We start from the raw sequence: 922,746 nt of genomic DNA, 5'->3' as shown, positions 1-922,746 counted from the left end.
GACGAAGCTTTTAAAAGTCAGGAAAAAGTGACCGGCGGTGAAGATTTTTCTTATTATCTGGAAAAGAAACCGGGCGTCTTTGCCTTTGTCGGCACGTACAACCCTGAAAAAGGTTGTGACGCACCGCACCATAATGAACACTTTAATGTTGACGAATCCGCACTGAAAAACGGTGCCGGCATGTATGTACAATACGCTATCGACGCGTTGAATCAATAATAATTCAGCATCCTCTTAGTCTGACTAAGAGGATGTTTTAAAAGGAGGAGACATGGATATTACCAATGCCTTAAATAATGTGGAAGATTATGTCATAGCTATGCGGCGGCATTTCCATATGCACCCTGAACGCTCTTTTGAAGAATTTGAAACCACCAAGCGTATCACTGAAGAATTGGACAGCATGGGCGTGAGCTATGAGCTGCCTGAGGAAGCACCTCGAACCGGTGTCATTGCATATATTGACGGGACGAAGGAAGGCGCTTACAAGGCCATTGCACTTCGTGCGGATATTGACGCCTTGAGTGTAACCGAGGCCAACAATGTGGAGTATAAGTCCCAAAATGCGGGGACCATGCACGCCTGTGGCCACGACGGCCATGCAGCTATGCTGCTTGGAGCAGCCAAAGTCCTCGCTCAGATGACCGATCAATTTTGCGGACGGGTTTATCTCATTTTCCAACCGGCAGAAGAAGTAGGTCTTGGAGCTAAATATATGATGCGACAAGGCACCTGGTTTGATGAGATTGATTCCATCTACGGTTCGCATCTGTGGAACAGCTTGGAGGCGGGCAAGATTAACGTGGAAGCCGGTCCTCGTATGGCGTCGGCAGAGACATTGGAAGTTGCGATTCACGGTAAGTCCGGGCATAGCTCCGAACCTCACACCTGTGTCAATGCTGTTTTGGTAGCAGCCCAAGCTATTGTGGCGCTTCAGCAAATGGCGTCGGTGACCTATAATGCGTTTGATCCTGTGGTCATCGTACCGACCATGATGGAAGGAGGCACTAAAATTAACATTCTTCCGGGGGAAGCTAAATTTTCCGGTACTGCACGGTATTTCAGCAAAGCTATCTCCGAACGCATTGAAGACGATGTACATCGTGTGCTAAAAGGCGTCTGTGATATCAGTGGTGCGACCTATGACTTAACCTATACCCGTTTGCTGATTCCTACTATTAACGATCCTGGCGCGGTTGCTACAGCGCATGCGGCCCTTACACATTATATCGGGGAGGAGGTCTTTGAACCCATGGCGCAAGTCAACGGTGGCGAGGACTTTTCTTTCTATCTGGACAAGAAACCGGGGGTTTTTGCCTTTGTGGGGACGCGTAATGTAGAAAAAGGCTGTGCTGCGGCACATCACAATGAGCGCTTCGACATTGACGAGTCGGCACTCAAACACGGCGTAGGCATGTATGTCGGTTACACGCTGGAAGCGCTTCAGTAGTCATATGGATGATAGTTTTAAATAATATAGAGATGCTGCGGCATCTCTTTTTTCTATATCACGCTTTAAGGCAGCGGGGTTTGATTGAAAAAAAGTATAGCTTTATGTAAGATAAACTTAACAAAAGATTTCAGTGAGCCATTTTAAAACCGAATTTTTATTTTGTCTGTATGTTTAAAACAAGTGGCAAAAAGTTGGAAAAAGGCGGAGAAAATGGTAAAATCCCCTTTACAAGAGGAGAATACTTTTGTATAATAGATAAGCATTTTAAATAGAACAGTTGCGATGACTTCATAAGTTGCTTGAAATCTTGCGAGAAAAAGGGGTTTCAAGGTAATTATGAACGAGAAGTCGAAGCTGGACTTCGGCGCGGGTTATTTTTCTTTTTTTACGCCCGGTGATGATACACCGGGGTATGTGTATCAATAACCCTAATTCGCAAAAAGGATTAGGAGGAATAAAATGGCAAGCAAACAAAAAATCAGAATCAGACTTAAAGCTTATGACCACGAGCTTCTTGACAGCTCTGCGGCACGTATTGTAGAAGCGGCAAAGGCAACCGGTGCGATTGTATCCGGTCCGATCCCGCTGCCTACAGAAAAAGAAATCATCACTATTATCCGTGCGGTACACAAATACAAAGACTCCAGAGAGCAATTTGAACAAAGAACGCACAAACGTCTAATTGACATCATCGGCCCTAACCAAAAGACAGTGGATGCACTTATGAAGCTGAACTTACCCGCTGGTGTTGAAATAGAAATCAAGCTTTAATTTTTTCTTTATATGATTGCTGTTGCAATCCGCTATAACTTAGGAGGTAAACATTGAAATTATTACTTGGTAAAAAAATCGGTATGACGCAAATCTTCGATGAAAGCGGTGCTGTCACTCCGGTTTCTGTCATTCAAGTGGAACCTAATGTCGTGGTTCAAAAGAAAACCGAAGAAACCGACGGATACAATGCGCTGCAATTAGGTGCCGGTGAAGTGAAAGAACGTCGTGTCAACAAACCGCTTAAAGGTCATTTTGATAAAGCTGGTGTGGCTTACAAGAAACACCTTCGTGAAGTGCGCTTGGACGAAGCGAGTGATGTGGAACTGGGCACGGAATTCAAAGCTGATGTCTTCAGCGTTGGCGACTTTGTCGATGTCATCGGACAGTCCAAAGGTAAGGGCACCCAAGGGGTTGTGCGTCGCCACAATTTCCACAGAGGCCGCGAAACTCACGGTTCCAAAATGCACCGTCTAGCCGGTGGTATGGGAGCTGCTTCCTTTCCGGGAAAAGTATTCAAGAACCACAGAATGTCTGGGAAAATGGGTAATGAACGTGTTACCGTGCAAAACCTTGAAGTGGTTCGTGTCGATGCAGGCAAGGGGTTACTCCTTGTAAAGGGTGCGATTCCTGGAAATAAAAAGGGTCTTGTTATCGTCAAAGAGACTGTTAAGGCTCACAAGTAAGTGAAAGGAGGGGTTTAAATGCCAAAGGTTCAAGTTTTAAATATAAACGGATCCAATGTTTCTGAAGTTGAACTCAACCCAGAAATCTTTGATATAGAAAATGTAAATGAACATGCTGTCTATCTGGTAGTGAAGAATATTCTCGCTAACAAGAGACAAGGTACCAAGAGTGCCAAGACCCGTGCGGAAGTTCGTGGAGGTGGCAGAAAGCCATACCGTCAAAAGGGAACCGGTCGTGCGCGTCAAGGTAGCATTCGTTCACCGCAATTCAAGGGTGGCGGAGTTGTTTTTGCACCAAAGCCAAGAAGCTTTGCCTATACTACACCTAAGAAAGTTCGTCGTCTGGCACTGAAGAGTGTACTCACTTCCAAGGCTCGTGACAATGAAATCTTCGTTCTTGACGGTCTGAAATTCGAAGAAGCTAAGACCAAGAACATGGTTGCTATGCTAAATGCCATCAAATCCACTGAAAAGGCGTTGGTTGCTACGGACGGTCCTTGTGAGGATGTGAAACGTGCAGGCCACAACCTGAAGCATGTGAAGGTGGTCGATGTTAGAAACATCAATGTATACGACCTGCTGAAGTATGATTCTTTTGTCATCTCCACAGATGCCCTTAAAGTACTTGAGGAGGTATTTAACTAATGTACAGCTACGATATTATTAGAAAACCGCTCGTAACTGAAAAGAGCATGGATCTTATCGAAGATAATAAATATGCCTTTGTCGTAGACAAACGCGCTACTAAACTTGATATCAAAGCAGCTGTTGAAAAAGTTTTTGATGTCAAAGTGAAATCTGTACGTACCATGAATATGCGCGGTAAAATGAAACGCCAAGGCATGCATGTCGGTCGTCGTGCCAATTGGAAAAAAGCTATTGTAGAATTAACCGAAGATTCTAAGACCATTGAATTCTTCGAAGGTATGGAATAAGGAGGCAATCATGGCCATTAAAGGATATAAACCGACTTCTCCTGCACGCCGACAAATGACTGTCGCGACTTTCGAAGAAGTCACCAAAACCACTCCGGAAAAGAGCTTAACTGTAAGCCTTAAGTCCAGCGGCGGGCGTAATGCTCATGGACGTATCACCTCTCGTCACAGAGGCGGCGGAGTTAAGAGAAAATACAGAATCATCGATTTTAAGAGAAATAAAGACAACATTCCTGCACGTGTGGCAGCAATTGAATACGATCCGAATCGTACCGCTTACATTGCATTGTTAAACTATGCTGATGGCGAAAAACGCTACATCTTAGCTCCTGAAGGACTTAAGGTTGGCGATACCGTGGAATCCGGTTCTGAAGCGGATATCAAAGTCGGCAATGCCCTTGAACTTAAAGATATCCCTGTAGGTACTACCGTTCATAATGTTGAGCTAACACCTGGTAAAGGCGGCCAAATGGTTCGTTCCGCTGGTGCAGAAGCACAACTTATGGCAAAAGAAGGTCGTTTTGCTCAACTTCGTTTACCAAGTGGTGAATTCAGAAAAGTTTTCTTGAACTGCAAAGCCACTATCGGTACTGTAGGCAACTCCACTCACGAGCTTATCACTCTCGGTAAAGCCGGTAAGAGTCGTTATCTCGGTCGTCGTCCTCATGTACGTGGTTCAGCTATGAACCCTGTTGATCACCCACATGGTGGCGGTGAAGGTCGCGCACCAATCGGTCGTCCATCACCAATGACACCATGGGGCAAAAAAGCGCTTGGTCTTAAGACTCGCAAGAAGAATAAGAAGAGCGATATGTACATCGTAAGAAGACGGACAAAGTAAGGAGGGTGTAATGAGTAGATCACTTAAAAAAGGTCCTTTCGCAGATGAACATCTGCTGAAGAAGATTGATGAATTAAATGAAAAGAACCAAAAGAAAATGATTAAAACTTGGTCTCGTCGCAGCACCATCTTCCCTGAAATGGTAGAACACACTATTGCCGTTCACGATGGTAGAAAACACGTGCCAGTTTATATTACTGAAGACATGGTCGGCCACAAACTTGGCGAGTTCGTACCTACTCGTACGTACCGCGGACACCAAGGTAAGAGTGAAAAGACCTCAGGTCTTAGATAAGAAGAGGGGGATACAATGGAAGCAAGAGCAATTGCAAAATATGTGCGCATTTCTCCGCTGAAAGTAAATTACATCTGCCGAGAAATCCGTGGCAAACAAGTTGACGAAGCCCTTTCCTTATTAAAGTTTACGCCAAAACGGGGCGCTAAAGAGCTTTACAAAGTGCTTCATTCTGCTGTGGCGAATGCTGAAAACAACTTAAATATTGACAGAGATACACTGTACGTCAAAGACGCTTTCGCAAATGATGGTCCTACAATGAAGAGATTTCGCCCTAAGGCTAAGGGTATGGCTTATCCAATTCTCAAGAGATCTAGCCACATCGGCGTTGTAGTAGCAGAAAAGGAATAAGGAGGGCAAAATGGGCCAAAAAGTCAACCCACATGGACTTCGTGTCGGCATTATCAAAGATTGGGATTCAAAATGGTATGCAAACAAGAAGAACTTTGCAGGACTATTATTAGAAGATAATAAAATCCGCACCTATGTTAAAAAGAAATTATATACCGCTGGTATTTCTAAAATTGAAATTGAACGTGCAGCCAACAAGGTAAAGATTTCCATCTCTACAGCTAAACCTGGTATGGTTATCGGCCGTGGCGGCGTCGGTGTTGAAGAACTTCGTGCAGAGTTGGAAAAACTCACCGGTAAAAGTGTCGTTATCAACATTGAAGAAATCAAAAACCAAGATCTGGATGCTACCCTGGTTGCTGAAAATATTGCTGAATCATTGGAACGCCGCGTATCATTCCGCCGTGCAATGAAACAAGCTATTCAACGCTCTATGCGAAGCGGTGCACAAGGTATCAAGACTTCGGCATCCGGTCGTCTTGGCGGTGCTGATATGGCACGTACCGAAGGCTATTCTGAAGGTACCATTCCTCTTCAAACACTTCGAGCTGATATTGATTACGGTTTTGCTGAAGCGGACACCACATACGGTAAGATCGGTGTGAAGGTTTGGTTATACAAGGGCGAAGTTATTCCTGGTATGGAAAACAGAGAAGACAATCGTCGCCGTCGCCCAAGAAACCGCGACAACCAAAACAATCGCGACAATCGTGGACGTAACAACCGTGACAACAAAAACGCAAAGAACAGAGGCCAAAACGGTCGTGGTGATCGTAACCAAGGTTCTAAAGAGCGAACTAACTGAGCTTTTAAGAGGAGGAAAACACTATGTTAATGCCTAAAAGAGTGAAGTATCGTAGAGTTCACAGAGGAAGAATGAAAGGTAAGGCCCTTCGCGGCAACACACTTTCTTATGGAGAATATGGTCTTCAAGCACTGGAACCTGCATGGATTACTTCGAATCAAATTGAGTCGGCACGTCGTGCGATGACTCGTTATATCAAAAGAGGGGGGAATATTTGGATTAAAATTTTCCCTGATAAATCCGTTACTGAAAAACCTGCCGAAACTCGTATGGGTTCCGGTAAAGGTGCACCATCTTACTGGGTGGCTGTGGTAAAACCAGGCCGCATTATGTTTGAAATGAGCGGCGTAAGTGAAGAAGTGGCTCGAGAAGCAATGCGTCTTGCAAGCAACAAACTTCCGATCAAAACCCGTTTCGTCATGAAGCAAAAGGAGGGCGAATCGAATGAAGGTTAAAGAACTGCATAAAGAGTCCACTGAAAATCTACAAAAACGTGTGGGGGAACTCAAAAATGAGCTTTTCAACCTCAGATTTAGACTCGCGACCGGACAACTTGAAAATCCTGCACAAATCAAAATGGTAAAGAAGGACATTGCTCGTGTTAAAACCATTTTGAGACAGCGCGAATTAGAAGTGGAAAAGGAGGCGTAATCTCATGGAAAGAAATCAAAGAAAACAAATCACCGGAGTTGTCGTCTCCGACAAAATGGATAAAACCATTGTTGTAGCTGTGGAAACTTTCAAAGTACATCCAATCTACAAAAAGCGTTTTAAGAACACTACTAAATTCAAAGCTCATGATGAAAACAACGAATGCCATATCGGCGACAGAGTTAGAATTATGGAAACAAGACCACTGTCTAAAGATAAGAGATGGAGACTTGTGAATATTATTGAGAAAGCTCAATAAGTAAGGAGAGATCAATGATACAACAAGAAACAAGACTACGTGTTGCCGATAACTCCGGAGCTAAAGAACTGCTTGTCATCAAAGTACTTGGTGGTACTAACCGTCGTATTGCAAACATTGGCGATATCGTCGTATGTTCTGTAAAAAGTGCAACGCCCGGCGGTGTTGTTAAAAAAGGTTCTGTAGTTAAAGCGGTCATCGTACGTACAAATAAAGGAATCAGCCGTCAAGACGGTTCATATATTAAATTTGACGACAATGCAGCGGTAATCATCAAAGATGATAAGAGTCCTGTGGGCACTCGTATCTTTGGACCGGTTACTCGTGAACTACGTGGAGCAAACTTTATGAAGATTATTTCTCTTGCTCCGGAAGTACTTTAATGGGAGGTCGACATGCGCATTAAAAAAGGTGATACAGTAAAAGTCATTGCCGGCAAGGACAAGGGCAAAACCGGTAAAGTGCTCAAGACATTCCCTAAATTGGATAAAGTCATTGTAGAAAATGTCAACATCGTAACCAAACACTTAAAGCCAAGAGGACCACAACAACCGGGCGGTATTGAAAAGCAAGAAGCACCGATCCATGTGTCTAATGTAGCTTATTTCGACGGTTCCAAGGCAACTCGCATCGGCTATAAATTTGAAGACGGTAAAAAAGTGCGATTTGCCAAATCTACCGGCAAAACCATTAAGTAAGGAGGTAGGAAATGACTTCAAGATTACAAACAAAATACCAAGATGAAGTAGTTAACTATCTACTTGAAAAGTTCGAATACAAGAACATCATGGAAGTGCCGAAGCTGGAAAAAGTCATCATTAATATCGGACTTGGTGAAGCAAAGGATAATCCTAAAGCTCTCGAATCCGCCATTAATGATCTGACCCTTATCTCCGGTCAACATCCGGTAACCACTTACGCTAAGAAGAGTATTGCAAACTTCAAACTTCGTGAAGGCGCTAAAGTTGGTTGCAAAGTTACCCTTCGCGGACAAAAAATGTATGATTTCCTTGACAAGTTGATGAATGTGGCGCTGCCACGTGTACGTGACTTCCGCGGCATTAAGGCTACAGCATTTGACGGTCGCGGCAACTTCGCTCTGGGACTTAAGGAACAAATCATCTTCCCTGAAATTGAATACGATAAAGTCGATGCAATTCGCGGGATGGACATTGTTATCGTAACATCAGCTAATACGGATGAAGAAGCTAAAGCATTCCTTGAAAAAATGGGTATGCCTTTCGCGAAATAACAGGAGGTAACTGTGGCAAAGAAATCAATGGTTGCTAAACAAAAGAGAAAACAAAAGTATAGCAGTCGTGAATATACAAGATGTAACATTTGTGGGAGACCACACTCCGTACTGAAAAAATACGGAATTTGCAGAATTTGTTTCCGAGAATTGGCTTACAAAGGTCAAATCCCTGGCGTTAGAAAAGCCAGCTGGTAACCTAAGAAGGGAGAAAGCATATGATGACAGATCCAATTGCGGATATGCTCACGAGAATTCGTAACGGCAATAACGCCCGTCACAAATCTGTGGATGTACCTGCATCGAATATTAAAAAAGAAATCGCGAATATCCTTTTGAAAGAGGGTTATATTAAGAACTTTGAAGTCATTGATGATGACAAACAAGGTGTGATTCGCATCGAATTGAAATATAGCGACGACAATGAACGTGTAATTAGTGGCATTAAGAGAATTTCGAAACCGGGTCTTCGAGTTTACGCCGAAGCCAAAGAACTTCCAAAAGTACTTGGCGGACTTGGTATTGCCGTAATTTCGACTTCAAAAGGTATCTTAACTGACAGTGACGCTCGCAAACAAAATGTTGGCGGCGAAGTCATTTGCTACGTTTGGTAAGGAGGAACTATGTCAAGAATTGGAAAAAAACCTATTGAGATTCCAAGTGACGTTGAAGCTAAGATTGATGGCAACACCGTTACAGTCAAGGGTCCCAAAGGCACACTCACTCAAACTTTTGATAGCTCCATGAACATTGTCCTTGAAGACGGTAGCATTGTGGTCAATCGTCCATCTGACAACAAAAAGCATAAATCACTTCATGGGTTGACTCGTACTCTGATTGAAAATATGGTAGTAGGGGTTAAAGACGGCTATAAAAAAGAACTCGAGATCATCGGTACCGGTTATAGAGCTGCAAAACAAGGCAACAAACTTGCGTTGAACCTTGGTTTCTCTCATCCATTGGAACTTGAAGATCCTGAAGGTATTACTACTGAAGTACCAGCGCCAACTCAAATTGTAGTATCAGGTATTGATAAGCAAAAAGTTGGTCAATACGCTGCACTTATTCGCAAGTACCGTCAACCTGAACCGTATAAGGGCAAAGGTATCCGCTACGTTGGTGAATATGTTCGTCGTAAAGTCGGTAAGACAGGTAAGTAGGAGGTAAAAAGTGTTTAAGAAAATTAATAAAAATGCGAACCGCATTAAAAGACATAAACGCATTCGCAACCATATCTCCGGTACCGAGTCACGTCCAAGACTTTCTGTTTTTAGATCCAGCGCTCACATCTATGCACAAGTCATTGACGATGTTAACGGGAACACACTTGCCAGTGTGTCTACATTGGACAAGTCACTTGGTCTGGAAAATACAAAGAACATGGATGCAGCCAAAGCTATCGGTGCGGCTATTGCAAAACGCGCTCTTGATGCCGGCATAGAAGAAGTCGTCTTTGACCGCAGTGGTTATCTATACCACGGACGTATCAAAGCACTCGCTGATGCGGCAAGAGAAGCTGGACTTAAATTTTAACAAGGGAGGGAAACATGGAACGTTCATTAATCGACGCAAGAGAACTTGACCTTGAAGATCGTGTTGTAGCCATCAATCGTGTCGCCAAAGTCGTTAAAGGTGGTAAGAACTATAGATTCTCCGCACTTGTCGTAGTCGGTGACAAAAACGGTCACGTCGGCGTAGGCAGTGGGAAAGCTCTTGAAGTACCTGAAGCGATTCGCAAGGCGTCTGAAGATGCTAAAAAGCACTTAGTTAAGGTCAACTTGGTAGGTACAAGTATCCCTCACCCAACTGTAGGTGTTTTCGGAGCTGGACGTGTGTTCTTAAAACCGGCTCATGAAGGTACCGGAGTTATCGCAGGTGGCCCGGTTCGTGCCGTATGTGAACTCGCAGGTATTTCCGATATTCGTACACACAACTTGGGTACGTCAAACCCTATTAACGTGGTTAACGCCACCATTGAAGGGCTTCGCGGTCTGAAGAGTGTAGAAAGTGTTGCGAAACTTCGTGGAAAATCTGTAGAAGAGATTTTAGGCTAAGGGGGGTCAGACATGAAAATTAAACTTGTTAAAAGCCCTATCGGAAGACCGGTAAAGCATAAAAAAACCGTGCGTGCACTTGGATTTACAAAGTTAAACCAAGTTGTGGAAAAAGAAGATAATCCTCAAATTCGAGGTATGATTAAACAAGTAGCATATATGCTACAAATTGAAGACTAAGGGAGGTGTACAAGTTGAAACTACACGACTTAAGACCAGCAGAAGGCGGCGGTGTCAAATCCAAAAAACGTCTCGGACGTGGTATCGGATCCGGTACAGGTAAGACAGCCGGTCGTGGACACAAAGGTCAAAATGCTCGCTCCGGCGGTGGTGTTCGTCCGGGTTTTGAAGGGGGCCAAATGCCTTTGTTCCGTCGTTTGCCTAAACGTGGATTTACCAACAACTTTGCCAAAAAGTGGGCCGTTATTAATGTAGAAGCATTGAACGCTTTTGATGAAGGCACTGAAGTTACACCGGAACTGTTAATTGAAACCGGCCTGGTTAAAGCTGGCAAAGCCAAAGATGGCGTTAGAATTCTCGGAAACGGGGACGTCAATGTGAAGTTGAATGTCAAAGCACAACACATTTCAAAATCTGCGGCAGAAAAAATTGAGGCTGCGGGAGGAAAGGCCGAGGTGATCTGAGTTGATTTCCACTTTTAAAAATGCTTGGAAAATACCCAATCTTCGCAAGAAGATGCTCTTCACCTTATTTATGCTTTTAATTTATCGATTCGGTTCGCACATTCCTGTGCCCTTTATGAATGCACAAGTTATTCAAAAGCTTTTTAATGGTGCGAATCAATCGGTATTCGCCCTCATCGATTTGATGAGCGGGGGAAGTTTGTCCGACTACTCCATCTTTGCGGCTAATATTTATCCATATATTACCGCATCCATCGTCCTTCAACTGTTAACCATTGCCATTCCGTCCTTGGAAGCATTGTCTAAAGAAGGCGAAACCGGACGCAAAACTATTGCAAAATATACAAGATACCTTGCTATTGCCATTGCCCTTGTACAAGCCTTGGGTTATTCCTTTGGATTCTACGGCGAAGCTGTTATGGCAACCACCCTTTTTGAAAAGGCCGTCATCGTGCTTTCCATTGTCGGTGGCAGTGCATTTCTTATCTGGATCGGTGAGCAAATCACTGAGCACGGTGTGGGAAATGGGATTTCTCTCATTATCTTTGCAGGTATCATCGCACGCTTCCCGGTTGACATTGTTCAGTCCTATACCCTTGTCAAAGCCGGACGTGCACATCCAATCTTTTTACTCATTCTTCTTCTTATCGTTATCGCAATCATTGTCTTTGTTGTAACGCTTAATGAAGGAGAACGTCGCATCCCGGTTCAATACGCAAAGCGCGTGGTTGGACGCAAGATGTATGGCGGTCAATCCACTCACCTTCCAATCAAGGTGCTTATGAGCGGCGTTATGCCGATGATCTTTGCCAGCTCCATTGTTGCGATTCCTGCAACTTTTGCGACATTCAGCAAAGATGAAGGATTTAGAAACTTCGTTTTGGAATATTTTACAACTCAAGGTACCGTCGGTACGATTCTCTATATCGTCGTGACCGTTTTACTCATCGTGTTCTTCACGTTCTTCTATACGTCGATTCAGTTCAACACGGTGGAATATTCAAAACAAATGCAACAAAACGGCGGATTTATTCCGGGCATTCGTTCCGGTCGTCCAACCAGTGACTACCTGCAACGTACCGTAAACCGCTTAGTGTTCCCGGGAGCGATCGCTCTTGCAATCTTAGCCATACTTCCAGTTATCTTAACCAAAGTTAGTGGGCTTCCATTTGCATTTGGCGGCACCAGTATGATCATCGTTGTCGGGGTTATTCTGGAAACAACGCGTACTCTTGAACAACAATTGCTCATGAGACATTACAAAGGTTTCTTAAATAAATAGGAGGAACAATGAAGCTCGTTATACTTGGCCCTCCAGGGGCCGGAAAAGGGACTCAAGCCGAGTCTATAGTAGAGAAATTTAACATTCCTCACATTTCAACAGGCGACATTTTTAGAGAAAATATTAAAAACGAAACCGAGCTGGGCACCAAAGCAAAGAGCTATATGGATAAGGGACTCCTTGTTCCGGACTCTTTGGTGATTGAAATTGTCGAAGACCGTCTGTCTAAAGCAGATGCTAAAGACGGATTCCTTCTTGACGGCTTTCCTCGTACTGTGCAACAGGCAGTAAGTCTGGATGCTTTTCTCGACAAGATGGGTACTAATCTAGACAGAGTCATCAACATTACTGTTGATCCTGCAGCGCTGATTGAACGTGCCGTGGGACGTCGTGTGTGCAAAACTTGCGGCGCCACGTACCACATTAAGTTCAATCCTCCAAAAGAAGAAGGCATCTGTGACAAAGATGGTACCAAGCTTATTCAACGTGATGATGACACGGAAGAAACTGTCAAGACGCGTATTCAAGTGTACTCCGATCAAACATCGCCACTTATTGATTACTACAAAGCTCAGTCCTTAATTTTGAATATTGATGGTAACCAAGCTATCGACAAGGTGTTTTCAGATATTGAAAATGGACTGAAAAGTAAATAATGGAGTGGACCACGAACATTGTAAGAGGCACCGTTGTTAAATCGAAAAACGGACGGGACATGGGTCATGAATTTATCGTGTTTCGTGTGTTAGACGAAAAGTATGTGGAGCTGGTAGACGGCAAGCGACGCACCTTAGCATGTCCTAAGAAAAAACAGATCAAGCACCTTTGGACGACAAACACGGTGTATGATCTGAATGATGTGACTTTAGACGCGCATGTGCGGCGGTTACTTGCCAACTATGTTCAGAGAAAGGAGCCTTAGATTGGCCAAAGAAGATGTAATTGAAGTAGAAGGTGTCGTTGTCGATGCGCTACCGAATACCAATTTTAAAGTTGAACTTGAAAATGGACACACCATTCTTGCCCATATTTCAGGGAAGCTGAGAATGCACTATATTCGAATCCTTCCAGGTGATAAGGTGACTGTAGAACTTTCCCCATACGATTTAACAAGGGGTCGAATCACCTGGAGAAAGAAGTAATCAGGGATTCCATATAAGACTTGGAGGATTAACATGAAAGTAAGACCATCTGTTAAAAAGATGTGTGAAAAATGTAAGATTATAAAGAGAAAAGGCCGTGTTATGGTTATCTGCGAGAATCCAAAACACAAACAAAGACAAGGTTAAGGGGGAATTATGGCTAGAATCGCTGGTATTGACTTACCTAGAGAAAAGCGTGTCGAAATTGGCCTAACCTACATTTATGGCGTTGGCCGCAAGAGAAGTCAAGAAATTCTCACGAAAGCCGATGTAAATTTCGATACAAGAGTTAAAGACCTTTCTGAAGCTGAAGAAGCACGCATCAGAGAAGCTATGGATGAGTATATGGTAGAAGGTGATCTTCGTCGCGAAGTCGCTATGAACATCAAACGCCTCCGTGATATCAACTGCTACCGCGGCATTCGCCACAAAAAAGGCCTTCCTGTAAGAGGTCAAAAGACAAAGACGAACGCTCGTACACGTAAAGGCCCTAAGAAGCTCGTTTCTAAAGGCAAGTAAGGAGGGTTTAAGTGGCTAAAAAACAAAGAACAACGCGTACACGACGCAGAGAACGTAAAAACATTGAAAAAGGACAAGCACACATTGCGTCCACTTTCAATAACACCATGGTAACACTCACCGATATGTCCGGAAATGTTATTTCATGGGCAAGTGCCGGACAACTTGGTTTTAGAGGATCTCGTAAATCCACGCCGTTTGCCGCTCAAGAAGCTGCTCAGGAAGCATCTGAAAAAGCTAAAGAACACGGCTTGAAACAAGTTGAAGTCTATGTAAAAGGTCCTGGTTCAGGACGTGAAGCAGCCATTCGTTCACTTCAAGCTTCAGGTCTTGAAGTAACTATGATTAAGGATGTTACACCAATTCCACACAACGGTTGCAGACCACCAAAACGTCGGAGAGTATAATTCTCCTGCTAAAATGAGGAGGACCCATGATAGAAATAGAAAAACCGAGCATTGAAATAGAAGAGATAAGTGAAGACGGTGTCTATGGTAAATTTATTGTTGAGCCTTTAGAATCAGGCTTTGGCATTACCATTGGCAACTCCTTAAGACGTGTACTTTTGTCATCGCTACCGGGAGCAGCTGTTTCATTTATTAACATCAGAGGGGTTGAGCATGAATTTGATACCATCCCCGGGGTTCTGGAAGATGTACCGCAAATCATTTTAAATCTCAAAGGGATTGTGCTGAGAACTGAAGAAGATGGGCCGCAAAAGCTCATCATCGATAAAAAAGGGGAAGGTACCATCACCTGCCGTGACATCGACGTGGAAGGTAATGTAGATATCGTCAATCTGGATCATCACATCGCTACTTTAAACGAAGATGCTGAAGTTTATATGGAACTGACTGTGGAAAAAGGTCGGGGCTATGAACCAGCGGAAGTGAAAAAAGATGAGATTTCTGAAATTGGTGTGATTGCTGTAGATTCCAATTATACACCGATTAAAAAGGTCAATTGGAAAGTTGAAAACACCCGTGTTGGGCAACGCACCGATTATGACAAACTCATCTTGGAAGTCACCACTGACGGCTCAATGCAAGCTGACGAAGCGACATCCCTTGCGGCAAAAGTGCTCACGGAACATCTGGACTTGTTTATTGGTCTTACAGACCATGCGAATCAAGTCAACATCATGGTTGAAAAACCTGAAGACGACAAGGAAAAAGTTCTGGAAATCACTGTTGAAGAATTGGATCTTTCCGTGCGCAGTTTCAACTGCTTGAAACGTGCCAACATCAATACCGTGGAAGAGTTAACATCCAAGACTGAAGACGAAATGATGAAAGTGCGCAACCTTGGACGCAAGTCCTTGGAAGAAGTCGTTGCAAAACTGGAAGAACTTGGTCTGAGTCTAAGACAAGAAGAGGAATAAGGAGGGGACACATGGCAAAGTTAAGAAAACTTGGTCGCCCAACTGCACATAGAAAAGCCATGCTGCGTAACTTAGTAACATCACTGTTGGACAAAGGTGAAATTACTACTACACTGACGCGTGCAAAAGAAACAAAACGTATGGCTGAAAAGATGATCACCCTTGGTAAACGTGGGGATCTTCACGCAAGACGTCAAGCTCTTGCATATATCTACGACGAAGATGTAGTAACCAAACTTTTCAACGAAGTTGCTCCATCTTACAGCGAAAGAAACGGTGGTTATACCCGTATTCTTAAGTTAGGTGCTCGTCGTGGCGATGGCGCAGAAAAAGCGATTATCCAATTGGTAAAATAAACGAAAGGAACCGTAAGGTTCCTTTTTTTGTGGGATGTTGTAGGGCGAAAGATAGGAAATTATCGTGCTGTAGATTAAACTTGGGCGTATCCCGGGCGATGATCGGAAGAGCGTGTGCACCGTTCGGTTCGATCACGCTTGAGGAAAGCATGTACATCGGGACACAAAGCTATAGGTATCTCATGTGATTCTTCTCACGTCGTCCATCTCGTGATTGTGAGCATGCTTTTTTGGCATGCCATGTCACCGGATAAGAAAGGTTTGATCAACATAGGCAGTCAAGGTTTTTTTGAATTTTTGACACAACATCAAACAAGCCTATCAATAAAGAGTTTGATAAAATGGGAAAATTGTTTGACAAATCTTCAATAAGGTAGTATGATAAATTAAATAAGAAAACACGGTACCAATTCAACTCAATAGAAATTTATATAAGCTTATATAACGGATAAGCGTTTCTATCGACTACCTATAGTCCGACTATAAATTGGAATTCACTGTTATGCCTGTGTCTCTGTAGTTTTGCAGTGAGTTTTCAGTTCGGAAGAAGGTGGTTTTTTTATTGGGCCGTTATTAAGGAGGAGGAACTATGGACAAAAAACAACAGGGATTTTTAGAGCGGTATTTTCAACTCTCTAAGTTTAACACCACTGTCAAAACGGAAATTTTGGCAGGGATCACAACGTTTATTACCGTTGCGTACATATTGATTATCATACCGCAAACTGTGTCAGATCCGCTTCGCATTATGGAACAAGGTGACATGGCGCAAAAAGTCGCCAATGGAGTCTTTATTGCGACCTGTATCGGTGCATTTATAGGGACGCTGCTTGTTGCACTTTATGCCAAGTTGCCGTTTGCACAAGCACCGGGTATGGGACTTAGCGCATTCTTTGCCTATACCGTTATGCTCGGCATGGGTTATACGTATCAACAAGCTTTGGTGATTGTCCTTTTATCCGGAGCAGTTTTTATCGCTATTACCGGTATAGGACTTCGTGAAGCGATTATTCGAGCTATTCCTGCATGTATTAAAGATGCCATGACGCCTGGTATTGGACTTTTTATCACCATTATTGGATTGAAGAGTGCCAGTATCGTCGTCGCTAATTCGGCAACTTTGGTATCTATGGTGGACTTTTCACAGTGGCAGAATCCGGATTTTGATGTATCTCTGATTATGTCTGCTGTGGTTGCCCTCAGTGGTCTGGTCATTATTGGTGCATTGAATGCCAAAAAAGTTAAAGGGTCTATTCTTATCGGCATTATCATCGCCACGCTCATTGGGATTCCTCTTGGAGTCACACGATTCGATGCCTTTGATTTAAATCTTGCAACTAAATTTCAAGATTTTTATGAAGTATCTTTATTGAACTTAGATTTTGCCGGTCTGTTTGCCGGTGACAATTTTGCACATAATCTGTTTACTGTCGTCATGCTGGTGATCAGCTTTTCTCTGGTCAATATGTTTGACTCTCTCGGTACGCTTCTTGGAGCAGCTAAACAAGGCAATATGGTCGATAAAAACGGTGAAATCATCAATATGAAACAAGCCTTGATGTCCGATGCCATTTCCACCCTGACAGGTGCCATGGTAGGTACACCGACCGTCACCACACTGGTAGAATCCAGTGCAGGGATTGCAGAAGGTGGTCGTACCGGCCTTACCGCACTCACGACGGCATTGCTCTTTGTAGCTGCTATTGTCTTTGCACCATTTGTGAGCATTATTCCGGCAGCAGCTACAGCACCTGCACTGATCTATGTAGGGGTACTGATGCTGTCCAATGTTAAAGATGTAGATTTCAGCGATATTACCGAAGCCATTCCGGCGTTCATTACCATTACATTCATGCCGTTCACCTATTCGATCGCCAATGGGATCGCGATGGGTCTTATCAGTTACTGTTTATTGAAACTGTTCACCGGAAAATTGCGCGACATTAAACTGCTCACGGCGGTGGTTTCCATTATTTTTGCATTACGGTATATCCTGATTTCCCTCGGTTAAGAAGGATGTGCTATGAAAAACTCGTTTATTATCAAAGGGGACATTTGCTATAGTGAAGGTCCGAATCATTTAGTGACGCACACAGACGGCTACGTTGTCTGTGTGGATGGGATCTCTAAAGGTATCTATACCGATGTGCCTCATGCGTACCAAGATCTGGAGGTTATGGATTGTACTGGCCAGGTTATTATGCCGGGGCTTGTGGACCTTCACGTTCACGCACCTCAATACCATTTCCGCGGCCTGGGTATGGATCTTGAGCTTCTCGATTGGCTCAACACCTACACTTTCCCACATGAGGCGCGGTATAGTGATGAGGCTTATGCTAGGGCGGACTATACACATTTTGTGGAGGAACTGGCAAAGAGCGCCACGACTCGTGCCGTTATCTTTGCTACACTACACGTACCGGGCACTATCATTCTGATGGATTACTTGGAACAGACCGGACTCATCACTTATGTGGGCAAGGTGAATATGGATCGAAACGGCATTCCCGAGTTGGAAGAACAAGATGCCGAAACCAGTGCCAAAGCCACAGTGGATTGGTTGGAAGCCATCGCAGGAAAATATGAGAACACGCTACCGATTATTACACCGCGCTTTATACCGTCCTGTACCGATGAACTCATGGATAAACTGAGTAAGATTCGAAGGGACTACGACTTACCGGTGCAATCGCACCTTTCTGAAAATCCGTCGGAAGTTGCATGGGTGAAGGACTTGGTGCCGTCATCCCGATGTTATGGCGATGCTTATGCCATGTTTGATCTCTTCGGCAACGACGCTAAAACAGTGATGGCACATTGCGTGTGGTCGGATGCTGAGGAACAGGCACTGATTAAAGACCGAGGCGTATTTATTGCTCACTGTCCGGACTCCAACACAAATCTTGCCTCAGGGATTGCACCCCTTCGGCAATTTCTAAGTGACGGCCAAAAAATTGGATTGGGAAGCGATGTGGCAGGCGGTTCGTGCCTGAATATGTTCCAACACATGGTAGAGGCCATCCAATCCTCAAAATTGAGATGGCGTTTGGTCGATGATACGTTAAGTCCCATTGGGGTGGAGGAAGCCATCTATCTTGCCACCCTTGGCGGTGGTGAATTCTTCGGCCAAGTCGGCTCATTTAAAGACGGCTACGAATTTGATGCCATCGTTATTGACGATGAGGAGTTTCGTACCGATGACCTGAGTCTCCACCAACGTGTGGAACGGATTGTATATTGTGCCGACGCCTCTCACCTCACGCATAAGTTTGTTAAAGGTAAACAATTATTTTAAGTATAACGATACAGGGACGCCCATGAGGCGTCCTTTTTCTATTCGTTGAATTTACACGCTAAGTGGAACGATGAAAGCATGACCCTGACAAGCGGAGTATGAATGTCTATAGTAGAATTGCAAAGCTTGGACATGCTGGCGAAAGGTTATTCAATTACTTTGATGTAGTTTTTTTTGAAAAATTAAAAATATAGCAAAAGAAATGAATTATAAAAATTTCGATTGGATGGTTTTTTATATATAAAAGACAACAAAACCCTTTAAAAATAAAGTTTGCTAACTATTAATATCGTCTTACTTAAATAAGGAGGAATTTTGGTGAGACAGTCTCAAAACCTTCAAAGATATAAAAATTGAGATATATTTAGCTTGCTAGTCGTGGTAAGTGGTTAGCTCGACGTTGAGATAAGTCTTTGTAGAACAAGGAAGAAGGTTATAGAGCATAGTATTTTTTAAATAGCATTACGAAGTATAATGCATCATGTAATAAACAAATAACATTGCGTAATCCGTATAGACATTTTAATACGGTAGTGCTATCTATAATGGTGGTTTTTCCTAATCCTACTTAGCACGAATGATTATGTCTTTGCAACTTTTGACAAAGGGGATAAATTGTTGGTGTTTGATAGAATTCAACAGATTGTTGCCAGAGGAAAAGGTAATATCGACGTAAGCACTGTGACGATGTCAGAAGGTGTTATGACCTATATCGATGACACGACGGGGACGAGCAAAGAAGTAAAATTTTAACAAGACATAAGGTTCGTCATAGTCATCTGATAACATAGAACCCTCGGTTCAACCGGGGGTTCTATTTGTAGACCAAATTTCCGCCTCAAAGCGGAGATTAAGTACAATAAAAAAGCTCGGTCATCCGAGCTTATCACTTAGTGATTGTCTTTTAAATAGTCGATAATATCCATGGATTCGTACATGATTTTGCCGTCGACATCCAGTGCAGGGACTTGAGCTTTGCCGCCGCGTTCCTTTAGCATCTCACGAAGACCGTCTTCAGCATCGACGTTGTGCATTTCCATCTCAATAGTATTTGATTTCATAAAGTCGAGGACTTTTTGGCAGTATGGGCAAGTGGGCTTATAATATAAAATCATGCATTATGCTCCTTTGTGTTCGTTTAAATAAGCAATGATGTCCATGGATTCATAAAGAATGCTGCCATCGGCTTCCAGAGCCGGTACTTGGCGTTTGCCACCCTTTTCCACTAAGGCGTCGCGAAGATCCGGATTTTCATCGACGTTGATGATCTCTACGCCTTCAATACCTTTTTCGTCGATAAAACTTTCGACTTTTTTACAAAACGGGCAATGTGTGCCAACGTAAAGTTTATAGTTTTCCATTGTTTTCACCTCACTATCTATTTACCCTATCGTTGAAGAAATCATGCGTCAAATGTGCAAAGGCGGAGCTTTTTGGTATAATAGAGACGGGGTGCCGGTATGCTGTCTGATTTTTTAAAAAATGTCAATGACTTGCGGGACGCACTGGAAGTGGCTGCAGAAAAAATTGAAACCAACTCGCAAAAGATTAAAGTTACAGCAAAGGCTCGGTTGGATTTAGATCGGCAGAACAATCAGCTCAGGGGACTTTATGAGACCTTGGGCGAGCGAGTGTATGCTACTCGAAAGCGGCATGAGTATGCCGATGAGGAACTGGATGAACTTCTGCGTGCCATTGATGCCAAGCTCAATCACATTGCTATGCTTCAGGCGGCGTATGAGAGTGCTAAGGACAGTGACCAACCCCAGGATACGACAACACCGGACCTTGCCTGCGGCATGGATATTGAGACGATGACAGAGGCAAGAGATCGAAATATTGAGGAACGAATTGGAACTGACAAAGAAAACGATTGAATCCCTAGGGATTACATATATAGAGGCGGGTGAAGGCGAACCGCTGGTGGTGCTCCACGGTTGGGGCGCGAACATTCAGTCTGTGATGGCTATCGTCAACACATTAAAGGACCGCTTTCACGTCTATGCTTATGATGCGCCGGGCTTTGGCGACAGTGCCGAGCCTCAGACGGTCTGGGGCACCGAGGACTATGCACGGTGTTTGGAGGCTGTTCTCAAGGCGTTAGACATTGAACGTGCTGATTTTATAGGTCATTCTTTTGGCGGAAAGACCTTATCTGTTTTTGCGGCGAAGCATCCCGAGCAGGTGAACCGTCTGTGTTTAGTGGATGCTTCCGGCGTGCTTCCGAAACGGACGCTGAGTTATTATCTGCAAGTCTACAGTTTTAAAGCTTTAAGAAAGCTGTATACGACGATCGTGCCGGGAGATAAAACAGAAAAGCTTCAAAAGTTTTATGCCCGTTTCGGGTCGGATGACTATCAGGCAAGTCAAGGACTTATGCGCCGCACCTTCGTAAAGGTGGTCAATGAGTCCACCGCGCACTACTTTGCCAGGATCAAGGCGCCAACGCTACTTATCTGGGGAGACAAGGACGATGCTACACCGTTATATATGGCGCGCGTGTTTGAGGCGTCCATCCCCGACAGCGGTCTGGTGGTATTGGACGGCGGACACTTCAGCTATGTGGACGACTACGGCACATTTCAAGCTGCCATCCGTTCATTTTTTAATTAGGAGATACTATGGAATATGTGATTTTGGCCCTTGTACTGGTCGTTATAAATTTCTTTCTCATACAAAAGCGCAGCGATTTTCCCATTCATATGTTACAACTTGAGGGTTATGAGGCCGAAGCCTATAAAGCATGGGCTAAGGAAAACCCACGGAAGATGCAGCGTCTTGTCTATAAACCGGCGACTGAAGTCAAGTCGCCGCTCGTGTGGACAGATCGTGCGAGACGCCTGAAAAAACGCCATGAGACGGTCAATATGGTACTGTTGGTGTTGATTTTCGTTGTGGGATTGGTGCTGTACGTGCTGAATCCGACACTGGGTATTGTCACCATGATCGTCTTGAACATCGTATTATATTACTTGCAGTACCGAGTTTTAGAAATATCCAACACGATGCAGGTACCTGTGGAAGAGCGCATTAACATGGGCTTTTATACTGAAGCGCAGAAGAAAATTCGAACCTTGAAGGGATCGGGACTGAAAGTTTTAGGGATTACCGGATCCTTCGGAAAAACCAGCGTGAAGTTTATCAGCGACACTGTGCTCAGTGAAGGTTTGAACGTCAAAAATACACCGTCCTCGTACAACACGCCGATGGGTCTCTCCAAGGTTATCAATAATGAATTGACGGATGCTCATGAAGTTTTTATTGCGGAGCTCGGGGCGAAGAAAAAGGGTGAAATCGACGAAGTGGCTCGTCTGGTGCAGCCGAATATCGGCATTATTACAGCTATCGGGCCGACGCACATGCACCTTTTCAAGTCTATTGACAACATTATGGCCACCAAGTATGAACTTATCGAGAATTTAAAAGAGGACGGTGTGGCGATTTTCAACTATGATAACGACTACGTGAAGCTACTCTCGGATAAAACGACGCTTCGGAAAATCAACTATGGTATGGATGATGTGGACCAACTTGACGTGTACGCGAAAGACATCACCGTCTCCGAAAAAGGTTCAGCTTTCGTACTGGGCATTCGAGGTCTTGGTGAAATTCACTGCACCAGTTCACTTTTGGGTAAACACAACATTTCCAACCTTCTTGCGGCGGCCGGTGCCGCATACGTCTTAGGGCTGAGTTTGGAGCAGATTCGAGACGGTATTGGCAAGGTGACGCCGGTGGAACATCGCCTGAATATTGTGGATTCCGGAAACGGCATTATAGTTATTGATGATGCCTTTAACTCCAATCCGATAGGCTTTCGTGCCGCTTTAGACGTGTTGTCCAACTTTACCACCGGACACAAACTCATCATTACTCCCGGCATGGTGGAACTGGGCGATATGGAAGAGGCTGAGAACGAGAAGATTGGTGAGGCGATGGCGGATGTGGTCGACTATGCCATCCTTGTAGGACCGAAACGCACGGAGCCGATTGTCCGCGGTCTGAAGGCGGCGGGTTTCTCGGAAGATGCTATTTTTGTGGTGACGACGTTAACTGAGGCGACCGGTGTTTTATCACATTTAACACAACCCGGGGATGTCGTGCTCTTTGAGAACGACTTGCCGGATAATTATAGCGAAGAATAGGAGGATCTATGGAAACGATACTTGTGGCCTTTGGCGGCCGTTCTGTGGAGCATGAAGTGTCCATTATCACCGGTATGCAGGTGATGGAAAATATGGACAAGAAGTACAATGCGGTACCTTTGTATGTGACCAAGGAGGGCAAATTTCTGTCCGGGGACGTATTAAAGAGCATGAAGACATTTAAGAGTGGTGATTTTTCCGGTGCATACGAAGTCTTTTTAAAGCCGGGGGACAATCGTCTCTATCGGGAAGCAGAAAGTAAGGGCGGTCTGTTTTCAAAAGGCGGTACGACGTTAGAGGCGTTTTTGACAATTGACTGTGTTTTTCCTGCACTTCACGGCACCTATGGCGAAGATGGCTGTTTTCAAGGCTATTTGGAGACGGCAGGCGTGCCCTATGTCGGCTGTGGTGTCATGAGTGCCGCCGTGGGGATGGATAAAGTCGTCATGAAAAAAGTCTTTGAATCCGAAGGCATTCCTATGACGCCGTATCTCTATTTTTATCGCGGCGACGATGAAGAGGCTGTCATGGACAGGGCAGAGGCTATGGGGTACAACCTTTTTGTCAAACCTGCGAACTTGGGGTCATCTATCGGGATTTCCAAGGTGAAAAATCGTGAGGAACTCAAAGAAGCCATTGCTGTGGCATCTCACTATGACCGGAAGATTCTCATTGAAAAAGCTGTGGAGAGTCCTCGGGAAATTAATGCGGCAGTTCTCGGTTATGAACACGACCTTCTGGTTACGGAGTTGGAAGAACCTGTCGGTTGGAAAGAGTTTTTAAAATACGATGAAAAGTATATGGCGGGAGGCAAGTCCGCCAAGTCTTCCGGGTCAAAAGGCATGGCGGCGAGCAACAGAAATCTGCCGGCCCAAGTATCCGATGACATCAAAGAGCAAATTCAGGGCTATGCCAAAAAGGCGTTTCGTGCCATTGACGGGATGGGTGTGGCTCGCATTGATTTTCTCCTCGATGGGGAGACGGTTTACGTGAATGAAATCAATACGCTGCCGGGATCGGTGTCTTTCTATTTATTAGAAGCCACGGGCGTCAGCTTCAAGGATGAAATCAACAAGCTCATTGACCTGGCGAAAGTTCGCTATCAGCAGCGGCACGACAACATCACCTCTTATGATACGGATCTTTTGACAAAGACGACTTACGGAGCGAAATTATAATGATCATTGATAAAGTGTACGACAAAATCAAATCCTCCAAGCCGATGACTTTGGACAAACTGCGTAAAAAGTTTGAAATAGGCAAGAACCAACGCAAAGATTTTGATAAGATTCTACGAACTTTGGAAAAAGACGGACGGATTTATTTTGATGGCAATGTGTACATTCCCATTGATGGTGAGCGTATCCGCCGTGGCAAGCTTCAGGGCAATGCCCGAGGATTTGGCTTTCTTCTTCAGGCGGATCAGGACGTTTTTATCGCGGCGAAGAATATGAACTCCGCCCTTCATGGGGATGAGGTCATCGTACGTGTGTTGGATCCTCATGAGGGGTCACGAGGCGACTCCATTGAAGGCAAGGTTCTCAAAGTTGTGGATCGGGCTAACCAAACCATCGTCGGCACTTTTCAGAATAAGAAAAACTTCGGTTTTGTGGTACCTGATGATGACAAAATCGCTTTTGATATTTTCATTCCTAAAAAGCACTTTTTAGCTGCAAAGGACGGTCAAAAAGTTGTCGCCAAGGTGAAGACCTGGCCTGAAGGCAATCGAAAGCCGGAAGGGCGCATTGTGGAAATTCTGGGCTATAAAGGGGAAAAGGGCGTAGACATTCTCTCCATTGCTCGTGACATGGATATCCCGACGGATTTTTCCAAGGCGGCGAAGTTGGCGGCAAAAGATATGCCCCAGTCGGTACGCGATAAAGACATACAAGGGCGGGAAGACTTGCGAGGTCTGCGTACCTTTACCATTGACGGGGCGGATTCCAAGGACTTTGACGATGCGGTGAGCATTGAAACATGGGATGGGAAAACACGTCTGTGGGTGCATATTGCCGATGTGAGCCATTATGTCAAAGAAGGTGACGAGATTGATAAGGAAGCCTATAAACGCGGCAACTCGTACTATCTCATTGACAAGGTCATCCCGATGCTTCCGAAAGAACTCTCCAACGTTATCTGCTCGTTGAATGAAGGGGTGGATCGTCTGGCTTTTACTGTGGCCATCGATTTTAATCCTGCCGGGGATATTCTGGACCATGCCATTATGAACTCGGTCATCAAGTCCGACCGGCGTCTCGTCTATACCCATGTCAGCGACTTTTTGGAACACGGGACGGCACATCCTACCCTTCAAGGTTTGGAAGAGGATTTGAAGGCGATGGAGGCGCTCGCTGAAAAACTTAGAGCTAAGCGTTATCGCCGCGGCGCCATTGATTTTGATTTTGCTGAAACCGCTATTACCGTTGACGATGAAGGCAAACCTGTGGACATTGCGAAAAGCGAACGGCGCGTTGCCAACAAACTCATTGAAGAATTTATGCTGGTGACCAATGAAGTGGTGGCGAAGGACTTTTATGATAAGAAAGTACCGTTCCTCTATCGGATTCACGAGACGCCGGACGGGGAACGTATTGAAGGTTTGAACAAGATGCTTCGTCATTTGGGTCTTTCGGTGAAAGGTGAGGATCTTGAACCGAAATTGATTCAAGAGCTGATTGAACGGGTTAAAGGTAAAGAGGAAGCGCTTTTTGTGTCCACGATCGTGCTGCGGTCGCTGATGAAGGCCAAGTACTCCGAGACGCTGGACATCCACTTCGGTCTTGCGGCCAAGTATTATTCTCACTTCACTTCACCGATTCGTCGCTATAGCGATCTGACCATTCATAGGATTATGAAAGACCAACTTCGAGGCAAACTGACCGATGGACGCAAGCGATATTTGGAAAACACGTTGCCGCACGTGGCGGAGCATGTCTCTGCCATGGAACGGGTGGCTCAGGAAGCTGAGCGTACCGTCCAGGATATCAAAATTGCCGAGTATATGGAAGAGCGCATCGGTGCGACGTACCCGGCAGTCATCACCGGGGTCACCGGGTTCGGACTCTTTGCACAACTTGAAAATACCATTGAAGGCTTGATTTCGTATCAGGATTTGGATGATTATTACGAGTTTGACGAAGATAGTTTCCGTGCTGTCGGGCGTTCTACCGGAAAGATTTATAACGTGGGCGACAAGGTGATGATCAAGGTAGTGGGAGCCAATACGACTAAGGGCACAGTTGATTTTGTCATCACAGAAGATCTGGTCGATATTTCCTATGGAGGTGATGTGCATGAGTGATGCCACACTTGCTACCAACCGCAAAGCTCGCCATGACTACTTTATTGAAGCGACGATAGAAGCCGGTCTCGTGCTCACCGGTACGGAAGTGAAATCCCTGCGAGCCGGTAAGGCCAATTTAAAAGATGCCTATGCGACGATTAAAAACGGCGAAGTTTTTGTAGAGGGGATGCACATTTCTCCTTATGAACAGGGCAACATTATGAACACCGATCCCATGCGAGTGCGTAAGCTGCTGTTGCACCGCCGGGAGATTTTAAAGCTGAACAAAGAACTGAGCATCAAAGGCAATGCTTTGATTCCGTTGAAGCTTTATTTGAAAAAGGGTCGGGTAAAAGTGGAACTTGCCGTGGCTCGAGGTAAAAAACTTTACGACAAGCGCGCAGACATGGCTAAAAAAGATGCCCAACGGAAAATGGATCAGGCAGTACGTTATTAGATAAGACGGCTTCGGCCGTCTTTTTTACTAGAAATGGGAGGCATACGTGGAGCGAAGTATCGAGCCCGTATTTATAAAAAACGATAACTTTAAAGGCACCAGTGCCTTTATCAACACCCAAGATCCCGACGATATCTATCTCATTATCGCTTTTGAAGGACGGGATAGAGACGATGAGCCGTGGGGGGCCGGCACACCTGTGATACAGCTCACTTCGCCCAATCTCCATGTCATTACCTGCTTTGAGGGGAAATTTCGCACGGTGCAGTGGGACTTTCAATGGGACTATTGGCTGAAAATGCAAAAGGTGCACTATTATCCCAAATACCTTTTAGAGGGGGTCTATGACCATGCCGGTCGGGCAAAGAGCCGACGTTGTGTGCTGAATATGAGTGACGTCCTGCCTTGGCTGGGCAAAAGTATTTTTAAAGAGCGCCGCGGCGGGATTTGGATTGATGCCGAACAACAGGTGGAGATCTTTCATCTCAAAGGCTTGGATTTAGAAATTGCCTTTGGAGGCAAGCGCTCGGCGGACAATGCCGAGACTATGCAAAGTCATGTGGATGTGAGGTTTATCTTTAAGCAAAAGACAGGACTTCAGGACATCGAACGCCATATACGTCAGTTCACCCGCTTTTTACACCTGTGTTTGAGAAATCGTCTCCCCTATGTACGCACTGTAGATTTGGACTTCGACGAGACCAAAACGTTGACCGGCGGATCGAAACGGCTCTACATCAACGCGATCAACGATTTTTCCAAGACTGCATCCCCAAGGCAGGACACGGTGCTGTCTCTTGAGGATTTCGGCCCGGCATTTGCACCGATTTATAACCACTGGATGGACAAGTATGACCGTATGGCGTTTTCTATGGATAAATATCTCTATGCATCTTTTACATCAGGCCTGAGGGCGGATACGATCTATCGGGAGCTTATGGCGGCGCTGGAGGGACTGTATCGAACGCTGCACCGCACTGAGACACCTGAAGGCAAGTCGGCCAAGCGTCGTATTTCCCGTCGACCCATCTCACTACGCTATATCTTAAAGGATATTTTACAGACTTTTGAAACGATTGAGCGTCGTCTCGGCAAAGACGGCATGAATCAGTTTCTCACTTATTCGGTCAACACCCGAAACCTCTACACCCACTTTACCGATACGAATCAGGAAGTGTTTTTGCGCTCGGATCTGCCGAGTATTAATGAATTTTTACAAGAGCTCTTTGTCAACTATGCTTTGGTATGTCTCGGATTTGCACCGAAGCGTTGCCCTGTGGCAAAACTTGAAAGCATGGTGCAGCTTTTGGAGAAAAACGGTCTGCTTACAAAAAAAGAAGACTGACAGCAGTCTTCAATGAGGATTATCTGTAGTTTTCCAACGCGCTGACAAGAGCCATATAGATGGCATCGGGATTGGCTTCAAAACGTGCAACAACTTGTTGAGAGAACTCAGTGTCGGGCACTTCGAGCTTTAGATCCATGATCACATCCTCATCTTCTTTCATAGCGAGATGAACCCAGTGGCGATCCTCTCGGTCAAAAGTATCGGTACTTACATGGCGCTTTGGAACGGCGCTTTTGGCATGGGCTTTGAGAATGGCATGCTTCAGATCGGGATTTAACGTCTCACCGAAAAGTTCCAAGGCCGAGGCACCTTCATCAGTGATATAGAATTTGCCTTCAACGTAGTTTAAAAAGCCGCTCTCTAAAAGTTCGGCCAGGTACTGTTTAAAGTAGAAATAATTCAAAAATTCGCCGCGCAGTACAAAAGATGTCAACGCCGCTTCAGTCATGGGAACAGGGGCACTGTCCACAGCAGTCAATATAATGAGTTTGTGGAGCGCGAGCTCGTTGATATTATTGGTATCCATGGTTGCCTCCTGTCACTATTATATCAAATGCCTGTCAACTTTCAATTGCCCTATAAACGCCAATGTGTCAAACCTAAAACTTTGTTATAATGAAATGAGTGATATTATGTCCAAAGAAATCGTGATTATTGCAATTTTTATCATACTGCTTGCAGGGATTCAGCTGACGTTAAATCGTGTGGTGCTCTTACTGAAAGAGATCCTCTTCACCCTGCAGACGACAGGAGGCCTCCGTGAAAGCAAATAGACCGGCTTTGAAACGGCCCATGAAGACGCGTACCCCGTCAAAAAGGGCGTGGCATCTGCGAAAAAACAATCTTAATGTCCTGTCCGTCAATACGGCAACGCTTCTGCTGTCCATAGCGTTTCTTGTCATCGGCAGTGTCATTCACGCCGGCGGGGTGTTAACCCGTACCGTGGTGACGGAACTCTTTATAATGCTCGTTCCGGCACTGGCTCTTGCCGCCACAGGCAAGTTCGGGCGCGTGTTAAAGCTGGCGCCGCTAAGTTTTAAAAATGTGATGCGTGTCGTCGTGATGACAGTGCTTGCCTATCCTGTCATACTTCTTGCCAACGGTTTGTTTCTCACCTTTATTTCTCAATTTATGGAGCTTAAAGATGTGAGTATGAATATGTTTATGTTGGATGAACCGGTGGGAGGGTACCTTGCCTTTATGTGCATTCTTCCTGCAGTATGCGAAGAACTCTATTTTCGCGGTGCACTCATCAACAGCTACGACATCTATGGCGCTCGTTTTGCCATCGTCATGAGCGCTTTAATCTTTGCCCTCTTCCACTTTGATATTCAAAACTTTATGGCACCGTTTTTACTGGGGATTCTCTTTGGGAGCTTCCTCGAGCTGACAGGATCCATCATTGCCAGCATGACGGCTCACTTTGTCAACAATGTGATCGCCCTCTTCTTTGCACGGTATGTGAACGCATCTCTCTTCGACTATCTGGGCAATACCAACCTGGCTGTGGAAATCGGCTCGCTACAGCTTTATATCATCACGCTCTTAGTCGTGGCGTCCTTGGTGAGTGCTTTTATCATTCGACTGCTCTACAAGCAGATGCAATTTGAAAAGCGTCTACGGGAATCCATTTATGGCACACAGCGAACGCGAAGTATACAATCCATCGATCTCTTTAACTTCGTTCCTGTTATCGCCATGGTGATTCTCTATTTCATCTATTACAAGGTTGTTTTTTAGGAGGCGGCAATGAACCAGTCATTGATTAACCAAGCGGCAGAGCTTATCAAAACGTCCCGTGGTGTCTATGTCCTTACCGGCGCCGGCATGAGTACGGAAAGCGGCATCCCCGACTTTCGAAGTGACTCCGGATACTATGCGAAGTTCGATCCTGTTCAGGCCCTGAATGTGGATGTCATGCTCGGCAATCCCAAGCGATTTTATGCTGAAGGGTATGAGATACTTAAGGACTTAAACAATCGTGAACCCAACGACGGCCATCGGGCGCTTGCGGATATGGAGCGGCAAGGGTTCATTCAGGGGATTATCACCCAAAATATCGACAATCTCCACGCCAAGGCAGGGAGTCGGACGATTTTTGAAGTGCATGGCGAGACACGGGGCGTCCATTGCCTCGCTTGTGGTGTTGAAGCGCCCTTTAAAGTCCTTGCCGAGAAAGTGGACAGCGGCGAGATTCCGCCGCGATGTGATGTCTGCGGCGGCGTGCTTCGCTCTAATGTGGTGATGTTTGGCGATGCCATGCCCGATACCTTTGCACAGGCGGTGGAAGCGGTGACGCATAGTGAGCTCCTTATTGTGGTGGGTTCATCCTTGAGCGTCAGTCCGGTAAACTTTTTGCCTCGTTATGCCAAACATCTCATCATTATCAACAAGACGCCGACGCCGGCCGATCGTTTTTCTGATGTGGTGATTCACGACGGCGCCGGGGAGACTTTGTGCGCTGTGTATCGTGCGCTTAGCGAGGGATACCATGACTAACTACGAAAATTTTGCTTATGTGTATGATGCGCTTATGTGGGACTTTGACTATGGCAAGGTCTATGACTTTATCCGTCAATTTAAAGGGGCAGGCAAGTGCTTGGAAATGGGCTGCGGCACCGGAAGCTTGACCAGCTATCTGATTGAAGCTTTTGAGGTAACCGCTTTCGATCTCTCGGAAGATATGCTTGCCGTCGCCGACGCCAAAGGGCTGAAGCATGTGACCTATTTTAAACAGGATCTTCGCAGTCTTGCGCTTGACGGCACGTACGACCTTATGGTGTCATCGTGTGATACGTTGAATTATTTGAAAGCTGATGAGGACCTGCAGAAGGTATTTCACTATGCGGCCACCCATTTAAGCGAGGACGGCGTCTTTATTTTTGACATGAATGCGCCTTTTAAATTTGAAGATATGAACGACACCTATGTGGACGAAACCGACGGTGTGTTTTATGTATGGGAAAATTTTTATGATCGGGATTCACATTTTAATACATACAGTGTGAATTTCTTTAAAGAAGAGAACGACGGCTCCTACACGCGTTTTTATGAAGAACACGAGCAGCGAGCCTACAGTGTGGAAGAAATTGTAACGGCGCTGGCACAGGCCGGTCTCGAGGCGGATGTTTATGATGACTATACCTTGGCGCCGCTCAAGCCGACCACCGAACGCCTCACCGTTGTAGCTAGGAGGAAATATGACAGATAACATTGTACGTGCCGTAGACAGCGAAGGCCGTATTCGCATTATCGCCGCCGATACGAGATACTTGGTTGACACGGCGCGGCAGATGCACAACACATCGCCTACAGCCACAGCAGCTCTTGGACGGACGCTCACCGGAGCTCTTTTAATGAGTGTGACGATGAAAAATGACAAGGATCGCCTCACCATAAACATCAAAGGGGACGGCCCTATCGGGCGTATCGTGGTCTCTGCTAAAGGCAATGGGGAAGTGAAAGGGTATGTGAATCATCCCGAGGCGGACCTGCCCCTGCGAGAGCGGGACGGCAAATTGGATGTGGGCGGCCTTGTCGGGCAAGGCACCTTGACTGTGGTCATGGATCAGGGACTCAAAGAACCCTATGTGGGCAAGACCCAGCTTATCAGCGGTGAAATTGCAGAAGATCTTGCCGCATACTTTTATCAGTCGGATCAAATTCCATCTGTAGTCAGTTTAGGTGTGCTGGTGGATGTGGACTATTCGGTGAAACAGGCCGGAGGCTTTTTATTGCAACTCATGCCCGGCGCTGATGAAGCCTTAATTGAAAAAGTAGAACACAGCATTTCAGGGCTTAAGGCAGTCACCACCATGCTGGATGAGGGCATGACGCCGAAAGATATTATTGCAAAAGTCATGGAAGGCTTCGATGTTAAGTACCTAGAGGAGACAACGGCAAGCTATCAGTGCGATTGTAGCCGTGAGAAAGTCACCGACTCCCTTCTCTCTCTCGGCCGTGATGAATTGCAGGCCATTCTCGAAGAGGATGGACAGGCAGAAGTGGTGTGCCATTTCTGTAACACCAAGTACCACTTTGATGCCCCAGCGTTGCAGTCCATGCTTGAGCATATCAGTGACACGCAAGATAATTGATCAATTAACGCAGATAAGACGTCGTCAGGCGTCTTTTTTATTATGATTTTAGTCAGTTGAGTTCGCTTGCGAACAAAACAAAAAACTACCTGGCAGGCAAGTAAGCAACAAAGGTTATATCAAAAAATCACCTCCGTACTATAAATAGCGTTGTTCAGACATAAAATAATACGAGATGAAATAGTTAACTTAGTGAAGAATATGTTGTTGGTGATATTACTGTACGAGTTGGAAAGTATTATGCGAAAATAGCTGAAGCACTTACACCGCTATTAAAATGGGCTGAAATACCTGCACAAGCAGTTGAGGATTCAGTATATAGAATTCTATATACTTTTTGAATTAGCAGCTCTGAAGCGAGAACTATCGGGCATGCAATTCAAACTATCATCAATCTAATAGTCTAGGAAGAAGGATCATATAGAATGAAAAATACACCGGATAGAGATATTATATCCGAGAGGATTATTAAGGGATTCGTATATGAGCCGAAGATACTGGTTCATGCAGTTTGGAGATTGCTGAGTATTTAGGGCATACTATGCACATAAATAAGAGGCTTGAAATAGTATTGAAGAATGTAGAACTATTTATATGACATCCCAAAGTGACGTAGCAAAAAAGTGAAAGTCCGATGAGAGACGACCGGAAATTTGAAAAAGGGTAAATATAATCCACCACTTGTTCTTGCATGGAAGATTAATGATGTTTTCTGAATGGCAATAGAAGAGGGTTTTATTTCGATTGCCTAAGAGGAGAGGCGGAGATTTATAATGAGAAAATTTATTAAAATTATAGAGAAACTAAAATGGCTTGGCTTATTAGGACTTCCGATTTTTATATCAGATCATTTAATTTGGAAAATCTTATGGTTATTTTGGTTATTTGCCATTTTAGAATTACTTTTGAAACTTCCCGTAACTATACAGTTACTTGAACAATCACTATCAATGCTCATAACACCTATTATTGATAAGCCGGTACCCAGCTTAGAGCATTATAATGGGAAAATAAAGTATTCTCTTCCCTTCAAAGGTAAGTGGGTTGTAATAAATGGAGGGGTAACCAAGCCATTGTCTCATTCGTGGTCTATTAATTGACAAAGATATGCTTATGACTTCATTAAGTTGGATCAAAATGGAAAAAGCTACTCAGGAGATCCAATGGATTTAAATTCATATTATTGTTATGAGGAAGACATTTTAGCTCCTGCTGATGGTATGATTGTGAAAATTTATAATCATCAAAAAGATTCAAGTATTATGAAAAACAATGAAACGGATCCTTTAGTAAAAAATTTGGCAGGGAACTATATTATTATCAAACATGAGGATAACGAGTATTCATTTTTCGGACATTTAAAACCACATAGTATCGTCGTCAAAGAAAATGAAAAAGTTAAACGAGGACAAAAAATAGCACTATGTGGGAATTCAGGCAATACTACAGAGCCGCATTTTCACTTTCAAATACAAAATAAAGAGAGTTTTATCTTTTCTTCGGGCATACCAATTTGTTTTGAAAATTTACAAATAGCAGAAACTGTAAATCATAGTCAGTATGATGACAGAGTTTTGCCGGAAGAAAAAACACATCGTGATAGGTGTCAGTATATCCATCGAGGTCAAACTGTTTCGAATAACTAAGTTCAATAGTTAGGTAGTAGTTATGAGTTCTTTCAGTATAACGGAAATTGATTTACATGCTGTAAGATGATTTAGGTCAGTTTACAAGGAACTACACGCAGACCACGAAACGGGGGCTGCTGACAACAAATAAAGGCTGAGTATCAAGCACCGGGGAAGTGCGAGATATTCAGCCTGTTTTGTTGTCCGGGGTTTCCAAAGGGGCTTGCCCCTTGGCACACGACTTTGCTTGCAAAGTGTAGTGTGTTATACGCTCTGTCGGCGTTGCCGTGAAAATGTCGTTGCTGCCGGGGAGGGCAAGGGCATTTGGAGCGGCAGGAAAACAGTGCTGTAATTGCGTGGCGTGGAGCCGCAAGTGCAGGGCTGTTTTCATCAGCAGATAGGGTGTATATGGCACCCCGTCTTTCGTTCCACGCTGGACTTCGGGACAAATTGTCCCGAACGTGTAGCTGCACTTCCATAAAAAACTGAAATGGGCGGGAAGCCGTTTTAGGGCTTTCTCGCCTTGATTACCCATCAGCAAAGGCGGCGGGACTGTCAACGGTGGCGAATTTATGCGCCGTTAATCTTGACTGTTAACTGGCCTGACTGGATTTGCTATCTCCCCGATAAACCGTAAATTGTAAAGCTGTTTTAATCATCCAACGCAGAAGAACCACTGCTTCTGTTGGACAAAATATAGTAGCCATCTTGGATTTCGGTAATCCCACCGCCAAAACTCCAGCCGGTAGACTCTACAAAGCCGATAAACTCTCTCCAAAATTCATCTTCTGTCACTTCTGGTGACACCTCAACACAACCCTTTATTTCAAATTATTTTCTCATGTATACCTCCATAAATTCTAATTTAATTAAGCCTTTGGGTCCCTAATTGTAATTGTTCGATGTTCAACGTACCTTTATCATCAAGGAAATGATTTATTTCGGAATCTCTTATTCCCAAAATAATGTTATCACCCACTTGTAAGTCTTGAATCGAAATCTGCTTCACTTCACCACTTTTGTAATTGTAATAAATCATAGGAATATCATCACAAGAAATAACGCATCCTTCTCCTAAAAAGCTATCTGCATCTGTACCGTTTACAGTGATTTGCAACCTTTCTGTATCAAGCTCTGCAATAGCAGCATTTACTCCTAAATGCAAAGTATCGGTAGTATCGTTACACGCAGCCAATCCCATCATACAAATTGATAACATAAATAGACTTACTATCTTTTTCATACCTTACCGCCTCTAATCCTGATTTTCATTTTTTTACTTCAACTTTTTCTTCATTGGTTATTCTTGTAGTCACACACAAGAATAACCGCTCCAAGGATGAGAACAAATAAAAAAATTATTGCTGGAAACCACAATGCCCTATCTAACATAGTGTAAATATATCTTCCTGGCGGAGTAATCCAACTATCTACTGGATTGATTGCCGCAACTGCAAACATAATACTAACGCCTATAACTCCACCTAAAAATAAAAAACCACCAATTAAAGTTCTTCTCCCTTCGATTAGCTTCGACTAACCAAAGTATACTGCTTCACATAGGCAACTGTCAGTGATTATGATGCGCATAATTTTTCTTATGGATATTTATTAATTCTAGGCTATCCACCATGTTCCATCTGGGCGCTGTTGCAAGCAACCGAGCGTCTCTGATAAAACAGTTCCATTAAAATCTCTCACAATCACTTTTTCATAATATTTATATTCTTCGGTTGCACAGTCGTTTCCATTGTCCCAGCCTTCTTCTACCCAGTCAGACAGATATAATTTTCCGTCCGCTATCATAGTTACACTTTTATTGGGGTTCTTGGAAAATCTAAAATTTTCTGGATAGTAGCAGAGAAACTCATCGTCCTCGCTCGTAATGTAAACATTCTCCCCGATAATACTCAGATTATAAAGGTCTACATCTGTTATATTAAGTTGTGTAATCATCTCCGGGATTTTATCTGGAAGATATTTAAACAGAATAACACATTCCGCTGTTTTTGAAATGGATCGTAAACTTTACCATTGGTTTTAATACTAAGGCTAAACGCAAACCTCGGCCTAACCAGAGATTTTTTGCTTAGCATAATTTCTGTAGTAGGTTAAGGTTTTGTTTTAAGGTTGCACGTAGCGTGTAAATTTAAGTCTACTAAAAAAGAGATAGCATGACCTATCTCTTTTTTAGTGTTTTATTTATCGTTGTCATCGCCGATACCGATGGATTTTCGGAACTTGGCCCAAGAGCCTTTGAATTTGGATTTGGCATCATCAAAAGTGTGTTCCATACTTTCTGTGGTGAACCGCTCTCTAAAGGACGGCGTTGGATTTTCGACGTGAGCGTCTTGGTGGTGTTTCGACGCTTCGCCTTCGGAGATAAAATCGGACATGGTACGGCGAGAGGCCGGATGTGGCGGCTTGATACCGAAGGTATCCACTTCCAGAGGCTGCTCCGTTGGCGTAGGCTCAGCGTCAAGAAGACTGTCACGGTGTACAGAGCTTGACGGCATGACAGGTTCATCTGCGGGGTTCGGTTGGGAGGTTGGCGGTACTGGCTTGTCGAGGTGAGTCGGTGTGTCGGTTTCGTCGTCATCGCCAAATCCGAAGAGTTCTTTTAAACTGGTGCCAAGGCTTTTGTCTTTCTTAGCTGACGGGTCGTGGGGTGTGCTTGGTGGTGTAACGGTTGCAGTGTGGCGACGATGTTTCTTTTCCCGGCGGGCCAGACGTTCACGGCGGCGGGCTTCAAATGCTGCATCGGTGTCCTCAGAAAGCTCAAGAGGTTCAGCACCCACAAAGAGCGGGGCATCACCGGTTTGTGTCGTTACCGTATAGGCGGTGTCGTCAAAGGTCGTCGTGGCTTGTGGCATCTTGTAATCGGTGATGGGAATCTCCGTTGACGCTACATCTTCCGGTTGTGAGCGGAGGGTGGTTTGATAGGCTGGCGGCTCATGAAGCTCAGGCGTCGCGGTCTGAGACGCTTCGTCATGCTCGGCGTCGTGTTCCAAGGCTTCTTTCTCTTTATAGAGGGCACCGGAAGTGTTGATAATGTCTTCCTTCATGGCTTCAGCCACGTCGTCGGGCACCGGTTCGACGTCGACCTTTGGCGTTTCTGTCTCAGATGTGGAGACGGCGTCCTCGGTCAGCTCGTGATAGAAGTCCTTCGCCGTAATCTTTTCTTCATAGTAGAGCTTCTCAATAGTGGCGTCGATGTTCGGCGCATTCTTGCGCAGCAGCTCACCGCGGATGGCATTGAGAATGGTAATTTTTTCAGCATCGTAACTGTCCAGAAGTTCTTTGACATCTTTTTCAATAATCTTTGTGATGACAGGGTTGGTGGTGTTATCCAAAAGGGCCACGGAGAGGACGTCATTTTTAACGACTGTGTTCATCCGTGCGGTAGAGTCGTGGGTCACATCACAACGCTCGTAGAGGAGGTTTTTCTTCATGGCTTTGTCCTCTAACGTATTGTTCAATTCAAAATTGGACGTGGCAATGACTAAAAAGTCATAGCCGAAGAATTCAAAGCTGTCGTCGAGGACGAGCTCTTTTAAATGGAGCTGAGGGTTGTCGTCCAATTTTTTAATATCTTCGACAAAAGACTCGTTAATGGCGTAGACTTGGTAATCCGTCGCCAACAGATCTTTGATGCGGCCGAATGCCAAAAGGCCTCCGCCAAGGACCAGCGCGTTGCGCTCTTTCGTATCCAAACTGATAGGTAAGTATCTCATGTTGTCACCTCAAAAAAGATTTCATAATTAGTTATAGTTTACCCTATTTACAGACTGCTGTCACTTTGGAACCACTTCTTAATAATACTGTAACATTTCAAAAAAGCGGATATGCTATAATAGAAGCATAAAAAGGAGGTTACTATGCAATCCATTCACATGAAAAAAACTTTGGCAGTGGCATTGACAGCCGTTGTGCTGATGCCAAGTGCACTTCAAGCAAAAACCTTTAAAGACGTAACAAAGGATGGTCCTTACAGCTGGGCATACTCATATATAGACACACTTAGTGACCAAGGGATCATCAAAGGTTACGGCGATGATACGTTCAGACCGGATAATTCTGTGAGCGTGGAAGAAACGTTGGAGCTCATTAAAGAACTCAACAATCCGTCTGCGTCGGAATTGTCCGAGGCTCGCAGTAAGTACAGCAGCAACATCCGTGCAGCAGGCATTGCGTCATGGGCAGAAGATGCTGTGGCTTATGCACTCTCCAAAGGCGTGGTCACCACCGGTGAACTGTCTGAAATGGCAGACAAAAAATTCTTTGTGGAAAGCGAAGGCAAAATTCATCCGGATCGCAACTCGATTGCCGTCTATTTCGGACGGGGACTGGGTCTGGATGCCAACGGCGATCAGTCGCTCCTTCGTCACGATGACAAAGACCGCATTCCTGCCGGGACGCGAGGCTATCTGGCCAGCTTAGTCAAAGCAGGCATCTTTGCATCGACAGGATCCGACGGCAAGTTTGAAGGTACGCGTTATATTCGCCGCAGTGAAATGGCTAAGATCACCAAACTGTCCTATGACTATTTAGCTGATGAAGGTCAAACGGCGACAGTGGAAGGGACAGTCGTTCTCGCTACGAAAGCCAACGGTATCAACAGCATTATCATTGAGAAGAAAGACAAGACACAGCTGCAACTGAAAGTGGACAGCAAAACCGTCTACAAAGAAAATGGCAAGACGATTGCCTTTAGTGATATTAAAGCGGATCAGGACGTGAAGATCACCTATGTGACAAGCACCAACTCATCCCGCAGCAATGTCATCACCACTCTGGACGTGGTCAATTCCGCGCAAGACTATGCCGGATATATCACCTCCCGGACGACTGACGGTTTCAGTGCCAAGTACACTAAAGCCACGACGACCATGGATCTCACCGGGGCCACGACGATCGCAACAACCATGAGCAGTAACTTTAAAATGGCATCAGGGGCAAAACTCTACGTTCTCGGCGTAGAGACGCAACCGTCTCAATTGAACCTGGACGATATGATTCTCTTCAGTGCCGATGCTAAGGGCGCCGTCAAAACGGCGGTAGTTTTCCCGCGAAACGGTCGTGTTAACGGCGAAGTGGTCAGTATCTCACAAGCGGACACCAACGGTCGGGAAACCATTGTCTTAAAGCTGCAAGACGGTAAGAACTATACTTTCTATGGCAACACGTACAATAACTATAATCCGTTCTATGGCAATACGTCTCAATTTAACGGCGTGAGAGTGGGTCAAAAGGTCAGCTTCAGCACCAACTATAAACTCATCACCGGGACGGTGGACAACTTCCAAGGCGCCACATTGGCCGGACAAGTCGTCAACGTACAACGGAACGGCTACATGAACAGTTATGAAGTGACGGTGCGCAGCAACGGCATGGATACACGCTTCTATGTGGACAGCACCACCCGTTTTGAAATGGGCGGCTTGTTAAACAATCAGTACAATCCGCAAAATCTGTTGCATCGCTATGTCGTTGTCGAACGCAATGGCAACTATGCTACAGTCATTCGGGAATCCAACGGCAGCGATCAGTTTATCGTGCGAGCTAAAGTGCTCAACGTTCGGACCAATAATGGTGAAATATCCTTCCCTGGAACTACACCGAATGCTACCGGCTATATCTACAGCATGCAAATTTTAAGCTCCAACAACCCGCGCTTGAACGCTTACTCTCAGTTTGATCTTCAAGGCGATCTCTACACCACCTTTAGACAAGGTGAAGTGTTGGAAATCACCGGCGTGCTGGATTATCAAGGTAGAGTCACTCAAGTTATGAACGTGACCCGTACCAACTCGTATCAACCGAACGGATGGTATTCCTATTAATCGGCGACGAACGGTATCAAAAAACCGACCCATTGGGTCGGTTTTTTTAATAGAAACGTGGCTCGGGGATGTTTGATATGGCGTCGTTAGTCAAACACACCTTGGTCGTCCCAGGCTTGAAGTGTCGTCGCACTGTATCCCAGGGCGCTTAAGAGGTCGTAGGTGTCTTTGCCGGCAGGTTCGCCGATGTGATCATACCGGTTGTCAGTGCGTGAGAAGTGAATCGGACAGGCGACTTGTCTGATCGTGCGTCCGTTGTAGTCCAACGATGTCACCATGTCTCTTGCCTCGGTTTGAGGATTGAAGAGCGCTTCCTCCAAAGTCAGCACCGGTTCGACACAGCAGTCTTCATCCTTAAAGAGCGCTGTCCAGTAGCTGAGCGGTTCGCCCTTAAAGTGACGGCGAAGGGATGCTTTCAGCTCGGGATCTCGTGTGTACGGACCGGCTTCTTTTAAACCGGCTACAGGCACAAGCTCGCAAAAGCGATTGAAAAACTTCGGTTCAAGAGGGGCGACACTGAGGTACTCGCCGTCTGCCGTCTCGTAGAAGTCATAAAGGTTGGAACCGTTAAAGGGTTCGCCTTCTCGCCGAGGCTCGTCGCCGCCGGCAAGGTAGTTGACAGCACTCAACGTATTTAAAGGCAGCAGCGCATCGATCATGGCCACGTCCACGTGTTGACCCAGACCGCTGACATGGCGTTCGTTGACGGCGCTAAGAAGTCCGATGATACCGTGGAGGGCGCCGCCGGCGAGATCACCCACTTGAGTGTTCATCAGGGACGGACCTGAGGCTGTTCGTCCGCTGGCGTGCATGATGCCGCTTCGAGCGAGGAAGTTGATATCGTGGGCTGCACGGTTCTTAAGGGGGCCGGTCTGTCCGTAGGCGGTGATGGAGACGTAGATAAGACGAGGGTTTAGCGCTTTTAACGTCTCATAGCCAAGGCCCAGCCGCTCCATGACGCCGGGTCGAAATTGTTCGATGAGAATGTCATAGTCTTGTATCAGTCGTTTGACAATCGCCACGGCTTCCGGCGTTTTTAAATTCAGCGACAGCGCTTTTTTGTTCCGGCCCAGCCATGCGCCGGGAGCGGTCAAGGTATCGTCCAGAGCCTCGCCGGATTCAAAGACCAAATCGTACCGGGATTTGGAGCTGATCCGCACCACCTCGGCACCCATGTCCGCCAACATGACTGTGGCGAAGGGTCCGGGCAGGAGGGTGGTAAAGTCTAAAATTTTTAAATTGGATAAACTGTGATCCATAGGGCCTCCTTTTTTTGTAGCGTTAGCAAGTGTGGTTACAAAATACATACCCGAAATAAAAAGAACGCATGTTTCAAAAATGGTTTTTTTGTGGTATGCTAAGCACAGGTGAACACTATGGAACTCAATGAAAAATTGGAAATTTTAACCGATGCGGCAAAGTATGATGTGAGCTGTTCTTCCAGCGGCTCCTCGAGACGAAACAAAGGCGGACTGGGCAACGGCCACATCAGCGGTATCTGTCACAGTTGGAGTGAAGACGGCCGGTGCATTTCCCTTTTAAAAATTTTATATACCAATCACTGCATTTACGACTGCGAATATTGTATCAACCGTCGCAGTCACGACACGCCTCGGGCGGCCTTTACGCCTCGGGAAGTGGCGGAGCTTACGGTGAATTTTTATAAGCGCAATTATATTGAGGGTCTCTTTTTGAGCTCGGGGGTGCTGCGAAATCCCGACTACACCATGGAGCAGCTTATTGAAGTGGCACGCTTGCTAAGAGAAGAGTATCGCTTTAACGGCTACATTCACATGAAAGCCATTCCGGGATGCAGTGAAGCGCTGACCTATCGTCTCGGACATCTCATCGATCGCATGAGCGTCAATATTGAGCTCCCCACGCGGCGGAGTCTGGCCCTGCTTGCTCCGGACAAGAAGTACTCGGATATCTTGCGCCCCATGAGTCAGGTGAGCCGGGCGCTTGTGGCTACAGCTGATGCCAAAAAGACGTTAAAGCATACGCCGAAGTTTGTCCCGGCAGGTCAGACGACACAGATGATTATCGGCGCCGGCGGTGAAGATGACAGGGACATTCTAAACCGTGCCGAGTCGCTCTATAAAGACTATGCGCTAAAGAGAGTGTACTACTCCGCTTTTGTGCCGGTGGTGAAGAGTCCGTACACGGCAGGCATTGCCAAAGCCCCTCTTCTTCGAGAACACCGGATTTATCAAGGTGACTGGCTGCTGCGATTTTATGGATTCAGCGCGCAGGAGCTTTTAAATGAGAGGACACCGAATTTTAATTTGGCGCTGGATCCCAAGGCCAACTGGGCGGTGGAACATGTAGAAAACTTTCCTATTGAAGTGAATCGGGCGACATATGAGGAGCTCATGCGCGTGCCGGGGTTCGGCCGGACGTATGCCCGGCGGATTATTCAGGCGCGCAAGTTTGCGGCGCTGACATATGACGGGTTAGAAGCGCTTAAAATTTCCACGAAGCGGGCCAAGCATTTCATCACTGTGAACGGTGTCTATCGAGGAAGCCGTTTTACCAGTAAGGCGGAGCTTAAAACGATTATGGGGGCGCTGGATCCGATGGGCCGGGAACAGCTGAGCTTTTTTTGAAGTACCTCTACGACGGCACCTTTGAAGGCTTGCTCACGGTGGTCTTTGATGGGTATAAAGTGTTAGACGCCGTCCATATCGGCGTGGACGGCGGGCAGTTGGATTTCTTTGAGACCATCAAGGTGACGACGGATTTTGACAAGGCCAAAAGAGTGGCCCAAGGCGTGGAAGGACGCTTCGGCAAAGCAGTTCTCACCGACTTGCATAAAATTTTTCTCTCGAAGTTTGAGGACAAGGATGACACCATCGGGCAAGTCATCTATGGTCTCTACCACCACGGTCCGCAGTATCTTCAGTCCGCCGAGCACGGGGCGATACGGTACCGGGAGATAGTAAAGAACTATACAGCTGAAGCCCACAGCTATAAGGGACTTCTGCGCTTCATGGTCATACAGGACGGCGTACTTTATGCGCCTTTTGAGCCGGAGAATGACCTGCTCGTTTATGTAACACCTCACTTTATACGGCGTATGCCTAACGAGTCGTTTCTCATTCACGATGTTCGGCGTAGCAAGGCGGCGTGTTATGCCGAAGGACGGTGTGAGATTCTTCATGTGGCGGAGCTTGCCGTTGAGATCGGTGCGAGTGAACAGGCTTTTCAAAAGCTTTGGAAAAATTTTTACGATACGGTTGCCATTCCGGCGCGGTACAACCCCAACTTGATGCAGTCCAATATGCCTAAGCGCTATTGGCGCTACCTACCTGAGAAAAAAGGATGATATCATGATAAAACCTGGCACGTTTAAAGCATTGGAAGCAAAGCTGAACAACTACGCTGTAGCGGATTTGGAGCGCTACATGGAGGCCACGTATCCGGGCGCGGTGATGACGGCGGCCAAGTCGCTGGATTTGAAGGATTTTTTACAGACAGATTTTGTCAGGAGCAAAAATAACTGCTCACTGGTGGCGATGACACGTCTGATCAATTATCACGACAAGGAGGATGCCCATGACGACGATGCGGTGTATGCTCAGATCTATGCCATTGCGAGGAGCTATGGGTTTAGTGAAGACTATGGCACCATGCCCACGAAAATTGACAATATCCTTCGAGACTACTACGGGCACTATCGTGTGGCGGTGAGGTCTCAAGGCCACTATTTCGGCAACTTCTACAACCCGCTCAAGAGGGAGATTGATCTCAACCGACCGCTGATCATGTCCATCGCCTTCGGCAAGTATCGCAATCACACGGTCACTGTGAGCGGATACCGGATGTATCGTTGGCGCGGCTTGACGATAAAGGTGATTGAGATCTATGACGGCTGGCGCCGCATGCCGGCCTATATTGACTACAATGCCTTTGACCACAGTTTACTCTCTTCAGGGGTGTGCTCGTACAACACGCTGAGCTTCAAAGCTGAATAAATGGACAAAAGATTCTCATTTCGGGAATCTTTTTTGTATTCAGGGTCGGATTGTAAGCTATAATGGACAAGAGGTGATTTAAGTTGATCCAACAGTTTTTTGTGCTGACGGTCTGTCTGTTTATGGGACATATGGTGAATGTGGTGCTTAGCACGCCCATTCCCATGGTGGTGTGGGGCATGCTCTTTCTATTCAGTGCTCTGTACTTCAAAATTCTGCCTGTGGATGAGGTGGAGCAGGCTTCGTCAGGACTTTTAAAATACTTTGCCTTCTATTTTCTGCCGGCGGGAGTTGAAATTATGAATGAGTATCACACCATGGACGGCAAGGTGGTACACATTGTCGTGCTCCTCATTCTCTCCACCGTCATCACCTTGTCGGTGACGGCGCTGGTGGTCGACAGGGTGATAAGGAGGCTCTCATGAGACCCTTTATTGATACGGTGTATTTCGGCATTCTGCTCTCCTGCGGAGCGTATCTTCTGGGCCTTGGCATCGCCAAGCGTGTGCGTTCGCCACTGGTCAATCCGCTGCTTTTAGGCATTGCGTTTACTATCCTTGCCTTGGTGGTGTTGGATGTGGATTTCGATACCTATAACAACGGTGCCAAGTATATTTCCTTTCTCGTGGCGCCGGCGACAGTGAGTCTGATGGTGGAACTGTACAAAAATTTGTCTGTGCTGAAAAAAGATGTCGTGCCTATTTTGGTAGGCATTGTCGTGGGCTCCGTCACGGCCCTTGCCAGTACCGTGATACTTGCTAAAGCCTTTGGATTGAGTGAGCTTCTTACCACGTCCGTGCTGCCTCATTCCGTGACGACAGCTATCGCCATGCCGTTGTCGGAGCAGTATCAGGGCAACGGCACCCTAGCCGTCATTGCTGTGATGGTGACAGGGATTACCGGAGCTGTTCTCGGTCCGGTGCTGTTAAAGGCATTAAAAATCACCCATCCTGTAGCCAAAGGCGTAGCCATCGGCACAGCGTCTCACGCCGTGGGCACGTCAAAAGCTCAGGAGATGGGTGAAGTGGAAGGTGCAATGAGCGGACTGTCCATCGCCATTGCAGGATTGGTGACGGTGGTGGTGATGCCCCTCGTCATGATCGTAGTGCACTGGTTAGGATAAAAAGTTCAGCTGCACATGGTCCGGCTCGGTGAAGTTGCTTGCAGTAATACCGATGAGGCGAAGTTTCTCCCCGTGGTAGTGTTCGTCAAAGAGTGCCAAGCTCTTCTCAACAAGGTCCGAAACGGTATAGATGGGACTTAAGTAGGTCTTTGAGCGTGTTATCGTTTTAAAGGTGTGGTCTTTGAGCTTCAGAGTTAAAGTCTGAGGGACGAGATGTTTGCCGTTGAGATCCATGTCCAGTTCTTCGGCATAGCGTATCAGCTGTTGTCTAAGAAAAGCTCGGTCACGTGTGGGCATGAATGTGCGCTCCACACCTGTGGACTTCATAGCGCGAACCGGAGTCACCGGCCGAGGATCGACGCCGCGAATACGATGGTAAATGTCCCGGCCCATTTTACCGAAGAGGTGCTCTAAAAAGGGCAAATCCAAAGTCAGGAGCTCATCAATGGTGTTGATCCCAAGTTCCCGCAGACGATCTTGGGACTTGCCGCCGAGACCGTGGACCTTTTTAATGTCCAACGGCCGCAAGATATCCGGCACGTCCGCCGGAGTGATCACTTTGAGACCATGGGGTTTGTTCCAATCACTGGCGAGCTTTGCGAGAAATTTGTTGTAGCTTACACCGCAGCTCACACTGAGTCCCGTAGCATCATATACGGCCCTTTGAATGGCCGGCGCAACTGCTTCACCGTCACGGACCAAAAGATAGCACTCGTCAATGGAGACTTTTTCAACGGTGGGAGAAAAGCGGCGAAGAACTTGGAAAACTTCCTTGGATTTTTCCAGGTAGCGGCTTCGATGGCCGGGGACTACGGTGAGGTCGGGGCAGAGGTTTCGTGCCATAAAAAGGGGCATGGCGGAATGAAGTCCGAACTTGCGCGCCTCATAGTTTGCCGTGGTGATGATACCTCGCTCGGAGCGTCCTGCGACAACTACCGCCTTGCCTTTGAGGGTGGGGTCATCCAACTCTTCAACGGCGGCAAAAAAGGCGTCGATATCCATATGAATAATAGGTAACGTATCAGAATCCGAATGTATGTTCATGACAGTATTGTATCAGAAGCGGTTTGACTTCTCAACACGAAAGAAAAGGAGACACCATGACACGACTGGCATTATTTGACTTTGATAAAACATTGACTACGGAAGACACCATGGCCATCCTCTGGCGCTATTTCTTTCGCACGAAGCGGCGGCGTGACGTACTGTCCTGTGTGGGCGGTGTGGCACGCGGTGGCCTCTCGTATATTCACAAGGGCGACTTCAATGCCTTTAAAGGGGACATGGTGCAAATTCTGCGTCACTTCTCGGAAGGGGAACTGGAGGCCTTTGCGGACTACGTCTATGGGAATCATATGCTTCACGACGGCGTGGCGGCGTTAAAGGCTTTGGATGTGGAGTATAAAATGTTGGTCTCCGCATCGCCAATTAATTATTTAAAATATTTCGCCAAGTATCTGGACTTCGACGTGATTATCGGCACTGACCTCGACAGTTACTATCGCATTGAAGGGACGAACAACAAAGGTTATGAAAAAGTGCGGCGAATTCAGGCACATTTAAAATCCAAAGGCCTGACGATCGACTACGATAGGTCGATGGCCTTTTCCGATTCGTATAAGGCCGACCGCCCGATGTTGGAGCTGGTGGCGAATCGCTACCTTATCAATTCCAAAGTTCAAAAGCCGGGTTATGATCATCTTACCTGGCGCTGAAAGCAACCTCTTGACACGACGGTGTGAAGAGGTTTTAAAATGCAAAAAAAAAAGAACACCCTACGGTGTTCTCATGTGGTGCCCAGAACCGGAATCGAACCAGTGACACGAGGATTTTCAGTCCTCTGCTCTACCGACTGAGCTATCTGGGCAAGTGGGACAATACGTCCCTATTATTGAGCTCTTTCTACGAGACCTTCAGTTCTAAGGCATCTTGTGCAGACATAAGCGCGTTTGACAACGCCATCTTTGTTAACCTTAACACGACGAAGGTTAGGTGAGAAACTTCTATTTCCACGTTTGTGAGAGAAAGAAATAGTATTTCCAAAAGTCTTCGTTTTACCACAGTATTCACATTTCTTTGACATAGTGCCACCTCCTTCGATATCCTGTTCATATAACTCGTTTATTCTACCATACCCAAGGCGTAAAATGCAAATGTTATTTTACAAATTTACAAATTGTTTGTCAGACTCCCGGCAGAGTCTGATTTCAAGTGAGATAGGGGAGGTTTTTGTGGGTACACTTCTTACAAAGCCAAGGCTGTGGTATAATAAATCTATATGTAAATGACTTTAGGAGGTGCAATGTGGCACAAAGTATAACCAATGAACTGGGCAACGTCATCGTTGAGAACAGTGTCATCGCCAATATCGCCGGGATCTCCGCCATGGAATCCTACGGCATTGTGGGAATGGCATCCACCAACGCCGCTGACGGACTCTTAGAGATATTGCGTTTTGACAATCTGTCTAAAGGTATAAAAGTCAACACTGAAGAAGGACGACTCACCATTTCACTCCATGTGGTGCTGGAATATGGTGTGCGTATTTCCACAGTGGGAAATAATATAATGGATCGCGTGAAATTTAATGTAGAAAACTTAACAGGACTGACGGTAGATTTTATTGAAGTTTTAGTTGAGGGTATTCGAACGGAGTAAAGTAGGAGCGTACTATGGAAAAAATAAACCCGAACTTGTTCTATGAAGCCATTCATGGTGCTGTAAATTATTTGGTGCTGCACAAGGATGAAGTCAATGCACTGAATGTCTTTCCCGTACCGGATGGCGACACCGGAACCAATATGTCGCTCACTTCGAAATCGGCCCTAAAACAAGTGGAAGCAGTCGGCGAACGTACGGCGGAGTCGTTGTCCAAAGCCTGTGCAAAAGGCTCTCTGATGGGAGCTCGAGGCAACAGCGGCGTCATACTGTCTCAATTTTTGCGAGGGTTCTCTGAAGGCTGTGAAGGCCAAAGCGACCTCTCTGTGGCAGGCCTGGCCTTTGCTTTAAGAAAAGCCAGTGAGACCACATACAATGCGGTGATGAAACCCACGGAAGGCACGATCCTCACCGTAGGGCGGGAGCTCAGCGACTTCGCTGTCAAAAATCACAAGCAGTACACGGATATAGTAGTCTTTCTTGAAGCGATTTTAGCGGCGGCGAACGCCTCCCTCGCGAAGACTCCGGAAAAGCTTAAGGTGCTCAAAGAAGCCGGAGTGGTCGATGCAGGGGGCAAGGGTCTGTGTATCCTCATTGAAGGTGCGCTGCGTGCCCTGAAAGGGGAAGTCATCACCTCAGAAGACGATGAGATTTTAAAGAAGAAAGCTCAAAAAGAGGTCTCTTTCAGCGAAGCCAATGAGGACATCAAGTACGGCTACTGCACGGAGTTCATCATTCACACGGACTACGATGATTTGGAAGCTTTTAAAAAGAAACTCTCACCTTTGGGGGACTGCCTTCTGGTCGTAGGCGGTGGCGGCACGGAGCTCATCAAAGTTCATGTGCATACCAACGAACCCGGCGTTGCACTGCAGCACGCCTTGGAACTCGGACCGCTTCAAGACATTAAGATTGATAATATGCGTTTTCAGCATGCTGAGACGTTGTTTTCTGATGAGCAGGTGGAAGCGGCGAGAGAAGAAGAGACCCATTTGCCGACCAGCCCCCATGAGAACTATGCCCTAATTGCAGTATCCATGGGCAGCGGCATTACGGACATGTTTCAGTCCATCGGCGTCGAGCGGGTAGTTGAAGGCGGACAGACCATGAATCCGTCCACTGAAGATTTCCTCAAGGCTATAGACAGTGTCAGAGCGCATCAGGTTATTTTGTTGCCGAACAACTCCAACATCATTTTGGCGGCGGAACAGGCGGCGAAGATCAGTGCTAAAGATGTCATCGTCATCCCGTCTAAGACGGTGCCGCAAGGTATCAGCGCTATTTTAGGGTTTGATGATGGCGCTGATATTGAGACGAATCGACAAACCATGACCTCTCAGATGGCGGATGTGGTTTCCGCCCAAGTGACTTATGCGGTGCGGGATACGACGATGAACGGCAAGGTTATCGAAAAAGATGACATTATCGGTTTAAGCGGGAAGGAAATTGTAGCGAGCGGCAAGGATATTGATACCGTGACACGAGATTTGATTCGTGATCTTGTCACGGAGGAACACTCCATCATCACGCTTTTTGCGGGCGACGATGTGACTGAGGAGGACAGTGAAGCTCTTCGAGACGCTGTCGCCGAGGAATTCGACGAGCTGGATGTGGAACTGATTCAAGGTAAGCAACCAATTTATTACTATCTTATTGCTGTTGAATAAAGAGGCTAAAGTAGAGAGGAAGCTCTCTACTTTTTTAGAATGAAGGAAAGGCGGTGGGCGATGAACCGAACCGATGCCCTCACCACATTAAAGGGTGTGGGACCTAAAAAGGCACAGAAGCTCAGTGCACTGGGTCTTAGCACGGTGGAAGACTTGCTTTACCATGTCCCCACCGGGTATGAGGACACGCAAAATTTTAAAACCGTAAGCACTGCCGAAGTTGGAGAAAAGGCCACGTTATCTGTCATTATTGACGGCATTACACGGGACAGCTATATCAAAGGCAAACATGTGCTGAGCTTTGAAGCGCATGACAGCACCGGCACGTGCAGCATTACTTTTTTCAATGCGCCGTTTATGAAGAAGTCCGTTCACATCAAAGGACGCTACGACATCTACGGCAAGATTAACCGTTTTAAGCACCAAATTCAAATCGCGTCGCCGAAGATGGAGCGTGCCGGGGCGGGCAAAGTCATTGGGACTTTGGTGCCTAAGTACAGTCTTACCCACGGCCTTTCCAATACCGAGCTTGCGAAACTCATCGCCCCACTCCTCGGGACACGTCTCTTTGACGATCCCATTCCTAAGGGACTTCGCGACAAGTACGGGCTCAAGGAGAAAAACGAGGCGCTTGCCGTTCTGCATCATCCCGACAATCCCACGGAACTCATGGCAGCCACACAGCGCATGGCCTATGAAGAACTGCTGTTATTACAGTTAAAGACCGGGTTTAATCGGGATAAAGTCCGGGTTATGAAGCCGATGCGAGTCGATGAACGGGTGGATGACTTTATCGCGTCTCTCAGTTTTGAGCTCACTGAGGGACAGCAGGAGGCTGTTGAGGAGATCAAAAAAGACCTCGCCTCCGGGAAAAAGATGAATCGCCTGCTTCAAGGGGATGTAGGCAGCGGCAAGACGATTGTCGCCATTATCACCATGGTCATTGCCGCCATCAACGGCTATCAGTCCACCATTATGGCGCCTACGGAAATCTTGGCAAAACAACATTTGGAAAGCTTTCGCAGTGTTCTTGAACCTTTCGGCATGAAGGTGGAACTGCTCGTAGGAAGCACGTCGGCGAAAAACCGCAGGCGGATTCTCTCGGATATTGAAATGGGAGCGGTGGATGTACTCATCGGCACCCATGCGCTTTTAGAAGAACGGGTGCAGTTTTACAACTTGGGCCTCACTGTCACGGACGAACAACATCGTTTCGGAGTGCGTCAACGGCAAAGTCTTATGACCAAGACGCCGTCACACACCTTGGTTATGAGTGCGACGCCTATTCCCCGGACGCTTGCTTTAGTGCTCTATGCGGATCTTGATATCTCGTTAATTAAGACTATGCCTAAAGGCCGCATCCCCATCACCACTACAGCCATCAGCGCCGGTATGATTCCCAAGGCTTTGGATTTTATCGAAGGCGAACTGAATCAGGGGCGCCAAGCGTACATTGTCTGTCCCCTCATTGAAGAAGGGGTACTCAACTTAAACGATGCCACTACGGTCTATGACACTCTGAAGGAACGGTTTCAGCACCATCGTGTGGCGCTGCTTCACGGTAAGATGAATCCTCAGGAGAAGTCCGAGATCATGGCGCAGTTTGCCGGAGGCGACGTGGACGTGATGGTCGCCACCACGGTCATTGAAGTGGGGGTGAACGTCCCCAATGCCACGGTGATGATGGTCTATAATGCGGAACGTTTCGGCTTGGCACAGCTCCACCAGCTTCGGGGCCGTGTGGGACGCGGGGCTAAAAAGAGCTATTGTATTCTTTACAATGCCGGTACGTCGGACATTTCATGGGAGAGGATGAAAGTGATCACCGGCTCGACGGACGGATTTTATGTGGCGGAAGAGGATTTAAAGCTTCGCGGCGCCGGAGAACTGTTCGGCACACGGCAGTCCGGGGTAATGAGTCTTCGTTTTGCCGATGTGCTGCGAGATGTGAAGATACTTAAAATTGCAGCCGAAGATGCCAAGGCTATTTTGAAGACAGATCCCGACTTGGAACAAGCGGATCACCAACTCCTCAAAACCGCACTAATGGACGTATTCAAGAAAGATGAAGGCTTAAATTAGAATTGTACACCATTTGCCATTGTGGTAAAATAGCAGTACTTGGAGGGAAAATGAGAGTTATTGCAGGACAGAAACGGGGACTGAAGTTGGATTCGCCTCAAGGTGTGAGCACACGTCCTACGGAGGATCGCGTTAAAGAAAATGTCTTTAACATTTTGGGACAGCAGTTTTTTGATGCCAAGGTGTTGGATCTTTTTGCAGGTACCGGTCAAATCGGCATTGAATTTCTCTCACGAGGTGCAGCGGCTGCGACGTTTGTGGAAAAAGATCCGGCGGCAGTGAAAGTGCTTCGGCACAATCTCACAAAGTCCGGCTTTGACGGCACCGTGGTGGCGGCAGATGTTGTGGAGAGCCTGAAGCGAGTTAAGGGTACCTTTGATTATATCTACATGGATCCGCCCTATCAAGACCATGATCTCTATGTGAACGTGGCTGAGGCCATTTGTCAAGGTGAGATGCTGGACGGGATATTGATTGTGGAAAATCCCTCGGATCACGTCCACGATCTTGGCGACTACTTTACCTTAGTCAAAGAAAAAAAGTACGGTTCCACCACCGTCAGTTTTTGGAGCAATCAATGAAAGTTATCTATGCCGGGAGTTTTGATCCGGTGACCAACGGACATCTGGATATTATTCACCGGGCAAGAAATATATTTGGGGAAGTCATTGTTGCCGTGTTGAAGAACACACGCAAGACCTCACTGTTCTCCGTGGAAGAGCGCCTGGAGTTTTTAAAGACACTCTTAGGGGAAGAAGAAGGCATTGAAGTGGATGCTTTTGAAGGCCTTTTGGTGGATTATGCACGGGAAAAAGACTGCAGCACCATTGTTCGGGGCCTTCGCAGCGCCGATGATTACTTAAGTGAATACTCTCTCGCCATGGCCAATATGCACTATAAAGACGGCGTGGAGACTGTGTTTTTGCTCGCAAGCAATGAGCATTTGTTTGTCAGCTCAACCCTTGCAAAAGAAGTGGCCACGTTTGATGGCGACTTATCCCTTTTTGTGCCCGATATTGTGGGACAAGCCATGAAGAAAAAACTAGGAGGCAAGCTATGAATTTAATGGAACTCGTTGAAGAACTGGAAGATCTTGTGGAAACATCCAGCCAAATCCCGCTGACGGGCAAGGTGATGTTTGATCGTGAAGAATTTTTGGAAGTCATTCATGAAATGCGTTTGCAAATTCCTCGCGAAGTGCAGGAAGCAAAACAAATTTCAAGCAGCAAAGATTCCATCTTAGAATCTGCACAATCTGAAGCCAACAGCATCATTGCCGGTGCGAAAGCCCATGCGGAAGAAATTATTCGAGAAGATGAGCTGGTATTGCAAGCCAATGCTCGCGCTGAAGAAATTTTGGAACGAGCCAACGAAGAATCCAGAGCTATTCGCGAAGGCGCAAGAGACTATGCGGATGAATTGTTGGAAAACACTCAGGTGAATTTATCTGAAATCATTAAAATGCTCAACGATAACCGTCAACAGTTACGCGGTTAAGAGCCGGCACCGTAAGGTGCTTTTTTTATAGGAGGTTTTATGCTCGAACAAGACACAGCTAAAAAATATAGCGAGTTTAAAGTGAAAGAGTTGGGTATCAAACTGGCCCGCCTGGGACGGATTGTCGAACATCTTGAGATACCGGTCCTCATAGTTTTGGAAGGGTGGGAGTCCAGCGGACGGGGCGAAATTATCTACAACATCGTCCGAGAGCTCAACCCCAAGTTCTACGACGTGAAAGTCTTTGAACCGCTCAGTGAAAAAGAAAAAGCCTATCCTGAGATGACACCGTATTGGAATGCCATTCCTGAAAAGTCGCACATTCGTCTTTTCGATCGCTCCTACTACTACGAACTGTTCAATCACAAAGAGGCGTCGGCAGCCTACGACCTCTTAAAACAGGGTATTGAAAACTATGAAAAGGCCCTCTATGATGACTACACCGTCGTGGTGAAATTTTTTGTCAATGTGACAGAAAAGACGCAACGGGAGAACATGGAAGCACTCATTGACGACGGCTATGAACAAGTTTATGTGGAGAAGTTGGATCGTGAACAGAACAAGCACTACGAGGCCTATGCCAAACGCTTTGAGCACGGACTGGAAGCTACGAACTACAGCTTTGCGCCGTGGCATATTCTGGACGGAGCGGATGTGAAAGAAGCCTCCAAAGAAGCCTTGGGGATTTTAATCGATCAGCTACAAATCGGCATCGAGCGGATGCTTCGCCGACGGGAAGGCGGTATGCGTCTGGTTCGCCATTACCAAGGGGACAGACATCCGCTTGCCGAACTGGATCTCACCAAAACTTTGAGTGAAGACGATTATGATGCCCAGTTAAAAGATCTGCAAAAAGACGCGGCGGATTTACAGCTCAAGCTTTTTATGGCCAAAGTGCCTACGGTGTTAGTCTTTGAAGGGGTAGATGCGGCAGGCAAGGATGGCAGTATTGAGCGGCTTATCAAACGGATGGATCCTCGTATGGTCAAAGTCCACGCTATCAGTGCGCCCAGTGCCGAAGAGAACAGGTACCACTACCTGTGGCGATTCTACAAGCGTCTGCCGGAAGACGGGAAGATGAGCGTGTTCTCCAGATCCTGGTACGGTCGGGTGATGGTGGAACGGGTGGAAGGCTTCGCCGAAAAAAATGAATGGGAACGGGCCTATAAAGAGCTGCCGCAGTTTGAAAAAGAACTCTATGACCATGGCGCTTTGGTGCTGAAATACTTTGTCATGATTGACAAGGACACACAGCTCACACGGTTTGAGGACCGGGAAGACGATCCGGACAAACAATATAAAATCACAGAAGAAGATTGGCGCAATCGGAACAAATGGGACGACTACATTGAAGCCATGGACGAGATGCTGGAGCGCACTCATCGGGACTATGCGCCGTGGATTCTTGTGGAGGGCAACGACAAGAACTATGCCCGCATCAAAGTATTAAAGACGTTTATTCAACAGGCCAAAGCTCATTTGAAAGCCCGGGAAGGCAAAGACAAGTAACCGACGTAGCGTTGAAGACACAATTTTATTTGTGGCATCTATCAAAAAAAAACAGGATATCGCTCGCCAAAAACGCTGGCAGGATGTATGATGCTATCAGAGTGAACACTTAACACGGCGCTGTAGATCTGTGCGCTCACGCAAGGTGCGCCATAGCGTTGTGGCAGATACAAGTGATGAAGGTTGTCAGTGAGTTGCTGCACGGGTGGGTTTTTCCAAAGAACGCGACGGGTCGAGGACATAGCAGCTTGGTCACGAGATGTTATTATGAGACTTATGGGGCACCGGCGTGACGGCCGCTCGTTGTAATAAGGAGGGTAACTATGTACCTTCGAAGAAAGATTCTTATCATCCATGTCCTGTTTTTTATCTTTTGCCTGTATGTCCTGGTGCGATACCACGATTTGGAGACCTTTCCTCAGTGGCAGCAGCTGACTCGGGAACGCGTGGTGTATCTGATGAATGAGGGGGACCGTTGGGTCCACGAGGCCATCACTTTGAGAAGCAAGCTTGTTTATATCACCATGAATTTTCTTAACGTGTTTCTCTTGTGTTATGAAGATCAAGTATTCAAAAAAGCCAAGGCCTTTACGAAAAGCAAGCGGCTTTGGATCGTCATCGGTATTTGGATTGTTGCAATCGGTGCCATCGTAGGTATCAGCAGATTGAATGTCTATATGGTGTACATGGATATGGTGCCTGCCCTTGCCTTTGCCCTCACCACATTTATCTTTTTTAACAGCCCTGAAGTCAATACATTCAGGTCATAAAAAAATCGCCCCATCGGGGCGATTTTTTGTGCTATTTTATCGTGATCACCACATCCTCAGAGACGATCAGGCGAAGAATATCTCTTACAGCGTCCTCGGCTGTAGCGTTCGCTTCGACTAAAAGACCTTTTTTCACGGCATCTTTTTCCACTTGGGATTTTTGGTCTTTTGCAAAGCCGGCATAGTCTTCAATTTTGATGGGATTGAAGACGGAGGCATCCTCATTAAAAATCTTAAGCGAGGCTTCGTCGATGTCATGGGAGAGAATGACGGCTTTCGGTAAGCTCACCTCCACGGCGCCGTCCCGTGTGGTGACAGTCGCTTGAGACAAATCGACACCGGCGTGAATGATGCCTTCATAGGCGACGATGAACTGTTTTTTCGTAAAGGGCACGTTATAGCCATAGAAGGTATTCTGATTGGTAAAGGAACCCATATTGGTGTAGTGGTACTTGGTGGTGGTGAGTTCCCTGGCGGCGAGGAGTTCGTTTTTCAAGAGGGTGGCGGTGATGGTCGGTTCGGATTCGGCCGCACCCTGCGCTTTGCCGTAAAAGAACGCGGCAAAGGCAATGAGCAGTGCGACGATGAGAATGAGACATAGTCGTTTAATGGGTTTCATAGTGCTCCTTTCAAGGGTCGATGAAAGAAAGAAAGCCACCTTCAGGTGACTTACGCTTCCAGTGTGGTCTGGGTGAGTTTTTCGATGATGCGAACGACTTTTGACGGGGTGGAGAGGGTATACTGTCCGGGTTTAAAACTGTTGGTGACGCCGAGCTGTTCGCACTGTGCCACAAAGGCGTAGGCGGCACTGATGACGCCCATCTCTTCTAAGCGAGCCGCCACCGATGCGGCGTTGTCTCCTTCTTTGACCTCAAAGTCGTACTCCCGATAGGTGGAGCCGGTTAAAGTGAGCAGGGTATCTAAGGCCTTGGAAGACTTGGGAATGTCGTAGGTACCGCTGATAAAGCGATTGAACAGTCCCATGTCATTGACCATGGCTTTAAATACGTCGCTGTTTTCAATGAGACCTTTGTCTTTCAGTTGATCGGCAATGGCCTGCACGTCCATCGCTTCGGAGATATTGATCGTCACTTGTTCTTCCTCAGGCACGGTATCAAATTGAACGGCATCTTCCGCGTCGCCGCTGATGAGATAGCGAATATCGTTTCCGGTTTTCTTAATGCCGTCGACGATACCGAAGTGGATATTCTCTTGGGAAATACTTTCATAGTACACTGCATCCACCTTCCATTTTATGATGAAGATGAGCAGCAGCAGAATGACAATAATGGCGAGCCATTTAAGGATTCGCGCAATGCCGTCAGTAAGTGTTGTAAAAAAGCGCAAGGTAAAACCTCTTTTCCTAAAACTGTGTTATCATTATATCAGAAATAAAGGAAGGTTCAACTATGCAGACATTAACCATTGGCCCAAACGATGCCAACCAACGCCTGGATCGCTTTTTGAAGAAATTGATGCCGGAAGCGACGTCCTCACTCCTCTATAAGTCGATACGCAAGAAGAATATCACCGTCAACGGCAAAAAGACGGATGAAAAAGCCATTGTCCAACTTGGAGACGAGGTCAATATTTATTTTTCCGACGAGACGATTGAAAAATTTAAAGGCAAAGCCAGGGAACGACGAAAAGCTCAAAATTTTCCTGAGATTATCTACGAAGATGACAATATTATCTTGATGAATAAGCCTGCCGGAGTACTGTCCCACAACGACGGCAAGGCTTATGTCCCAAACATGGTGGATAAAATGGTGGATTATCTTATCGCAACCGGCAGTTACAGTCCCCGCACCGAGCAGACGTTTCGCCCGGCGATTTGTAACCGGCTGGACCGCAACACGTCAGGTATTATTATCGGCGCAAAGACCGCAGGGGCGCTTCGTAGCATCAACCGCGGCCTGCAAACTCACGCCGTGGACAAACACTACTATGCTTTGGTCAAAGGGGAAGTGACCGAGGCATTTACCGATGAGTCCGCCCTGGTCAAAGACAGCGCCGTCAATCGGGTGCGCGTCCAATCCGGCGGCAAATATTCCAAAACAGTCTTTCGTCCTGTGGCCGTCAGTGCGTACACGCTTTTGGATGTGGAGCTCGTGACCGGGCGAACCCATCAGATTCGTACGGTCTTAAAGCGTCATGACCACCCCATCGTCGGGGATCACAAGTATGGCGATCCGTCCACCAACGGTTACTTTGCCAAGCACTTCAACTACCGCTCTCAGTTCCTCCACAATTTCAAGGTGGTCTTTCATGCTATTGAAGGTTTGGAGTATTTGGACGGACGCACGTTTGAGGTGCCTCTTCCCGATGTGGAAGGAAAAATTTTAGAGGCGTTGTTTCATGAAAATTTATAAAACGTCCGGAGACGGCAGACAGCTTGCCGACCTCTTACGATCCCATAACCAAGGGCGGGTGACGGTGGCCGTTCCTACCATTGCAGGTGCTAAGGCCATGAAAAATCGGATGATTCGTCAGATGGGGGGCTTAAGCAATGTGACTTTCACAGGCCTCAGCTCCCTGCAAAAGCGTCCCGAAACCATCTCTCAAGCTTTCAAAAACTATTTGGTCTATACGGTATTAAAAGACACTTCGACAGAGGTGCTTTTTTTACAACAAGCCATCGCCGCCGCAGTGACAGAGGTCATTGATTTGGCCAAGCGGTCGTTGGTGCCTCCGGAGCCGTTCTTAAACCACCGTGACGCCCTCCTTCGAGATGTGGGACGTATTTACAGTGCCTATGAAGAGAAGCTTCGAACGTATCATTTAAAAGATGAGAATGACGCCTTCGATCCCAAGGCTTTTGATACGGTGATTCTCTACGGCTATGCCAACTTGAGTCCTCTTGACATTCAGTTTCTGGCGAAGCTGGACAGGGAGTGTGATATCCATGTGGTGCTGCCCTTTTATACCGAGGCCGCCTGTTATGCCGACAAGCTCAGTGAACGGCTGCAAGCTCAGGGCGGACAGGTGGTTGTTCATGAATGGGCACCGGCAACGACTGTCGTTGCTATGCTTGTGCCTGCCGAGATGGGCAAACAGATTAAGGTAAGCTATGAGTGCGGACATGAGACGATGGTTGTCACCTCCCGGGACGCTTTGGATGACATGGGTCTTTTGATGTGCAGGGAAGGCATTACGGTGAGCGGGCTTGCAGACAGCCGTCTGATGAGCGAATTGAAAATTTTGGCGGCGTATCTGTTGGACAAATCTCACGACCATGTGATGGCCCGCAGTCGCCTGTGTTATTTTCCTTTGGGTTTTGACCTTCATGAGTTGGATAGGTTGAAGTTCGATGCTTTTGTCGACTTGAAAGCACTGCTCGTAACCGAATCCCCTCGATCCATGGATGCGGAGGCACTTTTTGAAACCCTGGCAGTGCTGGACAGTGAAACGGTGCCTCAAGGCACTTTCGCCGAGTATAGGCAGGTTTTACTCCCATATCTTGACACGGCACGTCGGCAAATGGATGCTCAATTTCAAGCGCTGGGCGATGTCAGCCTGTATCACAGAGATCGCAAGGCTTTGGAATTTATTGACAAACAGCTCCTTGCTTTGGAAAAATATGACGACTACTTTGAACCGGTCGAGCCGAAGGCGTATTTTGAGATTTTATTTGATGCTTTGGATCGGTTTACCGTGCCGGCGGAAGATAACACGCTGGCTGTCTACGCCGTAGATCAAAGTCAAATGCTCTGGCCGGATCATCTCATGGTGGCCTTGGACGACGGCTATCCGGCATACCGTGAACGGAATTTCATCCTTGCCCGCAAGTCCAAGGCGTTGCGAGTCATGGGATGCGATATTCTTTCCGATGAGGACCGCTATGCACTCAGTCTTCTCTATCTTAACGTCTTGGTACAGCGAGCCGAGCATGTCAGTTTTGTCGCTGTGGACAAGCCGTCCGCCCTGTACGATGCCTTTGAATGCCGCGAGGTGTGTTGCCCTGTGATGTCTCGAGATGACGAAGCCGTGTGTGTGGACAGCGCACTCCATGACACCTTCAAAGCTCAGTTTCAGGAGGAGGCTCGGTGGCGTAGCGGGAAGGTGGAGCTGGAAGGCCGTGCTCTTGAACTTTTACAGGAGCTGCTGCAACATCGACAGATGTCCGTGACCGGCTTGGAAGCCTATGCCAAAGCGCCCTACGATTTTCTCTATCTTCGCCTTTTGGGTTTTCAAGATAATTACTATCAGGACCGCTACTACATGGATCGCGGTATCGCCTACCACAACATTTTGGAGCGATACTTTACACATCATCGAGACTATGACGACACGGCACTTCGGGAGCTCATTCATATTGAAGTGGCGGATCCCGTACGCCGTCAGATTTTTTATAACAATTTGAGCCGCTACATTCCTGCCGATCTGGCCGCTCAAGGCGATTTTGTGCCTACGGCGTTTGAGAAAGAAGTCGTGGTGGATTTAGGTGATTATCAGCTCACCGGCAAAGTCGATAGGGTGGATCGAGGCCCGAAGGGGATGATGATCATGGATTATAAGACTTCCGCCACACCGCCTAAAACCGAGATGGGCGTGACAGCTTTTCAAATTCCTCTTTATATGAGTGCCCTTGGCGCTGTCGGAGGGAGGTACGGCAATATAAAAAAAGGCAGTGTGGACGAGTACTTCAGAAATACCGATGTCGTCGGTCCGCTGCCTCGCCAAAGCTGGAGTACGCCGCAGTTCAACCAGGCGATGGCCGACTGTATCCATGGGGCGACCGTTCTGCTTCAACAGATGGCCGGCGGTGTCTATGACAAGTTTGACACGGTGGATCCGCTGATGAAAGATATGGTGCGACGATGAATTTAAATCCGATACAACAACAAGCTGTAGATACGCTGGACCGAGATGTGGTCCTTCTTGCCGGCGCCGGAACGGGGAAGACCGCCGTCTTAACGGCGCGCTATCTCAAGTTGCTGCGCCGCGGCGTCAGTCCCGAGGCAATCCTTGCCATTACTTTTACCAACAAGGCTCAGGAGGATATGGTTCGAAAAATCAAAGCGGCCTTGGAGGCGGAGGGGATGGACCGACGCTTTATCTCTCGCTGTCACATCTACACCATTCACGGCATGGCCAAGATGCTGATTGATACCTATCCCGAGACCACCGGACGGGGCGGCACGGCGATTGTGGAAGAACAGGAAGCTGTAGCCATGTTGCGACAGGCTGTGAAGCGAGTGCTACGAGACAAACGGGACCATCCCACACTACAGGCACTGCTGATTGAGCGCGGCGACGAACGGGTGGAGACTTTGGCTGAAGATCTCATCGGTCTGTATTTCCAGCTCCATAACGACCACCTCGCCATCTCGGAGCTCAAAGCGCTGAATGAGGCCTATTTAAATCGAGGCCGGGGCGACTGGGGCGGTCTCAAGACGCTTCTTGACACCTATGCCGGGCAGTGCGGCGGCAAGTCCACGTTTTTAAAATTTTATAACTCCGATGAGGCTAAGCGTATTTTGGAAGAGGAAGATATTAACGGTCTGATGACCGTCCTTGCCAATCTCGGCACCAACAAAAAGGCGGCGGATACCATTGCGGCTATTGAAGGCGCTGTGCGTGGGTTTGCCGGCGAGCTGGAGCGACAGAACCAAGCCTTTCACGATGCAATTGTGGACTGTCTTACTGAGGCGGATAAGGTCTACTCTGAGATGAAATTGGCACAAAATGTGGTGGACTTTAACGACTTGGAGCGGTTGGGACTTGAGGTGCTGACCAAAGAACCGGTGTGTTTTGACTATGTGATGGTGGATGAATTTCAAGACACCAGTCCCATTCAGGTGGCTCTCCTCGATGCATTAAAGGCGAACAATCCGGGGTTGAACCGCTTTATTGTCGGCGACGGCAAGCAGAGTATCTATGCCTTTCGAGGCGGCTCGCTTGAAACTTTTGAAGCCTATAGCAGGCGGCTTGTGGAAGAGGGGGCATTAGAGCTGGAACTCACGGAGAATTATCGCACCAATGCCGCTCTGATGGCAGATTTCAACGACCTCTTTGCACCGATACTGCCCTATCATCCCCTCACCCCTGCCGTACAAGGCAACGGCGGCATTACACCCTTCGCCGATGATGAGAAGGTTTATGAGACTGTGGCGTCGCTCATTCAACAGGGTGTAGCGCCGGAGTCCATTGCCCTGCTTTTTCGTAAGACTGCGCTTATGGGCGAGGTTCAGGCACGGTTTCGTGATATGGGCATTGATGCGGTCAATACCGCTACAGCCTTTGCCGAGGGTCGCAATGTCCACGATGTGCTCATTGCACTCAAAGCTGTGGTGAAAGACGACATTCTCACAAAGCTGAGCTTTTACAAACTGCCGGCCTTTGGTATGAGCGAGAGCGACATTTTTCTCTTAGGCAAAGGTTATAGGGATTATGGTATTTTGGACGGCGTGTTACTTGACGGTGCAGGCAAAGAGCGTTTTAAGCAGGCGCAGGACACACTGGATGAGCTGCGTCGGCTCAAGCATAGTGTACATCTTTCGGACTTGGTGGCACGTACTGTCGTCAGTCTCAAACTCTATGAAAAAAACAGTGTGGATGCGATGGCCGCAGCCACAGCACCCCAAGACGACGCGGCTCTTGACAAACTGTATACCTTTGCCCACACCTTTGAGCAGGACTCCGGCGATATTCTCAACTTCGTCCGTGCCGTGGAAGCTCAGCGCGTGGATGTGCAAAGCCGTCCGGGGGCCGTCAATCTGGTGACCATACACAAATCCAAAGGCTTGGAGTACGACTATGTCTTTTTAATGGAAGCCGGCGCAAGTTACATGACTCGAGGCGGCAGTCATCGCTACAACACCGGACCGGACGGATTGGCTGTCAACGGCACGGTCAGTTTAAAATTTAATGACAACAAGCGCCGGGCGGAGATGGTGGATCAGGAGGAAGCCCGCCGCCTCTTTTATGTGGCTTTAACCCGTGGCAAAAAGCACTGCTTTTATGTGCATCCCGACAAGCCAAAGAAGCACAGCTTCATCGACTTTTTTAACTTAAGCGGTTTTGATCATTTCAGTGACGAGGTGATCCCGGAGGCGTCCGCCCAAGCACAGGCGCCTATAGAAACTGAGCGGCGGGATCTTCGAGGCGTCTTTGAACATACGGTGCCGCCTCTTGTGGAGTATTTTTCCGCCACACTCTTCATTGAGTATCAAAAAGATCGGGAGGCTTTCTTCCAAAATCTCATGGACATGACGCCGACGACAACCTACAGCGAAGGTGGCGCACATGAAGTGGATCCCCTACTGCGCGGCTCGATTATGCACAGCTATGCGCAGTTTCAGCCGAGAGACCATCGTGCGTTTATTGAAGAGCGCCTTCATCAGGCAGGCATTGAGCCCACACCGAGTATGATGGCGGATTTTGAAAAACTCATCGAGACCTACAGTAAAGCCGATGCAGACATACTGGATCGGGAGTGGGAATTTTACTATCCTCTGGGACGAGGCATCATCCATGGCTTTATCGATCGGATCGAGGCCACGGAAGGCGGCGTTGTCATTGCGGATCTGAAAACCGGTCGAGTGAATGCGTCACGATTGCCCCACTATACCACTCAGCTTGAAATTTATGCGTACTGTTATGCAAAGATTACCGGGACATGTGTGAAAGGCCTAAAAATTATAGCCTTAGACGAAGATAAAACGTTCCAAGTCCCTTTGGATTGGGTAAACATTGAACAGACTATGGAACAATTCGAAAACTTTATCAATGCAGTACTAAACTACGGAGGAAACTATGGATTACACAAAAGATTATCAAAGTAAACTCGTGACGGCGGACAAAGCGGCATCTCTCGTCAATAGCGGCGATGTTATCGACTATGCGTGGGCAGGTCAAACACCGGTTGCGATTGATGCGGCGCTGGCCAAACGAGCCGGTGAATTGAAAGATGTTACCGTCATGGGTGGTGTCCTTCTCAGTGCGCCGGAAATTTTTAACGCCGATCCTGAAGGGGATGCCTTTATCTGGAAAACCTGGCATGCCGGAGGCGCTGATCGCAATCGTATCAACAAAACCCAAGGCGGGTTCTATGCGCCGCTGCGCTATTCGGAGTTGCCTCGCTGGTATCGTGAAAACATTCGACATATCAACGTAGCCTATGTCGTTGCGACACCGATGGACAAGCACGGCTATTTCAACATCGGTTTGAATGCCTCCCACCTAAAAGCCGCAGCTGAAATTGCTGATGTGGTTGTTGTTGAAATCAACGAAAAGTTGCCGGTAGCGCTTGGCGGTGTTGAAAATGTGCTGCATATTTCCGAGGTAGATTACATTGTCGAAGGGGATAATCCTGAAATCAAAGAACTGCCGGCCGGTTCATTCTCTGATGTGGATCGCAAAGTCGCTGAACTCATTGTCGGTGAGATGGTGGACGGCAGCTGTATTCAGCTTGGTATCGGCGGTATGCCTAATGCTGTAGGTTCGCTGATCGCTGAAAGTGATTTAAAAGACCTCGGCGTGCATACTGAAATGCTGGTTGATGCCTTTGCTGATCTTTCCAACGCAGGGAAAATTACCGGTGCGAAAAAAAATATCGATCGCTTCCGTCAAACCTATGCCTTTGCCGCAGGCACCAAGAAACTCTACGACTTCATTGACAACAACCCTGAGTGTATGGCCGCCACGGTAGGCTATACCAATGACGCTCGCGTCATTGCACAACTGGATAACTTTGTGAGCATCAACAACGCCGTCAACGTGGATCTCTTCGGACAAGTGTCCTCAGAGTCGTCAGGGTACAAACACATTTCCGGAGCCGGCGGACAGTTGGACTTCGTCTTGGGGGCCTATCTTTCCAAAGGCGGCAAGAGTTTTATCTGTCTGAGCTCCACATTCCACAATAAAAAAACGGCACAAGATGAGTCCCGCATCGTCCTGTCCTTCGAGGAAGGATCCATCATCACCGCCGCCCGTCCGAACACACACTATATCGTTACCGAGCACGGACTCTTTAACTGCAAGGGCAAGTCCACTTGGGAACGTGCCGAAGGTATTATCGGCTTAGCGGCACCTGAGTTCCGAGATGACTTGATCAAGCAGGCCGAAAAAGCCGGCATTTGGAGAAATTCCAACCGCAGATAATAAGCTGTCACGCTATGCATACAAAGCGACTTCCTTGTAGGAGGTCGCTTTTTAATTGTACGATTTATCATGACCAAGATGCTGCATCACCGTTTGATGGCAATCGTAACATCAGTTTTATAGTTGGATTGCAGCACTCTGATGTTGTATTTATATGGTCAGGAGTACGCCTCTTAGAACTAAACGTATTGACCATGAGGCAGCGTATCACACGACTGAAAGCCATAGAAGCGGAAATCGTGGTACAGATGGCCCTCCTCGCTCAGGCTCAAGACAAAAAAGCCGAAACGCTTCTCAGTGAACAACTGAACACCGCCTATGCTACCACGATGCCGCTCAACCACCATCGTCTATAGGGCGGATAAAGACGGTACTAAAGCAGCAGAAGATGGTGAGGGGCATGTGATTAAAGTACCTGCTCACATGACCTATGAGGCGTGGTATAAGGAATATATTGAAAAAATGAGATAGTAGGTTATCTTGATGATATAACTATTCATAAAAGTTTGAGTGCAGCAGCGTTTAGAGACTCTGTAAAGTTATCTGATGGCACTTTTGCAAAGCTTTCAGAAGGAACTAAGATTACTAACGTTGTAGTATTTGCGGGTGGACAAACAAGTAAAGAAGTAAAAGTTTCACAATATTTAGCTAAGCAGTACGGCAACCAATCGCAAGACTGGAGGAAAGTCAGAGGGGAAGGGTATATAAAGCTAAAAGATAGTAATAGAAGATGTGAATTACACTGGTTTGAATCGGATCAAACAGGACGAGTAAAAATGAAAGTTAAAAGTTGGTTTGATAATGAAAGTTAAATATATTGGTGAATCTGATCCGGTATATATGATTAATAGTCACATTTACGATGTCATTAGCCTTGAAGAGGGTTGGTATAGAATTATTGATGAAGAAGGAGTAATTACTGACATTGTGAAATTGGAGGTAAGATTATGAAAATATTAGTAAACATAGTGTTTTTAATTATAATAATCTATAATTTAATGAAGAGAAAACATAATTTATTCAAGGCGAACATACCAAAAACTTCTATCATAGCAACTTTATTATTATTAGTAGTAGGATTTGTAATCTGGTATATAAATGATAAATCTATTTTAGGAGTTATAACATTATTAAGTGCAACAGTCTTTTTTATATCTTTTTTTTCAGCTATAGGTATTAATGAAAAGTTCTTCAATTCTTTTATGGCGAATTCTATAGTTATATTATCAGTTCCTTACAGTGAGATAAGCAATATTACAATAAAAAAGAAGGGAAATAGCCTATACTTAAAAATCAAAGCACACGGATATGAATTTTTACAACAATATAATCTAGAGTTAGAAAAAGAAATAATAAAATTTATCAGTAGCCGATTAAAGCCAAGCATCTTGAGGATTGAAGAATAATACTTGTGGTTTCGACAAATTATAAGTTAAATAATGTACCTTTTTTATAATTGTTGAATAGCGTGTAATGATAGTTAATTAATTTAATATTTATAATATGCGACTATGATACTTTGCATGGGTTTATTTTATATTTATACATTTTAACACCATTTAAATAAGGGTGTGCAAGTAGATATTATAGCTATTTTAAAAGGTCAAGCATTAAATTGTATAAAAGTAGTGAGAGTCTTAGAGAGGACTATATTTATCCGCCGGAGTTATATGAGATAGTAGAAAACTAAAAGTACAGACTGATGAATGTTAGTAGGTGCTTTTTATTGCTTAACACTCATAATGAGTGTTTTTTATGGTGGCATTTATGGTTGAACATGACAACTGATATGAAAGAGCATAAAAAATAAGTAGGCGTCCCCCTCAAATTATCGTAATTACCCACTGTAAGCTTTGGCGGGGAGAGGAAGACCTACTTTTTACGTATAGAATAGCATATTACGATAAAATGTCGGGGAGGATTTCAGTTGATTGAAACGATGTTCCCCGATCTTTATTGGATGATGACTATTGGTGTATTCAGCAGATCAGTACCATGAGCAAGTTAAACAAACTGCTTCGCCACGCAGATGATTCTGACTTGGTGTGGGTCCAAAGGCCGTCCGCGTTTATGGCTAAGATGTGCTTTAAGAGTTGTACTTGCCACGGTTGGGCAGTTCTTTGCGCTTTCTCATAGAGGACAATGGCGTCACGATACCGACTTGTTCGGTAGGGTAGGATGATGGATTGCGTGGGGTTCTGATTGCCAATTTTTGGTGTCTTTGTCATGGTCGCCCCTTCCATCTCGAACAGTTTTATGACGTGCTCAGGTCACTACTTTATACAAAAGGCACAATAGCTTTGATGTCTTTTAGAAAATCTTTCGCTTTGTTTAAAAACGAATTATCTGTTAAATAGTCAATTCCTAAAGGTGTGATTTTATGTGCGAATGTCACACGATTAACTCGCGATTAATGACATTAAAAAAGCACCTACCAACATTCGTCGGTTTGTGCTTTTATTTGATCCATTCTTCAAAATCAAAACCTCTCGCCTCTAATTCATTTTTTATAGAATCTAGAATAAAGGCATAACCGTCTATGACCCCTAAAGAATAATCGGAACCGTCTTTTTCTTCAACATACTCATTTTTTCTTTCAACTATGTTTTTTATAATCGCTTTTAGAGTATCTTCAGACCAATTCCAATCATTATTTTTTATCATTTTGGTTTAACCTCCTTTTCAACTCGTCTTCATTGTCTTTAATATTTATAATGAATATAAAAATTGCCTGGTAAGTAGTGAGATTTTATATAAAATCTCACTACTTACCAGGGTGAAAGATAAAATCTAACGCTCCAAATCATAACTTTTAGACAGTGTATCTATTTCTTTTTGAATGCCTTTAGATATTCCATATTTGTTTTTTACTAAATCAGCTTTATCTAAATATCCGTCTTGAGTTAAATACTTAATAGTATATTTTTCAATAGCCTTTAAGAGATTAACTCTTTTTTTATCAAGATTTATTTTGTAATCATCGTCATCAATCAAACAAACAATTAGTAGCTTGAACAACATTTTTAAAACTTTCTGCATTATTATCTGCCAAAACTTTTAAATTTTGATTTTCTTCTTTGAGTTTTTCAATTTCACGAGACTGTGATTCTATAATATCGTTTAAACGCTCATATTTGCCTTTTAAGGCATTAAAAGATTCATTTAAATAATTGTTCATTATATTCTTTTTTAAGCCTTAAATTCGATTCTATGGCTTCTGAAAGTGTTTGTTCAAGGTCGCGTTTAATGTCTAAATTATTTCTAACTAAATCTCTCAAAATATTTAATGGATTTTCGGTATCTGACAGCAGCTTTTCTAAGCTGTTTTTTAATTCTTTTTGTAACTTGATATCTCTAGCAACTCTAACAACTTTTTCAAATGAATTTTTGTCGATTATTACTTTATTTTTAGATAAAGGGATAGAAGTATAAGATATAGAGTTTTTAATATCGGCTTTAGATTTGTATATATAGTCTTTAATGTTTTTAAATTCTGCCTTATCTTTAGCTATAGCGCCGTTAATATCTGATTTTTCAGCTTTTAATAATTCTATGTCGTTTTTTAATCTATGTATTTGCTCTATATACGTTTTTCTTTCAGCATTAATGGTATTGTTTAACTCAAATTTTTCTAATTTCAGCTTTTCTATTTCTTTCATAGCAGCTTTATAGTCATGAATGTTCTCAACATAGTATTTATCTGTACTGTCTCCTCTTGAAATATTAAATCCTGATTGATTTAACATTTCAGGCAATTTACTGTGCAAGTCATTTAAAAAATTCCTATCAAGGCTTTTTCTAGCTTGCAATTTCCCAATTTCTTTATTTTCAGGAACTAAATATACGTGTAAATGTGGTCTTGATTCATCTTGATGAACTGTAGCTTGTATTACATTTTCTTTTTTAAATTTATCCTGGAGATATTCAACACAGATTTTAAAATATTTCTCCTGGTTAATACTGCTCTTCTCAATATCTTTAGGAAGTGTAAAAACAAATCCTGCACAAGTAACAGAATTTTTTTGAACTCTTGAGCCTAATTTTTTTAATGCCTCAACTCTATTTAAAGTGTCAGAATATAAATTAATTTTAGGTTTGACCAAATTAATATTTTTTCTGAAAGAGAATAATTAATATCCTGATTCTTTAAATTTTGACTTTTACGATCAACTTCCAACTCAAGACCTTTAATGTCTCCAGTAGAAAATTTTTGCATATGAACTGAAAAGACTCCCATAAACACCTCTTAAAAAACTGTATAAAAAATTCGCACAAACATTTTAAGAATGCACGAACCAATAAATAATCCTATTAAGAGCATAACACGGTATACTCTTGCTTCGCAAGAACCGTGTTTAAAATATTCAATATTTCTTAATATAAATTATTTTTTAAAAAAAGAAAAAACAATAATTAATCCAAATAAAATGTAAAATCCCATAGATACTTTAGCTAAGCCTATATTTTTATAGATATTGGATAATATGATTAAAATAAAACCTATAAGGTAAATAGTTAAAATAGCTAACTTTAAAAATTTATTATTCATAATTCTCACTCTCCTAAAAAAATTAATTCTATGATATACTATTTTTCTGATAAAAATATTAATTTCTTTATTCCAATGCTTAATTAACCCTTGTTTCTGTTTGTCCGTCTTTCTATTCCATTGAACATCGTATTTTTCAGGGTGTTTGATTTTATCTTTATGAACTTCTATTTATTTAATATAAGAATTGATACCTTTTCTCAGTTGCTGCTTTGATTGCTTTTCCGCATCCTTGTTTCCAAAAAGTTGTAAATCAAAAACCAACCCAGCTTTCTTTCTTTTTTTATTTTATCATCTTTTTGTGGATCTATCTATTCTTTGGTATGCACGTTCTGCAGTCTGCCATCCCCCGGGTTACATTCCACCGTACATCGGCAAAATCGGTGCCGTTTATACACATTGTCCGGCACCTCATCGGGGTACTCATAAGTTCCTACAACTTCTTTGCACCAATCGCAACAGTTTCCGGCTTCTTTTCGTACGATTTTAGGACGAAGACCCAACTTGTGATGGAATTCCACATTGGTTTTTATGGTGTCGTCCACCATCGCTTGGGATGACAGATAATCATTTGAAGCAAAAAGAAAAACCACCGTGTCAACGGTGGTTGTGTATGTGTACATCGAGATCTTGCATTGTATCTTCGGCACATTTTTTAATCGTGCTGTATGGAGATCCGTGTTGGCATGTATGCCCTGAGTCCTACGAGGGACGGCGTCAATGCCTATCGTCTGTCGTCTGTCAAGGACGCTTGGCGTGTTGTGTCAAGGGCCATCAGACAGTCTAATAGAATTGCTCTGTTGTCGTATCAAAGTAGGTGCCGAGTCTGTCGGCCTTATACACACCTTTGTCTGTGACAACACCGGTAATCAGCTCTGGCGGTGTGATGTCAAAAGCAGGGTAGAGGCCCTTCACGCCGGTGTGAGTTCGTCCTTCCAGCATATCGGACGGACTGCGCATTTCAATGGTGATGTCGGCAACTGACGCTTTGTCTTTGTCGGGAATGCCGGTGACATAGTAGGGGATGTGAAAGTGTTGGGCGAGGATGGCCAGTTGATAAGTGCCGATTTTGTTCGCGATGTGGCCGTCTGTGGCAATGGTATCGGCAGCTGAGGTGAAGAGATCAATGCCGATGGTTTTCATCACATAGGCCGCGGCGTTATCAGTGATGACGGTTGTCTCAAACCCCATCTGCTGAGAGCATGTCGCAGTGAGCCGGGCACCTTGATAGTAGGGACGTGTTTCACAGCAGTAAAAGGCGACGTCTTTGCCCTCATGTTTTAAAATCCGTAGCATCATGCCGATAATGGTTTCGCCGAAGCATTGAGTCAACACTCGGCCGTGGTGTGGAATGAGTCCGCAGAGATGTTTGCCTACTTTTTCCATTATGCTGTAACGGCGATTTAAAGCGTCGACGGTGGACTCAAAAATCGCAACATCGACGGCTTGGCCCTTTGCACGAGCTGTTTTTGCTACGTCAAGACAGGCGCGTGTGATTTGTCCCATGCGGTTCGCTGTTGTGGGACGTGCATGAGAAATGGTCTCTGAGGCTGCTTCCAGGTAGCGGTACATCGCTTCGTCGTCCATGTCCCGCGCTTCAAAGGCTGCAAGGGCCATCCCCATACCGGCGGCCGTGTAGGGGCCGGCACTTTGAGTGACCATATCTGCAATGGCCTGAGCGACCTCACGGTGTGTGGTGCACGTGACAAAGCGCACTTCTTGGGGATAAATACGGCGATCCAATATTTTTACTTGTCCGGATTCGTACCATGCCACGTTGTTATAGCGCAGCATAAAGGGTAGGTCATAGTCCTGTCGTATCATGAGTTACTCCATAGCGCTTAGAATTTTAAGAATGAGCTGTCTAAATTGTGCTGAGGCACGTTCGGCGACGTCTTCTACTTCGCTGCCATCCATGCCCTCGATACGATCTGAGCTGTAGTTGGTGGCAAGCGACAGTCCCAGCACTTTTACGCCGCAGTGACCGGCGGTAAGCGATTCGGTGATGGTGCTCATCCCGACCAGGTCTGCGCCCAGCAGACGCATGGCTCGAATTTCTGAAGGGGTTTCAAAGAAAGGACCGACGGTATAAAAGTACACCCCTTCTTTGAGGGAAAAACCGAGTTGGACGGCGCAGTCCATGGCAAGTCGGCGCAGATCTCTGTCATAGAGATTATCGATGGGATAGAATCGCGGTCCGAAGGCATCTAAATTGTTGCCGCGAGTTGGCGAGACGGTGGCGAAGTTCAGATGGTCGGTGATAACACAGATATCGCCGGGATGAATGTTGTAGTTAATGGCTCCGGCGGCGTTGGTTAAAATCAGTGTGGTGACGCCGAGGAGTTTGAGGACATAGACCGGCGTGGCAAGATCGCTGTAGTCATAGCCCTCATAGTAGTGAAATCGTCCGGACATACAGATGACATATCGCCCGGCAAGCTTTCCGGCGATGAACTTGCCCGGATGGTTCGGAGCTGTTGCGAGTAAGAAGCCGGGAATATCTCGATAGGGAATTTCCACTTTGTCATCCATGGCATCGAGCAGTGTGCCCAAACCTGTGCCGAGGACGATGGCAACGTCTACCGGATGGGGCAGGCGAGCCAGAATGTAATCGGCGGCGTGTTGATACGTCGTGAAAGATTTTTCGGGAATCATCGTTCTACTCCTTTCGTAGGGTTGAGATGCGGCTCTTTAACTTTAGCATACACAGCCACTAAGACACAGTAGCCAAAGAGCACCTTCATACCGAATGCGCCGATGAACTCAACGTTGGAATAAAATCCTCCGGCAAAGATGATCAGGCAGAAAATAGGAAGCACCGACATGGCCCATCGAGGCAGTTTAAAATAGGCATTGGCATAGGCTTCGGGATTTTTTGACGGCAGGAACATGACGGCAATAATAGGCAGTGCGGCAAAGATGAGACCGATGTTGTTGCCTAAGACGGCGATAATTTCGAGTGTGCCGCCGGTGAGAATAGGTATCATGCCGATGACATAGAAGATCGTGAGCAGATAGTGAGGCGTACCGAAGGTTTTGTTCTCTTGGGCGAGAAATTGTGGCAGCCATCCATCGTCTACGGCAACAGCTAAGCCCTTCGGTGCCCATGCAAAAACTGCATTGAGTGATGATGCTACGGCAAACATGGCGCCGCCGATCATAAAGAAGAAGTAAATTGGTTTTGAGAAAATGGTGTGAGCTACATTGCCGAGGGTTTGAAAGGCCACTTCTTCAATGGGGAGTACACCGGTTGCGACAAAACCGACGCCAAGATAGACCACAGATACCACGACGGTAGAAATAATCATGGCAAGAGGAATATTTTTTCCGGGATTTTCAGCATCGCTGCCGAATTCATTGATGTATTCCGCGCCGACAAGAGAGAATCTCACTAAAAAAATCGCCGCTACAAATTCAGAAAAACCGTTGGGCATGATCGTTGCCATATCAAAGTAAGGTGAAAAATCCCCGACTTTAGGCAGTCCCAGCACAATAAACAGAGCAATGGAAAGGATCAGTATGACCACTAGTAGATTTTGAAAGCGCACGGCACTCTTTATACCTGTGAGATTGATAATAAAGACGAGGGTCATCATTACAGCGGCCACCAGTGTCACGTTGATGGCAGGGACCAGTTCTTTCAAATATTCTGCAAAGCCTATCGCATAGTTGGCTAAAACCAATTGACCTGCCGCCAAAAGTGCCACATAGAAAAAGCCGGTTTTCTTTCCGATTAAATCTCTGACATAAGTATACATACCGCCGTTGGCCGGTATGGCGGATCCGAGTGTGGCTAAGCAAAGGTTGGTGATGGCGACGATAATACCCGCCACAATAAAAGCCAAAGGTACGCCGTGACCGGTTTTTCCGACGGCAAGACCCGTGAGAATCATCACGCCGGAGCCAATGATTTGACCAATACCGATGCCCACCAAATCCAATAATGTAATTTTTGTTCTTTTCATAATCTCTCTCAAACCTCCCTATATTTTAATAAATTCAGTATATCAAAGGGGAGGGCAAAGTCAACAAAGTGTTGGAGAAAATTGTGAAGTTTACATACGTGTAGCGTTAAAAAACTCTTGATTTTTAAAGTTTTGAAAATCGAGAAAGCAAAATATTGTGAAAATAACAGTTTTTAAACAACAAATCAAAGAAATTCCAATTTATTCCAATAAAAAGATTGCTTTCGTTTTGGGGATACTCTATACTTAGGTGAAGAGGTGACCTATGAACTACAGAAAAGCATTGGTAGATGCGGGACGTCGTATGTATGAGACGAAACTCGTGGCCGGTACTAGTGGTAACATCAGTATTAAAGAAAATGACAACAGCTTTTATATTACGCCTAGCGGCAGAGATTATATGAGTATCACGGAAGCGGATATTGTGCGCATTGATAGAGAAGGAAAGCCTTTTGACTCGGCCCAGGTGCCGTCTTCGGAATGGCGGATGCACCTGGAAGTATATAAGACCTATCCGCATTACCGCGCCATCATTCACACCCATTCCACTTTTGCCACAGTATTTTCTATTGTTAGAGAGGATATTCCGCTCATTTCCATTGAAATGAAACCTTTTATTGGTGGAGAACTTAGAGTGGCACCCTTTGCCGAAGCCGGTTCCTTAGCATTGGCACAGAAGATCTTACCCTACTTAGCGACGACCAACTCCTGTCTTTTAGCCAATCATGGTGCGATTAGTTGCGGCGTGGATCTGGACAGTGCATTTACGGCGGCGGAATATGTGGAAGATTTGTCCAAGCTTTACTACTATGCACGTACTGTAGGCCACGTCCACGTTATAGGTGAATCATGCTAAAAATTCAACGGCACAGTGAGATTCTAAAATATTTGGAATCTCACAGCGTGTTAAAAATTAATGACATTGCTGCGGTGTTGGGGTGTAGTGAAGAGACCGTTCGAAAGGATTTAATCGAGCTGGAGCATCGGGATGAATTGACCCGAACTCGCGGCGGTGCGTATTTAAAAAATGCTTTCGAAAAAGGCATCGGCAATGATATCAAACAAAATCTTCTCGTCGATGAAAAAAAGTATATAGCCGGTTTGGCATTTAAGCACATTCTGGCAAAAAAGATTATCGTGCTGGATTCCAGCACCACATGCGTGGAACTGGCAAAATATATTGTCACCAAAGACATCTACGTGAGTATCATTACGAACTCGCTGTCCATTGCCACCATTTGTTCAGCGAGCGACAAAATCAACTTGATCCTCATCGGTGGCAACTACAATAAAAAGACCCATTCTTTTTATGGGTATAGTGCATTGGAACAGTTGAAGTTATACGGCGCTGATTTATGTTTTCTCAGCTTCACGTCGATACACCAAGTTCGCGGGTTGGGGGACAACAGTCTGGACGGTTTTTATTTTCGAAAAGCCTGTTTGGACATTGCTAAAACCAAAATTTTAGTGATGGATCATACGAAATTTAATGATGATACAGCGATTGTCTATGGACCTATAGGCAAGTTGGATATTGTCATTACGGACAAAAAATTGAACGGCGAATGGCTCGAATTTTTTAACCTCGCCGATGTGGCAGTAGAATATTGAACAAAACACCCCGTACTGAGCGTTGACTTCGGTACGGGGTGTTTGTGTATAGTATTCTCGTTTTACATTAATCAGTCCGTGTTTCCTGAGCGGTAAATACAGAACTGGCAAGAACCTCGGAGGCTGTTTTTATGCCTTGCTCGTCGACGTGAAAGTAAGGGTCGTGGAGGGCGTGGTTTTCTACGCCTGAGGTGCCGCTGCCGAACCAATACATAAAGGATGGGACGTTTGCCATGATTTTAGCGAAGTCTTCGCTGGCCATGGTGGGTTCGACGGTGATAATGTCGCTATTGTCGACGACGCGTGCAGCAGCTTTCACCGCCAGCTTGTACATTGGTTGGCTGTTAAAGGTCAGGGGGATATTATCATGGTAGACGATGGTGGCAGTGCATTCGTAGGCGGCGCAGGTATCGTGGATCAATTTTTCCATTCGAGTTTTGGCGCGCGCCATGGCGTCGGTGCTCAGCGTACGAATGGTGGCCGCTATGCGTACGCTATCGACCACTAAATTATCGAAGCTGCCGCCTTCAATGGCGTTGATGGACAAGACGACTGGTTCAAAGGGATCGATGTTTCGACTTAACACGGTTTGCAGCGACATAATAGCGGATGCTGCGCAGACGATGGGATCCACGTTTAAGTGGGGCATGGAGCCGTGGCCGCCGCGACCGTGAATGGTGATGCCAAAGTTGGTTTTCGCCGCCATCAGCGCGCCTTCTTTGCAAATCACTTTCCCGACGGGAATCAAGGGCCAGTTGTGCAGACCGAAAAACATATCGGGATGGGTCAGTTCGAACAGGCCGCCTCGGATCATAGAGTCGGCACCGGTTGTCGTCTCTTCGGCGCATTGAAAAAGAAGTACGGCTGTCCCCTTCAGCTCATCGTAGCGGCGATTTAAAATTTGTGCCGCACCGAGCAGGGCGGCGGTGTGAAAATCGTGGCCGCAGGCGTGCATTTTTCCTGGGTAGACGGACTGAAACTCACAAGGGTATTTTTCGGTTTGGGCAATGGCATCAATATCGCACCGCAGACCGATCGTCGGACCGGGATGGGGTCCTTCAATCTTGGCCAGTACGCCGGTGGGGGTGGCTATAGGGAGGAGTTCAACATGGGATAAGGTGCTGAGAAAGGCTTTAATATGCGCAGTGGTTTCAAACTCTTCATTCGACAGTTCGGGATGGGCGTGCATGGTGTGGAAAAAATCTATGATGCGGGCTTCTTCGTCGGATAATAGATTGTACATAGATACTCCTTCTATTAAAATTTCAAAAGGGTTGTTTGATTTCTATTATAATGCATAATAAGGAAATGGCGAACCTTTATGGGCGATAGTGATGTAGGTTTGTCTTTGGGTATACCCTATACATAAGACAAAGGAGGAACCATGGGTATGCCATCGCAAAAGAATGAGCGACAATGCGCCGAGACTGTATGGGCGAGGCATAAATATAATGTGCTTTGCCGCTCTCAAAGGATTTATGTCGCGGTGCGTACCTATTTAAAAGAGGATGTGGTGCAGGTTGAGACGGTTCAGGCGCTCATTGATGAGGCACTGGTTCTGCCGATTACACCGGGCGAAGGGCGAAACGGCTTGTTGCACCTTTGGGGTTACTTTAAAGATCGGGCGACGACGGCGCAGAAAAAAGAATTTTTTGAGATGCTTGATGCTTTCACCTCCGGGGAGGGGGACGCTACTGTTTTGATTGCGTTGTTAAAAGACTATTTAGAGCGCTATCCAAACCGTTATTTAATGCAACAGTCGATTTTCGATCAAGCTGAAAGCACGACATGAAGTGCAGTATAGAAGAATAAAGGAGTTATTATGTTTGCTATTGTCAATGTCGACGCCAACTGGGGTATTGGAACTCAGGGGGATATGTTGATTCACCTGAAGAGTGACTTGGAATTTTTCAAAACACAGACGATGGATAAAACCGTCCTCATGGGTCGGAACACTTATGAGTCGTTGCCGAATAAAATGCCTCTTCCGGGGCGGCGCAATATTATTCTCAGCAGGCATCTTGTGGAGGTCGAGGGGTTTGATGTGGTACACAGTCCTGAGGAAGCCATGGCGAGGTATGCCGAGACGGCGCCGGAGGATTTTGTCGTTATCGGCGGGGCGGCCATCTATAAGATGTTTTTAGATTATTGTGACACGGCCTTGGTGACGCAGATGCATCGAAGTTTTGATCGTGTGGACACGTATTTTCCAAATCTGGATGAGCTGGGCCATTGGGTACTGGCGGATCGGACAGATACGATTCACGATCCTCAGGTGGACTATCATATCAGCACATATAAGAATCGTCAGGTCAAGTTTTGGGACAGCAAACTTTTTTAAATCTCGCGGTGCGTATTGGCATGGTCTTCTTGTGAGTCGGCAGCATTCAAAAATTCTTAGACGGAAAAGTATTGTGTTTGTGGTAAAATAGCACCAGGTGGTGAAATGTTATGGAAGAATTTCAAATGTGTCCCAAGTTTGAAGATGCTTTCGAGCTTCTTGGCAAGCGATGGACCGGATTGATTATTCGGACGCTGCTTGGCGGTAAAAAGCGTTTTTCCGATGTGGCGGCGGCCATTCCTCATTTGAGTGCCCGTATGCTGACTGAACGGTTTAAGGAGTTGGAAAAGCAGGGCGTTGTAGAGCGCAAAGTGTATTCGGAGACGCCTGTTCGCATTGAATATGAACTCACGGAAAAAGGCAGAGACCTCAGTAAGGTTATGGATGAGATTCAAATATGGGCTGAAAAGTGGATAAAATAAAGAATCGGTCGCGATGCGGTCGATTTTTTATTTTGTCTGTTTAAAATGGTTTAAAAAACGAAATTGCGGGCATAATATAAGTGTTAATTACAAAACGTAACTGCTATACTATATGGAGGCTAATCATGTTAAAAAACTTTCAAGATGCTATTGCACAACGTCGCACGCATTACGTCATCAGCAAAGAACCGGTGCTCAGCGATGATGAGATTAAGGCTCTGGTTGAACATGTGGTGATTCACACGCCGTCCGCGTTCAACTCACAAACTGCACGGCTTGTTGTCCTCTTAGGTCAGGAGCATGATAAATTCTGGGACATCACTATGGACGCACTGCGTGAGGTTGTCCCTGAAGACAGTTTCAGCGCCACTGAAGATAAGATCAATGGATTCAAAGCGGGATACGGGACGGTGCTCTTCTATGAAGATCAAGATGGCGTTAAAGCACTTCAGGAACAGTTCCCGCTTTACGCACAAAACTTTCCTATCTGGTCCAAGGAAGCCAGCGGTATGCATCAGTTTAATGTGTGGACTTCCCTTACGCTGGCGGGCTACGGGGCGTCTTTGCAACACTACACGGAGCTCATTGACCAACAGGTGAAAGACGCTTGGGATATTCCGAAGAGCTGGGAGCTTCGAGGTCAAATGCCGTTCGGCAAAGCCGGTGATGAAGCGGGGGATAAAGATGTGAAGCCGGTTGAAGAACGGGTGAAAATTTATAAATAAGATGGCAATAAAACACGGAGGCTGACAGTCTCCGTGTTTTTGTGTGGTTATGCATCATGTTCCGATGGTTTGGCGGCCTGAGGTGATTTCTCGGAGGTCTCGTCCGCGGCTGCGATAAGTTCCGCTCGGCGTTTTCGATACTCAATAATGGGACGGTCGGCCTGCACCAAATTTTCGTTGATTTTCAGATCTGAGCGTTTCGGCCGCTGAGTTTGTACAATCACCCGATCTTGATTTTGTACTACACGGTTACCTATGGAACCGAACTTGGCGATCAATCGGTCCAGAGCTTCCAAGCCGGTAAAGCGATTGTAAAAGCGTAGGCACAAGAGGGTATTTTCATCGTCCACAGGCACAAAGTAGGCCATGATGTTTAATTTATCGCTGATATGGTTCACCCAAGTGTTGGGCCAGCGGAAGGTCATATAGGTGGATCGAATCGCGGCGTCCTCGTTGGATTTAGGAAGCTGTCCATGATCGACGGCGTTGTTTGCCGAGTGAATCATCTCATTAGGGGATTCAAATACAAACTTCGGACCGTTCACCAAAGTTTTGTTTCCTTTGCCGATGGTATTGTGATGGACGAAAGGTAAGTGACTCACGTCCAGTTGGTTTTCAATGACTCGGGAATAGTGAGTTGTCCACGGTACTTGAATTTCATCGTAGGCCATGTTGCCAATGTGGGGCAGGGGTCGAGGTGACGGACTGGGCTCGCCTTTGCCGTACCACAGGTAGATGATCTCATCCACCTCGATCACGGGGAAGGTCGTCAGATGGAATCGTGAGAGATTTTTAGGGTTGGCCTTGCCGTCGCTGGGGATGAGCGTGGCTTGCCCCTTGGTGTTGTATTCAATGCCGTGGAAAGGACATTTAATGCCATCGTTACATACCTTGCCGCGTTCGAAGCTGGCACCGCGGTGCGCACACATATCGTAGACGCAGTGCAAAGCACCCCTTGGATCCCGGTAGAGAGCAAGATCTTTTGAAAGTCGCCGAAGCGTGGTGATGTAACCGGCTTTTACTTGAGACGACGCAGCAATGGCGTACCACATATTTGAAATCATAAGCACTCCTTAATTTTACATTCATTTTAGTTAATTATACATGAAAGTGCCGTAAAAAGTAAGGGGTTTTTCAGCGTTTTTATGATGAGGTACCATTGGCAGGCTATGGAGACTGTCTGCGTAAGAGTAAAGCATCCGACCGTACCGGCGAATAACACGCGCAAGTATAACTAAACTTATGGTGATCAATCAAATAAGGTGTAACTTGTTAGCGCATAGGAATTGTGTTACCCATGAAAAAGCGGCCTCGCGATATTGAGCAGGTTTCCAATGCCGTTGCATTATGGTAAACTGAATGTAATAAATCGAATGAGGTGGTCACATGAGAAGACATGATAGGGAGGTCACGGACTCGGTCGTTATCGACAACTTGATTCGTGAGTGCGAGACGATTCGCATCGGACTGCGAGATGGGGAGCGGGTTTATATAGTGCCCCTGGACTTCGGGTTTGAACATAACACTGAGAGGGTCTTTTATTTTCACGGTGCCGGCGAAGGGCGCAAGGTGTCCCTGATTGAAGCGACAGGTTATGCGGCTTTTGAAATGGATTTAGGGCACCGTGTTTACGGTGAGGACACGGCCTGTTCTTATGGTGCGGCTTTTCAGTCAGTCATTGGTGAGGGCAAAATTGAGATGCTTCACGACCTGGAGGAAAAGCGCCGCGGCTTGATAGCGATTATGGAAAAGGCGACAGGCAAATCCGACTGGACATTTGAACCCGGTCGTGTGGAACGCACCGCAGTGATTAAGCTTACCGTCACGGATATTTCCTGTAAAATTCACAATTGAAAGGCATATAAAAACGTCCACAGTCTCCAGAAGCTAGGAAACCGTGGACGTTTTATTTTTAATTAAGCTGGTTGATCGGTGGGTACCGCGAGCTTGCTTTCGGGCGTGCTAGGCGCGTCGGCCAATGGCGTTTTAGTCGCCTTCAGATTTTGCGGGATGTTGATGAGGGTGACTTGCTTGGTGGCTTCATCCCATGCGACATCAAGACCTAAGGCCTCCGCGATAAAGCGAATTGGCACAAAGGTTCGGCTGTCTTTGATAAGCGGGTTGGTGTCCATAGCTTGTGATACACCGTCAACGATATACGCGTTCGATCCGATGGTGAGCTTTAACGTCTTTGCACCTTGCAGGGTGACTTGTTTGGTGGCTTCATCCCATGCGACATCAAGGCCTAAGGCCTCGGCGACAAAACGTACCGGAACCAGAGTTCTGGAGTCTTGGATGAATGGTGCGGCATCCAGTGTCGCCGCCGTGTCGTTCACAGTGTAAGCCTTTTTATTGACGGTCATTTCGATCACTGTGACCGACGTGTCAAACAGTTTGGCTTCTCCTTGTATGATACCGCCGCCCTTTAGCGTGATGTGTCCGATGCCGTTGCCGGTAGAGGTGATAAGGAGATTGCCTGATTCGCTGTCCCAGCTTCCTTCCATATCCGTGAGCATAAAATCCAACACTCTCGGACTGAGGATGACTTTGCGTCCGTCGCTCAACGTAGCTTCCGCCTGAATGTGAAGTGTTTCGCCGGGCGCGATGCGCTTCTTATCGGTTGTGACGGTCAATGTTTTAATGGCATCATAGCCTTGAATGGTGATTTGTTTTGTCGCACTGAGTCCGTTATCCGCTTTTAAAGCGAGCTCCAAGTTGCCGGGCTGTAGTGCAAGAAGATAGCTTTCAGACACCAGAGCTAAGTCGGAAGGTGTCTCAAAGTGGTAACCCCATGAACTGATATCCATAGGGTGAAGATTGGTATCCCACGCTCCGGTCGCTTGATAGAGACCGCTTTCGCCAATGACCAGAGTATCGGGGCCGGTAAACTTGATACCTTGGGGCTGACCGGTCTTGGGCAGTGTATTGTAGATGCCGATACCGGAGACTACTTTGCGCTCGGCAGCATTCTTTTCAGGGTTGATCACCCGAGTGCGTTCCGTGTTGCCGAGGTTCTTCACCACCATGGCGGTTGAACCGCCGCCATCCAAGTTCATAGCTCGCTCTACGCCAAGCCGGGTCATAAAGTCGGACAGCTCGCCTAAGGTGAGACCTTTCGAACGATCGGTGCGTCCTTCGGCGGCGATAAGATAGATCATTTTGTGGTCTGCAGAGACTCCGACAGCTGTCCGGGCACGACGCCCCCCGAGTACATTGATGTCCTTGGTGTACGGCACGCTTTGTCCCTTGTCCACCAAGAGGGCGTGGCCGCCGATTAAAAATTGATAGTTATCATTTGGCGTGATGCCGAAATTGACTTTGATCGTATCGCCGACCTTGATGTTTTGATTGACAAAGTCTTCCGCCGCCGCCGATACCTGAAGAATTAATTTGCCGTCTGGTACGGCATAGGGAAGACTTTGTTTCGGACTGATAGCTTCTACCACGCCGTTTGCGTTGACTAAAACTTCCGTGTTTTTCTCATCACCTCTGGAAGCTGAGGCCCAGAAATCGTTGTAAACCTGAATTTTATTTTCGTGAGAGTACTCGCCGGTGCCGTCGTACCAATAATAGGATTTATTCAAACCGTCAATGGGATAGCTGACGTCGTTGGCGGCCGTGACCTTGCCTTCAAAGTACGTGGTATCGATGACGGCGCGTTTGTCTGCGGTAATGGCAAGGGTGTGGCGATCGGTATAGACCGCAGGAGAGCTCACCAGTCGTCCGTCGATAATGGAAGCGCTGTCCGGTGCCCCTTGAAGCAAGGTGTTGTAGTAATCGCCGTTGACCAAAGCTTCCGCGTCGGTGCGTTCAGCCATAGATGAAACCGTGGCGTGTTGCGTATACTTGCCTTGACCGGCCACCACTTTCAGATCCAGACCCGGATTGTTCAGATCCAACTCCAACACTTCAATGATCGCCCGGTTTTTGTCGTAGGTCACATCATAGGTCACACGCGTCGCGCCCGGACTAAACGTCTCGCGGTACACCTCTTCGGCGTAGGTCGTCTGAGTCAAGACCATCACGCAAAGCAGTGCTATAACATAAATTGAATATCGTAATCGTTTCATAGTTCCTCCTTAGTTACTATTATAACAACTCTCCTAAAGAGAAAAAGGATTTTTGGCGGATTGTCACGGAATTGAAATAAAACTTCAGGCAGGATACAATAGAACCAACAAATCAAACCGAGGTGAACCATGAACATAGTATCCGATCTACAACTGGTCTATAAAAAAGCGGGGGAAGATACCTTGAGACGGATTAAAAATAATCCGGTGATAGTGGTACTGCCGGCTGTATATTCCGTTGCCATATTCTATATCATGTTGGCTGTCAATCGTGTGGTGTTGGTTCTCAGTCCTATGCTGAGCGGCTGGGTCACACCCCTTGTCGAGGTGCTTATCCTGTCAAGCTTCTTCTATATTATGCACGATCTCATCCGATTTGACCGGATTCATCTGAATCGTCGGGGCTTTCAGTCCAGCTTTACGGAATACTTTCTCTCCATCTATTCCGTCTACTTTATTCTCGCTGTTGCCCGCATGATTCTGCCTGTCGCATCCGGACTGATTGCCATGGTCTTTTTTATCGGCTTTAATGTCATTGCGGAAGAGATTTATCTTGGCGGCGAGAGCTACCTTGACGCTTATACCGGAGCTTTTCGATTTATCAAAGACAATCTTGTCCATTGGTTTCTGCCGGTGGGGATTTACACGTTGATTGCCTGGGGTCTTTTTGCTGTGAATCCTCTTACGTTCATCAATGTGGTAAAAATACCTTTAGGCTTAACCTATTATCCGGGCTTTGGTGTCAGCTACTTTGTGTTCCAAGTTATCACCGCCGTATACGCCGTTTTTCGAGGCTCCCTTTACAGCCTTCTCAAAGGCTCGTCAATGCGCAAACGCACCTATATGGGAGGGTTTTAATGCATGAATAAAAATGAACAGCTAAAAGACATCGTGTTTATTGAACTGAAAGAACCGATGGTCATCGGCACCATCACCATTCCCACCATACCCCTGCCCGTGCGACTCACCAGTCTTGTCACCGGCATCAAATCAGGGGACTTGGAGGAAAATTTCAACCTTCTACGCGTCACCGAGGGGATCGTCTACCTCTTGGGTATCGAACCGGACTTTAAATACAAAGATGAGTATCGGGCGATCATTCATATCCTTAATAACCCGAAAGACTACATCCTCGCTTTAGCCAAAACCTATTATGATAACGATAAATTAGATGAAGCACGAACTTATCTCAATGCTGAAAGCGCCCTTTTAGACTCTGATGCAGACGTGGCCTTTACTAAACTGAATATCGATGAAGAGCTGTTTAGCCTTCGTCAGGAAGAGCTGAACGATGATGAGCGAAGTGCGTGGATTGCTCAACTTGTCCAAGGCTATGAACACCTTTGCGATATAGGGTACACCTTGGCCTATTACAAATTGGGTTACATCAATCACAACTTAGGTAATGAGCTCAAAGCCTACCTTTACTTTAAAAAATTTCTGGAGACGACAGATAACGAAGAGTTGAAGAATGACGTGCGTCTCCTCATCGATGACATCAAAGACAGTGCCCGCATGGAAGAAGCTGAGACCTATTTGAGTTACGGCAAGTTTGCTCAGGCCGCAAGCGCACTGGATGAGGTCAGCGCAAGCTATCCTCAATTAGATAAGCTCTACTATTATAAGAGTCTTGTAGCTTACAACGGCGGACAGCACAACGAAGCTCTCCGTTGGGTATTGCAGGCTCTTGAGCTGAATAAAGAAGAGGCGTATTACAATCAAAAGGCCCTTATACTCCTTTCGGTGGGAAACAACATCGCGGCGGAAGATACCTATCGGGAAGGTATAGCGACCTTCCCGAGCAGTTATACCATGCTCTATAACCTAGGGATACTCCTCATCAATATGGGGCGGCGCGATGGCATCGACTATTTAAAGCAGGCCAATGCCATCGAACCTTCAGACACGTTAGCGCAGATGATTGATACGTATATATAATAGTCGAGATACGACACGTAAAGTCTGAAAAAAATCTCAGGAATAATTGTAAAATTCCATTGACAAGGAAAACTTGAGATGCTAAACTAGATAAAGTCAACTGAAGATGTCGGCGGCATATTGAAGCAGACAGTTTGAAAAGAAAAAGAAAAAACAACTTGACAAACCACTTCAGAAGACCTATTATATAAAAGCTGTGTTGACACGGCAGCGGCAATCGAGCTGAAAAGAAATGAAAAAAGTTCTTGACAGAGAGAGACGGCCGCGATATAATATACAAGCTGTCTCGAAAGAGGTAGCACTGAACCAAGATAATTACATAGTGTAGAAAACGAAAAATCATAAGCAAGCAAGCTTAGCGGAAAAGTCAGTGAAACAACTGAAAGCTAAGGACAAAAACTTTTTATCGAGAGTTTGATCCTGGCTCAGGACGAACGCTGGCGGCGCGCCTAACACATGCAAGTCGAGCGATGAATCGCACACAGAACCCTTCGGGGTGACGTGAGCGAGGATTAGCGGCGGACGGGTGAGTAACACGTGAGCAACCTACCTTTGACACGGGGATAGCCACCGGAAACGGTGATTAATACCCGATAACATCGAATTGACACCTGTCGAATCGATCAAAGTGCCTAGCGGTCAAAGATGGGCTCGCGGCTGATTAATTAGTTGGTGAGGTAACGGCTCACCAAGATAGCGATCAGTAACCGGCCTGAGAGGGTGAACGGTCACATTGGAACTGAGACACGGTCCAAACTCCTACGGGAGGCAGCAGTGGGGAATATTGCACAATGGGGGAAACCCTGATGCAGCGACGCCGCGTGAGCGAAGAAGGATTTCGATTCGTAAAGCTCTGTCCTATGGGAAGATAATGACGGTACCATAGGAGGAAGCCCCGGCTAACTACGTGCCAGCAGCCGCGGTAATACGTAGGGGGCGAGCGTTGTCCGGAATCACTGGGCGTAAAGGGTTCGCAGGCGGTCATGCAAGTCCGATGTGAAAGGCAGAGGCTCAACCTCTGTAAGCATTAGAAACTGTATGACTTGAGTAGTGAAGAGGTAAGTGGAATTCCTAGTGTAGCGGTGAAATGCGTAGATATTAGGAGGAATACCGGTGGCGAAGGCGACTTACTGGTCACAAACTGACGCTGAGGAACGAAAGCATGGGTAGCAAACAGGATTAGATACCCTGGTAGTCCATGCCGTAAACGATGAGTGCTAGGTGTCGGAGAATTTCGGTGCCGCAGTTAACACATTAAGCACTCCGCCTGGGGAGTACGTGCGCAAGCATGAAACTCAAAGGAATTGACGGGGACCCGCACAAGCAGCGGAGCATGTGGTTTAATTCGAAGCAACGCGAAGAACCTTACCAGGGCTTGACATACTAGTGACCGGTGTAGAGATACACCCTTCTCTTCGGAGACACTAATACAGGTGGTGCATGGTTGTCGTCAGCTCGTGTCGTGAGATGTTGGGTTAAGTCCCGCAACGAGCGCAACCCTTACCTTTAGTTGCCAGCATGTAACGATGGGAACTCTAGAGGGACTGCCGATGATAAATCGGAGGAAGGTGGGGATGACGTCAAATCATCATGCCCTTTATGTCCTGGGCTACACACGTGCTACAATGGTCGGAACAAAGAGCGAGCAAGTCAGTGATGCCAAGCGAATCTCAAAAAGCCGATCTCAGTTCGGATTGTTCTCTGCAACTCGAGAACATGAAGTCGGAGTTGCTAGTAATCGCAGATCAGAATGCTGCGGTGAATGCGTTCCCGGGTCTTGTACACACCGCCCGTCACACCATGGGAGCTTGTAATACCCGAAGCCGGTGAGCTAACGAAAGAAGCAGCCGTCGAAGGTAGGATAAGTGACTGGGGTGAAGTCGTAACAAGGTAGCCGTATCGGAAGGTGCGGCTGGATCACCTCCTTTCTAAGGAAAACCGAAGAACCTTATGTGTCTAAGGACACGTCAGGTTCGGGTTACAATCAAGTCTTATGACTTTCGTTCTACACTATGAAATTATATATGGACCTGTAGCTCAGCAGGTTAGAGCGCACGCCTGATAAGCGTGAGGTCGGAGGTTCGAGTCCCCCCAGGTCCACCATGCTTATACCTATAAGCAACTGAACCATGAAAACTACACAATCATATGAAAAACACAAGAGAAGACAAGTCAAAATTTCTAACATAAGAACAATTGACAATCTTCACTGGATAAAATGCAGTCAATACAGAATTGATTAGCAAAGGTCAAGTAAAAAAGAGCATTAGGTGAATGCCTAGGCACCAAGAGGCGACGAAGGACGTGACAAGCTGCGATAAGCTACGGGGAGGCGCAAATAGCCATCAATCCGTAGATGTCCGAATGGGGCAACCCACCTCGTACGAGGTATCCTTAAGCGAATCCATAACTTAAGGAAGCGAACCGGGTGAACTGAAACATCTAAGTAACCCGAGGAAAAGAAAGAAACATCGATATTCTCAGTAGCGGCGAGCGAACGGGATAGAGCCCAAGCGTGCAGACGATAGATACGGTTAGTCCAATTACCTGGGAAGGTAAGCCAAAGAAGGTAACAGCCCTGTCAGCGAAAACCGGACACTATCAGCACAAGAGAGTACCACGGGACACGAGAAACCCGGTGGGAAGACGGGGGGACCACCCCCCAAGGCTAAATACTACTTGGTGACCGATAGCGAACCAGTACCGTGAGGGAAAGGTGAAAAGAACCCCGAGAGGGGAGTGAAATAGAAACTGAAACCTAATGTTTACAAGCAGCGAAACTGGCATAAGCCAGGATCGTGTACTTTTTGTAGAACGGGCCAGCGAGTTATGATACTAAGCAAGGTTAAGAAGTAAAGCTTCGGAGCCGTAGGGAAACCGAGTCTTAATAGGGCGAGAGTTTGGTGTCATAGACCCGAAACCGTGTGATCTATCCATGGGCAGAGTGAAGTCGGAGTAAAATCTGATGGAGGCTCGAACCGGGTAACGTTTAAAAGTTATCGGATGACCTGTGGATAGGGGTGAAAAGCCAAACGAACACGGAGATAGCTGGTTCTCCTCGAAATAGCTTTAGGGCTAGCCTTTAGTGAACAATGATGAGGGGGTAGAGCACTGACTGGTCTAGGGGGCAATAGCTTACCGCGACCTATCAAACTCCGAATACCAAATCAAGCACTAAGGAGTCAGACTATGTGGGATGAGCTTCATAGTCGAAAGGGAAACAGCCCAGACCACCAGCTAAGGTCCCAAAATAATAGTTAAGTGGGAAAGGATGTGGAGTTACTCAGACAACCAGGATGTTGGCTTAGAAGCAGCCATACATTTAAAGAGTGCGTAATAGCTCACTGGTCAAGTGACTCTGCGCCGAAGATAACCGGGGCTAAACTATATACCGAAGCTGTGGATCCGTAAGGATGGTAGAGGAGCAATGTGTAAGAGACGAAGCAGAAGGCGTAAGCCACTGTGGATTTTACAGAAGAGAGAATGCTGGCATGAGTAGCGAGAGGTGAGTGAGAATCTCACCCGTCGAAAACCTAAGGATTCCTGAGCAAGGCTCGTCCACTCAGGGTAAGTCGGGACCTAAGGCGAGGCTGAAAAGCGTAGTCGATGGCAAACAGGTTGAGATTCCTGTACCGATAGGAAGCGTTCACGTAAGTGGGGACGCAGGAGGATAATAGAAGCGCCCAGTTGGTGCGGCGTGCAAGCACAAAGGTGGGACACGAGGCAAATCCCGTGTCTAGTAACACTGAAGTGTGATGCGGATCGAAAACAAGTAGAGAAGTCTATGAATCCACACTGCCAAGAAAAGCCACTATCGAGTAACCTATCGCCCGTACCGCAAACCGACACAGGTAGGTGAGGAGAGAATCCTAAGACGCGCGGAAGAACCTTTGTTAAGGAACTCGGCAAAATGACCCCGTAACTTCGGGAGAAGGGGAGCCCTAGCAATAGGGTCGCAGTGAAAAGGCCCAAGCGACTGTTTACCAAAAACACAAGTTTCTGCCAAGTCGAAAGACGACGTATAGGAGCTGACACCTGCCCGGTGCTGGAAGGTTAAGGGGAAGAGTTAGCGCAAGCGAAGCTTAGAACTGAAGCCCCAGTAAACGGCGGCCGTAACTATAACGGTCCTAAGGTAGCGAAATTCCTTGTCGGGTAAGTTCCGACCCGCACGAAAGGTGTAACGATTTGGGCACTGTCTCAACAAAGGATCCGGTGAAATTGTAGTAGCGGTAAAGATGCCGCTTACCCACGACAGGACGGAAAGACCCCGTGGAGCTTTACTGTAGGTTGACATTGGATTTTGAGTTTGAATGTACAGGATAGGTGGGAGACAGAGAACTAAGCACGCCAGTGTTTAGGGAGTCACCGTTGGGATACCACTCTTTTAAACTTAGAATTCTAACCTAACCCCTTGAATCAGGGGAAGGGACACTGTCAGTCGGGCAGTTTGACTGGGGCGGTCGCCTCCGAAAGAGTAACGGAGGCGTTCAAAGGTTCCCTCAGCACGGACGGAAATCGTGCGAAGAGTATAAAGGCAAAAGGGAGCTTGACTGCGAGACCAACAAGTCGAGCAGGTGCAAAAGCAGGACTTAGTGATCCGGTGGTACCGCGTGGAAGGGCCATCGCTCAACGGATAAAAGCTACCCCGGGGATAACAGGCTTATCTCCCCCAAGAGTCCACATCGACGGGGAGGTTTGGCACCTCGATGTCGGCTCGTCTCATCCTGGGGCTGAAGTAGGTCCCAAGGGTTGGGCTGTTCGCCCATTAAAGAGGCACGCGAGCTGGGTTCAGAACGTCGTGAGACAGTTCGGTCCCTATCCGTCGTGGGCGTAGGAAATTTGAGAGGAGCTATCCTTAGTACGAGAGGACCGGGATGGACAAACCGCTGGTGCATCAGTTGTCATGCCAATGGCACGGCTGAGTAGCTAAGTTTGGAAGGGATAAGAGCTGAAGGCATCTAAGCACGAAGCCCCCCTCGAGATGAGATTTCCCCATAGATAAGACCCCTTGAAGAAAATGAGGTAGATAGGCTCAAGGTGGAAGCGCAGTAATGTGTGGAGCTAATGAGTACTAATCGGTCGAAGACTTGACCAAAGCATATGATTGTGAGTTTATCCGGTATCCATAGTATGAAGGACACACCTGTACCCATTCCGAACACAGAAGTTAAGCTTTAATACGCCGATGGTACTTGGCTGGAGACGGCCTGGGAGAGTAGGTTTTGCCGGATTATATTAATAATCTTAGGTAGCTCAAAGGTGGAGCAACCGGCTGTTAACCGGTAGGTTGTGGGTTCGAGTCCCACCCTGAGAGCCAGAATGCCGGGGTGGCGGAACTGGCAGACGCACAGGACTTAAAATCCTGCGGTGGTAACACACCGTACCGGTTCGATTCCGGTCCTCGGCACCAAATATTGACGCGGGATGGAGCAGTCCGGTAGCTCGTCGGGCTCATAACCCGAAGGTCGTAGGTTCGAATCCTGCTCCCGCTACCATTTACACTGAGAGAATTTGGTTCTGTGCAATTATTGTGGCGGCGTAGCTCAGTTGGCTAGAGCATGTGGTTCATACCCGCAGTGTCAGGAGTTCAAATCTCTTCGCCGCTACCAATTTTCTTTCATAAGGCCCTGTGGTCAAGCGGTTAAGACACCACCCTTTCACGGTGGTATCCCGGGTTCGATTCCCGGCAGGGTCACCATTACTTCACTGATATGGGCGCTTAGCTCAGTTGGGAGAGCATCTGCCTTACAAGCAGGGGGTCATAGGTTCGAGCCCTATAGTGCCCACCATATTACAATCAAGAACAGGAATTGGCCTGGTAGTTCAGTTGGTTAGAATGCCAGCCTGTCACGCTGGAGGTCGTCGGTTCGAGCCCGATCCAGGTCGCCAATTTATTTTAAATATCCAGTTTATATGCGGATGTGGCTCAGTGGTAGAGCATCGCCTTGCCAAGGCGAGGGTCGCGAGTTCGAATCTCGTCATCCGCTCCATTTATGACCTTATTTCACAGGTTCAAATCAATATTGTGCGTCCTTAGCTCAGCTGGATAGAGCGTCTGGCTACGGACCAGAAGGTCGGGGGTTCGAATCCTCTAGGGCGTACCAAAATCCCTGTAACTGCTAAGGTTACAGGGTATTTTTAAAACTGAAGACTTTGTTCGCGGATGTGGCTCAATGGTAGAGCATCGCCTTCCCAAGGCGAGGGCTGCGAGTTCGATTCTCGTCATCCGCTCCATATGCGTCCTTAGCTCAGTTGGATAGAGCGTTTGGTTCCGGTCCAAAAGGTCGGGGGTTCGAGTCCTCTAGGGCGTACCAAAATCCCTGTAACTGCCAGGGTTACAGGGTGGACTTTAAAATAATGATAGTTTATAGATATATCTATGCGGATGTGGCTCAGTGGTAGAGCATCGCCTTGCCAAGGCGAGGGTCGCGAGTTCGAATCTCGTCATCCGCTCCATAAGGTTACTGTCTTTGGAATAAGGCGGTAGTAAAAATCCCACATGATTACATGTGGGATTTTTTGTGAATAAAAAGCTTTGTGTAAAAGGCGAGGATGATGGTGTAGGACAGCTACACGCGGTAGATATAAAACTTTAGACTCAAGTAAAATATCTACAATACATTAAGGTGTTGCGGTAACGTATACAGGAGATCAATAATTCGGTGGGATATAAGCGGTGTCAGCTCCATGGTATTGGGCTATCAGATAGATGAAAAATATTATGGATCGCGGAAAGCCATCAGTAGCTGTGTTGATCCGTGACAGATGAACTTGCTGTGTGGTGAGAGGGAGTCATGAATCGTAAACCGAGTTTAGCTTAACTGTTCAGAACTCCTCATAAAGCTTGAAGGACGTCCATTGAGACTAATTTTTAATCATTCAACATCGGACCGGTTAAGACGGATCACTGCTTCGAGACATCTCATCATGAATATAAAGCGGGTTGCGATAGTCTAAGCTCGGCGCGTCATTAAGTAAAAGACTGCGCAGCTCGGCGGCTCGGCACTCCTGTATCCAAGCGTCGTGATTGAAAGCTTGATATGCTTTCGGGTTCTGCACCAGGTGGCGGTTCCCGTTTTTTGAGCGGAGGAGCTCTCTACCTCTTGGGCCGATGGCAAGCACACGAAGAGGCAGTTGCGTCATCACTGCGTCATAATCTTTACGGCGGAGTTCAAGCAGTGTTTGGGTGAGGTAACGGTTCATGCGAGCGTGAGTCATGTGTTTCGGCTTCAGCGCATTCCAATCCTCTGAACCCTTCACAGCTTGAGCTAAACGGTGCTCAAGACCGTCCTCATAATCTAAAGACACGACAGCTTCTTCATCTATCATCTCACGATAGCGAAGAAGTTTTTTTATTTGAGCGGTTACATCGACATCGGCTTGCGTGTGGTTAGTAGATGTCAGGGCCGTATAGACGGCGTCGGGCACCACTTTGCGAAGCTCGTCCCAAGCACCGTTGACAGTAAGCTCTCGAATGTGAGAAGCCGAGGCGAAGGCGATATCTCCCGTTGTCACCTCACCGCTATGGTGCGCCACGGTTCGTGCTATGGCGTAGGGTTCAAGGAGGACATTCAGATCTCGAATGGCGCCTAGGTACTCCAGAGCCAAAATGTTGTTGGGACGTCGGAGTGCGTCCCTCTCAGCGTCAGATACGTCGAGACAATCCTCCAACGTCTGGGGCAAGGATAAGCCTTGTTTTAAAGTACGAATCAATGACTGGGACGGCACGGCGCTGATTTTGTCAGCAAGAGGTACAAGCACCTCAAGGGGCGACTCGGCTCCGAAGATTAATCGGTCTGCGCCGAAAGCCGCCGCCATGGCAACACCGCCTCGGGCAAAAAATGTCGCCGGAGCGACCGCACATACCACAGGCAGTTCCAACACCAGATCCGCACCGTACCGTGCGGCAAGACCGGCTCGTGTAAATTTATCCAGCACCGCTGGCGTACCTCGTTGTGTGAAGCTTCCGCTCATGATCACCACCACGGGACCGAACGTGCGTGCCTGTTCCAGCTGATAGCGATGGCCGTTGTGAAAGGGATTGTATTCTGCAATGATGGCTGAAATCATACGTATCTCTCATTTCTCTAATTCTTGTCTCTATGATATAATAGATGCGGAAAATTTCAAAGACTACGAGGAGGATTACATGAAAATTTTAGTAATTAACTGCGGTTCATCATCGTTGAAGTATCAGCTTATCGATATGGACGGGGAACAGCTCATGGCAAAAGGTCTGGTGGAACGCATCGGCATTGAAGGCTCACGCGTCAAACACGAGACGACAGGTAAGGATAAAAAAGTCATAGAACAGGATTTAAAAGATCACAAAGACGCTCTGAAAATTGTAATGGATTCCATTATCGACAGTGAGTACGGCGCCATTGCATCCTTGGACGAAATCGGAGCCGTCGGCCATCGGGTCGTACACGGCGGCGAAGACTTTGCAGATTCTGTCATCATTGATGAGGCCGTCATTGAAGCCATTAAAAAGAACTTCGACGTTGCACCGCTTCACAATCCTCCAAACATTATGGGCATCGAAGCAGTCAGCACCCTGCTTCCAAATGTAAAACAAGTGGCAGTCTTCGACACCGCCTTCCATCAAACCATGCCGGCAAAGAACTACATCTACGCCTTGCCATATGACACCTACGAAGACTACAAGATTCGCCGTTACGGCTTCCACGGCACTTCCCATAAATACGTTACCGAACGTGCTGCAGACATGGTAGGCAAATCCAAAGATCAAGTGAACCTCGTCACTTGCCATCTCGGTAATGGTGCGTCCATCACAGCAGTTAAAGAAGGCAAGAGCTATGACACGACCATGGGCTTCACACCGCTTGAAGGACTGCCAATGGGAACTCGCTCCGGGAATATTGATCCTGCCATCATCACTTTCTTAATGGATAAAAAAGGGCTTGACGGCGCAGGCATCGACAACTTGTTGAACAAAGAGTCCGGCGTCCTCGGTATCAGCGGCGTGTCCTCCGATTTCAGAGACATTGAAGAAGCTATGGCAAACGGCAACCAACGTGCCGAACTCGCTCTTGACGTCTATGAAACCGATGCGGCTAAATTCATTGCAGGCTACTTCACTCACTTTGACGCCCTCGAAGACATTGACGGTATTGTCTTTACCGCAGGTCTTGGCGAAAACTCAGCGGAAACACGCGCCAACATCATTAAAAAGCTGAGCGTGTTCGGCGTAGAAATTGACTCTGAAGCCAACGCTATGCGCGGTGAAGAAAAAATTGTCTCCACTGATGCATCGTCTGTCAAAGTTATGGTCATCCCAACCAACGAAGAGCTGATGATTGCACGCGACACATTAAACTTAGTAAAATAAATCCTCTATCGCCTTGAACGACTCAAGGCGATTTTTTATGCAACGTTTCACACAACGCTGATTTGACATGAGTACGATATGCACAGCACCATGGACAACAGATTGATGGCGTCGTCAAGGCCCTATTGTATGTTAAAACGGTATATTTTTTCTCAAAGCCATGGATGAAGTGAATATTATGAAAATTAGGGTATAGTATAAGCGTAGAAATTTTAAGGAGGGATATTGTGGATAAAGATTATATTGTAGAAGAGATTGAAGGTTTATTTAAAATTATTAAACTTCAAGAGTTCAGAAAGACACCGGGCGTTGTCTTTGATGTGATGGGCAAGTCTATGGTACCGAAGGTTGATGCGATTGACCGCGTGCTCCACTTACAAGACGCCATCAGCCCGGGCCCTGTAGAAGGTGACGACCGTCCTTGGTATATGCACCCTTATCAAGATGACAATCTGTTAGTACTGCGAGGCGAACGCCACGTGGAACTCTGGTCTGAAAAAGAACCTCACGTTCACAAATTCGTGGTGACACCTGAGTATATCGAACACAACGGCAAACGCGTTCTCGAAGGCGGCGGACTCTTAGTTTGGCCAACCTACGTGTTCCACAGAGTTCAATCCGGTAAAGACGGTTCCGCATCGGTGAACATGGCAACCCACTATGAAGGCTTCGATATTAAGACCAACTTTAACATCTACTCGCTCAACCCTGAAACCGGCGAATACAAAGTCGCTCGTGAAGGGCATAAGGATCAAAAGTAAACACATCAAGCCACGCTTCGGCGTGGTTTTTTATATTGTGAGAACAAAAAGTAAAAAAAATTTGTCATTTCTATTTAAATTGGTATAATCTGGGGTATAGAAGTTGTGTCTTTGTGTTAAGTAAACGGTTTATTATTGGGGAGTTTGATTTACCGGCGAAGAATATGGCGTGGTAAAGAAATTGAAATTTTATTTAAGGCCGGGACACAAGGTGTGATATTCTATTAGGGTATTTAAACACGTCGTGCTTTTGCATACGATTACCGGGCGACCTGTGAGCTGCTATAGTCAAAGACAGGACGCCGAATGTGAGAGCAACGACGATGAGACTAATCTAGCAAGGGTACTTGCGTAAGGAGCAACCATGAAAGTTGAACGTATTAATACAAGTCGTGACGTCTGTCCGTACATTGGCGAGGAAGTCTTATATATTACCGAAACGGATACGGATTCTACCCACTTGGAGCCGGTGGATTTCACTGGTCTGGAAGGCGTAAGCTTTTCCACTGAAGGGATTAAGAACAATCCATACTTTATGGACACCGTCATGGATGTGATGAGCATCGAATTCATCTATGCCTTGATTTCCGGACAGGTGCATCGCTATAGCGCCATGTCTGAAATCTATCAGCTTTTGGGACTTGCTATCAATCCCGGTGCGGTGTTCATCATCGCCTATGACGATTTTTGGAAGCTGAGCGAAGACCGAGGCCTGAAGTTCCGTCTGGAGATGAAGAAGAATCTCTGCACCAAGAGTAGAAAAGTCCTCGGGGATTATAAAGCATTGGTCGGGAGTATTCGAGATACGGATCGTGTGGTCATGATGTTGGATTTGGAGGGTCGCACAGGGGAAGACGCGGATGCGTTTATCGCAAAGGTCGGCAACCAACTGGTTCGAGAGCTCATTCTGGCCACAGGTCACTCTGTCTCTGTCAGTGTCGGTCACCCCATTTCCAATCTGAACACGCCGATGTTCGCCTACGAGCAGGCGCTCAAGGCCATGAGCCTCACCTTTGGGAAAGGCCGGGGACAATTTTTCGTGTATCAGGATGAGATGGGCGAGCATAATGCTGAGTTGAATCTTGAGACCATCGTTCACAACATTGTGGTGGAAGTGGGTCTGATGAACATTGAGGGCATTCATGTCGTCATTCAAAACCTCTTTGACAGGTTTAGGGAGGATATGTCCTCGTCGGCTTACGTACGTTCCACAGTGGTCATGATGCTCTCCGAGTCCACCAACTACATTATGCGACTGCCGATTGAAAGCAAAAATCGGGTGGCGTCCTATCTCTTTGACACCTTAAACAGCACCTTTGTTCAGACCACTCTGGGGGATATAGAGAAAGTGTGTCGGGAATTTTACGACAAGGTGATGGAGCTTATGGACCGTCGCCATCTCACCAGCGGCATGGACGTGGCTCTCACCTATATCCATAAATACTATATGTATCCGATCAATTTGGATAAGATCGCCTATGTGTCCGGCTACAACAAGAGTTATTTTTCACGCCTCTTCAAGGAAAAGATGGGCATCAGTTTTGTTGATTATTTAAACGGCGTACGTCTTGAAAATGCGAAGCGAATGCTAAGAGAGACCAAACTGTCGGTGCTTGAGATCTGTGAAAAGGTCGGGTATCAGAATCTCAGCTACTTCAGTGTCAGCTTCAAACGCATCGTCGGCATGACCCCGTCGGCCTATCGCAAGAGTCAAGAAGCTTGACAAGGGCGAGAGATTCGATTAATATAAAAGAAAACACTCCATGTCTTGGAGCAAATATTTTTTTCATATTGGCATGTAACAGTGCCAATTTTTTATTTTTATAGCAAACGGGAGGGACTATGGAAAATTTTGGAAAAATGACATTTAACAAGGCACGCATGAAGGAAAGACTGCCTCACTCAGTCTACGTCAAGTGGAAAGAGGTGGTTCGAAGCAATTTGGAGTTGGATCGTGACACGGCGGACGCCATTGCTCACGCGATGAAAGAATGGGCCCTGGAGCAGGGCGCCACCCATTATTCACACTGGTTCCATCCGTTAAACGGCCTGACGGCCAAAAAGATGGAGGCCTTTGTAGACCGGGAGGACAGTGAACCCCTCTTCCGTTTTTCCGGCAAAGAACTGATTAAAGGCGAGCCGGACGCATCCTCCTTTCCAAGCGGCGGCATTCGCTCCACCTTTGAAGCAAGGGGCTACACCTATTGGGACGTGACGGCCAATTCTTTTGTCATTGACAACGTCCTCTACATTCCGACAGTATTTGTAGCCTACACCGGTGAAAAGCTCGATACCCGCGGACCACTCATCGCAGCGACCAGCCGCCTGTCCGCTATCGGCGCCGACGTGATGAATCTGCTCTACAAAGAGAACCATACCTATCGTATGCGGGTGAAAGTCGGTTTGGAACAGGAATTTTTCCTGGTGGATCAAAAACTCTTTGAAGCGCGGCTTGACCTCAATACAACCGGACGCACCCTCTTCGGCGCACGGCCTGCCAAGGGTCAGGAAATGGAAGATCACTACTTCGGACGCATTCCGGAACGTGTCGGCGCATTTTACAAGGAAGTGGATCAGGCTCTTTGGGAACTGGGCATTTTTGCCAAAACCGAGCACAACGAAGTCGCTCCGGGACAGTTCGAGTTGGCCATCCTCTTTGAAAATGTCAACATCGCCGTCGATGACAACCAACTGTGTATGGACATTTTGAAAAAGACCGCCCGCAAGCACGGTTTGGTGTGTCTGCTTCACGAAAAGCCGTTCCGAGGTGTCAACGGATCCGGGAAACACAATAACTACTCCATCGGCACCAACTTCGGGTTTAACTGCTTCGATCCCGGGGACAATCCGCAGGACAACCTTCCGTTTCTCACATTTGTCAGCGCCTTGGTGGAAGTGGTGTATAAATATCAAACCCTCATTCGAATTTCCACCTCATCCCTCTCCAATGATCACCGTCTCGGCGGCGACGAAGCGCCTCCCGCCATTGTCTCCCTCTTTTTAGGGACGGACTTGGAAGATTTGCTTCGCTCCATTGCCGATCCGAACTATGAAAAGAAAGTGACACGTCCTGCGTTTAAGGTGCAAAATTTAGGCGAAGTGCCGACAGATAAGACCGACCGCAACCGCACCGCAACCGTTGCCTTCACCGGCAACAAGTTTGAATTCCGGATGCTGGGTTCATCCAAGTCAGCCGCAGGTTTAAACATCGTGTTAAATGCCGCTATGGCTGACGTTCTTCAAGGTTATCTTAAGCGCCTGACACAAGCTGAGGACCTGAAAGAGGAAGTCTATGCCATTGTTCGGGATACGATGGCGCACTATAGCGCTGTGGTCTACGACAAGGACAACTACTCTCAAGTGTGGGTGGACGAGGCGAAACGCCGCGGTCTGAAGAACCACAAGCGCCTGATGGATGCCCTGCTTGCTATTGAAAACGAAGATTCCTACGAAGTCTTTAAGCGCATGGACATTTTCACCGATGTGGAACTCAAAGCCATTTGGGAAATTCAGTTTGAAGAAGTGCGCAATGTTCATCTTCTTGAACTACGCACCATGGCGGAAATCCTTGAAAAGTATATTAAGCCGATGGCCATGGCCCAAGGCGTGGCTTATGGCGAAGCACTTAAGCACATGAACAATCTTCGCATCAAAAAAGATTTGGACTGGATGAACGATAAAATTACTCAGCTCTACGACGTGACAGATCGGATTCATGAGGTGCACGACAAGGCGGAGTCCAACCACGACGCGAAAAAGTCGGCGACCTATCTGGATGAACATGCTACAATAGTATTAGAAGATGCGCGGCAAGTGGTGGATGCCATTGAGGAAAAACTCAGCCACGAGATCAACACCTTGCCGACGTACACGGAGCTTTTGAATTCATTGATAATAGGAGGATAATGTGAGTAAGTTCATATTTGTTACCGGAGGCGTGGTCTCAGGTATTGGAAAAGGAATCAGTGCGGCGAGTATCGGCCGCCTTTTAAAAGAACGGGGACTGAGTGTGTTCATGCAGAAATTCGATCCGTATTTGAACATTGATCCCGGTACCATGAGTCCTTTCCAACATGGGGAAGTGTTCGTCACCAAAGACGGTGCGGAGACGGATTTGGACCTTGGCCACTACGAGCGTTTTATTGATGAGGAATTGACCAAACGAGGTTCCATCACCACCGGCAAAGTCTACTCCAAAGTCATTGAAAAAGAACGCCGAGGCGACTACAACGGCTCGACGGTACAAGTCATCCCTCACATTACCGATGAGATCAAGCAGGCGGTATATAAAGCGGCGGAAGAGTCCAAAGCCGATGTGGTCATTACAGAGATCGGCGGCACCGTCGGGGACATTGAATCCCTGCCGTTTCTCGAAGCCATTCGGCAAATTCACGCCGAAAACGGCCAGGATGATGTGCTCTTTGTCCATACCGTGTTAGTGCCGAACATCCCCGGCAGTGATGAACTCAAGACCAAACCGACACAACACTCCTATAAAACCCTGATGAGCTACGGCATTCAAGCGGACATCATCGTCGTACGGGCGGGCATTCCTATCACACAATCCGTAAAAGATAAGATTTCCCTCTTCTGCGACGTACCTCGTGAAGCCATTGTGGAATCCAAAACGGTGGATCTCATCTACGAAGTGCCTCTTGTATTCCATGAACAGGGCATTGACAACTATATTATCAAGCGCCTGGCACTGAAAGCTCAGGACTCTGAGCACAACTGGAAGAATATGGTCATGCGGTTTAAAAAGGCGGAAACACCGCTAAACATCGCGTTGGTAGGCAAGTATGTTGAGCTTCACGATGCCTACCTGTCCGTATCTCAAGCCTTGATGGACGCCGGCTATGAAAACGGCGCCAAAGTCAACATTAAGTGGGTGAATGCGGAAGATCTCGCCAAAGATAATCTGGAAGCCACCTTCAGCGACGTCGCCGGCATTATTGTACCGGGCGGCTTCGGAAGTCGGGGCACAGAGGGCATGATTATGACCTCGAAATATGCCAGAGAGAACAACGTGCCGTACTTCGGCATCTGTTACGGCATGCAGATTGCCCTCATCGACGTGGCGAGAAATAAGCTGGGCCTTAAGGGCGCGAACTCCACCGAAATCGATCCGGACACGTCCTATCCGATCATTGACCTTCTGGAAAACCAAAAGACGGTGGAAAACCTCGGCGGCACACTGCGTCTCGGCAACTATGACTGCCTCCTCGAAGAGGGCAGTCGCACCCGGGAGCTCTACGGAGAGGACAAAATCATTGAGCGCCATCGTCACAGATATGAGTTCAACAACTCCTTTAGAGGCGACATTCGCCGCGCCGGCGTCGTCTTTAGCGGCGTGAACGAAGATCTGGACCTGGTGGAAATCATCGAAATTCCTGAGCACAAGTTCTTTGTTGCCTGTCAGTTCCATCCCGAATTTAAATCCCGTCCGACGAAAGTTCACCCACTTTTCAACGGATTTATCCAAGCCGCCCTCGACTGATGGCGGAGTACTGGGATCTCTACAACGCCCGCGGCAAGCGCAAACACAAAGTGGTGCGCCGTGGGGAGCGTCTGAAGCAGGGCGAGTATCACATCGTCGCGGAAGGTTGGATCCGTGTGGATCGTCACCACTTCCTCCTGCAACAGCGCGCTTATACAAAGCGGCGTTTTGGCGGTCTGTGGTACGCATCGGTGGGTGGCGCGATTCTTGCAGGTGAAACGCCGTTGGATGGACTTATTCGTGAAGGCAAAGAAGAGATTGGAGTCGATCTGAGTTGCTGTCCCATTCGATTAAAACGCATCGAACATCAGGGACGGAGTATTTTTTACATCTATCTCATCGACTGCCCGTTGGACCTTGATGCATTGTGTCTTCAGGAGGACGAAGTCAATGCCGTGCGGATCGTCAATCTTCAGGAACTTCGACGTCTGTACCGGTGGGGAAAGATGGTGCGAGTGAGCTACTACCCTCACTTTTTTGAATCGGCAACAGAACTGGAATTTGAGACAGGAGACAACTATGAAACTATATAATACTTTGACACGACAACTTGAGGAATTTGAGCCTCTTGTGCCGGGTCACGTCCATATGTACAACTGTGGACCGACCGTTTACAACTATATTCACGTGGGCAACGCCCGACCTCTCACGGTGTTTGACACCCTGCGCCGCTATTTTATCTATAAAGGCTACGACGTCAAATTCGTGGTGAATTTCACCGACATTGATGACAAGATTATCAATAAGGCCAACGAATCGGGCATGAGCTCAAAAGAAGTGGCTGAAAAATACATTGAAGAGTTCAAAAAAGATGCTAACGGTCTGCACCTCTACGACTATGACACCATCAATCCTCGTGCCACCGAGCACATTGATGAAATTATCGACTTTATCGACGGCCTGGTAAAAAAAGGTGCGGCCTATGAAGCCGGCGGCGACGTCTACTTCAGGGTTGAAGCCTTTGAGGAGTACGGGAAGCTCTCCAAGAAAAACTTGGAGGACCTCATCAGCGGCAAGCGGGTCGATGTGAACGACCTCAAGGAAAATCCGGCGGACTTTGCCCTCTGGAAAGGCAAAAAAGAAGGCGAACCTTACTGGCCGTCTCCATGGGGCGACGGTCGTCCCGGCTGGCACATTGAATGTTCTGTCATGGCAAAGACCCTCTTAGGCGACACCATTGACATTCACTCCGGCGGGGAAGACCTGCAGTTCCCGCACCACGAGAACGAGATTGCCCAGTCCGAAACCCTGACCTGCAAGCCTTTTGCACGGTATTGGCTTCACAATGGCATGATCACCGTGGACAACGAAAAAATGTCCAAGTCCAAGGGGAATTTCTTTACCGTCAGAGAAGTCGCCGAGGAATTCAATCTGGAAGTGCTCCGTTTCTTCCTCCTCTCTTCCCACTACAGAGGGCCGATCAACTTCTCCTATGACGTCATGGTACAGACCAAACAGGCCTTGGAGCGGATATATAACGGCTACGACAAGCTCATCGGACTTGTAGGCGAGGACAGAGCGCTCACCGACGGAGATCACGCCATCTTAAATCAACTGGCGGAGCAGGTCGCTTTCTTTGAAAAGTCCATGGACAACGACATCAACACTGCCGACGCCATCACCGCCGTCTTTAACATCGTGAAGCTCATCAACACCGAACTGGATGAGCACAGTGCAAAGAAAGTCATTGAGGAAGTGACGGCGACCCTGCTCAAACTCACGAAAGTCCTCGGCATTTTAGAGCTTCAAAAAGAAGACAATGCCGAAGTGGAAGCGCTGATTGCCAAACGGGCAGACGCGAAAAAAGCAAAAGACTTTGCAACAGCCGATGCCATTCGCGATCAGCTCCTTGAGATGGGCATCGTCATCGAAGACACGAGAGCGGGCACCAAGTGGAAAAGAGCTTAAGTTTTCTCGCTTTCTCCAAAGGCTACACCGAGACCTCCATTCGGGAAGTCTCCCCCTTGGCGTTGGCCTTTCTCGGGGACAGCGTCTTTGAGCTCTTGGTGCGCACCAAACTCTTAGATCGGAATCTGAATCCGAAAAGACTCCACATCCAAGCCATCGGCTTTGTCAAAGCCAAAGCTCAAGCGGCGTTTATGGCAAGCATTGTCGATGAGCTCACCGATGAGGAACTTGCGGTGTACAAGCGAGGGCGCAACGCCAATCCTCACACCACCCCCAAGAATCAGACCTTAAAAGACTATCGGGATGCCACGGGACTTGAAACCCTCTTCGGCTATCTCTACCTGTTGGACCGCGCAGAGCGCATTGCGTTTTTGTTTAATAAAATCATGGAAACGAGGGAAATATGAAAGTTGAACTGATCGCACACACGCCGAATCCGGAAGAACTGATCGCCAAAAGTGCCAAGCTGTGCTATTCGAAAGTAGGCGTGTCGGAAATTGCCGAGAAGATGACCGAGGACGACGCAAGAAAGTTTTTAAAAATGCTCATGAGTTTTTCTCATGCCTCACCCATTGAGCACGCCTCGTTCACCTTTGCCGTGGAGGGCGTGTCGCGAACCCTGACCCATCAGCTGGTTCGCCATCGTATTGCGTCCTACTCACAGCAGTCTCAGCGCTATGTCAAGCTGGACGATTTTCACTACGTCATTCCGCCGCAAATAGAAGCCAATCCTGAAGCCAAGGCCGTCTTTATCGAAGCCATGGATCACGCTCGGGACGCTTACGGCAAGATTACCGAACTTCTCATGGCACAAAAGGGAGATCTCAAAAAATCCGCGGCGGAAAAAGCCTCCATTGAAGACGCACGCTACGTCTTTCCCAACGCCTGTGAAACCAAAATCGTCTTTACCATGAACGCCAGAACCTTGCTCCACTTCTTTGAAATGCGCTGCTGCACACGGGCACAATGGGAAATTCGTGCCATGGCAACAGAAATGCTCCGCCAAGTCAAAGCCGTTGCGCCGACCCTTTTCGCACTGGCAGGGCCCGCCTGCGTGAACGGCCCGTGCACCGAAGGTGCCATGAGCTGCGGACGCATGGAAGAAATGCGAGCATATTATAGAAATTTAGGTGAAAATTGAGTTACGTATACGGAAGAAATCCGGTCATTGAAGTATTAAAGACAGGCAAAGTCGACAAACTCTATGTGCAAAAAGGCAACCGGGAAGGTTCGGTGAAGAAAATTTTCGGCATGGCACGTGAAGGCGGCATACTCGTCACCGAAGTGCCGAAGAAAAAACTGGACGACTACAGCGAGGGGAACAACCACCAAGGCGTCGTCGCCCTGGTGAGCGACTATAACTATGCCACCCTGGAAGAGATCACCGAGCTTGAACACATACTGATTTTAGACAAGATCGAAGATCCTCACAACTTCGGCGCCATCGCCCGTTCCGCAGAAGCATTCGGCTTCAAAGGGATTCTCATTCCCAAACACAACGCGGCCTATGTGAATGACGTCGTCTACAAGACTTCCGCCGGTGCGGTGGAAAACGTCCGTGTCGCCATCGTCACCAACCTGTCCCAAGCCGTCGACACGTTAAAAGACAAGGGCTTTTGGATTTATGCGGCGGACATGGAGGGGGAAGCCTACACCACCGTCAACTTAAAGGGCAAAGTGGCTCTGGTCATCGGCAATGAAGGCAAGGGCATCTCTCCGGCACTGAAAAAACACACCGACGTCACCGTGAGCATTCCCATGGTGGGACGCATCAACTCCCTGAATGCCTCCTGTGCCGCCAGTGTCCTTATGGCAGAGGTACTGCGTCAATATGCGACCGCTGAAGTACCGTCGAAATAAAAGCTATCTTTTGGTGGACGGCTACAACGTCATCGGTCAGTGGTCACGGATCGACAAGACCGTCCCCCTGGAAGATCAGCGCCGAGAACTCCTCGATATCCTGGCGGACTACAACGCCGAGACCGACGAGGACATCTATGTCATCTTTGATGCCTACCTCGTGAAAAAATCCGGCGGCGGGCTCCATCGCTACAAAGGCCTCACCGTCATCTTCACCAGAGAATTTGAAACCGCTGATCACTTCATTGAACGGCAAGTCGCAGAGATGGGACGCGTCCGAGGTATTCGCGTCGCCACCAGCGACAACATCGAACAGCAGATCATCCTCTCCCGAGGCGGATCACGGCTCTCGGCACGGGAGTTTGAAGCGGAAGTGGACGCTGTCAGTGCCAAGCGGCGCCTGAGACAGAAGCAACTGAAAAAAGCCGCCACCCTCACCAACGGACTGAGCATCGACGAGCTCCAAAGCTTAAAGGCTCAGGTGGAGGAGACGGATTGAATCCATCACAAAAACAGTCGACTGCGGTCGGCTTTTTTTGCGGGCAGAAAAGGGCAAGGGCAGGCGCGGTGAGGCGAAAAGTTAAAATTTGTATAATGTTGGGAGATAATTGACGTAATTGCTGTTTTTTTGCAGGGATAATGGTTATAATGAAGAATGGAAAACAAACTGGAAAGGGTGGAAACGTGGGTTTATTTGATAAAGTTTTCGGCAGTTATTCTGACAGAGAACTCAAAAAAATCGATCCTATCGTCAACAGCGTCATGAGTCTTGAAAGCACCATGGCGGCGCTGAGCGATGAGGAATTAAAACATAAAACCGTAGAATTTAAAGATAGATATAAGAACGGCACATCACTGGACGACTTATTGCCGGAGGCCTTTGCCGTCGTCCGGGAAGCCTCCATGCGTGTGCTCGGTATGAAACACTTCCGAGTCCAAGTCATCGGCGGCATCATCCTCCATCAGGGACGGATTGCCGAGATGAAAACAGGGGAAGGGAAAACCTTGGTGGCAACCCTCCCGACCTACCTCAACGCCCTTAGCGGCGACGGGGTGCACGTCGTCACCGTCAACGACTACCTCGCCAACCGTGACAAGCAGTGGATGGGCAAAGTCTATAACTTCCTGGGACTCACCGTGGGATGTATCCTCCACGACATGGACCACGAAGAGCGTCAGGCCGCCTATGCCTGCGACATCACATACGGGACGAACAACGAATTCGGATTCGACTACCTCAGAGACAACATGGTCATCTATAAGAAAGAGCGGGTACAACGAAAGCTCAACTTCTGTATCGTCGACGAAGTTGACTCCATCCTCATCGATGAAGCCCGTACGCCGCTGATCATCTCCGGCATCGGCGACGAGTCTACCGAGCTCTACACGAGAGCCCGGGACTTTGTCAACTCCCTCTCATACCGCATCAAATCCGAAGACGAGTCCAACATGGAACGCTTCAACCGCACCTTTGAAGACGAAACCGTAGACTATGTCATCAGCGAAAAAGACAAGACCGCCGTCCTCACCGACCGCGGTATCGAAAAAGCCGAACGTTACTTCGGCGTGGAGAACCTCTCCGACCTGGAGAACATGGAGCTCTCCCACCACATCAATCAGGCCTTGAAAGCACAAGGCACCATGAAAAAAGACATCAACTACGTCGTTCAGGACGGTGAAATTATCATCGTCGACGAATTCACCGGCCGTCTCATGTACGGGCGCCGCTACTCCGAAGGTCTGCACCAGGCCATCGAAGCCAAAGAAGGACTGGAAGTAAAAGCGGAAAGCAAAACCCTTGCCACCATCACCTTCCAAAACTACTTCAGAATGTACAAAAAACTCGCCGGCATGACCGGGACAGCCATGACCGAAGAAGGGGAATTCCGAGACATCTACAACATCGACGTCGTCGAAATCCCAACGAACAAACCTATCGCCCGTGTGGACAGCAACGACGCCATCTTCAAAACCGAAGACGCCAAGTTCAGAGCCGTCACGAGAGAAATCGCCGAGGCTCATGAAACCGGACAGCCCGTTCTCGTCGGTACCATCTCCATTGAAAAATCCGAAGAGCTCTCCAAATATCTCAAACGAGCCGGCATCAAGCACAACGTGCTGAACGCCAAGAAACACGAGCAGGAATCCGAAATCGTCGCCCAAGCCGGCCGCTTCGGCGCCGTCACCATCGCCACCAACATGGCCGGCCGTGGTACGGACATCGTCCTCGGGGGCAATCCCGAATACATGGCCAAGCAGGACCTGAAACGCCACGGCATGGAAGAAGCCCTCTTAGACGAAGTCGACTCCTACAACGACACCGACGATACGGAAATTTTAGCGGCACGTCAAAAGTATCAGGATCTGGTGAAGAAATTTAAAGCAGAGACCGACGACGAGGCGGCAAAAGTCATCGCGGCAGGGGGACTTCGCATCATCGGGACAGAACGGCACGAGTCCCGACGGATCGACAATCAGCTCCGTGGCCGGGCCGGACGTCAAGGGGACGCCGGACAAACCCGCTTCTACATCTCCGGAGACGACGACCTCATTCGACTCTTTGCCGGAGACCGGTTTAAAGCCACCATGGAAATGGTGGACACGCCGGACGACGAACCTATCGAAGCCAAGATCCTCACCCGTCTCATCGAGTCCGCACAGCGTAAAGTCGAAGGCAACAACTTCTCCATTCGTAAAAACGTCCTCCAATACGACGACGTCATGAACAAACAGCGGGAAGTCATCTATAACGAGCGCTCCCGAGTCCTTGAGGGCGAAGATTTGAAAGACGACATCGTCACCATGATAGACGACCTCGTCGACAAGACCGTGGACTTCTACCACAAAGTCGACGACGACCACAAACAGTACATGGATAGAGAAGGCCTCACCCTCTACGGCATGAACCAATTCGGTTTCAGCGACGACTTTCTCGACGGCGTGAGCGACGAGCCGGACGCATTAAAAGCCCATATCCGCGACCTCGCCAAAGCCAAGTATGACGACAAAGAAGCGGAGTTCGGCAGTGACAAATTCCGTGAAATTGAACGGGTGGCACTGCTCCAAAACGTCGACCAAAAGTGGATGGATCACATCGACGCGATGGATCAACTCAGAAAGGGCATCGGACTTCGTGCCGTGGGTCAGGTCGATCCCGTGCGGGCCTACGGACAGGAAGGCTTCGATATGTTCGAAGCCATGAACGAATCCATCAAAGAAGACACCATCAAAATGCTCTTCCACATCGTCAACCCTGAGAAAGTGGCACGGGTGCGCGTGGCCAAAGAAGTGGAAACCGTCAATCCCGACGACGGCAAGCAAAAACCCTTCGTGAGAAAAGATAAAAAAATCGGACGCAACGACCCGTGTCCATGCGGCAGCGGCAAGAAATATAAAAACTGCCACGGCAAAACTATGTAACCCAATCCGGCTTCGGCCGGATTTTTTTATGTCCGGTTGCGTGGCGGCTCGGCGTCAGTGCTGAGGAAGCGGCGTGGAAGCTCGAGGGATAAGAGAACGTGCACAGTGATAAGAAAGAGAAGATAAGAGAAGCGCGATTCGAGGTGAGACACTCACGAGGGGGAACGTTGCGATAACACGAAGGGCGCAACGCTTGAGACCATCGCCGTACCGCCCACGCCACGTGCGATGGGTGCAGTCACTGCGGAGCAAGTGAAAGGCTCGTGGGTTATGCGAGAGGGAATACATTTATGACGATTAAGCGGAGGAGGGATAACCCATCACCCTCACCGCTAAGACAGAAGCAACTCTCAAGACCATTGCACCAATCGCTACCCCTCGTACCTTCTCCAATCGAAAAAAATCATATCGCAGGGCTCAAGGCAACCGCAGACCGACCGCCACAACTCAAATCACATCGCACCTCTCGGCGGTAGCGCTCCTCGCATCTTCTCAACCCGACTGCCGCCGCCCTTTGCAACCCGCTTCCAATCTCACGAACGAAGATGTAAAAAAATTTTACAAAAACGCCAAGAAAAAAAAAAAAATACAAGCCGGCGAAAAAGTAGTATAATATAGTATAACCATCATGTACATGAAAGGGAGGATCTACAGGCAAAGTCAAGGGAACACACGGGGGATAACCCGGCGCAGGATTCGCTGTATAACGTCGTTCTTTCATCACGATTCTATACCGAAACACTGCAAAATAGCTTGAAGCTACGAAGAAAAAAGAAACCAACCGCCCGGACAGCGACGTCACACAGCGACGCCGGCTGGCGTGATGGCGGTTTAAGAAGATTAAGGAGGTATATGTGGAATTTTTCAAAAAAATTATAGCAGACAAACGAAATAAATCCGCGACACGACGCCCCAAGTGGGGGATGCGCAAATTAAGCATCGGATTAGTGTCCTGCCTGCTCGGTCAGTGCATTCTGACGCCGGCAAGCTACGTCTTTGCCGCTGATGTATCAACCGCAGCTCGGGGCATGGACAACACCGTTCACTATCAACTCAACGGCGAGGCACCCGGTCCGCTGCGCTACGCCGTCACAGAATTTGACCGCGTCGACAATCAAGGCATCCATCTAGCTGTATCAAAATGGGCGAATAGATCTACAGGCTGGGGCGGCACCGACCAAGGGCCATACAACGGACGCTATTTACTTTCCTTCTACAGAGAGGAATTTTTCCAAAACATTGAATCCGTCTCTGTGAACGGCGTACAGTTCGAAAAAGAAGCTGACGGCGCCCTGTGGAAAGTGCCCATCAACGCAAAGACTTTTAATTCTGGGGCTATCGGACTCGTCACCAATCATGACGTCATCATCACACTCAAAGACGGACAAACTTTGGAAAGCTTAGGTCTTGACCGAGATAAGATCGCGTTCTCCACTCGCTGGGTCGACTCTCAAAATATCGCCGATGTCAACGGCAACGATACCGGATTTATTTTAAGCGACAACGCGAATCACCCGGCCGAACCGACCAACACAGGCACGGAAAATGAAAACTATCTGATGACCGGAGCCAATCCTTTAACCCAAAGCGATGGAACGAAGTCCAGAGATGGCGGCTGGTCGGAAGGTAAATTTGGCAAGAAAGTCACTTACGATGCGGTCAATAAACAGATCGTATCCACCGTCTCCTTTAAGCCGAACCAAAACTTCCTCCAAGCCAACTCTGCTTGGGTGCTTTACATCAACGAACAGATTCCGGAGGCTTTGCTCCAATACATCGACCTCGACAATGTCTACCTGGGTTCGTCCGATGAACAGGGCAAGATGTACGCTGAAAAGGACCGCCAGATTCAACTGGTCGTCGATTCTGCAAAGAACGGCTTTATCACCACCGCCGACACGCCGCAGATTTCCATCCTTTTTGAGGACACTACCACGAAGCGTGACGCCGTCCGCAGCGAGCTGGACAGCAAGGTCTTCTATGGTGCGTTGGGTCAATCCCGAAACTACACCATTCGCTACGGCCTCAAGCCGGAGGTCACCAACCTGGAGTTTGCCGAAGCGTTAAATGAGTACATCACGACCAATGATTCTCAGTTGATTTTTGAATCCTGGCAAACCGCCGACTTCTTAAATCAAGTCAATTCGTTCCCGAATATTAATAAACCGGACGGCGGCAAGCCGAACAAGCGAATCCTCAACTCCTATTCCAACTCTTATCTTCAAGTGTTGGATATCGACAAGGACGGTCTCTACGACTTTGTGGAAGATGAAATCGGCTCCAACAAATTCCTCGTCGATACCGACGGCGACGGCGTGCCGGATGGACAGGAATTTGAGGACAACACCAAACTCACCGATGCCAAGTCCTACATCGTGACAAAACCTGTCGTCACCACCACAAGCTTTGAAGAAGGTGATCAGGCACAAATCACAGGGACAGTAGAGAAAACCAAGTACAATTCGCCGGCAGATCCGACGGTAGTCTTGACCACCACCAATGGTGATGCGGCGAATGTTATTGTACGTGCCTACAAATACGAAGAGGGTGTGACCGACTACACGGATAAAGAGGTTAAAGCCGAAACCACCATTCCGGCCGACAAATTGGACAGTGGCGAGTTCACCATTGATGTGGCACCGAACACCTTTGCCGACGGGGACAAAGTGGTCATCGTGGCTTACTCGCCGGACGGCACCTCAAGCTTTGCCATCTCCGACACCACCGTGACCGTAGGAAAAGCCGAACCGTTGGCCATCCAAAAGAGCGGTGACGCCACTGTCGTGGAGGGCAAGGGCATTGATCCGATTACTTTCACGGCAAATAAAGAGAACACCGTATATTCCGTGGAGGGTGATGACAATTTCACAATCACCGAAGCCGGATCTCTCACCGGTACGCCAAGTGTGGCGGACTGGGGCGACGATGAAACCAAAACCATCACCTTAACCGTAAAAGGTACTAACAACGGGGAAGAAGATACCGAAGAAGTCACCATCACCGTACAACGTGACACCGATAAGGACGGCACACCAGATGTGACCGATGACGACGACGATGGCGACGGCATCCCAGATGACGAGGACGACCAACCAAAAGTCGCTGACGAACTGAGTGTCGCCACCACACCGGCCAACGCCCAAGAAGGCCAAGCCGTACCAGAAGGCACCAAAGTCGTGAGCGTCAACAAAGCAGGCTCCACCATCACCGGCACCGAAACCAATGGACTGAACGTCGATGGTAACGGCAACCTCACCGGGACCCCAGTCGTGACCGATTGGACCGACGACAGCGAAGAAAGCCGCGTCATCAGCGTCCCAGTCACCGTAGAAAACGGCGAGGAAACCAAAGAAGCCACCGTATCCGTCACCGTACAACGTGACACCGATAAGGACGGCACACCAGATGTGACCGATGACGACGACGATGGCGACGGCATCCCAGATGATGAGGATCAAAACCCGAAAGTTGTCGATGACAACACCAAGTACGATCCAAGTGCAACCGGTGCCGTGACCCCAGACTACGATAAAAAAGCCACCGACGACGAAGTCAAAGCCAAAGTCGATCTCTCAAGCATTCCAGAAGACGTGCAAAACGATCCAAACTTTAGCGTGAGCGTCAGTGACATTCCAGACGCAGGGACCGCCGGAGAAGCCACCGTCACCGTGACCTATCCAGACGGCACCAGCGACGAAGTCAAAGTCACCGTCACACCAAACGCACAACCGGACAACACCAAGTACGATCCAAGTGCAACCGGTGCCGTGACCCCAGACTACGATAAAAAAGCCACCGACGACGACGTCAAAGCCAAAGTCGATCTCTCAAGCATTCCAGAAGACGTGCAAAACGATCCAAACTTTAGCGTGAGCGTCAGTGACATTCCAGACGCAGGGACCGCCGGAGAAGCCACCGTCACCGTGACCTATCCAGACGGCACCAGCGACGAAGTCAAAGTCACCGTCACACCAAACGCACAACCGGACAACACCAAGTACGATCCAAGTGCAACCGGTGCCGTGACCCCAGACTACGATAAACAAGCCACCGACGACGACGTCAAAGCCAAAGTCGATCTCTCAAGCATTCCAGAAGACGTGCAAAACGATCCAAACTTTAGCGTGAGCGTCAGTGACATTCCAGACGCAGGGACCGCCGGAGAAGCCACCGTCACCGTGACCTATCCAGACGGCACCAGCGACGAAGTCAAAGTCACCGTCACACCAAACGCACAACCGGACAACACCAAGTACGATCCAAGTGCAACCGGTGCCGTGACCCCAGACTACGATAAAAAAGCCACCGACGACGACGTCAAAGCCAAAGTCGATCTCTCAAGCATTCCAGAAGACGTGCAAAACGATCCAAACTTTAGCGTGAGCGTCAGTGACATTCCAGAGGCAGGGACCGCCGGAGAAGCCACCGTCACCGTGACCTATCCAGACGGCACCAGCGACGAAGTCAAAGTCACCGTCACACCAAACGCACAACCGGACAACACCAAGTACGATCCAAGTGCAACCGGTGCCGTGACTCCAGACTACGATAAAAAAGCCACCGACGACGACGTCAAAGCCAAAGTCGATCTCTCAAGCATTCCAGAAGACGTGCAAAACGATCCAAACTTTAGCGTGAGCGTCAGTGACATTCCAGACGCAGGGACCGCCGGAGAAGCCACCGTCACCGTGACCTATCCAGACGGCACCAGCGACGAAGTCAAAGTCACCGTCACACCGAAAGCTCAACCGGACAACGCAAAATATGATCCAAGTGCGACCGGTGCCGTGACTCCAGACTACGATAAGAAAGCCACAGAAGACGAAATCAAAGGCAAATTGGATCTTTCAAGCATTCCAGAAGACGTTCAAAACGATCCAAACTTCAAAGTCGAAGTGAGTGACATTCCAGAGGCAGGGACCGCCGGAGAAGCCACCGTCACCGTGACCTATCCAGACGGAACCAGCGACGAAGTCAAAGTCACCGTCACACCGAACGCACAACCGGACAACGCAAAATATGATCCAAGTGCGACCGGTGCCGTGACTCCAGACTACGATAAACAAGCCACCGACGACGACGTCAAAGCCAAAGTCGATCTTTCAAGCATTCCAGAAGACGTGCAAAACGATCCAAACTTCAAAGTCGAAGTGAGTGACATTCCAGAGGCAGGGACTGCCGGAGAAGCCACGGTAACCGTGACCTATCCAGACGGCACCAGCGACGAAGTCAAAGTCACCGTCACACCGAAAGCTCAACCGGACAACGCAAAATATGATCCAAGTGCGACCGGTGCCGTGACTCCAGACTACGATAAGAAAGCCACAGAAGACGAAATCAAAGGCAAATTGGATCTTTCAAGCATTCCAGAAGACGTGCAAAACGATCCAAACTTTAGCGTGAGCGTCAGTGACATTCCAGAGGCAGGGACCGCCGGAGAAGCCACCGTCACCGTGACCTATCCAGACGGCACCAGCGACGAAGTCAAAGTCACCGTCACACCAAACGCACAACCGGACAACACCAAGTACGATCCAAGTGCAACCGGTGCCGTGACCCCAGACTACGATAAACAAGCCACCGACGACGACGTCAAAGCCAAAGTCGATCTTTCAAGCATTCCAGAAGACGTGCAAAACGATCCAAACTTTAGCGTGAGCGTCAGTGACATTCCAGAGGCAGGGACCGCCGGAGAAGCCACCGTCACCGTGACCTATCCAGACGGCACCAGCGACGAAGTCAAAGTCACCGTCACACCAAACGCACAACCGGACAACACCAAGTACGATCCAAGTGCAACCGGTGCCGTGACCCCAGACTACGATAAACAAGCCACAGAAGACGAAATCAAAGGCAAATTGGATCTTTCAAGCATTCCAGAAGACGTGCAAAACGATCCAAACTTTAGCGTGAGCGTCAGTGACATTCCAGAGGCAGGGACCGCCGGAGAAGCCACCGTCACCGTGACCTATCCAGACGGCACCAGCGACGAAGTCAAAGTCACCGTCACACCAAACGCTCAACCGGACAACACCAAGTACGATCCAAGTGCAACCGGTGCCGTGACCCCAGACTACGATAAAAAAGCCACCGACGACGACGTCAAAGCCAAAGTCGATCTCTCAAGCATTCCAGAAGACGTGCAAAACGATCCAAACTTTAGCGTGAGCGTCAGTGACATTCCAGACGCAGGGACTGCCGGAGAAGCCACCGTCACCGTGACCTATCCAGACGGCACCAGCGACGAAGTCAAAGTCACCGTCACACCGAAAGCTCAACCGGACAACGCAAAATATGATCCAAGTGCGACCGGTGCCGTGACTCCAGACTACGATAAGAAAGCCACAGAAGACGAAATCAAAGGCAAATTGGATCTTTCAAGCATTCCAGAAGACGTGCAAAACGATCCAAACTTCAAAGTCGAAGTGAGTGACATTCCAGAGGCAGGGACTGCCGGAGAAGCCACCGTCACCGTGACCTATCCAGACGGAACCAGCGACGAAGTCAAAGTCACCGTCACACCGAAAGCTCAACCGGACAACGCAAAATATGATCCAAGTGCGACCGGTGCCGTGACTCCAGACTACGATAAGAAAGCCACAGAAGACGAAATCAAAGGCAAATTGGATCTTTCAAGCATTCCAGAAGACGTGCAAAACGATCCAAACTTCAAAGTCGAAGTGAGTGACATTCCAGAGGCAGGGACCGCCGGAGAAGCCACCGTCACCGTGACCTATCCAGACGGAACCAGCGACGAAGTCAAAGTCACCGTCACACCGAACGCACAACCGGACAACGCAAAATATGATCCAAGTGCGACCGGTGCCGTGACTCCAGACTACGATAAAAAAGCCACCGACGACGACGTCAAAGCCAAAGTCGATCTTTCAAGCATTCCAGAAGACGTGCAAAACGATCCAAACTTCAAAGTCGAAGTGAGTGACATTCCAGAGGCAGGGACTGCCGGAGAAGCCACGGTAACCGTGACCTATCCAGACGGCACCAGCGACGAAGTCAAAGTCACCGTCACACCGAAAGCTCAACCGGACAACGCAAAATATGATCCAAGTGCGACCGGTGCCGTGACTCCAGACTACGATAAGAAAGCCACCGACGACGAAATCAAAGGCAAATTGGATCTTTCAAGCATTCCAGAAGACGTGCAAAACGATCCAAACTTTAGCGTGAGCGTCAGTGACATTCCAGAGGCAGGGACCGCCGGAGAAGCCACCGTCACCGTGACCTATCCAGACGGCACCAGCGACGAAGTCAAAGTCACCGTCACACCAAACGCACAACCGGACAACACCAAGTACGATCCAAGTGCAACCGGTGCCGTGACCCCAGACTACGATAAACAAGCCACCGACGACGACGTCAAAGCCAAAGTCGATCTTTCAAGCATTCCAGAAGACGTGCAAAACGATCCAAACTTTAGCGTGAGCGTCAGTGACATTCCAGAAGCAGGGACTGCCGGAGAAGCCACGGTAACCGTGACCTATCCAGACGGAACCAGCGACGAAGTCAAAGTCACCGTCACACCGAAAGCTCAACCGGACAACGCAAAATATGATCCAAGTGCGACCGGTGCCGTGACTCCAGACTACGATAAACAAGCCACCGACGACGACGTCAAAGCCAAAGTCGATCTTTCAAGCATTCCAGAAGACGTGCAAAACGATCCAAACTTTAGCGTGAGCGTCAGTGACATTCCAGAGGCAGGGACCGCCGGAGAAGCCACCGTCACCGTGACCTATCCAGACGGAACCAGCGACGAAGTCAAAGTCACCGTCACACCGAAAGCTCAACCGGACAACGCAAAATATGATCCAAGTGCGACCGGTGCCGTGACTCCAGACTACGATAAGAAAGCCACCGACGACGAAGTCAAAGCCAAAGTCGATCTTTCAAGCATTCCAGAAGACGTGCAAAACGATCCAAACTTCAAAGTCGAAGTGAGTGACATTCCAGAAGCAGGGACTGCCGGAGAAGCCACGGTAACCGTGACCTATCCAGACGGTACCAGCGACGAAGTCAAAGTCACCGTCACACCGAACGCACAACCGGACAACACCAAGTACGATCCAAGTGCAACCGGTGCCGTGACCCCAGACTACGATAAACAAGCCACCGACGACGACGTCAAAGCCAAAGTCGATCTCTCAAGCATTCCAGAAGACGTGCAAAACGATCCAAACTTTAGCGTGAGCGTCAGTGACATTCCAGACGCAGGGACCGCCGGAGAAGCCACCGTCACCGTGACCTATCCAGACGGCACCAGCGACGAAGTCAAAGTCACCGTCACACCAAACGCACAACCGGACAACACCAAGTACGATCCAAGTGCAACCGGTGCCGTGACCCCAGACTACGATAAACAAGCCACCGACGACGACGTCAAAGCCAAAGTCGATCTCTCAAGCATTCCAGAAGACGTGCAAAACGATCCAAACTTTAGCGTGAGCGTCAGTGACATTCCAGACGCAGGGACCGCCGGAGAAGCCACCGTCACCGTGACCTATCCAGACGGCACCAGCGACGAAGTCAAAGTCACCGTCACACCAAACGCACAACCGGACAACACCAAGTACGATCCAAGTGCAACCGGTGCCGTGACCCCAGACTACGATAAACAAGCCACCGACGACGACGTCAAAGCCAAAGTCGATCTCTCAAGCATTCCAGAAGACGTGCAAAACGATCCAAACTTTAGCGTGAGCGTCAGTGACATTCCAGAGGCAGGGACCGCCGGAGAAGCCACCGTCACCGTGACCTATCCAGACGGCACCAGCGACGAAGTCAAAGTCACCGTCACACCAAACGCACAACCGGACAACACCAAGTACGATCCAAGTGCAACCGGTGCCGTGACCCCAGACTACGATAAACAAGCCACCGACGACGAAGTCAAAGCCAAAGTCGATCTTTCAAGCATTCCAGAAGACGTGCAAAACGATCCAAACTTTAGCGTGAGCGTCAGTGACATTCCAGAGGCAGGGACCGCCGGAGAAGCCACCGTCACCGTGACCTATCCAGACGGCACCAGCGACGAAGTCAAAGTCACCGTCACACCAAACGCACAACCGGACAACACCAAGTACGATCCAAGTGCAACCGGTGCCGTGACCCCAGACTACGATAAACAAGCCACCGACGACGAAGTCAAAGCCAAAGTCGATCTTTCAAGCATTCCAGAAGACGTGCAAAACGATCCAAACTTTAGCGTGAGCGTCAGTGACATTCCAGAGGCAGGGACCGCCGGAGAAGCCACCGTCACCGTGACCTATCCAGACGGCACCAGCGACGAAGTCAAAGTCACCGTCACACCAAACGCACAACCGGACAACACCAAGTACGATCCAAGTGCAACCGGTGCCGTGACCCCAGACTACGATAAAAAAGCCACCGACGACGACGTCAAAGCCAAAGTCGATCTCTCAAGCATTCCAGAAGACGTGCAAAACGATCCAAACTTTAGCGTGAGCGTCAGTGACATTCCAGACGCAGGGACCGCCGGAGAAGCCACCGTCACCGTGACCTATCCAGACGGCACCAGCGACGAAGTCAAAGTCACCGTCACACCAAACGCACAACCGGACAACACCAAGTACGATCCAAGTGCGACCGGTGCCGTGACCCCAGACTACGATAAAAAAGCCACCGACGACGAAGTCAAAGCCAAAGTCGATCTTTCAAGCATTCCAGAAGACGTGCAAAACGATCCAAACTTTAGCGTGAGCGTCAGTGACATTCCAGAGGCAGGGACCGCCGGAGAAGCCACCGTCACCGTGACCTATCCAGACGGCACCAGCGACGAAGTCAAAGTCACCGTCACACCAAACGCACAACCGGACAACACCAAGTACGATCCAAGTGCGACCGGTGCCGTGACCCCAGACTACGATAAAAAAGCCACCGACGACGAAGTCAAAGCCAAAGTCGATCTTTCAAGCATTCCAGAAGACGTGCAAAACGATCCAAACTTTAGCGTGAGCGTCAGTGACATTCCAGAGGCAGGGACCGCCGGAGAAGCCACCGTCACCGTGACCTATCCAGACGGCACCAGCGACGAAGTCAAAGTCACCGTCACACCAAACGCACAACCTATTTCCGACAAGTACGACCCAACGGGCGGTACAGTCACACCGCAAGCCGGTCAAACGCCAAGTGAAGATGACATCAAGGGGGCAGTCAACACCGACGGCATCCCTGCAGGTGACATTCAATCCATCGACGTAGACGGCAACGTACCGACGGAAGATGGTGATGTTACTGTCACCGTCACCTACACCGACGGTTCAGAAGACCAAGTCACCGTACACGTGGATTACCAAGATCCAATCGTTGAAGATGATCTTTCTGACAAGTACGACCCAACGGGCGGTACAGTCACACCGCAAGCTGGTCAAACGCCAAGTGAAGATGACATCAAGGGTGCAGTCAACACCGACGGCATCCCTGCAGGTGACATTCAATCCATCGACGTAGACGGCAACGTACCGACGGAAGATGGTGATGTCGCTGTCATTGTCACCTACACCGACGGTTCAGAAGACCAAGTCACCGTACACGTGGATTACCAAGATCCAATCGTTGAAGATGATCTTTCTGACAAGTACGACCCAACGGGCGGTACAGTCACACCGCAAGCCGGTCAAACGCCAAGTGAAGATGACATCAAGGGTGCAGTCAACACCGACGGCATCCCTGCAGGTGACATTCAATCCATCGACGTAGACGGCAACGTACCGACGGAAGATGGTGATGTCGCTGTCATTGTCACTTATGTAGACGGTTCAGAAGACCAAGTCACCATACACGTGGATTACCAAGATCCAATCGTTGAAGATGATCTTTCTGACAAGTACGACCCAACGGGCGGTACAGTCACACCGCAAGCTGGTCAAACGCCAAGTGAAGATGATATCAAGGGTGCAGTCAACACCGACGGCATCCCTGCAGGTGACATTCAATCCATCGACGTAGACGGCAACGTACCGACGGAAGATGGTGATGTTACTGTCATTGTCACTTATGTAGACGGGTCTCAAGATGTTGTTATCGTCCATGTGGATTATGATAACTACGATCCTACGCCTGTACCTCACTGGGACGATGACGATGACACGCCAATCTTCCCATGGATTGTGGTCGGTCCGCAACCGACTCCTGCAGCTCCAGCTGAGGAGGTGGTGACGCCGCAAGAAGAGATCGATGTTCACATTGCATATATCAACGGTTATCCTGATGAGACTGTTCGCCCTGACGGCAACATGACCCGTGCGGAAGCCGCTGCAATGTTGGCACGACTCAAAGGCTACACGATGACCAATGATGCGGCACCGAACTTCACCGACACACCAAGCGACTGGTACAACACGGCGATCAACGCTGTCGTTGAACATGGCTTGATGAACGGTTATCCGGACGGCAGCTTCCATCCAAACGCACCGATCACACGAGCTGAATTTGCGAAGATGATTCAATCCATTGACCAGGCCAACAGCGGTGACGCACCGTTTGCCGATGTGGAAAATCATTGGGGCGAAGCGGCTATTGACCAAGCTTACGGCAACGATCGCATCGCCGGTTATCCGGACGGTACGTTCAAGCCGGACAACAATATCACTCGCGCGGAAGCTGCGAAGATGTTGAACAGTCTGTTTGATCGTATGGTTCGTGCACGAGGTTTGGAAGATGTCCTCGCCGACATCCGCAAGTTCACCGATCTCGATGAAAGTCACTGGGGATATTATGACATGGTTGAAGCAACCAACACGCATTCCTTTATCCGCATTGACCAAGCCGGTATCGAAGAGCTTTGGAAAGTGATTATGAACCGTAAATAAAAAAGTCCCCGGGCACTGACTCGACCTTGTCAGGTTGAGCCGCCCCGAGGCGTGATTAAAGACTATGAGCATTTGCTTGTAGTCTTTTTTCATGTTGAGATGTTTTTATGTTGTGATGACGAATATGGCGTGAGGCGTGGCGCGGAGCGAGAAGGGACGAGGGAGAGGGTTCACGAGGACGGTAGCCTTGAAGTGAAGAGAACGCATGGATATCAGGTCGCAGTTTGAAAGGAAAAGGGACAGTGACCGATGGCATAAAAAAAGACATGAAGAACAATCTTCATGTCTTTTTAATTGAGGCGTGTTACCTCAGAGCACGTGTGCTCACACTTCCGCTAAGGTAGGTCGGAATTAGTGTTTTTTATAACCGCACTTAGGGCAAGTGCCGTTTTCGTCAAGAAGGATACCGCAGAGTGGGCAGCGATCTTTTTCACCGGATACGGTGTATTCTTGAGATGCTGCATTGTCGCCGCTGGAGAAAGTGATTTTGGCAATGTTCAGATCGTCTTTTAACAGATCGTAAACGATTTTAATCATGCCTTCAACGGTCATGGTTTCTTTGGTCACTACCAGACGGCATTCAGGATATGCTTTAGCGAGTTCGGTTTCGAATTTAGGGCCGACCATCACGTTGTTTGGTGCACCGTCTTTGATACCTTGTTCTTCATAGGCTTTAAGAATAGCAGGAAGAAGTGGATCGTCTTCTCTTAAAACCAATGCGTGGTCGAAGTTTTTAAGTACGTTCCATGCAATTTTTTTGATTTCGTTGCAAGGGAATACCATGTTCACACCTTTGTTGATGGTATCTTCCACTTCGATGGTGAGGGTACCGGTGTGGCCGTGAAGGTATTGTGCTTCGCCTTTAAAGCCTAAAAAGCGATGTGCGTATTGTAAGTCAAATGTGGTAAAGCTTCTCATGTTTCCTCCTTAAAATTCCCTGTGAAATTTCTAACTACGTATGTTATTATAATTTTTAAAAAGAGCTGTTTATAGTAAGATTGTATTAAGTTTTATTAAAATCATCTTTATTCACAATGATTAATGATAGGAGGATCTATGAGGAATGTGGACACGTCGGTCGAAGCAATAGGGACATCGGAGAGCCATTATGTTTTGACCCATTGGCATGATGCGATTGAATTGGTACTGATTTTGGAAGGCGATGTGAATTGTCTTATCAACGGGCAGACGTTGGATTTGCATGAGGGGGATGTGTGTATCATCAACCGCAATCAGCTTCATCGGATGTTTTGCAATGAGGGAGATAGCGGCAAGTTTCTCTCTGTAGAACTGAATAAGAAGTTGTTTACTTCCGAGCCTGCCATTCGGCAAAAGTATATTGATCCTCTCTATGGGGACGGGAATTTTGCCTGCCGTGTGATACCGGCACAGTCAATTTGTGCCAAAGAACTGGCAAAGCTGATGCGTTCGGTGGGTGAGCTTCAAAGGGAACGTCCTGAGGGTTATGAGCTGCGGTTGGTGGCGTATCTTCACCTGATTTGGCAGAAGCTGTACCTGCTCTATGCGCAGGAGCACAACATTGAGACTCACGTGAGTGAAGATATGATGCTCTATCGAAAGATGGTGAATTTTATTTACAAGCACTACGGGGAGAAACTCTATGTCACGGACATTGCCGGCGTGGCGAACATCAGTCGGAGCAAAAGCTATGCTATTTTTAAAAAGTATACTCTCCAGACGCCGATGGAGTTTTTAAATCTCTACCGTCTGGAACGGAGTGCGGCGATGCTTCGGGAGACAGACGAGGCTATTGCCACGGTGGCTCAAAAGTGCGGGTTCGGGCAGCAAAGTTACTTCGGCAATCTCTTTTACCAGCAGTACTGCATGACACCGAAGACGTACCGGGAGGCGTCTCGTGACGATGCACCGCAGCCCTCTATGTAGCGGCTTTTGACAAAGTGTAAAAGAGAGAGAAGAAAGAGCTGGCAAGACACGAACACACGAAGCGAGCACGCAGAGCAAATCTTAAGCGCAAGCAAAAACAGAAAAGAACACGCCGCAATAAAAGAGATAACAAAAAGCCATGACCTAAGCCATGGCTTTTCTTTTTTATTTTTATCAAGGGATTAGCGACTGCCGCCGCCGCTGCCCCCGCCGACACTGCCGCCGCCACCTCCGAAGGAGGCTGAACCGCCGCTTCCGGACGAGCTGTAGGAAGCATGACCGCCGGATACAGCGTTGGAGGTGAAGGTGGACATGGTGAGGTAGTGGGTGTAGACGTGTTGGTAATTGCCTTCAGCAAATTCAGGATAGAATTTTTCCAAATGTGCCAACACGGTTTCTCCGACACCCAGAGCCGTGGCACCGATCAGGATATCTTCCCACAGAGTGACTTCCATCGGCGTCCGCTCTTTGGAGAGGGTAAACTCTTTGAGGAAGTTCTTGAAACCGTAGATGTTCTCCACCGCCTCAATGCCGGCAGGGGTGAGATAGAACTCACGGTTTTTATCGAGATCCTTGCGCTCGTAGGTAAGGTAACCATTCTTTAAGAGATACTCACGGCCGTTGTAGCTCAGCGATGCGGCAAGAAGCTGATTCACTTCAGAAAATTTGGCAAGATAGGTGGTGAACTCTTTGGGGGTGAGGGTGCTGTCCCCGTCGGCCGCTCGCAAGAGGTTCTCATAGAACATGGCGATCAAAGGGTCATCCGGTGTCGCCGTCGGGTCGGCTTTCAGATGCAAAAGGGGTTTTTTCTTGGTGCCGGAAAACTCCAACAGTCCCATGGACATGAGTTTTAAAAAGTAGGCATTGATAAAGTTGCGGAATTTGTCGCCTTTCGCATCGGCGAGGTAGTAGAGAGCCGGCAGGTAGGTGTGAAACGGCAGCTCTCTGGACAGGTGATCCTTTTTATTGGCATCCTTATAGTTCTTTGCCACCGTCTTGGATAATAACGACGACGTGCGGCCAAAGATAATGATGAACATAATGATGAGCATAATGATGATAACGACGAAGAACGGTACCAATATGATGGGCATGAGGCTGAGACCGTCGGAGCCGTAACCTGTGTCGGACGCGTCGTTGTAGACGGCGCCGCTGTCGTAGCTTGAACCGTCCATGGCGTTAGCTTTCAATTCCGCAAAGTCGCCGCTTCCTGCATAGGCGGGATGGAGGAAGTCTTTGTTGAATCCGATCAGCAGTGTGAGGTGGTTAGCGGCACTGAAGTCCTCAGATGTGGCGACGACAGCGCCGTCCTGAAAGACCACGTCGCCGTTATAGCCGAAGCCCCAGATGTCGGCGACGTCGTCGGTGATCGGACCGTTTTGCGCCGTGAGGGTGACTTTGACGCGCTTCGGTGCCGGATCCATGGCATCGTTGACGAAGCGAATGTTGAAGCCGTCGTTATCGGAGAAGTTTTGGACGGCGTTATTCAAGACGTATCTTAAGGTGTAGATCTTGGGCGCCAGTTCGGTCTTGCCGAAGTTCAGCTCGTTGTCATTGCGGCCGAAGTGCCGAGCTTTTTCTTCCAAGCTCAAGTCAATGTTCCAGGGATTCATCTCGGTGTAAGGGCCGTCTTCATCGCTTACGGCGAAGTCGGTCAGTTCCATATGACCCAGGTTCATGGGGATATAGAACTCGGTGCCGTCGGTGGGTTCGGCCTGCCATACCTGGGTGACTTCCATGCGTCCGTCGTCGAGAATGTGGGCGCGGATTTCAATGCTGTCGATGGCATCGGCATGGACCATGCCGCTCAGGGAGAAGGCGAGGACCAGCGTCAGAATCAGGCGGGTCGCAAATTTTTTCATAGGCAGCTCCTTAAAAGTTTAGATCGGGCATCTCAGATTTTGCCGGGTCGTTTTCCAGATAAGCGGCTTCTGTAAATCCGAAGAGGGATGCCACGATGGATGACGGAATGGATCGGACGAGCCGATTGTGGATGGTGACGGTGTCGTTGTAGACCATTCGAGCCGTCCGCACTTTGTTTTCGTAATTGTCCATTTGAGCCATGGTGTTTTGGTAGACGACGGAGGCCTTCAAGTCCGGATACTGTTCCGCCACGGCGTGAATTGTGGTCATGGCCTGTTGAATCCGGGCTTCATTGTCGTCGACGGTCTTTGGTGTCTGGGGTGTTTGACGCGCGTCAATGACATCCATTAAGGTGCGGTACTCGTGCTTGGAGTAGCTTGCAGTGGCTTTGGCCAGTTGGCTCAGGATATCAAAGCGGCTTGTTTGGTTGACGCCGATTTGAGACAGGGCGTTACTAATATTTTCACGGGTGCGAACCAGTCGGTTCTGTGTGGTTATGATATAGATGAGCACAATGCCCACCAGTAAAAGCAGCAATATAAATAACATAGCGATACCTCCTTAGGCTATCTATACCACAAAGGGAATGGAATTATGTAAAGACATTGTAAATTCATTTTAGTCAAAAAAAGAGCCTCGTGTGAGGCTCGCATCATAGGTTTGTGTTATCGTCCCGGGCGGGGAGTTCTCCGATAAGTGCCATCAGATCCTTCGCCTCATCCAGACGTGCCGTCTCGACGTAGATTGTCACGCCCATAAAGACGTTGTCGTAGTAGAGAAAGCTCATGGAGTCTTTCACCTGATCACCCTCTTCGATGTGGGCGATGCCGTTGTCTTCCAAGATAGCCGTGACGCCGGCGAGTTTGAGTTTGTCAAAGACGGTGACCAGTTGGGAAAATTGTTTATCTTTCATACATAGCGCCTCCGAAACCATTGCATATAAAAAAGGATGGACTGGGTTAGGTCCATCTTTTTCATTACATATTTTTAGAATAGAATTCAACGATAAGTTGATCTTCGATTTCAATTGGCACGTCTTCGCGTTCCGGTAAGGTTACGAGAGTTGCCTTGAAGTTTTCATCTTTTGAAATATAAGGGTAAGATGTTACAAAGTTCGTTTGGAAGTTTTCCTTAAACATCTCAACCTTTTTACCGCGTTCGGAGAGTTCAATGACATCTCCTTCGTCACAGCGATAAGAAGGGATGTTGACTTTCTTACCGTTGACTTTAATGTGTCCGTGAGTTACCATTTGGCGAGCTTGACGAATAGAAGAAGCAAAGCCCATTCTATAAGCTAAGTTGTCAAGACGTCGTTCAAGGTATTGTACTAAAAGCGGACCGGTTTGGCCTTTGGCTTTTTTAGCTTCCTTGAAAAGGTTGACGAATTGTTTTTCAAGCACACCGTAGTAAGCACGTAGTCTTTGTTTTTCGAGTAATTGCTTACCGTATTCAGTTAACTTCTTATCACTTCTTGCAGTACCCTTTACGGCACGTTTCATAGCCTTTGGGTGACCGCATACGTTGAGACCAAGACGTCTGGATTGTTTAAATCTTGGTGCCATCATTTTTGCCATTTTTCTTCAACTCCTAATATTCTTTGCCGCGATAATTTAAGAGCCGAAAGCATTATACTAAATTGCGGCGGTAATGTAAAGGCATTTGTGAAGAAATTCCCACTTTTATAGGAGTTTCGGCTGTGCGGTGGCAGGGAGAGACACGATGTGGTCAGAGGTCAGTTTTTTGTTGAGATTTTGCCGCCACGGCGGTCCGTCTGTGGTATAATTTCTAAAACTGGAGGCACTATGATTTTAAAAAATGCGAACATACTGGACTTGAAGACCGGCACGGTGCAGACGGGTATGGACATTGCTATCACAGGAGATACCATCACCGCCATCGGCGTCGAGCTTCACAGTGACGATAAAGACTATCGCGATATGTCCCATCGTCTGGTGACGCCGACGTTCACCAACGGGCACACCCATTTGGGCATGGCGATGATGCGGGGTTACGGCGACGACTTTGCGTTACAGACCTGGCTGGAGACGAAGATCTGGCCTTTCGAGGCCAAGTTGACATCGGAGGATATTTATTGGGCATCGAAGCTGTCGCTCTTGGAAAATCTCTATAGCGGCGTCGGTACCATTGTGGATATGTACGACAGCGTGGGCTATGTGGTTCAGGCAGGTCGTGAACTGGGCATGAAAGGTCTTTACGGCAAAGGGGTTATGGATCTGAGCGGCGATGGCGATAAGAAGCTGCAGCGCTTTGTCAAAGATTACACGACTTACGGCAACGCCAATCAGCGCGTGATTTTAGCGCCCCACTCGGTCTACACCTGTTCCGAGAGTTTTTTAAAGGACTGTCTGGAGCTGGGGACGACCTACGGCGGCGTGCTTCACACCCATGTGTTGGAAACTGAAAAAGAAAAGGAAGACTTTGAAACCGCTCACGGGATGAGCGTGGTGGATTACTTCGGGGAGCTGGGCTATCTGGATGTGCCCCTTGTGGCGGCGCACTGCGTGCATATGACGGAGCGGGATATCAACACCGTCAAAGGCTGTCCCTTTATCCCGGTGCACAACCCTGTCTCCAATTTGAAATTGGGTTCCGGCGTGGCGCCGGTGGGCAGATGGCTCGGGGAAGGGATCGACTTTCTCTTCGGCACGGACAGTGTGGCCTCCAACAACAATCAAAACCTCATCAAGGAACTTCAGGTGGGGACACTGGTTGCAAAAAATGCTTGGGGACCGGAGACCATCGGCAGTCTTGACATGCTTCGACGTGCTTTTGACTTCGGCGATGTGCTCGGCTTTAACCACGGCGGGGTGGACGTGGGGAAAAAGGCGGACTTGATATGCTTTGATTTGGAGTCTTTGCATTTCACCCCGGCGAACAGTTTACTCAGCGCCTTGACTTATAGCGCCGATATCGGCGACATTACCGATGTGTTGATTGACGGTGAGTACAAGGTTAAAGACCGCGAGTCATGCTTTGATGATGAGCAGGTGCGTTATGAAGTGAGTACACGAACACGGCGAATTTTAAACGAGGTTTAATCATGGATAAAAAAATTGTATACAGCGGGATTCAGCCCTCAGGATCCCTCACTATCGGAAATTATATCGGGGCACTGAAAAATTTTATCGGCTTGCAGGACGAGTACAACTGTCTGTACTGCATTGTGGATCTCCACGCCATCACGGCGCCGCAAGAACCTAAGGACTTGCGCAAGAATACGTTGGACGTCTTAGCACTCTATCTTGCTTGCGGTTTGGATCCTGAAAAGTCCATTATTTACATTCAATCCCATGTGCCGGAGCACGCTGAACTGGCCTGGGTACTGAACACGTATACGTCCTACGGACAACTGGGACGGATGACGCAGTTTAAGGAAAAGTCGCAAAAGAGCAAGGAAGTTCTTGCGGGGATTTTCAACTATCCGGTTCTGATGGCGGCGGACATTTTGCTCTACGGTACACACTTGGTGCCTGTAGGGGAGGATCAGCGTCAGCACATCGAGCTGACCCGAGACATTGCTGAGCGCTTCAATCGCCGCTACTCCGATACTTTTGAAGTCCCGGACATTCTGGCGCCGAAGGTGGGAGCTCGCATTATGTCACTGCAGGATCCGGCGCATAAGATGAGCAAGTCCGACGAGAACAGCGACGGTTTTATTCTCATTCTGGATTCGGAAAAGGACACGGAAAAGAAGATCAAGCGGGCGGTCACTGATTCCTTAGGCACGTTTGCGTACAGCGATGATCAGCCGGGTCTTAAAAATCTCATTGATATCTACTGCGCCTTTTCCACGCTGAGTGCTGACGAAGTGGTGGCGAAGTACGAAGGCCAAGGCTACGGTGCGTTCAAATCCGACCTCGCACAGGTGGTCAACGACGGCTTGCGTCCGATTCGAGAACGGTTTAAAACCATTCGGGACGACAAAGCTTATCTGGAATCCGTCTACACGGAGGGGGCGGCACGGGCGTCTCGCATGGCGCAGAAAATGCTCCGTAAAGTTTACAAGAAAGTCGGTTTTATTCCGAGATAAATAGAAACCTCGTATTTATTTATGCTACAATGAATACGAGGTTTTATTTATTTAAATTTATAACGCAACATTGCAACAAGGAGGTAGTTATGAACGTCAATGAACTCAAAGTTTATGAAGCGGAACTCTTAGAGAATTTTAAATGGCTGCACCAACATCCGGAGATCGGATTTTATGAATTTAAGACATCGGAGTTTATACAGGATAAACTCACGTCATACGGCATCGACTTTACCACGATGGCTCGCACCGGGGTTGTCGGATCTATTGTCGTGGATCCCAAGGCCAAGACCTTTGCTCTGCGTGCCGACATCGACGCCCTTCCTATTGAAGAGAACACGGATCTGGACTATAAGTCCACCTGCCCGGGCTTTATGCACGCCTGCGGTCATGACGGGCACGTGGCAATGCTGCTTGCCGTGGCGAAGTATTTCAGTGAGCACCGGGATGTGTTAAAAGGCAATCTGAAATTTATCTTTCAACCGGCAGAAGAAGGTATCGTGGCGGAACACTACGACGAACTGATGGCAGAAGGCATCAACGAATTGGGCGGCGCGGCCACGATGGTAGATCAGGGCATCATGGAAGGCATCGACGGTATCTTTGCCATTCACGGCGACGTCACCAAGCCTATCGGCACGATCGGTATCGCTCAAAAAGAAGCCATGGCGGCCTCTGACCGGTTTGAGCTCACCATTCAAGGTAAAGGCGGCCACGGCGCCATGCCGGATACGGCCATTGACCCGACAGGGGCACTGAGTGCCATTATCGCAGCCTACAACCAACTGCCGTCCCGTGAATTCTCCGGACTGGACAAAATCGTGCTCACGATTGGGGAGATTCACATGCTGGGGACATGGAACGCCATTGCGGATAAGGTGTATCTGCAAGGGACGGTGCGGACTTTCGATGAAGCCAAGCGGGAAGCTATCTTTGTTCGGATGAAGGACTTGGCGGAGTGCATTGCCAAGGCCCATCGCTGTACAGCGGAGTTGACACGGTTTAAATCGACGATGGCGACAATCAACAATGAAACCATGGTGGATCTTGTCATGAGAACGGCTCACGATCTTTTGGGTCAGGACGCGGCTTCCATGATTTTGCCGCCGGAAATGGGCGCAGAGGATGTGGGCAACTTCTTTAACAAGGCGCCGGGGGCGATGGCTTGGCTAGGGGTAAAGAACGATAAGTACGGCACCTATCCGCTTCACAATCCGAATGTGGTGATGAACCCCGATGGTTATATCTACGGTGTAGCGCTCCATATCAATGTCGTCCTGAACTATTTCAAGGAGGCATAACATGAGCATCTTTGATGTGCTGAATTCCAAGGTCCTCTACATTGCGGTCTTTGCCGCCTTGGCAATTATCTTCGCCATGTGTGTCTTCTTCTTTCTTCGGGCACGGCGTCGTGTATTGGAGTTGGGTGTCAAGAAGGGCGAGCTGAATGAGGTGTTAAAATCCTCGGTGATCTTTTCCGTCATTCCTTCCATTTCGGTCATCATTGGTTTGATTTCCCTTGCGCCGCTCCTCGGGACCCCTTGGCCATGGTTTCGGCTGTCTGTGGTCGGGGCTCTTGCCTATGAGCTGATGTCTGCCGATTTGGCCGTCAAAGGCGTCGGCTACGAGTCACTCGCCGCCTTTTCTCAAACCGGTTCCATCGACGCCATCGGCACGATCATGTTTGTCATGAGTCTTTCCATTATGTCAGGGATGGTTTTTAATGTGTTCTTTCTGGATAAAATCCACAAGCGGGTGAGTCAAGTGGGACAGAAGCAGGACAAGTTTGTAGCGTTGGCGCTGTCGACGCTCATTATCGGTATGATGGCTGTCTTTGTACCGATGCAGCTGATCGCATCGAAAATTCACGCCATTACCCTGATTGCCAGTGCACTGCTTACCTATGTGCTGACCCGACTCTCGAAGAAAGTGCCGTGGCTGAGTGATTATATTATGTCCTTTGCGCTGATCTTCGGTATGGCTGTTGCCGTGATGGCGACCCGTGTGCTGTAATAGGAGGCTGCTATGGAAAGTAATTATTTAAAGAAAACCTATCTCTATGGCCGCATTGCAACCCTCATAGGTATTGGGCTGATGCTCGGCATTCCGGCGCTCATCTGTTGGGTCTATGACATTTGGCCGACACCGGCGCAGGTCATTGCCGCTGCAGGGCCGCTCCTTGCCATGTATATTCCCTCAGCCGTCTCAGAAAATATCTCCATGATTCCCGTTCAGGGTTCCAGTGTGTATATGAACTCCATCTTAGGCAATGTCATGAACATTAAATTCCCTTGCTATCTCAATGCCATTGAAAAAATGGACACCACACCGGGGACGGAGCTTGCTGATGCACTGGGAATGTGTGTCGTCACGATTTCCGGGATGGTGACTATGGTGATTATTGCCCTTGGTCTGCTTTTGATGGCGCCTCTTGAGCCGGTGCTCACATCGCAGACCGTCAAGACCGCCACATCGTATATTATGCCGGCGCTGTATGGGAGTATGGGGATCAGTGCCTTTATCAGCACGGGAGCTGGCATGTATAAGACATCCGGTAAGCCGACTATCAGCTTGATTGCTGTGGCGTTGGTGTTACTGGTTAACTTTTTTGTTGTGCCCATTACCGGTAAGGAGGGCTATGCCATGCTCATCATGTTGATCGTGACGGTGCTCATTGCATGGGTGCTGTATAAGCAAGGCATTGTGAAGGTTGAAGATAAGTAGACGGAATAGAAATTGACATTTTAAAATTTTATCAGTATACTCTGAATATATGATGCAAAGACAATGAGGAGTAACTTCAGGACGTCTCAAGAGAGGTTTCGGGTGGTGGAAGAAACTGTCGAAGTGGAGTGAAGGTTGCATTGTGAGCACTGCATAGCAGCGGTAAATCCGTTATCTTTTCAAGCCGGCTTGTCGCCGGAAATTAAGGTGGTACCACGGCCCTTCGTCCTTAGACGTCGGGCCTTTTTTATGTTAAGGAGGAACAATGAAGGAACTGGAAAAAAACTACGATCCCAAGTCCTTTGAAGATCGCATTTACAGTACGTGGATGGCAGACAAGCACTTCCACGCGCACACGGACAAAGACAAAAAGCCGTACACCATCGTCATGCCGCCCCCAAATGTCACGGGGAATTTGCACATGGGTCATGCGCTGAACAACACCATTCAAGATATTCTGATTCGCACGAAGCGGATGCAGGGTTACAGTGCGCTGTGGCTGCCCGGGACGGATCACGCATCCATCTCCACAGAAGCCAAGGTCGTGGCGAAGCTTCGAGATCAGGGGATTGATAAACACGACATCGGCCGGGAGGCATTTCTCAAAGAAACGTGGGACTGGACCCATGAGTACGGCGGCAACATCAAAAACCAATTGAAAAAGTTGGGCGTTTCCTGTGACTGGGACCGGGAAGCTTTTACTTTGGACGAGAATCTGTCTGCGGCGGTGGAAGAAGTCTTTATTCGTCTCTATGACAAAGGTCTGATTTATCGAGGCGACCGGATTATCAACTGGTGTCCAAGCTGTGGTACGTCCATCAGTGATGCAGAAGTGGAGCACGTGGATACCAAGCGTTTTATCTATCACTTCAAGTATCCGTTGGAAGACGGTTCAGGGTTTGTCGAAGTGGCCACGACGCGGCCTGAAACGATACCGGGAGATCTTGCTGTGGCTGTTCATCCGGACGACGAGCGCTATCAGGCTATCGTAGGCAAAAATGTCCTTCTGCCGATTATGGACAACAAACCGATTCCTGTCATTGCCGATGCCTATGTGGAGCGCGAGTTCGGCACAGGCTGCGTGAAAATCACTCCGTCTCACGATCCCAACGACTTTGAAGTGGGCGAGCGTCACAACTTGGGTCAGCTGATTGTCTTTGATGAAAAAGCTGTCTTAAATGAGAAGGCGGGCAAGTATGCAGGACTCACTACAGAGGAAGCGCGAGAGCAAATTATTCAAGATTTCGATGCGCTGGGGCTCTATGCCGGCAAGAAAGAACACGAAAGCGCCGTCGGTCACTGTGAACGGTGCAAGACCGTCATCGAGCCGATGCTTTCCAAGCAGTGGTTTGTCAAGATGGCGCCGCTGGCACAACCGGCCCTTGAAGCTTACCAAAAAGGCGAACTGCATTTCATTCCGGAACGCTTCGGGAAAGTTTATGTGAACTGGCTGGAAAATATTCGGGACTGGAATATTTCCCGTCAGCTTTGGTGGGGACATCGTCTGCCGGTCTATTATGACCAGGACGGCGAGGTGGTTGTCTCAAGAGAGGATCCGACCGGCAAGCCGGGTTATGAAGGACGGACGTTCACTCGCGACGAAGACACATTGGACACGTGGTTCTCCAGTGCGCTTTGGCCGTTCTCCACACTGGGGTGGCCGAATGAAAACAGTGAGGATTTGAAGTATTTCTATCCGACGAACGTGCTTGTCACCGGGTATGATATTCTCTTTTTCTGGGTGATTCGCATGGTCTTCAGCTCGTTGGAATTTATGGGCGAGCTGCCATTTAAAGATGTATTTTTCACCGGTCTTGTGCGGGACAGCTTAGGGCGGAAGATGTCCAAGAGTCTCGGCAACGGTATTGATCCGTTGGAACTCATTGACAGCTACGGTGCCGATGCACTGCGTTTCACCCTCATCTCAGGCAATACGCCGGGCAATGATATGCGTTTTTACACAGAACGTGTGGAAGCGAATCGTAACTTTGCCAATAAGCTGTGGAATGCTACGCGATTTGTCTTTATGAACTTTGAGGACGAGGACTTCAACTTGAAGCCGGATCATCTGGAAGCTGAAGACAAGTGGATTTTAACCAAACTTATGGACACCGTCACTTCCGTGACGGACAAGATTGAGAAGTACGATATCGGTCTTGCCGCCGGTGACATCTACGATTTCATCTGGTCCGACTTCTGCGACTGGTATATTGAGATGGTGAAATCTCGCCTCTATGGGGACGACGGAGCTTCTAAAGACGGAGCAAAAGGGACACTGCTCTATGTGCTTCAAACGATTCTAAAACTTCTCCATCCGTTCATGCCGTACATTACCGAAGAAATTTGGGATCACATTCCAACGACGACGGAAGCTTTGATTGTCAGCTCATGGCCTGAAGTGGACGAGGCGTTTATCTTTGAGACCACAAAGGATGACATTGAGTTTGTGGAAAATGCCATTCGTCTCATTCGCAATCGCAGACAGGAAATGGATATTGAACCGAAGAACAAGTCCAATGCCCTGGTGAAAATCACCAAAGACGACGCCGGACGGGCACTCAGAGAAGGCAAGAAGCATCTGTTAAATCTGGGCTTTTGCAAGTCGGTGGAATTTGTGGACAGTGATTTTACACCGGAAGATGACACCGTCGCCATTGTCCTTGACGGTGCTGAAATTCTCCTGCCGCTCTCCGATCTTGTGGACTATCATAAAGAGTTTGAGCGGATTTCCAAAGAGATTGATAAAACCACAGGGGAAATTGGTCGGGCTGAGGCCAAGCTCGGCAATGAAAACTTTGTGAAGAAAGCGCCACCGCACTTGGTGGCACAAGAGCGCAACAAAGTGGACGCTCACAGAGAAATACTCAAGACCCTGGAAGAAAAATTGGAAGAGATTAAAAAGCATTTAGGATAAATGAAAAAGCTGCTCGAAAGGGCAGCTTTTTTTGTCAATGGCAAACAGGTATGTGGCGATGGCAAACGCCGTACAGCCAACAGCCGATGAAACGCAACTATAAATTTGATATAAACAGGTTTGGAGCGGTATATGGAGTATACATTTATTCGATTGAAAGCACGTGAGGATTTGAAGGAGCGTGCCGCGGCATGGTTTTATCATAAGTGGGGCGTGCCGGAAGCGGCCTATTTGTCATGTGAAGAGGCTTATATTAAAGGTGAGACGGACTGCGGGTGGTATTTGTGTCTGGCTGGCGAGAAGATCGTTGGGGCGTAGGTGTCATCCCCAATGATTTCCATCAAAGAAAAGACCTCGCGCTCAATATCTGTGCACTTTATACCGAGGCGGCACACCGAGGGCGAGGCATTGCAGGACGTCTGCTTGATATGGCGGTGAACGATTTAAAAGCGGCAGGGATCCCTGAGGTCTATCTGATCACGACCGATTGTACGAGGGTTATGGATGGGAGTACTTAGAGCGTGTGTCCTGTGATGACGGGCGAAGGCTGCGTATGGACTGTCATCGATAATACCGATACCGATAAGGATGAAAGCAGGTGGCTGTTAAGGGAGGAGGGTCAGTTTAAACCCAACGTGTGCCGGGGCACATCTTAGGCGTGAGGACATAAAAAAACTGCCGAGGGATCGGCAGTTTTTTACATCTTTTTTAAAATCATTCAGTTGCAAAGTTATCGAAGTAACCTTGGATAAGGATGACCGGCGTACCTTTATCTCCGGATCCGGAAGTCAAGTCGCAAAGTGAACCGAGAAGATCGGTCAGACGACGAGGGGTAGTACCAAGGGTTTCGTTTCTGCCGGTAAGATCGGCATCTTTTTTCGTAATACGTTCACGCATTGCTTGAGATGCATCTTCAGTGCTCATATCTTTGAGCTCGGTGTCGGCAATGTATTTAATCTTAAGTTCGTTCGGTTGACCTACAAGGCCTTTGGTATGACCAGGGGACACTACAGGGTCTGCAAGTTCCCAAATTTTACCTACCGGATCTTTGAAGGCACCGTCGCCATAGACCATGACTTCAATTTCTTTGCCGGCGTAGTCGTTGAAGCGTTTTTGAAGACCTTCAACAAAGCTTTGAGAATCTCTAGGGAAGAGCTTCACTGTTTCGGTGTCGGAAAGGTTAGAGCCTAAAAGTCCGAACTCTTCATTGTAACCGCTGCCGTTAATGGATTCGGTCATGATGTCGTCCAAAGCGTAAACTGTTTGCGCACCGGCATCTTTGAGCTCTTGTTTTACGAGTTCTCTGGTGTGGATGGAGCAGACGAGGACGTCTTTGGTGTACTTCAAGATGGCTTTAGGATCGTTTGAAAAGTGAATTTCAGAATTTGGAGCCAGCTCTTTGTAAAGGGTGACATAGTCAATGCCGGTGAAAGGGTGTTTCACTTCTTCGCCGAAGAGACGACGGTAGTCGGCTTCTTCAAGTACATCGGCATATGGGTTGATCTTTTTGTCATAGAGTTCTTTTTCGTCCATCAGGTGGTTGCCCACTTCATCAGACGGATAAGACAGTAAGATGTGAAGCTTACGACCGCTCTTTGCAATCCCGCGAAGGAGTACGGAAAAACGGTTACGGCTTAGAATTGGGAAGACCATCCCAATGTCACCTTGGTATTTATTTTTTACATCTGTGGCAATGTCATCGGTAGTGACATAGTTGCCTTGCGCACGAGCGACCAGGGATTCGGTAATAGCAACCACATCTTTGTCGCGAAGTTTAATGTCTTCGGACTCAACAGCTTGGATTACTGAATCATAGACGATGTCGTCCAGTTTGTCGCCTTTTTTAACAATTGGTGTGCGAATGCCTCTTACAACGGTTCCGAAATATCTTTGCATAATTTTCCTCCTAATTGGGTGAACCCGTCATTGGATAAGAAGAGATCCAGTTTCTCGTCATAGTCATCATGAGGCAGCGTATCAACTAACATATAGGGATAACCGATCCCTATACGCAGAGGGTGAGAGGCAAGTGTTGCAAAAAACTTGTCATAGAATCCACCGCCATAACCGATACGATAGCCGTCTTTTGAAAAGGCGAGTCCCGGGGTGATAATCAGATCCAAAATCTCGGGATCAACGAGTTGTACTTTGTTCTCAGAAGGTTCGAGTATTCCCATATAGTTTGGTCTCAAGTCTGAAAAGTCTTCCAGCTTTGAAGCTCCCATGGTGAATGTATCTCTATTGACTACAGGCACATAAATATTTTTTCCGTCTTTTAGAGCATGCTTAATAATCGAATGGGTATCCACTTCTTTACGATAGCTAACGAACGTAAATAGATGATTTGCTTTTTCGTAAATCTCTGAGTCTATTAAATGTTCTAACACGCGAGATGATGTTTCGTGAATGGCGACATCGTCCAAGTGTTCTCTTTGTTTTAAAAAGTCTTTTCTGAGTTCGCTTTTTTCCATTTCATCACCTCAACATTACAATTATACACAAATAGTCCAGAATTGAAAGCACAATTTTAAAAAAATTGCCTGATCCGATGAAAAACTTGAGTGATGAGGTAAGATTATTCAGGCAAAGTGTTGTCACTTGTTACTTTTTTGTAATATAATAGATGATCGAGAGATAAAGAAAGGATATTTCATGATTACCTTTAAAAATGTCTTTAAGGAATACGGCAATGGCGTCATGGCGTTGTCCAATATAAATTTGACCGTCCCTCGTGGCGACTTTGTGTTTTTGGTCGGCTCCAGCGGCGCAGGCAAATCCACTCTGGTGAAGCTGCTCATCCGTGAAGAGTCGGTGACACGAGGCAACATCTACATACACAATCAAGATATCACGAAGCTTACCAAAACCCAAGTCCCTCGACTGCGGCGCAATATCTCCGTGGTGTTTCAGGACTTTCGTCTGCTTGCGAAGCGCAATGTCTATGAGAATGTGGTCTTTCCTTTGGAAGTGCAGGGGCATAGCAGAGCTTATAACAAAGAGCATGTGGAACACGCCCTGGAGTTGGTGGGACTGAAAGATAAAGCTAAATCCTATCCGTCGGAGCTTTCAGGCGGTGAGGGTCAGCGGGTGTCCATTGCTCGTGCCATTGTCAATCATGCACCGTACTTGGTGTGTGACGAACCTACCGGCAACTTGGATGAACATACAGCGATGGAAATTATGGCCGCTTTGGAGAACATCAACAAAGCCGGCACGACGATTATTATGGCGACTCACGCTATCAACATTGTCAACACCATGCAAAAACGTGTAATCACGTTAAAAGGCGGCAAGATTGAAAGCGATGTGGAAAGGGGCTCTTACTATGAGATGGTTTAGACAGCTTCTGAACATACTCAAGGATACGTTCAAGGGCATTTTTCGCTATTTCGGTATGTCTGCCGCATCCGTGGCATCCATTGGCGCCATGCTCACACTCTTCGGCGTGGTACTGCTCTTGGTTTTAAACATCAATAATGCGGTCTACAGTCTGGGGCAGGAGCTGGATAAAGTTGTCATTTGGATTCAGGACGGCTCGAAGGCTGAGGATGTGAACCAACTTATCGGTGAGCTTTCCAAAGACAGTCGGGTACGCTCCGTGCAGTACACTTCCAAGGAGCGAGCTATCGAGAAGTTTCGGGATCAGTTGGCTGACAAAGGCTATCTGATGGATTCCGTCAGCTCTGACGTCTTGCCTGCATCCTTGACGGTGAGCTTAAATGATGCTAAAGCGGCGAGTGATATTGCCGAGCAGGTCCAGGGCAAACCGGTGGTGGAACGCACGGATTACCATTATGAGCTGATTCAAAAGATGCAAGACTATGAAAAGTCCATTAAGTATGTGGGGGCGGCTGTGGTTATTGTGTTGCTTTTTGTCTCCGTACTTATCATACACAACACGATTCTCATCACGGTGTCGAACCGCAGTCATGAGATTGAAATTATGAAGTACATCGGGGCCACCGATTCCTATATCAAGAGTCCCTTCCTATTAGAAGGGATTATCTTTGGTATTATCGGTGCCGTGGCGGCCTTTTTTCTGGTCACCGGCGTGTACAGTTATTATTACGGAAGCCACAATGTCGACTTTACCATGCTCCTGGAACGAGGTTTGGTGGAGCCGCAGATCATTAAGCGGCATCTGCTTGTGATCTTTGTTTGTATCGGATCCGGCATTGGATTTCTCGGGTCCCTCGTATCGACAGAAAGGCATTTAAATGTTTAAACGTTCATTTAAACCCATCACTGCCGTGTGTTTGTCCACACTCTTATTGACGAGCGGTGTGTACGCATCCAGTGCAACATTGGAAAAACAACAGCGGCAAATGAAACAAAACCAACAAAATGTACAGCGCAGCATCGAACAAAACCGGACCCGTGCAGCAACGGTACAAAAAGATGTGAACGCAGTACAAAGTCAGATTATCGAACTGGACAAAAAGATAAGCAGCCTTGCCGGCAATATCTACACCCTGGAGCTGGAAATTGACGCTTTGAACAAAGATATTGCTCAAAAGGAATTGGACCTTGCCGCCAAACAGGAAGAGCTGAAGAAAACCCAGGCTCTCTTTGAAGAACGGGTCCGAGCCATGTATATGAATGGCAAGGTTGACTACATTGAAGTCATCCTGAACTCCAAGAATATTGAAGATCTTTTGATGAATTACAAGATTGTCTCTTCCATCGCCGACAGCGATAAGCAGTTGGTGGATACTATCAGCGGACAGATACAGGCTATTGACGCCATGAAAAAGAGTCTGGAAAGCAACGTCGTGAAGATGAACAGCTCAAAGCGTCAGTTGGAAGCTGAACAATCCGATTTGCAGGCGGCAAGTAATGAAAAGCAGACCTATATGAATGCGCTTCAGTCCGATGTTCAGGCTTATAACCAGGCCGTGACACAAATGGAAGCGGAGTGGGCGAACTTAGATCAGGAAATTCTCCGTCTGCAAAATGAAATTACCAAGGCCAAGGCGGCAGAACGGCAAGCTCTTGAAGCGACGAAGCGAGGCGCTCGCGCAAACAGCAATCTCCGCCACATCGATCCGTCCGTCCGTCAAGGCGGAAGCCTCAGTTGGCCAGTGCCGGGGCATTTTAATATATCCAGTCCTTTTGGGTATCGGATCCATCCTGTCTACGGCTACAGTAAGTTTCACTCCGGAGTGGACATTCCAGCGCCAAGCGGCACACCTATTATAGCGGCTAAAGATGGTGTGGTTATTATGGCGAAAAGCATGAGCGGTTACGGGAATGTGGTTATGATTGATCACGGAGATATTGTCACCGTTTATGCCCACAACTCTGTACTTAAAGTGGTGCCTGGCCAATCGGTCAAAGCCGGAGATGTGATCTCCCTCTGCGGTTCTACCGGTGTCTCAACGGGGCCTCATCTGCACTTTGAGGTCCGAGTTAACGGTTCAGCTGTCGACCCGTTGAACTTTATTTAGTGACTGATTATGAAACGATTTTTAAAATTATTGGGGATTGTCGCCTTGCTCCTTCTCACCAATGCCGCCACCTTTTTTGTAGCGAGCGGGGGATGGGTCACCTTACCTCGGGATCGGTTTGATCAAATTGCCGCTTTGGAAAATTTTGTCCGTCAAAATCATCTCTATGACGTGACAGATGAACAACTTCGTATCGGCGAGCTGAAGGGAGTTGTGGCAAGTCTTGGTGATCCCTACTCCGAATACTATACTAAAGAGGAATTTGAGCAGCTGTTGGAGACTACCACCGGCAAATTTTACGGTATTGGCGTGGTGATCACCAAGGGTGAAGACAATCTCATCACCGTGATTTCACCGGTAAAGGGTTCACCGGCTTACGAGGCGGGCATCCGTTCCGGGGATAAAATTATCAAAGTCAACGGCGAAGATTATACGGCAGACCAATTAGAAGAAGCCAGTGACGTCATGAAAGGCGACAGGGGGACCACGGTGAACGTGACTGTCCTTCGCCCACAGACCAATGACACGATGGACCTGGATATTGCACGGGACGAAATACAAATGGATACCGTCCTTCCGGGAACGGTGGATGGGGTGAGCTACATCGGTATTTCTCAGTTTGATGAGCTCACAGCTGACAGTTTTAAAAAGGCGCTGGGTAGCGTGAGCAGTGACGGTTTTATTCTGGATCTGAGAGGCAATCCCGGCGGCGTGGTGGACACGGCGGCTGAGATTGCAGATATGCTTTTGGGTCAGGGAATCATCGTCTATGCTGAAGGGCGCGACGGTAAGCGGGACTTTGAATTCAACTCCGATGCGGCACAGTATGACAAGCCGATGGTCGTGCTTATCGACGAGGGTTCCGCCTCCGCTTCCGAACTGCTTGCCGGAGCGTTAAAAGACCACGATCGTGCCAAGCTTGTGGGCACGAAGAGCTTTGGTAAAGGCATTGTTCAAGCGGCACGCCGACTGCCGAACGGCGACGGTTTAAAACTCACCACCTCAGAATACTTTCTGCCGAACGGTGAAACCATCCACAAAAAAGGCATTGAACCGGATGTGGTGGTGGAACGGGGCGCGGAAGTTAAAGGCCTCGGTATCGACTACTACGACGAGGACGTACAACTTCAAAAAGCCGTCGAACTGTTAAAAGAAGAAATAAATGCACAAAAGTAGAGCCTTAGGCTCTATTTTTTATGCGACGCTTATCGTGAGCGGTGCGATGGGCGTACACGGATTTGATTATAGAAGAAATCCTCGCACAGGCAGAATTGACCTTGAGAAGTGAGCTATTCTTCTATATAATTAAAGACGAGAAAATTGTAAAGGTGTGGTAAAAAATGAAGGTTTCGATCATCCTCGCAGCCGGCGAAGGATCTCGAATGAAATCGAAAAAACCTAAAGTCATCCATGAGATTTTAGGTAAACCCATGCTTGGTTATGTGATTGACGCGGCACGGTCCAGTCATTCCGATCGCATCAGCATTGTTATCGGCCACGGTAAAGAGCTGATTCAAGAACGGTTTGAAAATGCCGAGGTCACTTTTCGCAACCAACCTATAGGGGAAGGGGAACCTTATGGAACCGGCTTCGCAGTGATGCAGGCTCTGGACGATTTCCAAGACGACGATACCGTGCTCATACTTACAGGCGATACACCTCTTATCACTGCCGAGACGCTGGAAGGTTTGGCGGATTACCATGAAAGAGGTCATTTTGCATGCACGATTTTAACGGCAGATATGAACAATCCAACCGGATACGGGCGCATAGTTCGCAACGATGCCGCAGATATCATGGCCATTGTAGAAGAAAAAGATGCATCGGCAAAGGAAAAAATCATCCGTGAGATCAACTCCGGAATTTTTGCGTTTCAGGGCAAAGCCCTTCGTGAAGCTTTGGGTCATTTAAATACGGACAACGCTTCAGGTGAATTGTACTTAACTGATGTGGTGGAGTACTTCTCTCAACAAGGGGAGCGCATTGGCGGATTCAAACTTTGCAACAACCTGGAAATCCACGGCATTAACAGCAGGGACGCCCTTGCTAAGGCCACGGAGTATATGCAGCGCCGGGTGAATGCACATTATATGAAGGAAGGCGTCACGATGATTGCGCCGGATACCATCGTCATTGAAGACGGTGTCGTCATTGGACGGGACACGGTGATTTATCCCGGGGCAATCCTTCAAGGTCAGACTGTGATTGGCGAAGACTGTACCATCTATGGCAATACGCGCATTGTTGATTCTGTCATCGGTGATGACGTGACGATTGACAATGCTTTTATTGAGTCCTCTCATGTGGGAGATCATACAACTGTCGGGCCTTATGCCCATTTGCGTCCGAAGTCCAATGTAGGCTGCCATGTAAAAATCGGCAATTTTGTAGAAGTGAAAAATGCCAATTTCGGCGACGGCTCCAAAGCCGGCCACCTTGCCTATATCGGTGATGCCGACGTGGGAGAAAATGTCAATGTGGGCTGTGGTGTCGTGTTTGTCAATTACGACGGTAAAAACAAATACCGCAGTACGGTGGCAGACGGTGCGTTTATCGGCAGCAATGCCAACCTGGTGGCACCAGTTACTGTAGAAAAAAACGGTTATATCGCTGCAGGCTCTACCATTACCAGCGATGTCAAAGCAGATCAGTTAGCAGTAGAACGAGCTCCACGACGTGATGTTGATGGATGGGTGAGTCGGAAGGGACTCAAGTAGGAGGTAGTATGTCAAAATCAGGGGATATTCAAGTTTTCACAGGCAACTCAAACATTAAGTTGGTTGATGATATCTGTAAAGAGCTCGGTATTAAGCGGGCGGAATGTGAAGTTAAAACTTTTTCTGATGGTGAAATTGCCATTGATATTGCCGAAACCGTACGGGGCAAGGATGTCTATATCGTGCAGTCAACATCCAATCCTGTGAACAATAACCTTATGGAGACGTTGATTTTGTTGGATGCATTGAAGCGGGCTTCTGCAGGGCGTATCAACGTGGTCTTGCCATACTATGGCTATGCCCGACAAGACCGTAAAACCAAAGCTCGCGAGCCAATCACTGCCAAACTGGTTGCGGATCTTTTGACCGTGGCAGGGGCAAATCGCGTTGTAGCTATGGACCTTCACGCCGGTCAAATTCAAGGTTACTTCGATATTCCTGTGGATCATTTAAATGCTGTACCGACCCTTGCGGAATATTTTGAAGACATTGTCAAAGGTGAAGACTTTGTCGTGGTATCTCCGGACTTGGGCGGTGTCACTCGTACACGGCGCTTTGCCAACCATTTGAATTTGCCGATTGCCATTATTGAAAAACGTCGTCCGCGTCCCAATGTGTCGGAAGTCATGAATATTATCGGTGACATTCAAGATAAAAATTGTATCTTAATTGATGACATTGTGGACACGGCAGGTACTATCTGCCAAGCAGCCAAGGCGCTTCAGGAACGGGGTGCGAAAAAAGTTTACGGCTGTGCGACGCACGGCGTACTGTCCGGTCCTGCTGTTGAACGGCTTCAAAACAGTGTCATGGAAGAGTTTGTCATCACCGATACGATTGCCATTCCGGAAGAAAAGCAGTTTGACAAACTTCATGTGGTCTCCGTGGCACACCTTCTTGCTGAAGCTATTCGACGGATTAACGCCAATACTTCAGTAAGCACCATGTTTAAATAATGAAAATTATTGTCGGACTGGGAAACCCCGGTCGCAACTATGAAGACACCCGCCACAATATCGGCTTTAATGTTATTGATGCTTTGGCTGACCGTTTAGGCGCCAAGGTGAAAAAGATTAAATTTAAAGGACTCTACGACGAAATTCGTGTGGGAAGTGAGCGGGTGATCCTCTTGAAACCCCAAACCTACATGAACAACAGCGGGGAATCCGTGCGGGAAGTTATGAGTTTTTATAAAGTGGCCATCGATGAGCTTTTGGTGATTGTGGACGACATTGACATCGTGCCGTACACGATCAAGATGAAAGCCAAGGGTTCGGCAGGGACGCACAACGGTCTGAAGTCCATTATCTACCACTTGCAGGATGATCACTTTGCCCGTCTGAAAGTGGGTGTTGGCAACAACGAAAATCACTGGGATTTGGCGGAATATGTGTTAAGCGGATTTCCAAAGGCCGATGGCAAGTATATTGAGGCGGCTATCGAGCGTGCCTGCGACAGTGCAATGGAATTTATTGAACACGGCGCAGAGTCCGCAATGAATAAATACAATGGGTAACCCGGGGTCTCTCGGGTTTTACTCTTTTTAGATAGGAGATTATGTTACTCGATCACTCTTTTTTAAATACAAAAGCAATTAAAGATCTCTATGTCACAATAAACGGCGGGATGAACGCTCATCTCTATGGCACGGCACCATCGGCCACGGCGCATATTGCCCTCAGTTTAAAATCCTTTGGGCCTATTTGTATTGTGGCACCTGACGGTTTAAAAGCGAAAAAGATTGTTGAGGATTTGGAAAGCATTGGACAGCGGGCAGGGATGCTTACGGCCCGAGATGTGTTTTTATTCAGCGACTTGAGCCGATCGAGACAGTTATCCTATGAGCGCCTTGAAACCTTGTTTGCCATTGTGGCAGGTAAATTGGATTTTCTCGTGGTAACCTTGGGCAGCTTGCAAGATCGTCTCAGTGCACTCTCGACGTTTAAAAATGCGATCTTGTCTTTTGAAGCGGGCAAGGTGACGGAGCATGTTGCAGCGCAGCTGATTACCATGGGTTATGAACGTATGACTCAGGTGGAAAGTCCGGGACAGTTTGCCATTCGAGGCAGTATTGTGGATATCTATGCTGATGTGCCCTATCGCATTGAGTTTTTCGACGTGGAAGTGGACTCTATTCGCACTTTTGACATCAGCACCCAGCGTTCTCTCACGACATTGCATCGCTGCGATATTATGCCTGCTCGGGACGTCCTCTTCACTCCGGAGATGGTGGCAGAAGCTGAGGCGGGCATTGTCAAAGCTTTGAAACAAAGCAAGTTGGAAGGTGCGGATCGTGAGCGGCTCGAAGTCAAGTTTACCAAGCTGTTGGAGCATTTGCAGAGCGGCACCATACCTGAGACGGATCTGACACTCCCTTTTGTCAGCACGAAGTATACGGCAACGGTGTTGGATTATTTTCCGGTGGCACCCCTCATTATTTTTGAAGAACCGAATCCGACGATTGAACATGCCGAGGCCAATGAGACGCAATTTTTGAACAATTTGTCGGACTTGATTCTTCGAGGGGAAGCGATGAAAGTTCACGAGCGGGTGAAGCGTCCTGTGAGCGAAGTTGTGGCTGAACTCAAACCGCTGGTCACTTTAAATACCCTTGCCGTCTCTCAAAAGTATTTTAGAGAGGGACGGCCGATTAATTTAAGAATGAAGTCGGCGACCAACTATCGCGGTCGGATGCAGCTTTTTATATCAGATTTGAAAGATTACCTCCGTCGAGGTTATAAAGTGCTCATCTTCGGCGGCAAAGCGGACAAGACTGAGAAGCTGCGCGCCTCACTCAGGGAATTCGGTGTGATGCCGCGGCTGATGACGACTTATGATGACGTGCTTCATTCCTCCGAGGTGATGGTGCTCCCGGGTTCCATCCACGAAGGGTTTGAGTTGGCGGATGCAAAGTATGTCGTGATGAGCACACGAGAAATCTACGGCAAACGCCACGCTAAAAAGTCGCCTCGCAAACGAGCTAAGGAACTTCATGTCGAGGATTTAAAAGTGGGCGATTATGTGGTTCATGAAGCTCACGGTATTGCCAAGTATATGGGGAGTCGCCGGATGGAAGTCCAGGGCGTGACCAAAGATTACATTGTACTGGAATACCGCGGCGAAGATAAGCTTTTTGTACCTATTGAAAACCTGGAGTCTATTTATAAGTACGTGGCAGGGGAGGGCGCAGTTCCGAAGCTGAACAAGCTGAACTCTGTGGAGTGGAACCGCACCAAACAAAAAGCGAAGCAGAATGTCGAGGATTTGGCAGATGATCTCATTGAACTCTACGCTGTGCGCGATCAGATTAAAGGGTATCCTTTCAGTCCGGATACGGAATGGCAAGGGGCTTTTGAAGACAGTTTTATCTATGAGGAAACAGCAGGGCAGCTCCAGGCGATTGATGAAGTGAAAGCGGATATGGAGCTGCCGAAGCCGATGGATCGTCTACTGTGTGCCGATGTGGGTTACGGCAAGACGGAAGTGGCCCTTCGGGCGGCTTTTAAAGCGGTTATGGACGGCAAACAGGTGGCCTTTTTAGTGCCGACAACGATTTTAGCCGAGCAGCACTACAACACCATGATGGAACGCTTTTCGGATTTTCCTATTCAAGTTGCCTTGTTAAGTCGCTTTCGCAGCGCCAAAGACATCAAACAAGATTTGGAGAATCTGAAGGCGGGCATTGTGGATGTGGTCGTTGGGACTCATCGTCTCCTCTCAAAAGACGTGGTGTTTAAAGATCTGGGTCTTTTGGTTATTGACGAAGAACAGCGATTCGGAGTGCGTCACAAAGAGAAGTTGAAGCAACTCAAACAATCGGTGGACACCCTGACCTTAACAGCCACACCGATTCCTCGCACACTTCAGATGTCCATGATCGGCATTCGGGATATGTCTGTCATTGATGAGCCGCCGGAAGAGCGTTTCCCGGTACAGACGTATGTGGTGGAGCACAACGCCATGTTGGTGCGGGAAGCCATCCTCAACGAAATCGAACGAGGCGGTCAGGTCTATTATGTCACCAATCGCGTCTCTCATATGGAGTTGACAGTGGCGGAGCTGCGCGATCTGGTGCCTGAAGCATCCTTCGGCATGGTCCACGGGCAGATGAATGAGCGCCAACTGGAAGACACCTTTCTCGGGTTTATTCGCGGCGATTACGATGTGCTGGTTTGCTCCACCATCATTGAGACCGGTCTGGATGTGCAAAATGCCAACACCATTATCGTGACAGAATCCAATCGCCTCGGTCTCTCTCAGCTCTATCAGTTACGGGGACGTGTGGGACGGACGAACCGAATTGCTTATGCCTACTTTACCTACGAACCCCAAGTGTCTCTTACTGAAGTGGCAACCAAGCGATTGAAGTCTATTAAAGACTTCACCGAGTTCGGCTCCGGATATAAATTGGCGTTGAAGGATTTGGAAATTAGAGGCTCGGGATCTCTTTTGGGGTCTCGTCAGTCCGGGCACATTAACTCCATCGGCTACGATCTTTATATTAAATATTTAAAGAAAGCCGTCGACAAGCGCAAGGGCATTGCATCTCAGGATGAGGATGACACCCAAATTGATGTGAAAGTGGATTCCTATATACCGAATGACTATATTGAAGATGACGAGCAGCGCTTGGAAGTCTATAAGAAGATCGCAGCTATTCTAGGCGAAGAGGACTATAGCGATCTCATCGATGAGCTCATTGATCGTTACGGCGATCCGCCTGAATCGGTCTCCAACCTTATGGATATCGCCCTCATTCGAAATGTTGCCCAGCAGGGAGGGATTCTTTCGATTACTCAGCGTGACGATACGTTTGAGATCAAGCTTCGGGAACTGCCAAGTTTGGAACTCATCGCCGACATGCAGGACCTTCATCGTCATACCACTTTTGAGTTAGGTGCACAACCGGGTTTTACCATGAAGCATTTAAAAAATCCGTTGGACAGCTTAAGAAAAATCACAGAATTGGTAAAAACTCACAAAAACTATCCCAAAACCTAATTTTCCATGTATAATAAGAGAGTAAACATCAGAAAGGACGGACTATCGTGAATTTGAAAATGAATCTAAAAAAAGCTGTGCTGGGTGTGAGCCTTTCAGCACTTTTAATTACAGTGGGTTGTCAACAAAAGAAAGAAGGCGTGGCCGCAACCGTTAACGGTGTGGACATTCCGATGGAAGAATTTGTGAAGAACTATGCCTCTCAGCGGAACAATTTAATGCTTCGCGGCGGCTCTACCGATGTGTTTGATGAAAAAGCACCTAACGATCCTTCTCGTACCATTGATGAAGTGGTAAAGGAAAATGTGCTGAACGATTTGGTTCAAATCAACTTAATCAAACAAGATGCCAAGACCAAAGGCATTGAGCCGGATGAAAAGAAAGCTGAAGAGGAACTGGCAAAGATTAAAGAGCAAGTTGGCGGTCAGGAAAATTTTGATCAACAACTCAAGACTACCGGTGCCAACGAAGCGTTCTATAAAGAATACTTTGTCAATGCAGATCTTATGAGTCGGTACACTCAAAAATTACAGGAAGAACTTAAGCCAACTGAAGAGGAAATGAAGACGTATTACGACGAACATCAAAATGACTTTTTTGTCGCTGATGCCGATCATATTTTGGTTGATGATGTAGATGCAGCCAACAAACTGAAGAAAGAATTGGACAAAGGCGCGGATTTTGCACAAATGGCAAAAGAAAACTCCACCGATCCCGGCAGTGCGGAAAAGGGTGGAAAGTTAGGCTCGTTTGAAGCCGGTACCATGGTGACGGAATTCGAAGAGGTATTGCCGACACTGAAAAAAGGCGAGTACTCTGATCCGGTCAAATCCCAGTTCGGTTATCATATTATCAAACTTAACGACTTCCAAATCAAACCTTTTGATGAAGTGAAAGCCAAAGTTGAACAAGCTGTGGTTCAAGAAAAGTTTAATACGTACATTGAAAAGCTTCAAAAAGATGCGAAGATTGACAAGTATGTAGACTATAAAGAGGCGGTGGAAATTCCTGCAGAACTGCAATTGCCAAAGGAAACGCTAGATTCTTTAAAACAAGCGGAACAACAGGCAGCTCAACAAGCCGCAGAACAAAATGCTAAAACCGATCCGAATAATGCCGCCGCTTCCGAGCAAGGGACACCGGCAGACAAGACGGCTGAGAATAATGTAAAATAAGTCAATACTATAAGGAGGAGCGCCTGCGGGCGCTTTATTTATGATTAATATTATTGGACTTGGCGCGACAGACGGTCTGGGCCTCACTGTTGAAGCCACGCGATACATTGAAGATGACAATAAAAATTTTTTACGGACGGATAAAGTGGGCGCTATCGACGCATTTAGCGGACATCCTTTTGAAACCTTCGATGATCTCTATGAGACCATGGAGGATTTCGACAGCGTCTATCGTACCATTGTTGAGCGCTTGATTGAGGCGGGGCGCGATGCTACGGTCAACTACTTTGTGCCGGGTTCGCCCATGGTAGCGGAAAAAACCGTACGTCTCCTCATCGAGGAAGGTGTGGCGCTCCATCTCGTAGCGGGGGTAAGCTTTTTGGAACCGGTCTTTAACGCCGTACACATCGATCCGTCCAAAGGATTTATTCTTATCGACGGCGACGACTTTACACCGGAGCAGGTGGATCCTCGAATGGACATCTGCATTACTCAGGTCTATAATCTGCGTACGGCGGTGGCGATGAAGCTCGCCCTAAGTGAAATCTATTCGGATGACTATGAAGTCTACTATGTGAGAGATGCGGGACTCGAGACGGAGGAAGTCAAAAAACTGCCGATATATCTCATTGACAGACAGGATTACAACCATCGCTGCGTGCTCGTTGTACCGAAGTCCGGCGGCACTACTCTCGGAAGCCTTATTGGCAAGTTAAAAGAAAGCAATCCACAAGTCGTGAAAGCCGCTTTGGGAGACAGCATTGAAGACAGCTTTCTAAAAGCGCTTGTGGAGCTTGTGGAAATGGACCGGACGGGCGAGCAATTTCTCAGCGAAAGTTGGGATCTACTTTCGAGAAAAATCCCATAAATAGCCATTTTTTTAAAGATTTTGCTAGAAAGATACCGATGCATAAGGTATAATAACTGTAGTCTTATTCAGAGTAGAACTTAAATTTGACAAGACATACAAGGAGGATTATTGTGAACAAATCAGAATTAGTAGCAAGCATTTCAGAAAAGAGCAATCTTAAGAAAAAAGACGCTGAAATGGCATTAAATGCCTTTTTAGAATCTGTACAAGAAGCATTACTTGATGGCGAAAAAGTTCAACTTGTCGGCTTCGGTACCTTCGAAGTGAGAGAAAGAAAAGCAAGAGAAGGCAGAAACCCAAGAAATCCTGAAGAAGTTATCAAGATTCCTAAATCCAATGCTCCAGTATTCCGCGCTGGAAAAGCTCTTAAAGAAGCTGTAAATAAAAACAACAAGTAAATCTTTGGGAGCGTAGCTCCCATTTTTATTATGCGACTTGATAAATTTTTAAAAGTGTCCCGAATTATTGTCCGCCGCAGTGTCGCCAAGATGGCGGCGGAAGGAGGACACATTACCATCAACGGGAAAGTGGCCAAGCCTTCTGCGGAGGTTGAGGCGGGCGACCTTTTAACCATTGAGTTCGGCACATCAACACGACGGATTGAAGTGCTGGATATTAAAGACCATGTGAAAAAAGATGAGGCGGACAGTCTCTACAAGATTTTAGATTAATCCGGAGGTTTTTGTGCGACGTAGAACGCCAATCGTTTATCTTGTGATTATCACCTTGGTTGTCATTTATGGCGCTTATAATTTCAGTGTGATATCTCGGGAGAAAAATGAAAAAATACAGGAGCTTGCAGAAGTTAAGGCTGAAGCCCAAGCTTTGAAGCAGGAGATCGCCCAATTGGAAAAGGAAATTGGGGAAAAGGACTCCCTGGAGTTTGTCGAAAAAGTGGCACGAGAAGATTTGGGCATGGTTAAGCCAAGAGAGATTGTCTACATAGATAGAGCTAAAAATGATATGAGAAAGGATCAGGAGGGAAATAGTTAATGGCACTAGCTGTCGGCCAAATTGTTGAAGGGGAAGTATCCAATATTATGAAGTTTGGTGCGTTTATCAATCTGCCGGAGGACAAGAGCGGATTGGTACACATCTCACAAATTTCAGACTCTTATGTGGAAAAGGTAAGTGACCATTTGGAAAAGGGTCAAAAAGTCCAGGTCAAGGTGCTGTCTATGAAAGACGGGAAAATTGATTTATCCATAAAAGAAGCACTTCCCAAAACGACGAAACCCGTTGAGGTGACGTTGACGAAACCTGAGAAAAAAGACCTTTCATTTGAGGATAAGCTCTCCAAATTTTTAAAAGATTCGAACGAAAAATATGAGGCTGCACGCTCAAGGCAAAATGCTAAAATGGGGACAGGACGCCGCCGCTAGGTCATCAGTGATGACCTTTTTTTATTGACGACGGTATGTCGGTTAAGAAGAGAGAAGGAGACATGGTGAGACTGCATCAAGGCTTTTTGGACAATTTAATCACCCATCATATGATCGAGGCGGGAGATACAGTAGTGGCTGCAGTGTCAGGCGGTGCAGACAGTATGTTTCTGCTCTGTAATCTCAAGGCCTATCAGGATCTGGTGCCGTTTACACTGAAGGTGGCTCACGTACATCACGGGTTACGGCTTTCAGCCGATGAGGACGCCAAATTTGTGCAAGCTGTCGCTCACGCCATGGATCTTGATTGCTATGTGAAATATAGTGATGTGGCGACAATGGCTGGAGATGCAGGCAAGAGTGTTGAAACCATGGGCAGATCGGTACGCTATGCATTTTTTAATGAACTGGGTGGAAAAATCTTCACGGCGCACAACCGAGACGATCAGGTGGAGACCATCCTCTTTCGCATGCTTCGAGGTACAGGCCTCACAGGACTCGGCGGTATGTACGACGTCTTGGGAAATCGCTACAAGCCGATGCTCAACATCTCTCGAGCTGCCATTGAAACGTATCTGAACGATGAAGGTATAGCTTATTGTACCGATGAGACCAACTTTGAAACGCACTACACGCGAAATAAATTACGTCTTGAGCTTTTACCCCACCTAAAAAGTTGTTACAATAGTTCTGTTGACGAGGCGATTCTTCGCCTGGGCGAATTGGCCCGGCAAAATGAAAATTATATCGCAGCGCATGTGAATGGCTATCTCAAAGCCCATGAGCGTGAGGGGGAGCTTGACATCGAGATCGACGATGATTATTTTTTGTCTTTGGTGCTTCGAGCCTATTTTAAGCAGTTCAATTTAACGGAAGACCTGGGCAAGATGCAGATGGATGCGGCGGTGAATGCTGTAAGACGAGCGAAATCGCTCACCATAAGCGGCACGGTCTTTGACAGCGACGGCGGCGTACTTCGTCTGCGGCGTGATGCGGTACCGGTTGAGACGCATTTGGTCATGGGACGCAACGACACACCGTTCGGGGTCTTTACCGTCGAGGAACTGGAGTCCGCGGTGCAGGACAATGAGACGCAGCCTGTTGTTGTGATAGCAAAGGCCAAAATCCATGGTGATCTGGTCGTGAGAAATCGCAGACCGAAAGACCGCTTTCACCCGAAGGGTATGGTAGGTACAAAGAAGCTTAAAGAGTATTTTATAGATGAAAAAATACCGCGAAGAATGCGCGATCGTGTACCGCTTCTTTGTGATGAATCCGGTATTATCTGGGTGGTACCCTATCGCAAGGCGGCAGGTTATGACAGTGAGGATGTGAGCGCATCCGATTTAGTTAGAATATCATGGGAGGAACTATGAAGGACGTAAAGGAAGTTCTCTTTAGTAAAGAAGCTATTGCAGCACGGGTTCAGGAAATGGGCAAAGCCATTGCCGAGGACTATGATGAAAATTTAATTATGGTGTGTATTTTAAAGGGATCGGTTATCTTTTACGCCGATTTGGTTCGTGCCCTGGGGCAAGATTGCACGTTTGAATTTATGGAAGTGTCCAGCTATGTTGGCACCGAGTCCCAGGAGACCTTTAAAATTTCCAAGGATCTCAATATTGATGTGGCCGGTCGTGATGTCGTCATTGTGGAAGATATTGTCGATACAGGCAATACCCTTTCCATGCTCGTGGATTACCTAAAGGCGCGTAAGGTGAACAGTGTTGAGATTGCCACCCTTCTTTCCAAACCCTCTCGCCGCACCAAAGATGTGGATTGCAAGTATGTCGGTTTTGAAATTCCTGATGCCTTTGTCATCGGATACGGCATGGACTACAATCAAAAGTATCGCGGTTTAGACTGTATCGGTATTATTGATGAAGCGGCCATTTGACAGCGTGCGCTTCATCCCTTTTAAAGTATGATATAATATAAAGAACACTATAAACAAGTTTAAGGAGGAGCTATTGAATCGACGTATTAGCGGCGTGTTACTTTATCTGATGCTCATTCTTCTGGTGATTTTCGGCCTTCGGCTTATTACTCCACCTCAAAATGTCATCGATGAAAAAACAGCCACAGAATTTGTACAAGCCCTTGAGAAAAAATCCGTGGAGGAAATCCACTACGATGGATCCAAGGTCACTTATAAATTAAATGACGACAATGTCTTTATGACGTATCTGCCTGATGAGGCCAGAACCAATATCTATAATACCTATGTCGCCAAACAGGTGCATGACGGTTCGGTACAAATTACCGAAGAGCCTATCCGTGAAAAGCCGGTGTACATGGAGTGGATTCCGACTATTTTTGTAGTTGTGGCGCTGATGGCCTTCTGGTATTACATGATGAATCAGTCTCAAGGCGGCGGAGCCAAAATGGGCAATTTCGGCAAGTCCAAAGCCCGTCTCATTCGCCCGGATGAGTCCAAGCATGTCACCTTTGAGAATGTGGCGGGGCTCGTGGAAGAAAAAGAAGAGCTTAGCGAGATTGTAGACTTTTTGAAAAATCCGAAGAAGTTTGTTGCCATGGGTGCTCGCATTCCTAAAGGCGTGCTGATGGTCGGTCCTCCGGGCACCGGTAAGACCTATCTTTCCCGTGCTGTGGCAGGAGAGGCCAAGGTACCGTTCTTTATTATGAGCGGTTCGGACTTTGTAGAGATGTTTGTCGGCGTCGGTGCAAGCCGTGTGCGAGATCTCTTTGAATCTGCAAAGAAAAATGCCCCTTGTATTATTTTTATTGACGAGATTGATGCGGTAGGTCGACGCCGAGGCGCCGGCGTCGGGGGCGGACACGATGAACGTGAACAAACCTTAAATCAACTGCTGGTCGAAATGGACGGTTTCGGTGAAAATGAGGGTGTCATTGTGATGGCGGCGACCAACCGTGCCGATATTTTGGACCCTGCCATCTTGCGGCCGGGACGGTTTGACCGCACAGTCTATGTAGGTAAGCCGGACGTCCGTGGCAGAGAAGCTATTTTAAATGTCCATTCCAAAAATAAAAAGCTCGCCGATGAAGTGGAGCTGAAGAGCATTGCCAAGAAGACGCCGGGCTTTACGCCGGCAGACTTGGAAAATCTCTTAAATGAAGCGGCACTTTTGGCAGCTCGACGTGGTGAAACCAGCATTCACATGGAGGACATTAATGAAGCGACACTGAAGGTTCAGGCCGGTCCTGCGAAGAAGTCCAAAGTGGTTACGGAAAAAGAGCGCAAGCTCACTGCCGTCCATGAAGCAGGCCATGCGGTTGTCTCCAGTCATCTGAAGGACTCGGATCCTGTAGATATGATTACCATTATTCCTCGAGGGATGGCCGGCGGTTTTACGGCGTACTTACCGGAAGAGGACAAGTCCTTTATGACAAAAGGCGAGCTTTTAGATCGCATTGTCTCTTTGCTTGGTGGCCGTGTGGCAGAATCGTTGGTATTGGATGATATCTCCACCGGTGCCGGCAACGACATTGAGCGGGCTACCGCCATCGCCAGAAGTATGATTAAAGAGTATGGTATGAGCGAGCGAATGGGAACGATTAATTACTCTGATGATGAAGGTGAAGTCTTTATCGGAAAGGATCTGGGTCGCGCCCGTAACTATTCTGAAAAAACAGCCTTTGAAATCGATGAAGAAGTGAAGGCTATTATTGACACAGCTTATGCCAAGTGTAAGGCTATCCTTTCTGAACACATGGAAAAACTTTTGGAAGTGTCGGATACTTTACTTGAAAAAGAAACCATCGGACGCAGTGAATTCGAAGCCATCATGAGAGGGGAACAATCACCTCAAGACGGCGATGCCGGTCTTAAGCGGGAAGATCTCTCTGATGAGGCGAAAGACATTATTGATCACACTTCCCATGATGAGAGTAATGACCTCACAGATGCGATGAAACATTAAATTCATGACACACAAAAAGCAAGGTTTTAAGCCTTGCTTTTTTTTTAGATTTTATTGTTGCGTTTAGAGTAGATACAGGGACAGCGCCATAAAGGCCATGCCACCGACACAGCCATAGAGGGACGTGTGGTGGTTGCCATATTCCTCTGCTGAGGGCAGAAGCTCGTCGAAAGAAATAAAGACCATAATCCCTGCAACAACGGCAAAGATAATACCGATGCTCGTCGGCGTCGCATGGGCGAAGAACACAAGATAGGCGAACAGGCCGCCAATAGGTTCGGCGATGCCGGAGATAAACGCATAGAGGAATGCTTTGGATTTGCTCCCGGTGGCGTAGTAGATCGGTACGGCGACCGACATCCCTTCCGGGATATTGTGCACGGCAATGGCTACAGCGATAGAGACACCAAGCTGTGGATTTTGCACGCTGGAGATAAACGTAGCCACCCCTTCAGGGAAATTGTGGATAGAAATGGCAAGAGCGGTCATGAGTCCCATGCGGTAGAGTCCGCTGTCCTGAACGTCAGTGTGCGTGGTCAAGTGCGGGTGTTTAATGGAGCTCAGCTCATGAGGGTTTTCTTCTTCAGGAATGATTTTATCAATGATGGCGAGTAGGAGCATCCCGAGGAAGAAGCCGCCCATAGCATAAATAAAAGCGGAGTCCTCACTTTGTGCTGTCTTTAAATTGTCCATGGCAACCGGCATCAATTCGATAAAGGAAATGAAAATCATGGAGCCTGCTGAAAACCCCAGAGCGCCGGAGAGAAAGCGTGTGTTGGTGCGTTTTAAAAAGAAAATCATCAAAGTACCGATGAGGGTTGCCAGGCCCGCCAGAGTACAGATGAACAGTGCAATCAATGCATTGTAGGTCATGTTTCACCTCAAGTTCAAAGTTTTACTAAAGAATATAGTAATTTTATCATAAAATTCCCAATAGCGTGACAGGTTTGTCCGCAAACGTGGTATTATAATAAGAGTTTAAAAATTGCATACTTTCTCTTGCACACAGAGCTATTCTATGATATAGTCATTCATTTACTTTATTTTGCAGGTTTGATATACTGGTATTGACCAGGAGGTAACTATGTATACTATTGGAGACAAAATTGTGTACCCCATGCAAGGTGCCGGTGTTATTGTCAATATTGCAGATAAAGAAATCTTAGATGAAGTGCGCACGTACTACATACTGAAGCTTCCTATCAAGGACATGGAAGTTATGGTACCGGTCGACAACGCTCAGGAACTCGGTGTACGGGAAGTGCTCAGCAAAGAGGACATGGATAAGGTGCTTGAGCTGTTAAAGAGTGAAGAGCGTATTGAGATGCCTAAAAATTGGAATCGCCGCTACCGCTTTAACATGGATAGGATTAAATCCGGGAATGTGCTTGAAATTGCAAGGGTGGTTCGTGCCCTGGAGCGCATTGATTCACAGAAGAGCCTCTCTACCGGAGAACGCAAGCTTTTAAACAATGCAAAACAAATCATTGTATCTGAAATGGTACTGGTCTATGATGAGGATGTGGAAGTTGTCACCACCCTTGTGGACGAGGCCATCTTGGGATAATGGTAAGAAAGGTGTGATTCTTATAAGAAATAAGAAAAAACTCGCTGCGTCTATTTTCAAATTGTTATTCACCGTTGTCGGTGCAGGCCTTGGGTTATTTATTATTACGTTGGTCAAACCGTTGGATTTCATTCAGGGACTTGACCAAAGATTGTTCACAGTGATTTCCGTTGTGACTATTTTTGCCCTCGCACTTATCTTTTTCATTCTCTCACCCAAAGTCTTTTCCTTGATTTTATACAATTTGACTCAGGTGGAAAACGAGTTAAAAAAACGGACACTTTCAGAGATTCTCATGGGATCGGCAGGTTTGATTCTGGGTCTGGTCATTGCTTTTTTGCTCTCTCAACCCATCTCTATGATCCCGGTTATCGGCAGCGCATTGCCTCTTATTCTCTACGGGATTCTAGGTTACTTGGGTATCAATCTTGCCTTGAAATACAAAGATGACATTGTCTCCAAAACCCGAGAATTGGCTATACCTCGTGGTGTCATTAAAGACAAGGACAAGAAGACCTTGACTGCGGCTAAAATTTTAGATACCAGTGTTATTATTGACGGTCGCATTAAAGAAGTCGTAAAAAGCGGCTTTGTAGAGGGGCAACTCATTGTTTCCAAATATGTGTTGGAAGAGCTGCAGCATATCGCCGACTCTTCGGATTCGTTAAAACGGAATCGAGGACGTCGCGGCTTGGATATTTTAAAAGAACTTCAAGACGATCCTTCCATTAATGTCGTTATTTTTAACGAGGATTATGATACTATTAAAGAAGTGGACTCAAAACTCATTCAAATCACCAAAGATTTGAAAGGTAAAATTGTCACCAATGATTTCAATTTGAACAAGGTGGCGACGGTACAAAATGTTGCAGTGCTTAACATCAACGAGCTGGCCAATGCGGTCAAACCGGTTTACCTACCCGGGGAAATCATGCACATTCAAATTGTGAAACCGGGGAAGGAAACGGGGCAAGGCCTTGCGTATCTCGATGACGGCACCATGATCGTAGTAGAGGATGCCAAGCATCGTGTCGGAGACGATATCGATGTGATGGTCACTTCGGCACTACAAACTTCGGCGGGGAAAATGATTTTTGCTCGCCCACTCTAAGGGGGGACTATAGTGGAACAAAATATATATTTAGACAAGGAGCGCCTGAATGAGGCGAAATCCTTAGTGGAAAGTCTTGGTGAATCTCTTTGACCTGGCGGGTCTAAGAGAAGAATTACAAGCATTGGAAGCCAAACAGATGGATCCCGGGTTCTGGGACGATTCTGACAAGGCACAAAAAGTTATCAAACAACTTAACCACGTCCAGTCAAAGGTGAACAAGTACGATGCGCTGATAAAGAAAATTGACGGTGCGGCGGATCTTTTGGAGATTATGGAACTGGAAGAAGATTTCACATTCTATGACGAATTCAAAAAAGACCTGGATGACATTGAAACCTTGGCGGATGACTTTAAGTTGGAGACGCTGTTAAACGGTGAATACGACAACAGCGACGCCATCTTGACCATTCATGCCGGCGCAGGCGGAACGGAAGCACAAGACTGGGCCGGTATGCTCTTTAGAATGTATACGCGCTATGCTGAACAAAAGGGTTTTAAAGTCGAGGTGCTGGATCTTCAAAAAGAAGATGAAGCAGGTATTAAATCTGCAACGATCCTTATTACCGGAGACAATGCCTACGGTTATCTCAAAGGCGAAAAGGGCGTACATCGTTTGGTGCGTATCTCGCCATTTGATGCCAATAAGCGGCGTCATACATCTTTCTCATCATTGGATGTCTATCCGCAGCTGGATGAGGAAGTGGAAGTGGAAATTCGGGATGAAGACTTAAAGGTAGATACTTACCGCTCCTCAGGTGCCGGTGGGCAACACGTCAACACTACGGACTCTGCGGTGCGGATCACCCATAAACCGACAGGCATTGTGGTACAATGCCAAAATGAACGGTCTCAAATTCAAAACCGTGAAACGGCGATGAATATGTTAAAGGCTAAACTCATTGCTCTTGCAGAAGAAGAACAGAAGGAAAAGATCGACGACTTACAGGGCAATTATGCACAAATTGCATGGGGTTCTCAAATTCGTTCTTACGTTTTCCAACCATATACTATGGTTAAGGATCATCGCACCGGAGCAGAAGTGGGCGATGTGAATAAAGTGATGGACGGCAGTTTGGATCTGTTTATCAATAGCTATTTAAAAGACAAAGCCCAGGCAAATTAGGAGGTATTATGTTACTCTCAACCACATCGACCATTGAAGGCCATACAATCACATCCTACTTGGGATTGGTATATGGCGAGACCATTAACGGCATTAACTTTATGAAAGATATTGGCGCAGGTTTTCGAAATTTTGTCGGCGGACGTTCTGCCGGCTATGAAAGTGAGCTTTTGGAGGCTCGTAACACCTGTATGGACGAGATGATCCGCAGAGCACAAGACTTAGGCGCTGACGGCATTGTGGGCATCAATATTAACGTAGAGGCGCTGGGTCAGGGTAATATGATCCTTGTCAATGTTGTCGGGACTGCCGTGCGCTTCAGCTAAAATTTTCCGCCGTGAGTACGGCGGATTTTTTGTATCTTCATCGACGTATATGATAAAATTTCATCAGGAGGCGATACCATGGGAGATGTTATCATTGCATTAGACTTTGACGCTAAAGATAAAGCTTTGCAATTTTTAAAACCATTCGACACAGCATACGTAAAAATCGGCATGGAGCTTTTTTATAAAGAAGGTCCCGGAATTATCAGTGAGATCAAAGCTCTCGGGCATAAAATATTCTTAGATTTAAAGCTCCACGACATACCGAACACTGTCAAAAAGGCGACACTGAGCTTGATGGCTCTGGATGTGGATATGATTAACTTTCACGTCGCCGGCGGTGGCACCATGCTTAAAGAGGCGGTTCAGGCGGCGCGAAGCGTGAACCCTGAGGTTGTACTTATTGGCGTCACGATGCTCACATCGACAGATGAAGCCACTGCCCACGACGATATAAAGATCGATCCGACCTTGACCTTAAAAGATACCGTCGCAGCTTATGCACAGCTTGCAAAGGATGCAGGTCTGGACGGTGTCGTCTGTTCTGCCTTAGAAGTGCCGTCGATTAAAGCGCACTGTGGCGATACATTCCTGACAGTGACACCGGGGATTCGTCCGGACAAAAATCAAAAAGACGATCAGAAACGTGTGGTCACACCGGCTGATGCAAGAATGCTGGGGAGCGACTACATCGTTGTGGGACGTCCTATCACTCAAGCTGAGGATCCTGTGGGCGCATATGAAAAAATTAAAGCAGAATTTGGAGGCATACCATCGTGAAAGCTATAGCAGAAAGTCTATTGGACATTGAAGCAGTGAGCCTGCGTCCGCAAGCACCCTTTACTTGGGCTTCGGGCATTAAATCCCCGATTTATTGTGACAACCGTCTCACGCTGTCTTATCCGAAAACACGTCAGCTCATTGAAGACAGCTTTGTGAAGCTGATTGAAACACACTTTCCAACCGCCAACTACATTATGGGTACGGCGACCGCAGGCATCCCTCATGCAGCCTTGATTGCTGATAAGATGGGACTGCCTATGGGATTTGTTCGCAGTTCCAATAAGGACCATGGCAAAGGCAACAAAATTGAAGGGGCAGTGATCCCGGGGGCAAAAGTGGTCGTCATTGAAGATTTGATTTCCACCGGCGGTTCATCCATAGAAGCGGCAAAAGCTCTTGAAGCGGCAGGCTTTGAAGTGCTGGGCGTAGCGGCGATCTTCTCCTACCTTTTGGATAACGCACGACAAAACTTTGATGCCTGCGGATACGTCCATGTCACATTGACAGACTTTGAAGAACTCACAGAAGTGGCTTTGGACCGAGGCATTATCTCAAAAGATGCCATTGACGGCCTGAACCGTTGGCGTAAAGATCCGTCGGATGAATCTTGGATTGGATAAATTTCAAACGAGTGGGTATCAATACACTGTTTGGAGGTGAATACATTGAATCCAGCGAAGATTTTATGGAATTTACGCGGCACGTCAGAAGCCATATTTGGCGATAAGAATCGTCTGTTTGAGCTCATTAAGAATGCCGGTTCGAAGTCATCACGCATTGCAGAATTTTCAACCATTCAAAAAGACATGAACGTCCTTCTTAGAATGGTCAAAGATGTAGCGCAAGGTCGCTACACACTGTCCAAGAGTTCGGTGCTCATGGTAGTCGGCGCACTGGTCTATCTGCTCAACCCAATGGATATTGTTCCGGACTTTATTTTAGGTCTTGGATTTCTCGACGACTTGAGTATTTTTACCTATCTCATTGCTAAACTCAGAAATGAATTGGAAAGTTACGACACGTGGTCTTTGAATAATCAACATGGAAAATAAATATGAGACACTTCAATCGATCTTGGAAGGTGACACCGTTCTCGCAGCTGAGTCCCTCCTAGGGTCGATTTTAGTTTTGGAACAAGATGGCCATCATCTCATGGCGCGAATCGTGGAGACGGAAGCCTATTTAGGTATACATGATAAAGCATGTCATAGTTATGGTGGACGGATCACACCGAGAAATTCGGTGCTTTATCGACCGGCAGGAACCCTTTACGTGTACTTTACCTACGGTATGCATTATCTTTTAAATATTGTCACAGGGGATGTCGCGCGACCTGAGGCTGTACTGATTCGAGGGGTGGAACCTTTAGGAGATATAAATCCCTTTGCCATGAATCGATATGGTCAACCCTTTGACACACTCACGCCGTACCAAAAGAAACACATCACCAACGGTCCCGGCAAGCTTACCAAAGCTTTGGGCATTTCCAAAGTCCATAATGGTACTGTCTTAGGTGAGCGGGTGAGTCTGGAGCTTCAAAAGCCGACTGAAGCGATAGTCGCCACAGCACGAATAGGGATTGACTATGCCGAAGAGGCGAGGGATTGGCCTTTGAGATTTTATCTTCGAGGCAATGGTCACGTGTCAAAACGGTGATGAAGAATTAAGTGTTTAAAAATGACGTATAGGGATATAAATAGAATGACAGTAATCATACTGAATTTATAAACAAAAAGGGGAGAAATTATGGGATTTTTAACATGGATTATTTTAGGAGCTTTAGCAGGATGGATCGCAAGCCGCATTATGAATCGTGACGCTTCCATGGGTGCTCTGGCCAACATCGTGGTAGGTATTATCGGTGCTTTCATCGGTGGTTTCTTAGGTTCACGTTTACTGGGTGTCGATGTGACCGGATTTAACGTATCGTCAATTCTGCTTTCCATTCTTGGCTCAGTTATCTTGCTTGCTATTCTTGGTGCAGTAAGAAAATAGTCTCTTATAGGATCTCGTCATCTGTTGATGGCGAGTTTTTTCATTTCAGGGCATAGCTGTAAGGCGGGCAGCAGCGGTGTAAGGGGGAGGTTTCAGATAGCGTTTGAGGGGATAGGGCAGAAAGCTTGAGCCCCTTCTCGGGCTATGAGTCTAAGGCGGAGACTTTTTGTGGATGATTTCTTTGGACTGAATTGGGGTATGTTGTCTATTGAAATGGAATTACAAAATACAAGGAGGTTATTTTATGAAATTGTATTATGCACCCGGAACCTGTGCTGTTGGCGTATGGATTGCTATGGCGTGGGCTGACGCCGATGTCAGCGCTGTACGTGTGGACTATAGTGATCCGGCATATAAAAAGATTAATCCGTTGGGATTGGTACCTGCGGTAGACATCGGCGGGGCACGTCCGATGACAGAACTGGCGGCCATTTTGGACTATCTGAGTGAGCGCTATGCCGATAAAGACTTGGGAGCTGATGATTCTATTGAAGACCGCTTCCTCTACAATGAAACGAAAAGCTTTTTATCTTCAGATTTTCATCCTGCTTTCGGCGCTGTTTTCGGACCGTCACGATTTACCATGGCCACTGACGATGAGGCTGTCGAAAAGGTCAAAAAAGCCGGCTATATCAAAGTGGATGGCGTCATGACGCACTTGAATGATCATATTATTGGAGATAATGAGCACATCTACAAAAATAAAAAGACCTTTTTAGATGCTGTTGCGTATGTGATGGTACGCTGGTCGCGTTTCACGCCAAAGTCTTGGGAGCAGTATCCTAATATTCAACGATTTATGGCGATGATGGACGCCGATGAGAGCGTACAGAAAATTATCCAAGAATCTGAAAAAGAATAACGCAAAGAGAAATGGTATGGACAACATACCATTTCTTTTTTGATAAAAATGGGGTTTATTTTAAATGGCCGGTGTAGTATTATGATGTACAAAACTTGAAGCGGTTTGAAGTATCCATGTCGTCTCGGTCATGTGCCGGAGAGGTGACTGCGTTGAGACAAAGAAAACACCTTGTAAGCTCAAGACGCTATCAGGCTGTGATGAAAAAAGATGAGCCTGAGCTTTGAAACGAGGGACGCCTAGTGTGCAACTCCGGTTTGCGTGGAGTAAAGCACAAGGTAACTTTAAGATTTAACGAGTCAGATCTGTGAATGGCATAGGAAAAGCTGCCGGAGGGTTGTCCAAGTCAAGGGGTATGGAAAGTGAGTTGGGATGATGAAAGTAAAAAAAGTAGGCATTGTCAGTTTATCGCAAGGTCTTCTTGGAGAGTCTTTTATATGTCATGAGTTGGAGCTCGGGTTGAAGCGACTGCGAGATAAAGGCTGTGACGTTGTCTTTATGCCTCATGCTATGAAAGGACTGACGTATTTGAAAGCACATCCCGAGAAGCGAGCCGAGGATTTACTCACGGCGTTTGCCGATCCATCCATTGATATGATTTTATGTGCCATTGGCGGCGATGACACATATCGCCTTTTGCCGTATTTATTTGATCGTGGTGAACTGAAACAAGCCGTAAGGGATACTATCTTTTTAGGCTTTTCCGATACAACGATAAATCACTTGATGTTACATAAGGTGGGACTGAAGACATTCTACGGCCAGGCATTTTTGCCGGATGTATGTGAGTTGTCGTCCCAGATGCTCCCGTACACGGCGCACTATTTTGACGAGCTTATTACGACAGGGCGGATTGAGGTCATTCGTCCCGCGAAGTACTGGTATGAGGAGCGGGAGGATTTTAGTGAAAGCGGCATCGGTGTCGATATGGCAAATCATCCCAATGAAGGCTTTCAGTTACTTCGGGGTGCACCTGTCTTTTCCGGTGAGATACTGGGCGGCTGTCTGGATTCTATTTTCACTGTGTTCGACAACTCTCGTTATCCTGACACGGTGACAATGATAGACCGCTATCAGCTCTTTCCGACGCCAGAGGACTGGAAAGGTAAGATTCTTTTGCTTGAGACCAGTGAAGAGCGACCGACACCGGAGTGTTTTCGCAACATGATTCAAGCGTTGGAAGATTTCGGAATCTTTGATGTGATCTCGGGACTCTTAGTGGGTAAGCCTCAGAATGAAACGTATTTTGATGCCTATAAGTCTGTGCTTTTGGAAACTATTTCAAATAAGAAGCTGTCCATAGTGTACAATGTGAATGTGGGCCACAGTACACCGCGGTGTATTGTACCTTTCGGGGTCATGGCGGACGTCAATAGTACGGAGCAAATCATTCGATTTAATTACAGTTAATATAATAACGACAAGAAAACCTGCCTTATTTAGGCAGGTTTTTTCATACCATGTTAAATTAACTTTGGCAGGAATATGGTGGCAAGGCCAAGAAAGATAAAGAAGCCACAGGTGTCGGTAAACGTGGTGAGAAAAATGGAGGAGGCCACCGCAGGATCCATTTTCATTTTATCCAAAAGAAGAGGAATTAAAAAGCCTGTCACACCTGCCACGATAAAGTTTAAAATCATGGCGCTGAACATAATCACACCAAGGAACGGGTTGGCATACTTAACGGCAAGGACGATCCCTGCGCCGGCGCCGAGGAGTGCACCATTAATCAAGGCGAGGCCGATTTCCTTCATGATGAGTTTAAAATCTTTATCCAATGCCATATCGCCTCTTGCGATGGAGGTGAGGACGATGGAGAGGGTTTGGTTGCCGGAATTACCGCCCATACCGGTGACAATCGGCATGGCGGCGGACAGCGCAACAACAGTGTCAATTGTTGCGGAGAAAAGTCCCACCACTGAAGCGGCGAGAAATGCGGTAAAGAGGTTCACCACCAGCCAAGGGAAACGGTTTTTGAAGGACTCGAAAAATTCCGAGTCAAATTCTTCTTCCGCATTGACCCCGCTCATGGCGAGAATGTCTTCGGTGTATTCCTGGTCGATGACTGCAATGATGTCTTCCGAGGTGATCACCCCGAGGACGGCCATGCTTTTGCTCACAACAGGCAGAATGTTCAAGTCGTACTTGGTGATCATGTTGGAAGCTTCTTCCTGGTCGTCTTCCGCATGGACATAGAAAGGGAAATCTTCGAACAGGTCTTTCAGTAAGGTGTCGTCTTCTGCGACTAACAGATCTCTAAGGTCGATGACCCCTTGGAGTCGATGACGATTGTCCGTGACCAGCAAGTAGTCAATAATTTCTGTCTTCGGTGCAATGTCCTTTAGTTTTAAAAGCGCTTGGCGCACTGTGAGATTTTCCTTCAAGGCGATGAATTCTGTGGTCATAATACCGCCGCAGGACTCGGCATCGAAGGACAAAATCATATTCAGAATGTTGGAGTCGGCGCTTTTCATATAGCGAAGAATTTCTTTGCGTCGGACGGTTGAAAGGAAACCTAACAGGTCGGCAACGTCGGCCTTTGCCATATAGGTGAAGATGTTGATAAGCTCCGCATTGGTAAAAGCCGGCGTGACCATGATTAAAAAGTCGTCCCAGCTGTTTTCCAAAAGGCCGGCGACGTCTTCATAGGGGAGCATCTTCATAAAGATGCGAACCGGGTCGGTGTCCATCTCATCTAACGCTTCGAGAATGTCCACGTAGTGGTAGTCACTACATAAACTCACCGCTCCCTCGACATCCACATTGTCCACAATGGCTTGGATGCGTGTGATGAGATCGTCCTCTACAATTTCGTTTTTCATCAGGGCACCTCCTTTATGAGTAGTGTGAAAGCTCGTCGATGAAGGCAGAGACTGCCGTGAGCTTTCCGTTGTAAATTTTTGGGGCTAAAATATAGAGTTCTTCCCGCGCACGCGTCATGGCGACGTAAAAGAGTCGCCGTTCTTCCTCGGCGTCCGTCCGGTTCGTCGTGGGAAGAGGGAGCACGCCGTCCACGGCATCGATGATAAACACCGTGTCGTACTCCAGACCTTTGACGGAATGAATGGTGGAGAGGGTACAGCGTGTTTGACGCAGCTGAGGCTTTTTCAAGAGTTCCTCTAAGTATTGGAGCCGTCCTAAGAGCTCGTCAAAGCTCAGCACCGAGCCGGCAATATACTTGAGCATATGGGCAAATTCCAAGAGTGATGTGTGACTGAAACCGAACTTCTCGGAAAAGTCCACCAAGTAATCCCGGTATCCCAGGGCATTGAGCACATACTCAATCTGATCTGCGACACTCAGACTTCGAAGCACTTTGAAATCATGCATCAGAGAAAAGAGCGTGTCGCGATAATAAGACGGTAAGTCGGGATAGCCGAGCAGTGTCTTTAACACATCACTGCCACTGTGAGCCTTAATGTAGGCAATGTGTTTTTTTGAAATGTAACCGCGAATTTTGTAGTAAAAGGAACTGAATAAAGAGCTGTCAGTAGTATTATAACTGAAATGAATAATATTCAGTATATCTGTCACGACAAAATGGCGAAAAAACCTCAGTCGATTGCCGTGGATGTTGAAGTCCACCTTATGTCGCTCCAGGTATTCCACCAGTCCCAGAGAAGACAAGTTGTTGCGGTACAGCACGGCGTAGGATTTTTCCGGCGCCTGAGCCATGGTCTTGACAATGAGATCATACTGATGTGACGTGTCGCGAACTTTAAAAATTTTAACCGGTGACGCATAGTCTTTACTTGAGCGCATATCTTTGACAAAGCGGCGTGTATTTTGACTTATGAACTGATGGGACAAATCCACAATATTTTTCGAACTGCGGTAGTTGTGCTTCAGGTAGTACAGTGTGATGTCGGGATAGACCTTGTTGATGTGTAAAAGGTAATCCGGACTGGCGCCGCGAAAGGCGTAGATGGACTGGTCGTCATCGGCCACCATAAAGAGGTTGTGGGCAGGTGCAGAGAGGATGTGAAGCAGCTCAAACTGAGCTCGGGAAGTATCTTGACCTTCATCCAGTTGATAAAAGTCGTAGCGGCTTTGATATTTTTTCAAGAGCGCTTTGTCCGATTTTAAAATCGCTATGGCTTGTAAGATCATATCATCAAAGTCAATGAGACTGTTCTCGTTTTTATAGGTTTCATAGGCCTGATAGATTTGAGTAAAGCCTTTGATACGAGCGGTTGAATCTGTGGGCGGCAACATGGCATTTTTTACTGCAGAGATCGTCGTCACAATGTGCTCCAAGTTTTCGTCGCTGAGGCGGCGGTTGAAAAGGTCGCCGTAGATGCGGCGAATGATCTCAAACTTCTTGCCGCTTTGCTCGTCGATCAGGCGCATATCACGGCCCTTTTTGCGATAGTAATCACGAAGAATGCGGTAGCTGAAAGCATGTAGCGTCATAAAAGGACAGGATGCTTGTGAGAGTGCGCCGAAGCGGCGTTTCATGTCCAGTTGTGCAGACTTGGAGAACGTGATGGTGAGAATTCGCGACGGATCGACGCCGCGAGCCATAAGACGCAATAGACGGTTTAAGAGTACCGTGGTCTTGCCACTGCCCGGGACGGCTAAGGTCAGGGCAGGGCCGGTGAGATGTTCAGTTGCGCATAGTTGTTCCGATGAAAGCTTCACAGGCTACCTCCGGCTTTCATTGTAACGAATGTGACGCGGGAGTGCAAATGTTAAGGCTTTCAGAATCATAGGAGTTGAGATATAATATTAACGAGGTGTCTATGAAAAATCCGTTTAAAATCTTCGACAACTTCTTTATTGAGATTATAAATAGAAGAATGCATAGCTCGTTTTGGGACTTTTTGTTCTTTCATATCACCCATCTGGGGGGTGTTACGGCCAGTGTGCTCTATGTTGTCGTTCCCTTTTTATTAGGAGGCAAGTATCGCGCTTTGGCCTATCAAATTGTGTTGGCCCTTGCTATCTCAACCCTCAGTGCTCAAATTTTAAAACGGATTTTTTCAAGAAATAGACCTTATTGGATTTTAAAAAATTTACACACCTTTGGCATTGACCTCTCGGACTATTCTTTTCCGTCAGGACACTCTACAGCGTCCTTTACTGTAGCGGTGATCGTTGGGCTCAATTATCCCGGTCTCAATGTGGTGGTGCTTGTCTTAGCAGGCTTTGTAGCTATTTCAAGGATTTATTTAGGTGTGCACTATCCCACAGACGTGCTTGCCGGGGTGCTCCTGGGCACGCTGAGCAGTCTCTTTGTCTACAATTATTTGATCTAATATTTGCGCGAAATCACAGTCCAAGAATAAAAGGAGGATGTCATGTTAATTACGCAATTTTTGCAAAAGAGAAAATCGGTACGAGACTTTAAGCCGACGGCCATCGACAAGTATGAGATGGACGCCATCAAAGATGCTGTCGCCGCCATTGATGCCGAAGAAAACGGCGTATTCAAATTTTTAATTTTGGAGAACGGCAAGGTGGTATCTGAGGGTTTAAAAGGAAAAGCCGGTTACAGCGGGGTGATGATTGAAGCGCCCCATTATGTGGCGCTGTCGACCGTGTCCGAGACGATGGAAAATCGCTTGAAAGTAGGCTACGGACTTGAAAAGCTCAACACCAAAATTATTGACTTAGGACTGGACACCTGTTGGATCACTGTGGATGAAGTGGATGCGAGCACGATGCGAGGTGTCTTTGGCGAAGGCGGCGAGCGAATCCATTTTCTCATTGCTTTCGGACATGGCAAAGGTAAAAAACTCTTCTCCAAAGAAACGACCAGTTCCCGTATGCCGGTGCAAGAGGTGGTCTTTGAAGCGACTTACGGCAATCCTGTCAGCCTTGACACCTTGGAGAATCGAGGCCTTTTGGATATCTTCTCCACCCTCATTTATGCACCGTCACACAAGAATCTGCAACCTTGGCGCTTTGTCATTCGCGATGCCGGCGTCGACCTCTATATGGTGCACACGGATGAAGATCTGCGCTCCCTCATTGACATGGGTGTGGTGAGCTTCTATTTTGAAGAATTGGTTAAGACTAACAATATGAACGGCAAGTGGACTATCAGCTTCCATGATGAAGGCGACAAGCTGCGAATAGGTACGTTTACTTTATAAGAGATGATGGAGGCTTCGGCCTCCCTTTTTTATGGCGCCGCTTGACAGTTTACACATAAAGTATATAATTCAACATATGAGCAAGTATTCATTTTATGGTTTTATTTTTACTTCCCTGAGGGACTTATGACATCCTATCAATTGCAACTGAAAGGGTTAACCTGTGCCAACTGCACAAGAAAAATTGAAGATGCGGTATCGAAACTGGACGGTGTGGACAGTGCGCATTTTAATTTTGCCAATGAAATTCTCACTGTCGAGGGGACGGAAGGTTCTATGAGCCTCTTTAACGAGATCAAAGCCATTGTCGATGCCATTGAACCTGGCGTGGTTACCGGCGAAATCGAGACGCTATACGAGGTGGAAGAACGCCCGGATTACAGCGAGCTCTATGCCATGATCCTGCTTCTGATTTTGTTTGTGATCAACACGTTTTGGCTTCATCCATACCGTGTGCCGGTCTATTTTCTCCTCTATATTACGACGTCGTGGGAGGTGTTTCGTCGGGCTTTTGCAACAATCCGACGGGGCGATATCTTTGATGAGAACCTGCTGATGGTCATCGCGTCGTTGAGCGCTGTCTATCTTGGAGCTTATTCCGAAGCCGTCGGCGTCATGCTTTTCTATAATTTTGGAGAATACTTTCAGGATAGGGCGGTGGCCAACTCCAGAAAGCATATTGGCCGGGCTCTGGCGCTTAAAATCACATCGGCGACGCGTATCACCGAGACAGGCTATGATGTGGTTTTGCCACAACGGCTGTGCGTCGGAGATAGGCTGCTCATCAAACCCGGTGAAAAAGTACCTGTGGACGGCGTTGTGGTAGAAGGCGCCACGGCAATGGATACTTCGATGCTGAGTGGCGAATCTCTGCCGCGACACATTAACGAAGGCGATGAGGTACTCTCCGGTTTTATCAACACCACAGACGCTATTATCATGACAGTGACGAAAGTCTATGAACAGTCTACCATTGCCCGTATGATTGATCTGGTCGAGTATGCCGCTGAGAAGAAAAGTCGTATCGAGTATTACATCACGCGTTTTGCTAAAGTGTACACGCCGTCGGTGGTAGTTTTGGCGGCGCTGATAGCTGTCGTACCGTCGTCTTTAGGGCTGTTCACCTTCCGTGAGGGCCTCGTTCGAGCCGCCACCTTTTTGGTGATTTCCTGTCCGTGTGCCCTTGTTATTTCTGTGCCGCTGACGATGTTTGCAGGCATTGGCCATGCCTCCAAGCGAGGAATCTTCGTTAAAGGCGGCAATGTCCTGGAAGGGCTCCACGCTATCAACACCATTATCTTTGACAAAACCGGCACACTCACGCAAGGCAATTTTGAAGTTACCGACGTGCTCGGCGATGAGACGTTACGGTTCGCCGCCATGGGTGAGTCCCGTTCCAACCACCCCGTTGCCCGAGCCATTGCGAAGGCTTGCGAGGGTGTAGCGGACGGGGTGAGCCGTGTAAAAGAAATAGCAGGTCTTGGTATGTCGTATGACTATCATGGCGACACGGTCCTTGTGGGGAGTAAAAAATTGTTGACTCAGTCAGGTATTGATGTGGCCGAAACACCGCCCGGCGGCGTGGCGGTCCACGTGGCCCGAGGGACACAATATCTTGGCTGTGTGGTTGTGGCAGACAGAGTGAAACCTCACGCCTACGACGACCTTGCAGCACTTAAAGCGCAGGGGATTGAGCTTGTGCTCCTCTCCGGCGATACCACGGACAACGTGAGACGTGTCAGCGAAGCGCTCGGCATTGACACCTTTAAGGCGGAGCTGCTGCCCCGGGATAAGCTGGACGCTTTGGATGCGATTCAGTCGGCCGCTACAGGTCGTGTGGCATTTGTCGGTGACGGGATTAACGATGCACCGTCGCTGATACAGGCGGACATCGGCATCGCCATGGGGGCGGTGGGTGCAGATGTGGCCATTGACGCGGCAGATCTGATCCTTATGAATGACGAGCTTTCAAAGATCGGTGAGGCCATTGATATTGCCAAACGGACACGCTTGATTGCGAAGGAGAATATCGGTGTCGTTCTTATCGTCAAGTTTGCTGTGATGCTTTTAGGTCTTTTCGGATTCGCGTCGATGTGGATGGCGGTCTTTGCCGATGTGGGGGTGGCTCTTCTTGCCATTTTAAATGCCATGCGGGCACTGGGATCCAAATAGAAAATAAAAAGAAGTTAGCTTTGATGAGCTAACTTCTCTTTATATGCGCGTTGTATGGCACTGATGACATGAAGTTTGTTGCGCACCCACATCGGCGCAATGTGCATGGTGCGCAAAGGATCTCCAGTGAGACGATGGACGACGATGGCGGGATCCAGTGCCACAAGATAGTCACTGACAATATCGACGTAATCCGCTTCACTCAGTAGGGTCATAGGTGATGCCAAGTAATAGGAAAACAGCTCAGAGTCCCGTTGAATGTAGAGGGAATGAAACTTCACGCCGAAAGGGCGAAAGGTGTTGATGTAGTCAAATGTGGCGTCGAAATCACGGCGACTTTCAAAAGGCAGTCCCAGAAGCATATGAAAGACGACAGGAATGCCGGCGGCCCTTAACTTCATAGCACCTTGATGAAAGACCTCGTGGTTATAACCGCGGCGGATCCGTTCGAGAGTCGGATCATGTATCGTTTGAAGGCCCAGCTCCACCCACAAAAAAGTTTTTTCATTCAGTCGTTTCAGCATGGCTACGACGTCATCATCCAGACAGTCGGCTCGTGTGGCGATGGCCAGTCCCACAATGTCCGGTCTCGCAATAATGGCACTGTACATGGACTCCAGTGCTTTCACATCCCCATAGGTGTTGGTGAAATTTTGAAAGTAGGCGATGGCGTGATCCGTGGGCCATTTCGATGCAAGACGCTGTTTTTGCCGTTCAATTTGCATCGCCATCGAACCAGCATCGGTGAATTCTCCGGCACCTTGTGGGGTACAAAACAAACAGCCGCCGTTGTGAATACGGTTGGGGCAGGTGGCGCCGCCGTCCAGTGACAGCTTGACCACTTTGGTATGAAATTTATCTTTTAAAAAACTGTTTAGCATGGTAACCATGAAAAAATTATAACATAGTCTGTCCATCTGCTATAATGGAGATTGAAAACGAGGTAGATAAAATGATAGTTATAAAAACACCTGATGAAATAAAAAAAATGCAAGTGGCGGGGAAGCTTCTCGCCGAAGTTCACCATCAGCTCCGAGATAAGATTAAACCCGGTGTCTCCACGATGTCGCTGGATGCCTTTGTGGAAGACTTTTTGACACAACGGGGTGCCTATCCGGAACAAAAGGGGTATGAAGGCTATCCTTACAGCATCTGTGCGTCAGTCAATGATGAAATTTGTCACGGCTTTCCGTCAGACTATATTTTACAAGATGGGGACATTATCACCGTGGATATGGTGGTGAACGTGGACGGATGGCTCGCGGACTCAGCCTGGAGTTACCCGGTAGGTCAGGTTTCAGAGGAGGCACAGGATTTACTGGATGCCACACGTGAAGCGATGTATATCGGCATTGAACAGGCCGTCATCGGCAACCGTTTAGGCGACATCGGACACGCGATTCAAACTTTTGCGGAAGAGAAAGGTTACAGTGTGGTTCGGGAATTTGTAGGCCACGGCATCGGACAGGAGATGCACGAAGATCCGCAAGTGCTCCACTACGGTAAGGCCGGGCGTGGCGTTCGGCTTCAAGAGGGTATGGTTTTTACTATTGAACCGATGATCAATATGGGTAAAAAAGAACTGAGCATTGACGACAACGGTTGGACTGCTCGAACTTTAGACGGAAGTCTTTCAGCGCAATATGAACACCAAATCGCCATCACTAAAGACGGTCCCATCATTATCACGGACCAAGGCGATATATAATAGGAGGCATTATGTTAAAACAACTTTCCAAACCCCAGGCAGGGGAAGAGATTGTCATCTTCACCACCAATCACGGTGTGATCAAGTTTCACCTCTTTGATGACGTGGCACCGAAAACGGTGAAAAACTTTAAAGAATTGGTGAAAAAAGGTTACTATGACAACCTGATCTTTCATCGCGTCATCGACAACTTTATGATTCAAGGCGGGGATCCCACCGGCACCGGTCGAGGCGGTGAATCCATTTACGGGAAGAAGTTTGAAGATGAAATTGATTTAAACTATCGCAATTTCCGCGGCGCACTGTCCATGGCCAACGCCGGTCCGAACACCAACGGTTCTCAATTTTTTATCGTCCAAGCAGGTCCTGTGGAAGCTGATTTGATTCAACAGATGCGAAGTGCCGGAGAAGCCAAAGGCTATCCGGATGAAATCGTCGATGTCTACGAAAATCTGGGCGGCACGTTTTGGCTGGACGGTAAGCATACGGTCTTCGGTCAAGTGTTTGAAGGTATGGATGTCGTCGATGAGATTGCATCTGTGGAGGTCGGGTTCGCAGATCGTCCTGTAGAGGATGTCATCATTGAGAAGGCGGAAGTAGCCGTTTATTGAAGATTGTGTAAAGCCGGAAGGACGTCGTTATCGAGGTCCTTCTTTTTATCTGACGCGTAAAGAGAACGTCCTGCCTGAGCGGCGACTTTACTTTATATCACCTCAATGGTATAATATAGTCAGAAAAAATTTTTAAACCGAAGGACAAAGATAGTCAAAGGTGGTATTATGGCAAAACTTTCAAACTCTATTGCAGAGTTTCTCAATACATTGTTGGAAGATGGTGACGGGACGTTAGAGATTCAAAGGGCACTTATTGCCGATCGCTTTAACTGCGCACCGTCGCAGATTAACTATGTGCTCACCACACGATTTACACCGTACAAGGGTTATTATGTGGAGTCACGTCGCGGGGGCGGGGGCTATATTCGTATTGTGCGGGTAGCTATGGCTGATGATGAAGCTGTTTTGGATGCCTACATTGATGAAATTGGCGCTGAGATTACTAAGGATAAAGCGGATGATGTGCTTAGAGAGCTGTATAAACGAGAGCTCATTACAAAGCGCGATCTGGAAATCATTCGGGTGAGCATCAGCGACCGTGCGTTGACTCAAGCCGGAGATGAACGCAATAAGGTGCGAGCGGACATTTTAAAAAATGTCATGCTGGTCATATTTACGTGAGGAGGTAACTATGCTCTGCGACAACTGTCATGACAATGAAGCCATCATCTCGTATACGAAGATGACAGGTGATCATGTGGAAGCCATACATCTGTGCGGACGCTGCGCTGAAGAAAAAATGAAAGCGGAGTTTCCTTTTGCCGGCGGCAGCGCTCAAGTGGAAAGCTTTTTAAGAGAATTATTTAAGCTCTCGGGGAAGAGTGCAGGAGACTTTGACAAGACCTGCACACATTGCGGCGCTACTTTTTCTGATCTGGAACACAATGCCTTGGGCTGTGAACATTGCTACGACACCTTTGAAAAAGAGCTGACGAGTATGTTGGAAAGCGAAAAGTATTCCAGTCATCACATGGGAAAAGTACCGGCCTCTGCTGGGGAAGATTTGGTACGACAACGGGACATTCGTGAACTGGAACGGCAACTGAGAGAGGCTGTGGCTACAGAAGCTTACGAAGAGGCTGCAGTCATTCGCGATCAACTGAAAGCAAAGAAGGCGGATTATGGTACTGAACACTGAGCTGAGACTACGGCGCAATATTCACGGCTATCCTTTTGTGGGCAAGCTCAGCCCTGAAGAAGGGAGCAAATTGTTGGCGGATGTGAAAAGCGTTCTGGAACCTATCGGATATAGCTTTAAAGCGACCCACGCCATGAGTTCTCTTGAAAAGCTCGCTATCTTTGAAACGTACGACGGCGACAGCGATTTGTTCACACATGGAGATCTGTCCGGGGTATTTACCATGGATAAGGCACCGACGGTCCTCTTTTTAGGCAGTGACCACATAGAGTTGGTGATGACCGATACGCGTCTTCATTTTATGGCTCTCTTCGATGCACTGAACCATCTGGATGATTATTTTGCCGAGCGGCTGCATGTTGCTTTTTCCAAAACATTTGGGTATCTAACTACCCAACCCCAAAATTGCGGGAACGGTATGGTGGCGTCAGTCACGTTGCATTTACCGGGCACGGCGTTTTACAAGATGGATTCGTTAAAGAGCAGTCTGCATCGTCTCGGCTATACCGTAGCGATGCTGCGAAGCGATCACGGGCAAGTCCATAGCGTATTGCGTATCAGTCCTGAGCGCAATCTCGGTGTCAGCGAAAAGGATATGCTGGGCAAGCTTGAAAATATTGTAGCTGAAATCCTCAGCATGGAAGAAAGTAATGAAAAGGCGTTAAGCCTCGAGCATCCTATGGAGCTTGAGGACCGCACTTATCGCGCCTACGGCCTGTTACGGTACGGGCGCTATCTCACCGAGGCGGAGATGATCAACGGATTTTCCGATCTCACCTTAGGTATGAAATTATCAGTTATTCAAACACAACAACCAGTGGATTTAATGGGAAGAATCCCTGAGTTTCGAAACGGCCATCTTCAAGTGGCGCAACATACCCTTTTAGATGGCAAGTCACGGGATTTAATCCGTGCCAGGGAAATACGAAAGATGATGAAGGAGGTCTTTTTATGAACCTATTCGGGAAATTCTCAGAAAAAAGTCAAAAGGCCATATTATTTGCACAAAATGAAGCGAGAGAGGCTCGATTGAACTACGTGGGCAGCGAGCACTTACTGCTTGGGATTTTACGTGAAGGCACCGGTACCGGAATGAAGCTGTTAAAAGGTTTCGGTCTGAATTATGATGCCGTGAAGTTAGCCACTTATGAAATTGTATCCAAAGGCAAAGAGCCGGTCTACGGCAATTTGGTTTACACACCGCGCACTCAGAAGATTTTTGAACTGGCCTATGAAGCGGCGAAAGATGACGAAGTGGATTTAGTGGGCACCGAACACATTCTTCTCGGTATTATTCGAGAGGGCAGCGGGATTGCCCTGTTGGTGCTTCGCCGGCTTGGCGTGGATGCGCGAGTTTTGGAAGAAGCCATTATGAGCTCTGAAATTGAAGACGAAGGCGACAAGTCGTCAGACAGCCCTCTGGATAAATACACCACCAATCTCAACGAACGTTCCAAGAACGGTAAAATCGATCCGGTCATCGGTCGCGAGCGAGAAATTGAACGGGTCATTCAAGTGCTCTCACGGCGAAAGAAAAATAACCCGGTGCTTATCGGCGAACCCGGGGTGGGCAAGACTGCTATAGCAGAAGGCTTAGCGGCGCGGATTGTCCAAGGGAATGTACCTGAGATTATCAAGGACAAAGTCATTCGAACTTTAGATGTCACGGCGCTCATCGCAGGCGCCAAATATCGCGGCGACTTTGAGGAGCGGCTGCGCAATGTCTTAAACGAATCGGTCAGCGATGACAGCACCATTCTCTTTATTGATGAGATGCATGTCATTATCGGTGCAGGGGCGGCGGAAGGCGCTATGGATGCCTCCAATATTTTAAAGCCGATGCTCACTAAAGGGGATCTGCAAATTATCGGAGCCACCACCATTACCGAATATCGTAAGCACATTGAAAAAGACACAGCCTTTGAACGGCGTTTAATGCCCATCAATGTCGATGAGCCTTCGGAAGAGGAATCCATTGACATTATTCGAGGATTAAAGACGCAATACGAAGATCACCACAATATTACTATCCCGGATGATGTGATTGTCAGTGCGGTCAAGCTTTCCGGACGCTATCTTACGGATCGCTTTTTGCCGGACAAGGCTATTGACATTTTGGATGAAGCGGCATCAAAGCTTAAGATTAAGCTCTACAAGACGCCGCCCTATGTCATGGAATACGAGTCATCCCTCAAGGCCATTGAAGAGAAAAAAAATGAGGCCGTCAACGCTCAGGACTTTGAGCGTGCAGCTGAACTTCGCGATGAAGAACGAAAGCTGAAAGAGGATTTTGAAGCGAAAAAAGCCGAGGCGGCCGAAGCAGAACAACGAGTGGCCATTACCGAAGAGGATATTAAACAGGTGGTTGCCGAGTGGTCTAAAGTGCCGGTGACGACAATGAACCCGGAAGAAAACGAAAAACTGGTGGATTTGGATAAGCACTTAAAAGTTGAAGTCAAAGGACAGGATCCGGCTATTGATGCCATCGCAAAGGCCATTAAGCGGGCCCGGGTAGGATTAAAAGACCCGAATAAGCCCATCGGTTCTTTTATCTTTGTGGGACCTACCGGAGTCGGTAAAACCTATCTTGCCAAGTCTCTTGCCAAAGAGCTGTTCGGTACTGAAGCGAGTCTTCTTCGTATCGATATGAGCGAGTATATGGAAAAACACACCGTGTCCAAGTTAGTGGGATCGCCTCCGGGTTATGTCGGCTATGATGAAGGTGGCCAGCTCACTGACGCTGTGCGAAGTAACCCGTATACTGTCGTGCTCTTTGATGAGATTGAAAAAGCACATCCCGATGTATTTAATATCCTACTTCAAATATTGGATGAAGGTCGACTCACCGATGCCAAAGGACGCACGGTCAGCTTTAAAGACACGGTCATTATCATGACCTCCAATGCCGGCGCCGCTCGACTGAAGAATAAATCTTCCATAGGTTTTGGCCATGGTCCATCAGCCAAATCCGAGTACGACAACATGGTCAAAATTGTCAAAGAAGCTCTTCGGGAAACTTTTAAACCGGAATTTTTGAACCGTTTAGACGAGGTGATCGTCTTTAACGAATTGGATCAAAAACAAGTGGTCGCTATTGTGAGCCTGATGTTGAAAAAATTGGAAGCTCGGCTTTTAGATATGTCCATCCATGCTACCTTCACGGAGAAAGTGGCAAAGCACATTGCGAAAGTCGGCTATAATAAAGAGTTCGGAGCACGGCCTTTGGAACGGGCTATTCGTGAACACATTGAAGATGTGTTGACCGATGAACTCTTAAAAGGTGTTTTCAATAAAGGGGACACCATTCACGTGGATTATAACCGCAAACTTCAAGTCAAAGTGATAACGAAGGCCAAACATGAAGAAAAAGACCCTCTACAAGTGTAGTGCCTGCGGCTACGAGAGCGGCGGTTACTTTGGAAAGTGCCCAAACTGCGATACGTGGAATGCCATGGAAGAAGTGGACGCCGTGTCTGTGCAGGCTGTCGGCAAAAAGCGTGTGGGCCGGGAGGCAACACTTCTAAATAAAGTGGCAATACGAAGCGATGAGCGCATTCAAACGGGGATGGAGGAATTTGACCGTGTGATGGGAGGCGGTATTGTCAGAGACAGCGTGTCCATCATTACCGCAAAACCCGGCGCCGGGAAGTCCACCTTGTTGTTGCAGGTGGCCGGGCGACTGGCTGAGAGCGGACTGAAAGTGCTCTATGCTTCGGGGGAAGAATCGGCCTCGCAGATTCGCAATCGAGCCGAGCGCATTTTAACCAACCTTTCGGACATTTATATTCTCTCGACCATCCTCATGGACGACGTCCTCTTGGAGACGGCGCGACTGGATGCGGATTTGGTGATCGTGGACTCCATTCAAACGTTCAGTCTGGGCGACATCACTTCAAGACCGGGCAGCCCGACTCAGGTGATGGAGTGTGCTCATCGACTGGTTGAGCTTGCCAAAGGCAGTCGTCCCCGCATGGTTTTTATGGTGGGACAGATGACCAAGGATGACGAGCTCGCCGGTGTGCGAGCCTTGGAGCACCTTGTGGACACCGTTGTGATCTTAGAGACAGACAAAGGGGAGCAGCTCAGATCCCTGCGTGCGTCTAAGAACCGTTACGGTTCCACCGGAGAAATGGGTTTTTTCCTTATGGATGAAAAGGGATTAGCCTCTTTGGATAATCCGTCGGCCTACTTTATGACTCAAAGGCTTCAAGGTGAAGAGCTGCCGGGCAGTGCGCTCACAGTGATTAAAGAGGGTACACGTCCTATTATTCTTGAAATTGAAGCGCTGGCCTCGAGCAGTTTTTTGCCCTATCCTTCAAGGATTAGTGAGTCCATGCGCCGAGAGAATTTAAATACACTCATCTCTATTATGGAGCAGCGGGCAAAGTTGAATTTGTCGGATAAAAATGTCGTGACCAAAACCACAGGCGGCATGAAACTCACTGAACCGTCGGCCAACCTTGCGGTGATTATGAGTATCTTTTCGTCGCTTAAAGATGTGGCGATTGATACACAGACGGTGTTTATCGCCGATGTGGGGCTCACCGGAGAGCTGAAGACGGTGCCTTCCCTGACAGTGCGTCTTAGAGAAGCGAAACGGATGGGCTTTAAGCGTGCTTTTATAGCACCAAGTGATGTTCGCGTGGACGGCTTGGATATCTGTCAAAAGAAAACTTTACAAGACGTCATTGATGTCTTTGATAAGAGCAGATTGTAGCTGCTCTTTTTTTCTTGCAGCGGGTTACTCAGTCAGTCCATAAAAATTACACCTTCTTCGGTATATTTTGTAAGTTGTGCTATAATCTAACTATGTTAGTAGGACGACTTGAAATTCAACTGCGCCTTTTTGAGTGCCATTCACTTAAAGATAAGCGCAGTGTGATACAATCTATAGTAAGAAAAATTGAACACCGCTTTCCTGTGAGCATTGCCGAAGTGGGCCACACGGAGAGCTTGGAACGCAGCACAATCGGGATAGCTGTGGTATCCAACGGACACCGCCACATCGAAGCAGTCTTGGATAAGTGTGTGGATTTTATAGAATTTGAAAACTCTTGTGAGATTATTGAAACGGAAATTGAGATCGACTAATGCGACGAATTTTAACGAAGCAACAGGCGGCAGAGGTGCTGGACCTTTTAGAAGTCCTTCATCCGGACGCGCACTGTGAATTAAATCATAACACGCCCTATGAGCTGTTAGTGGCGACTATTCTCTCGGCCCAATGCACTGATGTGCGAGTAAATCAGGTGACACCGGCGCTGTTTGCCGAAGCTGATACGCCTGAGGCCATGGTGGCTTTGGGAGAGAGCCGGCTGAAGGAACTGATACGCACGTGCGGCTTTTATAATAACAAGGCAGCCAATATTTTAAATGCCTCGGCGTCCATCATCACAAGTTACGGCGGCGAAGTACCTCAGACCATTGAGGAACTTACCACTCTTGCCGGAGTAGGGAAGAAGACGGCCAATGTTGTGGCGTCCAATTGTTTCGGTGTGCCGGCTATTGCTGTAGATACGCATGTGGGACGGCTCGCTAATCGCATCGGATTTTGTGATGAAAAGGATCCACTTAAAATTGAGGCAAAGTTGGAGCAAAAAATTGACAAATCCCGATGGACACAGGCTCATCACACGCTGATCTTTCACGGGCGGCGAATTTGTACAGCTCGCAAACCACATTGCGAAGATTGTACCATCACTCACTACTGTTATCACTATAGGAGGGCGCATGAATAGTTCATGGGCGGAACAGCACAAAAATAAAATTATTCTCGTCGTGACGGCACTGGTGGCGCTTTTTGCAGGCAGTTTTGTCTACTATAGTCACGTGCTTCCAAAAACTACCATCCACGACGGTGTGTACATCGGTGAGCTGAATCTTTCAGGTTTGACAAAAGATGAGGCTGAGGCACGTTTAAAACAGGCCACGGCAGAAAGTGTGAAGACCCAGGTCATGAGTTTTGTACTGGATGATACGACCTATACCATTCCCTATGAAGATCTGGGTTATAAGGTGGACATCGACAAGACGGTAGAGCGAGCGTATGCCGTTGGACGTACCGAGTCCGGCGTGGTCAATTATGTGGCGTTGATTACACCGTTTATTCCTAAAACTATCGATTTGGCTGATGGTTTGGATTCCAAGCTGTTAAATGATGCGATTAACCATTTGGCGACACGGTACTATGTTGCCGCTCGAAACGCCGATGTTCTCATTACTGACAGTGGCGAGGTTCAAAAAGTCACTCCGGCAGCAGGGCGTTATCTCAATGCCGATGACGCACGTAAGAAAATTCTCGACAATGTGAAAAAAAATGAGCCGGTCAATCTTCTTATCAATCCGATTTACCCTGAGATTACGGAGGAGGCCTTTACCGATATCGATGCGCTCTTAGGGGAGTTTACTACCGATTACCACACCTCTGCTAAAGGCAGAAAAGCCAACGTGGCTCTCGGTTCAAACTTTTTTAATCACATGGTGGTCAAACCCGGCGAGAACGTGTCCTTTCTCGATACTGTCGGCGGTATCACGGCAGACAACGGCTTTGAAAGTGCCGGCGTGCTTGTGAATGGCGAGCTGGAACAAGGAGTCGGCGGTGGCATCTGTCAAGTCTCCAGCACGCTGTACAACGCCCTCATTTTGGCGGACCTCCAAATTGATGAGCGTTACAACCATTCCCGTCCAATTGCCTACGTCGATCCGGGCACCGATGCCGCAGTCGTGGAAGGCTATAAGGATTTAAAATTTACCAACAACACCAATCACAATATCTATCTCAAAGCTCAAGCAGATGGTAACACGCTTCATTTTCAAGTCTTCGGCCACGGTGCCGATCGTGATTATGATGTGACTATTGCATCAAAGCTCGTCAGTGTGCAGGAACCCGACACCCTGACCCAATATACCTCCAAGCTTGATGAAGGCGATGAAAAGGTGGAATCAAGGGGTAAAAAAGGCTATGTTTATGCCACCTATAAAACAATCACTAAAGACGGTGAGTCTGAGACGGTGAAAATTGCCACCTCAAATTATATTCCGAAAGATCGTGTGGTGTTGGTCGGTACGGGTGAGCGTGATGATGACGAAATGCTTGCAAAATCGAAGTGAGCTCAAGTCACAGTAAATGTGCATACAAAAAAGGTAGTGGATGGCCACTACCTTTTTTGTATAGCGTTGTTAATAGTGAATGGTAAAGTTCAGCGTCCCGTCATAGGTGTAGGTTGCATTCGGCAGGGAGGCAAGATACTGCTCCGCAAGCGTACGAATACTGCCGTAGAAGCCGTGAAGCGGCTCTGCCGTCGATGTATGACGCTTCTCAAAGACTCTGCCGTGAAGCGGACCTCGCTCACTGGTCAGATAATTCATTCGATAAGAATTCATGGCGATGGTAAGGCGATCATTAGGGAGGATGTCGTGCCCCGATGCCGTGCGAAGCGAGGAAATGCCGCCCGTTTTAATATTGAATTCAAAGTGAATGTTGCCAAAGAGGTCCAGGGTCTTGTACTTAAAGTTTCGACGGTGTTTGGAGACGCTGAGTTTGCCGTCGTTGTAGGTGAAGTAGCGATAGGACCACTTCATATATTCCATAAGATCCGCGCCGGTAATATCATAGATGCTCACTTCGCCGCCGGTATAGGTGTAGATTTCAGCAAATTGAGACCGGGTGAGCGGGCCGTCGGTGAGTGTGGGAATGGCAAAGTCCAGTTGAAAGGCAACGACGTCGGCAGGGTAGTAAGCTCGAAAGATATCGGTCATCAGATGGATGAGCGGGCCGTCTTCCAAATCGTAGTTGTAGACGCCGTCAAAGTTTTGCAGATGGCCGATGACCTTGGAAATGCGCTGTAAAATTTCTTTGTGATAAGGCTCAATGATGGTCATAAGGTTCGGATCCGGCGCATAGTCTCTGCTGTAAATGAGTCGTGCAGACTTCTCAAGTTTGCCATTCACACGGTCCAGCTCAATCATAGCCACCGAGTGGCCATACGCTCCCGGTTGAGTCACCAGGGTGTTGCCGATATATAGGGAGCTGATGGCTTCATGGGTATGGCCTGCAATGACCACATCGAAGGGGACGTCGATGTTTTCTAAAATGTCCCACACACCGGTGTTCGGCATGGCATTTTCATTATAGAGTCCGTTGTGAAATAAACCGATAAAGACATCGACGCTGCTCTCCAGTTGAGGCATGAGTTGATTGAGTGCCGCAACAGGATCTGTGAGATGAAAATCTCGCAGGCTATCTTTAAAGGAGTTCACCATGGTGGTGCACAGTCCGATAAAGCAAAGGCGCAGACCTTCTCTTTCTACAATTTTATAGGGGACAAAGTCACGAGAGCCCTGGATATTTAAAATCATGGCGGTGCCGTGAAATGCTTCTGTGGTGGCGGCAAGGTCCTTTAATGAGAAGTTGAATTCATGGTTGCCCATGTTCCATATGTCATAGCTCATGGCATTAAAGGCACGGACTGCGGGGTTTTCCGAGCCGATGAAATTTTCCGCGAAATTGCCTACAATGAGATCGCCGTTATCCACCAGAAGGGAAGAAGGCTCTTTAAAGTGGTTTAGTATGGTCGCTACGTGACACAAAGAGGCATCATGGGGCGTCAGTGTTTTATAATTGTAAGGGTAAAGTTGACCGTGAATGTCGGTGGTTGCAAAAATTTTCATAGTATCTCCTGGAAATAATTTAGCATATAATGCACCAATTTAAAAGTCGAGGCCTTACCTATGGTACAATACAACAAGGAGGTTGTATGAAGACGTTAATACTTGCAGAAAAACCCTCGGTAGCTCGGGATATTGCCCGTGTGCTCGGCGTGACAAAGGAAAAGAAGGGCTACTTGGAAAACAGCACGATGATTGTGACGTGGGCGCTGGGTCATTTGGTGGAGCTCGCACCGCCGGAGCGCTACGACGAGCGCTTTAAGAAGTGGCGCAAGGAGGATTTGCCTATCATTCCTCAGACCATGAAGCTTCAAGTGATTCCGACAGCGAAGAGCCAGTTTAATATTGTCAAGTCCCAACTGAAGCGGGAGGACGTGACCGAGGTCGTCATTGCAACCGATGCAGGCAGAGAAGGCGAATTGGTGGCACGGCTGATTTTGAAGATGGCAGGAGTGAGGAAACCGTTGAAACGACTTTGGATTTCTTCAGTGACTGACAAAGCGATTCGTGAAGGGTTTGCCCATTTACGCGACGGTACGTCAACAGAGGGCCTTTACCGTGCAGGGATGAGCCGATCGGTTGCCGATTGGATTGTGGGGATCAATGCCAGTCGTGCCCTCACGGTCCACTACGGCGCCGGGCTCAATGCCGGACGTGTGCAGACGCCGACGTTGAATTTAGTCCGGGAACGAGAACTTGCCGTTGCCAACTTTCAACCTCAAACGAGCTATTCCCTCACTGTGGCGAGTCAACTGAACTTTAAGGAAGTACCCGCTCGGGTTTTTGCCACAGCACACGATGCGCAAAAGGCCAAAGAGGCCTTGAAGGGGCCGCTGGTCATCCAAGATCAGGTGGCAAAAGAAAAGATCCACTATCCGAAACCTCTCTATGATCTGACTCATCTTCAATCCGAAGCCTACAATGCCTTTGGGTTTTCAGCAAAAAAGACACTTGGCATTATGCAAGCTCTCTATGAACAGCATAAAATCTTAACCTATCCTCGCACCGATTCTCAGTACTTGACTGAGGATATCGTGCCGACCCTTGGCGAGAGGCTCAAGGCGATTAACGAGCCTCAGTACCGTCAGGCTATTCTTGCCATTCAACGAGCAGGTATTCATGGGACAGGGCGATTTGTGGACGACAGTAAAGTCTCCGACCATCACGCCATTATTCCGACGGAAAAGGCGCTGCATTTAGATGAGTTATCCGATGATGAATACAAAATTGCGGATATGGTAATCACACGATTTTTATCACAGCTCAAGCCGCCGGTTGTGGAGTTGCAGTATGATATTACGGCGACACTGGGCGGACGAACCTTTAAAGCGGTAAGTAGCGAGATGGTAAAAGCTGGAACCTTGGACTATACCGTTACTGTTCATGAACACACATCCAAGCCGCCGGCTTACTTTACCGAGGGGACGCTACTTCTTGCGATGGAGTCGCCGTTTAAAATCGGCGGTCTGAGTGATACGGATAAAGCGGTGTTAAAAGAGACGGGAGGCATCGGCACGGTAGCTACCCGGGCGGATATTATTGATAAGCTCTTTAAGTCCGGCGTTATTGAGGCGCAACACGGAGCTATCCGCACCACCGGCAAGGGGCGTCAGCTGTTGGAACTGGTGCCTGAGAGTTTGAAAAGTCCAAAGCTCACGGCCAAGTGGGAACAGGAACTCACTGCCATTGAACGTGGGGAACTGGACGCTAAGATCTTTGATGCACAGATTATCGACAGTACGAAAGACAATACCGAAGCCATTTTTAAGTCCAACAAAGTGTATCGCCATGAGAACCTAACCTCTACCCGATGTCCGGTATGCGGCAAACTCATGGTTCATATTCACAATAAAGACCGAGACGTGTTGAAGTGTCAGGATCCTGAGTGTAACGGTACACAGACGCTAAGTGTCATGACCAAGTCCAAGTGTCCTGAGTGTCACAAACGGCTGAAATTGGATATGAAGTCCCAAATGTACGTCTGTGACACTTGTGGTTATCGTATATCCAAAGCAGCCATGGAAAAGAAATTTGAACAAAAGCGAAAGCAACCAAAGAAACAGGAAGTAAAAAAATATTTAAGCAATCAAAACAGTGACATTGGAAACAGTCTGGGCGATTTGTTGAAAGGATTGGAACTATGAGCGTCTTTGATAGCATTCTGGAAAATCCGAAAGCCGATTTAAAAGCTTTTGAATCGAATGACGACGCCAAGGACACCGATGTGCTTATGAGCGCGCTGCACGCCTATTATTGCCGAAATCAGCAGGCCGTCACCGACTTTGAAGCGTATTTTAAATGTCATCGCGCCGATACGGTGTGGCCGTTGTTTATCGACAGGGTGTTGGGTCTCGAGACGTTTGACGAGTCGAAACTCCGCGGCCTCTCCATTCTTCTCATGCGAGATGGCAACACGGTAGAAGGCGTCCGTTTCGGTATCTACTTGACCAAACTGTATAATTTAGAGCCGGTGCAAGGCGCTATTAGAGTGATGGCGGAGCTCGCTGTCCATGACAGCTTTTACACCTTGGCTGTAGACGCCTTAAAACCCCTTGCCATTTATCCCGTTATTGCAGACTATATACACAGAAAGCGAGAATCCAATCTATGAAATTAGGACGACATCAACTTACCGTGGTAAAAACCAAACCCGTAGTGCTCTCCGACGGCAACGAGACCATTGAATTGCGAGAAGAGCGCAACCTACCTGTCGGCGACAATGTGAGCGCCTTTGTCTACGATTGCGGCAAAGATCGCCGAGTCGCCACCTTGGAACGACCTTTTTTGGAAATCGGCGAAGTTCAAAAACTCACCGTGGTGGATAAAACTGGTGCCGGATACTTTGTCAACATCGGCCTCGACAAGGATATTTTTCTGCCTTATCAAGAGCGGGTGGGACGCATTGAAGTGGGTCAGGCCTATTTGATGACCCTTTATATTGATCGTTCCGATCGGCTTTGCGTCTCCATGGACATCAAAGAAAAGCTGCTAAAAAACAACGGTCACTTCGCCGTAAATGACATGGTAAAGGGAACTGTCTATCAAATTGACGGTCGCGGCGCTCACGTTGCCATCTACAATAAGTATGACGGTCTGGTGCTCAAGGAAGAAGTCAAGGGGATTCTCACCATCGGGGAAGAAGTGGAGGCGCGCATCAGTCGTATAGTCAAAGACGGGCGCATTACTTTGACCCTTAGAGAAAAAGCCTATAAGCAAATGCACGCCGATGCGGATCTTCTTCTTGAACTCATTGAGGACAACGGCGGCGTGTTACCGCTGGGAGATAAGAGTGATCCGGACCTCATCAAAGACATCACCGGTCTTTCCAAATCGGCCTTTAAACGGGCAGAAGGTGCTTTGTATAAAGCAAAGAAAATCAATCTCTATCCCAATAAAATTGAGTTGAAGCACCATGGACATTAAAATTACCGATTATGATCACAGAGGACGAGGGTTCGGACGTGTGGACGGGAAATCTGTTTTTATCGAAGGGCCTGTCGTTTTAGGCGATACGGTGCGGGGACATCTCCGTGAGTCAAAGAAGAACTTTGATGTGGTTGTGGCCGATGAGATCATCACGCCGTCGATTCATCGCGTGCATGCCAAATGTCCGTACTTTTATCAATGCGGCGGTTGTGATATGCAAAATCTCCTCTATCGGCGGCAGTTGGAATTTAAGCGGGATAAAGTACAGCGAGCACTCTATCACATTGGCGGCGAGGTGCTGTCGGTGCGGGACACACTGGGAATTAAAGAGCCGTACTTTTATCGCAATCATATTCAACTGAAAGTTCGAGACGGCATTTTAGGTTATTACGGCAAAGGTACCAAGGATGTTGTGCCTATTAGACACTGCGCCATTGCCGAACCGGCCATCAATACCGTCATTCCCATTCTGGCTCGGTGGAACGGCCTTAACAGCGTGGAGGAAGTCATTCTTCGTGCTAACTACAAAGGCGAGGTAATGGTGGTGCTGATTACACCAAACCATATCACCAAGCTCAACAACGTGTTAAGTTCGCTCTTGGATACCGCCATGGTCTCTCTGTACAGCAATGTGAGAAAGAATTCAAAATTTCGTTACGGTAAGGACTTCGTCAAGCTCTACGGCGTGGATCGTCTGGAAGAACAGCTGGGAGGACATACTTTTTATCTGTCGCCGGCGTCATTTTTTCAAGTGAATCGAAAGAGTACCGAGAATCTTTACAAAACCGCCGTGGCGTTGATGGATGTGCAGCAGGAGGATGCCATTTTGGATCTCTACAGCGGCATAGGTACATTGTCGCTTTTGATGCACAACGCCAAGTCCGTCACCGGTGTGGAAATAGTCAGTGCAGCGGTCGATGACGCACGAGAGAATGCTGCCGCTGCTGGGTATGACAACCTTCACTTTATTTCAGGAGCTGTGGAAGATACTATAGATGCCTTGATAGACCGTGACCAAGGTGTGAATAAAGTGATGGTAGATCCGCCACGAGGGGGACTGAAGGCGTCGGTGGTGGCAAAACTCAACGAGCTTCAAGCTGAACGGATTGTCTACATCTCTTGCAATCCCGCCACGCAAGCCAGAGACATCGCTCTGTTGAAAGGTTATAGCGTGACGGAAGTGGTGCCGGTAGATATGTTCTGCCATAGCGTCCATTCAGAATCAATAGCTCTTCTTGAGAAAATCAAATAATTATCATTCAAAGCTTTTAAGATAAGTAGAATAGTCAAGAGAAGAATAATAACAAATACTGCTGATAGATATATAGAAGAAAGAATAAAACGAGGAAATACATTTTAAGCTGTAAGGAAGGGAGAATATTTCGTTGAAAAAGATACTTATCATTGAAGATGATAAAAATTTAAATAAAGGACTTTCTATAGCTCTAGATAAAGAATATGAGGTTTTCTCTGTAAGCACAATTAGTGAAGCTAAAAATTTTATTGATGATGCGGATTTGATTTTACTCGATATGAACTTACCAGATGGAGATGGTCTTGAAATAATAAAATATATCAGAGAAACTTCATCAATTCCCATTATAGTTTTATCTGCCATAGATCTTGAAGCATATATCATTTCAGCTATAAATTTAGGGGCAGACGACTATTTAACCAAGCCTTTTTCTTTAGGAATCCTAGAAGCAAAGATAAAAAGAGCCTTTGAAAAAATAGTGTCTAGTGATTTAAATCTTTACAAGAAAGAGGGTTTAGACTTTAATTTCAATGAAAGTAATTTCTATGTAGATAATAAAAATATAGATCTCACAAGAACAGAGACAAAAATTTTGTACTACCTGATAAAAAACAAGTCTCAGGTTATTACTAAGGAATTACTATTTGATTTTGTTTGGGGAATAGATGATGAATTTATTGATCAAAATACACTGAGCGTCAATATTTCTAGGATAAGAAATAAATTAAAACCTTATGACCCAATAGAAACGGTATTTGGAGTTGGTTATAAATGGCAGTTTTAATAGGTTTTTTAGCTCTTATAATTGGAATTATTTTATATAAATACATTGTCTTGAGAAATGAACTGGGTGAACTTTCAGACTACATTGATAAGGCTTTGGATGGAAATTTAGAAACTACAGAATTTGATGAAAAGGAATTATCTAAAATAAAATCAAAACTCATTAAATTCTTATATGCCAGCCAAGTAAAAGAAGCGAAAATAAATACAGAAAAAAGTAAAACAAAAGATTTAATAGCAGATATATCACACCAAACTAAGACACCCATTACCAATCTTTCTTTATACATTAGTCTTTTAGAAGATGAGCCGAAAGATGAGTATCTTGAAATTATAAAGTATGAACTTAATAAACTAGAATTTTTAATTCAAAACCTAGTAAAATCTTCTAGGCTAGAATCCGATATTATTTCCTTACAAAAACATCAAGCAAATTTAAAAGATATAGTAGAAGATGTTTTGAGAGAATTTAAAGTAATATTGGATGAAAAATGTATAATCATAGATTTAAAAGCCGAAGACTTAATTTTCAATTTGGACGAAAGATGGCTTAAAGAAGCTATCCACAATCTTGTAGATAATGCTATAAAATACTCGCCAAATGGGTCTGCTATTAATATTTCAATTTATAAATCTTACCTAAACTATAATCTAGACATAGAAAATGAGTGCAAAGACTTATCAGAAGAAACTTTGCCAAAGATATTTGAAAGATTTTATAGAGGAAAAAATTCAGTTTCCAAGGACGGTTTGGGTTTAGGTCTATTTATAGCCAGAGAAATTATAGAAAAGCATGGTGGAAATATAAGAGCGTCTTTAGACGAAAATAGAATAAAATTTTCAGTAGACTTCCCCTTGTGAGAAGTCTTTTTTCTTACAAAACTGTAAGAAGTCTTGTAAGTACTTTGTAAGATATGAATGTTATATTAAATGTAAAGAGGTGACATATATGTTAAAAGTAGAAAATTTAAAAAGATATTATAAAACAAATGACGTGGAAGTAAGAGCTCTTGATGGAGTATCTTTCGAAGTAAACAAGGGAGAATTTATTTCTATAATTGGAGCAAGTGGATCTGGGAAATCAACCCTATTACATTTACTAGGTGGACTTGATTATCCTACAAGCGGAAAAGTATTGATTGATGGTACAGACATTTATGCTTTAAAAGATGATGAGAGAACTATTTTTAGGAGAAGAAATATTGGTTTTGTCTTTCAAGCATATAACCTTTTGCCAATGTTAAATGTGTATGAGAATATAATTATTCCCTTTGGTCTAGATGGGGATGCGGTAGATAAAAAATATGTTGATTTTGTAATAGATATACTTGAGATAAGTGATCAAAAAAATAAAATGCCAAACGAATTATCTGGTGGACAGCAACAAAGGGTTGCCATAGCAAGAGCCTTGGTTACCAAACCATCTTTAATTCTAGCTGACGAACCTACAGGAAATTTAGATTCAAAATCTTCTTCCCAAGTTGTTTACTTACTAAAAAAGATTAATAAAGAGCTTGGAAATACTATTCTTATGATTACTCACGATGATGCCGTCGCTCAAGCTGCAGAAAAAACTCTAAGGATAGAAGATGGAAAGCTGGTGGGAAAAAATGAAAGTCAAAAATAAAGCTTATATAAGGCACCTTGCAAAAAATATTTTAAATGCAAATAAAAGTAGGAGAAATATTCTCTTATTAGCAATTGCTTTGACTTCTATACTATTTACAAGTCTATTTTCAGTTGCCTTAGGTTTAGGAAAAAGCATGGAAACCCAAACGATGAAAACTGTTGGAACAATCAGCCATGGTTCTTTCAAAGATATTTGTGATGAAGATGTAGAAATATTAACCCATGATAAGGATATAAAGGATTTTTCAGTTAGAGAGAAAGTTGGCATTCTTGATGATGAAAAAGTTATGGCAGAACTATCCTATATGGACAAAAAAGGATTTGAATGGTCTCTAATAGAAAAAGTTAAGGGAAAGTTTCCGGAAAAAGAGAATCAAGTATTTATAGATATAGCAACTGCTAAAAAGTTAGGTTATAAAGGAGAAATTGGTGAAGAGATAGAAATTCCATACAGTATTGAAAAACCTTACACAGGAGAGATTATAGAAAAGAAAAGTGAGAAATTTATTATATCGGGGACTTTTCAAAATCCTATTGACTCCAACGTTGGTGTAGGACAAATCTATCTATCAAAAGCTTATGTAGATCAATTATCCCTTCCGGGAAATAATAATGACGTGGAAGTAATGCTAAAGAATTCCTTTATGATAAGGGATAAGCTTATAAAAATTGCAGAGAGAAATGGTTATAAAGTGGTAGATGACCCTGGAAATCTATCCGACAAAGAAATAAGAATTGGTGTTAACTTTGCATATATTTTTTCTGGTGATAGTAGTTTTGATTTTAAAACATTTTTACCTTTCTTAGCTTTTTTGATTTTAGTAATTGTAGCGGGATACTTAATAATAAATAATATTTTTAAGATATCCGTAAATGAAGATATTAAACTTCTAGGACTTTTAAAAACAATTGGAATGACAAAGCCACAAATCAAAAAACTTATTCATCTTGAGTCTTTAGCAGTCGCACTTCCTTCAATAATAATTGGAGATATAATTGGAATTTCTATCGGAAAAATCATTTTAAACAAAATATTTGCAAGTAATGAGATGTTAACGAATGTAAAATTATCACTAACGGTAATGGTCTTAATTATCTTATTTTCGACAACCTTTACTTTGCTTACAGTATTTCTATCGGTGATGAGACCTGCAAGGTATGCAGCAAAAGTTTCTCCAATAGATGCCAGCAGATACAATGAAACCACGATAAAAAAGAAATATAAAAGCGAAGATATTTCTCTGGGAAAGCTGTCTAGAAGACAAGTTTTTTCCAATAAATTTAGATTTATATCGATAGTTCTTTCTATTAGCTTATCTGCAGTTATTTTAAATAGCGTTTTAACTTATACCGGCAATATTGATCTAGAAAAGGGGATTTCTGATGTAATTGCAACGGACTATAATATAGCAAGCCCAAAATATTTTAGGTATATGTACTCAGGAAGTGAAGACGGTATTAATGAAAAGTATATCGGTGAAATAGAAAACCATAAAGGATTTAAAAGTGGAGGTGCCTTATATTCATACGGTTATGAGTACACATATCCGGATATAAAAATAGAAGACAATAAAGTTGCTCCAATATTATTGGGAATAGATGACTATTTAATAAACAAACAAAAATTTATAGATGGAGATTTTGATAAAGATAAATGGCAAACTGGAAATTATGTCATTGTAGGTGAAGATAGCGATAAGAAATCTTCATTTAAAGCTGGCGATAAAATAAAGATCAAAGTAAAAAATAGCATTAAAGAAGTCCAAATTATGGGAAATATTAATTATAATTTTTCCGATGGATTGAGATATTATCCTATTATCCAGGAAAATCAATTTGATGAGTCTAGCCCTGAGTTAGATTTAGAATATTTTTATTTAAATCCTAATTTGTACAAAGAACTCACAGGCGATAATAGTATAATGTCCTATGGATTTGATGTAGAAGATAGTGAAAAGGAAAATTTTGATAAGTTATTAAAATCTTTTGAAAATGAACCAGGATTTTCCTATGACTCAAGAGATCTTCAAATAAAGTCTTTTAAAGATTTCAAAAATCTTATAGAATTTGTGGGTTATAGTTTATCTATAGTATTATTCTTAATATCTGTACTGAATTTTATAAATGTTATTGCTACTGAAATTTTGAGAAATATGGTGAACTTATCAATCCTTGAAGCAATTGGAATGACAAAGAAAAATATTAAAAAATATTTGGTGAAAAAGAATTTGATTTATTCTTTATGCGGCTTAGTATTTTCTTTCATCATTATGCTTCTTGTAGATAAATTTATCTTGATGGATTTTATGGAACAGACTCAGTGGACTTCCTATAAATTTATAATCATGCCTCTTATCCTTGTAAACTTTGTAAATATAATTATTGGGATATTATTTACAGGTAGATTCTATGAAAAGCACAGTCAAAATAGTCTTGTAGATAGAATAAGAAGTTTAGAATAATATAGGAGGTTTTATGAAAGAAAATTTAAGCAAGAAGATATTTCTATTTGGACTCGTAATATTTGTGATTTCCTACCTACTGCCAATAGATATCTTTAAAAGCTATACAAGTTTAAGACCAACTGGACTCACATCAATGTTTGTTTGCCCAATTATTGGACTAATAGGTTTAATATTGGGGATAAAGGAAAAGGATAAGTTGTTTATGGCTTTAAATATTTTTTTAATCTTATTACTTCCTATAGCAATGTTTGCTGGTCATGTCATAGGTATATAATTAAATTAGGATTCTAGGCTATATTTTGATATTGGTTGACAACAAAAAATATAGAGGTTTGGAAAAAATGTAATAAAATTGATGATATTGTTAATTTACCAATGAAGTTTGATACAACTATTTCTGATGATGGAACGGATTTTTAAGGAGACAGAAACAAAGATTATTACTTGCAAGAGCCTTATTATAAGAACCTAAGATTCTTTTATTGGATGAAGCTACTAGTAACCTGGATGCGGAAAAAGAATCTACAATATATAAAAATTTAGAACAATTTGAAGGTATAAAGTTTATAGTTGCACATAGAATATCAACTATAAAAAATAGTGACAGCATTATCTTTATAAGCTATGGTGAGATAAGTTCCATATGTAAATATGATAATTTAATAAAATACAATCCTAAGTACAGAGAGTTATACGAGGAGGTAATTAGTGTGGAAAAAATAATAAAAATAAAAAATCTTTATAAGAGTTATGGTAAAGGTTTAATAAAAAATGAAGTTCTTAAAGATATAGATTTAAATATCAATGAAGGTGAATTCGTTTCTATAATGGGAAAATCTGGATCAGGGAAGTCTACGCTTTTAAATATTATAGCTACAATAGAAAAACCGGATAAAGGTCAAATAGTAATTGATGGAAACAATATAGAGAAACTTAGTTTAAAAAAGGCAAATGACTTTAGAAGAGAATATTTAGGTTTTATTTTCCAAGATTTTAAATTAATTGAATCTATGAATGTTAAAGAAAATATTGCAGTTCCACTATTATTAAAAAACGAAAAGCCTAATACTATAAATCAAAAAATAGACAATATCTTAAAAAAATTAAATATAGAATACTTAAAAGATAAAAACTCTTATGAAATATCTGGTGGAGAAAAACAAAGAGTTGCTTGTGCAAGAGCACTTATAGGTAGTCCTAAGATTATACTGGCCGATGAGCCAACGGGGGCTTTAGATTCTAACTCTGCTGAAAATTTGATGAATCTTATAAAAGACATAAATAAAAAATTTAATACTACAGTGCTTCTAGTTACTCATGATAAAAATGTAGCCGAGTATGGAGATAGAATTATTACAATAAAAGATGGAGAAATAGAGGGATAAGATGAGAATAAGAATATCTAATTTAAGTCTAAAAGATAAAGTAGATAAATATAAGACTTATTTCATATCAATTATTGTTTGTGCGACTTTATTTTTTTCATTTCTTTCTATAGCTGATTCTAAAAGTGTGATAATGTCAAATGATTTATATGATTTTTCATATTTTGAAACAATAATAAGGTGGTTAATATACATAGCATCAACAGGGATATTTTTGATATTAAATTTCGTAAATGGAAATATTTATAAAATTAGAGTAAAAAGTATATCAGTATTAAATATTATGGGAGCAAAAAGATCTACCTTGGCTAAAATACTTGCTATGGAGATGCTACCTATTTATTGTATAGGTGTCTTAATTGGAATTTGTGTAGGTCAAATCACTTCTCAATTTATAAATGCTTTTATAGCAAATGCAATTTTAGAAAAATATTCCATAAATTTAGTATTTTATGCTAGTACCATTCTTAGAACTATTATTTATTTTGCTTTGATATTTCTTATAACAAATCTTTTTAATGCTTTTAAGATAATTAAAAAGAAACCAATAGATTTAATAAATGATGGGAAAAATATTAATAAAAAGACTGTATCAAAAACTAAGTTAATAATATCAAGCCTCATCTTCATTATCTGCTTAGTATATATATCATATAATATATACACTTATTTTAATTTAGATAGAGACTTTACAGGTCTAATACCAAATTACGAAAGCAATAAAGTTCAAACTAGTCTTTTAATAGCGTCAATACTACTTATGTATTCCTTTTTCTATACAATTATTTATTTTTTCGATAAGAAACGTAAAAATGGAAGCATATATCAAAAAGATAAGCTTTTTGTTTCATCTAATATTCAAATGAATATATTTGAAAATGTTAGGTTATTAGTAACTATAGTTATATTTTTGGTCATTTCTATTTTGGCTTTTTCATTGCCTAGAATCATGTCTACGATTGGGGAAGAGAATTATCATAATAGGATGAAAAATGATATATATGTTCTCACTGATTTTTATGTCCTGGACAGTCAAAAAGATGTTATAGGGAATGATTATTCTTTTATTGAAGATTTAGTAGAAGAGAAGGGGACAAATTTAGAAGGAAGCGTAGAACTTAAATATTTTTATCCAAGAAAAGAAGATTTTAAGCCTTATAGTAAGAAGAATAATAGATATGATGAATCTCGTTTAGCTATTTCTTTAAGTCAATACAATGAACTAAGGAAAATGCAAAATTTAGATAAGATTGAACTTAGCGATAATGAATTTGCTTACCAGCTAACAAATACTGTAGACATAGATCAGTATAAAAATGATTTAGCAAAAAATAGAAAATTAACATTGGATACGGTAGAACTAGTAGGTAAAGGTGAAGGACTTGATCATGTTTACAACGACAATCTAGGAACTTATATTTATGGTGGCATAAACCAGGATTTATTGATTTTTCCAGACAAAATAACAGAAAATTTAGATCTTGCAAAAATTAACTTTGTTGGCAATACTGATGGAGGGTTAGATTATAAAAGTGCAAAAGAATTAGAAAATGAAATAGAAAATACTGTTAATAAACAGTTTACAAATTTGGAAGATAAATATAAAGAGGAGTTAGAGAAAGAAAATTCAGAAGGATTTTTACAAGTTATTAGGCTTGATGAAATAGAAAAAGTGGACACTAAATTTATGTCACTATTGACTTTAGTATTGGGAACATATATTGGATTTATATTTACAATCATTGTAATGACAATTCTATTAATACAGTCCCTGATAAACACCAAAAACTCACTAGAAAACTATAAAATGTTAGAAATTCTTGGTTTAGATAAGAATAGGATTTTAAGTATAAATAACAAAATCACACGCTCATTCTCACTGATACCACTTGTTGTTTCTATTTTTATAATAGTATCTATACTAATATCTATCTATATTCGATTTAAAAATAGGATTAAGCTTTTTATTGGATTAGATAATTATATTTACTCGCTTTTAATAAGTATTTGTCTTGTATTAGTTTTCATAGTTCTATATATTTTTATTATAATTAGAGAAAATAAGAAGCTAGTAAATCAAAAAATGAGATAAGTAAGGAGATGAATATGTTTATTAAATTCAATGATAAACAAATGAATTTGAAAAGTCGGTTACAATTTCTATTATGGTGAGCTTAGCTGCAATGCTTATAATATCATTAGTAGCCCCTAATTTAAGGATGAGTACTTTAATAAAATATTATGACTACAAAAGTTTCTTAGGATTTCACTAGTCGTCTATGGTATTAATCTAATCATCTATCATTTTTCTTTAAAGAGAATTTTAGACAGACCGACCATAGATTTAATTCGAACAATATAATTTCAAAGAAAGAGAATAGTATGAAGAAAAATATCAGTAAAAAATTATTTATACTTGGACTCGTAATATTTGTGATTTCCTACCTACTGCCAATAGACATCTTTGAAAGCTATACAAGTTTAAGACCAACTGGACTCACATCAATGCTTGTCTGCCCAATTATTGGACTAATAGGTTTAATATTTGGGGTAAAGGAAAAGGACAGATTATTTATAGTATTGAATATTATGTTAATCTTATTACTGCCTATAGCAATGTTTGTAGGTCATCCAATATAAGTAATGCGACTAAAACAAGAAAATAATAAATTAAACAGCTCTTTTGTGGGCTGTTTTTTCTTAGTTCAAGAATGATATAATAGATCATAAGATTAATATTGATTAAACATATTCCCACATACGAGGCTTTTTAAAAATATCAAATTTTATCCATACTGACCACTCAAGCCATGTGGAGACTGTAGTATTGATGTCAAGAAAATAGAATAACAAGCTATAAAACTGTTGAAATTAATGGCTTTTAGGATTTTAGAAGAAATCTTAAAAGCCATTTTTCTATTTGAAAAATACCTTGTGGGAACATTTCAAGTTTAGATTATTGCAGGGTGTGTAGACACTATGGATATTTAGGGTGGAGTAGACAGAATGGATATAATTTATTTGTTTCCAATCATTTATTAAAACAAGTTATGTATAAAATTGTTTTAATTATCATTTATGCTTATTCAACAATTCATAAGAGATATTATGGTTAGTGCAGAGAACTTGATTAGCTAGTTAATATAGTTGCAAATTATTCTGTAAAGCATTAATAAAAAAAGCAAGTATTATATAGATCTGTAAGATTAAAATCTATATTATTTTTAAGTAGCCCAACTGTTACGGCGACAGATAGTTCTCTAAGATTCGTTTTTATATTGGCCATGCGGTCCTCCTTTTATTTGAATCTTTATTCCACATGTTTAGTTTCAATAATATCTTCTAACTTAACATCAATAGCTTCACAGATTTTTAATAAAGAGCTTGTATTTACATTTCCGCCTTTACTCAATTTATTTAAGGTAGAAGAACTAATACTAGCCTGCCTAATCAAATCTGTTTTGCGCATGTTTTTATCAATTAAGATTTTCCATAATTTGTTATAGTTCAATTCTAGCTTCAAAATTCAATCCTCCTAGTCTGTCACGCCTTTAAGAAATCCATAGCGACCAAAGTCTTCATTTTTGGTAAATTCCACCGTATGAAGGCTATATTCATTCCAGTCCATTTTTGGTAAATTCTTATTATTATCTATCAATATAATCTGTCTGTGATTTCCAGTTTCTATTAGGAACTTATAGAAAGCATACCTCATATTATCAAGACGCTCTTTAGTAGTTTGTTGATCTGCGATTGCTTCATCTAGGCCTAGTAGCGGAGTATCAACCATGAATATTGGAATAGGGTACGTGGCGTATAAATCTAAATATTCTAGCATAGATAAACTTACTACTGAATTTAAGTAGGCACGATACCCCTTACCTTGACTAGATTTAGGTTCACCATTTAAAGAAACATCGAAAGTGTTTCTATCAAATCTTGCAGTGCTTAAATTAGGAAAAGAACATTTTTTAAGATTGGTTTCAAGGATAGTACTCAGATTACGGAAGAAATTTAGAGGAAATCTATCTAATGGTTTATATTTATTATCTTCAATTTTATCATCATCATAGTCACTAAGATCTTCATTCCACTCAGACGCCATTTTTCTTAAAGTCGCTTTTTCTGTTTGTAAATTAAAATACATATTATGTTCTCTTATGGTGTTTTCTAATTCTTTTATTGCAGGAGCTAGTATTTTATTAATACGATGACTGTTTTGATTAATAATAGTTTGATTAGATTTAATCTTATTCTCTAAAGCTATGTCCTCTTCTTTAAGAAGTTCTAGGGTTTCAGTTAAGTCCTTTAATTTAATCTGTATGTTTTTTAGCTCGATAGCTACACTTTCTAAATTTACTAAATTGTCTTCTTCAGTCATCTTGGAATTGCAAAAAGGGCATGAGGTGTCTTCTTCGTAAGAATGCATTGGTCTATTTCCCTCAACTATAAAAGATAGTCTATTTAAATCAATCTTGTATTGATCAATTAACTTTTCGAAGTTTCGAATACTTATACTGTTTTCTTCTCTTTCAACAAAAAGAGAAGTATTTTCCTCGGTTAGCATTTTATTTTCTTTTGTAATTTTAGATAGTGCATCATTATTATAGTTAACTTGATGTAAAGCATCATTTAAATGATTCTCAGCCTCTTCTTTGCTTATGCTTTTTAGAGTTTCAGATATTTTGGACTCTTCTTCAGAAATCTTTTTAAGTTTATTATTTACATAGGCTCTAACTGCTTGATTTTTTAACTTTATGCTATCAGGAGATTCTTCTTTTTCTAAAGGGGCTTGATTTTCACCATTTATAAGAAATAAAAGAGAGGAACGAAAAGCGGTTAAAGAAGTATTTGTCTTTGGATCTAAAATAGAACCTTCTCGTAAAATTTCAGATTCTTTGAGAAAGAAGATGTGTAAGAAAGTTCGCCAAGTAAGATTTTGTGTTGCAAAGTTTTCATTTTTAATTACTTTAATTGGAAGTTGATCTATTCCAAGGAGAGTAAGAAATATATCGGAGAGAGTCATTTTTGTTTTAGAAACTAGAGGGTATTCTCCGCTCTCTATATCTGGAATAGAGCTTCTAAGATACACCTTGTTCTTATTTTCTTCTAAATACCTTTTAATTTGAATAGTACCACTTTCACAAACAAGGTCTATAATTAGATAATCTTGATTATCTAAACCATCAACTTTACTTGCACCAAAAAGATAATCAACACATTTTAAGATTAAAGTCTTACCCGTGTTGGAGGGGCCGTGGATAAGATTGAATCCATTAACAAAGTCAACTTTAGATATCTCACCTTGATTGCTAATGCTTTGAATCGATTTTATATAAAAAGATTTAGCTATCACTTATATCCTCCTTTTACGTGAAATTCCATTAATATAATTCAAAACTTCAGTATCTGAGTACTCACTGAAATAATCCTGTACATCAATTGCAATGTTCATATAGTTCATTGCATAGTCAAGCTTTAGTTCTTCTATAACATCTTTACCTCTATCAGTAATTTTAAAGACAAAACCTTGATTCGTTCCTGACACTGAAGCGAAACCTTTGGATACTAGTGCTTTTAGAGCCTGTCTTCCGGATTTTAAACGAGTAGCAAGTTCCCCCAATCGATATGGGTTTTCTCCATGTAAGTCGGAATCTTCAATCTTAAAGGTTTTAGAGTATAAGCTTAAATAATCTAAAGAGGAAATGTAGTCTGCGGTTTTCTCTTTTCCATCAAGAACAAAAAGTTGTATAAGGATTCTAAGGGAGATTTCGTAGATAGAATTAAATAGATTACTCATCTTCATCCTCCTCAACCCAGACTAATCGACTATCATTTACTAACATATGGCAAAACCCACATTTTCTTTTTATGGTTACCAACTCTGGTAAGTGATATAGCTTTGAGCCATTGAGTTCAACTTTAGATGCCTGCTCTAAAACAGATAGTAGTCTATCATATCCATCAGGATAGTTTTTTCTACTTGTATTGACAACACCATCATAGGTTTCATCTAGAAGTTTTTGAAATTCATCAGAATCTGAGAAAATAGTATCTCTTGAAAAATTTTTCAAACTCTCAGCCTCATAAAAATTAACTCTTTGCTCTTGGAAGTTTTCTCTATATTTCTTTTTGAAGGTAGCTCTGTTTGAAATGTCAATATCAGTTTTTCCAGCATCATTATAGGCATCAATTAAAGCATAAATATATTTTAATTTCATTTCATCTTCAGGAATATCTTCTGATGGTACATCTGAAATTGGCATAGGTATTTTGGCATCTCCGAAAACCAACATTCCATTTTCTACTTTTACTTTACTGATAAAGTCTTCAACATTTATAGGTTGAGGACTTTTTTTATTTCCATTTGTAGCTATATCGGTAAGTATCTTCGTAAGAAGCTCTGCTGCTTTACTGCCTAAGTTAAAAAAATTAAGACCATCAATTGAAAACTCAGACTGAAACAATTCATACATAGCTGAGGTGATTGAATCATCGGTGTCATCAATAAAAGCTGCCAGTGCTTGTTCATCCTTGTATTTTAAAAGTTCTATAGCAACATCCTTTGAAATATTAGCTGAACCATAAGCATATTTTTTAATAGTAGAGGAACTTCTTTCTACATCAGAGAGGTCCTCTTCGGTATATGGTGTATAAATTTCAAATACGCTTTGCGTAAAATATTCAATACTTTCTTTATTTTCTTTAAGTGGTCTAATGCATTTTATGAATTTAGAAAAAGGCGTTTTGCTCATAATTTTCCTCCTTTCTGTGGTCCGATTAGACCACGGACTTTTCTGGACCAATTCCGACCATGTAAAAATATCTAATTTTATAAGATAGAAACAGATATAAGGTTAGTGACTAATTAAATTATATCACAGCTTATTTCGTTTTACTAAAGGCATTATTTAGAAAGACGAATAAAAAATCTGTTAAAAACGAAAAAAACATTCTCAAGTCCGAGATGCGCATTAGGACGTAGGGGATTACAAAAATAGCTAAAGAAGTCTATTAGACTTATGAGCTTTTTGATCTCTACGTTTATTTCTAATGTGCATTTTTTAGTGCAGAAAAATACGGTGGTCAATTTTGTTTCCCCTGAGAATTAGCCAATTCAAGGAGGAAACGAAAAATGCGAATCAGAAAAACACGACAAGATCAGAGAAGAACCTACATTTATCAATCTGCTACTGGGAAAAAAGAAGTCATCACAGCAGGAGAAAATGGGGTCACAGAAGTGGATATTAAGATGCTCCACTCTATAGATGATAGTGAGGTCTACAATAATTTCAAAAATATGAGATCAGGTAGAACAGAAGAGGAAAAAGAAGAAATTAAAAGATGGAGAGAAAAGTATATTGAGGATTTTGAGAAAGAACATGGATATAAGCCAAACAAAAAAGACGTGGAGTATATGGTAAATGAGGTATTCCCTAAGAACTATAATCTTTCCTTAGATTATGACCAAAATGGTGAATTAGATTCAGACAAAAAGACTATTTCCTATGAAGCATCCACTTGCGATGACTATAGCGATTTTATTTCCCCATGGTCAGACCAAATGGAGAAACTATTAAAAGAATTAACTGCTAAGCAAAGACGAGTAGTCCAATTAATGTATGTAGAAGGATATAAGCAATCGGAAATTGCAAAAATGCTAGGTATATCTTCAGTTGGTGTAAAGAAACACTTGGATAAGACCAAGGCCTTTATCAAGAAAAATTATAAATAAATTTTATGGTGGGGTTAAAAATCTCACCTTTTTCTTTGCCTGTGACTTGTAGGGGAGAGAACCTTACAAGTTTTAAAGAAGGGAGGTCATTACTTGAAACACAGAGTTGTTATTAATGTAAGCAATGCGAATAGCAAGAAAAGGAAAGTGATGGAAGCGGCAGAGATGAGTTTACCAAAGAGAATTATCAGGTTTCTATTTGGAGACTTTACACAGATCTACCTATTAAAGCCAGGCGATCAAATTGAATCAGTCGATATCAAAGAAGTGAAGGAAGGAGAAAAAGATGTCAAGAATAAAGCTACTAATGGGAATCAAAGAAGATGCAGAGAATCTTGCATCTAGTATAGGTGTCCTTCTCACAGCACTAGAAAGTGATGAGGAACTACCTAAAGAAGAAAAGGTAAAGCAAGAAGAAAAGACCTATGAGATTGAAGATGTTAGAAAGATACTAGCCGATAAATCAAGATTAGGTCATACAGCAAAGATAAGAGAACTCTTAGTAAAGTATGGGGATAAAAAGTTATCTGAGATTGAACCAAGTAATTATAAAGACTTGGTGGCAGATGTGGAGAAACTCTGATGGGTGATCATGCAATATTATCTGCATCAAGTAGTTCACGTTGGATTCACTGTCCACCAAGCGTTAGGCTTTCTCAAAAATATGAAGATGAAGTTAGTCCCTATGCACTTGAAGGCACCTCAGCTCATGCCTTAGCAGAATATAAACTAAAGAAGTTATTAGGTTTAGATACTAAAGACCCAACAGAGGATTTGGATTTTTATGATGAAGAAATGGATGAGCTAACTGATGGATATGCCTCATACGTAGCAGAAGTTATAAGTAGATACGAAAGCCCAGCCGTCTTTGTGGAAGAAAGGCTTGACCTTTCAGAATATGTTAAGGAGTCCTTTGGTACAGCTGACTGTGTAGTTGTAGGTGGTAATGACCTCCATATAGTAGATTTAAAGACTGGATATATTTTTGTAGATGCCAAAGAAAACACACAACTCATGTTATATGGACTTGGTGCATTAAGTCTCCTTGATGGAATTTATGATATCGAGAAAGTAGTTCTTCATATCTATCAACCAAGAAGATGCAATATATCAACTTATGAAATTAAAAAGATAGAACTTTATAAGTGGGGAGAAACCATACGAGAAATTGCCGAGAAAGCTTACAAAGGCGAGGGAGAATTTTCTTGTGGGGAATGGTGTATCTTCTGTAAAGCAAAGAACAAATGTAGGAAAAGGGCAGAAGAAAACTTAAAACTGGCACAAGAAGAATTTATCCTACCACCAGAACTATCTGATGATGAAATTGAAGAGATTTTACCAAGACTAGACGAAATGGAACAATGGGTCAAAGATATCAAGGCCTATGCTTTAGAAAGAGCAATGAAGGACCATAGATGGAAGAGCCTAAAACTTGTCGAAGGCAGGTCTAATCGAAGATACCGAGATGAAGATGAAGTTATAAACAAAGTAAAAGAACTGGGATTTAATCCCTTTGAAGAAAAGTTACTTGGCATCACAGCTATGACTAAGTTACTAGGTAAGAAAGTCTTTGATGAAAATATCACTGACTTATTAGAAAAACCAAAAGGAAAGTTAACCCTAGTAAGCATTAGAGACACACGAGAAGAAGTAAAAATTGACAATGTTAAAGAAGAATTCGGAGGATTTAATTATGCAAAATAGAACAAAAGTAATTACAGGTGAAGTTAGATTAAGCTATGCAAATGTTTGGGAACCAAAGTCAATCAATGGTGGTAAAGAAAGATACTCAGTATCTGTCATCATTCCAAAGAGCGACCAAAAGACCATTGAGAAGATTGAAAAAGCAATAGATGCTGCTATTGATGAAGGACTTTCTAAATTCAATGGAAAAAAACCTAATAAGAAAGCTATCAAACTTCCATTAAGAGATGGTGATACAGAAAAAGATGACGAGGCTTATGCAGATGCATACTTCTTAAATGCGAACTCTATGACAGCGCCCCAAATCGTAGACAGAAATGTAGAAGCAATCCTTGATAGGAGTGAAGTCTACTCCGGAGTTTATGCAAGGGTATCCCTTAACTTCTATGCCTACAATGTAAATGGCAATAAGGGCGTAGCGGTTGGCCTTGGAAATATTCAAAAACTAAGAGATGGTCAACCTCTAGGTAATAGGTCTAATGCAGCAGATGACTTCGATGCCATGGACGATGATGATGAAGATTTCTTAGCATAGGAGATAGAAATGGACTATTTAATTACAGCGATAGTTTTAGCTATTTGGTCCTTTTTATGGTATAAGCTTGGATTTTTACAAGCTCAGCTAAAAGAACTAGATAGAGACATTAGAAAAATAGAAAAACAAATAAAAGAAGATAGAAAAAATAATTTAGCAGAATTAACAAAGCTTAGTGATAGCTATGAAGAGATTGTCCATAGATCTTGAGACCTATTCTTCAGTTGACTTAGGCAAAAGTGGTGTATACAAATATGCCGAGAGTGAGGATTTTGAAATCCTCCTCTTTGCCTATTCTATTGATGATGGAGAGGTTGAGGTTATTGATTTAGCAAGTGGAGAGAAAATTCCTAGTGAAATATTATCAGCACTTCGTGATGAGAAAGTTGAAAAGTGGGCCTTTAATGCCAACTTTGAAAGGGTGTGTTTGACTAGATATCTTGGAGAAAGATTAAAGCCTCAAGGCTGGTATTGCACCATGATTTGGTCAGCATATTTAGGGCTTCCCTTATCTCTTGAAAAGGTCGGAGAGGTCTTGAAACTAGAGAAACAGAAAATGGCGGAAGGTAAGTCTCTCGTCAGGTATTTTTCTATGCCTTGTAAGCCTACTAAGTTCAATGGAATGAGGACAAGAAATCTATCAAAGCACGATAAAGAAAAGTGGTTTATCTTTAAAGAATACAACAAGAGAGATGTGGAAACTGAAATGGCTATAAAACAGAAGCTATCAGACTTTCCTATGCCTCAATCAGAATGGGAGAACTACTGGACAGACCAAAATATAAACGATAGAGGAATTTTAATTGATAAGACTCTAGTCGATTCAGCGATTAAGTTTGATGAAATTCTCAGAAAAGAAAATATGGGAAGAGCGGGTAAACTTACTGGTCTTGAAAATCCAAACTCTCCCTTACAGCTAAAAGAATGGCTTAATAAAAAAGGCTTAGAGATAGATTCCTTAGCTAAGAAAGATGTAGAGTCTGCTCTAAAAAATGCTGAAGGAGATATTAAAGAAGTATTGGAACTTAGACAGGAATTATCTAAGTCTTCAGTTAGAAAATATGATGCTATGAAAAATGTAAAAGGAAAAGATAATCGAGTAAGGGGTCTGATCCAATTTTATGGAGCAAATAGAACTGGAAGGTATTCGGGACGTCTTATCCAGGTGCAAAATTTAAGGCGTAATAACCTAAAGGACTTAGAACTTGCAAGAAGTCTTGTAAGAGACAAAGAATATGAAAGTTTAGAAATGCTCTATGACTCACCACCTGATGTCTTATCTCAACTGATTAGAACAGCCTTTATACCAAAAAAGGAATGTCGATTTATAGTTTCAGACTTCTCAGCTATTGAAGCTCGTGTCCTTGCATGGATTGCAGGAGAGGTCTGGGTGCTTGATGCCTTTAAAAATGGAGAGGATATCTACTGCTCTACAGCAAGTCAGATGTTTGGCGTGCCTGTTGTAAAGCATGGCATTAATTGGGAGTTAAGGCAAAAAGGTAAGGTAGCCACGCTTGCCTGCGGTTACCAAGGATCTGTAGGAGCGCTTAAAGCTATGGGCGCTATAGAAATGGGGTTAAATGAAGATGAACTTCAAGGTATTGTTGATTCGTGGCGAGAAGCTAATCCCAACATTGTAAGGCTTTGGTGGGATATTGACTCTGTTGTAAAAAGAGTCGTTAAGACCAGGACTAGAGAGAAATATAGAAATTTAGTTATCAGCTACGAAAAAGGAATTCTCTTTATAGAACTTCCTTCAAAAAGAAGACTTGCTTATCCAAAGGCAAAAATCGGGATGAATCGATTTGGTGGAGAGTCAATAGTCTATGAAGGAATCGTAGTAGGAAATAAATGGGACAAGATTGAATCCTATGGAGGAAAGTTTGTAGAAAACATCGTCCAAGCTATAGCTCGAGATATCTTAGCTGAAGCTATAAAAAGATTAGAAGATAGAGGATTTAATATCGTCATGCATATCCATGACGAGGTTGTAATAGAAAGTGATTCATCTAGTATCGAAGAAATAAATGAAATCATGTCCTTACTTCCTAGCTGGGCACCTGGACTTATTCTTGATGCAGATGGATTTGAAAGTGAATTTTATAGAAAAGATTAAAGAGGAGGTTAAAAATCTCCTCTATTTCTTTGCCTGTGATTTAGGAGGGAAACCTCTTAAAAATTCACAGGAGGTAATTCAATGAATGAACTAATACCAAAGAACGATTATGGAATATTTGCAGATCACAATGATGTTGCAAGAGTGGACAGTAGATTTGTAGCAGAGTTTTTTGAAAAGAGGCACTCTAATGTTATAAGAGATATACAAACAATCACTCAACCCAAATCTGGGCTCAGTGAAGAATTTATTGAACTCAATTTTGAGCTCAGCAGTTATAAGGATGTAACTGGAAGAAATCTACCATGTTATTTATTAACTAGAGATGGATTTACTATTTTAGCTATGGGTTACACGGGCAAAAAAGCCATGAAATTTAAAGAGCTCTATATTAAGAAATTTAACGAGATGGAAGAATTCATAAAGACTCTAGTATCAGCTAGAAAAGAATTCCCTCTTTTAACCGAGAATATAAGATTGCTTCATGACAATCCAAAAGCTTATCACTTTAGTAATGAGTGTAACATGCTGAATCGTATCGTTTTAGGTAAGAGTGCAAAAGAATTTAGATTAGAAAATGATATACCAAAAGGAAAAAGTATAAGACCATACCTGAATCAATCACAAATAGAGATGATTGAAACCTTGCAAAAAGTAGATATTGGTTTATTAGTAGCGTTTCCTACTTATCAAGATAGAAAGAAACACCTTGAATGGTACAAGCAAAAATTGGAGGTACAAAATGTTTTATGTGAAAGAAAAAATCAATGATTCTATGGAAATAAGCATTGAAATAAATGATGAGAATGTCTTTTGCACCTGTCCAAAGTGTGGAAAAGAAGTTCGAGTAGATTTAAATAAAGTATTGGAAGATGGCGATGTATTTTCTACTCAAGTTTGCTGTAATACTTGTAGTGAAACAATGAGGGATATTTATGAATAAGGAACTATACAACGGGAGTGGGTGCAAGGATCCCACTCCTTATCAAGCAATTAAAAATACAGAGAAAAGGTACTATCCCTTGGTATATATCTGCAGTCCATTTTCTGGAGATGTTGAAAATAATGTCATCAAGGCACAGAAGTACTCTCGCTATGCCTTGGATAGAGGAAATATTCCCATAGCACCACATCTTTTATTTCCTCAGTTTATGAGTGATGAAAGTGAGAGAAGACTTGCTATGCATTTTAATTATGTCCTTCTTGGAAAATGTGAAGAAGTCTGGGTCTTTGGTGACAACATAAGTCCTGGAATGGCAGAAGAAATAAGAGTTGCTGAGAAGAGAAAAATGAAGATTCGATATATAAGGGAGGTAGCCTAATTGAAAATATATACCTCAAATCAAATAGGAGTGGAGTCAAATTGTGTTTATCCAAATGAGGTCAATGCAGTAGATGTTAGGTCATTTGAGAAAGCTGCGAGTTTTGACCATGTAATGGCTAAGTATAAAAACTCCTACAGGTCCAACGATAATTTTATAGAGTCGGAATGTGTTCCCATGGATATAGACAACGACCATTCAGAAAATCCAGATGATTGGATTTCAACTAACGATTTAAAGAGAATATTTGATGGAGTTAAATTTGCCATAGTTTACAGCAGAAACCATAGAAAAGAAAAAAATGGAAAAGCTGCAAGACCAAGAATGCACATATATTTTCCAATACCTAAGATTACAAATCTTGATGACTATGTAGAATTAAAAGAAAGGTTGGCAGAGACTTATACTTTCTTTGATGGAAATGCCTTAGATGGAGCAAGATTTTTCTTTGGAGTTAAGAATCCTGCTGTTGAAATAGTTAGGGGAAGAAAATATATAACAGATATTCTAAAAGATGACTTTGAAGACTTTGATAATTCTCAAGACTTGATTCAGCAAGGCTCTAGAAATTCAACTATGAACCATTTTGCTGGTAGGATTCTAGTTCGATATGGAAATACAGATGAGGCAAGAGAATTATTTGATAAAAAAGCTAGTCTTTGTTCACCACCACTCCCAGATGATGAACTGGCACAAATCTGGAGGTCTGCTTGTAAATTCTATAAAAAGGTAGCTGCAAGTGAAGATTATGTTCCACCTGAAGAATACAATGAAAGATATGAGGAATATAAGCCTGAGAAACTTACAGATATAGCAATGGCTGAAATCTTTACTAAGCACAACAAAGATAAAGCCATCTACACGATATCTCAAGGCTGGCTTTATTGGACGGGCAAGAAGTGGGAAGATTCTGAGCTAAAAGTAATGAGTCTTTATATGGAGACTGCCAAAAAAGTTTTAGAAAATGCAAGCATTGAATTTAAAGAGACCTATCAAGAATTAGCAGATGCTGAAATGATGGGAAGTAAGGAAGAAAAAGCACAAGCAAAATTAAAAGTAAATAGTGCAAAAGCCTATATCAATTTTGCTAAAAAGATGAACGACCACGGAAAAGTATCTGGAATATTAAAACTAGCTAAGTCTTTGTTAGAAGTTAAAAATGAAAAACTTGATGCAGATGCTTTTATTTTAAATACACCTGTTGGAGTTATTGATTTAAAAACAAGTGAAATAAAAGAGCATGACCCGTCTTACTATTGCACGAAGATTACTGCCCTAGCTCCAAGTAAGGATAATATGGATATGTGGATAGATACTTTAAGGGATGTAACTGGTGGAGATGATGAGTTTATTAATTTCTTAAAGTTCCATGCAGGGTCGACATTAATAGGTCATGTTTATGAAGAAGCACTCCTTATAGCTTATGGAGATGGAGGAAATGGGAAGTCTACAGTCTTTAATTCAGAGGCTCACGTTCTTGGAGACTATGCAGGTAAAATCCCAGCTGAGTCTTTAACAACAAGAGCAAAGAATGTGAAGGTTGATCTAGCAGAGTTATGTGGTAAGAGATTTATTCTAGCCTCTGAAACAGAAGAGGGTCAAAGACTGTCAAGTTCTATGTTGAAGCAGATAGCAAGTGTTGATGATATTTCAGCAGAAAGAAAATACTATGCACCCTTTTCATTTACGCCAACGCATTCTACTATTCTCTATACAAATCATCTACCAAAGGTGGGTTCTAATGATCGAGGAACCTGGAGAAGAATTGTAGTGGCTCCATTTTCTGTTGCCATCAAAAATCCTAAGACAGACTATATAGATAAGCTTCTAGAAAAAGCAGGTGGGGCAATTCTACAGTGGATGATTGAAGGAGCAAAAGAATATATAGATGCAGGCTTTAAATATCCAAAGTGTAATGTTGTAGATGATGCTAAAAGATCATATAAAGAAGAAAATGACTGGATAAGCCATTTTATTTCAGATAAATGCATAAAAGGAACAAATTATAAAGAAATGAGTGCAAGGTTATATCAAGTTTATCGTGAGTGGGCTGGTTCAAATGGAGAATACATTAGGAACAATAGAGATTTTTCGCGAGCCCTTATAGCAGAAGGTTATGAAAAGAAAAGGACAAATAGAGGAATTGAATGGGGCGGTATAACCATCAATGATTTAGTGGAGTCAGAAGACGACTTTTTATAAATGCATCTTAGTGTAGCATTTATAGGCTAAATAAAGATGATTGTATAGAAAAAAGTTTTTCTTAATTAATGAAAAGTGCATACACTAAACTACAAAAAGACATGACTATTTACACTTGACTTAACAGTAAAATGGCTTAATATACGCATTTTGTATGGTGTGAATAGTTATAGCCTACTTTCTTTTATATATTATTTTTATTCTCTCGTGTAAAAGGTTTATATAAAGCTACACTATACAACACTTAAAAAATGGAGGATTTATGAATTTCTATAACTACATGATGAAAAATCACTTAAATGAAAAGTCTCCAAGAGGAGATTTAGCAAGAGATATGAAGGAAGATAGAGACTTTCCTAAAAATAAAACGGGGAAATTTAAGGGCTGGAAAAGACTGATTAAAAATTATTTAGAAAGCCAGGGTGCTTGTTATGATTGTATGATGACTTTTGAAGAAGCGTGGAAGGAGTATGAAAATTGCGAGAGAAAGAGATTGAATCTGCCCTTGTTAAAAGAGTAAAAGAGAATAAGGGTCTTTGTCTTAAATTTACATCTCCATCAATGACGGGAATACCAGATAGAATAATAATTCTACCTAAAGGAAAGATAGGATTTGTGGAAACAAAAAGACCTGGAGGAGAACCAAGACCAATTCAGAAAAAGAGAATAAGACAACTTAAAAACTTAGGTTTTAGGGTTTATGTTCTTGATACCAAAGAAAATATCGATGAAATAATAAAGAAGATTGGTGGTGACTAATTGGAATACACTCCACATAAATACCAGAACTATGCTACTGAATTTATAAAAGTAAATGAAGAATCAGCACTTCTATTGGATATGGGACTTGGCAAGACGGTTATAAGCCTAACAGCTATAAAAGATTTACTCTTTGATTCTTTTGAAATTTCTAAAGTTTTAATTGTAGCACCATTAAGAGTTGCAAGAGATACATGGAAGGAAGAAATAGAAAAATGGTCTCACCTTGATATCTTAAAATATTCAGTAGTCATAGGAAGTGAAAAAGAAAGAATAAAAGCATTAAATAAACAAGCAGACATTTATCTAATCAATAGGGAAAATGTAGACTGGCTTATAAATAAGAGTGAACTACCATTTAACTACGATATGATTGTAATTGATGAATTATCATCTTTTAAGTCTCATAGGTCAAAGAGGTTTAAAGCTTTGATGAAAGTTAGACCAAAGGTAAAAAGAATAGTTGGTCTTACTGGAACTCCATCATCAAATGGTCTAATGGATTTGTGGGCTGAGTTTAGACTGCTTGATATGGGAGAGAGGCTTGGAAGATTTATTGGTCAGTACAGAGAAATCTACTTCAGACCAGATAAAAGAAACGGACCAATCATTTATTCTTACAAACCACTACCTTTTGCTGAAGATGCAATCTATGAAAAAATATCAGATATAACAGTTTCTATGAAAGCTGAAGATTACCTAAAAATGCCAGAGAAGATAAACAATGAAGTCTTTGTAAATCTATCAGATAAAGAAAGAGATATCTATGAAACCTTAAAAAAAGACCTGGTCGTTAGTATTAAGGATAAAGATATAGATGCAGTTAATGCTGCTGCACTTTCTAATAAGTTACTTCAAATGGCGTCAGGTTCTGTTTATGATGAAGATAAAAATATGATTCATATTCATGATAGAAAGCTTGATGCCTTGGAAGATTTAATAGAAGGCGCAAATGGTAAACCAGTATTAATAGCTTATTGGTACAAGTCAGATTTGAAAAGAATAAAACATAGGTTTGATGTAAGAGAACTTAAGACAAGTGAGGACTTTAAAGAATGGAATCAAGGTAAGATTCCTGTAGCCATTATCCATCCAGCATCTGCTGGTCATGGATTAAACCTACAAGCAGGTGGCTCAACACTTATTTGGTTTTCTCTTACTTGGTCATTAGAACTTTATGAACAAACCAATGCCAGACTATATAGGCAGGGTCAGAAAGAAACAGTTGTAATTCATCATATCTTATCTAAAGGAACTATTGATGAAGATGTAATGAAATCATTAGAAAATAAGAATAAAACACAAGCTGCACTTATTGATGCAGTAAAAGCAAATCTAGATAGTTAATGTCATATAATGTCACTATCAAAATTTGCTAAGATTAATACAAGAGTAGAAGTTATATGGATAACTTACCTCAAAACTTATGGAGGTAAGAAAATGCACCCTTCCAATGAAAGATAACGAAATCAGAGATTTCTATCTTTCTATTGTTGGGCACGAGAACATTTTCTTTCCTTCTATCGAAAGGGGTAAGAAAATGAATGCAAAAGAGTATTTAAAACAAGCTTTTTATTTAGACAAAAGAATTAACAGCAAGCTAGAGCAAGTTGAAAGTTTAAATGCATTAGCAACAAAAGTTACATCGACCTTATCAGATATGCCTAAGAGTCCTAATAGAGGACCATCAAAACTTGAAGATACTATTGTTAAGATTATTGATCTTCAAGAAGAAATCAATAGAGATATAGATAGGTTGGTGGATTTAAAGAAAGAAATCGTAAGAACAATAAAAAAGATTGAAGATAAAGAACTTCAAGTCGTTTTAGAAAAAAGATATCTTTGTTTTGAATCTTGGGAGAAGATAGCGGTTGAGATGAATTACTCAATTCAGCATATTTTTAGATTGCATAGTAAGGCTTTAAAAAATATAGAAGTATAAAAAAATAGGGTGACGCATAAATGCATCACCCGCAAAACTTTCGTTTTCAATTCGTGTATTTATTATAGTATTAAATTTAAAACTTTTCCAGGATATCGTGGTGTCCAATATCTAAAAGAAATATCAATTCATTATTTTCATAGAACCAAATAATGCGAATATCCATATTCACAGAAGACTCCCATATTCCATCTGTACCTTGTATTTTCTTAGTTCTTAAAGATGGATGGGTAGGATTTTCTACGAAAAATTTAAGTTTCTTTTTCGTTTGTTTCTTTTCAGTATCAGATAGTTTTTTGTAATGTTTTTTAAAGGCCTTCGAATAAGTAATTTTATAGGACATTACTTGTCTAACTCCTCAAAAAGGGAGTCAATGGAGTCAAAAACAGGTTGATTCCCATTTTTTATAGATTCTTTAATCTCTTTTACTTCAGCTTTTAAATTTTTTATGACATGCTCTGGATAGATTGCAACTGGAACAAGTACAATTTTTCCATTATCTTCTATGACTTCAAATTGGTCACCTTGATTTAATTCCATAGAGTTTACTATGTCTTTTGGGATAGTAACTTGTGATTTAGCTTTTAGTTCAACTAACATAACAAAACCTCCTTAGTTAGAAATTCGTACTTTCTAACTAAATTATATTTTCTTCTAAGAGAAAAGTCAAGTGGAGAGTAAAGTTGATAGAATGAGAGTAAGTAGTTGTAGTATAGTTAGAATAGCAAAAGAATAATAAAATGAGCCTTGGAGATAAAATCTTCAGGGCTTTCTTTATGGAGTGATAAAGTGCCGAGAAAACCTAAGAGACCATGTTCACATCCAGGTTGTCCAGAATTAGTTGATGGACGATTCTGTAAGAAACATGAGAAAGAATACAACAAAAACTATGAAAAATATAAACGAGATCCTAACACTCATAAGCGTTATGGAAAAGCATGGAGAGTTATAAGGAAAAGATATGTAGCAGAGCATCCACTTTGTGAGATGTGTTTAAAAGAAAATAGAATGACAAAGGTAGAGGAAGTACATCACATACTTCCTCTTTCTCGTGGTGGAACTAATGACGAAGATAATCTTATGAGTCTTTGTAAATCTTGTCACTCAAAGATTCACGCTGAGCGTGGAGATAGGTTTGGAGGATAGTTTTCCGTGGGGAGGGGGAGTCGTTATCTTAAAAGCTGATTTCCCTACCAACGGTGCCGCCCTCTCACGCACAAAAAGACAGGTTCAAAGAGGGTATTAAAATTTAGTCTATACGGTATATAGAATATGAAAGTTGGTAATAATATAAAAATGCCTTATTATTTAGAATGAGGGGAAAAACATAGAGTGAAATCAACGAATAGACAAAAAATATTGTCGATATATTTCCGTGGAGAAAAAAATTGACAATTAAAACTAAAAGCTGTACTTTTTAAAAAGGAGGAGATATATGAAAAAAAGAAAAAGTATTGTTTTATTAGCTTTGATTTTGCTAGGAACTACAATTTTTCCAAATTTAAGTTTTGCTAGTTCTAACAGCGATTATATTTACGAGCAAGAGTTAAGCATTAATGATAATTTTGATAATGCAAATTCTAAAATACAAGAGCGTAGCATTCCATCGTGGATATCAAAAAAAGCAATTAAAGCAGCAATTAAACCTAGCAATCAAAGGAAAGTAGTTAATTTAGTGGGGCGATATGTTGGTGGTGACATGGCTGTAAAAGTTGGAAAGTATTACGATAAAATAGCTGAAGCACTTGAACCGCTATTAAAATGGGCTGAAATACCTGCACAAGCAGTAGATGATTCAATATATAGAACTCTATATAATTTTGGGGTTAGTAGCGCTGAAGCGAGATCTATTGGCCATGCAGTTAAGACTATCATTGATTTAGTGATCTAGGAAGTAGAATCATATACAATGAGAAATATGAAAGATAGAGATATCATATCCGAGCGTATTGTTGATGGCTTTGTGTATGATCCAAAGGTGCTGGCTCACGCAGTTCTAGAAATTGCTGAGTATTTAGGCCATACGATGCAAAACCCAATTTTTCCTGCGGTATTTAGTTTGAGTCAATATTTGACATGGGAAGAGCATGATAAATTATTGAATATTTTTTTTGAAATTGCTCGCAACAAGGATGAAGATATTGACTTTATGAGTGTTAAGAAAAAACTAATAAAAGGAGTTCCTGCACTATCAAGTTTAAATGACAGTTGTGTTGCTTCGCTCATAAAACTCTACGCAAGGATCTATGTTCCAGAATTATATCATTTTGCAATGACAAGTCTTAGTGAGTATGAATTTAAAATTGAAGGGAAATAGTACTTCATAAAAATATTAGAAAACATAAAAGTCCTACTATTTCGAAAATAGTATAGAAAAACAACCGAAGTGAGACCGGTCTCAATTTAGAGATGGGTCTCACTTCTTGTCTAAAAGAAAAATTTTTTATTTTTCTTTTAGACAAGAATATTAAACAAATATGGACATTTATTTTCGATGGTGAATTAATATATTAAGTATGTAGATCTTCGAAAATAAAATAGCTTATTAACAATTTATTAAAGAATAGTTGAAAAATATATTAAAAATGGAGATGATACTATCGCTAAAGATGGAACATACAGAGGTGGAAGACGAGTAAAAGCAGGAGGGAAACCACAGCCTGCTGTTGAAAAAATAGAAAAAGGTAAAAAAGTAGAAATACTAATGAATGATATTCCAACATTCACGCCAGAAGAAATAGATGCTGTTGACTTACCAGACGGAGCAGTTCTTGATGGAACCGATATGCCTACACCAAGTGACTATCTATCAGCAAAGCAAAAGAATGGAATACCACTTGGTGCTGATGAAATATATAAAGAGACATGGTCTTGGTTAAAACAGAGAAACTGTGAAAACTTAGTAAATCCAAGATTATTAGAATCTTACTCTCAGGCTTTTGCAAGATATATTCAATGTGAAGAGGCAATAAGTCAATTTGGACTATTGGGGAAACATCCTACAACTGGTGGAGTTATTGCATCTCCATTTGTACAGATGTCTAGTCAGTTTCAAAAGACAGCCAATCTTTTATGGTACGAGATTTATGACATTGTAAAAGAAAACTGCACGGAAGTCTATGAAGACTATGGGGAGGATATGATGGAAAAATTACTAAGGCAGAGGAGGTAATAAATTTGTTTGAAAAAGTAAATCCAAAGCATCCAGATAAAATTGCAGATTGTATTGCTGGATCCATTGTAGATTTAGCATATAAAGAAAAAGATAATCCTAAAATAGCAGTTGAGGTATTAATTGGACATGGCATTTGTCATGTAATAATTGAAACAGACAGTAAATTAAATAAAGAAGAAATCGGAGAAGCGATTAAGAGGATAGCTGGAGATGTCATAGTAGATATTAAAATTGTAGGACAAGATATACACCTATCAAATAATCAAAAAGAAAAGATAAGATGCGGAGATAATGGAATATTTAAGGGAGTGCCTGTAAATGCTGAAGAAAAGAAACTATCTTTAATAGCTAGAGAAATTTACTCCAACTATCCGTATGATGGTAAGTACATCCTTGATGGAGATAAACTTATCATCTGTCAGTCAAATGTACCAACGAAAATATTAAATTCTATTTACCCAAAGGCAGTTATAAATCCATTAGGAGATTGGACTGGTGGATTTAAGGTAGATACAGGAGCGACAAATAGAAAACTGGGATCAGATATGGGAAGATCTGTTACTGGTGGAGGACTTCACGGAAAAGACCTATCCAAGGCAGATGTATCCGTAAATATCTATGCCCACCTAAAAGCACAAGAGGAAAATAGAGAGATTGAATTATCCTGTGCTATTGGTGATGAAACTGTTGATGGTAGACCGTATTCTGAAATTGTAGAATTTGCTAGAAACTACATTAATTCTATTGGTGGTTTTGAGGAATTTGCTAAGTGGGGGCTCATATGATTACAACCAAAGAAATGAAATTAGTCGATATTGAAAAACTTGTACCCTATGTAAATAATGCAAGAACTCACTCAGCAGATCAGATTAATAAACTACGCTCATCAATTCGAGAGTTTGGTTTTATCAATCCTGTAATCATAGATCAAGACTATGGAGTCATAGCCGGACATGGGAGGATTTTAGCCGCAAAGGAAGAAGGTATAAAAGAAGTGCCATGTGTCTTTGCTGATCACTTAAATGAGGCACAAAAGAAAGCATATATTTTAGCTGATAACAGAATGGCTCTTGATGCTGGTTGGGACGAAGAACTATTAAGAGTTGAAATTGAATCCTTGGAGGAATATGGATTTAATATAGAGCTGACAGGTTTTTCAAGTGAAGAACTCAGTCAGCTTTTTGATTTGGATAATAATGTAGAAGAAGATGATTTTGATGTAGAAGAAGAATTGCAAAAGCCCACTTTTTCTAAATTAGGAGATATTTGGATTCTTGGTAGACATAAAGTTATTTGTGGCGATTCAACCGATGAAAAAGTCTATGAAAACTTAATGGAAGAATTAAAGGCAAATCTCATTATTACAGACCCTCCATATAACGTGAATTATGAAGGAACAGCCGGAAAAATTAAAAATGACAATATGGAGCAAGGTAAATTCTACGAATTTCTACTAAGCTCCTTTTTAAATATGGAAAAGTATCTTGCAGATGATGGATCAATATATGTGTTTCATGCAGATACAGAAGGACTTAATTTTAGAAGGGCATTTCAAGATGCTGGTTTCTATCTTTCCGGCACTTGTATTTGGAAGAAACAATCGCTAGTTCTTGGAAGAAGTCCATATCAATGGCAACATGAACCAATACTTTATGGTTGGAAGAAAAAAGGTAAGCATAATTGGTACACAGGAAGAAAGGAATCTACTATTTGGGAGTTTGATAAACCAAGAAAGAATGGCTACCATCCTACTATGAAACCAATCTCACTTTTATCCTATCCAATTAAAAATTCATCAATGACAAACTCCATTGTACTTGATCCTTTTGGAGGAAGTGGAAGTACCCTTATTGCCTGTGAGCAAACTGACAGAATTTGTAGGATGATAGAGCTTGATGAAAAGTTTTGCGATGTGATTGTAAAAAGATATATTGAACAGGTTGGAACAGGCAAGAATGTATATGTATTAAGAAATGGAAAAGAATATACTTATGAACAAACCATAAATATGATGGGTGTGACTGCCAATGAGTAAGGGATTAACTCTTGGCAGTCTTTTTGATGGAAGTGGAGGATTTCCACTTGGGGCAAAGCTAAATGGAATTGTACCTATCTGGAGTTCAGAAATTGAACCATTTCCAATTAGAGTGACAAGCAAAAGAATGCCAGAAGTAAAGCATTTTGGCGATGTAACTAAAATAAAGGGAGATGAGATAGATCCTGTAGATATTATAACCTTTGGCAGTCCATGCCAAGATATGTCCATCGCAGGAAAAAGAGCGGGACTGGATGGTTCTCGCTCTCATTTATTTTATGAAGCAATAAGAATTATTAAGGAAATGAGGAAGAAAACAAATGGAACAAAACCAAGATATATTGTTTGGGAAAATGTCCCAGGGGCATTCTCCTCGAACAAAGGAGATGACTTTGAAAAAGTCCTCAAAGAAATCGCAAGTATCAAAGGACATAAAATTGATGCGACTAGACCTAACAAATGGCAAAAAGCAGGACTTATCATGGCAGATGATTTCAGCATCGCATGGAGGGTACTTGATGCTCAGTACTGGGGAGTCCCCCAGAGAAGAAGACGTATCTACCTTGTCGCAGATTTTAATGGAACAAGTGCCGAAGAAATATTATTTAAGTCAGAAGGCTTGCCAGGGAATTTTGGAGAGAGCCAAAAAGCGTGGAAAGAAACTGCCGGATATTTTGGAACTGGCATTAAAACAGCAAGCGGGATTATATGCTTAAATGACCAAGGTGGGCAGAGGATGGATGTTTACGAGGATAAAAGTGGAACAATTACTGCAAGTGTAGGCAATCATCCACCACTCGTATTTGAAAATCACGGACAAGATAGTAGGTTTAAAGGTCCTATTGATGTAAGTAATACACTGGGGGCTAGTCTTGGAACTGGAGGAAATAATCAGCCTTTTGTAGTGGAAGATACTAGGTGTTTTGATATAAGGCTGACATCTCTAAATACTAAAAACCATAGAGCCAATGTCTACGAGACGGATGTAGCTAGAACCATCAATACAGGTCTTAATTCACCCGATGCTAATCAAGGTGGAGTAGCTCTTGTCTGTTCTACAAGCAAAAATTCTCACCATACAGTGGCTTTAATAGATAAGGCAAATACCTTAGTTGCCATCGATTACAAGGATCCTACAGTTGTAAATTATTCAGATGGAAAAAGGTATGTTGTAAGAAGGCTGACGCCAAAAGAGTGTGGGAGACTTCAGGGATTTCCAGATGGTTGGTGTGATAATCTTGAAACAGAAAATCCTACCGATGAAGAGATGAAGTTTTGGATAGATGTATTTGAAACTTATCGAAAAACAGTGACGAAAGCAAGTAAACCCAAAAGTCAAAAGCAGATAAGAAAGTGGCTTAAAAATCCCCATACTGATTCAGCGGAATATAAAATGTGGGGTAATGGCGTGGCTCTTCCAAATGTGTGCTTTGTGCTTGCAGGAATTTCATATTTTCTTCAAAAAACATACAGAAATAACTTGATATTACAGCTTTTAGAGTGATATATGTACTACCAAAACAAAGGAGGTAGTTTACATGAAAGTTGAATTTAACAGAACAGGAGCAGAACGAAAGCTACTTGTCACTGCTATTTCTGAAATTCTAGAAAGGAAAGCGAAGTATCTAGGCATGCCAAGTGCTGCTTATGATAAGGACCGTAAAATTCTACTTCAAAAGCTCTCCGGATCATCAGCTTTTAGAAACGGAGGTAATGAAGATGAAGTTTCCAAGTGGAGAAATAGTTCAGAGATTAAGAAGTAAATATCCCATCGGAACAAGAGTGGAACTTGTTTCTATGGAAGATATTCAAGCACCACCTATAGGAACAAAAGGAACAGTAAGAGGGGTTGATGATATTGGTTCCATTATGGTTTCTTGGGATAACGGAAGTAGTCTAAGCGTTGTTTATGGGGAAGATTTTTGCAGGAGGGTTAGTGATGAATCAGAAAGTTAAAGAGCAGATTCTCACAATCCGAGATACAGGCCTTACAAATATGTTTGATGTAAGAGTTGTTCAGAAAATCGCCTATGATATGGATTTTTATGAATTAGTTGATTTTTTAGAAGAAGATAGAAAATCCTATGTCGATTTCATCATTTATGGGGAAAAAGAATAATCTTACTATGAAATTATGTTATTCATCATAATTCACTTGAAAATACTACACTTTTCTTAAAAAATAACTTGCTATTATGTGCTTTTAGAGTGATATATAGTACTACCAAAAGCAAAGGAGAAGAGAAGATGACAAAGCAAGAAATTTTTAAAGAATCAATGGCAAGGCTAAAAAAGAAGGAAGAAGAACTTTATAAAAGGGAGCCGGAAAGAAAACTTTATGATGAAGGTAAAATCACATGGTCTGAATACCTTAAAAGAGCAAAGGTAAGGGAAGAAAAGGAAAGGAAAGAGAAAAATTTAAAGGAAATCAAGCCTTTGAACTTTATGATGCAGGACTTATTACTTACGATGAATTTTCAGAAAGGAATGAATAAGGGTGAGCACTAAGATGAGTGAAATGACAAAACTAGCAGAAAAATATGGACTTGCAAACCCTACAACACCGGAAGACATAGAAACAAGATGGGATAAAGTATTAACTTTTGGTGATAGAGTCTTACTTGCAGGATACCTTTATAGTCTAGATGGTAAATCATACTTTAGAGCAGTGTATGAATTTTTAGATGACGATGAACATTCATGTGAAAGCCTAATAGGACTAAGGGAGGTTTCAGAGGAAAGATTTGAGGATAATGGTCATGCCATTGAATGGGCATTAAAGCAAAAATAAAGAAATGAGGTTTAGGGCTTAGGCTCTTTTTCTCGTAGTAGACTAAGAAAGTCTTTTTTATGACCTAACCCAACGAACGTTAGTGAGTTGTAGGTAGGTCAGATGCCTTTTTGTTTCAAATCTTCGATTTGTCAAAAAGCGACTATGCCTATTTTTACAGGAAAGGAGGTCAAATGAAATATAAACCAAGTAAATTTATGTTAGAATCATCCCACTATGATAAAAGCAAAGCTGACTATGCCGTTACCTTTATCGAATGTCTTAAACACACAAAAGGCAGATGGGCAGGTAAAGACTTTAAGCTTATTGATTGGCAAGAAGAAATCATAAGAGACTTATTTGGAATCGTAAAAGAAACTGGATACAGACAATTCAATACAGCTTACATTGAAATACCTAAGAAACAAGGAAAGTCTGAACTTGCAGCAGCTGTGGCCTTGCTTTTAACTTGTGGAGACGGTGAGGAAAGAGCAGAAGTTTATGGATGCGCAGCTGATAGACAGCAAGCAACAATTGTCTTTGATGTTGCAGCTGATATGATAAGAATGTCTCCAGCACTTTCTAAAAGGGTTAAAATTCTAGCATCTCAAAAGAGGATAATCTATAAGCCTACAAACTCCTTTTATCAAGTTTTATCGGCAGAGGCATATTCCAAACATGGGTTTAATATTCATGGTGTAGTTTTTGATGAACTTCATACGCAGCCTAATAGAAAACTTTTTGATGTTATGACCAAAGGCTCTGGAGATGCGAGAACTCAACCCCTATATTTCCTTATCACAACTGCAGGAACAGATACGAAATCTATCTGCTATGAAACCCATCAAAAGGCAGTAGATATACTTGAAGGGAGAAAAACAGATCCTACCTTCTATCCTGTGATTTATGGAGCAAATAGAGAAGACGATTGGACAGATGAAAAAGTATGGAAGAAAGCAAATCCCTCATTAGGAATAACCGTCCCACTCGAAAAGGTTAGGCAGGCTTGTAACTCAGCCAAGCAAAATCCAGCTGAAGAAAACTCATTTAGGCAATTAAGACTTAATCAATGGGTTAAACAAGCAGTAAGATGGATGCCAATGGATAAATGGGATTTATGCAATTTTACTGTCAATGAAGAAGAACTAAAAGGCAGAGTTTGTTATGGAGGTCTAGACCTTTCATCAACAACAGATATAACCGCCTTCGTTTTAGTCTTTCCTCCACTTGATGAAGAAGATAAATTTCAAATTCTACCATATTTTTGGTTGCCGGAAGACAACCTTGACCTAAGAGTAAAGAGAGACCATGTAAACTATGACATTTGGAAAAAGCAAGGCTACATCCAAACCACGGAGGGAAATGTAGTCCATTATGGCTTCATAGAAAAATTTATAGAGGACTTGGGAGAAAAGTATAACATTAGAGAAATAGCCTTTGACAGGTGGGGGGCAGTGCAGATGGTTCAAAATTTAGAAGGTATGGGTTTTACAGTAGTTCCCTTCGGTCAAGGATTCAAAGACATGTCCCCTCCAACAAAAGAATTAATGAAACTTACACTTGAAAGAAGAATAGCTCATGGAGGCCATCCAGTTCTAAGGTGGATGATGGACAATATCTTTATACGAACAGATCCTGCTGGAAATATAAAGGCAGATAAAGAAAAATCAACAGAAAAGATAGATGGAGTTATTGCTACCATCATGGCTCTAGATAGGGCTATAAGGTGCGGTAATGATACAAGTGAATCTGTGTATGACGATAGAGGACTACTTATTTTTTAGGAGGTGGTAGTATAAACATTCTAAATTTAATATTCAAATCAAGAGACAAACCTAAAGACGGGGAGAGGATATCTTCATCGTCTTTTTTGTTTGGTAGAAATACAGCAGGAATGAATGTCAATGAATTCACGGCCATGCAGATGGCAGCAGTTTATTCATGTGTAAGGGTATTAGCTGAAACCTTGGCAGGACTACCACTACATCTATATAAAAGAGAAAGTTCAAATTCAAAAGAAAAAGCAAGAGACCATCCTTTATACTTCCTACTTCATGATGAGCCAAATGAAGAAATGACATCATTTGTATTTAGAGAAACACTAATGACCCATCTTTTATTGTGGGGCAATGCCTATGCTCAGATAATTCGAAATGGAAGAGGAGAAGTAATAAACCTTTATCCATTAATGCCAAATAAGATGACAGTTATGAGAAGTGAAGACGGAGAAATTTTTTATAAGTACAAGCATAAAAATGAAGATGTTTATCTTTTAAAAGAACATATCCTTCATATTCCTGGACTTGGTTTTGATGGTCTTATTGGATACTCACCAATTACAATGGCAAAAAATGCCATTGGTATGGCTATGGCTTGTGAAGAATATGGAGCATCATTCTTTCAAAATGGCGCACAGCCAGGTGGAGTTTTAGAACATCCAGGCATTATCAAAAACCCGCAAAGAGTAAGGGAGTCTTGGAACAAGGCCTTTCAAGGGCCACAAAATGCCAACAAAGTGGCGGTCCTTGAAGAAGGGATGAAGTATCAACCAATAGCCATAGCACCAAGTGAGGCGCAATTTCTTGAAACTAGAAAGTTTCAGATAAATGAAATAGCTAGAATTTTTAGAATTCCTCCTCATATGATTGGTGACTTGGAGAAGTCGTCATTTTCAAATATAGAACAGCAGTCACTTGAATTTGTTAAATACACTCTTGATCCTTGGATTGTTCGTTGGGAACAATCTTTGGAGAGATCACTTCTAACAAAAAAGGAAAAAGAATCCTACTTTATTAAATTTAACCTTGATGGACTCCTTCGTGGAGACTATGAATCAAGAATGAATGGCTATGCAGTTGGAAGACAGAACGGTTGGATGTCTGCTAATGATATAAGAGAACTAGAAAACTTGGATAGGATATTAGCTGAAGAAGGTGGAGATTTATATCTAGTCAATGGAAATATGCTACCACTTAATAAGGCGGGGAATTTCTATCAAAGTAATAATTTGAAAGGAGAAGATGTAAATTCAGATGAACAAGAATAAAATATTTTGGAATTGGAAGAAAGATTCCAATGAAGGCTATATAGATGGAGTCATTGCAGAAGAGTCTTGGTTTGATGATGAGATCACGCCAAGGCTCTTTTTTATGACCTAACCCGATGAGTGCTTAGCACGAATCGTTGGTAGGTCAGATGTCACGAAGTCCAATTTTCATCGACCAAAGGGAGATAAGAAAATTGTGACGGAGCTGACTTGGAGAATTGAGGTGAAAATATATTGAATAAAAAAGTATTTTGGAACTGGGCAAGTAACGAAAACGTCCTATACATTGACGGAGTTATAGCCGAAGATTCATGGTTTGATGACGATGTGACTCCTAAGCTATTTGCCAGTGAATTAAAAAGTAAAAATGGAGATATCACCTTATGGCTTAACTCTCCCGGTGGAGATTGCATTGCTGCAAGTAGAATTTACACCATGCTTTTGGAACATGAAGGTAAAGTCACTGTAAAGGTTGATGGTCTTGCTGCATCAGCTGCATCGGTTATTGCAATGGCAGGAAGTGAAGTATTAATGAGTCCAACCTCATTAATGATGATTCATAATCCTTTGACTGTAGCCATTGGTGACTCAAAAGAAATGCAAAAAGCCATAGATATGCTAAAAGAGGTAAAAGAATCAATCATCAATGCCTATGAGTTAAAGACGGGTTTATCCAGAGATGAGATTTCAAATCTTATGGATGGAGAAACTTGGTTTGATAAGAATAAGGCCATGGATATGGGGTTTTGTGATGGAACTCTTACTGATAAAAGAAGTTTAGACATAGCAACAAACATGGTTTTTTCAAGACGAGCAGTTACAAACTCACTTTTAACAAAGATAAATAAAGAAGTAAAGACTCATTCATTGAGTGAAGTAGAAGAAAGATTAAACAAAATTAAAAATACATGGAGGTAATGAAATTGACTATTAAAGAACTATTAGAAAAGAGAACGAAAGCGTGGGATGAAGCTAAGGCTTTTGCTGAATCTAAAAAGGATGAAAATGGTCTAATGTCTGATGAAGACTTTAACACATATGAAGAGATGGAGAGAACTATCGAGAATTACACTCGTGAAATTGATAGAAAGAAGAGGGAAGAAGAAATGGATAAAACTTTAGAAAAACCTACTACTCAAGCATTAACAAATGAACCTACTACTTTTAATGAAGAAGAAAAGCCAATGAGGGCAAGAAATGTCTATAAGAAATCTATGATGAAGGCATTAAGAACTAACTTCAGAGATATTTCAAATGAATTAAAAGTAGGCACAGATGAAAGTGGTGGATATTTAGTTCCAGAAGAGATGGAAGCAGATATTGTAAATGGCCTTGAAGATGAAAATATTGTTAGAAAATTAACTACAAAAGTGCAAACTTCTGGACTTCATAAAATTAACATTGCAGCTACAAAACCAGCAGCCCTATGGGTTGAAGAAGGTGGTCAGCTTACCTTTGGAGATGGTACATTCGACCAAGTATCTCTTGATGCACATAAACTCCATGTTGGTATTAAAGTAACTGAAGAACTTTTATATGATGCAGCCTTTAATCTGGAAAAATATATCACTGAAGAATTTACTAGAGCGCTAGCAAATGCTGAAGAAGACGCCTTCTTAAATGGAGATGGAACAAATAAACCAACAGGAATATTCCATGCTACAAAAGGTGGAGAACTGGGAATTACAACAAAAGCTGCAACCATCACTGCTGATGAATTAATAGATTTAGTTTATTCCCTAGATAGACCATATAGAAAAAATGCAGCCTTTATATTAAATGATGCCACAGTTGCTCAAATTAGAAAATTAAAAGATGTTAATGGTGCATATATTTGGCAACCTTCACTTAAAGATGGTGAGCCTGATAGATTATTAGGTTATCCTGCCTATACATCAGCCTATGCGCCAAAAGCAGATAAAGGAAAACTTGCCATTGCTTTTGGGGACTTTTCATACTACAAAATTGGAGATAGAGGACATAGGTCTTTCCAAGACTTAAAAGAACTCTTTGCAGGAAATGGCATGGTAGGTTTCTTAGGTAAAGAGAGAGTTGATGGAATCTTGGTTTTAAAAGAGGCAGTTAAATTATTAAAAATTGGAGCTGGAGCATAGGGAGTAAAATTATGATTACTCTTGATGAAGCAAAGACCTATCTTAGAGTAGATTTTGATGATGAGGATGAGATGATTAATTCACTCATCCAATCATCTATCAATCACTGTAAAGATGTGGCTAGAGTCGATAGTGAAGAAGCACTATCGAACAATCCAAATGGTAAAATCGCTGTCCTATACATGACTGCTTATCTTTATGAACATAGGGAAGATGCAGATTATGAGGACTTAAACTTAACTCTAAGGGCTTTATTGTTTGGAATGAGAAGGGCTGAGTTCTAATGAGAATATCAGATTTAAATAGAAAAATAACCTTTCAAAATAAAGCTGTCGAGGTGGATGAAATTGGTAACCATAAATCAGTATGGACGGATTATCTAGAAACGTCAGCCTATATATCTTTTCAAGGTAAAGGAGAAGAAGTTTTTCTTGGGATGGAAGTAGACAGGTCAGATATTTCTTTTACTGTGAGATTTCAAAATAGGTTAAAGAATATTAACACTTCAGAATACAGAATTCTATTTGATGATGAAATCTACAACATCATTTCTATTGACTTTATGAATTACAAAAATAGGTTCATTAAGTTTAGATGTAGGAAGGTGACTAGATGAATGTAAAAATTGAAAATATGGCTGAAGAAATTATAAAAGGCTTAGAAGAATATTCTGATATGGCAGCTGATGAACTAAAAAAGGAAGTTAAAAAGACAGCGAATAATATAAAGAAAGATATCCAAGCGAATGCACCTGTAGGTGAGACAGGAAAATATTCTAAGTCATGGTCAGTTAAAAAGGAAAGAGAAACATCAAACTCAATAGAACTTGTTGTTCATTCAAGAAACAGATATCAACTAGCCCACTTACTTGAGAAAGGTCATGTCCTAAGACAAGGAGGAAGAGTATCTGCTAAGCCACACATTGGACCAGCTGAGGAGAAAGGAATCAGAGAATTGGAAGAAAATATAATGAGGAAATTACAAGATGCACCCTCCCGATGAAAGAGTACGAAATCAAAGATTTCTATCTTTCTATCGTAGGGCACGAGAACATTTTTCTATAATTAGAATTTGGAGGAAGAAAAATGGATAGACTATTAAAAATAATTGAAGACATAGGACTTCCATTTGCATACTCGCACTTTGCTGAAGGAGAAAGTCCAGATCCACCATTTATGGTTTATCTATTTCCAAAGAATAAACACTTTGGTGCAGATGGAGAAGTCTTTTATAAAAACACCCAGATAGACTTAGAAGTATACACCGATAAGAAAGATTTAAAATTAGAAGAAAAGATAGAAGAGATACTTGATAGAGAGAAAATCTATTATGAAAAATCGGAAGTTTGGATTGAATCAGAAAGACTCTATGAAGTTCTCTATGAATTTACCATAGATTTAAATAAGGAGGAATAAAATGGCAAATAAAGTGAAATTTAACATCTGTAATGTCCACTACGCTCTCTTTGATAAGACCGAAGAGGGCGTTATTAAATACAAGGCACCTGTACCAATGCCTGGTGCTGTTTCAATTTCATTGGATCCTAATGGAGAGCCTGAAAGCTTTTATGCAGATGGAATTGAATACTACACTATTTCAAACAATATGGGATATGACGGAGATTTGGAAATCGCTCTTATTCCAGAATCCTTTAGGACTGATGTTTTGATGGAAAAATCAGATTCCAATAAAGTTCTTATTGAGTCTTCAAATTCTGAAACTGCGAACTTCGCACTTCTTTTTGAGTTTGATGGAGACCAAAAGAAAATCCGTCACGTCATGTATAACTGTTCAGCAGCAAGACCTACTCTTGAAGGAGAAACTAATGAAGAGTCAAGAGAAGTCCAACCAGAAACCTTGTCTATCCAAGCAAGACCACTTCCAAATGGAAATGTAAAGGCTAGAACAGGTGAAGAGACTACGAAGGAAACTTACGATGGTTGGTATAAGTCAGTCTATATGCCAACAGAAACTACAGTAACACCTTCAAGAGCAAGTGTTGGAGGTAAATAAATATGGCACTAACCAAGAAAATTCAAATCGATGGGAAAGAAGTTGTTTTCGGTGCATCAGCAGCTATTCCAAGAATCTATAGACTTAAATTTGGTAGAGATATCTTCAAAGACTTGATGGAACTTGAAAAGTCCATGAAGAAAAATGATGAAGATAAATCTAATCTTGATATAGGATCATTAGAACTATTTGAAAATATAGCCTATGTAATGGCAAAGCATGGAGATAAATCTGTGCCAGATAGTCCGGAAGAATGGTTAGATAATTTCTCAACCTTTTCAATTTATCAAATTCTACCTCAGCTAATTGAGTTATGGGGACTTAATATAAAATCGGAAGAAGTTCCTAAAAAAAAGTAAGACCAACAGAAAGACCAATGACTACACCCTTGTTTTTACTAAGGGCAGTGGAACTTGGCCTTTCTGTTTCTGATTTATCTCTACTAACAATTGGGCTTGTAAATGATATGTTTACAGAAAAGAATAATGACGACTATAAATACAAAGAAGTAGCTACGCAAGAAGATTATGATAAGTTCTAATCTTCAAGCTTAGCTACTCTTTTTTCAGCATCTTTATAGACTTTGGATTCGGCTCTTGCACCGATAATAATGACAAGAACTTCGTCATCTGATTTTTCCAATTTATAAACAATCCTAAGACCTGAACTCTTAAGTTTAATTTTCATAAGACCAGCAAGCTTAGAATCAGAAAGGTTAGAAAGAGGCTTGCCATACCCACCTTCAGTATTAGGAAGAGGATTTATTAAGATCCTCTTAAGTGCTTTATCGACAATTTTTCTTTGAGAGCCATCTAAGGCTTTATAGTCTTGGATGGCTTCTTTTATAAAGGATAGTTTATAGTTCATTCGATTTCGTCCTCATCAAGAGGAGAGACTTCATTTAAATCGATATGGAAGGCTTCTTCAAATTCATCTTGAGAAATTAAATCGGATTTATCCATTGATGACATCCTAGTATTGGCAAGCATAAGATCTCTTGCATCTTCGAGCTCATCAATGAGTTTCGTATATTCATCAGGGGAAACAAGAATGCACTCAGGAGTGTTGTTCTTTAATACGACCTTAGAACCGTTCACTTTGACATCATCGAAAATACGTCCAGCTAGGCCTCGATTAAATTCAGAAATGGATACAGTCTTATTGGATAATTCTTTTACAAAATTCATACTTATCACCTCAAGATAAGTATAGCAAAAATTGATAAAAACATCAATAAAAACACTGATAAATATATCTTTAAAGAGGAGGTGAGATATTGGCAAATAGAATAAAAGGGATAACTGTTGAGATTGGTGGGGATACTACCAAACTTCAAACTGCATTAAAACAAGTTAATACGGAGATTAAACATACTCAGTCTGAACTTCGTGATGTTAACAAACTTCTTAAACTTGATCCTGGCAACACTGAACTTATCTCCCAAAAGCATAAGCTATTAGGACAGACCTTAGAAGAAACAAAGAACAAATTAACCTCTTTAAAAGAGGCACAGAAACAAGCTGAACAGGCACTTGCAGAAGGAAAGATTTCCCAAGAGCAATATGATGCTCTTAAACGAGAGATTATTGAAACAGAACAAGCCCTTAAATCTCTAGAAAGGCAAGGGGCAACCACAAATCAGACTCTTCAAAACATAGCTATTACTGGAGAAAAATGGCAAAATACAGGGCAAAATATAGAAAACGTGGGAAGAAAAATGATGCCAGTATCTCTTGCAGTAGCAGGTCTTGGAGTAGCAGCTGTAAAGACTGCATCAGATTTTGATTCTGGTATGTCAAAGGTAAAAGCAGTATCTGGTGCAACAGGGTCCGACTTTGACGCTCTGAGAGAAAAGGCTCGTGAAATGGGAGCCAAGACCAAGTTCTCAGCATCTGAAGCGGCAGAGGCTATGAACTATATGGCCATGGCTGGTTGGAAAAGTAAAGATATGATTGGTGGTATTGAAGGAGTCATGAACCTTGCTGCAGCTAGTGGTGAGGACTTAGCGACTACTTCGGATATCGTTACAGATGCCCTTACAGCCTTTGGTTTAAAAGCAGAAGACTCTTCTCATTTTGCTGATGTTCTTGCTGCTGCATCATCTAATGCCAATACCAATGTTTCATTAATGGGTGAGACCTTTAAATATGCTGCACCTATTGCTGGGACCCTTGGATACTCAGTTGAAGATACAGCAGTAGCTATAGGTTTAATGGCTAACGCAGGAATAAAAGGTTCACAAGCAGGGACAGCCTTAAGGTCTGGACTAACAAGACTGGCATCACCAACTAAAGAAGTTATGAATGGAATGTCCATGTTGGGCTTATCTATTGAAGATGTACAGGGTCTTTCACTTGATGAGACATTAAGTACCTTTAGAGTAGCCTTTGCCAATTTAGATGGGACTCAAAAAGCACAAGCAGCATCCATGATATTTGGTAAAAATGCTATGTCTGGAATGTTGGCAATTATAAATGCCAGTGAGAAAGACTACAACAGTTTAAGTGATGCCATATATAACGCTGATGGAACAGCAGAAAAAATGGCTGCTACTATGCAGGATAACCTAGCTGGTCAATTAAAGATACTACAATCTGCCTTAGAAGAATTAGCCATATCTTTTGGAGAACTTTTGATGCCTGCTGTCAGAAAAGCAGTAGATATATTAACAAAACTGGTAAATGGACTTAATGCACTTCCAGGTCCAGTAAAAGGTATTATTGCAGGTATAGGTCTTTTTATAGCTGCTCTTGGACCTGTACTTATGATTGTAGGAAAACTTATCTGGTCAATAGGAACTATTATGACCAAAGGACCTCTAATAGTAGGAGGAATAACTAAGATAGTTGGAATCTTTACAGGTACACTTATACCAGCAATTACTGCAGTAGTATCAGCCATTGGGATTGTTCCTATTGCTATTGGTGCAGTAATAGCTGGTCTTGTTCTTTTATGGAAGAAGTGCGACTGGTTTAGAGAAGGGGTCATCTCCATATGGGAAACTATTAAGGAATCAACTGTTGCTATTTGGAATGGGATAAAAGAGTTCTTCGTAAACCTCTGGCAAGGAATATCAGAATCTTGGACAAGTACCTGGACTGAAATCACAAGTTTTCTATCAGAATTTTGGTCTGGATTTATTGAAGGAGTTAAAACTACTTGGAAAGACATCAAGGACTTCTTTGCCAACCTATGGAATGGACTTTCTGAAGGATGGAACAGTATCTGGACATCTATAACAACTTTTCTAACTGAATCTTGGAATACCTTTATTGAGGGAGCAAAGAGTCTATGGCAAAGTTTAGGAGAATTCTTTACGAGCCTCTGGACGGGAATTCAAACAACTTTTACCAATATATGGACAGCTATATCAACTACAACTACAGAAGTATTTACAGCAGTTGGAGAGTTTATCAAGACTACTTGGGAAGGTATTAAGACTTTAATTTCAACAGTTCTTGATGCAATTAAAGTAAAAGTAGAAACCATTTGGAATGGACTAAAAGAGTTCTTAACAACAGTCATCACTGCCATTGGAGAATTTATTTCTACATCCTGGACCAATATAAAAACGACTATTGAGACTATCTTGACTTCTATTAAGACAGTTCTTGAATCAATCTGGAATGGGATAAAGACCTTTATCTCAGCAACAATGAATAACATTAAGTCCTTTGTTTCATCTGCTTGGAACTCCATAAAGTCGACTATTTCCTCTGCAGTAAATACCGCGAAGTCAGCAGTATCGTCTGCCTTTAATTCTATGAGATCTAGTATTTCATCGACCATGTCAAATATTCAGTCCACTATTAGAAATGGATTTAATAATACAGTTAATCACATTAAGAATTTGGCATCACAAGCCTATACATGGGGAGCAGATATGATTAACGGAATTGCAAGAGGGATTAGAAGTGCGATTAGCAATGTGACATCTGCTGTATCGAATGTGGCATCAACTATTAGGTCTTACTTGCACTTTTCAGTTCCAGATGTTGGCCCACTTACTGATTATGAATCATGGATGCCAGACTTTATGGAAGGGCTATCTAAAGGAATTGAGAAAAGTAGAAATCTTATACAGTCATCAATGAAAAATGTGGCAAGTGATATGGTTATAAATCCTAAATTAGCTACTGTTGGAATGAGCGGTAATTCAAGCGAAGGAAATGGAATAGATATTGGAAGACAAATATCAGAAGCCCTATCAAAGATAAACCTAAAATCAGAGAATACCGGAGATATTGTTATTCCGGTTTATCTTGGAGGAACTCTACTAGATGAGGTTATTGTCAATGCGTCCATGCGTAAGAATTTAAGAAGTGGAGGAAGGTAAATAAATGAAACACCAAACCTATTTAATTATTGAAAATATAGACCTCCCACTTCCTGATTCTTATTCTTTAGAATATAGAGACATAGAAGCGGACACAGGTGGCGAAACGGAAGCTGGAACAATCCAAAGAGATATTGTAAGACATAAAGTGGCGAGCATATCTGTAGAGTTTTCATGCAGTCCGAAACTGGTAAAGATTTTAAGTGGTTTTACAAAAAAATCCAATCTAAAGGTTAAATACCTAGATACAGAAACATTAGAATTAAAAGAGACACAAATGTATATAGATAAGTTTCAAGTCAAACTAATAAAAGATACCTCTTACAAAGGACTGTGGGAAGTATCTTTTCATTTAGAAGAGTATTAATAGTCACAAGTTGATACTTGATTAGGAGGTGATGAGATGTATTCCACAAGCGATGGATATAAAGTAGCGATAAAGAAGAATTCTCGTAAGTTTTATTGGACGGGAAATATAATCTTAAAAGATGAAACCATCATTCCTTTTACAAATAAAAATATCCTAAAAGGTTCCGGATACATTCATCGTTCCTGTTCAGGCTCCTCTGAATTAGAAATTGGAACAGTCTATGCATCAGAGTTTGGTATCAGCCTTTTTTCTAATATAGATAGATACAGTTTAGAAAATTCAAGATTAGAACTTTTTTATCATCAAGAGTTGGATAATGGAACAATAGAATCAATTCCCATGGGAATCTTTGATGTAACAGAAGCCAATAGGTCAAAGAAAATATTAGAACTAAAAGGCTATGATTATATGCTACGCTTTGATAAAGCTTTCCCCTTAACTGACACCTTTGGAACAGCCTTTGAATTACTTAGCCTATCCTGTGAAAAATGTAAGGTGGAATTTGGCATGACGGAGGAAGAACTGTCTACATTTGTTAACGGAACTGAAGTCCTTGCCATCTATCAAGACCATGACATAGAAACCTACAGAGACTTTATTCATTACATCTCCCAAGTTTTAGGTGGATTTGCCCAGATTAGCAGAGATGGAAAATTAATTATTAAGACATATGGAGAAAACTTAGTTACAAGTATAGAGGCAAAAGAAAGATTTTCTTCATCTGTATCCGATTTTAAGACTTATTATACGGCAATAAACTCTACAAATGTAAAGACGAAAATAGCTGAATACTATGCCCTTGAAAATGATGATGGCTTAACGATGAATCTTGGTATCAATCCACTGATGCAATTAGGACTTCCCGAAAAAAGAAAAAGAATGTGTGAAGCCTTACTTACAGAAATTACTAAAATTCATCACACACCCTTTGATGCCATAACCATTGGCGATCCGTCTTTATATGTAGGAGATAGAATAAGCCTTAAGTTTATGGATGAAAATATAGAAGGGCTTATTACTGACATTGAGTACAAGATTAATGGAAAGCATAGGATTCTTGGAGTAGGTAAAAATCCGTACCTATCCAAGGCCAAAAGCAAGAATGATAAAAATATAGTAGGACTTTTAAATCAGATTGAATCGGAAAAGTTGGTAGTCCATGCCTACTCCAATTACTCTGCCTTTAATCTTTCTACAACAGACACGCCAATAATTCGTATAGAATTTGCCTCCAATAAAGAAACGGAGGCAATTTTTAATGCCTCTATCCTGTTAAATATTATTTGTGATACTGAAGAAAAAATTAGAAAGATATCTAGAAAGGTCAAGAAACAAGTAGAGGTTTTAGATGAAGAAGGTAAGTCCTATGATCCTCCAAAGTATGAAGAAAAAGAAGAAGTAGAGAAACTAGACTTTCTTGAAAATATAGAAATACCAACAAGGCTAGTTGTTACTTATGTTTTTAATGATACGAAAATAGAACATCACATTCCAAAAGAAACCTACTTAAGTGGTGACCACATTCTAAATCTTTTTTATCCACTAACTAAACTTCAGGAAAAGACGATGAATAATTTCTCGGTATTAATTAGGCTTGAATCAGGAAAGGTCATGATTGGAAACGGTAATGCTATCGCAGCTATATCTGGTCAGTCTCTTGGTTCTACAGAAGCTTGGGATGGAAAAATTAAGATTGATGAATCTTGGAAGAGAATTGAACTTAGTCATTCATTTCTTCTTAGGAAACTTAAAGCAAACTACAAAGTAGAAAGACAAGTCCCAAGACCACTAGTATTTAATGAGAAGGTAAGAAGATTTAAATATCAAGGATTGATACTTGGAAAATATAAAGAAGAGATTACTACAGCATTTAAAGATAAGGAGGAAGGAAATGCTCAAGGGTAAATCAGTCATTGAACTAACTGATGTGAGGACAAATACGAAGGAGATATATGAAGATGAAAACTTAATAACGAATGCAGTCCCAGATTTATTAAGACTGAATCCATCGGGACTTATGTATCCAGTCGGAGAGGAACTTGTAACAAAATTTCACGAAGAGATTTTTCCAATTGCCAATAAGTGCTATGGTGGAATCTTATTATTTGAAAATCCTCTTGATGAAGATCCAAATAAAATAATTCCGCCATCTGATAATCAAATCATAGGTTATGCATCCAATGATGTTAATTCAACAGATGCATCAAAAAGAGGGTCGGCAAACTTAACTGAATCTTCTCCCATAGAAAATGGATATAAATTTGTTTGGGATTTTTCTACATCGCAAGCTAATGGAAGAATATCGTCACTGGCGTTGACCCATTATAGAGGAGGAAAATATTTCTATGGAGATACTCACGGAAGAGACCCGTTCCTACTTTTAAATAAAACAAAAATGAATTCTGATAGAAATGTTACTGATATTTATCAAGGTTGTGTAGAATATGATATTGAAAACAGTACACTTATATCAATCTGGCCTAAAAACAAGACTTCTATAGATATTGTCAAATTTAGAGAATCAATTACAGATATCGGTTTAAATGATCCAATATTTACAAAGGGAAATTATCAAGAAGAAAGAATGATTGTAGATGCAAAGGAGTTTTTTGACAAAGTATATTATTGGAAAGAAACATGTTTTTATAACGGACCAGATGGTTATTGGTATGGATTTGGGACTAAGTACAATAAGTTAATAAGGATGAAGATTTCCAAAAAAGATTATTCTACTACTGTGGATGAATGGTCTTTAAATGACATTAGCTTATATAAACTTGGAGATTATAAAGACCAAGATTCAAGCTATTGTGAGAGAAGAGCATATAGCTGTATAAAGGACGGATATCTATATGCTATTGGTGCTGGAAATGATGATAACTTGTTATACAAGATTAACATTAATAATCCTGTTGATATTAGCAAATTTGATCTAGAGTATGATATTCAAAGAATTACTTATTCTGGTGAATATATGTATTTATTTAATTGGGGAGATTATATTCTAGGGCATAAATTTTCAATAAATAAGAACGACGAGATTATTCGTAGAGATGATAAAACAGAGTACGAAGGTAGAAGCATTCCGTATTTAATGTCCACACCGCTTCAATTAGGACCATTAATACTTGGTTATGGAGGCTATGAAAATTCGTTTTATAAACTTCTATTTCTTCACACCCCATACCTTGGAACAATTAATAACTTATCAAGTCCAATATTAAAAACGACAGATAAGACAATGAAAATAACATATACCTTAACAGAGGAGGAATAAAATGAACAAATTCTTTGAAATACTAAAAGTATGTTTTACAGCTATCGGAGGATGGTTGGGATTTTATCTTGGAAGTGTAGATGCTTTTATATACACACTACTTGCTTTTGTAATAGCTGACTATTTAACAGGGGTTTTAAGAGCAGGGGTCGAAAGAAAGCTATCCTCATCCATAGGATTTAAAGGGATAGCAAAAAAGATTATGATTTTTATAGTTGTAGGAATCGCAAACCTATGTGATGTAAATTTAATTAAAGGTGATGGAACTGCTGTAAGAGGCGCCATCATCTTTTTTTATATAGCAAATGAAGGACTCTCTATTTTGGAAAACTCTGTAGCACTAGGCTTGCCAGTACCAGAAAAACTAAAGGCGATTTTAAAACAATTCAAGGAGGAAAAATAAATGAGTAATAGCCCATTAGTACAAGCAACCATTCTCTCACCGAACCATAGTGGAAGAAGGAATCAAAAAATTACTAAAATAGCAATCCACCATGCAGCTGGAGTTATAAATGGTAGAAATCTTGCTGGGATATTTGTTCCAAGGTCAAGAAAAGCCTCGGCTAACTACAACTTAGGATCCGATGGAGTAATTGTTTTGGGGGTTGATGAATCTAACAGAGCCTGGACAACCTCATCTTCCTGGTGTGACAATAGAGCAGTTACAATAGAAGTAGGAAACTCTACGAGAGGACCTAAGTGGTTAGTTTCTGATTACGTTTTAAATAGACTAATTGATTTGGTGACAGACATCTGCAGAAGAAATGGAATCTATCCTTGTACCTATACTGGAGGTAAGGATGGCGTTCTTCAAAAACACGAGTGGTATAAAAATACAAATTGTCCTGGTCCATATCTAGGAAGTAAGTTCCCATATATAGCAAGTGAGGTAAATAAAAGACTCAGAGGAAATAATACTGTTAGTAAACCAGTAGGTTGTTTATATAGAGTTAGAAAATCCTGGTCTGATGTAAAAAGTCAGAAAGGTGCATTTAAGAATTTAGATAATGCCAAAAGATGTGCCGATAGATTCAGATTAAAAGTTTTTGATGACAATGGTAAGATAGTTTATCCAGTTGGAAAAACGATCGACCAATTAGCAAGGCAGGTTATAAATGGAAAATGGGGTAATGGAGATGAGAGAAGAAGAAGATTAACTAATGCTGGATATGATTATTATACAGTTCAGAGAAGAGTAAATGAGCTTTTATAATCATTCTCATCTAATCATAACAAAAGTTGACAAAAAATATAAAGAACATTATAATCATATTCCTAAGAAAAAGGAGGGATAGTATTTGGGAAATAATATTAAATATTACAGACAAATGAAAGGAATTACTCAACAGGAATTAGCAGATAAATTAAATGTTAGTAGGCAATATATAAGTGAAATAGAAAACGGTAAAAAACTTCCTACAGTAAAAATTGCTTTTGATTGTGCTGGGGTTCTATGTACAACGTTAGAAATGCTTTTTTATTATTTATAAATCCTGGATAGTAAAATTAAGCTAGATACCTTGAAAGAATGAAAATGCATTAATGATATACTAAATCCATATCAATCACAACAAAGATAGGGAGAGTGTACAAAACGGCTTACAAACATCTTACCATAAATGAACTCATTTCGATAGAGCATTATAACTTAGAAACAATGAGTGTAACTGAGATAGCTAAAAAACTAAATATAACAAGACAAACAATATACAATGTCATAAATTTCCTTGAAGATAGCCATACAATCATAGGCTTCCACCATAGGCTTCCACGAAAGATATAAGAGAAACAAATCAAAATGCGGTCGTACAAAGAAAGAACTAAGCCCACAAGAAAAAGAATATGTTGATGAGAAAATCAAAGCTGGTTGGACTCCAGACGTGATTGTAGGCAGAGGAGAAATTAAACTATCTATGTCTTCTAGAACCTTGTACAGAAGATTTAAAGATAGTCCAAATTATGACCCAGGAAAATTGCCTATGAAAGGGAAAAGAAAGAAAAATGGACATAAAGAAAAAAGAGGGAAACAAAGTTTTAAAAGAAGCCTAGAAGATAGAGCCATAGAGCTTCCAGCCCATGATAAAGAATTCGGTCATTTAGAAGGAGATACAATCATAGGCAAAGACCATAAAAGTGCAGTAATCACACTTGTAGAAAGGCTTAGCAAGGCAATAATAACCCTCAAACCTAAAGGAAGAACAGCCAAAGATGTGGAAAATAGACTTAATGAATGGCTAAGTAAACTACAAAAAAACCTGTTTAAATCAATCACCTTTGACTGAGGAAAAGAATTTTCAAATTGGCAAAGTGTATCGAACGAAAATGATATATCCATATTTTTTGCTGATCCAGGATGCCCTAGCCAAAGGGGGTTAAACGAGAATTCAAATGGATTACTAAGACGTGGTGGTCTACCGAAATAAAAAGATTTTAGAAAAATTTATGAAATTAGTGCATCCGTGTCTAGTTTAATTTGACAAATGAAAAATTAAAAAATAGAGCTTTAATTGTAGAATATACAAAATTAAAGCTCTATTTTTAATGCAATTATCAACAATAGTTGACACGAATATTTAACTATGATAGATTAATTTTAATGAATAAAGAGCAATCATTTGGGGTTTCATTGAGAAAATTGAATTTGTAATATCAAACTTAGGCTCTGGATATTTTATTTGTTACTTTGTTTTTAAATGTGTAATTTACGCATTTAAATGTATACCTATCTATAGATTCGTAAGGAGGTTCATAATGAATAAAGAAAATACAGAAAAAAAACAAACTTTGAAAATTGTAAAAGTGAATGGAACAAAAAACGATATGAAAGAAAAAGGTTTCTTCTTATGTGGAGGAGATGATGTTTGTTCTTGGTATGATGGGGTTTGCAATCCAAAATACCATTAAAGATTTTATATATTACTTAATAAGGCTTGATTTAATAAGTGGTTTACAATTATAAGGTCATGCAACTAAAAATATAAATAGGTATTATTTTAAAGAGAATGTTTTTGGTTTTTGGTCTTTGAGCCTTTCATTCTCTTTTTTTTAGGGGTGAGTGAATGAGAAAGTGCTTAAAGTTTGAACTAATCAAATTTATCAATATGAAAATATTGTTATTTTTTTTACTATTCCAAGCGTTATGGACAAGTATAATAGCGTGGTCTATTTTTGATTCTATAAACGGCGAGATAATTGATAATTTTATAGTAATAAGGACCTTAATCATAAATGGAAATTTTCATATTCCAATAATAACAGTGCTTTTTATTGGAAGTATGTTTTCTATAGAATATGAAAATAATATAGAGCTTGCTTTAAAGCTATACAAGAATGACCACATGGAAAGATATATATTTAAAATATTAATATGCATAATATATATAGCTGTTGCATATTCCATACAATTTCTTGTAGCATTTATAGTCCAAAATAACATACAAGTAAAAAGTATGGATCTTTCTTTTGTAGTTGTAAATACTGAAGTGATTTTTGAACAAAGATATGCTTTATTTAATATTTTGACTCTATATTTAAATCAAGTTATAGGCTCTATATTTATTTTAGAACTGTTTATATTGAATATATTTTTATTCAAAAATTATTTAAAGTCAGCTTTGTTTACAATAGCTTTAATTTCAATGATGAATGTCGTTGAATATGTTATGTTCTCTTTTACTAATATATCTAATGGTTTATATAGATATTTACCTTTAAATTCTGAATATACTTGGAGAAGTCTTAAATTTTTACAATTTGGAGACCTAGCAATAGGATTAATAATCTTTTCAATATTGTTAAGTATAATTAATATGATCATACTTAACTATTATTTTAGGAGGAATTTGTATTATGAAAACTATGAATTATGAACAGATTAGATTAATCAGAGGTGTAGACTCTAATATACTTTTTGATGGTGCCAATGGAGATCTGTATTTTTTAGATGATACAACAGCAAAACTCCTCCAATTTTATATGGATAAATATTATTATTTTATAAATGATGAAGAGTTTATTACAGCGATGAAAGATGTAAAAATAATAGACAAAGAATTTGATATAAATGAAATAGAATCAATATTTGAGAATAGAAAAAACACGTCAGAAAAATTAGATTCAATCTATAGACAGTTAAATGAATTAGAAAAATATTCTTCATTGAGCATAAATGTTTCAGAAAAATGTAATTTTGACTGTATATATTGTTTCGGTGATGGTGGAAATTATGGTAGAAAAGAAAGCCTTATGAGTTGGGAAGTTGCTAAAAAAATAATCGATCATTGGATTGAAAATATAAATCCTAAAACAAAAATATATTACGTCAATTTTTTTGGTGGAGAGCCTTTTCTAAATATAGAACTAATTGAAAAAGTTGTTTCATACTTAAATAGTATAGAAAAGCTAAAAAGAAAAATTCAATATATTGTAACAACAAATGGTAGTATATTTAATACTAAGATAAGAAATTTACTTAATAGCAATAATTTTGAAATAAGTATCAGTATAGATGGGTTGTATTTTATACACAATAAAAACAGACCTGATAAAAGTAGAATGGATACTTTTGACAATGTGCTAATTAATTATCATAAATTTTCAAAATGTGCAAAATCTTTGTCTGCACAAATAACGGTTAATAAAAAAGACATCAAGTATTTATTTGATTCTGTAAATTACTTATGGAGCAAAGGTGTAAAAAGGATATATATTAATTTGGTATTTGATGAGAATGTTATATATGATGAATGTGACTTTATTGATTATAATTTGCAATTAGATAAATTATTAAAAGTTACATTTGATAATTTAAAAAACAACAGAGATAATATATATTGTAATATTTATGATTTGGCAAAAAAATATATAAAAAGAGATTTTCTGTAAATTGTTTTGCTAGGAGAAATCATGGACTTATTTCTTCTACAAAAGGTGATTTATATAGTTGTTATAGAGGAATTGGCAAAGATGAGTTCCTCTTCGGAAGAATTAAAGACATTAAAAGTAATGATATACCATTAATAGGATGGGACATAGAAAAATGTTCTAAGTGCTTTATACAACTTTATTGTGGAAATGGATGTCCATATGAGAATTTAATATATAACCATGATTTTTATAAACCTAGTAAAAACTTCTGTATCAAGTCTATTTTAGATTTTGAAAAAAGCTTAAGTTTTTTATCAATAATAATAAAAAACGATTTTGGGTATTTACTGGAGGATTAATACATGAAAATTGAAGTTTCTGGCATAGAAAAGAGCTTTAAAGGTATTAAGGTATTGAGAAACATAAATTTTGAAGTTGAAAGTGGAGAAGTTTTTGGAATTATAGGACCAAATGGTGCTGGTAAATCTACCTTATTACGAATAATACTTGGTTTATCTAAACCAGATAAGGGAAAAATTTTAATTTCAGGTGGGACAAATAAAGAAAACGATTATTTTGGTGCTTTAATAGACGGAGCCTCTTATTATGAATACCTCACAGGTAGAGAAAATTTAGAATTCTTCCAAGAAAAGTATAATGAAAAAGAAGTAATAGACTTATTAGATTTGGTTGGATTAAGCGAATTTGATTCTAAAAGAATAGTAAAAGAATATTCTCTAGGAATGAAACAAAGATTGGGTATTGCTTTAGCTCTGATAGGAGATAGACCCTTTATTATTTTAGATGAGCCATTAAATGGCTTGGATGCAAAGGGAATTTATGATGTAAGAAATATAATCATAGAATTAGCGAAAAAGAAGAACAAGGTCGTAATATTAACAAGCCATATATTATCAGAAGTTGAAAAAGTTGTAGACAAGTTAATTGTTTTTAATAAAGGTTTAATATTATATGAAGGAGATTTATCCAGTCTAGACCAGCAGTATACAATTATAACAGAAAAAATCCTAGAACCAAAGATTTGTAAAATCATATTTGCAGATAGTTTAAATAAGACAGTTTTTGTTAACACCAATATCATAGAAATAAAAGATTATAATTTAAATTTTTTAAATGAAGTTTTATATAAGCTATTAGCTAACAAAATCAATGTTGTTGAAGTTCGTAACAACAAAATGAACTTAGAAAAATTCTACTTCAGTTTACTGGAGGTAAATAATGTTGATTAAAGAATTAAAAAAGATTAGAAAATTGATAAGTGTTAAGTTTTTAACATATTTAAATCTACTAATGTTAAGTATGTTTATATTTAAAGAAAGCAATAAGACTAATTTTTTTGATTTTTATTTTAATACAAGTTTAGATTTATATAATGTTATTCTTTTCTTTAATATATTAACATATGTAATAATTGGGGAAATTCTTTCTGAAGAATATAAAAAAGGGCCGTTAGACTATCAAGTAATAAAATATAAAAATATTGTAAAAGTTATAAGCAATAAATTATTAGCTACATTTATATTTGTCTTAATTTTCCTATCTTTTGATATATTAATAATATTTTGTTTTGGTATTCAAAAAAACTTAGAACCATATCAAATTTTTGATGCTAGCGGACTTGTAATTTTAAATGATAGTATAGTTTTAAATTCATGGCTAAGATTTGGTTTGTACAATATAGATTTATTATTTGGAATAGCAATGACCGTGATATTAAGTGGCTTGGTGGCTACTTTTTCTAACAATAAGATAACAAGCATTTTAGGTTCTTTTATTGCTAATATGTTTTTAACATATCCTATTCCTGGTCTAAGTAATACGCGTTCAATAATATTTTATAGAGTCCCTATTATAAATGTATATCTTGAGATATATGACTATATAAAATATTTTCAGACATATTTTTCAATATATATCTTTGATCTTCTAATCGGTTTAATTATAATAATTCTTTTGTGGAGGAAAAAATATGAATTATAAGTGTTTAGGATTACTTTATACAAGAAAATGTACAGAAAATTGTACGATATGCTGCTTTAATTGTTCGCCAAAACGACATGAAAAAATGCATAAAAAGGATGCTATTAAATTTATTAAAGCTGCAATAGACAATGGAATAAGATATATAGGAATATCTGGAGGTGAACCGTTTATATATTTAGACGAAATTGAAGAAATTATGAACTATTTTAGAGATGAGTGCATATTCAATATAACAACTAATGGATTCTGGGCAATTGAGAAGGGGAAAACTAGAAATATTTTAGAGAGATTGGTTAACAATAATTTAGTAACATTAAAAATAAGTATTGATAAATATCACTTGGCTAATATTAGCATAAATAACATGAAAAACATTCTTAACGAGAGCAAGAAGATAGGATTAAAAGTTGTGGTAGGTACTACTATTTTAAAAAATGACGATATAGGAAAATTGATAACTGAATTAAAGGAGGAACTGATATCAACAGGAATATTTATTCATCCATGTTATAAATTCGGGAGGGCATCAATATATTTTGATGACATTGACTTCATATACGATAATGAAATTAAAATTAGATGTCCGGAAGGAAATATAATTACAATTGATTATAATGGAAATATTTATCCATGCGGATCAATTTTTGCGATTGAAGCTTCTAGATGTGCAGGAAATTTTTTTGAAGCTAAATTTACCGATTTAATGAGAAACTGCATAAATATTTGTCCGGACATTAATGAATTAAATAAATATTACAATGAAACTAGATTCATGAATAATTATATTGATTCTTGTAATGTTTGTTATAAATATTATCAAAATTAAAATTGTTTTTTGGGGGACTCAAAATTATGAAAAGAATCAACTCTATTTACTATTGTAAGAATGATGAAAATTGTTTAATATATTTAAATTTAAAGAATATTTTAATGAAAACTGATCTTGGAGTTTATGATTTTTTAGAAAAAAGAGAGTACTTGAAAGAAAGCTCAGACAATTTTATTGAAAATGCATTAATGGGTATTGACATAGAGAACAAAAGTTCGTTAGAAGAATATAAAATAAAATCTAATAATTCTGAATATAAAATAAAAGCAATTACATTGTTCATGACATATAGTTGTAACTTAAGATGCACATACTGTTATGAAGGGAGAAGTCAAGAAGACCATGACGAAACCTTTTTCAACGAAGAAAGTTTATCTTCTTTTATAAGTTTGCTAAAAGAACTGCCAATTGAAGAACATTGTACATTAATATTTTTTGGTGGAGAACCTCTTATAAATTTCAATATGATCAAAAAAGTTGTTGAATCTATAAAGTTAGATAATAATTTGAAAGATAGATTTTTTTATAGTATAACAACCAATGCGACTTTACTTGATCATAATATAGTTAAGTTTTTAGAAGAAAATAAATTCGCAATTACAATATCTATTGATGGCAATGAGTTAAAAACAAATGTAAATAGAAAAACAGCTTCAGGGGAAGGAGCATACAATTACATAGTGCCCAACATTAAATTGCTCAAAAACTTCAATATGATTGGTAGAGTAACTATAACAGACAGCAACATGGATTTAATAGACAACCATAAACATTTGTATGAATTGGGATTTAATTCTATTGCACAGTCTGAGTCTTATGAAAGAATAAAGATGATAAACTATTCAGTTTTAAACAATGAAATAAAAAATTATTATAATTATTTTATGCAATGTTTGCATGAAAAAGATTATACTAAATGTAGTTCGTTTAAAGACATAGTAAAGCAATTAATATCAATACATTTATCAGTTAGGCAAGAAAGGCATTGTGGGGCTGGGGTAAGTTTAATAGCGGTTACACCAGACGTTAAAATAATCCCATGTCAAAGATTTTTAGACAAGAAGCTTGGAGATAATAATAAATCATTCATTGAACTCTGTAAATATGACAATAAATATAATAAAAAATACAAGTGCAATGAATGTATTGCTTACTCAACATGTTCTGGTGGATGCTATCATAGTAATATAATATTTGAGGATTATGATTCGAGTAATTCTCCATTTTGTAAGTTAAACAGGACAAAAATAACTAATGCAATAAAAGTTTATTCTGAATTAGAAGAATCGGAAAAAGAAATTTTATTTGCAAAGATGTATTAAAATTTAGGTAAAATAAGTGAAATCAATACTAATAGAATTTTTCAAAAAACATAAATATGTTTTTTGTGTTTATATAGTTCTAACAATTATTTTTTCTATTACTTCGATAATTATTCCGAAAAAAATGGGGATATTTATTGATGAACTTTCAGTATATAAAGATTTCAAATATTCTTTGAAATTTGCAGAGGTGGTTCTACCAGTAATATTAATATCACAGTTATTAAATTATTTTAGAAATTGCTTACAAGAGACATTAAAATTTGAGCTCGATACTTATCTCAACGAAAATTTATTAAAAAAATATTTGGACTCAAACTATGAAAGAACTAAAAAACATATCAAGGAAGAATTAATAAAAAGATTAACAACTAGCGTTCAATATATATATCAAAGTTCATCATAACATTTATAAACGTTATATTCGCAAACCTGTTTAGTATATGTCTGATAGGACTTACAATATATAGTTCCAATAAAAATTTGTCGTTTTTATTATTTCTCATAGCTCCATTTTATGCTTTGATTAATTATTTTTTTAGAAATAAATTAAAGAATGCGGTTATAAAAAATAAAAAATCTGATGAAAAATATTTTTCTATATACTTCAAACTTATTATTAAAATAGAATATATAAAATTAAACGCCCTAAAAAATAAGGTATTAACTGATTTAAATAATGAAAAGAGGTTTTTTAAACAAAGTAAAAGCAAGCAAATAAAATATGAAAACATTTATATATTTGTTTCAAGCTTAATGAGTAATATATTTAGAGTCATATATATATTATTATTAGGTTATTTTATGATAAAGAGAAAAATTACTATCGGGGAGTTCACTACGATTATTACGTTATCTAGTCAATTATTAAGATATACAGATTCAATTATGGATATTTTGAGAGATTGGAATGTATGCACAGCCCATGTTGGAAGTTTAGATGAAATTATTGATAGCATTTCTTATGTAGGAAACAAGAATAAGAAATTAAAACAAGAAACAAGCTCAATAAATTATTTAATAATAAAGAATTTATCTTATAAAGTGGATGATAATATAATAATAAATGATTTTTCATATAATTTTCAAAAAGGTATGATATATACAATTAATGGTCCCAATGGTAGCGGGAAATCAACTTTATTAAAAATAATTTCAGGGTTATTAAGAGATTATGACGGGATAATAAAAATAGACGATTGTGATATTAAAAATTTAGATATAGATTATTTACTAGCAGGAGGATATTTCAAATGAAAAATAAAATATTTGTGATTTCACTAATATTAACAATAATAGCTTGTATCCCAATTCTTTTCGTAGGTACATCTCAATTGTATGGATTTTTATCGGAATTCAATTATTATATACTTAGCCCATTTTGTTTTCCCACTCTCATTTTAATGCCATGGGTTTATAATAATAAGAAATTATATTGGTGGTATATTCTATTATTTCCATTAGCGTGGAATATATTTTTTATTTATTATTTTTTCGATGGTAAACCTTCCAGTTACATAAGTATAATTTTCTTTTTTATAGGGGTTCTAGCATCTCTATATTTAAAAAAGGCATTAAAAAAATGATATAAACCTATTATTTGATAGTAACAAATTAACAAATAAAAATGTAATTAGCTATTTAGACCTATTAGTATTTCAATTGAAATACTAATAGGTCTTTTTTGTTTACTCAAGAATTTCGATATTCATGAAAATTCATTACTCAAAACCACTCTCTATGTCCTAAGGAATATAGAGGAAAGAAAGCTAAGGTTAAAAATAGCCTTAATTTCTTTGCCTGTGATATAGGAGGTGGAGCATGAGAGTAGAGAAGTTTGAAGGTGAAAAAGAAGTTATAAAAACTGAATACACTGAAAGGGATTTAAAGGCAGAGCTTAATTTCTATCTATCGGATAAGTTCATCCAAGATCTATTTCTTCTAGATGAAATTAGCCTTGAAGAATATAGGAAAATTAGAAGAGAAAACATTAAAAAATTCAGACCTATTCTTTCAGAATTACTGCTATAAGACTTGATATATACTCATTTGTACGGGAATATAGCACTAGCAGAAAGGAGGTTGAATGGATGAAAAAGATAACAAAAATAGAAGCGAATCAAAAAGAAGAATCTATATTAAGAGCTGCTGTCTATGCAAGAGTATCGACAGATGAGGAAGCTCAGCTTGTGAGTCTTAAAACGCAAAAAGCACACTACGAAAAGATAATATCTGAGAACGAATCATATACATTTGCAGGTCTATACTTTGATGAAGGCATCACTGGAACAAAGAAAGAATGCAGGGATGGACTTCTAAAAATGCTAAAAGACTGTGAGAATGGGAAGATAGACTTTATCCTAACCAAATCCATCTCAAGGCTTGCAAGAAACACGACAGATTGTTTGGAAATCGTACGAAGACTCCTTGACTTAAACATTGGTATCTATTTTGAAAAAGAAAACATTGATACAAGAACCATGGAAAGTGAGTTGATATTATCCATACTTTCATCCCTTGCAGAAAGTGAGTCCAGGTCTATATCAGAAAATAACAAATGGTCTATAAGAAAGAGATTTCAAAATGGAACGTTTATTATATCAAGCCCACCTTATGGCTATGAGAATATAGACGGAAAGATGGTAGTGAATGAAGAAGAAGGAAAAATAATAAAAGAAATATTTGAAGAGTATCTTTCAGGTAAGGGAACACATAAAATAGCAGATGACTTAAATAAGAGAAAGATTAATGGACAAAAAGGAGCAAGCTGGCACGGGTCGACTATAAACGGCATCTTAAAAAATGAAAAATACACAGGGGATGTTATCTACCAAAAGACTTATACAGATGAAAATTATAATAGACATAAAAATAAGGGAGAAGAAGACCAGTATAAGATAATAGATAACCATGAAGCCATAGTAAGTAGAGAGGATTTTGAGAAAGTTCAAGAATTATTAAGACTTAGGGCTATAGCAAAAGGAAATGGAGAAAACACTAAAAGATATCAAAATAGATATAGCCTATCGGGGAAAATAAAGTGTGGCGAGTGTGGTTCAAGCTTTAAGAGAAGACATCACTATAATGGCAAAGATAAATATATAGCTTGGACTTGCAGTGAACACCTTAAAGATATTAATAAATGTTCTATGAAGTTTATAAAAGACAAGGACATAAAATTAGCTTTTGTAACTTTAGTTAACAAGCTAATCTTTGGAAAAGATAGTATCCTAATGCAACTCTTAGAATCATTAAAGAGAGTGGATAGTAAGGAAGAAGTAGAGAAAATAAATAAAATAGAAGAAAGCCTAGAAAATCTAAATGAAAGAAAAGAGGTTCTAGGTAAACTAATAACTTCAGGCGTTTTAGATGCAAGTATTTACGCAAAGGAAAGCAGTGAAATTTCAAGTGAAGAAAGAAATCTACACAAAGAAAAGGAAAGAAGTAAAAAAGCCATCCTTGGAAATGATGAAGAAATAAGAGAGCTTGAAAAACTAATAGGAATCTTAGATAAAAGCAAAATGATAGATCACTTTGAAGATGACTTGTTTGAAGAAATCATTGACCACATTCAAGTTGTCAATAGAGAGACTCTTGATTTTCATTTAAAGTGTGGACTTGTATTAAGAGAGGAAATGAAAGGAGATGTCTAGGTTATGTTATGGCTATACCATTAGAGATGGAAGATTAGAAGTTCAGGAAAAAGAAGCGGAGAATATAAGAAAAATCTTTAAAAACTATCTTGATGGAAATGCCCTTATAAAGTCGGCGAACCTTGTAGGCTTAAAGAAAAACAGCTCAAGCGTTAAAAGAATCCTTACCAATAAAAAATATTTAGGAAACGAAATCTATCCCAAGATAATAGATAGAGAAAGTTTTGAAAAGGCAGGTCAAATGCTAAAAGAAAGGGCAGTGGCCATGGGACGAGTTTGGAAAAAAGAAGAAGAAACTATTAAAGTTCCCTGCAAGTTTAGATATAAGAAGGAAGAGACTTTGCCCATAGATCCCTTTGAACGAGCAAGCCACCAGTACAATTTAATCGAGGTGATAGATGATGAATAGCAAGGTCATAGTTATACCAGCGAAGAAGAAAAAAGGAAATTCCATCAAGGAATCAGAAAAAAAGAAACTAAGAGTAGCAGCCTATGCAAGGGTATCAACAGACAGCGATGAACAAGTAACTTCTTATGACACTCAAATAGACCATTACACAAATTATATTAAGAAAAATCCAGAATGGGAATTTGCGGGAGTATTTTCTGATGAAGGAATCAGTGGAACTTACACCAAGAAAAGAGCTGGCTTTAATAAAATGATTGAAGAAGCCATGGAAGGAAATATCGACTATATAATCACAAAGTCTATATCTAGGTTTGCCAGAAATACCCTAGACTGCTTAAAGTATATTAGAAAACTTAAAGAAAATAACATACCAGTTTACTTTGAAAAAGAAAACATCAATACCATGGATGCCAAGGGAGAAGTTCTCCTTACCATTATGGCATCTCTTGCTCAACAGGAAAGTCAGTCTTTATCACAAAATGTGAAGTTAGGCTTTCAATATAGATTTCAACAGGGCCAAGTCCAAGTAAATCATAATAGGTTCTTAGGCTACACAAAAGACGAAGAGGGAAAACTTGTCATAGTTCCTGAAGAAGCAAAAATTATAAAAAGGATCTACAGAGAATATTTAGAAGGAGCAAGCCTACGAGATATTAAGGAAGGACTAGAGAAAGACAAGATAGTAAATGGAGCAGGAAATAAGAAGTGGCATGTATCAAACCTCAATCAAATATTAACCAATGAGAAATACATGGGGGATGCCCTCTTACAAAAGACTTATACAGTGGATTTCCTGAATAAGAAGAGAGTAAAAAATGATGGAATTGCGCCTCAATACTATGTAGAAAATAGCCATGAAGCCATCATACCAAAAGAAATTTTCATGCGAATTGGAGAAGAAATGTACAGACGTGCTAATATGGTGAGTGGCAAAGGGAAACGAAGGATCTACTCAAGTAAATACGCACTTTCAAGTATCGTCTATTGCTCTAAATGCGGGGATATTTACAGGAGAATAGCATGGAATAATAGAGGGAAAAAATATACCGTTTGGAGATGCTGTACAAGAGTAACCCATGGCCCAGACTCCTGCCATGCTAGAACCATAAAAGAAGAAGACCTACAAGCGGCAGTCGTAGAAGCCATCAATCAGCTTATAGCTGAAAGCAGTGAATTAAAAGAAATAATAAAAGAGAACATTAAAAATGCCATCACAGGTGATGGAAGTAGGCAGATAGAAGAAATAGACAAAGAAATGTTAGAGGTTCAAGAAGAGCTTTTAAAAGTAGCTAATGCCAAGAAAGACTACACAGACCTTGCAGACAGGGTCGAAGAGTTAAGAAATGAAAAAGATAAGATACTACTAGATATGGCAGAAGAGAAGAATGAACAAAGCAGAATAATGGAATTAGAAGAATTTTTAGAAAATCAGGAATTAGAAATAGAAAGCTATGATGAAGAACTGGTAAGAAAACTAGTGGATAAGATAGTGGTTTATGATGAAATGCTTAAAGTAATATTCAAGTCTGGAATTGAAATTGGAATAGTGAAATAACTCATATATAATGAGTTTGAAAACTTATACGAGAAATAAAAGATTTGACAAAATATCTAGACTTGTGTACTATAATAACTAACAGTACCCGACACGCCTCTTAACAATGCGGACCAAGTCGGGTCTTTTGATTTTAAAATCGTTTAAACTTATAGTCTCAATATATTTGGTGTAATACTACAATGACCGATTGAAAATAATCGTAATTAAATAAAAAATAAGTAGCTAGGTTAATAACTACTTATTAGAAAACCCTGATATTTCAAATATATCATCAATTGAGATGCTAGTAAATTTGCCCTCATATTTATTTTTGATGGAGCTAATTGATGAGATTAAAGATTGGTATTCTTTTTCGGGAATAACTAGTTTAAGGACCAGTATTAAATCATGTAAATTTTTGCCGGTATAAATTTCATCGAAAAACTTTTCAAAAATAGCAGTTTGACCAGCTTTATTCAATGAGAATGAATACATGACTTCATCATGGGCACAAACATTTCTGAAAAAATTACAGATTTTAATTATATCTATAAGTTCAGTCTTACTAATTTTTTCTTTAGACTGGTAACTCTCTTTATATCTCTCACCAAAATCTTTAGCAATTTTATTTTGAAGAGATTCATCTAGGGAATTATAAAAATAAGATATATTTCCTAAAGTAAGGAAATTTACAAGAACCCAAAGAGGGATGTGGTCATGCTTTTTTATATAATGCTTAATAGGTTTCTTGCCATTTGAATTTTTATTTTCTCTACTTATGGCATTGGATAATGTCCCTATATTTTTCAAAACATAATTTAACTGATGCTTTGATACAGAATAATTTTCAATTTGTAAGTAAGGATATAGTCCATCTCTGTATAAGTCTGAAAAATGATAAGCACAGGATGTTTTTAGAAGTTTCTCAAAACGGAGCAGAGAAGAAAAAATCACTTCTTTTAATTCACGATCCATTTCATGAAGAGCATAAATTTCTTCAAAACTACTACCATCTTTATATACATCTTCTACCTCATTATAAGATTTATTGTCTAAAAATGGAGTTTTATAGCCATTGATAAGGTTATAATAATTAACTTGTGATAAAATAATCTTAGCATATTCTGGATTATTAATATCTAAACCTCTATTTGAGAGTATTTCAATTTGTTCATCATAAGTTTTAAACGGTTTACTCATATACACACCTCATAAAAAAACGCCCCGCCACGTATGGCAAGGGCTTGTTCCTTAGCTAAATTGTAGCAGAATTATACTTAAAGTCAAGGATTGTAAGAAATAATTTTTTATGATGTATAATCAGAGATAGCTATGTTCCCACATACTAAGCTTTTGAAAAATCATTAAATTTATCCATACTGACCACTCAAGCCACGTGGAAACGGTCGTATTGATGTCAAAATCCCCAGCCCTCTTACCGGATGAAAAAAGACAAGGAACCGGTAAAAAAGCTGGGGATACGGTTGTTTGGTAATTGGTCTGTCATGGCTGTTGAGCTGTAACATGACAATCAGACGGATTCCAATTTCATTTTTTATCAAAGTCGAAATGAGGGAGTTACAGGAAGAACAACAGATTATCGTATGGTATGTCTGTAGAACAGAGTTTTATTTATCCCTATTCTAAAAGTATATTTAGGATTTTCGGAGCTTATCTGAGATATAGTTAATCAAGCCCCCCTTTTCAATAATCTGCGCAATGTGGGTGGGAATCGGGTTGCAGTGGTAAGTTTGTCCGGTAGTTTCGTTGAGGATGATACCGGTGAGGTAATCAACATCCAGCATATCATCCTTGCTGATCTTGTCCGTATCAGGACATTCCAGCACGATAATGCCCACATTGATGCAGTTGCGGTAAAAAATACGAGCGTAATCCATGGCGATGACGATTCGCACGCCCAGCTCCTTCAGGCAGAGCGGTGCAGTCTCACGGCTGGATCCTGAGCCCAGATTGTGTTCACAAACGAAGATATCGCCTGGCTGGAAGCCATCTGCGAAGGTGGGATCCAAATTTGCCATACAGTACTTTGCAGCCGACTTGATATCTAGTTCCATGGATTCTGGTGGCGTGATGATGTCCGTATTGATGTTATCCTTGTATTTCCAAACTTTACCTTTAGTCATTTTCTTTCCCTCCTTAAAGGAACTTGCGAGGATCTGTCAGCTTACCGGTCAGTGCCGTAGCAGCGGCTGTCAAAGGAGATACTAGATATACACCGGAGCTTTTACTACCCATACGACCGAGGAAATTGCGGTTGGTGGTAGATACACATACTTCATGGTCACCGATATTGCCGGAATGAACACCAAGACAAGCACCGCAGGTGGAGCCGAGAATGATACAGCCGGCATCTGCCAGAATGGATAGAATGCCATCTTTCAGGCATTCGTTATAGATGTCCTTGGAAGCAGGAGATACCAGCACGCGGATAGTAGGCTCCACAGTTTTGCCTTTCAGCAACTCCGCAGCCATCTTCAGGTCATGGTAGCGTCCACCGGTGCACGAACCGATATAGACCTGATTTACTTTGACATCATTGACGTCCACTACATTGAATACATTATCGACTTCATGAGGGCAGGCTACTTGAGGTACTAACTGGCTTGCATCAAAATTCAGGGTTTGGATATAGTTGGCGTCCGCATCGGAATTGAATTGGCTGAAATCGTCGGTAATGCCGAAGCGACGCTTCATATACTCGGCGGTAATCTGATCATAGCCGATAATGCCGGCTTTGGCACCGGCCTCTACTGCCATATTGCTCAGACACATACGTTCATCCATGATCATATGGCGTATGGAGCTGCCGTCATACTCCATGGACTTGTAGGTTGCGCCTGCGTGTCCCAGGTGCTTAATGGTATGTAGTGACACATCCTTTGCCATGACGCCCGGATGTAGCTCGCCATCCCAGTTGATATGGATGGTTTGAGGCACCTTCATCCAAATCTGACCGGTTGCCAGCACACCGGACATTTCGGTAGAACCGATACCGGAACTGAAGCAGGTCAAGGCACCATAGGTGGTGGTATGAGAATCCGTACCGACGACAACAGTTCCTGGAACGACATGGCCCTTATCCACCATTACCTGATGGCAAGGACCCGCGAATTCATAGTAGTTACTTACTTTATTTTCTGAGGCCCAGTCTCTGGTGAATTTCACAATGTTTGCTTGTTTGATATTGGCCGGAGGCGTATAATGGTCGGATACGATAACGACCTTCTGTGGATCCCATATCTTCGCACCCATTTTTACCAGATTATCTGCAATTTCTACACGAGGTCCCAAAATGTCATCCATCATAGCCTTATCGACATTGACCCAGACGATATCGTCTGCCTTTATCGATGTCATTCCGGAAGCGTTTGCAAGAATTTTTTCACTGATAGTCATTCCCATAATGATATTCCTTTCTTTTGAATCAGGTTATAAGCTCAGCATTCGCCTATTAGTGGAAGATACTGAAGCCGCCCAGGAAGCCAAAAATTGTACAGAAAATGACGCCACCGATTGCTACACCGAAAAGATCTGCAAACAACTTGCGTTCTTCCTCTTCGCCGCATCCGGTCTGAGAACAGTAGGAAGCAAGACCCATGGAACCACCGGATGAGATTGGTGACACACCTGCAGTGTGGGCGGTAGCGGTAATGGCAGTAACCATTGCGGTAGCGGTCACCTGAGTAGTACCCATGTTTGCCAGTAGAGGAGCGACGGTAGGTATCAGAGTTGGCATTACAACACCGGAGGTGGAACTGAACCAACTCATGATGCCGGCAGTCGCGCCGATCAAAGGAATAGTAGTTCGATCAGTCATGATGGAGGCCAGACTATTTGCTAGAAGGTCAATACCACCGGCAATGATAACAAGGTTCATCAGCACATTGATACCACATACCAGGAGCAGGGTTTGCCATGGAATGCCTGCGATGGCTTTCTTTTGGTCTGCGGTCTTGAGCAACAGCAAAATGACAGATGCGACAAAGGAACTCAGACCGACATCAAACTTGAAGACCAGTACGCAAATGGCAACACCTAGGATTGCGACGCAGCTGAGCTTCTGCTTTTTAGACATCTTGGGAATATCGGACAGATTAACAGGATTGTCCGCCTTGATCTTGTAGCCTTTCAATACGATGTACAGCGTGACTGCAAATAGAGTACTGCAGAGAAACTGACCCATCATAAGACCAGTTCCAATATATTCAGTAATACCATTTTCCGCTGCCAGAGTCGCGCCAAGAATACCGGTGGTGGTCAACGGCGTAGTTCCGCCACCCTGAGCACCAAGTAGGCCCATAGGGATCAATAGAACAGGATTGACCTTCATTTCTGCCGCGAGTGCTGCACAGAAAACAGCCATAAGAGACATAACAGGGACACAGCCGCATCCGATGCCCGCCATGAATACTGCGACAAAGTAAACGATCAGCGGAATCAGGTAGGTTCTTTTGCCTGCGGTGGCAACTGCACGCTTTGCAATCAACTGAAGGGCGTTGTTTTCACTGGCGATTGAAAAGAGAAGCATAACGCCGGTTAGCTGTACAAACAAGGTGGTAGCAAATCCGGCAATGATAGTCTTGTCTGCCATGTCCATGAAATGTCCAAGGATCATCGCACAGGCAATGCTTAACAAACCGGTATTGATTTTGGATTTGTAGCCCACAAACAAAATGCAGACAAAAACGATTAAAGAAATAACTGCAAAATTCATAATGTTCTCCTTAAGTTCAATGTAATTTATAGGAAACAGGCACTCTGTGCCAGCTCGTCGATGGTATTATTCACACGGATGTTGGAGCCGGAATAATTACCTTCGATGCTCTGATACATGTCCTTGGCTGCAGTAAGGATCTTTTTGAAATTGATGCCGGTCTCAATACCCATCTCATCCATCATGAAAACCACATCCTCGGTGGCGGTATTTCCGGAAGCACCTGGAGCAAATGGACAGCCGCCCAGTCCTCCCAGGGTAGACTGTATACCGTCTACACCTGCTTCGATGCCTGCCAAAGTACATACAATGCCCAAACCACGGGTGTCATGAATGTGGATTTCGATATCGATATCGGGAAATGCCGCTCGGGTTGCCGCTATAAAATCCCTTACTTGCTTGGGATCAGCCATACCGACGGTGTCACACAGGTTGAAGGTTCGCACACCCAGATTATATGCCCGCTGTTCAAATGCCAACAGCTTATTGACATCCCGCTGCTTACCTTCAAAGGGGCAGCCGAACGCCGTTGCGATATCGAGACAAACCTCCATGTCAGGGAAGGACTTGATGATTTTCTCTAACTCTTCAAAGCTCTGGTCATGAGTTCTTCTGATATTTGCCATGTTGTGGCTGGCGCTCAGGGAAATCACATTGGTTACCTTCTTCAGACCGATGCTGTGGGCACTTTCCGCCCCGCAGTAATTTGGAATCAGGGCAAAAATATCCAGATCCGGATGTTTGGTCCGTACGGCGCTTACTATTTCAACCGCATCTTTCAGTTGAGGAATCGCTTTGGGACTGACAAAGCTGGTGACCTGAAGATGCTTTACTCCCGCATCAATCATTGCCTCGATGGTGGCTATCTTCTTCTCGACCGGGATATACGCCTTCAGATTTTGAAACCCATCGCGAGGTCCTACTTCAATAATCTTAATATAGTTCATGTTTTACGCCCCTCTATTATATGGCTCCGATTTCAATAAACGTCTCAAACTCTTCTTTGGTATGCCCTAGAAAGCTGCAGAATATTTCTTCATTGTGTTCTCCCAGAAGAGGAGAAGAGGCGGAGGGATCGGCCTTTTTGTTGGTAAATTTCAGCTGATTGTTGGTAATCTTCACCTTACCGGCTACGGGATGCTCCAATACCGGGAACATATTGCGTGCTCCTGCAATGTGTGGATCGGCAGCTACACGATCAATAGTGTTAATAGGCGAAGCAGGAATACCAGCTTTATTCAGAATATCGGAAAGCTCATTTACGGTGTAATTGACAGACCATGCCTCAACAAGCTCTTTTATGGCTTTATGGTTCGCTACACGTTTGGTGACTGTGTTGAATCTCTCGTCTAATACCAGCTCTTCTTTGCCCATCTCTTTGCAGAGTAAAGCAAACAGTTTGTCGTTGCCTGCACCGATGATTGCGTCGCCGTCCTTTGCCTTGAAGGAATCGTAAGGGTAAGTGGACTCGTAGCGATTACCGATACGTCGGGGAATTCGGCCTTCGGTAAAGTAGATCATATTGATGTTCATCATTGCGGAAACTACGGAATCCACCAGAGATACATCGACCTTCTCGCCCTCTCCGGTCCGCTGTTTATTGTTCAGTGCAGCCAGAACGCCGATCGCAAGGCTGAGTCCGCCCAGCACATCACCCATCGGTGTACCGGTTCTGGTAGGAGGAGTATCCTCCCATCCGGTCGTGCTCATCAAACCTCCCATTGCCTGACCTATGATGTCATAGCCCGCTCGCTTGCTGTAGGGCCCGGTGTGACCGAAGCCGGAAATCGAGCCATAGATCAGACCCGGATTTACCTCTTTCAGAGTATCATAGCTTAACCCCAGTTTTTCCATAGTACCCGGGCGGAAACTCTCCAAGAGCACATCGGCCTTTTTTACCATCTCAAAGAACAGTTGCTTGCCTTCCGCAGATTTCAGGTTCAGTGTGCAACCTAGCTTGCCGCGGTTGCAGTTGATAAAGTAGGCGCTTTCCCCATTCTGAAAGGGACCCATCTGGCGGCTGTCGTCGCCCTTTCCGGGTTGCTCTATTTTATAAACAGTAGCTCCCATATCCGCCATCAGTGCCGCGCAGTAGGGTCCTGCCAGCACCCTGGTCAGATCCAGTACAACAATTCCGTCTAATAATCCCTTGCTCATTTTAAGTTCCTCCTTTTTAAGTTTTCGGGATTTCCGTTATGTCTGTATTCTAGCAAGGGAGAATTTTTCTCTCAACGAAGGAGAATTCGAGGTGTTTTTCACCTGAAATGTTTCTGGATTTCAAAATACATAGCATTTTGAAACATTTCGGGTAAAATTATTTTGGATTTTGGAAACTGCGGTCCCCAAATGAAGCGTGTTTTAGGCTATAATCATTAAAAATAATGAAAAAGGGTGACACATATGAAACATTACACGCAATCTTTAAAACCGATCAAGATATGCTTCCTTGGATACCAGAGATTGACCGAGATAGCAAATGAGGTGGTTGCAAAATATCCTTTTGACGGTTGTGTTATTGAAGTCATTGACTGTGTTCCTGAAAAGCTACCTGAGTTGATACGTGAGCTAGCCACCAAAGGCTTTGATATCTATATTGCCGGCGGTGCCAATGCAGCTGTTTTTTCTCGATATTCTCAGGAGCATCTTTTGGAACTGGCTGTTCGTGATGTGGATTATATGTCCGCTTTGAAAAAGGCCTCCAAAATTGGGAAGAAGATTGCCGTTGTCTGGCATCGACTTGCTCATGAAGTCAATGTGTCCTTATTATCCGATCTATGTAATGTTCCCGCAGACAGTCTTTCCTACGAAGATAGTGCGGAATTATATGAGCTGATGGAATCTTCTGACTATGATGTATTTATAGGTGCTTCACAGGTATGCAGCTTTGCCGCGCAGCTTGGGAAAAGCAGTGTTCTGATATATGCGGGAGAAGAAACCGTTCGTAGTTCGCTCATCCGTGCCCGCCATTTTGCCATAGAGCTGCGCAAGGAACTGACGTACCATGCACTGAACCAGTCCTTGATACGGAACATTCCTTGCGGAATTATTTTTACCAGTGTCAACGGGCAGATCAGCCTCATCAATCAGATCGCCCTGAATTATCTCAATCTTCCATCCAATTTTTCCCAAAAGAGGTTTCTCGGCGATCTCTTTCCCAACCTATCGCCAGATGCCTTTCTGCTTAAAGACAGTCAGAGGGAAGAATCCTTTAAAATTATTGATGGGATCCGCTTTCGATGCACGCAAGTCCGTGTCAATTCCAAAGGTCAGCCAGTCGGTGTGCTTACGATTCTGCGCATTGATAACACGCTTAAAAATGAGAAAAATATACTGGGTACTGGACAGCATCTTGCAAAATGGAAAGAGCTGGTATCAATGTCTGAATGTATGAACCGGGCAATCGAACTCGGTAAGAAATATGCGATGTCCTCGCTTCCTCTTGCCCTGGTCGGCGATGTCAGCCTTCATAGACAGCTGTTTGCTGAAAGTATTCATACTGGCGGATCGAGAGCCCATCAACCCCTGATTGTTATCAACCTTCCCCAGATATCCCCGGCTGATGCGGGACGTCATCTGCTGGGTAGTACAGACTCAAATTCTTCTCATGTGGGTCTGATCGAGATGGCCAAACAGGGGACTATCATCTTGAAAAATGTTCAGGATGCCTGTCCTGCAGTACAGGATATCTTGTTGGATGTCCTGACCAACAATCAGATCATTCCCATTGGTGGTTACGATCCTATCAGTATCAATGTTCGATTTATCAGCATTTTTGACTACCCGCTGCCTAGATCACAGATTCGTCCTGATCTTCTGAGTCGTCTCTGCACTCTGCAGATCGATCTTCCTCCTCTTAAAGAGCGTCAGGAAGATATCCCAATCCTCTTTAAGGAAGCTATTTCCAACCTACGAAATCAGGAATTCCGTATCGAGCGATTTCCGAAGGCAGTCGAAGCACTTCAGCTATATAGCTGGCCGGGCGGTACCTCCGAACTGGAAGCGGTTGCCGGAAGATTTTCGCTTTTTCTGGATGAGAATGTCAAAATCACCCCTTATACCATTCACCATATGGTTATCGAATCTATTGGAGAGGATAATCTGTACCATGAGTTGGAGCTCCTGTACCCCTGTCTGGCAGAGCGTGATATGGCTGCCCCCAATTTTCAAAAAGCTGTGGAGCAGCTTAAATATTATCTGGGAGACACCAACACTTCGATTGCCCAAAAACTTGGAATCAGCCGTTCTTCCTTGTGGAGAGACTTGAAGAAGACAACCTAAGAAAGTCTAGTCGTGTTATGGTTCATATGAATTCCAGCTAGCAGAAAATCTTTACAATACTATTTTTTGTCGGCGCCATTAAAAAAAGGCATCCCAATAGCTGTAAAAGCAGATAAAAACAAAGAGTTTTAGAGTGGACTACGTTTACCAAATGCATATTTGATTAGCTGAAAGAGCATATTGATTTCATTTGCAACTATGAAGAGGTTTTGGTCGAGAATTTTTACATTGAAATATACTAAAAAGTGATTAAATTTCATTAAATTTATGCACCGTTTGCAAGCATATTTGCTATACTTAAAAAAAGATCCGCAAATATTAAGATAGGCAACATCAATCCAACAGAATGGAGAGGGCGCATTTCGTAGGGGAAGATTGTTTCCGACTTTCATCGTTACGAAGTGTGCTTTTTTATTTATATATCGAGTGTCGGCTTATGTGTCGGTGGGAGAAAATTTACTGTAGATATGAATGATTTTGACATTTTCGATAAAAGTAACAGCAGACTTAAGCTAACCATGCTCGTGTCGACAACGATGCTTATTATAGGTGTAGTGATAAAACTGGTGAGTGACTCATATACGGCATATTTTTTGATTGTAATGGCGCTTTTACTTGTTTATGTCAGTTGGAAAAATCATAGTGAATATAGGAAAGCACTGAACGACATTGACGATAGAGACGCATTTGAGTGCGAGTTGAAGACAGCACGATGCTTTAGCGGCATGGGACTTATGCTCACTGATAGCTATGCGGTTGTGGTGAAACCGTCTTTGAGGATCTATGCTTTTGCTAAAATGGATAAATTTGAGGTTGGGATTGCCGAAGGCAGGGAAAAAGTTTTGTTTCTCACCGATGCACAGGGAACTCGGTATAGGATTGCGCGGACTCTGAGCGGAGACGGGAATCAGACGGCATTTGACGAAGTATACCACTATGTATCAAATAAATTTAACCTATGACAGGGATGAAAGGGAGGATGACTATGAAAGTTGGTTTTATAGGACTTGGGATTATGGGTCGACCTATGGCAAAGCATCTGATTCAGGCAGGCCATGCAGTTATGGTTTCCGATATCAAAACTGAACTTGAAGATGAGCTTGTTTCTCTTGGGGCCAGTAAAGGCAATTATGCGCAAATGGGTGAAACATGTGAGGTTGTCATGACCATTCTGCCGACAGCTCAAATTGTACAGTCTGTTCTGTTTGATGAAGGTGGTGTTGCAGAGACAATGCCGAGCGGTGGGATTATTATTGATCACAGCTCCGTGACACCGGTTGAATCGCAAGCTTGTTATGAGAAGCTTAAAGCTAAGGGCATAGGATTTCTCGATGCGCCGGTCTCCGGCGGTGAGCCGGGTGCCATAGCGGGTTCGCTGGCTATTATGGTTGGTGGTGATGACGAGGTTTTCGATAAGGTCAAGCCGGTTATGGAAGCTTATGCGTCATCGATACTATTGACAGGAGAGAGCGGCAGTGGCAGTATTACCAAGCTTGCTAATCAGATTATTGTCAATAATACTATCGCCATCGTATCTGAGGCCCTGGTGTTTGCTGCTAAAGCGGGCGCAGATCCGGAGAAAGTATATAAAGCAATTCGATCGGGACTTGCCGGCAGTGCAGTGCTCGATGCCAAAGCACCGATGATGTTAGCTCATCACTTTGTTCCGGGAGGCACCATTCGTGTCAATCACAAGGATATTACCAATGTTGTTAAGACGGCGCATGCTATCGATGCCCCCATACCGTATAGTGCTCAGCTGTATGAGATTATGCAGGTGTTAAAGGTGCACGGGTATATGGGCGATGACCATGCCGGCATCGTCCGGTATTTTGAAACGCTGGCAGATTGTAGTGTGGAACAGAAATAACATCAAGCGATCAACGGGATGACACAGGTTTGAAACTGCCTTTGGAACCTTGGTGAGGATTAATAAGGAAATGACATGTCGATTCACAGTGATATTTTAAAACAGTATAAGCCAATTGACGAAGTTGCAGTTGATGCACTTCTCTCGGAAGAAATTGCGAAAAATAACAAAAAGATAGTCGTACTTGATGATGACCCGACGGGGGTGCAGACTGTTCATGATATTTCGGTGTATACCTGTTGGGATGAGGATAGCATAAGATCCGCTTTTGCAGAAAAGAACAATCTTTTCTATATTTTGACCAATTCAAGGGGGTTTACCGAGGCGGAGACCACGAAGGTTCATCTTGATATTGCCGCTGTGGTAGATAAGGTCGCAAAAGAATCAGGTAGAGACTATTTATTTATCAGTCGAAGCGACAGCACCTTGAGAGGTCATTATCCTCTTGAGACTAAGTTGCTTAAGGATTGTTACGAGACTTACACCGGCGTGAAAATCGACGGTGAAATATTGTGCCCATTTTTTAAAGAGGGCGGCAGATACACAATTGATAATGTGCACTATGTCAAGGACGGGGATACTCTTGTACCGGCTTGTGAGACGGAATTTGCCAAGGATAGGACTTTTGGTTATACGGCCTCTGATATGCCGGCTTATGTAGAGGAGAAAACCGGCGGAGAATATAAGGCGGAATCGGTCATTTGCATTTCTCTTGAAGATATTCGTAACATGGATTTTGACCGTATCGAGACGCAGTTAAAATCTGCAGAGAATTTTAACAAGATTATTGTCAATGCCATAGACTACGCCGATATCAAAGTGTTTTGTGTGGCGCTCTATCGAGCTATGCATGCCGGCAAGATGTTTATGTTGCGCACAGCGGCGGCTATGGTTAAGGTGATGGGCGCAGTCACGGATATACCGTTGCTGCGTCGAGAAGACATGATTGTGAATGAGACGTCACACGGAGGTATTATCGTTGTCGGATCGCATACAAAAAAGACGACGTCTCAGCTGGCGTGTCTCAAGTCCCTTTCCGAGATAGCATTTATTGAGCTCAATGCCAATCTTGTCCGGGATGAAGCTGCTTTTGAAAGCGAGGTTGACAGATGTGTAGCGCTTGAAGAGACCTATATTAAGGCCGGCAAGACTGTCTGTTGTTATACATCGCGATCACTTATTGTCGCCAATACCGGGGACAAGGAAGATGAACTCCGACTGTCGATAAGAATTTCGAACGCCGTACAGTCTCTGGTCGGCAAACTTTCAGTTACACCGAGCTTCGTCGTCGCCAAAGGAGGCATTACATCAAGTGATATAGGAACAAAAGCTTTGAAGGTAAAGCGAGCGACTGTTCTCGGGCAAATTAAGCCGGGCATTCCGGTGTGGCAGACCGGAAGTGAGAGTAAATTTCCTAAGACGCCATACGTGATATTTCCGGGCAATGTCGGCGAGGCGGACACACTTAAGGAAGCCGTAGAGGAACTATTGTAAAGATAAGGAGAACCTATGTCGGAGTGTATTGTAATTGCTGACGATCTTACCGGTGGCAATGCCACAGGAGTATTGCTTAAAAAGATGAACTATAGGGCGCACACTGTGTTGAATCTCTCAGCTATCGACCCGATAAAGCTGGCAGAGTGCGAGTGTGTGATATATCCGACCAACAGCAGAGGTTTGGATGCGCAAGCAGCCTATGACCGAGTGTATGAAGCGTGTGAGACCCTGGCGAGTAAGGATGTACGTTTATATTCTCATAGAATTGACAGCACACTCCGAGGCAATCTCGGCAGTGAAACCGATGCGATGCTCGACGTTCTCGGTGAGGATTATATCGCGGTGTGTGCACCTTGCTTTCCGGCTACGGCGCGCATCGTGTGCGGCGGCTATATGCTGGTGGGCGGTGTGCCGCTTCACAAGACCAATATTGCATTTGATCCCAAGACCCCGGTCAACATATCCGAGGTTGCGGAGCTATTTCGTCGGCAGAGTCGATATGGGGTTGTCTCCGTCAGGCTGAAGGAGCTTATGGCGGGTAAGCACCATCTGGCAGATGTCATCAATGCACATGTTGAAGCCGGACACAGAATCATATGTTTTGATTGTATAAGCCAAGAGGATCTTGACCTTATTGCCGATGCGTGTATTGAAAGTGGACGTAACATTGTGGCTGTAGATCCCGGCGTGTTTACCACAACACTGGCAAGAAAGCTGATTGTACCCAGAGATAAGCAAGTCAACAGTCGTATTTTGGCTGTGGTAGGAAGTGTGAATCCGAACGCCAGGACTCAAATAGAAGCTCTGTGGCTGGCACAAATCACACACAGAGTCATGATTGAGACCAAAAAACTGCTGGAGAGCGAGACTGCTCGTCAGCACGAGATAGACAGAGTGATTGAAGATGTCATGTCAGGATGTCGACAGCAACAGGTGACTACCATTGTCAGCGACGGGATTTATCCTGAGAATCGTCTGGATTTTACACTGTATATGAAAAAACTTCAATGCTCCCTCGATGAGGTAACTGCAATTATCAATAGTGCTTTTGCACAGATTACCTACGAAATATTTAAACAGGAGCCTTCTTTTAGAGCTATGTATACAAGCGGCGGTGATATTACCGTTGCTGTATGTGAGAGGTTCGGAACTGTCGGACTGAGATTGAGAGATGAGGTGCTGCCGCTCGCTGCTTACGGCAAAATTTTGGGTGGCGCATTCGACGGTGTGCACATCATCACAAAAGGCGGCAGTCAGGGCGGGCCTGATGCCATTAACCTATGTATTACCTATCTCAAGGAGAAGCTGTATATATAGACGAACGTATAGCGTAGCACTTTGAATGTGCTGTGAATGTGCTGCGCGTTGTGGACGGATGGACTATTTGAGGCATAACCTTTACCCTAGGCGACCGGCGATGTGCCTGCCAATGGATAAATTATGCACATTATGAATGAAAGGACATAGAAATGGAAAAACCATTAATTGCGGTAACATTAGGCGATCCGGCAGGCATTGGGCCGGAAATCGTAGCACAGTCAATAGCTGATAAAGACATCTTTGATATTGCAAGATGTATTGTTATTGGCGATAGGAAAATAATGGAGCAGGCCATAAAAATTGTCAAGGCGGATCTGACTATCCATGTTGTGGAGGCTCCTGATGAGGGCGATTATTCCTATGGTGTGCTCAACATGATCGATCTTGATAATATCGATATGGATAAGTTCGAATACGGCAAGGTGAGTGCCATGTGTGGTCAGGCTGCCTTCGACTACATCAAGAAAAGCATTGAGCTTACGATGCAAGGTGAAGCGGACGCTGTGGCAACAACGCCGATCAATAAGGAGTCGCTTCATGCCGCAGCGGTTGACTTTATCGGTCATACCGAAATATTCGGAGCGCTGACGGGCACGGATGATCCGTTGACGATGTTCGAGACCAACGGACTGAGAGTGTTCTTCCTCACACGACACAAGTCGCTCAGAGCAATGCTTGATGATATCAAGAAAGATAGAATCATAGACTATGTGCAACGATGCACGGATGCACTGAGACGACTTGGCGTCACCGAGGGAACAATGGCGGTTGCGGGGTTGAATCCTCATTCGGGAGAGCATGGCCTTTTCGGTTGGGAAGAAGTCAATGAGATTGCCCCTGCGGTAGAAGTACTTAAGGCGGAAGGGTTCAATGTTGACGGGCCTGTACCAGCTGATTCGGTATTCCATCAGGCCGCACTGGGCAAATATAACAGTGTTTTGTCGCTATACCATGATCAGGGACATATTGCGACGAAGACACTTGATTTCGACAAAACTATTTCCATTACCAACGGGATGCCTATCCTGCGTACCTCGGTCGATCACGGTACGGCGTTCGATATCGCAGGCAAGGGCATAGCCGGTGCTGTCAGCATGAAGGAGGCTATTAGATTGGCTGCAAAATATGCACCATTCTTTAAGCAATAATAAGTTATTTATTGAAGGAGGATTATTATGGTAAACGGTCTAGACGGTCAGAGGATGCTTATTGCGCTCCTGATTGGCATTGCAATTCTTATTCTTCTTGTACTTAAGACAAAAGTGCAGGCATTCTTGGCGCTTATCGTTACGACAGTATTGGTAGGCATCATCGGAGGCATGCCGCTTGCCACACAGACCATTGAGGTTGACGGTGTGGAAAAGGCATTCGGTATAGTCAATTCTATTACTACAGGCTTCGGAGGCACACTTGGAAGCATCGGTATTATTATCGGCTTTGGCGTTATGATGGGCGAGATATTCGAAGTATCGGGAGCTGCGAAGCGAATGGCGTATACATTTCTTAAGTTGTTTGGCAAGGGCAGAGAAGAAGAAGCCCTTGCGCTCACCGGTTTCTTCGTATCCATTCCTATTTTCTGTGATTCCGGATTTATTGTATTGGCACCCATCGCTAAAGCGCTTTCGGAATCGACACGTAAATCCGTGATTGGACTTGGCGTGGCACTGGCTTCAGGGCTTGTTATCACCCATTCTTTGGTTCCGCCGACACCGGGCCCCCTTGGTGTTGCGGGGATATTCGGTATTGATGTGGGTAAGTTCATACTGCTTACTCTGGTGCTGGCACTGCCGATGACCATTGCCTGTATCGCCTATTCTCGTCAGGTGCTCTCAAAGAAGTTTTACCGACTGATGCAGGCGGACGGGACAGTCGTCAAGGCTGAGTATCAGGAGCCGGACTATGAGGCCGCGTTTAAAATGGACATGTCAGGTATTCCGGGCACCTTCGAGTCATTTGCGCCGCTGCTTCTTCCTATCGTGTTAATTCTCATCAATACTGTAGCGACGGCGCTGGGCAAGACGGATGGATTCATGCAAGTCCTTATCTTCCTCGGTCAGCCTATCGTAGCCGTCGGACTGGGATTAATCGTTGCCATTTTTACACTGGGTAGACCGTTTGGTAGAGAGGAACTGCTTACCGCTATGGAGCGAGGCATGGCAAGTGCCGGTATTATCATGCTGGTGACCGGTGGTGGTGGCGCCCTCGGTCAGATTATCAAAGATTCCGGACTGGGCAACTTTATGGCTGACGGACTGGCTCAGACAGCCATTCCGATGATTATTCTGCCTTTGGTTATTTCAACGGCAATGCGATTTATTCAAGGCTCGGGCACTGTTGCTATGACCACGGCGGCCAGTATCTCGGCACCGATTTTGATTGCCGCAGGTGTCAGTCCTATGCTGGGCGCTGTCGCTTGCTGCGTCGGTTCGCTATTTTTCGGCTACTTTAACGACAGCTACTTCTGGGTTGTCAACAGAACCCTTGGTGTATCCGAGGCCAAGGAACAGCTGCAGGTATGGTCGGTAACATCGACGATTGCCTGGGCAGTCGGAGTCGTGGAGATTATAATTTTAAGCTTCTTTATGTAAATGGTATTAGACTGATTGGTCATACAATGCTTATCATGCAGGCACCGCACGCCGCGGTGCCTGTCCTTATATAGCTAGGCATAGTGAGAATGCTGAGAAAGTGAGTTGATAATATGAGTTTAGTAACTATGGAGTACCTCGTTCAAAGGGCGTGGCGTGACAGCAGTTGCATTCCGGCATTTAATGTGGGCAGCCTGGAGATGATCCGAGGCGCGGTTCAGGCTGCAGAGGCGCTTAACAAGCCGATCATTATACAGATCGCAGAAAGGCTGCTGCACTATTCACCGTTGGAATATATCGGACCGGCTATGGTGAGTGCCGCCAAAGAAGCGACGGTGGACGTGGCGGTTAATATGGATCATAGTCGAAGTATGCACGTCATTACCAAAGCTCTTGAGCTGGGGTTCACATCGGTGATGTACGACGGTTCTATGGATACTTTTGATGTCAATATACAAGGAACACGGCAAGTGGTGGCACGTGCCAAGACCTATGGCGCGTCGGTTGAGGGTGAGCTCGGCTTAGTCGGAGGCAGTGAGGACGGTTTGAGTGATCACGGCATACAGTGTACCAATCCCGATCTTGCCCGGGAATTCTGTGAGAAAACCGGGATATCGGCCCTTGCTGTAGCCATCGGCAATGCACACGGTGACTATCCGACGGCGCCTGAACTTGCCTTTGACATACTGGATGCGATTAATGAGCGTGCACAAATACCCTTGGTGCTTCATGGGGGATCAGGCCTTTCAGATGATGATTTTCGCAAAGCTGTATCTCTTGGGATTGCCAAGATTAATATAGGTACGGCAAGCTTTAACAAGGTGACACAGTTTGCCGACAACTATCTTTCAAGTGCTGTGAAGCCGGATTATTTCGGATTGAACGAGGCAATGACAGAGGGTATGTATGAGAATGCCATAAAGCATATCAAAGTATTTACCGGCATGGCGTGATATCGGTGGTGCCTCTTTTTGTTTTTATTGGGATTGGTCTATTCGTATCACGGTTTTGAGATGTATAGTCAAAAGGGAACCGATTTTGGCTGCGGCTAGCTAATCAAGGGACCATGGCGTTTACTATCCACTTTTTTCGATTGAAAAAGAATTTACATACCTGATTCAGACTATAGGGGGTGCTCCATAATCTGAATCCTTGGAGTAGCGCAATTCTTTTTCTATCCACAGAACCTTCGAGTTATACCGGGGGTTCTGTTTAGTTTGGGTACGAAACGAGACACAAAAACTCCATGGCGGAATCAATGTGTGCTTTACCTTGGCAAAAGGTAAATGAGAATTTTTACGCTATGGATGATGTGCATAGTAATAATCGATTAGGTATTATATAAATTATGAATTTAGGATAACGGTATTTTTTAATATAATGGTACAATCAAGACGGCAGAGGGAGGGCATTATGAAGCAATTAAAATTTGATGTGGTTGTTGCAGGAGGCGGCAGTGCCGGTGTAGCCGCAGCACTGGCTGCAAGCCGTAATGGTTCTAAGACGCTATTAATTGAGCGGCATGGTGCCTTTGGTGGTGAAGCGACAAATTCATGGGTATCGGCTTATTGCGGGTTTTATACGAAGGGTGATGTGCCGCAACAAGTTGTTTTTGGTATCGGCGATGAAGTCTTGCAGCGATTAAAAGCCTATGGCGAAGATATTTGCTATACGATTTCACCAAGTACGGGCAATGCCTCGGTGCGGTTTCATCCGGAGGTGCTCAAGCTGGTATTGGATGATCTCTTGGAAGCGTCGTCTGTCGATTATCGTTTATACACGTCGGTGGTTTCAGTTCAAGTGGAACATGGTAAAATAAACTCAATCACTATACATGATGACGAAGAGGACACCCTGGTGATGGCTACCTCGTTTATTGATGCGACGGGCAATGGCAACCTGATTCATATGGCAGGTCTAAAGACGGATTGGGGCAATGAACAGGGAGAAGTCCAGCAGTCTTCCTTGGCTGCATGGTTGGAAAATATACCCAGAGGAGAGATTGTCATGTCCCTGCTTACAGAGGCTATACAAAAGGGAAAAGAGGAGGGTATATCGAGTCTGGATAAAGAGAAAGGTCTCATTGTAAAGGTGGCGGATGATACGTATGGATTTTTAACCATTCCCAGTGTTTCCATCCGCAATCTAAGCGGGCCGGAGTTGACCGCCTCAATGATGATCTTGCGTAAGAAGGCTCATGCCTACACCGACGCCCTTCAGACATATGCCCAAGGTTTTGAACGAACCTACCTATCTGCAACGGCTCCTGTGATTGGAATTCGTGAAGCACGACGGATGCGCGGCAAGGTGACTGTGAGGGGGGAAGATATCATGGCTTGTAAAAAGTCCGATGAGGTTGTTGCCCGGGCCGGTTGGCCGGCTGAAATTCACTCTTCATCCGGCTTGATTTATATGGATGTGAAAGACAATGACTGGTTCGACATTCCCATGGGCGCGCTAATCAGCAAGGACTTGTGTAATCTATTTGCAGCGGGCAGAACAATCTCCTGTGATTCCCTTGCTTTGGCATCGCTGCGTGTCATGGGCACCGGATTTGCCACAGGCCATGCGGCCGGTGTCATGGCTTCACACTATGCCCAACGTGGTCAGTTGAACTGTCAAGAGATACAAACTATTTTACGTGAGCAACATGCTTTAATTTAGGGGGAGCGTATGACAATGAAGCAAGACAAAAGTATGGGTCGTTTTGTGACGATTCTCATTGCGTTAGTATTGATGTTTGCCGGGCGGTATGTTCCGGCTTTTCCCGGGTTATCTCCGTCAGGGATGCAGGTATTGGGCATTTTTGCAGGTGTTCTCATTCTATGGTTGACGGTGTCCATTGATTGGCCGTCGATTTTGTTGATTGGTGCACTGGCATTTGTGCCGGAATTAAATTTTGCGTCGATACTGGCAGGTGCATATGGTGGGTCGACATTTGTCTTTTTGATCTTCACCTTTGTGGTTACTTACAGCTTATCTCAGACGACGTATATTAAGCGTACGGCCGTCGCCTTTATTTCTTCCTCGATTGCGTCGCGTGGACCTTGGATTTTTGTGACCTTATATTTTGCAAGCATTCTGTTCATTGGCAGTTTTATTTCGCCGACAGTATTATTCTTTGTCTATTTGCCGATCTTGGAAGAAATTTATGCGCTGTTGGAACTTGAAAAAGGCCATAAATTTGCCGGCATGTTGATGATGGGTACGGTGATTATGTGCGGAATCTCTTCCGGCATGACGCCAATTGCTCACGTCTTTCCCATACTCGCCATGAGTACTTATTCAGAAATGTATGGGCGAGCCATTAATTATGGTCCCTATATGGCCAGTGCAATTCCGGTGGGGCTGATATCTGCGGGGTTGGTTATTTTGACGTTTAAATATCTATTGAAACCGGACACATCTGCTTTTGCCAAATTTGATGCCGCTCGGATTACCGGCGTGAGGGGAAAAACGACTCGAGCAGAGAAAATTGTGTTGTGGGTTTTTATTCTCGTCGTTGCCCTGTGGGTTCTGCCAAGTTTGATCACACCTGTAATTACCACAGGCCTCATCTTTAACGTAGTAACTAAAATTGATGCGCTGGGTACGGCGTTTCCGCCTCTTTTAGGCTTAGTGATTCTGTGTATCCTCACTGACAAGGGCAAGCCGATTTTGAATTTTTCAGAAGCTATGAGCAAAGGGGTCTCATGGTCGTCTGTCATTATGTGCGCGGGCACAACGGCGTTGGGATCTGCCATTACGAATGGTGATATTGGTGTCACGGCGTGGATATCCGACAGATTGGCACCACTCACAGCGAACTTGCCTGTGATCGTTATGGTTTTAGTCTTTACCTTATGGGCTGCAGTGCAAACCAATTTGTCTTCGAACATGGTTACCGCCACGGTAGTATCAGCAGCTGCGCTGACAGTCACCGCCAATATTGAGGGAGTGAATGTGGCTTCCTTAATTGTGAATATCGGTATGATGGCGGCTTATGCTTTCGCCACACCGCCGGCTATGCCTTGTGTGGCCATTGCCGGTTCGTCAGGGTGGACCACTACGACGCAGATGATGATCTATGGCTTCATTGCAATGTTTATTTCTGTTGTCATTGCTACCTTTGTTGGCTATCCTATCGGCGCAATGTTATTATAAGTATATGAAAAAGAAATTTTCTAAAGAAGTTGCCTTTACTCTGGCCATGTGCATCAACAGTATATCGTTGTCCCTATTGGTCAAATCGGATTTTGGCATTGCCACATTAAGTTCACTGCCGAAAGTATTGAATACTATAGTTCCGGACATCTCATTCGGCATGATGAACTTTATCGTTCAATCGGTAGTGTTATGCATTGTGATGATGATTACCAAGCAACCGAAAGCTTCCTATACCATTTCGTTTCTTGTGGGATTTGTGTTTGGAGTGATGGTGGATGGTGCGGATAGTGTTATTATGTTTTTGCCGGATGCGTTGACCTTTAAATTATTTTATTTTGCCCTCGGATGGATCGCAATTTGCTGCGGTGCCACATTGTTTATCCTATCGGCGATGCCCCTCATGCCGTTTGATGTCGTGGTTAAAGACTTGGCACTTTTTACAGGAAAACCCGTGCGATGGGTCAAAACAGTTTGTGACTTGATCATGGTGCTGAGCTCGTTGTCGCTAACCTTTGTCTTTTTGCAGCGCTTAGTCGGTGTGGGAATCGGTACCATCTTTATGATGGCCTTTAATGGCTGGCTGATGGGCAAATATATGGATTGGTTCACACAGCGTTATGACTTTGTCTGCGCGACCCGATTTGGACAGACGATGAACGATTTAGCGGCGATCAGGCCTAAAGATGAGTGAAGACGTAAATATATTATTTCAAAGTAGAGCGGATTTCAGCTAGGAAGTCCGTTTTTTTATTGGAACCTGTCCTAGATGGGGTTGAAGCGTTGCCGGCAGATTATTTAAAGAGAACTTGAGTAGTCAATTTGAAGGATGGGGTGTGATATAATTTTGTTGGTGAGATGATTATGAAATTGGATTTACAAATGCAACCGAAATTAAATATCTCCACAAAATTCATCCAATCCCTGGAAGTACTTTCCATGAATATCTTTGAGCTGGATCGATTCTTAAAAGAGGAGAGCGAAGAGAATGTGATGTTGGATTTCACATCGAGATTGGAGCAAGACAACTATGTGAACCGTTTAAAATCCTCACTTCAAAGCGTCACGTATGGGGATAATCCGATAGAAGAGCTTGCTTACAACGCTGAGGGGTTGCAGGACTATTTGTTGTCGCAACTTAGGGACTTGGATGTGGAGCGCGATATACGGCTTATCATCCATTACTTAATTTTGAATTTAGACGAGTCGGGGTATCTAACGATGTCTCTTGACGAGGTCGCCGACGTGTTGTTGCAGCCTGAAGCGCGTGTGGCAAACGCGCACAGCATACTGTTGACGTTGGATCCGCCAGGGGTGGGTGCACGGCACTTGTCGGAATGTCTCATCAGTCAAATTGATCGCTCCGATACCGTATTAGTTCGGTTGATCCAAGACCATTTGGAAGATATCGCGCAAAATAAATGGCAGAAGATTGCGAAACAAATGGGCCTATCTATAAGCGAGGTGCAGAGTTTAACTGCAACCATAAAAAGGCTCAATCCGAAACCGGGACAGGTCTACCAAGGAGATAGAACCGTTGAGTATGTCATTCCGGAAATATTTGTCAGCGTGGCACGCCAAGACATTGCTATACATATGGATTTGGAGAAGACTATTCACTTGAATGACTATTATTTGAACCTGCTTTCTCAAAATATTGACGAGGACACGAAAGCCTATTTACATAACAGATTAAATCGAAGTGCCCTGATTATGAAGTCCGTCGATATGAGGAATCAAACGCTGAGGGATGTGGCGGCATACATCATTACATACCAAAAAGACTTCTTTATATACAACCTCCCATTACAACCTCTTAGGATGAAAGATGTGGCAGATGTGTTAAGCCTTTCCATTTCCACGGTCTCAAGAGCAGTCAAAGGAAAATACTTGGAATATTATCAAGGTGTCATGCCTTTAAAGGATTTATTTACACCCATGACGTTACACAACAGCGTCTCTCAAGACTACATAAAACATAGAATTAAACACCGGATTGACGCCGAAGACAAAGTTCATCCTCTCTCAGACAACAAATTGGTTGCACTGCTGAATGAAGAGGGCATTACCATCAAACGCAGAACTGTTCAAAAATATCGTGATGCGATGCACATACCGTCATCTCAAATGCGGCGCAGAGATGATCGGACGGTTTAAAGATGAAGTGGAAAGTTTTTCAAAGATTGTGGCGCCGGCATAGGCACCGCAGTTTCAAGAGTGATGAAAAGCAAAGTCGTACCAAACTACCTATGGCCGAGTTTAAGGATGTTGTCATGTTCGGATGACGTCAGATTCCATCTGAAGACGTCGTAGGCTGGAGTGTTTACGACGAACGAGAAGGGGCGCGCTCACAGTGAGTAATTTGATTTATGAATGAGTTTTTATGCGAGTTGTGGCAGTTTAAACGGCAAAAATGGAATTATTTTATTCCGTTTTGGTTTAAATATAATCCACATAATTTGTCGACGGTTACTACATCAGCATAGTGGTTTAATATTATTCCAATGGTACGATTTTAATCATGCTAAATGAGGTATTATACAGCGGCATATATGGCATGAAATTTGCTAATATATTTGATGAGAACACAGGAGGAGTCATGCAAATCAAACGGGTTAAAATTATATTTAAGATTAACCGACCGCATTTGACTTTTGATATGTTAAAGGTCTTACAGGTTCACGATATACCGGTCCTTTCGATGGAAGTTTACAGCAATGTGATTTACTTAAAATTGCCGGAAATAGCCAGTGAAATTTATGAAGCTGTGTACGAGGAATGGGAAAACGTATACGGATTCGACCATATTGAAGAGATCGGCGTCATGAGTTTTGAAGAGAAAGACATTGAAATTAAATCGGTTCTCAATTTAATTTCAGAAGGGGTGGTGCTGCTTAGTAAGAACGGGACAATTGAATATGTCAATAAACTTGCACGAGAGTATTTGGTGACTATCAAAGATGGCGAGGCGATCACCGCCCATATTTCGGATACAGAATTGGATGAGCTGATCAGTACGGCCGATAAAACGATCAAGAACAAGATTTGTCAGATACAAGGTAGAAATTTTTTATTGAATGCCGACAAATTATTTTCTGAAGAAAATATTTTTATAGGCTATCTGGTGACGTTAAAAGAGATTGGAGAACCGGATTTTTCAACGAAAAGCTATATTACATTTGACGAGATTGTAGGCAAGTCCGAGAGCTTGATCAATGCGGTTGAGATGGCGAAGCTATTTGCCAATGCCGATGCGAGCATCCTCCTTTTGGGAGAGAGCGGCACCGGAAAAGAGATGTTTGCACGAGCCATACATTCCTATTCAAGGCCGAATGAAAAATTTATGGGCATCAATTGCGCGGCCATTCCTGAAGAGCTTTTGGAATCGGAGTTGTTCGGATATGAAAAAGGAGCTTTTACAGGGGCGAAGTCTTCAGGTAAGATGGGCATCTTTGAAGCGTGTAGTGGCGGCTCTATTTTCCTGGATGAAATCGGCGAGTTAAATTATCATCTTCAAGCTAAGCTGTTGCGTGTGATTCAGGAGGGGAAAATCAGACGGCTCGGATCCAATCGGGAAATTGATGTCAACACACGGGTCATATCGGCCACTAACAGAAATCTTCTTAAACTCATCGAAGAAGGCAGATTTCGTTTGGATTTGTTTTACCGACTGAATACTTTTTCGGTAGAAATACCGCCATTGAGAGCGCGTATGGAAGATTTGGATATTTTAACCCATTATTTTTTGGAAAAAATGCGTAAGCGCTATAACAGAACGTCGATCACCTTTAGCGAAGCGGCAAAGAATATGCTTAGAAATTATTCGTGGCCGGGGAATATCAGAGAACTCCAAAATGTGCTTGAACGCGCCGTCGTGTTGTCAAATAACGGTGACGTTCTACCTAAACACATTAAGTTCGATCATGATGAAGTCGGGATCGAACAGGAAAGCGGCAGCCTCAAAGATGCTGTGGAAAACTTTGAAAAACAGTACATAAAAAAGGTTTTAAAAGAATCCAACTCAATTCGAGGTGCGGCCAAGAAACTGCATACAACGCACACGTTACTCATCAACAGAATGAAAAAATACTCAATTGATAAAATGTAGGAGGGTTAAAGTATGGAAAATAAGAAGCCTAATTTTTTGGCGTTGGTTCCATTTATACTATTTATAGGTTCTTATCTTGCAATAGGGACCACTCTGGTCGTTAACGGCGATTCAATGGGGTTTTATGGATTTAAAGCACCTATAGCGGTTATCATAGGTATCATTGCAGCATTTTTGATGATCAAAGGCAAAATGGATGATAAGTTCAATGCCTTTATCAAAGGATGCGGTGATGAGAATATCATTATCATGTGCATTATCTACATACTTGCCGGAGCATTTTCAACCGTCTCCAAACAAATGGGCGGCGTGGATGCCACGGTTAATCTCGGCTTATCCGTTATTCCTCCTGGACTGATTACCGTGGGAATTTTTGTCATAGCCTGTTTCATTTCCATTTCAACAGGCACATCCGTCGGCACAATTGCGGCCCTTGGACCGATCGCTGTCGGCTTTGCAGAAAAGACCACCATCTCTATGCCGTTAATTATCGCGACGTTAATCGGCGGCGCAATGTTCGGGGATAATCTCTCTGTCATTTCCGATACCACGATTGCTGCTACGAGAACACAAGGCGTCGAGATGAGGGATAAATTCAGAGCGAACCTCGCGATGGCCATACCTGCCATGATTGTTACGGTTGTCTTGTTGGTTGTTTTCGGCAGGCCGGATGTAGTACCGGCCAAAGAAGTGTATGAATTCGACTTTATCAAAGTTATTCCGTACATTTTTGTATTAGTCGGCTCCATAGCGGGTCTAAATGTCTTTGTCGTCTTGGTGCTTGGCACCATGCTTTCCGGCGCTATCGGTCTGTTTAATGGCGCATTTAATCTGTTGGAATATTCAAACTTTGTATATGACGGCTTTGCAGGGATGTTTGAAATATTCTTATTGTCCATGCTCACAGGCGGTCTTGCCGGCATTGTCAGTTTCGGTGGCGGGATCGAGTGGATTTTAACTAAGATTAAAGGCTTTATCAAAGGACGGAAGTCTGCAGAGGTCGGCATAGCGGTCATCACATCGTTAACGGATATGGCAACGGCGAATAACACGGTTGCGATCATCATTGACGGGCCGATTGTAAGAAATATCGTCGAAGAATATAAAGTTGACCCGAGACGTTCGGCATCGTTATTGGACAGCTTCGGAGCTATTATGCAGGGCTTTATCCCATACGGCGCTCAGGTCTTGACCGCAGTACAGTTTACAGAAGGACAAGTGTCACCGTTCCAAGTTATGCCACTCTTGTGGTATCAATTTGCATTGGCTTTCTTCGTTATCCTCTCCATTTTCATTCCTTTTGCAGATGGATTTATCAAGAAAAATCCTTGGGATTTTGCCAAATGGGCACCTAAGAGCAAGTAAGTTAATTTAAAGCAATCAATAAAGCACACTATCAGGAGGAGAAAATTATGAACAAAGGTTTTTCAACACGAGCAATTCACGCAGGTACCGACACCAACAAATATGGGGCATTGGCAACGCCAATCTATCAAACCTCAACATTTGTCTTTGATTCCGCGGAACAAGGCGGCAAGCGATTTGCTCTTGAAGAAGACGGCTACATCTATTCCCGACTCGGCAATCCGACCACAGCTGTTATCGAAAATAAATTGGCGGAACTGGAAGGCGCCGAAGCGGCCGTTGCCACATCATCAGGCATGGGAGCTATCTCATCGGTGTTCTGGTCTCAACTCAAGGCCGGTGACCATGTCGTTGCCGCCAAAACACTCTATGGCTGTACATTTGCCCTTTTAAATCACGGCCTTGCCAAATTCGATATTGAAGTTGATTTTGTCGATGCCAGAGATGTCAAAAATATTGAAGCGGCGTTAAAAGAAAATACTAAGATTGTGTATATCGAAACACCGGCAAATCCGAACATGTATCTGACCGATATTGAAGAAGCGGCGAAAGCGGCACACAGCATTGAGGGCTGTCTCTTGGTTGTCGACAATACGTACTGCACACCGTTTATACAAAGACCTCTCGAACTTGGCGCTGATGTGGTCGTCCATTCCGCTACAAAGTACCTGAACGGCCACGGCGATGTCATTGCAGGCTTTGCCGTCGGCGCTAAATCCATTATCGACGAAGTCAGATTAGTCGGTATTAAAGATTGTACGGGTTCGGTTATAGGACCTTTTGAATCCTATCTGTTGGGACGGGGTATGAAAACCTTGGCAGTGCGCATGAAACAACACTGTGCCAATGCTTTGGAAGTCGCCAAGTTCTTAGAGAGCCATCCGGCTGTTGAAAAAATAGCCTATCCGGGGCTTGAATCCTTCCCACAATATGAACTTGCCCAAAGACAAATGCGTCTGCCGGGCGCCATGATCTCCTTTGAAGTTAAGGGCGGCAAAGACGCCGGTATCAAACTGATGAACAATGTCAAACTCTGTACCCTTGCAGTAAGTCTTGGCGATTGTGAAACACTGATTCAACACCCTGCATCCATGACCCATTCACCATATACACCGGAAGAACGACAAGCGTCTGATATTGCTGAAGGTTTGGTGAGACTGTCCGTCGGCCTTGAAGACGCTGAAGATATCATTGCTGATCTTAAGGCGGCGCTGGATCAACTCATCTAAAGCGTGTTGCGGGAGGTTTTGTCCTGGCTGTTGTCGACACCATGAATATAAAGCGCTCAGTTTGGGATGGAGTTAAGACCCAAACGGGATGTTAACTTGATGTCACATCGTTTATACAACCTATATAAAAAAGACTTGTTATACAACAAGTCTTTTTTATATGCGCTTAACTTGACTTGGTGACACGCAACGTGATTTACCGCGAATACATCATCAAAGGCAGGATAATACACAGCACTAAAAGGTGGTGAGAGTAAAATCTAATCACCTTTTTTGTTTGAACGAAGACAAATTTTAATACATCCTTTTGTAAAATACCAAGATCAGTGATTTCAGTGAGAAGAATGCAAAAAATAGCAGATAAAATTTGTAACTTTACAGCGCTACAGACGTCTAAATAGGATGAAGGCTTGAAAAGGAAGGAGGGGTATGCTTGGAATTTGAGGATATATATTTGCAGTACAAAGATGATGTCCATAGATTCGTAAGTAAGCTGTGCGATTATCAAGAGGCCATGGCCGATGATATCACACAGGAAACCTTTCTTAAAGCATATATCAATATTTCAACGTTTCAGGGAAAAAGCTCTGTAAAAACATGGCTTTTTACGATAGCAAAAAATACCTTCCTTTCCGAAATTAGAAAGAAAAAGTATGACGATGTTTTTGTAGGGGACTTGACACTCTTTGAACACAACCATGACGACAATTTCGATGTGATGGCTAAAAAAGAACTTTTAGAAATCACTTTAAGTCTAATCTTTGAACTTCCGCACAATATGCAGGAAGTATTCTTAGCTCGTATCTATTCAGAAGATTCTTATGAAAAAATTGCAAGTGATTTGGGCATTAGCACCTCATCTGCAAAAGTTCTTGTCTTTCGAGCGAGAAAAAAGATAAAGAACAAACTCAAGGAGGAATATGGTTATGATCTATGATTGTGACGTGATACAAGATTTACTGCCTATTTATGTCGACGATGCTATCAGTGAGTCAAGTAGAAAACTTGTAGACGAGCATATCAATGAATGTGAAGAGTGCAGAGAACTTTTAGAAATGATAAAAGTGGAACACAAAAAAGAGGCGGGAGTCAAAAGGCAGTATGAAACACATGTAAAAAACTATGCCAAAAGGATGCAAAGAAGAAAAAGAATTATCATTGCAAGTTTAGTGGCTCTGTTTTGTGTAGGTATCATCGGAGCATCTGTCATTACCTATTTTGCTGTTTCAGATCCCTTTGATTATTTGGCAATTGACCTTGGCACCTATGAAGAAGCTGAAGAATTTATCGAGCAGGGCAAGATTCCTGCTATCATGCCGAAAACTGCAGAACATATTTCTTTTATCTACCAACTGAAGCATAACAAAAAAAATGGAAAATTTCATGTCACAGCAAAAGATGCAAGGAAGATGAAAGAAGAATTGGAACCGGCTACAGTGGATCACTTAAGAGCGTCCGGCGAGGCGCTGGATGGTATATATAACCAAGTCAAAAGCACCTTGGAGGATTCACCGGAAGGCGTGACCTATTATCAAGACACTGATTTTGTCTATGCCTTTATTACCGATGGGACCGTATATTATTTTGGAAAATAGAGAGGAAGTGAAAAATTGCAGGCAACAGAGAAAAAAGGTATTAACGGTTATCAATTGAAGCTCTTGGGAGCGGCGCTTATGGTCTTTGATCATATCCACCAGATGTTTTACTGGGCAGGAAATGTCACATGGATGCATATGTTTGGACGAAGCGTAATGCCGATATTTTTGTTTACGTGCGCAGAGGGATTTTATCACACCGGGAATCGGAAACATTACGCGTTAAGACTGCTGCTGGGGTTTTGGTTCATGTCAATAGTATCCCCGCTTCTTATGAGAAGTCTTCCTATAGATGAACCGCAGATAGTACTGATGAACAATGTCTTCGGAACGATGTTTATCTCAGTTGCTGCCATGTGGGGCATTGAAAAGCTGAAAAATAAGGAGTTCGTCAAAGGGACTATTGTACTTGTACTTCCGATATTGCCGACTTTCATCTTCAATGCCTTACTTAATGCCAATCAGATAGGACTTGCATTACTGGTACAGTTTGCCGTTCCATCTTATATGGGGGTAGAAGGTGGCTTCCTTATGGTACTTCTTGCGGTATGGTTTTATCTGTCTCGAGAAAAAAGACTCCGGCAGTATCTGGGAATTATTGCATTGGCAGCCTTGAGCGCCTTTTCTTATCCCGACTTTACTTGGGCGAGTTTGTTTGGGGGAAATCACCAGTGGATGATGATATTTTCTATCATTCCCTTATATTTCTATAATGGGAAAAGAGGTAAAGGCTCGAAATATTTCTTTTATATTTTTTATCCGGCGCATATCTATGCCCTATATATCGTGGCATTTGTGCTGTTAAAGACAGGCGTATGACATTACTCACTGGGAAGTTAAATATGGTCAATATGAGAACTTTCCGGTGAATAATTTTTCTTATCATAATTATGTAAAGGATTGACAGAGGAAGTTTACGATGAGAAAATTCGTTAGACAGACAGACAGACAGACAGACAGACAGACAGACAGACAGACAGACAGACAGACAGACAGACAGACAGACAGACAGACAGACAGACAGACAGACAGACAGACAGACAGACAGACAGACAGAGTTATAGCTCCGTCTTTTTGTGATGCAATAAATAAAGATACTAAGCAGAAATGTCGAGTACACGGGCATTGTCTGCTTATTTTTATATGTGTGCTTCTATCGGTGATCGAACCAAGAAAGGCATGGAATATAAGGAGGCGATTAGCGCATGGAAAAGCTTAAAACTAGCAAAGCAGGCATTTATATTACCCTTGTAGGAATCTGTCTTTTTGCACTCTGCGGTTGTACCGGACAACTCAGTATAGAAGATAAAGCTATAGCGGTTCATCAGTTAGATGTGCCGGCAATAAAAGACATGGCCAATCCGGTAGATAAAGGCAAAGAGATAGCTGCAACTCTTGATCAACTCAAACAGGACAGCGCATATAACTTCCCGGATATTCTCGCTGTCAGTGATCCTTATGCGTTTAATACGACAGGGCTTTATGTGTATTTCAATACGAAAAGTCCGGTTAAAGTGAGTGAAACAATTAGTGTGCCGGACTCGGAAATCGACGATTTTGAACGAGCGTTACAAGGTAAGGGTGGCTATAGGACAGAACATGAGTACCTTCTTACGGGACTTGTCCCGGGAAAGAATAACACGATCACACTGACTATAACAGAAAAAAGTGGCAAGACAAAGGCAGTTCGATTTGATTATGCTGCATCTGACATCAAGAGCACCACATACAAGGGTCTAAAAGTACAAAAAGGAAACAGCGAGGAAAAGCCGATTGACGGACTGTTTATGCTTCCTACCGGAGTGGAAGAAGGGGCAGGGGAATATAGCTTGTTAATCGATGATGATGGTGTGATAAGAGGAGAACTTCAAAGCAATTTTGTAAATGTTAAATTTAAGGATGGCTGTCTTTATACCACCGTCGATGATGAAAACGGCATTGCCAAAATCAATCGCTTGGGGCAGACTGAGCATCTCTATGACTTTGGGAATTATGCAATTCACCACGATTTTACCATGACAGATGACAGCCTGTATGCGCTGACAACGGATAAGGAAGTCTTATGGAAAGAAAATCGTGTATATAACAGCGTCATAAAGATTGACTTAAGAGATGATACGGTGACGGAGCTTGTAGACTTTAAGGATTTATTGCCGGATCTATATGAAAAAGCAACAGGAATTGTCAATCATCCAGTTTTAAATAATTCAGGTCGTCTGGATGTGATTCATCCAAACTCAATAGACTATGTCGATGGTTCACTTATCATCAGTTCGAGGGAAACATCTACGATTATGAAGATAGATGTGAGCGGGAAGACTCCTAAGATAGAATACTTGTTATCGGAACCGTCTGTATGGGAGGACATAGGAAATTATAGCAGCTATCTTTACAAAAAAGAGGGGAACTTTAAGCCTCATGCAGGTCAGCACACTGTATATGTCGCAAGAGATAAAAAGCTGCCTGCAACAAGCTACTACCTCTATATGTTTGATAACAACAGCGCTATTATGGAAAGTCGACGGAACTTTTCATGGCAAGGCTTTGACGATGTGGTACAAGTTCCGCCTGTAATCAATAAAGATACGACATTACCGAAAGGAACCAGTTCCTACTATTATAAGTATCTGGTCGATGAAGACGCGAAGACTTATAGGCTTGAAAAGAAGATAGCATTGCCGTTTTCATTCTTTCAAGGCAGTGTCATGGAAAGTGGGGGGCATATTATCTATGGCTCAAGCTTTCGGGGCGCTTTTGGGGAAATGGACACCGATGGCAATGTGATAAACGGCTTTATGCTAAAAGAAAATTCACATCCATATCGAGCAGGTAAGTTCGATTTTAACGGATACTGGTTTGTAGAAAAGTAAAAAGAAAGAGGATGAATCACATGAAAAAGAAAGTGCTGGCACTTGTACTCGCATTCCTACTTGTCTTTACAACTATGATTAGCGGATTCAATAGCGTAGTTGTCAATGCAAATGGGAATGAAGAAACCGGTGTCAATCAGGAAGATGTAATAAAGACCGAAAATGACGAGGACAACAATGAGGACAATAAAACTGCTGAAGAAGATATGACCGCAGACGAAAAGCAGAGTCAGTATGACAATGATGTAGTCACAGCAGATAATGATAAACCTCTTGGTTTAGAGGAAGACACTAACGATGTATTGGCACCGGAAGCACAAAAAAGCACTGCGCAACAGGATTCTATAAAAATAGAAATTTTTCACCACATAGACGATGACATGGAGGGATTTGCTCCAAAGATAGAGCTCATTGATAAAGCTAATGGTGATATTCTTTTTACCATTGAAAAAGAAGACATGCCTAAGATTCAAGAAAATGCAGTCACCACGATTGACACAGGGTGTTATATTGAGGCGAATAGAGAGTTAAACCTTAAAATCAGCGATAAAGTTATACCTTTACAAGAATATTTTGATGGCGATCCGATTGAAATCACAGTAGACGGACAAAAATATGAGATACTATCACTTGACATGTGGTACGACTATAAAGACGGCCAACCAAGTAGTATTGGAGGTATTCGCATTGTACTTCGTCAAATCTATAAACCAGAAGATCAGGTGCTCAAGGTTAAAAAATATTGGTATGATTGTAATTTTCGTCATGAAATAGACCTCGCCAGCCGTAGTGTGACTACAGGATGGAGTAGAAAATATGACACAACTCAGCAGTACAGTGACAATCCTAAAAAACTGGTAATAGATTACTATGGTTCTGAAATTCTTATAAAAGGCGGAAGGATACTCACTTCGTCCGAAATCCCTGTATCTACGGTTAAAGTGAGATTATATGTGGATGGGAAAGCTACGGATCAATTGATTGAACTTACGGAAAACGGTGGATGGGAAGGCGAATTTGATGTCAGTCAATGGGTTGATAAAAATGGAAATTATTCCTATTACTCTGAGGATGATGGCTTTTATCATTACTATACACTATCTTTAGTTGAAGAAGGTATGCAAGAGCATGGAGAATCCATCTATGAGTCACAAGTTAACTTCTTGGGCAAAGTATATAACGTAGTGTCTGTTGTAGGAGACCATCAAGCCTATTTATTCAATTATGAGGCAGTGTGTGAGAATCCGATTGACATTCCTGTTGAAAAGATATGGAAAAATGAAAATGGAGAGATAGAAAGCGATAGTGACAAGCTGCCTGAAAAAATTGACGTTGTGCTTATGAACGGTGATAAGGAAGTGGCAAAAAAAGAACTGAATAAAGACAATAACTGGAGAGATGTCTTTAAGGATCTGCCACGATATGAAAAAGACAAGGGAGAGATAAAGTACACGGTTAAAGAAGAGTCGGTGAAAGGATATAAATCAGAAATTAGCGGCGATCTAAATAAAGGTTTTGTGATAACCAACACCAAAGCCAGCCCATGGACGCCAATGGTACCGCCAACACGGGATATTCACGTCGACAAAGTCTGGGTTGGCAGTGACAGCACAACCATGGAGGCACCGGTTGAATCCGTCGACGTCGCCCTCTATGCCGACGGTGAAGCCACAGGCAAAACCGTCACCCTGAGTGTAGCCAACAATTGGCAAGGAAGCTTTGAGGATTTACAAGCCTCCAAGACCCTGGGTGGTGAGCTCATCACCTACACCGTCAAAGAAGACGGCGCTACAGACGATGACGACATTCAGATTAAAGGGACATGGTACCATGTCAGTATCGACGGGACTATGACGGACGGCTTTACCATTACTAACACCAAGGTGCCTTCAGATCCACATGACAATCCGCCGACCCCACACGACAATCCACCGGTGCCAAGTGACAATCCGCCGACCCCACACGACAATCCACCGGTGCCAAGTGACAATCCTCCGATAGCAAGAGATACCTTTGCAATATCCGGGCATAAGATTTGGGATGATGAGAATAATAAAGACGGCAAACGTCCGGATACCATCACCGTTCGTCTGTTAGCCGACGGGGTCGAAGTCGATCACCAAGTCGTGAGTGATGCAGAGGACTGGACATGGACCTTTAGCGGTCTTGAGACATTCAATAACGGTCAAGCCATCACCTATACCGTCACTGAAGACCCTGTGGACGGTTATACCGCATACGTTGAAGGCTATAATATCACCAACACCCTCACCCCGGCAGTCATCTATCACTTAGAAAAAGCTATTCCAAAGACAGGCGTCGAGGACACACAACGCATTACACCGTTATTAGGTTTAGCTGTACTGTTCCTTCTCTTAAAAAGATCCAAGCATGCATAACGTGTCATCAGCTGCCCCGTCTTAGGGGCAGCTGAAAATCTAAGTAGGAAGAGTCTATGAAACCATCCACTCATCGCAACATCAGCATACTTTTAGCAGCGGCACTACTTGCCATGGCAGCCTATATTGAATGGACACGGCGACACGACATCAACCACAACGTGCTCACTCACATTACCGAGACGACTCAACACAACTTGGACGTCGCCTCGTTGGAATCCTCGAAAAACATGTACAAGCAAGAGGAGATCGCACGGCTGCAAACCATCAATTCCGATGTCGTCGGTATAATTGACATCCCCAACACCCGGATCCAATATCCGGTCCTTCAAGGAAAAGACAATGACTATTATCTCAAAAAAAATATCAATAAAGACAACGACAGCAAAGGCGCCATCTTTATGGACTATGAGAACGACATCAAACATTCCGACAATCTCATCATATATGGCCACAACATGTTAAACGGCACCATGTTTTCCGACTTGGCAAACTACAAAGACAAAACCTACATGAAAGCTAATCGGGACATCTATCTGTATGTTGACGATCAACAAATCCTTTATCAAGTCATCGGAGCTATGATTTTAAATCTGCATACGGAAAATAAAGTGTTCAACTTTAATAGGTACGTTACCTTTGATGATACGTATGGGGCTAAAGATTATTTTCGAGATATCAAAAAAGAAGCCATGCATCTGATTGTTGACGACGTCGACAATGATGCACAATTTCTGACCCTGTCGACGTGCAGCTATGAAACCGAAAATGCAAGATTCGTCGTATTCGCAGTGAAAGTTTAAGATGCTATCAAGGCCGGCGACGTCGATACAGCTCAGGCTTAGTCAACGTTCTTCTAAGCGACGCATAAGAAAAACGATCGGACCCACCGGTCGTTTTTTCATGTTTAATTTGATATCCGGGCGGTGCAAGACGTTTTCTTCCAAGGCGTGGTATAATAGGTAGAAACTGACGGGAAGGGTGAGGCTATGTCGATCGAAAAAGTGAAAGCATATTTTAAATCTCAAGGGTTGGAGGACAGCGTGCTGGAGTTTGATGTGTCCAGTGCTACAGTGGAACTGGCGGCGACCGCTCTCGGATGTCCGCCGGAGCGTATTGCCAAGACGCTCTCTTTTATGGTCGAGGAGAAACCGATACTCATTGTCGCGGCAGGGGATACCAAAATTGACAATCCCAAGTTTAAAGCGCGGTTTCATACCAAGGCCAAGATGCTTAGTCGTGATGAAGTCGAGACGCTCATCGGCCACGGCGTTGGTGGTGTGTGTCCCTTTGCTATCAACGACGGCGTGGCGGTGTATCTCGATGTATCGTTACAGCGTTTTGAAACGGTGTTTCCCGCCTGCGGCAGCAGTAACAGCGCCATCGAACTGACGGTTGGCGATCTTGAACATTATGCCGATGCCCAAGGTTGGGTTGACGTATGTAAAGGTTGGAATTAGGGAAAGGTTAGACCTTTAAGGCGGTGGCTCAGGGGCACTGTGTTCAGTTTCGAAAGAGAGCGACTGTCTTGTGACGGCTACCCAATCGATGGGACTGCCATAGGGTGAGGGCTGTAAAACGGATTTAAAATTTTATATCGTATCATGACACGGTTTGACTAGCAAACCGTGCTTTTTTATGGTCACGCTAAGGGTGAACAAGCATGCTCTCGAGGTCTCTGATGGTGTCATACACCTCGAAGCCTATTGGAAGCAACATTAGAAGCACTATAAATCCACAGCGTATGGAAAAATTTTTGTAGAATAGGCTTGGGCGTGTTATAAGCTATGCTCATGTGGTAAAATTTTATTAAATGATGTGTTATCGTATTACTAAGTGTTGTGATAAGATAGGTCCCGCTGTGTGCGTTTAACCCAGATGTGCATTGAGGGATATTTTAAGGAGGGCATATGAGTAGGAGATTACGAAGGTTGTTGCCGCTGTTTATTCTGGCTGTGGGGCTCCTTAGGGGAGAGAAGGTGTATGCCGCCATTACGGTGTATAATGCCAATGAATTAAAAGTACAGCTTTTAAAGACGTCCACTGAACCTATCCACGTGATGACGACCTTGCAGTATGATGACGATTGGTATTTTATCTATGGGGATACCTTTGACGGGGGAAATAGGACGCTTGTCCCCGGGCCGGGAGTGACGACGCTGTTTTCCCTAGATCCATCGGGGCCGGATCACCCTATCAACTTCAAAAATTTTACCATTGATATGCAAGATCAAGGTAAAGCGATCACAGCGAAAGATGTCACGTTAAATCTCAATAACGTCACCATCAAGAACAGTACCAGTCGCTTTTCCGACGCCGAAGCAGGCGGCGCCATTCATCTGACCAACACGAGCTTTACAGCTACGGACCTTACTGTGGACAACGCAAAAGCTGAGAGGGGAAACGACGTATCGGATACATCACAGCCTCATGGCGGAGCTATTTATGCCGACACATCTTACGTGAACTTGATGGCGTCGCATATCCAAAACAGTCAATCGGGTGATGGCAAAGCACTTGGAGATGGCGGGGCCATCTATGTAGGACAGGGTTCAACACTAAACTTGAACAATACTGTGCTCACTCATGGCCACGGGTCACGAGGCGGCCTGATCTTTAATGCAGGGACAACGACGGTGACAGGCGGCTCTCAACTTTCCGGCGGTTCAGCCGATCTACTCGGTGGCGGTATTTTCAATGACGGTGAGCTGACTTTGGACGAGGTGACACTAAAGGACAACAGTCAGGGTGACGGATCTGGAAGCATCGCCCATCCGGGGAAAAACTATATCGACGAGGCCGGAGCAGTGAGACAAAAGCTGGAACTTCCGGGTGTGAATATCTATGCTAAAAAAGATGTGACCATTACGCCACATGCCATCATTGATACTGGCGATATTCGTGTGCTGGATAAAGAATCTGCTGTCATTTTGTCCGGTGTGCCGTCTGCGCCGCTCTACATCAGTATCAGTGAAGTGCCGACGCAAGCGTTGAGCGGGCGCGTGGATGATGCTCACGTGGCCATGGGCATGGCGGAAACTCAGGCACGCTATGTGGGCTATACTGTTGCCCGCGGCGCCACGGACTGGGATGCAACAACCGGTCAAGCTGTCGCGGATCAATTGGTTTATGCCACCCATGTCATTCCGGGCGACACGACGTATGCTCAGGCGGTAGCACCTGTCGGGGACAATACCGGGATTATGGCGTGGGATTTTGTCTACAATCCGGATACTAAAGCTGTGGTGGTGGGACAGCGTGCTCAGGTCACTTACCACGCCAACAAAGGTGAGTTTGAGAACGGGAATGTTGTCCGTGAGCTTTACGCTATCTATGACAGTAAAGACGATGCCACCTATAGGTTGTCGCCAACCTATGATGTGACGAAAAAGGCAATAAAGTACCCTGATGTACCGACACGACAAGGCTATCAATATATTGATTTTTATACGGCTGAACTTTCAGATGTGGATGTGACGGTGGCAGTGGATGATTTATACACGGCTCTCTTCCCCTTTGACAAGGACTTCATCGACTACTATCAAGAAGCTCGAGGCGTGTCCGGTCCCGAAACGGCGAACACAGTCATCACTGATACCCTGAAGACCGATGAAGCGGATTTACATGCCTATGCTCGTTGGATGAAAACCGTCGATGTACCTGTGTCCAAGACGTGGATTGGCGGCACACCGGAGCGTGGTGATGACGTGACGGTGACACTGAGCGGCGTTCAAACTCCGTTAACTTTTAAAGGGGCAGGTAAATTTACAAACCTTGAACCGTTAACCATTGCTCGAGGCACTGACTCTGACGGGATGACACGGCGTGAATTTGCCTTTAACGTCTGGACATTGTCTGAAATGCCGGTGGAAGACTATGTCACGACGATTATACCAACGAACCTTCATGCTGATGCCATCGGCACAGGGTTTGAGGTGACGAATCAAAGAACCGGATTTAACGTCACGTATACTTTTGTCAGCGGCACGGCGGACAAAGTCTTACCTACTGCTGTGGAAGCATTGACACCGACAGATGACACGTTTTACGCCGAGGGACAGACTGTCACTGCCAAATCGGTAACACCGCTGAGAGTCGAGGATAGCGTATATGACGGCGTCTGGACATTCGGCGGTTGGGATGCGACGCAAAAAATTGTAAGCGGCGAGGATATTCCTTTTATCGGGGTATGGCACTTCACTCCGAACACCTACGGCGTGACGTACCGCTTTGTCAGCGGCACACCGGACAAAGCATTGCCGGACGGCATTTTGGATAAGGTGCCAGCGGATGTTGACGGGCAAGTAACAGGTCATACCGTAGTGACGACCCCTTTTAGCTATGACGCTGTAGCCGTGGCGGACGGGACATGGACTTTCCAAGGTTGGGACGCGGCATCTGTCACAATTGACCATGAGGATGTGACGGTAACAGGCACGTGGGTATTTGAACCGACGCCGGTGCCCATCACTTACGACATCATATATCAATTCCAAGATCTTGACGGCAAGGGTCTGCCTGGAGACGTTATGGCTCAGCTGCCGCCATCTTATAAGGCCGGTGCAGGCGATATTGTTCACGTGCCGGTAACTCTCAACGATGTATGGAGTGATACGCCGAAAGGCAGATGGATTTTTATAGGATGGTCACCGAATCAAGATGTTGTGGTTCATGATACCGTTGAATTTATAGGCACTTGGCAATTTGTTGGCGATCCGCCGTCGCCGGGAGAAGACGGGCACATCACTTACGTCTTTGTGGATGATCACAACAACCCGACACCTGAAGCCCTGAACCTCTATTTGCCGTCGCCGGTCACCTTTGTGACAGGTGAAATGCTCGATCCGCCGACCACACCGATGCCGGGAATGAACGTTCAACGCTCTGAGGGTCTATGGACTTTTCTCGGGTGGGATCAAACCATGGCGCAAGCCTTTGATGGCGACACGGTTGTCACCGGGACGTGGCATTTGACACCGACCCTACCGCCACAGAAAGATATCGAGCATCATGGCGGCGGATTGTGGATTGACTGGAATCATTTACCGGAGCCGTCAAACGATGTGCCGAAGCCGAAACGTCATGACCACGCACCCTACATGCATGGGTATCCGGATCATACCTTTTTGCCGGACCGTGCAATGACGCGAGGGGAAATGGCGGCCATGTTCTCACGGCTCATTGATGATACGCCGACAGTTGGTGTGACCTACGACGCGGACTACTTTGATGTCACATCAGATGCCTGGTATTACGGTGCTGTCGGGTATCTTACAGAGGAAGCGGTGCTTACCGGCTATCCTGACGGCAGTTTCAGACCGGATGCACCGGTCACTCGCGGTGAATTTGCCACCGTGGTCTTTAAGTTTGCTCATTTACAGAGCGACGGCACATCGCATTTTACTGATCTTACGATGACGCACTGGGCTTATCCCGCAGTTGATGCGCTTTACCGTCTCGGTTGGGTCAAAGGGTATGGAGACACCACGTTTAAGCCGGACAATCCTATTACCCGCGGGGAAGTGGTGACTATTGTCAACCGTATGCTTCAGCGCAAAGTCGATGTGGATTTCGTGGATCGACACAGCGAGGACCTTGTCCGATTTGCAGACGTGACGCCAGGTTATTGGGCATATTATGACATTGTCGAGGCGCTAAACGGCCATGGCTATATCCAAGATGAGAACGGCGGTGAGCTGTGGCAAGAATTAAACCACACGCTTCCCGTTCGTAGCGGTGAGAAGTACTGAATAACACGTTGAAATAAAAAATCCTCCGACGCTCTCGGAGGATTTTTTATATTAAAAAGTATCGCCATGCTGTTTAAAGTAGTTGATGAGAAGCTCCACGACATCTTTATCAGACGTTGCGACGACGGGAAGATCGGTGTACATGCTAAATCCGCCGGCGCCGCTTTTGCGATAGCTGTTGATGAGTAGACGCAAGGTGTCTTTGTCATCCAATGGGCGACCGTCTTTATACAGTGTGCTCACTCGAGGTGTGGCATCATAGTTGACGGTATAGTCAACCCCGTAGAAAAAGTCAAAGTTGTAATGTTCGACTTTAGGAAGCACATATTTCGGATTGATTTTAAAATGGTCGCCGTCTTTGAGCACGTAGTCGATATTGTGATTGATTGCGGCCTTTAAGGTCGCCACATCAATGGTTACCACTTCCAGGAGATTGGTGAATTTATAAGTGTTTAAAACATCTCGAATCGTGAGATCTCGTTTCAGTCCCGTGATATCATTGGCAAAGGCCACCAGAGAGACGTCGGCGTCAAAGTAAGTGAGAAGAATTTTATTGATGAGATTTGCCAAGTCTGATCCGTGCAGAGCCATGGTGAGATGATCCTCAGGCAGGTAGTCTCGGGAGAGTGTTGCAAGAGGCTGATCCAGATAATTTTGAACCTGATCGTTCAAGCCGTCAAAGCTTGGCAAGGTGGCTATACCTTGCACTGTACACGGTGTGCTGTCAATGGCAAGATCGTCCTGTGAGCGGTTTATATCAATGAGAAAGGCTGATTGAGCGTTGGCCTGATTTTGTAAGGTGAAGCTATGGTTTCGCCACTGCCCCGGTGTGAATTGGTGCTGATGAGCGGTGAGCACCATGTCATAGTCCAGTTCATCAATGAGCTGACAACCGATGTTTTCGCCGGTCGTCTCTAAAAGAGTATCCGTCGCAAGATCACGCTCATAGCCGCCGTGGTAAATTAGCAGGGTTACGTCGCACCGACTCAGCTTGGCGTGCATAGCTTTCGCCGCCTCAAATGGGTCAGTGATCGTTAGGCCCTCTAAGTTGTCCTTATCCCAAATAGTCACCCAATCCGTGACCACGGACGTAATACCATAGGTACAGCCTTGATGGTGGACGATGACGTAAGGTGCGACAGACAGCTCGCCTCTCTGATCCACAAGATTGGCGCAGATAGCTTGGGGCGCGGTGGATAAAAAGGCTTTGAGCCCGTCATAGCCGAAGTTGAAATCGTGGTTGCCCAGTGCGATGTAGTCGTACCCCAAGGCTGTAAAAATTTTACCGTGGACGGCGAAGTCGCTTCGTTCCGCCAGAAAGTAGGACAAAGCGTTGCCCTGTAGCGTGTCACCGCCGTCAATTTTCACATCGGCGTTGACGTTTCGGATCATGGAGATAAGACCGGTGGGGAGGCTGTCACGTGAGGTGTAGTCTGTGGCAAAGTAACTGCCGTGGACATCCGAGGTATAGAAGAGCTTCATCATTCACCTCGAACCAAGTAGGCGCGAATGCGTGTGGAGACAAATTCGATGATGAGAACCAGAATAATGAGACCGAGGAGAATGGCGCCTACGGCATTCCAGCGGTAGGAGTTCATGGCAAACATCAGCGGCGATCCGATCCCGCCGGCACCGACAAGACCGAGGACGGTGGCGTCACGCAGGTTCATGTCAAAGCGGTAGATAACCGTGGAGATAAAGCTTGCAACCAGCTGAGGCAAAATACCGTAGCGAATTTTTTGCCAGGTAGTGAGACCAAGGGCTTCCAAGGATTCCAAGATGTTCTTATCCAGATCTAAAATAGTGTCGCTGAAAAGTTTGGTGAGCATACCGATGGAGGTAAAACTCATCGTAAGGACCCCGGCAAACGGACCGGGACCGGTGACTCGGATAAACATCAGCCCGTAGACAATGGAGGGAATCGTACGAATGACCATGATGACCAGGGATACTACGCTTGCCACCGGCTTAGGGACGATGTTGTTCGATGCCAAAAAAGCCAGCGGTATGGAGAGGACAGAGCCGATAATCGTGCCGAGAAAAGCGATACATATGGTTTCCAAAAGCAGATAAAGGACGCCGGTCTTCCCAAAATTAAAGAGCAGTTCTGTGTCCGGGGTGAGAATGCCTTTGATAATGTTTTTCGCAATGCCAAGGCCGTTGGCACCGGTGTTAATCTCAATGACGCCTGCCGACCATAAAAGCATCGCAAAGGTGATGATACAAATCATGGCAATATAGCCGCGGCGAGATGGCTCTCGCTTTAACGTGTCGTGTAGTTTTGTATTCATTAGCTCAGTTGACTCCTTAAATATTTCGACAGCTTTTCAATGCAGAAAACAACCACCAACAGCATGAAGAGAATAATGCCCACGTTGTTGTAGTCCCGGAAGTTGATATTTTCGTTGATCAGAAGTCCGAGTCCACCGGCACCGACATAGCCTAAGATACTGGCATAGCGCACATTACCCTCGAAGTTGAAAAGCGAGGTGGAGAGAAAATTGGGCATGATTTCCGGAATAATACCTTTGATAAAAGCCATGGACGTGGTGTAGCCCATGGATAACATAGCTTCATAGGCGCCCATGTCCACGCTTTCGATTTGTTCGTAAGTGAGCTTGCCCACATAGGAGAAGGAAAAGAGAAAAATAGCTGTGGTCCCGGCCAAAGTTCCGAGGCCGAAGATATAGGTGGCAATGAGAGCGGAGACCAGAGTCGGAATGGTACGAATCACGGAAAAGAGCAGCTTTATCAGGTAATTGACCAGGCGATTTCGGATCATGTTATTGGCGGCTAAAAAGGCAAAGGGAAGAGCCACAAAGGCGCCAAGAAATGATCCGAGGAAACTCATTTTGACCGTATCGAGTAACGGGCGTACGACTTTGTCGCCATAGGCGAAGTTGGGGTGGAACAAGTCGGAGAGGATAACGCCCAGCTGTTTGAAGTTGTCAATAATCTCTCCCATGGAAAAGTCCGTCACTTGTGCAGAGACAAAAGTAAAGACCAGGATAAATGCGATGATAAGTGGGACGTAGCTTGGCTTTTCCACGACGGATTTACCGTTGACGGTGTAGGATTTACGCTTCAACATGGCCAAACTCCATTGTGTCGCCGTAGATAGCATTTAACACGTCACCGTTCACCTTATTTGCAGGCCCGTCATAGACAATGCGTCCGTTTTGAATGCCGAGAACTCGTGTGGCATATTCCAAGGCCAGTTCCACATGGTGAATATTTAAAAGAATGGTGATGCCGTCGTTATTGACTTTTTTAAAGTAATCCATAACCTGCTTGGCGGTGATGGGATCCAAACTGGCAACCGGTTCGTCGGCGAGGATAATGCTCGGGTTAGTGGCAAGGGTTCGGGCGAGAGCGACCCGTTGTTTTTGTCCGCCGGAAAGTTGGTCGGCACGTGTGTAGGCTTTTTCCAAAATATCCACCGAGTCCAGAGACTCCAGTGCTTTTAATTTCATGGCTTCCGGGAAGTTGCCTATCATTGCATTGAGCGGCGACATATCCGGCACAAAAGCGGAAAGGACGTTATTCATGGCGGTGGTGCGTTCGACCAGGTTGAAAGATTGAAAGATCATGCCGATGTTACGGCGAAAAGCTCGCAGGTCTTTGCCGGAGAGGGCAGATACATCATGGCCGTTTACTGTGAGTGTGCCGGAGCTGATGTTGTGCATTTTGTTGATGGTACGAATCAAGGTGCTCTTACCGGCGCCGCTGCGACCGATAATGGCGACAAATTCGCCGTCGTCAATAGTCAGATCGATGTCGGATAAGGCTTGAACGCCGTTGGGGTAGACTTTGGACACGTTTTTAAATTCAATCATAATATCTCCTTAAGAAAAAAAGCTCCCATCAGGGAGCTCTTAATGGGATGGATTAGTTATTCTTCATTTCTTTGATAAGGTCTTGAGCTTTTCGTTCAGCATCGTAATCTGCAGCGTTGGCTTCTTGGTAACCTTCGTGGCTGTAAATAGCGATGACTTCTTTACCTTCAGGGGTTTTAGCAATTTCCATAAAGGCTTGAGTCAGCTGTGCTTTGAACTCGTCAGTCATAATCTCGGAATTTTTGGATACGGAAATCGTGTCGTTGTAGATTTTGTCGGTGACACCGATGACATCGACGTCGGTGAAAATATCATTTTTGCCGCCGAATTCAGTAGTCCATTGTTCCTGATAGTCAAGACGTGCATCGGCAAAGCAAGCGAGGACGTCAATTTGTCCGGAAGCTAAACGAGCAAAAGCTGAGGCATAGGAGTCAGCCTGAACGACATTGGCCAAATCGGTGATACCTTTTTGGTAGTTGTCTTGAAGGGTGAGGTATGGATAGATATAACCTGCAGGAGAGGAAGGACCCATAACAGACCAGTTCGCAGAGTTTAAATCATCCCAGCTCAGCTCTTCACCAGCGTTGACTTTGGCTGCCAGTTCACGGCCTTTTTCAGATGGACCGGCGAGCATCAGCGCACGATAGAAAGTGACTTGTTCGTCAGATTGGGTGGTAGGTTTGTTGTCATTCCAGTCTTTGGCTAGGTCGGAATCGACAGACAGACCTTTACGGGTTGCTGTTAGGATGACATCGGCACCGTCATCATAGAGGACGTATGTGCCGCCTGGAATGAAACCCACATCGACGGTTCCGGCAGAGAGTGCTTCGCCGGTAGCTTCATAATTGGTACCTACAGTGATGTCGACTTCGCCCACGTCAATACCTTGGGTTTTGAGTTGATCTTTAAGTAAAGTTTTTAGCGGTTCCGTTGCAGTGACAATTTCTTGTGGGTCACGGGATGGAACGAACTGAATAGAGAGCTTGTCAATTGAAGTAGTAGCTTCTGCATTTTCCGTTGTTTCAGCCGCAGTGTTGGCAGAGTCTTCCTTTTGATCGCCGGCGCAGGCAGTACTCAGGGCAAGAACTGCGACAAGTGAAAAAATAAGAGCTAGTTTTGAAGTGAATTTGAAATTTTTCATGGCAATACGCCTCCTTTTATTAAAACTATAACAGAAAATCAGAATTTTGACAGCGTTTTAGTTGAAAAATTTTGTAAAGAAACTTTTATATTCCGATTGACTATTGTATGCACGTCACCACGTGCACAGGCCGGTGACTTCCTGAATTTTCCACAGAGTGCGACGAATAAACCCGGATTCATAAAAAGTTTGGGGCTCCAAGGTATACTGAGCGCCGTTATTGTGCCAAAGGGTGGTGAAATAACGGGTCATAGCATCGTGTAACGGCGACTTACGATCCATCTTAAGCACCACATCAGTCTCCAAGTTAAAGTCTCTCAGATTTCTGCGGGTGAAGTTGGCACTGCCGAGAATGGCAATGGCAGGGCGGTCACGGTACGTGATGTGGGCCATCTTAGTGTGGAACTGTTCACCGTGTGTGTTGTACCATCGGAGTTGAATAGCGGGGTGCTCGTCTATCAGTTCACTCAAGGCCGGCCGATTGGGACTGCCGTTTTTTTCTATACCGAAGGCATCTTTGTTCAAATCGGCGATAATTCGTACCTTGACACCACGGTCCGCCGCTTCGCCCAAGTCGTTTAACAGCGTGAAATCGGAGATGTAGAAGATGGCAATATCAATCGCATCACCCGGGTGTGTCGCGGCAATAGCACTATGAAGATTTTTGCCGATAGCACCTTCGGTCGCAATTTTAAGCTCATCTGTTGAGGTGACAGGATTCGGCTCAAAGGCCTCCAATGCAGGATAGCTCCGCGCGATAAGGGCAAGTTCCGAGTGAAGCAGATCTTTTATAGCAGAGCCTTTGAAACGTATAGCCACATTGGAGTGAAATGCACTGGGGTCGTGAGGATTGGCCGAAGCGACAATGGCTTCTTTGTCACTGATGAGGACTTTGCGGTGATTACCCTTGAAGTTTGCCAGTTTCAAGACAGATCTGAGAGTGACTTTCGGTCCGTCTTTCTGAAAAAAATTTGGAAGCCAACCTTTGCCGCTGGTGCCGAACCACTGGAAGTAAGCGCGGTACGGTCCGGAAATCAACGGATTGGAATCACGCATGGTATTGTGATCCGTGATGGTCACATCAATACCGGCGTCCATCAGCCTCTTGATGTGAGATTGAAGGTAGGCGCCGTAAAAGTTGTTGATGGGATCGGTGATAAAAATGATGGGCATCTGAGGGTTTGCAACTTTTTTTGCAATAAGCAAGTCGGTCATGGCCTGTACCTGCTTTGGGTAGTCCAAACCTGTTGGGGTGTAATTGTCATTATAGAGAAAGAGATCGACGACAAGAAAGGACGTGGCCTGTCGGATAAGATCCATTTCCTGAGCAAAGATGTTGTGACGGCGCAGAGCGGTGCCGTCTTTCTCAGCGCTGAGATCGTAGATAAAAGTTGCCTCGGCATCATGAAATTCTCCGTGTACATTGGTGCCTTTCGGGTTTTGTGTCGTCAGGGCATAGAGAATAGGAAGGACAATAAGAGCGATAACGATCCACAACACAAGTTTCGATAGTTTAACAGATGGTGATTGCATAATGACCTCACTTATTGAACGAACGTAAAGTTAGAGAGTGTATAGTGTTATTGTAACACGATTGATTTATGGATAGGCGAAGGGATTGGCTTCATGCGTGTGAATAAATTTATAAGTAAAGGGTAAAAAATTGAAAAAGACAACGAAGTCTTCGGTAGCAGGGGCGTGCTATCGTATCTTTATCTAATGGTACAGTGAATGCAGTTTGGTCTATGATACTTGCCGACGCTGGGTAAAAGTGTGTCTTCACCCATGTGGTACAGGCAGTGGGACAGACGTTTGAGCTGCGTGTCACAGTGAGGCTGAGAAACTAAGAGAGGGACCTATGACACCGACAAAAGAAGATTATCTTATCACCATCTTTAAACAAATTGAAAACCACGGCTATGCGAACAATGTGTCCATCAGTCATTATTTAGATATCTCCAAGCCGTCCGTCACCGAGATGATTAAGAGACTGAAAGAGGAAGGCTTGGTCACGGCAGAAGGACGGAAGCTTTTTTTGACGGACCAGGGGATGGTCATTGCCAAGAAGAAAGTTTCGATTCACCGCATTTGGGAAACTTTTTTGCAAAATCAGCTGGATTTTGATGTGCCGGATGTACATCGGGAAGCCGACCTTTTGGAACATGCTACTTCCGATCGGCTGTTAGAAGCTATGAACAGCTTTTTGAACTATCCCAAAAATTGTCCTCACGGCGAGCTGATTTATCTCAATGAACATCGTACATGACTTTCATCTACCGGATGTTTCAATAGTAAAGTTAGCTCATGGCCATACCTATAGCAACCACGATCTCAACCCGGAGTGCTCCGCCGAGGTTGAGATTTTTTATAATGCATAAAAAGTAAGGGTTGACTAACTAAATATATTAGGTTAGACTAACTTTAAAGTCAAAGATTCGTTCAAGGAGGTTATTATGAACAATAGATTAAAACGCAGTTTAAAAACTTTAGGACTTTGCATCGCCGTCATGGCAGCACTCACAGCTTGTGCTCAAGAAGAAAAGCAGGCCGATGCGATTACGACGAATAGCAGCAATGCCGCCGTCGGTGAGAATGCAATGAATGCCCCGCAGGTTGCGCTAGAGGATATTGATGCGGTGTCTCTTTCTGAATGGGAAGATATTCATCCGGTGTGGTCCAGTATCACCACATTTTATGATCGAGATTATCTTGTAAAAGCAGCTGATGAAAAGGCTGCAGCTGAAGGCAAACAAGGGTCGGAATTACTTGCGGAGCACGAAGCGGGTGCCCATATTGAGGTGGCATCCATTGAGTTTTCCGGTGACACGATAACTTTAAAAGATAAAGCCGGCCAAGTTATTGCTTCCGGTGTGTACAAGTATGTGAAGACCATCGGGAAAGGTAAGGAGCATGGTGAATTCGCGGTGTTTGAAGCGCAAGGTGACGTGCCCGAATCCTATAAAGTCCTGGCACTTATGGCACCTCACGGTGGGGAAGGCGACATCACTCATTTTCATATCCGTCACGGAGCGGGCGTGGACGATCCGGCCCTTGAAGATGAAAACTGGTGGCCGGTCTTTGTAGACCCGGATTCCACCGAAGAGCAAGTTATACATGAGATTGTCGGATAAACGCTATGTGAAGGCCAAACCCAAGCAGTGTCTTGGGTTTGATTTTTAGGGAGACATTATGATATTACGCAAGATATGTCGTGTGACGGTTCTAAGCGTTATGGCCTTGATAGCCCTCACCGGATGCAGTGGAACGCCGAGGTCGGAAAAGGAAAAGCCGGTAGTTTATGCCTCGTTTTATCCCATCTATGACTTGGTGCGGCAAATTGCCGGGGATACGGTAACGGTCAAATCGTTTATGCCCACCGATGGGGATCCGCACATGTGGGAACCGACAGCAAAGAATTTAAATGCCTTGGCACAAGGCGATCTCCTCTTTTTGAACGGCGCCAACTTAGAACGGTGGTCGGCACAGGTCACGGCGAACTTGCCGGAACTTCCTGTGGTGAACTTATCCAACAAAGTGGAGCTCATTTCGTATAAAGGGGCAGCAGAACTTGGAGACTTTCAATATATGGCAAAGTTTCGAGGCGAAAGAGGCGTTACCTATAAATTTGAATTCGGCCACACTCATGAAGATGTGATGCGGGTGAGCTTTTTTCAAAGTGATGACGATCATTTGGAGCAACTCATTGAGGTGGGCAAAAACTTTATGCAGGCGAAAGGTGAACTGATTGCTCAAAAAGCGACGATCGAGGTCAAACCGGGTGCCGTATATACCTTGGAGATGGGGCATCAAAGCGGCAGAGTGTTTTTTGAACTGCCCACTTCCGGCGATTGGTATGTGGTCTGTGATCGCGTCAGTGAAATGATTTTGCCGTATACGTTGATGCAAGGCGACGAAAGTCTCGATGTCACAACGCTTCTTGAGGGCTCGACGTCCGGGCAGGATAAAGTGACCTACGATCCGCATTCATGGCTTTCTATTACCAATGCCAAGGCCTACGTTGTAGAAATCACGAGAGCCCTGAGTGAGATGTATCCGGAATATGAGAAAGTGTATAAAAAGAACAGTGTGAAAGCATTGGACAAATTGACGCAACTGCACGCATACTACCGGGAAAAGTTTAATGCCTTGCCGGCGGATCGGCGGGAGTTTGTCGTGACGCATTACGCGTGGGAATACCTGGCTCAAGAGTTCGGATTGAAACAGTATCCGCTTCAGGGGTTGATTTCCACCGAGTCGCCGAGTTTGAAAACCATCAAAAAGGCCATTGGCTATTGTGAGGAAAACCACATTCACACTATTTTTTATGAGGATACCATGCCGCCCAAGTCGGCAGCAACCTTAGCAGAAGAGATTCATGGCCGTATTGAGCCCCTCACCAGTATGGAATATATCACCGATGCCGGCCGTCGCGATGTGGGTTCTTACACGGTTATTATGGAAGAAAATTTACAGAAACTTTATACATCGTTAACGGAGGTGAACAATGTTCAGCATTGATATCCAAGGTGTGTCATTTGGCTATACGAAAGCATTGGTGCTCAAAGATGTCAATTTACAGGTACAACCGTCGGAGATGGTGGCCATCCATGGCGGCAACGGCTCAGGGAAGAGTACATTGCTCAAATTGCTTTTAGGTCATCTGCGGCCTCAAAGAGGGCAGATCAAACTCCTTGGGCAAGACAGCACCGCCATAAAAGATTTTCGAGATGTCGGCTACGTCCCGCAGGTTCAAACATTTAATGATATGGGTTTTCCCATCACGACGTGTGAAATGGTGGCATTGAATCTGCTCCATAGTTTTGGAAGGATTAAAGTGCCAAGACGACGACACTATGAGAAAGCCGGAGCAATGTTGCGCGCCATGGGCATGGACAGATATGAAACGACGCCTTACAATGAGCTTTCAGGAGGTTTAAAGCAGCGTACCATGATTGCAAGAGCATTGATCAACAAGCCCAAGCTGCTTATCCTTGATGAGCCTACGGCAGGGGTGGACAAGGCGAGTAAAGAAAGCTTTTTAAAGCTGATTAACACTGCAAATGCTGAAGACCATATCACGGTGATTATTGTGACGCACGACATGGAATTGGTTCGACGGCATCTTAATTTGACGTCAAGCTATCACATGGAAGATGGGAGGCTTAAAATATGTTAGAATTTGCGTTTATGCGCCATGCTCTTTTGGCAGGGGCAATGCTCTCCATTATGATTCCCATGATTGGTGTTGTGATGGTAAGCCGAAAAACCAGTATGATGGGGGACGCTTTATCCCACACGTCGCTTTCCGGTGTGGCATTGGGGCTAATAGTTGGGATGGATCCCGTCATCGGGGCGATTGTCATCTGCGTTGTAGCAGCTTTTGCCATTGAAATCATCCGTCATCGCTTTCCGACTCATGGCGATATGGCGACGGCGGTAGTGACCAGTATAGGATTAGGCATCGCAGCTGTGTTAACGAAGTTTGCACCGGGAGGTAATCACTTTGAGTCCTATCTCTTTGGAAGTATTGCTTCTGTGACGCGAGAGGATGTGATGCATGTAGCCATAGTCTTTTTGAGCGTGGTATTTTTTAGTATTGCACTCTATGGGTCGTTGATCAATATTGCCATTGATGACACGCTGGCACGGCTTTCAGGGGTGAATGTAACTGTAACCAACGGTGTTTTGACAGCCCTTACCGCCATCACCATTGCCCTTAGCTGTAAAATTGTCGGGGCACTTATGATCGCCTCCATTCTCATTTTACCTGTGGCAACGGCACTGATAGTGAGTCGAAGTTACAAGCAGGTCTTTCTTTTTTCCATTATGTTGGGTTTTATCTATACCATGCTCGGCATCGTACTCTCTTATTACTACGATCTACCAACAGGCGGGACTATTGTCATACATGCACTTATCGGCATGGCCATCGTCTCTCTGTATCAAAGGCGCCGTAAAGCGGCGATGTCACAATAAAAATCCATGGACAAAGACAGGTACAATGTCTAACGGGACTTCAAGTGAGAAGAAGGTCGAGCTTTCGAGGACTGTGAGGTGACGCGAAGCAAATGTCCGACGCTCCAACCTGTCTGAGGCCATTGTTTGCAATATAATTAGTGTTTTTACACAACAACGAGGCAGTCGGTTTGTCCAACTGCCTCGTTGCTATTTACTTTATTCTGATCGGGATTCGTATTCGTACCGAACACTTATTTTTGAGAATACTTTTCCTCTATCTTTTTACGGTATATTCTGCCAATATCAGACTTGCGACAAAGGCCAGTACCCAAAAACTGACTGACTGTTGTTTGCCTCGAGGGATTTTTACAGCTTATAACGAAGCGATATAATTGGCAGTGGTATAGCCGGAGGTATAGTTGTTGCCGAGATTAATGCCGACGAGACCCAGCGGATAGTCCACAGCGCCGTACATATTGCCTGCCAAATTGCCGATGGCGAAGAGGCCCTCAATCGGATTACCGTCCGCATCCAAACATTGATGGTGTTCGTTGATGTTGACCCCGGAGCAGCACATGGTCAGGCGGATATGACGATGTATACCGTAAAAAGGGGCCTTGTCCACGGTGACCATCTGATCGGCATCCACACCCATTTCCGTGTCGTGGCCAGCTTTGGCCATGTCGTTGTAGCGGTGGACAGTGTCCACAAAGGCAGCCGCATCGGTGATGCCCAGTTTTTCTGCCAATGCTTCTAAAGTATCGGCTTTAAAGGTGGCCATTTGATCTGGGATGACACCGGTGCGATCCGCGACGTCTTCCTCAGGCATGAATTTTTTCAATTCCGCCACAGGGACAGCCTGACCCCCTTTTAAGTGTTGAGATTTTTCAATGTAGTCACTGTCGAAAATTTGCATATAATGGCCTGCGTCTTCAGGGGAGAGAAGAAAACAGTTCATATATTCCATGCCTACCGTTTCATTGGCAAATCGCTTCCCATTGCGTTTGACGCGAAGATAAGGCAAGCTCATCATAGGTGCCGGACCGCCATCAAAGTCGTGGCACATTTTGGTATGGCCGATGTTTTCAATGGTACCGCCGGCCCAAACAATCATCTTATGACCGTCGCCGGTGCGTCCTTCTTTTTTCTTTTCCAAATTCACGACATCAGGAAGGTAGTAAGACAACATGGCATCATCATTTTGATAATCGCCGGTAGCCACGACGATACCTTTTTTGCCGTTAAATTGAACGTAGCCGTCATCCGTTTTAGCGACAACGCCGATGACGCGGTTGCCGTCTTTGACCAGTTGCTCGGCGCAAGTGTTGTAAAAGACATCAATGCCTTCAGCCAACTCGGATTCAATCAGTTCTGTCATGGCAGTGCCGGTATTGTATGGTTTCGGTCCAAAGACGGATGTGACAAAATGTACATCGGTATTCAGCTCGTTGTTCAGAGCGGTGTGCATACCGTCGCCCTCATCAGTGATTTGACATCCTGCGGCCTTAGCTTTGTCAATAAGCCAGGTAATGGCTTCCCCGGAATGATATGCCCAGTGAGCAATCAGGCTGCGTTTTGCACGGTAGTCATTGGCGGCGATTTCATTAGAGATGATCTTTTCAATGTCGTCTTTGGAACTTTGATCCACGAGAATACCGGAGCCAATGTTGCCACAGGCGCTGGCTGTCGCTTCTTTTTGCACGACGCAGACTTTAAGTCCCAATTCTTTTGCTCGCAAGGCACAAGGGACGCCGGGGGATCCTGCACCGATAATGACGATATCATAGTCCTTTACGTCGGTGATCGGAGTAATAGGCTCTGGTTGTCTCAAAAATTCAGGTACATCACTGTCGTGTCCAATTATGTAACTCATGTCATCCTTCTTTCTTAAATTTAAAATGTTGCAACAACTTCCATTTATGTCTTACCCGATTTTTAATACGTTTCACGTAAAATAGAAAAATAAATTATAAAAAGTAATTGAGTTTAAATTAGGAAGTGGATACGTTGTTTCGAGTTCATGGTGTTACAGCTGATGATATGGTATAATGCTTCAAATATTATCCCGCTTTACTAGGAGGTGTGCTATGAACTGTGCAAAATGTCAACTCATCGCCGCCATGACTATTTTCAGTACCATCGGCTTGGTTCGGCGTTATATTCCTTACTCGTCGACGCTTATTGCCTTTGCCAGAGCTTTTATCGGAGTGATTTTTTTACTTGGGGTGCTGAAACTGAAGTCCGGACGCTTTGATATGAAAGGCATAAAGCGCTACGCCATGCCGCTTGTGATCTCCGGCGTGTTTATGGGAATCAACTGGATTCTCCTCTTTGAAAGCTACAATTATACTACTGTGTCGGTGTCTACTATTTGCTACTACATGGCGCCGGTGTTTGTGATCTTTGCGTCTCGTATTGTCTTCAAAGAAACGATCACGTTAAAGAAAGGACTCTGCGCTTTGATTGCCGTCGTGGGGATGGTCTTTGTCTCCGGTGTTTTGGAGACAGGATTTATCGGTATGCAAGGTGCGCTCTACGGCCTCGGCGCAGCAGTCTTTTATGCTTCGGTTATTGTGATCAATAAGTATAATGAAGCTGTACCGCCGATCGAACGGACACTGATTCAGCTCGGCGTGGCGGCCGCAGCAATCTTGCCTTATCTGATCGTCACAGAAGACCTCACTGCACTTCAGTGGAGCGGCATGGGGCTAGGGCTGCTCTGTCTCGCCGGGATATTTCACACCGGTTTTGCCTACACTTTGTACTTTGAGAGTGTTCAAGACCTTCCAGCACAGACGGTGGCGCTTATGAGTTACATTGATCCTGTCCTGGCCATTCTGCTTTCGGCATGGATTTTGCATGAGGCGCTCAGTCCTCTGGCCATGATCGGGATTGTTATGGTATTGGGATCTGCCGTTAGTAGCGAAGTCTCTTTTAAAAACAGGAAGAAATATAAATAGCACTAAAAATAGTGTATTTGAATGGATGATGAATCTGTGGACGATGAATAGGCCTATCACGATGTCCATGGACCTTGTTTGTTATGAGTATGTGTCGGATCACAGAGAAGGAAACGTGTTAAAAAGGAAGAGGCAAACAGTGCTCTTGGGGGAAAACCTATAGAGTACTTTTTTTATGAGCGGTTTGCAATAAAGTAAATTTAAAAAAAAAAAATAAAGAATATAATATATTTCGCTTCGAAAGATATATAATAAAAATGGAAAGACCGTGGATACAGAAAGGAGAAAATATGAAAAAATACCGTGTAGTAGAGAAAAAAATGTTTTTAAAACTTTTTTTCTTGATGATCCTCTTTGCCTTAGGGAACAGATCCGAAAAAGTTTATGCAGCAACATTGCCCGAAGGTGTACCGGAGAATACAGCCTATATTTTAGAAGAGACCCAAATAGGCGTATCTATTTATTACGATAAGAATTTTCAGGAGATTGGCTTTGTAGCGTCCGGATTGCAAGGCCCTGAACCTACGGAGCATAATACACGACGGGGTTTGGATTTAATTGCGCAAATAGGACAAAATGGTCCGGATCCTCGAATTCTTCAAGGGAATATTCTGGCAAACTTAAAAGATGAAGAAACAAAATTACTGAAGCCTGAAGGTAATTCCTTTTTTTCGTATAAGTATCGTTTGACTCTTTATGAAGATTTAGAATTACCTCACTTTACCATGATTCGAAATGATATAACTATTGTTTCAGCCAATTCAGCACAACCTCAAAGGATTTATCCTCAAAAAGAGTGGAACATGAATCAACTGTATTTATTTACAGCGACAAAAACGTTCGGGAGTGATCCGACAGTGCATCTATCTTTTGAAAATGTCATTCTGGATGGAGATAATCGGGTTCAAGGAATTGATGTCATCTGGGACAATGAACTTTATCTTATCAATGTAGTGTTGCAAAATTTTACTACTAAAGATTTCCCGTCTTACGACAGTGGATGGGGTGGTGCTATAGACCTGAATACTTCCAGCAAACTGTTTGCTGATGGCGTACAGTTTATCAACAATAGTACAAAATTGGGAAATGGTCTGGGCGGTGCTATTGCTATGGAAAAATCCACACAGGCTACCATCAAAAATTCTCTCTTCAAAGGAAATCAAGCTGATTTTGGTGGCGCTATTGGTGTCCAAGCAGATTCTAGTATGACAACCGTACCGACATTAAATTTGGAGAATGTACTTTTTGAAGAAAACATCGCAACGAGTTCTGGCGGTGCCATTTATCTCGGGGATGATGGTATCTATGCTCAGGCAAGTATTACCGGGGATTCAAGATTTGAGAAAAATAAGGCCGGTGGAGCGGGAGGCGGAGCTATCTTTACAACACAATATAGCTATCAAAATCCTGCTGATCGGAACAAATACCAAAATCTTATGATTGCGGATACGGTCGTTTTTCAAGGGAATCAGGCAAGGTATTTCTTATTCCCTCCGGATAACTATCAGGATTTTACCAATTTAGCTTTTTCTGAAAATAGCTTTAAAGGCGCTGGGAATCGTTTAGAATATTCCTTATTGAATCATTATGATATTAACTACTATCCAAATCCGTCGCGATTGGTAAAGTATGTTTTTGAAAGTGCCGATACTTCTAAACCTTTACCTGAAGAACTGAATAATCTGCTGCCTCAGGCTTCGTATGCTGCGGAAGGTTCAAGGATTGTCCCTGAACCACCTAAAGTTCCGGAATTTATCGTAGATGGGGGAGTATGGATTTTTGATACTTGGAAACCTCAAGAAGGTAGTGTCCCAACAGGCGACGGTGAGTTACTGTTTACAGGCATTTGGAAATTTACCAAAGAGGAAGATCCTCAACCCGCACCTCAACCTGAGCCTGAACATGGAAATCCTTGGTATATAGATGTCAGTGGTATAAACATGCTCCCTGATCCTGTCAAGACAGAAGTTCACAAAGCCTACTTAAAAGGCTACCCTGAAAGTGTGGTTCTTCCGGAAGGGAATATGACGCGCGCTGAGGCCGTGGCTGTAGTCGCGCGGTTACAAGGATATACTTTCGATGATGGAGGGCATACGGTTTTCTCAGATACCGCACAAGATGGCTGGTATAACAAGTATATCAATGCTGCCTTTGCTCACAATCTGTTGGTGGAAAAATCCGGTGAGCCTTTCCGACCTGACGACGCTATTACTCGGGCTGAATTGGCTAAACTCATCCAACCTTTAGATAAAACCAATAGTGCAGTCGCTCCTTTTGAGGATGTTAAAGGACACTTATACGAAGACGCGCTCAATCAAGCCTATGGAAATGGACGTATTACCGGCTATCCTGACGGGACATTCCGTCCTGATGCTGCGATTAACCGGGCTGAAGTAGCCACATTGCTCAATCGTCTTTACGATCGGAAAGCTGATGTAGAAAGTTTAAAAGCATTAGAAAATCAAAGTCTACTCAAATCATTTACGGATCTCAAACCAACCCATTGGGCTTACTTTGAAGTTATGGAAGCTGCCAATTCCCATGAATACGTACGTCGCAGTATGGGGTCAATCGTAGAGGATTGGTTGCGTTTGATTCAAGACAGCGTAGAATAACAAAATTTTCCTTAAGCAAAACACTCTGGTCAAAACAGAGTGTTTTTTACTTTAAGTAATTAAGTTTGGACGCGCAGGGATAGGTTTATTATTATTTTTAACAGAGTTAAAGAGTTAACTAGAACAATTAACCATTATTAGATAATAAGCATGGAGGAAGAAAAATAGTGTAAGCGATAAATGATTAAGTTTTTGCTTTTTACTTGTTCATATACAAGAAAAAAACCATGTCCTGGAAGGATCAGCACATAGCTGAAAGCACCCATCAGTGAGGAGTCACAGAATGGATATCCAAGGCATTGCTCACCACTTAACTCGGCATATGTCAATCAAAGCGGCAGTCAGTTGGTCCAACTGACTGCCGCTTTGATTATACCTGCTTTATTCTGATCGGGTTAGTGTCTGTACCGAGTCACCAATCATTTTTTAGAATACTTTTCTTCGATCTTCTTTATGGTATAGTCGGCCAATATGACGCTTGCGATAAAGGCCACTACCCAACAAACTACTGCCAAAATGTCAGTGATCGGATTTACGGTGTGTCTGAAAATCAAATCGATTACGTACAAGAAAGCCAAAAAATATACTGCTGTAAAAAACCATCTAAGCATACAGTTATTATCCTATTCTTAAATATTTTGCGTGGAGTTTGAAACAGCCAATGGCTTTCTACATGTAAATATTCACCTAATTTTTACATAAAATCAATGTGAATATTGTGCAAAATATGTGGTGCGTCTTGACGTAAAATAAAAACTGTAGTGGAATTTGCCAGCTAAACACCAGAGTATAGACTATCGGGCAATAAAAAAGCCCTGAACTCTATAAGTTCAGGGTTAAAAATTTTGGTGCCGGAGGCGGGACTTGAACCCGCACGGTGTTGCCACCGCCAGATTTTGAGTCTGGTACGTCTGCCAATTCCATCACTCCGGCGTAACATGATTATTTTACCGTCAATCGAAGCAAAGGTCAAGAGAAATTTACAGAACCTTCTGTTATAATGAAAACCATGAGGTGATACTATGGGAAAAATTCTGATAATAGATGGTTCGTCCTTATTCTTTCGTGCTTTTTATGCGTTGCCGCTCTTAAAGACGAAGCGGGGCATTTATACTAATGCACTTTATGGGTTTGTGCAGATGCTGGAGAATGCTATCGACAAGATTGCGCCGACCCATGTGGTGGTGTGTTTTGATATGAAGGGCAAGACTTTTCGCTCGGAGATATTTAAAGATTATAAGGGGACTCGGCAAAAGACACCCAGTGAGTTGGAGCAGCAGTTTCCGTTGGTGCGGGAAGTACTGAAGCGCATGAATATGCCGGTGCTGGAATCGCCGGTTTATGAAGCTGATGACATTGCGGGCACGCTATCAAAAATGGCGGAGGACGCCGGTATGCAATCCATTCTTCTCACCGGGGATAAGGATTATTTTCAGTTGGTATCGCCGAAGACTCAAGTGCTCTTAACGAGAAAGGGCATTACAGAGATGGACGTGGTCGATGTAGCCTACCTCCGCGATGAGTATGACCTTGAGCCGGGACAATTCATCGATTTGAAGGCACTGATGGGCGATGCCTCGGACAATATTCCCGGTGTGCCCGGCATTGGCATTAAGACAGGCTTGAAGCTTATTCATGAGTATACGACCTTAGAAAATCTCTATGACAGTTTGGAAGGCATGAAGGCGACGAAGCAAAAGGAAAAGCTTGTTGAAAATAAAATTCAGGCTTTCATGTCAAAAAAACTGGGCACTATAGTACGCACCGTCCCTCTGGACGTGAGCCTCGAAGATTTACAAAGACAAGCCTATGACTATGATACTCTCGCCGATCTCTATCGCGAGTATGAGTTAACGACCTTGCTCCATAGACTTCCGGAAGCTTATCAAAAGGAAGAGATAAACGCCGTCAGTGAGGATGTGTTGAAAGTTCGAGATGTGCAACCGGATCAATTGGCGGCAGAGATTCAGCGCGCAGGATCCTTTGCGTTTCACTTTATTACCGACGGCAAGATCTATCGCGGGGTGACACCGCTGTTACTTGGAGTGAAGGTCAAAGATATGGCGCCAACGGTCTTGACTTTTTCAGAGACCATGCTTCAAACCCTAAAGCCGGTCTTTGAAGATGGCAGTATCGAAAAGTTGGGCCACGGCATCAAAGAGGACTTGCTCATTCTCATGTACTACGGTGTGGCGATAGCCGGTTTGGTACACGATGGGGAAATTGCCGCATACCTCCTCAATGCGACACAGTCCAACTATGACATTGCCCATGTGGCACAACAATATTTGGCGACCACGTTTAAAGATGAAGAGGAGCTCCTGGGGAAAGGTGCTAAGCGAAAGGCTTTTGGCGATTTGGCCGACGATGAGCTTAGCGATTATCTGGCTTTTTATCTCAATGCCTGCTACCAATTGTATGAGGTTCAGCATGACAAGCTGGAAGAACAGGGGATGCATGAACTTTACAACAAGGTGGAACTGCCTCTGGCCGAAGTACTTGCTTCCATGGAGCTTGTCGGCATCCACACCGATGTGGCGGTATTAGATGCCATCGGCGCGGATTTGGAAGCGAAGATTGAGGCCTTGACGACGTCTATTCACAAACAAGCAGGTGAGACCTTTAACATTGGTTCACCGAAGCAGTTGGGCACTGTTCTTTTTGAAAAAATGGGTCTGCCGGTGATGAAAAAGACAAAGACCGGCTATTCCACATCGGTTGAGGTGCTGGAGAAGCTGGTCGAGGCCGATCCTATCATCGCCGACATTTTAGCCTATCGCAAGTTTACCAAGTTGAAGTCTACCTATGTCGATGGCTTACGAGCTATTATCAATCCTCTTACCGGCCGGATTCACTCTAACTTCAATCAGACGGTGGCCGCTACCGGGAGAATTTCGTCTCAAGATCCGAATCTTCAAAATATTCCCATTAAAAATGAAGAGGGCCGTCTGATCCGAAAAGCTTTTCTGGCCAGTGACGGATGCAAGTTGGTAGACGCGGATTATTCACAAATTGAGCTGCGTGTGCTTGCCGCCATCACCGGAGATGAGCACATGATCCAAGCTTTTAATGAAGGGATCGACATTCATCGCAAGACTGCCTCGGAGGTCTTTAAGCGGCCTTTAGACGAGGTGACAAGTCATGAGAGGTCTCAGGCAAAGGCGGTGAATTTCGGGATTGTCTACGGTATTTCCGATTACGGTCTTTCTCAGAACTTAAATATTCCGAGAAAAGTGGCTAAGGAATACATTGATAATTATCTGGACAACTTTAAAGGTATCAAAGCATATATGACGGACGAAGTTGCTGAAGCAAAAAAGCGAGGCTATGTCGAAACCATACTCCATCGTCGTCGCTACATTCCTGAACTCAGTGCGAAAAATTTCAATATTCGTCAGTTCGGTGAGCGGGTAGCCATCAATATGCCGATTCAGGGTTCGGCGGCAGATATTATTAAAATTGCCATGGTCAAAGTCTATGCACGCCTAAAAAAACAACAGATGAAGAGCCGGCTGATTCTGCAAATTCACGACGAATTGGTAGTTGATGCGGCGGCGGATGAAGTGGAGGCGGTCAAAACGCTGATGCACGAACTTATGGAGCACGCCGTAGATATGGATGTGGAGCTTCTTATCGATATGAATGTGGGAGATAATCTCTATGAAACCAAGTAAGGTGGTTATCACCGGGTCTATTGCCACAGGGAAGAGTGCCGTCTCCAACTATGTGCGGGAGAAAGGCTATCACGTTATCGATGCAGATACCATCAGCCATGAGCTCTATGAGCAGCCTGAAATTGTACAAGCTGTTGCGCGCCATATCGCGCCGCATGTGGTGGTAGGACAGGTCATCGACAGAAAGGCACTGTCTCAATATGTCTTTTCCCATGCTGACAAACTGGATGTGTTAGGTCGCATTATGCACGGAGCCATTTTTAAACGCATTCAGGATGCCATGACTGAGGGTGTAAATTTTATTGACTTACCGCTTTATTTTGAGCTGGAGACAAAACTTAACGACTATGATTTTCATGCCGATGGGGTGTGGCTTGTCTACGTTCCGAAGGATTTACAGCTACAACGTCTTATGGCAAGAGACGGTATTGATGAAGCACAGGCTTTGGAAAAAATTAATACGCAGCTGGACATTGAGATCAAGCGGGGGAAAAGTGATGTTATTATAGATAACAGCGGCACTTTGGCGCAAACTTATGCCCAGGTGGACCACGCACTATTGCAGTTGCATAATTTATACAAATAAAAAGGATAGTTCATTTGAACTATCCTTTTCTATGTCCCGATCAGTTGTAGTCCGTGGCGAGATTTCGAAATTCACTGGGGGTCAAATCATAGAATTTCAAAAAGTTGCGGTTAAAGGTCTTCACCGAGCTGTAGCCGACCAATATGGCAATGTCTGCAATGGAGCGATCGGAGGTTCGAAGCAGCTCGCAGGCTCGGTTCACGCGAAGAAAGTTTAAAAAGTTCACAAAGTTTTTCTCGACGAGATATTTTAATAGTTTGTTGGCATATATCGGCGTGACCTCAAAAATTTTGGAGATGTCGGCAATATCAATGTCGTCAGCGTAATTGTCGTAGATATATTCAATGATTTTAGCACCGCGTTCATCATAGCGAATCGTGGTGAAAGATTCCATCTGACTGTAGGAGAGACGAAACTGTTTGGTTCCCATGCCGTACTCCGAGGAAAAGGCCTTGGAGAGTTGAGAGGGGTTGCTGTAATTTAAGATGGTGGCGATGGTCTCCAATGTCATATTGGTGTGTAGCAGTAAAAAGTGTGCCTTTGACAGACGCATTTCATTTAAAAGTTCATAAAAACCCAATCCCGTCACCGTTTTGATGTACTTGGAAATGGAACTTTCGCTCATAAAAAAGATGTGAGAGAGGGATTCCAAAGAGAGATTGGACGATGAGTTCAGATACATATATTTGAAGATATCTTCACTTTGAAACGGCTTATCCATATCCTCCTGAATGCGAATATGTCGGAGGTAATAGATAATCAGCTCAGTGATTTTTGCGATGAGATAAATGGAAGAGAACTCTTTACGTTCGAAGTCCACATCAATAGGCTGAATCCCGATTTCATTTCGCATATCGACAAAGTAGCTATTCATGGAGTCCATATCGCCATGGGGAATCTCAATGGCACTGCTGGCATAGAGGGAGTCTAAAATCTCGATGGTCTCGCTGTTGATATTTAGATATTGTTTAATGATAGTTGAAACGAGATCAATTTTATAGACCAAAAGATAGTAAGATACCGGTTCGTCAACTTCTACAATTTCAGAGATCTGCCACGGCAGCAGTGCCATCAAAGTCCCTTTTTTCATCGTATAGAGATGATTTTGTATCTTAATTTTGGCGTGACCGTTGGTGACAAAAAGAAACCGAGCTTCCTTGTGAAGGAGAGGCTTTGTTGGGGCGACATCAGTTTGTATATCAAGAAATGCCACCCTGCGTTCGTCGATGATGGCGTTGTTCGGCTCTTGAATGTTGACTTTCTTGTTCATAATAACCTTTCTTTAAGTAAGTGAGAGGAAGGACAGGGATAAACCGGCAGATATCTTTTATAAACGTTTTCCATCAAAGGCAATTTTTTAACCCTGAAATGTCCGCTCCTCACGTGGAACTTATGGTATAGTGATAGGGCAATCTGATAAGGCTCGCATTATTTTGTATAAATTTGGTAACTCAATTATAGAGAAAACTTTTTTTAAAATCAATATGGGTCTTACAGTATGGTATGATGTAAAATGCCGAAAGCATTTTAAATAGTTTATTTCAACAAAGAAAACAAGGAGGAGTAAGCATGGCAAAAAATTTTAGAGGTAAGAACTTTTTAAAACTGGTTGATTTTTCAACTGAGGACATTCGTCACTTGTTGAATCTTTCCAAGGACTTCAAACAAATGAAACGTGCCGGTGTCCCTCACAGATATCTGGAAGGCAAAAACATTGTATTGTTGTTTGAAAAAACTTCAACTCGTACTCGCTGTTCTTTTGAAGTGGCCGGTTATGATTTAGGTATGGGTGTGACTTACTTAGATCCTAACGGTTCACAAATGGGCCATAAAGAATCCATCGCCGATACTGCACGTGTGTTGGGCAGAATGTTTGACGGTATTGAATACCGCGGGTTCTCTCAAGATATCGTTGAAGAATTGGCTGAATATGCCGGCGTACCTGTTTGGAACGGCCTTACTGACGAATGGCATCCAACACAAATGCTTGCCGACATGCTGACCGTTGAAGAGCATTTTGGTCATTTAAAAGGCTTGAAATTTGTATTCATGGGGGATGCCAGAAATAACGTTGCAAATTCCCTGATGGTTGTCTGTGCAAAACTTGGCGTGAACTATGTGGCTTGCGGTCCTAAGGAACTTGCTCCGGCTCCTGAACTGGTTGAAAAATGCAAGGCGATTGCGGCTGAAAACTTCTGTACCATCACTGTTACCGATGACGTTGAAGAAGGTACTAAAGACGCCGATGTACTTTATACCGATATCTGGGTATCCATGGGCGAACCGAAAGAAATTTGGGAACAACGTATCAATCTGTTGAAAGATTATCAAATCAACAAAAAAGTTATGGAAAATGCAAACAAAGAAGCAATCTTCTTACACTGCCTGCCATCTTTCCACGACACCAAGACCAAAGTCGGCAAAGACATTGCTGAAAAATTTGGCATCACTGAAATGGAAGTTACCGACGAAGTCTTTGAATCAAAACAATCTTACGTCTTTGATCAAGCAGAAAACAGAATGCACACCATTAAAGCTGTTGTTTATGCAACCCTCTGCTAGTTAGATTGGAAGCCCAAGTGCCTTAGGCACTTGGGACTTTCCATAGCATTGCAGAAATAGATTATAACTTGGGCGAGGGTTTCGTCCGGGGAGATTGTTCATCACTTTAAAGGAGAAAACGTATGCAAGCTATTATTGATTTTATAACCACTATAACCAACTGGGCCTGGAGTTGGCCTATTCTTATTGTTCTGCTCGTCGGCGGTATTATCATTACGGTGCGCACGGGGTTTGTACAAATTCGCCACTTTGGGTTTGCCATGCAACAAACTTTTGGGAAAATGTTCAATTCAGAGGTAGGCGGAGAAGGGACTGTCAGCCCGTTCCAAGCCGCATCTGCAGCTTTAGCTTCATCCATCGGAGCCGCTAATATCGTTGTTGCACCATCCATTATCTTTACCGCAGGTCCCGGCGCCATTGTCTGGATGTGGGTTGCCGGTATCATCGGTCAAGCCACTAAGTTTGGTGAAATCGTCCTGGGGATTAAGTATCGGGAAGTCAACGACGACGGCGAATATGTCGGCGGTCCTGCCTATACGTTTAAAAAGGGTATTGGCGGCACAGTCGGTAAAGTTATGGGCTTCTTAGTCGCATTTTTCTTCATGATTGAGATTTTACCGTCCATTACGGTTCAAACTATTTCCGCCACCGGTCCATTGGAGCAATTAGGTCTTTCACGTGTCGTCGCATCAATTATCATCGCTATTATCGTAGCTCTGGTAGTTTTAGGCGGAATTAAACGTATCGGCCAAGTTACTGAAAAATTGGTACCGTTCATGGCTGCACTTTATCTAGTGTTCGGTCTTATCATACTCGTTATGAATATCGGGGAACTGCCTAATGCACTTAGCATTATTTTCAAGAGTGCTTTCCAACCGCAAGCTATTGCCGGCGGTAGTGCCGGTGGGCTCTTCCTTCAAATGTTAAAAGCCGGTGCAGCTCGTGGATGCTATTCCAACGAAGCCGGTATGGGTTCAGCACCTTATGCACACTGTACAGCTGTTACTGACCACCCTGCACGCCAAGGTCTCTGGGGCATCTTTGAAGTTGTTGCCGATACCATTATCGTATGTACCGTATCCGTATTAATCGTTATGGTAACCGGAAACTACAAGAATCCTGAACTTGCAAACATCGCTGTAGAACGTGCTTTTAACTCTGCTTTTGGACAAATCGGTACCATTGTCATTGCAGTCAGCTTGTTCCTCTTCGTACTTTCAACTATTATTGTTATCGCATTCTACACTGAAAAGCTTGGCGAATATCTCTTCGGCACCCGCTTCGGTAAAGTTATGCGCTATGTATCTTGCTTTATGGCAGTACTTGCCGGATTTGTATCTTTTGAAAATGCCGGCGTATTTTTAGACTTCACCTTAGGCCTTGTGGTCTTTACGAACATGTTAGGTATGATTTTACTCAGTGGGGAAATTAAAGAATTGACAGATGAATTCTTCAATGATCCGAAATATTATCCCGGAGCAAAATCTAAGAAGTAAACCAGTTAAAAAATAGCTTTATAGACATTCGGAGCCAACTGACTCCGGATGTTCTATTTCATCCTATGTATACGGGGCGATTATGGAGAACAATAACGTTAAATTTAAAAAAGATATCAGCAGAGAGACTTTTATATTTCTAATTTTATTTTTGGGCTTTTTTATCGCCATGGGCAAAGTGATGGGCGGCACTAATATGATGAAGACAATGATGGCCACATCATTTGATCTGTTGATCAATGTCTGTTTTTATCTGCTGGGTGTTGCGGTCCTTGCAGGCGGTATCTCCGGAACTTTTTCCGAGTTTGGGGTTATCGCACTTATCAACCGCGGGCTGTCCAAAGTCATGGGGCCTATTTATGATTTGCCGGGAGCATCATCTCTGGGTATGCTCAATTGCTTTTTATCAGATAACCCTGCAATTTTAACTTTGGCCTACGACGACAACTTCCGCCGTTATTTTAAAAAATATCAATTGCCGGCGTTGACCAACTTAGGTACAGCTTTTGGCATGGGTCTTATTATCTCAACGACCATGATGAGTCTTCCGGTAGAAAATGCTGTTAAAGCTGCTTTAGTTGGCGTTGGCGGTGCAGTTGTGGGAAGTATTATTTCCGTACGCATTATGATGACCCATACGAAAAAGTATTACGGTACCGAGGCCAGAGTGGAAACCACTTTGGGAGCAACGATACCGGCAGGTCATCGTGCCGTTCGGGACGGTTCTGTGGGAACACGGTTTATTCAATCCCTTCTTGAAGGCGGCAAGGTGGGTGTCGATATGGGTATGTCCATTATTCCTGGGGTGCTTCTCATCTGCACACTGGTTATTATGCTCACTAACGGCGTGGGGGATGCCGGTATATACAACGGATCGGCCAACCAAGGCGTAGGGATTCTTCCCATTCTAGGTGAGAAAATCAGCTTTATTACAAGGCCGCTGTTCGGATTCAATTCACCGGATGCCATCGCGGTACCTCTCACGGCACTCGGATCCAGCGGTGCGGCTATCGGCATTGTGACTAACATGGCGTCTGCCGGTAAGGTCACAGGCAATGACATTGCGGTATTTACTGCAATTTGTATGTGCTGGAGCGGATATCTGTCCACGCACATTGCCATGATGGATGCTCTCAATACTAAAGAGATGACCGGTTATGCCATCATTTCTCATACTATTGGCGGCATTGGTGCCGGTATGGCAGCTCATTTAATTTGGATGTTTATCGGTTAAGTTACTTAAACGAAAGGATACTATGGATACGTCAAAGTTTTCTCAAGGCGCCATAGGCTATATTAAAGCGGCTCACAATTTGGCCATTCAAAAAAAGAATACTGAAGTGACGGATCTCCATGTGATGCTTGCAATGTTAAGCGATCCTTCAGGCACCATCTCTCATATCTTATCGGCTATGGGGGTGGTGGTTAAAGCAGTGCGGGAGGAATTAGAGGTCGCTGTGCTCAAACTCGCCAGTCCCAAAGGTGTGAGCAAACTCTATGTGAGTCGCTCGTATCAAAGAATGCTGGTTTTGGCTGAAGAGATAGCCCGAAGTCGATTTGAAAGTACTGTCAGTGTGACGACGCTTTTTTTAGCGCTGCTTAAAGATGAGGACATGGCGGCTGCGAAGCTCATCGGTCGCTACCACATCACGTTTGAGACATTGAATCAGGAACTGCTTCGACGAGACAAAGAGCGCCTTGCCAAGGGGATTTCTGAAGAAGATTTGAAGATTCTTTTACAATACGGGCGCAATCTTACGGACGAAGCTCGTGCGGGGAAATTGGATCCGATTATAGGGCGTGAACAGGAAACGGAAAGTTGTATTCGTATTCTATCGCGACGGATTAAAAACAATCCCGTTCTTATCGGTGAGTCCGGTGTAGGCAAGACCGCTATTGTGGAAGGCCTGGTGCAGCAGATTGATGCGGGCAACGTTCCGGAGGGGTTGCAGGACAAAATTGTCTTTTCTCTCAATATGACCTCCCTGATTGCGGGTGCCAAATATCGCGGCGATTTTGAAGATCGTTTAAAAAAAGTACTGGATATCATTCGCGAGTCCGATGGACGCATTATTCTCTTTATCGACGAGATTCATATGATTATCGGCGCAGGGAATACTTCAGGCACCATGGACACTTCTAATATTTTAAAGCCTATGCTGGCGCGCGGTGAGATTCTCACCATCGGTGCCACTACATTGGACGAGTATAAACTTTACATTGAAAAAGACAGTGCACTGGATCGACGTTTTCAAAAGATTCTGGTGGAAGAGCCGTCTGAGACGGCCACAGTGGCTATTCTTCAAGGGATTAAGTCAAAGTATGAAAATTTCCATCGTGTGACGATTACCGAGAGCGCGATGATCGCAGCGGTGAAACTTGCCAAGCGCTATCTCAGCGCCAGGAAGTTGCCGGATGTAGCCATTGACATTATCGATGAAGCCTCGGCCATGGTGAAGATGGAAGCCGATGCCATGCCGAAAGCGTTAAGCCGCCTCAAACAGGAGATCGAAGCACAGGAAATAGCGCTTATTATTGAGAGAGACAATGGGAACGATAAGGCCCATACCTTAGAAGCTGCCCTGAAGGCGAAGCGGAATCACTATCATCGCGAATGTGAAGCGTATCATGATGAGCGGGCGCGGATTAAAAACATTGCAAACCTCAAGGCAGATCTGGAGGACTTGCAAAGTCAGATCAAGAAGGCCACGCAGCGGGATGATGTGACGAAGTTGGAAGAACTTTTGCGTTTAAAACAGCGTTACAGCGACGAGCTGGCGGCACTGCACGCATTGTCGCCGACTTATCCTATCAAAACCGACGTGTTGGAGCGAGATGTCAAAGCTATTGTCTCCAAGCTGTCCGGGATGCCGGTGCGAAGTTTGGAAAGTGATGAAACGCGTTTTATAGAAAAGGTTAAAGAACAGATTCAAAGTCATTTTATTGAGGGGAAACGGATCGTTGGAGATATCGTGGATGCCTATACAAGATCGCGTTCCAGTTTATTTCGTGTGAACCGACCGGTAGGATCGTTCCTCTTTATAGGTCCTTCGGGAACAGGTAAAACGCACTTGGCGAATCTTGTGGCGACGTATCTGTATGATGGCGAGCAAAGCGCCATTCGTTTAGACATGAGCGAGTACTCGGAGAAATCGGCGGTGACTAAGCTCATCGGCGCACCGCCCGGCTATGTAGGCTATGAGATGGGCGGCAATTTAAGCGAACGGATTCGTACGAAGCCTTACAGTGTCATTATTTTGGAAAATTTAGATCTGGCCCATCGAGATGTCTTGGCTATCATCGGCGAAATGTTAACTGCCGGCACGATTAAAGACAGCAGAGGTCGCAGTATTGACTTTACCAATGCCATGGTTATTGCAACCATCACCTCAGAAGAGGCCGGCGATACAACGCTTCCCGCAAGTATCCGTCATGCATTTAATGACGTGCACCATCTCAAACGGCTTAATCTGCAAGGCATGACAGATCTGGCGACTCTTCGCCTCGGCCTGCTTAAAGATGAACTCAAAGACAGCGATATTGAGCTTGTTTGGGACGAGAGTGTCTCCGAGGTGCTGGGACGGGAGGCTCACAGGAGTCCCCAAGGCACCAAAGCTTTAAATAAACTTATTGAAGAACAAATCCTTACGCCGCTTGCTATAGAGGCTATGGATTCTCAACACGGTAGACTTTACACTGCACACATCACCTATGACGGCGACTTTGTCGTCACATTACAGTAATCATTCAAGGAGGAAAAATGAAATTTCAATTACCGGAATTTAAAAAACCTGATTTTGAAGCTCAACACTACGTCGATATGCCAAATGTGACGTGGGAAGCTTCAGAAAAAGATGGCGTTGTACCTGAAGATTTTTATCTCACCAGCCATTTGCCAACCTTTTATAAAGTGGACGGCAACTGGGTGCTGCCTGAGAAAAATTCCCTGAACTGTGTGGCCGTTTTGGAAGGCGGTACGGTGCATATTAAAGAACTTCGCGATGTCAAGGCAGGCGACAAAGTTGTGGTTGGTTCAAAGACTCAAGGCGAAGAGGGGATTCTGCTCTATCCTGAAGGTTTCCCTGACTACGTCTATACCATGCGAGGCAAGTCCGTTGAAACTTCTTTTTCAGAAGATTACGACTTCCTCTTTGAACTTATGGAATATGAAAAGACACATAACGGGCACATTGTTTGGGTTTTAGGACCATCGGTGGTCTTTGACTATGACACACGTCAAGCTCTCAATCAACTCGCTGAAAATGGCTACATCAACTGTCTTCTTGGCGGCAATGCTATGTGTACTCACGATTTGGAAGGCGGCTTTCTGGATACGGCGCTTGGGCAAAATATTTACACCCAGGAAAATGCGCCAATGGGACACTATAATCACTTAGACCTTCTCAATGAAGTGCGCACTATCGGTTCCATTAAAGATTTTATTGCAACAGGCAATGTTAAAAACGGGATTATCAAGACTTTGTCAGATATGGATGTGCCGTTTGTCCTCAGTGGGTCGATTCGCGATGACGGGCCGCTTCCTGAAGTCATTGGCGATCAGGATCAAGCGCTTAGCAAAACTAAAGAACAGTTGGATAAAGCGACCCTCATCATCGGTATTGCCACCATGCTCCACAATCTTTCTGTGGCCAATATGGCTTCCGGCTACCGTGTTCTGGAAGACGGCAACGTGCGTCCGGTATATATGTTTGCTGTAGATATTACAGAGAATGTTGTCAATAAGGTGGGCGCAGCTCGTGAATATATGGCTTATACGCCAATGGTCACCAATGTACAGGACTTTGTGGTCAACTGTGAGCGCGCTTTGGTTAAACCAGCCGATAAAAACCTCATGGACGCCATGGAAATAGAAGAAATGGACTATGTGAAAGCCCAAGGAAGCGCTGAAGAAGGGAAAGGAGAACTGAACTGATGAAACTTGAAATGCCTAAGTACCACCATCCGGATTTTGAACAAGACTTTTTGAAGCAGGCACCGAATGCCAAGCTTGAAGAAGTTCAGCGAGACGGCATCAGTCCGCGCCACTATCATGCGTTGTCTATCTATCCGGAATACTTTAAAATTAACGGCAAGTGGGTCCTTGCGGAACAGTCACGTATGGACACTGTCTGTGTGGCACGTGATACCCCGGGAGAAGAACGGGTTGAAATTGTCGAGTTCAGAAACTTAAAGAAAGGCGATAAAGTAGTTATCGGACGCACAGAAGATGCTTCGGAAGGTATTTATGTCTGGACTAACGGATTCAATGAAGAGTCTTCAGAAAGCGACACCTTCGCTTTTCGTGCCGGCAGATCACGGGAGACAGCTTTCTCCGTGGACTATGACACCCTTTATGACGTGCTTCGTCACGAAAAAGAGAACAATGGTTATGTCACCATGATTGTGGGCACAGCTGTGGCGCTGGATCGAGATTCCCGCATGGCATTGGAACACCTCATCAGAGCAGGTTATGTTCAGGCCATTTTCTGCGGTACGGAAACGGCTGCCTTTGATCTGGAACGAGGCATCTATGGCACAACATGGGGACAAACTTCCTTTAAAAAAGAACAAAACACGACACGGATGATGTATTCCGTCATTAACAAAGCGCGTCGTTACGGCTCTACAAAAGCTCTCGTGGAATCCGGTGAAGTGAAAGACGGGTTTATCAAAGCCTGTGTGGAAATGGATGTACCGTTTGTGCTCTCCGGCACTATTCGGGATCGCTACGGTCTGCCTGAGACGATCAACAATGTCTATACGGCACAAAATACGATGCGCTCTCATGCGAAAAAGACGTCAACTATGATTATGGTCGGTGCTATTCTCTTTACCATTGCAACCGGCAACATGACCCCAAGCTATAATACGTTTGACGGTGTTGTCCGTCCGGTATATCTGTACACTATTGATATTCAAGAATTTGCAGTGAATAAACTTGCTGATCGCGGCACACTCACTGCTGTGTCCATCGTAACCAATGCTCAGGATTTCTTACGAAATGTGGATCGAGCACTGAACAGCTAAGGAGGATATATGAGTAAAATTGTTTTAGCTCTCGGCGGCAACGCCTTAGGTAATACCCCTGAAGAACAAAAGCAGGCAGTTAAAGATACGGCGAGCTCCATTGTGGATTTAGTGGCTGCTGGTAACGAACTTATTATTTCTCACGGCAACGGCCCTCAAGTCGGGATGATTAACCTTGCCATGGATGCGGCTTCAAAGTCTGAAGCCAAGACGCCGCAGATGCCGTTTCCTGAATGCGGTGCTATGAGCCAAGGTTATATTGGCTATCACTTACAAAATGCTATCGACAACGAATTAAAAGCTCGAGGCATGGCAGTGCCTACGGCCACTGTTGTCACTCAAGTCGTTGTGAATGAGGCCGATCCAGCTTTCTCCAATCCGACTAAACCGGTAGGCGCATTTTATACTAAAGAAGAAGCGGATGCCATGGCGGAAAAAGGCTTTGTCTTTAAAGAAGATGCCGGACGCGGTTATCGACGTGTGGTGCCTTCTCCAAAGCCTGTGGATATTGTAGAGAAGCAATCCGTTGAAGCCCTCTTTAACTTGGGTCACATCGTTATTGCAGCAGGTGGCGGCGGGATTCCTGTCATTGAAAAGGAAGGGACTTATCAAGGCGTCTCTGCTGTTATTGACAAAGACTTCACCACGGCAAAACTTGCGGAACTTGTAGATGCTGATCTCTTGATTATCTTAACGGCAGTGGAACAGGTGGCCATTCGATTCGGTAAGCCGGATCAAAAGTGGCTCTCCCATCTCACCATTGAGGAAGCTACTCAATATATGAATGACGGTGAGTTTGCTGAAGGATCCATGAAGCCGAAAGTGGCAGCAGCTATTGAATTTGCCGCAACTAAACCGGGCCGCAAGGCGCTTATCACATCTCTTGATAAGGCAGCGGAAGGTCTAAAAGGTGAAACCGGAACGACTATTGCTGACCTTTAAAGTGGTATAAGCCGGCTGTTCATGATACAATACAGTAAAACATAGAATCAGGAGACTTTATGAATATACTTGTTGTAGATGCACAGGGCGGCGGCATTGGCCGACAGGTGATTGCGGCTCTAAAAAAAAATAATGTCGGTGCAACCATACTTGCCGTGGGCACCAATTCTATAGCCACGCAGGCGATGTTAAAAGCCGGGGCTGATCAGGCGGGCACCGGAGAGAACGCTGTCGTCGTGGCGTCGAAGATGGCGGATTATATCATCGGGCCTATCGGTATTGTCATTACCGATTCCCTGATGGGCGAGATCACCGAGACCATAGCTGCGGCGATTGGTCGGAGTTCAGCCACACGACTTTTGATTCCCACCAATCAGTGCCACAACATGATCATGGGGATTGAAGAGTATAATCTGAGCAAATTTATCGATCATGTGCTCAACTGTTTAAAACTCAATAGAAACGGTTCAACAGGAAGTTGATTGAGAGCTTAGAAGAGCTCGTGACGTGTGACAATTGTGATAATGTATGCTAGAAGGTATGCCATTCTCTCAGACGAGGGAATAGTGTACCTTTTTTGTTAGGAGGAACTATGGAACTCAGAGACTATTTAAAAAATTTACAGCGGATTGCCATTGCTTTTTCTGGCGGCGTGGATTCGGCGTATCTGCTTTACGAGGCACTTCAAAGCGGCGTTGAGGTGAAAGCTTACTATGTGAAGTCAGCCTTTCAGCCTGCCTTTGAACTTGAAGATGCCAAGCGTTTTGCAAAATTGTATGGCGCAGATTTGGACATCCTATCGCTGGATGTTTTACAATTTGACGACGTCGTTGCCAATCCGTCCAACCGCTGTTATTTTTGCAAGCAGCAAATCTTTGGAGCCATTATAGAGGCTGCGGCAAAAGACGGCTTCACCATACTTTGTGACGGCACCAACATCTCTGACGATGAGGGGGATCGGCCGGGGATGCAGGCACTCAATGAGCTGTCGGTGAAGTCGCCCCTTCGAGACTGTGGACTGACAAAGACTACGATTCGAGAGCGGTCCAAAGACGCAGGTCTTTTCACATGGGATAAACCGTCCTATGCCTGCCTTGCGACTCGCATTAAAACGAACGAGGCGATCACTGGCGACAAGCTGGCTGCCACGGAACGGGCGGAGAACTTTCTCTTTGGGATGGGATTTCACGATTTCAGAGTGCGACGCATTGGCGATATGGCAAAGTTGGAGCTCACCAAAGAGGATTTGACAAAAGCTTTGAGTTATCGGGAGGCTATTTTGAACACACTAAAGAGCGATTATAGCAAAGTGGTGATAGATTTGGAGTTGCGAGATGAGTGAATTAAAAGATCTTTTGGAATCGGTACAACGGGGCGATACGACTGTTGCCGATGCGTTACACCAAATAAAAAAAGCCCCTTTCCAGGATATCGGCTTTGCCAAGGTGGATTTACACCGTAAGGCGCTTCAAGGTTATCCTGAAGTGATCTATGGCGCGGGCAAAACAGAGACGCAAATGGAAGGGATTATAACTACCATGCTTCAAAACAGACAAGAGCGCATTTTGATTACACGTTTGAATGCGGAGGCGGCGTCGTATTTAGAATCGAAGTTTGAGCTGACTTATCACAGCGAAGCTCGCGTCGGCATTGTAGGGTCTATGCCAAGCCCAAGCGGCTTGGGAAAAATTGTGGTTGCAACAGGTGGCACTTCAGACATTCCCGTGGCGGAAGAAGCGGCGCTTACAGCTGAAATCCATGGTAATGAAGTGGTGCGTCTTTACGATGTGGGCGTTGCCGGGATTCATCGCCTATTCAGTCATATGGATGAGATTATGGATGCGTCGGTGATTATAGCTATTGCAGGGATGGAGGGTGCACTTGCCAGCGTCATAGGCGGCATGGCGGATTGTCCGGTGATTGCCGTGCCGACCGGGGTCGGATACGGTGCGTCCTTTGGCGGCGTATCGGCACTGTTATCCATGTTAAACTCCTGTGCCAGCGGCGTCAGCGTGGTCAATATTGACAACGGCTTCGGTGCCGGATACCTGGCCGGTATGATGAATCACATGGGGAAAAAATAGGAGGGTGTATGAAAACACTTTATATTGAATGCAACATGGGAGCGGCAGGCGATATGTTGAGTGCCGCACTTTTAGAACTTTTTGACGATAAAGGACAGATCGTGGATGAACTGAATACCTTAGGACTTGAGGGGGTAGCCTATCGAAGCGAGTCTTCAGTCAAGTGCGGTATTTCGGGGACACATCTGCGCGTGCTGGTCCATGGGGAAGAAGAAATGAGTGAGGATTGTCATCACGCTATACCTCACCATGATCATCACGACCATGATTATCACGACCATGATCATCACGACCATGATCATCACGACCATGATCATCACCATCACACGCACCACGGTCACGACCACCAACATCACAGTTTGGCAGATATTGAAACCATTATTGACGGTCTTCGACTGTCTGAGACAGTGAAACATCATGTCAAGGCAGTTTATGCCGTCATCGGCGATGCGGAAAGTATGGCTCACGGCAAACCTGTTGCGGACATTCACTTTCACGAAGTGGGTACGTTCGATGCCATTGCCGACATTACCGCATTCTGCTACATGATAGATAAATTGGGCAGTCCTCGTGTGGTGGTCTCCCCGATCAACCTGGGCACGGGGCAAGTGAAGTGCGCTCATGGCATTATGCCTGTGCCGACACCGGCGACAGTCAATATTTTAAAAGGTATACCGGTCTTTACCAACTTTATTCAAGGGGAACTCTGTACACCCACAGGGGCTGCACTTTTAAAACATTTTGCCGAGGATTTTATCACAATGCCTGCCATGACTGTGGAGCGTATCGGTTACGGTATGGGCACGAAAGATTTTGACGTGGCCAATTGTGTCCGTGTTTTTCTCGGCGAGGCAAAGGATGAAATAAGCGGTGTAGTGGAGCTTCAGTGTAATGTGGATGATATGACAGGGGAGGCCATCGGCTTTGCCATGGACGTCCTCTTTGAACACGGCGCTTTGGAGGTCTACACCATTCCCATTGGCATGAAGAAATCGCGTCCGGGAATCTTACTGGCGGTGATGTGTCGCAGACAGGATCTTGAAACGATGATTCATCTTATCTTTAAACACACTACCACTATCGGTATTCGTCAGTCAGCAAGCAAACGGGTGGTTTTAAACCGCACCATTGAGACGCTATCAAGTTCCTTAGGAGAAGTTCGAAAGAAAATTTCCACAGGCTATGGCGTGCGCCGTCAAAAGTATGAGTACGACGATATCACGGCACTGGCAAAAACTCACGACTTATCGTTACATGAGGTCATAGACAGATTGGAGAAGGAGTGCCGTCAATGATGAAAAGAACACTACTGTTCATGGCAATAACATTGCTCTTGATAATAACCGGCTGTCAGCAACAGCAATCGACATCGACGCTGATCTATGGCAGCGGTGACTATACACGGATCAATCCGGCCATGGATGAACACGGAGAAATCAATGCTTTGCTTTTTGACGGTCTTACGGATCATGACGGAGATAATCATGTCATACCGCGACTTGCGACGGATTGGGATGTGTCCGATGAAGGACGCACCTATACCTTTCACCTAAAAGACGGTGTCACGTGGCACGACGGTGAGCCTTTTACTGCAGAGGATGTGAAGTTTACCATTGAGGCCATTATGAATCCGCAGAACGGATCTGAAAATGCGCCGAACTTTGAAGACATCACCGCAATTGATGTGGTGGATGACTTGACGGTGGTCTTTCATTTAAAGGAAGCCAATGTCACCTTTCTTGACTATATGACCATGGCGGTGTTGCCGAAACATCTTTTGGAGGGCGAGGACTTCCAAGAAGCGGACTTTTTTAAAGCACCGATAGGCACAGGACCATATAAACTGAAAGCTTGGGATGTCGGGCAAGCCATCACCCTTGAAAAAAACCCTGACTATTTTGACAAAGTGGCCTCTATTGATACCATTGTTTTTAAAATTATCACGGATGATGAAGTCAAAGCCCTTCAACTTCAAAGCGGTGAGTTGGATTTGGCTCAGGTCACACCGAAAGATGCGGCAACCTTTGAAAAAAGTGGCGACTATGTTGTCAATGACATGACCACGTCCGACTATCGAGGGATTCTCTACAACTTTGCCAATCCTTATTGGATCGAAAATCGGGATTTAATTCCCGCCATCAACTATGCCGTCAATCGGGACGATGTGCTAAATACGGTGCTTTTGGGTCGAGGGGATGTGGCTTATAGTCCCATTCAGAGAAATGTGTATAACTACGAGGGGGTCGAACATTACGCGTTTAATCCCAACAAGGCCGAGACGCTCTTTGAACAGTTAGGCTGTCGCAAAGACAGTGAAGGCTATTGGACACGAGGTGGCAAACGGATTGGATTTACCATTAACGCCACGCCGGGAGATCATGTGAGAATGGACATGGCTCAACTCGTCGCGCAACAATTGCAACAGGCAGGCTTGGATGTCAAGGCGTACGTGCCTTCAGAGGGCATTGACTGGAGCAATCAGGAAGCGTGTATTATCGGATGGGGCTCACCTTTTGATGCCGACGATCACACCTATAAAGTGTTCGGCACGGACAAGGGCGCCAACTATTCCGGCTATTCCAATGCAAAAGTGGACGCCTATCTACTTGCAGGACGTCAGACTGCCGATGATAGCGCCCGCAGGGAAGCTTACAAAAATTTTCAAATTGAATTTGCCAAGGATCCGGCGTATACATTTTTCTGTTACATCGATGCCATCTATGTGTCGAATCCGAAACTTCACGGCATTGATCCCGACACGGTGCTGGGGCATCACGGCGTAGGCATCTTTTGGAACGTGTGCGATTGGACTCTGGAGCCATGACCCGCGACAAAATCAGACATCCTTCCAACAAGCTGGTGCCGCTTTCTATCGATGACCTGACCGTCACTTTGTTACAGAGACAGGATCCGGTGCTGCAGCATATTAGTGTCGAGCTGCATTCCGGGGAGATTCTGGGCATTATAGGGGAATCCGGTGCGGGCAAGAGTATGTTGTGTAAAAGTATTATGGGACTTCTGCCGGACAGTCTTGTCACCGGGCGTATTACACTTTGCGGTGTCGAGATGGTGCATGCTTCAGAAACATTGAGAAATACCGTGCGAGGCAAGAAAGTCGGCATGGTCCTTCAGGATCCGTCGTCGTCACTGGTGCCAACGATGACGGTGGGGCGACAGCTCCAAGATGCACTGCGTCGTCATCATACGGCTTTCACACGGGAAGGTCTCTATGACAAAGCCATTGAACTTATGGCGTTGGTAGGTTTTCAAGATCCCGAGCTGTGGTTTCATCGTTACCCGCATGAACTTTCCGGCGGCATGTGTCAAAGGATGGTCGTGGCCATTGCACTCTGTGGTGATCCTGAAGTTCTTCTTTGCGATGAACCCACCACAGCCTTGGATGCGATGACTAAAGTTCATATGGCGAGGCTATTTTTAAAGCTCAAGGCGACTTTGGGGATTTCTATAGTCATCGTCTCTCATGACAGAGATTTGATACAAGGTATTGCCGATCGCGTGGCGGTGATGCACCGTGGTGAGCTGACGCTTTTGAGATCGAACGTGGATGGGACGGAGTATAAAAGTCCGTCGTTGGAACGCCTGGTGCCTCATGAACCGACCTTAGTAATGGATGACAGCGACACGCCACTTATAAAAGTGTCGCATTTGAGCCATCACTTTGCTTTGGAGGAAGGTCCTTTTCAGGCACTTAACAATGTATCTTTTGACATTAAGCGAGGGGAAATTTTTGGATTGGTGGGCGAATCGGGAAGCGGCAAGTCGACGGTTGCCGCCTGTGTGATGAATTTACTTGAACCCACGTCCGGAACCATCATCTTTGACGGCATGGAGATATCGAACTGCAAAGTCCGCCGTCAACATCAAAAGAGTTTAGCGCGAAGTCGACATATTATTTTTCAGGATTCAGCTGACAGTTTAAATCCCAGGATGACAGTTCAGGATATTATTTCCGAGCCGCTAAAGATTCAAAAACTTGCTCCAAAACGAGGTACTTATCGGGACGAAGCGGCGTTTCAATTACGCTACGTCGGACTGGATGCCGGCTATTTACAGCGGCGCCCCTATGAACTCTCCGGAGGGGAAAGGCAACGCGTCGCCATTGCACGTGCAGTCGTTGCAGAGCCGAAGCTTTTGATTGCTGATGAAGCGGTCTCGTCTCTGGATGTGGCGGTACAAGGGCAAATCATGGAACTTTTGGCACATCTGAGAGCATCCCACGGGTTCGCTATTTTATTTATTGCCCATGACCTTGGGGCGGTACGCCATCTCTGTGACCGTGTAGGTGTGATGGTGGGCGGACGGCTAGTCGAGACGGACAAGACTGACGTGTTATTCTCTCGTCCGAAGCATGATTACACGAAAGCGCTTTTAAGATCGGCACTATGGGGAAAGGGAGATTACGATGGCTAAAGTCAAAACTATTTTAATTTTTGGCGTGAGTTTACTGGTACTTTCATTTTTAGTCTTTACACTCTCCCGTCTTGCGCCGATCGAACCGCTCAGATCCTATTATGGCGAACGCGTCGAGCGAATGAGTGCCGAGGACAAAGACGCCGCCCGTGCCAAACTCGGCCTCGACCGTTCTCTGTTGACGCAGTACGGTCTTTGGCTCAAACAAGCGAGTCGCGGGGAGTTCGGGATCTCCTTTAAGTATAAAGAAGATGCCCTCAAGGTCATGGCGGATCGCTTGGGCAATACCCTCATTCTTGGGGGAGTCAGTTTCGTCGGACTCATTATCGGGTCGTTGAGTCTGGGAACTCTTTCGGCGTGGCATGAAGGCGGCAGGCTGGACAAGTGGCTTCGACGCTTAGGGACACTCAGCAGTGCCGTCCCCGAATTTTGGTTGGCACTGCTTTTTATCTTTATTTTCAGTGTCACCTTTAAGCTTTTGCCTTCAAGCGGCGCCTATGATGTAGGTCGCGATACGCTTTTGGGGCGAGGTGTACATTTGATTTTACCTGCCTCAGTGCTCATCTTAAGTCATTTAGGGTACTACAGTTATTTTGTACGCAATCGTATGCTTGAGGAATTTAAAAAGGACTACATTTTATTGAGTCGAGCTCAAGGCATGAGCCGAAGGGCTATTGTATTCGGGCTTTGCCTTCGGAGCGTGGTACCAAGTTACCTCAGCCTGATGATGGTATCCCTTGGTCATATTTTAACCGGTACCTATACGGTGGAAATGGTCTTTTCTTATCCCGGTATAGGGAGTCTTGCCTATGAAAGTGCGCAATTCGGCGACTATAATGTCCTGATGCTGGTGTGTCTGTTTAGCGGGACGCTGGTCATGGGGAGCAGTACCTTGGCTTCGACGTGCAATCGTCTGTTGGATCCGCGATTTAAACGCATGAGGAGGGTGAGATGACGAGGCAACGACAGATCAAATTTTCAACAGCTCTTGCAGGTATTGTCTTAGGGAGTATTGTGTTGGGATGTGTGTTCGCCGATCAATTGGCCTCGCTGTCGCCGCGGTTTCTCGATGTGAACCACGTCTATGAAAGTCCCGGCAGAGATTTTCTTTTTGGGACTGACGGTCTGGGGCGGGATCTCTTTTCAAGTATATGGCATGGTGGACAAGTGTCACTGACGATTAGTATATTGGCGACGGTTATCTCGACGGGGATTGCCGTGATCTACGGGGCGCTCAGTGGACTGAACGATTCATTGGAAGGTGTTATGATGCGATTTCTGGAAATTGTTTTAAGTGTACCGACGCTGCTGAGTGTGGTCTTTTTCCAAGGCATCTTTGGGCGCAGTGTCGTGGGCATGGCTGTCGCCATCGGTCTGACCGGGTGGTGTACCATGGCTAAGGTCGTGGCAACCGAGGTGAAGCAAATTCGTACCGCACACTTTTTTGTGGCATCTAAAGCTATGGGCGGCGGCTTTTTCCACCTTCTTATACACCATCTGGCGCCGAATTTTTTGCCTGCTGTTATTTTTATGATCGTCATGGAACTTCGTACAGCGATGATTTTTGAGGCCACGCTGAGCTTTATGGGTTTAGGACTTCCTATTGACGTTGTGTCTTGGGGAAGTCTCTTAGCTTTTTCCAATCGCAGTTTATTTACCGGGGCATGGTGGATGGTGGTGATACCGGGACTCTTTTTGGTTGTGACACTCTTTGCGATAACGGCGCTGGGAGAAGCTGTGCGCCGGCAGTTAAGTCCAAAGGAGACCTATTTACACTGAATAAGCTGTCGGTATAGTCACTTGTCCCCATATTGGATACAACGTAAGACGTAAAAAAGCCCAATGTCGTGTTGAATGACATTGGGCTTTTTAGTGTTAGGAGTTGATTTCTAGTGTGTCGCCGTGCCGGTATTCTTGTAGAAAAGAGGCCATGAAAAAATCAGACTTACTACGAGCGAGTCTGATTTCATAGTGCGACTTTACTTGTGAAACTACATGAGAGGTGCGAAGATTCGAAAAATCTTTCCCAATATCCGGTCTTTTAACGGCAGTTTTTTATAGGCATAAAAACTCATTTCGTAACATGCTTCAAGGGTAGATGCAAAGTCGGATTTGATGGTTAGAGCAAGATCACGGTTTAAGGACAATACGCCATTTTCATAGTGGTGGTGAAAACTTCGATAGTCACAGTTAATCGTTCCAACAATACTGACTATATCATCTGAAAGCACCACTTTGGCGTGGACAAAACCTGGTCGGTACTGATAAATTTTTACACCGGCTTTGATTAAGTCCGGGTAGTAGGTTTGAGCTACAAGAAAAGGAATTCGTTTGTCGGGAATGTGAGGCATGATGATGCGCACATCAATACCTCGCTTTGCGGCAAGTTTTAACGCAAAGGACATATGGTCACTTAAGATGAGGTAAGGTGTCATAATGTAGACGTAATGCCGGGCGCGAGACAGTACATCGACAAAGATATTTTCTGCAACGGACTCCAAGTCGTTCGGGTCATCCGCAAATGGGACCACAAAGCTCTCTTGATCCGGCAGAGGTGCCGCTTCGGTGTAAAGACTGTACTCCTCAATAGGCTCCGGCAAGTTCCACAGCTGAAGAAAGGTCATGGTCAAAGATTGGACAGCGGGACCTTCCAAGCGCAGTCCCGTATCTTTCCAGTGGCCGAAGCGGTCTATAATATTGGCGTATTCATCAGCAAGGTTCACACCGCCGGTGTAGCCGATGGTGTTGTCTATGACGGTAATCTTACGGTGGTCTCTGTTGTTGAGCACCGTGTTTAAAAAAGCTGAAATAGGAGAGAACTCGTTGACTTTGACATGGGCGTCTTCCAAAGGTTTAAAAAAACCTACAGGAAGGTTGATGCTGTTAGTCCCGTCGTACATCAATTTGACATCCACACCAGCTTTGGCCTTTTCAATGAGGATGGCTTCAATACTGGACCACAGTTTGCCGGGGGAGATGATAAAATATTCCATCATGATAGACCGCTTCGCCCTTTGCAGATCGCTCAGCAAGTCGGCAAAATAGTCTTCACCGATGGCATAGTACTTGGTAGCGGTGCCGGTAAATGTGGGCGCAGACGCAAAGTCATTTAAGTACTGTGCCGTGTTGGCCCACTGTTTATCCGCCTGAATTAACCGGTCTTTTATGGCGCTGTCCTGCAAATTATACAGTTTGGATTCCAAGATGTTTTGCTCAAGTTTGTGGTGGACTGAGCGACGTCCGGGAATAAACTGGAGAAGCAGGTAGAGAAGTATGCCAAAGATGGGCATCACTGCCACGATAAGAATCCAGGCGAGTTTATACGTGGGATCGGCCTCGCGATTGATGACATAGATCATAAAAGCCGTGCTCAGAACTACCCATAGCGGCGAGGTAATGTAAAGAAGATGAGAGTACTTAAAGTACAGTACAATCAGTACCACGCTTTGAATGAGGATGGCAACCAAAGCAAAGATGGCCGGTTTGAACTTGTTATAATTATTTTTACTTTGTATGGAGAGTTCATTCTTGTTCATGAGCCTATTATATCAAACTTTGAAACCTTGTAAACAATGCTTAAAATAAGGTATTTAAAAAATCAAACGTTATGAGGGATACATTTACAGGTGTGTAGGAACCTATTTTTCTATGGCACTTACTTGGCCTTAGAGCGTCGCAGAATGACAGCCGACGCTTGAAGGACGTCGAACGACGCCATAAAAAAAGGAGCCGAAGCTCCCTTGTGTTTATAATTCTGTGGCGCTAAAGGTATCGCCGTCTTCTAATGTGCCGTACTCGTAACCTTTCATGAACCAACGCATACGTTGCTCGCTGGTGCCGTGGGTAAACGAGTCAGGTATAGAGCGGCCTATAGTTTGCTGTTGAATACGATCGTCACCTACAGCTGCCGCTGCATTCATAGCCTCCTGAATGTCGCCGGGCTCCAGATAGCCTTGTGCTTCGGCGAAGTGCGCGTAGACGCCGGCATAGTAATCCGCTTGAAGTTCGAGACGTACCATATATTGATTGAATTCCGTCTCGGACATTTGATCTTGTAATGCAAAGACTTGCTGCAGCGTGCCGATACGATTCTGAACGGCATGGCCTACTTCATGCGCCAGTACATAGGCCAAGGCAAAGTCTCCGGTAGCACCGTATTTGGTCTTCAAATCGTCATAGAAAGTGGTGTCTATGTAGACGACATCATCACCGGAGCAGTAGAAAGGTCCCATGTCTGAAGAGGCATAACCGCACGCAGACTGAACGCCGCCTTCATAGAGATGCAGTGTCGGCTTTTGGTACTCGGCACCATGTTCATTAAAAATTTTAGTCCAAACATCTTCTGTGTCGGCAAGGACAACGGATAGGAATTGGCCCCGCTCGTCCAATTGTGCCTGCTGTGCTTGTTGTGGCGGCCCTTGAGTACCACCGCTCATGAGATCCAAGGGGTTACGTCCCATGAGAAAGCTCAACAGCAAAAGTATAATAAAGCCAATGCCGCCTCCTACAGGCAGCATCCCGCCACGGCGGCTACCGCTCCCGGTTGTCACATTGCCGCTTGCACGACGTCCTCTCCACTTCATATTATTCCTCCAGATTAATTTTTATTTTTATATACCCAATTTAAAAAGCGAACTTAAAGATGAATGCCATAAAGTCCAAAGCAACATTTAACACTTTCGCAAGTTGCCAAAGAAAATAGGTGATAAATATTTAAAATGTGGTATACTTATAGAGTAAAACGATTTCAACTTGAGGAGGATGTTATGAAGGTATATAAAACAGATCAGGTACGCAATTTAGCTCTTGTTGGCCACTCGGGAAGCGGCAAAACCAATTTGACGGAAGCTATGCTGTTCCAAAGCGGTGCCACGCAAAAGCTTGGGAATGTTTCCGAAAAAAATACCGTTTCAGATTTTTCCAAAGAAGAAATGGAACGCGGCACTTCCATTGGAACCTCAATTATACCTGTTGAATGGAGAAACACTAAAGTTAATATCATAGATACCCCGGGTTATATGGATTTTGTCGGGGAAGCCTACGGTGCACTGCGTGCTTCGGAAGCGGCGCTGATGGTCATCGATGCGACAGCAGGCATTGAAGTCGGAACAGAACGGATGTGGAAATACACAGAAAAAATTGGATTGCCACGGATCATTTTCATCAACAAAATCGACGGTGAAAATGTCAACTTCCGTCGCTTAATGGAAGAATTGGAAGAAGCTTTCGGAAAGAAAGTCATTCCGTTCTCCGTACCTATTGGCGAAGGGGAAAACTTTATCGGCGTCACCGATGTCATCTATCAAAAAGGGTTCAAATATGACAAAGGTGCACCTTCTGAAACGGAACTTACTCACGATCAGATTAAAGCTACGGAAAGAATGTATGAAGAAATTGCAGAAGTTGTGGCTGAATCTGATGAAGTTTTAATGGATAAGTATTTCAGCGGTGAAAAATTCACTCGTGAAGATTTGCTTCGCGGTGTAACGACAGCCCTTTTGGAAGGGGATGCTGTACCGCTTCTCGTCGGGTCAGGAGAAAAGGGCATCGGCATTGACATTTTGCTTAACACCATCGTCAACTATATGCCGGCACCGGATGATGAGCGTGCGCATTTAGGTTTTCGCTATGTCAGCGGCGAGGAACGCACTGTCTCCACAGACGAGCCGTTTGCTGCCGGTGTTATCAAAACCATTGTCGATCCGTTTGTAGGTAAGATCAGTATCTTTAAAGTCATCTCCGGTAAGATCACCAAAGAGACACCGCTTTACAATTCTACGCGTGAGGAAGCTGAAAAACTTGGCGGTCTCTTTATCATGAAGGGCAAACAGCAGCTGGAAGTGTCTGAAATTTATGCCGGCGATATCGGAGCTACGACGAAACTGCAATTTACCGAAACAGGGGATACGCTCTGCGATAAGAATCATATTGTCACCTTCAAATCCACAAAGCTGCCGAAGCCGGTATTGTATTATGCTTTAGAAGCTAAGACGAAAGGTGATGAAGAAAAACTTTCCACTGCACTGCGTAAATTGCGTGAAGAAGATCCGTCCATTGTCATTGAACGCAATGCCGAGACGAAACAGCTTACCGTGGGCGGTCAAGGTAAGGTTCAACTGGATGTTATCTTGGAAAAACTTAAGAATACTTTTGGTGTGGAAGTCAATATTGTTCCTTTCATTATTCCTTATCGTGAAACTATTAAAGGCACGGCATCGGTACAAGGCAAACATAAGAAACAATCCGGTGGTGCAGGACAATACGGCGATGTATGGATCCGCTTTGAACCTTCCACAGAAGAATTTGAATTCGCTGAAGAAGTTTTTGGCGGCGCTGTACCAAAGAACTACTTCCCTGCGGTTGAGAAGGGCATCATCGAATCTAAAGAACACGGTGTCCTGGCAGGTTATCCTGTGACCAACTTCAAAGCGACACTCTATGATGGTTCCTACCACGATGTGGACTCCAACGAAGTTTCCTTTAAAATGGCTGCAAACCTGGCCTTCAAGAAAGGTATGGAAGAGGCTAAACCGATTCTTCTTGAGCCAATTATGAGTGTGGAAGTTATTGTACCGGATAACTATTTAGGCGATGTTATGGGTGACATGAACAAACGCCGTGGTCGGATTCTAGGCATGGATCAACAAGAGGGTGGCACGCAACTATTGATTGCAGAAGCACCTCAAGCTGAAATGTTTGAGTATTCGATTGATCTTCGCCAAATGACGCAAGGTCGCGGAACCTTTACGATGGAATTTGTTCGCTACGAAGAAGTGCCTGTACAAATTGCAGAAAGTGTCATTAAAGAAGCTAAAGCGAAGAAAGAACAGGCGAAGTAACGAAAAAAATGAATCGGCGAGCTATGAACATTTTGTACTATTCGTCCCTGTGTCCGGACACAATGCCTGCTGAATCCAAACTTGAAGCGGAAGGCGTGGTTTATGAGAAGCGTGACATTACTGCAAACCTCACCTATATGAAAGAGTTTCTGTCACTTCGGGATCGTGAACTTATTTTTGAAAAGGTGAAATCACAAGGTCAAATCGGCATACCGCTTCTTGTGACAGATACCGGCGAGTTAAGATTGAAATTTGAATAGAAAAAAGCTCCTCCTGATGGAGGAGCTTTTCTTGTAATTAAGCCGAAAACTTGACAAACAGTGCGATATTTACTATAATCAGTTAGAATTTTATCGTTAACGTGGGGCGGAGGACGCCTTATTTTTTATATAGGGAGAGAATAATTTTGGCAGAAAAAGACATATTTTTTACTGAAGAAGGCTTACAAAAAATTGAAAATGAAATCGAACACCTGAAAACTGTTCGACGCAAGGAAGTTGCAGAGCGGATCAAGGTTGCTTTGGGATATGGGGATTTGTCTGAAAATTCCGAATATGATGAAGCAAAAAACGAGCAAGCCTTGGTCGAAGAGCGGATTGCCAAGTTGGAAAATATGGTGCGCAATGCGAAAGTCATTTCCGAAGCGGATCTTAACGAAGATATTGTCAATGTCGGGTCTACAGTGAAAGTTAAAGATATGAAGACGCAAGAAGTGGATGAGTATACCATCGTAGGCTCAGCTGAAGCAGATCCTTTGGAAGGTAAGATTTCCAATGAGTCACCGGTAGGGGCCAAGCTTATCGGCCTTAAAGTAGGCGACACCGTGGAGGTGGATGTGCCTGCCGGACTCGTCAAGTTTGAAGTTTTAAATATTTCACTGTAATTGATAAAGGAGCAGTCATGGCAAACAACGAAGAGAAGAAGTTAAATGAAATGCTTCTTGCCCGTCGTGATAAGTTAAACGAGCTTAAGGACGCAGGTAAGGATCCATTTCAAGTATCCAGCTACAACGTGACACATCATTCCGAAACGATTAAAGCTGATTTTGAAACATTGGAAGAGCAGCCGGTGTCTGTCGCAGGACGTATTATGAGCAAGCGGCGTCACGGTAAGATTGCATTTTTGGACATTCAGGACGAGCAGGGTCGTATTCAAATTTTTGCAAGAAAAGACGTGTTGGAAGATAATTATGAAGATATGAAGAGCTACGATATCGGTGATATTATCGGCGTAGAAGGGCTTGTATTTAAAACGGACGCCGGGGAAGTCACTGTGCGTGCAACTGCAACGCTCCTCCTCAGCAAATCACTTACTATTTTACCGGAAAAGTGGCACGGTTTAAAAGATCCGGATTTGAGATATCGCCAACGCTATGTGGATCTTATTGTCAACCCGGAAATTAAAGACGTCTTTTTAAAACGTTCTAAAATTATCAAAACCATTCGTGCCTATTTGGACAATCGAGGCTACCTGGAAGTGGAAACACCAATTCTAGGTACTGTCGCCGGCGGGGCCAATGCCCGTCCGTTTATCACTCACCATAACACTCTGGACATGGATATGCAGCTTCGGATTGCCAATGAGCTGTTTTTAAAACGTCTTATCGTCGGCGGTTTTGACAAGGTCTATGAAATGGGCAAAATGTTTAGAAATGAAGGCATGGATACCCGTCACAATCCGGAGTTCACCAACATCGAGCTCTATGAAGCATATGCCGATTATCATACCATGATGACCATCACAGAAGAGATTTTTGAAGCCTGTGCGCTGGCGGTACACGATACCACAGTTGTGAACTATCAAGGCCGAGATATTGATCTTAAGGCCCCATGGCGTCGTGTCACCATGACAGATTTGGTGCGCGAAGTGACCGGGGTGGACTTTAACTCTATTGACACAGACGAACAGGCTCACGAGATTGCGAAAGCCAAAGGCATTGATGTCGAAGCAGGTTGGACGCGAGGCAAAATTTTGGCAGAATTCTTTGATGAGTTTTGTGAAGCGACATTAATTCAGCCAACTTTTGTTACCGGCTATCCTGTGGAAGTGTCACCTTTATCTAAGCGCAGTGCGGATGATCCGCGGCTGACCGATCGTTTTGAGGCTTTCATCAACGGTTGGGAATTTGCTAACGCTTTCTCGGAACTCAACGATCCTATTGACCAAAAAGAACGGTTTGAAGCACAACTTCGTGAAAAAGACGCCGGTGACGAAGAAGCTCATCCAATGGATACGGACTTTGTGAATGCTCTTGAAGTGGGATTGCCGCCGACAGGTGGTTTAGGTATCGGCGTTGATCGCATGATTATGCTGCTTACTGACCAGGCATCCATTCGCGATATTGTCTTCTTCCCAACGATGAAGCCGTTAGTAGATAAGGAACAACTGGTAAACTCTGAAAGCAAGTAAATTCAAGCTTTTTTGACTACAAGAATCATACAAAGTATAAAATTTATCAAAAAATACCAATGCCTTACCACAATTCGTTAAGGTGAGATTGGAATTGCACTAAAAAGGATAACGAGAGTTATCCTTTTTTTAGTGTGGAAAAAGAGAGGTGATACGTTGAACGCGTTTAAATTATTCACAACTATTTTGTCAGAAAAAATTAATAATGACAGATATTTAAGAGAGTTTAAAGCTTTCTTAAAGTCTCAGATACCAAAAGGACGTAAAGCCATTATTAAGCCTTGGAAAAAGTCCCTAAGTATGACATTGAATTATACATTAGCACGAGGTATGGACAACATTCCAAAAATTAGAGGATTGGACTACTGGAATTCAGGATAGAGAAAAATGCAAACGAGGTAAGCGATGAATAAAACTGCAAATTTTTACACAATGTACAACGAAGTCGATTACATTCGAAATACTTTTTACAAGTTTCCAAAGTGGCTAGACTATTTAAACTTAGCACCTACTGCTAAGTTAACCTATATGTATATTTTAGATCGTTATGAGATAAGTATACGAAATCGATGGGTTGACGATAATGGTAACATTTATTGTTATTTCAATCGTGATAGCCTTGCATCCAAAATGCAGGTGTCAGCAAAGACCATCACAAATAACTTGAAAATTTTAGAAAAAGAAAATCTTCTTTTATCTGTACAGCAGGGTCAAGGAAAGCCAAATAGAATTTACATTCTCCTACCTAGTGATGATTATCTTTTAACTTTATTAGAAAATTATCAAGATCAAGTGGTAGAGGATGATTTAGACAACTATGTAGATGACGATCTTTTGAAAGGTCCTCAAACCGTTGAAAATACTAAGAAGGGAAAAAATTACACATCTAGAAAGGTAAATATTTCCCCTCTAGAAGGGAAAAATCTTCCCCCTATCAATAACAATATAAACAAGACTGAGGTTATCAATAATCATTCTTTCTTTCCTAATGATTCTGAATCAAAGAATGAAGGAATGAATGATGAGGAATCTAAATTTAATAACCAATTGAAAAAAATTAAGAATCTCATTAATTATGATGATTTAGTCACTATCTATCCCCCTGATGTTGTTGGTGAATATTTTAGTATCATTGTTGATACGCTTACTTCGGCAAATTGTACGATCAAAATAAAAGGACAGGAAAAAAACATTGAAGTTGTCAAATCACAATTTTGGAAGCTAAACAGTGCTCGGGTCGAAGAAGCTATGAAACGTATCAAAGATAATCCGCAAAGGGTTTATGACACTACAGCCTACATCCGATCAGTTTTATACGACGTGACGTTATCCACAACCAACAAGTATGACCAAGAAGTCAATTATGATTTTAGACGGACTGAACCGGGGCAATTTAACAGAAAGAGGAAGTGATTGTATGGCGACAGATATGGGCATTCAGGAAGGGGTTAATCATCTTGCCATGGGTGTCACAAAGACAGGCTTGCGCGTGTTTGTGTTCTGCGCAAAACTATCAGGAACAGCTTTGTATTACGGGTTAAAAGACTTAGCCGACAAAGCCAAAGATTTAAAAGGCAATGTGATTACACAATCATACAAAGACGGTCAATTTCAATATCAAGAAGGATCCATACCAAAATTTAAAAACAATGAGTACGTGTTCGATAAATCCGATGAGGCTTTATTAAAAAAACACATGGACAAGTATGGTATCCAGTATCATATTGAAAATATTGATCAGGATACAAATAAAGTGGTTTTTCTTGCCAGAGACAAAGAAACCATGTTAAAGGCCGTGCGAGAGTATATTGCGGATAAAGATGTCCAGAAAAGTGCATCTTACGAGCCGTACAGGAAAAAGAAAGAGCGAGCTGAAGATAATTTAAATAAAACCTATGAGGCTCAGTCGAAAGATAAAGACAAAGTGCATAAACGAGAGAAAAATTTTGAGGCCGAGCGATGACGAAAATCATTGATGGCATTGTGCGAGATTTAAGGAGCTTAAAAAGCTCTTTTTTTTATACACTGCGCACTGTAGATAAGAAAAATCTCTTTATCCAATTTTTCCCCTATATTCTTATCTACTTGGTCTTGAATCGTTTTTTCTTTCTAGTCAGTGTTTTAGGATTTGCACAAGCACTGGCCAATTTCACCATGGTATTAACTTTTGATATTGTCTTATTTCCTATTTACAGCACAATGTGGCAGGCCTTCCTTGCGACGTTGGCAGTAGGATTCTTGGTGTATCAAAAAATAGCAAATTCCAAGAAATTTCGCAAAGGTGAAGAATATGGATCCGCTAAGTGGTCTACTCTAAAGGATATTGCACCGTACGTCAACAAAAACGATGATGAGGACAATATTCTTCTCACAAAAACGGAAAAAATTACCATGGAAGAGCGACTGCCTCAGGAAAAAATAAAGTATGGACGGAATAAAAACGTCTTGATCGTTGGCGGTTCCGGGTCAGGTAAAACTCGAGGGTATGTAAAACCAAATCTAATGCAAATGCATTCCAGCTATGTGGTCACAGATCCGAAAGGGACCGTGCTTGTCGAGTGTGGCAAAATGCTTGAAAAAGGCAAAATCGTTGTAAAAGACGTTAAAACAGAAAAAGGTGTTGTGAAGAAAAAAGTCCGAGAACGGTATAAAATCAAAGTTTTTAATACCATCAATTTTGAAAAATCCATGCACTATAATCCCTTAGCTTATGTGCATTCTGAAAAAGATATTTTAAAATTGGTGGATACATTGATGTTAAACACCAAAGGTGAGGGCAATCATTCAGGTGATGATTTTTGGACAAAAGCTGAAAAGCTTTTGTATAACGCCTTTATTGCCTACATTGTTTTTGAACTCAAAGAAGAGGACCGAAATTTTAATACCTTATTGGATATGCTTGAAAACGCAGATGCTAGAGAAGATGATGAAAATCATCTCAACGTTGTGGATATGATGTTTGCAGAACTTGCGGAAGAAAAGCCGGATTGTTTCGCTGTCAGCCAATATGAGGGATATAAAAAAGCTGCGGGAAAGACGGCAAAATCTATTCTTATTAGTTGTTCTGCGCGCCTTGCCCCTTTTTGCATCAAAGAATTGCGAGACATTATGTCTTATGACGATTTAGAGCTGGATAAAATTGGCGATAGAAAGACGGCTCTATTTATTATCGTTTCCGATACGGATGACACATTTAATTTTGTTGTCGCCATGCTTTATACCCAGTTATTTAATTTGCTGTGTGAGCGAGCAGATGATGTGTATAACGGTAAATTACCTGTGCATGTACGGTGTCTATTAGATGAATTTGCCAATATTGGCCAAATTCCTAAGTTTGAAAAACTCATTGCAACTATTCGTTCCAGACGGATTTCTGCAAATATTATTTTACAAGCGAATTCACAACTTAAAGACATATACAAGGATAAAGCCGGCACGATCATAGGTAATTGCGATATCACATTATTTTTAGGGGGAAAAGAAACGGAAACAGCCAAAGAACTGGAAGCAACACTGGGCAAAGAAACTATTGATTTGTTGAATACGAGTGAAAATCGTGGCGTCCAACGGTCAAGCGGATTGTCCTATCAGAAAACCGGTCGGTCGTTAATGAGTCAAGATGAAGTAGCTGTTATGGATGGTAACAAATGTATTTTACAAATACGAGGTGTACGTCCATTTTTTAGCGATAAGTACGATATAACGCAACATCCGCGTTATTCGATGTTATCTGATGCAGATGAAAAAAATATTTTTGATATCAAATCATATCTGAACAGTATGATGATACACAGTAAACATCAGCGTCTTCAACGGCAGATTAATACACGACATGCCATCGAAGACGTATGTGAAGCGAACAACATCCCTATGCAGTAGGGGATGTTTGGCAGTAAAAAACAAATGTAGAGGAGAAAATTATGGAGAACAGGAAAAATTTTATTCGCAAGACAGCTGTTACCTTAGCCTTAGCGCAAGTTATATCAGTCGGAACGCCATGGAATAGTATTGCCAATTTTTCAAAAATAGACAATAAAGTTTATGCGGCAAGTACCATGCATAAGTGGCGCAAGTTTAAGGTTAATCAAAAAACTGTACAAAAATATCGAGAAGTAACTTTCCCGGTAGAATTTGGGAAGAAATATGTTGAAAACGAAATGGTTTATACCAATACTCCTGAGGCATACATCGCATCGACTAAAAAATATACTTTTGATGAGAATACAGGAAAATTCCATGTAAATAAGGCAGATTTATACGAACCAAAATTAGAGGAAGCCTTAAACAATAAAACTATTCTTTCAAGCGCAGATACTTATGGAGGGTTTGTTATTCCCCAAGATTATTGGTCAGGCCTCAGATCTGCGAATTTAGATAATATGGTACTCGCTGATGGTTTTGATGATAGAGCATCGACACCGGAAGATGAAATAGTCATGGATTATATTTCCAATATAACCGTTGTTGACATGGGACCTACCAAACTAAAAGATGTGCCTTATCGCGGTCCTTTTATAGATCCAGGTCCTACAGGATCAATTTCTCCTAATGATACCGTTCGATATTATATAAAAATAGTTTCAAAAAAAGAAGCGGCGCCTTATAACGTTGTCGAAAAATCAAAAGGTGATTTTGTGGAAGATGTCACGTCTTCAAATGCATCCGCCTATCCACAATCAGGAGAACAAGATGGTTTTTGGTATGAATATGCTGGAAGCGAAGTTATACAAAATCAAGCCGACACCTTTACGCCACAGTTGACACCAATCAGTGTCCGAAAGGGCGACAGTGTAGATATTGTTAAGGCCATCACTAATGTGCCGGAAGATGCACAGGCTGAGGTTAAGACTGCTGTAGATACCGAGACGCCGGGTGAAAAGACAGGCGTGGTAACCATCACATTTGCCGACACATCCACGAAAGATATCAATGTGACCATTACCGTGACAGACTGGACAGCAATGGAGGAAATTGTACCGATCCAACCTATTGACGAAAAAGATATTGTGAAAGAAGAAATTAAGGTTGGCGGAACTATTGATCTTACCGATAATATTAAGAATTTGCCGGAAACTGCTCAAGTCAACGACGTAACATCACCATCAATTGACACGTCTAAATCGCAAGAGACCACGGGCACAGTTAAAATCACTTATGAAAACGGTTCAAGTATTATTGTTACGGTACCTGTATCCGTTATTAATCTTGAAGCCGACACCTTTACGCCACAATTGACACCAATCAGTGTCCGAAAGGGCGACGGTGTAGATATTATTAAGGCCATCACTAATGTGCCGGAAGATGCACAGGCTGAGGTTAAGACTACTGTAGATACTGAGACGCCAGGCGAAAAGACAGGCGTGGTAACCATCACTTTTTCCGATACTTCCACTAAAGATATCAATGTGACCGTTAACGTGACAGACTGGACAGCAATGGAGGAAATTGTACCAATTGAAAACATCATCGACACAATCAAAGAAGAAGTAGTAGCTAAAGGTGAAAATTATAACGTCACAGATAATATCGTGGCGGAGAACGCTAAAGCTTTCGAAGAGGTCGGGACAATAGATACCTCGAAAGCAGGTCAATATCTTGCAAAAGTGAAAGTTATTTTCAGTGATGGATCTTCGAGAGTCGTCAATGTCCCGGTGATTGTTTTAGAAAATACCGACGATCTTGAAGAACAAATCGCTGAACTTAAAAAACAAATTAATGACCTTCAAAAAGACTTAGAAGATGCTTATAACACTGCAAATGCAGAAAAAGAAGCGTTGGAAAAACAAATTGAAGAAAAAGAAAAAGAGTTGGAGGATTTAAAGACTAGTACCGATTTTGAAAAACAAGAACTTCAAGACATGATTAAAAGTCTTCAAGATAAAATTAAGTCCCTAGAAGACCAAATTGCAGAGCTAGAGGACGAAATTAATCAGTATAAAGAAATCCGTGATGCTTTGGAAATTGAAAAGCAATCATTAGAAGATGAAATTGATGATCTAAATGAGAGAATCAAAGAGCTTGAAGCAAGCGGTGGCGATAATGAAGAAATTATTGCTGAACTCCAAGCGAGAATTGAAGAGCTTGAAGTAGAAAATGCGATGAAACAAGATGAAATTGATAATTTAGAAAATCAAATTTTCAAGCTTGAAGATCAACTTCAAGATGCGCTCTACGAAAAAGAAGCGTTGGAAAATGAAATTGCTGATCTAGAAGAACAATTGAAATCTGCTGAAGATGACAATCAAGCTAAGGCAGAGCGAATTGCAGAGCTTGAAAGAGAAATTGAATTGCTTAAAGAACAAGCACAATCTGAAGATGACGCTAAGATTGACGAAATCCTCGCAAAAATCGAAGAACTGCAAAAACAACTCGATGAAGCTACTAAGGCCCGAGAAGAAGCTGAAACGGATACACCGCAAGAAGATCCTAATCAAGGTCTAAAAGACAAACTTGCAGATCTAATCGACGAGGCCGAGCGTGAAGTCAAACGAAATAAAGACATCACCAAAGATGATAAGCGTACCATAGAAGACGCTATCGACAATGGTAATGACACACTGACAGATCCTAATGCCGATCGTGGCGATTACCGTGATGCTATTCGAGACCTAGAAGACGCTTTGGAGGAAGCAAAAGACAATGCTAAGGCTGAGGTCGATAAAGATAAATTAAAAGATGCTATCCGAGATGCTGAAAAAATTGATCTGGACAAATTAAGTGACAGAGATAGTCGAAATATGAACGATGCGATTAAAGACGCTAAACAAGTTTATGATGCTAAAGATAGTACTCAGAAAGAAGTCGACAAAGCAACAGACAAGCTTAAAGATCTTATGAAGCGTCTGGACAAAAATTATCCTAACACTGCGTTGGATAAAACGAGTGACATTAATAAAATGTTAGCATCCGGTGATAAGTCTTTGAGTGATTTTATTGAACGTGTTCGGAATTTGCTTAAAGGGGATTTACTGACTAAGGAAACTATCAGTCATGATAAAGATTACACATCATTGAAATACGTCTTTATGATTGATTCTCCGAAATACGCCGAAGCAACAAACAAAGACACGTTAATTTATCAAATGGACGTTAGACCGTTCATTCAAAACAACAGAACCATGTTACCGCTTCGCTACGTGGCCTACACCTTGGGGGCTGATGTAACATGGAATGATAGCACAAGAACGGCAACTTTTACCAAAAATAATCTCACTGCGACAATTCAAATTGACCATCCAAACACTATCACAGTTAATGGACGGTATATTCAAATGGATGCACCAATTGTTATGAACAATGACCGGATCTTTGTATCCCTCACCAATATATCCCGTATCTTCAATATCAGCAATGGCGATGTATCTGACAGACGTGACGATGATATTGAATGGAATAGCAGTGATAATACAGCAACAATTTATATTGCTAGATAAAAAAATGCCTAGAGAAGGAGTAGCTCAAGCTACTCCTTTTTTAATAAAAATTAAGGAGGAGAACTTATGGAATTTTTTACCAGTGCAGTTGATCAGTTAAAAATCCTTGTCACAGCTCTTGGAGCAGGATTGGGTGCGTGGGGTGTTATCAACCTGTTAGAAGGTTATGGTAACGATAATCCGGGCGCTAAATCTCAAGGGATCAAGCAATTAATGGCCGGCGGAGGGGTTGTACTTATCGCACAAAATCTCATTCCGCTACTGAGCAATGTTTTTCAATAACAACAAATTAAGAAGGAGAGGGCTATACTCCTCTCCTTTTTGATTTTTAAGGTGGGGTGGTTTTATTAATTTACTGGATAAAATTATGCAACCCATGTCTAATTGGGCTATTAACAACATTACGGAAAGCGTCTCACACATGGCAGATACGATTAATCACGAGATCGGCCAAGTTGGTGATATAGTCAGTCAGACACCGGACGGATACAACAATGAAATTTTTAACATGGCGAAGAATATTAATACTGATATCGTCGTGCCCATTGCGGTTATTGTCATCACCTTTATCGCTATTTATTCATTGATGAATCTGGTCATGGAGCGAAATAATCTGCATGATATCGATACGTTCGTATTTTTTAAATGGATCATTGTAACCTACGTTTCAATTTGGTTTGTAACGAACAGTTTTGATATTGTTATGGCCATATTCAAAATATGTCAAAATATGATAGCAGGTGTCACGAACATTAGCGACGCTACAATTGATACTGTCGCCTATGCAGATACGTTAAAAGAAAGTTTAAAAGATAAAAGTTGGTTTTCTTTGGCTATTTTGTCAGGGTTTATCTCAATGGCATCTTTTATTTTCCAAGGTATCGGAATTCTGGTATGGGTTATCGCGGTAGGGCGTATGGTGGAAATATATTTTACCATTGCAGTAGCATCCTTACCGCTTGCAACAATGACGAATCATCGTTATTCCAACGTCGGAGACAGCTACATTAAACAGGTTATTGCATTAGGCTTACAAGGCCTTTTTTTGATTATGGCTATAGCATTTTATTCCATATTAGTTCAAAACATTGATATGGGCGGTGAAAATATATTTTTAGTTATGGCTAAAATTATAGGTTATGGTCTTTTACTCGTTATGGTTATGCTCAGAACAAAGAGTGTTGCGCGCTCAATCGTCGGAGCTTAGGAGGATTTTATGGCATATGTACAAGTACCTCGAGATTTATCCAAGTTTGAGTCTAAAGTGGCTTTTAATTTAACGAAGCGACAAATTATATGTTTTGGTGTTGGAGGTATTTTAGGTTTTGCGTTTTATACGACTTTTAAACCGATCATACCTATTAATCTATTGACGACCTTTATGTTTATACTTATAGCACCATTTTTTATCATGGGAGTGTTTAAAAAGGACGGCATGCCGTTCGAAAAGTATATGTATATCATTATTCGCCAAAAATATTTGCGACCGCATATTCGGCGATATAAGTCCGTCAATCTTTATCACGTTATAGACAACATTCAGTATCCTATAGCGTCCAATAAACGAAAGAAGGTGAAAAAATAACGTGAATCAAATTCAAAAGAAGCAACAAAAAAAGTTGAGTCAGGTCATTAATAGATCTAAGAAGATGAAGAAGGAATTTACTAAAAATTCTGCGACATATCGTCCTAACAAGAAAAGATTAGGTTTTCTAAATTTTCTAAAAAAAGAAAACAATGATATTCATACGGCGCAAGATACCATACCGTATCAAAATATGTTTAAGGATGGTATTTGTCAGGTGACAGACCGATACTTCACTAAGACAGTTAAATTTGAAGATATTAACTATCGTCTAGCGCAACAAGAAGATCAACGACGCATTTTTGAATCCTACTGCGAATTTTTAAATTATTTTGATCCGTCTATAAATTTTCAGTTTACATTTTTAAATCAGACAGGATATGCCGATACAATGATTGACAGCATCAACATTGAGTCACGTCATGATGATTTTGAAGATATTCGGCAGGAATATTCCGGGATGCTTAAAAATCAGTTGGCCAAAGGGAATAATGGTCTGATTAAGAATAAGTATATTACCTTTGGAATTGAAGCGGATTCGCTCAAGGTGGCTATCCCACGACTGGAACGCATAGAAAGTGATATTTTAAACAATTTTAAGATACTTGGCGTACGTGCTCGTTCGTTAAGTGGGTCAGAACGTTTAAACCTCATTCATTCCATTACACATATGGATACAAAAGAGAAAACTGTTTTTGACTGGGATATGGTCAAAAAAGGTGGTATGACCACTAAAGATTTCATTGCTCCGACCTCTTTCAATTTTAAAAATTCTAAGTATTTTAAGATGGGTAGCACCTACGGCGCTGTTTCTTTTTTGCTTTTAGTATCTCCGGAACTTTCAGACAGTATGCTCGCGGAAATTTTAGATATTGAAGACGATATTATTGTATCGTTTCATATTAAGTCCATGGATCAAAGGGAAGCTATTAAGAATGTTAAGCGAAAACTTACAGACTTGGACAAAATGAAAATTGAAGAACAAAAAAAGGCTGTACGAAGCGGTTATGATATGGATATCATTCCTTCTGACCTTGCAAATTTTGGAGAAGAAGCAAAGACGTTACTGAATGAATTACAGGGACGGAATGAACGATTTTTTATTGTTTCATTTCAAATAACTAACTTTGCATCCAAGCGGCAAAAACTTGAGAATATTGCATTCCAAATTTCAGGGATTATCCAAAAATATAACTGTTCTATGCGTCGTATGGATTATCAACAGGAACAAGGCTTTGTATCATCTTTGCCGTTGGCATTAAATCAGGTGGATCTAGACAGAGGGTTGACTACATCATGCGTTGCGATCAATGTTCCATTTACAACACAAGAACTGTTTGATCCGGGAGGATTATATTATGGTTTGAATGCTATCAGTAATAATATGATTATGATAGATAGAAACAAATTAAAGAATCCTAATGGATTAATTCTAGGGACCCCCGGCTCCGGGAAATCTTTTAGCGCAAAACGTGAAATGACGAATGCATTTTTAATTACAAATGACGACATTATTATTTGCGATCCGGAAGCTGAGTATTATCCTCTAGTCAAAACGTTAAATGGTCAGGTAGTCAAAGTATCTCCAACGTCTAAAGATCACATCAATCCTTTAGATATCAATCTAAACTATGCTGATGGTGATGATCCTATTATGCTCAAAGCTCAATTCGTCATATCGCTCTTAGAGCTTGTCGTGGGTGGAACTCAAGGCCTACAGCCAGTGGAACTTACCATCATCGACCGCTGTACCCGGGCTATTTACCAACGGTATATTCAAAATCCTATCCCGGAAAATATTCCTATTTTGCAAGATTTGTACAACGAATTACTGAATCAAGACGAACAGGAAGCGCATCGTATTGCGACAGCATTAGAAATTTATGTTACAGGTTCCCTAAAAGTATTTAATAACCCGACCAACGTTGATATTAATAACAGAATTGTTTGTTATGACATCAAAGAATTAGGCAATCAATTAAAAAAATTAGGCATGCTAATTATTCAGGATCAGGTATGGAATCGTGTATCCATGAACAGAAACCAGTCGAAAAAGACAAGATTTTATATCGATGAGTGTCACCTTCTGCTCAAAGAAAAACAAACGGCCGAATATTTCGTTGAAATTTGGAAGCGTTTTAGGAAATGGGGTGGAATTCCTACAGGACTTACGCAAAATGTTAAAGATCTTTTATTGTCGAAAGAAATTACTAACATTATGGAAAATTCAGATTTTGTGTACATGTTAAATCAGGCTTCAGACGACAGAGATATTCTAGCTAAGCGGTTAAATATTTCCAAAGACCAACTTTCTTATGTGACAAACTCTGGGGAAGGCGAAGGTCTTTTGTATTTTGGGAATGTTATTGTTCCATTTATTGATAAATTTCCAAAAGACACGAAGCTTTACAATCTAATGACAACTAAGCCTGAAGAGATCAGACGAAGAGATGCCATAAAGCAAAATACATCATTATAAATTGTTGTAAGGGGGTGAAATATTGAAACAGTCCTACCACAACAAGAACACCAACCACGCCAAGGTCGATAAGGCGACTATGGAGAAAAATAAGCATGATTATCAGTATACACATCATAATGGGAGAGAGGATAATTTTTCAAAAAAACAACAGGAAGCAAACTCCCAAGCTTACCTAGATAAGAATGAATGGTCTAAAAAAGAGTATGAGGTTCGCCGGCAGTATTATAACAGAGATTCTGATAGTGATGGCGTTATTGATACGTCCGATTTTCACCCTTATGATTCTAGTATTCAAGAAGCTCATGAGTTACAACGTGGTGAACATGGTGAACGTCAAAGAAAGTACGCTGAAGATTTAAGGAAAGAGGAAAATAAAAAAGCGGAAGAGAATAAAACCGCTTATGAACGCCAACAGGAGGAAGCGAGACGCAAAGAAGACGAACTTCGCAGACAAGAAACATCTGATTATGGATCTCAAGTCTATACCTCTACGCCGATGCGACCCACTTACTATGGACTGACACGCGATGAGGACACAAACATTTCATCTTTAAAACAGCATTCTAATGATACGCTCCCTCAGGATGCGAACAGTTTCACATCAGAAGCACGCGTCGTTAATCTTAAAGATAGATCGGATCGTTATAAACAGACTAAAGCGACTATAAAGCAAGCTAAGGATACTAGTTATACTGACGCACGAAGGGGTGAACAATCACAGAAACGAAATTCACAAAAAGAAAAATACAGGCATAAACAGGCAAAAAAGTATCACGATGCCGAGGTGAAGGCAGAAAAAGAGCAAGCTGAACTTGAGAACCTTCAGTCGTCGTATGACCGACAAAAAGAAGAAGCAGAAAAAAAACGCCAACAGCTTGATCAGCAGTCTCTCGGTTTCTATGATAAGATTCTTTCGACAGAAACCAACAATGTATGGCGCAACAATAATTTTAAAACGTGGGATATTACTCAAGAAGTAACATCCTTGGCAGGCACAGCAAAGATAGAAAATCGAGTTGTTAACCTTAAAGATCGAACTAAACGATTTAAAAAATCGAAGGGGATCTTAAAACAAGGTAAAGACAGCTCATTTTTATTTTTAAGAGATCAATCAGCGGTTAAGGCAAAACGAAGTAAGAAAATTCAAAGGCGCATGATCCGTGACCATCGACATAGTGATGAGCTACATGATGATTATGAACGGCGACAACGCTACTATAATCGTGATTCTGATAGTGATGGCGTTATTGATACGTCCGATTTTCACCCTTATGATTCTAGTATTCAAGAAGCCTTTGAACTAGATAAAAACCAACAGAAATTCAAGACAGAGTCAGACAATTCATCTCTGGTAGTAAAAAAAGAGTCAAACTTAAAAAATAAACAGGCTCAACAGTTCAACAAAGATCATGAGTTTTCAGACAAACTTCAGGAGCAGAACAAGAGTAGTAAAAACAAACGTGGTATCCGATTGCCTACAGATCAGTTATTGTATGGGGTGCAACGAAAATTTGAAACACTAGAGCGTCTCAATGGCGATGAGAATGTAGGTGTTGAGACAACGGCCAAGACCGGCAAAAATACAACAAAAGCCATTCGTAAAATACGGCAGAAGAGGAAAATTCATAAAGAGTTACGAGCTCTTAAAGAGGCTCAAAAAGAAGCTAAAGCACAAGACAATGCATCGAAAATTAAATTTTCAGGTGGTGCACCAAAAGGAACCTATAAAACAGACAAACAAAGTTTTATCGGCAAGATTAAACACAATTATGAGCGCAATAAATCTTTTCGCCTAGAGCGTAAGCGGATTTTACAACGAAATCCGACGCGGCTTAGAGAGCGAGTTGTTAATACCATTGACAATTTGAATGCAGATAGAAATATTGGTGTTGATACGGCTATTAAGCCTATTCACCGCATTCAACAAGCGAAACAATCTACGAGAAAAGCTAAATCACTGAACAAATTTTACCAAAAACAGAAGAATAAAGCTTTAGCGCGGCACAAAAAAGGTGTAGGAAATGATATTAAAAGTACGCTTTTTGAGCGATTTAAGCGCTTTGTAACGCCAATCCCGTTACAAGAGTCTTCAGTAGGGAAAATTGTAGTCATTATGGTGATATTGATTTGCTTAATGGTGTTTTTATTTGTCTCGTGTACGGCAACTTTTACGTCGCTTGCAGGGTATATTGCTTCAACGTCGTATGTGGCATCGTTTCAGGATGTGACCAAAGCAGATAAGTTTTATAGCAAACTTGAAGCTGATCTGGCGTATGAACAAGAAAATATAGAGAGTGTCTATCCCGGATACGATGAATATCGCGTCACTAAAGGGCAAATTGGTCACGATCCGCATTTGCTCATCGCGTATCTTACCGTGAAATATGGTGATTTCAAAACTGAAGACGTTGAAGGAGAACTTCGAGAGATATTTAAATGGCACTATCAATATCAAGTTACCAAAAAAACTGAAACACGATATCGTCGTGTTCGAGTGCGTGGCCAAATAGTTAACCAACCTTATCAGGTGCGAATTCTTGAAGCAACACTCTTTGTGAATGACCTTGAAACCGTGCTAAAAAATCGTCTTGGTGGCAGTGGAATCAGTGGAGGTACAGCATTAAGTCCGGAACAAATTGAAGCATTTGGCGGATTTGTGAATCCTTTAGGTAAATCCAACTACCGCGTATCATCGAATTATGGTTACCGCGTGCATCCCATTTTAGGAACAAGAAAATTCCATGAAGGAATTGATCTAGCAGAGCCTTCAGGTACGCCGGTTTATGCAGTTATGGGAGGCACAATTGTAAACGCTAAATGGACAGGTACCTATGGCAATGCAATATATATTGACCATGGGAATGGCGTTCAAACACGTTATGCACATTTATCATCATTAAACGTTAAGGTAGGGCAAATTGTGGCGCCGGGTGATTATATAGGCGGTGTAGGCTCAACAGGGCAATCCACAGGACCTCACTTGCATTTTGAAGTGCGAATTAATGGGAAAACCACCGATCCGCTACCCTATTTAAAAGGTACGGAGAAAGCACCTGTAAGTGGTGAAAGTGTGACGCCAAGCAATCCGGAAGGATCATCTGAACCGGATGTGATTGAAGAAACGCAAGCTGAAGCGATTGAACGATTTGATATCTACATGGAAAGCAAAGGCAACTTCATGTTTTATGAATCGCCATTCGGTAATGACGATTGGAAACCAAAGATTAAAAAAATGTTCGGTTATGTCTACAATCCTGAAACGCGGCAAGTCGAGACACAAAATACCCTCGATTTGCAAGGTGGAAGCAAAGTATATGCTGTAAGTGACGGGGAGATAACATCTTCCGGCAACTCGGCGACCATCACCGATGAAACGAATTGGACTATCACCTATATAGGTGTCAACACATCAAAAGCCGGACATGTTAAAGTCGGAGAGGAACTTGGCTTAAGTAGTGATGTATTAAAAATTGAAATCCGTGATGAAAATGGCGAGTTAATCAATCCGTATTTTCATTTGTATTCTGAGTCACGGCTCGGCAGTAATAGTTTTACCAATCCCGAGTTGGGTTCGTATGATTTCGCAACGGCTTGGGGTCAAGGTGGAGAGATGCCGCAAGAGGCAACGCCTATTAATGATTTATTTGAGGCCACAGCCTATACTTCAAACCCTAGCGAAAATGGCGGATATACCATAACAGCCATGGGAACACCGTTGCAACGTGGTGTCATTGCCGTAGATCCTAATGTGATTCCGTTGGGTTCTAAAATTTGGGTGGAAGGTTATGGTGTAGGACGTGCGGAAGATACCGGCGGAGCTATCAAAGGACGACGGTTGGATCTATTGATGGATTCCACGGAAGAAGCGAATCAGTGGGGACGGCGTATGGTCAGGGTAGCGATGTTGCCGGACAATTATCAACCGGAGCCTAATATATCTGTCAAAGGACAAGCTATATTGAACGAGGCGCAAAAGTGGTTAGGCACGCCATATGTCTATGGCGCAAAGAACATCACCAAAGGCGGTATTGACTGTTCCGGTTTTGTCTGTTGGGTTTATAACAACAGCGGATGGGGCGGACGTAAGATAAATACTGGTTCTCACGGACTTTACGATATGTCGCAGAAAATTTCAGCACAAGAAGCAAAACCCGGCGATTTAGTGTTTTTCAAACATACATTTAAAGATGCTTCACATCCATGGGGATCTGTGACACATGTAGGCATATACATGGGCAATGGCAAGATGATTCATGCAGGAAATCCTGTAAATATTACGTCCATAGATTCAAGCTACTGGCAAGGAAAATTTGTCGGCTTTGGGCGTATCAACTAACTAGGAGGGATTATGGAAGAGAAAGTAGTAGATAAACGACTTGGCAAATATTATAAGCTCATCAAACGACGAGACAAAATTGTACAAGAAGCTGAAGAGGCGTGGAACAAAGTGCTTACAGATATTGGGAATGAGGTGGTAGAATTTTGTACTAAAGAAAATATTACCACTGATGAATTTTTCAATATTGTAAAAAGTCGTAAAGATGAGCAAGAACTACAGCGAATGGAGGCGGACCTTGAAGCACACGAAGAAATGCCTGATTAATTTAGTGTTGGCGTTAATTATTTTGACACCGAGATTTGTGCACGCACAAGATAACATTATCAATAAAATTAAGGTGGATGATAATACTGAACGCAATCAACGTGTTGTGGAATTACTCAAACCCGAAAAAAATGCTAAAGATACTCCAGAACCTAAAACGACCCCAGAGAAAGTAACCTCTAAAAAAGCGCCGACAAAAAAAGTGACGACTCAAACACCGACTGTAAAAAAGGAAACTGTGACGGAACCATCTCAGCCGATTTCAGAGGCACAATCGCCAATAACGCTACCAACTACACCGAGTCCGAATGAGTCCAGCAATATTGCTAAAGAAGAAAAGCAATATATTACTTTTACAGCGAATAATGGGCGGTTGTATTATCTGGTCATCAATCGTTCTGCAAACGGCGAAACGACAACCAATCTTTATTCAGAAATGTCTGATGAACGTATTCAATCCCTATCCAAAGACAATACTGATGCCGAAAAGGAAAAAGCTTCTCTAGAAGCACAAAAAAAGCAGTTGGATGCGCAGAAAAAACAGCTTGAAGCTTTAAAAAATAAAGATCTCCAAGATAAAAAAGGGAGTAGCAATATAGGCACGTATATCTTTATTTTTATTGTGGTTGCAGGGGTTATAGGGTTTAAAAAGTTTAAAGACCAAAAACAGAATCAGGAAGCGTATGAAGAAGATGATGATGGTTACGACGAAGCTGATGACATTGAAGACGGCGATGATGAGATTATTGAGGATGAGGAGAATCATGAAGTATATGATGACTTTGATGACACTGAAATCGATTTGACGAGGCTTGAAGCGGATTCAGAGTTTTTGATGGATAGCGACGAGGAGGGAAATGACTATGAATAATAGAGCATTGCAAATGATTATGGCAGTAACTTTGTTACTGGGTTTTCTTCCGGGGCGTACTTTTGCAACCAATGATGATACCACAGATACTATTAATGCCATCGAAGCAGATCATGTAACGAATAGTGAGGCTATACAGGGCATGGAAGAAACTGAAGTCTTAGTCAATTCACTGCCTGATAGTATGGTGAGTGACGGTAAACCTGCCACGGCACCTGACATGTCTCAGCCTAATCAGTCTTTCACTCTAGATCCTAAAAAAAAGGATCAACTTTACCAATCTCGTGGCACGATTGTTGAGAACAAAAAAGCGGATGGTAACGACTATCGATCCGGGGACAATTTGGAATTGTACAGTTTTCCAACCGATGCAGGTAATAACCTTCATATTCTCATCGACCACCGCAAATCCCAAGGCAATGTCATTCTTTTAGATGAAACGAATGAACAAGAATTATCTTCGCTTACAAGAAATATTACCGCTGAACAAGAGGCTTTGGAGCGACAACAGGCAAAGATCAAACAAGAGCTGGAAGCTGAAAAGCGAAGGCTTGAAGAGAAGAGGTTTGAAGAAAAGAAGCAAGAATCAAGCCGTTTGGATTTTTTGTCCATTGCCGTGCCGGTAACTATTGGCGTGATTGGTGTGGTAGTGATCTTGATTTTGAAGAAAAAATTTTCCGCTACTCATAGCGACGACTATGACTATGATGATGAGGAATGAAATAAAGGAGAAGAGCTAAATGAAACTTGTTGTAGCTGAAAAACCTTCTGTAGCCCAAGATATAGCTAGGGTGATAGGTGCCACAAACCGTGAACAAGGCTATTTAGAAGGCAACGGCTATATGGTAACGTGGTGTTTCGGTCACTTAGTGACCCTTGCACCGCCTGAAGCCTATGGCGAAGAATATAAAAGTTGGCGTGTCGACACATTGCCTATATTCCCTGAAAGCTTTAAATATGCTGTGATTAAAAACAGCGCTAAGCAATATGCCGTTGTTAAAAATCTTATGCATAACAACAGAGTGACTTCTATCGTGTGCGCTACAGATGCCGGGCGCGAAGGAGAACTTATTTTTATGCTTGTGTATAACCAGTCTAAATGCCATAAGCCTGTAGAAAGGCTATGGATATCATCGATGGAAGATCGTGCTATTGCTCATGGTTTTGAGACATTGAAACCTGAAAGCGACTACACCGATGTATATCATTCGGCACTAGCTCGGCTGTGGGCAGATTGGCTTGTAGGCATGAATGCCACTAGACTGTATTCCGTTTTATATAATGACAAGTTAACTGTAGGTCGCGTGCAGACACCGACCCTTGCGATGATTACAGCGCGAGATCAAGCAATTGAACAGTTCCAAAAAGAGAAGTATTATACCGTTGAAATAAATAACGAGCTCTATACACTATCTACTGAACGTATTGATAATGCTGAGTTGGCAAAGCAAATTATCAACAACTTACCTGACAGCATCAGCATAGATCATGTGGAAACAAAAGAAAAAACCACGCGACCAGTTAAACTTTTCGATCTTACGGCACTGCAAAGAGCTTGCAATAAATACTTTGGTTATAGCGCGAAGCAGACCCTAGATTATGCTCAAAGTCTCTACGAAAAGAAATTTATTACCTACCCACGAACAGACTCCAGGTATCTCACCGAAGATATGGAGACTACCGTGGTGTCATACTTTAATAAATTAAATTTTCAATACGACGAAACTAATTTTAAACGAATTTTTAATTCTAAAAAAGTTTCGGATCATCATGCCCTGATACCGACACTATCCTCTTTAGATAATTTAGATAGTATGGATATCGGGGAGCGCAAAGTATTTAATCTTATTCAGTGTCAACTGCTGGCTTCAAGTGACGCGAATGTTATTGAAAGTATTACTAAGGTCGCCACAGATATAGATGGTGTTATTTTCAAGGCCTCCGGCAAAACTATTATTCAGGAGGGTTTTGCCAAACATTTTAAAGCGTATGAAACCAAAAAAGAAAGTGTATTACCTGAAATTTACGAAGGGGATATTTTTCGTATCCAAGATTCTAAGATACAAGAAAAGTATACCTCGCCACCACCTCATTATACTGAGGAAACCTTACTCTTGGCTATGGAGAAGGCAGGAAAGGAAGATTTGGACAAGGAATTAGACGTAGAAAAAAAGGGTCTAGGGACACCGGCCACACGTGCCGGCATTATCGAAAAACTGATTGCGACCAACTATGTCACGCGAGATAAGAAAAATCTCCTTGCAACTGAAAAGGCCTTTCGTCTTATTGAGATTGTGTCGGATAGTTTAAAAAATGCTTCAACTACAGCAGAATGGGAAAATGAGCTCACACGCATTGCAAATGGTGATAGCGATCCCAAAGCCTTCATGGATTCAATAAAAGATGAAGTTAAAAGGATTTGTTGTCATACCGACGTAAAGGCGGAGTACGTTATTCCGCGAGAAGATAGGGAGAGCTTAGGATCATGTCCTAAATGTGGCAGTTCTGTCATTGAAGGAAAGAAAGTGTATTTTTGTACTAATAACGACTGCGACTTTCGTGTATTCAAAGAGATTTGCAACAAGAAGATCAATAAAACTGTAATAAAAGACCTGTTATCTAAAGGCATGACTGAAAAGATTCCGGGGTTTTTATCGAAAAAAGGCACGATTTTTTCTGCGAAGTTAGTCATTAAGGATGACAATACAATAGAGTTTAAATTTAAATAAGGAGGATACTATGGCCGGATTGGATATGGTAAGTTTAGGAATTGGCATATTTATAGGATTTTTTGTGGTAGTGGTAGCTTTTATTGTTAAAAAGAATGGAAAAAATCAAAGAAAAAAAGGAGATAGGGCATGAATAAATGTATATTTTACGGAATTATGGCCACAGACGTTACTATTCGCACCAAACGAAGCTATGATGGTAGAGCATTTAAAACATTGTATTTTGTTTTAGCAGTAAAAGACAATAAGAATTATAGTTATATACCATGTGTTGCGTATAACAAAACAGCAGAGCTTATTGCTCAGTATGTCAAAAAAGACGACAAACTTATTGTCATAGGTGCGTTAGAACTGTATGATAAAAATCAAGGAGCTGAAATTGTACAGGATTTTACTATTCGAGTCAAGGAGGTTCATTTCGTGGATAACAGAATTAAGGGAGCAAATATCATCGAAGAGGATAGTGAATTCATCATCCTGCAAAAGCATAACGATCACAATGATAAATCACAAGATGATATGGATAGTACCAAGAGTACGACTACATCATCTGAACCAAATGCTGAGACAACTAATAGCGCATACGACGATGAGTGGGTTGACCCACTGGTTAGAGATGGCGTGTTAAGTGAAGACGGCGTTATGCTTCTGGATGAGGAAGAGCAACTGGCTTATAACGAACGCCGTCAACGAGAAGGTACATGGGAAGTGGTCAAGCTACATGAAACGGACGACGAGATACCATTTTAAAATTTAGAGAAGAGCAGTGTGAAGTACACTGCTCTTTTTTTTATAATTTAAAATAATCTCTTGTTTCATTTCCATGGAAAGGTTATAATGGAGGTGTAAAATGCCGAGTAAAAATTATGAAGCGTTATTAAAAACCATCAAGTCACAATTTAAAGCCTTTAAAGATCGCGATGTCTATGCTGAGTTTTTAAGGAATGCAAGTTATCACTATAACTATGGACTGTACAACCAGATTGCCATTCTTCAAGGAATGGGCACTGCAAAAGCTGTAGCGGCGTATGATTTTTGGGGCAAGAATGGACGTTATGTCCGGCGCAACAACCACGGTATTGCTATATTGAATCCGAAAAAAGGAAGTATTCAAAAGGTTTTTGACATTTCGCAGACCGGTGTGTTATCGAAAGCAGAACATCCCATAGGTATATGGCATTCTGATGATACGGATTTAGAGCGTCTATTCCAAAACGCGGGATTTAAGGCGCGAATTAGCAATATCATGAATGACATGTATCAGTCCAATAATCCCTATAGGGATATTGTGCAAGCATCTGTGCTATATCAAGTCGCCTATCGATTAGGCATGCATGATTTTGAGAGCTATGAGTCCGGAGAGTTTGATCAGTTAAAAAACTTGTCGCCGAGTGAAATTCAAGCTATTTTACGAGATGTCAATATGATAACCCGGGGCACGCTAACCGTATTACGACACGAACTAGGAGGAATTGAGTATGAGAACCATGGAAGACGTGAAGTACGAGAAGGAACAGTATTACGTGAAGTACGAGGGGGAAGAAACCTATCAGCTGATGGAGCAAAAACCGACCGAGAGTCCTCTGGGGCGCTACGCCATGATGAAACGACACTATCTACTGAACGTCGAAGATCCGAAAGCTCGCCAACTGCTTCAGGAACTTTTGGAAGCAGGCGATCTGAATCGCTATCTTCAGAGCGTGCACGAGCAATGCAAGACAGTGATCGACAGACTGGACGACGAATGCAGAGCGAGGGGGATCACGTCGGAGAATCTGGGGTATTGGGAATGTCTCCAGCAGAAGATGCAAATGCTCAACACCATGGAAGAAATGGTGCTTCACGATTACGTCTACAACAATTAAGAGCCTACCAACAACAACTGGAACAACAATTTACAATGGGTAGCCACAAAAAAGAAGTCACGGAACAAGTAGCCATGACTTCTTTTTTTAATGCTGATGAGGTAGCTCCTGAGATGTTGCTGTTGGATAAAGACTTGGATCATGATGGCGTAATAGACCGTTATGATGCAGATCTGAAGGATAGCAATGTACAGACTATTGGTCAGCTCGATGAGAGGGATAAGGAGCAAACGGACGTAACCCGAAGCATTACAATAAAAGAACGTATTGAAAATAATCTTTCAGCTATTGCCCTAGTTCAAACGTTGGATAAGGACAATCGAGTGGCTACTCCTGAGGAAAAAACAATACTTCAAGGATTTACCGGATGGGGCGGACTCACACAATTTTTTGATGGCAGGGAATCCACTAAAGCCTACAGAGAAAAATTACAAGAGATGGTGACAATTGAGGAATATAAAGACGCACAAAGTTCCATGTTGACCGGGTATTATACGCCGGATTACATTGCAAAAAACATGTGCAACGCGCTTGAAATCTTGGGCTTTAAAAGCGGTAAGATTTTGGATCCGTCAATAGGGGTAGGGGCATTTGAAGCGAATATGCCGGATGCTATGCTAGACAACAGCGAAATTGTTGCCTATGAACTTGATGGCATATCTGCCAAGATTTCCGCCTATCTTTATGACAATGCGAAAATTAAGCATAGCGGATTTGAAGACACGACATTGGAAGATAACGCTGTTGATATTGCCATCACCAACGTACCATTCGGGAATTATACCGTTTTTGACCCGGTGTATGCAAAACAGAACTATCTTATTCACGATTATTTTATTCATAAATCCCTTGATAAGGTTCGTAGCGGAGGGATTGTAGCTGTTATCACTACAGCCGGCACCATGGATAAAAAGGACAGTCGGGTTAGAAAGGATATCGCCGACAAAGCTAAGCTTATTGGCGCTTTTCGCCTTCCTGATAATGCGTTTATAGGCGCTCAAGTAACTTCGGATATTTTATTTTTTCAAAAATATCAAGAAGGTGAAGTCCGTGTAAGTGAGGATTGGTTAGAGTTGGAAACCCGTGACGGGATCACAATGAACCAATATTTCCACCATCACCCGGAACACGTGTTAGGCAACATGCAATACGTGTCAGGGCGATATGGTGACACACTCACTTGCAAAGCTACAGGTAATCTCAGCGACCAATTACAAAAAGCCATCAGGCACCTCCCTGAAAATATTTATGTACCGCGCTCTTTAGAACGTGTATCAGAGGTGCTAAACTCTGAGCCTGAGGTGGTCGATGTCAACGAGTTGCCTAACTTCAGCTATTTTTTAACTCGTGATGGTGTCAAATTTAAAGGTAATGGTGATATTCAAGATGTTACCGGCGACGAGGATAGGATTAAGCGGCTTATCGCTATAAGAGATATTGCTAGAAGGCTCTACAAGGCTGAAATTGACGACGAAAGCGATAATATAGTACACGGGCTTATGGCACAATTAAATACTGCTTACGACGAGTTTGTAGAGATCTATGGTCACATCCATGATAAACGCAATTTGCAGGCATTTGAGAGCGACAATTCTATTTATTTCTTACGCTCTATGGAAAATGTTGATGATAAAGGCAAATTTCAAAGTAAGGCTGATGTATTTAAAGAGCGTGTCATAAAGCCTTTGAAAGCGCCCGAAATCGCAGAGAATGCTCAAGATGCATTGGCTATTTCTGTCAATTATAAAGGCAAAATAGATTTTGATTTTATGGAGAAACTTAGCGGTATTTCTAGAGAGGAATTAATCAATAGTCTCGAAGGCGTTGAAATCTTCTATAATGATTTAACGCAAAGCTTTGAGACAAGGGATGAATTTTTAACTGGGGATGTGCGAGAAAAATGTCAAAACCTAAGATTAAAGCTTTATGGTGCCGATAAGCTGGCAGACCAACGCATTGCCAAAAATATAAAAGCATTAAAGGCGGTATATCCGCCGTGGATTCACGCGGCAGATATCAATGTGAAACTAGGAGCTAATTGGATTCCACACCAAGTCATAGAAGATTTCATCCGTGAGCGATTACATTTCGTGCGTGATGTCAGTTATTCAGATGTGACCGGACAATGGTACATTGACGAAAAGGGCCCGGCAAGTTTTTATATGATTGCCAATACTGAATATGGCACGAAACGCATGAATGCGCTCCACATTTTGGAAAAAACATTAAATCAAAATGAACAAATTACTATTAATGACAGCATAACCAATCCGGATGGTAGTACCTCGAATGTGGTCAACAAAAAAGAAACTATTATCGTTCAGGAAAAACAGGAACGACTCAAACAAGAATTCAAAGACTGGATTTTTGAAGATATGCAACGTCGACAAGAGTTGGAAAAAATTTACAACGAACGTTTTAACGGCGTGGTCGAGCGGCATTATGATGGCAGTCAGTTGGATTTTCCCGGGATGAATTTAGCGCTATCGCTCAAACCTCATCAGAAAGATGTGGTGGCTAGAGCTATTTACGGAGGAAACAGTCTTATTGCTCATGTTGTCGGCGCAGGCAAAACTTACGCCGCCATAGCGTCTGTAATGGAATCAAAACGTCTTGGGCTTTGTAATAAGGCCATGGTCGTTGTTCCTAATCATTTGACAGAGCAATGGGGTTCTGACTTCATGACCCTGTACCCTAATGCCAAAATTCTCGTGGCAACATCAAAGGATTTCACAGCCGAACGACGCAAGGACTTCTTTGGCAAAGTTGCTAACGGGAATTACGATGCTGTCATTATTGGACACAGTCAATTTTCGCGCATTCCGCTTTCAAAAGATTACGAAATGAAATTTGTGCAAGACGAGATCAATAAACTTGAGGATAAAAAGGAATCTTTAAGTTACTTTGAGCGAAAGGGTTTTGGTTATCGTCAAATTATGCAACAAGAGAAAAAACTTAAGAGTCGACTGAGCAAAATTTTGTATGAACAAAAGCAACATAAAGATTTGGGAATCGTTAATTTTGACGAACTCGGTGTTGATAAGTTAGTCATAGACGAAGCTCATGAATTTAAAAATCTCCAAATTGCTACATCGTTAACCGGTGTATCAGGCATCTCTACTTCAGCGTCGCAGAAAGCCTTTGACCTGTATATGAAGACGAAATGGATGAATGAAGTCACCAATAATCGTGGCACGATATTTCTTACAGGTACACCGGTGTCCAATTCCATGGCAGAGCTTTACATTATGCAAAAATATCTGCAAGAAGATACCTTAAAGTCAAAGGGTCTTGTGAATTTCGATACATGGGTTTCCGTATTTGGCGAAATTACAAAATCCATGGAGCTTAGGCCGGAAGGCGAAGGCTATCAGATGAAGACAAAATTTTCTAAATTTGGTAATTTGCCTGAGTTGATAGGCATGTTTAAAGAGTTTGCCGATGTTAAAAATCGTGAAGACCTTGATTTACCTGTACCTACACTGCATAACGAGGTTATTAAAACAGAGCCCAGTGAGATACAGAAGGAGATTGTTCACAATTTCGCAGATCGTGCTTATGCTGTACGTAATGGCATTGATCGGCGCGTTGATAATTTTCTTTTAATTACGAATGATGGAAAGAAATGTGCTTTAGACCAACGGCTCATGGACTTTGATTTGCCTGATGATCCGAATTCAAAGGTCAATGCTTGCGTGAATAAAACTTTGGAAATTTATAATAAGACACAGTCTGAAAAATTAACACAACTTATTTTTTGCGATTTATCCACACCGGGAGGCAAAGACGCAAGTACTTTTAACCTTTACGATGACATTAAGACAAAATTGATGGCAGGAGGCATAAAGGAAAAAGACATTGCTTTTATACATGATGCTAACACGGAATCCAAAAAGGAAGCTTTGTTTGAAAAGGTGCGTCAAGGTGAGGTTAGAGTATTACTTGGCTCCACACGCATGATGGGCACAGGAACCAACGTCCAAGAGAAATTGATTGCTATTCATAACTTAGATTGTCCGTGGCGTCCAAGTGACAGAGATCAACGTATAGGTCGTATTCAGCGACAAGGCAATCAAAATCCCGATGTGTATGAGTATACCTATATTACGAAAGGCACCTTTGATGCCTACCTTTACCAGATGCTTGAGAACAAACAGCGATTTATTTCTCAAGTCATGAAGTCAGATAACCAGATACGTAACATGGAAGACGTCGATAATACCGTATTAAATTATGCCGAAATTAAAGCGCTTGCCATTGATAACCCGTTGATAAAGGATAAAATGGAGCTTGAAAATGAGGTGTCACGTCTTCAAATTGAGCGTTCCATGCATATTCAAAATCGTTTCAGCATGGATCGCATCGTGCGAGATCATCCGGTTATTATTGACAGGCAATTACAGACGATTGATAACATCAATGCTGACATGAACACAGTTCAGGAAAATACTAATGAAGATTTTGAGATGGTTATTGATGGTGTAAAGTATAGCAAGGTTACTGAAGCAGGGCAGGCACTTATGGACAGTTATAGTAAACGTGGGGAGTCTAAAGAGCCGATAGGCTCTTATCGCGGCATAGGAATACGCCTGACGTACAACCCCACTGAGAAAGCATTTCAAGCTGTTTTAAAGGGAAAGGAGACATATATTGTGGAACTTGGCACCTCACCTCGAGCAAATGTTTCGAAGATCGATCATTTTTTAAACAATCTTGATGCACGTATGACAGGGGCAATTCAGCGTATTGACCAGCTTAACAACGAATTGGTCTTTGCGAAAGATAAAATCGATGCGCCATTTTTTAAAGAAGAGGAATATCAAAATAAACTGAAAAAGCTAAACGAAATTAACATTCGCCTTAAACTCGGCGAGGATATGATCCCCAGAGAAGAATTAATAGATCGAGCCAAAACCCTGATCATTGAGAAAAATATCAATGGGACTGTTAATTTTGAGGATTTGTCCGCTATTGAAGTTTATAATCGTTCCAATGCAAGCAATAAGTTAAGCATTGAGGTGAATTTGGATGATCCGGCTGTAGTGACAAAATTAAATGGCGAAATTATCGCTACAGAAAATTATCAATCCATCAATGAACTCATCGAATTTAAACTGCAAGACATCAATGTGAATGATTATATTCAGACGCTTCAAGCTGAAGGCAAGCTTAAAAAGAATGTACTGTTGGATGCCATCCTAAATGATGACGCTCCGGGTATATCCAGAGGGCATCACGACGACTTGGAGGTCTAAAGAGATTTCATGAACTTGAAAGAAGCTATTCTGAATTTGCAAGAAAACACAGAAGTTTGTATTAAAGCTTGTTTTGCTGTGTATTGCGATTTACAGAGTATTGAGCAATTGGACGAGTTGTATAATATTTTTGTTACGTCATCCTATGAACTGTTTTCGCCAGAAATTCTAAATTTCGTAGAGGATATGCAAAAACTCAAAGATAAGCATATTGAAAGGATCGTCGGTGATCTTAGGGAGCAAATAGGTCGTGAGATTGATTTGGAGAATTTTGTTACAAAAATCCAAAAAGATAAATTTGTCAAGACCGTTAAAGTTGATACCTGCAATGGACGGACACGAGTCCTTATTTATTTCGATCACGATGATGCACAGTTTCTAGTGGGCGTAAATAGAGGGAGAATTGATATTGTGGCTAAATTCGACTATCTTTACGATAATCGACTGGTCACCTTTTACGACGCAAACAAAACGATGTGTGAGTTTTTAGAGGTGTACCGTGGTGGCGAAAAAAAAGGACATCTTTATGAACTTTTTCCGGATAAAAATGAGCTCATTTACGGCTTAGCTGACCCTCTGGAGCGTGACGGCCTAGCCTTCATAAGTGATGAGCGACGATACAACATTGAAAGTCTCAACACTTTGTTACGTAACGTCAAGGCTGTATTCACACACTATAAATTATCATCGGCGTTTGATTTTTCAAATTTTCAAAGGAGTGTATTGGAAAAGGTCAGCCCTTTGACACAAAAAATCATTGAGGTTATGTTTTCAAAATGCGATCTCAAAGCATTGTTGGAATTTGCCACCCAGTGCACACCACAGCTACAAGATGCCATTGAGCATGCACAAAGTGAACTGGAGTACATTTATACTTATTTCAATAAGTTTAATATGCAAGCCATGTCTTACGAAGAGAAAAAACAACACGCACAGAAGCGTTTGGAGAAAATATCTGCTCAGGCATGATATAATATTATTCAGAAAGGGGCTTACTATGAGTCAATATACCGAAGAACAGCGTAAGTATACGAAACAGTGGAAGCGGGACAATAAAGAATATAATCGTCTTATGAGTTATCGCTCCACCGCACGTCTCTTTGCGAGAAAGTATGCTACCAAAGAAGACATGGAGATTTTGGGAATGCTGTTTAAAGAGAAAAATCCCAATGCCAAGGAGTCTTGAGATGAATTTAGATGAATTATTCAAATTAAGAGATACTGTTCAAAACAATAAACAGTATCTGTCTCATATCACAACAGCGAGTTTTGAATCAGACTTTGACTTGCGCTTTACTCACGAATCTACCAAAATGGAAGGCAATACGTTAAGTATCTACGAAGTCAAGACCGTATTGGTAGACGGGCTTACCGTGGGTGGTAAAACACTTCGCGACATTTATGAGGTCACCAATCATGCCCGAGCTTTTCAGTATATTAAGCACCTGATTCAAACCGGTGAAGCCATGACAGAAGACAAAGTTAAAGATATTCATGAACGTGTCGTTCAAAATATTTTTCAAGGGGGTCTCTATAGGACAGCTAATGTACGTATTACGGGCGCCTCGTTTAGTCCGCCGGACTGGACACGGGTGCGAGAGCAGATGAAAGGCTTCATCGAGGAGGTTCAATATCGTGAAACGCACACGAATGCTATTGAATGTGCGGCCTTTATCCATGCCGAGTTTGTGCGCATTCATCCTTTTGCGGATGGCAATGGACGGACTGCACGTCTTTTAATGAATTATGAGTTATTGAAAAATAACTTTCTTCCCATCTCTATTCCTGTGGACATGCAGTCGCGATATTATTCCAGTCTTGATCGTTATAGCAAAGGTAAGAGCTTAGACAGCTTACATGATTTTATGGCGTTGATTTATCAGCTGGAAGCACATCGTCTTATGGATTATAAAAAAGAAATTGATCATGAGAGACATTTAAAACATGATCGTGAACTTTAAAATGGCTTTTAAAGTCCTTTCTAAGGGGTCTCTAAGAGAAAGTGAATACATTTGTATAGCTGGAGATTTAAAAGAGCATACAGGCGGTTCTATGGCCTGATATGCTCTTTTTTTATTTGAAGAAAAACAAAAGTGATAGAAAGGAGTTAATTATGTCTTCTAATAGCCACCGAGAGCGAAATAAAGTATTGTTTTTGCGGATGACTGAGAACGAACGGAAATTGTTTGAAGGCGTCTTTGCAAAAAGTCCATTCGTGAATCGCACCAATCTTGTATTATATCTTTTAAGTCACGCTAAAATCGTCAACATCCATTACGATATGAGCGTTTTTCGAAATCTTCAAATTCACCTGTCTCAAATGGGAAATAATTTAAATCAAATTGCGCGTCGAGCTAATCAATCAGAAGGTATTTATGACGATGACGTTCAGTCTGTTTTGGCGATGCGACAAAATATTGTGGAATTATCAGATGCACTTGATGCGATCCGCAGTCAATTCGAAGATAATTCTATAAAAGAGGTGTAATTATGGCATACACTGAAATTCATCCCATTAAATTCACCGTGCAACAATCCATAGACTATATTTGTCGAAAGGATAAGGTCGGTGAGTTTGGACTCATATCGACCTATGGATGCAATGAGAAAAGAGCAGGTCGTCAATTTATTGATGAACGAATCTTTTGGAAAACAAAACAGGTCAAAGGAGCTAATTATGCACGGCATATCATTCAGTCATTCAATCCGACAGATCATATATCTGTGGAAGAAGCGCATCGTGTCGGCCGAGAATTTTGTAATGAGTACCTTGAAAATAAGTATCAGTACGTACTAACGACACATATTGATTCCGGGATAATTCACAACCATATCATTTTTAACAATGTGTCGTTTGTGACAGGGAAGTGCTATGACGTGACGAAAGATGTTCCTATTATACAAGCGCTATCAGATAAAATATGCCAAGCTCACGGCTTGACAAACATTCCCGAAGTACAACAACAAAAAAAAGAAAGTAACTTGGCCTACACTGCGAAAAATTCTCGCTCTTATTTTGAAAATATGAATTTCAAAATGGGACAATCTTGGAAAGCAACGCTCATCGCCGCGATTGATTATTGTATACAACAGGCGGACAACTACCAAAAGTTTTTAAGTTTCATGGAAGCGTTAAAAGTAGAGGTTCGTGATAAAGGAAAGTATTTAGCATTTAAATTTCCCGGACAAGAGAAATTTATTCGATGCCGGGAAAAAACGCTTGGCGCAGACTATACGCGCGAAAGAATTCAAGAACGAATTGAAGAGCGAGTACAAAAAATCGAATCTGTAACGCAGGAAATTCCCATTAAATTTTTTGATAAAAAATTTGACGAAGCAAAAGAAAAAGTCGAGGCTGATATAAAAAGTGTGGTAGAGTACGCTACGAGTTTTAGTGAGTTTGAAAAACTCATGTCAGACCTAGGTTATAAAATTAATCATGAGACAAATACATTTTTATACCAAGACGGCGAGACATTTATTCAGTGTAGCGATGAAAAACTTGATCGATCGTGCCGGCTGGACGTTTTAAAAATGAAATTTGCAGAAAAGCAAGTAGAGGATACACCATACGTAAACTTCAAAGAGTTGAGCAATTTGAAATTTACCATCGACAAAATGATTCGCTATTCAGAATCTATGGAAGATTTTTTAAAGCGTATGGCTAATAAGGGTTACGGTTATAAGGTAGATGACGGTGTCTTGAAATTTCATGTCAAAGGTATGTCGGGTTACATTATTTGTGAACCGAATACTGTTGGAACACATTACACTTTCGAGAACATTAAGCGTCGTATAGAAGATGTCGGACTTAACTATAAAGAAATTGGCAAGATTATTGACGGCGATTTAAAAGACTCCAAGGCTTTTAAAAGTTGGGCAACCACCAATAATATTACAACCATCATGAATAACTTACAGCAAATTACAAAATACAACCTTCATTCCTTTGCAGAAATTGAACCTTGCATTGAAAACTTTGAAGAAAAAATTCAGAAGAATTTGAAAACTATTGAAGCGTCAAAAGCTGAAATTAAAATTTTAAATACGCAAATAGCGCTTTCAAAAAAATCTGCTGATGTAGAAAAATTTCAAGAACTGCGTTTAAAAAAACAAAAACTTAATCTGCGCATTACTGATCTCTATGATCAAAATCGTCAGATTAAATATGATGTCACGCTTCTTAAGAAAATTCAAAAGAACGCCAGTCTCTTTATGGACAAAGATTATTCTCAAGATAAGTCAAGATAAAGGTAGCGAAGAAAATCCGCTACCTTCTTTTTTTATGCATTCCTTCATTCACATTTATGTTGTGTCGACGCTGAAAGATCATGCAGTATTTGGCGAAGCTGAACGTTACTGAGTAGCATTGCAACGGAAGGAATGTTCATCATCTAGAAAATTATAACCGCTTTTCGACAAAAATGAAGCGCCCCATGGTGGCGATCGGGTGAAGGCGGATGCGGTTTTTATTTTCGAAGAATAAAAAAGAACGCTCACGTTCTTGTCTACTGTTGATAAAAAAACAAAATGAACTTGAGAATTTTGTTTTCATTTTTTCAGATTTTTTTAAAAGTAGAAAAGGGGCAAGGGGAATTCCCCGACAAAATCTCGTCGCGTTTTTTTAGATGAGAGAGAAAAAGGGTGTGGGATTTATCACACCAAGCAACGGTTTGGCTATCCATACCACTTGCTTGCTGATTTTCTCTGAAGGAGGAATCAGGCCTGAGAAGTGTGAAGATGGATGCGGTTTTCATTTTCAAAATTCATGTTACAATTTAGATAGAAAATATCAGTAGTCATGATATATTATTTCCATGGAAGGTGGTCAAATGAAAGATAAGTACACTATGACGCAGAAAGAAAATATTTTTCTTGCCAAGAGAAATATTATAGATGCCATTTGGAAAAGTGCCAACTTAGAAGGTATTAATATTACATTTCCTGAGACGTATGCTATTTACGAAAAACTCAAAATACAAAATGTCGATATTGCAGACGTCAATACTATTTTAAATTTAAAACATGGTTGGCAAGAAGTGCTTTCAACCATTAATGACGCGCTGACACTCGACTACATTTGTCGAATACATTCTGAAGTTTCAAAAGATGAAGCTTTGACATGGGGAAAACTTCGAACCGGTCAAGTAGGTATTTCAGGCACCAATTATATTCCGCCATTACCGGACGAGATGACCATCAAAACGCAGTTGGAAGAAATAACACAACTGGAACCAAATACCAATCGGTGTATCCGTCTTATGCTGTATCTTATGAAGGCGCAAATATTTTGGGATGGCAATAAGCGTACTGCTATGCTCATTGCTAATAAGGAAATGATCAAACAAGGCAACGGTATTATTAGTATTCCCATTGAGCACATTATAGAATTTAACACATTACTCAGCGACTATTATACGTACGACCGAGATAATACGCTCATCGATTTCATTTATGATAAAGCGATTAAAGGCATAGACATGTAAAAAATAAAATCATTGAAACTGATAGGAAATAAAAAGAAAAATATGTTTTAACATATAATGCCAAGTTGAATTTCGTTATAACAAACCTTTTGGCTCTTTGGAAGTTAAAAAAGAACCTCGCACAAGGAGGTTCTTTTTTAAGTATTCGGATAATGCTTTTGAATGTAATCCATAGCGTTATTTAATTTTTGAACATACTCCGTGGATGCTTGATCATTATTTTTATCCGGGTGGAGATTTTTCAACAGATACTTGTAGCGCTTTCTAATCATTTCAAATTCATCTTCAGGTTCACAACCTAAAGTATAGCAAGCTTTTATGTATTCGTTTGAGTAGGTAGGGGAGGAAAAATCTGAATGTGTTTGAGACGTTGTTTTACCTTCGTCATAAAAACCGCTGTCAGATTGGTTTGTATGAGTGTCATTATAATCAGAATAAGACTGATTAGTGTAATCAAACTTCTCATCGTGGTGAGTCAGTTTTTTTCTCAATAGTTTAGATTCAATCATATCTTTTCCTAATAATGCTAAATCAGGAATCGGATAGTCATAGATCGTCACCATTCTATAGTTAAAGACAAAGTACATTATGTAGAACAATAATAGAAAAGTAATTCCTACATTTAGAAATTTTAATTCATCAAAAAAACGAAACACAGGATAATTTAAAAAAGTGTCATGAGGAAATTCGGAAATAAATACCTTGCCAACAAACATTGTTCCAAAAATGGTAACTATCAAATTTGAAACACAAGCAAGAGTATAATGTCGTCTTGCAAACGGAATAATGATTTTAGCATAGAATAAACAAGTAACAACTCCGGACAATAGTACAAGTTGCAAGATATCGTGTTGGGCATTGGCCACATAACTTAAGACCAGTCCAAGGAACATCCCAATATATCCGGCCAATAAATAATCTGCTTTAATGATCGCCCAGCCTAAAAATTCAAACGTTAACGTCACGGTTAGTAAGCCTATAAAAATAAATGGTGATAGAAGAATAAACATAAAGGTCGCTAAAAAAAATATCATACGGATTCCCTCCTTTTAAAAAATTATATCACACCGTACTATTCCATGGAATAGTATAGAAAGGCTTTAATTAATTTTTTTAATACTGAGCGAGACCGGCCACATACCATTTTATTTCATACACGCGAAGGAAGATTATTTATCCAAAAAGGATTGTGTTTTTCACAGTCCTTATAATGTTGTGACCCAACTACTAGGACTTCCAAGAACGGAAGCCCTATTTTCCGAATAATCCACATTCAATAATAAACTCATAGCTTCTCCATAGTTAGTTATACTTATTTTTAAACGACGTCACGGAAAAATTTAAATATTCCGTTATGGAATTATACATAGACCGTATGTCTTCACCTGAAATAGCCAAATCTTTTTCAGACGTTTTTAAGAACGTCTGATTATTAATAATGACAATCTGACAACCGATTAGCTCAAGTAATTGATTGAGTTTTTTTATGGTCGTTCCGGTATCTGAAGTATTAGGAATATTGATATGAAAATTAGCTAATAAAAAGGACAATTTTTCGTTAATATCATCCAATTCATTTTTAATTTTATTTTCCGGGATCGTCACTTTGATGTTGACATCAATATTCAGCAAATCTGAAAGTTGTACATCTAATGCATTGGCAATTTCCAATAGCATGGTAATATTAGGTTCTATTTTACCGGTTTCATATTTTTGAATTGTAACATGAGATATATTTAATTTTTCACTTAACTCATATAAAGTTAAATGCTTCTGTTTCCTATATGATCTAATATTTTGACCTATACGCAATAGTATATGTTCTCTTTTGGTGTTTTCCATAAAGGTTCTCCTTTATGAGTAGTATATAAAGTATTAATGAAGAAAAAGTTAGTTTTAAATTAAAAAATACTTTAAAGTTAATTAATGTGATGATATAATTAATTTGTAATTAAATTAAATGATTTTATATTGTTTAAATTTAAGGACCTTGATAATTACATAAAAAATCTCTCAAAACGTTATAATGATACTTTCGCATAGCTACAGTCCGAGCGTTAAAAGCGTCGCAGGCGATAGGTGTGACCGGTCATAAGCATGAGCGGAGAATATAGCTAAACAAAGACTATATATCTATGATTCCTTAGGGATTTAGAGAGATTGAAAAAACTAAAGAAAGGAGTATGAAAAACTTTTGGTAGATATTCCAGAATTAATTACCAAAGACTTTCTTCTTGCGAAAGGTTTTAAATATTACACTGCTGTAAAAATCATCCGAGAAACAAAAAAAAGACTAGTTGAAAAAGGCTACTCCTTCTATTCAAATCCAAGATTGGGAGTTGTTCCGCTGAAAGCTGTTGAAGAAATCGTAGGTTATGAATTTCAATCAGACAAATAAGTTTTCAGTACACATGAGGTGATATAAATGAAGAAAGAAATTCCTTTGTGGGAAAAATCCAATTTAACTATGCAAGAGGCCGCAACGTATTCCGGGATTGGACAAAATAAAATTCGAGAACTTACGGATATTGAGAATTGTGAGTTTGTTCTCTTTGTTGGAACTAAACGTCTAATCAAACGAAAGCTCTTCGATCAATATATCGAACGTCAGTATTCAATATAATGGTTAAGAATCATGGTTGAACGACGGAAAGACAACAAAAATCGAGTTCTCAAAGAAGGTGAATATCAACGGAAAAATGGTACGTATGAATATCGTTGGCGAGAAAAAACAGGTAAACGCAAATACATCTATGCGAAAACATTAGATGAATTAAGAATAAAAGAAACTGAGATATTATCAGACTACTATTCAGGCAAAAAGAATAATGATAAATTAGATATTAATTTCTTTTATGAGCGTTGGAAAACTGTAAAACGAGGATTGCAACCTAATACTTTTGCTAACTATGTGTATATGTATAAACGATTTATAGTAGATGATTTTGGAAAGATAAAAATTAACGATCTCAAGAAATCAGATATTAGAGAGTTTTATATAAAATTAAATGAAAATTATGGCTTACACATTTCTACTATTGAGGTGGTACAAAATATTTTGCATCAAATATTAGAGATTGCAGTAGATGATGATTATTTAATTAAAAATCCGTCTGACAACGCCCTAAAGGAGCTAAAGCAATCTAAAGGCAATGTGGCACAGACCAAAAAAGCACTTTCGTTAGAAGCTCAAGAAGTATTAGAGAACTATTTAAAAAATGAAAAGAAATATTATCGATGGTATCCGATTATTATCACGTTTCTATGGACGGGCATGCGAGCCGGTGAACTAACTGGACTTAGATATCAAGACATAGATATGGAAAATAAAATCATTGATGTCAATCATACGTTGGTATATTATAAAAATGTAGGGGATAAAAAATTATCTCGTTCCATTCATACACCTAAAACAGAAGCCGGCATAAGGAAAATACCTATGTTAGACAAAGTTATTGAAGCTATAAAGCTGGAAAAAGATATGCAAGTAGCTGAAGATAGCGAATGCAAAGAGGTTATTGATGGATATACAGATTTTATTTTTCTCAACAGATTTGGTGTGCCTCATGAAGCTAGAGCGTTAAACAAAACGCTAGCAAGAATTGTCAGAGATTGTAATTTTTGGATATTAGATAATATGAAAAAAGGGGAAGAACCTTTAATCATTCCAAGAATTAGTTGTCATTCTCTCAGACACACTTTTACTACTAGAATGTGTGAACAGAACCTCAACTTAAAAGTCATGCAAGATATTTTAGGGCATAAAGATTTTACAACGACAATGAATATTTATGCGGAGGTCAATGGTAATTTTGCGCAAAAAGAAATGCAAAAATTAAATGAGTTTTCCAAAAAGTTTAAATAAAACTTACCACCATTACCACATATTTACAAACGGTTATAAAGGGTTATGTGTGTATATATTACGGGGTTTCATGGTAGATAATGAAAAATGGACATGTAATATAAGCTATAAACTTACAATAAGCGGGAATGAATTTCCCGACAATGAAGCCAATAGGCTTAGAAAAGGCAGAAAATAGGGATTCGTCAAAAGAAACTTACGAAACTTACGACAAACTTACGACAGAAAAAATCGACTTTTCAAAAGTAAAAGTAGAACCACTATTTGAAGATATGGTTGATTTTGATACATTCTCAAAATCTGATTTTAGAGTTGTAAAAGTTAAGAACTGCGAAGAAGTTCCTAAGTCAAAAAAACTATTGAAATTTACATTAGATGATGGTTCTGAAAAAGAAAGAGTTATTTTATCTGGTATTAAGGAATATTACAGCGCAGAGAGCTTAATTGGAAAGACATTACTTGCAATTTGTAATCTTCCTCCTCGTAAGATGATGGGAATCGACTCAGAAGGTATGATTATATCTGCAATTTGTGAGTACGATGGAGAAGAAAAACTTAACTTAATAATGTTGGATGATAATATTCCAGCAGGATCAAAATTATATTAAAAGAACACGCTAATTATGAAACTGGGGTTTGTTATGAATCCCAGTTTAATTTTTATAATTGGATTTATGAGATGTAATTTAACAGACAGTGTCTGGCAAATCATAGTCAAGAAAATATTAAGTACTAGATAACAAGGATTAATCTATTACTTTTTCATTAGATAAATTACAAACTCAATAGAGAATATAGAAAAGATCCATGTAGAAAAATATTTATGGTCTATGAAATAAGATTATATGATTTCATTATTTCCTAGGCGATTTTATATAATTATCAATGATTAAATCATGATACAATGATTATAAAGCATAAATAGTAAAATATTGGATTGGATTTTAATGGTATGATATACATTTATTAAATTTTTTTAATTTATCATACTCATTGAATTCGTTTTGTGAAACAACAAATTTTGTAAAATGGGAGTAATTATGGCAAAAATTATTAAATTGCTAATTATAGAAGACAATGAAGATATTATTGATTTAATTAAATTATATAAGCCTGAATCTATGGAAATCTTTGACGCAAAAGATGGTATACAAGGTTTAAAATTTTTTGATGAAGAAAAATTTGATTTGATAATTTTAGATCTGATGCTGCCAATATTAAATGGTTACCAAGTATTAAAGAAAATTAGAGAAACAAGTGATATACCAATTATAATATTATCTTCTAAAAATCTTGACTTTGAAATAATACTCGGATTAGATAAGGGTGCAGATGACTATCTTGTTAAGCCATTTAATCCTATGGAATTGTTTGCACGAGTTAATGCATTGTTGAGAAGAGTTGATTCAAAAAAAAATAATAAGACTATAAAATCAGGGAATTTAGAATTGAATATGGAAACTTGTGAAGTATTTCGTTCAGGAAAAATTATAGATCTTACAGGTCAAGAATATAAATTATTAGAATTTTTAATGCAAAACAAGAATAAGGTATTTACTACTGACATTTTATTAGAAAGAATTTGGAATGATAATGAATATTATGATAATAATATAGTTTCTGTTTATATTAGTAGACTGAGAGATAAAATTGGAGATCGAGATTGTAAAAAGAAACACATTATAACAATAAGGGGACTGGGGTATAAATTTAATGATTAAAAACAAACAAATTACATTCAAAAAGTTTTTGTTCATAAGCATAATATCCATTGTTCTTATTGTATATGTATATAACATTTTAACTTCAAGTATTATGGAAGTGGTTGGGAATAAAATATTTTCAAATATTGCTCATCAGTATTCTGCAGATTATATTTTTGATGAGGACCTAAGTGAGAATGAGAATAAAATTAAAAAGCTTGATGGTTGGATACTCATATTAAATAATGATTTATCTTTGAGTTATATATCAGATGATAATGCTCCAAAAGTTTATTCTTTTGATGATATTGTTAATTTGAATAAAGGTAAATATAAATACAAAGACAGAACTTATTTTGCATCTATGAAAAATATAAAGAAAAATGGAATAAACAAATATGGAGTTGTTGTTATACCAACAAAATATATTAGTAATAGGGTGTTTGTTACTCCTAGTATGCAAGATTCGGGATTAATTTTTCTATTTTTTACACTAAAAGTTATTTTATTTATTTTAGGAACTTTTATAATTGTGCTCATATTCTCAAAAGTATTACATAGGAAATTATATAATCCTTTAAGTGAATTAGAAATGGGTTTTAAAAAGTTAAAGAAAGAAGACTATTCATTTAGTTTAAGAAAACAAGAATATAATAATATTTCTGAATTTGATTTTATTCAAAATGAATTTAATTCAACGGTGAAATCATTAAGAGAATTTCAAAAAGAGAGACTTGAAAATGAAAAAAGAAGGATTCAGTTATTTATTGATATAAGGCATGATCTCAAGACACCGATTACTGTTATTAAAGGTTTCTCAGAAGCATTAATTAATGGAAGAATTCCAATAGAAAGTTCTAAAAAATATTTGGAATCTATTGACAAAAATGCATCGAATATAGACACTTTGTTAAACGAATTATCAGAAATTATAGAGTATGAAGATTATTCTTATAGTTTAAATCTTGAGAAAATTGATTTCTGTGAATTTACAAGGAATGCAATAATAGACTTTTTACCTATATTTGAGCAAAATGAGATGAATGTAATAATTAACATTCCGTATGAAAAATTATATGTAAAAATTGATAAAAACATATTTTCTAGAGTATTTAAAAATTTGATGAAAAATATAATTGATCATAACGAAAAATATATTACAGTGTATTTTTCCATAGAAAATTGCTTTGAAAAAGTTAAGCTAATTATTGGAGATAGTGGAAATAAAATAAATGAAAAGTTGGCAAAAAATATTTTTGAACCATTTGTTACTAATGATACCTCAAGAAACACTTCTAATAAAAATAGAGGACTTGGTTTATCTATTGCGAAAAAAATTGTAGAGAAACATAATGGAAAAATATTTTTGAATCAAAACAATACAGAACTCTACAATAAAAGTTTTATAATAGAATTAAATAAATTAAATTAAGATATATGGATCTAGGATATTCTTCTAGATCTTTTTTTATTGACTTTTAATTTTAAAATATTTAAGACTGCTGAAAGGTTTATTAATATTAGAGAAAGATTAGAATAGCGTGAGTGTAATATTTATTTGTTATCATATTTATAAATAAGTGATGAGGAGGATTGTTATGGAACTATTGAAATTAGAATCCATTACAAAAGATTATGGAAATGGAAAAGGACTATTTAATTTTTCAATGAATTTGAATAAAGGCGAAATTGTAGGTCTAATAGGAATTAATGGTGCTGGGAAAACAACTTTATTAGACACAGTGTCTGGAAAAATTTTAGCAGATTCAGGAGAGATTTTTTATGAGGGGGAAAAATTAGGAATTGATTCTAAATGTAGAAAAAAATTTGGAATTTCTGTTAACCCTGGTTTTTATGATTATCTTAATACTTATGAAAATTTAAAAGCTATTTTATATTTAAACGGAATAAGTGATAAAAAGATTGTAAATGAGAAAATTAAAAGTGTTTTAAAAATAGTTGGTCTTGAAAATGTTGAGAACAAAAAAATAAAAGAATTTTCCTTTGGAATGAAACAAAGATTAGGATTTGCACAGGCAATACTGAATTCAGGATCAATTATGTTATTAGATGAACCATTTGTAGGTCTTGACGTCAATGGGAGAAATATGGTTAAAGAATATGTAAAAGATATGGTAGAAAAAAAGCAAATGGCAGTTGTGTTTTCGGATCATAATTTAGATGAAGTTAAAGCCTTGTGTAATAGGTTGGTTGTAATAAGAAATGGGAAAAAAATTTATGATGGGAATCTAGATATAAAGAGTTCAATAATAATAAAGGTTAGAGATAGTAGTGGAATTGATGACTCTATTGTTAAAAAAATTGATTCAACTACAGTTGAGGTTACAGAAAGAAATCTTAATGACAAAATAAAGAATATTACAAAAATAACAGAAATAACAAAAATTGAAAAGGTTATAAATCCCTTAGAAAAGATGTTAGAGGTGAATAATAATGTTGAAAATCATTAAATTTGAAATTGGTAAGCAGGTTAAAAGAAAAGAAAATTTAATTTTATTTTTTATGTTTTTAATGCCATTACTTTATTCAATAGGTGTGTACAGAAACTCAAATATTATTACTTACAATAGTAGTGAACTGGTTAATGGACTTTCTTTTGCAAAGGACATGTTTACTTTTATATATATGGCTTTTATTGTTTATATTATATTAGCAATAAATAGTTCAAATATATTAAGAGGAGAAATAGAAAATAATAGTATTAGTGTAATGCTCACAAGAATAAACAATAGAAGTAAAGTTTATAGAGCAAAATTATACGCTCAAATTATTTATTGGACAGTGATTACATGTTTATTTGTTTTATTTTCTATATTTTGCTATTACATTTTTATATCAAATTTAAAAATTGCAAGTGGTAGCATTGTAAGTAAAGACTGGATAAGTGATACTTTAATAATTATTTCATTATGGTCTTCATACATTTTTGTAATAAGTATGGTTCAAAGTTTGAGTATGAATTTTAAACCTTTTGTTTCTATAGGAATATTTATAATAGTTTTTATAATTTTAATGTACTTGAAAGAGTTTCCTAAAGTTCAATTGGTATCTCCATTTTATTATCTAAATAAAATTTTAGATAATTGGAATACAATTATTTTTGTTAAATATATGATAATTAACTGGGGACTAGTATTTTTATTTTCTTTTTTAGGAATTAAAAAATTCAAAAAAAGTGACCTATAAAAATATATATTTTATAAACTATTTAATAGTTAGAATAAAAAGATTGAGTCAAATTTCTTAAAGTGCCTATGATTTTAGGCACTTTTTCTATATCAGACTTTAGGAGGTGATAATATAATATTTTTAACAAAACATTTAATTTAAGATACAAATAATAGGACGGGGAGAGTATATCTTCATCGTCTTTTTTTATTGCAAGAAAGGAGTATTTTATGGAAAAACTAGAACAACTAAGACAAGAGTCAAAAGAAATAAAAGATAAAATAGATGATACAGAAGAAAGATTAAGGCAACTAAAAAATCAAGAAAATAAGATATTAAAACAAGACATAGTAAAAAGAAGAAAATAAAGAACTCATAGACTAATAACAAGAGGAGCAATCTTAGAAAGCCTTATAGAAATTGCAGAAGAACTAACAGATGAAGAAATAAAAATCCTACTAGAAGAAGGAACAAAGACAAAAGAATTCAAAGAAACACTAAAAATAATAAGAGAAAATTAGGAAAAATAAAATAATCAAATCTCCCTTAGATTTTCTAAGGGCGCAATTATACACCCTAAAGGGTGCTTGCGTCCTGCGGAGCCAAACCCTTGCAGGGAGCAACAACCATTCGCTTTGGGTCTGCCCCAGTCAATTATCTCCAACGAAAATTTATTTGAGTTGTAGAGATAATTAGGCGAGGGTATTAAAAGTCAAGGGTAAATAAACTCGCTAAGGCTCGCCCTTGACTTTTAAAATTTGAAATGAATAAAACAATTAAGCCGACTAACTGCCTGTACCCGTAAGGGTGAAACAACAAAAATTAATTCAGTAGTCGGCTTTTTTTAATTCTATCATTTCAAAACGCTCATTCACAAAGAGGATATAAAAATCTATTAAGCCTCCACCTAAAACAACAAAGAAAGGAAGTGATAAAAAATGTCAGACAGTTTTCATTTTTCAGTAAACATAATATCAAGAGGAAAAGGCAAAAGTGCAGCATATATAAGTGGAGAAAAAATAAAAAATGAATGGGACGGAGTAACCCATGACTACACCAAAAAACAAGGAGTAATTAGCAAAGAAATATTTTTGCCAGATCACGCACCAGAAGAATATAAAGACCGAAAAACCTTGTGGAACTCAGTAGAACTATTTGAGAAAAACTCTAATGCCCAACTTGCAAGAAACTTTATCATATCCCTACCAAAAGAGTTAAGCATAGAAGAAAATAAAAAGCTGATAGAAGAATATGTTCAAAACAATTTTGTAAAAGAGGGAATGATAGTAGACCTAGCAATCCATGATGAAAGTAGAGAGGGAAATCAAAACATTCATGCTCATATAATGACCATAGTAAGACCAATAAATGAAGATGGAACATGGGGGCAAAAAAGCAAAAAAGAATATATCCTAGATGAAAAAGGTGAAAAGATTTTAAACAAAAATGGAAAACCTAAGACAAGAAAAGTAGAACTAACAACCTGGAACGATAAAGGCAATGTAGAAAAATGGAGAGAAAATTTTTCTAATCTTTGTAACAAATATTTAGAAAGAGCAGGAGCAGAAAAAAGAGTAGACCATAGGAGTTTTAAAAGACAAGGCATAAAACAAATACCAACAATACATCTAGGAGCAAGTGCTAGTGCAATGGAAGAAAAGGAATAAGGACAGAAAAAGGAGATATAAATCGTGAAATAAAAAAACAGAATGAACTATTAAAAAACATAGGCAATGAAATAAAGAAAATAACATCATGGTTAGCAGGCTTCAAAGATAAGCTAAAAGAATCATACAAGGAATATAAAGACCAAAGTAAAAAGCAAATCGAAAATGAATCAGGACTCTTTAACCTTTATGAATATTTAAGCTTCTATCAAGAAATGCAAGAAAATAATAGAGCTGAATTATCATTTTATGGCAAAAGAAACAAAGCAATCTATGATCTAAAAAGATATGCAAGTGGAATAAATTATCTAAGAGAAAACAAAATAAAAACCATATCAGACCTACAAGGACATATGCGTTACAGTTTTTTAAAGCAAGTATAACGATTTGGTCATAACTATCACTAAGTGTTAGCGATATCGTTGAAGAGACTATCCTGCAAGCAAGCTTTTCACTTACCAAGATAGTGTTTGATAGAAAAGTGACGTAGATACCATATATGATACATTCCACCCGGATCAAGATGTCGATGTGATTTATTTAAAATTTTTCAATTATGCTCATAGTAATGCCGTAAATTAAAGAAGTTTTTTAGTTTTAACTTTCATAGAAATAATTTATAATGAGTTGTTGACAAAGTGTCACAAGGCAGGTAAAATAATCACACGGCAATTTGTCGCTTTAAAGCGAAATATATTATCAAACAAAGAAAGTTGGATTTATGAGACTTAGATACAAACCTTGGGCTATTCCTGAAATGGAAGAGAACGCCTATATTACTTTTGAACCGAAACAGTACGCTGGATCTTGGCACGCTCTCTTTGAGAACAATCATCCGATCTATGTGGAGATTGGCAGTGGTAAGGGCAAATTCTTGCAGACGATGAGTGAACGACATCCTGATACCAACTATGTAGGCATTGAAATGGATACGAATGCTTTTATCTATGCGGCAAGAAAGCTTAAAGAAGCGGGACATTTTAATGTACGAGGCATTGCGGGCAATGCCAATGCTATTGACGAGTATTTCGGTAAAGACGAGGTGGCAGGTATTTATATCAATTTCTGCAACCCGTGGCCCAAAAAACGGCATCATAAACGGCGCCTGACCCATCCGAGGTTTTTAGAAAAATATAAACAGATATTGCAACCGGGATCTTACATCGAGTTAAAAACTGATGATTTGGATTTTTTTGAAGCGTCTTTAGAGTATTTTAAAGATGAAGGATTTAGTTTGGAGGATTACACTTTCGATATGAAGACGGAAGACTATCCTGATGCCATTATCACTGAATACGAAAGTAAATGGCGGAGTCGAGGAATTCCGATAAAGTATGTCAAAGCGAGGTTATGATATGAAAAACGAATCAAAATTTAGTTCCAAGCTGGGATTTATTCTATCCGCAGTGGGTTCAGCCGTCGGTATGGCCAACGTGTGGGGCTTTCCATATAAGCTTCAACAAGGCGGTGGGGCTGCGTTTTTACTTATCTATCTCTTTTTTGTGGTAGTTTTCGGCTATGTAGCCCTCAGTGCGGAATTTGCTGTAGGGCGTCGTGCCGGCACGGGAACCCTTGGAGCTTATGAGGCGGTATGGTCTGAACGTGGTTTTACTACGATAGGTCGATTCATCGGATTTTTGCCGCTGATTGGATCGTTTTGCATTGCCATTGGCTATGCTGTCATTATCTCGTATATTACGAAGGCACTGTTTCAATCTTTGGATGGGACGCTGATGAACTTGAATTCCGAAGCGTGGTTCGGCGGATTTTCATCCACGGCCTTTTCTGTAGTACCTTTCCATCTTTTTATTGTGGTAGTGACCATCTTTACCTGCGTTAAAGGGGCCAGTTCTATTGAAAAGTCCAATCGGATTATGATGCCTGCTTTTTTCATTTTGTTTCTGATCCTGGCAGTGCGTGTGGCGTTGATTCCGGGTGCTTTCGAAGGTTACAAATTTATGCTGCAACCGGATTTTAGCGAGGCCATAAACGTCAATACCATCGTCACGGCGATGGGACAAGCCTTCTTTTCTCTGTCTGTTACAGGGAGTGGTATGATTGTCTGTGGTGCGTATCTAAACAGAAAAGAGGATATTGTCAGTGCGAGCAAACAAACAGCACTGTTTGATACCATTGCAGCCGCGGTGGCTGCTTTTGTCATGGTACCGGCTACTTTTGCCTATGGTATGGAACAAAGTGCCGGGCCGCAACTGCTTTTTGTCGTGCTGCCGAAAATTTTACAGGAAATTCCGGCAGGTCGTCTTTTCGCTGTGATTTTATATGTGGCGGTGATTTTTGGCGGCATTTCGTCGCTTCAAAATATGCTTGAAGTGGTGGCTGAATCATTGATGCACCGCTTTACGAATCTGAAACGAATTCCGACGTTGGTGGTCTTGGGATTATTGCTCTTCGGCATCGGTATTTTTATGGAGCCTATCTCCCAATGGGGGCCGTGGATGGATTTCGTGAGTATTTACATCATACCAATTGGTGCGACAATTGGAGCAATTACTTGGTTTTGGGTAATGAAGAAAGAAGATCTGCTCGATGAAATTAACATGGGTGCGGCAAGGCACTACGGCACCTTCTGGCACAATATCGGTCGTTTTGTCTATGTACCGTTTGCCATTCTCATTTGCGTCATTGCGTTGGTCTTTCGCATCGCTTTTTAAAATTTATTTGCAATTTAAAAAGGTCTTTAGCGTTGATTTCAACCTAAAGACCTTTTTAATGTGATTAATGATGTAACAATTTTTTTAGACGGCGCTTACGCTGCATGGAACCGATGGTAGTGCGAGCTTTCATGCGAGCGGAAATTCTCGCAATGTTTATAATATTTTTGGCAGGGATACGGCTTGGCTTTCCTTTTAACTTGTTTTGAAGGGCGAGTTTTGTGCCCAAGACTAATAATTTTTTAATCATAATCCACCTCTTAATATCTATACCACAAAAGAAGCGGCTTCACCCATATTTATAAAGTTGCCTAAATCAGTTATAATTCCAGTATGGAGATTATACAAAATAATAACAGAGAACGCGCTATTCTTGTGGGTACGGATTTAGGTGCTTACCCCAACTCCTTGGAGACATCCATTCACGAGCTGGAAGAGTTGGTGAAAGCGGCGGGGGGAGATGTGGTCGGCACAGTGACCCAACGCCTTGAGAAATACTCACCGAAATTTTTAATTGGCGCAGGTAAAATTAAAGAAATAAAAGCGTTGCTTGAACCTTTAGAGGCCAATGTCGTGATTTTTAACGACGAACTCTCCGGGATTCAGCTGCGTAATATAGAAGATGAACTCAAGGTAAAGATTTTGGATCGTACCAACCTTATCTTGGATATTTTTGCCATTCGTGCATCGACGTATGAGGCGAAGCTGCAAGTGGAATTGGCACAACTTGAATACCAATTGCCGCGGCTTTTAGGCATCGACGGATGGTCTAGAACCGGTGGCGGCATCGGCACTCGCGGTCCCGGGGAGCAGATTATAGAAACGGATCGGCGACGAATTTTAAGAGAGATTCATGCTATTAAGGAAAAACTGAAGAAGGCGGAGCGATCCCGTGCCACACAACGCCAACATCGTACCGGTAACGCCATTCCGGTAGTATCTCTTGTGGGGTATACCAATGCAGGCAAGTCCACATTGTTGAATCGTCTCAAAAGTTCAGATTCCAAAGAAGTCTTTGTGAAGAATATGCTTTTTGCTACATTGGATCCCAGCTCACGAAAGGCAAAACTGAAGAATGGGATGGACTTTATTATTTCCGATACGGTGGGGTTTGTTTCCAAACTGCCGACGAAGCTCGTTGAGGCTTTTAAGTCAACTCTTGAAGAAATTAAGTATTCGGATTTGATTCTTCATGTGATTGATGCATCCAGTACCGATTTGGAAATTCAGTATCAGACCACCATGTCCATTTTAGAAGACTTGCACGTGGATCGCAGTCGGATTTTAACGGTATTTAACAAAATGGACAGAGTGGACGAAGAGCTTTACATTGACCCGACTCACGGGGACAACCGCATCTACATTTCAGCTAAAAAAGATGCGTCGATGGATGTAGTATTGGAAGCCATTGAGACACATTTGCCGGAACGCTTTATTGATGTGCATTTAAAATTCGGCTATGCTGATCAACCTTTGCTCTCTGAACTGTTAAGCACGCACCATCATGAGACGCTGGATTATAAAGACGACGGGATCTACGTAGATGTGGTGCTAAAGGAATCGGAGCTTGCCCGTTATCAAAGGTTTGTCTATGTACCGTAGTATTTATCAATCGTCAGAAGGCCTCTATGAAGAAAAAAAATCACGATTTATCGCAAATCTCTTTTTTATAGAGGATGAAGAGGCAGCTCATGAAGCCCTTGCCACGGTGAAACGAGCACATCCGCAGGCACGTCATCACTGCAGTGCCTATATTATCGGTGAGGCGAAACTCATTCAGCGCTACAGCGACGACGGAGAGCCTTCAGGCACGGCGGGCATCCCCATTCTTGAAGTGTTGAAAAAAGAGGATTTGACCAATATACTTTGTGTGGTGACACGCTATTTTGGTGGCACTCTGCTCGGGGCAGGGGGTCTTGTGCGTGCTTATACTAAAGCGACAACCGATGCGCTGTCTAATAGTGTCATAGTGACTATGACGCCTATGGACTGCGTCAAGCTGACGTTTGATTACAGTATGCAAGGCACCATCATGTATTACCTCAATCAAAATGGGTATCAAGTTTTACGGGAAGATTACAGTGACATCGTGAGCCTTATCTTGCATGCAAAAGAAGGCAGTGGTAAACTGACTGAAGATATTTTGGAACTCACTTCGGCAAAAGGAACCCTTGAGGTGCTGGGATGTGATGTTCTGCCAGTAAAGGATGGGAAAATAATTTATGAACGCAAAACAGGAAATTGATCATATTGTAGATTGGATGCAGAGTGTGGCGCAGCAAGCCCATGCCAAGGGTTTTGTTTTAGGTATCAGTGGAGGTATTGATTCTGCTGTATGTGCAGCTCTTGCTAAAAGAGCATTTCCCGATGATACCCTTGGACTGATCATGCCGTGTGAAAGTATGGAACGGGATGAGCAGGATGCTCGTATCGTTGCTGAAGCTTTAAATCTGAATGTTGAAAAAGTGGATCTGACGGCATCGTTTAACGCACTGGTCGGTGCTGCTGGGGCTTTGAATCACGATATGGCACGCTCCAATATTAAACCGCGTCTTCGCATGACTACACTTTATTATTATGCTCAGGCCAAAGGATACCTGGTCCTAGGATGCTCCAACGCATCGGAATTCTATGTGGGTTATTACACCAAATACGGCGATTCCGGATCCGATTTAATGCCTATTGCATCGTATTTAAAGGATGAAGTCTATGAGTTGGCATGGGAGTTGGGTATTCCTGAGGCTATTATTAATAAAGCACCATCAGCCGGCCTGTGGGCTAATCAAACCGATGAAGTGGAAATGGGTTTTGACTACGATACTTTAAACGCTCACATTCGAGGGGAAAGGGTGGATGAAACCATTGCTGCAAAAATTGAGGCCATGCATGAACGGGCAGCGCACAAGCGTCAGTTTGCGCCGCGTTATGAGAGGTAATTATGACTTTTTATGATTTTATATTAAAAGATGGCGACGGATTTTATATCTCCACATCAAGCTACAAGGGCAATGTGGTTCTGGTGGTAAATACTGCTACGGAATGCGGCTTCACACCGCAGTACAAAGAGCTTCAGGCCATGTATCGCGACTTTCATGATCGGGGGTTTGAGATTATTGACATTCCTTCCAATCAGTTTAAAGGTCAGGCTCCAGGGACTAATAAAGAGATACAACAGTTTTGTGAGCTCACTTACCACACCGAGTTTCCTCAGCTGGCAAAGTCTGATGTGAATGGAGCACAGGAGTTACCATTGTACACCTTTTTGAAACAGCAAAAGGGATTTAAGGGTTTCGGCATTGGACCTAAGTCTTTGGCTATGGCAGGTCTTCTCAAAATGCAGGACCCGAATTATAAAAATAACGCAGATATCAAGTGGAACTTCACGAAATTTCTCGTGGACCGAGAAGGCAACGTCGTTGAGCGATTTGAGCCGACCATTCCTATGGACAAGGTTCGAGATGCTGTGGAAGCCCTATTATAAACTGTGAAAAAAATAAGCGCCCGAAGGTGCTTTGTAATAGGAGTTATTATGGAATTTAGACAAGCAAAGCCGGAAGATGTGGCGAGTTTAAATACGCTCTATCAGGAAGGCTCGCTGTATTTAAAAGCTCATGGCATCGACCAGTGGCAGCCTCCCCTCACACCACAGGTGGATGAACATGATACGCTTCACATGATTGTGTTAGTTGAGGGCACGGCAATTCTTGCTGCGGCGATGCTTTCGGACTATGATGCCGATTATGAGCGATATGACTTTTGGCAAGGCAACGCAGATTATATGGCGGTGCATAAAGTCGTGGCCGATAGTAAAGGCAAGGGGTACGGGAAAAAGCTTCTGGAGCATATTCTCGATATGGCAAAGGCACAACAAAAAAGTGTGCGTATCGATACGCACAGCGACAACGTTACAATGCGAGGACTTTTAGGTGCTATAGGATTTAAAACCCGAGGACCTATTGAATTGGAAGGCATTGGACCGCGCATTGCATTAGAAAAGTGACCCGAAGGTCACTTTTTTTTATATTTTAGTATACAGATGGTTGATCGGCTCTTTAGGATGAAGTTTATCTTTAAAAATCAAAGTAAAGATTAACCCTAAGCACGCGGCGGGTATGATCCAATAGAAAGTTTGAAGCATCTCAGGCAGTGCGGCGATAAAGTTCTCAATCAGTGTAACGCCTTCACCGGTGAGAAGCTTGGTGATTTCATTGACGGCAAGGACCAGTGCACCGACCACAGCTCCGATATGGGTGCTGGCATAATGGAAGGTCTCCGGAAAGAGATTGAGGAAGATGAGTGTCATGGCTACAGGATAGAGCATGGAAAGTACCGGTGCTGCAATAGCGACAATTTGATCCACGCCCATAATGGAAAAGTATCCGCTGATAAGCGAACTGAGAATGACCCACACCGAGTATTTAACTTTACCGCCGGTGAGGCGTTCAAAGAAGTCCGCCACGGTAGAGGTAAGACCGATAGAGGTGGTGAGACATGCAAGAGCCATGACCAGAGAAATGGCAATGGCACCGGCAGATCCTAAAAGTGTTTGGGCAGTATAGATGAGAAGCTGTACGCGGCTTAAGTCTTGCAATCCGAGGCCGGAAGTAGTGGCTCCAATGTAAGTGAGTCCCAAGTAGACTAAGCCTAGAGCTACTGCCGCAAAAATACCGCTTTTGGCAGTTAATGATGCGGCCTCATCACGGTCAGTGATTCCTTGGTTGTGGTAACCTTTTAAAACTAAAATGGTAAAGGCCAAAGCGGCAATCATGTCCATGGTTTGATACCCTTCCAGAAATCCGTAGCTGAAATCGCCGGAAAATTCTGTGGGTGCAATAGGTCCGAGCGGCGTAAGAAAACCTTTGATAATAAGTAGGGCGAGAAGGATTAAAAGTGCGGGAGTTAGAAATTTACCGATAACATCAATGACACCGCTGGGTCTAAAAATCAGAAATACCGTGATACCGAAGAATATTACAGACAAAACAACCGGACTGAGATTCGGTAAGAGTGAACCCTGAAGCACCTCAAAGGTTGTTGCAGCTGTTCGCGGGATGGCAATACCGGGTCCTATGGAAATCAAAATCAGTGCACCGAAAAGGGAGGCAAAAGGTGCTCCGAGTTTTCTTGCAACAGATTCGATGGTGCCGCCGGCTTTGATGGTGGAGATCAGACCGAGGAGCACCAGACCTGCACCGGTAATGACAAAACCTATAAATGCTTTAAAAAAATCGGCGCCGGTAGTCAAGCCCAAGGTCGGCGGAAAAATAAGATTGCCTGCACCGAAGAGCATGGAGAATAATGCCATGGCAGAGACAAGCATGATGTTTTTTTGTTTCATTTCATCAACTCCTTTTTTTATAATAGTTAGAATAATATCAAACCGGAGAAATTTTATCAATACTTAGAAGAATTGATGATAAAAAACTTTAAAGTGGTAAATAAAGTGATAAAAATCTTGACCTTTTTCTCAAGCTTCTTTGTGCTGATACCAATCGGATATGGAGATTCGCAGATACAGGTTGAATTATTTGAGTGTAGGGGCAAGATCTTTAGCGTGCACGAAAGTAGTGAAGTCGCGATATGATATGTGGTAGATAGCTACAGTCATAACGTGCCATGGATTATCCATGATCCGATGAATTTGCATTTGAATCAGGACATGAAAAGCCTTTTCGTTCTTTGTGAGCGGCAACGTCGATAGGGAAACATTTTAAATGCAACAGTCTTAGGATAAACCGAGGCTTCTCACTGGAATTTAGGCTACGTCTATCATATAATGAGGTTATTAAAAATACAGTAATGGAGTGAAGGAAATGACAAAAATGATTGAATTTACCGAAACGGTCCTGCGAGATGCCCATCAAAGTCTCATGGCAACACGGATGCGGACTGAAGATTTTGCAGGTGCTATCCAATTGTTGGATCAGGCAGGCTATCGAGCACTGGAATGTTGGGGTGGCGCAACCTTTGACTCATGTATTCGCTTCTTAAACGAAGATCCATGGGCTCGCCTTCGCTTTATTAAGTCCCATTTAAAAAATACCAAAACCCAAATGCTGCTTCGTGGGCAAAATATTTTAGGCTATAAAAACTATCCTGATGATGTGGTCGATAAGTTTATTGAGTTGTCGGTATCAAACGGTATTGACATCATTCGTATCTTTGATGCCTTAAACGATGTGAGAAACTTGGAGACCTCCATTACATCTACAAAACGCTATGGCGCAGAAGCGCAAGTGGCCATTTCGTATACGACCTCTGAAATCCATACTGTTGACTACTATGCCAAGTTAGTGGAACAGATGACGGAAATGGGGGCGGATTCTATTTGTGTAAAGGACATGGCGGGCATTTTGACGCCGTATAAAGCGTATGAATTAGTACAGGCTTTGAAGAAGCATACCAATTTGCCTATTGAAATGCATACTCACGAGACGACAGGCATGGGCTCCATGACCTATATGAAGTCTTTGGAAGCCGGTGCAGATATTATTGATACGGCTATTTCACCGTTTTCCGGCGGCACAGCGCAACCGTCAACAGAAACGCTGGCAGTTCTTGTCAAAGAAAGCGGCAACCAAACTCGATTAAATATGGCAGTCTTGGAAGAGCTGTCCAAATATTTCCAGGATGTAAAGAAAAAGTACATGGATGATGGCACGTTGCCTGCAAAAATGCTCTCTATCGATCCGAAAGGTCTGCTCTATCAAGTGCCCGGAGGGATGCTCTCCAACCTTTATTCACAGCTCTCCAATTTGAAAAAGTTGGATAAGTATGAAGAGGTGTTGGCCGAAGTGCCTCGTGTAAGGGCTGACTTGGGATTCCCGCCGCTAGTGACCCCGATGAGTCAAATGGTCGGCACCCAAGCTACCTTCAATATTATCTCAGGGGCAAGGTATAAGATGGTACCGAACGAGGTCAAAGATTATTTGAAAGGCCTTTACGGCAAGACACCGGTGCCTGTGGACGAAGCTTTTCGGCAATCTATTATCGGCGATGCGGAAGTTATCACAGACCGTCCGGCCAATCATTTGCAACCGGGTCTTCCAAAGTCTATTGAAGAAGTGGGAGATATTGCCCAGTCTCAGGAGGATATTTTAACGTATACGCTGTTCCCGGAAGTGGGGCGCAAATTCTTGGAATACAAGTATGGGTACACAGAATAAAGCAAGATAAAGAGACCTCAGGGTCTCTTTTTTATGAAATAATTTAGGAAGAGTTTTTGAAGTTGACAGTATATGTTATGATAACTTTATTAAAATTTAAGGGAGTGTAGTTATGACGAAGAATTTAGTTGTTGTCGAGTCACCAACTAAAGCTAAGACAATTAAAAAGATTTTGGGTCGAAACTACAAGGTTGTAGCGTCGGTTGGTCATATTCGTGACCTTCCCAAATCACGGCTGGGGATTGACATTGACGATGATTTTGAGCCAGAGTACATTAATATCCGGGGCAAAGGGCCACTGATTAAAGAGTTGAAAAAAGAGGCCAAGGCCAGTGACCGAATTTTACTCGCCACGGACCCTGATCGTGAAGGGGAGGCCATATCATGGCACTTGAGTCACATTTTAGGTCTGGACCCCAGTGCACCGATTCGCGTCACCTTTAATGAAATCACGCCGGATACGGTAAAGGCCAATGTGAAGACACCGCGAAGCATTGATAGAAATTTGGTGGATGCACAGCAGGCACGCCGAGTCTTGGATCGTTTGGCAGGATATAAAATTTCTCCTTTACTATGGAAGAAAGTAAAGAGCGGTCTTTCTGCAGGGCGGGTTCAATCTGTGGTGCTCAAGCTCATTTGTGACAGAGAAAAGGAAATTGACGCCTTCATACCGGAAGAGTATTGGAGTATTGATGCAGAGTTAAAGAAAAGCCGCAAGAAATTCGTCTCGAAATTTGTAGGTAAATGGAAGGACGGCAAGATTCACAAAGTTGATATGACGTCCAAGACAGCGGCTGACGAGGTCATAGCCTCCATTGATAGCGATCACTTTGTCATTCAAAAAATTAAAGAAGGCACACGATCTAAAAATGCCTATTTGCCTTTTACTACCTCTACGTTGCAGCAAGAAGCGTCAAGGAAGTTGGGCTTTTCCACGAGAAAGACCATGATGCTGGCACAAAATCTCTACGAAGGGATAAACTTGCCGGGGCAGGGCTCTGTGGGTCTGATCAGTTATATGCGTACAGACTCGGTGCGGATCTCCGATGTGGCCCTTAAAGAGATTGCATCCTTTATTGATCAACGTTTCGGTAGCAAGTATAAAAATATTCATCGGACGCATAAGGTGGGACAAAATGTACAGGATGCCCACGAATGTATTCGCCCTACAAGTATTATGCGTGAGCCGATTCAAATTAAAGACGCGCTGTCACGGGATCAATTTCGTCTTTACCAACTGATATGGAAGCGGACTGTTGCATCTCAAATGGCAGCGGCCAAGTACGCTACCATGAATATTGATATCTTAAGTAACGACAATGCTTTTCGTTCCAGCGGTTCTCAAATTAAATTTGACGGCTTTTTAAAAGTATGGGACTACAGTTCAGAAAAGGATAATATTCTTCCGGATTTGGACGAAGGTGAAGTGGTGAAGGCAGCGAAGCTGTTGCCGGAACAACACTTTACTCAAGCGCCGCCGCGGTATAATGAGGCGAGCCTCATCAAGTATTTGGAAGAACACGGGATCGGGCGTCCATCTACGTATTCGCCTATTATCACCACACTCTTGTCGCGTTATTATGTGGTTATCGACGAGAAAAAGTTGGTACCGACAGAGTTGGGCATTACTGTCAACGACTTACTCACTCAATACTTTGACGACATTATCAACGAAAACTTTACCGTCAATATGGAAAAAGAATTGGATAAAATCGCCGAAGGGGACGAGCCATGGAAAGCATCGGTGGCAGAGTTTTACAAGGTTTTACGTAAAGATCTGGATGTGGCGGAAACGTCGATAGAAAAAGTGGCCATCAAACCGGAAGTGACTGATGTGATCTGTGACAAATGCGGTCGCAACATGGTGATTAAATTCGGTCGTTACGGCAAGTTTCTCGCTTGTCCCGGATTTCCGGAGTGCCGCAATACCAAACCACTTATTGAAAAGATAGGCGTCGCGTGTCCAAAGTGCGGTGATGGACAAATTGTCGTCAAGCGGAGTAAAAAAGGACGTAAATTCTATGGATGCAGCCACTATCCGGAATGTGATTTTGTGACTTGGAACAAACCTATTGATCGCACCTGTCCAAAGTGCGGTGAAATTCTCACTGAGGCCAACTCACGCAAGGAGCATGGGATAAAATGCAGCAATCCGAATTGTGATTACCGAGAAAACACTGAGGGTTAATATGAAATTGACACGGGAACAATCGGAGCACTACAAGGCTGTGCCGATTAGCGAGACGTCATTTTATGTAGAGGCAGGCGATGCGAATGTCAAGAGTACTTTGAAGATGCTTTTTGGCAGTCATATCACTTTTGAAGAGGTGGATGAACACACTTTACAGATGAAGCGTGCTGTGGCATATCACATGGACAATAAACCGTTGCAGTTGAAGTTTAACGGTCCGATCACAAGAAAGGAGCGCCTCAGTTTTTCCAGCGAAGCGGAGAGTGCCGAAGCTTTAGATCAGATTGTCAGTTATGCCGTTGATATGGACGCCTCGGACATCCATTTTGATGCTTTGAGCGATGAGGTCGTTGTGCGTATTCGGGTGGACGGCATATTGCGGGATGTTGCGGTCATCGAAAAAGAGTACTTTAAATTCATGGCGACGCGAATTAAAATTCTTGCCCATCTAGACTATACTATTCGCAACCACGCCTTAGACGGACGCTTTAGCTTCACATATCACGACCAGGCAGTCGACATCCGTGTGGCGATTACGCCGACGGCTTTCGGCGAAAAGATTGTGCTTCGGATCTTGGATCGCTCTCATGTGGACTTTACCTTGGATGGCATTGGACTCGGGGCGGAGGAACAACAAATAGTGAAGCGACTTCTGCATCAACCAAGCGGTCTGATTCTCGTCTGCGGACCGACCGGTTCCGGTAAGAGCTCCACACTGTATACTTTACTTAAAGCGCTTTACAATCGAACCACCAATATTATGACGATTGAAGATCCGGTGGAGTATAAAATTGAAGGCATTAATCAGATTGAAATTGCACCGGAGCTTGGACGGAGTTTTAATACGGGATTAAAAAGTATTTTGCGCTTGGATCCTGACAAAATTATGGTGGGTGAAATCCGAGATGCCGAAACGGCACAAACGGCTCTTCGTGCAGCTATCACCGGGCATTTAGTCTTTTCGACGCTTCACGTATCCGATTCACCCTCTGCGATCTATCGTTTAAGGGACATGGGGATCGAGCCGTATCTTTTGGCGGCAGGCTTGGTGGGGGTGATTTCTCAGCGTCTTGTTCGCAAACTCTGTAGCTGTAAGGTGGCGACGCAAAGTTATGTGGAGCTTTTTGACAAGACGATGACCCATTTTGAACCGACAGGTTGTGACTTGTGCCATGATGGCTATCGAGGGCGGCAAGCCGTCTTTGAACTTTTGGTTCTCAATGATGCATTGAGAGAAAAAATGGTTCAGCCTATGAGCTTGGCAGAGTTTCGCAAGGCTGCAGCCGGTCAAACGGTGACACTCAAACAAAGTCTGGAGACGTTAGTGACACGAGGTGTCACATCCGTTGAAGAAGTGTATAAAAATATTCTGACTTTGTGATCACAAGATGGAGAAGCTCAATCGAAAGATTGGGCTTTTTTGTATTGAGTCATCAGTAAGAAAAACTTTTAAATCGCTAAAAACAGCGATATAATTACACTATCAAAAGATGAATTACAGTGAAAATGAGGTTGGTATGATTTTTAACTATTCCGGCTTTTTAGAAGGTAAGCGAGTGGAAGGGACGCTGGAAGCGTCGTCGCTCGAAGACTGTGAAAAGATGCTCTTAGCTCAAGGATACCGCATTGTGGCTATTGATGAGCAAGGCGGTTGGGATCTGAGTCATGTCATAAGTCGCTTCAGACCGGGGGAGCTTGCCTATATTTTTTATCAGCTCCACATTTTACTTGCTGCCGGGATTCCTGCTGTAGAAGCTCTCAGTATGGTGAGTCGGACGCTAAGGGGAAAGAAGGCGGAGCTTTTTAGAAAGATTGATGCAGATCTGATTGCAGGGTGCAGTTTGTCCGCAGGGTTTGCGGCAACTCGTGCCTTTGAACCCATTGTGGCGACACTCCTTGAAGTCGGCGAAGCTTCGGAGAATCTATCCTTTGTCATGGCGCAGCTTTCGACGTACTACCATGATCGGGAATCGCTAACAAAACAAATGGCTTCCGTCCTGGTCTATCCGGTCCTTCTGATCTTTGTTACGGTGTTTGTCATCAATTTTGTAGTCTTAGGTGTGATGCCCGGTTTTGAAGAGCTCTTCACTCAAGCTGGAGTGAGTCTGCCATGGATGACACGAGTGCTTTTACATATTTCGCGTTTCGTGAGTGCGTACAAGTGGATACTTCTTGGCGTATTTATCGTTGTCATTGCCGTTGGAATGTTCTATGTCCGTTCAAAGGCAGGGCGGCGCACCGTGGAGCGGTGGCTTATGCACGTTAAACTCTATCGCGATATCAAGCGTTCCGATGTGTTAACTATGCTGGCATTTTTAGTGCGTTCTAAAGTACAGCTGCAGGATGCGCTCTATATTGTAGAGGAAGCTGTGCCCCAGGAACAGTTGAAAACTGATCTTCGTCAGGCTCGTAAGGCACTCTATGGCGGCACACCGCTGTCCGAATCCTTGCGGTGCTCAATGTATTTTGATGCCATGACCATTATGCTGTTTGAAGTAGCGGAGTCATCAGCTAATTTTGAAACGATTTTAAATGCCCTTCACGACAACACTAAGCGTGCCATTGAAATGCAGACCAGGATTTTCCTATCAGTCTTTGAGCCTGTTGTCATTATTTTGCTTGCTATTTTCGTTGGATTTGTCATTTTTGCTGTCGCCATGCCAATGTTTGACATCGTGAATTACGTCTCTTGGAGGTAAAGTATGAAAAAGAAAAAGGGATTTACGCTTATTGAGCTTGTTATTGTCATTGCCATTTTGTTGGTCTTAGTCACCATTGCCATTCCGCGTTTTACTAAATCTCACCTCAATGCACAAGCTGCCGCGCACAATATCAACGTGAAAGAACTGCGCAATGCCGGTGTGATGTATCAGATAGAGCATCCTGATCACACCGGTGCCATTGATGCCACAGCCTTAGGTGAGTACATTGAAGGGGACGTACCACAGCCGGCTAAAGGTCTTGGGGACAATTTTACCGTATCTGTCGGGACCAATGGCGAAGTCACCGTATCACCGGGGGAAGTTGAAGTGAGCGGAGATCAACTTCAAGCTGTACAGTGAAACTTTTAATTTTTCTTCTCGGGGCAGTGCTGACTTCCGGAGTGATCTGTTTTGGTGAGGCCTTGGCTGACGGTGCCTTGCGTCATTTTCTTACAGGTCGTTCCCGTTGCAGTCATTGTCAAGCCGAGTTAAGTCCTTGGGAGCTCATACCCATTGTCAGTTTCGTGTTACTGAAAGGACGATGCCGCCACTGTCATTCTAAGATCGAACCGATGTACTTTGGTTTTGAATGCTTGGGCGGCTTGCTTTTTGTGCTGTGCTATCAACGCTTCGGTTTGAGTTTTGCCTCGGGTTTAAATGCGTTTCGGATCGTATTGCTTTTGGCGATTAGCTTTTTGGATTTTCGGGATATGAACGTACCGTCTGTACTGCTTTACGCCTTTGTTATCACAGTGCTTCCGAATTTTGCCCTACACAAGGTACCTTTTATGGTTGTAGTAGGTGGGGTGGTGTATCTTTTTGCTGCGAAGGGCTGGATGGGCAGCGGCGATGTGTGGTTGGCGAGCGGGGGCATGGTACTTGTGCATTCCTGGCGGGACGTGCTGAGATTCGTCCAGGTCACCTATATTTCTGCAGCGCTTTATGCGGTGGCGTTATTGCTTGTAAAAAAGCGTGAGAGGAAGGACGCTATGGCTTTTCTCCCGTTTATTGCCCTTGGGATTGTTGAGGTACTTTTACATGGATAATTTTATTGTATATGACGGAGCCATTCATCGAGTAGGTCACGAGTCGTTGACTTTACCTCTCGGACTGATCGAACAAGGCGTTATCGTCGAGCCTATGGAACTGACGTATCTTTTGAAAAAGACATGGGGTGACGAGGTGAAACAGGGACGTCTCTTTCTCGATAGTCCTCAATTTATCGACTATACTATCGAGCGAGATGAGGTGGAAGATAAAGATGTAGCGTCATATGTTTACTACGAGCTTAAACGCCTTGTCCCTGTAGATCTTGAGGACTATGTGTACAGCTTTGATGCAGACCGTGAGATTCGGGCTTTGCTTCTTCGTCGAGATATCTTTGAGGAGTTTACTAAAGTTTTTTCTCAGGCGGGGATTGAACTCATAGGGTTTTACAGCTTGGCTCATGCGGTCTTGGAACCGTATATCAATGTTTCAGCCGGTCATGTGGATCACAGCGACGGCCGTCTTCGCGCACACACCACACCGGAATGTGTGCAATATTTAAAAACTCAGAACTTGACTGTGTCGGATGCGTCACGGATTTTAAACGGGCAGTTTGTGGCCGCAGATGAGGATATTCTGAAGGACGTTAAAGGACGGCTCCAGATATTTCAGGAGGGAAAATGGTCTTTTTTAAGACCGCTTCTCCATGAGACGACGTACATCCTCATGGGTGATATGACCGAGGTGATGTCGTTGCCTGGGCGGCCGCTTCAAAGTTCGGATCTTCAATGCCGTCTTAATTTGAAGCCGGTGGCAACAAAGAAAAGATCGCTTCTACCGCTGTGGATCTTGACTTTTTTAGTTATCAATCTAGGTATCTTTTTCTTTTTGTCTGCTCAACGCCGCGCGATGGAATCGGAACCGATTCCTACTTATGCGAGTGAAACCCCTCAGAAAGTGTCGCCTCAAGAATTGTTTGAAGGTTATGTAAAATACTTTGAAGGAAAAGCTTCAGATGGTATACTTATAGAGGAGTATCGCTATCAAAGCAGGTCGATGCATTTGAGGGGATGGGCCATCTCTTCTGAGGTGCTACAAACTATTTTGGATCAGGATTCGAAAATTACCCTGGTGAGCACCGAGCTGCGGAATAATCAACTCCGTTTTGAATTGGAAATAAGGTTAGATAATGAAACTAGGTAAGCTTACAGACAGTGAACTTCAATCTTATATCTTTACACATATCCATCATCGCAGAGATGAGGTGCTCTTAAGCTCCGGTGTCGGCATTGATACCGGTGTGCTGGATTTGGGTGAACACTTGGCGGTGCTTTCCATTGATCCCATTACAGGATCTGAATCGGAGCTTGGAAGCCTCGCCATCAATGTCTCAGCCAATGACGTGGCCAGTGAAGGGGCAGAACCTGTCGGTGTATTGTTGAGCGTTTTAGCACCGCCGACTGCCACCTTGGAGGCATTGGAAAGTATTATGATCCAGGCAGATGAACAGGCAGCGCGTTTACATCTCGAAATTATCGGAGGCCATACGGAAGTTACCGATGCTGTCAATCGCATCGTTGTGACATCCATGGTTATTGGCAAGCTCAGACGCGATCACCTTATGGATCCCAAGGCCATTGAGCCGGGGGATGTGGTGTGTGTATCAAAAGAAATTGCTATTGAAGGCACGATGATACTTAAGGATTTAAAGCCGATCACTCTCACTGCCGAGGAGATGCAAGCGGCAGAAGGGCTCGCTTCAAAACTTTCTGTTGTGAAGGAAGCTGCGTCGGCGATGGCGTGTGGCGTCAAGTTTATGCACGACATTACAGAAGGCGGGGTCTACGGTGCTCTCATTGAAACCGCCCACAGTATTGACAAAGCGCTTCGCATTGAGAAAGCGTGCATTCCCATAGGCAGCCTTCAGCGGCGTATCGCCGAGGCCTATGAGATTGATCCATACCGCCTGATTTCAAGTGGGAGTATGGTGATGATTTTCAGTAAAGACGACTTTAAACGCCTGCGCTCTGAGGTGGCAATTACCGCTATTGGCACGGTGGAAGAGGGCAGTGGTGTGACGCTCATCAGTGATGAAGGGAGTCTCCATCTCACCGAGACGACCACTGACGAACTTTACCGGGCGCTACAGAGTCCAAATTTGGAGGAAAAACATGAAAATTAAAGCGGTATTACTTGCCTTCGGATTGAGCATGCTTTTATCTACGGTGAGTTATGCAAAGACCTTTACGGTTACGATTAATGATACGTCTACGAAGGTCAACAGTGTCACCGTCAAGGTGAATGACAGCAGCTTGAACACGGCTTACGACGCGTATGTACTGGGTGGGCGAACTTTTGTACCTATTCGCGAAATTTCAGAGAAGCTGGGATCTACAGTGAACTGGGACAATGCCACGAAGTCTGCGACCATTATAAGCGGATCTGACGAAGTCAAACTGCAGATCGGTTCAACGGTAGTCTATGTCAACGGGCAAAAAAATACGATCTCGGAAGATTCCATTCCGCAGTTTGCACAGTATGTGAAACCTGATTATGCTACGAAGACCATGGTTCCTCTTCGATTTTTATCGGAAGCTTTAGGTTACACGGTGAGCTGGGATCAAGCGTCTCAAACCGCCAGTGTCGACCAATTTAAAACGGCAGCTATTGCTCATGACGCAGTGGCGGCTGAAAAGTCCAATAATGGGGCTGCAACCACGGTAGACAAAGAAGTTATTGAACCGAAAGACTCTGACGGATACCGGTCGCTCAATGAGCTGAAACAACGGGAACGGGCTTCGGATAAAGAGTTGGAAGTGCCTGAGCAAACGCGGCGCACCATTTCTGAAACCATTGAGAAACAAGGTGCTGTCACCGTAGTGGTGGATCCGGGTCATGGCGGCAAGGATCCCGGTACAAATAACGACAGTGTAAAAGAAAAAGAACTGAATTTAAAAGTGGCAAAGCTTTTAAAACCCAAACTTCAAAGTCTGGGATATGAAGTGCTGATGACTCGGGACTCCGATGAGTATCTGACCTTGCTTGAACGTGCGGAGGTCGCCAACGAGAACGATGCTGAGATCTTTGTATCCATTCACTTTAACTATTCTACAAATTCGGATGCGTCGGGGATTGAAACTTTTTATGCGGATGAAAAGACCGTCGGTATTAAAGCTCATGTTCAAAAATATTTGGCCGATGCCATTCAAAAGGAACTCATTCGTGTGACCGGCGCTAATAACAGAGGTGTGAAAAACGGCTCCAGCTATGTCGTGCTCAACAAGACAAAGACGGTAGCGGCATTGACTGAGTTGGGTTTCGTGTCCAATGCCGATGAGGCTCGCCGCTTTGAAGATGAAGCCTATTTAAATGATTTGGCCACAGCCATTGCAAACGGCATCGAAAATTACGTGGCAAAGTATGTAAAGTGAGTTTAAAAAGAGGTCCCGGACCTCTTTTTACGTGGAGGATATGATGAGAAACGATAGACAGAATGATGAAATGCGTCCCACCTCAGTGTTAGTGGACACCTTGGAACATCCCGACGGATCTGTGCTCATACAGTGTGGAAAGACCAAAGTGTTGTGCACTGCTATGATTGAAAACAAAGTGCCTTTCTTCCTCAAAGGGAAAAAGACCGGATGGCTTGCCAGTGAGTATGCCATGCTGCCGGCATCCACTGCAACAAGAAAGGTGCGAGACGCAGCAAGGGGTAAAATTGACGGCCGCAGTCAGGAGATACAGCGGCTTATCGGCCGCAGTTTGCGACAGGCCATCGACCTTACGAAAATTGGAGAACGTACGATTTGGATTGACTGTGACGTTATCTCCGCCGACGGCGGCACTCGTACCACAAGCATTAATGGCGCCTATATTGCCTTAAAACTCGCCATCGACAAATATATGAAAAACGGCCTTATCAAAGAAGATCCTATTAAAAATCAAATTGCAGCGCTTTCTGTCGGCATGGTTGGCGGTACAAAGCTGGTGGATCTGAGCTATCGTGAGGATTCTCGTGCGGATGTGGACTTGAATCTGGTCTTTAATGACCGTTTCGAAATCATTGAAATTCAAGGGACATCAGAAGGTAATCCCTTCACCGTTGAGCAACTCAACGATCTCATTAAACTTGCCAAACCTTCCTTTGAAGAAATTTTCGCTTTACAGCGACGAGCGACGGCGAAGCATAGCAAAAAGGAGTTAACGACACTGGTCCTGTCTACCGACAACAGCCACAAGGTTAAAGAAATAAAGGATTTGCTTGGTGATTTAAATATTGACATTAAAACCAAATCTGACGTATTGGATGCACCTCTTGACGTCGAAGAAACGGCGGATACATTGGAAGGTAACGCTACACTAAAGACCAAAGCGCTTAGGGATAAAACAGACGAAGCGGTCTTTGCCGATGATACCGGGCTTTTTGTGAACAGTCTTGGGGGTGAACCCGGGGTGCATTCTGCACGCTATGCCGAGGCGTATGACCACGACGATGCGATGAATCGCAAGAAACTCCTGGAGCGTTTAGGTGATGCGACAGATCGAAGCGCTTACTTTAAGACGGTCATCTCGTATATTGATAAACACGGCAAGGAGCATCTTTTTGAGGGGATCTGCGAGGGAGACATCGCCACAGAAGCACATGGTGAGCATGGTTTCGGTTATGACAGCTTATTTATTCCCAAGGGTATGGACAAAACTTTTGCGGAACTTACGGAATCGGAAAAAAATGCCATCTCTCATCGAGGGCGTGCACTGGAAAAATTTAAAGCCTTTTTGATGGAACAATAATCGAGTATAACGGCAAAATTTAATCGAAGAGACAGGGTGGTGATTACCCTGTCTCTTTTTTTTGCCTACATTTGAACTTTCGACATCCGTTTTTCCTTAGTACGACTCAGTGCCGTCGCTATTATGGTCGGTCAATAAATGGTCATGAAGTGATACCGATTCAGTCGGGACGCTACCGAGAAAAAAGTCGGGATACTTGATTATGGCATGTGTACTGAAGTAAGACCGGCGTGACTTCGAAGTCTGCTTAGACGTGCCGAGCTATTACGTCAGTTGGACATTGTGAAGGACCTCATAGCTTAGAGTTTTTTATAGACAGAGGCGTGGTATCAGAGCAAGGGGATTGAGATGAGAGTGGCTATTAGTGCTGCGGGATGAAACAACCCCCTCAATGCACGGCTGGTGTTCACTGAGGGGGTTGTTGAGCTTATGTTATTTTGTTGCCGAGTCTTCATTGAGATTCAACTGTCTTAAGTAGGATGTGAATGCCTCGCGAAGTTCGGGGCGTTGCAAACCGTAGGACACCACCGCTTTTAGGTATCCGATCTTTGAGCCGGTGTCAAATCGCTCACCGGTGATGACTTTACCATAGATTGCTTCCGTCTTGGATAGTTCCACCAGAGCATCGGTCAGCTGAATTTCACCGCCTTTGCCCGGCTGGATCTGCTCTAAAATGGGGAAAATGTTGGGACTTATGACGTAACGACCGATGATGGCAAGGTTGGAAGGGGCATCGTCCAGATTCGGCTTTTCCACCATAGCTGTGATATGTTCACCGTCTATAGCTACAATGCCATACTTTGAAGTTTGATCGTAAGGGACTTCAAGCAGTCCTAAGACGGTGCGTTCTTTTTCTTCGTACATGGTTATTAAACTTTGTGATGCGTTGTCTTTGAAATCGATGAGTTCATCGCCAAGCAGCAGTAAAAATGGTTCATTGCCGACAAACGTGGCGGCGCATGATACCGCATGACCCAGACCCAAGGCTTCGTGCTGACGGACAAAATGAATGTTGGCACGGTGATTTAAGCTTTGGACTAAAGCGAGCTCGTCATCTTTATGGGACGTTTTCAATTTGCTTTCCAACTCAAAGTTGGTGTCAAAATAGTCTTCAATGGCGCCCTTACCGCGCCCCAGGATAATGAGTATATCTTCAATGCCGGCGTCCACGGCTTCCTGAATAATCAGATCAATTGTAGGTGTGTCGATGATAGGAAGCATTTCTTTCGGGACGGCTTTGGTAAAGGGCAAGAATCGCGTGCCCAATCCGGCAGCGGGAATGACAGCTTTTGTTATCTTCATTAGTTCACCTCAGGGGTATCTTACCACAAAGTAGCCTGCCACAGAAGATGCAAACACATTCATACATGGACAAGAAATTCTATTTATACTATTATGGAGTAAACAATTTGGAGTGAGTGACACTCAAAACTAACAGAGGTGAAAAGATGATAACACGTGATGAAGCGTATACTTTGTTGACGGAGTATACGAAGTCTGAAGCCTTGATTCAACATGGACTTCAAGTGGAAGCGGCAATGATGGCTTTTGGACGCTATTTCGGTGAAGACGAAACCAAGTATGGGCTTGTCGGTTTGCTCCATGATATTGATTACGACAAGTATCCGGATGAACACTTGCAAAAAGCACCACAGATATTAAAAGACGCCGGTGTGGATGAAGAGATTATTCGCGGCGTTATGGCTCATGGGTATGGTATGGCGAGTGATGTGGAACCTATCTCCAACATGGAAAAGGTGGTCTATACTGTCGATGAGCTCACAGGTATTATCAATGCCTGTTGTTTGCTTCGTCCGTCCAAGTCAGTGTTGGATTTGGAATTGAAGTCGGTCAACAAGAAATTTAAAGATAAAAAATTTGCTGCAGGATGCAACCGGGATGTGATACTGGACGGCTGTCGGCGTCTGGGGATGGAAAAGAATGATGTGATTGAAATCACTCTTCAAGGTCTGAGGGATCGTGCACAGATTTGTGGCTTGAAAGGCAATCTATAGGAGTAGCGATGTTCAAAATTTTAGTTGTAGATGACGAAGAAAAGATCCGGGAAGTTATCAAGACCTACGCCGAATTTGAAGGGCATAAAGTCGTGGAGGCCGGTGACGGATTGGAAGCTATTGAACGATTTAAAGAACAGGAATTTGATGTCATTGTCATGGACGTGATGATGCCGAAGTTGGACGGATTTTCTACGTACAAAGAGATTAAAAAGATTGCTGATACGCCGGTGCTTATGCTCTCGGCGCGGGGAGAAGAGTATGATAAGCTCTTCGGTTTTGAGATTGGCATTGATGACTATGTGGTTAAGCCGTTTTCACCGAGAGAGCTTATGGCGCGACTCAACGTCATTGTGAAGCGTCATCAAAAGACGTTGGAAAATGATGTTGTGGAATTTGAAGGATTGAAGATTGATCTGGATGGCAGAGATGTCTATGTGGATGGGGAGAAAGTCGATATGACGCCGAAAGAGTACGACCTTCTCGTCTATCTTGCCACGAATGAAAACATCGCCTTATCTAGGGATAAGTTGCTTTCCAAAGTTTGGGGTTATGATTTCTATGGCGATGATCGTACGGTAGACACCCACGTGAAAATGCTGCGAAACAGTATCAAAGATTACCGAAAATTCATTGTCACGGTGAGAGGAACGGGTTATAAATTTGACACCACACCAAAAGACGAACTTAGTTAAAAATAGTATGATGTTTAACTTCTGGAAGTATTTCATGCTCTTTGCCGCAGCTATTATTCTGTGTCTTTGGCTGTTTCAGGTTGTGTTTTTAAACCAATTTTACGAGACCATGAAAATTCGAGAAGTCACTAAAATCGGAACCCTTCTTCGTGATAACTTTACGAGTAAAGACTTTGAAAGCAAAGTGTTGAACACCTCTCAAAATAGAGGGATGAACATTGAAGTTATCGATAAAAACGGCTATTTGGTACTGCCGCTGAACTGGGTAGAAGTCATCGTGAATCCAAGAGTTTTGGACCGGGAGAGTTTTAACAAATTTTTTGAGAATGTAGGCTATAAAAAGGATGCCTACAAAATTACGCTAACGAAGTTTAAGTATATTGAAAATACGACGATCGTCTATGGCGGTTATCTTGGCATCAAAGATGGCGAACCCATGTATCTGCTCATCAAAACAAACTTGGAACCTGTCGATGCTGCGGTAGATATTTTAAAAAATATCTTGATGATTGTCACAGGCCTTTCCTTTACTTTGTCGGTGGTAGTGGCCTACTTTATCTCCAAGCGTTTGTCGTCGCCCTTGGTGAAAATGTCAAGGACGGCTCGACAGCTTGCCGGAGGCAATTACAACGTCAGTTTTGATGAAGGGGCCTATTCTGAAATTGACGACCTTTCTCAAACTTTAAACTATGCCACCAATGAGCTAACCAAAACTATTGAAATGCGTAAAGATATCATCGCCAATGTATCTCATGACTTAAAGACGCCTCTTACGGTGATTCGATCTTATGCTGAGATGATTCGTGATATCTCAGGGGATAATCGTGATAAACGTCTCGAACATATTGATATTATTATCAATGAATCGGACAAGCTCACCAAGTTTGTTAACGATCTTTTGGATATTTCAAAGTTGGAAGGCTCTCTCGAGAATGTACACTTGGCTCCTGTGGATTTGAAAGTGCTCACAGAAGATGTACTTCATCGGATGAATGATGATCACGGCATTACCATCGAGGCCATGGCACATCCTGTCATTTTAGCGGATAAACGGAGAATGGAACAGGTGATTTATAATTTTATCACCAATGCCGTGAAGTATACCGGCGCCGATAAAAAAATCCGCATTGTCATAGCATCACATGGTGAAAATCACATTGAATATGCCTGCATTGACAACGGTGAAGGGATTGATGCTAAAAATCGGGATGCAGTTTGGGATCGCTTTTACCGCATTCGGGATAATCAAACCCGTCCGCGGGTAGGGACAGGTCTGGGACTGCACATCGTTAAAAGTATTTTGGAACTCCATGGGTTTGAATATGGTGTGGATTCTGAACTGGGGAAAGGATCAAAATTTTATTTTATAGCTGAAGCATTTAAATTGAATTGAGATGGCTGAAAAAGGCTCTAAGTCTGAAAAAAGGACTTAAGGCCTTTTTTTTATATGGCGTGAGAAAGCATAGAAATTACAGAGAAAATGCGTTAAAATAGAGTCAAGTGGAAGAATGTGGTGCAAAGTGGTTTAATTTGGTGAGATTATGTTAATTGGTGAATATCGACACAGCCTCGATGCCAAACAGCGGGTTATCATACCTGCAAAATTTCGAGAAGAACTCAATGAAAATTTTATAATCACCAAAGGCTTGGACAACTGTCTTTTTATTTATCCAGCGACAGAATGGGAGAAGATTGAAACCAAGCTAAAATCGCTGCCGCTGACCAATCGGGATGTACGAAGTTTTCTTCGAACCTTCTATGCCGGTGCTGTATCTGAATCATTGGATCGTCAAGGCCGTGTCGTTCTTCCTCAAAATTTACGCGACCATGCCCATATTGATAAAGATGTGGTCATTATAGGCGTCAGCACCAGGGTAGAAATTTGGGATTTGAAAACTTGGGAAGCTTACAATGCCGAACAGTCTATGAGCTATGAAGACATAGCGGAGAAAATGGAAGATTTGGGGATTTAAATGACCTTTGAACACATACCGGTGCTTTTTAAAGAAACCATCGAATTGTTAAATATAAAACCCGGCGGTATCTATTTAGACGGGACTGTTGGCGGCGCCGGTCACGGCAGTGAAATCTTACGCCGCATTGGACCCCAAGGACTTTACATCGGCATCGATCAGGATTTAAAAGCCATCGACAAAGCAAAACAGACGTTAAGTCGCGTCGGAGACAATTTCAAACTCTTTCATAGTAACTATAGAGATTTTCAAACCGTCTTAGATGAATTGAATATTGATAAAGTGGATGGGATTCTTTTGGATCTGGGCGTCTCATCTCATCAGTTTGATGAAGGGAGTCGCGGATTCTCGTACAATGTGGATGCCCGACTGGATATGCGTATGGATACTACCCGCGATTTTTCCGCATGGGAAATCGTCAATGAGTACTCGAAGGAAGAGTTGACCAGAATTATCCGAGAATATTCAGAAGAGCGCTTTGCCTCCCGAATTGCTGAGGGTATTGTGCGGGCACGAAGCAATAAATCTGTCGATACCACGTTCGAACTGGTTGATATTATAAAAAAAGCCATACCTGCTAAATTCCGTCAAAATGGACATCCTGCCAAAAAAACATTTCAAGCACTACGCATTGAAACGAATGACGAATTGGGCGTGCTTAGAAGTACGTTGGATAAAATGGTGGGGGCTTTAAGTCCGACAGGTCGAATGGCTGTGATTTCTTTTCATTCGTTGGAAGATCGCATTGTCAAAGAAACTTTTAAATATCTCTACTTAGACTGTATCTGTAGTCCTCAAGCTCCGATATGTACCTGTTCGAAGCGACGGGAGATTGACATCATCACCAGAAAGCCGGTGACGGCATCCCAAGATGAATTGGATCATAATAATCGAGCTCATAGCGCAAAACTTAGAGTTTGTGAAAAACTTTAGGAGTTACCATGTTCAAAGTAAAAGTTAAAGTCAAAAAAAATCGAAATCAGAAAAAACCATTGTATCTTACCTTGGCTATTGTTATTATAATGATTTTAGGGGTTGCAATTTCCTATGGCCAACTATCCGGTCTTGACAAAGAGCTCATGGCATTGGAAAGTGAAATCACGGAATTGAAGAAAAACAAAGTCACGCTTGAAGCTGATATTATGGGCATAAAAAATTCTAAGGATATTCAAGAAGCTGCGATGTATAAACTGGGCATGGTGTATCCGAATGAGAATCAAATTGTATACATTGATATTTCTGAACAGAAAGCTACAGAAAAAGTTAAATACAATGTATTTCTAAGTCCCATTCTATCCGTACTAAAGTCTTTTGATGCGGAGTAGGAGTCATAAATGAAAAAATCTAATCGGAGAGCACATCAGATAAAGAATCGCTTGGCATCGTCCAATGCGAAAATCATCTACATCTTTATTGCGATGGCTCTTTTCTTATGTGTATTAATTATTCGTCTCTTTTGGATTAATATTGTCAGAGGTGAGTCACTGACTCGAGCCGCTTTAAATCAGTTAACCAGTACGGAAGAAGTACAGGCGGATCGGGGGCTGATTTTAGATCGCAATCACAAAGAGTTTGTGGTGAATGTCACAAAGTCCAACGTTTACTACAATATGAACTTTAAGCGAGGAAACACGTACACCGAGAATGAGCGTAAAGAGCGCAATAAGAGCATCGAAGAAGATTCGAAGGCCATCGCTAAAGTCCTGAACGTGAATTGGGAAGACTTAAAAGCAAAATTTAAAGGTGAACGTGTAGTCCTGCTGGCACGGAACGTAGATCGGGATGTAGCAAAAACCTTACAAAATTTAAAGTTATCCCACCTTTCCGTTGAGGATGTGCAGCGACGCTACTATCCTCAGAATTCTATGCTCAGTGAAACGCTGGGGTTTGTCACGGACGATGGGGTTGGACAATATGGCTTAGAGTCCCGTTATGATGACGCCTTAAGCGGAATTTCGGGGAAGACCATATCTATTCGTACCAACACACATTCACAAATTCCTCTGACCGAGGAGGAAAATTATGCCCCGAAAGAAGGGCAGAACTTAATTTTAACCATTGATGGCACCATTCAAAAAATTTGTGAATCTATTGCAGATGCCACACGCATTGATCAGAATGCAGAAGAAGTCAACATCATCGTACAAAATGTGAAGACCGGCGACATCCTCGCCATGGTATCTTCCCAGAGTTATGATGCCAACAATCCGAAGAATCCCGTAGGTGAAGAACAGGAGCGGATATGGGACGGCTTGTCTGATGGAGAGAAAACGGATACGTGGTATAAGAATTGGTCTAATTATAATGTAAGCTCGCAGTTCGAACCCGGTTCGACCTTTAAGGTCTTTACGGCGGCTGCCGCGTTGGAGCAAGCCACCACATATCCTATGAAAGAATACTACTGTCCCGGCTATTATGATGCTTTTAAAGATGCAGTCATTAAATGTTCATCCACTAACCGGGGGAAGAAAACGATGGAGCAGGCCATGATTGAATCCTGCAACGTCACGTTAATCAACATGGCGAATGAGCTTGGTAAGGATTCTTTTTTAAACTACATTAAGTCTTTCGGATTTGGGGAACGTACAGGGATTGACTTACCGGCAGAAGCCGTTGGGACTGTACCGAAGAAAGCATCTGACATCTCCGGTGTGAACCTTGCCACGATGAGTTATGGTCATGGGGTTGCTGTAACGCCGATTCAGCTCATCAACAGTTTTACTGCAATAGTAAATGGCGGCGATCTGCTCACCCCTAAGATTGCTGACAGTCTTGAAGATCGCAGCGGCAACGTGATAAAAAAGTTTGAGCCTCAAATCAAGCGTAAAATTATTTCGGAACAAACTTCGCAACAGATGCTGGACATTCTCTATAAAGTTGTGGAGGAAGGTACCGGTAAAAAAGCGCGTGTAGAAGGTTACAAGATCGGCGGCAAAACCGGTACGGCTTATATACCGTCGGAGGCCGGCGGATATGAAGACGCCTATATCTCATCCTTCTTAGGCGTAGCGCCTGTGGACAATCCTGAGATTTCTGTGCTTGTGGTAGTACAAAAGCCTGTCGGCAATTTCTACGCAGCGACGGTGGCTGCACCGGCAGCAGGGGAGGTTTTTGAAAAGACCTTGGAACACCTCGGTGTAAAACGCGAAGTGAAGGAAGCGACTGATGGCGAAGCTGTGAGCGTTCCAAACTTGATGAACAGACTGGTTAGCGATGCCGGCAGAGAGCTGGTAGATTTGGGACTTAAGTTCAATACGAATGTTGAGGATTTAAGTGATGCCAGTGTGGTAGTAAAACAAACGCCGAATCCGGAAACTGTGGTAAGTCAAGGCAGCATTGTCGACCTTTTTGTATCCACAAAAGAAGCGCCGATTATGCCAGACTTGACCGGAATGTCCAAGAAGGAAGCTCAACAGGTTTTAAAAGATCTCGATGTAAGCTATAATATGAAGGGTGAGGGATACGTGGTGGACCAATCCGTTCAACCCGGAACAAAACTTAAAGAAGGTACGGTCATTACATTTGAAATGAGCGAACAAATTTCATCGACGGATACGAAGGATTCAGGCAATGAAACGCATAGGCCCTCAGAAAAAACTATGAATACAGCGAGTGAAACTATGTCAAATACGACCTCAAATCACGCACATCATCACGATATTGGGGAAGAACCTCGAAACGCTTCAAATGAGGAATGACAATAATTTCAAACTCCGCTTTAGTAAATTAAGGATGATTGGATGAACACATTTAAAGATGATTTGCCACTTTTGGTGTTGGCCTGTTTAGCGGCCGTCTTATTTCCCTTTTGGACTCCCTTGGCTATAATTATTGCGCTAGTCTCGGGACATTTTCTCGTACCGTTTTTGCGGCGTTTAAAAGCAGGACAGGCCATTCGTGAAGAGGGTCCTAAGAGTCATTTAAAAAAAGGCGGTACACCGACTATAGGGGGAATCATCTTTTTATTCAGCACGCTTTTGGTCAGTCTGCTTGCTATAAAGATGCCGGCAACAGACGTATTGATGATTCTGTTTACGACATTTGCCTTTGGCGCTGTCGGATTTATTGACGACTATATCAAAGTCATAAAAAATCGGAATTTGGGTTTGACGGCAGAGCAAAAACTTTCGCTGCAAATCCTTGTGGCCATAGTCATCATCGGTTATGAATTTATCAAGGGGGAACCGACTTCAATTTTGATTCCCGGCTTAGATCGCACAGTGGATCTGGGATGGTTTTATGTTCCTTTTATTATTTTTGTCGTAGTGGGGACGGTAAATTCCGTCAACTTAACTGATGGATTGGATGGTCTTTCTTCCAGTGTGACCATTATCGTCATGGTTTTCTTTTACATTGTGTCGGTAAAGCTTGGAGCTTACTCTATTGCGACTTTCTGCATCGTGTTGGCAGGATCGCTACTAGGGTTTCTCTTCTACAACAAGTATCCCGCCAAGGTATTTATGGGGGATACAGGTTCCCTCGCCTTAGGCGGTGCGGTCGTGTCTGTGGCCATTCTCTTGAAGTTGCCTCTGATTTTGCCTTTGGCGTGTGGCGTGTATTTCATGGAGACTTTGAGTGTTATTATTCAGGTGGTCTCTTTTAAAACCACGGGACGACGGGTGTTTAAAATGTCACCCCTGCATCATCATTTTGAAGAATCGGGATGGAAAGAGACCAAGGTAGTCAGTGCGTTTGTCCTGGCACAGCTGGTACTCTGTGTCATCTCTTATATACTGTTATTTATGTGAGGTAGTCTATGCAACACGTACTCATTATTGGAATGGGCATTACCGGCCGTTCCATGGCAAAAAAATTAGCGGAGAAAGGCATCCGGTGTTTTGGTTTTGACGACAAAGATTTGGCAGAGGGGGTTGCGCCTTTTGAAACGTTTGAGGCGACACCGGTGGACGCCATTATTAAAAGTCCGGGGATTCGGCCGGATCACCCATTGATACTTGAAGGCGAAAGGTTGGGTCTTTCGGTCTACAGCGATTTGGATATCTTTGGACGCTATTTTCAGCATACCATTCTTGCTGTGACGGGAACCAATGGCAAGACCACGACGACAAGTCTCATCGCTTCGATCTTGGAGCAGTCTCACAAGGCCCAAGCTATCGGCAATATTGGTGTCGGTGTTATGGATGCTATTGACAGCGATAATGAGATGGTGGTAGTGGAGTGCAGCTCCTTTCAATTAGCTTTTTCAAACAGTTTTCACCCTAATGTCGCAGTTATCACGAACATTTCTCCGGATCATTTGGATTGGCATGGCACGTTCAATAATTACAGAGATGCAAAACTCAATGTTCTTTCTCAGTTGACAGAGAAAGATTTTTGTGTGTTGAATTATCATGATTCAGAGCTTCAGTCACTTGACACATCGGCGAAAGTTGTTTATTTTTCGCTTGATGACTTTGGGAAAAACGGCGCGTTTATTCGAGATAACACCTTCTGTTATCGCACGGGAGAAGCTGTCGAAGCGATTATGTCAGTCAAGGACGTTCAGCTCATTGGCAATCACAATCTTGAAAATATTTTGGCGGCCATTTGTGCAGTCAAGGTGCTTAATGTCGATAATAAAGACATTGAAATGGCACTTAAAGCATTTGAAGGTGTAGAGCACCGTTTGGAATATGTCACGACCAAGGGCGGGGTGGCCTTTTATAACGACTCGAAAGGTACCAACCCGGATTCCAGTATCAAGGCGGTGAGTGCTTTCGAAAAACGCCTTCACCTTATTGCCGGCGGTTACCAAAAATATGCGGACTATACCGAACTGCTGGAAATTGCAAAGGGTAAACTGGCAGGCCTCTATCTCATTGGAGAAACGGCACCAGACATTAAAAAGGTGGCTGATGGGCTGGGAATAGGCAATAACATGTATGCCAATTTGGAAGACGCCGTTTTAGCAGCATATCATAATAGTGAGGCGGGAGACAGTATACTTCTCTCTCCGGCCTGTGCGTCATGGGATATGTATGAGAGCTATGAAGTTAGGGGACGGCATTTTAAACGTGTGGTGAACAATCTTGAAGATTAAAGGGAAAAAAAGGGGCGATCTGATTTTTTTTATCATCGTCCTCTTACTCATTGGCTCGGGGATGGCGGCGGTGACTTCAGCGTCCTATCCTGAAGGCTTAAAAGAGTTTTCTGACGGCATGTACTTTGCTAAACGTTATATGGCCTATATGGTAGTGGGTTTTGCCGGAATGTTTGTGGCTTATACCTTGCCTCGAGACTTCACGCGCAAGTTTGCACCGCACCTTTTTTATATTACCATCGGCCTTATGCTGTTAGTAGTTTTGGGTTTTGGTAAGGGTTCTCACGGGCAGGATCGCTGGTTTCAAGTCCCGGGGACTTCATTTTCCTTTCAGCCGTCGGACTTTATTAAGATTTCATCTGTACTTTTTTTGGCGAAATTCCTTTCTGAACACCGTCTTGAGCTTTACAAAAAAGACGTGTTTTTCAAAGTGGTACTCATATTAGGTGTTTCTGTTTTGCCTGTCATGCTCAAGGACCTTTCTACGGCTGTTGTCATTGGGGCGAGCTTAATGACTATGTATTTTGTGGCAGGACTGTATATGTATCAGTTTGTGACTTTGTGTGGCTTAGGTGTTTTAGTTCTTATTCCGATGCTCTATAAGTACAGCTACAGACTGACACGGATTTTCAGTTTTTTTAATAAGTCGCAAGGTGCGTTAAACGAAAACTATCAAATCAATCAATCTCTATATGCCATTGCTATGGGCGGTATCGGCGGCGTAGGCTACTTTCGTTCCAGACAAAAATACCAAAATTTGGCGGAAGCTCATAACGACTTTATCTTTTCAGTTATTTGCGAAGAGTTTGGTATGATTGGCGGCATTTTTATTCTGCTGCTGTTTTTAGGTTTTTTTGCTCGAGGATTTGCTATTGCTACGCGATCGAAGAACTATTTTGACAAATATGTAACGGTAGGCCTGACTAGTTTTATCGGCATTCAGGCGTTGATGAATATTGGCGTGGGCATTGGTGTTTTTCCTGTTACAGGGATCACACTGCCATTTATTTCCTACGGAGGCACGGCGCTCATTATTGCCATGACTTCAGCCGGCTTCATACTTCGAGTTTCAAAGGATGTGTAAAATGAGAATCATACTTTCAGGGGGCGGTACTGGAGGCCACATTTATCCGGCACTTGCCATTGCAAATGAAATAAAAAAAAGAGACCCTAAAGGAGCAATTCTCTATATTGGACGTATTGGGGGCCTTGAAGAGGAATTAGTTCAGGAAGCGGGTTTTGAATTTAGAGGCATTCACATTGACGGGTTGCCCCGAAAAGCTCTGAATAAACAGACGGCCATCACGCTATACAATCTCTTTCGAGGGTTAAACGAATGTGGCGGCATCATTAAAGTATTTAAACCAGATGTTGTCATCGGCACGGGAGGCTACGTTTGTGCGCCGGTGGTGTTAAAGGCTCAGCAAAAGGGCATTAAAACCGTCATCCAGGAACAAAATGCGTATCCGGGGAAAACAAACCGATTTTTGGCGAAAAAAGCGGACATTGTGGCTATTAATTTTAAAGAAGCCGAGGCCTATTTAGACTCTGATCATATTCTGTATACCGGCAATCCGGTGAGAGATGATTTTATTCATCTTGATCGAGAGGTTGTGCGAAAGGAACTGGGTTTGTTGCCAACCGATCGTTTCGTCTTATCTTTCGGTGGAAGTGGCGGACAGGAATCAACTAACAATGCGATGCTGGAACTCTTGAAAACAGAGTTGGACTTTAAACTGATGCATATTACCGGTAAAGCGCACTATCAAGAATTCATAAAAAATGCAGCTGACAATCCTATGGCCACAATTTTGGATTATTCCAACGAAATTCCAAAGTATATGGTAGCCAGTGATCTGGTTATTTCCAGTTCCTCGGCGATGACTCTTGCAGAAATTTCACAAGTGGGGCGGGCGAGCATTCTCATTCCAAAAGCTTATACCGCAGGCAATCATCAACATTTTAATGCGATGAGCTATAAAGATGCCGGTGCAGCTGAAGTCATTACGGAAGACCTATTAAACGGCACGACGCTCAAAGCTGTGATTGAAGATTTGTTGCAGCATGATGAAAAGCGTCATGTTATGGAGACGGCAACTCATGGATTGGGTAATCTCGATGGCGTAAAAAACTGTGTTGATGCTATTGAAAAACTGATATGAATTCATTACGACGTAATAAAACCATTCAGCGGCGCAGACAGACCAAAAAATTTATTCGCCGCTTTTTTATGCTTCTTGCAGTTATTGTAGTCATTCTTTTTATCCTTGCAAGCCGTGGGCTTTTTAATGTGACTGCAATTCGTGTGACAGGTAACGGGTCTGTGAAACAAACTGATATTATTAAAGCGTCAGGGTTTGAAATCGGACAGAATTACTTTGGACGAGCCAAGTCTACTCGTATTGAAGACATAAAAAAATTGCCTCAGCTAGACAATGTTAAAATTTCTATGAATTTCAGCCGACAGGTGAATATTGAAGTGGCACTTCGTGAAGCAAAGTATCAGGTGGAAAATTTTATGGAGTATTTCGTTTTGGACGATGAGTTGCGCATTATTGACACTCAATCCGATGCACTCAAGGTGCCTATCATTCATGATACGTTTGATAAAAAAGAGCTGAAGTTGGGCAACTTTTTATATCAAGATACAGCACTGAATTTCTTAAAAATGTTAAATGAACGACCGCTCTATGACAGTGTGGCGCAGATCGATTTGGCTCAAGGAAATTTCACATTGACTTTGCAAAACGGTGTCACTGTGATCTTTGGCAGCGGCGATAATTTGGAATACAAATTTAAGATATTGGATCAGATCCTAAAGGATATAGAGATTACTGGGAAAAAGGTGCGTCGGATTGACTTGGATAAAGACAATCCGGTAGTCGTTGTGGATGAGTTTCCGGGACAGAACGCAACCCCAGAATCTGAACTATCCGTAGAAAATTAGAGGGAATCACCGTTCGGTGGCTATTTTTCCTTAAAACATTGACTATTAGACTTTTATTTCATAAAATAGACTTAATATTAGAAAAATGCACAGAGGAGGATGTTTATGTTGGATTTCGATATGGACCATGACGAATTTGCAAAAATTAAAGTTGTGGGTGTAGGCGGCGGCGGGAACAATGCTGTCAATCGTATGATCAGTGCCGGCGTACAAGGTGTTGAATATATTGTTGCCAATACAGATAGACAAGCTTTAAAGAATTCCCTTGCGGAAACTAAGATTCAAATTGGTGAAAAATTAACTAAAGGTCTTGGAGCAGGTGCCAACCCTGAGATTGGAGAGTCTGCTGCAGAAGAATCTCGGGACGAGTTGCGTGAAGCCCTTGACGGTGCGGATATGGTATTTATTACTGCAGGCATGGGCGGCGGAACAGGAACCGGTGCAGCACCGATTATTGCCGATATTGCCAAAGAACTTGGCCTGCTTACTGTAGGCGTGGTGACTAAACCGTTCACCTTTGAAGGACACAAACGCGCTAAATCCGCTGAACGTGGTATCAATGCACTCAAAGGCGTCGTGGATACCCTCGTTATTATTCCAAACGACAGACTACTCTCTATCTCTGATAAAAAGACCAGTTTCTCCCAAGCGTTTGAAATGGCAGATGACATTTTAAAACAAGGTATTCAAGGTATCTCCGACCTGATTAGCGTACCGAACCTCATCAACCTCGACTTTGCCGACGTCAAGACCATTATGGCAGATAAAGGTGTGGCTCATATGGGTATTGGTATAGCATCAGGGGATGACCGTGCGCAAGAAGCTGCACGCAATGCCATCAATTCTCCTCTTCTGGAAACCTCTATAACCGGAGCAAAATCTGTACTCTTGAACATCACTGCGGGTAATGACTTGGGTATTTTCGAGGTCAATGAAGCGGCAGATCTTATTCGTGACTGTGTTGATGAAGATGCCAATATTATCTTCGGAGCCGGTATTGATGAATCTTTAAAAGATTCAGTTAAGATTACTGTGATTGCGACTGAATTTCAATCTGCCGACGAAGGAAAAGGTAAAAATACTTCCGTGTCCCGCCCTGTCAGTTATCGAGGTAGAGACGTTGTGGAAAAGGATAAAGAAGAAGCTCCTAAAGATCCTAGCGAACTTAACATCCCACCGTTCCTGAGAAATATCAGAAAGTAATTTTGAAAAGACCAAAGACAAGGATGACCTTGTCTTTTTTACTATGCTATAGAAATGAGATTGAATTATGAAATGTCCATATTGCGGATTTACTGAGTCCAAGGTTCTCGATTCACGTCCGACGGATGAGAACAATGCGATTCGACGACGACGAGAGTGTAATAACTGTAAAGAGCGTTTTACCACTTATGAAAAAATTGAACAGATGCCGATTATGGTTATAAAAAAAGACGGCACGAGGGAAGTATTTGACGATGGTAAAATCCTTAAGGGAATTATTAAAAGCGTGGAAAAGCGACCTGTGACTATGGAAGAAGTAGAACAGGCTGTAGCGCATGTGGAAGCCAAAGTAAACAACTCTATGCAAAAGGAAATTTCTTCAACGGAGATTGGTGATATGGTTATGGATGAGCTGAAAAAATTGGATGATGTATCCTACGTGCGATTTGCTTCTGTATATCGTCAGTTTAAAGATGTTGAAAGCTTTATTGCCGAGCTGGAAGAGATTATAAAGAACAAACAGTAATGGATTTATTCAGTTTAAATTTGCAGAACAATTTAAAACGGACGCAGCCTTTAGCAGAAGCCATGCGTCCTCGCACTCTGGATGAGGTTCTGGGGCAAGAGCATTTACTTGGTGAAGGGAGATACTTAAGGCGTGCGATCTTGGCGGACAGGGTGCCGTCCTTAATTCTCTACGGGCCGCCCGGGGTAGGTAAGACCACGATTGCTAAGGTTATTGCAAAGGTCACGTCTAAGAATTTTTTTCAGATCTCCGCGGTTACGTCCAATCTTAAAGAAATGCGTGAAGTGCTAAAAAGTGCTGAAGATGCGCTGAAGTTTGACAATACTTCCAATATTCTCTTCATCGATGAAATCCATCGATTTAACAAGACGCAACAGGATGCCTTGCTGCCTTTTGTAGAGAAAGGTATTGTCACGCTCATTGGAGCTACTACGGAAAATCCTTATTTTGAAGTGAATAAGGCACTCTTGTCCCGCTGTCAGGTCTTAAGTCTTAAAGCGTTGGAGACTGAGGATATTAAAAAGGGGCTGCGTCATATTATCGATACTTTAAATGAACCGGTAGACATCGATGATAAGGCTTTGGACTTTCTGGCTCGAGCCAGCGGTGGGGATATGCGGCGTGCGATTAACGGTTTGGAGATAGCTGTGTACTCCACACCGGAAGTAAATGGTGTGATTACTATTGACGCTCAGGTTATGGAAGATTCCATTCAAGAGAAGCAACTTATCTATGATAAAGACGGCAATGAGCATTATGATGTTATCTCGGCTTTTATCAAGGCAATGAGAGGCTCCGATCCAGACGGCGCACTGTATTATTTGGCGCGAATGCTGGAGAGTGGAGAAGATCCTCGCTTTATTGCACGACGAATGATGGTTTTGGCGTCGGAGGATGTGGGTAATGCCGACCCTATGGCTTTAAGCGTGGCTGCGGCGGCGCACTATGCCACGACGGTTATCGGCCTTCCGGAGTGCCGGCTGAACTTAGCTCAAGCGGTTATTTATCTTGCCTGTGCACCAAAATCGAACCGTTCCTATGAAGGGCTCAATAAAGCTGTTGATGAAGTCAAACATACTTCAGCGGCGGTGCCGATGTACCTTCGCGACAGACACAACCCGAATGTGGATCACGACGCAAAGTATCTGTATCCCCACAACTATCCGGGCAGTTACGTTGTGCAGCGTTATTTGCCAGATACTATTCAAGGCGGATATTATAAACCTACAAATCACGGCTATGAAAAACAGATTAAAACGTATCTGGAAAGCTTGAACCGATCGTCTCAAAATTGACAAAAAGTGGCTATTTAGCTATAATTTATCTATTGTTTAGGAGGAGGCATTATGAAACTTACCATACGAGAGGTATTAAAAGAATATAAAAAGTTCATCGATCAAGATATCGTCATTGAAGGTTGGATTAAGACAAGTCGCAGCTCAAAGAATATCGGGTTCATTGAACTTACTGACGGCACGTCTTTTTCAAGCCTTCAAATTGTCTATGGAGATGATTTGGAAAACTTTAAAGATATTGAAAAGTACACCATCAGCTCATCGCTGACCATCGAAGGTAAAGTTGTGGAAAGTCCGGGCAAAAATCAGGACATTGAAATCCATGCTACAAAAATTACTCCAATTTGTCTTTCTCAAAGTGATTACCCGCTTCAAAAGAAGCGCCACACTGTAGAGTATTTACGGACTCAGGCTCATTTCCGACCACGGACCAACTTGTTTAATGCAGTATTTCGAGTACGGTCACTTGCAGCCTTTGCCATTCATAAATTTTTTAATGAGAAAGGGTTCGTCTATGCCCATACCCCAATTCTGACCTCATCTGATGCCGAAGGGGCTGGTGAAATGTTCCAAGTGACCACCTTGGATTTAACTGATCCGCCAAAGACTGACGGCTGTGTGGACTATAGGGAAGACTTCTTTGATAAACCGGTTCACCTCACCGTGTCCGGACAGTTGGAAGCTGAAATTATGGCAGAAGCTTTTACCAATGTCTATACCTTCGGCCCGACATTTCGTGCTGAAAATTCCAATACAGCCAGACATGCGGCAGAGTTTTGGATGATTGAGCCGGAAATGGCTTTTGCTGATATCAAAGTTTGTATGGATATTGCAGAAGAGCACATTAAATATATCATTAATTATGTACTGGACAATGCACCGGAAGAGATGGAATTTTTTTCAAAATTTGTGGATAAAGGCCTCCTCGAACGTCTTCACAATGTGGTAAATAATGAATTTGCACGTATTACGTACACCGAAGCTATCGACATTTTAAAAGAAGCCAAAGTGGAATTTGCCTATCCAGTGGAATGGGGCATTGATCTTCAAACTGAGCATGAGCGCTATATCACTGAACAAGTTTTTAAAAAACCGGTGTTTGTTACCGACTACCCTAAGGCAATTAAGGCTTTTTACATGAAAGGGAATGATGATAAAGATGCCCCTGACCGACCAACAGTTGCGGCGATGGATCTTTTAGTGCCGGGGGTCGGTGAAATTATCGGCGGGTCTCAACGTGAACACCGATTGGATGTTTTGGAAGCGAAGATGAAAGATTTGAAGATGGATCTTGAAAATTATCAATGGTATTTGGATTTGAGACGTTACGGATCCGTTCCTCACTCCGGCTATGGTCTCGGTTTTGAACGGGTAATTATGTATATCACCGGGGTCTCCAATATTCGCGACGTCCTTCCATTCCCTCGTACTGTCGGTTCATGTGAATTTTAGGAGGCACTATGCAAACATATCATCCAAATCAGATCGAAAAAAAATGGCAGGCCTTTTGGGACGAACACGGCACCTATGTCACAAAAAACGACTACGATAAAGAGCCGTTCTATGCGCTGATTGAATTTCCTTATCCGTCAGGGCAGGGTCTTCACGTGGGTCATCCCCGTCCTTACACGGCACTGGATATTGTGGCGCGCAAGCGCCGCTATGAAGGTTATAACGTCTTATTTCCAATGGGATGGGACGCTTTTGGTCTGCCAACTGAAAACTATGCGATTAAAAATAAGATTCATCCTGAACAAGTTACCAAGCAAAATGTAGCACACTTTAAGGAGCAGTTGAAATCCATCGGATTTTCTTTTGACTGGACGAGGGAAATAAATACCACGGATCCAAGTTATTATAAATGGACACAATGGATTTTCTTACAACTTTTTAAACACGGCTTAGCATATAAGACAGAGATGCCGATTAACTGGTGTCCATCTTGTAAGGTCGGTCTTTCTAATGAAGAAGTGGTAGGGGGTGCCTGCGAGCGCTGTGGCACACAAGTTGTCCACAAAGTGAAGAGCCAGTGGATGCTTAAAATCACAGAGTATGCCGACAAGCTAATCGATGATTTAGACGATTTAGATTTTATTGACAGGGTAAAGGCTCAGCAGGTCAATTGGATTGGAAGAAGTCACGGTGCCAAAATGCGATTTGCGTTAGAAGGTACTGATGACAAGCTGGAAGTTTTCACTACCCGTCCTGATACAGTTTTCGGCGCCACGTACATGGTCATTGCGCCGGAACACCCTATGGTGCAAAAATATCGGGATCGTCTTAAAAATATCGACGAGATTGATGCCTATATTGAGCAGGTACAAAAAAAATCGGACTTCGAGCGCGCGGAGATGAATAAAGACAAAACCGGCGTGGAATTAAAAGGTCTTCGTGCCGTCAATCCACTTAGCGGTAGATCCATTCCGGTCTGGATTTCAGATTATGTGTTGATGAGCTATGGCACAGGTGCTATTATGGCTGTTCCTGCTCACGATGAACGGGATTATGAATTTGCGACGAAGTTTGGCATGGAGATTATTCCTGTCATTGATGGAGGCAACGTTGAGGATGGTGCGTACACCGGCAAAGAAGAAGGCAAGATGATTAATTCCGACTTCTTAAACGGTATGACAGCCAAAGATGCCATTGAGACCATGCTCGACTATGTAGAAGCGCACGACATCGGGAAGCGAACGACGAACTTTAAGCTCAGAGATTGGGTTTTTTCACGCCAACGGTACTGGGGTGAACCGATGCCTCTGGTGTATTGCGAAGATTGTGGTTGGGTGCCCGTTCCTGAAGAAGAATTGCCGGTGCTGTTGCCGGATGTGGAAAACTACGAACCTACCGATGATGGCGAAAGTCCTCTTGCATCGATGACCGATTGGGTGAATACCACCTGTCCAAAATGCGGAAAGCCGGCTAAACGAGAAACGGATACCATGCCGCAGTGGGCAGGATCGTCATGGTATTTTATTCGCTATATTGATCCTCATAACGATGAGGCTCTTGCAGATCCGGAAGCCATGGCATACTGGCTGCCTGTAGATTGGTACAACGGCGGTATGGAACACACCACGCTGCACTTGCTTTACTCACGTTTTTGGCACAAGTTCCTCTACGATATTGGAGTAGTGCCAACTAAAGAACCTTATGCAAAGCGGACCTCTCACGGCATGATTCTCGGAGAGAATGGAGAAAAGATGTCTAAGTCACGAGGCAATGTGGTCAATCCGGATGAGATTATCGCACAGTACGGTGCAGATACACTTCGTGTGTATGAGATGTTTATTGGTGATTTTGAGAAAGGTGCGCCATGGTCTGACAGTGGCGTGAAAGGCGCTCGCCGTTTCCTGGAACGTGTGTGGAATCTTCAGAGTATTTTAAAAGATGGCGATACCTATACGCTTGAGAATGAAAAAGCTGTTCATAAAGCTATAAAAAAGGTCTCTTATGACTACGAAAATCTTAAAGCCAATACGGCGATTGCGACGCTGATGAGCCTGGTCAACACCTTTAACGACAATGGTGTGCTTTCCAAGGAAGACTTCAGAACGTTTCTTATGCTCTTAAATCCTGTAGCACCGCACATCACCGAAGAGCTTTGGGAACAAAATAACTTAGGCGGTTATTTACATGAACACGCATGGCCGCAATACGATGAGGCAAAAGTTCAGGATGACACGATTGAGTTGCCGGTTCAATTTAACGGCAAAGTGAAATTCACTGTGACTGTGGCCAAAGGTGCTGACGAAGACACAGTTAAAGCGGCAGTACAAAGCAACGATCAATTTGAAGCCTTCTTAGGGGATAAACATGTGGTCAAGGCCATTTATGTGCCGAACCGCATCTATAATATTGTTGTAAAATAAATATCCACAGACCTTGTCCCGCACAAGGTCTTTTCACTCTGGAGGTGAGCCATGAACAGCATGACAGGTTATGGAAGAGGAGAGTTTGTCGGCGAGACGTACAGTATCAAAGTGGAAATTCGAAGTGTCAACAATCGCTTTACTGATGTGAATATTCGTCTGCCACATATACTATTCCCCTTCGAGGAAGGTATTCGCAGGGCTATTAAAAGTGCAGTGGCACGAGGAAAGCTGGATGTCTATATCAACTTGAAGAAAGATCCTTCGTGTGCTGCGACAGTACAGCTTAATAAATCTTTAGCTCAAGCCTATCTGAACGCTCTTGAAGATTTTTATCACGAGTCAAAGTTTCATTCGATGCCACGCCCTCGCTTTATCGATATTTTAGAAATGGATGGGGTGTTGGAATTGGTGGAAGGTGAGGATGATGAAAATATTTATAAAGCAGGTCTCTTCCAAGCTTTAGAGGAGGCGCTCACCAATCTCTTGGAAATGCGTCGCAACGAAGGTGAAAATCTCAAAGCATCTATGATAAACGATCGCAGTGCATTGGAAGGAATTATTGAACAGGTGGCGACACGTGCGCCACAGGTGATTGAAGACAATCGCAGGTCACTTAAAGACAGAGTAGAGCGTGAGCTTAAAGATGTGGCTTTGGATGAAGGGCGTTTGGCGACAGAGCTTGCCATCATGAGCGACAAACTTGCTATTGATGAAGAAATTCAACGACTTTATTCCCATTTAAATCAATTTGATAGTATAATACAAACTAAAGAACCTGCAGGGCGGAAGCTGGACTTTTTAATTCAAGAGTTCAATCGAGAGATCAATACCATCGGATCTAAGACCTCTGATGCAGACAGTTTAAATTTGGTTGTGGAGATGAAGAGCATCGTTGAAAAGCTCCGCGAGCAAACTCAAAATATAGAATAATAGAAAGGGGTGTTCTTTTGTCCAAAGGATTTTTACTGGTGCTGTCCGGACCTTCCGGAAGCGGTAAAGGTACGGTAAGTGAAGCTCTGATGAAGCGAAATGACAATATTTCTTTTTCAACTTCAGTGACAACGCGGATGCCGCGGCCAGGCGAAGTTAATGGCGAAAACTACTTTTTCACATCTATAGATGAATTTGAAACCATGGTGGAGCAAGATGAATTGTTGGAATATGCTTTCGTCCATACCAATTACTATGGTACGCCGAAGAAATTTGTCTTTGATGAAATTGAAAAGGGCGAGATTGTACTTTTGGAAATCGATGTCCAAGGTGCGCTCCAAGTCAAAGAGCGGTATAAAGAAGCAGTCTTTATTTTCCTGTTGCCTCCGACTATGGCCGAGTTGAAAAACAGGCTTATCCTCCGGGATACGGAAACGGAAGAAGAGATTAACACCAGGTTTAAAAATGCGTTTAAAGAGTTGGATTTTGTAGGCGAATATGACTATTTTGTAGTTAACAACAAAGTAGAAAATGCCGTTCATAACATTGAGACCATTATCGAGGCTGAAAAGCTTCGAGTTAAACGACACAAAGATATTAAAGCAGAAGTAATGATGGAGAAGGGAGAAATAGAATGAACATTCCCTCATTTAAAGAGTTAAAAGAAATTACCAATTCCCGCTATGGTTTGGTTATTTTGGTTTCCAAGCGAGCACGTAAAATTGTGGACGGGAATACACCGCTTATTGACACCAAAGAAGAAAAGCCGGTTTCTATAGCCATTGACGAGGCCACTCAAGGTGCCATTACCTTCGGGGAACCGATGAGCAACAAAGACTATGAAGAAAAAATAGCTGCCGAGCGTCAGAAGCGAATTGAAGCTTTGCGTCAAGAACGTGATGAACGCATGATTGCAGCTTCACAAATGCCTTGGGACACTGAGGACATCATCAGTGAAGCTTAAAGGGAAAAAAATTCTCCTCGGTGTTACCGGCGGGATTGCGGCTTATAAGAGTCCAAGCATTGTCTCATTACTAAAAAAACAGGGAGCTGAGGTGAAGGTCGTGATGACGGAAGGGGCAACGCAGTTTGTCACGCCGCTGACCTTCCAAACCATGTCTGCCAATGCCGTACACTGCGACATGTTCAAAGCTATGGATCATATGGACGTAGAACATATCGCGCTGGCTAAGTGGGCCGACATGATCGTCATCGCTCCCGCAACTGAAAATACTATTGCAAAGTTTGCATATGGCATTGCGGACAACTTGCTGAGTACAGTACTGCAGGCATCTCGCTCCAAGGTAATGGTTGTGCCCGCGATGAATACGTTTATGCTTGAGAGTCCGGCGAATCGGCAGAATATGGCGACTTTGAAAGAACGTGGCGTCATTGTTACCGATACGCAACGAGATCTTCTTGCATGCAATGATGTAGGCAGCGGCAAAATGTTGGAGCCGGCAGAGATTGTGGATCTTATTGATTTTCATTTGAGAGAGAAAGATTTGGCTGAATATATAGTCACCGTGACAGCGGGTCCTACTCAGGAAGCTGTTGATCCTGTCCGCTATCTCACCAATCATTCCAGCGGCAAGATGGGCTATCATCTCGCTACTGCGGCGGCAAAACGAGGTGCAAAAGTCAATCTTATCTCCGGTCCTACGGCGTTAAGCGCGCCGGCATATGTCAATTTTGTGCCTGTGGTGACGACTCAAGATATGTTTGATGCCGTTGGTGCGTATTTTGATGAGACGGATGTGCTGATCAAAGCGGCTGCACCGGCGGACTTTAAGCCTGCTTCATACAGCGCTCAGAAAGTGAAGAAGGATTCGGATATGTCGTCGCTGCAATTGGTAAAAAATCCTGACATTGCCAAGCACTTTGGCGCTAAGAAAACCGATCAAGTGCTGGTGGGCTTTGCCGCCGAGTCGCAAAATGAGATAGCATTCGGTCGAGGTAAGCTTGAGAAAAAACACTTGGATATGATTGTGATTAACAATATCACAGCGGCCAATGCCGGATTTCAGAAAGATGTGAATACTGTCACCATTCTTCATGCTGACGGCGCGGTGGATGAACCGGGAACTATGAGTAAAGAAGAACTTGCCGAGCACATCTTAGATCAGACTCTGGAGATTTTAAAAGCAAGATAAGTTCTTGCTTTTTTTTATGGAGGACGTATGTATTACTACAATGTCTTTATAAAAAATGCGGCGTCGAGTTTTGACAGCTTATATACTTACGAATCAGAGTTGCAATTGCCTTTGGGAGTACGGGTTGTGGTACCTTTTGGACGAGGAAATGCCACACAAATTGCTTTGGTGGTGAGCACTGCACACAAAACCGAAGGCAAACCGCTAAAAGCTATTCGGCAGGTTTTAGATCGGGAACCTATCGTCACGGAAGATTTGCTGGAACTTGGATTTTTTATGCACGACTACTATCTGACAAGCTTCAATCAAAGTTTTGCACCATTGTTGCCGCCGGGGGATATCAAACAGGTAAAAAAGTCGTGGGTGCTCACTGGTGCGGGACGACAACTGATCGAATCGGACACAAGAGAACTGAAGAATCTGGCACCTGAAATTATTGAAGACTATGCAAAACGGGGATTGATCAAGGAACAAGTCAGCATAGAGACGATCGGTAAAGTCAAGACCGAAACACTCTACCATCTGGCACCGGATTATTTGAAGATGCTTCAGCAGTCCAAAAAACTTACGGATAAGCAGATGGACGTGGTGAAGTTTCTCACTGCTCACAGCAAAGGAACGCAAAAGGATATTTTATCCCGACTTGGTCTCTCCTCATCACCGCTGAATACTTTAGTTAAAAAAGGGATTGTGGTTAAGTCTGAGGAGGAAGTCGACAGGACAGTTTCGACTTTCATACCGACTTCGGGGCATAGGCTGAATGTTGAACAACTTCAGGCTTACTACGGTATTTTACAATCCACTAAGCCTATCAGCCTGCTTCACGGCAAGACAGGAAGCGGCAAAACGGAAGTTTATCTTAAGCTTGCGCAGACGGTGATAAAAGAAGGGGGACAAGTCGTTGTACTGGTGCCTGAAATTGGCCTTACCCCTCAGATGATTGAGCGCTTTAAAGGGCGTTTTGAAGGTAATGTGGCCATTCTGCACTCAAAGCTTTCACGAGGTGAGCGATTTGACGCCTGGCGAAAGATAAAAAATGGTGAGGTAGCTATCGCCATTGGCGTTCGATCCTGTGTGTTTGCACCTTTTGAAAATTTAAAGATGATTATCATTGATGAAGAACATGATAACTCCTACCGCTTTCATAACGCATTGCGATACGATACCTTTGATGTGGCGGCTTACCGTATGAGACAAAATAACGGCAAAGTGGTATTGGGGTCGGCGACTCCGGATGTGTCGACTTATTATGGCGTTCGACAAGGTACTATCGATGTCTTTGAATTGAAACGTCGGGCCGTTGCAGGAGCTCAGGAACCGGAAACGTACATTGTAGATATGCGCAGCGAGTTGATTCAAGGGAATACATCTATTTTTAGTGCTCAGCTGCAGCAGGCCTTGGATGCTACGATGGCAAAAGGTGCCCAGGCAATCTTATTTTTAAATCGACGAGGCTTTTCCAACTTTATTTCCTGTCGGCAGTGCGGTCATGTCATCAACTGTGATAATTGTGACATCTCCATGACCGTACATAAGTCTATGGGGCGACTTCGGTGTCACTACTGCGGCGCAACCAAACCCATCCCGAAAGTCTGTCCGGTCTGTGGTAGTTCTTATATCAAACAATTTGGCGTAGGGACACAGCAAGTGGAAGAAGTTTGTCGCAAACTCTATCCAGATAAAAAAATTATACGGATGGATAGAGACTCGACTTACGAAAAGGACGCTTACGACAGAGTCTATGACATGATGAAACATGGTGAGGGGGATATCCTCATCGGCACACAAATGCTTGCCAAGGGTTTGGATTTTAAAAACGTGCTTTTGGTAGGCGTCATCGCGGCGGATCTGTCACTTAACATTGCCGACTATAAGGCGGAGGAAGTAACTTTTGATCTGCTCACGCAAGTAGCAGGGCGAGCCGGGCGCGGCATTATGCGGGGCAATGTCATTATCCAGACCTACACTCCCGAGAATTATGCCATCACCTATGCGAAGAATCACGATTACATAGGCTTTTATGAGGAGGAGATTCAACAAAGAAAAGCCTTTCATTATCCTCCGTTTGTTGAAATTATCAATCTTGAGTTCAAAGGCGACACCATGGATCGTGTTCAGTCTCTTGCTGAGGTAAGCCTTGAGAAGATCGGTGAAGAGATTAAAGATTTTCAGGTTCAGCATTCCAGGATCATTACTTTACCTAAAATCAATAACGTGTATCGGGCAAAATTTACCCTTAAAGTGGCGCCTCGAGACCGAAGCAAGTTACTAGAGGTTTTAAATAGGGTATTAGAAGAAAGTAAAGATTATGTAAAAAACAATACCTATTTACAGATAGATTTTAAGCAATAACAAAGGAGTAGTATGGCAATATTAAAAATTCGCACGGATGATGATCCTATGTTACGTCGGACTTCTCGTCCGGTAACGCAAGTGGACGAGCGTATCAAAGAGCTTATCGAGGATATGTATGAGACCATGTATGCTGCTGACGGGGTAGGCCTCGCGGCGGTGCAAGTGGGTAAATTGAAGCGACTGCTTGTTATTGATGACAGGGAAGGTCACAAATTTCACCTTATCAATCCGGAGCTTATTGCATCGGAAGGTGATGAGTTGGGCGTTGAAGGCTGTCTGAGCGTGCCTCGGCGTCAAGGTCAAGTGCATCGCTTCCAAAAGGTCAAAGTGAAGTTTATGAATGACACCATGGAAAACGACGTCTTGGAAGCTGAGGATTTTGTCGCTCGAATTATTCAACATGAAATGGATCATTTGGACGGCATTCTCTATACCGATAAGGCGCAAGATGTCGTCTATATTGATGATTCAGGACAAGACCAATGAAATTAATTTTTATGGGAACGCCGGAGTTTGCGGTACAACCTCTTGAAGCGCTGGCATCTAAACATGATGTGGCTCTTGTCGTCACCCAGGTCGATCGGCGACGAGGTCGTGGCAAGGCCTTAAAACCTTCTGAGGTGAAGGTCAAGGCTTTGGAGTTAGGCATCGATGTCTATCAACCGGAAGATGTGAACAGCGATGAAAGTCTGGATGTCTTTCGACAGGTTGGAGCTGATGCCATGGTAGTGGTGGCTTACGGTCAAATTTTAAAGCCGACACTTTTGGAGCTGACACCTTTGGGATGTTTCAACATTCATGGGTCGCTGCTTCCTAAACTGCGGGGCGCGGCACCTATTGAACGCGCTCTGATACAAGGCGATACATGTACAGGTGTGAGTATTATGAAAATGGACGCGGGATTGGATACTGGGGATGTGGCGCTTGTCAAGACTTTAGACATCACATCGCATGACGGGCGTTCGCTTACTAAAGCACTTTCGGAGTTGGGGGCTGTTGCTATTTTAGAATTTTTAGAAGCTTTAGAAGCCGGTCGAGCACATTTCACACCGCAAGGAGAAGATTTCACCTATGCTGACAAGATTACACCTCAAACGGGAAGTATTGATGTATCTGCCGGTGCCCAATCCATTGTGAATTTAATTCGTGGCTTGTCCCATCGCGGGGGCGCCTACCTAAGCTTAGGGGACAAGCGGGTGAAGCTTTTTGCTGCTCACGTCGATGAGGACATTCATAAGCCAGTAGGGACTTTGACTTCAGAGCTTAAACTGCAAACCGGAAAGGGCACAGTTGTCATTGACAGGCTTCAAATGCCCGGTAAAAAAGAAATGGACAGCGCTGCATTTCTCCGGGGTCATCAACTGGATGAAACGCTTATAGGAGGGAACCATGTATAACGGTTATTACTCAACGTACTTTATCTATGTCGTGCCGGCATTACTGCTATTATTTTGGGCCCAATTTAAAGTCAAAAGTACGTATGCCAAGTACAGCAAAATAGATTCTCGAACTGGAAAGAGCGGCGCAGAAGTGGCGCGCGACATTCTAAATCGCCACGGTCTTTACGATGTGACGATTGGAAGTGTTCAAGGAACACTCACCGATCACTATGACCCTTCGACGCGGCGTCTAAATTTGTCGCCGCAAGTCTATCAGGGAAGCAGTGTAGCGTCTTTAGGCATTGCCGCCCACGAAGTGGGTCATGCGATTCAGCACAGCGAAGGTTACAAACCTCTTGGGCTACGAAGCTTACTCATCCCTGCAGCGAATCTCGGGTCTAATTTTGGGATTTTTCTCGTGATTATGGGATTGGTATTCTCGCGGGTGCTGGTACAATTGGGTATTGCCCTCTTCGCTATAGCTGTGCTTTTTACCATTGTCACCTTACCTGTGGAACTCAATGCGTCCAAACGTGCACAGGAAGAGCTGGCCTATGTGATGGATAGGGATGCCTTGGCCGGTTCACGTCAAGTGTTATCAGCTGCAGCTATGACCTATGTGGCCTCGACTGTGATGGCTATCGCACAACTTCTCAGACTACTTGCTATTTCAAGGGATAGATAATATGAAAGACACCAGACATAAAGCGCTTTTAATTATTGACGACGTCTTAAATAAAGGCGCTTTTTTAAATGAACAGTTAGCTATAGCGAAACGTGATATGAGCAGTTCTGACTATCACCTCACAGTTGCCATTGCAACCGGCGTGGTGCAAAATAAGCTTCTTCTCACCAATGTGATTCGCAAGCATTCTTCACTACGACTAAAAAAAATTCACCCGATGATTCTCAATATCCTCATGCTGAGTGTCTATCAACTGTTTTTCTTAGACGGCGTGCCAGATCATGCGGTGGTCGACGAAGGTGTCAAGCTTGCCAAACGCTATGGCAACAAAGGCAGTGTTGGATTTACGAATGCTGTGCTGCGAGCCATAGTTAGAGATAAAGATGCCATTGTAGCTTCAGAATTTTATACGGACGATTTGTCTTTAGTGGATCGGCTGTCCATTCAAACTTCACATCCTGTGACGTGGGTTGAATATTTTTTAAACGATCACGATGTCGAATTTGTCGAAGCGCTCCTTCGAGCCAACAATCAGAAACCGGAAGTATGCATTCGAGTGAACACCAATAAAATTTCTAGGGAGGCGTTGGCAAAGTTGTTAGCGACCTCCGGTTTTAAAACCGAGCCGACACAACGTTCCGCGTTTGGACTTCGTGTGCCGGAAGCAGCCGGATTGTTTGAAACGGACTTGTTTAATAAAGGTTATTTTTATGTACAGGACGAAGCTTCAATGCTGGTGGCGGAAAAGGCGGATCCGCCGAAGAAAGTTCTCGATATGTGTGCAGCACCGGGAGGCAAGACGATTGCCACCCAGCTTTGTTATCCTGACGCTCAAATTTACAGCGGCGATGTCTCGAAAAATAAAGTGGAGCGCCTTAAATCCAACTTGAAGCGCATGGGTTTGAATTCCGACAGGGTCTTCTTAGGCAATGGAGAAATTTATAATGAGCATTTCAAAAATCGCTTTGACCTTGTGTTATTGGATGCGCCGTGTTCAGGGCTTGGACTGATTCGAAGAAAGCCGGAAATAAAATTCAATCGGACACCGGAAGATATTAAAGGTTTATCAAAGATTCAAAGCCGCTTACTATCTAATGCTGCCAAATATGTTAGAATAAATGGAGAAATTCTCTACACTACTTGCACGATGACGACTGAAGAAAATGAAGCGGTCGTCGAAGCATTTCTTAATGACAACCCACAGTTTGTAGTAATGCCGATTGAAGGAGCGATGACCTACAAACTCTATCCGCATCGGGATGGGACCGATGGATTTAGTATGACAAAGTTGGTGCGTGTTCGATGAGCATAAACAATTTAACACCGGAGGAATTGGAGGCCTATGCCGAGGCACATGGTGAAAAAAAGTTTCGAGGCAAGCAGCTCTTTACCTTTTTCAATAAGAGTGGCCGTGTGGATTTGGAACATTCAAATCTGCCGAAAAATTTTATCAATCAGATTCCGAGGGTGGATGATGCGAAGATCTTTCGCACCTATGTATCCAAACTGGACGATACTAAGAAGTTTCTTTTCGAGCTGAACGACGGCAACTTGATCGAAGGGGTGTTGATGCATTATAAGCATGGCTACTCACAGTGTATTTCAACCCAAGTGGGATGCCGCATGGGTTGTGTCTTTTGTGCATCAACTAAGAAAGGTTTAGTACGCAATTTGACGTCGGCAGAAATGCTCCGTCAAGTCTATACAGTGGAAGCTGCCTATCACATTAAGGTGAGTAATGTGATTCTCATGGGCAGTGGCGAACCGATGGACAATTATGACAATGTCCTTAAGTTTTTAAAACTGCTCCATCATCCGCAAGGGCATCACACCAGTTATCGGAATATGACGCTGTCGACTTGCGGCGTGGTGGACGGTATTGATAAGTTGGCTCGGGAAGGACTCCCAATTACTTTGGCCATTTCCCTTCACTCACCTTACAACGACTTGAGGTCGGACATTATGCCTATTAACCGTAAGTACAACTTGGAAGAGCTTATCGCTGCGGCTAAGAGGTATAGTGAAGCGACGTCCAGTCGAATCACTTTTGAATATACTCTTATTGCCGGCGAAAATGACACTCGAGACCATGCTGTTGCATTATACAGCTTGCTCAAAGGCCTCCGTGCACACATCAATCTCATTCCACTCAACGCCATTGAAGAGTATGATAAGGGCCGCTCGACGGCTGAGGCGATTCAATCCTTTAAAAAAGAATTGGAACGATTGGGCGCTGAAGTCACCATTCGTAGAGAACTGGGCAGTGACATCAGTGCATCGTGCGGCCAACTTCGCCGTAACTTTGAAGGAGGCATATTATGAAGTTTGTTGTCAAACATCATATAGGCAATGTTCGTGAAATCAACGAAGATTATTACTATGCTACAGAACATTCGCCCTTATATATTGTGGCAGACGGTATGGGTGGTCATCTGGCCGGTGAAATTGCATCACAAACAGCTGTCACCGTCATAGAGGAAGCTCTCAGTTCTGATTTTAGTCAGCCTGTAGAGCTAAGTGGTGATATCCAGAATGCAGTGGAGGCAGCCAATAAAAAAGTCTACGACCTGTCTGTAGCGGATTTGTCCAAACGAGGCATGGGAACGACCCTGAGTCTTGTATATGTTAAAGATGACGTGCTGTATTTTACCAATGTGGGCGACAGCCGTATTTACAGTAAAGGTGCTGAATTTAAACAGCTGACTGTGGATGACTCTTATGTCAATTACTTGGTGACGATTGGAGAAATTACCAAAGAAGAAGCCCAAAATCATCCGAAGAAAAACATCATCACTCGCGCATTGGGGACCACCGCATCGCTGAATGTTGCGGTGCAACATCTCGATTGGAAAGAGCAGTCTATTGACAAACTGCTTCTTTGTAGTGACGGGCTGAGCAATATGGTCGGTGATGAGATTCTTTCCATTCTCTTGGAGAAAGACTCGGACAGTGCGGCGAACGAACTGTTGCAATTGGCACTGGACAGTGGCGGATTGGACAATATAACCTTTATTATTATAGATTTGAAGTAGGTGGGCTATGATCAGTAAATTACTTGGAAATCGATACGAAATTTTAGAAAAAATTGGCACCGGCGGTATGGGGGATGTCTATAAGGCTCATGACCATAAGTTGGACCGTATCGTCGCCGTGAAGGTTCTAAAAGCAGAGTACAATGACGACAACAACTTCATACGGAAATTTCGCCGAGAGTCTCTGGCTGCGGCAAGTATCTCGCACCCGAACATTGTAAGTATTTATGATGTGGGGACAGAAGATGTCGATGACGATAAAGTGCATTATATTGTCATGGAATATATCGACGGCAAAACGTTAAAAGAACTGATTGCCGATGAAGGACATATTCCTGAAAAAAGAGCCCTTAATTTCCTGGCTCAAATGACTGAAGCACTGCGCATGGCTCACAACAAGGGAATTATTCACAGAGATATTAAAAGCCAAAACATTATGGTCACCAAGGACTACATTGTTAAGGTGACAGATTTCGGGATTGCTCGTGTGGCAGATAATGCCACGATGACGGCGACAAATTCCATCATGGGTTCCGTTCACTATTTTTCACCTGAACAGGCGAGAGGGGCTAAGATTGACCATCGTTCTGACATCTATTCCCTCGGTATTGTACTCTTTGAAATGCTTACCGGGCGCGTGCCTTTTGATGCGGATAATCCTGTATCGGTAGCGCTTATGCAAGTCCAAGGCAATATGCCGGTTCCCTCAAGCATTGTCCACGGGATTTCCGCGGCCTCAGATGCTATTGTGGCAAAAATGACGCAAAAGGATCCTGATGATCGCTACAATGATGTCAGTGAACTTTTAAAAGATATTAAATCCATTCAACTGGGACGGACGGATCCTTCGTTTAAAACAGAAAGTTCACCGGACTTTCGCTATGCAGGCGTTGCTGCTGGGACTTCCGCCTTTGACGCTACTGACAAACGAGTTGTGCGTCGAGGCAATCGTCATATGGAGGCGAAGCATGTTGAACGCAGTGCTCGAAATGCAAAGAGTACTAAGCGTGGAAAATCTGCTTTACCGAGTATCTTGGGTATTTTGTGCGCTGTTTTGCTTATCTTTCTTATCATTGTAGTCGTACCGAATGCTTTAAAATCAAGTGGCGACGATATATCGGCGACAGATCAAGTTGTGAAAGTACCTGAAATCATTGGTAAAACTGATGAAGATGCGAAAGCTGAATTGGAAAAACTTGGTTTGGTCCTTGAAGTGAGCGCTACCGAAGAGAATTCGGACTATGATGATAGGGAAATATTGGATCAAATACCAAAGGCAGGCGAGCAGTTAAAGCAAGGTGACACGGTGAAAGTCACCATTAACCGTATCATCAACACCGTCGAAATGCCGAACTTGGCTGGCAAGAATTTAGAACAGGCTGAAAGTTTACTGAAGAGTGCCGGACTCGTCATTGGCGATATTCAAAATGAAGCGTCTACAGAAGTGGAAGAAGATTTCATTATTCGTCAGGAGCCGGAAGCCGGTCGAGACGTGGAAAAGGGAAGTAAAGTTGTGTTGATCATTTCTAAGGGTGAAGAGGAAGCCGAACCTGAAGAAGTCGTTAATACTGTGGGTATCAACGGCGATGATGCAAAAAAGACTTTGGAACGACTGGGCTTTGAAGTGAAAATTACTGAAGTGAACTCTTCAAAAGTCGACGTGGGGGATGTGACCGATTACAATCCGAAAGGCGTGCAAAAAGCCGGTACCACCATTGAACTTTTTGTGAGCAAAGGACCGCAAACGGAAAGCAGTACCGATGAATCGGAAACACAGGACGACAGACCGAGCATGAGCCAGGTACGCGTGGATATCCCGGATGATGATGAATCACATTCTCTTGTCATCAAACGTTACACAAAAGACGGTAAAGAGTATACTTTGGCTGACTATCAAAACTTAACGGATGACTTTGTGCAAAATCTCGACTATGCTAAATCCGGCGACAGGATTGAAGTCATTCTTGATGGTACCACTGTTAGGGATGAAGTGATTAAATAGGGAGAGGCTATGGAAGGAAAAATCATAAAGCTGACAGGCGGTTTCTATACGGTACTCTCCGAGGACATAGAATATACTGCCAGGGCCCGAGGCAACTTTAGAAATGAAGCTATTAAACCTATTGTAGGTGACAATGTGGTCTTTCGTATGGAAAATGATCTGGGCTACATCACTGAAGTGCTTCCTCGACACAATGTATTAAAACGTCCTCAGGTTGCCAACGTAGATCAGGTGCTGGTGGTGATCCCAACTAAGGACCCTCAGTATAATTTAAACTTGGTAGATAAGGTTATTGCATCTTATGAAGATGAGGTGGATATTCTTATTGCGATTAACAAATATGACTTAGATAAGGACAGCGCTGAACACCTGCTTAAAATCTATCGGGGGGCAGGCTTTAAAACCTTCCTCATATCTTACAAGTACACTTTTACCATTGATCTGCTCAGAGAATATGTACGCGGCAAAACGACAGCTCTCTCGGGGGTCTCTGCAGCGGGCAAGTCGACTATTATCTCCAATCTCTTAGGTAAGGAGATTAAAGTAGGCGGGGTGTCGGAAAAGACACGGCGAGGGGTGCACACTACTCGTCATGTGGAGATTTTCTCCGGAAGTGACGCAACCTTTATCTTTGACACACCAGGTTTTTCCAGTATGAAGCTGGATATTGGCCCCGCCGATCTGCACAACTATTACCGAGAGTTTAGAAAATACAAGGAAGGCTGTCGATTTATGGACTGTAAGCATATTCACGAGCCGGATTGTGCTGTGAAAGAGGCGGTTATGGCAGGGATGATTTCGGAAGAACGCTACGACACATATTTACAAATCTACAATGAATTATCAGATGAGGAGCGAAAATGATAGCACCATCCATTCTTTCATGTGATTTTTCCAACATGAAGCAGAATTTTGATGTCTTAAATGAAGGACCTGCCGATTATGTCCATGTGGATATTATGGATGGCAATTATGTGCCTAACATCAGCTTTGGGCCGGATATTGTAAAGGATTTGCGAAAGCTTAGCACTATTCCCTTTGATGTGCATCTCATGATTGAACATCCGGAGCAGTATATCAATGTCTTTTTCGATGCCGGCGCAGATATCCTGACGGTTCACCCACAGACAACCGCCCACCTGAGCCGTACCCTCCAAGCGATTAAAGCAAAGGGCATTAAGGCAGGTATTGCCATCAATCCGGCAGAATCTCTGGATGTGTTGAACTATACGATTCAAGATTTGGATTTGATTTTAATTATGAGTGTGAATCCCGGTTTCGGCGGTCAGTCCTTTATCACGACGGCTTTGGATAAAATTAAGGCTGTTCGAAAGCTCATTGATGAGAAGAATCCTTCCTGTCTCTTGGAAGTAGATGGCGGGATTAAGTTGAATAATGCTCAGGCTGTTTACGATGCCGGCGCCGATATTATTGTAGCAGGCTCAGCTATCTTCGGAGCTACCGATCCTTTGGATGCACTGAAACAATTTCGTGAGCTGAGACCATGAAAGGACTTGTCGTTTCAGGGGGACGTGCTGTCAAAAAGGATCTTCTTCGTCGTTACTGTGAAGATGCCTACGTGATATGCTGTGACGGTGGGATTAAAAATTTTTATGGCACAGATTTAGTGCCAGATCTTATTGTCGGCGATTTTGATTCCATTGACGACATGGGAAAAGCTTTTGTTGCAGCGCACCGTATTCCAAGCAGAACCTATAAACCTGAGAAGAATTTTACCGACACCGAAGCAGCACTGGCGCTTGCTTTTGAAAACTGCGATAACATTGTGCTCTTGGCTGCAACCGGCACCCGCATGGATCACACTTTAGGGAATCTATTTAGTATGAGTCAGTATGGGCCGGGAAAGGTGACTCTGGTGGACGATCACAATACCATCCGCTATGTCGAGCCGGGGCGGTACACGTTTTCAAAGTCAGCTTATCAATACATTAGCGTTGTAGCCCTAACTCAAAGTCTCACTTATTCAACCGACGGCATGAAGTATGAAACGGATCACTTGAGCATAAAGTCTTGTGAAATGCGTGGAGTAAGTAATGAGATCTGCATGGAAGAAGGGGTTATCACTGTGCATTCAGGGGCCGGGTTCATTATTCAGTCCAACGACTGATCCCTTCGTGACAATAAAAGGTTTAAGATGTGGTAGTCAATATCTACGTCTTAGACCTTTTTATTTGCCCTTTTATCGCCGACTCTTAGATACACAGGGCTGATTAAGATAGGGATAAATTATCAGGGGTTTTAAACGCTGGACAATGACAAGTGAAGCAAATTCAAACTGCCCCTCAAGTTCAATATGGTCATGGCTAAAAAATTGAAATATAATGAAAGGGAACTACATTTACAAGTTGCTTCACAGTATTGATAAATCTTTTTTTTTAACCTTGTGGTATGATAGGAGTAACATGATTATTATTGCATTAATCACAGGCCTTATCGTTGCAAAAATTAAATATCATGCTGATTTTTCGCGCTTTAACTACGGGGGCATGACGCTTTTAATAGTCGGCGTTGTACTCCAGGTGGTGCTAACGGTTATGACTCAGGTGTATATCCATCCGCTGACGGAATGGATTATTCGTCACTACACCCTATGGCATAGTCTCACCTTAGTGCTGCTTACGGTCTCCGTCATTCAGGCATGGCGCCAATCAAAAAATGTCGGCTATGGCAGCATTGCCCTTGGATTGGGGTTGAACACACTTGTGGTACTTACCAATGGAAAGATGATGGTGTCTTCGGAAGCACTATCTCGTTTAGAGCCTGTTAAAAGGGCCATTATTGCAGAGGGGCGATCTCTGACTCACGGGACTGCCCAGACCATTCGTTTTGAGGTGCTTGCCGATATTTTCTATCTGCCGTTTCCATTTTCAACGATTATTAGCATCGGCGATGTGATTATTTCAGTAGGGATAGTAATTACGCTCATTCTTTTTGGTAAACATCAGGAGTCGCTATGAATATACAGGAAATATTGAACTACATCCGAATACGAGATATCGTCGATATCTTTATTATTTCAGTTATCACCTACAACTGTTTGAAAATTTGGCGAGGGACTCGGGCCGAGCAGCTGGCCAAAGGAATACTTGTTGTGTTGATACTCACAAAGCTCAGTGAATGGGGCGAGTTTTATACCTTGTACTGGCTTTTGGAAAAGATTATGACTTGGGGGATTGTCGGCGTACTGATTATTTTTCAACCGGAATTGCGTCGAGGCTTGGAGTTCCTCGGGCGTTCCTCCAGTCCGTTTCGCGGCGGAGTTGATACTCAGGACGTCGTACCGACGGTCAAAGAAGTGGTAGATGCTATGGGATCCCTCTCCAGACAAAAGATTGGAGCACTGGTGGTGTTTGAACGCCAAACAGGCCTCAATGAATTTGTGGAAACCGGAACCCGTGTTGACGGAGAAGTATCCAGCGGCCTGTTAATCAATATTTTTATTCCCAACACACCCCTACACGACGGGGCAGTGATTATCCGTAATAATCGGATCGTGGCGGCATCATGTTTTTTACCGCTTTCAGACTCCAACAGTATTTCGAAAGAGTTGGGGACACGGCACCGAGCAGGTATTGGCATTACGGAAAAATCTGACTGCTTAAGTGTCATGGTCAGTGAAGAAACCGGTGCTATTTCTGTAGCTGAACAGGGAAAGATTTCACGCTATGTAGATCTGGATACCCTTACGACCATTCTATCCAAGCTCTATGCACCGCGTCTGACAAATCAATTTAAGTTCAAATTAGGTGGGGAAAAATGAAACGAAACACCATGCTCAAACTCATATCTGTACTCTTCGCTGTGTTTTTGTGGGCTTTTGTTCGCAGTGAGGTGGATCCGGAGCGCAATGAAGTGCTTCGCAATATCCCGGTGCACTATGAAAATTTAGCATCGATCAAAGATCGTAACTATGTCTTACTTTCCAACGCACAGCTAAAAACTGACGTCACGATATACGCTAAGAGTTCCGATTTAGCACGGATGAATGCGGATAATATTACGGCAACGGTGGATTTAAATGGCGTGCTCCCCGGAGAGAGCAGTCTTCCGGTGAAGGTGATTGTAGACAACACTGCTGTGCGGGTGGTAGAAAAAAATCCTGCGCGTGTGATGGTGCGAGTTGATGAAATGGTGAGCTCACAAGTGCCTGTAGAGCTAAAAACCACCGGTGATCCGAAAGAGGGCTTTATTCTTGGTGCGATTAAAGAGACCCAGGAAGTTACGGTCAGCGGACCCTCTACAGTTGTGAAATCCATTGATGCAATTCGTGCTGTGCTCAACATTGACGGATTGGATGAAAGTGCGGTGAAGTCAGGGAAGGTTGCAGCCTTTGATAGTGCGGGGAATGTGATTAATTCCGTGACCTTTGAACCGGAAGTGGTGGATGTGGAAGTGCCGATTCAAAAGACCAAGAACGTTCCTATTAAGCTGGTTGTTCGCGATGAAGCGTCGCTGATGCAAACGGTCAATTTGGAACCTAGCTCAGTCATGGTACGCGGCGATGCAAAGATCATTGATCAGCTCCAGGAGATTGTCACGGAGCCGGTCAATAGCTCCGAAGTTGTGGATCAAGTCAAAAAAGTGACGCTGCAGCTCCCTGAAGGGGTGCAGCCGGTCAATCAAGATTTGGAAATTCTGGCTTCCACTAATGTGATTGCAAACACATCGGAAAGTTTTACTTTCAAACCGGAGAACATTGAACTGAAGAATGTACCGAAGAATATGGAGGTAAAAGTACTCAGTCCTAATCTCAGCGTGACTGTAGAGAAACCCTACAGTCTGGAACCTCTTGAAGTTATCAGAAATGACTTCACTATTGAGCTGGATTTGCAGAATTTAAAAGAGGGAAAATACGAGCTCGAGCCGGCGGTTGAAGTGGCTAAACGTGTGGATATCAAAGCAGTTCATCCTGCAAAGATTGTCGTGGAATTAAAAGATAAAGGTATTTTTAGGTGACATATGACGAAAATATTATTAGTTGAAGACGAAGAATCTATTCGCAAATTTGTAAAAATTAATTTAGAGCGGGAGAACTATATGGTTCTTGAAGCAGGCACCGGTGAAGCCGGTATTGAAATTGCCCGCAGTGAAAGACCTGAAATTGTAGTCTTGGATGTCATGCTTCCGGGCATTGACGGCTTTGAGGTGTGCCAAGTTCTGCGCAGTGAATTCCCGGATCTTGGGATTATTATGCTCACAGCCAAAGCTGAGGATTATGATAAAATTATGGGTCTGCAATACGGCACGGACGATTATATGACCAAGCCCTTTAATCCTACGGAGCTGACCCTTCGCATTAAGTCTTTGGAGCGTCGCTTGGAAATTGAAGAGGTGAAAAGCGAAAGTATTATTCACCCTCCATTTAAATTGGACACGTATTCACGTCGCTTTTATAAAGACGGGGAAGAAATTATCCTCACTCCGACGGAGTATCAAATCATCAAATACTTTATGGAAAATCCTAAGAAGGCGTTGCGGCGCGATGATATTCTCACCAAGGTCTGGGGGGAAGACTTCCTTGGCGATTCGAAAATTGTCGATGTGAACATTCGTCGGTTGCGCTCTAAAATTGAACGCAATGCGGCAAAGCCGGAGTATATTGAAACGGTGTGGGGTGTAGGTTACCGTTGGTCAGAGGTATGATTTGAAAAATTCTGTCGGCGTCAAACTGGTACGAAGTTTTTTAATTATTATACTCTCCACAGTGCTCATTATCGGGGTCTTATTGGTTCTCGGATTTCAGGATTTTTATTATTCCAGCTTGGAGAATGAACTGACCTCAAGGTTGCTGGTCACGGTGCAATCTTTTGAAAATTTCTACTCGGAAAACGACATCAATGATCTCGTTTTGGAAGATTCGCAGTTGATCTGGGCAGCGAATGATGCCGAAATCCAGCTGTTGAATCCGGATGGGTATGTCATTTATGACTCGGAAGGGGCATTGCCTACAGAACCTATTGAAACGCCGGATGTTGTGGCGGCACGCAACAATAACATTACGGCCTTTGTTGGCATCACCAGTTCCAGCAGTGATAAAGTTATGGCAGTCACAGGACGTCTCAGCAACAATGTGAATGGCACGTTAGGATACTTGCGCTATATCGCCTCAATGCAAAATACCAATGAAGCTATGGTGCAAACGTCACTGATCATCTTAGGCCTTGGCATTGTTGTGGTTGCTATTACTACGATTATGGCCCTTATTCTGGCAAAAAGCATTGTCAGTCCTGTAGAAGAGCTCATCTCTGTTGCAAAAAAAATGGCCAATGGTCAATACAAAGTCCGAGCCACATTGGATACTGATGATGAGTTTGGTCAGTTGGGTTCGACGATGAATGCTATGGCGGAAGAAGTTTTAAAGAGAGAAGAGATAAAAAATGACTTTATTTCTTCCATTTCTCACGAGCTTCGCACGCCGCTCACGTCCATCAAAGGATGGGCGGTGGTGTTAAAAAGTGCCAAGCCTGAAGAACAGGAACTTGTTGCTGACGGGTTGAAGATCATTGAAAACGAGACAGATCGTCTCTCGAAGATGGTCGAAGAGCTCTTGGATTTCTCGCGCTTTATCTCCGGGCGGATTCGTTTGGAGAAAGACACGATCAATCTGACGGATATTCTCAAGGATATTGCCAAACAAATGCGGCCTCGTGCCGAGTTGAATAAAGTGGAATTCATTTCAGGTCTAAGTGACGGCAAGGCTATGATGGTAGCGGATGAAAATAGATTGCGTCAACTCTTTATCAATCTCTTGGACAATGCTATTAAATTCACCTCTGAGGACGGCTTTGTAAAATTCAGTTCTGCGATAGAGTCGGATCACATTGAAGTGTTGGTCACGGACAATGGCTTGGGGATCGATAAAGACGATTTACTCCATGTCAAAGAAAAATTTTATAAGGGTAAACACTCAAAAAGTCACAGCGGGATCGGACTTTCCATTGTCGATGAAATCACTAAACTTCACGAAGGGCACTTGGAGATCTACTCGGAGAAGAACATCGGGACTACGGTTAGAGTGACGTTATCACTTTTAAAGGAGGCTCAGAATGAGGAAACTAACTAGACTGTTTATCGTAGTGAGTCTCATTCTGTTATGCGGCTGTTCTATGATTCAAGACGACGGTATTACCGTCGAGCCGCCGGAGGTGAACCGCACGCCGATTTCAGGCAAGTGGACCGTAACGAAAGTTGTCTTTCTAGACGATGCTGTCCATCCTTTTGAATACAAGCGTTATGTGGGACGCGATGTGATCTTTGCGGCTAAAGGTGTGATCTTTGATAACTTTTATTATGACGATCCGTCTCTGCGTTCTAAGGTTGTCAATGCCGACGGATACCTTGAAAAAAATTATAAGGTATCCAAAAAACTTTTAGGTATGGACAGTGATCGTCTGGTTGTTGTGAATATTTACAATCAAAAAGATCTTATCTATCAAGTCCTCAAGACACGCTCGGATCAGGCTTATATGTACTACAACGGCGTCTTTCTTCAGTTGACGCGCATTGCCGATCATGTCTCGGATGAAGATTATGAGCACATTAAAAGCGTAGATCAATCCGAGCTTATCAATTTAAATGAAAAGCTGAATGAAAATTCTAAAATCAACGGTTTGCTCATCGGTTATAAATCCAATAACAACACTCAGTACAACTCGGTGTATTTAAAATTTGTCGGGGATACCTTGGAATCTCAAGGCGTTTACAACGGATTACTCATACCGAAGAATGACAGCATCATCAAAATGGATGTACAGAACGGCATACCTTATGCCAATCAGGACGGCGAAGATTTTGAAATGGGCAACAATCAGGCCATTGAACAGATTGAAATGCTCTTTGTGTCCGAAATGTATATCAGCTACTACGAAAAGCAGGCCGGAGAAGAAAAGTTGGTCTTTAAGTTTACCGACGATATCGGCAAAGAGAACCGTTTGGGACTGTCCAGCGTCACGAAAGGTAGTGGCGACGCCTTTAAAATATTTAGAGACTCGGCAAAAGAAGCGAACAACGGCAACGGATACATCAACGATTTAAATTTCGGAGTCACTCGCGATGACGGTAAGTTTAAAGTTATTGGTCTGATTTTAGAACGAAATGAGTCCGGAGATACGGTATCGTCGAAGATGATTGATGTCAATATCAGCGCAAATCAAATTATTGATGAGACTGATATGAAAGTGTCGATGTCTGATATTCGTGAAAGACTGCCTCTCGCACGAGACGCCATCTTCACGTCGAACAACAGATTTTTAGTCACTATGGAAAATGATAAGCTAAAGATTTATAATGTATATAATACGGAAGTAGGATCGAATCTTGTAGCTGAGATGGAACTTCCCGAAGATGCGACCATTGTAGGCATCCAACGCTTTGTGGGCAATACTTCAAACATTGTAGAACGCAAATTATACTAGAGGAGAACTATGAATAGAATCGTTGATATTGTAGGGAATAACACGGAATACATGGCCTTGAGCCTCTTTGCAATTTTGATTGCCATCATCGTCACGCTGATATTGGCAACTATTTCGAAGCAGTTAAAGTTTGTCAAGTATATTCCGGGTATCGTGCTGATCTTTATCGGTGTCTTTGTGTTATTTTCCGTTATCGGAGATCTTTTTAATCCCGCTCATGTCAATTCCATTGCCATCTTTATGATCGGCTGTGCCAGCGGCGTGGTCTCACTTCTCGTGGCCCTTATCGTCGGTATTATTCAAAAGTAAAGAGTAGCTTGCAACTAACTGGAGTTTTTGTGCTCGAGTTAGTTTTTTTATGGCCGCTTCCCTTTGCAAGGCCTCGGACTTGGATGAAAGCTTCTCATAATAGACCAGCTGTACCGGTGTGCGGCATCGTGTGTACTTGGCGCCCAAGCCTGAGTTGTGCTTTTTCACACGCGCTTCGAGATCCACCGTATAGCCGCAATAAAGACTGCCGTCCCGACATTGAAGAAGGTAGACGTAAAATTCATTCACAAAACTCACCTAATACTTTTTTTATAGCCTCATACGAAAAGCCTTTGTAGAGAAGATAGTTCACAGTTTTACCGTAGCGATTGGGGTCTGAAGGTTTTAAAGCATTGTATTTTCGTGCTGCAAATTTTCTTAAGTTCTCATTCGAAGCATCGCTGTCAAGAGACGCCAAGGCTTGATCTGCAATACTCTGGGGAATTCCTTTTTGACGAAGGGCCATGCGGATTTTATTGGGTCCGTAGTGATTGATGTGGACTTTATCATATACGAAATCTCGCGCATAGGCGGCATCATTGAGATAGCCGTTGTCAATCAGGTAGCTCAGAGCGTCCTCTGCGACTTCGAGAGAGAAGCCTTTGTGTTGTAAGTGATCTCGAGCTTCCTTGATCGTCTTGCGATTTAAAAGGAAGCGGCGCAGTGCTTTAAGCGCAAGGTATTTTTCATTGTCCCGAAGTATCTCAGGCAGACTCTCAGCATCCAGTTCCATGGATTTGTAAAGGTTGTAGCGCACAAGGGTATCTTCTGTGAGTTCCACAGGGCTGAGGCTGTCAAAGTAAACGGTATACGATTGTTGTTTTTTGTTAAATACAATTTTTTCTATGATCATTGAATCACCATAATCATTGTACCATGAAGGATTGGAGTTTAATTCACCGTTTTTTTGGATTATACTGACAAGCATAGAGTGAACAAAGATTGGCACGCTGATTACGAGCGTGACAATAACATTGGAAAGCACGGGACGAATCAAGGGATGCCATTGAATATTTTTTAAAACTATTTGGAATTTTAAACTGACAATTATGAACAGCTTTCTGCAAATTATACTGAGGGAAGAAAGCAGTTTAAAAATTATTTGGATCAGACTATTGACGATTGCGTGCCTATTAGAATCATTCGTCAAAATGAAAGAAACCTTGTGTTGAGCTGTGTTGATTAGTTTGGATGACTATAAGTTACAAGATAATGAATTTATTATGACACATCCTACTATTACAAAGAGCCTGTGAAACGAATGAAAGAAGTCGAAGCGCGTCATGAGTTGATTGAGGCAGACGATGAATCAACTGTCGGGGATGGAGCCTGGATTGAGTATCTCAAATGGCAATAGGAAGATAAAAACATTAAAGAGAATCAATGCGTTGCGTAAGGCTATTGATAGAAATGGAAAGTTCGGAATGAGAAAGCCGGAACCTTTAGGATTTGAAGTAAGTGGATTTTGGAGTAGACGAATTAATCTGGACTATCGACTTAGTTATCGACATTGAAGGTAATGTAATAAAAAATTATTAGTTGTAGAGGACATGATAAGTAGTCATTAAGACTGCTTATTTTTATAGGTTAGTGGTAATCATTTCAATTTTTCGCCTTTTGGCATTTAGATCAAAATTATAGAAAGATTAAAAAATAAAATATACTAAGACCTTTGATGATTACGTGGTGTTAATAATTATTAAACCATACTAAAATATAATAAAGTCAATAGAAAGAGCCTGTTAATTGTGGTATTATAGACACGACAAAAATAATGAGGTGTGCTATGTTTGAGATTATTTCCCAAATTTTAAGATATATCTTTATCATCATCATGTACCTTTTTTTGCTCAGTATTATTCGTTTGATTTATCTGGACATTAAAAGTATGGATGTGAAACGAACATATACTGACCGCGCTTATCTAAAAGTGGTGAATCGTTTGGATTCTTTGGATTTTAAAATGGAAGAGTACTATGTGCTGGGAACGCAGACAATTATCGGTCGTTCCAATCGCTGTGATATCACCATCAAAGATAAGTTTGTCTCTAAGGAACATCTGGCCATTCGTGAAGATGAGGGCAGTTATTTTATTGAAGATCTCAATTCCCAAAATGGGACTTTTCTTAACGGAGAAGAAGTCTATGACATTATGGAACTTCAAGACGGGGATAAGATCGGCGTGGGATTTATTCAACTGCTCTTTGTGGAGAATAGGGGGTAAGGATGCTTACTCGTGTGTTTAAAAGTAGAAAGCCGCGCAATCTTCTGTTGCTTTTTGAGATCTTGGCGCTGTTTTTACTCTTTTTATTAAACAACCAACATATTGACCGGTATATTGTCATTTTATTTTTCGGTTTGATTTCAGTGATTTATATTTCCAACTTTATACTTGGGAAAATTTCTTCCGGGGATAATTATATTTTCCTCATTGTTTCCATGCTCTTAACTATTGGTATTGTCACTATTTATCGATTGAATCCGGACACCGGACTGCGTCAATTGGTGTGGGCGCTTGTGGGGATATTGGTCTTTTATATCACCTATTTTGCCATGCGCGGCATAAGAAAGATTGAAAATTGGGCGCCTTTTTACTTTGTGGTGGCGCTTCTTTTATGCCTTGTGACCCTTCTCTTTGGGGTGGAGCGTGGCGGTGCGCGAAATTGGATTCAAATCACAAATGATATTCTCTTCCAACCTACCGAGTTTACTAAGCTGGCCGTCGTGTTTCTCATGGCATCGTATTATGCCAAGTATCAATATATGATTTCACGTCCCATCGCCTATAAGGCTCTTTTGCCTTTAGGGGCGGCGTATTTGCTTATCGGGTTTTTGTTCATTCAAAAAGATCTGGGTACTGCTGCGATTTTCTTTTGTATCTTTTCAGGGATTCAATTTATCTACGAGGAGGATCGGAAAATTATTCTTCTCAACATTGGGCTTATGCTTTTGGGGGCGTTGGCAGGATATTTTCTGTTCAACCACATTAGGGTCCGGCTGGATATTTGGTTGAATCCTTGGGATCCGGATAAGATTTACAACAGCTCAGCACAAATTGTTCAGTCACTGTTTGCCATTGCGGAAGGCGGCTTCTTCGGCACGGGGATCGGCCTTGGCAATCCGAAGCTTGTACCGGTAGGGATCAGTGACTTTATCTTTCCGGTGATTTGTGAAGAAATGGGAATTTTTGCAGGTATTGGCATTATTATGCTCTACTTGCTTTTAGCTTATCGCGCCATGAAGATTGCGATGGCACAGCCGGTGCTTTTTTATCGCATACTTGCTATCGGCATGGCCATTCTTTTTGCAGTACAGTGCTTTTTAAATATCGGCGGGGTAATTAAGCTCATTCCTATGACGGGACTGACGCTACCTTTTGTATCCTATGGAGGCTCATCCATGCTCTCCAGTTTTATTGCCTTAGGGGTGCTTCAGGTTACGAGTGAAGATTTGTCCTATAAATATGAGGGATATGATGAATTCAAAAGAAAATAAACGACTTATAGTTTTACTGTTGGGTCTTATAGCTATGTTTTTAGGCCTCATACTCTATCTTAGCTATTTCACCGTATTCGAAGCGAAGACGATTGTAGACCATCCGGCGAATCGACGTGACAGTATCAAAGTGGCAGGCATCAAGCGGGGTGCCATTTTAGACAGTAAAGGCAATGTCCTAGCAGAGACCGTAGGAGAAAAGTATAACTATACCCGTCACTACACCTATCCTCGAGCCTATTCTCACGTCATCGGTTATGCCTCGAAAACCAAGGGACGATCGGGTTTGGAAGCAACTTATAATGATGCTTTGCTGGGATTGAATTCCGGTAAGACACTGAAAGATTTGCAAGCCTTTTTTGATTCCGACATTGATACGGAAGTGGGGGACAATATGACGTTAACGACGAATTCCAACATTCAGGAGTTCGTGCGTGAAACGCTTATTGAAACAGATAAGAAGGGGGCTATTGTGGTGATGAATCCAACCACAGGAGCCATCCTTGCCATGGCAAGTTCTCCGGACTTTAATGCGCAAAATATCGACCAGGATTACAATGCTATTGTGGAACAAAATAACGGCGCCTTTTTCAACAATGCCATTCAAGGCGGCTATGCGCCGGGTTCGGTCTTTAAAATTGTTACGGCAGCTGCGATATTGGAATCCGATGTAGATCAAAGTTATGAGGATACCGGGGAAGAAGTTATTCTGGGTCGTGCCATTAAGAACGCCGGTGGCGAAAAATATGGCGACATTGATCTCAATGAAGCGTTCACCTATTCGGTCAATACTTACTTTGCCAATAAAGCGGTAGCTATAGGCAAGGATAAATTCACGGAAGTGGCGGAACGTTTTATGATGAACAAGGATATTGACTTCGATTTGAATTTGGCGACGTCTACATTTAAGTCTGAAGGTTGGGATCAGCACGCTCTGGGCAGTGCAGCTATCGGACAGGCGGACATTTTGACGACGCCTCTGCAAATGACCCTTATCACTAATGCTATTGCAAACCAAGGGAAAATTATGGCGCCATATCTTGTCGAGCGTATTACCTCCCCTGAAGGGGCTACGATACAAACTCATGAACCCACCGTACTGTCTGAAGCCATTACACCTGAAAATGCACAAAAGCTTGCGGAGATGATGGAAAATGTCGTCCGTCAGGGTTCCGGGCGAGGTGCACAAATTCGCCGCACAGCTGTTGCAGGCAAAACCGGTACTGCGCAAACGCGTCAGGCTGACGGCAGTTACAATGCATGGTTTGTCGGCTTTGCACCGGTTAAGGATCCAAAAGTATCTGTCGCAGTCATTTTACAGGATTCTGAAAAATTTGGCGGGGAAGTCGCAGCGCCTATTGCCGCCGACATTATGGAATTTGCTTTGGGAGAGTTGAACTGATGGAGTCGAAATATGTGGTTGCCATTGTCGCGGCAGCAGGTATGGGCAAGCGAATGAAAGCAGGCATCAACAAACAGTTTTTGACTTTGGAAGGTCAGGAGATCCTCGCCCGTACGCTTCAAAAGATAGAGGCGTCACCTTCTATTGATGAGATCATTATTCTCATTCAAAAATCTGATCGACACTATCTGGAACTTATTTTGAGAAAGCAGCCGCTCTCAAAACCCTATCAAATTGTCTACGGGGGTAAAGAACGTCAGGACTCTATCCACAATGCTCTGACGGCATTACCGGAGGAAGCTACAGTCGTCCTCACCCACGATGGGGCAAGACCTCTTGTGAAAGTGAACAAAATTGAAGAGGTCATCAATGGGGTAAGTATGACCGGAGCTGCTACCCTTGCCACACCGGTGAAAGATACTATTAAGGTGTCCCATAACGGACAGACTGTCGACTATACACCGAACCGCAAGGAGCTTTTTGCAGTGCAAACGCCTCAGGTTTTTTATAAAGAGGTGCTTTTAAAGGCCTATGCTCAGGCGTATAGAGAGCACTACTACGGTACGGACGACTGCTCTCTCGTAGAGAAGACAGGAGTCAAAGTAAGCATGGTGATCGATGACTTTTCCAATATTAAAATCACTACACCGGAGGACTTAATTCTGGCTGAGGCATTACTTAGGAGTGACATATGAAAATAGGGATTGGGTATGATGTACACAGATTTGCAGAAAATCGGGACCTTTATCTTGGCGGCATCAAGTTTGATTACCCGTTGGGTCTGTTGGGGCACTCCGATGCGGATGTGCTGATTCACGCCATTATGGATGCCGTGCTCGGTGCCCTTGCCTTAGGTGATATCGGTAAACTGTTTCCGGACACGGATCCCGCTTATAAAGATATTGATTCTAAAAAGCTTTTAGCACGCGTCGTTCACGTGATGGAAAATGAAGGGTACTGCATCGGCAATGTCGACAGCATTGTGATCTGTGAAGCACCGAAGCTTAAGGACCACATTCAAACCATTCGAGAATGTTTGGCGTCTTTATTACATACCGACATGGGCAACGTATCGGTCAAGGCGACGACGACAGAACAACTTGGTTTTGAAGGTCGCAGAGAAGGCATTGCCGCACAAGCGGTAGTGCTCTTGGAAAGGAGATAATATGAAATTTTTTATTGACACGGCAAATGTAGATGAAATCAAAGAGATTAACGACTGGGGGATCCTCGACGGTGTTACGACCAATCCGTCTTTGATTGCAAAATCCGGACGAGTTTTTGAAGACGTGGTCGAAGAGATTGCAAAAATTGTCGACGGTGCCATTTCCGCAGAAGTCACGGCAGAAGATGCGGACACGATGGTGGATCAGGCCCATGAGCTGATTAAACTCGGAGAGAACATTGTCATTAAAATTCCCATGACCGACGAAGGACTTAAGGCTGTGAAAGTGCTCTCCAAAGAGGGCATCAAAACCAACGTGACATTGATCTTTTCGGTCAATCAGGCTATCCTTGCCGCAAAAGCCGGCGCCACCTATGTCAGTCCTTTTGTCGGACGTCTGGATGATATCGGGGAAGATGGTATGAACTTAATTCGTGATTTATCGTATATCTTTGACCGATACGATATTCAAACTGAAATTATTGCAGCTTCAATTCGACATACTGCTCACGTTCGGGAATGTATGCTTGCAGGAGCACATATTGCCACTGTACCGTATAAAGTATTTAAGGGGATGCTCAACCATCCGTTAACGAATTCCGGTATCGCAACATTTTTAGAAGATTTCAAAAGTGTAAGCACAAAAGGAGAATTTTAATGAACAGAAATCTGGCAATCAACTTAGCACGAGTGACGGAAGCAGCTGCTTTAAATGCGGCAAAATTTTTGGGCAAAGGGGACAAAAATGCCGCCGACGGCGCAGCCGTCGATGCGATGCGTCGTATGTTGGATCAAATTGAAGTGGACGCTGAAGTGGTTATCGGCGAAGGCGAAATGGATGAAGCACCGATGCTCTATATCGGCGAAAAAATTGGGGAAGGCAAGCCCAATGCCGATAAAGTGGATATTGCAGTAGATCCTGTGGATGGAACGACCGCCGTGTCAAAAGGTATGAACAATGCCATTGCGGTACTCACCATGGCACCTCGCGGCTGTTTGCTCAATGCACCGGATGTGTATATGAATAAGATTGCCTGCGGTCCCGGAGCTAAGGGACAAATCAACTTGGACGACTCTCCAACGGACAATATTAAACGCGTTGCCAAGGCCTTGAACAAAAATATTTCCGATATCACGGTAGCTATTTTGGATCGCCCGCGCCATGCGGACATCATTGCTGAAGTTCGCAGTCTCGGCGCACGGATTAAGTCGGTTTCAGACGGGGATATTGTCACTGCCATTGAAACCTGCTTTGACGAGAGCGGCGTGGATCTCATACTGGGTAGCGGCGGCGCTCCGGAAGGGGTTATTGCAGCAGCGGCTTTGAAGTGTCTGGGCGGCGATTTCCAAGGCCGACTTATGCCGACTGACGACGAACAACGTCGCCGCTGTGCTGAGCTGGACTCCGATTTGGATAAAATTTATGGTATTGACGACTTAGTCAAAGGTGATGAAGTAGTCTTTTCCATGACCGGCGTCTCTAAAGGAGAAATTCTTGACGGCGTGAAATTCGGTGCCGGCGATCGTGCCACAACAGAAACGCTAGTGATGCGTTTGCCAAGCGGTACGGTCCGTCGGATTCAATCCGAACATCGCCTGGATAAGAAACCGGAATACGCAAAATAATGCAATCAACGTATAAGAATATCGAGGTGTTAAAGAATAAATCCCTTCAGGACCTCAAAAATATCGCCGTGTCTATGGGACTTGAACCGCATGAGTCCCTTAGCCGCGGCGACTATTATAACTATATTACTCACGGTATTATGCCCACCATCACATCATTTTCTTCTTACGATTTAACGGCGAAGTCACTCAAAGAACTGAAAGAGATCGCCCTTTCTTTGAATATCTCAAGTCCCTACAAGTATAAAAAAGCAGCACTGATTGAAGCGATACTGCACAAACAAGGCACCTTTTCCATCTCCGATTACATGGAAAGTCAATTAAAAGCAGTGGACGTGGCGATGTTGAAGTCTATGGCGTCAGAGCTTGGCGTGACACTTAAGACGCAGAGCACAAAAGAACTCATTGACGCCATTGTGACGTACAACCGTTGGACAAAAGAAACATTTGACAAGACGCTTGAGCGCATAAAAAAAGAGGCGGTGTCGCGAGAGGACATTGATACATCGTCGTTGTCCGACAATGCAACAGAATTGGTACAGGATTTGGATACGCTCAATACCACGTCCGGTATTCTTGAGATTTATCAAGACGGTTTTGGCTTTTTGCGGCGAGAGAACTACCAGGCTTCCGACGGCGATATTTATGTCGCACCCAGTCAGATACGCCGCTTCCGGCTTCGTACCGGCGATGACGTGGTCGGCGTGGTGAAGCCGAACGCTGAGGGTGGCAATGCACTGATTTATATCAAGTCCGTCAATGGGATGAAACCTTCTGAAAGTGCTCGCAGACCGCACTTCGACCGCCTGACGCCGATATTTCCCAACAAGCGCCTGTATTTGGAACACGGTGACGCTGTGGCCGTGCGGATGATGGATCTCATCGCGCCTATCGGTAAAGGCCAGCGCGGACTTATTGTGTCATCGCCAAAGAGCGGCAAAACAACGATGCTCAAACAAATTGCGTCGGCGATTACCGCCAATTATCCCGATGTGCATTTGATGGTGGTTTTGGTGGATGAAAGACCGGAAGAAGTGACGGATATGAAACGTTACATCAACGGCGAAGTGGTCTATTCCACCTTTGATGAGGAGCCGAAGAATCACATCAAAATCGCAGAAAGCGCCATTGAGAGGGCGAAGCGTCTCGCGGAGAGTAAGAAAGACGTGGTGCTTCTCTTAGATTCCCTGACGCGGCTTACCCGAGCCTATAATATGCTCACGCCGCCGAGCGGCAAGACCCTCTCCGGCGGATTGGATCCGACCTGTATGTACAAGCCGAAACGACTTTTCGGCGCGGCGAGAAATCTCGAGGAAGGCGGCTCCATTACCATTCTTGCCACAGCTCTTATTGAAACCGGTTCACGGATGGACGATGTGATTTATGAAGAGTTTAAAGGCACGGGGAATATGGAAGTTCATCTCAGCCGCACCCTTTCAGAGCGTCGGGTATTTCCTGCCATGGACATTTTTAAATCCGGGACACGCAAGGAAGAGCTGCTGTTTGATCCGTCAGAGCTCAAGTTCTCATGGTCACTGCGTCAGGCTATGCAGCAGGACAATAGTGACAGTTTAACCGAGCGCTTTCTTGAGACGGTGCTCGCTTACAAGAGCAATGCGCTCATGCTGGAAAAGCTGAAAGAGTTTAAATGGAAATAAAGTATATCGACAGTAAAAGCAACAAGCTTTTCAAATATCTGAAAAATTTCAAAAAGAAAAAGTATCGCTACGAAGCCCGGTGCTTTATGATTGAAGGTATTGTGGTATTAAAAGAAGCCTTAAGCTACAGCACGCCCCTGTATACGGTGACGACAGAGGCCATGCTCGATCAGGTGAGAGCTGTCATCGACGGAACCATTCTGGTGGTGTCTGAAGCCCTTCTTAATGAGCTGTCCGATACGCAGTCGCCGCAAGGCGTCATCGCTTACTTTCCCTTTGTCCATACATCGGAGCTTCCTTCATCCGGACGGTTTATTCTTTTGGATGACATTCAGGACCCGGGTAATGCGGGAGGCCTTATCCGATCTGCCGACGGATTTAATATGGGCGTGATCATGACACCGGCATGTGTGGATATCTATAATCCCAAGACGGTGCGCTCTACGATGGCATCAATCTTTCGGACACCGCTGATTATTCTAAAGAGCAAGAGAGAACTGGCGGCCTTGAAAGGTCGGTTTGACATCGTGGTCACTGATGTGGTCGATGCCGAAAGTTCGGTAGACTTTCCTTTTAAGAAGGACACCGTTGTGGTGTTGGGGAATGAAGCCGGGGGCGTGAGCGACGACATCAAAGCCTATGCTGATGCCACGGTCCGCATACCCACCGAGGGTATTGATTCCCTCAATGTGAACGTGGCGGGTTCCATTCTCATGTATGAGATGCAGCGATGATTCTTCTGGATGAGGCCGCACGACATCTCAAAGCATCGTTGAAGGACATGGACACTGTCGTGTTGACGCCTCGGCTCTCACAAGTCTATGCAGGGATTAACGGCCATGCTGATCTTCTGGTGCACAAGCTCGACGACAGCACTTTAGCTGTGGCGGCGGAGTGTACCGACTTTTTCAAAAACTTGGGACTGCATTACAACGTCATGCCCATTGAGGGCATAGCGAGCCCTTATCCGGGCCATGTGCAGTTAAATATCGCCGTCTTTGGGAAATGGGTTATACACAATATGAAGGTGACCCCAGAACCTGTCCGTGCATTTTACGAGCGTCAAGGCTACCATTTCATTCACGTGGCACAAGGCTACACGAAGTGCAATCTGGTCGTGGGAAGGCGCAGCCTCATCACTTCAGATGTGGGTATCTACAGGACACTGAAAGACATCGCGCCCATCCTTCTCGTGGAATCGGAACATGTGGCGCTGAAAGGATTTAACTACGGGTTTCTCGGCGGTGCATCAGGGCTTATTAACGACACGTTAGTCTTTGCCGGATCTCTGGAAAGACATCCGTCTTATGCCCGTATCGTAAAATTTTTAGATCGGCAGGGTGAAAGTTGGACGCAGCTTCAAGGTCCTCTCGTGGATGTCGGCACACTGATTCAAATTTAATTTGACATTTTTCAATTTTGGAGTATACTCTAATTTAGTATAACGTTGAAGGGACGAGTAATAAGGGATGCTTTTTCAGAGATAAGCCGGTTGGTGCAAGGCTAGAAGTTAACTTATGAAAACTAACCCGGAGTTCTTCGGTAATGCGAAGCGTAGAAGTTGCGATAAAACTTTTGAGGAGCAATGAAGGTGGAACCACGGTCGATCGTCCTTTGGGATGATTGGCCTTTTTTATTGGAATCACTCGTTTTTGGGAGGAATTATGAAAATTACACTACCTGACGGCGCAGTAAGAGAATACGATGCGCCAAAATCTGTTAAAGACATTATTTTAGACATTTCAGCAGGCCTGGAACGTGCAGCCGTGGGAGCTGTCTTTAACGGCAACATTCTCGGTAAGTCGGACACCGTTGATACAGACGGCGATTTTAAAGTCGTCAAATTTGAAGACAAAGAAGGCAAACACATCTTTTGGCATACCACATCGCACGTGATGGCTTATGCGATTAAACGGTTGTTTCCCGACACAAAATTTGCCATCGGCCCGGCTATCGACAACGGCTTCTATTACGATTTAGACACTGAACACCGCTTCAGTCCGGAAGATTTAGAAACCATTGAAAGTGAAATGAAGAAGATTGTCAAAGAAGGTTATGACGTTGAGAAGCTGTCACTGCCTCGCAGCGAAGCTGTTGAACTTTTCAAAAACGACAATCAGGACTACAAATTGGAACTCCTTGAAGGCTTGGACGATGACACCGTAAGTCTCTACCGTATTGGAGAATTTGTCGACCTCTGTAAGGGACCGCATCTGGATACCGTTAAAAACATCAAAGCTATCAAACTGCTTTCCATTGCAGGTGCATACTGGAGAGGGGACGAAAATAATAAGATGCTGCAACGTATTTACGGCATCTCCTTTGAAAAGAAATCCCAACTGGATGACTACGTCACACGCATTGAAGAAGCGGAAAAACGCGATCACAGAAAGCTTGGCAAAGAGCTGAAACTTTTTACCATGCACGAAGAAGGTCCGGGATTCCCATTCTTTCATCCGCACGGTATGCTGGTTCGCAACGAATTGCTGAACTGGTGGCGCAATGTGCTGCTGAAGAACGGCTACGGTGAAATTCAAACGCCGATTATCCTCAATGAAGATCTTTGGCACAAGAGCGGTCACTGGGATCACTATAAAGAAAATATGTATTTCACCAAGATTGACGGCGATGACTATGCGGTGAAGCCGATGAACTGCCCGGGCTCTACCATTGTCTATGCATCTGAGCCTCACTCTTATCGTGACTTGCCGATTCGCCTCAGCGAGTACGGTCAAGTTCACCGCCATGAGTTATCCGGTGCACTTCACGGTTTGTTCCGTGTCCGTACCTTCACTCAAGACGATGCCCACGTGTACTGCCTGCCGTCTCAAGTCGAAGAAGAAGTATTCCGTCTCATTGACTTGGCAGACTTCCTCTATACCACGTTCGGATTTAAATACACCATGGAACTTTCCACTCGTCCGAAAGACTACATGGGCGACCTGGAGTCTTGGAATGCGGCGGAAGACGCATTGAAGCAAGCCCTTGAAAAGAAGGGTCTGCCATACACCATCAATGAGGGAGACGGTGCATTCTACGGTCCAAAGATCGACTACCATCTGGAAGATGCCATCGGCCGTACATGGCAATGCGGCACCATCCAACTTGACTTCCAAATGCCTGTCAACTTTGATTTGACTTATGTCAATGAAAACGGCGAAAAAGCACGTCCCGTCATGCTCCACCGAGCGCTCTTCGGTTCTATCGAACGATTCCTCGGCATTCTCATCGAGCACTTTGCAGGGAAGTTCCCGCTTTGGTTGGCGCCGGTACAAGTTGAGGTCATTCCTGTATCTGAAAAGTTTACAGAGGGTGCCAAGCACATTAAAGACCAGCTAGAAGCGGCAGGTCTTCGTGTCGAACTGGATGAACGCTCTGAAAAAGTCGGATATAAGATTCGCCAAGCTCAAATGCAAAAGATTAACTATATGCTAGTCGTCGGGGAACAGGAATTGGAAAGCGGCAAGCTCTCGGTACGTCGGCGCAACGGCGACGAACTCAAAGACGTAGCCATTGAAGACTTTATTAAAGATTTACAAAAGGAAATTCAAGATAAAACTATTGATCCGGAGTCGTTATTAGTTAAATAAATGACGTGCAAAGATTGGCAAACCTGAGACCGTTCGGGTTTGCCTTTTTTATATCTGAGCACTTAGTTGACTCTTGTGTCAAAGACCGGTGCAACAGAGCGTCTTACACAGCTCGGGTATAGAGAGTCACATCGTTTCTCAAACATCAGAAGAAGACGGATAGCTTCAGGACACCATTTTTCTTGCGGCATTACAGTAAAGGAACAGTTGACAATACGCCGCACTCACAGCTATAATAACAATCAGAAAAGCGTATTACTGCTTCATCAGTGACGGCTATTGTCGTAGTCAACGAGCTAATGAGACCCGGTAAAATTTTCGTAAGAGGATTTTTCCGGGCTTTTTTATAGTTAAAGGAGGTTCACATGAAGATTACAGCCATTAAACTCGGGCGCATTTCCGTGCCCCTAAGAGTTCCGTTTAAGACAGCCTTAAGAACGGTGGACAGTGTCGAAGATATTATTGTCGAGCTTCATACCGACACCGGAGCGATCGGATACGGCGAGGCGCCGCCGACGGGAGTCATCACCGGAGAAACTCACGGCTCCATTATCGGAGCCTTTAAAGACCACATTAACAAAACCCTTTTAGGTCGGGACGTAGATGATTTGGAAAATCTGCTTCAGGATTTAAACAAGTGCATTGTGGGCAATCACAATGCCAAGGCGGCGGCGGATATGGCGATCTATGACCTCTACGGCAAGCTTTATAATGTGCCGGTTTACAAGCTTTTAGGCGGCTCGAGAAAGACGCTCGAAACCGACATCACCATTAGCGTCAATGATCCGCAGGAAATGGCTCGAGATACATTAAACGCCGTTCAGCGAGGCTATACGGTGCTTAAGACCAAGGTGGGCGTCAATCCGGCTTTGGACGTGGAGCGGCTTAAAGCGGTGCGTCAAGCGGCAGGGAAAGACATAAAGATTCGCATTGACGCCAATCAAGCGTGGCGTCCGAAAGAAGCGGTGAAACTTTTAAATCAAATGGAAGCCTTGAGTCTGGACATCGAGTTGGTGGAACAGCCGGTGGCGGCCCATGACATTTCAGGTCTCAAGTATGTCACCGAGCGTTCGCCAATTCCTGTGCTCGCCGACGAGTCCGTCTTTTCTCCTCAGGATGCCATGACCATTTTACAGCATCAGGCGGCGGATATGATCAACATCAAGTTGATGAAGTGCGGTGGGATTTACAATGCCCTTAAAATAACTACAGCGGCGGAACTTATGGGCGTGGAGTGTATGATAGGCTGTATGCTTGAAGCGAAAGTCAGTGTGAACGCCGCCGTCCACCTGGGGTGTGCAAGACAAGTGATCAGCGCCGTGGATTTGGACGGGCCGGTGCTGTGTAAAGAAGATCCCGTTGTAGGCGGTGCCGTCTTTGATGAAAAGAAGATTACGGTGAGCGACGCGCCGGGACTGGGTATCTCAGGCATCAAGAACATCGTGTATATTGACTGAGGAGGATCTTATGGTAATTACAAATGGATTTACTTACATCGCCTTTTTAATGATGATTGCAGGGTCGCTTCTTGCTCTGGAAAAGTATACGAAGTGGAAAGTCTTTAACATTGTACCGCCTCTGGTCTTCATCTATGTCCTCAACATGATTTTTTGCACCGTGGGGCTGTACGATTCGGAGGGCGTCTCAACAGCTTATAACGCCCTGAAAAACAACTTGCTCTATGCCATGATTTTCGTCATGCTCCTACGCTGTGATTTTAGAAAGATGGCGAAGCTCGGCGGACGCATGGTGGCGATTTTTCTCGGCGGATCTCTGACCCTCTTTGTCGGCACTGTCGTGCTCTATCCGCTGTTTAAAGGCGTCCTCGGGACGAATACCTGGGGCGCTGTGGCGGCACTGTACGCCTCATGGGTGGGAGGCTCGGCCAACATGGCGGCGATGCAGGCGGCGCTTCCTGTGGACTCCGGTGCATTCGGCAGTGCCCTGGCACTGGACACTGTGTGTTATTCACTGTGGATTGCGCTGTTACTCCTCGCCGTAAAGTATGAATCCAAGTGGAACAAAGCGACCAATGCAGACACCTCGAAACTCAACGCCATTGCAGAAGCTGCCGCAAAAGAAGTCAATAAAGACAAGCAGAAAGCTTCAGCGGCGGATTGGATTTTCTTAATCGGCCTCTCACTTATGGTGTCTGCCCTGACCCAGATGGCGGGAGAAGCGATCAACACTTCGCTCACTGAGATGGGCCTCGATATGTTCGGCAGCGGCACGATTGTGACCGTACTGGTTACCGTCATCGGTCTTGTGGCGGCGCTAAGCCCCCTTGGCAAACTCCCTGCCGTAGAAGAGCTCTCCAGTGTGTACCTCTATGCCGTAGTATCCCTCTTGGCATCCACAGCGTCCATTACAGCACTGGTTGCCGCGCCGATGTGGATCCTTTTCGGACTGGGCATTTTGCTCATTCACACCGTGCTTATGTTTTTGCTCTCCAAGTTCTTCCATTGGGATCTTTGCATGGTCTCCACATCATCCCTTGCCAACATCGGCGGTTCAGCCTCCGCGCCGATCATTGCCTCGGCGTACGATCCCGCCTTTTCGGGTATTGGTGTACTAATGGGCGTGCTCGGAGCGGCAGTGGGCAACTTCTTTGGACTTGCTATGGGCGCTGTGCTCCAAATGCTCGCTTAAAATCATGGAGGAGTGGTGACTTGTGTCCGTGGAAACCTTAAAGAGAAAACTGCAAACGTATATCGCAACGTGTCACGGCACGGTGGCTGTGGCATACAGGGACTTAAAGCAGGGTGATGAATTTAGCATAAACGGCGGCCTGCCTATGCCGTCAGCCTCAACCATCAAACTCTTGATCATGCTTGCGTTTTTTGAGCGTGTGGAGCGAGGAGATTTTGCATGGGAAGATACTGTCGATGTCTCTGACGCTTTGCGGACGGCGGGCGATGGTGTGCTCCAATTTTTAAACCATGGACAGGCCTACACCTTCCGAGACTTAATGACCCTCATGCTCATGGTCTCCGACAATGAAGCTGCCAACTATTTCATCCACATTTTAGGCAAAGAGTATATCAATGAGACAGCCGCGAAACTTCGTCTCCATGACACGCAGCTGAATCGCAACATGATGGAGTCTATTGATGACAATCGTCGGGACAATTGGATTTCTGCACGAGACATGGCGACGCTGCTTCACATGATCTATCAGGATGTGCTGTCACGAGATGACCTGACGTGGATTCGCAGCGTGATGTGTGAGAGCGTGCAGCAGGATCGGCTTTTGCGCTATCTGCCGGCCCATGTGACATCAGCTCATAAAACCGGGGACTTAGATGGCATTGAACACGACGGCGGCATTGTCTTCACCGATGAGGGGGACTATATCCTTGTCGTTCTCACACGAGACGTTACGTCCCGGAGTGAAGGCAAAGACATCATCGGGAGGATATCACAGATGGTCTATCATAGCCACAGCCATAGCGGCAAACCGGATACCATCTATATAACCGGGGAAGCCAAGACAACCACGCACAACGCCATCACAAAGAACTACGGCTCGTTTTTCATCGCCTTTGAAGTGGCGCCGGATGATCACACCATTGTCGCCGTGGAAGGCACGGCATCTCTTAAGCTTACCAAAAATTTTATTTCCGGACTCTTTCTGGGACGCAATATGATTGCCGACGAACAACAGATCCTGGACGACATCAGCGCACGGTATTTCGGCTCGTCGGAGAAAGCCATCAAGGCGGCGTACGTCGACGCGTTAAGACGCTATGAGAAAATCGTCGGTAGTGTCAAAGAACCGTAACCACAGGGAGTTCGCGGACATGCCATGTTGTCATATCAAACAATGTGATAAAGCGATTAAGAATTTCTTAGTCGCTTTTTGTTTTGAGAGGACACGGTATCGGTACTTTCACCGTCTTTATTCATGCTCCGGTCGAGAACGGAGACCACCATGGCTTTTCCCATCGGTATCCTCGCGCAGTCTAAGATGTGCTTTCTTCGTGTCAGTGTGTGGGTGTTTGAGAGGCGGGATATCCTCGAATAAAGACGCCGAGGTCAGTTCGCTGAGCGAGGAATAAGCCAAAACTCACCTAGCTTGAAAAAACTATAAAAAAAACTGAGGTATCGTGAAAAAGTACTAGGCAACGCGGTAAAAAAGCATTATAATTTGGGAGTAAACTACAGAAAGGGTGGACAGAGATGACTGCTATCGGTACAATCTTCAGACGGACAGACGGACAGACGGACAGACGGACAGACGGACAGACGGACAGACGGACAGACGGACAGACGGACAGACGGACAGACGGACAGACGGACAGACGGTAATCTTTTTGTGCGCCCACATAGAAGCGGCAAAGTAGACCTTACATAAGAGGTCTATTTTTGCCGCTTTTTTTATTGAAGGAGGGACTATGAAAAAGAAAATTGTCACGGCACTGGCGCTGTGGCTGTGCCTGCTCGTCACCGTCACTACCCACGTGTGGGCGGCTGAGATTGAAACCTATGAGATTTCAAGTGATGGCAGTGTACATATGGACTATAATGCGGAGGCGAAGACCGTTCGAGTGTACGGCAACGGTAAAATGGATAATAAGTTATGGGATGACTTCAAGAGGAATCACAAGGATTTTTTCGACTCACAACCATTCGTATCCATCGAATCCGGGGTACAGTTTCCGGATGATTCTTCTTATTTATTTAGTGAATTTGATGGACAGATTGATATAGCTGCCGACATTGATACCTCCAATGTCAAGAATATGTATGGGATGTTTAAGACGACGGCATTTATCAGTCTCGATGTGAGCAACTGGGACACCTCCAACGTGACAGATATGAGAATGATGTTTGGCGGAGCAAGATCGCCCAATCTCGATGTGAGTCAGTGGGATACCTCCAATGTCACAACTATGAGTTCAATGTTTGAATCTGCGCAATCCCTCAATCTCGATGTGAGTCAGTGGGACACCTCTAATGTCACGGATATGAAATATATGTTTGCACATACGAGATCGGTCAATCTCGATGTGAGTCAGTGGGATACCTCCAATGTCACGAATATGAGCTATATGTTTGCAGATACGTCATCAGCGAATCCTGATGTGAGTCAGTGGGATGTCTCTAAAGTTATAGATATACACGGTATGTTTTTTAATGCACAATCGGCTGATCCTGATGTTAGCCGTTGGAATACCTCAAATATTTTAGATATGAGTGAGATGTTTTCTTATGCATTAGTAGCCAATCCTGATGTGAGCAACTGGAATATATCTAATGTTGGGTCTATTGCAGGGATATTTATGAACGCGCCATTAGCCAATCCCGATGTAAGTAAGTGGGACACTGCTAATGTTCAATTTATGCATTATGCGTTTTACAATACGCCGTCAGCGAACCCTGACGTCAGCAAGTGGGACTTATCCAGTATTGAAACTATGAACGACATGTTCTATGGCGCTGAAAAAGTACAAAAAATAGATTTCCGCAACGCCAAGCTTACTGAGGTGAGAGATCTGGGCGGATTGGACAATACTAAGAGTTTAGAAGAAGTGTGGCTCAGCAAGATGACTGCCGGCAGTACTGACGTGGCACTCAAAGGTCCGTTTACCATTGACTATTACGACGCCGACGGAACCATCTATAAAACTGAAGAAAGTAACGACCAACGCTTTATCATCAGCGAGGAGGACGCCGCCACCGCATCTCAAATCCATCTCTATCTGACCAATCCGATACCGACTGAACCGGACGTTCCTGAGGAACCAACCTCATCGGGGTCATGGCTTGTGGCACCCCTTCCTGAACCGGCAAAAGACAAGGACACTGAAGTTCACACCGCCTACCTCACCGGCTATCCTGACGGCACCGTAATGGCAGAAGGCGAAGTCACCCGCGGTGAAGCCGCCGCCATGGTCCTTCGCCTGGCAGGCAAGAGCCTCACCCACGACGATGCCGTCTACCACGACGTGGACGCTAACGCATGGTACAGCGACTACGTCCTCACTGCCAAAGCCCTGAGCATGCTTGATGATAAAGACGGGAAGCTCCGTCCGAACGACGCCATCACCCGCGGGGAATTTGCCGCCATGCTCGCCGTCTTAGACAAAGACAGCACCGAACAAGCGACCTTCTCCGACATCGACGGTCACAAGTACGAAGCGGCCATTGAAAAAATCGCAGGGAACAAGCGCATCATCGGCTACGACGACGGGACCTTCCGTCCTGACGCGACACTCACTCGTGGTGAAGCCGTCACGATCTTAAACCGCATGTTTGACCGTGTGGCCGACGGCGTTGCCGTGGAAGACCACAGCGAGCTCAAAGCCTTCACCGACCTCAACGTCACCGACTGGTACTACTATGAGATCGTCGAAGCGGCGAACACCCACCGACTAGAACGCCGAGGCGGCATCGACGCCTTCGGTCGCCAATTGGAAAACTGGACCGACGTACTGTCCGTGGATGCAAACTAAGCTATAGGTTAAACTATCCCGACGTGGGACAAGAGACAAGTACTTTGTATTTGTCTCTTTTTTTGTTTGCAAGGGGATAGCACGCTCTTTTGCACCGAGAGAGGTCAGAATTCCCTCCGGAGCTATGGTGCGGCAGGGATGTTATATCACGGTCCCGTGACAATTCCGGTCATCAAAATTAGATTATTGTGATATACTAGTTCCCGTGAGGTAATTATGTATAAATCTGATATAAAACAATTAGCCGACGAGCTGATTAAGACCCGTCGACTCAGTGGCGAGAAGTTTGAACAACTTTTGACCCACCGGGACGTGGTGAAAAAAGAGATTCAACAGTCGGCGAAAGCGGTGACGACAAAGTCGTTTCACCGTACGCTTTATGTGCGGGGGCTCATCGAGATTTCCAACTACTGCCGCAACAACTGTTTTTACTGCGGCATTCGACGGGACAATGATTACGTGAGCCGGTATCGACTGACGAAAGATGAGATTTTAAAGAGTGTGAGACTGGGGACGGATATGGGGTTTAAGACCTTTGTGCTTCAAGGGGGCGAGGATCCGGGACTGTCCGATGCGTTTCTTATGGATGTGCTTGACAGCATTCATCACATCAATCCTGAGGCCGCCATCACGCTTTCCATCGGGGAAAAAGATACGGCGACGCTTGAGGCCTATAAAAGCCACGGGGCGGATCGCTTTTTGCTTCGTCATGAGACGAAAAACCGCGACCACTACTATCAACTCCATCCCGAGACGATGTCCCTTGAGAATCGTCTGCGGGCGCTATCGGATTTAAAGGCTTTGGGGTACCAGACGGGATCGGGGATTATGGTGGGCACGCCGGGACAGACTTATGCTACACTTGCGGAGGATCTGGTGTATCTCCATGAGCTTCAGCCGGAGATGGTGGGGATCGGGCCGTTTATTCCGGCAAAGCATACGCCGTTTGAGAATGAGCCGGCAGGCTCTGTGGAACTCACGTTGTTTTTGCTGTGTGTGCTGCGGTTGATGTTTCCCAAGGCTAATATTCCCGCCACGACATCGCTGAACACCCTCTCGAAAACCGGGCGGGACGATGCCATCACCTATGCGTGCAATGTCTATATGCCGAATTTAACACCCCCACGCCATCGAAAGGACTACGCGCTCTACGATGACAAGGCGTGTTTTAAAATAGAAGCTGCTGAAAACTTAGATGACTTAAAGGCTATCATGAAAGGATTGGGCCGAGAGGTTGTCATGGACCGAGGAGATTTTCATGTATAACAAATTGAGCAGTCGTGCCAATGAATTTATTGATCACGATGAAATTATAGCGTCACTGAACTATGCCAAGAAGAATAGGGACAATACGAAGCTGCACTACGAGCTTTTGGAGAAGGCGAAGTCGCTGAAGGGATTGAACCACAGGGAAGCGGCCATTCTTTTAGGCGCGAAGGATCCGGCGGTCATCGATGCCATGAAGGCCATCGCCAGAGAGATTAAGTTGAAATTTTACGGCAACCGCATTGTCCTTTTTGCGCCCCTGTATCTGTCCAATTACTGTGTCAACGGCTGTGTGTACTGTCCGTACCATGCCAAGAATAAGATGATTCCCCGGCTTAAACTGACTCAGGAGGAGATACGGGACGAGGTGATTGCCCTGCAGGACATGGGTCACAAACGATTGGCTTTGGAGCTTGGGGAAGATCCGGTACACAATCCGCTGGAGTATGTACTGGAGTCCATTCGCACGATTTATGCCACCAAGCACAAAAACGGTGCTATTCGGCGGGTGAATGTGAATATTGCCGCCACGGATGTGGCATCGTATCGCAAGCTGAAAGAAGTGGGGATCGGGACGTACATTCTCTTCCAGGAGACCTACAACAAAGACAACTATGAACAGCAGCACCCCACCGGACCGAAAGCCGACTATGCCTATCACACGGAAGCCATGGACCGCGCCATGGAAGGGGGCATTGACGATGTGGGACTGGGCGTGCTCTTCGGTTTGGAAAACTATCACTATGAGTTGGTGGGGCTTTTGATGCACGCTGAACACTTGGAAGCCAAGTTTGGGGTGGGGCCTCACACGATTTCCGTGCCCCGAATCTGCCCTGCCGATGACATTGATACGTCGGATTTTTCCAATGCGCTGGACGATACAACGTTTGAAAAAATCATTGCACTGATTCGCATCGCTGTGCCGTACACCGGTATGATTATCTCCACACGGGAATCCATGACTATGCGCGAGAAAGCACTGGAGCTTGGTGTGAGCCAGATTTCCGGAGGGTCACGGACTGCTGTGGGCGGCTACATTAAAGACATTGAAGAAAAATCCGCTCAGTTTGACGTGTCGGACACCCGCTCCCTCAATGAGGTGATTAACTGGCTCTTAGAGCTGGGTCATATCCCGTCTTTCTGCACGGCCTGCTACCGTGAGGGACGAACCGGCGACCGGTTTATGTCCCTGCTTAAGAGCGGTCAAATTGTCAACTGCTGTCATCCCAATGCGTTGATTACACTGAAAGAATACATGGAGGACTACGGCACACAGAGGACAAAAGTCTTGGGAGACGACGTGATTGCGAAGTCTTTGGACATGATTACCAACGACAAGGTGCGAGCTAAGACGGCGGCGTATCTCCAAAAGATTGAAGAGGGTGAACGTGATTTCAGATTCTAATATGCCATCGAAAGGCCTGCGTATTCACATCGGTATCTTCGGCGACACCAATGCGGGGAAGTCTACGCTGTTAAATCTTCTCACGGGGCAGGGGACGTCCTTGGTCTCGGCTCAGCCGGGAACGACCACGGACCCGGTCTATAAGGCTATGGAGGTGAAAGGCGTCGGACCCGTCACGTTCATTGACACGGCGGGGTACAGTGACGTTTCGGAACTGGGCGCACTGCGTATGAACCGCACGGAAAAGGTCTTGGAAGAGTGCGACATTTTAATTTATGTCGAGCGCTTTGAGGTCAATGAGGCGTTGCTGAAGTTTTTGACAGCGAGTAAGAAGCCTCTTATCAAAGTCAAAAATGGCGCGCAGAAAGCGGCGTATGTGCCTTTTGACAAAGGGCATGTGCTTGCTGCCCTCCAAACGGCGGCGAAACACCTGGTCAAAGAACGGCCGCTCTTTGATGGTCTGCTTCGTGGAGAGGAGACTGTGGTGCTGGTCATGCCTCAGGACATTGCCGCTCCTACGGGGCGTTTGATTCTTCCTCAGGTGCAAACGACGCGGGCGCTGTTGGATTTAAACTGTACGGTGATTTCCACCAAGCCGGAGCAGCTTCAAAAGACGTTAGAGGGTTTGCGGACGCCGCCGGATTTAGTCGTGACGGACTCTCAGGCTTTTCATGAAGTCTACCCTCGGATCGGTGAGATTCCCATCACGTCTTTTTCTATTTTGATGGCTCGAGCAAAGGGGGATATTGAAACGCTCGTGGCAGGTGCGAGGGTGCTCGACACCTTAGATGCCGACTCTAAGGTGTTAATTGCCGAGGCATGTACCCATGCCCCGCTGGAAGAGGACATCGGTCGTGTGAAGATTCCAAAGCTCCTTAGAGCACGGTATGGCGACATGACCATTGATTTTTCTCGAGGGCTGGATTTTCCTGAACCGTTGGACTATGACGTGGTCATTATGTGCGGCAGTTGCATGTTCAACCGTGCCCGAGTGCTCTATCGGATGGAGCAGGCGGCGAAAAAAGGGATACCTGTCACCAACTATGGTCTGGTTCTCTCTCATCTCCACGGCATTTTAGACAAAGTTATCTATTGAGTCGGGTGAGTGAGAGCGTGGCGAGACACTTTGGCAACGTGCCACACTAAATGAATAAACATATATTAAGGAATATCTTTATTTGTTGAAACCTCTCTGTTGTTGTACTAAAATAACAGAGAGGTGATTTTATGGAAACAAAACAACAAAAGAAAAAACGCACTTTTCCTACAGCGTTAACCGTATTATTTCTTGTGCTGGCCTTTGCCTGTGTCTTAACTTATGTCATACCGGCCGGTCAGTACCAACGCATGAGCTATAACAGTGACAGCGGCTTTTTTGAAGTTGTCGATCAAAGCGGCAATGTTACCGAGCTACCCGGTGAACAAAAGACTTTAGATGATTTGAATATTTCCATCACCATGGATAAATTCACCGGCGGAGACATCACCAAGCCTATCGCCGTTCCGAATACATATCAGTCTATCGAGAGCAATCCTCAGGGAATCGGCGCCTTTCTAAAAGCACCGATTGACGGGGTCGTGGACACTGCCGATATTATGATTTTTATTTTAATGATCGGCGGGAACATCGGCATCCTGAACGCTTCCGGGTCCATCAATGCCGGGATGGCGGCGTTGTCGAAAAAGACCAAGGGCAAGGAATTTCTTCTGCTTGTGGTCATCTATCTCTTGATTGCTCTCGGCGGTACGACTTTCGGTCTTGCAGAAGAGACCATAGCTCTGTATCCGATTCTCATGCCGGTCTTTTTTGCGGCAGGGTATGATGCCATGACGTTAGTGGCGGTTATTTTTATGGCGAGCAGTGTGGGGACGATGTTCTCTACGGTGAATCCGTTCTCCATTATTATCGGATCGACCGCTGCCGGCATCAATTTCAAATTGGGTCTGGGCATGCGGGTGATCGGACTGATCGGCGCATGCGTCCTCAATCTATTCTTTATCTATCGCTATGCGAACCGAGTCAAGAACGATCCATCCCGCTCTGTCGTGTCCCTTGAAATGGCCCATCTTCGTGAGCTTCAAAACGAATCGGAGGCGGACGGTGACTATGAATTCACCACATCTCGCAAGCTGACACTGCTCATTTTTATGCTCGGGTTCCCTATTATGGTGTGGGGCGATTTCACACAGGGCTGGTGGTTTACTGAAATGTCCGCTATTTTTATGGTGACCGCCATGTTGAATATGGTCATCTCCGGACTGGGTGAAAAGCAGGCTGTGAATACTTTTCTAGCCGGCGCGGCAGATTTGGTGTCCGTTGCCATTGTTTGCGGCGTGGCACGTGCCGTCAATATTGTTATGGACAACGGCATGATTTCTGATACTATACTGTATTATACGGCAAACTTTGTCGACGGCATGAACGGCGGTATCTTCTCCGTGGTTCACATGGGGATTTTCTCCATACTGGGACTTTTTATTCCATCGTCCTCAGGTCTTGCGACGCTTTCCATGCCAATTTTTGCGCCCCTTGCAGATACGGTCAATATCAGTCGTGACGTCGTCGTAACGGCCTATAACTACGGACAGGGCTGGATGGCATTTCTCACACCGACAGGCCTCATTTTGCCATCCCTTGAGCTCGCCGGTGTACCTTATGACAAATGGATTAAATGGGTGGCGCCGTTCCTCGGCGTTCTCGCCGTGTTTGCCATCATTATGTTAGTTATTGCAACGTATATTTAAATCTTGAGACAGGTATAAAGGAGATACTATGGAACCCATTGTTCAACGATTTTTAGATTATATTTCATACGAAACGACTTCAGATGAAAGCAGTACCACATGTCCTTCAACACCGGGACAATTGGTACTGGCAAAACACTTGGTTGAAGAGCTCAAAGCCATCGGCATGGATGAGGTGGTTCTGGATGAGAATGGATATGTCTATGCCACCCTTCGTGCCAATACGGACAAGACGCTACCGACAGTGGGTTTCATCGCTCATATGGATACTGCGCCGGATTTGAGCGGCAAAGATGTCAAACCGCAATTTGTAGAGTACCAAGGGGGTGACATCCCTTTGAACGACAAGTTCACCATGATGGAAAAGGACTTTCCTTTCCTGAAGGACCTGGTAGGTGAGACGTTAATTACGACGGACGGTACGACGCTTCTTGGTGCCGATGACAAAGCGGGAATTGCCATGATCGTGGATGCGATGGACTATTTGATCCGTCATCCTGAAGTGTCACATGGCACAGTCAAAGTCGGCTTCACACCGGATGAAGAAATTGGACGAGGCGCAGATTTATTTAACATTAAAGATTTCGGCGCAGACTTCGCTTTTACTGTTGACGGCGGTGCAGTCGGCGGACTGGAATACGAAAACTTCAACGCCGCCTCGGCACACATTGACATTCAAGGGAAGAATGTCCATCCGGGGTCTGCCAAAGATATTATGGTCAATGCGCTGTATGTGGCCATAGAGTTTAACGAGATGCTTCCGGCTCACGAACGCCCTGAGCACACTGAAGGCTATGAGGGCTTCTATATGCTGGATACAATTTCCGGAGCGGTGGACGGCGCGACGATGGAATATATTATTCGGGATCACGATCGTGAAAAATTTGAAGCGAAAAAAGCGCTCATGGAAGATGCGGCGGCTTTTATCAATAAAAAATATGGTGATATTCTCACACTGACGTTAAAAGACGGCTACTACAATATGCGGGAAAAACTGGAGCCTCATATGGAAATTGTGGAGCTGGCGATTCAGGCGATGAAGGATCTCGGGATTGAACCGGCGGTTGAACCTATCCGCGGCGGTACCGACGGATCTAAGCTCTCCTTTGAGGGGCTTTTAACACCGAATATTTTTGCCGGCGGGTATAATTTCCACGGACGCTATGAATTTATCCCTGTGTCTTCTCTGGGCAAGGGGAGAGATCTCATCGTAAAAATTGTGGAGAATCTTACTAAATAAATCCTGTTTTTAGAGTATTGGTGGATTTTGTAGTTGCAATAGACTATTCGCTGTGTTAAAATACTTTGAGTAACCGCTCGAACTAGGTTTTAAAATTTTACCTATTAGGCGAGTCTTGTAATGAGGAGGTGCTACAATGTACGCAGTTATTGAAACCGGTGGTAAACAATACCAAGTCAAAGTTGGGGATAAGGTTAAGGTTGAAAAGATTGAAGCCGCAGAAGGCGATGTTATCAATTTTGACAAAGTTCTCATCGTTGGCGGTGATGAAACTAAAATCGGACGTCCATACGTTGAAGGGGCAAAAGTTGAAGCTAAAGTGCTTGCACAAGCTAAAGACAAAAAGATCGTCGTCTTCAAGTATAAATCCAAGAAAAACGAACGTACTAAAAGAGGCCACAGACAGCCTTTCACTTTAGTAGAAATCAGCGCTATTAACTAATGATTGTAGTGACATTTTTTAAAAAGTCCGGACAGTTTTACGGGTTTAAGACCTGTGGTCATGCCGATTCTGCTCCTAATGGAGAAGATATTGTCTGTGCCGCTGTCTCTATACTCACGCAGACGATGTATTTTCATGCGTTGAATCAAGGTGTGCCGGAGTCGGAGATTGCCGATGAACAGCACCACGGATTTCTCAGTATACGGATTAAAAATGACCACGACATTGAGAGACTTCAACCGGCTTTTCACTTTTTGGAAGACGGTTTAAAGTTGTTAAAAGAAAATTATAGCGAATATATTAGCTTAGAAGATCAGGAGGTAAGTTGATGATTCAATTCGATTTACAATTATTCTCCTCTAAGAAGGGTGTTGGTTCTTCAAAGAACGGTCGTGACTCCAATTCAAAACGCCTTGGCGTTAAAAAGAGTGATGGACAACCGGTACTTAGTGGAAATATCATTGTGAGACAAAGAGGTACTAAGATTCATCCGGGAACTAACGTAATGCGTGGTTCTGATGACACTTTATTTGCCGTTGCCGACGGTATCGTGAAATTCGAAACCAAGGGCAGAGGTAACAAAAAGATAGTTAGCGTCGTAGCTTAATGATAAAGTCGTAGATCTCTACGACTTTTTTTCTTAGCATTTTCGTAACTATCTTAGAAAAAGCATTAAATTTTCATTGAAGAATCAATGTTATAATCATAAAGTGAGAGAAATATGTTTATAGATAAAGCAGAAATTAAATGTCAGGCCGGTCATGGTGGCGACGGTGCCGTAGCATGGCGACGGGAAAAGTATGAGCCGGCAGGCGGTCCTGCAGGTGGTGATGGCGGCAAGGGCGGGGATGTTATTGTACGCACCGATCCCGGTCTGCACACCTTGATGGATTTTCGATACAGTCGCATTTACAAAGCAGAAAATGGCCAAGGCGGCATGAATAAATTAAAGTACGGTCGAAAAGGGCAAGATGTAGTCCTTCGTGTACCGGTGGGAACGTTGATTAAAGACAAGGAGACCGGCGGTGTCATTGCCGATTTAAAGGAGCCTAATGCACAGTTTACTGTGTGTAAAGGTGGAAAGGGCGGCAAAGGCAATGCCAAATTCCGTTCGTCTACACGTCAGGCACCTTCTTTTGCCGAAGCAGGCACGCGAGGCGAAGCTCGGGACATTATTCTCGAGTTAAAACTCCTTGCGGATGTGGGACTGGTAGGCTTTCCCAATGTAGGGAAATCCACACTCCTCTCTGTAGTATCCGCCGCCGAGCCTAAGATTGCGAACTATCATTTTACGACTTTGGAGCCGAATTTAGGTGTGGTACAGCTGGGTGACGAGCGAAGCTTTGTCCTCGCAGATATTCCCGGCCTTATTGAAGGAGCCAGTCAGGGCATCGGACTTGGCGATGAGTTTTTAAAGCATGTGGAGCGAACCAAGCTTCTCATTCATGTCATCGATGCTTCAGGAAGTGAAGGTCGTGATCCCATCGAAGATTTTGAACTGATCAATCAGGAACTCAAAGGCTATAATGAAAAACTGGCGACGAAATCGCAACTGATCTTTTTAAATAAAATGGATTTGCCTGAGTCGAAAGCGAATGCTGAAGCTTTTCGCTTAGCCTATCCGGAGCTCACTGTCTTTGAAGGTTCAGCGGCAATGAATGCCAATGTGCGTGACTTGATGAATAAAGCCTATAACGAACTGCAGGCCATCGAGACGGAGGACTATGAGACGTATGATGTGGTCTATGTGGACAACAAAGAGCGCAAGGATGGCATTGAAGTCTATGAAGAACACGGTGACTACCATATTGACGGTCCGTACATTGACAAATTGTTACGCTCCACCAATTTCGGTGATCACGAGTCCCTTCGCTATTTTCAGGAGAACCTTCGTAAAAATGGCGTCATTGATAAGCTTAAGGACTTGGGCGTAGGAGAAGGTGACAGCGTCTTTATCGGCGAGTACGAATTTGAATTTTTTGAATGAGGTAACTATGATTACAGGAAGACAACGAAGCTATTTAAAAGGTCTTGCCAACGGCCTTTCTCCCTTAATTCAAGTGGGAAAAGGGGGCCTGACACCGGGACTTATTGATCAAATTGATGTGAGTCTGGAGGATCACGAGTTGGTGAAAATTACTGTACTGAACAATGCACCTGTTGAGGTGAAGGAAATTGTGGATGAGATTTTAGATGCCACCGGTGCGGAATTTGTTCAGAGTATTGGCAGTAAACTCACACTGTATCGGCCATCTAAAGAACACCCTACCATTGATTTGCAAAAGCTATGACAAAACGCTACGGACTTATGGGCGGGACGTTTAATCCGGTGCATTTGGGCCATTTGATGATTTCAGAGTACATCCGTGAAGAAATGCACTTGGATGAAATTATCTTTATTCCAACGGGTAATCCCCCTCATAAAGAAACCCTCGATGCCAAGCTTCGCTATGAGATGGTGAAGCTTGCCACAGACGAAAATCCCTATTTTAGTACATCAGATATTGAAACGACCAGGGAGTACACGTCTTATACCATTGACACTATTGAAGCTTTGGAAAAGCAATTGGATGGGAAACTTTACTTCATTATCGGGTCGGACACCTTGTTTCAGTTGAAGACCTGGAAGAAAAAGGAGAAACTTTTAAAAAAGGTAGAGTTTATCTGTGCCATTCGTCCGGATTATGTTTCGGAGCAGATTTTGGAGTTGGAGCTGAAGTACTTACAGGACAAATACGGCGCAGTGATTCACATTGTACCTACGCCGATGTATGAAGTGTCGTCTACCGATCTTCGTGGGCGGATTGCTGAAGGGAAATCTGTGAAGTATCTCATTCCCAAAGAAGTGATTGCATATATTGAAGAAAAGGGATTGTATCGATGAATGAGATCATTGAACAGGAAATTATCAACAGAATTGGAGACAAGCGATTTAAACACAGTCTAAGAGTGGCTGAGGAGGCCCGAAAGTTGGCGCTGTACTACAACGTCGACGGCGATGCGGCTTACACTGCCGGCTACTTTCACGACTGCGCCAAGGTCAAAGATGTGCGTCTGCTTTTACAATTGGCAGCTGAACATCACTTGGACCTCACAGAGGATATGAAACAGTCTCCCATGATTATTCATGGGTTTCTCGGTGCGAAGATGGCACAAAGCTGTTACGGGGTGATAGATCCCGAGGTCTTGGACGCTATGCGATATCATACTACGGGTAGAGCCAATATGAGCACTTTGGAGAAGATTGTATACATTGCCGATGCCATTGAACCGAAGCGCAATTATCGCGGTATAGAGCGGGCACGACAGTTGGCCTATGAGGATTTGGATCGCGCGGTCTATGAGAATATGAATTATACCATTTCAGATTTAGCACGTAAGCACTATTATATTGCTGAGCTCACTGTGACAGCTCGCAATGATTTATTGGTTACCAAGGGACCTTGGGAGGAGTGGCGCAGTTAATGGGACGGTTTTTTAAGGCGTTTTTCGCCACACTTTTTATACTGATCATACTGTTTATCGGGTCGATCGGTTTCTTTATTTTGAAAAATCACATTGAGAATCCTTCCGATTTCTTCAATGAAATTTTAAATGATTCATCTGGTCGGGAAACTTTTTTACTTATCGGTGTCGACAGTAAAGACAGAAATTCCACAGAGACTTTAAACGGGATCCGCTCCGATACCATTATGGTTGTGAGCATGGATACCCACACGGGACAGACCAGTATGGTCTCTGTACCGCGAGATACCTACGCCGCCATAGAAGGCCACGGCAAGCAAAAAATCAACCATGCCTATCACTTTGGAGGGCCGGAGCTCACCTTACAGACCGTGAACAACGCATTGGGTACGGACATCCGCTACTATGTGGTCATGGACTATGAGTTTGTCAAGAAAGTGACGGACATTGTTGGCGGCGTGAATGTGGATGTACCTATAGATATGGAATATAACGATGAATACTCCGATCCGCCGCTTCACATCAATCTGAAAAAAGGGCCTCAAAACCTGAATGGGGATGAAGCCATTCAATTTCTTCGTTTCAGGAAAGGTTATGCCAATCAGGATTTAGGTCGTGTGGAGGCACAACAACAATTTGCAGGTGCATTTCTGGATAGACTGAAAGAGCCGAAGACACTCTTAAAGGCGCCGCTGTTGCTTCAGGCATACGAACAGTACACCAACACCGATTTGCCGTTCTCCAGTGTGGTTAAGATAGGGAAAAATGTAGGAAGTTTCAGCCTGGACAATATCAGTACCTCGACACTTCCCGGAGTGCCGGGATACCGAAATAAAATTTCTTATTTCTTTTTGAACGATGATGACACGGATGCACTCTTACGGGAACTACACATTAAAGGAGAATAAATGGTCGAAGATAAATTAAAAATCATTCAAGACGCCTGCGAGAATAAAAAGGGCGTGGACATTAAAGTTTTGGATATCAAAAGGATGTCGTCTATTGCAGACTACTTTGTCATCGTCAGTGGGAACTCTTCCACACAAGTCGGTGCATTAGCTGATGACATTGAAGACAAGATGGAAGCAGCCGGATATCATGCTACAAATTTAGAAGGGAAGAACTCTCTGCGTTGGATTCTCTTGGATTTTGATGATATAATAGTTCATGTATTCCATAAAGATGAACGTGAATACTATAACATTGAACGTCTATGGACAGATGATTCAGTTCATGAAACTAAGGAGGATTAATATGAAAATTTTAGCTACAGAAAAAGCACCTGCAGCAGTAGGCCCATATTGCCAAGGTGTCGTAACGGGTAATCTGGTATACACTTCCGGTCAATTGCCATTGGTTCCTGAAACAGGTGAACTTGTCAGTGATGATATTAAAAAAGCAACCCTTCAATCTTTGAACAATGTGAAAGCTATTGTTGAAGAAGCAGGCTCAAGCGTTGAAAAAATTGTTAAAGTGAATATCTTTTTAGATAATATTGATGATTTTGCTGCTGTCAACGAAGTTTATGCAGAATTCTTCGGCGAGCACAAACCAGCTCGTTCATGTGTTGAAGTTGCCAAACTTCCTAAGAACGGCTTACTTGAAATTGAAGCTATTGCTGAACTGTAAAATTTGAAATCCGCTAAGGCTTGCCTTGGCGGATTTTTTTGTATAGGAAGTTTTACGATCATTGGGGAAAGGGGTACAAGGCCATGGACCCAGCCAGGGATGAAGAGCTTGCCCACGGATTACCTCTCTGTGTGGCGGCGTTAGAGCTAAACCCACAGCTGAGCCATTGATTTCAAAGGCTATAGCAGAAGATGGCTTGGTACGAGCCTGTATACACAGAGGTTAATGACACCGTAAAGATGTTTGTATAAATTCCCATAAAAAATACTCCACACTTTTGTATGGAGTATTTTTTTGAAACTCTTTAGTTTTTCGAAGGCGCTGCATCGATGGTTTGTTTCGTGTCCTTCTTTTCCGAGTGGGTTTTGATCGGTTTAAAGGTGATTTGTGCAATGTTAAAGGCGTGGTCACCGATACGCTCCAGCGTTGAAATAATATCTACAAAGAGGGAAGTCATGACAGTCGCCTTGACGTGGCGAGTGGTAAGACGGGTGAAATGGGACTCGCGAAGTTGGTACTCCAGGAGGTTTAAATTATTTTCATCCTCTTTCATGGTTTCAAAAAGTGCGGCGTCTTTGGTTTTAAAAACTTCCACGGCATTGACATAGATGTGGGTGATCAGTTCGTAAATGTCGAGGAGCTCTTCCATGGCATCTTCAGGGACTTTTTCGCCCACGTCATAAATACTGTTGTAATATTCGGCTAGGTTTTGCGCTAAGTCCGACACACGTTCAAAGTTCTTTTGAACTTGAATATCTATTGAATATTCCAAAATTAAATCCGGTGAGAGATCCTCTTTAGAAATTTGCAATAGATACGTGGCAATCTCAGTATCCTGTTGATTGACCAAATCTTCAATTTGATTAACCTTTTCAAAGTACTTTTTGTCACCGGTGATTAAAAGCTCTTTCGACGTCGTCAAGGTTTGGAGTGCTAAATCCGATGCGGATTCAATGGCAAGGCGCGCTTGCTTCAAAGCACCGGCAGGGAAGGTTTTAATCATGGCATCGTCCAGTTCCACGCGGCCATAGTTAATGGCAAGTTCATCTTTGCCCGGCAAGATCTTGTTGAGGATCTTGCTAATATGATTGATAAAAGGCAAGAAGATCAACATCCCTATAAAGTTAAACATAAAGTGTCCCACAGCGATGGTCATCAGCTTGTTGAGCTCAAATTTGTCGGCGATGAGCAGGAGCAGCGACTGATAGGGATAAATTAAAATAATAAAGACAATGGACACGGAAATGTTAAACAGCAAGTGGAACAGAGATGTTCGGCGTGCGGAGAGACTTGCTCCAATAGATGCGAGCAGTGCCGTAACCGTGGTGCCGATGTTGGCGCCAAATACCAGACCCAGTGCCGCAGTCAGAGGGACGGCATCGGTGGCATAGAGAGTTTGAACAATACCTACAATGGCACTGGAGGATTGTATGACACCGGTAATGATGGCCCCGACAAGTGCACCGAAGACCGGTGTGGAGCTCATACTGACCACAATGCGTTCGAAGCCAGGCAGATTTTTCAGTTCTTTTAGCGCGTCACCCATGAGATTTAGGCCGATGAAGAGCAGTCCGAATCCGATGATGATTTCACCGGCATAAGACATCTGTTTTTTAGATGCCAGCATATACATAAATACGCCGATAAGTATGATGAAATACGCATAGTAATCCAAATCAAAACCGATGAGGATGGAAGTGACGGTGGTACCGATATTGGCGCCGAGGGTAATACCGATGGCTTGTTCCAAACTCATTAAGCCTGCACGGACCAGCGAAATGGCAATAACGGTTGTAGCGGATGACGATTGCATAATCCCTGTCATCAGTACGCCGACAAAAATAGCCATAATAGGGTTAGATGTATAACGTTCAATATAGGTGCGGATTTTTGTGCCGGCAAAGTTAGTTAAACTGTCACCCATAAGTTTAATGCCGAACAAAAATAAAGCCAGGCCTCCGGCAATGTTATGCCACTGAATATTGGCCAGCGTAAAGGTTGATCCCATAGTGTCCTCCTGATTTAATGTCAGTTTAATTATAACAAAGAATAGGGGGTATCTCTATGCGAATATTAAATTTTGGTAAAGTTTGTAAAAATGCGGTATAAAAAATCCCTGCACCAAGACAGGGATTTAATCGTTTTGAAATTCAGGCAGGACTTCAGGACTGTCGTTTTGCAACGATTTTTGTATGTCCAATATCCGTTGATTGGAGGAGCCGCGAAACCTGAGGCGTAAGTTTTTTAGCGTATGAATGAAAAGACCGTCGACCAAAACGTCGCAAAGGGCGAGAAGTTGTCGCTGCTTGGGCTCTTGCACCAGTGTTTCGAAAGTGTAACCGGAGTAAATCCAGATGGATTTATCCGTGGCTTGTCGGATAGCTGAAACGATCGGTAGAAGTTCCTCCGTATTTTGAAACGGCTCGCCGCCGAGAATGGTCAGTCCATCGACCAAGTCGGAGTTCAAATAGGTAATGACCAGCTCCGTTTCTGTATCGGTCCATACCTCACCGTAATTGAAATCTTGATATTCACCGTTAAAACACTCCGGACAGCGGTGAGTACATCCTGTGACAAAGAATGTCGTGCGGATTCCGGGGCCGTTGGCGACGTCGAATTGACGGATTTGACCGTAACGCATCAGATGTGCAGCACGCGGTCGCCAATTTCTTTGGTACGACCTTCATTCCAGAAATTTTCACCAAGGTAGCCGCAGGTGCGCCGCACCACGGTCAAGGTTGATTTGTCGGTGTTGTGACATTGAGGGCATTCCCACTGACCTTTGTCATTCAGTTTTATTTCACCGTCGAAGCCGCAGTTGGCACAGTAGTCACTCTTAGTGTTGAACTCTGCATATTGAATATTGTCATAGATATAGCGCACCAGAGTTTCAAGAGCTTCTAAATTGTGGCTCATGTTTGGAATTTCCACATAGGAGATACAGCCGCCGCCGGATTTGTCCTGGAACTTCGCTTCAAAGTTAAACTTTTCAAAGGCAGAGATCTTTTCTCTCACGTCCACATGGAAGGAATTGGTGTAATACCCCTTGTCCGTGACATCTTCAATGATACCGAACCGTTTTTTGTCGATGCGGGCAAAGCGGTTGGTCAAGGACTCGGCAGGGGTACCATAGACGGCAAAGGCAAGCCCTGTCTCTTTCTTCCATGCATCTTTTTTCTCGTTGAGCATATCCATAATTTTCATCGCGAAAGCTTCACCTTTTTTAGACGTATTGGATTCGCCGATGACAAGTTTGGTTGCCTCATAAATACCGATGTAACCAATGGTGACGGTGGAATAACCATTTTGAAGCAGCGGCAAGATAGGCTCGTGCTTACCTAAACGGGCAATGGCGCCGTGTTGCCAGTGGATTGGTGAGGCGTCGCTGATGACGTTTTTGAGATGTTCGTAGCGAAGGAGTCCGACACGTTTTACAAGCTCCAGACGCTTTTCTAAAATTTCAAAGAACTTGGCTTCATCGCCGGCGGCTAATATGCCGATTTGCGGTAAATTGATGGTACAGACACCGATATTGAAACGGCCGTCAAACTTGTAGTTGCCTTTGTCATCTTTGTATGTGGAGAGAAACGCGCGGCATCCCATAGGACTGAAGACATTGCCTTCGTAATTTTCGCACATTTTTTTGGCTGAGATATAGTCAGGATACATACGCTTTGCCGTACAGCGAATAGCAAGGGATGTGAGATTGTAAAAGCGGGATCCGGGACGAACATTATTCTCATCCAGAACGTAGATGAGTTTCGGGAAGGCAGGCGTGACATAGACGCCGGCATCGTTTTTAATCCCTTGAATCCGCTGTTTCAAAATTTCCTCAATGATCATAGCAATTTCTTCCACATAAGGATCGGTCTCATTCAATTGCATAAATAACGTGACAAAAGGGGCCTGTCCGTTCGAGGTCATTAAGGTATTGATTTGATACTGGATGGTTTGAATACCGCTTTCCAAATCTTTCTGTGTCATCTTTTGGGCCATTTTTTCTGCTAAGGTGACATCGCCAAGAGTTTCAATGGCCAGGGAGAGATTCTTGTCGTAAGAACGTCTCAGGTATTTTCCAAGACAGGCAATATCAATGCTTTGTCCACCGTATTGATTGGATGCAATTTGCGCAATGATTTGAGTCATGACGTTGCAAGCCACTTGGAACGACTTCGGCGTTTCAATCATTTTTCCGTTGACCACCGTGCCATTGTCCAACATATCTTTCATATTGACCAGACAGCAGTTAAAAATCGGCTGAATGATATAGTCCATATCGTGAATATGTATGGCTCCCGATTCATGGGCATCGACGAGATCGGCAGGGATAAGCTTCCGTTTTGCAATATCCTTGGATACTTCACCGGCGATCAGATCACGCTGGGTTGAGGCGATAACGGCATTTTTATTGGAGTTTTCGTCCATCACATCGGCGTTGGTTTGATTGAGCAGACCGAGGATTTCATCGTCTGTGGTATTTTGTTCGCGTTTGTAGGCTTGAACAGCTTTGTAGTTTTCGTAAGCACGTGCCGTGGCAGGATTGCCGCCTGCTATCAGCTTATAGTAGACTAATTCTTCCACGTCGCTGATGGACATGGTAGTGGACTTGTCGTTGGCCACAGCTTCGATTTCTTTGGCGATGTCCTCCGCCTGACCTTCGATATAGACACCGCTCATGGAATTCATGGCTTTTTCAATGGCTATTTTGATTTTTGAACGGTCAAAGGGCGCTCTTGATCCGTTTCGTTTAATAACCTCCAACATACTAAAATCTCCTTTGCTAATTTCTGAATAGAGTATACTACATCTTGTGTCGGCGTTCAAATCAATTTCTTAAAGGGTACCATATCTTGGAATGCGGAAAAGATGGGTAAAGAGACTGAAATAGCGGAAAGTGAAAGGGTATAAAAGGGAATAGAATAAAATTTTAAAAAGGAGCACCTAGTGAAGTTAACTATTTTTACCGATGTGGTGGACACTTGGTCCTGGGGCGAAGAAAAAGTATTGCGAGCGCTACAGTATCTGTACGGGGATCGTGTGAAATTTGAATTTGTCATGGGCGGCATGATTGAAGATTATCGCGATCTCTTGCCACAAAATATGAAGGATCAGGATTCGGCAGACATGGCGAACGGTATTTTACATGCCATGTGGACGACAGGCGTCATAGTCCACGGCATGCCTATCAGTGATGTGCCGCCCAAGCTTTTTACACCGAATCAAAGCAGTACAAATCGACTGGATGAATATGTGGTAGCTGTGCGTGAAGTTGCACCAAACCGAACCCACGACTTTCTGAGAAGATTGCGGGAGGCAACGCTGGTGGACGGTAAAGTGACTACTGATCCCGAAGTTTTTAAAGAATTGATAAGAGTGTGCGGTATCGACGAAACTGACGTGGCGTCCGTATTGAATGGGAGAAGCCGGGAGCTTTTCTTAGAAGACAGGATGGCCACTTTTGACAGACGTGTTGAGCGCTTTCCAACCTTTATGTATACAGATGACAACCACAGAGAATACTTGCTTAAAGGGTATCAGAGGTTAGATCAGTTAGTTGATTTTATTCAGAGACATCACTCGATGGCACAACATCCGGTGAATGACAGTATTGAAGGTGTTAAAGCTTTTATCGAAAGCTACCCAAGAGTTTTTGAGGCAGAAGTTCTCACTTTGTTTGCTCATGGGAGGGAGCACTTAGACCAACTTCTTCAACAAGACGGCAACTATGTACTTGAAAAAGGTGAAATAAAAAGGACCAACGATTAAGTCGGTCCTTTTTTGTGTTACTGGTTATTTCTAAGTTTCAGATCAATGGCACGGGCAGCTTCTTTGCCGGCACCCATGGCAAGGATAACGGTGGCGGATCCGGTGACGGCGTCGCCGCCGGCGTAGATGAAATCACGGGATGTCTTTCCGTGGTCATCGGTTTGAATGCCGCCGCGTTTTGTGGTCGCCAGCGAGTCGGTTGTGGATGCAATGAGCGGGTTTGGATTGGTACCTAGAGCCATAATAATGGTTTGATATGGCTCAAAGTGTTCAGAACCTTCAATCGGTACCGGACTGCGCCGACCGGATTCATCCGGCTCACCCAACTCATTGGTCACGTTGATGACACCTTTGACCCAACCATATTCGTCAGCTTGAATTTCAACAGGTGCTGTGAGCATTTTAAAGGTGATACCTTCTTCTTTGGCATGTTCCACTTCTTCCACCCGGGCAGGCAGCTCTTCTTCCGTGCGGCGGTATAGAATGTCCACTTCAGCACCAAGACGGCGTGCCACACGTGCCGCATCCATTGCGACGTTGCCGCCGCCGACAACGGCCACTTTTTTACCAAGCACGACTGGTGTGTCGTAACCGTCTTCAAAGCTGTGCATTAAGTTATTGCGGGTGAGGAATTCATTGGCGGAGAGTACACCATTCAAATTTTCTCCGGGGATGTTCATAAATCGAGGAAGCCCTGCACCGGAACCGATAAAGACAGCTTCAAATCCTTCTTTCAACAATGCGTCAACAGTGACGGTACGACCAATGACAGTGTCGTTAACAAAGTTGACGCCCAGTTTTTTCAAATTATCAATTTCATGATGTACAACCGCATCCGGAAGACGGAAGGAAGGAATGCCATAGATAAGCACGCCGCCATTTTGGTGAAGTGCTTCAAAAATAGTCACTTCATAACCCATGCCGGCAAGTTCTCCGGCGCAGGAAATCCCTGCTGGACCGCAGCCTACAATGGCCACTTTATGTCCATTAGCGTTCGGTTTCTCTACAATTTGAATATCATGATCACGTGCGTAATCCGCCGCAAAGCGTTCCAATTTACCAATGGCGACACTGTCACCGCGTTTGTTTAAAATACAACGTGCTTCACACTGTGTTTCCTGTGGGCAAACCCGGCCGCATACAGCAGGTAGAGCAGTGTATCGTGAGAGGACTTTAGCCGATTGTTCAAAATTACCCGAGACAATTTCTTTGATAAAGCCGGGGATATCAATAGATACAGGACATCCGCCGACACATTGCGGATTTTTGCAGTTAAGACAGCGTGAGGCTTCTTGGCGTGCTTCGTCTTCTGTGTAGCCTAAGCACACTTCATCAAAATTATTTTTGCGCACATCCGGATCTTGATTGGAAATAGGCACGCGCGTAAAGCGATCTTGAGGCGCCTTGTCTGATGTAGCGTCCGTTTGTGCAGCTTCTTCGGCGTGTTGACGGCGCAGGGCGACATCAATGGTGCACTCGTGATCTTGATGCTGATTTTTTTTAGCGGTGATGTAATTATCCAGATTGGCATCGGAAAATTGGCGCTGGCGGGAGAGGGCTGAATCAAAATCCACTAAGTGACCGTCAAACTCCGGTCCGTCGACGCACGCGAACTTCGTTACATCACCGACGCGCACCCGACAAGCCCCGCACATGCCGGTTCCGTCAACCATAATCGGATTCAGAGAGACGATGGTTTTCAGGTTGTATTTTTTTGTGGTCATGGCGACAAACTTCATCATGATCATAGGTCCGATACTGATACACTGCGTGTAGTCTTTGTGTTCGTTATCAATGAGATCTACAATTTTATCAGTGACCAGACCTTTAAAACCGAGTGAACCGTCGTCGGTTGCCAGATATAGATTATCGCAAACGGCGCGAAGTTCATCTTCCAAAATAGTGAACTCTTTATTTTTCGCTCCGGAGATAATATCTACATGGGCACCGCGATTATGTAAGTATTTTGCTTGAGGATAGACCGGAGCTGTGCCTACACCGCCAGCGACAAAAAGAAAGCGTTCCGCTTTAAGCTCTTCATCGTTCAAGTGCATAAATTCCGATTCCCGACCGAGAGGGCCAACAAAATCCTGAATTTTGTCGCCTTCTTCCAATGCGCAAAGTTTTTTTGTGGATTGACCTGAGGCCTGTACCACGATGCGAACGGTACCTTGTGCGACGTCGTAATCGGAGATAGTCAACGGAATACGCTCGGCATATTTATCGGTAATGACGATAACAAATTGTCCGGGCTTAGCTGATGCGGCTACGCGCGGCGCATAGATTTGCATGGAATATATATTTGGAGCTAGCGTTTGTTTTTCTTTAATTTCGTACATGAAATTCTCCTTCCGGGGATTTAAACTGATTGTGTGAATCTACACATAGAAAGTATAACAAATATTCCGCTACTGTCCATATTTTATTACGACGAGGTACACAATAAAAATTTTGTACTTTTAAAATTTTGGTATATTATAAGATATAAATTATTTCAGGAGAAGGGCAGGTGCGACAATGAGATATTTTTCAACACGAGGCGGTGATCAAGCTGCATCGACAACGGAAGCATTATTGCGAGGTCTGGCACGTGACGGGGGACTCTATGTGCCGGAGTTCATTCGGCCTATGACATTTTTGGTCGACGATCTGGAACATTTAAACTATGCGGACATGGCTTACAAAGTTATTTCAACGATCTTTGACGATTTGGACGAGGGAGAACTTCGAGCTGCTATCAATGATGCTTATGCAGCCTTTCCCGGCGATGTGCTTCCCGTTAAGAAGCTGAAAGATACTTATGTCATGGAGCAATTTCATGGCCCGACACGAGCGTTTAAGGATTTTGCATTGAGTCTTTTGCCTCGGCTGCTTGCCATGGCATTAAAAGAACAAGGTGAGTCTAAAACAGCATTGGTTCTCACTGCGACATCTGGAGATACCGGATCTGCCGCTATTCATGGGTTTAAAAATGTACCGAACACCGAGATCATTGTCCTCTATCCGAAAGAGGGTATTAGCGAAGTACAGCGAGCACAAATGCTGATAAAAGGAAATAATGTCCATCCCCTTGCCATTGAAGGGAATTTCGACGATGCACAGCAAGCTTTGAAGCATCTGTTTAATGATCGGGACTTTAATAACTATGTCGGTCAACACGGCTACTTTGTCACCTCGGCCAATTCCATTAACATCGGACGACTGGTGCCTCAAATTGCTTATTATTTTTATACGTATTATACTTTGGTGAAGCAGGGCGAAGTGACTTTTAATGAACCGATTACTTTTGTGGTTCCTACAGGGAACTTTGGCAATCTCCTGGCGGGACACTTTGCAAAATTAATGGGATTACCTATTCAGGATCTGGTACTTGCCAGCAATAAAAACAACGTGTTGACCGATTTTGTCCGCACCGGCGTCTATGATGGGAATCGGCCTTTTTACACCACCGTTTCACCGTCGATGGATATTCTCATCTCCAGTAACTTAGAGCGATATCTCTATCTTATGACTGAAAATGCTGATGAGATCAAATCCCTATACCAGGATTTGACCAATACAGGGTGCTTTGAATACTCAGGCGAAATGGGCAACCTTTATGGCTGGACTTGCTACGAAGCGGATACTTTGGAGCAAATAAAAACAACCTATGCCAATGATCAGTATCTGGTCGATCCTCATACAGCAACGGCCGTTTTTGCCGCGGCAAAGTACAGAGAGGCACATAACTATAAAACGGTCGTCAATGCTACAGCATCGCCGGTGAAGTTTGCGCCGACGATTTTTAAGGCTTTGGGCAAGCACTGTGATAACGACGCGCAGGCGCTAGATAAAGTGATGGCGATGATGAATGATCGACGATTTTTAGATGAAGGCGGCGACGTCGAGGAGCGTGTGATTGCTAAAGCATCTATTCAAGAAGTAATTGAGGCATGTATCCATGAAGATTAGAGTTCCCGGCACATCGGCAAATTTAGGGGCAGGTTTTGACCTGCTGGGACTGGCGTTGTCGATTTATAATTCTTTTGAAATTACTTTAAAAAATCCAGGTGAAGTCCAAGATGAGACAGACAATTTAGTGGTGAAAGCCTTCGGTTACTTTTATGCACAACAAGGAATGAATCCGCCAGCCATCGATGTCAGGATTACAGGCGACGTACCTGTCAGCCGTGGCTTAGGGTCTTCAGCTACATGCATTGTGGCAGGCCTGATGGCTGCCAATGAACTCAGCGGTTTAAACCTGTCAAAGTTTGAACTTCTGAGTATGGCAGCAGACTTGGAAGGTCACGGGGATAATGTCAGCGCAGCGCTCTTCGGTGCCTTGACCATGTACTACCAAGGTCATCTACTCCGTAAACGAGTGAGTCCACTACTCACATTTTATGCGTTGATTCCGGACTATATACAGTCTACCGAAGCGTCACGAAAGGCATTGTCCCGAACACTGGTGATTGAAGATGCCGTCCAGAATATGGCAGCAACGGTGCTAACCATAGAGAGTCTTGTCGAAGGTGATGTGGAGCTTTTAAAGCGTCTGCCTCAGGATACCCTGCACGAAGCACGTCGCATGGCAAAAATCCCCGGCGCACTCAGTATAAAAGAAACGCTGCAAAATCAGGGCAGAGTCTTTTTAAGCGGTTCCGGTTCCACGTTACTGTTTATCGCGGATCAAAGTTTTAAGAACCCTTTGGTTTTCGAAGGCTACAAGGTGTGTGCACTTTCCGTAGACGAAGAGGGTGCTGTCTATGAGCCTTAAAAATAAACCCGTCGCTATTGCAGCGGCGCTCTTTTGTATGATCTTATGGGCTTCTGCAGTTCCTATGATTAAAACGCAATATGCCCTCTTCCATATCCCGCCGAATGATATCGGTTCCAGATTTTTACTGGCTGGGTTGCGTTTTTTCATCTCGGGGATTATGGTACTGATCTATTTTAAATGGATTCGCCATCAAACCGTGACGGTGGACAACGGACAATGGGGATTTCTCTTAAAAATAGCCCTGATACAAATCACAGCCCAGTATATGCTTTACTATTTGGGACTCGCTTATACGCAAGGGGTCAAAGCGGCAGTTATTCAGTCTTTTAACGCCCTCCTTATTGTGATCATGTCTGTGGTTATGATTTCGGCGGAACATTTTACTACTAAAAAAGTTGCAGCCATTGCACTTGGCACCGTGGGACTTATTATTGCAAATGCCGGCGGACTTCAAGGCGGCTTTACGCTACGGGGGGAAGGCGCCATCCTTTCGAGTACCATTTTGAATGCCTATTCTCTGATTCTTGTCAAGCGGGATGGGGTTCACATTCCTTCGCCCATTATAAGTATTGTACAATTTTTAGTGGGTTCGCTGCCACTGATTGTACTGGGCCTTTTACTTAAAGATACGCATTGGCAGCATAGCACTATCGGAATTATCTCCATTTTTTATGGCGGTTTTGTCTCTGCAACAGCATTTACGTTATGGTACAATATTTTAAAAATTCACAGCTCGAGTGAATTTGGATTCTACAAGATATTTGTGCCTATTTTCGGTTCGATGTTAAGCATGCTGGTCCTTGGTGAAGTGTTAAGCGCATCGCTGTTTATCGGACTATGCTGCTGCGTGGTAGCAACCGGTATTCTCAATATTCGCACACATAAACGTATGTAAAAATATACAAAAAAGTATCGCACATCTAAATGGATGTGCGATACTTTTTTGTATATTTTTATTCTGCCATGGTATGGTGGCGTATGGTGAGAAGGAAAGCTTCCAGGACATTGGCTAAATGAATCGTGGGAAGCGTCCCTTCAATTTCATACATATTGCCGGTCTTTTTTTGAAAAATGGAAGCATCCATCTTATCTGCCACATCCTTGAGATTGACATTAATATCATAAGAACGAGCCACATAAAACTCGGATTGCTCTTTTAAAGGAAAGCCTAAAATGACTGCCGTTTTTGACTCCTTAATCAACAGTCGAGCCGCAGCAATCGCTTCTTCCACCTTAAATTCACGGACGACTTTGTAAATGTAATTAATGCCGTCAATTTCCGTTTTGACTTTGCGTAGAGCTTCTATAGCCTTATCAGCGCTTGTCGGTGGTTCGATGGCGGCTTCCTTGGCCTGAGCCTGATTTAAGCTTTCAGTCATCTCATAAGGGTGATGAGTTAACGCCGCGTCTGACGACAGATTGGACGGGTCATCGTTTTTGATCGCATCAGGCTCAACCGTTGATGCGTCAGGTTCGTCACTGTCTTGGGAGCGGTTCAGATCCGTTGGAGAGGGTGTGCCATTCTCGAACGATAGGGGTGGGGGATTTTTTTGTAAAGTCGCTTCATAGTTTCTATCCAGAATTAAGTCTTTGACTTTACGGCCAATTTGATCTTCCGAGACTTGTAAGTACTGAGTGAGATTTTCAATCAGTTTTGATTTTTTAAAATAGTCATCAAAAGCTCGTCGTCCGGTTAAAATATGCAGTGTAATGGTATCCGTATTGCGAGAAATCTCAGCAATGCGTAAAATGGCACATTCGCCGGTACGTTCTAATGCAGGCCCTTCAGCAGTGACAGAGCCATAACCGCGCACATAGAAACGTCCGTCATTATTTTTTACGGTGAGATTGCTAAGGAGCAGATGATTGACTATCGTTTCAATTTTAGATACCAACGTAAAAGAAATATCTTTGCCGGTGAAACTTACGGTATTATCTGATGGGGTAATGCGATAGTCCATGTCGATGTTGTCAAGAATTTTTCTCAGCACCATGCGCACCATGGCATTACCTAAAATTTGCTGCATGAGATCTAATCGGTGGTCATAGTCCAATTCAAATGTCAGCTTAGCTTCATCGGACTGAAAGTATACTTTACCGTCCTCTACGAACCATTTAGGTTCACGACGATTCACGGTAAAGATATCGCCATAAACTCGGTCGGTGCCTAAAAAGACATTGCTTGACGTTGCTTCATAGTAGGATTGATCGTCTCTTAGTAGATGCGTACCAGGTTGTACGGTATAGTTTTTTTCGTATGCATAATTCATATATCTAAGTTCCATAAATTACCTCACGACATATTTTACCATACTCTTTAGAATAATTATCGAGTAAAATAAAGAAGAGGTGATGACTGTGGCGATTTTGATAGTAAGTGCACTTTTGGCATTGATTTATCCTTTTCACGGCGTCGTTATTGCATTGGGATTGATAGGGATTATAGTTTCTGACCAGGCATTTAAAAAGACGATGGTACTTTTTCTTGCCGGGTTTCTCTTCGCCTCTCTCCACGTTATGCCTCTTACAGACCCTTTACCGGCCACTGTGGCAGGGCAGGGTATCGTTGTGGATCAGAATTTTAAAGATGCAACGCGCTATACGGTACAGGTAAGTCCCTTTCAAAAAATTCTTTTATATAGCGATACCTCTTTGAAGTTAGGAGATATTGTTGCATTTGATGGCAATTATCACAAGCCGTTAGGGAAGATGAACCCTTCCGATTTTAATTATCACAGGTATTTACAGTCCGAAGGCATTGTAGGTAGCGTGTATTCAAAAGCTGTACAAAAGCTGGGAATCAACCCATTATTTGGATATAAAGGCCAATTTCGGGAGTTTGTTATCGACAAGCTTTCTTCGCTCCGGACGACGAGCCGCACCTTTCTTTCCGGTGTTATTCTTTCTGATAGCAGTATTTTAATAGAGGAAGATCAGGAACTTTATCGCGATCTGGGGATTGGCCACTTGCTCGCCATGTCCGGGTTTCATGTCACATTGGTCACCGGGTGTATCAGTGGTCTTTTAAGTGTGTTGCGTTTACATAAAAAACACCGTTACTTAATCGCGCTTGCTCTGATGCTAATTTATATTTTTCTTGTTGGATTACCGATATCGGCGCTTCGGGCTTGGCTCATGTCATGCGGTATTTTTCTTGCGTTTTTAAGACAAAGGAAAGAAGAAAAATTAAAAAATATCTTGGGAAGCTTAGGCTGTATTTTAATTTTAAATCCGTTCGGAATATACAGTGTGTCACTTTGGCTCAGTTTCGGCGCCGTTGTCGGCTTATACTTTGTCTATCCGCGACTTAAAAGTTTATGGCATGTGGAGGGAATCGTAAGAGAAAGCGTGCTACTCAGCGTCAGCGTCTTTCTCATACTGCTGCCTCTTACAGCATGGAATTTCTACACAATAACTTGGATATCGGTTCTCAGTAATGTGCTTCTCGTACCTATATTCTCTTTAGCTATGCTATTAGGTTTCATCTTTGTCTTTACACCGCTATCTTTTTTTGTCGCACCAGCTTTGGAATTGTGTCTGAGTTTGGGGCGACAATTGGGCGCGTGGCTAATCTTTAAACCTGTTGTGGTTGGAAAGCCCACAGTCTTATATATGATCCTGTACTATGTGGCACTCTTTTTACTCCTTCGCATTGGACGAGACAGAGTTTTTCAGCCTATTAAACCGGTTCTTTTCTCAGGATTGGCAGCTCTTGTCATAGTGCAGGGATTTCTCCTTGTGCCGCCGGAACTTGCTATTCACTCCATATACGTAGGACAGGGAGATAGTTCACTGGTCACCATTGGATATAAAAATTATTTAATTGATGCTGGGGGAAGTCGCTTTGAGAATCAGCGTCCTGGTAAGTACTATGTACTAAATAAGTTGAAATCTAAGGGGATTACGCACCTAGACGGCTTATTTATTTCTCACTTTGATGAAGATCATGTGGACGGCGTCTTGGACTTACTGGGAGAGATTACCATTGACAAAGCGTACCTTCCTTATTATGAAGATAATATCTATATCAAAAGTTTGAATCGGTACACTCAGCTTAGCTATTTAGATCGGCTCCAAGTTGGCGCATTTGAATTTAAAAACTTGGGTAATTATCGGAGCTATAATGACGCCAATGAAAATTCTATGGTGCTACATTTAAAAGGGCCTCATTTTAACGGCTTGTTTACAGGCGATGCAGGCCGAGTTAATTTTTCTGGGCCCTTAAATTATTTGAAAGTCGCTCACCACGGTTCAAAGAACTCACTGGATAGCCGTCTTATTTCAAACTCTCGCCCTGACTTTGCAACGATCAGTGCCGGCGTAGACAACAGTTATAATCATCCTCACGGCGAAGTGCTCACTGCTTTACGTCGAGCGGGCACAACAGTTAAAGTCACTAAAGAGGCAGGGGAGATTGATTTTGTTTTAAATCGAGGCCAGACATATGTTATAGGTTATAAGGAGTCACCGGTCTTTTGCGGCGTGGTCATCCTTGGAGCTGTCCTGACTTCACTGGTACTCAGTGCCGAAGTTTGGATGTATAGGAAGTTGAGGGAATATGTTGAATTGGAATGCACTACTGGATAAACCTTTCGGCCCTTACCTCTTTTATGGGGAAGAGCAATTGTCAATGGATCGAGTTATAGAGCAAGTTAAGACTAGTTTTGTCGATGGGACATATGAGGAATTTAATCTTATTCTGCTGGACGGAGCAGATTTGACACAGGATCGTTTGTTTTCCGCAGTAGAACGGCTGCCTGTGTTTGCATCAAAGAAAGTGGTGCTGATTAAAAATTTTGTCGAGACCTTAAAAACGTTTCAGGACGATTATCTGACTTTTTTTGATACACCGCATCAAGATACGTTGATCATCTTTTTAGATTATGACAATGAGCTCAACAAATCGACAAAGCTCTATAAAATGTTTAAAGATAAGGGACGGGCGTGGCATTTTGCACCGCTTAAGCCTCAGGAGTTACGCCGATTTTTAGAAAATAAACTCGCAGCTCACAGTGTGACTTTTACACCGTCGGACATCAGTTATCTGGCTCAAAAAACAGGATACGGTTCCCGAAACCGAGATGTACGTTTGTATGAGTTGGATAATGAATTGAATAAGCTCATTGGCGCAAGTGATGGCTATCTGAGTCGAGAGAATATTGATCAACTCTACTCGACGTCGGCGGATACCAATATTTTTAACTTTCTCGATGCACTTGCCTTAAAAAAAAGTCGAGCCGTCTACAAGGAGCTCGCTAATCTTCATGATTTGGGTGAACCGTTAGGGCGAATTTTTTATATGGTAGCTCGTCAATATAAGCATTTACTTCAGTATAAAATCCGCAGTGGTCGTATATCTGATAAGCAGCTCATGGATGAGTTGGGTGTGAAGGCCTTCGAATTTAAAAAGATCAAAACTTACGGCGATCGCTACACGTTAAACGCACTACAAACTATCTACCAAGAGCTCTTAGATTATGATCACACCGTTAAGACTCGCAGTGTTGTGGAAGGTCCGCTTTTCGAGGCTTTGATCATGAGTATTTTACAAAAATCTTAAAGGAGCTATGATGTCTCAACTGTCTCACTTCAATACCACATATCTTACACTGCCCCAAAAGTTTTATACCAAAGAAGTTCCTTTGTCGACCTCAAAACCTAAGTTACTTTACTTCAACGAGAATCTAGCAAAAGCTTTAGAATTCTCGGAATATGATGTAAAAAGGTGGAAAGAAGACTACTATAGTATGCGTCATCTTCCCGAAGAGAGCGCCCTTATCAGCCAAAGCTATATGGGACATCAATTCGGTTATCTTACTATGTTGGGGGATGGCAGAGCTTTGCTTTTGGGGGAAGTTTTATCTCAAGATAGACAGCGATTTGATATTCAGTATAAAGGTTCGGGGCGTACTGCATTTTCCCGCGGCGGAGACGGCAAGGCGACACTGGGACCCATGCTTAAAGAATATCTTTTCTCTGAAGCCATGTATCAACTTGGAATTCCGACAGCTCGTTCACTGTCTGTAGCACTGACAGGCGATACTGTCTATCGCGATAAACCTCTACAGGGGGCAGTGCTCACTCGTGTGGCATCCTCACATTTACGTATAGGTACGTTTCAATTTGCGGCCTATCAAGGGAGTATAAACGATTTAAAATCTTTGGCTGATTATGCCATGGAGCGCCATTATCCAAAAGTTGTGCGCACGCAGCAACCGTACTTAGCTTTTTATCGTGAAGTGGTTAAAGCTCAGGCTCATACCATTGCATTATGGATGGCTTATGGTTTTATCCACGGTGTGATGAACACGGATAATATGACTATTTCAGGGGAAAGCATTGACTATGGTCCTTGTGCTTTTATCGATAAGTTTGATTTGAAGGCGGTATACAGCTCTATTGATACACAGGGACGCTATGCCTTTGGGAATCAGAAAGACATTGGAAAATGGAACTTGGCTAGATTTGCAGAAGCGCTGGTGCCGCTCATACACGGCGAAGGGAAAAAGGCTACTGAGCTTTTAACATCGGTTCTGGAAGATTATGATGCCTATTTTGAAAAAACTTACTATCAGACACTTGCAAAGCGGCTTGGGCTTTTGACCTACGAGGCGGAAGACGACGATTTAATCTGGAGTTTTTTAAAGACCATGGAAGCTGTGCCATTGGATTACCATAATGTCTTTTTGGATCTCACATTTGACACAGTAAATAAACACGAGTATCAGAACAATACCTTTGAAATATGGCTTAAGAGATGGCAAAACCGTGTGGCTTCGCAAGATTCCGAAACTATGCTGCATCTCATGAAGTCAACCAATCCTGCGCTTATTGCTCGTAATTATTGGGTCGATCAGGCCATCAGTCTGGCCGAAAAAGGGGACTTTTCGCTATATGAAGCTCTTTATCAAGCTTTAAGTGATCCGTTTGCCCATGCAGCATATCAAAATCGATTTCAACATGTTCCGGCTAACTTCGACTATGTCACTTACTGCGGGACATAAAAACGCCTCTTTACCTGATGTAAAGAGGCGTTAATTTTATTGGTTTATTCGACGGTTACAGATTTAGCCAGATTACGAGGTTTGTCGACATCATTACCTTTTAAAACAGCAACATAATAAGCCAAGGTTTGCAGTGGAATGATGCTGAGAATAGGTGCTACATAATCGGACGTTTCAGGGATGGCGATAAAACGGTCAGAAGATTCTTTTAGGCCTTTATGTTCAAAACCTACAGAAAGAATTTCTGCACCGCGGGATGACAATTCGACAATGTTGGATGCGATCTTTTCAATAAGCGGACGCTGCGTCGCTAAGGCAATGACTTGAGTGCCAGGCTCTATTAAGGCAATGGTGCCGTGTTTCAACTCACCGGCAGGCAAGGCTTCTGAATGAATATAAGAAATTTCTTTTAGCTTTAACGAACCTTCTTTAGCGGAAATATAATCCACTGCACGTCCAATGAAGTATACAGATTCACAATGGATGAAATTTTCGGCAAGCTCTCTGTAGCCAGTAACCGTATCAAGTAACGACTCGATATGATTAGGGATTTGTTTTAGATCTGAAAGAAGTTGTGTTTCTAAAGAATTATCTAATTTACCTAACTTTTTAGCCCAGTCCAAGATAAAGAAATATAGATTCATCAGTTGGGAGGTATAAGCTTTCGTGGAAGCCACGGAAATTTCAGGACCGGCTTGGCAATAGAGCACACGGTCCGCCTCTCTTGCTATCGTGGAACCCACTACGTTTGTCACGGCAAAAATGGTGGCCCCCTTTGACTTTGCAAGGCGCATCGCGTTCAGCGTATCTGCTGTTTCTCCTGACTGACTCACTACGATCAGCAGTGTTTTTTCAGTGATAAACGGGTTGCTGTAAGCCAACTCTGAAGCGATTTCATCGCGAACTGGAATTTGAATCAAGTCTTCAATGAGATACTTTGCCACCTGAGCTGCGTGAAACGCTGTGCCGCAAGACGAGAGGTAGACGGAGTCAAAGTTTTTGAATTCTTGCGCACTAAATGTACTTTCACCCAAATCGAAACTGTCACCCTTAATAAAACGATTTAAGACATTTTGGGTGGATTCCGACTGTTCAAAAATTTCTTTAAGCATAAAGTGGTCGAAGCCTTCTTTAGATGCTTTTTCTACATCAGTGTCCAAAAGCTTAACTTCTTTTTCTACCACATCCAGGTTTGTTGTATAGATAACAGGTGCTTTATTTTTTTGAAGATGGACGATTTCACCGTCATCCAAATAGATAACTTTTGGCGTATGTTCTACAATCGACGCCGCATCAGAAGCGAGAATAGCACCGCCGTCGGTAATACCGAGAAGAAGTGGGGAACGATGACGAAGCGCCACAAGCTCGTCCGGGCTGTTCAAAGCGACTGCACAAATAGCATATGAACCTTCCAAATCTTTGGAGGTACGGACGATGGCCGTGAGTAAATTGTTGTTGGATTCTTTATAGTAGAAATCCAAGAGGTGAGCTACAACTTCCGTATCTGTTTCAGAAACAAAAGCATAACCGTCCATTTGCAGGCGTTCTTTGAGTTCTTTATAATTTTCAATAATACCGTTGTGAACTACAGCAATGGTGCCTTCACGGTTGGTATGAGGATGGGCGTTGATCTCTGTGGGGACACCATGAGTTGCCCAACGAGTGTGTCCAATACCCACCATGCCGGTAAAAGGGTTTTCCGCAACGGCATTTTCTAAATTTTTAAGACGGCCAGCTCTTTTTTTAGTTGCTAAACGGTCATCTAAGATGATAGAGATACCCGCTGAGTCGTAACCTCGGTATTCCAATTTCTCCAAACCGTTCAATATGATTTCAGTGGCATCTCCTGAGCCACAATATCCTACTATTCCACACATAGTAAAACCTCCTAAGTTATTTAGAGATTCACTTTGCTTATTTTGTCCTAAAGATTACTCTTCAGTTTTGTTAAGCACTTAGGCTGTGATACCTATGAAGCATCCGCCGATAATTTCGATAGCTTCATGCCTCGTCATCCCTGAGGGATCTGGCGCTTGGTTACTTTTTATCTCTGTCGTTGAATTATAACACACTCATGTTAGGGTGTAAAACAGACACGGCTCTATATGCACATAATAGCGCAACCTTAGAAAGAATTTAGATATTAATTTGCTTTCACTTCCATTAAATGTTATACTAAAACAAAATCAAACACTTTAATAATTTCAAATGCGTAATCTTTTAGAATTATCTTCAAGGCTCTACGGTACGTTTGCAAATATTAGAGTTATTTTTAGGAGGTAATGATGAAAGGTACAGTTAAATGGTTTAACAGTGAAAAAGGATTTGGATTTATTACAGGTGAAGATGGAAAAGATGTATTCTGCCACTTCTCTCAAATTCAAAAAGACGGTTTCAAAACTTTAAATGAAGGTCAAGAAGTTGAATTTGACGTCGTTGACAGTGAAAAAGGCCCTCAAGCCGAAAACGTGGTGGAATTATAAGTATAACAACTAAGAGACAGCTTCGGCTGTCTTTTTTTACGACTGGAGGAACACATGGAAAAACAAGTACTTGCAACGATTGATGGGGAAGAGATTACTACTCTTCACTATCAGAATTTTCTCAGCCAACTCAACCCGCAAATGCGACAATACTATGCATCCCAAGGCGTGTCCAAAGAAATTTTAGATGAGCTCATTTCACAAAAACTCCTTGTTATGGACGCTCGTGACAAGGGATTGGACAAGGACGAGGCATTTCAAGATGTTCTGAAGACGGCTGAAGAATCACTGCTTATGACCTACGCACTGGGAAAAGCTTTGGAAGCTGTTGAAGTCTCCGATGACGAGGTGGCAGAGTACTACGAAGCACATACGGAGCAATACAAGACCGGGCCTAAAGTCCATGCATCTCATATTCTGGTAGACAGTAAAGAGAAAGCTGATGAACTGGCGAAGGAAGTCACTCCGGAAAATTTCGCACAGCTAGCTAAATCACACTCTACTTGCCCATCCGGTCAAAATGGTGGCGATCTGGGTGTTTTTGAACAAGGTCAAATGGTTCCGGAATTTGATGAGAAGGTCTTTTCTATGAAAAAGGGTGACATTTCCGAGCCGGTAAAAACGGATTTTGGATACCATATCATTTATTTAAATGATATTATCGAAGACTCTTTTGACTACCACAAAGACCGCGTTCGCGCTGAACTCAAATCTCAAAAAGAGCAAGAGACGTATATGAACAGAGTCAAAGATTTGGCCAAAGGACACAAAATCGAGGTAGTCCATTTAGGCGAACCCAAATAATATGATCAATACAGTAATCCCAAGAGACATCTTGGGATTTTTATGTGTCTAGGGTATACTTAAAGCTAGGAGGCAGTATGAAACTTCAACTATTTGACTACATTGATAAAAGTGTGGAACTTCTCACATACTATTATCCTACTTTGGAAGAGCTGGCAGAAAATATTGAGGACTTTCTTAAAGATACCTTGGATATGTCCAATGTGACCAACATTTCTTACCGCATCAAATCAGAAAACAGCTTAAGAGAGAAAATTGTTAAGAATAATTACTTTATAGAGACTCAAGATGCTGAATCCATGCTGATGAAAATTTCCGATCTCATCGGACTGCGTATTGAGTGTCGTTTTTTGAAAGAAGAAGAACTTCTTTTTAAAGAGATTAAAAGCTTATTTACATATAAAGCTTATGACGGCTACTATAAGACCACAGAAAGTTCCCCGATTCTTTTGAAATTAGCTGAAAAACAGCCACAGATACAAAAGAACGGATTTGAAATTTATAAAATTGATGGTATTTATGAATACGGCTTGAATAAATTTAACTTTGAGCTTCAAATTAAATCTATGGTCAACGGCTTCTGGGGTGAAATTGATCACCGTATTCTCTACAAAAACTATAACTACATGATGAATGAAAATTTCATCAAAGAAATTATGGCTTCAATTAAAGACTCGCTTTACATGGTGGATAAACAGCTTCAAATTTTATTCGATCATGTACAGCGGTTTGATGCCAGTGCCGTGGATTCCGCTAATAGGCAACTGAACTATCTGCTTTCAAAGATTATCCATGATATTTTCAGTGCCAAGATTCGAGAAGAGCTGGGCTTTGAATTTAACTTTAAAAAGACTTCCGATATTGTGGTGGAGTATTTGCAATCCAATGCATCAAAAGCACGAGAACTGTCCTATGGCGAAAATTTTGTCAAGCTCATTGATCAAATCAATAACATCGCCACAGTGAATATGAACATCGAAGAAACCATTGAATTCGATAGACATGTCCAAACCCAAGATCCCTTTACGGATGCTTTGGGAAAAGGTGTTGAAAGCATTATTCAAAAAGACTTTTATTGGAATTTGTTATTAAAGATTATTCATCGCATTGAGGGTGGTAATTACGTCACTATTCTTGAAAGCTTTTTGACGTTTATTCGGTATAAGTATACGTTGTTATTTCTTACAATGACTGAAAGATATAACCTTTCTAAAGAAGAATCGATACAGCTGGAACAAGCTCTGTTAAATCAATGCTATCATCAGTTTGAAAAAGGCTACAGCGCCTATAAACTGGTCATTGGAAATTTTGAACTTTTGGAAGACTGTTTGACGCATTTAAGTCCAACTACCGACTACGAAACGCTTATGGCAGAATTACTTCGATGTCTGGAATAAAAACGTGAAAACAAGGTTCCTATTAGGTATAATAGAGTCTAAGGAGGAATGTTGTGAATAAATTACAAGGATTGAAACCCGCACGTGTTTTTGAGTATTTTGAAGCCATTACTCAAATTCCGCGGTGTTCATTTGAAGAAGATCAAATAGCAGACTACCTCGAATCCTTTGCAAAGGATCATCAACTGGAAGTATTGCGGGATGCTCATAACAATGTTGTCATAAAAAAACCCGGGACTGCCGGTTATGAAGATAAAGAACCTCTTATTATTCAAGGTCATATGGATATGGTCTGTGAAAAGGAAAAAACGTGCAGCATTGATTTTTCAAAAGACGCTATCCCTGTACAGGTAGAAGGGGATCTTGTATTTTCTAAGGAGACAACATTGGGCGCTGATAACGGCATTGCTGTTGCTATGGGCCTTGCTATTTTAGATGCTGATGATTTGGCTCATCCACCTCTCGAACTGTTAGTCACATCCAATGAAGAAAGTGGTATGACCGGCGCTAAGAATCTGGATGGCTCAATGCTAACCGGCAAACGTCTTTTGAATTTAGACTCTGAACAGGAGGGCGTAGCTTGTATCGCTTGTGCTGCCGGACGGCGTGATACGTTAACGTATCAGAAGACCACACAAAGTCCTGAAGGCGAAGTTTTCTATGAACTCTCCATAACCGGTCTAAAAGGCGGTCACTCCGGACAGGAAATTAATAAAGGGTTGGGCAATTCCAACGTCCTTCTTGGCCGTGCACTCTATGAATTAAAAGATAAGGTTGAGCTTGCCTATATAGAAGGTGGGGCAAAACCGAACGCTATTCCTCGGGATGCCCGTGCCATTATCACATTAAGGGAAGCGGAGGTCATCGGCGTTCAAAAACAAATTATTGCACTCAACCGTGATTTTGTAAAAGAACTTGGCAACGTTGATCCGGATGTGCGGCTTAATTTGGAAAAAGCTCAGTCAGTGGAGACTGTCTTTACCGAAGATGTAAAATGTCACATTATTCAAGCGCTGCGGCTTCTACCAAACGGTGTACAGTCCATGAGTCATGATATCGAAGGCCTCGTAGGCGCTTCAGTTAATGTAGGTGTCATTGAAACCCATGATGATATTGTCGTAATTACGACCAATATTCGTTCCGCACTGCAATCTCTCAAAGAGGAGATCAGTATGCGTAATCGCATTATTGCTGCACTCACCGGAGGGCGCTATGAAATTATCACGGACTATCCGGCGTGGGAATACACTGAGCATTCTCCAATTCGCGATGCTGTAGTCAGCACCTATCGTGAACTCTACGGTAAAGACATTGAATTGGAAGCGATTCATGCAGGTTTGGAATGCGGTATTTTTAAAGAATCTATTGGGGATATTGATATGATTTCCATCGGACCGAACATTCGGGGTGCTCATGCACCCGGAGAAAATCTTTCCATTAGCTCCACCGAACGCGTATATAACTTTGTAATAGAACTTTTAAAAAACTTATAAATTAGGAGGTCACCATGACTGAACATCAACACAATTGCGGATGCAACCACGATCATGAACATGAGCATGAAGAAACTTACGAATACGATGTGATTAGTATTCCAATGGAAGACGGCGGCGAGTTGGATTGTGTGGTTATCGACACCTTTGAAGTAGATGGCGGCAACTATATTGCACTTGTTGCGGAAGATGAAGTGGAAGATGGCGATATTCTTCTCTTTAAATATGAAGAACTTGAAGATGAAGAAATTGAACTCGTAGAAATTGAAAGTGAAGAAGAATTTGACCGTGTGGCTGAAGTCTTCAATCAACTTGGCGAGGATGAAGAATAATCCTCCTTTATACAATACCTATTCACAGTTTTTATACAACTATTTCGGTGAAAAAGTATATAAACTGCCTATAAAACTCAATCTCACTTGTCCAAACAGAGATGGTACCCTTGCAATAGGAGGGTGCACGTTCTGTGGGGAAGAAGGGGGAAGTTTTGAAAACACCGACGGCACAATTGCCAATCAACTTGAGCTCAACAAAGCAAGGGTCATCAAACGTTTTAAAGCTAAAAAGTTTATAGCATATTTTCAAAATTTTACCAATACTTATGTGGATTTTGAAAGCTTTAAAGCCAATGTGGAAGCTGCCCTTATCTCGGATATTGTAGGCGTGAGTATTTCAACACGCCCGGATTGCTTGAGCGAAGAAGTGTTAGATTATTTGGCTGAGGTCAATAAGACTTATTTTGTCACCTTAGAGATTGGACTTCAAACGGCAAATTATCACACTTTACACAAAGTAAACCGAGGCCATGGGACGGCGGATTTTGTAGATGCTGTACTTCGAGCACATCGCAGAGGTCTTAGAGTATGTGCTCATGTCATTCTCAATCTGCCGTATGACGACACCTTGGATACCGTTGAAACCTCAAAGCTTATCAGCGTTCTCGGCGTTGAGGAAGTGAAACTTCATGCACTCTACATTGTCAAAAATACCGTTATGGGAGAATTGTATCAGTCCGGTAAAATTGATATAATTTCTTTAGACGATTATGAAAAGCGTGTGATATTATTTTTACAACATCTATCTGCGGATGTTGTAGTGCAAAGGTTGATCGGAAGGGCACCTGAAGAAAATGCTCTCTTTTGTAACTGGAATACATCGTGGTGGAAAATCCGGGATGCGATCGTTGCAAAGATGGAGCAATCAAATGCTTATCAGGGACAATATTATGAAAGGACATGATATCATGGTTAAATTTATTTTAGGCGAAAAAGGATCCGGAAAGACAAGATGGCTTATTGAAAATGCCAATGAAGATCTAAAGAGCGGCAATGGTAATATTGCTTTTGTGGAAGTGGATGACGATCACATTTTTAGTCTGGATTACAATGTACGTCTTATCAACGCCACCGATTATCATCTTAATGACAGAGAAGCGTTCTATGGTTTTATCTGCGGACTTCTCGCCATGGACTATGATTTGGAAAAAGTTTATATTGACGGCATTTATAAAATATTAAACTTGACTGCACAAGATTTGGAATACATCACCAATAAGTTAGAGTGCATTGAGGATCTGAAAGATAAAGAAGTTTTTATCAATACTGACATCAAAGAATCTGAATTGACAGATGTTTTGAAAGACCACGCCATCACAGTAGAAAAGGAGAACTAAGTGAACAAGAATACTGTACGTATTATTGCCATTGTTTTAGCTGTACTTATGGTGGCTCCAATTTTACTACAGCTCGTAAGATAATAGATTTGAGGATACTGTGATATCTGTAAAGAAAAAGAATAAGTTTGATAAGTTTTTCGAACATCGTTCTTTTTTAATTATGCAATACACCAATGGAGATATCTCCAAGCGTGAATTTTTGGAACATAATTTTAATTATTTTCAAAATGAAAATGCCACACCCTATCTGAAAATTGATTCCTATGAAAAAGGTATGTACAATTATCAGTATTATAACGGTATGGCAAAATTTTATCGTATGCTTGCAAAAGATGTGAGACATACGAAAAAACACGCTCGGTATTACAATTATTATCTCAATTTATCCAACAAATACTATCACTATAAAGACGAGACGGCTTTGACACTTTTGCGATTACAAAATTTCGAAAACGTCTCGTGTTATTACATAAAGTGTGATTCGTCACGATTAAACCATCAACTTTATGAAATTGTACTCAATGATAAAAAAGAGGCGATCTTTCATTCCAAAGCACCTTGGCTTTTAAATATTTTAAGAACTGAGAATGTTTTTTATGAAGGTATTCAGCACTCTCTGATTGAGGAGTATATCAATGAACGTTATTAACAACAAGGGCAACCTTGTTGTTTTTTTATGAAAATTTTTTTGCATGTGCGCTCCATAATTGACTTTGAAGGATAAAAACCATACAATTAATATACTATATTTAGGATAAAAATAAGCAATGCAACCAATATCTGGTGTTTTGGGAGGAAATCAATTGATTCAACGTGTACGCAAACGAGATGGCCGATCCGTGCCTTATGAACGCGCTAAAATATGTCGAGCTATGGAAAAAGCTTTTGTAGAAGAGTCTGTAACTATCTCTAAAGAGGAGTTGGACTGTTTGGTCGACAATGTGGAAGCACAGTATGGCAGCATAGTCGAAACAACGGTAGAGCACATCCAGGATTTAGTCGAATTGAGTTTAATGGAGTCCAACCACTTTAAAGTGGCTAAGGCTTATATTCTTTATCGTGAAAATCGACGTCGCAAGCGTGCCACGCGTGAATCTATCGAACAATACTTTTTAGACATTGATACATTACCTGAAACGCTAATTCAAATTGAAAAAGATTTTTCGGATGATGCTTATGACCTCAATCAACTTCTTAGAAAGTTTCAAAGTTTTTATAAGCCGCAAGCAAACATAGAAGACCATTTCAATGCTCTCATTAAAGCGGCGATTGAGTTGACCAATGAGGAAGCTACACGATGGGAGTTTATTGCGGGGCGTTTTTATCACCTGCTCTACACTCAAAAACTTAAAGCTGCTTGGGAGGAACTCCCGGTACCAGATGACGATGCTACAAAAAAAACGTACTCTGAGCTCAATTTTTACGATAAAATCAAACGACTTACGGCCATGGGACTCTATGGTGAGGACGTCCTAAGGGCATATTCTAAGGAAGACCTTTTAGAAGCGGGTAGCTTTATTGACGAGACTAGAAATGGTCTACTCAATTACTCGGGCTATGACTTATTAGTAGGGCGTTATGTCATTCGCACGCACAATCATACGCCGCTGGAATCCATACAAGAAATGTATCTTGGCATTGCTTTATTTTTGGCTATTCCTGAGACAACAAATAGATTGACGTGGGTCCGCCGTTTCTACGATATGCTGAGTCTTTTACAAGTTACGATGGCAACACCAACCCTTTCCAACGCCAGAAAGCCGTTTCACCAATTGAGTTCATGCTTTATCGATACAGTCCCTGATGATTTGAGAGGTATTTATCGCAGTATCACTAACTTTGCCAATGTCAGCAAATTTGGCGGCGGTATGGGGCTTTATTTTGGAAAGGTCAGATCCCGAGGTTCAGATATACGCGGCTTTGAAGGTGCGGCAGGCGGTGTGATTCGCTGGATTAAACTTGCCAATGATACGGCGGTGGCAGTGGATCAGCTGGGGGTTCGACAAGGTGCCTGCGCTGTATATTTAGATGTATGGCATAAAGATATCCCCGAATTTTTAAACCTGCGAACTAATAATGGCGATGACCGTATGAAGGCTCATGATGTCTTCCCGGCAGTTTGCTATCCTGATTATTTTTGGGAACAAGTTGAGACAAATATGGAAGGACAGTGGGGTCTGCTTGATCCCCACGAAGTATTAACTAAAAAGGGATTTGCACTGGAGGATACCTTCGGTACCGAGTGGACGGAAAAATATTTGGAATGCCTGAAAGACGAAAGCATTTCCAAACGCTGGATCCCAATTAAAGAACTGGTTCGCCTTATTATTAAATCCGCAGTGGAAACCGGTACGCCATTTGCTTTTAATCGGGACACAGTAAATCGCGCCAATCCTAATAAGCATAAAGGCGTCATCTACTGCTCCAATTTGTGCACTGAAATTGCGCAGAATATGTCGCCATCGGAAGAACGCTCCGAGACGATAACCACTGAAGATGGCGATACTGTCATTGTCACAAAAGTAAAACCGGGCGATTTTGTGGTTTGTAATCTGGCCAGTTTAAATTTGGGCAAGCTCAATGTCTTGGATGAAGCGGAATTGGAAGAAGTTACGACTTCAGTCGTTCGAGCTCTGGACAATGTTATCGAATTAAATTATTTTCCTGTGGCTGATGCCGAAGTTAACAACAGTCGCTATCGTCCTATCGGTCTTGGTGTGTCCGGGTATCATCATATGCTCGCTGCACATCATGTTTTGTGGGAAAGCGATGAACATTTGGACTTTGTAGATAAGGTCTTTGATTCCATCAACTACTATGCCATTAAAGCGTCGTATGAAACGGCTTTAGATAAAGGTGCTTATCCCTACTTTCAAGGTTCCGAGTGGGAGAACGGTCGTTATTTCACACAGCGCAATTACACGAGTGAGAGGTGGTTGGCCCTGAAAGAAAAGATTGCAACCCACGGTCTTAGAAATGGGTATTTACTTGCCATAGCGCCGACGTCATCCACGTCCATTGTCGCAGGCACCACGGCAGGTATTGATCCGATTTTAAATCGCTTTTATTATGATGAGAAGAAGAACGGACTTATTCCTCGGGTGGCACCGGATCTGACCATGAGTACTTACGGATACTACACCGAAGCTCACCGCTTAGATCAGTCTTGGTCGATAAAAGCCTGTGGTGTGCGAAGTCGGCATGTCGATCAAGCTCAAAGCATGAACCTGTATATCACTAATGACTACACTTTCAGACAAATTCTGAACCTGTATCTTGAAGCCTACCATGAAGGCGTCAAGACCGTGTACTATATTCGCTCAAAAGCGTTGGAAGTAGAAGAATGTAAAAGCTGTGCACTATAATGAATAGGAGGGTATGATGACATCAATTACCAAAAAGGCTCTATTTAATCCTGATGGCGATATTGAACTGTTAAAACGTCGTATGATTAATGGCAATACCACCAATTTGAATGATTTTAACAACATGAAATACGAGTGGGTGTCCAAGTGGTATCGCCAATCCATGAATAATTTTTGGATCCCTGAAGAGATTAACTTAGCACAAGATAAGAAGCAATACCCGAAACTGGATGAGACAGAACGTACTGCCTACGATAAAATTCTCAGTTTTTTAATTTTCTTGGACAGTATTCAAACGGCGAATTTACCCAATGTAGGTGAATATATCACTGCCAATGAGGTGAATCTCTGCCTGTGTATTCAAACTTTCCAAGAAGCTATTCATTCCCAAAGTTACAGCTATATGTTGGATTCTATTTGTGAGCCGAATAAGCGTGATGAAATCCTCTATCAATGGCGTGACGATGCCCATCTGCTTCGTCGCAACACCTTTATCGGTAACATTTACAACCGGTTTCAGGAAGAAAAATCTGCAGAAAACTTCTTAAGAGTTTGTATGGGCAATTATATTCTCGAGGGTATTTACTTTTATAGTGGATTTATGTTCTTCTATAACTTGGCTCGCAATGGCCGCATGACAGGATCAGCGCAGCAAATTCGCTACATTAATCGAGATGAAAGCACCCATCTCTATCTATTTAAAAACATTATCAACGAGCTTCGTGTGGAAGAAGCGGAGCTCTTCACGCCGGAACTGATGTCTGAATTCCGTGAGATGATTCATGAAGGCGCAGAGCAGGAAATGGCCTGGGGCAAGTATGTCATCGGCAATGATATTGAGGGGCTCACGGAACAGATGGTAGAGGACTACATTAAATACTTAGCCAATTTACGTTGTACGGATCTTGGCTTTGAAAAAATTTATGAAGGCTATGATGATGAACCGTCTACCATGACGTGGGTGTCCAATTATAGCAATGCCAATATGATTAAAACGGATTTCTTTGAAGCACGCTCTACAGCTTATGCAAAAAGCGGCGCTTTAGTGGATGACTTGTAATTTGAAGTGAGTATAAAAAAGACTCTTTTGTTTTCTTGCAAAAGAGTCTTTTTCATGCAAACCCACGTTCAATGTGAGGTTCAGTTTTAGTCGATGGTTGATTCCTGTAGAAGTATGCGCCCAATTTTATACACATCGCCGGCTCCCATCGTGACAAACGTATCGCCCTCTGTGAGCTTTGGCGCTACATACTCAACAATGTCATCAAAATCTTTCATGTAGATAGCAGGGTCGGCATTGGTTACAATAGCATCTCTCAATGTCTTGGAGTGAATGTCGCCGTAGTCTTTTTCTCGTGCGGCGTAGATATCTGTGATGATGATTTCATCGCAGCCGGTGAAGGATTTACTGAACGCATCTAAGAGTATTTTAGTCCGGGTGAATGTGTGGGGTTGAAACACACAAATGAGTTTACCCTTTGTTTGAGAACGCAAGGCACTGATCGATGCCTTGATTTCTGTCGGGTGATGGGCATAGTCATCGACAATATCAGCGCCATGGAATGTGCCTTTATACTCAAGACGACGATGCACACCGCCGTACTCATGAAGGCCTTTTAATACTGTGTCGACATCTACACCCAGTTCCAAAGCGGCAGCTGCAGCAGCCAGTGAATTGTAGACATTATGCTCACCAAGCACTTGAAGTTCTACAGTCCCAAGTTTGGTCTCGCCGTAATAAAGCTCGTAAGACGGGGCCTTGGCTGTTAAATTGATATTTTGTGCAGTATAGTCGGCTTTTTTATGTACCGAGATCGTACAAACTCGACATTGCGCATCTTTGACAATGTTTGCCACATTCTCGTCATCAATATTGGCAACAAGCAATGACGAGGGCGCCAAATTATCTACCAAGCCGCGAAAGGTATCGATAATATGGTCCATATTGTCAAAGTAGTCCAAGTGGTCTTCATCGATGTTTAAAATAATGGAGGTGGTAGGAAAGTACTTTAAAATATTGGCTCGATATTCACATGCTTCAGTTACTAAAAGCTTGCGATTACCTACGCGCACATTGCCTCCGATATTGTCTAATTGACCGCCTAGTAGAATGGTTGGGTCTAATTGAGTCTTCATCAGGATGTTGCTAAGCATGGATGTGGTTGAGGTTTTACCATGCGTCCCACTCACACCGATGGATTGTGTGTAATTTTGCATGAGTTGACCCAGAAAGGTGGCACGATCCACTAGGTCTAGCTTCTGATCCACGGCACCTTGAAGCTCAGGATTGTCCAAACTTATGGCATCGGTATAGATCACCAAATCAGCGTCGTTAAGATTATCGGCACTGTGGGCATAGTAAATGGTTGCGCCGAGATGTTCCAACCGGTGTGTGATGTCCGATGAAGCTCGGTCGGATCCCGAGACTTTGTAACCCATGGATAATAAGATCTCAGCGATAGCGCTCATACTAATACCACCAATTCCAATGAAATGAATGTGATGGTAATTGTGTTCATCTATATTGAAGTTGTTCATATATTCCCCCTAATTGGTTTCATTTTATAGCATATTTTAAAAGAAATAAAGAATGAATTGAATTTGTATTTTAAAAGCGCCTTGGGTATAATGAAGTCATGAATACGAGGTGAAATGAATGAATATTACCGATGTACGCATAAAACTGTTACCTGATCCTTCGAAGATGAAAGCTGTTGTATCGGTGACCTTTGACGATCAAATTGCCATTCATGACATCAAAATAATCGAAGGAGCAAATTCCTTGTTTATGGCAATGCCATCTCGAAAGCTTCCTAATGGGGAATATAAAGATGTCGCTCACCCTATCAATGCATCGACGCGAAAAGCACTTGAAGATGCAGTCTTTGCAGCCTATGACGACGTATTATCACAACACGACGATGAACCCATCTAGTGTAGACCAGTAGAGCCTCGTGGCTCTATTTTTATATGAATGAGGTGAATTATGGTTTTAGATGAATTAAGACAATTAATGACGGCGCACAACTTAGATGCCTATATTGTAGTGACATCAGACCCTCACAACAGTGAATACTTAGCTGAGTACTACAAAGAACGGGCATACTTAACAGGTTTTTCAGGCTCGCAAGGTACAGCGGTTGTGACACAGGACGAAGCTTATCTTTGGGCCGATGGGCGTTATTTTGAACAGGCGGAGCGTGAAATTCAAAATACCGGATTTCAACTTCAAAAAATTGCCGTCGAAGGCTATCCTACAGTTAAAGAATATTTGGACAGCCTTAAGGCTGCGCGGATTGGCTTTAACGCGCTCTATATGCCAATCAGTCAATACAAGGAGTTGACAAAAGGTTTAGACAGTACTTTTGTGGATATTGACCTGTTTAAAACGCTATGGACGGATCGAGCATTGCCAAAGACCACATCGTTCTCTCATAAAGAGTATAGTGTGGTTACAAGTGCTGAAAAATTGACCCAAGTTAGATCTAAGATGACCTCCCTGGGAGCTACCGCCCTTTTGATCAGCTCCCTTGAAGATATCAGTTATCTGACCAATTCTCGAGGCGGGGATATTTCACGTGTACCGGTGACTTTTGCCTATGTGCTTTTAACCTCTGATGAGAGTATGCTTTTTATTGATAGTGATAAAATCCGAGATTTCAGATCCGAACTGGAAGAAAATTTTACCATTCTTCCTTACGAAAGTATTTTTGAGGTATTGGAACAGATTTCCGAAGAACGTTTTGTTCTTGCCGATCATGTAAATACCAGGCTTTATCAATTGATTGAAGCACACAACAGTGTGGTAGATCACACAAATATTGTCGGCATGATGAAGTGTATTAAAAATCAGAATGAGCTGTCCCATATGAAGGCGTCCCATCTTCGAGATGGAGCCTATGTCACTGAGTTCATGTACTATCTTAAGACTCAAGCTATGGAAGGTGAAACGGAGTGGACACTGTCAGAGCGCTTGGATAAGCTTCGCGCGACAGACCCTAAGTACTATGATTTAAGTTTCGAAACAATCAGTGCCTACGGACCTCATGGCAGCATGATGCACTATAAAGCAGATGAAAAAACAGCAGCACCTGTTGAGAAAAAAGGCTTTCTCCTTGTAGATTCCGGCGGTCAATATATGGACGGAACTACAGATATCACGAGAACTTTTGCTATGGGTCCTCTCACAGAGGAGGAAAAATACCATTTTACTTATGTATTGAAATCCCACTTCAACCTAATGAATGCCGTGTTTCCTAAGGGGACGACATCAAAGACCATTGATGGCATTGCCAGGAGTGTCGTGTGGCAAATTATGGAAGAGTATCGATGCGGGACAGGTCATGGTGTAGGATACATGCTCGGTGTACATGAGACACCTCCGAATCTCAACCAAAAAAATGATATGGTCTTGGAGCCAGGCATGGTACTGTCCAACGAGCCAGGGATTTACAAGGACGGTCGACACGGTATTCGTACAGAAAATCTCATGACCGTTGTAGAACATGGTACCAGTGATTATGGTACATTCTATGGTTTCGAAAATCTGACTTTTGTGCCTTATGATGTAGATGCTATTGATGTGAGTCTGCTGACAGATAAAGAACTGGAGACATTGAATAGTTATCATCATGAAGTATATGACAAGATCAGTCCACTGGTTTCCGACAAGGTGCGTACGTGGCTTTATGACGCAACAAAACCCTTGGAGCGGCAATGAGCATACCTGATATTGAAACACGCCTTAAGAATTTGCCTAACGATCCCGGCGTCTATATTATGCGTAGCGCCACTGATGAAATTATCTATGTGGGGAAGGCAAAGAATCTGAAAAAACGTGTGAGCCAATATTTTGGAAGTTATGGCAAAAACAATCGCAAAGTTGCCGCCATGGTCTCTCATATTGCGGATTTCGAGTATATTATCGTCAAAAATGAGTTAGAATCTTTGATTTTGGAAAGTAATTTGATTAAGGATAATCTGCCGAAATATAATATTTTGCTGAGAGATGATAAGCAGTACCCATATATTAAAATAACTCGGGAAACTTTTCCTAGAGTGATTAAAACGCGAAAAATTTTAAAGGATGGGGCTAAGTACTATGGCCCCTATCCTGATGTTACGGCAGTAAATAACGCCATTGATATTTTTATGCGACTGTTCCCCTTGAGAACCTGTAGTTTGGTTCTGCCGCGAGATGTGGGGAAGTATCGTCCTTGTCTCAACTATTTTATAGGACATTGTGTGGGTCCTTGCACAGGAGAGGTGAATCATCGTGACTATATGACCATGGTCAGTGCCATCGAAAATTTGTTAGACGGTAAAGATGATTCACTTTTTGATGATTTGGCCATAAAAATGCAAGAAAGTGCCGCGCGTTTAGACTTTGAAATGGCCGCGCGTTATCGGGACGATATGGCATCTTTAAAAATTCTTAAGGAAAAGCAAATTATCTCGTCCAATGATTTGAGTGAGAATCAAGATGTGATTGCTTTAGCTCGAGGTATCGATGATGTTCTTGTGGAGGTCTTTTTTATAAGAGAAGGAAAAATAATCGGGCGAGAACATTATTTTATGAAGGATTACTTTACCAACCACAATGAAAAAATTCTCAATGCCTTCCTGCGACAATTTTATGGCGCAGCAACGTTTATTCCAAAAGAGCTGATTGTAGAATCGACGCCTGAAGATAAAACGATTTTGGAAGCGTATCTTGCTGCACAACGTGGCGGGCCGGTTACGATCACGGTCCCTCAACGGGGCGATAAATTGGCACTTGTAAAAATGGTAAAGAAAAATGCCATTGAAAACATCAATAAGTATGCGGATAAATATGCGAAAAAACAAAATAAAAATAAGGACGCTTTAAAAGATTTACAAGATACATTGAGGCTGTCCATTTTCCCAAGCCGTATTGAGGCCTTTGATATTTCTAACACCTACGGCATTAACTCCGTTGGTAGTATGGTAGTTTTTGAAGAAGGTGTTGCCAAAAAAAGTGACTATCGTAAATTTAAAATTAAGACCGTCCAAGGGGCTGATGACTACGGATCTATGGAAGAAGTGTTGCACCGCCGTTTTAGCAGAGGTTTGATGGAAAAACATACCGCCGAGCAGACAGCTTTTTCGAAATTTCCTGATCTTATCCTTATGGATGGTGGCAAAGGGCAAGTGAATGTAGCATTAAAAGTATTAAAAGACCTCGGGTTAAATATTGAAGTGGCCGGTTTAGTCAAGGATGATTTTCACACTACTCGCGGCATCATTTACAATAATGAAGAGTTTACTTTTAAAATGACATCCAATGCCTATCAAATGATCTATAAAATTCAGGAAGAAGCTCATCGTTTCGCCATTAACTATCATAGAAAACTTCGGGAAAGTGCCTCATTTAAATCAGAACTGGATCTCATTGCAGGCATTGGTATAAAACGTCGCCAAGCTTTAATGAGTCACTTTAAATCCATGTCCAAAATAAAAACAGCGGATGTGAATTCTCTTGCCAATGTGCCGGGGATGAATCATAAAGCCGCCGAGTCAGTGTATAATTACTTTCACAGAAAGGATAACCCTCATGGATAAAATTGCATTAAGCAGGATCGTACGTGAATTGAACATAACTATTCTGCATGAATCCAAAAATTTTAAATCCACTTATATTGAAAGTATGGATCTTAATAGACCAGGTCTGCAATTGACCGGTTACTTTCGCTCTTTTGATAACAAAAGAATCCAGATTATAGGGGAACAAGAGTGGCATTTTCTCAGTGAGATGGATCATGATGCCCGCTACAACTGTATTAAACGTCTCTTTGAAACTCATATCCCGGCTATTATCTTTTTGCGCAACCGATTTATACATGATGAATTTATTGAACTTGCAGAAGAGCTGGACGTGACGCTGCTGCGTACCGAAGAAAACTTTTCCAAATTTACATTGCGCTATCAAAATTATCTCGAGGTGGAACTGGCGCCTACTATTCGTGTTCACGGCGTGTTACTGGATGTCTTCGGCGTCGGGGTGTTAATAAAAGGTTCCAGCGGGGTGGGGAAAAGTGAAACGGCACTGGATCTTATTTCCAAGGGCTCGAAACTGATATCAGACGATTCAGTCATTATCAAGCGTATTGATGATCGTTTGATTGGTAAGTCGCCATATATTACTAAACACTTTATGGAAATTCGCGGCGTGGGCATTATTGATGTGGAAAAGATTTTCGGTATTGGTTTTGTTATGGATCAAAAAAATATTGAAATGGTCATCAATTTGGAAAGCTGGGATGACAATGCGGAATACGATCGACTGGGCATTGACAATGTCTATGAGGAAATTTTAGGCAAGCAATTGGTGAAGTATAATATACCTGTTAAACCGGGGCGAAATTCTGCGCTGATTATCGAGACTGCGACCAAAAACTTCAAACAGAAAGAGCAGGGTTATAATCCAGCGGAAGAATTAAATAAGCGAATTTTAGGGCGGAGATATTGATTCCACATTCTGGAACGAGCTCCAAAAACAAGTAAAATACACGTTTTGGGGATTAAAAACTTCAGATTCGTTGAAATTATTTTTTTTAAGCTCTATAATGAAATAGCAAGAAACACATAAATAACTAGGGGGTTAAAATGACAAAACATTTTAAAACGATGGACGGTAATGAAGCAGCCGCCCATATCGCTTATGCTTTTTCAGAAGTTTCATGTATTTTCCCAATTACGCCGTCTTCACCAATGGCTGAACACGTGGATGCATGGGCTGCTGAAGGAAGAAAAAATATCTTCGGACAGGAAGTCTTAGTCAAGGAACTTCAATCTGAAGCAGGCGCTGCAGGAGCTGTACATGGTTCGCTCCAAGCAGGTTCATTAACTAGTACTTATACCGCTTCACAAGGTTTGTTACTTATGATTCCTAATATGTATAAGATTGCAGGGGAATTGTTGCCGGGGGTATTTCACGTGGCTGCACGTGCATTGGCATCTCATGCATTATCCATTTTCGGGGATCATCAAGACGTTATGGCATCTCGTGCCTCCGGATTTGCTATGCTTGCTTCCGGTTCCGTCCAAGAAGCTATGGATTTAGCTGCTGTAGCTCATCTGAGTGCAATTAAAGGTCGTGTCCCATTTACTCACTTCTTCGACGGATTTAGAACCAGCCACGAAGTTCAAAAGATTGAAGTGCTGGACTATGATGATTTAGCTAAGCTTGTTGATTATGATGCTGTCCGTGAATTCAAACAACGTGCACTGCATCCGGCTAATCCGGCTGTTCGAGGCACGGCACAAAATCCAGATATTTACTTCCAGGAAGTGGAAGCATCGAACAGATTTTATGATGATATTGTCGGCGTCACAGAAAATTACATGAATCAAATTTCTGAACTTACCGGCAGAGAATACCATCTCTTCAATTACTATGGGGACGATCAAGCAGAACGAGTTATCGTAGCTATGGGTTCTGTGACGGAAACGATTGAAGAAGTTGTCGATTACTTAAATGAGAAAGGCGAGAAAGTCGGTCTGCTTAAAGTTCACCTCTATCGTCCATTCTCCAAAGAACATTTCTTAGCTGCTATGCCTAAGACTGTTAAGAAAGTTGCAGTTTTAGATCGCACTAAAGAAAAAGGTGCTCACGGGGAACCGTTGTACCTGGACGTTCGCGATATCTTCTATGATGAAGCCGATGCACCAGTTATCGTTGGTGGTCGTTATGGTTTAGGTTCAAAAGATACCAACCCTGCACAAATTTTTGCAGTCTACAAACACTTAGAAGCAGAACAACCTCGTCACAACTTCACCATCGGCATTGAAGATGACGTAACAAAATTATCTCTTCCAATTGAAACCTCCGTTTCCACTGAACCTAAAGGTACTATTCGCTGCAAGTTCTGGGGATTCGGATCCGACGGTACGGTAGGAGCTAACAAGAGTGCCATTAAAATTATTGGTGATAATACCGATATGTATGCTCAAGGTTACTTTGACTATGATTCAAAGAAGAGTGGTGGAGTTACCATGTCTCACTTGAGATTCGGACATGAACGTATTACCTCTACCTATTTACTCTCTGAATCCGACTTTATCTCTTGTTCAAAACAATCTTACGTACACCAATACAATTTGCTCAAAGGTCTGCGTAAAGGCGGTACCTTCCTGCTTAATACCGTATGGTCCCATGAAGAACTTGAAGAACATCTTCCGGCTTCTATGAAACGTAAAATTGCTGAAGATGACATTGCATTCTATACCATTAATGCTACCAAGATTGCCGCAGAACTTGGTCTCGGCGGACGCACCAACATGGTTATGCAATCTGCATTTTTTAAACTGTCTGAAGTACTCCCTGTAGAAGAAGCTACCGATCTTCTTAAAAAAGCCGTTGTAGCTGATTACGGCCACAAAGGGGACGACATCGTTAAAATGAACTACGGTGCTATTGATCAAGGTATCAATGCCCTCGAAAGAGTGAATGTCCCGGCAGAATGGGCCAACGCAACAGACGATGCAAAGCATACTATCGACGGCGCTCCGGACTTCATCAACAACATTTTAGTTCCAATGAATCGCCAAGAAGGTAATAATCTTCCTGTTTCTACGTTCGTCGGCATGGAAGACGGTTCTTTCCCTAATGGCACTGCACGCTATGAGAAACGCGGTATCGCTGTTAATATTCCTTTCTGGAAGAAAGAAAATTGTATTCAATGTAATCAATGTTCTTTAGTTTGCCCTCACGCAGCCATTCGTCCATTCTTGTTAAATGAGAGTGAAAAGAACGGTGCTCCTGATACCTTTGAAACCTTAGAAGGCAAGGGTCCGGGAGCTAATAAATATCAATACCGCATCCAAGTATCTTCACTTGACTGTACAGGTTGCGGCAATTGTGCTCAAGTATGCCCTGCCAAAGAAAAAGCGCTTGTTATGACACCATTTGAGGATGTCTACGAAGCTCAATCTGAAAATTGGGATTATGCTGTAGATAAAGTTGTGTCTAAAGAAGATGAGTTTGAACTGACCAACTTTAAAAACTCTCAATTCTATCAACCGTACCTTGAATTCTCCGGAGCATGTGCAGGTTGTGGTGAAACACCATATGTTAAGCTGGTAACCCAACTCTTCGGTGATCGCATGAGTATCGCTAATGCAACAGGATGTACGTCGATCTGGGGCGGTTCCGCACCGTCAACCCCATATTGTACCAATGCTGATGGCAACGGTCCTTCTTGGGCAAATTCACTGTTCGAAGATAACGCGGAATACGGCTATGGTATGGCAGTCAGCCAAACTGTAACTCGCGATCGCATCAAACGCCTCATGGAACAATTTAAAGAAACCGGTGTCGATCAAGAGGCTTCAGCCGCCTTTGATGCATGGATCGAAAACATGAATGACTACAAAGCTTCTAAGGCTGCCAGTGTGAAAGTTATTGAACAGCTAAAGAAGACCTACAATGACGACAAAGCTGATACTATTATCAAAGATTTGAACAGTTTAAAGAACTTCCTTATCAAAAAGTCTCAATGGATTATCGGCGGTGACGGCTGGGCGTATGATATCGGTTACGGCGGATTGGACCACGTACTTGCCAGTGGTGAAAATATCAATGTCCTGGTTGTTGATACTGAAATCTATTCCAACACCGGCGGTCAAGCATCCAAGTCAACCCCAACCGGTGCAACTGCACAATTTGCAGCGGCAGGTAAGACAACTCGCAAGAAAGATCTCGGTTTAATGGCGGCAACTTACGGTTATGTTTACGTTGCACAAATTGCACTTGGCGCAGATAAAACTCATGCATTCAAGACAATTAAAGAAGCTGAAGCTTATGATGGACCTTCTCTGATCATTGCTTATGCACCATGTATATCTCACGGGATCAAAAAAGGTATGGGATGTTCTATCCAAGAAGAAAAACTTGCCGTTGAAGCGGGTTACTGGCACCTGTATCGCTACAATCCTGATCTGAAGAAGGAAGGTAAGAACCCATTCACTCTTGACTCTAAAGCACCTAAGGGATCTTACAGAGAATTCCTTCAAGGCGAAGTACGCTACACAGCACTGGCTCGGAAGTTCCCTGAACGCGCTGAACAACTCTTTGAAGTCGCTGAAGAAAACGCAAAAGATCGTTATAACAATTATGTGCGCATGAATGAACAAGAAACGATTTTGGTGGAATCCGAAGAAGCGAATGCAGTGCCTAAAGCTGAAGTTAAAGAAGATGTTTTAAAAGAAACCCCAAAGAATGAAAAATAAATTAAGAGTGTGCGTTGGCACACTCTTTTTATGTGAAAAAATCACTGCATGAGTCGGCACTTATGGCTGTTCTATAACTATGCATAAAAAATCCTCAGTGTCTTGAGAAACGCACTGAGGATTTTTACAATTTATAGTATCTAAGGATTTTAAACACGGAAGAGGATACGACAACACCTGCGGCCAGAGCACCGGCCATAAAAACTGTCTTTACCGCTTCGTTCACAAATGCTGAATAATTTTGAAAAATAAAATTATACATCGTGTAATACATTCCTGCGCCGGGAACCAAGGGTACAAGACCGGGCAACAGAAACACCGTTGCAGGCATTTTCAATAGCCTAGCCAACTGTTCCGCCACACAGCCCATGACTACCGCAGAAATAAACGCTGAAAAAATGTAGGTACTATAGTTTAAAAGTACACTGTACAGCGTCCATACGAACCCTCCTAAGAGGGCATTATAAACTAAAGACTTTTGGGGACAGTTGAAATAAAAGGCGAAAGACAGCGTCGCACACGATGCAATGACAAATTCAAAAAATAATTTCATAGCTACCTCATAAATCGTAAGACCACACCGACACCGATAGCAATGCCAAGAGCAATAAATACAGCTTTCGTCAATCCGACTAATCCGCTGAGAAAGTCACTGTTCATAATATCTCGAATAGCATTGGTGGCAACCAGACCGGGCACCAAAATCATAATTGATCCGATAATGGCCGCATCAAGTGAATGAACAATTTTCAGCGCATAGAGACCCAAGGTAATTAGTGTAATGCTAAACGCACCAATGAAATTATTCACAACAAAATTTAACTTATAGCGACTGGTATACTGCATAATCCATGAAGCTATAAAGGTAGTGATGAACGCACCAATAAAATCTTGTCCGTTCCCGCCAAACAGAATGGCAAAAAATCCACCGCTAAAGCCACCATAAATCGGAAATTGCCACGGCGGTCGCTCTTCATCCGCCGCAATGTCATCCAGGATAGAGAATCCAGTTTCTATGGTCATATCCGATTGAACAAAAAGTCGAGAAAAAGAGTTCACCGCATGAATGTTGTCCATATTGGTCTCAGGAGACCCGACACTTTTATAGACCGTAAGTATTTCATTGTTAAATTCAAAGGAGACAAAGATACCTGACGGCAATACATGGGCTTCCACTTGAGAAATGTTAGATGCCGAGTTACAAATACGAAGAATGGTATCTTCCGCACGATAAATTTCAGCACCGTTTTTTATTTGAAGTCGCCCTGCATAAATTGCCAAACGAATAAAGCTTTTTGCCTCACTCAAGCCTTTTAATTCTCTCATGTTTCACCTAGGTTCATTATAGCGTTCTTCTACTTAAATTCCTACCATAAACCGTCATCTGCTTATACAAAATATCCCATTCATTGAAACCATATATCCCTGATGATATAATACTTGTGAATGAGGTGACGTAATGAAAAAACCTATAGTATCTATAATTGGAACACCTAACGTGGGCAAATCCACGTTATTTAATAAAATTGTCGGACGAAAAATCAGTATTACCGAAGACACTCCGGGAGTTACTCGAGATCGCATTTATAGTGATGGTGAATGGCTCGGTGCTCATTTTCTACTCGTAGACACAGGTGGCTTGGATTTAAAAGATGAAGATATTTTTATGTCAAATATCAAAGCCCAAGTTGACCTGGCTTTAGATATGAGTGATGTCATTATTTTCTTAACTGACGGACTGCGAGGCGTTACGAGCAGTGACAGAGAAATTGCAAATTATCTGAGAAAGTCTAACAAAAGAATTCTTCTTGCTGTCAATAAATTTGACAGCAAAGATGCCAAACCAAACTATTATGACTTCTTTGAACTGGGCCTGGGTGAGCCAATTTGCATCAGCTCCGAACAGGGTATGGGTGTTGGCGACTTGCTAGATGAAGTCATCGTAGGCTTTGAGCGCAACACCGAGGAGGAGGATGACGACGATGTTCGCGTGACCTTTATAGGAAAACCTAATGTGGGGAAGTCGTCTCTTATTAATCGCATTATCGGTCAAGAACGCTCCATCGTGACCAACATTCCAGGAACTACCAGAGATGCCATTGATTCGGAATTCCGTTATAAGGATGAAAAGTTCACGTTAGTCGACACGGCGGGACTTCGCAAGAAAAAGAAAATTTACGAGGCTATTGAGCGCTATTCTGTGATTCGTACACTGACTGCCATTGAAAGATCATCAGTTTGTGTACTTCTTATCGATGCCGAAGAAGGTGTGAGCGAACAGGATGCTAAAATTGTCGGGTATGCCCATGACAACAATAAAGCTATTATTATCGCGGTGAATAAATGGGATGCCATTGTCAAAGACAATAAGACGATGAAAACTTACGAAGCAGCTATTCGGGAACGTCTACCATTTATTAATTACGCGCCTATTATTTTCATCTCAGCACTCACCGGTCAACGTGTTGAAAATCTTCTAGATTTGATTATTGTGGTTAACAATAATTACAACCATCGTATTAAAACCGGCGTACTCAACGATATTTTAAATCGCGCGGTACTGATGAATCAGCCGCCGTCGGATAAAGGTAAACGCGGTAAACTCTATTACGGCTCTCAAGTGGCAGTACGACCGCCAAAATTCTCCTTGTCAGTGAACGATAAGGAACTCTTCCATTTCAGCTATGTCCGCTATTTGGAAAATCAAATTCGAAACGCGTACTCTTTTGATGGGGTGCCACTCATCTTAAGTTTAAAAAATAGAGAGGGTCGTTAATGCTCCCCATTGTGATAGCTTATTTAATTGGAAGTATTTCCGGTTCATATATCATCAGTAAGTTTTTTTTACATGACGATATACGCCAACATGGCTCCGGCAATGCAGGCACAACTAATGCTATGCGCACCTACGGGAAAAAAATCGGCGCCTTAACCTTTCTCATTGACTTTTTCAAAGGTGTCTTTGGTATGCTTGTGGTTCAAGCATTGGTCGGTGAGTCACAAGATCTGTTATACATCAGTGCTTTAGCTCTGGTGGTAGGTCATGATTTTCCTTTTTATATGAATTTCAAAGGCGGAAAAGGTGTAGCTTCCACCATCGGTTGTTTTAGTGTACTAGGCTTTGTCTATGATTTAATTGCTGTATGTTTGTGGAATGCTGTAGCATGGACCACCAAATATGCTTCTTTGGCTTCCATTGTTTATTATTTAGCCGTTGCAATGCTATTCATTGTAGGAAAAAATTTAAGCCTATTATCTGCATTTATGGTCATAGCTATCTCGCTTTTAGGGATTTTACGACACCACCAAAATATTCGACGTTTGCTCAATCACACAGAATCCAAGATTGGAGAGAAGAAATAAATGGAAATTACTGTTATCGGCGGAGGCAGTTGGGGAACTGCAATTGCCCGATTGTTAAAAATCAATGGTCATGAGGTCAGCTTTTATGTCCGCGATCCAAAGACAAAAAAGGCCATCAACGACACGGGATGTAATGATAAATATTTACCCGGCATTTCTCTTGAAGGATTAAAGGCAACAACCAATATTGATGTAGCTATCGACGGTTCACGCCTTGTCGTTATGGCTGTGCCGTCTCAAAATGTACGCAGTGTCTTTGAAACTCAACAACATTTACTTGACGGCAAGATCATTGTCAATTTATCCAAAGGACTGGAGCTCGGTACCCTTGATCGGATTAGCCAGATCGCGGAAGAACTCCTTCCAAAGTCGACATTTGTGGCGCTGTCAGGTCCGTCTCATGCCGAAGAAGTAGGGCGTAATATTCCCACAGCCGTTGTGGCGGCATCAAAAGATATTGATGTGGCTAAGATGATACAAAATGTATTTTCCAACGACTCTTTCCGAGTCTATACAAACACGGACCTCGTTGGCGTGGAAATTGGCGGTGCTTTGAAAAATATCATTGCCCTTGCAGCAGGTATGAGTGAAGGGCTTGGATTTGGAGATAACACAACGGCGGCGCTTGCTACGCGCGGTATTTATGAAATGAGTAAATTAGGCCTGGCACTCGGTGCTGAGGCTCAAACCTTCAATGGGTTATCCGGCATAGGCGATCTTATCGTCACCTGCACATCAACTCATTCCAGAAACCGAAGAGCAGGCATTTTAATCGGCAAGGGACTTTCTAAAGATCAGGCTTCACTTGAAGTCGGACAAGTTGTTGAAGGAATTAAAACTACAAAGTCAGCTTATGAATTATCAAAAAAGCATAAGATTTCCATGCCAATTACTCAAAAACTCTATGAAGTACTGTATCAGGCCTTAGATCCCAGGAAAGCTGTCGTGGATTTAATGCGTCGAGATTATAAGGATGAAATTGAACCTCTTTTTAAACATTGAAAGGTTAAGACTTGAAAAAGTTTCGTAATACACCATCTAAACGATGGCGCCTTATCGGACTGGTGCTGATTCTTCTAATTTTTTTAGGAGGACTTCGCGCCTTTACCGGAAAGACCGGTCAGGATTATCGCACTGAATTTCCCACACTTAAAAAATATGAGAAAAAAGAACAGGTAGTCGGCTTCAATATTTTTTCGGAAGAAGTTTATCATGCCAGTGAGGATGGTGTCTGCGTTTATAATGCTTCTGAAGGGGAGAGGGTGCCTGTAGGATTTGAAATCGCAACTGTCAACACCATGAATGACACATCAAATTTAAATGATGCCTTACTTCGCGTCAATTCGGCACTTAGCTATAAATCTAAAGATCACACACGCTACACTGTGGATCAGGCATTACCATCTGTTAAAGAAATCCAGGAAGCCTTAAAAGACAATGATTTGACTGAGGCGATTTCCCACATAGAAAAACTGGATCTATACTCCAACAGCACGCTGCAGCTTTCAGAATTGAAAGAGCTCAACAATCTCACTGTAGAGGAATTGGAAACACGAAAGACTGAACTGGAAAAAGAAGTCAACCAGCATAACATACCGTACAAAGCTGAGTTTTCAGGGATTGTATCTTTTGCTATTGACGGTCTTGAAGAATACTACACATTGTCGGATAGGGAAGATTATACGTACAGTTATTTACAAAAACATCGTGAGGAGGCGGCATTTAAAACCCATGTGAATGTGACGAAGGGTGAACCTCTGTTTAAACTGGTGGATAATATCAAGTATCATATTGCTCTCCAAACCAAGAGTTTAAAAAATCTGGACACACCTGAAATCGGTGATAGACTGCAACTTCAAAAAAATGACAAACTTTTGGAGGGGACTGTCGTCGCCATCAATCAATCCAACGCAGGTCAAGTAGTCATTGTAGAGTTTAAGGAGCACTTTTCAGATATCTATAGTACCCGGATCAATAACTTTGATGTGATTTTGGCTTCCCAAGATTGTTACGAAATTCCTAAAGATGCCATTATTAAGCGAGGGACACTCTTTGGCGTTTACGTTCAGGAAATTCACGGACTTGTGAAATTTGTACCGATTAAAGTGGTCGTGCCTTTTGAAACCACATCCTATATCGATCCCGGGGATAAAAATGCCCGCATAACCATTGATGATGCCGAATATAAGACAGTCACGCTCAATGACAAAATCGTATTGAATCCGAAGCAAGTTGCGGAATCAAAAGTATTAAATTAAGAGGTTTATATGTCAATAGCAGATAATACAAAACGCATCCTTGAAGAGATTCAAGATCTCGAACACACTTCGTTAACTCAGGAATCAGTTGAGTTGATCGCTGTATCAAAATTTCATCCTGTAGAGGCTATTGTGGAAGCTTATGATGCAGGTGCCCGTATTTTTGGAGAAAATAAAGTTCAAGAATTGCAAGAGAAGTTAGGGGATTTACCTGATTTTAATTTTCATATGATTGGCAATTTACAATCAAATAAGGTAAAATATATCTATGATAAAGTTCGATTAATACAGTCTTTGGACCGTCCGAGCCTGCTAAAAGAAATTGAAAAATACGGTTTAGCGGCACAGATTAAAATCCCTTGTTTAATCGAGATCAATATTGCCGATGAGCCTCAAAAAGGTGGCGTGGCAGTAAATAGTGTTCAAGACTTTTTAGAGCATTGTCTCGATCAGTCCCATGTCGAAATAAAAGGCCTGATGACCGTGGCTCCGGACATTGATGACGAAGCTTATTTAAGACGTTGTTTTCAAAAAATGTTTCAATTGCGTGAAAAATTGAACACTGTATATAAACATGAGCTAAACTTGGAAATCCTATCAATGGGTATGAGTCAGGATTATAAAATTGCCATTGAAGAGGGAGCCAATATGGTTAGAATTGGAAGTAAAATTTTTGGTAGGAGGCAGTACAATGGCTGATTTTATGGACAAGATGAAAAATATCTTCGGATTTTCCGAAAATGATTATGATGGATATGACTATGACGAGTATCCTCAGGAGCAAACTGTGGAGCGCGTTGAAGAAGTGCCGGTGCGCACCGCCTCAAAGCGTCGTAATGACAACGTGCTGAGTCTGAATGCGTCAAATCTCATTATCTCCGTACACGAACCGCTTTCGTATGATGAATCACCTAAAATTGTTGATGATTTACGCGCAGATAAATCTGTTGTACTTAATTTTGAGCAACTTGATGTTGATGTCAAACGGAAAATTTTTGATTTTGTTAGTGGCGCCCTCTATGCTATTGACGGTAAAATTCAAAAGGTCAACAAAGATATTTTTGTTCTCGCGCCAAGAAATGTAGAGATTGACGGTTTAAAGGAAGAACTTAAAAATACAGGAATGTTTCCTTGGTAAACGTCAATCGAGATGGTCTTTTTGATCATTTTGATACCAATTTAATAACGATGAAGAAGATAGTAGATAAGATTGACATGGTGTTAAAGCATCATGAGATTTTATCTACTGATTTTTTGAACCCCTATGATCGGGAGTGCGCCTTGACACTGATTCGTAAGTTCCCCATTGGATATCACGCAGACGGTGGCTATCCAGATGCGGAACGTCAACTCATCTATCTCTATCCAGATTATTTCGGTGATACGGCAATTTGTGACGTAGTCATGTTGAGTTATGCCTATGGGGATGTGACCCACAGAGATGTCTTAGGTGCTCTCTTAGGTCTTGGTATAGACCGAACTAAAGTGGGCGATATAGTTGTTGAAGAAGATCGCGGTATATTTATCTTTGTGAAGAAAGAATTGGCAGATTTTTTGAATTTTGAATTTCATCATGCCGGTCGGATTCCTTTGGTAAAAACAGATGTGTCCTTTACTCGGCGCGTGGATAAGGTAACTGAACGTCAAGTTATTATCTCGTCGCTACGAGTCGATGTTGTGCTCAGTGCTGCGTTCCATTTGAGTCGGTCACAAGCTGCTTCATTGATTAAAAATGACAAACTTACTGTAAATTTTAAACCAACAGCTAAAGTCCATGAGATCTTATCTTCGGGGGATATCTTGTCACTTCGAGGCTATGGACGTGTGACGCTTTATGAGGTTCAAAAGAAAACTAAAAAGGATAACTATGTGGTTATTCTTCATTATCCCGTGTGAGGTATTATGGCAGTCATTCTCTTTTCGGTACTTCTCATCGCCATTGATCAATTGAGTAAGTACATTGTGATATTAACACTAAAAGACAATCCGCCTAAAATTATTATTGAAGGCGTTTTAAATTTTTTCTATTTAGAAAATCGGGGCGCCGCATTCGGTATGCTTCAAAACAAAAGCTTATTGTTTACTATAGTGACTGTCATCGTGATTGTAGTTCTCTTAAGTATCTTGTTTAAAGATTACAAACGCAATTCTCTGATGCTCAATACATGCATCGGGCTTATTTTAGGTGGCAGTATAGGCAATTTTATTGACCGAATTGTGAAAGGCTATGTCGTAGACTTCATTTCATTCCATATTTTCGGCTATGATTTTGCGATCTTTAACTTGGCCGACACATTTATTGTTGTGGGAACTTTTCTTTTCTTACTCATGATTTTATTTTTTGATAACCCAAGAGAGGACGATCATGCACGACGTATTTCAAGTCGATCGAAGTAATTGTCGTCTCGATACCTATTTAGCGGAACGACTTTCTATGACACGATCTCAAATTAAGAAATTAATTTCTGAAGGTCAAATTTTGGTGAATGGTCAAACCGTTAAAGCAGGTCTTATACTCCAAGGGCACGAGACAGTTTCAATTTACATGAGAGAGTTTACTTTGGAACCGGAGCCTATTGAGTTTAAAGTACAGTATGAAGATAGAGATTTGGCTGTCATATCCAAACCTCAAGGCCTTGTCGTACATCCCGGAGCCGGCAATGACAGACACACTTTAGTCAATGGTTTGTTGTCTCGGTTTGACACACTTTCAGATTCCGATGATTATCGTCCCGGCATCGTTCATCGATTAGATAAAGATACATCGGGACTTATGATTATTGCAAAGACCAACGAAACTCGAGATGCACTCATTGCCATGTTTAAAGCTCATGCCATCCTAAAAGAGTACCTGGCTATCTTAACGGGCAAGCTTGAAACAAGCAAATTTGTGAATGCGCCCATCGGTCGGGATCCCTTGCATCGCATCCGATTCGCCGTGACAGAGTGCAACAGTAAAGAGGCACAGTCTGAATTTATGCCGTGTGATTTTTTCGGAGATTTTACGCTGTGCCGTGTAAAAATTCTTACAGGGCGGACACATCAAATTCGTGTCCATGCCAAATACATTCATCATCCGGTGGTGGGGGATTTGCTCTACGGCATGAAAAATAAGTATGGTATAGAGACACAGTTGCTTCATGCTTATCATTTAGAATTCAAACATCCGATCACAGGGCAATTGGTTTCAATACAGGATGAGGTTCCAAATCGATTTCATGATTTTATGAAGAAGGTAAAACGATGAAAAATATTATTATGGATGAATTGGCAATGAAACGAGCTATTGCCAGAATTTCAAACGAAATCATCGAAAAAAATAAGGGCTCTGAAAATTTAGTTTTACTTGGCATTGTAAGCCGAGGCGAAGATTTAGCTCACCGTATCGCTGCAAAAATCAAGGATATTGAAGGCACAGAGATTGAAGTACACGCCGTCAATCCCACTAATTTTCGTGATGACAATGATCATACAAGAGAAATCGACCTATCTGTGAATTTTGATAACAAAACCGTTATCTTAGTAGATGATGTACTTTATACTGGTCGTACTGTCCGTGCCGCCATGGATGCTATTCTATCTATCGGCAGACCCAGCGCTATACGACTGGTGACACTCATTGATCGCGGACATCGAGAATTACCCATTCGCCCGGATTTTGTGGGAAAGAATTTACCAACTTCCAGCAGGGAACATGTCGTGGTGGATTTAGTTGAAGTTGATGGAAAGGACCGAGTGTATATTGAAGCCTGAACTTCGATCGATATTTGATTTTGTCATGGAAATCGATAAAATGAAGACTGTGCTGCGTCGAACGCTAAATTACAATGCGTTGACCTTTGAAAACGACGCTGAGCATTCCTATATAGTTGCTGTGATGAGCATGGCTTTAAAAGAGTACGCCAATTCTGACGTTGACATGAACCGTGTGATTCCGATGCTTTTAGTTCATGATATGGTCGAGGTTTATGCCGGCGATACCTTCGCTTATGATACTAAGGGCTATACAACCAAATCTGCCCGGGAAGCTAAAGCTGCGGATAAACTTTTCAGTATGCTTCCTGAGGACATAGGCTCGCAATTTAGAGACTTGTTCGAGGAATTTGATACCATGACAACAGCAGAAGCACGCTTTGCCAATGCGGTGGATCGCATACAACCTATTTTGCTCAATGCGTATGGTTCAGGTGGCGCATGGCATATGAATCAGGTGACTCAAGAGCAAGTTTATCAACGTATAGCTATGGTTAAAGACGTCAATGAAGAGCTTTATTTTGCAGCTCAAGAACTTATAGATACTTATTTTGGAGGCAACAATGAATTATGATGTAATAATTGTTGGCGCGGGAGCCAGTGGCGTTTTTGCCGCTTATGAATTTACGAAATTAAACACAGATTTAAAAGTTGCAATGTTTGATACCGGTAATCCCATCGATCGACGTATTTGCCCAATCAAGGCCGGTGTGGTGGAAAACTGTATTGGCTGCAAACCATGCAACATTATGAATGGTTATGGTGGTGCAGGGACTTTGTCCGACGGCAAATACAATCTGACTACAGAATTCGGCGGTACCATGCATGAACAGATTGGGCGAGATAAGGCCATGGATCTCATGCGTTATGTTGATGATGTATTGTGTCATTTTGATGGTGCACCATCAAAACTCTATACTACATCCAACAGTGCCTTAAAGACGACAGCATTGCGCCACGATTTGCACTTATTGGACGCTGAGGTGCGCCACTTTGGGACTGACCGGAATGTCGAAATCTTAAAGAAAATTTTTGATTACTCTAAAGATTGCGTCACCATGTTTTTCAACACTACCGTCATTAATGTCACCTATGATAACGATACAGCTACGTATACGATCACCACGGACAAGGGGGACACACATACATGTAAACACCTTGTTTTAGCTTCAGGACGAAGCGGATCTAAATGGATTTCGAAAGTCTGCGCAAGTTTTGGCATCACTACGACATCCAATCAGGTAGACATCGGTGTGCGAGTGGAATTACCGGCAGAGGTATTTAAACATATCACCGATGATGTCTATGAGAGCAAACTTGTCTATCAGGCGAAAAGCTATAACGAGTTGGTTCGTACTTTTTGCATGAATCCTTATGGACAAGTGGTTGCAGAAAATACGAATGGCATTATCACGGTCAACGGCCATGCCTATGCCGATCCAAAACTTCAAAGTCGCAATACTAACTTTGCACTTTTGGTCAGCAACCGTTTTACCGAACCGTTTAAAGATTCTAATGACTATGGCGAATCTATTGCACGCCTTTCCAATATGCTTGGTGGCGGTGTACTCTTACAGCGGTTTGGTGATCTTAAAAAAGGACAGCGCTCCAATAAAGAACGGATGGCACGTTGCTTTACTGTGCCGACCTTAAAAGCGACGCCAGGTGATTTATCATTGGTACTTCCTAAACGACAATTGGATTCTATTATTGAGATGATTTACGCCCTGGATCAAATTGCTCCGGGCACAGCTAATGATGATACGTTGCTCTACGGCGTGGAAGTGAAATTCTACAATTCTAAAGTTCGTGTCGACGAACACTTTATGACAGAACAGCCTGAACTCTATGTCGTCGGTGATGGTGGTGGCGTGACACACTCTTTATCCCAGGCTTCGGCTTGTGGGGTTTATGTGGCTCGCCATCTGAATAAATGAGGTGAATGATGAAACAATCCGCATTACTTCACAGTGAACTTTCTTACATTATTGCACAAATGGGACATACGCAAACATTGGTCATTGGCGATTGCGGCTTGCCTGTACCGAAAGGTGTCAAGCGAATCGATCTTGCTGTGACAGCAGGAACTCCAAGTTTTGAAAGTGTGTTAGACGCAGTATTGAGCGAACTTTGTGTGGAAAAAGTCACAGTGGCAAGTGAAATACAAGATCAAAACCCACAGGTTCTTAAAGCTATTGAGCAAAGAACTGAAGGTCTGCCAATGGAATTTGTACCTCATGAGACCTTTAAAACGTTGACTGAAGAGAGTGTCTGCATTGTTCGAACAGGTGACATACGGCCTTATTCCAATGTCATTTTACAAAGTGGGGTATTTTTCTAATGACTGATACAACCATCTTGAAGTGTGAAAATATTGTCAAAACTTTCCCCGGCGTGAAAGCTTTAGATGGCGTGAACTTAACCATCTATGAAAATGAAGCCATGGCCTTGATGGGAGAAAACGGTGCAGGCAAGAGCACCTTGATTAAAATTTTAAGCGGTGTCCATCAGGCTGATTCGGGCAAGATTTATCTGGATGGACAGGAAGTTCATATTGCCAATGTCACTGATGCTGCATTGCTAAACATCGCTGTTATCCACCAGGAGTTAAATCTTATACCGAGCCTGAGTGTGTCGGAAAATATCTTTTTGGGCCGAGAGCTGCAAAACGGTGTATTTTTGAACAAAACAGAGATGCAAAAACAGTCCAGAGCCATCTTAGAGCGTCTTGGACTCTCCATTGATCCGAAACAAGCGGTAGGGAAGTTAAGTATTGCCAACCAACAAATGGTTGAAATTGCAAGAGCACTTTTGGAAGACGCGCGTATTATTATCATGGATGAGCCGACTGACGCGCTGACTGATAAAGAAGTACAGGTACTTTTTAGTGTTATTCGACAGTTAAAGGCACAAGGCAAATCCATTGTGTATATCTCACACCGTCTTGAAGAAATTTTTGAAGTGTGTGAACGAGCAACTATCCTACGTGATGGGACTTTTATTGCTGAAGAAAAGGTTAGTGACTTGGACCAAAACAAGATTATTAAACTAATGGTGGGGCGAGAAATTACAGAACAATTCCCTTATCATCCGGGCAATCCTGCAAAATCCATCCTCCAGGTGGAAGGGTTGACTAATGACTTTGTTTCTGACATTTCCTTTGAGTTAAAATCTGGTGAAGTTCTTGGCGTCGCAGGTCTCGTAGGTTCCGGTCGCACAGAACTTGCAAAAACAATCTATGGATTTTACACTATACATAGCGGCACGCTAAACTTAGGTGGTAAAAAGCTTGATCTAAAAAGTACTGCTGACGGTATCAAACATGGTATCACCTATGTGTCTGAAGACCGCAAAAAAGATGGCCTGATACTTCCTATGAATGTTACGGAAAACATTACCATCAGTGCATTGAAGCAAGTGAGTGGTAAGTTCGGGATATCTAAGGACAAGGAACGTAAAGTATCTAACGACTTCGTCGAACGCATGCGCATTAAGACGCCATCTTTAAATCAAAAGCTGAAAAATCTGTCCGGAGGCAACCAACAAAAAGTTTCTATCGCCCGAGGTTTGATGAATGAAACTCGCGTCTTAATTCTCGATGAACCTACACGCGGGGTCGATGTCGGCGCGAAAAAAGAAATCTACGATATAGTCAACGATTTAAAGGCTCAAGGTGTTGGTGTTTTACTGATTTCTTCAGATATGCCTGAACTTTTGGGAATGAGTGACCGTATTTTGGTCATGCACGAAGGGCGTCTCAAAGGTGAACTGACTCACAATGAAGCAACACAAGAGCGTATAATGAGTTTAATTCTAGCTTAGGGGGATGAGATGAAAGATAAACGCGCATTTTTTGAAAAATTTCGAGCTTTGATTTTACTGGTCGTTTTTATTGTTATTATCAGTATACTTCGGCCAAACTTTTTATCTAGCACTAACTTATTGAATGTCTTGCGACAAACATCAATTAACGCCATTATTGCAGCCGGGATGACCTTTGTCATCTTAACAGGCGGTATTGACCTTTCTGTAGGTTCCATTCTGGCATTTAGCGCTGCCTTGGGAGCCTTCACTTTAGTACAAGGTTATAACTTTATTATTGCTGTAGCAGTGAGTTTAGCTATCGGTATGATCTCCGGTCTTTTTAACGGGGTTATTATTACCAAGGGTAAAGCGCAGCCATTTATTGCAACCTTGGTCACGATGACCTTGCTAAAGGGTTTGACACTGGTTTTCACTCAAGGTCGCCCTATTTCCATTCTTCAAGCATCAGGACTGGAACCTTATCGCAGTATCGGTGCCGGACAAATATTAGGGATTCCGACGCCGGTATACATTATGGCCATCATTTTTATAGTCTGTTTTTATGTCCTCAACAACACCAAGACCGGTCGCTATATTTATGCTATCGGAGGCAATGAAGAAGCTTCAAAGTTATCGGGTATCAATACGGATAAGATTAAGATAAAAGCCTATGTGATCAATGGACTTTTAGCAGCTCTTGCAGGCATCATCCTTACAGCCCGTTTGGTATCAGCACAGCCTAATGCCGGCGACGGATATGAATTGGATGCCATTGCAGCGGTCGTGCTTGGCGGTACATCCCTTGTCGGTGGAACCGGTACTATTCTAGGCACTATTTTCGGAGCTTTAATCATTGGTATTTTAAATAATGCCTTAAATCTTATGGACGTCTCGTCCTATTATCAAATGGTTGTACGTGCTATCGTTATACTGGTTGCAGTATTGCTTGATAGAAAAACAAATTAGGAGGTTAGTATGAAAAAGAAATTGTTAACCATCACTGTCTGCCTGATGCTTGCCATGGGCATGGTTGCTTGCGGTCAAAAAAATGAAGCCCCTGCAAACAACGCTGCGCCTGCAGCAGAAGGCGAAACACAAGGAACCGTCGGTCTTGTAGTATCTACGTTACAAAACCCATTCTTTGTCGACTTGAAAACTGGAGCTGAAGAAAAAGCTCAAGAACTTGGTGTCGAACTTATTGCATTGGATTCTCAAGATGACCCTGCAAAGGAACTCGCTAATGTTGAGGACCTTATTACCAAACAAGTCAGCGTTATTCTTATCAATCCTACTGATTCTGATGCGGTCGCAGCGGCTGTACTTCGTGCCAACGAAGCAGGTATCCCTGTTGTAACTCTTGACCGTGCATCTAACGGCGGTGAAGTAGTATCTCACATCGCATCTGACAACGTTGCTGGTGGTAAAATGGCAGGTGAATACATTCTCGAACTTACCGGCGGCAAAGGTAATGTCGTTGAGTTGGAAGGTATTCCTGGATCATCTTCTGCACGTGAACGTGGCGAAGGTTTCAATACAGCTATTGAAGGTTCTGAATTGACTGTTGTTGCAAAGCAAACAGCAAACTATGACAGAACTGAAGGCCTTTCCGTAATGGAAAATATCCTTCAAGCTAATCCTGAAATCAACGCAGTGTTTGCACACAACGATGAAATGGCTCTTGGTGCACTTGAAGCAATCAAAGCAAGTGGCCGCGATATCAAAGTGGTTGGTTTTGACGCCACAGATGATGCTGTAAAATCTGTTGAAGCCGGCGAGCTGGCTGCTACTATTGCACAACAACCTAAACTTATCGGCTCTCTTGGAATTGAAACGGCAACAAAAGTAATTGCTGGTGAACAAGTGGAAGCATCATCTCCGGTTGATCTTCAACTTATCAAGAAATAACAAAAATGTAAGGGCCTTCGGGCCCTTTTTTTAAGGTGATTTATGAAAAATAAAGTAATGGTATTCGGAAGCTTTGTTGTGGATCTCAGCTCGCGAGCTGACCGTCTTCCGACTCCGGGACGCACTGTCAGAGGTAGTTCTTTTCAAATGGGACCCGGCGGCAAAGGATTCAATCAAGCGGTAGCTGCACATAAATCCGGTGCAGATGTAGTCACCGTCACTAAAATTGGTAAGGATAACTTTGGGGCATTCGCTTTAGACACTGCTAAAACACTTCATATGAATACGGAGCATATTATCCAAAGTGATACAGAATCCACCGGTGCTGCTTTAATCTGTGTCGATGAAACTACAGCTGAAAATCAAATTCTTATTGTACCCGGAGCATGTGAAAGTTTTACGGAAGATGAAATTGAAGCCTTAGTGCCTACGCTGCAATCTTGTGACTTTGTGCTGTTACAACATGAAGTCAATCAGGATGCCAATGAAAAGATGGCGCAGCTTGCTCATGACAACAATGTTAAAGTTATATTAAATCCGGCGCCGGTCATTGAATTTGACAAAAATATTTTGCATCATGTCGCTCTTATCACGCCTAATGAAACCGAAGCTGAGGGGCTTACCGGCATTACTGTCTCGGATTTAGACTCAGCAAGGGCTGCTAAAGATCAACTTCTCACGATGGGCGTGGAGGAAGTGGTCATCACTCTTGGGACCAAAGGTGCGTACATTTATAACAGTGAATTTGACGAAATTATACCTGCCTATACCGTTGAAGCTGTAGATTCCACCGGTGCAGGCGACGCTTTTAATGGTGGCCTTTTGACTGCGCTCAGTCGCGGCGAAACTTTAAAAGATGCCGCTCACTTTGCCACGGCAGTAGCCGCCTTAGCAGTTCAAAAACGTGGCACGGCAGTTTCCATGCCTACAGAAAAGGAAATTGAAGACTTTTTAAAAACTATGTCATAAAGTTCCGCTTGTAATGCACAAACATGTTTAAATTGATGAAGTTCATACTTCATCTTTTTTTATACTTGACTATCCAATAGTGATGGACATGGAAAACTCAGATGGTTGAATGCTAGCTATAGTATAACTTTAAATCTATAACTGGGCTCAAATACTTGTAAATAAGCTGAATTTTTATTATTATATAGTAAGCTTTATAAATCGAATTTTATTATAGGTAGGTAGGTATGTTTAGAGGAATGGAATATGTATACGAAGTATACAAAGAACGAAGTTTTTCCAAAGCTGCAAAAAATTTATTTATTTCTCAACCGTCCTTAAGCGCTGCTATTAAAAAAGTAGAGCTGTCTTTAGGTTATGAAATCTTTGACCGAAGTACCAAACCCATTGGTTTAACCGAGTTTGGTCAGGCCTATATCAAAGCTGTGGAAGAGATCAAAGAAGTCGAAGAAAATTTTGAAAACTATTTAAATGATCTAGGTGAGCTGCGTCGCGGTTCAATCTCCATAGGCGGTACATCCCTATTTATTTCTCATGCACTGCCTGATTTAATGGCAAAATTCTCGGCGAAATATCCCAATGTGGACCTTCGAATTCGTGAATATAGCACATCTGAGTTGGAAGAGCGTCTTGCTGCAGGAGACTTGGATCTTGTCATCGACAACTTCCCGTATGATGACGTCAATTATGACGCTACGGTATACTTGCGCGACAATGTTATTTTAGCTGTACCAAGTCATTATAAAATTAATGACGTGCTGCACGACAAAGCCTTAAGTTATGAAAGTATTATATCTCGTCAATTTTTAGATGAATCTGTCGATGCTGTGGCCATTGACCTGTTTAAAGAATATCCTTTTATCTTTTTAAAAGAAGGCAATGACACCCGATTAAAAGCTGATACGATCTTTAATGATGCCGGGTTCAAACCGAACATCGCCTTTGAATTGGATCAGCAGATTACCAGCTTTAATATGACGTTAAACGGTATTGGTATCTCCTTTATCTCAGATATTTTGGTCCGTTCTACCGGGAAAAATGATAAAGTGACATACTATAAAATTGATGACAGCTTCAGTACACGAAATATAGCCTTCTACTATAAAAAGAATCGTTACATGAAACAGGCTACAAAAGAATTTTTACGAATGGCGACCACAATGCAAGGCTGACCATTTAGATTGGGAGAAAAATGTTAGATAATTTAAATTTAATTGAGGATTATAACACCAGTGTCAGCCGATATATTGACTTGCTCCGTGGGGAAGTGCAGGGCAAAAAGGCTTGCATTATTACCCATGGCTGTCAAATGAATGAACATGACTCGGAAAAAATTAATTGGCTATTACAAAAAATCGGCTATGAGATGGTATCCTCTTATGAAGAGAGTGACCTGGTATTAGTGAATACCTGTTCCGTGCGACACTCTGCCGAGGATAAGGTGTACGGTCAGCTGGGCATCCTCAAACATTTAAAATCCGTAAAAAAAGATCTCATTTGCGGCGTTTGTGGTTGTATGATGCAACGACAGCCATCTCGAGATTACGTTTTGGATAAATTTGAAAATGTAGATTTAATTTTCGGAACCAATAATGTCTGGAAGCTACCTGAGCTTTTGTATCGTTACACCCAGACAGGTAAGCTACAAATTGACATTCAAGAAGAAAAGAATCCTCTTAATGATGCCATAGGTGCCGATCGTCTTTATCCGTTTAAATCCTATGTGAATATTATGTATGGTTGTAACAACTTTTGCACTTACTGTATCGTTCCTTATACACGAGGTCGGGAAACCAGCCGCACGGCTGAGTCGATTTGTGACGAAATCCGATCCTTAGTGCACCATGGCACAAAAGAAGTCACCCTTCTCGGGCAAAATGTCAATTCCTACGGCAAAAATTTAACAACACCTGTGTCATTTTCGGAGTTGCTACGTCAGATCGCTGATATCCCAGACTTGGCTCGGATAAGGTTTATGACCTCTCACCCTAAAGATATTTCTAATGATTTAATCCAGTGCTTTAAAGAATTGCCAAATCTTTCCAATTTCTTACACTTGCCGGTACAAGCGGGTTCAAATGCGGTGCTTCAAGCTATGAATCGCAAGTATACCCGAGAAGATTACCTTCGTACTATCGATAAAATCAAAACAGTCAATCCTGATATTGCGTTGTGTACGGATTTAATGGTGGGATTTCCATCAGAGACGGAAGCTGACTTTCAAGATACTCTGGATTTAGTGCGACAGGTGGAATACGATACCTCATTTACCTTTATTTACTCGCCAAGGGAAGGTACGCAGGCTTACAACAGGGCAGATCAAGTCCCCGATGACGTCAAACATGATCGATTCCAACGCTTAATTGACGTGCTTTATCCGATTCAAGAGAAAAAAAATAAAGCTTATATCGGAAAAGTTGTTGATGTCTTAGTTGAAGATACCAGCAAAAAAAATCCTGATCGTGTGGTGGGACGCAGCGATGAGTTTAAACTTGTCAACCTTACCGGCAGTAAAGAACTTATCGGTCACATTGTGCCTGTCAAAATAACCCATGCCAATTCATTTAATTTGGGAGGGGAGTTATGTCAAACGAAAATTTAACCCCAATGATGCAACAATATATGGAAATAAAAAAGGACTACCAAGAGGAAGTTCTTTTTTATCGATTAGGCGATTTTTATGAAATGTTTTATGACGATGCGTTGTTGGCATCGAAAGTTTTGGGGTTGACGCTGACTAAACGGAGCAACAAACAAGAAGATATCCCAATGTGCGGCGTGCCTTATCACGTGAGTGACACCTACATTTCAAAAATGCTGGATGCCGGATATAAGGTGGCTATTGTCGATCAAGTGGAAGATCCGAAACTGACCAAAAACTTGGTGAAACGTGCTGTAACAAAGATTATAACGCCGGGAACATTTAGTGATACCGACTATCTTTCTGTGGACAACAACTTTTTACTGAGTTATGTGGATCATGGTGCGACACTGTATCTTGCCTACGGGGACTATACCACCGGTGAAATTTTTACAACGTCGCAAACTTTCTTGTCTCAAAAAGAGAAATCTCAATTTTTTATGGACGAGCTCAGTCGTATTACCCCAAGCGAAATCCTCTACAGCTCAGCAACCATGCCGGCTAAAGATGGCATCTACTATACACATCTGAATGAGACCTTACAAAAACTCTTGCCGGAGGTAAGAGATGTCCTCAATAGTGATGTAGTAACATCCATTTCGAAAATCAACTCACCGGCTCTTTTTATGCTGATTAACTATTTAGCTACGACTCAAAAAGTGTCACTTCAACATTTGAAGGCTGTTCATCGTTATGATCCGGAAGAATACATGACCATTGATGAGACTTCGAAATATAATTTAGAACTGGTGGCATCCATTCAAACGCGTCGTAAAAAAGGTTCTCTCTACGCCGTATTAGATAACTGTGAAACAGCCATGGGATCTCGTACTCTTAGAAAGTGGATTGAAAAACCTTTACGAAATAAAGCGGCTATCATATCCCGTCAGGATATGATTAAAAGTGCTTTGGAAGATTTAATGCGCTTTGATGCCATTCGTAGTGCCTTGAAACAAACCTTGGATATTGAACGTCTGAGTTTTAAAATTGCCAGTGAACAGTTATCCCCTAAAGACTGTGTCGCTTTGGCAACATCTTTAGACCAATTCACCAAAGTCAAATCCCTTTTAACTGCGTCTCCAGATGATGTATTACACCATTTTGGCGAAAAAATCCCCGATACAACAGCTTTAAGTCATTTGATACAGAACACGCTGATATCTGATCCTCCTGTGAATTTGGAACTTCCTTTTATTCGCAAAGGGTATGATAAGGACTTGGATGAGCTCTATCAAGCCTCGGAAGGTGGACAAGCGTTACTTTTAGACTTGGAGACTAAAGAGCGCAAGCGTACCGATATCAAAACGCTAAAGATTAAATATAATAAAATTTTGGGTTATTTTATTGATGTCACCAAATCGTTCACCGACAAAGTTCCCGAGGATTATATCCGAAAGCAAACTTTAGTTGGCAGTGAACGCTATTTTACTGTAGAGCTAAAAGCTTTGGAACGCAAAATCAATGGGTCAAAGGAGCGTGCTATTGAGCGTCAAATGGAAATTTTGACAGCGCTTCGAAGTACTATTTTCAATGCCCTCGGTACGATTCAAAACGTTGCTGAATATATCGGTACTTTAGATTGTCTTTTTAGCCTCGCACAAGTGGCCAGAACCTATCATTATGTACGTCCTGTTATTAGCGACACACCGCAGCTTACTATCGTAGAAGGTCGTCATCCTATTGTAGAAGCTATGGGACGAGACATCCAATTTGTTCCCAATAACACTAGCATGAACGCTGAGACTTATTTTCTTCTTATTACCGGGCCCAATATGGCAGGGAAGTCCACATATATGCGACAAGTGGCCTTGATAACGTTAATGGCGCAAATGGGTTCTTACGTGCCGGCTACTGCTTTTCACTGGTCGCTTGTAGACCGTATCTTTACACGTATAGGAGCCAGCGACAATTTAGCGGGTGGCGACAGTACCTTTATGGTGGAGATGAAAGAAGTCGCCAATATTTTAGATCACGCCACGAATGCCTCATTGATTCTTCTTGATGAAGTGGGGCGGGGAACGAGCACATATGACGGGATTGCTATTGCGTGGGCGATTACTGAGTACTTGGTCACCACGACTAAAGCAAAGACGCTATTTGCAACGCACTACCATGAACTGACTCAATTGAGCACATCCTTATCCGGCCTTAAAAATCTTTCGATTGCTGTTGATCATGATGGCGATCAAATTATTTTTTTACGCCAAGTTATTGAAGGTGCAAGCGATCGAAGTTATGGCATCGATGTGGCGAAACTCGCGGGAATTAATGATGCGGTTATTGCTCGTGCAAAAATCGTATTGGATGAACATGAGAACAAAGGACAATCTGTTCATGTCGATGTCCCTGTCCAACCGACTCACAACCCCGTGTTGCCATTTTTGAAGAATCTCAGCGAAGTGGATATTAATTCCTTGTCCCCCCTGGAATCTTTAAATCTTCTTCAAAAGATTGTCGAAGGAGCAAAGATGAATTATGATAAATATTCTGGATGAAAAGACGATTTCAAAAATTGCCGCCGGTGAAATTATTGAAAATCCTGCAGCCATAGTTAAAGAACTCATCGAAAATTCCATTGACGCGCAAGCCACATCAATTACAGTAGAAATCAAAGGCACCGCTACCGAGGGGATTAGTGTCAGAGACAATGGTACCGGCATTGAATCGGAGGATATTGACAAGGCATTTCTTCGCCATGCCACATCAAAAATGGCACAATTTGACGACTTGAATTATTTAAAATCTCTGGGATTCCGTGGCGAAGCTTTAGCAAGTATTGCCAGTATCGCCACCGTGGAGCTACTGACCAAAACCAAAGACAGTGTGACCGGGTCGAGAACTCTCGTCCAACACGGTGATATTGTCGCGCAAAATAAAATCGGGGTTCCCGTAGGCACGACATTTTATATCACGGATATCTTTGAACATACCCCGGTACGCAAAAAATTTTTAAAGGCTGAAAGTGTAGAGCTGCATCGTATCGTCGATATGGTAAAAAAGATTGCGCTTGGCACACCGCACTGTGCTTTTAAACTTATCAAAAACTCAAGAATACTCTTTCAATCATCGACAAGCACGTCGCTAAAAGACCATGTTTACTCTATTTTGGGGAATATGGTGGCTCAAATGAATTATATTGAAAAAGATTTTGACCACTATAGTGTCAAAGCTTTCTTTTCCGACAATACACTGTATCGAAGCCAGCGTACAGAACAATATCTTTTTATCAATGGCCGCTACATTTGGAATGTGGAATTAGCACGATTAATTGAAAAAGCTTATCGTTCATCCATACCTTTGGACCGCTATCCTTGTTTTGTCATCTATCTCACCATTGACCCGAAACTTATTGACATCAATATTCACCCTCAAAAAAATGAAGTAAAGTTTTCTAATGGGCCGATGTTGATGCAGTCCATTCGTGACTTAGCTGAAGTTTCCCTTGCAACAACTAAAACTTTTATCTCGTCCCATATCCCTTCTCAAACAGCCTCGGAACCCTTAGTCACCATTTTTGACCTATACCGGGACGATCCGGAAGGAGAAACGACCTCTCAAATTCAATCTGAGGTGCATGATACGATAACCCCCTATAGCGACCGAGATGACCTGTTAGACTCACATGACAAACTGAGGTCTGTACCTACAGCACAGTCTCTGAAAGAGGATACCACCTCGATGCAAACCGCTAGGACGGATTTAAAGCGTATTGATACTGATAGAAGCGATATGTCTAAAATACCAGACTTGAGGAAGAAGCCATTACAAGATGCTCGCATTGTAGGTGCGCTTTTCGGTACCTATATTATTTTTGAAGCTAGAGACGGCGTTTTTTTCTTGATGGATCAACACGCCGCTCATGAGCGTGTACACTATGAGAAATTCTTAAAACAATATAACGACTGTCAAGTGGACAGTCAGCTTCTCTTAAAGCCTGAAATCATAGGACTGAGTGCTGAGGAAATGGTGGCATTTGACAAGCTAAGCGCCACACTAAATACTGTGGGGTTTGATGTCGAAGTTTTTTCTGCCGATTCAATTATTGTGCGTGCCGTGCCGCTCATTGCCCCTGTGAATTTTGAAGATTTTCTACGCCACTCGTTACTCACATTAACAGAAGCGTCGACTTCCGCCTATGAAATTAGTCCTTATACTATTATGAAAAAAGCGTGTAAGGCTGCGATAAAAGCTAACACAACGTTGAGCTTTGCAGCGATACAGGGTCTTAAGACGTCTCTACTCGCCTGTGAAGACCCGTATACCTGCCCTCACGGTCGTCCTACAGTGGTGCGTTTAGACCAACGGGATTTAGAAAAACTATTTTTACGAGGTTAAATGAAACTTTTTATTCTTACCGGACCTACGGGAATTGGAAAAACTGAACTATCTTTACAGTTGGCGCGTAGTTGGCACGGGGAGATTATTTCAGCAGACTCCATGCAAGTTTATAAAAACTTTGATATCGGCACAGCTAAAATTATGGATCGAGGACATATTCCTCATCATATGATCGATATTACCACAGCAAATGAGGAATTTAGTGTTTACGATTTTCAGACACAGACCAAGTCGCTCATAACACAGATTAATGATAACAACAGATTGCCCATGCTCGTCGGCGGCACAGGTCTATATATTGATTCCATAGTGTATCATCTTTCTTTTCAGGCAATAGGGAAGGATGTACAACTTCGTAAAACATTGGAGAAAGATTTCAAAGCGTATGGCGTAACGTATCTCTTTGAAAAACTCAAGACACTCGATCCCAATGCGGCACACTATATTGATCCTAAGAATCCACAACGGCTCATGCGTGCGATTGAAATTGCAAGCTCTGCTGTTCGAGAAACCGAAAATCTACGCAGAGAAAACAACGAGTATGAACTGCTCTATATCGGCCTTACTATGCCGCGTCAGAAACTCTATGAACGCATCAACCACCGTGTAATTAACATGGTGGAACAAGGCCTGATCGACGAGGTGCAAAGACTTGTGGCAGTGTACGGAGAAGACTGTAAACCCTTTCGTGCGATTGGTTATAAAGAAGTGATTGCCTATTTAAAAGGAATGATTTCCTATGACGAGATGATTGATACTATACAAAAAAATTCCCGTCATTACGCAAAACGACAACTTACGTATTTTAGACGAGATCAGCGAATTCACTGGATAGATCGAGAAGATCCGAAACTTTTAGATAAAATATTGGAATTGGGGAAAGAACTTTGGGACAACGTATAAAAGAACAGGTAAGAGAACTTATTGCCAATGCTGAAGCTGATTTATCAGCACTTGGAGCACAGCAAGCAGATATTGCTTATCAAAATCAAATAAAAATTTTAAAAGCTATGCAAGCTCATGATCTGAAGAGTACAGATTTCAACTGGACGACCGGCTACGGTTATGGCGATGTAGGCAGAGAAAAGGTTGAAGCTATCTACAGCACACTGTTTCATACAGAAGACGCTTTAGTTCGCCCCAATATCGTCAGTGGTACCCATGCCATAAGCCTTGCCCTAAGTGCCATTTTGGCCCCGGGGGACGAATTGCTTTATATATCAGGTAGTCCTTATGATACATTGAGAAAGACCATTGGTCTTGATGGCGATGAATATGGAAATTTTCTATCTCAAGGGATTCAGTATAATCAGGTTGAGCTTAAGAATGGCACTCTGGATATTCAGGCTACGCTTGATACCATCCACTCCAATACTAAAATCATTGCCATTCAACGCTCAACAGGATACTCCAATCGTCGTGCCTTTACGACTGATGAGCTGAAAACAACGATTTCAGCCATCAAAAAAGCGTATCCGAACATTCTCATCTTTATGGATAATTGTTACGGCGAATTTACTGATACTGTCGAACCGACAGAGTATGGTTGTGACTTTATGGCCGGATCCCTTATCAAAAATCCAGGGGGGGGCTTGGCCTACAGTGGGGGATATATTGTAGGTCGTCGAGAGATTATCGAGAAGGTAGCCAATCGCTTAACGGCACCCGGCATAGGGAAAGAATGTGGTTTAACCTTCGGTATGACACGTCAAATTTTACAAGGTCTGTTTATCGCACCTAAAATAGTTGAAGACGCCATTAAAGTCGCTCGATTGTTTAGTCGTACCTTTGAATGTTTAGGCTTTACAACACTACCCAGATCTACAGATGCTCGTTCTGACATTATCACTCGCATTGAACTGAAACGTCCCGAGCTATTGGAAGCCTTTTGCAGTGCTATACAAAGCGCTTCACCGGTGGATCATCAATTTACGCCGACCCCTTGGGATATGCCCGGATATGAAGATCCTGTCATCATGGCGGCAGGAGGATTTATAGAAGGTTCCTCAATAGAACTTTCCGCAGACGGACCTATGAGAGCTCCTTATGCTGTCTATTTTCAAGGCGGCTTGTCATATTATCACGGGAAATATGCCTTATCGCAAGTGTTGGAGGCCATCTTGAGTAAACTGCAATAAAAAAAGGGATACACTCCCTTTTTTACATCACTCTATACAGACCGACAATGATACCTAATATCTGCAGGTCTTTCACATAGATGGGTTCCATAAAGTCATTTTCTGGCTGAAGACGGAATCCATCTTTTTCTTTATAAAAAGTTTTAATGGTTGAAGTATCATCAATAAGAGCCAATACTTTTTCACCGTTGCGTGCAAAGTCACGTTTCTCAATAATGACAAAATCACCATCGAGAATACCGGCGTTAATCATACTCTCTCCGACGACTCTGAGAATAAAGAGTTCCTTGTCTTTGGCAAAATCAATTGGTAGAGGATACGTATCTTCAATATTTTCCACAGCTAAAATCGGCTCACCAGCAGTGACACACCCAACAATAGGAATGTCCACTGTTTTCTTTTTTGTCATTAAAATATCATCACTACTATTTAAAATCTCAATAGCTCGCGGTTTAGTGGGATCCCGTCGAATATAGCCCTTATATTCCAAAGATTTTAAGGTGGCCTGTGCTGTTGAGGTACTTTTAATGTTCAGTTGGTCACACATTTCTCGAATAGCAGGTGGATAACCCTTAGTTTGAATTACTTTAATAATATAGAAAAGAACATCACGTTCTCGTTGTGTTAAATCTTCGTACATAGACACCTCCTGACCTCATTATAGCATAGAGAACAAATATTTGAAACAAATGTTTGAAAACTCTTGACAAGAAACATCCGTTCTATTACAATGATGTTAAACATTCGTTCTGAACATATTTTCTATGAGGTGATATTATGAGACCACACAAACGCTATCAAATTAATAAATTACGTGCATTTTTATTTCTTAGCTTGATCTTTATTTTTACAACAGGAGTTAAAATTGAAACTTTAGATGGTACAACTTTAGCTAAGGATACACACTATATAGAACACTATGTGAATGCCGGCGAAACACTATGGACGATAGCTGAAGTTTACAACGCCGATACCTGGGATCAAAGAGAATTGGTTGCGGCTATTATGACGCATAATAATGTAGATCCTATTATTCATCAAGGTCAAATATTGGAAATACCCGTAAGTAAATAGGAAAGGCGTCCTCAAAAACAATGTAAAAGAAACAAAGGCCTATAATTAGTCACAAAATAATAATTTTGTGACTAATTATAGGCCTTTGTTCATTTATTTTTTAGAATGGGCATCTGATACTGCATGGACTGATGATAAAGGATTGTTCTTCAAAGTTTCTTTTAGCTGCGCATCATTGACATGAGTGTATATCTGTGTTGTCTGTACGCTTTCATGTCCGAGAATCTCCTGAAGACTGAGTATATCAGCACCGCCATGTTGATACATTAAGGTAGCTGCAGTATGACGTAATTTATGCACGGTATACTTATTCGGATCTAAACCGGTAGCCTCAACATATTTTGCCACCATATGCTGAACACTGCGCGGACTGATGCGATTTCTTCGCATACTTAAAAAAAGCGCATTGCTTTTTGATTCCGGCCGGACTTTAAGATAAGCATCAATAGCTGAACGGCAAGCATCATTAAGGAAAATTTCACGTTCTTTTTGACCTTTTCCCATGACACGAATCATATCTTTTTTTACATCGATAACATTAAGACTAACCATTTCTGAGATCCGCAGTCCACAGTTTAAAAAGATAGTGACAATACAATAATCGCGTCGCTTATACTGTTCTTTCACTTTGGCCTGATCAATGGTATCTAAAATAGCAATAGCTTCATCCAAAGTGAGATATATCGGCACTGTACGTTTGATTTTAGGACCTTCAATATCTTCGGCGGGATTGACATCCAGCACTTCTACAACACCTGTTAAATATTTAAAAAAACTTCGAATGGCTGATAATTTTCTAACCTTTGTTCGATTGGAATTTTTTTGTTTCCGATCTAAGAACGTGAGATAGTTATAAATATCTTGTTTAGAAATAGCTTTTAAAACATCCAATGTCACTGAATCAATATTCACATCTTCTAACTGTGCCGTATTGACAATCTCATGACTCACCAAAATATAACATAAAAACTTCCGAATATCATAATAATATTCTTTTTGAGTCGTCGGCGAGCTACCACGCGCCACAGATAAGTACGATAAAAAATCATCGAGATAATTGACTTGCATGCTCCTCCTTATTAAAAAAACCTGTCTCATGGACAGGTTTTAACTTATTTTGCATAGTCGACAGCGCGAGTTTCCCGAATGACATTGACTTTGATCTGTCCGGGGAAATCCAATTGTGCTTCAATTTCTTTGACAATTTTACGAGCTGTCAGCGTAATTTCCGCTTCAGAAATAACTTCAGGTTTTACAATAATGCGAACTTCTCGTCCCGCTTGGATAGCATAGGATTTTTCAATCCCATCAAAGGATGTAGCAATTTCTTCCAATTTCTCCAACCGTTTGACATAAGATTCTACCGTTTCACGGCGAGCTCCGGGTCTTGCCGCACTGATGGCATCAGCTGCAGTCACAAGAATAGCTTCCACACATTTGAACTCAACGTCACCATGATGTGCTTCGATACAATTGATGACAACGTCAGATTCCTTATAGCGTCTCGCAATATCGACACCAAGATCCACATGAGGTCCCTCCACGTCATGATCAATACTCTTTCCAATATCGTGAAGTAAACCGCCACGTTTGGCAAGCTTAGGATCTAAACCGATTTCTTCAGCTAAAATACCTGCAATGTTCGATACTTCTACAGCGTGTTTCAACACATTTTGTCCATAGCTGGTACGATATTTTAAGCGCCCTAAATATTTGATAATTTCGGGATGCAACCCGTGAACACCAGCATCGTAAGCTGCTTGTTCACCGGACTCTTTGATGAGTGTTTCCACTTCTTTACGCGCTTTTTCAACCGTTTCTTCAATACGCGTCGGATGAATGCGCCCATCTTGTACCAATTTTTCCAACGCCACCCGAGCAATTTCTCTACGAATCGGATCAAAACATGATAGTACCACCGCTTCGGGCGTATCATCAATAATGAGATCAACACCTGTTAACGATTCAATGCTGCGAATATTGCGCCCTTCGCGACCTATGATACGACCTTTCATTTCATCATTAGGTAACTGAACGACAGAGACTGTCGCTTCAGCAACTTGATCAGCAGCCACTCGCTGAATAGCTTGGGCAATCACATTTTGTGCGTACTTAGTGCTTTCTTCTTTCACGCGTTGCTCATTTTCTTTGATAATCAGTGCAGATTCTTGAGTAATTTCAGACTCCAGTTGGCTGAGCAAAATTTGTTTACCTTCCTCAGCAGTTAAACCTGCAACGCGTTCCAGCTCCAGTTCTCGTTTTTCCACAAGAGCTTTGGCTTGTTCTTGCTTAATCTTAGCATCATCAAGACGTGCAACTAACTTTTCTTCTTTTCTTTCAAGGGAATCAGCTTTCTTTTGTACAGCTTCTTCACGGTTGAGTATACGACTTTCCAAAGATTGTAACTCACTACGGCGAACTTTGTATTCTTTTTCATTATCTGAGCGCAATTTGTGGATTTCATCTTTAGCTTCTAAAAGAACTTCGCGTTTTTTAGCTTCAGCTTGATGTTCTGCATCCGTGATAATCTTAATAGCCTGAGCTTCGGCAGTATTAATTTTCCCTTCTGCAATATATTTTCGAACGGCAAAGCCAATGGCAGTCCCAATTATTAAACCAAGAATAATAAATAGAAATTCCAAAGTAAACACACCTCCTTATTGAATTTTCAAGTTTCAAATTTATTAGTATATCATGTGTACATATATAGTACGTGTTAATTTTATATCTTATCTTACCGTTCGTCAAGAAATTAAACGTCCTGAGTCAGCTCTTGGACAGATGATACTGCATTTTTCTGCTCTACATAAAAGGAACGATCGCATATTTGCGCCAAATATTTGTTGTGAGTCACCATGATAATTTGACGCTTAAACATCGTCGACGACTTTCTAAGAAATTCACCAAGATTAAAAATAAAATCTTCACTCACATGTTTTCCTGGTTCATCAAGAATCAGCGGACCTTCAATATGAGGCTTAAATATTTCGATCATGGCAATACGCAGTGCAATGGAAACAATATCCACTACGCCACCACCTCGCGAGAGCTCCGGCTTCGTTTTTATGCTATAGCCGTCATAACTCGACACAACATAAAAATCAGCACCTGCAATCTTTCCATTTTCTGTGAGCTCAATAACAAATGAAATGTCCGTCTCAAAAATAAAGCTGAGACAATTGGATACTAAGGATTCTATTTGAAGCTTTGCCTGTTCTCTACCATAGTCGCTCGAGAGACTGAGCAGCACCTCCACTTGTGATAAGAGCTCATTCTCTTCATGTAGTGTCTCAACTTTAGATTCCGCGTCTTGTAAATTACGCTGTAATACTTCCTGCTGACCTATTTTGATATGAATGGCGCGCTCTAACTGAGCGATCTTAGCATCTAATTCATTTAAAGTCATAGCTTCGGCAAACCATCTTCAATCTCTTGGAACAAACTGTTAATTTCTCTTTGAAGTGTATCAATGTGTTGATTCAATTCATCAGGACGAATATGAAGAGCTTCCAGCCGCTGTTCAATCTCCGCTTTTTGGAGTTTTAAATTTTCCAATCGCCCTTCGGCTTTATTTTTCATTTCTTTGCGGCGTTCAATTTCCTTTTTCAAAGCCGTGAGTCGTTCTTCATCATTCATATTGACCTCCGTGAAAATGATCTTGCGTTATCTTGCTATGACAAAGCGGGCAATAACCAAGGGCTACAAACAAATTTTCGTAGTTTTCCTCTGTATCTGACAACTCTCGAACTTGAAGCAAATACCTTTCTTCTTCAGTTTGAAGTGCATCACATAGCAACGTTATGGCATCATGCAAAGTTTTAAGCTCCGTCAATGTCTTGATTTTAGTTTCAGTGGTTTTAAGGACCGATCGTGTGGATTCAAGTGTCTCAAATTTTTTGAGGTAGTTTTCTCCTATACTTAGGCGTTCATTGACTTGATCTAAATTCATCTTAAGGAGGGTTAAATCGCCTACAGTTCTCGCTTCTTCATTCAATTTATACCATGTCAGTTCAGTCTTTCCCAAATTCTTAAGATGGCGTAACTGGTTGCTGAGATGAACCAACTCTTCTGACACGCTGTGAAGCACCCTATAAAGTTGAGTCAATTCCGTTTTACGTTCCAGACATTGAGAGACTCTGTTAATTTTCGAATCCACCATGTCGATATCACCCATTTTTGCAATGGCCTCTTCTGTCATGTCTATATCATGTATATTGGTCTCATAAGCTGTTTTAAGCTGCTTCAATTCCTGATATAAGGAGGTAGATTTGGCAAGCTGTTCCCGCTTGGCTTTGATACGTTCAAGATTCTTAATTTCTTCATCTAAACTCTCAAAATTCCTGAGTTCTTCTTTAAAATGTGCCACCAAGTCATCTTGATCTTTAATACGCCTTGAATTGCCTTTAATATCTTTGATGACATCTCGGAGTGCATCGTCGATAAAATTGACACCAATCAAGCGACCAATAGCACTGGCACGTGTAGAAGGCGTCTCAGTGAGCAAGAAAGGTCCATCTAATTGCTCCCCAATGTTAATACCTTCCGACTTCGGGCCGCCTAAATCAATTTTTGAAATACCAATCTCTTCTATCACTTCATCCGGTACACCACGATTGAATTTTTCAAGAACTAATTCTTCCCCATCGGCACGATTGAGTATGTATTTGTTCTCTTTGCCGTTACTGCTCCAAAGACGTGTGACTTTAGCACCATTGCTAAAGCTTAAACTCACTTTCATCTGCGTTTCTTGAAGTCGTAAAAGACTGCTCGGAGCAGGATCATTATAAAGAACCCATTTTATAGCACGCAGCACAGCCGTCTTGCCACTGTCTGAACGTCCCACAATGACATTAAGGCCATGATGAAAGTCCATCACCGTGTGCTTATGGGATTGAAAGTTGTCAATTTCAATTTTTGTAATGTAGATCACAATTTAGCCTCTCCCATTTGCTTTAACTGAACTCTGCGAATAGCCTCATCTCGTACCTTTTTATCAATAGCCTCAGCTTTAGCGATATCAATTAAAATATCGTATACATCAAGCCCTTTTAAATTTGCCGACGTTTCAATTGTTGATTTAAAATCTGCAAACTGTTCCGCTTTGAATCTATGCCGTTCTATTTCCGAACGATCTAAAACCTGGTCTCCCGGCAATGCACTTTGTAACACTATTTCTCGAATCACAATTTGATCAGTCAACTCTACAAGAACCACTTTCGGCTTGCGTTTCATTTCGTTCAGTGCATTCGAAATCCGAACCAAAGCACCGGGGTTAATAAAATACTTACCGTCGATTTCCTGAGTTTTAAAACCAAAGTGAACGTGCCCGCCGAAAGTAATGTCCGCTACCGTATCCGAAATCTCTGATAGTAAGGTATGCGGAATCGTGTCCAACTGCTTTTTATCTGTTAGAAATCCGTGTGTGAGGTGGATGGCATAGTCTGCTTCGCCTTTATCGCGTACAATGTATCCTTCCTTATTCCCCGGTTTATCCATATCGATAGTATAGGGAAAAGCACTGAGGCGCACCACGACATCCTTCTTAAGATAAATTTCATCGGTGATCAGATGAATCAAGCCTAAGCTATCCAAAAGTCCGAACATCGATCGATGTACCGTTTTCGGATTATGGCCGAATATATCGTGATTGCCGCTGACAATATAAATAGGCGCCTTAAATCGTAAAAGAATTTTAGCAAAATCTGAAACCAGGGAAATCGGTGTGTCAGGACGATCAAATAGATCACCTCCGTGCAAAATGTAGTCTACATTTTCACGAAGGCTGATATCTACAACTTCATTCAATTTTATTTTTAAAGTGTCGTAGAAGTTATCCAATCGATTCTTCGGATTGGTCACTCTCAAATGAGTATCTGTAAAATAGAGCAACTTCATTTAGTCGTCAGAATCCTTTGACTCCAGATCAAATCTCACCTGGTCTTTCATAACTTCCATAGCCGTTTCAATATCATCTGCCGGCAGACCTAGAGCCTGGCGAATTTTGTAGTCTACCTCCAAATGTACCGATGGATTTTGTTCCAAAAAGTCTTTGGCATTTTCACGGCCCTGTCCAAGCCGCTCTCCGTTGTAACTATACCATGAGCCGCTTTTTTCAATGACATTAGCCATAACACCCATATCAATAGTCGTGCCGGATTTGGAAATTCCTTTGCCATACATAATATCAAATTCAGCAATACGATGCGGCGGTGCCACCTTGTTCTTAACGATCTTAACTTTGACGCGATTTCCTATCATCTCATCGCCTTTTTTCAACGTATCAGTACGTCGAATATCCAATCGTACTGAGGCATAGAATTTCAATGCCCGGCCACCGGTAGTCGTTTCCGGATTCCCAAACATGACCCCAATCTTTTCACGAAGTTGATTGATAAATATCACCGAGGCCCGCGACTTATTAATAGCACCCGTAATTTTTCGAAGAGCTTGAGACATCAACCGAGCTTGGAGTCCCATATGTGAGTCCCCCATTTCCCCTTCAATTTCAGCTTTCGGCACGAGAGCCGCCACAGAGTCTACGACAATAAGATCCACGGCGTTAGAACGTACAAGCGCCTCAGTGATCTCAAGCGCCTGCTCTCCAGTATCCGGCTGCGAAATAATGAGATTTTCCACATCGACACCTAAATTTTTGGCATAGACCGGATCCAGTGCATGTTCTGCATCGATAAACGCTGCAACGCCATCTAATTTTTGAGCTTCTGCCAACATATGCAGCGCCAAAGTTGTCTTACCGGAAGATTCAGGACCATAAATTTCAATGATACGTCCACGTGGAATGCCGCCAACACCCAATGCATAATCCAAAGTCAAAGACCCTGTTGGAATCGTTTCAATTTCCAGTTTACTGTCCGCACCAAGTTTCATAATTGACCCTTTGCCATAGGCCTTTTCTATTTTTGAAATGGTATTTTCTAAAGATTGTCGTTTTTGCTCGTCCACATTTACCTCCTAAGCATTAATATCAGGGTTAAAAGTATCGTATCACAGACGCGTTGCTGAATTTCTGTACGCGACCCGTTGAACTTATGTTCTTCTGTGGTTATTATATCACCCATCCCGTAAGAAATATATACTGTCCCTACTTCTTTTTCAGCAGGTTCGGGACCTGCCTCTCCTGTTGTCGCCACATGAATCGTGCTTGTGGTTATAGCTTGTAATCCACGGACCATAGCCTCTGCTGTCTCTTGACTTACGGCACCATAAGTTTGTAGTGTCTTTGAATCCACACCAAGAATTTTATGCTTTGCAGTATTCGAATACGTGACGTAAGATTCTTGGAGCACCTCGCTCGCATGAGGCACTGCGGTAATCATACTGGCCAGTTTTCCTCCTGTAATAGACTCTGCAAAACTGATAGTCAAGTGTTGTGCTCGCAACCGATCAACCAACGTTTCGGCCAGACTTTGATTGCCTTCAGAATAAATATAACCTTCAAAAGCATCATAGAGTTTGTGTACAATAGTATCTACTTGATTTTGTAATGCAAGGCGATCCTTGCCTTCTGCTATGATTTTTATTTCCGTATCATAAAATTTAGCAAAGGTGTTTAAGGAGATTTCCGAAGTTTCGAGATTCAACTTTCGCATGCGATCTTCCACACGTGACTCCCCAAGTCCTGCCACGTTGAGCGAATGGATAATAATTTCGGAATCGTTATGAATGATATCTTCCAGATACGCTTCCACCATAGGTTCCAATTCTTTCGGCGGCCCCGGAAGTAAAATCAGCTTTTTATTTTCATATTCTAATACCTCGCCCGGTGCAATCCCCCAATGATTAATAAGCAGCTCTGCACCGTCAATGACCTCTGCCTGATGTTTGTTGTTCGCTGTCATTGCTCGATTATTCTTTTCAAACCGAGCCAACAGCTTTTTATATTCCCCTTCGTGAAGATAAATATCACGACCAAGAACTTTTGCAACGCTTTGTTTCGTTGCATCATCTTCCGTAGGACCCAACCCGCCACATATGATAACAAGATCAGCATAGATGAGCTCATCTCTCAAAGCTTGCTCCATGCTCTCAAGGTCATCTCGCACAGATACATGACGCACTACATGCACGCCTAAGTCACTGAGTTTTTGAGACAGATATCTTCCATGGGTATTGATAATAGATCCAACGAGTATTTCTGTGCCGATAGTCATAATAGATGCTTTCATAATTACCTCTAGATGTGTTTCAAATCTAAGACTTTGAGATTTTTAGCAAAGTAATCTATGCCGGAAATCAAAGTGAAAAAGACTGCAACGTAAAAGACAAACATCCCGATTCGATACAATGCTGTAATGTTTGTTAATAAAATAAGAATGGCAATAAGTTGCGTCACTGTTTTAAGTTTCCCCAGAGGACTTGCAGCAATAGTAATGTTATCCGCAGCTGCTAGAATGCGAAATCCCGTCACGGCAAACTCTCTTGCAATAATGATAATAACTCCCCATGCCGGGATATCTCCAATACCTGTGAGACAAATCAGTGCTGATGCCACTAATATCTTATCCGCAAGAGGATCGGCGAACTTACCGAAATTGGTGACCCAATTGTTTTTACGAGCAAGGTAGCCATCTAAAAAATCAGTAAAGGATGCCACAGCAAAAATAAGTGTTGCTATAAGGCGAGCGCCTGCAAAATCCAAATACATAAAGAGTACAAAGACAGGCACCATTAAAACTCTGAGAAACGTCAATTTATTTGCTAAATTCATATCAGTCTTCCCTCTAAATCAAATTCTGTGGCTCCGGTAATTAAAACCGGATATAATTCTCCCGGCTGAAGCTCGTCTGAAGCCTTCACATAAACATCTCCATCAATATCGGGTGCATCCAGATAGGAACGTCCACGATAGAGCTCATCTTCTATTTTTTCTTCCACCAGAATATCTAACGTTGATCCTACAACAGATGCAAGTAACTCTGCTGATATATCTTGTTGAAGTGCCATCAACTCGTCAAGACGTTCCATCTTCACAGAGTCCTCTACTTGAGCCATATCATAACTTGCTGTCCCTTCTTCTCTGGAATACGCAAAAGCTCCGACACGATTAAGCTTATAGGCGCTTATAAAATCTAAGAGTTCCTGAAATTCTTCATCGGTTTCTGTTGGAAATCCCACAATAAACGTACTGCGTATACATATGTTCGGAACGTTTGTTTTTAGCTTCGTGATAAGTTGTATAATGTCTTCTTTTGAAGTTTTACGGTTCATAACTTTCAGCACACGATTGGAAATGTGCTGAAGCGGAATATCCACATAGTTTAACAGTTTCTCATTCGTTTTAAACTCGTTAACCAATTCATCCGAGAACGTATCCGGATAAAGATATAAGATGCGCAGCCACTTGAGGCTCTCAATTGCAGTGAGTTTTTGAATCAGCTCCAAAAGCTTAAAGTCGCCGTAGAGATCAATGCCATAATCAGTAGAGTTTTGTGCAATAAGAATAATTTCTTTAGTTCCATGACCGGTTAGATATGCCACTTCCTGATAGATATCTTCCATAGCACGGGATTTATTACGGCCTCGAAGCTTTGGAATAATACAATAGGAACAATTGTTATTACACCCTTCAGAAATACGAACGTATTCTGTTGCAGCAGGATTCTTTTTAAAGGTCACCGGAGTCTCTGCACTATTGACATCTTTAAGATCTATTGGACGGTCACCATCAAAAGCGCGATCGAGCACGGATTCTACATCCTGAAAACTACCGGTCCCGATAATACCGTCCACTTCCGGCATGGCCTCAATGAGCTCTTCAGCATAACGTTCTGCAAGACATCCTGCCATGATAAGCTTTTTAAGCTTCTTTTCTTTCAATTTAGCAGATTCTAAAATAGCTTGAATTGATTGTTCTTTAGCAGAATCAATGAAACCGCATGTGTTGACAATAATAGCATCGGCATCTGTAGGGTCTTGGGTCAATTCATATTTCTCAGCATTAAGGTATGAGACCATCGTACTTGTATCGACATCATTTTTTGAACATCCTAAGGTGATAAAATGAACTTTATTCAATCTTTTCTCCTATCATTGTTTCGATTTCTTCTTTGCTCATAAGTAACTTCCGAGGTTTAGAACCTTCATGAGGTCCGATGATCCCGGATTCTTCCAACTGATCGACAATACGTGCAGCTCGAGAATATCCCACCTTTAACTTCCGCTGTAAGAAGGAAATGGAAGCTTGGTCATCCGTTAAAATATATTTAATAGCATCTGCAAACAAGTCATCTCTATCCGAAACAACTTCCTTTTTATCTTGTATTTCCTGTACAATCTTCTCTTTTAAAGCTTCGTTATAGGTGCTGTTTGCCGCAATAAAATCCACCACGCGTTCCACTTCGTCGTCACTGATAAAGGCGCCTTGAACCCGTAACGGCTTTGAATAAAAACTTGGATAGAAGAGCATATCCCCTTTACCTAAAAGTTTCTCAGCGCCTGCCATATCTAAAATAGTCCGCGAGTCAATTTGAGATGACACGGCAAATGCAATACGTGACGGAATATTGGCCTTGATGGTTCCGGTGATGACATCCACCGACGGACGCTGCGTAGCCAGGATTAAATAGATGCCTGCAGCTCGAGCTTTTTGTGCTAAGCGAGTGACATAATCTTCTACTTCTTTTTGCGCCACCATCATTAAGTCGGCAAATTCATCCACGACAATCACAATTTTAGGGACAGCAAGCTCTCCTTCTCCCTTCATCTTGTTATTGTAGGATTTTAAATCGCGCACACCCATTTCGGCAAAGAGGCCGTATCGGCGTTCCATTTCTGTCACAGCCCAGCTAAGTGCAAACGCCGCTTTTTTAGGGTCTGTCACTACAGGTATGAGCAAATGCGGCACACGATTATAGACACTTAACTCGACAATCTTAGGGTCAATCAGCATCAGTTTCACATCATCCGGTGAACTTTTATAAAGAATACTTGTGATAATGGTGTTAATACACACCGACTTCCCGGAACCTGTTGCCCCTGCAATAAGTAGGTGGGGCATTTTTTCAATAGATGAAATAATCGTATGCCCGGAGATATCCTTACCTAAAGCAAGGGGTACATCAGACGGGATTTTTTTAAATTCGTTCGAACTTAGGATATCACGAATAGACACCGAATCCTTGTTTTTATTCGGCACTTCAATCCCCACCGCAGCTTTTCCGGGTATCGGCGCCTCGATACGAATATCGGATGCAGCTAAGGCCATGGTTAAGTTGTCAGTTAAAGCTACAATCTTACTGAGCTTCACTCCGGGTCCGGGTTGCAGTTCGTATAAAGTCACAACAGGACCTTTGTTAATGGCAACTATACGACAGTCAATATTGAATGTATGCATGGTCTCTTCAATAATTCGCGCTTTAGACCGCACAATATCATTAGAGTCTCCTTCTGTAACTTCGGAGCGTTCAAGCAGTTCAAGCGGCGGTTTTTTATAGACAGTTTTCTTATAGGTCTGCTCAAAAGCTCTCTGTACAGTCGGATTGATGGCGGATGCCTGTGCAGTCTCTTCTGTATTTGGATAATTGTTCCTTATCGAATTAGCTATCGCTGCAGTGTCTTCAGACTCCACATGGTCTGTACCTGACAATGCATCCCTTGGAGATGAAAAATGTGCCACCACGCCTTCATCCGCGTCACCATTATCCGCCTCGAAGAGATGCTTGGGACGCATATCAATATCACATTTTTCCACTGAGGCTGTAGTATCCATATCAGATAGGTCCGGTTGGTCCTCGCTGTAATCGCGAATCAATACATTCTTTACCGGCTTTACCTTGACTTTTTCCGTTTCCCTATCAAGCGATTTCTGAGCCTTAACAGCTTCTCGCTTGACCTGGATTTGTGTCTTTTTTTCACGAAGACGAACGCCAAAATCCCTGGAACGGTCTTTGACCGAGTAGGTAAAGTTCTTCAGAGAGTCCATATTGATACTGAAGAGCAGAAAGAGACAAATAAAGAAAATAAGACCTACAATAAAATATGTTCCAAGTGATCCGAACAGCTTGTACATAAAAAAGCCCACAATGGAGCCGATAACGCCGCCGGATGTGGCGATGTCCAGATATTCTACAGAAAGACGAATCCTGTCCACCAAAGTGAGATCTACACTCTTGGTGCCGTCCAAATACACCAATACGCAAAGAATCATGCCGGCAAAGAGCGCGGCATATTTAATCAAGTCTTGATTGTATTTCGGAATGAGATACAGCACGCCAAGAAGCATAATACTCACAGGCAGCAAGACATTGCCGCTACCTGCAAGCACAGTAAAAAACTTATAGAAAAAATTTCCTACAAGTCCCATTTTAGTGTTAAACAAACTCATGAAACTTAAGAGACCAAAAGCCAACATGAGTACGCCAACTAATCCTTTCGGTGCTGTTTTGTGTTTCAATTTTTTAGATTTTTTCGTTATTTTCAATGGTACACCTCAATTAAATTATAACATAAAAAGGCCTCTCTTAACTACTTAAGAGAGGCCGGTGTGACCAAATCCACCATCACTACGTGATGTCTCTGAGAGTGATTCAGTTTTTTCAAAAGTAATGTGTTCCACTTGGGCAAGCACAATTTGACCAATACGATCGCCAGAATGAATAGTAAAAGGTTCATTCGAAAGATTCACAAGCAGAATCTTTAACTCACCGCGGTAGTCTGAATCGATAGTTCCTATACCATTGGGAAGACTGATACCATGTTTTAGTGCTAAGCCGCTTCGCGCACGGACCTGAATCTCAAATCCTTCAGGAATTTCAAAATACAATCCAGTAGGTACCGCATAGCGTTCAAAAGGATTGAGTATATACGGACTATCAATAAAAGCGCATACATCCATCCCTGCAGAACCTACGGTCTTGTACTGCGGATCCGGATTGTCACTTCTATTAATGAGTTTAACCTTCATGAGACAAATCCTTTGCGTCGTCCCCTTTGACCGATGCCTTGTCCGGTTTTGGCAGAAGTACTTTACGGGAAAGAGATAACTTTTTAGTTTCAGGATCAATCGCAATAACCTGTACTCTGACCTTGTCGCCATTCTTAAGCACATCTTCCACTTTTTCCGTACGTTCATGTTGTAGCTCGGAAATATGAAGTAGACCTTCCACACCTTTTTTCAACTCGATAAAGGCCCCAAATTTCATAAGTTTTTTGACTTTGCCGTCATAGATATCTCCTACTTCAACCTCTTTGACAATGCTTTCAATAATGCGAATGGCTTCTTGAGCGGCTTCATTGTCATCAGAGAGTACAGATACTTTGCCGTCATCATCAATTTCAATCTTGACGCCGGTTTGTTCAATGATTTTATTAATCGTTTTACCGCCTGATCCAATGACATCTCCAATTTTTTCAGGATTGATTTCAATCATATGAATAATTGGAGCATACTTGGATAGATGGTCGCGCGGTGCTTCAATGGTGCCATAGAGATGATCCAAAATGAAAAGGCGTGCCGCTTTAGCTTGTTCCAATGCCTGTTGTAGAATCTCTTTGCTGATACCTTCGACTTTAATATCCATCTGCATAGCAGTAATACCGTCACGAGTACCTGCAACTTTGAAGTCCATGTCCCCATAATGATCTTCGAGTCCTTGAATGTCCGTAAGAATTTTGGTTTGACCATAGCCTTCCATAAGACCCATGGCAATGCCTGCAACCGGTTCTTTGATTGGCACCCCTGCATCCATAAGCGCAAGTGTGGAACCGCAAATTGAGGCTTGAGATGATGAACCGTTCGATTCCAAGACTTCCGATACAACACGGATGGCATATGGAAAGTCCTCTTCAGAAGGGATAACCGGAAGAAGCGCACGCTCGGCAAGGGCACCATGTCCAATTTCTCGTCGCCCCGGTCCTCGCATAGGACGAGTGTCCCCCACTGAATATGGCGGGAAGTTGTAGTGGTGAATGTAACGTTTCGGTGTGTCGTCACCAAGGCCGTCAATCACTTGCACGTCTGCAAGGCCTGCCAGCGTGGCTACAGATAGGACTTGCGTTTGACCTCGTGTAAAGAGACCGGAACCGTGAGTACGTGGTAAAATACCTACTTCAGAAGACAATGGACGAATTTCATCCAACGCACGGCCGTCAGGACGAATACCATCCTCTAAAATTTGACGTCGAACTTCTTCCACCTCGATAGCTTCCATAATATTCTCAATATCTTTGCCGTAGGTTTCCATTTCCGTTGCAAAGTGAAGACGAATTTCATCCTTAGCAGCTTCTACTTTTTCAATGCGTTTTAATTTATCCGCTTCATTGACAGAGTTGACGATAATGGATTTGCCAAATTCAGTAACCTTGTTCTTTATTTCTTCATCAGGCACAAAGACAACATAGTCCATTTTTTTCTTGCCTACTTCTGCAACGATGTCCTCAGTAAAAGCACAAATCTTCTTAATAGCTTCATGGGCCACAAAGATAGCTTCCAGCATTTCCGCTTCACTAACCACATTGGCACCGGCTTCAATCATCATAATTGCCGTTGACGTTCCCGAGACGGTAAGCTGAATTTTCGACTTGGCACGTTCTTCTTCGTTAGGGTTGACGATATATTTACCATCTACATAACCCATGGCCACCGAGCCTGTTGGGCCGTCAAAAGGAATGTCGGAGATGGCAAGAGCTATGGATGAACCGATCATAGCTAAAATTTCAGGCTGATAATCTTGCTCTACAGAAAACACCGTAGCCACGACTTGTACATCGTTGCGATAGCCTTCCGGGAACAGAGGGCGAATTGGACGATCAATAAGACGAGCGGAAAGAATTGCCTTTTCAGAAGGTCTACCTTCACGTTTTACAAATCCACCCGGCATTTTGCCAACAGCATACATTTTTTCCTCAAAATCGACTGACAGTGGGAAAAAATCAATGCCTTCTCTTGGCTTTGAGGATGCCGTTGCCGTAACCAGGACGACAGTCTCACCATACTTAAGCAGACAAGCACCGTTGGCTTGTTTAGCAACTTTGCCGATGCTCACCTCAAGAGGTGTTCCTGCAAGATCCAAGGTAAAAACTTTCTCCATACTTTCCTCCTTTATTAATTAAAAATAAAGAGCGGTTCCCCGCTCTTAACCTCTGATTCCAAGTTTTTGAATAAGCTCACGATATCTATCAATGTCTTTGTTACGAAGATATCTGAGAAGATTTCTACGTTTACCTACCATTTTTAATAGTCCGCGACGTGAGTGATGATCTTTTTTGTGTTCTTTGAGATGCACATTAAGTTCATTAATACGGTTGGTGAGAATGGCGATTTGCACCTCAGCAGATCCGGTATCACCTTCGTGAAGTTTGTAATCTTCGATAATTTGTTGTTTTGCTTCTTTGTTTAACATAATTCCTCCTAAAATATCATTCACCATACCAGAGTCAGCGCCGAGGAACGACAAACCATGGCGTGGTACATACTTTTAAGATAATACCATAAAAACTCTAGCTATTCAAGATTTTTCGTGTGGTTGCGACGTCGTGATGCATCTGTTCAAAGAGTGCAATGAGATTATCAAACTTCATTTCCGGTCTCAAATACGAATGCAAAATAAGTTGAACAGTTTTGCCATAAATATCGCCGTTAAAATCTAAAATGTGAGCTTCAATGCGAAAACCCTCATTTTCTATCGATGGGTTTTTTCCAATGTTCGTCGCCGCAGGATACATCCGTCCATCTATTTTAAGCCATGAAGTGTAGACGCCAAACTTTGGCAACACATAGTTCACTATAGGCTCAATATTCGCCGTAGGCATACCCATGACCGTCCCCAGATGTTTACCATGAATGACAGTGCCGTCGATAGTGAATTCATACCCTAATAAAGCATTGGCTTCTTGAATATTACCAGATTCAATCAGTGAGCGTATTCGGGTGGAAGAAATAGCTTCTTCGCCTTCAAGAATCTCATCCACAACATATAACTGAAAATCATAGACGGCAGTGAGTCGTTTTAAGAGCTCCACATTGCCTTTAGCTTTATTTCCGAAGCGATAATCATAACCTACAACAATCCCTTTAACATTGAGCCTTTCAAGTAAAAGCGACTTCACAAACGCCTCAGGCTCCAACGCCATAACAGCTCGACTAAAAACGAGCTCATAACAACGAGAAATACCAATAGATTCCAACAATTGGTATTTCATTGTATTCGATGTAATCAGTCTCTGATTACTGTGCGTCAGTAAGGTTTTGGTATGATTCTTAAAGGCCAAAATAGCACTATCGACATCCAGTTGCTCCGCAAGATGAATAACCTCTCTTAAAAGCGCTTGATGTGCACGGTGAACCCCATCAAAATTCCCCAGGGCAATAACACAGGGTGTTGAAAAATGATCATCTACTGTGATTGGTAAAATTTTCAAGCGTTAACTCCTAACAAATTTTTCACAATTTTTAACCCCCATTGCCCGTGATAATGGCTATACTTCCCAATGCCGATATACGTATTTCGACAGTAGACATTGTAGTAGACGTCTGCCTCAAAACCTTCATGAAAATACATGAGACCATTGGTGATACGCTTATACAGATGATCCGGAACCACTACAGGTTCAAATCCCAAAGCTTGATCCATGGGGATGAGCGCCTTTTCAATATCAGAAATCGTCATATCGCTTATACTTTCAAGACTCAATGCATGATCCAATGTAAAGGTGCCGGATGCCTGGCGAACCAATCCGGTCATCGTGGCATACGTCCCCAAGGCATGACCGATGTCTCGAATTAACGAGCGGATGTAAGTCCCTGAGGAAACCGTCGTTTGAAGTGTGAGCGGTGCGTCACACACCATGTTGAGATCGTAAATAGTCACATGTCGAGATTGGATATCAACAGCCTCCCCGCTTCTGGCGTAGTCGTAGAGTTTTTTACCTTTGACTTTAATGGCTGAATAGATCGGCGGCACTTGCAGGATATCTCCCGATAAAGATTCAAAGACTTTCTGAATCTCATCTCGGGAATATTCAGTATTGCCACCGCTGGAGACGACCTCTCCGGTACTATCCAAGGTATCCGTCTCATAGCCTAATTCAAACTCAGCCAGATAGGTCTTGGACTTAGAGAGCAAATAGTCTGAGAGCTTTGTCCCTTGCCCGATGAGCATAACCAGCACGCCTTCAGCCATGGGATCGAGAGTCCCGGCATGGCCAATTTTTTTTATCTGCAGTTTTTTTCTGAGACTATAAACCACGTCATGACTTGTCATGTCCTTCGGTTTATTAATAAGAAGTACCCCGTTCACTTAGAACTCCTTCCAGAGCTTGAACAATTTCATCCCGTCGATCTGTCCATGGCAGATCCATCGTGGCACCTGCCGCTCGTATATGACCGCCGCCGCCATAGGGTTTAACCACATCAGTAGCGTTTAAAAAGCTTTTCGTACGCACGGAGAGGCGACATGAGTCATATTTTTCTTTAATCAGTACTGCGGCTTCCACGCCAGCAATATCTCGAATAAATTCGACAATACCCTCAGAGTCCATTTTATTCGCACCTATGGCCTCAATATCAGCATCAGTGACATGGACAAGAGCCAGCTGATTGTCATAATACAATTCTAAAGTGGACATGGCTTGAAACAACAGCTTTGTCTTTTGAAGCGAGCGATTTTGATAGAGCTCAACGCCAATTCTAGGCACATCTGCGCCCAAATCCACTAAATCTGCAGCAGTTAAGAACGTACCTTTACTCACAGAATCATATTTAAAGCTTCCTGTGTCCGTGGAAAGTCCAGTATATAAACATGTCGCAGCATCCACCGAAACTTTATACTCCATCGTTTTAAATAGATTGTAAACCAGTTCACATGTGGCAGGTGAATCGCCATCGACATAGTTGATGTCAGCATAGCGGGTGTTAGTCTTGTGATGATCAATATTGATTGTGACCGACGCTGTATCAAACACTTCAGACAAGTCGCCCAAACGCTCTCGATCCGCACAGTCCAGGGCAATAAAGAGATCCACCGACTCAAAGCCTTCATGTCGCCCTTCCTGAAGTCCGGGTAGAAACTGAAGATTATCAGGCACCTCATCAATCAGCAAAAAGGTGACATCTTTGCCCGCATCTTTCAGTACGTGGTAGGTGCCAAGTAGCGAGCCCAAATTATCTCCGTCCGGATTCATGTGAGAGGCAAGATAAATCGTCGATGCTGCGTCGATAGCTGTTTTAATTGTCGCTTGATCCACGGTTCACCTCACGAATGAGTTGATCCATTGCCAGTCCCTTTTCAATTGAATCATCATAGATAAAGATTAATTCCGGCATGACACGCATCTTTACAATTTTGGACAGTTCTCGCTTAATATAACCCTTCGAAGAGTTTAACCCTTCCATCACATCGTCTACATTGCCATTAAAAAAGGAAATGTAGACTTTTGCGAAAGATAAGTCATTGGTGACATCAGCTCGGGATACACTGATGATCTCCGGAATACGCGGATCTTTCAGTCGTTGAATGATTTCTGAAATGCCACGGCGCACCTCTTCTGAAATTTGGTGTACACGTTTTGGATTCATTTTATCCTCGTTTCACTTCTTTTAAAATATAACATTCAATAAAGTCGCCTTCTTTAATGTCATTGAAGTTTTCAATTCCAAGACCGCCTTCGTAGTTGGTGTTGAGTTCTTTCACATCATCTTTAAAGCGACGGAGTGATGCGACTTCCCCTTCATGAATGACGACATCATCACGCAGAATCCGAATTTTGGAATTCCGCAAAATCTTCCCGGAATTGACGTAAATGCCTGCAATAATAATATTGCCCGGGATTCTGAAAGTTTGACGCACTTCACATCGACCCATAACTTCTTCCACAATATCAGGATCCAACATACCTGTCGCCGCTTTTTCCACGTCATCTAAAATATCATAGATGACACGATAGGTCCGCACGTCCACTTCTTCACTTTTAGCAAGCTCAATCGCATTCATATTCGGACGGACATTAAAGCCTACAACAATAGCATTGGAGGCGGAAGCTAAAGTAATATCACTTTCATTAATGCCGCCGACACCGCTGTGAATGACATTGATATTAACCTCTTCATTGGAGAGTTTAGCCAGAGATTGAATCAAAGCTTCCACAGAACCTTTGACGTCGGCCTTGACCACAATGTTAAGATCTTTCATTTCTCCTTCTTTAATCCGAGCAAATAAGTTTTCAAGAGATACTTTCGATACAGTATTAATGCGGTGTTCACGCGACTCTTCGCGATTTTTATCTGCAATGGCACGCGCTGTCTTTTCGTCTTCCACAGCATAGATCATATCTCCGGCATTCGGCACGTCACTTAACCCAAGTATCACTGCCGGCATGGACGGCCCTGCTTTTTTAATATTGCGGTTTTTATCATCACTCATCGCTCGAATGTGACCGCTGGCAATACCGGATACCACATTGTCGCCGAATTTAAGCGTGCCCTTTTGTACCAAGACAGTGGCCATAGGTCCTTTGCCCTTGTCAAGCCGTGCTTCGATGACTGTGCCAATGGCAAGGCGGTCCGGATTAGCTTTCAGTTCAAGCATCTCTGCAACTAGGATAATCATCTCAAGAAGATCGTCAATACCTTCTTTCGTATGTGCGGAGACCGGTACCATGATGACATCGCCACCCCAGTCTTCGGACATAAGGCCTTGTTCCAAAAGCTCTTGTTTAACTCGATCCACATTTGCTTCCGGACGGTCAATTTTATTGATAGCTACAATAATCGGTACGCCTGCAGATTTTGCGTGGGAAATAGCCTCAATAGTTTGTGGCATAACGCCATCATCTGCTGCTACTACAAGAATGGCAATATCAGTAATAAGGGCGCCTCGAAGTCGCATGGAAGTGAATGCTTCGTGACCCGGTGTGTCCAAGAAAGTGATCTTCTTTTTGTTGACACTCACTGTATATGCACCAATATGTTGGGTAATCCCACCGGCTTCCGACTGTTGCACGTGAGATTTTTTTATCACATCCAAAATGGAAGTCTTTCCGTGATCGACATGGCCCATAACGGTGACAACCGGCGGCCGAGAATGCAGATCGGCCTCATTATCTTCAAAATCTAAGTTGAGTTGTTCTTCCATAGATACTTCGGCTTCCGGTTCTTCTACAGATACTTCAACACCCAGCTCTTCCGCAACCAGAAAACAGGTGTCTTCATCAATTTCCTGATTTTGGCTGGCCATAACACCTAGACCGATAAGCTTGGTCATCACTTGAGCCAACGGCTTGTCAATCGCCTCAGCAAAGTCTTTTACACTAATTGGAGCTTGGATAACAGCCGGACCGTCGTTCTTTTGTGCTTCCAAACGCTCTTGTTTCTTTTCTGCACGTGTTTTTCTCTTGGCAGGTGATTTCTTGGTCAGATCACGAGGACGTCTTGGCTTGTCTTCAAAATTATTGGTGTTGGCTTTGCGGTTATTTTTCTTATGATTGTTGCGCTTGCCTTCAGTGGTGTCTTCCGCTTGAAATCGCTCTTTAGGACGTTTATTGTGTTGATATCCCTGTTTAGGGTTCTCATTGCGATTACGATGTCCGTCGTTATTCTTGGACTTGTGTTGTTTTGTCGAATTTTGAAAATTATTAATAGTCTTACCTTCAGCTTGTTTATTTTGAGTATTTGGATTCTTAGGTTTCGAATCAGTTCTAGGCTTTTGATTTTTGCCCTCAGACTTCATCGTCTGATTTTTCCCCGTTGGCGTTTTGCCGTTCTTTTTATCGTCCGCTACAAATCGTGATTTTTTTTGCACGGGCTGAGCTTTACGTTCGTCTTTAGTTGCTTGTTTTGAGGTTTCTGGTTTAGGTGCATTGCCGGATTTTTTCTCAGGTGTCGACTTTTTCGCTGCACCTTTAGCGGCAAAAGCACTTCGGATTTTCGTCTCCTCATCTGCTTCCAAGGAAGACATGTGATTTTTTACATCAATATTGAGCTCTTTTGCCTTCTCTAATATATTTTTACTGCTTTGATTTAATTCTTTTGCCAATGCATGTATTCTGATTTTTGACATATGGCTACCTCCTGTTCAAGCCTATCTAAATGAATCTCTTAGCTTTTCAATGATTTCATCATTTATCTCCATCTCAAATGCTCGATTCAATGCCTTGGATTTCACTGCCTTGTCCAGACAAGCTCTATCGTGGCATAGATATGCTCCTCGTCCATTTTTCCGTCCGGTCAAGTCTAAAGTGACTTCACCCAATTTATCTTTAACTACACGAATCATTTCTGATTTCGGTTTATTACACCCACATGCAATGCATCGTCGCATGGGAATTTTTTTCGGTTTTGGCATATTACCTATTCCTCATCCGGTGCAGATGCTTCGGTGTTATCTTCATCGTCGCCATCATGAGTATCAATACTATCACTCAAATCAGAGCGCATAGCATCGTCTGTTGGATCATCTTCACAATCCTCGTCCACCAATACCGGCTCAGCATCTTGTAATAATACTTCTTCAATATTTTGCACATTGTCATATTCTGAAGAATAGCCGTACAGTGCATAAAGTTCTTCCTCATCCAAGCCTTCATCTTCAAGATACGCCTCGAATTGCGACAGACTCTTGATATCAATTTTCCACCCGGTAAGCTTTGCGGCCAATCGTGCATTTTGCCCTTCCTTGCCAATAGCTAGAGACAGTTGATAGTCCGGCACCACAACCAATGCCGACTTTTCTCGTTCGTCAGCAAAGACTTTCTCCACCTTTGACGGACTTAAGGCATTGGCAATAAAGGTATCAATGTTTTTATCATAGATGACGATATCCACTTTTTCATTGTGCAGCTCATCGACAATGGCTTTGACCCGACTGCCTTTATAACCTACACAAGCTCCCAAAGGATCCACATCCGGTTCTTTAGAAAAGACTGCAATTTTAGTTCGAGAACCTGCTTCTCTCGCTATAGAGTAAATTTCCACAATCCCTTCTGCAATTTCAGGCACTTCCAACTCAAATAGGCGCTTGACCAAATTCGGATGAGAGCGGGATAAAATAATTTGCGGTCCTTTCGTCGTCCGCTTGACTTCGACTAAAAGCAGTTTGTAGCGATCGCCTTGTTGGTAACTTTCACCTTTAATTTGTTCCGAAGGCAGCAATATGGCTTCAGTCTTTCCTAAATCAAAAAAGACATTGCCGTATGACACACGTTGGACTTGACCGGTAATAATTTCATTCTCACGGTCGTTGTAGTCATTAAATATAATGTCCCGTTCTGCATCTTTAATACGTTGAATAACCACCTGTTTTGCCGTTTGAGCGGCAATGCGGCCAAACTTTGCCGGATCTACTTTTTTTGCGTAAATATCGCCGACTTCGTAGTTAGGGTCGATATCTTTAGCTTGAGACAATGCCATTTCATTTTCGTCATCAACTAAATCATCATCTGCCACGATGGTCTTCACTGCATACAGATCAATATGTCCTGTATCACGATCAATATCTACTTGCACCGACTGACCGGTAGAAAAATTCTTCTTATAGCTGGAGATCAGTGCAGATTCCAATGCAGTGAACACTACGTCTTTGGAAATACCTTTCTCTTTTTCAAGTTCATCTAAGGCTTGTATGAATTCTTGATTCATAATTCCTCCTAAAATTTAATGGTTTGAACCATATTGGCAATGGATTTTATAGGAATACGAACAGTCTCATCCATGATCCTCAACACAACCTCATTCGTCGTATAGTCGCTCAGGATACCTTCGTAGACCTTATTGCCGTTCAGTGGTCCATAGAGTTTCGCCGTTACTTCATTGCCCAGATTTCTGCGATAATCGTCTTGCGTTTTTAGCGGGCGATCCAATCCCGGAGATGATACTTCCAAATAATAGGCCCCTTGAATAACATCAGCTTGATTTAACTCATCTTCAATGGCATGGGTCATATCAGCACAGTCATCTAAAGAAATCCCTTCCTTTTTGTAGATGAAAATAGATAGCAAGTCATGTTTGCTGCCCTTTTGAAACGTCACATCCACCAATTCATAGCCGAGATTTGCGGCATGAGGCTCTGCAATGTCCTTCACCTTCGCTATGATATCCATATACACCTCCATTACAAAAACAAGAGTGGGCGAACCCACTCTTTAGCAATCAACTTAACTTATCTGTTATTATTATACCCTAATTGACTCCATAGTTCAAGATTTAAAGGTTAAAAAGACTGATTTGATTCGTCTCTTCAAATCCTTTTAAAAGGCCGTTGCGTTTTAAAATTTCAACAGTACTCTTGCCCGTCTTGGTACGTTTGCAAAAATCTTCAATGGATAGATAGCGGCCTTTGTGACTCTCGCTGACAATTTGAGAGGCCACACTTTCTCCCACGCCCATAAAAGCACGAAGGGGCATTAGAATTTTAGACTCCTTAATCACGAACCGAGACACTTCCGATTCATATATATCTGCGCCGCAAAATTCCAAGCCTCGCGCAAACATTTCAAGTACGATTTCAAGCACTGTCATTTGTCCCTTGTCTTTTGCCGTCGGCATGGCGATAGATTTGAGTTCATCGAGATGCTCTTTCACAGCTTGAGGACCTTTAAGCACCAACTCACCGTCAAAATCATTGAGTTTAATTCTAAAATAGGTGGCATAATAGGCCAATGGATAGTTGATTTTATACCATGCAATTCTAAAGGACTGCATAACATAAGCCACGGCATGGGCCTTAGGAAACATATACTTAATTTTCTCACATGCTTCAATATACCACTCCGGAAGCGGAAGCTTACTCATAATTTGTTTTTGTTCCGAAGTCAATCCCTTACCCTTACGCACTTTTTCCATGGTGTCAAAGGCCATTTTGTTTTCTGCTCCGGCGTGGATAAGATAGGTCATAATATCCTCACGCGTTGAAATGACATCGCTGAGTTCTGCCCGTTTATCGCGCACAAGATTTTGAGCATTGTTGGTCCACACGTCGGTACCATGAGACAGACCGGAGATCCGTACCAAATCGGAAAAGTTTTTTGGTTTGGTCTCCAACAGCATCTGCTTGACAAAGCCGGTACCGAATTCCGGAATCCCAAGTGTACCCGTCGGTGTCTCAAAGATATCTGCATTGAGATGTAATGCCTCGGCAGATTGGAACAGAGATAGTGTAGTCGGATCATTTAACGGAATCGTAGAAGCATCTACACCTGTAAAATCCTCTAAACTTCGAATGATGGTTGGACCGTCGTGTCCAAGAATATCCAGCTTTAAAATTTTGCCGTGAATGAAATTGTAATCAAAGTGGGTGGTGATAATAGATGATGTGAGATCATCCGCAGGATGCTGGATCGGCGTAAAGTCATAAATCTCTTTAGACTTCGGACAAATCATAACCCCACCGGGATGCTGCCCGGAAGTTCGTTTGATACCCATGAGCTTCGTGACCAAGCGGTCTACTTCCGCTTTATGCATCGGTTGACCTTCAAAGAACTTCTTCACATATCCGTAAGCCGTTCGCTCTGCAACAGTACCGATAGTTCCGGCTCGAAACACATAACCTTGCCCAAAAAGCTCTTCAGTGTACTTATGCGCTACACTTTGGTATTCTCCGGCAAAGTTGAGATCAATATCGGGCTCTTTATCGCCATTGAATCCCAGAAATACTTCAAAAGGAATATCATGGCCGTCCTTTGTAAGTGGCGCACCGCAAACAGGACACATTTTGTCTTCCAAGTCCACACCTGAGCCCACTTCGCCATGTGTGAAGAACTCAGAATATTGGCATTGGGGACATACGTAGTGCGGCGGCAACGGATTGACTTCTGTAATAGAGGCCATGGTTGCAGCGAATGATGAGCCGACAGATCCTCTGGATCCAACCAAATAGCCGTCTTGATTGGACTTGTGAACCAATTTTTGAGCAATGACATAGAGTACCGCATAGCCATGCTTGATAATACTGTTGAGCTCGACTTCAAGGCGTTTGTCTACAATTTCCGGCAGTATTGCACCATATATGGCGTGCGCTTTATCATAACACATAGTACGCAGGATTTCTTCAGCCCCTTCAATAGACGGCGGATAGGTCCCTTCCGGAATAGGATCCAAGGTCTCAATGCTGTCTGCCAGTTTGTTGGTAGCTTCAACAACGACCTCGTAGCTTTCCCTTTCCCCTAAAAACGCAAACTCCCGGAGCATATCATCGGTGGTTTTGAAGTAGAGAGAATTTCGCTCTTTAGCACCACGTGCCGGTGGAATGGAGGATGAAAGAATAATGCGACGTACCAGATCATCTTCCGGCTCTTGATAGAACACATCACCTGTTGCCACAACAGGCTTACCCAATTCCTTAGCCAACATATAAATCTTACGAAGGATGCCTTTAATCTCATCTAAAGATCTGACCATGCCCTCTTTAATAAGACTGAGCTGATCGGAAGGCGGCTGAAGTTCAATATAATCGTAAAACTTCATGGTGTCCTTAATGAACGTATCATCTTCGCCGTTCAAAACGGCCTGAAACACATCCGAGTCCTTAGTGCCGCTCCCCACCAAAATACCTTCCCTATATTTTTCAATAAGGGATCGAGGAACTTTTGCCATACGACTTACATATTTTAAATGTGATGCCGATACCAGCTTATAGAGGTGTTTTAATCCCACGTTATTTTGTACTAAAAGCGAGACAGGAGACTCAAAAAGAATTGCCGGATTCATGCGTTTTGACAATTGGTTCAATGCATTCAAATCATCGATATCTTCCCTAGCCAAATCCATAAGTTTTATAAAAAGGTGTGCAGTCGCCTCTGCATCATTGACCGCGCGGTGTGCACCCACAAGAGAAATACCGAATTTTTTACACAGTGCTGAGAGATTATAACGCTTCACATCATCGACAATGGCACGTGCTACATTTAAAGTATCAATAATTTGAAAATCGAATTTATATCCGGCTCGTTTAAATTCCCGCTTGATAAATCGACTATCAAAAGCAGCATTATGCGCCACCAACGTGGTCCCTTTGGTAAATTCATAGAAATCTCCAATGACCTCCTCGATATACGGTTTATCCGAAACCAAATCTGGAGTGATCCCGGTGAGCTTTTGAACAGCTTCAGGAATCGCCGCGCGTGGTTTAATCAGCTGAGAATACCTTGCCACGACTTGGCCATTTTCAATTTTTACTGCACCGATTTCAGTAATATCTTCATAAACCGGACTGAATCCCGTAGTCTCAATATCAAAGACAGTAAACGAATCAGCTACCTTGCCCGTGCCCATTAAAAGTTTAGGGCGATCGTCCACATAATTGGCATCCAAGCCGTAGAGGATTTTAAGTCCGTACTTTTGACCTGCGAACATCGCTTCAGGGAATCCTTGTACGTCGCCTTTATCAGTAATGGCAAGAGCAGTCATGCCTAAGCTATGTGCCAATGCCGCATAGTCCTCAAAAGATGTGACGCCGTTCATAGTACTCATCTTAGAGTGTAGTCGCAGCTCAATGCGCTTGATCTCCTGACTGTCCGTCCTGTGAGTGCCGGAAGCAACTTCCAGATACTTAATCATCAACGATTCTTCGTGAATAAATTTGTCGTATTGTGGTGATCCGGTGATGACTACCGCGGTACCGACTTTTACTGAATTGTCAAAATCTCTTGCCTTATCCTCAGATAAAAAGAACTTCGCATAATAAGATCCGGTATCGTCATGAATGGCGAGGGTATAGATAAATTTTGAATCCTTCAATTCCTTGACGTCAACTTTAAATACCGTCCCCTGTATTGTGACTTTTGAATATTCTAAATTCAAATCTGCAATTGGGGTCACAGGCAACACATCTTTCTTGCCATAATGGAACGTCGTTGCCGCGCCTTCTTCGGCGGCTGGCTTCGCGATCTCACGAGAAATGGTAGTATCTTTGACCAGATTTTTTTCTTCGTCAGCTAAGTTTTTAATTTTGTCATTTAATACATCCGTGTCACAGACATAAGTGGTCTTTGGATTTAAAAAACGCACATCCTGAATACCATAGACCGCAAGCTCTTGTAATAACAAATCCGTGAGTCCGTTAGCTGTCATCGTAAAATAAATTTCTTCACTTGGCGCACTAATACTCAACACACCATTCAAATCATCAAGAGTAATATCCAGCTTTTCAAGCCATAACGTAGAAGAAGGATTATACTCCAAAATCATATTTTTGATCACAAGAACCGGATCATCAAAATGCTCCACAACAAACTCTGCTTTGACTTCAAAGCCTTCCAAATAGGTCTGTAAAGCCTGTAAAATAAGCTGTTGCTCACTCTTGTCCTCATGCTCTGTCGTAAAAAGAAAAATCACAGTCATAGAACTGCGATTGAGTTTAACTTTAGAAAGAACATAGTGCCATTTTAAGTTTATGCCTATGTTCAATTTATTTAAAATGGCATCCATGATCTACATCCTCTCTATTTCTTCAATGAGGGCATCCAACAAACAGGATTCAGGAACTTTGCGAAGAATTTTACCCTTTTTAAAAATAAGACCTTCACCCCGTCCGCCTGCAATGCCGATATCTGCTTCTCTGGCTTCTCCCGGACCATTGACTGCACAACCCATGAGTGCCACCTTAAGATTCTTATCCATGTCGGCAAGTCTCATCTGCGCTTCATCGACAAGACCAAGTAAATCAATATTGGTTCTTGCGCAGGTTGGACAGGACACAATATCAATACCTTCCTGACGTAACCCGAGCGATTTTAAAATACCGAGTCCCACACGTACTTCCTCAACCGGATCTGCTGTAAGAGAGACACGAATAGTGTCACCAATGCCTTCATTGAGGAGAACCCCCATCCCCACAGCCGACTTGATAGTCCCTTGAAAACTGGGTCCCGCTTCAGTAATGCCTAAGTGAAGCGGATAGTCGGACACCGAAGAAAAAGCTTCATAGGCACGAATACATAACCCTACATCACTTGCCTTAAGAGAAATTTTCAAGTTATTAAAACCCATGGACTCTAAGACATTGATCTCTCGAAGGCCGGACTGAACCATCGATTGTTCATTGACACCACCAAACTCGTCAAGACAGTCCTGATGTAGTGAACCGGAATTCACACCGACACGTATAGGAATATTTTTGTCTTTACATGCCGCTACAACTTCATAAACTTTATCGCGATTACCAATATTACCGGGATTGATGCGGATACAGTCCGCCCCGGCTATGGCACTGGCTACGGCCAACCGATAGTCGAATTGGATATCAACGACGACAGGAATGTGAATGCGTGATTTAATAGGCGCAATGGCAGCCACATCGTCGTTATCGTTCACGGCAAAGCGTATAATCTCACATCCCGCATCTTCAAGACGCAGGATTTGACTCACAGTACCTTCAATGTCCTTGGTTTTCGTATTGGTCATTGACTGAACAGTGATCGGTGCATCACCGCCGACAGGCACATGGCCAACATAAATTTTTTTCGTTGTCTTTCGTTTCATACAATCACCCGTTTAAAAGACGTGTTAAGTCACCAAAAACCGTTACATACAGCATGAGACCAAAAAGCAGGGACATACCGACCAGGGTAATACGCTGTTCCCAAACCTCGCTTAAAGTTTTGCCTGTAAGAGCTTCCCAAATTAAGAAAACCAATTTACCACCGTCCAAGGCCGGTATCGGCAAAATATTAATCACTGCCAAATTCGCGCTGATTAAACCTAAAATGTTGAGTAAATAGACAAACCCTTTAGCTGTTTCCTGACCAATAATACTGATGACGCCTACAGGTCCTGCCAGCATTTTCACATCAGTCTTGCCGGTAATCAATGTCCCTAGAGTAGTAAAGACTTCTTTTATGACAAAGAACGTCTGGCTAAAACCAGATTCAATGGCACGAATACCATTGCGTTCTTCTTTGGCATAGATGCCGATGACACGACGCCCACTTTCCTCCAACGGCGTCAGTCTCACCGTAGTATTTGCTCCATCTCGCTGTACAGTCACATCCACTGATCCGCCAGATTGAGATATGCCCTTCAGTACACCTTCCCAATCTGTTATAGCAGTACTATTTATGGCGACAATAGTGTCTCCAGGTTGTAAATGTGCCTCATCCGCCGGTGAATTGGCGATGACCTCTCCAATGGTATTGGTTTGAACCCCGAGCAAGGCTGCCACTAAAGTGAATGCCAGCACTGCAAGTAAGAAATTCATGACTACACCTGCCACCACGACAGCCATGCGTTTATAGACACTGACATTGTTAAAGGCACGCGGATCATAGGAATTTTCTTCTTCACCTTCCATGGCGACGTAACCACCTATAGGCAACGCACGAATGCTGTAGTCGGTCTCCCCTCGTCGGGTTTGAACCAATTTAGGCCCCATGCCGATAGAAAATTCATTGACTTTAATGCCGCTTTTTTTAGCCGCAAAAAAATGGCCCATTTCATGCAGTGTAATCACTAACATAAAGACAATAATCGAACCAATGAGTGTACTCATTCTTCCTCCAGTAACCTATTGCGCCATAATATTTAATAAAATATACACAACAGGTGTAATAAACAATATTGAATCAATACGGTCTAACATACCTCCATGTCCGGGAAGCAAATGGCTATAGTCTTTGATCCCGCAAATCCTTTTGACCTTCGACGCAGCCAAATCACCAATTTGCCCGGCAATCGATGCTACTACCACAAAAAGTACGGCTACGGGACTGATAGGCAGCTTCACAAAATAAAAAAAGATAAGACTGCAAATCAGTGCACCGAGAATACCTCCGATAAAGCCTTCAACCGACTTCTTAGGACTTACTTCCGGGATAAGTTTGATGCGGCCAATGGTAGAGCCTATCGCATACGCAAAGGTATCCGTGCTAAAAGCAATGACAAAAACCAGCAGCATAAACGGCGAGTTGTCCAACTTATAAAGTAAATGCAATACTACGGGTATGTAGATAAAACTAAAGAGCGTATATACACCATCTTCAATAGTATAGCGTTTTAAAAATAAACTGAAAATAAAGGATAGGATCAGAATTCCGGACGCACTCAGACTGATGCCGATAGAATAGTGATCCAAAGCTTGAAGTAAAATCAACCCGATGACTAAAACCGTCATATTAAGATTAATATTAATTTTTTTAAAAGCTAATCGCAATTCAAAGAGAGAAATCAAACTGACTAGCGTCACCGTGAGACGCAGCGCCAGCCCTCCAAAATAAATCACCACACCTAATATGCCGATACCGACAATTGCGGTTGTAAGTCTTTTTTGCAAATCACCCATCCAAACCTCCGAAACGACGCTTACGCTTCCCATAGTCCGCTAATGCGCTATAAAAAACTTCTGTGGTAAAGTCCGGCCATAAGACATCCGAAAACCAAAATTCAGAATAAGCCAGCTGATAGAGCATAAAATTCGACACTCGCAGTTCCCCTGACGGACGTATAAGTAAATCCAACTCCGGTTGATTGGCCGTATCTAAATAGAGCTTAAATGATTCAGTGGTCAACTCATCTATAGATTTTACCCCATTTACCACATCTTGAGTAAACGATTGAACAGCTTTAACAATCTCATCCCGACCCCCATAATTGAGTCCGATGTTTAAAGTCATTTTATCATTAGACATCGTATCCTTCAATGCACGCTCTACAGCTGTCCGTACACGAGGGGGTAATTTGGATATATCGCCGAGAATATTAATCTTGACGTTGTTGGAGGCTAAGCGTCGAAGCTCTTTGTCGATAAACACAACCAAGAGTTCCATAAGTTTATTAATCTCATCTGCAGGGCGTTTCCAATTTTCCGTAGAAAAAGCATAGAGACTCAAACTTTGAATGCCGAGCTGATATGCCGCTTCTACAATTTCGATAACCCGCTTAGCACCTTCTTGATGTCCGAAACTACGGGGTTTATTGCGTTGTTTGGCCCATCGGCCGTTTCCATCCATAATGATACCGACATGCGCAGGAATTTGAGTGATTTGATTTGAATCCATATATGCTCCTATAAAAGAAGGACCCTAAGGGCCCTCATTTTAAATTTCTAATAATTCATCTTCTTTTGCTTTAGTCAGCTTTTCGACTTCTGCAATATATTTATCTGTGAGTTTTTGAATATCTTCTTCAGCTCGCTTACGATCGTCTTCAGTGATATCGTTAGACTTCTCAAGCTTTTTAACATCTTCCATCGAATCTCTGCGAATATTGCGAACTGCAACCTTGGCATTTTCAGAATTCTTCTTTACAACTTTAATTAAATCCTTACGACGCTCTTCAGTGAGTTGCGGAAAGACCAGACGAATGATCTTACCGTCATTAGACGGTGTAATGCCTAAATCAGAAGCCATAATTGTTTTTTCAATATCAGGAATAATTTTAGTATCCCACGGTTGAATGACAAGCATTCTAGGCTCCGGAGCCGAAATGCCGGAAACCTGATTCAATGGCGTAGATTGACCAAAATAATTAATAGTCAGTCTTTCTACGAGTTGTGGGTTAGCTCGACCTGCTCGAATATTTTGAAGCTCATCTTTATATACGGAACAAGCTTTTTGCATGCGCTGTTCCATATCACGTTTTATATCAGGTACCATAATTTCTCCTATCGCACTTTCGTGCCCATGTCTGAACCCGAAACGACGCTGACAATGGAATTGTCTTCATCGATGCCAAAGACAACGAGAGGAATTTTGTTGTCCATACACAGCGACGTTGCGGTAGTGTCCATAATTTTAAGCTCTTTATTCAATATCTCAAGATATGTTAATTCATCAAATTTTTTAGCATCAGGATTTATGTTAGGATCACTATCATAAATGCCATCTACACCTTTTTTTGCTATCAGAATGACTTCGGCATCAATTTCAGCTGCTCGGAGGGCTGCTGTAGTATCCGTTGAAAAATAAGGCATACCAGTTCCGGCTGCAAAGATGACCACACGACCCTTTTCCAAGTGTCGCATAGCACGCCGTCTGATATAAGGCTCTGCCACATCTTTCATTTCAATCGCTGTCTGGACACGGGTCATCACATCAATGTTTTCCAAAGCATCTTGGAAAGCTAAAGCATTGATAACCGTACCGAGCATTCCCATATAATCTGATGTGGCACGATCCATATCGGCATCGCGTCCACGCCAGAAATTACCGCCCCCTACTACAACGGCAGTTTCAACACCCATATCATGAATCGTTTTAATCTGCTTCGATATCGACCGAACCACATTCAGATCAATCCCACTTTCTTGGGCGCCGGCCAATGCTTCCCCGGAAAGTTTTAAAACCACACGTTTATATTTCGGTTGCATAGGTGCTCCTTATTTTTGAATTTGTTTTGCTACTTCTTCTGCGAAGTCTTCTTCTCTCTTTTCAAGGCCTTCCCCTACTTCGAAACGGACGAAGCGACGAATGTTAATTTTTTCACCGATTTTAGCGGAAATATTATTCAAAAGATCTTGAACCTTCAGATCACTGTCTTTAATGAACTTTTGATCGAGAAGTACGATTTCTTCATAGAATTTTTCCAGACGGCCTGCAACCATTTTTTCAACGATTTTTTCAGGTTTACCTTCGTTGAGCGCTTGTTCTGTTAAAACTTTCTTTTCATGTTCTAGTTCCTCAGCAGGTACTTCATCACGAGTTAAATATTTTGGATTAACAGCTGCAATTTGCATAGCGATATCGCGAACAAAAGCTCTGAATTCATCATTTTTAGCAACGAAGTCAGTTTCAGTGTTCACTTCCACAAGCACGCCGATGCGTCCGCCATGAATATAAGCATCAACAATGCCTTCACTGGCAATACGACCGGATTTTTTAGCTACTGACGCAAGTCCCTTTTCACGGAGAATATCCGCTGCTTTTTCCAGATCGCCATCAGCTTCAACCAGGGCACTCTTACAGTCCATCATGCCCGCTGAGGTCTTCTCTCTAAGTTCTTTAATAAGTGCTGCAGTAATTGTTGCCATAATTTCCTCCTAAAAAAAGAGGGTTTCGAGCAAGCTCTAACCCTCAAATAATCTTACTCTTCTTTTGTATCTTCTTCTTGTTGTGATTCAGTTTCTACCGGTGCTTGTTCAAGCGTGTCTTCTTGAGCATCCTCCATAGCTCCGGTTTGAGTTCCTTGTTTACCTTCAAGAACTGCATTCGCCATAGTTTCAGTGATCAATTTTACTGCACGAATAGCATCATCATTGCCAGGAATTGGGTAATCAATTTCATCCGGATCACAGTTTGTATCAATAATAGCCACAACCGGAATACCTAAAATTTGAGCTTCTTTTACCGCAATGCGTTCTTTGCGAGGATCAACGACAAAGATAGCATCCGGAATGCGATTCATGTGTTTAATGCCGCCAAGGAATTTTTCAAGTTTTTCGCCTTCATGACGAATTTTGATAACTTCTTTCTTTGGAAGTACATCAAAAGTTCCATCCTCTTCCATTTCAGCAATTCTGTGAAGACGGTCAATTCTCTTACGAATGGTTTGGTAGTTGGTCAAAAGACCGCCCAGCCATCTTTGGTTGATGTATGGCATTTCGCATTTTTTAGCTTCTTTTTCAATGGCATCTTGAGCTTGTTTCTTAGTACCTACAAACAAAATAGTGCCGCCGGCTTCAGTAAGTTGTCTTACATATTCATAGGCTTCATTGATTTTCTTCACAGTTTTTTGAAGATCAATGATGTAAATACCATTTCTTTGCGTAAAGATGTACTTCGCCATCTTAGGGTTCCAGCGACGTGTTTGGTGTCCAAAGTGTACACCAGCTTCCAGTAAGCTTTTCATTTGTACTACTGACATAAATTTTCCTCCTTGTTTAAACCGCCACGCTTCTCTCCTACACCAAGGACCTTAAGGCAACACTTGGTGTATCAAAGCGTGTGTGTAGTAAATCATCGTCAATGAGTATACCATACTTTGTCGAGGCATTCAATAGAAAATCCTGTCGGAAGACAGGATGAGGATTAATAATTTAATTCTTTTGAATTGTAAATCAAATAGGTCAGTAGCATAAATAAAACAGCTACGACGACATTGATACCGATGTCGGTTAAACTGAATTCTTCCATTAAAAACTTCACCGGGCTGAACACTTCCATAGGGAATTTGGTCACAACAGTTGTCAGAACGCCGCCATAAAGTTTTCCAAAGACAGTGGCAATCACGATCAATAGTACAAAAAGTACCGACGTGGCATCAGTCAAAGTTGCAGATCTTGACAATGCACTGAAGAACATCCCGATTGTCATAAATACAAATCCGGATAAAAACAGACTGCCAAAAATCTTCACGAGGTCATAGATGAACGTCGTGCTGTCAATAGCTCCGTTATCTCGCGTGAGCACCATCATGACAAAGAAAGAACAAACGCCAAGTAAAATCATCAGGATTAGATAGCTGAGTAAGTTCGCAAAGAACTTGCCGCTCACAATTTCACTTCGAGAAATAGGATTAGAGTAGATATACTCAATAGAGCCGCTGGACTGTTCTCTCGCCAGTGCACTGGCGCCAAGCTGCATAGCAAACATCACCAAAAAGACTGCCAAGTATTGATAAATGAAGGCGGTATATTGGCTAGGATCACCATAGTCCATCTGTTGCAGACCTAAAACTGAAGCGGTTTTCGGTGACATACTGCCTACAAAGCTGTCAAAAATACTCTTCATATTGCCGTCTAACATAATGGGATAAGTCGCCAAAAGTAAGCCTGCAAGAATGCCGATAACAACCAACCAGGCAAATAATTTGGACGTATTGTATTTAAATTCTCTTGAGAAAATCATCGTCTCACCTCACGATTATCTGTCATCCTTGAATCTTGACCCATGGTCCCCTTCGGTGCAAGAGGTTGTGTTTGGGAAAGCGTGTAGTGCTTTTTCGTTGCAGCATCCGATTCTGCCGGATCCGTCGCAAAATTCGGCACCGATTCGGCATCGCCGTCTCTTTTGAAATCATCAATGGATCGAGCTGGTGGTATCGTCTCAGCTTCGCGAGAAGATACGGACGCCGACGCTACTTGTGCCGTGTCCAGTTTGATAGTCTCAGTTGGCGCAACCGGTGCAATAGGTGAGGCTGCATTGATCTCGACAGACTCGACCACCTTAGTCTCATCGCTTGTCATAGCAGTATCAGAATAAGCACTCTCAGTATCCACAGCATGTGCCATGTCCGCTTGTCGTTTTGCTTCCATGGTTTTACGATACTCATCACCATAGTCATTGATAAAGTAAGCCGCTCTGTCCCCTCCAAAATAAGCTGCCATCTTATCATCTAAAGAACAGTTTTCGATAGTGTAATCTTCAATCATGTGATCGGCAATAACTCGAGACAGCAAATTCATATCCCGATCGTAGTAAAAGATTTTCTCATAAGGGCTGTCTTTTAACAAAATAGCGCCAATGGTGGTGAAAGCTGTCACATCTTTAAGGTTCTTTCGAATGCGTACGATCTTATCATTAGCCACTTTGTCATTGAGGTACTCCACGTTTTGAATTTGGCCGTCATGAAGATAGGCCGCACGATCACAGAAACGCTGGGCATTGATAAGATTGTCGGTAAGAATAAAAGCTCCTAAGCCTTCCGTTACCTTTAAATCAGTGAGATAGGCAAATAACACTTCCACGTCTTCGTCGGATAAAAACTTGGCGGGCTCATCTAAAATAACCAGACGTGGTTTAGTGATCAACGCATTAATGATAGCGCAAACTTTCTTTTCCCCCACCGTCATTTCCGGAAATCTCAATCTAGAATTGAATTTAAAAAGATCTGTGAGTTTATTGACTTCATCATAGGAGGCAAAGTTGTGTAATTTTAATGTTTTACTAAAAAGCGCAGACGCACGAATATTCTCATCAAAAGAAGGTTCTTCCGGTACATAAGAAACACTCTCTTTAATGAGTTTGGCATCTTTGGTAGGATCTAAATCATATATTCTCACCGAGCCTTTTGCCGGTTTTAAATAATTGAACAAAATTTTTGCAATTGCCGTCTTACCTGAGCCTTCTTGTCCAAGCAATGCAAAAAACTCACCTTCGAGAACTTCAAGGTTGAGATTTTGGAAAAGTCGTTTCTTCCCAAGTCGTTTGGTCATGTCACTAATGACAATGGCACTCATTGTATTCACCTCTTTTAAAGTTTCTTTTTCTATTATAGCACAGAAGTTTATCTATGTACTATTGCAGCTTAAGGTTTAACTGTGTTTAACGATCACTTTTTATTACCACATGGTAGTTTTACTAAATATACTATATAATAAATCTGATTAAATTTGGAAATTTATTAGAAAATGAGGAATGATTATGAAATTAGGTATTGTTGGGCTGCCCAATGTAGGTAAGTCAACACTTTTTAATGCCCTGACAGCCGCCGGCGCCGAAGCGGCAAACTACCCTTTTGCAACGATTGAACCTAACGTCGGTGTCGTCTCCGTACCTGACGAGCGCCTGAATGTGCTGGCGGTGATGAGCAATTCTAAAAAAATTGTGCCCGCCCATATCGAATTTTATGACATTGCAGGTCTGGTTAAAGGCGCCAGCAAAGGCGAAGGCCTTGGCAACCAATTTCTTGCCAATATTCGGGAGGTGGACGCCATTGTCCATGTCGTCCGCTGTTTTGATGATGACAATGTCATCCATGTCGACGGGTCGGTCAATCCCGTGCGAGACATCGAAAACATCAACTTAGAACTTATCTTTTCCGACTTGGAACAAGTGGAAAAACGTCTTTCCAAAACAGAAAAACAAGCCAAGGGCGATAAAAGCCTGCAAAGTGAAGTGGCACTTCTAAAAAAATTACAAACCACACTGGAGTCCAATGAACCTGCACGACGATTGGAGCTTTCAGAAGAAGACGCAAAGTTGCTAAAAAATTATCAGCTTCTCAGCGATAAACCCGTCATTTACGTGGCCAATATTCCGGAAGAACAGGTTGCGTCTCAAGCCGATAACGATTATGTAAAAAGTGTGCGCGCATTTGCAGAAAACTTTGGCGATGAAGTCGTCGCCATCAGTTGTGATATTGAAGCTCAAATTCAAACCTTGGATGCCGATGAAAAAGAACTGTTTATGGCAGAACTCGGCATGGAACGAGCCGGGCTTGATCGCCTCATTCAATCCAGCTACAAACTCTTGGGGCTCATATCCTATCTCACTACTGGTGAAATGGAAACTCGAGCATGGACCATCACTGAAGGCACCAAAGCGCCTGGTGCCGCCGGCAAAATACACACCGACTTTGAACGCGGTTTTATCAAAGCCGACATTGTCGCGTACAAGGATTTAGTCGACGCAGGCTCTGTGGCTGCGGCACGGGAAAAAGGCTTAATTCGCAGTGAAGGCAAAGAGTATGTGATGAAAGACGGCGATGTCGTCAACTTTAAATTTAATGTATAGTACTTTACAAAACAGAGAGCCTGTAGATATGATCTACAGGCTCTCTGTTTTTATAGAATGCTTACACAGTCGGCACATCTATACTATTGTTGATGATATTTAAGATAAGTTCCAAATGCCACTCTGCACTGCCTCTTAAAATATCAACATTGGTTGCTCCTTTCGCCAAAGCTCCGGCAATATTTGTTTCGAATAGACGCACAACACAAAAGGCAACACCGTCTATACATTCTTGTCATCATTATCATCCTTTCTCAGCAATAATGTTGCTCCGACAATACTCATCAGTGCGGTCAATGAAAAAACCATGTATATATACCTAAGAAAAAAGATAATATACTTGTTAAAATCCAACAAGAGTGATCCTATGGATACCGCGACAGCCAAGCCAAAAATCAACTCAACCACCGCTAATTGCTTTCTGTTTGAATGATGCACGATGTACATGGCTAAGACAGAAAGGACGATAATCACACCGACAGCATAGGCCAGCACATGATAGCCCATTAAATAAAAATGGGCTGTGTGCCACTTGACATACTCAGTTGCCGGAACAACCACCATTAAAAGATACGATAGTATGGTGTACATGATCACACTGAAAATCGTTTTTTTCATTACAGTCATCTCCTTTTTCCTTCCCTTTTACATGTCTCCATTCTTATAGCTTGCAATATTCAAACACATATTGACCTCTATAATACTGTGGCTTTAATAAATCAAGATCCTAAAACTACACATCTTCGATATTAACTTCAAATGTCATCAATATTCGTTTACCATAAATATAACATATTCATTATCATTCTGCAGTCGTTTTCTACTGTGCGCTACAATAAAACAGAACCGGAGGAATGTTTAACTGTTCCATCGGTTCTGTTTTGATTTAATGATCTATGACATCTACTTTACTACACGTTCACGCTTGCTTAACAGACGACTCACCACATCATCATCCACATCTTGAACTGAGGTCGGCTTAAAATGAGGCGGGTCTTTGTCAATCATCGCAGCCCGAATGCCCTCACCCATATTCCCCGTGACATAACAATAGTCGAGAATCTTCTCGTCCATCTCAAAAGTCTCCTGCCGCGTCAAAGCTTTGCCCACGTCATATTTGCCAAAGACTAGCTTTAATGACAGGGGCGATTTGTCTTGGAACCATTGGTAGACATCCTTTCCCCAGTCACTGCCTTTGGATAAATTATCTAAGAGTGCCTCCAAAGTGGTGCTGTCAAAATAACGATCAATATCTGACTTGGCTTTATCCAATGCTGTCGTCACTGTAGGGACTCTGTAGGCGTCCAAGACAGTTCGGATATCAGCTGTCGTCGCCATGCCGCAAGCTATAAGATCTGACTCCAGTTGGATTAGGGACTTGCTTTTCACATAGTGTGTGGCAAGACCGAGTTTCATCATGTCAGAGCCTGTAATTGAAACGCCAAGAAGGGATAGATACAACGCGACAGGGCGTGGCAGCTTCGAGAGATAATACCCTACCCCCACATCCGGCACAATACCAAGGCGTGTTTCCGGCATGGCCCACGTCGTGGTTTCATCCGCCACAATAAAGTCAGCGCCGCAACTTAATCCGACACCGCCTCCCATGGTAATACCATGGACCAACGCCACAACAGGTTTAGGGAAAGTCTCTATTTGATTATCGACTTTAAATTCCGTGGCGAAGAAAGGATTGGGATCCTTCCCCCGAATGATGTAGTGTTTATACAGATCCACCACATCACCTCCGGCACAAAAAGCCTTCGATCCACCTTTTAAAACCAGACCTTTAACCTGAGCATCCTCTGCCAAGTGATGCAAGAGATCTTGCAGTTCCAAAATCATAGAAAAATTCAGTGCATTCAGTTTCTCATCTCGGTTCAACCGAATCACGGCAACCCCATTTTCTATTGTTGTTTGAATCATAATGACCTTTCTTTAAACGTGTCGTGCCAGTTCAACGGCGCGCTGTTGCAATTCTGTTGAAGTATTCAAGTCCACTTCTTCAATACCATCCCCCAGTGCATAACAACAAAATGGACGAGCCGATTGATCATAGTAATAAAGATAGTGCGACGTTTCTCCAACATCTTCAATGAGAAAAATCCGATTGCGCTCATCTCTTAACGTGTGTATAGTATGCCCATCATTGAGCGACTCAGTGGAACGGACATGATTGGTATAGTCATTCACTAATGCATAAGTGTCAGTTCCAAACTTGAGAATGTTGTGGTACGGTTCGGTAAACTGTTTCGGCACAGCATAGCCGGAGAGATTTTTGCCTTTCAGGTGATTGGAAAGTGCGGTTAGTTCCTTGCCGTCACTGTCGTTTGAGCCGTAATTTAAGTGCAGCATCATCTCTAACCCCAACTGTTTTAAAAGCAGCATATTGTTGCTCAGTTTTTCCATGGTATCCTGACTTTGAAAATGTATCTTATCCTTTAAGAGATAATTATTGGTTCCGTTATAGTATTGCAACAGGCCGTTGCCCTGCTCTACCTTTACGTTGCTTTGCAGCAGATTAGTATTGACCGTGTTCACAATATAATCATTCTGAACCATACTTGAAATCAAAAGACTCCGCTTCGCCGTCTCAAGGTCTACGGAGGCGCTTTCAAATGTAGATGAAGCCAAGAAAGGCCCCAAGTCTGATGAGCCCATAGCGTTGATAAAACGTTCATTATAATTTAGAGGCTGTAACTCGATCAGATAGGCATCATACTTGTTCGCTTCATAATCAAACGCCGCTACAACTTGTCCCAATGTGGCCTTGCGCGTTTCAAGCGACGTCAATTGCTTGTCGATGGTATCCAATTCTTCATCTAAGAGTTTGTTTTGCTCTACAACCTTCTGATTGTCTGCCTCGACTTGACTTAAGGTCGTTGAAAAAGATTCATCAAACCGCCCCATCTTAATGATGCCATAGGCTATTACGGCAATGCTTACTACCAAAAGGCCAAGAGACAACCATAAATCCCGTCTACTGGTTTGCATTCATCCCACCTCCGGAAAGCTGATCCATGACCCCACGGTTATTATTAAATTCCACAATCAAAGGACGAATTTGAACCAACAAAGTATCCAAATTATCCGGGTTTAAAATGCCGACGTTAAAGTTGAAATTTTCCATCGCACGATAAACTTCTCGCGTTGAGTAAAGGTCATTATAGAGACCGTTTAAATTGTCCGGCACATCGGACAGATCATGGCTGATCTCATATAACGTATTGGAATACATGCAAGTTAAAAAGAGTAACAAGTTATTAAACTTGGAATCACTGTTGATAGAATCCAAATAGCCAATGGTACCGTCTGTTTTTGCACCTTCTACGAAGTCATTGACATTTAACTTGGTGTAGAGATCTGTCGGAAGAGGCTCCAGACCCTCCGTTGCAGCAAGCTGTTCAAAATCTGCTTGCAGGGATGAGTAATCCTCCTTTTCGTAGTACTGTCCGTCATAATAATTGACGTAAGCAATGAGAAGATCCTTAATGGCTGTTTTAATCTCCTGATTGCGAAGATTCAAACGATACAGTTCTTCTTCCACCACCTCTTCATCAGACTTTAAATAGTCGAATCCATAGGTGCTGAAAAACTGTATCGATGCATCTTTCAGTTCCGTATTCGCGGCATCTAACTGCGTCTTTTTAGTTTTGATCACAGCCTGAAGTCGCCGTGTATCTCGTTCTATCTCTTCCACCTTTTGCCTTTCTGCTTGGTAGCTGTTTTCTCGCACAATTACAAAGCCAAAAAACAGAAGTGATATAACAAAAACTGCAACGGCTATTTTGAGTAACAATGCCGACTTTCTCATGAAGTTATCTTTCTGAGTTTAATATCGGAGCCTGTGAAGTTTTTTCTGGAATCAACAGCTTTAATCGCTATATAGGTCAAAGCTAAAACAACGATGCCCACGGCAAAGCTTATCAACTCATTGCCTGTCGCTGCATAACTTGTCACCACACCAATTAAAAAAGTCACCAGCGGAATCCCATATATCAATCCAATATAGGAAAGCACACGATTCGAGCTGATTTCCATCTCAACGCGATCGCCAATTTCGGCATGAATGGTATTAACCGCTTTGACGCGCATAGGTTCTGACTCACAGTGTGAAGAACATGACTCACAGCTGCTCCCGCAAGCACTTTGTCTCATACTTAATATAGTGACAAAGTCACCATTCTCTTCCACAACAATGCCCGGATTTTTCATCATCCACCTCAATCTATGGTCTTAATGTGTACTTCCTCTAATTGTTCGTTACCAACTTCCGTCGGTGCACCGGTCAATAAATCAGTCGCTTTCTGTGTCTTTGGAAAAGCAATGACATCACGGATGTTGGACGTGCCGGTAAAAAGCATAACCATCCGATCAAGACCATAGGCAATGCCACCATGTGGCGGTGCACCATATTTAAAGGCTTCAATTAAGAAACCAAATTTAAGTTCCGCATCCTCCTTGGTGAACCCAAGTGCTTCAAACATTTTTGCCTGAATGAGCGGATCATTGATACGAATGGAACCGCCACCCATTTCATCGCCGTTAATGACGATGTCATACGCTTTTGCACGGCATTCATGCGGGTTGGTATCAAGAAGATGCAAATCTTCGTCTTTCGGTGCAGTGAATGGATGGTGCTTAGCGACGTAGCGTCCTTCTTCTCTGTCGTATTCAAACAGAGGGAAATCCGTAATCCATACCAATTCGTATCGATTTTCATCAATGAGATCCAATTCTCTGGCGATGTGATTACGAAGATTGCCCAAAGCATCATAGACGATGTCATTATCATCGGCAACAAAGACTAACAAATCGCCGACTTCAGCTTCCATTGCATCTAAAATACTGTGCGTCACCGTCTCATCTAAAAATTTAGCAATTGGAGACTGGATACCGTCATCTGTCTTTTTGATCCATGCGAGTCCTTTGGCCCCGTATGTTTTGGCAACCTCTTCCAATTTATCAATCTTCTTTCGAGAAAAGTGCTCAGCGCCGTTTTTGATGTTGATACCTCGCACAGAACCGTGTTCTACTGCGGATTCAAAAACTTTAAAGCCACACCCTTTGACGACATCGGAAATATTGACCAGTTCCAGTTCAAATCTTAAATCAGGCTTGTCCACACCGAATCGATCCATAGCGTCCTGATATGCCATGCGACGGATTGGTAAGGTGATATCCACGTTTAACATATCTTTAAACGCTTTTTTCAAGAACTTCTCGTGAGTCGCAATCACATCATCGACGTCCACAAAGCTCATCTCTGTATCAATTTGCGTGAATTCCGGCTGGCGATTGGCGCGAAGGTCTTCATCACGAAAACATTTTGTGATTTGGTAGTAACGATCAAAGCCGGAGCACATCAAAAGCTGTTTCATCAATTGTGGGGACTGTGGCAGTGCATAAAATTGCCCCGGATTGATTCGTGACGGCACCAAGTAATCCCGAGCACCTTCCGGTGTCGGTTTGGTCAGCATCGGAGTTTCCACTTCAATAAATCCTTCGTCATTAAAAAAGTCATGTACCACTTTATAAAATTTCGCACGTGCAAAGAGACGCTTTTGCATCTCCGGTTTGCGAAGATCCAACGCCCGATACTTTAACCGCATAGTTTCTTGTACATTGTCGTCATCTTTAATATATATAGGCGGCACGTCTGATTCGTTGAAAATTTTAAGATCAGTAGCTAAAATTTCCACCTTTCCTGTTGGGATATCGTTATTTACCGATGCTCGCATACGAACTGCGCCGCTAATCCCGACAACGTACTCCGAACGAAGTGTGCTTGCCTTGTCAAAAAGTGCATCACCCACCGTATCGTCAAAGACCACTTGTACAATACCTTCTCTATCCCGAATATCACAAAAGATAATAGAACCGAGGTTGCGCTCTTTGGCAACCCAGCCCATGACGGTGACCATCTCGCCGATATTATCTTCTCTTAACGCACCGGCATAATGGGTGCGTTGCATTCCTTTAATTGAATCTACCATGTAATCCTCCATAAAAAAACTCGCCCCTTGGGACGAGCTCCATAAGTCCCTACTTAGACTTCTCTGGATTTATTATATATTTTAAGTGCAGAGGTGTCAATTTAGCACACACGGTTCTTCACTTTCTCTGCCAATGTGCTGACATCATACCGATCTTTCAACACCTTGTAGACCACACCGGCCCCTTTGTCCATGCCTTGGCAACCTGCAAGAAGGACGATGTCGCCCTCTTCAGCTCGATCGAGAACCGCCGCAATCGCTTCATCCAAACGACGATAGATCGGCACATCAAACCCGTGAGCATTCGTCACTCGTTTGAACACGGCTTCTTCTTCCTCGGTTACCACATCTTTTTTAGAAACCGTCTCTTCGGATTTAGTTGCCATAAACGTCACCGGATTTAGCTGTCTGAAAATCTCACACATTTTTTCCGAAGTTTCTTCATTGAGGTGAACACCGCGACTGCCTCGAATGGCATAGAGCACATGCAAGTTATCATAGTCCATTTGTTTTAACGTATCCAGCGTGACTTCAATATTGCGAACATTGGCAAAGTGATCATCCAAAATTTTAAAGTGATCATTGAATATAATCTCAGAGCGACGTTCCACACCGGTAAACTTTTTAAGTGCCCTCTGAATGACCTCAGGTTCAATGCCCTCGAGTAATCCGACAATAATGGCTGCCATACTGTTCATCACCGAGGCATAGCCAGAGCTTCCCAGCTCAATATCAAATGCCATCGGCTCCAAATCAGCTTTAGTCGTGTGCACAGGTCGCAGGACGCAAAAAGTATACTTTCCAAACCCTGTCGACAGATCCAAATTTTTAATACCGCAGTCTTCGTTTAAATGCTCAAGACTATAGGCCAGCACTTGAGATGACGTTTGAGATTTCAAATCAGCAATCGCTTCAAAGTCCATGTTTAATACGCTGACCGTTGTCGCCGGCGCATCTTTGATAAGACGGGATTTATATTTTAAGTACGCCTCAAAACTGCCGTGTTGATCAATGTGCTCACGAGAAAAGTTGTTGAACGTGACAATGTCGAATGCGATGCCATAGTTGCGATAAAGTTCCTGACCTGACGAGGAGACCTCCATATTGACCTTCTCGATGCCCTTTGCCGCCATGTCTGCCAAAAATTCCTGTAAATCATATGACTCCGGCGTGGTGAGAATGGAAGGTACCATGACATCGGCGTACTTGGTATAGACCGTCCCAATAATGCCTGTCGTGTATCCTGCTTCCCGATAAATGGCATCTACCATAAATGATGTCGTCGTCTTACCGTTAGTGGCAGTAATGCCTACAAGGTCCAATTTTTTTGAAGGATGGTCAAAATATCGATCACTCATCATCGCAAGAGTTTGTCGTGAATTATCCACTTGAACTTGATCAATGGCTACGGAACTCCGATCTTCCACGACAGCAATAACTGCACCGCGATTTTTTGCATCTTGAATGTACTCATGCCCGTCGGTGATGTAGCCTTTGATAGCTACGAACACATCTCCGGGTTTCACTTCCTTGGAATTATACCGGATGTTGGAGATTTCTCTGTCAGTCACACCATAGGACTCAAAGTTCTCAAATAATTTACTCAGCTTCATAAGCACCTCATCCTTTGAATAATCTTCTCAGTTGTTTCACTATGACGATTTAAATACGTTTCAAAATTTCTAAAATTGACAATTTGTTTGAAACGCTCCCCTTCATAAAGTTTGGACGTCGCACTCATTCCCAAACCTATAATGTCGGTCACTTCTTCAATCATTATAACATTGTAATCGCAGATGGTTCCTTTTTTGCAATAGCCGATATTTTCCGTTCCCCCAAGGCTTCGCTTTTGACGATAGAGATAATAAGGTTCATATCCGGCATTGACCAAACGGTCATTAATAGTCTCCGAAAAATTCCAGCTATACTGCTCACCTAAGTGCGAAGCTAAATAGGCTGTCCCGTTTTTTTGAGCCAAAGCGTGTACGGTAATATTTTCAGGTTGCAAATCTATGGCAGATTGTAACGACGCCAGCACTGTATTTTCATCTTCATGCTCCAATCCCACAATGAGATCCATGTTGATACAATCGAAATATTGACGGGCACTGTAATAACATGCTAGCACATCTGCCACTGTCCCGCGTCGATTAATCGCCCTTAGCGTCGGTTCATGAAAACTCTGGGGATTGATACTGATACGATTGACACCGTGTGCTCTTAACATTTGAAACATTCCATCGTCCAGTGTGTCTTCCCGTCCGGCTTCCACGGTGTATTCATGCGGCGCCAAACAGTCCAGTTTCATCAAGATTTGCTCCAGACGGTCTTGCCCAATGGCCGTGGGTGTTCCTCCGCCAATATAGATAGTACCCACCTTGTTTTTTAAAGTCGGCAACACGCGGTCCATGTCTTGAATCAGCGTCGCCACATAAGTGTCCATGTGTGCTTCGTTAAGACTTAATGTGTGAAATGAACAGTAGGTGCACCGGCTTGGACAAAAAGGAATGTGCACATATAAACTTACCGTGCCGCGATATGTATCAATAATAGGCAGTTGTCGTTTTAAAATATCAAAAGTCAATTGCGCTTTGGCATCGCTCACACGGTAAAGCGATCGAAATCTGTCATAAGCTGTGTCGGGATTTTCAGTGTAAAGTTGTAACGCCAGTTTTGTAGGACGAATCCCTCGAAGTATTCCCCATGGCGGCGACTTAAAACCACAATTGACATACGCGTCATAAATCGCTCTTTTGACATCATTGTTCTCTGCGGACGCTAACGGGAGAGCAGTGGAAAAACCATCACTTGTTACAAACAGGACGCCATCTTTTAGTGTTGCTTCCATGGTTCGGTCGTACTCATAAGTCGGGAAAAGCAACCTCAAGTATTCATAGATTTCATGTCTTAAAGCTTCTGTGGGGGCAGTAATATGAATCATAAACTCATTCTGTTAATAAAAGGATTGTGTTGCCGCTCGAAACCGATCGTGGTACCTGCACCATGGCCCGGCAGCACATTCACGGCATCGTCCAAAGTCATCAGCTTGGACAAACTCTTAAAAAGAGTGTTACTATCTCCGCCAGGAAGATCCGTCCTGCCGATGGACATATGAAACAACGTATCTCCGGAAAAAAGAATATCCTCATATTGAATGCACACTCCTCCCGGTGTGTGTCCCGGCGTCTCCAAAACAGTGAGCGGCTTGTCTAAAAAGTTAAGCTTCGCATCCTCATAAAAGACGTCCGCGTCCAGTGCACTGTCCAGACCTAAGGCAGCTTTCATTGATTCCGACCTTGAGTGCAGCATGGTATTGTCATCTTTTGACACGTAGCAAGCTATCCCATAGTGTTGTCGCAAAGGTTCCACAGCGCCAAAATGATCCGGATGGGCATGAGTCAGCAGAATTTTAGAAGGGCGAAGTTTATTTTCTTCTAAAAGGTTGATGATTTTCTCCCCTTCTGCGCCGGGATCAATGATGACGGTATCCCGGTCTGAGGTGAGAATATAACAATTTTCCTGATATGCGCCGACAACTAAGCGATATATCGTGTAATCTCTTTGCACATTAAAACTCCCTTCTGCTGTCCAATAAAATAGTAACCGGTCCATGATTGACCAAGTGTACATCCATGTCCGCCCCGTAACGACCGGTGCCGACATGGTAACCTTCAGCTTGTGCACGTTCAATAAAGGCTTCATAAAATCTGATGCCGTCATCAAAGCCTGCCGCTCGAATGTACGATGGACGATGCCCCTTGCGCGCATCACCATAAAGCGTGAATTGACTCACCACAAGAAGCTCGGCGCCACTGTCTTTGAAGCTGATATTCATCACACCATTGGCATCATCAAAAACACGCAAGCCGGTAACTTTTTTATAAATGTAATCCAAATCTACATCCGTGTCTTCTTTTTCCACGCCCAGTAAAACCATAAGACCGTATCCGATTTCTGAAACAGTCTCACCGGCGACAACAACTTTTGCAGACTGAACGCGTTGTACAACAGCTCGCATATTATCCCTTCATTCTATAGACATCAATAACTTCAGGTAACTTTTTAATTTTTTCAATAATTCTTGAAAGTTCATCTGTGGATTTGATGTCCACAATAATGCTCACAAAGAGAAGACCTTCTTTGGTACGGGCATTGAGAGACTGCATATTAAGCTTAGCGTCGTTAATTTTATTGGCCACATCTCCGATAACTCGAGGTTTGTCAAAGGCCTTGATTTCAATTTGCGCACCATAGCTATCACCTTCTTGAGTATCCCACTTCACAGGAATCAGTCTTGAATGATCCTTTTCATCCTTCACATTGGTGCAATCTGCGCGATGAATGGAAATACCTCGCCCGATGGTCACATAGCCAACGATATCATCTCCCGGTACCGGGTTACAACACTTGGCAAAGCGAACTTTTAAGTTATCCGCACCTTCTACGATAACTCCGCCCTTTGAAATACGATGCACAGGTGCGGTCGGTACGTCTAAAACTTTCTCTTCTTTAATGCTTTGCGCATAGAGATCTTTAAGTTTTCCAACCACCTGGTTTAATGTGATCGTTCCAAAGCCGAGTCCTGCATAGACATCTTCAACGGAGTTGAGTTTGACTTTTTTCGTCACCTCTTCCATCCAGTCGTCTCTCATGACAGCTGACGGTCTCAAATTATACTTTTTGATTTCCCTCTCCAGCATATCTCGGCCGCGTTCAATATTTTTATCTCGATCTTTAACTTTGAAATACTGATTGATTTTTTTCTTGGCTTGAGGACTTTTTACAATTTTCAGCCAGTCAAGAGATGGTCCGGAATTGGCGTTCGTGATGACTTCGATGATGTCGCCACTCTTGAGCTGATAGTCCAGAGGCACAATCCGACCGTTAATCTTAGCACCCGTGCAGGTATTGCCCACTTGAGAGTGAATACGATAGGCAAAATCCAGCGGTGTTGAGCCTTCAGGGAGATTGATCACATCACCTTGAGGCGTGAAGACAAATACCTCATCGGCAAAGAAGTCAATTTTAAGCGTCTCCATAAAATCATCGGGGTCAGATAGATCTTTTTGCCATTCGAGCAACTGGCGAAGCCAGGTTAAATTTTCATCAAAACTGGTGGATTTTGAAACGCCTGCTTTGTACTTCCAGTGAGCCGCAATCCCATATTCTGCCGTTTGGTGCATTTCATAGGTCCGAATTTGCACCTCAAAAGTCTCTCCATGATTATCAATAACAGTCGTATGCAGTGATTGATATTTATTCGGTTTCGGCATGGCAATATAGTCTTTAAACCGTCCCGGGATTGGCTTCCACAACGTGTGTACGACGCCTAAGACACCATAGCAGTCCTTAATGTCTTCCACAAGAACCCGCACAGCCGACAAGTCATAAATCTCGTCAAATGTCTTACCTTTGTGCTCCATCTTTTTGTAAATAGAGTAGAAATTTTTAGGTCGGCCGTTAATATCCGCTACAATTCCAAGTTTAGATAAATTTTGTTTCAACTCGGAGATAATGTTTTGAATCAGGCTTTCCCGTTCGTGGCGGCGCTTGTTCACCATCTCCACCAAGTCATAATACTTATCCGGATCCAAATAGCGCAAAGACAAATCTTCCAGTTCCCACTTGATGCGGCTCATCCCCAGTCGATCTGCAATAGGCGCATAAATTTCAATAGTCTCCAGTGCCTTTTCTCGCTTTTTCTCTTCCGTCATATATTCCAGAGTGCGCATATTGTGAAGACGGTCAGCAAGTTTGACAATAATAACGCGAATATCTTTGGCCATGGCAAGCACCATTTTTCGAATATTTTCCGCTTGCTTTTCCTGCTTGGTTTGATAATTTAATTTTTTCAGTTTGGTAACGCCGTCAACCAGAAGTGCGATTTCATTGCCAAACTGTTTTTCTATATCTTCAAAGGTGACGTCAGTGTCTTCAATGGTATCGTGGAGGAGTCCGGCAATAATTGTCGGCACATCCATATTCATCCCAGCTAAAATAATGGCAACTTTCACTGGGTGAATAATATAGTCTTCGCCGCTATTGCGTTTTTGACCTTTATGACATGCATTGGCCAGATTGAAAGCAGCCATAATCTGATCAAAATCCGCCCCGGGATTATATTTTTTTATTTCTTCAATGAGTTGATTTATCATATTTATCACCAGTTTTACTTGCTCGCAGAGCAGTCACTTTGAGTTGCAGCGTACGTTTATCACGAAATTCATTCACAGTTGGCGTAAAGACCACATCCATTAACAGACTTTGCCGTCCTTTTAAAACTTGATTCACTACTTGAGCCTCAAAGCCGTCACAGAGTTCATCTTTAAAATCACTAAATTTTCGGAAGTATATAGATTCACAATCAGTCTGTCCCTGCCTCAAAATAAATTTAATGACATTTTGATTTTTACCTAAGACCTGAACACCATACAGTTCGCAACCTTTGGCGACCATAAGGGGCTTCGGGTTTCCGTTCCCAAAAGGCTTTAGCTGTTCAAGTGACTGAACCATCTCCTGACTCACCTCATTGAGCCGTACAAGGGTATCAATTCGAATTTCCTTGACCATATCTTCAGATGTTAAGGTTGCAGCGTTATTCACCGCCACAATAAATTCTTTCAATTTGTCTGCTTCGATGCTGAGGCCACAGGCCATCTTGTGCCCTCCAAAAGCCTGTAGTAAAGCTTTGTGTCGACTGAACTCTGAAAACATATCGTAAGCTTCAATGCTGCGTCCGGAGCCTTTGAGCGCCATTTCACCTTGAGTAATAATAACGCTTGGGCGATGATATTTTTCTTTGATACGCCCGGCTACAATACCGATGATCGACTCATCAAGACATGGTTCTTTGACGATTAGTATACGCAGTTTTTCATCTAAGTGATACTGTTGAATCAACCCATCCACTTTTTCAAAGCTCTCTTCAGTGAGTTTTTGACGCTCACGATTGAGCTCTCGCAAGTCTTGTGCCAGCTCTAAAGCTTTTGTATAATCCATCTCAAATAGTACGTCTAATGCACGCGCTGCATGATCCAACCTACCGCTTGAATTAATAGTAGGACCGATAATAAAACCGATATGATAAGCGTCAATCAAACCTTTAATATCACAGGCTTCTTTGATAGCACGAAGTCCGATGTGCTCAGTTTGATTTAAACGCTCAAGGCCTAAGGCAACAATGGCACGATTTTCATCGACCAATTCCATAACATCACATACAGTTCCGATTGCAGCAAACGGCAGAAAAGTATTTTGAAAGACCGCTTCATCCTGTCCTGAAATCATAAAGAGATACGCCATAAATTTGTAGGCCACAACTGCACCGCAAATACCTGAAAATGGATATTTGCTCCGGCTTAGTTTAGGGTTGATAATCGCATCAGCCGGTGGTTCCAGATCATGGCCGTCCTTATGAGGCACTTCGTGGTGATCCGTGACGACAACACGCATGCCGCCGGCTATTGCCTTTTCTATGACATCCGCTGCCGCAATCCCGTTATCACACGTCACAATAAGATCGATGTTTTCTGATAAAGCCTCGTCTATAATCCCCTCACTGATGCCATAACCGTCTTTCTTACGATGTGGGATGACATAGTCCACATTGGCGCCTAAAATCTGCAGGCCTCTTACTAAAATATACGTGGCTGTGACACCGTCAACATCATAGTCGCCAACCACACGTATCCTCTGTTTTTTTTCAATGGCTGTCATAACCAGGTTCGCGCCTTTAATACAATCCGGCAACTTGATCGGCGAATGCATAGCCTCAAGGGACGGATTTAAAAACCGTTCCAGATGATCATCATCCACGCCGCGACGCTGTAAAATGTCCCGAAGATAAGTAGGCAAGCTCTCTGTATTAAGTTGTGACTTTACCCCTTTAATAAACCATTTTTCCCGTTCTTTCATAGAAGGTAGTATACCACAAATCCCCATTTTATGCAGTTTCCCTTATAAAAAACAGGTGCCTGCGGCACCTATTTTCAATCTGATTCATTGGCTAAAACAGAGATCGCACATTCAATGCGCTTGCGTTCCATCTCACAGCCGATTTTATGGGGTACTTTTAAGTCATGGTTGGCATAGTGAGAGTTGGCATGACAACCCCCGCTACAGTAATATCGCGCCCAACATGTTGGACAGTCGGTTTTCGTAAAGACGTTAGCACACTTGAATTCATCTCTTATGGCAGTATTGGTAACGCCTTCGTGGACATTGCCGAGTTTAAAGTCCGTCTCCCCGACAAATTGATGACAAGGATAAATATCACCTTCTGGTGTAACTGCAATATATTCACTGCCTGCCCCGCATCCAACTGTCCGTTTGATGACACAAGGCCCACCGGAGAGATCAATCATAAAGTGGAAGAATTTAAAGTCCGGATCTGCTTGACGCATGACAATGTAATCCGCACTCATCTTTTCATATTCTTTTAATATAGTCTCTAAATGCTCTTCTCGAATGGCATAAGGCATGGATTCGTCTGTAACGACCGGTTCCAGGGACGTTGACTTAAAACCGGCATCATAATACGTTTTTAAATCCTTGGCAAAATCTAAATTCTCGTTGGTGAAAGTACCTCGGATATAGTAGTCTTTGTCACCGCGTTTTTCAATAAGACGCTTAAACTTCGGCACAATGATGTCATAAGAGCCGTCTCCAGATATGGTAGGACGCATACTGTCATTGACTTCAGGTCGGCCGTCAAGGGACAGGACGACGTTGGACATGTGCTCGTTGATAAAGTCGATCTTATCGTCATCTAAAAGTAAACCGTTAGTGGTAATGGTAAAGCGGAATTCTTTGCCATAAATCTTTTCACGTTCTCTCCCATAGGCTACAAGGGTTTTGACTAAGTCGAAGTTCATCAACGGTTCTCCACCAAAGAAATCCACCTCAAGATGCTTTCGGTTCCCTGAATTTTCAAGCAGAAAATCCAAAGCTTTTTTACCTGTAGCTTCATCCATTAAAAGTCTTTCCCCATGGAAATCCCCTTGAGAGGCAAAGCAGTAGCGACATCTCAAGTTGCAGTCATGAGCCACATGAAGACACAATGCCTTGACGATATTTTGAGGATTATATGCCGGCGTCTGAATGTTCATGTCTTCCGAAAACAACACATCCTGATCGATAAGCGCCTCAATTTCTTCTAAAGTCTCTTGCACTTTATCCGGATCGTCGCCCTTTAATCCTTCTCGTACAGCTTGAAAAGACGCTTTGGGATTGTCACTGTCTAAAAAGTCTAACGCACGATAAAAAAGTTCATCCACGACATGGACAGAACCGCTGCCTACATCAATTACAACATATTTATTATTTAAGTGAAATTTGTGAATTTGCTTCATAATTTCCTTCCCGGTAAAAATAAAATAGGGTTGTAATCAACCCTATTGTGCCTCGTTTTCACATTTTTGATTGCCTACTGTACAAGATGTTTTGCAAGCAGATTGGCAAGATGTTTGGCATTCGCCGCAGCCACCTTTTTCATAAGTGTCTTTTAAGCGTTTCGATGTTAAAGTTTTTACGTGTTTCATAGTTCCTCCTGCTTAGACTTTTTGGATTCTACAGAGCTGATGCCCCATTTCATCACATCTAGCCGTGTTTTCGTTGCTGATGATTCCATAACTATGTAATCTTCTTTTACTAAAAGTACCTTACCTCGTATACCACCGATGGTAACTACATCGTCGTTTACGGCAATATTACTACGCATTGCCAATACTTCTTTTTGTTTTTTTTGTTGTGGACGAATGAGTAAAAAATAAAATACAATGACCATCGCTATCATGGGCAGGAATGATAACAGCAAGTTTGGTTGTTGTGACATAGTATTCTCCTCTCTTTACTTATTATAGCCGTATTCTCTATAAAAGTCATCTTTAAATTCTAAGAAGCGATCCTCTCGAATTGACTCTCGAATATCTTCCATCAAATGAATGAGAAAATGCAAATTGTGAATAGTGGCCAGACGAAGTCCCAAAATTTCATCAGTATTAAACAAGTGGCGCACATAAGCTCGAGAAAAGTTGCGACACGTATAGCAGCCGCAGGTCTCATCAAGAGGTCTAAAGTCTTCCTTGTACGCAGCATTTTTAACTACCAGTTTGCCTTTTGATGTCATGATAGTACCGTTTCTGGCAATACGCGTAGGCAATACGCAGTCCGCCATGTCAATACCACGTTCCACAGCTTCAAATAAATAATCCGGTGACCCTACACCCATCAGATAGCGCGGCTTATCCTCCGGTAAAAAGTCAGTGGTAAAGTCTAAAATTTCTTCCATCAGTTCCAGCGGCTCCCCAACACTAAGTCCACCTACAGCATAACCCGGGAAGTCCATAGCCACTAAATCTTTCGCAGAAATTTCTCTTAAATCTTTATACATACCACCTTGAACAATCCCAAACAATGCTTGATTTTCATTGTGATGGTGATCTTTACAACGCTGCGCCCAACGGGTAGTTCGCATCATCGAATCTTCAATATATTCATACGTTGCAGGATAAGGCGCACATTCATCAAAGGCCATCATAATATCCGAACCCAGAGTGTGCTGAATGTCCATAGAAATTTCCGGAGAGAGAAACTTCAATGAGCCGTCAATATGAGATCGAAAGGACACGCCTTCTTCCGTAATTTTACGGCTGTCACTAAGGCTGAAAACTTGAAAACCCCCGCTATCGGTAAGTATTGGGCCGTCCCACTGCATGAACTTATGCAGTCCTCCGGCCTTTTCAATGATATCCATTCCCGGCTTTAAAAATAAATGATAGGTATTGGATAGAATAATTTGTGCCCCTAAGTCCTTGACCTCGTGAGGTGTCATGGTTTTCACCGTAGCACGCGTCCCCACCGGCATAAATATCGGCGTTTCGATATCACCATGGGGAGTCGTGATCTTACCCAAGCGCGCTTTAGAATCCTTCGCAGTTTTTAATAATTCAAATTTAAACATAGTTCTCCTATCTGATAAACATCGCATCCCCAAAACTGAAAAAGCGGTACCTTTCTTTAACAGCTTCCTTGTAAGCATGAAGGATTGTCTCTCGAGATGTGAAAGCTGCCACAAGCATAATCAATGTAGATTCCGGCAAATGAAAATTAGTTATTAACGCATCAACAAATTTAAATTCATATCCGGGATAGATGAAAATGGAAGTGTCGGAACTCCCTGCACACACCTTTCCATCCACAGTCGCACTCTCCAACGTCCTAATACTGGTAGTGCCTACAGCGACAATGCGCTTTCCGGAAGCTTTAGCCTCATTTAATCGCTCCGCTGCATCTTGAGTGACAATATAGTGTTCGGAATGCATCGTATGATTGGTGACATCATCGACCTTAACAGGACGAAAAGTTCCAAGACCTACATGCAAGGTGACCTCTACAATCTCCACACCCTTCTCTCTCAGGGCATTTAAGAGGGCATTGGTAAAATGAAGCCCGGCTGTCGGTGCTGCGGCAGAACCGTCAAACTTGGAATAGACTGTTTGATAGCGCTCTTTGTCCTCCAATTTTTCTCGAATATAAGGCGGCAGTGGCATCTCACCCAGCTCATCTAAAATCTCCTCAAAAATGCCCTCATAGCTCAGTTCGATAAAGCGATTTCCTTCTTCACTAATGGCCACTACTTTGCCTCGAAGACGATCCGAAAAGATAATCTCCGTGTCCAGTTTTGCCTTTTTACCGGGTTTTACCAGGCACTCCCACACGTCATCTTGGTGATTTAAAAGCAAAAACTCAATTGCTTCTTCTTTTTCCGGGCGATGACCGTAAATGCGAGCCGGAATGACACGGGTATTATTAATAACTAAGACATCATTATCTGTCAGTTCATCAATAATGTTATAAAAATAATCATGCTCAATAGCTCCGGTATTGCGATCGAGTTTCATCAACCTGGAGCCGGATCGATCCTCCAAAGGATGCTGTGCGATGAGCTCCTCGGGAAGATCGTAATTAAAATCACTTGTTTTCATAATATCCTTTTCATTTTACTAGGGTTGCGTCTTCAAAATAAAATTTTAAAATGTCATAGACAGTCAAGCCGGACTTTGCCATTTTAGCGCCGCCTTGCTGACTGAATCCAACGCCATGACCATAGCCTTTGCCGTTGAAGATAACAGTCTGTGACGCGCTATCGTAAGACACACTAAATAGCGTGCTCTTGATGTTCCCCGATCCCAACAGATTTCTCAGGTCCGTCCCTTTAATTTGAAGTGTAGTGTTGGTTCCCGTGACGGACAATGTCTTGACACGATGGCTTCCATCCAGTTCCAGAACAGTGACATCAATAAGATCACCGATGTCACCTTTGGATTTAATTTTATTTATGAACTCACTTGTGGTGATTGTATAATCCCAAACATAGTCGACAGAGTACGGATCCTCTTTCGCCCTCAACCCGGGAATCTCACCCCCCCATACATCTGTAGGGCTGGCAATATATCCCCCGGAGCTCGCTCCAAAAATTGCAGACACCGGATTGCCGTCGTAAGCCAAATATTCCCCTGCCGTTTCATTCACAGCCTTTGTCGTCAAGTCCTTTTCCGAGCCCATGCCCTTATACACTTGGCATGAAGTATCATCCCGCAAATCGTAACCTTCTTTGGCATACTTGGTGCGATTGCTCATAGCAAAGGATCGAGATACAATGGCCTGTGCTTTAAGCGCTTCATAGGGATAAGACGCATCCATCTCATTATTGATAACACCTTTTAAATAAGATTCCATATCGATGAGATTGATGATATGAATTTTCCCTTGATAGACTTCAAAATGCACTGTGCCTCGGTAAGTATTTTGAACTATAACGCCGGTTTCACTGGCGATATTTAAAATACCATCTTGTGGAAAATCATAAGATACTGCATGACCATTTTCATCGTAGAGGTTGATTTTATCACCATCTACCTGAGCCGTAATGGTATTGGTCCATAGATCTTGAACTTTGCCCCCATTCACATCAGTTAGATAAAAATTCGCCTCACTGGTAATTTTAGCTTCTTGAACCGGAGAGCCGATTCGAATCTCCAACGGTGCAGCCATTGAACCGGCAAAAGCGGGTGTAGCGCAAGTTAAACACAACAATGCTGCAGCAAAAATTTTTTTCATAAAAAACGCTCCTGTTCTTCATAAGCCATCCCAAAGTGGTCATAAGCCAGCTTCGTAGCAATACGTCCTCGGGAGGTACGATTAATAAATCCAATCTGTAAAAGATATGGTTCGTAGACATCTTCAAGCGTAATTCGCTCTTCATTGATAGAGGCAGCAATAGCATCAATGCCCACCGGCCTGCCTCCAAAATTTTGAATCATCGCCATAATAATCTTGCGATCAATATCATCCAAACCATACCCATCAATGCCCAACATCTTAAGTCCACGTTTTGCCACATCTTCAGTGATAACACCGCTTTCCATCACTTCAGCATAGTCACGCACCCGTTTTAACAATCGGTTTGCAATCCGAGGCGTTCCCCGAGAACGTTTGGCTATTTCCAGCGCTCCTCCATCTTCAATGGCCGTATTTAAAAGTTTTGCCGAGCGCAAGACAATATTTTTCAAGGATTCACTATCATAAAGTTGTAGCGTCAATACCACGCCGAAGCGATCCCTAAGAGGTGATGTGAGCTGTCCCGCACGGGTGGTTGCACCAATGAGAGTAAATTTTGGCAAATCCAGACGAATAGACCGTGCAGAAGGCCCTTTCCCCACAATAATATCCAAAGCAAAGTCTTCCATCGCCGGATAAAGCGTCTCCTCCACCACCCTATGAATGCGATGAATTTCATCGATAAAAAGAATATCATTCTCTTCCAGGTTCGTAAGAATACTCGCGAGGTCTCCCGCTTTTTCTATGGCAGGGCCACTGGTAACTTTGATGTGGACATCCATTTCGTTGGCAATAATATTGCTCAAAGTGGTTTTACCCAGTCCGGGAGGCCCTGACAACAGCACGTGATCCAAAGGTTCATGGCGATTTTTAGCCGCTTCAATAAAAATATTCAGTTTTTCGACGGTGTCTTCCTGTCCGATATAATCGCTTAATCGCTTCGGCCTCAAGCTGTGTTCAACTGAATTATCCTCTTTGGAATACTCTGGTCCAATCAATCGATCCATATTATCCTCTGCTCAAATTTTTAAGTCCCTGCTTAATCCGTTCTGAAACAGCCAGCTTTGTATCAACATCTTGAAGTGCACTTTGCGCTTCAAATTCCGTATAACCCAAAGCAACCAGTGCGTCTTTCGCTTCATCTTCACGGGGTACCGCCCTTTGCAAATTGGGTGTCTCCAAAGTGAAACTATATTTGGAAATTTTATCTTTCAATTCTAATATAATTCGCGACGCTGTCTTTTTCCCGATTCCCGGTGCCTGGGTTAGAATGTCGGCATCCTCTGCTGCGATACCGCTCACCAGCTCAGTAATACTTAAAGCTGAAAGCACTCCAAGTGCCACCTTCGGCCCTATAGAGGAGACTGTAGTCAGCAAATCAAACATGATGCGCATCTGACGATCCAAAAAGCCATAGAGTAAGAAGACATCTTCCCTGACAATGGTGCGAATATATAACTTTGCAGGGCCCTGAGCTATGGTCTCAAGCTCCGTTGTCGCCATAAAAACGCGGTAGCCGATGTCGCCGGTCTCAATGACACAATGATCTGATGCCACATCTACCACGTTGCCTTTGATATAATCAAACATTATTTCATCCTAAACTGATCTTTAAACTTTAATGACGCACTGTGAGTAATAGCAACAGCCAACGCATCGGCAGTATCATCCGGTTTGGGTATCGCATCCAAACCCAGAAGCATCTTTACCATTTCCTGCACCTGATGCTTTTCCGCCCGTCCATAACCTACCAGTGCATTCTTAATCTGTAGCGGCGTATACTCATAAAGATAGTCTCTACCCATTTTACAAACCAGCATTTCCACACCTCGAGCTTCTGCAACTGCGATTCCTGTCGTAATATTCTTGTTAAAAAATAGCTCTTCAAAAGCAATGTCATCCGGCTGATAGTGCAGAATGATTTCTGATAGTTCTCTGTAAATTTTCTCAAGTCTCTCAGGAAATGTCAAATCTTTATCCGTGACAATGCTGCCATAACCCAGCGGGGTCAGTTTGTTGCCTTCCACTTGAATGATGCCGTAGCCTACGATAGCATAGCCTGGGTCAATACCTAAAATTTTCATAGTCATCCTCAATGCTCTACATAAAAGAAAAAAACTAAGATTGCTCTTAGTTTTATCTATAGCGTTTCATAACTTGATCATTGATGCCGTCCCAAAAAGCGGTTTCAAAAATGCGAACGCCATCCATGAATAAAAATCTCAAGATTTTCTTATCCAAGCCACGAAGCTCCCGCCGCGTTAACTTTGATTTCGATTCCCGAATTGTTCCGCCTTCTTCCAGATTAAACATCATTTGATTGTCCAGGTGTAAATTGAGATTGTACACTTTGCGCTTTAGCACCTTGAGATTAAATCTAAAAACCACGTCATAAATGTGATTTTTAATGCGCTTGTCCTGGTTCATATCCTGTAAAATTACCGTTTTGAGGTTTTCAGCTTCCGGCCTCATGGCGCCGCGGTTAAAAAGCTTACGACGTCGATACAGATCTTCTACATCGAAATACTTGAAGGTAAGAATTTCCAGCAAATTGACTGATTTTTTAGACCGTATGCCCGCCTTGTATCCTTCCAGGTAAAGATAGAGTTCCAGGCGATTGACATCATCATGGATCAGACGCCCAAGGTTATTGGCAATAAGCTCAACCCCTTCTTTATCTTTTAAAAATTTCATGATGTCTTTTTTTAAATGCTTTAACGACAAATAGGTCGGACAAATATTTTCAACACTGCCTTCAACCTGATAGATATTTAAAAGAATATTAAGGGACTCGGTGTCGTTATCGTATAAAAACTTCTCAATTAAAAACCTTTTTACATCTTTAATGCAAAAATTATCATTGAATTGTCCATTATTGATGTAGCTTTGTTCCATGACGTCCTCCAAGTAGTTATTTAATTATAACCTATATCGAGGCGTCTGTGTATGGGAAATTTTTTTCCTCTTACCTCTTTCAAGCATACACCTTGAGGAGGTCTAAGTCCTTATAGAAGTTTAATTCCCGCTTCAATACAAGCCGTTTTAGTTTTATCATCCCAAACAGAAGCCTGCACTTCTCCAATATGACGTTTTTCAAGGAAAAACATACAAAGACGTGATTGGCCAATACCGCCTCCTATCGTAAGCGGCAATGTGTCTTCCAAAATACCTTTATGATAGTCCAATTCTTTTAAAAAGGTCCGACCTGAGATTTCCAGCTGGCGTTCTAAGGCCGCTTTATCTACACGAATACCCATACTTGAAAGTTCAATGCCTCGGTCCAGCACCTCATCATAGAAGATGATATCTCCGTTTAAATTCCAATCGTCATAGTCAGCAGAACGCGCATCGTGAGGCTCACCGGAAGATAAAGCACCACCGATACCGATGACGAAAATAGCTCCTTTTTCTTTGACAAAAGCATTTTCTCGTTGCTCACTGGTCATCTCCGGATACATTTGAAGCAGCTCTTCAGACGTAATAAAGGTGATTTCATCCGGTAATTTTTTAGACAGCGCATGAGGATAGACTTGATTAATATATTCTTCAGCCCGCTTAAACACTTCATAAATTTGGCGCACTGTACTTTTTAGGAATTCAATATTCCGATCTCCGGCCTTGATGATTTTCTCCCAGTCCCATTGATCCACGTAAACTGAATGAAGGGCATCCAAGTCTTCGTTAGGCCTCAAAGCATTCATATCCGCATACAGACCTTCATAGCAATGGAAATTATACTCTTTTAACGCATAGCGCTTCCATTTTGCCAAAGATTGAACGATTTCGACACCGATGTCGTAGTTCTTAAAATCAAAGCCTACCGCTTTTTCGACACCGCTCAGATTATCATTCATGCCCGTCTCAGGCTGAACGATAATAGGTGCGGAAATACGAGCCAAATTTAACGTATTGGCCAAATCTCTTTGAAAGTACTCCTTTAAGGATTTAATGGCCATTTGAGTTTCCTTAAGGTCCAGAACCTTCACTTCCGAGTTGTTTCTCATCTTTTTCCCTCCAAAAAATTCTCCCACTAAGTAGGAGAATTGATATTAAATAAATTGAACACTAAGTTCTTCACGATAGACGTGAATAAATTCAATAATTAAGGTGCCGACAGCTTGACCCAGACACAGTGCCGAATTTAAATCATGCTCGTAGGATGCAGGCTCCTTTAGATACGCATCCACATAATCGTCAATAAAGGTTCGGATAGACTGCTTTAAACGCCACCCATCTATTGGTGCATGACACGGTTTGGTATCAAAAGTATGATCCGTTGCCTTGAGGTTCAGCTCCGACTCATATCGCATATGGGTTTTTGCAGCATCCATGTAAGTTTGACGCATCGCGTGAGGATAACAAGTATAATCACACAAATAATGAAGTATGATCCCCAGCTTATATGAAAAGAAGTCTTGCTCCACTCGATTCATGCTACTTAAATCGACATAGCGATACAAATGAATGAGATTGGAAATTTCTCTGACAATAAAGTAAATACTCTCATCTTTGTAGTGCCGAATCAATCGATAATAAGGAAGCACGTCGGGAGCGACTGCCCCCCATGACAATCTAGCTAAATTTAAATTAATCTCATAGTCATCAGTCAGCCGTTCATAGAGTGCCTTTGCAATGAGACGATGCGTGTTTGCTAAAATAGTGGTCTCTCCTTACTCTTATGCCTTAAAGCATGTAAACACTTAACAAAATCAGTTTACCTTTGTCCTGAGATTTTGTCAATGATTTACTGGTTTAAAGTCTCTTAATTCACAGCCATAGCCTGCTGAGTGGCATCAATTTCATCCCAAATGCCTTCAGTTTCAAACCCATGACGCCAACCTCCCACACCGGCTAATCCATACTTACCCATCAGTGTGGTCTTCCATTGAATAGAATCCCGATCTTCCACCCAAATGGTGTAATGCTTCCCATTTTTAGTGTAGGTTGCAATATTTTGCTTCGCCTTATCGTCCCACTTCATGGTAGCGTTGTTCTCCCGAAGCAGTGTTACCACTTGATTCATACTCAGCGCATCACTTTTAAGACTGGTGTCGTCTTCACTCCAAAGTCGTGCATAGAACGGCAAGGTGATCATAAACTTATCCTGAGGAATTTGATTCATAAGGAGATTGATATTGCCCTCCACCCAGTTATATTCTGCAACAGAGCCGGCTTTATCTGAAGTAGCCCAGTGTTGATCATAGGTCATGACAATCACGTAATCTGCAATCTCAGCAAGAGCTTTTCTGTCATAGGGTTCTTGGGTGACATCCGCGGAAATTTGAGGCGTTACATCAACGCTCACCAAGAGATCATGTTGCGCAAAGACACCGGCGAGCTCCCGAATGAATTGAGTGATGGCATCACGGTCATCCACGGCTGTCTGCTCAAAATCTACATTAATGCCAGAGAGATTGTATTTTTGCACCATAGCCAAAGTCTTAGCGATGACTTTATCCCTTATGGCACTGCTGTGAATAAATCCGGTAGTGATATCTTTATCAAAAGAATTGTCTAAATACCCCCAGACATCAATGCCTAAGTTCTTGTATTTTTCAACATAATCTCTTCGTCCGCGATCAATCATATCACCGTCTTTAGAGGATACGGAAAACCATGTGGGACAGATAACATCCACGCCTTGCAACGGATGAATCATAGCTACGCTTTCGTCCGAATGGTTGCCATAGGTATAGTCCCATGTTAAATTGAGAGGCTCGGCGGCCTCTCTTGTTTCAGTATCTTCACTTTTCTCTCTTACAAAGCGGTCTTCGGGCAAATCGACATCCAGCTTGTCCTTTTGAATGTAGCCGGCATAGCCTTCCACTTCACGCACTTTATAGAAATCACCCACTTCGCCATACACGTAGACTTGATCGCCTTCCTTTAATATAGAGACGATTGGCGATTTTATCGAATCACTCTCTCTCATGTTCAGACCGTCTCCGGGAGACGTGCCGATAGCATAATCCTTATCCTTGTAATCCATGACTAAGAGGTTTTTCTCTTTAATGAATTTCAACACCACAGGATAATCATAGATGAAGCCTTCAATAGGTACAAAAACTTTACCATCTTGTTCGATGACAGGGTCACGCAGCTCGATCGCTTGAGTGTTCAGCGTTGCCTCTTGACTATCCACCGACATACGTTTGGTGCCGGCTTTGTTCACAAAGATGACCGTTTTTTCATCGTCATCATAAGCCACCGTATCATCAATATAATTTTTGATAAAGTCTACAGACAAATAGTACTGTCCGTCAACACGGGTAAATTCCGAAGTGTCGACGCGGTCTCCTTCAACGATGAAGTTGAATCCCTTGTAGAGCTCGGACGTATTGCCGTTGCTGCGCTGCAAAAATAAATAGCCTACAAAAGCCCCCCCTGCAAGCAGCAATAAGAGCAAAAATATAAACAGTTTTTTCATTATAATCTCCTTTAGTCCTCCCAATATAACTTATCGCTTGGGTTTTATCAGCACGTTATTCAAGAAGGATGAGAATCCCAATATAAATCATGTGAATTATTTACCTTTTTGATTATATAAACACTTTTGGCTTCACACAAGCATTAGTTGTAAAACTTTACTAAATCTTGGATTTTATAATGAAAATAAGGGATATGCCTGTTTTTTCTACATCTTAAGAAGCGCTTCCATGTCCGGTCCCAGTGGCACAATACGATTCGGATTGATCGTGTCATGACTGGTATAGTAATGAGTCTTTATATGGTTGAAGCTCACAGTTTCAGCAATGCCCGGATAGTGATAGAGTGTCTTTGTGTATCGCCAAAGATTAGGATACGACGTCAGAGCTCTCAAGTTGCATTTGAAATGGCCGAAATACACCGGTTCAAAACGAATGAGCGTAGTGAACAGACGCCAGTCCGCTTCTGTCAATGTATCACCAAAGAGATATCGCCGAGATTCCAGTCGTTGTTCCAGCTCGTTAAAGCTTTGAAAAAGCTTCTTCACTTCTTCTTCATAGACCTTTTGATCGGTTGCAAAGCCTGCTTTATAGACACCGTTGTTTATGGTGTTGTAAATCATATCGTTGAGCTCATCAATGTCGTCACGAAGCTCTTGTGGATAATAATCGCCTTCTTTTGCCCCTATCCCGTCAAAAGCGGAGTTCATCATGCGGATAATCTCACTGGACTCATTGGAGACAATAGTATCGGTCACCTTATCGTAGAGCACCGGCACAGTGACGCGACCGGTATACTGCGGATCAACATGTGTATAGACTTCATAAAGATAGCGAGCGCTAAATATTGGGTCATCGATAACACCTTCACCCGCATCAAAGGTCCACCCGTGCTCGCCCATGTGAGGGTTCACAATAGAGAGTGAAATCATATTTTCCAAACCTTTCAATTTGCGGAAAATAAGTGTGCGACATGCCCACGGACAGGCAAGTGAAATATAGAGATGGTAACGTCCCGGTTCTGCCTTAAATCCTGCTTGGCCCGTTGGACCTGCCGAGCCGTCTGCCGTCACCCAATTGCGAAAAGCAGCGTCTTTTCTCACAAATTTACCTCCGGTAGACTCAGTATCATACCACTGATCTACCCATTTCCCTTCAACTAATAATCCCATACTGCCTCCTCTATGCGATTTAACTTACAAAAAGTTATTTCCTTATATGAGTTAGTACCCAATATCGCATTTCAATTCACCATTTGATATACTGTCTATATGAAATCTATTATAAATCCTACAAAGTTTTCAACTGCGTTGTTGTGTTATTATGATACGCACCGACGAACCATGCCTTGGCGAGATAATCCTACACCCTACGCCGTATGGATATCCGAGGTGATGTTGCAACAGACTCAGGTCACAACAGTTATCCCCTACTTTAACCGATTTATGAAGGCTCTGCCTACACCTCAGCATTTGGCGTCGGCGAGTCGAGATCAATTGGAAAAATTGTGGGAAGGACTGGGTTATTACTCCCGTGTGCACCGTTTAAAGGACGCAGCTCAAATTATAGTTCGCGACTATGACGGTGAGCTGCCTTCAACCTTTGATGAACTCTTGGCACTGCCCGGCATCGGCCCTTATACGGCAGGCGCCGTCGCCTCCATTGCTTTTAACTTGAACGCACCTGCCGTAGATGGCAATGCCTTGAGAGTCTTCTCCAGACTTCTTGAGATCAAGGAGACTATTGATAAAAATTCGGTAAAGGCGGCTGTAGGGCGTGTGATCATTGAACTTCAAGGGCATCGCCCCGGCGACTTCAACCAAGCTATTTTTGACTTAGGTGCGACTGTTTGTACCAAATCCCCGCAATGTAACCTCTGTCCTGTCGTGGATTTTTGCCACAGTTTTCACGATCAACGTGTCTTTGAATTTCCAAAGAAAAAACGTCGCAAAGCCGAGACTATTGACGAACGAACCGTGCTCCTTTTAAAACAAGGGGACAGTGTCATAGTTCATCGACGACCGAATTCAGGTCTTTTGGCCGGGATGTGGGAATTTGTCAACCTAGAGGGAAAAAAAGATGCTTCACAAGTGATGGAATACTTGGATATGCGGGGCTTCTTTTTTATAAGTGTACGCCCTCTCACAACGTATGTGCATAAATTTAGTCACGTCCACTGGCATATCACACCTTACTTGGTAGAACTGGAACCACGTATCAGCGACCCTAAAGAGGTGTACCCCGGAGAAGCTCATTTTGTCCAGATAACTGAACTGAACAACCTTGCTTTTCCCACAGCCTTCAAACCATTATTGGAGAAACTATGAAAACTATTTTTGATTACTACCCTCAAACACAAGCAGAGGAAGCTCTGAAAGTTCAGCTTCTCAACCTGAAGCCGGAATCTCTTGGAACAGGCAAGTCCTTCGACTATCACTACACCACCTCCGCCATTATTTTGAACAAAGAAAAGACCAAAACCCTTTTCATCTATCACCGTATCTATGATTCTTGGGGTTGGGTCGGAGGACACGTGGAACCGTCGGAGACTTTTGAAGCGTGCATCACAAGAGAAATATTCGAAGAGACAGGACTACAACTTGCATCGGGTACTTGCCTGGGTTTAGATCTGATGACGGTAAAAGCCCCCACGTCCCCTTGTAACTTTCATGTCAACTTCACTTTCGGCTTTATTGCCGATGACACGTCGCCCCTTATTCTGAATACTTCAGAGACGAAAGGCGTGGACTGGATTGCTCTGGATAAGCTGAATCATTATGTGTCTGAAGCACATATGCGCCCCATCTATGAACGATATATCAATCTATTAAAAACTCGGCAAGCCTAAGCTGCCGAGTTTTTAGCTATTTAAAACAATAAGACCCTGTACAATGCCGATGACAAAGCCCATAAAAAGACCCAGCCATTCGATTGCCCGAAGCTCTTTCGATGCCACCTTGAGCACCAATTGTTCAATCGTTGCAAGATCCAGCGCTTGAATTTTTCCTTCAATCAGACTTGCCACATCCACTTTCTCCCGGATTTGATTTTCGGCCAAATTAATAAAATCTTCAAAGAGTTGAGGCATTTCCTGTGTCATCTTATCTTCTACCGTATTTAACAATGCCCCTTGGATTGCCCGGGGTAGATAAGCCGTTTTTTCCAAAATAACCCGATCCACTTTATTAATAATAAAGGTCTGAAACATTGCCTCATCCTCACGACTGATAATCTGCCCGATAAGGTCATCCTGGTTGAGCAGATCTTCCGCCACTAGACTTCCTACTCGCTGTGCTAATTCATCCTTGCGCTTTGGGATCAAACCCTGAAAGACAAAGGGACCAAAACCGATGGGTTCAAAGGGGCGGAAAAGTGCACGAATGGCAAGTACGTTAGTCAAATACCCAATGACACCGCTGACGACAGCTATAAATAATAATTGAAACATATATCTTCCTTTCTCACTAGCTTCGCATTGATTAAAGTAACTTACAAATGATTACCGAACGATAGGTCCTTGCCAACCATTCATTCCCTCAAGCACATTGACAACCTCAAATCCGACACTCTCAAGAAACATAGCCGCCTGTACAGAACGCACACCGGCATGACAAATGACGTAATAAGCCTTCGAGGTATCCAACTCGGCGTATAACATGGTCAAGCGACTTAAGGGGGCATTTTTTGCGCCTTCAATATGTCCCGCTTTAAATTCATCCTCTTCTCTCACATCTAATATATGGATAGCGGTAGTATCCAACGTTGAAAATTGACTCATAGTAATGTTCTTAAACACAACCGGCCCTCTTTCTCTATAAAAATCAATTATATAATTTATACCCCCATTAGTTATATAAAAAAACTGTTTCTGTTGACTTTACTTTGTTCAGTATATTGTGCTATTTTAATTGCTTAAAAGGAGGCATTGTTATGCAAGAAATTTTACATTCTACTACTGAAGCACTCACCTCGGAATCTACGGAATTCAAAAGAGAAATCGGTGTTTTCGGCGGTGTAAGTATCATTGGGGGCATTATGATCGGCTCAGGCATTTTCTATCTGGGTGCTTATGTCTTAGAACGCGTTCAAATGAACAGCGGACTGGCTCTCTTGGCTTGGATTATCGGCGGACTTATCACCTTATTCGGCGGGTTATGCTATGCGGAACTTGGCGCAGCTATGCCGGTAGCCGGAGGTCGCGTCGTCTATCTCAATGAAGCCTTTCATCCTGTTGTGGGTTTTATGTCCGGCTTTACCGATTGGCTGATCGGCGGACCGGGATCTGTCGCAGCACTGGCTATTGCTCTGACCACAGTCTTTAAATCTTTTATCCCCATCAGTGACTTCGGTATTAAAATGGCCGCTATCACTTTGATTATTCTTCTCACGGTCCTTAACTTGAGAGGCGTGAAACTGGCAAGCTCCATTCAAAACATCTCCATGGTGGGAAAGCTCCTGCCCATTCTACTTATTATGTTTGCCGCACTGTTTGTCGGCAAAGTGAGTCCCGATCTGAGTCTTACCTCTACCACGACCTCATCTCCGACGAGCCTTATCTCTATGATTGCCTTTGCTGTGGTGGCTTCACTCTGGGCTTATGAGGGCTGGACCAACCTCAATACCGTTGCTGAAGAAATTCGTGAACCCCACAAAAATCTTCCCTTAGCGCTTGTCATCGGGATTGGCGGCATCATGGTACTGTATACACTGTTTAATTATGCCATTATGCGTGTGTTGCCCCATGAGCAAATCGTCGCTATGATTACATCGGGCGATTTATACCTCGGTACTGCTGTTGCAGAAAGTGTCTTCGGTTCTGTAGGTAAAGTCATCGTCAGTTTAGGCATGATCCTTGCCATGTTCGGGAGCACAAACGGACTTATTCTTGCACAGCCTCGTATGTACTATGCTATGGCTCAGGAAGGTCATTTTTTCAAAGCTTTCAGCAAGCTCCATCCAAAGTACAAAGTACCCACAGCACCGCTTATCGTTCAAGCTGTATTCTCCATTATCCTAGTCCTGATGAGAAATTTGGATCAACTCACCAATATGGTCGTGATCACGGGTATGATTTTCAGTGTGTTAACCATTCTATCGGTACCACGCCTGCGAAAAAAATATCCGACCATTCATCGTCCATTTAAAATCTGGTTTTATCCGGTGTCCGTCATTATCACTGCACTTATTTTTACAGGTCTGGTCATTCAAGCGGCCATCGAAGACCCTGTCACAGGTATAACCGGACTGGTAGTGCCGCTACTGGGTGCAGTGACCTTCTTTATCTTTGATAAGCAACGAAAGGAGCAAGTATGAAAACTGTTTACTTCAACGCCAAGATTTATGTTGAACGGGATCATTTTGAAGACACGTTAGTGGTGGAAGATGGCATCATTACAGATGTAGGTACTTACGACCAATTCAAAACCCTCACAAACGTGCCTGACGTTACTGTTATAAACTGTCAAGGCCAAACTATGATTCCCGGACTCAACGATTCTCACCTCCATTTTATGCAGACTGCGGAAGTGTTAAATCAAGTCGATATTGAAGGCGTACCGTCCATTGACGAGATGATTGCCCGATGCAAGGCCTTTATTCATGACCACCCGGACCGCGTCCGAAATGGCCTGCATGCCATTGGATGGAATCAGGATCTCTTTGAAGACAATGACCGTATGCCCAATCGCTATGACTTGGATGCCATTTCTACCGATATCCCTATCGTCTTGGAGCGGATTTGCGGTCACATTGTCAGCTCCAATTCCAAAGTGCTGGAGCTTTTAGAAGCTCAGCACGGTGCCGACTTCTTTGCAGACAGCAACTTTGTGAAAGATGACCACGGCAACCTCTTAGGCATCTACACTGAACATGCCTGTATTCATGCCAAAGATTTCATTCCCGACTTTACTATGGCTGAACGTCGTGAGATGATTATCGACACCATGCACAGAGCTGTTGCCCTGGGACTTACCAGCGTACAAAGTAATGACGTGGGGACGACATTCTCCGATGCGCCTGCGGCCTTTGCACTCTTTAAGGACATTTATGCCAAAGGTGAAGCTCCGCTTCGCTACCGTCACCAAGTCTGCTTTAATCAGGTAGAGGACTTTGAAGATTACATCGCAACAGAATGGTCCTGCGGTGACTATCCGAAAGACAGCTGGCTTCAACTGGGACCTCTTAAACTCTTTCGAGACGGTAGTTTAGGTGCACGAACCGCACTCATGCGGGACGACTACCTGGATGACCCAGGTAACCACGGTCTTGAATGGGTAAGCGTCCCGACGATGACGTCCTTCTGTAAGATGGCTGCTGAACATGGTATTCAAGTGATCACACACGTTATCGGCGATAAAGCCATTGAAGACACGGTCAATGTCTATGCCGCTACTTTTGAGAGCAAGGATAATCCGTATCGTCACACACTGGTGCACTGTCAAATCACCGATCGCCCTTTGCTAGAACGGATTGCAAAGCTTAACATCGGTGTCATGGCACAACCTATTTTCCTCGACTACGACATGAAAATTGTTGAAAATCGCTGCGGCAAGGACCTTGCGGCTACATCGTACGCTTTTAAAAGTTTAAAAGAGCTTGGCGCCCATGTCGCCTACGGCACGGACTGCCCTGTGGAATCCTTTGATCCGTTCATGAATCTTTATATGGCAGTCACAAGACAAAATAAAAAGGGTGAGCCGAAGGGCGGTTTCTATCCTCAAGAATGTGTCGATATTTACGATGCCATTGATGCCTATACCTATGAGAGTGCGTATCTGGAATTTGAAGAGGAGCGAAAAGGACGACTCAAGCCGGGTTATTATGCCGACTTTGTCCTTTTAGATCAGGACATCTTCGCCATTGATACCAACGCTATTAAAGATGTGCGACCAACTCTTACCGTTGTCGGCGGTAAAGAGGTCTATAAAAAATAAACCATGACAAAGATCCCGGGCCTATCACCCGGGATCCTTTATATTCAACTACATTAAATTGACGTCATCGCCATGTAAAACCTTTTTGACTGTACGCATGGAGCACATTTTGCCGCACATGGTACACGAATCTTCTTCAATGGGCTGCGAATTTGCACGGTAGGCCTTCGGTTTTTCACTATCAATAGCCAGCTCAAACATGGTATTCCAATCTAAATCAAAGCGCGCACGACTCATGGCATGGTCCCGTTCGATGGCCCCCGGAATACCCTTCGCAATATCACCCACATGGGCTGCAATTTTAGCAGCAATAATACCCTCTTTCATATCCTCCAGATCGGGTAAGCGTAAGTGTTCCGCAGGCGTCACATAGCAGATAAAATCTGCACCCTTTGAAGCTGCAATGGACGCTCCGATAGCAGAGGTGATGTGATCATAACCCGGTGCAATATCTGTCACAATAGGCCCCAAAACGTAGAACGGCGCATGGTTACAAAGCCGTTTCTCTAGAAGCATGTTGGCCTCAATGTCATCAATGGCCACATGCCCCGGCCCTTCAATCATTACCTGAACATTGTGCGCATAGGCACGTTGACTCAACGCCGCCAAATTAATCAGCTCTTGAATCTGAAGCGTATCTGTTGCGTCGTGAATAGAACCGGGACGACACGCATCACCTAAACTTAGCGTCACGTCATACTTCTCGCAGATATCTAAAATTTGATCGAATTGAGATGTTAACGGATTTTCCTTATTATTCGCAAGCATCCACGCAAAAAGAAGTGACCCTCCACGTGAGACGATATGAGTAATACGACGACTGTCTTTTACCTTCTCTGCCAATGCTCTAGTGAGCCCCACGTGGACGGTAATGAAATCCACGCCGTCTTTGGCATGTTGCTCGATGACCTTGAGAAACTCATCTTCCGTAATATCTTTGAGCTCCTTATCCAACATCCCCACACAATCATACATAGGGACGCTGCCAATCATACATGGTGCGGTGTTCACTACAGCTTCCCGAAAAGCTCGAGTCTTCCCATAGTTAGATAAGTCCATAATCGCTTCAGCCTTCATGTCCACGGCCACTTGTACCTTTTTCATCTCCGCATCAATATTATAGCAATCCTTGGAGATTCCGAGATTCACATTAATTTTGGTACGCAGACCTTCGCCTACGCCTTCCGGACTCAAAGATGTATGCATAATGTTGGCCGGTATCACGACACGCCCCGCTGCAATCTTCTCGCACAACAGCTCAGGCGCCATATGTTCCTTTTCCGCGACACATTTCATTTCCTTAGTGATAATTTTCTTCTTCGCTGCATCCAGTTGAGTGGTATACGTCATACTTCCTCCTTGTTTTGACTAAAATTAGAGTCAAAAAAAAACGGACACATGATAATATGCCCGTTAAAAACAAGGTTGTTCTTCCCTTCGCATGGATTATCATGAGCAGGTTAAAAGGGTTCCTTAAAGGTCTCAGCCGAAGCACCCCCAGACTCTATTGTCATTATAACACAGCATTTAAAAATTGATAGTACTCAGACGCATATGCTCACCGCACGTCTCACTGCCAAAACATCCACCCAAAGTGATGCAACACGACATGCTTTTTGTTTCGTCTTGGCTTCGATGTGATTCGTGGCAACTTGTTAAATTATCATCACATATAAAAAAGAACCGGCGAACCGGTTCCAACCATTTCCATTTGAACTTAGTAATTGGTTTTTTCTTTGATCTTAGCTGCTTTACCTTGACGGCCACGCAGATAGTACAGTCTTGAACGACGCACTTTACCATGACGGGTAACAACAAGTTTTGCAATTCGCGGCGAGTTGATAAGGAAAGTTCTTTCCACACCAATTCCGTAAGAAATACGACGCACGGTGAAAGTTTTGCGAGCACCGGATCCTTGAATTTTAATAACGGTACCTTCGAAAAGTTGAACTCTTTCACGAGTACCCTCTACAATACGGTAATGTACTTGAAGTGTATCACCTACTCTAAAAGCAGGCACATCATCTTTTAATTGTTCAGCTTCTAATTCTCTAATAATGTCCATGATTCCCTCCTCTCTTAGATTCTTCTTTAAGAGATTTTATAATCTTCAGCTCTTCTGTTGTTAATTTATTTTCGGATAGTAGATCCGGTCGTTTCATCAGGGTGGCACGTAAGGCTTCCACTTTATTGTAATGAGCCACTTTTGCATGATCGCCGCTTAAAAGCACTGCCGGTACTTCCATGCCTTCAAAAGTTTGAGGCCGAGTATATTGCGGGTGTTCTAAAAGGTGATTGTAGTGTGACTCGTTACTGTAAGATTCCTCACTGCTTAATACCCCGTTAATCATTCGACTGGTGCCGTCAATAAGCACCATACTTGCAATTTCTCCACCGGTCAACACGTAATCTCCAATTGAGATTTCCTCATCCACATACCTCAAAGCCCGGGCATCAATACCTTCGTAGTGGCCATTGAGTAAAATAAGATGATCGTAGGTGGCAAGCTCTTTAAGCTTGTTTTGATCTAAAACGCGACCTTGCGGTGAAAGATAGACAACATGTGAACGGTCAGTTTTGCATGAAGCGATGGCATCACGAATAGGCTCGACCTGCATAAGCATGCCCGGACCACCACCATAGGGATAATCATCCACTTTATGGTGCTTATTCTTTGAAAAATCGCGAATATTGATCGTCTCAATATCAATATAACCGTCTTCTATAGCCCGTTTGATAATACTGAATTGCTTTAACCCTTCAAAAAACTCCGGAAACAGAGTGAGTACACTATATTTCACGGCAGCATCCCTTCAATGAGAGACAGGGTAACAGTACGCCCTTCCAAGTCAATATCTTTGACAAACTCATGCACGGCAGGAACCATAAACTCGTCCGCCCCCTGAATGACATAGACATCATTTGCCGGGTTGTCAATGATATCCTTTAGAATGCCAAGCTCATGCCCGGCGATATCGACACAAGTCATGCCGATGAGATCATCGACAAAATACTCGCCCTCTTTAGGAACAATACGGTCACCATCATGAATGTAAAGGATCTTGGTCTTATACTTTAAGACATCGTTGATATTGTTTTTACCTTGAAAGACCATGTAGACAGTCTCTCCTTGAACCGTGACTTTTTCCACGGTGTGAGGTTCCAAATCGTCACCGACAAAGACATTGCTCAAGCATTTAAAACGCTCGGGTTCAGTGCTAAGCGGTATAATTTTGACCTCACCGCGAATACCTCGGGTATTAACGATGGTGCCTACCGGCGTATAATCTTTAAAGTTCTTCAATGTCCAAACGAACCTTTGTGTTATCTTTTAAAGAAACTGCTTTTACTACGGATCGAATTGCTTTTGCAATTTTGCCGCCGCGTCCAATGACTTTACCCATGTCGCTTTTGTCGACTTTCAGAGTAATACATAGTTCATCGCCGCATTCAGCCGATGTCACCGCAACTCTTTCTGGATGATCAACTAAAGATTTAGCAATATATTCAACTAATTCTGTCATGACGACCTCCAAAGAGTTTAGTTGGCTTCACTTGTGACTTCTTCAGAAGTTTCAGTGACTACCTCTTCATTTTTTTCTTCTACTTCGTAAACATTGTTTTCTTTGAAAAGACGGTTTACAGTATCGGTAGGTTTTGCGCCGTTTTTAATCCAGGCGTTGACCTTTTCAGCATCGACAACGACTTTTTTTGGTTCAGTGAGTGGGTTGTAATAACCGATTTCCTCAATGAACTTTCCATCTCTTGCTCGACGAGAATCTGCAACAACAATTCTATAGAAAGGGGATTTTTTTGCTCCCATTCTCTTAAGTCTAATTTTTACTGCCATAATTCACCTCCACACATAAAATAAATTTATTTATAAAATAAATTTTGACTAAAACTTAAATGGCAAGCGCATCTTACGTTTTTTCATCTGCTTGCCCATGGCACCAAATTGTTTCATCATTTTTTTGATGTCTTTAAACTGCTTTAACAGTCGGTTGACCTCCACAGGACTTGTGCCGCTGCCCTTTGCAATACGCTTTCTGCGGGACATATCAATAATCTCAGGCTTTTCCCGTTCTTGCCGCGTCATGGATTTGATAATCGCCTCCACATGGGCAAATTCTTTATTATCCAGACTCACGCCCTTTAGCGCTTTGGAATCCATTCCTGGAATCATACCGAGCAGTTCATCCAGTGGCCCCAAATTTCGCATCTGCTCCATCTGATCCAAAAAATCATCTAAAGTAAAAGTCTGATTGCGAAGCTTGGCTTCTAACTCTTTGGCCTTTTGTTCATCCACGTTAGCCTGAGCTTTTTCAATGAGTGAAAGCACATCGCCCATACCCAGAATCCGTGATGCCATACGGTCGGGATGAAAGACTTCAATCTGATCGAGTTTTTCACCCATGGCTATGAACTTAATCGGCACCTCAGTCACAGCACGAATGGACAGTGCCGCACCGCCACGTGTGTCCCCATCCAGTTTGGTCAGCACCACACCTGTCAGTTTCAACTGGTCATCAAAAGTATCGGCCACATTGACAGCATCTTGACCTGTCATAGCATCCAAAACGAGAAGAATTTCCTCCGGACTCACTTCCTGCACTATCTTTTGAAGCTCTTCCATGAGAGCTTCATCAATGTGAAGGCGGCCTGCCGTATCTAACAACACCGTATCCAATCCGTTTTTCTTCGCATATTCCACGCCGGCTTTTGCAATGTCCACCGGGTTCACTTTATCCCCCAGTGTAAACACTTCCACCTCGACTTGGCTTCCCACAACTTGAAGTTGTTTAATGGCTGCGGGACGATAGACGTCACACGCTACCAAGAGCGGTTTCTTACCTTTCTTTTTCAAGTGTTTTGCCAACTTCGCAGAGGTGGTCGTCTTACCTGCCCCTTGCAGACCGCACATCATAATAATGCCGGGACGAGACTTAAGCTCTAACTGCGATTCCCCCGTACCCATCATGGATGTGAGTTCTTCGTTGACAATCTTAATCACTTGCTGACCCGGTGTTAAACTTTCCATAACATCGCTGCCGATGGAACGTTCTTTGACCGTCTTTACAAACTGTTTAACCACTTTGAAGTTAACATCGGCTTCCAACAGCGCAAGTTTTACCTCCCGCATGGCCGCATCAATGTCTTTTTCGGTGAGTCTGCCCTTTCCTGTCAAATTTTTAAGCGTACTTTGCAGTTTTTCGGAAAGTGATTCAAATACCATTTTGAACCTCCTCATCGCTCAGTAGTAAGTGATAGAGTTCCAAGTAGGCTTTCTGATCCAAGGCTGTTGAGTTTTCTTCCAAGGCTTTTAAAGCTTCTTTCACTTGATGGCGCCGGACTTCAGCTTGTGTATGTTTCTCCACCAAGTGCAACGTACCTTCAAAATCCTCGAGGTTTTGCAACCCGCGCTTAATGGTTAAGGCTACTGCCTGTTTGGAGATGGAAAGCTCTTCAGCAATCTCATTGTAAGTAAAATCCTCTTGGTAGTACATGGACAATGCCCGCTTCTGTTTTGAACTCAGTAAGTCGCCGTAGAAGTCCAACAGTCCGTTGACCTCGAGAAAATCTTGAATCATAGCCACTCCTTTGGGTCAATCTTTTTCATTGACTCTATTATTCTATAGGTCTGCCTGTCTCTTGTCAAGATAAATTTGGCGTTTTACTAAAAAACTTTCACCTGCTCTTATAAGCAAAAAAGTCGGATCACTCCGACTTTTCTAATTCATTAACCTTCTAAGATTTCTTCAACAACTCGCATAACTCGACCGTTTTTTTTGTATACCCGGGTCAGTCGCGGCGACAGATGACTGAGAAAAGGCGTATTAGGCTCCCCTGATGCCTCAGCAAGCTCTTCAAGGGTAATCTCTTCATCACCCTGCTTGCCGAGAATCACCACTTCATCACCAATTTTGACATCCAGTCCCGTAGCATCCACCATCAGCTGATCCATGCAGATAAGTCCGATTTGCGGACATCGCCTGCCATGAATAAGCACGTCAAATCTTTCCGTCATACTGCGAAGTAACCCGTCGGAATAACCTACAGGGAGTACTACAACTTGAGTTGGCCGCTCGGTAACATACTTGTGACCGTAGCTGATTCCTTCTCCCGGACCGAGAGTTTTCACACTGGCCACCTCGGTGACAAGACTTGCTACAAATTCCAGACCAAACGCATCACCGATCTCTCGACTCCAATCAAACGACCCGTAGAGCGCAATGCCGGGTCGGATGGCATCTAAGTGATACTCACTGTATTGAATCACGGCACCGCTATTGGAAATGTGCCGAATACCGATGTCCATTTGTTCTTTCAAAGCGTCCGTGAATTGGATAAATCTCATATATTGCCCTCGAGTAATTTCATCGGAGCCATCGGAATCTGCAAAGTGGGAAAAGATGCCGGTGACGTGAAGTCCTTCCATGCGACTCACTTCCAGCACTTCGTCTTTACCTTTCTCAGAAATGTCAAAGCCTAAGCGATGCATACCCGTATCCAGTTTAACATGAATATTTAACGTTTTACCTGCGGCATTCATAATATCGTTGTAGGCCTTAGCCAAGTCCAATGCATAGACGGTCAGCGTAATGTCATGATCCATACAAAATTCCACCAACGACACTGGCGTATAACCGAGGATAAGAATTTTTAAATTCGGGAAATGGGTTCGCAGATGATAGGCTTCACTCACATTGGCTACGGCAACATGGGTGATGCCATTGGCAATCAATTCCCGTGTAATTTCAAGATCTCCCATGCCGTAAGCATCGCTTTTGACAATGCCTATGATCTGAGCATCCCCACTGTCACGGCGTATAACATCTATGTTGTTCTTCAACTTATCTAAATCAATGACAAGTTTTGTTGGTCGTAAATCCATAACATCTCACTCTATAATGGCATCAACGTAGTCGTCGATGTTAAATTTCTGAAGGTCATCCACGCCTTCACCGACGCCGACAAGCTTCACCGGCAAATTCAGCTCGCTTTGTAAGGCGATAATCACACCGCCCTTGGCCGTGCCATCCAATTTGGTCAGGACAATGCCTGTAATCTCACTGACTTCATTAAAAGTCTTGGCTTGAGACAACGCATTTTGTCCTGTAGTCGCATCTAAGACCAATAGCGTTTCACGATGAGCTTGCGGAAAGTCTCTTCCGATGACACGGTTAATCTTTTCAAGCTCCTTCATCAAATTGGCTTTATTGTGAAGTCGGCCCGCCGTATCACAGATGAGAATGTCACTTCGGCGAGATTTTGCCGCTTGAATGCCGTCATAAATCACGGCAGCGGGATCGGCCCCTTCCTGATGATGAATAACATCCACACCCGCACGACTCCCCCAGGTTTTCAGCTGATCAATGGCAGCTGCACGGAAGGTATCGGCAGCAGCAATGATGACTGACTTCCCTTCTCCCTTTAAACGGGCGGCAAGTTTGCCGATAGTCGTCGTCTTACCAACTCCATTGACTCCGATAACGAGGATGACCGTTGGCGAGGCTGTTTCAATTTCCGCATTTAGCGACGGATTCATGGCCTTTTTAATCTCTTCTTTTAACAGCGGCATGACTTGGCTCGGATCGTTGACTTTATTTTGAATAATGGTCTCGCGCAGATTGTCGATAAGCGTCATGGTCGTAGTCATGCCGATATCTGCCGAGATTAATACATCTTCCAGATCCTCCAGAAGGTCATCGTCAATCTTCACATACGCACCGAGAACGGTGTTGATTTTCACACCCATCTCTTCTCTGGTTTTAGATAAACCTTTTTTAAGCTTTTGAAAGAAACCCAACTTAGGCGCTTCCGGTTGCAAGGCTTCCGTATGACTATCGAAACTGTCCTCTGTCGTTTGAACCGTATCGGACGTCTTCTGTTCCTCGTCATGTGACTCGATATCGTCCGCTACCACGGTCATTTCGGATTCCGATGCCTCCGGTTCCGATACCGAGTCTCCTTCGACTTCCTTATCATATCGGCCCGTCTCCCATGACACATCGTCGAGTTCAACATCCCCCGGTGTCACATCAGAAATTTCCGTTTCAGCATCTTGAAGCAACTCCGCTTCCCCTGTCAGTCTAATAGATTCATGACTTTCGGAAGGGCCATTGTCAACAACAAGCCTGTCCCCCTCATCCGGGCTCGGTGCTATTGAGGTTGTCACAGTATCTTGACTGAGCTGAGGGGACTCCAAAGGTTCGACAAACTCAGACTCCTGTGATTGAGTATCCAAGTCTTGTGATTGATCAATTGTCTCAATTTCGTTTGGATCCAGGGTGTCTTGAAGATCGATGGCAGTTGGCTCTTCGAGTAATTCCGCTTCCTGCGGCGTTATAAGGGTTTCAGGTTCAGTGGTAGTATCCCCTTTTAATTTCTTTTTCAGCCATTCAAACATAGTTTCCTCCTAATCCAATTTTACGGCAACAATTTTACTGATGCCTTCTTCTTCCATGGTCACGCCGTAAAGGACATTGGCTATTTCCATAGTTAATTTTCTATGTGTAATTATTATAAATTGAATATCCTCTAAAGTCATTAAATAGTCCGCATATTTTTTAATATTGGCATCGTCAAGAGCCGCATCGATTTCATCTAAAATACAAAACGGTGCAGGCCTTACTTTGAGCAGCGCAAATAACAATGCCACAGCAGTCAGAGCACGCTCGCCTCCGGAAAGAAGCGAAAGCGACTGAAGCTTTTTACCCGGCGGTTCAGCTTTAATTTCGATGCCTCCAGCTAAAGTACTGTCCTCCAACTCAATAGTGGCACGTCCGCCGCCAAAAAGTTGGACAAAAATTTCAGAAAAATACTTAGACACCTTGTTAAAGGTTTTAGTGAAACGGGTCTTCATCTCCCTTTCCAAGTTTTGAATAATTTCATCAATCTCCTCTTTGGCGTCAAAAAGGTCCTGCTGCTGAATTCGATTGAAGTTCAGACGCTCCGAGAGCTCCGCATACTCTTGCGGCGCGGTGACATTGACCTGACCCAAGGCTTGCATAGCTTGCTTCAACTCTTGAACCGACGTCTTAGTGATACGCGCATCCGCCTTAATTAAAGTGACTTCGCCATAAGCTTCATAGAGATTTTCCATCATACTCTGCATGCGGTCACAAGTCCGTTCAATTTTGCCTTCCAGTTTGACTTTATCTTGTTCTAAACTATAGCGTGATTCCCGCACCGTTTCTAGGACATCAATTTTAGATGCTATAGTGTCCGTGAGAGTGTGTAAAGCGTCTTTCAGTGAAGCTTCACGTTCCAAAACGTCACAACTGTTGCTATCTAAGATATTTAGATGATCCTGTGCTTCTGCCAGTTTTGTTGCCTCTTCGTCAAGAGTCGTCTTCAGCTGGACGATGTGCGCATTGGATGCGGTTTCTTCCGTATAAGCAGCTTCTAATTCTGCGCTAAGCCGTGTGGTCTCCGTATCCAGCTCGCGAAGCCTTGCTTCCACTGCGTTCAATGCCACCGAGCACTCCAATTTTTGCTCCGTTGCTCTCTCAAGCTCCCGCTTCAAAATATCTAAATCATCACTCAACCCCGCTGTCTCTTCTTGGGGGCCAAGCTCAACCAAGGCATCATGGAGCTTGGCCGCTGACAGGGTGTCATCACGTATTTGCAGTTCCAAATGCTGTAATTCATCATTATAGCGTGTCCAATAACCTTGATTGGACTTGAGGGATGTATGTAAAACATCCAAACGATTTTCTAATTTCAGCTGGCTTTTTCCAATGTCTTCAATAGCCTCGCTGACCTCGCTATGTCGTGCTTGGGTTTGCTTTAATGAAGTAAGTGTGTCCTGCAGATCCTGTTGGAGCATATCCAGCGCGCCTCGTTCCCGAGTGAGCTGAGCGTTCAGCTCGGCCAGTTCATTCTTTCTTGAGAGAATGTTTTGGTTATACTTGTTCAAACTACCGCCTGTTACCGATCCGGACGTGTTGAAACTGTCGCCGCGTAAACTCACGACACGAAAACGCTGTTGGTAGCGCTTTAACACCTTGGCTCCGGTATTAAAATCTTTCACGACTAAAGTGCGCCCTAAGAGATTTTTGAAAATGGCGTCATAAGCTTTATTATAAGCAATCAGCTCATGGGCAAAACCAATCACATCACCATCTAAGGTCACATCCGGTCTTGTCCCTTTAATAGTATCCATGGGCAGTAACGTCACACGACCCATATTATGCTTATTTAAATGATCAATGACCTCTTTTGCCGACTGCAAAGTATCGACAATGACGTGTTGTAATGCTCCTCCCAGTGCTACCGAGATAGCTGTCTCATAAGTTTTTTCCACCCGAAAGTTATCTGCAACAGGCCCGACAATCCCAGGAAAGCTGCCGGATTCGACAAGCTGCATGAGACTTTTGACACTTTTGTTATAACCTTCATAAGAGCGTTCCAAATTTTGCAAGGCCTTGTAATGGGCTTCCTGTTGGTTGTAAAGTTTAGTTTTGTCCGCTAAGGTCTTCTGCAAGGTTGCACCTGCCGCCTCATGTGTTCTTATCGCAGTTTCAAGTGTGGCTTGAGTCTCTTGAAGGGTCTGTCGCTTCTGGCCCGCATCTTTATAGTGTACTTTAGCATCACATATTGCTTGTTCAAGCTCTATCGTGCTGCTGTTCAGCTTCTCAACAGTGGTTTGGAGCTGAGTCCTGCGCGTCGCTTTTTCCTGTGCCATCACTTCAACAAGACTTATTTTTGATTCCAAAGCAGCGCGTTCCTGTTCCCGCTTCACATACTGTGCTTGCAACGATTGAAAAGTTGCTTCCCCTTTGGTCAGATCGTCTCTTTTGACCTTCAGTTCGAACTCCACTGCAGCCAGCTCGTCACGTGCGGCTTCAAGCTCAGTTTCAAGATTGCCTCGAATCTCGTCCTTCTGCTTAAGATCTGTATGCAATGTGTCAATGTGTCCTTGTCGATGGGTTGCGGCAGCATAAGCTGTTTCCAAATCATCTTGATGTTTTTTATACTCCAATTCTAAAATGGATAACGCATTTTTTTGCTCATAAAGAGTGGCGCTCACATCTTTACTATGCTGCGCCACTCGATCCAACTCAGTTCGAGAAGCCTCTTCGTCACGCTTTAACACCTCCAGATCCTGTTTGATGGTATCAAAGGTATTCAACGCAAGTGCTAATGACTCATTAAGGTGCAGTAACGCTGCTTCATCTTCGTCCTTTAACGCATTCAGCTTTTCCATCTCTTGCGCCGCAAGACCGATTTCCAGTGTTTTTAACTCATCTTGGTAGCTCAAATAGCGCAATGCCTTCTCTGAAGCCTCACGTAGCTCATCTTCTCTCAGCTCCAACTCCCGGATGATATCCTGAAGTCGTGTGAGATTCTCCATGGTGCGTTTGAGTTTCAGTTCACTTTCATGTTTTCTGAGCTTATACTTGGACACCCCTGCCGCCTCTTCAAAAATTTGACGACGATCCTCAGGTTTTGAGCTCAAGATGCCTTCAATTTGACCCTGGCCGATAAGAGAGTACCCATCTTTGCCGATACCTGTATCTAAAAACAACTCTTTAATGTCTTTTAAGCGACATTTGACGTTGTTAATCATAAACACCGATTCTAACGACCGGTACATACGGCGGGTGATCTGCACTTCCTTAAAATCCAATGGAATTGCACCGTCGTCATTGCCAAAGACAATAGTCACTTCGGCAAAACCCGTTCCATGACGTTTGTCCGTACCGGAGAAGATGACATCTTCCATACGGCTACCTCGAAGGGACTTGGCACTGTTTTCCCCCAACACCCAATTGATGGCGTCGGTAATGTTGGACTTGCCGCTGCCATTGGGCCCTACGATACACGTAATGTCTTCATTAAAATCTATTTTTGTCTTGTGTAAAAAGGATTTAAATCCCTGTATGTACAATGTTTTTAAAATCATATGATCACATCTTTACCGTCTACATCCGCAACGAGGTGTCCTTCATCGGCAAATGCAAACGCAATCTTCATATTGTAATACGTCTCAAGGCGCTGTCTGCCGCACCCTTTATTGCCAACCAGAAGGGAAATCAGGCGTCCAGGTCCACGAAAAGATAACCCGTACTTTACCGTAGGTACCGTAGCAATCACCCTCTCCACCAAAAGCTCAGTTTCTGCCAGCTCTCGCAGCGCAGGATGAAAAGGCCCGGCCAATACATCTTTGCCTTCATTGATGGACTCTGTCACTTGCAAGCCGACTCGAATAACCGGTATCCCCGCTTTGTCGTACAGCGGCATAATAGTCTTTAACCAAACCACGGCATCCTCTAGGGATAAAGGCTCATAGCCACCTCGACTGTAGGCTCGTGCAAGAGGCGTATCTTTAATAACCAAGGTGGGATAAATACGTACAAAGTTCGGTTCCATGGCAATGAGTGATCGCGCTGTTGCCACACTTTTTTTCAGCGTGTCTTTTGGCAGACCCAACATTTGCTGCAGACCGAGCTCAAAGCCTTTGCGCTTAATCAATGCAGCTACAGGAGCTACGATATCTGCATGGTAACCTCGTCGAGATCCACTCAGCACTTCCTCATCTAAGCTTTGAATCCCGAGTTCTATGGTTCTGACATGATGAATTCGTAAAAACTCAAGCTCTGAGAGATTGATGGCATCCGGCCTTGTAGATATGCGAATACTTGCCACGTCTTTCGACACAATAAACGGTTCAATACCTTCCAGAAACCGCTCTTGCGTCTCCTGTTTTAAGGCAGTAAAAGACCCTCCGTAGAGGGCGACTTCAACAGGCGCTTCGTTGGCAAAATAACGCAGCTGCTCTCGTATAAGCTTTTGCATGGCATCAATACTTAAGGTCGTCTCAATGCCGGTGATACGTTTTTGATTGCAAAATACGCAGTTTTCCGGGCAACCTTCATGAGGTACAAAAATGGGAATAATATTTTTTTTACTCATCGTAATCTTTCTAAAGCAATTTGAGCTGCCATTTTTTCCGCCCTTTTTTTCGATGTGCCTGTGCCGCGAGCAATAACCTTGCCATCGACGGAGACATCACAAGTAAAAGTCTTGTGATCGTCCGATCCGCTTTCTCCCACACAGGTATACACGGGACGGCGATCCGTTTGGAATAGCAACTCCTGTAAAGCGCTTTTAGCATCGACGGCGGCTTTAAGTTTTTCCATGGAAAAATAAGGTTTAAACTGAGTCAGGACAAAAGTATTCGCCGCAGTATATCCGCCATCCTTATAGATGGCACCGATCAGCGCTTCCACAGCATCCGCCAGAATATGATTCTTGCGACTGCCGCCATGCTTTTCTTCCCCTTTGCCCAGTCGAATGATACGACCCAGATTCAAATCCTGGGCCACGTAAAGCAAACCTTCTTCACTGACCACGGTCCGACGATAGGATGTGAGCTTGCCTTCCTGATCTTCCGGCAAACTGTCGAAAAAATAATCGCTGATGATAAGCTGAAGCACACTGTCCCCTAAAAACTCCAATCGCTCATTATCTTTCACCCCATGCTCATGGGCATAGGATGAATGCGTCAATGCAGTTTGCAAATAGAGGACATCCCTAAACTCATACCCCAGGATTTTTTGAAACCGAGTGAGCTCAGCCTTCCAGGTTGAGTTCTTGAGCGTACTCAATGATATCCCCTACTGTAGAGAGCTCTTTGATGTGTTCTTCATCAAGCTCAATGGAGAACTCATCTTCAATGCTCATAACGAGTTCCACTACATCAATGGAATCGGCACCTAAATCCTCGACAATTCTCATTTCATCATCGATTTCATCGATATCTAATTCAAATTGATCTGCAATTAATCCTAAAATTTTATCTCTCATAAATCCTCCATTACTTGTTTTATATGTGTCACAATATTTTGTTCATAAATAGTTTGTGCTTCTTTCGCTGCATTGAAAATAGCGCGGCGTTTTGAACTGCCATGGGCTTTGATGAGGATGCCGTTAATGCCAAGCAAGAGCGCCCCGCCCACTTCTTCATAACTGACTTTATGTTTAAAACCGCCTAAAATCTTAGCCACCACTTGTTGTTCATGGGGTTCAAGCCCTGCTAAAGATGCTTTTATTTCATGGAATACATAACTTGCCACACCTTCAGTGGTCTTTAAAAGGACATTCCCGGCAAAGCCGTCGGTGACCAACACATCACATATCCCTTCAAAAAGGGTGCGAGCTTCCACATTGCCAATAAAGTTTAAGTCGCTGTCTTGTAAAAGTTCATAGGTCTTTTTGACCAGAGCGTTACCTTTGTGAGCTTCTTCGCCGACATTGAGTAAACCGATGCGAGGATTATCAATCCCTTTCACCTTCGCATATTCACTGCCCATGACTGCAAACTGCAACAAGAGCTCCGGTGTTGTATCCATATTGGCTCCGGAATCCACCACATAGGTCGTTCCCTTGACTGTCGGAATTGGCGTCGGCAAAACAGCCCGTTTAATTCCGGGAATCCGCCCCACAATAAAGAGTCCTCCTGCCAGAAGTGCCCCTGTTGAGCCCGCGCTAATGAATCCATCATAGGTACCATCTTTGACCAATGCCAGTCCCTTAGTCAAAGATGCATCTTTTTTGCGACGAAGGGCCATCGCCGGATCCTCATTATTTTCAATGACTTCACCCGCATGATGGAGTGGTATACTTTCAGCCATAGGAGCCAAGACATCGGTGTTGCCAATTAGTCCTACCGCAATTCCCAGTTCACGTTGAGCGAGTTTGGCACCTTCTACAATTTCCTCCGGTGCATGATCGCCACCTTGCGCATCAAAAAGTAGTTTCACAGTTCCCTCCATTCTCATCACATCGAATTCTACTAAAAAAGATAACACAACCTCCCGCCTTCGTCCAGATGTATTCACGAATTCTAGTCTCAAACGAGAAATTTCTTATCTAATATGTTATCTCATTAAAAAAGGCAGCATGGGCTGCCTTGAAGTGATTACATCTTTTGAATTTTCTCTTGAAGCAATTTGTTCACAAGTCCGGGATTTGCCTTACCCTTAGACTTTTTCATAACCTGACCGACGAGAAAACCCATCGCACGGTCTTTGCCGCCTTTAATATCTTCAATGGACTGTGGATTGTCCTTTAAGACTTCATCCACCCAAACTCCAATGGCACTGTCATCACTCACTTGGAGCAAGCCTTTGTCCTCAATGATATCTGCCGGTTTAGCCTTGCTTTCAAACATTTCTCGAAGCACTTTTTTGCCGGCGTTATTGTTGATCTTGCCGGATTTCACAAAATTTAAAAGCTCCACAAAATCATCCGCTTCAAACGGAACTTCGAAATTATCTTCAGTGTCTTCCACACGGCGCAGGACTTCTGTCATAATCCAGTTACTCACCATATTTGCGTCGTCAAATTTTGCTGCAACGGATTCAAAGAACTCGGCCAACTGCACACTGCTTGTGAGCACAGCAGCATCATATTCGGACAAGTTGTAGGCGCTGATAAAGCGTGCCTTTTTATCTGCCGGCAGTTCCGGCAATTGCGCACGAATGGTCTCGATATAAGCATCGTCAATCACCACCGGCACCAAATCGCCTTCAGGCTGGAAGCGATAGTCGGCCTGTGTATATTTGACACGCATGAGCACAGTCTGACCATTCACATCATCCCAACGTCGCGTAGTACGCAGTTCATCTTCACCATTTTCCAGAAGTGCTATGTGACGAGCTACTTCAAAGTCAATCGCCTTTTCCACTGCTCTAAAAGAGTTCAGATTCTTCACTTCCGTAACCGCAGTCTTTTTACCGGTGAGTTCATCTTTGACATTGACATTCACATCACATCGCAACGACCCTTCTTCCATTTTAACGTCACTGACGCCGATAAATTTCAGAGTATTTCGCAGATTTTCCAAAAACGCACGGCCTTCTTTGCCAGAAGCCATATCCGGTTTGGAGACAATTTCAATTAACGGTACACCACAACGATTGTAGTCAATCAAAGTCTCATTGTCCCCGTGCAGCGACTTGCCTGTATCTTCTTCCATTTGAATTTGATAAATGCCGATATCCTTAGGGCCGTTGTCCGTATCAATGGTCAAATGCCCTTCCACGGCAATGGGCCGGTCGTTTTGAGTAATTTGAAAACCTTTGGTCAAATCCGGATAAAAATAATTTTTTCTATCAAACTTGGACTCTTTATTAATCGTACAGTTCAGCGCTAAGGCCGCCATCAAAGTGTAGTTAAGTACATTTTCATTCAAAACCGGCATCGCTCCCGGCAGTGCTAAACAAACGGGACAAACTCGCGTGTTAGGTTCGCCTCCAAAGGTATTTTCACAACTGCAGAACGCTTTTGTGACGGTGGAAAGCTCCACGTGAATTTCCAATCCCACGATGGTTTTATAACTCATTTCAATCTCCTTTCCATCTCACTTGCCGCTTTGAAACACATATCATCTCGTAAACGGTCTGCCGTCAACAGCATTCCCACAGGGAAACTTCCTCCGGTATACGGCACACTGATGGACGGACAGCCGGCCATATTTGCTGGGATGGTAAAGAGGTCCGATTGGTAAATTTCCACATCGCTCATCGTTGAATCCAACGGAATCGGCAAGATTGGCGCTGACGGTGAAAGAATGAGATCATAATTTTTAAAGACATCATCAAATCCTTTCTTAATCAACGTGCGAACTTGAAGCGCTTTTTGATAGTAATTGCTCTTTGCATCAAGGCTCAAAATGTGTGTACCTACCATAATACGTTTTTTGACTTCATCGCCAAAACCTTCACTACGACTGAATTTGAACATTTCTTCGTAACTACTGTATGGTCGTTGTGTACGGTGTCCATATCGTAAAGAATCAAAGCGAGACATATTCGAGGCAATCTCACTGTTGACCAAAATATGATACACTTGAATCGTATATTCCAAGTTTTCCAAATCCACCACATCGACAGTCGCACCGGCGTCTTTCAAAAGCGCAATCGTACTGTCAAAAGCAGATTTAACGACACTGTCCAACTCCATGTTTAAGTAAACTTTCGGTACCGCAACTTTTATATCCTTTAGATATGCACCATTTTCAAAGTCGATAGGTTTGGTAAGAGAAGGATTATCTATAGATGTGGCATCTTTCATATCACGCCCTGCCATCACTTGCATTAACAAGTGTGCATCTTCCACATCCCGTCCAAAGGATCCCACAGTGTCAAATGTATTGGCCATCGATGCGATACCAAATCGAGAGACGGAACCATAGGTCGGTTTGAATCCTACAATACCGTTAAAGCCCGCCGGTTGTCGCGTCGATCCTCCGGTGTCGGTACCCACGGCAAGACATGCTTCAAAACCGCTAACGGCAGCAGCACTGCCACCACTGGAACCACCGGGAATCAGCTTCGGATCGAGAGGATTTTTTGTAGCGCCAAAATACGAGGAGCGCGTGGTAGCTCCCATGGCAAACTCATCCATATTGGCCTTACCAAGAATAATCGCACCTGCTTCGTTGACTTTTTCTGTGAGAGTACTGTTATATGGCGCAATAAAATTTTCAAGAATTTTAGATGCTGCCGTCATCTTCACATCTTTGACTGCTACATTGTCCTTAATCGCCAACGGAACGCCGGCAAGAAGACCTTGCTCTTCCCGATTCTCATACATACTGTCCACATACTGTGCCCTAGATAAAGCCAGATTGTCTGTGACGGTAATATAAGCGTTAATATCCTGTTCTTTCGCCTTGATCACATCCAAATATGCTTGAGTGACTTCCGTGCATGTGAAATCTCTATTTTCGTAACCCTTGATAAGTTCATGGGCTTTTAAATGGGTTAAATCCATGGCGCCTCCTAGTCTACAAACTTAATGGTTTTAAAGTAACCATATTTTTCTTCACTGGCATTTGCCGTTGCCTCTTGTGCGCTAAAGCTTTCATGAGCTACATCAGGCCGCAGATGATTTATTGTGGCATTAACTTGAAAGGTCAGATCCACATTGTCCAAATCCAAGACATCAATACTCTCAATGAGCTCGAATGTTTCATTAAAGTTCTTTTCAAAGGCTTGGAGCTCCTCATCAGTAAAGTCAATCATAGCAATATCTGCAATGTGTTTTATTTCATCCAGCGTCATAAGATCCTCCAATCTTTTCTATAAAATCTGTTTCATTTAATATCGTCACGCCCAGAGCTTCTGCCTTATCACGTTTGGATCCCGCAGCTTCCCCCGCGATAACATAATCTGTTTTTTGACTCACACTGGAGACCACTTCAGCCCCAAGACCTTCAAGTAGAGTTTTAATCTCTCCCCTAGGCTTAGACAGTGTCCCTGTAAGCACCACTTTTTTCCCCGTAAAGAACGACGCCTGCACATCGTTATGTTCATGATGAGGTTGAATGCCTAAGTCAAACAAATGATCTAACGTTTTGGTGATGACAGGATCGTTAAAGAATGTCACTATCTCGTGAGCTGTGACAGGTCCCAAATCATCAACGGCTAGAAGATCTTCATACGTGGCACCTCGAAGTTTGTCAAAAGAGCCATAGACCTCTGCCAGATCTTTGGAGGCTTTAATACCAACGCCACGAATCCCCAAGGCATAAATAAAATTTGAGAGCGCCACATCTTTAGATGCGTCAATAGCCTTAAGAAGATTGTGTGAACGCTTTTCTTTAAACTTCGGCAGAGATAAGATATCGTCCTCGGTAAGTCTATACAAGTCCGCCACTTCCTTCACATCCAGTTGTGACAGTAGCAGTTCTACCGTTTTCTCGCTTAAGCCTTCAATATCCATGGCATCTCTTGAAGCAAAGTGGGTCAGCCTGGAAATAAGTTGAGGCTCACAGCTCATCGTATTGGGACAGAAAAAATGGACGCCGTCTCGGTAGAGCTCCGAATGACAATAGGGACAATGAGTCGGCATTTCAATAGGCGTGCTTTGTGCACCATCCTCTACTACACCGAGAATTTCCGGAATCACATCGTTAGACCGACGAAGCAGTACCGTGGACCCTAAAGCTACACCTTTTCTTTGAATATCGTCAAAATTATTTAACGTCGCACGTTGTACGGTAACCCCGCCAATATCAACAGGATCTAAGATAGCAGTCGGCGTCACCTTTGACGTACGCCCTACATTCCATACCACATCTCGAAGGATCGTAGTGACTTCCTCCGCTTCAAATTTATACGCAATGGCCCAGCGAGGAAACTTATTGGTATAACCCAATTTACGACGGAGTTCATAGTCATTCACTTTAACCGTCACCCCATCAATAAGTATGGGTAATGTCTCTCGTAGTCTTCCTATTACATCAATTTTTTCAAGCACCTCACCAATGGTATGAACCGGATAGTAATAATCGCTTACTTTAAATCTATTTTCCTTTAAAAAAGCTTTCATTTCAAGGTCTGTTTCAAAGCTTCGTCCTTCAATGGTACCGATGTTGTAAAAATAGGCTGTCAGATGACGCTTGGCGGTCTCCTCTGTATTGAGATTTCGCAAAGCTCCGGCTGCAGCATTGCGAGCATTTTTAAGCTGCTCCGCATACTTTAGGTTATAGGCTTCGAGCTCGGCAAGGGGCATCAATCCCTCACCTTGCACCTCAAGTTTGCCCTGAAACGGGATGGAAAGCGGAATACTTCCAATGGTACGCACCTGATCGGTGATCACTTCCCCTACCTGCCCATTTCCTCGTGTAGCCGCTACGATGAGCCGTCCTTCATCATAAGTCAAATTGATGGTAAGACCATCAAACTTCAACTCAACCACATAGTCCACCGGTCCGCCATGCAACTCGCGATTGCGTTGATCCCAGTGAAGCAAGGTATCAAAGTCTTGTGCCTTATCCATCGAGTAAAGCGGCGTACTATGTTGATGTTTATCAAATTTTTCCAGAAGTTTATAGCCCACACGCTGGGTTGGCGAATCGAAAAGAATCTCCCCCGTAGCAGTTTCCAAGTCTAAAAGCTCCTGATAAAGTTTGTCATACGCCTTATCACTAACTGAAGGTTTATCTAAGGTATAGTATTCATAGTTATATTGGTTTAGTCGGTCTACCAACTCACGCATTGTCATTTCTTCACCACTTTAATCGGCGCTATAGAAAGCATCAGCCGCTTCAAGCCTTTCCCGTCAAAGGATACGACAATTTCCGTATCAGTACCTTTAGCAACTTTAGAGACCACCATACCTTCTTTCCATTTTTTGTGAATGATTTTATCGCCCACATTGACATCCGTAACTGTACTGTCAGTTGGCACAGGCTTTGCAGCAATAGTCTTTTTATATTCAGTGAAGTCTTGTACTTCCACAAGGTGGCGGCGCTTGGTATAATCATTCTCCATGTGATTGAGAGTGTCATCAATCACTTCAAGGTCCTCTCCCATTTCTTTAATGAACCGCGACGCTATGGCCGGCGCCGTGCGTCCGTACATTGTTCGTGTCGTCGCCGAACTCAAATAGAGTTCCTCTTCAGCTCGTGTGAGCGCCACATAACACAGACGCCGCTCTTCTTCCACATCCTCGTCCTCATCTATAGCGCGTCCGGATGGAAAGAGCCGCTCTTCCAAACCCACGACAAAAACCACCGGAAATTCCAGACCTTTCGCCGCATGCACAGTCATCAAGTTGACACCTTTTTGTTCAGAAGATTTATCCACATCTGAAAGCAGAGAGACTCCGGAAAGAAAGTCTTCCAAAGTAATATCCGGATCCCGTCGTTCACTGTCGATAGCTGTAGAAATCAGTTCTTGGACATTTTCTATTCTTGTCCGAGCTTCTACCGTATTTTCTCGCTTCAGTTCCTCTACATAGCCCGTCTCATACAGCACTTTTTCAATAAAGTCAGAGAGCATCATATCTTCAATATGAGGTCGAAGCATCTCAATCAATTTTTTAAAATCAATCAGTTTTTTTTCTGAGCGAAGATGCAGATCGTCATTGTCTGCCAGACCTCGAATGACTTCATAAATACTCATGCCGTGATCATCAGCATAAGCGGCCAGTTGTTCCATAGTGCCGACCCCGATACCACGCTTCGGCACATTAATCACCCGATTCAATGCCACGTTGTCATCGGTATTTTGAAGAAACTTCAAATAGGCCAACACATCCTTAACTTCTTTGCGATCGTAGAACTTAAGACCTCCTACAATGCGATAGGGAATACGCTCACGTATCAACGCTTCTTCAAATCCGCGAGATTGGGCATTGGTGCGATAGAGAATGGCCATATCTTCATAGGATTTTCCCTTGTAATTCAAATGAATAATCTTTTGAATTACGCCGGCTTCTTCGTCATTGTTGTGGGAGAAAATACGATAAGAAACCGCCTTGCCTCCCTCTTTGTCCGTCCAAAGATTCTTGTCTTTGCGATCTTTGTTATGCGCAATAACTTCATTGGCAATGGACAGAATAGGCCGAGTGGAGCGATAGTTTTGTTCAAGAAGAATCACCTTGGCATCGCTATAATCTTTTTCAAAGTTTAAAATATTTCGAATATCCGCGCCGCGCCATGCATAAATAGACTGATCGTTATCTCCCACCACGGTGAGGTTCGGATGCTCTCCGGCGAGAAGCTTCACAAGGGCATATTGTGCCGCATTAGTATCCTGGTATTCATCGACAAAGATATACTTAAACTTCATACGGTAAAATCGACAAACGTCCTCATTGTCTTTTAGAAGCTTTACCGTCTCTAAAATCAAATCGTCAAAGTCCAAGGCATTATTGGCCTTCAGCTTCTTTTGATATAATGCGTAAATTTCCCCCACATTACGTTTGAAAAAATCACCGTAATTAGCATTGATATACTCATCCGACGTCACCGAATCATTCTTCAAAGCAGAAATCACTGCCAAAATCCCTCGAGATTTATAGAGATCTTTGCTTAAATTCAGCTCTTTGATACAGTCTGAGACCAAGGTATTTTGATCACCTGTATCATAAATAGTAAAGTTCTTTTGATAACCCAACCGTTCAATGTTCACCCTTAGTATCCTGAGGCATATGGCGTGAAAAGTACCAATCCACATAGCCGCAGCATTATCAGTCAGATTTTCAACCCGGCTGAGCATCTCTTTCGCCGCTTTATTAGTAAAGGTGATGGCTAAAATCGAGCTGGGATACACATCTTTTTGATCAATCAAATAAGCTATTTTTTCAGTGACGACTTTCGTCTTCCCCGATCCTGCTCCGGCGAGAATTAACACAGGGCCTTCCGTCGCGTAAAGGGCTTCAGATTGCCGATCATTGAGGTCTTTATAATTCATCAACTAACTCCCTTATAATATGTGAAGCAATTTTCAGTCCACATGCCGGCGGCACAAAAGATACTGACCCCGGTGTGGACAGCTTGCTCTCACTTTTTATAGCTTGTCGCGGCACCTCAGTGGAAAACACACACAACAGATGTTTGACGCCTTGGTCTTTAAGTTTTTTTCGCATCACGCGAGCTAAAGGATCGGTATGCGTCTTGGTGATATCAGCCACCTTAAAACTCATAGGATCCAATCGATTCCCGGCTCCCATAGATGAAATAAGTTTAAATCCTTCCTCCTCTGCTTTGTGTGCCAAAAGCAGCTTTGCCCCTACATCATCAATGGCATCCACCACATAATCATAATCGCGAAAATGAAAAGTCTCGATAGTGCTTCCATCCAAATTCATTGGATGCGTATATACCACGAGATTCGGATTAATATTTAAAAGCCTAGAAGCTGTGACATCCACTTTACGATTCCCGATAGTATCAACGGTCGCCATAATCTGTCGGTTTAGATTGGTAGCATCAAAGACATCTCGATCGACCAAGGTCAATGCGCCGATACCACTTCGAGTCAAAGCCTCTGCAACCATACCACCGACACCGCCCACCCCGAAGATGAGGACGTGACATCCGCCTAAAAATCGGGCCTTTGTCTCGCCTATTACCATGCTTGTACGTTGTAATAATTCCATAATATAAAGGTAAAGGCTTCCCTCTACCTCTCCTTATCTCTATAATCTAAAATTAGTTTTAATCTGTCACAATATATGAGTGTACACGAATGCTTACAGCTTGATCGCCAACATAGTTCAACGTAATACGAGCACCGGATAAGTTCAGCATATCCGTACCATTATATCCGACAAGATTCACCGTGCTGTCATACGTAAAGACTTTACCATCTACTTGAATAGTTCGTTCGTTGGCGTTGACGGATTCCACAATGCCGCTCACTTCACCATAATCAGCACTCGGTTGTAGCGTCTCGTCGCTTTTTTGCACATCACTTTGTGGAGATTCATCTTCATGATTCGTCGTTACGCCTTCATTAGGCACCAATAGTTCCGCTTGCGGATTTTCCTGCATGACGTCAACGAGCTCACCGGTATCAAAGCGACTGAGATACGTGAGCGCCTTAGCCGCAATAGCAATCATCTCTGCCCGGCGCAAATACTGACTGCCGTTAAAATAACCTTCCGAACCGGAGTCTGAAAAAATCCCGACATCAACTAAGTCGGATAGATAACCTATTGTCATAGGTGGTATTTTATCCAAGTCTTTATGTTTCAAGTTATCTGTCGTTCCGTCGCCTTTAAGACCGAAGGCTCGGCCGAAATATACCGCGACAGAGTTGCGATCGGGATAAACAGGTTTGTCTGTTTTTAAAAAGCCCCGCTCTTTCGCCGCTCTAACTGTCGCTTCGGTAACGGTGTTATTGTTCAGCACATAAGCCATGGCAGATTGTGCCCATGCCGGTATACCTTCTGCTTTTAAAAAGTCCCGGTAACGGTCCATCGCTTCATCGACCTCCGTTGCTGACGGTTTTTTCAAATTGTATATCACTTTCATGACTTCCAGAAAACTCACCGGATTTTGCGGCCTGAAATCCCCTTCAGGATACCCTCCAAATACGCCCTGGTCTGAAAGTGTGTTGAGTTCGTTATATATCCATTGAAACTGACCATCTTTGGACACGTCGGAAAAAGTCTTTGCAAAGACGGGGCCTTGCAACAAACTCGCTGACGCTAAACCAATAGCCAGCACTCTGTGTATCTTGTTCATAGAATCCCTCCGGCCTTTATTATATCATAGTCCGTGTGAGCATATAAAAAAAGTGCAAGAGAGGTCTCCCTTGCACTTTTGTTTTCAATTATTCTTCAGTGGATTCTTCTGTATCATCCATATCATCCAGCTTTAAACCGCCAAGTAAATCTGCGAGGCCGGTATTGATGTTGGACTCTTCTGTAGCTTCAGTGTATTCCACTTTTGGTTGCGGCTTTTTACGAGGTTTGCGCGGTTTATCTTGAACCACAGGTTTAACCTCTTCTTTAGCCTCTTCCGGTTCGGAATCTTCCGTTAACGCTTTGATAGAGAGTGAAATCTTCTTATTTTCTTCGTCGATATCTGTAATCTTAACGGTCACAGCATCGCCAATAGCAAGTTTATCGGATGGTTTTTCCACATGTTCTTTAGAGATTTGAGATACGTGAAGTAAGCCGTCCACACCGGAATCTAAGCGAACAAAAGCACCGAAGTCTAAAATATTAACAACTTTACCTTCAACGACATCACCAATACCTGCTGTTTCTTTAAAAACATCCCATGGTTTTTTAGTGGTTTGTTTCAGACCGAGTGCAATGCGGTTCTTTTCTTCATCTAAGCTCAAAACTTCAACTTCAACTTCTTGACCAGGTTCAACCACATCAGATGGGTGTTTTACACGGTTCCAAGAAAGTTCGGAAATATGAATCAGACCGTCAACGCCTCCCACATCAACGAATGCACCAAAATTGGTCAAACGTTGAACAGTACCGGTAATGACATCACCTTCATGAAGATTTTCGTAAACTTCTTTACGTTTCGTTTCTTGTTCAACAGCTTCCACGTTTTTACGTGAAAGAACTATCTTTCTCTTAAATTTATCAAAATCGATAATTTCGCAGACAAATTCTTGTCCTACATACTTGGAAAGATCACGTTGGAAACGTACTGAAGCATGAGAAGCAGGGATAAAAGCATTCAGTCCTTTAAGGTCAGCTGTTAGTCCACCTTTAACTACAGATTTCACCGTAACAGTTACATTCTCTTTGTTATTGAAAAGTGCTTCTACTTCATCCCAAACTTTTAGGCTTTCTACGCGTTTGTAGGAAAGCACTACGTTGCCATCGCCATCATCCATTTTCATAATGAAAACATTGATAGAGTCGCCGGGTTTAAAAAGATCTTCCGGTTTTACATCAGGATCGTTAGAAAGTTCTTCACGAGAGATGATCCCGTCGCTTCTGTAACCGATGTTAACCATGACTTCACTGTCGTTTACAAAAAGGACTTCCCCTTCTACAACTTCGCCTCTTCTAATACGCTTAAAAGAGTTTTCAATTGCCTCCATCATTTCATTGTTGTCAAATTTTTCCATTCTACTAACAGCCTCCTCGATTACCGAACTCGGCGTGGATGCGCCAGCGGTAATACCTATTTTTACAAAATTTTTTATATTAAACTTAAAGTCATCAATTGACTCTAATAAATATACTGTGTCACAATACTTGGACGCAATATCGTAAAGTTTCCTGGTATTGGAACTTTTTTTACCTCCAAGTACAAGCATAACATCCACCTGCTTGGCAAGCTCCGCTGTCGCAAGTTGCCGCAAGCGAGTTGCACTACAGATAGTATTATAAACTAAAATGTCGTCATTTAAAATCTTTTTTAACAAATTTGCTAGGATTTCAAATTTTTCTTCGATGTTGGTCGTCTGAGATACCAAGATCGATTTTTGTAACACCACACGTGATACGTCCATATCCCCACCAATGATAATCCCTTGATCATCGGCATAAGAATTAATGCTTTGGACCTCAGGATGATCGGCATCACCAAAAATAATAATTTGGTAGCCCTGGGTATAATGTGCCGCGACAATGTCGTAAATTTTACTTACTTTCGGACATACGCAGTCGACTATGGTATTATGATCCGCAATAAATTGCTCGCGCTGTTTGCGGTGAATGCCATGACTGCGAATAATGATCCGACTGTCTGTCACAGATTCTGTTCCTAAAGACTGTACACCACGATCCGCTAAAGCACTATTCACCAAGTCGTTGTGTACCAAATCACCAAAGCTGTAAACTCCGGGACCTGCAGCTTCCATAGCCATGGTCACTGCACGTTTGACACCGCCGCAAAATCCGGCATGCTCCGCTACTAAAACTTTAATTGTCATCCACTCCATAAATTTGTGCCATGACGTGTCTGGTAATATCTTGATACGTTTCAGCACTCAATCGCTTATCTTCCGGCAAATTCACACAAGGATGAACTCTAAGCACTATAATCCCGAAGCCTTTGTAGTTACCCTCAATAGTCATCGGCACAATGGGAACTTTTGCCTTGTGTGCAATGACAGCTACGCCTGATTTGCCTGCACGAATGTCCGGTTGACGGACGCGGGTTCCTTCAGGGAAAATCCCTAAAACACCGCCCCCTTTTAAAACCTTTAACGCCGTTTTGATAGCCTTAACATCGGCACCTTGTCGATCTACCGGAAATGCATGAAGTCTGTGTAAGAGCCAATCTAAAATGGGATTGTGAAAAAGCTCTTCTTTCGCCATCCAAGCAATCGTGCCGGGAAAGAAAGCGGTGATGAAGAGTGGGTCCCAGTTAGAAAGATGGTTGGCACACACCATAAAAGGCTCATTTGGCAAGGTCTCCATACCCACAACAGTGACTCGATGGCGTATCTGAAAGTAGATTCTAAGCACTGCTTGCAAAAATTTATACACGTTACGCCTCGTGGATATGACTTAATATCGTCGTGACGGTGGTCTCCAAATCCATCAAGGTAGAGTCAATGTATACGGCATCTTCAGCTATTGTTAATGGAGAATGCTCGCGATTTCTATCGTTGTTATCCCGCTTGACAAGATTGTCATATACCTGCTCCAAATCAGCCGATTCGCCATTTGCTATTAGTTGTTCATAGCGCCGTTTAGCTCGGACATGGACATCGCTGTCCAAGAAAAATTTGTATTCCGCCTCAGGTAGGACTACTGTTGTGATATCCCGTCCCTCCATAACCACGCTGCGTTTTTCTGCAATGCGTTGTTGAAGTTCTACCAGAAAAGCCCTGACCTTAGGATCTTTTGAAATTTGTGATGCCATTTTTGAAATGACTTCAGAACGTATCTCCTGGTTAATGGCTTTGCCGTTAAGAAACACGGTATCATCATGGTAGTCAATATCTATTGTTGCAATAAGCTCATCGACAGACTTACCGGTATTATTTGCCTCCAGAGCGAAAGCGCGATACATCGCACCGGTATCCACATAGGTAATCTGTAACCGCTTGGACAGCTCTCGTGCAATTGTGCTCTTACCACTGCCGCTTGGCCCATCAATAGCTACTCGATACATGTTCCCTCCAATTAAAAAATCACTGCATGACAGTGATCTCTAAATGTATTATATTTCAACAAAAACCCTAAAGATACACTTCTTACCATCTCATTATACTGAAATGTTTCGCATATAACAAGGACTATTTTGTAAGATGTGGTTATCCTTTAACACGTCCCGCGCTTATTCCCGCAAGATATCCTGTTGAATTTGCAATCTGTAGATTAAATCCACCAGTGAGACCGTCCACATCCATCACTTCGCCTGCAAAGTAGAGGCCTTGCACTAACTTCGACGCCATTGTAGACGGATCAATGTCCTTGACACACACACCTCCACCGGTAACAATCCCTGCATTGATGTTCATAAGGCCGTCATAGTGGAGTGGCCATGCTTTGATGATTCTAACAAGGTTGTCGCGTTCAGCTTTAGTGATATCATGAACTTTCTTGCGTCCATCCAATTGCGCCGCATGAAGAATAGGGTCAATCAGGCTCTTTAAAAGCAACCGACTCAGCGCATTAGTTAAATCTTTATTTTTCCCCGCCTCAAAATCCCGAAGCAACCGCCGATCCAAAGTCTCGCGGTCCAAGGCCGGTTTCAAATCCAGAGTTAAAGTGATATTTTTTCTGCGATTGATATAACTTGAAGTGGAAAGCACAATAGGTCCGGAGATGCCGCAATCGGTAAACACCATTTCTCCAAACGCACGATAAATTTCACGACGATTTTCATAGGCTGTGAGCTCAACATTTTTCAACGACAAACCTTGAAGCGCTTTCACAGAATCTTTTAAGAGAATAGGGACCAGTGCAGGAACCGTTTCAACAATTGTGTGCCCTAAAGCCTTGGCAAAAAGGTAACCGTCACCGGTGCTTCCCGTACTTTGATAACTCAGACCACCCGTTGCAATGATGACACGTTCAAACGCTTGACCGTTGACATAAAATGTATCGCCGTACTTCTCAATAGTCTTGACCGGTGTGTTGAGTTTCAAAGCCACATGATTATCCCGCAGTCGCTTTTCATAAGCCTTAATAATATCCGAGGACTTATCCGACTTTGGAAATATCCGATCCCCCCGCTCAACTTTAAGCGCTACGCCGGCATGTTCAAAAAGTTCAGCAGTTTTATCCGGCGGCAATGCATACAGAGCTGAATACAGAAATTTTTCATTGGTAACCACATTGTCGAAGAACTCGGCCACATCTTTAGAGGTCGTGATATTGCAACGCCCCTTACCGCTGATAAAAACTTTTTTACCCAGCCGTTCATTTTTTTCGAAAAGCGTCACATGGCCTTGCGCTACGGAAGCGGCCATCATCCCTGCGGCGCCACCGCCAACAACTGCAATATTCATGATCTTACTCCAATTTTAAAAACTTTGGGCGGGTTGTGACGTTCATTAAAAAATTCAATTGCTTCCACAGCATAGTGCTTTTGATCAAGATGTTTTAAATAGTATTCGAGCTGGGCGCGTTCTTCGAAAGAACCGGGATGACCGACATAACTTACCACTAAAATCATGCCTTGAGGTCTTAAAAATTTTAACGCTGAAGCAAGGGAGGCTACAGTAGAATCACCCTTAGTGATGATAGTCTTATCACTTCCCGGCAAATAGCCTAAATTATAAATGACAAAATCGACAGGTTGACCGATGAATTCAAAAACATTCTCATGAGAGAGTTGAAAAAGCTTAAAGTTTGAAAAACCTGCCTCTTCAAGACGACCCTTTGTATCACAAATCGCAGCTTCCTGAACATCACAGCCATATAAAAAGGCTGCCCCCTGCTTCAAAATGCGCAAACTGTCACCGCCTCGTCCACAAGTCGCATCCACACAAATGGTACCTTTTAAGTTCGCTGCATTGATGACATCCGAGGTCACATCCAAGTAGTTCGTTGCCACTTTCATCGGGCCATCAGTTCCTTCACTTCATCGTCTGTGAGTGCACGATAATTGCCGATCCCTAAATCCCCCAACTGGATATTGCCGATGGCGATGCGCTTCAATTTCTTTACAGGATGGCCAATTTTTTCAAACATAATCTTCACTTCATGATTTTTACCTTCCACCACGTTCACTTCAATGATGCTGTCAGCTTCAAATCGCTTGAGAATTTTTACCTTCGCCGGCGCAAATTTCACCTGTCCCACGCGAATCCCCTTGCGCAACATATCCAACTCCACCTTGTTGGGAGTCCCTTCTACTGTAGCTATATAAGTTTTCACAATGGTGTTGGAAGGATGGGTAACTTTGTTAGTAAACGCACCATCATCCGTTAACAGTATAAGACCGGTTGTATCAATATCCAATCGTCCAACAGGATAGATACGATCCTCCGTATCGATAAGATCGACCACAGTTGGACGTTTTTTTTCATCTGAAACTGTAGATACCACACCCATGGGTTTATTTAAAAGATAATAGCTATGTTTCTTGATCAGCTTGAGACGCTTACCATCTAAATAGACTCTGTCCTTGTCCGGATCTACATCCACACCCATATCCGTGATAACCGTGTCGTTAATTCGAACTCTGCCTTGTTCGATAAGCAGCTCCGATTTTCTTCGAGATGCTGCGCCACTGTGAGCCATGTACTTTTGTAATCGCATTATTCCTCCAAAAAATTGGTTTCTTGAGTGTCGCTATCCAATAATGGCAACTCCTCCAGGGACTTCAGTCCAAACTTCATCAGGAAGTTTTCCGTAGTTTCATAGACATTGGGTGTCCCCACTTGTTTAAGCTTGCCCGTAATTTCAATTAAGCCCAATTCTGTTAAATTTTTAAGCGTACTGTCACACTTGACACCGCGAATTGACTCGATTTCAATTTTCGTAATCGGTTGCTTGTAGGCGACAATAGAAAGAACTTCCAAGGAAGCACTGGAAAGATTTTTAATATTTTTCTTCGTGACGAAGTGAGTGATCACATCAAAATAATCCGGCTTTGTGGAGAGACTAAATTTGTCCGCTGCAACGGTCAGCCTAAGTCCCCTTCCCGGCTCAGCATAAGCCTGTTCCAACTCGCCAACGGCTTCATATATGGCCGCTTCACTCACACCTAAAGCTTCTTTGAGCTCCTTTACCGAGCAGGGTTCGGACCATGCAAACAAAATACTTTCAATGGCACCGATAACTTCGTTTTTATTCATGATTCCATTCCATTTTACTCACAACCCATATATCTGTTAACGTACTATTTTGCTGTAATGTGATTAACTGATTTTTACACATTTCTAAAAGCGCAAGAAAATAAGAAATAATTTCCTCTCTTAACGCATATGAACTGAGCAATTCCGTAAAGAAAAATTTTTCTTTGACTCTAAGCATATGATAAATGCCATCCATACACAATTTCACATTAAACTTATCCATGACGATATGGTGCTCCACCGTTGACTTTTCATAGCGTGTTAAAATATTTTGAAAAGTTTTCGTCAATACATCCACTGAAACACCTTGAAGCAGACTAAAATCATCCAAGTAAGAAAAATCCTCTTTTAACTTATGAAACGACCTCAGTTCATAATTCTCCTGCTGACGCAGAAGCTCAGCGGTCTTTTTAAAATTTTCATATTCAATAAGCTTTTGTACCAGCTCTTTTCGCGGATCCTCTTCTTCCTCTTGCGCTTCCACCGATGCTTTCGGAAGCAGCATTTTGGATTTAATCTCCACTAAAGTGCTTGCCACTACCAAAAAATCACTAGTCAATTCCAAGTCCAATTCTTTTGCAGCATAAATATAGTTTAAAAATTGAGCCGTTACAACATTAATTTCAATGTCATAAATATCCAACTCATTTTTTTTTATCAAATCTAAGAGCAGTTCGTAGGGCCCGTCGTAAACCTGTAAAGTGATATTGACACTCATAGCCAAAGACCTAATTGTATAAAAGCAGTAAGAACAGCTTCCATAACCGGCGCAATAAGTTGCCCAATAAATCCGCTCATCACACCGATAACCAATAGAATGTAAATGTAGCGTTCATTTTGTAAGATAAAATCCTGACTCTCATAAGGTAAAAAAGACAGCAGCACCTTAGACCCGTCCAAAGGCGGCAACGGCACTAAGTTAAATACTCCGAGCATAGTGTTATACCACATCACCTCTTCTAAAAACCATCCCAATAAACCTTGTCCACCCATCTTCACCCAAAGTATGCTGGCAAGCAACCCCAGAATAAAATTGGTTACAACCCCTGCAACGGATACGACAAAAAGGCCGGCTCTACGATTGCGAAAAGCGTTGATATTAATAGGCACTGCCTTAGCCCAACCGAAATGAAACACTACCATAAACAACAATCCTAACGGATCAATGTGGTTTAACGGATTAAACGACAGCCTGCCCTGACGCTTTGCCGTCGTATCTCCGAATTGGTAGGCCGCCACACCGTGAGCCACTTCGTGGGGAATAATGGCAAAAAGAAGTGCTAAGACCCGAATAGCGTACACTGAAAAACTACTCAACATGATCAACCACTTTTAATATGAGTGCCGACCCATCCTGCTTCTCAGTGCCAATGGTATAAGCCTGAAGAAGGTCTGCTTTCGCAGTATCCACATCATCTTTTTTAGTATAGAGCGTTGCCAAAACGTCACCAATTTCCACCCTATCACCTATCTTCTTGTGCAAATAAATGCCTGCTCCCAAATCTAAAATGCTCTCTTTCGTTTCACGTCCGGCACCTAAATTTTTTGCGACTTCACCCACTTTTAACGCGTCAATTTTTTGCACATAACCTGCCGCATCACTCTTCAGTTCGAAAGCCGGTGACAGCTCAAATTTCGAGGTGTCATCCAGATAGCTGCCGTCGCCGCCTTGAAGTTCCACCATTTCTTTGAACTTCGAAAGGGCTGAACCGTCGCTCAATGCCCCTTCAATTCCTTGACGCGCGTCTTCAGGATTGTCGTAAGCTCCGGCCAGAAGTAAAAGTTTTTCAGCAAGGACGACCACCAACTCTTTTAAATCTTTCGGTCCTTTGTTTTGAAGCGTATCGATGGCTTCAATAACCTCTACACTGTTGCCGACGGCACGGCCCAACGGTTCAGACATATCGGTAATCACAGCAACGGTTTTACGTTTAAATTGTTCTCCAAGAACTACCATAAGTTGAGAAAGCTCGGTCGCAGCCTCCAGCGTCTTCATAAATGCACCGCTGCCCACTTTCACATCCAACACCAAGGCATCCGCGCCCACAGCTATCTTCTTACTCATAATGGAACTGGCAATCAAACCCTTGTGATTTACCGTTGCAGTGGCATCTCTAAGAGCATAAATTTTTTTATCTGCCGGTGTCACTTCACCGGTTTGTCCGCAAATGGCAATTTTTATAGCATTCGTGTTGTCAATAAACTGCTCTTTCGACATATCTATACAAAGACCGGGAATGGATTCCAGTTTGTCTAAAGTCCCTCCGGTATGGCCTAAGCCTCGACCGCTCATTTTTGCAAAAGGGACGCCTAAACTTGCCACGAGGGGGCCCAACACCAATGAAGTCGTATCCCCGACGCCACCGGTCGAATGCTTGTCCACTTTCACACCTTCAATACCACTTAAGTCGATGGTCTCTCCGGATTCAATCATAGCTTTGGTCAGAGCAAAGGTCTCCTCTACCGTCATATTTTGAAGACAGATAGCCATAAGCAGTGCCGACATTTGATAATCCGGAATAGTACCGTCAGTATATCCCTGAATCACAAAATTGATTTCATCAGTAGACAGGACTGCCCCGTTTTTCTTTTTTTCGATAATGTCATACATGTGCATTTACTTCACCTCTTCAATAACGGCACTGATCAGCTTTTTAAAATCGTCTTTGATTTGCGCTGAAACCGCAATGACTTCCTTGTGATCCAACGGCTGATCCAAGATGCCCGCCGCCATATTGGTACAGCAAGAAATGCCGAGAATTTCCACCCCACGATGACGTGCTACAATTACTTCCGGCACGGTGCTCATGCCGCAGGCATCAGCACCTAGTATCCGTGCCATGCGTACTTCGGCAGGCGTTTCATAAGTCGGACCGGTAAAAAACATATAGACCCCTTCTTGTAAGGTCAAACCTTGAGCCTTGGCCACGGTCTTAGCAATCTCTCCCATCTGTTTAGAATAAGTATATGTCATATCTAAAAAACGTGGCCCCATAGCTTCATCATTAGGTCCGATGAGAGGATTCTGCCCTGAAAAATTAATGTGATCACGAATAAGCATGAGATCTCCCGGTTTGAAATCGGTATTTACAGCACCACATGCATTGGTAACAATAAGTTTTTCTATGCCTAGATCGCAAAGTATTTTGACTGGCGCCACAACGCTGTCAATCCCTTTGCCTTCATAGTAGTGGATGCGACCTTGCATCGCTACGACATTTTTTCCTCCAACTGTGCCGAAAACCAAGTGCCCTTCATGCCCTTTGACAGTAGACGTTCCAAAGCCCGGGATATCTTTGTAATCAATAACCACGGTATCTTCAAAGGCTTCAACAAAATCACCCAACCCCGATCCTAAAATTAAGCCAATCTTCGGCGGGTTGGACACTTGCTTAAGTATCGTTTTAACTGCTTGTGAATGTTGTATCATTGATTTCTCCTAAACGTGTTGTAGTAGAGTACAGCTGCAATGGACTTGCCGTCACTGATTTCACATCGCCCTATACGCTTTATAATGTCATCAAATGGAATTTTTTCAACTTCAATAAATTCGTCATGATCCAAGTCCTGTGCTGCCAACGTTAAATTTGTAGCAAAAAAGGCATGGATCTTTTCAGTGCAAAAACCCGGTGTGGTATAAAATTCACAGAGGTACTCCATAGTATCGGCCCGATAACCTGTTTCTTCCAAAAGTTCTCTGGCGGCAGCATCCTTTGGAAGTTCGTCCAACTCAATGCCCCCTGCAGGAATTTCCAGCAATGTTTTATCTAAAGGTTTACGATATTGAGAGACCATAAGAATTTCATCATCATCAGTCAGTGCGACGACACAGACTGCAGGATGATGTTCAATGATTTCACGCTTAGAATACTTTGCGTTGGGAAGTTCGACTGTGTCGACTCGGAGTTTCAAGATCTTGCCGTCATAAATTTTATCCGTTTTTATCGTAAGCTCCGTATTATCCATTACTTGCTCCTTTTAAAATCAGTTCTCTGGCCGCTTCCAATGCACGTGGCGTGATCGTTTCTCCGCCAATAAGCCGCGCCAATTCATGTAATCGCTCATCTTCGTTAAGTTTGATGACTGTTGAAATGGTGCTTTGATCTGTAGTTTTCTTCTCAATGAGATAATGGTGATCGGCATAGGCAACAATCTGCTGCAAGTGGGAAATGACAATGACTTGTCGCTCCCTGGCCAGGTTCTTTATCTTTCGGCCTACCACGTCGGCGGTTGCGCCGCTAATTCCGGTGTCGATTTCATCAAATATCAAAGTCTGAATGTTGTCTTTTTGAGCCAAAATAGACTTAAATCCCAACATAATTCGACTCATTTCACCCCCTGAAGCCGTTTTTGCAAGCGGTTTAAAATCTTCACCCCGATTCGTCTTGATGAGGAAGGTAATCTCGTCCGCACCCGTCTCCCGCAGCTCCGTATCTTTGAAGTCCACTTTAAACTGCGCATCACGAATCACCAACTGGTGAAGCTCCTCCGCCACGTTCGTCTCAAGAACTCTCGCCTGAACTTTTCTCCGTTCGGAAATGCTCTCAGCACGCTTTTTCAAATCCGTTGCAGCAGTTTGAATTTGAGTCTCAAGCGTCCTTCGATAAGTATCATAGTTTACCAGATCGTCCAGACGTTTTTTTGTTTCGGCATAAAAGGCGTCAATAGCCTCGAGGGTATTGCCATACTTCTTCTTTAAGCTGTTAACCAAATCCAAACGATCTTCCAATTCTCGGAGGCGCTGAGGATCTGCCTCAAGATGATCGAAATAATCTTCCAGCTCAAAACTTAAACGCTTCAACCCGTCCCGCAGCTCTTCACCCTCTGTGTATAGAGGTTGCAAACCTTCGTCAACGCGTACCATTTTTGAAAGAGTGCCCACGATATCATCCATGGCACTTTCTACACTGGGGCCGTCGAATTGCTTAAGTTGACCCATCACACGTCCCAAATTTTCAGCCAGTTCTTTCACGTGATTCAAACGTTTAAAATCCCGCTCCAATTCTTCATCGTCATAAGGCGAAAGTTTAGCATTGTCGATTTCATCCAACTGATATGACAGCAGATCCATTTCCCGTTCTCGGCTGCTGAGATCTTGGGTTTGATTGTCCAACTCTTTTTGCAGCTCACGAAGCTTGCTGTAATCCGCCGCAAACTCATCCAACGCCTTGAGATGATCCCTTCCGGCAAAAGAGTCTAGAAGCTCACGCTGATTGCCGCTCTGCATGAGAGACATAGACTCATGCTGAGCAAAAATGTCGATCAGTCGTCCCGTAAGAGTTTCTATGATACCGTTGTTGACGGTGCGTCCATTGACTCTTGATAAGGCCGGACGATCCCGCTTGATTTCCTTGGATAGAATAATCAGCTCACCCGGCTGAAACTCCATATCCATCTCTTCAAAGCTTTCGTAGCAGGTAAAGATAGCTTCAATGTAAGCAAATTCCTCACCTTTACGAATCATATCCTTATTGGCCCGTCCCCCTAAGACGACAGAAAGCGCATCAATAATGATAGACTTCCCTGTACCGGTCTCTCCCGTGAGGATATTTAGACCTTTTCCAAATTCAATACGCACATCTTGGATAATGGCAAAATTTTTAATATAAAGCTCCAGCAGCATATCACACGCCCTTTATAATTTGATCAATATCATCATAGTGCGACAATTTATCCGACTTCTCCAAATAGATTAGAAATTCCCTGTTTCCTTTGGTACCTGTAATGGGCGAAGTGGTAAGACCTTGGATCGAAAATCCTAAATTTGACGAGAAGTTCACAATTTTTTCGACGACGTCCTTATGTACTTTTTCATCCCGCACAATACCCTTTTTCCCAACTTTGTCACGCCCTGCCTCAAATTGCGGTTTAATTAAGGCCACCATTGCGGCACCGTTTTTTAAAAGTTTGTACGCATTGGGCAAAATATGTTCCAATGAAATAAAACTGACGTCGGTAGCCAAAAAATCCACCTGTTCAATAGATGCCGTCTCAAAGGTTCGGAAGTTGGTCTGTTCCATCACCACGACTCTCGGATCAACTCGCAACTTATAGTCCAGTTGATTGGTGCCCACATCAATAGCATAGACTTTAGCTGCACCATTTTGGAGCATGCAGTCCGTAAATCCACCGGTGGAAGATCCCACATCAGCTGCAATCGCATCTTTAAGCACTATAGGAAAGGATGCCAAAGCCCCTTCAAGTTTAAATCCACCGCGACTGACATACTTCAACCCTTTGGACTTAATATAGAGTTCTGCATCGACATCAACCAATTCCCCCGGTTTTTCCACCCGTTGTGTGCCAATGAAGACCTCACCGGACATAATGAGACGTTTTGCCTTTTCTCTGGAATCTACGTCGCCATTTTTAAAAAGCAGGACATCTGCACGTTCTTTCATAGTTCACGTCCCACCAGTTTTCGAGTGAGTGCTTCCAACTCCGACGTATCATAAGACAGCGTTGAAAGAGCTTTTAATGCACGATTCGTATGCTTCTCTATCGCAACGCTCAGTTCCTCTTTGGTGATATAATTTAAAATTGTATTGTTATCATGGGCTTGATCCTGAGCCGCATCGATGTAATCGTCCTGTTCTTGAAAAGCCATACCAAGCGCATTGGCAAACTCCTCAAAAGTTGCAATCTCTGTATCGTTGGCCCCGGCCAAGATAGCGCCTGAAACCACACTGCCTCGAATAAGTGCGGCGGTCTTAAGTTTATACATCGTCTCACAGACTTCTCTGTTCATCGTATCGGTATAACCCAAATCAATAACCTGTCCACCAATCATGCCATGAACACCGGTACAGGTAAAGATATAACGCATGGCGTGAAGCCCGCGTTGTATTGCTTCTATAGAATCCATCTTTTCAATTTCACGACTGAGCACTTCCGCCGCCATATTTAAAAGACCGTCCCCAGATAGAATCGCCATAGCTTCCGAATAGACCTTGTGATTGGTCGGCTTGCCCCGCCTGATGTCGTCATTGTCCATAGCCGGTAAATCATCATGAATGAGGGAATAAGTGTGAATCAGCTCCACTGCCGCCGCAAAAGGAATCACTTTTGCTATGTCCTCATCACTTATTGCCTTAAAAGTCAAAATCGTAAGGATGGGTCGAAGGCGCTTACCCCCGCTGGATAAGGAATAAAGCATGGACTCGTACACCTTTTTTTGAAACTCGTCAATGGATGTAAAGTTTTTAAAAAGATAATTTTCAACGTCGTCTATAAACGGATAATCCATTAGTCCCTCACATAAGCTTTCTCTTGAAGGCTCTCTCCTTCATGCATTAACACTTTCACTTTATCTTCATAATCATGAAGCTTCGCCATGCAATACTTGTAATATTTAATACCCTCTTCATACTTTTCCAGTGATGCTTCCAAAGTGATATCCTCCGATTCTAATTCGGCAATAATGTCCTGTAATTTTGCAAATGCACTTTCATACGTTTCATTCATGTTGATCACCCACTTTTAAAATTTCAGATGTCACGCTGCCATCATAAAAGACAATCGTCACTTGGTCTTTCACCTTGGCATCCTTGGCACTTCGTAAGATTGTACCTTCCGACGACTTCACATAAGCGTTGGAAAAACTGTGCCGAGCAAGTTTGTGATAAGTAGCCCTCAAAGCGGTCTCTTTATCACCCAGATCCCTATGCCACATAAGCTGCGCATCAGTAAACACCTGCGTCAGATGTGTCTGTCTGCTCGCCATCTTTTGTGCCAATTTTTTCCCATAGTCTGCCATACTCAGTGCCTGCAGTTTGATATGGTAAGCTTCTGACGTGCGGTTTAACGCAGCATCCATGACTGCTTTTGATGCAGCAAGACGACGCTTATAACTCAAGTGATTTTTCGAATGCACTGCAGCATTCAAACTCTTCACAGCATTTTGTAGTGTTCTGTGTGTCTTAGATACTTGCGGCAGATTCAACCGATCCTTATAGACTCGCAGCGTCTGTCTCGCCACGACCGGTTTTGCCTGTATAAGCTTCTCTAAATACCGCCGTTCTAATTCAAGTTCACGATGCCGCGATGCCCCTTGATGCGGAAAGTTTCTCAAAGCACTGTAGCCGAAATTAAGCTGAGAGCGAATCATGTAACGTTTAGTAGCAACCGCTCGATTCAGTACAGGTTTTAGCGGTATCACATCATTCTTACAGCGTTTAATCTTGTCTAGCATCATGCTGCGAAGCGTACCCAGGGTCAACTCGCATTGAGTTATCAGCTCCTCATGACTTCGAGCCACCAGCTCCGCCGCAGAAGACGGTGTCGGCGCTCTGAGATCACTCACATAATCAGTGATCACATAGTCAATTTCATGGCCAACAGCGGATATCACAGGCTTACTCATGGACGCCACAAATCGAGCCAAGGTTTCATCATTAAAAGCCTGAAGGTCTTCATAGGCGCCGCCACCTCGAGTAAGCACCACGACATCCACATCGGACTTTTCGAAATAGTTCATCCCGGCAAGTAATTCATCCGGTGCCCGATCACCCTGTACTAATGCAGGATAAAGGACAATCTCTACCGCCGGATTACGGCGCGTCAGAACATTGATAATATCCTCAATGGCAGCGCCGTCTTTTGAGGTGACAATGCCCACTTTTTGAGGAAAATAAGGTATCTTTCCCTGTTTCTTTTCAAACAGACCTTCTTCCTGTAATTTATCTTTCAACGCCAAGAAGGCTTCCATGGCCGTTCCTACACCGGCAAGCTCCAGCTTGCGAATAAAGTAGGTAAGAGATGCATCCCGTTCAAAGACAGACACAGCTCCGTTGGCATAGACATGATCGCCATTTTTAGGATCGTGCCCCAAACGTGCTACATCGGTATAGTAAACGACAGCACGCACCCTAGCCCCATCATCTTTTAAGGTCAGATAATAGTTGCCGTTGGAATGTTTGGTAAGATCAGTGATCTCCCCTTCCACAGTCACGTTGGCAAGCAAGTAGTCCATGGCAATATATTTTTTTATGTATTTATTCAGTTCTTTAACTTGTATGGCTGATGTCATAGGATTTAAAAAACCGAGAGCACGGCCCTCGGTCAATGAATACTTCTATAAATACTGCCCAGTATTCCGTTGATAAACTTCTGAGAATCGTTAGACCCATAACTCTTTGCAAGCTCAACAGCTTCATTGATGGAAACTTCATCAGGAATGTCGTCACGGTAGAGCATTTCATATACGGCGATACGCAAGATGGCACGATCTACTTTGGCGAGACGCTCCAATGTCCATCCTTGAAGATTATCTTTGAGCAAAGCATCAATATCTGCAAGGTGTTCATTGATCACCGGCATACTGGATTGGATGTATTGAACCTCATCCTCTTTAAATTCAAAGTTTTCCAAAAAAACATCGATATCGTTGTCGTCGCAGGTTCCATTCAAATCGATTTGATAGATCAACTGCATTTGACCAATTCTAGCTTTTTTTCTACTCATTAATTTTTAACTTTCCTATCCGGTACGGCAATGCCGCTGACGTGTACGTTGGTTTCCACCACAGTAAGTCCCGTCATATTTTCTACGGCATCTTTCACCTTATCTTGAACCTTTGTCGCTATATCTACAATGTTGAGTCCATATTCAACAGTTATGTGTAAATCTATAACCGCTTCAGCTTCTCCCACTGAAACTTTAATACCACGAGCCATCGCACGACCAATTATGTCCATCGCTTGAGATTTTAATCCGGATTGTGTCTTCACAACACCTTCAACAGTCTCAGCGGCAAGAATGGATATTGTTGCAATAACGTCTTCTGAAATTTTAACATCGCCAGTCGACCCGGATTCTACTAAATACTTCTCAGACATTGGCCACCTCCAATTATTTATGTAGAATATTATACCAAAATTCAGCGTAAAACACAAAAACTTACCCTGATTCGAAAAAAGCGTCGATTGCCCGACGCTTCCATTATGTTAAATAATGTCGGCAACCGCTTCAAGGGTCGCCACTATGTCATCCGCCGTGGTGAAGCATGACGTAGCAAGACGCATAAGACCATCGTCATTTGTCTTCAATGCACGGTGAATAAGCGGTGCACAGTGAAATCCGCTGCGGCCGCAAATGCCGCGCTCTTCCAAGAGCATGGCAACTTCTCCCGAGGCATAACCCTCCACAGCAAAGCTTACAGTGTGCGTTGCCGGTCCTTCCAATGGATGAAAGACCGTGACCTTTTTAAGTGACCGAAGCCCGTTCACCAAGTTATCAAAGCAATCCGATGCCGTCTGTATAGCTTCAGTGCAAAATTTTACCCCTTCACAGAGTCCGGCCAAGCCGGGCACGTTCATAGTGCCTGCTTCATAATAGATAGGCAGCTCCGTCGGCATGGTTTTGGAAAAACTATAGATACCGCTGCCACCGGTAATTAACGTTGTAGGACGAAGCGCGCCGCCAAGGAATAGGCCGCCGGTTCCCATAGGTCCGTACAGCGATTTATGACCGGTGAATGCATAGATCATGGCTTCGTCCTCTGCCTTCTGAAGATCTACAGGAATTTGTCCCAGCGTTTGAGCACCGTCAAGAATCACCCAAAGACCGTGCGCCTTGGCCACATCTAAAATATCTTCAAATGGCGACACCGCTCCCGTGACATTACTCCCGTGGGTCATGACCAAACCCTTGGTGTTCGACTTGATCAGAGAGTTGACCTTTGAAAAATTAGGTCTGAAATTCTCGTCCATCTCTAAAAAGCTGAGCTCACATCCGGTTTCATAGAGGGGACGGAGGACGCTGTTGTGTTCACAGACCGTGGTGATAATATGATCTGTGGACTGAACCAAACCTTTAATCGCCAGATTTAAAGAATACGTGACACCACTGTTTAATAGAATACGTTCCCGGGCAAAGCCGCCAACCAATGTCCCTAAAGCATCCCGAGTGCCTTCTACCACCTGCTGTGCTCGAAAACTGTAGTCATGACTGCCTCGACCCGGATTGCCATAGGTGCCGTTCAAGGTGCGCAGCATGGCTTGCGCTACTGCCGGCGGCTTTTGTGCCGTCGTTGCGGCGTTGTCCAAATAAATCATACCAACGCCTCCACATAGCGCTTACCGTCTCTTCGCACATAGCTGTAGACCCCTTGCCAAGTGATGTGCTCATGGCTAAGATACGCCTTTACCACCTCCACCGCATCGAATGGACAGCGAAGAGCTAAGCCGCAACTGGCGTCAATTTCCGGCAAGAGTGGAATCAAACGGGTCTGAAGGTCTTTGGTTGCATCCGCAGCCATATAGGCCAAGCGACTGTTCTCAAAAGAAAATAATCCGACGGTTTCCATTAGAATGAAATCACTTTGTATGTTCTTAAAATTTCAGTAATGCGGAACATATTGGTAATTTGACCTACTGCCAGCTTGTCTTTGAGACCATAGTTGTCCAGGCAAAGACCGCAGCTGATAACCTCCGTGCCGTTGGCTTCCAACTTTTTCAAATCTTCAACAGTCTTCTCATTTTCAGTGGACAGGCGTACACCTTCATTGACACAAATGACAATGGAAGGCACAATATCTTGTTCGGTCAGGCTGTAGACAAAGGTCTCCATTAAACTCTTCGCAAAACCGCTCTCCCCTTTTCCAAATTCATCAGCATCCAAGAGCACCGCATACTCCTCTTGAGTCAGCTCTTGTTTTTTCTCTTTGCCGCTAGCGGTTAAGGTCACACGAAATCTTTCGTCCGCCTCTTGCACCACGTCATAATCAAGACTTTCCTGTTCTGCCAACTTCTTTAAATTATGAGTTGCTTCCACGTTGTCAACAAGGACTTCCACAACGTCCCCTTCCCTTTGTTCACGAAGTGCTTTTTTAGCAAGAATCACAGGAATAGGGCATACTTTGCCTAACGCATTAATTTCCATAATTTCCTCCTAATAGACTAAAATTTGTTTTGCTTCTCGAGGTACTACCGTCCCAATCACCTCGGCCGGATACCCATAGTGATGTAGTGCATCGATAATCGGTTTCGACACTTCCCCCTCAACCGCAATTAAAAACCCGCCTGATGTCTGGGGATCAAAGAGGAGCTCTTCTTCATAGAGTTTAAGTCCTTCCAACGCCACGACATCACCGACGTAGTTGCGATTGCGTTCTGAGCCACCGGTGAAAAGACTTTTCTTAGCGGCTTCAAGAGCTCCCGGAAGGATCGGAATATCATTCATGGACAGAAGCACACTGACGCTGTCATCCACCATCTCCATCAAGTGACCTAAAAGACCGAATCCTGTGACATCAGTAAGGGCATGGACAGCATAACCCATGAGCACATCTCGCGCGTACTTATTGAGTAAAGTCATGGATCTCACCGTGGTCAAATAGTCACACTCCGAAACTTCACCCACACTCTTTGCTCCGGTGACAAGACCGGTACCGAGGGCTTTGGTTAGAATGATAACATCTCCAACTTGTAAGCCTTGATTGGTCCAAATCTTATCGGGATGCACCGTGCCCATAACACTAAGACCATACTTCATTTTTTCATCATGGATGCTGTGTCCTCCCGAAAGCGTAGCGCCCGCCTCTTTAACTTTATCTGCGCCGCCACGAAGTATCTCATGAAGCATCGCCTCATCACCGGACTCAGGATAAGCCAAAATATTTAGTGCACTCACCACTTCACCACCCATGGCATAGATATCACTTAAGGCGTTTGTAGCTGCAACAGCACCAAAGGTGTACGGATCGTCCACCATCGGAGGAAAAAAGTCCAACGATAAAATCACAGCCAAATCGTCAGTGAGTTTCACCACGGCTCCATCGTCATGTTTATCAAAGCCTACCAAATGGTCGGTCCGAAAGTTTTTGGGAAGTCCCTCTAAAATTCTGCTAAGCTTCGTTGCAGACAACTTGGCATTACACCCGCCGCAGACTTCCAAACGCGTTGATTGATTCATATATCCTCCATTCTCTACTCATTGTATCACCTTTGCCCTTACAGCGTGCTATAATTAACCTATTGGAAAGGAATCTGCAATGAATTACGAAATTGATCCTAACACTCTAGAAGAGTATTTAAACCGACCCTCAACACAATTTGTCGATGTGCGCAGTCCGTCGGAATTTTCAACCGCCACCATCCCCGGCGCCGTCAACATCCCGCTCTTTAGTGATGAGGAGCGAGAGATGATCGGTTATACCTATGTACAAAAATCGACTTCCGAGGCCAAACGCCTTGGGGTGAGCATGGTAAGCCGCCGTCTGCCTGATATCTATGCCCGCATTGAAGCGTTGATGACGATCTATGATGATGTCATCCTCTTTTGCAGTCGCGGCGGCATGCGTTCCTGCACGCTCTTCGAACTCCTTCGGGCATTAAAACTTCCGATTAAACGCCTCAAAGGCGGATACAAAGGTTATCGCCATTTTATTTTAAATCATCTGGACGCCCTTACCCTAAGTTATAACTACATTGTGCTTTGGGGAATGACCGGCACAGGCAAAACGCAACTTCTTATGCGCTTGAAGGATGAAGGATATAATGTGCTCGACTTGGAAGGGCTTGCCAACCATCGAGGCTCCCTCCTGGGGCATATCGGTCTCGGCACTCAGCCGACTCAAAAACACTTTGAAAGCCTGATTTATGACGCATTGCACAGTATGCCGGAAGGTCCCGTCTTTGTAGAAAGTGAAAGTCGTAAGATCGGCAGCGTCAGTCTTCCTCAAGGTCTTGTCACGGCCATGGCTGAAAGTCCTTATATTGAAGTCACCGATACGCTGGAACACCGTGTTGAACGACTGCTTCTTACGTATCCGAAAGATCATGATGCCATAAAAAAAGCGCTGGAACTTATGTCTCCCTACATCGGTAAAGCTCCCGTATCGCGTTTGTTCAATGCCTTAGATAACAACGACTATGCTATGATTGCCACATATCTCATTGAAAACTATTACGATCGCAATTATAAGAGAGCCCTGAAACCCTTTGAGTTTACCGTGTCGTCATCCGATGAGAATACCGCTGTAGCCGCGTTGACGGCATATGCGTCACAACTGAAAAGCGCGTTGTAACATCAACAGCGCCTCTAATACACCACCGCCAATGGCTCGTGCTTTATCAGAGATGGTAGTCAGATTTTTCTTGTTCACACGCGGGTCTACATCGCCAACCTTCATGCCGTCTTTGACGTGACTTCCATGTCGAATCATGCCGCGAACCATGCCGTCAAGCTGTGAATAAATGGGCACGCCGTCCACCGTCGCCACCACATCACCTTTCTTTACTACAGCGCCTAAATCATGAATCACATCAATGGTACCGGTATTGGAGCTGCGCAGAATGCGCTCAGTGGTAAACCCTAAAATGTCCCCCGGATTGCCGGTGTTAGCTTCCGGTGCTCCCGAAAATATCAAACGCCCTAAATTATGTCCACGATTGGTTTCAATAACTACGTGGACATCTTTGCCTGCAATAAATCCCGGACCGAGGCCGATCACAATCTTCGCCATGTCTCGACGAGTCCCCAAATTTGTCTTGGCAAGGATGCCATCCACAACAGCAAGAGGTTTGAGCGCTTGAATAGATGCGCCGCTTTCATCGGCAATAATTGGAATACGACCCGCTGCCCAGACCGACTCCGCTTCACTGAGGTTGTCAATCCGCTGAATGCTTAAATCTTCCACCTGAAAAAAGCCAGTATACATAGCTTCAGCACAAGTGACGAAACGTCGAATGCACTGCGGTGCTTCCCGCTCCAGGACCAGCACCCGATAACCGGTGCGATGTAATTTTTGAATGGAGCCCGTGGCAATATCGCCGCCGCCACGGACAATCACAATATTATTTGTCATAAGTGTCCTTTAAATACCTATATGTGTCCAAAGTATCAATGTCTAAAAGTTCGCTTTCATCGGCAATATCCACACCTTGGACGTCCTCGTCCACAGTCAGAACCATGCCGCCCTGATCCCCGGTGAGGGCTTGAAGTTTCTCTCTATACTCCGGCGGAAAAATAACCGGTGCCCCTCTGCGCTGGTTCACAACCGGATAGGTGATAAGCGTGGTTTGCTCATACGCATCAATGAGTGCTTCAACAGTATTATGAGTAAGCAGCGGCTGATCGGCAACAAAAAAAATTAATCCGTTCTCAGGCTTTGCCGCTTCCACCCCCAGACGAATCGAAGCAGCTTTGCCTTCTGTCGGATTCTCATTTAAAACAGCAAGAAAACCTCGTGCTTTTGCCTCGTCTAAAATCTCTCGATATACGCTCACCACAATCACTTCATCCAACCTCAGACCTTCCATAAGGTCCAAAGTGATCTGATAGAGCTGTTTATTTTTGAAATCCAAAAAGAGTTTGTTCTCACCCATGCGTTGGGACAAACCGGATGCCATAATAATGCTAGTCAATGCCATAGTAGTCTCCTTTCAGTAACGATCCATAAGTCTTCGTAATAGACGCATCACTCAGCGCACTTAAAATGCGTAGTGCCCGACAGCGTGCCGCCTCACACTCCACCTGATTGATAAAAAGGATCTTAGATCCCCGGCTATTTTTAAAAATACCCCGGCGGTGCTGAATAATCTCACGATAGATGTTGCAGTCCACAGAACCGTTGCCAAAAGTTGCTACAAAGCCTTCGTAATTAAATATAAAATCCGCTTCAGCCTTACGTCCATAGGGCTGAATGGGAATAACACCAATAGTCTTCGTCGTCAGCGATGAAATGACAGGCTCGCCTTCCCGCCACATTTTTAAGGGCAAGTTGCGTGATCCGTCGGCTTCAATAAGGATGTAGTCGAAGTCCTTTGCCACCCTTTGAAGTACGTCATCTGACGGTGCAAGGAGCTTTCCTGTATCTGCATCCTCTACGCCCAAGACGACCCGCACGGTGTCTGCGCCTACAAAATAATAGTCGCTCAGATCGGTAAATCTATAGTCCGCCCGTTCTGTCGAAGGTGTGAAAATTTTGGTGGTGGTAGTGATCAAGACACGCCCACAAGTTTTTAACTCCTCAGATAGCGCGAAAAGCAATGTCGTCTTCCCGCCGGAACCGGTTATGGAGACAACATCGCCTTTCTCTATGCCAAAAAGTTCAACAAGACTATTTGACTTCATGGTTAAAAACTTTCTTCGGTTTGCTGTAAGCTGTATCCTTCATCGGGAACTCGGTGCGCAGCACACCGTCCAGTGCGTAATACGCCCCTTGAACTGCGGCGGCGATTGGAATGGTAGAAATTTCTCCAATACCTTTTGCGCCATATGCCAGATCCAAAAGCTCATTACGCTTTACAAAGATGGAGTGAATGCAAGGCACTTGATTTGCTTTAAAGAGACCTAAATTTGCAAACTTTGCCTTCACCTTGGAGCGATCAAGCTTAAAGTCTTCGGTGAGCGCATAGCCAAGGCCCATCACCACGCCGCCTTCAACCTGTCCTTCAATCATGGTCGGGTTGACAATTTGACCGGAGTCATGAGCCGCATAGACATCAGTAATCAAACCGTCATCATCCAAGACAACCACATGGGTGGCAAAACCATAGGTGATGTGAGATACCGGATTCGGTTTGGTGGATGTCAGAGGATCTGTCGGATCAAAGTATTCATAGAAAAATTCCTGACCGTCCAGTGCTTCCATAGTCTGGTCTTGCAACGCATCTTTTAACAGTTCACACGCCTTGCGTACGGCTTCGCCGCTGATAAGTGTTTGACGTGATCCGGAAGACGTCCCGGAGTCCGGCGATGTTTCCGTATTCGGCATCTCCACAATGACATGGTGTTGATCGAGTCCCAACGTTTCGCCGGCAATTTGAGACAGGACAGTGCGCACACCTTGTCCCATGCCCGATGCGGCACAGAAAATGTGAATGCTGTCTCCATCGACAACCACACGTGCACGACCTTTATCCGGAAGTCCAACCCCGACACCGACATTTTTCATCGCACAGGCAATCCCTACATGTCCCTTGTTTTGTTCGTAGACATCTTTGATCGCATCAAGTGTTTCGATGAGTGCGGTGGAACTGTCCGCAATTTGTCCGTTAGGCAAGACTTCGCCTGGACGAATGGCATTCTTATAGCGAATTTCCCAAGGTGAAATCCCCACTTTTTCAGCCAAGAGATTGATGTTAGACTCTATGGCGAAGTTGGATTGACACACCCCAAATCCACGAAATGCCCCTGCAGGCGGATTGTTGGTGTAATAACCAAAACCACGTATGTCAGTGTTTTCATAGTGGTATGGTCCCACAGAGTGTGTACATGCACGTTCCAAAACCGGTCCGCAAAGGGATGCATAGGCACCGGTATCAAAATTGATTTCACATTCCATAGCAAGAAAGTTGCCTTCTTCATCACAGCCCAGCTTGAATCTGCCTTCCATAGCATGGCGCTTCGGATGGAATTTCAACGATTCATCTCTGGTGAGTTTGATCTTGACAGGCACTTGGAACTTATAGGCGGCCAATGCAGCTAAATGCTGTACGGATACGTCCTCTTTGCCGCCAAAGCCGCCGCCGACTAATTTATTTTCCACCACGACGCGTTCAGGATGCTCTTGCCATCCGAACATGATCAGCGTTTCTTTCTGTGTATCATACACACTCTGATCCGAGGTGTAGATTTTTACGCCCTCTTTGTACGGATGGGCGAGTGCGCACTCCGGTTCCAAAAAGGCGTGTTCGGTAAATGGGGTCTTGTAGTGATTCTCCACCACATATTTACACTTCTTAAAGGCTTCCTCTGCATTGCCCCGACTGACATGACGCTGTTGACATAAATTACCGTTCGGATGAACTTTCGGCGCATCAGGTTGGCGTGCCTCTTCAATTGAAGAAACCGTCTCCAACTCTTCATAGTCAATCTCGACCAGTTTCTTTGCCGCTTCGAGAATCTCAGGTGTCTTGGCGACGACAAGACAGATGGCATCCCCTTCGGAGCGAGTTATTTGTCCCTCTTCAATAAACACGTCCCAATCCTGTTGAATGTGTCCTACCTTATTGTTCGGTACATCCTTCGCCGTCAATACACCCACGACACCGTCCAGCGCTGCCGCTTTGGATATATCCAGGGAAAGAATACGTGCCCGCGGATACTTCGAGCGAATGGCCGAGCCATAGGTCAAGCCTTCCATGTCCATATCATCACAGAACTCCCCTTGCCCCAGAACTTTGTCATCAGAATCCAGACGCAACAATCTTGAACCGACACGATTGTTATCATCAGTGTTCTCCAACTGACATTTCCCATTCAAAATGTCCGCAGCCATTTTAATACCTTTTATAATCTTCACATAGCCGGTACAACGGCAAATATTGCTCTTAATGCCTTCTTTAATTTCCTCTTCGCTTGGATCGGGATTGGCGCGTAAAACAGCTGCACCTGACATCACCATCCCCGGCGTACAGAACCCGCATTGTACGGCCCCGGCTTCTCCGAAGGCATAAACAAAAGCATCTTTTTCTCTTTGAGACAAGCCGTCCACGGTTAAGACTTCACTTGCAACTTTAGACAGCTTCACGGTACAGGAAGCTTTGCGTTGGTCCCCCACAAGGACAGTACACGTTCCACAAGCACCCTGACTGCAACCGTCTTTGACTGAGGTGATTTTTAAATCGTCTCTTAAAAATCGGAGTAAGGTCTTATCCGTGTAGGTAACATAGTCTTTGCCGTTAACACGCAGTTCAATAGGCTCGACGCCCTCTCGTTTTGGCCCAATTAACATTCTATCCATAAGCTTCAAAATCTCCTCTTTATAAATTGTCCCATACCGGCCTTGCCGTAGAAGTCGTGGCCGTCTTTAACAATAACACCGTGCGACACAACAGTGGTAACACGATACTGGGTCGTAAATCCTTCATAGCAGGTATAATCCACTCGAGAATGACGGTTATCCCGGGCAATCGTGTAAGGTGATACATCCACCAAAATCACATCTCCATCTGCACCCTCTTCTAAGCGTCCTTTCTGTGACATGCCAAAAATATCACTCGGATTGGTAGCAAGCACATCGACAAGCCGCTCCAGTGCGATGCCGCGTTTTAGTCCCTCAGTTAAGATGAGCTCTATGCGCTCCTCCACACCGGGCGCCCCACCCGGACACGTAAGAAAGTTATCTTTGTGTGGCAGTTTATCTCGTTCATAAAAGAATGGACAATGATCCGTGGCAATGACATCCACATCGCCATTTCGAACGCCGTCCCATAAGGCCCCTTGATCAGTAATTGTGCGAAGGGGCGGTGCCATAATATACTTGACACCTTCTTCATTGCCGCCGCTTGTGTACTTCGATTCATCCAGAAGCAAGTACTGTGTACACGTCTCGCAATAGAGATTTTTAACGCCTCTGCGACGGGCGGCTTTGATCTCCTCTAAACCTTCTTTGGTCGAGGTGTGAACAATATAGAGCTTCGGAAAGCCTGCGATGTCACTGAGATAAATGAGTCGATTGATAGCCTCCGCTTCGGTGACGTTAGGTCTGGTCTTCGCATGATAAATAGGATCCAAATGACCCGCCGTTTCAGCTTCGGCACGCAGCGCTCGGATAGCACCGTCATTTTCGCAGTGAACACAAACCACTGTGCCGGTTTCCTTCGCCTTTTTCAACACTCGAAGTATCGCATCATCTTCAAGCATGCCACCATAGGTGGTGTAAAGTTTTATCGACACAATCCCACTTTCAAACAGAGTGTCCAACTCCACCAAATGGGAGGGACTTGCTTCCTGCATAGCGCCGTGAAACGAATAATCGATGACCGCTTTGTCATGAGCAAGATCATGATAGTGGTCAATCATCTCCTGCAAACTGCTGCCGCGTTCTAAAAATCCAATGTGGTCTACAATCGTCGTAGTACCGCCGTTGGCCGCCGCCACAGTCCCGGTATAGAAATCATCAACTGCCACATACGCACCTAAGTCTAGGGACATATGCGTGTGAACATCCACTCCGCCCGGCAAAATCATCTGGCCTTTGGCATCCAAAACCTGAGCGTTACCTTGTGGTATCACATCAGCTATATGTGTAATTTTTCCGTCTTCAATGAGAAGATCTTTAGGGCAAAGCTCTGAATTGACCAACACCTTGCCGTTTTTTATCAGTAGTGCCATAGTGTTTCACCATTTAATATCTTGATTATGTAAAAGGCAGGCTAACGGCCTGCCTTTAATTTCAAATTATTTATTGTCCATTGCGCGTCGTTCAGCTTCTTCCTCTGCGATAGTTTTCTTTGGAAGGATCAAGTTAAGCACGAACACAACCAAGGTTGCCAGGACAACCGGAGATGATGTGAATACCATTCTGAACCATTCCGGGAACTGTGCAAGTGCTTCCGGTTTAAGCTGTACGATACCCATACCAAGTGCGATACCAAGACCTGTGATCGTAACATTACGACTGCTCATTTCATCAGAAGTAATAAGTTGCATGCCGCTCATGGTGATCTGTGCAAACACAGTAACCGTTGCGCCGCCGATAACAGCTTGCGGTACTGAAAGCATTAACGCACCAAACTTAGGAATAAAAGCTGCGATTAAGATCAGGCCTGCAGTGATCCCTAATGTGTAACGAGAGACGACTTTTGTCAGACTGACAATCCCAACATTTTGGCTGTAAGTTGCTGTTGGAAGACCCCCGATAACAGAACCAATGATGGAAGAAATACCGTTAGCTTTAATACCGCCTTCAAGTTCGTCACCGGTTGGAGTCCGTTTCAATCCGCCGGCAGTGGTGGAAGAAAGGTCACCTACCGCTTGAATAGAGTTAACTACAAACATAACGGACATGGTGATGACAGCATCGATTGGGAATTCCAACTTCCAAGGCATGATTTTTGGAATGGTAAACATGGCAGCTTCACTGATTCCTGAAAAATCAACGATCCCAAAAGCGACAGATGCAATATAACCTGCCACAATCCCTACCAAGATGGCTGCTAATTTAATAATGCCTTTGAAATACATATTACAGATAAGTACTACGGCCAAGGTTAAAAAGGCTACAATCCAATAAACCATATCGCCTTGTTTCGGGTTGCCGTTACCACCTGCCATGTAATTTAATGCTACAGAATAGAGGGATAACCCGATGGTAAGTACTACAGTACCGCTGACGATTGGTGGGAAATATTTATAGAGCCGTTTGATGTTCATCCCTACTAAGAACGCCACAATACCGCCGACAAGCTCAGCACCAAATACAGCTCCCAGGCCATACTTAACACCAATGCTGGTAAGTACCGGAATATATGCGAAAGATACACCCATGATGACAGGGAGTTTCGCACCGACTTTTAACACAGGATATAATTGCAAGAATGTTGCAATAGCTGCAATGAACATACCGGCTTGAATGAGATAAACCGCTTCATCCGGTGCCAGTGCATACGGTGTATTGGCAAGTTGTCCTGTCAATACGATAGCAGGTAATGTGTTACCGACAATCATCGCGAGTAAATGTTGAAATGCAATTGGTAATGCTTTGCCAAGTTCCGGCTTGCCGTCCAAGTCAAATAGTGAACGACTTTGGATTTTATTCTTATTTAAATCCATAAACTTTTCTCCTTAAATTTTATTTCGTCTCCATACACATTGAGACAAGGTTTTAAAACCTTACATACACTTCCAAATAGCTTTGACACGCTCAGAGGACTTTGCGTGAACTTCGGCTTGATCGACTTTCGTTATAATTTTATCTTTCATAACGACGTCGCCATTGATGATGGAATCATTGACCAGTCGACCGGTGAAGCCAAACAAACTATGTCCGCCCCAGTTATTGGCTGTAACCGGTGTGAACGGATTATAGTCTAAAGTGATAATGTCAGCATAAGCGCCCTTTTCTATGACACCTAAAGGACGATTGAAATAGCGGCTTACAATCTTAGGATTGTTCTTAAATTGCAGTTGCAGCGTCTCGCCAAAACCTTTGGTCGGATCACACGCATTGTGCGCCAAAAGGATATTGGCCACTTTCATAGACTCAAACATATCGTTGGTATATGCATCGGTACCCAATCCAACGGTAATGCCCTTCTCAAGCATTCTTAAAATAGGCGGACAACCGACAGCATTGTTCATGTTTGATTCCGGATTAAAAATGACCGGTGTATTGTGGTGTTTTAAGATGTCCATTTCCCGTTCATTGACATGGACGCCGTGTACTGCCAACGTGTTTTCGGTAATCATGCCGAAATCTTCAAAGCGTTCTACCACACGTTTACCATGGGTTTTGATGGTATCCCATTCATCTTCAATACCCTCCGCTACATGCACATGGTACCCGTCGTAGACGCCCGCCATGGCTTCTGCAGATTTGTTCAATGTGTCATCAGACAGTGTGAATGACGCGTGAAGACCGAAGAGACCTTTGAGCATATCGCCATGGTCGTCCTTTTGGCACGCTTTTATAAAGTCCACATTCTCCTTGATTTCCTTGTCTCGGATGTCCATGCCGTCACGGTCGGAAACTTCGTAGCACAATGAGGCTCGCATCCCTGTTTCCTTCGCTGCATCACCCAAGGCAAATAGAGACCCTTCTACAGAATTTGGACCGGAATGGTGATCAATGAGTGTCGTGACCCCCAGTTGAATCGATTCCATAAAGGTGGTGAGACCGTTCAGTTTTACATCCTCCAAAGTGAGTAGTCGGTCCAAGCGCCACCATTGATTTTCAAGGACATGGTAAAAATTGTCAGTCGGTTCAGATACGCCCATTCCCCGTGCATAGGTGGAATAGATGTGAGAGTGAGCACAGATCATACCCGGCATCACGACGCGTCCTTTTGCATCAAAAAGCTCATCATCGGAATACTTTGCCTTAAGCTCTGCGGTGGTACCTACCTCTTCAATGACATTGCCCTTGATATATACAGCACCATCATCGTAAAGCGTATTATCCTTATCGTTAGTAATAAGTCGTGCGTTGACTATAAGCATTGGTCACTCCTTTGTGAGAGGGGACATAGCCCCTCATATTAAAATACCTTATACGTTGGACTTACATAATGTGGATAATCTTCTTCAATGGCTGTAATAAAGCGTACAAGATTATCGCTCAACCGACCTTCATTCAGCTTGGTTTCCACGACATTGCCGTTTTCCATGCGCACTCGGTAAGTATCCTCGGAAATTTTGATAAAGCCGACGTTGGTTGAGTCTTCAAAGTCTTCATCTGTCCAGAATATGGTGAGCTTATCTTTATAAGGCTCGCCGGCATGCGGACAGAATACGCCACAGTTACCACACTCATTACACATACCGTCAATGTGAATGATTTGGTGTAGGTTGTCATAACCTTGAACCGCAATGGCAACGTTAGCACGATTTGGACATACTTCAGTACAAATCTCACAGATCTGATCACATTTTAAACACCGTGATCCCTCTTTGTGGCCTTCCAGCTTTTCTACAATGATGCCACGTTTTGCGTAGATGTCATCCACATCGGCTTCGAAAGTAAAACGCTCAAAGTCATTATCCAGGTTTTCTTTGGCTAAAATATCTAAGGCCACCCTTTTGGCATCACCCATAGCCTTAACAATCGTGGACGGACCGGCTTTGCAGTCTCCGATGAAGTAGACATTTTCCAAATTAGATTCCATAGTTGGAAGCAGTTTCAATCGACCACGCTCGTCCATATTCACGCCGTTCTCAGCAAAAGCTGTCGTATCCACCCGAGCTCCGGTCGCCCCAATGACGGTGTCGAACTCAAGCTCTAGCATCTCTCCGGTACCCTTCACAGAACGGCGACCGGATGCGTCAAAATCGCTTAACATCATTTTTTCACAACTTAAAATCTTGCCGTCATACTTATACGGCGCCGTTAACTCAAGAATTTCATGGCCTTCCGCTTTGACGTCGTTCACTTCTTCTTGAGTGGCCGGCATGTAGCTTTCAGTTCGACGATAAACCAAAGTGACTTTTTCTACGCCCGGTTGTCGTGCAGCAAGACGTGTGCAGTCCATTGCCACATCACCGGCACCGACGACCGCGACTGTTTTTCCCAGATCTAAGCCGTCTTCCATTCTAATGTGCCACAGAAAATCTAACGCGTCAACAATTTTCTCCTGTCCCTCTTTAACCGGAGAAAGTCCAGGTGCCCATGCACCGGTGGCCACAATCACATAATCGAAATCCTTCTTAAGATCGTCATACTTTTCTGTGACTTCCCGGTTGAATACAAACTTGACGCCTTGATTCACGGCAATCAGATAGTCTTTTTGAATATCCTCATCCGGGATTCTGAATTCTGGAATGATATGGCTCACAATACCATATGGTTTAGCCAGTTTTTCATAGACGGTGACATCGACCCCGTTGCGTCTCAAATAGGACGCTGCAGCAATCCCACCGGGACCTGCGCCGATGACTAACACTTTTTTGTCCGAAACCAAATCTGAAGGTTTGATGGCACTGACAAATTTTTCTTGAGCATGCTTTGCTGCAACTAGCTTCATATCCCTAATTTGCAGCGTCTTTTCATAATCCACACGAGTACAATGCTCTTGGCAATGGTGTGCGCAAATCATTCCGAGAATGGTCGGCGCGGTGTTGTCATTGCCGATGACTTTCATCGCTTCATCATAGCGTTCTTCGCTCACCAGTTTAAGGTATTCTGGAATTTGCTGTTCAATAGGACACCCGCCGTCTTTACATGGCGCTTTATAGCAATCGGTAAGCGGTAATGCTGAATCGGTCTTACGGGAAGCAACCTTTTCTCTGTAAAGCTTATTGTTTTTCCACTCGCCAATGACACGATCGCGGAGTGCGAGGATTTTTTCTACATCCACACCACGGTACGGCCTGTCGAGAAGATCTTCAGTAAGCTCTGCCAGTTGATTGAAACGAGCGTATCCACCCGGTTTGAGAATGGTAGTTGCCACAGTGATTGGTTGTCCGAGAGCTTCAAAAATATCTCGAATGTTAGTGGCATCTGCGCCTCCGGAGTATGACATTGGCAACTTGCCCTCAAACTTTTCTGACAGCATAGCTGCCATAGAAAGGGACAGCGGCAGCAATGAGCGTCCGGACATATACATTTCTTCTGAAGGCAATTCGTTGCGTTTGACATCAACCGGGAACGTATTGGTGAGTTTAACGCCAAAAGCCAGACCGTTCTTCTTAGCCAGAGCTAAGAGTCGCTCTATCATCACGACAGCGTCGGCATATTGCAAATCGTTGTTGAAGTGATGATCCGTAAAAGAAATGTAATCAAATCCCATGGAATCCAAAGTCTTTCTCGCATAGTCATAACCCAGCATGGTTGGGTTGCACTTGATGAACGTACTGATTTTCTTTTCATCGAGGAGATACGTTGCTATGGATTCAATTTCAGCTGCAGGACAGCCGTGAAGGGTGGATAGTGTAATAGAGTTGCAAACGGTTGTCGGAATAGCATCCAGATCTGCTTGAGTAAAGTGCTCAAATTGATCTAAATGATCGCGCAAGTAAGCTTTGCACTCCTTATAAATATCAGTATTTTCCGCATTTCTGAGAGATTCAATGTAAGTATCAATTTTCTTGGATTGGATACCTTCCAGGTCATAACCGACAGACATATTATAGGCAAAGTCTTTTTTGTCGGCCAATCCAAGTTCTTTCGCCAATACCTGAATGGCAAAGAAACCTTTAGTGTATTCAATAAAAGCTTGTTCTACCGTAAGTTCTGTGGACCACTCACAGTTGTAACATTCATCTTCAGCAGCGATACACGGCCGTGCAATAGCTTTTTGAATATCTTCCCCGTCGAGAACTTGCACCGTTTTTATTTCCATAAACCGTGCCCCCGCAAGATACGATGCCACTAAGTTTTGTGCAAGTTGTGATTGAGGTCCGGCTGCCGGTCCCACGGCAGAGGCAATGGTGTCGCCAAAAATAGTCGTCAACATTTTACCGGACTTATTTTTGTAGAAATTTTCTTTGCGTACGCCAAAAATTTTTCCTTCGTTTTTATATTCATTCAGTGACCATTCAATCAGTTTATCAAATGGAATGGATCGCATAAATTCGCTCATATTACCCCCTATAAGCTTTGTTAGCTCGCGCTCACGATGCCTGTCGTCCAAGTACGCCCTAAAGCTTCCAAACACGTCTTGACTCAACGTCTGTAATTATAATAAAGGATGCAGCACCCCAAAGCAGCCGTACCTACTGCATACAATGCCAGAAGGTTGAGATGTCGCTTCCCCTAATATGACAACCAAGGCACTTATCACCGTTATCAGTTAGAGTTTTAAGTCGCTTTTGCACTTCGCCCGAGTGCATAAGCGACCAACGCCGTCAGACCGAAGCGAGGTGCGAAGAGATTTAAAGTGACAATCGGATCACCAAGGCTAAAACCCATGTTGTGCCACGTGATACCGACAGACTTTCTATGTTGTCTCACTGCCTATACGGCGATATTACTCAATCCAGGTTCCCGTTAGGCCTTGAATAGCTTCGTCAGCTTTTTCAAGAGACGTGATGAGAGCTTTTCTGCCCGGTTTGGATTCAACAAACTTCATAGCAGCTTCCACTTTCGGCAACATGGAACCCGGTGCGAATTGACCGTCAGCAATATGTGTCTTGCATTCTTCAATAGACATGACACCGATGTCTTGCTGGTTGTCTTTACCGAAGTTAATGGCCACTTTTTCCACGGCAGTGAGAATGAGAAGTACATCAGCATCTACAAGTTCTGCTAATTTTTCTGTAGTGAAGTCCTTATCGATTACCGCAGGCACACCGACATAACCGTCTTCGTCTCGAACCACAGGAATCCCGCCGCCACCGCCGGCGATAACGACATTGCCTGCATCATAGAGTAAGGTGATGGCTTCTTTCTCTACAATATCTACAGGCTTTGGTGATGCGATGACGCGACGATAACCGCGCCCGGCATCTTCGACAAAGGTGTAGCCTGTTTTACGTTCAATGTCTTTGGCCTCGTCTTCAGAGTAGAATGAACCTATCGGCTTGGTCGGTTGTGAGAACGCAGGATCGTCTCTGTCCACCACGACTTGAGATACCAAGGTGACAATCGGAGTGGTGTTGCCTGCTGCATCAAAGGCATTGCGCAGGGCGTTTTGCAAGTGATAACCGATATAACCCTGACTCATAGCTCCGCATTCAGGAAATGGCATCTCAGGCACTTTGCTGTCATATTTATGGCCGGTTTCCATCGCCAGATTGATCATGCCGACTTGCGGTCCGTTGCCGTGGCTCACAATGATTTTATTGCCCTGTTCAACTAGGTTCAATAGGCTTTTTGCAGTGTGCTTCACTGCCGCTTTTTGTTCTTCCGGTGTATTTCCCAGTGCATTGCCGCCAAGGGCAATCACAATTTTTCTCTCCATTGGTCTTACCTCATCTTTATAGATTTAATTCAAGATTCAGTTTATGTCACGCTTACATGACATAAACTTCAATATTTTATATCACTTCTATCAATTGATTTTAGTGTCTAACTCATTCTTAAGACGCTTTGGTAACGCTATCACAAAGCTGAAATAAAAATTGAGTTATGTAAACAAGCAGGCCCTAAGCTATACGAGGATAGCTTAGGTCTTACTTGCACCAAGGACCTTTTACGTCAGTCCCCAATATATTGGTCAGTCATTAACCATAAAGCTTATTTAATATATTCTAGCGGCAGTACAGCGTAAGTTGCAGCACAAGTTACCAAGTCTTGTTTGAAAGTCACTTCGTTTGGAGCGTGCGCTTGATCTTCGGCTCCCGGGCCAAATCCAATGACAGGAATGCCATGACGACCCATAATAGCTACGCCGTTGGTAGAGAACGTCCATTTATCAGTTAAAGGCAATTGAGCACGTTTTGCCTGTTCTTTTTCTACCGGCGGTGCGATACGTTGATCCCCATAAAGGCCTTTATAGGCTCGTTCAAGGGCTTGCGTCACCTTGTGATCTTGTGGAATAACCCAAGTTGGGAAGTAACATTCCTGTTCATAGCTAAGACCGGTCCAAGATGGACGAGAATAGTGATACATCGTCACTTTAGCGTTGTGTTTTTTAGCTGCAGGAAGATCTTCAATTTCTTTAATGCAAGATTCCCACGTTTCACCCGCTGTCATACGACGGTCCAAAGATACTGCACAGGAGTCTGCAACCGCACAGCGAGACGGTGAAGTAAAGAAGATTTCCGATGTGGTCACAGTACCTCGACCGAGGAAGTTGGCTTCTTTGTATTCAGGATTATATTTTTCATCGAGCATTTTAACCAACCCTTTGATTTCAACCGAGTCATCAGCAGGGTTTTCATTGAGTTGTTCGATTTCTTTCAAAATTTCAGCCATCTTGTAGATTGCGTTGTCCCCACGTTCCGGTGCGGAACCATGGCAAGATACACCTTCCACTTCAACACGAATTTCCATACGGCCTCTTTGTCCGCGGTAAATTCCGCCGTCAGTCGGTTCGGTAGATACGACAAATTCCGGCTTAATATTTTGCTGCTCAATCATATACAACCAGCAGTTACCGTCACAATCTTCTTCTTGAACGGTACCGGTGACCAACACCCTGAACTTGTCATTTAAGAGACCAAGATCTTTCATAATCTTCGCACCGTAAACGGCCGATACAATACCGCCAAGTTGGTCCGAACCGCCACGGCCGCCAATAAGCGCGTCATCTTCAAACCCTTGGTAAGGATCAAAGTCCCAATTTTCAATATTCCCGATACCTACCGTATCGATATGTGCATCGTACGCAATTTGAGTCGCACCGGTTCCCATTTCCCCGAGGACGTTACCTTGAGGATCGATCCAAGCCTTGTCAAAGCCGAGTTTTTCCATCTCTTCTTTGATGCGATTTGATTTATCCCCCTCTTCACAGGACTCGCCTTTTTTTAAGATAAGATCTCTTAAAAAAGCGGTCATGTCGGCTTGATAGCTTTGTGCTTTTTCTTTTATGGCTTCGTAATTAATTTCTGACATTTTATCCGTCCTTTGCTCTACTTATTTATTTTTTTGGCGTTCTTTGGCATCTGCTACCAACTGTTTTAAAGTTTCAACAGGATTTTCAACCTTTTGAAGCAGAATCATCGCTGCGATAATATATGGTTTGAAGCTTGCTTCTTTGTATAGAGGCACTCTATAACGATCGAATACTGTAGCATCAACTTCACCGGTTTCACAAGACACGCCGGTAATGTCGGCAGGCAGGCAGTGCATATAAAGTGCTTTACCGTCTTTTGTCAACTTCATCATATCTTCTGTTGCAGCCCAATCCATATGTTGTTTGTTTTGTTCGAGAAGTTCTTTTTCGAGACGGTCAATGCCAGCTTGGTCGCCATTGCCGTAGAGTTCGGTTCTTTCTTCCATGGCTGCAAATGGTGCCCAGCTCTTAGGATATACAATGTCAGCATCTTTGAATGCTTCTTCCATGGAGTTGGTCTTTGTAAAGCTTCCGCCATAAGTCTTAGCATTGTCTTCTGCAATCTTTTCAATTTCAGGCATGATTTCATAGCCTTCAGGATGTGCCAGGACAACATCCATGCCGAAACGCGTGAAGAGTGCAGAGATACCTTGCGGTACGGAAAGCGGCTTGCCATAGGATGGCGAATAGGCCCAAGTCATAGCAACTTTTTTGCCTTTGAGGTTTTCTACGCCGCCAAATTCATGGATCACATGCAGCAAGTCGGCCATAGCTTGAGTTGGGTGATCTTCGTCACATTGCAGGTTGACAAGGGTAGGTCGTTGTTCAAGAACGCCGTCATCATAGCCTTCTTGTACATAAGAAGAGAAATCTTTCATGTACTTGTAGCCTTTGCCGATGTACATATCATCGCGAATGCCCACAACATCTGCCATAAAAGAAATCATATTGGCAGTTTCTTTTACTGTTTCACCGTGAGCTTGTTGCGATTTACCTTCATCCAAGTCTTGGACTTCAAGACCGAGCAAGTTACATGCGGAAGCAAAAGAAAAACGAGTGCGGGTGGAATTGTCACGGAAGAGAGAAATTCCCAGGCCGGAATCGAAAATTTTAGGCGAAATATTTTCTTCGCGCATAGCTCTCAGCGCATCCGCTACAGTGAAGATAGCTTGTAATTCTTCTTGTGATTTGTCCCAAGTGTGAAGAAAATCATCTTGGAATAAGTTTTTATAATCCAGTTTTTCAAGTTCGTTGATAATGTTGGTGATTTTTTCGCTCATAAATAGCCCTCCTAAAATTTATCGAATAATGGTGTAATTATAGTTGTCATCGTTAGTGTAATAGCCGTCCCATACAACTTTACGGTAATGTTCAAAATCAGTATCGCCTTCCGTGCTGAACAAAAGAATAACCGAGTTCTCATCCAATTGAAGTTGTTCTTTAATTGACTTAAGATCATCCCGTTGCAGTATCTCAGTGACAACCCCTGTGGTTGCTGCGCCGGATTCGCCGGAGATAATCCGTTGGTCGTCTTTCAACGGATTGCCGAGAACGCGCATACCGCGTGCCGCAGCCTTATCAGGTACAGAGAGAAACGCGTCGGCATAAGAGCTTAATATCGGCCAGCCTACAGTGACCGGTTCTCCACAGGCAAGCCCCGCCATAATGGTATTCATCTCGCCGGTAACGTTGTGAATTTTGCCGTCGTCAGCTTCGGCTGTGATGAAATTGCAATTCGCTTTTTCCGGTTCTACAACGGCAATAAGCGGCTTTTTGTCACCGGTGAGCACAGAGCTGAAAAACCCGGTTACGCCGGTTGCAAAGGAGCCTACGCCCGCTTGAACAAAGATGTGAGTGATGTGCTGTCCCTTTTCAAGAAGTTGATCATAAGCTTCTTTAGCTAATGTGGCATATCCCTGTATAATCCAAGTCGGAATTTTTTCATAGCCTTCCCACGCCGTGTCTTGCACCATGACCCAGCCCTTTTCTTCGGCATATTGGTTGGCAAGGCGCACACAATCGTCATAGTTCAGACCGTCCATAATATCACACTGAGCACCCAACGCACGAATGTTGTCTCTGCGTTCCAATGCGGAGCCGTTCGGCATGATAACCACACACTTTTGATTGAGAGCTTTCGCCGCCCACGCAACACCCCGTCCATGGTTGCCGTCTGTTGCTGTAACAAAAGTAATGTCGCCCAATTGGTCCTTCACGTCTTGAGACGTCAATTTTTCAAAAGGTAAGTCTTCAATGTCCATACCCAGTTTCTCGGCAATGTACTTGCCGATAGCAAACGAACCGCCCAGCACCTTAAAGGCGTTGAGTCCAAAACGATAGGATTCATCTTTGACAAAAATATCCTTGACGCCCAAAAGTGCTGCCAAATTTTTGAGTTCTACAAGCGGTGTCGGCTCATATTGAGGAAAGCTTGCATGAAACTTTTGTGCCGAGGCCGTAATGTCGCTGTTGATAAAATCAAGAGGTGCTTTGTCTTTCTTGCTTACATCGTTTAATACAATTCGATATTGTTCAGCCATGTCAATTCCTTTCTTATTACTGCTGCTTCACCGCAAGTTGATTATGTAAAAAGATCGCTCAACTCGCTTAAGCTACATCCAGCATAACGAGTTTATTGACCGCAATTAAAAAAATTATCAATATGATAGATAATATCATATTGATAATTTTTCGAAAGCATTGATTTACTCATGTTTTAAATTGTTTTCTCAAATTGATAATACTAAATTTCCTTTTATATGGTAATTTGCCAATTACTCAGTCAAATTATAGGCCTTAAGTTTTCGGTAGAGCGTCGCTATCCCGATCCCTAATGCCTCGGCAGCTTTCGCCTTTCCCGCCGTGGTATGACCATAAAAGTCCAACGCTTTTTTTATCTCTAGGGTTTCCAAGGCTTCAATCGTTTGAATTGCGTCCTGCTGTTCATGAAAGACATTGAGATGCTGCATATTTTCCGGCAGATCTCTCTTGTGAATAATGCCGTCTTCCATCATATTGACCATGTATTCCACCACATTCTCAAGTTCACGAATATTCCCCGGCCATCTGTAGCCTCGAATGATAATCTGCACTTCTTTGTCCATCCGACGAAAAACTTTGCCGAAAAGTTCAGTATACTTACCGATATAGAATGCCACTAAGTCGTCAATATCTTGAGGGCGTTCACGAAGCGGTTTGATCTCCAGTGGAATGACGCTAATGCGGTAGTAAAGATCATCTCGAAATTTATTTTGTTTGATAAGCTCTTTGAGGTCCTGATTGGTGGCTGTGATGAGACGCACATCCAAAGGGATGATCTGATTGGATCCGATTCGCTGAATCTGGTGTTCCTCAATGACACGCAGGAGCTTTGACTGTAAATACAGTGGCATATTGCCAATCTCATCCAAAAAAAGTACGCCCTTGTTGGCAAGTTCGAACTTGCCAACACGTCCTTCCGAATCACTCCCTTCCGATGCCCCCTTGACGTAACCGAAGAGATCGTACTCCAAGATGTTTTCTGGTACCGACGCACAGTTGACAGCGACAAAGCGCTCATCCTTGCGATTGGAACTTTGCCAAATAGCCGAAGCAACCAGCTCTTTACCGGTTCCCGACTCGCCTGTCACGAGAACCGCCGAAGTGGACTTTGAAACTTTTAAGATGTCACGTTTCAGGTTTTGTATAGCTTCGCTGCTGCCCAAAATGCTGTCCATATTGGCTGAAGTGACTTGGTTGGTGATACTATAGATACTGGACTTCAACTTCCCCATATCTCTGAAAAGAATGATTTTAAAATATTGCATCTGGTCGTCAAAGGTAATGATTTTGCCGATGACGGTCGAGACTCGCTCACCAATTTTAATAATAAATTCATCCGCCCCACTTAAACTGTCTCCCGTTTTATTGATGGTGATCTTGTCTTTGTCAATAATCTTTTTTATGCCCAGTTGTTGCTTGGCTGATTGGTTAATAATTTGAATTTCACTTTTATCATCGATGACAATAGCACCCTCCTCCATACTTCGCACCAGGACTTCAAACATATTGAGCATGGAGGACTTGTCCTGATAGTCTAAAATGGTGGTGTATTCGGCCGCAATAAAATCCGCCGTTTGTTTAACGATGGTTGCGAAGAGATCCAAATCTGCAGATAACAGGGGCGCCAACTCATCTTGTATCGTACTGCCTAAAATCCCTTCCACTTTACCCGCAATGATGATCGGTGATGCGATCAACGCTGTAAAGTTGCTGTGTTGAAAGACCGGACACCGCGTCACTAACGGATCATGTCTCGCATCATAGACCACGATTTGTTTTTTTGTTTCCATGGCTTTTTGATAACTGAGGGGTATTAACTCAAAAGTCTTGCCAATATCATCTTGAAATGCACCCTGTCCGCAAATCCGTCGGATACTTCTGTCGATAAGCTCCACATCGCCGCCGCCAATGTCAGCGAGCATTTTCACGTACTTGTCCGCTTCATGTTTTATGAGATTTAAGTCCTGCATACACAACCTCCATAGCTCTATTTTACCGACAATTTACGCACCCGTCACCTAATTTCTGCAATTAAAAAGCTACCTTAACGGTAGCTTCATTAACAGCGGTTTAGTCGTCGCCTTCCACTTCATCATTGTCATCATCAAAAAAGATGTCATCGTAGATGTCATAATCATCATCCAGATAATCATCATCGTCGTCATCATATACATAGTCTTCCAACTCAGACAAATCATCATCTAGAAGATCTAAATATTCATCCACTTCTTCTTGCTGAGCTGCAATTTCATCCACAAGCTCACCAAGAACATCGATTAATTCGACAAGGATTTTGCCTTCTTTGGATGCAGTATCAATCTCTGCACCTTCTGCCAAGCCTTCAAGATATGCAATACGTGCCATTAAGTTTTCCATAGTACCTCCTTAGATTAAACTCTGGACATATACTCGCCGGTTCTGGTATCGATACGGATCACATCGCCCATGTTGACAAAGAGGGGCACATTCAGTGTGAATCCTGTTTCAACAGTTGCCGGTTTATTGCCGCCGGAAGACGTATCGCCTTTGACACCAGGTTCCGTTTCAGTCACTTCCAACTCAACAAAGTTTGCAGGTGAAACTCTAAACGGTTTGCCGTCATAGAAGTTGATGGTTGCTATGTCATTTTCTCTCATAAAGTTTAATGCTTCGTCCACTATATCTTTACCCATTGGAATTTGTTCATAGGTCTCATTGTCCATAAAATAATAAAGTTCGCCATCATTGTAAAGATATTGCATTTCTTTAGTAAGAATGGTAGCATTTTCAAATTTTTCAGATGGGTTAAACGTGGTTTCTTTTGCGCCGCCGGTAAGTACAGATTTAATTTTCGCGCGCACAAAGGCTGCTCCTTTGCCCGGTTTTACGTGTTGGAATTCAACGACTTGATACACATCGCCATCCATAACAAACGTAACACCCTTTCTAAAATCCCCTGCTGATATCATATTTACCTCCTAAAATTTCTCTCTGTGTCTCATTATAGCATAATGCGAAAAGCCGATACATCTTTTTTTACAAGCTCCACGGACTGGTGCGGCGAAGCGTTGGTCGGTAATAATCAACCAAATGACCTTTGACGCTTTGTATCTCATAGAAACTGTAGGTGACATCCAAGTTATTCTCTCCATAGCCTTTCGGATTCAAAACGATGCCCGAGATCTGAAGCATCCCGCCACAACTGACCACATCGCCGTTCATATAGAGCAGACCGTGGAGACGACTATTCCCTTCTATGCTCAGATTAGCCACATCCAAAACTCCATAGATGTCGCCGTCTAGTATCGTTAAACTGCCTGCTCGTTGTTCAAAATATGGATAGCTGTTATGCATTTGCTCCACAGGCTCCAACATCCCCTCGGCATTCTTGCGCAAGATCGTGATGTAATACCCTTCTCCCCGCATATACAAATCTTCATCCGGCAATAGATAGCTTTTAGTCTCACGTTTAAATGGATGGTCCAGTGCTGTGACTTCACTGACGGGCCACACTCTCGGACTGATAACGCCCAGACCCTTCGTATACATAGGATGAATCAACGTCCCCGAACCGAAATAGCTGGCTTCAATGTCTTTATACGTTACCTTGGCTTCCATAACAAAATCACTTTGGTGTTGTCGCGTGACGGTAACTGTCGCCGATGTGCCTAAAACTGACGGATGAAAATCCATCTCGCCGTTGGACATAATCGCCTCACCTTGGTGTTTTACCTCTTCCATCGCCACTTGGATGGCAGATTCAGCTATGAGATCACCCTGCACCGTCTCCAAATGCCTTGAAAGCACACGACCGTGCTCCACATTAGCATCAAAAAAGTAACTGACGGCAATAAGGACAATCGCAAACACGAGCACAACACTGAGCAATGCAAATCCTCGTTTCATGGTATATCCTCTTGAGCCGTTTGTGCCGACAACGGTGTGACGTCAATCTCGATGCGGCGGGATATATTATTTTCCAAGGTAACCTCCATCGTGACAAAACCTTCCTTTAACGTTTGAGTGAAATAGGCCACACCATCTAACAGCACGTTGTTTCCGAAAGTATCTTTCCTTTTTTGTGTACTTTTTAAAAGTTTTCTGCCACTGAGATGATAGTGAACCTCTCTGCCATAAGCGCCATTCTCGTTCTTATCAAAGCCTAAAGTTAAACGACCTCCGATCACAGCTACACCTTCTGCCGATTTAACTTCCTGCCGCACATAGCGTTCAAAAAAATAGAGTTCACTTTGTCCGTTATCTAAAACCGCAAGCCTCTCACTGCTTTTTAGCGTAGCAAAGAGCACACCTCCAATGACACTCATCACAAGTACCAAAAGACCCATGCTGACAGTCAGTTCAATGAGCGTAAAGGCTGGTGTTGATAATTTTTTTGAGCTCATATGTATCCTCTTTTACTGTAATGGTGACTAAGTTGCCGTCGGTTTGTGTAGTGACAACAATGCCGTCGTAAGACTGCGGTGCCGTGTGATGTAATACGGCGTAACTCGCCGCTTCCAACGCATTCTCCAAGGTATTGTACGTGTTATAAACAGCGCCAATGTCCTTTTGAGAAGCCGTGGCCGCTTCAAACCCATGTAACAGCACCGAGCCCACCACGGTTAACAGTCCAATGGCGATGATCAGTTCGATTAATGTAAACCCTTTATATGGCTTTATGGTCATAGTTTGGTTGTCACCTTCCCCGTCACCGGCGCAATAGTAATGACGATGGACTGTCCTTGATAAGTTATCGTCAACGTACGTGCTTTCCCCTCAATAGAAGGAATGCCATACTTGTTAAACTGTAAATCCTCGCTGACATTGGAGGTAAGATGCATACCTTGAGGCAACCTATACGGCCCCTGCCCTTGGACGGTGTAACCGTCTTCTCTAAAGCTTACAGAAACCGTCGAACGGGTGGCTACGGCGGTACTTCGGGCAGTTCGAATACGTCTTGCCAAAGCACGTGTTTCAGTGCGATGCTGATAGGCGCTTACCGCTTTAAAATTAAGGCCTACAGCACTTACCAGTAACCCCATAATGCCAAGGACCAACACCAGCTCAATCAGTGTAAAGCCTCGTTTCATTGTCCGCTCCAAAGTTTGAACTCCAAGATGCCCAGATCTGCCGAGGGCAAATACAGATGAAGTGATCCGGTATGGTTAAAAAAGTGCGGTGTGTTAATAGCTACCGTGTCGTTATCCGCTGTCTCCAACACTGCCGACGTCAGATCACTTATAATTTCGACTTTTAATTGTGCAATATCCTTTAACTTCTCCACAATAAAAGTCAGTTCCACATCCTCGTTCGCCGTATATTCCACACTAAAGCCGCCGTCTTGGGCACTGATTAAGGCAAGCGTGGTGCCCTCGTAGGAGATATCTTCTGCGCTTAAAACTACCGGCGTCCACGTGATCTCAGCCTCAGGTTGTGAGGTTGAATTGGGCACCACTGTTTCGAGTGCAGCTTTGACAGCTTTTTGTCCTTCACCTGACGGCGAGGCAAGATAAGAGGAAGGTATAGACGCCGGGTCTGCCACGGGTGTGGAGACAGGGGCAGACACCGTAGGTACAGGATTCTGAACCAACGGTGGCGTGACAGGCACGTCACCTTGAACAATAGTTGGCAGAATTGACTTAGTAGAGTTAAAGCTCAGATGCACGTTATATCTATCCACACCTTTAATGATGTCTCCCTGATCATAAGAGACGTAGTTTCCCATACCCGATAGCTTCATCGCACTTTGAATCGGCAAAGCGAATTGCAACGTTGACGTACCGTTAGATGACAAAAAAGCTGCTCCGGGATAGGCCGCAAGAAAGCCATCCACATCGTACCGACTTTGCGGCACCTGTTGTTCCATAGCCAAGCGTTTAGCTTCACTCGCCGCTTGTTGATGAGCAAGCTTCGCCGTTTGAATCCCGAGAATTTGCGGTGAAAAAAACACAGAGTAAATACCAAATTCCAAAATCAACACAACAAGGATATACAGCAGTGTTCGTTCCCGCTTGCTGAACTGCTTTAACCTGACCTTTATCGATTCCATAGTCCCTCCAAGTATGCCGTAAATAGTCTTCGCATGGTATTATGAATGGCTTGGGTGGGATGAATGCCGTCTATAGTCACAGGCTGTATACGACTGTAGAAATCGATCATAGCCACCCCCTCTTCCAATAACGCCCGGCGAAGGGCCGCGAGTTTTCGATTAATTCCTGTCGGATTGAAAATGTAAAGCAACTCACTCTCCTCAACACCAACAGGCATCATGATCACATGGCATGGCACCATGATCCGCATACGGTGATAAGCATCCAGCACATCCGCCACTGAACGTCCGGCTAAAAAATCATTGATCCCACAATAGGTAAAGAGCACGTCAATCTCCCCCATACCTCGTATCTTGGCAAGGACATCAGTGGTCGTCGCACCGTTTATGCCCTGTATGACCAGCTCATCACGCCCCGGCACATACGCAAAGCTCTTCCCGCCGATGCCGTACCCGTTAACAATAGAGTCTCCTATCACTGCGATTCGCGCCATAAGTCAAAAAACGTCTTTCCTGTATTTTTTCGTGCCACTTCCACCAATCCCAGCTCGGTGAAGCCGTAAACACGTGTATTAAAATCGCTAAAACCCCGTTTTAGAATTTTGAGGAGCTGATAATCTTTCGATCTGCCTACAAAATCAATCAAAATAACACCGGAGAGATTGCGCCGTTCAATTTCGCGAGGGATACACTCAGCTGCTTGTCTATTTACCGTCCTGTTTAACTTCCCGTGAGACAAGGTCGCTGCGGCAGTGTTCACATCAATGGTGTGAAGCGCTGACGTCCGTTCAAACTTTAAAAATCCTTGTTCCATCTCCACACGAGACGCAGCTAAAGCTATCAATTTAGAATAGAGTTCATGAGTCTTATAACTGAAATGCGCATCATAAACCCCACCACTATTAAGGACCGTCGTCAAATCGGAATCATTGTGATACACAGGTTTCCCTATCCAGTCTTGATAAAACAGAGGTGTATAGAGTTGTTGAATCGGTGGCAGACGGTGACGCTCCAATTCAAAAGCCTGGAGTGTAGTACGAAGGCTACGGTATTCATCAATCAACTTGTCATCCGACAATGCCCCGGCTTCAGTGCGAAAGAGCACACCCTCCATAGCCTCATTGTCAGCAAGACTCAAAAGCCGCATCTTATCCTCACCATGTAACTTGCCTGAGACCTTTCGAATCCTGTTGTCGAAGACTACCATGCTTCGACCTGTAAGACTCAGACGCTGAGTCCCTCTGAACGCTTTCTCTTCTTCTCTCGGATCGCCGATGATTTGCACAAGAAGGCTCTCCCCTTCATGAGGTGCCACCTCTTCATCTAAAAAGACTTGAGTGTCTCCAAGAGTCACAAAGGTAAACGGTCCCACCTTCTTCTCAATACGGCCTCGCCAAATACTGCCAAGAAGGCTTCTTGTTTCAAAAATGCGTTCAATATTACCGTCCTGGTCAACGTCCACTGCAAAGGGATAGTTCTTATCATAATAAATCATAAGTCACCATGTTCACTAAAACTGTAGTAAGAGCCCCCGGCAATGATCACATGATCCACCACTTCTATGCCGAGCAGTTTGCCACATTCGACCATGCGCCGAGTGAGGATCCGATCTTCTCGAGACGGTGTAGGATCTGCAGAAGGATGATTATGTAGAAGAATGATGGTATGGGCACCGTGAGCCACCGCAGCTTGAAATACTTCCCTGGGGTGAACAACCGTACAGTCCAAAGAACCTTTCGAAATGGTTTTAAGGAGCTCTAATTCCTTTTTCGTATTTAAAATCGCAATGCGAAACTCCTCCACTTTCAACGCAGACATATCGTGCCTCACATAGCGTGCGATATCCTTTGGCGACGTAATTTGGGCTTTGGTAAAAATCGACTCGTGAGCCATACGATCTCCAAGACTGACTGCCGCTTTAATCATGCATGCTTTACTAAGACCAATGCCTTTTACTCGTAAAAGCTCGGGCAGTGTGATATCTCGAAGTGCAAATAATCCATGTCGCTCTCTTCCCTCGGCATCCGGTCGGGATGAAAGATTCAACACCTCTTGAGCTAACTCCACCACCGTTTTATTTGCCGAACCGGTCCGTATAATAAGTGCCAAAAGCTCGGCATTTGACAGCGCCTCGGCACCAAGTTTTAAAAGTTTTTCCTGTGGGCGGTCTTCTTCCGGCATATCTTTCAAAATAAAACGTGTTTTGACCGGCTCATCCATGAGACACCTCGTAACAATCAACCTGAAACTCATCTCTCAACGTCGCCAATGTCTTTGCAATAGGTAGGCCCACCACATTAAAAAAATCACCGTCTATGCTGTGAACTAACGCCGCGCCGTAACCCTGTATCCCGTAAGCGCCCGCCTTATCCTTATACTCTTGGGTATCCAAATACCATTCAATATCCGCCTTGGAAAGTTCACGAAATCTCACGTGCGTCACACTATAAAATATGTGTTTTATATTCTTTTCGAGATTGAGGATAGCCACGCCGCTGTAAACTTGGTGTGTCGTTCCGGAGAGTGCCTCAAGCATAGCTCTAGCCTCATCTCTAGTGCGAGGTTTCCCCAACTTCTCGCCATAGTACACAATGGTATCCGCACCGATCACAATAGCGCGCGGGTGACTCAGCGCGACGCTTTTTGCCTTGGCAAACGCCAAGCTCATCACATTGACTTCCGGCGCAAAGTCTGCATCGTACCTCTCATCATAATTACTGGTTATACACTGCACATTTAAAAACTTTCCTAAAAGCTCTCGCCGCCGAGGAGACTGGGACGCTAAAATCACACTATTCAACAAAACGCTCCTTAAAAGTCACACGTAGATTTTTGACTACAAAATCAGCACCAATGCCTACAAAATAACCGGTAAAAAGACCGATTATCAATAACACAGGAAGGTAGTAAATCATATTGGCAGACGACAACACCAACATAGCGGCAAGAATTTGACCGATATTGTGAAAAGCCGACCCTAACAGGCTGATACCTACCGTAGATAAAAATTTGGACAGATATCGTTTTGCCAACACCATCACTACGGTACTGAGCAATGTCCCTGTGAGTGAAAAAACAAAACTTGTTACGGCACCGGTGACTAACATCAGCATTAACGATTTTAAAATCGCCACAATAAATCCTTCTTTACTTCCAAAAAAAAGTATCGTCACCAAAACCACCACGTTGGACAAGCCGAGTTTCGCTCCGGGTATGGGCACCGGCATCGGAATCATCCGCTCAAAGAGACCAATGACAAGTCCCAACGCAACTAAAAGGCCGATAAAAACCATCGTTCGATTTTTCAATGGAGCACCACATCCACATCATTGCCTGGCGCTTGCGGAGGTGCCAGCACGGTAAGCACTAAGCGATTGGGTAGACAGACAATGGTCTCATTGCTCTTTGAAATTGCCGGCATATGCATACACAACTGATCCCGACAGTCGGAATGACTCATGTGCACCTTGCCATTTTCAATGACAAATGCGTTGTGTCCGTATTTATTATTAATTTCAATAGTTTTGCCTTCATTATCTTTGATGGAGTAACGCCCCACTTGCTTCCCATCCACCTGGACCACAACGTCGTTAGCCGTCGATGCCACGAGAGTGTTTTGACCAAACCAGGTGATGGTCAGCGCTGTTACGAGAATACCGAAGACAACTAAAAAATCTCCCTTTTTCATAAGTCACCTCAATAAAATTATAACATATCAAACCTTGTTCGTTCCCATAAAAAAAGTAGATACCCTAAAGTATCCACTTTTTTCTTACCTTATAAAGTTAAGCCTTAACTTCCTCTTTAGCAGCCTCAGCTCTGGCAGCTTCAGCAGCTTGTTTTGCTGCAAGGGCTTCTTGTTTTTTCTTTTCCGCTTGAGCTTTCTTTGCAGCTTTAATCTTTTCAACCTTCTCAGGATATTCAGTGCCGATGGCTGAAGTTGGACACACGGAAGCGCAAATGCCGCAATTGATACACTTTTCATAGTCAATTTTCGCCAAATTGTTTTCCACGTGAATCGCATCTTTCGGACAGTTCTTTTCGCAGAGGCCACATGCGATACATCCGGTCTTGCAATAGGTGCGTACGTCCTTACCTGGATCGTTGGAGTGACATTCCACCACAGTTTGAGCTTTGTATGGCACTAAGTCAATAATATTCTTAGGACAAATTTCAATACATTTCATACAAGCTACGCAGTTCGGCTTTTCAACCTTGGCAATGCCATCAACCAGGTGAATGGCGTCAAATTCGCAAACACTGACGCAAGAACCGCCACCAACACAACCGAAGCTGCAGGCCTTTGATCCCTTTTGGAAATCACTGATGAGGCGACAATCTTGAAGACCTTCATAGCGATATTTATTCTTAGCGTTCTCACACGTCCCTTGACAAAGGACATTGGCAACTTTACGCTCAACATCGCCAGCGTTTACGCCCATAACTTGGGCCACGTTGTCTGCGGTCTCTTTGCCTCCGATCACACATCCCGTGACCGGTGCACTGCCTTCAGCAATGGCATTGGCAAGACCGTCACAACCGGGAAATCCGCAGGCGCCGCAGTTGGCTCCCGGCAGACAATTTCTAACGGCAATAACCCGTTCATCAACTTCAACGGCAAAAACTTTCGATGCAATAGAGAGCAGGATACCGAAAAGCGCACCGGTAATTCCAAGCGCAACAATAGGTAGTAATATTGTTTCCATAAGTACCTCCTATACCAATCCGGCAAAGCCAGAGAATGCCAATGCCATAAGTCCCGCACTGATAAGCGCAATCGGCACACCTTGAAGTGCCTTAGGGACGTTGGCATATTGAAGCCGTTCACGCAGGGCTGCCATAAGAATAAGAGCAATGGTAAAACCCACTGAAGCACCGAAACCGCTAATGACAGTTTCGACTAAGTTATAGCCGTTTTGCACGTTAAGTACAGTAACCCCCAGTACCATACAGTTGGTCGTAATCAGAGGCAGGAAAACACCCATGGCCGTGTAGAGGGATGGTGACAACTTTTTAATAACCATCTCCACAAATTGTACCAGCGATGCAATAACAAGAATAAAGATAATTGTTTGTAAATATTCCAGACCAAATTGGTTTAAAAGGAAAGTTTGCAGCAGCCAAGTCACTGCAGAAGCAATGACAACAACGAAGGTTACCGCAACACCCATGCCGGTTGCCGTTTCCACTTTGGATGAAACGCCAAGGAAAGGACAAATGCCGAGGAACTGGGCAAAAATGTAGTTGTTAACCAAGATGGTTGAAATCAGTATGGTAATAATGGATCCTAACATTAGTCACCCTTCTTTCTGGACAATAACAGTTTGTAACCGGCAATATAAAATCCGAGGAGGATAAATGCCCCGGCAGGAGCGCCCATAAGGCCAATGCCTGGATAAGATTCTGGTAAGATCTGTACATCCAGCAGCGTCCCGTAACCTAAAAGCTCGCGAACCAGACCCATAGCGACAACAGCCATCATATAACCGATCCCGGTGCCCAAACCGTCCACAAGAGATGGAATGAGTTTGTTTTTATAGGCAAAACCTTCCGCTTCGCCAAGGATGCAGCAGTTTACAACGATCAGCGGAAGAAAAATTCCAAGCGCGTCGTAAATAGGTGGGAAAAATGCTTGAAGCACCATTTGAACAATAGTTACAAAAGTCGCAATAACGACGATAAAGCATGGAATCCGAATCTTATCAGGAATAATACCTCGCAAAATCGATACCACACCGTTGCTCATGATAAGTACAAAAGTTACGGCAATTCCCATGGCAATAGCACTCATCAACGAATTGGTAATAGCCAGCACCGAACACAACCCGATCATTTGAATGAATACAGGGTTGTTTTTAAACACAGCATTAAAAAATACTTTGGATAATTTCATCATAACCCCCTATTCACTTTTTAAAACGTTGTTGTAGGCTTGAAGGGCAATATTCACCCCGCGGGCCACACCCTTAGACGTAACCGTTGCACCGGAAATCTGAAGGATTTCAGTTTCTGCTTGAGGATTGGTGCTAATGGTCAGCTCCCCTGCCGCAGACTTGCCTTCATATGAGGTGTAGTACGGTTCATCTTGAATTTGCGTCCCGAAACCTTTTGTTTCCGCATTCACAATATTTCTGAATCCGAGGATTTGATCCCCTTCACGTTTAATACCGATTGCATTGGTCATATTGCCGCCATAACCGCCGGCAATGAAATTAATACCGTATCCAATCGGTTGACCACCTTTAGTGGCAACAAAGACAGCATCCACTTCAGGATACGTGGCTTGAAGCGCAGCAAGTTTTGTCTCATCATAGACTTCAAAGCCGTCCGCTTCATCTCCGAAAATAGTTTCATAGGAATCCAAAGTGGCTTGAAGTTGAGCTTTAGCGATAACATCTGCGGTTTGTCCGTTGACAAAAGCGAGCAGGCCGGCACTGATGGCGCAAAACATAAGTAAAATTAAACCGAATTTAATTGGCTCTTTCATTTATTTCGCCTCCCCATATGCTTCTGTACGTGTTAAACGATCGATAAGCGGTGTACATACATTCATCAGAGCAATAGCATAAGAAACCCCTTCCGGCAGCGATGCCTTGGTACGGATAACGGCAGTGACCACCCCGCAACCGATGGCAAAAATAATTTTGCCCTTCACATTAATAGGCGACGAAGCATAATCCGTTGCCATAAAGAAAGCTCCAAGAATCAATCCGCCGCCGAGAATGTGATATGGCAGATATTCAACGGGCACACCTGCAATGACCAATACTACTGCTGTCGTCGCAATATAGACCACCGGAATAAGCGGTGACATCACCTTTCGCACGATGAGATAGAGTGCACCTATAAGTAGAAGAATAGCCGATGTTTCACCAATAACACCACCAATATTGCCGGTAGCCATATCCATAAGACTTGGCAGTTGCTCGTAAGTACCGGCTTTTAGCATTCCTAGCGGCGTGGCATAAGCTACAGCATCTGCAGACGCGCTGCTTACAGCCCACGCATCATTAACTACCAGTTGACCACCGTTTTTGACCATTTCCGGACTGACATAATCAGTCATGAGCTTGGCCCAGGAAGCCATAATGACGATACGTGCTCCAATAGCAGGATTCATAAAGTTGGATCCGATACCGCCAAAGCATTCTTTAATAACTATAATAGCAAATGCCGAACCAAAAGCAGCCATCCACCACGGTGCCGTAGCAGGCAAGTTAAAAGCGATAAGAATCCCGGTGACCACGGCAGAGAGATCTCCGATGCGCACTTCTTTTTTCATCGCTTTTTGGAAAATAAATTCAGCTAAAACACAGGATGCGACACACACTGCCATGAGCATGGCGGCGTTCATACCGAAGAAGTAAATACTGCCTGCCATTGCCGGTACAAGGGCAATAATCACATCGCGCATAATTTTCTGTGTTGTATCGTTACTCCGTACGTGAGGGGCAAGTGATACAAAGCGTTCCGAAACTGTAGGATTTTGTTTTGTATTATCCATAATTCCCTCCCTAGTTTTTAGCTTTCATAGCTTGCATTTTGATTTCTCGCTTTGCAAGTTTGACGGACGGTGCCAGAGTACGTTTAGCAGGGCAGACAAAAGAGCAAATGCCGCATTCCATACATTGGTCCGCATGAAGCTCAGCGCAGTACTCAACGTCCTCTTTTAAAATTGCACTGTTGATCGTCGTCGGATTGATATGTGCCGGACAGTGATCCACGCACCGCGAACAACGAATACAAGGCGATTCGTCTTCCAATTGCATTTCTTCTGCAGAGAGGGCGAGAAGACCGGATGTCGTTTTCGTAATAGGACTTTGCATATCGAAGACGCTTTTGCCCGTCATCGGACCGCCACAGACAATTTCCACCGCATTGTCATTTAAACCGCCTGCAAAGTCGATAATGTCTTGAACCGGTGTACCAACTTTAACCAAGAGATTCTTCGGCTCTTTAATGCCGGCACCACTTACAGTAATCACCCGTTCATAGGACGATTTACCTTCCACAACCGCTTCATAGAAAGCAAGCGTGGTACCCACATTGGTTAAAAACACACCCACATCATTGGTCACCCCGTTTTGAGGCACGATACGACCAACGACAGCTTCTGAAAGCCGCTTAGAATCGCCCTGCGGATACTTAGTCTGACAGCTGACCACTTTCAAATTCTTAAACCGCGGCGTCGCTGCAATCACTTCATTCATCCGTTTAATGGCGTCCGGCTTATTTTCTTCAATGGCCATATACGACACATTTGGATTGTAGAAGTTCGCAAAAATTTTAAGACCTTCCAAAATCTCTGCCGTCTTCTCAAGCATAATGCGATGATCGCAGGTCAGGTAGGGCTCACACTCCGCCCCGTTGATAATGCATTCGTCCAAAGGCACTTGACCTTTCAGCTTGGCATGAAGAGGAAATCCGGCGCCCCCCATTCCCACAAGACCCATCTTCTTTGTGAAGTCGACAAAGTCATCCACCGGAAGACTGTCATAATTAGAAATAGGATTTGGAGTTTGAGCTTCATTCATGCCATCGTTTTCAATGACAACGCAGTCACAAAACCGTCCATCAGCCGTATACATCTTTTTGATTTCCAGCACCGTGCCGGAAACGGAAGCATGCACATCACTTGAAATAAATGCATCGCTCGTACCAACGGTTTGACCCATAAGCACCCTATCCCCTTTTTGAACCGTTGGAGTACATGGGGCTCCAATATGCTGGCTCATAGGAATATAGACTACCTTAGGTTCAGGTAATCGCTGGATTGGCGATGATTCACTAAGTCCTTTGTGTTCATCCATATGTACACCGCCCACTTTAAAAGTGAGATTCGAACTCATTTAATTCACCTCGTATTCAATATTGATAAATACATAACATACTTTATTTATTATAGCATTTAATAGAAATCATTGCTATGAATTTAACAAAATTCTACAAAGTGGAATTTTAAAATTATTTTTAAAATACTCTTTACAATTTAATTTTGAGCTAGTATAATATGTATCTAGTGACACGCGGGAGTGCTGGAATAGGCAGACAGGCATGTTTGAGGGGCATGTGTGAGAAATCACGTGCGGGTTCAAGTCCCGCTTTCCGCACCACATTGAAAAACACTGTTTTAGTCTCAGATTGACTAAAACAGTGTTTTTTATTTCAACAGCTTTTTGTTTATTGCAAATTTTCCAATTTAATTGCACCTCTATGTTTTATCAAAATGTTCATGTTTCTTTTTCCAAACTCGAGACCGCTCCCTATAAGCCTTTTAATATTTCTATCTCCCATTCTTGAAACACGCCATACAGACACAGTACCTTCAACAAACTTAAAATAAAATCAAAACTGCCATACTACTCTAAGATATAGTAAAATTAAGCCACTTAAAGAGAAGGTATTTCTCCTTCGTAAAGAAAATTAATGTAACTCGTACAGATCGTACGAAAATTAGTTTTGGAGGTTTTTATGAAAAAAAGATATTTTTCACCTTTGGTTCTATCTTTGCTTTTGTTATTTAGCTTTGCAGTTCCAACACACGCTGACGAAGCCGCACCTGTGAGACTTTGGATGTCCGGGCAATATCTCAATTCCGATGTAGACCCTATCATTCAAAATGATCGCACTCTTGTCCCGCTAAGAATTATTTCCGAAAATCTAGGCTATGAAGTCGAGTGGGTCGCGGAAACACTCACGGTTGTTTTGAAAAAACCGGATCAAACTACGCTCACTTTGCGCATCAACGAACCCTATATTCAAGAAGAAAATAAGCAAGCACAGAAGCTCGATGTTGCACCAATCCTTTACAACAATAGAACTATGGTACCAATCCGAGTCGTTGCAGAAAACCTAGGTCTACAGGTAGATTGGGATAACAACAACCGAACAGTGGTAATCGGCGATGGCTACATCATCCCTGTATCTGCCAATACATTCCAAGAAGCGTATGTGGTACGCGCCGTAAGTGGTGACACTGTACCATTGCCCGCAAGCGACCAAGCGCAAGGCAAAATTATCGGCAATAAAAATAGCGGTATTTACCATGTGCCAGGCGGCGCAAGTTATGATAAAGTGAGTTCAAAAAATGCCGTATACTTTGACACCGAAGCACAGGCTCAAGCAGCCGGATATAGACGCGCGAAGCGCTAAGAAACGATACTATCAAAAGTCTTGACTAAGATAGCTGATACTATTGGCATATGAGAACAAATAGGGAGTACATAAATGTACTCCCTATTTATATTTAAAACTATTCCATACTACCTCCCGTTTGATAAAAAATTTAATTATTCAAATTCACTTGCACCATTACTGCATGTAATAAAAAAACATTGACGATCAGCCCCTAAATTCGCAGGAAGATTTATTCATGCATTGACACTGCCACGGAAAAGATATAGAATTGGTCAGTTAATGTTTTTAAAGAAAGCGAGCTTGTATGAAAGAAGTTTTACTCATTTTTATTGTCTCCAGTCTGCTTCTTATTGGACTGATATTATTGAAGCCTACGGTGAAAGTCGGGCAATATACCATCGCCTTATATGTCATCGCACCAATCTTGGGCGCACTGACTATGTTGTGCTCGGGTCACATCAGCCTCAACGAAGTGCTGGCCGGACTGACAGCCCAATCCTCAATAAACCCGGTACAAATCCTGGCCCTGTTTTTATCAATGACCTTTATGTCTATCGTCTTAGAGGAAGTCGGATTTTTTGTCTATTTGGCGAACAAAGTGATTGCGTTGGCGAATTCCAGCCAAAGGCTGTTATTTTTGTCACTGTATATCACAGTGGCCATCTTAACCATCTTCACCTCAAATGACATCATCATTTTAACTTTCACACCTTTTATCGTCTACTTTGCCAGAAACGCCAAAATAAACCCTCTACCCTATCTCATTGCGTCGTTTGTAACCGCCAACACCTGGTCGATGTTTTTAGTCATAGGAAATCCTACGAATATTTATCTCGCCACCAGTGCGGGAATCAACTTTTTTCAATACATGACCACCATGATTGTTCCCACTGTAGCGAGCGGTATCATCTCATTTGTCTTTTTGTTTTTCATTTTCAGAAAAAGTCTGGACGAAAACATGACAATCACTCAAGTTGATACAACACTCAAGGATAAACCCGCCGTCATACTGTGTTTAAGTCACCTCGGCGTGTGTATTCTATTAATGGCCGCCTCGTCTCTATTGCATTTACAAATGTGGAAAATATCAGTTGGATTTTTTATATCCCTTGTGCTTTCAATAACGGTGCTCTCCGCTATTCGAAGAAAGAAACCCACCTATCTTGTCCGAGCCGGTAAGAGAATGCCCTTAGAAATAATTCCCTTTATCGTATCCATGTTTATTATGGTACTGGCACTCACTAAAACAGACCTGCTCACCGAGGCGTCAGTGTACATGGCCAATCATAACCCCGTGCTATCCTTCGGTATATCGTCTTTTATCATGTCCAATGTCATCAACAATATTCCCATGAGTGTCGTCTATTCACAGCTGCTAAGTCCCCTCGCAACATCCTCCGCCTTTTTTCCGGCGACTTTTGCATCCATTATAGGTTCCAATGTCGGCGCGTTGTTAACACCGGTAGGAGCTCTTGCAGGCATCATGTGGACCAACATGTTAAAAGAGCTGGACTGCCACTTTTCTTTCGTCAGCTTTATCAAATATGCAGGGTCTGTCGGACTGGTCAGTATGGTCACAGCCCTAATCACCCTTAATATCGTTATCTAAGAGGCTAAAGCCTCTTTTTTGTTTGCGTATAACTACTACGCATAAACTCATACCGCATCTTAACCTTAGCTGTCGAGTTGTATAGCAATCCGTCACCGCATCGGCTTCTTCCGCTTACAGGACAAGCCTGTCTGTGCGCTGGATACGCCTCAATGTCATCGCTCTCAATAAAAAAGAGACACGGTTTTAACCGTATCTCTAATCAAAATCTTAGTCATCTCCCATAGCAACCGAAGAAGCCACACAGACCTGCTCGACCGCCTGTCCGCCGAGATGGATCAATCTTTTTCCAAATTAATCGCAGTAAACAAGGCCTGATTGCGTGCTATTTTCTCTTTGACACGCATACGCCGTCCTTCGTAACCTGCAATAATAGTTTTTTCTTCCTCCGTATCGCCCACAATCCCCGGAACGACTTCCCCTTCTTTAAGACGACGAGCTGCATAGGTGATAAAGGTCACTGCCGCAAGATATCTATCTCCGGTGACGGAATCTTCACCGATAAACTTAATGAAGATTTCCATGGAATGAGGTCCTGTCCCTGAAATAAAGCCTTTTGCGTGAACAAAATCTCCAAGCTTAATGGGACGAATAAAATCAAACTGGTCAAAGGATGCCGTGGTCACACCGCCTCGTCGGTGAGAGATGGCAATGACAGCAGACAGATTATCCGCCCACTCCAAAAGCCGTGCACCATAGACATGTCCGCCTTCATTAAGATCCTCCGGCACAGTGGCATGGGAAAAACTCACACGGCTATCTGCGGTAGATTTAGTAAAGATATTTTGCAATTTGTGCGCCTATTTTTGCGTTGTTTTCCACAAGAGAAATATTCGAGGTGAGGGATTGACCGCCGGTGGCGTTGAGAACACTGGAGAGAAGGAACGGTGTGGTTTCCTTGCCGTGAATACCTTCTCTTTCAGCTTCACGAATAGCGAGGTCAATGGCTTCTCCGATAACAGCAGCATCCATCGCCGCGTCTTCAGGAATCGGATTGGCCACTAACACGCCGCCATCTAAGCCCAGTTCCCGCTTTGTATTGATAGACTTGGCAATAGTTTCGACATCGTCCATGCGATAGTCCAATTTGAAGCCGGAGTTTTGCGTATAAAACGCCGGCATTTCATCTGTTTGATAGCCATAAACCGGTATCCCGAAAGTTTCTAGGTATTCCAACGTCAAACCGATATCTAAAATGGACTTCGCGCCGGCACACACTACGGTGACATTGTGCGTAGCAAGTTCCTGAAGATCGCGAGAGATATCAAAAGTGGTTTCTGCGCCACGGTGCACCCCGCCAATGCCTCCGGTAACCAACAGTTTAATACCTGCAAGGGACGCCGTTAAAATGGATGTTGCAACCGTAGTCGCCCCGTTAAGTCCGTTCGCAATGACATAAGCATAGTCACGACGAGAACATTTAATAATATCCTTCGATGTTGCCATGAATTTGAGTTCCTCTTCGGTGAGGCCCACGTGAATCTTGCCACCAATTATAGCAGTAGTCGCCGGTACACAGCCATTTTCTCTCACAATGCGTTCACAGGAAAGCGCCGTCTCCAAATTTTCAGGATAAGGCATACCATGAGAAATAATAGTGGATTCCAATGCGACAACAGGTTTATTGTGTTCCAAAGCGTCACGGACTTCTTCACTAAAGACCATATACTTTTTCATTTGTTCTTGATTTAACATAATTCCATCTCCTTTTTAATACTGTTCTTTGCCATGGCATCAATGGTAGTCTCTTCCGTTTGAAGGACATGACGAGACATAGCCATCGCCATCTTCAGTTTTTTGTCCAGTGAAAAGCCGTTAAAGTCGGCATAGATATACCCAGCCATAAAGGCATCACCGGCCCCGGATACATTCATCACATCCACCTTGTCACTCGCCAAAAACTCTTTATGCTTCATATCACTATAGATGAGACCTTTATCTCCCATAGTGACCACCAAAGTTTCAACCCCTTTACGCATGATAATATCACACACTTGGTAGCCGTCTTCGATGGAGTCAATGGTCATCCCCGCCAGGTATTCCGCTTCAATTTTATTGCATTTTAAGAAATAAATACGGTTCAGGTTGCTCTCAATTTTCTTAGCTTTGTGGACAGAGACACAATCCACATAATATTTTTGTCGAATTTCCTTTAAAATATAGTTGATCGTATCGTGGGATAAATTGGTATCTAACACAGCGAACTCCGCATTTTCAATGCGCTTCTTCCTTTTGAAAATCAACTTCGGTGTGAGTTCTTCAATAATTTTCATATCATTGATGGCAAACTCCATATCACGATGCTCATTTAAAATGGCAAGGTACGTGGAAGTAGGATACTTATCCATGATATAGAGGTGGTCCACATCAATGCCTATCTCTTTAAGCTCCTGAAGCAGAATGTCACCGTCCTGATCATTGCCCAGTGCAGTAATAAACGACGTATACGCACCAAGCTTCGCTAAATTCACGGCAATATTATGACCTACCCCCCCGGTAGAACGACGAATGCTGCCGGGATTGGAGTCCTTTTGAATGATCTCGCCTTCCGGATAGCCAATAATATCCATATTTGCACCGCCGATGACACAGATGTAAGGCTCAGCCCGTACAATATAGCGACGCCCCAAAATGTAGCCCTGCTTGGATAAATTGTTGATGTGCACAGCCACAGAGGAGCGCTTAATATCAAGTATATCGGCGATCTCTTGCTGTGTAATGGTCGGCGTCTTTTTTATCAGTTCCATAATTTCGGATTCACGTGGTGTCATATGCTCTCCTCCTTTTATAAATTTATGTTTAAATTATAAGCTATTATTTGTTTCTTTGTCAATCAGTTCGTTGTAACAATTCCGGCAAAGCGGTTCATACTCTTCAGCTGCTCCGATGACAATGCGACTTTTATCTGCACTCTTTCTATGTGACACCCAGGCATCGGCGCCGCAACAGGTACAGACGGCGTGATGTTTGGTTAAATAGTCAGCCCTCGGCATCAGTTCTTTGACAATGGCAAAAGGATTCCCTTCAAAATCCATGTCCAGCCCTGCCACCACCACCGTCTTTTTTAATTTTAAGATATGATCCACAGCGTTTAAAATATCCGTCAGCTCACCTTCTAAGAATTGGACTTCATCAATACCGATAACATCGACGTCATGGTGTGCCACATATTCTAGCACTGTCTCAATGGAGGGACAGGGCAAAGCTTCAATCATGGTGTTGTCATGGGTCGTAATGGTGTCCTTGTTATATCGAGTATCCAAAGTAGGTTTAAAGGCCACCGTATTGTACCCCGCGATCTTAAACCGTTTAATATCTTTTTCTAAACTGGAAGTCTTACCGCTGAACATAGACCCGGTGTGAACGATAAGACGCCCCTTATACTGATGCATAGTACCTCCTCGTTAAACTTAAAATATGTTTGAATTATACCCTAATTATTCATGGTTCGCGAATCGAAACTATGGATTGTACGGCGGGCGCTCCAAGTTAAAATGCCGACCGAAAAAACATAGATTCATGCCGACTTTTAGTTCATGACACAAAAAAAGTGAGCTGAGCTCACCTTTCTTAAACTAAATGACATGCCACAAAATGTTTCGGCTGTATTTCTCTAAGGGCCGGTTTGGATTCACGGCACTTACCTTCCGCCATTGGACAGCGCTCCACAAACGGACACTCGTCCTTAGGGTCTATCGGACTTGGTACTTCCCCTTGAAGGACAATGCGCTTCTTGTTGCGTTGAATTTCCGGATTCGCAATCGGAATGGCTGACATCAGCGCCTTGGTGTAAGGGTGAAGCGGATGGCTGTAAAGTTCATCCGACGCCGCAACTTCCATCATATTCCCAAGATACATCACTCCGACGCGATCCGAAATGTAGCGCACCATGGATAGGTCATGTGCAATAAAGAGATACGTCAATTCCATCTTTTTTTGCAGTTCGATAAGAATATTGATAACTTGAGCTTGAATCGATACATCCAGTGCCGAAATCGGTTCGTCACATACGATGAACTTCGGATTGACAGCCAGTGCCCGCGCAATCCCTACACGCTGCCGCTGTCCGCCGGAAAACTCGTGAGGAAAGCGAGAGGCGTGCTCTGCAGACAGACCCACCAATTGCAAGAGTTCAATCACGCGAGCCTTGCGTTCCTTGTCATCTTTGTAGAGACCATTGATAATCATCGGTTCTTCAACAATGGCTTCCACGGTCATTCTAGGGTTTAACGATGCATAGGGATCTTGAAAGATAAACTGAAATTCGCGACGTTTTTTCCGAAGCTCCGCCTCGGATAGTTTGAAGATATCGACGCCGTCAAAGAACAATTCGCCGCCACTTGGCTTCACCAAACGAAGAATCGTACGGCCCGTGGTCGATTTCCCGCAGCCACTCTCGCCGACAAGACCAAACGTCTCGCCGGGATAAATGTCAAAACTCACACCATCCACAGCTTTGAGGGTGCCTTGCTTAACTTTAAAATGCTTTTTAATATTGCGAGCACTGACAAGAGGTTGTCTCATTTGATTAGTTTCCATGATGTAAAACCTCCTTGTATTCATCACTATAGAGCCAGCATCGGCAAGTGTGTCCCTCTTCGTGGGAAGTGACCGGTGCCGGATGCTCTTCACAAATCTTCATCGCTTCGTCACAACGATCAAAGAACGGACATCCCTTAGGTGGAATGTACAGATCCGGCGGTGTCCCATGAATAGCGTGAAGCTTTTCTTCTTTGTTCATATCCAATCGAGGCACGGAGAGAAGGAGTTTTCGGGTATAGGGGTGGAGCGTGTTGTTAAAAATAGATTCCGTGCTTCCCTGCTCCATAATTTGACCGGCATACATGACACATACACGGTTGCTCATATCGGCAACCACGCCCAGGTCATGGGTAATGAGAATAATACTCATGCCGAACTTCTCTTGCAGATCCTTCATCAAATCCAAAATTTGAGCTTGGACAGTCACATCCAATGCCGTCGTCGGTTCGTCGGCAATCATAAGCTGCGGATGCATAACCAGTGCGATAGCCAACATGACCCGTTGCCGCATCCCCCCTGAAAATTCATGAGGATATTGATTGACCCGTGTTTCAGGTTTTGGCACACTGACAAGATCCAAAATATTAATAGCCCGTTTCATGGCCTCTTCTTTGGAAATATCCTCATGGCGCATAAGACCTTCAATAATTTGCTTGCCCACCTTCGTCGTTGGATTCAGAGAGGTCATCGGGTCTTGAAAGACCATGGAAATTTGCTTGCCGCGAATATCTTGCATTTCTTTTTCAGTTTTCGTAATAATTTCTTCGCCATTAAAAAGAATGCTGCCGCCTTTATAAAAAGCAGGAGGATCAGGAAGCAGCTTCATAATGGAATTGGCGGTTACCGACTTGCCGCAGCCGCTTTCTCCAACAATAGCGAGGGTTTCTTTTTTATTGACGTGAAAAGATATCCCGCGAACTGCCTCCACTTCGCCAAAGAAAGTTTTAAAGGATATCTGTAAATTGTTAATATCTAATAATCTTTCCATTTTAGCCTACTTTCTAAGACGAGGATCCAAGGCGTCGCGAAGCCCATCGCCAAGTACATTAAAGCCGAACATAATAAGAGAAATCATAATGCCCGGTACAAGCATTTGATAACCCATGCCAATAGCAAGGACTTCTATCCCGCTGTTAGCTAAATTGCCAAGGGATGGCAACGGATCTTGCAAACCGAGGGATACAAAAGCCAACGTGGCTTCTGAGAAGATGGCCCGTGGAATAATCAAGGTCAGGTTGACCAAAATCGGTCCCAAAGTGTTAGGGATGATGTGTTTAAAGAGAATCCAATTGTCACGAGCCCCCATGCTTCGGGCAGCCATGACATATTCCGATTCCTTAAGAGACAACACCTGACCACGTACAAGAATCGCCGTCGGAATCCATCCGGATAGCGTCATTGCAAAGACCATGACACCAAAAGAGGTTCCCGAGCCTTTTTGAGCAAACACTACAGACAGCAAAATAACCACCAGAAGATACGGAATAGAGTAGATGATTTCTGCGATACGCATCATCACGGCATCGACTTTGCCGCCGCTCATTCCGGCAATCCCGCCGTAAATAACCCCTACGGTAATGTTGATAAAGGCCGCTAAAAACCCAATAAGCAGCGAATAACGTGCACCGTAAGTCGCACGGGTGAACAGATCTCGTCCAAGAGAATCCGTACCGAACCAATATTGACTGTTAGGATGGCTATTCATATTCATAACATCCATTTCATCGTAGGTGTAGCCGGAAATCATCGGCCCCACAATGGCAAAAATGACCATGAAAATAATAATAACCATCCCTAGCATGGCCAGCTTATTGGCTTTTAATCGCCGCCATACATCGGACCAGTACTTAATTGTCGGACGTTTAATGCGCTCTGCATGAGCCTCGTCATGATTGACTTTGGTAAACATATCAGGAGAAAATTGTCGTTCCATTATGCCGTTTTTCCTCCTTCAAATTTAATTCTAGGATCAATAAGTACATAAGCAATGTCTACAACCAGAATCATCCCTACAAGAACAATCCCATAGAACACCGTAGTGCCCATAATCAAGGTATAGTCACGGTCAGTGATGGCCTTAATAAAGAAGCGCCCAAGACCCGGTATCCCGAAAATCTTTTCTACAACGAAAGATCCCATAAGAAGATCCGCCGTAATCGTCCCCAGAATAGATACGATAGGTAAAATAGAATTACGCACGGCGTGGCGTAAAATGACCATCGCCTTGGAAATACCTTTGCTCGTTGCGGTCTTAATATAATCCTGACTCAAAACTTCCAACATGGAAGAGCGCATAAGCCGTGCAATTTGTGCCGTAGGCATCATACATAGGGCAATCGACGGCATAATGGTGTGCTTAAAAGTACCCCATCCGCTCAGCGGCAAACCGGTTCCCCTCCCAACCGTCTGAATGAGCAGCGTCCCCATGATAAAAGACGGTACGGAGATCCCGATAATCGCTATAATCATCGACAGATAGTCCGGAAACTTATTTTGATAGAGGGCTGCAAGCGCACCCAAAAGCGGTCCGAAAATCAGGGCCCACACCAGTGCCTGAAGACCAAGTCGTACTGAAACCGGAAACGCACGTGCAATCATTTCGTTAACTGTCTCGGTATTGGACTTCATGGACTCCCCAAAGTCCCCTCTGATAATATTCTTTAAGTAAAGTGTATATTGCTCTGAAACAGGCTTATCTAACCCATATTTTTTAGCCAAATTTCGATATACCGTCTCCGGCATCTTACCTTCTTGTTGAAGAGGGTTGCCTGGCACAGAATGCATAAGAAAAAATGTGAGTGTTATGATGAAAAAGATAGTGAAAAAAGACATCACAACACGTTTACCGATAAACTTTAGCATGTTTTCTTCCTTTCCCAAACTGAATAGAGATAAGAAAAGAGCTCCAAGAGGAGCTCAATTTTCTTGAACTATTGAACTTCAGCGTAAGTTAAGATTGGATATTGAAGAAGCGGTTTATAAATACCCTTGATATTTTCTTGTACTAAATATGGTTGAGTATAGAAATAAACCGGAATAATAGGCATATCTTCCATGAGGATAAGTTCTGCTTGTCTCATGGCATCCATACGGACTTTTTGATCCGGGCTGGTCTTAGCTGTTTCAATGAGTTTATCATATTCAGGATTGCTATAACCGGCGTCATTGTAAGGACCACCTGTTACGAACAGATCCATCATGGTCATCGGGTCACTGTAGTCGCCTACCCAACCGCCACGGGAGATATCAAAATCATGAACCTTTTCACGAGCTAACTTCACGTTGAAATCAGCATTTTCCAAATTGATGGTTACCCCAAGGTTCACTTTCCATTGTTGTTGAACCGCTTGAGCTATTTTCTTATGGGATTCGGACGTATTGTAAAGAAGTACAAGATCATTCAAATCTTCAACAGTGATACCAAGTTCCTTGAGACCTTGTTCCAGAAGTTTCTTTGCTTCAACAGGATCTTCTTTGATTAAGTTGCCGTTGGTTGTACGCCATTCAGCGCCATTTTCATCCAAAAGACCGAAAGGTACTAAACCTTCAGCAGCAGTTTGACCGCCCTTGGTGATGTTTTCAACGATAGACTTACGATCCAGCGCCATGGAGAAAGCTTTACGGATGTTGGCGTTAGTAAACGGATTGACACCCTCAGGAGCTACCAGGTTGTTTAAGCTGTAATAATAGTTACCAACTTGTTCCCCGATAACCACACGTGGATCTTGCTTTTCAATAAGCTGTGCAAGAACTTCGGTTGGCGGATCGACCTCGATACCGTACTTGCCGGTGTCAAAGTTTTGATATGCCGTGTTGATATCTTCCATGATTTCCCAGGTGATACCGCCAAGTTTAACTTCGTCGGCATCAATCCAGTTCGGATTCTTCACCGTTTCAACATAGGAGTTGTGTTCCCATTTATTAAGCTTAAATGCACCGTTGGAAACGTGAGTGGACGCATCTTTTGCCCAATCAGGGTTAGCTTCTACCACTTTTTGGTTGACCGGATAGAGTGTATAGAAAGCAGTTAAATCTTGGAAAAATGGCGAAGGATTTTCAAGAGTAACAACTAAAGTCTTGTCATCTTCCGCTTTAATGCCGACATTGGCACGAGCTTTTTCCAGCCAGCTTGCATAGACTGCATCGGCAATTTCTTCCTCACTCTTGCCTTCAAGATCCAAGCCCTCTTTATCGGCCTCAGTGATCGTCACTTCGTGATCCACTTCATCAGTATCATTGCCGTCAGCATCTTTCACATAGTAAACGCCCGGACGTTCCACTTCATTGTAAGCTTGACCACCTTTAACATAATAAAGTTGATAAGCATAATATGAGGCGGTTTCAGGATTTAAAACACGGAGCCAAGAGAACTCAAAGTCCTTAGCAGTAATAGGGTCATCATTAGACCATTTCAACCCGTCTTTAATTTTAAAGGTGTAAGTCAAACCGTCTTCGGATACTGTTGGCATATCCTCGGCGACACCGGGAACAAGATTCCCTTCTTTGTCATAACGTAATAACCCTGTAAACATGTGGTTGAGAAGATAGGATTCGTGAGTACCTTGAGCAAGGGCGGGGTCTAACGTGCCCGGTTCAGAACCGTTGTTAGCAAAAAGCATAACGCCTTCTGCAGCAGTTTCTGTCTCAGCCGAAGCTGCATTGCCGCCGTTTTCAGCAGCCTTATTGCCGCCACCGCAAGCAGTGAGTGCCAATGATAGCATGAGCATGAGCATGAGCATGGCGATACTAAGTAACTTCTTGTTCATAATTATCCTCCTACAATATATTTTTCTAATTTTATCACACATCCCCCGAAAGCACAATAACTATAAAGTAATATTACTTTGGTGTGCTAAGTGAGGCTGTGTAAAAAATTAACCTGTTTGTAGCGGAATACCAAGCTACAACAAAAATTTTTCTATCTTAATGGCATAGTCGTCGTAGCTGATTTCCCCAGTAAAACGGTGCACTTCCACACCGTCTTTATAAAAGATCGTGAGAGGGATGGTGGTGATGTCGAGTTTATCTCTCACACTTTGATTTTCATCCAGAGCCATGTAAAACCCATTGATGTCCGTAAACTCTTCTGTCAGAAGCTCAGTGGTGAGCTCCCGCACCGATTTACAGTGCACGCAGTGATTGCCGCCATAAATGACAATCGTTTCCGGTTTTTCCCCAAGACGTTTCGTGAAGTTTTCCGACGAGATAAAACGAATCTTTGATGTCTCCATCGACATCAGATCCCGTGCACTTTGAATTTCTTCATCCGTTTCCATAGCCATGGTCATAAAGTCGATATCGTCACTGAGTTCTGCGCCGGGGACTTCAGTAAGCGCTACTTTGATCGGAGCAAAATGGGGCACATCGTTTTCTTTCGTCTTAACATCGTAGTACTCATAAGGATAGCGATAACCGCCGTAAATGTAGTTTTTTATCGCAAACTGTCCCTCGGGATTAACCGTATAAGGACAGACCCAGCGCCATACCACTTCATGATCTTCAGTAATCTCATACATAATCCCCGCCGAGCCCATGGAGACCAGTGTATTGTTGTTTGGAAGACGCTGAAGGGAGCCTCCGTAAGGTGCATAGAATTTGTAGCCGTTGAGTGAGGTCGTATAGCCTAAATCTTTCGGCGTGACTTTCCACTGAACTTGAAAGGTAATGGGATTGAATTCCAAAATCCGTGAATAAGCTCGTCGATAACTGTTAAGACCCGTGGCGGAATTTAAATTGGCAACGCCATACCCGGATTCGGCACCGGATTCAAAAAGCAAGATATTTCCCTCGCCCTTGAGCCCTTTCTGAATCATTTGAATATGAGTGGGCCCGATAATACCGTGAAAAGTTCGAAAAACCTCGTTCTCTTTCGGTCCGATCTGCCAGACAATCTTTCGTTTTTTCTTGTCGATAATGGCGATAAAGTTCGATTGTCTCGAGGCGACAATGATGTTCTCAGGATGGAAACGTCGATCCCCCTGATCGTACCACTTGTTCTCGCCTAGGACAGCAAAGGAACTGATGTGAAGATAATCTCCGAGGCCTGTACCTGCAATGACGTTCGGATTGCGATACATGACATTCTTTTGAATTTCAGTATAGCCGATCTCATCAAAGTGATTGGTAAAGGAGAACTTCCACACGAGATTGCCCTGATCGTCCACTTCATAGATGACTTCATCCAAAAGCGGCTTATCAGATACCGCTTTGTTATAGACGGTATCGTGACCGAGGATCAACGTATTACCCCGCTCCCTAGGCAATCCCGGCACGTAAGAACCTACCGGATTGGGCAAACACTGATAGTCGCTATGAGCCCGGGCGCTATAGGTGGACTCGGATTCCAGAAAGCGAAATTTATCATAACGCCACACTATGTCCCCACGCGGGTTGACTTCAATCAGACTTTCCCCGTCCTGCGGCGCAATGCTGGAATTTCGAAATCGACCGGTTCCGACAATGTTCCCTCCGGGAAGCATCTTTGCCGGCATACCCATCATCTTATAGTGTTGGATTTCGTTACCGTTCATATCAAAGAGGAGCACACCTTTATTCGGTGTGGCGACAAGATTCAGACCGTTAAAACACTTCTCCGGATTATAAAATGTGGTGCCCGTTTGAAAAATCATCGGCGATCACCTCGTAAATATCGTTCTGCAAATACCGCCGCCTTTGCCCCGTCAGCCGCCGCCACAATCACTTGTCGCAAGGTGGTCGTGGTACAATCCCCTGCAGCGTAAAGACCGGCAATTTTAGTGCGCATACGCTCGTCCACTTCAATATAACCTTGGTCGTTTAAAATGCCCATGTCTTTTAAAAACTCTGTTTCCGGGGTGCTGCCCACATACATAAACACCCCTTCGCAGTCCATTGTATGTACACCGTCCGGCACTTCAATGGTAATCGAACTCACGTGCTCGTCACCGTTAATACTACGCACCTTCGCATTGTAAATAAAATCAATTTTCGGATTATTCAACAGCCGTTTAAACGTCGACGCATCACCATCTACAATCCCGGTGTCATGAACCGAAATAATGGTGGTGGAGTTGGCAAACTTGGCAATAAAGTCAGCACTTTCAAGAGCCACGTTGCCACTGCCTACAATATAGACATCTTTATCTTTGACGAGCTCCGCATCGCACGTCGCACAATAGCTCACTCCGAAACCGGAGAACTGTGCCTCACCCGGAATCCCGAGAATACGCTCCCGTGTCCCCATGGCGAGAATCACCGTTTTGGCTTCATAGATGCCTCGACGAAGGGTATGAACTCTAAAATAGTCATCCATCACTTCCAGTTTCGATACCGTGCCTCGCATGCGCTCAATCAGTTCCGTGTTTTCGGCGTGTTTCAAAAAGAGATGTGCCAAATCATCGCCGGTGATGTCTTCAATGCCAGGATAATTTCGTATCAGCTCCGTATCTTTAATTCGCCCGCCGAAAGTCTGCTTTTCTAAAAGCAGCGTATTAAGAAGACCTCGGCCGGCGTAGATACAGGCACTGAGTCCGGCCGGGCCGCCGCCGATGACAATTAAATCATACATGCGCCCACATCCTTTGCAAAGTGATCCATGCCCTCGAGATTCAAGTGTTCCACTTGACCTTCATCAATAAATCGGGAGTACATACTGTCCATCGGGATTTGAAGTGTGGCCCGGATGTCGTACTTAGAAGCCAGAGCACGAAGTTTGCTTTCACCGTAGAGATAGGTGATCTCGCCGCAGTGAGGACACTTAAAATATGCCATATTCTCAACCAACCCCACGACAGGCACCGTCATCATTTTCGCCATCTTGATCGCCTTTTCTACAATCATTTCAACCAGATCCTGAGGTGAGGAGACAATGACCACACCGTCCACCGGCAGAGACTGATACACAGTCAGGGCCACATCACTGGTCCCCGGCGGCATGTCCACCAAAAGATAATCCAATTCGCCCCAGTTGACATTTTCATAAAATTGCGAGATGGCTGAGCCCACAACCGGTGCACGCCACAAGACGGGATCCGTCGGGCGATCCAAAATTAAATTCACGCTCACCACTTTAATACCTGTAGCCGACTCAGCAGGTGTAATATTTTTCCCGTCGCTGTAGACTTGTCCTCCGATACCGAAGGCACTGGGCACTGAGGGGCCTGTGATGTCCGCATCTAAAATACCTACCTTGTAGCCTTGACGGCGCAGCTGAACCGCCAGATTCTGACAGACAAAGCTCTTGCCTACGCCTCCTTTGCCGCTGATGACGCCGAGTATTTTTTTGATGTCGGTATATTCATTGGTGGTAAACTTCTTTGGTCCGTGTATCTCCATTGGATTCCTCCTATTGTTATTATAATAATAAATCTATGATTTCTCAATAACTAAATTGTGTCGATAGGGTTCTTCGGTGCTTTTTGTAAAATCTTGAAGGTGCCGCCGCTGTATTCGATAATGTTAAACATAGCATTGCGTCGGACCCGATTGGTCCAAAAGTTTTCCAGTGTGACGCCCTCCATATAGTTGAAGATGGCGGCAATGGTGACACCGTGGCTGACAATCAGTACCGTCTCGTCCTCAGAACCCAAAATATACTTTTCAAAAAATGCCGCCACACGCTCGGACAAGTCGACAAGAGACTCGCCGGTGTCCCGACGGAAACGATGGGGCGAATTAAAGTACATCCGATACGCCTCGGAGTTCTCCGCCTGTATATCGGTAAACTTCCTGCCGCTCCAGTCCCCCACATCCAGTTCCCGCAGCTCGGGGCACATCGTCAACGGTGCACCCTTCGCGATAATCGCCGCCGTGTCCACAGCACGTTTCAAATCTGACGTATAGATAGCATCAAAGTGTAAGTCTTGAACCGATTCCGCCAAAGTTTCGGCCATGGCAATACCTGCCTCTGTCAACGGCGAATCCAATTGTCCCTGAATGCGATTTTCCACATTCCATGTCGTCTCACCATGTCGTGTTAAATATATCTTCACAAATGTCCTTCTTTCTCTTCGTTCTGTATGAATGTAATCAATTTATATCCGGGCTGTCCGAGCGGCACTGCGTGCTTCCAAATGTTTAGCAAGATCACGTGCCGTCTCCGTTATGGTCGTCGGATAATCGAAAAGCTCGAGAATGCGAATAGCGTTACGCGAGGTGGCGGGTCCATCTTTAAGCCGATAATCAAAATAGATGTCATCGTCCGCCACTGCTTCTTCAAAGTGGTAATTGGTAAAGGTTTGAAGCATCGTAGTGAGCTCAATGTCATGGGTCGCCGCTAAAACGACGGCGTCTTCCTGTAAGTAGCTGAGTGTCGCATACGCTGCACTGATGCGATCAATGGTATTCGTCCCTTTAAAGATCTCATCCAGTAAAAGCAGTTTGTCGCCCGAGACATCGACCATTCTTTTAATCGCCGCCGTCTCCTTCATAAAGTAGCTCATGTTCTGTGCAAGGGAATCGCTGATATCAATCGCACTGAGCACCGGCATAGGCTTGGTTGACAAGGTCCCGTGTGCCATGGAGAAGGCATTGGCAAAAATTTGACTGATCCCCACCGTCCGTAGAAACGTCGATTTACCTGAAGCATTAGATCCTGTAAGAAGAATATCACAGCCGGTGAAGTCAAAGGACTGATTCACCTGCTCTCGGCCTAAGAGAGGATGACGCAAGTCCTCACCTTTAAAGGTTCCGTCAAAATGAACCGCCGTTAAATTCTCGCTGATTTTATAGGAGACCAAGGCGAGATAGGCATCTATCATGCCGATAACATGATAGTACGCCATGAGCTTATCTTTATCTCGGTTCAACCGGTCGGCAAGCTTAAAGAAACGGCGCGAGCTGATGAGAAAGATAATATCCAACATCTTTCCCAGCGCTTCAGCTTCTGTTGCGGCGGCGGAAAATCCTATCCGCGACAGCGCCTTGTGATAAAAAGCAAGGTCTTTAAACAGCCGGTTCAGCTCTTGAAATTCTTCCTCTAAACCTGCAACCGGCACGGCATTTAACTTTTTAAAAACCTTGAAGTGTGCCGACAAGGCATTGAAATCTAACAGATTCGCCGCCTGCTTCTTATTCATCTGATAGTTGAGATAACAATTCGTCCCGAGTAAAAAGGGCACGAAGAGCAGCAGAAAAGGATTGAACACGCTTACTATAAGTAGAGGGACAATGGCCCACCCCATCACCTGTACGGGAAGTTTGTAGTCTTTGACCAACCTCAGATCGACACCGTCTCGAAGTAGCGGCACCAACGATCGTTTGGAATAACCGAGCTTGCGCAGTTCCACTTTAAGTGCCAGCAGATTCGCATCCCCCTCGATGGCACTGAGCTTAGCTAGAAGCGCCTTGTGGTAAGCCAAGTCAAAATGTTGCGAGCGAAGCATACGATAGAGTACATGCTCTCCCGCATTGGTGTCACAGTGGTTCAGTGTCTTAAACAGCCTTAGCAGTTCCAAATCATCAAAAGTGATGTCATCCACATCGCCTTCTCCCATGCTGCCTAACACATCGTAGAGCTCACGAAGTTTGTCGTCCTGAAGGCTCTGTTCAGATGCCCTTTTCCCAAAATTCTCCCGAACCAGATGGTTCACACCGGCGTTGTACTTCGACGCACGATAGTAACCGTCAAAGAGGACCACGAGATACACCGCAACGATTAAAAAGATCAACATATACACTGAATTCGCCATAAACTACTCCTTATAAGTTTGATATAGTTGAGTTTATTATACCCCCGGCCTCATGGTTATACAAAATAGAAAAGCCACACCGGTTAAGGTGTGGCTTGAAGTGATAAGATTATAAATTAAATTCTTTTTTAAGGTTTTCGAGCACGACATGGCCGATGTCGTTTTGTGCATCTTGAGTGGAGCCACCGATGTGTGGTGTCACATAGACACGATCCAGTTCAAACAGTTTGGAAGATACCGGTACATCCATAGTGTCCAATCCGCCGGTGCCAAGTTCATCAGCAAGGGTGTCCAAGTTAGCTCCGCCAAGGTGACCGGACTTGATAGCATCATAGAGATCATCTTCGTTGATGACGCCGCCGCGAGCTGCGTTGATAATGATGGCGCCTTCACGCATACGAGCCATGGACTCTTTGTTCAGCATATCTTTAGTATCCGGAGTCAGCGGCACGTGAAGTGTCACAACATCGGAATTTTCCAAAACTTCATCCAAGTCGGTGAGTTTAACATAGTCTTGTTTGATATCAGCTGGCTTTAAGAACGGGTCATAAGCCAGTACGTCCATATGAAAGACATTGGCAATCTCTGCAACACGACGTCCAATGGCGCCGAAGCCGATAATACCCATGGTCTTATTTCTCAGTTCTCGACCGATCCAACGATATTTATTCCACACACCGTTTTTAACTTCATTTTGAGCTTGAACGGTATTGCGATAGAGATCCAGCGCCTTGGCAAATACAAGTTCTGCAACGGCATTGGCGTTTTGTCCCGGTGAGTTGTGAATTGGAATATTCTTTTCTGCAGCATAAGCCTTATCAATGTGGTTAGTTCCTGTAGAACCGACAAAGATGGCCTTAAGATTCTTTGCGGCATCTAATACTTCTTTATTGATGAACGGATCCACACGCATAATAAGAATGTCATAAGGTTCAATGATCTCTGCCAAACGCTCGCTGGTAGGAAGCATTTCCTTGTCCAGTTCGATACCCAGTTCTTTGAGACCTTCGTCGATGACTTCAGACATATAGTCAACCATTAACGCTTTCATGTAATCTCTCCTTTTGAATGTTGTATTAAGTACACTAATGAAGTAATTGTTTTCCTCCATTTCATTGTATCACATCCCTTTTTTTATTCAATTGGAAAAGAAGGTCATGCATTTTTTATATAGAATGCCGCCAAGTATACCCTTGAGTTTATAAGTGGTCAGTTTGGGTATGCTTATAACACAATAGTTAAAGGAGGTATTATGAAACTATCGTTTAAACTCGCACGACCTATCAAACGTATGGCTCTCACTTTAGGGGTTTCCCTCACCATGATGGCACCGGCATTTGCCGCTGAGGCTCAAGCTCCGGCTGTAAATAATTTAAAACTCAGCCCTTGGGCTGTACAATACGTCAATGATGCTCAAATGCAGGGACTGTACCCTGTCGGAGTTGAATCTCAACGAGACTTCACGATTCCTGCGACCAAGGATGAGTTAAACACGTTGGCTGAAACGGCAACCAAAAAACTTGCCGGCTACCATCTCAAAGAAAACAAAAATTTTAAAGCAGAAACCTCAGACGACGCTCTCACTCGTAGCGACGTGCTGATTGACATCTATAACATCGTAGGTAAATACGACGACACCGCATACACCGACGCTCTGGACTACTTTAAAAAGAATGAGCTCATCCAAGGTAACGGCGATGACTTAGCATTGGAGAGCACCGTCACTTTGGAACAAGCTCTGACTTTCTATAACCGAGCCGTCACCGATGCCGTCTATGATGACAATATGGGTTCCAAAGGGGTGTTCTATAAGACGGAGGCCAACGGCAACACCGTCTACTTCCTCGGTTCCATTCACGTCGGAGACGCCGGTTACTATCCTATTGACGATGACATTATGAAAGCTTTCAATGAGAGCGACATGCTGTATGTGGAAGCCGACATCACCAACCCGATAACTGCGGAGCAAGCCGCCGTATTACTCCACGGCGACAAGCCTTTACAAGAGGCGCTCTCACCTGAGCTCTATGCCAGAGTGAAAAAGCTCATGGACAGTTTCGGAGCACCGGAATCGAGCTATGCCGACATGTCCTTGGCGGGACTCTATAACACTCTGTCGTCGTTGCCGCTGGTGAATGATCCGAACGGCGCCGTCTTCGGCGTGGACAATTATCTGCTCATCAATGCGAAATTGATGGAGAAACCTATCGGCGAAGTGGAATCGATGGATTTCCAAATGGATTTTCTGAAGAATTTTGGAGATGACAATTATACGCCTCTCATCGAAGATCTGTTGACACAACTTGAGCAGGACAAGGGCAAAGCACTTGCTGATGAAACCTCAGCCATGAAACAAGCTTGGGTAAAAGGCGATGCAACATTCTTTCACACCATGTTTACTTCCGGTGATACCTTCACCGAATATCTTCTGAAAGATCGCAATCCGAACATGGCAAAAAAAATCGATGAACTGCTGAAATCCAAAGACCAGAAAACTTACATGGTCGTTGTAGGAAGCGGTCACTACACCTCCGACCAATCGGTTTTAGATTATTTAAAAGATATGGGTTACACCATTGAAACACTCACAGGAAAATAATAAAAAAAGAGGAGCCTAAGGCTCGTTGAATTAGGGATTTTAGAAAAACTGATTTAGAGAGTCTTTAGGTGGCAAGATAAAAGGCTATGAGTTTCAATACTCACAGCCTTTTTTATTTCTGGTTAACATAAAAAATGTTATTCTAAACTTCTTATTCTATCTACAAGACTATTTTGGCTGTGCTTTTCATAAAACTTTCCAGTAAATATTACTCCAATGATTATATTTACAAAGTTTACAAGAATAAGTGGCGTGATTACAAATTTATAAGAAGTCCACTTAGTTTGTTCCATAAAATCCAACAAGATAAATTTATCTACAAGAAGCATAATGATGAAAGAAAATACTAAGCCGCATAAAGAATAAATCAAATTCTTTTTCACCAAATATTTTTTAATATTTTTCTTTGTCATTCCAATTGCTTCAAGGATTGATAAGTTCACCATATTTCTCAAAATTTCAGTAGCAATAACATTTATAAAATTCAGTACAGATATTAAGAATAATACTATAGATAAACTATAACCCACAAATTCTATAAGATTTTTGAAATCTTTAAAAGACTTTATTTGAAGATCTCTTGAGTCATAGGAAAATCCTGGTTCATTTTCAAAAGATTTTAATAACTTATCAAAATTTTCCTTTTCACTATCTTCTACATCAAATCCATAGGACATTATACTATTATCGCCTGTGAGTTCTTTGTACAAATTAGGATTTAAATAAAAATATTCTAAATCTAACTCAGGGCTAGACTCATCAAATTGATTTTCCTGGATAATAGGATAATATCTCAATCCATCGGAAAAATTATAATTAATATTTCCCATAATTTGGACTTCTTTAATGCTATTTTTTACTTTGATCTTTATTTTATCGCCAGCTTTAAATGAAGATTTCTTATCGCTATCTTCACCTACAATGACATAATTTCCAGTTTGCCATTTATCTTTATCAAAATCTCCATCTATAAATTTTTGTTTGTTTATTAAATAGTCATCTATTCCCAATAATATTGGAGCAACTTTATTGTCTTCTATTTTTATATCCGGATATGTGTACTCATAACCGTATGAATATAAGGCACCTCCACTTTTAAATCCTTTATGGTTTTCTATTTCACCGATATACTTTTCATTAATACCGTCTTCACTTCCTGAGTACATATACCTAAAATATTTTGGGCTTGCTATATTATAGTCCGTTGCAATTACATCAGAAATCCCCTTTTCTAGATCAATATTGCCGGTATAAGTTAAAACGCTATTTAAAATAACTGCAGATAAGCTAATAGAAAGAACTATCGATATAAATCTAAATTTATTGGAAAAAACTTGTCTTCTAGACAGCTTTCCCAGAGAAATATCTTCGCTTTTATATTTCTTTTTTATCGTGGTTTCATTGTATCTGCTGGCATCTATTGGAGAAACTTTTGCTGCATACCTTGCAGGTCTCATCACCGATAGAAATACTGTAAGCAAAGTAAAGGTTGTCGAAAATAAGATAATTAAGACCATTACCGTTAGTGATAATTTTACATTCGTTAACATCTCATTACTTGCAAATATTTTGTTTAAAATGATTTTTCCGATAGAAATTCCAATTATATCTCCAATTATTATTGAAGGAAGTGCGACTGCTAAAGACTCAAGATGAATAAGTTTTTTGATTTGTGGCTTTGTCATTCCAATTGTTTTTAAAAGTCCTAGAAGTTTAATATCTTCATTTACGGATATCTTAAAAATATTATTTATTATTAAGTATCCCGCTACAATTACTAAAATCAAAAAAGCTAAGAAAGGTAAAAATGTTTTAAAATCAAAACTACTATCACCAGAAAAAATATATGCAAAGTTAACACCAATTCTTATTTCTTTGTCGGATAGATTTCCAGGGTCATCTACCACTTTATAACCATTTCTCTCTGCAATTTTTATAAGCTTATCCCTTATCATAAAGGAATTCTTTAGCATTACTTCCACGTCATTATTATTTCCCGGAAGGGATAATTGATCTACATAAGCTTTTGATAGATAGATTTGTCCTACACCAACGTTGGAGTCAATAGGATTTTGAAAAGTCCCCGATATAATAAATTTCTCACTTTTCTTTTCTATAATCTCTCCTGTGTAAGGTTTTTCAATACTGTATGGAATTTCTATCTCTTCACCAATTTCTCCTTTATAACCTAACTTTTTAGCAGTTGCTATATCTATAAATACTTGATTCTCTTTTTCCGGAAACTTTCCCTTAACTTTTTCTATTAGAGACCATTCAAATCCTTTTTTGTCCATATAGGATAGTTCTGCCATAACTTTTTCATCATCAAGAATGCCAACTTTCTCTCTAACTGAAAAATCCTTTATATCCTTATCATGGGTTAATATTTCTACATCTTCATCACAAATATCTTTGAAAGAACCATGGCTGATTGTTCCAACAGTTTTCATCGTTTGGGTTTCCATGCTTTTTCCTAAACCTAAGGCAACTGAAAATAGACTTGTAAATAGTATAGAAGTCAAAGCAATTGCTAATAAGAGAATATTTCTCCTACTTTTATTTGCATTTAAAATATTTTTTGCAAGGTGCCTTATATAAGCTTTATTTTTGACTTTCATTTTTTCCCACCAGCTTTCCATCTTCTATCCTTAGAGTTTTTTCTGCAGCTTGAGCGACGGCATCATCGTGAGTAATCATAAGAATAGTATTTCCAAGCTCTTTATTAATCTTTTTTAGTAAGTAAACAACTTGGGAAGAAGATTTTGAATCTAAATTTCCTGTAGGTTCGTCAGCTAGAATTAAAGATGGTTTGGTAACCAAGGCTCTTGCTATGGCAACCCTTTGTTGCTGTCCACCAGATAATTCGTTTGGCATTTTATTTTTTTGATCACTTATCTCAAGTATATCTATTACAAAATCAACATATTTTTTATCTACCGCATCCCCATCTAGACCAAAGGGAATAATTATATTCTCATACACATTTAACATTGGCAAAAGGTTATATGCTTGAAAGACAAAACCAATATTTCTTCTCCTAAAAATAGTTCTCTCATCATCTTTTAAAGCATAAATGTCTGTACCATCAATCAATACTTTTCCGCTTGTAGGATAATCAAGTCCACCTAGTAAATGTAATAGGGTTGATTTCCCAGATCCACTTGCTCCAATTATAGAAATAAATTCTCCCTTGTTTACTTCGAAAGATACTCCATCAAGAGCTCTTACTTCCACGTCATTTGTTTTATAATATCTTTTTAAATTTTCTACTTTTAACATATATGTCACCTCTTTACATTTAATATAACATTCATATCTTACAAAGTACTTACAAGACTTCTTACAGTTTTGTAAGAAAAAAGACTTCTCACAAGGGGAAGTCTACTGAAAATTTTATTCTATTTTCGTCTAAAGACGCTCTTATATTTCCACCATGCTTTTCTATAATTTCTCTGGCTATAAATAGACCTAAACCCAAACCGTCCTTGGAAACTGAATTTTTTCCTCTATAAAATCTTTCAAATATCTTTGGCAAAGTTTCTTCTGATAAGTCTTTGCACTCATTTTCTATGTCTAGATTGTAGTTTAGGTAAGATTTATAAACTGAAATGTTAATAGTAGAACCATTGGGCGAGTATTTTATAGCATTATCTACAAGATTGTGGATAGCTTCTTTAAGCCATCTTTCGTCCAAATTGAAAATTAAGTCTTCGGCTTTTAAATCTATGATTATACATTTTTCATCCAATATTACTTTAAATTCTCTCAAAACATCTTCTACTATGTCTTTTAAATTTGCTTGATGTTTTTGTAAGGAAATAATATCTGATTCGAGCCTAGAAGATTTTACTAGGTTTTGTATTAAAAATTCTAGTTTATTAAGTTCATACTTTATAATTTCAAGATACTCATCTTTCGGATCATCTTCTAAAAGACTAATGTATAAAGAAAGGTTGGTAATGGGTGTCTTGGTTTGGTGTGATATATCTGCTATTAAATCTTTTGTTTTACTTTTTTCTGTATTTATTTTTGTTTCTTTTACTTGGCTGGCATATAAGAATTTAATGAGTTTTGATTTTATTTTAGATAATTCCTTTTCATCAAATTCTGTAGTTTCTAAATTTCCATCCAAAGCCTTATCAATGTAGTCTGAAAGTTCACCCAGTTCATTTCTCAAGACAATGTATTTATATAAAATAATTCCAATTATAAGAGCTAAAAAACCTATTAAAACTGCCATTTATAACCAACTCCAAATACCGTTTCTATTGGGTCATAAGGTTTTAATTTATTTCTTATCCTAGAAATATTGACGCTCAGTGTATTTTGATCAATAAATTCATCATCTATTCCCCAAACAAAATCAAATAGTAATTCCTTAGTAATAACCTGAGACTTGTTTTTTATCAGGTAGTACAAAATTTTTGTCTCTGTTCTTGTGAGATCTATATTTTTATTATCTACATAGAAATTACTTTCATTGAAATTAAAGTCTAAACCCTCTTTCTTGTAAAGATTTAAATCACTAGACACTATTTTTTCAAAGGCTCTTTTTATCTTTGCTTCTAGGATTCCTAAAGAAAAAGGCTTGGTTAAATAGTCGTCTGCCCCTAAATTTATAGCTGAAATGATATATGCTTCAAGATCTATGGCAGATAAAACTATAATGGGAATTGATGAAGTTTCTCTGATATATTTTATTATTTCAAGACCATCTCCATCTGGTAAGTTCATATCGAGTAAAATCAAATCCGCATCATCAATAAAATTTTTAGCTTCACTAATTGTGTTTACAGAAAAAATTTCATATTCTTTATTTAAGGCTATGGAAAGTCCTTTATTTAAATTTTTATCATCTTCAATTATTAATATCTTTTTCATAGTTTCTGACACCATCAATTAAAGTCCGTAATTACAAATATAATACAGAATTCTTATATAAACTGTCACTTATTTCTATACTCCAATATTTCTGATATATCACACTTAAAATATTTACAAATTCTACCAAGTATCTCCATACTAACATTTTCATCTCGTCCCATTTTAGCTATGGTATGAGGAGTTGTGTTTATGGCTTTTTGTAAGTCTAGTTTATTCATCTTTTCATCTATTAATTTTTTCCATAATTTATCATAGGAAAATCCCATAACTCACCTCAAATTAATCTTCTACTTTGTACAGTTTTTCTATAATATTATACCACATTCTACAACTTAATCTTTACATATTTCTTAAGACGGATTTATTTCCGTCTTTTTTTAATTAATAGAATTAAATTTTCTAAATAGCTAATCAAAACCACCATTTTTGTCTTAGGGCTAGTGAAGGGAGAAATATTTTTTTAATAACCGGAAAATTCATCCTAATTCCTACTTATACAGATAGATGAAGAAATAATTACTCAAAACCTTTGAAAATGTCCTGAGTCTTTTAGGAGAGAAAAATTTTTAGCACAGGTTGAAAAAACTATGTTTTTCTTCGCCTGTGATATGAGAGGAAAAATAAAACCTAACAAAACCATCAAAAATGTCCTAGGGCTAGTAGAGGGAGAAAAATATTTTTAAAATAACCGGAAAATTATTTCTCAACTTTACTTATATAGGTAGAGGATAAAAAGATTACTCAAAACTCTTCTAACTGTCCTAAGGAATATGAGGGGATATTTCTTCTTCAAAAAAATATGAAAGGAGTAGATATGTGAATTTAGAAAATATACCAAAGTATTTAAAAGAAAATGCAAGCTGGTGCTTATGGAAATATGAAACAAGAAATAATAAGGAGACAAAGATACCTTTTAATCCAACTACAGAAGGCTATGCATCCGTTAATAATCCAAAGACTTTTACATCCTTTGATAAAGCATCTGAAAAACTTAGTTCCTATGATGGACTTGGGATAAGAGTTGATGGAAAACTCGTAGCTATTGATGTGGATGACTGTGTAATCAACGGAGTTTTAAATGATTTAGCAAAGGAAATAATTAGCCATTTTCCACAGTCATACATTGAATTTAGTCCAAGTGGTAAGGGACTTAGAATCTTTACTTTTCTACCAAACTCAATAACTTACAACAAGGACATCTACAAGATGAAAACTAAAAAAGTTGAAGTCTATGTTGCTGGCTTTACGAATCGCTTTGTAACTGTGACAGGTCATGTCTATCAAGAAGGTGAGATTGTCGAAGAATCCAATGGATTACTCTGGCTTTTAGAAAAATATCTGAAAAGAGAAAAACAAAGTAAATCTACTAAACAAAATTTTAAAAGCTATTTAAATGATGAGGAAGTTATTGAAAAAGCATCTAATGCAATTAATAAAGAGAAATTTTTAAATCTATGGGCTGGAAACATTAAAGACTATCCCTCTTACAGTGAAGCAGACCTAGCTTTAACTTCAATCCTTGCATTTTATGCAGGTGGAAATGCTGACCAGATAGATAGGCTCTTTAGACAATCGGAACTTTTTAGGGATAAGTGGGATGAAAATCGAGGAGGAAAAACCTACGGAGAAATAACCATTGAAAAAGCAATCTCCTCTTTAAAAGAAGTCTATAAGCCTATTGCAAGAATAGACCCAAGTATCGAGTTTGACTTATCTATTGAAAAGTTAAAAGAAATGGGACTTCCTTTATCTTCAAAGTATTCATGGACAGATATAGGTGCAGGAAAAATTTTTGCAGACTTTCATAAGGATTCTCTTCGCTATGTTCCAGAAAGGAAAGCCTGGTATTTCTACGAAGACGGAATCTGGATAGCTGATACTGGAAGTTTAAAAGCTATGAAATTATGTATGAAACTTGCAAACCTACTTCATATCCTTGCCCTTGATATTGAAGATGAACATAAAAGAAAAGCTTATATCAAATTCTCAAACAGATGGCAAGCAAGAGGTTATAGGGTCAGCGTATTAAAAGATGCAGAGGTTCATCATCCATTAAATGTATCTGACTTCGATAAAGACTCCTACCTTCTAAACTGTACAAATGGGACTTTAAATCTAAGAACAATGGAATTTTACGAGCACAGAAGTTCTGACTATTTAAGCAAAATGGCTGATGTTATCTATGATCCTCACTCATTAAATGAGAGATGGAACATCTACATTGATGAAATTATGAGTGGAGATAAAGAAAAAGCTAATTTCCTACAAAAGATATTAGGTTATGGGCTTACAGGAGATACAAGGCATGAGTGCATGGCAATTCTTTATGGAATGACCACGAGAAATGGCAAAGGAACTCTTTGTGAATCCATATTAAAAGTCCTCGGAACTTATGCCTGTTCATCAAGACCTGAAACACTAGCTCTAAAAAACAAAGTAAATAGTTCTGGACCCAGTGAAGAGATAGCGAGACTTGCAGGAGTACGCTTTGTAAATATTCCAGAGCCAGGCAAGGGACTACCCTTAAATGTTGCACAAGTTAAAAGTCTTACTGGTAATGACACTATTAATGCAAGATTTCTACATGAGAATTCCTTTGACTTTAAACCTCAATTTAAAATCTACATCAACACCAACTACCTACCCATAGTTAATGATGTGACTGTATTTACCAGTGGAAGAATGCTCATCATTCCCTTTGACAGGCATTTTACTGAAGAGGAACAAGATAAAACATTAAAGACAGAATTTGCAAAAGAAGAAGTAAAGTCTGCAATCTTAAACTGGCTTATTGAAGGCTACAAACTTTTACAAAAAGAAGGATTAACTATTCCTGATTCAGTAAAAGATGCAACTCTTAAATACCAAAAGGAATCAGATAAGATTGCTATCTTTATGGAAGATTGCTTAGAAGAAGGGAAAGACTATGAAGTTAGAACCTCTGAAGTTTACGAAAGGTATAGGTCTTGGTCTTTAGAAAATGGCTACTATCTTGAAAGCATGAAGACCTTTAAGCAATCTCTGGAATCTAAAGCAACCATCAAAAGAAAAAGACCTAAGGATGGAAAACACAAGACCACAGTCCTAACAGGCTATAGGTTAATTTCTGAATTTCTATAAAGTCTGTGGCAATGTGGCAGATGAAAAATTTAATTTAGAAATTTTGTATCTATATGGATAATACTTTTTTACCTGCCACACCTGCCCTCATTTAAGGAGGTGGTGCTTATGATTGTGTGTAATTAGAAGTTTAAGCAAAGTTAAAAAATTAGGAGGAATATAAATGATTACAAAAGAAGATTTAGAAAGAAAGTTTACTTTAAAAAATAAGATTGTGGTGACTTCCCCAAAGGGAATATCTACAGAATTAAAAAGAAAAAAAGATGATAGGTATGTCATTAAAAAAGATGAAAGCGAAATCAAGCTAAATGACTTAAAAGACTTAACTGAATATTGTAAGGTTATGTGCATTTACAGAAACAATGAAAAAGTCACTGAAGACTTATTGGAGAATGCCTTTAAGCTACGAGATACGATTATTCTTCATAAGTCCGACAAGTCACCTGTAAAAGTTGTCAAAGAAAAAATATACAACTACACACTGGATAATCAAGATACAGTTATTCCATTCAAAGGAACAGAAAGTATCGTAGCCTTTCTAAAGCAAAATAATTTTAGTCTATAAATAAAGGTGGCAATGTGGCAGGTAAATATATAGGACTTAAAACTTCTATTCTCTATGGGAAGTTTAATTTTCACCTGCCACACTGCCCCAGATATTTTGAAAGGAGCAGAAATGATTATTGGAGATATTTTTGAAAAAGATAGACTCACAGCTGTGGACTTAAAGGACACTAAGTATGAAATTCTAAATGTAATTAACAAAGATAAGTATAAAATTATCCTCGCTAAAGGAGACAAGTCTTATCTTGTAATTGATGGAAGATTTAAGAATATGTTTTTCCCTTCTTTAGAAGAAGCCGAAGAATATATTGAGAGTAAAAAATAATTTGTAACCCAGGGGGCATCCTAATCTCCAGGAGACTTTTTCCTATCAACGGTGCCGCCCTCTTACGCACAAAAAAACAAGTTCAAAGGGGGTATTAACCCCAAATTTAAAAATATAAAGGAGAAATTTATGTTAATTAAAGAAAAATCAAAAAGAAACGAAATATTGTCTGCTAATTCCTATAAAACTAATTTATGGAATTATTTAAGAAACAAGGATGAATCATCTTATTCAGATTTTAAGGGTCTTGGTCTTATCCAAGATGGCTCACCTTTTATGGATGCAGAAAGCACAGAATACTTTATAGCTAAACTTACAGAAAAGAGCGTAGTTAGAAAAGAAGCTACAGTTTTAAAAAATGATATAGATTCATCTTCTATTGTAACTTTCCCAAGTAAATCTATGGCGACTTGGACAAAAGCAGGAGAACATGACCTATTTGCAGATGCCTTAGAAATGAAAGATATGGATGTGAATTTAGAATACAACACATTATCTAACTTAATTACAATTCACGAAGATTTTCTAAATGATCCTCAAACTAAGATTGAGAAAATAATCCTAGATACCTTTGCTCATAATTTTGCTAAGGCAGAAGATAAAGCCTTTGTAGAAGGTAGTGGTCAAAATGAGCCATTGGGGATTTTAGAAGATGACAAAATTAAAAGCCTATCTGCTACAAAAGAACTAAAGCTTGATGACTTGAAAAAACTATTCTTCTCTTTAGATAGTGAATACAGGGAAAATGCAAAATGGATAATGAATGATAAAACTGCTCTTTATCTTCAAAGCTTAAAAGATGGTCAAGGTAACTTCTTGTGGAATCAATATGATGTCACTTTCATGGGAAAAGAAATTCTAATCTCAAACTTTATGCCAGATATCGATACAGGTAAAAAACCAGTAGCTTTAGGTGACTTTTCAAATTATTGGATTATTGAAAGACAAAATCCTACCATAAAAAGATTGTCCGAGATGTTTATTCTTAAACAACATCAAGGCTTCATTATGCGAGAATATTTAGATGCAAAGCTAATGTATAAGGATTCAGTCCTTACTTTATCCATTGAAGAATAATGCCAATGGTAGAAACTAAAAAGAATGAGATTAAAAAGTCGGAGAATATCGAAGTATCTGGCACAATCTTTACAGTTCACTCTATGAAAAGTGAAAATGCAAAAAAGAGTGTCGAACAAATCATAAGAAAGCTCATATTAAACAATGTGGATACTTTGAATAGATCCAATTTATCAGCTTAATTAACTTGATATAGTCTGAAAAGTACGGGAATATGTAATTGCCACTTGAAGGCTGTCCGAAAGGAGGAGAATATGGAACAATTAAATAGACAGTCTTCTTACTTTTCAGCTAATGAAAAGATTACAGCATTATACTGTAGGCTTTCAAGAGATGATGAACTTCAAGGCGAAAGTAACTCCATAAGAAATCAAAAGGACATATTAGAAAAATATGCTCTGGATATGGGATTTGAAAACCTAGAGTTCTTTGTGGATGATGGTTATTCAGGAACGAACTTTGATAGACCCTCTTGGAATAAACTAAATGCCTTAATTGAAGATGGAAAAGTTGAAAATATTATTGTAAAAGATATGAGTAGACTTGGTAGGGATTATCTAAAGGTAGGATTTTACACAGAAGTCTTATTTCCAGATAATGATATACGATTCATCGCTATAAATAATGGTGTGGATTCAAATAACCAAGTAGAAAACGACCTTACACCCTTTATCAATATCTTCAACGAGTTCTATGCTAAGGATACAAGTAAAAAGATAAAGGCTGTTTTTAAGGCTAAGGGTCAAAGTGGAAAACCACTAACAACTAATCCGCCTTATGGTTATTTAAAGGATAAGGAAGATAAAAACAAGTGGATCGTTGATGAAGTTGCAGCTGAAACTGTAAAGCTAATTTTTAACCTTTGTATTAAGGGTTTTGGTCCAAGTCAAATTGCCTGTGAACTAAAGAGTAGAAAAATCCCAACCCCTGCCGAGCATTTTAAGTCTATAGGACTCAATTTCCCTGTTGACACTCCAGAAGAGGAATGTAATTGGAATCCTGCTACAATAGCTACTATTTTAGATAGAGAAGAATATCTTGGGAAAGTTATAAATTTTAGAACTAAGAGAAAATCTTACAAAACCAAGAAAAGTGTAGACAATCCAAAATCTGAATGGGCTATCTTCGATAATGTTCATGAGCCGATTATTGATGAAGAAACCTTTGATATTGTAAAAAGGATAAGAAAAACAAGACGAGTTCGTAACAGCTTAGGAGAAATGCCTGCCCTATCTGGTATGCTCTATTGTGCAGACTGTGGAGCAAAATTGTATCAAGTAAGAGGTAAAGGCTGGTCTCGTGATAAAGAATACTTCGTTTGTGCATCCTATAGAAAGCAAAAAGGCAAATGTACCTCACATCAAATTAAGAACATTCAAGTTGAAGAAATTCTTTTGAGGGAGATTAGGAAAGTTACAGCCTTTGCAAAAGACCATGAGGAAGAATTTGTAGATTTAGTTTTGAAGAAGAAAACCAGCGAGTTAAATCAGGTATTAAGAAGTCAGAAAAAGGAATTAGAAGATTCTAAAGATAGAATTGAAAAACTTGACTCTATCGTTCAAAACCTATATGAAGATAACTTGGAAGGTAAAATATCTGACCAAAGATTTGAAAAAATGGCAAAAGCTTATGATGAAGAAGAAAATCTACTTCAAAAACGAATAGCTGAACTTGAAGAAACTATTACAAAATCGCAAAAAGAAGAACTTAATGTGGAATCATTCCTAAAGCTTGTGAGGAAGTACACCGATATTAAAGAACTTGATCCAGAAATGATAAGAATATTTGTAGACAAGATTTATGTAGAACAATCAGAAAAAGTTCCAGGTACAAATTTAAAGAAACAGACCATTTGGATTTATTGGAACTTCATAGGGAAAATTGACATATAAAAATCGGCACAAAGGTTAATACCTTCATGCCGATTAAATTTTAAGGAAATAAATCCCTAATTAAGAGCCCCTTAAGCTCCTTTTTTTGTCAATTTTTAAAGCTGTGCACCGGTGCGGGAATATGCCCGCCGCGATGAATAAAATCTTTCGCCGATGTACTGCCTATGTCCATAATCGGCGCATACCCGAGGAGCCCGCCAAATTCTGCACGATCTCCCACAGACTTTCCGATGACGGGAACCACCCGAACCGCTGTGGTCTTTTGATTGATGACGCCAATAGCCGCTTCATCGGCAATGATGGCGGCGATGGTTTCCGCCGGCGTGTCCCCCGGAATGGCAATCATATCCAATCCTACCGAGCACACACACGTCATCGCTTCCAACTTGTCAAAAGTCAGATGCCCTGAGGCCGCAGCTTTGATCATACCCTCGTCTTCCGAGACAGGAATAAAAGCGCCGCTAAGACCACCGACACTGGAAGAAGCCATGAGGCCGCCCTTTTTCACAGCGTCATTTAACAGCGCAAGAGCTGCCGTCGTACCGTGACCACCGACAGTTTCAATGCCGATCTCCTCCAAAATGCGAGCCACACTGTCTCCAATGGCAGGGGTCGGCGCCAGGGACAGATCCATAATGCCGAAAGTCTTGCCCAAATCCTTGGCCACTTCTCGGCCAATCAACTCACCCATGCGTGTAATTTTAAAAGCTGTCTTTTTGATGGTTTCATACACAACATCAATCGGCGCGCCCTTTTGCTTCTCAAGGGCGACTTTGACCACCCCCGGGCCTGAGACGCCGACATTGATGCACGTGTCGGCTTCGCTGATGCCGTGAAAAGCGCCCGCCATAAACGGATTGTCCTCAACCGCATTGGCAAAGGCCACAAACTTGGCACATCCGATACTGTCCTGATCTTTCGTCGCTTCTGCCAGCTCCCGAATCGTCCGACCTAAAAGGGCAATGGCATCCAAATTGAGGCCGGCTTTTGTCGTCGCCACATTCACACTGGAGCACACATAATCCGTCACTGAGAGTGCATGAGGGATCGAACGGATGAGCTTTTCATCACCGGGCCCCATACCCTTTTGTACCAGCGCGGAAAAGCCGCCGATAAAGTCCACGCCGACTTCATGCGCCACGCGATCCAAAACTTGAGCATACGGTGTGTAATCGTTCAATTCACTTGCCGCCGCAATCAGGGCTATGGGAGTCACAGAAATGCGGTTGTTGATAATCGGCACGCCATAGAGTCGCTCCATCCGCGCAGTGGCATCTAAAAAGCCTTCCGTCTCCCGCATCATTTTTTCATAAATTTTATCACAGGCCCGCTTCGAATCGGAATCAATACAGTCTAGCAGTGAGATACCCATAGTGACTGTGCGTATGTCGAGATGCTCATCCTCCAGCATCTTGATTGTTTCAAGTATATTTCTTTGATCCATAGGTCACCTAAATTCTGTGCATGGTGTTAAAGAGGGTTTCGTTTTGAAGTTTGATATAGACGCCGATCTCCTCACTGAGCTTCTTAAAACCCTTTTGCACTTCATCAAAGCTCACGTTGGCATCTTTTAAATCCACCATCATCATGGCGGTGAAATTGCCGTCCATAATAGTTTGGTTGATGTCTAATATATTGATATTGTACTGCACCAAAAGTTCCGAGGTGCGATAAACAATACCGGTGAAATCCTGTCCGATAATGGTAAGTATTGCTTTCATGCTCTCTCTCCTCTGTAGTGATTTCTTCTGTTCATTATAACCAATCTATCTTCCCTTCACAAGCTTCATACTTTCCTGTCAAACCAAACTCGCCAGCTTGTTTAAAGCCTATGGTAAAGTGGTACAATATAACTAATTAAGGAGGTAATGGCATGAAGGTTATATTTCACATACTTGATCAAACAAAATGGCAAACCAATTTAGACAATATTCGCGACTTACTTAGCTATGACAGCAACGCACAAATTGAAGTGATTGTCGGCGCCGAAGCCGCTCAAATCTTTACCGCCTACTCAGGCCTCGACTTTGGGGATCTCTTGGACTCACCAAAAGTTCACTTCAGCATTTCCAAAATGGCCATGGATAACTATAAGATGGAACCTGATCTCCTGCCCAACGGCATCGTCATCGAAGATCTGCTCATCGCAAAAACCGTTCGCCTGCAAAATGAAGAGGGTTATGCCTACATTCGCCTATAAGTTTCGCAAAAAAGCTCCGTGGTTACGGAGCCTTTTTTTATAATTCAATAACTTTCAAGTGTTTCATGGACAGGTCCAAAATTTTAGCGGAGTGAGTTATCGCACCACTGGAAATAAAGTCCGCCCCAAGTCCGCGATAGTTGGCCACATTGTCCAGATTGATGTTGCCTGAGAGTTCCACTTTGCTGCGTCCGCCAATAAGAGCCACCGCTTCTTTAATGCTCGCCACATCCATGTTGTCTAACATGATGATGTCGGCACCGGCGTTAACCGCTTCTTCAGCCAACTCAAGGCTCTCCACTTCAATTTCAACCGGCGTGGTAATGCTTGCGTAATCCCTTGCCATGGCAATGGCCTTTGCCACCGAACCCGCAGCACCGATGTGATTGTCTTTTAGCAAAATGGCATCAGATAAATTGTAACGATGGTTGGACGCACCGCCGACAGTCACGGCATACTTTTCAAAAATTCTAAGGCCGGGCGTCGTCTTTCGCGTATCCACAATTTTAGTGTGAGGATCATCCAGTGTCGTCACCATCTTATGGGCATACGTGGCGACACCGCTCATTCGCTGGAGCATATTGAGCGCCACACGCTCTGCGGTAAGAAGCACATGGACACTTCCCGTCACGGTACCGAGTAGTTCTTGTTTGGTGATGGCGTCGCCGTCAGATTTTTGCAAATCAAAGGAAGTCTGGGGATCCAGGAGTAAAAAGGTCCGCCTGAAGACTTCAAGCCCGGCAAGAATCCCCTCATCTTTGGAAATCAACTCCACCGTCGCCCGAGCATTCTCTTTAAAGACACTTGCCGTCGTCACATCCTCATACGTGACGTCTTCTTTAAGGGCTCGCAGGAGCGCCTCATCCATCAAAAATTTTTCAATGCCCTTCATTGTACCTCACCATACTTAGCAACCGTACGTCGTTTCATCACATAGATAATAACCGCTAAAACCGCAACGCCCACAGGCAGTGCCATGATATTGTTGTCCGTCACGCCTGCGACAAAGAATCCGACAGCCGTCGCCACGGCACAAATCATCGCATAGGTGATCTGAGATGACACGTGAGCGATGTGATCGCTCCCCGCTCCGGCTGACGATAAAATCGTGGTATCTGAAATCGGTGAACAGTGATCGCCAAAGACCGACCCTGAGAAAATCGCGGCCAATACAATGGAGATATAGTGCATATGATTGGACTGAATTAAAATCGGTACCACGATAGGAATTAAAATCCCAAATGTCCCCCAGGCTGTCCCTGTGGAGAACGCAAGAAAACTTGCCACAATAAAGATAATTGTCGGTAAAATCCACATCGGCATTTGAGACTGTTCAATGAGTCCTGCAATGTAGCCGCCGGTATTGAGGTACTCTTCCGATGTAATGCCGCCAATGGTCCAGGCTAAAATAAGGATGACAATAGCCGCAATCATGGACTTCATGCCGTCGACGATACCGTCCATAAACACTCTGAAGCTGACCAGCTTGCGAGGAATGTACATCACAAAAGCACAAACAATCGCCACGACAGAACCGATAACTAAAGACAAATTGACATTGGCATCCCCAAACGCCGTCGCCGCATCCGTGCCGTCAAAGAAACCGCCAGTGCGCAGCATCATGGCAACGGTGACGCCGATCAACACTAAAATCGGCAGTACCAAATCAATGACTCGCCCGTTGTCCGAGTGTTGATAGCCGACTTCATCTTCAGAGACAAGCTTGGACGTATCCTCACGTTCAAAAGCTTCCATCGCACCGATTTCATACTTGGTCACAGAAAAGATCAACACGGTAAGTAGCGTAAACAGGGCATAGAGATTTAAAGGAATGGTGGACAGGAACACCTGCATCGGGTTCTCAACACCGGTATCGCCGATAATCGCCACCACAGAAGCCGCCCAGCTTGAGACCGGAGCCAAAATACAGACCGGCGCCGCCGTGGAGTCAATGATGTGAGCCAGCTTTGCCCGGGAGATATGATTGGCGTCGGTAATAGGCTTCATAACCGCACCTACGGTGAGACAGTTAAAGTAGTCATCGATGAAGATCAGCACCCCTAAAATGGCTGTGGCAAGCTTAGCCGACGACTTGCTGCCGATTTTTTTACTGGCCCACTTCCCATAGGCAAAGGATCCCCCTGCCATATTCATCACCATAACTAAGGAGCCGAGTAGTGCTAGGAAGAGAATCATCAGGGCATTGTCCCCAATTTTCGTCCCCATCAGATCAAAGACACTCTCCAGAGCGCTCACGATATCCCCTCCGGTCAAAATAAGTCCCCCTGCAATAATGCCCGCTAGGAGGGAGGTGATGACTTCTTTAGTCATCAATGCCAAAGCAATGGCCACAATAGGCGGTACAATTGATAAAAATCCGAATTCCATACAATCACCTTTTTCTTTTTTATATTTAACGCTCATTATAATACAGCCGTCTGCCGTTTACAATTTTATTTTCTGGTGTAAACCTTTCCAAATATCGGATTTTCTTCAAGTTCCACCAATCCGGCGTCCACCAGACCGTCGAGTTTTAATACCAATTGATCTAAAGTGAGTCTGATCCCGTCCTTTTCCAGTTCCTGAAGCACGGCTAAACCGCCTCCGGCACCGGGACTGATGGGCAGATACGCCTTAATATCCTCATAAAACGTCTGATGCGTGGCATGGCGAATGGTATCCAGTTCGTCAAACGGATTTTCCTTGTGAGGCGATTTGGTATCCGCCATCCGAATCCGCACATAGGCAGTTCGACCCATCTTCGACGAAGATATAAAGACATCGCCGGTGGTGAGATAGGGCAGCCGTTTGGACTCTTCTAAAGAAATATCCGTCTCTTCGCGAATCGTGTCAATGTCCGATGCCCGAACGGTTCTGAAAATAAGCTTGGTGTTGAGCTGTGCGGTGATTGTCTCGTCCAGGAGCGTCGGACGCTGCGTCGCTAAGACTAAAAAGACGCCATACTTTCTTCCCTCCTGAGCAATTTCTCTGAGCTTGTACTTCGCCGGCGATTCCAAGCCCTTTGGCGCAAAGTTATGAGCTTCATCCGTCACAATGACAAAAGGCGGAAAAAACGTCCGCGCCTCACCGGCATAGATGCCTTCCCGATACTCCCTGCGCATCTTGTAGAGTTTACTGATGAGGTACGTGGCAAACACTTCAATAGTTCGCGTAGAACCCTGCACCACTTGGAGCTTACCTGCCATCAGTCCGTCAATAATCGGCGCAATGTCTTTATTCAAAACACCTTCATACTTCAGCCGATCCAGCCGCCACAAAATTCCTTTTAACGTAGCCGGGTTAGTGGCGTTTTGATATTTGTCAAAGGTGGCTCGGACGTGTTTTAACTTCTCCGCCTCGTCCCTTTTCCCCTCCGCTTCCAGATCGTCTATCTTGCGGTCAATCTTTTCCACCGACCCGTAGTCAAAGCCTGTGACAATGGCATCCACTCGCTTGTTGAATTTAAAAAAGCTCTCTCCCGGATTGAAGAGCATGTCAATAGAATTCTTCATGGGATCACTTAAGTTCCCGGAGGTCTCCAGAAGATTTTTCAAATCCGAGGCATAGAGGTCCTCAAAACGAATGCCGATAGTGTGTCCGATGCGATGGACGGAAAACTTGTCTTCATAGGCCGACGCCTGAAAGTCCATCTCATAGTGGGGATCCAACACCACAGTCGGGACCGATTTTTTCATCAGCTCTTCTAAAATCACCCGAAGGCCGAAACTTTTCCCCGAGCCGGATCCGCCAAAAACCCCAATGTGAGGATACTCGTGCATGCTGCGATAGTCCATGATGTAGGGCACTTCATACTGCATAACCGTCCTTGAACCTTCCAACGTCTCGAAGTGATCCTTGTAAGACTCCGGCATATCTTTTGCTATGTCATCCGTATTTCGAATCGCCCCAAGAATAAGTCCCGCCTCAGGCTCTGTGCCGATGAGATGAGACTTCACTTCACTGAAATGAGGCAGCCTCAGCGACGACCCGGAAATAATGGGATAGTTCGCCTCTCGAAGCAGACGCAGTTTGGCCAGATAAATCGTCTCATCCGACACGTCGTAACCCATGGACTTTAAGGATTCTATCACCGACTGATCCACAAAGTCACCGCCCTTTTCCAAAGGTATGTAGCGATTAAAGGTATTCGCTTCCACCACTTCCGCCAAAATATCGCCTGAGGCATCTTCAATAACTAAAAACTCATTAATGCGAAAATTCCGCTTGCGATTTGCCGCATAGACTTCTCGGGACGACGTCATCCCGACCACTGTCATATCGTACATTCTATCCCCCTATCGTGTCCGACCGTCACGCTCCGAAATAAAAAAGCGACGGTAGATATCCCGATCCAAATACGTCTCCAATACACTGCGCACCATAGCCTCAGTGAGTTTTACCTCGCTATCCACAATGTCAAGCCACAACGGTACCCCTCGTGAGTGCTCCGGCGTCAACGTGTAGACAAGATTCGCCATCATGGGAAGTCGATCCTCATACTCCGCCATTAAATCCAATCCGATACACATGGAGTCCACCCCTGTGCGCAAAAAAGCCGATACCAGATCGGCCTCTTTATATTTTCTGCTGATGTCGTTGTCGATATAGAGCACTTCCCCGCGCTGTAGCCGCCCGTGAAGCAATTCTCTGTCGTACCCATGACTAAGACCCAAGGTACTGCTGATGAGATCGGTCTTAATATCTTTAATAACCCCCATGAGTATCACATCTTTTTCCCGACACAGATTCACCAACCTTTTGAAGTGAACGGAGTCGAAAATATTGTAGCGAATCAGCCCCCCATCCATCATCACAATGCGGGGCGAATAGGTTGATAAAAACTCAATTGCCGCATCCAGTTCCACCTTGGCAAGCATTCTGTCGCGATTGCGCTCTTCAGTATCCCGCTCCAAAATCGGCGTATAGATATCATTGACGGTGACGGCTTGGTTGTACGTGCTTTTGGCAAGACCGCGGTAGAGCTCCACATAGTGCGGATAGAGACCGCCCACCTTCACCACCGAACCGTCGACCCCCACCAGCTCACCCAGAGAGCTCAGCGAAGCTTCATCTAACTTTTGAAGTCGGCTCAATGTGCCGATCTCACTTAATACGTCACGACGAAACACCTCATCGCTCATGTGAAAATAGTTGGTATACTTTGTTTTCAGCGCCTCATTCAATGCCTCAACACTGACCTTCAGCCGCTCCATGCTGTCGTTCATGCCTTCTCCTTAAGCTCCAGGCTCATCTCATAAATCGTGTTCTTCGGCAGGTTCGTCGCCTTCGCCACAGCTTTTACCGCCTGAGACGGTCTCATGCCCTCGTCCATATAGGCCTGAAGCATAGCTTTTACATCATACGTCGGCACGTCACTACTTCCTTCCACCACAATGACAAATTCACCTTTGTCGGCAATCTCATCGGTGTCTTCCCCGAGTCTGAAACGGTAGTGACTTTCATAAAGCTTGGTGAGTTCCCGACTCACACTGACATGCCGCGGTCCGAGCACTTCATAGAGACTGCTCAAAGTTTTATAAATCCGATGAGGCGCTTCATAAAAAATCAGCGTAAACGGCAGAGCTTTTAAACTTTCAAGCTGTTCTCTACGCTTGCCCTCCTTGGCATCCAAAAACCCATAGAACAAAAAGTGCTCCGTGCTAAGACCCGAGCTTACCAAAGCGGTCAGAGCGGCATTCGCCCCCGGAAGCACTTCAAAATCCACGCCAGCTTCAATCAGCGCCTCCACAAGCACCGCTCCTGGATCGGAAATGCCGGGCATCCCCGCATCACTCACCACCGCCACATCTTCCTCCTGACCCAGTGCCACTAAACTCGCCGCCTTTTGCCGCTCGTTAAATTTGTGATAGCTGATCAGTTTTTTCTTAATCTGTAAATGATTGAGGAGCTTTTGGGTCACTCGCGTGTCCTCACAGGCAATGGTCGTCACCCGCTCCAGCACCTCCACCGTGCGATAGGTAATGTCGCTCAAATTGCCGATGGGCGTCGGGCAAAAGTAAATCATAGTCTCATATCCTTTATCATCTCAATCTTAGTTTCATCCATAATCCACGTCGTCACACGAAGTTGGGTGCCGCCGCCCTTCACACATTCCATTAAAAATCGCTTCGGTTCGGACACCATATCCTTTTGAAGGAGCACCAGACGTTTCGGTTCCAAATGCACCTGCCTTGCGTGGGCCATGGCATCCACAAGGCGTGTCGTTGGAAAGACCAGGTAAAAATAGCCGCGATCTTTTAACACATAGCTTGCCACCTCTAAAAAGAGTTCCAAGTTGTCCTGATGTTTCGAAAAATTTTTGGAGTCGTTGTCCGTCTTCAGATTCATGGCATAGTACGGCGGATTGGTGATCACCACATCCATACGTTGATGATACGCCGGCGTTTTTAAACAGGTAATGGAGTCATGCAAATTCTCAATCTTACCCGCCACACCGTTGTGAAGTGTCGACTGACAGAGGAGCCTATAAGGCGCCTCGTTTTGCTCCACATTGATAAGCCGACTCACACGATCCAAAAGACGAAAGCCGAGAATACCTGTGCCCGCACCTAAGTCCGCCACCATCCCCCGAGCCCGTGCTCGTGCAAAAGCACTGAGGGCAAGAGCATCCAAAGTATATTTAAAATGTCGGTCATCCTGTAAAATGTCTAAAGCCGTCCCCGGCACTCTGTCGTAGTTCATAGAGCTATTGTACCACACACGGTGAGTGACAGGCGGTTTTAAGGGAACAAAAAACGCAGCCGAAGCTGCGCCTTGTGATAATTATGTGCAGTTATTCCACCATGAGATAGAACCGAACGTCCTGAACGGTGTTGGATACGCCGTATTGAGAGGCTTGAGTGAACAAGACTTTGTAGCGAATGCCTTCATGTTCGCCTGTAATGGCAAGCTCCTCCGGTGAAATGTTGATGTTATTGCGTTGCAGCACTTTAACCTTATCGATCACGTCCTTCATAGTGAATGAAAAAACCTTCACGTAATTTTTGTTCACCATACGTGCGACTACCACCTCGCCGTGACTGCTGTACACACGATAGCCGTTAAACGTCGTGTCATCGTCGATATCCGATGAGAAGCTCAAATCAATCAGCTGATTGAATCCGCTGATGTCAATGGCGGTGAGATTGTCATAGGCATAGTAGCTCACATCGCCGTCGTTGTAAGTCTGACGTGCAATGACCGGTTCAAAGCCGAAGACTTCAGCAAAGTTATCATCCGTGTGGCGATAGTCTTTCGGCACAAAACTCAGTTCATAAGCGTGGTGATGATTGCTCATGTAATCCACGATTTCAAAAATTTCCTGTCTGTCTTCTTCGCTGAGATCGTTAGTCGGCATCACCTCAGCATTTTGCAGCATATTGTTCTTGCGCAGGAGATTTTCAAGGCGCAGATTCTGGCTTCTTGCCGCCATGTTGTAAGCACTAAGAGGTCCGATAGTGCTGATTAAAATCATCAGACTGAGCACTACCGGCACCACAATGTTGGAGTGAGCACGATAAAAAATATAATAGAGATTGCTCAGAAGCACAAAAATGGCCGCCATAATGACAAAGTAGCGATTTTCCGTCATGGCATAAGCGCCGATGCGAAGAAAAATGGCATAAAAGAGCATTCCGAGAAGCGGCAGCATCGCCACAGGCATCCATTTGCGAAACCCGTTGATCAGGGGAACATCGTCAATGGCCTTTAAAAGATAGACAAAGGCCGCTTCAAAAAGGCTGAACCATAACACGAGATCCGCAAGAATATTGTTCGGCACTTCCGCAGTGAAAATGACTTTGCCGAAATAAAGGTACAGAATCGCCGCATAGACGACAAAAATCGGAATGAGAATGTAGTGAATTAACACCACGACCACTTTGTCCAACTTAAAACTCTCATACGACGCATTGGCCTTGGGATAGTTGGAAAGAAAGATCCCCACGTTAAAAGGCAGGTAGAGAAAGATGGCGGTACGCATATACGTTGTGTCCCCGACATCTAAACCGAAAAGCTGTCTTAGTGCAAAGTAGATGCTGAACATACCGATTAAGAGCACCGTGCTGTAGCCAAGAGAAATCATACCCGCCACCACAATCTTAACCGTGTAGGTCACGAAATCTTTGTGGAACCAGAAACGCGCCACATAAAAACAACCGATAATGGTCGCTAAGAGCGCTCCGAAGTAAATATAGCCCATCTCATATTGGAAGAGCATGCCTTCACTGCTGAAAAGCACAACCCCGATGGAACCTACGGCAAGCATAAAGGCCGTGACAAAGCCAAGGATAATCAGCCTGTTTTTTTCTTTTATCGTACCGAGGGCATCCTTCTGCATAATACCGTGGATGGCAAGGTTGACAAATAGACCCGCCACGGCAATAAAGACAAAGAGATACCCCACCCTGACATCAAAATAATCAGCGCTAAGCGGGCCTTCCGGTTCGCTGCCCACTGCCATCATAAAGGCAAAAGCGGCAATGACTACGGCAAACATCGTCGCCGGAAACTGTGTAAAAGAGGACTTCGAACGCATCAGCGTCGATTTAATTGAATTGACAAGTCTCATAATGCCTCCTATTTCTAATGCTATTATAAGCTAAATCCTTCCTCTCGGCTAGAAACAGGCACAAGTTCTTGAAGTTGTAACCATTTTTTAACGGAATTTACTTTTTTAAAATTCACGGCGTCACGATAACGCCCCCGGCTGTAGCATTTGAAGAACCCGTCGACATTGAATTGTTGAGCTTTCAAGTTTATAATGCTCTTAGAATGTATTTTATATTGTAAACATTCTATGTTTGTTTCATTTGTATCTTACCTACACAAGAAAGGAATGAAAACCATGACGCTAGATGCTGTTAAGTTAGCCAAAGACAACGAAAACTTGACGATTGAAATGCGACGGGCTCTCCATCAAATTCCGGAATTGGAATTGGAACTGCCTGAAACCGTCGCCTACGTAAAGCGCAAGCTGGATGAGTTCGGTATTGCTTATCGTGAGCTTATCAACGGCAACGCTTTGGTCGCAACCATTTATGGCGCAGAGGAAGGCAAGTGCCTCGCCATTCGTGCCGACATGGATGCCCTGCCTGTCACCGAAGAGACTGGCCTCGAGTTCGCTTCGACACACCCCGGCAACATGCACGCCTGTGGTCACGACTCCCACACCGCCATCGCCCTGACCGTCGCCAAAATTTTAAATGAACACAAAGACGCGTTGCACGGTGCCGTCAAATTTATTTTTCAACCCGGTGAGGAAATTCCCGGCGGCGCTAAACCGATGATTGACGAAGGTGCGTTGGAAAATCCGAGACCGGATTATATCATGGGTATGCACGGCGGCAGTTTAATTGATATGCCTCGCGGATCCATCGGCTTCAAAGACAATGAACTCATGGCCTCGATGGACCGCTTTTCCATTACCGTCAAAGGTATCGGCGGCCACGGTGCCAACCCGCAAAAAACGGTAGATCCTATCATCATTGCCGGCGAAATTCTCTTGGGACTGCAAAAGATTATCTCCCGTGAGCTTTCACCTGTGGATCGCGCACTGGTCTCAGTGTGCAAAATCGAAGGGGGATCTTCTCAAAATATTATCCCTGACGAAGTGCATATGCTGGGCACCGCCCGCACATTAAACGAAACCACCCGGGACATGGTAGAACGCCGCATCGGCGAGATAGCAAGCGGTATTGCCACCACCTACGGCGGCAGTGCAACTACCGTCTACGAACGCTTTTATCCTGTGCTCAACAACGACCCTGAATTCACCCACTATGTCAAAGGCATTACCTCCAAACTCTATCCCGATGACATTGTCGATATGGAAGTGCCGACGATGGGCGGCGAAGACATGGCCTTCTACCTCCGGGAAATCCCCGGCACGTTTATGTTTCTGTCCAACCTTGCACCTGCGAAAGACGGCGTATGCTATCCGAACCACAACGCCAAATTTGACCTGGATGAAAGCACGTTCTATAAGAGCGTGTCCATTTTCGTCGCCACGGCTCTGGATATGTTGAAAGCTGAGGTGCATCAATGAATAAACCGGATTTGAAAACCGACTTTCGTCTTCACCTTAGCGTCTTAATCATCGCCATCGTCGCTGAGATCATCGGCCCGAAAACCCTCACCGTGGGCACGATCAACATCGTCTTTTCACCACTGATCTGGTCCATGCTGATCATGTTCGCCCTCTATATGTCACCAGCAAAAATTGTAAAAAAAGAAAATGCCGACAATGCCAACTTTATGATGGGCGTGGCCTTGGCACTGCTCATTGCAAAATTAGGTGTGACCAGCGGCTCTCAATTGGAAGAAATTAAAAAAGCAGGTCTCGCCTTGGTGCTTCAAAACTTCGGCAACCTCGGCACTATTATCATCTCCCTGCCTATAGCACTCCTCCTCGGACTCAAGCGCGAATCCATCGGTATGTGCCACGCACTAAGCCGTGAAGCGAACGTCGGTCTGATTCAAGACAACTACGGCGCACAGTCTGCGGAATTTAGAGGCGTCATGGCAGTCTATATTATCGGAACCATCTTGGGCCCCATCGTCATGAGCGTGGTCTCTTCCATTGCCATCAGTCTCGGTGTCGTCTCACCTCTGGCCGCTTCCATGGGAACCGGTGCCGGTTCGGCGTCCATGATGACCGCCGGCCTCTCCGCCCTCATCGCCAACCATCCGGACCTTGAGGCACAAATGACCGCCTTTGCAGGACTGTCCAATTTAATTTCCAGCGTCATTGCCCTGCCTCTTGGCGTCTTTTTAGGCCTGCCTATCACCGAGTTTTTATACCGTAAATTTGGCGGCAAAGAAAGGGGGAAGAACTGATGGAAAAATTAAAAACACAAATGCCGAACATTGTTGTCGCACTCCTCTTTACCATTGTCCTCTCGGTCGCATGTAACATGGTGGGTTACGACTACGGCCTAGTGGAATCCCTGCCGGGAATGATCATCTTGGCACTGATCTGTCTTGTGGGCTATCTGCTCTCCTTTGTCGTGCCCGTGAAAAAAATCTCCGCTGTACTGTGGATTTCAGTGGTGGCCATCCTCGTGGCTTCTCCAATCTCCCCTGTCTCGGAACAAATCATCTTTCATGTGAACAACATCAGCCTCAACGCTGTCGTCACGCCGATTCTCGCCTACGCCGGCGTCATCATCGGCAAAGACTGGGGCGCATTTAAACAAGTCGGCGTCCGAGGTATTATCGTCTCCATCTTCGTCATTGTGGGGACATTCCTCATCTCCGGTCTCATGGGCGACTTCTTTATGAATATTTTCAGTTAACCGTAAATGACAAAAACCACGTGATAGTTACGTGGTTTTTTTATGGTTCGTAACGTCGTGGTTAGCACCCCTTCTCAGGTTCGCTCTACCATCCACACCGTACGCTCACCATGGCATCCATAACAAAGACCGCTCTGATGAACTGTACGGAACATAAAAGTTCGCATATAAAAATCGGCACGAAGGTGTGGAAGCCTTCATGCCGATTTTTTTCTTTATCAACAGACTGAGTGAACTGCTCTTGTCAAGAGCTCGTTACAATGAAAGGTTATCTTTGGTTTAACACAGCTCGCCAAAGTTCTTCGACAGCGCCCTTGTCCACTCGCACATACGTGTGAGTATTGGTCGCTTCAACCAGCTCATAGTAACCCCAGTGACCGTTGTAAAGATCATTGAAGTTGCGTACATCGTCTGCGACGTCGTCTAGACCTCTTGCGCGAACCATGCGCTCAAACAGGCTATTCAACATCTTCGCAGCTTCAGCACGGGTAATATTGTTGTCCGGTTTGAACGTACCGTCCGGATAACCGGCGATACGACCGTTGCCGTAAGCTTGATCAATAGCCGCTTCGCCCCAATGATTTTCCACATCGGCAAATGGTGCGTCGCCGCTGTTGGCTCGGTCAATGGATTGAATCATCTTCGCAAATTCAGCTCGTGTGATCGGTGCGTTTGGATGGAAGCTGCCATCCGGATAACCGTTCATCAAGCCGTGTTCAACGACAGCGTTGATCGCCGTGTTGTACCAGTCGCTTGGCGTGTCAGTGAAGTTCGGTGCCACATCATTGGTCATCGTGTAGCCTTTGAGTCGTGCCAACATTGCAGCGGCTTCCGCACGGGTCATGTTGCCGTCAGGTTGAACACTGCCATCCGGATAACCGTTGATATACGCGACGTGTGTGCTGCGTTCTTCTTTAGCTTCCGGTTGCGTTGGACCGATAACCAGCCATGGGAAGAGCGGATTGTCATTGCCATGATCCGCCGGATCAATCAAATCGGCAATGCCGTTACCGTTCTTGTCGGTAATGGTGGTGCCGTTCGGATCCGACTCATCTTTGTTCAAGATACCGTCGTGATCCTCGTCTTCATCGCCGTCTTTGATGCCGTCATGATCGGAATCCGGATCCTTAGGATCAAGGCCGGCCGCTTCTTCATCCTTATCGTTAATGCCGTCATTGTCATCATCCAGATCGACAACATCAGCAATACCGTCGCCATCTGTATCTCGTTGAATTACAACAGGTACATCAACAGTCTCATCGACGTCGCCGTCTCCATCCGTATCTAAATCTACAGGTACGGTGACTTCGATGTCTTCTTTGTCGCCCCAATCGTCTACGTTCGGAGTGCCAATGATATTACCGTCTTCATCAACAGCGATACCATGTTCATCATCTTGAGGATCTTTAGGGAGAATCGTGACACCTTCGCCCGGAGTAATCGCAGGCTTGTCGCCTTTCTCTTCGACGCCTTCCACAACGTTTGGCGTTGGTTCAGGCAGTGTGTAGCTATCTCTTACCGTAATCTCAAGCTCGCCATTGTCCTTGCTGTCATCCGGATAGGTGACGATGACCGGTACGTCGATCGGTGCGGTGGTTTCGTCTGCGCCGTCGGTAGTGATGGTGATCTCACCGGTGGTTGCATCGATGGTCACGGTGATACCGTCCGGTGCGGTGAAGCTTGGGTCAATGCTGAATGCGGTGCCGTTCGGTAAGGTGGTTGTACCTTCAGGGTAGGTGATGGTCGGATCGACGCTCACTGTACCTGTAGTCGGTACGACAACTGGTGGATACGTCACGCCGTATTCACTGGCATTATCCAGAGCATATTGTGCAGTAATGGTGGTTGCTGTACCGAAGGTGCCGCTCAGTGCTTTGTCCCACCCGGTGAAGGTGTAGCCTTCTTCTGGGGTGACTTGCGGTGCGACGCTGGTTAAATCGACGACGGCTGTTGGGTTCACCCAATAGATGGTGGTCCCAGTGAGGCTGCCGTGGTCGCCTGCTGCAAAGTCGACTTGTACGTAGCTGTCGGGTACGTTCGGTTTGTCTTCACCTTCTTGTGGCACGACGTTGGTCGTGTACTGGGCAGTGATGGTGGTTGCTGTACCGAAGGTGCCGCTCAGTGCTTTGTCCCACCCGGTGAAGGTGTAGCCTTCTTCTGGGGTGACTTGCGGTGCGACGCTGGTTAAATCGACGACGGCTGTTGGGTTCACCCAATAGATGGTGGTCCCGGTGAGGCTGCCGTGGTCGCCTGCTGCAAAGTCGACTTGTACGTAGCTGTCGGGTACGTTCGGTTTGTCTTCACCTTCTTGTGGCACGACGTTGGTCGTGTACTGGGCGGTGATGGTGGTTGCTGTACCGAAGGTGCCGCTCAGTGCTTTGTCCCACCCGGTGAAGGTGTAGCCTTCTTCTGGGGTGACTTGCGGTGCGACGCTGGTTAAATCGACGACGGCTGTTGGGTTCACCCAATAGATGGTGGTCCCGGTGAGGCTGCCGTGGTCGCCTGCTGCAAAGTCGACTTGTACGTAGCTGTCGGGTACGTTCGGTTTGTCTTCACCTTCTTGTGGCACGACGTTGGTCGTGTACTGGGCGGTGATGGTGGTTGCTGTACCGAAGGTGCCGCTCAGTGCTTTGTCCCACCCGGTGAAGGTGTAGCCTTCTTCTGGGGTGACTTGCGGTGCGACGCTGGTTAAATCGACGACGGCTGTTGGGTTCACCCAATAGATGGTGGTCCCGGTGAGGCTGCCGTGGTCGCCTGCTGCAAAGTCGACTTGTACGTAGCTGTCGGGTACGTTCGGTTTGTCTTCACCTTCTTGTGGCACGACGTTGGTCGTGTACTGGGCAGTGATGGTGGTTGCTGTACCGAAGGTGCCGCTCAGTGCTTTGTCCCACCCGGTGAAGGTGTAGCCTTCTTCTGGGGTGACTTGCGGTGCGACGCTGGTTAAATCGACGACGGCTGTTGGGTTCACCCAATAGATGGTGGTCCCAGTGAGGCTGCCGTGGTCGCCTGCTGCAAAGTCGACTTGTACGTAGCTGTCGGGTACGTTCGGTTTGTCTTCACCTTCTTGTGGCACGACGTTGGTCGTGTACTGGGCAGTGATGGTGGTTGCTGTACCGAAGGTGCCGCTCAGTGCTTTGTCCCACCCGGTGAAGGTGTAGCCTTCTTCTGGGGTGACTTGCGGTGCGACGCTGGTTAAATCGACGACGGCTGTTGGGTTCACCCAATAGATGGTGGTCCCAGTGAGGCTGCCGTGGTCGCCTGCTGCAAAGTCGACTTGTACGTAGCTGTCGGGTACGTTCGGTTTGTCTTCACCTTCTTGTGGCACGACGTTTCCGATAACGGTGACCGGTGTGGCATCACTTGGCAGTTTGCCGTTTTCAGTGAAGGTGGCGCCGACAGTTTGACCTTTGATAAGCTCAGTATCCACGGTCACGGTATAGGTGCCGTTACCGTTGTCGACGATCTTCTCCGCCGGTACGGTGATGGTGTCAATCGTCACAACCATGTTCCCGCCGCTTGGTGCGGTGACGGTGATGGTGGTATCGCCTTCACTCGGTACGGTGATCACCGGTGTGGCGGATGGCAATTGAGCTACGTAACTCGCGGTGAAGGTTCTGTCCCCACTTCCAAAGACGGCGGTGTCAAAGGTGACGACCGCACCGTTCTCCTGCCATGCATCAAAGTTCGTGCCTGTCGGTGCGGTTGGATTGTCTGCTGCCTGGGCTTTGACTTCTGCTAATGTGGTGTCTTCGTGTACCCAGAAAGCAACTTTCTTGGCACCGTCTGCAAAGCTGCCTTCTCCGGCATCAAAGACGGCCAGGTGATGACTGTCAGATGGCGGATTACTTGGATTGTCCGGATCTGTCGGCACGATTTTGGCGACGTATTGCGCCGTAATGTTCGTGTCTACTGCAAAGATCCCAACTAAGTTGGTGTCCCAGCCGGTGGCAACATAACCGTCGTTGGCAAGGACGGTCGGTGCACTGCCGGTCAAATCCACTTCGACTTCCGGGTTGACCCAATAGATGGTGGTGCCTGCACTGATAAGGCCGTTATCACCCGGTAAAAATTCTACTCTGATGTAGTTTGCCGGTACGTCGGGTTTGTCTGTGCCGGGTTGCGGTACGACGTTTGCTTGCGCTGTGAACGTGACCGTTTTTTCATTGATGACGGCGTTGTACCAGTTGGTACCCACTTGGATGCTGCCGTCACCTGACATGCCTTCGACGGTAAAGGTGAAGTCTTCGGTAAAACCGTCTTTATAGAAAAGCGGATACGCTTCGCCGTCTTCTGTCACCGTTTGGTTCAGCAGATTGATAGCGCCGCTATTTGCAGGTACCGGCACGGAAATCTCTTCGCCGTCGACATACACCGTTAAAAATGCGCCGTCACTTCCGGCAATGAGGTTACCCTCTGCATCTTGCCACACCACATTAATGGTTGGATCGTTGATTTCTACCAACTCAAGGGTAAAGGTGTATTCTCGGTTGCCACCCATACCGGTACTGGAGTCGACATAAGCTCGAATGTTGACATCTTCATTGATCGGGGTGGTCAAAAAGAAACTGTTAATGTCAGTCACATCTGCCGGTACAGGCATGGTAATGACCTTTTGAGCCGTGTCACCTTCTGTGAACACAACAGCTTCGTTGCTGAGATGTTGGCCGGTACTGTCATAATAGCCTACCTGAACGCGCAATCCCTCAGGAAGTACATCCCAGTTGAACGGTGCGCCGTCAAGTCCCGAGGCCCCGCCCATCACAATGTTAAACGGTTGGTCGATCATATCTCCTGCCGCTCTGTCGGCATAGAAAGGTTGATCGCCCATGTCTTCTGCCGCTCTGTCCTCGTAGAAAGGTTGATCGAACAGACTTCGTCTCACTCTCCTTGGCCCAGAGTCGGCATTCGGTTGAAAACTGAAAATATAGTTTTGACCGTCTGTGCCTTTTTGCATTTCCTCTTTCTCACTTCGGAACATCAGCTGATTGTCAGCCAAAGTCGGCTGATCGTCAGCAAACGGCAAGGCTACAGCCAACAGCTGATCCACGCCTCCGGTAAAGACTAAGAGAAAAGCTAAAAGTAACGATAATACTCTCTTTTTCATTGCCTCTCCTTCTCTTTCTTTAGGTGGAGGGGTAAATCCCCTCGCCCCTAATTTACATTACCTCACTTCACGTACACAACATACGGATTGGTGGTGTACAGACCGTCGTCTTTGGTGAGTTGTCCGTTAATGACAACTTTATCACCTTTCTTCAGACGATACTTGCCTGTTGCACCTTCTTTAGTCAAGTTGACTTTGGTCGTGCTGCCGTTCATCATTGCTGTACCGCTCGCAACTTTGGTGCCTGCGGTGTAGACTTCCACGACGACCTCAGCTCCCGCTTCACCTTGAATGCGGACGTATTGAGCACCCTTGGAAACCGGGCTGACCATAAGTTCAAGCTGTTTGGTTGCTTGGTACGTTGCCTCTTCTGTTTGTCCATTGCCGAAAGCATCTTCCACGGTAATGGTGACAGGTGCCAGCGGATCGGCTCTGCCAACCAGATTGAGGAACATGGCAGCAGTTTCTGTGGTGGTGAACACTTGTGGTTCGCCATCGCCGACTTGAATCACAATCCGTCCGCCCTCAGGCAGTTCGCCCAGCGTCACACTCAAATCCACATAGCGTCGGAATGTTTCATCCTCGAGGGCTCCGGAGACTGTCGGAGCTAACGTATCTAAGATGACACTGGCTGTTGAGACCACATCAATCTTTTCAATTTCTTTCGTTTGAATATAGTAAGCCTCGCCGTTGGCCGCCACGTCTTTCGGAATGACAAAGGTCATGTCGGTGCCCGGTACATCGCCCGGTTTCATCACATATGGTGTTACGCCGGGAACCGGTACAAATTCACCGCCTACCATCGTCCCCAAAATAAATTCGGATCCGACTTTCGGCTCGTTCAGCACCGCACCCGGAATCTTCGCTGTGATGACAGCATCCCCTTGATCGGTATTGAACGTTTGACTCATAGCTACAACAGGGTTGGCGTTCAGTCGTTCGAGTACAGGGAAAGATACTTCGTTGGATGCCGTATCCACGATATAATTGGTGACCTTAATCACCGTATCTTTATGGAATACCGCAGGATCAGCCAGTGAAATATTCAGTTTATCTCCGTCCAATTTGACGCTGACAGTTTCCGAGCTCACACCGTCAATATAAAAGTCTGTGCCCGCGACATTTTTCTTTAATGTGAGCTCCGTCTCCGTTTCACCAGGAAGCACAACTTTGACGGTATCGACGTTGGCGTTGTCATAATTCAACACAAAGGTGTTGTCGCCGTCATACACAGGCTCTGCTGTCGGATCAGGCACTTCGGTTTCGACATTGATCATATTGATGGAATAGCCTGTAAACGTACCGTCCCCTTGAGTGTTGGTGGTACGGATTGTTGCTGAAGTGTAGGCATCGATGTCATCGCCGGAGCCGACAGATACGGTTTGCAATTTAGCCGCCATCTTTTGAGTGCCGGCAGGATCAGCCCATGCCGCCGGGTCGGTAACTAACTCGCCGTCCGGTTGTAAGTTGTTAAATACACGAATTCCAAGCAGTGACCAGTCGCTTTGGAAGTTTTCATAGTTCGCTTCACTGCCCGGTGCCATTTCCACTGCCGAATAGCTCAGACGCTGTCCCAGCTTGTCATAACCCGGGAGCGACCATGTTAAGGTCTGTGGATTTTGCGGATCGTAGGATTTTAAAATCTCCGGATCGTTCGGATTGGTATTCTCAGTGACTGTGAAATAGTTCGCCGCATCACTGATGGTCGGATCGGTCCACTCGGTGACCGCTGTTCTGTAAAGAAGTCCCATCACCAGTTCCTTATCGCCTATCGGTGCATCAGAGTAGGTTTTACTTGCGGCATCGTAATTCTTGTAGCTCTTGTCGAGAGTGATGTCGATAAACGGTGCATAGACAGCGTACAAGTCGATATTGTCTTTTTGCAACCATTCTTGATAGGTGCCTTCCAACTTCAAGTTGTAGTCATTAGGTAGAAGCACCGTGTTGCCTTTGGTAAGCTGAGCTGTAGTCAGCATTCTTGAGTCCACAATGGATTGTCCCAAGACCTTGCTTAACAGTTCCCCCGTCGGATTCAACTTGCCGCTTGGCGATGTGGACCAGCCGACAAAGGTGTAGCCGTCTTTTTTCACATTTTGCAGTTCGCCCGGATCATCGGCGGTGTAATATACCGACGGCATATCGATCACAGCGCCGTCTGCGGTAAAGTTCGTCTCCGAAACGGAAATTTCACGCACCACGTCCAAATCCGGCAGGTTAGCGTGAAGGGTGACCTTCAGAGCGTCATCCCACACGGCATAGACGGTTTTGCTTGAGGTGACAGGTGAATACTCATCAAAGATCATCGCCGTGGCGTCGGCGGTATTCCAATCATCAGCAGTGCGTACATAGCCCGCTTCATCCCCTTGAGCCTTCAAGGCATTGAACTGTTCAACGACGCTCTTGCCATCTTGCGGCTCAAGTTTTACCGTCGTGTAACCGACAATCTTTTGCCCGTTTCTCAGTAACGGCTCAGGATATTGACGTGCTGTCAATGCGTCGCCTTCCAGAGCATTGCCGTCGTGATCGGCAAGTACCATTTGACCCTCGTGATCGACGAATTTTCGTTGCTCAGGAGCTCCGTCTTTGGTTGCAAAACCGTTAGCGACATAGTCAGGGTTGCTCAGTCCGTCCTCACCAAAACTGTAGTTGACATTCAACGGTACAATTTTTTCAACAAAATTCACATCGTCGGTCATAAATTTGACTTTCGATTGTACCTGTTCCACAACCGGCGATTTTGAAGCCAGCTGCAGCCGCACGAAATCTTCGTTGGTGAAATAGAGCGGCATATCTTTGACAAGCGGTGTGCCCAAAGCTGCTGAGCTGAATGTGAAAGCATAACCTTGGTCTTTAATGAGAGCGTCATTGTCCACCTGAGATAAAGCACTTGCTGTAACTGCTTTTAACGCCTCACTCATGTCCGCTTGTCTCGATAACGACACAAAGGCGCCGTCATAATAAGAATGTCCGTTGATATTTTGATCGGTATCAAACACTTCATAGACATTTGGATGATTTTGCGTTCTTACCACGGAACCTGCCTGGTACGCTTCAGAGAATAAAATTACTCTCGGATAGTAGGTGTCTTCGGCATTCTTCATCAGCTCCATCGTGTCGCCGCTGCCGTTGTTAACGGTGATGGTCGCCTTCGTCGGTCTTTGAGAGCCGGAGACCATGGAGGTGATGGTGAGCGGTGTACCCTCTTTAATGGTAATGCCCATAGGCACTGTCCACGTCCAGACCTTGTTGTAATCAGAGTCAGGCTTGAGCATTCCGGCGGTTGGCGGTCCTGTATAGTTGATAGAACCTTGATCCACTTCACGGTATTCCAACCCATATTGTGCATCGCCGATAGTTAAGATGATATTTCTGTCATTGATATTCCGTCCGTTGATGTTGTCCAAACGGCCGTCAAAGACGATGTCGACCTTGGTCCCTTGAGATATAATCATCTCGTGATCCGCTGTGCCTGTAAACTCAGTCAGTCCCGCTGTATTATTGACAATCATCGCACCGTAGGTGGCAAAGGAAGTAATGCCTTCCCCTTCCAGTGCATTTTCCATTTTGACGGGATCCACATAATATCTGACCACGGTGGATACCCCGGAATTAAGTTCCGTCGTACCGCCGTGCAGCACGGAATCTTCCACATCAAGAGTGGTCTTTTGCGTTCTGATTACAGAATCCGGACGGTCTATCCAGTTTTGACCGGCTACCTGAATCACACCGATGTTGCCCACGCGGTTGACATTTTGTGCCAGGATAGGTACACGATTTTTGTTGTACGGTTTATCGGTTGAACCTGCGATAAAGACTTCAGCGACCATACCGTCGCCATCAACATTCGGATTGCCGTCAACCTCTCTAAGTACGTCGATCAGCCGTGCATCAAAAGCCTGTCTGTAACCAAGAGCTTCGCCCTTCACATTATCCCCGTTCGCAGGTTTTTGCATCTTATGGAAAACTTCTAAGTAGGCGCCGCGCCCATCGTCATCGCCTACAGGGTTGTAGACGCTGTAAATGGAAGAACCGTAAATTTGATAATCATGGCTTTTAGGATCTCGAAGCAATCCTTGGGAATAGTCGCCGTCGACCGGCACCATGGTGATAAACGTGTAGGAATTGTAGGCAGTTTTATCCGCCGCCGCTCTGACATAAATACGTTGATATTTTTTATCCAACAGACGCATCTGAATGATCGGATTTTGATCCAAATCTTTGACGCTTTGCCCTGCTTTTAATACCAAATCAATCGGCGTGGCCATTCTGGAGTGACCGCCTGTATTGTTGCCGTTGGCCGCAATGTCCAAAATCTTGACAAAGGATCCGCCCACGTCGGTCGGACTCGCGTCTGCAAACTGTGTCAACGGTCCTGTGTAGGCATCGTGGACACCTGTGGTGTAGGCCCCACGCGGCATTCCGGAGCGAGTCCAGTCAACTTTGTCATAGAGGGCCGGATCGACCTTTAACGCTAAAATCTCCCACACAGCTGTAGCGACATTTTGGAAGCGTTTATAGGACAGTCTGATGACTTCCCGTCCGTCCTCTGCGGTGTATAGCCCTTCGTAGTTAAGCCCCGGAGATTTTATCCCCTCTGCTTGAGCTACAATAGTGAGCTTGCTTTTTTGTGCCAAGTCCCAGTACAGTGTATTTTCCGTTTCCTCTTTCCAGTCCGCCGGGAGCACCTCGGCGAAAGCCTGAAGAGGAAGCATGGTCCAGACCATGGCAAAAACCAAAAGTAAAGCAAGCCACGATTGATGTGCTTTCTTTTGCTTCATTATTCTCTCCTTTCTTTGAGTCCATCAACAAAATTCTTCTAATTTACTATAGATTGCCTTTTTGACTACATGCTTCCCGCGATACATACATCTAATGGAAAACCTTGTCATCATGTCACCTCCATCGGCAATCATCAACAACCCCTCCTTTTTTCAGTTACACAACGATATACGTTCACACCCTCACTATACACCTTATTTTCAGTATTTTGTTTTTTTTTTTTTTAAAATTTCAACTTAATTTAATGCTACTTTGATTATTTAATATTAGAATATAGTTTTTTCAACTTATCTAAGTCCATATCCCTTATAGTCCTATTTATAGACACGTTTGCATATTATTGTATCCGCTTTTTGTATTTATATTTTTCATGATTTAAAGTGTGCTCTTTTGTCGGTCAAATATGAATAAATGCTCATTTTTGTTAAAATATGTTCAGAGATGAGGACGACAATCTTTTCATGCTTTTTTAAAAGGCATATCGCTTAACGGCATATGCATCACTTTTTATTTTTTCAACATTGACTATCATCCTTCCAATTCGTCTAATCTAACACCCGGTACATCCTTGTTTTTGTATTCGTTTGCACGTTTTTGTGCCCGTTTTTCTTTTTCTATTTTCTATGATTTAAAGCATGCAACGTTCTGTCAGGTCTTCTTTTTAACCAACTCGAAGATAAGGCTAGCTCAGATCTTGTCACGCTGTCATTAAGGGGACCTTCTCTTCAAACTTCACTTTGATACGCAAAAACCCCTAAGGCTATGCACCTTAGGGGTCGTTCATCTTTTTTCAATACCTTTATGTTACCCTCAGCTTAACCTCCGAGGTAGGCTTTTCTCACTTCGTCTTTATTCATCAGTTCTTTGGCATCACCCTCCAAGGCTACGACACCGGTCTGGAGTACGTAGGCTCGATCGGAAATTTCAAGCGCCATCTTAGCGTTTTGTTCTACAAGAAGAATAGTGGTCCCCCACTCATGAAGCTTGTTGATGGTTGCAAAAATTTCTTTGACAAAGAGGGGCGACAGACCCATGGACGGTTCATCTAAAAGCAGAAGCTTCGGCCGTGCCATCATGGCTCTGCCCATGGCAAGCATCTGTTGTTCCCCGCCGGAAAGGGTGCCGGCGTCCTGACGTTTGCGCTCTTCAAGAACAGGAAAGATACTGTAGATAAATTGCAAATCTTTTTCATTCAGCGTCCGCTTGGTGAATGCACCGAGCTTTAAGTTGTCCTCCACGGACATCTGTTTAAACACGCGCCGCCCCTCTGGCACTTGACTGATACCTTTTTGGACGATAGTGTGCGCTCGCATGGCGGTGATGTCCATCCCGTTAAAGGTGATATGGCCACTGGATGAGGGCACAATGCCGCTGATAGTTTGAAGGGTGGTGGTTTTACCTGCGCCGTTGGCGCCGATGAGAGAGACGATCTCGCCCTCTTCCACCACAAGGCTGACAGTTTTTATGGCGTGAATATGACCGTAGTACACGCTTAAATTGCTGACTTCAAGTAAGCTCATATCAACCTCCTAAATAGGCTTCAATAACCGCCGGATTTTGAATGACGTCTTTCGGGTCGCCCTGTGCGAGGATTTCACCGTGGTTGAGGACGATAAGCTTTTCACAGATCCCGAGGACTAAATCCATATCGTGCTCGATGAGAAAGATTGCCAGGTTAAACTTTTCCCGAATAAAGGCGATGGACTCCATAAGTTCTTTGGTCTCCCGCTCATTCATCCCTGCTGCCGGTTCGTCCAGGAGAAGAATGTTCGGTGAGCTGGCAAGAGCGCGCACAATTTCGAGTTGACGCTGTTTGCCATACGGCAGACTTTCGGCGTCGAGATTGGCGTATTGATCCAGTTTAAAAATGGACAGCAGTTCCATGGCCCGTTCTCTGGCCGCCTTTTCTTCGCTCCAATACTTAGGCAGACGGAAGATCCCTTCCAATTTACTGTATGACATATTGAAGTTCTCCGCACAGAGAATATTTTCAAGGACGCTCATCTTGTTAAAGAGGCGAATGTTTTGAAACGTTCGCACCAGACCTTTGCGCACGAGCTTAAAGGTGGTGGGGTCACTGATTTTTTCGCCATTGACAAAATAGTCACCTTCCGTGGCTTTATAGACGCCGGTGAGAATGTTGAACACCGTGGTCTTGCCGGCGCCATTCGGGCCGATAAGTCCCACCAGTTCACCCTGTCTCAAGGTGAGATTGAAGTCATTTACGGCTTTGAGACCGCCGAAGTTAATGGCGATGTGTTGTGCTTCCAAGACGACATCAGACATGGTCCACCTCATTTCTGCCCAGTCGGGACGTCACGTATTGTATGATTTTTGATACTTGGAACTCTTTTCTACCCAACAGGCCTTGTGGTCTGAAAATCATAATGAGAATGAGGGCTAAAGAGTAGACAATCATACGATAGGATTCAAACTCACGCAGCAATTCCGGCACAACGGTCAGACCGATAGCGGAGACGATGGCGCCGGTAAAGGAACCCATGCCGCCTAAGACAACCATGACTAAAATATTGATGGAGTAGTTGTAGTCAAATTGTTTTGCCGAGAGAATCCCCATGTGATGAGCGTACATACTGCCTGCCACTGCCGCAAAGCAAGCGGATAGAGCAAAAGCGAAAACTTTGGCCTTGGTGGTGTCAATACCGCAGGCGTCGGAGGCGATTTCGTCTTCCCGGATGGCAAGCACGACACGGCCGTGACGCGAGGTCATGACGGAGAACATGATAAAGATGGACACGATGGTCAGCGCAAGATAAAACGGCGGATTGGAAAGTCTCGGAATTTGTGACAGACCTTGAGCTCCGCCGGTGAAGTCGAAGTACTCGATAAGCACCCGAATAATTTCTCCAAAGGCCAGAGTGATAATGGCAAGGTAGTCTCCCTTCAAGCGAAGGGCGGGAATGCCGACAATAATGGCAACGATAACGGCGACAACACAGGCAATGACCGTTCCTACGAGAAACTCACCAATCCCCGGTTCCATGATGCCACTTTTGGCAAAGAGACCTGCGGCGTACGCACCCAGGGACATAAAGCCGGCGTGACCCAAGTGAATTTGCCCAAGACAGCCCACCGTGACATTCAGTGCCACGGCAAGCACCACGTGGATGCACACCAATACCAACAGCTGATTATGATAGCGTTTAAAGACTGTGGTGGAGATGAGTGTGACGAGAACAAAAAGAGCCACAATCAGCACCGCAGAGAAAATATAAGATTGTTTTTTCAGTCGTTTCATCACACTTTTTCCTTCATAGTCTTTCCGAAAATCCCCGTCGGCTTCACTAAGAGTACGACGACTAATATCCCGAAGACAAAGGCGTCCGCCAATTGACTGGAGATATAAGCTCGAGTGAGATTTTCTACAATGCCCAGCAAAAATCCGCCGAGAACTGCTCCGGGAATCGAACCGATGCCGCCAAGTACGGCCGCAACGAAAGCTTTAATCCCGAGCATAGATCCCATGGTCGGTGTAATTTGAGCATATTGTGCCACATAGAGTAAACTTCCCACCGCCGCTACGGCACTGCCGATGACAAAGGTGAGGGAAATGGACGTATTGACGTTGATCCCCACCAGACGTGCAGCATCATAGTCTTCACTGGTGGCCAAAATGGCTTTGCCGTACTTGGACTTATTCATATAGAGCATGAGCAGTGTCAGGAGGACGGCGGTCGTGACGACGGTGATAATAAAGTTCACACTCACCGGCAAATTGGGATTGGCTTTAAAAATTTTAGGAATGGTGAGCGCTCCGGTGCCGATGTACTTCATGACGATGTTTTGAAGGAGCAAGCTCACGCCTATGGCCGTGATCAACGATGCGATCCGCGGCGAGTTTCTCAACGGCTTATAGGCAATTTTTTCAATGACGCCGCCCAATGCCATACAAAAGAGAATGGCCGGCACGACACTGAGCCACAGCGGCAACCCCATACTGATAAAAAATGGGATGGTGAAATAAATAATGTAACCACCCCACATCAGTATGTCGCCGTGTGCAAAATTAATAAGCTTGGATATACCATAAACCATGGTATATCCAAGGGCAATCAGAGCAAAGATACTGCCTAATTGCAAGCCGTTTAAAAGTTGTAAAAGAAAGGTCATGACCCACCTCGTCTTATTTAGGTGCTAAGACTGTATCGAGATTGTATTCACCATTTTCAATTTTAATAATGGATACGGATTTAACAGGGTTGTGATCGGCATCAAAGGTAAGAGCACCGGTTACGCCGTCAAATTGAATGCCTGACAATGCAGAGACGATAGCATCGCTTTCTGTGCTGCCGCCTTCTTCAATAGCTTGTTTGAGCATATATACGGCATCGTAACCCAATGCGGAGAAAGCTGAAGGATTTTCATTGTATTCGGCTTTGTAAGCATTAATGAAGTTTTGTACCTTTTCCGCGCTGTCTTTGACAGAGTAGTGGTTGGTAAACAATGCGCCGTCAACTACTTCGGTGTTGCCTTCAAGTTGTTCGACCACGCCGTCCCATCCGTCAGGACCGATAAAGGTTGCGTTGACACCGGCATCACGTGCTTGAGATGCGATGAGTGCTATCTTTTGATAGTAGTCAGGAATTACCAAGGTTTCTGCGCCGACACCAGCAATCTTTGTGAGCTGTGCGGAGAAATCAGTATCGGCATCGCCGTAAGATTCTTCAGCCACAACAGTCAGACCGCGTTTTTCAGCTTCTTCTTTGAAAGCTTTGGCCACACCTTGAGAGTAGTCGGAAGAGTTGTTGGTCAAAATGGCAACTTTGGATACGCTCAGATTTTCATCGGCATATTGTGCCAGCATTAAACCTTGGAACGGGTCGGTAAAGCAGACACGGAAGACATGGTCTTTGCCGGCGGTGATATCAAACTGCGTACCGGTTGGGGTGATCATCGGCACAGCATCTTCATTGGCAAGATCGGCAACCGCTAAAGTAGGTTTACTGGTAACATCGCCAACTAAAGCTACAATGCCTTCGCCCTGAAGTTTGGTATAGGCGTTGGTTGCTTCTGTGGTATCCCCTTTTTCATCTTCCACAATAAATTCAATTTGCTGACCGTTGATGCCGCCGGCCGCATTAATTTCTTTTACTGCCAGTTGTTCACCGTTTAGCGTGGTTTGGCCGTAGATAGCAACATCACCTGTAAGCGGTGCTAATGCGCCGACTTTAACGGTGTCGCCGCTTGCTTCGGTAGCCGCGCTGTTACCTGCATCGGATCCGCAGGCTGTGAGAAATAAACTCGCCGCTAATGCGACAACGGGTACGAATTTAAATTGCTTCATAAGATATGATTCCTCCTATTTAATTAATATTTTTAATACTATACTAAGATTTCAAAGATATTTCAAACATTATTTTTAAAAACATCGGGCTTGACAAATCTATAGTCCAAGGTTTTGGGAATCGCTTTAAACCTAGTAAACAAGCCGTCTTGAAGCATTTTATCTCGCATTTCTTCGGATGAGAGTTAAAAATTTGCCACTTTTTGAATAGGATATTTTAATTAATTTTGTGATATAGTGCTTTAATGCTGTAACTTTTTGTGATACTTAAATTGTTGTACCAGATATACTTTTAATGAATATCCATCTATATTTTATCGATTATAGCTTTCACAGACTTGGACAGCTGCTGTTTAACATAAAAAACCGGAGGTTACTCCTCCGGCTGATGATGGTGGACAATGCTCACAAATTTGTCCCCCTCTTTAATTTTTCGCACACGCTTTTCAAAGTCCATCCTGCCCATCCAAATCATACGCTCGCACCCGAGACATTTCAATTTGATGTCGGCGCCTTTACGTACAATTTCCCATTTATTTTCACCGCAGGGATGGCCTTTTTTTAAGGTGACCACATCACCGAGTTCGTAATAGAGCATGGCTACCTCACTTCATTATATTTCGTCATTGGCGACTGAATATCGTTGCGATTAAAGAGCTGAACGATAGTTTGCCGCAAGCTGTAGTCCAAATCAAATTGCAGACCCGCCCTGGCATAGGCGACGACGGTAATCTCATAAGCGTCCCGTGTGTTGTTGGTCACACCCCAAACCTGCGGCTGACCTTCCAGGCCGTCATAGCTGAAGTCGTTGAGACCCGTAGTTAAAATCTCCAGGACACGATCAGGATCTTCCGTGTTTGCCACAGGCACGATAATCTTCGCCCGCATGGCACCTCGTTGCTTGTTGCTCACAAGATCGATGGTACCGTTGGGGATGATGTGTTTGGAACCGTCGAAGTCTCTTAAGGTGGTGGTGCGAATGCTCACCTCTTCAATGATCCCTTCCTTGTCCCGAATGACCACCGAATCTCCCACAGAATATTGATTCTCAAGGATGATAAAAAAGCCGTTGATGCAGTCTTTGACCAGTGCCTGAGCACCGAAAGACAGCGCCAGAGAGCCGATCCCCACCGTGGCCAAAATGGATGCGGTATTGATGCCTAAAATGTCCAAAGCGATGGTCAGACAGATAAAGATGACAATGAGACGTAAAATCTTATTAAAGAGGGTGATCAGCGTGTACAGCCGCGGACTGACCACGCCATTTTCACCATGGGCACGAATTTTGTTTATGACTAACTTGTTCAAGGCTTTCAATAGAAGAAATCCCGCCAAAAAGACCAGAATAATACTCAAGGGTTTGAATGCTACAGCGAAAAACGGCATTGCCATTACAATTTTTTGAATTTCATTCACGGGTTGCCTCCTCGTCAGTAATTTCGTAGATACTCACCACGCCGTCTTCCAGCGTGCCGATCCGTAGACCTTGGAACTCGATGGCTTCCATTTCTTTAGGCAGTCGAAAATAAAAGGTGTCGGCCTTCATCAAATTGCCGGCAATATCTGTCTTGGAATAGCCATAGACTGACCCGGATATATTTTGCAGGTGGGTGATGTTCGCTGCCACAATATTTTTTTGAAGTTCCTTTAAATTCATATTGTACTTAGTCAAGATGCCCGAGTGCAAGAGATAAATATTTCGATCCATCACGAGCATATCCGAAGGATTTGGAATGTCTACCGAGGTCGTCTGTGCCCCGAGATGGTAGATGTGCTTGTTGGTGAGAACAATGAGTTCATCGCCAACATAGTTACACTTGAGCGCCACTTCCGATGTCATCTCCTGGTTGTTGCTCTTGCCATTTTGAATGTGACGCACAACGGTCCGGTATCCGTTGGTCTCCACCTTGAGTTCACACACGGTAAAATTTTTCAAGTCTTTGAGATCAAAAGCCACAATGGCGTTGGCAGTCTCGTAGAGCACTTCCGGCCCTCCCTGAACCCCAAGGCTGAGCAGTCGTTCACCGCCGTCGTGAACAGTATGCAAGAGGAGCGTTCCGTCTCGATAGGTCACATCAAAAAGGGTGTCGTTTAAGGTGACGGTGCGTATAAATTCTCCAGTGTCCTTATACTGACTGACTCGTCCGGTCTTAGGATCATAGAGAAAGGCAAAGTTGTTTGCAAAGAAGGCCCGATAGTCCACTTTTTCATCGCTCACGGTCTTGATCAGCTCACCGTCTCTGTTGAGTATGTACAGCGCACCGTCAAAGACCATACTGCCGCCGCTTGAGAGATGAAAACTCTCGGCACTGTCGGTGACGGTCAAATCCGTCACGTAAGCCACCGTCCGCTCGCCGGTGGTACGGTAGTATAAAAATATCAGTAATATTGCCGCAAGCACTGCTCCGGCAAGAAGTTTTCCACTTTTCATATTGCCTCCGAAGAGTATTATACCATGGCGTTTCCGTTACAACAAAAAAAGAGCTCATAGGAGCTCTTAATTGTATAAACTTCGACTTCCAAACTTAATCTTGCTGTCTGCAACCACTCTCTCTTGTGGGAGTCCATATTTATCCATCATAGTGAAGAGAATCTTCGCCACTTCCGCTCTGGTGATACCGTTGTTCGGATACAGCATGGACCCGTTCCCACTGACCACGCCAAGCTTGACCAGAGCTCCCACATATCCGGCGTTGGAGGCATTGACTTTACCGCTGTCGGAAAACTGAGATATGGAACCCTTCGATGGTGTCAGCTTGTACATATAGCCGATAATCGCCATCACATCTTGCCTTGCAATGGGATTGTTGGGATTGAGACGACCTGTTGTCGGCGTTAAGTATCCGGACTTAATGGCTTTTGCCACTTCGGTGTAATACCAATCGGAGGTGGATACATCTTCAAAGGTCACGGTATGGGTCTTATTCAGTCCGGCCATGGCATTGATCAAAGCGTAAAATTCGACACGACTCATCAAATCATCTGGACGAAACGTGTTGTTGGCGTAGCCCGCAAAAAATCCTTTGTCACTCATTTGATCGATATAGCTTGCCGCCCAGTGGCCACGTGTATCGCTGAACACTTTGGCTTCGGCGTTTGACGTTGTGAACAGTACAATAGAGAGTAGAGCAAAAAGCATACACTGTTTCAATCTATGCATAGTCACTCACCCTTTCATGACTTTATTGTACCATGGTGGGGCGACAACCGATTTTACTATTGTGTTACAAATTGTACCTCTGCTGTAACATTCCTGTCACAAACCACTAAATATTGTGTGAGCACCCGCCACTTGTGGTATATTTATTCCATTAGGAGGAAACATGAATTTATTTGAATCACTTAGACAACAAGGGGTTGACCCTCAATTATTAGATGGCATTACACAGTTTCGAAACACGTATCTTCCCGAGGCGGACGATCGCATCCCCGAAGTACGCTTTACCTACTATGGCAAAGAGGTTTGGGAAAAGGCCATCGCCGGTATCTTGGGAGGCAATCACCTGCTGTTAAGCGGTCCCAAGGCCACCGGCAAAAATGTCCTGTCAGAAAATCTTGCAACGCTCTTCGGACGGCCCCTGTGGACCATTTCTCTGAATGTCAATACCGATGCGGCATCGCTGATCGGCTCCGATACCTTTAAAGGCGGCGAGGTCACGTTGAAAAAGGGGCCGGTGTATGCCTGTGGCGAGGCCGGCGGCTTCGGCGTTTTTGATGAAATCAATATGGCAAAGAACGAAGCCCTCTCGGTGGTGCACTCCGCCTTGGACTACCGGCGCATCCTCGATGTCTCCGGCTACGGCAAACTCAAACTCCACCCGGCTACACGCTTTATCGGCACTATGAATCATGGCTACATCGGCACACGGGACCTCAATGAAGCACTGGTCTCCCGATTTATGGTCATTCATATGCCCACCATCACCAAAGAGAATTTGGAGCTTATTTTAAAGGAAAAGACTCGCCTCAACGATGAGTACATTCAGCGCTTCAGTCAGTTCTTTTTAGACATTGAGAAGAAGAGCTTAAATGCTGAAATTTCTTCAAAGGCCATCGACCTGCGAGGCTTGTTAAATGCCATCGGCCTGATGGAAGTCGGACTTCCCATGGTCTCGGCAATGGAGATGGGCATCATGGACAAGACCTTTGACAGCTATGAAAAGGAGCTTGTCATGGACGTCTATGCCACCCTTTTTAGTAAAAGCTTAACCGCTCAGGATCTTTTCCATGCGTGAGACGAATCTGGTCTGGACGGTGTCCGAAGACTACACGATTGACCTCTACGACAACCACCTCGCCCCCTATGAACTGGCGCTGATCGGCATGGGCCGCAAGGTCTTCAGCGGTACACACCTTCATCGTTTTATGGAGCTGCACCGCCGCTATAACAACTTTGATGATCTGGAAGCCATTGCCCTGTTAGTATTGGACCACACCTTGCGCGAGCGTCTTTTTGCCCAAAGGCCTGGCACCCGGGATTTCTTTGACGACTACATCCGCGAGCTTCGCCACCACTTTGACTATGTTGCACCGAAGAACATTGCCGAGGAATTGAAGCGAGCGTACTTCCACCACGAGCTGAAAGGTCCGCGCATTGCAACTGGCACGTTGGACGCGCTCCTTCGTGATATCGAGGCGGTGCACATCACCGACACGTTCGAACTCTTAAGCACCTTAAAGCGCCTCTATGCCACCTATTTTCACATCTACAACACCATGCCCGAGTCCGACGCCCTAAAGACCGTGGTGCAGTCGGCCAAGACCCCGAAACCCTCCGCCTTTAAGACCAAAGTGGATGCCAAGACTATTGATGTGGCGGATTTGGAAAAATTCACCATTGAGTCCGCCGAATTCACCTCACAACTCTACGACGACATCGCCGTCATCAAAGACGAAGTGAGCATTAAAAGCGCGGGCAAAGACTACCGGGATGTGGTACGCCGCCGCTATGGCAAACCCACCCTCTCCCGACACACCTTGTCCAAGCTGGAGAAGGAGCTATGTATCGGCATTCACGACAACGTCAAGCTCTACTTTACCGACTTCGTCCATGACAACCCTCATTCTTTTTATGCAGAGCGTATGGCGGAAGTCACGGCCTCGAACCGCACCTACTATGATGCCGACCGCCTCCACTACACCCGTGCCGTGACCAATCTGAAGGAAATGCTAAAGCAATCCCTTGTAAAGAATGCTGACAATTACGCCTCTTCCTCAACTTCTGGCACACTGAGAGCTGACAAAGTTTGGAAGACGCTTTACACGTCGGACAACAAAGTCTTTGAACGACAGCACTACGACGACAACGGCAACATTACCGTTGATATTCTTCTCGATGCGTCCGCCTCTCAAAATGTCCGCACGGAACTTATTGCCACGGAAGCCTATATTATTGCCGAAGCCTTAAGCGATCTGCACATTCCTACACGTGTGGTGGGTTACAACAATTTCTTTGACCACATGATTTTAAAAGTCTATCGGGACTACCACGATGTCCGCCAGAAAAATCAGGAGATTTTCAGCTTTCAAACCTCAGGCAGTAATCGAGACGGTCTGGCCGTCTCACTCATGCGTCACCTTATTTTAAACAATCACGCCACACGCCGCTTTCTCATTGTCCTCTCCGACGGTAAACCTAACGATGAGACGGACCTCGGCCTGGTGGGCATGAGCGACTTGGGTGTGGCCAACTACGTGGACGACGACGCCACATATGACGCCTTCAACCAAGTCCTGCGTTCTCGCCTGGAAGGTATTTTCACTCTCGGCGTGTTCACGGGATTTGATGACGACTTGGAAACGGAGCGAAAAATCTTTGGCGCCGACTTTGCCTACATCACCGATATTAAACGGTTTCATCACATTGTGGGCATCTTCTTTAAACTCATTGCCGAGCGGACGTTGGAGATGAACTAATTTAAACATGACATAAAAAAACCTCTTTCGTCAGTGAAAGAGGTTTTTTATTACTTATTGTGTCTGAGATCAAAACTTGCATCCGGATCTGCAGTATGATGGTGCGTCTTATTGAAGCGAATGAGCTTTTGAAGTTCCCCGAGCACCAGCGGAATCAATGCTGCGACAACTACCACGCCCCACGCTGTCATCGGTAGGGTGTGGAGTTTGAAGATATCTCGTAACGGTTCAATGACAAGAACGACAAGCACCAACCCGAAAGACACTAGGAAGGCCTGAACCAAACGCGTATTGGTGAAAAGTCCGATGGTAAAGACTGTATCTTTGATCGAGCGAGCTGAGAAAGCTCTCAGAAGCTCGGCCCAAACCAAGGTGGTAAAGGCCATCGTTCTCGCTTGAGTAAGACCCACGCCGTCGTTACCAAACCAATGAAGACCTATATAATAAGCGCCCAAGGTCGCCACGGTAATGGCTATAGACTGAATGGCCACGGTGAGTTTAATCTCGTTATCCAAGAGGGGTTCCTCCGGATCGCGAGGCGGTTCGGTCATAACGTCCGCATCGCCCTTTTCCACACCGAGAGCCAGTGCAGGGAAGGAGTCTGACACAAGATTCAGCCACAGCAGCTGAATCGGTAGGAGCGGTACAGGAATACCCATGAGGATGGCGATGAAAATAATAAACACTTCACCCAGGTTACAGGATAAGAGGTAAGCCACAAACTTCTTGATATTCGAATAGATGGCACGGCCTTCTTCGACAGCATTGACGATGGTTGCAAAGTTGTCATCGGTGAGGATGACTTCCGCCGTGTTCTTCGCCACGTCAGTCCCTGTAATACCCATGGCAATCCCGATATCCGCCCGTTTAATCGCCGGTGCGTCATTGACACCATCCCCGGTCATAGCCGCAATGTGTCCCAGTTCTTTTAACGCAGTGACAATTTGCACCTTATTTTCAGGAGAGACACGAGTATAGACACGTTTCTCTTTGACCACTTCTCTTAACTCTTCAGCAGAAAGGGCGTTGAGTTCTCGACCCATAATAGCTTGAGATACATCTGTGGCAATGCCCAATTCTTTTGCAATGGCATAGCCGGTTTCCAAGTGGTCGCCTGTGATCATAATCGGTGTAATGCCTGCCGTCTTACATTCCGCAATGGCCACTTTGGCTTCCGGACGTGCCGGATCAATCATTCCGGTCAGACCGATAAAGACCATGTCGTTTTCCACGTGCTCAGTGTCCAGTTCATCCGGCACACTGTCCCACTCTCTATAGGCAAAGGACAGGACACGAAGGGCGTCTTGTGCGAACAGCGAATTGTAGTGCATCACATTGTCTTTCAGCTCATCGGTGAGCGGCACTTCTTTGCCGTCCTGTAAAATACGATTACACTTGGAGAGGACAATGTCCGGCGCTCCTTTGGTAAAAGAGACCACCGAGGATTCGGTATACCCGTCATGGAACGTGGTCATCATCTTCCGATCGGAGTCAAAAGGCAACTCATTGACACGATTATAATTCTGATTTAAATCCTTGATGCCAAAGCCTGCTTTTTCAGCGAGGGTCAGCAGCGCCCCTTCCGTCGGGTCGCCGAGGATCCCCCATTCCCCGTCATCTTCAGTGAGTTTCGCATCATTGGTCAGACCTGCTACGTGAGTGAGTCGTTCCAATGCTCCGATCGTTGTCACGTCCACTTTGCCGGCGTCCTGTTCTTCAATGTCCCCTTCAGGTTTGTACCCGGTGCCGGTGACATTGTAGACCTTACCGTCAGCGTAGACTTTCGTGACAGTCATTTCATTTTGTGTTAAAGTCCCGGTTTTATCGGAACAGATTACCGTAGTGGTCCCCAAAGTTTCCACGGCGAGAAGCTTTTTAACAATGGCGTTGCGCTCAGCCATCTTACCCATGCCAAGGGAGAGGACAATGGTGACGATGGCCGGAAGTCCTTCCGGTACCGCCGCCACGGCAAGAGAAATTGCGGTCATAAACATTTCTACAAACTCGTGGCCGCGAAGCATGCCGACCACGAGAACGAGAATACAGATGATGATAACAAGCATACCCAAGAGCTTGGACAGATTGGCCAAACGCTTTTGAAGCGGTGTCTGCTCGTTGTCGGTGGCACTGATGGACTTGGCAATGCGACCAATTTCCGTCTCGCCGCCGGTGGTGGTGACCACGCCCGCACCGCGACCGTAAGCGACGATGGTGGACGAATAGGCGTAGTTTTCCCGATCGCCAATTTCCATCACACCATCATACGTGCGAGTACCGTCTTTTTCTACCGGCACCGATTCACCTGTGAGTGACGACTCGTCAATCTTTAAGTTAGCCGATTCAATAAGGCGCATATCCGCCGGAATGATATCCCCCGTTTCCAAAACCACATAGTCTCCGGGTACCAACTGTGTCGAATCCAGCTGCATTTGTTTGCCGTCACGGATAACACTGGCCTTCGGCGAGCTCATCTTCTGCAGGGCTTCAATAGCCTGTTCCGCTTTACCTTCCTGGTACAGCGATAAGATCGTATTGACGATAACAATAGCAATAATAATAACGGCATCGACCACTTCCCCCATCACCGCAGAGACGATACTGGCTCCGATGAGAATGAGAATCATCGGGTCGATAATTTGTGCAATCACTTTTTTGATAAAAGGTGTCTTGGCTTCACGGGCCAGCTCATTGGTGCCATACTTATCCAAACGAGCTGCCGCCTCCGCCGATGACAAACCTTCCTTCGAAGTTTGTAACTCTTCAAAAATCTGACTTTCAGATTTGTTATACCATTCCAAATCTTTTTCCCTCCTTCAATAAGGCACTTATACCCTAATTCACAGACTAAAGCGTCACATTTAGGAAAATAATTCCCACATTATGCCCTGCCTGTATCATGAAGAAAGAGACCCTGAGGTCTCTTCACTTATTTTGTCTTGGGAACAATTTTATCCTTGCCACCCATATACATTTGCAACGGCTGTGGAATGCGCACACTGCCGTCAGCTTGAAGCAGGTTCTCAAGGAAGGCAATCAACATCCGTGGCGGTGCGACTACGGTGTTGTTCAAAGTGTGAGCCAGATAATTGCCGTTTTCTCCACGAAGACGAATGTTCAAGCGGCGTGCCTGTGCATCGCCGAGATTGGAGCAGGATCCCACTTCAAAGTACTTCTTTTGACGCGGCGACCAGGCTTCCACATCGACCGACTTCACCTTCAGATCCGCGAGGTCTCCGGAGCAGCATTCCAGAGTCCGTACAGGAATCTCTAAGGAACGGAAAAAGTCCACGGTATTCTTCCATAACTCGTTGTAAAAAGTCATAGAATCTTCCGGCTTGCAAATAATGACCATCTCCTGCTTTTCAAATTGATGAATGCGATACACGCCACGTTCTTCAATGCCGTGAGCGCCCACTTCTTTTCTAAAGCAAGGTGAGTAGGATGTCATGCGCAGCGGCATATCAGCTTCGTCGGTCAAGGAATTGATAAATTTCCCAATCATCGAGTGCTCCGACGTACCGATGAGATAGAGGTCTTCACCTTCAATTTTATACATCATATTTTCCATTTCAGAGAAACTCATAACCCCGTTGACCACTGCAGAGCGAATCATATACGGCGGAATGTGGTACTCATAGCCGCGATCAATCATAAAGTCGCGGGCATAGGATAAAATGGCAGAGTGAAGTCTTGCAATGTCACCTTTCAGGTAATAAAAACCGGCACCGGACGTATCTCTTGCAGCATCCAAATCAATGCCGTTAAAGGTATTCATAATATCCACGTGATACGGCACCTCGAAATCCGGCACCAAAGGTTCACCAAAGCGTTCCACTTCCACGTTTTCAGCGTCGTCTTTACCGATTGGCACCGAAGGATCCATAATTTGCGGAATCACCATCATGATCTCACGCACTTTATCCTCATAGGTCTTGGTGTTGTCTTCAATGGCAACGAGCTCGTCATTGATCGCTTTAACAGCCGCCTTGGCAGCTTCCGCTTCGTCAAACTTCTTTTGCCCCATAAGTGCACCAATTTCCTTGGACGTCTTGTTTCGTTTAGCACGAAGTTCATCACCTCGAGTCTTATTCTCCCGAAGTTTTTCATCCAAAACAATCACCTCATCCACAAGAGACAGTTTGTCATCTTGGAACTTTTTGCGAATATTATCCTTGACCGTTTCAGGGTTCTCTCTTAAAAATTTAATGTCAATCATAAGTCCTCCTAATAAAAAGGCCTCCCATCCACAAAGGGACGAGAGGACCCGCGTTGCCACCCAATTTAGCCGAAGCTCACTTTCAAATCAAAACTCCGAGGCGGATTCAATCCGATTTTCCACTTGCTCTCACCACCCGCAAGCTCTCTTCAGGATCCTCTGATTTACTGCTCCTCTTCATCGTTTTATAAACTTGTGACCTATTATATAATATAGCATCTGATTTTTCAAATTATAAATAGGCTCTACCAAATAGGATACAACAAAGAACTAAGGATAATGCGATCTGCGAATTAAAATGCTTCAAGTTATCTCAAAAGCACATCATCATAGTCATGAGACTTGCTAAAGAGCTTTAATGCATACGGACAAGTGGCGGTCAATTGAATACCTTCTTGGCGAGCTGCATCAACAATGGCCTCAACCAGTTGTTTAGCAATCCCCTGTCCGGTATATCCATCTTCCACGGTAGTATGATCGATAATCCAAAGATTTTTTGAATCGGAAAAGGTACTCTCGCCTATTATCTTATCACTGTCATATGCTGCTGCTCGACCTTTATTTCGTTCAAATTTAATTGTTATCATGATAGTCAATTCCTTCCTTGATAAAGGTACCATTTTCTAATTCATCAAAAGCATTCATCAGTGCGTCACGAGTATTCATGACGATAGGGCCGCCCCAGGCAATAGGTTCTCTCAAACGATCGGAGCTCATAAAGAGCAGATGTGTCGCTTCATCCATAGATTCAATCACAATGCGGTCTCCCTCTGACAGTTTGACGGCAGTCTTTTCAGCCACCTCTTCTCCTCCCACTTTGACTTTTCCGAGAAGTGTGAAGAGCATGATGGATTTGTCAGGGTCGACATCGAGTTCAAATGTAACATTGGGGCGAAGCTCGATATCATAGTAGTCCAGCGGTTGATACTCCGCTTGATATCCACTGGCGTCTTTGTAATTGCCGACCAAAAGATTCAGCGTGCCAACACCAATATCAATCTTTTGGATATCGTCATGCTTAATCGCATGATATTTAGGATGGGTCATCTTATCTTTTTTTGCAAGATTCAGCCAAAGCTGCACACCGAGCATACGCTCCGCAGGCGGCAACTTCTCCTCATGCATAATGCCGCTTCCCGCAGTCATCCACTGAACTTCACCGTCACTAATGGCATCGGTATTTCCCATGGAATCCGCATGAATCATCTTCCCCTTGACCAAATAGGATATAGTTTCAATACCGCGATGGGGATGGAACGGGAATCCTGCAATATAGTCATCAGGGTCCGTCGAATCAAAAGAGTCCAGCATTAAAATCGGATCATAGGTCATCACAGTTTGATTCGAGAGGACTCTGACTAAACTCACCCCTGCGCCGTCTTTGGTGCGAAAGCCCTGTACTTTATCTATAATTTTTCTGTTCATAACACCCTCCTGTGCAGTCTTGTGCTTTACTCATCAAGTATCGTGCCAAGTCAATGACTCAGCTGTCTTACTACTTATACCTCCAATCACAATTCCTAAACATAATCTTCTTATTTTTTGTAATTACTTGGCCGATTTAAAAGTCTTCCCACAAAAAAAAGACCTCTTTTCAGAGATCTTTTCACCATTATTTATCCTCGTCACTACACATTTCCTCCACCGCGATGGCCACGGCTTCCGCCACCGCCGGATCAAATGCATCCGGAAGAATGTGTGCCGCCACCGGTTCTTCCACCATATTGGCAATGGCATAGGCACAAGCAAGCTTCATCTTCGTGGTGATGGACTTGGCACGAATGCGTAGGGCTCCTTTAAAAATACCGGGGAACACTAAGACGTTATTCACTTGATTTGGAAAGTCACTGCGGCCGGTTCCCACGACATAGGCGCCGGCATCCAACGCATCTTGAGGCATAATTTCAGGATCCGGATTGGCCATGGCAAGCACAATAGGTTTATCCATAGAGCGCACCATGTCTTTGGTGACCAGATTCGGACCGGAGACCCCGATAAAGACATCCGCGCCATTCATGGCGTTAGCCAATTCTCCTTGAAGTCCTTCTTTATTGGTCATAGCAAAAAGCTCCGGCCGCGTCTTCGGCGGATTGGTTTTCGGGTGAATGATCCCTCGGCTGTTGGCCATGACAATATCCGTTGCACCGGCATCAAAGAGGAGTTGGGCAATGGCACATCCCGCCGCCCCTGCACCACTCATAACAATCTTCACATCAGCCAGATTTTTACCAACGACTTTCAGTGCGTTCAAGGTCGCCGCCAACACAACAATGGCCGTGCCGTGTTGGTCGTCGTGGAACACCGGAATATCCAAAGACGCTTTTAAACGCTCTTCAATTTCAAAACAGCGTGGTGCACCGATGTCCTCCAAATTCACGCCACCAAAGACCGGCGCAATCCGTTCAATGGTTTCAATAATTTCTTCCGTGTCTTGTGTATCCAAACAAATAGGAAAGGCATTGACACCGGCAAAAGCTTTAAACAGAGCACATTTGCCTTCCATAACCGGAAGTCCGCCAAGAGGTCCGATATTCCCAAGACCGAGGACCGCGGAACCATCCGTCACGACGAGCACCGTGTTGCCCTTAATGGAATAGTCATACGCCGCATCCGGCTCTTCAGATAGAAGCTTGGATACTGCCGCCACACCCGGTGTATAGGCAATAGACAAATCGTGAGACGAACTCACGCCCACTTTAGGGACGACTTCCAGTTTGCCTTGATGTTGTCTGTGTAAATCCAGTGATTCTTGATTAAGATTGTGAGCTGTCATGGTTCCCTCCGTCATTGGTGTCGTTAATATCTATTATTTGAGTCGCTCTGTCCTCTGAAAAATCGCCTGTATGAGGCGCCCGGTCTGTCGACTCACTTGCTGTATCGGCTACATCTGCATCATCTGTGTACAGAGCCGCCTGATCGGTACTCACACAATCATGGCGATTTAAAATATCCATAAACTGCTCACCGGTAATAGTTTCTTCCTTTAACAAATACCGAGCAATATTGTGAAGCACATCGATGTTGTCTTTTAAAATGTTAATGGCAGTTTCATGCGCTTTCTCAATCAGAGCATAAACTGCATCATCCACCTCGCTTTGTTTGGTTTCGGAGATGCTGATCGACGAATCGCCGCCGAGATACTTGTTAGTCTGTTGCTCCATAGCCACAAACCCGAATTCATCACTCATGCCAAAACGTGTAATCATGGCTTTGGCAATGCGTGTGGCTTTTTCAATATCGTTGGACGCACCGGTGGTCCGGGAATTAAAGATCAGCTCTTCAGCACTGCGTCCCCCGGTTAAGGTGACGATTTGATTGAAGAGATCCTCTTTAGACATGAGGAACTTTTCCTCTTCGTCAACTTGCATCGTGTATCCCAGTGCCCCTGAAGTGCGAGGTACGATGGTAATCTTGTGCACCGGTGCAGAACCTGCCTGCTTCGCCGCCACAAGGGCATGACCCACTTCGTGATAGGCGATGATTTCTTTTTCTCGTGGTGAAATTACAGCATTCTTTCGCTCATAACCGGCGAGAACAACTTCCACCGACTCTTCCACATCCCGCTGACTCATCACGTGGCGGCCTTCCCGCACGGCTCTTAGCGCACCTTCATTGATCATATTGGCAAGATCCGCACCGCTTGCACCGGCAGTGGCACGTGCAATTTGATTAAAGTCAATCTCCGGTTCCTTTTTAATGTCTTTGGCATGAACTTTTAAAATGGCTTCCCGTCCTGCAAGATCCGGCAGTTCCACCGGCACCCGTCGGTCGAAACGCCCCGGACGAAGCAGTGCCGGGTCCAAGGATTCAGGACGGTTGGTCGCAGCCAAGATAACGACGCCGTCATTACCTTCAAACCCGTCCATTTCAGAAAGGAGCTGGTTTAAAGTTTGTTCACGTTCATCGTTGCCTCCAAAGCCTGCCCCATCACGTTTTTTACCGATGGTATCAATCTCATCAATAAAGATGATACATGGCGCTTTTTCATGAGCCTGTTTAAACAGATCACGAACTTTAGCCGCACCAAGACCGACAAACATCTCCACAAACTCTGATCCGCTGATGGAGAAAAACGGCACTTTGGCCTCCCCTGCAACGGCTTTGGCAAGGAGAGTTTTCCCTGTTCCCGGAGGGCCGACGAGCAAAGCGCCTTTCGGAAGCCTTGCACCGATTTGCGTGTACTTCTTCGGCTGATGGAGAAAATCAACAATTTCGGTGAGCGCTTCTTTTGCTTCATCTTGGCCAGCCACATTTTGGAATGTGATGCCGTCAGTAGACTCCTGATAAATTTTGGCATTGGACTTGCCGAAGCTCATCGGCCCGACACCGCCGCCAAATTTTTTCATGACAAATTTGGCAAAGATGAAGTATAACAGTCCCAGCATGAGGAAGGTGTAAAGGAAAGACAAGAGCATACTCAGTACTGGTGGAATTTCAATAGGAAAATCCCGATTCACTTTCACGCCCCGTTCAATCATGGAATTAATCAAGCCTTCATCATTTTCCATACGGTTGGTCACATACGTTTGATCGTCGTCAGACTTTAAAGTGAACGTGTATTTCTTATCCTGAACGCTGACCTCCTTGACCTCCTGTTGATTCACTTTCTCTACCAGTTGATCGTAGGATAGGGTCGCTACGGACTCGTCCTTAGGGTTGATCATGCGCGTGATAAAAGGCACGAGAAGGACTGCCAGAATGGCCAGAATATAATAGATATTATTTGGTCCTGGAAGCGGTCCCTGTCCTTTCTTGTTTTTATTTTCGGAAGAATTATTTGGCATTTCTTCCCTCCATTTCTAATTTATAGTGTATTAGTACCCAACTTATACGATTAGTAAAGACCACGTAAAAAAAGCCAGACTTGAGCCTGACTTATTTGAGTATACGTCGATTTTCAAGAGCTGTGGAAATAGTGACTTCATCATAGAACTCCAGATCGCCGCCCACAGGCAAACCGTAGCCTATACGGCTCACTTGAAGATCAAAGTTTTTTAAGAGTCCGGAGAGGTATAGCGCTGTCGTCTCGCCATCCCCTGTGGGATTCGTGGCGAGAATAATCTCACGAATATCCTCCGTCCTCAGGCGTTCAAAAAGCTCGTCAATGGAAATATCCTCGGCACTCTTGCCCTTCGATGGCGAAATGACGCCATGGAGCACGTGATAAAGACCATGATAGCCGTGAGAGCGCTCGAGGGCTTCCACATCTTTGGGGAATTCCACCACACAAATTGTGCTTCGATCTCGAGTAGGATCCCGGCAAATATCACAAAGCTCCTCATCGGTAAAATTTTGACACACGCGGCATTTTTTAACGGTGTGTTTGGCGTCCACAATGGTGCTCGCCAAATGTGCCACATCCCCCTCATCCATATCGATGATATGATAAGCAAGACGCTGTGCCGTCTTGGTGCCAATGCCCGGCAAATGATTCAACGCTGCAATCAGCGCATCAATCGATTGTGCACGCCGCGCCATATTACAGTCCCGGAATATTCAAACCGCCGGTGATCTTTCCCATTTCTGAATTGACTTTGTCGTCAGCAACACGCATCGCTTCACCAACAGCCGCCACAATAAGGTCTTCCAGCATTTCCACATCATCAGGATCAACCACTTCAGGATCCAGCTTGATTTTTAACAGTTCTTTGTTCCCATTCACCACGGCTGTAACTGCACCGCCACCGGACGAAGCTTCCACTTCCTGTGCTTTTAAATTAGTTTGCAAATCCTCCATTTGTTTTTGGATTTTTTGCATTTGTTTCATCATGTTGTTCATATTTCCGCCACCGGGAAATCCTCCACGTCCTTTTGCCATAATAGCCTCCTAATTTTCAATAATTTCTATATTGTCTTCGCCCACCAAATCCATGAGCTTGTTCATCAGCGCCCCCGTGCCGTTGATATCGACCATCTGCACACGAAGCTCCAGTCCTTCGAAATGTTCATCCACAGCCGTTTGAATAGCCTTAATGTTATCCGGACGATTACTTATATTATAAAAGGTTTGGTCGGCAACATCAAAGATTAAAATTGCCGTGGTATGCTCGATTTTCAAATCCCGAACTTTATCCAATAACACGGCAGTGCTCATCTTGTTGTTGCGTTTAAGACTTGCGATGACCTCTGGCCATTTGGCCTTAAAGTCAGCTGTCGTCACCTGTGCTGTCATATCTGCCGTCGTATTCTCAGCGCTCGGCGGCGTTTGCGATTCGGCGGGATGTGCTTCATCTGCAGGCAACATATCGTTCTCATAAAACACGTCAGTATCCGATGCCGTCGAAACCTCCGTGACCGGTTGCGGCGTTTCGCCACGTGGCTCAGCCCCAGATCTTACCTCCGGTCTTTGCTGCACTATCGGTTCAGCAGACGATGCGACATGCGTTTCATTGACACTTTGTCCCGCACGCTCTTGTCGTGTACAAAGTTCAATACAGCACATTTCCATAACGATACGCTTATCCATCGCATAGCGCACATCGCCATAGGCATCGGTTAACGTGCGAATAATATCGATAAGCCGCTCCGGCGTAGTGAGCCTCGCTTGATGCAAATAACGCTCGCTTCCGGGACCATTGATAAGAGATCCGTCTTCCGTCGCACCGATGACCAGAACATTGCGAAAATGAGAAATTAGATCGCCAAACAGCACACTCATATCTTTGCCCAAGTCATAGAGCTCACGCAGCACATCCATCACTTGTGTGAGATTACGCATAAGAATGCCGTCACTGAGCTCGAAGAGGGCATCGTGTCCTGCGATACCGAGTATCTCAATGGCAATCTCATAGGTGATATGTCCATCAAAAGAAAAAAGCTGATCCATAATGGAGAGGGCGTCACGCATTGCCCCATCAGCATTTTGAGCCACCAAAGCCAACACCTCATCGTCGATGCGTCGATTTTCCTGTTGAGCAATGGCGCGAAGATTGGCCACAATGTCCGTCATGCCGATACGCTTGAAGTGATAGCGCTGAAGTCTTGAAAGAATCGTCGCCGGAATCTTCTCCGGCTCTGTGGTCGCCAGGATGAAGATCAAATGATGTGGCGGCTCCTCCAAAATTTTTAAGAGAGCATTAAATGCCCCTTTGGAGAGCATATGGACTTCATCGATAATGTAGACTTTGTATTTTAAATTCTGAGGCGGATAGACCACCCTGTCTTTGAGTTCACGAATGTCGTCCACGCCATTGTTGGACGCCGCATCCATTTCCACTACATCCATCACGCGATCGGCAAGAATACTGCGACAAGCCTCACATTCATTGCAGGGATTGCCGGACTGAGGGTTGAGACAGTTCACCGCACGAGCTAAAATTTTCGCCGCCGAAGTCTTCCCTGTCCCCCGTGTGCCGGAGAACAAATAGGCATGGGAAAAGTCGCCCCGCACCACCTGATTTTTCAATGCATGAGTAATAGAATCCTGACCAACGAGCTCGTCAAAGGTCTTGGATCGATATTTACGATATAACGCTTGATACATACTTGCCTCCTAATACAAAATTATACCATAGCTTGACCCTTGAATTAGTATGAAAATACGAGTCGGATGATATGTCAATAAGTTTTCGTACTGATTTAACGTAGTTAACACATAATTTACACATAGCATGGGTATTATAGGACCATACAAATTTAGGAGGTATATTCAAATGACAAATCTTAGAAAAGCAGTAAGCGTAGCAACTATCGGTGTAATGATGTTCGGTCTTGTAGCATGTGGTCAACAAAACACTACTACTACTGAAACTACTACTACTGAAACTACTGAAACTACTAACGCTCCAGTTGAAGAAACTACTGAAACTACAACTGAAACCACTGAAACTACAGATGGTGAAACCACTGAAACTACTGAAACTACAACTGAAGAAAACGCAGACGGAAACACTACTACTACAACTGAAACCACTACAGAAGAAGCAAAATAAGCTTTGTCAGTTGCATAGTAAGGGAGGCTTAAAGGCTTCCCTTTTTTTCTGCACTTTTTTGTTGTCTTCCTCCTACTTAAACGTATTATTAGTATGCTATAATAAGATAGAAAATGAGGTGATAAAATGTATTGCCCGAACTGCGGTTTTAAAATTCAAGACACGGATAACTTCTGTCCCAACTGTGGCCACAATCTAAAAAATGTGGTGCTGACCGTTGTCGAACATAAACAGCAAATATCGCCGGCAAATGACACAACACAGACATTCACCCCGGTGAAAAACCTGTCGGCCATTGACAATACCAATGACTTAAAAGACATTTTAAAAGCTGTCGATGAAAAAATTGCTAAAAATATTTCCAACTATGAAAAATACGGCGCTCACAGCGATCAGGTCATCGGCCCTAAAACGTCGAATGTCAAGGTACCACAAGATTTAAGCGACAAGGCATCCGATTTTAGAGCTCAGGATTTAGACTTCAAACGCAACGACACGCTGCCTGATAAAAAGGAAAAGAACGTGCCCGACGCGTCGTCATCGAATCATCAGACAAGTCCTGTCGATAAAAAGGTGTCACGACCTAACGATAAGGCGACTACCGGCTCCGTCACACCACAGGCCGATACGTCAAAGGCTGCACCATCTTCTGATACGACGCCCAAAGAGAAAAAGTCTTTGAAGGCTCGCTTTAAAGACTTTATTAATGAAGATGACGATGAATATTCCATCTTCTCCTCATTCACGCCTGATACAGACGCTCATGACGCTCCCAAAGACCTGCCTCTTGACACGAAGCCTGCTACAAACACCACGTCGCAAGTGTCCCATAATTTTGAAGCGGACAAATACCACTACGACTACAAGAGCTTTACGGAACTCGTGAATGCAGAACTGGAAAAAGAAGCGGCGACACAACAGACGTCTCCGTCTCCCACACCATCTGAAAAGACGACTCCCAAGGTCTCTTTAAAGGAAAAATTCACATCGAAATTTTCAAAAAAGTTGGCCGCCACGGACAAAGCTGATGCAACGTTCAACACTGCCACAGCTAAGGACAACGCGACCACGCCGTCAAAACACCTGACAGCTTCAAAGACAGGTGCGAATAGTCCGAGCAACAAAGCCCAGACCGACACATTAGTGGTGACTCCAAAAGCCGATGTGACACCCGTATCCCCATCGATATCGAATCCACGTCCGGTAAATCTTGCCCAACATACGTTACTACCAAAGGGTGTCGTCGCGCCACATGTTCAACCGGATCTCGAAAGGCCTTCGGATTCCCAACCCGAACACGCTGTGACTGATGCAAAACCATCTACAGTTTCTCAGACAACAGCAACGCCGTCACCATCTAAGGTGTCGCTACTTCCTGCTTTACCTGAGTTCCTTGTGGAGGGAGTTGCCAAACTTATTGATAAACTGAATCCGTTAGCCACAAATACCGCTTTGGGACTTGCCATGCTTGGCAGTGTGATCCCGGTAGCTCTGAGCATGACGACACTCAATCACATCTCGATACTGCTCATCGTTCTTGCCGTGGTAAAAGTTGCTATTCGCATTTTTCAATTTTATCTACCCCTGAGCGTTGCGGTAGACAAAGCTTGGATTGATACCACTGTCGACGAACTGAAAAAACATAGTGCAGTGAACTATCTCATCTGTGAAGCTGCTTGTCTTATCATGTTCGTTCTGTCGCCCTGGCAGGGATTTTTAGGCTTTACACCGCTCTCGGCACTTACTGCCTTGCCCGTTGCCACGGTGGTCATCTTGATCCTGTCGACCCTCGTCGGCCTGATTCAATACCGAAGCACCATTCACGACAAGAACAAGTTAGAATTTATCGGTTGGTACGGCATTCTGTTTTTTATTTTTGAATTCACCGCCAAAATTATATTTATGCTCACTGATATTTTGGTATGACTCAACCCGCCTAAGGCGGGTTTTTTTGTCGCATCAACACCGTCATCGTGCTTCCCACGCAAAACACGAGGGTTTATATAAAAAAAGAGACCCGAAGGTCTCTTTTTTATTTAATGACTTAGCTTTTTTAGTGAGTCAGTTTTTCCTTAAGCTCTCTATTCTTTGCCATAGATTCGATGATGGCATCTGCCAAAGATTCCATATCATTTCTGTTTGCCACGTTCAAAGAAGAGTTCACCGTGACGCGATCGCCAAGAACATCGACAAGCTTTAAGTTTTCATCCACATAATCTTCCATCTTGTCGCCTACTGTACAAGCCCAAGTGCCGTTTTCAATGATTCCGACAGTTCTATTTTGTACGTTAAGAGCTTCAAGGTCATTGATAAAATCTTTCATCTTAGGATAAATACCTAAGTTGTAAGTGACAGAAGCCAGCACTAAGTGAGAGAATCTGAATGTATCTGCAATAAGATCCGCCACGTCTGTCGTTGATACGTCGTGAAGAACCACTTTGGTCATACCTTTTCTGCAAAGTTCAGAAGCCAAAGCTTGAGCTGCATATTCGGTGTTGCCGTACATGGATGCATACGCAATCATAACACCTTCTTCTTCCGGCTCGTACTTCGACCAGGTATCATATTTCCCGATGATATAGTCGAGGTTGGTTCTCCAAACCGGACCGTGGAGGGAGCAAATCATTTTAATTGGAAGACCTGCCGCTTTTTTGAGCACGTCTTGAACGAATGGACCGTACTTACCGACAATGTTGGTGTAGTATTTTCTCATCGGTGCCAAGAAGTCGCCTTCAAAATTCAACTCATCGTTAAAAAGCTTGCCGTCCAAAGCCCCGAACGTACCAAAGGCATCAGCTGCAAAGAGCACGCCGTCAGTCACATCAAGAGATACCAGAACTTCAGGCCAGTGTACCATTGGTGCTTCTACAAAGGCATTGGTGTGTTTACCGAAGCTTAATGTGTCGCCTTCTTTTAAAATAATTTGTTCATGGCCTTCAATGCGCTTGAAACCGAATTGGTTCATCATTTCAAAGGCTTGTTCACTGGACGCTACTTTAACGTTCGGATAGCGCAGGCAGATTTCTTCAATGGTTCCGGCATGATCCGGTTCCATGTGGTGAATAACCAAGTAATCAAGGTCGCGTCCATCGAGGGTGGCTTCAACATTTCTTACAAATTCACGCGCAAATTGCCAATCTACTGTATCGAACAGTGCAGTTTTTTCGTCCAAAAGCAGATAGGAATTATAGGAAACACCTTCCGGAATCGGAAAGATATTTTCAAAAAGAGTAGTTTTGTGGTCGTTCACCCCTACCCAGTACAGATCTTCGGTGACATTTCTAACTGTATACATAAATTACCTCCAAACCTTTAGGCCTTATTGACGGTCTTTAGGGAATTCTTCTTTAACAAATTGTGATTTTTCTTTTTGACATTCAGGGCAAATCCAAGAATCAGGAAGTGCTTCAAAAGTGGTTCCCGGTTCGATTTCCCCTTCAGGATCCCCTAGATCCGGAACGTATTCGTAACCGCATCCGGTACATACATAAACACCGTGAGTTGGGGCAAGTTTTCTAGGTTTCGAACGACGTACTCGTTTGAATTCAGGTGCTTCACCTTTGCCTTCTGTGCCCAGAGCTTCGATAATCAGCGGCATGATTTCAAGCATATCGCCCACGATACCATAGTCAGCGTTTTTAAAAATTGGTGCGTTGGCATTCTTGTTGACAGCTACAATGGTTGCTGCATCCTTAATACCTTTAAGATGTTGGCTCGCACCGGAGATACCGAAAGCTACATACAGGTTGCCTTTAAATTTTTGACCGGACATCCCGACGTAACGTTCCAAAGGAAGTAATTTCATGGTTTCAGCAACCGGACGGGAACTGCCAAGTGCGCCGCCGAAAGCTTTCGCCGTCTCACGAGCAAGTTCCATATTTTCTTTGCCGCCAATACCTTTACCGACAGAGATAACGCGTTCAGCTTCGACGATCGGCGTATCCACATCAATGCCTACAGTGAAGTCATAGCCGTCTTTCTTCAGTGCAGCTAGCAGTTCATCTACCGCTTCTTTCGGAGTGTCAGCTTTAATCATCTGGCGTTTTCTTTCGCCTGTGATAGGTGCTTCCGGCTTTGCAGCTACAGCTTTTTTAGCTTTTTTATTGGACTTTGGACGTGGAATCAGATACGAACCGATAACCACACGTTGGATTTCATTGGTGCCTTCATAAATGGTAGTAATCTTAGCATCTCTATAGAAGCGTTCAACTTCCATACCTTTGAGGTAACCGTTGCCGCCGTGAATTTGAAGGGCGTCGTTGGTAACTTCCAGTGCGATATCTGATGCATACATCTTAGCCATAGCAGCTTCCATGCCGTATGGTTCGTGGTTGGATTTCAGTTCAGCTGCAGAGTAAATCAGGAAACGTGCACAGCGAAGTTTGGTTGCCATGTCCGCAAATTTAAATTGAATGGATTGAAGTTGTGAAATTGGTCTGCCGAATTGTACACGCTCTTTTGAATATTGCAGTGCCGCTTCATAAGCACCTTGAGCAATACCCAGTGCTTGCGCCGCGATACCGATACGACCGCCATCAAGGGTTTGCATTGCAATTCTGAAACCTTGACCTTCTTGACCCAGGAGGTTTTCCTTAGGTACTTTCACATTGTCAAAGATAAGTTCTGCAGTCTTGGAAGAGCGAATGCCCAACTTGTCGTATGGATCGCCGAAAGAGAAACCTTCCCATCCCTTTTCAACGATAAATGCAGAAATACCTTTCGTACCGATGCCCGGTGTAGTGACGGCAAAGACAACATAAGTATCCGCTTCAGGTGCGTTGGTGATAAAAATCTTATTACCGTTTAAGATATAATAATCACCATCGAGCTCTGCTGTGGTTTGTGTGCCACCTGCATCGGAGCCCGCTTCAGGTTCGGTCAGTCCGAATGCGCCGAGTTTTTCGCCGCTGGCAAGTGGAACTAAGTATTTTTGCTTTTGTTCTTCAGTACCGAAAGCTTCAATTGGATAGGAACCCAATGAGGTGTGGGCAGACAAAATAACGCCCACACCGCCATCAACACGGGATAACTCTTCAACAGCAATGGCATAGGCAAGTGCGTCACTTCCGGCTCCGCCGTACTCTTGAGCGTATGGAATACCCATCCAGCCGTGTTCGCCCATCATCTTGACGATATCATGCGGGAATTCATTGTTTTGATCCAATTGAAATGCAATGGGTTTAACTTCTGTTTCTGCAAATTCACGAATCGCTTTACGAAGCTCTTCGTATTTTTCAGATGTTTTAAATAACATCGTTGTTCCTCCTTGTTGATGTTGATCCTTAACGGGTGAATGGGAGTCCAATGGTTTCGTTGCACCGGCAGACGCCGTTGTTGAGTCATCCTTCGTGTCTGCGACGGCTCCATTCCCAAGTTCTGTCTTATCGACCTCCGGTGCAGATCCTGCACTTAAGGTTGCATCAGCGGTCTTTTGAGCTGCGGTATCAACATCCTGATGGTCGTGATGTTTGAGCTCGACACCAATGTCTTCGGTCACCTTCTTTTCAGTGCTATCCCGGCCATGCTTCCCATGGTCTTTCTTTTTCTTGTTGAAAAATCCCATATACACCTCCGTTACAAACTTTTTCCTAAGTCCAGTATCACTTTACTAGAGTCAATACTATACTTGTATAGTATCGTATCGACAATTCTCTGTCAATACCTTTTATTAAGAAAGCTTTACCTAAACTCTATGGTATATCTACCCATTCAATCTTGGAACATACCCTGTGGGATTACGATTCCAAAAATTGTTTCCGAGCACCCTGCCCACCCGGCTTATTTTGATAATGTTTAGATCGATTTCGTTGATGCCGGTCCTTTATAAATGTCCTTGCCTCGCCTGCTTTCCCAAATAAAGAAATTACACACCGGCAACAGATAGAGAAAAAACATATACGGGATACTTTCTGAACCCATATTCATATTGGCCAGAGGAATGGCGACAGCAATGTTGTAAGGGATGAGCCCCGAAATGGTCTGCGTGGTATTTTCAATCATCAGAGCACGCTCTTTGTCATTAGGTACGGAGGTGTCCATCAGATTGTTGGTGAGGATATTCGCAAGAGTTTGATTACAGGCGACGGCAGCTGTGACGACTGCTGTCACTAACATAGCGCCATACGGTGTAATAAGACTCCCCATATCTTCCAGCTTAGTTTTGATAGCCATAAGCAGTCCGGTGACTTCAAAAAGTCCGGAGTATGCACAGGAGATAAAGACGACGATACACGCCTGTAACATACTGACGACTCCGCCACCTTGCAAGGTCGCATTGATGTCCGGCCTTCGGGTGACAAAGCCGAACACGGTATAGCTCAAAATATCTCGAAGCGGGACATCCTGCAAGATGAAAGTGATCCCTATGCTAAAGGCAATACTGATAAAAAGCAGTTTCTTTATGCCTATGCGAAATAAACTGAGCCCGATAATGATGAGTCCGGGGAGCAAAGTCAGCAGCGACATATTAAAGTAACTTCTATATGCGGCGGTGACATTCGACGGCACCTGACCTTCTGCACCGAGTCCCAGAAGCAGATAGATCAAAAGAGTCAGGAGCCAAGGCACAATGCCTGTCTTAATCATCCGTTTTAAATTATCGAATAAGTCGGTATTGGTGACGGTGGCAATCAATAGCGCACTGGTAGATACCGGTGAGTTGCGATCGCCGACAAAGATGCCGGAGACGACGGCCCCTGCTGTAAGGACTTCGTTCAAACCCATGACGCGGCACAACGATATGGAAATGACACCCATGGTGGCCGATGTGCCTAACGAACTGCCGATCAAAAGCGACAGCAGCGTGTTAAGTATAAAGATAATGGCGTAAAACAGCGCCGGATTCATCACAGACACGCCCAACTCTATAAAGGTGGCAATAGTGCCCGATGCCCGCCAAAGGGCCGAGATAGCTCCGACAAGTAAAAAGACAAATAAAATGGTGCCGCAGTCCTTTGCAGAATGAAGTGAGGCGCGGATCAGCTCCGATCCCCGATGGCCTTTTAAAAGACCGTAGCCTAAAAACAGTAGGTATCCAACTACCAGCGCCACAAGCACCGGCAGGTTTAAAATCACGCAAAGTCCAAGTGTCAGAGAAAATAATAACAATGTGATCAGTTCCATGATGACCTCCTTATCACAGTATAGCAAAAAAGCCGACAGGGAACCCTATCGACTTAAAATTTTTTAAATTTTTATGTGCTTATAGAAGATATGGATCTGCTTGCCAATCCGTGAGAGAGGCGGGATCGCTGACGTTCGTATCTCTGCCTTCAGCTGGGAGATCTTTCGCTGTTTCAGGTTCAGCCGCTTCTGTCGGCTGATCCAAATCCGCATCTCTGTGACGATCTTTTTCCCACTGTGCTCGACTGTCGTAGGAAGCTTCTGTCAGATCCACCGTGTCGATATCAATACCCAGAGCTGCCGCTAACATGGTTCCATAGCTCTCATCGGCCTGATGGCAGTTGCGAATGTGGCGGTGTTTGATTTGGAGCGTCGCATCTTCCATCGCCCTCGCAGTGTTTTCCACGAGCACCAACTGTTGTGCATCGGTCATGGCACGGAAAAGCTCGCCGGGTTGCGTAAAGTAGTCGTGGTCATCTTTGCGAAAATCGTAGTAATCCGCATTGCCTCCTTCCATAGGCGGTTCCGCCATATCAGGATGATCGTTCCAGTCGCCATAACTGTTCGGTGCATAATGCAGTTCCGATCCCAAGTTCCCGTCCACACGCATCTGACCGTCACGATGGAAAGAGTGCGGATGTTTCACACCTTTTGGTGAATTGACAGGAATTTGGTGATGGTTCACACCTAAGCGATAACGCTGTGCATCGCCATAGGCAAAGATCCGTGTCTGAAGCATACGGTCCGGACTAAATCCGATCCCCGGTACAATATTGGCCGGCGTAAAAGCCGCTTGTTCCACATCTTGATAGAAATTGTCTGCATTGCGATTGAGTTCCCATTCACCAACTTCGATAAGCGGATATGCTTTCTTCGGCCACATTTTGGTGAGGTCAAACGGATTGAACGGGCAGTCCTTAGCTTGCTCTTCAGTCATGACTTGAATATAGAACTTCCACTTTGGATACATGCCCTTTTCAATGGCTTCATAAAGATCACGACCGCTGGATTCCCGATCTTTACCCACCACCATTTCCGCTTCCTGGTCGGTAAAGTTTTGAATGCCTTGAACCGATCTATGGTGGAACTTGACCCAAACCCGTTCGTTTTTGTCATTAATTAAACTATAGGTGTGAGAACCGAAGCCATGCATATAACGGAAACTGGATGGAATGCCGCGATCACTCATAGTAATCGTGACTTGAAGCAGCGACTCGGGCAGTGAAGTCCAAAAATCCCAGTTGGTATTAGGACTTCTCAAATTGGTGCGCGGATCACGTTTGACCGCATGGTTTAGGTCGATAAACTTCTTAGGATCTCTAAAAAAGAAGACCGGTGTATTGTTCCCGACGATGTCCCAATTGCCATCTTCGGTGTAGAATTTCACAGCAAAACCGCGGATATCACGCTCCGCATCAGCCGCACCCCGTTCCCCCGCAACCGTGGAAAACCGTGCAAACATTTCAGTCTTTTTACCTATTTCAGAGAAAATCTTAGCTTTAGTATACTGAGTGATGTCGTGAGTGACAGTAAATGTTCCGAATGCGCCGGAACCTTTGGCGTGCATACGGCGTTCAGGTATAACCTCCCGATTGAAGTGAGCATGTTTTTCAAGCAAATAAAAATCTTGCAGCACTTGAGGACCGCGCTCACCGGCTGTCATGGTATCTTCATTATTGACTACCGGTGCGCCGGAGGCCGTTGTCATGGTCTTAGGCCCATTGATGTGATCATTGCGACTCGGAAGCGGTTTTCCCAGCCCATTTTTATCCATTGGATTTTTCATAGTACCTCCTATTGTTTTAATAAATAACTTATTGTTTTTATACCCGTATCCATATCGAAGACCGTTAACTTTTTTTATATAAGTAATTTTTTTGAAATTTAATCCATTTCATCCGACCTACCCACAAAAAAAGAAGCCCGAAGGCTCCTGTTAATCATATGCAATGTCAGTAAGGTACAAACCCCATCCCGGCGCCGTAGGTCCGGCCGCTTTTCGGTCTCGCTTCACCATCGCATCATAGAGAAAATTTTCATCACAACGGCCTCGGCCGACTTCAACCGCACTGCCCACTAAAATGCGCACCATATTCTTTAAAAAACTCTTTCCATAAAAGTCCAGTATGATAAGATCGCCAACTCGGCGAACCGTGATTGCATCCACTCGCCGTATCGTGTCCTTGACCACAGCATATCGCCCCATAAAACTCACATAATCCTGCTCCCCGCAAATTTTTTGGAGTGCGCGCTCCATCCTCTCATGATCCAGATTATAGCTCACATGCATGGCACGCTTCTCATAGAGCGGATGACGCTGAAAGCCGTTGTAAATCAAATAGGTGTAGTGTTTGCCCACAGCACTGTATCTGGCATGAAAATCTTCAGGCACCGCTTCTGCAGACAGCACGGAGACAGTCTCCGGCAAATGAAAATTAATAAGACGGGCCATATTACTTAAAGCCACAACGGAATCCGTGTGAAAGTTCACCACTTGTCCGAAAGCGTGAACGTCGTTGTCGGTGCGTCCGGCGTAACATAATTTAATGTGCTCATCCATAAGAGCGGCTGTCACCCCACGACGTAAGGTTTCTTCCACAGTCACCACATTCGGCTGAGACTGAAAGCCGTGAAAAGCCGTACCGTCATAGCTGACAACCAACTTCACATTCATAGGATCATCCCGTCAGGCAAAAATTTAATACCAATAAGCACTGCCGCTAAAGCCACCATGACTCCGACAGCAATATAATCCCGGGACTGAATATGAAGTTGTCGATACTTCGTCCGTCCCCCGCCGCCGCGGTAACAGCGAGCTTCCATAGCTGTGGCCAGCTCATCGGCGCGGCGAAAAGAGTTGATAAACAGCGGCACCAAAAGCGGCACGAGATTTCGTGCACGAGCCATGAGGTTCCCGCTCTCAAAATCAGCCCCCCGAGCCATCTGTGCCTTCATAATTTTATCCGTTTCTTCGACAAGTGTCGGAATAAATCGCAGGGCAATTGTCATCATCATCGCAATTTCATGTGCCGGTACACCGATGCGCTTAAGGGGATTGAGCAATAACTCAATGCCGTCGGTGAGTTCAATAGGTGATGTCGTCAAGGTCAGCATACTGGTACCCATGACAAGAAAAACCAATCGTATGGCCATGAGTACTGCGGTTTGAAGCCCCGTTTCTGTCACTCTCACCACGCCAAACTGCACCAGAGTCTTGCCGCCGGGGATAAAGAGCAGATTGATGACAAAGGTGATAAGTAAAATCCAGCGCAGCGGCTTAATCCCTTTCACCACCAGTTTCATCGGGATTTTGGACAGGCTCACGGTCACAACCAGAAGACCCAAGACCAAAATATACGGCGTGTACCCTTCGATTAAAAAGAGGCTCACAATAAAAATCATAATGGCAATGATCTTACTGCGAGGGTCCAAGCGGTGGATGGGTGAATCCACGGGATAGTACTGTCCTATGGTGATATCTTTAAGCATGCCGTCCCCCTAAATAGCTCAGCAATTCCGCCTTGGCTTCATCAATGGTGATGCAGTCGTCATCCACCCCACCGCAAACCTTGTTAAAAGCTCGCATAAAAGATGTCACTTGAGGAACCCCGAGTCCGATTGCCACCAACTCATCTTCCCGTTTAAAAATCTCTCGCGGCGCATCGTCCATCATGACCGTACCGCCCGTCATGACAATAATACGATCCGCCACTTCAGCGATGTCTTCCATGGAGTGGGAAACTACAATAATGGTAATATCCCGCTTTTTAAAGATGTCTTTGATCTCCTGAAGAATTTCATCCCGTCCGTGAGGGTCAAGGCCTGCTGTGGGCTCGTCAAGAATGAGGAGCTTTGGCATCATCGCAAGCACACCTGCAATAGCCACACGCCGCTTTTGTCCGCCGGACAGTTCAAAAGGACTGCGATCTTTCATGTCATCATAGTCCAGACCGACGGCATTCATGGCCTCCTTCACCCGTTCAGTGACTTCATCCGCAGACAGGCCCTGATTTTTCGGGCCGAAGGCGATGTCCCTCTCAATAGTCTCTTCAAAAAGTTGATACTCCGGATATTGGAACACCAGTCCGACTTTTTTACGCACATCGGCCAGCTTGACATCTTTACCGGCAATATCCTCGCCGTCAATAACAATACTGCCGCCAGTGGGTTTTAACAGACCGTTTAAATGCTGAATGAGCGTGGACTTGCCGCTGCCCGTATGTCCAATGAGTCCGACAAACTCTCCGGATTCAATACTGAAGTTGACACCGTTGAGCGCCCGCTTCTCAAACGTGGAGCCGGGATTATAAATATGCACAAGATCTCTGACTTCTACAAACGCCATAGCTCACCTACTAATTCTTTCACCGTGAGGATTTTCGTATTGATATCCACACCCTCTTTTTTCAATGCCCAGGCAAGCTCTGTCACTTGCGGCACATCCAGACCGATGGCCTTCACCTGTTCCACATTGGAGAACACTTCCCGTGGCTCACCTTCTAAAATCACCTGACCTGCTTCCATGACAATCAGCCGCTTCGCCTGAGCTGCTTCGTCCATGTAATGGGTAATAAGAATAATCGTCTTATTTTGAGTCGCATTGAGCTTTTGTATCGTCGCCATCACTTCGTTACGCCCGACAGGATCCAGCATGGCTGTCGGTTCATCCAGGATAATGTATTCCGGCGTCATGGCGAGAATGCCTGCAATGGCGACACGCTGTTTCTGTCCTCCGGAGAGTAAGTGAGGCGCATTCTTGCGAAAGGCGTCCATATCCACAGCATCCAAAGCAAAGTCCACGCGTTTGAGCATCTCATCGTGTTCAATGCCCAAATTCTCAGGACCGAAAGCTACATCTTCCTCCACCATGGTAGCGACAATTTGATTGTCCGGATTCTGAAATACCATGCCGGCACGGGAACGAATGGACCAAATGTCCTCATCGTTCTTGGTATTCATGCCATCTACAAGCACATCGCCCTGAGTCGGTAAGAGTAAGCCGTTGATGAGCTTGGCCAGGGTACTCTTGCCGCTGCCGTTGTGTCCTAACACGGCTACAAAATCTCCCTGCTCAATGGTAAGGTTCAAATCCTTAATCACGTCGGAATCTTCTTCATTGTATTTAAAACTTACATTTTTGATTTCAATCATGTCTGTACCTCATTTACTTAGTGTAGTACAAGCCTTGAACCTTTTCAATGCTTTTGTTCCATATCCCCGTCATCCCCGTCGCCTACGCTTCACATGCGAAGAGGCCACGCCGTCGTGACCTCTACTGTGCATTGGAACGTTGTATGAGATAGGATTTCAGGACGTCCTCAACTTCTTGGACTGTCGTCAGTCGATTGATAACCTCCCTCACCTCTTTGTTGCCGGGTTCGCCTTTTAAATAGCCAATAAGCTGTTTACGCATTTCAAGAACCGCCCTGTGTTCACCTTTGACTGTACTTCCAAGACGAAGTTGATAGATGGCTGTAGCCACACGCTCCTCTAAACTTGGGGGCGTGTAGAGCTCATCTCGAATACCGCACTGAATTTCTCTGAAGATAAAGGGATTGCCGATGGCGCCGCGGCCAATGGTCACACCGTCCACACGAGTCTCCTCCAGTCGCCGACGAAATGTCTCAAAGCTATTCACATCGCCATTGCCCAACACGGGAATGGCAACCATATCTTTAATCTTCTTAATGTAGGACCAGTCCGCCTCGCCGCTGTAATAAGCCTCACGCGTTCTGCCGTGCACCGTGAGCCGCTTGGCTCCGCCCCGCTCTGCAGCCAAGGCGGCATTCACCGAACTCACGCCTTCAATGCCCATACGCAGTTTGACATGAACCGGCAAATCCGTAGCGCTCACTGTCGCTCTGACAATATCGTAGACTCTATCCGGCTCTAACAGCAGCGCGCTCCCTGCGCCATTTTTAACAATCTTCGGAGCAGGACATCCCATGTTGATATCAATAGCCGCAAACCCTCGGTCCGACACCTTCTTCGCCGCCACTTCAAACTCCCGCCACTCTCTTCCGAAAAGCTGTACCACGGTGTGCGCCTCGTCAGCAAAACGATACAGAATCGTATCGGTCTTTCTGTCGTTATACACCAATCCCTTCACCGATACCATTTCCGTGGTCACTTCATCCGCACCTTCCCGTGACGCCAAAAGACGAAATGCCGCATCCGTGTAGCCGGCAAGCGGACTCAGTCCTAAAATGGGTTTATCGTTTGAGAATGACATCAGAGTTCATCTCATAAATGATTCTAAGACCCTCTAAAGTCAAGTCCCTGTCGATAATCATATCAAACTTGGACTCATGGGTCAGCAGCGCAGAGAAGCCACCGGTGGAAATAATGTTTGTCGTGTCCGCCTGCCAGCCTTCTTCTTCCATCATCTTCTCGATGATGCCGTCTATCATCAGGTTGAAACCGTGGTAAAGCCCGGACTGAATGGAGGAGACGGTATCGGTTTGAATCACGCGATCTTTTTTGATGATCTCAATACGGGGGAGCTTTGAAGTACGAGAGAAAAGCGCTTCCGCTGAAATGCCGATACCCGGAAAAATAGCGCCGCCCAAATAATTGCGCTTGCCATCCACAGCACAAAATGTCATTGCCGTACCGATATCAATAATGATACAAGGTCCGCCGTACTTTTCCAATGCCGCCACGGCATTCACAATCCGATCCGCACCGACAGCGCTCGGATTGTCATAGAGGATATTCAAGTCATAGTTCAAATCCATGTTGACAATGATCGGACGACGATTGAAATACTTGATGATCATCGACGGCAGCGTATGCATTAAATTCGGTACCACAGACGATACAATGACATCATCAATTTGATTGGCCTCAATCCCTGCATGGCTTAAGAGATTGTAAAAGATTAAACCGTATTCATCAGACGTTCGCTTCTGGTCCGATGCAATACGGAAATTTTGAATCAGTTCTTTTTCGTGGTACACACCAAAGACAATGGACGTGTTTCCCACATCAATTACTAGTAACATAGTACTCCTTTTATAGTCAGTATTGCTCATTTGTGTATTATATCCATCCCACTTACATTTTTCAAGAGACGCGCTGCGGACACCTTATCCTACGATCATTGTGCCATCCTGCTATTATCATCCTGAAAAACGCACTTTAAGTTAACATTTAATTATCATTGACACTATTGTTAACCTATTGTACAATAACATTATTCAAAGGAGGACTTATGACACTTACAACTTCACGACTCACACGCATTGCACTCTTTACTGCGCTCATCGCAGTAGGCGCTTTTATCTCTGTACCCATTGGCGCGGTACCTATCACATTTCAAAACTTTTTTGTCATTATGGCAGGGCTGCTTCTCGCCCCCGCTGACGCTTTTCTTAGTGTATTGATCTATATGCTTCTCGGTCTTATAGGCCTTCCCATCTTTGCGGGATTTCGCGGCGGTCTTCAGTCGGTCTTTTCGCCATCATTCGGATTCATTCCCGGCTTTGCCGTTGGCGCCTACGTCATTGCAAAACTCACTCAGGGTGAAACACGACCGATTCGCCTCTTCCTTGCCACAGTCGTAGGTGAGCTCATCTTTTACGCCGTGGGACTACCCTATCTTTACTACATACTGCAAAGTATGTCCAAAGCACCTGAGAGCTTTTATGCACTGCTCGCCATCGGCGTCATACCTTTTATTCCCGGCGATCTATTTAAGATGGTGATCTGCAGTGTGATTACTCCCAAAATTAAAAAGGCGATAAAATAACACAAAGAGCTTCGGCTCTTTTTTTGTGACGCTGATAGCAAAAAAGACGAGCTATAAGGCTCGTCTTTTTTATGGCTTTATAATTTTGTGACCCTGATGCGACCTTCGTGACCGTTTAAATCCACAGCTTCGCCACCGTCTGAAGCTTCAAGACTGTCAGCGAGGACTTCGGACTTGATATAATCAGCACTAGCTTGTAAGGCTGCCGCCACATTCTCATCCACATCATAGGTGACGGCAATGTGATCAAGGATATCAAAATCATTGGCTTTACGCATCTGTTGTACCTTAGAGATGAATTCCCGTACAAAACCTTCATTCACCAACTCGTCAGTGAGCTCAGTATCTAAGATGACAAAACGATTGTTTTCCATCGTGACATCAAAGCCCGGTTTAGACTTGATATTGATAAGAATATAATCCTTAACAATATCTGTCGGTTCACCATTAAGCTCAACAGATACAGGACCTGCCTCCAGAGCTTGTACAAAGTCTTTAGCGTTAACTGACTGCAAGTATTTGGAGAAGTCCTTAATCTTACTTCCTAAAATAGATCCCGCCACTTTAAAGTTCGGCTTGAGTTCATAGTTCATAAATTGCGATAGATCATCCTCATAGTCCACCGCTTTGACATTAAGCTCTTCTTTAATCAGCTCATCGAGACCGGACGTCAGGGTTTTGTAGTTACCGTCGATGATGACTTTGGAGAGCGGCTGACGGACTTTGATCTTCGCATTCTCACGGCTGGCACGCCCTAACGCAACCAGATCGCGCACTAAATCCATGCGTGCTTCAATCTCAGGCTGGAATTTAGACACATCGGCACGAGGATAGTACTCAATATGAACGGATTCATTCTCCGTGAGGTTTTCATAGAGCTCTTCCGCAATAAACGGTACAAACGGCGCAATGAGTTTGGACAGACCGAGGAGCACTTCATAGGTGGTCGCAAAGACGGCACGTTTGTCATTATCCACTTCACTTTTCCAGAAGCGGCGACGATTGCGGCGAATATACCAGTTAGAAAGATCTTCAATGACAAAGTTTTGAATCGTCCGCACGACTTTCGTCACATCAAAGGCATTCATATCCGCCTCCACGTCACTTAACAGACGGTTGTACTTAGAGAGAAGCCATTTGTCGATGTCGTCCCGCGCTTCATAAGCCACATCAAAATCATCTGGTGTCAAGTTGTCCGTATTGGCATAAAGACTGAAGAAGTTATAGATATTTCTCAGTGAGCGGAAGAATTTTGACTCCACTTCACGTAAGCCGTCTTCGTCAAACTTGGTCGGTGTCCATGGTGGTGATACATAGAGCAGATACCATCTCACCACGTCGGCGCCGTACTTGTCGAAAAGTTCCAACGGTGCCACGGTGTTGCCCTTGGACTTGGACATCTTCTTGCCGTGTTTGTCGAGGATCAGATCGTTAACGAGGACATTTTTATAAGGACTCTTGCCTTTAAACAGGGTGGCAATAGCCAAAAGGGAATAAAACCATCCTCGAGTTTGGTCGATCCCTTCACAGATAAAGTCGGCCGGGAAGAGGGATTCGAAGTCATCTTGGTGTTCAAATGGGTAGTGCCATTGGGCAAACGGCATGGCTCCCGAATCAAACCACACATCTCCGACTTCCGGAATACGGCTCATGGTATGGCCGCATTTGTCGCATTTGAGGTGAACATCATCCACATACGGACGGTGGAGCTCGATATCTTCAGAGATGTCTTCAATCGCCCGTTCTTTAAGTTCTTTACGAGAACCGACTGAGGTGGTATGTCCACACTCATCACATCTCCAGATTGGGAGCGGCGTACCCCAATAACGTTGACGGGAAATGGCCCAATCGTTTAAGTTTTCCAGCCAGTTGCCAAAGCGTTTTTCTCCGACAAAGTCAGGGAACCAGTTGACGCCTTTATTATTTTCCACCAGCTTCTCTTTGAGCTTCGTCACTTCAATGTACCAGGACGGATGTGCATAGTAGATCAGCGGCGTGTGACACCGCCAGCAATGCGGATAGTTATGCATAAATTTATGCTTGGAGAAAATCAGATCATGTTCAATAAGGTACTGAATAATCTCCGGATCCGCATCGATAACAAAAGTACCTTTCCACGGCGTTTCCGTGAACTGACCGGCTTCATCGACAGGTTTTAAAACCGGCAGATCATAGCGGCGTCCGGTTTGATAGTCATCTTCCCCAAAACCCGGCGCCGTATGGACGATCCCCGTGCCGTCTTCGGTAGTGACATAATCGGCACAGACGACGTAGAAGGCTTTTTTATCCGGTTGAATGAAGTCTAAAAGCTGTTCATATTCCATGTATTCCAGCTCTTTACCCTTGAACGTCTCCAACACCTCATACTCATGGTCGATAACTTTGTCGGCCAGATCTTTGGCTAAGTAATAGATGTCGTCATGGACTTTAACTTTCACATAGTCCACATTCGGATTCACCGCCAACGCCACATTGGACGGTAGGGTCCACGGTGTCGTGGTCCAAGCTAAAAAGTATTCGTTGTCTTTGCCTTTTAGCTTAAATTTTGCCGTGACGGTTGTTGTTTTTATTTCTTCATAGCCCTGTGCCACTTCGTGGGAGGCCAGACCGGTACCACAGCGTGGGCAGTACGGCAAAATCTTGTGGCCCTCATAGATCAGACCCTGTTTAAAAAACTCGTTATAGAGTGCCCAGACGGACTCGATATAGTTGTTGTCCAAGGTTACATACGGGTCATCCATATCAATCAGATAGGCCATGCGTCGAGTGATCCGACGCCATTCCGATTCATACTCCCATACACTTTCACGGCACTTTTCATTAAAAGCGGCCACACCGTACTTTTCAATATCCTGCTTATTGTGTAACCCCAACTTCTTTTCCACTTCAATTTCCACCGGCAGACCGTGGGTGTCCCAACCGGCTTTGCGGGTGACCTTGTAGCCGGACATTGTTTTGTAACGACAGGTCAAATCCTTCAGCGTCCGAGAAATCACGTGGTGAATGCCGGGTTTCCCGTTTGCCGTCGGCGGCCCCTCATAGAAGATAAAATTTTCTTTGCCGTCCCGTGTCTCCACAGAACGTTTAAGTAAGTCAATCTCATCCCAATATGCTGAGATTTTTTCTTCCCTTTGAGCCACCGGCTCTTTGGAAAGCGGTTTAAATTGTTTCATAGTGCCTCCTAAATTTGTAATAAAAAAGACCTATGAAGGGACGACAAATGCCGCGGTACCACCCTTCTTATAGGTCCTATCTCTCTATTCCTTAAGGCGGAAATTCCTAAAGCTCCGAGCTGATCTATTTGAAACGCCGCTGCATTTTTTCACCACCCAAATGCTCTCTACAAACTTCAGTCTCAAACCGGTCTCATCATAGCTGTGTATGGTTGTGTTATGAAGGATTGACAATCATATCCAAGGTTCGACCCTTTAACACATCAATAATTTGATTTTGAACTTGTCCCAACGTGGAGTGAAAGCGACACTGCAAGTGCGCTTTAGGATCAGAACCCATGTAGGAACAATAAGGATCCTGGGCATCCAGACAGCGATTGACCACAATAGGTCCGTCAATGGCAACGACAATATCATAAAGATTGATGTGCTCTTTCGGCTTTTTCAAAGTATACCCGCCATTGACACCGCGTTTTGCCGTCGTGATACCCGCTTGGTTAAGTTTTCTCAAAATTCTAAGGGTAAAACGCTCGGGAATCACTCGGTCTTCTGCAATTTTGGGCGCACCGATAATTTCGCCCTCATGCTGTGCCAAGTAACCGCATATTCTAAACGCATAATCTGTTTCTCGAGTGATCCTCATAAATCTCTCCTACTTCTGAAAATTAAAACACTACCCCAATCTTAAGTCTTTCCCTATAGTTTGTCAACTGTTAAGACTGTCCTTTTTCCTGAAGTCGTCGAACTTTCACAATAGCGGCAGACTCATCTAAATTAACTTGATCCCATGTGATAGCTGTACCTTTTTTGATAGCCACCTTAGCTGTAGCTTTATCTGTGATAAGACCGATAGGTAAGAGATTCTCTGCAAGCTGCACCGCTTTGGTCTCAAGCACACCGTAGACTTCGTTACTCCCGATGCCCCCAAGCAATTCCCCCGGCTTCAGATCGCGCTTGGCAATAGTCACGGTCTCCGCCACACTGCCATACTCCGGCGCAATGCTTGCGTCGTGGAGGACCACCGCTCGGATAATGGACAGCGGAGTCTCCAGACTGGTCAGGTGATACGGCCGATAAATGGCGAAGTTCGGTGCCTTCCCCACACTTAAATATTCCATCTCTTCATCTAAAGACGCCGAGTTCGTCCGAGCAATGGCGAAGACCCCCGGAGCCACCCCCATAGAAAAGTCCACCACCTTATAGTTCATCAACTTCGAACCGCGAGACGCCAAATCAATGTCTTCGGCAATGGTCTTCGGTGTCGTGGAAAAGCCGTGACAACCTCGAATGTCAGGTACAAAGCCCGTGGCATTGCACACGGCATTCAATTCCGTCATAGTATTGGTTCCGTCGACAAAAGAGGTCAGCATTCGCGGATTGAGACCACGCCCCACAGCCTCTTCTGCCAGCTCTTCATTGGTTGCATTGCGGTTGAGCGGATTGTTCTTGCCCTTGCCCAAAACCAAAACCTCAAAACCCATGGCATTAAGAAACTCGTAAAGCTCAATAATAGCACCGGGCTCGTCGCCGGAAGAGCCGCTATAAATCAGCTGCTTCGCCTTTGCCAACTGATAGAGATAGGGACCCACGGTAGCATCCATCTCCACATTGAGACTCACCACATGAGTATTGGACTCCAGCGCCTTTAACGTGATTTCACAACCGGCGTTGGTATCTCCGGTGCAGTCCACGACCACATCAGGCAAAATGGCCGCAAAAGTGTTATCCGAAGTGATGACAGATTTACCTTCACGAAACGCAGCCTGTGCCGTATCAAAGTCATCGGTAATCACATAGCTGTCTTTTTCAAATCCTGCCGTGTCAAACGCAGCCGCTACCTTCGCCACATGGCGGGAGCTGTGGACAATAGGGGTGAATGCCTTCAACCCTTTGAGTTGGATCAAGAGTGAACGCCCCATAATCCCACAGCCGACAATCCCCACAGCAATGGGACCGTGGGCCTTTAACTGATGTTGTAAGTAATTCATATGCCTCCTATCGCCTTGCTCATGCACAATGCTGAACTCATAGCCCAGTGCAGATTGTAGCCGCCGCAAATGCCGTTAATATTTAATGCTTCCCCGAGGATATACAGCCCGGGTACCAGTTTGGACTCCAGCGTCGTAGAATCCACTTCATGTAAATTGACGCCGCCGCAGGTGATCTGAGCGAAGTCCAAACCTCGCACGCCGGTCAGGACAATATCATGACGAAGCAGTATCGTCGCCAGCGCCGCAAACGTAGCTTCATCCAACATAGCAAGTACCACATCATCTCTGAGACCCAACCGCCGAAGTACATAAAAAATCAGCTTCTTGTCAATAAAGCTTTCTAAAAATCGACCGACAGTGTAGTCCTCATGGGTATACCGTGCGGCATAAAGCAAATCCTCACCTTCGCCGCCTAGATGATTCAGTAGAGAAAAGACCACATGGGGCTTTCTAAGATGAGGCACCCACTTGGACACATTCAACACCGGCGGCCCGCTAAGACCGTAATCGGTAAAGAGTACTTCACCCCTGTCCTCAGCGATGACCTTCTCTCCATCGAACAGCGTGATACCAGTCACAACTTTCACGCCGCTGATACCCTTAGGCACCTGAGCTGTCACCTGAGTGAGTCCCGGCGTGAGAGGGGTGACGGTGTGTCCCAAATCGGTCAAGAGCTTAAACGCCTTGCCGTCAGTTCCAAGCTTCGGCATACTGGCGCCGCCGCAAGCATAGACCACGCCGTCACCATACCATGCCGTCTCGTTCGTGCGCACACAAAAAGTTTTCCCTTGCTTGCTGATGCCGGTAACCGGTGAGCCGCTCCGAACCTCCACGCCTACATCGTCTAATGCCTTGATCAGTAGATTGACAACCGTGGACGCCTTCAAGGTCACAGGATAGACTCGGTCGCCTTCTATGACGGTATAGATACCGAGAGTTTGAAGGTAGTGAACCAAAGTGTCCCAGGAGACTTGCTCCAGCACATCAGCCACAAAAGCGTCGTTATACCCTGAAACATCCAGATTAATATTGGTAAGGTTGCACCGCCCGTTTCCGGTGGTCAGCACTTTTTTTAAAATGCGTTCTTTTTTTTCCAAAAGGATGACGTGATGTCCCCGCCGTGCAAGCTCAATTGATGCGATAACACCGGCAGCCCCGCCACCTATAACCAAAATAGTTTTCATTACCTATAAGTTTAAATGCTTTTATCTCACAATGCAACGCCCGAAAGTCACCCTTGATTTTAAGCTTTGATAAACCTTTCGCTAATAAAAGGTTACAAAATATGACAGCTTAATAAGTAATTATACCACGTTATTCCCTGCCGTTTGACATAGAGATTGAAAAGTTCTACCGCACCTTTCACTGCACATAAAAGTTTGAGCGCGCTACTGTCATTCGTCGACCTCGCCCACGTCAGACTCGACGAGCCTTCCTACTGTTATCACTGCCGTCCGTGACATGACGACAAAAAAACCGGTTTAGAAACCGGCTTCTATACTTTTTTATACACTGACCTCACGACTGCGATCCCTTCACCTGTCTATTCATGTAAAAAATTTTTAAAATAAATTCTAGTCCACGTACCTAGTTTTGCAATCTTCGATACTTCCTCAAAGAGTTCCTTGCAGGCATCCATCAAGCGATAAAACACTATTGTCTCGCTGAGGTATGTAACCCTCTTTGCACCGTCTTCAAGTTCGATATCAATGGCCATCTCGCCATAAACGTTGTACACATCGTGAAAGAAAACAAATTTTGTCCCGACGGTAATCGTCGGCTCAACATTCTGACCCTTTTCAAGGTGAGTGAGTCCTGCAACGTAACTCTCAAAAAGAAAAATATCTCACTCAAAAGGTTTAGGAAGATCGATCTCTCCACCTTTGCCGTGAATGAGAAAGAGTGTGTCCTTGCCCTTTATATGATTCAATTATCCCATGGGGCCTCCTCATGCCTGATTGGTTAAAAAAATGTCACACTATCACAAGCTCGCTCTGCCGCTTTCGTCCAAAGTGCACGACAAGGAATACGACCACAAGTTTTCAGAGGTAATCTGAATACCTGCCCCTTCAGATATCACGTTTATCCTATATCCTTCATTACCTTGAGGCTTTCTTAGCCATAGCTCATGACGAGGCCCAGATCCTGAAAGATAACAAGATAACTGCTTTTACATTCCACCACCTCTATCTTGGACAAATCACTTTTGTAAATCAACACATAGTCCCTGTCATGATTGACCATGCGATAGTCTATGGCGATATCCAGTGTGGCTATGGGTTTGCCCCGCACGATGCCTTCACAGAAGGTATGATGCGGTGCTCATCCATCGTTCATATCCTTATGCTTACATCCCTCAGGCTACGTCACCACTGACATGCGAATAACAAAAAAGGCCCCCAAGCAGGTTTCCCTCTCAGAGGCTCTTTACCATAGCCACGTCTCGTAGCAGCGCAAACATTCGCTCCAAATTCTCTACCCGTGTCAGCCGAAGCTCAAAAATTTAAGCCGATAACTATGGCGCTCACATCGTATCTTTAACAGCGACCGCAATCATTTTTGCCTGGGCACGAATCACGCCGCCCGCTTCCATCTCCATGAGAATCACGGCTTTGCGTTCACCGAGGTCTTCGAGACGTGCCGTCACGGTGATGACCTCTTCCATCGGCACCGGTTTTTTAAAATCAATTTCAAGACGTGCCGTAATAAAACGACCGATGACCGTGTCCTCAGTCAATTCCATACCTTTGTTGTGATGGGCAAACCACGCCGCCGACGCCGTACCGTGGCAATCAAAGAGCATGGCAATCATGCCGCCGTAGAGATTTGCAGGCACTCCGCCGGTGTATTTTTTATCCGGGGTGAATTGACAAACGCAAGTCTCTCCGTCCTCACTCGGATAGGAATGCAGGTGAAGTCCCTCATCATTTTTAGGACCACATCCCCAACAATGTTGAAATCTTTCTCCGTAAGTATCTTGAATTGCTATTTTGTGTGCTGTCATAGTGTCACTCCTTTTTCTTTTATTATTCATGATATCGTTGTAAAGTCAAGGCCGCATAACAAGCAAAATCCCGGCACTCTATCCTCGGCTCCACAGAATCCTTGCCACAACCGTCGCAACGTCTATGCCCTTTGATCATGAATTCAGTTTTAAACTTAAAGGTACGGCCAAAATTTTGCAGCTAAAGTCGACACGCCGCCATGAGACGACATCTTAGCTCAAAGTTCGCCGTGTCATCGGCAGTCAGGCAACTTCTCTCTCCGGTCTTACTCAGTGAGCTCTCCACACATATTCTGAGACATCATTGCCTTGATAGCTTCTTTGCTGTATTGCGCACTAAATAAATAGTAAAGCTTGGCCACCGCCGCCTCAGTGGTCATATCAGCGCCGCCAACCGCACCGACCTCAGAAAGACCTCTGCTGGTCTCATAAGTACCGAGGCTTACCGTGCCCTGTAAACACTGGGAACATACGGTGATAATCACGCCGTGTTCGTAAGCTTTTTTTATAATCGGAAGCAGTGCATTGTCGCTTGCAGGGATATTACCCGCACCAAAGGTTTCAAGCACAATCGCCCGAAGGCGCTCCGTCATAATTCCTTCAAACAGCGAAAACTGTATCCCGGGAAACACTTTAATGACGCCGATGGGAAGCTCTCTAAACTCCACAAGCTTCAACCCGTCTGCAGGGGGATCCGGCCTCTCAAGGGCGCCCTCATTGTACTGAATGTTAATGCCTATCTCGGCAAGATGCGCATAATTGGGTGATTCAAAGGCAATAAACCGGTCTGATGAGAGTTTGACCGTACGATTCCCGCGAAGGAGCTTCCCGGAAAAGCAGATACAAACCTCTCGAGCCACCCCTTCAGCGGCAATGCAAATCGAATTAAAAATATTTTCAAGACCGTCACTGCGAATCTCACAAAGGGGAATTTGAGATCCTGTGAACACCACCGGTTTATCCAAACCTTGGAGCATAAACGACATCGCCGAAGCCGAATAAGCCATTGTGTCCGTGCCATGGAGCACCACAAACCCGTCATAGTCCCGGTAGTGGTCAAAAATACATCGCCCCATCTGATTCCATTCTGCGACTCCCACATTGGACGAGTCCAGCAACACTTCAAACTCGAAAATATCCCATGATGGCATATCCTTATGGTGCATAATGGATTGCTGACTCAGTATATCCCTCACCGTATTCGGAACCGGGATGTAGCCATTTGGCCCCGACACCATACCGATAGTGCCTCCTGTATATATAATAAGTATTTTTTTATCTTTTAAACTTTTCATTGCGTCACCTCCATTGACCTTCGCCGACGCTACAGTCCTGACCTCCAACAGAGTCATAAAAATCCTAATCCCAGTCAAAAGGTATATAACAACCTTCCACAATCAGATTCTGTTTATTCTCAATCGCAGCCTTAATCATATTCCTGACAATGGGCCATAAATATTACGTTAATGCATCTTCAGTCATGGGCGTCATGTCTGTATTGCCACTGCGAATCAAACTCATCTTGAGTCATCGACTTCGGTCGCGTCTTGCATTTTAAATGACCACGTTAAGTATAACATAGTTGCGTACGCCACTCATAGGTTGCTCAGATGGGTATTGGTGCCCCATACTATTCGCGATCGTGGATGACCTCACCAGCTCCGCACTAAGACAAAATGTCATAATATATCACTAAGCTTAGTTTATACATTCAAATCTACACCCATTCTAACTGTCACCAGACTTTCATCTGCAGCTTGATATTTAACAAATAGTTGTCACAAGACCTAATTCTTTTATCCAAACACTATATTTGAGAGTTTTTGCACCTAAAACCTCAAATCATATTTTTAAACGTCTCACAACAAATATATCAGCTGTTACTCACCTTTTCTGCTGTTCAAGCCATCTCCAAATAAAGGCTTCTCATTTATTACATACCGGGAAATCCGAGAAATTTAAGTGCGCTCTCAGATTTTTATCTGTCTCAGTTCCAATTATTCATATAATTACTTCTTGTTGTTTTTAGAAAAATAACTCCTAATGTTATTTACAAAGAAAGCCAGAATATCGCTCTGCTTTAATCCATTCTTTTTGGTCCCATATCTTTTCTAATCTCAAACATAATCTCTTCAAGTATAAAAAGGTCATCAGTCAAATTATCGTTTCGATCTTGAATTATTTCACGAAAAATAAGCCGCTTTCTAATTGCCTTAGTCGAACCCCATAGTGTCAATTTTTTAGAAAAACTAAATATATCATCTAACATTTCTTTTTCACTATATTCTTGATTTCCCCTAACACTATCCTGTAATTTGTAAACAATCTCAATACATTCCGAATAGGGTTCTTCCTTTTTTTCATATAAATACCTTTTTATATTTTGACGATATTCTATTACTTTCGATACTATTAAACGAATCAAATCTCCCAACATTGATAACCCACCAGTTATCAATGCTATAATAACAGCATCCATATTATTGGGACTTTTAACAAAACTTCCTATATAGCCTATAAATAATCCCAGCAGCCAAACAAGAATATAGACTATTATTGCTAACATTAAAAAGCATAAAATTACATTTTTAACGGAAACGCATTTATTTTTGCTCAACATATCATCTCCTTGAAAAACTCTTATGTTCAAATTTTATTTTCTCTACTGTGCAACATATTCAAAAAAGTTCAAACATAAAGATTTTTTAACTTATTTTTTACTGGAAATTATATCTAATTTAATATCGTTAAGACTTTTATCCCTTTTACTACCCATTTAGCTATAGCTAACTATTTTGCCCATTAATAAATAGAAGTAGTATTTTTACAGTCTAAAAGTTATTATATTTTATTCATTTTTCATTACAGAAAACTTTTAATTATCTTAAATAAATCTTCTGGCACTTCAAAAAGATCATAGAATTTCGTTGGAAAATATGATCTTTTCTACAGGATTCATCTCATTAATGGATTTGCATACATGAGGATACTCTTTTTTACTACGAAAGTAAGTTTACATTACTTCTATCTTTTTCAAATAGAAATCTAATAGCAATTGTTTATGTATATTGGCAACTTTTCACTAATTTATCCATAATTAACATCACTTATCATCAATCAATTTATCGTAGTACATACGTACTACATATTAGGAAGATAGTAACTTTATATTAAAATTTTCCACAGCCCCTTATAACTCACATTCATATCTAAAATTCTTAATTATAATTGGATTATAACATTAAACTTATTATTATGTAAGAATTTAACTTCTACGTCTAAGAAATTCTTTCTTCCTATTCAAACAAATGCATATCTCACAGCCTCTTTGACAAATCATCACTAGCTTTCTTCATGTATCAATGTCATTTTTATAAATTACTCGTGTGTCATTCAGTCTTTTTGCAATGCAAGAAATAAAAAATATGAGAATAACGACATGAATAAAAATCATGAAGGATTGGAAGGCTAACTATCCTGACAGCCTGAAACAGATTATATTCCTTTTGAAGAAAGCAATGTTATACAAAAGGTATATCTGCTAAGATTACGCCAAACATAAAATAAACACAGAAAAAGTACATAGCTTAAAGTTATGTACTTTTTAGTAATTAATATTTATAGAAAATAAGATTTGTTTACTTTATTACGATTACACAAATTCCAATTAGGGCTACTACAATTCCCAATACAAATTCTATTAGACCCACTTTTTTGGCATATGATTTTGTTTTTCTTCCGTTTTTATAATCTTCTTCAAAACCATTGATTAGATTGTACTTCTTTTGAAAATAAATCTCATATCCAAATGTAGTAAATACAATACCAATCGTTATTAGCATAATTTTTAAAATAGTCATTAAGCGCACCTCATTATCAAATACTATTTCACAAAAAACTCCCTCCAAAACGATGGAAGGCTTTTAAACAATTTATCCAAATTCAACAGCTCTTTTTTGAATTGACTATTTCAACTTTTTAGTATGAAAACAGTATCCCTTAAAAGAGTTTTGCACCGTTTAATCGCTAAAACCCACTGTTTTCAATATTTTTGTAACAGAATCATATTTGTTACTTTTGCTCAAACTTGATCCTATCAGTTTTGTTTCTAAACAACTATGCTAAGTTTCATTAACTGTCGTATCTGTATTATCTGAATCAAACTGTTTCTACTGGCTATCTGATTTCTTGTTGCCAAAGTGTTGCCGGCAATTTTTCTTTCTTGTGGTGGTAGCTCAGATCAATCACTTAAGCGGCGGCAACTCTGATAGAGCGATTCGAGTCTATGCACCGTTTTTCTTATTCTCCGGATGGGACTCCAGCCCAATAATGGTGATAGACTGCTGATCCGGGCTATACATCCAATACATTCCCATGGCACCGCTTGTCTTATTTTTCGGATATGACTGCCCTACACGTTCTCCGTATCGATCCGTTAATTCCTGAATCTCATGTGTCTGTAAGCCAGGATGTCTCGGATTCTCGGATAGAAGCTTTAATGCCTTGCCCAACTCCTTATAATAGTATGGCATCTTTCTTGCTGATGCGATACTCTCTCTGTAATCTCTACCATATAGCTTCCACTTCCAGTATACCCACTCTAATGTTGAACTGCATTTCTCAATGTCTCAAAACCATAAAGGTCTACCGGATCCGATATCTGACCTCGTTTAAAATTGCGAATCGCTTGGTACATGCTGTCAAATGGCTTAGATAATATTTCCTATCGGGGTGATCAATCCACGCGGTTCCAGCATCATGCAGCCATGCTCATATGCTCTGACGTTGTAATACTGATATTTTACACCACAGGGAGTTACACGCTTCTTGCTGTCGCTATGTATATCGTAATCCTTAACTGCTTCCACTAAAATCACATCCTCACGTTGTGGGATATCCCACTAACAGCATGACACTTTTTTAGGGTTATCACTTGCTTTCTTCAGCAAAGCCAAGTTTTCCACTCCTTTTGTTCTGAGAAAAGCCCCCTTTTACTATGAGCTACTACATCTATATAACCAATCAGCACATAACAATCTTATCTCAGTCGAATAGTACAAATTAGCCCGCCTTGTTCTCCTTCTGAAAAGAATATTTTCCATCGGTGCCAATCCGCCACCTGTTTGACAATCTTTAGTCCCCGGCCATGCTGTCCGGTGCCGGACTTCCGCTGATAACCACTGCGGTTCAGCCTGCTCAGAAATTCTTTTGATACGCCCTTTCCATTATCACCGAGCTCCAGAAAAACGTGATTTTTCCGATCCTGGTACAGCCTCATTTCAATCTTGCATCCATCCGTATTATGACATATCGCATTATGAAGTAAATTCATGACTGCTCTCTCCACCAGATCTTCGCTGAAGCACAGCTCCAGTTCCTGAAGAGCATCGTCGATGTCGAGTGTAAACTGATACCGGTCATCCTCCATTTGATTCATGATTTCTGTGAGGATCTTTCTGAGAAAGCGGCTGATTCTCACTGTGTGTTTTTCAAATTTTCCTGCGCCAAATTCCAGTTTACTGGAAAGATTCAAATTATCTACGAGTCGGCGAAGACGGATTCCCTGTGTTTCAATGGATTTCGCCCTGTGCCTGACCTCTGTCTCTTGGGTTAAACCGGCTATGATTTGGGCGTTACCCAGAACAATGGCAAGCGGAGTGCGAATATCATGCGACACTCCTGCAATCCACTCTGTGCGCTCCTCTTCCTTTTTCTTCGCCCGCCGTTTCTGCAGCCAAGTCGGAACCGTCACCAGCACAATGATATTGGACATGAAAAGCAAGGGCAAGACCTTCAAAAGATTTTCCATCAGGGTCACATCAAATTCAAACGTGTATTTCCAAATCCGGTCTTTTGTGCCTCCAATCACGAGCAGTCCTTGCTCGACAACATAGGTGCGAACCGGATAATCCTCAAGATAATACCGGGTAAACTTGGCGACGTCCTGTACGGTATATGTTTTTCTGAGTTGTTCGGGGAGCGCTTCACTCCACAAAATGCTTCCATCCTTCCCAAGGAGCATAGCAAACTGCTGGTGCTTCAAAAGACTTGCCCTCGCTTGTTCATCCAACTGATAGTTTCCGTTTTTCTCTAGCAAATGTGTCTCGATCTCTTGCATGTCCTGGTAATTGACCGAATTATTTTTGATTACCACGATCCCGAAGATCAGCAGATCCGTAAAGAGAAGCAGAATCGTCATCAGCACAATTCCTACAAACAGTTGCAGCCACTTTCCCATTTTTCGCTTCATGATTTCTTCTCCAACTTATAGCCAAGCCCCCGTACCGTGATAAGATATCTCGGCTTTGACGGCTCTTCCTCTACCTTTTCTCTCAAATGACGCATATGTACAATCAGCGAACTTTCCAGCCCAAAACTGCCGTCCGGCCAGAGTTCGTCGCACAGCGCGTCTGTCGTAATGATTTTCCCTCGATTTCGAAAAAGGATTTTAAAAAGCGCCAGTTCCTTTGCAGTAAGAGCAGTCTCCTTTCCATTTCGTGTAACAGTTCCCGCATCCATTGAGACAACTGTTTGGCCCAGACGAATAGACTTCGCCTTATCCTCAAAATGGTACGTCCTTCTTAGTACCGCTCCAATTCTCAACAATAATTCCTGCGGAAGAAATGGCTTGGTGATGTAATCATCCGCCCCAAGTCCCAATCCCTTCAGACGGTCCGTATCCTCATCCCGCGCCGACAAAAAGATCACCGGTGCATCAAAGAGCCATCCTTTCTCTTTCATTCGTTCATAGAAATCAAATCCATCCCCGTCCGGCAGCATGACATCCAACAAAACTAAATCATAATGCTGTTTCTGAAGCTTTTCTTCAGCCTCGCGGCAGCTGGCAGCACTATCAATCTGCAAATAATTTTCTCTTTTGAGCAGCTCAGTTACAATATCTGTCAGCCCCTTCTCATCATCGACGGTTAATAGTCTGCATTCACTTCTATCCATATGTCGGTCCTCCTGAATCATTTTTATAAGAATGGGCTTGTCCCAAGTATGTTTACGACGTATGCTCCGCTTCCCGCTTCCTCATTGAAAAGCTGCTTCTACTATATCGTATCCTGCCATTTCCCCCAAGACATTTGAGATATCTTAATGTAAGCATAAGGTTATCGCAAGGTTCCCATAATCTTCAGCTGATATGCTGTCACCGTAAACATTCTATACCAAGAAACGGAGGACAGAAGCTCGATGAACTATATATTGGAAACAAACCACCTGAGTAAGCGAAGCGGTAACACCTATCGCGTGAAAGATCTTTCCATGGCTGTGCCGGAAAAATGCGTCTACGGCTTTCTCGGGCCAAACGGAGCAGGAAAAAGCACAACCCTCAAAATGATTCTCGGTCTGATTCACCCTGATGAGGGCAGAATCAAAATCTTTGGCAAAACGATGGATTCCGCAAACAGGCTATCCATTCTTCGCCAGACCGGAAGCCTGATCGAAAATCCGGGCGGGTACGGTCACCTGACCGGTCTTGAGAATATGCAGATCATACAAAAGCTTAAAGGTGTCAGCGAGGAAGAAATCGTGCCTGTGCTAAAAACAGTCCGCCTCTATGATCAGCGAGATAAAAAACTCAGCAACTATTCTCTCGGAATGAAACAGCGGCTCGGTATCGCCATGGCGATCTTGGGAAATCCAAAGCTTCTGATTCTGGACGAACCGACCAACGGTCTCGACCCCGCCGGGATTCAGGAAATGCGCCAGCTCATTTGTTCCCTTCCTAAAGAAAGACACATAACCGTTATCATTTCCAGCCATCTCCTCAGTGAGATTGAACAGATGGCCGATCAAGTTGGTATCATCCATCATGACCGTATGCTCTACCAGGGGGCTCTTGCTGATCTGGAAACACATGGAGATAATCTGGAAGATGTATTCCTTGAAATGACCGGTAGAGAGGAGTCCTTATGAATCTAAGTGCCATATTTACAAAGCTGATCGCCGTTGAATTCAAGAAATCCCGTCACAAGCACTCTTTTTTACTTATTGTGATAGCTCTAGTGTTAAATTATTTCTATCTGTTTCACGGAAACCCTCCTGATCAACAGGCATGGTATCATACATTCTATGCCATGCCACTGATTAATACACTGATTCTGTCTATCCTGATGGCTGTGCTTGCCAGTCAGTCGGTGGACATGGAACATAGAGGCCTCATGTGGAACCTCCTGTCTACGCTGGAAGACAGAGCATCCATCTATCTCGGCAAGCTTCTCTATGGGTTCATTCATCTGAGCTGGTTCTGCCTCTTGCAGATGGTCATGGTGATTCTAATGGGCATCAAACTGGGATATGATGGAAATATTCCCTTCTCTGTAATAGGAAGTACATTTCTGGCAGAGCTGGTCAGCGGCATGATTGTCTATCAGCTGCAATGCCTTCTGTCTCTTTTCTTTCCAAGCCAGTTCGCAGCACTTTCTATCGGCTTCGGCGGTACTCTGGCAGGTTTCTTCCTCGCCTATGTGAGTACGACAGCATGGACACCATGGTCCGTCCTCCTTTCCCTGAGCCCCATCGGCATGGATTATCAGAGATCCTCGAGGACCGTGACACTTTTTCTGCACCAGATCACGCTGTCTGAGATTCTGACTGCGTTATTATACCTGGTCAGCATCTTCCTGCTGGGTCTGTATATTTTTACCAAAACAGAGAAAAGAGAGCTAAACATAAGCGCATGCAGGGACAAAGCATCTCGGTCCGTTCACAGTGGACTACCGGTGGAACTGATAAAACTGAAACGCAATCCCATATGGATTCCTTTTCTTCTAATCCCACTGATCTCAGCTGTCATCGGTACGTTCAATTTCACGCAGAATCAGGACGTTTTGCAGAACACCTGGGCAGACCTATGGACGCAGCAGTCTCTATTTTTGGGTATATTTTTTCTCGCGCCCCTAGTCGGAATTCTTTGCAGTCTGCTGTGGCGGATGGAGCATCAGGGCAGCAACTGGAACCTGATACTGACGGTAGCTCCCCCCGCAAAACTAGTCAGAGATAAGTATCTGACGGCTGTTATTTTCTCATCCACCAGCATTTTGTGGATTGCCCTCATCTATCTTTGCACCGGAAAAATCATACTGCGACTTCCCGGAGCGGTGCCCGGACTATTCTGGTTTCGGATGATCAGCGCCGCTTTCTGCCTCGCCGCCATCACTGCCGTGCAGAGCATGTTATCTATGATCTTCCGCTCCTTCGCCGTGCCCATCGCACTCGCTTTTGTAGGGAGTTTTGCCGGCCTTTGGTTGACCCTCAAAGGCGCTTATTATGCCATTCCGTACTCGATGCTGATCTATGGGATGGGAAGCAGCTCGATCACCGGGGCAGTGAACGTTCCTGTGCTTCTTGCATCCTGCTGCTTCTATATTTTGGGATCGATTATATGTAGCATTGTGTTCTTAAAAAGATCAGATGTACGCACACACGTTTGATGGCGGGCATTGAATACTGTCTCCAAATCGCATAATCATGGCTTGCGTCCTAAAATAATTCACTTCGGATGCAAGCCGTTTTTCCTTTTCAGATAGCCTCAGTATGTTTCTCGCGTTGTCATTCCCTATTTTTCTCCTTTCTTCGGTGATCAAAGCATATCACCGCCTTGTTGAACAACCGCCTTGGCTCTGCGTTCGATGCCCATGCTTTTGACAGCTCCAGATACTATTCAAGGCCTGCATGACAGTTCCCTTTGATTTTCCCTTTTTTCGTTGTCCATACGTCCTTGGTGTATCTGTACTGCTGTCTCATGGCGTTTCAGTTTCACAAAAACACTTCCTTTCACTTAAACTCCGACACACTTCACATTCTTTCCGCCCTCATCTTTGGCCATCTGCACTGTCTTCACCAGTCTTCTATATTTCTCCTAGGCCTCGGTGAATGCCGCCATATTCGGTCCCAGGTAACTTTTACAATTTTATCCGGCAGATCGCCGAGATGCTGCATGTCAATCCACATGCCATTTCTTCCGCAGATTACACAACCTACATCAAACCCACCTCAGACGCCTACGGGATGTATGGGAATGAGATCGAACTAAACCTTTACACCATATCGAATAGCTCCAGAAGCTTTCACTTACGCGATGACTACATCATCTGAGAAAAGGATAAATAAGAAACACAGAAAAATAGCGCTGTCCGACTTACACGATGTAAATCAGACAGCGCTATTCGTTAGAATGATTCAAATGTCAGATAGTGCCGACAAAACATTGCCACGCACTAGGTATTCTTGCTTAAAATCCACATAAAATCAACTTTACCAGGCGAGAAATTACTCCCATTCAATTGTTGCAGGCGGTTTCGATGTAATATCGTACACAATACGGTTAATGTGGTCCACTTCATTGACGATACGTGTGGAGACGGTATCCAACACATCATAAGGAATGCGAGACCAATCGGCGGTCATAAAGTCGCTGGTTTTTACGGCTCGCAGCGCCAAGGTGTAGTCATAGGTTCTGAAGTCTCCCATAACGCCCACGGTGCGGTTGTTGGTGAGGACGGCAAAGTATTGGTTGATGTCCTGATCCAACCCTGCGTTGGCAATTTCTTCTCTAAAGATGGCATCAGCGTCTCTGAGAATATCCAGCTTGTCTTTTGTGACTTCGCCGATGACACGAATGCCAAGGCCCGGTCCCGGGAATGGCTGACGATTCACCAGGTAATCTTTGAGTCCGAGCTCACGACCGAGGGCGCGAACTTCGTCTTTAAAAAGCATTCTGAGAGGTTCTACAATGTCTTTGAAATCTACTACATCAGGCAGCCCCCCTACATTGTGGTGGGATTTAATCACAGCGGCATCTCCAAGGCCGGATTCAATGATATCCGGATAAATTGTGCCTTGCGCCAGATAGTCCACAGATCCGATTTTTTTACCTTCATCTTCAAAGACTCGAATAAATTCTTCACCGATGGCTTTGCGTTTGTCTTCCGGATCAGTGACGCCTTGTAAGCGTTCCAAAAATCGAGCTTCGGCATCGACACGGATGAAGTGCATACCACTGTCTTTGAATGCATCTTCCACTTCTTGCGCTTCGTTTTTACGCATAAGACCGTGATCCACCAAAATACAGGTGAGATTTTCACCGACAGCCTGTGAGAGTAGCGCCGCAGCCACGGAACTGTCCACGCCACCGGAGAGTGCAAGAAGCACTTTGCCATCGCCGACTTTATCTTTGATATCGTGAAGCAAGGTCTCCTTATAGTTGGCCATGGTCCATGATTGATCTTCGCCGCAAACATCGACGACAAAATTTTTCAGCATTTGAATACCGTACTCGGAATGGTTGACTTCCGGATGGTATTGAAAAGCATAGAGTTTTCGAGCGTCGTCAGCAATGGCGGCATGCTCAGTGTTCTTAGTCGACGCAATGGTGGAAAAGCCTTCTGGTACTTTGACCACCTTATCCACGTGACTCATCCACACTTTGGATGTGGTTGGTACGTTATTAAAGATGGCATGTTCTGTATGATCCAACATCGTCTTGCCGAATTCACGCTCAGAGGAGGCTTGTACGTCCCCACCGAGAAGGGAACTCATAAGCTGCATACCGTAGCACAATCCCAAGACAGGAATATTCTCTTCAAAGATGGCTTTATCAATGGTTGGAGCCCCTTCTTCATAGACAGACGCCGGACCGCCTGTAAAGACAATACCGCTTGGTTTTTTTTCTTCTACAGCTTCCAGGGCTTTGCTGTAAGGCACGACTTCACAGTAGACGTTGAGGTCGCGAATGCGTCGAGCGATCAGCTGATTGTACTGTCCGCCGAAATCTACAACTAATATCATGTTGCCTCCTATAATTTCTGTTTAATTTGCTCCAGCACATAGGCCGGAAGTATGAGTAGGACAATGATGAGTAAACTCATGATGATGGGATACAGTACCTGAAAGTCTTTAAACGCTTCCGGGGTCAATCCCAGCGATAAAAAGTATTCTAATATGATGATATGGATGCCGAAGATAAAGAGCGTATGCCGTCCTACCAGACCGAGGTCTGTCGTGGTTTTGGATTTGACCAAGAAGTGAAACACACTGACGGAATAGATCATAGCAAAAGGATTGACGACATCATAGTAGAGGTAGATGACGTCCTCCGTAGGGCTCCTCAAGACGTTCTTGATGAGGTGATAGATTGCAAAAAAACCGATGATACTGAACCACCGCGGCAAGTCGTCCCGATACTTATAAATATACTGCCCGATAAAGGCATAGCCGATGGCCATGTAACTCATAGGCAAGGCATAAGTCAGAATAAACGGATTCTCCACATATCCCAGAGTTTTCCAAAAAGGAATCCCACCGGTGGTTGCGATGAAAATGACAATGCCGAAGAAGTATTCCCGCCGGGTCAAACTGCAAGCCAATCTCGCACACAGCGGCGAAGTGATGTAGATGGCAATAGCAAGGTAGAGATAGTACAGATGAAACTTCTCTGCCAGACCCATCATGCTGTTAAAGTCGGTCATCCCCTGTCGACTGCCGTCCCACACTTTATAGAGGACGATAAGTACGCCTAGTGCCACCGCCATTTTCAGCGTTCCTTTCAGCGCTTTAAAGATGGTGACGGGTTTTCGATAAAGTAAAGCGCCGCTTGTCATCATAAATAGCGGTACGGCGCACATGGATAATGCCCCGTAAATTAACCCGGCGTCTCGATAGTCCCCAATAAGGTAAACTTTCGTGTGAATTACCAGAACGAGAAAGATGGCAACCGCCTTTACCAGATCAAGGGTACGGTCTCGTGTCATTTGAGTTCGTTAAGTGCCACCTTAATGGCTTCTGTCGTGATGTTGAAGAACTTGTACACATCGCCTGCAGGAGCTGATGCTCCAAATTCGTCCAGAGTGACAAGCTTACCTTCATCGCCGGCATATTTATGCCATCCGAAGGAGCTGGCAGCTTCCACAACGACACGTTTTTTAACGGCTTTTGGCAAGATACTTTCTCTATAGGCTTCCACCTGAGCTTCAAACAACGCTCTGGACGGCATGGACACTACCCGAGTGGTATCGTCCGCCGCTTCCAAGGCCAGACTGACTTCGGAACCGGTGGCAATAATAATTTTTTCCACCTGTTTCGGTTCTTTGACAATATAAGCACCCTTTTGCGCATCCCGGGACGAACCGTCAATGTTTTTTAACGTTTGGCGGGATAGAATCAGCGATACCGGCGTGTTTTTCGATGTGAGAGCTACATTCCATGCGACAGCTGTCTCCGTGGCATCTGCCGGACGGAAGACAATGTGGTTTGGAATGGCACGAAGCATGGCCAGCTGCTCAATAGGTTGATGCGTTGGACCATCTTCGCCGACGCCGATGGAGTCATGAGTAAATACAAAGATAGACCCCAGGGACTGAATAGCCGCAAGACGAATAGCCGGCTTCATGTAATCGGCAAAGACCAAAAATGTCGCGCCGAAACTTTGCAGGCCGCCATGAAGCATGATGCCGTTAACGATAGCACCCATGGCATGTTCCCGCACACCGAAGTTGATGTTGGCACCTTCCGGTGTACTTGCAGAGAAGTTGGCATACTTATCCAGATGTGTTTTGTTGGACGGTGCCAAGTCTGCTGAACCGCCGAAAAAGCTCTCAAAGTTGTCGGCAATGCTGTTCATGATTTGACCGGACGCGGCACGGGAAGCCATGTCTTTGTCAAATTTATAGTAGTTTTCATCTTTAAATAAATCTAATTCAAAATCGCCGGACAAGGCACGTTGAAGCTTCTCGTAATTGTCGGCATACTTGGTGCGGTAGCGTTCCTCCGTGTGTTTGTCTGCGTCATAAGCAGCCTGTTTGCGCGCTACGATGGCTTCAAAGTGGGCTTTCACATCATCATCGACGATAAAACTGCCTTCGCCGGCTCCAAAGGCCTGCTTTGTGGCAAGTACACCCTCTTCGCCAAGAGGTTCGCCGTGAGCTTTAGCCGTACCTGCCCGCGGTGAGCCGTAACCGATCTGAGTCGTGACGGCAATTAGAGACGGTTTATCCGTGTCTTTAGCTCGATCGATAGCCTCACTGATGGCGTCAATATCGTTGCCGTCCGATACTCCTTGAACATCCCAACCCAATGCGGCGTAACGTGCTTTCACATCTTCTGTAAAGGCAAGGTCGGTGGAGCCTTCGATGGAGATACTGTTGGAATCATAGAGCACGATAAGTTTACCCAGTTTCATCGTCCCTGCAAGGGAGGACGCTTCATTGGAAATGCCTTCCATTAAGTCACCGTCCCCACAGATCACGTAGGTATAGTGATTGATCAGTTCCAATTCATTGTTATAGAGTGCAGCCAAGTGCCGCTCTGCCATAGCCATCCCCACTGCCATGGAAATACCCTGTCCCAATGGCCCGGTAGTGGCATCGACACCTTTGGTGTGACCGTATTCAGGATGCCCCGGGGTCAGAGAACCCAGTTGACGGAAATTCTTCAAATCGTCCAGTTGAAGACCGTAGCCGTAGAGATGCAGGAGTGAATAGAGCATGGAAGATCCATGACCGGCCGAGAGAATAAAACGATCCCGATTGAACCACTCCGGATCTTTCGGATTAACCTTCATTTTATTAAATACGGTATACGCCATCGGCGCCGCTCCGAGCGGAAGACCGGGATGGCCGGAATTGGCCTTTTGCACTTGGTCTACCGACAGCAGTCGAATGGTGTTTATTGCTTTGGTTTCAATGTTCATCTGTTCCTCCTACAACTGAGTTCTTATGGGTAATAACGGATACGATAAATTTAGGCAGTGCAGCTTGTCGCTTAATCCGACTAGGTTCTTGAATCAATCGATAGAGCCACTCCAAGTTCAGTTTAATAAAGAGCTCCGGTGCCCGATTGGCCACACCGGCTAAAATGTCAATGACGCCGCCATTGCCGATAATGAGCTTGGCGTCAAGACGGTCTTTATTGTGGTCAATCCACAATTCCTGTTTGGGATAGCCCATTCCTAAAAATATTATATCAGGTTTTAGCGAATTTATCTGTGCAACTACGGTCATTTCTTCCTCATGATCCGCCATGCCCAAATGTGCGCCTTTAAAGTAGCCGTCGTGATAACCCACAATATTAAGATCAGCATCTTGCTTCAAATTGTCATAGGCCTGCTTGACTATCTCCGGTTTTGTCCCTAAAAGAAAGAGTGAATAGCCTTTGTCTTTGGCGAGCTCAATCAGTTTCATGGACAGGTCAAACCCTGTGACGCGCTCTTTGAGAGGGTGACGTTTCATCTTTGATCCGTAGATAAGACCAATGCCGTCGGGGACAACCAAGTCCGCACTGTTGATAATCCGACGCATGTCCGGCTTATCTTTGGCGTCCATGACGATCTCCGTGTTTGGGGTGATAATGGTGTGTAGACGATCCTCTTCCAGGAAGCCTGTCACCTGTGCAAAAGCTTCATCAAAAGTGACGTTGGCAACTTCCGTACCAAAAATTGTTATTTTCTCCATGATGACTCCAATACTTCCTTAACTTTCTTATTGTGTAGCTTCGCAAGATTCATAAAATGCTCTCGATGTCGGCACACATCGGCTCGTAACGGCTCAAGATGTGCCAATGCATCGAGCACATCCTCTGCCACCGACTCGGCGGTAAAGTTTTGTACGTAGTGCTTTTGAACGCGACCCAATTCATTCATAAAACCGTCGATCTTCGGATCATAACTGATACCGATGGGATAGACCTTCATGAGCACTGAAAAAATAAGGCCGTGAAGGCGCATACTCACACACACATCCAGGTTTCCGATAAGAGAGAGGTACTCCATCACGTGAAGATACTCCTCCACAATGTAGAGATCCTCCATGCCTTCGAGCTCATCAAAAATCATCCGCTCAATCTCCAAGTCGACATGGTAAAAAAACGGAATGAGTACAATGTTCACATCACTGTGCTTTCGAATCTGCCGCACAGCCCGTACCACTTCTCTGATGGTACGAGTTTTGGAATGCTTCCAATTCATAATGATAAGACCTACCGTCTGTTTGCCGTTGGTAAGTCCCACACTTTCCAGAATTTCCCGCCCACGGTTAAGATCGGGGGTTTCAATGCCGAAGACCGTATCGATCGTCACCAACACATGCCGATCAATACCCAAGTCTCGTAAATAGGCTTCGCTATGACGATCTCGAACATTCAGATAACTGACTTTTTTTAAAATAGACTTCGCCATGGCACGGTTCACCGTAGTATTAATGGGCCCGATACCCTGGGAATAAATAAATGTTTTTTTACCGAGGAACTGAGCCAATTTCAACACGCCCAAATAATAGATGATGGACTTTTTACTGCTGACATCTTGAAGCAGGGATCCGCCACCGCTTAAAACAAGGTCGGTCTGTCGCATGGCCGTGAAAATATCCTTTAAATTGGAGCGGTTGACCGCTTTGACCCCATACTTTTCCTCAGTCCAGTCCGGGTTTTTCGACAGTACGGTAATTTCGGCATCGCTCACACTTCGGATACCGTCCACCAAACCTTTGAGGATGCCCTCATCACCGATATTATTGTAGCCGTAGTATCCGGAAACCAGTATTTTTTTAGGCAAATTAGGCAAAATAAGCGTCGTACCCCTTTCGCAAGAGTTCCAAAATCACGATGACGATAAGGCTCACCACAGCACTCACCACATATTCCACACCAATGCGCCCAAAGGACATGAGCACCGGCGTACGAATGTGAGAGAAAGTATTCACAATATCAGCCATACCGATGGCAACGGCAAGAATAGCTGGGAAACTGAAGAGTTCAAACCGTCGGCGGTAACCCATATAAATGAAAGCTACCACGGCAGGAAAGCCGATAAGAATAGCTTTGGTGCGCGGCCGCACAGGCAAATACATTTCCATCAGGTTTCGGGATAGCAGTTCAAAGGCCGGTACTTCCGTGTTGGTATTGCCCCCACGAAGTAGAAGTATCCCCACCATAACCAGCATCACCATGGCAAGCCCTGCATGCCAGAACTTCACATCCTGATTGAGAACGCCTTGAATTTCCCCTGTTCGCAGACCACGTTTTTTATCGGTGCGTCCAAAACCCACATACGACATATAGAGCACAGCGGCAAAGCCAATAGGCAAGATTTGAGAAAGCTTAACTCCTCGAAACTCCGAAAGCTCCATCAAATAGTCAGTTCCGCTTAAAAAAGCAACTTCACTAAGCGCCCCTATCATCGTGATGGCAATAGCGCCAAGAAGGATGAGCATGCCTCGAAGATAGATATAGATAAGCGACCGGTCTCCACTCTTAATCCAGCGGTAGCACTTGAGCACAAAGGCCACGGCAAGGGAGGCATAGACAGTGATAGCCGCCAGATTAAACGCCAGATTTCCAAGACTTGTCATCTTACCTAAAACGAAAAAGATAAAAGTGAGCCCGATGCCGGCAAGGGCGATGAGGCCATTGACCACCATAGGTAGTGTGATAATAAGATTTAAAAGCAGAATGCCTGCCGCTACCACACCAAGAGCCACCGGCACTTTGGCAATCCCGTTTGGACTCCATGTCCCGATGGGAACCACATCCCCCGAGATATAACCTTTATCTCCCAGGCGATCGCTCAAAGTGTGCAGAACACTGCCGTAACTTTCAGTATTGGTGATAACGGTATTGTCTTTGGAGTACGGCGCCAAAAAGACAACAGCTATATTGCGCTCGGAGATAGCACGATAGTAGACATTAGTGAGCTCTTCTCCGTTGTGATGCATAGGAATGCCGTAATCAAATTTGTTTTGCAGATAGTCCCATGTGGTAAAGGCACGAATTTTACGCACAGCGTCTTGTCGCATAAAACCGGCAGATCCGCGAAGTTCCATATGACCTCGCTGATTGGAGGCTTCAATAAGTCCCATGGCCATATGGTTATCCGCCAGAAAGTCGCTGAATGTTTTTTCAATCATCTGCGCATCGTCTCCGGAACGGTTGCTGTAAAAATCATTGCCCGCAAAGATAACCCAGCTTTGGTTCGGATTATAGGTCTTGACCGCATCCATAAAACGCGTCATCGTCGTGACAGGATCCTGCATCCGGGCATAGAAAGACGGACGCAGCACCACATCCAGGCCTGCATCCTGCACCGCTTGAATTTGCGCTGCATCAAATCCCAGTCCGATATACTCCAGTACGGAGGAGCGTGTGCCGAAGTCTCCCACTCGATTTTGATCCAAATCAAAAGCGCCGACCCGATGAGTCACCACGTCTTGCGGACGTCCCTCTACAACCAAAACGCCCTGACTTTGCCGATCCATAGTCCGTGCGTCTTTAAGTGTTTGAAGACCTTCTTCAATAAAGTCCAGTTCCGCTTTCGAACCGGTGATGCGAAGATCTCTGCCCACAAGCTCTGTATGAAGATCAGAACCGGGCAACGCACGCATGGTGTCAATCGTTGTTTCCACCATGGCAATCTTGGTGACGCCTGCCTCTTTCAGTGCTTTAAAATAGTCCAAAGGATCGGTGCCATCTTCATACGCCAGCGTCAAAAACTGGTTGTAATCAGCCACCACATCATAGCCTTTATACTGAACTTCCGCTCTGTAGCGACCCAGGACAAAATAAAAGGTACACAGCAGTCCCAGTGCCATAAAGGCCACAAGGACTGTGGTTTTCATAGACTTGTTCATAGTATCTCCTCTTGTTAAATTCAGTACTATTATACTTGATAGAGCTATATTTGACAAAAACCTTAGCTGATCACAGAGAAAATAAATCTCACGACCTGCTAAGGTTTTTGAAATTATTGTGCAGTTAATCTACAATATGTAAGCTCACTTTAATCGCTTTGTCGATGTCATCCATGACTTTGTCGTTGAATTTGCCAATCTTCTCCCGCAGGCGTTTCTTATCAATGGTGCGAATCTGCTCTAAAAGAATGACGGAATTTTTAGGCAGAGGCACCCCTTTAGCGTCCACGTTGACATGGGTAGGCAATTTGGCCTTGTTAAGTTGTGAGGTGATCGCTGCAATAATAGTCGTAGGTGAATATTTGTTGCCTATATCGTTTTGCAACACCACCACGGGACGCACACCGCCCTGCTCCGATCCGATGACCGGTGAGAGATCGGCATAAAATATGTCGCCACGTTTAACGATGTTCATAGGTTTCCTCTTTGATATGTAATGCTACTGCTACAGCATAATCGCCGTCATGGGAAATGGACAGCTGATAGATTTCGCCGCAGCTTCGTGCGTGTAGAGGGTTGTGAAAGACTTCAATATCCCGAAAACCCACCTCTCCAATGCCGGTCCCCCGAGCTTTTGCTACAGCTTCTTTGGAGGCGAAAATTCCTGCGACGGTCTTTGGGCTGTAAGCTTTCGATACAATGTAATCAATCTCCCCGCCCGTAAACCATCTTTTCAAGAATCGCTCGCCATAGCGTGTCATCAGCCGTGTAATCCGAGGGATGTATACCAGATCAATGCCAATCATCTAAAACCTCTTGATAAATGGTTTTTAGTTGTGCGCCTACCGCTTCAATACTCTTATCCGCCACCAGTTCATGACCTGCATACTCGGTCGGAGGGAGTTTGCCTGCTAAAAAAGCGGCCAGTTTGTCATGAAAAGCCTGAGCGTCCTTTGCCTTATACACATGAACTCCGTCCTGCAGTTCCCGGTAGATGGGAATATCCCGAAGCAGCACCCGAGCATCGGTTGCCAACGCTTCGAGAAGCACAATGCCCTCCGTCTCTTCATAAGTGGGAAAGACGTAGAGATCACAACTGCTGTAGGCCAGTCGCAAATCCTCGCTGGAGACATAGCCGGGAAATTGAAGGTTTGCAAGCTGAGTTTGTACTGCCTGTTTTATATCCGGCGGCAGCAGATTGGGGTTGGTATAGCCAAACCAGATAAACTCAACATCAGGAAAGGCTTTCGCCATGTTGACAAAATCTAAAATACCTTTGCGTTTTATGTAGAGTCCTACCGAAATCACTACTTTTTTCCCTGCGGTATGATATATCGCATCAAATTTTTCCCGATCCCCTTCCTGCGTCTTCCAAAAATTTAGGTCGATACCGTTGGAGACCACCGTGATTTTAGGCCTCAGCTTATAGCTTTCCAAAATAGACTTGGCGTAGTTGGTGGGCGTAATAAGACGATCGGCTTGATTATAGTGATGGATAAGCCAGTGTTTAAACAACGGTGCAACCTGATTGGAAAACATAAATGAATCCTTAAAGTCTTCCATCGTGGAGTGCGCATGAATGACAACAGGCACTTGAGATTTAATGCGTCTTACGAAGGCCTTGGTCTTAGGCAACACCGTATTGATATGTACCAAGTCAAAAGTGTCATGAACATCCGTCGTGTAATGCACACCTGCGGCTTGAAGGGCTCGCTCCTGATGGACAATAGCCTTGCCCACGCCGGAGTCTTTCACTAACTCGTAGTCTTCTTTATATAGTAATATCTTCATTATGCCTCCAACTACATAGTACCATAAGTTCCGTCATAAGTTGATTAAAAAAATAAAGTTTGACAAAACATTGAAATCACGATAGTATTGATCATAATAAGTATACAGGACGGAACGTAAACAGTAAGCTTCGGCCGAATTACATTACCGGAGTCCTAGGCATCTGTGCTTAAACAGAATTGAGGCTACGAGCGAAAAAAGGTGGTACCACGAATGCGTCCTTTTGCATCGTGGTTTTTTATTGCAAATTTTAGGAGGTTACTATGAACAATGTATATGACGTGTTAGAAGCCCGCGGATTTATTGACCAGGCAACCTACCCCGAGGAGCTTCGAGAGCTGCTTGGCACAGAAAGTGTGCCCTTTTATATCGGCTTTGACGCCACAGCTGATTCCCTGACCTTAGGTCACTTTTTACAAATCCGTGTGATGCAGCATATGCAGCAACACGGTCATCAACCGATCGCACTGCTCGGCGGCGGCACCACGATGATCGGCGATCCTTCCGGGCGCAGCGACATGCGTCAACTTCTGACTCGCGACGTGGTCGACCACAACGCCGACTGTTTTAAACGCCAACTCGCCACCCTCTTGGACTTTGACGGCGACCATTCCGCCAAGGCAGCCATTTTTGAAAACAACGCCGACTGGCTGTTGGATCTCAACTTTCTAAACTTTATGCGAGAAGTGGGCGTGCACTTCAGTGTCAACCGTATGCTCACCTTCGACGCCTATAAAAATCGCATGGAACGTGGCCTGAGTTTCTTTGAATTCGGCTATATGCTCATGCAAAGCTACGATTTTCTGCACCTGTATCGCATCCACAACTGCAAGTTGCAGCTGGGCGGATCCGATCAGTGGTCCAACATGATCGGCGGCTATGAACTGGTTCGCAAGCTGGAGCAAGACAAAGTCTACTCTATGACCTTCAAACTTCTCACCACGGCTAACGGCGTAAAGATGGGTAAGACTATGAGCGGCGCCATTTGGCTTGACAAAGACAAGACATCCCCTTATGAGATGTATCAATACCTCAGAAACTGCGACGACAGGGATGTCATTAAATTCTTAAAGCTTTTGACTATGCTGCCTCTTGAAGAGATTACAAGCTACGAAAGCTATGAAGGTGCCAAACTCAACGAACTGAAAGACCTTCTCGCCTATGAAGTGGTAAAAGACATTCACGGCAGCGATGAAGCCGACGGCGCACGTGCCGCAGCAAAAGCCCTCTTCGCAGGCGGTGCGGATCTTAGCAACGTACCGTTTAGCGAATACCAACGCACCGACTTTGAAGCCGGCATCGGTCTTTTAAACTTGCTTCACGACACAGGTCTTGCCGCCTCCAATTCCGAAGCGCGCCGTCTGGTCACTCAAAACGGTATTGCCATTAACGATGCCAAGGTCACTGACCCCCAAGCTGTTATCACCGTGGAGAACTTCCTTAACGATAACACCCTGATGATTAAAAAGGGCAAAAAGATTTACCACCAAATCCGTTTAATCTAATCTTACCAACTCATATCATATAAAAAGACCCCAACCGACTACCGGTTGAGGTCTTTTCTTTTTAATGACTAAGTGTGACGGTACCGCCATGGTCTGTGGGTTGCCACGCCACGTCATAACCCAGCGTTTCCGCTAAGTAACGCAGCGGTACATAGTTGGTACCTTCAATATTCACCACAGGTGCCCCCATCTGCACACTCTCAAGAGAACCTGCATGATTGACATACGCTCGAGACGAGGTCTCAAACATTCTGAGGTCCACCTCCGCCGTAGTGATGGTAAAACCCGGAAGACGGTCTGCCGTACCTTCTAAATAAAGCACTTTTGCACCAAGACTTTCGCAGATGTAGCGCACCGGCACCATGGACAAGGAAGTTTGTGCATCGATAAAAGCTTTATCTCCGGGAACATCAATGGACAACACCGCCACCGGCTCCGCACTCTGTGCGAAAACCGGCGTGGTGACAAACAGCGCTAATAACAAGAGCCATGATTTCATTTCTTACCTCGCTTCCACAGTACTTTTTTCTTGAGCCTTTGACTGTAATATCTTGTCTTTCTCGGAAGGCGTTGTAACGATGTGTCCAAAGGTTCCAACGCATACTCATGCACCACACGCTTCACGGTTCGAATCGGCCGCACTGGAAGCGGTACATACGTGTAGTGACTCAGCACGTCTTTATATAGGGCGAGCACAGTGCGCCCAAAAGTCTCTTTCGAATAAGCTTCAGCTTTTTTTCTGGCCTGTTCACTGAAGAGATCATGTCGATCTTCTTGCATCAGGCGCTGTGCACCGTGAACAAAGGTGGTGTAATCCTTGAAAAAAAATCCAGTCTCTCCCGGCACCAAAAGACCGTCCAGACAATCATCCCGACGACACAACAGCGGCAGACCGTTGGCCAAAGCTTCAATAAAGGTTAAACCTTGTGTTTCACTCTCCGACGCGCAAAAAAAGACGTCCCCCAACTGATAATACTTGCCCACATCATCGGGGGCAATCATCCCGGTAAAGTGAATTTTCGGATGATGGAACCGACTTTTCAAAGTCTTTAAGTATGGCCCGCCCCCTACAATAAGATAGGTCGTGTGAGGATGCTCATCATTGAACCGCAAAAAGTCGGAAATGGTCTCATCCAAGTTTTTCTCCTCGGCAACACGCCCCACAAAGAGAAAAATAAAATCATCTTCGCAAATACCAAGTTCCCTTTTTAAAGCCGCCAGTTCATCCACCCCATACCGAGTCTCGAACTTGCTCAGATCAATCCCCGTAGGCAAGACTGTCACCTCCGCGTCAATCCCGGCACCGCAAAGAGCACGCTTGGTCTTTTCCGTAGGGGCGATCACTCGAGCGCAGGAGCGCAGGCTCTGTCTTAAAAATGTACGCAAAAATTTTCGCCCCGCTCGCTCGTGGCGGGTGATGTAGCGAAGATAGTGCTCATACAGCGTGTGGTAGGTGTGCACGATGGGGCACTTGGCTGCCATAGCGACAACTTTCGCAAAATTGAATGTTGAAAATTCGTTTTGCGTGTGAATGATATCCGGCTTCCACGCGACAACCTTTAAGATAATGGGGTCTGCCATGGACAGAGAAGCTCGAATGTCCGGATAAATTTTGATCGGAAAACTGGAGACATAATACACCCCGTCCTCGTAATAAGAATGACGTGTCCCCGATAAAGTGAGAATCCTCACTTCTACGCCCTGCTTTTCAAGTTCTCCCTTCAAGTTCAGAATCGAGGTCACAACACCATTAATCTGAGGTGCATACACATCCGACGCAATGAGAACTTTCATCACTGCCGTCCTATTTATAAAGGTCAATCAGCCGATTGACTTCGTCACGCGCAGCTTGTTCATTCGATGTATAAACGTCCCCGGCAGGGATTGGTGCCACAGATGTTGTCTGTGGCTGAGCTTCTTGTTGTCCTTCCTTTTTCAGTTCCATTTGGCCGGTGATGCTCACCTTACCTGCATCGCCGTCACCGTTCCATGCCACGTCAAGGCCCATAGCCTCGGAAATAAAGCGCAGCGGCACGTAGCTTCGGCTGTCATAGAGGACTGCCGGAGCATCCAGCGGCACGACTTCTTCATGGTTATCTTTAGAAATAGTGGCGTGGTCTTCACCGATGGTCATGCGAATAATCGTGCCTTTAAACCCTACCAGAAAACCTGCCTTTTGGCTGTCTGTTGCCGGCATAAAGTTCACAATACAACCCAACTCTTCAGAAATATAACGCACCGGCACCATAACTCTATTGGTCTCGGCGTCAATATAGCCGTCTCCCATCACCTCAGGAATTGTTTTTAGGGCGCCGTTGATGGTGATTTCAACAGCCCGTTTCGATGCAGTCTCAGGAAGTTGGCCCACAGCACTGACAAAGCTTGGCATGAGACTGAGGGCACAGGTCGTCACTGCCATCCATTGTTTTAATTTCATAGTTACCTCACTTTTGAATTGACATTTAAAATTGAGTTTCAGTTTTTTTCATTATATCACAGTTAATGAATAGAGACCGTTTCGGGCGTATTCTTAACTTTTTCTTATAATTTGTAACGTTTAGCCGCACCATAAAAAAAATGGATTTTTTCAAATCCATTTTTTAGTCGTTATAAGTTTTTAATCGCTTCAGTCAGTTTCGGTACCACCTCAAAGAGGTCGCCCACGATACCGTAGTGAGCAATATCAAAGATATTGGCCGTCGGATCGTTATTGATAGCAATGATGATGTCAGAATTTTTCATGCCTTGGATGTGCTGCGCGGAGCCTGAAATCCCAATGGCAATATAGACTTTAGGATGAACCTTTCGACCGCTCATCCCGACATAGCGATCCTGTGGAATCCAAAGTTGATCAGAAATCGGCTTAGTGCCTGTGGTTTGAGCACCGAGAGCGTCGGCAAGCTCAGTGATGAGGTGCCAATGCTTCGGTTCTTTAAGACCCAGCCCACCTGCCACGATCACACGGGCATCTTCCAGTGTGGAGTTGGCGGTATTGGCTTTTACTGAACCCAGAATTTCAGTTAAGCATTCTGCGTCGGTCAGTGTCACATCGACCTTGACCACCTCGCCTTTGCGATTGGCGTCCGCTTCATTGATCTCATAGACATCTTCCGCCACGGTTCCCATCTTTGGAATGGATTGAGAGCGTACATCAGAGAAGAGTTGTCCATCGAAAGTCGGGCGAATCCACTTGATATCATCTTTGGTATCATTGAGCTCCACTGCCACACATTCGGCAACCAGACCGATTTTCTTACGTGCAGCATAACGCCCGCCCATATCGCGCAGATTGTGAGTAGCAGGCATCATAATGCCAAAAGGATCCGACGCCTCTACCACAGCTTCAAAGACTTTGGTATAGCTGAGGGTGAGATAATCTTTGAGACGAGGATTTTCCGCCACGAGCACTCTGTCGGCGCCGTGAGCGATGAGCTCATCTGCAAATTTTGCGACGTCACTGCCAATGAGGCAGGCATCCAGTCTGCCGTCCAGTTCATCGGCAATCTCCCGAGCTCGGGATAAAATTTGAAGGGAAAGCGGCGTGACTTTATCAGTAACTTCCATTACAGCTAAAATATTTTTCATGCGTCCCTCCCAAGAATGTGTTCACGTTGTAAAATAGCGACGAGCTCTTCCACTTGTTTGTCCACACTGCCTTCCAGATGTGTACCTGTGGCACGACGCTCCGTATCAAAGACTTCATTGACAATGGTTGGTGAGCCGGCAGCTCCGAGACGATCCGCTGCGGCATCAATATCCTTGTCTGAGATAATGGTCACTTTTGAGGCAGGCACACTGTTCACCTTATCTTTGGAAATCTTGCCGACTTCGTCGTCATTGCGCATAACAGTTAACAGTGCCGGTGTGGGCAGCTTCTGCTTTTCAATTCGGCCTTCCAAAGCGCGCAAAGCAGTGATCTGACCATCTTTTACACTGAGACTCTTCACGTAGGTACATTGGTTGAGACCCAAATGCTCAGCTACTTCCGGCCCCACTTGAGCCGTGTCGCCATCCAAAGTATTGGTGCCGCAAAAAACCATGTCGAAAGTGCCAATGGATTCAATGGCTTTAGACAACGCGTATGAGGTTGCCAAGGTGTCGGAACCTCTAAAGGCAAGGCTTGAGAGGACATAACCGTCGTCAGCACCGCGAGCAATGGCTTCCTGAACCATTTCTGCCGCCACATCAGGCCCCATGGTAAGGACCGTAATCTTACCGCCGTTGTCTTTCTTTACTTGAATTGCCAGCTCCAATGCGTTTAAATCACTTGGATTGACAATAACTTGCAGGCCTTCTCGAATGAGATTGTGCGTCTCAGGATCAAGACGCACTTTGGAAAATTTAGGCACTTGTTTCATCAGTACCAGATAGTTCATGCTTCCTCCTTAAAAAATGCGGGCCACAACCCGCATTTGGTTTTATTTTACAGCTTTGATATAGTCAATTGGTTGCGGCGTAATGGTCTTTGCCTCTTTAATCGCATCTACCATCATGTCCCGAATAGGGATATAGGTTTCATCGACATTTTGAGCGTTGGAAAAATCGTATCCGTCACCGCCTGTGTACATAAAGTCGTTGATAACCACACGATACATGTCATTATCCTTGATTTCCGTACCGTCTTCAAGTGTAATTTTGGTAATGCGCTGTTCAAACGGTTTGGTGCTGTCATATTCCACATTCACACCGATGAAAGCCCCATCTGTCGTTTCCGGCATCAGAATACCGTGGTCGATGGCTTTTCGTACATCCGCCCCGGACAAATCCATGGCAACCAGATAGTTGTCAAACGGCATAATCTCATACAAATCACCCATAGTGATGGTGCCAGCATCTAAGGTGCGTCGAAGTCCGCCGCCGTTGGTAATGGCGATTTGAGCGTTCGTTGCTTTGCGCATGACATCCGTCGTCCAACGACCTAAAAGAGATACGGAACCTTTGGCGTCGCGATCGTGAGTAAACTCACCGGCAGCTTCGCCAAGTTGTTCGCCTTTGATCGGTTGGAGCTCGTCTTGCAATTCAGTATAGACTTTAGTCATCGCAGGATCTTTCGTCAGCTTATCTTTGATATCTTCACCATAATAGAGATCGGTGTGCACAGATTCCAATTTACCGTCTTCAATATCCAGTGTGACAACGCCGACTGCACGGCCGGTGTAGTAAGCTTGGAGTATATCGATGCCGTTCACTTCACCACTGACAGATTGATGTGAGTGAGAAGAGAGGATGAGATCCACACCTTTGATTTTTTTCGCAACATCAGCTGCCGTGCCGGTAATAGTACCATCTTTATCCTGTGCCGAATCCAAGTGTGTAAGAAGCACTACCGCATCAACAGGGCCGCCTTCAAAGTCTTCAGATCGAAGCATATCGGCATATTTTTGAGCCGCTTCAGCCGAGTCCGTAAATTCAAGGTCTTTTACATTTTCTCTTTTCGTGAGCGTTGTGGTGTTAGGATGTGCCAGCCCGATGACGCCGATGCGTTGGCCTGCAACAGTGTAGACATCATAAGGTTTTGCCCAACTTACCGGTTCGCCGGTGGTCTTGTCGACAATGTTGGCGGCCAAAAATTCCATGTTGCCGTCCTTTTCCCATTTGTCCACTTCACCGATGCCCCAGTCGAAGTCATGGTTACCCACAGCAGAAGCCTTGGTGTCCATGGCTTTGATCATGGCAGATACCGGGATACCCTTGGTCAAATTGGAATCACTGGTACCTTGATAGGAGTCCCCGCCGTTTAAGACAATGGTGTTCTTGTTCTTTTCCCGGAAGGCATTAACGTAACCTACCATTTTTTCCATACCCATGTCGCGCATACTGCCGGTTGTTTCTTCAGAAATGCCGCCGTGGAAGTCGTTCATGTAAAGAATGTGAATATCTTCTTCATCGACCGGTCCCAGTTTCACAGATTGCTTAGCCGCGTCAGCTTTGGTAAAAGCACCCGTGGAAACAAGGTAGTCGCCAAGGGTCCATCCGGTACCGTTGTTCAGTTCAATGCTCAGTGCACGTTCAATATACTTAGCGCCGTCCCGTTTGGTGAGCGTACCGTCTAGAGTTTCAGCAGCATCTAAGAGCTTGATGTCTTTCGCAATGGTTTCAGCGTTGTTATAGGCGTCCATTTGAGGATAATCCAAAGCTCTCAGGATAAAAGTGACAAAGTCCCGTTTCAACATGGCGCCGTCAGGATTGAAGGCGTCACTGGCCGTGCCGTTACTGATCCGGGTAATGGTTGCAAGACCGCCATAGCCTGCAAACCAAGTGTCCACATCTTTAAACGGATTGAGTTTGACATACTCATCCCCTTGAGAAGCTTCCTGACTGTAACCTAAAGCTTTCAAGATCATCGTCAAGCCTTCGTCCCGTTGAAGTTCTGCATCCAATTGTGCCGGTGTATTGGTCTTGTCCAATAGATTCAGATCCTGGAGCGTCACAACAGAGTCCGTATCGGCAAAAACACTATGGCTACCTAAGGCTAAGGTGAGAGCTAATATACTCCCTGCTAATTTTTTGTTCATCAAATCCTCCTTGATTGTAAGTGATTATGTTCGTGATCGTCTTGTTAAGGTATACCCGAAAGGGCGATATACCGAACTGATTCAGCGTATTTTCTTACGCGTGGAAAATGACTTCCACTAAATCAATGACAAAAGTACTGTCCACATCATAAAAAATTTCAGTACCTTTACGACGACTTTCCAAGATATGTGCGCGTTTCAATTTGCCAAGGTGCGACGACACCGAAGGTTGAGGAATGTCAAGCACCTTTTGAAGTTGGGATACATTTTGTGCCCCGTTGTGCATGAGGTATCGCACAAGGTTTAACCGAATGGGGTGAGCCAACACTTTGAGCATTTCCGAACGCTCTTCCAACAAAGATTCCTTCATCTCTAGCATAGCAAACTAACATCTCCTCTTTTGAAATTTAATTTTCCCATCACTATAGCTCACACCGACATACCCTTTGTCCAGAAGTTCATGAATGGTGTCGTGCTCACCCGGCGCAGCCTCTGCCGTCTCGTCGGTAAACTCAAAATCCCTTTGAAAGTCTCTGAAAAAGATAAACCGAAGCACGCCCTCAGGAAACTGCTCACTGGGATAGACATGTTTAAGCGCAACCAAGTGTGTACCTGCGTTAATGCTGTTGGCAAAAGAAATCTCGTTATCCGGTGAAATTGTGCTGGCATACACATGATAACCGTCCGCCATCAGCTCCTCCAACATCATGGTACGCAACTTATTTTGAAAGCCGAAACCTCTTGCCTTTTCATGCAAAAGCACGGTATCCAGATTCACCACATGCTTTGCATCGGTCTTAATATCGGTATAGGCGACCAGACTGTCCTCCCGCGGCGTGATCGTCACATAACGAAACCCTACCAATTCATCATCCAGGTAAACGCCGAGTCCCCGTCCGCCATCTTTAAGGGTCTTTTCAATATACTCCAAGTCGTCTCGTACAAAGATATGTTTTTGATCAATGCGTGAATACACATCTTCCACCAAGGCAATAAGCTGCGGTGCATCTTCAGGCTTTAACTTTCGAAAATTAAAACTGTCTTGAGTTAAGTTGTTCAATATCTTTCCTCCATTAAAAGAGTATCGTGTTTTATAGGCTTATTATATCCTTTTACAATAATAAAATAACATTATTTTTATATTTATCATTTAAAAATATCTGGAAATTTTATTGTAAAAATATTCTCACCTTTAAGGGCTGAACAACACTGCTATTTGAATCGCCCGACATGACATCTCGTCACTGTTTATAAACCTGAATTAGCACTCGACATTCACACAATAAAAAACAGCCAAGTTAGACTTAGCTGCAAGGATGGTGCCATTATTTACCGTAGAGGACGGCTTCCAATTCTTTTTTTCTCGCCAGATAGGCCGACTCACTTTCACATAAAGCTGCAGATTCGTCTTCCACTCTTTGCTGAATAACTTCTTCTAAATGAGCTTCGGCAAAGGGATAGACGACACCATTTTCTTTTTCGATGTGTTGTCGAAGTAAGTTGACGTAACTCATGGCGTGAGTCAAAAGCTGAAGCATGGTGTGTCGATTCGGTGTTGCCTCATAGGCGTTGAGATATTCCTCCATCCCGAGACAATAGCTTCGCGCCAGCTGGTGCTCCACCAGCATACCTGAGCGCACCAACTTTTGAGCCGCCGTGCCCAACGTGTCTTCCATATAGCGAAAGAGAATGTCCTCTTCCTTTTTATGATGTATGCCGTCGGCGTATTCTCGAATATAGCTAATGGCGGCTCTGAAAAAAGCTGTATTGACAGTGTGCACCTCCAGAATACGAAGACATTCGACTTCTATGCGATCGACAAAAGCAGTGATGGCTTCGTGTTCAGTCATTAAAACTTCAATTGATTTCATGTTGATCTCCAATACTATAGTGATTGTCCTGTTGGATCAGTACGTAACCCGCAGGCTCAATCAAACCTTGAATGTAAGCGTTGCGCACATCCCAATACATACTCACATCATTCCAAAATGCTTCATGGACGTCCCGCTTGACGACAAAATCGACTTCATCATCGCTACCTGTAAAGACGCATGCCCCGTCACAAGGCATGCCATCCAAAAATTTAGAAGTTATCTGCTGATAGGCCTCTATTTTTGTACCGTGAAAATCTTCCTGCTTTCCAAAATCATACGCTCGTGCAATGAGATCTTCTCGGCTGCTGGATGCTGCAACATATGCCGCCGCCTTTTCGAGTCGTCGTTCTGCAAGATGCACCCGATCCGATAACCAAGTGTGAATGTTATCAGGATCGATGAGCTCTGACACGTTTCCCTTTTCAATAACCCCGACCTGATCGAAATCCAATGGGGTACCGTCTTGGAGCAACCACTGAACGAGATGCTCAGTGAACTGAATTCTATCCCACATCAGATGATGAATATAACCTAAAAAAGCACTCATTCCATCGCCTCCAAACGCCGAAAAACGTCATGAATATCAAGTCCGTAAACTATGACAGCCTTTGCCAACATCTCCTCTCGGAAAGCCGAACAGGCAATGTAGCCCACTCTCATATCTCGAAGTATACTGATACATTCAGGATGTCTTGCCATAAGCTCACCTATTCGTAAAACTCGAATTGATGTCTATCATAGACGCAGCTCGAGTTTTTGTTATTTCAGGAAAGAACGCGGCCATGTCCGCCTCCACAGTCTCAATCGACGCAAGGTCGAAGTTATCTTCCAAAACTTTCACCACATTCGGTGAAAGAAAAGCAGGCAGCGTCGGTCCCAGGTGAATATGCTTTATCCCCAGAGACAAAAGCGCCAAGAGAACGATGACCGCTTTTTGTTCATACCATGCGATATTGTAGATGATAGGAAGATCGTTGATATCGTTCAGCTCTAAAATGTCCTTCAGTTTAAGTGCGATAAGCGCTAAAGAATATGCATCGTTACACTGCCCCGCATCCAACACACGAGGGATGCCGTTGATGTCGCCGAGATCCAATTTGTTATAGCGATACTTGGCACACCCTGCTGTGAGAATGACGGTGTCCTTGGGTAGAGCTTCGGCAAACATCGTGTAATAGTTTCGGCCTTGCTGTCTGCCGTCACATCCGGCCATGACCACAAACTTGCGAATGGCGCCGGACTTTACCGCTTCCACGATGGAATCGGCAAGTTCAAAGACCTGTCCATGAGCAAACCCGCCAACAATGTGACCAGATTCAATGGCCGTCGGGGCGGCGAGACGTTTCGCATGGGCAATGATCTCAGAAAAATCTTTTTCTTCACCAATCTCTCCTCCAAGGTGCTTACAGCCAGGATAGCCTGCCGCACCAGTGGTGTAAATTCTGTCGATATAACTTGCCTTAGGCGGTACGATGCAATTTGTGGTAAAAAGAACCGGCCCGTTAAAACTTTCAATTTCTTCGCGTTGGCGCCACCATGCATTGCCGTAATTACCGACAAAGTGGGGGTACTTTTTAAAAGCCGGGTAATAATTCGCCGGCAACATTTCTGAATGAGTATAGACATCAACCCCGGTGCCTTCCGTTTGCTTTAAAAGCATTTCCATATCCCGTAAGTCATGACCTGAAATGAGGATGGCTGGATTATGTCGAGTCCCTATAGTCACCTGAGTGATCTGCGGATGTCCATAAGCTGACGTGTTGGCTTCGTCTAAAAGAGCCATGGCTCTCACACCGTACGATCCGGTCTCCAAAACCAAGTCCACCCATTCATCCGGCGTATGCACCTCCAAAGTTTTAACCAAAGTTTCCTGAATAAATCGATGTATGTCCTCATCCTCTTTCAAAAGAGCATTGGCATGTTGCATATAGGCGCCAAGACCTTTTAGCCCGTAGATAGTGAGCTCTCGAAGGGATCTGATATCCTCATCTTCTGTGTCAAATACACCTACCGTAACGGCTTTATCATAGATAAGCGTTAATTCTCTTTCATCGTATAGCGCTGCCTCTGAAAGCTCCGACATATCCTTTATATCTTTCAAAAGTTCCGCCTTAAGCTCTAACGTCTTGACAATGTTTTTTTGAAAAGCCGCGTTATCAAAGTTAGCATTGGTAATGGTGGTAAATAAATTATACGTCACTTGTCGATTCACTGTCTGATCCGAGCGTCGCCCTTGAGCCCTCAAAGTAACCAACACCTGAGCCAACCCCTTGGTAACCCAAATAAGCATATCCTGCAAGTTGGCCACAGTGGCATTTTTACCACAGACGCCTACTTGGGTACATCCCTTATTGCCTGCAGTTTCTTGACATTGATAACAAAACATAGTCTCCATATCATCCTCCTATACATGGTTAAGTCATTACTCATATCATGTACTCAGTGTACCAACACCCCTTTTGTTGATCTGTAACGTATGTTACCAAAGTTGTTTATTCTATGCTGCGCTCTAAATCGATGCGATTAAAGCCAATATGTTGCCTATCCAGAGTAATAAGTCCTTCGCGTTGCATGTTGGCAAGTTCACGAGACACGGACGGACGCGGGACGCCGATAAAACTTGCCAAGTCTTCCCGTGTGAGTTCAAGAGTCAGTGTATCTCCATTACTATAAGATAAGAAGAAACTTGATCAGCTTCTCCCGAATGGACAGGGACGCCATGAGAAGAAGCTTTTTATTGAGAAAGAGTGCCTTTGCCGCAAGAATGCGGAGCATATTCACCGCCACAGGCGATAACACTACACCCTCCATGGAAAAAGCCGCCTTAGGAATGGCAAGTACCGTTGAATCCTCATTGGCATAGGCGGAGTAGTCATAGGATGCTTCAGGTGTATACATATACACCTCGCCAAACACCGTGCCAGGATTTCGAAAGACATTGACAATAGCACGCTTACCGGCAGCGTCGTTGTGCTCCACCACAATGCTGCCTCCCTCCAAAATGAAGGTGCACTCAGGTACATCATTTTGCATAAAAACGTAATCACCTTTGGTCAAGTGAAGCTGCTTTGCCCCTGCATTTTTTAAAAACGAGGCGACGTCGTCCGCCGTCATCCCTTGAAACAATTCACTTTGATCTGCCATAAGCGCCTCCCCTTCCTTTTATGTTATCATTATATATTATTGCTCTTGGATCTGTTATAATATTCTCAAGTAAGGAGGCTATAATGAAACAAAGTAAAGGTATAAGCTTTGCCGATGTAATCAAAATACTTTTAATCATCGTGGCTATAGCACTTATTGTGATACTCTCTCTGATGGGTAGCTATGTGCTGTCCGTGTTAAAGCAAGCACCTGTCATTGACCCGAACAATTATCGCAGTTTAATTAATGAAACCTCAAAAATCTATTCTGACGACGGTCAACTTGTAGAGTCGCTGGTCTTAAACGAATTCTCCGAGTACGTGACGTTGGATAAAATTCCGAAGCACCTGCAAAAAGCGGTCATCGCCGTAGAAGACGAACGTTTCTACGACCATAACGGACTCGACCTTCAGCGTGTTGCCGGAGCCATTATCTACGACATCAAAAACCGCTCTCTGGAGCAAGGTGCATCCACGCTGACCATGCAGCTTGCAAAGAATCTGTACACTTCGTCAGCCAAAGATTTCAACCGTAAAATTACCGACGTATTCTATGCATTCAACTTGGAAAATAAACTATCGAAAGATCAGATCTTAGAGGCCTATCTCAATTCCGCCGGTTTTTCCAAGGGAACTGTCGGCGTACAGGCTGCAGCCAAAACATTCTTTGACAAGGACGTGTCGGATCTCACATTGGCGGAATCAGCTTTAATTGCCGGTGTCACCAACCGTCCCGGAGCGTATTCCCCTTACAACAACGCCTACATCACGGCTGACGATGACTTGGAAACCGTACCTTTTGTACTCCAGCCTCTGAGCGAGAACGGTGAAAATTCAGAAGAGACTGTGGCTTATGCCGAAAAGCTTTTTGAGCTGGGCCGCATTGATCAATTTGACCTGTCTCAGATCAAAGGCAATATTTTGATTCCGATGAAAGCGGAGTTCAACCCCAACTCTAAAAAGCGTCAGGAACTGATTTTACGACTCATGGCAGAGCAGGGCTACATCACCGCCGCCGAACGTGACGACGCTGTCAATGAAGACATCGTCATCAAAATCGGACGCCGAAGTGAAAAAGGTGTGAGCAACTACTTTATCGACGAAGTGAAAAATGAAACGGTAGAGATTCTTCAAAGTTTGGGATATTCCAAAGAAGACGCCCAAGCCAAGCTCTATAACGGCGGCTTTAAAATTATCTCCTCCATGCAAATCGATATGCAAAAACACTTGGAAGAAGTCACCAGCAACGCCCGCTACTTCCCCGGCAGCCGTACCGATGATGCCGGTATTCCTCAGCCTCAAGTCGCCTCTGTCGTGATGAATCCGCACAACGGCGAAGTCAAAGCACTTGTCGGAGGCCGCGGTATTGCCGGCGGCGCTCTGTTTAATCGTGCTGTCAAACCTCGTCAGCCAGGTTCGTCCATCAAACCTATCTCCGTCTACATGACCGCCTTAATGAACGGTTCTACAGCCGCCGACGTCTATTTGGATGAGCCGATTCCGTCTCGCGTCCTCGGCACCAGCAGTTGGCGTCCGCAAAATGTGTCCGGTTACTACGGTTGGCAAACTATTCGCGACTTGATCCGCCGTTCTTCCAACGTTGGCGCCATTCTCGTCGGGCGGGACATCGGATCCGATTTGGACGCCCACACCCGCACCACCTATTCCACCGCCGTGGATACGGATAAGGCCAACCAAATGATGATTGACAACCTCAAGGCTCTCGGTGTCACAACAGCTTACAGTCTGGAGGACAATCCGGAAGTGAACGATGCCAATTCATCAGCTCTCGCCTTAGGCGGTATGACTGTGGGCATCAGCCCTCTGGAAATGGCCGGAGCCTACACCCCCCTTGCTAACGAAGGTATCTACCAAAAGCCGACCTTTGTCAACCAAATCGCAACCTCGACCGGCAAGATCCTCTACCAAAAGAAACCGGTAGGACCTCAGCACATGACGCCGGCTCAGGCCTTTATTATGACAGATATGCTTCAAGATGTAGTCCGCCGCGGTACAGGGACAAACGCCAACTTCCCGGGAATGCCTATAGCCGGCAAAACCGGTACCACCAACAGACAACGTGACGCATGGTTTGTGGGGTATACGCCGTACTACCTGTGCAGTGTCTGGATTGGTAACGACCGTAACGAACGCCTCCCATTTATGTCCTCCGCCGCAGCGACCTTATGGAAAAACATTATGCGTCCAATCCATGAAGACCTGGAGCGTAAAGAATTCGAACAGCCGGAAGACGTGGAGAAGCGCTACATCCGCGCCATCGGCCGCAGCGAATACTTTGAAAAAGGGACGACGCCGCACTTTACCAACAAGATGGGTTGGTCCGACGGCGAATCCACAAAGAAAAAGTCCGACGAAGACAAGAATACTAATAACAACAAAAAAGATAACGCAAAAAAGAAAGACAATGACAAGAAGTCGAATAGCAACAACAATGATAACGAATAAACAATACGAAAAAAGAGCTCCCCTTTGAAAAGGGAGCTCTTTTATGTTGCCCCGGACCGCTAAACAAATCTGCTCATCCTAATAAAGACAAACGGATAGGACTGTCCCATGCCTTGGTTCTATTTTTCGCCAAATACGCAAATCATCGGCAAAGCCTCCATTCAAAATTATATGGGACGTTTTTGACATCCATTGAAAGATCTACCGACGGGATGTTACATCTTCTTTAGCGTTAAAACCCTCAGCGAGCATATCTGTCGTCATTTTACACATCATCTCATAAAAGCCACGCTACGCCTTAGCATGTCGTTTTATTCTCCAACACAAGCATAAAAGTTACCATGTCAGGCTATGAAAGCCGAGGTAATAGCTACGATATCCTTCAGATAGCATCGATGAAGTAGAGAACGTTACCGCAGATGATTCTATCTCTAAAGATCCTCTCTTGTTTAAAGACTGCACAAACGTTAAAAAGCACCTATCCTATTTGACAGGTGCTAAAATACTATTCCTCAATAATATCAACTTCCATGTTTTTAGGAAGGATTAAATTTAATACAATAGCCACTACAAATACTACCGCTACTACATTGACAGAAAATACAGATTGAATAACTTCAGGGAAAATATGCCAAAGATCGATTTCACTCGCTGTAGTAAATCCGACGCCTACTGACAACGACAATGAAGCAATGGTAATATTTCTCTGTGTAAAACCCGCTTTTGCCAGCATCTGAACCCCAGAAGTAAGGATGGTACCAAACATCATAATGGTACATCCTCCGAGAACCGACTCAGGCAGGGATGCAAAAAAGTTCCCTACTGGCGGAAGAAGTCCTGCCAAAATCATGCACATTGCGCCTGTCATAATGGTGAACCGGTTAACGACTTTTGTCATGGCCACAAGGCCAACATTTTGTGAAAAAGATGTGACCGGTGGGCACCCGAATATTGAAGAAATCGTCGATGCGTAGCCATCACATGCCAGAGACCCCGAAATTTCTTTATCTTCAATATCACGATTTAATCCCGTTGCAACCATGGCGGTTGTATCTCCGATTGTCTCTGCCGCTGATACAAGGAAAATAATACACACTGAGAAAATTGCCCCCATATTAAATTCCGGCGCATACGGTAATAATTTAGGAAGAGCAACAAACCCTCCTGCCATAATAGCAGATAGATCCACTTTGCCCATAGCAATAGCAACAATGTAACCAACAATTAAACCTGCAAGTACAGACAACTGTTTTAAATATCCTTTAGCATATGCATTCCATACAAGACAAACAACTAATGTAATAGTCCCAAGGATAAGGTTCTGAGCCGAACCAAAATCTTCCGTATAACCACCACCAAACGATCTTGCACCGACTGTAAACAATGAAAATCCAATTGCAGTTACCACCGATGCAGCAACAACGGGAGATATAATTTTTCTCCAATATTTTGCAAATAAACCAATGGTGCCTTCAAAAATACCCCCTACTAATACAGCACCCATAACTGTCGGATAACCATAATTAGCTGCAACAGTACTAAGTACAGTTACAAAGGTAAAACTTACTCCCATAACAATAGGAAGTTTAGAACCAACCTTCCACAGCGGATATAGCTGAATTAATGTTGCAATACCAGCTACAAGCATAGCATTTTGAAGCAAAATTGCAATTTCTGATTGGGAAAGTCCTCCTGCCGCCGCAATGATTGTAATCGGTGTAAGGTTTGCTACAAACATTGCTAAAACATGTTGCAATCCAAATGGAATAGCTTTTACAACCGGAACTCTACCATCCAGTCTATAGATATTATTTACATTACTATTTTCCCCATTCATGATACTTCCTTCCTTCTTTCTTTGATATGTATTGATGCAGAGATGATTATTCTGCATAATTATTCACTGCACTAATTTAATTCTATATAAAAGATACCTCGATTTCAATACTGTGCTCCATTAACATTTTATATTTTCTGCTCTAAACCTCAGCCCGTATGTCGCATAATAAGTATCCCTATAAAATAAAGCATTATACTCCTATTTATAGTAAATGAAGCAACATGATCGAGCTCTACTATGTTTGAATTTTCAGCATAAACGGTATAATCTGTGAAATCCGTACTTGAATAACCTCGCATGGGTCAAATCCACGGCTTGCATATTTTATAGCAGGTCCGATATAAATAACTGCACTTGTTGCCGTACATATTATCGCTAATTGCATACATCACTAAATTTTTAATGTTTAACTTCTCAAAGGCAATGAGATAGCTAAGCATTACACATACATAGGGCACCATGAATTGCCCATCATTATCATGATTGACATAATTGGGAAAAAGGAGAGTACTAGGAACTTCAATGACTTTTCCATGACATTAAGTTTTACAAACGTTATTGTCCTCTATTCTGGATAGGACGAAAGATATTTTGATAGCGATTATGTTTACTATTGATGAAACCTCTTTATTATTACATCTCGTTCTTCCATCGTATTTTTGGAATTGAAGTAATATTCGATATCAGACGATTAATGCGACGTTAAAGTTTCCTACGTCTAAATCTTATTAGGCTTGATACGTCATAACTATTGCCTATTTCATCCAACATCGTTAAAGAATTTTATCTGTCTAATTGTTACCTTAAAATTTAATAATTCGTTTATAACATCGTGATACATAAGAAAATGGTCAAAATAAAAGGCCTGCCCTGTGGCAACTTCTTTAGTTTCTCCCTGACTGATACACTAGTGTAAATAAAAAATCCCCATATCCAAAGATATAGGGATAAACGTGTTTAACGTTTTGAGAATTGTGGTGCACGTCTTGCTTTCTTCAAACCGTACTTCTTACGTTCCTTCATACGAGGGTCACGAGTTAAGAAACCGGCTTTCTTAAGAATTGGACGATGTTCCGGATCAGCTTCGATAAGTGCACGTGCAATACCTTGACGAATCGCACCTGCTTGTCCGGTGTACCCGCCGCCTTTAACACGAACGATAACATCGTAACCGTTAGTGGTTTCGGTGAGTTCAAGGGGCGCCTTAGCTACGATACGTAGTGTTTCGTAATCGAAGAAATCTTCTATGTCTCTTCCGTTAATTGTGAAATTACCGTTGCCAGGTAGAAGACGAACTTGAGCTACGGATGTCTTTCTTCTTCCTGTTCCTCTGTATTGAGTTCTATCCATTCTTGCCTCCTAGTTAAGTTCCAAAGTTTCAGGTTTTTGCGCTTCGTGAGGATGAGTTTCACCGGCGTAAACCTTCAGTTTAGTGAACATTTTGCGACCAAGTCTGGACTTAGGGAGCATACCTTTTACAGCGTATTCTACAATGCGTTCAGGGTGTTTGTCTCTGATTTCAGTGTAGGCTACTTCACGACGTCCTCCTGGATAACCAGTGTGGTATGCGTGAATTTTTTGTTGCCATTTATTTCCGGTTAGTTTGATTTTATCTGCGTTGATAACAATGACATAGTCCCCAGTATCCACATGTGGGGTGTAAGTTGGTTTATGCTTTCCTCTTAGAACGGTTGCTACTTCTGTTGCCAAGCGACCAAGTACCTTATCTTTTGCATCGATAACATACCATTTTCTTTCAATGTCACTTGCCTTTGCCATATATGACTTCATGGACTTCCTCCTGTTTTAAAATTTTTCCGGGGCTTTTAAAACACTTTGAATATTTTAACCCATCCTGCCCATAAAATCAAGAGCTTATTGCGGAGTTTTGTCGCCTTTTCATAATTTTTTTAAGGATAAAAATACAGTCTTTTAGCAGTGCTTGCCTATCTGCGAAGCTCCGCTGTGACAGATGATCTGACATCTGTCGCCCGACGTTCAGTCGTGACCATCTCTCTACTTCGTACGCTGTATCATCGTCCAGACCGTATAGCAGGCTTCAAATCACTGGACCGCCCACTCAAAAATAACACAACTATGTCGGCCGCCGTGATAGAGGCAATCTTTGATTTCCGCAGCGCTGCTGAACAACCACGCCATAAACGTGCACTTTCCCAGAAAACTGAGCTGCTTATTTAAATTCCGTCGTGCTCAGCTTATCATTATTGAGCGGTGAATGTACCGGCGCGTCATTCATAAACTTTTGCACGTCTTTCTTGACACGGTTGACCGATGCCATGGTACCGACACCGGCAATACAACCGCCCGGACAAGCCATACCCTCCAATAGATAGCCGTTATACTTGCCCGCTTTGGCAATTTTCACCATCTTGATGCACTCGGAAAGGGTGTTGGCTCCGACAATTTTAATGTCACGTCCCGGCTCCAATTCCTCAGCCACTTTTTTCACCGCATCAGCGACACCGCCGGCAATCGGATACCCGCGGCCCAGCGCCGAAGCATCGTCCACTGAACTGTCAATAGCAATTTCAGACGGCTCAATACCTTTTGCAACAAACATACCCATGAGTTCTTCAAAGGTGATGACAAAATCCACATAGGACTTCACACGAGTATCTAAAGCTTCCAGCTTCTTCGATGTGCACGGGCCAATAAAACACACCACCCCTTCAGGGTCTCGCTCATGTATGTATTCGGCAGTATAGCGCATCGGTGAGCCGGAGTCGGAAATTTGATCATAGAGTTCCGGGAATCTGTTCTTCACCATCAAGGACCAACTGAAACAGCAGGACGTGCCCATATAGTCAATGTCATTCGGTACTCTGTGCAGGTATTCTTTAGCTTCATTCATTGTGGTGACATCTGCGCCCAGAGAGACTTCCACCACATCTTTAAAGCCAAGTCGTTTAATCCCTTCGACAATTTGTGCCGGTGAGGACTTTGCCCCGAACTGACCGACAAATGACGGTGCAATAATGGCGTACACTTGCTTTTTAGATTTAATAGCTTTAATCAATTGGTAAATTTGCGTCTTGTCCGCAATAGCGCCAAAAGGACAGGATGCAATACAGCGACCACAAGCCACACATTCGTCATGGTTGATCTCAGCACGGTTATACTCGTCAGATCCGATAGCATCGACGCCGCACGCTGCAGCACATGGACGATCATACATGACAATGGCATGGTATGGACAGGCCTCTTTGCAGCGTCCGCAGTTGATACATTTCTCTTTATCAATATGCGCCCGATCCCGCCCTACGGAAACCGCATTGACCGGACAGACGTTAGTGCAAGGGTGAGCCATGCATTTTCGACAGTTGTCCGTCACGACGTGAGCTTTCGTCGGACAGGCCTCACAGGCGAATTTAATCACGTTGATCAGCGGCTGTTCATAGGCGTTGGTATCCATATCGACTTTATCAAACCCATCAGTGAGTTTTCTGTACACCGAGATACTGCGCACGTCCATCCCCATGGCGAGACGAAGGCGTTCATCAGCCACGGCCCGTTCTCTGAAAATATCCTCGCGATACTTGGCGACTTCTCCGGGCACAATACGATAGGAGGAGTCTTCCAATTCCGAGATGTCCAAATCTTCATAGGCAATCCGGGCGATTTCGGTAAACACTTTACGTCGGATATCCACTATGCTTTTATAGGTTTCTTTCATAGGCTCCTCAACTTCTTAATTTTTCAATAATCTTAGCACTGACCTCTTGCGGTGTGGCTCTAAAGATAATTTCATCGTCGATGACCACAACCGGTGCACGGTGAGCTTGATCCTCAGAGTTGCAGTACTCAGTATTTAAGCACTGGCTGAGTTCAATTTCCAAATTGTCTGCTGAACAGTAGTCGGACTCCGGTCCGCAGATATCATCTTGTAACAACTCCACGGCATCATAAATGGCATTGGCGCCAAGTAAGGTACAGCGGGACCCCATACAAATTGTAACTTTCATGTCTCCTCCTATAATCTCGTGTGTGCAATACGTGCTGCTGCGGCAGCGGCAATGGCAGCGACAATATCGTCAGCAAAAGTCTCCACGTGTTCATGGTTGACGTTGGAGCGTTTTAACTTATCTAAATGATCTATAATGCCAACTTTCTTTTTGTCCAAATAGCCAAAGTTGGTCAGACCAATGGTGCCATAGAGATTGACAATCCCAAGAGGCAGCACTTCATCAATACCATAGAGTGATTCATCACTGGCAATAATACTTTGAATCGGTTCAGGGAGCATGCCTTTTTCCGCCAAGTCATCAATGGCAAGGCCGGTTAGGACGGCATGGAGCACTTCTCTTTTTTGCAACACGGCAACGATGTTCTCGCGACACTCTCCCATAGTCAGATCCGGGATATAGTCTACTTGAAGCAGATGAACAATCTCTGCAATATCATCTAAGGTCACACCTAAATTGTGAAGTTGATCGACAGCCGCTTCATACAACAACTCGGTTGAATATTTATAAGCCACAAGTTCCTCCTGTTATTATCAATGTAATAAGTTGTAGTCGTACTATAAGTCATTACCTCGTGTAGTCCCCTCATGGGACACGGCCCACATACCGCGCTTAGCCCGAATGGCCTCGTCTTGTGCCGAGATAAACGCATCGTAGTACTTATCGTTGGGGGCAAAGGTATAGACTCTTGCAAGGCCGCGTTCCAACATCAGGTAGGTGAAATTATCCGCCATATTCGGTACTTCGCCTTCCTTTTGGGGTGCAAGCCACACATAATAGAGCTTGCGATCGTATTGATCCTCAGTCTCCTTGTCCGCCTCCAGATACACGTTTTGGTCTTTTAACGTCTCAATCGCAAAGTCTTTCGCTTCCTCGCTGAAAGCTTCGTGACTGTTAATCTCCGGTGCGTTCATGCCGATAATTCGCACCTTTGACCCGTCTGTGAGGCGAAGGGTATCGCCATCTGAGACCCATTCGACGACGGCGGAAGTCATCGTCGTAGAGGTAGCCTCTGAATCTAAAAGGCTTCCCACACCGAGGTAGACAATGTAGATCACCACGACAAGAACTGCCTTTTTCAGCTGTTTCATCGGCGGCCTCTCATCTCGCGCGGTCGCCGTCTGCGATGACGGCTGATACGTCCCCGATCCTGTTTAATGCGAATGCCGAATATAATCCCCGGCACAAAACTCGTCCCCAACAGTGCAATATGTCCGGCTTGCAAGCCCAGCACTTTCAGCGAATAGATCTGGGCAAATAAAAACATATCCATCGGCAGTCGAAACAGTGTCCCCGCCACATCAGCATTTTCCGGACGGGTAAATCCGATAAGGGAGAATAGGCCTAATACCACACCTAAGAGCACAATAATATTGCCGGCAAAGAAATCCAATTTCGGATTCTGAAATTTTGAGAGCCAACCGCCAAAAAGATAGTAGAGAAGTAAGGGCAACAATGCCGCCACCACACAAAAAATCCGATTGCCATAGAGCAGCTTCACCACCGCAGGACTCAGATTAATAATAAAGGACAATCCGAAAATCAGCGCCGTAATAAGCAAATGAATGAAAAGACCGCGTACATTATTTCTCATAGTGCTCCAATCCCATCTCGCCGAGTTCGCCGCCCTCGGTGTAATATATAATGCCCAGACCCCTGGCCTCTGCAATGGCACGAGCCTCATCCATTGTACTTAAAAAGAGTGCCGTAGATAAAAAGTCCGCCTCACCGGAATCTTTAGTGACAATACTGAACGATTTATACAGCGTCTTAGGCTCCAAGGTCTCAGGATCGAGAATGTGGTGGTATCGGCGGCCGTTATAATCGAAGAAGCGTTGATAGTCCCCGCTGGTGACAATAGCGACATCATTGGCTTCAATCACACGTAAATAGTTGGACTGATCATTGCCGTCCAGAGGATTTTGAATGGCCACTTTATAGGCAGGTTTCGTCGGATGCTCGCCTACCAGTTTCACATTGCCTCCGGCAGAAATAAGCATGGACTTAACGCCCAACTCCCGTGCCATCTCTCCAACCAACTCCGCGGCATAGCCTTTCGCAACAGCCCCGAGATCCAAAATCATCCCTGGCTCAATGGTGACGGTTTTGGCCTCAGGATCAAGGACAATGTGTGTCTGATCCATCAGCGGCCGCAGCGCTTCCAATTCATCACGAGATGGCAGCGGCTTGCCGAATTTTGCCACAGCAGCCGCTTCGCCGCCGGCAAGATGGACGTCTCGATAGGCGGTCCAAAGGTCAATGGCAGGTCCCATGGCGATGTTGACCTTAGCACTGATCTCGCGGTTTCGCTGCAGTGTTGTATCAATGAGATCATAGAGTTCCGGAGCCACCGGGACAGCTTCGCCCGGATGGTGGTTGAGATAGTAGAGATTTTTTAAATCGCCATAACTGTGATAGCGATCAAAGATCTCATGGAGCCGGAAATATTCATTTCTGAGCTGTTCAATTTGTGCGTTCGCTTCCGCTTCATCATAGCCGAAAACTTGAAAATTTGTAATCGTATCAAAAGCTTCGAAGAACTGAATGTCAAAGCGTTGAAGTTCCTTCTTGCCTGTGCCGCAGCCGACAAGCATCACGCTGATAACTGTCATAATCAGAAGGCATTTCAATTTTGTTTTCATAAAATCACCTTGTTATAGTCTATCAAAAACTCTCGGTCTTTAAAAGTTTAAAGATGAGTCCGACGGTGCAATTTTCCATTTTTTCTGGATTTTTAAGGGTTGCTCATGTATAATAATACAAGGTTAGATTGGAGGCCTATATGACAAAGAAAGCAACCGTCCTTCTCGGTATGAGTGGCGGCGTCGATTCATCCGTCTCCCTGGTCCTACTTTTGGAACAAGGCTATGATGTGACCTGTGTTTTTATGAAAAACTGGGACGATGAAGGCGATGAGTTCTGCACCCAAGCTGATGACTATTTGGATGTCGTGCGCGTGTGCGACCAGCTTGGCGTCAAATACTATACCGTCAACTTTGAAAAAGAATACAAAGATCGGGTGTTCAGTTACTTTCTGGAAGAATATCAGCGTGGCCGCACACCCAACCCGGACGTCATGTGCAATACTGAAATCAAGTTCAAAGCCTTTTTGGATTTTGCCATGAAGATGAACTGCGATTATATTGCCATGGGTCACTACGCTCGTACCAAAACGATAGATGGTCGGACGTACTTACTGAAAGGCGCCGATCCCAACAAAGATCAATCCTATTTCCTCTCCCGTGTCACAGAGGAGGCTCTTGCCAAGACGCTGTTCCCCGTCGGTGCATTGGACAAGCGCGACGTGCGAGCTATCGCCGAAGCCAATCATCTTGCCACGGCTCGTAAAAAGGATTCCACCGGCATCTGTTTTATCGGCGAGCGAAACTTCAATGCGTTTTTAGATCAATTTCTCTTCACAAAACCCGGCGACATCTATTCTTACGAGGGTGAGAAACTGGGACGGCATTCCGGGCTGATGCACTATACCATCGGTCAACGCAAAGGTATCGGTCTTGGCGGTATGGGCAATGGCGAGCCTTTTTTTGTGCAGTGGAAAGATTTGAAGCACAACCGGCTTATTGTCGCTCAAGGCATTGATCATCCGGCCCTCTACATCAAAGAAACCTGGGTTAGTGATCCCTTCTGGATCACCGCCACCCCCACCTTCCCGCTGCAGTGCGCAGTAAAAATTCGCTACCGCGCCAAGGACGAAGAGGCTACCGTGGAACAGGTGGGCGAGAAGCTTAAAGTTACGTTTAATCATCCCCTAAAGGGAGTGACGCCGGGGCAGATAATGGTCTTTTATGATAAAGACATCTGTCTGGGATCCGGCATAATAGACTAAGGAGGCACTTATGACATTACAGTTAAAAAAGAGATCTGAAGCAGGTAAAAACCAAGTAGACAAACTAAGAGCACAACAAATCGTGCCCGGTGTAATCTACTCCAAAGGCAATGAAGCCGTATCCGTAAGCGTTGTAGAAAAAGATTTGCTCAAAGCTTACGAAACCTATGGTACATCCAGTATCTTCAAAGTTGATATCGACGGCGATGTGCAACAAGTCCTGATCAAAGACTTGCAAATGCACCCATTCAAAAACCAAATTCTTCACTTCGACTTATACCTCATCGATATGAACGCTAAGATCCGTGTTCAAGTTCCTGTCGTATTAGAAGGCCGTGATGAAATCCGCGTCCAACCATCTGTACTCATTCAAATGATCAACGAAGTTGAAGTGGAATGTCTGCCTGCAGATCTTCCATCCGAAGCCATTTACAACGTGGAAAATATGGAAATCAACGACCAAGTCCTTGTCAAAGACCTGGATATTGCTTCCAATGATAAACTCGAATTCTTCATCGACCTTGAAGAACCTGTTGCCGTACTTCAAGAGCCACAAGAAGAAGTTGAAAGTGATCTTGAAGGTGAAAACATGGACGCGGCTGACGTTCCAACCGTATCTGAACAAGAAGCGGAAACTGAAGAAAACTAATTTTACGGCAAGCCTTCGGGTTTGCCTTTTTTTGAGGTGATTATGAAAACTCTGGATCTCAACCTGGAACAAACTTACTCAGTCATTGACCGTGCCGATTTTGCCGTCATGAGCGTCTTTGACTTCAACATTCACTCGGTGCCGTTCTCTCATGTCCGTGACGGTGCGTACCTTTACTTCGCCTCTCGTGACGAAGGTACTAAAGTGGATATTTTTGAGCGCGAAGCAATGATTAAGTTAGTCTTCGTCGTGAACGCCGACGTGGCTCATCCTACTCCCAAAGCGGTACAGGCTCACAACGACGACCCCGCCTTCTTAAAGGAGCACGTCTTTAGCAATACCTATGAATCAGCAATTGCCGATGGTCGTCTGGAACTCGTTCACGAGGATAGCGAGCGACTCTTCGCCATCGAAAAACTTTACACCAAGTACTACCCTGATTATATGGCACACTTTGAGACTATTGCAGATGGTCTATTGGATCATACCAACATCTACAAAGTCCTCCTCTCCAACGTCACCGGTAAAAAACGCGGTTAAACAACAAAAGCTCTTCCCTATTTTAAGGAAGAGCTTTTTTATTGATTGATGAAACCCAAATATCCGCCAGCTTTCAGAGGCGATGCGGCCAAAGGCAAGGCTCCACACCGGGCACATCGTAGCGTACGTCATCAATCCCTTTTTCACTGTAGCAATTGTTCGTGACCTTTATCCTGAAACCATTATCGATACAACAATTTACGCTTGAACCAAGCCTTCGTAAAGCGTACCTTCCTGTTCGGCAATATACTGGTCGGCAGACACAGCCGCGACGACACCGTCTGCTGCTGCAGTCACTAACTGGCGCACTTTCTTCGCGCGAATGTCGCCTGCGGCAAATACACCCGCAATATTGGTTGCCATGTGGTCATTGGTCACAATATATCCGTCTTCCAATGTCACTTGTCCCTCAACCAGGGCGGTTTGCGGCACATATCCGACAAAGACGAAGACCCCGAACGTATCATCGGAAGATATGGTTTTTGTTTCGCCGGTTTTAATGTTTCGAACATCAAAGCTGCTCAACATTTTATCGCCGGAAAACTTCACGACCTCAGTGTCCCACATATAGTCAATTTTTGGATTGGCTTTAGCCTGAGCTTGAAGATCCTCCGAAGCTCTAAGCTGATTACGGCGGTGAATAAGGTGTACTTTGCTTGCAAAGCGTGTGATGAACAGCGCTTCTTCCACAGCCGCATCGCCACCGCCGACAACATACACTTCCTTATCTTGATAAAAAGCTGCATCACACGTTGCACAATAGGAAATCCCCCGTCCGCTAAATACCTCTTCGCCTTCAGCGCCGACAGTACGATGACTTGCGCCATTGGCCAAAATCACAGTCTTGGCTTCATAGGTATCAATACGTCCTTTGAGCACTTTCGGATTGGAAGTAAGATCCACCTCCTGAATGTCATCCATCACAACTTTGCATCCAAAACTCTCCGCTTGCTTCTTTAAGGTTTGTCCGAATTCCATACCGCCAATTTCCAAAATGCCGGGATAGTTCTCAACCTTTTCAGTATTGACAATTTGGCCGCCCTCCAGACCCTTGTCAATAACCAGTGTATTTAAATTTGCACGTGCAGCATAAAGACCTGCACTTAAGCCGGCAGCACCGGCGCCAATAATAACTAAATCGTACATTGCGATCCCTTTCTTTCTTAAATTCTTACACTAACTCTTTTTATTGTACCCTAAATCCTTTAAAACTCACAAAAGGATGTGTATACTGAAAGCGGAGGTATCTATGCTCACAGAATACAAACCGGCGGCGATTTCCGCCTTAGCCTACTCAAATCGCTATTACAAAGAAATGGTGCTGGCAACCTTACTGGATCTATCCCTTAGGGGTCACGTGGTGGTTTCAGAGACGGACATCGTACGACAGCACAGCTGCGATTCCCTCGCGACCTTTGAATCAAAGCTTCTGGAGATCTTATTTCAGAACAACACGACCGTGACGTTCAAAACTTTATCCGACGCCAAAAAAGCTGCGCCTGATGAACATCACAAAGCCTTTGAAGCCTTCTTTAACGCATTGGATCAAAGTCTTTACGACCACCGTTTGAAAACACAAAAAAACAGCACCGTACTGCTTTTAAGTCTATTAGGGGCTCTTGGTGTGATGCTTGGCGGCTTCATCCTTATACCAAAGATGCCTGTTGTGGGCATGCTTCTCATCATTGCAGGCCTTTTCGCCGGTATGACTCAAACTGTGCGATACTTTAAAAAGCCGGAAACCGGAGAAGCTCTGGTCCGAGATGCCATTGTCTTTAAAGACAACTTTACCCCTTCCGCTGATCCCGTTGCCAACCACCTGGCACTTGCCCTTGGCATTGCAACGGATAAGCTCACATCTGAGCCGGGTCTCAACTATGACGTCTTGTTGGAGCAGATGAAAAAAATTATATGATTGCGGCACAGCTCTTGTGCCGTTTTTTCATAAAAAAGAGGGCCCGTCGCCCTCCAATGCTCTCATCTTATTCGATTATACTCAGTAAATCTTATCCAATAAATCTTTCAAATCCCCTTTGACCCGATAAGGCAAGCCCTTAAGGGCGGCCACATTGGACGCACCGCTTAACGCCATGACCATACGCGCTTTGGTCATGAGTTCTCTAAGATAACTTAGCGTATAGTCATAGCCGCCATGAATAAGATAGGACAATACCTCGCCGCTTATCCCGACCAAATCGCCACCTAGGACCAAACACTTCACCACATCCAGAGCATTACGCACGCCACCGGATGCAATAATATACAGACCATCTTGGCGCACTTTCACCGCTTCGATAAGGGACATCGCTGTAGGAATACCCCAGCTGTATAAATCCGAGACATCGGTATCCGGCGTACGAAGATTCTCCACTTCAAAGAAATTGGAACCGCCGAATCCGGCAATATCGACATTGCGCACACCGATATCATAGAGACGCGTGATGGTATCTGGAGAGAGTCCGAAACCCACCTCTTTTACAATGACAGGGACGTCCACTGCACCGATGACAGCTTCAAGATTTTTTAACACTGAAGAAAAATCACGTTCGCCTTCATTCATCGCCAGCTCCTGCGCAGGATTCAAATGAATTTGAAGGGCGTCAGCGCCAATCAGATCGACACAGTATTTCGCCGTATCAACTCCGGTGTAACCACTTAAGTTACCGATAAGAATGCCATCGCCAATGGTGTCACGCACGGTTTTAAACGATTTTTTCGCATCGTCATCTTCCATGGCAATCGTCATGGATCCCACCGCCATAGGAATATTAAAGGCCTTAGCAAGCTCTGCCAGGTTGGTATTGATATCCGTAGAAAAGTCCGTACCTCCGGTCATAGCATTAATCATCAAAGGAAAGGCAATGGTTCGACCTAAAAAGTCCACAGTCGTGTCCACAGCTTCAAAATTCACACCGGGCAGCGCATTGTGATATAGGAATACATCATCAAATAGGGGATCGCCTCTAAAACTGGAACGCAGATAATTTTCTATGTGTTCTCTTTTTCTATAATTTCTCATGTTTACTCCTAGCTAATGTCGCGATGAGACACTTCCACAGTGTAGCCCAGTTGGTTTAATTTTTTGCCCAGCTCTGTGGCGATGACCACGGAACGATGAAATCCTCCGGTGCAACCCACACCAAGCGTCAGTGTGGTCTTGCCTTCACGAATATAATGGGGAATTAAAAATTTTAACAGATCTAACGTTTTCTCTAAAAAGATACCAGTGACGCTATGCCCTAAAACAAAGTCCCTCGTGGCGGCATTCGTACCGTTGAGATATTTAAGCTCGCTAATGTAGTAGGGATTCGGCAAAAACCTGACATCAAAAATCAGATCGCTATCAACGAGAATACCATTTTTAAATCCAAACGAGCTGACATAGATCTTAAGAGCTTCATCAATCTTTAAATTCAAAAGCTCCAGAATGCGTGTACGGAGACCATGTAAACTCATACGCGATGTATCCAACACAAAATCTGCTGCAAGCTTCACATCGTTTAAGATTTCCTTTTCTTTACGAATGCCTGCCGTGACAGATTTGTCCAGAGGATGTGGCCGGCGCTTCTCTTTATAACGATTTACCAGGATACTCTCCTGGGCATCGAGGAAGAGAATCTTTGCATCCACGCCGTCAGATTTTAAAGCCTTCAACTCTTTCGTAAAGTCGGCAAAATATTTTCCACTTCGCACATCGACGACGACACAGACCTTATCCATAGTCTCCGCTTTTTTAAACAACTCCACAAATTTAGGAATCAATGCCGGCGGCAAGTTGTCCATGGCAAAGTAACCCAGATCTTCCAAGACGTTGAGAGCTGCTGATTTGCCCGAACCGCTCATACCGGTAATGACAATAATTTCCACTACCGTCCTCCAATGTATTTCACTTCTCGTTCAATCGAAACATTGTACTCTTCTTTAATCACCTTTTGAACGGTGGCGATGAGCTGCTTCACATCTTCCGCCGTGGCAGAGTCCACATTGACAACAAAGCCGGCATGCTTATCAGAAATCATAGCACCGCCATATCGAAGCCCTTTTAGACCGCAATCGGTGATGAGTTTACCGGCAAAATGCCCCGGCGGACGTTTAAAGGTGGAGCCGGAACTGGGCAGCTCCAAAGGTTGCTTCGCCCTACGCCGATCCATGAGCTCATCCATCGTGCTTCGAATGCCCGCTTTATCTGCGGGATGTAATTTAAACGTACATCCGGTAACAATCAGTCCCTCATCCATAGCACGGCTGCCGCGATAACGAAAAGCCATTGCGTCATGGTCCACTACCAAAGGTTGGTTTGTTTTATCCAAAAGGCGGACGGAAGCCACGACATCGGTGAGTTCTCCGCCATAAGCCCCTGCGTTCATAATCACGCCGCCGCCGACTGTGCCGGGAATGCCATGGGCAAACTCCAAGCCGCTAAGCCCGGCCCGATATGCGGCGAGTGCCGCCTCCTGCATCGTTGCCCCTGCTCCGGCATATAACGTCTCACCCCGGACAGTCAACACATTTAAAGTATTTTTCAGCACAATCACAAGACCCTTCACACCGGTGTCATCCACAAGGACGTTACTGCCGTTGCCAAGTATGGTCACCGCCACACCATACGCCTTTGCCTGATCCAATGCCTCAATCAGTGCTGTCTCATTCTGAGGGATCAATAAATACTCCGCAGGCCCTCCAATTTTAAATGTTGTATAACCACTTAACGGCTCTTCCTTGTAAAAGAGCCCAAGATTTTCTAAATTCACATCTCACCCCAGCCTCATTATACACTAATTCAAACCATCATAAAAGCGTCTCATGCCACTGTCGAATACAGTCTAAAAAAGACGCCACTCGGACGTCTCAGTACATGATCTATTAAATACGATGTTTTAAATCCAAAAGAGCCTTTTCAATACGATCCAACTGTTTTAAATTACTTTGAGTATTGCCTAGCACAAAAAGATCCACCAAGGCATTGTCGTAAAAAATATCCACAATGCCACCTAAAAAACTCCCTCCTTTTATGTTCAGGCCTTCCAGGTCTACACCTTCCAACTCATCAGCTACAGCCCTTAACTTATATTGAAGATCAGTCATAAACCGCTCCCCTTTTCGACTCCTGGACCGTTTTATAAAACTGGAGATAGCGCCCCCAAAGACGGTATCATAAATACCCCAGCGCCGTGCAGACTTAAAAGCTCCGCGAGCTTCCTCTACAGAATCCAGAGCCGTGTTTATTTTTTCTATCATGCGTTGTCGATTCATAGAACCTCCTCTGTGGTCAGTTGTGTACGAAGTGCTCTAAGTTTGGACTCCAAATCCTCCAGCGCTTCTTGATTCTTCGCAATAGCTTGCTGTGTTTTCCAATCAGAAAAAATATTATCGAAATACACATCAAAAAAACTATCCGATATATCCAAATACAAATTTAGATCCTGGTGACTAAAAGCTTGCTTCAAATCTTCCAACTCTTTTTCGACTTTATCCATAGCGGCCTTACCCTGATCCATCTTACTATGCTTGATCATACTTAAAATCATGCCGCCGCCAAACATATCTAAAATGCCAAAGTTTTTAGCACTGCTATACGCTGCTTTGGCTTCATCAATCGCCAATAAAGTCTCATCCAATTCTTTTAAAATTTGATCATTCATCATATCACCTAACTTATTAGTACCCAAGAGACATAAGTTCCCAGTAAAAAATAGGGCATTACTGCCCTATTAGTTAAATCTTAACTATTGTATCAATTACCTATGCAGGCAAAACCATATAGTACCGACAATCATCTCTAAATACCCATCTTTCTTTGTTTAATACTATTATTTTGATTCCCAATAACTCTATAATAATCCTATGATCAATTGGGATTATTACCAGTATCACCTTCCCTTATAACGAGTACATATAAATCCTCTCAAAAGCTTACTCAACTGACTAAATTCAAAATAAAAACTATATCCGAAATTCGTCCGGATATAGTTTAGTAAAACAATTTAACCTTCGTCAAATTAATACTTAAGCAGTTTAAATTAATCCTGCCATTGTTGGTAAAAATAATGAGATTGCTGGTATGAATGTTACTAGCAATAATGAAATTGTAATTATCACAAAGTACGGTACCAAATCTTTTATAACAGATTCTATAGTGACGCCTCCCACTCTACAGCCTGTAAACAGAACTGTTCCTACAGGAGGAGTAATAATACCTACTGCAAGATTCATACAAAGTATTATCCCAAAATGAACAGGATGAACTCCTAACTGAGTAACTATAGGTAAAAATATTGGCGTAAAAATTAAAATAGCAGGTGTTGCGTCCATAAAAGTTCCTACTACTAAAAGAATCACATTCATAATTAACAAAATAACATATTTATTTGAAGTCAATCCTAATACAGTTTGTGCAATAAGATCTGGAATTTCCGTAAATGCCATTGACCAACTCATTATAGAAGAAACACCTATCATAAATGTAATAATTCCTGTTGTTATCGCAGATTCTAAAATAATTTTAGGCAAATCCTTCATTTTTATTGATTTGTAAAATAGAGATAATAATAATGAATATACAACAGAAATTGCAGAAGCTTCTGTTGGGGTAAAAATACCGGCTAAAATCCCCCCTACAATTATAACTATTAATAGCAAAGATGGTAATGCTTGCCACACTACTTTTAACTTTTCGGTATTAGATAAAACTACATCTGGCACATAACCCCTCTTTTTTGCTACATATCTGGCATAAAATATACAACCGCACCCCCATAGAATGCCAGGGACATAACCTGCTAAAAATAGTGCTGCAATGGAAACTGAACCAGCTACTGTAGAAAATACAATCATTGTATTGGATGGCGGAATCAAAGTTCCAGTCGGAGCGGAAGCTACATTTGCCGCCACAGAATAATTTGAATCATAACCCTCTTTTCTTTCTATAGGTCCCATTACTGCACCTATAGCTGCCGCCGCCGCTGCTGCTGAACCTGAAATAGCTCCAAAAAACATATTTGCAATAATGTTGGTAATAGCAAGCGAACCCGGTTGTTTACCCGCTAATGCTTGAGATACATTGACAAGTCTTGTGGCAATACCACCATTATTCATTATATTGCCCGCCAAAACGAAAAATGGAATAGCCACTAATGAAAATGAATTGGAACCTGCAAATACTCTTTGAGCAGATGTAGTAAAAGCTACATTTGCAGGCAACATCAATAACATCGCAACAGCTGATGATAAACCAATTGAAACGGATATTGGAACTCCCAATATAAGAAGCACTACGATAAGTACAAGCATTATTAATGCTATATTAATTATTAATGACATATTTCCTCCTTAAACTTAATTCTTTTTTAACAATGTTGACAAATTATATACACTGTAAAAAATTATTAAAATGCCTGAGATGGGTATACAGGAATATGCGAAACCGGTTGGTATGCCTAAAATCGAATCATATTGCAACATATTCATGCTTGCAACGTTGAATCCCCCGTACACCATAACAACAACAGCAAAAATTATTATAATAAATTCGATTAAGATCTCGACAACTTGTTGATTTTTCCCTTTCAATTTGTTTTTTAATACACCTATAGATATATGCTCCCTCTTCCCAAATACATATGCCGCAGAATATAAAATTAACCATACAAATAAATATTTGGTGATTGTTTCACTATACGCACTCGGACTATTGAAAACATATCTAACAACAACTTGGTAGGTTGTTGAGATGACCATTGAAGAAAAGACAACTACACATATTATTTCAAGTAATTTGTCCATAACTTGTTTTATTTTATTCATTTTGTCTCCTTTACCTCTCTCTCAACTCATTTATTGATTCATATACTTTTTTAGTTGTATCAGATTGATTTGCAATCTTCTCTGTTAAAGGCAAAACTTTTTGTCTTAAAGCTTCTACATCTGGATAACTAAATGTAACCCCACTGCCTTGTATTTCTTTTTTCGCTTCTTCAATTTTTTGTGAGAAAAGTTCAAATTCATATTTTGATGATTCTTTTATAAGTTCATCATAGATTTTTCTATCATCTTCATTTAGGGAATTTAAAAATTCTAAACTAGCTATAACTACATCCGGATGCACTATATGTTTTGTATAAGCATAATACGGTGCCACTTCATAATTTTTAAAATCACGATAAACTAACTCTGAATTTTCCGCCGCATCGACTACACCTTGTTGCAGTGCTGTATATACTTCAGATTGGCTCATGACCGCCCCATTACCACCCATTAATTTAGTCATTTCAATATATGTAGGACTATCATTCACTCTTATTATTTGACCTTCTAAATCTTCAACTGTCTCAATTGGTTTTTTAGCATAAACATTTCTCTCCCCTGCGGTATATATTGTTTCTACTTCAAAATTATATGGATGTGTCATTTTGAATAAATCATCATAGACCCCTGCTTGTACAGCCCTAGACATATGATCAATACCTTCATATAAATAAGGAGCTCCTACTATTGCAAAGTCTGTTTCATATACTTCTGCCGAAGATGAAGGCACAATAGCCATTTGCAGAGCTCCTGTTCTTATGAACTCTACCGTATTATTTTGTGATCCTAGTACACCATTGGGATAAATTTTTATTTTATATCTTCCATTTGTTCTTTTTTCAAATTCTTCTCCAAATTTTTTCATGGCCAAATATTGAGGATGCTCGGTATTTTGATTGAAGGATACTCTAATAGTTTGATATGTTTCCCCGAATTCATCTCTATTTTTAGAACAGCTCGTGTTTAGTGCCATGATTAGTATAATAAAAATTAAAGATACTATTTTTTTCATTTTTCCCCTCTCTTTATTGCATTATCAAGCTGTATTTAACTTTAACTACTACTTTCTTCTCGAAAGCGGGTCCATTCACTGCTATCTGTGGTTTATGTATATCTTCAGGATAAAATATACTAACACACCCTTCTACAGCATGAATATAACCTTCATTTTCCACTGATTCATAAAGCCATAAATCTCTATTCACATCAACATTTTGAACTTTATATGAATTTTTCCAAGGAGTTATCCCGATAAATTCTTCGCCTATTACTACAAATTGTACGTCCAAATACTCTTTATGACTTTCAGCATTTCTACGTTGTATTTCCTCAGTTTCAGTTTCGATGACTTGGTAAAAAATATCTTTTCCTTCTAATTCATAGACCCCTATTTCCTTACTTTTTAATGCCAATGAATTTTCTTTTAAAAAATCTATTACTTTGACCAAGACTGGCGAGAGACCCATTTGCTGATAATTTTGCTCTATTGTTAGAAATATCATAATACTCCTTTATAATTAAGTTAGAAAAGTTTGATAGTTGCCATCATGTTTTCTCATTGACATATATTTAGACAATAAATTTGTTATTGTTTTTTTCTAACGCATGCACCATATTGACTACAAATTCAGATATAGGAACTTCTACTCCTAATTTGTGAGCTGCATTGACTACCGCGCCGCTAATAGTATCAACCTCTGTTCTTCTTAAATTTTTTATATCTTGGTAAATCGATGTATAGCCATTAGGGTTATCTATTGAGACTTTTCTCACTTTTTCAAGCTCAATATCCCAATCAAATTTTAACCCCTGTGCTTCGCCCGTTTTTATAACTTCTTCAAAAAGAGCTACTGTCATTTCCCAAGCATACTCATTTCTCGCAATATCCCCTATTGAACATTGTAAAACGCCAGTCACTACTGATAGGGATGCATTTATAATTAATTTATTCCAAATTAACTGCTGAATATTTGAATTAATATTTACTTGGAATCCCGCTTTATCAAAAACTTCTTTAATTTCATTCAAATTTATTGTCGCACTCTTTAAAACAGTTCCTATATTAGTCTTACCATCTCCACCTCTTCTAATATTCCCTGACGCTAAAACAGCCCCATTATCTTCTGTTGTCCCTATAATAATTCGATCTTCTGGTACAAATTTACTTAGAAGTTTTTCATGTCCTGCACCATTTTGCAGTGTCATGATGATAGTGTTATTACCTATTAAGTGTTTATTGTTCTCCAACGCTGTTTCTGAATATATTGATTTTACAAATACTAATAATAAATCTACTTCGGGTAAATTTTCGGTAGTAACATGAGCTTTGGGATAATAGCTATTAACTTCTCCATTTTCTTCAATAAGCATACCTTGACTGTTAATTCGATCAACAATCTCTTGATTTACATCAATAACATATACTTCATTGTTTTGCGATAGATGCCCCGCATATATTGAACCCATTGCACCCGCACCTAATACGGCTATTTTCATTTCCTTCACCTTCCTTATTCAGAAAATTCTTGAAGTCCTTCAATTGCATAAGCTCTAATCGAACATGAGTCTAATCCCTTAATAGGCATTGGAGTATAACTCATGAAAAATACTTTGGAATGTAATTTTTCCAAATTCTGAAGAACTTCTAAAAATACAATATCGTCTTCCATTAAAAGGTCATGAAATGGTTTAACATCATCATTACAATTTTCTATTGAAACACCTTCTCCAAAGCCTACACATTTTACTTTTTTGTCTTTAAACCACTTTGCACTTTCTTCACCAATTAAAAGCCTTTTATCTTCTGGTGTGTTAGTTTTTTTAGTAAATGGTTCAATTTTGTATGCCGAATCTAATATTACAATATCACCTTCCTTAATTAGGCCTTTGGTAGCTTTATCTAAATCCGCTGCGCTAATGTGTGTGTAACCTTCCAGTTTATCTTCGAAATCAATATATATGGCTCTTCCCATAAATGCAGTAAGCGGCAGGGATGCTACATCTGTGCCATTTTCAAAATGATGGTAAGGACATTCCACATGAGTTCCCAGATGTGAAGTAATATCCATATGTGTATGCCAATCTGGAATGGGCCCACCGGTATTAAATCTTTCAAGAGCTAATCTTCGTGTTTCTGTTTCTGGATCAAGAACTTTTGTCAAATCAATAACACGTAAATTCCCTAATTTGTACACTGAACTATTCATAATTCGACTCCTTTTTCTTTTCTTTATTAATGATTGAAATCAATCTTTAAAAACTGCTTGGCGTTATTAAATGAAATATTTTTAACCATTTCACCCAAATATTCTTCCTCCCAAGGATATTCTTTATTTGCTACTATTTCACCGATAAAATTACACATAATTCTACGGAAATACTCATGTCTGGGATATGATAAAAAACTTCTGGAATCTGTCAGCATACCTATAAATTTAGCAAATACAGAAGTTTGAGCAAGCATTTCCATTTGTTCCATCATTCCATTTTTATGATCTAAGAACCACCAACTTGTTCCTATCTGAATATTCATTGTTCCTTCCCGATTACCTTTATTGAAACAACCACCAATGGTTGATAATGGATAGTAATCTTTAGGGTTTAATGTAAATAAAAGGATTTTAGGCAAATCCCCTTCAATTTCAATTCTATTTAACAACCTAGATATGTTTTCAGCTATTGCAGCATCATTAACCGCATCATTACCGATATCTTGTCCTAGTCTGTCAAAGAGAAATTTAGAATTATCCCTAATCGCACCAGTGTGAATTTCCATAACTATATCTCTTTTTGCATATTCTCTGGCTAAGAAAACCAATAAGTGTGATTTATAAGCATCTTCTTCCTCAACTGTTACCTTTTCATTATGAAGTGCTTTATTTAATATAATAGATAATTCTGCTTTATTCTTATCTCCATAAGGCACATATTTAATCCCATGGTCACTTGCTTTACACCCATTGACAACAAAGAAATCCAGTCTTTTTAATAATGCTTTTTCAAGATCATCAATACTTTTTATATCTATTTCGGCTGTCTTTGAAAGCGCTTTAATATATTCCTGAAATCCATCTAACTCTATATTTAATGCTTTATCCGGTCTAAATGCTGGAATAACGACTGTTTTAAAATCGTTTTCAGACTTTAAAAGCTGATGATACCGTAAATCGTCTAACGGATCATTGGTTGTGCATAAGCCTAAGACATTACTCTTCGAGATCAAGTGTCTTGGGCTAAAGTCATCTTGTTGTAATAATAAATTACATTGATCATATATTTGTTTGGCATTTTTTTCATTCAAAACTTTATTTATACCAAAATAGTTTTTTAATTCCAAATGTGTCCAATGATATAGTGGATTGCCAATTAACATTGGAACTACTTTAGCCCAAGCCTCAAATTTTTCATAATCAGAAGCACTCCCCGTTATTTTTTCTTCATCTACACCGCTTGCTCTCATGACACGCCATTTATAATGATCGCCACCTAGCCATACTTGTGTAATTGATGTAAAATTTTTATTTTCATAAATATCTTTAGCCTCCAAGTGACAATGAACATCAAAAATCGGTTCATTTTTTGCATATTTATGAAATAATATTTGGGCATATTCATTTTGTAGCATAAAATTCTCTGTTAAAAATTCCAAGGAATCCCCCTTATAAAATAACTCCATCCTTAAATAAGGCTATTTCTTCAAATCCATATATTTCATTATTAACCTGCTTTCCAGAAGCAACTTGAATAATAAAATTAATAAATTCATCTCTTAGATAATTGAAAGTAATTTGCTCATCAATTATTCTTCCTGCATTGAAGTCGATCCAATTTTTCTTTTTTTGATACAATTCTGAATTACTTGACACTTTTATTGTAGGGACAACTGAACCGAAGGGGTTGCCCCGTCCTGTTGTAAAGACGATGATAGTAGCTCCACTTGCTGCCAAATTGGTACATGATACTTGATCATTTCCAGGCCCGTTAAGCAGATTTAATCCACTCTCCTCAACTGATTCGCCCATTTCAAGAACATCTACAATCTCAGATAGCCCTCCTTTTTGAATACAGCCCAAAGATTTATCCTCTAACGTTGAGATCCCTCCGTCTTTGTTCCCTGGAGATGGATTTTCGTAAATGCTTTGTCCATAGCTTTTAAAATATTGCTTAAAATTATTTATCATAGTAACTAAATCTTTAAACACTACTTCATTTTTTGCGCGATTTATTAACATATTTTCAGCTCCAAACATTTCAGGAACTTCTGTTAATATAGTGGTTGCTCCATTAGCTATCAACTTATCTGAAGTAAAGCCACATAAAGGATTGGCGGTTAATCCAGAGAGACCATCACTGCCTCCGCATTTAAAGGCTACTGTTAGTTTTGAAATAGGTAATTCTGTTAATGAAAAGCAAGAAATGTATTGTACTAAATCATCAATCTTTTCCATACATACTTCATACTCATCATTAACATCCTGTGTTGTTACAAACTTGATCCTATCTTCATTTATAGGATATAAATATTTTTTAAATTCCTCTATTTGATTATTCTCACAACCTAAACTGATGACTAATACTCCCCCTGCATTTGGATTTTTAATCAATCCCGCCAAGATAGATTGAGTAGTAGATAAATCATCCCCTAATTGAGAACATCCGTGTGCATGGTTCAAAACTTTAAACGTAACATTCGGATATTGATTCTCAGCCATTTTTTTTACATTATTACACACCTGATTTATACACCCTACTGCTGGCACAATCCATATCTCATTACGCACCCCAGCCTTTCCGTCTTCTCGTAAATAGCCTTTAAATTTCAATTCATTATCTACCAACTTCAAATCAGTCTTAATATTTACTTTTTTATATTCATATTCAATAATGTCAGAAAGATTAGTTGCCAAATTTTGGATATGTACCCATTCTCCTTCATTAATGTTTGATGTAGCATGACCTATCGACATACCATATTTGATTATGTCTTGACCCTTTTCGATTGGCTTTATAGCAAATTTATGGCCTCTTTTTATATCGCATTTTAATGCAAAACCAAATTCCTTTATAAAAGTATCTTTCTTAAGATCGGATACAGCAACAACAACATTATCCTTAGAATTAATTTTTAAATATTGTTTCATAGGCTATCCATCACTTTTCGTATATCTCCATTAAGGATATCATCATAATAGTTTTGAACTATTCTATTAAAATCCCCTAATTTTGATAAATCATAATCCCAAATACTACTTTTTAAGATCTCTTCTACAAAATCATTTTTTTTGTAAATTCCAGCAAAATATCTTAAGATATTTTGGTCATCTTTTACCTCATATGCTCGACCATTTTGATCTTTACCTATATACTTTCCATCTATTTCATCAATATTATAAAATCTCAATAAAGCTGCTAAAGAAAAAGCAAAATGTTTAGGTACTGTTTTGTATCTATAGTAATAATCAATTATTGAAGGTAAACATCTGGCATTAAATTTTGATACTGAGTTCAGAGTGATATCTAATAACTTGTGTTCCACATAAGGATTATTAAATCTTAAAGTGACTTCTTTTTTGAAGTTGACTAAATCTTGTCTTGGAAGGTCAATAGTAGGTATAACCTCTGTGTCGATTAAATTATCGAAAAACTTTAAAAATATCTCATCTTGCATAAAGTCTCTAACAATAGCATAACCGGCAATTACAGCAGCAGGCACAGTTGATGTATGTCCTCCATTTAATATTCTTACTTTTCTTTTCTTATAAGGCTTAACATCATCTGTCCATATTACATTGCAAGGTAAATTATCAAATGTTAAGGGTCCAGCTAATGCCTTATCTCCCTCTATCACCCAAAGATTAAACAATTCTGAAAAAACAAGCAATTTATCTTCATAACCATTTTCTGCTGAAAATATTTTTGCCTCTTCCGATGAAGGACGTCCTGTCACAATTCTATCTACTAATGTTGATGTAAAAAGGTTTGACTCTTCAACCCAGGTCTTAAATTCAACGCCTAAATTCCAATTTTCTATATGTTTTAAAACATATTTCTTTAGAAAATATCCATTATCATCAATCAATTCTACTGGTAAAAAAATTAATCCCTTCTCTTTTTCGCCATTAAAATGTTTAAATCTGAAGTATAAAAGCTGAGCTACTTTTGCAGGAAAACTATCTTGAATTTCATCTTCCTTAAAATCTTCGTATTGATATACAATCCCTGCTTCTGTAGTATTGGAGATCACATAATTTAAATTTTCGCTCGTAACAAATTCCACATAATCACCAAAATTTGTATATGGATTAATACCTCTTGATACTGATTTAATTATTCTATTTTCTATTTTCTTACCTTTTGCTGTACTTCCTCTCATAGATAATGTATACAATCCATCTTGTGAATTGATCAAATCTACTAATCCATGCTCAATCGGTTGTACAATTACTATAGATCCTGGTTTGTCATACTTGTCATTGGATAAATCTACCATCCAATCAACGAAAGCTCTTAAAAAATTTCCTTCTCCAAATTGTAAAATACTCTCCTGTAAATCTTTATCTTTTTTTATTTTTTCATTTATTTTCATTTCATCCCCTCCAATTCATCTTGTAGTTTCTTTTGCAATAAATTCAGGCTTGATTACTATATTCACATCTTCAACATTTCCTTCTAAAGCTTTTAAAAGAACACTTACAGCAATATCGGCATGAGTATTGATTTTATGATCTACAGAAGATATCTTTAACCTTGTATGGTTTGTTAAATCTATATTATCAAAACCTATAATTCCTAAATCTTGAGGTATATTGATTTCCTTACCTAAAACTTTGGATAAAAATTTAATTGCTATTGTATCTTTTTCAAATTGTATTGCATCTACATGATTCTGTGTTATATAATCAATCAATTCATCAAAATCATCATCATTTTCAACTTGCATTTCAATGAATTTACACCTATTCTTCACACCTAACGAAAAACCTCTTATCTTTTCTTTGTATGCTCTCGTTTTAAATGCTTTTTTATCTGAAACAAAAATAGGTTTTTTATAGCCTTTATTAAATAAATAATTAACCGCTTCAATTATGCCTGATGCTTCATCGCAATATACACTTAAAAGTCCCTTATCGTAATTATTTAAAAGGACAACAGGAATATTGGTGTGTATCTTTTTTAAAATATCTAAAAGTTCTTCTTCCCCATAAACCGCACCTATGGTGATTATTCCATCAACTTTTTTACTTCTTAATACATTGATATAATTGATCTTATCTTTTAAAGATTCTCCTGTATTACATAAAATTGAAACATATCCTGACTTATATAATAGTTTTTCAATAGCATAGGCCGACTCAAAATGAAAATTATTTCTTATATCTGGTACTAAAATTCCAATTGTTTTTGATCTATTGGTAGCTAAACTTCTGGCTACCCCGTTAGGTGTGTATTCCTCATCTTTCATGATATCTAAAATTTTATTACGAGTTTTTTCGCTAACGTTTTTATTATTATTTAAAACCCTTGAAACTGTAGCTATCGAGACGCCTGCCTTGGACGCTATATCATAAATGTTCATGAACCACCTCCTGTTTTTGTAAGCGCTTACAATCGAAGCGAAATAAAAAACCGCTCTGTAAGCGCTTACCTATTGTTCTTTGCTCATCATAAAATATAATAAATTATTTGTCAATACAATTTTTAAACAATTGTCAAGTTTAACTAGAGTTGCTTTTTGACGAAAGAATTTAAATACTATACTTTTTTATATTATTAAAGTATAAAATCGTTATTTTCTTTAGTAACTTCTGTAGAAAGAAAGGTTGGCACATCCATCCATACATTCACACACCCTATGCTATTCCTATAATAAAGAGCAACACTTTTATCAATAAGATAGTTGCCCATAATACAGTCAGTAAAAATATTTTAATAAAAGTAAAATTCTATAACTAGGATATTAAATAATTTTATTGAGATTTCATTTGTCTCAATTAATTTAATGCTAACTATAATTTCAATTAATGACAGTACTAATTACTAATAATAGAAACTAAGCGCCGCAAAAATGTCTTGCATTCGACTATCTCAAAATAAAGAATTAGAACTAAGTTGAATAATATAATCACGAAAAAATCCCTTCTATTTTGAGCGCATTTCAAAAGAAGGGATTTTTTCATTATAAAAATTGTGTATTCTTACTTTATTCCTCTATAAAAGGCTAGAAGATGATTTTTGAAATATCTAAATAATAAACCCACTTAAAGCTATCTATCAATCCAGCTAGCCTTATTTACCCTGCCCTTTCAAAGCTTCTACTTCTTTAGTCAAAGCATCTAATTTTGCCTTGAGGACTTCAACTTCATTGCCAGTTCCATCGGCTTCAGGGCCTGCAAAGAGGTTGAGGTATTTGGCATAAGCTTCCTGAGTTTTGTCTTTCATTGTATGATAAGCTGCCATGGTCTTGTCCAGCGTTGCTTCAAAGGCTGCTTCACGAGTCTTGTCTGTGATCAGCTCGCGAGTTTTGGCATCGACAAAAGCGAAGTAGTCTTGGAAAGTATCTTTAGCAAGACCTTCCTCTACATTTTTCTTAAATTCTCCTTCCGCTTTGTCATAAGCTTCTTTAAAAATACCACCGAGTACTGTGTAATATTCAGCCAGTGCATTGTTATACGCCTTTTGATTGTCCAAGATCGCCTTATAAAGGTTAAGTTGTTTTTTATAATAGTTTGTGCCTGGAAGTGCCAAGAGACTGTCGACGACATCTTCGTACTTCTTCAGGTAGTCATTCATAACGTGGCCATAGTCCCTAGGGCTCAGCTGATTGAGTTTGCCGAAGGCACTGTAATCGACATTGGCAAAGTTTCCCATGCCTGTCATCAAAGATTTTGATGTCGCCTCATAGAGATCAAAAAGTGTGTCGCCAAGGGTGGTTTCGAACCCCAGCTTTTTCCAAGATCCTTTCATGGCGTCTTTCATTTGTCGTTGAGATTCTAACACTTTATCTCCAACGTCCTTCACAGTCTCAACACCCTTTTTCATCAGCACCCGATAGTTATCATAAGCTTGAGCATAGACGTTGGCGCCACCCATCCGTTCATAAACAGCCAGAGGATTGAAGTTGCTTTGCATGGCTTCTACATTGTCGAAATAATTTTTGAACATTGAGAAAAAGTTTTGTGTCCCCATGGTCGTGAAGTTTTGGCCAAAGCTCTGATCCCAGAACTTCATGCTATTGTTGAAAATTTGAGCCACGGGATTGGTGGTGTCTGTTCCGAACATACTCTTGAATCCGTTAAGTGTATTTTCTTGCATTTTAAACATGTCTTCATAAAAGTTTAACATCATCGTGCCTCCAATTCTCATTTTTATTCTTTCAGGTTTTATCTTGATTTTATTATACCCACTTTATTGTATTAATCAAGCGGATTATTTGTGAAAAGGCGTAAATTTGGGGTAAATTCCACAGTGTATTCATATGGGAAAACATTTTCGATTTTACATTTCTTGGAAACTTGAATGCACTCTTGTTCACGAGCTAAGATCTTGACGCTGTAACACTGAGTAGCTACATTAAAATTTTCTTGGGACAAACGTGGTCAATTTTAAAAGTTTCTCAACAGCCACGGTTTTAATCGCGACCTGAGCGACCTATAAAAAGTGGCCGGTTACCCGACCACTGTATCACTCTTCTTCAATTTTACCAACACGACGTTCGTGCCGTCCTCCTTCAAAGGTTTCCCCTAAGAAGGTATCCACGATCATCTTTGCCATATCTTCACCGACAACACGCGCCCCAAAGGCAATGATGTTGGCGTTGTTATGACGTACGGACATCTGCGCCGAATAAGGCTCTGAGCACACACAGGCTCTAACGCCTTTCACTTTATTGGCAGATATGCTGATGCCTACTCCGGTGCCGCAGATAAGAATGCCCTTGTCCACGTCGCCGTCTACAACAGCACGGCCCACTGCCTTACCGTAGTCAGGATAGTCGACCGAGTCCTTACCGTCCGTGCCGTAGTCGACCACGGTATGCCCTTGTGCTTTCAAATACTCTGTTATCATTGTCTTCATGTCAAATCCGGCATGATCGGATCCAATTCCAAGCTTCATTTTGTGACCTCATTTCGTGGTTTTTTGCCTTCGAGAAAATCTCGAATATTGTTTACAACAGCTTCGCCCATTTCCATTCTGGCTTCCAGCGTCGCATTCCCCAAGTGGGGTGCCAAGGTGACATTGTCCAGTTTCAACAATGCCTCAGATACTTTGGGTTCAAATTCATACACATCCAGTGCGGCACTTCGAATCTTCCCACGCTCTAATGCATCGATAAGAGCCGCTTCATCTACCAACGGACCACGAGCGGCGTTGATCAGGTGTGCCGTATCCTTCATCAATGCCAATTCTTTCGATCCGATCATGTGCCTAAGTTCCGGTGCAAAAGCAGTATGCAGAGTGAGGATGTCCGCTTCTGCAATGACCTCATCTTGCTCTTTATAGACTGCACCGAGAGCCTCCACATCCTCTTTGCGGTGTCTGGAGTAATAGATCACTTCCATATCAAAAGCGATAGCCCGTTTGGCTAAATTCTTTCCGATATTACCCATGCCGATAATACCTAAAGTCTTGCCTCGTAACTCTTCCCCCAGAAAATAGGTTGGGCGCCATCCCATAAAACCGCCATCTCGAAGATCTTTTTCACCTTCAATCAGACGACGAACGCTCGCTAAAATGAGAAGAAAGGTCAATTCTGCAGTAGAGACGGCAGAGGATGGCGCCGGTGCATTCGTCACGGCAATACCCAACTCCTTTGCCCCTTCAATGTCGATGTTATCGAATCCTGCGCCGTAGTTGGCGATGAGTTTCAAATTTGGTGCTTGGCTCATCATCTCTTTCGTAATCTTATCGGACAGAGGACAGAGGAGTATGTCCGCATCGACCATCCGTCTTGCTAATTCAGATGCAGACAGCGGAATATTGGAGTCTTCATAGTCCATGTCTAAATTCAATGTCTTAATGTTGTCTAAAATCGATTGCGGTATACGACTGGTTATAAATAACTTCATTACTAATGCCCCCAAACCTTTTTTAAGAAATCCTTGATGACCAAACGCTTGGTGAGAAGCGTCTTTTCCAATTCAATTTCAAAATCATCCCCATAAATATTCTTCAGTTTCTTTTCCAAATAGACCGGCACACCATCCACGTCATAGCGCTCGTAGGTGGTTTCCGGCACGTCGCCTCCAAATTCCACCGCCGCGTCAATATAGGGTTTTGCCGCCCCGCAACACGATCCCATGCCGGCGACGACATTGGATGTGATGCGAACGTAGCGGTGCTTTTTTCGAATGTGGGCCAATGCTTCTTCGTTAATTGTCATCCTAACCTCGCTATAAAAGTGGTTTCGCCTTGACACGCCGCTAACAGCGCTTTAAGGTCGGTATTTTGAACTATATATTGCTTGTACCCATCTTTTTGGTGTACTTCACAACCTTCGAGCCCGAGATCAGCCTCCTCAGACACTCGAACGTAGTAGGTCTGAGGCAGCGGAGACAGTACAGTCGGTGCTTCGTCCGCCAGCTCATAGCATTGACGCGCCCCTGATAGTACATGAAGTATATCGCTTACCACAGCGCTGGCCGTGGCATCGCCTCCGGCTCCTTCTCCAAGAAAAGTCAGGTGGTGACAGTAGGCACCGTCCAGTTCCACGCCGTTGAGCGCACCGTCCACGCCATAGAATACATCATCACTGCCGATAAAGGTCGGTTCTACAACAGTGCGAACGCCATCTTGATCCACATCACATCGAGCCAAGAGTTTCAGTTTCATCCTACGTTCCAAGCCAAAGGCTATATCCATAGGCAGCACCGTGCTCATCCCATAATAGGATGTGGCGTCATTGGTCATCACGGCACCTATTGCAAGTGACGTAAGAATGGTGAGTTTTCGTAAGATATCCAGACCTTCCACATCCGCCGTAGGATCCGCCTCGGCATAACCTTGCTCCTGAGCATCTTTCAAGGCACTTTGATAGTCACCGCCTTCTGTCATAGCGGTGAGCATATAATTGGACGTGCCGTTCATAATCCCTCTTAAGTGTCGCACCGGCCCCATGCGTTTTTGAAGTATAAGATTGTCGATAATGGGAATCGCCCCACACACCGACGCACCGTAATAAAACCCCACACCTTGGTCTTCTGCCAAGGTCTTCAACTCGTAAAGGTGCTCACTCACCACACTTTTCGATGCAGTCACGACAGCTTTGCCTCGCTCAAGACTAGCTTTCATATAGCGGTATCCGGCATTTAAATCCCCGGTGAGTTCCACGACAATATCTGCATCGGAGTTTAAAATCGCATCAAAATCTGTAGTGAAGAGCGCCTTACCGTCTACCGTGTCGTCATAGGCCCGTGATCGAAGAATCGCTGTGACCTCCACATCGTCCATCGCCTTTAACAATGTATAGACACTGCGTCCTACCGTGCCATATCCCAACAGGGCAATTTTTTTCATCATGTCTCCTCTCTAAAAATAAATGATACCCTTTCCTCAAAGAAGGGTTTTAAAATTCTATCGCTTATACTATAATTTTAATTAAATATGTTTTATAGCTTTACCCTATATATTGATTTTAGCATGCACTGGTGCTAAAATACATAAAAACCTTGGGAGGATATTATGATTAACCTAGCTGTACTCGGTGCCACAGGCCTTGTCGGCCAAAAGATGAGAAAAATTTTACGGGAACGCAATGTACCTTTTGACCACATTTTTTTCTTTGCGTCTAAAAACTCGGCAGGCAAAAAGCTTTACTTCAAAGACGCATGGTATAACATTCTCGAGCTCACCAAGGACAATTTGAAACAGTGCGGTATCACCCATGCCCTCAGTGCGTTGGACAGTCCCCTCGCTAAAGAATTTTTACCCTATTTAGCTGAGCTCGGCGCCATTATTGTGGACAATTCATCCGCCTTTCGTATGGACGACGACGTGCCCCTGGTTGTTCCGGAAATCAATCTTGATGCCGTAGAGGGTAATCTGATTGCAAGTCCGAACTGCTCCACCATTCAATCTGTTGTCGCCTTAAAACCGATTTACGACGCCTTCGGCATCAAGCGCATCATCTATACGACGTATCAGGCCGTAGCGGGAAGCGGCATCAACGGCGTGGAAGACCTGGTGCGCGGCGATTACAACATCGCCAATACCTTCTATCCTCATCCCATCGCCCACAACTTACTTCCCCACATTGACGATTTTCTCGACGACGGCTACACCAAAGAAGAGATGAAAATGGTCAATGAAACGCGAAAGATTTTCAATGATCAGGAGATTGCCATCACAGCCACGGCAGTGCGGGTGCCTGTGTTTGAATCCCACATGGTCAGCATCGTGGTGGAAACCAAAGAGCCTTTTACCATGGACCAGGTCTTGGAAGCTTTTCAAGGCGCTCAAGGTGTGATTGTGGAAGACGACGTGGCCCATAATGTCTATCCGATGCCGCTGAATACTGCCGGTAAAGATGAAGTCTTTGTAGGACGGATTCGCCGTGATCACTCCGTAGCCAACGGACTGAACTTTATCTGCGTTGCCGACAACACCCGTAAAGGCGCAGCGTTAAATACCATTCAAATTTTAGAAAAATTCATCACAAAATAGACCGCTACGCACGGTCTATGGGAAAGTATTTCAATACATGCTCCGCATCTTTATAGTGGGGCATGTATTTTTTTATGAGCTGATAAAAATCGCTGTTGTGTCCACGCACCACAAGATGCGCTAGCTCGTGAAGCACCACATATTCCAACGCCACCGGTAAGCGCTTCACAAGTTCGGTGTTTAAGGTAAGCGCACCCGTCACGGTGTTGCAGCTCCCCCAACGACTTGTCATTCGACGAAAACGCACCTCGCCCGCTCGCACGCCGAGCGCTTTTTCATAGCGAACCAGATGGGGGCCGGCCGCCTCTTTGATTGCCTCGATACAAAAAGTGTGGAGTGCTCTTTCAACTTTTACCGGCTGTATTGACGGTACCTGCACCAAGATTTGGTCCCCTCGAAGTGTAACCTTGTTTGCGCCGCACCTCACCGCCAACGTATAGGGCTGTCCCCAGAGGTAAAACACGTCACCGGCTGCATAGGTGTGCACCGGCTCATACGTATACTGTTGAAACTCCTGAAGCTTGGTTGCGATGTAGCGGCGATGTGCCTGTACAAAGTTATTTAAGTCGGCGTCCGAGGTGGTGGTGTCGGTGGAAATACGCACCCTGTTCGGCGGATACAGCCGGATATAGGTGTGCTTTTGTCCTGCCTTTCGCACCACGTCGATGCGAGGCTCGATACTCAACGGTCCTCCGCTTTGGTGACAGCTGATGTGATGACCGGGATGAGCTGTTTTTTGCGAGACAGCAAACCTGGTACGGTGAAGGTGTCTCCCTCGCCGCTGATACCGAATCCATCCCTGATGGCCTCGATATAATCGCCCACCACGATGAGCTCCGACGCTTCTTTAAAAATATCTGTAAGCATCATGACAAAGGTTGCTTCGTTATTTCGACTACGGACTTCTTCCATCTTGTCCTTCAGTTCCGTTTCAATGGCCGTCAGATTGTCCAAATCCATGGAAAAAATTTGACAGACTCGCAGCTGCTTGCCTTCCACGACAAATTTTTTCACATCACCGCTCACCAAATCATCCACAGATTTATTGTCGAGCTTAGTCCCCTCTTTAAACATCGCCATGGCAAATGTCTCAGGGTCAAGTCCTGTAATTTTACTTAATCGTTGTAACATCAATCGGTCGGTATCGGTTGCTGTCGGTGAACGGAAGAGCAGCGTGTCAGAAATAATCGCGGCACTCAGGAGACCGGCCATGGCCTTTCCCGGCATAATCCCCGCTTCGTAATACATCTCCGCCACAATAGTAGAGGTGGATCCCACCGGTTCGTTTCTGAAATAGACCGGCTCATCCGTGGCAATATTGGCCACGCGATGATGGTCGATGATCTCCCGGATCACTGCTGTATCCAAATCGTCAATAGACTGATTCTTTTCATTATGATCCACTAAGATAATTTCCTTGCGATGCCCGGAAATCAAGTGGTATCGACCAATGCTGCCCACAACCTTTCCCCTTGCATCCAGCACGGGATACGCACGAAAACGGCTCATCGCCATAATCTTTTTCACATCGTCCACCGTGTCGTTCAAATTGAAGGTAATGAGGTTGTCATCAGTCATCACATGGCTGACCGGCACCGCTTGCGGTAGAAGACGCGCTGCCATAAAGGAATTGTAGTTGGTGGAAATAATAGGAATATCGGCTTCTTTGGCACGATCCAATACCTCTTGGGTTACCCCGAAACCGCCGGTGATAATGATCAGTCCTACGCCACGCTTAATGGCATCCAACTGCGCATCAGTGCGGTCGCCGATGATGACGATATCGCCCTTTGAAATCTTGTCTTCCACCGAGGTGGTATGCATGGCATAGATCACAAGATGTCCCGTTGGCATGTGCAGTGTCTGGGGTCCATAGACAAAGGAACCTGCCAACACTTCCAAAATATTTTCAAAGGTCGTGCCGCTGCGGCCCAATATGGCATCGTCCCACACATCCATATAGGCTCTCGTGATGTTGGAAAGACTCACAATGCCGATAAGATTCTCTTCCCGATCCACCACGGCCAGAGAGTTCACCCCATTCTCCTGAGTGAGAGCTAACGCCTTATACAATGACACATTTTCTGATACACAGTAGGCTTTGTCCATGTCCAGATCCCTAACTTGAGCCTTGATACTGTCCTTGAGCCGCGGCGGATCCACTTTGAAATAATCCAGCACAAATTGTGTTTCCCGATTGACTTCCCCAAGACGAATGGCTTCCACCTCTCGACCTGTCTTTCTGCGTTTGAGCTCAGCATAAGCTAACGCTGCACAAATAGAATCCGTATCCGGATTTTTATGCCCTGTGACATATAATTTATCGTTCATAACAACTCCCTTTTGTCTTCTCTCATCAATGCTTCCTTGCGGTCTAGTCCTGCTCTGATTATCTCAAATTTTATCAAAAAAGAACTGCCTTTTACAGCAGTTCCTGATTTTTTACTGTTCTATATCCGGTAGCATAAAGCGGTTGTCCTTGTTGGCTTCCGCATCGTCAGAGACGGAATACTCGGAGAACGTCACCTGCACCTTTTGCACCTTCCCATCACGTAAAATTTCCAGCTCGGCAGCAGACCCCACTTGATACTTATAGAGAACTGCTTTCAAGTTATTGGCGCTTTGCAGCTTCTCCCCGTCCATGGAGAGAATGACATCGCCGCGTTTGAGACCGGCTGCAGCTGCCGGTGTGTCATCAATGACTCCAAGCACTAAAATGCCGCCCTCCACATTGGTGCGAATGTTGTACATCGCTTTGGCCTGAGCCATATCAATGGACTGGACGCCCAACGATACCACGCGGTAGTTGCCAGTTTCAATGACTTCTTTAATAATCGGTTTCAGCGAATTGATTGGAATGGCAAAACCCAACCCTTCTGCCGTATTGACCTTCACCGTATTAATCCCGATGACCTTGCCTTCTTGATTGAGGAGCGGGCCGCCGGAGTTGCCCGGATTGATGGACGCATCCGTTTGAATGAGTCCGCTCATATAGCCGCCGCCGTTGACCTGACCCATGTAGCGATTGAGTCCGGAGACAATCCCTTGCGTGACCGTACGTTGAAAGGCCAGATCAAAGGGATTGCCGATTGCGATAGCCGGCTCACCAATGTTTAACTTATCCGAATCACCCAGCTCGGCCGCCACCAACTTTTTGTCCGTATCCACTTTTATAATTGCAATATCAATGGACGAATCCACCCAAATCGGCTTCGCTTTGACGGTTTGTCCGTCGTTTAACAGGACGCTCACATTGTCAGCAGATTTTCCGTTTAATTTGACCACGTGGGCATTGGTTAAAATGTAACCGCCTGCATCAATAATGACCCCTGAGCCGGTCCCGCCGGCTTGAACTTGACCGAAGACGGAATCCACGGTGCCTTCCGTCGTGATGCCAACTGTCGACGGAATGGCCTTTTGAGCCACAGCTTCCGCCACCGTCGTCTCTGTGGAAGCCTGAATGGTGACGGGCTGAGATGTGGCGGCCTCAATGTCTGCACCCCTTTGTTCATTTAAAACTGCATACGTAATAGCTGAACCCAGTACACTACCTAAAATGGCCACAACTAAAATGAGAATGATCGGTGTGGACTGTTTCTTTTTATAGCGATTGTTATTGGTTTGCATACTTACCTCCTTCTTTCTTCCTTACTTTGAGTTTATATTTTATTCGTGAAATATTTGTGAAATAATGTTTAAAAGCTCCCTAAGCTTTACCTTCTTAAAAGAAAAGACGGCGTATATGAAAAAGCCGGAGCAGCAAGGCTCCGACTAAGGGTTGGGTTCCACGATCTAAGTATACCTCATTCAACCGCCTGTGCCTAGCCTTTAGGGTAGTCTTTCTTCCGCCTTTTTAAAGTTCTCATTCAAGCCGTTGCCATTCAATGGTATACTTAATCTAAGAACAGCATCAAGGAGAAGTCATGAAATTATTAAAGGCACAACCACTTTACGACGAAAAGATACAACATCTGAGCGCATCACTCACTCGGCGTCCCCGCCGCCTTGCCGTCGTCCGCTTCGAAGATAATCCCGGCAATGCCGCCTACCTAAAAGGCATCCAAACCACCGCCGATAAAATCGGTATGTCCGTGGAAGTCATTGACGCGAGCCCTAATGAGGCTTTGGAGACCGTGGAGCGTCTGAACTACGATGCGACCATCCACGGCATTCTCATCTTTCGTCCCCTTCCGCCATCCATCAACGAACAGGCCCTTAACCTCGCGATCGATCCCAACAAAGATGTGGACTGCATGAACCCTTTAAACAGTGCTAAACTCTATATGGGTGACACCTCAGGTTTTGTTCCTCTGGCGCCGAAAGCATCAATGGAGCTTCTCCATTACTACGGCTACACCTTACAAGGTAAAAACTGCGTCATTGTCAACCACTCCAATGTGGTGGGCAAGCCATTGGCCATGCTCCTTCTGGCAGAAGGTGCAACGGTCACGATATGCCATGACAAAACAGTCGATTTAAAAGCCTACACTCAAAAGGCGGACTTTGTCTTTACCGCCACAGGACAGAGTGAATACTTCGACGGTTCCTACTTTAAAGATGGGGCGGTTGCCATTGACATCGGCATTGCACGCAGTGCCTCAGGTAAACTCACCGGCGACTTAAAGTCTCAAACTCTAGATCTCCTGGAAGCTTACTCCCCTGTCCCCGGCGGCATCGGAAGCCTCACCAGTCTCATGCTTCTTGAGAGCATTGTCAACAGATAAAGATAGCGTCCCCCGGGCTCACCGGGGATTTTTATTGCCCGACCGGGGTGTGTTATAATACGTTAGAGGTGACATATGGCTTACGATGGAATCATGCTTCGAGGGATCACCCACGACCTTCAAAGCTTAATCAATAAAAAAATAGAAAAAATTTACCAAGTCTCAAAGGATAAAATCATTCTCGTCTTTCGCATCGACGGCGAAAAAAAGAAACTCCTTCTCGATGTGAGTTCCGCCACGCCCAGAATTCACTTTACCGACGTAGACTTTAACAATCCGACCACACCGCCCACCTTTTGTATGCTCCTTCGAAAACACCTGGAAGGCTTTAAAGTCACCGGTGTGGAGCAAGTGGCCATGGATCGGATTCTCTTTATCCACGTCATGAGTCGGGACGAACTTCAATTTGAAGTCGCCCGCACTCTGGTGGTGGAACTTATGGGTAAACATTCCAACATCATTCTCATCGATGGCAAAACTCATGTCATTCTGGATGCCATCCGCCGAGTCAATCGCACCATGTCGTCAGTACGTGAAGTCCTCCCCGGTCTCACTTACACCAACGACGACATCGTAAGGGGTACCAACCCCTTGGACGACAACGCCTTTGAAGCGCTGGAGATCACTTCAAAGTCCCTTCGTCAATCCTTTATCACAAGCTTTATGGGACTGGGACCTATCGTCATTCGGGAAATGTGCTGCCGGGCATCGTTGGATGAAGACCGACCCCTGAACAGCTTGAGTGCCGATGAACTGACTGCCCTCAGGACGGCCTTTTACGACGTCCTCGCACCTGTGAAAGCTCATCACTACACGCCGCTTCTGATCGAGGAGAACGGCACACTCATCGACTATGCCCCCCTTGAGCTCACCCATTATAACGACGCTTCAAAAACAGGTTTTGACAACTTAAGTATCCTTGCCGACACCTACTACGCCCGAAAGATCACCCATCAGGTGGTCAAGGACAAGTCCTCCGAGCTCCACAAGAAGCTGAGCAGTTTATTGAAGCGGGAAGAAAATAAACTGTCCAAGCAACTCAAAGAGTTTGAACAGGCTCAAGCCAGAGAAAAGTATAAAATCTATGCCGATCTCATTGCCTCCAACCTCTACCGCATTGAGGAAGGTGCCGACGAAGTCACGGTGGAAAACTTCTTTGACGCGATGCAGCCCATCACCATCAAATTAGATCCCCTCCTCTCCCCCCAAGGCAACGCCAACAAATACTATAAGCGCTATGGCAAGTTAAAAAATGCTTATAACAAACTCACCGAAGAACTGGACCATACGAAAAACAGCATTGCCTATTTACACAGCGTGGTATCAAACCTGTCCTTGGCCGGAACCGCAGAAGACGTGGATGCCATTAAAGACGAACTGATGGACATGGGCTACCTGAAAAAACAAAGTGCTAAGAAAAAGTCCAAAGCTTCCAAGTATTTGGAAGTCCCCGTGTCCGATGGCATATGCTACGTGGGAAAGAACAATCATCAAAACGACTTCCTCACTCATAAATTTGCCCATAAAGATGATCTTTGGTTCCACGTGCAAAATGCACCCGGGTCTCACGTCATCCTAAAGGCGGCCCAATACACCGACGACAACCTCAAAGCTGCCGCCGCCCTGGCCGCGGCCCACTCCGGCCAAAATCGCTCCAACAACGTGCCTGTAGATTACACGTTCGTCAAGTATGTCAAACGCCATCCGGCAAAAATGCCGGGACTGGTCACTTACACCAACTTTAAAACCATTATTGTCAAACAATGACACAAAAAGCCCTTACTTTTCAGTAAGGGCTTTCTTAGCGGCCAAAGCCGCAAATTCAATCTTCTTTGTCCGCATCATCGAGGAAATTGAGGCGATCGAGAACCAATTTGTAGCCGTCGGATCCATAGTGTAAGCTGCGATTGATCCGCGAAATAGTCGCGGTGCTTGCGCCGGTCTCCTTTTCAATTTCGTGATACGTTTTGTTTTTAATAAGCAGTTTTACAACGTGCAGACGTTGTGCAATGGCTTGAATTTCTTTAACAGTACAGATATCTTCGAAAAATCTGTAGCATTCTTCCCGAGTTTCCAGGGATAACACTGCGTCAAATAAGCCGTCAGCCTGCTCACTTTTAATTTTAGAATTGTACATAGTTGCCTCCTTGTATAGACTGTCCAACAATTTTATAGTAGCAATTTGATATGATAAAGTCAACACTCTATGACGCGAAAACTCTCGAACATGGCAACCTTTTAGACTTTGTCATCATTCAGTCATCAATGTAAAAAAATAGCCCGAAGGCTATTTTCTAACTTAATATTCTACGAAAAGACCGGATTTGCAACCGCAAAGTGGGCAAGTTTCCACATCTTCAAAAGCAATATAACCGCAGACAGGGCAAAGTTTAACCGTTTCAACTTCCAAGTCTTTACCTGCCTCAACAGCATCGATAGCTGCTTGATAGCGTTCTGCGTGTACCTTTTCAGCTTCGATAGCATAACGCATAGCTTTAACAGCTTCGTCCTCACCTTGCATTTCTGCAACAGCTATGTAAGCCGGATACATTTGAGTATATTCAAAAACTTCGCCGCCCTTTGCGCCTTCCAAGTTTTCTTTTAAAGAACCGATACCGAAACCTGCCATAGATGTTACAGGGAAATCACCGGCTACATCGCGAAGTGCGTTGAAGTGAAGCGTTGCGTGAACTTGTTCTGCATCAGAAGTTGCTAAGAAAAGACGTGCAATATTTTCTTTGCCTTCTTTTTTTGCAAGATTACCCCAGATTCTATATCTCATGTGAGCTTGGGATTCGCCGCCAAATGCTGATCTAAGATTGTCGCTAGTCATGTGATTCATAAAATACCTCCTAATTACAGTAGTTTCTACATACAATGTAATTCTATCAGATCTTGATTAAATTTGCACCATTTAAGTGATAGATTTTAGCCAACAACCACCTTAATCATTTAAACATACACACTAAAACATTGTGTTATGGATAACGAGACAGACCGCTTTTTGATCTGGCTCGTGGTGTTGACGCCACATCCGTTCTAAACACTTTTGAATGTGTCATAAACTCAACAGAATTCAGGTCACGGGCACATCGCGGCACACCCAAAGCTCATACCTCGCCTGTCAAATGTACCACCGTCACCTGGACAGGATTCCATAGTCTGAAATACAAGTGTTGTCCTGCGCCTGAGTCAATATACAGCTTCGACTTGCCCACCTGATACCAACCTTTGGAATATTTGGGAAAGAGCGTGGGGCCATGGTCGATAATCTGTCCTAGCCACGGCAACCGAACCTGACCGCCGTGAGTGTGCCCTGACAGCACCACGTCGTAATCCCTGGGCGCTTTAATAAACTGATAGGGATTGTGCACAAGAAGCACCGCATATCCGCCTCCGATATCTTGGAACTGACGTCCTGCAAAGCTCTCACCGTACAACGTCACACCTTTCACCGATGCCGTCTTACCGGCAAGATCGATTATGTGACACTTTCGGCATAAGCGCGCCATATCCACGACACGGTTTTCCACTTCGTGATTGCCGCTCACATAAAACCTCGGCACGCCCTCAAATGCTAGCGCTAATGCTTCAAATGCACCGGGGTCTGTCGTGTGACGATTGATGCAATCACCGGTAAAGACGACGGCATCCGGTGCCATCGCCTTGAGCTTTTTGAGCAACGGTCGCCGAAGCGCCAGGACGTTATTATGGAAGTCGGAGATTTGAACCAACGTCACCGACTCCTTAAGGCGCGAATCACTGACATAGACATGACGCACCCGCACCACGGCAAGCTGCGTATACCAATACATTATGATCAATAAAAAAATTAAACCCATCATGGCCTCATTATAACATAAGCCCGACATCACTTAGGACACCGAGCTTTACATAGTTTTGGCCCTCATAACAAGTCCGGTCCGTTAAACTGCCCATAGACCATCGTCCGTCTCTTAAAAGGCATCTTCCCTTCACAAAGATCTCCTGCTAAAGTCAATGCCTGAAGCTGCAAAGCATCCCTTCTCATCCTGTTCATGGCACATCAATGCACACGGATTACTGAGGGTTGCCAAGCCTGCACTACAGTGCACGTTTTTTCCATTTTCTGATTTTAGTTCGAAACGTGCCGAAGGGCGCAACGGTATTTATATGTATAAATTTATACACTTCCCAGACCGCTGTCTTGGTCGCATCATCCGCCCATTGCCGCATATGGGGTTTAAATAATTCGTCCTCACTTAACGAATCAATCATGTCATAGATGGCATGAATATTGTCATGTAACTTCCCTTTGAGCTCGTGGAGAGATAACGTCCCATAGGTCTCATTGAAATACTGATATAACGCGCCGAGCTGATTCCATTTAAAGTTATCTGTCGGAGTCTGGACCGGACGTCCCTTTTTTTCATCGTCTTCCCACTTCAAAATTAAGCTTGTCCACCCCACTTGATACGCCAGGTTCTCAGCCGGCGTTCTGTCCACATCATCAACCCTTTTGTCTTTTAATGCTTCCGGAATCGTATCAAATTCCGATATATATGCCTCAAATGTTCTATGTATTTCAGCTTTCAAGATCTCTTTATTCTCATAAACGCGCACTACTTAACCTCCATTATCTACATTCTCTAAACTGTGTCAGCTTTCTCGTTGAGCTGTACGTCCTGGCTTTCGCCGTAGTGATGTCATTATATCAAATGTTATGGCTTGCCGCTTCTCTCTCATGCTCAATGCTGTACAACAGCAGACAACAAAAAAGACACTCCGGTGAGTGTCTCTGTCTGCCACATTGCAATTATGATTCCTTATCTTGCTTCGGATGAAGGAGCTTCAGTTCCAGGGACGAGATACGATTGTCTTTCACATGAAGGCCGGTCAATTCCACACTGTCTTCGTAAGTGACTTTAAATCCTTCGTCAGTCTCTGCAGGGATATACCCCAGCAGTTCCACCATCAGTCCTGAAATGGTCTCGTGATTTTCGGAATAGAGTTTCAGATCCAAAGCGTCATTGACTTCATCGATTTCCATAAAACCGTCGACACGATAGGTAGCTTCACCGACTTTTTCCATGCTGGGTTCTTCATGGTCATATTCGTCTTCGATCTCCCCGACAATCTCTTCGACCAAATCTTCCATAGTGACCATACCGGAAAAGCCGCCGTATTCATCAATCAAGATGGCAACATAATTCTTGCTCATTTGAAGTTCTTTTAAGAGGCTGTCCACTTTTTTAGTCTCAGGGACAAAGTAAGGTTCTTTAATGACATTATCAATGTTGATCTCGGTGTAATTGTTTTTGGAGTAGTCGTAGAAGAGGTCTTTAATATACAGAGTTCCGATGACGTTATCTCTGTTGTCTTTAAATACCGGCACACGGGAATAGCCCATTTTTAAAATCTCAACAATGGTCTCGGTGCTGAACTCATCATAATCCACCATATAAATGGAAGTCCGCGGCGTCATGATTTCATAGGCCATGGTATCGTCAAATTCCATAATGTTGACGATCATCGCTTCCCCTGCCGAGTTGATCACGCCTTGCTCGGTGGAAACTTTAATATAACCCTTGAGCTCTTCTTCTGAAATCTTTTCTTCTACATCTTCCGAGTATTTGCCGATGAGTTTTAACAGCATGGTCGTGGAAAAGCTGAGAAGTTTGACAAAAGGCAGGGCAATTTTGGACACCACGCCGATAACCGGCGCACTCTTTAACGCCACATCATCGGCATTGGTCAGTGCAATACGTTTCGGTACCAGTTCGCCGCACACGAGGGTGATGTAAGACAAGACTAAGGTGATGAGAATCATAGCTATCGTCGATGCGTAAGGAATGCCCAGTCCGCCCAGTTGCTTGGCAAAGACGGCGGAGATAGTGGTCGCTGCCGATGCCGAAGAGAAAAAGTTAGCAAAGGTAATGCCCACCTGAATTGTGGAGAGAAATCGCGTTTGGTTCTCCAACAGACGCAAAAGCGTACGGGCATTTTTGTTGCCTTCCTCGGCGAGATGTTGAATGCGATTGCGATTGGCCGAGACCATAGCCATTTCTGCCGATGCAAAAAAAGCATTGACATAGGTTAAGAATGCAATGAGTAACAGTTGTAAAAGTATCGAGCCTCCGGCTCCGTCCATAGTTGTCCTCCTTGAGATATACTGGCTTAATTATACCCTATTTATCTAATGCCTCACAACTTATTGAAAAAGAAGGGAGGTCATGGATAAGCTACCCATCTCGAAACAGTCGTTGAAAAAAACAGGCGCTTCCACCTCATAGGCCGCCCCTAAGGTGATAAAAAGGGGATAGAAATGCTCCACAGTCGGTACCGCACCGCCAGATCCCGAAAGGGTACTGTAGTTGAATAGACCTTGGATGTCACGGCCCGCAATGTGAGATTTGACAGCCTGATTAAAGGCCTTTGCCCAAGAAAAGCCGCCTTGTAACGACGGATCCATGGCCCTAAGATTGTGAACGATATTCCCGCTTCCCAGAATCATGACGTTGTCCTCTCGAAGCGGTCTGAGTTTTCGTCCGATCTCAAAGAGCGCTTCCGGTGTGGCGGTGATATCGGTAGAAAGACACACCACCGGCACATCAGCATTGGGATACATATGACAGAGTACTGACCAGGCACCATGATCCAGACCCCAGTCGTTGTTCTCAATAGCCACGCCGTCAAGGTAGTTTAAAGCGGCCTGAGCCGTAGCCACGTCGTTTGGCGGCGCATACTTCAGATGATACAGCGCTTCAGGAAAGCCGTACATATCATAGATTTGACGATTGTCCTTCGCCGTGCGCACAGCAGTTGTATCCGTCATCCAATGTGCGGAACAGAGAAGGATGGCCTTCGGACGAGGCAATGTCCGACCCAGGTCACGCCACGCCTTACTGATTGAGTTGTCTAAAATAGCATTCATGGGCGAACCATGGCCTACAAATAGTGCCGGTGCTTTCATTGTTGCCTCATTTCTATGACTTGTCCTGTCGGTGACCTGAGTGCTATAACCCATACACGTCGAACGACCGTTACATTTTATCAGGTGCAGCCATACCAATAAGGGCAAGACCTGCTTTGATGACCACTTTCACACCATAGACCAGCATAAGCCGTTGCGCCTTGAGTTCCTCGTCTTCGACCAGAATTTGAGTCTTGTTGTAATAGGAGTTAAAACTCTTGGCCAGTTCAGTGATGTAGCGCGTCACATAGAACGGCTCGTATTTGTCATGAGCGTCAACGACCACATCGGTGAAGTTATAGAGCGCTTTTAAAAGAGCGACTTCTTCCGACTCAACGAGTCGCGACGTGTCCAGCTTAACCGGTGTAAAGTCGCCGCGACGAAGCAGCGAGTTGATCCGTGCATGAGTGTACTGAACATACGGCCCGGTTTCCCCTTCAAATGAAAGGGTGGTATCCCAATCAAAGGTGTAGTCTTTGATTCGGCTGTTGAAAAGCTCTTGGAATTTAATGGCGCCAATACCGACTTGCTTTGCGAGCTCTTCCTTGTTTTCAATCGCCGCGCCTCGCTCCACTTCTCTTTCATCCAGGATGCCCCGCACTTTATCCACCGCTTTGTTCAGCAGGTCTTCGAGATAAACCACATTTCCCTTTCGCGTTGAGAGTGTACCGTCTTTTAACGACACCATGCCGAAGGCAACGTGAACAATTTTATCCGCCCAATCGTAACCCATTTCTTCCAGGACAGCTTTGAGCTGTTTGAAATGAAGAATTTGTTGCGAACCGACCACGTAGATGAGTTTGTCCGGCTGATGTTGTGTTTCCCGATACACTGCTGTCGCCACATCTCGAGTAAGATAAATGGTGGTGCCATCGGATTTAATGATAAGTGCCGGCTGTAAGTCATACTTGTCCAAGTTTACTATCTTGGCACCTTGAGAATCCTGTAAAATGCCTTTAGCTTCCATCTTTGCCACTTCTGTCGGCATCTTATCGGAATAGAATGACTCGCCTTTGTAGGTGTCAAACTCAATGCCAAGCATTTTGTAGACCCGTTCAAATTCTTCGAGAGAGACATCGCGAATCCACTTCCACAGCTCCACAGCACGTGGATTGCCTTCTTCCAATTCCTTAAACCAATAGCGGCACTCCGCCAACAGATTTTCGTCTTTATCCGCTTCCTCATTGATCTTCACATAGAGTTTCAACAGTTCCCGGATCGGATTGGATTGGATGGCCTCTTTGTCCCCCCACTTGTCAATGGCGACAATGAGCTTGCCAAACTGCGTCCCGTAATCTCCAAGGTGATTGTAGGCAATGGTGTTGTAACCTAAAAACTGATAGATCCGCTTAATGGCATCGCCAATGAGGGTCGTACGAATGTGACCGATATGAAACGGCTTGGCAATGTTGGGACTGGAATAGTCCAAAACCACATTTTTGCCATGTCCGATATCCACCCGACCGAAGTGCTCACCTTTCTCGTAGAGTTCTCCAAGAATCTCTTTAGCTAAGACGTCTTTATTTAGGAAAAAGTTAATATAGGCACTGGCGGTATCCACCTTTTCAAACAGCGGATCGTCGATGGTCTTAGCAATATCCTGGGCAATCACAGCCGGATTTTTCCGATAGATTTTAGCAAGGGAAAACACTGGAAAGGCAAAGTCCCCCATAGTCTCACTCGGCGGTGTTTCAATGAGAGGCAAAATGGCTTCAGCGCTTAAACTGTCAATTTTTTCAGCTAAAATGCGCGCAATTTCTTCTTTAAAATTTAACATAAGTCTCCTTTATTTGAATTGTACTACGGTAGCGCCAAAGCCACCTTGGTTTTGCGGTGCGTCTTCATAGTGCTTGACATGAGGATGGACACGAAGATACTCGCGGACTTTTTGTCGTAACACGCCGGTACCTTTCCCGGTGATGATACGCACTTCCGTCATGCCCGCAAGAAGTGCATCATCCATATATTTATCAATCCGCTCCTTGGCATCCTCAAAATTATTGCCTCGCAAGTCAATTTCCGTTTTAAAATTCTTGGTCTTGGTCTCTTTAATCTTGCGTGTACCGGTCTTGGATCGGAATGCCGTGGGGCCGATACGTTCCAAGGTGTCGAGCGGCAGCTTCATCTTCATCACGCCCATTTGCACCAACACTTGGTTCTTATTGTCCGGCAGTTCCAAGACTGTCCCTTCAGTGTTTAAGGACACCGCGCGAACCGTTTCCCCCACTTTCAGGTTGTCGATTTTAGTATCTGCTTCCTCCAGCTTAAAGCCCTTTGTTTTCCACGACTTGTCAGCCGTGTCGCGGAACAGATCTTGAGCTTCCTGAAGCTTTCGGGCTTGTGCGGAAGTGAGTGATTCTCTAAGCTCGGAGAGCTCGTCCATCACCAACGCCATATTTTCCTTGGTATCTCGAACCAGACGCTGTGCCTGCTCTCGGGCCTGTTCCATCACGCTGTCCCGCTGACGCTCCATCTTTTCTACCTGTTGCTTCAAGGCGGCATTTTGAGCTCGAAGGTCCTTTTGTTCGTCCATGAGAGCTTCCTTAAGATGTCGAATCTCAATCCGATCCGACTCAATCGAAGCCATGACATCTTCAAACTCAATGGATTCGCCACTCAAGAGCGTTTTGGCCCGTTCAATAATAATTTCCGGCAGACCCAGCTTTTCTGAAATGGCGAAAGCATTGGATTTCCCTGCCACACCGATGAGCAGATGGTACGTCGGACTCAAGGTGTTCACATCGAATTCCATAGAGGCATTTTGTACGCCGGATGTGGTCAAGGCGTAAAGTTTCAACTGCGTATAGTGCGTCGTCGCAATGGCACGAATTTTTCTTTGAAGGATAAAGTCCATGATACTTCGGGCGAGTGCCGCGCCTTCTGTCGGATCCGTCCCGGCACCCAGCTCATCAAAAATCACAAGAGATTTCGGTGTAATATGCTTCAAAATATCCACAATATTAATCATGTGAGATGAAAATGTGGAGAGAGACTGCTCGATGGACTGCTCATCGCCGATATCTGCAAAGATACGGTCAAACACCGCCACTTCCGAGCCGGCGTCCACAGGGATGTGAAGTCCGTACTGAGCCATTAACGTAAGCAGACCCACGGTTTTAATACTGACTGTCTTCCCGCCGGTATTAGGCCCGGTGATAATCAGTGATGTAAAGTCGCCGCCCAGCTCCACATCAATAGGCACCACTTTTTTCGGATCCAGAAGAGGATGTCTGGCACCGATAAACTTCAGATAACCCTTGCTGTTGACCTTCGGTGCACGACCGTCCATATCCAAAGAGAGCTTTCCTTTCGCAAAGATAAAGTCCAGCTCGCGTAAAAGCTCCTGATTAAAAAGGATATCGTGACGCATACGCTCCACATCAGCAGAAATCTCTTGCAGAATCCGCTCGATTTCCTCACGTTCTTTAACCTCAAGCTCCCTCAGTTCATTGTTGATGGTGACCACGCTCATGGGTTCAATGTAAACCGTCTGACCGCTGGAACTCATGTCATGGACAATACCTTTCACCTTGTTCTTGTGCTCATTTTTGACCGGCACGACGTACCTGCCGTCCCGAATGGTCACAATGGCGTCCTGAAGATAGTCGCTCCCGGATGACGTGAAGGCGCTGAGTTTCATCCGAATATCATCTTTTTTCTTCGCCATAGCCCGACGCAGATCCCGAAGGGTTCTCGAGGCATTGTCCGAGATTTCATCCTCGGAGACAATGGCATTTTCAATGGTCTCTTCCAGTGCGCGATTGACGGCAAGCTCATCTTTATAATCTTTCAGATGGGTAGCTTCCAGACCTTCCAGATCCGGTGTAAGATAGTTTCTCAAATATCGTGCGCCGCGAAGAAAATCTCCCACTTTTAAAAGCTCGCCAGCAGAGAGATATCCTCCGATTTCCAGGCGCTTCATCTGAATACCCAAATCATGAATCCCGAAGAGCGGCGGCTCCGACTTTTTCATAATGTAAGCCACAGCATCATCCGTCTCCTGAAGTCGACGTGCCACTTCTCTTTGATCAGTGGCAATCTCCACCGTATCCATATAGGTCGCCGTAAATGCCGACGACGCAAAGGTCTGAAGTCGCTCGATAATTTTATTCAGTTCCAATAACTGTTGTGATTTTGTCTGTTGGGTCATTGTACCCCCCGATTGTAGTGGCCCCCGGTGATATCGCCATAGCGCTCAGAAAGGTGTGCTTTGAGCATCTCACTTGCCGGTTGTTTTCCGTCGAGAAGGGCGAGATATGCCGCCACAGTCTCTCTGATATCATCGTTGCAGTGAAGCTTATAGCCTCGTATACCTGCATCCAGCCACGGTGTAATTTTGTCAAACAACGCCAGCGGATAGGCGTTATAGAGCTCCGTAATGTGATGACGCCGTTCAATTAAAAACTTGACACCCCGAACATCTTCCAAAAACGTGTCCCTGCTGAAAGCGCACGCCTCACAGTCCGCCTTATACCCGCACCCCTTAATCACCGCTGCAGGACAATGCCTCATGGTCATGACCTCCACCAAACCGTGGGCCTGAACTTCCAACACGCCGGCGTAGTCTCGGGCCATCTGCAATACTTCATCCCGGTTCAGCTCCGGCGACGGCACCACTTTCGTAAATCCTCGCCGCAACAGTTCAGAGACAGTATAGCTGTTCATCACATTCATGCCGATGTCGGCTACTTTCTCTATCGCCATGTCCCGAAACAGTTCAAGACCGGAAATATTATTGAGATACACCTGCGTCGGCTTGAGTGCTGTCACCTTCGTCACCGCGTCTTCCACCTCAGCCGACGTTGCCATTTTATCCATGCGAAGGGCAAAGTGATCAAAAGCCTTAAGCCCATGACTGAACGCCTCATTCAGTGCCGTGACTTTAAGTAGCGGCAGCACCCTACTGTCTTTAGGAAGCTTGTTCAGATCCGTCACACTATCCACTTCTACAGTCACGTGCGGCGTTGATACCGTCTTGACACGAACTTTAGAGAGATCCGCCGCGGACAGCAACCTTCGAGACCGGTTCAGTCTGGCTTCATCTAATGCCGTCACCCCTCGGCGGCGAAGTTCATTCAGCCTGGAGAGCGGCATAAAAAGACCCTCATCCAAAGTGACATGGAGATCTGCCAATCGGTAGACCGTATCTCCCAGTTTGCCCAATTGTTCTCTGACCTGATCTTCGGTAAGACTGCGCTGCTTCGCCCTCTCCAAAGGCTCATCCAACATCACCGACACCCGGTTTCCCTCAGCGGTAAGGCTCAAGCGTGCAGCCTCACCGTCTTGAAGCACGACAGCCATCGCGAGGTCAATCGGATGAATAGGTTCATCCAACGCCTGATCCAAAGCTTTCTCCAGCGCCTTTGACGTCGTGCGATAGACCGCTTCCCCTTTGACTACGCCTTGGGGCACATCCATCGTCCATCGTCCCGGTTGATAAGCACACTGATTCTGCTTACCCACATTGTGCGCTGCAAAGTACAGACCATCCCCCGGCTCAAGGCTGTCCTCCAAATCCACCACAGCTTTCATGCCGCTCACGCTCACGACCGTTCCCACACGTCTGCCGCGATGTTTCGGACTGTGGGAGGCGGTATACGTCGATCCGAAATCATGAAAAGCCAATCCTTTAGTGAATCCTCGACTGAAAATTTGCTCGGTATTTTTGATGTCTTTATCGGTACGAGTCCCCATCAGCTGTTTTTTATACGTCTGTACCACCTGATACACATAGTGAGGACTTTTCATGCGCCCTTCAATTTTAAGCGAGCTGACACCGGCATCAATCCATGCATCCAATGTCTCAAAACTCGCCAAATCCTGCGGCGAAAGCAGATAGGCCGGACCGAAAGCACGCCCTCCAGAAAGCAGTTTATACCGTTTTCGACAGGCCTGAGCGCAATCCCCGCGGTTTCCTGACCTGCCGCCAATCATGGAACTCATAAGACACATCCCGCTCATGGACACACAAAGTGCCCCGTGAATAAAGCCTTCAATGTCTAGCTCCGTCTTGTCACGAATAGCACGAATGTCTTCAAGCTGTGTTTCTCGCGCAAGCACTACCCGCTCAAATCCCAAACTTTCCACGGCTTTTGCACCGTAGAGATTGTCGATGCCCATTTGTGTTGACGCGTGAATTTCCATCACAGTGCCCAACTCTCGCGCCTTAACAGCAAACCCCAGATCCTGAACGATGAGACCGTCCACGCCTAAGGCTTCCAGTTCTCGAACGACCTCAAGAGCCTCAGGGACTTCGTCATCATGAAGGAGTATATTTAAGGTGACATAGACGTTTACCCCGTGTCGATGCGCATAATCTAAAGCTGTTTTTAAATTGTCCAAAGTGAAGTTTGCCGCATGTTTTCTCGCACTGAATTTATCAGTCCCCAAATAAACGGCACTAGCCCCGGCTTGCACGGCGGCCTTAAGGCTCGCCATACTGCCTGCCGGAGCTAAGAGTTCAACGTGCTTTATCATGTAAACTTTCTAATTCTCGACTGAGATCAATAATTCGCTTTTGAGATTCAAAGATTTGACGCTCCAAAGCTTCCTTTTCCTGCTTTAATTTGTCCAACTCGGCCGTCATGTCACCTTGCTTGTCCGTCTGCTTTTTCAGCGTGTCACGAAGCTCAGCAGCTTCCTGTTTCGCCTCGTCCAAACTGTGCTTTTGCTTGTCATAATGACTACGAATCGCTGCAATCTTCTCTTCCGCCTCCTTGAGGCCAGCACGAAGTGTTTCATTCTCCGCCATGACCTGAAGCGCTTTCTCTTCGCTGGAACCTGCGTCCACGTCGTTCACTCGACTCTCCAGAATGTCCTTCTCCTCAAGGATGTTCAATGCGGCTAAAACAATGGATTGCACTTGGTTCAAGCGATAGTTGGCGCCTTGGACGGTGCGAATACGAGTGTCCAAGTCCTTGGCAAAGCCTCGCACTTTAGACGTTTCACCGCCGACAACGACAAAACTCATGCCGTCAATTTGGACTTTTACCTTTTCCATAGTTCCTCCTTATGCGCGCAGCTGCGCATCAAATGTCGCCTTCATAGCTTGTGTAATAGCTTCGACCACCGGATTGATCTCATCATCTACCAAAGTCTTTTCAGGTGAGCGGAATACCATAGAGAAAGCCACACTTTTCTTGCCTTTGCCAATTGCCTCACTGCGGTAGATATCAAAAATTTCAAAAGTTTCCAAAAGGGCGCCGGCGTTATCCCGAGCTACCTGCTCCAAGTCACCTGCACTCACACGTTCATCAATGACAAAAGCAAGATCCCGTTTCACACTCGGAAATTTGGCGATAGGTTTAAACGTGTAGTTGGTCTTTGCCCTACTCACCAGCTTGTAAAAATCCAGTTCCGCCACATAGACAGCCTTTTTAATGTCATAGTTTTCCAAAACTTGCGGATGCACTTCCCCGAAAACCCCGAGCGACATACCCTCAACAAAGATTTCAGCGCTCTTGCCGGGGTGAAGATAGCTGACCTCTGCCCGTTTTACCTCAAAGTGATCCAGACCCAACTGCCACAACAGGGTACCGATAGTGTCTTTTAAGAAATAGAAATCCCCCAGGTCATAATAGCCGATGGCAAGCTTGGTGTATTCCTCAGGAAGCGTCTTTCCGTTAGGAATAAAAGTATTTCCGAACTCGAAGCCGCCCACTTTTTCATTGCCGTTATGAATATTGGCGGCGAGGACACTGAGCATATTGGAAACCAACGTAGTACGCATAATGCTGTACTCTTCGCCCAGAGGGTTGATGATTTTAACAGACGCTCTCAGATGATGCTCCGCCGGCAAAGCCAACTTGTCAAAGTTTTTCGGGCTGACAAAAGAATAGGTCATAAACTCATTCAGACCCCTTGCGAGAAGCACCGATTTAGCGCGAAACTCGAGGTTGCGTTCCTGAGACCTGCCGCCCACGGTGACATTGCCTTCCAACGGTCTTGGGGTGATATTGTGATAGCCGTAAATCCGAGCCACTTCTTCAATGAGATCTTCTTCGATATCCAAATCCAGACGGAACGGTGGAATATGTGCAGAGATGACCGTGCCTTCCACATCGGTAGGGATGTCCAATCGGTTTAAAATATGAGCCAATTCTTCGGTAGTAAAGGTGCGGCCGATGAGCTTGTTGGCACGCTCTGTACGAAGTGTCACCACCTTGTCCTCAGGTGCATAGCCGCCTTCATCAAATGACCCGGCGACGACTTTTGCCGCTCCGATGGATTCAGCCAGTTGTGCCACACGAAGCACAGCCGTCTTTGCCGTCTGCGGACTTACACCCTTTTCAAAGCGAGCTGACGCTTCAGATCTGAGATCCAGGCGTTTTGACGTCTTGCGAACCGCATCTTTTTTAAAGTTGGCACCTTCTAACAGCACCGTTTTGGTGGTCGGCTTAACCTCCGAATCAAAGCCGCCCATAACTCCGGCAAGGCCAATAGGCCGCTTGCCGTCGGTAATGACAACATCTCCGACTTCGAGTTCACGCACTTCCCCGTCCAAAGTTTTTAAGGTTTCCCCGGCTCTGCCTTGGCGCACCACAATCTCTCCGGTGGTTAAGTCATCCAGGTCGTAAGCGTGGAGCGGTTGTCCATATTCCAACATGACAAAGTTGGTAAGATCCACAATATTGTTAATCGGACGCACCCCTGCGGACATCAGATAATTTTGCATCCACTGCGGTGACGGTTCAATGGTCACATCCGTGAGCACTTTGCCGAAAAATCGCGGGCAGTTGTCCGTCTCAATGGTAATGCCTTTAAAGTAATCTTCGATAGCACCGACTTCATCTTTCATAGTCGGTTCAGGCACGACAATATCCGTGTCGAAGGTTGCACCGGTTTCCCGAGCCATACCGATAATACTCAGGCAGTCCGGGCGGTTAGGCGTAATTTCAAATTCAATGACGGCGGCGTCCATACCCAAAGCCTTAAGAGCGTCCTCACCGACACGTACGCCTTCTTGGAAGATGTAAATGCCGTCACGAGCTTCTTTCGGAATGACTGAGGTCTCAAAACCCAGTTCCTCCAGGGAGCAAAGCATGCCGTTGGATTCTACGCCGCGAAGTTTACCCCTTTTAATGACCACGCCGCCGGCCAGATGCGCACCATGGGTCGCTACAGGCACCACCGCGCCTTCAAAGACATTTTTTGCTCCGGTGACAATTTGAACCGTCTCATCACCTAAATCCACTTGACAGATCACAAGCTTGTCCGCATCCGGATGCGTATCTATTTTTGTAATACATCCTACCACCACGCCGCTTAAGCCGTCTGCAGGCTCCGTGATGGATTCAACGTGAGAGCCGGTCAAGCTGAGCTCATCGGCAATATCCTTAACAGGTTTATCTATTTTAACGTAGTTTTCTAACCACTGTACCGGTAATAACATGGAGTCCTCCTAGAATTGTTTCAAGAAACGTTGGTCGTTTTCAAAGAGCAGACGGATATCATCTAAGCCATACTTGATCATGGCAATGCGGTCAATCCCCATGCCGAAAGCAAAGCCGGAGTACTTTTCCGGATCAATGCCGCAGTTTTTCAACACATTAGGGTGTACCATGCCGCATCCTAAGAGCTCCATCGACCAACCGGTGTTGTGACAGGCAGGACATCCCACCCCGCCACAGACGGTACAGGTGACATCCACCTCCGCCGACGGTTCAGTGAACGGAAAATTGTGAGGACGGAATCGGGTTTCAATATCGTCACCGAAAAGCGCTTTGACGAAAATATTCAGTGTCTCAAAGAGATTCGCCATGGATATGGTCTCGTCAATAATCAATCCCTCCAGCTGATGAAACATCGGCGAGTGCGTAGCATCCACTTCATCTGAGCGAAATACACGACCGGAGCTGACAATGCGAAGAGGTGCACCCATCTCTTTCATAGCCCGAATTTGTACCGGTGAGGTCTGGGTGCGAAGCACAGTACCTTCATCAATATAAAACGTATCGGTGAGATCTCGAGACGGATGGTCTGCCGGCGCATTGAGTAAATCAAAATTGTTCGCTACAGTCTCCACTTCAGGACCGTCCACCACCGTGAACCCCATATCAATAAAGAGGTCTTCCAAAGTCTCAATGGTCTTAATAAGGGGATGCTCATGCCCTAGAAGGGGCTGCGGCTTATTTAAAGTGATGTCAATAGTCTCGGAAGCCAAGCGCGCTTTTAACACAGCCTCTTTGAGCTCGGCAGTTTTGTCCGAAATAGCAGTCTCCACCGCTTCCCGAACTTTATTGGCAAGCTCACCGATCAAAGGTCGCTCGTCTTGGGACAGACTGCGCATTTCTTTCATCACACCGGTGATGGCACCTTTCTTTCCTAAATATTTCACACGAAGTGTATTCAATTCATCCAGTGTACCTACCCCTTGAATAGCTTCAAGAGCCTCGGACTGGATTGTCATTAATTGTTCTTTCATAACGTCCTCCCGTTCCTTATAACTGTGTAAATTATAGCAGTTTAGCCAATATTTATCAATTTTTAAGCCACGTCGTCACCCCATCCCACACGATTCATCTGTAAATTGAACTTGACAAAGCTGACAAAGTGTGTGAAAATACTCTATGTTATGGCGACATAGCCAAGTGGTAAGGCACAGGTCTGCAACACCTTTATCACCGGTTCAAATCCGGTTGTCGCCTCCATAAAACCCTTGTAGGATCCCTGCAAGGGTTTTTTTATTTGCCTATAATTAAGGAGCCTCGCCCTAATAGGCTCAGTACCTGCTTATCTCTCAGTTTTGTCAGCAACAAAAGGACGATAGCCTTATAAGCTATCGCCTGAATTCATAAGTAGTATCACTACACGTCCAACGCCGCGGCGACAGAGTCCTCCTTGATTTTTATATACCGTTAAGACAGCTGTCCTTATACCGCGCCACGCATTGTCATCAACGCCCCCCCACACGCCGTCATAGCGCAACGGTAACTTCTATTTAATTAAATCCCCAATCATTGTTGCAAAAAACTTGAAACGTTTGCTTCTTTGTGATAATCTATTATCAAGAAAAATTTGGACCTATCCACTCGTATCTTCAATTAAGGATAAGGAGGGTGCGTTATTTTAAAAAAGAAACTATGTGTAATCTGCTTTCTGTCCGTAGTACTTTTGCCGTTTCAATTGTCGTACGCAAACGATCTCACATCCTTTTCAAAAGCGGATATTCAAAACAGACTATCTACTTTTGAGAGTGAAGTTCAACATGTTGCTTTAGAAAAAGCAGTTGAAGCTAATCTTAAATCTAAAATTTTATCAGGCGAAAGATTGGACTCCGAAAAATAGGTGTGTCACCTGTATCCCTTGAAACAACCACCGATGGAGAAATGTTAAAGACGGTTGAAACCTTTGAAGATGGTTCATTATTATTACTGAAGTGACTGACCACGAAAGTCTTATGAGACTGGCAGCGAACCAGTCTTGGAATGCTTGGATATCTGATAGAGGTACTACGGTGAGCAGCTCATCGCAGCACAGCACTGTCACTGGAGCTCAAGTCAGAAAAAGCTACGGTATTTTTGGGGTCGGCTTTAGGTTTGAGTATTCCACATACCGCAGTGAGATGAGCCGTATTACCAGTGTGTATGCTCCCGATTTCTCATCCGAAGGCGGTACGATAAGTCTTTCGTATCCTATTACTGTACAGGGCATCGCAACAATCAATGCTTCCGCCAAAGCCGAAATGGCTTTTACCTTTGCCGCTCATAATGCCGCTGGCAGCTATCCCGGCTCCGTCGGTGTAACTGCCGGAAACGACCATGGTAGTGGCGGCATTATTTCATATTAATAAGTTAAGGAGAATATATGGAACTGCGAAATTTTATAATTACCATTCTACCTTTTATTACAATGCTTCTAACCACCGCTTTAATGATTTATATCATCATGAAAATCATTAAAAAATGATTCGAAACTCGGTGCATATTTTTTCGGATAAAAACAAAGAGCGTACGCTCTTTGTTTTTCTATACATAGAACTCTCCGGCTACGCGGATGGATAGTTGTTCCTAGTCCATCCGGACAGCTGCGATGAATGACCCGACACGCAATGACATCGATATCGCCTCTGCCACACCATCATAGTTGTGACAACAAGCTGAATGCCATCAAATTCCAATTCACTATCCTGAAAAGACTGAAACGTTTGTTTCTTTGTGGTAGCTTATTATCATAAAGATAATGTGTCTGTCCGACTATACCGCTTAGAAAAGGTATCCATTAAAAACCGCCATGTCACCCGTCGTTCTGTCTTATGGCACTCTACCTATCGCAGAGCGGGGCCGCCGGCTTCGTCGTTGCAATGTAGATGATGATCATGATAGTGACGGTATTCTTCCGTGTGCATGACCTAAGGAGGTAAGTATGATATTACAAAAATTTCTCTTTATCCTGCCTTTTATTTCAGGGATTCTGTTAACCGTTTTAAAGATTTGCATTATCGTTTACATTATAAAGAAGATTAAGCGACTCTGAATGCTACAAGGTTGTTCGTATAATAATCTTCATCCATAACCTAGGAGGTAAGATTTGCGCAGCTACAAGATTTTACCATCCCTAAAAGAAGGGACAGATCGATCAAAATAAAGCTTTAATAAAACAACTATTATTAAGCACAGACTGACCATGGTCGGTAGGTGCTTTTTTGATGCAAGCGTGTGAACACGATACGATGATTATCGTCTTATTTTATCGCTCTTAGACCATTGGTCGGATGTATAAAAATATACCTAAAAAAATATGGCGAGTCATTCAGATGACTCGTTCGCATAGAGATAAATAAGTTGAATGATATTCGCAAATAAAAAAGAACCCGTTTGAGTGACACGCAAATTCAACGTCTTCAAACGGGTTCAACAATATATTGGCAGGGGTAGCAGGACTCGAACCCACGGCACTTGGTTTTGGAGACCAATGTTCTACCAACTGAACTATACCCCTAAAAACTGAATCGACAAAAGCCGCTTCAGTAAGAAACATTTTACCAAAGACCACATCCTTTTGCAAGACTAATCGCCAATAAAATCTGTCCCCTAACACCTGGAGGCACATTGCTCCGCTAGTCTCACTCTGAAATATTCCCGTTGTCTCCAAGCTTTGCGCTCAACCTTTCTATGGCTTGATGAGATCATGATTTCGATATCGCGGTGCCCATTCCTCACAACGTATGCTCTTGTTGCCGCAACGGCCCGCCCGCATTCCTTATGCGACAGTACAGTCTGATACTTAAACGCTAACCCAAACCTAACGCCTCGAATACACGCTTTAATTGTCGTGTCAGCCTTCTGACAGGCACCTCTCCTATCAACCGCATCTGTTTAATCTCACTGCGAGCTTGAATGAAAGCTTTGCATAACACCTTTGTTCGTCTCCCTTGAGTCATCGCCAACATAAAAATCCGCCGGATGACTCCGGCGAATTATGATATGGCATTAAAATCTTACTTCTTTGATCGCCCCCGTCGTTTCATCGATATAGGTCACAACACCTTCTGAAATCGTCACGGTGTTGACATTGATATTGCCTTTTCCCCTGGCAATAATCTGTTGATTTTTATCAAACACCAACAAATTATCTCCTTTATCAAATGTTGCGAAGACATAATCATCCGTGCGCCGTAATCCCGTCAGAGCACCCGCTTCATTGAGTTTTTTACCGTTCTCATTGCACAGTGCACCATAATCTAATGACGTTTTGTAATAGATATGACCATTGAGTGCCGTCATTGAGATGTTATCCGAGCTGTTCGTATCGACCTTAATCAACACATCTTCCGTCATAGTCATGATATCGAAACGATTCACCGTTTTATAAGCTCTATCGTCCACGGTAAAGTATATTTGATGATTATCCAAAATTACATGATTGGCTATTTTATCAATTTCTTTGAGCTCAATAACTTTGTCGCCCTCAACTTTAGAGAGAATAATATGTGCCGTTCCCCGGTGTCGTTCTACTACATACTGTATGCCGTCGATTTCTGTAGCCATGTAATCCCCACGAGGCGGGCCAATTCCCTTTTCATCAGTCTTGCCTTCAGAGCTTATCTGAAGTCCTGTTACGTCATCAAAGCTATAGGTCCATTTGAATTCATCACGACAAAACTGCCATGTCAACGGAAAATACGTCACATCTCTATAGACTAACAACGGATAGTACTGCGATCCGGGATATACTTTCTTTCCGTTTAACATAATATTGAAATTAACCGCGTTCGCGGTGTCATACATCGGGTTGCGCTTCCCAGGATATGCATAGTATGTCCCTTGCGGGGTACTGCGCACGATGTGTAACGTTGCGGTGTCCTTATCCCACAATGTATCCAAACCTAAAAATCTTGCATTCTTATAGGTCATGGGAAAGTACGTGATATCTCTATATACTAAGACAGGATACTCACTGTTTTCCTTTTCCATGGCGACATCATTGATCGTGACATCAAAAGTTGGAATCTGCACAGTAACTTTCGGTGTGGTCACAGCATAAGCTCTTTGACTTATAAAGAGCAGCGCACACACGACAATAAGCTTGATCTTATTCATATCTCTCCTCCTCATTGCGCTATCCTTGTCATCTGTAAGTGATCTTTACCCTTTCATATGTGTCCTTAGCTAAAACCCTAACTAATGAACTGACCAATGTTAAAATAAAAATATATGTACTAAAAAAGGACCCGAAGGTCCTGATGATTCATTATAATACCCGAGTGGCATTGGTATAGCGCGCGTTATAGTAATCTTCACTTAAGTTGGATACGATAACTTTACCACTTCCGCTGGAAGCATGAATAAAATTGCCGTTGCCTTCATAGATCCCCACATGAGATACGCCACTACCACCGGTGTTAAAGAATACAAGATCCCCCGGCTGTAAGTTTTCTCGGGACACTTGTGTGCCGGTCTGAGACATATCGCTTGAGGTTCTAGGCAATTTGACGCCCAGTTCATTGACGTAAACGGCGTAGACCAATCCGGAGCAGTCATAACCTTCCGCACCTGTAGATCCCCATACGTAAGGTGAACCCAATTTGCTGAGGGCGGAATCTATGGCCACTTTAGCCGTGCCGGTTGCCGGCGCGGACGGTGCAGCGACAGCAGTCAGTACTGCGGTATAGGTTTGCGGCGCTACAGCCACAGCTGCAATTTCCGCTTCATCGGCGCTAAGCTTTGCGGTCTCTGTCGCTGCGTCAAGTGCAATTTTTTCGACAGATGTGCCGACAAGCTCCAAAGCAGAGGCTGCCACTTTCCCTGTGAGGCCGTCTTGTGTCGTCACAACCAGTGTATCCGCAGCATTGGACACAAGAGTCACATTTTCCCCAATGATCAGATTGCGAAGGATGTCGCCTTGATCGTTCTTGATCGGTGTAGGTGCAACAACTTTGTATGTAGATACGTTTTTTTCAGTAACAGCGATTTTATATGATGGAATGGTTACGCGAGCTTTGCCTTTGGCAACCACATAACCTCTTTCAGATACTTCAATGATGTTAGCTTGTTCACCTTTTTCAAAGTAAACTTGATTGCCACTATAAGTTGTTTGTACATGGTCGCTTATAAAAATGCCGGTGTCTTTAAGTCCCAGAAAGGAAACCAGCCCAAGAGCCAGCACGCCTACAGGCACCTTCTTACTTATATTAAACAAATCAAAACACTCCTTATACGTTTATCTTTTTAAATTATAACAAAGTGGTTACAGAAGGGCAATAAAAAATTACAAAAAGTTAAGAAGTTCTTAACACTTTTGTAATTCTTGGAGTGTTATGTAAGAGTAAATCGATAAGCCGCGTTCTGTCGTGTCCAATCATCTATCTAGACTATTTGTCGCCAAATAGTTCAAGCAACCTACCTACCGGCAGATGCGAGCCACATCTGTGTTGTCCTATTTTGGTTTTGCTCCGAATGGGGTTTACATAGCATCTTAGTTACCTAAGATCTGGTGAGCTCTTACCTCGCCTTTCCACCCTTACCCTTGCGGGCGGTATCTCTCTGTTGCACTTGCCTTAGGGTCGCCCCCACCAGCCGTTAGCTGGCATCCTGCTCTGTGGAGCGCAGACTTTCCTCATCTTGCGATGCGATTGGATAATTTACTCTAAGCGTATTTTATCACAATATAGATGGTATGACAATGCTGCTACGGCCGCTTCGGCAGTCTTAAGACAAAGGCGTTCTCAGCATTGATCTTGGTGTTAAGACCTAAGTCGTCTTCAAAGCGACGGGCCAGTTCCGTGAGAATTAATTTTTCTGAATCATTATGGGACAGAGCGATGAGGATAAACCCCAACTCATACGCCACCTGAGCGTCATGATGTTTCACATCGGAGGTGATATACACATCGGCACCGGCATCGAAGGCCGCCTTAATATCGCCGCCGCCTGCGCCGCCAAGCAGCGCGACACGGTGAATGTCCCGAAGTTTGCCATAAAGTTGTACCGTATCTTCGGACAGTGTCGTCAAGGTATGATAGAGCTTGAGCAGTGACCAATCCGTTGTCCCTACTACTCCTAACGGTTTGTCCTTATCCGTCATCATCAGAGGTTCCAGATCCGTGAGTTCCAAATAGGAAGCAAGGACGTCATTGACGCCGCCTGCCGCCACATCCAAAGCTGTGTGCGAGGCGTAGAGGCCGATGCCGGATGCCAGAAGTTCTCGAATGAGCTTTGATTTATAGTCATAGCCGATGGATGTCACACCACTGAAGAAAAAGGGGTGATGGGTAAGAATGAGATCTGCGCCAAATGCTTTCGCTTCAGCCAAAGTGGTATCCGTGAGGTCTAAGGTGAGAAACACACGCTTGATATCACGCTTGGTCATCACTTGCCATCCGGAGTTGTCCCAAGCTTCCTGCCCATCCAGCGGCGCGAGGGTTTCTATGTAGTCTATAAATTTTGCCGTGTCCATGCTTCCAACCTTTCTATCTCGTGTTGCAGTGTCGCTTTGCGTTCACGACCTGAATCTGTATCGCCAATTTGCGTGACGATACCGCGTTTTTTTTCAATGAGGTGATCCAAAAATGCCAAGGCGTCGCCGTCGCCGCGAAGCAGTGCCACCTTCGGCAAAAGATAGTCAATGGCATCTACTGTTGTGGGTTCACCGGTGTAGGTTACTTTCATCATCTCAAAGTAGCGTCCGTCTTCATAGACAATCTTTTCATCCAGAATCCGGTAGGCGCTGTACAGATATGCTCGCAGCTGCTCCGAGGCCTGCATAGGCTGCAAAATGAGAAAATCCAAAGCTTTGACCACCTCTTTGGCCGCTTCCAAAAGTTCAACCATCAGTATGCCGCCCATCCCTGCGACAATCACAGCATCCACCTCGTCCACAACGAGCACCTGCAGACCATTGCCCAATCGAAACTCCACGTCGGTATTGCGGCAGAGCTCACGGCTTTTGTTTAGTGACGGTGCGCTGATGTCGGTGGCGATAACTTTAGGGCATCCCTTCTCCCATAGAAAAAAAGGCACTAAACCGTGGTCAGTGCCTATATCTGCGACGCGTTCCCGATCAATCCAGCCGGTGATGGCGTCCAATCGTCGTGTCAGTTTCATTCTAAAAAGTCCTTTAATTTCTTGCTGCGGCTCGGATGACGCAATTTACGAAGTGCCTTGGCTTCAATTTGACGAATTCGCTCCCGGGTGACATCAAATTCCTTGCCCACTTCTTCCAACGTACGAGCTCTGCCATCGTCCAAACCAAAACGTAACGTGAGCACTTTCTTTTCCCTGTCGGTCAGCGTCTCCAACACATCTTCCAGCTGCTCTTTTAACAGCGTAAACGTGGCGGCATCTGAGGGCGAAAGAATTTCTTCATCGGGGATAAAGTCTCCTAAATGGGAATCTTCTTCTTCCCCGATTGGCGTCTCAAGGGATACCGGCTCTTGGGCAATTTTTTGAATTTCGCGCACCTTATCCACATCGATGCCCATCTCAGCTGCAATTTCTTCCGGTTCCGGATCACGTCCCAGTTCTTGAACCAATTGGCGTTGTACCCGAACCAGCTTATTGATGGTTTCCACCATATGGACCGGAATACGAATCGTCCGTGCCTGATCAGCAATGGCGCGAGTAATGGCCTGACGAATCCACCATGTGGCATAAGTTGAAAACTTAAAACCTTTGGTATAATCGAATTTTTCCACGGCTTTCATAAGACCGAGATTGCCCTCCTGGATTAAATCCAAAAAGCTCATACCGCGGCCTACATAGCGCTTCGCTATAGATACCACAAGGCGAAGGTTGGCTTCCGCCAGTTCCTTCTTCGCCAGATTCTCGCCATTTTCCATACGCTTTGCTATAGCGACTTCTTCTTCAGCGGTGAGCAGTGGAATCTTGCCGATTTCTTTAAGATACATCCGCACAGGATCGTCCACGCTGACCCCTTTCGGTACGGAGAGATCTTCTTTTTTGCCCTCGTCGTCATCCTCGTCGGACTCCCGGGCAATTTCCTTTTCAATTTTATCGTCATCCAAAAGGTCGATACCTTGGTTTTCAAACCCGGCGTAGATGGCATCAATCTCGTCACTTTCCAGAGAAATTTCTTCCAGTGCAGAAACAATTTCATCATAGGTTAAGTTGCCCTTGGCTTTTCCAATTCGGCTCAAATTTTTTACAATGTTCTCTTTTGAACGTTGTTCATTCGGTTGTTGCATAATAGCCTCCTGCCTGGGAAGATAGCTCACGATTGACAGCTTGCAGTTCCTGAAGCAACGTGCTCAAGTGACCTTCAGTCCCCTCTTGTCCGTCCAGGGATGTAATTTGTTGTAGCAGCGTATCCCGTTTTTCTTCCAGTTTATATTGTTTCAATTTAATAAGTAATTCGTCTATGATGACATCTGCCCGATCAAAATCCAATGCACTGTCTTCAACATCAAGAGCAAGGGGTTCCAGGTAAGCCTCTTTAAATGCCTCGGAAAAAACATCCCCGTCAAAGGCATCCACTTTGTCACGCAATGTCTCAAAGGCGTCACGCACTGTAAGTGTTGTGAGTTCATACGTCGGAAAAACTTCCAAGACATACAAAAACCGACTGCGCCGTGTCATAGCATACGCAAGTAGCAACCGTTCAACCTGACTTCGTGACGACGATGACGTGGCTGATTGTGTGGCTTTTTCCACCATCGTGGTCTCCCGCCGTCCAAATTCTTTGTCCGCTTTTCTTTTCGTTGAAGCAAGTTGTGATTTGGCCCTCAGCACCATATAGGACTCTATTGAAGCTTTGGAAATACCGTAAGTTTGCGCAACTTTCGTCGCGTAGACATCTCGCTCGATAGGATTTTTCAATCGAGAAATAAGCGCGCTCACTTCCGTGGTAAACCCGGCCAATCCGTCTGCCGCATCCAGATTGAACTTGGCTTTAATCGTTTCAATTTTATAGTCCATATACGTCTTTGCCTTAGTCATTTCCAACTCAAAACTGAGCTTTCCATAGGCTTTGACAAAGTCGTCCGGATCCAAACCCTCAGGCAGTTCAATCACCTTCGGCCGAATGCCCTGGGCAATGAGAATGTCAATGGCTCGCTGTGTGGCTCGAATACCGGCGCTGTCACTATCATAGCAAATGTAAACAGATTTATTATAGCGTTTCAAAAGCTTTGCCTGCGCCTCGGTTAACGAGGTGCCGAGACTTGCTACACAGTAATTTATACCACTTTTACTAAGAGAAATAACATCCATATACCCTTCAACCAACACCGCCTTATCCCCGGCATCGTCTTTCAGATGGTGCAGATTATAAAGGTGTTCACCTTTGTTGAATATCGGCGTATCGGATGAGTTCAGATACTTGGCGTGGTCCTGACCGAGTGTACGCCCGCCAAAGGCAATGACGCGTCCTCGAGTATCGATAATGGGAAACATCACGCGATTGCGAAAGCGATCAATACATGTCCCGCGCTTGGATTTGGATACCAAATTGTAGCGAAGAAGTTCGTCGTCGGTGTACTCCCCTTTTAAGTGATTGTACAAGCTGTCCCAACTGTCTAACGCATAACCCAATCCAAATTGCAAAATAGTCTTCTTATCGATGCCGCGGCGAATGAGATAGTCCAAAGGCACGCGACTGTGAGTGAGGTTTTGCATATAGAATATCGCTGCCTGACGATAGGCCTTATATGCTCTCTCCCGGTCCTGTTTGAGACTATCATCATGACTGTGATACGTTTGAAGCTCAATACCGTACTTGTCCGCCAAAAACTTCACCGCATCACGAAACTCCAGGTGCTCCCTTTTCATAATGAAAGAGATCACGTCCCCGCCTTCACCGCACCCGAAACATTTAAAAATCCCCTTATTCGGTGACACCGAAAACGAAGGGGTTTTTTCGTTGTGAAAAGGACACAGACCCATATAATTTGAGCCGCTCTTCTTCAACTGTACATAATCACCTATGACCTGAACAATATCTGTGCGCTCACGAATCTCGTCCAGAACGCTGTCGTCAATGATAAAGCTCATTTGCCCACCCTCTTGGAATAAAGAGATTTTTATACACCTCCACCACATAGACGTCGGTCATGCCGGCGATGTAGTCGGTGACAATGTCCTCGTCAGTATGTGCCATGGCACAATACAATTTGTGATGTTCAGCCGGAATCCTATTGAGGTCATCGAGATAATAGTGATAGAGGGCTTTGATAATATGGAAAATTTTCGGATTCTCAGCTTTCACCGTCGGGTCGTAATACACGTTTTGAAACATAAATTGACGAAGTGCCATGGTCGCCTCATAGATATCCCTTTCCATAACCAGTTCATCCCTGTGATACGACGCCCGGTAAATGGCGCTTATCATGGTATCGATACGCTTGGAACTGGAGTGTCCCAAGACATCAGTTAGCGGCTCCGGCAGCGATGTCTCGAGAACAATGCCTGCCCGAATGGCGTCGTCAATATCATGATTGATGTAGGCAATGCGATCGGCATACTTGATAATCTGACCTTCCAAGGTGGCGGCGGTATCATCGCCGGAATGGTTTAAAATACCGTCACGAACTTCTGCGGTAAGATTCAGACCTTGACGCCCCCGACTTCGCACTTCCAAATAGTCCACCACCCGGAGGGACTGGGCATTGTGACGAAAGCCTTGGGGATGCAGTTCATTTAATATCGTCTCACCGCTGTGCCCGAAAGGTGTGTGCCCTAAATCGTGACCAAGCGCCATGGCTTCGATCAGATCCTCATTCAGTTCCAAACTTCGCCCGATGGTCCGTGCAATCTGGGCGACTTCCAGGGTGTGTGTCAGCCTCGTGCGAAAGTGATCGCCACCGGGGGAAATGAATACTTGAGTTTTGTGTTTGAGTCGGCGAAAAGCTTTGGAGTGCAAAATACGGTCTCGGTCCCGCTGAAAACAGGTGCGCATAGAACATGGCGTCTCCGCCACCTGACGCCCTTTGGAACTGTCAGCAAAGGTGGCAGTGGTATAGTACATGGTGTGTTCCAAAGCTTCTCGGCGTTCTCTTGCATTCATGGCTTTCCTCCCCCTTTCTTATCCGTCGCGACAGACTAGTCCCGTTCTTCAAACGTGTCGCGCATATACTCGACAATCAGCTCCGCCGTCTCTTCTACGGCACTGTTGGTCACATCAAAGACCTTACACCCCAACTCCGTCATTACCTTTTTGGAGTAGTCAAGTTCTTCCTGCACTCGTTCCAAATTGGCATATTTGGCGCCGGATGAAAGACCGAGAGACTTCAGGCGCTCGGTGCGAATCGAGATAAGTTTGGCAGGATCGCAGGTAAGACCGATAACCCGACGCACATCCTTGTCATACACCTCTTTAGGCACCGGCACTTCCGGTACGAGCGGAATATTCGCCACTTTGAAATTCTTATTAGCCAGATACATAGACAACGGAGTTTTCGATGTGCGTGAAATGCCAACCAGACAGATATCCGCCTTTTTTGCACCGCGAGGGTCCTTGCCGTCATCGTATTTTACGGCAAACTCCACCGCTTCCACTTTCTTAAAATAATTTTCATCCAGCCGGCGAATCAGCCCCGGTTCACGAAGTGGTGCATAACCCAATATCGCTTCAATCGCTTTCATCGGCGCACCCATGACATCCACGACGTGAAGGTTCAAAGCCTTAGCACGTTGTTCAATAAAGGCTCTGGTTTCTTCCACCACGTTGGTGTAGACAATCAGCGATTTAACTTTTGCCGCCTCATCTAAAATAGGCTCAATTTGATCGATACTATTGTGGTAGGGGTAGCGCTTAATCTCAAAGTCATCGGTGTCAAACTGTTTGACGCTAGCCTTGGCGATAAGCTCTCCCGTTTCACCGATGGAATCGGAAATGACATAGACGTATAGTGTATCCATACTTCCTCCTAAAATTCTCCCGAAGCCAAGTCCGCAAAGATCCGTGTGATGTTAGTCTTTGTGAATCGGCCGATGACTTTAAGCCCGTCCGGTGTAACTTCCACAACCGGCAGGGCGTCAATTTTATGTGCATTAATTTTCTGGGCAGCTAAGAGGACAGAATCATCCCCGCCAATGGTGACCAGGTTCGGCATGCGTGTCATACACATACCGATGGGCGTCGTCTGCAAATCCAATTTACCGATGGCCACGCGCAGAAGATCCTTACGAGACACTACCCCGCTTAAAAATCCATCTTTACTGATAAACACTGAGCTTACATTTTCGATGAAGATCCCTACAATGACATCGTAGATACTGGTCTCTTCATCCATGACCACGGGCACACTCATCATATCCCGAACAGATAAGTTCTCCAGTGTCTGAAGACTCATCACAGACTTTGCCTTTCGATAATAATAGCCTACTTTGGGACGCGCTCCCAGGACTTCAGTCATGACCAGCAAAGACAAGTCATTGCGAATGGTGGAGCGGGATAGTCCCAATTTTTGTGCAATGTCATCACCGGTTATGGGCTCACAAGCTCGAACCATGGTGATTATTTCATTTTGTCTTGCAGTAAACTCCAAGGCGCGCCTCAACTTATGACTAACTTGCCGATATCCAGAAGTTTGCTTACGGTGCGATCCAGACTTTCCAACAGCGCCAAGCGATTATTCTTGAGAACTTCGTCTTTATCCAATACCAAAACGTGATCGAAGAAGTCAGTGATCGGTCCTTCCAACCGAGAGAGCTTGTCCAGTGCGTCGGCGAAGTTTTTACCCTCCGTAGCGTCGTCCACCTCAGGTAGTACCTCGGTGACAGCTTCATAGAGTGCCTTTTCTTCCGGTTCTTTTAAGAGTGCATCATCAAAGGTCGCTGCGGCCATATTTTTTGTGGTGATATTTTTAATCCGAGTGAAAGAATCCACAAAAGTCTTGCGCTCATCAGTAAAGTAGTCGGTGAAAACCCGACCTTTCGTGATGATATCATAGATGGAACCCTCTGTGTCCATCACGGCATCGATGATATCATAACGGATACCTTCGTCGTTCATCATAGTCTTCATCCGACCTTTGAAAAAGTCAATGATAGCCGTTTTGACAGCGTCGTAGTCAAAGACAAGACCCAAGGAATCTGTATAGATGAACAGAGCCGTATCAATCAGTTCCGCCATTGACAGCGCCCACTTCTTTTCCATGATGATATTGATAATCCCAATGGCTTGACGCCGTAAGGCAAACGGATCCTGAGAGCCTGTTGGAATGAGTCCGACGGCAAACATACCGGTAATACTGTCCAGTTTATCCGCAATGGCAAGGACGGAACCCACCGTAGAGGACGGCAAGGCATCGCCCGAAAAGCGCGGTTTGTACTGTTCATCAATGGCTTGCGCGACAATGGACGGCTCGCCGGATTTTTCTGCATAAATGGCACCCATCACACCTTGCAACTCAGTGAACTCTTGCACGAGCTTCGTGGTCAGGTCTGCCTTGGCCAGGTTCGCGGCACGTTCCAAATGTTCCCGTGTGGTATCGCCGAGCTGAAGTTCTTCAGCAATTTTGATCGACAGCTTTTCAAGGCGTGCCGTTTTATCCGCCATGGTCCCCAATTTCTCGTGGAACATGAGCCCGGAAAGAGCCTCAGTATAGTTTTCCAAAGGTTTGGAAATATCGTCGTCATAGAAAAATACCGCATCTTCCAATCGTGCTTCAAGCACCTTCAAGTTCCCGGCAATAACGACATCGGCATGATCTTTGCCGCCGTTGCGCACGGTGATAAAGTATGGCAGAAGCTCGTCGTTCACATCGTAGACGGGAATATAGCGAAGGTGATCCCGCATTGGCGTGGTGATGACTTCTTTAGGCAGATTCAAATACTTTTCTTTAATTTCGCCTAAAAGCGGCGTTGGATACTCTACAATATAAGTGAGCTCTTCCAAAAGGGCGTCGTCATCATGAATATCGCCATTCACAGATTTGGCCAGTTTTAACGAATCAAACTTGATGCTGTCTCGACGCTTATCCTGATCCAGGATGACATAATTCTTCTCAAGAAGTGCTTCATAGTTGTCCACGTGATCAATGTCGACACGACCGCCCAAGAAGCGATGGCCATAGGTGACGTTGCCTACACTGATGCCTTCGAAGTCAAATGGCAAGACTTTATCATTGAGCATCGAGACAACCCAACGGATCGGACGGGCAAACTTGATGGCTTTGCCGCCCCAGCGCATATTCTTAGGGAAGTTGATAGACTTGATAAGCTCTGCCATATTCTCCGCGATCACGGTATCCAGAGTCGCACCTTTCTTGTGAATGCGCGCATAGACATACTCCGTCCCCTTCAGCTCTTTGGTAAAGATATCCGACTCCGTCACATTTTGAGACTTCATAAAACCTTGAAGAGGTTTGGTCGGCGCATGATTCTCATCAAAAGAAATTTTAAGTGCCGGCCCTTTGACTTCCGTGTCCACATCCGCTTGAGCGGTGGCAATGTCTTCAATGATGAGACTCAGACGGCGAGGGGTGGCGTAAACTTTCAGTTCACCATAATCCAACTCATAATCTTTTAAGAGCTTCGTCGCCTTTTGCTCCAACTGATTCATGGCCATGGCGCAAAAGCGTGATGGAAGTTCTTCCACACCGATTTCTAATAAATACTTATTCAACTGAGTTACCTCCCTTTTTCAACGGGTAGTTCATCGCTTCACGTTGCTCCAAATAGATGCCGGCAACTTGTCTTGCCAGGTTGCGCACGCGATGGATATAACCGGTGCGTTCGGAAACGGACAGCGCGCCGCGAGCGTCTAAAAGATTAAAAGTGTGAGAACACTTGAGACAGTAGTCATAGGCCGGCAGAGCCAGTTGTTCTGCCACAATGCGTTCACATTCTTTTTCATACACGTTAAAGAGATTTTTAAGTAAGTCGATATCCGCAAGTTCAAAGGCGTACTTAGATTGCTCAAACTCGGCTTTTTTAAAGACATCGCCGTATTTCACATGCTCATTCCACTGAATGTCATAGACATTATCGACATCTTGCAGGTACATGGCAATGCGTTCCAGACCATAGGTCAGCTCTGCCGACTCCAACTCGCAGTTGATGCCGCCCACTTGTTGGAAGTAGGTGAACTGAGTGACTTCCATGCCGTCCAGCCACACTTCCCATCCGAGTCCCCAGGCTCCAAGTGTCGGAGATTCCCAGTTGTCTTCAATAAAACGGATGTCGTGTTTTAGCGGATCGATCCCCAGCTCTTTTAACGAGTTGAGATAGAGATCCTGAACATCAAAGGGTGACGGCTTTAAAATAACTTGAAATTGATGGTGCTGAAAGAGACGATTGGGGTTCTCTCCATAGCGTCCGTCCGCCGGACGACGGGACGGCTCCACATAACACACCCGCCATTCTTCAGGCCCGAGAGCTCGAAGGAAGGTCTGCGGGTTCATAGTCCCTGCCCCTTTTTCTACATCATAGGGCTGCATAAGGATACAGCCTTGTTTTTGCCAATAGTTTTGCAACGTTTGGATCAATTCCTGAAAGTACATGATTCCTCCTACTATAACAGTGTTAAAGAATTGAATGTTGGGATGTCGAGTTGATATTTCATATACGTGACGACGCTCAAAAGCAGTGCAAGCGCTCGGTTGGGATCAATATCGTGATCCATATCTAAAGAAGTATATAACAAATTTTTAAGCATGACAATATCCGCCGCCCTAAGATCCGCTTGAAAAGGCGGTGCATTGGCATGCAGCGGCGGCATATACCCCAGTAATGTAATGTATTTGATGCTGAAACTCAAAGCGAGAACTTCCGGATTCCCGCCTTCGGCCATCAGACCCAAGGCTTTTTTTAACATCAAAAAAAGCTGTTCGCTGGGATGGCGTTCCAACTGTGACTTTAAGATCAGTTCGGACAGGAACCCGGCAAGCACCATCTTCCGGTAATCACTGCGCAAACCGTAGTTCATCGTGACAATATTCACCGGGTCCATATAGTAAAAATTGCGACCCTCGGTGAGCTTGGCCGTCAAGACCACGTGGTTTTGAGACACGCTCATCAGTCGGGACCTCGGCCGCATGGCACCCTTTGCCATCACACTGACCAGACCCGCTTCTTTAGTATAGAGTTTTAGAATCTTACTTGTATCCTGAAACTTGGTCTCTGAAAGCACGATGGCTTCAGTCATCACATTATTCATAGCCAAAGTTCTTGAGCTTCAGATCTTTTTCCCGCCAATTTTTTTCCACTTTTACCCAAAGTCTCAAATTCACTTGAATATCTAAGAGTAGCTCAATCTCTCGGCGAGCGGCAGTGCCTATTTTTTTGAGCATCTTTCCGCCTTTACCGATGACAATGGCTTTGTGAGAATCCCGCTCCACATAAATGGTGGCTTCCACATCACAAATAGCCTTGTCCTCCCGCCATTTCATGGATTCAATGGCAACGGCCACTCCGTGAGGCACCTCTTCCGAGAGAAAGCGCAGTGCCTTTTCACGAATGAGCTCCGAGACCACGAATTTCTCCGGCTGATCCGTCACCAAATCCTCGGGATAATACTGAGGTCCTTCAGGCAAGTAGGTCTTTAAGGTATCCAGATAGTGGGCCACACCGTCGTTCTCCAACGCCGAGATGGGAATGATTTCATCAAACAAATCCATGGCGCTATAGTTTTCAATCAGAGCCAGAAGCTCTTCTTTCACAATAGTATCAATTTTATTGATAAGCAAAATAACCGGTGTCTTATGGTTTAATGCCGTAAGCATCTTTAAAATATTTTTATCCACGCGCCCCGGACTCTTGGAAGTGTCCACCATATACGTGATGACATCCACTTCACTTAACGTATCTTTGGAGGTCTTTAGCATGTAATCGCCCAGCTTATTCTTCGGATCCTGAATGCCCGGTGTGTCCAAAAAGACAGCTTGAAAGTCCGACTCGGTATAGATAAAGGTGATTTTATTTCGCGTCGTTTGAGCCTTGTCGGAAACGCCCGCAATTTTTTGTCCTACCACAGTATTCAGCAAGGTGGACTTGCCCACATTCGGTCTGCCGATAATGGTAATGAAGCCTGATTTAAACATATTTGTCCCCCAATTCCTCTGTTGCAAAGTGGTGCGGCAACAGCTCATCTAACGTGTACACCTGATAGTCATCTTCGGATTTCGCCACGATAATGCGCGCGTCAGCTCCGAATTCCGCAATGACTTGTCGACAGACACCACACGGCAGTGAGGTTGCAACAACAGTTTTAATCTTGCGGTGACCTTCTGAGACCGCCTTGAAAATAGCGGTGCGCTCTGCACAGCAGGTCGGCGAATAGGAGACGATTTCGATATTGCCTCCGGTGTACACACTTCCGTCGTCCATCTCCACAGCCGCACCCACTTTGTAACCGGAGTAGGGTGTATAGGTGCTTTCTTCCTTAGCACGCAGTGCCCGTTGTATAAGTTCTCTATCTTCCATTATCCCACAACCTTAAATACGATAAGAGCGACACTGATCCCCAGTACGGCTCCTGAAATAACTTCCCAAATGGTGTGAATTTTACCTTCCACGCGGCTCTCTGCAACTAAAAGAGCAATGAGAAACGCCGCAAAGGTGACCAAGGCATTCACCGTAATGAGGGCGATAATCGTCGCGGCGGCAAAAGCGAGCGCCGAATGTCCTGAGATGGCGCCGCCTTGAAAATACGTGCCCCCGTTAATCTGTGCTCTGAGATACTTGCCGCCCACAGTGAGAATAAGCACAAGAAGCACAGCTACAAAGGCCAGGTGCACGTCGGAATTGACAATACGTACAATGCCGCTTTCCGTCCAGTCGGCCACTTTGCGATAAAAGAGCAGATACCCCACAATGACCGCCGTTATCGCAGAAAGCATCACCGCACCTGCCGACACATCTTTCACATACTTGGCAATAGGATCGTAGTCCTGGACGATCATGTCCACACAGCGTTCGATGGCTGTGTTAAACATTTCACAGACCACGACGAAAATAATGGCCATGACGAGGACAATGAATTCCGTGCGTGTAAAATCCATAAAAAGAGAAAAGAAAATAGTTCCCACCGCGGCAAGGTAGTGGAATTTTAAATTTCGCTCGGTTTTTAGCGCTGAAACAATCCCCTGAACGGCATAGTTAAACGATGCAATAAATCCGCCTTTTTTCATAACAGTTGCTCCATAATAGCCTTCTCTTCCCTGCGCATGACGCTTTTATCGTCTTCATTCATATGATCATAGCCTAAAAGGTGCAGAACCGAATGCACCGTGAGATAGGTGACTTCCCGAGCGTTGGAATGGCCCAGCTCCGCCGCCTGTTCCAGGACACGGCGTGTGTTGATCACCACATCGCCAAGATTGACCATCGGTAAATCAAACTCCTGCTCCAGCGGAAAGGACAATACATCCGTAGTGCGGTCGACCCCGCGATAGTCCCTGTTCAGTTCACGAATTTCGTCGTCCCCTACGAAGGACACACTCACTGCCACATCGCCCTCAATGCCCTCGTAAGCCACAGCGGTCTCAATGGCGTGGGCAACCAACTGCTCCAGCTCTTCGGTAATAGGGACGTCGTCCTGTCTGTTATCAATATACAGTTCCATCAGGACCTCTTTTCATAGCGATCATACGCCGCTAAGATTCGCTGTACGAGCGGATGACGCACAATATCTTTATTGCTCAGGTACTTGATCCCCACGCCGTTTACGTTCTTTAAAATGCGAAGCACGGTTTTCAAACCGGACTTTTTGGTGCTCGGAAGGTCTGTTTGTGTGATGTCGCCGGTGATGATCGCCTTGGACCCGTAGCCCAGCCGTGTGAGAAACATCTTCATCTGTTCATTGGTCGTGTTTTGCGCTTCATCTAAAATGACAAAGGCACTGTCCAGTGTGCGTCCACGCATATAGGCTAAAGGTGCCACCTCAATCATGTTCTTTTCCACATACTTGTTGTAGTTCTCCACGCCGAGCATTTCGAAAAGGGCATCGTAGAGTGGACGCAAGTAGGGATCCACTTTCATTTGCAAATCCCCGGGCAAAAATCCCAAGCTCTCTCCCGCTTCCACAGCCGGGCGTGTGAGAATAATGCGGTTTACTTCCTGATTTTTAAACGCCCTTACTGCACAGGCCATAGCCAGATAGGTCTTCCCCGTACCGGCAGGCCCCACGCCGAAACACACATCATTATTCTTAATAGCGTCCAGATATTCCCGCTGTCCGATAGTCTTCGGGCGAATGGGTTTACCCATGGCCGTATAGACCACCGTCTCTGAAAGCAAACCCGCCACGGACTCCGTGTTGCCATCTTTAATCATAGAGAGGGCGTAGTCAAAATCGCTCTTCTCCAAGCTCTTTTGCCGCCGGATAATTTCAATCATATTCTCCAAAAGGATTTTACCAAACTCCGCCTTCTCACCGCGGACTCGAATAAAGTGTTCCTCCGGCTTCACCGACACGTTCAAAGCCTTCTCCATAGCAATGTAGTACTCGTCCAACTTACCCCCGAGAGCACTGCGCTCTTCAGGGTTTAAATTTGAAATATCAACTGTAAATTCCGTCAATCGAATACCTCCTGTGACCTTTTATTATAGCATATTAGCCGCTTTTCTAAAATGCCAATAAAAAAGGGAGATTATCTCTCCCTCATAGCTAACGGTTTGTCTAAAATTTCTTTGAGCACCACGGCATATTGAATCCCCTGAGGATCCAGACCTTTTAACACGCCTCGTCCCGTCACGGCGGATGTGCCTACAGCAGCCGTGACAAGTGATACTGCGGCCTCTTCCCCTTGTTCTGCAGCGCGTTTGAGTTCATATGCCTCTCGTTCAGCCTGATCCCGTTTGATCTTTAAAAGCGCCGCTTCCTTCACATGGCCATACCGTTCCCGTTCGTCCGGGAAAAGCTTCACGTCTTCCGTAGCTACCTCGGACTCGGCAAAGAGCTTGGCGTCGTCAGACTTCGACGGACGAAGTTTCTCATCAAGCTTGGCTTGATCTTTCGGTGAGAGGTGCGGTCTCAGAGATTTGAAAAAATGTCCGCCCCATTTTTCCAGAGCGTCACCGACCTTTTTTGTCTCCGGATCGGCTTTCAGTTCATAGAGCAGCTCCTCCATAAAACTCTTCCCCGTCCCAGTTGTCTTTGAAGCTACCGCTGTCTGAACAGCTTCCTTCTTTTGTCTCAAGGCATCGGCGGTACGGGTCGGCACAGTCTTCACAGTAGGCATCGGTGCATCGAATTTATGCGGTGCAGCGTACTCGGATTGACTCATGGACGACCGTTTCACCTCTGTCACAAGAGGTGCGGCGCCGCCGGTACTTCCCCAGCGTTCTTTGTCCATAGCTTGGAGGTAGGCCTTTTCCTCCTTGAGTTTATCCCGTTCCAGACGGATGCGCCTCTCTTCCTCGGCCATGGCCTGGCGATGCCGTTTGGATTCCGTCGCCATCTCGTCCACCAGCTTTTGATACTCTTGTTGCTTGGCTTTCTTTTTCTTGTCCAGGGACACATTGACAAATAAAATGGCAACCCACATCACCACGGCAATAATGATATTCGAATAATCACTCATACGATCCATCCTCTACCTTTTCGTCTTACTTCTTGTCCTCGCCCTCCGGATCCGACACTTTGGAAATAGCTTTGCGCATATCCGTATCCGAGTTGATGTTTTCCATCTTGTAGTAATCCAATACGCCCAGGTTGCCGTTACGCAGTGCTTCCGCCATGGCAAGAGGCACATCCGCCTGAGCTTCCACCACTTTGGCTCTCATAGCTTCCACTTCCGCCTTCATTTCCTGTTCACGAGCCAGTGCCATCGCACGACGCTCCGAGGCTTTAGCTTCCGCAATCCGCTTGTCGGCTTCAGCCTGATCGGTTTGAAGTCGTGCGCCGATGTTGCGGGCAACATCCACATCAGCAATATCAATGGAAAGAATTTCAAAGGCTGTCCCGGAGTCCAACCCTTTTTCCAATACCACTTTGGAGATGGAATCCGGATTTTCAAGAACGGCCTTATAGGTGACCGAAGAGCCTACCGTGGTAACAATACCTTCCCCGACACGGGCGATGATCGTCTCTTCCCCGGCACCGCCGACAAGACGATCGATGTTGGCGCGAACCGTCACTTTCGCCTTGACGATCACTTCAATCCCGTCTTGAGCTACAGCGGAAATATTCGGAGTTTCAATAACTTTCGGATTAACTGAAACTTGAACCGCTTCTAAAACATTTCGGCCTGCAAGGTCAATGGCGGCGCCCCGCTCAAAAGTGAGGTCGATATTTGCACGCTCGGCAGCGATGAGCGCATCGACCAGGGTGTTCACATTACCGCCGGCCAAATAATGACCTTCCAGCTCACCGGTGCGAAGTTCAAGACCCGCTTTGGTAGCCTTAATCATCGGATTGACAATCCGACCCGGTTTAACCCGGCGTAAACGCATCCCGATCAGATCGGAAATACGGACTTTAACCCCTGAGAAAAAGGCCGTAATCCAAAGACCGACCGGCACAAAGGAAAAAAACAAAATCAATAGAACGATACACAGGATAATGAATCCGCCACCTAACAATACACCGCTGTCAAACATGGGACCTCCTTACGAAGACTTTTGAGCCTTCCACTTTATACACCTCAACCGCTTCATTCTTTTCAATGTAGCCGTCTACAGAAATAGCTTCATATTGCATACCGTTAAAAATAATATACCCCGTCGGACGCATGACCGTTTTCGTCACGGCACAGTCACCAATGGCAATCAACGGCGTGTCCACACTCAGATACCCACCCTCTCTGGTGGAGGCGTGGGAGAGCTGCAGCCGACTGAACAGCACAGACTTCATACCCCGTTTCACCATAAAAATCACAAGGAGTATAGTCAGTACGAGAGCAATACTCAGACTGGTCACCGCCGCTTCCACACTCGGCATACTTAAAAAGAGTCCGGTAAAAATGGCGACAATGCCGCTGACCCCGGCAAGGCCGAACCCAGGCATCATGACTTCAATCACCACGAGGATAAGTCCCAGGGCAAAGATGGCAATGGCGTGCCAACTGGAATTGCCGGTGATAAGCGTGCCGGTGAAATACAGGGCAAAGAAAATAATACTCAAAATGCCACCGATTCCGAAACCCGGCATAAACATTTCCACGACAAAGGCCAGTATGCCGAGAGTAAGGAGCGTACTTGCCACAGTCTGTTGTGAGATGAAATTAACAAACCGATCCGTCGTGTCCATACGAGCCGTCTCATCAGCCCGGAGATGTTCACTGTCAAGAGCGGCGTCAAAATTGTCCACATAACCGTCGGCAAGTCCCAAAGTTTTTGCCTTGTCCCCATTCACGTTAAGCAGCTTGCCCTTTTCCACGACACCGGGAATATTGATATCCGCATCCGCCATGGCCGCCACCGCTTGGGGATCCCGGCCTCGCTGCGACGCCGTATCCTCTAACACGCTGCGCCAATAGGAGAGAATTTTTTCACTGTTGGGGACAGGCTCTGCCGATCCCATGGTGCTCCCTCGCACCATGTAGACTTTTTCCGCCGCCATGGTGATAAGTACGCCGGCAGACTCGGCCTTATTGTCCACGACGGCGACGGTGCGGGCCGGTGTTGCAAAGATACTGTCCTTGATGGCTTCCGCAGCGACAATTTGACCGCCGTAGGTGTCCACTTTAAGCACTGCCGTGTCATCGTCTCCAAGGCCTGAGAGCACCTCGTCCACAAAATTGGCCAAAGCGCCGTTGATGTCTCCTTCAACAGGTACAACCACCGTCTTCGCCTGCACCACGGTGCTCATGATGAGCACCAAAAGCAAACTCAATGCGAACTTCTTCATATCAATCACCCTTTAAAATAAAAAAATACCTAGAGATTATCCCTAGGCTTTTAACATTTGTCCAGCAATTTTACTAACGAGCTTACCGTCAGCTTTTCCTTTAACCATAGGCATAACATTCTTCATTAGTTTACCCATTTCATTAGCGGATGTAATACCTTCTTTGTCCATGACATCTTTGATCATCGATGCAATGTCGTCTTCTGAAAGTTGCTCTGGTAAGTATTTGAGCAGAATGTCAATCTCAGCATTGGTCTTGTCAACCAAATCCTGTCGATTGCCACGTTCAAACTCTTCGATGGATGAACGACGTTCTTTCACTTCTTTGTTGATGACATCGAGGATATCATCGTCATTAAGCTCTTTGCGCTCATCGACTTCTCTTTGTTTTATACTGGCTCGAATGAGTGTGATAGTATCTTTTGCTAACTTATCTTTATCTTTCATGGCCTGCTTTAAGTCGGCCATCAAAGTTTCTTTGTAGGACATACTATACCTCAGTGTCTGGAGCGCTTCTTTCTACGCGCTTCTTCAGACTTTTTCTTTCTCTTTACGCTTGGTTTTTCGTAGTGTTCTCTCTTACGGTATTCCTTAAGAACGCCGCTGGTTGCACATTGTCTCTTAAAGCGTTTAAGAGCGTTGTCTAACGTTTCGTTTTCGCCGACTCTGATTTCTGACATGGTTTCCCCTCCCCTCATAGAAAGGTAGCTTTCGCTAATTCCTAACTATTATACATAATATACGATGATTTTTCAATAAAATTTTACTTTTGTCCGGGGATAAAGAACCTGCTGAACCCCTATGAGGGCCATCAACCCGGCGGCCACGTCAGCGAACGTCCGCCCAGAACATGAAAATGCAAGTGATCCACGCTCTGTCCGCCGTCTTCTTTCGTGTTGGCCACAACACGGTACCCGTTTTCCAAACCCATCTCGGCAGCAAGCTTTTGAATGGTCAAAAAGATGTGCCCGATGAGCTCCTTGTGTTCCGGTTTTAACTCGTCAATGGAACCGATATGCGCCTTAGGCACCACCAGAAAATGAACCGGTGCCTGAGGATCGATATCCTTAAAGCAATAGATGAAGTCATCCTCGTAGACTTTACTTGACGGTATCTCACCTTTTATAATATCGCAAAACAGACACATAAGCCCTCCTTATACGAATTGTGCAATAAACGGTTCGTCGTCTCCGCCTACTATTTTAACAGATTTTACCTTGTTTTTTAAGTCCGTGTCGGCGGCGACGGCAACTTTTAGATAGTTCGACGTATAGCCGACCCACTTCCCGTCCACCTCTTCTTCAAAGAGGGCCTCAAGCGCCCCCTGTCCATAGGCAAAATCCCGCGCCAACGCATCGCCGATGGCAATGAGCCGATTGGAACGCTGTTGCTTGATGTGGCCATGGATTTGATCGGTGCGCCTGGCCGCCGGTGTGCCATTGCGCATGGAATACTTAAAGACGTGAATGCGGGAAAAGCCGATTTGTCGGACGAAGTCGCAGGTGCTGTCAAACTCCTCGTCCGTCTCACCGGGAAACCCTACAATGACATCCGTGGTGATGCCGGCGTGGGGATAGACCTGGCGAATCATCGCCACGACATGGGCATACTCTGCTGTGGTATAGTGACGATTCATCTCTTTTAAGACTTTGTCGTTGCCGCTTTGAAGGGAGAGGTGGAAATGATCACAAAATTTCCCCGTGGCCTTAGTGCGGCGAAGAAAGTCCTCCGTGACGGTCATCGGTTCTACGGAGCTAAGACGTATCCGCTCAATTCCCTCCACCGTCGCCACACCTTCGATAAGGCTCACCAAATCCTTGCCATCGTCGTTGTAAGAGCCGATGTGGATCCCGGTGAGCACCACTTCCTTATAGCCGGCTTCGGCAAGGCGCCTGGCTTCCGCCACCGCATTGTCCACTGTACGGGAACGAATCCGTCCCCGAGCATAAGGGATAATACAGTAGGTGCAAAACCGGTTGCATCCGTCCTGCACCTTCATGTAAGCACGGGTCATATCCTGTTCTTTGGAAATGGCAATACTTTGAAACTCGCCGTCCTCGGTGATGTCCCGCACACAATTGATCTGCTCACCGTGTTCCAACACCTGTTCCACCAGGCGAACAATATCACTTCGCTCCGTTGTCCCCAGAACGATGTCCACACCCTCCATCGCCGCCACTTCCTCCGGCGAGGTTTGGGCATAGCAGCCTACCACGGCAATGACGGCCTCGGGATTGTCCCGTTTCGCCCGTCGAATAATCTGACGGGACTTGCGATCCGAGAGGTTGGTCACCGTGCAGGTGTTGATGATGCACACGTCGGCGGCATCGGTGTCCCCCACTTCCATGTAGCCGTGATCCTCAAAGTTCTCCCGCATCGCTTCCGATTCATATTGATTGACTTTACACCCTAAGGTGGTTATGGAGAATGTCTTCATAGTTTCCTTTCTAAGAGACTGATGAGCTGGAATGCGCCGCAAAGTGCCGCCGTCTCAGCCCGAAGAATGCGCGGCCCCAAGGTGATGATGTGAGCGCCCATGGCCTGTAACTGATCCACTTCACCCTCGGTAAAACCGCCCTCCGGTCCGATGACCAGGCCCACGCGTTGGGAGGCGAGTTCAAGGTCATAAGCCGTCGTGCCGGCCGCATTTTCATAGCAAACCACCAACTCGCCGTCAAAGGCTTTCAGGTCCGCCACCGTAACAGGCTCCAGTACCTCGGGTATCGTGTCCCGCTTGGACTGCTTCGCCGCAACTTCCGCGAGCGTCTGCCAGCGTTTGAGCTTCTTGTCCACCTTTCCCTCAAGCTTCACCACGTTATTCGCGGCGATAAGGGGCAAAATGCTGTGCACACCCACTTGGACACAGCTGTTGATGACCTGTTCCATCTTATCGTTTTTGATCAGCGCCTGAATGAGGACAACTTCTCCCGGCGCTTCGTGAGAAGCCGTTTTTTGACCTACCGTTTTAAGATAGATTCTGCCGTCGTCCTCTTTAAGAAAGACCGCTTCCACGACCCCGTCCGAGCGAACACAGTCCACCACTTCCATGGGGCGAATGCGCAGCACCTTAAAGTGATGAGAGTCCTTCTCCGAGAGGATCGACGTCACCCCGTCCACGACGTCGCCGAAGAACCTATACACGACGCGCCTCAACCATGGCCCAGCCGCCGAGACGTTTGGTATCCAACAACTCAAAGCCTTCCGCCTGTAACGCTTCAGTGACCAGATCCAGTTTCTCGACAATAATGCCGGAGGTAATAAAGATGCCGCCAACTTTTAGATGGTGTTTCAAGTCCCCCACCATGCCGGCGATCACTTCGGCGATAATGTTGGACACAATGAGATCCGCTTCCCCGTCAATGACCTCAAAAAGATCCCCTTGATGGATCGCCATCCGGTCCGCCACCTCATTGAGCTCGGCGTTTTCATGAGTCTGAACGACACAGGCGGCATCAATATCCACCGCCACCACGTGCTCAGCTCCCAGCTTTAACGCCGCGACGCCGAGAATGCCCGAGCCGCATCCGATGTCAAAAACCTCGTCTCCCTTTGTCACATACCGCTCCAAAGCTTCCAGACACATAAACGTCGTCTCGTGAGTGCCGGTGCCGAAAGCCATTCCCGGTTCAATAATGACGCGGGTGGTGTGCGTCCCGTCATAGCTGAGCCATGACGGCACAATAACCACATCTTCCCCCACTTCCACCGGCTCATAGTACTTCTTCCAGTTGTTCGCCCAATCCTCATCGTCCGTCGTGGTCAGCTCACAGGTGCCGAATTCTTCAAGGGCGCTCTGCAGTGCCAGTGCGCGCTCTCGGTCATGACCTTCAAAGTAGACCCTGTAGGTGCGAGATCCCGGTTCAACGGCAAGCACCGACTCATCCACAAAGTCCCAGGCATCCTTTTGGCGATCCAGCTCGTCGATGATCTCCGAGCCGGTCTCTTCAAAGATGTAGCAGTCGTGGTCATACAACGTCGTCACAACATCGTCACGATGAGCGTCTGTCGTTTTTAAAAAGAGTTCAATATAGACCATGGGTCACCTCAATCGAAAAAGTCTTTGATTTTATCAAAGAGAGATTTGTTTTGACTTACGGTATCGCCGCTGTTACTGCGCAACTCTTCCAGCAAGGCGCGCTGTTCGTCGGTCACTTTCTTCGGAATAATGATCTCCGTGGTAAAGTAGAGATCGCCCACAGCATCCCGCTTTACAAAAGGTACGCCCTTGCCTTTAAGGCGAAAAGTCTTTCCGCCCTCCGTCCCGGCCGGCAGTTTGTAATCCACCAGTTCCTTCAACGTCGGCACTTTGATATCCGCCCCGAGAACCGCGTCCATGTAGGTAATTGGAAGCGTCACATGGAGATCATAGCCGGACCGTTTGAAAACCTCATCTTCCCGTACCGAGATATAGACGAAAAGATCGCCGTTGGGGCCGCCCTTTTCTCCGGCGTGGCCGCCTTCTCGCACTGAGACAATGGTGCCGTTGTCCACCCCGGCGGGAATATTCACCTTGATCTTCTTGGTATTCACTTCCGTGCCGGCGCCGTGACAGTGCTTGCACGGCGACTTGATAATCTCGCCGGTGCCGTGGCATTTGTCACAGGTCACCACGCGGACAAAGCGGCCGAAAGGTGAATTTTTTTCCACGTGCATTTGTCCCGTACCGTGACACTTGTCACAGGTCTCTTTCGTGGTCCCGGGTTCGGCACCACTGCCGCCGCAGACGTGACAGGTCTCTCGAACACGCAGGGAAATTTCCTTTTCCGTGCCGAAAACCGCCTCTTTAAAGTCCAAGGTCAAATCGTAGCGAATGTCATCCCCCTTCACCGGACCGTTGTAGTTGCGGGTAAAGCCGCCGCTGAATCCGCCGCCGCCGAAAATATCGAAAATATCTCCGAAAAGATCGGAGAAGTCGGCGCCGTACGAGCCGCCTGCCGCCGCACCCTTGAGCCCTTCTTCCCCATACATATCGTAGGTTTTGCGCTTGGTCTCATCGGAGAGGACTTCATAGGCGAAGCTCACTTCTTTAAACTGTTTCTCCGCATTCTCATCCCCTTGGTTCAAGTCGGGATGGTATTTTTTTGCCAGCTTTTTATAAGATTTTTTTATTTCAGCTTGAGTCGCCGACGAACTCACTTCTAAAACGTCATATAAATTTCTCAATTTTCCACCACATTTCTAAAGTTTTATTCTACCGTGAAAAGACAAAAAAATAAAGCTAAATCACTGGGATTTAGCCTTATCTTCTCTACATTTATTTGCTTTCATCGTCGTCGACGACTTCATAGTCCGCATCGACCACATCGTCTTTAGGAGCTTCCCCTTGACCTTCTGCGCCGGCTTGTTGATAAATTTGTTCTGAGACCGCATAGAATGCTTGCGTTAAGGCTTCAGTTTTGCTCTTGATGTCGTCAATGTTGTCACTGTCTTTGACATCTTTGAGCTCTGCAATAGCCTTTTCGATGTTCTCTTTATCTTCCGGTTTGATCTTGTCGCCAAGTTCATTCAATGTCCCTTCGGATTGATAAATCATGGTATCGGCTTGATTGCGAGCTTCAATTAAATTTTTCTTGTTTTCATCTTCCTTGGCATACATTTCAGCCTCTTTAACCTTCTTTTCGATTTCGTCGTCAGTCAGGTTGGAAGATGAGGTGATGGTGATGTGCTGTTCTTTTCCCGTGCCGAGATCTTTTGCGGAGACGTTCACAATACCGTTGGCATCGATGTCGAAAGTAACTTCGATTTGTGGAATGCCGCGGCGTGCCGGTGCGATACCGTCCAGTTGGAAACGACCCAAGGTGATATTGTCGCTTGCCATTTGACGTTCCCCTTGAAGCACGTGGACGTCAACGGAAGTTTGGTTGTCCGTCGCTGTGGTGAAAGTTTGGCTCTTCTTGGTCGGAATTGTCGTGTTGCGCTCGATAAGACGTGTGGTGACGCCACCCATGGTTTCAATCCCAAGAGACAGCGGCGTAACATCTAAGAGCAGCAAGTCTTTCACATCGCCGGAGAGAACACCGCCTTGAATAGCTGCCCCGAGGGCCACACATTCATCAGGATTGATATCCTTTTGCGGTTCTTTGCCGACTAAGTTCTTAATAAAAGCCTGTACGGCAGGAATACGTGTCGAACCGCCGACGAGAAGAATCTTATCAATATCTGAAGGGCTCATACCTGCATCGGAGATGGCGTCTTTAACCGGCTGTTCAGTAGCTTTGACCAGATCCTTGGTCAGCTCGTCGAACTTCGCACGAGTCAGATCCATGTTAAGGTGAAGCGGACCTTCAGCGGTGGCGGTGATAAACGGCAGGTTGATGTTGGTGGACATGGTGGAAGAAAGCTCTTTCTTAGCTTTTTCAGCCGCTTCTTTTAAACGTTGTAAGCTCATCTTGTCCTGTTTCAAATCCACACCGTGTTCCTTTTTGAACGATTCGGCGATGAAGTCGATAATCTTTTGGTCAAAGTCGTCGCCGCCGAGCTTGTTGTTGCCTCGTGTGGAGTGAACTTCAAAGACCCCGTCGGAGAGTTCCAAAATGGACACGTCGAAAGTCCCGCCGCCAAGGTCATAGACCATGACCGTTGTGGATTCTGCGTCTTTGTCTTCACCATAAGCCAGAGCCGCGGCAGTCGGTTCGTTGACAATACGTTTTACTTCAAGGCCTGCAATTTTTCCTGCGTCCTTCGTCGCTTGACGTTGGGCGTCAGTGAAGTATGCCGGTACGGTGATAACCGCTTCGGTAATCTTTTCGCCGAGGTAAGATTCCGCATCGGCTTTGAGTTTTTGAAGAATCATTGCGGAGATGTCTTGCGGCGTGTACTTTTTGCCGTCAATGGTGACCGTGTGATCCGAACCCATGTGACGTTTGATGGATTGAATGGTGCGATCAGGGTTGGTGATCGCTTGACGCTTTGCAGTTTCCCCTACCAGACGTTCCCCGTCTTTGGTAAAAGCAACCACAGATGGCGTGGTGCGGTTCCCTTCAATGTTAGGAATGATCGTCGCTTCATTACCTTCCATAACTGCTACCGCAGAGTTGGTTGTCCCTAAGTCAATTCCGATAATTTTTCCCATAAATAGTTCCTCCCTTAAGTGTTATCCTTTATTGTGATACCTTGACCATGGCAGGTCGTAGAATTTTGTCATTGATTTTATAGCCTTTTTGAAGAATGTCGAGAACCGTGTCCTCTTTCACACCCTCTCTGGCTTCGACCAACACGGCGTGATGGATGTTGTGATCAAAAGGCACATCCACACCGTCGATGGCTTCCACGTTATAGCGTTTCAAAAGTTCGAGAAGCTGCGCATAAATCAGCTCCACCCCTTCGCGGAATTTCTCATCACCGCTTGCACCTGCAAGGGCACGTTCGAAATTGTCCACAATGTTCAGAAGCTCCAGAAGCACCTTTTCGCTCCCGAGGGACGCATACTCCCGCTTTTCATTTTCCGCACGGCGCCGATAGTTGGTAAAGTCCGCCTGCAATCGCATGAGCTGATCTTTCAGCTCGTCTTCACGAGAGACCCCGGCGTCACCTTCAGGGTCCGCCGCCTCAGTGGTATCTGTCTGTGCATCGGCCACGTCCTCGGTCACGGACGTGTCATCGCCTGTATGCACCTCAGTGTCCTCAGTCATGTCTGTCGTCTCCGCCTCGTCTTGGCGGTCATGTTTGTCTTTTTGCACCTTATCACCTCAAAAGTTTATCTATTGACCTGTTGAGCAGTCGGCTCATGGCCACGACGTTTTTGATCTGGGCCTCGTAGTCCAGATGCTGCGGACCAAGTATACCCAGTTTCCCGCAAATCACATCGTGCTCATCGCCGAATCTCGCCAGAATAATGGCATTGTCCTTTAAAAGTCCCCCCTTGTCCTCATCGGAAATCACCACGCAAAGGTTGTCGTTAAAATCGCTCAAATGTTTTTTGAAGTCCTGGCCTTCAACGAGCGCCATAATTTCAAAAGCCTCCTTTTGTGTGAGGGCATCTTTGAAATTAAAGACATTTTTAAGACCGGAGTAGTAGAAATCAACTTTCTTTTCCTTCCGATCAAACGCGCTGATCCGCTGTGTCACAAGCTCGACAAGATCCTTGTGCCGGCCAGCCTCGCCGCGAAGATAGACATCGAAGCTGTCCAGATCCGCAAGGTCCACACCGCTGAAATAACTGTTCAGCGCCGCACTCAAACCCCGTGCCGTGTCATCGTCCATGGGAATCGCCGTGGGCAGAAAGTGTTTTTCCACAGCCCCTCGATTTCCCACCACAAGAAGCAACACACTGCGGCGGTCCATGGGAATAATCTGTATCAGTTTGATACCCCGTGCCCGACGCTGCTCCGTAATCACATAGGCAATGTAACCCGACGCCTCGGCCAGGCGCTCCACCGCTTCGTGATAGAGTTCCTTCAGCGTGCCCTTGAGAGGACTTTCCTCCTCGTCGCCAAAAGCCGACGGACCCAGCTCGCTGAAATGACGGTTCAGTTCATCCACATAAAACCGATAAGCTTTGGAAGAGGGGATTCTGCCCGCTGACGTGTGGGGCTTGTTCAGATACCCCAAGTCCTCCAGGTCCGCCATCTCGTTGCGAATGGTGGCGGAACTCACGCCGAAATCATAGCCTTTTTGCAGCGTGCGTGACCCCACAGGCATGGCCGATTCAATGTAGGAACGAATAATGGCATTTAAAATTTTTTCCTTTCTCGAATCCATAGCACCACCCTTTGTTAGCACTACTTCTAAGTGAGTGCTAAAGCTTATGAACTAATAATACGCCATTAGTCAAAGAATGTCAAGATTATTTTTTGACTTTTTTCACATTTCCCCTCCGCCGTCACGGAATGGCCGGGTCATAGATTTCAATTGAATTTTAAATATGATAAAATGGACGATGATATAAGCTTAAGGAGGCTCTTATGAACTCAACCAATCCAAATAAAGACAAACGCGAGAACACGGTGCTCAGTTATCTCGGCACCTTTGCCGTGGCCATCGTCCTCGCGCTGCTTATTAAGACATTTATATTCAGTTCCAACATGGTGGTCGGCGAATCCATGGAACCGACCCTCCATCAGGACGACCGTCTCATCGCCCTCATCCTGCCCCTTCGATTCTCCGATCCCGACCGCGGCGACATCGTCATCATCGACGCGCCGGATGAAGAGGGTAAAGACTACATCAAGCGTGTCGTCGGCGTCCCCGGGGACACCGTGAGCATCCACGACGGCGTGGTCTTTTTAAACGACGAGCCTTTGGACGAGGACTACACCTCATCGGATTACACTGAAATTTACAACGCCTCGGAGTGGACCCTCGGCGAGAATGAATTTTTCGTCATGGGGGACAACCGACTCCCCGGCAAGAGCATGGACTCACGGTACTTCGGGCCCGTGGAAAAAGCTCACGTCAACGGCGTCGTCAAACTGCGCTTCTGGCCGCTGTCCCGAGCCGGAATTATGAACTGACCGAACTAAGGAGATGTCATGTCGCGACAAGATTTTATTCGAAACTTTTCTATTATTGCACATATCGACCACGGCAAGTCCACCCTTGCCGATCGCATGATTGAGATGACCGGCATGCTCACACAGCGTGAGATGCAGTCCCAGGTGTTGGACTCCATGGAACTGGAGAAAGAACGGGGCATCACCATCAAGCTCAAAGCCGTCCGTCTGATCTACAAAGCCGAGGACGGCAATGAATACACCTTCAATCTCATCGACACCCCGGGCCACGTGGACTTCAACTACGAAGTGTCCCGCTCCCTCGCCGCCTGTGAGGGCGCCATCGTCGTGGTGGATGCGTCTCAGGGGGTGGAAGCTCAGACCCTCGCCAACGTCTACCTCGCCCTGGATCAGGACTTGGAACTCCTCCCCGTCCTCAACAAAATCGATCTGCCCTCCGCCCGTGTGGACGAAGTGAAGCAGGAAATTGAAGACATCATCGGACTGGACACCGAAGGGGCGCCGTTGATCTCCGCCAAAAAAGGCATCGGCATCGACGCCGTCTTTGAAAAAATCGTCGAAGTCATTCCGCCGCCTCGAGGGGACGAATCCAAGCCCCTAAAGGCCCTCATCTTCGACTCCTATTACGACGCCTATAAGGGCGTCATCTGCTACGTGCGCATCGAGGACGGTCAGGTGAAGCCCGGCGATGAAATCCACATGGTCAACACCCAAAAGACCTTTGAAGTCGTGGAAGTCGGCGTGGTCACCTCGGCCCATATGCCCCTGGATAAACTTCGAGCCGGCGACGTCGGCTACATCACCGCCAGCATCAAAAACGTCCGGGACGCCACCGTCGGCGATACGATCACCGGCGCCAAAATCCGCACCGAGAGTCCTTTCGCCGGCTATAAAAAAGCCATGCCCATGGTCTACTGCGGCATCTATCCCGGCGAGGGCGAAGAGTATACCGAAGTGCGAGACGCTCTGGAAAAACTTCAGGTCAACGACGCGGCACTGGATTTCGAAGCGGAGACCTCCGTCGCACTGGGATTCGGTTTTCGCTGCGGCTTTTTAGGTCTTCTGCACATGGAAATCATTCAGGAGCGTCTGGAGCGGGAGTTCGATCTGAACATCGTTACCACCTCCCCGTCCGTCATCTATCGAGTGACCACCAACGCCGGTCAGGTTCTGGAAATTCAAAATCCGTCCAACCTGCCGAACCCGTCGGAAATTGCAAAGATAGAAGAGCCCATCGTCCGTGCCGAAATCATGACACCCACCGACTATGTCGGCGCCATTATGGACCTCTGCCAAAACCGTCGAGGCACCTTTATCGACATGACCTATCTGGAAGAGACCCGAGCCCTCATCAAATACGACCTGCCTCTGAACGAAGTCATCTACGACTTTTTCGACGCCCTCAAATCCAAAACCCGAGGCTACGCCTCCTACGACTACGAACTCATCGGCTACCGGGAAAGTGACTTGGTCAAACTCGACATTCTCATCAACAGCAACGTCGTCGACGCATTCTCCATCATCGTCCACGAGTCCACCGCCTATGCCAAGGGACGGCGGATCTGCGAAAAGCTCACCGACGTCATCCCTCGCCATCAGTTCGCCGTACCGATTCAAGCGGCTGTGGCAGGCAAAATCATCGCCAGAGAAACCATCCGCGCCCTGCGAAAAGACGTCCTCTCCAAGTGTTACGGCGGGGACATCACCCGAAAACGCAAACTCTTGGAAAAACAAAAAGAGGGGAAAAAGCGTATGCGCATGGTGGGGGAAGTGGAAGTCCCGCAAGAAGCCTTCCTGGCCGTACTCAAATACGACGAAGAAAAATAACGAGAAAACTAATGAACAAACCTGTAACGTCCCGACCACGGGACTTTCTTTCTACCCGAAAACAAGACCTCTCCCTCTACATTCACATCCCTTTCTGCACGTCCAAATGTAGCTACTGCGACTTCTACAGCGCCCCGGGAGACAGCGCCGCCGTCGCCGGATACTTCCGCGCCCTCCGCGGTGAAATTGATGACTATGCCGACTTTTTAGCGACCAAGGACATCGTCTCCGTCTTTATCGGCGGCGGCACACCGAGTGCCGTGCCCCCTAGCTACCTCAGAGACGTACTATGCCACATCGAGAGCATCACCCCTCTCACCGGCGCTGAAATCACCACCGAGGCCAATCCCAACTCCCTCACCTCAGCCTTTGTCGACACCGTGACAGAGGCCGGCGTCAACCGCATCTCCCTCGGCATTCAAAGCTTAAACCCGAAGCTTCTCCGCCTCCTGGGTCGTGCCCACACCGCCTTCGACGCCCACGCCGCCGCCGAGCTCGTCACAAGTCGGGGTCTCAACGTCTCCGTGGACTTTATGCTGGGTCTTCCGGGACAAACTCCGTCGGACATCGACGCCACGCTGGACTTTGTAGACAGGTACGATATTCCCCACGTCTCTTATTACAGCCTCATCGTAGAAGAAGGCACCCCCCTCTACGCCATGAGAGACCGTCTTCCCTTTTTAGACGATGAGGCGGACCGCGCCCTCTACCACAGAGCTTCCAACGGCCTGTGCCACATGAACAGACGCTCCTACGAGCTCTCCAACTTCGCAAAGCCGGGGTTTGAGTGCCGTCACAACCGCCGCTACTGGACCCTGGAAAACTATCTCGGCTTCGGTCCCACCGCCGCCGGAAATATCGACAGCTTGCGCTATAAAAACACCGCCTCCCGTGAAGCCTACATCAAGGGCGAACTCACCTACGAGATGGAACACCTCTCCACCATCGATCGAATCAACGAGTGGCTCATACTTGCCCTGCGCACGTCGGAGGGAATCGACCCCGAAGCTTTCGCCCGCCGCTTTGGAAGAAACTTTGACGCCGTGTACGCCACACCCCTCGCAAAGCACCTGAAACGTCGCACCATAGCCGAGGAGCACGGCCGTTACGTCCTCACCGACCTGGGCAAAGACCTCGCCAACACCGTCGAGCTCGACTTTTTTACCCTGTGAGTAGAAATGCCTTGTAAAGCCGCGTCTGAGATGGTATAATATCAAAAGCGTAAAAAGAAGTGTGGAGGTGAATTTCATGGCAAATATTAAATCAGCGATAAAGAGAATTGATGTGACCAAGCGTAACACGCTCCGTAACAAATCTCAAAAAAGCGAACTTAAGAATATGATTAAAAAGTTTGAAAACTTAATTGATACTGATAAAACTGATGACGCAAGTGTCCTCTTACGTCAAATCGACAAGAAGCTTAAAAAAGCCGTTTCCAAAAACGTGCTTCACAAGAACAATGCATCACGTAAGATGTCAAAACTTGCTAAAAAATTAAACTCTGCAAAATAAGACTCGGGTTCGCCCGAGTTTTTTTATTGCCCTTGCCGAGGACATAAAAAGACCGCCTATACTCCATAGGCGGTTTTGATTTACTTGGCTGTGTCAATCACGTCGGTCCAGTTTTCCAATTGGCGACCGAAGGCGTCGATGCCGCCTCGGCGTTCCAGTCGGTGGGTGTTCGCCGCTTCGACGATCTCATAGTAGTACCAGTCGGTGACGTTGAGGTCGGTGAAGGCTTTGAGCTCGCTGTGGTCTTCGACGGCAACGCCGTCGGCCACACGGTCAAACATGCGGTTTAAGATCGTGACGGCTTCGCCACGGGTGAGTGTCGCGTCAGGACGGAAGGTCCCGTCGTCGTAGCCGATGATGCGCTTGTTCCCCGCAATTTTTTCAATGGCCGCTTCGTACTTGTGACCGTCGATGTCGGAGAAGGTCGCTTTGTCGGTGCTGTCTTTATCTAAGACGGCGAGCATGGCGGCAAATTCCCCGCGGGTGATGGCGTCGTTCGGACGGAGCTTCCCGTCTTTATCATCAAGCATGCTCAGGGCTTTGGCAGTGAGGACGTAGTCGCTGTACCATGCGTTAGCGTCCACGTCGTGGTAGACGGCATCGTCGTGGGTGAGGCTCTTGCCTGCCAGACGAAGGACCATGGCGGCGGCTTCCCCGCGGGTAACGTCGCCTTCTGCCATCACGGTGCCGTCAGGATAGCCGGTGAGGTAGGCGGTGTGAACTTCAGTGTCCTTGTCTTTTGCCGGTTCAGGAAGGGGTGCCACAAGCCATGACCCCGATGAGGTTGGTTCCTCAGGGACGTCCGGTTCATCTGGTATCGGATTAGTCAGATAGAGATGGATTTGAGATGCGGTGGCGGCGTCGTCCTCACTGATGGTAAAGCGTTGGTCGTTACTTTCTTCCGTTTTATAGATGGTCCCGTCGGCGTCGTAATAGTCGATGGTAAATGGGCCTTTGAGCGCCACGTCAGTACTGCCGGCGGTCATCTTGCTGAGCCAGACTTCTTCCAAGCTTTTGGTGTTGCTAAGCTCCCCTAAGGCTGTCACAGCCTGAATGCCTCCATTGCGGAAGTCCAGTTTTTTTACCTTTTTTGCGCCGTAAAACATATCATCCATTCTTTCAATGCTGGCTAAGTTCCAATGGCTGATATCGGGATTGGCTGCCGGTGCTTGTAAAAACATACCCGTCATATCCTTAACTTTCGAGACATCCCACTTACTCACATCGGGATTGGCAATATGACCGGTCCAGTTATGAGTATCGACCGGTTCACCAACTGTACCTCCCCCATAGAAATAGAGGTTATCTCTACCCCCAAACATATGCGCCATGCTTTCAACATTCGAGGTATCCCACTTACTGACATCCGGGTTGGCTGCTAGTGCATTTTCAAACATCTCATCCATAGTATAGACCTTGGATACATCCCAATTACTCACATCCGGATTGGCCACTCTCGTATTCTTAAACATTTGTATCGTCTCTACAACACTAGAAGTGTCCCAGTTGCTGACATCCGGATTGGCGGAGTCTGCTTCCATAAACATGACTCCCATCTCTGTAACGTTAGACACATCCCAATGGCTCACATCCGGATTGGCGGCATGCGTGTCATAAAACATACCCAGCATAGTAGTAACCTTAGACGTATCCCAACGGCTCACATCCGGATTCGTCGATTTGGAATACGCAAACATGCCATACATACTTGTGACATTAGAGGTATCCCAGTTGCTGATATCCAAATTCACTATATCCGACAACTCAAACATCGACGTCATATTCGTCACATTGGACGTGTCGATGTCCTTGGCGATGTCCAACTGTCCCTCATATGCGGCAAAGAAATAAGTACAGTCGTCCGGAAACTGTATACCGGATTCAATGATAATTAAATCCGTAGGCAAATGCCCAAAATCCTCTGGTACTTCCCCCCATCCTGGCCAATCCGAACCTGTAATTTGATCCAGCTTACCCTGTCCATAGAGTCTCAAGGTGCGGGTATCAGGATTATAGTCCGAATAGACGGTGCCGTCTGATGGTACCTCTTGTGTTATAATCTCCGCCGCCCACACGTGGGTGGTGACGGTGACGACTAGACACAGCCACAGCGCCAGTGCCGTGACAATTTTCTTTTTCATAGTCCCTCCTTAAATAAAAAAGCGGCAAAAATAGACCTCTTAAATAAGGTCTACTTTGCCGCTTCTATGTGGGCGCACAAAAAGATTACCGTCTGTCCGTCTGTCCGTCTGTCCGTCTGTCCGTCTGTCCGTCTGTCCGTCTGTCCGTCTGTCCGTCTGTCCGTCTGTCCGTCTGTCCGTCTGTCCGTCTGTAGATTGTACCGATAGCAGTCATCTCTGTCCACCCTTTCTATAGTTTACTCCCAAATTATAATGCTTTTTTACCGCGTTGCCTAGTACTTTTTCACGATACCTCAGTTTTTTTAGTTTTATCGGATTAGGTCCACGTCCCTTGTCTTAGATAGTCGGCGACGAAAGAGTGGACGCCAGTGAGCCAAGCTCTCGTCTTTTCTTCGCATTCCTATCCGAACATGTTGCCGTGAACCGACGATGCCTCCCATCCATCCGGCAAGGTTGCACGTCCCACTGCATAAAAAGACCGCCTATGATGACATAGGCGGTTTTAATTTATCTGGCTGTGTCGATCACGTCGGTCCAGTTTTCCAATTGGCGACCGAAGGCGTCGATGCCGCCTCGGCGTTCCAGCTCGTGGGTGTTTGCCGCTTCGACGATCTCGTAGTAGTACCAGTCGGTGACGTTGAGGTCGGCGAAGGCTTTGAGCTCGCTGTGGTCTTCGACGGCAACGCCGTCGGCCACACGGTCAAACATGCGGTTTAAGATCGTGACGGCTTCGCCTCGGGTGAGTGTCGCGTCAGGACGGAAGGTCCCGTCGTCGTAGCCGATGATGCGCTTGTTCCCTGCGATTTTTTCAATGGCCGCTTCGTACTTGTGACCGTCGATGTCGGAGAAGGTCGCTGGTTCGGTGCTGTCTTTATCTAAGACGGCGAGCATGGCGGCAAATTCCCCGCGGGTGATGGCGTCGTTAGGACGGAGCTTCCCGTCTTTATCATCGAGCATGCTCAGGGCTTTGGCGGTGAGGACGTAGTCGCTGTACCATGCGTTAGCGTCCACGTCGTGGTAGACGGCATCGTCGTGGGTGAGGCTCTTGCCTGCGAGACGAAGGACCATGGCGGCGGCTTCCCCGCGGGTAACGTCGCCTTCTGCCATCACGGTGCCGTCAGGATAGCCGGTGAGGTAGGCGGTGTGACGCTCGGTGGCTGTGTCGTTGTCTTTAGCTGGGGTTGCCAGAGGGGCAACGAACCAAGAGCCGGATGAGGTTGCCTTCTCAGGTACTTCCGGCACATCCGGTTCGGTTGGGTCGATTGGTGTCGGGTCATCCGGATCAATCGGCGTCGGGTCATCGGGTTCAGTCGGTTCATCCGGTGTCAGGTTTGGCACATACAGATGGATCTGTGCCGCCTTTTCGGCGTCCTCGCCGCTGATGGTAAAGACTTGGTTGTCAATGGTTTCAGTTTTATAGATGGTACCGTCAGCGTCGTAATAGTCAATGGTAAACGGCGTTTTTAATGCGAGGTCGGTACTGCCTGCGGTCATTTTGCTGAGCCATGCTTCTTCCAAACTTTTGGTGTTGTCCATGCCCCCTAAATCTGTCACAGCACTGAGACCCCCTTGACGGAAGTCGAGGAACTTCACTTTTTCAGCACCGTAGAACATCTCGCTCATCATGACGACAGAGGACAAATCCCAGTTGGTAATGTCGGGATCGGCCGCTTTGGTAAGGGCAAACATAGCGTACGTATATTGAAGATTGGAAGTATTCCACTTGCTCACATCGGGATTGGCCGCCTGGGCATTATAAAACATACCTTCCATCGTTGTAACATTGGACACATCCCAGTTGCTCACGTCCGGATTGGTGACAAAGGTTGTGGTAAGGGGATCCATAACACTGTCATCTATCGCAAACATATATTCCATTTCCGTGACCTTGGCGGTGTTCCAGTTGCTCACATTGACATTCACAGACGGTGAGTTATAGAACATATAGCTCATTTCCGTGACATTGGACGTGTCCCAACGGCTCAAATCCAAATCCGCAGCGTGCATACCATAAAACATACCTTCCATCGTTGTAACATTGGACACATTCCAACGGCTGACATCGAGACTGGTCGCGAGCGATCCGTCAAAGAGATGACGCATATTGGTGACGTGAGAGGTGTCCCAGTTGCCGACATTGAGGGCGGCTGATTTCGTATTCTGGAACATAGCCTCCATGTTCGTGACATTGGACGTATCAATGTCGTCAGCTATCTCAATCTGTCCCGGAAAGCTGGCAAATAAGCTGGAGCTGTTGTCAGGAAATTGAACTCCCGATTCGATGACGAGTACATCCGACTCCAACGTGCCAAAATTGTCTTGTGTTGAATACCACTTTCCTTGAAGCACAGTGCCTCGTGCTCCAGGGTCCATCTTGCCGTTTCCATAGACTCTCATGGTACGTGTGTCCGGATTATACTCCATACGCACACTGCCGTCTGTCGAAAGTTCATAGGTTTCAAGCTCTGCCGCCCACACGTGGGTGGTGACGGTGACGAGTAGACACAGCCACAGCGCCACCATCATTACGATCTTCTTTTTCATAGTCCCTCCTTAAATAAAAAAAGTAGCAAAATAAACCTCGTAAGGTCTACTTCGCCGCTTATGTGTGGGCGCACAAAAAGATTACCGTCTGTCCGTCTGTCCGTCTGTCCGTCTGTCCGTCTGTCCGTCTGTCCGTCTGTCCGTCTGTCCGTCTGTCCGTCTGTCCGTCTGTCCGTCTGTCCGTCTGTCCGTCTGTCCGTCTGTCCGTCTGTCCGTCTGTCCGTCTGTCCGTCTGAAGATTGTACCGATAACAGCCATCTTCGTCCACCCTTTCTATACTGTCTTACTGGAGAATTATAATGGATTTTTTCGTTTTTTCATAGTTCTTTTTTTGAATCATCGTAAATTTTTTATAGTTTTTTTACAGTGCATGGGTCAACGCCCCTTGCCCGTCATGTGCGATGCCAATCGGTCGCTGCTGCGTTCACGTCCTCTCGCCTTTTGTCCACCGTGTCTGTCCATAAAAGAAGTTGTGAGCCGACGACGTTTCTCCCACACAAAAAGCCGGCAATGCCGGCCTCTCTAAAGACTGTTGATATACTTTTTCACATCTGCGCCTACGTAGACCTTCTCCTCCGTGATGAGAATCGGACGCTTCACCAGCATTCCGTCACTTCCTAGAAGCTGATATTTCTCATCGTCGCTCATGTCTTGCAGGCGGTCTTTCAGCCCCCGCTCCCGATAGCTCATCCCCGATGTGTTGAAGAAACGCTTGAGGGGAAGTCCCGACGTCTTATGCCACGCCTCGAGCTCCTCCGGGGTAGGGTTGTCGTCTTTAATGTCTCTGAACGTATAGTCCAGTCCTTTGTCCTGCATCAGCGCTTCAATCCCTTTACAGGTACTGCACCGATGGTAACCGATAAATAGCATGGTCTCACCTCTCCTACGTTATACCCATTTCCTGTCTGCTGTCAAAAGCTCCTCGCATAGGAATCGTCCGCTCTTGCACCAGGAGAATCGTTAGTCACTTACGTGGCGCCAAGTCTTGCCGCCTCCAACCTGCCACGCCGGCGGTAACGCCTTGTACCGTCCCTGCACGTAAAAGAACCCTTAAAGCGGTGTCACGTTAAGGGTTCGATGTCTGTATACTTAGAAGCTCAGGTGTGTTTTAAATAAGTCGCCGTCGATATCAATGGCAAAGCTTCCGCCCTGTGCCTCGACCAGACTCCTTGCAATGCTGAGGCCCAGTCCGCTTCCCTCGGTGCTGCGGGACTTGTCGCCGCGGATAAAGCGTTCCATCAATTCATCTTCGGAGATGTTCAGCGGATACTTGGAGATGTTTTTGACTTCCAAATCCACACGTTCCTTATGTGTCAAGCTAACGTAGACACGGGTGTTTTCCAAGGTGTACTTATAAACATTGGAAAGAACGTTGTCGAGAATGCGCGAGGTTTTGTTCCCGTCGAGGGACAGGGTGTAATTTCCTTCAGCCGCATCGAAGACCACGGTCAGGTTCTTCTCTTCCAGTTTGTCTTCCCATTCGCCGATGACTTGTTCAACCAGCTGTTTAAAGTTCAGTTCCTGTAAGTCCACTTCCACATTGTTGCTGGAGAGCTTGGAGACTTCAAACAGGTCCTCGATGAGCACTTTGAGTCTGAGGGATTTCTCATGGACGACACTGCCGTAGCTTTTGATTTTCTCAGGATCGGTCTCGGTGCTGATCAGTTCCGAGTAGTTGATAATGGAGGTGAGCGGAGTCTTCAAATCGTGGGAGACGTTGGCGATGAGCTCGGTTTTCATACGCTCGCTTTGCACGGCTTTGCTCACTGCCTGATCCATGTTGTCGGTGATGGCATTGATATTTTTTGCCAGGCCGACAAAGGCGACTTCGGATTCGTCAATCTTCACATTGTAGTTGCCAGTGCTGATGATTTTCGCATAGCGCTCGATGGTATCCAAATCTTTGGCGTAGCGGCTCACACGGTTGAAGAAGAAGAACAGGAGTCCCGCCCAGAGGAAAAATACCACCAGATTGACGCCGGGATAGACGAAGAGCATGCTGGCCAAGAATCCGAGGACAAGAAGTACGCCGAAGATGAGGACGAGTTTCTTAAAGGCATCGGCACTGAGCTTACCCATCAGAGCATCGGAAGAGTCGATGATTTCTCCGGTGACGTGTCGGGTGCGGCGTTTCAGCCAGCGAACAAATCTCACGATGATACTGCTGCTGACAATCGGTGCGCGGAATCCTTCGGTGTAAAGGCCTTTGACGAAGTGCACCACGTAGGCGATGGCACAGCCGGCTGAGAATACGGCGATAAACATGATCAGGGCAATGGCTGCTTCTATCGGCAGCATAATCTCGCTGTTGTAATAGTTCCATGAGAAATAGTCCCAGGTTATCGCGGCGAAACCGAACCACAGTCCCATGCAGACCAGGACCACTTCTGCGGGAATGCTGGAGACGGTGCGATAGAAGCCCGCTTCCTTGCCCGCTTTATAGTTGGTGGCAAGAGCATAGATGAGAAGGAGCACTAAGCCGAAGACGAGACCCACCACGGCATTCGGCAGAGTGACAGCATTGACCCGACTTTCACTTAGCGCTTGATAATAGCTCGCGTCTTGGGTGTCCAGGGCATAGGTGAAGTTCATCCGTTCCACGCCGGAGGACGGGGTAATCACTCTAAAAGCTTCATAGATGGAGCGAACAAATTTATCCTTTTCTCTCTCCATCCCCGGTTTGTCCGGCATGGAAATCATGGACAAGTGAATGTCCCCGTTCTCATAGAGTCCGCTGACGACAATGTGGCTGTCGTCTTTAAAGTCGGCGGCTTTGACTTGGGGATCGACGTTGTTGTGCATCACATCGGAGCTGAGATAAAAGGTGCCGTAAATCGGGTCTTCCGTAATTTGGGTGGAGACTTCCGGATTGACAATCTCCATGTCCTTTGCGGCATTCAAGGCTTCCTCTTCTGTGTTGAAGCTTTGGAACCGCATACCCTTGCGGTTCATTCTAAGATAGACTTCTCCGGGATACTCCGCCTTGTACGCTTCGGTAAACGGCGCATTGGTCACCTTATATGAGCGAATGTAGTACTTGAAATAGTTCGGCACCGATGCGTAATCGTCATCCATATCCGAGAGAAGGGAGTTTTGTGTCAATATGCGATAGTCCCCTCGCGGACTGTCATACTGTTCATGATTCAAGAAGTTGACCTTTGCCGCACCTAAGGCGACAAAGACAGCCAGGATGGCAATGATACTGAAACCGGTTAAAATACCTTGGGTTGTATAGAGTGCTTTTTTTACATTATTCATTCAATCACCTACTTTGTTGCGAACTTATAGCCCAAGCCCCACACCACTTGCAGGTAGATGGGGTGTTTCGGGTTCAGCTCAATTTTTTCACGAATGCGTCGGATATGCACGGTCACGGTCTTGACATCAATAGCCGGCTCATTCCACACATTTTCATAGATCTCATCCACTGAAAAGACACGATTGGGATTTTCCATCAAGAGTTTTAAAATCATGAATTCAATGGATGTGAGATGGACGATGTCGCCGCGTACCTCTACGGTCTTGGCAAACAAATCCAGTTGGATGTCGCCGTGTGCGATGACTTTGTTTTTGTGCTGACCGTCACGGTACTCATAAAAACGACGAATGTTGGAGCTGACTCGCGCCATGAGCTCCAGGGGGTTGAAGGGTTTGGTGATGTAGTCGTCCGCGCCGATGTTCAGACCGATCACCTTGTCATACTCCTCCCCTTTGGCCGAGAGGATAATGATGGGCACGTAGCTCTGGGCTCGGAGCTGTAAGATAGCTTCTTCCCCGCTGAGTCGAGGCATCATAAGATCCATAATGACCAGATCCGCCCCTTCCCTTTGAAATGCCTCCACCGCCTCCACGCCGTCCTTGGCGTAGATCACGTCGTAATTGGCATTTTTCAAATAGATCCCGATGGAATCCCGTATGGCTTTGTCGTCTTCAGCAACTAAAATTTTATACGTCATCTCTACCTCCATGATTATCATACAACTTAGATATTACAAAACTTCCTCTAATTTATAACAAAAGTTTTAAGATTTTTTAAACGCTTCTCGCCGTGACGCCGTCGTGTCTTATGTCCCGCCGACAACGAATGGGCGCAGTGCCATCGAAGGACGTTTTCGCCGACAACGAACGGGCAGTGCCATCGAGACGTCCCCTCCGACGCCCTCTCATAGGATTGTTTCATTATACCAAATCCCCTGGCCTTTGGCTTCACCCTGGGATGAGGACTCATCTCCCGTCAAAGATGAGCACAAAAAAAGCCCCGAAGGGCTTATCTTTACTGATGTGTTCGTTATGATGCGTTCTTCTTATGCTTCGTCGGCTTCGTTGTGGTCTTCGGCGTCTGAGTGAACTTGATGACGAGATAGATGCCGCACACGGCGACCAGTGTGAGACTGACCAGCTGTGAGACACGAAAGCCGAGAAAGTACAGCGAGTCCGTCCGCATTCCCTCGACGATGAAGCGCCCTATGCCGTAGAGCACGCCGTAGAGGGCCGCAATGTGACCGTCAAACTT

General features: G+C 44.1%; 867 protein-coding genes, 18 tRNA genes, 3 rRNA genes, 1 other RNA gene, 5 pseudogenes and 1 other annotated feature (2 of these 895 only partly in view). Of the genes and pseudogenes, 491 read left to right on the top strand and 403 right to left on the bottom strand.

From position 1 onward, the window contains the following. The 34 genes from O6R05_RS06515 to O6R05_RS06350 form a co-directional block, all read left to right on the top strand. Window positions 1-219, top strand: the 3' end of a protein-coding gene (locus O6R05_RS06515; protein WP_271191179.1) for a M20 metallopeptidase family protein. Its footprint begins 963 nt before the window's first position; the window shows 219 of its 1,182 coding nt (coding positions 964-1,182); its start codon lies off the left edge, out of view; the stop codon is at window positions 217-219. Between the two features lie 52 nt (window positions 220-271). Then, window positions 272-1,450, top strand: a complete 1,179-nt coding sequence (locus O6R05_RS06510; RefSeq protein WP_271191178.1) for a M20 metallopeptidase family protein — start codon at window positions 272-274, stop codon at window positions 1,448-1,450. Between the two features lie 462 nt (window positions 1,451-1,912). Then, window positions 1,913-2,224 (top strand): 30S ribosomal protein S10, encoded by a 312-nt coding sequence (gene rpsJ / locus O6R05_RS06505; protein ID WP_271191177.1) that lies wholly within the window; start codon window positions 1,913-1,915, stop codon window positions 2,222-2,224. Between the two features lie 53 nt (window positions 2,225-2,277). Next, a complete protein-coding gene (gene rplC, locus O6R05_RS06500; RefSeq protein WP_271191176.1) occupies window positions 2,278-2,910 on the top strand; it encodes a 50S ribosomal protein L3 in 633 nt (210 codons plus the stop codon). An 18-nt stretch (window positions 2,911-2,928) separates the two neighbouring features. Beyond that, window positions 2,929-3,555, top strand: coding sequence for a 50S ribosomal protein L4 (gene rplD, locus O6R05_RS06495; RefSeq protein ID WP_271191175.1), 627 nt, complete (start codon window positions 2,929-2,931; stop codon window positions 3,553-3,555). Next, window positions 3,555-3,845, top strand: a complete 291-nt coding sequence (gene rplW / locus O6R05_RS06490) for a 50S ribosomal protein L23 (protein ID WP_271191174.1) — start codon at window positions 3,555-3,557, stop codon at window positions 3,843-3,845. The genes rplD and rplW overlap by 1 nt, the downstream gene beginning before the upstream one ends. 10 nt (window positions 3,846-3,855) lie before the next feature. Further along, window positions 3,856-4,686: a 50S ribosomal protein L2 gene (rplB, locus tag O6R05_RS06485; protein WP_271191173.1), complete on the top strand. Its 831-nt coding sequence runs from the start codon at window positions 3,856-3,858 to the stop codon at window positions 4,684-4,686. A gap of 10 nt (window positions 4,687-4,696) precedes the next feature. Beyond that, window positions 4,697-4,981, top strand: coding sequence for a 30S ribosomal protein S19 (gene rpsS / locus O6R05_RS06480; protein WP_271191172.1), 285 nt, complete (start codon window positions 4,697-4,699; stop codon window positions 4,979-4,981). Between the two features lie 15 nt (window positions 4,982-4,996). Continuing rightward, on the top strand, window positions 4,997-5,332 hold the full coding sequence (gene rplV / locus O6R05_RS06475; RefSeq protein WP_271191171.1) for a 50S ribosomal protein L22: 336 nt from the start codon (window positions 4,997-4,999) through the stop codon (window positions 5,330-5,332). A gap of 10 nt (window positions 5,333-5,342) precedes the next feature. Next, window positions 5,343-6,137, top strand: coding sequence for a 30S ribosomal protein S3 (gene rpsC, locus O6R05_RS06470; protein WP_271191170.1), 795 nt, complete (start codon window positions 5,343-5,345; stop codon window positions 6,135-6,137). 23 nt (window positions 6,138-6,160) lie between these two features. After that, window positions 6,161-6,592: a 50S ribosomal protein L16 gene (rplP, locus tag O6R05_RS06465; RefSeq protein WP_271191169.1), complete on the top strand. Its 432-nt coding sequence runs from the start codon at window positions 6,161-6,163 to the stop codon at window positions 6,590-6,592. After that, window positions 6,582-6,788, top strand: a complete 207-nt coding sequence (rpmC, locus tag O6R05_RS06460) for a 50S ribosomal protein L29 (RefSeq protein ID WP_271191168.1) — start codon at window positions 6,582-6,584, stop codon at window positions 6,786-6,788. Before rplP ends, rpmC begins: the two co-directional genes overlap by 11 nt. A 4-nt stretch (window positions 6,789-6,792) precedes the next feature. After that, on the top strand, window positions 6,793-7,047 hold the full coding sequence (gene rpsQ / locus O6R05_RS06455) for a 30S ribosomal protein S17 (protein ID WP_271191167.1): 255 nt from the start codon (window positions 6,793-6,795) through the stop codon (window positions 7,045-7,047). Between the two features lie 14 nt (window positions 7,048-7,061). Next, the gene (gene rplN / locus O6R05_RS06450; RefSeq protein WP_271191166.1) at window positions 7,062-7,430 is read left to right on the top strand and encodes a 50S ribosomal protein L14; all 369 of its coding nucleotides are present in this window, start codon (window positions 7,062-7,064) and stop codon (window positions 7,428-7,430) included. A gap of 12 nt (window positions 7,431-7,442) precedes the next feature. Continuing rightward, on the top strand, window positions 7,443-7,745 hold the full coding sequence (rplX, locus tag O6R05_RS06445) for a 50S ribosomal protein L24 (protein ID WP_271191165.1): 303 nt from the start codon (window positions 7,443-7,445) through the stop codon (window positions 7,743-7,745). An 11-nt stretch (window positions 7,746-7,756) separates the two neighbouring features. Continuing rightward, window positions 7,757-8,299, top strand: coding sequence for a 50S ribosomal protein L5 (gene rplE / locus O6R05_RS06440; RefSeq protein ID WP_271191164.1), 543 nt, complete (start codon window positions 7,757-7,759; stop codon window positions 8,297-8,299). A 12-nt stretch (window positions 8,300-8,311) separates the two neighbouring features. Further along, complete coding sequence (locus tag O6R05_RS06435; RefSeq protein ID WP_271191163.1) at window positions 8,312-8,497, top strand: type Z 30S ribosomal protein S14; 186 nt, start codon at window positions 8,312-8,314, stop codon at window positions 8,495-8,497. Window positions 8,498-8,517: 20 nt separating this feature from the next. Continuing rightward, window positions 8,518-8,913 carry a 30S ribosomal protein S8 gene (rpsH, locus tag O6R05_RS06430; protein WP_271191162.1) on the top strand — a complete coding sequence of 132 codons (396 nt, stop codon included), beginning with the start codon at window positions 8,518-8,520 and terminating at the stop codon, window positions 8,911-8,913. A gap of 9 nt (window positions 8,914-8,922) precedes the next feature. After that, the gene (gene rplF / locus O6R05_RS06425) at window positions 8,923-9,459 is read left to right on the top strand and encodes a 50S ribosomal protein L6 (protein WP_271191161.1); all 537 of its coding nucleotides are present in this window, start codon (window positions 8,923-8,925) and stop codon (window positions 9,457-9,459) included. A gap of 10 nt (window positions 9,460-9,469) precedes the next feature. Next, the gene (gene rplR, locus O6R05_RS06420; RefSeq protein WP_271191160.1) at window positions 9,470-9,832 is read left to right on the top strand and encodes a 50S ribosomal protein L18; all 363 of its coding nucleotides are present in this window, start codon (window positions 9,470-9,472) and stop codon (window positions 9,830-9,832) included. 14 nt (window positions 9,833-9,846) lie between these two features. Next, window positions 9,847-10,353 carry a 30S ribosomal protein S5 gene (rpsE, locus tag O6R05_RS06415; protein WP_271191159.1) on the top strand — a complete coding sequence of 169 codons (507 nt, stop codon included), beginning with the start codon at window positions 9,847-9,849 and terminating at the stop codon, window positions 10,351-10,353. A gap of 12 nt (window positions 10,354-10,365) precedes the next feature. After that, window positions 10,366-10,533 (top strand): 50S ribosomal protein L30, encoded by a 168-nt coding sequence (rpmD, locus tag O6R05_RS06410; RefSeq protein ID WP_271191158.1) that lies wholly within the window; start codon window positions 10,366-10,368, stop codon window positions 10,531-10,533. A 14-nt stretch (window positions 10,534-10,547) separates the two neighbouring features. Further along, window positions 10,548-10,997: a 50S ribosomal protein L15 gene (rplO, locus tag O6R05_RS06405; protein WP_271191157.1), complete on the top strand. Its 450-nt coding sequence runs from the start codon at window positions 10,548-10,550 to the stop codon at window positions 10,995-10,997. A 1-nt stretch (window position 10,998) separates the two neighbouring features. Further along, window positions 10,999-12,279, top strand: a complete 1,281-nt coding sequence (gene secY / locus O6R05_RS06400) for a preprotein translocase subunit SecY (RefSeq protein ID WP_271191156.1) — start codon at window positions 10,999-11,001, stop codon at window positions 12,277-12,279. Between the two features lie 8 nt (window positions 12,280-12,287). Next, window positions 12,288-12,935: an adenylate kinase gene (locus O6R05_RS06395; protein WP_271191155.1), complete on the top strand. Its 648-nt coding sequence runs from the start codon at window positions 12,288-12,290 to the stop codon at window positions 12,933-12,935. Beyond that, a complete protein-coding gene (locus O6R05_RS06390; RefSeq protein ID WP_271191154.1) occupies window positions 12,935-13,201 on the top strand; it encodes a KOW domain-containing RNA-binding protein in 267 nt (88 codons plus the stop codon). The genes O6R05_RS06395 and O6R05_RS06390 overlap by 1 nt, the downstream gene beginning before the upstream one ends. Before the next feature lies 1 nt (window position 13,202). Then, window positions 13,203-13,421, top strand: a complete 219-nt coding sequence (infA, locus tag O6R05_RS06385) for a translation initiation factor IF-1 (protein ID WP_271191153.1) — start codon at window positions 13,203-13,205, stop codon at window positions 13,419-13,421. A 33-nt stretch (window positions 13,422-13,454) separates the two neighbouring features. Beyond that, entirely contained in the window at window positions 13,455-13,568 is a 114-nt protein-coding gene (rpmJ, locus tag O6R05_RS06380) for a 50S ribosomal protein L36 (protein WP_004820371.1), read from the top strand. A gap of 9 nt (window positions 13,569-13,577) precedes the next feature. Beyond that, window positions 13,578-13,940 (top strand): 30S ribosomal protein S13, encoded by a 363-nt coding sequence (rpsM, locus tag O6R05_RS06375; RefSeq protein ID WP_271191152.1) that lies wholly within the window; start codon window positions 13,578-13,580, stop codon window positions 13,938-13,940. Between the two features lie 11 nt (window positions 13,941-13,951). Next, entirely contained in the window at window positions 13,952-14,347 is a 396-nt protein-coding gene (gene rpsK, locus O6R05_RS06370) for a 30S ribosomal protein S11 (protein WP_271191151.1), read from the top strand. 26 nt (window positions 14,348-14,373) lie between these two features. Continuing rightward, on the top strand, window positions 14,374-15,321 hold the full coding sequence (locus O6R05_RS06365) for a DNA-directed RNA polymerase subunit alpha (protein ID WP_271191150.1): 948 nt from the start codon (window positions 14,374-14,376) through the stop codon (window positions 15,319-15,321). 11 nt (window positions 15,322-15,332) lie between these two features. After that, the gene (gene rplQ, locus O6R05_RS06360) at window positions 15,333-15,677 is read left to right on the top strand and encodes a 50S ribosomal protein L17 (protein ID WP_271191149.1); all 345 of its coding nucleotides are present in this window, start codon (window positions 15,333-15,335) and stop codon (window positions 15,675-15,677) included. A gap of 589 nt (window positions 15,678-16,266) precedes the next feature. Then, entirely contained in the window at window positions 16,267-17,688 is a 1,422-nt protein-coding gene (locus O6R05_RS06355; protein WP_271191148.1) for an NCS2 family permease, read from the top strand. 12 nt (window positions 17,689-17,700) lie between these two features. Further along, window positions 17,701-18,972 (top strand): amidohydrolase family protein, encoded by a 1,272-nt coding sequence (locus O6R05_RS06350; RefSeq protein ID WP_271191147.1) that lies wholly within the window; start codon window positions 17,701-17,703, stop codon window positions 18,970-18,972. An 890-nt stretch (window positions 18,973-19,862) separates the two neighbouring features. Here O6R05_RS06350 and O6R05_RS06345 read toward each other — a convergent pair. Next, window positions 19,863-20,033, bottom strand: a complete 171-nt coding sequence (locus O6R05_RS06345) for a glutathione S-transferase N-terminal domain-containing protein (protein ID WP_271191146.1) — start codon at window positions 20,031-20,033, stop codon at window positions 19,863-19,865. 57 nt (window positions 20,034-20,090) lie between these two features. Continuing rightward, window positions 20,091-20,333, bottom strand: coding sequence for a glutaredoxin family protein (locus O6R05_RS06340; RefSeq protein WP_271191145.1), 243 nt, complete (start codon window positions 20,331-20,333; stop codon window positions 20,091-20,093). Between the two features lie 99 nt (window positions 20,334-20,432). Here O6R05_RS06340 and O6R05_RS06335 point away from each other — a divergent pair, with 99 nt between their 5' ends. From O6R05_RS06335 to O6R05_RS06305, 7 genes are read left to right on the top strand one after another with little or no spacing between them, the layout of a single operon-like run. Next, on the top strand, window positions 20,433-20,849 hold the full coding sequence (locus O6R05_RS06335; protein ID WP_271191144.1) for a hypothetical protein: 417 nt from the start codon (window positions 20,433-20,435) through the stop codon (window positions 20,847-20,849). Beyond that, window positions 20,824-21,585: an alpha/beta fold hydrolase gene (locus O6R05_RS06330; protein ID WP_271191143.1), complete on the top strand. Its 762-nt coding sequence runs from the start codon at window positions 20,824-20,826 to the stop codon at window positions 21,583-21,585. Before O6R05_RS06335 ends, O6R05_RS06330 begins: the two co-directional genes overlap by 26 nt. An 8-nt stretch (window positions 21,586-21,593) precedes the next feature. Further along, window positions 21,594-23,117, top strand: a complete 1,524-nt coding sequence (locus O6R05_RS06325) for a UDP-N-acetylmuramoyl-tripeptide--D-alanyl-D-alanine ligase (protein WP_271191142.1) — start codon at window positions 21,594-21,596, stop codon at window positions 23,115-23,117. 8 nt (window positions 23,118-23,125) lie between these two features. Beyond that, entirely contained in the window at window positions 23,126-24,295 is a 1,170-nt protein-coding gene (locus O6R05_RS06320) for a D-alanine--D-alanine ligase family protein (RefSeq protein WP_271191141.1), read from the top strand. Further along, a complete protein-coding gene (gene rnr, locus O6R05_RS06315) occupies window positions 24,295-26,418 on the top strand; it encodes a ribonuclease R (protein WP_271191140.1) in 2,124 nt (707 codons plus the stop codon). The genes O6R05_RS06320 and rnr overlap by 1 nt, the downstream gene beginning before the upstream one ends. Next, window positions 26,411-26,857: an SsrA-binding protein SmpB gene (smpB, locus tag O6R05_RS06310; RefSeq protein WP_271191139.1), complete on the top strand. Its 447-nt coding sequence runs from the start codon at window positions 26,411-26,413 to the stop codon at window positions 26,855-26,857. The genes rnr and smpB overlap by 8 nt, the downstream gene beginning before the upstream one ends. A gap of 46 nt (window positions 26,858-26,903) precedes the next feature. Next, window positions 26,904-28,202: an ApeA N-terminal domain 1-containing protein gene (locus tag O6R05_RS06305; RefSeq protein ID WP_271191138.1), complete on the top strand. Its 1,299-nt coding sequence runs from the start codon at window positions 26,904-26,906 to the stop codon at window positions 28,200-28,202. Window positions 28,203-28,221: 19 nt separating this feature from the next. On the opposite strand, the gene O6R05_RS06300 is transcribed toward O6R05_RS06305, so the two are convergent. Beyond that, entirely contained in the window at window positions 28,222-28,731 is a 510-nt protein-coding gene (locus O6R05_RS06300) for a DUF4364 family protein (RefSeq protein ID WP_271191137.1), read from the bottom strand. Window positions 28,732-28,825: 94 nt separating this feature from the next. Between O6R05_RS06300 and O6R05_RS06295 the strand changes: the two genes are divergently transcribed. The 7 genes from O6R05_RS06295 (at window position 28,826) to O6R05_RS06265 (ending at window position 33,948) form a co-directional block, all read left to right on the top strand. Continuing rightward, entirely contained in the window at window positions 28,826-28,978 is a 153-nt protein-coding gene (locus O6R05_RS06295) for a hypothetical protein (RefSeq protein WP_271191136.1), read from the top strand. Then, window positions 28,965-29,945 carry a CPBP family glutamic-type intramembrane protease gene (locus O6R05_RS06290; RefSeq protein WP_271191135.1) on the top strand — a complete coding sequence of 327 codons (981 nt, stop codon included), beginning with the start codon at window positions 28,965-28,967 and terminating at the stop codon, window positions 29,943-29,945. Before O6R05_RS06295 ends, O6R05_RS06290 begins: the two co-directional genes overlap by 14 nt. A 9-nt stretch (window positions 29,946-29,954) precedes the next feature. Beyond that, a complete protein-coding gene (locus O6R05_RS06285; protein WP_271191134.1) occupies window positions 29,955-30,704 on the top strand; it encodes an SIR2 family NAD-dependent protein deacylase in 750 nt (249 codons plus the stop codon). Then, window positions 30,697-31,416, top strand: a complete 720-nt coding sequence (locus O6R05_RS06280; RefSeq protein ID WP_271191133.1) for a class I SAM-dependent DNA methyltransferase — start codon at window positions 30,697-30,699, stop codon at window positions 31,414-31,416. Before O6R05_RS06285 ends, O6R05_RS06280 begins: the two co-directional genes overlap by 8 nt. Further along, complete coding sequence (gene hslO, locus O6R05_RS06275; protein ID WP_271191132.1) at window positions 31,406-32,302, top strand: Hsp33 family molecular chaperone HslO; 897 nt, start codon at window positions 31,406-31,408, stop codon at window positions 32,300-32,302. Before O6R05_RS06280 ends, hslO begins: the two co-directional genes overlap by 11 nt. Window positions 32,303-33,075: 773 nt before the next feature. Then, window positions 33,076-33,402: a hypothetical protein gene (locus O6R05_RS06270; protein WP_271191131.1), complete on the top strand. Its 327-nt coding sequence runs from the start codon at window positions 33,076-33,078 to the stop codon at window positions 33,400-33,402. 63 nt (window positions 33,403-33,465) lie between these two features. After that, window positions 33,466-33,948, top strand: a complete 483-nt coding sequence (locus O6R05_RS06265) for a M23 family metallopeptidase (RefSeq protein WP_271191130.1) — start codon at window positions 33,466-33,468, stop codon at window positions 33,946-33,948. A gap of 169 nt (window positions 33,949-34,117) precedes the next feature. Here O6R05_RS06265 and O6R05_RS06260 read toward each other — a convergent pair whose 3' ends face one another. The 5 genes from O6R05_RS06260 to O6R05_RS06240 form a co-directional block, all read right to left on the bottom strand. Next, window positions 34,118-34,465 (bottom strand): hypothetical protein, encoded by a 348-nt coding sequence (locus O6R05_RS06260; protein ID WP_271191129.1) that lies wholly within the window; start codon window positions 34,463-34,465, stop codon window positions 34,118-34,120. Between the two features lie 116 nt (window positions 34,466-34,581). Next, window positions 34,582-34,725: a hypothetical protein gene (locus O6R05_RS06255; RefSeq protein WP_271191128.1), complete on the bottom strand. Its 144-nt coding sequence runs from the start codon at window positions 34,723-34,725 to the stop codon at window positions 34,582-34,584. A gap of 70 nt (window positions 34,726-34,795) precedes the next feature. Beyond that, entirely contained in the window at window positions 34,796-35,173 is a 378-nt protein-coding gene (locus tag O6R05_RS06250; protein WP_271191127.1) for a hypothetical protein, read from the bottom strand. Window positions 35,174-35,547: 374 nt separating this feature from the next. Beyond that, window positions 35,548-35,886, bottom strand: coding sequence for a hypothetical protein (locus tag O6R05_RS06245; protein WP_271191126.1), 339 nt, complete (start codon window positions 35,884-35,886; stop codon window positions 35,548-35,550). Window positions 35,887-36,128: 242 nt separating this feature from the next. Next, window positions 36,129-37,664, bottom strand: a complete 1,536-nt coding sequence (locus O6R05_RS06240; protein ID WP_271191125.1) for a precorrin-2 dehydrogenase/sirohydrochlorin ferrochelatase family protein — start codon at window positions 37,662-37,664, stop codon at window positions 36,129-36,131. Between the two features lie 144 nt (window positions 37,665-37,808). Here O6R05_RS06240 and O6R05_RS06235 point away from each other — a divergent pair, with 144 nt between their 5' ends. Then, window positions 37,809-39,773, top strand: a complete 1,965-nt coding sequence (locus tag O6R05_RS06235) for an S-layer homology domain-containing protein (protein WP_271191124.1) — start codon at window positions 37,809-37,811, stop codon at window positions 39,771-39,773. An 86-nt stretch (window positions 39,774-39,859) separates the two neighbouring features. Here the strand turns inward: O6R05_RS06235 and O6R05_RS06230 are convergent, their stop codons facing one another. Continuing rightward, entirely contained in the window at window positions 39,860-41,032 is a 1,173-nt protein-coding gene (locus tag O6R05_RS06230; RefSeq protein WP_271191123.1) for a CaiB/BaiF CoA transferase family protein, read from the bottom strand. A gap of 117 nt (window positions 41,033-41,149) precedes the next feature. Here O6R05_RS06230 and O6R05_RS06225 point away from each other — a divergent pair, with 117 nt between their 5' ends. The 5 genes from O6R05_RS06225 to O6R05_RS06205 all read left to right on the top strand — a co-directional run bounded on the left by O6R05_RS06225 (window position 41,150) and on the right by O6R05_RS06205 (window position 44,870). Then, window positions 41,150-42,379: a putative DNA modification/repair radical SAM protein gene (locus O6R05_RS06225; protein WP_271191122.1), complete on the top strand. Its 1,230-nt coding sequence runs from the start codon at window positions 41,150-41,152 to the stop codon at window positions 42,377-42,379. Beyond that, window positions 42,376-43,098 carry a TIGR03915 family putative DNA repair protein gene (locus O6R05_RS06220; protein ID WP_271191121.1) on the top strand — a complete coding sequence of 241 codons (723 nt, stop codon included), beginning with the start codon at window positions 42,376-42,378 and terminating at the stop codon, window positions 43,096-43,098. The genes O6R05_RS06225 and O6R05_RS06220 overlap by 4 nt, the downstream gene beginning before the upstream one ends. Before the next feature lie 4 nt (window positions 43,099-43,102). Further along, window positions 43,103-43,747 carry a C39 family peptidase gene (locus O6R05_RS06215; RefSeq protein ID WP_271191120.1) on the top strand — a complete coding sequence of 215 codons (645 nt, stop codon included), beginning with the start codon at window positions 43,103-43,105 and terminating at the stop codon, window positions 43,745-43,747. A gap of 83 nt (window positions 43,748-43,830) precedes the next feature. Next, window positions 43,831-44,172: a CidA/LrgA family protein gene (locus tag O6R05_RS06210; protein WP_271191119.1), complete on the top strand. Its 342-nt coding sequence runs from the start codon at window positions 43,831-43,833 to the stop codon at window positions 44,170-44,172. Beyond that, window positions 44,169-44,870: an LrgB family protein gene (locus O6R05_RS06205; protein WP_271191118.1), complete on the top strand. Its 702-nt coding sequence runs from the start codon at window positions 44,169-44,171 to the stop codon at window positions 44,868-44,870. Before O6R05_RS06210 ends, O6R05_RS06205 begins: the two co-directional genes overlap by 4 nt. On the opposite strand, the gene O6R05_RS06200 is transcribed toward O6R05_RS06205, so the two are convergent. Beyond that, window positions 44,862-45,914, bottom strand: coding sequence for a DNA polymerase IV (locus O6R05_RS06200; RefSeq protein WP_271191117.1), 1,053 nt, complete (start codon window positions 45,912-45,914; stop codon window positions 44,862-44,864). The genes O6R05_RS06205 and O6R05_RS06200 overlap by 9 nt on opposite strands. Window positions 45,915-45,970: 56 nt before the next feature. On the opposite strand from O6R05_RS06200, the gene O6R05_RS06195 reads away from it, so the two are divergent. Beyond that, window positions 45,971-46,585 (top strand): HAD family hydrolase, encoded by a 615-nt coding sequence (locus O6R05_RS06195; RefSeq protein WP_271191116.1) that lies wholly within the window; start codon window positions 45,971-45,973, stop codon window positions 46,583-46,585. Window positions 46,586-46,661: 76 nt separating this feature from the next. On the opposite strand, the gene O6R05_RS06190 is transcribed toward O6R05_RS06195, so the two are convergent. Both O6R05_RS06190 and rpmB read right to left on the bottom strand, forming a co-directional pair. Continuing rightward, window positions 46,662-46,737: transfer RNA gene (locus tag O6R05_RS06190), tRNA-Phe, on the bottom strand. Between the two features lie 21 nt (window positions 46,738-46,758). Further along, entirely contained in the window at window positions 46,759-46,953 is a 195-nt protein-coding gene (gene rpmB / locus O6R05_RS06185) for a 50S ribosomal protein L28 (RefSeq protein ID WP_271191115.1), read from the bottom strand. Between the two features lie 221 nt (window positions 46,954-47,174). Here rpmB and O6R05_RS06180 point away from each other — a divergent pair, with 221 nt between their 5' ends. The 8 genes from O6R05_RS06180 (at window position 47,175) to O6R05_RS06145 (ending at window position 55,053) form a co-directional block, all read left to right on the top strand. Continuing rightward, window positions 47,175-47,528 (top strand): Asp23/Gls24 family envelope stress response protein, encoded by a 354-nt coding sequence (locus tag O6R05_RS06180; protein ID WP_271191114.1) that lies wholly within the window; start codon window positions 47,175-47,177, stop codon window positions 47,526-47,528. A gap of 14 nt (window positions 47,529-47,542) precedes the next feature. Next, window positions 47,543-49,195, top strand: a complete 1,653-nt coding sequence (locus tag O6R05_RS06175) for a DAK2 domain-containing protein (RefSeq protein ID WP_271191113.1) — start codon at window positions 47,543-47,545, stop codon at window positions 49,193-49,195. Between the two features lie 60 nt (window positions 49,196-49,255). Further along, window positions 49,256-51,277, top strand: a complete 2,022-nt coding sequence (gene recG, locus O6R05_RS06170; RefSeq protein WP_271191112.1) for an ATP-dependent DNA helicase RecG — start codon at window positions 49,256-49,258, stop codon at window positions 51,275-51,277. A 50-nt stretch (window positions 51,278-51,327) separates the two neighbouring features. Beyond that, window positions 51,328-51,858, top strand: a complete 531-nt coding sequence (gene rsmD, locus O6R05_RS06165; RefSeq protein WP_271191111.1) for a 16S rRNA (guanine(966)-N(2))-methyltransferase RsmD — start codon at window positions 51,328-51,330, stop codon at window positions 51,856-51,858. Beyond that, entirely contained in the window at window positions 51,855-52,337 is a 483-nt protein-coding gene (coaD, locus tag O6R05_RS06160; RefSeq protein ID WP_271191110.1) for a pantetheine-phosphate adenylyltransferase, read from the top strand. Before rsmD ends, coaD begins: the two co-directional genes overlap by 4 nt. Further along, the gene (locus O6R05_RS06155) at window positions 52,334-52,774 is read left to right on the top strand and encodes an ATP synthase subunit B family protein (RefSeq protein WP_271191109.1); all 441 of its coding nucleotides are present in this window, start codon (window positions 52,334-52,336) and stop codon (window positions 52,772-52,774) included. The genes coaD and O6R05_RS06155 overlap by 4 nt, the downstream gene beginning before the upstream one ends. Before the next feature lie 39 nt (window positions 52,775-52,813). Continuing rightward, complete coding sequence (locus tag O6R05_RS06150; RefSeq protein WP_271191108.1) at window positions 52,814-54,283, top strand: hypothetical protein; 1,470 nt, start codon at window positions 52,814-52,816, stop codon at window positions 54,281-54,283. Between the two features lie 323 nt (window positions 54,284-54,606). After that, window positions 54,607-55,053, top strand: a complete 447-nt coding sequence (locus O6R05_RS06145) for a hypothetical protein (protein ID WP_271191107.1) — start codon at window positions 54,607-54,609, stop codon at window positions 55,051-55,053. A gap of 31 nt (window positions 55,054-55,084) precedes the next feature. On the opposite strand, the gene O6R05_RS06140 is transcribed toward O6R05_RS06145, so the two are convergent. Further along, window positions 55,085-55,672 carry a DUF4230 domain-containing protein gene (locus O6R05_RS06140; protein ID WP_271191106.1) on the bottom strand — a complete coding sequence of 196 codons (588 nt, stop codon included), beginning with the start codon at window positions 55,670-55,672 and terminating at the stop codon, window positions 55,085-55,087. A gap of 50 nt (window positions 55,673-55,722) precedes the next feature. After that, window positions 55,723-56,400 carry an MltG/YceG/YrrL family protein gene (locus O6R05_RS06135; RefSeq protein WP_271191105.1) on the bottom strand — a complete coding sequence of 226 codons (678 nt, stop codon included), beginning with the start codon at window positions 56,398-56,400 and terminating at the stop codon, window positions 55,723-55,725. A gap of 62 nt (window positions 56,401-56,462) precedes the next feature. Between O6R05_RS06135 and O6R05_RS06130 the strand changes: the two genes are divergently transcribed. The 8 genes from O6R05_RS06130 to O6R05_RS06095 all read left to right on the top strand — a co-directional run bounded on the left by O6R05_RS06130 (window position 56,463) and on the right by O6R05_RS06095 (window position 65,564). After that, entirely contained in the window at window positions 56,463-57,425 is a 963-nt protein-coding gene (locus tag O6R05_RS06130) for an RluA family pseudouridine synthase (protein WP_271191104.1), read from the top strand. Next, window positions 57,412-59,877 (top strand): PD-(D/E)XK nuclease family protein, encoded by a 2,466-nt coding sequence (locus O6R05_RS06125; RefSeq protein ID WP_271191103.1) that lies wholly within the window; start codon window positions 57,412-57,414, stop codon window positions 59,875-59,877. The genes O6R05_RS06130 and O6R05_RS06125 overlap by 14 nt, the downstream gene beginning before the upstream one ends. Then, entirely contained in the window at window positions 59,874-62,840 is a 2,967-nt protein-coding gene (locus O6R05_RS06120; protein ID WP_271191102.1) for a UvrD-helicase domain-containing protein, read from the top strand. Before O6R05_RS06125 ends, O6R05_RS06120 begins: the two co-directional genes overlap by 4 nt. Further along, window positions 62,812-64,158 carry a butyryl-CoA:acetate CoA-transferase gene (locus O6R05_RS06115; RefSeq protein WP_271191101.1) on the top strand — a complete coding sequence of 449 codons (1,347 nt, stop codon included), beginning with the start codon at window positions 62,812-62,814 and terminating at the stop codon, window positions 64,156-64,158. The genes O6R05_RS06120 and O6R05_RS06115 overlap by 29 nt, the downstream gene beginning before the upstream one ends. Before the next feature lie 194 nt (window positions 64,159-64,352). After that, window positions 64,353-64,514 carry a hypothetical protein gene (locus O6R05_RS06110; RefSeq protein ID WP_271191100.1) on the top strand — a complete coding sequence of 54 codons (162 nt, stop codon included), beginning with the start codon at window positions 64,353-64,355 and terminating at the stop codon, window positions 64,512-64,514. A 150-nt stretch (window positions 64,515-64,664) separates the two neighbouring features. Next, window positions 64,665-64,970, top strand: a complete 306-nt coding sequence (locus O6R05_RS06105; protein WP_271191099.1) for a hypothetical protein — start codon at window positions 64,665-64,667, stop codon at window positions 64,968-64,970. Further along, complete coding sequence (locus O6R05_RS06100; RefSeq protein WP_271191098.1) at window positions 64,960-65,109, top strand: hypothetical protein; 150 nt, start codon at window positions 64,960-64,962, stop codon at window positions 65,107-65,109. Before O6R05_RS06105 ends, O6R05_RS06100 begins: the two co-directional genes overlap by 11 nt. Next, window positions 65,106-65,564, top strand: a complete 459-nt coding sequence (locus O6R05_RS06095; protein WP_271191097.1) for a hypothetical protein — start codon at window positions 65,106-65,108, stop codon at window positions 65,562-65,564. The genes O6R05_RS06100 and O6R05_RS06095 overlap by 4 nt, the downstream gene beginning before the upstream one ends. Window positions 65,565-66,137: 573 nt before the next feature. On the opposite strand, the gene O6R05_RS06090 is transcribed toward O6R05_RS06095, so the two are convergent. The 11 genes from O6R05_RS06090 to O6R05_RS06045 form a co-directional block, all read right to left on the bottom strand. Further along, window positions 66,138-66,386 (bottom strand): hypothetical protein, encoded by a 249-nt coding sequence (locus tag O6R05_RS06090; RefSeq protein WP_271191096.1) that lies wholly within the window; start codon window positions 66,384-66,386, stop codon window positions 66,138-66,140. 50 nt (window positions 66,387-66,436) lie between these two features. After that, a complete protein-coding gene (locus tag O6R05_RS08315; RefSeq protein WP_390904730.1) occupies window positions 66,437-66,553 on the bottom strand; it encodes a YjcQ family protein in 117 nt (38 codons plus the stop codon). 62 nt (window positions 66,554-66,615) lie between these two features. Beyond that, window positions 66,616-66,822 (bottom strand): hypothetical protein, encoded by a 207-nt coding sequence (locus O6R05_RS06085; RefSeq protein WP_271191095.1) that lies wholly within the window; start codon window positions 66,820-66,822, stop codon window positions 66,616-66,618. A 126-nt stretch (window positions 66,823-66,948) separates the two neighbouring features. Continuing rightward, the gene (locus O6R05_RS06080) at window positions 66,949-67,152 is read right to left on the bottom strand and encodes a hypothetical protein (protein ID WP_271191094.1); all 204 of its coding nucleotides are present in this window, start codon (window positions 67,150-67,152) and stop codon (window positions 66,949-66,951) included. Further along, on the bottom strand, window positions 67,145-67,336 hold the full coding sequence (locus O6R05_RS06075; protein WP_271191093.1) for a hypothetical protein: 192 nt from the start codon (window positions 67,334-67,336) through the stop codon (window positions 67,145-67,147). Before O6R05_RS06075 ends, O6R05_RS06080 begins: the two co-directional genes overlap by 8 nt. Then, window positions 67,317-68,261, bottom strand: coding sequence for a plasmid recombination protein (locus O6R05_RS06070; protein ID WP_271191092.1), 945 nt, complete (start codon window positions 68,259-68,261; stop codon window positions 67,317-67,319). Before O6R05_RS06070 ends, O6R05_RS06075 begins: the two co-directional genes overlap by 20 nt. Before the next feature lie 281 nt (window positions 68,262-68,542). Continuing rightward, window positions 68,543-68,707 (bottom strand): hypothetical protein, encoded by a 165-nt coding sequence (locus O6R05_RS06065; RefSeq protein WP_271191091.1) that lies wholly within the window; start codon window positions 68,705-68,707, stop codon window positions 68,543-68,545. A gap of 311 nt (window positions 68,708-69,018) precedes the next feature. Beyond that, window positions 69,019-69,330 (bottom strand): hypothetical protein, encoded by a 312-nt coding sequence (locus O6R05_RS06060; protein WP_271191090.1) that lies wholly within the window; start codon window positions 69,328-69,330, stop codon window positions 69,019-69,021. A gap of 160 nt (window positions 69,331-69,490) precedes the next feature. Beyond that, entirely contained in the window at window positions 69,491-70,531 is a 1,041-nt protein-coding gene (locus tag O6R05_RS06055; protein WP_271191089.1) for a s-methyl-5-thioribose-1-phosphate isomerase, read from the bottom strand. A 3-nt stretch (window positions 70,532-70,534) separates the two neighbouring features. Next, entirely contained in the window at window positions 70,535-71,362 is an 828-nt protein-coding gene (locus tag O6R05_RS06050; protein WP_271191088.1) for a purine-nucleoside phosphorylase, read from the bottom strand. Further along, window positions 71,359-72,672, bottom strand: coding sequence for an APC family permease (locus O6R05_RS06045; RefSeq protein ID WP_271191087.1), 1,314 nt, complete (start codon window positions 72,670-72,672; stop codon window positions 71,359-71,361). Before O6R05_RS06045 ends, O6R05_RS06050 begins: the two co-directional genes overlap by 4 nt. 265 nt (window positions 72,673-72,937) lie before the next feature. On the opposite strand from O6R05_RS06045, the gene O6R05_RS06040 reads away from it, so the two are divergent. Then, a complete protein-coding gene (locus O6R05_RS06040; protein WP_271191086.1) occupies window positions 72,938-73,528 on the top strand; it encodes a class II aldolase/adducin family protein in 591 nt (196 codons plus the stop codon). After that, the gene (locus O6R05_RS06035; protein WP_271191085.1) at window positions 73,522-74,283 is read left to right on the top strand and encodes a DeoR/GlpR family DNA-binding transcription regulator; all 762 of its coding nucleotides are present in this window, start codon (window positions 73,522-73,524) and stop codon (window positions 74,281-74,283) included. The genes O6R05_RS06040 and O6R05_RS06035 overlap by 7 nt, the downstream gene beginning before the upstream one ends. A gap of 67 nt (window positions 74,284-74,350) precedes the next feature. Here O6R05_RS06035 and O6R05_RS06030 read toward each other — a convergent pair whose 3' ends face one another. Then, window positions 74,351-75,526, bottom strand: coding sequence for a M20 metallopeptidase family protein (locus tag O6R05_RS06030; RefSeq protein WP_271191084.1), 1,176 nt, complete (start codon window positions 75,524-75,526; stop codon window positions 74,351-74,353). Between the two features lie 147 nt (window positions 75,527-75,673). Between O6R05_RS06030 and O6R05_RS06025 the strand changes: the two genes are divergently transcribed. The 4 genes from O6R05_RS06025 (at window position 75,674) to O6R05_RS06010 (ending at window position 77,771) form a co-directional block, all read left to right on the top strand. Then, a complete protein-coding gene (locus tag O6R05_RS06025) occupies window positions 75,674-76,075 on the top strand; it encodes a YbgA family protein (RefSeq protein ID WP_271191083.1) in 402 nt (133 codons plus the stop codon). A gap of 30 nt (window positions 76,076-76,105) precedes the next feature. Then, window positions 76,106-76,624 (top strand): dihydrofolate reductase, encoded by a 519-nt coding sequence (locus tag O6R05_RS06020; protein ID WP_271191082.1) that lies wholly within the window; start codon window positions 76,106-76,108, stop codon window positions 76,622-76,624. Window positions 76,625-76,734: 110 nt separating this feature from the next. Continuing rightward, window positions 76,735-77,046, top strand: a complete 312-nt coding sequence (locus O6R05_RS06015; RefSeq protein ID WP_271191081.1) for a winged helix-turn-helix transcriptional regulator — start codon at window positions 76,735-76,737, stop codon at window positions 77,044-77,046. Between the two features lie 125 nt (window positions 77,047-77,171). Continuing rightward, entirely contained in the window at window positions 77,172-77,771 is a 600-nt protein-coding gene (locus O6R05_RS06010; RefSeq protein WP_271191080.1) for a nitroreductase family protein, read from the top strand. Between the two features lie 47 nt (window positions 77,772-77,818). Here O6R05_RS06010 and O6R05_RS06005 read toward each other — a convergent pair whose 3' ends face one another. Then, window positions 77,819-78,835, bottom strand: coding sequence for an aromatic ring-hydroxylating oxygenase subunit alpha (locus O6R05_RS06005; RefSeq protein WP_271191079.1), 1,017 nt, complete (start codon window positions 78,833-78,835; stop codon window positions 77,819-77,821). Between the two features lie 322 nt (window positions 78,836-79,157). On the opposite strand from O6R05_RS06005, the gene O6R05_RS06000 reads away from it, so the two are divergent. Then, entirely contained in the window at window positions 79,158-79,625 is a 468-nt protein-coding gene (locus O6R05_RS06000) for a pyridoxamine 5'-phosphate oxidase family protein (RefSeq protein WP_271191078.1), read from the top strand. Between the two features lie 62 nt (window positions 79,626-79,687). Here the strand turns inward: O6R05_RS06000 and O6R05_RS05995 are convergent, their stop codons facing one another. After that, the gene (locus tag O6R05_RS05995) at window positions 79,688-81,841 is read right to left on the bottom strand and encodes a stalk domain-containing protein (protein WP_271191077.1); all 2,154 of its coding nucleotides are present in this window, start codon (window positions 81,839-81,841) and stop codon (window positions 79,688-79,690) included. A gap of 129 nt (window positions 81,842-81,970) precedes the next feature. On the opposite strand from O6R05_RS05995, the gene O6R05_RS05990 reads away from it, so the two are divergent. The 18 genes from O6R05_RS05990 (at window position 81,971) to O6R05_RS05905 (ending at window position 90,235) form a co-directional block, all read left to right on the top strand. Beyond that, window positions 81,971-82,699, top strand: coding sequence for a hypothetical protein (locus O6R05_RS05990; RefSeq protein WP_271191076.1), 729 nt, complete (start codon window positions 81,971-81,973; stop codon window positions 82,697-82,699). A 3-nt stretch (window positions 82,700-82,702) separates the two neighbouring features. Next, entirely contained in the window at window positions 82,703-83,779 is a 1,077-nt protein-coding gene (locus O6R05_RS05985; protein WP_271191075.1) for a tetratricopeptide repeat protein, read from the top strand. A 402-nt stretch (window positions 83,780-84,181) separates the two neighbouring features. Further along, window positions 84,182-85,707 (top strand): 16S ribosomal RNA (locus O6R05_RS05980). 98 nt (window positions 85,708-85,805) lie between these two features. After that, window positions 85,806-85,882, top strand: a tRNA-Ile gene (locus O6R05_RS05975). A gap of 144 nt (window positions 85,883-86,026) precedes the next feature. Then, window positions 86,027-88,874 (top strand): 23S ribosomal RNA (locus O6R05_RS05970). Between the two features lie 20 nt (window positions 88,875-88,894). Continuing rightward, a 5S ribosomal RNA gene (rrf, locus tag O6R05_RS05965) occupies window positions 88,895-89,010 on the top strand. Together the 16S, 23S and 5S rRNA genes with 13 tRNA genes alongside form the textbook arrangement of a ribosomal RNA operon. A gap of 11 nt (window positions 89,011-89,021) precedes the next feature. Then, window positions 89,022-89,096, top strand: a tRNA-Asn gene (locus O6R05_RS05960). 4 nt (window positions 89,097-89,100) lie between these two features. Continuing rightward, window positions 89,101-89,189: transfer RNA gene (locus tag O6R05_RS05955), tRNA-Leu, on the top strand. An 8-nt stretch (window positions 89,190-89,197) separates the two neighbouring features. Continuing rightward, window positions 89,198-89,274: transfer RNA gene (locus O6R05_RS05950), tRNA-Met, on the top strand. A 37-nt stretch (window positions 89,275-89,311) separates the two neighbouring features. Beyond that, window positions 89,312-89,388, top strand: a tRNA-Met gene (locus O6R05_RS05945). 14 nt (window positions 89,389-89,402) lie between these two features. Then, a tRNA-Glu gene (locus O6R05_RS05940) sits at window positions 89,403-89,477 on the top strand. A 15-nt stretch (window positions 89,478-89,492) separates the two neighbouring features. Further along, a tRNA-Val gene (locus tag O6R05_RS05935) sits at window positions 89,493-89,568 on the top strand. A 23-nt stretch (window positions 89,569-89,591) separates the two neighbouring features. Continuing rightward, window positions 89,592-89,668: transfer RNA gene (locus O6R05_RS05930), tRNA-Asp, on the top strand. 26 nt (window positions 89,669-89,694) lie between these two features. Continuing rightward, window positions 89,695-89,769: transfer RNA gene (locus tag O6R05_RS05925), tRNA-Gly, on the top strand. 37 nt (window positions 89,770-89,806) lie between these two features. Then, a tRNA-Arg gene (locus O6R05_RS05920) sits at window positions 89,807-89,883 on the top strand. Between the two features lie 55 nt (window positions 89,884-89,938). Then, window positions 89,939-90,013 (top strand) — tRNA-Gly (locus O6R05_RS05915). 3 nt (window positions 90,014-90,016) lie between these two features. Then, a tRNA-Arg gene (locus O6R05_RS05910) sits at window positions 90,017-90,093 on the top strand. A gap of 67 nt (window positions 90,094-90,160) precedes the next feature. Then, window positions 90,161-90,235 (top strand) — tRNA-Gly (locus O6R05_RS05905). A gap of 438 nt (window positions 90,236-90,673) precedes the next feature. Here the strand turns inward: O6R05_RS05905 and O6R05_RS05900 are convergent. After that, complete coding sequence (locus O6R05_RS05900) at window positions 90,674-91,849, bottom strand: nucleotidyltransferase family protein (RefSeq protein WP_271191074.1); 1,176 nt, start codon at window positions 91,847-91,849, stop codon at window positions 90,674-90,676. Window positions 91,850-91,928: 79 nt separating this feature from the next. On the opposite strand from O6R05_RS05900, the gene O6R05_RS05895 reads away from it, so the two are divergent. The 13 genes from O6R05_RS05895 (at window position 91,929) to O6R05_RS05835 (ending at window position 118,426) form a co-directional block, all read left to right on the top strand. Further along, window positions 91,929-93,131 carry an acetate/propionate family kinase gene (locus O6R05_RS05895; RefSeq protein WP_271191073.1) on the top strand — a complete coding sequence of 401 codons (1,203 nt, stop codon included), beginning with the start codon at window positions 91,929-91,931 and terminating at the stop codon, window positions 93,129-93,131. A 227-nt stretch (window positions 93,132-93,358) separates the two neighbouring features. Further along, window positions 93,359-93,892 (top strand): hypothetical protein, encoded by a 534-nt coding sequence (locus O6R05_RS05890; RefSeq protein WP_271191072.1) that lies wholly within the window; start codon window positions 93,359-93,361, stop codon window positions 93,890-93,892. Between the two features lie 364 nt (window positions 93,893-94,256). After that, the gene (locus O6R05_RS05885) at window positions 94,257-95,615 is read left to right on the top strand and encodes a helix-turn-helix domain-containing protein (protein WP_271191071.1); all 1,359 of its coding nucleotides are present in this window, start codon (window positions 94,257-94,259) and stop codon (window positions 95,613-95,615) included. Between the two features lie 119 nt (window positions 95,616-95,734). Then, window positions 95,735-97,798 (top strand): glutamine synthetase III, encoded by a 2,064-nt coding sequence (locus tag O6R05_RS05880; RefSeq protein WP_271191070.1) that lies wholly within the window; start codon window positions 95,735-95,737, stop codon window positions 97,796-97,798. 1 nt (window position 97,799) lies between these two features. Next, complete coding sequence (locus O6R05_RS05875; RefSeq protein WP_271191069.1) at window positions 97,800-99,389, top strand: CTP synthase; 1,590 nt, start codon at window positions 97,800-97,802, stop codon at window positions 99,387-99,389. Further along, complete coding sequence (locus O6R05_RS05870; protein ID WP_271191068.1) at window positions 99,389-99,922, top strand: NUDIX hydrolase; 534 nt, start codon at window positions 99,389-99,391, stop codon at window positions 99,920-99,922. The genes O6R05_RS05875 and O6R05_RS05870 overlap by 1 nt, the downstream gene beginning before the upstream one ends. Next, complete coding sequence (gene cysS / locus O6R05_RS05865; protein WP_271191067.1) at window positions 99,909-101,297, top strand: cysteine--tRNA ligase; 1,389 nt, start codon at window positions 99,909-99,911, stop codon at window positions 101,295-101,297. The genes O6R05_RS05870 and cysS overlap by 14 nt, the downstream gene beginning before the upstream one ends. Continuing rightward, window positions 101,282-101,704: a Mini-ribonuclease 3 gene (locus O6R05_RS05860; RefSeq protein ID WP_271191066.1), complete on the top strand. Its 423-nt coding sequence runs from the start codon at window positions 101,282-101,284 to the stop codon at window positions 101,702-101,704. Before cysS ends, O6R05_RS05860 begins: the two co-directional genes overlap by 16 nt. Beyond that, on the top strand, window positions 101,701-102,438 hold the full coding sequence (gene thyX / locus O6R05_RS05855; protein ID WP_271191065.1) for an FAD-dependent thymidylate synthase: 738 nt from the start codon (window positions 101,701-101,703) through the stop codon (window positions 102,436-102,438). The genes O6R05_RS05860 and thyX overlap by 4 nt, the downstream gene beginning before the upstream one ends. Further along, window positions 102,435-103,157, top strand: a complete 723-nt coding sequence (rlmB, locus tag O6R05_RS05850; protein ID WP_271191064.1) for a 23S rRNA (guanosine(2251)-2'-O)-methyltransferase RlmB — start codon at window positions 102,435-102,437, stop codon at window positions 103,155-103,157. Before thyX ends, rlmB begins: the two co-directional genes overlap by 4 nt. Further along, window positions 103,129-103,656, top strand: coding sequence for an NYN domain-containing protein (locus O6R05_RS05845; protein ID WP_271191063.1), 528 nt, complete (start codon window positions 103,129-103,131; stop codon window positions 103,654-103,656). Before rlmB ends, O6R05_RS05845 begins: the two co-directional genes overlap by 29 nt. A gap of 185 nt (window positions 103,657-103,841) precedes the next feature. Beyond that, the gene (secA, locus tag O6R05_RS05840) at window positions 103,842-106,577 is read left to right on the top strand and encodes a preprotein translocase subunit SecA (RefSeq protein WP_271191062.1); all 2,736 of its coding nucleotides are present in this window, start codon (window positions 103,842-103,844) and stop codon (window positions 106,575-106,577) included. Between the two features lie 854 nt (window positions 106,578-107,431). Continuing rightward, a complete protein-coding gene (locus tag O6R05_RS05835; RefSeq protein ID WP_271191061.1) occupies window positions 107,432-118,426 on the top strand; it encodes a Rib/alpha-like domain-containing protein in 10,995 nt (3,664 codons plus the stop codon). A 351-nt stretch (window positions 118,427-118,777) separates the two neighbouring features. On the opposite strand, the gene O6R05_RS05830 is transcribed toward O6R05_RS05835, so the two are convergent. After that, complete coding sequence (locus O6R05_RS05830; RefSeq protein ID WP_271191060.1) at window positions 118,778-119,344, bottom strand: 6-pyruvoyl trahydropterin synthase family protein; 567 nt, start codon at window positions 119,342-119,344, stop codon at window positions 118,778-118,780. A gap of 138 nt (window positions 119,345-119,482) precedes the next feature. Here O6R05_RS05830 and O6R05_RS05825 point away from each other — a divergent pair, with 138 nt between their 5' ends. After that, a complete protein-coding gene (locus O6R05_RS05825; RefSeq protein WP_271191059.1) occupies window positions 119,483-120,331 on the top strand; it encodes an AraC family transcriptional regulator in 849 nt (282 codons plus the stop codon). A gap of 182 nt (window positions 120,332-120,513) precedes the next feature. Here O6R05_RS05825 and O6R05_RS05820 read toward each other — a convergent pair whose 3' ends face one another. From O6R05_RS05820 to rpsD, 4 genes are all read right to left on the bottom strand, one after another. Next, window positions 120,514-122,193: a DUF2207 family protein gene (locus O6R05_RS05820; RefSeq protein ID WP_271191058.1), complete on the bottom strand. Its 1,680-nt coding sequence runs from the start codon at window positions 122,191-122,193 to the stop codon at window positions 120,514-120,516. A gap of 10 nt (window positions 122,194-122,203) precedes the next feature. After that, window positions 122,204-122,743: a LemA family protein gene (locus O6R05_RS05815; RefSeq protein ID WP_271191057.1), complete on the bottom strand. Its 540-nt coding sequence runs from the start codon at window positions 122,741-122,743 to the stop codon at window positions 122,204-122,206. A gap of 103 nt (window positions 122,744-122,846) precedes the next feature. Continuing rightward, window positions 122,847-123,107 carry a DUF2007 domain-containing protein gene (locus tag O6R05_RS05810; RefSeq protein WP_271191056.1) on the bottom strand — a complete coding sequence of 87 codons (261 nt, stop codon included), beginning with the start codon at window positions 123,105-123,107 and terminating at the stop codon, window positions 122,847-122,849. A 64-nt stretch (window positions 123,108-123,171) separates the two neighbouring features. Beyond that, window positions 123,172-123,768 (bottom strand): 30S ribosomal protein S4, encoded by a 597-nt coding sequence (rpsD, locus tag O6R05_RS05805; RefSeq protein WP_271191054.1) that lies wholly within the window; start codon window positions 123,766-123,768, stop codon window positions 123,172-123,174. 228 nt (window positions 123,769-123,996) lie between these two features. Between rpsD and O6R05_RS05800 the strand changes: the two genes are divergently transcribed. The 8 genes from O6R05_RS05800 (at window position 123,997) to O6R05_RS05765 (ending at window position 132,401) form a co-directional block, all read left to right on the top strand. Further along, complete coding sequence (locus tag O6R05_RS05800; RefSeq protein WP_271191053.1) at window positions 123,997-125,253, top strand: amidohydrolase; 1,257 nt, start codon at window positions 123,997-123,999, stop codon at window positions 125,251-125,253. Window positions 125,254-125,255: 2 nt separating this feature from the next. Further along, window positions 125,256-126,245: a tryptophan--tRNA ligase gene (gene trpS, locus O6R05_RS05795; RefSeq protein WP_271191052.1), complete on the top strand. Its 990-nt coding sequence runs from the start codon at window positions 125,256-125,258 to the stop codon at window positions 126,243-126,245. Between the two features lie 89 nt (window positions 126,246-126,334). After that, entirely contained in the window at window positions 126,335-127,546 is a 1,212-nt protein-coding gene (locus tag O6R05_RS05790) for a M20 metallopeptidase family protein (protein WP_271191051.1), read from the top strand. A gap of 1 nt (window position 127,547) precedes the next feature. Next, window positions 127,548-128,258 carry a DUF5058 family protein gene (locus O6R05_RS05785; RefSeq protein WP_271191050.1) on the top strand — a complete coding sequence of 237 codons (711 nt, stop codon included), beginning with the start codon at window positions 127,548-127,550 and terminating at the stop codon, window positions 128,256-128,258. 12 nt (window positions 128,259-128,270) lie between these two features. Then, window positions 128,271-128,969 carry a hypothetical protein gene (locus O6R05_RS05780; protein ID WP_271191049.1) on the top strand — a complete coding sequence of 233 codons (699 nt, stop codon included), beginning with the start codon at window positions 128,271-128,273 and terminating at the stop codon, window positions 128,967-128,969. A gap of 265 nt (window positions 128,970-129,234) precedes the next feature. Continuing rightward, complete coding sequence (locus O6R05_RS05775; protein ID WP_271191048.1) at window positions 129,235-131,883, top strand: valine--tRNA ligase; 2,649 nt, start codon at window positions 129,235-129,237, stop codon at window positions 131,881-131,883. Between the two features lie 132 nt (window positions 131,884-132,015). Continuing rightward, a complete protein-coding gene (locus O6R05_RS05770; RefSeq protein WP_271191047.1) occupies window positions 132,016-132,201 on the top strand; it encodes a hypothetical protein in 186 nt (61 codons plus the stop codon). Then, window positions 132,168-132,401: a GNAT family N-acetyltransferase gene (locus O6R05_RS05765; RefSeq protein WP_271191045.1), complete on the top strand. Its 234-nt coding sequence runs from the start codon at window positions 132,168-132,170 to the stop codon at window positions 132,399-132,401. Before O6R05_RS05770 ends, O6R05_RS05765 begins: the two co-directional genes overlap by 34 nt. A gap of 196 nt (window positions 132,402-132,597) precedes the next feature. Here O6R05_RS05765 and O6R05_RS05760 read toward each other — a convergent pair whose 3' ends face one another. Both O6R05_RS05760 and O6R05_RS05755 read right to left on the bottom strand, forming a co-directional pair. Further along, window positions 132,598-133,779, bottom strand: a complete 1,182-nt coding sequence (locus tag O6R05_RS05760) for a coenzyme F420-0:L-glutamate ligase (protein ID WP_271191044.1) — start codon at window positions 133,777-133,779, stop codon at window positions 132,598-132,600. Continuing rightward, a complete protein-coding gene (locus O6R05_RS05755) occupies window positions 133,752-134,354 on the bottom strand; it encodes a 5-formyltetrahydrofolate cyclo-ligase (protein WP_271191043.1) in 603 nt (200 codons plus the stop codon). The genes O6R05_RS05760 and O6R05_RS05755 overlap by 28 nt, the downstream gene beginning before the upstream one ends. Window positions 134,355-134,535: 181 nt before the next feature. On the opposite strand from O6R05_RS05755, the gene ftsE reads away from it, so the two are divergent. From ftsE to ftsH (O6R05_RS05665), 18 genes are all read left to right on the top strand, one after another. After that, window positions 134,536-135,222 carry a cell division ATP-binding protein FtsE gene (gene ftsE / locus O6R05_RS05750; RefSeq protein ID WP_271191042.1) on the top strand — a complete coding sequence of 229 codons (687 nt, stop codon included), beginning with the start codon at window positions 134,536-134,538 and terminating at the stop codon, window positions 135,220-135,222. Further along, window positions 135,209-136,108, top strand: coding sequence for a permease-like cell division protein FtsX (ftsX, locus tag O6R05_RS05745; protein ID WP_271191041.1), 900 nt, complete (start codon window positions 135,209-135,211; stop codon window positions 136,106-136,108). Before ftsE ends, ftsX begins: the two co-directional genes overlap by 14 nt. Further along, window positions 136,101-137,330, top strand: coding sequence for a murein hydrolase activator EnvC family protein (locus O6R05_RS05740; protein ID WP_271191040.1), 1,230 nt, complete (start codon window positions 136,101-136,103; stop codon window positions 137,328-137,330). Before ftsX ends, O6R05_RS05740 begins: the two co-directional genes overlap by 8 nt. A 9-nt stretch (window positions 137,331-137,339) precedes the next feature. Beyond that, window positions 137,340-138,506: a S41 family peptidase gene (locus O6R05_RS05735; protein WP_271191039.1), complete on the top strand. Its 1,167-nt coding sequence runs from the start codon at window positions 137,340-137,342 to the stop codon at window positions 138,504-138,506. Next, a complete protein-coding gene (locus O6R05_RS05730) occupies window positions 138,493-138,618 on the top strand; it encodes a hypothetical protein (protein ID WP_271191038.1) in 126 nt (41 codons plus the stop codon). The genes O6R05_RS05735 and O6R05_RS05730 overlap by 14 nt, the downstream gene beginning before the upstream one ends. Window positions 138,619-138,712: 94 nt before the next feature. Continuing rightward, the gene (glmU, locus tag O6R05_RS05725) at window positions 138,713-140,047 is read left to right on the top strand and encodes a bifunctional UDP-N-acetylglucosamine diphosphorylase/glucosamine-1-phosphate N-acetyltransferase GlmU (RefSeq protein WP_313791015.1); all 1,335 of its coding nucleotides are present in this window, start codon (window positions 138,713-138,715) and stop codon (window positions 140,045-140,047) included. 8 nt (window positions 140,048-140,055) lie between these two features. Next, the gene (locus O6R05_RS05720; protein ID WP_271191036.1) at window positions 140,056-141,003 is read left to right on the top strand and encodes a ribose-phosphate diphosphokinase; all 948 of its coding nucleotides are present in this window, start codon (window positions 140,056-140,058) and stop codon (window positions 141,001-141,003) included. Further along, complete coding sequence (gene pth, locus O6R05_RS05715) at window positions 141,003-141,563, top strand: aminoacyl-tRNA hydrolase (protein WP_271191035.1); 561 nt, start codon at window positions 141,003-141,005, stop codon at window positions 141,561-141,563. The genes O6R05_RS05720 and pth overlap by 1 nt, the downstream gene beginning before the upstream one ends. A 41-nt stretch (window positions 141,564-141,604) precedes the next feature. Then, on the top strand, window positions 141,605-145,048 hold the full coding sequence (mfd, locus tag O6R05_RS05710) for a transcription-repair coupling factor (RefSeq protein ID WP_271191034.1): 3,444 nt from the start codon (window positions 141,605-141,607) through the stop codon (window positions 145,046-145,048). A gap of 59 nt (window positions 145,049-145,107) precedes the next feature. Beyond that, on the top strand, window positions 145,108-146,223 hold the full coding sequence (locus O6R05_RS05705; protein WP_271191033.1) for a peptidylprolyl isomerase: 1,116 nt from the start codon (window positions 145,108-145,110) through the stop codon (window positions 146,221-146,223). Window positions 146,224-146,263: 40 nt separating this feature from the next. After that, entirely contained in the window at window positions 146,264-147,091 is an 828-nt protein-coding gene (locus tag O6R05_RS05700; RefSeq protein ID WP_271191032.1) for an SAM-dependent methyltransferase, read from the top strand. Window positions 147,092-147,204: 113 nt separating this feature from the next. Further along, window positions 147,205-147,492, top strand: a complete 288-nt coding sequence (locus O6R05_RS05695; RefSeq protein ID WP_271191031.1) for an HU family DNA-binding protein — start codon at window positions 147,205-147,207, stop codon at window positions 147,490-147,492. Window positions 147,493-147,522: 30 nt separating this feature from the next. Beyond that, a complete protein-coding gene (locus O6R05_RS05690; protein ID WP_271191030.1) occupies window positions 147,523-147,765 on the top strand; it encodes an RNA-binding S4 domain-containing protein in 243 nt (80 codons plus the stop codon). A gap of 13 nt (window positions 147,766-147,778) precedes the next feature. Then, window positions 147,779-148,087, top strand: coding sequence for an FtsB family cell division protein (locus O6R05_RS05685; protein ID WP_271191029.1), 309 nt, complete (start codon window positions 147,779-147,781; stop codon window positions 148,085-148,087). Next, a complete protein-coding gene (locus tag O6R05_RS05680) occupies window positions 148,087-148,476 on the top strand; it encodes a S1 RNA-binding domain-containing protein (protein ID WP_271191028.1) in 390 nt (129 codons plus the stop codon). The genes O6R05_RS05685 and O6R05_RS05680 overlap by 1 nt, the downstream gene beginning before the upstream one ends. 62 nt (window positions 148,477-148,538) lie before the next feature. Beyond that, on the top strand, window positions 148,539-149,852 hold the full coding sequence (gene tilS / locus O6R05_RS05675; RefSeq protein WP_271191027.1) for a tRNA lysidine(34) synthetase TilS: 1,314 nt from the start codon (window positions 148,539-148,541) through the stop codon (window positions 149,850-149,852). Next, window positions 149,849-150,373, top strand: a complete 525-nt coding sequence (gene hpt / locus O6R05_RS05670; RefSeq protein WP_271191026.1) for a hypoxanthine phosphoribosyltransferase — start codon at window positions 149,849-149,851, stop codon at window positions 150,371-150,373. Before tilS ends, hpt begins: the two co-directional genes overlap by 4 nt. Window positions 150,374-150,446: 73 nt before the next feature. Continuing rightward, on the top strand, window positions 150,447-152,378 hold the full coding sequence (gene ftsH, locus O6R05_RS05665; RefSeq protein ID WP_271191025.1) for an ATP-dependent zinc metalloprotease FtsH: 1,932 nt from the start codon (window positions 150,447-150,449) through the stop codon (window positions 152,376-152,378). A gap of 63 nt (window positions 152,379-152,441) precedes the next feature. Here the strand turns inward: ftsH (O6R05_RS05665) and zupT are convergent, their stop codons facing one another. Continuing rightward, entirely contained in the window at window positions 152,442-153,251 is an 810-nt protein-coding gene (zupT, locus tag O6R05_RS05660) for a zinc transporter ZupT (protein WP_271191024.1), read from the bottom strand. A 211-nt stretch (window positions 153,252-153,462) separates the two neighbouring features. On the opposite strand from zupT, the gene O6R05_RS05655 reads away from it, so the two are divergent. The 11 genes from O6R05_RS05655 (at window position 153,463) to O6R05_RS05605 (ending at window position 161,558) form a co-directional block, all read left to right on the top strand. After that, on the top strand, window positions 153,463-153,945 hold the full coding sequence (locus O6R05_RS05655) for a CarD family transcriptional regulator (RefSeq protein ID WP_271191023.1): 483 nt from the start codon (window positions 153,463-153,465) through the stop codon (window positions 153,943-153,945). A 13-nt stretch (window positions 153,946-153,958) separates the two neighbouring features. After that, complete coding sequence (locus O6R05_RS05650) at window positions 153,959-155,056, top strand: PIN/TRAM domain-containing protein (RefSeq protein ID WP_313791014.1); 1,098 nt, start codon at window positions 153,959-153,961, stop codon at window positions 155,054-155,056. 12 nt (window positions 155,057-155,068) lie between these two features. Beyond that, window positions 155,069-156,182 (top strand): peptide chain release factor 2 gene (gene prfB / locus O6R05_RS05645; RefSeq protein WP_271191022.1). Its coding sequence is split into 2 segments (ribosomal slippage): window positions 155,069-155,146 and window positions 155,148-156,182, totalling 1,113 coding nucleotides; the frame shifts between segments, so codons are not numbered across the junction. 8 nt (window positions 156,183-156,190) lie between these two features. Next, window positions 156,191-156,508, top strand: a complete 318-nt coding sequence (locus O6R05_RS05640) for a YbjQ family protein (RefSeq protein WP_271191021.1) — start codon at window positions 156,191-156,193, stop codon at window positions 156,506-156,508. A gap of 78 nt (window positions 156,509-156,586) precedes the next feature. Beyond that, window positions 156,587-157,288, top strand: a complete 702-nt coding sequence (gene pyrF / locus O6R05_RS05635; RefSeq protein ID WP_271191020.1) for an orotidine-5'-phosphate decarboxylase — start codon at window positions 156,587-156,589, stop codon at window positions 157,286-157,288. Further along, complete coding sequence (pyrE, locus tag O6R05_RS05630; RefSeq protein ID WP_271191019.1) at window positions 157,285-157,911, top strand: orotate phosphoribosyltransferase; 627 nt, start codon at window positions 157,285-157,287, stop codon at window positions 157,909-157,911. Before pyrF ends, pyrE begins: the two co-directional genes overlap by 4 nt. A gap of 45 nt (window positions 157,912-157,956) precedes the next feature. Beyond that, entirely contained in the window at window positions 157,957-158,343 is a 387-nt protein-coding gene (locus O6R05_RS05625) for a YkvA family protein (RefSeq protein ID WP_271191018.1), read from the top strand. After that, window positions 158,333-158,947 (top strand): DNA-3-methyladenine glycosylase, encoded by a 615-nt coding sequence (locus O6R05_RS05620; protein WP_271191017.1) that lies wholly within the window; start codon window positions 158,333-158,335, stop codon window positions 158,945-158,947. The genes O6R05_RS05625 and O6R05_RS05620 overlap by 11 nt, the downstream gene beginning before the upstream one ends. Window positions 158,948-159,037: 90 nt before the next feature. Further along, window positions 159,038-159,286, top strand: coding sequence for a GlsB/YeaQ/YmgE family stress response membrane protein (locus O6R05_RS05615; RefSeq protein ID WP_271191016.1), 249 nt, complete (start codon window positions 159,038-159,040; stop codon window positions 159,284-159,286). A gap of 244 nt (window positions 159,287-159,530) precedes the next feature. Then, the gene (locus O6R05_RS05610; RefSeq protein WP_271191015.1) at window positions 159,531-160,148 is read left to right on the top strand and encodes a glutathione S-transferase family protein; all 618 of its coding nucleotides are present in this window, start codon (window positions 159,531-159,533) and stop codon (window positions 160,146-160,148) included. Between the two features lie 372 nt (window positions 160,149-160,520). Further along, on the top strand, window positions 160,521-161,558 hold the full coding sequence (locus O6R05_RS05605) for a S66 family peptidase (RefSeq protein WP_271191014.1): 1,038 nt from the start codon (window positions 160,521-160,523) through the stop codon (window positions 161,556-161,558). Window positions 161,559-161,611: 53 nt separating this feature from the next. Here O6R05_RS05605 and mgtE read toward each other — a convergent pair whose 3' ends face one another. Together mgtE and O6R05_RS05595 are read right to left on the bottom strand one after the other, a co-directional pair. After that, window positions 161,612-162,970: a magnesium transporter gene (gene mgtE, locus O6R05_RS05600; protein ID WP_271191013.1), complete on the bottom strand. Its 1,359-nt coding sequence runs from the start codon at window positions 162,968-162,970 to the stop codon at window positions 161,612-161,614. 13 nt (window positions 162,971-162,983) lie between these two features. Continuing rightward, the gene (locus O6R05_RS05595) at window positions 162,984-164,789 is read right to left on the bottom strand and encodes an ATP-dependent helicase (RefSeq protein WP_271191012.1); all 1,806 of its coding nucleotides are present in this window, start codon (window positions 164,787-164,789) and stop codon (window positions 162,984-162,986) included. A gap of 101 nt (window positions 164,790-164,890) precedes the next feature. On the opposite strand from O6R05_RS05595, the gene O6R05_RS05590 reads away from it, so the two are divergent. From O6R05_RS05590 to O6R05_RS05580, 3 genes are all read left to right on the top strand, one after another. Continuing rightward, entirely contained in the window at window positions 164,891-165,406 is a 516-nt protein-coding gene (locus O6R05_RS05590; protein WP_271191011.1) for a phosphatase PAP2 family protein, read from the top strand. Between the two features lie 42 nt (window positions 165,407-165,448). Then, window positions 165,449-166,246, top strand: a complete 798-nt coding sequence (locus O6R05_RS05585) for a nitroreductase family protein (protein WP_271191010.1) — start codon at window positions 165,449-165,451, stop codon at window positions 166,244-166,246. A 126-nt stretch (window positions 166,247-166,372) separates the two neighbouring features. Beyond that, entirely contained in the window at window positions 166,373-168,418 is a 2,046-nt protein-coding gene (locus O6R05_RS05580) for a heavy metal translocating P-type ATPase (RefSeq protein WP_271191009.1), read from the top strand. Between the two features lie 14 nt (window positions 168,419-168,432). Here O6R05_RS05580 and O6R05_RS05575 read toward each other — a convergent pair whose 3' ends face one another. Then, window positions 168,433-169,299 carry a TIGR01212 family radical SAM protein gene (locus tag O6R05_RS05575; protein ID WP_271191008.1) on the bottom strand — a complete coding sequence of 289 codons (867 nt, stop codon included), beginning with the start codon at window positions 169,297-169,299 and terminating at the stop codon, window positions 168,433-168,435. 71 nt (window positions 169,300-169,370) lie between these two features. Here O6R05_RS05575 and map point away from each other — a divergent pair, with 71 nt between their 5' ends. The 10 genes from map (at window position 169,371) to O6R05_RS05525 (ending at window position 178,988) form a co-directional block, all read left to right on the top strand. Then, on the top strand, window positions 169,371-170,126 hold the full coding sequence (gene map, locus O6R05_RS05570) for a type I methionyl aminopeptidase (protein WP_271191007.1): 756 nt from the start codon (window positions 169,371-169,373) through the stop codon (window positions 170,124-170,126). Window positions 170,127-170,137: 11 nt separating this feature from the next. Further along, window positions 170,138-170,737, top strand: a complete 600-nt coding sequence (locus O6R05_RS05565) for a peptidylprolyl isomerase (protein ID WP_271191006.1) — start codon at window positions 170,138-170,140, stop codon at window positions 170,735-170,737. 168 nt (window positions 170,738-170,905) lie between these two features. Further along, window positions 170,906-171,361, top strand: a complete 456-nt coding sequence (locus O6R05_RS05560) for a CtsR family transcriptional regulator (protein ID WP_271191005.1) — start codon at window positions 170,906-170,908, stop codon at window positions 171,359-171,361. A 10-nt stretch (window positions 171,362-171,371) separates the two neighbouring features. Beyond that, complete coding sequence (locus O6R05_RS05555; RefSeq protein WP_271191004.1) at window positions 171,372-171,878, top strand: UvrB/UvrC motif-containing protein; 507 nt, start codon at window positions 171,372-171,374, stop codon at window positions 171,876-171,878. Next, window positions 171,862-172,833: an ATP--guanido phosphotransferase gene (locus tag O6R05_RS05550; protein ID WP_271191003.1), complete on the top strand. Its 972-nt coding sequence runs from the start codon at window positions 171,862-171,864 to the stop codon at window positions 172,831-172,833. The genes O6R05_RS05555 and O6R05_RS05550 overlap by 17 nt, the downstream gene beginning before the upstream one ends. Next, the gene (locus O6R05_RS05545; protein ID WP_271191002.1) at window positions 172,830-175,265 is read left to right on the top strand and encodes an ATP-dependent Clp protease ATP-binding subunit; all 2,436 of its coding nucleotides are present in this window, start codon (window positions 172,830-172,832) and stop codon (window positions 175,263-175,265) included. The genes O6R05_RS05550 and O6R05_RS05545 overlap by 4 nt, the downstream gene beginning before the upstream one ends. Further along, window positions 175,237-176,595 (top strand): DNA repair protein RadA, encoded by a 1,359-nt coding sequence (radA, locus tag O6R05_RS05540; protein ID WP_271191001.1) that lies wholly within the window; start codon window positions 175,237-175,239, stop codon window positions 176,593-176,595. The genes O6R05_RS05545 and radA overlap by 29 nt, the downstream gene beginning before the upstream one ends. Window positions 176,596-176,687: 92 nt before the next feature. Continuing rightward, window positions 176,688-176,969 (top strand): DUF503 domain-containing protein, encoded by a 282-nt coding sequence (locus tag O6R05_RS05535; RefSeq protein WP_271191000.1) that lies wholly within the window; start codon window positions 176,688-176,690, stop codon window positions 176,967-176,969. Beyond that, window positions 176,969-177,616: an endonuclease III gene (nth, locus tag O6R05_RS05530; RefSeq protein WP_271190999.1), complete on the top strand. Its 648-nt coding sequence runs from the start codon at window positions 176,969-176,971 to the stop codon at window positions 177,614-177,616. The genes O6R05_RS05535 and nth overlap by 1 nt, the downstream gene beginning before the upstream one ends. Continuing rightward, window positions 177,609-178,988 (top strand): VanW family protein, encoded by a 1,380-nt coding sequence (locus O6R05_RS05525; protein WP_271190998.1) that lies wholly within the window; start codon window positions 177,609-177,611, stop codon window positions 178,986-178,988. Before nth ends, O6R05_RS05525 begins: the two co-directional genes overlap by 8 nt. Window positions 178,989-179,057: 69 nt before the next feature. Here O6R05_RS05525 and O6R05_RS05520 read toward each other — a convergent pair whose 3' ends face one another. Further along, the gene (locus tag O6R05_RS05520) at window positions 179,058-180,548 is read right to left on the bottom strand and encodes a bifunctional metallophosphatase/5'-nucleotidase (RefSeq protein ID WP_271190997.1); all 1,491 of its coding nucleotides are present in this window, start codon (window positions 180,546-180,548) and stop codon (window positions 179,058-179,060) included. An 86-nt stretch (window positions 180,549-180,634) separates the two neighbouring features. Here O6R05_RS05520 and O6R05_RS05515 point away from each other — a divergent pair, with 86 nt between their 5' ends. The 13 genes and pseudogenes from O6R05_RS05515 (at window position 180,635) to O6R05_RS05460 (ending at window position 194,128) form a co-directional block, all read left to right on the top strand. After that, window positions 180,635-182,689, top strand: coding sequence for a DNA topoisomerase (locus O6R05_RS05515; RefSeq protein WP_271190996.1), 2,055 nt, complete (start codon window positions 180,635-180,637; stop codon window positions 182,687-182,689). After that, on the top strand, window positions 182,686-183,156 hold the full coding sequence (locus O6R05_RS05510; protein ID WP_271190995.1) for a hypothetical protein: 471 nt from the start codon (window positions 182,686-182,688) through the stop codon (window positions 183,154-183,156). The genes O6R05_RS05515 and O6R05_RS05510 overlap by 4 nt, the downstream gene beginning before the upstream one ends. After that, window positions 183,153-183,968 (top strand): CvfB family protein, encoded by an 816-nt coding sequence (locus tag O6R05_RS05505; RefSeq protein WP_271190994.1) that lies wholly within the window; start codon window positions 183,153-183,155, stop codon window positions 183,966-183,968. Before O6R05_RS05510 ends, O6R05_RS05505 begins: the two co-directional genes overlap by 4 nt. After that, window positions 183,958-185,223 (top strand): 23S rRNA (uracil(1939)-C(5))-methyltransferase RlmD, encoded by a 1,266-nt coding sequence (gene rlmD, locus O6R05_RS05500; protein WP_271190993.1) that lies wholly within the window; start codon window positions 183,958-183,960, stop codon window positions 185,221-185,223. Before O6R05_RS05505 ends, rlmD begins: the two co-directional genes overlap by 11 nt. A 133-nt stretch (window positions 185,224-185,356) precedes the next feature. Beyond that, entirely contained in the window at window positions 185,357-186,010 is a 654-nt protein-coding gene (locus O6R05_RS05495; protein WP_271190992.1) for a response regulator transcription factor, read from the top strand. Continuing rightward, window positions 185,998-186,870 (top strand): sensor histidine kinase, encoded by an 873-nt coding sequence (locus tag O6R05_RS05490; RefSeq protein ID WP_271190991.1) that lies wholly within the window; start codon window positions 185,998-186,000, stop codon window positions 186,868-186,870. Before O6R05_RS05495 ends, O6R05_RS05490 begins: the two co-directional genes overlap by 13 nt. A gap of 88 nt (window positions 186,871-186,958) precedes the next feature. After that, window positions 186,959-187,636, top strand: a complete 678-nt coding sequence (locus O6R05_RS05485; RefSeq protein WP_271190990.1) for an ABC transporter ATP-binding protein — start codon at window positions 186,959-186,961, stop codon at window positions 187,634-187,636. Continuing rightward, window positions 187,599-190,100, top strand: coding sequence for an ABC transporter permease (locus O6R05_RS05480; protein ID WP_271190988.1), 2,502 nt, complete (start codon window positions 187,599-187,601; stop codon window positions 190,098-190,100). Before O6R05_RS05485 ends, O6R05_RS05480 begins: the two co-directional genes overlap by 38 nt. 13 nt (window positions 190,101-190,113) lie before the next feature. Continuing rightward, entirely contained in the window at window positions 190,114-190,377 is a 264-nt protein-coding gene (locus tag O6R05_RS05475; RefSeq protein ID WP_271190987.1) for a hypothetical protein, read from the top strand. A 208-nt stretch (window positions 190,378-190,585) separates the two neighbouring features. Next, window positions 190,586-191,488, top strand: a complete 903-nt coding sequence (locus tag O6R05_RS05470; RefSeq protein WP_271190986.1) for an ABC transporter ATP-binding protein — start codon at window positions 190,586-190,588, stop codon at window positions 191,486-191,488. 1 nt (window position 191,489) lies between these two features. Next, window positions 191,490-193,580, top strand: a complete 2,091-nt coding sequence (locus O6R05_RS05465; RefSeq protein ID WP_271190985.1) for an FtsX-like permease family protein — start codon at window positions 191,490-191,492, stop codon at window positions 193,578-193,580. 52 nt (window positions 193,581-193,632) lie between these two features. Beyond that, window positions 193,633-193,850 (top strand): annotated as a pseudogene (locus tag O6R05_RS08275) (hypothetical protein); the annotation flags it as partial. A 20-nt stretch (window positions 193,851-193,870) separates the two neighbouring features. Beyond that, window positions 193,871-194,128 (top strand): hypothetical protein, encoded by a 258-nt coding sequence (locus O6R05_RS05460; protein WP_271190984.1) that lies wholly within the window; start codon window positions 193,871-193,873, stop codon window positions 194,126-194,128. 670 nt (window positions 194,129-194,798) lie between these two features. Here the strand turns inward: O6R05_RS05460 and O6R05_RS05455 are convergent. The 4 genes from O6R05_RS05455 to O6R05_RS05440 are packed head-to-tail and all read right to left on the bottom strand — an operon-like array spanning window position 194,799 to window position 198,243. Next, a complete protein-coding gene (locus O6R05_RS05455; protein WP_271190983.1) occupies window positions 194,799-195,011 on the bottom strand; it encodes a helix-turn-helix domain-containing protein in 213 nt (70 codons plus the stop codon). Window positions 195,012-195,023: 12 nt separating this feature from the next. Then, window positions 195,024-196,844, bottom strand: coding sequence for an AAA family ATPase (locus O6R05_RS05450; protein WP_271190982.1), 1,821 nt, complete (start codon window positions 196,842-196,844; stop codon window positions 195,024-195,026). Then, window positions 196,845-197,288: an ABC-three component system middle component 2 gene (locus tag O6R05_RS05445; protein ID WP_271190981.1), complete on the bottom strand. Its 444-nt coding sequence runs from the start codon at window positions 197,286-197,288 to the stop codon at window positions 196,845-196,847. It abuts the gene before it with no gap. Next, the gene (locus O6R05_RS05440) at window positions 197,281-198,243 is read right to left on the bottom strand and encodes an ABC-three component system protein (protein ID WP_271190980.1); all 963 of its coding nucleotides are present in this window, start codon (window positions 198,241-198,243) and stop codon (window positions 197,281-197,283) included. Before O6R05_RS05440 ends, O6R05_RS05445 begins: the two co-directional genes overlap by 8 nt. A gap of 380 nt (window positions 198,244-198,623) precedes the next feature. On the opposite strand from O6R05_RS05440, the gene O6R05_RS05435 reads away from it, so the two are divergent. From O6R05_RS05435 to O6R05_RS05365, 15 genes are all read left to right on the top strand, one after another. Next, window positions 198,624-199,223, top strand: coding sequence for a sigma-70 family RNA polymerase sigma factor (locus O6R05_RS05435; protein WP_271190979.1), 600 nt, complete (start codon window positions 198,624-198,626; stop codon window positions 199,221-199,223). A gap of 93 nt (window positions 199,224-199,316) precedes the next feature. Next, the gene (locus O6R05_RS05430; RefSeq protein ID WP_271190978.1) at window positions 199,317-199,568 is read left to right on the top strand and encodes a hypothetical protein; all 252 of its coding nucleotides are present in this window, start codon (window positions 199,317-199,319) and stop codon (window positions 199,566-199,568) included. Then, window positions 199,510-199,806 (top strand): hypothetical protein, encoded by a 297-nt coding sequence (locus O6R05_RS05425; protein ID WP_271190977.1) that lies wholly within the window; start codon window positions 199,510-199,512, stop codon window positions 199,804-199,806. Before O6R05_RS05430 ends, O6R05_RS05425 begins: the two co-directional genes overlap by 59 nt. Next, a complete protein-coding gene (locus tag O6R05_RS05420) occupies window positions 199,806-200,927 on the top strand; it encodes a DUF2800 domain-containing protein (RefSeq protein ID WP_271190976.1) in 1,122 nt (373 codons plus the stop codon). The genes O6R05_RS05425 and O6R05_RS05420 overlap by 1 nt, the downstream gene beginning before the upstream one ends. Then, a complete protein-coding gene (locus tag O6R05_RS05415) occupies window positions 200,917-201,462 on the top strand; it encodes a DUF2815 family protein (protein ID WP_271190975.1) in 546 nt (181 codons plus the stop codon). The genes O6R05_RS05420 and O6R05_RS05415 overlap by 11 nt, the downstream gene beginning before the upstream one ends. A 9-nt stretch (window positions 201,463-201,471) precedes the next feature. Continuing rightward, window positions 201,472-201,672 (top strand): hypothetical protein, encoded by a 201-nt coding sequence (locus O6R05_RS05410; protein WP_002834902.1) that lies wholly within the window; start codon window positions 201,472-201,474, stop codon window positions 201,670-201,672. Further along, complete coding sequence (locus tag O6R05_RS05405) at window positions 201,647-203,578, top strand: DNA polymerase (RefSeq protein WP_271190974.1); 1,932 nt, start codon at window positions 201,647-201,649, stop codon at window positions 203,576-203,578. The genes O6R05_RS05410 and O6R05_RS05405 overlap by 26 nt, the downstream gene beginning before the upstream one ends. Before the next feature lie 81 nt (window positions 203,579-203,659). After that, window positions 203,660-204,349: a Rha family transcriptional regulator gene (locus tag O6R05_RS05400; RefSeq protein WP_271190973.1), complete on the top strand. Its 690-nt coding sequence runs from the start codon at window positions 203,660-203,662 to the stop codon at window positions 204,347-204,349. Then, the gene (locus O6R05_RS05395) at window positions 204,321-204,521 is read left to right on the top strand and encodes a hypothetical protein (protein ID WP_271190972.1); all 201 of its coding nucleotides are present in this window, start codon (window positions 204,321-204,323) and stop codon (window positions 204,519-204,521) included. Before O6R05_RS05400 ends, O6R05_RS05395 begins: the two co-directional genes overlap by 29 nt. Beyond that, complete coding sequence (locus O6R05_RS05390; protein ID WP_271190971.1) at window positions 204,514-204,900, top strand: DUF7768 domain-containing protein; 387 nt, start codon at window positions 204,514-204,516, stop codon at window positions 204,898-204,900. The genes O6R05_RS05395 and O6R05_RS05390 overlap by 8 nt, the downstream gene beginning before the upstream one ends. After that, entirely contained in the window at window positions 204,901-207,102 is a 2,202-nt protein-coding gene (locus tag O6R05_RS05385) for a phage/plasmid primase, P4 family (protein WP_271190970.1), read from the top strand. A gap of 262 nt (window positions 207,103-207,364) precedes the next feature. Continuing rightward, the gene (locus O6R05_RS05380; protein ID WP_068370067.1) at window positions 207,365-207,622 is read left to right on the top strand and encodes a sterile alpha motif-like domain-containing protein; all 258 of its coding nucleotides are present in this window, start codon (window positions 207,365-207,367) and stop codon (window positions 207,620-207,622) included. Next, complete coding sequence (locus O6R05_RS05375) at window positions 207,580-207,861, top strand: VRR-NUC domain-containing protein (RefSeq protein WP_271190969.1); 282 nt, start codon at window positions 207,580-207,582, stop codon at window positions 207,859-207,861. The genes O6R05_RS05380 and O6R05_RS05375 overlap by 43 nt, the downstream gene beginning before the upstream one ends. Continuing rightward, entirely contained in the window at window positions 207,862-209,208 is a 1,347-nt protein-coding gene (locus O6R05_RS05370) for a DEAD/DEAH box helicase (RefSeq protein ID WP_271190968.1), read from the top strand. Between the two features lie 193 nt (window positions 209,209-209,401). Next, complete coding sequence (locus O6R05_RS05365) at window positions 209,402-209,803, top strand: DUF1492 domain-containing protein (RefSeq protein WP_271192305.1); 402 nt, start codon at window positions 209,402-209,404, stop codon at window positions 209,801-209,803. A 76-nt stretch (window positions 209,804-209,879) separates the two neighbouring features. On the opposite strand, the gene O6R05_RS05360 is transcribed toward O6R05_RS05365, so the two are convergent. Further along, window positions 209,880-210,146 (bottom strand): type II toxin-antitoxin system RelE/ParE family toxin, encoded by a 267-nt coding sequence (locus O6R05_RS05360; protein WP_271190967.1) that lies wholly within the window; start codon window positions 210,144-210,146, stop codon window positions 209,880-209,882. Further along, window positions 210,146-210,403: an AbrB/MazE/SpoVT family DNA-binding domain-containing protein gene (locus O6R05_RS05355; protein ID WP_271190966.1), complete on the bottom strand. Its 258-nt coding sequence runs from the start codon at window positions 210,401-210,403 to the stop codon at window positions 210,146-210,148. Before O6R05_RS05355 ends, O6R05_RS05360 begins: the two co-directional genes overlap by 1 nt. A gap of 147 nt (window positions 210,404-210,550) precedes the next feature. Between O6R05_RS05355 and O6R05_RS05350 the strand changes: the two genes are divergently transcribed. The 23 genes from O6R05_RS05350 to O6R05_RS05240 all read left to right on the top strand — a co-directional run bounded on the left by O6R05_RS05350 (window position 210,551) and on the right by O6R05_RS05240 (window position 225,315). Next, window positions 210,551-210,949, top strand: a complete 399-nt coding sequence (locus O6R05_RS05350; protein ID WP_449301148.1) for an HNH endonuclease — start codon at window positions 210,551-210,553, stop codon at window positions 210,947-210,949. 289 nt (window positions 210,950-211,238) lie between these two features. Then, window positions 211,239-211,694, top strand: coding sequence for a hypothetical protein (locus O6R05_RS05345; RefSeq protein WP_271190965.1), 456 nt, complete (start codon window positions 211,239-211,241; stop codon window positions 211,692-211,694). 27 nt (window positions 211,695-211,721) lie between these two features. After that, window positions 211,722-212,120 (top strand): hypothetical protein, encoded by a 399-nt coding sequence (locus O6R05_RS05340; RefSeq protein ID WP_271190964.1) that lies wholly within the window; start codon window positions 211,722-211,724, stop codon window positions 212,118-212,120. A gap of 387 nt (window positions 212,121-212,507) precedes the next feature. Further along, complete coding sequence (locus tag O6R05_RS05335) at window positions 212,508-212,975, top strand: P27 family phage terminase small subunit (RefSeq protein ID WP_449301147.1); 468 nt, start codon at window positions 212,508-212,510, stop codon at window positions 212,973-212,975. 5 nt (window positions 212,976-212,980) lie between these two features. Continuing rightward, complete coding sequence (locus tag O6R05_RS05330; RefSeq protein ID WP_271190963.1) at window positions 212,981-213,763, top strand: S-adenosylmethionine synthetase N-terminal domain-containing protein; 783 nt, start codon at window positions 212,981-212,983, stop codon at window positions 213,761-213,763. After that, window positions 213,760-215,013, top strand: a complete 1,254-nt coding sequence (locus O6R05_RS05325; protein ID WP_271190962.1) for a site-specific DNA-methyltransferase — start codon at window positions 213,760-213,762, stop codon at window positions 215,011-215,013. The genes O6R05_RS05330 and O6R05_RS05325 overlap by 4 nt, the downstream gene beginning before the upstream one ends. Beyond that, window positions 215,006-216,517 (top strand): DNA cytosine methyltransferase, encoded by a 1,512-nt coding sequence (locus O6R05_RS05320; protein WP_271190961.1) that lies wholly within the window; start codon window positions 215,006-215,008, stop codon window positions 216,515-216,517. The genes O6R05_RS05325 and O6R05_RS05320 overlap by 8 nt, the downstream gene beginning before the upstream one ends. A gap of 34 nt (window positions 216,518-216,551) precedes the next feature. Beyond that, entirely contained in the window at window positions 216,552-216,776 is a 225-nt protein-coding gene (locus O6R05_RS05315) for a hypothetical protein (RefSeq protein ID WP_271190960.1), read from the top strand. A gap of 34 nt (window positions 216,777-216,810) precedes the next feature. Then, complete coding sequence (locus tag O6R05_RS05310) at window positions 216,811-216,969, top strand: DUF4314 domain-containing protein (protein WP_271190959.1); 159 nt, start codon at window positions 216,811-216,813, stop codon at window positions 216,967-216,969. Beyond that, window positions 216,953-217,132, top strand: coding sequence for a DUF5049 domain-containing protein (locus tag O6R05_RS05305; protein ID WP_271190958.1), 180 nt, complete (start codon window positions 216,953-216,955; stop codon window positions 217,130-217,132). Before O6R05_RS05310 ends, O6R05_RS05305 begins: the two co-directional genes overlap by 17 nt. A gap of 128 nt (window positions 217,133-217,260) precedes the next feature. Beyond that, window positions 217,261-217,521, top strand: coding sequence for a hypothetical protein (locus tag O6R05_RS05300; protein WP_271190957.1), 261 nt, complete (start codon window positions 217,261-217,263; stop codon window positions 217,519-217,521). A gap of 1 nt (window position 217,522) precedes the next feature. Continuing rightward, a complete protein-coding gene (locus O6R05_RS05295; RefSeq protein WP_271190956.1) occupies window positions 217,523-217,804 on the top strand; it encodes an Nmad4 family putative nucleotide modification protein in 282 nt (93 codons plus the stop codon). Between the two features lie 173 nt (window positions 217,805-217,977). After that, the gene (locus tag O6R05_RS05290; protein WP_271190955.1) at window positions 217,978-219,567 is read left to right on the top strand and encodes a terminase large subunit; all 1,590 of its coding nucleotides are present in this window, start codon (window positions 217,978-217,980) and stop codon (window positions 219,565-219,567) included. A 110-nt stretch (window positions 219,568-219,677) separates the two neighbouring features. Beyond that, window positions 219,678-220,829, top strand: coding sequence for a phage portal protein (locus tag O6R05_RS05285; RefSeq protein WP_271190954.1), 1,152 nt, complete (start codon window positions 219,678-219,680; stop codon window positions 220,827-220,829). Beyond that, window positions 220,816-220,941, top strand: a complete 126-nt coding sequence (locus O6R05_RS05280) for a hypothetical protein (protein ID WP_271190953.1) — start codon at window positions 220,816-220,818, stop codon at window positions 220,939-220,941. Before O6R05_RS05285 ends, O6R05_RS05280 begins: the two co-directional genes overlap by 14 nt. 122 nt (window positions 220,942-221,063) lie before the next feature. Further along, window positions 221,064-221,747: a head maturation protease, ClpP-related gene (locus O6R05_RS05275; RefSeq protein ID WP_449301146.1), complete on the top strand. Its 684-nt coding sequence runs from the start codon at window positions 221,064-221,066 to the stop codon at window positions 221,745-221,747. Between the two features lie 5 nt (window positions 221,748-221,752). Then, window positions 221,753-222,943 carry a phage major capsid protein gene (locus O6R05_RS05270; RefSeq protein ID WP_271190952.1) on the top strand — a complete coding sequence of 397 codons (1,191 nt, stop codon included), beginning with the start codon at window positions 221,753-221,755 and terminating at the stop codon, window positions 222,941-222,943. 11 nt (window positions 222,944-222,954) lie between these two features. Beyond that, on the top strand, window positions 222,955-223,227 hold the full coding sequence (locus O6R05_RS05265; RefSeq protein ID WP_271190951.1) for a head-tail connector protein: 273 nt from the start codon (window positions 222,955-222,957) through the stop codon (window positions 223,225-223,227). Next, a complete protein-coding gene (locus O6R05_RS05260) occupies window positions 223,227-223,559 on the top strand; it encodes a phage head closure protein (RefSeq protein ID WP_271190950.1) in 333 nt (110 codons plus the stop codon). Before O6R05_RS05265 ends, O6R05_RS05260 begins: the two co-directional genes overlap by 1 nt. Then, window positions 223,556-223,945 (top strand): HK97 gp10 family phage protein, encoded by a 390-nt coding sequence (locus O6R05_RS05255; RefSeq protein ID WP_271190949.1) that lies wholly within the window; start codon window positions 223,556-223,558, stop codon window positions 223,943-223,945. Before O6R05_RS05260 ends, O6R05_RS05255 begins: the two co-directional genes overlap by 4 nt. A gap of 83 nt (window positions 223,946-224,028) precedes the next feature. After that, window positions 224,029-224,358: a hypothetical protein gene (locus O6R05_RS05250; RefSeq protein ID WP_271190948.1), complete on the top strand. Its 330-nt coding sequence runs from the start codon at window positions 224,029-224,031 to the stop codon at window positions 224,356-224,358. Between the two features lies 1 nt (window position 224,359). Further along, entirely contained in the window at window positions 224,360-224,956 is a 597-nt protein-coding gene (locus O6R05_RS05245) for a major tail protein (RefSeq protein ID WP_271190947.1), read from the top strand. A gap of 2 nt (window positions 224,957-224,958) precedes the next feature. Continuing rightward, window positions 224,959-225,315: a hypothetical protein gene (locus O6R05_RS05240; protein WP_271190946.1), complete on the top strand. Its 357-nt coding sequence runs from the start codon at window positions 224,959-224,961 to the stop codon at window positions 225,313-225,315. A 178-nt stretch (window positions 225,316-225,493) separates the two neighbouring features. On the opposite strand, the gene O6R05_RS05235 is transcribed toward O6R05_RS05240, so the two are convergent. Together O6R05_RS05235 and O6R05_RS05230 are read right to left on the bottom strand one after the other, a co-directional pair. After that, window positions 225,494-225,823: a type II toxin-antitoxin system RelE family toxin gene (locus O6R05_RS05235; RefSeq protein WP_049690779.1), complete on the bottom strand. Its 330-nt coding sequence runs from the start codon at window positions 225,821-225,823 to the stop codon at window positions 225,494-225,496. Then, window positions 225,820-226,143, bottom strand: coding sequence for a type II toxin-antitoxin system Phd/YefM family antitoxin (locus O6R05_RS05230; protein WP_019117841.1), 324 nt, complete (start codon window positions 226,141-226,143; stop codon window positions 225,820-225,822). The genes O6R05_RS05235 and O6R05_RS05230 overlap by 4 nt, the downstream gene beginning before the upstream one ends. 89 nt (window positions 226,144-226,232) lie before the next feature. Between O6R05_RS05230 and O6R05_RS05225 the strand changes: the two genes are divergently transcribed. From O6R05_RS05225 to O6R05_RS05125, 22 genes and pseudogenes are all read left to right on the top strand, one after another. Beyond that, window positions 226,233-229,292, top strand: coding sequence for a phage tail tape measure protein (locus tag O6R05_RS05225; RefSeq protein ID WP_271190944.1), 3,060 nt, complete (start codon window positions 226,233-226,235; stop codon window positions 229,290-229,292). Window positions 229,293-229,296: 4 nt separating this feature from the next. Next, on the top strand, window positions 229,297-229,659 hold the full coding sequence (locus O6R05_RS05220; protein WP_271190943.1) for a hypothetical protein: 363 nt from the start codon (window positions 229,297-229,299) through the stop codon (window positions 229,657-229,659). Between the two features lie 36 nt (window positions 229,660-229,695). Then, entirely contained in the window at window positions 229,696-231,567 is a 1,872-nt protein-coding gene (locus O6R05_RS05215) for a hypothetical protein (protein WP_271190942.1), read from the top strand. Beyond that, entirely contained in the window at window positions 231,554-232,939 is a 1,386-nt protein-coding gene (locus tag O6R05_RS05210) for a hypothetical protein (protein WP_271190941.1), read from the top strand. Before O6R05_RS05215 ends, O6R05_RS05210 begins: the two co-directional genes overlap by 14 nt. 1 nt (window position 232,940) lies before the next feature. Next, window positions 232,941-233,342, top strand: coding sequence for a phage holin family protein (locus O6R05_RS05205; RefSeq protein ID WP_271190940.1), 402 nt, complete (start codon window positions 232,941-232,943; stop codon window positions 233,340-233,342). Then, window positions 233,343-234,152: an N-acetylmuramoyl-L-alanine amidase gene (locus O6R05_RS05200; RefSeq protein ID WP_271190939.1), complete on the top strand. Its 810-nt coding sequence runs from the start codon at window positions 233,343-233,345 to the stop codon at window positions 234,150-234,152. It abuts the gene before it with no gap. Window positions 234,153-234,237: 85 nt separating this feature from the next. Then, complete coding sequence (locus O6R05_RS05195) at window positions 234,238-234,429, top strand: helix-turn-helix transcriptional regulator (RefSeq protein WP_271190938.1); 192 nt, start codon at window positions 234,238-234,240, stop codon at window positions 234,427-234,429. 95 nt (window positions 234,430-234,524) lie between these two features. Further along, a pseudogene (locus O6R05_RS08310) lies at window positions 234,525-235,359 on the top strand (IS30 family transposase); the annotation flags it as partial. A 331-nt stretch (window positions 235,360-235,690) separates the two neighbouring features. Continuing rightward, window positions 235,691-235,843, top strand: a complete 153-nt coding sequence (locus tag O6R05_RS05185) for a hypothetical protein (RefSeq protein WP_271190937.1) — start codon at window positions 235,691-235,693, stop codon at window positions 235,841-235,843. 371 nt (window positions 235,844-236,214) lie between these two features. Further along, entirely contained in the window at window positions 236,215-236,808 is a 594-nt protein-coding gene (locus O6R05_RS05180) for a hypothetical protein (protein WP_271190936.1), read from the top strand. Further along, entirely contained in the window at window positions 236,789-237,823 is a 1,035-nt protein-coding gene (locus O6R05_RS05175) for a radical SAM protein (protein WP_271190935.1), read from the top strand. The genes O6R05_RS05180 and O6R05_RS05175 overlap by 20 nt, the downstream gene beginning before the upstream one ends. Beyond that, a complete protein-coding gene (locus O6R05_RS08305; RefSeq protein WP_390904747.1) occupies window positions 237,799-238,164 on the top strand; it encodes an SPASM domain-containing protein in 366 nt (121 codons plus the stop codon). Before O6R05_RS05175 ends, O6R05_RS08305 begins: the two co-directional genes overlap by 25 nt. Before the next feature lie 3 nt (window positions 238,165-238,167). Further along, entirely contained in the window at window positions 238,168-239,055 is an 888-nt protein-coding gene (locus O6R05_RS05170) for an ABC transporter ATP-binding protein (RefSeq protein ID WP_271190934.1), read from the top strand. Continuing rightward, window positions 239,045-239,806 carry a hypothetical protein gene (locus O6R05_RS05165; RefSeq protein ID WP_271190933.1) on the top strand — a complete coding sequence of 254 codons (762 nt, stop codon included), beginning with the start codon at window positions 239,045-239,047 and terminating at the stop codon, window positions 239,804-239,806. The genes O6R05_RS05170 and O6R05_RS05165 overlap by 11 nt, the downstream gene beginning before the upstream one ends. Beyond that, window positions 239,796-240,635 carry a radical SAM protein gene (locus O6R05_RS05160; RefSeq protein ID WP_271190932.1) on the top strand — a complete coding sequence of 280 codons (840 nt, stop codon included), beginning with the start codon at window positions 239,796-239,798 and terminating at the stop codon, window positions 240,633-240,635. Before O6R05_RS05165 ends, O6R05_RS05160 begins: the two co-directional genes overlap by 11 nt. Window positions 240,636-240,661: 26 nt before the next feature. Next, window positions 240,662-241,960, top strand: coding sequence for a radical SAM/SPASM domain-containing protein (locus O6R05_RS05155; protein ID WP_271190931.1), 1,299 nt, complete (start codon window positions 240,662-240,664; stop codon window positions 241,958-241,960). Window positions 241,961-241,976: 16 nt separating this feature from the next. Then, window positions 241,977-242,366: a hypothetical protein gene (locus tag O6R05_RS05150; protein WP_271190930.1), complete on the top strand. Its 390-nt coding sequence runs from the start codon at window positions 241,977-241,979 to the stop codon at window positions 242,364-242,366. Beyond that, the gene (locus O6R05_RS05145; RefSeq protein WP_313791030.1) at window positions 242,342-243,217 is read left to right on the top strand and encodes an ATP-binding cassette domain-containing protein; all 876 of its coding nucleotides are present in this window, start codon (window positions 242,342-242,344) and stop codon (window positions 243,215-243,217) included. Before O6R05_RS05150 ends, O6R05_RS05145 begins: the two co-directional genes overlap by 25 nt. A 564-nt stretch (window positions 243,218-243,781) precedes the next feature. Further along, the gene (locus tag O6R05_RS05140) at window positions 243,782-243,991 is read left to right on the top strand and encodes an SHOCT domain-containing protein (protein ID WP_271190929.1); all 210 of its coding nucleotides are present in this window, start codon (window positions 243,782-243,784) and stop codon (window positions 243,989-243,991) included. Between the two features lie 59 nt (window positions 243,992-244,050). Continuing rightward, window positions 244,051-245,613, top strand: coding sequence for a recombinase family protein (locus O6R05_RS05135; RefSeq protein WP_271190928.1), 1,563 nt, complete (start codon window positions 244,051-244,053; stop codon window positions 245,611-245,613). Further along, window positions 245,606-246,022, top strand: coding sequence for a recombinase family protein (locus O6R05_RS05130; protein WP_271190927.1), 417 nt, complete (start codon window positions 245,606-245,608; stop codon window positions 246,020-246,022). Before O6R05_RS05135 ends, O6R05_RS05130 begins: the two co-directional genes overlap by 8 nt. Continuing rightward, window positions 246,015-247,577 carry a recombinase family protein gene (locus O6R05_RS05125; RefSeq protein WP_271192300.1) on the top strand — a complete coding sequence of 521 codons (1,563 nt, stop codon included), beginning with the start codon at window positions 246,015-246,017 and terminating at the stop codon, window positions 247,575-247,577. Before O6R05_RS05130 ends, O6R05_RS05125 begins: the two co-directional genes overlap by 8 nt. Window positions 247,578-247,814: 237 nt before the next feature. On the opposite strand, the gene O6R05_RS05120 is transcribed toward O6R05_RS05125, so the two are convergent. The 6 genes from O6R05_RS05120 to O6R05_RS05095 form a co-directional block, all read right to left on the bottom strand. Further along, a complete protein-coding gene (locus tag O6R05_RS05120; RefSeq protein WP_271190926.1) occupies window positions 247,815-248,759 on the bottom strand; it encodes an Abi family protein in 945 nt (314 codons plus the stop codon). Between the two features lie 455 nt (window positions 248,760-249,214). After that, the gene (locus O6R05_RS05115) at window positions 249,215-249,703 is read right to left on the bottom strand and encodes a LeuD/DmdB family oxidoreductase small subunit (protein ID WP_271190925.1); all 489 of its coding nucleotides are present in this window, start codon (window positions 249,701-249,703) and stop codon (window positions 249,215-249,217) included. A 13-nt stretch (window positions 249,704-249,716) separates the two neighbouring features. Further along, a complete protein-coding gene (locus tag O6R05_RS05110; protein WP_271190924.1) occupies window positions 249,717-250,937 on the bottom strand; it encodes an aconitase/3-isopropylmalate dehydratase large subunit family protein in 1,221 nt (406 codons plus the stop codon). A 94-nt stretch (window positions 250,938-251,031) separates the two neighbouring features. Then, window positions 251,032-252,294 (bottom strand): SLC13 family permease, encoded by a 1,263-nt coding sequence (locus tag O6R05_RS05105; RefSeq protein ID WP_271190923.1) that lies wholly within the window; start codon window positions 252,292-252,294, stop codon window positions 251,032-251,034. Window positions 252,295-252,320: 26 nt separating this feature from the next. Next, window positions 252,321-253,241 (bottom strand): hydroxymethylglutaryl-CoA lyase, encoded by a 921-nt coding sequence (locus O6R05_RS05100; RefSeq protein ID WP_271190922.1) that lies wholly within the window; start codon window positions 253,239-253,241, stop codon window positions 252,321-252,323. Between the two features lie 16 nt (window positions 253,242-253,257). Then, window positions 253,258-254,451, bottom strand: a complete 1,194-nt coding sequence (locus O6R05_RS05095) for a CaiB/BaiF CoA transferase family protein (RefSeq protein WP_271190921.1) — start codon at window positions 254,449-254,451, stop codon at window positions 253,258-253,260. A 243-nt stretch (window positions 254,452-254,694) separates the two neighbouring features. On the opposite strand from O6R05_RS05095, the gene O6R05_RS05090 reads away from it, so the two are divergent. The 23 genes from O6R05_RS05090 to O6R05_RS04980 all read left to right on the top strand — a co-directional run bounded on the left by O6R05_RS05090 (window position 254,695) and on the right by O6R05_RS04980 (window position 287,306). Then, on the top strand, window positions 254,695-256,572 hold the full coding sequence (locus O6R05_RS05090) for a PrpR N-terminal domain-containing protein (protein WP_271190920.1): 1,878 nt from the start codon (window positions 254,695-254,697) through the stop codon (window positions 256,570-256,572). A 467-nt stretch (window positions 256,573-257,039) separates the two neighbouring features. Continuing rightward, window positions 257,040-257,534, top strand: a complete 495-nt coding sequence (locus O6R05_RS05085; RefSeq protein ID WP_271190919.1) for a hypothetical protein — start codon at window positions 257,040-257,042, stop codon at window positions 257,532-257,534. 23 nt (window positions 257,535-257,557) lie between these two features. Next, the gene (locus O6R05_RS05080; protein WP_271190918.1) at window positions 257,558-258,442 is read left to right on the top strand and encodes an NAD(P)-binding domain-containing protein; all 885 of its coding nucleotides are present in this window, start codon (window positions 257,558-257,560) and stop codon (window positions 258,440-258,442) included. A gap of 75 nt (window positions 258,443-258,517) precedes the next feature. Continuing rightward, window positions 258,518-259,936, top strand: a complete 1,419-nt coding sequence (locus O6R05_RS05075; protein ID WP_271190917.1) for a four-carbon acid sugar kinase family protein — start codon at window positions 258,518-258,520, stop codon at window positions 259,934-259,936. Window positions 259,937-259,951: 15 nt separating this feature from the next. Further along, entirely contained in the window at window positions 259,952-261,256 is a 1,305-nt protein-coding gene (locus tag O6R05_RS05070) for a four-carbon acid sugar kinase family protein (protein ID WP_271190916.1), read from the top strand. A gap of 152 nt (window positions 261,257-261,408) precedes the next feature. Beyond that, on the top strand, window positions 261,409-262,407 hold the full coding sequence (pdxA, locus tag O6R05_RS05065; RefSeq protein WP_271190915.1) for a 4-hydroxythreonine-4-phosphate dehydrogenase PdxA: 999 nt from the start codon (window positions 261,409-261,411) through the stop codon (window positions 262,405-262,407). Between the two features lie 27 nt (window positions 262,408-262,434). After that, entirely contained in the window at window positions 262,435-263,847 is a 1,413-nt protein-coding gene (locus O6R05_RS05060; RefSeq protein ID WP_271190914.1) for a GntP family permease, read from the top strand. Between the two features lie 113 nt (window positions 263,848-263,960). Then, window positions 263,961-264,800 (top strand): ketose-bisphosphate aldolase, encoded by an 840-nt coding sequence (locus O6R05_RS05055; RefSeq protein WP_271190913.1) that lies wholly within the window; start codon window positions 263,961-263,963, stop codon window positions 264,798-264,800. Between the two features lie 460 nt (window positions 264,801-265,260). Continuing rightward, window positions 265,261-266,511 (top strand): FAD-dependent oxidoreductase, encoded by a 1,251-nt coding sequence (locus O6R05_RS05050; RefSeq protein WP_271190912.1) that lies wholly within the window; start codon window positions 265,261-265,263, stop codon window positions 266,509-266,511. Between the two features lie 9 nt (window positions 266,512-266,520). Further along, window positions 266,521-267,990: an SLC13 family permease gene (locus O6R05_RS05045; protein ID WP_271190911.1), complete on the top strand. Its 1,470-nt coding sequence runs from the start codon at window positions 266,521-266,523 to the stop codon at window positions 267,988-267,990. A gap of 4 nt (window positions 267,991-267,994) precedes the next feature. Further along, window positions 267,995-268,684 carry a YczE/YyaS/YitT family protein gene (locus tag O6R05_RS05040; protein ID WP_271190910.1) on the top strand — a complete coding sequence of 230 codons (690 nt, stop codon included), beginning with the start codon at window positions 267,995-267,997 and terminating at the stop codon, window positions 268,682-268,684. A 170-nt stretch (window positions 268,685-268,854) separates the two neighbouring features. After that, window positions 268,855-270,147 carry an RNA polymerase factor sigma-54 gene (gene rpoN, locus O6R05_RS05035; protein ID WP_271190909.1) on the top strand — a complete coding sequence of 431 codons (1,293 nt, stop codon included), beginning with the start codon at window positions 268,855-268,857 and terminating at the stop codon, window positions 270,145-270,147. A gap of 442 nt (window positions 270,148-270,589) precedes the next feature. After that, window positions 270,590-272,098 (top strand): sigma-54 interaction domain-containing protein, encoded by a 1,509-nt coding sequence (locus O6R05_RS05030; protein ID WP_271190908.1) that lies wholly within the window; start codon window positions 270,590-270,592, stop codon window positions 272,096-272,098. A gap of 12 nt (window positions 272,099-272,110) precedes the next feature. Further along, window positions 272,111-273,463: a Na+/H+ antiporter NhaC family protein gene (locus O6R05_RS05025; RefSeq protein WP_271190907.1), complete on the top strand. Its 1,353-nt coding sequence runs from the start codon at window positions 272,111-272,113 to the stop codon at window positions 273,461-273,463. A 47-nt stretch (window positions 273,464-273,510) separates the two neighbouring features. Beyond that, window positions 273,511-274,692: a methionine gamma-lyase gene (gene megL / locus O6R05_RS05020; protein WP_271190906.1), complete on the top strand. Its 1,182-nt coding sequence runs from the start codon at window positions 273,511-273,513 to the stop codon at window positions 274,690-274,692. 433 nt (window positions 274,693-275,125) lie between these two features. Continuing rightward, the gene (locus tag O6R05_RS05015) at window positions 275,126-275,629 is read left to right on the top strand and encodes an RNA polymerase sigma factor (RefSeq protein WP_271190905.1); all 504 of its coding nucleotides are present in this window, start codon (window positions 275,126-275,128) and stop codon (window positions 275,627-275,629) included. Beyond that, the gene (locus O6R05_RS05010) at window positions 275,619-276,287 is read left to right on the top strand and encodes a zf-HC2 domain-containing protein (protein ID WP_271190904.1); all 669 of its coding nucleotides are present in this window, start codon (window positions 275,619-275,621) and stop codon (window positions 276,285-276,287) included. The genes O6R05_RS05015 and O6R05_RS05010 overlap by 11 nt, the downstream gene beginning before the upstream one ends. A 15-nt stretch (window positions 276,288-276,302) precedes the next feature. After that, a complete protein-coding gene (locus tag O6R05_RS05005; RefSeq protein WP_271190903.1) occupies window positions 276,303-277,106 on the top strand; it encodes a TraX family protein in 804 nt (267 codons plus the stop codon). Between the two features lie 386 nt (window positions 277,107-277,492). After that, the gene (locus O6R05_RS05000) at window positions 277,493-279,157 is read left to right on the top strand and encodes an aryl-sulfate sulfotransferase (RefSeq protein ID WP_271190902.1); all 1,665 of its coding nucleotides are present in this window, start codon (window positions 277,493-277,495) and stop codon (window positions 279,155-279,157) included. Between the two features lie 20 nt (window positions 279,158-279,177). Continuing rightward, on the top strand, window positions 279,178-281,556 hold the full coding sequence (locus O6R05_RS04995; RefSeq protein ID WP_271190901.1) for a Cna B-type domain-containing protein: 2,379 nt from the start codon (window positions 279,178-279,180) through the stop codon (window positions 281,554-281,556). Window positions 281,557-281,612: 56 nt separating this feature from the next. Beyond that, on the top strand, window positions 281,613-282,359 hold the full coding sequence (srtB, locus tag O6R05_RS04990; protein WP_271190900.1) for a class B sortase: 747 nt from the start codon (window positions 281,613-281,615) through the stop codon (window positions 282,357-282,359). Window positions 282,360-282,545: 186 nt separating this feature from the next. After that, the gene (locus tag O6R05_RS04985) at window positions 282,546-283,016 is read left to right on the top strand and encodes a YbaK/EbsC family protein (RefSeq protein WP_271190899.1); all 471 of its coding nucleotides are present in this window, start codon (window positions 282,546-282,548) and stop codon (window positions 283,014-283,016) included. Window positions 283,017-283,466: 450 nt separating this feature from the next. Next, complete coding sequence (locus O6R05_RS04980; protein ID WP_271190898.1) at window positions 283,467-287,306, top strand: SHIRT domain-containing protein; 3,840 nt, start codon at window positions 283,467-283,469, stop codon at window positions 287,304-287,306. Between the two features lie 51 nt (window positions 287,307-287,357). On the opposite strand, the gene O6R05_RS04975 is transcribed toward O6R05_RS04980, so the two are convergent. From O6R05_RS04975 to O6R05_RS04950, 6 genes are all read right to left on the bottom strand, one after another. Further along, a complete protein-coding gene (locus O6R05_RS04975; protein WP_271190897.1) occupies window positions 287,358-288,791 on the bottom strand; it encodes a bifunctional metallophosphatase/5'-nucleotidase in 1,434 nt (477 codons plus the stop codon). Further along, on the bottom strand, window positions 288,788-289,597 hold the full coding sequence (gene phnE / locus O6R05_RS04970) for a phosphonate ABC transporter, permease protein PhnE (protein WP_271190896.1): 810 nt from the start codon (window positions 289,595-289,597) through the stop codon (window positions 288,788-288,790). Before phnE (O6R05_RS04970) ends, O6R05_RS04975 begins: the two co-directional genes overlap by 4 nt. Continuing rightward, window positions 289,597-290,397 carry a phosphonate ABC transporter, permease protein PhnE gene (gene phnE / locus O6R05_RS04965; RefSeq protein ID WP_271190895.1) on the bottom strand — a complete coding sequence of 267 codons (801 nt, stop codon included), beginning with the start codon at window positions 290,395-290,397 and terminating at the stop codon, window positions 289,597-289,599. The genes phnE (O6R05_RS04970) and phnE (O6R05_RS04965) overlap by 1 nt, the downstream gene beginning before the upstream one ends. Beyond that, window positions 290,384-291,142: a phosphonate ABC transporter ATP-binding protein gene (phnC, locus tag O6R05_RS04960; RefSeq protein WP_271190894.1), complete on the bottom strand. Its 759-nt coding sequence runs from the start codon at window positions 291,140-291,142 to the stop codon at window positions 290,384-290,386. The genes phnE (O6R05_RS04965) and phnC overlap by 14 nt, the downstream gene beginning before the upstream one ends. 52 nt (window positions 291,143-291,194) lie before the next feature. Next, window positions 291,195-292,283, bottom strand: coding sequence for a phosphate/phosphite/phosphonate ABC transporter substrate-binding protein (locus O6R05_RS04955; RefSeq protein ID WP_271190893.1), 1,089 nt, complete (start codon window positions 292,281-292,283; stop codon window positions 291,195-291,197). Window positions 292,284-292,397: 114 nt separating this feature from the next. Further along, entirely contained in the window at window positions 292,398-293,816 is a 1,419-nt protein-coding gene (locus O6R05_RS04950) for a phospholipase D family protein (RefSeq protein ID WP_271190892.1), read from the bottom strand. 325 nt (window positions 293,817-294,141) lie between these two features. On the opposite strand from O6R05_RS04950, the gene O6R05_RS04945 reads away from it, so the two are divergent. From O6R05_RS04945 to O6R05_RS04925, 5 genes are all read left to right on the top strand, one after another. Next, window positions 294,142-294,549: a metal-dependent transcriptional regulator gene (locus tag O6R05_RS04945; protein WP_271190891.1), complete on the top strand. Its 408-nt coding sequence runs from the start codon at window positions 294,142-294,144 to the stop codon at window positions 294,547-294,549. 187 nt (window positions 294,550-294,736) lie between these two features. Continuing rightward, on the top strand, window positions 294,737-295,414 hold the full coding sequence (locus O6R05_RS04940; RefSeq protein ID WP_271190890.1) for a ZinT/AdcA family metal-binding protein: 678 nt from the start codon (window positions 294,737-294,739) through the stop codon (window positions 295,412-295,414). A gap of 58 nt (window positions 295,415-295,472) precedes the next feature. Beyond that, a complete protein-coding gene (locus tag O6R05_RS04935; RefSeq protein WP_271190889.1) occupies window positions 295,473-296,801 on the top strand; it encodes a metal ABC transporter substrate-binding protein in 1,329 nt (442 codons plus the stop codon). Beyond that, the gene (locus tag O6R05_RS04930) at window positions 296,788-297,459 is read left to right on the top strand and encodes a metal ABC transporter ATP-binding protein (RefSeq protein ID WP_271190888.1); all 672 of its coding nucleotides are present in this window, start codon (window positions 296,788-296,790) and stop codon (window positions 297,457-297,459) included. The genes O6R05_RS04935 and O6R05_RS04930 overlap by 14 nt, the downstream gene beginning before the upstream one ends. After that, on the top strand, window positions 297,453-298,259 hold the full coding sequence (locus O6R05_RS04925; RefSeq protein ID WP_271190887.1) for a metal ABC transporter permease: 807 nt from the start codon (window positions 297,453-297,455) through the stop codon (window positions 298,257-298,259). The genes O6R05_RS04930 and O6R05_RS04925 overlap by 7 nt, the downstream gene beginning before the upstream one ends. Window positions 298,260-298,614: 355 nt before the next feature. Here O6R05_RS04925 and O6R05_RS04920 read toward each other — a convergent pair whose 3' ends face one another. Further along, the gene (locus O6R05_RS04920; RefSeq protein ID WP_271190886.1) at window positions 298,615-300,114 is read right to left on the bottom strand and encodes an FAD-binding protein; all 1,500 of its coding nucleotides are present in this window, start codon (window positions 300,112-300,114) and stop codon (window positions 298,615-298,617) included. A gap of 214 nt (window positions 300,115-300,328) precedes the next feature. Here O6R05_RS04920 and O6R05_RS04915 point away from each other — a divergent pair, with 214 nt between their 5' ends. Continuing rightward, window positions 300,329-301,201 carry a DMT family transporter gene (locus O6R05_RS04915; protein ID WP_271190885.1) on the top strand — a complete coding sequence of 291 codons (873 nt, stop codon included), beginning with the start codon at window positions 300,329-300,331 and terminating at the stop codon, window positions 301,199-301,201. Between the two features lie 290 nt (window positions 301,202-301,491). Then, window positions 301,492-303,816, top strand: coding sequence for an S-layer homology domain-containing protein (locus O6R05_RS04910; RefSeq protein ID WP_271190884.1), 2,325 nt, complete (start codon window positions 301,492-301,494; stop codon window positions 303,814-303,816). A gap of 846 nt (window positions 303,817-304,662) precedes the next feature. On the opposite strand, the gene O6R05_RS04905 is transcribed toward O6R05_RS04910, so the two are convergent. Next, window positions 304,663-304,749 (bottom strand) — tRNA-Leu (locus O6R05_RS04905). Window positions 304,750-304,838: 89 nt separating this feature from the next. On the opposite strand from O6R05_RS04905, the gene polA reads away from it, so the two are divergent. Both polA and coaE read left to right on the top strand, forming a co-directional pair. Next, entirely contained in the window at window positions 304,839-307,490 is a 2,652-nt protein-coding gene (polA, locus tag O6R05_RS04900; protein WP_271190883.1) for a DNA polymerase I, read from the top strand. Then, complete coding sequence (coaE, locus tag O6R05_RS04895) at window positions 307,477-308,076, top strand: dephospho-CoA kinase (RefSeq protein WP_271190882.1); 600 nt, start codon at window positions 307,477-307,479, stop codon at window positions 308,074-308,076. The genes polA and coaE overlap by 14 nt, the downstream gene beginning before the upstream one ends. A gap of 40 nt (window positions 308,077-308,116) precedes the next feature. On the opposite strand, the gene O6R05_RS04890 is transcribed toward coaE, so the two are convergent. After that, on the bottom strand, window positions 308,117-309,346 hold the full coding sequence (locus tag O6R05_RS04890) for a helix-turn-helix transcriptional regulator (RefSeq protein ID WP_271190881.1): 1,230 nt from the start codon (window positions 309,344-309,346) through the stop codon (window positions 308,117-308,119). A gap of 299 nt (window positions 309,347-309,645) precedes the next feature. On the opposite strand from O6R05_RS04890, the gene argF reads away from it, so the two are divergent. From argF to O6R05_RS04815, 15 genes are all read left to right on the top strand, one after another. Further along, window positions 309,646-310,638, top strand: a complete 993-nt coding sequence (gene argF, locus O6R05_RS04885; protein ID WP_271190880.1) for an ornithine carbamoyltransferase — start codon at window positions 309,646-309,648, stop codon at window positions 310,636-310,638. A 122-nt stretch (window positions 310,639-310,760) separates the two neighbouring features. Then, a complete protein-coding gene (locus tag O6R05_RS04880; RefSeq protein ID WP_271190879.1) occupies window positions 310,761-312,134 on the top strand; it encodes an alanine/glycine:cation symporter family protein in 1,374 nt (457 codons plus the stop codon). Between the two features lie 82 nt (window positions 312,135-312,216). Then, window positions 312,217-313,368, top strand: a complete 1,152-nt coding sequence (locus O6R05_RS04875) for a CD0519/CD1768 family membrane protein (protein WP_271190878.1) — start codon at window positions 312,217-312,219, stop codon at window positions 313,366-313,368. 22 nt (window positions 313,369-313,390) lie between these two features. Then, complete coding sequence (locus O6R05_RS04870; RefSeq protein WP_271190877.1) at window positions 313,391-315,877, top strand: ATP-dependent Clp protease ATP-binding subunit; 2,487 nt, start codon at window positions 313,391-313,393, stop codon at window positions 315,875-315,877. 17 nt (window positions 315,878-315,894) lie between these two features. Beyond that, window positions 315,895-317,067, top strand: a complete 1,173-nt coding sequence (locus tag O6R05_RS04865) for an ornithine cyclodeaminase family domain (protein ID WP_271190876.1) — start codon at window positions 315,895-315,897, stop codon at window positions 317,065-317,067. Next, a complete protein-coding gene (locus tag O6R05_RS04860) occupies window positions 317,067-318,161 on the top strand; it encodes an ornithine cyclodeaminase family domain (protein ID WP_271190875.1) in 1,095 nt (364 codons plus the stop codon). Before O6R05_RS04865 ends, O6R05_RS04860 begins: the two co-directional genes overlap by 1 nt. 9 nt (window positions 318,162-318,170) lie before the next feature. Further along, on the top strand, window positions 318,171-319,103 hold the full coding sequence (gene arcC / locus O6R05_RS04855; RefSeq protein WP_271190874.1) for a carbamate kinase: 933 nt from the start codon (window positions 318,171-318,173) through the stop codon (window positions 319,101-319,103). Between the two features lie 59 nt (window positions 319,104-319,162). Next, window positions 319,163-319,585, top strand: a complete 423-nt coding sequence (locus O6R05_RS04850; RefSeq protein WP_271190873.1) for a DUF3842 family protein — start codon at window positions 319,163-319,165, stop codon at window positions 319,583-319,585. Between the two features lie 110 nt (window positions 319,586-319,695). Next, window positions 319,696-320,445: an ATP-dependent sacrificial sulfur transferase LarE gene (gene larE / locus O6R05_RS04845; RefSeq protein ID WP_271190872.1), complete on the top strand. Its 750-nt coding sequence runs from the start codon at window positions 319,696-319,698 to the stop codon at window positions 320,443-320,445. Beyond that, window positions 320,438-321,187: a nickel pincer cofactor biosynthesis protein LarB gene (gene larB / locus O6R05_RS04840; RefSeq protein ID WP_271190871.1), complete on the top strand. Its 750-nt coding sequence runs from the start codon at window positions 320,438-320,440 to the stop codon at window positions 321,185-321,187. The genes larE and larB overlap by 8 nt, the downstream gene beginning before the upstream one ends. An 8-nt stretch (window positions 321,188-321,195) precedes the next feature. Next, window positions 321,196-322,482 carry a nickel pincer cofactor biosynthesis protein LarC gene (gene larC, locus O6R05_RS04835; RefSeq protein ID WP_271190870.1) on the top strand — a complete coding sequence of 429 codons (1,287 nt, stop codon included), beginning with the start codon at window positions 321,196-321,198 and terminating at the stop codon, window positions 322,480-322,482. Beyond that, the gene (locus tag O6R05_RS04830; protein WP_271190869.1) at window positions 322,479-324,011 is read left to right on the top strand and encodes an ABC transporter substrate-binding protein; all 1,533 of its coding nucleotides are present in this window, start codon (window positions 322,479-322,481) and stop codon (window positions 324,009-324,011) included. The genes larC and O6R05_RS04830 overlap by 4 nt, the downstream gene beginning before the upstream one ends. Next, window positions 324,008-325,618: an ABC transporter ATP-binding protein gene (locus O6R05_RS04825; protein ID WP_271190868.1), complete on the top strand. Its 1,611-nt coding sequence runs from the start codon at window positions 324,008-324,010 to the stop codon at window positions 325,616-325,618. Before O6R05_RS04830 ends, O6R05_RS04825 begins: the two co-directional genes overlap by 4 nt. After that, window positions 325,611-326,573, top strand: coding sequence for an ABC transporter permease (locus O6R05_RS04820; protein ID WP_271190867.1), 963 nt, complete (start codon window positions 325,611-325,613; stop codon window positions 326,571-326,573). The genes O6R05_RS04825 and O6R05_RS04820 overlap by 8 nt, the downstream gene beginning before the upstream one ends. Further along, complete coding sequence (locus O6R05_RS04815) at window positions 326,570-327,397, top strand: ABC transporter permease (RefSeq protein ID WP_271190866.1); 828 nt, start codon at window positions 326,570-326,572, stop codon at window positions 327,395-327,397. The genes O6R05_RS04820 and O6R05_RS04815 overlap by 4 nt, the downstream gene beginning before the upstream one ends. A 212-nt stretch (window positions 327,398-327,609) precedes the next feature. On the opposite strand, the gene cls is transcribed toward O6R05_RS04815, so the two are convergent. After that, window positions 327,610-329,154, bottom strand: coding sequence for a cardiolipin synthase (gene cls / locus O6R05_RS04810; protein ID WP_271190865.1), 1,545 nt, complete (start codon window positions 329,152-329,154; stop codon window positions 327,610-327,612). Window positions 329,155-329,364: 210 nt separating this feature from the next. After that, window positions 329,365-330,201: a KPN_02809 family neutral zinc metallopeptidase gene (ypfJ, locus tag O6R05_RS04805; RefSeq protein ID WP_271190864.1), complete on the bottom strand. Its 837-nt coding sequence runs from the start codon at window positions 330,199-330,201 to the stop codon at window positions 329,365-329,367. Window positions 330,202-330,384: 183 nt separating this feature from the next. On the opposite strand from ypfJ, the gene fusA reads away from it, so the two are divergent. The 26 genes from fusA to O6R05_RS04675 all read left to right on the top strand — a co-directional run bounded on the left by fusA (window position 330,385) and on the right by O6R05_RS04675 (window position 367,175). Beyond that, window positions 330,385-332,457 (top strand): elongation factor G, encoded by a 2,073-nt coding sequence (gene fusA, locus O6R05_RS04800; protein WP_271190863.1) that lies wholly within the window; start codon window positions 330,385-330,387, stop codon window positions 332,455-332,457. A gap of 23 nt (window positions 332,458-332,480) precedes the next feature. Then, on the top strand, window positions 332,481-332,717 hold the full coding sequence (locus tag O6R05_RS04795; protein WP_271190862.1) for a glutaredoxin: 237 nt from the start codon (window positions 332,481-332,483) through the stop codon (window positions 332,715-332,717). A 146-nt stretch (window positions 332,718-332,863) separates the two neighbouring features. Next, the gene (gene greA / locus O6R05_RS04790; RefSeq protein ID WP_271190861.1) at window positions 332,864-333,340 is read left to right on the top strand and encodes a transcription elongation factor GreA; all 477 of its coding nucleotides are present in this window, start codon (window positions 332,864-332,866) and stop codon (window positions 333,338-333,340) included. Window positions 333,341-333,357: 17 nt separating this feature from the next. Beyond that, complete coding sequence (lysS, locus tag O6R05_RS04785; protein WP_271190860.1) at window positions 333,358-334,866, top strand: lysine--tRNA ligase; 1,509 nt, start codon at window positions 333,358-333,360, stop codon at window positions 334,864-334,866. Between the two features lie 405 nt (window positions 334,867-335,271). Beyond that, the gene (locus O6R05_RS04780; RefSeq protein ID WP_271190859.1) at window positions 335,272-336,279 is read left to right on the top strand and encodes a replication initiator protein A; all 1,008 of its coding nucleotides are present in this window, start codon (window positions 335,272-335,274) and stop codon (window positions 336,277-336,279) included. After that, window positions 336,230-336,829: a hypothetical protein gene (locus O6R05_RS04775; RefSeq protein ID WP_271192315.1), complete on the top strand. Its 600-nt coding sequence runs from the start codon at window positions 336,230-336,232 to the stop codon at window positions 336,827-336,829. Before O6R05_RS04780 ends, O6R05_RS04775 begins: the two co-directional genes overlap by 50 nt. Beyond that, window positions 336,826-338,745, top strand: coding sequence for a VirD4-like conjugal transfer protein, CD1115 family (locus O6R05_RS04770; RefSeq protein ID WP_271190858.1), 1,920 nt, complete (start codon window positions 336,826-336,828; stop codon window positions 338,743-338,745). Before O6R05_RS04775 ends, O6R05_RS04770 begins: the two co-directional genes overlap by 4 nt. 41 nt (window positions 338,746-338,786) lie before the next feature. After that, window positions 338,787-342,299: a Rib/alpha-like domain-containing protein gene (locus tag O6R05_RS04765; RefSeq protein ID WP_271190857.1), complete on the top strand. Its 3,513-nt coding sequence runs from the start codon at window positions 338,787-338,789 to the stop codon at window positions 342,297-342,299. Between the two features lie 66 nt (window positions 342,300-342,365). Then, a complete protein-coding gene (locus tag O6R05_RS04760) occupies window positions 342,366-342,581 on the top strand; it encodes a Maff2 family mobile element protein (RefSeq protein WP_271190856.1) in 216 nt (71 codons plus the stop codon). Window positions 342,582-342,666: 85 nt separating this feature from the next. Further along, entirely contained in the window at window positions 342,667-343,506 is an 840-nt protein-coding gene (locus O6R05_RS04755; RefSeq protein ID WP_271190855.1) for a VirB6/TrbL-like conjugal transfer protein, CD1112 family, read from the top strand. A gap of 9 nt (window positions 343,507-343,515) precedes the next feature. After that, entirely contained in the window at window positions 343,516-343,884 is a 369-nt protein-coding gene (locus tag O6R05_RS04750) for a PrgI family protein (RefSeq protein ID WP_271190854.1), read from the top strand. 1 nt (window position 343,885) lies between these two features. Further along, window positions 343,886-346,363, top strand: coding sequence for a VirB4-like conjugal transfer ATPase, CD1110 family (locus O6R05_RS04745; protein WP_271190853.1), 2,478 nt, complete (start codon window positions 343,886-343,888; stop codon window positions 346,361-346,363). A gap of 22 nt (window positions 346,364-346,385) precedes the next feature. Beyond that, on the top strand, window positions 346,386-350,702 hold the full coding sequence (locus tag O6R05_RS04740) for a CD1108 family mobile element protein (RefSeq protein ID WP_271190852.1): 4,317 nt from the start codon (window positions 346,386-346,388) through the stop codon (window positions 350,700-350,702). A gap of 12 nt (window positions 350,703-350,714) precedes the next feature. Further along, window positions 350,715-350,969, top strand: a complete 255-nt coding sequence (locus tag O6R05_RS04735; protein ID WP_271190851.1) for a hypothetical protein — start codon at window positions 350,715-350,717, stop codon at window positions 350,967-350,969. Next, complete coding sequence (locus O6R05_RS04730) at window positions 350,941-351,840, top strand: hypothetical protein (protein WP_271190850.1); 900 nt, start codon at window positions 350,941-350,943, stop codon at window positions 351,838-351,840. The genes O6R05_RS04735 and O6R05_RS04730 overlap by 29 nt, the downstream gene beginning before the upstream one ends. Next, complete coding sequence (locus O6R05_RS04725) at window positions 351,833-352,561, top strand: hypothetical protein (protein WP_271190849.1); 729 nt, start codon at window positions 351,833-351,835, stop codon at window positions 352,559-352,561. The genes O6R05_RS04730 and O6R05_RS04725 overlap by 8 nt, the downstream gene beginning before the upstream one ends. Window positions 352,562-352,580: 19 nt before the next feature. Then, on the top strand, window positions 352,581-354,569 hold the full coding sequence (locus O6R05_RS04720) for a type IA DNA topoisomerase (protein ID WP_271190848.1): 1,989 nt from the start codon (window positions 352,581-352,583) through the stop codon (window positions 354,567-354,569). Between the two features lie 10 nt (window positions 354,570-354,579). Next, entirely contained in the window at window positions 354,580-354,702 is a 123-nt protein-coding gene (locus O6R05_RS04715; protein ID WP_271190847.1) for a hypothetical protein, read from the top strand. Then, window positions 354,699-355,319, top strand: a complete 621-nt coding sequence (locus O6R05_RS04710; protein ID WP_271190846.1) for a single-stranded DNA-binding protein — start codon at window positions 354,699-354,701, stop codon at window positions 355,317-355,319. Before O6R05_RS04715 ends, O6R05_RS04710 begins: the two co-directional genes overlap by 4 nt. A 100-nt stretch (window positions 355,320-355,419) precedes the next feature. Then, window positions 355,420-361,689 carry a helicase-related protein gene (locus tag O6R05_RS04705; RefSeq protein WP_271190845.1) on the top strand — a complete coding sequence of 2,090 codons (6,270 nt, stop codon included), beginning with the start codon at window positions 355,420-355,422 and terminating at the stop codon, window positions 361,687-361,689. A 9-nt stretch (window positions 361,690-361,698) separates the two neighbouring features. Further along, window positions 361,699-362,658 (top strand): hypothetical protein, encoded by a 960-nt coding sequence (locus O6R05_RS04700; RefSeq protein WP_271190844.1) that lies wholly within the window; start codon window positions 361,699-361,701, stop codon window positions 362,656-362,658. A 28-nt stretch (window positions 362,659-362,686) separates the two neighbouring features. Then, on the top strand, window positions 362,687-362,875 hold the full coding sequence (locus O6R05_RS04695; RefSeq protein WP_271190843.1) for a hypothetical protein: 189 nt from the start codon (window positions 362,687-362,689) through the stop codon (window positions 362,873-362,875). A 1-nt stretch (window position 362,876) separates the two neighbouring features. Then, window positions 362,877-363,650, top strand: coding sequence for a Fic family protein (locus O6R05_RS04690; RefSeq protein ID WP_271190842.1), 774 nt, complete (start codon window positions 362,877-362,879; stop codon window positions 363,648-363,650). 152 nt (window positions 363,651-363,802) lie between these two features. Further along, complete coding sequence (mobC, locus tag O6R05_RS04685; protein ID WP_271190841.1) at window positions 363,803-364,177, top strand: plasmid mobilization relaxosome protein MobC; 375 nt, start codon at window positions 363,803-363,805, stop codon at window positions 364,175-364,177. Window positions 364,178-364,179: 2 nt separating this feature from the next. Then, complete coding sequence (locus tag O6R05_RS04680) at window positions 364,180-365,940, top strand: relaxase/mobilization nuclease domain-containing protein (RefSeq protein ID WP_271190840.1); 1,761 nt, start codon at window positions 364,180-364,182, stop codon at window positions 365,938-365,940. A 581-nt stretch (window positions 365,941-366,521) separates the two neighbouring features. Next, window positions 366,522-367,175 (top strand): Fic family protein, encoded by a 654-nt coding sequence (locus O6R05_RS04675; protein WP_271190839.1) that lies wholly within the window; start codon window positions 366,522-366,524, stop codon window positions 367,173-367,175. A 137-nt stretch (window positions 367,176-367,312) separates the two neighbouring features. On the opposite strand, the gene O6R05_RS04670 is transcribed toward O6R05_RS04675, so the two are convergent. Then, complete coding sequence (locus O6R05_RS04670) at window positions 367,313-368,209, bottom strand: J domain-containing protein (RefSeq protein ID WP_271190838.1); 897 nt, start codon at window positions 368,207-368,209, stop codon at window positions 367,313-367,315. A gap of 268 nt (window positions 368,210-368,477) precedes the next feature. Next, complete coding sequence (locus O6R05_RS04665; protein WP_271190837.1) at window positions 368,478-369,017, bottom strand: helix-turn-helix domain-containing protein; 540 nt, start codon at window positions 369,015-369,017, stop codon at window positions 368,478-368,480. 352 nt (window positions 369,018-369,369) lie between these two features. On the opposite strand from O6R05_RS04665, the gene O6R05_RS04660 reads away from it, so the two are divergent. The 12 genes and pseudogenes from O6R05_RS04660 to O6R05_RS04605 all read left to right on the top strand — a co-directional run bounded on the left by O6R05_RS04660 (window position 369,370) and on the right by O6R05_RS04605 (window position 380,271). After that, a complete protein-coding gene (locus O6R05_RS04660) occupies window positions 369,370-369,573 on the top strand; it encodes a DUF3173 family protein (RefSeq protein WP_271190836.1) in 204 nt (67 codons plus the stop codon). A gap of 27 nt (window positions 369,574-369,600) precedes the next feature. Further along, complete coding sequence (locus tag O6R05_RS04655) at window positions 369,601-369,798, top strand: excisionase (protein WP_271190835.1); 198 nt, start codon at window positions 369,601-369,603, stop codon at window positions 369,796-369,798. Window positions 369,799-369,810: 12 nt separating this feature from the next. After that, the gene (locus O6R05_RS04650; protein WP_271190834.1) at window positions 369,811-371,040 is read left to right on the top strand and encodes a tyrosine-type recombinase/integrase; all 1,230 of its coding nucleotides are present in this window, start codon (window positions 369,811-369,813) and stop codon (window positions 371,038-371,040) included. 134 nt (window positions 371,041-371,174) lie between these two features. Next, window positions 371,175-371,648, top strand: a pseudogene (metG, locus tag O6R05_RS04645) (methionine--tRNA ligase subunit beta); the annotation flags it as partial. Window positions 371,649-372,080: 432 nt separating this feature from the next. Further along, complete coding sequence (locus O6R05_RS04640; protein WP_271190832.1) at window positions 372,081-372,761, top strand: response regulator transcription factor; 681 nt, start codon at window positions 372,081-372,083, stop codon at window positions 372,759-372,761. Further along, entirely contained in the window at window positions 372,754-374,175 is a 1,422-nt protein-coding gene (locus O6R05_RS04635) for a sensor histidine kinase (RefSeq protein ID WP_271190831.1), read from the top strand. Before O6R05_RS04640 ends, O6R05_RS04635 begins: the two co-directional genes overlap by 8 nt. A gap of 166 nt (window positions 374,176-374,341) precedes the next feature. Continuing rightward, window positions 374,342-375,214 (top strand): ABC transporter ATP-binding protein, encoded by an 873-nt coding sequence (locus tag O6R05_RS04630; protein WP_271190830.1) that lies wholly within the window; start codon window positions 374,342-374,344, stop codon window positions 375,212-375,214. Then, window positions 375,198-375,950, top strand: a complete 753-nt coding sequence (locus tag O6R05_RS04625) for a hypothetical protein (RefSeq protein WP_271190829.1) — start codon at window positions 375,198-375,200, stop codon at window positions 375,948-375,950. Before O6R05_RS04630 ends, O6R05_RS04625 begins: the two co-directional genes overlap by 17 nt. A gap of 212 nt (window positions 375,951-376,162) precedes the next feature. Further along, a pseudogene (locus O6R05_RS04620) lies at window positions 376,163-376,453 on the top strand (DUF3847 domain-containing protein). 417 nt (window positions 376,454-376,870) lie between these two features. After that, a pseudogene (gene mobQ / locus O6R05_RS04615) lies at window positions 376,871-377,949 on the top strand (MobQ family relaxase); the annotation flags it as partial. A gap of 371 nt (window positions 377,950-378,320) precedes the next feature. Next, entirely contained in the window at window positions 378,321-378,953 is a 633-nt protein-coding gene (gene trmB, locus O6R05_RS04610; protein WP_271190828.1) for a tRNA (guanosine(46)-N7)-methyltransferase TrmB, read from the top strand. 1 nt (window position 378,954) lies between these two features. Beyond that, window positions 378,955-380,271, top strand: a complete 1,317-nt coding sequence (locus tag O6R05_RS04605) for a sodium-dependent transporter (protein WP_271190827.1) — start codon at window positions 378,955-378,957, stop codon at window positions 380,269-380,271. 64 nt (window positions 380,272-380,335) lie between these two features. Here the strand turns inward: O6R05_RS04605 and O6R05_RS04600 are convergent, their stop codons facing one another. After that, window positions 380,336-380,521: a hypothetical protein gene (locus O6R05_RS04600; RefSeq protein ID WP_271190826.1), complete on the bottom strand. Its 186-nt coding sequence runs from the start codon at window positions 380,519-380,521 to the stop codon at window positions 380,336-380,338. Window positions 380,522-380,604: 83 nt separating this feature from the next. Between O6R05_RS04600 and hflX the strand changes: the two genes are divergently transcribed. From hflX to O6R05_RS04575, 5 genes are read left to right on the top strand one after another with little or no spacing between them, the layout of a single operon-like run. Further along, window positions 380,605-381,873 carry a GTPase HflX gene (hflX, locus tag O6R05_RS04595; RefSeq protein ID WP_271190825.1) on the top strand — a complete coding sequence of 423 codons (1,269 nt, stop codon included), beginning with the start codon at window positions 380,605-380,607 and terminating at the stop codon, window positions 381,871-381,873. After that, window positions 381,863-382,516, top strand: a complete 654-nt coding sequence (locus O6R05_RS04590; RefSeq protein ID WP_271190824.1) for a YigZ family protein — start codon at window positions 381,863-381,865, stop codon at window positions 382,514-382,516. Before hflX ends, O6R05_RS04590 begins: the two co-directional genes overlap by 11 nt. Further along, a complete protein-coding gene (gene nadE, locus O6R05_RS04585; protein WP_271190823.1) occupies window positions 382,494-383,207 on the top strand; it encodes an NAD(+) synthase in 714 nt (237 codons plus the stop codon). Before O6R05_RS04590 ends, nadE begins: the two co-directional genes overlap by 23 nt. 2 nt (window positions 383,208-383,209) lie before the next feature. Next, on the top strand, window positions 383,210-383,752 hold the full coding sequence (locus O6R05_RS04580; protein ID WP_390904726.1) for a glutathione peroxidase: 543 nt from the start codon (window positions 383,210-383,212) through the stop codon (window positions 383,750-383,752). Between the two features lie 48 nt (window positions 383,753-383,800). Beyond that, the gene (locus tag O6R05_RS04575; RefSeq protein WP_271190822.1) at window positions 383,801-384,271 is read left to right on the top strand and encodes a GNAT family N-acetyltransferase; all 471 of its coding nucleotides are present in this window, start codon (window positions 383,801-383,803) and stop codon (window positions 384,269-384,271) included. Between the two features lie 18 nt (window positions 384,272-384,289). Here the strand turns inward: O6R05_RS04575 and brnQ are convergent, their stop codons facing one another. Then, a complete protein-coding gene (brnQ, locus tag O6R05_RS04570) occupies window positions 384,290-385,609 on the bottom strand; it encodes a branched-chain amino acid transport system II carrier protein (RefSeq protein ID WP_271190821.1) in 1,320 nt (439 codons plus the stop codon). 475 nt (window positions 385,610-386,084) lie between these two features. Here brnQ and O6R05_RS04565 point away from each other — a divergent pair, with 475 nt between their 5' ends. From O6R05_RS04565 to rph, 10 genes are all read left to right on the top strand, one after another. After that, entirely contained in the window at window positions 386,085-387,437 is a 1,353-nt protein-coding gene (locus tag O6R05_RS04565; RefSeq protein WP_271190820.1) for an oxaloacetate decarboxylase subunit alpha, read from the top strand. 112 nt (window positions 387,438-387,549) lie between these two features. Continuing rightward, window positions 387,550-389,625, top strand: coding sequence for a type I DNA topoisomerase (gene topA / locus O6R05_RS04560; RefSeq protein WP_271190819.1), 2,076 nt, complete (start codon window positions 387,550-387,552; stop codon window positions 389,623-389,625). 1 nt (window position 389,626) lies between these two features. Next, on the top strand, window positions 389,627-391,009 hold the full coding sequence (locus tag O6R05_RS04555; protein ID WP_271190818.1) for a GspE/PulE family protein: 1,383 nt from the start codon (window positions 389,627-389,629) through the stop codon (window positions 391,007-391,009). Window positions 391,010-391,145: 136 nt separating this feature from the next. Further along, window positions 391,146-392,327, top strand: coding sequence for a type II secretion system F family protein (locus tag O6R05_RS04550; protein ID WP_271190817.1), 1,182 nt, complete (start codon window positions 391,146-391,148; stop codon window positions 392,325-392,327). A 3-nt stretch (window positions 392,328-392,330) separates the two neighbouring features. Continuing rightward, window positions 392,331-392,690: a competence type IV pilus major pilin ComGC gene (locus O6R05_RS04545; protein ID WP_271190816.1), complete on the top strand. Its 360-nt coding sequence runs from the start codon at window positions 392,331-392,333 to the stop codon at window positions 392,688-392,690. Further along, on the top strand, window positions 392,687-393,376 hold the full coding sequence (locus tag O6R05_RS04540) for a prepilin peptidase (RefSeq protein WP_271190815.1): 690 nt from the start codon (window positions 392,687-392,689) through the stop codon (window positions 393,374-393,376). The genes O6R05_RS04545 and O6R05_RS04540 overlap by 4 nt, the downstream gene beginning before the upstream one ends. Beyond that, the gene (locus tag O6R05_RS04535) at window positions 393,369-394,520 is read left to right on the top strand and encodes a type IV pilus biogenesis protein PilM (protein WP_271190814.1); all 1,152 of its coding nucleotides are present in this window, start codon (window positions 393,369-393,371) and stop codon (window positions 394,518-394,520) included. The genes O6R05_RS04540 and O6R05_RS04535 overlap by 8 nt, the downstream gene beginning before the upstream one ends. After that, window positions 394,507-395,499, top strand: coding sequence for an AIR synthase related protein (locus tag O6R05_RS04530; protein WP_271190813.1), 993 nt, complete (start codon window positions 394,507-394,509; stop codon window positions 395,497-395,499). Before O6R05_RS04535 ends, O6R05_RS04530 begins: the two co-directional genes overlap by 14 nt. After that, entirely contained in the window at window positions 395,489-396,748 is a 1,260-nt protein-coding gene (locus O6R05_RS04525) for an N-acetylmuramoyl-L-alanine amidase (RefSeq protein ID WP_271190812.1), read from the top strand. The genes O6R05_RS04530 and O6R05_RS04525 overlap by 11 nt, the downstream gene beginning before the upstream one ends. Before the next feature lie 40 nt (window positions 396,749-396,788). Next, window positions 396,789-398,108 carry a ribonuclease PH gene (gene rph, locus O6R05_RS08270; protein ID WP_313791011.1) on the top strand — a complete coding sequence of 440 codons (1,320 nt, stop codon included), beginning with the start codon at window positions 396,789-396,791 and terminating at the stop codon, window positions 398,106-398,108. Window positions 398,109-398,540: 432 nt separating this feature from the next. Here the strand turns inward: rph and galU are convergent, their stop codons facing one another. Then, window positions 398,541-399,410, bottom strand: a complete 870-nt coding sequence (gene galU / locus O6R05_RS04510) for a UTP--glucose-1-phosphate uridylyltransferase GalU (RefSeq protein ID WP_271190811.1) — start codon at window positions 399,408-399,410, stop codon at window positions 398,541-398,543. Between the two features lie 146 nt (window positions 399,411-399,556). Here galU and O6R05_RS04505 point away from each other — a divergent pair, with 146 nt between their 5' ends. The 39 genes from O6R05_RS04505 to O6R05_RS04315 all read left to right on the top strand — a co-directional run bounded on the left by O6R05_RS04505 (window position 399,557) and on the right by O6R05_RS04315 (window position 439,957). Then, window positions 399,557-400,123, top strand: coding sequence for an HD domain-containing protein (locus O6R05_RS04505; RefSeq protein WP_271190810.1), 567 nt, complete (start codon window positions 399,557-399,559; stop codon window positions 400,121-400,123). A gap of 8 nt (window positions 400,124-400,131) precedes the next feature. After that, window positions 400,132-400,818 (top strand): response regulator transcription factor, encoded by a 687-nt coding sequence (locus tag O6R05_RS04500; RefSeq protein ID WP_271190809.1) that lies wholly within the window; start codon window positions 400,132-400,134, stop codon window positions 400,816-400,818. After that, window positions 400,787-402,211, top strand: coding sequence for a sensor histidine kinase (locus O6R05_RS04495; protein ID WP_271190808.1), 1,425 nt, complete (start codon window positions 400,787-400,789; stop codon window positions 402,209-402,211). The genes O6R05_RS04500 and O6R05_RS04495 overlap by 32 nt, the downstream gene beginning before the upstream one ends. Window positions 402,212-402,359: 148 nt before the next feature. After that, window positions 402,360-402,791 carry a division/cell wall cluster transcriptional repressor MraZ gene (mraZ, locus tag O6R05_RS04490; RefSeq protein WP_271190807.1) on the top strand — a complete coding sequence of 144 codons (432 nt, stop codon included), beginning with the start codon at window positions 402,360-402,362 and terminating at the stop codon, window positions 402,789-402,791. Then, complete coding sequence (rsmH, locus tag O6R05_RS04485; protein WP_271190806.1) at window positions 402,792-403,724, top strand: 16S rRNA (cytosine(1402)-N(4))-methyltransferase RsmH; 933 nt, start codon at window positions 402,792-402,794, stop codon at window positions 403,722-403,724. It abuts the gene before it with no gap. 8 nt (window positions 403,725-403,732) lie between these two features. Then, window positions 403,733-404,116 carry an FtsB family cell division protein gene (locus O6R05_RS04480; RefSeq protein ID WP_271190805.1) on the top strand — a complete coding sequence of 128 codons (384 nt, stop codon included), beginning with the start codon at window positions 403,733-403,735 and terminating at the stop codon, window positions 404,114-404,116. 9 nt (window positions 404,117-404,125) lie between these two features. Then, window positions 404,126-406,489 (top strand): penicillin-binding transpeptidase domain-containing protein, encoded by a 2,364-nt coding sequence (locus tag O6R05_RS04475; RefSeq protein ID WP_271190804.1) that lies wholly within the window; start codon window positions 404,126-404,128, stop codon window positions 406,487-406,489. A 42-nt stretch (window positions 406,490-406,531) separates the two neighbouring features. Next, window positions 406,532-407,539: a phospho-N-acetylmuramoyl-pentapeptide-transferase gene (gene mraY, locus O6R05_RS04470; protein WP_271190803.1), complete on the top strand. Its 1,008-nt coding sequence runs from the start codon at window positions 406,532-406,534 to the stop codon at window positions 407,537-407,539. An 8-nt stretch (window positions 407,540-407,547) separates the two neighbouring features. Further along, on the top strand, window positions 407,548-408,831 hold the full coding sequence (murD, locus tag O6R05_RS04465; protein WP_271190802.1) for a UDP-N-acetylmuramoyl-L-alanine--D-glutamate ligase: 1,284 nt from the start codon (window positions 407,548-407,550) through the stop codon (window positions 408,829-408,831). Continuing rightward, on the top strand, window positions 408,821-409,915 hold the full coding sequence (locus O6R05_RS04460; RefSeq protein WP_271190801.1) for an FtsW/RodA/SpoVE family cell cycle protein: 1,095 nt from the start codon (window positions 408,821-408,823) through the stop codon (window positions 409,913-409,915). Before murD ends, O6R05_RS04460 begins: the two co-directional genes overlap by 11 nt. 1 nt (window position 409,916) lies before the next feature. Next, window positions 409,917-410,993 (top strand): UDP-N-acetylglucosamine--N-acetylmuramyl-(pentapeptide) pyrophosphoryl-undecaprenol N-acetylglucosamine transferase, encoded by a 1,077-nt coding sequence (locus tag O6R05_RS04455; RefSeq protein WP_271190800.1) that lies wholly within the window; start codon window positions 409,917-409,919, stop codon window positions 410,991-410,993. After that, entirely contained in the window at window positions 410,990-411,778 is a 789-nt protein-coding gene (locus O6R05_RS04450) for a cell division protein FtsQ/DivIB (protein WP_271190799.1), read from the top strand. Before O6R05_RS04455 ends, O6R05_RS04450 begins: the two co-directional genes overlap by 4 nt. Window positions 411,779-411,883: 105 nt before the next feature. Beyond that, window positions 411,884-412,981, top strand: coding sequence for a cell division protein FtsZ (gene ftsZ, locus O6R05_RS04445; RefSeq protein ID WP_271190798.1), 1,098 nt, complete (start codon window positions 411,884-411,886; stop codon window positions 412,979-412,981). 67 nt (window positions 412,982-413,048) lie between these two features. Next, window positions 413,049-413,507, top strand: a complete 459-nt coding sequence (nrdR, locus tag O6R05_RS04440) for a transcriptional regulator NrdR (protein WP_271190797.1) — start codon at window positions 413,049-413,051, stop codon at window positions 413,505-413,507. Then, the gene (locus O6R05_RS04435) at window positions 413,507-414,802 is read left to right on the top strand and encodes a replication-associated recombination protein A (RefSeq protein WP_271190796.1); all 1,296 of its coding nucleotides are present in this window, start codon (window positions 413,507-413,509) and stop codon (window positions 414,800-414,802) included. The genes nrdR and O6R05_RS04435 overlap by 1 nt, the downstream gene beginning before the upstream one ends. A gap of 51 nt (window positions 414,803-414,853) precedes the next feature. Next, window positions 414,854-416,254, top strand: coding sequence for an asparagine--tRNA ligase (asnS, locus tag O6R05_RS04430; protein WP_271190795.1), 1,401 nt, complete (start codon window positions 414,854-414,856; stop codon window positions 416,252-416,254). A gap of 8 nt (window positions 416,255-416,262) precedes the next feature. Beyond that, on the top strand, window positions 416,263-418,674 hold the full coding sequence (leuS, locus tag O6R05_RS04425) for a leucine--tRNA ligase (RefSeq protein ID WP_271190794.1): 2,412 nt from the start codon (window positions 416,263-416,265) through the stop codon (window positions 418,672-418,674). A 51-nt stretch (window positions 418,675-418,725) separates the two neighbouring features. Beyond that, a complete protein-coding gene (locus O6R05_RS04420; protein ID WP_271190793.1) occupies window positions 418,726-419,607 on the top strand; it encodes a YicC/YloC family endoribonuclease in 882 nt (293 codons plus the stop codon). A 17-nt stretch (window positions 419,608-419,624) separates the two neighbouring features. Continuing rightward, window positions 419,625-420,245 carry a guanylate kinase gene (gene gmk, locus O6R05_RS04415; RefSeq protein ID WP_271190792.1) on the top strand — a complete coding sequence of 207 codons (621 nt, stop codon included), beginning with the start codon at window positions 419,625-419,627 and terminating at the stop codon, window positions 420,243-420,245. Next, window positions 420,242-420,571 (top strand): DNA-directed RNA polymerase subunit omega, encoded by a 330-nt coding sequence (rpoZ, locus tag O6R05_RS04410; RefSeq protein WP_271190791.1) that lies wholly within the window; start codon window positions 420,242-420,244, stop codon window positions 420,569-420,571. Before gmk ends, rpoZ begins: the two co-directional genes overlap by 4 nt. Beyond that, window positions 420,561-421,760 carry a bifunctional phosphopantothenoylcysteine decarboxylase/phosphopantothenate--cysteine ligase CoaBC gene (gene coaBC, locus O6R05_RS04405; RefSeq protein WP_271190790.1) on the top strand — a complete coding sequence of 400 codons (1,200 nt, stop codon included), beginning with the start codon at window positions 420,561-420,563 and terminating at the stop codon, window positions 421,758-421,760. The genes rpoZ and coaBC overlap by 11 nt, the downstream gene beginning before the upstream one ends. Window positions 421,761-421,787: 27 nt before the next feature. After that, window positions 421,788-424,112 (top strand): replication restart helicase PriA, encoded by a 2,325-nt coding sequence (priA, locus tag O6R05_RS04400; RefSeq protein ID WP_271190789.1) that lies wholly within the window; start codon window positions 421,788-421,790, stop codon window positions 424,110-424,112. A 12-nt stretch (window positions 424,113-424,124) separates the two neighbouring features. After that, complete coding sequence (gene def / locus O6R05_RS04395) at window positions 424,125-424,601, top strand: peptide deformylase (protein ID WP_271190788.1); 477 nt, start codon at window positions 424,125-424,127, stop codon at window positions 424,599-424,601. Beyond that, window positions 424,598-425,512 (top strand): methionyl-tRNA formyltransferase, encoded by a 915-nt coding sequence (gene fmt, locus O6R05_RS04390; protein WP_271190787.1) that lies wholly within the window; start codon window positions 424,598-424,600, stop codon window positions 425,510-425,512. The genes def and fmt overlap by 4 nt, the downstream gene beginning before the upstream one ends. Beyond that, a complete protein-coding gene (locus O6R05_RS04385; RefSeq protein ID WP_271190786.1) occupies window positions 425,505-426,179 on the top strand; it encodes a zinc metallopeptidase in 675 nt (224 codons plus the stop codon). The genes fmt and O6R05_RS04385 overlap by 8 nt, the downstream gene beginning before the upstream one ends. Window position 426,180: 1 nt before the next feature. After that, entirely contained in the window at window positions 426,181-427,485 is a 1,305-nt protein-coding gene (rsmB, locus tag O6R05_RS04380) for a 16S rRNA (cytosine(967)-C(5))-methyltransferase RsmB (protein ID WP_271190785.1), read from the top strand. Then, on the top strand, window positions 427,482-428,501 hold the full coding sequence (rlmN, locus tag O6R05_RS04375) for a 23S rRNA (adenine(2503)-C(2))-methyltransferase RlmN (RefSeq protein WP_271190784.1): 1,020 nt from the start codon (window positions 427,482-427,484) through the stop codon (window positions 428,499-428,501). The genes rsmB and rlmN overlap by 4 nt, the downstream gene beginning before the upstream one ends. Next, window positions 428,498-429,211: a Stp1/IreP family PP2C-type Ser/Thr phosphatase gene (locus O6R05_RS04370; RefSeq protein WP_271190783.1), complete on the top strand. Its 714-nt coding sequence runs from the start codon at window positions 428,498-428,500 to the stop codon at window positions 429,209-429,211. Before rlmN ends, O6R05_RS04370 begins: the two co-directional genes overlap by 4 nt. A gap of 7 nt (window positions 429,212-429,218) precedes the next feature. Beyond that, window positions 429,219-431,213, top strand: a complete 1,995-nt coding sequence (pknB, locus tag O6R05_RS04365) for a Stk1 family PASTA domain-containing Ser/Thr kinase (RefSeq protein ID WP_271190782.1) — start codon at window positions 429,219-429,221, stop codon at window positions 431,211-431,213. 9 nt (window positions 431,214-431,222) lie between these two features. Continuing rightward, window positions 431,223-432,077, top strand: a complete 855-nt coding sequence (rsgA, locus tag O6R05_RS04360; RefSeq protein ID WP_271190781.1) for a ribosome small subunit-dependent GTPase A — start codon at window positions 431,223-431,225, stop codon at window positions 432,075-432,077. Next, a complete protein-coding gene (rpe, locus tag O6R05_RS04355; RefSeq protein ID WP_271190780.1) occupies window positions 432,074-432,721 on the top strand; it encodes a ribulose-phosphate 3-epimerase in 648 nt (215 codons plus the stop codon). The genes rsgA and rpe overlap by 4 nt, the downstream gene beginning before the upstream one ends. Then, window positions 432,718-433,341 (top strand): thiamine diphosphokinase, encoded by a 624-nt coding sequence (locus O6R05_RS04350; protein WP_271190779.1) that lies wholly within the window; start codon window positions 432,718-432,720, stop codon window positions 433,339-433,341. The genes rpe and O6R05_RS04350 overlap by 4 nt, the downstream gene beginning before the upstream one ends. A 295-nt stretch (window positions 433,342-433,636) precedes the next feature. Beyond that, window positions 433,637-434,191, top strand: coding sequence for a DUF5317 family protein (locus O6R05_RS04345; RefSeq protein ID WP_271190778.1), 555 nt, complete (start codon window positions 433,637-433,639; stop codon window positions 434,189-434,191). After that, a complete protein-coding gene (cdaA, locus tag O6R05_RS04340; protein ID WP_271190777.1) occupies window positions 434,188-434,994 on the top strand; it encodes a diadenylate cyclase CdaA in 807 nt (268 codons plus the stop codon). Before O6R05_RS04345 ends, cdaA begins: the two co-directional genes overlap by 4 nt. Further along, window positions 434,991-436,190 carry a CdaR family protein gene (locus tag O6R05_RS04335; protein WP_271190776.1) on the top strand — a complete coding sequence of 400 codons (1,200 nt, stop codon included), beginning with the start codon at window positions 434,991-434,993 and terminating at the stop codon, window positions 436,188-436,190. Before cdaA ends, O6R05_RS04335 begins: the two co-directional genes overlap by 4 nt. 3 nt (window positions 436,191-436,193) lie before the next feature. Then, entirely contained in the window at window positions 436,194-436,877 is a 684-nt protein-coding gene (locus O6R05_RS04330) for a response regulator transcription factor (protein ID WP_271190775.1), read from the top strand. 1 nt (window position 436,878) lies between these two features. Further along, window positions 436,879-438,297, top strand: coding sequence for a sensor histidine kinase (locus tag O6R05_RS04325; RefSeq protein WP_271190774.1), 1,419 nt, complete (start codon window positions 436,879-436,881; stop codon window positions 438,295-438,297). Further along, a complete protein-coding gene (locus O6R05_RS04320) occupies window positions 438,281-439,648 on the top strand; it encodes a hypothetical protein (protein ID WP_271190773.1) in 1,368 nt (455 codons plus the stop codon). Before O6R05_RS04325 ends, O6R05_RS04320 begins: the two co-directional genes overlap by 17 nt. 9 nt (window positions 439,649-439,657) lie before the next feature. Continuing rightward, window positions 439,658-439,957, top strand: coding sequence for a cytochrome C biosynthesis protein (locus O6R05_RS04315; RefSeq protein ID WP_271190772.1), 300 nt, complete (start codon window positions 439,658-439,660; stop codon window positions 439,955-439,957). Here O6R05_RS04315 and O6R05_RS04310 read toward each other — a convergent pair. Next, window positions 439,916-440,206, bottom strand: a complete 291-nt coding sequence (locus tag O6R05_RS04310; protein ID WP_271190771.1) for a GIY-YIG nuclease family protein — start codon at window positions 440,204-440,206, stop codon at window positions 439,916-439,918. The two genes, O6R05_RS04315 and O6R05_RS04310, sit on opposite strands and share 42 nt — an antisense overlap. Continuing rightward, window positions 440,199-440,810 (bottom strand): regulatory protein RecX, encoded by a 612-nt coding sequence (locus O6R05_RS04305; protein ID WP_271190770.1) that lies wholly within the window; start codon window positions 440,808-440,810, stop codon window positions 440,199-440,201. The genes O6R05_RS04310 and O6R05_RS04305 overlap by 8 nt, the downstream gene beginning before the upstream one ends. A 451-nt stretch (window positions 440,811-441,261) precedes the next feature. Between O6R05_RS04305 and O6R05_RS04300 the strand changes: the two genes are divergently transcribed. From O6R05_RS04300 to O6R05_RS04145, 32 genes are all read left to right on the top strand, one after another. Next, window positions 441,262-441,471 carry a type II toxin-antitoxin system YoeB family toxin gene (locus tag O6R05_RS04300; RefSeq protein ID WP_313791010.1) on the top strand — a complete coding sequence of 70 codons (210 nt, stop codon included), beginning with the start codon at window positions 441,262-441,264 and terminating at the stop codon, window positions 441,469-441,471. A gap of 272 nt (window positions 441,472-441,743) precedes the next feature. After that, window positions 441,744-442,181 (top strand): FHA domain-containing protein, encoded by a 438-nt coding sequence (locus tag O6R05_RS04295; RefSeq protein ID WP_271190769.1) that lies wholly within the window; start codon window positions 441,744-441,746, stop codon window positions 442,179-442,181. 2 nt (window positions 442,182-442,183) lie between these two features. After that, window positions 442,184-443,452 carry an FtsW/RodA/SpoVE family cell cycle protein gene (locus tag O6R05_RS04290; RefSeq protein ID WP_271190768.1) on the top strand — a complete coding sequence of 423 codons (1,269 nt, stop codon included), beginning with the start codon at window positions 442,184-442,186 and terminating at the stop codon, window positions 443,450-443,452. Continuing rightward, window positions 443,430-444,854 (top strand): peptidoglycan D,D-transpeptidase FtsI family protein, encoded by a 1,425-nt coding sequence (locus O6R05_RS04285; RefSeq protein WP_271190767.1) that lies wholly within the window; start codon window positions 443,430-443,432, stop codon window positions 444,852-444,854. Before O6R05_RS04290 ends, O6R05_RS04285 begins: the two co-directional genes overlap by 23 nt. Continuing rightward, complete coding sequence (gene ispD / locus O6R05_RS04280; protein WP_313791009.1) at window positions 444,854-445,549, top strand: 2-C-methyl-D-erythritol 4-phosphate cytidylyltransferase; 696 nt, start codon at window positions 444,854-444,856, stop codon at window positions 445,547-445,549. The genes O6R05_RS04285 and ispD overlap by 1 nt, the downstream gene beginning before the upstream one ends. Then, a complete protein-coding gene (gene ispF, locus O6R05_RS04275; RefSeq protein ID WP_271190766.1) occupies window positions 445,546-446,019 on the top strand; it encodes a 2-C-methyl-D-erythritol 2,4-cyclodiphosphate synthase in 474 nt (157 codons plus the stop codon). The genes ispD and ispF overlap by 4 nt, the downstream gene beginning before the upstream one ends. A 1-nt stretch (window position 446,020) precedes the next feature. Next, window positions 446,021-446,677: a fructose-6-phosphate aldolase gene (gene fsa, locus O6R05_RS04270; RefSeq protein WP_271190765.1), complete on the top strand. Its 657-nt coding sequence runs from the start codon at window positions 446,021-446,023 to the stop codon at window positions 446,675-446,677. After that, window positions 446,677-447,645, top strand: coding sequence for a class II fructose-bisphosphatase (gene glpX / locus O6R05_RS04265; protein ID WP_271190764.1), 969 nt, complete (start codon window positions 446,677-446,679; stop codon window positions 447,643-447,645). The genes fsa and glpX overlap by 1 nt, the downstream gene beginning before the upstream one ends. Beyond that, a complete protein-coding gene (rho, locus tag O6R05_RS04260; RefSeq protein ID WP_271190763.1) occupies window positions 447,645-449,303 on the top strand; it encodes a transcription termination factor Rho in 1,659 nt (552 codons plus the stop codon). The genes glpX and rho overlap by 1 nt, the downstream gene beginning before the upstream one ends. After that, a complete protein-coding gene (locus tag O6R05_RS04255) occupies window positions 449,294-450,037 on the top strand; it encodes a TrmH family RNA methyltransferase (protein ID WP_271190762.1) in 744 nt (247 codons plus the stop codon). Before rho ends, O6R05_RS04255 begins: the two co-directional genes overlap by 10 nt. Next, window positions 450,034-450,705: a DUF6873 family GME fold protein gene (locus tag O6R05_RS04250; RefSeq protein ID WP_271190761.1), complete on the top strand. Its 672-nt coding sequence runs from the start codon at window positions 450,034-450,036 to the stop codon at window positions 450,703-450,705. The genes O6R05_RS04255 and O6R05_RS04250 overlap by 4 nt, the downstream gene beginning before the upstream one ends. Before the next feature lie 262 nt (window positions 450,706-450,967). Beyond that, the gene (thrS, locus tag O6R05_RS04245; RefSeq protein WP_271190760.1) at window positions 450,968-452,893 is read left to right on the top strand and encodes a threonine--tRNA ligase; all 1,926 of its coding nucleotides are present in this window, start codon (window positions 450,968-450,970) and stop codon (window positions 452,891-452,893) included. Window positions 452,894-453,258: 365 nt separating this feature from the next. Next, a complete protein-coding gene (locus O6R05_RS04240) occupies window positions 453,259-454,350 on the top strand; it encodes a dipeptide epimerase (RefSeq protein ID WP_271190759.1) in 1,092 nt (363 codons plus the stop codon). Between the two features lie 10 nt (window positions 454,351-454,360). After that, window positions 454,361-455,542: a DUF819 family protein gene (locus tag O6R05_RS04235; RefSeq protein ID WP_271190758.1), complete on the top strand. Its 1,182-nt coding sequence runs from the start codon at window positions 454,361-454,363 to the stop codon at window positions 455,540-455,542. A gap of 28 nt (window positions 455,543-455,570) precedes the next feature. Further along, window positions 455,571-456,674: a serine hydrolase gene (locus O6R05_RS04230; RefSeq protein WP_271190757.1), complete on the top strand. Its 1,104-nt coding sequence runs from the start codon at window positions 455,571-455,573 to the stop codon at window positions 456,672-456,674. A 398-nt stretch (window positions 456,675-457,072) separates the two neighbouring features. After that, window positions 457,073-457,201: a hypothetical protein gene (locus tag O6R05_RS04225; RefSeq protein ID WP_271190756.1), complete on the top strand. Its 129-nt coding sequence runs from the start codon at window positions 457,073-457,075 to the stop codon at window positions 457,199-457,201. An 86-nt stretch (window positions 457,202-457,287) separates the two neighbouring features. Next, window positions 457,288-459,348, top strand: a complete 2,061-nt coding sequence (locus O6R05_RS04220; protein ID WP_271190755.1) for a BspA family leucine-rich repeat surface protein — start codon at window positions 457,288-457,290, stop codon at window positions 459,346-459,348. 216 nt (window positions 459,349-459,564) lie between these two features. Further along, the gene (hydE, locus tag O6R05_RS04215; RefSeq protein ID WP_271190754.1) at window positions 459,565-460,614 is read left to right on the top strand and encodes a [FeFe] hydrogenase H-cluster radical SAM maturase HydE; all 1,050 of its coding nucleotides are present in this window, start codon (window positions 459,565-459,567) and stop codon (window positions 460,612-460,614) included. Further along, the gene (gene hydG, locus O6R05_RS04210) at window positions 460,607-462,019 is read left to right on the top strand and encodes a [FeFe] hydrogenase H-cluster radical SAM maturase HydG (protein WP_271190753.1); all 1,413 of its coding nucleotides are present in this window, start codon (window positions 460,607-460,609) and stop codon (window positions 462,017-462,019) included. Before hydE ends, hydG begins: the two co-directional genes overlap by 8 nt. Continuing rightward, the gene (locus O6R05_RS04205) at window positions 462,003-463,115 is read left to right on the top strand and encodes a GTPase (RefSeq protein ID WP_271190752.1); all 1,113 of its coding nucleotides are present in this window, start codon (window positions 462,003-462,005) and stop codon (window positions 463,113-463,115) included. The genes hydG and O6R05_RS04205 overlap by 17 nt, the downstream gene beginning before the upstream one ends. Window positions 463,116-463,246: 131 nt before the next feature. Continuing rightward, a complete protein-coding gene (locus O6R05_RS04200; protein ID WP_271190751.1) occupies window positions 463,247-464,764 on the top strand; it encodes a YfcC family protein in 1,518 nt (505 codons plus the stop codon). Window positions 464,765-464,792: 28 nt separating this feature from the next. After that, a complete protein-coding gene (gene pepT / locus O6R05_RS04195; protein ID WP_271190750.1) occupies window positions 464,793-466,004 on the top strand; it encodes a peptidase T in 1,212 nt (403 codons plus the stop codon). A gap of 136 nt (window positions 466,005-466,140) precedes the next feature. Further along, window positions 466,141-466,446: a 50S ribosomal protein L21 gene (rplU, locus tag O6R05_RS04190; protein ID WP_271190749.1), complete on the top strand. Its 306-nt coding sequence runs from the start codon at window positions 466,141-466,143 to the stop codon at window positions 466,444-466,446. An 8-nt stretch (window positions 466,447-466,454) separates the two neighbouring features. Further along, on the top strand, window positions 466,455-466,775 hold the full coding sequence (locus O6R05_RS04185) for a ribosomal-processing cysteine protease Prp (RefSeq protein WP_271190748.1): 321 nt from the start codon (window positions 466,455-466,457) through the stop codon (window positions 466,773-466,775). After that, window positions 466,775-467,053, top strand: coding sequence for a 50S ribosomal protein L27 (rpmA, locus tag O6R05_RS04180; protein WP_271190747.1), 279 nt, complete (start codon window positions 466,775-466,777; stop codon window positions 467,051-467,053). Before O6R05_RS04185 ends, rpmA begins: the two co-directional genes overlap by 1 nt. A gap of 114 nt (window positions 467,054-467,167) precedes the next feature. Continuing rightward, complete coding sequence (gene obgE / locus O6R05_RS04175; protein WP_271190746.1) at window positions 467,168-468,433, top strand: GTPase ObgE; 1,266 nt, start codon at window positions 467,168-467,170, stop codon at window positions 468,431-468,433. Window positions 468,434-468,440: 7 nt separating this feature from the next. Beyond that, entirely contained in the window at window positions 468,441-468,737 is a 297-nt protein-coding gene (yhbY, locus tag O6R05_RS04170) for a ribosome assembly RNA-binding protein YhbY (RefSeq protein WP_271190745.1), read from the top strand. Continuing rightward, on the top strand, window positions 468,734-469,330 hold the full coding sequence (gene nadD, locus O6R05_RS04165; protein WP_271190744.1) for a nicotinate-nucleotide adenylyltransferase: 597 nt from the start codon (window positions 468,734-468,736) through the stop codon (window positions 469,328-469,330). Before yhbY ends, nadD begins: the two co-directional genes overlap by 4 nt. After that, a complete protein-coding gene (gene yqeK / locus O6R05_RS04160; RefSeq protein WP_271190743.1) occupies window positions 469,327-469,911 on the top strand; it encodes a bis(5'-nucleosyl)-tetraphosphatase (symmetrical) YqeK in 585 nt (194 codons plus the stop codon). The genes nadD and yqeK overlap by 4 nt, the downstream gene beginning before the upstream one ends. Beyond that, entirely contained in the window at window positions 469,911-470,819 is a 909-nt protein-coding gene (locus tag O6R05_RS04155; RefSeq protein WP_271190742.1) for an LCP family protein, read from the top strand. Before yqeK ends, O6R05_RS04155 begins: the two co-directional genes overlap by 1 nt. After that, window positions 470,820-471,164: a ribosome silencing factor gene (gene rsfS / locus O6R05_RS04150; protein ID WP_271190741.1), complete on the top strand. Its 345-nt coding sequence runs from the start codon at window positions 470,820-470,822 to the stop codon at window positions 471,162-471,164. A gap of 1 nt (window position 471,165) precedes the next feature. Next, window positions 471,166-471,540 (top strand): RidA family protein, encoded by a 375-nt coding sequence (locus O6R05_RS04145; protein ID WP_271190740.1) that lies wholly within the window; start codon window positions 471,166-471,168, stop codon window positions 471,538-471,540. Between the two features lie 304 nt (window positions 471,541-471,844). Here O6R05_RS04145 and O6R05_RS04140 read toward each other — a convergent pair whose 3' ends face one another. The 3 genes from O6R05_RS04140 to nrdD all read right to left on the bottom strand — a co-directional run bounded on the left by O6R05_RS04140 (window position 471,845) and on the right by nrdD (window position 476,304). After that, a complete protein-coding gene (locus O6R05_RS04140; RefSeq protein ID WP_271192273.1) occupies window positions 471,845-473,548 on the bottom strand; it encodes a Na/Pi cotransporter family protein in 1,704 nt (567 codons plus the stop codon). A 126-nt stretch (window positions 473,549-473,674) separates the two neighbouring features. Then, window positions 473,675-474,181 carry an anaerobic ribonucleoside-triphosphate reductase activating protein gene (gene nrdG / locus O6R05_RS04135; protein ID WP_271192272.1) on the bottom strand — a complete coding sequence of 169 codons (507 nt, stop codon included), beginning with the start codon at window positions 474,179-474,181 and terminating at the stop codon, window positions 473,675-473,677. Further along, a complete protein-coding gene (nrdD, locus tag O6R05_RS04130) occupies window positions 474,181-476,304 on the bottom strand; it encodes an anaerobic ribonucleoside-triphosphate reductase (protein WP_271192271.1) in 2,124 nt (707 codons plus the stop codon). The genes nrdG and nrdD overlap by 1 nt, the downstream gene beginning before the upstream one ends. A gap of 180 nt (window positions 476,305-476,484) precedes the next feature. On the opposite strand from nrdD, the gene O6R05_RS04125 reads away from it, so the two are divergent. Further along, window positions 476,485-477,306 (top strand): DsbA family protein, encoded by an 822-nt coding sequence (locus O6R05_RS04125; protein WP_271192270.1) that lies wholly within the window; start codon window positions 476,485-476,487, stop codon window positions 477,304-477,306. A gap of 17 nt (window positions 477,307-477,323) precedes the next feature. Here O6R05_RS04125 and gltA read toward each other — a convergent pair whose 3' ends face one another. After that, window positions 477,324-479,645: an NADPH-dependent glutamate synthase gene (gltA, locus tag O6R05_RS04120; protein WP_271192269.1), complete on the bottom strand. Its 2,322-nt coding sequence runs from the start codon at window positions 479,643-479,645 to the stop codon at window positions 477,324-477,326. Between the two features lie 178 nt (window positions 479,646-479,823). Here gltA and thrC point away from each other — a divergent pair, with 178 nt between their 5' ends. The 3 genes from thrC to O6R05_RS04105 are packed head-to-tail and all read left to right on the top strand — an operon-like array spanning window position 479,824 to window position 482,960. Continuing rightward, the gene (gene thrC / locus O6R05_RS04115) at window positions 479,824-481,257 is read left to right on the top strand and encodes a threonine synthase (RefSeq protein ID WP_271192268.1); all 1,434 of its coding nucleotides are present in this window, start codon (window positions 479,824-479,826) and stop codon (window positions 481,255-481,257) included. Beyond that, a complete protein-coding gene (gene thrB, locus O6R05_RS04110) occupies window positions 481,247-482,062 on the top strand; it encodes a homoserine kinase (protein ID WP_271192267.1) in 816 nt (271 codons plus the stop codon). Before thrC ends, thrB begins: the two co-directional genes overlap by 11 nt. Next, window positions 482,052-482,960, top strand: a complete 909-nt coding sequence (locus O6R05_RS04105; protein ID WP_271192266.1) for a DMT family transporter — start codon at window positions 482,052-482,054, stop codon at window positions 482,958-482,960. The genes thrB and O6R05_RS04105 overlap by 11 nt, the downstream gene beginning before the upstream one ends. Window positions 482,961-483,018: 58 nt before the next feature. Here the strand turns inward: O6R05_RS04105 and O6R05_RS04100 are convergent, their stop codons facing one another. Continuing rightward, complete coding sequence (locus O6R05_RS04100; protein WP_271192265.1) at window positions 483,019-484,350, bottom strand: hypothetical protein; 1,332 nt, start codon at window positions 484,348-484,350, stop codon at window positions 483,019-483,021. A 73-nt stretch (window positions 484,351-484,423) separates the two neighbouring features. Here O6R05_RS04100 and O6R05_RS04095 point away from each other — a divergent pair, with 73 nt between their 5' ends. From O6R05_RS04095 to O6R05_RS04085, 3 genes are read left to right on the top strand one after another with little or no spacing between them, the layout of a single operon-like run. Next, on the top strand, window positions 484,424-486,652 hold the full coding sequence (locus O6R05_RS04095; protein WP_271192264.1) for a ComEC/Rec2 family competence protein: 2,229 nt from the start codon (window positions 484,424-484,426) through the stop codon (window positions 486,650-486,652). Then, window positions 486,624-487,625, top strand: coding sequence for a DNA polymerase III subunit delta (holA, locus tag O6R05_RS04090; protein WP_271192263.1), 1,002 nt, complete (start codon window positions 486,624-486,626; stop codon window positions 487,623-487,625). The genes O6R05_RS04095 and holA overlap by 29 nt, the downstream gene beginning before the upstream one ends. A gap of 7 nt (window positions 487,626-487,632) precedes the next feature. Then, window positions 487,633-489,069 carry a protein adenylyltransferase SelO gene (locus tag O6R05_RS04085; RefSeq protein ID WP_271192262.1) on the top strand — a complete coding sequence of 479 codons (1,437 nt, stop codon included), beginning with the start codon at window positions 487,633-487,635 and terminating at the stop codon, window positions 489,067-489,069. A gap of 44 nt (window positions 489,070-489,113) precedes the next feature. Here the strand turns inward: O6R05_RS04085 and glmS are convergent, their stop codons facing one another. Then, complete coding sequence (glmS, locus tag O6R05_RS04080; RefSeq protein ID WP_271192261.1) at window positions 489,114-490,946, bottom strand: glutamine--fructose-6-phosphate transaminase (isomerizing); 1,833 nt, start codon at window positions 490,944-490,946, stop codon at window positions 489,114-489,116. Between the two features lie 405 nt (window positions 490,947-491,351). Between glmS and O6R05_RS04075 the strand changes: the two genes are divergently transcribed. The 10 genes from O6R05_RS04075 to O6R05_RS04030 all read left to right on the top strand — a co-directional run bounded on the left by O6R05_RS04075 (window position 491,352) and on the right by O6R05_RS04030 (window position 501,346). Continuing rightward, window positions 491,352-491,552: a cold-shock protein gene (locus tag O6R05_RS04075; protein WP_313791027.1), complete on the top strand. Its 201-nt coding sequence runs from the start codon at window positions 491,352-491,354 to the stop codon at window positions 491,550-491,552. A 54-nt stretch (window positions 491,553-491,606) separates the two neighbouring features. Then, window positions 491,607-492,356 (top strand): peptidylprolyl isomerase, encoded by a 750-nt coding sequence (locus tag O6R05_RS04070; protein ID WP_271192260.1) that lies wholly within the window; start codon window positions 491,607-491,609, stop codon window positions 492,354-492,356. A gap of 77 nt (window positions 492,357-492,433) precedes the next feature. Then, entirely contained in the window at window positions 492,434-493,753 is a 1,320-nt protein-coding gene (locus tag O6R05_RS04065; RefSeq protein ID WP_271192259.1) for a GTP pyrophosphokinase, read from the top strand. Between the two features lie 53 nt (window positions 493,754-493,806). Then, window positions 493,807-495,246, top strand: a complete 1,440-nt coding sequence (locus O6R05_RS04060; protein WP_271192258.1) for an aminoacyl-histidine dipeptidase — start codon at window positions 493,807-493,809, stop codon at window positions 495,244-495,246. A 14-nt stretch (window positions 495,247-495,260) separates the two neighbouring features. Then, window positions 495,261-495,578 carry a DUF1292 domain-containing protein gene (locus tag O6R05_RS04055; protein ID WP_271192257.1) on the top strand — a complete coding sequence of 106 codons (318 nt, stop codon included), beginning with the start codon at window positions 495,261-495,263 and terminating at the stop codon, window positions 495,576-495,578. Beyond that, the gene (locus O6R05_RS04050) at window positions 495,568-496,485 is read left to right on the top strand and encodes a TIGR01212 family radical SAM protein (protein ID WP_271192256.1); all 918 of its coding nucleotides are present in this window, start codon (window positions 495,568-495,570) and stop codon (window positions 496,483-496,485) included. The genes O6R05_RS04055 and O6R05_RS04050 overlap by 11 nt, the downstream gene beginning before the upstream one ends. A gap of 4 nt (window positions 496,486-496,489) precedes the next feature. After that, window positions 496,490-496,918 carry a hypothetical protein gene (locus O6R05_RS04045; RefSeq protein WP_271192255.1) on the top strand — a complete coding sequence of 143 codons (429 nt, stop codon included), beginning with the start codon at window positions 496,490-496,492 and terminating at the stop codon, window positions 496,916-496,918. A 163-nt stretch (window positions 496,919-497,081) separates the two neighbouring features. Beyond that, window positions 497,082-497,570, top strand: a complete 489-nt coding sequence (locus O6R05_RS04040) for a DUF6648 family protein (RefSeq protein ID WP_390904742.1) — start codon at window positions 497,082-497,084, stop codon at window positions 497,568-497,570. 154 nt (window positions 497,571-497,724) lie between these two features. After that, window positions 497,725-500,286 (top strand): ribonucleoside-diphosphate reductase subunit alpha, encoded by a 2,562-nt coding sequence (locus tag O6R05_RS04035; protein ID WP_390904741.1) that lies wholly within the window; start codon window positions 497,725-497,727, stop codon window positions 500,284-500,286. Window positions 500,287-500,302: 16 nt separating this feature from the next. After that, window positions 500,303-501,346 carry a ribonucleotide-diphosphate reductase subunit beta gene (locus O6R05_RS04030; protein WP_271192293.1) on the top strand — a complete coding sequence of 348 codons (1,044 nt, stop codon included), beginning with the start codon at window positions 500,303-500,305 and terminating at the stop codon, window positions 501,344-501,346. A gap of 86 nt (window positions 501,347-501,432) precedes the next feature. Here O6R05_RS04030 and murC read toward each other — a convergent pair whose 3' ends face one another. Beyond that, window positions 501,433-502,824: a UDP-N-acetylmuramate--L-alanine ligase gene (gene murC, locus O6R05_RS04025; protein WP_271192253.1), complete on the bottom strand. Its 1,392-nt coding sequence runs from the start codon at window positions 502,822-502,824 to the stop codon at window positions 501,433-501,435. A 118-nt stretch (window positions 502,825-502,942) separates the two neighbouring features. On the opposite strand from murC, the gene spoVG reads away from it, so the two are divergent. The 5 genes from spoVG to nifJ all read left to right on the top strand — a co-directional run bounded on the left by spoVG (window position 502,943) and on the right by nifJ (window position 511,536). Continuing rightward, on the top strand, window positions 502,943-503,221 hold the full coding sequence (spoVG, locus tag O6R05_RS04020; protein ID WP_271192252.1) for a septation regulator SpoVG: 279 nt from the start codon (window positions 502,943-502,945) through the stop codon (window positions 503,219-503,221). Between the two features lie 51 nt (window positions 503,222-503,272). Further along, the gene (locus O6R05_RS04015) at window positions 503,273-505,006 is read left to right on the top strand and encodes an aminopeptidase P family protein (protein WP_271192251.1); all 1,734 of its coding nucleotides are present in this window, start codon (window positions 503,273-503,275) and stop codon (window positions 505,004-505,006) included. Continuing rightward, entirely contained in the window at window positions 505,003-506,868 is a 1,866-nt protein-coding gene (gene uvrC / locus O6R05_RS04010) for an excinuclease ABC subunit UvrC (protein WP_271192250.1), read from the top strand. Before O6R05_RS04015 ends, uvrC begins: the two co-directional genes overlap by 4 nt. Next, entirely contained in the window at window positions 506,861-507,775 is a 915-nt protein-coding gene (gene hprK / locus O6R05_RS04005; RefSeq protein ID WP_271192249.1) for an HPr(Ser) kinase/phosphatase, read from the top strand. The genes uvrC and hprK overlap by 8 nt, the downstream gene beginning before the upstream one ends. 137 nt (window positions 507,776-507,912) lie before the next feature. Beyond that, window positions 507,913-511,536 carry a pyruvate:ferredoxin (flavodoxin) oxidoreductase gene (nifJ, locus tag O6R05_RS04000; RefSeq protein ID WP_271192248.1) on the top strand — a complete coding sequence of 1,208 codons (3,624 nt, stop codon included), beginning with the start codon at window positions 507,913-507,915 and terminating at the stop codon, window positions 511,534-511,536. 124 nt (window positions 511,537-511,660) lie between these two features. Here the strand turns inward: nifJ and O6R05_RS03995 are convergent, their stop codons facing one another. Next, the gene (locus O6R05_RS03995; RefSeq protein ID WP_271192247.1) at window positions 511,661-512,089 is read right to left on the bottom strand and encodes a threonine/serine exporter family protein; all 429 of its coding nucleotides are present in this window, start codon (window positions 512,087-512,089) and stop codon (window positions 511,661-511,663) included. 2 nt (window positions 512,090-512,091) lie between these two features. Beyond that, complete coding sequence (locus O6R05_RS03990) at window positions 512,092-512,862, bottom strand: threonine/serine exporter family protein (protein WP_271192246.1); 771 nt, start codon at window positions 512,860-512,862, stop codon at window positions 512,092-512,094. A gap of 133 nt (window positions 512,863-512,995) precedes the next feature. Between O6R05_RS03990 and der the strand changes: the two genes are divergently transcribed. The 23 genes from der to O6R05_RS03875 all read left to right on the top strand — a co-directional run bounded on the left by der (window position 512,996) and on the right by O6R05_RS03875 (window position 536,705). Next, a complete protein-coding gene (gene der, locus O6R05_RS03985; RefSeq protein ID WP_271192245.1) occupies window positions 512,996-514,312 on the top strand; it encodes a ribosome biogenesis GTPase Der in 1,317 nt (438 codons plus the stop codon). A gap of 11 nt (window positions 514,313-514,323) precedes the next feature. Then, window positions 514,324-514,899 (top strand): glycerol-3-phosphate 1-O-acyltransferase PlsY, encoded by a 576-nt coding sequence (gene plsY, locus O6R05_RS03980; RefSeq protein WP_271192244.1) that lies wholly within the window; start codon window positions 514,324-514,326, stop codon window positions 514,897-514,899. After that, the gene (locus O6R05_RS03975; protein ID WP_271192243.1) at window positions 514,900-515,901 is read left to right on the top strand and encodes an NAD(P)H-dependent glycerol-3-phosphate dehydrogenase; all 1,002 of its coding nucleotides are present in this window, start codon (window positions 514,900-514,902) and stop codon (window positions 515,899-515,901) included. 11 nt (window positions 515,902-515,912) lie between these two features. After that, complete coding sequence (locus O6R05_RS03970; RefSeq protein ID WP_271192242.1) at window positions 515,913-517,157, top strand: HlyD family efflux transporter periplasmic adaptor subunit; 1,245 nt, start codon at window positions 515,913-515,915, stop codon at window positions 517,155-517,157. A gap of 9 nt (window positions 517,158-517,166) precedes the next feature. After that, window positions 517,167-517,856: a YggS family pyridoxal phosphate-dependent enzyme gene (locus O6R05_RS03965; RefSeq protein ID WP_271192241.1), complete on the top strand. Its 690-nt coding sequence runs from the start codon at window positions 517,167-517,169 to the stop codon at window positions 517,854-517,856. After that, on the top strand, window positions 517,849-518,295 hold the full coding sequence (locus tag O6R05_RS03960) for a cell division protein SepF (RefSeq protein WP_271192240.1): 447 nt from the start codon (window positions 517,849-517,851) through the stop codon (window positions 518,293-518,295). The genes O6R05_RS03965 and O6R05_RS03960 overlap by 8 nt, the downstream gene beginning before the upstream one ends. 50 nt (window positions 518,296-518,345) lie before the next feature. Beyond that, on the top strand, window positions 518,346-519,053 hold the full coding sequence (locus O6R05_RS03955) for a YlmH family RNA-binding protein (protein WP_271192239.1): 708 nt from the start codon (window positions 518,346-518,348) through the stop codon (window positions 519,051-519,053). Between the two features lie 6 nt (window positions 519,054-519,059). Next, window positions 519,060-519,554 carry a signal peptidase II gene (gene lspA, locus O6R05_RS03950; RefSeq protein ID WP_271192238.1) on the top strand — a complete coding sequence of 165 codons (495 nt, stop codon included), beginning with the start codon at window positions 519,060-519,062 and terminating at the stop codon, window positions 519,552-519,554. Continuing rightward, the gene (locus tag O6R05_RS03945) at window positions 519,523-520,404 is read left to right on the top strand and encodes an RluA family pseudouridine synthase (protein WP_271192237.1); all 882 of its coding nucleotides are present in this window, start codon (window positions 519,523-519,525) and stop codon (window positions 520,402-520,404) included. Before lspA ends, O6R05_RS03945 begins: the two co-directional genes overlap by 32 nt. Then, a complete protein-coding gene (gene pyrR / locus O6R05_RS03940) occupies window positions 520,401-520,910 on the top strand; it encodes a bifunctional pyr operon transcriptional regulator/uracil phosphoribosyltransferase PyrR (protein WP_271192236.1) in 510 nt (169 codons plus the stop codon). The genes O6R05_RS03945 and pyrR overlap by 4 nt, the downstream gene beginning before the upstream one ends. Before the next feature lie 25 nt (window positions 520,911-520,935). Then, window positions 520,936-521,484, top strand: coding sequence for an HD domain-containing protein (locus O6R05_RS03935; protein ID WP_271192235.1), 549 nt, complete (start codon window positions 520,936-520,938; stop codon window positions 521,482-521,484). Continuing rightward, complete coding sequence (locus O6R05_RS03930; protein WP_271192234.1) at window positions 521,474-522,847, top strand: NAD(P)/FAD-dependent oxidoreductase; 1,374 nt, start codon at window positions 521,474-521,476, stop codon at window positions 522,845-522,847. Before O6R05_RS03935 ends, O6R05_RS03930 begins: the two co-directional genes overlap by 11 nt. A 5-nt stretch (window positions 522,848-522,852) precedes the next feature. Beyond that, window positions 522,853-523,251, top strand: a complete 399-nt coding sequence (gene rbsD, locus O6R05_RS03925; RefSeq protein WP_271192233.1) for a D-ribose pyranase — start codon at window positions 522,853-522,855, stop codon at window positions 523,249-523,251. Continuing rightward, window positions 523,251-524,732 (top strand): sugar ABC transporter ATP-binding protein, encoded by a 1,482-nt coding sequence (locus tag O6R05_RS03920; RefSeq protein WP_271192232.1) that lies wholly within the window; start codon window positions 523,251-523,253, stop codon window positions 524,730-524,732. The genes rbsD and O6R05_RS03920 overlap by 1 nt, the downstream gene beginning before the upstream one ends. Before the next feature lie 9 nt (window positions 524,733-524,741). Further along, entirely contained in the window at window positions 524,742-525,680 is a 939-nt protein-coding gene (rbsC, locus tag O6R05_RS03915) for a ribose ABC transporter permease (RefSeq protein ID WP_271192231.1), read from the top strand. 9 nt (window positions 525,681-525,689) lie between these two features. Beyond that, window positions 525,690-526,619, top strand: coding sequence for a ribose ABC transporter substrate-binding protein RbsB (gene rbsB / locus O6R05_RS03910; RefSeq protein WP_271192230.1), 930 nt, complete (start codon window positions 525,690-525,692; stop codon window positions 526,617-526,619). 42 nt (window positions 526,620-526,661) lie between these two features. Then, complete coding sequence (gene rbsK / locus O6R05_RS03905; protein ID WP_271192229.1) at window positions 526,662-527,588, top strand: ribokinase; 927 nt, start codon at window positions 526,662-526,664, stop codon at window positions 527,586-527,588. 239 nt (window positions 527,589-527,827) lie between these two features. Continuing rightward, window positions 527,828-528,760, top strand: coding sequence for a LysR family transcriptional regulator (locus O6R05_RS03900; RefSeq protein ID WP_271192228.1), 933 nt, complete (start codon window positions 527,828-527,830; stop codon window positions 528,758-528,760). Window positions 528,761-528,780: 20 nt separating this feature from the next. Further along, window positions 528,781-530,190 carry a tRNA (N6-isopentenyl adenosine(37)-C2)-methylthiotransferase MiaB gene (gene miaB / locus O6R05_RS03895; protein ID WP_271192227.1) on the top strand — a complete coding sequence of 470 codons (1,410 nt, stop codon included), beginning with the start codon at window positions 528,781-528,783 and terminating at the stop codon, window positions 530,188-530,190. Beyond that, window positions 530,172-532,724: a DNA mismatch repair protein MutS gene (mutS, locus tag O6R05_RS03890; protein WP_271192226.1), complete on the top strand. Its 2,553-nt coding sequence runs from the start codon at window positions 530,172-530,174 to the stop codon at window positions 532,722-532,724. Before miaB ends, mutS begins: the two co-directional genes overlap by 19 nt. Beyond that, window positions 532,705-534,564, top strand: coding sequence for a DNA mismatch repair endonuclease MutL (gene mutL / locus O6R05_RS03885; protein WP_271192225.1), 1,860 nt, complete (start codon window positions 532,705-532,707; stop codon window positions 534,562-534,564). Before mutS ends, mutL begins: the two co-directional genes overlap by 20 nt. Further along, complete coding sequence (gene miaA / locus O6R05_RS03880) at window positions 534,565-535,470, top strand: tRNA (adenosine(37)-N6)-dimethylallyltransferase MiaA (protein WP_271192224.1); 906 nt, start codon at window positions 534,565-534,567, stop codon at window positions 535,468-535,470. Beyond that, window positions 535,455-536,705 carry a methionine gamma-lyase family protein gene (locus O6R05_RS03875; protein WP_390904740.1) on the top strand — a complete coding sequence of 417 codons (1,251 nt, stop codon included), beginning with the start codon at window positions 535,455-535,457 and terminating at the stop codon, window positions 536,703-536,705. The genes miaA and O6R05_RS03875 overlap by 16 nt, the downstream gene beginning before the upstream one ends. Before the next feature lie 22 nt (window positions 536,706-536,727). Here the strand turns inward: O6R05_RS03875 and lexA are convergent, their stop codons facing one another. Next, the gene (gene lexA, locus O6R05_RS03870) at window positions 536,728-537,345 is read right to left on the bottom strand and encodes a transcriptional repressor LexA (protein WP_271192223.1); all 618 of its coding nucleotides are present in this window, start codon (window positions 537,343-537,345) and stop codon (window positions 536,728-536,730) included. A gap of 137 nt (window positions 537,346-537,482) precedes the next feature. Here lexA and O6R05_RS03865 point away from each other — a divergent pair, with 137 nt between their 5' ends. Further along, window positions 537,483-537,779, top strand: coding sequence for a LysM peptidoglycan-binding domain-containing protein (locus O6R05_RS03865; RefSeq protein ID WP_271192222.1), 297 nt, complete (start codon window positions 537,483-537,485; stop codon window positions 537,777-537,779). A 93-nt stretch (window positions 537,780-537,872) separates the two neighbouring features. Here O6R05_RS03865 and O6R05_RS03860 read toward each other — a convergent pair whose 3' ends face one another. The 33 genes from O6R05_RS03860 to O6R05_RS03700 form a co-directional block, all read right to left on the bottom strand. Then, window positions 537,873-538,847 (bottom strand): tyrosine recombinase XerC, encoded by a 975-nt coding sequence (locus tag O6R05_RS03860; RefSeq protein ID WP_271192221.1) that lies wholly within the window; start codon window positions 538,845-538,847, stop codon window positions 537,873-537,875. Window positions 538,848-538,891: 44 nt separating this feature from the next. After that, window positions 538,892-540,430, bottom strand: coding sequence for a ribonuclease Y (rny, locus tag O6R05_RS03855; protein ID WP_271192220.1), 1,539 nt, complete (start codon window positions 540,428-540,430; stop codon window positions 538,892-538,894). Between the two features lie 101 nt (window positions 540,431-540,531). Continuing rightward, window positions 540,532-541,185, bottom strand: coding sequence for an AAA family ATPase (locus O6R05_RS03850; protein ID WP_271192219.1), 654 nt, complete (start codon window positions 541,183-541,185; stop codon window positions 540,532-540,534). Beyond that, a complete protein-coding gene (locus O6R05_RS03845; protein ID WP_271192218.1) occupies window positions 541,182-541,415 on the bottom strand; it encodes a hypothetical protein in 234 nt (77 codons plus the stop codon). The genes O6R05_RS03850 and O6R05_RS03845 overlap by 4 nt, the downstream gene beginning before the upstream one ends. After that, window positions 541,408-542,709 carry an AAA family ATPase gene (locus O6R05_RS03840; RefSeq protein WP_271192217.1) on the bottom strand — a complete coding sequence of 434 codons (1,302 nt, stop codon included), beginning with the start codon at window positions 542,707-542,709 and terminating at the stop codon, window positions 541,408-541,410. The genes O6R05_RS03845 and O6R05_RS03840 overlap by 8 nt, the downstream gene beginning before the upstream one ends. Continuing rightward, window positions 542,706-543,674 carry a metallophosphoesterase family protein gene (locus O6R05_RS03835; RefSeq protein WP_271192216.1) on the bottom strand — a complete coding sequence of 323 codons (969 nt, stop codon included), beginning with the start codon at window positions 543,672-543,674 and terminating at the stop codon, window positions 542,706-542,708. Before O6R05_RS03835 ends, O6R05_RS03840 begins: the two co-directional genes overlap by 4 nt. Further along, the gene (gene recA / locus O6R05_RS03830; RefSeq protein WP_271192215.1) at window positions 543,675-544,742 is read right to left on the bottom strand and encodes a recombinase RecA; all 1,068 of its coding nucleotides are present in this window, start codon (window positions 544,740-544,742) and stop codon (window positions 543,675-543,677) included. A gap of 2 nt (window positions 544,743-544,744) precedes the next feature. Continuing rightward, on the bottom strand, window positions 544,745-545,965 hold the full coding sequence (locus O6R05_RS03825; RefSeq protein WP_271192214.1) for a CinA family nicotinamide mononucleotide deamidase-related protein: 1,221 nt from the start codon (window positions 545,963-545,965) through the stop codon (window positions 544,745-544,747). 8 nt (window positions 545,966-545,973) lie between these two features. Continuing rightward, on the bottom strand, window positions 545,974-546,507 hold the full coding sequence (pgsA, locus tag O6R05_RS03820) for a CDP-diacylglycerol--glycerol-3-phosphate 3-phosphatidyltransferase (protein WP_271192213.1): 534 nt from the start codon (window positions 546,505-546,507) through the stop codon (window positions 545,974-545,976). Beyond that, window positions 546,504-547,814 (bottom strand): 30S ribosomal protein S12 methylthiotransferase RimO, encoded by a 1,311-nt coding sequence (gene rimO, locus O6R05_RS03815; protein WP_271192212.1) that lies wholly within the window; start codon window positions 547,812-547,814, stop codon window positions 546,504-546,506. Before rimO ends, pgsA begins: the two co-directional genes overlap by 4 nt. Beyond that, window positions 547,807-550,218, bottom strand: coding sequence for an FtsK/SpoIIIE family DNA translocase (locus O6R05_RS03810; RefSeq protein ID WP_271192211.1), 2,412 nt, complete (start codon window positions 550,216-550,218; stop codon window positions 547,807-547,809). The genes rimO and O6R05_RS03810 overlap by 8 nt, the downstream gene beginning before the upstream one ends. 48 nt (window positions 550,219-550,266) lie before the next feature. Continuing rightward, window positions 550,267-550,701, bottom strand: a complete 435-nt coding sequence (gene dut, locus O6R05_RS03805; protein WP_271192210.1) for a dUTP diphosphatase — start codon at window positions 550,699-550,701, stop codon at window positions 550,267-550,269. Further along, the gene (locus tag O6R05_RS03800; protein WP_271192209.1) at window positions 550,691-552,826 is read right to left on the bottom strand and encodes a polyribonucleotide nucleotidyltransferase; all 2,136 of its coding nucleotides are present in this window, start codon (window positions 552,824-552,826) and stop codon (window positions 550,691-550,693) included. The genes dut and O6R05_RS03800 overlap by 11 nt, the downstream gene beginning before the upstream one ends. A gap of 45 nt (window positions 552,827-552,871) precedes the next feature. Next, window positions 552,872-553,138, bottom strand: a complete 267-nt coding sequence (gene rpsO, locus O6R05_RS03795) for a 30S ribosomal protein S15 (RefSeq protein WP_271192208.1) — start codon at window positions 553,136-553,138, stop codon at window positions 552,872-552,874. A 97-nt stretch (window positions 553,139-553,235) separates the two neighbouring features. Next, window positions 553,236-554,156 carry a bifunctional riboflavin kinase/FAD synthetase gene (locus tag O6R05_RS03790; protein ID WP_271192207.1) on the bottom strand — a complete coding sequence of 307 codons (921 nt, stop codon included), beginning with the start codon at window positions 554,154-554,156 and terminating at the stop codon, window positions 553,236-553,238. Beyond that, window positions 554,153-555,034 (bottom strand): tRNA pseudouridine(55) synthase TruB, encoded by an 882-nt coding sequence (gene truB, locus O6R05_RS03785; protein WP_271192206.1) that lies wholly within the window; start codon window positions 555,032-555,034, stop codon window positions 554,153-554,155. The genes O6R05_RS03790 and truB overlap by 4 nt, the downstream gene beginning before the upstream one ends. Then, window positions 555,012-555,980, bottom strand: a complete 969-nt coding sequence (locus O6R05_RS03780) for a DHH family phosphoesterase (protein ID WP_271192205.1) — start codon at window positions 555,978-555,980, stop codon at window positions 555,012-555,014. Before O6R05_RS03780 ends, truB begins: the two co-directional genes overlap by 23 nt. After that, complete coding sequence (gene rbfA, locus O6R05_RS03775) at window positions 555,961-556,311, bottom strand: 30S ribosome-binding factor RbfA (protein ID WP_271192204.1); 351 nt, start codon at window positions 556,309-556,311, stop codon at window positions 555,961-555,963. The genes O6R05_RS03780 and rbfA overlap by 20 nt, the downstream gene beginning before the upstream one ends. A gap of 1 nt (window position 556,312) precedes the next feature. Further along, entirely contained in the window at window positions 556,313-558,790 is a 2,478-nt protein-coding gene (gene infB, locus O6R05_RS03770; RefSeq protein WP_271192203.1) for a translation initiation factor IF-2, read from the bottom strand. A 21-nt stretch (window positions 558,791-558,811) separates the two neighbouring features. Then, entirely contained in the window at window positions 558,812-559,075 is a 264-nt protein-coding gene (gene rnpM / locus O6R05_RS03765) for an RNase P modulator RnpM (protein WP_271192202.1), read from the bottom strand. A 5-nt stretch (window positions 559,076-559,080) separates the two neighbouring features. Further along, a complete protein-coding gene (gene nusA / locus O6R05_RS03760; protein WP_271192201.1) occupies window positions 559,081-560,367 on the bottom strand; it encodes a transcription termination factor NusA in 1,287 nt (428 codons plus the stop codon). A gap of 8 nt (window positions 560,368-560,375) precedes the next feature. Then, entirely contained in the window at window positions 560,376-560,828 is a 453-nt protein-coding gene (locus tag O6R05_RS03755; RefSeq protein ID WP_271192200.1) for a ribosome maturation factor RimP, read from the bottom strand. Window positions 560,829-560,931: 103 nt separating this feature from the next. Next, the gene (locus O6R05_RS03750) at window positions 560,932-565,152 is read right to left on the bottom strand and encodes a PolC-type DNA polymerase III (RefSeq protein WP_271192199.1); all 4,221 of its coding nucleotides are present in this window, start codon (window positions 565,150-565,152) and stop codon (window positions 560,932-560,934) included. A 3-nt stretch (window positions 565,153-565,155) separates the two neighbouring features. Beyond that, entirely contained in the window at window positions 565,156-566,205 is a 1,050-nt protein-coding gene (ispG, locus tag O6R05_RS03745; RefSeq protein WP_271192198.1) for a flavodoxin-dependent (E)-4-hydroxy-3-methylbut-2-enyl-diphosphate synthase, read from the bottom strand. A gap of 4 nt (window positions 566,206-566,209) precedes the next feature. Next, window positions 566,210-567,211 carry an RIP metalloprotease RseP gene (gene rseP / locus O6R05_RS03740; RefSeq protein ID WP_271192197.1) on the bottom strand — a complete coding sequence of 334 codons (1,002 nt, stop codon included), beginning with the start codon at window positions 567,209-567,211 and terminating at the stop codon, window positions 566,210-566,212. 15 nt (window positions 567,212-567,226) lie between these two features. Then, the gene (locus O6R05_RS03735) at window positions 567,227-568,000 is read right to left on the bottom strand and encodes a phosphatidate cytidylyltransferase (RefSeq protein WP_271192196.1); all 774 of its coding nucleotides are present in this window, start codon (window positions 567,998-568,000) and stop codon (window positions 567,227-567,229) included. After that, complete coding sequence (locus O6R05_RS03730; RefSeq protein ID WP_271192195.1) at window positions 567,993-568,715, bottom strand: isoprenyl transferase; 723 nt, start codon at window positions 568,713-568,715, stop codon at window positions 567,993-567,995. Before O6R05_RS03730 ends, O6R05_RS03735 begins: the two co-directional genes overlap by 8 nt. A gap of 39 nt (window positions 568,716-568,754) precedes the next feature. Beyond that, window positions 568,755-569,312: a ribosome recycling factor gene (gene frr / locus O6R05_RS03725; RefSeq protein ID WP_271192194.1), complete on the bottom strand. Its 558-nt coding sequence runs from the start codon at window positions 569,310-569,312 to the stop codon at window positions 568,755-568,757. A gap of 8 nt (window positions 569,313-569,320) precedes the next feature. Beyond that, window positions 569,321-570,025 carry a UMP kinase gene (gene pyrH / locus O6R05_RS03720; protein WP_271192193.1) on the bottom strand — a complete coding sequence of 235 codons (705 nt, stop codon included), beginning with the start codon at window positions 570,023-570,025 and terminating at the stop codon, window positions 569,321-569,323. 9 nt (window positions 570,026-570,034) lie between these two features. After that, entirely contained in the window at window positions 570,035-570,685 is a 651-nt protein-coding gene (gene tsf, locus O6R05_RS03715) for a translation elongation factor Ts (RefSeq protein WP_271192192.1), read from the bottom strand. A gap of 53 nt (window positions 570,686-570,738) precedes the next feature. Continuing rightward, entirely contained in the window at window positions 570,739-571,518 is a 780-nt protein-coding gene (gene rpsB / locus O6R05_RS03710; RefSeq protein ID WP_271192191.1) for a 30S ribosomal protein S2, read from the bottom strand. 164 nt (window positions 571,519-571,682) lie between these two features. Then, window positions 571,683-572,501: an ABC transporter permease subunit gene (locus tag O6R05_RS03705; protein ID WP_271192190.1), complete on the bottom strand. Its 819-nt coding sequence runs from the start codon at window positions 572,499-572,501 to the stop codon at window positions 571,683-571,685. Further along, window positions 572,498-573,832: an ATP-binding cassette domain-containing protein gene (locus O6R05_RS03700; protein WP_271192189.1), complete on the bottom strand. Its 1,335-nt coding sequence runs from the start codon at window positions 573,830-573,832 to the stop codon at window positions 572,498-572,500. The genes O6R05_RS03705 and O6R05_RS03700 overlap by 4 nt, the downstream gene beginning before the upstream one ends. Window positions 573,833-574,016: 184 nt before the next feature. Here O6R05_RS03700 and ychF point away from each other — a divergent pair, with 184 nt between their 5' ends. Further along, window positions 574,017-575,108, top strand: coding sequence for a redox-regulated ATPase YchF (ychF, locus tag O6R05_RS03695; protein WP_271192188.1), 1,092 nt, complete (start codon window positions 574,017-574,019; stop codon window positions 575,106-575,108). Between the two features lie 222 nt (window positions 575,109-575,330). Here ychF and O6R05_RS03690 read toward each other — a convergent pair whose 3' ends face one another. The 26 genes from O6R05_RS03690 to O6R05_RS03565 form a co-directional block, all read right to left on the bottom strand. Next, window positions 575,331-575,726 carry a hypothetical protein gene (locus O6R05_RS03690; protein ID WP_271192187.1) on the bottom strand — a complete coding sequence of 132 codons (396 nt, stop codon included), beginning with the start codon at window positions 575,724-575,726 and terminating at the stop codon, window positions 575,331-575,333. A 285-nt stretch (window positions 575,727-576,011) separates the two neighbouring features. Further along, on the bottom strand, window positions 576,012-577,034 hold the full coding sequence (locus O6R05_RS03685) for an enoyl-CoA hydratase/isomerase family protein (RefSeq protein ID WP_271192186.1): 1,023 nt from the start codon (window positions 577,032-577,034) through the stop codon (window positions 576,012-576,014). Between the two features lie 12 nt (window positions 577,035-577,046). Continuing rightward, entirely contained in the window at window positions 577,047-578,102 is a 1,056-nt protein-coding gene (locus tag O6R05_RS03680) for a hypothetical protein (RefSeq protein WP_271192185.1), read from the bottom strand. Beyond that, window positions 578,089-578,844 (bottom strand): hypothetical protein, encoded by a 756-nt coding sequence (locus O6R05_RS03675; RefSeq protein ID WP_271192184.1) that lies wholly within the window; start codon window positions 578,842-578,844, stop codon window positions 578,089-578,091. The genes O6R05_RS03680 and O6R05_RS03675 overlap by 14 nt, the downstream gene beginning before the upstream one ends. 74 nt (window positions 578,845-578,918) lie before the next feature. After that, window positions 578,919-579,326 carry a SoxR reducing system RseC family protein gene (locus tag O6R05_RS03670; protein ID WP_271192183.1) on the bottom strand — a complete coding sequence of 136 codons (408 nt, stop codon included), beginning with the start codon at window positions 579,324-579,326 and terminating at the stop codon, window positions 578,919-578,921. A gap of 5 nt (window positions 579,327-579,331) precedes the next feature. Further along, window positions 579,332-581,104 (bottom strand): aspartate--tRNA ligase, encoded by a 1,773-nt coding sequence (aspS, locus tag O6R05_RS03665; RefSeq protein ID WP_271192182.1) that lies wholly within the window; start codon window positions 581,102-581,104, stop codon window positions 579,332-579,334. A gap of 101 nt (window positions 581,105-581,205) precedes the next feature. Continuing rightward, window positions 581,206-582,717: a Mur ligase family protein gene (locus O6R05_RS03660; protein ID WP_271192181.1), complete on the bottom strand. Its 1,512-nt coding sequence runs from the start codon at window positions 582,715-582,717 to the stop codon at window positions 581,206-581,208. Further along, window positions 582,714-584,045, bottom strand: a complete 1,332-nt coding sequence (gene hemZ / locus O6R05_RS03655; RefSeq protein WP_271192180.1) for a coproporphyrinogen dehydrogenase HemZ — start codon at window positions 584,043-584,045, stop codon at window positions 582,714-582,716. Before hemZ ends, O6R05_RS03660 begins: the two co-directional genes overlap by 4 nt. Then, on the bottom strand, window positions 584,042-584,671 hold the full coding sequence (locus O6R05_RS03650) for an MBL fold metallo-hydrolase (RefSeq protein WP_271192179.1): 630 nt from the start codon (window positions 584,669-584,671) through the stop codon (window positions 584,042-584,044). The genes hemZ and O6R05_RS03650 overlap by 4 nt, the downstream gene beginning before the upstream one ends. A 1-nt stretch (window position 584,672) precedes the next feature. Then, complete coding sequence (dtd, locus tag O6R05_RS03645; RefSeq protein ID WP_271192178.1) at window positions 584,673-585,122, bottom strand: D-aminoacyl-tRNA deacylase; 450 nt, start codon at window positions 585,120-585,122, stop codon at window positions 584,673-584,675. Between the two features lies 1 nt (window position 585,123). After that, window positions 585,124-587,259 (bottom strand): RelA/SpoT family protein, encoded by a 2,136-nt coding sequence (locus O6R05_RS03640; protein WP_271192177.1) that lies wholly within the window; start codon window positions 587,257-587,259, stop codon window positions 585,124-585,126. Beyond that, window positions 587,240-589,018 (bottom strand): single-stranded-DNA-specific exonuclease RecJ, encoded by a 1,779-nt coding sequence (gene recJ, locus O6R05_RS03635; protein ID WP_271192176.1) that lies wholly within the window; start codon window positions 589,016-589,018, stop codon window positions 587,240-587,242. Before recJ ends, O6R05_RS03640 begins: the two co-directional genes overlap by 20 nt. A 74-nt stretch (window positions 589,019-589,092) precedes the next feature. Beyond that, complete coding sequence (gene scfB / locus O6R05_RS03630) at window positions 589,093-590,454, bottom strand: thioether cross-link-forming SCIFF peptide maturase (RefSeq protein WP_271192175.1); 1,362 nt, start codon at window positions 590,452-590,454, stop codon at window positions 589,093-589,095. A gap of 42 nt (window positions 590,455-590,496) precedes the next feature. Further along, complete coding sequence (scfA, locus tag O6R05_RS03625; RefSeq protein ID WP_271192174.1) at window positions 590,497-590,643, bottom strand: six-cysteine ranthipeptide SCIFF; 147 nt, start codon at window positions 590,641-590,643, stop codon at window positions 590,497-590,499. Beyond that, a complete protein-coding gene (gene yajC / locus O6R05_RS03620) occupies window positions 590,640-590,936 on the bottom strand; it encodes a preprotein translocase subunit YajC (protein ID WP_271192173.1) in 297 nt (98 codons plus the stop codon). The genes scfA and yajC overlap by 4 nt, the downstream gene beginning before the upstream one ends. Before the next feature lie 15 nt (window positions 590,937-590,951). Continuing rightward, window positions 590,952-592,064: a tRNA guanosine(34) transglycosylase Tgt gene (gene tgt / locus O6R05_RS03615; RefSeq protein WP_271192172.1), complete on the bottom strand. Its 1,113-nt coding sequence runs from the start codon at window positions 592,062-592,064 to the stop codon at window positions 590,952-590,954. Between the two features lie 7 nt (window positions 592,065-592,071). Then, window positions 592,072-593,088 carry a tRNA preQ1(34) S-adenosylmethionine ribosyltransferase-isomerase QueA gene (queA, locus tag O6R05_RS03610; RefSeq protein ID WP_271192171.1) on the bottom strand — a complete coding sequence of 339 codons (1,017 nt, stop codon included), beginning with the start codon at window positions 593,086-593,088 and terminating at the stop codon, window positions 592,072-592,074. A gap of 10 nt (window positions 593,089-593,098) precedes the next feature. Then, the gene (locus O6R05_RS03605; protein WP_271192170.1) at window positions 593,099-594,223 is read right to left on the bottom strand and encodes a SpoIID/LytB domain-containing protein; all 1,125 of its coding nucleotides are present in this window, start codon (window positions 594,221-594,223) and stop codon (window positions 593,099-593,101) included. Next, entirely contained in the window at window positions 594,220-595,230 is a 1,011-nt protein-coding gene (gene ruvB, locus O6R05_RS03600) for a Holliday junction branch migration DNA helicase RuvB (protein ID WP_271192169.1), read from the bottom strand. The genes O6R05_RS03605 and ruvB overlap by 4 nt, the downstream gene beginning before the upstream one ends. 1 nt (window position 595,231) lies before the next feature. Next, complete coding sequence (gene ruvA, locus O6R05_RS03595) at window positions 595,232-595,813, bottom strand: Holliday junction branch migration protein RuvA (protein WP_271192168.1); 582 nt, start codon at window positions 595,811-595,813, stop codon at window positions 595,232-595,234. Next, on the bottom strand, window positions 595,813-596,307 hold the full coding sequence (ruvC, locus tag O6R05_RS03590) for a crossover junction endodeoxyribonuclease RuvC (RefSeq protein ID WP_271192167.1): 495 nt from the start codon (window positions 596,305-596,307) through the stop codon (window positions 595,813-595,815). Before ruvC ends, ruvA begins: the two co-directional genes overlap by 1 nt. A 52-nt stretch (window positions 596,308-596,359) precedes the next feature. Then, window positions 596,360-597,118, bottom strand: coding sequence for a hypothetical protein (locus O6R05_RS03585; protein ID WP_271192166.1), 759 nt, complete (start codon window positions 597,116-597,118; stop codon window positions 596,360-596,362). A 110-nt stretch (window positions 597,119-597,228) separates the two neighbouring features. Further along, entirely contained in the window at window positions 597,229-598,227 is a 999-nt protein-coding gene (gene asnA, locus O6R05_RS03580) for an aspartate--ammonia ligase (RefSeq protein ID WP_271192165.1), read from the bottom strand. 45 nt (window positions 598,228-598,272) lie between these two features. Then, entirely contained in the window at window positions 598,273-598,815 is a 543-nt protein-coding gene (locus O6R05_RS03575) for a zinc dependent phospholipase C family protein (protein ID WP_271192291.1), read from the bottom strand. A gap of 170 nt (window positions 598,816-598,985) precedes the next feature. After that, on the bottom strand, window positions 598,986-600,650 hold the full coding sequence (locus O6R05_RS03570; RefSeq protein ID WP_271192164.1) for a glycosyl hydrolase family 18 protein: 1,665 nt from the start codon (window positions 600,648-600,650) through the stop codon (window positions 598,986-598,988). Window positions 600,651-600,857: 207 nt separating this feature from the next. Next, window positions 600,858-601,820, bottom strand: a complete 963-nt coding sequence (locus tag O6R05_RS03565) for a glutathione S-transferase family protein (RefSeq protein ID WP_271192163.1) — start codon at window positions 601,818-601,820, stop codon at window positions 600,858-600,860. Between the two features lie 99 nt (window positions 601,821-601,919). Between O6R05_RS03565 and mutY the strand changes: the two genes are divergently transcribed. Both mutY and O6R05_RS03555 read left to right on the top strand, forming a co-directional pair. Next, window positions 601,920-602,975 carry an A/G-specific adenine glycosylase gene (mutY, locus tag O6R05_RS03560; protein WP_271192162.1) on the top strand — a complete coding sequence of 352 codons (1,056 nt, stop codon included), beginning with the start codon at window positions 601,920-601,922 and terminating at the stop codon, window positions 602,973-602,975. Continuing rightward, entirely contained in the window at window positions 602,972-603,496 is a 525-nt protein-coding gene (locus tag O6R05_RS03555; RefSeq protein WP_271192161.1) for an NUDIX hydrolase, read from the top strand. Before mutY ends, O6R05_RS03555 begins: the two co-directional genes overlap by 4 nt. Window positions 603,497-603,508: 12 nt before the next feature. Here the strand turns inward: O6R05_RS03555 and O6R05_RS03550 are convergent, their stop codons facing one another. Then, window positions 603,509-604,096 carry a DUF445 domain-containing protein gene (locus O6R05_RS03550; RefSeq protein WP_271192160.1) on the bottom strand — a complete coding sequence of 196 codons (588 nt, stop codon included), beginning with the start codon at window positions 604,094-604,096 and terminating at the stop codon, window positions 603,509-603,511. A 51-nt stretch (window positions 604,097-604,147) separates the two neighbouring features. Next, window positions 604,148-604,444, bottom strand: coding sequence for a rhodanese-like domain-containing protein (locus O6R05_RS03545; protein WP_271192159.1), 297 nt, complete (start codon window positions 604,442-604,444; stop codon window positions 604,148-604,150). 134 nt (window positions 604,445-604,578) lie between these two features. On the opposite strand from O6R05_RS03545, the gene O6R05_RS03540 reads away from it, so the two are divergent. Both O6R05_RS03540 and O6R05_RS03535 read left to right on the top strand, forming a co-directional pair. After that, window positions 604,579-605,961 (top strand): APC family permease, encoded by a 1,383-nt coding sequence (locus tag O6R05_RS03540; RefSeq protein WP_271192158.1) that lies wholly within the window; start codon window positions 604,579-604,581, stop codon window positions 605,959-605,961. Continuing rightward, window positions 605,958-607,580, top strand: coding sequence for an amidohydrolase (locus O6R05_RS03535; protein WP_271192157.1), 1,623 nt, complete (start codon window positions 605,958-605,960; stop codon window positions 607,578-607,580). The genes O6R05_RS03540 and O6R05_RS03535 overlap by 4 nt, the downstream gene beginning before the upstream one ends. Window positions 607,581-607,628: 48 nt before the next feature. Here O6R05_RS03535 and thiC read toward each other — a convergent pair whose 3' ends face one another. The 45 genes from thiC to selD all read right to left on the bottom strand — a co-directional run bounded on the left by thiC (window position 607,629) and on the right by selD (window position 650,977). Then, complete coding sequence (gene thiC / locus O6R05_RS03530) at window positions 607,629-608,930, bottom strand: phosphomethylpyrimidine synthase ThiC (RefSeq protein WP_271192156.1); 1,302 nt, start codon at window positions 608,928-608,930, stop codon at window positions 607,629-607,631. Window positions 608,931-609,297: 367 nt separating this feature from the next. Continuing rightward, the gene (gene rplS, locus O6R05_RS03525) at window positions 609,298-609,645 is read right to left on the bottom strand and encodes a 50S ribosomal protein L19 (RefSeq protein WP_271192155.1); all 348 of its coding nucleotides are present in this window, start codon (window positions 609,643-609,645) and stop codon (window positions 609,298-609,300) included. Beyond that, window positions 609,632-610,381 carry a tRNA (guanosine(37)-N1)-methyltransferase TrmD gene (trmD, locus tag O6R05_RS03520; protein ID WP_271192154.1) on the bottom strand — a complete coding sequence of 250 codons (750 nt, stop codon included), beginning with the start codon at window positions 610,379-610,381 and terminating at the stop codon, window positions 609,632-609,634. Before trmD ends, rplS begins: the two co-directional genes overlap by 14 nt. Beyond that, window positions 610,378-610,884, bottom strand: coding sequence for a ribosome maturation factor RimM (gene rimM, locus O6R05_RS03515; protein WP_271192153.1), 507 nt, complete (start codon window positions 610,882-610,884; stop codon window positions 610,378-610,380). The genes trmD and rimM overlap by 4 nt, the downstream gene beginning before the upstream one ends. Further along, window positions 610,871-611,104 (bottom strand): KH domain-containing protein, encoded by a 234-nt coding sequence (locus tag O6R05_RS03510; protein WP_271192152.1) that lies wholly within the window; start codon window positions 611,102-611,104, stop codon window positions 610,871-610,873. The genes rimM and O6R05_RS03510 overlap by 14 nt, the downstream gene beginning before the upstream one ends. A 17-nt stretch (window positions 611,105-611,121) precedes the next feature. Further along, window positions 611,122-611,430: a 30S ribosomal protein S16 gene (gene rpsP / locus O6R05_RS03505; protein WP_271192151.1), complete on the bottom strand. Its 309-nt coding sequence runs from the start codon at window positions 611,428-611,430 to the stop codon at window positions 611,122-611,124. Between the two features lie 48 nt (window positions 611,431-611,478). Further along, a complete protein-coding gene (gene ffh, locus O6R05_RS03500) occupies window positions 611,479-612,816 on the bottom strand; it encodes a signal recognition particle protein (protein ID WP_271192150.1) in 1,338 nt (445 codons plus the stop codon). Further along, window positions 612,806-613,171 carry a sigma factor-like helix-turn-helix DNA-binding protein gene (locus O6R05_RS03495; protein ID WP_271192149.1) on the bottom strand — a complete coding sequence of 122 codons (366 nt, stop codon included), beginning with the start codon at window positions 613,169-613,171 and terminating at the stop codon, window positions 612,806-612,808. Before O6R05_RS03495 ends, ffh begins: the two co-directional genes overlap by 11 nt. A gap of 149 nt (window positions 613,172-613,320) precedes the next feature. After that, entirely contained in the window at window positions 613,321-614,475 is a 1,155-nt protein-coding gene (gene alr / locus O6R05_RS03490) for an alanine racemase (protein WP_271192148.1), read from the bottom strand. Between the two features lie 6 nt (window positions 614,476-614,481). Beyond that, on the bottom strand, window positions 614,482-615,990 hold the full coding sequence (ftsY, locus tag O6R05_RS03485; RefSeq protein ID WP_271192147.1) for a signal recognition particle-docking protein FtsY: 1,509 nt from the start codon (window positions 615,988-615,990) through the stop codon (window positions 614,482-614,484). A 9-nt stretch (window positions 615,991-615,999) separates the two neighbouring features. Then, complete coding sequence (smc, locus tag O6R05_RS03480; RefSeq protein ID WP_271192146.1) at window positions 616,000-619,491, bottom strand: chromosome segregation protein SMC; 3,492 nt, start codon at window positions 619,489-619,491, stop codon at window positions 616,000-616,002. Further along, window positions 619,488-620,501, bottom strand: coding sequence for an elongator complex protein 3 (locus O6R05_RS03475; protein ID WP_271192145.1), 1,014 nt, complete (start codon window positions 620,499-620,501; stop codon window positions 619,488-619,490). Before O6R05_RS03475 ends, smc begins: the two co-directional genes overlap by 4 nt. Then, on the bottom strand, window positions 620,498-621,196 hold the full coding sequence (gene rnc, locus O6R05_RS03470) for a ribonuclease III (RefSeq protein WP_271192144.1): 699 nt from the start codon (window positions 621,194-621,196) through the stop codon (window positions 620,498-620,500). Before rnc ends, O6R05_RS03475 begins: the two co-directional genes overlap by 4 nt. After that, complete coding sequence (locus tag O6R05_RS03465) at window positions 621,162-621,395, bottom strand: acyl carrier protein (RefSeq protein WP_271192143.1); 234 nt, start codon at window positions 621,393-621,395, stop codon at window positions 621,162-621,164. The genes rnc and O6R05_RS03465 overlap by 35 nt, the downstream gene beginning before the upstream one ends. Continuing rightward, window positions 621,392-622,351 carry a phosphate acyltransferase PlsX gene (gene plsX / locus O6R05_RS03460; RefSeq protein WP_271192142.1) on the bottom strand — a complete coding sequence of 320 codons (960 nt, stop codon included), beginning with the start codon at window positions 622,349-622,351 and terminating at the stop codon, window positions 621,392-621,394. The genes O6R05_RS03465 and plsX overlap by 4 nt, the downstream gene beginning before the upstream one ends. A 158-nt stretch (window positions 622,352-622,509) precedes the next feature. After that, window positions 622,510-623,934, bottom strand: a complete 1,425-nt coding sequence (gene gatB / locus O6R05_RS03455) for an Asp-tRNA(Asn)/Glu-tRNA(Gln) amidotransferase subunit GatB (protein WP_271192141.1) — start codon at window positions 623,932-623,934, stop codon at window positions 622,510-622,512. Next, window positions 623,931-625,367, bottom strand: coding sequence for an Asp-tRNA(Asn)/Glu-tRNA(Gln) amidotransferase subunit GatA (gatA, locus tag O6R05_RS03450; RefSeq protein ID WP_271192140.1), 1,437 nt, complete (start codon window positions 625,365-625,367; stop codon window positions 623,931-623,933). Before gatA ends, gatB begins: the two co-directional genes overlap by 4 nt. Window positions 625,368-625,375: 8 nt before the next feature. After that, complete coding sequence (gene gatC / locus O6R05_RS03445) at window positions 625,376-625,657, bottom strand: Asp-tRNA(Asn)/Glu-tRNA(Gln) amidotransferase subunit GatC (RefSeq protein WP_271192139.1); 282 nt, start codon at window positions 625,655-625,657, stop codon at window positions 625,376-625,378. After that, complete coding sequence (gene ligA / locus O6R05_RS03440; protein ID WP_271192138.1) at window positions 625,644-627,602, bottom strand: NAD-dependent DNA ligase LigA; 1,959 nt, start codon at window positions 627,600-627,602, stop codon at window positions 625,644-625,646. Before ligA ends, gatC begins: the two co-directional genes overlap by 14 nt. After that, a complete protein-coding gene (locus tag O6R05_RS03435) occupies window positions 627,599-629,797 on the bottom strand; it encodes an ATP-dependent helicase (RefSeq protein WP_271192137.1) in 2,199 nt (732 codons plus the stop codon). Before O6R05_RS03435 ends, ligA begins: the two co-directional genes overlap by 4 nt. Beyond that, complete coding sequence (locus O6R05_RS03430; RefSeq protein ID WP_271192136.1) at window positions 629,787-630,485, bottom strand: tRNA threonylcarbamoyladenosine dehydratase; 699 nt, start codon at window positions 630,483-630,485, stop codon at window positions 629,787-629,789. Before O6R05_RS03430 ends, O6R05_RS03435 begins: the two co-directional genes overlap by 11 nt. A 58-nt stretch (window positions 630,486-630,543) precedes the next feature. Next, window positions 630,544-631,575: an S-layer homology domain-containing protein gene (locus O6R05_RS03425; RefSeq protein ID WP_271192135.1), complete on the bottom strand. Its 1,032-nt coding sequence runs from the start codon at window positions 631,573-631,575 to the stop codon at window positions 630,544-630,546. 88 nt (window positions 631,576-631,663) lie between these two features. After that, window positions 631,664-633,748 (bottom strand): bifunctional 4-hydroxy-3-methylbut-2-enyl diphosphate reductase/30S ribosomal protein S1, encoded by a 2,085-nt coding sequence (locus tag O6R05_RS03420; RefSeq protein WP_271192134.1) that lies wholly within the window; start codon window positions 633,746-633,748, stop codon window positions 631,664-631,666. Continuing rightward, window positions 633,729-634,298: a lysophospholipid acyltransferase family protein gene (locus O6R05_RS03415; protein WP_271192133.1), complete on the bottom strand. Its 570-nt coding sequence runs from the start codon at window positions 634,296-634,298 to the stop codon at window positions 633,729-633,731. The genes O6R05_RS03420 and O6R05_RS03415 overlap by 20 nt, the downstream gene beginning before the upstream one ends. A gap of 1 nt (window position 634,299) precedes the next feature. Continuing rightward, the gene (gene cmk / locus O6R05_RS03410; protein ID WP_271192132.1) at window positions 634,300-634,929 is read right to left on the bottom strand and encodes a (d)CMP kinase; all 630 of its coding nucleotides are present in this window, start codon (window positions 634,927-634,929) and stop codon (window positions 634,300-634,302) included. A gap of 142 nt (window positions 634,930-635,071) precedes the next feature. Beyond that, complete coding sequence (locus O6R05_RS03405; RefSeq protein WP_271192131.1) at window positions 635,072-636,271, bottom strand: BaiN/RdsA family NAD(P)/FAD-dependent oxidoreductase; 1,200 nt, start codon at window positions 636,269-636,271, stop codon at window positions 635,072-635,074. After that, entirely contained in the window at window positions 636,268-636,825 is a 558-nt protein-coding gene (locus O6R05_RS03400) for a tRNA (mnm(5)s(2)U34)-methyltransferase (RefSeq protein ID WP_271192130.1), read from the bottom strand. The genes O6R05_RS03405 and O6R05_RS03400 overlap by 4 nt, the downstream gene beginning before the upstream one ends. Next, entirely contained in the window at window positions 636,822-637,526 is a 705-nt protein-coding gene (locus tag O6R05_RS03395; protein WP_271192129.1) for a pseudouridine synthase, read from the bottom strand. The genes O6R05_RS03400 and O6R05_RS03395 overlap by 4 nt, the downstream gene beginning before the upstream one ends. After that, window positions 637,526-638,065: an SMC-Scp complex subunit ScpB gene (gene scpB, locus O6R05_RS03390; protein ID WP_271192128.1), complete on the bottom strand. Its 540-nt coding sequence runs from the start codon at window positions 638,063-638,065 to the stop codon at window positions 637,526-637,528. The genes O6R05_RS03395 and scpB overlap by 1 nt, the downstream gene beginning before the upstream one ends. Next, window positions 638,058-638,783, bottom strand: coding sequence for a segregation and condensation protein A (locus O6R05_RS03385; protein ID WP_271192127.1), 726 nt, complete (start codon window positions 638,781-638,783; stop codon window positions 638,058-638,060). Before O6R05_RS03385 ends, scpB begins: the two co-directional genes overlap by 8 nt. After that, on the bottom strand, window positions 638,780-639,385 hold the full coding sequence (locus tag O6R05_RS03380; protein WP_271192126.1) for a site-2 protease family protein: 606 nt from the start codon (window positions 639,383-639,385) through the stop codon (window positions 638,780-638,782). The genes O6R05_RS03385 and O6R05_RS03380 overlap by 4 nt, the downstream gene beginning before the upstream one ends. Next, window positions 639,375-640,682 carry a pyrimidine-nucleoside phosphorylase gene (locus O6R05_RS03375; RefSeq protein ID WP_271192125.1) on the bottom strand — a complete coding sequence of 436 codons (1,308 nt, stop codon included), beginning with the start codon at window positions 640,680-640,682 and terminating at the stop codon, window positions 639,375-639,377. Before O6R05_RS03375 ends, O6R05_RS03380 begins: the two co-directional genes overlap by 11 nt. Further along, entirely contained in the window at window positions 640,683-641,495 is an 813-nt protein-coding gene (locus O6R05_RS03370; RefSeq protein WP_271192124.1) for a purine-nucleoside phosphorylase, read from the bottom strand. Further along, a complete protein-coding gene (locus tag O6R05_RS03365; RefSeq protein WP_271192123.1) occupies window positions 641,492-642,031 on the bottom strand; it encodes an NUDIX hydrolase in 540 nt (179 codons plus the stop codon). The genes O6R05_RS03370 and O6R05_RS03365 overlap by 4 nt, the downstream gene beginning before the upstream one ends. Continuing rightward, window positions 642,024-643,688 (bottom strand): DNA repair protein RecN, encoded by a 1,665-nt coding sequence (gene recN, locus O6R05_RS03360; protein ID WP_271192122.1) that lies wholly within the window; start codon window positions 643,686-643,688, stop codon window positions 642,024-642,026. Before recN ends, O6R05_RS03365 begins: the two co-directional genes overlap by 8 nt. Window position 643,689: 1 nt before the next feature. After that, entirely contained in the window at window positions 643,690-644,466 is a 777-nt protein-coding gene (locus O6R05_RS03355; protein WP_271192121.1) for a TlyA family RNA methyltransferase, read from the bottom strand. After that, window positions 644,463-645,311: a polyprenyl synthetase family protein gene (locus O6R05_RS03350; RefSeq protein ID WP_271192120.1), complete on the bottom strand. Its 849-nt coding sequence runs from the start codon at window positions 645,309-645,311 to the stop codon at window positions 644,463-644,465. The genes O6R05_RS03355 and O6R05_RS03350 overlap by 4 nt, the downstream gene beginning before the upstream one ends. Beyond that, complete coding sequence (gene xseB / locus O6R05_RS03345; protein ID WP_271192119.1) at window positions 645,311-645,529, bottom strand: exodeoxyribonuclease VII small subunit; 219 nt, start codon at window positions 645,527-645,529, stop codon at window positions 645,311-645,313. The genes O6R05_RS03350 and xseB overlap by 1 nt, the downstream gene beginning before the upstream one ends. Then, on the bottom strand, window positions 645,522-647,093 hold the full coding sequence (xseA, locus tag O6R05_RS03340; RefSeq protein ID WP_271192118.1) for an exodeoxyribonuclease VII large subunit: 1,572 nt from the start codon (window positions 647,091-647,093) through the stop codon (window positions 645,522-645,524). Before xseA ends, xseB begins: the two co-directional genes overlap by 8 nt. 32 nt (window positions 647,094-647,125) lie before the next feature. Continuing rightward, on the bottom strand, window positions 647,126-647,527 hold the full coding sequence (gene nusB, locus O6R05_RS03335; protein WP_271192117.1) for a transcription antitermination factor NusB: 402 nt from the start codon (window positions 647,525-647,527) through the stop codon (window positions 647,126-647,128). After that, entirely contained in the window at window positions 647,527-647,901 is a 375-nt protein-coding gene (locus tag O6R05_RS03330) for an Asp23/Gls24 family envelope stress response protein (protein ID WP_271192116.1), read from the bottom strand. The genes nusB and O6R05_RS03330 overlap by 1 nt, the downstream gene beginning before the upstream one ends. Before the next feature lie 108 nt (window positions 647,902-648,009). Then, window positions 648,010-649,119, bottom strand: a complete 1,110-nt coding sequence (locus O6R05_RS03325; RefSeq protein WP_271192115.1) for an aminotransferase class V-fold PLP-dependent enzyme — start codon at window positions 649,117-649,119, stop codon at window positions 648,010-648,012. Then, window positions 649,116-649,370 (bottom strand): putative Se/S carrier-like protein, encoded by a 255-nt coding sequence (locus O6R05_RS03320; RefSeq protein WP_271192114.1) that lies wholly within the window; start codon window positions 649,368-649,370, stop codon window positions 649,116-649,118. Before O6R05_RS03320 ends, O6R05_RS03325 begins: the two co-directional genes overlap by 4 nt. Further along, window positions 649,370-649,945 carry a sulfurtransferase-like selenium metabolism protein YedF gene (gene yedF, locus O6R05_RS03315; RefSeq protein ID WP_271192113.1) on the bottom strand — a complete coding sequence of 192 codons (576 nt, stop codon included), beginning with the start codon at window positions 649,943-649,945 and terminating at the stop codon, window positions 649,370-649,372. The genes O6R05_RS03320 and yedF overlap by 1 nt, the downstream gene beginning before the upstream one ends. Before the next feature lie 9 nt (window positions 649,946-649,954). Next, window positions 649,955-650,977, bottom strand: coding sequence for a selenide, water dikinase SelD (gene selD, locus O6R05_RS03310; protein WP_271192112.1), 1,023 nt, complete (start codon window positions 650,975-650,977; stop codon window positions 649,955-649,957). A gap of 79 nt (window positions 650,978-651,056) precedes the next feature. Between selD and mnmH the strand changes: the two genes are divergently transcribed. After that, the gene (gene mnmH / locus O6R05_RS03305) at window positions 651,057-652,091 is read left to right on the top strand and encodes a tRNA 2-selenouridine(34) synthase MnmH (protein ID WP_271192111.1); all 1,035 of its coding nucleotides are present in this window, start codon (window positions 651,057-651,059) and stop codon (window positions 652,089-652,091) included. Here mnmH and yqeB read toward each other — a convergent pair. From yqeB to rsxC, 33 genes are all read right to left on the bottom strand, one after another. Continuing rightward, complete coding sequence (gene yqeB, locus O6R05_RS03300) at window positions 652,068-652,871, bottom strand: selenium-dependent molybdenum cofactor biosynthesis protein YqeB (protein ID WP_271192110.1); 804 nt, start codon at window positions 652,869-652,871, stop codon at window positions 652,068-652,070. The two genes, mnmH and yqeB, sit on opposite strands and share 24 nt — an antisense overlap. Next, window positions 652,861-653,436, bottom strand: coding sequence for a nucleotidyltransferase family protein (locus O6R05_RS03295; RefSeq protein ID WP_271192109.1), 576 nt, complete (start codon window positions 653,434-653,436; stop codon window positions 652,861-652,863). The genes yqeB and O6R05_RS03295 overlap by 11 nt, the downstream gene beginning before the upstream one ends. Beyond that, the gene (gene yqeC / locus O6R05_RS03290; protein ID WP_271192108.1) at window positions 653,423-654,139 is read right to left on the bottom strand and encodes a selenium cofactor biosynthesis protein YqeC; all 717 of its coding nucleotides are present in this window, start codon (window positions 654,137-654,139) and stop codon (window positions 653,423-653,425) included. The genes O6R05_RS03295 and yqeC overlap by 14 nt, the downstream gene beginning before the upstream one ends. Then, window positions 654,126-656,753: a selenium-dependent xanthine dehydrogenase gene (xdh, locus tag O6R05_RS03285; RefSeq protein WP_271192107.1), complete on the bottom strand. Its 2,628-nt coding sequence runs from the start codon at window positions 656,751-656,753 to the stop codon at window positions 654,126-654,128. Before xdh ends, yqeC begins: the two co-directional genes overlap by 14 nt. A gap of 5 nt (window positions 656,754-656,758) precedes the next feature. Continuing rightward, a complete protein-coding gene (gene hydA, locus O6R05_RS03280) occupies window positions 656,759-658,126 on the bottom strand; it encodes a dihydropyrimidinase (protein ID WP_271192106.1) in 1,368 nt (455 codons plus the stop codon). Window positions 658,127-658,192: 66 nt separating this feature from the next. After that, the gene (locus O6R05_RS03275) at window positions 658,193-659,566 is read right to left on the bottom strand and encodes a uracil-xanthine permease family protein (protein ID WP_271192105.1); all 1,374 of its coding nucleotides are present in this window, start codon (window positions 659,564-659,566) and stop codon (window positions 658,193-658,195) included. A 60-nt stretch (window positions 659,567-659,626) separates the two neighbouring features. Beyond that, on the bottom strand, window positions 659,627-660,952 hold the full coding sequence (gene ssnA, locus O6R05_RS03270) for a putative aminohydrolase SsnA (protein WP_271192104.1): 1,326 nt from the start codon (window positions 660,950-660,952) through the stop codon (window positions 659,627-659,629). Between the two features lie 38 nt (window positions 660,953-660,990). Next, on the bottom strand, window positions 660,991-664,029 hold the full coding sequence (gene ygfK / locus O6R05_RS03265; protein WP_271192103.1) for a putative selenate reductase subunit YgfK: 3,039 nt from the start codon (window positions 664,027-664,029) through the stop codon (window positions 660,991-660,993). 218 nt (window positions 664,030-664,247) lie between these two features. Next, entirely contained in the window at window positions 664,248-664,400 is a 153-nt protein-coding gene (locus tag O6R05_RS03260) for a hypothetical protein (protein WP_271192102.1), read from the bottom strand. Between the two features lie 16 nt (window positions 664,401-664,416). After that, entirely contained in the window at window positions 664,417-665,349 is a 933-nt protein-coding gene (arcC, locus tag O6R05_RS03255; RefSeq protein WP_271192101.1) for a carbamate kinase, read from the bottom strand. 275 nt (window positions 665,350-665,624) lie between these two features. Next, the gene (locus O6R05_RS03250; RefSeq protein ID WP_271192100.1) at window positions 665,625-666,944 is read right to left on the bottom strand and encodes a YgeY family selenium metabolism-linked hydrolase; all 1,320 of its coding nucleotides are present in this window, start codon (window positions 666,942-666,944) and stop codon (window positions 665,625-665,627) included. A gap of 21 nt (window positions 666,945-666,965) precedes the next feature. After that, a complete protein-coding gene (gene ygeW, locus O6R05_RS03245) occupies window positions 666,966-668,165 on the bottom strand; it encodes a knotted carbamoyltransferase YgeW (protein WP_271192099.1) in 1,200 nt (399 codons plus the stop codon). 18 nt (window positions 668,166-668,183) lie between these two features. Next, window positions 668,184-669,425 (bottom strand): diaminopropionate ammonia-lyase, encoded by a 1,242-nt coding sequence (dpaL, locus tag O6R05_RS03240; RefSeq protein WP_271192098.1) that lies wholly within the window; start codon window positions 669,423-669,425, stop codon window positions 668,184-668,186. A 234-nt stretch (window positions 669,426-669,659) separates the two neighbouring features. Beyond that, window positions 669,660-671,396 (bottom strand): sigma-54-dependent Fis family transcriptional regulator, encoded by a 1,737-nt coding sequence (locus O6R05_RS03235; protein ID WP_271192097.1) that lies wholly within the window; start codon window positions 671,394-671,396, stop codon window positions 669,660-669,662. 100 nt (window positions 671,397-671,496) lie between these two features. Further along, complete coding sequence (locus O6R05_RS03230; protein ID WP_271192096.1) at window positions 671,497-671,802, bottom strand: CD1247 N-terminal domain-containing protein; 306 nt, start codon at window positions 671,800-671,802, stop codon at window positions 671,497-671,499. A gap of 14 nt (window positions 671,803-671,816) precedes the next feature. Then, complete coding sequence (efp, locus tag O6R05_RS03225; protein WP_271192095.1) at window positions 671,817-672,374, bottom strand: elongation factor P; 558 nt, start codon at window positions 672,372-672,374, stop codon at window positions 671,817-671,819. Between the two features lie 67 nt (window positions 672,375-672,441). After that, window positions 672,442-673,311 carry a hypothetical protein gene (locus O6R05_RS03220; RefSeq protein ID WP_271192094.1) on the bottom strand — a complete coding sequence of 290 codons (870 nt, stop codon included), beginning with the start codon at window positions 673,309-673,311 and terminating at the stop codon, window positions 672,442-672,444. Further along, window positions 673,308-673,808, bottom strand: a complete 501-nt coding sequence (locus tag O6R05_RS03215; RefSeq protein ID WP_271192093.1) for a hypothetical protein — start codon at window positions 673,806-673,808, stop codon at window positions 673,308-673,310. The genes O6R05_RS03220 and O6R05_RS03215 overlap by 4 nt, the downstream gene beginning before the upstream one ends. Then, window positions 673,765-674,091: a type II secretion system protein gene (locus O6R05_RS03210; RefSeq protein ID WP_271192092.1), complete on the bottom strand. Its 327-nt coding sequence runs from the start codon at window positions 674,089-674,091 to the stop codon at window positions 673,765-673,767. Before O6R05_RS03210 ends, O6R05_RS03215 begins: the two co-directional genes overlap by 44 nt. Then, window positions 674,088-674,495: a pilus assembly FimT family protein gene (locus O6R05_RS03205; protein WP_271192091.1), complete on the bottom strand. Its 408-nt coding sequence runs from the start codon at window positions 674,493-674,495 to the stop codon at window positions 674,088-674,090. Before O6R05_RS03205 ends, O6R05_RS03210 begins: the two co-directional genes overlap by 4 nt. After that, window positions 674,492-675,454 (bottom strand): hypothetical protein, encoded by a 963-nt coding sequence (locus tag O6R05_RS03200; protein WP_271192090.1) that lies wholly within the window; start codon window positions 675,452-675,454, stop codon window positions 674,492-674,494. Before O6R05_RS03200 ends, O6R05_RS03205 begins: the two co-directional genes overlap by 4 nt. Continuing rightward, the gene (locus O6R05_RS03195; protein WP_271192089.1) at window positions 675,442-675,948 is read right to left on the bottom strand and encodes an SGNH/GDSL hydrolase family protein; all 507 of its coding nucleotides are present in this window, start codon (window positions 675,946-675,948) and stop codon (window positions 675,442-675,444) included. The genes O6R05_RS03200 and O6R05_RS03195 overlap by 13 nt, the downstream gene beginning before the upstream one ends. Beyond that, a complete protein-coding gene (locus tag O6R05_RS03190) occupies window positions 675,930-676,949 on the bottom strand; it encodes a ribonuclease E/G (protein WP_271192088.1) in 1,020 nt (339 codons plus the stop codon). Before O6R05_RS03190 ends, O6R05_RS03195 begins: the two co-directional genes overlap by 19 nt. Continuing rightward, window positions 676,946-677,674, bottom strand: a complete 729-nt coding sequence (gene radC / locus O6R05_RS03185) for a RadC family protein (RefSeq protein ID WP_271192087.1) — start codon at window positions 677,672-677,674, stop codon at window positions 676,946-676,948. The genes O6R05_RS03190 and radC overlap by 4 nt, the downstream gene beginning before the upstream one ends. Then, window positions 677,667-678,245, bottom strand: coding sequence for a Maf family protein (locus tag O6R05_RS03180; RefSeq protein ID WP_271192290.1), 579 nt, complete (start codon window positions 678,243-678,245; stop codon window positions 677,667-677,669). The genes radC and O6R05_RS03180 overlap by 8 nt, the downstream gene beginning before the upstream one ends. A gap of 1 nt (window position 678,246) precedes the next feature. Next, entirely contained in the window at window positions 678,247-678,762 is a 516-nt protein-coding gene (locus O6R05_RS03175; protein WP_271192086.1) for a Gx transporter family protein, read from the bottom strand. Further along, a complete protein-coding gene (locus O6R05_RS03170; RefSeq protein WP_271192085.1) occupies window positions 678,759-679,142 on the bottom strand; it encodes a NusG domain II-containing protein in 384 nt (127 codons plus the stop codon). Before O6R05_RS03170 ends, O6R05_RS03175 begins: the two co-directional genes overlap by 4 nt. A 97-nt stretch (window positions 679,143-679,239) precedes the next feature. Beyond that, window positions 679,240-680,160, bottom strand: coding sequence for an RnfABCDGE type electron transport complex subunit B (locus tag O6R05_RS03165; protein ID WP_271192084.1), 921 nt, complete (start codon window positions 680,158-680,160; stop codon window positions 679,240-679,242). 9 nt (window positions 680,161-680,169) lie between these two features. Next, window positions 680,170-680,748, bottom strand: coding sequence for an electron transport complex subunit RsxA (rsxA, locus tag O6R05_RS03160; RefSeq protein WP_271192083.1), 579 nt, complete (start codon window positions 680,746-680,748; stop codon window positions 680,170-680,172). Further along, window positions 680,748-681,347 carry an electron transport complex subunit RsxE gene (gene rsxE / locus O6R05_RS03155; RefSeq protein WP_271192289.1) on the bottom strand — a complete coding sequence of 200 codons (600 nt, stop codon included), beginning with the start codon at window positions 681,345-681,347 and terminating at the stop codon, window positions 680,748-680,750. Before rsxE ends, rsxA begins: the two co-directional genes overlap by 1 nt. Before the next feature lie 9 nt (window positions 681,348-681,356). Further along, window positions 681,357-681,941: an FMN-binding protein gene (locus O6R05_RS03150; protein WP_271192082.1), complete on the bottom strand. Its 585-nt coding sequence runs from the start codon at window positions 681,939-681,941 to the stop codon at window positions 681,357-681,359. After that, window positions 681,942-682,958: an RnfABCDGE type electron transport complex subunit D gene (locus O6R05_RS03145; RefSeq protein WP_271192081.1), complete on the bottom strand. Its 1,017-nt coding sequence runs from the start codon at window positions 682,956-682,958 to the stop codon at window positions 681,942-681,944. Window positions 682,959-682,968: 10 nt separating this feature from the next. After that, entirely contained in the window at window positions 682,969-684,303 is a 1,335-nt protein-coding gene (gene rsxC / locus O6R05_RS03140) for an electron transport complex subunit RsxC (RefSeq protein WP_271192080.1), read from the bottom strand. 177 nt (window positions 684,304-684,480) lie between these two features. Here rsxC and O6R05_RS03135 point away from each other — a divergent pair. The 3 genes from O6R05_RS03135 to O6R05_RS03125 all read left to right on the top strand — a co-directional run bounded on the left by O6R05_RS03135 (window position 684,481) and on the right by O6R05_RS03125 (window position 687,200). Continuing rightward, a tRNA-Leu gene (locus O6R05_RS03135) sits at window positions 684,481-684,567 on the top strand. A gap of 358 nt (window positions 684,568-684,925) precedes the next feature. Continuing rightward, window positions 684,926-685,606, top strand: coding sequence for a stalk domain-containing protein (locus tag O6R05_RS03130; RefSeq protein ID WP_271192079.1), 681 nt, complete (start codon window positions 684,926-684,928; stop codon window positions 685,604-685,606). A gap of 289 nt (window positions 685,607-685,895) precedes the next feature. After that, window positions 685,896-687,200 (top strand): ArsB/NhaD family transporter, encoded by a 1,305-nt coding sequence (locus O6R05_RS03125; protein ID WP_271192078.1) that lies wholly within the window; start codon window positions 685,896-685,898, stop codon window positions 687,198-687,200. 278 nt (window positions 687,201-687,478) lie between these two features. Here O6R05_RS03125 and O6R05_RS03120 read toward each other — a convergent pair whose 3' ends face one another. The 15 genes from O6R05_RS03120 to O6R05_RS03050 all read right to left on the bottom strand — a co-directional run bounded on the left by O6R05_RS03120 (window position 687,479) and on the right by O6R05_RS03050 (window position 703,460). Beyond that, complete coding sequence (locus tag O6R05_RS03120; RefSeq protein ID WP_271192077.1) at window positions 687,479-687,991, bottom strand: acyl-CoA thioesterase; 513 nt, start codon at window positions 687,989-687,991, stop codon at window positions 687,479-687,481. Further along, window positions 687,972-688,895: a pseudouridine-5'-phosphate glycosidase gene (locus tag O6R05_RS03115; RefSeq protein WP_271192076.1), complete on the bottom strand. Its 924-nt coding sequence runs from the start codon at window positions 688,893-688,895 to the stop codon at window positions 687,972-687,974. Before O6R05_RS03115 ends, O6R05_RS03120 begins: the two co-directional genes overlap by 20 nt. Continuing rightward, window positions 688,889-689,971, bottom strand: coding sequence for a PfkB family carbohydrate kinase (locus O6R05_RS03110; protein ID WP_271192075.1), 1,083 nt, complete (start codon window positions 689,969-689,971; stop codon window positions 688,889-688,891). The genes O6R05_RS03115 and O6R05_RS03110 overlap by 7 nt, the downstream gene beginning before the upstream one ends. A gap of 33 nt (window positions 689,972-690,004) precedes the next feature. Beyond that, on the bottom strand, window positions 690,005-690,592 hold the full coding sequence (locus O6R05_RS03105) for a thymidine kinase (RefSeq protein ID WP_271192074.1): 588 nt from the start codon (window positions 690,590-690,592) through the stop codon (window positions 690,005-690,007). A gap of 178 nt (window positions 690,593-690,770) precedes the next feature. Then, window positions 690,771-691,739, bottom strand: a complete 969-nt coding sequence (locus O6R05_RS03100) for an ABC transporter ATP-binding protein (protein ID WP_271192073.1) — start codon at window positions 691,737-691,739, stop codon at window positions 690,771-690,773. Continuing rightward, window positions 691,729-692,730: an ABC transporter ATP-binding protein gene (locus O6R05_RS03095; RefSeq protein WP_271192072.1), complete on the bottom strand. Its 1,002-nt coding sequence runs from the start codon at window positions 692,728-692,730 to the stop codon at window positions 691,729-691,731. The genes O6R05_RS03100 and O6R05_RS03095 overlap by 11 nt, the downstream gene beginning before the upstream one ends. A 6-nt stretch (window positions 692,731-692,736) precedes the next feature. After that, the gene (locus tag O6R05_RS03090; protein WP_271192071.1) at window positions 692,737-693,675 is read right to left on the bottom strand and encodes an ABC transporter permease; all 939 of its coding nucleotides are present in this window, start codon (window positions 693,673-693,675) and stop codon (window positions 692,737-692,739) included. After that, window positions 693,675-694,574: an ABC transporter permease gene (locus O6R05_RS03085; protein ID WP_271192288.1), complete on the bottom strand. Its 900-nt coding sequence runs from the start codon at window positions 694,572-694,574 to the stop codon at window positions 693,675-693,677. The genes O6R05_RS03090 and O6R05_RS03085 overlap by 1 nt, the downstream gene beginning before the upstream one ends. A 98-nt stretch (window positions 694,575-694,672) precedes the next feature. Beyond that, window positions 694,673-696,508, bottom strand: a complete 1,836-nt coding sequence (locus tag O6R05_RS03080) for a peptide ABC transporter substrate-binding protein (RefSeq protein WP_271192070.1) — start codon at window positions 696,506-696,508, stop codon at window positions 694,673-694,675. 135 nt (window positions 696,509-696,643) lie between these two features. Then, complete coding sequence (locus tag O6R05_RS03075; protein WP_271192069.1) at window positions 696,644-698,371, bottom strand: aryl-sulfate sulfotransferase; 1,728 nt, start codon at window positions 698,369-698,371, stop codon at window positions 696,644-696,646. Continuing rightward, a complete protein-coding gene (locus tag O6R05_RS03070; RefSeq protein ID WP_271192068.1) occupies window positions 698,368-699,288 on the bottom strand; it encodes an NAD(P)/FAD-dependent oxidoreductase in 921 nt (306 codons plus the stop codon). Before O6R05_RS03070 ends, O6R05_RS03075 begins: the two co-directional genes overlap by 4 nt. Beyond that, a complete protein-coding gene (locus O6R05_RS03065) occupies window positions 699,276-700,055 on the bottom strand; it encodes an Mrp/NBP35 family ATP-binding protein (RefSeq protein ID WP_271192067.1) in 780 nt (259 codons plus the stop codon). The genes O6R05_RS03070 and O6R05_RS03065 overlap by 13 nt, the downstream gene beginning before the upstream one ends. Before the next feature lie 50 nt (window positions 700,056-700,105). Beyond that, window positions 700,106-700,711 (bottom strand): histidine phosphatase family protein, encoded by a 606-nt coding sequence (locus O6R05_RS03060; protein WP_271192066.1) that lies wholly within the window; start codon window positions 700,709-700,711, stop codon window positions 700,106-700,108. 42 nt (window positions 700,712-700,753) lie between these two features. Beyond that, window positions 700,754-702,409, bottom strand: coding sequence for a MutS-related protein (locus O6R05_RS03055; protein WP_271192065.1), 1,656 nt, complete (start codon window positions 702,407-702,409; stop codon window positions 700,754-700,756). A 109-nt stretch (window positions 702,410-702,518) separates the two neighbouring features. Beyond that, window positions 702,519-703,460: a D-2-hydroxyacid dehydrogenase gene (locus tag O6R05_RS03050; RefSeq protein WP_271192064.1), complete on the bottom strand. Its 942-nt coding sequence runs from the start codon at window positions 703,458-703,460 to the stop codon at window positions 702,519-702,521. A gap of 201 nt (window positions 703,461-703,661) precedes the next feature. On the opposite strand from O6R05_RS03050, the gene O6R05_RS03045 reads away from it, so the two are divergent. Further along, on the top strand, window positions 703,662-705,008 hold the full coding sequence (locus O6R05_RS03045; protein WP_271192063.1) for a TraB/GumN family protein: 1,347 nt from the start codon (window positions 703,662-703,664) through the stop codon (window positions 705,006-705,008). Between the two features lie 137 nt (window positions 705,009-705,145). On the opposite strand, the gene O6R05_RS03040 is transcribed toward O6R05_RS03045, so the two are convergent. The 5 genes from O6R05_RS03040 to O6R05_RS03020 all read right to left on the bottom strand — a co-directional run bounded on the left by O6R05_RS03040 (window position 705,146) and on the right by O6R05_RS03020 (window position 710,158). Further along, window positions 705,146-707,647, bottom strand: a complete 2,502-nt coding sequence (locus O6R05_RS03040) for an ABC transporter permease (RefSeq protein ID WP_271192062.1) — start codon at window positions 707,645-707,647, stop codon at window positions 705,146-705,148. Then, window positions 707,610-708,287, bottom strand: a complete 678-nt coding sequence (locus O6R05_RS03035) for an ABC transporter ATP-binding protein (protein WP_271190990.1) — start codon at window positions 708,285-708,287, stop codon at window positions 707,610-707,612. Before O6R05_RS03035 ends, O6R05_RS03040 begins: the two co-directional genes overlap by 38 nt. Before the next feature lie 88 nt (window positions 708,288-708,375). Further along, the gene (locus tag O6R05_RS03030) at window positions 708,376-709,248 is read right to left on the bottom strand and encodes a sensor histidine kinase (RefSeq protein ID WP_271192061.1); all 873 of its coding nucleotides are present in this window, start codon (window positions 709,246-709,248) and stop codon (window positions 708,376-708,378) included. Continuing rightward, window positions 709,236-709,889, bottom strand: a complete 654-nt coding sequence (locus tag O6R05_RS03025) for a response regulator transcription factor (protein WP_271191635.1) — start codon at window positions 709,887-709,889, stop codon at window positions 709,236-709,238. The genes O6R05_RS03030 and O6R05_RS03025 overlap by 13 nt, the downstream gene beginning before the upstream one ends. A 65-nt stretch (window positions 709,890-709,954) precedes the next feature. Next, complete coding sequence (locus O6R05_RS03020; RefSeq protein WP_271191634.1) at window positions 709,955-710,158, bottom strand: helix-turn-helix domain-containing protein; 204 nt, start codon at window positions 710,156-710,158, stop codon at window positions 709,955-709,957. A gap of 550 nt (window positions 710,159-710,708) precedes the next feature. On the opposite strand from O6R05_RS03020, the gene O6R05_RS03015 reads away from it, so the two are divergent. The 5 genes from O6R05_RS03015 to O6R05_RS02995 all read left to right on the top strand — a co-directional run bounded on the left by O6R05_RS03015 (window position 710,709) and on the right by O6R05_RS02995 (window position 716,870). Then, window positions 710,709-713,012, top strand: a complete 2,304-nt coding sequence (locus tag O6R05_RS03015; protein WP_271191633.1) for a phage/plasmid primase, P4 family — start codon at window positions 710,709-710,711, stop codon at window positions 713,010-713,012. A 163-nt stretch (window positions 713,013-713,175) separates the two neighbouring features. Further along, window positions 713,176-713,577 (top strand): hypothetical protein, encoded by a 402-nt coding sequence (locus O6R05_RS03010; protein WP_271191632.1) that lies wholly within the window; start codon window positions 713,176-713,178, stop codon window positions 713,575-713,577. Between the two features lie 54 nt (window positions 713,578-713,631). After that, a complete protein-coding gene (locus O6R05_RS03005; protein WP_271191631.1) occupies window positions 713,632-713,901 on the top strand; it encodes a hypothetical protein in 270 nt (89 codons plus the stop codon). A gap of 129 nt (window positions 713,902-714,030) precedes the next feature. Next, window positions 714,031-714,978 carry a phage major capsid protein gene (locus O6R05_RS03000; protein ID WP_271191630.1) on the top strand — a complete coding sequence of 316 codons (948 nt, stop codon included), beginning with the start codon at window positions 714,031-714,033 and terminating at the stop codon, window positions 714,976-714,978. Between the two features lie 254 nt (window positions 714,979-715,232). Continuing rightward, window positions 715,233-716,870, top strand: a complete 1,638-nt coding sequence (locus O6R05_RS02995) for a recombinase family protein (RefSeq protein ID WP_271192060.1) — start codon at window positions 715,233-715,235, stop codon at window positions 716,868-716,870. Between the two features lie 88 nt (window positions 716,871-716,958). Here O6R05_RS02995 and O6R05_RS02990 read toward each other — a convergent pair whose 3' ends face one another. Together O6R05_RS02990 and O6R05_RS02985 are read right to left on the bottom strand one after the other, a co-directional pair. Beyond that, window positions 716,959-718,314, bottom strand: a complete 1,356-nt coding sequence (locus O6R05_RS02990; protein WP_271192059.1) for a PFL family protein — start codon at window positions 718,312-718,314, stop codon at window positions 716,959-716,961. 7 nt (window positions 718,315-718,321) lie between these two features. Further along, window positions 718,322-718,591: an ACT domain-containing protein gene (locus O6R05_RS02985; RefSeq protein ID WP_271192058.1), complete on the bottom strand. Its 270-nt coding sequence runs from the start codon at window positions 718,589-718,591 to the stop codon at window positions 718,322-718,324. 152 nt (window positions 718,592-718,743) lie between these two features. Here O6R05_RS02985 and O6R05_RS02980 point away from each other — a divergent pair, with 152 nt between their 5' ends. Next, window positions 718,744-719,070 carry a DsrE family protein gene (locus tag O6R05_RS02980; RefSeq protein ID WP_271192057.1) on the top strand — a complete coding sequence of 109 codons (327 nt, stop codon included), beginning with the start codon at window positions 718,744-718,746 and terminating at the stop codon, window positions 719,068-719,070. Between the two features lie 37 nt (window positions 719,071-719,107). Here O6R05_RS02980 and nadC read toward each other — a convergent pair whose 3' ends face one another. The 7 genes from nadC to O6R05_RS02945 all read right to left on the bottom strand — a co-directional run bounded on the left by nadC (window position 719,108) and on the right by O6R05_RS02945 (window position 727,639). Further along, window positions 719,108-719,962: a carboxylating nicotinate-nucleotide diphosphorylase gene (gene nadC, locus O6R05_RS02975; RefSeq protein ID WP_271192056.1), complete on the bottom strand. Its 855-nt coding sequence runs from the start codon at window positions 719,960-719,962 to the stop codon at window positions 719,108-719,110. Then, complete coding sequence (locus tag O6R05_RS02970; RefSeq protein WP_390904746.1) at window positions 719,959-721,458, bottom strand: Na+/H+ antiporter NhaC family protein; 1,500 nt, start codon at window positions 721,456-721,458, stop codon at window positions 719,959-719,961. Before O6R05_RS02970 ends, nadC begins: the two co-directional genes overlap by 4 nt. A 65-nt stretch (window positions 721,459-721,523) precedes the next feature. Further along, window positions 721,524-723,356 carry an ATP-binding protein gene (locus O6R05_RS02965; RefSeq protein WP_271192054.1) on the bottom strand — a complete coding sequence of 611 codons (1,833 nt, stop codon included), beginning with the start codon at window positions 723,354-723,356 and terminating at the stop codon, window positions 721,524-721,526. A gap of 9 nt (window positions 723,357-723,365) precedes the next feature. Further along, window positions 723,366-724,295 (bottom strand): DNA double-strand break repair nuclease NurA, encoded by a 930-nt coding sequence (locus O6R05_RS02960; protein WP_271192053.1) that lies wholly within the window; start codon window positions 724,293-724,295, stop codon window positions 723,366-723,368. Beyond that, on the bottom strand, window positions 724,292-725,095 hold the full coding sequence (gene rsmI, locus O6R05_RS02955; protein ID WP_271192052.1) for a 16S rRNA (cytidine(1402)-2'-O)-methyltransferase: 804 nt from the start codon (window positions 725,093-725,095) through the stop codon (window positions 724,292-724,294). The genes O6R05_RS02960 and rsmI overlap by 4 nt, the downstream gene beginning before the upstream one ends. Beyond that, complete coding sequence (locus O6R05_RS02950; protein WP_271192051.1) at window positions 725,092-725,772, bottom strand: tRNA1(Val) (adenine(37)-N6)-methyltransferase; 681 nt, start codon at window positions 725,770-725,772, stop codon at window positions 725,092-725,094. Before O6R05_RS02950 ends, rsmI begins: the two co-directional genes overlap by 4 nt. Before the next feature lie 91 nt (window positions 725,773-725,863). Next, entirely contained in the window at window positions 725,864-727,639 is a 1,776-nt protein-coding gene (locus O6R05_RS02945; protein WP_271192050.1) for a DUF4153 domain-containing protein, read from the bottom strand. 267 nt (window positions 727,640-727,906) lie between these two features. Here O6R05_RS02945 and O6R05_RS02940 point away from each other — a divergent pair, with 267 nt between their 5' ends. Genes O6R05_RS02940 through O6R05_RS02930 form a run of 3 tightly spaced genes read left to right on the top strand, consistent with a single transcriptional unit; the run spans window position 727,907 to window position 730,364 of the window. Beyond that, on the top strand, window positions 727,907-729,115 hold the full coding sequence (locus O6R05_RS02940; protein ID WP_271192049.1) for a M20 metallopeptidase family protein: 1,209 nt from the start codon (window positions 727,907-727,909) through the stop codon (window positions 729,113-729,115). Next, window positions 729,112-729,906 carry a DUF3100 domain-containing protein gene (locus O6R05_RS02935; protein WP_271192048.1) on the top strand — a complete coding sequence of 265 codons (795 nt, stop codon included), beginning with the start codon at window positions 729,112-729,114 and terminating at the stop codon, window positions 729,904-729,906. Before O6R05_RS02940 ends, O6R05_RS02935 begins: the two co-directional genes overlap by 4 nt. After that, complete coding sequence (locus O6R05_RS02930) at window positions 729,906-730,364, top strand: hypothetical protein (RefSeq protein WP_271192047.1); 459 nt, start codon at window positions 729,906-729,908, stop codon at window positions 730,362-730,364. The genes O6R05_RS02935 and O6R05_RS02930 overlap by 1 nt, the downstream gene beginning before the upstream one ends. Before the next feature lie 268 nt (window positions 730,365-730,632). Here O6R05_RS02930 and O6R05_RS02925 read toward each other — a convergent pair whose 3' ends face one another. The 11 genes from O6R05_RS02925 to O6R05_RS02875 all read right to left on the bottom strand — a co-directional run bounded on the left by O6R05_RS02925 (window position 730,633) and on the right by O6R05_RS02875 (window position 748,712). Next, window positions 730,633-735,468 carry an S-layer homology domain-containing protein gene (locus O6R05_RS02925; protein ID WP_271192046.1) on the bottom strand — a complete coding sequence of 1,612 codons (4,836 nt, stop codon included), beginning with the start codon at window positions 735,466-735,468 and terminating at the stop codon, window positions 730,633-730,635. 62 nt (window positions 735,469-735,530) lie between these two features. After that, complete coding sequence (locus O6R05_RS02920; RefSeq protein WP_271192045.1) at window positions 735,531-740,246, bottom strand: hypothetical protein; 4,716 nt, start codon at window positions 740,244-740,246, stop codon at window positions 735,531-735,533. Between the two features lie 816 nt (window positions 740,247-741,062). Beyond that, window positions 741,063-741,767, bottom strand: a complete 705-nt coding sequence (locus O6R05_RS02915) for an ABC transporter ATP-binding protein (protein ID WP_271192044.1) — start codon at window positions 741,765-741,767, stop codon at window positions 741,063-741,065. Window position 741,768: 1 nt separating this feature from the next. After that, entirely contained in the window at window positions 741,769-742,533 is a 765-nt protein-coding gene (locus tag O6R05_RS02910) for an ABC transporter ATP-binding protein (RefSeq protein WP_271192043.1), read from the bottom strand. Further along, window positions 742,526-743,506, bottom strand: a complete 981-nt coding sequence (locus O6R05_RS02905) for a branched-chain amino acid ABC transporter permease (protein ID WP_271192042.1) — start codon at window positions 743,504-743,506, stop codon at window positions 742,526-742,528. Before O6R05_RS02905 ends, O6R05_RS02910 begins: the two co-directional genes overlap by 8 nt. Further along, window positions 743,506-744,378 (bottom strand): branched-chain amino acid ABC transporter permease, encoded by an 873-nt coding sequence (locus tag O6R05_RS02900; RefSeq protein ID WP_271192041.1) that lies wholly within the window; start codon window positions 744,376-744,378, stop codon window positions 743,506-743,508. The genes O6R05_RS02905 and O6R05_RS02900 overlap by 1 nt, the downstream gene beginning before the upstream one ends. A gap of 13 nt (window positions 744,379-744,391) precedes the next feature. Continuing rightward, complete coding sequence (locus tag O6R05_RS02895; RefSeq protein ID WP_271192040.1) at window positions 744,392-745,552, bottom strand: ABC transporter substrate-binding protein; 1,161 nt, start codon at window positions 745,550-745,552, stop codon at window positions 744,392-744,394. A 373-nt stretch (window positions 745,553-745,925) separates the two neighbouring features. Then, window positions 745,926-746,150 (bottom strand): DUF951 domain-containing protein, encoded by a 225-nt coding sequence (locus O6R05_RS02890; protein ID WP_271192039.1) that lies wholly within the window; start codon window positions 746,148-746,150, stop codon window positions 745,926-745,928. 2 nt (window positions 746,151-746,152) lie between these two features. Beyond that, the gene (locus tag O6R05_RS02885; RefSeq protein ID WP_271192038.1) at window positions 746,153-746,968 is read right to left on the bottom strand and encodes a mechanosensitive ion channel family protein; all 816 of its coding nucleotides are present in this window, start codon (window positions 746,966-746,968) and stop codon (window positions 746,153-746,155) included. After that, a complete protein-coding gene (locus tag O6R05_RS02880; RefSeq protein WP_271192037.1) occupies window positions 746,961-747,983 on the bottom strand; it encodes a hypothetical protein in 1,023 nt (340 codons plus the stop codon). Before O6R05_RS02880 ends, O6R05_RS02885 begins: the two co-directional genes overlap by 8 nt. A 66-nt stretch (window positions 747,984-748,049) precedes the next feature. Continuing rightward, window positions 748,050-748,712: an S-layer homology domain-containing protein gene (locus O6R05_RS02875; RefSeq protein ID WP_271192036.1), complete on the bottom strand. Its 663-nt coding sequence runs from the start codon at window positions 748,710-748,712 to the stop codon at window positions 748,050-748,052. Window positions 748,713-748,875: 163 nt separating this feature from the next. On the opposite strand from O6R05_RS02875, the gene O6R05_RS02870 reads away from it, so the two are divergent. After that, window positions 748,876-749,787, top strand: a complete 912-nt coding sequence (locus O6R05_RS02870) for an AAA family ATPase (RefSeq protein WP_271192035.1) — start codon at window positions 748,876-748,878, stop codon at window positions 749,785-749,787. Further along, window positions 749,780-751,468 carry a vWA domain-containing protein gene (locus tag O6R05_RS02865; RefSeq protein ID WP_271192034.1) on the top strand — a complete coding sequence of 563 codons (1,689 nt, stop codon included), beginning with the start codon at window positions 749,780-749,782 and terminating at the stop codon, window positions 751,466-751,468. The genes O6R05_RS02870 and O6R05_RS02865 overlap by 8 nt, the downstream gene beginning before the upstream one ends. Window positions 751,469-751,518: 50 nt before the next feature. On the opposite strand, the gene O6R05_RS02860 is transcribed toward O6R05_RS02865, so the two are convergent. From O6R05_RS02860 to dnaX, 9 genes are all read right to left on the bottom strand, one after another. Beyond that, window positions 751,519-754,266: a cation-translocating P-type ATPase gene (locus O6R05_RS02860; protein ID WP_271192033.1), complete on the bottom strand. Its 2,748-nt coding sequence runs from the start codon at window positions 754,264-754,266 to the stop codon at window positions 751,519-751,521. 128 nt (window positions 754,267-754,394) lie between these two features. Next, a complete protein-coding gene (serS, locus tag O6R05_RS02855; RefSeq protein ID WP_271192032.1) occupies window positions 754,395-755,684 on the bottom strand; it encodes a serine--tRNA ligase in 1,290 nt (429 codons plus the stop codon). A 31-nt stretch (window positions 755,685-755,715) separates the two neighbouring features. After that, window positions 755,716-755,874 (bottom strand) — a binding site (T-box leader). Between the two features lie 118 nt (window positions 755,875-755,992). Beyond that, window positions 755,993-756,271, bottom strand: coding sequence for a GNAT family N-acetyltransferase (locus O6R05_RS02850; protein ID WP_271192031.1), 279 nt, complete (start codon window positions 756,269-756,271; stop codon window positions 755,993-755,995). Then, on the bottom strand, window positions 756,258-757,109 hold the full coding sequence (locus tag O6R05_RS02845; RefSeq protein WP_271192030.1) for a pirin family protein: 852 nt from the start codon (window positions 757,107-757,109) through the stop codon (window positions 756,258-756,260). The genes O6R05_RS02850 and O6R05_RS02845 overlap by 14 nt, the downstream gene beginning before the upstream one ends. Window positions 757,110-757,296: 187 nt before the next feature. Beyond that, window positions 757,297-758,457 carry an NAD(P)-dependent malic enzyme gene (locus tag O6R05_RS02840; protein WP_271192029.1) on the bottom strand — a complete coding sequence of 387 codons (1,161 nt, stop codon included), beginning with the start codon at window positions 758,455-758,457 and terminating at the stop codon, window positions 757,297-757,299. Continuing rightward, the gene (ftsH, locus tag O6R05_RS02835; protein ID WP_390904738.1) at window positions 758,438-760,468 is read right to left on the bottom strand and encodes an ATP-dependent zinc metalloprotease FtsH; all 2,031 of its coding nucleotides are present in this window, start codon (window positions 760,466-760,468) and stop codon (window positions 758,438-758,440) included. Before ftsH (O6R05_RS02835) ends, O6R05_RS02840 begins: the two co-directional genes overlap by 20 nt. 91 nt (window positions 760,469-760,559) lie before the next feature. Continuing rightward, window positions 760,560-761,162, bottom strand: coding sequence for a recombination mediator RecR (recR, locus tag O6R05_RS02830; protein ID WP_271192028.1), 603 nt, complete (start codon window positions 761,160-761,162; stop codon window positions 760,560-760,562). Between the two features lies 1 nt (window position 761,163). Beyond that, on the bottom strand, window positions 761,164-761,502 hold the full coding sequence (locus O6R05_RS02825; protein WP_271192027.1) for a YbaB/EbfC family nucleoid-associated protein: 339 nt from the start codon (window positions 761,500-761,502) through the stop codon (window positions 761,164-761,166). 9 nt (window positions 761,503-761,511) lie between these two features. Next, window positions 761,512-763,167 carry a DNA polymerase III subunit gamma/tau gene (gene dnaX / locus O6R05_RS02820; RefSeq protein WP_271192026.1) on the bottom strand — a complete coding sequence of 552 codons (1,656 nt, stop codon included), beginning with the start codon at window positions 763,165-763,167 and terminating at the stop codon, window positions 761,512-761,514. Window positions 763,168-763,336: 169 nt separating this feature from the next. On the opposite strand from dnaX, the gene O6R05_RS02815 reads away from it, so the two are divergent. Together O6R05_RS02815 and O6R05_RS02810 are read left to right on the top strand one after the other, a co-directional pair. Continuing rightward, a complete protein-coding gene (locus O6R05_RS02815; RefSeq protein ID WP_271192025.1) occupies window positions 763,337-763,615 on the top strand; it encodes a hypothetical protein in 279 nt (92 codons plus the stop codon). Window positions 763,616-763,741: 126 nt separating this feature from the next. Then, window positions 763,742-765,541, top strand: coding sequence for a zinc-ribbon domain-containing protein (locus O6R05_RS02810; RefSeq protein ID WP_271192024.1), 1,800 nt, complete (start codon window positions 763,742-763,744; stop codon window positions 765,539-765,541). Window positions 765,542-765,668: 127 nt separating this feature from the next. On the opposite strand, the gene O6R05_RS02805 is transcribed toward O6R05_RS02810, so the two are convergent. From O6R05_RS02805 to O6R05_RS02760, 10 genes are all read right to left on the bottom strand, one after another. Next, entirely contained in the window at window positions 765,669-766,910 is a 1,242-nt protein-coding gene (locus O6R05_RS02805; RefSeq protein WP_271192023.1) for an FprA family A-type flavoprotein, read from the bottom strand. A gap of 24 nt (window positions 766,911-766,934) precedes the next feature. Beyond that, a complete protein-coding gene (locus tag O6R05_RS02800; protein WP_271192286.1) occupies window positions 766,935-768,869 on the bottom strand; it encodes an acyl-CoA dehydrogenase family protein in 1,935 nt (644 codons plus the stop codon). Window positions 768,870-769,408: 539 nt separating this feature from the next. Further along, window positions 769,409-770,737 carry a Na+/H+ antiporter NhaC family protein gene (locus tag O6R05_RS02795; RefSeq protein WP_271192022.1) on the bottom strand — a complete coding sequence of 443 codons (1,329 nt, stop codon included), beginning with the start codon at window positions 770,735-770,737 and terminating at the stop codon, window positions 769,409-769,411. 79 nt (window positions 770,738-770,816) lie between these two features. Further along, entirely contained in the window at window positions 770,817-772,523 is a 1,707-nt protein-coding gene (locus tag O6R05_RS02790) for a catalase (protein WP_271192021.1), read from the bottom strand. Window positions 772,524-772,673: 150 nt separating this feature from the next. Beyond that, window positions 772,674-773,411, bottom strand: coding sequence for a tRNA pseudouridine(38-40) synthase TruA (gene truA, locus O6R05_RS02785; RefSeq protein ID WP_271192020.1), 738 nt, complete (start codon window positions 773,409-773,411; stop codon window positions 772,674-772,676). Beyond that, window positions 773,408-774,226, bottom strand: coding sequence for an energy-coupling factor transporter transmembrane component T family protein (locus O6R05_RS02780; protein WP_271192019.1), 819 nt, complete (start codon window positions 774,224-774,226; stop codon window positions 773,408-773,410). Before O6R05_RS02780 ends, truA begins: the two co-directional genes overlap by 4 nt. Continuing rightward, window positions 774,219-775,082, bottom strand: coding sequence for an energy-coupling factor transporter ATPase (locus tag O6R05_RS02775; RefSeq protein ID WP_271192018.1), 864 nt, complete (start codon window positions 775,080-775,082; stop codon window positions 774,219-774,221). Before O6R05_RS02775 ends, O6R05_RS02780 begins: the two co-directional genes overlap by 8 nt. Further along, window positions 775,070-775,888: an energy-coupling factor transporter ATPase gene (locus O6R05_RS02770; RefSeq protein WP_271192017.1), complete on the bottom strand. Its 819-nt coding sequence runs from the start codon at window positions 775,886-775,888 to the stop codon at window positions 775,070-775,072. Before O6R05_RS02770 ends, O6R05_RS02775 begins: the two co-directional genes overlap by 13 nt. 121 nt (window positions 775,889-776,009) lie before the next feature. Beyond that, entirely contained in the window at window positions 776,010-776,969 is a 960-nt protein-coding gene (gene dusB, locus O6R05_RS02765; protein WP_271192016.1) for a tRNA dihydrouridine synthase DusB, read from the bottom strand. Further along, window positions 776,950-777,741 (bottom strand): type III pantothenate kinase, encoded by a 792-nt coding sequence (locus O6R05_RS02760; protein WP_271192015.1) that lies wholly within the window; start codon window positions 777,739-777,741, stop codon window positions 776,950-776,952. The genes dusB and O6R05_RS02760 overlap by 20 nt, the downstream gene beginning before the upstream one ends. A 209-nt stretch (window positions 777,742-777,950) precedes the next feature. Here O6R05_RS02760 and O6R05_RS02755 point away from each other — a divergent pair, with 209 nt between their 5' ends. Next, entirely contained in the window at window positions 777,951-778,487 is a 537-nt protein-coding gene (locus O6R05_RS02755) for a biotin transporter BioY (RefSeq protein WP_271192014.1), read from the top strand. A 77-nt stretch (window positions 778,488-778,564) separates the two neighbouring features. Here O6R05_RS02755 and ileS read toward each other — a convergent pair whose 3' ends face one another. The 13 genes from ileS to O6R05_RS02690 all read right to left on the bottom strand — a co-directional run bounded on the left by ileS (window position 778,565) and on the right by O6R05_RS02690 (window position 793,609). Then, entirely contained in the window at window positions 778,565-781,660 is a 3,096-nt protein-coding gene (gene ileS, locus O6R05_RS02750) for an isoleucine--tRNA ligase (RefSeq protein WP_271192013.1), read from the bottom strand. A gap of 217 nt (window positions 781,661-781,877) precedes the next feature. After that, on the bottom strand, window positions 781,878-782,303 hold the full coding sequence (locus O6R05_RS02745; RefSeq protein ID WP_271192012.1) for an RrF2 family transcriptional regulator: 426 nt from the start codon (window positions 782,301-782,303) through the stop codon (window positions 781,878-781,880). A gap of 70 nt (window positions 782,304-782,373) precedes the next feature. Continuing rightward, complete coding sequence (locus tag O6R05_RS02740) at window positions 782,374-783,648, bottom strand: NAD(P)H-dependent oxidoreductase (protein ID WP_271192011.1); 1,275 nt, start codon at window positions 783,646-783,648, stop codon at window positions 782,374-782,376. Continuing rightward, a complete protein-coding gene (locus O6R05_RS02735) occupies window positions 783,645-784,835 on the bottom strand; it encodes a BaiN/RdsA family NAD(P)/FAD-dependent oxidoreductase (protein WP_271192010.1) in 1,191 nt (396 codons plus the stop codon). The genes O6R05_RS02740 and O6R05_RS02735 overlap by 4 nt, the downstream gene beginning before the upstream one ends. Window positions 784,836-785,194: 359 nt before the next feature. Beyond that, a complete protein-coding gene (locus O6R05_RS02730; protein ID WP_271192009.1) occupies window positions 785,195-785,389 on the bottom strand; it encodes a hypothetical protein in 195 nt (64 codons plus the stop codon). A gap of 377 nt (window positions 785,390-785,766) precedes the next feature. Further along, a complete protein-coding gene (locus O6R05_RS02725) occupies window positions 785,767-785,943 on the bottom strand; it encodes a hypothetical protein (RefSeq protein WP_271192008.1) in 177 nt (58 codons plus the stop codon). A gap of 232 nt (window positions 785,944-786,175) precedes the next feature. Beyond that, on the bottom strand, window positions 786,176-786,655 hold the full coding sequence (locus O6R05_RS02720; RefSeq protein WP_271192007.1) for an acyl-CoA thioesterase: 480 nt from the start codon (window positions 786,653-786,655) through the stop codon (window positions 786,176-786,178). Between the two features lie 266 nt (window positions 786,656-786,921). After that, entirely contained in the window at window positions 786,922-787,950 is a 1,029-nt protein-coding gene (ansA, locus tag O6R05_RS02715) for an asparaginase (protein WP_271192006.1), read from the bottom strand. Between the two features lie 785 nt (window positions 787,951-788,735). After that, complete coding sequence (locus O6R05_RS02710) at window positions 788,736-789,275, bottom strand: hypothetical protein (RefSeq protein ID WP_271192005.1); 540 nt, start codon at window positions 789,273-789,275, stop codon at window positions 788,736-788,738. A gap of 1,018 nt (window positions 789,276-790,293) precedes the next feature. Further along, window positions 790,294-790,515: a DUF3784 domain-containing protein gene (locus tag O6R05_RS02705; protein ID WP_271192004.1), complete on the bottom strand. Its 222-nt coding sequence runs from the start codon at window positions 790,513-790,515 to the stop codon at window positions 790,294-790,296. A gap of 423 nt (window positions 790,516-790,938) precedes the next feature. After that, the gene (locus O6R05_RS02700; protein WP_271192003.1) at window positions 790,939-791,187 is read right to left on the bottom strand and encodes a hypothetical protein; all 249 of its coding nucleotides are present in this window, start codon (window positions 791,185-791,187) and stop codon (window positions 790,939-790,941) included. Between the two features lie 506 nt (window positions 791,188-791,693). Next, window positions 791,694-792,905, bottom strand: a complete 1,212-nt coding sequence (locus O6R05_RS02695) for a sensor histidine kinase (protein WP_271192002.1) — start codon at window positions 792,903-792,905, stop codon at window positions 791,694-791,696. Next, entirely contained in the window at window positions 792,902-793,609 is a 708-nt protein-coding gene (locus O6R05_RS02690; protein ID WP_271192001.1) for a response regulator transcription factor, read from the bottom strand. Before O6R05_RS02690 ends, O6R05_RS02695 begins: the two co-directional genes overlap by 4 nt. Before the next feature lie 243 nt (window positions 793,610-793,852). On the opposite strand from O6R05_RS02690, the gene O6R05_RS02685 reads away from it, so the two are divergent. Together O6R05_RS02685 and O6R05_RS02680 are read left to right on the top strand one after the other, a co-directional pair. Beyond that, window positions 793,853-794,578, top strand: a complete 726-nt coding sequence (locus tag O6R05_RS02685) for an ABC transporter ATP-binding protein (RefSeq protein WP_271192000.1) — start codon at window positions 793,853-793,855, stop codon at window positions 794,576-794,578. Further along, entirely contained in the window at window positions 794,575-796,095 is a 1,521-nt protein-coding gene (locus O6R05_RS02680) for an ABC transporter permease (protein ID WP_271191999.1), read from the top strand. The genes O6R05_RS02685 and O6R05_RS02680 overlap by 4 nt, the downstream gene beginning before the upstream one ends. A gap of 838 nt (window positions 796,096-796,933) precedes the next feature. Here the strand turns inward: O6R05_RS02680 and guaA are convergent. The 9 genes from guaA to O6R05_RS02635 all read right to left on the bottom strand — a co-directional run bounded on the left by guaA (window position 796,934) and on the right by O6R05_RS02635 (window position 807,069). Then, window positions 796,934-798,463, bottom strand: coding sequence for a glutamine-hydrolyzing GMP synthase (gene guaA, locus O6R05_RS02675; protein ID WP_449301151.1), 1,530 nt, complete (start codon window positions 798,461-798,463; stop codon window positions 796,934-796,936). After that, window positions 798,460-799,413 (bottom strand): acyltransferase, encoded by a 954-nt coding sequence (locus O6R05_RS02670; protein WP_271191997.1) that lies wholly within the window; start codon window positions 799,411-799,413, stop codon window positions 798,460-798,462. Before O6R05_RS02670 ends, guaA begins: the two co-directional genes overlap by 4 nt. Beyond that, complete coding sequence (tkt, locus tag O6R05_RS02665; protein WP_271191996.1) at window positions 799,410-801,350, bottom strand: transketolase; 1,941 nt, start codon at window positions 801,348-801,350, stop codon at window positions 799,410-799,412. The genes O6R05_RS02670 and tkt overlap by 4 nt, the downstream gene beginning before the upstream one ends. Beyond that, a complete protein-coding gene (locus O6R05_RS02660; protein ID WP_271191995.1) occupies window positions 801,340-802,110 on the bottom strand; it encodes a WecB/TagA/CpsF family glycosyltransferase in 771 nt (256 codons plus the stop codon). Before O6R05_RS02660 ends, tkt begins: the two co-directional genes overlap by 11 nt. Further along, window positions 802,098-803,207, bottom strand: coding sequence for a polysaccharide pyruvyl transferase CsaB (gene csaB, locus O6R05_RS02655; protein ID WP_271191994.1), 1,110 nt, complete (start codon window positions 803,205-803,207; stop codon window positions 802,098-802,100). Before csaB ends, O6R05_RS02660 begins: the two co-directional genes overlap by 13 nt. 1 nt (window position 803,208) lies before the next feature. Beyond that, a complete protein-coding gene (locus O6R05_RS02650; RefSeq protein ID WP_271191993.1) occupies window positions 803,209-805,278 on the bottom strand; it encodes a DUF5693 family protein in 2,070 nt (689 codons plus the stop codon). Between the two features lie 124 nt (window positions 805,279-805,402). Further along, on the bottom strand, window positions 805,403-805,753 hold the full coding sequence (locus O6R05_RS02645) for a type II toxin-antitoxin system PemK/MazF family toxin (RefSeq protein ID WP_271191992.1): 351 nt from the start codon (window positions 805,751-805,753) through the stop codon (window positions 805,403-805,405). Further along, window positions 805,740-806,084: a holo-ACP synthase gene (acpS, locus tag O6R05_RS02640; RefSeq protein WP_271191991.1), complete on the bottom strand. Its 345-nt coding sequence runs from the start codon at window positions 806,082-806,084 to the stop codon at window positions 805,740-805,742. Before acpS ends, O6R05_RS02645 begins: the two co-directional genes overlap by 14 nt. Further along, window positions 806,071-807,069, bottom strand: coding sequence for a glycosyltransferase family 4 protein (locus O6R05_RS02635; protein ID WP_271191990.1), 999 nt, complete (start codon window positions 807,067-807,069; stop codon window positions 806,071-806,073). The genes acpS and O6R05_RS02635 overlap by 14 nt, the downstream gene beginning before the upstream one ends. A gap of 263 nt (window positions 807,070-807,332) precedes the next feature. Here O6R05_RS02635 and tyrS point away from each other — a divergent pair, with 263 nt between their 5' ends. Then, window positions 807,333-808,574, top strand: a complete 1,242-nt coding sequence (tyrS, locus tag O6R05_RS02630; protein WP_271191989.1) for a tyrosine--tRNA ligase — start codon at window positions 807,333-807,335, stop codon at window positions 808,572-808,574. Between the two features lie 61 nt (window positions 808,575-808,635). Here the strand turns inward: tyrS and O6R05_RS02625 are convergent, their stop codons facing one another. From O6R05_RS02625 to O6R05_RS02565, 14 genes are all read right to left on the bottom strand, one after another. Then, on the bottom strand, window positions 808,636-809,073 hold the full coding sequence (locus O6R05_RS02625; RefSeq protein WP_271191988.1) for a copper amine oxidase N-terminal domain-containing protein: 438 nt from the start codon (window positions 809,071-809,073) through the stop codon (window positions 808,636-808,638). Beyond that, window positions 809,070-810,368, bottom strand: coding sequence for a glycosyltransferase (locus O6R05_RS02620; RefSeq protein ID WP_271191987.1), 1,299 nt, complete (start codon window positions 810,366-810,368; stop codon window positions 809,070-809,072). Before O6R05_RS02620 ends, O6R05_RS02625 begins: the two co-directional genes overlap by 4 nt. Before the next feature lie 10 nt (window positions 810,369-810,378). Continuing rightward, entirely contained in the window at window positions 810,379-811,011 is a 633-nt protein-coding gene (locus O6R05_RS02615; protein ID WP_271191986.1) for a copper amine oxidase N-terminal domain-containing protein, read from the bottom strand. Between the two features lie 170 nt (window positions 811,012-811,181). Continuing rightward, window positions 811,182-812,159, bottom strand: a complete 978-nt coding sequence (locus O6R05_RS02610; protein WP_271191985.1) for an electron transfer flavoprotein subunit alpha/FixB family protein — start codon at window positions 812,157-812,159, stop codon at window positions 811,182-811,184. Beyond that, window positions 812,156-812,950 carry an electron transfer flavoprotein subunit beta/FixA family protein gene (locus tag O6R05_RS02605; RefSeq protein ID WP_271191984.1) on the bottom strand — a complete coding sequence of 265 codons (795 nt, stop codon included), beginning with the start codon at window positions 812,948-812,950 and terminating at the stop codon, window positions 812,156-812,158. Before O6R05_RS02605 ends, O6R05_RS02610 begins: the two co-directional genes overlap by 4 nt. A gap of 42 nt (window positions 812,951-812,992) precedes the next feature. Next, on the bottom strand, window positions 812,993-815,089 hold the full coding sequence (locus tag O6R05_RS02600; protein WP_271191983.1) for a 5'-nucleotidase C-terminal domain-containing protein: 2,097 nt from the start codon (window positions 815,087-815,089) through the stop codon (window positions 812,993-812,995). A gap of 94 nt (window positions 815,090-815,183) precedes the next feature. After that, complete coding sequence (locus O6R05_RS02595; protein ID WP_271191982.1) at window positions 815,184-815,468, bottom strand: ArsR/SmtB family transcription factor; 285 nt, start codon at window positions 815,466-815,468, stop codon at window positions 815,184-815,186. A 6-nt stretch (window positions 815,469-815,474) separates the two neighbouring features. Beyond that, the gene (locus O6R05_RS02590) at window positions 815,475-816,149 is read right to left on the bottom strand and encodes a GNAT family N-acetyltransferase (protein WP_271191981.1); all 675 of its coding nucleotides are present in this window, start codon (window positions 816,147-816,149) and stop codon (window positions 815,475-815,477) included. A 265-nt stretch (window positions 816,150-816,414) separates the two neighbouring features. Next, a complete protein-coding gene (locus O6R05_RS02585; RefSeq protein ID WP_271191980.1) occupies window positions 816,415-816,960 on the bottom strand; it encodes a hemerythrin domain-containing protein in 546 nt (181 codons plus the stop codon). Further along, a complete protein-coding gene (locus O6R05_RS02580) occupies window positions 816,947-817,510 on the bottom strand; it encodes a hypothetical protein (protein ID WP_271191979.1) in 564 nt (187 codons plus the stop codon). Before O6R05_RS02580 ends, O6R05_RS02585 begins: the two co-directional genes overlap by 14 nt. Continuing rightward, a complete protein-coding gene (locus tag O6R05_RS02575) occupies window positions 817,507-817,662 on the bottom strand; it encodes a hypothetical protein (RefSeq protein WP_271191978.1) in 156 nt (51 codons plus the stop codon). The genes O6R05_RS02580 and O6R05_RS02575 overlap by 4 nt, the downstream gene beginning before the upstream one ends. A 4-nt stretch (window positions 817,663-817,666) precedes the next feature. Continuing rightward, window positions 817,667-819,349, bottom strand: coding sequence for a hydroxylamine reductase (hcp, locus tag O6R05_RS02570; protein ID WP_271192285.1), 1,683 nt, complete (start codon window positions 819,347-819,349; stop codon window positions 817,667-817,669). A gap of 106 nt (window positions 819,350-819,455) precedes the next feature. Beyond that, window positions 819,456-819,590: a helix-turn-helix domain-containing protein gene (locus tag O6R05_RS08295; protein WP_390904737.1), complete on the bottom strand. Its 135-nt coding sequence runs from the start codon at window positions 819,588-819,590 to the stop codon at window positions 819,456-819,458. 40 nt (window positions 819,591-819,630) lie between these two features. After that, window positions 819,631-820,107: a Crp/Fnr family transcriptional regulator gene (locus O6R05_RS02565; protein WP_271191977.1), complete on the bottom strand. Its 477-nt coding sequence runs from the start codon at window positions 820,105-820,107 to the stop codon at window positions 819,631-819,633. Between the two features lie 83 nt (window positions 820,108-820,190). On the opposite strand from O6R05_RS02565, the gene O6R05_RS02560 reads away from it, so the two are divergent. Further along, complete coding sequence (locus O6R05_RS02560) at window positions 820,191-822,572, top strand: transglycosylase domain-containing protein (protein ID WP_271191976.1); 2,382 nt, start codon at window positions 820,191-820,193, stop codon at window positions 822,570-822,572. 505 nt (window positions 822,573-823,077) lie between these two features. Here the strand turns inward: O6R05_RS02560 and O6R05_RS02555 are convergent. The 9 genes from O6R05_RS02555 to O6R05_RS02515 form a co-directional block, all read right to left on the bottom strand. Further along, window positions 823,078-824,409 (bottom strand): uracil-xanthine permease family protein, encoded by a 1,332-nt coding sequence (locus O6R05_RS02555; RefSeq protein ID WP_271191975.1) that lies wholly within the window; start codon window positions 824,407-824,409, stop codon window positions 823,078-823,080. Between the two features lie 960 nt (window positions 824,410-825,369). Beyond that, window positions 825,370-825,762, bottom strand: coding sequence for a 30S ribosomal protein S9 (rpsI, locus tag O6R05_RS02550; protein WP_271191974.1), 393 nt, complete (start codon window positions 825,760-825,762; stop codon window positions 825,370-825,372). Between the two features lie 9 nt (window positions 825,763-825,771). Continuing rightward, the gene (gene rplM / locus O6R05_RS02545) at window positions 825,772-826,203 is read right to left on the bottom strand and encodes a 50S ribosomal protein L13 (protein ID WP_271191973.1); all 432 of its coding nucleotides are present in this window, start codon (window positions 826,201-826,203) and stop codon (window positions 825,772-825,774) included. Window positions 826,204-826,603: 400 nt separating this feature from the next. Continuing rightward, entirely contained in the window at window positions 826,604-828,106 is a 1,503-nt protein-coding gene (locus tag O6R05_RS02540; protein WP_271191972.1) for a 4Fe-4S dicluster domain-containing protein, read from the bottom strand. A 7-nt stretch (window positions 828,107-828,113) separates the two neighbouring features. Further along, window positions 828,114-828,395: an NADH-quinone oxidoreductase subunit NuoE family protein gene (locus O6R05_RS02535; RefSeq protein WP_271191971.1), complete on the bottom strand. Its 282-nt coding sequence runs from the start codon at window positions 828,393-828,395 to the stop codon at window positions 828,114-828,116. A gap of 8 nt (window positions 828,396-828,403) precedes the next feature. After that, window positions 828,404-828,910: a phosphatidylglycerophosphatase A gene (locus O6R05_RS02530; protein WP_271191970.1), complete on the bottom strand. Its 507-nt coding sequence runs from the start codon at window positions 828,908-828,910 to the stop codon at window positions 828,404-828,406. Window positions 828,911-828,952: 42 nt separating this feature from the next. Then, the gene (locus tag O6R05_RS02525) at window positions 828,953-829,486 is read right to left on the bottom strand and encodes a thermonuclease family protein (protein ID WP_271191969.1); all 534 of its coding nucleotides are present in this window, start codon (window positions 829,484-829,486) and stop codon (window positions 828,953-828,955) included. Beyond that, window positions 829,483-829,989 carry a hypothetical protein gene (locus O6R05_RS02520; protein ID WP_271191968.1) on the bottom strand — a complete coding sequence of 169 codons (507 nt, stop codon included), beginning with the start codon at window positions 829,987-829,989 and terminating at the stop codon, window positions 829,483-829,485. Before O6R05_RS02520 ends, O6R05_RS02525 begins: the two co-directional genes overlap by 4 nt. Beyond that, window positions 829,979-831,037 carry an FAD:protein FMN transferase gene (locus O6R05_RS02515; RefSeq protein WP_271191967.1) on the bottom strand — a complete coding sequence of 353 codons (1,059 nt, stop codon included), beginning with the start codon at window positions 831,035-831,037 and terminating at the stop codon, window positions 829,979-829,981. The genes O6R05_RS02520 and O6R05_RS02515 overlap by 11 nt, the downstream gene beginning before the upstream one ends. Window positions 831,038-831,177: 140 nt before the next feature. Here O6R05_RS02515 and mnmA point away from each other — a divergent pair, with 140 nt between their 5' ends. From mnmA to O6R05_RS02500, 3 genes are read left to right on the top strand one after another with little or no spacing between them, the layout of a single operon-like run. Then, a complete protein-coding gene (gene mnmA / locus O6R05_RS02510; protein WP_271191966.1) occupies window positions 831,178-832,242 on the top strand; it encodes a tRNA 2-thiouridine(34) synthase MnmA in 1,065 nt (354 codons plus the stop codon). A gap of 10 nt (window positions 832,243-832,252) precedes the next feature. After that, window positions 832,253-832,891 (top strand): 50S ribosomal protein L25, encoded by a 639-nt coding sequence (locus O6R05_RS02505; RefSeq protein WP_271191965.1) that lies wholly within the window; start codon window positions 832,253-832,255, stop codon window positions 832,889-832,891. A gap of 42 nt (window positions 832,892-832,933) precedes the next feature. Further along, window positions 832,934-833,431, top strand: coding sequence for a pyridoxamine 5'-phosphate oxidase family protein (locus O6R05_RS02500; protein WP_271191964.1), 498 nt, complete (start codon window positions 832,934-832,936; stop codon window positions 833,429-833,431). A gap of 198 nt (window positions 833,432-833,629) precedes the next feature. Here O6R05_RS02500 and trxB read toward each other — a convergent pair whose 3' ends face one another. Next, window positions 833,630-834,577, bottom strand: coding sequence for a thioredoxin-disulfide reductase (gene trxB / locus O6R05_RS02495; protein ID WP_271191963.1), 948 nt, complete (start codon window positions 834,575-834,577; stop codon window positions 833,630-833,632). A 103-nt stretch (window positions 834,578-834,680) separates the two neighbouring features. Between trxB and O6R05_RS02490 the strand changes: the two genes are divergently transcribed. Further along, window positions 834,681-835,346 carry a DUF2207 family protein gene (locus O6R05_RS02490; protein WP_271191962.1) on the top strand — a complete coding sequence of 222 codons (666 nt, stop codon included), beginning with the start codon at window positions 834,681-834,683 and terminating at the stop codon, window positions 835,344-835,346. Window positions 835,347-835,427: 81 nt separating this feature from the next. Here O6R05_RS02490 and fni read toward each other — a convergent pair whose 3' ends face one another. The 20 genes from fni to O6R05_RS02390 form a co-directional block, all read right to left on the bottom strand. Next, window positions 835,428-836,450: a type 2 isopentenyl-diphosphate Delta-isomerase gene (gene fni, locus O6R05_RS02485; protein WP_271191961.1), complete on the bottom strand. Its 1,023-nt coding sequence runs from the start codon at window positions 836,448-836,450 to the stop codon at window positions 835,428-835,430. Window positions 836,451-836,458: 8 nt separating this feature from the next. Then, complete coding sequence (rapZ, locus tag O6R05_RS02480; RefSeq protein WP_271191960.1) at window positions 836,459-837,298, bottom strand: RNase adapter RapZ; 840 nt, start codon at window positions 837,296-837,298, stop codon at window positions 836,459-836,461. Continuing rightward, window positions 837,298-838,182 carry a UDP-N-acetylmuramate dehydrogenase gene (gene murB, locus O6R05_RS02475; protein WP_271191959.1) on the bottom strand — a complete coding sequence of 295 codons (885 nt, stop codon included), beginning with the start codon at window positions 838,180-838,182 and terminating at the stop codon, window positions 837,298-837,300. Before murB ends, rapZ begins: the two co-directional genes overlap by 1 nt. 112 nt (window positions 838,183-838,294) lie before the next feature. Further along, window positions 838,295-838,684: a hypothetical protein gene (locus O6R05_RS02470; RefSeq protein ID WP_271191958.1), complete on the bottom strand. Its 390-nt coding sequence runs from the start codon at window positions 838,682-838,684 to the stop codon at window positions 838,295-838,297. Further along, complete coding sequence (locus O6R05_RS02465; RefSeq protein WP_271191957.1) at window positions 838,681-839,076, bottom strand: hypothetical protein; 396 nt, start codon at window positions 839,074-839,076, stop codon at window positions 838,681-838,683. Before O6R05_RS02465 ends, O6R05_RS02470 begins: the two co-directional genes overlap by 4 nt. A 370-nt stretch (window positions 839,077-839,446) precedes the next feature. Continuing rightward, a complete protein-coding gene (locus tag O6R05_RS02460) occupies window positions 839,447-840,751 on the bottom strand; it encodes a TRAP transporter large permease (RefSeq protein WP_271191956.1) in 1,305 nt (434 codons plus the stop codon). A 15-nt stretch (window positions 840,752-840,766) separates the two neighbouring features. Further along, entirely contained in the window at window positions 840,767-841,234 is a 468-nt protein-coding gene (locus tag O6R05_RS02455) for a TRAP transporter small permease (RefSeq protein WP_271191955.1), read from the bottom strand. A 10-nt stretch (window positions 841,235-841,244) separates the two neighbouring features. Beyond that, the gene (locus tag O6R05_RS02450) at window positions 841,245-842,246 is read right to left on the bottom strand and encodes a TRAP transporter substrate-binding protein (RefSeq protein WP_271191954.1); all 1,002 of its coding nucleotides are present in this window, start codon (window positions 842,244-842,246) and stop codon (window positions 841,245-841,247) included. Between the two features lie 13 nt (window positions 842,247-842,259). Further along, on the bottom strand, window positions 842,260-842,736 hold the full coding sequence (locus tag O6R05_RS02445; RefSeq protein ID WP_271191953.1) for a YhcH/YjgK/YiaL family protein: 477 nt from the start codon (window positions 842,734-842,736) through the stop codon (window positions 842,260-842,262). Window positions 842,737-842,803: 67 nt separating this feature from the next. Next, the gene (locus tag O6R05_RS02440; RefSeq protein WP_271191952.1) at window positions 842,804-843,730 is read right to left on the bottom strand and encodes a ketopantoate reductase family protein; all 927 of its coding nucleotides are present in this window, start codon (window positions 843,728-843,730) and stop codon (window positions 842,804-842,806) included. 14 nt (window positions 843,731-843,744) lie between these two features. Further along, the gene (locus O6R05_RS02435) at window positions 843,745-844,440 is read right to left on the bottom strand and encodes a cyclase family protein (RefSeq protein WP_271191951.1); all 696 of its coding nucleotides are present in this window, start codon (window positions 844,438-844,440) and stop codon (window positions 843,745-843,747) included. 26 nt (window positions 844,441-844,466) lie between these two features. Then, window positions 844,467-845,882 (bottom strand): glucuronate isomerase, encoded by a 1,416-nt coding sequence (gene uxaC, locus O6R05_RS02430; RefSeq protein ID WP_271191950.1) that lies wholly within the window; start codon window positions 845,880-845,882, stop codon window positions 844,467-844,469. A 10-nt stretch (window positions 845,883-845,892) separates the two neighbouring features. After that, the gene (locus tag O6R05_RS02425) at window positions 845,893-847,374 is read right to left on the bottom strand and encodes a UxaA family hydrolase (protein ID WP_271191949.1); all 1,482 of its coding nucleotides are present in this window, start codon (window positions 847,372-847,374) and stop codon (window positions 845,893-845,895) included. Beyond that, window positions 847,371-848,819, bottom strand: a complete 1,449-nt coding sequence (locus O6R05_RS02420) for a tagaturonate reductase (RefSeq protein ID WP_271191948.1) — start codon at window positions 848,817-848,819, stop codon at window positions 847,371-847,373. Before O6R05_RS02420 ends, O6R05_RS02425 begins: the two co-directional genes overlap by 4 nt. Window positions 848,820-848,834: 15 nt before the next feature. Then, the gene (locus O6R05_RS02415; RefSeq protein ID WP_271191947.1) at window positions 848,835-849,809 is read right to left on the bottom strand and encodes a LacI family DNA-binding transcriptional regulator; all 975 of its coding nucleotides are present in this window, start codon (window positions 849,807-849,809) and stop codon (window positions 848,835-848,837) included. Window positions 849,810-850,519: 710 nt separating this feature from the next. Continuing rightward, the gene (locus O6R05_RS02410) at window positions 850,520-851,578 is read right to left on the bottom strand and encodes a poly(R)-hydroxyalkanoic acid synthase subunit PhaE (RefSeq protein ID WP_271191946.1); all 1,059 of its coding nucleotides are present in this window, start codon (window positions 851,576-851,578) and stop codon (window positions 850,520-850,522) included. A 336-nt stretch (window positions 851,579-851,914) separates the two neighbouring features. After that, a complete protein-coding gene (rpiB, locus tag O6R05_RS02405; RefSeq protein WP_271191945.1) occupies window positions 851,915-852,346 on the bottom strand; it encodes a ribose 5-phosphate isomerase B in 432 nt (143 codons plus the stop codon). Further along, window positions 852,343-853,299 carry an NAD(P)-dependent oxidoreductase gene (locus tag O6R05_RS02400; protein ID WP_271191944.1) on the bottom strand — a complete coding sequence of 319 codons (957 nt, stop codon included), beginning with the start codon at window positions 853,297-853,299 and terminating at the stop codon, window positions 852,343-852,345. Before O6R05_RS02400 ends, rpiB begins: the two co-directional genes overlap by 4 nt. 2 nt (window positions 853,300-853,301) lie before the next feature. Further along, window positions 853,302-853,613 (bottom strand): CC/Se motif family (seleno)protein, encoded by a 312-nt coding sequence (locus O6R05_RS02395; protein ID WP_271191943.1) that lies wholly within the window; start codon window positions 853,611-853,613, stop codon window positions 853,302-853,304. Beyond that, window positions 853,610-854,749 (bottom strand): homoserine dehydrogenase, encoded by a 1,140-nt coding sequence (locus O6R05_RS02390; RefSeq protein ID WP_271191942.1) that lies wholly within the window; start codon window positions 854,747-854,749, stop codon window positions 853,610-853,612. The genes O6R05_RS02395 and O6R05_RS02390 overlap by 4 nt, the downstream gene beginning before the upstream one ends. A 159-nt stretch (window positions 854,750-854,908) precedes the next feature. On the opposite strand from O6R05_RS02390, the gene O6R05_RS02385 reads away from it, so the two are divergent. Further along, complete coding sequence (locus O6R05_RS02385; RefSeq protein ID WP_271192284.1) at window positions 854,909-855,892, top strand: aspartate-semialdehyde dehydrogenase; 984 nt, start codon at window positions 854,909-854,911, stop codon at window positions 855,890-855,892. 4 nt (window positions 855,893-855,896) lie between these two features. Here O6R05_RS02385 and O6R05_RS02380 read toward each other — a convergent pair whose 3' ends face one another. The 3 genes from O6R05_RS02380 to O6R05_RS02370 all read right to left on the bottom strand — a co-directional run bounded on the left by O6R05_RS02380 (window position 855,897) and on the right by O6R05_RS02370 (window position 859,519). Further along, window positions 855,897-856,577 carry a M48 family metallopeptidase gene (locus O6R05_RS02380; protein WP_271191941.1) on the bottom strand — a complete coding sequence of 227 codons (681 nt, stop codon included), beginning with the start codon at window positions 856,575-856,577 and terminating at the stop codon, window positions 855,897-855,899. Next, window positions 856,574-858,223, bottom strand: coding sequence for a putative manganese-dependent inorganic diphosphatase (locus O6R05_RS02375; protein ID WP_271191940.1), 1,650 nt, complete (start codon window positions 858,221-858,223; stop codon window positions 856,574-856,576). Before O6R05_RS02375 ends, O6R05_RS02380 begins: the two co-directional genes overlap by 4 nt. A gap of 111 nt (window positions 858,224-858,334) precedes the next feature. Continuing rightward, the gene (locus O6R05_RS02370) at window positions 858,335-859,519 is read right to left on the bottom strand and encodes a S1C family serine protease (RefSeq protein ID WP_271191939.1); all 1,185 of its coding nucleotides are present in this window, start codon (window positions 859,517-859,519) and stop codon (window positions 858,335-858,337) included. A 296-nt stretch (window positions 859,520-859,815) separates the two neighbouring features. Here O6R05_RS02370 and O6R05_RS02365 point away from each other — a divergent pair, with 296 nt between their 5' ends. Both O6R05_RS02365 and O6R05_RS02360 read left to right on the top strand, forming a co-directional pair. After that, the gene (locus tag O6R05_RS02365) at window positions 859,816-860,616 is read left to right on the top strand and encodes a bifunctional 5,10-methylenetetrahydrofolate dehydrogenase/5,10-methenyltetrahydrofolate cyclohydrolase (protein WP_271191938.1); all 801 of its coding nucleotides are present in this window, start codon (window positions 859,816-859,818) and stop codon (window positions 860,614-860,616) included. Between the two features lie 75 nt (window positions 860,617-860,691). After that, on the top strand, window positions 860,692-862,383 hold the full coding sequence (locus O6R05_RS02360; protein ID WP_271191937.1) for an Rqc2 family fibronectin-binding protein: 1,692 nt from the start codon (window positions 860,692-860,694) through the stop codon (window positions 862,381-862,383). A 55-nt stretch (window positions 862,384-862,438) separates the two neighbouring features. Here O6R05_RS02360 and O6R05_RS02355 read toward each other — a convergent pair whose 3' ends face one another. From O6R05_RS02355 to pheS, 12 genes are all read right to left on the bottom strand, one after another. Then, window positions 862,439-862,753: a YerC/YecD family TrpR-related protein gene (locus tag O6R05_RS02355; protein WP_271191936.1), complete on the bottom strand. Its 315-nt coding sequence runs from the start codon at window positions 862,751-862,753 to the stop codon at window positions 862,439-862,441. 162 nt (window positions 862,754-862,915) lie between these two features. After that, on the bottom strand, window positions 862,916-863,458 hold the full coding sequence (locus O6R05_RS02350) for a rubrerythrin family protein (RefSeq protein ID WP_271191935.1): 543 nt from the start codon (window positions 863,456-863,458) through the stop codon (window positions 862,916-862,918). A 268-nt stretch (window positions 863,459-863,726) separates the two neighbouring features. Next, a complete protein-coding gene (locus O6R05_RS02345; protein ID WP_271191934.1) occupies window positions 863,727-864,431 on the bottom strand; it encodes a metallophosphoesterase in 705 nt (234 codons plus the stop codon). Between the two features lie 268 nt (window positions 864,432-864,699). Beyond that, a complete protein-coding gene (locus O6R05_RS02340) occupies window positions 864,700-865,218 on the bottom strand; it encodes a ClbS/DfsB family four-helix bundle protein (protein WP_271191933.1) in 519 nt (172 codons plus the stop codon). Window positions 865,219-865,411: 193 nt separating this feature from the next. After that, a complete protein-coding gene (locus O6R05_RS02335) occupies window positions 865,412-866,746 on the bottom strand; it encodes a hemolysin family protein (RefSeq protein ID WP_271191932.1) in 1,335 nt (444 codons plus the stop codon). A 60-nt stretch (window positions 866,747-866,806) separates the two neighbouring features. Further along, window positions 866,807-867,568: a 4,5-DOPA-extradiol-dioxygenase gene (gene ygiD, locus O6R05_RS02330; RefSeq protein ID WP_271191931.1), complete on the bottom strand. Its 762-nt coding sequence runs from the start codon at window positions 867,566-867,568 to the stop codon at window positions 866,807-866,809. A gap of 70 nt (window positions 867,569-867,638) precedes the next feature. Then, the gene (gene argS / locus O6R05_RS02325; RefSeq protein ID WP_271191930.1) at window positions 867,639-869,345 is read right to left on the bottom strand and encodes an arginine--tRNA ligase; all 1,707 of its coding nucleotides are present in this window, start codon (window positions 869,343-869,345) and stop codon (window positions 867,639-867,641) included. Window positions 869,346-869,354: 9 nt separating this feature from the next. Then, window positions 869,355-871,718 (bottom strand): endonuclease MutS2, encoded by a 2,364-nt coding sequence (locus O6R05_RS02320; protein ID WP_271191929.1) that lies wholly within the window; start codon window positions 871,716-871,718, stop codon window positions 869,355-869,357. Continuing rightward, window positions 871,715-874,045, bottom strand: a complete 2,331-nt coding sequence (locus O6R05_RS02315) for a U32 family peptidase (protein WP_271191928.1) — start codon at window positions 874,043-874,045, stop codon at window positions 871,715-871,717. The genes O6R05_RS02320 and O6R05_RS02315 overlap by 4 nt, the downstream gene beginning before the upstream one ends. Next, window positions 874,029-874,568: a hypothetical protein gene (locus tag O6R05_RS02310; protein WP_271191927.1), complete on the bottom strand. Its 540-nt coding sequence runs from the start codon at window positions 874,566-874,568 to the stop codon at window positions 874,029-874,031. Before O6R05_RS02310 ends, O6R05_RS02315 begins: the two co-directional genes overlap by 17 nt. Before the next feature lie 9 nt (window positions 874,569-874,577). Beyond that, window positions 874,578-876,959, bottom strand: coding sequence for a phenylalanine--tRNA ligase subunit beta (pheT, locus tag O6R05_RS02305; RefSeq protein WP_271191926.1), 2,382 nt, complete (start codon window positions 876,957-876,959; stop codon window positions 874,578-874,580). A gap of 9 nt (window positions 876,960-876,968) precedes the next feature. Then, on the bottom strand, window positions 876,969-877,991 hold the full coding sequence (gene pheS / locus O6R05_RS02300) for a phenylalanine--tRNA ligase subunit alpha (RefSeq protein WP_271191925.1): 1,023 nt from the start codon (window positions 877,989-877,991) through the stop codon (window positions 876,969-876,971). Window positions 877,992-878,143: 152 nt separating this feature from the next. Here pheS and O6R05_RS02295 point away from each other — a divergent pair. Together O6R05_RS02295 and O6R05_RS02290 are read left to right on the top strand one after the other, a co-directional pair. Further along, window positions 878,144-878,217 (top strand) — tRNA-Cys (locus O6R05_RS02295). Window positions 878,218-878,966: 749 nt separating this feature from the next. Continuing rightward, the gene (locus O6R05_RS02290) at window positions 878,967-879,356 is read left to right on the top strand and encodes a hypothetical protein (protein ID WP_271191924.1); all 390 of its coding nucleotides are present in this window, start codon (window positions 878,967-878,969) and stop codon (window positions 879,354-879,356) included. A 1,075-nt stretch (window positions 879,357-880,431) separates the two neighbouring features. Here the strand turns inward: O6R05_RS02290 and O6R05_RS02285 are convergent. The 32 genes from O6R05_RS02285 to hrcA all read right to left on the bottom strand — a co-directional run bounded on the left by O6R05_RS02285 (window position 880,432) and on the right by hrcA (window position 909,457). Then, window positions 880,432-880,507, bottom strand: a tRNA-Trp gene (locus tag O6R05_RS02285). Window positions 880,508-880,998: 491 nt separating this feature from the next. Continuing rightward, window positions 880,999-882,108 carry a hypothetical protein gene (locus O6R05_RS02280; RefSeq protein ID WP_271191923.1) on the bottom strand — a complete coding sequence of 370 codons (1,110 nt, stop codon included), beginning with the start codon at window positions 882,106-882,108 and terminating at the stop codon, window positions 880,999-881,001. A gap of 151 nt (window positions 882,109-882,259) precedes the next feature. Beyond that, entirely contained in the window at window positions 882,260-883,207 is a 948-nt protein-coding gene (locus O6R05_RS02275; protein ID WP_271191922.1) for a C40 family peptidase, read from the bottom strand. A gap of 119 nt (window positions 883,208-883,326) precedes the next feature. Then, window positions 883,327-883,656: RNase P RNA component class A (gene rnpB / locus O6R05_RS02270), an RNA gene on the bottom strand. A gap of 40 nt (window positions 883,657-883,696) precedes the next feature. After that, complete coding sequence (locus tag O6R05_RS02265; protein ID WP_271191921.1) at window positions 883,697-884,464, bottom strand: Nif3-like dinuclear metal center hexameric protein; 768 nt, start codon at window positions 884,462-884,464, stop codon at window positions 883,697-883,699. Then, window positions 884,443-885,111: a tRNA (adenine(22)-N(1))-methyltransferase gene (locus tag O6R05_RS02260; RefSeq protein ID WP_271191920.1), complete on the bottom strand. Its 669-nt coding sequence runs from the start codon at window positions 885,109-885,111 to the stop codon at window positions 884,443-884,445. Before O6R05_RS02260 ends, O6R05_RS02265 begins: the two co-directional genes overlap by 22 nt. Then, a complete protein-coding gene (gene rpoD / locus O6R05_RS02255) occupies window positions 885,108-886,211 on the bottom strand; it encodes an RNA polymerase sigma factor RpoD (RefSeq protein WP_271191919.1) in 1,104 nt (367 codons plus the stop codon). Before rpoD ends, O6R05_RS02260 begins: the two co-directional genes overlap by 4 nt. Beyond that, window positions 886,195-888,015 carry a DNA primase gene (gene dnaG, locus O6R05_RS02250; protein WP_271191918.1) on the bottom strand — a complete coding sequence of 607 codons (1,821 nt, stop codon included), beginning with the start codon at window positions 888,013-888,015 and terminating at the stop codon, window positions 886,195-886,197. The genes rpoD and dnaG overlap by 17 nt, the downstream gene beginning before the upstream one ends. Beyond that, window positions 887,999-889,027, bottom strand: a complete 1,029-nt coding sequence (locus tag O6R05_RS02245) for a deoxyguanosinetriphosphate triphosphohydrolase (RefSeq protein ID WP_271191917.1) — start codon at window positions 889,025-889,027, stop codon at window positions 887,999-888,001. The genes dnaG and O6R05_RS02245 overlap by 17 nt, the downstream gene beginning before the upstream one ends. 35 nt (window positions 889,028-889,062) lie before the next feature. Next, window positions 889,063-889,881, bottom strand: a complete 819-nt coding sequence (locus O6R05_RS02240) for a pyruvate, water dikinase regulatory protein (RefSeq protein WP_271191916.1) — start codon at window positions 889,879-889,881, stop codon at window positions 889,063-889,065. A gap of 8 nt (window positions 889,882-889,889) precedes the next feature. Next, complete coding sequence (locus tag O6R05_RS02235) at window positions 889,890-890,510, bottom strand: helix-turn-helix transcriptional regulator (RefSeq protein WP_271191915.1); 621 nt, start codon at window positions 890,508-890,510, stop codon at window positions 889,890-889,892. Between the two features lie 8 nt (window positions 890,511-890,518). Further along, window positions 890,519-892,591 (bottom strand): glycine--tRNA ligase subunit beta, encoded by a 2,073-nt coding sequence (gene glyS / locus O6R05_RS02230; RefSeq protein WP_271191914.1) that lies wholly within the window; start codon window positions 892,589-892,591, stop codon window positions 890,519-890,521. Continuing rightward, the gene (locus O6R05_RS02225; protein WP_271191913.1) at window positions 892,584-893,468 is read right to left on the bottom strand and encodes a glycine--tRNA ligase subunit alpha; all 885 of its coding nucleotides are present in this window, start codon (window positions 893,466-893,468) and stop codon (window positions 892,584-892,586) included. The genes glyS and O6R05_RS02225 overlap by 8 nt, the downstream gene beginning before the upstream one ends. Before the next feature lie 11 nt (window positions 893,469-893,479). Then, window positions 893,480-894,112 carry a DNA repair protein RecO gene (gene recO, locus O6R05_RS02220; protein WP_271191912.1) on the bottom strand — a complete coding sequence of 211 codons (633 nt, stop codon included), beginning with the start codon at window positions 894,110-894,112 and terminating at the stop codon, window positions 893,480-893,482. A gap of 4 nt (window positions 894,113-894,116) precedes the next feature. After that, the gene (era, locus tag O6R05_RS02215; RefSeq protein ID WP_271191911.1) at window positions 894,117-895,007 is read right to left on the bottom strand and encodes a GTPase Era; all 891 of its coding nucleotides are present in this window, start codon (window positions 895,005-895,007) and stop codon (window positions 894,117-894,119) included. Beyond that, window positions 895,000-895,389, bottom strand: a complete 390-nt coding sequence (cdd, locus tag O6R05_RS02210) for a cytidine deaminase (RefSeq protein WP_271191910.1) — start codon at window positions 895,387-895,389, stop codon at window positions 895,000-895,002. Before cdd ends, era begins: the two co-directional genes overlap by 8 nt. Further along, entirely contained in the window at window positions 895,389-896,096 is a 708-nt protein-coding gene (locus O6R05_RS02205) for a diacylglycerol kinase (protein WP_271191909.1), read from the bottom strand. Before O6R05_RS02205 ends, cdd begins: the two co-directional genes overlap by 1 nt. Continuing rightward, a complete protein-coding gene (gene ybeY / locus O6R05_RS02200; protein WP_271191908.1) occupies window positions 896,093-896,530 on the bottom strand; it encodes an rRNA maturation RNase YbeY in 438 nt (145 codons plus the stop codon). The genes O6R05_RS02205 and ybeY overlap by 4 nt, the downstream gene beginning before the upstream one ends. Further along, window positions 896,530-897,486: a PhoH family protein gene (locus tag O6R05_RS02195; RefSeq protein ID WP_271191907.1), complete on the bottom strand. Its 957-nt coding sequence runs from the start codon at window positions 897,484-897,486 to the stop codon at window positions 896,530-896,532. The genes ybeY and O6R05_RS02195 overlap by 1 nt, the downstream gene beginning before the upstream one ends. A gap of 71 nt (window positions 897,487-897,557) precedes the next feature. After that, the gene (locus O6R05_RS02190) at window positions 897,558-898,490 is read right to left on the bottom strand and encodes a hypothetical protein (protein ID WP_271191906.1); all 933 of its coding nucleotides are present in this window, start codon (window positions 898,488-898,490) and stop codon (window positions 897,558-897,560) included. Window positions 898,491-898,515: 25 nt separating this feature from the next. Continuing rightward, window positions 898,516-899,508: a flotillin-like protein FloA gene (gene floA, locus O6R05_RS02185; protein WP_271191905.1), complete on the bottom strand. Its 993-nt coding sequence runs from the start codon at window positions 899,506-899,508 to the stop codon at window positions 898,516-898,518. After that, a complete protein-coding gene (locus tag O6R05_RS02180; RefSeq protein ID WP_271191904.1) occupies window positions 899,501-900,757 on the bottom strand; it encodes an NfeD family protein in 1,257 nt (418 codons plus the stop codon). The genes floA and O6R05_RS02180 overlap by 8 nt, the downstream gene beginning before the upstream one ends. Before the next feature lie 42 nt (window positions 900,758-900,799). Then, entirely contained in the window at window positions 900,800-901,246 is a 447-nt protein-coding gene (locus O6R05_RS02175; protein ID WP_271191903.1) for a GatB/YqeY domain-containing protein, read from the bottom strand. Window positions 901,247-901,254: 8 nt separating this feature from the next. Continuing rightward, window positions 901,255-901,437 (bottom strand): 30S ribosomal protein S21, encoded by a 183-nt coding sequence (gene rpsU / locus O6R05_RS02170; RefSeq protein WP_271191902.1) that lies wholly within the window; start codon window positions 901,435-901,437, stop codon window positions 901,255-901,257. Between the two features lie 131 nt (window positions 901,438-901,568). Then, window positions 901,569-901,904: a histidine triad nucleotide-binding protein gene (locus tag O6R05_RS02165; protein ID WP_271191901.1), complete on the bottom strand. Its 336-nt coding sequence runs from the start codon at window positions 901,902-901,904 to the stop codon at window positions 901,569-901,571. A 9-nt stretch (window positions 901,905-901,913) separates the two neighbouring features. After that, window positions 901,914-903,194, bottom strand: coding sequence for a tRNA (N(6)-L-threonylcarbamoyladenosine(37)-C(2))-methylthiotransferase MtaB (gene mtaB, locus O6R05_RS02160; protein WP_271191900.1), 1,281 nt, complete (start codon window positions 903,192-903,194; stop codon window positions 901,914-901,916). Continuing rightward, a complete protein-coding gene (locus O6R05_RS02155) occupies window positions 903,191-903,898 on the bottom strand; it encodes an RsmE family RNA methyltransferase (protein ID WP_271191899.1) in 708 nt (235 codons plus the stop codon). The genes mtaB and O6R05_RS02155 overlap by 4 nt, the downstream gene beginning before the upstream one ends. Further along, window positions 903,891-904,793 carry a 50S ribosomal protein L11 methyltransferase gene (prmA, locus tag O6R05_RS02150; protein ID WP_271191898.1) on the bottom strand — a complete coding sequence of 301 codons (903 nt, stop codon included), beginning with the start codon at window positions 904,791-904,793 and terminating at the stop codon, window positions 903,891-903,893. Before prmA ends, O6R05_RS02155 begins: the two co-directional genes overlap by 8 nt. Before the next feature lie 8 nt (window positions 904,794-904,801). Continuing rightward, window positions 904,802-905,920 carry a molecular chaperone DnaJ gene (gene dnaJ / locus O6R05_RS02145; RefSeq protein WP_271191896.1) on the bottom strand — a complete coding sequence of 373 codons (1,119 nt, stop codon included), beginning with the start codon at window positions 905,918-905,920 and terminating at the stop codon, window positions 904,802-904,804. A 91-nt stretch (window positions 905,921-906,011) separates the two neighbouring features. Continuing rightward, a complete protein-coding gene (dnaK, locus tag O6R05_RS02140; RefSeq protein WP_271191895.1) occupies window positions 906,012-907,829 on the bottom strand; it encodes a molecular chaperone DnaK in 1,818 nt (605 codons plus the stop codon). 28 nt (window positions 907,830-907,857) lie between these two features. Further along, on the bottom strand, window positions 907,858-908,436 hold the full coding sequence (grpE, locus tag O6R05_RS02135) for a nucleotide exchange factor GrpE (RefSeq protein WP_271191894.1): 579 nt from the start codon (window positions 908,434-908,436) through the stop codon (window positions 907,858-907,860). A gap of 4 nt (window positions 908,437-908,440) precedes the next feature. Then, the gene (hrcA, locus tag O6R05_RS02130; protein ID WP_271191893.1) at window positions 908,441-909,457 is read right to left on the bottom strand and encodes a heat-inducible transcriptional repressor HrcA; all 1,017 of its coding nucleotides are present in this window, start codon (window positions 909,455-909,457) and stop codon (window positions 908,441-908,443) included. Window positions 909,458-909,660: 203 nt separating this feature from the next. On the opposite strand from hrcA, the gene lepB reads away from it, so the two are divergent. From lepB to rpsT, 4 genes are all read left to right on the top strand, one after another. Continuing rightward, the gene (gene lepB / locus O6R05_RS02125) at window positions 909,661-910,209 is read left to right on the top strand and encodes a signal peptidase I (protein WP_271191892.1); all 549 of its coding nucleotides are present in this window, start codon (window positions 909,661-909,663) and stop codon (window positions 910,207-910,209) included. A gap of 18 nt (window positions 910,210-910,227) precedes the next feature. After that, entirely contained in the window at window positions 910,228-912,036 is a 1,809-nt protein-coding gene (lepA, locus tag O6R05_RS02120; protein ID WP_271191891.1) for a translation elongation factor 4, read from the top strand. Window positions 912,037-912,047: 11 nt separating this feature from the next. Beyond that, entirely contained in the window at window positions 912,048-913,208 is a 1,161-nt protein-coding gene (gene hemW / locus O6R05_RS02115) for a radical SAM family heme chaperone HemW (protein WP_271191890.1), read from the top strand. 76 nt (window positions 913,209-913,284) lie between these two features. Then, window positions 913,285-913,548 carry a 30S ribosomal protein S20 gene (rpsT, locus tag O6R05_RS02110; RefSeq protein WP_271191889.1) on the top strand — a complete coding sequence of 88 codons (264 nt, stop codon included), beginning with the start codon at window positions 913,285-913,287 and terminating at the stop codon, window positions 913,546-913,548. Window positions 913,549-913,628: 80 nt separating this feature from the next. On the opposite strand, the gene O6R05_RS02105 is transcribed toward rpsT, so the two are convergent. The 9 genes from O6R05_RS02105 to lgt all read right to left on the bottom strand — a co-directional run. Continuing rightward, window positions 913,629-915,689 (bottom strand): BspA family leucine-rich repeat surface protein, encoded by a 2,061-nt coding sequence (locus tag O6R05_RS02105; RefSeq protein ID WP_271191888.1) that lies wholly within the window; start codon window positions 915,687-915,689, stop codon window positions 913,629-913,631. Window positions 915,690-915,774: 85 nt separating this feature from the next. Then, entirely contained in the window at window positions 915,775-915,903 is a 129-nt protein-coding gene (locus O6R05_RS02100) for a hypothetical protein (protein ID WP_271191887.1), read from the bottom strand. 293 nt (window positions 915,904-916,196) lie between these two features. Then, a complete protein-coding gene (locus O6R05_RS02095) occupies window positions 916,197-918,233 on the bottom strand; it encodes a BspA family leucine-rich repeat surface protein (protein WP_271191886.1) in 2,037 nt (678 codons plus the stop codon). Window positions 918,234-918,314: 81 nt separating this feature from the next. Beyond that, window positions 918,315-918,491 (bottom strand): hypothetical protein, encoded by a 177-nt coding sequence (locus tag O6R05_RS02090; protein ID WP_271191885.1) that lies wholly within the window; start codon window positions 918,489-918,491, stop codon window positions 918,315-918,317. A 264-nt stretch (window positions 918,492-918,755) separates the two neighbouring features. Then, window positions 918,756-919,103 (bottom strand): arsenate reductase family protein, encoded by a 348-nt coding sequence (locus tag O6R05_RS02085; RefSeq protein WP_271191884.1) that lies wholly within the window; start codon window positions 919,101-919,103, stop codon window positions 918,756-918,758. A gap of 219 nt (window positions 919,104-919,322) precedes the next feature. After that, window positions 919,323-921,491, bottom strand: a complete 2,169-nt coding sequence (locus tag O6R05_RS02080; protein ID WP_271191883.1) for a sensor histidine kinase — start codon at window positions 921,489-921,491, stop codon at window positions 919,323-919,325. 8 nt (window positions 921,492-921,499) lie between these two features. Next, the gene (locus O6R05_RS02075) at window positions 921,500-922,189 is read right to left on the bottom strand and encodes a response regulator transcription factor (RefSeq protein WP_271191882.1); all 690 of its coding nucleotides are present in this window, start codon (window positions 922,187-922,189) and stop codon (window positions 921,500-921,502) included. Window positions 922,190-922,236: 47 nt separating this feature from the next. Further along, a complete protein-coding gene (locus O6R05_RS02070; protein ID WP_271191881.1) occupies window positions 922,237-922,413 on the bottom strand; it encodes a hypothetical protein in 177 nt (58 codons plus the stop codon). A 108-nt stretch (window positions 922,414-922,521) separates the two neighbouring features. Then, window positions 922,522-922,746, bottom strand: partial view of a prolipoprotein diacylglyceryl transferase gene (gene lgt / locus O6R05_RS02065; RefSeq protein WP_271191880.1) — the end only. Its footprint extends 549 nt past the window's final position; the window shows 225 of its 774 coding nt (coding positions 550-774); the start codon falls outside the window, past its right edge; the stop codon is at window positions 922,522-922,524.

The sequence above is a fragment of the Peptoniphilus equinus genome, from assembly GCF_027921445.1.
Classification (GTDB): Bacteria; Bacillota; Clostridia; order Tissierellales; family Peptoniphilaceae; genus Peptoniphilus; species Peptoniphilus equinus.
This window is presented reverse-complemented; position numbering and strand designations above follow the sequence as displayed.

Coding starts and splice junctions, on each gene's coding strand:
- O6R05_RS06510 (WP_271191178.1), top strand. CDS start 272: ATGGATATTACCAATGCCTTAAATAATGTGGAAGATTATGTCATAGCT.
- rpsJ (WP_271191177.1), top strand. CDS start 1,913: ATGGCAAGCAAACAAAAAATCAGAATCAGACTTAAAGCTTATGACCAC.
- rplD (WP_271191175.1), top strand. CDS start 2,929: ATGCCAAAGGTTCAAGTTTTAAATATAAACGGATCCAATGTTTCTGAA.
- rplW (WP_271191174.1), top strand. CDS start 3,555: ATGTACAGCTACGATATTATTAGAAAACCGCTCGTAACTGAAAAGAGC.
- rplB (WP_271191173.1), top strand. CDS start 3,856: ATGGCCATTAAAGGATATAAACCGACTTCTCCTGCACGCCGACAAATG.
- rpsS (WP_271191172.1), top strand. CDS start 4,697: ATGAGTAGATCACTTAAAAAAGGTCCTTTCGCAGATGAACATCTGCTG.
- rplV (WP_271191171.1), top strand. CDS start 4,997: ATGGAAGCAAGAGCAATTGCAAAATATGTGCGCATTTCTCCGCTGAAA.
- rpsC (WP_271191170.1), top strand. CDS start 5,343: ATGGGCCAAAAAGTCAACCCACATGGACTTCGTGTCGGCATTATCAAA.
- rplP (WP_271191169.1), top strand. CDS start 6,161: ATGTTAATGCCTAAAAGAGTGAAGTATCGTAGAGTTCACAGAGGAAGA.
- rpmC (WP_271191168.1), top strand. CDS start 6,582: ATGAAGGTTAAAGAACTGCATAAAGAGTCCACTGAAAATCTACAAAAA.
- rpsQ (WP_271191167.1), top strand. CDS start 6,793: ATGGAAAGAAATCAAAGAAAACAAATCACCGGAGTTGTCGTCTCCGAC.
- rplN (WP_271191166.1), top strand. CDS start 7,062: ATGATACAACAAGAAACAAGACTACGTGTTGCCGATAACTCCGGAGCT.
- rplX (WP_271191165.1), top strand. CDS start 7,443: ATGCGCATTAAAAAAGGTGATACAGTAAAAGTCATTGCCGGCAAGGAC.
- rplE (WP_271191164.1), top strand. CDS start 7,757: ATGACTTCAAGATTACAAACAAAATACCAAGATGAAGTAGTTAACTAT.
- rpsH (WP_271191162.1), top strand. CDS start 8,518: ATGATGACAGATCCAATTGCGGATATGCTCACGAGAATTCGTAACGGC.
- rplF (WP_271191161.1), top strand. CDS start 8,923: ATGTCAAGAATTGGAAAAAAACCTATTGAGATTCCAAGTGACGTTGAA.
- rpsE (WP_271191159.1), top strand. CDS start 9,847: ATGGAACGTTCATTAATCGACGCAAGAGAACTTGACCTTGAAGATCGT.
- rpmD (WP_271191158.1), top strand. CDS start 10,366: ATGAAAATTAAACTTGTTAAAAGCCCTATCGGAAGACCGGTAAAGCAT.
- O6R05_RS06395 (WP_271191155.1), top strand. CDS start 12,288: ATGAAGCTCGTTATACTTGGCCCTCCAGGGGCCGGAAAAGGGACTCAA.
- O6R05_RS06390 (WP_271191154.1), top strand. CDS start 12,935: ATGGAGTGGACCACGAACATTGTAAGAGGCACCGTTGTTAAATCGAAA.
- rpmJ (WP_004820371.1), top strand. CDS start 13,455: ATGAAAGTAAGACCATCTGTTAAAAAGATGTGTGAAAAATGTAAGATT.
- rpsM (WP_271191152.1), top strand. CDS start 13,578: ATGGCTAGAATCGCTGGTATTGACTTACCTAGAGAAAAGCGTGTCGAA.
- O6R05_RS06365 (WP_271191150.1), top strand. CDS start 14,374: ATGATAGAAATAGAAAAACCGAGCATTGAAATAGAAGAGATAAGTGAA.
- rplQ (WP_271191149.1), top strand. CDS start 15,333: ATGGCAAAGTTAAGAAAACTTGGTCGCCCAACTGCACATAGAAAAGCC.
- O6R05_RS06355 (WP_271191148.1), top strand. CDS start 16,267: ATGGACAAAAAACAACAGGGATTTTTAGAGCGGTATTTTCAACTCTCT.
- O6R05_RS06350 (WP_271191147.1), top strand. CDS start 17,701: ATGAAAAACTCGTTTATTATCAAAGGGGACATTTGCTATAGTGAAGGT.
- O6R05_RS06345 (WP_271191146.1), bottom strand. CDS start 20,033: ATGAAATCAAATACTATTGAGATGGAAATGCACAACGTCGATGCTGAA.
- O6R05_RS06340 (WP_271191145.1), bottom strand. CDS start 20,333: ATGGAAAACTATAAACTTTACGTTGGCACACATTGCCCGTTTTGTAAA.
- O6R05_RS06335 (WP_271191144.1), top strand. CDS start 20,433: ATGCTGTCTGATTTTTTAAAAAATGTCAATGACTTGCGGGACGCACTG.
- O6R05_RS06325 (WP_271191142.1), top strand. CDS start 21,594: ATGGAATATGTGATTTTGGCCCTTGTACTGGTCGTTATAAATTTCTTT.
- O6R05_RS06320 (WP_271191141.1), top strand. CDS start 23,126: ATGGAAACGATACTTGTGGCCTTTGGCGGCCGTTCTGTGGAGCATGAA.
- rnr (WP_271191140.1), top strand. CDS start 24,295: ATGATCATTGATAAAGTGTACGACAAAATCAAATCCTCCAAGCCGATG.
- smpB (WP_271191139.1), top strand. CDS start 26,411: ATGAGTGATGCCACACTTGCTACCAACCGCAAAGCTCGCCATGACTAC.
- O6R05_RS06300 (WP_271191137.1), bottom strand. CDS start 28,731: ATGGATACCAATAATATCAACGAGCTCGCGCTCCACAAACTCATTATA.
- O6R05_RS06295 (WP_271191136.1), top strand. CDS start 28,826: ATGAGTGATATTATGTCCAAAGAAATCGTGATTATTGCAATTTTTATC.
- O6R05_RS06285 (WP_271191134.1), top strand. CDS start 29,955: ATGAACCAGTCATTGATTAACCAAGCGGCAGAGCTTATCAAAACGTCC.
- O6R05_RS06280 (WP_271191133.1), top strand. CDS start 30,697: ATGACTAACTACGAAAATTTTGCTTATGTGTATGATGCGCTTATGTGG.
- hslO (WP_271191132.1), top strand. CDS start 31,406: ATGACAGATAACATTGTACGTGCCGTAGACAGCGAAGGCCGTATTCGC.
- O6R05_RS06270 (WP_271191131.1), top strand. CDS start 33,076: ATGAGAAAATTTATTAAAATTATAGAGAAACTAAAATGGCTTGGCTTA.
- O6R05_RS06265 (WP_271191130.1), top strand. CDS start 33,466: ATGGATTTAAATTCATATTATTGTTATGAGGAAGACATTTTAGCTCCT.
- O6R05_RS06260 (WP_271191129.1), bottom strand. CDS start 34,465: ATGGGTAATCAAGGCGAGAAAGCCCTAAAACGGCTTCCCGCCCATTTC.
- O6R05_RS06250 (WP_271191127.1), bottom strand. CDS start 35,173: ATGAAAAAGATAGTAAGTCTATTTATGTTATCAATTTGTATGATGGGA.
- O6R05_RS06245 (WP_271191126.1), bottom strand. CDS start 35,886: ATGATTACACAACTTAATATAACAGATGTAGACCTTTATAATCTGAGT.
- O6R05_RS06240 (WP_271191125.1), bottom strand. CDS start 37,664: ATGAGATACTTACCTATCAGTTTGGATACGAAAGAGCGCAACGCGCTG.
- O6R05_RS06235 (WP_271191124.1), top strand. CDS start 37,809: ATGCAATCCATTCACATGAAAAAAACTTTGGCAGTGGCATTGACAGCC.
- O6R05_RS06230 (WP_271191123.1), bottom strand. CDS start 41,032: ATGGATCACAGTTTATCCAATTTAAAAATTTTAGACTTTACCACCCTC.
- O6R05_RS06225 (WP_271191122.1), top strand. CDS start 41,150: ATGGAACTCAATGAAAAATTGGAAATTTTAACCGATGCGGCAAAGTAT.
- O6R05_RS06215 (WP_271191120.1), top strand. CDS start 43,103: ATGATAAAACCTGGCACGTTTAAAGCATTGGAAGCAAAGCTGAACAAC.
- O6R05_RS06205 (WP_271191118.1), top strand. CDS start 44,169: ATGAGACCCTTTATTGATACGGTGTATTTCGGCATTCTGCTCTCCTGC.
- O6R05_RS06200 (WP_271191117.1), bottom strand. CDS start 45,914: ATGAACATACATTCGGATTCTGATACGTTACCTATTATTCATATGGAT.
- O6R05_RS06195 (WP_271191116.1), top strand. CDS start 45,971: ATGACACGACTGGCATTATTTGACTTTGATAAAACATTGACTACGGAA.
- rpmB (WP_271191115.1), bottom strand. CDS start 46,953: ATGTCAAAGAAATGTGAATACTGTGGTAAAACGAAGACTTTTGGAAAT.
- O6R05_RS06175 (WP_271191113.1), top strand. CDS start 47,543: ATGGAAAAAATAAACCCGAACTTGTTCTATGAAGCCATTCATGGTGCT.
- recG (WP_271191112.1), top strand. CDS start 49,256: ATGAACCGAACCGATGCCCTCACCACATTAAAGGGTGTGGGACCTAAA.
- rsmD (WP_271191111.1), top strand. CDS start 51,328: ATGAGAGTTATTGCAGGACAGAAACGGGGACTGAAGTTGGATTCGCCT.
- coaD (WP_271191110.1), top strand. CDS start 51,855: ATGAAAGTTATCTATGCCGGGAGTTTTGATCCGGTGACCAACGGACAT.
- O6R05_RS06155 (WP_271191109.1), top strand. CDS start 52,334: ATGAATTTAATGGAACTCGTTGAAGAACTGGAAGATCTTGTGGAAACA.
- O6R05_RS06150 (WP_271191108.1), top strand. CDS start 52,814: ATGCTCGAACAAGACACAGCTAAAAAATATAGCGAGTTTAAAGTGAAA.
- O6R05_RS06145 (WP_271191107.1), top strand. CDS start 54,607: ATGTACCTTCGAAGAAAGATTCTTATCATCCATGTCCTGTTTTTTATC.
- O6R05_RS06140 (WP_271191106.1), bottom strand. CDS start 55,672: ATGAAACCCATTAAACGACTATGTCTCATTCTCATCGTCGCACTGCTC.
- O6R05_RS06130 (WP_271191104.1), top strand. CDS start 56,463: ATGCAGACATTAACCATTGGCCCAAACGATGCCAACCAACGCCTGGAT.
- O6R05_RS06125 (WP_271191103.1), top strand. CDS start 57,412: ATGAAAATTTATAAAACGTCCGGAGACGGCAGACAGCTTGCCGACCTC.
- O6R05_RS06120 (WP_271191102.1), top strand. CDS start 59,874: ATGAATTTAAATCCGATACAACAACAAGCTGTAGATACGCTGGACCGA.
- O6R05_RS06115 (WP_271191101.1), top strand. CDS start 62,812: ATGGATTACACAAAAGATTATCAAAGTAAACTCGTGACGGCGGACAAA.
- O6R05_RS06110 (WP_271191100.1), top strand. CDS start 64,353: ATGAGGCAGCGTATCACACGACTGAAAGCCATAGAAGCGGAAATCGTG.
- O6R05_RS06100 (WP_271191098.1), top strand. CDS start 64,960: ATGAAAGTTAAATATATTGGTGAATCTGATCCGGTATATATGATTAAT.
- O6R05_RS06095 (WP_271191097.1), top strand. CDS start 65,106: ATGAAAATATTAGTAAACATAGTGTTTTTAATTATAATAATCTATAAT.
- O6R05_RS06090 (WP_271191096.1), bottom strand. CDS start 66,386: ATGACAAAGACACCAAAAATTGGCAATCAGAACCCCACGCAATCCATC.
- O6R05_RS06085 (WP_271191095.1), bottom strand. CDS start 66,822: ATGATAAAAAATAATGATTGGAATTGGTCTGAAGATACTCTAAAAGCG.
- O6R05_RS06075 (WP_271191093.1), bottom strand. CDS start 67,336: ATGAACAATTATTTAAATGAATCTTTTAATGCCTTAAAAGGCAAATAT.
- O6R05_RS06065 (WP_271191091.1), bottom strand. CDS start 68,707: ATGAATAATAAATTTTTAAAGTTAGCTATTTTAACTATTTACCTTATA.
- O6R05_RS06060 (WP_271191090.1), bottom strand. CDS start 69,330: ATGTACACATACACAACCACCGTTGACACGGTGGTTTTTCTTTTTGCT.
- O6R05_RS06055 (WP_271191089.1), bottom strand. CDS start 70,531: ATGATACGACAGGACTATGACCTACCCTTTATGCTGCGCTATAACAAC.
- O6R05_RS06050 (WP_271191088.1), bottom strand. CDS start 71,362: ATGATTCCCGAAAAATCTTTCACGACGTATCAACACGCCGCCGATTAC.
- O6R05_RS06045 (WP_271191087.1), bottom strand. CDS start 72,672: ATGAAAAGAACAAAAATTACATTATTGGATTTGGTGGGCATCGGTATT.
- O6R05_RS06040 (WP_271191086.1), top strand. CDS start 72,938: ATGAACTACAGAAAAGCATTGGTAGATGCGGGACGTCGTATGTATGAG.
- O6R05_RS06035 (WP_271191085.1), top strand. CDS start 73,522: ATGCTAAAAATTCAACGGCACAGTGAGATTCTAAAATATTTGGAATCT.
- O6R05_RS06030 (WP_271191084.1), bottom strand. CDS start 75,526: ATGTACAATCTATTATCCGACGAAGAAGCCCGCATCATAGATTTTTTC.
- O6R05_RS06025 (WP_271191083.1), top strand. CDS start 75,674: ATGCCATCGCAAAAGAATGAGCGACAATGCGCCGAGACTGTATGGGCG.
- O6R05_RS06020 (WP_271191082.1), top strand. CDS start 76,106: ATGTTTGCTATTGTCAATGTCGACGCCAACTGGGGTATTGGAACTCAG.
- O6R05_RS06015 (WP_271191081.1), top strand. CDS start 76,735: ATGGAAGAATTTCAAATGTGTCCCAAGTTTGAAGATGCTTTCGAGCTT.
- O6R05_RS06010 (WP_271191080.1), top strand. CDS start 77,172: ATGTTAAAAAACTTTCAAGATGCTATTGCACAACGTCGCACGCATTAC.
- O6R05_RS06005 (WP_271191079.1), bottom strand. CDS start 78,835: ATGATTTCAAATATGTGGTACGCCATTGCTGCGTCGTCTCAAGTAAAA.
- O6R05_RS06000 (WP_271191078.1), top strand. CDS start 79,158: ATGAGAAGACATGATAGGGAGGTCACGGACTCGGTCGTTATCGACAAC.
- O6R05_RS05995 (WP_271191077.1), bottom strand. CDS start 81,841: ATGAAACGATTACGATATTCAATTTATGTTATAGCACTGCTTTGCGTG.
- O6R05_RS05990 (WP_271191076.1), top strand. CDS start 81,971: ATGAACATAGTATCCGATCTACAACTGGTCTATAAAAAAGCGGGGGAA.
- O6R05_RS05985 (WP_271191075.1), top strand. CDS start 82,703: ATGAATAAAAATGAACAGCTAAAAGACATCGTGTTTATTGAACTGAAA.
- O6R05_RS05900 (WP_271191074.1), bottom strand. CDS start 91,849: ATGATTTCAGCCATCATTGCAGAATACAATCCCTTTCACAACGGCCAT.
- O6R05_RS05895 (WP_271191073.1), top strand. CDS start 91,929: ATGAAAATTTTAGTAATTAACTGCGGTTCATCATCGTTGAAGTATCAG.
- O6R05_RS05885 (WP_271191071.1), top strand. CDS start 94,257: ATGAAAGTTGAACGTATTAATACAAGTCGTGACGTCTGTCCGTACATT.
- O6R05_RS05880 (WP_271191070.1), top strand. CDS start 95,735: ATGGAAAATTTTGGAAAAATGACATTTAACAAGGCACGCATGAAGGAA.
- O6R05_RS05870 (WP_271191068.1), top strand. CDS start 99,389: ATGGCGGAGTACTGGGATCTCTACAACGCCCGCGGCAAGCGCAAACAC.
- cysS (WP_271191067.1), top strand. CDS start 99,909: ATGAAACTATATAATACTTTGACACGACAACTTGAGGAATTTGAGCCT.
- thyX (WP_271191065.1), top strand. CDS start 101,701: ATGAAAGTTGAACTGATCGCACACACGCCGAATCCGGAAGAACTGATC.
- O6R05_RS05845 (WP_271191063.1), top strand. CDS start 103,129: ATGCGACCGCTGAAGTACCGTCGAAATAAAAGCTATCTTTTGGTGGAC.
- O6R05_RS05830 (WP_271191060.1), bottom strand. CDS start 119,344: ATGAGAAGCTTTACCACATTTGACTTACAATACGCACATCGCTTTTTA.
- O6R05_RS05825 (WP_271191059.1), top strand. CDS start 119,483: ATGAGGAATGTGGACACGTCGGTCGAAGCAATAGGGACATCGGAGAGC.
- O6R05_RS05820 (WP_271191058.1), bottom strand. CDS start 122,193: ATGAAAAAATTTGCGACCCGCCTGATTCTGACGCTGGTCCTCGCCTTC.
- O6R05_RS05815 (WP_271191057.1), bottom strand. CDS start 122,743: ATGTTATTTATATTGCTGCTTTTACTGGTGGGCATTGTGCTCATCTAT.
- O6R05_RS05810 (WP_271191056.1), bottom strand. CDS start 123,107: ATGAAAGATAAACAATTTTCCCAACTGGTCACCGTCTTTGACAAACTC.
- rpsD (WP_271191054.1), bottom strand. CDS start 123,768: ATGGCAAAAATGATGGCACCAAGATTTAAACAATCCAGACGTCTTGGT.
- O6R05_RS05800 (WP_271191053.1), top strand. CDS start 123,997: ATGATTTTAAAAAATGCGAACATACTGGACTTGAAGACCGGCACGGTG.
- trpS (WP_271191052.1), top strand. CDS start 125,256: ATGGATAAAAAAATTGTATACAGCGGGATTCAGCCCTCAGGATCCCTC.
- O6R05_RS05790 (WP_271191051.1), top strand. CDS start 126,335: ATGAACGTCAATGAACTCAAAGTTTATGAAGCGGAACTCTTAGAGAAT.
- O6R05_RS05785 (WP_271191050.1), top strand. CDS start 127,548: ATGAGCATCTTTGATGTGCTGAATTCCAAGGTCCTCTACATTGCGGTC.
- O6R05_RS05780 (WP_271191049.1), top strand. CDS start 128,271: ATGGAAAGTAATTATTTAAAGAAAACCTATCTCTATGGCCGCATTGCA.
- O6R05_RS05775 (WP_271191048.1), top strand. CDS start 129,235: ATGAAGGAACTGGAAAAAAACTACGATCCCAAGTCCTTTGAAGATCGC.
- O6R05_RS05770 (WP_271191047.1), top strand. CDS start 132,016: ATGGAGTATACATTTATTCGATTGAAAGCACGTGAGGATTTGAAGGAG.
- O6R05_RS05760 (WP_271191044.1), bottom strand. CDS start 133,779: ATGCAAAGATATTTCGGAACCGTTGTAAGAGGCATTCGCACACCAATT.
- O6R05_RS05755 (WP_271191043.1), bottom strand. CDS start 134,354: ATGGAAAAAAGCGAACTCAGAAAAGACTTTTTAAAACAAAGAGAACAC.
- ftsE (WP_271191042.1), top strand. CDS start 134,536: ATGATTACCTTTAAAAATGTCTTTAAGGAATACGGCAATGGCGTCATG.
- ftsX (WP_271191041.1), top strand. CDS start 135,209: ATGAGATGGTTTAGACAGCTTCTGAACATACTCAAGGATACGTTCAAG.
- O6R05_RS05740 (WP_271191040.1), top strand. CDS start 136,101: ATGTTTAAACGTTCATTTAAACCCATCACTGCCGTGTGTTTGTCCACA.
- O6R05_RS05735 (WP_271191039.1), top strand. CDS start 137,340: ATGAAACGATTTTTAAAATTATTGGGGATTGTCGCCTTGCTCCTTCTC.
- O6R05_RS05730 (WP_271191038.1), top strand. CDS start 138,493: ATGCACAAAAGTAGAGCCTTAGGCTCTATTTTTTATGCGACGCTTATC.
- glmU (WP_313791015.1), top strand. CDS start 138,713: ATGAAATCGAAAAAACCTAAAGTCATCCATGAGATTTTAGGTAAACCC.
- O6R05_RS05720 (WP_271191036.1), top strand. CDS start 140,056: ATGTCAAAATCAGGGGATATTCAAGTTTTCACAGGCAACTCAAACATT.
- pth (WP_271191035.1), top strand. CDS start 141,003: ATGAAAATTATTGTCGGACTGGGAAACCCCGGTCGCAACTATGAAGAC.
- mfd (WP_271191034.1), top strand. CDS start 141,605: ATGTTACTCGATCACTCTTTTTTAAATACAAAAGCAATTAAAGATCTC.
- O6R05_RS05705 (WP_271191033.1), top strand. CDS start 145,108: ATGAATCTAAAAAAAGCTGTGCTGGGTGTGAGCCTTTCAGCACTTTTA.
- O6R05_RS05700 (WP_271191032.1), top strand. CDS start 146,264: ATGATTAATATTATTGGACTTGGCGCGACAGACGGTCTGGGCCTCACT.
- O6R05_RS05690 (WP_271191030.1), top strand. CDS start 147,523: ATGCGACTTGATAAATTTTTAAAAGTGTCCCGAATTATTGTCCGCCGC.
- O6R05_RS05680 (WP_271191028.1), top strand. CDS start 148,087: ATGGCACTAGCTGTCGGCCAAATTGTTGAAGGGGAAGTATCCAATATT.
- tilS (WP_271191027.1), top strand. CDS start 148,539: ATGGTGAGACTGCATCAAGGCTTTTTGGACAATTTAATCACCCATCAT.
- hpt (WP_271191026.1), top strand. CDS start 149,849: ATGAAGGACGTAAAGGAAGTTCTCTTTAGTAAAGAAGCTATTGCAGCA.
- zupT (WP_271191024.1), bottom strand. CDS start 153,251: ATGACCTACAATGCATTGATTGCACTGTTCATCTGTACTCTGGCGGGC.
- O6R05_RS05655 (WP_271191023.1), top strand. CDS start 153,463: ATGTATACTATTGGAGACAAAATTGTGTACCCCATGCAAGGTGCCGGT.
- O6R05_RS05640 (WP_271191021.1), top strand. CDS start 156,191: ATGTTACTCTCAACCACATCGACCATTGAAGGCCATACAATCACATCC.
- pyrF (WP_271191020.1), top strand. CDS start 156,587: ATGGGAGATGTTATCATTGCATTAGACTTTGACGCTAAAGATAAAGCT.
- O6R05_RS05620 (WP_271191017.1), top strand. CDS start 158,333: ATGGAAAATAAATATGAGACACTTCAATCGATCTTGGAAGGTGACACC.
- O6R05_RS05615 (WP_271191016.1), top strand. CDS start 159,038: ATGGGATTTTTAACATGGATTATTTTAGGAGCTTTAGCAGGATGGATC.
- O6R05_RS05610 (WP_271191015.1), top strand. CDS start 159,531: ATGAAATTGTATTATGCACCCGGAACCTGTGCTGTTGGCGTATGGATT.
- O6R05_RS05605 (WP_271191014.1), top strand. CDS start 160,521: ATGATGAAAGTAAAAAAAGTAGGCATTGTCAGTTTATCGCAAGGTCTT.
- mgtE (WP_271191013.1), bottom strand. CDS start 162,970: ATGAAAAACGAAATTGTAGAGGACGATCTCATCACACGCATCCAAGCC.
- O6R05_RS05590 (WP_271191011.1), top strand. CDS start 164,891: ATGAAAAATCCGTTTAAAATCTTCGACAACTTCTTTATTGAGATTATA.
- O6R05_RS05585 (WP_271191010.1), top strand. CDS start 165,449: ATGTTAATTACGCAATTTTTGCAAAAGAGAAAATCGGTACGAGACTTT.
- O6R05_RS05580 (WP_271191009.1), top strand. CDS start 166,373: ATGACATCCTATCAATTGCAACTGAAAGGGTTAACCTGTGCCAACTGC.
- O6R05_RS05575 (WP_271191008.1), bottom strand. CDS start 169,299: ATGCTAAACAGTTTTTTAAAAGATAAATTTCATACCAAAGTGGTCAAG.
- map (WP_271191007.1), top strand. CDS start 169,371: ATGATAGTTATAAAAACACCTGATGAAATAAAAAAAATGCAAGTGGCG.
- O6R05_RS05565 (WP_271191006.1), top strand. CDS start 170,138: ATGTTAAAACAACTTTCCAAACCCCAGGCAGGGGAAGAGATTGTCATC.
- O6R05_RS05560 (WP_271191005.1), top strand. CDS start 170,906: ATGGCAAAACTTTCAAACTCTATTGCAGAGTTTCTCAATACATTGTTG.
- O6R05_RS05555 (WP_271191004.1), top strand. CDS start 171,372: ATGCTCTGCGACAACTGTCATGACAATGAAGCCATCATCTCGTATACG.
- O6R05_RS05550 (WP_271191003.1), top strand. CDS start 171,862: ATGGTACTGAACACTGAGCTGAGACTACGGCGCAATATTCACGGCTAT.
- O6R05_RS05545 (WP_271191002.1), top strand. CDS start 172,830: ATGAACCTATTCGGGAAATTCTCAGAAAAAAGTCAAAAGGCCATATTA.
- radA (WP_271191001.1), top strand. CDS start 175,237: ATGAAGAAAAAGACCCTCTACAAGTGTAGTGCCTGCGGCTACGAGAGC.
- O6R05_RS05535 (WP_271191000.1), top strand. CDS start 176,688: ATGTTAGTAGGACGACTTGAAATTCAACTGCGCCTTTTTGAGTGCCAT.
- nth (WP_271190999.1), top strand. CDS start 176,969: ATGCGACGAATTTTAACGAAGCAACAGGCGGCAGAGGTGCTGGACCTT.
- O6R05_RS05525 (WP_271190998.1), top strand. CDS start 177,609: ATGAATAGTTCATGGGCGGAACAGCACAAAAATAAAATTATTCTCGTC.
- O6R05_RS05520 (WP_271190997.1), bottom strand. CDS start 180,548: ATGAAAATTTTTGCAACCACCGACATTCACGGTCAACTTTACCCTTAC.
- O6R05_RS05515 (WP_271190996.1), top strand. CDS start 180,635: ATGAAGACGTTAATACTTGCAGAAAAACCCTCGGTAGCTCGGGATATT.
- O6R05_RS05510 (WP_271190995.1), top strand. CDS start 182,686: ATGAGCGTCTTTGATAGCATTCTGGAAAATCCGAAAGCCGATTTAAAA.
- O6R05_RS05505 (WP_271190994.1), top strand. CDS start 183,153: ATGAAATTAGGACGACATCAACTTACCGTGGTAAAAACCAAACCCGTA.
- rlmD (WP_271190993.1), top strand. CDS start 183,958: ATGGACATTAAAATTACCGATTATGATCACAGAGGACGAGGGTTCGGA.
- O6R05_RS05490 (WP_271190991.1), top strand. CDS start 185,998: ATGGCAGTTTTAATAGGTTTTTTAGCTCTTATAATTGGAATTATTTTA.
- O6R05_RS05485 (WP_271190990.1), top strand. CDS start 186,959: ATGTTAAAAGTAGAAAATTTAAAAAGATATTATAAAACAAATGACGTG.
- O6R05_RS05480 (WP_271190988.1), top strand. CDS start 187,599: ATGGAAAGCTGGTGGGAAAAAATGAAAGTCAAAAATAAAGCTTATATA.
- O6R05_RS05475 (WP_271190987.1), top strand. CDS start 190,114: ATGAAAGAAAATTTAAGCAAGAAGATATTTCTATTTGGACTCGTAATA.
- O6R05_RS05465 (WP_271190985.1), top strand. CDS start 191,490: ATGAGAATAAGAATATCTAATTTAAGTCTAAAAGATAAAGTAGATAAA.
- O6R05_RS05460 (WP_271190984.1), top strand. CDS start 193,871: ATGAAGAAAAATATCAGTAAAAAATTATTTATACTTGGACTCGTAATA.
- O6R05_RS05445 (WP_271190981.1), bottom strand. CDS start 197,288: ATGAGTAATCTATTTAATTCTATCTACGAAATCTCCCTTAGAATCCTT.
- O6R05_RS05440 (WP_271190980.1), bottom strand. CDS start 198,243: ATGAGCAAAACGCCTTTTTCTAAATTCATAAAATGCATTAGACCACTT.
- O6R05_RS05435 (WP_271190979.1), top strand. CDS start 198,624: ATGCGAATCAGAAAAACACGACAAGATCAGAGAAGAACCTACATTTAT.
- O6R05_RS05425 (WP_271190977.1), top strand. CDS start 199,510: ATGTCAAGAATAAAGCTACTAATGGGAATCAAAGAAGATGCAGAGAAT.
- O6R05_RS05420 (WP_271190976.1), top strand. CDS start 199,806: ATGGGTGATCATGCAATATTATCTGCATCAAGTAGTTCACGTTGGATT.
- O6R05_RS05415 (WP_271190975.1), top strand. CDS start 200,917: ATGCAAAATAGAACAAAAGTAATTACAGGTGAAGTTAGATTAAGCTAT.
- O6R05_RS05410 (WP_002834902.1), top strand. CDS start 201,472: ATGGACTATTTAATTACAGCGATAGTTTTAGCTATTTGGTCCTTTTTA.
- O6R05_RS05405 (WP_271190974.1), top strand. CDS start 201,647: ATGAAGAGATTGTCCATAGATCTTGAGACCTATTCTTCAGTTGACTTA.
- O6R05_RS05400 (WP_271190973.1), top strand. CDS start 203,660: ATGAATGAACTAATACCAAAGAACGATTATGGAATATTTGCAGATCAC.
- O6R05_RS05395 (WP_271190972.1), top strand. CDS start 204,321: ATGTTTTATGTGAAAGAAAAAATCAATGATTCTATGGAAATAAGCATT.
- O6R05_RS05390 (WP_271190971.1), top strand. CDS start 204,514: ATGAATAAGGAACTATACAACGGGAGTGGGTGCAAGGATCCCACTCCT.
- O6R05_RS05380 (WP_068370067.1), top strand. CDS start 207,365: ATGAATTTCTATAACTACATGATGAAAAATCACTTAAATGAAAAGTCT.
- O6R05_RS05365 (WP_271192305.1), top strand. CDS start 209,402: ATGAATGCAAAAGAGTATTTAAAACAAGCTTTTTATTTAGACAAAAGA.
- O6R05_RS05360 (WP_271190967.1), bottom strand. CDS start 210,146: ATGTCCTATAAAATTACTTATTCGAAGGCCTTTAAAAAACATTACAAA.
- O6R05_RS05355 (WP_271190966.1), bottom strand. CDS start 210,403: ATGTTAGTTGAACTAAAAGCTAAATCACAAGTTACTATCCCAAAAGAC.
- O6R05_RS05345 (WP_271190965.1), top strand. CDS start 211,239: ATGAAAAAAAGAAAAAGTATTGTTTTATTAGCTTTGATTTTGCTAGGA.
- O6R05_RS05340 (WP_271190964.1), top strand. CDS start 211,722: ATGAAAGATAGAGATATCATATCCGAGCGTATTGTTGATGGCTTTGTG.
- O6R05_RS05335 (WP_449301147.1), top strand. CDS start 212,508: ATGAATGATATTCCAACATTCACGCCAGAAGAAATAGATGCTGTTGAC.
- O6R05_RS05325 (WP_271190962.1), top strand. CDS start 213,760: ATGATTACAACCAAAGAAATGAAATTAGTCGATATTGAAAAACTTGTA.
- O6R05_RS05320 (WP_271190961.1), top strand. CDS start 215,006: ATGAGTAAGGGATTAACTCTTGGCAGTCTTTTTGATGGAAGTGGAGGA.
- O6R05_RS05315 (WP_271190960.1), top strand. CDS start 216,552: ATGAAAGTTGAATTTAACAGAACAGGAGCAGAACGAAAGCTACTTGTC.
- O6R05_RS05310 (WP_271190959.1), top strand. CDS start 216,811: ATGGAAGATATTCAAGCACCACCTATAGGAACAAAAGGAACAGTAAGA.
- O6R05_RS05305 (WP_271190958.1), top strand. CDS start 216,953: ATGAATCAGAAAGTTAAAGAGCAGATTCTCACAATCCGAGATACAGGC.
- O6R05_RS05300 (WP_271190957.1), top strand. CDS start 217,261: ATGACAAAGCAAGAAATTTTTAAAGAATCAATGGCAAGGCTAAAAAAG.
- O6R05_RS05295 (WP_271190956.1), top strand. CDS start 217,523: ATGAGTGAAATGACAAAACTAGCAGAAAAATATGGACTTGCAAACCCT.
- O6R05_RS05290 (WP_271190955.1), top strand. CDS start 217,978: ATGAAATATAAACCAAGTAAATTTATGTTAGAATCATCCCACTATGAT.
- O6R05_RS05285 (WP_271190954.1), top strand. CDS start 219,678: ATGAATGTCAATGAATTCACGGCCATGCAGATGGCAGCAGTTTATTCA.
- O6R05_RS05280 (WP_271190953.1), top strand. CDS start 220,816: ATGAACAAGAATAAAATATTTTGGAATTGGAAGAAAGATTCCAATGAA.
- O6R05_RS05265 (WP_271190951.1), top strand. CDS start 222,955: ATGATTACTCTTGATGAAGCAAAGACCTATCTTAGAGTAGATTTTGAT.
- O6R05_RS05260 (WP_271190950.1), top strand. CDS start 223,227: ATGAGAATATCAGATTTAAATAGAAAAATAACCTTTCAAAATAAAGCT.
- O6R05_RS05255 (WP_271190949.1), top strand. CDS start 223,556: ATGAATGTAAAAATTGAAAATATGGCTGAAGAAATTATAAAAGGCTTA.
- O6R05_RS05250 (WP_271190948.1), top strand. CDS start 224,029: ATGGATAGACTATTAAAAATAATTGAAGACATAGGACTTCCATTTGCA.
- O6R05_RS05245 (WP_271190947.1), top strand. CDS start 224,360: ATGGCAAATAAAGTGAAATTTAACATCTGTAATGTCCACTACGCTCTC.
- O6R05_RS05240 (WP_271190946.1), top strand. CDS start 224,959: ATGGCACTAACCAAGAAAATTCAAATCGATGGGAAAGAAGTTGTTTTC.
- O6R05_RS05235 (WP_049690779.1), bottom strand. CDS start 225,823: ATGAACTATAAACTATCCTTTATAAAAGAAGCCATCCAAGACTATAAA.
- O6R05_RS05230 (WP_019117841.1), bottom strand. CDS start 226,143: ATGAATTTTGTAAAAGAATTATCCAATAAGACTGTATCCATTTCTGAA.
- O6R05_RS05220 (WP_271190943.1), top strand. CDS start 229,297: ATGAAACACCAAACCTATTTAATTATTGAAAATATAGACCTCCCACTT.
- O6R05_RS05215 (WP_271190942.1), top strand. CDS start 229,696: ATGTATTCCACAAGCGATGGATATAAAGTAGCGATAAAGAAGAATTCT.
- O6R05_RS05210 (WP_271190941.1), top strand. CDS start 231,554: ATGCTCAAGGGTAAATCAGTCATTGAACTAACTGATGTGAGGACAAAT.
- O6R05_RS05205 (WP_271190940.1), top strand. CDS start 232,941: ATGAACAAATTCTTTGAAATACTAAAAGTATGTTTTACAGCTATCGGA.
- O6R05_RS05200 (WP_271190939.1), top strand. CDS start 233,343: ATGAGTAATAGCCCATTAGTACAAGCAACCATTCTCTCACCGAACCAT.
- O6R05_RS05185 (WP_271190937.1), top strand. CDS start 235,691: ATGAATAAAGAAAATACAGAAAAAAAACAAACTTTGAAAATTGTAAAA.
- O6R05_RS05180 (WP_271190936.1), top strand. CDS start 236,215: ATGTTTTCTATAGAATATGAAAATAATATAGAGCTTGCTTTAAAGCTA.
- O6R05_RS05175 (WP_271190935.1), top strand. CDS start 236,789: ATGAAAACTATGAATTATGAACAGATTAGATTAATCAGAGGTGTAGAC.
- O6R05_RS05170 (WP_271190934.1), top strand. CDS start 238,168: ATGAAAATTGAAGTTTCTGGCATAGAAAAGAGCTTTAAAGGTATTAAG.
- O6R05_RS05165 (WP_271190933.1), top strand. CDS start 239,045: ATGTTGATTAAAGAATTAAAAAAGATTAGAAAATTGATAAGTGTTAAG.
- O6R05_RS05160 (WP_271190932.1), top strand. CDS start 239,796: ATGAATTATAAGTGTTTAGGATTACTTTATACAAGAAAATGTACAGAA.
- O6R05_RS05155 (WP_271190931.1), top strand. CDS start 240,662: ATGAAAAGAATCAACTCTATTTACTATTGTAAGAATGATGAAAATTGT.
- O6R05_RS05140 (WP_271190929.1), top strand. CDS start 243,782: ATGAGAGTAGAGAAGTTTGAAGGTGAAAAAGAAGTTATAAAAACTGAA.
- O6R05_RS05135 (WP_271190928.1), top strand. CDS start 244,051: ATGAAAAAGATAACAAAAATAGAAGCGAATCAAAAAGAAGAATCTATA.
- O6R05_RS05130 (WP_271190927.1), top strand. CDS start 245,606: ATGTCTAGGTTATGTTATGGCTATACCATTAGAGATGGAAGATTAGAA.
- O6R05_RS05125 (WP_271192300.1), top strand. CDS start 246,015: ATGAATAGCAAGGTCATAGTTATACCAGCGAAGAAGAAAAAAGGAAAT.
- O6R05_RS05120 (WP_271190926.1), bottom strand. CDS start 248,759: ATGAGTAAACCGTTTAAAACTTATGATGAACAAATTGAAATACTCTCA.
- O6R05_RS05115 (WP_271190925.1), bottom strand. CDS start 249,703: ATGACTAAAGGTAAAGTTTGGAAATACAAGGATAACATCAATACGGAC.
- O6R05_RS05110 (WP_271190924.1), bottom strand. CDS start 250,937: ATGACATCGATAAAGGCAGACGATATCGTCTGGGTCAATGTCGATAAG.
- O6R05_RS05105 (WP_271190923.1), bottom strand. CDS start 252,294: ATGAATTTTGCAGTTATTTCTTTAATCGTTTTTGTCTGCATTTTGTTT.
- O6R05_RS05100 (WP_271190922.1), bottom strand. CDS start 253,241: ATGAACTATATTAAGATTATTGAAGTAGGACCTCGCGATGGGTTTCAA.
- O6R05_RS05095 (WP_271190921.1), bottom strand. CDS start 254,451: ATGAGCAAGGGATTATTAGACGGAATTGTTGTACTGGATCTGACCAGG.
- O6R05_RS05090 (WP_271190920.1), top strand. CDS start 254,695: ATGAAACATTACACGCAATCTTTAAAACCGATCAAGATATGCTTCCTT.
- O6R05_RS05085 (WP_271190919.1), top strand. CDS start 257,040: ATGAATGATTTTGACATTTTCGATAAAAGTAACAGCAGACTTAAGCTA.
- O6R05_RS05080 (WP_271190918.1), top strand. CDS start 257,558: ATGAAAGTTGGTTTTATAGGACTTGGGATTATGGGTCGACCTATGGCA.
- O6R05_RS05075 (WP_271190917.1), top strand. CDS start 258,518: ATGTCGATTCACAGTGATATTTTAAAACAGTATAAGCCAATTGACGAA.
- O6R05_RS05070 (WP_271190916.1), top strand. CDS start 259,952: ATGTCGGAGTGTATTGTAATTGCTGACGATCTTACCGGTGGCAATGCC.
- pdxA (WP_271190915.1), top strand. CDS start 261,409: ATGGAAAAACCATTAATTGCGGTAACATTAGGCGATCCGGCAGGCATT.
- O6R05_RS05060 (WP_271190914.1), top strand. CDS start 262,435: ATGGTAAACGGTCTAGACGGTCAGAGGATGCTTATTGCGCTCCTGATT.
- O6R05_RS05055 (WP_271190913.1), top strand. CDS start 263,961: ATGAGTTTAGTAACTATGGAGTACCTCGTTCAAAGGGCGTGGCGTGAC.
- O6R05_RS05050 (WP_271190912.1), top strand. CDS start 265,261: ATGAAGCAATTAAAATTTGATGTGGTTGTTGCAGGAGGCGGCAGTGCC.
- O6R05_RS05045 (WP_271190911.1), top strand. CDS start 266,521: ATGACAATGAAGCAAGACAAAAGTATGGGTCGTTTTGTGACGATTCTC.
- O6R05_RS05040 (WP_271190910.1), top strand. CDS start 267,995: ATGAAAAAGAAATTTTCTAAAGAAGTTGCCTTTACTCTGGCCATGTGC.
- rpoN (WP_271190909.1), top strand. CDS start 268,855: ATGAAATTGGATTTACAAATGCAACCGAAATTAAATATCTCCACAAAA.
- O6R05_RS05030 (WP_271190908.1), top strand. CDS start 270,590: ATGCAAATCAAACGGGTTAAAATTATATTTAAGATTAACCGACCGCAT.
- O6R05_RS05025 (WP_271190907.1), top strand. CDS start 272,111: ATGGAAAATAAGAAGCCTAATTTTTTGGCGTTGGTTCCATTTATACTA.
- megL (WP_271190906.1), top strand. CDS start 273,511: ATGAACAAAGGTTTTTCAACACGAGCAATTCACGCAGGTACCGACACC.
- O6R05_RS05010 (WP_271190904.1), top strand. CDS start 275,619: ATGATCTATGATTGTGACGTGATACAAGATTTACTGCCTATTTATGTC.
- O6R05_RS05000 (WP_271190902.1), top strand. CDS start 277,493: ATGGAAAAGCTTAAAACTAGCAAAGCAGGCATTTATATTACCCTTGTA.
- O6R05_RS04995 (WP_271190901.1), top strand. CDS start 279,178: ATGAAAAAGAAAGTGCTGGCACTTGTACTCGCATTCCTACTTGTCTTT.
- srtB (WP_271190900.1), top strand. CDS start 281,613: ATGAAACCATCCACTCATCGCAACATCAGCATACTTTTAGCAGCGGCA.
- O6R05_RS04985 (WP_271190899.1), top strand. CDS start 282,546: ATGTCGATCGAAAAAGTGAAAGCATATTTTAAATCTCAAGGGTTGGAG.
- O6R05_RS04980 (WP_271190898.1), top strand. CDS start 283,467: ATGAGTAGGAGATTACGAAGGTTGTTGCCGCTGTTTATTCTGGCTGTG.
- O6R05_RS04975 (WP_271190897.1), bottom strand. CDS start 288,791: ATGATGAAGCTCTTCTATACCTCGGATGTCCACGGCAGTTACTTTGCC.
- phnE (WP_271190896.1), bottom strand. CDS start 289,597: ATGAATACAAAACTACACGACACGTTAAAGCGAGAGCCATCTCGCCGC.
- phnE (WP_271190895.1), bottom strand. CDS start 290,397: ATGTTGAAGCGTAAATCCTACACCGTCAACGGTAAATCCGTCGTGGAA.
- phnC (WP_271190894.1), bottom strand. CDS start 291,142: ATGATTGAATTTAAAAACGTGTCCAAAGTCTACCCCAACGGCGTTCAA.
- O6R05_RS04955 (WP_271190893.1), bottom strand. CDS start 292,283: ATGAAAAATTTCAAATTCACTTCAAAACTAGCTCTTATTTTTTCACTT.
- O6R05_RS04950 (WP_271190892.1), bottom strand. CDS start 293,816: ATGCAATCACCATCTGTTAAACTATCGAAACTTGTGTTGTGGATCGTT.
- O6R05_RS04945 (WP_271190891.1), top strand. CDS start 294,142: ATGACACCGACAAAAGAAGATTATCTTATCACCATCTTTAAACAAATT.
- O6R05_RS04940 (WP_271190890.1), top strand. CDS start 294,737: ATGAACAATAGATTAAAACGCAGTTTAAAAACTTTAGGACTTTGCATC.
- O6R05_RS04935 (WP_271190889.1), top strand. CDS start 295,473: ATGATATTACGCAAGATATGTCGTGTGACGGTTCTAAGCGTTATGGCC.
- O6R05_RS04930 (WP_271190888.1), top strand. CDS start 296,788: ATGTTCAGCATTGATATCCAAGGTGTGTCATTTGGCTATACGAAAGCA.
- O6R05_RS04925 (WP_271190887.1), top strand. CDS start 297,453: ATGTTAGAATTTGCGTTTATGCGCCATGCTCTTTTGGCAGGGGCAATG.
- O6R05_RS04920 (WP_271190886.1), bottom strand. CDS start 300,114: ATGAGTTACATAATTGGACACGACAGTGATGTACCTGAATTTTTGAGA.
- O6R05_RS04915 (WP_271190885.1), top strand. CDS start 300,329: ATGAACTGTGCAAAATGTCAACTCATCGCCGCCATGACTATTTTCAGT.
- O6R05_RS04910 (WP_271190884.1), top strand. CDS start 301,492: ATGAAAAAATACCGTGTAGTAGAGAAAAAAATGTTTTTAAAACTTTTT.
- polA (WP_271190883.1), top strand. CDS start 304,839: ATGGGAAAAATTCTGATAATAGATGGTTCGTCCTTATTCTTTCGTGCT.
- coaE (WP_271190882.1), top strand. CDS start 307,477: ATGAAACCAAGTAAGGTGGTTATCACCGGGTCTATTGCCACAGGGAAG.
- O6R05_RS04890 (WP_271190881.1), bottom strand. CDS start 309,346: ATGAACAAGAAAGTCAACATTCAAGAGCCGAACAACGCCATCATCGAC.
- argF (WP_271190880.1), top strand. CDS start 309,646: ATGGCAAAAAATTTTAGAGGTAAGAACTTTTTAAAACTGGTTGATTTT.
- O6R05_RS04880 (WP_271190879.1), top strand. CDS start 310,761: ATGCAAGCTATTATTGATTTTATAACCACTATAACCAACTGGGCCTGG.
- O6R05_RS04875 (WP_271190878.1), top strand. CDS start 312,217: ATGGAGAACAATAACGTTAAATTTAAAAAAGATATCAGCAGAGAGACT.
- O6R05_RS04870 (WP_271190877.1), top strand. CDS start 313,391: ATGGATACGTCAAAGTTTTCTCAAGGCGCCATAGGCTATATTAAAGCG.
- O6R05_RS04865 (WP_271190876.1), top strand. CDS start 315,895: ATGAAATTTCAATTACCGGAATTTAAAAAACCTGATTTTGAAGCTCAA.
- O6R05_RS04860 (WP_271190875.1), top strand. CDS start 317,067: ATGAAACTTGAAATGCCTAAGTACCACCATCCGGATTTTGAACAAGAC.
- arcC (WP_271190874.1), top strand. CDS start 318,171: ATGAGTAAAATTGTTTTAGCTCTCGGCGGCAACGCCTTAGGTAATACC.
- O6R05_RS04850 (WP_271190873.1), top strand. CDS start 319,163: ATGAATATACTTGTTGTAGATGCACAGGGCGGCGGCATTGGCCGACAG.
- larE (WP_271190872.1), top strand. CDS start 319,696: ATGGAACTCAGAGACTATTTAAAAAATTTACAGCGGATTGCCATTGCT.
- larB (WP_271190871.1), top strand. CDS start 320,438: ATGAGTGAATTAAAAGATCTTTTGGAATCGGTACAACGGGGCGATACG.
- larC (WP_271190870.1), top strand. CDS start 321,196: ATGAAAACACTTTATATTGAATGCAACATGGGAGCGGCAGGCGATATG.
- O6R05_RS04830 (WP_271190869.1), top strand. CDS start 322,479: ATGATGAAAAGAACACTACTGTTCATGGCAATAACATTGCTCTTGATA.
- O6R05_RS04825 (WP_271190868.1), top strand. CDS start 324,008: ATGACCCGCGACAAAATCAGACATCCTTCCAACAAGCTGGTGCCGCTT.
- O6R05_RS04820 (WP_271190867.1), top strand. CDS start 325,611: ATGGCTAAAGTCAAAACTATTTTAATTTTTGGCGTGAGTTTACTGGTA.
- O6R05_RS04815 (WP_271190866.1), top strand. CDS start 326,570: ATGACGAGGCAACGACAGATCAAATTTTCAACAGCTCTTGCAGGTATT.
- cls (WP_271190865.1), bottom strand. CDS start 329,154: ATGAACAAGAATGAACTCTCCATACAAAGTAAAAATAATTATAACAAG.
- ypfJ (WP_271190864.1), bottom strand. CDS start 330,201: ATGAAGTGGAGAGGACGTCGTGCAAGCGGCAATGTGACAACCGGGAGC.
- fusA (WP_271190863.1), top strand. CDS start 330,385: ATGAAGGTATATAAAACAGATCAGGTACGCAATTTAGCTCTTGTTGGC.
- O6R05_RS04795 (WP_271190862.1), top strand. CDS start 332,481: ATGAACATTTTGTACTATTCGTCCCTGTGTCCGGACACAATGCCTGCT.
- lysS (WP_271190860.1), top strand. CDS start 333,358: ATGGCAAACAACGAAGAGAAGAAGTTAAATGAAATGCTTCTTGCCCGT.
- O6R05_RS04780 (WP_271190859.1), top strand. CDS start 335,272: ATGAATAAAACTGCAAATTTTTACACAATGTACAACGAAGTCGATTAC.
- O6R05_RS04775 (WP_271192315.1), top strand. CDS start 336,230: ATGATTTTAGACGGACTGAACCGGGGCAATTTAACAGAAAGAGGAAGT.
- O6R05_RS04770 (WP_271190858.1), top strand. CDS start 336,826: ATGACGAAAATCATTGATGGCATTGTGCGAGATTTAAGGAGCTTAAAA.
- O6R05_RS04765 (WP_271190857.1), top strand. CDS start 338,787: ATGGAGAACAGGAAAAATTTTATTCGCAAGACAGCTGTTACCTTAGCC.
- O6R05_RS04760 (WP_271190856.1), top strand. CDS start 342,366: ATGGAATTTTTTACCAGTGCAGTTGATCAGTTAAAAATCCTTGTCACA.
- O6R05_RS04755 (WP_271190855.1), top strand. CDS start 342,667: ATGCAACCCATGTCTAATTGGGCTATTAACAACATTACGGAAAGCGTC.
- O6R05_RS04750 (WP_271190854.1), top strand. CDS start 343,516: ATGGCATATGTACAAGTACCTCGAGATTTATCCAAGTTTGAGTCTAAA.
- O6R05_RS04735 (WP_271190851.1), top strand. CDS start 350,715: ATGGAAGAGAAAGTAGTAGATAAACGACTTGGCAAATATTATAAGCTC.
- O6R05_RS04725 (WP_271190849.1), top strand. CDS start 351,833: ATGAATAATAGAGCATTGCAAATGATTATGGCAGTAACTTTGTTACTG.
- O6R05_RS04720 (WP_271190848.1), top strand. CDS start 352,581: ATGAAACTTGTTGTAGCTGAAAAACCTTCTGTAGCCCAAGATATAGCT.
- O6R05_RS04715 (WP_271190847.1), top strand. CDS start 354,580: ATGGCCGGATTGGATATGGTAAGTTTAGGAATTGGCATATTTATAGGA.
- O6R05_RS04710 (WP_271190846.1), top strand. CDS start 354,699: ATGAATAAATGTATATTTTACGGAATTATGGCCACAGACGTTACTATT.
- O6R05_RS04705 (WP_271190845.1), top strand. CDS start 355,420: ATGCCGAGTAAAAATTATGAAGCGTTATTAAAAACCATCAAGTCACAA.
- O6R05_RS04700 (WP_271190844.1), top strand. CDS start 361,699: ATGAACTTGAAAGAAGCTATTCTGAATTTGCAAGAAAACACAGAAGTT.
- O6R05_RS04695 (WP_271190843.1), top strand. CDS start 362,687: ATGAGTCAATATACCGAAGAACAGCGTAAGTATACGAAACAGTGGAAG.
- O6R05_RS04690 (WP_271190842.1), top strand. CDS start 362,877: ATGAATTTAGATGAATTATTCAAATTAAGAGATACTGTTCAAAACAAT.
- mobC (WP_271190841.1), top strand. CDS start 363,803: ATGTCTTCTAATAGCCACCGAGAGCGAAATAAAGTATTGTTTTTGCGG.
- O6R05_RS04680 (WP_271190840.1), top strand. CDS start 364,180: ATGGCATACACTGAAATTCATCCCATTAAATTCACCGTGCAACAATCC.
- O6R05_RS04675 (WP_271190839.1), top strand. CDS start 366,522: ATGAAAGATAAGTACACTATGACGCAGAAAGAAAATATTTTTCTTGCC.
- O6R05_RS04670 (WP_271190838.1), bottom strand. CDS start 368,209: ATGATATTTTTTTTAGCGACCTTTATGTTTATTCTTCTATCACCATTT.
- O6R05_RS04665 (WP_271190837.1), bottom strand. CDS start 369,017: ATGGAAAACACCAAAAGAGAACATATACTATTGCGTATAGGTCAAAAT.
- O6R05_RS04655 (WP_271190835.1), top strand. CDS start 369,601: ATGAAGAAAGAAATTCCTTTGTGGGAAAAATCCAATTTAACTATGCAA.
- O6R05_RS04650 (WP_271190834.1), top strand. CDS start 369,811: ATGGTTGAACGACGGAAAGACAACAAAAATCGAGTTCTCAAAGAAGGT.
- O6R05_RS04640 (WP_271190832.1), top strand. CDS start 372,081: ATGGCAAAAATTATTAAATTGCTAATTATAGAAGACAATGAAGATATT.
- O6R05_RS04635 (WP_271190831.1), top strand. CDS start 372,754: ATGATTAAAAACAAACAAATTACATTCAAAAAGTTTTTGTTCATAAGC.
- O6R05_RS04630 (WP_271190830.1), top strand. CDS start 374,342: ATGGAACTATTGAAATTAGAATCCATTACAAAAGATTATGGAAATGGA.
- O6R05_RS04625 (WP_271190829.1), top strand. CDS start 375,198: ATGTTGAAAATCATTAAATTTGAAATTGGTAAGCAGGTTAAAAGAAAA.
- trmB (WP_271190828.1), top strand. CDS start 378,321: ATGAGACTTAGATACAAACCTTGGGCTATTCCTGAAATGGAAGAGAAC.
- O6R05_RS04605 (WP_271190827.1), top strand. CDS start 378,955: ATGAAAAACGAATCAAAATTTAGTTCCAAGCTGGGATTTATTCTATCC.
- O6R05_RS04600 (WP_271190826.1), bottom strand. CDS start 380,521: ATGATTAAAAAATTATTAGTCTTGGGCACAAAACTCGCCCTTCAAAAC.
- hflX (WP_271190825.1), top strand. CDS start 380,605: ATGGAGATTATACAAAATAATAACAGAGAACGCGCTATTCTTGTGGGT.
- O6R05_RS04590 (WP_271190824.1), top strand. CDS start 381,863: ATGTACCGTAGTATTTATCAATCGTCAGAAGGCCTCTATGAAGAAAAA.
- nadE (WP_271190823.1), top strand. CDS start 382,494: ATGAACGCAAAACAGGAAATTGATCATATTGTAGATTGGATGCAGAGT.
- O6R05_RS04580 (WP_390904726.1), top strand. CDS start 383,210: ATGACTTTTTATGATTTTATATTAAAAGATGGCGACGGATTTTATATC.
- O6R05_RS04575 (WP_271190822.1), top strand. CDS start 383,801: ATGGAATTTAGACAAGCAAAGCCGGAAGATGTGGCGAGTTTAAATACG.
- brnQ (WP_271190821.1), bottom strand. CDS start 385,609: ATGAAACAAAAAAACATCATGCTTGTCTCTGCCATGGCATTATTCTCC.
- O6R05_RS04565 (WP_271190820.1), top strand. CDS start 386,085: ATGACAAAAATGATTGAATTTACCGAAACGGTCCTGCGAGATGCCCAT.
- topA (WP_271190819.1), top strand. CDS start 387,550: ATGACGAAGAATTTAGTTGTTGTCGAGTCACCAACTAAAGCTAAGACA.
- O6R05_RS04555 (WP_271190818.1), top strand. CDS start 389,627: ATGAAATTGACACGGGAACAATCGGAGCACTACAAGGCTGTGCCGATT.
- O6R05_RS04550 (WP_271190817.1), top strand. CDS start 391,146: ATGATTTTTAACTATTCCGGCTTTTTAGAAGGTAAGCGAGTGGAAGGG.
- O6R05_RS04545 (WP_271190816.1), top strand. CDS start 392,331: ATGAAAAAGAAAAAGGGATTTACGCTTATTGAGCTTGTTATTGTCATT.
- O6R05_RS04535 (WP_271190814.1), top strand. CDS start 393,369: ATGGATAATTTTATTGTATATGACGGAGCCATTCATCGAGTAGGTCAC.
- O6R05_RS04530 (WP_271190813.1), top strand. CDS start 394,507: ATGAAACTAGGTAAGCTTACAGACAGTGAACTTCAATCTTATATCTTT.
- O6R05_RS04525 (WP_271190812.1), top strand. CDS start 395,489: ATGAAAATTAAAGCGGTATTACTTGCCTTCGGATTGAGCATGCTTTTA.
- rph (WP_313791011.1), top strand. CDS start 396,789: ATGATGAGAAACGATAGACAGAATGATGAAATGCGTCCCACCTCAGTG.
- galU (WP_271190811.1), bottom strand. CDS start 399,410: ATGAAGATAACAAAAGCTGTCATTCCCGCTGCCGGATTGGGCACGCGA.
- O6R05_RS04505 (WP_271190810.1), top strand. CDS start 399,557: ATGATAACACGTGATGAAGCGTATACTTTGTTGACGGAGTATACGAAG.
- O6R05_RS04500 (WP_271190809.1), top strand. CDS start 400,132: ATGTTCAAAATTTTAGTTGTAGATGACGAAGAAAAGATCCGGGAAGTT.
- mraZ (WP_271190807.1), top strand. CDS start 402,360: ATGTTAATTGGTGAATATCGACACAGCCTCGATGCCAAACAGCGGGTT.
- rsmH (WP_271190806.1), top strand. CDS start 402,792: ATGACCTTTGAACACATACCGGTGCTTTTTAAAGAAACCATCGAATTG.
- O6R05_RS04480 (WP_271190805.1), top strand. CDS start 403,733: ATGTTCAAAGTAAAAGTTAAAGTCAAAAAAAATCGAAATCAGAAAAAA.
- O6R05_RS04475 (WP_271190804.1), top strand. CDS start 404,126: ATGAAAAAATCTAATCGGAGAGCACATCAGATAAAGAATCGCTTGGCA.
- mraY (WP_271190803.1), top strand. CDS start 406,532: ATGAACACATTTAAAGATGATTTGCCACTTTTGGTGTTGGCCTGTTTA.
- murD (WP_271190802.1), top strand. CDS start 407,548: ATGCAACACGTACTCATTATTGGAATGGGCATTACCGGCCGTTCCATG.
- O6R05_RS04455 (WP_271190800.1), top strand. CDS start 409,917: ATGAGAATCATACTTTCAGGGGGCGGTACTGGAGGCCACATTTATCCG.
- O6R05_RS04450 (WP_271190799.1), top strand. CDS start 410,990: ATGAATTCATTACGACGTAATAAAACCATTCAGCGGCGCAGACAGACC.
- ftsZ (WP_271190798.1), top strand. CDS start 411,884: ATGTTGGATTTCGATATGGACCATGACGAATTTGCAAAAATTAAAGTT.
- nrdR (WP_271190797.1), top strand. CDS start 413,049: ATGAAATGTCCATATTGCGGATTTACTGAGTCCAAGGTTCTCGATTCA.
- O6R05_RS04435 (WP_271190796.1), top strand. CDS start 413,507: ATGGATTTATTCAGTTTAAATTTGCAGAACAATTTAAAACGGACGCAG.
- asnS (WP_271190795.1), top strand. CDS start 414,854: ATGAAACTTACCATACGAGAGGTATTAAAAGAATATAAAAAGTTCATC.
- leuS (WP_271190794.1), top strand. CDS start 416,263: ATGCAAACATATCATCCAAATCAGATCGAAAAAAAATGGCAGGCCTTT.
- O6R05_RS04420 (WP_271190793.1), top strand. CDS start 418,726: ATGAACAGCATGACAGGTTATGGAAGAGGAGAGTTTGTCGGCGAGACG.
- rpoZ (WP_271190791.1), top strand. CDS start 420,242: ATGAACATTCCCTCATTTAAAGAGTTAAAAGAAATTACCAATTCCCGC.
- priA (WP_271190789.1), top strand. CDS start 421,788: ATGTATTACTACAATGTCTTTATAAAAAATGCGGCGTCGAGTTTTGAC.
- def (WP_271190788.1), top strand. CDS start 424,125: ATGGCAATATTAAAAATTCGCACGGATGATGATCCTATGTTACGTCGG.
- fmt (WP_271190787.1), top strand. CDS start 424,598: ATGAAATTAATTTTTATGGGAACGCCGGAGTTTGCGGTACAACCTCTT.
- O6R05_RS04385 (WP_271190786.1), top strand. CDS start 425,505: ATGTATAACGGTTATTACTCAACGTACTTTATCTATGTCGTGCCGGCA.
- rsmB (WP_271190785.1), top strand. CDS start 426,181: ATGAAAGACACCAGACATAAAGCGCTTTTAATTATTGACGACGTCTTA.
- rlmN (WP_271190784.1), top strand. CDS start 427,482: ATGAGCATAAACAATTTAACACCGGAGGAATTGGAGGCCTATGCCGAG.
- O6R05_RS04370 (WP_271190783.1), top strand. CDS start 428,498: ATGAAGTTTGTTGTCAAACATCATATAGGCAATGTTCGTGAAATCAAC.
- pknB (WP_271190782.1), top strand. CDS start 429,219: ATGATCAGTAAATTACTTGGAAATCGATACGAAATTTTAGAAAAAATT.
- rsgA (WP_271190781.1), top strand. CDS start 431,223: ATGGAAGGAAAAATCATAAAGCTGACAGGCGGTTTCTATACGGTACTC.
- rpe (WP_271190780.1), top strand. CDS start 432,074: ATGATAGCACCATCCATTCTTTCATGTGATTTTTCCAACATGAAGCAG.
- O6R05_RS04350 (WP_271190779.1), top strand. CDS start 432,718: ATGAAAGGACTTGTCGTTTCAGGGGGACGTGCTGTCAAAAAGGATCTT.
- O6R05_RS04345 (WP_271190778.1), top strand. CDS start 433,637: ATGATTATTATTGCATTAATCACAGGCCTTATCGTTGCAAAAATTAAA.
- cdaA (WP_271190777.1), top strand. CDS start 434,188: ATGAATATACAGGAAATATTGAACTACATCCGAATACGAGATATCGTC.
- O6R05_RS04335 (WP_271190776.1), top strand. CDS start 434,991: ATGAAACGAAACACCATGCTCAAACTCATATCTGTACTCTTCGCTGTG.
- O6R05_RS04330 (WP_271190775.1), top strand. CDS start 436,194: ATGACGAAAATATTATTAGTTGAAGACGAAGAATCTATTCGCAAATTT.
- O6R05_RS04320 (WP_271190773.1), top strand. CDS start 438,281: ATGAGGAAACTAACTAGACTGTTTATCGTAGTGAGTCTCATTCTGTTA.
- O6R05_RS04315 (WP_271190772.1), top strand. CDS start 439,658: ATGAATAGAATCGTTGATATTGTAGGGAATAACACGGAATACATGGCC.
- O6R05_RS04305 (WP_271190770.1), bottom strand. CDS start 440,810: ATGATCATAGAAAAAATTGTATTTAACAAAAAACAACAATCGTATACC.
- O6R05_RS04300 (WP_313791010.1), top strand. CDS start 441,262: ATGAATCAACTGTCGGGGATGGAGCCTGGATTGAGTATCTCAAATGGC.
- O6R05_RS04295 (WP_271190769.1), top strand. CDS start 441,744: ATGTTTGAGATTATTTCCCAAATTTTAAGATATATCTTTATCATCATC.
- O6R05_RS04290 (WP_271190768.1), top strand. CDS start 442,184: ATGCTTACTCGTGTGTTTAAAAGTAGAAAGCCGCGCAATCTTCTGTTG.
- O6R05_RS04285 (WP_271190767.1), top strand. CDS start 443,430: ATGATGAATTCAAAAGAAAATAAACGACTTATAGTTTTACTGTTGGGT.
- ispD (WP_313791009.1), top strand. CDS start 444,854: ATGGAGTCGAAATATGTGGTTGCCATTGTCGCGGCAGCAGGTATGGGC.
- ispF (WP_271190766.1), top strand. CDS start 445,546: ATGAAAATAGGGATTGGGTATGATGTACACAGATTTGCAGAAAATCGG.
- fsa (WP_271190765.1), top strand. CDS start 446,021: ATGAAATTTTTTATTGACACGGCAAATGTAGATGAAATCAAAGAGATT.
- glpX (WP_271190764.1), top strand. CDS start 446,677: ATGAACAGAAATCTGGCAATCAACTTAGCACGAGTGACGGAAGCAGCT.
- rho (WP_271190763.1), top strand. CDS start 447,645: ATGCAATCAACGTATAAGAATATCGAGGTGTTAAAGAATAAATCCCTT.
- O6R05_RS04255 (WP_271190762.1), top strand. CDS start 449,294: ATGGAAATAAAGTATATCGACAGTAAAAGCAACAAGCTTTTCAAATAT.
- O6R05_RS04250 (WP_271190761.1), top strand. CDS start 450,034: ATGATTCTTCTGGATGAGGCCGCACGACATCTCAAAGCATCGTTGAAG.
- thrS (WP_271190760.1), top strand. CDS start 450,968: ATGAAAATTACACTACCTGACGGCGCAGTAAGAGAATACGATGCGCCA.
- O6R05_RS04240 (WP_271190759.1), top strand. CDS start 453,259: ATGAAGATTACAGCCATTAAACTCGGGCGCATTTCCGTGCCCCTAAGA.
- O6R05_RS04235 (WP_271190758.1), top strand. CDS start 454,361: ATGGTAATTACAAATGGATTTACTTACATCGCCTTTTTAATGATGATT.
- O6R05_RS04225 (WP_271190756.1), top strand. CDS start 457,073: ATGACTGCTATCGGTACAATCTTCAGACGGACAGACGGACAGACGGAC.
- O6R05_RS04220 (WP_271190755.1), top strand. CDS start 457,288: ATGAAAAAGAAAATTGTCACGGCACTGGCGCTGTGGCTGTGCCTGCTC.
- hydE (WP_271190754.1), top strand. CDS start 459,565: ATGTATAAATCTGATATAAAACAATTAGCCGACGAGCTGATTAAGACC.
- hydG (WP_271190753.1), top strand. CDS start 460,607: ATGTATAACAAATTGAGCAGTCGTGCCAATGAATTTATTGATCACGAT.
- O6R05_RS04200 (WP_271190751.1), top strand. CDS start 463,247: ATGGAAACAAAACAACAAAAGAAAAAACGCACTTTTCCTACAGCGTTA.
- pepT (WP_271190750.1), top strand. CDS start 464,793: ATGGAACCCATTGTTCAACGATTTTTAGATTATATTTCATACGAAACG.
- rplU (WP_271190749.1), top strand. CDS start 466,141: ATGTACGCAGTTATTGAAACCGGTGGTAAACAATACCAAGTCAAAGTT.
- rpmA (WP_271190747.1), top strand. CDS start 466,775: ATGATTCAATTCGATTTACAATTATTCTCCTCTAAGAAGGGTGTTGGT.
- obgE (WP_271190746.1), top strand. CDS start 467,168: ATGTTTATAGATAAAGCAGAAATTAAATGTCAGGCCGGTCATGGTGGC.
- yhbY (WP_271190745.1), top strand. CDS start 468,441: ATGATTACAGGAAGACAACGAAGCTATTTAAAAGGTCTTGCCAACGGC.
- nadD (WP_271190744.1), top strand. CDS start 468,734: ATGACAAAACGCTACGGACTTATGGGCGGGACGTTTAATCCGGTGCAT.
- yqeK (WP_271190743.1), top strand. CDS start 469,327: ATGAATGAGATCATTGAACAGGAAATTATCAACAGAATTGGAGACAAG.
- O6R05_RS04155 (WP_271190742.1), top strand. CDS start 469,911: ATGGGACGGTTTTTTAAGGCGTTTTTCGCCACACTTTTTATACTGATC.
- rsfS (WP_271190741.1), top strand. CDS start 470,820: ATGGTCGAAGATAAATTAAAAATCATTCAAGACGCCTGCGAGAATAAA.
- O6R05_RS04145 (WP_271190740.1), top strand. CDS start 471,166: ATGAAAATTTTAGCTACAGAAAAAGCACCTGCAGCAGTAGGCCCATAT.
- O6R05_RS04140 (WP_271192273.1), bottom strand. CDS start 473,548: ATGGGATCAACCTTTACGCTGGCCAATATTCAGTGGCATAACATTGCC.
- nrdG (WP_271192272.1), bottom strand. CDS start 474,181: ATGCGTTACGGTCAAATCCGTCAATTCGACGTCGCCAACGGCCCCGGA.
- nrdD (WP_271192271.1), bottom strand. CDS start 476,304: ATGTTGGAGGTTATTAAACGAAACGGATCAAGAGCGCCCTTTGACCGT.
- gltA (WP_271192269.1), bottom strand. CDS start 479,645: ATGTACGAAATTAAAGAAAAACAAACGCTAGCTCCAAATATATATTCC.
- thrC (WP_271192268.1), top strand. CDS start 479,824: ATGAGATATTTTTCAACACGAGGCGGTGATCAAGCTGCATCGACAACG.
- thrB (WP_271192267.1), top strand. CDS start 481,247: ATGAAGATTAGAGTTCCCGGCACATCGGCAAATTTAGGGGCAGGTTTT.
- O6R05_RS04105 (WP_271192266.1), top strand. CDS start 482,052: ATGAGCCTTAAAAATAAACCCGTCGCTATTGCAGCGGCGCTCTTTTGT.
- O6R05_RS04100 (WP_271192265.1), bottom strand. CDS start 484,350: ATGGAACTTAGATATATGAATTATGCATACGAAAAAAACTATACCGTA.
- holA (WP_271192263.1), top strand. CDS start 486,624: ATGTTGAATTGGAATGCACTACTGGATAAACCTTTCGGCCCTTACCTC.
- O6R05_RS04085 (WP_271192262.1), top strand. CDS start 487,633: ATGATGTCTCAACTGTCTCACTTCAATACCACATATCTTACACTGCCC.
- glmS (WP_271192261.1), bottom strand. CDS start 490,946: ATGTGTGGAATAGTAGGATATTGTGGCTCAGGAGATGCCACTGAAATC.
- O6R05_RS04075 (WP_313791027.1), top strand. CDS start 491,352: ATGATGAAAGGTACAGTTAAATGGTTTAACAGTGAAAAAGGATTTGGA.
- O6R05_RS04070 (WP_271192260.1), top strand. CDS start 491,607: ATGGAAAAACAAGTACTTGCAACGATTGATGGGGAAGAGATTACTACT.
- O6R05_RS04065 (WP_271192259.1), top strand. CDS start 492,434: ATGAAACTTCAACTATTTGACTACATTGATAAAAGTGTGGAACTTCTC.
- O6R05_RS04055 (WP_271192257.1), top strand. CDS start 495,261: ATGACTGAACATCAACACAATTGCGGATGCAACCACGATCATGAACAT.
- O6R05_RS04050 (WP_271192256.1), top strand. CDS start 495,568: ATGAAGAATAATCCTCCTTTATACAATACCTATTCACAGTTTTTATAC.
- O6R05_RS04045 (WP_271192255.1), top strand. CDS start 496,490: ATGGTTAAATTTATTTTAGGCGAAAAAGGATCCGGAAAGACAAGATGG.
- O6R05_RS04040 (WP_390904742.1), top strand. CDS start 497,082: ATGCAATACACCAATGGAGATATCTCCAAGCGTGAATTTTTGGAACAT.
- O6R05_RS04030 (WP_271192293.1), top strand. CDS start 500,303: ATGACATCAATTACCAAAAAGGCTCTATTTAATCCTGATGGCGATATT.
- murC (WP_271192253.1), bottom strand. CDS start 502,824: ATGAACAACTTCAATATAGATGAACACAATTACCATCACATTCATTTC.
- spoVG (WP_271192252.1), top strand. CDS start 502,943: ATGAATATTACCGATGTACGCATAAAACTGTTACCTGATCCTTCGAAG.
- O6R05_RS04015 (WP_271192251.1), top strand. CDS start 503,273: ATGGTTTTAGATGAATTAAGACAATTAATGACGGCGCACAACTTAGAT.
- uvrC (WP_271192250.1), top strand. CDS start 505,003: ATGAGCATACCTGATATTGAAACACGCCTTAAGAATTTGCCTAACGAT.
- hprK (WP_271192249.1), top strand. CDS start 506,861: ATGGATAAAATTGCATTAAGCAGGATCGTACGTGAATTGAACATAACT.
- nifJ (WP_271192248.1), top strand. CDS start 507,913: ATGACAAAACATTTTAAAACGATGGACGGTAATGAAGCAGCCGCCCAT.
- O6R05_RS03995 (WP_271192247.1), bottom strand. CDS start 512,089: ATGAAATTATTTTTTGAATTTGTCATTGCATCGTGTGCGACGCTGTCT.
- O6R05_RS03990 (WP_271192246.1), bottom strand. CDS start 512,862: ATGAGAGAATTAAAAGGCTTGAGTGAGGCAAAAAGCTTTATTCGTTTG.
- der (WP_271192245.1), top strand. CDS start 512,996: ATGAAAAAACCTATAGTATCTATAATTGGAACACCTAACGTGGGCAAA.
- O6R05_RS03975 (WP_271192243.1), top strand. CDS start 514,900: ATGGAAATTACTGTTATCGGCGGAGGCAGTTGGGGAACTGCAATTGCC.
- O6R05_RS03965 (WP_271192241.1), top strand. CDS start 517,167: ATGTCAATAGCAGATAATACAAAACGCATCCTTGAAGAGATTCAAGAT.
- O6R05_RS03960 (WP_271192240.1), top strand. CDS start 517,849: ATGGCTGATTTTATGGACAAGATGAAAAATATCTTCGGATTTTCCGAA.
- O6R05_RS03955 (WP_271192239.1), top strand. CDS start 518,346: ATGAAGAAGATAGTAGATAAGATTGACATGGTGTTAAAGCATCATGAG.
- lspA (WP_271192238.1), top strand. CDS start 519,060: ATGGCAGTCATTCTCTTTTCGGTACTTCTCATCGCCATTGATCAATTG.
- O6R05_RS03945 (WP_271192237.1), top strand. CDS start 519,523: ATGCACGACGTATTTCAAGTCGATCGAAGTAATTGTCGTCTCGATACC.
- pyrR (WP_271192236.1), top strand. CDS start 520,401: ATGAAAAATATTATTATGGATGAATTGGCAATGAAACGAGCTATTGCC.
- O6R05_RS03935 (WP_271192235.1), top strand. CDS start 520,936: ATGGAAATCGATAAAATGAAGACTGTGCTGCGTCGAACGCTAAATTAC.
- O6R05_RS03930 (WP_271192234.1), top strand. CDS start 521,474: ATGAATTATGATGTAATAATTGTTGGCGCGGGAGCCAGTGGCGTTTTT.
- rbsD (WP_271192233.1), top strand. CDS start 522,853: ATGATGAAACAATCCGCATTACTTCACAGTGAACTTTCTTACATTATT.
- O6R05_RS03920 (WP_271192232.1), top strand. CDS start 523,251: ATGACTGATACAACCATCTTGAAGTGTGAAAATATTGTCAAAACTTTC.
- rbsC (WP_271192231.1), top strand. CDS start 524,742: ATGAAAGATAAACGCGCATTTTTTGAAAAATTTCGAGCTTTGATTTTA.
- rbsB (WP_271192230.1), top strand. CDS start 525,690: ATGAAAAAGAAATTGTTAACCATCACTGTCTGCCTGATGCTTGCCATG.
- rbsK (WP_271192229.1), top strand. CDS start 526,662: ATGAAAAATAAAGTAATGGTATTCGGAAGCTTTGTTGTGGATCTCAGC.
- O6R05_RS03900 (WP_271192228.1), top strand. CDS start 527,828: ATGGAATATGTATACGAAGTATACAAAGAACGAAGTTTTTCCAAAGCT.
- miaB (WP_271192227.1), top strand. CDS start 528,781: ATGTTAGATAATTTAAATTTAATTGAGGATTATAACACCAGTGTCAGC.
- mutS (WP_271192226.1), top strand. CDS start 530,172: ATGTCAAACGAAAATTTAACCCCAATGATGCAACAATATATGGAAATA.
- mutL (WP_271192225.1), top strand. CDS start 532,705: ATGATAAATATTCTGGATGAAAAGACGATTTCAAAAATTGCCGCCGGT.
- miaA (WP_271192224.1), top strand. CDS start 534,565: ATGAAACTTTTTATTCTTACCGGACCTACGGGAATTGGAAAAACTGAA.
- lexA (WP_271192223.1), bottom strand. CDS start 537,345: ATGTACGAAGATTTAACACAACGAGAACGTGATGTTCTTTTCTATATT.
- O6R05_RS03865 (WP_271192222.1), top strand. CDS start 537,483: ATGAGACCACACAAACGCTATCAAATTAATAAATTACGTGCATTTTTA.
- O6R05_RS03860 (WP_271192221.1), bottom strand. CDS start 538,847: ATGCAAGTCAATTATCTCGATGATTTTTTATCGTACTTATCTGTGGCG.
- O6R05_RS03850 (WP_271192219.1), bottom strand. CDS start 541,185: ATGACTTTAAATGAATTAGATGCTAAGATCGCTCAGTTAGAGCGCGCC.
- O6R05_RS03845 (WP_271192218.1), bottom strand. CDS start 541,415: ATGAATGATGAAGAACGACTCACGGCTTTGAAAAAGGAAATTGAACGC.
- O6R05_RS03835 (WP_271192216.1), bottom strand. CDS start 543,674: ATGAAGTTGCTCTATTTTACAGATACTCATTTGAGAGTGACCAATCCG.
- O6R05_RS03825 (WP_271192214.1), bottom strand. CDS start 545,965: ATGAAAGCATCTATTATGACTATCGGCACAGAAATACTCGTTGGATCT.
- pgsA (WP_271192213.1), bottom strand. CDS start 546,507: ATGAATTTAGCAAATAAATTGACGTTTCTCAGAGTTTTAATGGTGCCT.
- dut (WP_271192210.1), bottom strand. CDS start 550,701: ATGAAGGTTAAACTCATTAATAGAAGTGACAATCCGGATCCGCAGTAC.
- O6R05_RS03800 (WP_271192209.1), bottom strand. CDS start 552,826: ATGGAGAAAGTTTTTACCTTGGATCTTGCAGGAACACCTCTTGAGGTG.
- rpsO (WP_271192208.1), bottom strand. CDS start 553,138: ATGTTAAACAAAGAAGCAAAACAACAAATTATCGAAGATTACAAACTT.
- rbfA (WP_271192204.1), bottom strand. CDS start 556,311: ATGAATCCAAAACGTGTACACCAAATTTCAGAAGAGGTGCGCCGTGGC.
- infB (WP_271192203.1), bottom strand. CDS start 558,790: ATGTCAAAAATCAGAATACATGCATTGGCAAAAGAATTAAATCAAAGC.
- rnpM (WP_271192202.1), bottom strand. CDS start 559,075: ATGCCAAAACCGAAAAAAATTCCCATGCGACGATGCATTGCATGTGGG.
- nusA (WP_271192201.1), bottom strand. CDS start 560,367: ATGAATCAAGAATTCATACAAGCCTTAGATGAACTTGAAAAAGAGAAA.
- O6R05_RS03755 (WP_271192200.1), bottom strand. CDS start 560,828: ATGGATATCATAGCGAAGGTGAAGGACATTGCAGAGCCTCATGCCGCA.
- O6R05_RS03750 (WP_271192199.1), bottom strand. CDS start 565,152: ATGGATGCCATTTTAAATAAATTGAACATAGGCATAAACTTAAAATGG.
- ispG (WP_271192198.1), bottom strand. CDS start 566,205: ATGAAACGAAAGACAACGAAAAAAATTTATGTTGGCCATGTGCCTGTC.
- rseP (WP_271192197.1), bottom strand. CDS start 567,211: ATGAGTACACTCATTGGTTCGATTATTGTCTTTATGTTAGTGATTACA.
- O6R05_RS03735 (WP_271192196.1), bottom strand. CDS start 568,000: ATGGGTGATTTGCAAAAAAGACTTACAACCGCAATTGTCGGTATCGGC.
- O6R05_RS03730 (WP_271192195.1), bottom strand. CDS start 568,715: ATGGATTCAAATCAAATCACTCAAATTCCTGCGCATGTCGGTATCATT.
- frr (WP_271192194.1), bottom strand. CDS start 569,312: ATGGTACCTGATATAAAACGTGATATGGAACAGCGCATGCAAAAAGCT.
- pyrH (WP_271192193.1), bottom strand. CDS start 570,025: ATGCAACCGAAATATAAACGTGTGGTTTTAAAACTTTCCGGGGAAGCA.
- tsf (WP_271192192.1), bottom strand. CDS start 570,685: ATGGCAACAATTACTGCAGCACTTATTAAAGAACTTAGAGAGAAGACC.
- rpsB (WP_271192191.1), bottom strand. CDS start 571,518: ATGTCAGTAGTACAAATGAAAAGCTTACTGGAAGCTGGTGTACACTTT.
- O6R05_RS03705 (WP_271192190.1), bottom strand. CDS start 572,501: ATGATTTTCTCAAGAGAATTTAAATACAATACGTCCAAATTATTTGCC.
- O6R05_RS03700 (WP_271192189.1), bottom strand. CDS start 573,832: ATGAGTGCCATTGTCATTAGTGACATGACCAAACGACTTGGGAAGAAA.
- ychF (WP_271192188.1), top strand. CDS start 574,017: ATGAAATTAGGTATTGTTGGGCTGCCCAATGTAGGTAAGTCAACACTT.
- O6R05_RS03690 (WP_271192187.1), bottom strand. CDS start 575,726: ATGAAAAAAACGATTTTCAGTGTGATCATGTACACCATACTATCGTAT.
- O6R05_RS03685 (WP_271192186.1), bottom strand. CDS start 577,034: ATGATTCAAACAACAATAGAAAATGGGGTTGCCGTGATTCGGTTGAAC.
- O6R05_RS03680 (WP_271192185.1), bottom strand. CDS start 578,102: ATGCAAACCAGTAGACGGGATTTATGGTTGTCTCTTGGCCTTTTGGTA.
- O6R05_RS03670 (WP_271192183.1), bottom strand. CDS start 579,326: ATGATGAAAAATCCGGGCATTGTTGTGGAAGAGAATGGTGACTTTGTC.
- aspS (WP_271192182.1), bottom strand. CDS start 581,104: ATGGTAGATTCAATTAAAGGAATGCAACGCACCCATTATGCCGGTGCG.
- O6R05_RS03660 (WP_271192181.1), bottom strand. CDS start 582,717: ATGAAGCTGAGTAAATTATTTGAGAACTTTGAGTCCTATGGTGTGACT.
- hemZ (WP_271192180.1), bottom strand. CDS start 584,045: ATGATTCATATTACTGCCCCCACAGAAGCTTTAAGACATGAAATCTAT.
- dtd (WP_271192178.1), bottom strand. CDS start 585,122: ATGCGAGCTGTTGTACAACGCGTTCAGTCTGCAAAAGTTGTTGTCGCC.
- O6R05_RS03640 (WP_271192177.1), bottom strand. CDS start 587,259: ATGATAAATCAACTCATTGAAGAAATAAAAAAATATAATCCCGGGGCG.
- recJ (WP_271192176.1), bottom strand. CDS start 589,018: ATGAAAGAACGGGAAAAATGGTTTATTAAAGGGGTAAAGTCACAACTT.
- scfB (WP_271192175.1), bottom strand. CDS start 590,454: ATGAAGCAAATTCACAAATTTCACTTAAATAATAAATATGTTGTAATT.
- scfA (WP_271192174.1), bottom strand. CDS start 590,643: ATGAAACACGTAAAAACTTTAACATCGAAACGCTTAAAAGACACTTAT.
- yajC (WP_271192173.1), bottom strand. CDS start 590,936: ATGTCACAACAACCAAACTTGCTGTTATCATTCCTGCCCATGATAGCG.
- tgt (WP_271192172.1), bottom strand. CDS start 592,064: ATGTTTAAATTTGAATTATTAAAAACTGCGAAGGATTCTAAAGCGCGC.
- queA (WP_271192171.1), bottom strand. CDS start 593,088: ATGAAAACAAGTGATTTTAATTACGATCTTCCCGAGGAGCTCATCGCA.
- O6R05_RS03605 (WP_271192170.1), bottom strand. CDS start 594,223: ATGAAAAAAATTTTTGCTGCAGCATTGTTGTGTTTAACTTGCGCTACA.
- ruvB (WP_271192169.1), bottom strand. CDS start 595,230: ATGGATCGATTGATTGGACCAGAGTATTCCAAAGAGGATAATTCAGTT.
- ruvA (WP_271192168.1), bottom strand. CDS start 595,813: ATGTTTGATTATATCAAAGGCAACGTGGTAGATGTGGCATCAGATCAT.
- ruvC (WP_271192167.1), bottom strand. CDS start 596,307: ATGAAAATTTTAGGTATTGACCCAGGCTATGCTATCGTAGGCTACGGC.
- O6R05_RS03585 (WP_271192166.1), bottom strand. CDS start 597,118: ATGGAACAAAGCTACATCAATAATGGACAATTCAATGATAATTTTTGC.
- asnA (WP_271192165.1), bottom strand. CDS start 598,227: ATGAGAAACAACTCGGAAGTGAAGGTTCTGGACCTTAAGGAAACTCAA.
- O6R05_RS03570 (WP_271192164.1), bottom strand. CDS start 600,650: ATGAAAAAACTGTTTATATTTTTGCTCTTATTGCTGCTTGCAGGGGGG.
- O6R05_RS03565 (WP_271192163.1), bottom strand. CDS start 601,820: ATGGGATTATTAGTTGAAGGGAAATGGGTAGATCAGTGGTATGATACT.
- mutY (WP_271192162.1), top strand. CDS start 601,920: ATGAAATCTATTATAAATCCTACAAAGTTTTCAACTGCGTTGTTGTGT.
- O6R05_RS03555 (WP_271192161.1), top strand. CDS start 602,972: ATGAAAACTATTTTTGATTACTACCCTCAAACACAAGCAGAGGAAGCT.
- O6R05_RS03550 (WP_271192160.1), bottom strand. CDS start 604,096: ATGTTTCAATTATTATTTATAGCTGTCGTCAGCGGTGTCATTGGGTAT.
- O6R05_RS03540 (WP_271192158.1), top strand. CDS start 604,579: ATGCAAGAAATTTTACATTCTACTACTGAAGCACTCACCTCGGAATCT.
- O6R05_RS03535 (WP_271192157.1), top strand. CDS start 605,958: ATGAAAACTGTTTACTTCAACGCCAAGATTTATGTTGAACGGGATCAT.
- thiC (WP_271192156.1), bottom strand. CDS start 608,930: ATGACGTATACCACTCAACTGGATGCAGCGAAGAAGAAAATTATCACT.
- rplS (WP_271192155.1), bottom strand. CDS start 609,645: ATGGACATTATTAGAGAATTAGAAGCTGAACAATTAAAAGATGATGTG.
- O6R05_RS03510 (WP_271192152.1), bottom strand. CDS start 611,104: ATGACAGAATTAGTTGAATATATTGCTAAATCTTTAGTTGATCATCCA.
- rpsP (WP_271192151.1), bottom strand. CDS start 611,430: ATGGCAGTAAAAATTAGACTTAAGAGAATGGGAGCAAAAAAATCCCCT.
- ffh (WP_271192150.1), bottom strand. CDS start 612,816: ATGGTATTTGAATCACTTTCCGAAAAACTGCAAAGTACGCTTAAAAAT.
- O6R05_RS03495 (WP_271192149.1), bottom strand. CDS start 613,171: ATGATTCAAGATTTTCTCGAGGTCAACGGACTGTTGGACTTCTACGGC.
- alr (WP_271192148.1), bottom strand. CDS start 614,475: ATGGATTTACGACCAACAAAACTTGTCATTGATTTAGATAAGTTGAAG.
- ftsY (WP_271192147.1), bottom strand. CDS start 615,990: ATGTTTGAATGGCTGAAAAAGAAATTAAAAGGGGATACTACCACTGAA.
- smc (WP_271192146.1), bottom strand. CDS start 619,491: ATGATTTTAAAAACATTGTACATACAGGGATTTAAATCCTTTTTACAC.
- O6R05_RS03475 (WP_271192145.1), bottom strand. CDS start 620,501: ATGAGTAAAAAAAATATTATTCCCATTTTTGTACCTCATGAAGGTTGC.
- O6R05_RS03465 (WP_271192143.1), bottom strand. CDS start 621,395: ATGAGAGATAAAATTTTAGGATTAATTGCAGATCAATTTGAATTAGAT.
- gatB (WP_271192141.1), bottom strand. CDS start 623,934: ATGAGTTATAAAACCATCGTGGGATTGGAAATTCACGTGGAGCTTTCC.
- gatA (WP_271192140.1), bottom strand. CDS start 625,367: ATGGATTTAACCCATTTAAAAGCCCATGAACTTATCAAGGGTTACGAA.
- gatC (WP_271192139.1), bottom strand. CDS start 625,657: ATGACGCTGGATGAAATAAAACACATTGCAGATATTGCTATGATTGAC.
- ligA (WP_271192138.1), bottom strand. CDS start 627,602: ATGACAATGCGTGAGTTGGTAGACCGACTAAACCAATATAACTATGAA.
- O6R05_RS03435 (WP_271192137.1), bottom strand. CDS start 629,797: ATGAATTATAAAGACCTCAATGATCGGCAATCTGAAGCCCTTTACGCG.
- O6R05_RS03430 (WP_271192136.1), bottom strand. CDS start 630,485: ATGGAATTATTACAACGTACAAGCATGGTAATAGGCGAGACAAAGGCC.
- O6R05_RS03425 (WP_271192135.1), bottom strand. CDS start 631,575: ATGAACAAGATACACAGAGTGCTGGCTATTGGTTTAGCGTCAGCGAGT.
- O6R05_RS03420 (WP_271192134.1), bottom strand. CDS start 633,748: ATGGAGTGGATGACAATTAAAGTTTTAGTAGCGGAGCATGCCGGATTT.
- cmk (WP_271192132.1), bottom strand. CDS start 634,929: ATGTATCGAGTAGCTATTGATGGGCCAAGCGGCAGTGGTAAGAGCACA.
- O6R05_RS03405 (WP_271192131.1), bottom strand. CDS start 636,271: ATGAATATTGCAGTTGTTGGCGGTGGCGCCGCAGGGATGATGGCCGCT.
- O6R05_RS03400 (WP_271192130.1), bottom strand. CDS start 636,825: ATGAAAGTGGCAACGAACTACTTGGATGTGACCTCGGATGTCATCAAT.
- O6R05_RS03395 (WP_271192129.1), bottom strand. CDS start 637,526: ATGCGATTACAAAAGTACATGGCTCACAGTGGCGCAGCATCTCGAAGA.
- scpB (WP_271192128.1), bottom strand. CDS start 638,065: ATGAATAAAAACGAAGTTATCGGTGCCATTGAAAGTATTTTGTTTGCA.
- O6R05_RS03385 (WP_271192127.1), bottom strand. CDS start 638,783: ATGAGTGTCAATATCACTTTACAGGTTTACGACGGGCCCTACGAACTG.
- O6R05_RS03380 (WP_271192126.1), bottom strand. CDS start 639,385: ATGTTGAGTAGTTTTTCAGTGTACGCTATTCGGGTCTTAGCACTTCTT.
- O6R05_RS03375 (WP_271192125.1), bottom strand. CDS start 640,682: ATGCACATGTATGACATTATCGAAAAAAAGAAAAACGGGGCAGTCCTG.
- O6R05_RS03370 (WP_271192124.1), bottom strand. CDS start 641,495: ATGATACAACATTCACAAGCAGTTAAAACGATACTTAAGCAAGTGTCC.
- O6R05_RS03365 (WP_271192123.1), bottom strand. CDS start 642,031: ATGGATAATACGGAGCTTACGATAAAAACGGATAAAATTTATGACGGC.
- recN (WP_271192122.1), bottom strand. CDS start 643,688: ATGCTGCTGGAGCTTTATATTAAAAATTTTGCCATTATCCAAGATGTG.
- O6R05_RS03355 (WP_271192121.1), bottom strand. CDS start 644,466: ATGAAAGAACGTGCAGATGTCCTGCTTTTTAAAAATGGCGACGTAGAT.
- O6R05_RS03350 (WP_271192120.1), bottom strand. CDS start 645,311: ATGGATTATCCGTTTATAGACGACGTTGAAAATTATCTTTTTAAAAAC.
- xseB (WP_271192119.1), bottom strand. CDS start 645,529: ATGAATGAAACGTATGAAAGTGCATTTGCAAAATTACAGGACATTATT.
- xseA (WP_271192118.1), bottom strand. CDS start 647,093: ATGACATCAGCCATACAAGTTAAAGAACTGAATAAATACATAAAAAAA.
- nusB (WP_271192117.1), bottom strand. CDS start 647,527: ATGAGTAGAAAAAAAGCTAGAATTGGTCAAATGCAGTTGATCTATCAA.
- O6R05_RS03330 (WP_271192116.1), bottom strand. CDS start 647,901: ATGTCTGAGAAGTATTTAGTAGAATCCGGGTCGACTGGCGATGTTAAA.
- O6R05_RS03325 (WP_271192115.1), bottom strand. CDS start 649,119: ATGATTTATTTGGACAACGCCGCAACGACGGCACAAAAGCCGCCGGCA.
- O6R05_RS03320 (WP_271192114.1), bottom strand. CDS start 649,370: ATGGAAACCGTCGGATTATTTTCTTTTGAGAACAGTCGCTTGGCCTAT.
- yedF (WP_271192113.1), bottom strand. CDS start 649,945: ATGGAAATTAATGCGTTAGGCAAAGTATGCCCTATTCCTGTGATTCTT.
- selD (WP_271192112.1), bottom strand. CDS start 650,977: ATGAATCAATCAACGCGTTTGGAAGTCTGCGGCGGGTGTAATGCCAAG.
- mnmH (WP_271192111.1), top strand. CDS start 651,057: ATGAATTACGAAATTGATCCTAACACTCTAGAAGAGTATTTAAACCGA.
- yqeB (WP_271192110.1), bottom strand. CDS start 652,871: ATGACAAATAATATTGTGATTGTCCGTGGCGGCGGCGATATTGCCACG.
- O6R05_RS03295 (WP_271192109.1), bottom strand. CDS start 653,436: ATGGCATTGACTAGCATTATTATGGCATCCGGTTTGTCCCAACGCATG.
- yqeC (WP_271192108.1), bottom strand. CDS start 654,139: ATGAAGTCAAATAGTCTTGTTGAACTTTTTGGCATAGAGAAAGGCGAT.
- xdh (WP_271192107.1), bottom strand. CDS start 656,753: ATGGATAGAATGTTAATTGGGCCAAAACGAGAGGGCGTCGAGCCTATT.
- hydA (WP_271192106.1), bottom strand. CDS start 658,126: ATGGCACTACTGATAAAAAACGGCAAGGTGTTGGTCAATTCAGAGCTT.
- O6R05_RS03275 (WP_271192105.1), bottom strand. CDS start 659,566: ATGGATTTAAATAAGAATAAAATCCAAAGTCGTTCACTATTTGACTTG.
- ssnA (WP_271192104.1), bottom strand. CDS start 660,952: ATGCTTATAGTCAACGCACGACTTATTACTAACGATAAGGATAATACG.
- ygfK (WP_271192103.1), bottom strand. CDS start 664,029: ATGAGCGAATTTATGCGATCCATTCCATTTGATAAACTGATTGAATGG.
- arcC (WP_271192101.1), bottom strand. CDS start 665,349: ATGGAGAGAAAAATTGTGATTGCCCTTGGCGGCAATGCACTGGGAAAT.
- O6R05_RS03250 (WP_271192100.1), bottom strand. CDS start 666,944: ATGTCAGAAATTAATTACGAAGCCATAAAAGAAAAAGCACAAAGCTAT.
- ygeW (WP_271192099.1), bottom strand. CDS start 668,165: ATGAGCGAAAAAATCACCAACATTATCAACGAACTTGAAAAACTGGAT.
- dpaL (WP_271192098.1), bottom strand. CDS start 669,425: ATGGCTGAACAATATCGAATTGTATTAAACGATGTAAGCAAGAAAGAC.
- O6R05_RS03235 (WP_271192097.1), bottom strand. CDS start 671,396: ATGCAGGACTTAAATCTCATAAAACATGAAGCGGACAAGTACGTGAAA.
- O6R05_RS03230 (WP_271192096.1), bottom strand. CDS start 671,802: ATGGAAAACTTAATGGCACGTATTGCATATCTTGAAGGCTTGGCAGAA.
- efp (WP_271192095.1), bottom strand. CDS start 672,374: ATGATATCAGCAGGGGATTTTAGAAAGGGTGTTACGTTTGTTATGGAT.
- O6R05_RS03220 (WP_271192094.1), bottom strand. CDS start 673,311: ATGAAACGAGGATTTGCATTGCTCAGTGTTGTGCTCGTGTTTGCGATT.
- O6R05_RS03215 (WP_271192093.1), bottom strand. CDS start 673,808: ATGAGCTCAAAAAAATTATCAACACCAGCCTTTACGCTCATTGAACTG.
- O6R05_RS03210 (WP_271192092.1), bottom strand. CDS start 674,091: ATGACCATAAAGCCATATAAAGGGTTTACATTAATCGAACTGATCATC.
- O6R05_RS03205 (WP_271192091.1), bottom strand. CDS start 674,495: ATGAAACGAGGCTTTACACTGATTGAGCTGGTGTTGGTCCTTGGCATT.
- O6R05_RS03200 (WP_271192090.1), bottom strand. CDS start 675,454: ATGGAATCGATAAAGGTCAGGTTAAAGCAGTTCAGCAAGCGGGAACGA.
- O6R05_RS03195 (WP_271192089.1), bottom strand. CDS start 675,948: ATGGCGCGAATCGCAGTGATAGGAGACTCTATTGTTAACGGGTACGGC.
- O6R05_RS03190 (WP_271192088.1), bottom strand. CDS start 676,949: ATGATTTATTATGATAAGAACTATCCCTTTGCAGTGGACGTTGACCAG.
- radC (WP_271192087.1), bottom strand. CDS start 677,674: ATGGATGAGCCGGTCAAAACACGTTTTATTTTGAAAGATATGCCGGAA.
- O6R05_RS03170 (WP_271192085.1), bottom strand. CDS start 679,142: ATGAAAAAGGGAGATTTTTTAGTTGTCTTCGGTATTCTCGTAACAGCG.
- O6R05_RS03165 (WP_271192084.1), bottom strand. CDS start 680,160: ATGGAAACAATATTACTACCTATTGTTGCGCTTGGAATTACCGGTGCG.
- rsxA (WP_271192083.1), bottom strand. CDS start 680,748: ATGTTAGGATCCATTATTACCATACTGATTTCAACCATCTTGGTTAAC.
- rsxE (WP_271192289.1), bottom strand. CDS start 681,347: ATGAAATTATCCAAAGTATTTTTTAATGCTGTGTTTAAAAACAACCCT.
- O6R05_RS03150 (WP_271192082.1), bottom strand. CDS start 681,941: ATGAAAGAGCCAATTAAATTCGGTTTAATTTTACTTATGTTTTGCGCC.
- O6R05_RS03145 (WP_271192081.1), bottom strand. CDS start 682,958: ATGGATAATACAAAACAAAATCCTACAGTTTCGGAACGCTTTGTATCA.
- rsxC (WP_271192080.1), bottom strand. CDS start 684,303: ATGAGTTCGAATCTCACTTTTAAAGTGGGCGGTGTACATATGGATGAA.
- O6R05_RS03130 (WP_271192079.1), top strand. CDS start 684,926: ATGAAAAAAAGATATTTTTCACCTTTGGTTCTATCTTTGCTTTTGTTA.
- O6R05_RS03125 (WP_271192078.1), top strand. CDS start 685,896: ATGAAAGAAGTTTTACTCATTTTTATTGTCTCCAGTCTGCTTCTTATT.
- O6R05_RS03115 (WP_271192076.1), bottom strand. CDS start 688,895: ATGTTAAATCAAGAACAAATGAAAAAGTATATGGTCTTTAGTGAAGAA.
- O6R05_RS03110 (WP_271192075.1), bottom strand. CDS start 689,971: ATGACACCACGTGAATCCGAAATTATGGAACTGATAAAAAAGACGCCG.
- O6R05_RS03105 (WP_271192074.1), bottom strand. CDS start 690,592: ATGCATCAGTATAAGGGGCGTCTTATCGTTCACACCGGGTCTATGTTC.
- O6R05_RS03100 (WP_271192073.1), bottom strand. CDS start 691,739: ATGGAAACTAATCAAATGAGACAACCTCTTGTCAGTGCTCGCAATATT.
- O6R05_RS03095 (WP_271192072.1), bottom strand. CDS start 692,730: ATGGAAAGATTATTAGATATTAACAATTTACAGATATCCTTTAAAACT.
- O6R05_RS03090 (WP_271192071.1), bottom strand. CDS start 693,675: ATGGAACGACAATTTTCTCCTGATATGTTTACCAAAGTCAATCATGAC.
- O6R05_RS03085 (WP_271192288.1), bottom strand. CDS start 694,574: ATGTCTTTTTTCACTATCTTTTTCATCATAACACTCACATTTTTTCTT.
- O6R05_RS03080 (WP_271192070.1), bottom strand. CDS start 696,508: ATGAACAAGAAGTTACTTAGTATCGCCATGCTCATGCTCATGCTCATG.
- O6R05_RS03075 (WP_271192069.1), bottom strand. CDS start 698,371: ATGATTTTTCAAACGGGCACCACATTTTATAATCCGGAGAAGTGTTTT.
- O6R05_RS03070 (WP_271192068.1), bottom strand. CDS start 699,288: ATGTATGATTTAATTGTCATCGGCGGCGGCCCGGCCGGACTCAGTGCC.
- O6R05_RS03065 (WP_271192067.1), bottom strand. CDS start 700,055: ATGGAGATACACGGACCAAAGAAGTTTACCACCAATGAATATACCGAC.
- O6R05_RS03055 (WP_271192065.1), bottom strand. CDS start 702,409: ATGGCGAATTCAGTGTATATGTTGATCTTTTTAATCGTTGCGGTGTAT.
- O6R05_RS03050 (WP_271192064.1), bottom strand. CDS start 703,460: ATGAAAGCGTTAATGGTTGACTATATGTCTGAAGTCATCGACGAAGGT.
- O6R05_RS03045 (WP_271192063.1), top strand. CDS start 703,662: ATGAAACTATCGTTTAAACTCGCACGACCTATCAAACGTATGGCTCTC.
- O6R05_RS03040 (WP_271192062.1), bottom strand. CDS start 707,647: ATGGAAAGCTGGTGGGAAAAAATGAAAGTCAAAAATAAAGCTTATATA.
- O6R05_RS03035 (WP_271190990.1), bottom strand. CDS start 708,287: ATGTTAAAAGTAGAAAATTTAAAAAGATATTATAAAACAAATGACGTG.
- O6R05_RS03030 (WP_271192061.1), bottom strand. CDS start 709,248: ATGGCAGTTTTAATAGGTTTTTTAGCTCTTATAATTGGAATTATTTTA.
- O6R05_RS03025 (WP_271191635.1), bottom strand. CDS start 709,889: ATGAAAAAGATATTAATAATTGAAGATGATAAAAATTTAAATAAAGGA.
- O6R05_RS03020 (WP_271191634.1), bottom strand. CDS start 710,158: ATGGGATTTTCCTATGATAAATTATGGAAAAAATTAATAGATGAAAAG.
- O6R05_RS03010 (WP_271191632.1), top strand. CDS start 713,176: ATGATTACAAAAGAAGATTTAGAAAGAAAGTTTACTTTAAAAAATAAG.
- O6R05_RS03005 (WP_271191631.1), top strand. CDS start 713,632: ATGGGAAGTTTAATTTTCACCTGCCACACTGCCCCAGATATTTTGAAA.
- O6R05_RS03000 (WP_271191630.1), top strand. CDS start 714,031: ATGTTAATTAAAGAAAAATCAAAAAGAAACGAAATATTGTCTGCTAAT.
- O6R05_RS02995 (WP_271192060.1), top strand. CDS start 715,233: ATGGAACAATTAAATAGACAGTCTTCTTACTTTTCAGCTAATGAAAAG.
- O6R05_RS02990 (WP_271192059.1), bottom strand. CDS start 718,314: ATGGATCAAAGAAATATACTTGAAACAATCAAGATGCTGGAGGATGAG.
- O6R05_RS02985 (WP_271192058.1), bottom strand. CDS start 718,591: ATGAAAGCAATACTTACCATTATCGGACAGGATTTCACCGGTATTGTT.
- O6R05_RS02980 (WP_271192057.1), top strand. CDS start 718,744: ATGAAGGTTATATTTCACATACTTGATCAAACAAAATGGCAAACCAAT.
- nadC (WP_271192056.1), bottom strand. CDS start 719,962: ATGAAGGGCATTGAAAAATTTTTGATGGATGAGGCGCTCCTGCGAGCC.
- O6R05_RS02970 (WP_390904746.1), bottom strand. CDS start 721,458: ATGGAATTCGGATTTTTATCAATTGTACCGCCTATTGTGGCCATTGCT.
- O6R05_RS02965 (WP_271192054.1), bottom strand. CDS start 723,356: ATGTACGATATGACAGTGGTCGGGATGACGTCGTCCCGAGAAGTCTAT.
- O6R05_RS02960 (WP_271192053.1), bottom strand. CDS start 724,295: ATGAACGACAGCATGGAGCGGCTGAAGGTCAGTGTTGAGGCATTGAAT.
- rsmI (WP_271192052.1), bottom strand. CDS start 725,095: ATGATTTACTTTTGCCCGACGCCCATCGGCAATTTGAGCGACATTACC.
- O6R05_RS02950 (WP_271192051.1), bottom strand. CDS start 725,772: ATGAACTACGACAGAGTGCCGGGGACGGCTTTAGACATTTTACAGGAT.
- O6R05_RS02945 (WP_271192050.1), bottom strand. CDS start 727,639: ATGAGACTTGTCAATTCAATTAAATCGACGCTGATGCGTTCGAAGTCC.
- O6R05_RS02940 (WP_271192049.1), top strand. CDS start 727,907: ATGAAAACCATGACGCTAGATGCTGTTAAGTTAGCCAAAGACAACGAA.
- O6R05_RS02935 (WP_271192048.1), top strand. CDS start 729,112: ATGAATAAACCGGATTTGAAAACCGACTTTCGTCTTCACCTTAGCGTC.
- O6R05_RS02930 (WP_271192047.1), top strand. CDS start 729,906: ATGGAAAAATTAAAAACACAAATGCCGAACATTGTTGTCGCACTCCTC.
- O6R05_RS02925 (WP_271192046.1), bottom strand. CDS start 735,468: ATGAAAAAGAGAGTATTATCGTTACTTTTAGCTTTTCTCTTAGTCTTT.
- O6R05_RS02920 (WP_271192045.1), bottom strand. CDS start 740,246: ATGAAGCAAAAGAAAGCACATCAATCGTGGCTTGCTTTACTTTTGGTT.
- O6R05_RS02915 (WP_271192044.1), bottom strand. CDS start 741,767: ATGAGCTTACTTGAAGTCAGCAATTTAAGCGTGTACTACGGTCATATT.
- O6R05_RS02910 (WP_271192043.1), bottom strand. CDS start 742,533: ATGTCTGATGTCGTCTTGGAAGCACAACACATCGCCATTAACTTCGGC.
- O6R05_RS02905 (WP_271192042.1), bottom strand. CDS start 743,506: ATGAAACGACTGAAAAAACAATCTTATATTTTCTCTGCGGTGCTGATT.
- O6R05_RS02900 (WP_271192041.1), bottom strand. CDS start 744,378: ATGACCTTTCTTTTACAACTTTTAAACGGCTTGCAATTAGGCAGTATC.
- O6R05_RS02895 (WP_271192040.1), bottom strand. CDS start 745,552: ATGAAGCAATTTAAATTCGTACCCGTTGTCGCATTAGCGGCGAGTTTA.
- O6R05_RS02890 (WP_271192039.1), bottom strand. CDS start 746,150: ATGCTCTATTACGAACTCGGTGATGTGGTCACCTTAAAAAAAGGCCAT.
- O6R05_RS02880 (WP_271192037.1), bottom strand. CDS start 747,983: ATGAAAAGTGGAAAACTTCTTGCCGGAGCAGTGCTTGCGGCAATATTA.
- O6R05_RS02875 (WP_271192036.1), bottom strand. CDS start 748,712: ATGCATAGATTGAAACAGTGTATGCTTTTTGCTCTACTCTCTATTGTA.
- O6R05_RS02870 (WP_271192035.1), top strand. CDS start 748,876: ATGAATTTATTTGAATCACTTAGACAACAAGGGGTTGACCCTCAATTA.
- O6R05_RS02865 (WP_271192034.1), top strand. CDS start 749,780: ATGCGTGAGACGAATCTGGTCTGGACGGTGTCCGAAGACTACACGATT.
- serS (WP_271192032.1), bottom strand. CDS start 755,684: ATGATTGACATTAAATTTTTAAGAGAGAACCCTGAAACGGTCAAGGAT.
- O6R05_RS02850 (WP_271192031.1), bottom strand. CDS start 756,271: ATGATAACAATTAAATTTGAACGAAATAAAGGTCGAGCAGCAGCATAT.
- O6R05_RS02845 (WP_271192030.1), bottom strand. CDS start 757,109: ATGAACAGAAAAATTATAGATAAAGTACAGGGCTTTCGCACCAAAGAC.
- O6R05_RS02840 (WP_271192029.1), bottom strand. CDS start 758,457: ATGACAGCTCACAATCTTAATCAAGAATCACTGGATTTACACAGACAA.
- ftsH (WP_390904738.1), bottom strand. CDS start 760,468: ATGCCAAATAATTCTTCCGAAAATAAAAACAAGAAAGGACAGGGACCG.
- recR (WP_271192028.1), bottom strand. CDS start 761,162: ATGGCGCGGCGTGCACAATCGATTGATGCGCTGATTGCAGCGTTGAAT.
- O6R05_RS02825 (WP_271192027.1), bottom strand. CDS start 761,502: ATGGCAAAAGGACGTGGAGGATTTCCCGGTGGCGGAAATATGAACAAC.
- dnaX (WP_271192026.1), bottom strand. CDS start 763,167: ATGTATCAAGCGTTATATCGTAAATATCGATCCAAGACCTTTGACGAG.
- O6R05_RS02815 (WP_271192025.1), top strand. CDS start 763,337: ATGACAAATCTTAGAAAAGCAGTAAGCGTAGCAACTATCGGTGTAATG.
- O6R05_RS02810 (WP_271192024.1), top strand. CDS start 763,742: ATGTATTGCCCGAACTGCGGTTTTAAAATTCAAGACACGGATAACTTC.
- O6R05_RS02805 (WP_271192023.1), bottom strand. CDS start 766,910: ATGTATACAGTTAGAAATGTCACCGAAGATCTGTACTGGGTAGGGGTG.
- O6R05_RS02800 (WP_271192286.1), bottom strand. CDS start 768,869: ATGTTATTTAAAACATCTGAAAAATACGAAGAGCTTCGTAAAGCGATT.
- O6R05_RS02795 (WP_271192022.1), bottom strand. CDS start 770,737: ATGGAACTGATCACATTGTTATTATTTTCTCTGACACTTGGACTTTGC.
- O6R05_RS02790 (WP_271192021.1), bottom strand. CDS start 772,523: ATGAAAAATCCAATGGATAAAAATGGGCTGGGAAAACCGCTTCCGAGT.
- truA (WP_271192020.1), bottom strand. CDS start 773,411: ATGAATGTGAAGTTGGTTGTCAGCTATGACGGTACGGCTTTTCACGGC.
- O6R05_RS02780 (WP_271192019.1), bottom strand. CDS start 774,226: ATGCTTAAAGATATCACCATAGGACAGTACTATCCCGTGGATTCACCC.
- O6R05_RS02775 (WP_271192018.1), bottom strand. CDS start 775,082: ATGGCGTTTGTAGAAGTCAGAGATCTTGTGCATATTTATAATCCCGGC.
- O6R05_RS02770 (WP_271192017.1), bottom strand. CDS start 775,888: ATGATTGAAATCAAAAATGTAAGTTTTAAATACAATGAAGAAGATTCC.
- dusB (WP_271192016.1), bottom strand. CDS start 776,969: ATGTCATTCTCAAACGATAAACCCATTTTAGGACTGAGTCCGCTTGCC.
- O6R05_RS02760 (WP_271192015.1), bottom strand. CDS start 777,741: ATGTTACTAGTAATTGATGTGGGAAACACGTCCATTGTCTTTGGTGTG.
- O6R05_RS02755 (WP_271192014.1), top strand. CDS start 777,951: ATGACACTTACAACTTCACGACTCACACGCATTGCACTCTTTACTGCG.
- ileS (WP_271192013.1), bottom strand. CDS start 781,660: ATGAAACAATTTAAACCGCTTTCCAAAGAGCCGGTGGCTCAAAGGGAA.
- O6R05_RS02745 (WP_271192012.1), bottom strand. CDS start 782,303: ATGAGGATCACTCGAGAAACAGATTATGCGTTTAGAATATGCGGTTAC.
- O6R05_RS02740 (WP_271192011.1), bottom strand. CDS start 783,648: ATGAATTACTTACAACATCAGTTAAAGGCCCACGGTCCCATTGCTGTG.
- O6R05_RS02735 (WP_271192010.1), bottom strand. CDS start 784,835: ATGAAAACTATTTTGGTTATAGGTGGCGGGGCTGCCGGTGTTATCGCA.
- O6R05_RS02720 (WP_271192007.1), bottom strand. CDS start 786,655: ATGACAGCACACAAAATAGCAATTCAAGATACTTACGGAGAAAGATTT.
- ansA (WP_271192006.1), bottom strand. CDS start 787,950: ATGAAAAGTTTAAAAGATAAAAAAATACTTATTATATATACAGGAGGC.
- O6R05_RS02710 (WP_271192005.1), bottom strand. CDS start 789,275: ATGTTGAGCAAAAATAAATGCGTTTCCGTTAAAAATGTAATTTTATGC.
- O6R05_RS02705 (WP_271192004.1), bottom strand. CDS start 790,515: ATGACTATTTTAAAAATTATGCTAATAACGATTGGTATTGTATTTACT.
- O6R05_RS02700 (WP_271192003.1), bottom strand. CDS start 791,187: ATGCCATACTATTATAAGGAGTTGGGCAAGGCATTAAAGCTTCTATCC.
- O6R05_RS02695 (WP_271192002.1), bottom strand. CDS start 792,905: ATGAAGCGAAAAATGGGAAAGTGGCTGCAACTGTTTGTAGGAATTGTG.
- O6R05_RS02690 (WP_271192001.1), bottom strand. CDS start 793,609: ATGGATAGAAGTGAATGCAGACTATTAACCGTCGATGATGAGAAGGGG.
- O6R05_RS02685 (WP_271192000.1), top strand. CDS start 793,853: ATGAACTATATATTGGAAACAAACCACCTGAGTAAGCGAAGCGGTAAC.
- O6R05_RS02680 (WP_271191999.1), top strand. CDS start 794,575: ATGAATCTAAGTGCCATATTTACAAAGCTGATCGCCGTTGAATTCAAG.
- O6R05_RS02670 (WP_271191997.1), bottom strand. CDS start 799,413: ATGACACGAGACCGTACCCTTGATCTGGTAAAGGCGGTTGCCATCTTT.
- tkt (WP_271191996.1), bottom strand. CDS start 801,350: ATGAACATTGAAACCAAAGCAATAAACACCATTCGACTGCTGTCGGTA.
- O6R05_RS02660 (WP_271191995.1), bottom strand. CDS start 802,110: ATGGAGAAAATAACAATTTTTGGTACGGAAGTTGCCAACGTCACTTTT.
- O6R05_RS02650 (WP_271191993.1), bottom strand. CDS start 805,278: ATGAACAAGTCTATGAAAACCACAGTCCTTGTGGCCTTTATGGCACTG.
- O6R05_RS02645 (WP_271191992.1), bottom strand. CDS start 805,753: ATGAACATCGTTAAACGTGGCGACATATTTTATGCCGATCTCTCACCG.
- acpS (WP_271191991.1), bottom strand. CDS start 806,084: ATGATTGGCATTGATCTGGTATACATCCCTCGGATTACACGGCTGATG.
- O6R05_RS02635 (WP_271191990.1), bottom strand. CDS start 807,069: ATGAAGATATTACTATATAAAGAAGACTACGAGTTAGTGAAAGACTCC.
- tyrS (WP_271191989.1), top strand. CDS start 807,333: ATGAACAATGTATATGACGTGTTAGAAGCCCGCGGATTTATTGACCAG.
- O6R05_RS02625 (WP_271191988.1), bottom strand. CDS start 809,073: ATGAAATCATGGCTCTTGTTATTAGCGCTGTTTGTCACCACGCCGGTT.
- O6R05_RS02620 (WP_271191987.1), bottom strand. CDS start 810,368: ATGAAAGTTCTCATTGCGTCGGATGTGTATGCACCTCAGATTAATGGT.
- O6R05_RS02615 (WP_271191986.1), bottom strand. CDS start 811,011: ATGAAATTAAAACAATGGATGGCAGTGACGACCTGTGCCCTCAGTCTC.
- O6R05_RS02610 (WP_271191985.1), bottom strand. CDS start 812,159: ATGAAAAATATTTTAGCTGTAATGGAAGTTACTGATAAAGTCACGCCG.
- O6R05_RS02605 (WP_271191984.1), bottom strand. CDS start 812,950: ATGAACTATCTGGTACTGATGAAACAAGTGCCTAAATTTTCCAAAGTG.
- O6R05_RS02600 (WP_271191983.1), bottom strand. CDS start 815,089: ATGAACAAAAAATTAGCAGGGAGTATATTAGCTCTCACCTTAGCCTTA.
- O6R05_RS02595 (WP_271191982.1), bottom strand. CDS start 815,468: ATGCTAGAGATGAAGGAATCTTTGTTGGAAGAGCGTTCGGAAATGCTC.
- O6R05_RS02585 (WP_271191980.1), bottom strand. CDS start 816,960: ATGAAATCAATTGAAGTTTTAATGACTGAACACGAAGCCATCACTGCT.
- O6R05_RS02580 (WP_271191979.1), bottom strand. CDS start 817,510: ATGAGTGCTTTTTTAGGTTATATTCATCATCTGATGTGGGATAGAATT.
- O6R05_RS02575 (WP_271191978.1), bottom strand. CDS start 817,662: ATGGCAAGACATCCTGAATGTATCAGTATACTTCGAGATATGAGAGTG.
- hcp (WP_271192285.1), bottom strand. CDS start 819,349: ATGTTTTGTTATCAATGTCAAGAAACTGCAGGCAATAAGGGATGTACC.
- O6R05_RS02565 (WP_271191977.1), bottom strand. CDS start 820,107: ATGGCAGATCAAAGTGAATTGTTTCAAGGGATGACGGCGGACGACGTC.
- O6R05_RS02560 (WP_271191976.1), top strand. CDS start 820,191: ATGAAACAAAGTAAAGGTATAAGCTTTGCCGATGTAATCAAAATACTT.
- O6R05_RS02555 (WP_271191975.1), bottom strand. CDS start 824,409: ATGAATGGGGAAAATAGTAATGTAAATAATATCTATAGACTGGATGGT.
- rpsI (WP_271191974.1), bottom strand. CDS start 825,762: ATGGATAGAACTCAATACAGAGGAACAGGAAGAAGAAAGACATCCGTA.
- rplM (WP_271191973.1), bottom strand. CDS start 826,203: ATGAAGTCATATATGGCAAAGGCAAGTGACATTGAAAGAAAATGGTAT.
- O6R05_RS02540 (WP_271191972.1), bottom strand. CDS start 828,106: ATGAAAGAAACCTATAAAAGCATAGTGGATATCCGACGTAAAGTGTTT.
- O6R05_RS02535 (WP_271191971.1), bottom strand. CDS start 828,395: ATGAAAGTTACAATTTGTATGGGGTCCCGCTGTACCTTACTTGGCGCC.
- O6R05_RS02525 (WP_271191969.1), bottom strand. CDS start 829,486: ATGAAACAGCTGAAAAAGGCAGTTCTTGTCGTGGTGATCTACATTGTC.
- O6R05_RS02520 (WP_271191968.1), bottom strand. CDS start 829,989: ATGAGAAATAATGTACGCGGTCTTTTCATTCATTTGCTTATTACGGCG.
- O6R05_RS02515 (WP_271191967.1), bottom strand. CDS start 831,037: ATGAAAACAAAATTGAAATGCCTTCTGATTATGACAGTTATCAGCGTG.
- mnmA (WP_271191966.1), top strand. CDS start 831,178: ATGACAAAGAAAGCAACCGTCCTTCTCGGTATGAGTGGCGGCGTCGAT.
- O6R05_RS02505 (WP_271191965.1), top strand. CDS start 832,253: ATGACATTACAGTTAAAAAAGAGATCTGAAGCAGGTAAAAACCAAGTA.
- O6R05_RS02500 (WP_271191964.1), top strand. CDS start 832,934: ATGAAAACTCTGGATCTCAACCTGGAACAAACTTACTCAGTCATTGAC.
- trxB (WP_271191963.1), bottom strand. CDS start 834,577: ATGTACGATTTAGTTATTATTGGCGCCGGTGCTGCCGGCTTAAGTGCA.
- O6R05_RS02490 (WP_271191962.1), top strand. CDS start 834,681: ATGCTCACAGAATACAAACCGGCGGCGATTTCCGCCTTAGCCTACTCA.
- fni (WP_271191961.1), bottom strand. CDS start 836,450: ATGAGAAATTATAGAAAAAGAGAACACATAGAAAATTATCTGCGTTCC.
- O6R05_RS02470 (WP_271191958.1), bottom strand. CDS start 838,684: ATGAATCGACAACGCATGATAGAAAAAATAAACACGGCTCTGGATTCT.
- O6R05_RS02465 (WP_271191957.1), bottom strand. CDS start 839,076: ATGATGAATGATCAAATTTTAAAAGAATTGGATGAGACTTTATTGGCG.
- O6R05_RS02460 (WP_271191956.1), bottom strand. CDS start 840,751: ATGTCATTAATAATTAATATAGCATTAATAATGCTTGTACTTATCGTA.
- O6R05_RS02455 (WP_271191955.1), bottom strand. CDS start 841,234: ATGAATAAAATAAAACAAGTTATGGACAAATTACTTGAAATAATATGT.
- O6R05_RS02450 (WP_271191954.1), bottom strand. CDS start 842,246: ATGAAAAAAATAGTATCTTTAATTTTTATTATACTAATCATGGCACTA.
- O6R05_RS02445 (WP_271191953.1), bottom strand. CDS start 842,736: ATGATATTTCTAACAATAGAGCAAAATTATCAGCAAATGGGTCTCTCG.
- O6R05_RS02440 (WP_271191952.1), bottom strand. CDS start 843,730: ATGAAAATAGCCGTATTAGGTGCGGGTGCAATGGGTTCAATATATGCG.
- O6R05_RS02435 (WP_271191951.1), bottom strand. CDS start 844,440: ATGAATAGTTCAGTGTACAAATTAGGGAATTTACGTGTTATTGATTTG.
- O6R05_RS02425 (WP_271191949.1), bottom strand. CDS start 847,374: ATGAAACAATATTTAAAAATTAATTCTAAGGATAATGTTGTTGTTGCT.
- O6R05_RS02420 (WP_271191948.1), bottom strand. CDS start 848,819: ATGAAAATAAATGAAAAAATAAAAAAAGATAAAGATTTACAGGAGAGT.
- O6R05_RS02415 (WP_271191947.1), bottom strand. CDS start 849,809: ATGAACATTTATGATATAGCGTCCAAGGCAGGCGTCTCGATAGCTACA.
- O6R05_RS02410 (WP_271191946.1), bottom strand. CDS start 851,578: ATGATGTTAAACTTTTATGAAGACATGTTTAAAATGCAAGAAAATACA.
- rpiB (WP_271191945.1), bottom strand. CDS start 852,346: ATGAAGCTTGGAATTGGATCCGATCATGCCGGATTTGACATGAAGACA.
- O6R05_RS02400 (WP_271191944.1), bottom strand. CDS start 853,299: ATGAAGTTATTTATAACCAGTCGTATACCGCAATCGATTTTAGACAAC.
- O6R05_RS02395 (WP_271191943.1), bottom strand. CDS start 853,613: ATGACAATTAACGAAGAAGCATTGGCCCACATTCGAAAAAAGCACCGC.
- O6R05_RS02390 (WP_271191942.1), bottom strand. CDS start 854,749: ATGATGAAAAAAATTGCCCTGTTGGGATATGGCACGGTAGGACGCAGT.
- O6R05_RS02375 (WP_271191940.1), bottom strand. CDS start 858,223: ATGAACGATAAATTATATGTCACAGGGCATAAAAATCCGGATACGGAT.
- O6R05_RS02370 (WP_271191939.1), bottom strand. CDS start 859,519: ATGCAAACCAATAACAATCGCTATAAAAAGAAACAGTCCACACCGATC.
- O6R05_RS02365 (WP_271191938.1), top strand. CDS start 859,816: ATGAAATTATTAAAGGCACAACCACTTTACGACGAAAAGATACAACAT.
- O6R05_RS02360 (WP_271191937.1), top strand. CDS start 860,692: ATGGCTTACGATGGAATCATGCTTCGAGGGATCACCCACGACCTTCAA.
- O6R05_RS02355 (WP_271191936.1), bottom strand. CDS start 862,753: ATGTACAATTCTAAAATTAAAAGTGAGCAGGCTGACGGCTTATTTGAC.
- O6R05_RS02350 (WP_271191935.1), bottom strand. CDS start 863,458: ATGAATCACATGACTAGCGACAATCTTAGATCAGCATTTGGCGGCGAA.
- O6R05_RS02345 (WP_271191934.1), bottom strand. CDS start 864,431: ATGTATTGGTATACGCAGCTTGCCGTGGTGCGGGTGCGTCATGTCTAT.
- O6R05_RS02335 (WP_271191932.1), bottom strand. CDS start 866,746: ATGGACGGAGCCGGAGGCTCGATACTTTTACAACTGTTACTCATTGCA.
- ygiD (WP_271191931.1), bottom strand. CDS start 867,568: ATGAAAGCACCGGCACTATTTGTAGGCCATGGTTCGCCCATGAATGCT.
- argS (WP_271191930.1), bottom strand. CDS start 869,345: ATGTTAAATTTTAAAGAAGAAATTGCGCGCATTTTAGCTGAAAAAATT.
- O6R05_RS02320 (WP_271191929.1), bottom strand. CDS start 871,718: ATGACCCAACAGACAAAATCACAACAGTTATTGGAACTGAATAAAATT.
- O6R05_RS02315 (WP_271191928.1), bottom strand. CDS start 874,045: ATGATAAAGCACGTTGAACTCTTAGCTCCGGCAGGCAGTATGGCGAGC.
- O6R05_RS02310 (WP_271191927.1), bottom strand. CDS start 874,568: ATGGAAAAGGTAAAAGTCCAAATTGACGGCATGAGTTTTGTCGTTGTC.
- pheT (WP_271191926.1), bottom strand. CDS start 876,959: ATGTTATTACCGGTACAGTGGTTAGAAAACTACGTTAAAATAGATAAA.
- pheS (WP_271191925.1), bottom strand. CDS start 877,991: ATGAAAGAACAATTAATGACAATCCAGTCCGAGGCTCTTGAAGCTATT.
- O6R05_RS02290 (WP_271191924.1), top strand. CDS start 878,967: ATGAGACTGGCAGCGAACCAGTCTTGGAATGCTTGGATATCTGATAGA.
- O6R05_RS02280 (WP_271191923.1), bottom strand. CDS start 882,108: ATGAATAAGATCAAGCTTATTGTCGTGTGTGCGCTGCTCTTTATAAGT.
- O6R05_RS02265 (WP_271191921.1), bottom strand. CDS start 884,464: ATGGACACGGCAAAATTTATAGACTACATAGAAACCCTCGCGCCGCTG.
- O6R05_RS02260 (WP_271191920.1), bottom strand. CDS start 885,111: ATGAAACTGACACGACGATTGGACGCCATCACCGGCTGGATTGATCGG.
- rpoD (WP_271191919.1), bottom strand. CDS start 886,211: ATGCAACAACCGAATGAACAACGTTCAAAAGAGAACATTGTAAAAAAT.
- dnaG (WP_271191918.1), bottom strand. CDS start 888,015: ATGAGCTTTATCATTGACGACAGCGTTCTGGACGAGATTCGTGAGCGC.
- O6R05_RS02245 (WP_271191917.1), bottom strand. CDS start 889,027: ATGAATGCAAGAGAACGCCGAGAAGCTTTGGAACACACCATGTACTAT.
- O6R05_RS02240 (WP_271191916.1), bottom strand. CDS start 889,881: ATGGATACACTATACGTCTATGTCATTTCCGATTCCATCGGTGAAACG.
- O6R05_RS02225 (WP_271191913.1), bottom strand. CDS start 893,468: ATGTACTTTCAGGAATTGATCCAAACGTTGCAAAACTATTGGCAAAAA.
- recO (WP_271191912.1), bottom strand. CDS start 894,112: ATGACTGAAGCCATCGTGCTTTCAGAGACCAAGTTTCAGGATACAAGT.
- era (WP_271191911.1), bottom strand. CDS start 895,007: ATGTTTAAATCAGGCTTCATTACCATTATCGGCAGACCGAATGTGGGC.
- cdd (WP_271191910.1), bottom strand. CDS start 895,389: ATGGAAGATAGAGAACTTATACAACGGGCACTGCGTGCTAAGGAAGAA.
- O6R05_RS02205 (WP_271191909.1), bottom strand. CDS start 896,096: ATGAAAAAAGGCGGATTTATTGCATCGTTTAACTATGCCGTTCAGGGG.
- ybeY (WP_271191908.1), bottom strand. CDS start 896,530: ATGGAACTGTATATTGATAACAGACAGGACGACGTCCCTATTACCGAA.
- O6R05_RS02190 (WP_271191906.1), bottom strand. CDS start 898,490: ATGAGTGATTATTCGAATATCATTATTGCCGTGGTGATGTGGGTTGCC.
- floA (WP_271191905.1), bottom strand. CDS start 899,508: ATGTTTGACAGCGGTGTATTGTTAGGTGGCGGATTCATTATCCTGTGT.
- O6R05_RS02180 (WP_271191904.1), bottom strand. CDS start 900,757: ATGAAGAAGTTCGCATTGAGTTTGCTTTTGGTGCTCATCATGAGCACC.
- O6R05_RS02175 (WP_271191903.1), bottom strand. CDS start 901,246: ATGTCCTACAAAGAAACTTTGATGGCCGACTTAAAGCAGGCCATGAAA.
- rpsU (WP_271191902.1), bottom strand. CDS start 901,437: ATGTCAGAAATCAGAGTCGGCGAAAACGAAACGTTAGACAACGCTCTT.
- O6R05_RS02165 (WP_271191901.1), bottom strand. CDS start 901,904: ATGTGTCTGTTTTGCGATATTATAAAAGGTGAGATACCGTCAAGTAAA.
- mtaB (WP_271191900.1), bottom strand. CDS start 903,194: ATGAAGACATTCTCCATAACCACCTTAGGGTGTAAAGTCAATCAATAT.
- prmA (WP_271191898.1), bottom strand. CDS start 904,793: ATGGTCTATATTGAACTCTTTTTAAAAACGACAGACGCTCATCGTGAC.
- dnaK (WP_271191895.1), bottom strand. CDS start 907,829: ATGGGAAAAATTATCGGAATTGACTTAGGGACAACCAACTCTGCGGTA.
- hrcA (WP_271191893.1), bottom strand. CDS start 909,457: ATGGATTCGAGAAAGGAAAAAATTTTAAATGCCATTATTCGTTCCTAC.
- lepB (WP_271191892.1), top strand. CDS start 909,661: ATGAACTCAACCAATCCAAATAAAGACAAACGCGAGAACACGGTGCTC.
- lepA (WP_271191891.1), top strand. CDS start 910,228: ATGTCGCGACAAGATTTTATTCGAAACTTTTCTATTATTGCACATATC.
- hemW (WP_271191890.1), top strand. CDS start 912,048: ATGAACAAACCTGTAACGTCCCGACCACGGGACTTTCTTTCTACCCGA.
- rpsT (WP_271191889.1), top strand. CDS start 913,285: ATGGCAAATATTAAATCAGCGATAAAGAGAATTGATGTGACCAAGCGT.
- O6R05_RS02105 (WP_271191888.1), bottom strand. CDS start 915,689: ATGAAAAAGAAAATTGTCACGGCACTGGCGCTGTGGCTGTGTCTAGTC.
- O6R05_RS02100 (WP_271191887.1), bottom strand. CDS start 915,903: ATGACTGCTATCGGTACAATCTACAGACGGACAGACGGACAGACGGAC.
- O6R05_RS02095 (WP_271191886.1), bottom strand. CDS start 918,233: ATGAAAAAGAAGATCGTAATGATGGTGGCGCTGTGGCTGTGTCTACTC.
- O6R05_RS02090 (WP_271191885.1), bottom strand. CDS start 918,491: ATGGCTGTTATCGGTACAATCTTCAGACGGACAGACGGACAGACGGAC.
- O6R05_RS02085 (WP_271191884.1), bottom strand. CDS start 919,103: ATGCTATTTATCGGTTACCATCGGTGCAGTACCTGTAAAGGGATTGAA.
- O6R05_RS02080 (WP_271191883.1), bottom strand. CDS start 921,491: ATGAATAATGTAAAAAAAGCACTCTATACAACCCAAGGTATTTTAACC.
- O6R05_RS02075 (WP_271191882.1), bottom strand. CDS start 922,189: ATGACGTATAAAATTTTAGTTGCTGAAGACGACAAAGCCATACGGGAT.
- O6R05_RS02070 (WP_271191881.1), bottom strand. CDS start 922,413: ATGAAACAATCCTATGAGAGGGCGTCGGAGGGGACGTCTCGATGGCAC.